Here is a 922,746-nt window from a genome sequence, read left to right as displayed (position 1 = left end):
AAACTCTCCCGAACCAGCGATCGAGTCGAGAGATTGGATTTCATTGCATTGCTGTTTTCAACTAATAGCAATCAGCGTATGGGAGGGTAGCAGCTCGGCTATCAACGCGCGGCGCATCCGAGGGGTTGCATTTACTGATGACTCTACCGACTCAAAAGTTGGTGCAGAAATTGGTGCAATCAGGAATAATCAGGAGTCGTCAGAAGATACCGCCGAATCACCAAAAGACCAAGGAAATCGCAGGTATTCCTATGCAAACTGCGTTGACGCAGAATATGAAAGGCAGGCCCAGCAGGACTCGAACCTGCGACCTACGGATTAGAAATCCGTTGCTCTATCCAACTGAGCTATGAGCCCGAAAAAGGGGGGGAATGCCTTCAGTCCCTTGTATGGCGGTCGTCAACAACTCTCATGTCCCGGCAAACGCCCTGTTCGTCGGCGATTCTACCATGGAGCGAAATCCTAGCAAACCGTATCGGGAATTTACTCCGACACCTCAAGCAACGATCTATCTGTCCCCTCCGAAGTGTTCCCGCTCGACGTTCGCCGACGCTCAGGACTGAACTTGGCTAGTCCAACAGCAATCACCAGCAGAATTCCTATCACGACGGGAAAAGCTGCTAGTTGACGCCAAACTAACAGATATAGTACACAAAAAAAGATCAGCCAACTGTGTTCGTCTCGCATCGCATGCCACCATCGAAAAGACTGAGTGGATCTTGTTAACCATGCTGCTACTGTCGATAACGATACACAAAAAATACTACCCATCACTCCCGTTGCAATCGTCAATGCGACACTCGCTGCCGTCCAGGAAAAAAGGCGACTGCTTTGCCGTGTAGCATGCGAGCCAGTCACAGTCTGCGTTGAATATTCGTCCACATGCTCCAGCCCAGATGCTCGATAGGTAAGCGTCGCAAGGATAATACCGCCCCCAATCGCTTGGCAGAGATAGGAAATAACCTCAATCCTCGAAGGTGATAACGAACGAGCAGAACTCAGAATTGACCACGAGAGCGATATTGGAAATGCAAACATTATCGTTACAACCGCGAGGATCGGAACAATGTTGAATAACCTGGGTAAGAAAGCTCCACCAGTTCGTGTCATATGAATCAGAAGCATATGGGTTACTAACAAAAGATGGACTGCGAAACTCCACTGCAGCCAGTTCGGCAATGAAGAAATGTTTACAGGCAGACCGTACTCAAGCCGAACCGGCGCAACTGTTGGTAGGTTTTGACCATGACTTAAGAACTCGACGACGTACAAGAGCAAGAAAAGCGAGCCCCCCAGAGCCTCATAAATCGGATACTTGGCTGATATGGGGAGCTGGCAAACTAGACAACGACCCCGAAGTCGCAACCAACCGATTATTGGTACGTTGTCGATCGACTTGATGGGGACCAAGCAACGGGGGCAGAACGAATGTCCATTTACCGACATGCCCCGCGGCGCTCGCCACGCGACGACATTGAGGAAGCTGGCAAGGCTGCTGCCGACGGTGAACAGCCAAACGCCGATCACGATTTCTAAACCGCGACAAAGCAAGAAGTCTTGGCGTCGTGCAAACGACCAATAGTTGGCACCATTTACGAACTCAACGTACGCGCCGCCTGCCGCACTGATCAAGACTACAGCGATTGATATGGTAAGTATCGTTAGGCGACCGCTGGTAGTAGCACCGCGGCGTCGTAAAACCGGATCCCGCGCGGATGGGACGCTGGGAAGTACATCGCGATCGTCCGAAAAATGGGTGTTCACCCCGCCCTGCCCTTCGCCGCCAAGAATTAGATTGGAAGCGAAGAATTGTAAACGGAATACGCTACATTCCTACGGGACATCAGTTGGAACTGACAAAATCGAGGTGCGAACAAAGTCCGCTCGCGTGACGAGCCAAAATTTGGTGACCTATTTTTCGTTTGTCAGCGTCGCTAACGTAAGCAAAGCGTATCCTGTGACAAGGTTTGGATCCGATTCCATCCAGCGTTGGTCTTCGTTGACCCACGATCCATCTTCTCGTTGCTTGTCTTTCAGTGCCGTAAAAAGGTCTTGCTTCCAGTCCCTTTCTCCGCTGGCCGTGTCAAATTTCGCTTCGCCATTGGCTTTCAACGCTTTTGCCATCGTTTGGTAATAGTAGAACAAGCCCGACTGGCCCAGGCCTGGGTTTGTGTCTACAGAATAGTTGGTTGCGAGAAACTTCTTGGCCGCAGAGACTCGTGGGTCATCTTCTGTAAGGCCAGCGTAGATCATGCTTTTCAGTCCGGCGTACGTCATCGCTGGATAGGAGCGGAGTCCACCGTCGTCGTTCTGCCCTGCCATTGACGCACCGCCCGCAGCAACTGTGTAGTAAAAACCACCGTCATCTACTTTCGCAGCAAACGGAGAACTATTTAACTCAGACTCAAGGTTTTGGCAGCGGGTAACAAACAGTAACGCTTTCTGGATGGCGGGATCGTTTTCCTCAGCGCCCAGTTGACGTAGAGCTTCTACCATGAAGGCCGTATTCGACAGGTCTGGTCTAGCTTTGCTACCGTATCCTGCTCCACCAAAATTCAGATCTTCTTCTGCGATTCCTTCGTCCTCGTCCCACTGACCTTTGCGGATGAAGCGATCGGCATTCTTAAGAATCTCGGTATATTCACCTGACTTGTTGGCTTGCGACAAGGCCATCACAGCGATGCAAGTTTCATAATTGGCATGCGTCGAGCCTTGGGAGTAAATGCCGCCGTCAGGTTGTACATGTTTGAGCAAGTACTCGAACGCCTTCTTGGTCGCTTGGTCATTCTCGCGTCCAACCGCTGTTAAGCCCGCCGCGACGACAGCGGTCACTCCGACGCCGCTGCTTTGGCTGAACGAGCCATCAGCAGCTTGCCCCCTCAGTCGCAAGTAGTCAGTAGCTCGTTGGACCATGGCCTGCACTTGATCGGCGGAGATTCGAGCAGATTCGGATGGTTCCGCCGCGGTTAGAATGTTCAAGGTTGTTAGTGGAGTGCCGGAGAAGTAGAGAAATGCAGAAAGGCTGAAGACAGATAGTTTGGCTTTCATCAAATTTCTAACGGTGGAAGGAATGAAGTAACTGCAAATAAGCTTCAATTGCTTTGCTGTATATGTCGAGCGACGAGTTTCAATGGATGTGAACAGATTAACAAACCAGGACTTCAGTTATATGCGAATTGCGAGCCAGCTTTTAACGGTTTGTGAACAATGACGCGACGAGCGTTGCTGATCTGCTTCTGCTTAACCTCAATTGTAGCGACAAACGCTGCAATTTCTCGAGTGACTCAATCAAAAGCACCAGAAAAAACATCCTTTGAGCGCGCCGCTAATCGAGGATATTTGTTTAATGTTGTCAGTGGTCACATGAAGAAGTGGCGGTGTTTAAGCCAGGACGGTGAAAATTCCGCCGTATCGAATTCTGCTACAATTCTTCGAAGAACTGGAATTGCTAGTCCTGTCGGGATCGCGCGGTCATGCACGCAGAGATATTTCAAAAAGGTGAGCCGGAGAACCTCAGGAAGCCAACTCGGCGAATCAGCATAGTCTTGCCGCTGTTATGCTTAATTCTGTTGTTGGTAGCGAACCTACTGATTTTCGCGCTTTTTGGGAGGATTTCACGTTATTACAGTTTGTTGAACTATGGTCTTATGTGTTTAACCTATGTTCAAGTAATTCTTATCGGAATTTTCGCTGCGTTGGTTGGTAGAGTTTGGCTCAATGGTGTGGCGATCGCTGCAGCCTACACCGCGTTAGCCATTGGATCGACTTTGTTAGGCGCACGTTTGGGCGGTACGAGTTTTGTTCTAACCGACGATTTAAGCGTTGTTTGGATAAGTTTTAGTCTGCCATGCGTTCTTGTGGTTGGTGCTCTGCCGCTTTACTTGATGAGAGGCTTATGCGGATGGCGGTTCGCACTGAGACCGGGGCTGTCAACACCTCGCGGTGCACTGCGAATCGAGGACTTGTTTGCGTTAGCAACGATCGTCGCCTGTCTGATTTTCTTAGTCCGTGGGTCAGAAATGGGAGCGTCGAATTTTCAAGGCAATGACCCATACTCGATTGCCTTCGCCCTTTCGGTGGGTTTAATCTTGATCAACACATTTGTCGCATTGCCATTGGTCTCGATTGTATTCCGCGTAAAGTCTCGCGTTCGACTTGTCTTCGCATTAGCGTGTTACATCGTAGCTTTCGAACTTGTGACGTTCGGGATGGCTGTTTGGGAGAATCGGACAAATTCAACGTCTTTCCTTTCACCGATGCTACTTCTTTTAGGGTTGTTCACCACGGTGCTTGTGGGATTGTTCATTTTGAAAGGCAGCGGATGGTATTTGACAAAATATGCTACGTTGGATGACGATCGGTCGAGCCATAAGGAGCAATTGCTTCAAGATCGTCGCACGCATCGTTATTGGACGGGATGCTTATTGGTTGTGACGCTCTTATCCAGTGTTGTCATCGGCCGTTTCGAGTCGAATCAAGATCGGCAGCTCGCGAGCACTTACGCGCTACAGGAGGAACTGAAAAGGCAATACGGTAGCCTAGAGGTTCAAGATGGTAAGATCGTCGAACTGAATTTGGGTCCGAGGGCTTCGATAGACGGACTGAAGTCATACAAGATAAGGTATGACCTGCGGCACCTCGAGAAGATTTCGTTTGCATACTCAGATCTGGATGACGAAGGGCTGGGCAAGCTGGTCGGAATGATAGATCCGCGTTCAATCGACCTGAGTCATACTCGCGTATCGGCTGATGGGCTCACTGCTTTAGTGAACTGCAAGAACCTGACGGAATTGTCTGTGGCTGGCCTTGATCTCGATGTAAACGAAATAGATTCATTGCTGCGAAATCTTAGTCTTGAATCTATTGATCTTAGTGAAATGAAGTTGACTGATGAAGACTTGGCGCAACTCGTTGTCAGGCTTGATTTATTAAAATATCGACTTTGCAACAATCAGTTAAGCGACCAAGGAGTGATAGAGCTATGTGATAAGATTCCGATGGGCTATTTTTCAGAGTTGGACCTCAGTGGCAACCAATTGAACGGTAGTTTCTTGCAGAGTACGAATTATTTTGGAAAGTTAGTTTTACACAACGTACCTATAGTCGATGCGGAGCTGCAAAAAGCACTTCCCACGATCCAATGTAGCGAACTTTCGCTGAGCAATACCGATCTAACAGACGCAATGTTGCCGTCTTTGCTCGCTACTACGGGCATTCAAAGATTGACGCTGATGGATGGTAACTTTACCGACGCCGGACTCGCCAATTGTCGAGTTGCAGCAATGAGCCGTCTAGCTATTCGAGGGAAGCAGTTTACTGGAGCATGGCTTCGCGACTGGCAAACGCCAATAAACTATCTAGATGTTAGTGGGTCGTCTTTCGCGGATGGAGATGTCGCCTATCTATGTCAACCGCATCTGGCGATTGGTATGCTTAGTTTGGCAAACACAGCCATTACGGATGAATGCTTGTCCGATTTGGAGAAGCTATTACCATGCTACTACCTTGACATCAGCAATACGAAAATAACTGCCCAAGCTCTTCTGCAACGCAACTTTCCGCAGATTCAAGAACTACGCATAGGGGGTGGGCAATTCTCGCCGGACGAAATTAAAAGGTTGCGAAAGAAGTATTCTCTTCTTCTGGGTGAGCGGGAAAGTTCACGTTTTAACTAAGGCTCTAAATCATTGGTTCTCGACCATCGTAAACACGCCAAATCATCATCTCTACCATCATCGGAAGACGAAAGCATGCTTTCTGAACGAATACGCAGTATTTGCTGGGCAACAGCTAGACTTTTTTGCTGGGCGTTGCCACTCTGGCTAAACATTAGCGATGCAGAATCGCAAATAAATGCGCAGGAGATTCCGGTGCCGCAGGTGTTGATCGATGGTTGGAAAATGGAGTTGCTCGATTCGGAGCCGCGGATTGTTACGCCAACGGCTTGCGATGTCGACGCGAATGACAACCTGTTTGTGGTGGAATGCCACACTCACTTTCCGCCGGATGATTATTCGGGACCAAAAGTCGATCGCATTTGGGTGTATATCGATAAAGATAAGGATGGCAACTTCGAGCAACGCGAATTGTTCTTTGAAGGCGGCGTGGCAACTATGTCGATCGCCTGTGATGCTGAGGGTTGGATTTACGCATCATCGCGTTCCCAGATTATCCGACTCAAGGACAATGACGGCGACTTCAAGGCCGACGTCAACGAGCAGATAATCGATCACGCTACCGACGCCAACTACCCGCACAACGGTCTGTCTTCGTTGTTGTTGATCGGTGAAGATGAAATGATCTTTGGACAAGGCGAGAACTTCGGCGAGCCGTACAAACTGATTGGCACTGATGGAAGTGTGCAGCAGGGGCAAGGCGAGGGTGGAAATCTCTATCGTTGCAAGAGAGACGGTTCCAAACTGACTCGGTATGCAACTGGTTTTTGGAATCCTTTCGGGCTTTCGTCAGACGCCAGCGGGCAGTTGTTCGTGGTGGACAACGATCCTGATGCGACTCCGCCCAACCGTTTGTTAAAAGTTATTCATGGAGGCGACTACGGTTTTCAGTTTCGCTTCGGGCGGGCCGGAACGCATCCACTGTTGGCTTGGAACGGAGAATACCCAGGGACCAAGGGAATGGCGGCGGGTGTTGGGGAGGCCGCATGTGCAGTCACTCAAATCAATGATCGGCTCTGGGTTACTAGTTGGGGTGACAACCGAATTGAAGAAGTGAAGCTTGATAGCAGAGATTCTGGTGGCTCCGGTGTAACGCGTACAATCATCCAAGGTGACGCGATGTTCCGCCCTGTCGATTTCGCGAGAACATCCAAAAACGTGCTGTATGTTACCGACTGGGTCGACCGAAGTTACTCAGTACATCAAAAAGGCCGGATTTGGAAACTGACCCCCACATCTGCCGACGCAATACAGCCTGAAGTCGGTGCGAAGATCGAAGATTCGGATATTGCAATCGATAGTTCGTCGATCGCCAAATTGCTTCAGAAAGATTCCTCGTTAACACTCCGTGAGTTGCAGCAGCTGCATTGGTTGCAACTGACCGCGCAGCAGCTCTCTAGTGAAAGCATTGGCAAGCTGCTCAAGGACTCGATTGGTTCCAAGAGCTATGACGCGCGGCTGTACGCAATTCGTTGGGCGACGGAAACAGGCGACCAGAGCTTTGTGCCGCTTTTGGAAGAAAGGCTGTCCGCGACCGAGTTAGAGGGATCGCAAGAATTTTCCGCACTCGTGGCGGCGATAAGCTATTTAAAAACCGGTTCGGCATCTGGCAGTCGGACTGATCCAGCGCAAGATAGCATGCTGGCCGAAATCGTATTGGATGCCAAGCGTGACATGAAACTGAGGATCTTGGCTGCGAAGAAGCTGTCACGCGAGTATGCGTTTGCAAATGTAGCAGACGCTTATACCAACGTTTCAAAATCAAAAGACGAACTGCTGTCGCACGAGTTCATCTCTTGGTTGGGTGTGAAGGCGAACGACGAAGCCATAGCACTGTTAGAACGCTTAGTGCAAGACAGCGAACAGCCTTCAGGTCTGCGGGCGGACGCTTTAGCAGCGCTGGCGGCGAACGCACCGCAGCAAGCAACTTTGCAGATGAACAAAGTCGATACGCGGGATGTGAATGGGGATTTGAATCTTGAACTTGCCCGTATAAAAAAGGCGATGGAACGCGCGAGCGCCGATTCAGATGCTGCCAAATCACATGTGGCGAGTTTACCGAAGACGGATGATCTGGCGGGGTGGCTGAAACAAGTCGGCTCGGGGGGCGATCCGGCCGCTGGTTGGCGAGTTTGGACTCGATCACAATGTGTGAAATGCCATGCCTTTACTGGCCGCGGTGCAACCGTTGGTCCGGAGCTAACTGGGATTGCAAGTGGTAGTACAAGAGAAAAGACCCTGCAGTCGATACTTCAGCCGAGTCGTGAAGTTGCTCCACTGTACGTAACATGGCAAGTACTGACCACTGACGGAAAGATTGTCGTCGGCTCGAAGGTCAACGGTGGTGGTGTCGGTGAAAGTGCTCGGTATCTACAAGCCGACGGTACTACAGTCGACATCGCAATGGAAGATATCGAGGAACAGAAAGAGATCGCCACCAGCGTCATGCCAGAAAATCTCGTCCATACGATGGACCTGGATGAACTGCGAGATTTGTTGGCGTTCTTCGATGCTAATCGGTCTTAACGTTCGGTGTGAGGTGTTGCCGTTCGCGCGGTTTGAGGACCGATGCTTTCAATATCAGCAGGATCGTTATCTGCAAACGCTATGTTTTCTGCTCGGTCGTAGGCCAAGTAGACGGCGTTGACAAACCGTTCTTTGACCGGTGGCTGAACCTTAGCCATGCGATCAACGAGAGATTTTACGCCGCCTGGATTCTGGACAGAAGCACGCGATAGTTGAGAGACGAACTTTAACGACTCGACATAGTTTTGATCGGCGGTACTACCCACAAGCGGGCTCAGTGTCCGAACGACGATGTCAGCGCCAATGTTATCTAGCTTTAGAAAGACATCCATGTGTGCGGTAATGAGGTCTCTACCGTCGGCTGATTTGGAACTTGAACTGTGGATTACGCAGACGGTGCGTCCTTCCAACGTGCGAGGAACGAGTTTGCCTGTATAGTCACCCGTTGCGTAGTAGATGTGCGTATTGTCATTGCCCATCAGCAATTCGGTGACGCAGCGTGTCCCGGCATTATCATCACCGTGAAAAACATACGGCGCGGTACGTTGTACTTCGACGCGGGTAACTCCCATCAGATCCCACATGCCGACCAGAATCTCTGGGTAGCGAACCAACTCTTCAAAAATTTGCGAGTCGCATTCAATCGACTTTTCCGGCATACGTCGGAAGTAGCTGCATGAATTGACTACGCCGGCTACCTTTGCCTGAGCTTCTTTGTTCAGTAGGTGCGTAGGAATTTCGCGAAGTGCAAGACTTTTGGTTGCTGCAGATGATTGACTATCGCGTTCAAAGCCATCGGCCTTGAGCGGGCGGTTCAAGAACGCGAGCAGCGATGCAGCACCTGCCAAGCTACAAAGGGTACGTCGTCGTTGAGAGCACGTATCGCGAGGCACCTTGGGTAGCTTGAAATGCATACTTGTTTACCGTTTTGCATGCGTTGTAAAACGCAGCAGTTGCGACTCGTTGACTTAAAAAATCGGACATCCATTGGGATGGAGGGTCCACGCAAGCTGGGTGCCTTAGTCAAGCTGGGTAGAGGCAGCTCGCTTTCGCAAACGATCCTCGTTGACAATTAATCGGCCAAGAAGCCACTGAGCCCACAGCCTATTGGCCGCAAAGAATCGCGAAATCGCGGTTTTTCAAGATAAGCAATCTGCGGATGGCAAGTTGACCTTGAGTCAAAATGGCGATTTTTGCATGCTTGCCGCAGAAACCGCTCTACACTCGGCCGTACTTTCGTCCGCCTGTAGAAATATGCTCACGGAAAAGTTTACGATGTTTCGACGAAAACCACTTATCGATGCAGACTGGTTGCTCGGCCCGGCTATCGATCTGCAGCCATCGTCGCAGGAATCGTCGCGATCGATCTCATTATTTCCAGTCGTCGTCACGACAACATTTGCGGCTGGAGTGTTTCTCTTTTGGAATCAACTGTCAAACAGTTTTGTAGCCCAACTAAATGGGAATACTCCCGCAAGTCTGGCGACCGCAGCAACCACGCTCCCAGCGAACGATCCACAGATTGCTGCGATCGTCAAGCTGCAGGAACAACTGCCTAATTCGATTCCCGAACTGTTAACGGTGGTTGCAACGCACACGCGTCAAGACTGTGCGTTGCTGGCTTTCAAAATGTTGGACTCGTTTGCCAACAACGGTTCAAACGTCGCCGGTGGTGCTGGCGATCTTGATCTATGCCTTGAGCAGTTGCAGATGCCCATGATTGGCCTGAACGCGGGCTTGTTATGTAAGCTGATCGAACGGCGGCGAGAAATGATTGAACGCAATATTGTTCCAACTGCCGAACAAGATCGGCAGCGACTGTTGAATCGCTACGAACAATTGTTAGCTTCGGCATCGCACACTAATGAAAATTTAGACTCAAATCCGTCGTCAATTCGATTTGGCAGCACATCGGATGTAGCCGCACAAACGAACTCGCCATCGAAAAGCAGCGAAGATTCTGGGGAGAAAGCCCGCATCCGATTCAATGCGAAGGCGAGTTCTGATCCCGGCTCGATTGTCCAGAGACATGCTAAAGCAGGCCGACGCAAAGAATTTGCAATCTCGCAACTTAACAACGCCAACATTCATATCGTTGACCGCACGCCAACGGACGAGAGTTCAGCAAATGGAACTCAAGCGGTCGGCAATTCACTACGCTCGTTGGGGGCAGAAGAGCGACTTCATTTCAGTCTGCCTGCAATCCATGAATTGATTGCCGACAGTTCACCTCTTACGTTCGAGCCAGACCTTTTCGCAGTAATGTCAGACGCAGCCCCTGCCCTGCCTGAAAGTTTGCTCCAGCCAATGATTCGCACCATTGAAAACAATGGAGAAGACTCTCCGTCCGAAAGTTTGCAGGTTTCGCAAGTAACGTCTGGGCAACTCAAGGACGATTCTCCTCGGACTATCCGGCACAAAGATGATCCCAACCGAACGGCAGGTACGATCCGAACAGTCGCATATGCATCTGCTGCGACCAACGATGAACTGGACGATCTGGGGTCTGAAGATGTTGGAAATCCAAGAGCCACCACTTTAGTTGAAGACAAAGCCGAACGTCAGGCAGTTGCGGGACTGCAAGAGATGCCGTCAGGTGATCTCATCCGTTTGTTGGGCAGCGTGCAGCCAAAGATCGCAGGCGCTGCGATGTCAGAACTTCAGCGACGTGGGATGAGTGAAGAATTGCTTCAGACCGCTGTTTCACTCACCGTTGGTACTTCGCAGGAACGCATCAACGCGCTTGAAAAGCTTGTTGGCGACCAAACGTACTATCCAATGCCATGGCTGTCGTTGATGGCTGAAGACTACGATCTGAAGGTGCGCGAGCATTCCATTAAGCTATTGGGATCAATCGCCAGTGATGACGCACGCCGCCAATTGCGACTCTTGCTCAACCGTGAAACTAACGGTCACCTACAGAACTTAATTCGACAATTGAGCTTAGCATCAGGATCCACGCGGCCAGCCCGATAAAGGAAGATCTCAAATGTGTCAAGAAAATGACCAACTCTCAGTGGCGAAGGTTTGCCGACGATTGAATGCCATGAACCGATTTTTGTTCACTATCGCGGCTCTCGCCTCCAGTAGCGCCTTCGCATTTGACTTTGAAAAGTTTGATGCCCCGAAGACGCATTTCGTGCTTACAGACCAAGCAAGTACTTACGCTGGCCCGAGTAAAGAGTCGTACTCGACGGGTACAATTCGACGAGGCGAACCGGTCGAGGTCTATGGTCGAATCGGCGATCAATGGTATGCGATACGACCTCCAGTCGGTCAATACGATTGGGTCGCAGCACAATACGCACACCTCTTACCAGGTGGACATCTCGCTGAGATCATTGACACTCCGACACCAGCATGGATCCACACCGATGACGCGGATCGGGACCAATTTCTCTGGCAAGTCAAGCTGCAACCCACTCAACAAGTTAACGTCCGTGGCCAGTTGAAGCAAAAATTGGATGGCGGAAAGACGCGTGCGTGGTACAAAATCGACCCGCCACCCGGTGAGTTCCGATGGCTGAAGAAAGATGATCTCGCGGAACAACCACCCAAGATCAAAGTTGCTAACGTGCAAGCGCTTCCGACGAAATCGAGTTTAACTTCGCTGACGGCTGAACCCAACGAAGCAGAAAGTCAGGTACAACAAGCTTCAGGCACGATTGTGCAGATGAACAACGAACCTTTTGCATTGGCTCCGGGTGAATATCTGGTAGATGGCGACGTGGACGGAGTTATGTCGGAGATCCAGGCAGAGTACAGCGAAGGATGGGTCGAAGGGGATTCGATCCTTTACGATAGTGTTTCAGGGGTGTCGCCGGTGGTGGAAACGTTTGGTGAAGAAGCCGGCTCGTGTGCGACCTGTGGTGCTGTTGGGGGAGTCGCTGGATGCTTGACATGTGGCCCGGATCTCAACGATCGCAATTATCGGCTGCGTCCGGTAGGAAAGCTATTGAGCATGCTTGGTTTTGCGTTGGTAGAAGCCGAGCGAGCTCCGGAAGCGATGCCGTGTGGCTCCTGCGGACTAGCTGGCTGTACCACCTGCGGTGTAGCCCAAGGAATTACCCGTGCTGGAAGCATTGGTAGTCTTCCAAGTCGACTAGATGCATTGCCACGGCCGACGCCACGCATGGGCGATTCTCAAGTTGATCGAAGTCTACTCATTGATCGCCTTGGCGAAGCGCGGGAGAATCTGCGCGAGAGCGTAGAAGATGTACGAGAGACGATCAGTGGATCGCGCGAGCCGCTGCTTTCGGGTCCGGCGTCGGTTAGCCTGGGAAGTCCTTTGGGCCGTCGAGCCGATAGTACTGGCAGTGCGACGCTTTCATCCAAGGCTCAGAACTGGCAAGGGCTTCCGCTCAAGGGGATTCCTTCGGATATTCCCGAACTCGATATCGAAGGTCCGACGGGAGTAGACCCAAATTGGGATAGACGGCCCGTGGGGTTTACAGGCGAAATCAGAGCTAGTACTGAAGCTGATTCGAATGTTCGTCAAAGTTCGACTCCCAACCAACGTGATCAAGGAAATGCAAACCCAGCAGCCCGTGAGAACGAAGAACTTCAGTTCTCTTCGGCCCTGTTGCAACAAGCCGCCGCAGAACTAACTTCGATCGTATCGCTTCCAACGGAGCAGTGGCAACTGCATGGTTTACATCAAGTTGTGCAGGAGTGGGTGGAGAATGGCGCAGATCCTATCGCGCGGGGCGAAGCAAGGTTGCTACTAGAACGAATCGAACAGTTTGAAACGTTCCGATCAAAGTGGGTGGTTGCCAACGTCGGTCGACTGGCGAGTGTCAACAGTCAAGCATCTGGTTTGATGACTAGCTCCAGCATGCCGATGGTATCGACGGCGGGCTATCAATCAGAAAGTTCAGGAGCGAGTGTTCGTAGTGTTTCGAATGTGAGTGTGGCAGCGGCAAAACAGATTATTGCAAGTGCGGATGCTTCCGGATGGCTAGTTGCAGTGCATGGCGAAAATCCAGACTTGCCTAGATATGCGATTACTGACGATGCAGGTCGCTTGGTCGCCTACGTTGAAGCGATTCCAGGCTTGAACTTACGAGGCTATTTGCAACAACCGATAGCAATATACGGTCAACGAGGCATGCATACGTTGCTGAACATGCGCACAATCCGAGCCGACAAGATCGTTCGTATTAGCGATGCACCTTAAGGTTAGGCTTAGCAAGCCAGCAACTCAACACCTTTTCGCGTACGATGGTAATCGATTGCCGTCCAGAGTTTGTCGGAATGTCAGTATGAAAGCGTTCAGTGCAGTATCACAATCGACTAGCTGAACGATTCTCTAGCAGATGCGACTCGAGATATCGTCTGACCTGAGCTATAATTAGAGACGTCACGAATTGATGTGGGATAACCTCTTTCGCTAATGTGATTGATCTATATGGTCGGTTTGGTGCAACTACGACATGTGTTGTTCTTACTAGCAATCCTTTGTTATACAGAACAATGCGTTGATGCTCAGAATTTGCGCGTCGCTAGCTGCAATCTCAATTATGCTAACAAGCAAGGCGGTGAAGTGTTAGGAATGATTGCAGAAGCCGATGTGGATATAATTTGCTTCCAAGAAACCAGTCTGGAAATGGAGAAAGTCTTGCGGCGCGGATTACGTGTTTCGCATCCCTATTTTCATGCTGTAGGTCACGATGGTCGCTATTATGCCGAGAGATTTGCATTTGCCTCTCGTATCCCGGTCCGGGATATCCGATTTCATCCACCTCAGGCAGGTCTATTTGGATTTTACACTGCGACTCTAAGCTCGTTTCCTGAGCCCGTTCAAATTTTGAATGTGCATCTGACGCCGTTTATTTTGAACCGGAACGCTGGTATCGCAGAAGCGATGAGTGCACTTAATGCTACAGAGAGCAAACATGAAGCGGAAATCGAAGCAGTGATTGACTCAATCGTACCAGCGGATCCGGCAATAGTTGTCGGGGACTTCAACAGCATTTCTACCTTTGTTGCTCCACAACGTCTTGCAAAGCAAGGTTTAATCGATAGTTATGCATCCAGCAATAAAGATGCTGATCTAAACGCAACATGGCAATGGCCTACGAGACCTTTACCACTGGCACTGCGTATTGACTACATTTTTCACACCGCACATTTCAAAACAACTGAATCAAGTATCGTTCGGATTCCGGGCTCTGATCATTCCATGGTTGTTTCCAGCCTGCAATTCATACCGGCAGGCAGCAAGTAGGCCTCCCGCACTACATCAACTTCAAACTGGCACTCACAGTCTACGGGTTTGCTGGATGAATACAGTAACCAAAAGAAAGTAGGGAGCGGAGTCATAAGATGAAGCTAAATGCTTAACACCGGTGGCATGACGGCTTCAAGACCTTTTACTGCGGCGGAGTCGACGACCCAGATGATCTGACCGTTGCTTGAGTTGATGCCCTGTGCCGGATAGAGTTCGATGTTCTTCGGCTCGCTCCAAATCTGCTGCAAGGCTTGCTTCTTTCCCGCGCCGCATACTAAAAAGTAAGTTGTCTTGGCGGTGTTCAATTGTGGATAGGTTAACGTTACTCGCCAAGTATCCATTTTAGGGATATAGTTTTCGGCTGCAGCGCGATCAGCGATTTGAAGTGCCTCTGTTTCTGGAAACAACGAAGCCGTATGGGCGTCGTCGCCGATTCCTAACAAGACAATGTCAAGAGACAAAAAGCCTTCTTTTCCATTATTCAGTTCGGTCAGAGTCTTTTCGTAAGCCAAAGCCGCTTGAGCTATAGATAACTCGCCCACCGGTATACGAAAGACGGTAGGTTGTGGTCCACTGGCCAAAGCGTCGAGCATCGCGAGTTTGGCCATTTTATAGTTGCTGTCGTCGTGGTCTGGCGGCACATTTCGCTCGTCACCCCACAGCAAAATAACTTTGTCCCACGCAATTTCGCCTACAGGAAGCGCGGCGAGTTTTTGATAAAGCAACTTCGGAGTCGAGCCCCCCGCCAAAACGACGATGCATCGACCACGGGCACCAATCGCAGCATTAATGTCTTCGATTAAATGCTGCTGAACCCACGTTGCACATGCATCTGCAGATTCAGTAACGACGACTTTTGAATTGAATAAGGGCATTGGAAAACGATTTGGAGCGAAGGAAAAGCGAGAAAATGCATCTTGCTGTAGAAAATTCAGACTTCTATAAGCAAGGTGAGGTATTAGATCGTGACACTGGAAATTGCTCAAGACGTTTGCTAGCTAACAAGAGCGTCAAACGTTCTGGGGCGAGCACGTTGGATTCGAAGCTTGCGATCAATATGCGGCGATCAAGCAGCGAGCAGAACATGGGATCGAATAGGATGCAAACGTACAAGCTTACTTCAGTCTCACTGGCTGTGTTCATTGGAATCAACGGGCAAATATTTGCACAAGGGCCCAGCGATTTCGTACCAGCGATAGCCGTATCGACCGAGGCACCAGCCAACGTCCCGCCGAGATCGATCGAAAGCGAATTCGAACCCGCCAAGCTAGTCGCTATTGTGGGTGAAGAGCATGTTCTTGCAAGTGAGCTCATGCAACTGGTTGAACCGAAAATTGCTGAGCTAGGTGAGCGGATCCCTGAAAGCCAGGTGCCGACCGTTCGGGCGCACCTAATGCGCCAGGCATTGATTGGTACCGTGACAACAAAAATGCTTTCTCAGGAATATATTCGCCAGTCTGTTGGCGGAAAAGCTGTCAGCGAGAAAAGAGATGCTCGAGACCAATTCACGACGACCGCGAATCGGATTTTCCATGAGACTTACATTCCGCAGCTAATGCAACAACACAAGGCTCAGAACGAGATTGAGCTGAACGAGAAGCTCAAGAGCAAAGGAACCTCGATCGAGGGACTCAAGCTGACATTCTTGGACGGAGTCATGGCGGATGAAATGTTACGCAAGGTAACGCCCGAGAAGCTCTACGTTGATATTCTCGAGGTCCGCGACCGATACGAAAGTCAAAAAGAAGACTGGCGGCGGGATGCAAGAGCCAGGTTTCAAGTCATGACAGTTCGCTTCAGCAAGTTTCCGAACAAGCAGGCGGCATATCAAGAGATCCAGAGCATGTATGAGGAAGTACGCTTGGGCGGAGCAAAATTCGAAAGCGTTGCCAAACGCCGTTCCCAAGGCGCGCGAGCGGATGAAGGCGGTTTGTATGACTGGACGAGCAAAGGGGCACTTGTCAGCGAAGTGATTGACGAACTTGTCTTTACGATTCCATTGAATCGATTGAGCAACATAGTTGAAGATAAAGAAGGATTTCACTTTGCTGTTGTCCTTGAACGCGAAGAGGCTCGCGTCCTTCCATTTGCCGATGCACAGGAAGAGATCCGCAAGAAGGTCGAGCAAGAGAAGAAAGAAAAAGTTCGTGACAAGTTTCTCGAAAAATTGCGCAAAGAGACGGTCGTGTGGACTCTTTGGCCCGAAGACATTCCTGGTTCAAGGCCTCTATCGGAGGCCGTCTGGGGGCAGACAGCTGGTCGATAGAACGCTAAGCGTTTGTCGAGATACCATTGCGCAGGCAAAAGAAACCCGGTGTACAACCTCTGTGGGGTAAGCGTTACAAGCTACCTGACTGCACCAATCCGGTTAAACGATTTTAGGAATGGGGGTTATACGCAAAAATGCTTGCACATAGCCCGCCGAATTGAAGCAGAGCATCAGGAACGCTCGATAAGGTATTGCAGTGCGAAGCTGCAATCGCTTAGTGTTGTCCCATCCGCCAGCTTGCCGCGGTCGGGGATGGAAGCCTTGTTCAGGACGAAGGATCGACGTAGCCATGAGACGAATTTGGAGCCAATTCAAACTTACCATAGTCGCATTCTCGCTCTCTGCGACCGCGTCGACAGTGCTAGCACAGTCGCCAGTAAATACGCAAGAGCCAGTTTACAGGCTCAGCAAGAATGAACAGCCACCGATTCCATCGGCCCAGCCTCATTCACTCGATCCAGCGATTCAGTTGGCGCACGAGAGTCTGCGTCATATGAAATCGACCGTAACCGACTACACGGCGATTTTGATTAAACGAGAACAAATCGACGGACAGCTTGGCGAGTACGAGTACATGTTCGCCAAGTTCCGCAACCGTCAAGAAAACAACGGTCAAATAACGACACCTTTTAGTGTCTATCTGACGTTCCTCAAACCGGCCGCTATGAAGGGCCGCGAAGTCCTGTACGTTGAAAATGCCAACGAAGGCAAAATGATCGCTCACGAAGGTGGGATGAAGCGAATGTTAGGTACGCACGCACTGCCACCTAATGGCTGGCTTGCGATGAAAGGCCAACGTTATCCTATCACCGACATTGGGATCGAGAACTTGCTGTTGAAGCTAGTAGAACGCGGTGAGCGAGACCGAGCTTACGGTGAATGCAAAGTCGAATTCTTGCAAGGCGCTAAGGTTAGCGGTCGCGATTGCCGCGTGATTCAAGTCACGCACCCAACCAAGGTCGGCCCATTCGATTTCCATATCGCGCAGATTTTTATGGACGAAGAACTCCAGATTCCCGTGCGCTATGCTGCTTACGACTGGCCTGCAGTGGCTGGTGGCGAACCGCAAGTTATCGAAGAGTACACTTATCAAAACATCAAAATCAACGTTGGCCTGACCGATGCTGACTTTGATGTCAACAATCCGCAGTACAACTTCCATCGCTAAGCACACCCAAGACGTCCTGAAGTTGATGGGCGGCGAGATGCAGCGAACTAGAAATCGAAACCCGCACTGGTCTAAATCTGGCCGGTGCGGGTTTTTTCGTTTGGCAGGGTGACGAGAACTATGGTTGATGAGTGTTCATATTAGCCCCACCTCGTCCGCGATTTTCAGGAATTTTAGACGGCTTCAATTGACTTTCTCTCTCCGGTAGCTCAACAATTGAACACGCAGGTGCTAGGATATAGCTGGACTGCTGACTCATATAGAATCTGGCTTTGGAGACAATTGATGAACTACGACAATCCCTACGCGTATGACGGCTCGGTTAAAGTCGCGCAATCGGCAGACCGCGCCGAGCGAACAGCTTTCATTCAGCGCACTTATATCCATCTGGCAGGCGCGATAGCTGCGTTTCTGTTGATTGAGTTTGCGCTCCTAACAATCTTCCCAGCGGAAACGTTATTGGCGTTTATCGGGCCTGCGATGGGCGGATGGGGTTGGCTGGTTGTGTTGGCCGCGTTTATGGGAGTAAGCTGGCTGGCCCGCAGTTGGGCAGACTCAGGCAGTAGCCGCACGATGCAGTACGCCGGTCTTGGGTTGTACATTGTTGCCGAGGCTGCCATCTTCTTGCCGATCATGGCGTTGTCACTGATGCTCGATCCTCAAGGTGGAATTCCGATGCAAGCGGGGCTCATTACCGCTGTCGTTTTTGGCGGGTTGACATTGATGGTCTTTGCCACGGGAGCTGATTTCTCGTGGCTCGGACGCTATCTTTGGTTAGCTGGATTGGTGGGGTTGGGTGTGATCGTCGTGGGCGCGATTTCCGGCTTCACTTTCGGATTGTGGGTGTCGGCCGCGTTCGTACTGCTGGCTGCTGGTTACATCCTGTATGACACGTCGAACGTAATGCATCATTACCGTACTGATCAACACGTCGCCGCATCCCTGGCTCTCTTCGCATCGGTTGCTCTATTGCTTTGGTACGTGATGCGCATCCTCATTTCGATGTCATCGTCGAACGATTAGTCTCGGTTCGAGTTCTTTGTTCTCAACTACGCTGCGTTTCCAATGCGACAACGCAGCCTTCCTGGTAAGCGGTTGCACGGCATTAACAACGCGGATGGCGCTAGAACACGACTTCGAGATTATCAAAAGCAATCTCGCATTTTAGTTTTTGAAGACGCGGCCTGCACTGTAGTTCTTTTTGCAGGGCGTCGCTCAGGTCATCGTCGATGGTGTTCATGTGTGTTAGGACGACGCGAGCAAGCTGCCACTTTTCGAGACAATCGCAAAGGCTGCTCAAGTCGGTGTGGCCTGTCTGAGCTGCGAAATCTGCAAGGTTTCCTTTGAAGTTGCATTCGTGAAGCAACAGATTCACGTCAGAAACGATATTCCAGTAGTCGCTATCAGGGGCTGCGTGTGTGTCAGTAACATACCCCAGCGAACGGTCTTGCCAATCAATACGATAGCCAACAGACCCGCCTGGATGCATGAGTGGGAACCAGGTGACCTTTGCACCATTTATTTCAAATATGGGACCACTTGGAAGCGGTTGCCAGTTGATATTCGGTTCGCTGGGAAACACCAAGCTTGAGAAGACATGTTCTCGAATCGCTTGCAACTTCTCCTCCTCGCCCCACACTGTTATCTCCTTGGCGGGGGTAGTGAAGAAAACATTCCATAAGAATGTTAGGCCCCAAACGTGATCGAGGTGTGCATGGCTTAGCAGGATGTGAAGTGATTCATGCTCAATAAGAGGCAGGCTGCGAAAGAGGCCGCTGCCAGCATCCAGCATGATGTTGGATGCGGGTAGAAAGTAACAAGATGTATGCCTCGTAGCGTTGGGGTGATAACCGGCAGTCCCCAAGCAGTATAAAGATCGGCTCATTTTTCAGTCGTGATGTTCGCGTCATTGAATGGAAGTAGGCAGATTATAATCCAAACGCGACATGTCGATGCAGCTAACGCGGGACGGCGATCTGGCAATGTTCAAGTATTTGAGCTGCAGTTGCGGCGTATCCGACATAGAAGGGACCAAACAAGCCATATTTAGCACTTGCCTGGTCAAATCGCATGTTATAGACGATCTCCTTGAGATATTGCGGATTCTTTGCCCACAATGTGACGCTCCACTCCCAATCGTCCAACCCAACTGCGCCGGTAACTAGTTGCGTCACCCGGCCGGCATAGGCCATACCGCTTTGCGCGTGCTCGCTCATCATCTCCGCCCGCTCGGAGAATGACTCACGAAACCAATTCGCGCCGACTTCGCGCGCCTTGCTCATCGGGTAGAAGCACATCGCTGGCCAATCGGGAAAGTCGGGCGCTAAACGCTGTGCGAGCATCATGGGCAGGCGTTTTTCGTAAGACCCGACTTTGGCTTGAAAGCTTGGTGAGGAAGGATCTTCGCCGCTACGTTGTAATTTTTCTGCATACTGCTCTTTGGTCGGCAGATATTCGCTCAACTCGGACATGGAAACGAACGAGTAGACTTGTTCGAGAGCGGCACCTAGTCGCGTTGCAATGATTCGTTGATGAATACGGTCTACTTTCAACGGATCTTTGTCCATCATAATGACGCAGAAGTCAGCTTTCTGGCCGCTTACTAAGTACGTTTGGAATCGCTCAGTCTTTTCCTGGGAGACTGGTTCAAGCGCGCTAATAAATTGGTCGCACATTTCCTGGATGGATCCGCTATTTGCGTCCAATATTTGCTGTAAACTCCAGCGGTTCCAGCGATAGAAGTAATGCCCAGCGTGCAATCCCACAATTGGTTCGATGGATGGCTCGGGAATACTTTGGGTACGTAATGGATTAGGGTTCATGTCTGCGGTCTACTGCGATACTGTCTGGACGGGGCAATACGGACTATCGTTGTAGATGCAACCATTTCCGTCAACCAGTGAAGGAATGAAGCTTGTCGATCACCGTAGAGAGCACCCGACGATCAAAATCGTCGGCTGAATGCCCTGTTGCATTCGATTTTAACAGCAGCTCAAACCCAATGTACGATGCATTTTGGATGAAAAACGAGCAACATGGCAGCGAAGGCGAATCGACTCATCTATGACTTTACTTACGAGTCACCGTCAGCCGAGAAACCGAAAAACGGATACACCGGAAAGCACAATTGCCGTAATAGGTTTGCCTATCGCGACGGTGGTCCTGTTCGGGCTTTTGACATTTTTCAGCATACAGCAACTTCGCGATGCCTATCGTGACGTGAATGCGGTTCATTCTCGGAAAGATCATCTCACACGTCTGCTGGCGGACATTTCTGATCTGGAAACAGGCCAGAGGGGTTATTTGTTGACGAATGACCCGGACTACTTAACGCCGTACAACGTCGCCATATCCAGAATCCGCGCAGATCAATTAAATCTACGGGCTGCCTATTCGCAGGACGGAGAATCGTTGGAACAAATTGCTGCACTCGAGCCTCTTGTCGAAGATAAACTTCGCGAAATTGCTGCGACGCTCAAGCTCTCGGAAGAAGGCGACTCCGCGGCTGCGCTTGATTTGGTAAAGAACCATCACGGTCGTAATGTCATGGTGCAAATTCGCTCGAAGATTGCTGATTTGCAAGTGGCCGAAGACATCATAACCGAGAGATTGGACGGTCGAACGCAGACCGCGTTCTTTAGCGCGATCATAATCATCTTTTCCGCAGTAATGCTCGCCGTACTGGCCACACTTTGGGCATTGTCCAAAATGCAAACGGAGCTCTACAAAAGAAAAATTTTGGACGGCTATTTGCGAAAGAGAACGCGGCAGTTATCGACGCTCGCTGACGTTAATACGCGCGTTGCTGCGGCAAGAGACATGCGCTCGGTCTTTGGGATCGCTCTCAATGAATTTCGTCAACTATTAGGGGTACGTGAAGCCATCGTGCGTTTCGGCAACGGACAAAGTTTTCGTTACGAACGCAGCACAATTTCAAATTTAGTTATTCAAAGTGACGAAGAATACGTCCAGGAAATCTTTGAAATTACAGGCAAAATGGCGAATGAGGAGAACGCGTACTATCGCAATCTTGCCGAAATAGAACACTTCTACGAACACGCTGCATCACCCGAGTTGCGGCTGCGTAGTTTTTTTGAGCAGTCGCACAACCTTCTCACTGTTCCACTGATTTCGCGAACTCGCACGGAGATTGGGAGGCTCATTCTGCTTGGAAAATACGATGACGATTTTGACGAAGCAGACTTATCGACAGCGGTTCAGATGGCTTTGACGATGAGCGTGGCAATCGAGAATGTGCAGTTGATCGATCAGTCACTTGTGGCCGCACAACGTAAGGATGAATTCTTGGCGATGCTGGGGCACGAACTGCGAAATCCGTTGGCGGGTATTTTATCGAGCAGTGAAGCGATCAAGCTTGCACAAAGCGAGGACTTACAAAATGGAGACTCGAATCTATCTGAGTTGAACGAAGTGATATTGCGGCAAAGTGCCCATATGTCTGAAATCGTAAATGACTTATTGGATGTGTCTCGTATTGCACGTGGTAAGATCGTCCTGCGCAAGACAGCATTCGATTTGCGCGAAATGTTGAACGAGTTAGTTGCTGACGCCAAACGAACGCATGAAGGCCGAATAATTGTGGGTAGAATTCCCGAGGATGCTTCGGATTTTATGATCGTTGGCGACCGCACTCGAATCGTACAATCGGTAAACAATCTTATTCATAATGCCTGTAAGTTTTCGGCACCCGGCACCAAGGTCGTTGTCGAGTTGTTTAAAGAACATAGTGATGCTCGCGAGATTGAAATACGTGTAATCGATCAAGGCGTGGGGCTATCACCGCAAGATCTGGAGGCAGTCTTCGACATTTTCCATCAGTCTTCCACAACGATTGATCGGTCTCAAGGCGGCTTAGGACTAGGTTTGACGTTAGCAAAAGGGCTAGTCGAAATGCACAATGGTTCTGTAAAAGTTTTTAGTGCTGGCCCCAATCGCGGCTCTACGTTTACTATAAGATTGCCACTCATGAACCAGATCGATGGAATCACGCCGCACAGACTTGAAGAAAGAAACGCTGACGTGGACGAGGAAGATCAACCGCAAACTCCAATTACCGTTTTGGCAATCGATGATCGCCGCGACGCACTGCTGCCAATCGCCGCATTACTCAAACGTGCTGGACACCGCGTACTCACGGCTCCAGATGGATTGACGGGACTGCAGATTGCCACAAAAGAATTGCCTGACATGATCCTGTGCGATATTGGACTTCCCGGCGAAATGAATGGTTATGATGTTGTACGAGCTATTCGGCAAGACAAGGCAACTCGCTATATCTACGCCGTTGCGTTAAGCGGATATAGTCAAAAATCGGATATCGACAACGCAGCCCAGGCTGGATTCGATTATCACGTTGCTAAACCTGTGGCCTTCAAAACGTTGCGAATGTTGATTTCGCAACGTCCATCGTTCAATCAGCAAACTTAACAGGGCACCAGCAAGCATACGTATTTCATCGATTTAGCCGGGATTACAGGCGAGCTACTTTCCATCGCTTTGTAAAAAGCCCACTAAATTTGCGATTTGCAACTCGGTAAGAGTGCCGAGCAAGTTCTCAGGCATCATCGACTGTTCACTCTGCTTTTTGCCAACAATGTCTTCCTCATAGACCGTGACTAGTTCCGTCGGCGTTTGCAGTACGATCGAGCCTTCTGATTTGGACTTCAGAAGACCGGTAATCACCTGCCCTTCCTCGGTTTGAACGATCCAAGGTTGATAATCCTTGGCCATTACTGCGCTAGGGCTAACGATGTTTGAAAACAAATAGTCCAAGTCTTTACGATTCGAACCCGTAAGTTCTGGCCCGATATTTCCGCCTTCGCCAAAGAGTTGATGGCATTGACCGCACGTTTTTTGGAAAAGAGCCTTGCCTTCACTCGTGTTCAGCGTCTGGCTATGTTTCGCAATAATATTCTTCAGTTGTTCGATCTGCTTTTCAGCCTCGCCAACAGACTGACGGGACTCAGACCATTTTTCCTTTAGTTGTCCAAGGCTCTTGAAGTCCTCCAACTGGCTGAGTTGTTCGAACATATCTGCTGAGATTTCGTTGAGACCAATGAGCTTGTTTTGCATCGCTTTCCAAAGTACATCTGCAGTAGTTCCGCGACGTGTCAAAGTATAAATCGCAATCCGACGCTCTTCCGAAGGCCAGCCGTACATCTGATTGACTAATTTTTCCGCCAGGGCGGGATCAAGACTAACACCAATTGTAGAAATTGCCTCCGAGCGCAATTCTTTGTTTTCAAGCAACTCAAACGATATCTCCGACGCCTTTGGATCTCGAATTTCCCGCAGCATGGAAAGCGCTTGTTTGCGATCGCTGACGGCCTGCTCGGGAGAAGCCGCAATTTCCCGCAAGCGATCTATCGCTGCAGGATCACGAAACTTGGCGGCAACTGCCATGGCAAGTTGTCGAATCGCACTATCTGGTGTTTCGAAAAGCTTGTCACGAAGCTTTCCCCAGCCATTGGGCATTGATGGAGTTTTACGTGCCGAGAGGCCGATGGCAAACTCGTTCAAGAGTTCCAGAGCGTCTGCGCTCTCAGTGCTGCTGGTTAAGAATTGAACTGCCGATTCGATCGGAAGGCCTTGGTCGGTAGTTGAAAGCTGGCGGACACAATACTTTCGTACGATACCTATTCTTGACTTTGTCGCAACTTTCGTGGCCGCTTCGGGGTTCGCTCGTGCAATTCTGCTGGTTGCATACCAGTACATCAATGGCAAGTTATGGTCGGTTTGATCTTCTTCATGCCCGACCAGATATTCCAGGATCGGAGCAGCCTGATCGACGTCCACCTTTTGGCAGGCCGAGGCCAAATAAAGTCTTACAACTTGCGATTTGTCGCTTTTTGCCATTTCAGCCCAGTGGCCGGTATGTTTCTTCCAGTACGTTTGGGGGAAGCATTCAAGCGCTAGTTGGATTCCCCAGCCACGGACAAATTCATCTTGGTCACGCTGGGTAAAGGCGATGTCTTCGTCGGTAACAGTGCTGCAAGCCGCAAGTGTCCAGAGCGCATTTAAGCGTTGGGTAGCATCGTTGCTGTCAAGCATTTGCTTTCGAATCAAAGCAATTGTTGGGCTTTGAAAGTCGGCATGATGGCGTTCCTGAAGGATGCGACGCGCGGTTCGAACGTACCATTGATTCTTGTCTGATAGAGCCTTGACTAGTTGTTCGTCATTCCAGGTTTTAAGATCAACTTGAACTGGTAGAGTGTCTTGATAAGCAATACGATAGATCCGACCGTTACCTCGATCATGGTCATCGACATTGCCGGTGTGACACTGCTGTATATCGTACCAGTCGATGGCATAAACTTGACCATCTGGACCTGATCGGAAGTAGAGGATTTGGCTACTGCGATCGTTGGCAAAGAGGAAGTCTGGCGCACCGTCTCCATAGTAGCCACTTCCCGTCCGAGCCAACTGGTCTTGGTTGAGCCGAGCACCATGAATGTTGTTCATGATGATCTGATCGTGGTACGATTCAGGCCAACTGCCGCCTTGATAAATCAAAGCACCGGAGTGTGCATGTCCACCACCCGCGTCATCGCTCCGATTGTTTCCCGCGTGGGGGTTATCGCCAATCCAATGTCGGTGCTTTGCTATTGTTTTGATGTCATCATAGGTAAACTCGTCAAAATGCTGACCCGCTTGGCGGTGATAACGAGCTCCTGGGATCACATGAAAAAGGTGCGGAATGACGCAAGCGGTCAGAAAGCACTGACCACGCGAGTTGAAATCCACTCCCCACGGGTTACTGGTGCCGTGCGCGTAGACTTCGAACGTTTTGTTGATTGGATGATAACGCCAAATACCAGCGTTGATAGCTTGACGTTCAGCATTAGTCGCGCCGGGGCGACCTACTTTAGAATGAGTAAAGATGCCGTGGCAGCCGTATAGCCAACCGTCGGGCCCCCAAATGAAGGAGTTGAGGACTTCATGAGTGTCTTGCCATCCCCAACCATCGAGTTCCACTACTGGTTCGCTATCGGGGACATCATCGCTGTTTTGATCGGGTATAAAATAAAGGTAGGGTGCAGCACCGACCCAAACACCTCCAAATCCAACTTCGATTCCGCTAACTAGGTTAAGGCCTTCATAGAAGACCTTCCGCGAATCGAGAATGCCATCTTTGTTCGTGTCTTCAAGCACGAGTATGCGATCGCGGCCTTTGTCACCTTTTGCTCGGGCAGGATACTCATAGGCTTCTGCGATCCAAATCCTGCCCCGTTCGTCGATCGTCATTGCAACAGGTTGTCTAACCTCTGGCTCAGCAGCAATTACTTGCAGTTTAAAACCTTCTGGCAATTTCATTGCGGCCGCCACTTGTTCGGGCGACAAGCTTTGGTGTTCAAGTACATCTAATTTAGAAAGTTTGTCTTTGTCCGCAATTTTTGGCTGCGTGTCGTGAAGGCGGAAATCGTCTACATTTAGGTGTCCCCAACCCTGCGCAGAGGCATCGACCAGTCGGAAGAATACGCCTTTACCAACATGCTCTTTGGCATCGAGGACCGCTCGCTTCATCGTTTCGATATCGCTGCCAGATTGGGAAGCGAGAATTGAATTGGTACCAACTTCGACAAGTTCAACTCGCGTATCTTTACTGGTGCCGCCGCCGATCAGGAAGCTGATCCAAGGGTGTGTTAGCTTAAAAGATCTACTTTCCAGTGCTCCTTCGCCGATGTCTTGAACAACTTCAAAAGTACCGATCCAAAACTTTCCTTCGTGGTTACTTTGCATATCAGTACGGCGTTTCGAAATCAGATCGCCCTCGAGCGGTTGCTTAAAGAAAGCTGCGCCCGAGCCTCGCCAATCGGTGAGGTCGCCTGTTTCGAAATTGAAATTTAGGATTCGACCGCCTTCCTCCGCCGGGTAGAATCCGCCCAAGGCGTCGTTGACCTTAACGAGGTTTTCAACCGGAGTCTTAAACGCTTTCGCTTGTGCAATTGCTAACTGATCATTGCCTTTTGCGTCGTTGTCGTTTGTCTGCAAAAAAACGTGGACTCCACGCTTGCTGGCGGAGAACACGTCAAGCAAACCATCTTTATTAATATCATGCGTTGTAATTTGAGTACCAACGCCGCTGTCGCTATCGATGATATGTGGCACAAAGCGAAATACGTTCTGCCCGCGCCGAACAACTTCAAACCAAACTAGATGAGCTGGTTCGTTTTCCCCCGGGTCGTGACCTTGATGGGCCCAGAATCGTTTTCCGGTAACAATATCTGGCGTTCCGTCGCTATTGATGTCGGCCACCTCGATTGCGTGTAGCTGGCTGATCGAAATACCAGTCGGAGAAGATTCGGCGTTCTCGGTCATAATCGAGACAGCACGCCATTGATACTCACCGTCTTTGGATTCTTTGTCATACATTACCAAGCCATAGCCGTGAGCTTGAAGGCTGGTCAAGACTTCCGTTTGCCCGTCACCGTCGAAATCAATTGCATAGAGTTGCGCGGCGTTTTGAGCGAACTGAAAGGGATGGAATTTCCAAAGCGGTCGATCTGACTGGTTCGCCGTGGCTAGATTGCCTGGGTTTTGCCACCAGCCATTTGCTGCCAGCATGTCGGGTGCACCATCGTCGTTTACGTCGCCGACTCCAATGCCGTGAGTAAAGCGTTGGTAGCCACCGTTCTCGCTAACGGGGATAAATTTCCACGGTTTAGTTGGATCAGATGGGATTTCAGCGTACCCAAAATGTCCTCCGTTGCAGCAGACGATGTCCGGCTTGCCATCGCCTGTCACGTCCTTAAACATCGGGGATTCGTTGTCTGCGACCTCAAGTGCAACGTGACGCGTCCAAGCCGCCGTCGAACGAACGCCTTCACCGGGATTTTCAAAATACCAAGCCTGCGCCCCGGGAAAATCATAGACCAGGACATCATTCCAACCATCTTGATTGATGTCGTAAGTGTACGAAAGGAAGTTGTTCGAATAGCCATTGATCGAAAATGGCTTAGGTTCATAAATAGTCGACTTCGTTTTAAAATCGGGGCCATAATAGACAAAAGGGCCTGCGATTAGATCAACTTTGCCGTCCTTGTCGACGTCGGCGCAGGTTCCACCTTCGCTATAAAAATCACGACTAAGTTCGATTCGCTCAAACTGTTGCCCTGTGGCGGCCGAAGCTAAGAGAGAAATTGCCGCGAAGTTTGCAAGCTGCGTGGCTCGATAGAACATATTACGAAGAGAAATACGATTCTTTCTCATAAATCAATCCAAGTTAAAGAAGCTGCATCTGCCGAACGAGTCTATTTTGAAGTGGTCCGTTCGGAAGTACAACGGAAGGTGGGAGTTGTAGTCATTGCGGCCAAGCGTATGGGCTCGCGGTATCCATTAGGCAATATCTTACACAAGTCACACTCAAATGAATACAAACGCGGCTAGCAAAGATCATAAACAACTTGGACGAACGAAATTTGCCCTCGCTCTGCTGATAACTTTCGCATACCCGATTGTTACAGCCGTCATTGGCGTGATCGGTGGAGACCTCCTGGTTCTTCAAAAGATTGCGACGCGGTGGTTATACCCTATTGGTTTGATTTATCTTGTCGCGATGTTTGCCACCATCATCGGCCTTCAAAAAGGTGAAAAAACAATCGCTTGGCTGGGCAGTATTATCCTTCTGGTTTGTATCGTTTCCACCGATCCCGTCGTACGTTGGGTCGCGATGCCACTCGAAAACCGCTATCCAGAATGGGTACCATCGATTGAGGCCCCTTTGGATACCGCGATTGTTTTGGGTGGTGGAACAGGACTGACTCCGCGGATGCGGCCTCAAATGAATATTGGTGGCGAGCGTTTAGGTTGGGCTGCGCGACTTTATCATGCGGGTGCCATCAAGAAGATTGTCGTGACAGGCGATGCGCTAATAAGCACAGGCGATCCAATAGAATCTCCTCAAGCGCAATCAATTGCAATTCTAACTGGACTTGATGTTCCTGCGGCAGCCATCACGGGACTGCAGGGGCGTAGTACTTTCGAAGAAATTCAGTCCTTGAAAGCACAACCAGAGCTTTGGAAGGGGAAGCGTTGTGGACTGATCACGTCCGCGATTCACCTCACACGTGCTATGAAGCTTGCCAAAGCTGCGGAAGTAGACGTGATTCCTGTGCAAGCCAACTACCAATACCCCAATGGTGCGTTCACAGCGCTCGATCTGATTCCGGATGCTGAGAACACTTTCATACTACAACAAAGCATTCATGAGTACTTAGGTATGTTGATTGGTCGGTAGTCTGGTCCACTGTTCCAAGCGTGTGGCGAACTGGTCGTGTTCCCCAGCAGGTAGATATTCGGTTTCTTCCATTTGCCAAGCCGACAGTTCCCAATCCGGCAGTCGGGTATCGCCATCTACATCCGCAAGGACATTTGTCTTCAGGAGACTGTCTGCCAGTACAAAGGTTTGCTCGTAAATCGTTGCGCCGCCCACGACGAAGAGTTTTTGACTTGCAGGCACAATCTGAATCGCTTCGTCGATTGAACGAACTATCCGAACACTTGGATGCTCGATTTGATAGGATGCGTTGCGGGTCAAGACGATCGAAGTTCTTCCTGGCAAGGGTTTAGGGATCGACTCAAATGTCTTTCGTCCCATAAGCAGACAATTACCCATCGTTGTTCTCTTAAAACGTTGCAGATCACTTCGGAGCTTCCACGGGAGTGCATTTTCACTACCGATAACTCCGTTACGGGCCACTGCGACCACGATGCAAATGGATGGTCTGATGTCATTCCCCTTTTAGCATTTCGACGTTGGGTATTTATAAATTAGCTGACCGCAGCAGTTGGATTACACAGCAACAGGAGCGGGGATATGTGGATGTGGGTCATAGTCTTCAAGCTTAAAATCATCGAACTGAAAGTCAACGATGCTTTCTGGTTGCCGCAGGATCTGCAAGCTCGGCAACGGACGTGGCTCGCGAGTAAGTTGTTGTTTGGCTTGCTCAAAATGGTTTGAATAAAGGTGCGCATCGCCGAGAGTGTGCACAAATTCACCTGGATTCAAACCAGTTGTTTTCGCCATCATCATAGTCAACAAGGCATACGAAGCGATGTTAAAAGGCACGCCAAGGAAGACGTCTGCACTGCGCTGGTAGAGTTGGCAACTGAGCTTGCCGCGGGCAACGTAAAACTGAAATAACAAGTGGCAGGGTGGGAGTGCCATTTTGTCCACGTCCGCAACATTCCAGGCGCTGACGATGAGTCTACGCGAATCGGGTGTTGTTCGGATAGCAGTTTCAACTTGGCGTATCTGATCGATGGTTTTCCCGTCAGGACATTGCCATGATCGCCATTGTTTGCCATAGACTGGCCCCAGCTCGCCGTCGCTATCGGCCCATTCGTCCCAAATACTAACGCGGTTTTCTTTCAGGTACTGGATGTTTGTTTCACCGCGCAAGAACCAAAGCAGTTCGTGCAGAATACTGCGCAGGTGAAGCTTCTTGGTTGTGAGCAACGGAAAGCCTTGGCCCAGATCAAACCGCAACTGTCGACCGAAGACTGAACGCGTGCCAGTTCCCGTGCGGTCCGATTTGTCCGTGCCATTCTCAAGAATATCAGTCAGTAAATTGAGGTATTGCTGCATAGGTTAGTTAGGTATCAAAATTAAACGGTCTGATATTCAGGGATACGACAAATCCACGTCCAGTGGCGATCGGACGTCGCTTCCAAGTTGCTGGCGGACAAATTTGCCTGCTCGATAAAATCTTTCGTTTCTTCAAGGCTTAATGCTGCCAAGAGGCTTTGACGAAAAAGTTGTTGCGACGTTGCATTTTCGTCGCCTGCGTATTGTTCAACAAACTGCTCGACTTGTTCGACAGACTCTGGTCGAAGAAGATCTCGTACGAAGACTAAACCGCCCGGGCGAATAATGCGTGCACATTCTGCGAAGAACTTTAATGGCTTTGCCAGATGATGTACCAGAGAGTTCGATATGATCGTGTCGAAATAATGGTCTGCAAACGGCATCTCGTGGACGTTTGAATGATTCAGCTGAATTCTTTCTCGAAGCCCGGCAACTTCGACGCGGTATCGAGCCAGCTCCAGCATCGGGACGGAGGCGTCAACTGCCATCACTCGAAGTTTAGGAACTCGCTCGCAAAGTTCGAGCGGAATCATCGCAGTGCCTGTACCCAGGTCGCAGACGTCAATTCCAAGTTCTCCGCATGCCAACAAATCATCGACAAAGCGTTGATTGACTTCCGTGTGATCCATTTGATCGTAGCATTCTGCCGCCGCCCATTCCGCCATCACTTCGGGTTCTAGTTGTCGGTCAAGCATTGTAGCGCTCAATTGGTTCGAATAGCTGGGGGGAATGGTCTAAATTGGAAGTTACTGCAGCGGGCAGGTCGAAAGCGGTGTTCAACGTGATCAGAATCTGCAAGGAATTACGAGGCTCCCGGACGCTTGAGAGACAATTTCCCTTTTGTTTTGAGCGATTTCGCATATGCTAAGCATCGGTCCGGAAAAAAATAACCGCCCCCTTTCGTTGGGAGCGTGCCACGTGCGAGCCTTTTACAACAGCGCACCGATAGTTTTTCCGAACTCCTCAGCTCTTTTCCGTTCGACCTCCGTCGTCGCCACCAAACCGCATGAACAGTTTACCGATACTTGCCGCCGTTGACCAAGGACCTCGCCCACAAATGGCTGAAGGCGATGCGGAAAAGAACTTCAGCAAAGGAACATACAGTTTCATTTCGCTCGGCTGCCCCAAGAATTTGGTCGACAGCGAGCAGATGCTTGGACTGCTGCATGCCGATGGCTATCGGATGGTCGATGCACCTGATAATTGTGATTTTGTGGTGATCAACACCTGTGGTTTTATCGATTCCGCACGAAAAGAGTCCCTGGAAACGATCGACCAGATGCTGGAACTTAAAAAGACAGGCAAAATTCGGGGGGTGTTGGTGACGGGCTGCTTGGCCGAACGTCAACGAGAACAGTTGCTGGAGCAGCGGCCGGAAATTGACGGACTGGTCGGCGTTTTTGGTCGCGATGAGATTGTGAGCTTGGCCGACTCGTTTTTGAGCGGAATTCAGGAGCAGCGTTCCATATTCCGCCCTGCCCCGATTCGAGCCTTGTCTGACGATGTCCGAATCCCAGCAACGCCTCGCCATTTTGCTTATCTAAAGATTTCTGAAGGCTGCGATCGGTTGTGTACGTTCTGTGCAATTCCAAAAATGCGGGGCAAACATGCTAGTAAACCGATGGACGCTATCCTTCGGGAAGCACGAGCGTTGGCGCAACGCGGCGTTCGCGAGTTGGTGATCGTGGCTCAAGATACAACTTACTATGGAATTGACATCTACGGCGAACCGCGGCTGACCGAATTGCTGCAAGAGCTAAACAAGATTGATGGCATCGATTGGATTCGGCTGATGTACTTTTATCCGATGTACATTGACGACCGTTTGATTGAAACCATCAATAGTTCTGAGCGGATATTGCCTTATATTGATATTCCGCTGCAGCATTACAACGACACGATGCTTCGTCGGATGGCCCGCCGTGTAACGAGCTCTCAGATTTCGGATTTGGTAGGAAAGCTTCGCGAGGGCATCGATTCGTTGGTTCTTCGGACGACGATGATTGTGGGTTTTCCTGGCGAAACCGACGAACAGTACGAGGATTTAGAGGATTTTGTGGCGAAGGCCAACTTCGAACGGCTTGGCGTATTCACTTATTCGTTCGAGCCGGATACGCCCGCGGCAAAGCTACCCGATCATCTGCCTCAACGAATCAAGAACGAACGCCAGAAACGCTTGATGGCTGTTCAGCAGCAGTCGGCATTTGCGTGGGCTCAGGCCCGACTTGGTACGACGATGGATATGGTGGTGGACAAGTTGTTTGACGAAGAGAAAAACGTCGCTGTGGCCCGGACATACGCCGATGCCCCCGAAGTAGACGCGGTCGTTTACTTGACTGGCGCGGACGGGGTGCCGCTGCAAGTGGGAGATTTCTGCCGCGCTGAAATTGTCGGTAGCCAAGGTTACGACTTAATCGCAGCAGTCATTCGGTAGATTGCTGCACGTCCTTCAAATAACCTAAGGCACTGTCGCGGGATACTTTGGCGGATGTGGCGATCGAATCAGGTGTTCAAGGTTTCCTAATCGGTGTGCCTGACGATAACGTTGCCTCTAGTTATACTTCCCGCGTGATGAAAGCCTTTCGGCAGCATCTAAAACTAGTCAGAGCCTTGAAACTGTCTGCTGTGACGGACGCAACGCATTACGAATCCCCTGGGGCTGATTGCTGGCAAACATGTCTGCTTCGCTGATTGAAAAAAAGAAAATGTCTGCTCGGATCTGGAATGTTCCAAATGCGCTGTCCCTGGCTCGACTATTTCTTGCGTTGGTCGTATTCGGTCTGATCGAGTTCAACGCATATTTGCCCGCCCTCATCTGTTTTTCGATAGCAGTTGGGACAGACTGGGTTGATGGTTGGTATGCGCGGAAATACCAACAAATTACGAAGCTTGGCCGTATTCTCGATCCTTTTGTCGACAAAGTCATCATCATTGGGACAATGATCGCCCTGTGCACAAAGGCCGGAAGTGGGCTGGCGTCTTGGATGGTAACGGTCGTTACAGCTCGAGAACTTTTGGTGACTTCGCTGCGGGGCTTGGTGGAAGGTGCGGGCGGCGATTTTTCTGCCAAGCAGCTTGGTAAGTGGAAAATGGTCCTCCAGTGTGCTGCGATCATCGCAATTTTCATCTCGCTGTTGTATACGCAGATACCTTCCTGGCTGGACTGGGCGCGAGCTGTGTGCATTTGGGGAGCGGTCGTGCTTACCATTCTGTCAGGCATTGAATATGTCCTGCTCGTCATTAAAGCCTCAAAAACACCGGTCGAGGTAGCCGCCTAAGTACGCCTTCTGTTCCCAAGGTTCAACGAAGCGGATTCAGCAGGCTGGACAGAACTTGTCGCTGGATCTGGTGAGAGAAGCAGTCCCAAAGCCTGCTCTGGCGGGACGAGTTGCCAAGATGCCTCTTTGCATCCATAATCTGCCGGTTTCCACGATCGCTCAAACCTCAACGACGTGCACGGTGGAAACGCCGGCTGCAACTGCCTCTATGGAAGACAAGCTCGCCTATTCTGGCATCACCTTCGATGATGTCCTGCTGGAACCTCGCTACAGCGCTATTATGCCATCGCAGACCGATGTCAGTACGCAGCTAACGCGCAACATCCGACTGCAGATCCCCCTGCTCTCCTCGCCAATGGACACGGTTACTGAAAGCGAGATGGCGATCGCGCTAGCAAAAGTCGGTGGCCTGGGGGTTATCCACAAAAACATGACGCTGGAGTCACAGGGTGAAGAAGTCACCAAAGTGAAGCGAAGTGCGAATGGCATCATTTCCGATCCGGTCACGCTGCAACCTGGCGATGCAGTTAGCCGCGCTCAAGCCATCATGAAGGAGCAAAACGTATCTGGTGTGCCAATCGTCGACAAAACAAACAAACTTGTCGGGATTTTGACCAGACGTGATTTACGATTTTTGGAATCGGCAGATCTTGAGATAAATCAGGTCATGACCAGGGAAAATCTGGTCACTGCAACAGGAAATGTAACGCTTGCGCAAGCTGAGCAAATTTTAACGGAAAAAAAGGTAGAGAAACTTCTGCTGGTTGACGAAGAATACAAACTAACAGGACTGATCACGATCAAAGACATCGACATGATGAAGCGGTACCCGAAAGCGTGCAAAGACGCCAAGGGACGTTTGCGAGTCGGTGCGGCGATTGGAGTACATGACCTGGACCGAGCGGACCACTTGATCGCTCGTGGAGTAGACGTGTTGGTCGTTGATAGCGCCCACGGACATTCCGCGAATGTTATCGAGACGGTTCGCCAGCTAAAGAGCCGTTACAACATCGATGTTATCGCCGGAAACGTGGCCACCGAACAAGGTGCCCGAGACTTGGTGGAAGCGGGTGCGGATGCGGTGAAAGTTGGAATCGGACCGGGATCAATTTGTACGACTCGTGTGATTTCCGGAGTTGGGGTTCCGCAGATTACTGCGATTTACAATGCGACGAAGGCGGCGGCGAAAGCTGGCGTCCCAACGATTGCTGACGGTGGAGTTCGCTTTAGCGGCGACATTGTCAAAGCGATTGCGGCGGGTGCAAATTGTGTGATGATCGGCGGACTGTTTGCAGGGCTGGCCGAAAGCCCTGGACGGACGATCCTATATCAAGGTCGAACGTTCAAAGCATACCGAGGAATGGGGTCCTTGGGAGCAATGGTCAAAGGAAGTAGTGAACGTTACCGGCAAGGCAGCCAAGATCAACTTTCGAAGTTGGTTCCTGAGGGTGTCGAAGGCCGAGTACCGTTCAAGGGTCCCTTAGCTGACTACGTTTACCAATTGGTTGGCGGTTTACGAGCCGGAATGGGCTACTGTGGAACTGCGACTATAGAGGAATTACGCACGGATGCACGGTTTATCAAAATCTCGGCTGCCACAGTTCGCGAAAATCATCCTCACGACATTGCCATCACGCAAGAGTCACCCAACTATAGCCCTGAGTACACTCACGGCGACGAACACAACTAGAAGTGCACAAAGGAAGTCAAGCCGCCGAATGCTGCCGGGGGGCGCAGCATCGGCGGCTTGCCTTCTCTTTTCTTTAGCGATAGCGCAAGACGTTACCGCACAGTCGACCTGGTCACCCGAGCCATTTGCAGCCAAGCAATCGATTGCACCGCTGCAAAATTCTACAGCTCGCACCAGTCCTGCAAGTTCGCAATCGACCAATTCTTTCAGGAATCGCGATGAACAATCGCAATTGAACAACCGTTTGCGAGACTCCTTCGCAAACTCAACGGCAACCAATGCTCAAGATCGGCAAGTTGTCGTGCGTTGGAAAAGCGTCGAGCAGTCTAAGTTACCCGTGGAAGGCTACTCAGATCAAACGTACGCTGCACAGCCATCGTCGCCGATCCGTTCGCAGACAGCCCAAGCGGCATTTACCACGCCGAATCCCGCAACTGCTGCCAATGCAATTCGCAATCCTATGCGGACGACGCGCTCCTCGCAAGAGATTGCTCAGGAGCGACAGCAGCAAGCGCAACGGGCTCCACAACCAGAAGCCAGTCAAAACCGCGCACCTGTTGGGCATGCAAGCTGGACTTCACGCAGCGACGCTCCATATGAAAATCCAGTGCGGCAGGTCGCCTATCAAGATTCACATGAGTCGCTTCCACCGGTGCCTAACTTTCAAATGCCTGCTCCTGGAGCGACAGCCGATCCATCCGGTACGCTTGATTCAACGGAGCCTCGTTCGCTGCTGATCCCCAGCGATGAGGAAGATGCTGCTCCGCCAAGCCCTTTCCGCGAGCCTAGTCGGCAGCTCGATCTAGAAGAATTGCGCGAGAGTCCATCGGATCAAAATGCGACCGATGAAGATGATGCTCCAGAACGTCCAAATGGCAATCAGCCGCCCGTTCCTCCGAAAGGCGAGCCGCGGATGTTGAACGACTGCGATGCAATCCGCACGCAATTGCTAGAGACACCGATCACGAATATTCGCCTCGATGTTTCGCCAAGTTTCGGCACTGGTCCGAAAGACAAGCAGAGTGCGCAGGAGCGTCGCGAAAAATTTGCTACTCAAGCTCCGATACGCGGCTGGACAGATTTCAAAGGACGACCGATCACCGATGGTCGACTGATCGATCTACGCTACGACGCTGTTGAATTGGAACTTGCCGACGGTTCTCGTCAGGGCGTATTTCTGCGCGATTTGAGCGATAGCGATTTGGCTTACGTAAGCGAAGTTTGGGGGCTGCCGATGACCTGCGGCGTGTCGGCTGATGATGCTCCGGTGCGATCGTATGTACCAGCAACTGTTACATGGCAAGCTTCGGGACTCTGTCACAAGCCTTTGTACTTCCAAGATACGCAGCTTGAACGCTATGGGCACGAATTCGGTCCGATCGCGCAGCCGCTTATTTCATCAGCTCACTTCTTCGGCAACGTTGCATTCTTGCCGTACAAGATGGGAATCAATCCACCGTCGGAATGTCAGTACGCGTTGGGCTACTACCGTCCAGGCAACTGTGCACCGTGGACAATCGCTCCGGTGCCACTGAGTCTTCGCGGAGCCTTGATGCAATCCACGGCCATAACCGGAGCATCGATGGTGCTGCCTTAGTATTCGCTGTTAGTGTCAAGCCTGTCGGAGAGGCAGAGCCTCCGAGGCAGCTCATTCCCAGGCAGAGCCTGGGAACGAGAATTAAGAGAGGCAGAGCCTCTGGGGCAGTTCATTGCCAGGCAGAGCCTGGGAACGAGAGTGGGGAGGTTGACGCTAGCTCGGAGTCGCGGTCTTTGGCATCGATTCGACGACTTTGTCGATCAAGCCATACGTAACAGCTTCTTCGGGGGCCATAAAGCGATCGCGGTCAGTATCTTTTTCGATGTTCTCGAGAGTCTGGCCGCTATGCTTGATCAAGATCTCGTTCAAGCGCTTCTTCAAACGTCGGAATTCTTTGACGTGAATATCGATCTCTTCTGCAGTTCCTTGCATTCCAGCAAGGGGCTGGTGAATCATGATCCGCGAATTCGGAAGCGAGAATCGCTTGCCCGCCGCGCCAGCAGTCAACAGCACAGCGCCCATCGACGCGGCTTGACCGATACAATAAGTCGCGACGTCGCAAGAAATGAACTGCATTGTGTCATAGATAGCCATCCCTGCACTCACCGAACCGCCGGGGCTGTTGATGTACATATGGATGTCTGCTTTCGGATCGTCCGACTGCAAGAAAAGCATCTGCGCGACTAACGCATTGGCGATTTCGTCATCAACCTGGGATCCCAGAAAAATAATTCGATCCTTGAGCAATCGCGAATAGATATCATAAGCTCGCTCTTCGCGGCCATCGCGCTCGATAACGTAAGGGATCATTGGCATTGGAATTCAGCTCCGTCAATAAATATTGGGTGTCAGTGTAAGTTCTCAGCTCAGGTCCAACCGGCGAGCAATTGTGCGTCAGCGACAGTTGGGCCTGAAGTTTTGGTCAATATTTGAATCGCAACTACTGCGAATCGGATGCTTCGGTCGGCGTCTTGGCGAGGATCTCGTCGACCAAGCCATAGTCCTTGGCAGCCTGTGCAGTTAGGAAGAAGTCGCGATCAGTATCTTTTGCGATTTCAGCGACAGATTTTCCAGTGTGATGCGCGAGAATTTCGTTCAGCATTTGTCGCATACGAAGGATCTCTGCAGCTTGAATTTCAATGTCAGAAATTTGACCGCGAACACCACCGTGAGGTTGATGAACCATGACGGTCGAATTTGGCAGGCAATAGCGTTTGCCTTTGGCGCCACCGGCGAGCAACACAGCCGCTCCGCTGGCCGCCTGACCAACACAATACGTTGAGACGGGGCATGACAACATTTGCATCGTGTCATAAATCGCCAGCGTCGATACGACTTCGCCGCCGGGAGAATTCAGATAAAAGTGAATGTCTTTCCGACGATTCTCGCTTTGCAAATAAAGTAGTTTCATGACCACTTCGTTGGCGTTACCGGTGTAAATTTCCCCCTGAAGGAAAACAATCCGATTTTCGAGCAGCAGGTCGCCGAGCGTCATTTGCCGCTGACGCTGATAGCTCTGATAAGCATGCGAATCAAGAATGGGTTGCATAAAGGGCAGGTTCACAGCGACTTCCTTCTCCGGCACTAGGTTTCTCTTTAAATTAGGCTGGATCGATCCATCAGTATCGGCCCAGAGCCCCACGTATCGACTGCGGTCTTTTCACAGTTTGCAGAACTGCTAATAGTTACGTTCTTTGCAAATCTGACAAGACCACGTACCAAACTGCATACGCCACAGGGTGGATGGTTAGTTCGATTATTGGCTAGCTAAATTTGATGACCATTTCTTTATACGAGCCTGTGTAGTATCGCTTTTCGGACTAGATGCCGGTTCTATGAAACGGCTCGCAATCGTCCACTCGTGTGCTTGCTGACGGCTAGGCAAGGTTGGCTCAACATAGCTCGTCTGGGCAGACGCATGATTGCAAGTTATGTTATCTGCCGTGGTTTTTCCAACGTAACAAGAGGCAAATAATGAAAATGTTTGAAGGCAAAAAAGGCCTAATTCTGGGTGTCGCAAATGACCGTTCGATCGCATGGGCAATTGCCAAAGAGATCATGGAGCAAGGCGGAACCTGTGGCTTTACCCACTTGCCTGACCGAGAAGATGATGATCGCAAAAAAAACCGGCTGCGCGTCAGTAAGTGCACCGATCAATATCCAGATAACGTTGCCTTTCTTGAGCCGTTGGATGTCCAGAACGACGAAAGCATTGCTAAGGTCATGAAAATGGCCGCCGACAAGCTTGGCAAGTTCGACTTTTTGCTCCACTCCATCGCGTTTGCCGACAAAACCGACTTGGATCGAGAGACAGTCGAAACGGGTCGTGATGGTTTTAAACTGGCGATGGATATCAGTTGCTATTCCTTCATTGCGGTAACAAACGCCGCGCGACCTTATTTGGCCGACAACGCGTCGGTAGCCGCGATGACGTATTTCGGCGGGGAAAAATGTGTGCCCGGGTACAACGTCATGGGGATTTGCAAGGCTGCGCTCGATGCGACCGTGCGTTATCTAGCCTACGATATGGGTCCGCACAATGTCCGTGTCAACGCAGTGAGTGCCGGTCCGCTTAAGACTCTGGCGGGTGTTGCAGCCGGTGTTGGCGAAATGCAGGAGTACTACAGCTACATGGCTCCGCTCGGACGCAACGTGACTCACGAAGAAGTCGGTCGCTCCGGCGCGTATTTGCTAAGTGACTACAGCAGTGGTATCACCGGAGAGATCTTGCACGTCGATGCAGGTTACAACATCATGGGAAGTCCCGGTCGTTTGCTTGAGCAGTTCAAGAAATAGCGGTTGACTTAGGGGAGTTACTCCCAGGAACTGTGTTCAGCAATGTTCCTGGGGTTTAAATCTGACGACTTAAGACGGCGTCGAGTTCTAGGCCATTTGGACGTCGGACATTTTTAAAACCGTTTCAATGCGTTTGAAGCCGATTCGCTCATAAAGTCGAATTGCGCTGGTGTTTTGTGTCGTTACTTCTAGTTGAACTCTACTGCAGCCGACCATAGCGAAACCGCCTAGAGATGCTGTGATGAGCGCTCGACCGATCCCCTTCCCGCGTGCTTGCGGTACGATTCCAATGTTTTGGATCGCGCCATCGACGGGACTGGCTAGCAAGCCTTGGATCGTTCCGACGGGAGAAAGTACTCCAGTCATTGGATCGCGGAGGGCTGCCAAGTATGTCGCCTCTGCTACAAAATTGCTGCGGCGTCGAATGTCGTTCATCAATTTGAGGCAACCGTCGGCTTGGGCTAGACAGGGGAAGACGGTAGCATCAATCTCATTGCGGAAAGACTCGTGTTTGACGCGAGCGTGGCTGCGTACTAAATCGTCGCTCCACGGTATCATGACGACACCTTCGGGAAGCGGCGATTGGTTCAATACAAGGTCCACGATCTCAAACTGCATGCGGTAACGTTTGAAGTAAGTCAGCGTCATCGCAGTTGCACCAAAGATTCGATTAAGAAACTAGTTTGCTAAAGTTATAAACGATGACAATTTACTTCGCACAGGGTGGTACCGACGTTGTTCTTGATTCAGAACAGATTCGAAAAGTTCTCACGGAGTTCTACGATAGATTAAGCCCGCGGAAAGTTCTAGCGTTGCCGCCTGATCAAACGCGTTTTGATTCGCGGGCGGGTGAACTTACCGATATGAGCTATCAGATTTTGGGCGATCGGTTGACCGACGTAATGCCGGCGCTTGGCACGCACGAGCCGATGACCGACAAACAGCTCGACAAAATGTTTCCCGGAACGCCCAAATCGTTGGTGCGACCACACCGTTGGCGCGACGACGTGGTGACTTTAGGCACGATTGAAAGCGACTACGTTTCTCAGGTTACGGAAGGCGCGTACGATCAGCCTTGGAAAGCGCAGACCAATCGATTACTGCTAGAGGGTGGTTACGATCTTATTGTTTCGATTGGTCAAGTCGTCCCGCACGAGGTGATTGGGATGGCAAACTACACAAAAAACGTGTTCGTTGGGGTGGGCGGCCCGGAAGGCATCAATGAAAGCCACTACCTAAGCGCCATTTACGGCATGGAACGCGTCATGGGACGCTGTGATACACCTTTGCGCCGCATCTTGAACGAAGCTGCGGACCGATACTGCCAGGATCTGCCGATCGTTTACATCCTGACAGTTATCGAATCGCAACCCGATGGCACCAAGGTGATGCGCGGGCTTTATATTGGCGACAGCCACGACGTTTTCGAGCAAGCCGGAGCCTTGTCGGCCAAGGTCAATTGCTATCGTGAAGAGACTGCGCCCCGGACGGTGGTTGTGTACATGCAACCAGACAAATATTCCAAAACTTGGATCGCCAACAAAGCTATCTACCGAACCCGCATGTTGATTGGTCAGGGGGGCCGTCTGGTGATTGTCGCTCCAGGTGTGAAAACGTTTGGGGAAGATCCTGAGGTAGATCGGCTGATTCGGAAATTCGGTTACATGACGACTCCTGAAGTGCTAGATGCGGTTAAAAATCATGACGACCTGAGAGCAAACTTAAGTGCCGCTGCGCATTTGATCCACGGCTCCACAGAAAATCGATTTGAAGTTGTCTATGCGACCGACGCGATGGCCGGTGATTTGATCCGCAGCGTTCGCTACGAGCATGCGTCGTCCCAGGAAATGCTCGACGAATTCGGGTGCGTCGGGCTGGCCGATGGTTGGCAGACTTCAAAATCGGGCGAGCCGTTTTACTTCTTGAATGATCCAGGATTGGGATTGTGGATGCACACGGGACATCCACATGCATTCAGCTAGTCGCAAGCGTTTTTCCAAACAAATGGTTGCGTCTAGAGTCTAGCTGATGGCAGCTTATCGTCAGAGTCCTGCCAATAAATCGGGTGAAGAAGTTGCTCGCAAGTAGCAGGCAAGCTCTTGACCGTCAACTCTGCGCGCGTGTACTCTTTGCATTGTGCCGCCATTGAGTGAGCTTACGAATAGACCATTCGGCTCACCAGCGAGACATCCTGCTTCGATCCTTCGCAGTTGGCGGCAAAGCTTCTGGACGATGTCCAATATTAAAACTCTAACTGCTTTGGGGTAGTATCGTGACAATTACACGAGTCGGAACGAACGCGAAATATTCAACTGGCTGGGACGCTGCTTTCGGTGGAAAGAAGGCGAAGAAGGATGCTGGCGCATCGGTCGGCAAACAGAAGGCCGCGCAGCCAAAAATGTTGACCAAGGCGAAGGCGACGACCAAGCCGAAGGCTGTGGCTGTTTCAGCAGCCAAACCTGCCTCCGTAAAACCTGCTGCGGCCAAGGCTAAAGCGACTGCAAAGCCTGTAACGAAATCAGTTCAACTAGCGAAACCTGCTGCGAAACCAGCCGCCAAGGCTGGCAAGTCAAAGGCGAAGCCCGTCGCTGCAAAGCGTGGTCGCTAATATTTCGCCCCCCACTGTTCATTCGGTGTCACTGCTGTTTTGGCACGGCAGTGATGGATTTGCAGCGGCGGAAGTTGACTGGCGGATGACGTGGGCACCCAGCACGCTAGCGTTTGCCAGCACGGAGTCTGTTCGCGTCCTCCCAGCAGCCGCGGATTGCTCCCGAGACAAGCAGGATTAATTGATCGTCGCTTATCTGCTTATACGACTCGGGCAGGATAGGTTCGCCGACAGTGGCAGCAACGCTTTGTCGGCTGGGTAAGAAAGAACCTAAACGCATGACTTCGTGAGCACCAGCGATAGCGACTGGCAAAAGGGTCGCATTGCTGCGTCGCGCAACTGCGATGAATCCGCCCTTGATCGGTAAAAGTTCGCCGTCGCGTGACCGAGTACCTTCTGGAAAAATCAGCATGGCGCGGCCATCTTTCATCCGCTGCATCATCATCTTCAACCCTTCCAAACCTCCTCGCTCGCGATCGATTGGAATTGCATCAAGCGCACGGATTAAGAATCCAAAATAAGGGTTTTTAAACAACGACTTTTTTGCAAGATATTCGAGTTTGCGGTCAAAGAGGATCCCTACCAATACTGGGTCAAGCAATGATTGATGATTCGACAAGATCATCACGGCACCTTCGCTTGGCATTCGTTCCTGCCCATGTATTCGATAGTCGAGCAGCAGGATTGCCAGCAACCGCGAAATACCGCGAACCGCGTAGTAAAAGCTGGACTTTAAGAATTGAGTAGCTTTGCCAGCAGGTTCCATGAGATTAACTTTAGGAAAGAGAGAAGAGATCGAAGCTCGTCGGTTGCTGTTACGTGCGGGAGTGACCTTGTACTATTTCCACAAGGCGTTGAACCACTTCGTCTTCCTGCATGCCGTCGGTATGCACGTAGATTGCATCGGAAGCAACGGCCAAATTACCATGTACACGCGTAGTATCTTCTGCGTCGCGTTGATCTTGATCGGCAAGTATCGCTTCCAGCTCCATATGAATTCCAGCCATCGCCAATTGCGCTTGGCGTCGTGAAGCACGCTCGATAGGCGATGCCGTCAAAAATATCTTGCAGTCAGCATTTGGAAAGGCAACCGTGCCTTGATCGCGCCCTTCGGTAACAAAGTCACGTTGTCCGACAATCTCACGTTGTTGTCGAACCAGTTGTTGTCGAACACCTTGGTTGTCGGCGATTGCGCGGATCGAGCGACTGATTTCTGGCGTTCGAATCAGGTCTGATACGTTCTCGCCATTTAAGTAGACCTTCTCGGCATCCAACTGAATCGAGCATGCGGCGGCACACGCGGCAATTGCCGTTTCATTGCTCAAATCGATTTCCGCTCGCAAGCATGCCAGAGTCACGACGCGATACATCGCCCCAGTGTCGAGAAAATTAAAACTCAGCTCTTGGGCCAGTCTCTTTGATATCGAACTTTTGCCTGCACCGGCAGGACCATCAATCGCAATAATCATCCAACCAAATTTTCAACAAAGACGATGGCATTTCTAAAGCTCGATACAGTCGGCAATGTATGCAGCGGTACTCGAATTACGTCAAGTTCGTCGGATCGGACTTTCAATTTTGCATTTCCTGGGCAGATTTGGGATGTCCGTTGAGCTGACTTTCGCCGCGCCGGCTACGGTTTTTGGGGGAAGCAAGCAATTCTAGCGTCTTGGTAGCTTGCTCAATTCGCTGCCAGTCTTGTTCTTGCAAAGCGACATCGAAGCCGAAGCGTAATCGATAATAAATTCCCGTCAAGAATTCGAGCTCGGGCGGAGCTCCCGGAAATTGATCAGGACGTTGAGCAAAATATTGCATGGCGTCGTTCGCGAACTCGAGTGGAGTCTGATTTGGTTTGCGACGCAAGTTCAGACGAGCTAATGCGCGGACAATTCGACGATAAAAGTTCGATTCGACGTGACGTCCATTTTGTAGTTCGCGAGATTTCCAGCCAAACAGTGAGAACTTTCTCATAACGTATTCAAAGGCTTTGTAGGCTACGAAACCGACGATTGATAACAGAGAAAGTAGTACCGCAGCTTGCCATGAAAACCACTGGTCGGGCGACAATAGACCGCCGACTAGCTGGTTGTTTTGCAGCGACAGAATTGTCTGTTCAATGTTACGCCAGATTTGGGCAAAGGAGCCGTTGCCTTCGACGGTAAAGAATTGCAACATCTGCGGTTGATTGGAATTATCAACGTTCATGACATAGTCTTGCCAGAGTTGCTGTAGTGACTCGAATTGCCCCTGATTCGACCTGATAGAACCACCGGCGTTCGAACCCTCTCCGGGTGGAGTTGGATCTAGGCGAAGCCAAGCTCCAGATTCTACGCTATCAGGGACGTCGATACCCGCTGCCAAGAGGTCCTCTTTCTGCAAGTACGCTTCAACCCAAGCGTGAGCGTGTTTTTGGCGAACTAGGAAATACATCCCGGTGCCGTTGAAGTCGCTCGGGCGAAACCCCAGCACAATGCGTGACGGGATATCCATCGATCTCAAGAACATGGCCATGGTCGATGCGAAATATTGGCAATGACCGCTCTTGTGATTGCCGGCAAAGTCTTCGATCGGATCGACTTCGATCTGACGATTAGGACTTGGAGCGAGAGAATATTTGAATTCACCGGAGGCGGCTAAGTAGTCCTCCAGCATCAGCACTTTGTTGACTGGGTTATCAGAGCGATCTTTTTCTAAGATTCGGTCCCGTAAAGCGAGTAGCTTTGGGAAGATATCCGTTTCAATTTTTGCGAGGTGGGCGAGGTGAAAGCTAGAGGCAGTCTTCAACGCAGAATCAACGGCAACTTTTTCAAGGCAATCGGATAAAACGGGTAACGTGCGTAACTGACGGCCGTTTTCGAAGGCATAGGTGCGGAAGCGATATTTCAGCTTTCGTCTGTTGGAGCGATTGGGATCAATCATTCGCCAATCGTAAGCGACTAACTCGGGTGGAGTATCACTCGAACCGATTTGCAGATTCGAGGGACTCGCTTTAGAAAATGGTGGCAGGCCGAAAGTAGCATCGTCAAATGGTGTCTGCTCTTCGATGACCACTTCGATCGGGTCACTCTTTTCACGCATTTGCCGCTTTATGCTGAGTGGACTAGGGGTGTCTGCTTTTAAGAATGTTTGATTCATTCCTTTGTCGATCGTTTTCCACTTTCCATCACCCATGTACGTGTGACAGAGCGAACCGCGAATGTAAGGAGGTTCGATTGGTTGGAAATCACGATCTCTGGCAACATCAATGAAGCGGATTTTTAATGCAATGGCGTTCGTTTCCAAAAGTTCGCCAACGTCATCCAGAGTGACTTCGCCAGAGAAGCCCACAGCCTGCCTATGCCAGCCCACGCTGTCGTAAGCACCGCTTTGCAGTCGCGGCAGAATGTAGAAAAACGATGCCGCAAAAACCAAAACGCTGAAAACGAACGGAACGACGCGGCGAATGCCAACGTAAGTACCACTCAACACTTCATCGTCTGCGACCGAATTGGATAGGCGCATCGTAATTCCAGCGGAAGCGAGCACAGCGGAATCTGAACTCAACACATGCTCGCGACCTGCCCAACGCATCAGTTTGGCGTAAACTGAATTTGATTCCACACCCACTGCGCCCGAGCCGAGGTTGCTAAGATACGATGCGAATGCAAATAGGGTCGCGCAGCCTATGAGCAAAACGGGGATCAGCAAGACGCCATATAGCAAGTTGTCATTTACTAACGAGGCAACAATCATCTCCAATAACAGAAAGATGCCCCACTGCTCGAAGACGCGACGATCCTTCGCCTGGAACATCAGTCCGACTTGAACGTAGATCAGCAGCTTTGCGACAGCGGTCAGCTGATCGATTTGTTTGACGAAAAAGAATTCGCCCATCGCTGTCAACGCACCCACCAGCATTGCCAAATAGGAAAGCAGGCGTGGGAGCCGAACAATCTGAAGCCAGTCGGTAACAACAAGTGAAACGGCAAGTGCACAACCGATGACAAGCGGTGGCGTGCTCGATCGCTGGCCAATACCAATCAGGCAAGACGCGATGAAAGCAAGGATCGCAAAATTAATAGTCAGCCGAACGAGTCTAGGATCACGCTTCATGGAGGAAGCCTCTTCGGAATAGCCGTACCCACTCTTGATTCGTCGTATTGACCCATCGCAAGTTAGTCAATCGCGATGAAACGTCAGTGAGCGCTTGTAATTTATCGATCTGGGAATCACGTTGGCTCCGCAGGCTAATAACTATCGTTGGTGTGCTGCGGGATACCGCCAGCAATGACTCTTGCAGGACTGTATCAAAGTTAGACTTGTTGCTTGATTCTGCTGTTGCCAAACGATCGAGTAAGGATGCCATTTGGGCCGTCGAGCTCAAGCGGAATTGCTGGTTTGTGGCACCGTCCGCAATGCTGAACCGGACGCTACCCGATTGTTGCTGAACAATGCTCCTGGCCATCGTCGTCGCCAGTTCAATAGCGATGTCGGCATATTCGTCTGTTGGATCGGGTTGACCGTTGCGAGCATTGTTCGCGACCGACTTCCAATCGGCGCGGTAGGGTTCCGTAAGGTCTAGAACGATTGCCAATTCGAAATTTTCCTGACGTTCAAACTGACGGACTAGCAACTCGTTCTTTTTGGCACTGCTGCGCCAGTGAATCAAACGCATAGCGTCGCCCTTGCGGTAACTGCGAAGTCCGAAGAATTCGCCATCACCTCCACTCATCGCCAACCGACGCTCTTGCTGACCGAGTCTTGGAAGTTCCAGCGCCTCGCGCCAGTTCGACTCCATCTGCCCCGCTGTGGGATGTACCAGGAACTTTTTGTCTGTGCCGACCGAGCGAATTCCGCGCATTAGTGAGATTGGGAACCGGGTCGACAATTCAGGTCTAGATAAAGTGTACTCACCTCGAACCCGGCAACGACAATCGTACATGATCGAGCTGCTGCTTTTAGGGAGCGTGCGTTCGATGTTAACCATCAGTGTTTGTGTGCTGACATGAGAACTACGTCGTTTTTTTCGAGAAGAAATTTTCTCGTGTGCAACAACCCACCAAGCCCCCAGCCAAGGCCGCGGGTTTGTAATCACAATTTCGATAGTAAACGGGCGTCGTGCTTCAATGTCTCTTGGGAAATTTCTGGTAAAGATGAGGCCATTAAGTGTTCGAGTGCATAGCCGCCACTGAAGAAACAGCATGGCCCCCAGCGCTCCCGCTAGCAACACTAAGAGATTGACGTTCTGAATAATTGCTGCAATTAACGAGAAAGTCATCAAGAATACAAACTGATATCCTTCGCGCGTTAATCTGGCTCTGATACGTCCTGTCGGGTTCAAGAACAACCGCTGCCAACGCCACTTCTTCCGAGACTTGGTGCGTTCGGAGTTTTGTGTCTGGTGCGGTTGTTTGTTCCCGGAAAGCAAGCGCTGCTTAGCCACGCCTGAGTCATCGCGCGTCTGTAACGCCGATTGGCTGGCAGCTGCGCGTGGTGGATTCGCAGGAATGTCTTTAGCGGATTTTGCAAGGCCTTCGTACTGCACCAGTGCCTCCGCTGTGCCACACACGCGTCAAATGAGAGAACGGTTCGGTTTCTAAACTACAATGTTAAGCCGGAACACGGACAGTATCTAGCAGGCGTCGCACAATCATCTCGACGGCCTTGCGGTCAGTACCTGCCGCCAATCCGCGCGGAACAACTCGATGAGCGATGATCGGGATTGCCAACTGCTTGACATCGTCGGGAGTCACGTAATCTCGATCGTTCGTTGTCGCCAACGCTTGCGCCGCACGATAGTAACCGAGAGCACCTCGAGTACTGACGCCAACTTGCAATTCATTGCTCGTTCGCGTCGCATCGATAATGTCTTGCATATAATCGAGTACGGAATCTTCAAAACGGACGGTTCGTACGACTTCCTGAGCCTTTAGAACTTCCGCAAGAGTGACGACTTTTTCGAGATGATCGACCGGTTCGCCCATATTATGTGTCAACAAAATGTTGCGTTCATACGATCGCTCCGGGTAGCCAATTTCAATTCTCAGCAAGAACCGGTCCAACTGAGACTCTGGTAACAGATAAGTCCCTTCGAATTCAAAGGGGTTTTGCGTTGCGATTACCAGGAAAGGCGTCGGAACTTTGTGAGCGGTTCCATCCACACTGACTTGTCTTTCGCTCATGCACTCAAGAAGAGCGGACTGCGTTCGTGGTGGAGCTCGATTGACTTCGTCGGCTAAAACAACGTTGCCAAAAACAGGGCCGGGCGAATACGTGAATTCACCAGTATTGGAGTTGTAAATGCTGCTGCCCACGATGTCGCTGGGCAAGAGGTCGGGCGTAAATTGGATACGAGAGAAATCGCCATGAATACTCTTGGCTAACGCTTTGGCGATCAATGTCTTACCAACGCCTGGCACGTCTTCCAGCAAAATATGCTCGCCCGCAAGCAAAGCAACAACAACCATTTTTACGACATCATGTTTTCCTAAAACTACGGATTCGATGTTCTGCTCGAGCCGTTCTACAAACGGCATCATCTCGTTCGTCATATCTTGCTGCTTGCTCTAGCGTGTCAGAAATGCTGTTAAGGGCGCAAACCAGTATTGTGAAACATCAAGCCCGTCGGATTCCGGTTTGCCCGTCGCAATTTCCTACCACAACATCGTAAAAGGAAATTTTAAAACGGCGAAGCAACAATGAAGCCGGAGATATCGCACCGGTACACTTTTACAGAAAAATCCAAGTTTGCCTGCTCAAATCAACTTCTGCGAGTGTTACCGGATATAAGATACACGAACTTTTCGAATCTGTGTGCAAGCCAGCACACAAAGATTTCTCGCTTCGATGCGAGCAACGAGTCCACTATTTTTGCGAGCGTGCAAAAGAAATGCTAAGGCAGGTTGCGATAGCAGCAATCGCCCAGTTCTTTGTCGAAGAAGTCCGGGAAGAAGTGCAGAAAGTCCAGCAAAATGCGATGATTCCGCCGCCCCGGCTATGGGCAACCAACTTCTGGAAAAGCGGGTTGCCGGGCGGCAACTACGGTCGGACGCTGGTGTCTAAGGTAGCCTAGACGAGCCCCATTCGTTCCTTTGGATCTTTCAATCCAGTGGCCAGCTTGGAAAGCGCTTCCGTTTCGATCTGCCTGACGCGCTCTCGAGTTAAGCCAAGCTCGGCTCCAATTTCCTTGAGCGTATGTGGGGCTGTATCATTCAGACCAAACCGCATCCGCAGCACCGTCGCTTCACGGCTGTCGAGCTCATCCAGAAGTTCCAGCGCTGTTGTCAACACGTCGTGATCGAGCAACTCTTCGTCTGGGCTTTTGAGTCGTTCGTCCATCACCATTTCGCCCAATGACCAGCCGGAGTCCGATTGATCGCTCTGAGGCGTCGCGTTGTGAATCTGGATCGCCTTTTTGATGATCGGCAACTTCTTACGCGGCAAGCCCAGCACGCGGGCGACTTCTTCCTGGGTCGGCATTCGACCAAGTTCTTCGGTCAGCCGCGCAGTTGCACGCCGCCATTTGCTCAAAAGTTCGACCATATAAGCCGGAATACGGATCGTTTTGGACGAATTGATCAGCGCTCGCTTAATCGATTGCTTAATCCAGTAGCTAGCATAAGTACTGAACCGAGTGCCCATGTTCGGGTCGAACCCTTCGACCGCTCGAAGCAGCCCAAGGTTGCCTTCTTCAATTAAATCCTGCAGCGCAAGGCCTTTGCCGACGTAACCGCGAGCGATGTTTACCACCAAACGCAGATTTGCGCGGACCATGCGGTCGCGGGCCATCACGTCACCCTCGGCAATCGCCCGGGCCAACATTTTTTCGTCGTCTGCGGTGAGAAGTTTGGTCTCGTTAATCTCGCGGAGGTAAGTTTCCAGCGGAGATTGTGGACGGTCGGAAGATCCAACTCCACGTCGCATCGCCGATATGGCGCGGACTTCTTCCAGGATTTCTTCGGATTGTTCAATAGAAGAACCGTGGTAGGTCATGGCGAACTCCTGCTTGTGGAACGAAATGAATCGATTGGCATCTGATGCGCAAGATTCCGTCCCATAGCGCAATTGATCGTCACTTCATTTATCGGCAACCTTTGCTATCTAAACCAGATTCTTCACTCGACGAACACCTGTACGGGTTTTATCGAATGCAAGCTTAACGCTCGGGGACTCCGGAACCGCGATTTTTGGGCAGTAAAGCACGCAACTCCAATTTTCAGCGGGAAGTGGCGAACGTTTTTTCTTGCGCCAAGGCTTTTAGGGCATATTCGACGCGCTAGCAGGGCGGATATACTGCGGAACTGTGAGTACGAAGGATCGATCCGACGACGCTGGTCCAGCCGCGAGGGCAGCTCGCGTGGCCCAAGCGGCCAAGAAAACACTGGCTCGCAAAACAGCCAAGGTGGTCGCCCCTGCGCCCCCCCTGCCCGCTCGAGTCTCAGTTGTTAATCCGCCCGAAATCGAATCCGGCCAGTCCTCAGGTCAAGCAAAGACTCATGAGGAATCTAAAGCGAGCCCGCTGCACGCTGTCGTCAAAGAGATTGGGGCAGTCGCCAGTTTTCGGCAAATACTAACCCGACTTGGCTATAAGAATCTCTCTGGCGAAAACAAATCGAAGCGATCGTCGGTGCGGTCTCACGTTATGGTACAGCGAGTTTGGTTGGGAGCCCTGCCACCGCTTGCTGCCGCCGTGAAAGTTAGCGCCGACTGTCCGGTGCTGGTCATACTTCCACAACCCACCGATCTGGACACATTGGCTGCGGATCTGATGTCGTTACAGCCTGGGCCAGTGACCGTTTTCCCGCAAGCCAGCGACGACGGTCAGACCGAAACGTTACTGCAGAATGAAGTGCTCCAGCGTTTGCAAGTGTTATCGCTACTTCAGAAGCTCGAGGACACGGCGTCTACAAAGCCGGATCGCGGCAAACCCATAGTGCTGACGACATTACCAGCGATTATGCACGGAGTGCCAGCCCCTGCCGAACTGGGCAAAGGTCGACGCATTTTGCATGTGAACCAAACAGTTGATATGACCGAACTGCGGGCGTGGTTGCTCGAGTCAGGCTATATCTCGACGACAGCGGTGCAATTCGCGGGTGAGTTTACTGTGCGGGGAGGGATTTTGGATGTATATCCCCCGGATGCGCCAGATCCGGTCCGCCTTGAATGGTTTGATGACGAAATTGAATCGATACGCACCTTTGATTCGCTATCGCAGCGCAGCGTCGAACGTTTAGATAGTGTCTCTCTATCATCCACCAGCCCGATCGAAATTCAATCGGCAACGCTACTGGACTATCTTCCAGCGGATACATGTATTTGTACATTGGAGCCCGTGCAAGTTAAACATCTTGCCGATGCATTTCTGCAACGAGTGCCTTTCCCTGATCGCTATCATAACACGGAGGATGTACTGAGCCGTTTGGCGGCATTTGCTAGGCTTGATTTAGTTGGCTTGGCGGAATCAGACGTAGAACTGCCAATCTTTGAATGTCCGTTGAAAGATGTGCAGCGCATAGCTGGTGACCTAGAGCAATTGTCCAACCGCATTGATGACGCCTTGCCAGACGGAAGAGAGTCGATTGTGGTCTGCATTAATGAGCCGGAAATGGCGAGAATGCAGGAGCTTTTCAGCACAAACAAGGCTTACCTGCAGCGTAGGTTAGTTGTTCAGACGGGCATGTTATCGCACGGATTTGAGATTCCCGATGGTGGCACCTTGGTGCTGACGGTGACGCAACTGCTCAAGCGTACTGCTTTGCCTCGGTCCTCTAGGAAAGCGTCTTCTCGGGCCATCGACAGCTTCTTGGAACTGCGAGCGGGCGATTACGTCGTGCATCTTTCCCATGGCATCGGAATCTACCGCGGCTTAAAGTTAATCGAGCGGTTGGGGCAAAAGCATGAACACTTGGAGATCGAGTTTGCTGAAGGTACGAAAGTTTTTGTGCCGACGACCAAGATCGATTTGGTTCAGCGTTATATCGGTGGCACGAAATCGCAGCCCAAGCTAGCCAAAATTGGGTCAGCGACTTGGGTGCGTCAAAAGCAGGCGGCGGAGGAAGCAGTTGTTGATATGGCGGCTGATCTTCTGGAACTGCAGGCTCAGCGCCGGAGCCAACCGGGAATCGCATTTTCCCCCGACACAGTCTGGCAATCGCAATTTGAAGGATCGTTTCCCTACGAGGAAACTCCTGATCAAATAACTGCAGTGGCGGCCACCAAAAATGACATGGTTCAGGCTCGGCCGATGGACCGCCTGATTTGCGGCGACGTTGGCTTTGGTAAGACCGAAGTTGCAATGCGCGCCGCGTTTAAGGCGGTTGACAGCGGATTTCAAGTTGCTGTGCTCGTGCCCACCACGGTGCTTGCGGAGCAGCATTACAAGAATTTCCGCGAGAGAATGGCTGATTTCCCATTCGACATTGCTCGGCTTTCGCGCTTCTGTTCAACTACTGAAGAAAAAGAAATCGTGCGCCGGATTGCAGGTGGTCAGATCGATATCGTGATCGGCACAAGTCGTTTGGTGGGCAAAGACATCGACTGGTTCAATCTGGGATTGGTGATCGTCGACGAAGAGCAACGTTTTGGCGTGGCGATGAAAGAACGGCTCAAGCAACAACGCACCAAGATTGATCTGCTGACGCTTTCCGCAACTCCGATTCCACGTACATTGCACATGTCCTTGTTGGGGGTGCGGGACATCTCAAATCTAGAGACAGCACCTCAGGAACGACTGTCTGTGGAGACGAAGGTGATTCGTTTCGATGATGCTTTGGTGCGAAATGCGATCTTGCGCGAGTTGAATCGCGGCGGGCAAATATTCTTTGTCCACAATCGGGTACACGATATGCCAATTCTCGCCGCACGACTTCAACGCCTCGTTCCCGAAGCCAGGATCGTAGTTGGTCACGGCCAGATGCCAGAACAACAGTTAGAACGGGTCATGGTCGATTTTATCGAGCATCGCTATGACATTTTGCTAGCTACGACAATTATTGAAAGCGGACTCGACATTCCCAATGCGAATACCATTTTCGTTGACCAGGCAGATCATTACGGGCTGTCGGAACTTCATCAGTTGCGGGGCCGCGTTGGACGCTATAAGCACCAAGCGTATTGTTATTTGCTGATAGACAAGCACAAGCATTTGAATCCGGATGCCGCGAGGCGAATGCATGCAATTGAGGAGTATTCTCAGATCGGTGCCGGTTTTGGCATCGCCATGCGCGATCTGGAAATTCGCGGAGCGGGAAATTTATTGGGCACGCAACAAAGCGGGCATATTGCCGCGATTGGCTACGAACTCTATTGCCAACTCCTCGAAAACGCAGTCCGCCAGCTTAAGCACCAGCCGCCCAAGCTGAGTATCGACGTCGAAGTCAATTTGCCGATCGAGGCTTATATTTCCAGCAGTTATGTGCCTGAAATACGGCACAAAATCGATCTTTACCGTCGGCTGAGCCGTATTGATGACATGCAAAGCATTGCGGATCTGCGGCAGGAGTTGCACGACCGTTTTGGGCGAATTCCCAAGGAAACAGAGCGTCTTTTCGAGGTTGCACAGCTTCGCATCGACGCCACCTTGTGGTCAGCGCGGTATATCGGCGTGGAAGATGACCATATGGTGTTTACGTACGGCGATCATCGTCGCATGGAACAGCTGTCCAGGAAGCATCATGGACGCTTGAAACTTCTGGGGAACCAACGCGCGTATTGGCCTCTGGAAGAGGAGACGGACGAACTTTTGAAAGTTGCGTCGCGAGTTTTACAGCCATAGACGCGCGATGGTTGTTTACCTTAAATCCCTACGCCCGCAGAGCTAAGGGCAAACCTACGTTGACCGCACTTCGCTAGCCCGATACCCTGACGGATTGAATCATTGTCGATTTAGAACGCGTGGCAACTGTAATATAAGACCAACGGAAAACTATGGAATTATTGGATCGCATTTGGGAGGGCACGAATTCAGTTGTCAACGGCGTCATGAGTGGCGTCGGCCGCGGTTTGACCGGCATTTTTGGCACTTCGAATGCCCGAACAATTAAGCGGCACCAGGAGTTGGTGCAGAAGATTAATCTGCTCGAGCCACGCACGATGGCTCTCAGCGACGCAGAATTACGTGAAGAAACTGCGAAGTTTAAGGCGCGGTTGGTCAACGGTGAGACGATCGCCGACATTCTTGTCGAAGCCTTTGCCGTCTGTCGTGAAGGCGGTCGCCGCTTTTTGAAGATGAAGCACTACGATGTGCAGCTCATCGGCGGAATGGTACTCAACAGCGGCAACATCGCTGAAATGGTGACTGGGGAAGGTAAAACGTTAGTGGCGACGCTGCCCGCTTACCTCAATGCCTTGGAAGGCAAAGGCGTCCATGTCGTCACGGTCAACGACTATCTTGCCCGCCGCGATATGGAATGGATGGCTCCGCTTTACATGGGCCTTGGTCTAACCGTTGGCAACATCCAAAGCGGAATGCCTACGGCGCAGCGTCAGGCGGCGTATGCGGCTGACATTACATACGCAACTAACAATGAGCTCGGCTTTGATTATCTGCGAGATAACATGCGCTTGGCTGCTCGCGGCGATGATCGATTTTCAAAGGAATTTCAACAGTCGCAGGGCCCGCTGCATTATGCAATCATCGACGAAGTCGACAATATTTTGATCGATGAAGCACGTACGCCGCTGATTATCTCCGGACCGGCGCACCAAGACCCAGGAAAATATCTGGAGGCGGACAAAGTTGCTCGGCAGCTTAAGGAACACGAAGACTTCATCGTTAGCGAGAAAGACCATACGGTTAATCTCACAGACGAAGGCGTTCGTAAGGCTGAAAAACTAGCCGGCGTCGAGAGCTTCTACACCGCGGGCAATATGGAATGGCCGCACTTGATCGACAACGCTCTCAAGGCCCATTACCTCTACAAGCTTGATGTAACTTACGTTGTCAAAGATGGCGCAATCATCATTGTCGACGAGTTCACTGGCCGACTGATGGAAGGCCGTCAATGGTCCGATGGCTTGCACCAAGCTGTGGAAGCCAAAGAAGGGGTCAAGATCAAAGAAGAAAACCAAACGTTGGCGACCATCACGCTCCAGAACTACTTCAAGTTATACCGTAAACTTTCCGGTATGACGGGAACGGCAATGACGGAAGCAAACGAGTTCGTCAAAACGTATAAGTTGGATGTTGTTGCGATTCCGACCAATCGAGGTATGCAACGAATCGAGCAACCCGACATTATCTTCTTGACGGAGAAAGAGAAATACAAAGCTGTTGCCGACGACATCGAGTCAATGCACAAATTCGATCAGTTGGAAATGAAAGATGGCACCAACATCGTCGGTGAAATCAAAAAGGAAACAGAAGAAAGCGTTGAGTTCCGTAAACGAGACGAGACAAAGTCCGAAACGATTGAACAAAGCAAAATTAAACGAGTGCTTCGTAAGGGACGCCCGATTTTGGTCGGTACAGTCTCAATCGAAAAGAGCGAACGACTTGCTAGCTTGCTGGAACGTCGCAGTATCCCGCATCAGGTCTTGAACGCCAAGCACCATTCACGCGAAGCTGATATTGTTGCACAAGCTGGCCGAATCGGTGGCGTTACGATCGCCACGAACATGGCTGGTCGTGGTACCGACATTATCCTAGGTGGTAATCCCGAGACAAAAGCTTGGGCAATGTTGCAGGACAAATATCCGACACGATTGGAAGTGCCTAAGGAAGAGTGGGATACGCTGGTTCGCGAAATCGAAGTTCGCGACAACATGAAAGCCGAAGGCGTCAAGGCTCGCGAACTGGGCGGGCTGATGGTTATCGGCACCGAACGCCACGAAAGTCGACGTATCGACTTGCAGCTTCGCGGTCGTTGCGGTCGCCAAGGCGATCCGGGTGAAAGCCGATTCTATCTGTCGCTTGAAGATGACCTGATGCGTATCTTCGCCGGAGACTGGGTCCGCGCTTGGATGGGTAAGCTTGGCATGGGTGAAGGAGAAGCGATCCAAAGCTCGTTTGTTTCCAAGCGAATCTCGGCGGCACAAAAGAAAGTCGAAGAGCGTCACTTCGAAGCACGAAAAAATCTGCTCGAGTACGACGAGGTGATGGACTTTCAGCGCAAACGTGTGTACGGTTACCGTCAGCAAATCCTAGACGGCGTTAGCTGCCGCAAGTTGGTCCTGGAACAGATTCGACAACAGATCGACCAAGCTGTCGATATCTATGTATCGCCACTGTTTGGCGCTGAGTCGTTTGCAAAGTTTGCCAGCACGAAGCTAGCCTGCCAGTTAGATGCCAAAGAGTTTCGAGGCGTCGACATTGATACGGCGAGCAGCTATGCACGTGACTTGGCGGAACGCGCTGCCGAAACTCAGATCATGGACGCGATCGATGAAAATTTGCCAGACGGCGAAGAAGAATCGGAATGGAATTATGAAGCGCTCGCAAAATGGTCAAACACACGCTACGCGACCAACTATAACGCAGTCGCTCTAAAGAAGATCGACCGAAACTCAGTCGACGAAGAACTTGTCAAGAAGTCTCGCGATTACATTGCTGGTATCGATCTGAGTGAAGGCGCCCAGTACCTTGAAGAAGGCTACGGAGTAAAGATGCTGTCGACTTGGATGCGAGCCAAGTTCAGCATTGATGTTACGGTTGATGTTCACCTGGAGCCGGCTGACATCAAAAAGCAATTGCGGAAAGCGGCCGAAGATGCTTATCGTGAACGCGAAGTGCGATATCCGCTAGAAGCCGCACTTAATACCTTCGCAATTCGCTCGCAGAACAACGATGCAATTACGCTTTCACCCGATATTGCACAGTGGCTTGCTGTCCGTTTCTCGCGGCCAGAACTTGCGGAAACGTTACTGCAAAGCGAACGAATAAACTTCGAACCAGTGCTTGAAGCATCTCGCGGCCAGATTGTGGAAGCGGAACAGATGCACGTGGTTGGGCTAGAGAAGATTGAAGAGCTGTTCAAAAATGTTGATGAAGAGATGACGGCTCGGAACGCGAGCGACAAGTCAGGTAAGCTTGAAGCGTTCGCAACCTGGATGATTGAAAAGCTCGACTGGAAAGGCAAGCTGGAAGATCTTCAACGTCTAAATCGCGAACACGTCACTTACAAGCTACAGCAAGCGATCGACGACCACTACTATCCAGAGATTCGCGGTGCCGAGCGTGAGATGTTACTCCGACTGCTCGACGAAACTTGGATGTCGCACTTGTTGGCAATGGACCACCTTCGTTCCGCCGTTAGTTTCCGCGGTATGGGACAGATGGATCCAAAAGTCGAGTACAAGCGTGAAGGCATGAAGCTATTCGAACAGATGTGGCTCTCTGTCGGCGAACGCATCTCAGATGTCGCTTTCCGCATGGCAGGCGTGACGGTGACCGCTCCAACTCGCCGCCCAAGGCAAACTTCGGAACGCCACGATACGCCAGAGACGACCGAGGATATTGCCAAGAGCTTGCCACCACCATCTGCTGGGCAACCAAGCCAAGCGGCGTCCAGTAATGGAAGCGCTTACGGTAATGCGGCGTCAAGCGAAGGCGACACCAAAGTGCAACCGATTCGTCGTACCAGCGACCGTGTTGGACGCAACGACCCATGCCCATGCGGCTCAGGTAAGAAGTACAAGAACTGTTGCTTACGCCAAGCTTGATCGCCCGCGTGATCTAATGTGCCAACTGCCGTGTGCGATTATTTCTGCACCGGCGGTTGGGACGAAGCCGTCTTGAATTTTGCCACAGTTGGTTCTGGGACTTCTTTGAGTAGTCGCTCAAGAATTTTTTCGGGCGTCATTCCATCTGCTTGCGCCTGAAAATTCGTGGCCAGCCGATGCCGCAAAATAGGTATAGCAACCTTGCGAATGTCTTCGATCGCAACAGAGAAACGGCCGTCCATCGCAGCCATCGCTTTGCCACCAGCCAACAGGAACTGGCCAGCGCGGGGTCCAGCTCCCCAATCAAGCAGCTCTTTGACGAACGCCGGCGAAGCAGCATCTTGGGGACGGGTCGCTCGCACCAATGCCGCCGAATACTTGATGACAAATTCGCTGACCGCGACGCTGGATACGAGTTTTTGAATGTTCAGGATCGCCTTTGCGGACAACACTTTTTCTGCGACCGGTTTTTCAGGGCGGATCGTATTGGTGAGGATCAGTTCTTCTTCTTCGAGCGTCGGATAGCCAACCTTAATATTGAACATGAAACGATCCAGTTGCGCTTCAGGGAGCGGATACGTTCCCTCTTGCTCAATCGGGTTTTGCGTCGCAATAGTAAAGAAAGGCGTTGGCAGATCGTACGTTGTATTGCCGACCGAGACCTCGCGTTCTTGCATTGCTTGCAGCAGGGCGGCTTGCGTTTTAGGCGGCGTTCGATTGATTTCGTCCGCGAGCAGAATATTGGTGAAAATCGGGCCTTCGACAAAGCGGAACTGGCGCCGACCATGTTCGTCTTCGTCCATGACGTTGGTGCCGGTGATGTCCGACGGCATCAAGTCGGGCGTAAACTGAATACGTTTAAAGCCGACATCAAGGATCTTTGCTAGCGTGCTGACCATCAAAGTTTTAGCAAGCCCCGGAACTCCTTCCAACAAGCAGTGGCCACGCATAAAAATCGCCGCAAATAGTTGATCGACGACTTCGTCCTGTCCGACGATGACCTTTGCCATCTCGGTTTTGAGTCGATCGCGATGTTCGCGAAACTCTCGCAGTAAGTCGCCGATGTTCCTGCTGGCGGGGTTGGGAGGAGTCGTTCCTGACACTGTTAATCACCTTTTAGCTTTGATCTGTCGTTCCGCGCTACTCACGGACCGTGCGAAAATCGGATCTTCGAAAGTCGATTGTGCTGGATTCGACCATGAACCGCAATGACCGATGGTCTCGATCGTACAAATTCCTCTTGTGACCAAAGGCACAAAAGTAATAAGCTCCGTGAATTCTCAGCGATTGTGATGCCTTGCTTGCGATGCGAGGTGCAGATCAGTGGGGAAAGTCGAATGTCCGATCGGAACGGCAGTCTTTCGGAAGAGTGCACATGAAATCTACAGTAAGAATCATCGTCACCAGCAGCTTGGTAGCTATAGTCGCTGGCTGTCAGAACGGAGCGGCCATGTTGCAAAATGGCGGTCTGCCGATGCGCGTGCCACCGCCAGCCACTGGTTCGTACAAAGTCCAGGGGCAGTACAGCCAGATTGGTACTGAAGTCGGCACTTCGCTCGCATCAGCGACTGCCAAGCCGGCGGTGCCGTTTTCGCCTGTCGCAAGCCAGTTGACAACAACGCCCATCAGCGAAGTTCAGCCCGCAACGTTCCAAGCCACTTCGCAGCCACCGACCGCATCGAACCAATGGCAGTCAGTTGCACCACTTCCATAGTTGGCCGTTTTTACGCGGTGCGTTAATCTAAGCTCTGATGTCGACTCCGCGTCCAGATGCTTGTACTTGAGCAGCTTGCTTAATCATCTCTACGGCCGCTTCACCCTGATCCTTTTGCGCTTGCAGGGACTTTGCTGCAATGGCGGTATCGATTTGATTGCGAACCTGCGATTGTTTAACGGCAGATGCAGAAGCAGCCAGGCTTGAAATGTCCATTGCAATAACGCCTTGTGAGTTTTTCGTGCATGAAGCGAATGGATAGCGACGACCGCGACCATTCCTTACGCCATCGACAGCTTCGATCGGCAACTTGTACAAAACATTGATAGCCCGCAAGCTTTACCTAAAGGTCATCCTACGTCACACTACCGCATCGTGCTCTGTTCGTACATGGGAAGATAACGGTAGTAGACTTCCAAGCACATGCAGGCCATGGCAGTCGAGTAGATCCTTCCACCATAGCCGCCCCAGATGCAATTGGGATCCCACGAGCCCGAGTTTGCACCTCGCGTGATTTGCGAAGTGACTAGGTGCGGTTTCATTGCTGCGTTCCACTGTTGCCAACCCTGCCCTTGTTGCTGGAACATGGCGATAGTTGCGTAATAGAAGTAGTAAAAGTTTTCCTCTGACCTGCCCGGTAAATTGTTCAGCAGCATGGCGGTCGCTTCTTGTCTTGCCGCAGCAGTAGTCGGTTTTCCCAGCAAGTATTTGGAAGCTAGTGCTTCGGCAGTCATCGCCGCCGTTGGAACTTGGCCGCGCACGGGTCGGTACACTGCGAGTCCGCCATGGTTTCCTGCCGCCACGCGATCTAGGAAGCCATGCATCTTCGTAATGACATCAGCTGGGACAGAAACACCCGCACGTCGACATGATTGAATTGCTAAAGCTTGCCAGCCAAACTGACTTAGATCTCCCTGGTCGTCGGTTTGACGTACGTCGTATCGCCACCCGCCTGTGGTGGGATTCTGTGCCGAAAGCGTGTATCGGCAGCCTCGTTCGACCGCTTTGTGAAGTCGATCATCGGCCGTTACCGCATAACATTCAGCCAGCGCCAGCAGCGCCATGCCATGTGAGTACATGCGAGCATAACGAACGTCTGGAGTATTTCCAATTTGCCTTTGCCCCGCTAGATCTCCAGAATGCATCTGTGAGGCGATCAAGTATTCGAGTCCTGCGGTTACGTTTGCGCGGTAGTTCCCTTCCAGATGAGTGTGCCCCGCCCCTAAAAATGCGAGCAGAGCCAAACCTGTCATGGCTGTGTCAGCCTTGCCCCCCGTACCGCCACGGTTTTCTCCGAGAGTCATTGTCTCTCGACCTGCGCCGCCAGAGATTGCACTCCAGCTTCCGTCGCGCTGCTGGACACGAGCCAAATAGTCGAGTGCTGCATTAACCGCTTGTTCAGAGCTCTCGTCGCCACCGTTTTGTAATGCTATCTGCAGGCGATTGGGCGAAAAACGCAGTTGATATATTTCCGGCGTCGCTGCAGAAGTGTTCAGCGGCGCAATTGCATCTGGATTTTGGATAGCTGGAATCTCGCGATGAATACTTACCAGACTTGCCGATGGCTCATCAGCGCTTTCCAGTGGTAAGTGTTGACGATCGATTTTCATTGGCAGCGGTTGGACTGTATCGATGCCCGCGGTTTGTTGCGCTTCAACTTCGAAATCAGATGCAATCTGTTGCTCGCTATCAGGCAGAACCTCTTTGACCGTCTTCGCTTCGAGGTCGGTTTTCTGAGGCAAGGCTGGCTCTTCTGTTGGAAGGAGCAATTCGGGTGGCACCTGCAGTCGGACGTCTGCGAACTGCGTAGACATCCCTGCTTCAGTGTCGACAGTTGGCTGCGGCAGTTCATCGATGAGTTCAGCGAAGGTAGGTCGAGCCCATTCCGGTACAGATTCGCTCGCGTCTGGTTCCGACTGGGGCTCTAGTATCTCGGGAGATTCGGTTGGAGAGGAGAACGGTGTCATCATCTCGAATGCCAATGAACGATCCGAGTCGACTTGTGCTTGCCCCGCTCCATTGCCATAACCAGGATGAATAATCCGAGTTCCGTAGGCGTACATCAACAACCAAACATGCGCGAGTACAGCAAGCGCCACGCACTTGGAAAGAGGCTTGCTTTGCCCCCACTTGGTATACGAGGCGATCGCTAGTGACACAGCGATTGCGGCAAAAATAACGCCTAGTACGACAGCCCAAGGCCGTGAGACCGAATTGACGGCTACCTCGGATACAAACCAAGTGGCATTGGACGCGAGTTCGTAAGGGAATGCCTTTAGAATGTATATGTGACTGTAAAGTGATTGCATGAGTCAAGTCCCGCTAACGAGTTCGCGGAAGCTGACTGTCGGCTGTTCTTAATCCGATTCTTCTCACTCCAGCATTTTCTACTGCTGCGAGTACCTCTGTTAGCTTCTGAACGGAGTTATCACCGTCGCTTCTTACATCGACTGCGGTATCAGCGTACTGTGTTGCGAGCTTACGAAGTTCAGCAGTCAACTGGTTCAAGGGAAGCTGTCTGCCATCGAGCGCTATGGTACCATCTCGAGCGATCGACACGATACGATTCTCGGGGCCAGCAATCATCGCCGACGCATTACTGACCTTTGGCAAGTTCAGTGTTATCTGTTTTTCTGTTTCATTGAACTTGGTGCCAACCATAAAGAAAATAATCAACAAGAACAGCACGTCGATCATGCTAGTCAAGTTAATGGTTGGCGCTTCTTCTTGTTCAACTTTAAGTGGCATAATGGTGTTTCAGCGCGTAAATTTGTCCCAAATTAAGCTGCTTTACGAGATCGTGCTCGTGGTCGCGCCGCTTCGTTTTCAGCCAGTCCTTCAGCGCTGATCGCATCGATAACTTGTTGCGCGTAACCGTCCATCTGCATAACCAGTCGATCTACCCGACCGGTAAAGAACATATATGCCAAGTAAGCGGGGATAGCGACAAAGAGCCCGCTGGCGGTAGTAAGTAGCGCTTGCGAGATTCCTCCGGCAAGCATTTCAGGACGTCCCATCGCATTTGCACCTGAGATCTCATTGAACGCTTCGATCATTCCCAGCACAGTCCCAAGCAATCCTAATAGTGGGCAAACATTGCTTACAGCCGAAAGCAACCGAAGGTGTTTGCGCATGGAGTTCGTCACTCGTTCGCCGGTATCCATGACTGCTTGCTCGACGTCGATCGCCGGCCTACCATAACGTCGAATCGCAGCGGAGATGATTTCGGCGATCGGACTAGGGTTTTTCTGACATAGCTCAATCGCTTCGTCACGATCGATTTGCTGTTGCTCCAGCATTTCGATCAAGCGGCGGACGAATGGGCGAGGGATCACACGACCACCGCGCAGGAACAACAATCGTTCCATCGAGAACACTGTGACGACGAAAGAACAAAGCGCTATGGGATACATCATCCAGCCGCCGTCGCTAAAAATCTGCAACAAGCTACGTACCGGAATCTGTTCGGTAGTTTCCTCAGCGACCGCAGGCATTTCCGGAGCGGTCGGAGTTCGCGCGGATGTCGACATGCTCGAACTGGGCAAAGCTGCGATTCGGGGGGCCGATTGTACGTTGGTCGGCGGCGCAGCATTCGAGTTGAATTGCGGGTATTGCGCAAGGGCATTTGCGTTTGTTAACAGGCTTGCAACGATGGCAAGTGCGCTGAACAAACAACGCTGACTCAAGTTTTTGCTAGCCTTCATGCTTCCGTGCACTTCTCGATAGTCGTCCATATACGCCTTGAAACCGACACGCGAATGTCAACATCCTTGTTGATCAAGTCTTTCTAACGCTTTTGCCAATATTGATAGAGCCAATAGCGTTGTTTGCCACAACGTAAACTCTTAGCAAAAACTGCTGCCTTCTGGCGAGAGTAGCTACCGTAAATTCGAAGTGTACAGTGTTAAACTTGGCCAGCTCTGTGACAACTTATCGGCAGATAAGCGACGCGTTTTCTACAGATTGTCCAACTTAGTCCGAACGACGATAAATTATTAAAGCTAGCGTGCTGCCTGTGAATCATCAGCGTCTGCCACTCGCAGCTCTCCGCCCAGTATATCTTTCGCCAACACCAATCGTTCCTTGGCTTGCTCCGCATAAATTGTTTGCGGGAAAGCTAGCAAAAGCTTGTCGTAGATATCGACCGCAGCCTGCCAATTGCCCAACAATTCGTGACATTTTCCGGATTGAAGCATCGCGATGGAACACCATTGAGGCTGCGAGTCGAAAACCAGAACGGATTCGTAGGCTTCCAAAGCTTCCTTATAGCGTTTCTGCAGGAAGTAAGTTTCGCCGATCAGCCATTGAGCTCGGGCGGCAATCTCGGCGTCACCCTGCTTGGCGATTTTTACCGATTGCGCTGCAAAATTTCGCGCTGCGTCGAACTCTCCTTTTGCAAGTGCCACGCGTGCTTGCAGGTAATCAATCGCGGCTGAATATTGAAACTTGCTGGGCAAACTGACGATTTCTCGAAGTTGTTCGTCGGCGTCTGCCCAGTTGCTACGAAGTGCCGAAACTTCAGCGATTCTTAAGAGTGCCAAGCAATAAGATTCGGAAGCTGTATCCATTTGTTCTGAAGCGATGAGCCTTTGGAACAGTTCTACTGCTTCATCAAATTTTTCATTCTGGTAGAACGTCTCAGCAAGCAAAACGCTGGCGGCATAACACCAGGCATCGGTCATATCATCTGCATCTGCAACATTCTTGAGAAGTGCAATGGCTTGTTCAGATTCACCCGTTGTCGCCAACAGCCGAGCATAACGAACAGTTGTTTCCGATTCGACTTCTGCCTTAAGGTCTGCCGTGGCAAGGATTTGCTTGCACCATTCGATCTTACGTTCGCGCGTTACGTATTCATCGGGCAAACGGATTAGCGTTCCAGCGGCGACAAGCTTTATCTCGTTGTCTGTTTCCGGCTCCAGTAATGATTCTAGTTTGGGGATCGCTTCACTTGACTTTCCAGCGCCCAGTAAAGCGAGTCCAGTTTGAAGATCGGCCATTGCCTGAAGATGCGCTGTCGGCGCTTCAAGTTCTTCCAACTCGTCGACCAAGGGCAAAGCGAGCTGTGATTGCGATTGATCATTATAGATTTGAAGCAGCAGAACGTTGGCCTTAAAATGAAGGTCCGAACTCTTCTTGATTGCATGACTTGCAATGCGCACACCGTCCAAGATTTCAGCTGCGCCTACAATATCATTCGATTTCTTTGCAATCACTCCCTGAAGCAGCCGAGCGGACAACTGATCGTAAGTTCCGGGCTCTGCCGCCGCCAAACATTTTTCACAAAATTGACTCGCCAGTATCAAATCTTTCCCTTCGGTCGCCTCTAGCCAAGCCATTTGTAACCAGACCGACGCTTGCAGTGAGCCCGGCAGATTTTCAGTGGCTAGCTTCTGCAGTTTCTCTCGCGCTGCCGGCGCCTTACCTAACTTCAAATCGATCTGCGCCAGTCGCAAATCGACATACGGACGTAATGCGATCAGCTTTTCATTCTCGGTATGGCTAGTGTTCGCTTGCCAAAAGAGGAAAAACTGTTGCGAACGCTTCAAATTTTCAAGGGCATAGAGCGCTTCCGCGCCCAAGTAAATACTCTGCAGTTCCGTCGCCGCGGGCACATCTTGGATCGACATCGATTCGACCTGGCTTACAACCTGCTCATAGTCCTGCCGGCTGTAAAGATCTAGGAGCGAGATATAGCGCAGATTGTTCTGGTCATTTTCATCTGCATTTACCCAATTGAAGGAAAACGCAACGAACGCCAGCACTGCGATTAAAAATCGTGCTGTATGAAACTGTAGCGTATGTTGATTGCCACGCAGGTTCATAAAAGATGTAGTCGTTACCGGAAACACGGTGGGCCTTTATTCGACACTGAATAACGGTTCGGTTTCTGCACCGATGTTTAGTGCTCACTTGAACACTCAGGGGGCTCGCGAGCGAGAGACTACTGAAAATCAGCGGGTGGTCGCAAGGTGCATTACTGTGCGTCAAGATCGCTAGCAAAAACAAGACTACTGGCGAGTCCGACTACATATCTCCAACGACGCTGGCTCTTGAGATTCGTCGGCGTCGTCTCACCTGGGACTGGAGAAATTATAGCTAGCTCCCGAGTTTCGGAATCGTATTCAATAAATGCGGCACCAAAACATCGCAAGCAAAGCTCAACATGCGAATCGGATTTGAGTTTAGCTAGCTGCGACCCTTGCAAGGTACATTCAAATGGCGATAGAACTTTGTACGTTGAAAGAATTTTTCCGTCGGATCGTGTTTTGCAAGCAAAATCAAATGCGACAGCTTCGATGGTGGAGTCCGCTTCGATGGCGCAAGACCAAGTCGATTTACCGGCAGAACCCAGACCCATCAGCGTTGGCGCTTTGCCGACACTTGCAACCTCCGATACCACTTCCTGCATTGGTCCACTTGGCGGATGATCCTGCGCAGCGTCCCCTTCGACGCTGCGTAAGACTTCCAAGGGTGTTTCGTTGTTGATTGCAAGAAACACCGAATGGCCGACGCGATCGTCTAGCTTGTAACAACGAACTTCAACCGGGGCGGATCGGACAACTAAATCGTCTTGGAAGTCTGGCATCTAAAATTCTAAAGGTAAAAAGCGAAACGGCGCAAGCGAAAAACTACTTCTACTGCGAGGCTTATTCATCATCGTCGACAGCAGTTGTACCATCGGTTTTCATACGCCATTGCAAGTAGGCATCGAAAAACCCCTGAAGTTCCCCAGCCATTACAGCATGGAAACTTCCAACTAAATATCCGGTGCGTGCATCTTTAACACGTTGGTCTGGGTGCAGAAAGTAGTTTCTGATTTGCGAGCCGAAGCCCACACGCGCCTTGTTCTTGTACTTCACAGCCTGTTCGGCTTCACGCTTGTCTTCTTCCAATCGGGCCAATCGACTACGTAGCATCTTCCAAGCGGCCGCCCGGTTCTTGTGCTGGCTACGGTCGGTTTGGCATTGCACGCTGATGTTCGTCGGTAAGTGGGTTAGACGAATCGCTGAACTAGTCTTGTTGACATGTTGTCCGCCTGCACCTGAGGCACGGTAGACATCTTCGCGAACGTCCTTCTCATTGATTTCGACTTCGACGGAATCGTTGATTTCAGGCGAAACGTCGACTGCGGCGAAACTAGTTTGGCGTTTGCCTTCCGCGTTAAAGGGACTGATTCGCACCAAACGATGCATGCCTTCTTCGCCTTTGAGGTAACCAAAAGCGGAAGGTCCACGAATCGCAATAGTCGCCTGCGTGATCCCCGCCTCTTCGTTGTCGACTCGATCGAGCAGTTCAATGGCATAGTCATGGGACTTCGCCCAATTGATATACATGCTCAGCATCATATCTGCCCAGTCGTTGGCATCGACGCCACCATCGCGCGCATGAACGCTCAAAATTGCGGGGCAGTTGTCATACGCACCGTTGAGGAGACTCTGTACTTCTAATTGATCCGTAACGGTTTCGATACGTGAAAGCTCTGCTTCCACTTCGTCCGCGATCGCTGCATCTTCTGAGACCAAGGCAATCAGTTCGCTGACATCGTCGACGCTTTTCAACGCTTCGGATAAAGGCGTAACGATGCTCTTGACCGCCTTAAGCTCAGCTAACGTCTCTTGTGCTTTCTCTTGAGAATTCCAGAAATCGGGAGCCACCATGGCGGCTTCAAGCTCTGCTAGTTTTTGCGCTTTGCGATCGTAGTCAAAGAGAGTCCTTTAACTGGAGGAGTCGCTCACGAATAGCTTGACTTCGATTGGTTAAATCCAGTTCACTCATTTTGTCAATTCAATATGATAGTACAGTATCGGTCGGAGACTCAAATGCTTCGACAATCTAAAACAGAGTATACGAGCCAAACGCCAGAACGTCTAAGGGGCTTTCGAATCTAGTGCTAACTGAATATACGACGAACATCCGCGTGCGCTACGACGAAACCGATCCAATGGGGTTCTGTCATCATGCGAACTATTTACGTTACATGGAGATTGGGCGTACGGAACTGCTGCGTGCGGCCGGTGGCAGCTATCGCGAAATGGAAGAACGCGGCGAGATGGTGGTCGTCGTACGGATCGATTGCAAGTATCACGCGCCTGCAAAATACGATGATGTCATTGCGGTTCATACCAAGATCAGCAAAGTAACCGCCGCGAAAATAATTCACGAATACGAAATTACGCGAGACCAAGTCAAACTGTTCTCCGCCACCGTTACGCTTGCGGTAATCGATCGCAACGGCCAGCTTCAACGCGTCCCTGCCTCGTTAATTCAACAGTACGGCCTGCAAGAGCAATAGTCGCAGCCTCAACGTTTCGACCTGATGTTTTCCGTCGCTGGCTAGGAATCGCTGTCCGCGTTGTGCAATGTCAAAGGCGAGCTAGCAAGCTGGAAAGTTTTCGTCTGGCCGTCGTCAAAACGCACACGAGCGATCCGCTTGGTACTACGCCCATCCAAGGAAACTACGTGGCCTCGACCGTACTTGGGATGATAGACGTCAGAGCCAACTAAGAAGTGCTCGACGCTTGCACCATTCTTGGTTGTGACCGGTTCGACTTGCGCTCCTGAGCGAAGATCGACGACGTTGAGCTTGCGAAGCCGCTTTAACTTGGATAGCCGATCTGCAATTGTCGATGCATCTTCGGAATCATCTTGCCTTATGTTGGATTCAAATTCGTCATCAGACGGGAAAGTCTTCTCCGGCTTACCCTTGCGTTTAGAAGAGCTAAGACCCGAAAATTCTTCATCCTGCTCGAAATACGCATCCATAAAATCGTTGGTAGGATCGTCTTGGACGAAATCGTAGACCGAAAAAGGATCCGACCTGTCACTGATCTCCATCTCGGCACGTGGCAATTCCATGAGGAAGCTGCTCGGAACACTGAGCCCGCTAAAGCCCCGTTTCTTAACGTAAGAAAGTTGCAAAGTCTCTTTGGCACGCGTGATACCAACAAAGAATAAACGCCGTTCTTCTTCATATTGGTTTGGGTCATCCAGGCTTCGAGCATGCGGTAAAATGTTCTCTTCCAAGGCGATGATAAACACATGTTTAAATTCAAGACCTTTGGCCGCATGAAGCGTCATGAGAGTGACTCGTCCCGCATCACCTTCCATGGCATCCGTGTCTGAAAGCAAACTTACCTGCTCTAAAAACAACTCCAGCGGGTTTTCGTTTTCAACGCGAGCGTCTGTATCAGCGGCGTCTGCCAGCAACTCATCAATGTTTTCGCTGATAGAATCATCTGGATCGGTCGACTTCTTGCCGTTGATGTAGGTGATGTAGTCTGTCTCGTCGACGATCGTCTTAATCAGTTTCACAAGCGGGCCGTCAGTCATGCGCCCGAGCTTTTCAATTAACTGCAAAAATTGCTTCGCTCCTTTCGCCGCCTTGGTGCTGAGCAATCCAATTTCGACTGCTAAACGCAGCGCTGCAATCATTGGCAGCGTGCGTTGATTGGCAACTTCTTGGACTTTAGCCAGAGTCTTATCTCCTAACCCACGAGTGGGCACGTTGACAGCTCGTGCAAAAGCGACGTCATCGGCGGGATTATGCAACAGCCTAAGATAGGCCAACAAGTCCTTGATCTCTTGCCGATGATAAAATCGGAAACCACCAATCAACTGGTAGTTCAAGCGTCGCGACAGCAGAGCGGCTTCCAGCAACCGCGACTGCGCGTTGGTGCGATACAAGATGGCAAAATCACCGAGGGATGCGTGCTCTTCCATTACCGCGTTTGCAATTTTGTCGGCGATCGAGTTGGCTTCAGCTCGGTCATCCATGTACGTTTCCAACCGCACGGCGCTACCGTTTGCTAAGGTGGGGATGAGCTCTTTTGCTTTGCGGCGCGTATTATTCTGAATCAACGCGTCGGCGATCGAAAGAATCTCTGGGGTACTGCGGTAGTTCTGTTCTAGACGGACTGTCTTGACCGAAGGGTAATCTCGTTCAAACTTAAGGATGTTCTCAATGTTTGCACCGCGCCAGCTATAAATCGATTGGTCTGGATCGCCCGTGACGTTTAGATTCGGATGGTCGATCGAAAGAGCCCGTACAATTAGGTACTGTGCCAAGTTTGTATCCTGATATTCATCCACTAAGATAAAACGATGGCGTTTATCAAGGTGCGCTCGCAGTTCTGGACATGTTCGCAGAATGGTCGCGACGTGGACAAGCAAGTCATCGAAATCTACCGCGCTCTGTTGTAACAGCAATTTTTGATAGGCTGGGTAGACCAATGAAACGATGTGGTCGATCGCCGAGGACGTGTTGCCTTGCATCATCTCCGGCGTAACAAGTTTGTTCTTAAGTGCGCTAATGCGATTGATGATCTGCGATATGTTCAAATGCGACAGCGAAACATCCGTCTCCTTGATCGCGCGTTGCATTACTTTCTTGGAATCGTCGGTGTCGTAGATGGTAAAATTTTCGGCTAGTCCAACATGACGGCCGTGACTACGCAAGAATCGCGAACAATATCCGTGAAAAGTACCCACCCAAATCGGCGCATTAGATACAAGTGAATTTACTCGATGTCGCATTTCTTGGGCTGCTTTGTTGGTAAAGGTCAGCGCAAGAATTTCGAACGGCGACACGCCTTCCTGAATCAAGTTCGCGATACGATGAGTAACAACGCGAGTCTTGCCGGAGCCTGGACCTGCCAATGTCAGCAACGGTCCTTCGACATGTAAGACAGCTTGCCGTTGTGGTTCGTTTAAAGACGCAAGTGCATCCGTGTTCTTCATAGCAGTCCTCTAACGTCCGTTGGCAAGTTCTTGTTAAGTCAACAAAACTTAGTCTGCTTCGGGACGGAGCAGTGGAAACAATATTACATCTCGAATTGACCGCGAATTAGTTATTAACATCACTAGTCGATCGATTCCAATTCCAAGACCACCCGCAGGCGGCATCCCGTGGCGCAATGCCTTTACGAAATCGTGGTCCATTTTCGCCATCGAATCTTCCTCGGCTTGCCCATCCAGTTGCGTTTTGAAAAGCTCTTCCTGTAGCAACGGGTCATTGAGTTCCGTATATGCATTGGCGAGTTCCATCCCATGGATGAAGAGCTCAAATCGTTCAGCGATTTCAGGCTGCCCGGTTTTCCGCTTGGTCAGCGGACAAATGCTAGCAGGGTAATCGATCACAAAGATTGGCCCTTTCAGCGCGTCTTCCACTTTTTCTTCAAAGACTTCGCTCTTGATGACATCTTCGTGCTTGCCGGTGACATCGATTCCGATTTTCTTTGCAAGCTGTGCAATGCCCGCATGGTCGTTCGGATCTAGTCCCGTGTGTTCGGCAAAGAGATCGTTGTAGGTTCGACGTTGGAACGGTGGCGTAAAGTCGATGGGCAGATCGCCCCACATTACTTGATAGCCCTGCCCCGTTGCTTTGAGAGCGTTGCAGATTAGTTCCTCGGTCAAATCCATCATGGTTTCGTAGTTTGCATACGCCCAGTAGAGTTCGATCATGGTGAACTCTGGATTGTGCCTCACGCTCAATCCTTCGTTACGATAGACGCGTCCCATTTCATAGACTCGTTCAATACCGCCGACCAACAATCGCTTCAAATGCAGTTCCAGCGCGATCCGCAAGAACAGCCTCATGTCCAAGGCATTATGGTGCGTCAAGAACGGCTTGGCAGCCGCTCCACCAGCGATCGTATGCAGAGTTGGACCTTCCACTTCCCAGAAATCATGGCTGGCCAGCGTATTGCGAATCGACTGTATGATCGTCGAACGACGTTTGAAGGTCTTGAGCGAATCGGTGTTATATGTCAAGTCGACATATCGCATCCGCTGCCGCAGTCCCGCGTCTTGCAGGCCCGCATGCTTCTCGGGCGGTGGCTCCATCGATTTGGTGAGGAAGAACAGGTGCTTGGCAAACACCGTGATTTCACCTGTATTCGTCCGCCCCAGTCGGCCTTCCACACCGATCAGATCGCCCAAGTCAAAATGCTTGACCAATCCAAACGCTTCGTCTCCCACTTCCGCTTTGCTGATCGCGATTTGTATATCGCCCGTCCAATCGCGAAGTGTAATGAAGACTAACTTGCCTGCCGTGCGCAAGAGAAGAATTCGTCCGGCGACTCGCAAAGTCGGGCCGACTTCGTGCCCGCCGCCTTGTTCCGCCTTCCACGCTTTGTAATCTACCGGTTCAGCTGTTTCGAAGTTTGGAAGATCTACGATTCCGCCATCTTCTCGTTCAAAGCGAACTTCGCCGATGCGGGCTCGGGCGGCCGCATTCATATCGCGGTTGTCAAATCTTTGGCCCCAGGGGTCAATCCCCATCTCTTCTATTTTGTGCAGTTTCGCCAGTCGAGCTGCTCGAAGGTCGTCAATGGGAGTCGATTCTGGTTGATTTACGTCGTCCATAATGGATTGGTCTAGCCGCAGAGGCTCTGCGAGCGTAACAAATAAACTTGCTGATTTGAGTCGCGAATCGGATGGCCGCCCCCAGGCTGCCAAACGCAAAAGGGTGAAATTGTAGAGGAAAACGATGGAAAACCAAGCCGCAAAGCGTCCGACGATTCTCGTTGTCGAATCCGACCCGTTAATGCTCACCGCAATCGCGGGAGTGCTCGATTCGCAGGGATTTCGTTGTTTTCTAGCGAGAACGCAAGAGGTCGCGTTAAAGGCAACTGCCGACATGCAGTTCGATTTGATGGTCGTCAGCATCGACGAAAATGTCTTGCAAGCCGCGACTGAAGTCGCACAACTGCGTTCGAATCAGCATTCCGCCAGTGTCCCCGTCCTATTTCTCGCTCCGCGTCTGGACGTCAGTTGGATTGAACCGTTGAACAAAGCTGGCGGAGTCTTTTGTCTCACCAAGCCCTTTGAACCCGATCAATTAATCGAGCTTGCCGAGCAAGCCTGCACGCTCGACCACCTAAGCGTTTCACGCATGGCCCCTCCCAAAACCCACTTTGCTAACGAATGGGTGCGCCTGTGAGCGATATTGATTGTGGTTCCATTATGCTCGGTTGAGTGGCTGAACCTTTTTGTAGCACGTGGCGGCGTTTCTCTGAGCTCCCGGGATCTCCGCCTCTCGGAGTTGCTCGCCTAAGTTGATTTTTCCAACCTTGTGACTTGCTTCAAGAACATTTGAGATTCTTTAGCACCGGATTGATCAAAATGAGCAAACGTTCGTGCCCCATTCATTAACGTGGCATTGATTGCGAGCGGCGCATTAGTTCAATGGCTTCCAATCGGTAGCTGTCGTCGCCTGCCGCCATTGTTGCTTGCTCAATGACGTCCGACCAAGAAAGACTCTGAGCATTTTGGCCGCCGCGAAGCAACATGCCAAACTGTGCGATTGAGCTGGCCCATCGGAAGTCGTTATCGATCGGTTGCTCATAAGCATCGACGAGCAGCGGATAGTCGAATCGTGTGCTAACGCTCGAATCTGGCTTCTTGTAACGAAGCTTAACAAACAGCAGCTCGCTACTAAATTCACTCGCCGCATCGGCATCAGCACTCAAACTAGGTCGTTCGACATTTTCGCTTTCGGATGCTCCGTCTGCTGTAGCGCTTTCGTAACGCAACGGATCTTCCGGTGGAGCATCCCCGGGTACCTCTTGGCCTGCTGGAACGATTTCATACAGGGCGGTGACGCTGTGGCCAGCGCCGATCTCCCCGGCGTCTTTCGTGTCGTCGTTAAAATCGCGATTGGCCAGCTTGCGATTCTCATAGCCAATCAAACGATAAGCTGCCACATAAGCTGGATTGAAGTCGACTTGAATCTTTACATCCTTCGCCACGGTAATCAATGTCGAATTGATTTGCTCAACCATGTGCTTGCGAGCTTCAAGTTCGGAGTCAATCATCGCGTAGGTTCCGTTCCCTTTGTTCGTGATCTTTTCCATCATCGAATCGTTGAAGTTCCCCATGCCGAATCCGAAAACTGACAGGAAGATATTGCTTTGCCTGGCGTTCGCTTCCACTAGATTCGTAAGCGTGTCATCTCCTGTGACTCCGACGTTGAAGTCCCCATCGGTGCAGAGGATTACACGATTAACACCGCCTTGAATGAAGTATTGTCGAGCGATATCGTAGGCAAGTTGAATGCCTTCGCCGCCGTTGGTGGAACCACCGGCTTGCAAATCGTCTAACGCTGTAAGGATTGCTTGTTGATTGTTGCCAGTTGTGCTAGGTAAGACGAGCCCTGCGGCTCCGGCGTAAACAACGATGGCGACTCGATCGTTTTCTCCAAGCTGCCTTGCCAGCATTGAGATAGCTTTTTTGACCAGCGGCAATTTGTTCGGTTCATTCATCGAACCCGAAACGTCCAGCAAGAACACAAGGTTGGAGACAGGGCGATTCTTATTCTCAATCTGCTTGGCCTGCAACGCGATTCTGACTAGCTTGTGCTCTTGATTCCACGGACAAGTGGTCGCTGCCAGATGAGCAGCAAAGGGTCTGTCATCTTGCGGACCTGCGTAGTCATAGCTGAAATAGTTCAGCATCTCTTCAATTCGAACAGCGTCAGGATTTGGCAGACGCCCAGCTTCCATAATCGCTTGGCGGATTTTGGAATATGCCGCGGTATCAACATCGATTGAAAAAGTTGTCCGCGGTTGCTCGGCCGTCTTCTGGAACGGAGTCTCGACGATGGATTCAAAACGATCACCTTCGACAAGCGATTCGTTGGATTGCTTGATTCGCTTGTCGTAAGAATGCATGGCAGAAGGTCGTTCTAGCAATCGCCTTCGCGCAAGACCCTCCAAAACTTCTCCGCTGGGCAGGGTGTAATCCGTCGTCATACCACTATCGTACCCACTGGCCATACGGCGGGTGCTTTCTGAATGTGCCAAATCTTCTCCACCTGTAGTTTGGCCTTGTGACAAACCATGCTCGCCACTGGCTCGGCCCTTTCTACCGCCAAACCCGCCAAACCCGCCGCCATTTCCCGGTGACGATCTTCCATAGCCCTCGCCATAAGAAGAACCCGAGGAATCACTCAGTTGAAAGCGAGTAGCAGGCTCCGATGCGAGCGACATGCTTTCCGAATCGTCTACCGATTTTGACAAAGGTAACCCCTGGTCTGCCGGTGCATCAGCAACAGGAGCTCCGAAACTGTTTTGAAAAAACTGAGTATCGAAGTCGGCTGTTGGACCTGCAGCGCCACGGGCGCTGGCGGCATCGCTCGAGCCGAACGCAATCGATGCGGGCTCGTTAGCAGGTGCAACACTTCTTGCTTGGCTTTCCAATCCATTTTCAACTGAAAGCGCATCTGTCTTCTCCATAACGATTGCTTCGTCTTTTTGCTCTTTAGCAAGCGAAGGAACTGAGGATGTTGGAGCTGCGAAATCGCTCTCCATGGAGACAGTATCTGAAGTACGCAGCAAGTTTCCGGAAAACACCACGACTGCCGTTAGCGAAGCGGCTAGTGCCGTTAAACCTAACCACATGGTACGACGTGAGTCAGACTTCGTGACTGCGTAGGTGCTTGTTGGCTTGACGGCTGATGCTGCGTTCAACAACGTCGTTTGCTGCGAAGCTTTTATGGACGTCCGCAAGCGTTCGGTTTGTTCGGATGTCAAAGGCATGGGCGCGACAGTTGTCAATGCTGCGCTCACCTTGTCCAGCGTTGAACGAATGCTCGCCAGTTCTTCTCGGAGTGAAGCATCGCCCTCCAAAGCAGCTTCAATCGCATCCGCGTCATCAAGCTCTAATTCGCCCAACGCATAAGCCGTTAGCTTCCAATCTTCAATCTTTTTTTTGTTCATTTCATTACTCATTATGTCAACCTTATTGTTTCATTTAGTTCAAGCGAAAGTTACCTTCAAGTCGCCAATGTCGCTCGCAACTTGTGGATCGCCTGATGAAGCGTGACGCCGACGTTACTGACGGTCATGCCGGTCACGGCTGAAATTTGCTTGTAAGACATACCGTGCGTCATTCGCAGGTTGAGTACTTCCTGTTGTTGTGATGGGAGCTGTGAAATTTGCTCACTGCAACGTTGAAGTTCGTCTTCACGAGTAATTCGGTTCGACGGGTCGCTATCAAGCCTAGTGTCGGCGATAGCAAATGTTTGGTCAGTTGTGTTCATTCGTTGGCTCTGCCTCAGTTGGTCAAAGATTAGATTTCGGCAGGTACGAAACAGCCACGCTTGGACATGATCCTGAATATTGTCGCGAGGCTGTTTGCACAGTCGTAAGAAGGTCTCTTGCACCGCGTCGATCGCTTTGTCATGGTCGCCTCGGAAGAACCCAGCCGCATAATTGACGAGTTTCAAATGGTTTTGATCGAAAACAAACGACACCCATTCGCTATCTGACAACGTGCGTGCACTTGCAGCACAGCAGTCTTGCAGCGGCGATACGGAAGCGTTTTCCGATAGGGATTCGTTCATAAATCGATTCTCAGTTGGCAATCATCGCGTCGACGTTATCTCAACGTTCATGCGGACTAAATATTAGGTGCGTAGGCAGAAACTTTGAAAATTCTTTGCTGCCGCACTTCTGAAGCTCAGAATGCTGCACGCAATTCTCGCCGGAAAGGCCCGGGAACCAACGAATTTTGCAGAATTTGCATGTTATCCGAGCTGGCTATGTTTTACTGCGAATACTTTGTTCGTGTCACTTCGGCTAGCTAAAGATTTCGACTAGGATAGGACAGGCAAGAGTTTGCGAGAGAAGAACGGCTGGGCGTGGGAAGTCTTGAGCGACAACTGAGTATGTCACTGATTGAATTAAACGACGTAGAAAAAATCTATACCCTTGGCGAAGTCGAAGTTCGAGCCCTGGTTGATGTGACCCTAAATATTGAACGGGGCGAATATGTCGCGTTGATCGGTCCCAGCGGTAGCGGCAAATCGACTTTGATGAATACGCTGGGTTGCCTTGATCGTCCAACGAGCGGAAGCTACAAGCTGGATGGCGAAGAGGTCGTTACGATGACCCGCGATCAACGTGCAAGGATTCGCAACAAACAGATCGGCTTCGTCTTTCAAAACTTCAACTTGCTCAATCGCACGTCGGCGTTAGAAAACGTAGAACTACCGCTGCTGTACGGTGAGCGACTTACGGCGAGGTCGCGTCATGAGCGAGCGACCGAACTGCTGGATTTGGTCGGGCTTGGCGATCGGCATGACCATCATCCAGGTCAACTTTCGGGCGGGCAGCAGCAGCGTGTAGCAATTGCGCGCGCCTTGGCAACCAATCCATCGATTCTAATGGGTGACGAACCAACGGGAAATTTAGATACTCGAACCAGCCGCGAAGTCATCGAACTGTTTGCAAAGCTGAATGCCGAGCAACACTTGACTGTTATTCTGGTGACGCATGATCTGAACATCGCACGCAACGCAAGACGCAATATCGTGTTGCGTGATGGAAGCGTCATCTGCGACACGCTGAAACATGACGAAGCGGCAGCGGCTTTGCAAGCGGCTGCACAATTTTAAGGGCTGACGGAGCGCGCAACATGGATGCTTATTGGACCTTACCCGAACTTCGAGCGCTTCGCTTAGCTGAAAAGTTTATTCGTATTCCAACCGGCGTTGACGTGCCGATCACCAGCCGAATACAGAAGCTGATCGATACGCCACATTTTCGTCGTCTTTCCAATCTAAGCCAGCTTGGTTTGGTCGCTCTCGTCTATCCAGGTGCTAGGCACACAAGATTTGAGCATTCTCTAGGCGTTTACCGAAACGCCCTTCTCTTCCTTGAACGACTGACACAGTCGGAAGATTTTCGCAGCAGATGTTCACCCAAGCAGTGCGAACTGTTCTTGGTTGCAGCATTGCTTCACGATATCGGCCACTATCCTTTTGCGCATGCGATCGAAGACATGCGTTTGCCTGGCATGCCAAGACATGAAGAGCTCGCGGCGGAATACTTGCAGTCGCCAGACTTGAAGAAGATCTTGGAGTGTGACTTCGAAATCGATCCTAACGATGTGTTGGAGCTATTGGCTCCAGCGGAAAAGCCGGGACGATTTCCCTTGCTCTTTAGTATGTTAAGCGGCCCGATCGATATCGATAAACTTGACTATCTCGAACGCGACTCGATGCATGCCGGAGTTCCTTACGGCCGAAACTTTGATCAGCAACGCTTGATCGGCCAGCTTTGTGTCGATACCGACAGGAATTCACTTGCGATCACTCAAAAAGCACGCACGGCTGCCGAAATGATGGTCTTTGCACGCTATGTGATGTTTAGCGAAGTCTACTGGCATCATGCCGTGCGGTCAGCGACCGCAATGCTGCAGCGCTGTGTCTACGGGCTGAACGATCGTGCGGAGTTCTTAGCAAAAGCACGTTGGATGTCCGAAGCCGAAGCTGCCAGTGCGATATTGGAAAAGCTTGCCGATACAGAGCTTGCCGACATCAGTCGAGGGCTGTTCGGTCAAGACCGAAGCCTATTTAAGAGGGCAGCGCAGTTTGACTACTTGGAAGCCCCCGAAATCCATCGCGCGCTTGCTCGACGCCCTTTTGAAGAGATGGTTGAACTGAGTGGCAAGTTGGCCGAATATCTTTCTTCACAAACCAAGCAAACGGTTCTTCCAAGTGAGATTTTGATCGACGCGCCACCGACCAAACTGGAAGTACAATTTGATGTTAGGGTTCGGCAGAGCGACGAAACGTTCCGCCCGTTGGGCACGCTATCGCCCGTCGTTCAAACGCTAGCAACGCACCAGTTCGACAACATGGTTAAACGCGTGCGGATCTTCGTCGCACCCAAACACCGCGATTGGATGCGGCAGGTTCAATGGCGCGAAGCGTTCAAGCGAACGGGGCGACCTGATTTCGCCGACTTGTAAATCGCGAGAATCAATTCCACGCTTTTTCGTCCCTCTTGGCCATCGATCGAGGAAGGTTTCCCGCTCTTGATGGATGCCAGGAAGTCTTTGAACAACTCGCGGTGCGCAACGTGCCCAATCGCAGCAGGATCGCCTGCACCACCGCCAGTCTTGGTACGACTAGACATCTCTGCCACTATTTTCTCATCTTGTTTAGTCGGTTTCGCGAACTGCCATTTGATGAGGTCCTCTTCTTCCAAGATTGCTGTGCCCATGTTGCCCGCGATTTCGATTTTCTTAAGGGAGCCTGGATAAGCGCCTGTCGTGGCTTCGATAACGCCCAGTGCGCCGCTCGCAAATCGAAGAGTAGCGACAGCCACATCTTCCACCTCGATCCTTTCGTGCGACCGAGTTGCTGAGTACGCTGTTACTTCGGCAACCGGGCCCATGAGCCACAACAAAAGGTCGACGGTGTGAATAGCTTGGTTCATGAGAGCACCGCCACCATCCAGCTTCCACGTACCTCGCCAAGCACCGCTGTCGTAGTATTGCTGAGTTCGGAACCACTTAACATAGGCATCGGCCAGAGAGATTGTTCCAAAGCGATCCTTATCAACGGCAGTTTTAAGGATTCGAGCGGCGGGATGATACCGAGATGGAAAGATGGTGCCAAGCTGGACATTGGCTTTCTCGCATGCGTCGATTAACTTGTCGCAGCGCGCAAGCGTCACTTCGAGAGGTTTTTCAACGATTACGTGTTTCCCGGCTTTAGCTGCCGCAATACCAGGTTCCAGATGCGCTCCGCTGGGCGTACAAATCGTCACGACATCAATGTTAGGCCTGGCCAACATCGCTGCCAGCGAATCGTCCGCTTCACACTGATGTTCACTTGCGAACTTGGCTGCCTTTTCGTGAGTCGAATTATAGCAAGCAACGAGTTTCGCGCCTTTGATCTCCTTGATAGCGGCCGCGTGGAAGCGAGCGATCATGCCTGTGCCGATGATACCAAAACCGATAGCCATGCTTTTGCTTTTATCTTAAAGAAGTTGTATTCGAAACGTCACCTAACTGATAAAGAGTGGCCCCTTTTCAATTAAGTTCATACATGCGAAGTGTTATGATTTTGCGAGGGCCGCTGTGCCGGCTTTTAGCGTCGCAATAATCTGATCGACATCGTATACGCAGCCTCCCCAGGTCCCACCGCCAACGGATTGTAATGCGGCCCAGAGTCGCGTATCGTCTGGCAAGCGACTATCCGCCACAAGCTGCGGATGCACTGGACGCGAAGCGAGAAGATCTGTTGCTTCTTGCGACGTCAATGATTTTGTAGCGGTTGCAACCAGGTTTACAGAAGCAGTTAGTTGATTGGCGTCGACGATAATCTCGACGATATCGCCATCGATCACTTTTCCAATTGGACCTCCAGCGAGTGCTTCCGGGCCGACGTGACCAATGCAAGCACCAGTTGATACGCCTGAGAATCTCGCATCGGTAACGACCGCGACTTGTTTGCCCCAGGGTAAGTGTTTCAGGGCGCTGGTAAGCTGATAAGTCTCTTCCATGCCTGAACCGATCGGTCCACGACCAACTAGCAACAGGATGTCCCCAGGTTTAATAGGTTGTCCTTTTTGTCCTTTGATGGCTGCAATCGCATCGGATTCCGTAGTGAATACGCGAGCAGGACCACGTTTATGATAGATACCTTGGTCATTTAAAACCGAAGGATCGATCGCGGTGCTCTTGATGACCGCTCCTTCGGGAGCAAGATTTCCGAAGGGAAAACAGACGGTGCTGGAGAGCCCCATCTTCTTGGCGGTGGCTGGCGGAATGATAACTTCATCGGCATCTACGTTATCCATAGCAAACAGATGTTCACGAAGTTTTTCGCGTCGCGCTGATACCTTCCAAGCGTCAAGGATTTCGTCCCAGGTCTTGCCGCTTACTGTTTTCGCTGATGTTTTTGCGATACCAAGTTCTCGCAAGTGCCACATTACTTCGGGGACGCCACCAGCCATGAAAAATCGCACTGTTGGATGATACTTTGGACCATTGGGCAGGCAGTCGACGAACCGCGAAACCTTGCGGTTGATGTCGATCCAATCTTGCAACACGGGACGGCGTAGGCCTGCCGCATGGGCGATTGCCGGAATATGTAACAAAAGGTTGGTCGAACCACCGCAAGCTGCATGGACCGCCATCGCGTTATAGAAGGAGTCGTCAGTCAAAATGTCGGCGAGTGTAAGCTTGCGTTGGTATAGTTCATACAATGCTGCTGCACTCTGTCGTCCCATTTCCAGCCAGATCGGTTGGCCGCTGGGAGCCAGTGCGGCGTGTGGAATCGTCATACCCAGTGCTTCCGCAACGACTTGGCTGGTCGCTGCCGTGCCTAAAAACTGACACCCTCCGCCGGGTGAACCGCAAGCGCGGCAGCCTGCAGCTGCGGCGTCTTCCAGGCTGATCTCACCGTGTGCGTAGCGTGCTCCGATCGATTGAACTTTGCCTAAGTCTTCCGTGTCGCGCGCCGGAAGCGTTACACCGCCTGGTACTAACACGCTGGGTAGGCTTTTCACTCCTGCTAGCGCCAACATCATTGCCGGTAGCCCTTTATCACAAGTGGCTACGCCCAAGACGCCGCGGCGAGTCGGTAGGGAACGAATCAGTCTTCGAAAGACGACGGCTGCGTCATTACGATATGGCAGCGAATCGAACATTCCAGCTGTGCCTTGCGTTCGACCATCGCACGGATCGCTGACTGCCCCGGCAAAGGGGACGCCGCCAGCTTCAGCGATCCACTCCGCCGCCGCCCTCACCAGCAACCCGACTTCCCAGTGTCCTGTGTGGTAACCCAATGCGATTGGTTGCCCATCGTCGCGACGCATCCCCCCTTGTGTGCTCAGTAGAAGGAATTGTGGACCGAGCATTTTTTGCAGATTCCAACCCATGCCTGCGTTCTGCGTGAGTCCGAACAAATCGCCGCTGGACCAATTTCGCAGCATATCGTCGTCAAGCGGAAGTTGGCCAGCTGGGCCCTCGCCCGATGTTGCGACCGGAAAAGCCTGCGGGTTTTCGATCGATGTCTCGTTTGCAGGCCATGACAACCACTCGTCAAGTGAAAAGGAATTCTGCTGCTTGGAGTCACTCATAGAGCTACTGTAAGATTTCTGCTGGGAGAGTCTGAAAGGAATGTGAAAACCCGAGAGCGGGGGGCGAATGTTCGAAATGTCATCTCGCCATCGAATATTCTAACCGCTAAGGCAAAATCGTTGCAGATCGGTTATAACAACAATGAAATGCACGCCTATGCCATGGCAGACGTCTGTCTGCGGAAAGTGTTCCATTCGAATTTCGTCAGTTTGAATGGGTGTTCGGGAAAGGTAACAACTGAAGGTATTACTTGCGATGGGGCAGCTGCGGATAGGATTTGAATATCCGATTTACCTTTTGTTATTAATCGTCATCCCCATAATCATTTGGATTGGGCGACGATCGTTAGCAGGATTAGGGCCATGGCGAGCGGCTTTTGCAATCATGCTCCGCTCAGCTGTTTGTCTTTTGGTGGTGTTCGGCATCGCCGGTTTGCAGTGGATTTGGACCAGTGAGAAGACAACGGTCATCTATCTACTCGACCAGAGCGATTCGATAACGCAAGCCAAACGTCAGCTGATGCTGGACTATGCCATCGCCAGCGTCAAGAAATATCGAAATTCCAATCGCGATGACCAAGCAGGCCTGATTATCTTCGGCAGGGAGGCTGCAATAGAATTCCCGCCGCTGGATGAAGACTTACCGAACATCGATCAACCTGAGAGTTTCTTCGGCGAATCGGATGCGACGAATTTAGAAGCGGCTCTAAAACTTGCACAAGCTAGCTTCCCAGAAAATACAGCACGCCGCATCGTAGTGTTGACCGACGGCAACGAGACGCTTGGCACTGCGGCGACGACGGCAGCTTCATTGGCTGAAGCAGGCATTGGGATCGATGTCGTACCGGTCAAGATGAGCGCTCAAGCAGAAGTGCTGGTCGACAAGATCGACATTCCGGGGAACGTTCGACAGGGACAACCGGTCGAAGCTCGCGTAGTTGTGGAACGTATGAGCGAAAATAATGCGCCCGTTCGCGGACGATTGAGGGTTTTGCAAAGCGTTGGCCGAAACCAAAGAGTGCTTACCGATTCGGAAGTCGTACTGGATCGCGATGTCAATGTTATTACTCTCCCACATATCATCGATCAACCCGCAGGTTATAGCTACGAAGCGGTCTTTATTCCCGAAGACCAAGCGAGCGATTCGATTTCGGAGAACAACAAGGCGACGGCGTTCACTTACGTGCGCGGTAAGGGGCGGGTGCTTTTAATCGAAGATGTCGCTAAGATCGGTGAGTACGATGACTTTATTGAAGCATTGCGCCGGAGTGATATTGAAGTCGATGTACGCGATACGTCGAGTCTCTTTACGAATCTGATTGAACTACAGGCTTACGACGCAGTCGTTCTGGCTGGAACACCCAGGACGTCGGGCGAGTCAGCAGACGTGCTGTCGTTTTCGGACGATCAAGTTGAAATGCTGACGCAAAGCGTGCAGCAGTTTGGTATTGGTTTGTTAATGCTAGGCGGTCCTGAAGCGTTTGGCCCAGGTGGTTGGGCCAACACAAAACTCGAGGAAGCGATGCCGGTCGACTTTCAAATTAAGAACAGCAAGGTGGAAGCTGTCGGGGCGTTAGCGATGGTAATGCATGCGTCCGAAATTGCATCGGGCAATTACTGGCAAAAAGTCATCGGGCGAGCAGCACTCGATTCCCTTGGACCTTTAGATTATTGCGGTGTGATTCGCTACGACGCGTTGGGCGATAGCTGGTTATGGGGTGGGACCAATGGCATGCTACGAGTCGGTGATGGCGAAAATAAGAAACATATGCTTAGCCAAATGAACCAGATGCAGCCCGGCGATATGCCTGACTTTGATCCAGGACTGGTGCTTGCGTATCGAGGATTAAGTGCAACACAAGCGTCGATGAAACACATGATTGTGATCAGTGATGGCGATCCCACGCCGCCCTCGGGGGGGATCATTAACTCGTTCGCATCAAGTGGCATTAAAATTTCAACCGTCGCTGTTGGAGCACATGGACCGGCGGGGCATCAAACGTTGCAGAAGATCGCCACTACCACTGGCGGGAACTATTACGTCGTTACAAACGCCCGAGCGTTGCCGAAAATCTTTATGCGGGAAGCGCGGCGAGTGTCTCGGTCGCAGTTGTTCGAGGATCCTGCTGGCTTTACCCCAGAGGTAGTGGCGTCCCATGAAGCACTGACTGGGATTAGTCGCAACTTGCCCCCAATAACGGGTTATGTTTTAACTCAACTAAAAGCGAGTCCTTTGGTCGAACGTCCGATTCGCGCACCGCGACCGTCCGAAGAAGACGTATCAACGATCCTGGCTACTTGGACATACGGGCTTGGCAGAACTGCGGTGTTTACTACCGATACTGGGAAGCGTTGGGCGACCGATTGGGCTAACTGGCCGCAGTTTGATCAATTTTCAAGCCAGCTAGTGCGTTGGATCATGCGGCCGTCCAAAGAAGAAGGCAACTACACAATTTCCACTGCATATCGAGACGGTAGAGTGGAAGTCGTCGTGACGGCGACGGACGAAGAGGAGCGTTCGTTGAACTTTTTGGAGATCAACGGCGCTGCGGTAGGGCCTGATCTGCAGCCTTTCGCCGTTTCCCTAACGCAGCAAAGCGCCGGAAGATACATTGGTTCATTTCCCGCTCCTCAAGCTGGATCCTACGTACTGAGCGTCGTTCCTGCGGCTGGTGAAGCTCCACTCACGACGGGCGTTTCTGTCCCCTTCTCTGCTGAATACCGGCTCCGAGAGATGAATTCAAGACTGTTGCAGCAACTAGCGGGTTTAACGCCGGTAGGTGGAACGCAAGGATCTCTAGCGCAACCGTTAGAGCAAGAAGATTGGGAGACACTGTTGGCGATCGATGGCTACCGACCAGGAGTGCCTCCGGCGCGGTCGCTACAAGATATTTGGCCTTGGGCAATTCTGTTGGGAGCAACATTATTCTTTACAGATTGCTTGGTGCGTCGCGTAGCAATTGATTTACGATGGCCGTTGGTTGTCTATCGAAGGTATCGCGAAGGCAAGAAGAAACAAGACGATGTGGCGGTAGCTCGCATGGACCGCTTGCGAGCCACAAAGCAAGATGCCGCGTCCACGATGATGGCAACGAAGCCAGCAAGCGATGCAAGCTTCGACCCGGCTGAATCTCAAGCTGGGGAAGTTGACGTTGGTGGCGAATTCGGCAAAACGAAGTCCGCGTCCCCCGCTTCAACGTCTGATAAAGGGTCAGGGAAGCCGTCTTTGGGACAAGGCGACAGCGAGTTGTCTTACACTGAACGGCTTTTGAGAGCGAAGAAGAATACCAAACGTGAAGGTGAGTAGCGGCTTTTGTTCTTGGCAGCTTGCAACGACGGGATATTGTTGACGACGACGCTGTGCTGAAGCATGAGAACAGGCCAAACGGCTTGCCGCGTGCCGAGCCCGTTCATCTGAATGCATTTGCCACAAAAATCCGGTCGATCGCCCTTCGAATTCTGCGTACCAATTTCTAGGGGAATTGAGAGCAGTGACCGGTTTGTGAGGCTACGCAACGCTGCAGTTGCCAGCGGAATCGCTCATTCTGCTTGATTCTGGTCGTTTTTGCGGTGACAATTGAGCTGGAAGTTCGCTATAGATCCCTTAGTGGGCTATAAATTTCAAAGTGGGTAGAGCGGAAGCTGAATCTGTTCCAATCTGAATTTGATTGTGCAATGCTTAAACGGGATAACAGTATCGAAGGCGAACCCCCAGAATTACTGGGTGATGCTCGCTCTGTGGATGTTACTGATCTAGTTCCCCCCGTTGTGACGGCAGAAAATGAAGCTTCGGACGTGGTGGCGGCCGCGGATGATGACGAGTCAGAAATTGGCCCCGCGACAGGAACCGTCTTTTTCGACCGAGATAGCGTCGCCTTTTTCGCTAGCTTGCTGGGGCATGTGGCGTTAATCGTCGGATTTGCGGCAATTCCGGTCATTACGGAACTTGCAAAACCTGAGTTTATTATTCGATCAACTCCAATCGAAGAGGACGAACCTGACTTTGAACTGATAAGTGAGATCGTCTTTAGCGACGATCCTGCTGAAAAAATCGGCTCGAACTCAATCGGCCAAACTGACATAGCAATGAGCTCGGCTCCGATTCTGGCCGAGATCAGCGAAATTGTAACGCCTGAATTGACACCTTCCCCAATCGCAACCTTTGATCTGTCGGTCAATGTTCAGAATGCCGTCGCCCTCACGCAGTCCAAAACCGTTGTTCGTGGGATGACTGGCTACGGCGTTGCTGGGACTGAAGGAGCGGTCGACCGAATAACCTATGAAATCATTCAGTCAATTGAGGAGCGGCCAACACTGATCGTTTGGCTCTTTGATGCCTCGGTGTCGCTGTCGAAGCGTCGCGAAGAGATTCGAAACCGCTTCGATCGCATCTATGAAGAAATTGGGTTAGTGAGCGCGGCCCGACAACAACCGAGCGACAGGTTGCTTACGAGCGTCGTTTCTTTCGGGCAAGACGTGAATCTCTTGTTGGACAAGCCGACCGAGAATGTGGATCTTATCCGTCAGGCAATCGATCAGATCGAAGTCGACAGCTCTGGCGTCGAAATGGTTTTTTCGGCACTGTACATGGCCGCTGACAAATTCAAACGGCTGCGGATTGATCGCGGCGACGGTCCGGAACGCAACGTCATGCTAATCGCAGTCACGGATGAACGAGGCGACGATACGCAAGGGATGGACAAGACAATCGATCTTTGTCGACGTTTTGCCATCCCCGTCTATATCATGGGCGTACCAGCTCCATTTGGACGTGAATTTACCTTTATAAAATACGTCGATCCTGACCCAAGATTTGACCAATCTGATCAGTGGGCTCAGATTGACCAGGGGCCAGAAACTCTTGTTCCTGAGCGTGTTAAGATTGGCTATAAAGATAACTTCTTCGAGGAGCCAACGATCGATTCAGGTTTTGGCCCTTATGCTTTATCACGCATTTGCTACGAAACTGGTGGGATCTTTTTCACGATCCATCCCAACAGAAAATATGATCGTGACGTTGGCCGCGGTGCGACAGAAGCGTTCGCGTCGCATATGCAACGGTTTTTTGAACCGGAGGTCATGGAACGCTATCGTCCTGACTATTTATCGGCCGACGAATACCAAAAAATGCTCAAGAAAAGCCCCTTACGGGCGGCTCTCGTGCAAGGGTCCCAGCTCGCTCGTACGGGGGTGCTCGAGCAACCACGATTGCGATTTGTCAAACGGGACGAAGCGAGCTTTGCCAACGATCTAACACAGGCCCAACAACTATCGGCTCGACTGGGGCCTGGACTTGCCATGCTGTGCCAAGTACTTTCGCAAGGAGAGGCAGGTCGCAGCAAAGAGCTCTCGGTTCGATGGCTGGCTAGCTACGATCTATCTATAGCCACTGCAAACGCCGAACGAATCCGTAATGAGTCGTATAATCAGATGTTAGGGAAAGCAAAGCGAGGAATGAATTTCTCTGATACTAAAAACAACACCTGGACGTTAAAGCCGAGCAACGAAATTTCAGTGAATAGCCGGCTTCAGAAAGAGGCAGATGACGCACGTTCGTTATTTGAGAAGATTGTTACCGATCATAAAGGAACGCCATGGGCGTACCTAGCGCGTCGAGAATTAGAGCGACCAATTGGATGGGAGTGGGCTGAATCGTACACCGATCTAAACCCACCAGCACCCATGAATCCCGCACCGAACAACAATAACATTCCGAATCCGCAAGACGATCAGGCTAGGATGCTTGCGCCACCGCCACCGAAGCGTCCAATACCAAAGTTATAGTTTACCTGCCAAAGTTACCGCGGCCTCGTTGGCGGCCATCGCTTGCGTTCCCGTTGCTAGGTGCTTGCGTTGCTCCACGGCCGCCCTGCGACTGTCGAAGCTGACCGCGATTGCCTTGGCCGGTAGCCGAATTAAGTCGGTTCTGAATCGAAGAACTGTTTAAACCGCTTGGGCGCGGCGAGACTCCAGTACCGTTGCCTCCCGAGTTCCCATTGCCAATTGCCGACGGTCTCAGCGTACTTTGCGATGACCTAAGATTTGGTGCTCCCTGCGTCGCTTGTGGAAGCCGACTTCTCAGCTGATCCACGTTTGATTGGTTCAAAGGACCGCTCGAACGATCCAACGTGCTTGGCCTGTTACCATTTGATGCTGGTTGTTGCGGATTTCCACGGGCGCGGTTTTGAAGTTCGGTTGCGCGATTCTGCAATTGATCGATCCCGCCTTGTGGCACTCGTAAGCTACGTTGTTGTTGTGATCGCTGAAGGCCATTACTCGAGCCATTACCTTGACCTTGCAGATTTGGCTGTTGAAGTCCACTTGAGTTCAATCTTTGGTTTAGCCGGTCGACTGCGCTAGGCGAATTGCCTGGTGTTGTCGAGTTGGTCGCACTCGGGTTCGTCGCATTGGGACCGCGGCGTGAATCGAGTTGTGTTGCATTTGGGCGAGGATTGCTGCTCGCAGGACTGCTCGACTGAAGTGAATTTCGCAAGTCAGCGGCTTGTCCCTGACGTCCTAGCGATGCGTTCTGGTTTGCAGCATTATTGCTTGCAGATGAACCAGCACTCGACCTAGCTCGCTGAATCATGGATCGCCGAAGATCCTCGATGTCCGCAACGGAAGGCGGAGTGTTGTCTGCGTTCGCTGCGGGGCGTTCTGCTGAAGCACCCGCGGCTCCACGATTGTTGCCACCGATATTTCCAGTTTGAGCAACGGAATCGTCTCCCGAGCGGCGAATTGCAGCTCGGCGACGTGCAATCTCCTCAGGAGTTATTCGCTCTCGAAGGTCGCGTCCATTTCGAATGTCGCCCAAATCATTTGAACGAGAGTTGCCATTTGGATCACGGACCTGCAAATCATTGCGACCTTGACGAGCTGCATCGCGGACTAGATCCGAAGCTGATTGCGTTGCATCAGAACTTTGATTTCCACGACCCCTATGTTCAAATCCGTTTCGGGATTGCTCGCTGGGGACGTCGACTTTGGTCAGCCCCGAAGCGATTCGTCGCGCATCGGTGTTCACGCTGTTGTTTAACTGCAGGCGCTTCATGCCTGCGTTTAACGCCGCCGTTGACCGCGCTCCGGCCAGTGTTTCGTCAGTTTGGACGCGGGCGCGCAATCGGTCTTGTTCGTTACCAGCTCGCTCGAGACTTCTTCGTTGATCGACAAACTTTTGAACAGGCGGCGAAGTCTGATCGAACTTCTGCCTGGTCTGCTGATCGATGCGCCGAGTTTGAAAAGGGAACTGAACATCTGCATTGTTACGTGTTAGGTTTGCAATGTTTGCTGTCCGCAATGCATAAGCTTGCTGCTGGGAGGTGAAAGACGCGAATTGCTGACGCCCGCCGTAGAGTGTGACCGCAGGCCGAAAAGCCTGATTCAGCCTGTAATAGTTGTGTAACCTAACAAACTGTGACAAAAGAGAATTGTTGCGGCCGCGGTAAGCGTAGTAACTGTAGAGCGGGTCGTATCGCCGAGTAGATTGGTAATAGGTTGCCCACGGATGGAAAGCATAACGACCGGAATACCCATAGTAGTTTCCATACATGTAATGGTTATATCTCGGACATACAAACAGATTGGCATACCAGCTTGGACTTGTCTCGACAATGTACGTCGGAGTGAACTGGTAGTTGACTACTGGGTTGTTGAAGCGAACCGGGCAGAAGACCATTCCGCGTTTTTGAACACCCAAATCCCAATAGCCTGCGCGGAAAATACATCCGCTAGGAGTCCACACGTACCGCGCAGGAATCCAGATCCAGTTCTGATGGCCAGGCGACCAATAGCCCGCTTGCCACAAGTAATCTTGGCCTTCATAGCTCCAATTGCCGGGAATCCAAAAGTGATCCCCTTCGGGGGCAGGACTGCTTGGGCCGTTTTCGAGTGAAGGAGGTGGCGATGGAAGATAAGCGATCTGTTGCGACTCTACCGAGTTCCAAAAGCCGCCGATCCATTGCCAGCCGCCGTCAACATCAATCCAATACCCTGGAATCCATTGTTGGTTGGGCGGGGCTTGCCGCCAGATACCGCTGATCCAAATGTAGTCGTCCGTTTCGGGGTCCCATCCCCAATATCCCGGAATCCAAGTAACATCTTCAATCTCAGGGCGATATTCGGGCGTTAATTCTTGGATTATCGGCGGTGGCTCGCTTGAAACAATCACCCCTGGTTCGGGATCCACGGAGAACTGTTCGGCGTATGCTTCGTGGAGCGGACCGCGCAACAGCACCGACATGTCGTCATTTTCAATACTTCTGTCGTCGATTTGGTCACCGAACTGCGGTGTCTGGGGCGGTAGTGCTTCTTGGGAGAAAGCGACTTGGGACATTCCAGTGAGCGCCAGACCCAATGAAAAGTATCGAAGAGAGTTGCGAGTGTTCATGATTTGAAGCTTTCACGACCGCGTTCTGCGGTAAACAAGTGTGCCGACCCGACTTTACCAAAGGTAGTAACGCAAAGTGCATGCCGTGCTTCTGACGCCCCTGCTTTGCCGAACGGTCAGACTGAAATGAACCGGTCGCGTGCTACCACGCGCCATGGTGCTCCAGCAAGATGCTGCGTTACGGGCCTTACGTGGCTGTGGAGAGCAATAGTCGGACAGACGTGCTTGGGCAAGCCATAGAGCACACTACCCACGGCGAGTTCGGCTGCGTTGTCGACCTTAAGCACTAAATGCTCTTCGCTGTGCATGATGGCAATCGGGTTTACTAAGCCAAACCAGTGCACCCGTGGCTGCGGCATCTCTGAGGCGACTGCTTTATGGCCGAGGTCTACACAAATAGTATCCGACGTCGGTTTGCTGATGACGCGAGAAAAAACGACTGCTGCAGGAAGATAATCAAGCTCCGGCGAAATAGCTTGTTGGCCAGCGTCCCAGAAAACAGTTGTGCCAGGGCACGTTTCGACGTCGGATTGCCGGGCCAAAATCGATGAAGTTGGTGTCCCCGAGGCCACTACTCGCAAAAGACCGAAACCTTCGCTGACCAAGCGTTCACGTAACCGCCAGACTGGCAAGAAAGCTTGCTGGACCTCATTCGACAAGTCTGTAAGCTTCGGTTCGTGGAGGTGCCCGTCATAAGCGTGAAAGCCGACGACTCGAACGCCAGGCAGTTTTCGCGCGGCACGAACAATTGCTGCAGCAGATTCGTCTGGTACGATTCCAGTCCGATTCATGCCCACGTTTAAATCGACGAAAATTTCAATTGATTGCGCTCGAGCGGTGGCGGTGTCCGAGAGTTGTCTAAGGGTTTCCAGGTTGTCGACTAGCGTTGAAAAATGCGTGCTTGGGAATGCCTCCATCAACTGCAGGAATCGTTTGACATTTGGGCCAACCATTTGATAGGCAAGCAGCACGTCAAGACCACCAGCAGCGGCCGTCATTTCAGCTTCTGCAATCGTTGCAGTCTTGAATTTCGTAATGCCCGCTAGCAATTTCATCGCAACGATTTGCGGCAACTTGTGTGTCTTGACGTGTGGTCTCAGTCGGGAAACGTCGCCGGATGCTAGCACCATGCGTTGGATGTTCTCTTGAACGCGGTCCAGGAACAGCAACACTGTCGGAGAGGCAACATCGCAACTATTACTAATTTTGTACCATTGAGTCATAAAATTTATTTTCACGTACTTTTCAAAGCTAACAAGTAGCCTTCAGCCGCCTGAATTTGCTCAGCCAACAAAGTTTAAGAACGTCCGCGAGCGATTAGCAAGAAAATGTGGGACTTTTTCCGTGTAGGGCTTATCAATCCGGACGCCCCTCCAGTAACATCAGTTGTGTCTGTTGCACAATTCTTTTGCCCCAGCCGATCCATCACAATATAACTACGGAGCAATTCGCTTGAAGTCGGAACCGCAATCGCCAGACATCCTTCCGATACCTGACGATGAAGCTGCGAATATTGTGACCCATGCGATTGGCATCGCGGTCGCCGTTGTTGGCCTATTCACGATGATGTTCCTGGTTTCGAAGCAATCGTGGGGAATTGCTTTTTGTTGCATCGTCTACTCGCTTTCCGTCGTTTCGGTATTTGCCTTTTCGACCCTGTCGCACGCTGTTTACCAGCCGCGACTTCGAAATCGAATGCGAGCTTGGGATCAAGGGATGATTTATGCCATGATAGCAGGCACCTATACTCCGTTTACATGGGCTTACGGTGGTGACTTTCGCATCCCACTGCTTATTTTCATGTGGATTTTTGCAGCGGTTGGATTTTGGTCTAAGGTTATTTCGCAGCACCGCGTGAACTCAATGGCGACTACGACCTACCTTGTGTTAGGTTGGTTCCCTGCCCTGGTCTTGGGCCCACAAGTGTCGTCTGCCTGTCTGCTGGCGATGGCTGCTGGCGGCATCCTATACAGCGTCGGAGTATTCTTTTTAGTGTTCGACAACCGCGTCCGATATTTTCATGCGGTTTGGCATCTATTAGTTATCGCGGCCGCCAGTATCCATTATGCCGCCGTATTGCAATTTGTTCTTTGGCCTCTCGTTCCATCGCTAGGCAATTAGCAATCTGCTTAGACACATTGGCTTGTTTAGCTCAGCGGCTTTGCAGTGACAAGAACTCTTGAGCTTCGAATAGGTTTGGCAAACATCCTCGACCACCCAGCGCTAGTGTATTGATACTCGCGACGGCGGCGGCTGTTTCAGCGCATCTTTGAAGCGTCTGACCACGCAGATACTCAAACAGAAAAGCACCGTGATAAACGTCTCCGCAGCCTGTCGTGTCCACTGAGTTGTCCTGCAAGAAAGCGGGTTGGTGAAACAATTGGTGATCGATGCTCTGAAGCCAACTGCCGTTCTTGCCGTCGGTAATACCAACGATTTTGCAGCCCATTTTGAGTAGTGCGGAACAAGCAGCGGCTGGTTCGGCTTTTTCAGTCATGCGAATTGCAAAGTCTTTCGCAACGATGCAAATGTCAGAGCTTACTGCAAAGTGATGTCGCTCTGCGGAGTAGCTTTGTGCACCACCATCGAACGAAACGAGAATTCCTTCGTCTCGTGCTCGTTGAAGCATCTTATTGCAAGCCCGCACATGTCGACCATTCACATGTACCAACCGAATACCACTAAGATCACACTGCTCCACATCTTCCGGCTCAAGCTCCGGCGCAGTTCCTTTCTGGAACATAATTGCGCGGTCGCCTGTGGAGCGATTGACAACGATATTCGAAAATGAAGTTGAACCGGCTGCGCGAGAGATTCGAGACGTATCGACGCCGAAGTCATGAAACTCACGGAGCACTAATTCGGCAAGCTGGTCATTGCCAATCTGGTCCAGCATCGCTGGTCGACCGCCAAGTCTTGCGATGGTTGCCATGGCTGTAGCAACAGGCCCGCCGCCTTGAATAGTCAGCTGTGAGACTTCTTGAGATTCGCGGCCCTGTGGAAAATTGTTGACAATGACCAGCAGATCGACCGTTGAAGCGCCCAGTCCCAGCACGTCTGTTCGAATCGAGGTTTCTTCTTGCGAAGATTGAAACTCGTGTGCGATCAAACGAAAAGTTGCACGATGTGCGTCACGACTTATTAATTCATGATTTGGAAAATCTGTCCCCGCAATTTTCTGTTCAACCGATTCGTGATCACGTCCGCGTGCAGCATGCCGTACCATGAGTCTGGGCTTGGTAAGCTCAACGTCGGCATCGATATAGCAAGTTTCATCGAGCAAGTCGCGAAGGCGATCCCACGGCTCTATGTTGAGTAGCAAATAGTTGCCTTCGAGGACGATAATTCTATGCGTCGGCTCTATCTGAATTGCATCGGCTTTTGGGTCTTGTTGTCCATGATCAAACGCGGGGGCAAAAATGGTCGAAGCGGAATCGCACCGCAAACGTGAAACCAATGCAACAAAGGCTTCCGCATCAAAGGTTCTGGGGGTCCCTTTTTCTGCGGTCAAGCCATGTTGATGCAAATACTCTTCAGGCTGGTGGAAACCATCCATAGGAACCACGATAGCAAGATCTCTATCCGCGAAATGATTGATTAGACGGACCAAATTTCGCGCGAGAGTAGATTTACCGGCTGCCGGAGGCCCTGCGATTCCGAACAAGAACCGATCACCGTTTCGCAACGTTTTTGCAAGGATATTAAGTGCAAGTTCTTCGATAGTTGTAGGGAAGCTTAGCCGCGAGTTCATCATCGAAGGCGCCGATAGTTCGGGGGCAGAGAAGAGTTTCAATGATACCGCCTAATTCCACAGTACGAGAAGCGTCCTTTGTCAGGAATGCATGGACCGAGTCTACCGGTGCACCGCGAGTCGCAATATGGGGCAGAAGGCCTCTGTCAGGTTCGTTTAACACTGAAGACGTTCACTGCTTCAAGTTTGTCAGATACCGCAAGTACGATTTAGAGCTTGCCAAGTTTTGACCTTGGATTAGTTACCCCAGCTGCTGTCGATTTGAATCACTCTGAGTCATTTAATGTCACTCTGCCAGCCACGTTGGCGATGCTAAAGAAAGCTGCAATCACTGGTAATTTGCAGGGAAAAGAAAATCGGGCCGGCGGGATTCGAACCCACGACCTCTACCACCCCAAGGTAGCGCGCTAGCCAGGCTGCGCTACGGCCCGATTTTTGAGCCGCTTTCTGGCCCATCGCTGACCACTTTACGTAGCCAGCAAGCGAAAGCCTAATATGTAACTCGCGTTTCGGCTAGTACTAACGCAAATTCTCAACGGTTCATCAACGCAAACATCGATTTGAAACAAAATTTGCCTTACAGTCTACGCCCTGGGATGGAGCTACCCAGCCGAACTCCTACAATGAAAAGACAAACGAAAGCTACCACTGTGGCTTATTGACGTGACAAAGCCTAAAGGCCTCTTCAAAATTCTAGCTCTCAAACGTTAGCGAACCCAAAATGCGAATTGCCGAAATCTTTGCCAGTATCCAAGGCGAGGGTTCTCTCACCGGCGTTCCAAGCATCTTCGTTCGAACCAGCGGCTGCAACCTGCGATGCTGGTATTGCGATACTCCCTATGCGTCTTGGTATCCCGAGGGCGAAAATCGGTGCATTCAAGACATTGTTCAACAAGTTATTGATCATGATTGCGAACACGTTGTGATTACCGGCGGTGAGCCGCTGATCGCTGTCGGAATTGAAGAGCTTACCCAACGACTGGCTGAGCATGGATGTCACATTACCATCGAAACCGCCGGCACCGTGATTCCAAAAAGCCCTCTTCGGTGTCACCTGATGTCGATCAGCCCCAAGCTGAGTAACAGTGCGCCCGATCCAAAGGCTGAACCAGAATGGCACCTTCGGCATGAGAAGACCCGGCATTGCCCCGAAGTTGTTCGTCAGTTAATGCACATGAGCGACGACTATCAGTTGAAGTTTGTTGTCAGCTCTGTGCTGGATGCTGAGGAAGTACTCGAGTACTTAAACTATCTACCGGAAGTTGATCGACGAAAAGTTTTACTCATGCCGCGAGGTACGACCCATGATGAGCTTAAGTTCCAAGTCGAATGGTTGCGCCCGTGGTGCGATCAACATCAACTGAAAGTCTGCGACCGCATGCACATTCACTGGTTTGGAAATGTTCGCGGTACTTAGAAACGATTTCTCGCCGAAAGTGATATAGTCATATGGTCAGTATAAAAATTACAGGTTCGACTGCGAGTATCGTGATGGATCGCAAGGCGGCTCATAACGCCATTGACGAGATTACACTGGGACAGTTGCGACAAGCGTTTGATGACTTGCATCAGGAGAAACGCGTTCGCAGCGTTATTCTGGCAGGCTCGGGGAAAACGTTTTGTTCCGGAGTCGATCTCAAGTCATGGCACCAATCGATGCGCAATGATGGTGAATCGCTCGAGACGTGGGATGAGGTTGCAGCTGGCTTGCAGGCCCTCATCGAACAAATGTTGCGGTTTCCAAAGGTAATCATTTCGGCTCTTGATGGCGGAGTTATTGGTTTTGGTGTTGCACTAGTTCTTGCAAGTGACTTGGTTGTCGGAACCGAGCAGGCGTATCTTTCCTTGCCAGCGCCGCGTCTTGGACTTGTTTCCGGACACGTTGCTCCTCTACTTTATTTTCGCTACGGAGCTGCTGCGGCAGCACGGTTGTTGTTAGGCGGTGAACAGATAAGCGGTAGTACTGCGGCGTCTTATGGTTGGATTCATCGACTAGTTCCGAACGATCAAGCGTGGATAGCCGCGGAACAATGGGGGCGTGAAATCGCCGACAGCGCTGGAGAGTCGATTCAGATGACAAAACGGCTCCTAAACGAAATGATTGGCGAAGCAATGTTTGACGCGTTATCTAGTGGAGCTAGCGCTTTAGCTACGATGTGCTCAACCGACGTGGCAGCCGAGGGTGTGTCCGCTTTCGTACAGCACAGGAAGCCCGAATTTGACTAGCTTTCAACTCCAATCTCAACAGCTGTAAGTATGTTGGGGTTTTGCACCGTTTTTCGGCTGATGTTGAAAATTTTCAACATCATTACCGTTTGACGGGCGACTTCGCCGTGACGGAAAATTTTTGGAGCAGACTCTCTAAGTCCCTGCATTGCAACAGTTTGAAGTCGAACGATCTGTCTTCTAAAATTCCACCCGGCAACTGCAAAGCGGCTTTGGCTCGCGATATGCAATTGTCAGCAAGGACTCTGCGGTATGACGCCGCCAAGCCACAAATTGAGGACCTTGAAATGCATGCTCGCTGGTTAGTTGACACTGCTGCTTTGTTGGCATACCACACTCCGTCATTCATTCAGGCGCAGCAACCGCTACCCCACCGCTCTGTCTACAAATACTGGTCATCTTCTCGACAGCGATTTGATTCGTGGCATTCCTTTCTCCGCGAACATAGGGAAGCACTTGAGGAAGCTGGAGCATCGTATCGCGGCTGGATCTGGAAGCAGCTTCAATCGGCCATCGAAGAGATTTTCTTGAGTGATGTTCTTGTCCGTGTTATGGGAGGACTTTGCACAAAGCTAGAAAAGTCCAATATCGACCAAGATGCAGCAGCGATAGCAAGTAGTGTGATGGCAGGTCAGGAAGACTGCCGAAACCGATGCTTGCAACTGATCAACAATGGAATTGGGTTGCCAACAGATCTGTCAGTCAAGCTGAATCGAGTTCGGTATTCGCTTGAGAACTGGACAGATACACTTTTAACCACAATCGACCACAGCCCCGAAGTTCTCGCGTTTTGCTTTAAGACCCCCGACGAATCGACTCTGGTCCATGATGCGACTGGAAGTGAACCTGGTCAACGAAGACGGCTGCGGTGGCAGTTCATGATGTCCGGTTGTCAGCAATGGATTAACAATAACTGCACTTCGATTTCTGCGAGCCCTGAAGCAAACCATGCGATTCACCAGTCCGTCTATACCTTGATGCAGCCGGAGTGGATGGACGTGATCCAGTACGAAGACTCAGGCGAGCTTTCTGGTTGCGAGAAACTCGTAAGCAGCTTGCAGGGAATGGTCGATGAAGCGTGCAGCTAGCTAGTGAGTCACTTCCATTCAAATTATGGATAGTTGTAAGCGGGATTGTCGGGATCGAAGTCTTCTTCCGTCAAGCCAACATTCAATTGAACATCACGGTAAACGTATCGCTCCTCCAACGGAGGTTCTTCATCTGGTGATTGGGGCCACGAGTATGAAGCATAGCTGAGAGGAATCTGGCGGGCGCGGTCAATTAAGATTTCGGCGCGATGAAAATCGACACCGCCGATCTGCTCGGGGTGGACGACAACAATCTTTGACAGAGTCAAGTCTTCCCATGTGTATTGATCATCAATGGTGACCTGGCATGTGGAGATTTCGCGGTCGCGAAGGCCTTTTTCGATCAACTTTCTAAGCAGATTTTCGATTCCCACTTGGCTTGCCGGGTATTTGTTGCCGCGCATCGCAACTATTCCGTTAGGAGGCAAGTTTGCTCGTACAAATCCGAAGATACCTGCCTCGTGAGCAATCAAATTGTTATTGTTTCTGCCTTCAATCCAGATGACTTCACGACCCTTGACGGACTCAGGTGAAGCAAAAAGGAAGTACGCATGCAACGGATGATCCTCGGTAGAGTTCGGGCGAGGAGAGCGTGTCATTATTTTTAATTTTATCGTCTGCGATTCCCCCAGTTCGCCACCAACGCGCTCTTGTTTCTCCAGGGTAGCGGTGTAATCGAAGACATTGGCCCGCATGTTGGCAACCGCGTCGCTCGCAAGTTTGAGCACTGGATCAAGCGGCGATGAATCGAGGTCGGGCAGTTCGTTGATCTTCTGAAGCGAATCTGCAGCACGAATTCTCTCACGGGCGACGAGTTCTGCTCCCTTTTGGCGAAGATTCTTTCGGTAATCCCTATACCTTACGAAAACAACCAAGAACAACCCAAGACCGATTGCGCCTATCAAGCCGATGCGCATCAGTCGTGCAGTCCGAATTCCGTCCCCTTCTCTAACCATTTTCGCACATCCTCAATTGCGATTTCTCTCGCAAGTTGAAACCCCTTGACCGATAATGAAAAATCACGATGAAGATGATGAATAACTAAGCCGCACACACACAGTTGTCGAAATCCTTCGAGGAACTGCACGGTGATTTCTGGATTTGCGGCGTCACGAAAAGCGATCGTGTGACCTTCTTCCAGTTCAATGTAAACAGCGACTAAACGCGAAGGTGCCTCAAATGCCGTTTGCAGTCCCTTGATCTCTATGATACCCCTTTGTCGAGCTGCGAAAAGGATCGTTCGAGCTTCTGGAAGAAGTGTTTCCAGTTTTGGAATCTCGGGCTGATCAATGATTGCTTGGGAGCACAACTGCGCTAACGCGACCAATATCGGCGCTCCAGCTCCTAGGGCTTCCCACGAACCGGAAAGGTACGAGTCGACGGGAGTGATCGATGTGACGTTCTTGATGGGACGCGAAAAGGCGTAGGTGTCTTCGTCCATGGTCGTTTTTGCAAGAGAGTGGGAAGTGGTATGCAGAAAAAGATTATAGCGAATTGGTCCAATCGATTGAAATCGACCTATCAGCGAGGCTTTTCGAAACGTAACCTGCCAGATGAACTTCAGCGTGGAAGTAGGCTGAATTTGGGTGTCCAGAGCTGTCAACATGGCTGCGGCTGCCCAGATGACGCTAGAAATACGGAATTTTTAGTCCTCGGGGGAGAAATGCGACGAACTCAACTAGCACCTCGCCTTAAATTGCTGGGACTTTTGCTGATTACGGCTTCCATCATTATGGGGCTATTGCTGTCGGCCGCTGGTGTACAGACGGTAAATTTGAAGGCTCCGTTTGCGCAAAAAGTGGCGAAACGGCTAGAGGAACTGCCTCGACTCGACAATGCGAACAGTGTCCGTTTTGACAATGGCAGCATTGGGACAGATTCCTTTCAAGCTTGGCCGAACCCTGCCTCACCCGCCTCTACCGTTCTGCCGCCCAACGGATTTCTTGACGCTGCGGCTGGGCAAACGAGCGATTTTAGCGGGATGGCGACAGATTCTGAAATTCCGAACGAGCAGTCAACGTCGGAACCGATGGAAGTACCCTTGTGGGGTTTGATCGCGCCCATGCTAATCGCTGGCGTCCTCTTATGGATGACGCCCCAGCCTTCAACGGGTAACGCTGCCGCCCGAGCACGACGACGGTAGTATTAGTGGCTGAAGCCTTCTGCTTGGCTGGCCGCTTATAGCTCCACTTCGTTTGCCTGAATATCTCCCTGTTTGTTTGGGGCTATCGTGTTTGTACGGAATTGTGCAAGATTGACGGTAGATTTTATTGACCGTCGGCAGATATGTCGTTGCGCTACTGAAGTTTCCTTTCGCTAGCTGGTCCCTACTTTTAGCATTGAAACAGGCAGCGCAAATGGTTAGACGAGATTATGAGTGGGTTCGTAGAGGGGACAGGTAAAATGATGCTCAAGTTTCTTCGGCAGTTTACGATTACCGCGGGCTTCTGGTCCGTCGCGCTCCTATTTGTTGCAGAATCGTTGCAAGCTGCGGAAGCCAGATCGCGCATCTTCGTGTTAACCGATATTTCCAACGAGCCTGACGACGAAGAGTCCTTGGTGCGATTTCTTGTTTACAGCAACGAATATGACATCGAAGGTCTAGTCGCAACAACGTCAACATGGCTCCGCAAAGGAACACGCGAAGATCTGATCCGACGTCAGATCGATGCCTACTCTAAGGTCTACGAAAATTTGAGCAAGCATCAGACGGGCTTTCCTACGCCCGATCATCTAAGGGCTGTAACAACTACCGGACAGCCCAATTATGGAATGGCAGAGGTTGGGGCGGATAAAATGTCCCCTGGGGCTAAGCTGCTGATAGATGCCGCCGATCGCGGCGATGATCGCCCATTGTGGGTCTCGGTGTGGGGAGGTGCAAACACGCTGGCTCAAGCGTTGCTTTATGTTAAAGAGAACCGCAGTTCGGAGGCACTCGATGATTTTGTCGGCCGATTGCGAGTGTATACTATTTCTGATCAAGATGACTCGGGACCATGGATCCGCAAAACGTTTCCACAACTCTTCTACATTGTTTCCCCGAGCACTGCTGGGGGGGAGGACTATCATTGGGCTACGTGGACCGGTATTAGTGGCGATAATTTCTATGAAAACGGTACGGGCTACAAGATGGAACTGGTAAGCAAAGAGTGGTTGAAGGAAAACGTTGCCGAGAACCATGGCCCACTTGGTGCGCTCTATCCGATGCCGCCCTATATCATGGAGGGAGATACACCTTCATTCCTGGGGCTTATTAACAATGGCTTGGGCTGGAATGAAAATCCGGCATATGGAGGTTGGGGAGGACGCTATGCCTTGTATCAACCTCTTTCAGAGTCTCGGAAAATCTGGACGAATAATCGGAATACTCGGGACAAGATTCCATCGCTCGATACCATCCAGGCTTTTGATACGGCCACGATCTCCCGCTGGCGTGAACATTACCAGAACGATTTCGCTGCTCGGATGGATTGGTGTGTTAAGAGCGAGTATAGCCAAGCTAATCACAATCCAATTGTGATCCTGAACGGAGATGAATCGAAGCAGATCCTAAAATTCTCAGCCAAGCCAGGAGATTCTGTCAAGCTCAATGCCGTGGGCACCAAGGATCCAGATCGGAATAACTGCCAAGTCAAATGGTGGATTTACCCTGAATTAAAATCCTACCCTGGTTCGGTCAAACTCGAGCAAAACGAAGGCTTGGAAACGACCTTGGTGTTAGAGCCCAATGAGAATCAGAACGCAACAGGCGACATCCATGTCATTATGGAAGTTAGTGATGATAGTGCACCTGCTCTTTGGTCGTATCGACGCGCAATCGTGCACGTTGACTCTAAGTAATGGTACACCATTTAGGCACAGTTTTTCAGAACGACATGACCGCTAAAACAACTCAGGATGCCATTCGAAAAAAGTGGTGGCAGAATATCTCGTTAATGATCCTACTGCTTGCGCCCCTGATGGGATTCGTGATGGCCAGTTGGGATCAAGCTTTTGTTAGTGCATTCCAAAATCGTGATCTTCCCGGTGATATTGAAAAGGGCCTTCAGCTTTCCGAAGCCTTTGCCCACGGAAGTGGCGTGCTGGTAATATTCTCTATCCTTTTGACGGTCGATCGGAAAAATCGTAGACAGCTTTTGGTTATGCTGGGTATGGTTGTCACGATCATGGCTATTGCTAACCTAAGCAAGGGGTTATTTAGCCGCGCGCGACCCTATGCAGGCAGTGAGTTGAAAGATTTGACTCAAACGTGGTTTCCCGATTTCGGACAGCGTTTCTGGGATTCACGAGTCCGTTCGTTTCCTTCAGGACACTCAGCAACTGCCGCAGCAATGGCGTTTGCATTGTCGAACGTCTACCCTTCCGGACGCTTTCTGTTCGTCACACTTGCAATTATGGCGTGCTTACAGCGCATCGCCACACAGTCTCACTTCCCGACAGATGTCGTTGCTGGAGTTACGATTGCGGCTGCCATCGCCTTACTTTGGCAGTTTTTATTCCCCAGATCGACGCTTGATCGATCGGCTGTGCGGTTAGCGGATTCGTCAAGTCTCAAGATAAATGATAAACTAGACAACTATGGATGATTCAACCAAACCTACCAAGAGACCGCCTCATCAAACGCTTCCTTGTCCCAGTTGCGGAAAGTTGTTTGTGGTCGATATGACTGATCCGGCTATGCCGTTCTGTTCCCAGCGCTGCAAGATGGTCGATCTGTATCGTTGGATGGACGAAGATATTGGCTTGCCGTGTGCGCCGCGAGATGAGGAAGATGCGGAGCCGGAAGAGCCGCCTCCAATTCGCGAGTGGAATTTTGATTGAAGGGGCATTTACCACTGGGCAATTCGACAACATTTCGTTCTAGCGGTTGAAGGATTCTCAATATAGTTGCTAGAATCTGCTCGCCGCGACAAAGTCTACAATTCAGCGTAACGCTAGCTTGTAGAACTGCGACTTGCTAAATGCAGCTTGAAAAGCACATCTATAGAAACTCGATTATGCCATCGGAATCTGAACAGACAATTACAGACGCCAGTACAGGTGCCGACATATTGAAGGCAGTCGGATCGACGCGATCTACCATCGATTGGCAAAGGTCGATGCCTTGGTGGTATTTCTTGTCTGGATTTGTTCGCTTAGGGTGGCGTACATCCCACGTCGTGCTCGCAATGCTTGGCATTTGGCTGTCCGAGCTAGGGATGGGGCTCGCACATTTTCTGTTTAGGCCGAGTGCGGCCGGACTGATATCCAATCCTGCACTAGCGCCGGGCCAAGGAAGCGACCTGTCGTTTATGGTAAATATGCCTGGGTTCTCGATCCCCTCAGCGTTCACATCGGAGCTCGCTGTTTTGGTCGGTGGTCCAATGTCGCTGCAGCAGATTGGCTATCTGATTGTAGTTGTGATTTGGCTCGGTTTGGTGTGGGGCTTCGTTGGCGGAGTCATTACACGCCGAAGTGTGGTTGAGTTAGGCGCGAGGACAACTATTGGTTGGGTTGGCGCCGTCAAGCTTGTCACCGGGCGACTACGTAGCATTGTCGAAGCGGCAGCACTTCCTGCGATCGCCGTGTTAGCGATCTGCGTGATACCAATGTTGCTCGGCATACTTGCGAGGCTTGGCGCTTTCGGAGAAGTGATCTCTGCTTTTGGAATGTTGTTAAGTGTAGTCTTAGTAATTCCGGTTGCATGGCTTCTGATCCTGTGTGTGTTAGGCTTTCCGATAGTTGTAGCCGCAATTGTTACCGAAAAGGACAGCGATGTTTTTGATGGGCTATCGCGAGCGGCCGCGTACCTTTTTCAGCGTCCTGTAACACTTCTCATTGCATTAGTAGTGGGGGGCAGCATCATCGGCCTGGTAGTCGGTATTGTCGGAAGTGTCTACCAGTCAGCGTTCGGGTTAATGACGCAGTTTTACTTCGCAGCGGCTGGCCTTGGTAATGGGCAAGCAGGAATGGATTCAGAACGAGCGCGTAGTCTTTTGGAAACGGGCGGTTGGGTCGTCGATTCGCTGGTCTTAGCGATTGGCGTTTCGCTCTTTTGGTCGGCTGTTTCAGCGACTTATTTAATCTTGCGTCGTGAAGTTGATCAAACTGACTACGACGAATTGGACTTGCAGGAAATGGGATCGCCGCTGGCACTTCCACCGACAAACTACAGTCAGAGCGGAGTTTTGGAAGTCGGATCACCCGACGCAGTTCCAATCAAGAACAGTCCTGCTACCGCTGCCCCACCGCCAACTGTCGCGAGCGAGATACCGCCGGTTGCTATCGACGGTGCGCCCGAGAATAACCCTGTGGTACAAAAGCCCGAAGATATGCAATAAGATAGTAGCGAGCGGTCGGGGCGTTTTACTGCGAGCGCGATAGACCATTTTTATCGTTCAAGTGGTGGAGCGAATTTGAGCACCGGGAGCGAGGAGCGATCATGACTGAAGATCAGGGGGTTGCAGTACCGCGTACCGAAGAATCGACGACGGTGCCAGTTGTCAAGCGTCGGATTGCGAGCATTGATGTCTATCGCGGATTAGTGATGACGTTGATGTTGCTGGAAATGACCGAAATTGCAGGCTTTGCGGCCAGCTTTGGAGACAATCCCTTCTGGGAATTCATTCACTTTCACACCTCGCACGTCGAATGGTTCGGTTGCTCGCTACATGATTTGATTCAGCCGGGCTTTTCATTCTTAGTTGGTTCGGCGCTGGCTTTCTCAATATTGTCGCGTCGACGACAGGGGCAATCGTTCGGACGCATGTTTTTTCACGCGATTATTCGCGCCTTTATTTTGGTCACACTTGGAATCTTCTTGCGAAGCCTTCATAGTGATCAGACGAATTTTACATTTGATGACACCCTGACACAAATTGGGCTCGGCTACGTCTTCCTCTTTCTGATTGCTTGGCTGTCACCGGTGTTTCACTACGTTGCAATCGTGGGAATCTTAATAGCTTACTGGGGGATTTTTGCAGCGTATCCGGCGCCCCCTTCGAACTTTGACTATGCCGCGGTAGGTGTAGAAAACGGTTGGCCCTATCACTTAGATGGGTTCGAGTCGCACTGGAATAAAAACTCCAATGCCGCTTGGGCGTTTGATCAGTACTGGATGAATCTTTTTCCGAGAGAGCATTCGTTTACGCATTCTGGCGGTGGATACGCAACGCTCAGTTTTATCCCTACGTTAGGCACGATGCTCCTTGGCCTACTAGCGGGAAATTGGTTGCGTGCGGTAGAACGGCTCGGGCCTCGTATTGGCAGATTCATCGGTGCGATTATCGTTTGTGCTGGTGTGGCATTGCTGGCCGACAGACTCGGTTGGTGCCCGATTGTAAAACGGATCTGGACGCCGACTTGGACGCTATACAGTGGAGCGTGGTGTTTTGCATTCTTGCTAGGGCTACATCTGATTTGTGATATCGGTGGCTATGTTGCATGGTCTTATCCGTTACGAGTCATCGGAGCAAACTCGATTGCTGCCTACGTAATGAGCTGGACGGTTGTTGAATGGACCAAAGAAAACTGGAACCGTCACTTTGGGTGGATGTTTGAAGGTTTGAGCCATGCAACGCATGAATTTGTCGTGGGAGGACTTACTTTTGCCCTAATATGGCTGGTGCTTTTCTGGATGTATCGACGGTCTATTTTGCTGAGAATCTGATGGGATCGCCAAAGTCAGGCTGGGAGAATTTGCTTCGAAGGCATGGAATTCACTTGGTTTTCGGCCAACCCACGCTGAGACCAGGACGATCTGCTAATCGACTCGGTCGATAATTCTGAGAGTTCGACTCTCGCAAAAGCACTTGCAGAGTTCACTGGATTGTCGACGATCTACCAAAATTCGTTTTACACTGGAGATTGATGTTTCCTGAGTAATTGGCTGATAGCACTGCGGCAGGTAGATCTCGTTCGAACTGAACTTATTCGTAGACTGTATTTTTTAGCATGGCATTTTGGAACCGTAAGAAAACTAACGATATCACCAGTTCTACTACGGAAGAGCATGCATCGACCACTGCCAAGGCGGCTGAGGCTGGGGGCGATGGTTGGTTTGGTAAGTTGAAGAGTGCGTTATCCAAAACCAATGATTGGTTGCATACGGATATCCGTGACCTGCTGAAATCCGAAGGGCAAATTGTTGACGAAGACTTCTTGCGCGATTTGTACGCCGTTTTAGTGAAAACGGACATGGGCAGTCAAGTTGCTAGCCAGATCCGTGATCGGGTTGGTCGTGATTTCCGTGCACGAAAAGTGCATATGAAGGATATTTTGCAAATCGTTGGCGAAGAGATTCGCGCAACCATGCAGGCGAAAAGTGTCTCCGTCAATTTAGCTGAGACTGGTCCGACGGTTATCTTAGTCGTCGGTGTTAATGGCGCAGGTAAAACTACGTCGATTGCGAAACTTGCGAACCTATTTCACAAGCAAGGGAAACGCGTAATCTTGGGCGCTGGCGATACCTTTCGCGCGGCTGCAGTAGCGCAGCTGACCGTTTGGGCTGACCGTATTGGTTGTGAAATTATGTGTGGCGAGAACAACAGCGATCCAGGTTCGGTCGCCTTCAAGACGGCACAGCGAGCGAAAGAAGAGAACTTTGACATCTGTATCATCGATACTGCAGGTCGTTTGCAGACTCAAGTCAATCTAATGCAGCAACTCGATAAAATTCGACGAGTGGTTGGGAAACAGATTGAGGGAGCGCCCCATGAAGTGTTATTAGTGCTTGATGCAACCGCAGGACAGAATGCGATCAGTCAAGCTCGCGGTTTCTCTGGTGCAGCCGGCTGCACCGGAATTGTTTTAGCAAAACTTGATGGCTCTGCGAAAGGCGGTGTCGTAATTCCGATCTTAAAAGAGTTCGACTTGCCCGTTAAGTTCGTGGGACTTGGGGAATCGCTTGACGATATTGCAGAATTTCAACCTGATCAATTTGCTCGCGCACTATTGGACCTTTGAGCAGCGAGGTTGCTTACCATCTAGGGTAATCTTTGACTACAATCTTTGTAGCGATTGCGTTTTATTAACAAATCCCAGTGCGCCAGTGCGATCAATTTTAGTGAAGTGGTAAATGGCTATTCAGTTTCGCTGCTATCGTTGCCGAGCCACATTGCGCATTGCTTCAGCGAAGCCGGGGCAGACAATTCAATGCGGGAAATGTGGAAACCTTCTCCAACTGCAGCCGCCGTCTCAAGATGCCAAACTTAGCAGTGACCAATTGCGAACGTGGCGCACGTTGCCTCCTCCACCACCCGCTGGCGTAGTTCAACCAACAGTTGAATCGGAGAGGTATTGGCAGGATGTCGGTCGTGAGACGACTGCGATTCAGTCGCAAGGGACGCGTGCTCCGAGCTTTCCGGATCGTTTTTCGGGAGCTGACGCAAACGTGCTGCGCGATTATACGGAAAGTTCCAAAAAGCGTCGTAGACGTAGTAAGAGTCAGGCCGGCGAAGTAGTTAGAGGTATGCTGACCTTGCTGTTGGTGATGGCCGCTTTGTGCTGCGGTGGACTGGTAATTGTAGGAATTCAGTTTAATCCGTACCGGACTAGAGTTATTCAAATCGAGAGCTATGCCGCTCAAGCCGCCGGGTATCCTGCGAAGATCAAGCCAGTTGAAGGTTTTCGCGGCGAGTTGCTCGTCTCGTGGCGCACTGGTTCGACGTTCGAAATCGGCATCCTATCCGTTAATATGAGTTTTGAAAATTTTATTCGAAATCTCGAAGCAAATGGCGCTACAAATGCGACGCGTGTTCAACGTGCCGGACTGACGGGAGTTGCTCTTAAAATTCCAGCGGATCTCACAACGCCATCGTACGACATGGAATTTTTTTCAACGCCAGACGGAATATTGTCGCTCGGCTACGGCAACGGCGCAGAACGCTTGCCAAAGCTTGGGCAGAAGGCGAGATTGCCAGCAAGCGAATGCGAAGCGATTGATGATCCTGATTCGTTCTTCAACTCTTTGGAAATTTTGGGAGGGTTCTAATACCTTGGCGAAATCGAGGCTGACTGGCTCCAGTTGGGTTTCATAGAACAGGAGATCGCATTACTATCAGAGGCTGAGACGGCTTAACAATTTCATAGGCGATGATGCGTTGGCGAAAGATTCGGAAAATAGTAGCGATGCAAACTTTCGGTGGTTACTTCTGGCTGCATCAATCATCTTGATCGTGTCTGCAACTTTTTTTCGGTATGCGACCAGCTTTGATGATTCGACGAAGTTTTGGATATTCAACATCGTTACAAAGGTGGCCATACTATTGTTTGCAACGGCTCTGGCATGGACTCAGTTGCAATATCTAGCTAGGGCCAAGTATGGCAGAATTGTATTGGTGGGCTTGTTGGTGGCTGCCGGTTTCTTGCTGATCAGGCCAAAAGCCATGACTGCCTTGCTTCCCCTAATCGCCGTTGCGACTTTATTGATCTTCACCGTGACGTTTCTCAAAGATTTCTTCAAGACACCGTAAGAGCTGGCGAAGATTTTGAGTGGGGAAACGTAGCCCACAATACCATTATGCATTTAGTGATCGGCGTTGATGAAGCAGGTTACGGTCCAAACCTGGGCCCTTTGGTGATTGCCGCGACAGCTTGGGGAGTGAAGGACGATCGGTCGGTAAGTTCGTGGCATGAATTGTTGCAGCCCGAGATAGTTGCAAGGCCGACTGCATTCAATGGTGACGCAATTGTCGTCGGCGATTCCAAGACACTTTTCAGTTCAGGCAATTCCCTGGTTGGGCTTGAACGAACGTTGGCCTTCTTTGCCGACGAGTGCAAACAGCCCTACTCCTCATGTAGCGAATTCCTGAAAAATGCAGCTGAGAGTGCTGAATCGCAATTAAGTGATGCTGTTTGGCTGCGACCGAATGATGGCCTTGAAGAGGTCGAGAGATTGGAGTATCAGGAATTCATAGCTAAACAATCGCAAGCACGAGAGAAACTGTCGGCGCAGGGAATAAAGTTCTTGGGAGTCCAATTGTGTGTGGTGGGAGAGCCCGATTTCAATTCGGGAGTGCAACATCATGGCAACAAAGCAACGCTGTTGACATTCGAGTCATTGAAGTTGGCACGCGGGCTTCTGGAGAAATTCGGTTCGCTGCACTTACCTGTTTGTGGTGCGAATGTATCCGAAATTGCATCGGTGAAGATTTACTTTGACAAGCATGGAGGGCGGGCGAAATATGCTGCGGCGCTCAGTGCGTGTTGGCCGGAGTTATTCTTCACAATTGCAGAAGAAGGGCGTCTGCAAAGCCGTTACAATATCCATGGCGCGACCTGTAGCACGTCGATTGAGTTTGTTGCCAAAGGTGACAGCATGATGCCTTGTGCGCTCGCATCAATGTATGCAAAGTGGACTCGAGAGATATTTATGCGGCGACTTAACGCTTTTTGGCAGGCCGCAGTTCCAAATCTCGACGCAACCGCCGGGTATCCTGTCGATGCAAAGCGATTTGTGGCCGAGATTGCCCATGCCGCAAAAAAATTGGGTTTAAAGAAAGAATTATGGTGGAGGCAAGTCTAATGCAAACAGAAAACGAACGAATCATTGAGCTAGAGATTGTCGTAGCTCATCTCCAAGAGACGGTAGGACAGTTGAGCGAAATGGTTGCACGATTGAATGCAGATTTTACGTCGATCGGTCGCGAGATGCATCGCTTGAGGTCTGACCAGCAGCGATTTCGCCAAGAACTGGATGCAGCGGGTAACTTGCCGCACGAAAAGCCACCACATTACTAACGAATTACGTTTTGCCGGACGAAAACGGCAGCGTCAAAATCCTCCCACTGGTGTCCTTTTTGGTGTGGTTGGCCGCGTTTAATTCTGTTCGTACGCCACGAGCCATAATTCTGAATATGCACCCGGGAGCGAGCGGCTCGGGTTTTCACCTAAAAAAGCTAGTAGGCCTTGCGTAAAGGTTTTGTACAGCGGGCTCCGAACCGATTACAATTGACGTGGACAAGGTCGCGTTGCAAAACTTTTAGCTTTGCCGACTTGCCTTGGGCGCAGATGATCAGGAAAAAGCCAGTCGAGTTAACTTTCCTGATTTGAAGTGCGGCAGAAAAAATGAGTTGGCCAATTGTTTGACCATGCTGAGGCTTTATTGATGATCTGTCCAGGACGACCAAGTATTTATCGTGTAAACATCAGAGTAGCGTTTCTTGCTGGCTCAATTGCATGTGCTTTTGCATCGGCGTTTGTTCCCGATTTCGTTTGTGCCCAAGACGCGGTCGTCATGCAAAGCGAAGACGCGACAACTGCCGTTCCTAACGCAGCTCCTAGTCAACCAGGCGCTCCCCCAAATGTGCCACCGGGAGCACAACCAGGCGCTCCCCCTGGAGCAACGCCACCGAACGGCCAGCCTGCAGGAGAAGGGACGCCAGACGCAAACAAGCCTGTGGTTCGATCTGCAACTCCCCCTGCTCCGCCGGATAAAAAAGAATTCAACATAACGCCGGATGCTGATGGTCGGATCCAGTTCAATTTTCGAAACCAACCTTGGCAAGACCTGTTGCGGTGGCTATCCGAAGCTTCCAACATGTCGCTTGATTGGCAAGAGCTTCCCGGCGACTATGTCAACATCGCGACGACGAGGCCTTTCACTCTAGTGGAGACGAGGGATTTAGTGAATCGTCTGCTCTTGCTTCGCGGCTACACGATTCTAGAAATCGACGATGTTCTCATGGTCGTTAAAACCAGCGCGGTGAATCCATCGTTGGTCCCGCATGTACCCGCTTCCGAGCTCAATTCGTTGCCGCCGAATCGTTTTGTTCGAACGTCTTTTTCGCTAAATAGTTTGTTAGCCGAAGAGATCGCTGAAGAGCTTAAAAGTCTGATGAGTTCCAACGGCAAGCTAACTTCCTTAACTGCAACAAATCGTTTGGAAGCAATGGATGCAGCCGGCGTACTCGCTGAAATAAATCGGCTCTTGATTGAAGAGCAATCGAACTTGGCTATCAGTCAACTAGCCCGCGAATTCCCACTGCAATATGTGCGCGCCGTGGAAGTGAAGGACCAGCTCGAAACGTTTCTAGGACAGAGTAAAGGTGCTACGCCAAATGCTTCAGATCCGATGCAGATGCAGATGATGCAGCAGCAGATGCAACAACAAATGCAGCAGATGCAACAACAGATGCAGCAGCAGGGTGGAGCCGGTGCAAAGACTCGCAAACCAGGGGAAGTGTTCTTGGTTGCAAATACCCGACAGAATAGCGTCATTGTCCATGCGCCGCCCGATAAAATGGCTCTAGTAGAATCATTCGTAAAGCGAATTGATGTCCCCAGTAATTCAGCTGATAGCGTCCAAACGCTGCAGTCGAGAATGCAGACATATCGGTTGGCATCGCTCGACCCCAAGCAGCTTGTTGCAGCGTTGATGGAACTGGATGCGCTTGAGCCCACAACTCGACTGATTGTCGACGAAGAAAACAAGGCCGTGATTGCTTACGCGTCCTTGGCCGATCAATATGCTATTAACAAACTAATTGAACGCCTGGACGGATCAGCTCGACAGTTCGATGTAGTTCAGCTTCGGCGATTAGACGCTGAAGAAGTCGCCGGCACCGTTCGCTTTTTAATGGGCGTCGAAAAGGAAGAAAAGACTGACGACAATGACCGTTTCGCCTACTACTATTATGGGCGCAACCAAAATGAGAAGAAGAAAGGCAATACTGATACTTTTCGCGTCGGAGCGAACTCACGTGACAATCAGCTTCTGGTTTGGGCCAACGAAAATGAACGGGAAGAAGTAAACAAGCTTTTGATTAAGCTTGGAGAGATTCCACCGGCCGGCGGGTTTAAGTCTACGGTGCGTGTTATCGAAGCGAGCAAATCGGCTGAAACTCTGAAGTACCTGCAAGAATTGCAAGCAGAATGGAGTCAGATGTCGGATACGCCGCTCATCCTGCCCGCGGAGGGTGAGTTTCGGGATGCCGAATTTCAGCCAGGGGTAACGCCCGAGCCGGATTCTGAAGAAGAACCCGAAACGGCTGAACCCGAGCGACCTTCCTCAACGACTACCACCAAGGCAGAGGCAGAATTAAACAAAAGGATCTCCGATAAAGTTGGTACAGAACGATTTGTTGCTGCTCCGAATGGAGAAAATGATCCTCAATCGGATACGTTAGCAGAAACGCCTGAGGATTCATCTATCTCATCTACTCGCACGTCGCAGAGTAACAAGAATGTGGCGGCGCAGTCAGATTCCACTGTTCCTTCTATTGCAATTAGGCTTGACGAGAACGGGAACCTGCTGCTCAGCAGTAAAGACACAGCCGCCCTCGACCAGCTCGAAGAAATGATGTTGCGTCGCGCCCCTCCGAAGCGACCCTATGTTGTGTTTACAATTAAGAACACGCGTGCAAGTTGGATTGTGCTGAACCTGAAGGATTACTTCAAAGACGTTGATGATTCGGAACAGAATGACAGCCGTACGCGCTACTACTTTTATGACTACGCGCCCAAGGATGACAAAAAAGACGACGCTCAACTGAGTAAGAAACGCGAAGTCCGTTTTGTGTATGACAACGACACAAATACGGTGATCGTTCGTAACGCAAGCGAACAGCAATTAAAACTGATTGAAGAACTCATACAGCTTTGGGATACACCTACCAAAGTCTCCGACCGGGACCTCCGATATACGAAACTGGTTAAGGTTAACTATTCTAAAGCAGAAGCGATTGTCGACGCTATCAAAGATGCCTACCGCGATTTGTTGAGCTCCAATGATAAAGCGTTCCAAGGGCCTAACGGGGGGAAAGCAGGTGGCGAACAAAAACGCGATGACGAAGAAGAAGTGGTCAGAAATGGAGCGGTTAATTTCGCATTTGAAGGTAAGCTCTCACTTGGTGTCGATCGTGTCACGAATTCCGTACTCGTTTCGGCCCAGGGAAAAAGTTTGCTTGAACTCATTGTTAAAATGGTCGAGCAGCTTGATGAGGCGGCCAAACCGTCGGGCTCCATGTCTGTTGCGCAGCTACCGATCAACTCGTCCGGCTCAATGCAAAAAGCCCTCCAAGCTATGTTGAACGCGGCTCCGCAAACCAACAATCAGCAGCCAAATCCTAACGGTGAGGCGGCCAATCCCAATGGTGGAAATCCAAATGGCGGCGGCAATGGCGGTGGACGTCGCGGCGGAAGAGGTCCTGGCAACAATTAGCAGGAGTTCCGTCAGAAGATCGAGAGAAAAACGTCGATTTGGTACACTTTGCCGCAACATCGTTGGCGGACTGTGAAAAGTTGGCGGGATCGATTATGATCTGTATCAAGTAAACGGGTGTGTGGAGTCTAGTCCTTCGCCCGAGAGAATCCTCCCAAGTCAAGTTTTCCTACAATTTTGCTATCGAGATTATGAGCCAACTTCGTTGCACGCTCACAACCCCTGAAAAAACTGAATTGAACGTCATGGTCGATTCAGTCACGCTCCCACTTTATGATGGAGAGATGGGAATTCTGCACGGCCACGCCCCGATGATTGGTCGGCTGGGATATGGAGTGATGCGGGTCTCGATCAATGGGACTGTGAAGAGCTACTACGTTGACGGTGGTTTTGTGCAGGTCACACGTGAATCGGTGGCGGTTTTGACGGACCGCATGCAGGACCCGGCGAAGATCAATACGACCGAAGCAGAGGAAGAACTGCGTCATGCTTTAGCTCTCCCGTCTAGCCAACCGGCGTTGGCGTCTATCAAGCAACGAGCTGTGGAACGAGCTCGCGCACGCAAGAAGATCGCTGCCAGCTGATATAAAAAGCCATCGGGCTTTCTAAAGGTAGTTCGGTGCGCGATTCGCATTACCACACGCGGCGGAAACGAAACTTCTTGCTTCGCGTAGTGCTCGTCATACTCTGCAGCGGCTGGCTTCTTTGGCCGTTAATCGCCCACGGAAAGATTCTTGCTTTCCGCGACGCTTTGCATTTTTACTATCCGTTGTGGACCTATCTCGATCAGCGCGAGGGCTTGGCTTGGCTTCTACCTCAGTTCAACTACCTCGATAGGATTGGGGCCGCGATCATTGGGGAGCCAACTAGTGGTATATTCTATCCACTTCGTAGTATTTTGGCGTTCAGGTCTGTTTCGATCGAAAGTCGAATTGGCATCCTACTCGCCACTCATTTAGCGATTGCTTGGCTCTGCTGTTATTTCTCTGGTCGCTACGCGTTCCGAATGTCGACGTTTGCAGCATCCGTCGCTGCGAGCGCGTACGCACTTGGCGGCTGTACTTTCTTCCAGATCTACAATCCACCCTACCTGTTTTCCGCTGCATGGCTGCCATTGTCTTTTGGCAGCCTCTACTACCTGATTTTCACGGGGCATTCTCGAAGATCCAAATGGAAGTGGCAATTAGCGTTAGTTGTTTCAATATCTGCCATGATTGTAGGTGGTGATTTTCAGTTGCCTTACAACCTTGGAATTGTCGCCTTTGCACTTGGTCTAGTACACACGGCTGGAAGTGAGAGTCGAAGCGAATGGATTGCAAGCTTCAAGTCCACAGCAACGGTAGGGATTCTAGTACTGCTTGCAGTTGGGATCTGCGCGGTTCAGGTTGTGCCAACTTATTATTGGGCAATCTCTGGTGCAAGCAATGGAAGCTTTCTTCGGTCAGGCGTTTCAGATCGATATGTGTTGCAATTCGCCGATTTGTTTACTTGGCTGGTCCCAAATGTAAACGGAAGTTACACGTTTACTCACACGCGTTGGATCGCTGCGTTAAATCGTTCGCCGATGTGGGTCGCGTCGATGCACCTGTCGGCGATAGTCGTGGCGGGGACTTTCATCTCACCGGCTTTGATAAGGAAATCGCAGAAAACCAGGCACCTGGCAATCGTGTGCGTCCTGGCGCTATGGGCGTCTCTTGGTTCAAGTTTTTTCTTTTATCGTTTGTTATGTTACCTTCCCTTCTACGACAGTTTTCGATATCCGATGAAGTGGTGCGTCATATTTACGCTCGCGTTGTGCTTGCTGGGTGGACTAGCAGTTCAGGCTGCTCTGCGCAGGAGTCGGATGAGAGAGATGCTGTGCCGTTCGCTAGTATTTTTTGGATCCTTTAATCTCGTCCTCTTTGTTACCACACTTGTGATTGTCACGCCCTTTGGAAGATCTGCGTTTCTTTCAAATCTAACTGTGCCTCAGGATCTGCTTTGCGGTGCGTTTGATTTCGCAGAGTGTGCACAACTGGTTGGTAAATCCAGTGTGACCACTGCCATGTCGTTTTTCGGATGTTGGATGCTTTTGAGGGGCCCATTGCGAAATACACTACAGGCTTGGCGAGGGCCGTTGATAGAGATAATTTGTTTGTGCCAAGTGACTTTTCTTGCGAGCCAACTTGTCGCAACAACGGGGCCTCAAAGCCTTTCGGATGCACCCGTCGCCGACTTTGTATGGCAGACAGAAACGTCGAATATCCCAGTCTATTTTTCGCCGCCGAGCGTGCTTGATCCTGAAGCAGATGAATTCAGGTCTAGCCCCCAAAGGCCAGACGACGTGGCGGCGTTCCAAATGCGTCATGCATACGGAAAACTGCACTTGTTGCAGGGCTCTCGAAGTTTAACCGCGCAGTTGTCAGTCGAACCCTCGTTTTATCAAGACTTCCAACCGCAGGTTGTTCATTTGCAACCAGCTACGATTCCAGCCTCTGGCGATTTTTTGGTGAACGTCGAACTTTTGGATGAGTCAATTCGTCTTGCATCCGAAGGGAATCAAGGAGGCGAAATTGTATTGCCGGTGTTGCAGGATGGGGGCTGGACGTTGGAGACAGGCGTAGAAATTGGCTCTCGTATAGTTTTGCGAGACGATTATCTCTTGCAGGTGCATCTTCCCTCGCAGGTGCAGCATGTTAAATTGTCATACCTTACGCCGGGGCTGCGAATCGGAACAATGATCTCGGTAACCGTTTTCCTTATTACCTTCCTCTATTTCCTACTTAAGTACTATGTTCGAGAAGCTGCCAGTCGCGCCGCCTGATTCTATTCTTGGCCTTTCAGAAGAATTTCAGAAAGACGCACGTGAGAATAAAGTCAATCTAACCGTTGGCGTGTTTAAGGACGAAAATGGTGACACGCCTGTTCTCGCATCGGTAAAAGCCGCGGAAGCCAATCTGCTCGCCAACGAAAAAAGTAAAGGCTATTTGGGCATTGATGGTTTGGCTGCCTATACAAAGTTGGTATCAAAGCTGTCGTTAGGTGACGACTTTCAGGCAGAGCGAGTTGCCACTGTGCAGAGTCCAGGAGGGACCGGAGCACTTCGGATCGCGGGCGATGTATTAGGAAAGTTTTCGCCTAGCAAGCGAGTTTGGATCAGCGATCCTACCTGGGCGAATCATCGCTCAATTTTCGAAACTGCGGGACTGAATGTCGAAGTTCATCCTTACCTGGGGGCGGACCGAGTGTCGGCTGACGTCGACGCGATGGTGCAGTTTTTACGAAACAATGCAGCTCGTGGCGACATTATTTGTTTGCACGCTTGTTGCCACAACCCGACCGGCATCGATCCAACGATTTCGCAGTGGGATGAAATTGCAAATGCGATTGGTTCCATCGGAATGTTGCCTCTCATTGACTTTGCATATCAAGGTTTTGGAGACGGGCTTGCCGAGGACAGTGTTGGACTAAAGAAAATATTAGCAAATGCACCCGAGGCTATTGTCTGCGCGTCGTTTTCGAAGAACTTTGGACTCTATAGTGAACGCGTAGGGGCCGCCTTATTCGTTTGTGAAGATCAAAAGTCTGCGGAAGCGACTCTTTCTCAGGCGAAACAGGTTGTGCGAGCTAATTACTCGAACCCGCCGCGACATGGAGCTGCGATCGTGGCGGAGATACTCGCCGATGCAAAATTGAAGAGCCAATGGAGTTCGGAAGTTGACGCAATGCGATCACGAATTGACCAAATGCGAAAAAGCTTCGTCGAGGGTATGACTGGAGCTGGAGTCAAGCAAGACTTTAGCTTCTTGCTGAACCAGAAAGGCATGTTTTCATATTCCGGCTTGCAAGCTGAACATGCTGCTTGGCTCAAGAAGAACAAAGGCATTTATATTCTAGGAACTGGTCGTTTGAACGTTGCAGGCATGGCAGCCAAAACGATGGGCTATCTTTGTGATTCGATAGCGGAGTGCATCGCTGAAGTTGGCAAAACGGCCGCGGCCGTTTAATTTGTGCAACGTTGACACTCGACCCTAAGCCAAACGTGCCATTAGTAACTCACGCTGACACATGAGTTCTTTTGGCATTTTGTGGTACAGGCTCAAAAAGAATTCGCTTTGGCCGAGAAACTCAGCAAGCCATTCCGCTCGGTCGAAATGCATCGCTTGTTCAAATAGAGAACGGTCGAAATTTTCGAGTCCTTCCGTATTGAAATCTTCCCAATGCGGTATCCAGCCGATGGGTGTTTCATGGCCGCTGATTCGACCTTGGCATCGTTGCACGATCCATTCTAAGACTCGGAGATTTTCACAATATCCCGGCCACACATAACGACCGTCGTTGGATTTGCGGAACCAGTTTACGTGAAAAATTCTCGGAAGATGCTTGATTCGAGTTCGCATTTCTAGCCAGTGAGCAAAATAGTCGCCCATGTGGTAGCCGCAAAAAGGAAGCATGGCCATCGGATCGCGGCGAACCTTCCCGACAGTTCCTGCCGCTGCGGCGGTTGTTTCAGAACCTTGAGTTGCACCTAAGAATACGCCATGGGTCCAATCGAAAGCTTGGAAGATCAATGGCAGCGTCGAAGGACGCCGTCCACCAAAGATGATTGCGTCGATTGGTACGCCCTCCGGGTTTTGCCAGTTCGGGTCAATATTTGGGCATTGCTGCGCCGGAGCCGTAAAGCGAGAGTTCGGGTGCGCAGCCGGTTGTTTTGACTCGGGAGTCCAATCGTTACCTTTCCAGTCAATTAGGTGCGCTGGAGGCTCGCTCAGCCCCTCCCACCAAACGCACTTATCGTCCGTCAGTGCCACATTCGTGAAAATTGTGTTCTTGCTCAAAGCATGCATAGCACCTGGGTTTGACTGCCACGAAGTCCCAGGGGCAACGCCAAAGAAACCGGTCTCTGGATTGATAGCATGTAGTTTTCCAGTTTTGCCAGGCCATAACCATGCAATGTCATCTCCGACCAACGTTGTCTTCCAACCTTGCGCGGCATGAGCAGGCGGGGGTTGAAGCATCGCAAGATTAGTTTTACCGCAAGCGCTGGGAAAAGCAGCGGTGACGTAACTCTTTCGGCCATCCGGGGCTTCAATGCCCATAATCAACATGTGCTCGGCCAGCCAACCGGCGTCTCTCGCAATGGCTGTGGCAAGTCGAAGCGCTACACATTTTTTTCCAAGCAGCGCGTTCCCACCATAACCGCTGCCATAACTCCAAACTTCGCGAGATTCAGGGAAGTGAACAATGTACTTCTCATCATTACATGGCCAGCTGGAATCTTTCCGGCCAGCTTCAAGCGGTTGTCCAACAGAATGTAGACACTGAAGGAATGTGCCGTCGTGTCCCAGTTTTTCCAGCACACGTGTGCCCATGTGGCACATGATTTTCATATTCGCAACCACGTAAGGCGAATCGGTAAGCTCGACACCAATCAGCGCAAGAGGACTGTTTAAAGGTCCCATGCAGAATGGGACGACGTACAACGTGCGACCCTGCATGCAGCCAGAAAACTTTTCATGCAACGTAGCTCGCATGTCGTTCGGGTGCATCCAATTGTTTGTAGGACCAGCATCTGGCTCTCTAGCGGAGCAGATAAACGTCCTTTCTTCCACTCGGGCGACGTCACCAGGGTCGGTGCGAGCCAGATAGGAATTCGGGTGTTTTTCTGCGTTCAGTGGAGTGAAAGTACCCGATTCGACTAACAGATCGCACATTTCTTTCCACTCGGCATCCGAGCCGTCGCACCAGCGAACTTCCGCGGGCAAGCATAGTTCAGCGACGCTATCGACCCACCGTAGCAGGGATTTGTTTTGAACCGGAATTGCGGTGCGTTGTAGTTGCGGGGCTTCAGGATGATGAGTGCTCATTTTTTGGAACAGTCTGAGGCGAATAGTTGTACTTGGTCTGCCACGTAACCAAATGCGGTGGCACCGTTTGAATGGTGAGAATTCTAAAGCAATCGCGGGTCCATTTGGAACACAGTCTTGGAAGTTCCCACGCTGGATATTGGATCAGCAAGACCGTTAAAGTCTAACGATCAAGGAATTTTTGCTGAATGTAGCGGCTGGATCGACCGATAGGATAGATGAGTCGAAATGCCGAACAGCGGCATTTGTAAGGGAAACCGGCAACTTTTGACGTATCTGTCGGATCCACAGCATCAAATACGACGGATTGTCCGCCGCTTGCACACTGCTACTAAACACCGCAGCATTACGAGAGAACAATGGCTAAACTCGATTCCGCGGCGATTGTCTCTGGAAGGCATGTTGGAACTGTCCGGCTCTGGATTGAAAACTGGTGCAATGCTGCAGATCGTCTACTGGGGAAATGGGAAGCATGGATGATTGATTTCCAGGCTTTAGCCATTCGCGCTGACGCTGAGGAACTATTGTTGGCCGCCGATCTGGGCGGACCGATCGTCGCCGACCTGCAGTCGCTGATGTCTGAACGCAAAGCATTGCTCGCAAGCCAATCGGTCCGTTCCATTCAAGAAATACTCACGGATCCAACTGATGACAGTCAGCGTCTTTTGTCTATACGGCTCAACCGACTCGAGTCTCGCATTGGTCGACTAAAGAAGCAGTGCGTATCGCAGTGGATCGCTTGCACGCAAACATCTCGCTTTGCAGAAGAATTGCTCTTCATCGTACGTAGCGGTAATCGCCAACCGGCTACTTACGCAACCAACGAACAAGATGCATTTCAGGGCGGGTTCGTGCTCGATTCGACCGCTTAGATAAGTTGCCAAAATGTCACTATTCAGTTCAATACAACAATCGGCAAACGCCCTCCGCGTCGGACAGCTAGGACTACAAGTCGTTGGAAACAATATTTCCAACGCGAATACGCCAGGCTATATACGCCAGCAGTTGATCCAGGCCCCTGGTCCAGGCTATCGTTATGGCGGCTCGGTTGTTAGCCAAGGCGTCGTGGCAGTTGGCGTTCAACAACAAGTCGACTACTTCGTCGCTGATCGACTGCGCGAGACGCAAAGTCAACTGACTTATCAGCAAACGCTGAGCGTCGGGCTTCAGGGTCTGCAAGATGCATTAAACGAGATGGGAGACAACGATATCTCCTCGGCATTAAGTCGTTTCAGCAATTCGCTGCAGGATATGGCAAATAACCCGCAGAGCAACGCCAACCGAGCTTTGACGTTGCAACGAGGCCAAGAGCTGGCAAGTGCAATTAATGATTTGAGCAAGAAGACAGACCAGATCAACTTGAGGGCATCACAAGAGATCGCATCTGCCTCAAATGAAATCAATCGGCTCACCAAGAGCATCGCAGACCTCAACCGGCGTATCGTCGAAATTGAAGGTGGCAGCCTTTCCAACTCTGATGCCGTCGGTTTGCGAGACGAGCGGCTGCAGCGGCTCACCGAGCTTGCCGATATAATCAACTTCGATGCCACCGAACAAGGAAATGGGTCCGTCACAGTCATCGTAGGCGGTGACTATCTAGTGTCTGACGGGTTGTCTCGCAATGTCAAGGTTTCTGCAAACGACGCCGACTCTAGCATGCCTACCGAGATCAGGCTGCTTGACACGGATGCACCACTGCAAGTGACGGGCGGCAAGTTGCGAGGCTTATATGAGCAGCGATCGAGTGTGATAGGCGACTTTCGAGCTGAACTTGATGGTTTCACTCAAAACGTGAAGGGCGTAATCAACCGCATCCATTCACAAGGCCAAGGAGCGATTGGCTTTAACTCAGTCACTGGAGATACTGTCTTAACCAACCTCACGGCACCGCTGGAACAGGCCGCAAAGAATCTTACGATTGACAATGGCTCGTTTAAAGTCAACGTGACCGACGCGGCTACTGGCACCACCAAACAATTCGAAATTCCTGTGCGGCAACTCGGTGATGCCTCCGATACAACCGCATCTCAAATTGCCGCGCGTCTAGATGGCATCAACGGGCTTAGAGCCGTGATTGGAAATGACGGCAAGCTAAAAATCAACAGTGAATCGGAAGCGATAACGTTCTCCTTTGCCGATGATAGCTCAGGTGCTTTATCTGCCTTAGGGATCAATACCTTTTTTACGGGATCGGACGCATCCAATTTTGCAGTTCGAAGTGAACTTTTGAAAGAGCCTCGGCTGCTTGCAATCAGTTTGGATGGTATCGGAGCAGGTTCGCGAAATGCGCTTGCCCTGTCCGCCGCCTTCACCGATTCGCTACAACAATTTGACGGCCAAAGTATTCAAGAAGTCTACGAAGGTATGATCGCCCGAACAGCGCAGCATATCGACAGTCAATTGACTACGACGGAAGGGCTACAAAACTTCTACAACACACTGGAAGCCCGGCATCTTGGTATCACCGGAGTTAATCTTGATGAAGAAGCGGCAAAAATGTTGCTGTATCAACGTGCTTTTCAAGCGAGCTCACGCGTCGTTTCAGTTGCCAGTGAGCTGTTAGAAACTCTAGTAGCGATGGTCTAAAAATGTCAAATACATTTTATCCGATAGTCGCGGGACGTATAAGCGATTCGCTCAATCGCATGCGTTCGCTATCGCAACTGCAATACGACCAAATAGCGATGAACCACTTGCAGACTCAGCTTGCAAGTGGTCAGAGATTTACAAAACCCAGCGAAGATCCTGCTGCAGCCATCCGAGTTCTTGCGCTGCAACGTATGCAAGAGAACCAATCACAGCGACTGACCAACCTAAATTCCGCTAACAGCTATCTTTCCGTTACCGAATCGTCGCTATCATCAGCAAGCGAGTTGCTCAACAGCGTGAAAGGCTTGGCTTTAGAAGCAGTCACGAACCTTACCAACGAAGCGGATCGTGATGCGCTGGCCTTCCAGCTTGAAGATCAAATCAACCGTTTGCTGACACTGGGGAATTCGCAGTTTCAAGATCGTTATATCTATGGCGGCGGTCTCGTGCGCTCCGCCCCCTTTACGTTGGATTCACAAGGAGTCGTCTTCAACGGTGATGATTTAACGCTACAGACGGTCGGAGCCCAAGACACCCTGATTGCGCACAGCGTGCCCAGCACCGCCGCCTTTGGTGTGAATTCGCAAGGTGTCGTCGGCTCAGTAGACTTGAATCCGGCGTTGTCCCAAGGAGTGAGGCTTTCGCAGTTGAATGGCGGGGCTGGCATTAGTCCCGGCGCCATTCAATTTTCGGATGGCAGCAATCAAGTCGTTATCGATCTGGCAAACACCTATCGACTGGATGATATCATCACCAAAATCAATGCTGTGCAGATCAACGGGCGCGATATCTCTGCTGTCGTGAATGGGAGCAACATCGAGATCAATTACGCAGATAACGCAGGCGGGATTCTGCGAGTCACTAGTGTTGGGGCTGGTCGGACTGCGGCAGATTTGGGGATTGAGACAACGGTGGCTGCGCCCGTGTTGCCAATCGAGGGCTTAGATCTAGATCCAACGGTTGAAAAGAGCACCCTTCTCTCTGACTTGAATGCCGGCGCAGGTTTCAGTCCTTTGGGCGGTATCCGCATCCACCAAGGCAGCAAAACATATTCAGTGGATTTCGCAGGCGCAACCACTGTCGAAGATATGTTGATCAAAATCAACAACTCCGGTGCGCACGTCAAAGCTGAGATCACTCCAGATGGTCGAGGAATGCAAGTTAAATCGACGTTGAGCGGTGCTGACTTTTCTATTTCCGAATTAAATGGAGATCTGGCAACTCGACTTGGCTTGAAAACGTTTCATGGCGATGTGCGATTAGCAGACTTGAATCACGGTCAGGGCATCTTTTCTGGGCCTAACAGCGATTTGGAAATAGTCCGAAACGACGGTACTGTCTTAAGAGTCAACCTCGAGGGGGCAGTGACCGTTAACAATGTGCTGTCCAAGATTAATACACATGTGGATAATCAGAATCCCAATTCCAGGGTTACCGCGGCACTGAATCCTCGCGGAAATGGAATCGTACTTTCTTCTGTACCCGCACTTCTTCCCGTCGTCAGCGAGCCGATCCGTATTCGAAATGCGGGCGGGTCGCAAGCGGCAACGGGACTAGGATTGGTGCCTGCAGGCGAGACAGAAGTGATCGCAAACATTGACGGCCTGGGGAACTATCAAATCACGGGCGTAGATCCCAATCCGCAAGAAGTAAAAGGGCTATTCAACTCGCTGCTCCGACTCCGCGATGCGGTGCAAAGCGGCAATGCTGGCGAAATCGAACGCATCAGTTCGATGTTGGACGAAGATATTTCTCGGGTGAGCGCAATACGTGGACAAATCGGGGTGTTTCAGCAAAAGATTGATTCGCTGATCGATACGACTGAAGACCAGAAAATACAAGCTGCAGCCGATCAATCCAATCTTCTAGACACCGATTTCGCGGCAGCCATTGCCGAATTGAACGCGCGGCAAACGGCCTATCAAGCTTCGTTACGATTGCTAGCAGACATGAATAGCTCGACGCTTTTCAACTATATCTAGAGAATTGCCGATTTGTCATAAGTCCACTGGTAATCTGTGTCGATAATAACGATGGCACCTTCAAGTGCCACTTCAGTACGACCAAGCTTACCCGATGGTGAAGCCATGCAAATTACGTCCAGCCGGTTCGGCTTATTGAACATCGAACAAAACGACATCATCCTGATGCCTCACGGCCTGATTGGATTTGAATCGTCGCGGCACTGGGTGCTGTTGTCCAATCCGAACAACGAAGGTATTGCTTGGCTACAGTCGATTGCACTCGCTCACGTCGCTGTGCCCGTTGTGTCGCCTCGCCGGTTTGATCCCGACTACAGAGTCCATGTGTCCAAACGCGATCTCTCCCATTTGCACCTGCGACCGACCGATTCCATGTACGTGCTTAGTGTCGTAAGCCGTGACAAGGAATTGCTAACCGCAAATCTCAAGAGTCCGATCTTGTTAAACGCGACACGGCAGATTGCTGTGCAAATCATAACAACCGATGCACAGGTTCTAGCGTTGCCGATCGGAAAGATCTCGCGGAAACAAAGCAGCAGCGTTCATGTTTCGCGGCAGGCTGCGTAATGCGAATGTGATGCGAATTCAATACAGCATTGATCATACTAAAACGGCACATCTTCGCCGTCGTCAGCGCTTGCTTCATCAAAAGCATCGTTAGGGTCTTGTTTCGCGGCAGGCTTAGCACCGCCGCCGACAAGCTCAAATGAGAATGCTTCTGCCGACAGAAAGAACTTTACTTCGCTCTGCGGGTCTCGCTGCCATTTTCGACCCGTTAAACGATAGCTGACAGTGACTTGATCACCAACGTTCAAGCTATCAACTGCATCGCAACTGTCCTGCAAGAACTCAACAGGAATATAGTTTACGAAACGCCCGTTGTCCTGTTCGAGAACGACAAGTCGCTTTCGAAATCCTTTGGCGCCAAAACTTTTGGTGTCTTCAATTAAGTGGACAACTCCGCTGATCTTCGAATCACTCATAAACGCTGCCTGAATGTTTTTTATGTTGGCTGGTGGAATCGGAAAGGTCGTGTTTTTAGTTTCCGGCTCATAAAAATTCAACCGGGTGATGATCAGACCGCCGTTCAAACTCGAAAAGCGGTCGTCAGAGCTTTACTAAGTGTCATCGTCGGGAAGTTCGTTGTACATGTCCTCTCTCGATTTGAGCTGAAAGAACAAAGCTCTTTTTTGGTCGGGCAAGGAATAGTCGAAGCCTAAAGCACGAAACATGCTCTCGGAAGCGCTGATCGCAAGCACTTCCAGAACACCTTTCTCTCGTGCTCGCTCCACGCATTTCTGGACAAGCTTTGAACCCAGCCCCTGCCCCTGAAATGCCTCGTGAACAGCCAAGCATTGAATTTCAGCTAACTTGCGTGAGTAGATCTCTACCGCCGAAAAACCCACAATTTTTTGCGTGCCATCACCGAGGTCCACCGAGGCGACGAAGCCGTTTGCAACCAAACCCATCATCTCGTTTCTGGTACGCTTCAGCAACTTACGCGCTACGACATAAGGTTTTAGCAACCCTTGAATGCCAGGTAAATCATCTAACGAAGCGGACCGAATTTCCACCGCTTCATGGTCCGGCCTTCCTGTTTTTTCACCAATAATACTTTCCGACAATCTCAAAAAACCTTGTTTAACGAGAAGTTAGCTTCTTACTCACCGATTCATGAACTCGGTTCGCACGAATTTTACACGAAAAGATTACCAGATCGATTCGTATTGCAAAATCCCAGCTGGAAGCCCACGAAAACGCCCTCGCCCAGCGGATTATTGCGGTGCTCCTAATAACTCAGTGGCAGGCTCGGTTCCGTACTTTCAAGATTTACGGTCAGCCGATTGACGTCTAAATGTCTAAAAAGAACCTATCAAACCGCGACAGTTGAGGCCGACTGGATTGCAAGAATAAGAGTAAAAGTTTGTTAGGGAATCTGCGATACGCGTAAGGACGGTGAGGGGAAAACTCGCATGATTTGCGAGCCCATTTCGCGATATCACGGCACGAATCATGCGTTGCGTTAAGACTGCTACCTTTGGGCAGATCAGTTTACAACCTTTGCGGAGAACAAAAAATGGCGATGAATGATACAGCGAATTTGAGCGGAGAGACTGTGATCGGCGCGTTCAACTCTCATGAAGAAGCGCAGCAAGCTGTTCGCGGACTGAAAACTGCCGGATTTGCCGATAACCAAATCGGCGTCGTGTCGGTCGATCATGAGGGAACCTATCAAGAACAAATGGATGGCAACAAAGCTGATGAAGGAGCTACAATTGGTGCCACCACCGGATTAGGAGTCGGAGCCTTATGGGGGCTCGGTATTATTGGTGGAATGCTTCCCGCAATTGGGCCGGTAATCGCCGGTGGTGCGTTAGCTGCCGTCGCAGCAAGCGCAGTCGGAACTGCAGCGGCTGGGGGACTAGTGGGAGCTCTCATCGGAATGGGTATTCCCGAGGAACAAGCAAACTACTACCAATCAGAGTTTGAGCAAGGTCGTACAATCATTACCGTACGCGCCGAAGGCGTTGCTGCCGCGAACGCTCGGCAGATCCTAAAACAGTACAACGGTTACGACTACGAGAACCAGAGCGGTAATGTTCCTCACGATCCTCGTGAGCTTTAATTAGGCTCGATCGTGCACGGCGATGTAACATGCATGATGCCGTGCAGATAGGTTATTCGTGAAAGCGGCTTCTACAATGCCGCTGCTCCCGCCCCGATGCCTAACATTACCATGAGGAAGAGCACAATTGCGATTATGAGAAAGATGCCAAACGCTATCTTTGCGGCAGCCGCGGAAGCGCCTGCAATCCCAGAAAAGCCGAGAGCTCCAGCGATCAGCGAGACGACAATGGCAATGATGGCGAACGTTAAAAGATCCATGGGGCTTTCCTCCGATTGAGATAAACAAAACTTGTTTCGCTCGAGAACCGCAGATCTCATTCCATCGTCCAAAACGCAGTGCTACTTGCACTCGTTCTCCCAAGCTTCGCGAAGCATCCACTCTTGATTGGTTCGGAAACGTACAAGTTGCTTGTTTGTCGACCATTGAGGCGCAAGGGTGCCCTCTTGGTAAGGGACGTGCACAGCGATCTGCCTGCAGGCTAGGACCGCTTAGTTGCGGACGTGATGTTACAACTTTCGCCGTCGTAATGGATTGATAGAACTCCAGCTTCTAGCTGTTTCATCACTGATGCAATCCGCAATTCGACGACAGAATGATCAGTGCCGTCACGGGTTACGAACTCTTCAATGATCGCGTTCAAAGTACTCGCGGCTAATTCTTTGTAAGGAATTTCCATATTTATAGTACTTGCCGGTGCTCTACCACAGATGGGCAAAATCACACTCAGTTGGTCGGCCGTTTATGTTCTTCCAAACGGATCTGATCAATCACACGTCGTATCCCATCAACAGCAGAAACACTGCGCAAGATAGCTTTCCGTTCGTGCTCATAGCGAATCGATCCAGTGATCGTTGCGTCTCCACCGCGCACAGTAGCTGTGATTTTTCCAGAGCTCGCGCCCTTCTGCATCATTTTGCGTTGAACTTGTTGGAGCAACGTTTTGTCGGATATATTTTTGTCCATCATCATCACCTTCAAAAAGAATTTTAAGAGACGGCAATCTTTAGCAGGATTAACTGCGAGCGAGGCCTGCTGGCTATCACGTGGCAGGCTTCGAAACCTCAACGATGTTATAGACGGGAGCATTGTTATCTCGAGCTAAGTGATGCGTTATCCCGACCTGCTGTAAACTCGCTTGCATAGCTTCCAGCAGTGTCGTTAGAGGGACGGCGAAGAGAAGAGAATCGTCGGGACTTGTCGCATCAATAACAGCAAGTTGTAAGATTCCATTTTCGTTGTTGATCACATCGCGGAGGAACTGCTTAACAAGTGGATAGGGCGTTGCGTTGACTTCGTTCCCCGCCGAAAACAGGTCGTATGCGCGTTTATCGGTGAATGCGTACGTCGCGGAAACCATAGTCGATTCTGCCATGGCAGGGCCGATGCGATTTGTGCCTGCCCGTAGAACATAACGCGGTACGAGCACGGAGAGCGGATGAGCTATAACGCTTGTCATGCAAACATCGATCTACTTGAGTCGAAGAAATCGCAGTTAAACTCTGCGACAAAACCAACAGGGAAAGAATTTGGCGAGCGAACTTAGATCGCCAACTGCGGACCATAGAGCGTTGGAAATTCAGCGAATGGTCTCGGCTGAATCAAGAGCGACGTCGGGCTAGACGGGATAATTCGAGCGGAAAAGCCACTGGAAACAGTTTGGTTAGCAACCATCTTGAATCGGTAGGTACTCGAAGCAATGATGGCAGCAGATTGCTACAGGCCAGCTCTTGACAATCTTATTTGTAAGGTATATGCCCGTGATACGCAAGTGAAAACTGTTAGATTGCGACGATATCATTTGCCGTTGCAGGACGAAACGACCGTTCAATGTAGTCGACGCAGAAGTTATGTTCCCGCGCGCCGTTAAGAATGATCGATAGGTAACCATCGCTCGGTGCTGCCGATTCAAGGGAAAACGCGCTTCCGCCGACGTACGCGACGGCTGCAACGGAGCTACCTTGACCAGTGGTAACCACTACAGCCAACCGCCGATAGCAGTCGTCGCCAACACCTTCAAATAGATCTAGCATTTGCATCGAAGCAGGACTGCACTGGTAGATGATGCCGTGTACGGAGCTACCCGCGCTGGGAACAATGTTGGCGTAAACCTCTGACGATCCGTTCAGCTTTTGAAATCGAAATGCGTAATCAGCCAATCGAGCTGCTTGATAGTATCCCAAACTGCCCGTCCGACTTTGCATTTGCTCAAGCGAAAGGTTGCTACCATATGCGAAGTACCACACGTCTTCGTTCATCGATTAGCGTTTCTGATTTGTAATTTGTGATTGGTGAGCAGATCTTGCTATGTACGGCACGGCAAAAGTGTCTGGTCAAATCTTGGTTGTTTGTTGGTAAAGCGGTCGCTTGCGGTCATTCTGCGTTTGCATCTTACGTACAAGACATCTATCCTTGACAGGCGTCAGGCGGAAAACTTAAAAAATAACAAAGGTCCAGTTCATGTTAATCCAACTTGGATTTGAAATGGAGTTCTCGTTTCCAGAGCCTACCGCACTGGCCTTGATGCTCTATCTACATCCATCGCTCGATGCCAAAGTAAGAGGCTCGGAGGTATTGCAAATCCTACCGTATGTCTCCGAAACCCGTTATTTAGACATTTACGGCAATCGGTGCGGTCGAATCTATGTCAACGCTGGCCGGGTGAAGTTTATCAGCAACGCAATGGTTGAAGATAGCGGTAAACCAGACGAACTTGGTATCGGCGCCAGGCAATCAAGTCCTCAGGATCTGCCAAACGACGTTTTGTTGTTTCTATTGGCCAGCCGCTATTGCGAAGTTGACGGGGAGTTAAAAGAGATTGCTTGGGAGCTATTCGGCCACTTACCTGCCGGTTGGCCGCTGGTGCAAGGAATTTGCGACTTTGTTCACAATCATCTCCGTTTCGATTATATGAAGGCTAGTTCGACGCGGACGGCACTCGATGCTTATCGTGAAAAGACAGGAGTTTGTCGCGATTACATGCATTTAGCGATTACCTTTTGTCGCTGTTTAAATATCCCGGCAAGATATTGCACTGGATATTTAGGTGACATCGGCGTGCCCTTCTCTGCCTCACCGATGGATTTTAGCGCTTGGTTTGAAGTCTATTTGGGCGGTCGCTGGTATCCCGTTGACGCACGCAATAATACGCCTCGTATTGGGCGCACGCTTATGGCACGCGGTAGAGACGCGGCTGATGTCGCGCTAACGACTACGTTTGGTCGCAACAAGTTAGAGTCATTCCGAGTTTGGACCAACGTTTTGAGCAGCTAGTGTTTTGAGCACTGGAGTGATGTGAAAAGCGTAGTGCACGACTACTCAAATCCAACCACTTTGTTCTTGCGCAGAAGCTTCGACGCCTGAGTCTGCAAAGAGCTTTGAACCTCCCATGATTTGCAGGGCTCTTACATGATTTTGCTGGACTGTGATGGATGGGTTCAGTCTCAGATGCTCCGCCCTCACATTTTTAAGGTCTGTTAGGAGGTTCTCAGCACCACGCAGGTCGAATTGCTGTTGCGACTTTGTGATAGTTCCTAGCAGAGTCTACGATCGACTTCTCACCGTTCACCAGTTGCAAACTTTGGCATCACATTCTGCCACTATAGTTTTTAGACCATGCTATCGACCGTGAAACGGACCCGCTGGTATGTCAGTTGCAATGGACGACCAAGCAATTACGTCCTAGATGTTTCGTGCTCCTACTGTGCGCGGCAACTGTCTCCATTTATTTCAGAGAGTATGCATTATGAAAGCTGTTTGCTGGCATGGTCGCAATGATATGCGCGTCGACAATGTGCCCGATCCTGTCATCGAGGATGCTCGAGACATCATAATTCGAATCACAGCATCCGGTATCTGTGGGTCAGACCTCCATTTGCTCGCGGGCGCTGCCCCGGCCATGAAGGCTGGCGATATTATCGGGCATGAACCGATGGGTGAAGTTGTAGAAGTTGGCAAAGGCGTAACCAACCTAAGCAAAGGGGATCGAGTCGTCGTTCCCTTCACTATGTCTTGCGGGCACTGCTTTTTCTGCGAGAAAACCTTATATTCGCTTTGCGACAAATCGAACCGAAATGCCGACCAAGCGATTAAAATGATGGGACACTCGCCATCGGGATTGTTCGGGTACACTCATATGTTAGGTGGCTACCCGGGTGGGCAAGCCGAATATCTAAGAGTGCCGTATGCTGATAATGGCCCAATTAAAGTTCCTGATGGGCTCGCCGACGAACAGGTGCTTTTTCTGTCAGATATTTTTCCAACCGGATACATGGCTGCCGAAAATTGTGACATTGAGCCTGGGGATACGGTTGCAATTTGGGGATGTGGCCCCGTCGCACAGTTTTGTATTCAAAGCGCTTGGATGTTAGGGGCCGAGCGAGTGATCGCAATCGATTGTGTGCCCGAGCGGTTGGAGATGGCGAAACTCAAGGGCAAGGCCGAAGTCATCAATTTTGTGGAGCAAGATGTCTATGAGACGTTACAAGAGATGACATCTGGTCGAGGCCCTGACTGCTGTATCGACGCTGTCGGGGCAGAAAACCATGCGGCTAGCACGATCACATCAGCAGTGGATGATGCGAAAACTGCGTTGCATCTGGGTAGCGACCGACCTCATGTGCTTAACGAAATTTTCAAGTGCTGCCGTAAAGGAGGGAAAGTGTCGATTCCAGGCGTCTACTTCAGCAGCGTCAGTCTGCAATTTGGCACGGCAATTAATAAGGGTTTGCAGATGAAAATGGGACAGACCCATATGCAGCGGTACATGGAACCATTAATGCGTAAGATCGAAGAGGGTGCAATTGATCCCTCGTTTGTAATTACGCACAAAGAACCGCTTGAAAATGCTCCAGCCGCTTATGAAAAGTTTCGTGACAAGAAGGACGGTTGCATTAAAGTTGTGCTAGTTCCCTAACGAAGGATTTGCTTCGAGGACAGTCGCCGTGCAGTACCGTTCCTCTTCAAACTGTTACCGGATCGAAGTTTGCGGTCCGAATGGAATGGAACTGCACTTTAGGATTTTCACGCTCCAACAGTTTGGCATCCCATTCGGATTCCATCAGTATCGCGTCGTGTCCTAGATGATCTTTTACTAGCTTGGCCGAGTACGGAAGCTTAAGGTTCTTTTTCTCTTCAGCGCTAACGTTGAACCAACGGGCCATTTTGTAAGGCCGCCAGCTAATCGTCGTCGTCGCGTTATACTCAGTTTCTAATCGGAATCGGATGACATCGAACTGTAGTTCACCAACAGCAGCGAGAATCATTTCACGGCGCTTCGTTGAATCGTCGTGAAAGATTTGAATTGCACCTTCCTCGGTGAGTTGCTCGATACCTCGGTCAAACTGTTTGCGGCGCGATGTGTCCGGGCAATTCAGGATGGCAAAAAACTCGGGAGAAAATTGAGGTAATGGTTCGTACTGAATCAGAGTTTCTTGGCATAACGTGTCCCCTAAACGAAATTCACCTGGGCAGACAAGGCCAATGATATCCCCGGGATAAGCTTCGTCCATTGTCTCGCGATCCTTACCAAAAATGCGGAGCGCTCTAGGAAGTCTTAACCGCTTTTCGGTCCGGGCAATTGTAACCTCCATGTCGCGTTGAAATTTGCCTGTACAAATTCGCAGAAACGCTACGCGATCGCGATGTCGGGGGTCTAGATTAGCTTGGATCTTAAAGATAAACCCTGAGAATTCAGGTAAGTTCGCTTGTACAAGTCCCCGATTGCTCGCACGTTCGCCTGGAACTGGGCAAAGCTCAAGAAAACCACGCAAGAAGTGCTCAACACCACAGTTTGTTAAGGCGCTTCCAAAATAAATTGGTGTTTGCTCGCCGCGACGGTATCGCTCTGGTTCAAGCGTTGCACCTGCAAATCGAACGAGGTCGATTTCTTCACGCGTTGTTTCCACCAACGTCTCGGCTATTCCGTGAGCCATGTCATTTCCCGGTGTGGCCGGTGCATGGTCTTCGCTTTCAAATTCAAAGTCTTGCCAGCTGCGGATCGATGCTTCGGATCGACGGTTGCCGGTTCGATCGTTGAAAAGGTGAACGTTATTATTATTGAGGTCGACAAACCCTCGAAAATCTACGCCACTACCCAAGGGCCAATTCTGCGGAACCGGTTCAATCGAAAACTTTTGCTCGACTTCCGTTATGATTTCGAGCGGCGAACGACCAGGCCGATCGACTTTGTTGACGAACGTGATGACGGGAATTTTCCGAAGTGCACAAACTTTGAAGAGTTTTTCCGTCTGTGCTTCAATGCCTTTGGCTAAATCAATTACCATCACAGCTGCATCCGCTGCCATCAGCGTACGGTACGTGTCTTCGCTAAAGTCATGGTGACCGGGCGTATCCAGCAGATTAATTTGGCATCCGGCAAACTCGAAACTCAGCACAGTTGAGCTAACAGAGATACCCCGTTGCTTTTCAAGTTCCATCCAGTCGGATGTCGCTGCACGTTGGGTTTTCCGACCGCGGACGGCTCCTGCAACTTCGATGGATCCGCCGTAGAGCAAAAGTTTTTCGGTGAGGGTCGTTTTTCCGGCGTCGGGGTGCGAAATAATGGCAAACGTCCTTCGCCGTTGTCGTTGAAGTTCAACGGATTCATCTGCCCCCACTGGTAACGCATTCATTAGTTTGGCTGATCCTACTTGACTAAAGGAATCATTGTCGGACCGCTGGCAAACGTCGTCCTACATGTTCATGAACAATCAGCAGCTATAATCGGTCATAATCAACATTTCTTCAATCGCAAAGCCAGCAACGACGGAGTTGTTCGTTGAACCGCGTGCCCGAACGGGCCGTGCCATCGCCATCAGACGTCACAAACGCGAGGCCGCTAAACGAAATGCAGCGGCATGGGCCTGAAAGTCGGAAAAATGCGAAGGCCCAGCCGAATACAGGCAACGTCGATATATTATCGTACGGAAGTAAATTGATTTGAGACTGCAACATTGACAGCAATGGTCTTCGTTACATTAGATTGACCAACAATTACACCAAGCTGAGGCGACTTATGCCATCCCAACCGTTTCGCCATGAAGAAGCAAGATTAAAAGAAAACGGTGACCAAGTGAATACGCTAAGTATCGGCGACCTCACTACAACGCCGACCGAAGCGCCCGGTTCAGCAAATGCGAATTTGCCAATCGAATTTGGCCGTTATCGATTGCTTAAGAAGCTAGGCGAAGGAGGAATGGGCGCGGTTTTTTTGGCTCATGACTCCGAACTGGATCGCCGCGTTGCGCTCAAGTTGCCTCATTTTACCGGCGTTGAAAAAGCCGCATTTTTGGAGCGATTTAGACGTGAAGCTAAACTCGCAGCTAAACTAGATCATCCGAATATCTGCCGTGTTTTCGATATTGGAGAACACAACGGACGGTTGTACCTAACGATGGCCTTTGTCGAAGGCAAATCGCTTTATGAAATCGTAAAAGCTCGAGGAGCAATTGAGCCCCGTACAGCCTGTCAACTGATCAAACGCATTGCTACAGCGGTGCAATTCGCTCATTCGCAAGGAATCATCCATCGCGATCTTAAGCCAGCGAACATTATGATCAAGAAGGATCGAGATTTCGTGATTATGGACTTCGGGCTTGCGCGTCTGATAGACCATGACGATGCCCCGCTAACTGCTACAGGAGCAGTACTTGGCACGCCAGCGTACATGTCTCCTGAGCAACTACTGGGAGAAAACGAAAAGATAGGGCCTCCATCAGACGTTTACAGCTTAGGAATAATGCTTTTTGAGCTACTCGTTGGTCGCCGACCGTTTCAGGGTAGTGTAACACAAATTTACGCACAAATACTATCGACCCAACCCGCTTTACCATCTACGGTTCGCGAGGAAATCGACTCAGACTTAGACAAGATTTTTTATGATGCCACGCGTAGAGACTGCGCACACCGGTTTCAATCGGCAAATGATTTGGCGCAAGCCCTTGATAGCTACCTTAGAACTGCTCCGAACAGCAAATCAGCAGTTGTTGCCGCAGACGCAGCATCAGACCCTTCCCACGCAGGGAATATTGGTCTTGGTAGGTTGCTAAGCGAGCCAAGGAACAGCAGACCTTCAGTTCAGATGCCTAAATCGAAGCCCAAGAGCAGTTCGGTGGCGGGCCGATATAGGAATTATATTGGCGTCGGAGTTGTTATGCTGACCATAGCCATCTTGATCGCTTGGCTAGGAGGAATTCTAACCGTCAATACACCAGACGGGACGATTGTCATTGAGGGCATGCCCGCAGACGGCGAGGCAACCGTTGACGGAAAGAAGGTGACAGTTACTTGGAACCAAAATGAAAATCGAGCTGAAATCAGTATCGAACCTGGAGAACACCGATTAAACATTTTCGTGGAAGGAATTCTGGTCCAAGGCGAAAAAGTTACCATCAGACCGAATGAGGCTACTAGCCTGACTGTTCGTTATGCACCACCAGAATCGACGGCCATTTCGAATTCACCAAATCAAAATGTCTCACATGAAGGGCTGTCGGTAGACGCTCCTCAAGCCTCTGTGAGTTTTGTTGAGACGCCATTCGAAGCAGGATCTGTCTGGACTGATACTGAAGGAAATTTAAAGCTGGTCGTTCTCTCGAGAACAGGTGAGAGCTTTGAAGCGAGATTCAACGTAGGTGATAGAATCGAACGCCTAGTCGCTGGTACAGTTAAAGGAAACGAAGTCAGTTGGCTGGCTCGGAATGTAACGCGTGTTAGCGGGACAGTTGGCGCAGACAACTTCGGAAAGCTAGTTCGAGATGAATCGGGTGATCGAATTGAATTTCGATGGCAGGACGAGTCTCAGAATTCTGGGGTTTTTGAGCTGCGAAAACAAAAGACCGACACGTTGCAAATCGCAAATGAAATCACGATTCTCGGCACCGGTAATTGGGGTATCCAGGAATTTGAAAGTAAACAAACTCTGTTGCAGCTTGACGTGTTTCGCGGACTTTCATCTATACTTTTTGGAGATCCGTCGTGGTCGGAATATGACATCTACGTGCGTGCAAGAACAGAAGGCGGTAGTCAAGGTTTCAACGTGATTTTTCATCAAAATACGAATGGTGATTACGTTGGCCTAGCTTTCGGCTCTTATGGAAACACAGGGCATGACTTGGCGACTGTCGTCAATGATAAGTGGTCTCGAGACAACAAGTACTTCCAAGCTGTGGATGATAAAACGAAGATCAAGCAAAATGAGTGGTACGACATCAAAATTAAAGTTCGGGGTGCAAAGAGTCAAAGTTATCTCAATGGCAAGTTGCTTTTCGATGCCGTCTATGCAACTCCTGCGCGTGGGAGAGTTGGGCTTTCTACTTGGGATTCGAAGGCCCGTTTCAAAGAAATCCTGGTAACGGCACCGGATAACAAAGACATTGTGTTGTGGCAGGGACTGCCAGATCCAAAACTTGCGACTGTTTCCCGCGACTAGCCCTCAGACGAATCGATTGTAGAAGTCGGCATCTGTAGCAACTGTGGACGCAAGGCGACATCTATCAATTTCAAATCTTTTTGAATTTGGCATCCCAATCGAGATTGGACGGAAGTTGGCTATGAGTTTTTCCCCGAGACGAGACTTGGACTGAGTCATTGAACGACTCGCAAAGTGGAACTTGGATCTATTGTCACTATCCGTGATAGGAAGAATACTCTGAGTAGTAGAATTGGGAAATATCTTATCATTTTCTCCACCACTAGCCGTTTTGCAAGATTATGACAGACCCACCCGATAGACCTTGTGTTAACCAAGACTCAGAGACACTTGGCACGCAGACTCTGATGCAGTTAAAAGCTAACGACCAACAGGCGTGGTCCCGCGTCGTGAAAACTTATTACCCAAGAGTACACGGATGGGTCCGAAGTTCTGGACTCGATGAAGATTCCGCGTTCGACGTTTGCCAAGATGTGTTTCGCAGCGTGTTGCTGAGTCTGCAAAGCTTCCACATCAGCAGCGACCATAGCACGTTTGGCGGTTGGCTGCGTCGAATCGCCCAACGGCGCGTTGCAGATTACTTCCGAAGGTTTGGCAATGGCCGAGGCGAAGGTGGTACCGATGCAGTGGTTCAGTTGCGAGCGTTTCCTGATTTGCTTGATCAAGGAAACGTCGACGATGAACTTTTGCCTCGGGAGAGTTCTTACTCGGGAGTGTTGGAGCGAGTAAGGAATGAGGTCAGCGAGCAAGACTGGAAAGCCTTTGAGATGGCGTGTTTGGACGGGTTCACTAGCGGAAAGATTGCAGACAAGCTCGGTATGAGCGTGAATTCGGTTTACTTAGCCAAGTCGCGAATCAAGAAGCGAATGAATGAACTGCTGGCCGCGTCAGATACGGAGTAGATATGGATAGTATTCCAAATGACGAACTACTTCGGCGTTATCTGTCTGGTGACGTGTCGGATTCTGAACAAGCAGCCGTGCATCGTTATTTCGAAGGCAATCCCGCTGATTTAGATCGCCTTGAGAAGCTTGATAGTGAACTTGCCGACGTAGAATCATTGCCGTCGACTAATTGCCTTGAGCTCGGTATGACTGCAGCCGAGAGGTTGATCGAGCCAATCGCGACACTTAACCTGCCAAATCGCATCGACAGGTATTTGCTACATCATGCAGTTTCCGTCCGAGCTACATCTACTGTTTGTTTCGGCTCCGACTCGGTCGATGGAACTCTAGTTGCTGTAAAACTACTGACCCCGCTCGGCGGAATAGATCCCGTATCACTGGCACGGTTTCAACGCGAGATCAAAATTCTATCGTCGATCAAAGATGATCATGTGGTTCGCGTTCTTGATTCCGGCTCACACGCTGGTATGCACTACATCGTCATGGAACGTTTGGTTGGATGCGACCTATCCAGGTTGGTTGATGGCAAGGGCAGTCTAAATGAGCAACAGGTTTTGGCTATCGCTCATCAAGTACTGCCCGCTATGGTCAAGTTGCACACGGCGGGGATTGTTCATCGAGATGTTAAGCCGTCAAACCTGTTTCTGACCCAAGAGGGCATAGTCAAGATACTAGACTTTGGAATTGCCAGAGTGTCTGACAGCGAGACAGTTACAGTGATAGACGAAGTATTGGGATCGGTCGAATACCTGGCACCGGAACAAGCGCTTGAATCCTCCAGCGTCGATCAGCGAGCGGATATTTATGGATTTGGATGCACACTTTACCATCTGTTGGCGGGGCATCACCCGTTTAAGCTTCATGGACAAGGCAATTTGATTCGCTTGATTCTTGCCCATGCTCAAACGGAACTAACGCCAATTCACGTGGTCAGGTCGGATGTTTCGCCAGTGCTTGGAAGCATCATTCAAAAAATGTGTGCCAAGCAGCCGGAAGCACGCTACCAAAGTTGCAACGATATTTTAGTTAAACTGCCGCCGTGCCATGAATCGCTTGATGAGCTAGCTCGCGATTGTAGCAGGTACGATCAAAGTAACCTGATTGCCATTTCGCTCCGAAGGTCGGAAACGCACGGAAAGCCAACTTCTACGACCTACAATCGTCGCCGATGGTTAGCAGCACTAGGAATTTGTTTTGTTGTGATTTGTGGTATGGGTATCTACTTATCACGATTGGCGAAACCGGACCTGTCTTCAAAATTGGACGAGCCTGTTGTATCTCGTTCGATGGTGACCAACAGTTTCGACATGGAACTCACATGGATTCCACCGGGCCGCTTCAACATGGGCAGTTCATTCACGCCTGAGGAGTTATCGAAACTCGCGTGGGAATCTCAGCCACCGGAGTATTTCGCAAAAGATGTTCCTGAACATTCCGTCACAATCTCGAAGGGCTTCTTCCTGGGCCGAACCGAAGTAACTCAAAAGCAATGGTTTGAAGTGATGCAGACCAAGCCATGGATAGGAGAATACAAAAGGAAGGTACTCATCGGCGATCAGTACCCCGCGAGCTTCATTTCGTGGCAGGACGCCAATGATTTTTGCGACCGGCTATCGCGACTCGAAGGCAAGCGTTATCGACTCCCTTCAGAAGCAGAATGGGAATATGCCTGCCGAGCTGGGAGCAAGGGACGATTCAGTTTTGGAGATGCACCAGTAGTCGAACACTGCTGGCTGCTCGATAACAGTCAGCGGGATGGCGTGCCACTGGCACAACCAGTCGCACAGTTTCCACCGAACGAATTTGGGCTATTTGATATGCACGGCAATGTGCACGAATGGTGCCTGGACTGGTTCGACGAGAATTACTACGCTAACTCACCGAGCACTGATCCTCGCGGACCGGCCAGCGGAACACAAAGGGTTATTCGCGGCGGTTGTTTTGCGAATTCTGAATGGTGGGTTAGTTCGTTCAATCGTTGGCGTACTCCGCCCGAAAAACTTTGGGCTATCAAAGGTTTCCGCATCCTGCTCGAGGCCGACTGACACGCTTGCCACAGCATCTTCCTCTGCAGAATTCTTGACAGACGCTTGCGATAGTCATCTGGGCGTTCGCGTTCAAACACACGCCATCCAGGGAATTGTGCGGCGATTTTTGCCGTGATATGCTGGAAAACCACGATAAACAACCGTCAACCTGCGAGTTCGAGAATGAAACAGTGGTGGTATTCGGATGGTAAGCAACAGCAAGGACCAATCGAAGAGGATTCTCTTGTTCAGAAGATAGCTTCGGGTACCGTGACGAGCCAATGGCTTGCTTGGAACAATGAAATGATGGAATGGCAGAGAGTAGAGAGTATTCCAACGCTGGCTGCTGCTCTTCCCAAAGCCCTTGACCCTCCCCCGATGCCGCAGGCACACCAAAATACAAAGAATCCGACTGAGTTACTAAAGTCCGTCAGCAGCAAGCACTGGACATTGCTATATCGCGTCACACTAGGAATTGTCGCAGCTTCGTCACTCCTGCCTTGGCTAACAATAACCTCGTCGACCGCCACAAGTTTTGATGCTTACTCGAACATTGCCGGGCCTTATGGAAATGTGAGCCTCGCCTTGCCCAGCGGCAGTGTGGGCAGTTCGGGGCAATTTTCATTGCAAGGCACCTCAATTGTTTGGGGGAAACTGGCAATTCTATTGGCCGTTGGTGGAGTGCTCCTTAGTTTCCTCGATCCGCGAAAGTTACTTGGCGAGAACTGCTATGCCACCCTAGTTGGCATTGCTGCAGCGACGACCGCCTGTTGCTTGCTAGCTGCATTCGTGCACGGCTCGCCAATAGTAAATGGATCGTTCAATTCGGCATTTGGTAATGCGCCGTCTCGACCAAGCTGGGAGCGGGAGCCTACGCAGGCGTAGGCTCTGGCCTATTGGCAACCGCATCGGCAATCATGAACCGCTGGCCCCTCACGACTGAAAACGAGTAAGCCACATGAGCAACAAAGCGTTATGGGAAATAAAGCTTCCCAATAGTAAAATACTTGGCCCGCTTCAGGAGTCCGATGTTCGAGAGTGGCTGCGTAAGAATCCACAATCACAGGCACTCGTTCGGCAGGGAAATTCTGATTGGGTTCCCGCAGACAGAGTTGGGCAAAGTTTCGCTGATCTCGAGCGTGCTGGCATTTTTTTGCGGAACAACACAGAGGTCGTAGGACCGTTCACCGTTGCAAGAGCAAAGGAGCTGTTAAGTTCGCAAAACAACCAGTTCCAGGAGTATCGAATAGGAACAACCAACTGGCAACCTGTCCCTTCAAATACCTCGCGGTTGGTGCCGCCGCCATTACCTTTCTCCGCTGACTCTACTATTAATCCGCCTAACCTACCACCACCAGAGACGACAACTCCTGTTCCTCGTTTTGGAAAGCCATACTCGGCAAGCAATCGAAGCGTTCTTGCTTTGCTCGGCATCACGGCTCTAGTGGCGGCCACTTGGTTGATACTTCGTGACGGTAGTAAGCAACGCTTGCACCAAGCTATCCAAGATTTTAATCATAACTCTGAGGTGCCAATTCAACTGAGTCCTGATACAGAGAAGCTTTCTGATACCGTGGTGAGACAACTTGCCGTTGAGTTGGAACAAGCCAATCGAGATTTGGCAAGATTAGAAGCGACTATCCAAAATGAAAAGACATTAGAGGCTGAGCGGCAGGAATCCGAAAGAATTTATAGCCAAATTGAAAGCAGGCGGGAGACGCTGCAGAAGCAACTTGCTGAACAGCAGGCAAAGCGACGTAGTATCGAATTGCAACTCCAACAAAAGCGTGAATCCGAAGAAGCACAACTCTTGGCGCAAGCTCGGCGGCAGGACCATGCTTCTAAAGTCTTCGAACAAGTCAATCTTGGTTCACAACTTAAGCCGCAACTATCAAGCTATCTCAAGTCTGAGGGCACAACGTTGGAGCTTCGAGGTGAAGCATCACAACAAATTGTTGAGTATCTTTCAAATGCAGAGTGGTTGGGGCTAATTAATCTTCTGCTCGACGAGAGTTTTGAAGATCTGCCACCAGAACCAACGATTGACGATGCTGCAGAACGGCTCAAGAACCGACGATTCCAGCTATTAGTTCGCATTGAGTCACCCAAGGTGCGGGCGGTGTTGAGCGAGAAGAACTCTCCACTCAAACTGATTTTTCTTTCTTCGAGTGTGTCCAAGGAAGGTGAAATCTTTGTGGATGACTCTTGGACGGTGCATCCAGATGGGATTGGCTACCTGCATGACTGGAATCCCAGTATGCAGAACATTACGGTTACGATCGCTGACTATCAAAAGTTGCTTAAAAAAAGAGAAGCAGCCATCGCATCATTAAAGCGAGAGACCACGTATTGGGATTCAAAGTTCGCTTTAGGCGAAATCACCCAAGATCTTTGCAGCGAGATGCACCAAGATGCATTGAACTCTTCAATGCAAGACCTTGACTTTTGGGCAACAGATTCACTTCGGGAGTCCATTGGAGCCAAAGACAGCCCCGGTGATAGATTTGTACAGGCAGCTTATCGAGCCGCGGGGGACCGTGAGCAAATTCCAACCTTACAAATGTCCTTTCGTTGGTGCCCTCCCGGCAAGTTCACAATGGGAAGCCCAGCCACTGAGGCTGGTCATGAACATGATGAAGTAACGGCTGATGTAACATTTGCGCGAGGGTTCTGGATCTCAGAGAGTGAAATATCGCGACTGGCTTGGATGAAGATATGGGGGGGCGACTACCGACCTTGGGAAAGCGGTCATGATCCTAGAAAAGATCGGTCATTCTCAAGAACGCCAGCAAGTCGAGTAAATCGTCGGGAAGCGATTCAGTTTTGCTCGAAGCTGAATCTTCATGCACGACGGGAACAATTAATCTCGGATCGATTTATTTTCCGTTTACCAACTGAGGCCGAATGGGAGTATGCCGCCCGCGCGGGTAATGGGCACGAATTTGGAGTCATGACATCGGCGGAGGTTAAAGCTAAAGGCTTCCCACGATCCAATACGTGGGGCATTCGAGACACTCTTAAAGGTGTTTCCGAATGGGTCTTGGACGGATATACGCCCATCTTACCAGGCGGCGAAGCACCCCTTGTTAGTGCTACCAATGAAACTTTCGTAATGAGAGGAGGAGCTGACAGTTACCCGTTCGATAACAGCCGGTTGGCTAACCGACATCCTGTTGGTCCAAATTCAAGACAATTCGAATACGGATTTCGGGTAGTGTTGGTGCCATATGAACATGGCGACTTCATTCGCGCCGTTGACGGCATCATCGAAAACGACTCGAACGGGCTCATCACGTTAGTAAACGTCAAACAGATCGATGTAACTCCTGACATACTAGCAGATATCGCAACCATACGTTCGCTACGGCAACTGAGTATCACAGGTTGCGATCTCGATGATGAGCATCTCCAGAGCATCGGTCGACTCCCCGAACTAACTTCGCTCGGTATCTGGAGTACGCGAATCAGCTCGGAGGGCGTCAAGATTATAGTTAACAACTATCCAAAGTTGCAGTACTTGAGTCTCGCAGCCACAAAATCAGTTACGCCGGATTCGCTATTTGAAATTGCTAAACTCAAAGAGCTACGCTCCTTGGCAATAGGATGGACCGGAGTGACAGAAGCGTGCCTCCCGGTTCTTTCTGGAATGTCTCACTTGCAGTCTCTGGCAATTGAGAAGGTAGCGGTAAAAGAAGATGAATTATTTGCTTGTCTCAGCCAGTTAAAGGGACTCCATGAGCTACAGATCAGTCCGAATGAAGGTAGCTTCTCAAACGAAGGGATAGCCGAACTAAAACGCAGTCTCCCTCACTGTAGGATCGAGATTAAATAGCGATGCTACAACGACACTCTCAGCACGTAATGGAGTATGCAGTCTGAATTGAGTATCGATTACGTCGGCCCAAGAATTCCAACTCACCTTACGATCGCTAACGTGAGTATTCGTCGCGGCGATTCATGGTGGGCGCTGATTCAAGCGATTGCGAAATCTTCCGCTGGGTTTATCTACTTGTTGGTTTCGTCACGAATGGTGGTTTGTGAAACAAACCCACAGTTGGTTCAGAAAATCAACCGGTCTCCAACGTCGAAAAATCAGATGAACAGTTGAAATTGATCGCAATAACGACGTAATCGATGAGGTTGATTCAATCGACTCTTCGCTTCGTGCTTAAGTCAATCTGCTGGGCGTTGCCAGTGATAAATCGGTGATAGGAGAAATCGGCCCGGATGCCGAAGATGAGACATTGGAGAGCCGCCAAGGAACAGATCCAGCATGAGAATTGTATCGCTTCCCATGTCATCAGTTTGAACGAAAAGGCTTGGCTGTCATCACAACGAAACTTTCATTCGCGGTACTGGCAAAGATTCTACTTTTCAATACAACACTCGCCGTCGACTGCATCAGGGGCAGTCAGGATCGCACCCGGACCCACTAGGAACGCAGATGCATGCCGTGTCGATTGTTCAAGCGACTGGGCTTGAAGATATGCAGACCAAAATCATCTCGCATTTGCCAGGCATCAACGGTGCGAATCGTTGCATCGAATCGATGCGAAAAAGGACGTAAGAGCGTACCTTTTTACCCCCAGACGTTACCCCGCAATTTGCGAATTGTAAGTCATTGTGTTTGAAGGGTTTAAGTACACCCATCTGGATTCGAACCAGAAACCTTCGGTTCCGTAGAATCGTCGTAACAACCGTCTTGCCCCAAACAATTATCGGCAGTTCCCTAGGGGATTCATCGCAAAACGCCCCTAGATCGCAGGAAAACACCGAAGACAAAATGTTACCACAAAGTGCCGAACGCGTGACAATCGAAACCGGTAGTTTTTGAAAAATCCGGTAGTCTACCGTTACTACCGTTTTCGGCCCTAACACGAGCCGACGCCCCCTATGGCCCAATGGGCCGCGATAGATTGCGCAGGGGGAGTGAAATCCGGCGGATTAGAGATCAAAGCCCCATCGAGTAGAGATCGATCTGGGGCGACTCCTGGAAGCTTTGGCGCGGTCTATTTGCGACCGGCTAGGCTCTTCCTTGCCCGCGCAGCCGTCTCGGTATCCGGATAGCGTTTAACCAGTTCCCGGAGCGCATCCAGCGCCAACGGCTTCTGCCCGTCCTGCAACAGGGTCTTGGCCTGCGCGTACATTCTTTTTGCATCGTCCTCGTTAAGTGAAACGCTGCTGGCCGTCGGCACCTTGCTGGCCATCGGGGGAGGGAGCAGCGGTGCAACCGGGACAGACGCCACCGCACGCGATGAGGACAGCAACGTCCGCTTGTGGGCGTCGAACTCCTCACGGGTCAGGAGACCACGCTCCAACAAGCCCCCGAGCCGCTCTAGCTCAGCCACGGCGCTAGGGCCTGACGATGCCGGGACTCCCGCTGTGGAGGTGAACTCGTTCCGGATGGACTCGAACGCCTCCTTGATTGCCGTCTTAACGGTACCCCGCTGGATCAGGTAGAACGCGATCGGGATAAGCCACGCCACGTAGGTGAACAACAGGATCACGAGGATGATCCAGAAAAACAACGTAGGTCGGTAGTGGACCTTTGCCACCAACAGGAACCCGCCCTCAGTCGTGCGAACCTCGAAGTCGGATACGTCGACCCGGTTGGCTGAACCGAAGGACGCCTGCAGGTAGGTCGTCTCTATCCGGTCACCCGTCCGCGTTAGCTTCTTGGCCATTGGTCGCAGCCGGGCCTCGAGGGCGTCCAGGATGACGGGCTTCGGGACAGTCGTGTGCAGTCGCTCGTTGAGTTCGAACTTCATGGTGGTTGGCGTGGTTAGGGGGCGGACGGGGTGGCACGTAGTATGCGCAAACCGTCCTCGGAATGGTTCACGAATTCGACAGAATCACGAAGTTAGCTGCGCGACACGCGAGACCAGATCCTTCGTGTACCCTCGCTCGCCCCAAACCCAACCGGTGGCACGTGCGAACAGCACCGCCGGGGCGTCATTGGCATAGTCGGCGTCTCCTGGACATGGGATGTCGACAGCCGTCGTCAATTGGGTCGTGCCGTGATGAAGCAGCATCCCCTCCAGGATGCCCTGGATGGCCGAACCGATGCCCTCACGCCGATAGTCCTCGTGAACTGCGATCGACATAAGGGTGCCGTCGAACTCGACTGACCCACAGGCCGCCGCACGTCGACCATCGAACACTACCACCGCCGGGAAGTCCCCAAACCCTGGGCAACGGTCGATGTGCCAGCCCACCCCCTGCGCGACTTTCTCCGGCATGTCGTAGCGTGGCTCCCCACGGTCGTACACGAGAGGGGGGATGTAGATAGTCCGACCCTCGATAGAGGTCTCGATCACGTCGATGACCTGACGATTTACAACCAACTGATTCTTACGCTTTGCCATTTCAATAACCTTTTGAGAACTACAAGGAAACAAAAAAACGTCCACCACGGTGGACGAATTTACCAATCCACCTCGATGGAATCCGTAGGGTATTCGGCGGTCGATGCTCCGCTGAACGGCTCGGCCGGCGCAACACAGGGCAGCCGGACCCCCTCGAAGTTGAGCTTCGTTGAGTCGATGTAATGGCCAATCGTGATCGACCGCGAACGATGTCCCAGGACCGTTGTCCCCGCTCCAAACTGAATGTTCTCCGCAGCAGTCGCCGCCGAACGCCGTAGAGTCTTGAAGGATCCCTGCAGTCCAGCAGCCGCTACATACTTCGCCATGCTCTCCGCAAACTTCCGGGGGGATGTCGGCCAGATCAACTCGCGTTGAATGCCGGACTCGATGCATTGCCGGATCAACCGGACGGTGGGACCGCTTAGCCTGACCGTGATCGGCAGCCCCGTCTTGGACATGACCAGACGGACGATGGCCGAACCGTCTGCCGTACCGATCAAATCCGACTCCCGTAGGGTCAAGAGATCGCCGAGCCGTAACCCAGAGTCGAACCCGGCGCATATCAGGGAGGCGAAGAATGCGGCTTTGTCGATCCCGTTCCGGAAACCGTAGCGGTCCTTGCTCGATAGAACCGTTGCCACCAGGTGCCGGACCTCATCGGGCGACCACGCCCGGTTAGGGAGGACACCAACCCGGACCCGTCGAATCTTGGGCGGTACATCATCGACGCAAAGCCCTTCCCGGTAGGCGTACCGCCACAGGACTAGGAGGTGCTGGCGCTGCCCCTTGGCGGTCGATGCGGCGCGGTGGGCCCTCATCCAATCGATCCACTGGTTGACCGGCTCTAGCTCCAGGTCGTCGGTCGATACCGCACGCTCCGTGAATCGGGCGTAGCTAGCGATTGCGAACCGATACATGTTGGCCGAATTAGCCCGGAGCCCGTATTCGTGTTGAGCCAAATAGTGCGTGAGAACTTCAGACAGAAACATCTTGAACCCCTCGATAGAACGTCATGCGGTCCCCGGACATGGGGGACGCTGACAACAGGTTACGAGAGGGATTCGATAAAAAAACCGATGGTCTAATTGCTTACCCGACCGGCCTCGATAGAATGGGGGCAATCCGGCTGGGGTCCGGGGCATCCCCTTGTAACGTGCAACAGTTATTGCGGGTTACCTTCTTCCGTTTTTTCTTTCCGAAATGGACATTTGGGACACGCTCTCTAGACCTTCCCCCCACCCCTGGGGGCACTCGCGAAAAAGGTGGGGTGACCGGCTTCGTTTCCACCAGATCTGTTAAAAGACCAGGCTGTCGTGATCGCGTTCGTTTACCCCTAATCGGACGAATGAAAGGCCGTCCCTAGTCGATCAAACGTCCAAGTTTAGTTTCTAACGTGACTCGGCCTGCAGGCGGGCAAAGCTGCCCATCGACTCACGCCGGGCCGTCTCTACCGCCACGTTGGCCTCGCGTGTAATGCCATCCCGGATCTTCTGGTCCTGCTCGGTTCGGAACTTGTCGAGCTCGGCCCGGACCGATGCAATGATCTGGTCGGTATCCGCCTTGATTGTGACCTGAACTTTACTCTCTTGCTTCAGCGCCACCTCTAGCCGCTGTTTATCCGCGACGGCTTTGCTTTGCTGCTTGTCGAACCCGATCCCGAACGATGAGTCGAACCCCGCAGCCTTCGCAACCGCCAAGTCTCCCTTCCGGGCGAAACCGACCGCCTCATCACCGCCCACGCCACGTAGGAGCTTCCGTTGGTCGGCGTCAAGTGAACCCCCAGCGCGGGCCTTGGACAGAGCGTCCATCGCTTGCTTCTGTTCGATCTCACCCATGTTCGCAAACCGTTCAGCCGCCGACATACGCGACTCTTCAATCTGCTTGATCGACGCGGACTGCAAATCAATTTGCTTCTGCAACCCGGCGGACACCTTCTGGGACGCTGCGATCTCTAGCTCAGCCTTGGAGCGGGCCATTGTTAGGATGTCCTGCTGGGCCGATTCCATCCGTTGAGCATGGAAGGCGGACCGGGCAATCGCGTCCTCATATGCCGTACCCGAGTCGATCGCTTTGGCAGCTAGCGCGGCAATGCGTTGTTGGGTCTCCTCGCTCCCTTTGGCTGCCTCAACTGCAATCATCTGCCGTGCTGCGATGTCATCACCCAGGCCCACGGTAGCATCGGCTGCCGACGTCGCTGTGCGATCCCTCAGCGAGATGGAGTTCTTGTCCAACGCCAACCCCTCAGCCATCCTGGCGGCTTTCTCTCGCTCCAGGAACTCCGCATGGAGGCGACGGCTAGCTCCGGCCAACTCTATCGGCTGCTGGCCCTTTTCCTTTTCGTCAGCTGCAACACGACCCGTTGGATCGAACCCCAGAAGTTCGGCCAGCCATGCTGCAGTACTGACTTCGGCCTCGGCTATTTTGTTCGTCAAACTTCCAACCTGGCCTGCCGTCCCGGTCGCGATCTCGCCCAACTCGTAAAGCACCAGTCCGACCGCTCCGATCGCAGCACCAGCCGCCGCTGCCGTTCCGGCTAGGCCGACGCCAACGCCCGCAACCGTTGAACTAAGGAACCCGCTGCCTGCCGCGCCTGCTGCACCCGCAACTCCAGAGGCCGCACTGGCCGCCCCAGCTGCTCCACGCGATGCTGCCAATCGTGCGTTGGCCGCTGTGGCTGCATTGGCCGCTACCGTCTCAGCATTTAGCCCAGCGGTCCGTAACGCCTCTGCAGCAGTCACCCTCGCCGTAATGGTCACTCCCGCGGCCTGCATCGCACGAAACGCCTCGAGTCCCTTTTGGAGTGCCACCACGCCTTCAAACGCACCCTTGGCAACATTGTAGACGCCCTCAATCATTACGATGGAGCGGAGTATAGACTCGCTGTTTTCTTCGGATACCAGGCCGATCTGCGCGACACCCTTAGCCGCGTCCAGTGCCCCGCGGGTCGCTCCTAAGAAACCCTCCGTTGCGGATTTCTTGTACTCGGCGTGTTTATTCGTGAGGTCGTTGATTTGCTCCGTCAGGGCCTCGTATTCGTCGATCCGGCCCGCCGTCTCTTTGAGGTCGTCGATGCCTTCTCGCGCCTTGGCGAACATTGCGTCCATCTTGGCGGTTAGGCCGGACATAACCTGCTCGTGCTCGGTCGCCATCTGGGACAGAGACGCTTGGACGTGCTGGTTGGACCGATTGGCACTGTTAGCCAGATCGCCGATCGACCGCGACGCCATCTCGTACTCGGCCTCGAGCTTGCTCATTGCAGCATCAACCGCCGCGCCGGTCTGCGTCGCCATCGCCTTGCCGGATTGGCCGATACGGGCCTGGGCGTCCATGGCCGTTTTGGCCATCTGATCCATGCGCCCTTGAGTTCCCTCAGCAGGTCGGACGTCGACTACGAATATTACTTCATCAGTACTGGTATCACTCATCGCTGTATAACCCGTGGGTTAGAAATCTTTGCAAGTTCGAAAGCGTATTGGTGAGCGTGGCAACCAAACGCCTAAGCTCCTCGGGGGTTTCTGCGGGGATGGATTTCCGCCATGGCGTGCCGCAGCGAAGAAACGCAGCTTCTGCATTTGCTACGAGGCCGCGTATATTCCGCAGCCTAACAAGCACTTGGAATTGCTCGAGCGTGATACATGGCGGCTCGAGCAGCTTCTTCTGGTCGCGCTTGCGTCGTGTTAGTACATCGTTCAGGCGTCGTCCTTCATGTTCAAGCCCTTGGATTTTCTGATATAGCTCGAGAAGTGCGGTCTTGTTGGCTTTGATTCGAGCCTCGACGCCGGGAATCAATCGCCGCTTGTCGTGTAAACGCTCTCGGTGGGCTCTGCCGAGCGCGTTGTCGGTATCTATTTTGAGCGGGCTGAACGCGAGAGCCCATTTGCACTCCTCCGCAATGGCATCATCCTTCACGCCGCCCATCTGTACCGCCTTTTTACAACGTACGTTCCCTTCAATCGACTCCAGCATCATTACCCGACCGTTTTCCACCCGCATGGTGGGCCTACAGATAAATGCCTTCGCGATCGGATCACCTTTGGCTTGCACCGAACTTCGGAGGCGGATAACTCTCCCCTGTATGTGTCGACAATCTCGCCTTCGATTTCCATAATTGACAGTTGCGTAACATAGAGTTCAACCACTCGGCCACTAACTCCTCGGATAGTTGCGTTTTTGTCATCCAATGTCAGTCTCTTTTGAGTCCATGCAGGGCTCGCGATCGAATGCGTGGCCGCATGTCCGAAGGGCCTGCTACCCCACTTCCGGCGGGTCCGGCACATTTTTAGGCTCTGCTATTCGCGTGTGTTGGGGGCCTTCATGGCCTCTGTCGACGAACGATCTGATGTTGCGATTTCCGACTTCACGACGACTGCAATTTCCGATTGCACAACCAAATACACCGAGAGACATATCCGTTAAGGGCCACCTCGATAGTATTTAATTTGGTAGCACGGCAGTCCATCTACGTGTCCATTCGCAAGATGAGAGATTCTCCGACATACGATTTGCTTCTCAAGGGTAGTGTTCACAACCGTCTTGCTCCACTCGGGGCGGTCCGCTTTTCAAACAGTCCGGGATATCACATCATCCTGACATCGAATTGCGATGTCGTGTCGGAAGCCTAAAGAGCAGTAGAAGGTATTCGAGAGTGTTCCTCAGAGATTTCACGGAATCTGTTTACAAAGCGCACTCGATGCGTTTTTCTCGATAAATTCGTCATGTGCTTCTATGATTGGGAGAAGTTCCGTCGGACCACGGCCGAACGTAAGCGTGACCGTTCCAGCACAACAGCACCGTTTGGCTTTGCCTGCTGCAAACTTAGCCGTCAGGTGGGTTGGGGCTGTCGCTGGGATTTCGTCTGCGCAGTGTTTTGATAACTGAGTACAAGTCATTCGCACTTGGGGACAAGCATCACGAATAGCTTTCGTAATGATTTCAATCGGAGTCCTCCCTCGGCCGATTGAAAACAATACGGTTTTAGGACGGATGGAATTGCAAAGTAAGTTTGCGAATAGAGCTAAATTGTCGTTCTCGCTTTTTCCGCCATGATGGGGATAGATCATGACATCAGCGTGAGGGGCGGGAGTGGTCTCAAGCATCGAACGAAAAGCATCAAGAGTGATGTCGCCAAGAAGGATTACCTGCGGAACATCATTATAGATGAGGCGAAAAACGGCACTGATGCTGTTGCTTGTGAGCATTCGCTTACCTCTTCGTATTGATCCTGGGCCAGTAGCTGCCATTCCCAGACTTGGGGCGAGCACCTCAATTTTGACGTTTGGAGTATCGAATAGATTCGTCTGCTTCGTTGTTAGCGTAACACCGAAATCAAGTTCACCATCTCTGTCTTTTTGCTCAAGTAAGTAAACGAGAGAACTCCAAAGTTCGGTCTTTTTATTCAAATCTGGATTTAGTCTAACTCGTCCGATTTCAACAGTGCCGGATTCCAATAAGCTTATCAATCCCTCGATGTGATCTTTGTCCGCATGGGAAATCAGTACAGTATCTATTGATGTTATCTTTTCAGCGTCGAGAAACTCTAAAAGAGTTGTCCGTGGACCAGCATCGAAAACTGTAACAGACTTTCCATCGACTAATACCGCCGAGTTTCCGTGACCAACGTCGAGAATGTGCAGGACTGTCTGACTCATTAGCTTTCACGATGCTCGAAACGTTCGAAGAATAATTCAGACTGATTTTCCGCTCCCTTATTAACGGTCGCGAACAAATAACCACCCGGTTGCAAGTGTGGTGTTAGCCCAGCTGGAACAATTTGACGTGGGACGCTGACTACCTCGTCTGAATTCCATCCCGGCAACACGACAAATAGGGTGTCAGCTGATACATCAGTAATCTGCATAAGCGTCCTCCAAGGTTTACGTGTTGGAACGAATGTTCCGGCGAACTCATTTCTACAAACTTCCCATGATCGCAAAAGTGTATCAGGGTCAGCTTCCTTCGGCGTTAGAAGCACTGGAATTGACCGTCGATACGTTCGTATCTCGAGCATCTCCGCTATTTCCCATTGAGTCACAAGTACCGCAGGAAAATGATGGCGGTAAAGTTCCGCGACTGCCGCCGCGCCGTTAAACGCAGCATAGTTGTTAACAAAGTGATGATCACAAACCGCGCGGTCTGCGCGACTCAATACGCTTTTCGTAAGCTCATCCAACTTCTGGAATGGACCTGGAAACGCGGTCACTGCCCAGTCGGCTAATTCGAACTCATCCTGCATGCTTTCTCGTTTGACTTGGTCGTCGTCAATGATTGCGACCTGTGGACTCTTCGACACAATTAAGCTCCTAATATTGGCAATGTGATCCTTAATTCCGCACCACCTAGTGATCCATTCGCAACGGCTTCGACGCTCCCACCCAGGTCTGAGGCAGTGTCGCGGACGATAGTAAGGCCAAGCCCAGTTCCAAGGTCTCGCGTTGTTTCACCTGGTAGCCAAATCTCTGACGGACTAATGTCGACAATACCGGGTCCTGAGTCTTCGCAAACGATTGTACAAAAGGAATCCGTAACCAAAGTTCTTAGACGGATCTCAGGATCGCCTGGCTGTGCCTTTTCAAACGCCTGCAAGCTGTTCATTAAAAGGTTGGTAATAATCGATTCGATAGCCGCTTCACTGGTTCTCAGATATGGGTTGGAGTCGGCTAGAATTTTAGTCAATCTGATTCGCCGCTGCACGATGAATCGGTCGAACATAGATGCCACCCCGGTAATCACATCATGAATCTGGATTCGTGCAGCACGACGTTTGTCCCGACTAACTTGACTCAGGGTTAAATTACTAAAGGCTCGGAGCGAATCGGCTACCCCAGTGAGGCGGTCAACTGCACGAAATAGTCGTTCATTTCCCTCCTCTCCTATCTCCTTAGTAATGGCTTTTTTTATCGAGCGAACATTTGAGTCGATTATATTGAGTGGTTGTTTTGACTCGTGAGAAAACAAGGCTGCGGTAATTCCAGCTGTACTAAGCGTCCGATAGAGTTGCACTTCCTTCCGAAGAGAATTTGTCTCCTTTTCCTGCGCTTTTGTGTATTGATCGACGGCATGCTTGATGTCAACTTGCTGATTCTGAGAAAGCAACTCAATTGCAATATCTAGGCTTTCTTTAGCCTTTGACGATTTCGTTTTCGTCTTATTCCGATCGTCCGCACGTTTAGCTTCACGCTCTTCCAGTCGACGACGAGCCATCCAGTCAAGTGCTTCGCCGGCAAAAACTTGCAGCTCGGCAAATGCTCCGTTTTCAATTATCCCCGAGCGGTCGGTCTTTTGTGTAAGTTGATCTCCTGGATCGCTAACAGATACTCGCCCGATTGAGTTGTTCGTGCTTGGTCTTGCCTCTGGGCTCCGTGACCGACGTAGGTTTAGTTCAAGCCAGTCGTTGCCCGGATTGCCATACGGTGGAACGCGGAAGCCTCGAAGATAAAGGTGCACACCACCAAACTCTTTTAGCCAATCTTGCACTTCCTGAATCGTGGACGTTCGCGTGCTGAACGTATCCTTATCAAGAATGAAATTCCAGAGATCAAATTGTGCGGCAGGACAATCATACGCGACATCCTTGTTCTTTCTGCGAAGGTCGGCATGATCCGCGCGATACAGCTCATTTCCTTTCCAATCCAATACACGTGCGGTCGCAGTTCCATCGTTTAAAATCTGGCCAATCAGGTGGAACTCCGCATCGTCGAAGTATCGACTTGCAACCATTTTAGAAAGGTCAGTAAACTCTTTTGCAATCAACGAAGGCCGAAAGCCTGAAGGATCATCGGCAAACGGATCGGCAAGTAGCAGAATACCCCTCGCAAGTCTTTTTACGTCCGAACGTTGTATAGTATGTTGCAGATTATCAATGCGGATAATAGTACCAGGCCCGTTTAATTCCTTTCGCTTGCGAGCATGTATCTTGAGTTCGATTTCCTCGACTGTGTCCACCGAATCATATTTAGTCCAATCGATTTTTAGCACAAATTCAGTTTCTGGTTCGTCTTTGGGACAAGAAACCAGAGTTGCTAATGTTCCAAGACGCAGGGCGGCCAAACGACCTAACCCCTTATTTCCTACCGGAGTTCGCCCAAGTCCTGTGGGGACAGAGCTGTCTTTGCTCGACTTACCCAGCAACAACCAACCATTTTCGATCTCGTCGTGCCCCATTCCGATACCATCATCGGTAATGGTTACCGTGCCACCTACGTTAATCGTGTTCTCCAGAGCAATCGAGCAGAAACTTGCGTCTGCGTCATGGGAGTTCTTCACAAGTTCGAGGATACCTTGGTCTGGATTAGGGTTTAATTCTTCACCGAGCCTCCTCAAAATATCGGGACTGAATCGAAGGTGGGCGAATGGGAGAATAAGTTGACGCGATTTAGCCACAATTCACCCACGGAATTTTCTTGATGGAATCGACGGTAAGATGACGACATCGAATAGCATCGTCCAAATAGTCTGATGTTGATTCTTCGCGCAAAATCGAAATTAACTGTCGACATGTTCGAAGTCTATTGTCAAACGGCTTGCAAACGATCAGATGATTGTCCACGGCGAACTCAGCTGCTCCACGTACAATTGAACCAACAGCACGGTATTTGTCGCCCGGCCGCGATGTACGACGAATGACGACGAATGGCGCTCGCACAACACGCCGCGAAAAACGGCGTCGGCGGCCTACATCGAACACTTCGTCCCAAGGCTCAATGCTTTTGACAGTTAAGTATGGAAACCATTCACCTACCGCTGGATCACGGAAGTCAACAACCGAACCAACTTGAACCTGAAAACGATCGTTGACTGTTTTCGTGTTGGCGCTGTCGGTTTGCCAGCTCCACACATTGGCATTCCGACATGCTTGTGACTTACATTTAGTCACGTCCAAGACAAAGACATCAACGTCTGCGTGTCGATCAAAAATACCAAAGGATTCAATTCGATTTAGTTCGCAACGCAACGCCACGTCGTTCCGAAGGCGGGTATAGCGAGAGCCACAGCGAATCACTTCTGGCAATATCGCAACTATTCGAGTTCCATCGGACGATGCATCAATCGCGCGCATCAAAAACACCGCGGAGGAATTCACTTTACCACCGGCCCAGTCGCATTTAGTTTCGATTGTTTGATTAGCAAACGGTGGATTCATCAAAATGTGAGTCGCTTTCTCGTACCCTGCCATATCGGACAGTCCACTGCCCACTTGGATCCCCCTAAACCACTCTCTCAATCGCGTTTTCTTTGAACCGCGGAAACCATGGCGTTGCCAGGCTGCCAGTATTAATCTAGTGCGGCATGCACGTGCAAACTCAGAATGAAGATCGCATCCAAGTAACTTTTTCGACCAGAAGCTAAGAGTAGCAAATAGAGTTGACTTTAATGGCAAATGGTCCGTTAACGCGAGAAGAAAATCACCGGCCCCGCAAGCAGGATCAAAAATAATGGAGTCGTCCGCGATGGAGTCGGCAACTCCTTGGAATGCAAACTTGCGTAAAGAAGAACTCGTAAAGAAAATACCATCACGTCGCCTATCCTCAAGATTAATTAGTCGCCGGGCCTCGCGTCCAGCTTCACCATTAAGCGCAGCGTCGACCCTAGCGACTCTGACGTCTGGTGAATGCATCTCTTCAAGCATTCGGTCGAGCTTCAAGGTGTATGCCGCGTACTGATCCATGCGACGCATTTACTAAGTGTGTGAGTGAGTTTGATTTTCAGAAGTATAGCTGACAAGCGAACATACTCCGAGTGGGCACTTCAGGATTGAAACGGCTCATACGACTCCGGCAAAGCGTAAGTCGAACCAGCGGGTTCAATTAAACACCGCCGACAATGTCAGAGCGTTCAATCTCAACATGACTCGCGTCATTCATCCACAGCATGTGCTTTAAGAGTCTAACGTTTTGGCGCTTTTCAAATCGCGGCCCCACTACAACCCTTCGAAGTACGCTGATATGCGTGAAAGTCAGTTCTAGAAATGGGATCAATTGCCCGTTTCTGATCCGGTACTTAATTACATCTCGATTGAACTTTCTGATCTTCTTGCGTTTTGGTCCTGGTAGGTCAAGATCGTCTTCCTCTGCAAGTGGAAAAAACTGAACAGACCTGTATTCACGCTCGCTTACAAATTGGGGCTGCTTGAACTGCGTCGCAAGAGTGGCGATTTCTCCCAGCAAGACGCTTTCAATACGGAATTCCGTAGCACTATCCATCACAATTTGGGTTCGATCCACTATCATTTTTTTTTGAGCCTCTAGGTCGTAAATGACTGGGTGGTCAAAGTGATCGAAGAGCTCACCTCCAGGTAGCCCCAACCGCGCAATTCCGTTCTTCAAATATTGCACTTCGAATCCTATGGCGACTCCTTCACCATGATCCCCATACATCTCCCATTGGCTGAAACTGTCGGCGTCTGACGAACAACACAACACCCAGTACGGAAGTAGCTCATCAGCAAAATCAATTTCCGCCAATTCAGGAATGATTTGACGGGCCATATTCCAAGTGTAGTGGAACTCATTGCCGTCATTCATAAAGCCGATGTTAGTGAACCAGAGCTTTCTCTCTTCGAGAATCTTCTTGAATGTATTCAAGCTGGTGTAGTGGTAATGCAAAACCATAAGTCGAGATCCGAGGGTGAACCTATGCGGCTACATCACAAGAGTTACTGGAGTGGAACCAAGTTATTGCTGCACATGACAATGCAAAGATTGCAACAAGCATACAAGTTTGACGGAACGCGCCTGCTGGAAACTTGATCTGCTAGGCACTTGTTACTACCTGTTTGAGTTTCATCTTTAAAAAGCTAGGCTCCAACCACTACCAAGCAGGCGGAGACCTTTTCTTCTTTGCATTTTCGTAACGAATCGTTGTACCCGCGACTTGTTGTGTTGACAACTATGGATGAACACGGGTCGCCTGCGCGTGAAATTCCAGTTGAAACTGGCAACCGAATGCAATCCGGTCAATCCTCCAACGAGATTTTCCAGACATGTCCGGGAATTAGATTTCGTCGATCAGCCCCTCCGCGTACTCAACGATGTCACGCCGGATAGCAGCCAGCTTGGTGGCGTCCTCCTTCTCGGCCTCCACCTCCGCGTTGTAGGCGTCCAGGTCGATCGACTGCTCGATAAACCTAGCGAGTTCGGCCTGCATCAATTGAGGGGCTATTGCCTCCAGTTCATAAACATCTGCAGAGCCGTGCTCTCCCACGAACTTCTGATAGTTCGATGATGAACGCTTGGCCTCCATCTCGTTGGGGGGGATCCGCCACTGACGCACTTGGTCCGCAGTCAGCATTGCCTGATAGACGATTGCACTTTCAACACCAAAATCATCTCGGATCGAGCGAGCAAACGACTGCGCGATCTCAGCTCCATCAGGATCGAGATCGGACATGATCAACAGAACCAGCCTATCCTTCCCGCTCCGCTCATACCGGGCCACAATCTGCCGCCTTGGCTCGAGCGAGCAGTAGCCCCTACCGATCGTCAGCGGCAAACAGAACCTATTCGCGATCGGTTGCACGATGTTCAACAGCGTCTGCTTCTCAACGACCAACTCGAAGTGGTCCCATTGGGACTGCAGCAGGTCACGTCGATAGCCGGAAAGAAGATGATAAAACTCGTTACTGAGGAAGCTCGATGTATCGGGAAGGAACGAAGTGTTCCGAGTTGGGCGTGTCTCGTCAGAGATCGCATCAAATGGAACATCGCCTGACAACCGAGCTCGGGTAAGGAGGTCACATAGATCCTGGTAGCTCGTTCGATTGTTCTCATATCGCGAGTCCGGCTTTTTGGAATGTCGAAGCGGTGGATCATTGAGGAGCTGGTAGTGGATCTGTCGTACGGTCAACGGCCAGTAGGCTTTGAGATTCTCAATCACCTGCATGGCGGCACGGAGCATCGCCTGCTTGCCGGACGACACGACTGAGCGGACCTTGGTTCCTGCAATTGAGAGCTCCGCCGGTGACTCCTCAGAGTCCTTCCGGGTACGGAGGTCCTGCAACTCCTGATAGGCAATCGCCGGATCAATATCGAGCATCGCCTCCTTCATCCGCATCGCCGCGTTCTTGTGCCGTTGGCGATTCCATTGGCGCAGCTCCCGGGTCCATTCAGCTTCAGTGTGGTCTGATCGGGATTGTCCAAGGTGTCGGATGACCCTGACGGTCGTTAGTCGCGCGAGGATGCACGCTGCGTAACGCCGATGCCCGGATACGATAAACCCATCGACCGACACGCGAATCGGCTCCAGCAGGCCGGAGCGAACTATCGAGGCCGCTAGATCGACCAGCTCGGCGTCGGCGGTGTTGATCGCACCATAGAGTCGGTCATTCTCCGGTGATGGAGATATCGATTCGATTGCGACGGTTTCAAGTGATTCATCCATAATCGCTACCTTGTAGTTAACTTCCTATTGTCCGCACGGCACGTCGGCCCTTCAGCAGCGCCGCGATGTCGTTTAAGTCGAGTTGGGAGGGGGGAAGGGGCGTGTCGAATGCGTAAGCGAGCCCCGCCTCCAACGGCTTGCGTGCGAGTTGAACGTCGGAGAACCCGCTCGTGGCTCGATGCCAGTAGCCCAGGAACGCCGAAGGATCGAATGACCCACTACACACCAGGGACGCATGTAGGTGTGGTCTGAACTCACCACTCGAGTTGGTCAGGTGCAGGCCATTAACCCCACGCTTGATCGCCGTTAGGCTTCCTCCCCGACCACGTGCCACCTGCTTGCGCCGCGTCTCCCCCATCGTCGCCCATCGTCGCCAGAGCTCGCCAATGGCCGTAGGCCAGTCGTCAGAGGGGAAGGAGAGGTAGGCGCACCAGACACGGTCGTAAGGGGTGAGGACGGACCGCAAGAACTCCCGACTGCTCTCTGTGCGCTCCCGGACCCACCGGGCTTTGCAGCGTCGACATACCCAACGCTTATTGCAGTTGCATAAGTATTCGGGTTGTCCCGCCGATGTTGCGTATAGACAAGGTTGTGCCGTTTGATCGTAATCGGATTGATCTGTGGCCGTTCGATCGTCGATGCGCCCGGACTGCGCGACGACACCGGAACTACCCTCTGCGGGCGGAAACGCTACAATGAGCACCGTGACACCTGACTTACCTCTGGTTGACACTCGAGCCGCCCGTTGCCCCCAACGAACGACTCAACCTAACTAGCCTGACGGACCCCCCGTCGGGCTTTTTGCATTTATGCGATCGATTTAGTCCTCGAGGATGCGTTCGCGCTTTCCTCTATGAACTGCCGGACCCACTCAAGGGTAGTCATCGGACTGCCCGCGATGATGACGGATCGAAGTTTGGCGCCGCGCACGCCGGTAGTCCGGTACTTCCATAGCGTTACTCTACTAACGTCCTGCCCGGTCACATGGCGGTATGCGTCTTGGATCTGCTGGTATTCCATCTCTATGGTCTCTCGTTTGTTAGGTTTGGACATTGGGGTAGTATTGCTCGATTCGGCTTCAGTTAACAAGCCTTAGCAAGCCAAAGCAGAAACATCAAAAAACCCAGCGAAAAACCGGGTTTCGTTGAACCGCTGCCGAACTATCTGTCCTGCGCGCTAGACGTTTTTTACGACTCCTGCCCTGTCTCGTATTCCGCGTAGTCGACATCCTTGACCGCTGGGAAGTCGATCGCCTTTTTGACCTCTGGGTTACGCCGTAGTTCTTTCAGGACCGTATGGACCGACAGGCCGTCCGGCTGGGCGATTTGCTCGACCTCGATCTGGTCCGGGAGTTTGCCGGGGTGCGTGTTGGCTTGGTCGATACGGGCCAGGAGTTGGAGGGCCGCGAACCTCAATCGTGGTTCCGCCTTGTGGTCCTGCGACAACCGGTAGGCGTCGTATACGATCCGTTCCCTCAGATCCCTTGGGACCGGCCACCGTTCCTCTACGGCCTTCAGGCAGTCCTTGATGTCCTGCATACGCTCGATCGCTGCGCCAGACCCTCGCAACTTGGCAGCTTCAAGGAACTCTGGCGTTAGTTCAGGCCAGAACGTCGCCTCGGCTGCCTTAGCCTCCGCTGCACGTCGTTTGTTCTTCCCGGCACGCTTAACCATGGGTTGTTCCCTTCGGTAGTTTCGCCTGGATCGCTTTTCGTTGAGCCGACGTTAGATGACGTCGATACAGATTCGCACTTAGGACATACGCGTATGGGTCTTGGTCTTCGGTCGTCTCGCACTCGAGGACTAATATCTCCAATTCTTCGCATGCACGAACTCGCCTCCGCCCATTGATCAACTTGTTTTGAAAGTAGACCACGGGCTCGTTTTGCCCGTTCTTGCGTATGTCTTCCTTCAATGCATTGAACGATTCCTCGTCCATAACGGGGATCATCGCCGCCGCTGGATGTACTTCACATTGCTGATTTGACATCTTTTTTCCCTTCTCCCCACTGTTTAAACACTTGGTCCAAAGCCCGCCGGACCACCCGACGAGCGCCAAAACGTCCAGCGCGCTGGACGAATTACTCCTCCTCGGTCTGCACCACCATCCCCGGACTGAGCCGATATGCCAGCCGATCGCACTTCGCGCAGTGGAGCCCGTTCTTAACGTGATAGAACATCGACTGACCGCACCAGACGCAGACGAACCCGAGCATTGGCTTCGGCTGGGGAACTTCAGCGAGGCGTAGCGGGAGCCCCTTTTGGACCGCCTGATTGACTAGGTCTCGAGCGTTCATTGGTTAAGCCCCTAACATGCGATCGAGCTCGGACTCAACGCGGTCCAACCGTTTGACGCTCTTGGTCATGGCTCCAGCCGTTTGACCGGGGAACGACTGCGTTCTAGCCGCCGTGACGGCGTCAATGAATTCCTCGACCCATGCGACGGTTGTAAGCGCGGCTCCGTTCACCACGCGATACTCGAGCCGAATCCCGCGCTGCCCTTCACGGCACCGCCGAAACATAGACCGTTGAGTGGTGGTCCCCCCCGTCGCCTGAAACCAAGCTTCGGTCATGGGTAGGTATTTCGATTCCCCGGCGTTCTTGGCCATTTAGCACCTCGTCTCCCGTCTAATGACAATTAATGAAACTGCACGACAGTAATGACGCCGCCTTGGCCACAGATTCGCCCGCGATTTAGAAAAGTGACGAAAATCCTTCCGCCAACGAAAAACGCCCGGCGGGAACCGGGCGTTGTTCGATCTGACGTGAGGAGCGGCTAGCGAAGTACAGCACAAGTTGTTTGTAGTCGTCCATCTAGCCTAGCGAAAACCTTTTGTTGAAGCTCAATCGAAGCCGGGCCATTAACAGCCCAGCCTCTAATGACATTGATTTTCGAACAGACCATTAGCATTCCATTTCACCACGGAGAGACAAAAAACTTCCCCGTAACTGAGTGGTTGAGCTCGGTCTCAGGTTAGACACGAGGTACCGGCGAGACATGGCATCCGTCTGCGCTGAGCGATGATGAAGTCACTCGAGCCAAACGCACGCATGACTGAATTATTTCGTTCCGATGGCTTAGATAAGGTGACCTACTGAAACACGCACGGCCACGGCAAGCCACAAACGGATTTCAAGTGTTTTTTCTTTCCTGCGACAAACCGGGCGTGTGAAAACCTGCAATATTCGCACGTTCTGTTGCTGCTTCAGGCTGTTTAAACTCAGCCCGTACGCTTTAAAACATCCGGAAATCCAAATTATGTCTAAGTTTCGCCCGCCCGTACGAACGTCTCGACAGCAAAGAATGAATAGAAACACGAAAGCTGCTCGCGGGCGTACATGTGCGATTGAAAGGTTGGAACTTAGGAACCTTCTTGCAGCGGGCGTTACAGTTCAGGCGAAAGTTGTCTCAAACACACTGTTCATTGATGGTACGGAGGGACCAGACACGATAACAACATCCTAGATAGGCAACAATCCATCTCTGAATCGGCTTGTCGTTAAGTTTGGAGGGGTACATGCATTGCATTTTGACGGTGCACTCGTCGCCAAGATAAATGTGAAGGGCTATGGTGGGAACGATAATATTACCAACCAAACCACCCATCCAATGTTTGCTTTCGGCGGGGATGCCAAAGATGAATTAATTGGCGGTGGTAAAGCCGATCAACGCTGCTGCGAAAAGGGCAACGACGTTCTCTACGGTCGAGATGGAGATGACTTTTCTTGACAGGTTCGAAGGGAGAAAAAACTGATGCTTTACTTCTTAGAAAGCGAAGTGTAGCGTCTGACCGGGCTTGGCCCCGAATAGGTGATTTTAATCTGAGTCTCGGGTTTTAGAGAGATGCTGCCTTTCTTGGCGTCTAGCTCAAAGTGGACGCTTTTCTCGATCATTTTGTCCTGAATTGCGTTGACAGCTTTGGTCACGAGTTCAGCTGAATCTTCTGTTGCTGACGATGACGAGAGGGTTGTTTCGAAACAAGAACCGTCTTCCAATTCTACTTTTATCCCAAACTCCAGACCTGTTGTTTCTTCTCGGAATTCATCACCATCCTCAGTGGGATCAACCAAGTCTTTGGTTGCAGTACGTTCATCCAACTTAAATGGTATAGGTTGCTCACGACCGCTGTAGACTTTTAGTGCACGTGGACCCGAGGAGCGTATTTCGGCTACGCAATCAGGACCGATATAGAACTTGCAATTCACCGGATCGCGATTCACACAGAAGTGCCCTGTACGACGAGCTTCACTAATGATTGTGCCGGTGGCTTCGCAAAATACTTTTTCTGGACCGTCGTTCGATGTGTCGTTCGTGGCACTTCTGACCTCGATAACTTGCCCGTCAACAAATTTCATTTCAATTGACATTTCGTAACCGACAGTTTCCCAAGGCATATTAGAGTTACCTTTGTTGAAGTAGTTGAAATCCAAACTCGACATGCATTTTAGTTGAAGTTCGGATTATTGTTCGACATACTTCAAATTGTTATAGCTGACCTTCCGTGCGCTGTCTTTAGGTTCTTTGGAGACACATTCAATTCCATCACGCACCTCTAGAAATGTGTGCTCTGACGTACGAAAGGTTTATTGATGTACCGTGGAATTGATAGCTGCTGCTGTCCGACAGGGCCACAAGGAGCTTGGGCAGATTTTGCCCGCCTTTCCTAGCCCGACTCACGTGGGCGAAGAGCTTGGCACTTTCAACAAACCAACCTTCAGCCAGGTGGGAAAGCAACGTGGCAGTGTATTCGGTCGTGACGCGGAACCGGCACAGATCGGTAAGAATGCCGAGACACCAACCTACGAATCACTGGATCAATTGCCGGCAGACCCGGACTTCGAACCGGACATCGACGAGTCATGATGCTTTCGGGGCGTCGAACGAACGCTGGCCAATCGATGATGTGCTATGCCTTCTTACGCATGATCTGAATAGCCTTTTCTTGGTCCCGTTCTGCGTAGATCTGCGTCACGCTGGCGTCCGAATGCCCCAACAGCACCGAGGCAGCGTCGAGCCCATGCTTGGCCCGGATGTCGGTCGCGAACCGGTGACGGAGCTGATTGGGTGACCACTGCGCAATGCCGTTAGCCTTACAAACATTTGCCACGGCCCGGCTGTAGGACTGCGTCGAGTAGCGCACGCCCGGCTGCTTTTTCGGCTTCACGACTACGTTGGTCCCAGGCCGATTCCCGCAGGACGCGGGTGTCGTCCGTTCACTCGCGCGACGGTCGAGCATTTCCTGGATGGCCTCGCGGGGTGAAAAGCAGTAGTCGTCCGCGCCACGTAGTAGGAACGGCGTCAGGATCGTTTGCCCATCTTCCCCAACGTAGATCGTCCGTGACTTACCGCGGTAACGAGTCTTATGTCGGTCGAGCCGGATCATCCACACGTCACCGGATCGATCGATCATTCCCGGAGTAATCCCGCACAACTCGCCCGGTCGGCAGCCCGTCGCGAGTTGGAATTTGACCATCGCCTTAACGACCCGCGATAGATGCGGGAGCGTGAGATCAACGATAGCACGATCGACGGGTGGAACGTCCTCGAGCTCCGGTAGTTCGCATCGCCCCAGCTTTAGCGGTTCAACTGTCGAGATCGCTTGGTGGATCGAGGCAGGAATGAGTTCCTTCGACGCCCCCCATTTGAACATGCGCCGCAGCTTCTTCATCAATGAATTGACGTATCGACGCGACCGCAACCGTTCGACCATCTCCTCCTCGCCGTCCTTGTTGATCAACCGTTTCATATACGGTTTGGATAGCTCCCCGCGTACGGTCTCGAATGCCAGAGGTCCGAATCCCACCGCCTTCTCCCGGCCATAGAGTTGCTTCAGAACGCGGAAGATAGGCTTAAGACGATGGAAATCGGAGCTCGGACCAGAGCCGTAGTACTCCTTCGCGAACATGGAATAAGACAGTATCAGTTCGTTGATCGTCAGTTCGTCGGCTCGGCCCCGGTAGGCGAACGTGCCCTCCGAAGCGATGTATTCAGAGATCAGACGCCGGAAACGATTGACGGCGTCGGCGGTCCCAAACTTCCCCAGATAGTAGTCCTTGCCATCCAGCGTGACGACTGCCTGGCCCGTCCCTTTATGGCGTCGCAGGTTGGGCAACTTGCCGCCCGAGGCGGTTTCGCCTGCCTGTTCCGGCTCGACCGTCCGCCGCCGCTTTGCCTTGGTCCGCTTGGTTTCGAGTTCACGGCCTGCCGCATGGTCGGCAATGAGCCGATCGTACTCAGCCTTCGACGACTTCGTACCATGTCGCCCCAGATAGAACGTCTTGCCGTTCAACACGACCAGCGCCATGCCGGTCGCCTTATGTAGCCGATACTTCGGTACACGCATCGCTTTGCCCCTTTACCTTGGTCTGGCAAAAGCGGTAGTAATTTGGCCGAAAACCGTAGACTACCGTTTTACCGTTCTGAAACACGCCAAGGGGATAGACGCTGTTAACGCTTATGATTCGCCGGAAAGCTTAGAGAAACCCAATGATTTCGCGGGTTTGTAAGAAGGTCTCTGAGAAAGAGCCTTAGTACACCCATCTGGATTCGAACCAGAAACCTTCGGTTCCGTAGACCGATGCTCTATCCAATTGAGCTATGGGTGCATTTCTACTGCCGGCCACCTTGCGGTGGCCTGCTTTCAAGGTCCAAGAGTTTAATGCCTAGCCGCTGTTCTCTACAAGGGGTTTTGAAGGGCATTTTTCACTTACCACACGGAAAGTGACCCAGGCTACGCCAGCCGTCTGAAAATCGTACCCAATTCAAATGATTTGACTACTAAAGCCAAATCTCTAAGCAGCTTGGCGAGCTGACGTGACTCCCGCTTCCAACGCACCTACGCTCGACTTCCTAGATGTCTCCGCGCCGGCCAACAAAGGACCAATCGCTTCTAACGTTCGATCGATCGCTCCCAAGTGTTGCCGGACGACGGCTTGGGCTCGAATGCCCACTTGAATGCGATGATCGTGGTTGCTTAGCTGACTCTTAGCCCACTCGGAAAGCTCTGCTGGTTGCTTGAGTTGCGTAAGCGCATCGGCGTCTAACAAAAGCTCTACAACGCGCTTGAAATTCTTTGTGTTGGGACCTACGGCGACGCTGCTTCCATAGGCGGCTGGTTCTAGCATGTTCTGACCACCGCGATCGCCGAAACTGCCGCCGACGAAAGCAATGTCGGCTAGGGACCATAGCCATCGCAGATCGCCAACCGTGTCGCCGACCAGAATCTTCCAATCTGTTCTTTCGTTCGCTCGTCTAAGTTCGCTGAGACGGACGACTGAAGCGCCTTCTGCTTTTGCCAATTTAACGACTGCCTCAAATCGCTCGGGATGACGTGGCACTAAAATCAAACGAAGCTCTGGAATCGTTGCCAAGACGGCTTTGTACGTTGCGAGAATCATCTCTTCCTCGCCCACTTGCGTACTGCCTGCGACCCAAACCGGAACGTTCTGACCGCTCGCCGAAAGCTCCTGGCGGAAATGCCGGTTGATAGTTCTGCTAGGCGTTAGACCAAGAACTGAGCGAAGTTGATTCGCCGTTTCGGTATAAGGATCTAAATTGCAGTTGTCGAACTTAATGTTACCGGTGGTTTGGACTCGGGAGCAATCAACGCCAAGGTCGCGGAATCGCTTCGCATATTCCTCATCTTGTGCTCCGACGAAGCTGAGTCGCGAGAATGTCGGTGCGACCAGTTTGTGCAAACGCTTGTAACCCCGGTAGGAGCCCTCGCTCAATCGACCATTAACGATCGCGACCGGAATATTCTTCTCTTGTGAAATCGCAAGCAAATTTGGCCATACTTCTAGTTCCGCAAGCAAGATAAGCTCGGGGTTGAGGCTCGCCAAAGTACGCTTGATTGCCCACGAGAAATCGAGCGGCATTCGAAACACAAACTCGTTAGGGAAGATTTGCCTTGCGAGCTTTAGACTGCTGGCAGTCGTCGCTGAGATGGCAAATCGATATCCGGGGTGCTTACGACGCAGAGCTTGCAGAACCGGTTGTAGCAAGTTGACTTCACCTACGCTCACAGCATGCAACCAGATCATGGGTTCCCGACCAGGTGGAACTTGAACGCGACCCAACCAACGTGTTTTCCATTCAAGCAAGAATGAACGCTTGCGAAAGCCATTTAGTGCGATCGCTGGAGAAAGTACAGCCAGTGCGGCCGCATAGAGCAGATTGAGGCAGATTTGTCTCACGCCAGCGAAATCCATTTCGTCACGCGTTTAAAAAGCAGATCAGTGTTCACTTACCAGTACAGCGAAACTATAGAACATTTTCGCTTTCAGAACACGATCAAAATCTCATCAGGCATACAGTTCTCGCACCATCAGAATGCATGCAAACAACAGCATAATTGTCGACGCGATCAGCATCGCAGTGTAAATCGAAAGCGGTTTGCGAGCAGCCATGTTGATGTGTTTGGACTCTGAAGAGAAAGTAATTGAGAAGGAAGCGTCGCTAAATGATCAAACTACCCAAGTTTCGCAGCGACAGTATCGTTCTGTTGGATGAAGCCCTTGCGAAATGACGGAAGTACTTCTCCAATCGCTTTATCGTCATCAACTCGTTGAATACGAATTCGTCCAAGGTACTGGCTGCCTCGGTAAACTTCCAACTGGTGGCCAGCTCGAAGTCCATCGTCGCGACCCAAGGAGATTTCTACGAGGCTGTTTCCGGAAACGGCGGTGATGACGCCTTTGATGTCCGAAGGTGGCACATCGTCTGGGTTTTCCGATAGGCCCGCAGACGCAAGAGCGGCCGCGGCAGTGTTATTTCTTGCTTGCAGAATGGTCACTTCGCTCTGCAATTGCTTAACGCGATCCTGAGAGTCCTTCAAAAGCGACGTCAAATTGTAAAGCTCGTCCGTACGGGCAATTACCTTCGAACGAAGTTCATTGCGATCTTGTAGTGTCGTGGCAATTTGCTGCCGAATGTTCTCATTTTCTTGAGTAACGCGTTGAAGTTCCGCTTGGGTTTGGTTCAGCGTCTGATTCATCAATGTGTTCTGCGATTGCAGACGAGCCAATGCGGCTTCGTTTGTGCTCAAATCTGTAATCAACGTGTTGTTCTGGCTTTGCAGGGCTGCAAGTGCTTGACGGCGGGCTGCTTGTTCGTGCGCCAGTTCCGTCTGCCCCTTCTCAATTGCCGTTTTCAGTTCCGTCACGTTTCGAGAAAGCTGTCTATTTTCTTCCTCTAGCTTTTGAGCCAGAGACCGATGATTGACGTGAGAAGCGTTAACTACCATCGACAGGGTCAAAAACCCTGCAGATAGAATAGTAACGATCATTACGAAGACTTTGCCCAGATCTGTCATGACTTATTTTATCCTAAACAACTACGCCACTGGGACCGAAATTTGGCCGCGACACAGGGCAGTATAGTTACCTCAAATCGTCAATGTCAACGAAAAGCGCACAATTCGTAAGGGGGCTTTCTCTAGCCGCTAGCCCAGGACTAATTGTGCCGATGATTCCGTTCGTGCCAAGCCGCTGGAAATCTGCGGAACTTAAGCACCGGCCGTTTAGCCGAGGCATCATGGAATGGAAAACGACGGGGCGCCACCGAAAAAGCTGGCGTCCTGTATTTCTTCCATGTTTGATTCTAGTTTCCAACAACTCGAAATCCATTCCCGAGCCCAAGTTTCAATGAATTCACCCTTAGAAACTTTACGTTTGTGGGGTTTGCCTGTTTTGAGTATGGCTATTTAGGGGCTTTAGGAAAGACGTGCCGTTCGAAACGACAGGGTTGGCCGGTACTAGAAACGGGGACGATAAAAGGAAACAGATCTAAAGCCACTGCCAAAACTCTACTACTTTATTCTTCGATCTTATGCCGATTTTGAATGCTGAAGCTGTTCGAAATGCATTTATTTGCGCTTTGGGGGCTGGGAGCACCGAGGGGCTGATCGAATCAATTCTGATTCGAGATGGAACCTACTGTGGCCGGCACTGGAAGGCGGCTGGCTATTCTCTGACTTGGTTCATAGAGGAACAACAAGTCAAATTTTACAGCCCGCAAAAGACCATGATCTTCGGCGGTTCAGCTTACGACTTCGTCTATGGCGAGCAAAATAGCCGCGCCGCAGCTTAGCCGGTCGATGTTCCAGATCGTTCCTGCCCTAGGCTATCGTCCAGACTCCGGCGTCAATCAACGCGGATTCCGCCAGTTGAGCCCAACCGCGGTTGGAAGCGGGTGAAGCGGGAGACGGGTGCAGGATTTTGTGCACTGCGATCGTCTCTGACATCCCCTCTGCTTCGATCACACGTCGCAACGCTTCATAGGCATAGTTGCCGACGCCGACGCTGTATTTCGGCTTTAGGATGCTGAGTGTTGCGGCCAAGTGAAGATCGCAGCATGCATGCAATTGTTCCCGCACAACCTTTGGGAATTTATCGGGCGTCAAATTCTTTCCCGAGGTATCCATAAAGACGAGCGGGCAGTAATTGGCAACAAAACCGGTCTGGAAGAACTCCTCCGGTGTCCTAAACCGCTCTCGAAACAGCCCCCACAGTCGGGCTCCAGAAACTTCTGACCGCTTGCATTCCAGACCGACAATCGGTCGCTTAGGGTGCTCGAGTTCTGGCTTACCGATCTTCCCGGAGATTTTTAACCAATCTCGGACAACGCTGACTTCTCCAAAGGGAATCCCCGTCTGCGCCATACCCCACGGCCCAGGATTCATTCCCAAAAACACAGTCGCAGTCGCCTGTTGTACAAAACGATCAAGATATTCCGCATACGCGCCCCACGCATACTTAAGCGGATTGTAGACCCAAGGTGTTACGCTTGAAAAATCGATGGCATCGAGGCTGTCGATCAACGCTGCACAAGCCTTCTTAAGCGCTCTAGTTTGAACTAAAGCGTTGGACGCTACACTGGTTTTGGCTGTGCGTTTCACTTTGGCATTGATGGCCATAAGGTTTGTCGTGCGTTACTTTTACGCTGTTTTCTGAAGAACAAGGACCGTGTCGCAAATTTCGTTGTTCAACTTTTGTGGCTCATCGATCTCGTACCAGAAGTCATAAACTTCCCGAATCTTAAAATCGGATACAGATTCGATCAGCGATTTGATTTGACGAGCATTGTAAAGTCTCAGGTGTAAGTAATCGATAAGCTTGAAGCTATCCACTGGCCTTTTGACAGTCATCGTCAGTCGCAGTTTTTCCACACGAGTCTTTAAATCACACTCTTCCACCGTCAAAGAGTAATAGATTCGAGCGTCCTGATACTTTACTTGCCAACGTTCAGTGCCGAACAGTTCGCCATCTTTTGGAACTAAATGTAGCCCTAGGATATAGATTCCACCTACATTTAACGCATCTGCAACACACTGCAGGTGCTTCCTCGCCGACTCTTCATCCAGCAGGTGACGGAACGTATTGACCGGATTGAAAGCGGCATCGACCTTCTTCTTCAATTTGAAGTCGGTCATGTCGCCTTTGATAAGTGTTGCCTTGGTGTTGTTGCGGTCAAGTTCTTGTTTGCAGAAGTCGAGCATCGACTTGCTGAGATCCAGGCCAGTAACGTCGTAGCCGCGTTTAGCCATCTCAACGATCAAACGACCGCTGCCGCAACCGGGTTCGAAGACACGTTTAACTTTGTGCGGAACAAAACGCTCGAAAGCCTTCTCGTAAAAGCCTGCTTCGAGTTCCACATTCTCAGTAAATCCTGCGTCGTAGTACTCAGGGTAGTCGTACCAAGATTCATCACGTTTAAGAACGACCTTGGCTGAATCGGCCGGTTTAGCAGAAGCCTTTGGCTGAGATTTGGCTGAGGACTTAGGAGACGGCTTTGGCGATTTAACGCTGGAACTTTTTGCTGGGCTCAAGGTCGTGCTTCGTGCAACAAGATGTTGAATGCTGAAACTCGACCTGCTTCATCACTTGATGTAGTCAGCTTTCAGCGTGTAATAAACCCCGGCGCCATTTTGTACTTGCTGTACCGTCTGGTCCACTTCCAAGGTTCCGGCGAGATTGTATCGACGCAACGCCCATCTGGCTACCTGATCGCCTGTGAGATTGACTTGAATCTTATGCGTCATTGGAGGTTCGCCACCCAAACAACAAGTCGCAAAGTCAGGTACCAAGACGAACGATTTGAATGTCTTGCTGCTGACCGAGTTAGAAAGGATGTAGCCTTTTAAGAACACACGTTTGCCATTGAGTTCAGTGGCAGACGCGGGAGGAATGTCTGGCGCGTTGTAGCCGCTCTTCAATAGCGAAAAGTCGATCCGCTCGTAACCCTCGGGGACTTCAGTCATGTACACATAGTAATGACGCATCGGCGCGGTTATCAACGTCACGGCACAGATGGCGATACTTACCATCGCGATGCCCTTGCCTGTGTATTCGTCGGGATATGAACGGATCGTGTTGAACGCGATCAGCCCGCATGCCAAACCGACAAGCGGCAGCACAAGTCCAGGGGCTACGATAAACCCGAAAAGTCCCAGGACTGCTAAAACCAGTGCAAACACTGCAGACTTCGAAACAGAACGGTAGTTAGGTTCGACTGGTAAATCGTCGGACCCAAATGCAGAACCTACCAAGCTATCGATCGAACTCATCGCCGTACAAACCTTAATCGCTGCTAAAACCGATGATGAAGAACCCTACAACGGCTCCTCGAGATGTGCCGCAACGGGTTTGTTTGTTTGCTTATGCAAACATTTCGTACCATCGGGCAACCAATATATCTAACTCAGGCAACGATGCAGTGCGAGCCGAAACTTGGTGACCAGCGACTTTTCGGCTGGCCGCCCCGACAAGACAAACATCATTGCTAAGGCAAAGTTTACTGTCGTGAGAAGCGTTACGGCTGATATTGAAAGCGGGTTCACCGACCTATCTGATGTCACTACACTTCTTCCGCTCAAGCTTGGGGTGGACTTGCCCGTTGTCCGGTCGCCTGACGCGATTCGGCTTCGGAATGCAAAAATCGATGGCGTGTCGGCAAGCAACTCGCCGGACGCTGCGGGGAGACTGGCAATTCGGTCTTGCGATTTAGCAGAAGGAACATACGAGCTGTCATTCGTACTGGGGGCAGGCTCAGTAGAGGGTTCCACCGGTTGCTGAATTGCCGGTTGTTGGATTACTGGTTGCTGGATTGGGAAGAAGAGATTCGCGCGTTGAAATGCCTTGGGATCCAGCTTCTCAAGGTGGTCAAGTTTCTCTTTTGCTTTCGGCAGCGGGCACGCTCGCATGTAGTTAATTACTGGCAACCGAACCCAGCTATTGGTGTCGTCTGACTTTTCAAACAATTCCACCAGTTTGTCGATCTGCGACCAATCTTCCCAGCGTGCCAAATCCGGAATTACCAAGTCCGCGTAGTCGGGACGATCTAGTAACAGCCTCATCGACTCTAAAATCTTGTTCCGGTCTATGACGCCGCCTTCGGTCCCTTGGAACCGCAACGCCATGATGGCGGCATAGGTGTCCGCGTAAGCAACCTTCGTGTTGGTCAGAAACTGTTTGTCAAGAAACGGTAGGCCTTTCTCGCCAACGATCGTTAAATAGCAAGCGATCAATGCGTCCAAACCTGCTTTGTCATCAGGATTTTCACTTCGCAGTTTTGCCTCAAGCGCAACCGCGTCTTCGTCCTGGGCCACAATGCCAAGCAGTGTGTAGTAAAGTCGTTTTCGGTCTGGTGAAATCGTATTGTCATTCAGCCAACTCCAAAGCTGCTCACGGTCAATCGCGTCCTTGATCGCTTTCACGTCTTCGTAAGGAGCTAGCGCGAACTCATCATACGCATCGCCAGCCAACAAGGATTCTGGGTTCTCGAGATACTTAATGAAGAACTTCAAACGCTCCGTTGAGTCTTCGGAGAGTTTGAACAATTTGTCGATGTAGTCTTTCGAGTTGTCGGTCAGTGTCAACGGAGACGACCACAGCAGTTCGTCGGATAGAACAGCCATCACAAGGTAAGTCTTGTCCGATTTGCCAGGGCCAAAATAAGGTGCGACCAATGTGTCGTTCGCCTTTGCATGTTTCTCGCCTTGAACCACACTTGTGATTGTAAAAGTGGCCTGACCGTCGATCGTTGATTGCGACGATGGAACCAGTTTTGCAAACGCAACCACATCCATGCTTGTCATTTCCTGCCGCAACGTTTGTGATGCCGCCGTACAAAACGGACATGCTTTGGCGACGCTCGCCCCCTGCACTGTTACAACAGTCACCACGGCGACCAGTGCACTTGATAAAAGGGAAAGGCGATTCAGTCTGGGCATTTTTCTCAATAACATTAATTTTCTCCCGTCGCGACTCGGGCGACCGACGCAGCAGGCGTCAAAGGAAAACCGTCGTTCTGGGCGGCAAAATCGGACTAACTGTCAATGATAGGTCACCTTTTGGTATCTGCCAACTCGGTATCTACCACAACCTGCCCCGCTCAGAGAACAGCAAACGCCGGTATTTCAACCGAATTCCGCACAACCTCGGGAGTCACTCACGCGCGAAACGACACAGTTCCGCGATGCGTAAAAGGCGTTTCGAGCGTTGACACTTGGCAAAGCAGAACGTTGCCTTGATCAGCGAAAGTGTTCCGCCAATTCTTTTCCAGACGGGGTTGGCTTAAACGCGTCCACCCGCGACTTTCGAATATAGCGGATCCAAGTATCGATGCACTTGGCGGAAAACACATCGTGCGCAAGGAGAAAATCATGACTGGATCGAAGTCGAGACAGCGCGCGGTCAAGCGAATAGGGAAGTCGCCGCGTCGGCAAAGCAGATTTCTCGGGAACGCTACACCGGCCGTTTTCGTCGAGCGTCAAATTCTCTTCGATTCCATTGATGCCGGCCATCAGGATCGAAGCGATCGCCAAGTATGGATTGCACGTTTGATCGGCCACCGAGACCTCAATGCATTTATCATTCGCGTTCGTACTGTGCGACACGATTTGGATTGCGTGAGCGCTCCGCGAGCTGCCTGCGGATAGTTTGCGAAATTGCGATCGCAACTGGTTGATACGCCGGAAACTATTTTCGGAGGCGTTCAAAAGCGCAGTGCACGCAGGCAAATGGTGCAGAATTCCCGCGGTAACGGAAATGGCTTTATCAGAAAGCCCCATCTGTTTTGAGCCAACCATCAAGGATTCGTTCTCCTTGTACGCTGCAAGTCGCAATTGCCAACCAAGCATCGCGCTAGAGGGAGACATGACCGGCATGAAGCTGGCCGAAAGACCGTTTTGAGATGCTGCGACTCGAATTATTTCGCAAGTAAGCAGATGGATGTCGGCTGCACGAGTAGCTCCAACCGCTGCCAAATGAAATCGGCAATGTCCCGGCTCGCTATCGGAATGGCAAACTTGATTTACCGCAATTCCAACATCGGTCAGTTGTTGGAGGATCTCGCTACAGATCGAAGCGACATTGTGGGCTCCAAGTAAACTATCTGATGATTGTCGCGCTGAGCGAGCATGGTCGATGCTTTCGTTTGCGATGGCTGGTTCGTAGTCAAACGTTTGTTGAGGTTCATTGAAGCGGCTACGGCTTGGATGGCGTTCGTTGAGTCGACTGCGATGTTTCCTGGCATCGGTCAAGATGACTTCGCACGTCTGGCCAATGAGTACTGATTCACCGAAACCCGCGTTTTCCCAAGCATCCTCTGCCCGCTGCAAGATGCTCCGCGCATCAAATACGTCTTCGCGGCGAGTTACTGCGTCTTGAATTTCTGCGACCAAGACCAACGTTGTAATTGAACGTGCAGGTGCTAAGTATGCTGTTTCAGCAACCGGAACAACCACACAGTCCAGAGCACACGAAGCGTGTGGCGAAGAACTTAGAAGCGGCATTCCGGTTTCAAAAAGCTCCTCTGTAAGACGATCGACTGGGATTTGGATATTTTCTCGACGACCGACAAACGTGGTGTAGCGGATTTCAACCGACTTAACGCCTTTTTCACGACAGAACGCCATCAGACTTCGAGGTGTCACAATCAATCTCCGGAATTCGACGTAAACGAGTGTAGAAGCGAGGTTTCGCAACCGGCCGGTTTGCAGCAAAAAGAACTTTAATAGAAGTCTGGCGAAATGTGTACGTTTTGTGAAGTCGGCAAACGATTTTGTCGACGATAACGAATAGCACACCTGTGCGCAGATCGAAAACTAAGATTGACGATCTCCCAAGGCAAAACGTACCACGGGCTGGATGAGAGCATGCACTACACTCAATACTGGCGGATCAACAAGTCCCCTTTTGCCACGAACGCACAATCGCGACTTTACGAAGGCGGAAGCGTTGAGGAGGCCATTGCCCGAATTCGGTTCATGGTGAAGAACGGTAGCTCGCTCGGGTTGCTGGTCGGGCCGTCACTGGTGGGGAAAACGGTTTTAATGCGTAGTTTGGTAAGCCGAATCGGCAGTATGACTCAGGAAGGTCGTGCGAAGGTAGCTTACCTGTCGCTGCTGGGCCTCGACCTCGATTCAATTATCACCAAGCTCATCGAACGGTTATCGAAAGACGAATCGCAGCTTCAGGACCTTTCCTCGCTGTCCCGCGAGCGACGATGGGTCGCGCTCGAAGATACCGTTCGCGGCTTAATTGCTCAAAACAGTCGCATCGTGCTGCTTATCGATGACCTGCAAAGCGGGGCCGCAGAAATTTTTTCCATCCTGCGACGAATTAGCAACAACCTGACTGATCTCACATGCGTGATGAGCATCACGGATGACTACTTGATGGATCTGCCTCGGGGTTTGGTCGAGCGATGCCAACTCAAAATTACCCTTCCAGCGTGGGATTTAGGACAGACAGCGGACTATTTCGAATACTGCATGGATGCTTGTAAAGGTCGCGACAGCATCTTCGACGCCCAATCAATCACCAGGATTCAAGAGCTTTCGGACGGGTTGCCGTACCGTATTAACTACCTAGCAGACCTGTGCCTGGTTGCAGGTGCACTTCGACGGCTGGACCGCGTTTCCGCCGATTTGGTAGACGAAGTAGCCAGCGAGCTGTCAATGCACGGTGGCGAAGTGGAAGTCGAGATGGCAAGCTTTGATCCAAGTGAACCAAACTAGAAACGAGGCGTCTTTTGTTTTGCTATTTGCTTCTGGCGAGAGATTTGCTGATCAGATTTTGCCCGATTTAAAATTGCAGCACAAAACAGCATTGCTTCCACCAGACTTTCGAAACAAGATAGAGTCGACAGACGTAGATAGTGTTAGTAAAGAGTACGGCGGGGAGTTTGTTCTACATCACTTAGTTTGCAGCCACTTATACGAGATCAGGCGAATGAATTCGCACGATTCACAAACTGAAGTTATCTTTTCCTTTGCACAGGCGACTGCGATGTTGCCTTTGTTGCGCCTTATTGTGGCTGATATCTCGCTCGCGCATCGCGATCTGACCGAACGCAAACTGCAAATGCACCGCATTGCCAGACGACGGGAAAATCGAAAATCTGTCGGGCGTGGCGACGGCTACTACAGCGACGAAATCGAAGTCACCCGAGCTGACCTCAAAGAAGAGGAAGGCCAGCTGAACAGTTTAATCAACGAATTGGAATCCCTGGGCGTGCTGCTACAGTCCGCGCACGATGGCGTCGTCGTTTTTCCCGCACTGGTGGAAGATCGCCCGGCGTTTTATTGCTGGAGGATGGGAGAAATTGCGATTACTTCCTACTGCTGGCCCGGCGAAACGTACGCAGATCGCAAGCCGCTTTAGCTCGTCGACCTGTTGTTCGTACAGGTGAGTGTTTTTCTGTGCCGACCGCGCTACAATGGTTGGCATGCCTGATAACATTCAACTCTTTAATTATGTCGTCGTCGCAATCGGATTCGCTCTAGTGAGCGGAATCTTCGCCGTTTTGCTCACTCGGTGGGAAAAGCCTGGCTTTGCCGCCGCAATAGCCTGCTTCGGCTTTGCTGTAGCCATTTTGATTGGTCAGTTTCTTCAAGAAGGTATCTCAATTCCAGCGGACCGCGAATGGCACTATGTAGTGCTTTTGAGTGCGCTAGCCTGCGCCGTGTCATTGTTCCTTGGGAACCTCCGCGCAGAGTTGCTGGTTTACGCTCTCGCGATAGGAGCAATCGCCTTCTATGGGACCCTGATCACCTTCCCGGAAAAGGAATATAGTGAAACCTTCGATGCACAGCGTATCTATTGGACCACGGCTGTCGTCGTTATAGCCGCAGTTAACACGGGACTTTTGCGCTGGCTTTCGCAACAAAATGCCGAACGTTGGTTTTTGTGGGTGCCCACGGCTCAGTTTGGAGCGATCGCTGGATGCGCAATGACCTGCTACGCAACGCTCGGCGCTGCAATACTAGGTTTTTTCGCCCTCCTTGCCTGCTTTGCTGCGATTCGAGCGACGGTAGCGAAAGGCTCTTGGGCGAACAGTTTAATCGGGCCCGCGAGCCTCGCAGCTCCGCTTTTCATCGTGCAGTATCGTATTTACGACGAGTTCTCACCGATTTGGATTTGCGGCGTGCTGTTCGTCCTGCCGGCAGCCGTATGCGTCATCGATCTGGCCGCGATGCAGCAGCGAAAAACCTGGGTTCGCCTTCTTTGCGCAGCGGTCATTGCGGCAGCGATTGCGATTGTGCCGCTCGTGTTTTTATTGAGTCAAACTCCGGAATACTAGCGCATTCCCGTTGACGGCGGAATTCTCCGGTTAATAATGTATCCGGATATGCGGATAAGTGTCCGTGGCGGGTTTTTTCGACGCGAGCAAAACTAATGATTTCCTGGATGCAATCACTGTCAGACCTGACGCGGACGCGATTATTGCGGCTGCTGGATGGCAATGAATTGACGGTGATGGAGCTTTGCTCGGTGCTCCAGTTGCCGCAAAGTACGGTGAGCCGGCATTTAAAGACGCTAGCGGACGATGGCTGGATTGTGTCTCGACGTGACGGCCCGAGCAATCAGTATTCGTTGCCGATGGTCGATTTGGAAGATTCACGACGGCGTTTATGGGATTTGGTGCGTGAACAGACGCAGGGCGATTTAGTAACGACGCAAGACGAATCGCGATTGCAGCAGATATTGATCGAACGCTCCAGCCGCAGTCAGCGATTTTTTTCGTCGGCTGCGAGCAAGTGGGATGGCTTGCGGACGGATCTCTTTGGGCAGAGGTTGGATGCTTGGGCATTAGCGGCGCTTCTGCCCTCGGATTGGACTGTTGGAGATTTGGGGTGCGGCACGGGTGAATTGGTTGCCATGCTTGCGCCGCACGTGCGTCAGGTGTTTGGGTTCGATTCATCTTCGGCGATGTTGGAGTCAGCACGGACACGACTGCTTGGCAACACAAACGTTACATTATCGCAAGCAGATTTGACTGACTTGCCATTAGGAGACGCCAAGTTGGATGCGGCTGTTTTGTCGATTGTTATGCCGTACGTCGCGGATCCTGCTCGCGTGTTTGAAGAGGCATCGCGGGTGACGAAAGTTCAAGGGCGATTGGTGGTTATAGATTTACAGAAACACGATCGCACAGAGTATCGACAGCAATTGAATCATACTTGGTTGGGGTTCGAGCGAGAGCAGTTGCAAGGCTGGTTGGAATTGGCGGGTTGGAAAATGGATAGCTTCCACAATCTACCGCCGCAGGCTGATGCGATGGGCCCGAATCTGTTTATGAGTATTGCCACGAGAATTTAAGTACGTTTAACTTTTATGTGGCTTTCAGCTTTGTTGTTGAAGGCCGTTTTTTAACCCTTTGAGGAGTTTGTTTTTATGAGCACTGTTGCTTCACCGAAGCCTGCTGCAAGTAAGTCCGCTGGTACCGATCGTCCTGCACATAAAGTGAAGGCCTACGATCTTCTTGCAAGTGGTCGTCGCGAGGAGGCTGAAGACATGGTGCGTCTTGGCCGCAAGGAAATCGAACTTGCTGAATACGAGATGCCAGGTCTGATGACTTTGCGTACTCGACACGGCAAGACCAAACCGCTGGCTGGCGCACGCGTAATGGGTTCGCTTCACATGACGACTCAAACCGCCGTCTTGATTGAGACGCTTGTCGCTCTAGGCGCAGACGTTCGTTGGGTTAGTTGCAATATTTTCTCCACACAAGACACTGCCGCAGTCGCGGTTGTCGTCGGACCGAATGGTACGCTTGACAATCCTCAAGGTATTCCAGTATTCGCTTGGAAGGGTGAAACTCTGGAAGAGTATTGGTGGTGCACTGAGCAAGCATTGGTTTGGCCAGATGGCGAAGGCCCTGACTTGATCGTCGACGATGGTGGCGATGCTACCTTGTTGGTACACAAGGGTGCCGAATACGAAAAAGCTGGAAAAGTGCCAGCGTTCGACGCCGAAAACGAACCACACGAATGGGGCGTGATCCTCGATTTGTTGCGTAAGTCGGTTGTGAATCATCCGAAGCGTTACACCGAAATGGCAGAACGCATCCAAGGTGTATCGGAAGAAACAACTACGGGCGTACATCGCCTGTACGAGATGCAGCGCAAGGGCGAATTGATGTTCCCAGCCATCAACGTTAACGATAGCGTGACCAAGAGCAAGTTTGACAACAGCTACGGTTGCCGTCATTCGTTGATCGACGGACTGAACCGTGCTACTGACGTTATGATCGGCGGCAAAGTCGCCGTGGTTTGCGGTTATGGCGAAGTCGGAAAAGGCTCAGCCCAATCGCTACGTGGACAAGGCTGCCGCGTGATCGTTACCGAGATTGACCCAATCTGTGCGCTTCAAGCTGTTATGGAAGGCTATGAAGTCAAGACATTGGAAGACTATGTTGAAACGGCTGACATCTTTATCACCACGACTGGAAATAAAGACGTTATCACTGCGGAGCATATGCACCGCATGAAAGACAAAGCGATCGTTGCTAACATTGGTCACTTTGATAACGAAATTGAAATCGCTGGTCTTGAAAAGCTTGCCAAGCAAGGCAAGGTCAAGCGGATCAATATCAAGCCACAATATGACCAGTGGGAATTTGCCGATACCAAACGCAGCATTCTGATGTTGGCTGAAGGCCGATTGATGAATCTCGGTTGTGCGACCGGTCACCCAAGCTTTGTAATGAGCAATAGCTTCACGAACCAAACTTTGGCTCAGCTTGAACTCTGGACCGAGCGAAGCAGTGGCAAGTATGAAAACAAAGTTTACATTCTGCCGAAGCACCTGGACGAAGAAGTTGCCCGATTGCACTTGGAAAAGCTTGGCGTCAAATTGACCAAGCTCACCAACTCGCAAGCGGAATACTTGAACGTTCCAGTCGATGGTCCTTACAAGCCAGAACACTACCGCTACTAACGCGATATTATTGGCCTAGTTGTTCGTGTATCGAGCAACCTTCAACATCTAAACCGCTGCATTGGCGAATAAGTCAATGCGGCGTTTTTTTGCGCCCGCAACGAGCGCTTACTTACAGAAAGGCTTCAACTTCCAATGATCGAAGTGGAGTCTTGCGGAAGAAACTCTCGTAGATCGATTCGATAAAATTCACGAAGTCTTGCATAGACTCCTGGATGGTATTCGTAAAGCTCATGCGGTGTCTGGAAATAGTACTCGCTGGCCACAGCAAAGAACTCACTTGGGCTGCTCAACCCATAATCGTTGATGTACACGCGATGCCCCTGAGCAACCATTTGTCGTGCATAGTCTAACTCGGTTTGCATCGCTCGGTTCCACTTCACCGAGTCGACGTCGTTAGCAAGCGGGGGCAATCCATCAGCGTTGGGACCATTCACCATGTCGATCTGGTGCGCAAACTCGTGTATTGCCAAGCTATGTCCACGATTGGGACCTTTAGCAGCGCATTGAACATCTTGCCAGTTGACGATGATTGGTCCCCTATACACGGTTTGACCGGAGCGGGCGAATTCGCCTGACAGTTCAAAATTGCTGTGTACGCCGGGGCGAACTTCCGCGACATAGGCTTCAGGATAGACCAAGATTGTTTCGGTCTTGTCAAAGTACCAATCGGAATTTGGCGGGACGCACAGCGCAGCACTGGCCGCAATCGTCCAACGAATGTTATCCGTCAGTTTTAGGCCGCGACATCCTTCCCAGCTTTTCTCGGCTATCAAAACTCGACACCATCGAACTAGACTTTCTTGCAATGCGCCGGGCAAATGATGGAACTGCCAAAGGCTTTGACGGGCGAGCATGTGTTCATCCGCATTGACTGGAGCAGCCAGGAGTTGCTTGCGTTTTCGAGAGCGAGAGTTAAAAAACATAATATTCAGTCACTGGAACATATTGGATGCAACACCGTTCAAAGGTATGCAGTAAGCATTGAAGTTACGATATGCGATGATTTCGGGTTTCTGAATCAACTGGCGACTGTTCCAGTTTTCTTGGAATATTGAGTTGTTTTGAGGTAAGTTTAACGAAGTCTACCTGCCTTGCGTTGTTTAGCTAAAATAGGGAGCGACGAACGAAAAAGTTCGCCTTCCTACCAAATTCTCTGAAGCTTTAGAAATCGGGTTTTCAATGACTCGCTCCTCCCTGCCCTTCCTGGTCCTCGCTATATTGTTCTTTGTCGGTAATGTTTATGGAGAAGAAAATCGGTCGGACCCGACTTCACACGAATCACTTTTTAACGGCGTCAACCTTGAAGGATGGGAAGGCGATCCGAAGTATTGGCGTGTAGAAGATGGAGCTATAGTTGGCGAAATCCCGGTCGGAAAATCGCTTGAAAAGAACACCTGGTTGATCTGGCGAAATGGCGAGCTTCACGATTTCGATCTTCAACTAGATTTCAAACTGTCTGGCGATGCTTCTGCAAATTCGGGAATTCAATTCCGTTGCCAAGCAGATTCGATTGACCATGTATCTGGTTATCAAGCTGACCTGGACATGGGCCAAGAATGGCTTGGTCGTATCTATGATGAACATGGCCGAGGCTTAATAACAGAGCGTGGCACCCGAGTACGCATTTTGCCTGATGGTAGCAAGAAATCAGAAGTATTCGCACCCTCAAACCAATATGCAGTTCTCTTTCGGGAGAATGCATGGAATCAATATCGCATCGTTGCTGTTGGCGAGCATATACAGATCTTTATCAATGGGACGCTCTTTAGCGAACTCGAAGATCAACAGATAAATCAACGTGATCTCAACGGTGCTTTGGCTTTCCAGCTTCATAGCGGTCCTCCAACGCGAGTAGCCATTCGCAACGTGACACTGCAGAACCTGCAGAATAAGTCTGATCGACTGGAACCGTTCAAGTTCAAGTCGACTCAAGGTGAAGTCAGCGATCAAGTTGGTGAGGTGCCGAAGGGTGAAAATAACACTGCGTTGAACTTGGGATTTGAGTCCGGCAAACTATCAGACTGGACTGCGACGGGAAGTGCGTTTGAACGTCAGCCTATTGATAAGGATAGTATTCCGGACCGTTGGGCCGGGCAAAACAGTGGCAAGAACGGTAACTTTTTTATCGGTGGTTTTGAAGTTGTACAGGACGCTGGAATTGGCACGCTGTTATCATCTCCATTTAAAGTCACCAAGCCCTACGCAAGCTTTCTGGTTGGCGGCGGAAGTACCGAGAGCACGCGAGTTGAAATTTTGCTTTACGAATCCGATGAAGCATCTAAGGTAATTTTTGCAGGCTCTGGCAACGACCGAGAGCAAATGAGCCGCGTGGCCGTTGATCTGCGCGAACATCAAGGCAAGAAAATCGCAGTCCGAATCGTTGATGAAAGCAGCGAAGGTTGGGGGCATGTGAACTTTGACGATTTCCGCTTCCACGATTCACCACCGACTGCGCCGGTGAATGTCCAGTATTGGCGGACGACAGCCAATCCATTGTTGCAGCATTTGGTCGAAAATCCGGTTGGCCTGAGCAAAGACCAGCGTGGAACTGAAACGACTGCAAAGATGTTCGTACCTCAAGGGTTTTCGGTGGATGTCGTTGCCGCCGAACCGCAGGTTCACCAACCGATGGCATTCACTTTCGATGCCAAGGGACGTTTGTGGGTGGTCGAGGGGTATTCCTATCCGCAAAAACGACCTGAGGGCGAAGGGCTTGACCGAGTCGTCATTTTTTCCGACGACGATGGCGATGGACGGTTTGAGAATCGCAAAGTCTTCATAGAAGGACTAAATCTTGTCAGCGGCATGGAAGTTGGACACGGCGGAGTTTGGATTGGCGCCGCGCCGCAACTCTTATTCATTCCCGATCGAAACGGCGACGACGTGCCAGATTCTGCGCCGGAGATTCTCTTGGATGGTTTTGGTTTTGCCGACACGCATGAAACTTTAAACAGCTTTATGTGGGGCCCTGACGGTTGGCTTTATGGTAACCAAGGTGTTTTTAATTCGTCTCAGATTGGCAAACCTGGCGCACGAGATAGCGAGCGAATGTCGTTAGCTGCCGGCGTATGGCGTTATCATCCAACGCGACATCAATTTGAAGTTTTCGCCCACGGTGGCAGCAATCAGTGGGGACTGGACTACGACCAACATGGCCAAATCTTCATGACGCACTGCCGAAGCTTCTGGGGACGAGGCTTAACGACCCATGTGATGTTGGGCGGTCACTACTGGAATCAAGTCAACAGCGGTTATGCGAGATTCATTTCATCTGAGTCGATCGCCACTCAACCGGCGATGCAAAACTTTCTTTTAGCGTCGGCTCGCTACGGCCACGGCGAAGGTGGTGCTGGAAAAGCCGGTTCACGCGAAGTGTATGGCGGACATTCCCACGTTGGGACGATGATCTATCTGGGAGACAACTGGCCAGCGGAGTATCGAAATCACCTCTTTACGCATAATCTGCACGGACATCAGCTGAATCATCAAATTAATCAACGAGAGGCTGGCGGGTACAACACGATACACGCGGGTAGCGACGTCTTGTTCTGTGGCGATGAACAATACATCGGCGTAGACTTGAAGTATGGCCCCGATGGGGCGGTCTACATTAGCGATTGGTACGATCCAAGGCATTGTCATAATCCGAACGTCGAGCTTTGGGATCGAGGAAATGGTCGTATCTATCGGATGAAGTATGACGCTACTTATAAACCGACGAAAGTCGATTATTCCTCCGCAAGCAATGCTGAACTGGTTGCTGCACAAAAACATCCGAACGATTGGCATGCTCGAATTGCACGGCAGGTATTGAGTGAACGAGCGACTGCGGGCAAGATTGATCAGGCGACGCGAGCTGAACTGCAAAAGCAAGCAGTTGATGCTGAAGCTGATACAAACCGCCTGAACGCAATCTGGTCGCTGCATGCAATCGGCGCAGTCGATGGTTCCAGTTTGGCAAAATGGATGGATGATCCAAGCGAATATGTTCGCGGATGGGCGGTTCAGCTTGCCACTGAAACAATGCCAACTGAAGAGCTGAATTTGAGCCTGGTTCAACTTGCAGATAAGGACGAGTCGCTTTTTGTACGTCGCTGCCTTGCATCTGCCTTGCAAAGGGTCTCTCCTGAGCACGGATGGAAGATTGCATCGATATTGAGTCGACAAGCAGAAAATACGACCGATCGAGATCTTCCGTTGTTGCTTTGGTATGGTATTGCAGGCCTCATGGACAAGGATCTAGAGCGAGGATTAGAACTGGCGAACAGTGCTCAGATTGAAGTTATTTCGGATTTCGCGGCGTGGTACGCGGCAAAACTTTCAGCCACCGGACGAGAGCAGCTTACAAAAAAGATTGCACAAGCTAATCGGGGACAGAGATTGCATTTGTTGGGGCTGCTGGAATTGGCGGTTCGTGGCATGCGAGGCGTCGAGGCGCCAGTTGGATGGTCGGATCTTGCTGTGGAATTGTATGATGCGGAAGATCTGCAAGTGCGACAAGCTGCTGAATCGCTGGGGGCTACCTTTGGAGATGAAGCATTGTTCGTGCGGATGCGCAACGTGTTAAGCAGTAAGAACGCAACACTGGCTGCCAAGCAGCATGCCATTTCAATCCTGCGGAACGACAATTCAATGTCAAACCAACCAGTGCTCTTGCCATTGCTCAACGATCCTCAAGTGCGTCTGCAGGTCCTTCCACTTTTGACTCGATTTGACGACATTGCCATCGCAGAATCCGTATTGAACAAATTCACAACTTGGAGTTCAGACGAGAAAGCAGCAGGCATGGAGTTGCTGGCAAGTCGTATTTCCTGGGCGAACGCTGTTCTAGACGCAGTCGCGGCGGGTGCTATCCCCAAGTCAGAGCTGACCGCATATTATGCGCGGCAAATTTCGGGCTTGGGCGATGATCGCTTAAATGAACGAATTGCGAAAGAATGGGGGAGCGTCCGGCAATCATCATCGGAACTCAAGGAAGAAATCACCAAGACGCTTCAAGCTTATAAGTCAGCTCCACTTTGGGCCTATAGTGAAAAAGCAGGAGCGGTGCATTTCAAGCAGTTGTGTGCCTCATGCCACCAACCAGTCGCTGGAAGTGAGAACATCGCGCCGAATCTTGCCGGAACCGGGTCCAAAGGCATTGACTACATCGTAGAAAATGTGATCGATCCCAACGCTGTAATCGGGCAAGATTTTCAGGCAAGGTTGGTCATGACCGACGATGGCCGGATCTTTACGGGATTGGTAACGAATGAAACCGATTCAGCCATTACGTTGCGCACCGCGACGACGACTGAGACGATCAGCAAGGATGAAATTGAAGAAATGAAGGTGTCCCCCAATTCATTTATGCCAATGGGATTGATCGGAACCCTGAATGATCGCGAACGAATCGAGCTGTTCAAATACATGATGGAACAGTGATAAGCCGAAGCGATCGGTTTATTTTATTTGACCGCGTGGGCATCGCCCCGCGCTCTGGACGTATTTTTTATTAGAGCGTCGTTACAACTCGCCGTGAACACTCGTGGCAGTGATTCAATTCGCGTGTGGACTTACGTCGTATTCTGGTTCAGTCTCTTGCACGCAGGTCGGTGTGAATTCGATGCCATTATAAATAGCTCGCAACGATAAAGAACCATCGAGAAACGGTAAGGCGATTGTCGAATCGATCCCTGAAATACACTCTCGAAGAAAGCCGCCGCTTGTCCGTCGCATGACGATGGCTATTGGTTGATGTTGCTCTAACACAATGTAACACTGAAGTGACGGAATCGAGAGGTATGCAGACATCTTCTCGTCAAGATCATAGGGGCGTGTCGACGGCGAGAGAACTTCGACGATCAATACCGGGCGGTCTTGAAATACCGAGGTCGGTTCGTTCGAATCACAGACGACTTGAAGGTCTGGATAGTAGTATCGGGTGGTCTTCGGATCACTGATGCGAAGCTTTGTGTCGGAGTTAAACGCTTGGCAAGAATGACCATCGAGGATTTGCATCAACCGGTAAGTACAGTTCATCACGACTTTGTTGTGTCGCAACGTTGCCCCCGTCATCGCTCGGATCCAACCGTCGATATACTCGCTTTTGGAAGACGCCGCTTCTTCCATCTTTAGGTAAGCATCAACACTAACAAAATTTGGTCGCTCGGCGCTGCTCATGTTCGCTTCTCTTATTGGCTCTTGATTCGCCGAAGGAAAGAATGACACACCAGAATTATACAAGCATGAAGAGGCAGGCAACAAGCAACCGTAACAGGAACCGCGAGTTCCTGTCTCGGAGATTTTCCTCGTTCATTTCTAGACACCGCATTCCGTAGTGGCAGCCGTTTCGTTAGTGTTTGGCGATACGCCGGGACCATCTTCGCTGTAGTATTTGGAGAAGACTTCAAACCAAGTTTCGCGGGCGTGGGCTTTTGTAAACGCCTCGCGAACAGCTAAGTGTTGGGGATGCAACATCGAATACTTAATGCCAAACTTCCGCATCTGAAGCGACGTCTTCTTTTCACCGTAGATCTGTTCGGCCATCCTGTAATGTTCCGCGATCACCTCACGTTGTTCAAAGATAGTCGGCGGTGGCGGCTCAGGTTCACCACGCAGTAAGGCATTTGCCTGAGTGAAGATCCATGGATTTCCGATGCATCCGCGCGCGATGGTGACTCCATCCACTCCAGTCTCATGCATCATGGCAATGCAATCGGCGGCGCTGAAGAGGTCACCGCTGCCAAGGATCACTCGATCGCCGACATGCGTTTTGACTTCTTTCAAAAAGTCCCAGCGACTTGGGCCGATATATCGCTGTTGAACTGTTCGTCCATGCACTGTGATTGCGGAGACACCGTATGCAAATGCACCGTCTAAAATCCGATAGAAGTCATCGTAACTTTGCGAGCTATCGTCCATTCCTCGACGCATTTTGACTGTAACCGGGATCGCAGCAGGGACGATGTCGCGAGTGCGTCTCACAATCTCTAACGCAACTTCTGGTTGGCTTAAATGGAAGCCACCGCGGCATCTGCCCAAGACCTTCTTTACTGGGCAGCCGAAATTGATATCGATCACGGCAAATCCAGCCTCAACTAGCTTTGCAGCGCCCATCGCGAATTGTTCCGGTTCGGCCCCCATCAGTTGTCCCGCGACTGGGTGCTCTTCGGGGGTATTGAATAAAAAGTGTCTGGTGCGATCGCGGTCCTTAAGGTTAACCAAAAATTGGTCCAGCATGACCTCACACAAGCTATACGACGCACCGTGCCGACGTGCAAGCATCCGCATCGGCCAATCGCTATAGCCGCTAAGCGCCGCCTGGGCGAATGGATTTTCGAGAACAATCGAGCCGATCTGCAGTGGTTTCTTCATGCTGCATATTGCGCCCGACCAGCAGCGATTAGTCAAGCCGAAATCTTACTCGGTGCGGTCTCGATCGATATAAACATGCCCGTACCAGTTTGCCGCGATTGTCTCGAGAAGCGTCGACCATCGAGTTTGCCCACCCCAAACATCGGCGCAGCACTTGGGACACTGTGGTTGCGAAGCGTCTGTTTGGGGGGAACGAGTCATCTGATTCGGATCGGTCCAAACAGCGTTGCACTCATCGCAGAGCAGAAATTGGTGGACCGTTTCGGTTGCGTTGCAGGTCCGAACGCGGCAGAGCCCTTGACCGCAAACCGGACAATGGCGAGTGTAGATTAACCAGTCAGACATAAGCAGAACTTAGAATGGAAACGCAGTGATGACATTCTTCCCGGAAACTACAACTCGCAAACGTTTGGAAGCTGGATTCTGCTTGCGTTTACCTGTACTGCCACCGATATAACCGATCGGTTTATCGAACGTCGCTTCGTAGACCATCATGCCGTCTTCGTCACGACGCGACGTTCCCTTAGCTCCCTTGGAAGCCCGAGTGAATGCGTCGTCGATTGCGGCCAACATTTCTTTCATATCGCCTTCAAAGACGCCGTGACTACCGGGGCGGTTAGGTTGGTCAACCAAATGTCGTTCAATGTGTTTCAGTCGATGCCCTTCTTCGCTGCCTGGACCGTAGACTAGACCCGCGGGCGATTCATAGCGATTCCGCCCCACTTCTCGAAGGAAGCCATCGTGCAGATCCGATGGTCGGCTTTCAGCTTGTGTTTCGGATGAATTTGTCGGCTGGGATTTCTTTGCAGAAGTCGTACTTTCCGATGAGCGATTTTTGTCCGATTCCTGAGTCGCGTTCTTCTTTTGAGTGTCGGCTAGCTTTTCAGTTGGCTCCGGCGTTTTCTCGCGTTGGGGTTTTTCTACAGCTTCGTTAGACTTGCCAGCGTTATCTCCGCTCAAATCTAGCTCAGCGATATCTGCGATCGATGGCAGGCTCCAGCCAAATCTCGCGTTCGCAAAAGGCTGTCCGATCGCGTAGACTATTGCGACGGCAATAAGCGTCAGAGCAAGCTTAGGAGGAATCAGCTTGAAGATGGCGAATTTATCTGACTGCCGCATGGCTTAGAAAGTAAGTTAGGAGTTCTGATTCAAAAGTATGGCGGCGTCGCGGGCAAAGTAAGTGAGTATGCCACTCGCACCGGCGCGGCGAAATGCAAGTAACGATTCTAGCATAGCAGCCCGTTCGTCCAACATACCTGCTTGAGCGGCTGCTTTCAGCATCGCATATTCGCCACTGACTTGGTAGACGGTAACTGGAACGCGGAAAGCTTCGTGAATTCGGCTGACTATATCTAAGTAGGGCATTCCGGGTTTGACCATGACGATATCAGCGCCTTCTTGCAAATCGAGAGCAACTTCATGCAAGGCTTCGTCCGCGTTGGCTGGGTTCATCTGATATGTTTTTTTATCAGCTGTTCCAAGATTTTTTGCTGATCCAACTGCGTCGCGGAATGGGCCATAGAATGCGGATGCATATTTGGCAGCATAGGACATGATCATTACTTGTTCGTGACCCGCGTCATCCAAGGCTTGGCGAATGCATCCAATTCGGCCATCCATCATATCGCTTGGGGCAATGCAGTTGCTGCCGGCGTTCGCTTGGTTGACAGCTTGTTTGCACAGCACATCAATCGTCTCGTCATTGACGACATAGTTGTCATGCACAAGTCCGTCTTGGCCGTGGGACGTGTAAGGATCGAGCGCCACATCGCAGATAATTCCAAGTCCATCTCCGACTCGTTTTCGAATCGCCTCGGTGGCTGAACAAATCAAGTTGTCTGGTCGGAAGGCTTCGCGGCCGTCGTCGGTCTTCAAACTGGTTGGTGTCACCGGGAAGAGGGCGACGGCTGTGATCCCTAAATCGACGGCTTCGGCGGCAGCGTCGACGGCAAGGTCAATGCTCAAGCGATCAACCCCCGGCATACTTTTGACGGCTTGCAATTGTCCACTGCCTTCAATCAAGAATAGCGGCCAAATGAGGTGCTGAGGTGCCAATGTTGACTCAGCAACCATATCGCGAACCCATGGCCAGCGACGCAACCGCCGCATCCGGGTGGCAGGATAGGGACCTCGGGCGGCGTGCCAGTTATTCATTGTGAAGCTCAGTGTGAGTGACTAGTGGAAAAGGTCTGAATGTAAACCCAATGGTGGACTTGGTAAACGTGGTTTTGCCTAGCACCAGTCCAGAATCGTAGCATGCCGAGCCACAATCAGACCTGTTTTAAGCTCGAAAATTCACTACAACCTAGGGCAATTTATCCTTTTTACACGCACAGGTCCCCAATGCCTCCTACTGCTCAAATTGATGAGTCGCGCCGATGGACTTTTCAGCAATGTAAGATCATCGAGCATACTCAGATTGCTTCGTCCACCTGGCAGGTTACGGTCCATGCACCGGAACTTTCGCGAAAAATGGTGCCTGGGCAGTTTGCGATGCTAAGAATTTCGAATCGACAGGATGCGATTCTGGGGCGTGCATTCGCGATGTGGGATCGAACATTCGATGCGACTGGGCCAGTCGGAGTGCAATTTGTGTACCTGGCCAAAGGGCGAATGACCATGCCGCTCTCAAGTCTACCTTCTGGTTCGATGTTAGACGTTTGGGGGCCACTTGGAAACGGTTTTCAAACATCTCCGGTAGATCATCTTGTTCTTGTTGCAGGCGGTGTCGGACAGACGCCGATGTTGACCTTGGCACTGGAAGCACTCGGAAAGCAGCGATTTGGTGAACCGTTCCGAGCGTGCGGCTACGCAAAAAAAGTGACCCTTTGTTATGGCGCTCGCAGCAAGAACTATCTTGCAGGCCTAACCAAGTTCGAGCAGTCTGGACTTAACTTGCTGACATCGACAGAAGACGGTTCACATGGAATTCGTGGTCGCGTCACAGAGGGCCTGCGACAGGTACTTTCTGATCGTAATGAGGGCGAGAGTATGCGAATCGCTTGCTGTGGCCCAGAACCTATGATGGAAGCCGTCGCGGAAATTGCGGCGCAAGCGAATGTAGCCTGCGACGTATCGCTCGAAACTCCAATGGCCTGCGGCATCGGAATATGCTTTTCATGCGTCGCCAAGGTTAAGCAAGAAGACGGCCAATGGGACTACCGCCGTACTTGCATCGAAGGTCCGGTGTTCGATGCAAATCAAATCGCTTGGTAGAGTCGCTGCGTATGACTGAATCGACGCGACTTCTCAAGTGGCTTGGCACATTGCAGGTCGCCCTTCACTGCCCGGACGACCGCTAAGGCAGCAATTTTTTGGGCATACATCATGATTGGCGGGAAATTTTCCAACTGCAAGTTTCGGCCGCGTTGCGTCCATTCGCTCCTCGATCAGCAGCCGGATCAGTTTGACAAAGCGAGGATCTTTAGAGACAGTTGCCGCGCGTCGAAATGCAATACCCTTCTCTTCGCACAATTCCTTCGCCTCGTGGTCCAGATCAAATAGGACTTCCATATGATCTGAGACGAAACCGATCGGATGCAACACGACACTCTGTGGGGCAGAATTCGAATGCAATTCTTCAATGCGGTCGCAGACGTCGGGCGCAAGCCATGGCTGTGTCGGAGGGCCACTTCGGCTTTGGAAGACTAGCTCCCAGTTTTCATGTCCAACCTTTTCAGCGACCAGTCTAGATGTTTCACGAAGTTGCTCTTCATAACGACAGTTTTCTGCCATCGCGTCAGGAATGCTGTGTGCACAGAATAGCACGTGCGCAGATTTCTGTTGGGCGGATGGGAGCGATTCAAGTTCACTACGTAACGCGTCGGCGAGAATTTCAATCAAGAGCGGATGGTTGTAAGGCATACGCAGCTTGTCAATGTGCGGGGCTTCTTCGCCCAGAGTTTGGGCGGCGTCGAAAAGATTCTCTCGGTACTGTCGGCAGCCGCTGTAGGAGCTGAACGATGACGTAAAATACGCGAGCACATTCTTGATGCCATCTTCCTTTAACTTCTGGAATGTGTCACCCAGCATTGGCGTCCAATTCCTGTTGCCCCAATAAATGGGCAGGTCGATTCCACTTTCCTTCAACTCGACTTGAAGTGCCGAAATGATGTCTCGACATTGTTGGTTAATGGGGCTGACGCCGTCGAAATGATAGTAGTGCTCGGCAACTTCCAACATCCTTTCGTGGGGAACATTTTTACCCCGCAAAACATTTTCAAGAAACGGCATTACGTCTTCTCGTTTTTCGGGGCCTCCAAAAGAAACGAATAGAATTGCGTCATATGCCATGGAAGGTTGCGAGTTGGACGTCATTGTTGAAAAGCTATACCAAAGAAACGTAAAAGTGACTGCAGTCTAACCGCATCCATCATGTCTGGCTCTCGCGATGCGAGGGAACAGGCCGCATCTGGTTCGACTCTGAGACATGATAGCTACCCGTAAAGCGTCAGGGTACCCTGTGCAGAATGGCCCGCTAACGAAGCGAGTTGCGGGCAAAATTTAGTGGCTAGAATAGATCGCTGGCAGGCTATGAAACGGCTTCGACGCGACCTTCGACCAATCGAACTACGTGGTCGCAGCGTTTTGCGACTTTTTCATCATGAGTTACCATGACAATCGTGAGCCCTTGTTCCTTGTTCAATCGTTCCAACAATTCGAGAACGCCGTTGCCGGTTTGTTGGTCCAAATTGCCGGTAGGTTCGTCTGCCAAGAGCAAGCGGGGTTTTGAGATGAGAGCGCGGGCAATCGCAGTGCGCTGCATTTCTCCACCCGATAATTCTCTCGGTCGATGATGCAATCGATGCGACAGTCCAACCAACTCCAGCAGTTCTTCGGCGCGTCGTCGAAGTTCAACACGCTGGCGAAGGAAATTGAAAAACGAATATCCAATCATGGAGGGCATCAGAACATTCTCGAGCATCGTGAGTTCTGGCAACAGATGGTAGAACTGGAAGATCATACCAATCTCTTCATTTCGCAGTTTATCACGTTGGCTTCGATTTACGTTGTCGATCCGATTGCCTTCGAAGAAAACTTCACCTTCATCAGGTTTGTCGAGCGTACCTAAGAGGTGCAGTAAGGTACTTTTGCCACTTCCGCTTTGACCTATGATGCAAGTCATTGCGCCTGTGGGAGCATTAAAGTCAACGCCTTTTAAGACAGGTACGGAAACGTTGCCGCGGCTGTAGGATTTGTGCAGACCAATTGCCGAAACCAAGCTCGATTCATTGGCGACGGTAGGATCTGGGAATCGCCGCAATCGTGCTCTTGGGCGTTGTGGATCGACGCGAGCGTCGTTGATAGACACGATGGCGTTATTCATAGCGAAGAGCTTCCACGGGATGCATGCGAGCGGCACGAAGTGAAGGTAGGACACTGGCCAGAACTGCAATTGCAGTGGCGCCAAGGACTACCCAGCAAATCGTAAACGGGTGAACGATAGTAGGAATCTTTGTGAAGTAATACACGGTCGGATCAAAAACTTCCCGGCCAGTAACGTATTCAAGCATCGCCGCGATGTCGTTGATATAGTGAACGAACGTCAGTCCTAGAACTGCGCCAACGCCAGCTCCCGTTATGCCGAGCAACAGTCCATACATCAAAAATATTCCTGCAACGCTGCTGCCGGAAGCTCCGAGGCTTTTGAGAACGCCAATGTCGCGGGTTTTCTCGACGACTATCATGAAGAACGTCGCCAGGATGCCGAACCCAGCCACCGCGATGATCATGAACAGGAGAATATTCAGAATGGTGGTTTCCATTTGAACCGCTGCGAGCAACGGACCTTGCGAATCACGCCATGTATTGACATGCACAAGCGTAGTTTCGGGCGGAAATAATGCACGAAGCTGGTCGCGAGCCGATGCGAGATCAACTCCCGCCTTGAGTTTGATCTGAATGCTGCTGACTGCTTTTTTGCCTGAGGATGGGTCGATCATCCCGCGAGCTTTCTGTAGCTTTTCAATTGGCACAAAAGCAAACGTCGAATCATATTCGCTCATTTGGCTTTCGTAGAGATCGACGACGGTAAAGAGTTCATTGAGGGCACGCGGTGGAGTACCTGCTCCGGGCAAAGCAATCGTTACATCATCGCCTGGCCGAATCAAATAGTGGTCCTGGACAATTCCATCGGCATTTCGATAGCGAATGCTGCCAATACCGATGCCTAGCACCACACCCGTATGTGTTTCATGTTCTGGATCAAATATGTGAGCTTGGCCGTGACCCCCGGATGCAATCGATGGTCCGGCGTTGGGATCGAAGGAATCGGCTGACGCGGGGTTTACGATCCCACCAGTAGTCGTCGACTCTAGCAATGAAGTTGGTGGCACAAACTCGCTTTCTTCCGTCACAACACCGGGATTGACTGTTTGTAGTTGCTTTTGAAGTGCTCGGCGATGCTCGTGTGCAAGCTCGAATTCTTTTTGAAATCGTGCCCACTCGCGGCGATAGTCCCATCCAGATTCAGGGAACGCGACTTTGTCCTTGCCATAGCCGTTCGTGCGAAGTTGGAAATCGATTCGCTGCTTGTTATCTTCATGCAGCAGATACTGGCTAAAATCGCTGACCGAAGCATACGTCTCGCTATCGATACCAATCAGATTGATCTGCTGTGTATGCGATTGCCCGTTGTATTGGAATGTGAGCATTGCCGGCACGGCGACGACAGTCGTTATGCCTTCAATCTGATCACCTAGTTGCCCACGAATCTGTTGTTCGTAGAAGGCTGGATCGGTGATTCCCGTTGTCGAATGACTTTCAACGACGACGTCGGACAGAATACCGTGAATGCGGTTATGCATTTCTTCGGTGAAACCGTCCATGACACTGTTAACGACGATGAGCGTAGCGACGCCCAAAGTTACGGAAACGATCGATGCCAATGCAATCCATCGAGTGCGAAGATAGCGCCAGCACAGCAAAGTCTGGATCATTACGGCAATCCTTGCCAGTCCGATTGATGTCTAAATGAAAATAGCCCAGTCGGCAGTCTAATCAATCTTGGCGGATCAACGGAATATCGGTTCCGAAAGTAACTGAAGTGCTTTCAACAGAATTTGCCAGTTTTGTAGAATTCGTGAACTGCACAGAAAATTCAACGAAAAACTCCGCTTGCAAAGTGAATGCCCGCGGAGTTCTTTAGTCTTGCGTCGCTTGCGAAGGGCCGAGAGCGATCCTTCGCGACCGTGTTTAGCGGCTTACAGGTCGTTGCGCGGAAACAGGACGAATCCGACGTGTAGTGGATGTAGAAGCCGAATGGTTGTCATGTCCGTGATTATGGTCATGGGTTTGAGCAGGTTCGCTGTGAACCGGTGCATGTTCTGACGGCGTTTGGTGGTCGGAGGTCGCCGTTGGACGGGATGCAGGAGTCGGTTCGTCATGGATCGTCGTTCGCGCTGCTGGACTAGGCGAGTGTGTCGCAGTCGGAATACTGGACATTGACCCGGCTGATGCTGCACATGACGCACAATGACCTGGATCGTGTGAGGCAGCTGGTACGTAGCTGCTTAGATTGTGATCGGCATATGTACTTAACGTGGCGCCTGCACAAGAGTCGCAACCCGGACTCGCACATTCACACGCGCCAATATAGGGCAATCCCCATGCGTCCCTGAGTCTTGAAAGAATTGGGCGGTTCACGCCGCAGCTTACGCCTGTAAATTCACCACAGCTTCCGCATGGATCGATAACGGGTGGATGGTTGATCCGTTCATCCCAATAAATCTCGCCACAGCCTTGCGTGCACGGTGAAGCGACTCGGTTCACAACGCGACTCGCCAGACGCGTCGGAAGAACTCCTTGTCCACAAACGCCCGTACCGCATGTGCTACCGCAAGGTCCAGGTGCGATCGCACAGCATCCGCTGAATACCAAGCCAGTGATCGCACAACATCCTGCCGCTATCAATCGTTTGAACATCGTGTTCAACACTCCCCTGTAAAAACACTTCTGCAAATACGCTGGATAACTTATCGGCCCCTACAGTCGTTAAAATCAGTAAATTTTAACATTGGTGGAAAGTAGAGGTCGTCGTTTAAGCTAGCAATGCAAGTGATTTTCACAGCGGCTGCGGAGCCAGGGCACAAAAAAACGCGGGCCAAGCAGACCCGCGTTCGACGCGTTACGAAACTTTGTTAGCGACCTAATTAATCTGAATCAGCCGTAGGGATGTACGGTTCGCGACGAGCATCCGAATTCGACCGTCATTAGATTCTTCGACTGCAGCTTTAAGGTCTTCGCCTGAGTTGACCTGCTGCCCATTCACTTCAAGAATCGCTTCGCCTGGTCGAACCTGTCGCGCGAGCCGGCTATCGGAGGCAACTTCGCGAATTAGCAGACCTTGCGTTTCTTGCAGATTCAATTCTTTGGCTACTTCGTCGGTGACTGGAGTTAGTTTCAGGCCGAGCATTTCAATATTATCGCCAGTGATACTTGAAAGGCGTTCGTCCGTGAGTTCTTCAATCTTGACGGATACCTGCATCTCTTTACCTTTACGTACCAGCGAAAAATTCGCCATCGTACCTGGGCGCAAACCGGCGACATGTCTACGGAGCTGGTCTGGATTTTTCATTTCCTCGCCGTCAATACTTTGAACGACGTCTCCTGTTTCAATTCCTGCCTTGCCGGCCGGGCCATCTTTCGCAACAGCGGTGATTAAAACGCCTTGAGTACTTAGGTCGACGTCAAACTCTTCTCCTTTAGACTCAACCGTGGCGATGCCTGCGCCTAAAAAGCCGCGAACAACATGACCTTCATTGAGAATGTCTTTAAAGACGCGATCGACCATCCTCGAAGGGATTGCGAAACCAATTCCGTTAAAGCTACCGCTTCGAGATGCTATAGCTGTGTTGATCCCGATCAATTCGCCCCGTAGGTTTAGAAGCGGCCCGCCGCTGTTTCCAGGATTGATCGCAGCATCGGTCTGAATGAAGTCATCGTACTGCGTGATATTGAAATCGGTGCGATTCGTCGCACTGACAATGCCTGCCGTCACAGTTTGTGAAAGTCCAAATGGCGAGCCGATTGCAACTACCCAGTCGCCCACTTCCACCGTTGCGGAGTTGCCCATTTTGACCGGAACGAGTCCTGTTGCATCGATCTTTATGATGGCCAAGTCGCCACGAGGGTCGGTGCCTACGATTTTAGCTTCAAGTTCGCGATCATCACTGAGTTGGACTCGTACTTTGTCTGCGCCTTCGACGACGTGATTGTTCGTCACAATGTAACCGTCTTCACTAACGATTACGCCGGAGCCCGAGCCGCGTTCAATTTCACGTGGTTCTTGAGATTGTTGCTCCTCCGCTTCAGGCATTTGAAATCGTCGGCCATTTCCATTGCCGAAAAATTCATAAAACTCTTCAGGCAAACCTTCGGGCAAACCTCCAAACGGCGATCCGAACGGAGCACCACCGCGCGGTGCGGAGCGACGTCGATTCAGTTCAGGATGCTTGCTCGTATCAATAATTTGCGTGACGCTGACAACGGAAGGCTTAACGATCTTGGCAACATTGCGAAATGCAACTGACAGCGAGTCTGCCTGTGCGATAGCGGACGAATCTGTTTCAGTTTGCGCCGCCTCAGCGACCGCTAATTGCTGAGCGTACAGTTGAGAAGGGCCGTTGGTCTCGCTACTGAAATAAAGAACTGAGACAGGAGCGGCGGCGACGGCGCTCAGGATGCCTAGTCGCAGCCAATGCCTAGCGGCTGAGTTTTTTTGCATCGTATACTTCCTTAAGATCGATTTGTAAGTTTGGCCAGTTTTCTACTTCCAGGGCAAATGACTTGCCATCCAGCTAGAAAAACTGAATTCTTCAAATACGGAGTTTGTGCGGGAAACGGTTCATCGACTGACCGACAAAATTCAAGAATGGAACGAGCGAAAAAGTAGTTTAAGCGGCTAGATCAATGATCAAGGACGTTCTGAGCCACCTTTTTAAGTGCGACATTTTCTGCGACGATGAACCTCAGAGTGATTGTCAAGGAACTTCGAAGTCTGCTTGCCATTCAGAAAAGTTAAAGCTCTTCACTTTCAATCCGCCCGAATTGATCCTTTCCAGCCTTTAAAAGTGAGTTCATTGAAATGCTGCAACTTGGATTTGCTAGTGCCATACTTCCCGATATCAGCTTCGATGAGGTCTTCTCAATTGCGAGTCAGATCGGTTTTAAGTGCGTGGAAACGATGTGCTGGCCGCCTAGCAAAGCCGAGCGGCGTTATTCAGGAATTACACACATCGATATTTCTGACTGTGACCAAGCTGCCGTAGCAAAGATCGAAAAGACGGTTCAGGACACGGGTGTTGCGATCAGCGCGCTAGGCTATTACCCGAATTGCTTGACAGCGGATCAAGCGCAAGCTGAGGTCGCCATTGAGCATCTGAAACGCTTGATTGCATTTGCGCCAACACTGAATGTTAGTCGCGTAAACACTTTCATTGGGCGTGATGAACGACAAAATGTGGACGAGAACTGGCCTAAGTTGTTGAAAGTCTGGAAACCGATCGTTGATCTGGCGGAAAAGCATAACATCAAGATTGGCATTGAGAACTGCCCGATGTTTTTCTCTGCTGACGAGTGGCCGGGGGGCAAAAACATTGCTACCTCACCAAAGATTTGGCGACGTCTATTCTCAGATTTGGGCAGTCCTAATTTAGGCTTAAATTACGATCCGTCGCATCTTGTCTGGCAACAGATGGATTACCTGCTTCCGCTGACTCAATTTGCGGATCGCATCTTTCACGTTCATGCGAAAGATGTAAGGCTGGATATCGACAAACTAAATCAAGTTGGGATTTTGGCGCATCCGCAAGAGTACCACACCCCGAAATTGCCGGGCTTGGGCGAGATTAACTGGGGAAGGTTCTTCTCAGTGCTGCTGGACTCAGGCTATCGGGGGCCCGTCTGCGTTGAAGTTGAAGATCGGGCTTACGAGCATTCGTTCCAAACTCGCGTCGATTCTCTGCGCCAGTCACACACATATCTCCAACAATTTGCCTGCTTCAGTTAACCTTAAAATTTCGTAGATTCAAGCAACTATTTTAAACGGGGATCTAACGTGAGTGGCTTACCAGAATACCAATCGCCGCCTCCACTAGGAACGACCTCACCGCCAAAGTCGCGTTGTGGGTGCTTCATGGTTGGGTGTCTCTCTGTTTTTGTCATTGGTCTGTTAGGTGTGCTTGGGACAGGCGTTGGCGGATATTACCTTTATAAATCTCAGATCAACAAATACACTTCCGAACAACCTCGCGTCTTACCCGTCGCAGAGGTAGACGAGGAACGTCTCAAAGAGTTACAGACAACGTTCGCATCGTTTAAAGAAGATGTGGAAGCAGGGAAAACCCCGCAGCAGCTTATCCTGACCGAGGATGACATCAATGCCATGATCAGTGAAAACAAAGACATTCGTGGGCATGTGCATGTTAAGATTCAAGAAGGGAAGATAGCGGCTGAGGTTAGTTTCCCAACCGACGCTATACCAGGCGCTAAAGGGCGTTATTTCAATGGATCCATTTCATTAAACGCCTCCTTGGAAGATGGAGTCTTGTTAGTGCTGTTGCAAGATGCTGAGGTCAACGGGACCCCGATACCCGAAAGTTTCATGACAGAGTTTCGTAAGGAAAATCTGGCAAAAGATATCTATAAAGATCCTGAGACGGCGGCGAAACTTAAACTTTTCGAGAAACTTGAGGTCCGAGATAATCAAATCATCTTGACGCCAAAACCGGCGGAAGCTTTGGAGGAAGACGCGGCAGTGGCTGAACCGATGGAAGGACTTGAGAAAACTAATCAAGTCGAGTCTGAGGATGCCCAGGCTATACCTTGAGTGGGGTGTCCTTCGTAACAAAACCGAGCGATTTTCCTCGATCAGTATCTTGGTTTCAAACTCATCGCTACAAACCAAGCTGCGGAGCTGCGGAACCGTCACTTACATCTAGCTCGACTCGGTCGAACCCTGATCATAACGAGCCTGGCAAGCAACTCAAGGACGAGCTTGGTGGAGTTTAGCCCGCCAATCGCACGCTACGAACGCCGTTCAAGTGGGCTAATTTACTTGACGGATCAAGTGGCTGCCATCTTACGCTTTGGCGGGATAAAGCCATAGGCAAAGCAGCCCAACATTGTCGTCCAGAAGAGAATTGTTTCGGGGCGACGCATATCGTGGAAATTCAAGATGTGCGGCGCTTGCTCCGAATGCGCGGCAGGTTTGGCGTGACCTAGAGGCCAGCTCGTTTCCAACCATTTGTCATAGTTGGCTGCAACCGCAACTCGTTTCTGCTCGAACTCTTGGAATGACTGATGCCATGAACCTAGTCGGTTTGCCAAACCTGGCGTTTTGTCAAACGACCAGTCGCTATTGCATCCCCAATCCAAAACGAGTTTTATTCCGATGATGGCAACTAACAAGTAAGCTGATAGTTCGAATCGCGGGAATTTGTCCAACAAACGAATGAACATCGAGGCTGCGAAACGCATGAGGATAACCCCAAGCAAGCCTCCGACTACAACAACCCAAAGTTTTTGCGGATTTGAGCCGGCCAAGGCCATAGCGGCTAAAATCGAATCGACTGCGAAAGCGATATCGGTCAGCTCGATGATGATGACCATCTTCCAGAAAGATGCAGGCTTGAACGCACCCCCGGACGAAGCCTTGCCAGTCGCATCCAACGTTCGGCTGGTACTCTCGTAGGGTTGATTGACAAGTGACGCGCCGATTGGGATTCGCTGTTCAATTTCAATATTCTCGCGATCAACGTCCAGCTCTTCTCCGGTTTCCGAGTCGACTAAATGAGGGGCTCCCTCTTCATCAATGGTGTATCGCTCGTCATCTTCACCGCTTTCAAACATCAGATGTTTTACGGCAATATAGACCAGGTAGCCGCCACCCAGCAGCTTCACAAACGTCCACTGCAGCAGGAAGCTGGCGGTGCCGATCGCGATGACGCGAAAGACAAACGCGCCGATAAGTCCATAAGATAGCGCTCGGGTTCGCATATGCTTGGGAAGTCGCTTGGCGAGAATACCAAGTACCAACGCATTATCGATCGAAAGCAGGCCTTCCAGTATGACCAGAAGTCCGACGACCATCAGGTCGGGCCATTCTAAGAGTTGGCCGAAAATGTTGATATCAGCCAACAACACGAAAGCGAAAGGATTAAGCATAAATGGGATGAAGCTTCCCAGGGGTGAGGCGGGAATAGGTCGAAGAAAAAGCTTGCTTTTTTACGCTGGGAAGCGAAACCAAGAAGATAACCGAGATCGATACGATAGGGAAAGAGAGGGTATTAGCACATGCGAGGTGACGAAATGTGGCAAACGGTCGCTAAACGCCATGTACGCAGATATGAAATTGGCTGGTATCATAGGGCAGAAATCATTAAAACCGAAGCAATTCCTCTCAATTATCTAATATTCCTGTGCGTGTCGTCATCCAGCCGTCAGCAAACGAAGCAGTCGAGTTCGCTGCCGAAATCATCCGTGAGGCCGTCGTTCAAAAGCCTACTGCGGTCATTGGCCTGGCAACTGGAGGTACCATGGAGCCTCTCTATAGCAACCTGATTGCCAAACACCAAGCACAGATGCTTTCCTTCGCGAACGTCACGACTTTCAATCTGGACGAATACGTGGGATTACCCGTGGGCAGTCACCAAAGTTATCGACACTTTATGAATCGTATGCTGTTCGACAATGTCGACATCGATATGTCGCGAACTCACGTTCCAAACGGACATGCAGAACAACTGGACGAAGAATGCGTTCGATACGAAGACGCGATTCGGCGGGCGGGAGGAATCGACTTACAGCTATTGGGCATTGGAAGCGATGGCCATATAGGCTTTAATGAGCCTGGAAGTTCATTGGCGTCACGGACGCGAGTAAAGTCACTCGCAATGCGGACACGAACCGACAACGCAAGGTTTTTTGAATCTTTGGCCGACGTGCCGAAAACGGCAATCACGATGGGGATTGCCACGATACTGGACTCGAGGCATATCCTGTTGTTGGCAACGGGGGCTTCGAAGGCCTCCGCCGTGAAATCTGCAGTGGAAGGTCCGGTGAGTGCTTTAGTTACGGCTTCGGCCTTACAATTGCATCCGCATGTCGTGCTTGTGGCCGACAGGGCCGCCGCGGCACAATTGCAACATGCAGCTGACTACGAGGCAGCCGAAGAACAACGCCAGCTTTTACAAAAACAATATTGATACATGAGATTTGTTGCAAACATCGATGGGCAGACGAAAACGGAAAAGTTCGTCGCCTACCTGCTATCCCAGAATATCTCTGCGCACATCGAAAAATCTTCGAACAATCCTTCTCAGTGGGAGGTCTGGGTTCGCGACGAAGATCGCTTGGCCGACGCGCGAAACTTTTTAGGTGATTTTGAAAACAACCCCGACGATGTTCGCTACGGCGAGGCAGTTAAGAAAGCCGAAGACATCGTCCGTGCGAGGCGCGAACGAATAGCGGCCGCCAGTCGTAACACGCGGACTTCAAAGGACCTGTTTCGAAACGACCTTGTTGCCGGGAAAGTCCCACCCATCACAAAAGTACTGCTCGCTTTTGCAGTTGTCGTGACGTTGATGACTGGTTTGGGAAAGCCTGGCTCACGGAATGAAATCGGTCAAACGATGCTGAACGAACTTATGTTTGTCAGTGATGCCGACTATAAAGCGAGCGAAGGAGATCCGCTCGCGAGTATTCGTAAATACGAGCTGTGGCGTGTGATCACCCCGATTTTTCTACATTTCGACTTCTTCCATATTTTGTTCAATGCATTCATGCTCGTGAGTTTGGGGCGAATGACAGAGCGATTGGAGGGCTCAGGGCGATTTGCAATCCTGGTACTAGTCATCGCGATTTTCTCAAATTGTTTGCAGGGAATCCTTCCCGTTGAGTACATGGGAAGTCCCTTCTTTGGTGGATTGTCGGGGGTCGTGTATGGTCTATTTGGATTCATTTGGGTCCGGACCACGCTCAATCCCTCGATTGGAATTGCTCTAGCGCCCATGATTGTTGTGATTATGCTCGCTTGGTTGTTTCTCAATATGACGGGAACCTTCGGCGGAGATAGGATTGCAAACATGGCCCATTTAGGTGGCCTCATCAGCGGTGCATTTCTGGGTTTTTTAGCTGAACGAACACGGGCTTGATTAGTTTGAACGAATTGATGCGCTTTACAATGAATGAGAGTTGTCTAAGACCAGCATGAACCATCAAACCGTCCCGGTTTCACTTGCCGAGCGATCTTACGATATTCAAATCGCTTCTAATACCTTCGCGGTCGATTCTGCCATCTGGCAGAATGTATTTAGTACTTTGAAACCGTTCAACCACGCAGTCGTGATCAGCGATGAAGGAGTTCGGCAGACGATCGGCACATCGATTCTTGCACTGCTGGAGCAGAGAAACATACGACTTGATTCAGTCGTGGTGCCCAGTGGCGAGGCTAGCAAATGTACGGAACAACTTGAGAAACTTTGGACCGCAATGCTCAGGTGCAAGACTGATCGCAAGAGCGTGGTCTTCGCAGTTGGCGGCGGTGTTGTCGGCGATTTGGCGGGCTTTGCGGCTGCTACATTTGCACGCGGGCTGAGGTTTGTTCAAGTGCCTACGACCCTCTTGGCAATGGTCGACAGCAGCGTGGGAGGAAAGACGGGAATCAATCTTCCAGAGGCAAAGAACATCGTTGGCGCCTTCTGGCAACCTTCCGCTGTTGTAATCGACACTGATACGCTGCAAACGTTGCCGGAACGTGAATACCTGAGTGGACTTGCTGAAGTCATCAAATATGGCGTAATCATGCGAGACGAATTTTTTTCGCTACTTGAAAATGCCACCGAGGAATTGTGTCGTCGCGATCTTGGCACTTTGAAGAATGTGATCGCAGAGAGCTGCCGATGTAAAGCGGAGGTTGTTCGTCAAGACGAACGCGAAACGACGGGGTTGCGTGCGATTCTGAATTATGGTCACACTTTTGCGCACGCCATCGAGGCAACATCTGGCTATGGTGCATTGTTGCATGGAGAAGCGGTTTCGATCGGGATGGCGATGGCAGGACAACTTGCAGTTTACCTAGAGATGTTCGATCCCAATTCGCTGGCACGACAAAATCGATTGCTCAGCAACGTCGGCCTACCGACCGACTATTCGAATTATTGCTTAGAGACGCTTTGGAATGCTATGCAAAGCGACAAGAAGGTCGAGCAAGGTAAGTTAGGCTTTATTTTGCCCACAAGACTGGGTGAAGTGAAGCGAGTTGAGGGTATCTCATTTTCTCAAGTTCAAGCCGCGCTTCGGACTTGAACAAGGCGTACACATTACAAAGGCTGACGCAAATGATAAGCTCCAGACGGCATTTTCTACAGACCTCCGCTGCGGCAACGGCAGTCGCCTCGATTACAAGGATTGCTCTGCCCGACGACTGGCCGCAGTGGCGTGGTGTCGAACGCGACGGTGTTTGGAATGAGGATGGAATCGTCGAACAGTTACCAACGCCAAGCATACCTATCAAGTGGACAAAACCGATCGGCGCTGGCTATAGCGGGCCCACGATCGCTCAAGGTAGAGTGTTTGTTACGGACCGCGTCGCGAATCCAGAACAGATTGAAAGGATTCACTGTTTCGATGCCAACAATGGTGCTTCACTGTGGTCGATTACTTACGATTGTCCCTACACGATTCAATATGCTGCTGGCCCTCGCGCGTCTGTCGCGATCGAAGGAGAAACTGCCTATGCTCTTGGAGCGATGGGGCACCTCCATGCCGTCAATGTCAAGGACGGTACAATTGTTTGGAAAAGAGGTCTAGAGAAAGAGCTGCCGATCAAGATGCCGATTTGGGGAATATCTGCTTCTCCCATCATCGCAGACGGCTTAATTGTCTCGCAAGTCGGCGGTGCTGACGGTGCCTGTATCTTGGCATTGGACACGACTACGGGGGAAGAACGCTGGCGGGCACTGAATGAAGACGCGCAATACTCCGCTCCGATTCTGATTACCCAAGCCGGAAGGAAGGTGATTGTCGTTTGGACTGGAGAAAGTATCAGTGGGATCGATCTTGCAACCGGCAAAATTCACTGGCGAATTCCATTTAAAGTGACACGAATGCCGATCGGTGTTGCAACTCCAGTCGTCAATGGAGATCGCATCTTTGTGACGTCATTTTACGATGGATCGATGATGGTAAAGTTCTCGCCGGATGAACTTTCTGCCACGCTTTTATGGCATGTGATTGGCAAAGACGAGCAGCACACGGAAGCTCTTCATTCCATCATTAGCACGCCAGTCTTCGTGGGAGACTATATCTATGGCGTGGATAGCTATGGGCAACTTCGTTGTTTAGATGCAATTAACGGTGCACGAGTTTGGGAAGATTTAACTGTGACGCCTCAAGATCGATGGAGCACAGTGCACTTTGTACAAAATGGCAAACGGTTCTGGTTGTTGAACGAGGCTGGTGAGCTGATTATTGCGAATCTGTCGCCACAGGGTTACACCGAGATTTCGAGATCGTTTTTGATAAAGCCGACCCTAGATCAGCTTTCACGACGAGGGAATAAAGGGGTTTGTTGGTCGCATCCAGCTTTCGCAAACCGTCACGTTTATGCCCGCAATGACGAAGAGTTGCTGTGCGCTTCGCTGGCAGCCGAGCAAAAGTAACTTTTCAAGCCGGGGGGGCTCGTCAAGTTTACATATAACTTGACGTGGACTGACTGAATGGCTCGCCCATGCGTTCGTGCAGATGAGGCGAGAACTTCATATAGTTCCAGTGGCGATAAGCGTCATTTTGCTCGAGAAGATTGGCATGTTTGCCAGCCGCCGCCAACCTGCCTTCCTGCAAGAAGAGGACTTGATGAGCGGCCCACAGTGTCTTAGAGCGAGCGGGCAATACTATAACGATAGCGCCCGCAGCGGCAATGTTCTCAAGCGCAAGCCGCGATTCTTCCTCGATTTGTCTGTCTCCGACTGACCATGGTTCACGAACCACAACGATTGGACGTTGCAGCGTGAGCGCTCGCGCCAATCCCAATCGGAAAGGTGTATCGTTGGGAAGACGGTCATCAGCATGCGAAATAACCGTTGATAAACCATCGCTTAACGCTCGGATTGGCTCGAGACAAAATGTCTTCTCAAGATTGCCGTGCAAGTCTGCCGTATCGACTTCTTTGGAGTGGGTTGAACGCAAGTTTTCAGTGACACTGCCAGTAAACAATGGCCCGTCCGGTGACACCCAACATGATAAACCAGCGATCTGTTCTGGTGAAAGTTGGGAAAGATTGATTCCATTGAAAAGCAGTTGTCCTCGCGAAGGACGTCCGAAACCCAGCAGCAACTCGGCAAGGGAATTTTGCTCAATCGAATCGTCAGCAACGATAGCGATAACTTCTCCGCGATGTAAAGTCGCTGTTATGTCTGTGAGTAAGGGTTCGTCGCTGTAGCTGCGTAAGGAGACGCCTTGGAATTCAACTTTGGTAAGTGGCAATTCCACTTTGGAAATCGTCTTCGGGGCAACTACTGGTTTGGGTTGCGTTAGGAGCGAAACGACATGATCAACGTTGCGAGATACTTTTCCTAGAGACTGAAAGGCTTTTAGCATACGTGTCAGGCTGTACGCGGCTATCGCGATAGCAAGGAGCAACACGATGACCGCAATTGCCGAGAGTTGTACATCTGCACGCAATACGCGGACAGCGGCAGTAAACATTAGAGCGCACGTGAGCAGTGCAATTAATGCGATCGAAAAAGGTACTTTCCAAACGCTATGATCATCAATGGCCACCTCTAGCTTTCTCAACGGCGAAATTTCTGTATTAAAAGCCGCTTGCGTTATGGATTGCGGGTGAATCGTGCCTAGCAAAGGACTGGAGGCGCACCAATCGGCTAACTTTTCGGCTGCAAAGTTTCGACGTTCTAAGAGTACTGGTCGATTTCTGCGCTGACGGCGATCAATGGTGGAGAACACTCGTCGCACGAGAATCGCGGCGATGATTGACAGACTGGCGAGCAATGGGTCGATCAACATAGCGATCGTTGCACAAGCGAGCATCTGCATCAAATGCCGTGGGCCGCCTCGAAACCAGTTAGTGGTTGCATCACGAATGGCAGGGATGTCGTTGGCGATCAGTGATCGCAATTGAGTTTGCATGCCAGACAGGCTCTTTTGACGCGTCAAAAACTGCAGTTGCTCGAATACAGCGTGGTGTTGAGCGAAGCTGCGATCTATGGCGGTGCGTGCGGCGAGCTTATAGATACCATAAATCGCCAAAGTGATTCCGCAAACAATGAATAGAATCATGGCCAAGAGCGCCGTTGCCCCGCGCAAAACACCCTGGTCAGCTTCCAGCCAACTGGAGCTGATGGTCAAATTCGGCCCCAATTCAATCATTGCCGGCAGTGACTTGGTTTGAGAATATCGCTCAAGCAGTTCCCAGAACCAACCGAACAAGACCAGCAATATCGCCGTACCGCAAGCTGATCCGGTACTCAGCACCCAAATTGGAAGGCTGGTCACGTGCGATTGCGTAAGACCGCGGAATCGCTTCAAAGGGTTAGAAAGCACGAGTAAAGCTCTCGTTGTGCGGTGGAAAAACTACGTGATTGCCCCTGAAAGGCGGCTACGCCAAATCTCGGTCCTCAAATAACAATAATCCAATGAAGGAAGTTAATCCACAAAACAGAATCGAATAAAGAAACAGGCCAGAGATGTAAATTCCAGGAATTGGCGTATTGGCATCAATTGCTCCATTCATCGAAAACAAATCGAGATTGGGCGTAACGACCGCAATAAGTTGAGCAACGAATTGGACAATCGGAAAAGCGTCCTGTGACGAACTGACGATTGAAGGAGTCAAGTGACCAATCAGGTAGACGCTGAAGCAGACTGCGAAATTTGCGAGTTGTGGAAGTCTCGTCGCCAGAGCCACGGCCAACGATGTAAGCGTAGTGACCTGAAAGAAAACCATTACGATGCCCGGCACCGTCCGTATCATTTCGACGTAACCTTGTTGCCACAAAGGTTGCTCAAGAGAATTCTCACGGGCGTCGTAAAGTGGCTTGTAACCGACCGCTAACAATTCAATTGCACCCAAGACAACTATCATGAGCATGAGCACCCACAGGATGCCGAGCAACTTACCGAAAATGAAAGAACGCCGATGGATGGGCTTGGAAAGCAGTGTGAGCGCCGTCCGGCCCTCAATTTCGTCGCTGACGGTGCTACTTGCCGACCAGATGCCTTGAAACAAACACACCACCATTATCAAAGTAATTCCGCAGTCTTTCAGCAATTTGATATCTTCGCCCAGCGTATGAAACGGAATGAAGACGAACGCCGCAATGCAAAGCGCTCCGAACAGAATCAATATCTTTGGCAAGGGTTGAGATATCTCGCTTTTCGCAGTCGCCATTGCTATGGCCGCTAGACGCGGAGAAGCACCTAACTGCAAGAACCAGACAATTCCGATCAAAAACGAAATTAGCCCCAACACAAATACAGCAAACATTTCGGGACGCTCGGATGCTGTTCGAATGAAGAACGTAACGGTAGCTTCATCATATTCTAAGTTCTGACCCGTCAACGAAGAGCCTGCGACGGTTGGAATCGGGGCTTCAGACGAGGCCCCGCGATACCACTCATGTGACGCTTGCGCTGAAATGCGAACGGGAGTGTCGAATAGATCTTCTTCAGAACCTTTAACGCTCAACACCACATTACGGTCACTTTTGATGATGACCTGCTGTAAAGATTGCGGGTTGTAGTCGAGATTAATCGCTTCTTCCAAACCTGCTTCGGCATCCTGCGCCACGCCTTTTAAGACAACCGTTTGCGACGATTCACCTTGCGTCATGATGCTGGGTAAACTGGTGATCATCTGCACCGGTTCCTCCACCACAATCGTCGCAACACCAGCGAGGACGACTACAACGCAGAGCGCCATGAATATATGAGCCCCGATTCCAACAGTTAATGTCTCTGTAAATTCATCAATGAATCGCCGGTTGGAACAGTAGAGCAATGTCCAGAAAATGATCGCAAAAAACGCGAATACCGTGGGCAGCGACAACAACCACTCCGAACGGACAATTTCTTCACTACCTCGAACGCGAAACAGTTGCTGTAGAGGAACCGCGAGAATCGCAGTCACTATCGCACTCGCACCGGCACCGACCCAGAACGACACACTTTTGCGTCGCCAGGTCTGTAGAAACGGAATAAAAGATAACGCGTAGATAATTCCGTAAACTACCGCTAGAGCTAGCAGGCCAAAGAAAATGCCAACGCCAAATATCCAAAAAGGTGTTAACCAACGAGTCAGCCACGATTCGCTAGCGGCTAACATAAAGGGGGCGTTGGCTCCGAATATCATCGCTGTTTAAGACTTGTGAGAGGATTCGATCAATAGACAGTTTATCAGCATGTCTCTTGGGAGCGCGCCGATTGCACACCCCAAAACTGAGTCGGCGTATTATCATCGACAAAGGTCGGCTCGTCGAGTCGGTGGACGCTTAGGCTACGAACATTCGGCCAAATCGGTTCGGACCGACCGCTTCTGAACGGCATAACCTGTCCTAATCGACCTGTATCAATCCGCCTGCGCGGCGAGCCTTATGCCAGAAAACTGCCAGCGGGCAGAAGTTGGAAAGAAGTTACGGTAGGTCGGCCGTATGTGGGTAGAGCTGGTTGCGACCGAACCGCCCCTAAGAACGTATTGGTTGCACATGAACTTACCGTTGTATTCGCCGACCGCCCCGCTCTTGGGAGCAAAGCCAGGGTAAGGTGAATACGCGCTGCTAGTCCACTGCCAAACATTTCCTAGCAGCCCGCATTTGTGATGTTCAACTTGCGGATGAATTGGTAAGCCGCGCGAGACTAGAAGTTCAGCAAAATTCTCACACTTATATTCAGATGCGGCCGTTGCTAGCGCCGCAGATTCCCATTCCGATTCCGTGGGAAGACGTTTTCCAGCCCAACGCACATAGGCGTCCGCCTCAAAGTAGTTGAGATGGCAAACTGGCCGCTCCCCATGCAGACGCTGCATCCCGGCCAAAGTGTATTCCTGCCATTCCCCGTCGACTTGCTCCCAATACAAGGGGCAGAGAACTGAATTTGTGCCTACCCATGACCAGCCTTCGGAAAGCCAAAAATGGCTTTTCTGATATCCGCCATCCTCAATAAAATCTAGGTACTCGCCATTTGTGACCAAGCGGTTTGCTAGTTGATAGGGTTGCAAAAAGACTTGGTGAGTTGGACGTTCGTTGTCGAAACTAAACATTTCAGTTTCGTTGGCGCTACCGATCGACTGAACTCCACCCGGGAATGACAACCATTCTAGCTCAGTTGCGGAAACGGTATCGCTCAAAGTAGCTGTCCTGAGGGCGGGACGACTAGGATTCTGGTAAAGCGCATGTTTGATGTCAGTTAGAATCAACTCTTGATGTTGCTGTTCATGTTGCAACCCCAGTTCAAGTAGTTGAGTGAACTCGTCCGAAAGATTAGAAGGCTCGCTGCCGAGAAGTTCAAGAACCGCTGCGGTGACCTCGCGACGATAGCTGTAAATTTCGCGCACCGTCGGACGGCTTAAGAGGCCCCGCTGCGCTCGCGGAAACTGGTCCCCGACGGCGTTGTAATAAGAGTTAAATAGGTAGCGGAAGTCGGATGGAGCCGGTCCTTGATGGCCTAAAGGTTCGAGGATGAACGTTTCGAAGAACCAAGTGGTATGGGCAAGGTGCCAGCGAACAGGACTAGCATCGGGCATGGACTGAATGCAATAGTCTTCGACTTCGAGCGATTCACATAGCAATTCGGTAAACTCCCGAATCGCAGTAAAACGAGCAGACAATTCATCACGAGTTTTCCGTGAACTCTCGCGTGAAATTACTTGATTTTGAATCATTGAAGTTGGTTTAAAAATGGCCGATTAACCATGTCAAAGCTTCCCAAATCAGACGACCTCGAAAGCGAAAACACCGAAATAACCCTGACGATCCAGCCAAACGTCGCTTAACTCAAAACGGCAGTCGGCAGCAAGGTCACAGAAGCCTTCGACAGTGTATTTGTGCGAATACTCAGTGCAGATTAGTTCGCCTGCTTTGAAATGGAACTGGTGTTGACCACAACTAACAGTCTGAGCGGTCAAGCTCTCTAAGAACAGTTCCATGCGGTGAAAGTCTGTATTGTATTTTACGCGATGAGCAAATTGTGACTCGTCAAAATCAGTTCCTGCTTCGCGATTGATCCTAGTCAGGAGATTCAAATTGAAAGCAGCGGTGACGCCCTGAGAATCGTCGTAAGCGCGATGAAGAACGTCGGTGTCTTTTTGAAGATCGACACCGATCAAGAGTCCTCCGTGCTCACCTACCCAGCAACGGACGTTTCGCAAAAGCTCACATGCCATAGTAGGTGTAAAGTTACCAATAGTTGAACCGGGGAAGAAAGCAACTCGGCGTTCGTGACTAGGAAGTCTTAAGTTCCAATCGACGTCAAGTGAACGTGTGAAGTCGGCGGCAAGGGGCAAAATGTCGATCTGTGGATATTCTAAGACAAGTTGCGCCGTGACCTCCTCTAGGTACTCGCTCGAGATGTCGATAGGCACATAGGCTGCAGGTTTGTTGACTGTGTCAAGCAACAGACGCGTCTTTTCGCTGGAGCCACTTCCCAATTCAATGATCGCTGCATCGGGACCGATGGAATCAGAGATGGCCTTGTGATTCTCATTCAGAATTTCGATCTCAGCGCGGGTTGGATAGTATTCGTCCAGCCGAGTGATTTCATCGAAGAGTTTCGATCCTTTTTGATCGTACAAGTACTTGCAAGGGAGTGTCCGGTGCCGCTTGGAAAGTCCATCTATCACATCTTGGTAAAGTGTCATCGATGGGGCATTAGGAGCCGAAATATTGTTCATACGGTAGTCTTACGTAGGCAAGGACGTGTATTTAAAGAGTGATTCCCAGCAGGTTGCTTCAAAACCGGACAACGGCAGTTAAGCATTATCCGTGCCCACCAAGGCTTTTTAGGGGGCCGTTCAAGGCAAGCGGGCTGGGGTCGGCTGGGCGTTTTTGCCTACTCTTGATTGAGCTGCCAGATTTCGGCTTCCAGGAGCCATTTTTCAAGTTTTGGTTCTGCGGTGAGCTGCCCCGAGCCGGTCGCAGTTTGCTCTGCCCGATCAATTTGGCTTGTATCCGCAGGTTCAAGGACGATTTTTGCGGTAAGTCGCGTGCCGAAGAGCAAGAGTTCCAGCCTCTCTGGTAGAAAGGCTTGCCAGATTAGCTTGCCACGCTCCCAGCCGATCACATGACCGCGGGACTCGGACAGCTCGCCTTCATACTCAAGGTACCGAATTCTATGGTTCGGCAATCGGACAACGGTGCTCGATTCGCCCTCAATAGGCAGCCGTAGAAGTTCCCAGGTCAACAGTTCGTCGTTTCTTTCCAGCATCAGGTCGAAATGGCTGGCTCTAGCCGAAAGTGGCGATTGTCGGTGGCGGGGGTTTGAGGAAGGCCCCAACAAAGAGGCTCCATCCGAAGCCGCGGGGGCAGCATTCGGGACGGAGTGCCACAAAATGGCAAATCGGAGATCTTGGGCGGCTTTTGCGATCATCGAGGCGACCTAATGGCTCAGATGTGTGCGTCGGAGGCGCTAAGGCTGGCGAAAAAGTTCTACTTCTGATGGAACTTCCGATTGTAACGTTCGTCCAAAGCCTGTCGCGCGCAAATTAACGAATGCTGAAAGTTTGCAGTCGCTACATACCAAATTATACTCGAACCCCAATAGCCAGTTTTTCCGTGTAGAGCAAACTCATGGGAAGATTTGGCGCCCAAATTCAAGTCGACTTCACGATAGCCTCCAGCTTTTCATGTTTGTCGCGTTGGAATTGGAAAAGGCAATGAGTTGGGCTGCCCTCTTCTGCAACAGAGAATTGGGTCCAATTTTACAAGTTTCGCGTCGCATGCTCATCAAGTCTAACGGCACAAAAAGTTATGGTTAGTTCTCCTAAGATCCGCTCTCGCTCCATCAAAAATCGCTTGGCGCAGCTTCGTCAAAGGTCTTTTCGATCGCTTTTGGTAGAGCAACTTGAGCGCCGTGAGTTGATGGCGGGGGATGTGTCGCTGACGAGCCAGCAGGCGTTGCTGAGCACCGCGACGCTCAGTTCTCTGACGGCGAATGATTTGGATGATCCTCGTCCACGTTTGCTGTCGGTCGCTCCCAACTCGGGGCAGATTCTGAGCTTAACTCCCTCGGGCAGCCCTAATCTGAGAAGTTTGAACGTGCAGAATGAGTCTCCCACGGAGCTCGTTTTCCGTTTCGATGGTGCTCAGCAGATTAACCCTGAGACGCTGACCGGAATTCGCATCGTCCGAGCTGGAGGCGACGGTGCATTTAATGGTACGAATGATGTCGTGGTGACCCCGGGCTTTCTTGGTTTTGGTGAAAACGAGCGAATTGTTATTGCCCGATTCTCTTCTCCGTTGCCAGACGATCTATACCGTATTGAGATCTTGGCTCAGGATCGAAATGGTCTGCCAGCAATTCGCAATCTTGCGAACGAACCGCTTCGCCCTCGTGTTGCTGGCACCGATCGTGACATTTACTACTTCAATGTCGAGTTGGGAGTGCAGGTCGTCGCCGTTGTTCCACAGCCGACCACTGCCAACGTTAATGGAGTTGTAGCCCGAGCAGGAAACGTCATCGAAGTTCACTTTGACGCTAATAACGACAAGCTGAATCTGAATTCTCAAAACACTGACTTGGCGACTCGAGAACTGTTCCAGTTGATTTGGACTCGCGATACAGTAACGCCGAACGACGATAGGGTGATTCTTCCTTTACAGGTCAATTACCAAGCAAGTTCGAATAAAGTTGCATTGGTCTTTGAAAATCCTATTGAAGATTATGCCACTGGTGGAGGTGGAACGTTCAGACTTCGGATTGGTACACGTCGGTTGGCTCCATCCGCAGGCGGTCAAGGTTCCTCGCCGGCTGTCCCAGTTCAAGGCGATATTACTGGAAATGACCCGGGAGGGAATACTGCCGCAAACCGAGACTTAGGTACCTTCAATGGTAACTATTCAGCGGTTATCACTCAGGAAGTGCGCGTCGATAATCCGTCTGATGCATTGCTGATTGATCATCCTGGTAGCAACGACGAGCCAGGAAATCGAGATATTCAGGACGAGTCTCACATAGGCGGCGGGATTACAGCAGATGCCAATGTTGAGATTACGAAACGATTCTATTCATTCGTCGAAACGCAGCCCTACGGTGTCGACAGCCAAGGTCGGCCTGTTCGGACGTCCATTAGCGAATTGCAGAAGCAGCGAGTTCGCGAAGTTTTTGAATTCTATTCGAAGTACCTTGGCGTAGACTTCGCTGAAACCGCAGGCATCACGGCGCCTGATGGTACGACGGCACTCCAAATTGTTGTCGGTGACTTGCTAGCGCCGGTCATTGGAACCACTGGGCCTGAAGGGTTTGTCTCGTTCATCACTCAAGCGCTCAATGACACGACGGATTTCAGCCTTGGGATTTTAGACAACTCGGAAGCTTGGGATAACGATTTTGGCTATGGAACTCAGGACGACAAATTAAATGTTCAATTGATGGCGGACGCACGCTTCGCATCAATCTATCTTCAGACGCTGACATTTCCACAGGACAACAATGCGCCCAACTTCTTTGTCGAGGCAATGCGTGTGGTTGGATCGCTATTGGGAATAGGGCAATCCAATGACTTACCGCCGGGGACCATTCAAGGGTTCGATCCTTTGCTGGGGCGGCCTGCCAATCCGCTTGAACAAATATTCCCAGGTGATCACGACATAGTCCACGGTGATCATTTGCATCGAGCTGACAATCGTGATATCGACCTTTATCGTTTCGAAATTGGGGCTGGTAGGTCTGGATCATTTACAGCCGAGACCATCGCTGAAAGGTTGATGAATTCGAGCGATGTTGACACTCATTTAACTCTCTTGCGTGAGTACACGGATAGTTCCGGTCGACTTCGTACGCAGGTGATCGCAGTCAATGATAACTACTTCAGCAAGGATTCTTTGATCAAAGTAGATTTACAGGAAGGCGTCTACTACGTTGCTGTCGTAGCAAGCGGCAATCAAAACTTCAATGCGGATATCGAGGGTTCTGGCTCGGGTGGAACAAGTCAGGGGCTCTATCAGTTGCGGCTTGACTTCAAACCAGAACAGTTGGCTTCAAGAACATTGCGAGATACTGCGGGCACTTCGCTCGACGGAGACGGGGACGGGCTGGCGGGCGGTGTGTTTGATTTCTGGTTTCGCGCAGCTGCGCCAGTCGGAGTAGCTGCCGCCGGTGCGCCGCGCACAATCTACGTCAGTAAGCTGTTCACTGGCGCTAGTCCAAACGGGTCATTGAATCGCCCGTTCAATACGATCTCGGCTGCAGTAGCTGCTTCTCGTCCCGGTGACATCGTTCGAATTGTGGGAAATGGCGGAGCCGACAACGATATTTCAACTTTGGTAGATAATCGTGCATATGAGGTTGGAAGTGGCGGATCGGTAATCGGTACGCTTTCCGATGGCGACAATCTAATTGTCCCAGCGGGAGTAACGTTGATGATCGACGCAGGCGCTGTCTTGAAATTTGGCTCCAGCCGCATTTTAGTTGGAAGCAACGATACGACCACCGATCGTAGCGGTTCGGCAATCCAAGTGTTAGGTACGCCGGAACATCGAGTTGTTTTTACTTCCTACACTGATGAATCGATTGGAATTGATACGAATCCGCTGCGTACTACTCCGGCTCCTGGAGATTGGGGAGGGATTGAAATTCGCAATGATTTCGACAACTCTCAAGGGAGAGTGAGTCGAGAACGCCAAGGTGCATTTTTAAACTACATCGCACACACCGACTTGCGTTACGGTGGTGGTCAAGTTGCGATTGGTGGTACGCCGAAAGTTGTAAACCCAATCGACTTGTCGGAAGCCCGTGCAACGATACTTTACAACAGCATCACAAACTCAGCAGACGCTGCGATCTCAGCTGATCCAAACACATTTGAAGAAACCCTCTTTACGGAGCCGCGATATCAAGGAAGTCAGCCTTTCACTCCGGATTATGTCCGCGTTGGGCCAGTGATTCGTGGAAACGAGCTTGCTGACAATACGATCAATGGGCTTTTCATAAGGGTCGATACTCTAGCAGGGCAAGATCCCAAGCAGATGACTGTTGCTGGTCGGATCGACGAAACTGACATCACAATTGTATTGGGGGAAAACTTACTAATCCGCGGAACTCCTGGCGGTGCAGTTGCAGAAACCGCGGGACCAAGCGTTGCCATTGTTGTGCCTACATTGGTTGCACCAACGGCTCCCAATATCGGTCTTGGCGCTGGAACGCACAGCTATGTTATGACTTTCGTGGATGCGTACGGCAGCGAAAGCCTCCCGAGTTCAATCTTTGGTACGATTACTACAGCTGGAAACAATGCGGTTCGTTTGACAAATCTGCCTACTGGATCGGGAGATTTTGTCGGTCGCAGGCTATACCGTCGTTTAAATAGCGGTGCTTTCGTCTTGGTCGCGGAATTAAACCGTCAGCAGACAACATTCGTTGACCAAGGAGCGACCCTTCTCGGTTCACCCGTCACGGAAGGTCTACCGTTCTTGCAACGGGCACGACGCGATGCATCCTTGGTGATAGATCCGGGGGTAATTGTCAAATCGCAGGGGGCTCGTATCGAAGTCGATATGGGGGCTACGCTGATAGCAGAGGGGACTGATGCCAAGCCGATTGTCTTTACCTCGACGCGTGACGACCGTTACGGAAAAGGTACGACTTTTGACACCAACGGCGATGGAATCTCGGTCACATCAGCGGCGCCGGGAGATTGGTCAGGCATTCTAGCTCGTCATCTGTCCACACTAAGTCTTGATTCCGTTGTAATTACCTTCGGTGGTGGCAGTTCAAGAATTCCAGGCGGCTTCGCCTCGTTTAATGCAATTGAAGTTCACCAAGCTGAAGCCAGAATCGCAAACTCCGTTATTGAGAACAACGCTTCAGGTGTTGGCAACCCAGGAGATACGCGACGTGCGGCACGTGGTGTCAACGACGCTGCTGCTATCTTCGTGTTAGGCAGCCAACCCATTATTATCAATAATGTGATCCGCAATAATGGCGAAACCATTTCGACTCACTTGGCTAACTACTTACAGAATGGCGAAACCGCTGCAATAAGCATCGATCCAAATTCGATGAAGGCGGTACCAAAAATTGACTACGGCCGAAGTGTGGGAGTGGCACTTGCGTCTCAAGTTGATATGGGCAATCTTGGTCCATTGGTCAGCGGGAATCGCTTAGGCGGCAATGCAATCAATGGAATGCGTGTGCGTGGTGGTACACTGACGACGGAAGCGGTTTGGGATGATACCGATATTGTACATGTGTTGCAAAAAGAAATTGTAATACCTGACTTCCACACCTACGGCGGTTTGCGCCTCCAAAGTTCGGTTGGCGAAAGTTTAGTGGTCAAATTGGAAGGGCAAGACGCAGGTTTCACTGCTACTGGACGTCCGCTCGATATTACTGACCGAATTGGCGGTAGTTTGCAAATCGTTGGAACTCCGGGATTTCCAGTTGTACTAACAAGCCTGAGAGATGATGACATTGGCGCTGGCTTTGACTTTGCCGGCGGATCAATGCTCGATACGAACAGCGACGGTGATGCCACGAACGCTGCACCGGGAGATTGGCGCAGCGTGCGTTTGGACGCATTCACCAACGATCGCAACGTGCAAACGACGTACGAATACGAGTCGCGCAATCCACGAGCTATGGGTTTGAATAATGATAGCGCTAACGCACAAGATATCGGTAGGTTGGCGCCGAATCTAAACGCAGGTGACGAGAATCTTCGCCTGGGAATAACAGTGACTGGCTCGATTGCCGCACAGAGCGATCGAGACATATATAAATTCTCGGCAGAGGCCGGAACAATGGTGTGGTTTGATTTGGATCGCACCTCCATGGATTTCGACTCGGTCGTCGAATTGATCGATGCCCAGGGAAGAATAATTGCTCAAAGCAGCAATTCTCTACAGGAGTCTCAAACTGGCAACGTGTGGTTTGATCCTGTCCTAGTAGACAACGGACAGGTATTTCCATTGGACCAAAATACCTTTGCTCCTCAGAATGCGAATGTTGCAACAGCGGTCGATTTCCAAGCAACCAATCCGTTGGATGCTGGTTTCCGGATGGTTTTGCCGGGAACTCCAGGCACTTCCAATGACTATTACGTCCGGGTCCGCAGCAGTAATCTGATGCCGGGAGATCCAGTTGCCAAGCTTCAAGATTCTGACCCGGAAGTGGTCAAACAAGGGCTTTCAAGTGGCTCGTACCGGCTACAGCTTCGTTTGCAGCAGACAGATGAAGTGGGTGGATCGACAATTCGCTATGCAACGGCGCGATACGCAACCACTGGAATCGAAGTGATTGGCGGACCAATGCATTCCCCGCTACTGGGAGAATTCTCAGAAGCAAACCCCCAGGAATCTCAGTCTGATACCGGATCGGCAATCAACTTAGGGAATATTCTTTCGCAAGATCGCGGTGCTGCGTCCATCGCTGGCAACATCGCCTCGGCTGGGGATGTCGACTGGTATCGATTCACTGTACAACGGCAACTATCATCAAGTCTTCAATCTGGCTATCACACGTCGGTTGTATTCGACATTGATTATGCCGATGCGCTAGGTCGAGCCAACACCAGCCTGTGGGTTTTCCAAAGCAACAATGGTACGCCGACAAATTTGATTCTAATTGGCCGAGACTCGGACGTAACCGATGATAAAGCGGCTGCCGAACAAGGTTCAGATGCAGGTGACTTAACGCGAGGTTCATTCGGATCGGCAGACCCCTTCATCGGTGCAGCGGAACTTCCTGCTGGCGAGTATATGGTGGCGGTCACGAACAATAGCTTGACCAGTTCCGTCCTTCAACAGTTCCAACAAAGTCAGTTAGATGGCACTACCAACCCACTAACACGCCTCGAGCCGCTTGATTCTGTAGTTCGAATCTCCGAAGATCGCTTCAGCGGTACGGTAACGAATCCGTCGATTCCAAAGCAGGTTGCATTTGAAAGTGCAGACGCCAACAAAGTTCCATATACATTGGCTGACGTTAACCTTTTTGTTGCACGAACTAATCCAAACAATGGCAATCAATCTCAATTGCTCTTCGGAAACGGAATGACCGGTGCGAAAGAGGCGCAAGGAAGCAATGCGGTCGGTGGAATCTTCTCCGCAAGCCGTGTCAATGATATTGCAGCTAGCCCGCTGGGCCGAATAGTTGGAGCAAACGTCCTGCCAGGTGGCGGGTTCTTTGGTGTAATCAATGACGGAAATACCAACGGTTTTACCACCGTGCTGACCTCTGGCGGTGCGGCTATCACAACCAATGCTGGAATTCAGACGTTTCAAGCGCGATTCAATCCACAAAGCGGCGCGCCTGAAGTTGTCCGCGGTACTGACTCAGGTGGAAACTTGAATGGTGTTGGTCTGGATTTCACAGCATTAACGTTTGCACAAGCAGCAGATCAAAGCCTTGCCCTTTTCGGTGTTGCACAACGAGCGGATGGGCAAGATTTAGATAGGCCCGTAATTGTCGACATCAATGGTACCGGTTCATTCCAACCGACTGACCCGTTGTTGCCGCCGGATGCATATATTACGCCAGGGGTAAACGATGAAAATGATCCGGCATACACCGGAGCATTCCGCAATATTCTTTATCGCCTGGACCCTGACACACAAGCGGGGATCTCGCCTCCAGCCTATGGCAATAGAACGGGGCTCGCGCAGGCAACGGGAACTGGTACTCAGGTCCGTGAGTACGGAATCTTTGCTGAGGTTTCTACCTACATTCGTAACAACAGACCAGGCTTCCCCGACACGATCGTTGTGACACGTGAAGCCAGAGGTGATATCGTCGGTGTTACGCAGGTTGGGAATTTCCTTTACGGCGTGACCGATCAAGGCGAACTTTGGCGAATGGCGACTACCAGCTATGACGGCGGTTTCGCGGGAGCTGAATTGATCGCGACCAACGTGCCGAACGGCTTAACCGGGTTGACGCACGGCCCACGCAATCTTCCGCTTGGAAGCACTACTACGGAATCTATCCTCAGTCTTCCACCTAGAACGACCGGAGGCACGTTCCAATTGCAGGTGCTAGGTGGAACAACTGGAGTATTGCAGTACAACGCGTCTGCCGCCCAAATCCAAGCGGCTCTTGCAGCCCTTCCAGGGATCGGTGCAGGTAACGTCAGCGTAACTGGTGGCCCACTATCGTCGTCAGCCGTCTCTATTGTTTTCACGGGAACGCTTGCAGGTTCAAATCTGCCCATAACGATTGTAAATCAAGCCTTTACTGCCGCAGCATCACCACCGACCGTTACCGCGCTGCAAGCGACCGAGATTGAGGCGTTTGATCTGAACGTCAATCGGGCCAGTGCTACGGATGTTGTTTTGCGAGTTAACACCGATACGTTAAATGGTCCTGGTAACGGGGCCAACTACGCATCCGCATTTGCACTCCAGACAGCAATAAATGCGATCCCAGCTGTCAACGATTCGGCGGCGCAGGCGATTGTTACGCAATTGGCGAACGGTCATTTTAGAATCGTCTTCCAAGGCCCTGGCGCTGACGCGCTGGTTTTATCGGTCGACTCTGGTCCTGCTTTCGTGTCACCCGGGACAGATCTGACGATCAACAATGCCACTGCCGATGTGGTGTTGACCCTGAATTTTGTTACGCCTGGTCCTGATCCCGACACTCGTACAATCACAATTCAGCCTAATCCTGCCGACCCAGCTAATCCTCCATTCAGCCCAGTCCCATACATAGCGACGCTAGCTCAAATTCAAGCCGCTATTGATGCCCAACTAGCGGTGGCTCCTGCCATTAATGCCGTAGCTGTTGTTACAGAACTCGGAGCGGGTCGGTTTAGGATTGGATTCCGAGGTGCGGATGCCGCAGGAATTACATTGAGCCTGGCGAGCGGTCCAGCATCATTGGTTGATTTCGACGCGCCGAATTCAGCAAGTTACAGATTGGCAATCCCTGCCGTAGCAACGAACGGACAGTTCCGGTTAAGGCTTGGTACAGGTGTTGTCGGGCCGTTTGGAGTAAACGTTGGCGCGTTCCAAATACAAAACGCACTTCGAAATCTGCCAACGGTTCAAGCCCTTGGAAACGATGTCACTATTACAGTACAACCTTCGTCAGGCGGAACGAATCGATTTGATATTTTAATCGCCGGACCACGAGCGAATACGCTCGGTGTACTGTCATTGGAATCGCATACATTCCAAGCTGCACCGGTACAAGCTAGCCTGCAAATTCAGCAAGATACTTCCTACGTAAACACTTTATTTGGTGTAACGGACAATGGAACGATCCATGCTTTTGATGTAAACGGCGTACCACGTCGGATCTTCCCTCGTGGACTCTCTTCAACTGTAACAGCTGATACAACAAACGGCTTGAGTGCCGGTGGTGGCGATGTAGCAGGCTTAGACTTTGCTGCTCTCGACGTCAACCTTTGGCACAATACGACCGCACGCCAAGATGATGCGGGACATGGAACTCTCGATACATTCAATTTGTCACGAGTGCCGTCGGCAAACGGAAATCAAAGCCTCTATTTCGGCTTCCGCGATAATACGGTGGGTCTTCGACAAGAAGGTGATTGGACGGGTATTTATAATATTTCAGATGCAATCGGTTCCACGGGCGACGTTGGTAACTACAACTTGCCTGGCGGTGCTCGGGGTGCTTTAGAAAGTTACGCAATTGATCTAACAGGGTACACGCCAGATGATCAGCCGACTTTGTATTTCAATTACTACATTGACACCGAGATATCAAATAGTAACGCAACTGATAATGCTGTGATGCGGGATGCATTCCGGGTCTACGGTCTCGGACCAGACGGAACCTGGGTGCTTCTGGGCACAAATAACTCAGCAGGCAACACGGATACGAATCTCGCTTTGTTGACTGATGGAAATGAATATGACGTTCCTACTTCTAGCTATCAGGACGCATTGGGACGAAGCTATCGAACTCAAGAAATATTTGATGAAGCAAACCGAACTGGCGACTGGCGGCAGGCTCGCATCAATCTAGCTCCTCTAGCGGGGATGTCGGACACTGTTATTCGATTTGAATTTAGCACCAGCGGCGATTTCCGAACTGGTGATCCGCTGCGATCCGGAATCGAAATCATTGCAAAACCAGGTGCTGAGTTCCAAGCTGGCGATACATTCTCGCTCCAGGTTCAGGGACTTGCAGCACCAGCTCAGTTGCAATTTATCGTTGGCGGCGAGGCGCTCCTGCCTGGTCATACTGCAATTCCAGTTAATGCGGGAATGACGGCGCAAGATGTGCGAAATGCTATACAGCTTGCTTTGGCGCAAGAGATTAACGGTGATAATAATACTGCCCCTTATCCCGTATATGGAAACACTGTAGTCGTTTATGGTGCGTTTGCTCTGAATGCTGGTCCCCTGAAGATTACGGGACAGTTCGATCGAGCTGGAGATGCATTTGGGCCTTACACTGGTTTGACTTACAACGGTGGTTTGGGAATATTCGATGCCACGAAGAATTTCGACCGTGCGATGCAAGCGACGCTAGCGAATACTTTCGAAGGCGTATATCTGGACGATATAATTATCGGCTTTGCTGAACGTGGCGAGCAAGTATTCAATCCCGTTGCCGCTGGCGGGACAATCTTTGCACCAACACCATTCTATGAAGATTTTGGTGGGCCGTTTGGTACAATTGCAGAAGAGGTTGAACTGGGAACCTATCAGCTTGAAATTCGAGTTGGTCGCGAGTACGCAACACAAGGGATCGGCCGAGTCGTGCCAGATTCAACTCGCGTAATCGATACAAACGACCGAATGAGTCAGCAGGCTGCTATTGTCGTTAGCACTGTATTCGACGTAGCCGACGGAGATCAATTCACTGTTAGCGACGGGATCAATAGCGTCACTTTCGAATTCGATCTAAACTCCAACGGAGTGTCGCCGGGTACCATTGCCGTACCATTAACGTTGCCGTTTTTGAACGCTGAAGCCCGATCAGGGCTGGTAGCAACAGCAATTCGAGACGCAATCAATGGATCGGCGGCGCAAAGTATCTTGAAGTTGACTGCGGGATTGCGTGGTCAAATGCGAAACGCGTTGGATCAAGATATTCATCAAGACGCGTCCAACATTGTGGAACTATTTGGTTCCGCGGCCGGAAGCGTAACTGGCTCCCGTTCATTCTCAACGACTCCAGCCATTCAAGGGCTATTCTCTGGCGATCAGCAAGCGTTTTATGGCGAGGATGTTGGCGATAGCAACATTGTTCGCGAGCAAGGTCAAATCATCATCGATTCAAGTTCGGTGCTAGATAGTGCCGAGTATGGGATCTTGGTTTCGGCTGGTTTGCAACTGAGAAATGATCTAGGACCAAATGTTCAGCCTCGTCCATATCCGGGAGCTGCACGAAATCTGGTCACACTCAACAACGAAAATCTTGCACCGGGTGCTGTTATCATCAACAACATCGTGGCAAGAAATGGCGAGGGCGGTATCCGCGTCTCCGGAGATCCACGAGTTGGTGGTCCGACAGAACCATCGATTGCACCAATTACAGTTGCTCGAGTAATCAATAATACGCTCTACGGCGCTGATCTGCTTGAAGATGGGACAGGAGCAACTGGTACAGGTATTTTGGTCGAGCAAAATACTAGCCCAACGCTGATCAATAACATCATTGCCAACTTCGAAACCGGACTTTCGGTGACGACTGGAGCGACCGTCGTCGCAGGTGCGAATATCTACCAAAATAACTCGACCACTCGAAACGGCGTGGGAGCTGGTACGTTCGATATTATCCTGGGTGCAAATGCGCCTTTGTTCTCGGACGTTTCCAACAGCCGATATTATCTGGATGCGAACTCTCGAGCAATCGATAGTAGCATCGCGTCTTTGCAAGAACGTCCTGGTTTAACTCAAGTTAAATCGGGTGTTCAGCTGCCGACAAGTCCGCTATTGTCGCCACTGTTTGATGTCGGTGGCCTACGTCGCGTCGATGATCCTGCCGTGAATACTCCTTCGGGCCAAGGCAGCAATGTCTTCATCGACCGAGGTGCAGTCGACCGCTCCGATTTTTCCGGTCCTGGTGTAATTCTCACCCGACCAATCGACAATGATTTGGAAGGAAACGACCTGGATGCGAGTGCTACATACATTCGTCTCGCCGCCGATGCTGCTCCTCTGGATTACTTTGAAATCTTGATCGACGAGCGTGCGGGAACTGGACTTGATCCAGAATCAATCGACGAGAACAACGTCATCGTGACTGAAAACGGTCGTATCCTGCGTCCAGGTGTCGACTACGAATTTGGCTATAGCGTCAACAGCCGAACAATCCGAATTACCCCGCTAGCGGGCTTTTGGAGAGAGGGACAAGTTTACGAAGTCACGTTGAATAATCGTGATCGATTTGTTGTCTACGCCCCAGAAGGTTCCGCGATTGCCGATGGTGACCAGTTCTCGGTCGTGGATAGTCTGGGCGGGACCGTTGTATTCGAGTTTGATACTGGCTATCAAATCCAGTTACCTGCGGTTGCGTCGCTCATCGTTCCTTCCATCGGAGCCGGTTTGGGAGGGATATTGGATTCCGATCGATTCACAATCATCACCAATAGCGGGACTGTTACATTCGAATTCGATAGCAACAGTTCTTCTGTGGCTGGTAACGTCGCCATACCGTTTGCGACCACCGACAGCCAAGCTCAGTTAACTCAGCGTATAGTTGACGCAATTCAAGCTAGCTCGCTCGGTATTACGCCTGTCGTGCTCAGCGATGGCAGCATAGCGCTCAACGGCGGTGCGAATGTTCGAATTGACACGTCGGCTAGTGCATTGACGCAACCTGCAAATACCCTAGCCTTGGCCGTCCCAGCAGCTGCTGCCTTTGCCGATGGTCAAACCTTTACCATCTCCGACAACCGTTCGACGGTGATTTTTGAAATCGATTTGGATGGTACAAGCGATCCTGCGAATGTAGGAATTGATCTGGTCGGAGCTACGACGGGAGGTGAAGTTGCGGAACGAATTCGAAGAGCAATCAACGGCTCGGTTCTTCAGTTGGTAGCATCACGGACGGGCGCATTGATCAGTCTGGGACTTCCAGCAGAAGGAACAGTTGATGTGGATGGAACGCCTTTGCGAGTGTTTGGAACCAGCCGAAGTATTGCTGACGGACAAACGATTACGCTCGACAACGGCACCGAGGAAGTGACATTTGAATTTGATTCAAATAGTTCCGTCGGAGAAGGTAACGTCCCAGTACTGTTCACTCAGTCGCAGACGCCGTTTGAGCTAGCGACGGTCCTTGCTCATGCAATCAGGAGTTCATCGCTTGGTTATACCGCTCGTGCTCTGTCGGACGGGTCGGTTGCACTAGACACTGCAGATGAACTGGCAATTGACACTGCGGGAGCGGTTAATATCGTCGTTAGCGGCAATCCTGGCGTGACTCCGCAGACTACTTTTACGTTAGAATCGCTTCCTGTAGATGGTCAGTTCTTCACCATCAACCACAACAACACATCAGTTACGTTTGAGTTTGAAAACACAAACGTGAACGATGGACGTACGGTTGGTCGGCGTTCTGTGTTGTTCAGCAATGCCAGCACCATTGAAGATGTTATTGGAGCTATCTCGGTAGCTATACGAACTTCAGCGTTGGCTCTTGACAGCACTGTTGACGGCGACGCTCTGGTGTTTGCTGACAATCCTCGCACGTCATACGATCTGACAGGAGCTCCGACACTTTCCCGCAGTGGAATTGCGGGTGGAGTGATTCGAGTGCCTGTCTCGATCGACAGTGCATTCAGTGATGCACAAGTTGCTGTAGCGATTAATCGAGCACTACGGGATGCGATTGCCGCGGGCAATCCTGATCGAATCGATACATCGCTGACTTCCCGAATTCTCGAAGGCAACAAGTTGTACTTCGAAAACACGGAAAGCGTCGTAGGGGGAATTCAAAGTTTCTTCTTAAAGGGAATCGAGGACCTAGCTGGAAACCTACTGCGACCCAACCGCGTCAATAGTGAAACTCAATTCACCATTTTGATGCCAGGCGTCGAGCTTGACTTTGGCGATGCGGCCGACCCATTCAACGGAGTTCCTGGTCGATACCCAACACTTTCGTCTAACGGCGGTGCGTCCCATGTGGTGTTCGAAGATAGCGTTCGCCTTGGTGTCGGCGTGTCGGGTGAGCAGGATGGTCAGCCATCTGCTGATGGTTTAGCCGACCAGTTCGATGATGGTGTTGTATTCACTCCGCAAACAGCGTTTCCAGTTGGATTCGAGAGCGCTGGCGTGCTAAGCACACAGATGCAAAATGAAATCACAGTAACTTTGTCGGCACCTGGATTTGTGGATGCATGGATCGACTTCAACGGTGACGGAGACTGGAATGATCCAGGTGAACACATCCTAACCAGTGAGCCATTCTTTGCAGATTCGTTGGAACGCACCTTCAATATTTCGGTACCGGCGTCCCTAGCAAATCTTACGACACCACAACTTGCGTTTGCTCGTTTCCGAGTGAGTGCAGATGAAGGAGGCTTGCAACCGACTGGTATCGCGACGAGTGGTGAAGTTGAAGATTACCGAGTGACTTTGCTGCCATTTAGCTCAGCACCAACCATTGGTGCAAATCCGCTACCAGACCGAAATATTGCCGAAGATACGCCTGAGTTCAGGCTGCCTTTGGTGCCGGGTGCGTTTGCTGATCCCGACGCGTTTGACGTGTTGACTTTCACTGCTACCAGCAGTGATCCTTCCAAAGCAGCCGTCCGAGTCGAAGGCAACGAGCTGGTTATTACGCTTCAGCCTGATCAAAACGGCAACGTAACAATCACTGTAGAGGCTTCGGATATTACCGGATTTACGGTTTCCGATTCGTTCAATCTGAGAATCGCGGCGCGAAACGATGCTCCTGTTGCGAATCCGAATACGTACAGCATGCCAATCAATAGCAATGTTTTGACAATTTCCGATGCCTTTGGCACGGTCAATCAAAATGCGTCTGATGATGGCGTTCTTGCAAACGATATTGATGTTGACGGAGACGTTCTGCGAGCTGAAGTTGTCATTCAGCCTCGCGGAACATTGACGCTGAATCCAAACGGCACGTTTGTTTACCGTCGCCCATCGAATGCCGTCGTGGGTGAGACTGACACTTTTACTTACAAGGCAATCGATCCGAGCGGCGAGGAATCCAACGTCGTAACGGTGACGATCGTGTTCACGCCACGGGCAGACTCGCCTCACTACAATCGCGCGCATCCAACCGACGTCGTTCCTGGCCAAACGCCGGGTATCACTTCGCCGATTGATGCATTGTCGATCATTAACTTCCTGAATGCAAATCCAGGCAGAACGTCTGTCCCAGTTGGTGAATTGACCTACAATCCAGCTCCGTTCCGAGATGTCAATAACAACTTTGCCATCGATATCTTGGACGTTCTGGCCGTAATCAACTTCCTTAACAGAACCAGTCGCATTGTGGCTGGCGGCGAAGGCGAAGCAGTGATTGATGTCGCAGCGCAGACTCGTTCCGTCGAGGTTGATCCGCTGGCATCCGTTGCATCAATTGACGTGTTCGCCCGTGTTGACGAAGGCACGGCGACAAATGCGAAACGATCTGTCGCTCAAGCGAATGGAGCTGTGCCGACGAGTGGTCAGGCGAAGCTGCCTCAAACGGTGGCAGAACTTTCCGATACAGCAATTTCCGCTGTCGACGATTTGTTCACCGACGACGATTCGATTTACGATTTCGACGACAGTGGCTCTGACGAGTCATCGACAGACTCCGTTTTCGCAGATTTTTCTTCACTTCCAAACAAGAAGAATAGTTAGTCAACGACCCTAAGCGGTAAAAAAGATTGCGGGCCCGCCAGGAATTTATTCTTGGCGGGCTTTCGCTTTTGGAGTTCGGCGCAACAGGACCCTTGCCAGTTGGAATGAAAGTTGCCAGGATATTGGCTGCGACGGTTCGCGTGCCGAACTGACAGTAACGACTTCAATTTGTCCAGGCTTTCCCGCTGACGCGGCGAAGCGCTAGAAAGGCTCATTCAAAATGGGAAAAGCATTAGAGTTCACCGATGCTGAGTTCGAAACCGATGTTCTTCAGTCGAGCGAACCGGTACTCGTCGATTTCTGGGCGCCGTGGTGCGGACCTTGCCGTGCAATTGCGCCATTAATTGAAGAGCTTGCTGAACAATACGACGGCAAAGTGAAGATCGGAAAGGTGAATGTCGACGAGAACCCAGAGATCGCTCAACGATACGATGTTATGAACATCCCTACGCTCATCGTCTTCAAGAACGGTGAAATTGCCGAAAGGTTTATGGGATTGGTTCCGAAATCTAAACTTGAGTCGGCGATCTCCTCGCTGTAGCTCGCGCCAGGTCGTCTTGTGAGCACTATCATGTAGGGTGAGTTTGCTTGCCCTACATAGTTCCGCATTTTGCCAGCAAAAGTTTAACAGATACTTGGTCTGGCTCTCATGAACACAAACCACGCGCCGAGGCGTGAGTCTCGCGATTGGCCAGCCTCCGGCACCGCGTGACGTGCACGGTCAATGCAGTGAGGCTCACTGCAATCTGTTTTCTTCGCATTCTCAGCGAATCTGGGCGGGTAATAGCGGTTTAAAGGGCTCGTGCGGCAGACAACATATGCTGATTGACGGGGAATTTTTGCAAAGTCAAGCGTACGGCGTTTTACGACCGATAATTACTGACGCATATGAAGCCAAAGCTACTCCAGATTGAGAGTCGTTATGTTCCCGGACAACTGTACCGAAGTGACCCGAGAGTTGCTGGTATATTTAATAAGTCACCAGCAGTGGAACGACGCTACGGACATGTACCAGCAAGAGTTTGGTTCCACACCCGCGGTTGCTCGTGCTGCCGTTGATCAGCTAGCGGAGAAGTATGGCTACCGGAGGTCAAAGGCCGTGCCGATGACAATCGCCGCGTGCGCCTTATTTTCGACTGCGACGGCTGTAGCCGGGGTGTTAAACATGTTTGCTCCACAACTGTGGACCAGTTGAGCCGTTCTAGCTGCTGCGAATCGCACCCGAGCGTTCTTCTTTTAAAAAGTCTTCGTACGTTCGCTGTAGTCCCTCTTTAAGAGTGATCTTGTGTGTCCAGCCCAGCGAATGAAGCAGGCTCATGTCGGTCACTTTTCGAGGTGTCCCGTCGGGTTTGGTCGGATCGGTACTGACTTTACCGTCGTAGCCAACCGTTTCGGCAATCAGGTGTGCAAGTTCGAGTATCGGAATGTCTTCACCCGTTCCCACATTGACCCAATCAGGAGGGTCGGCGAGAGTCAATAAGTACAATATAGCGTCCGCCAAATCGTCTACATGCATGAATTCGCGTCGCGGCGAACCAGTACCCCAAATGGTTACTTCGGGCAGCCGATCTGTTTTTGCTTCATGGAACCTTCGCAAAAGAGCCGGCAGTACATGTGAGTTGCTTGGGTGGTAATTATCGCCCGGTCCGTACATATTGGTAGGCATTGCAGAATAAAAGAGCGATCCAAACTGCCGACGATAGTACTCGCAAAGTTTTAGCCCGGCGATTTTGGCAAGTGCATAAGCTTCATTTGTTTTTTCCAAGTAGTCGCTTAACAAAGCAGCTTCTTCAAGCGGTTGTGGCGCATTGCGAGGATAGATGCAGGTCGAACCTAGGAACAAGAAGCGATCTACATTGGTATCGTATGCGGCCCGAATCGCATTGATGCTCATCAGCAAGTTATCGGTCATGAACTCGACCGGATAGGTCATGTTCGCGTGGATCCCCCCTACCTTTGCGGCAGCAAAAACCACGACGTTAGGTCTGACGCGACGGAAATAGGCATCGACGTCGTCTTGTTTGGTCAAATCAAGCTCTGTTCGCGACTGCGTTAGCAGTTCGACGTTGGGCAATTGCGATAGGCGACGTACTACTGCTTGCCCTACCATCCCGCGATGGCCCGCGACAAAGATTCGGCCGCGAAGTTCCGCGTCAGGTTCAACTGGAATTTTTGCTTGATGAGAAGTCATTTTGGTGCGGCTTCGGACTGTGCCAGTTGGCGGTCAATCTGCTGGATAAGGTGGCGAATGTTTGCGCTATCGCCGATTATAGCTTGGGCTTTTTGAGCACTCTCTCGAGATTTTTCAAGTTTTTTCTGAATTGCTTGGGCTGTGGCTAGAGCATACCAAGCGGAACCGTTCTCGGCCTGAACTTGCACTAGTGACTCCAAAAGTCTCTCAAGCGGTGCGGCTGTTTCATTGTGACTTGAAATGCGGGTTATCGCCAATTGCGCAAGAATCGTTCCTGTGGAAGTTGGGTCTGGACCAAGGTAGTCGGCCGTTAATTCAGCATCGCTGCTTTGGAAAGCCCAGTATAGGCACTTCAAAATTCCTGTCAGCGGAACTTGTTTCGATTCTAAAAAGGACGCATTCAGGCAGTCAGGCGTGTCAGCACCTTTCGACGTGACAAACTGGAAGAGTCGCTCAGAGGCGACAAGGGGAGAAGCGTCTAGTTGAAGAGCCAGATTCTGAGCGATGTCCGCATAGGTGCACCAGTTTTTTCGTGTTGCTGGGAGGTTCGAACTGAGCAGCATGCCACATTGTTTGGAAATTTCGCGGCGGAGGAACGCTCGCTCGCTGCTCGATCGTTGGGATGACCTCAATAAGCTCGCCAGCTGTTCGTTGACTGTCTTCCATTGTCCTTGAAAGCACCCAATCCGCAACAACGCAAGTTGGTTCTGGAAATCGTAATCGTCAAAAGTCTTTCGGCTATCCAAACGCTCAAGCGCACCTGATGCCATATCAAAATCCTCAGCCAAGTGGCGTCGAATCGACAAGTCAACTGCCCACGGCGATTTGAGTTTTTCGAGAAAGGTAAACACCTGGTTGGGGACACTTAATCCTGGTGAGCGATCACCCGTAAGTTGCGATTCAAGTGCGAAGTACGTTTCGGCAGTGATCTCGAGAAGTGCGGTATCGTGTGGATTTTTCTCAGCTAGTTCCAAAAGGGCCGTATACGTTTTGACGGAGTCATTGCCTTGAAAAGCGTTTGCCACCAACAAATCGGTAGCATACTGTTTAGCCGCCGCGATCTGAAAATCTCCAGCATTAGCAGCCATGCTAGCGAGCATTTGATTTGAAGACGATCGCACCTCTTGTTCATATTCTTGTAAATCTTGGCGCTCTTGACTGGTCAAAAAACCGCGATCGGTCTGAAGCCATTCTGCAATTCGATCAGCGGCTTCGCGATCAAACTGGATCCAGTTCCAACGATGCTGATCGGAACCGTCATGAAGGTGTACGAGGCGTTCGTGTACAATTCTTGCCTCACGGGCGACGTTCAGAACACTGGCGGCGGTTCTATTTGGATTGGTCGCAGCTGATTCCGCAAAGAAGGCCTTAGACACATTCGCCTGCTCGCTCTCATACCAGGCTGGAAGACTATTGGGTTGTACTAAGGTTCCATAAAGAATCAGCAACAATGCGATGATGCCGACAACCAATGCGGGAAGTCCGTACAGGAAGTGCTTTCGCCGCAGGTCTTCTGCTTTTTCAATATCAATCGTTTCGGTCACAAATCCAAGCTCGGTGAACGGGAACAGCCGCAATGCTAGCCAAGGAAATGTCGCCATGGGGCATCCAGCAATTAGATGGAGTGATTATAGCTAAATGCTCAAAGCAGGCTATTCGCAATGTCAGCGAAGGAGACTAAGGACTGGCTCCATTGTCGAAAAGCTCGGATTTTGCCAAGCAAGGGACACGTGAGTTTAGCGAAGCGCAGACGCTGAGGCAGAACACTTATGCAAGCGAAAGATTGCTCAACGAAAAATTAACAGAATGTGATATCGGTCGCATTGAGATTGCATTGCGATGAAGTTTTTGCCTATAGCTACTGACCTGGCCGCCCTATAGAGAACAATTTGAAGTGTACAAGAGCACGGACATGCGCAACCGATCAAGCTTGAAAGTAGTTATCCGCTTCTCACTCTTACTCGCATTTTGCTGTCTGCTTGTACCAGCAAGTGGTTGCATGACGTGGACGGCTCATATGATCAGAGTTATCTATGGCAACGAGGTGAAGCCGGAATTTGAAGGCTTAAAAGACCAGAAAGTTGCGATCCTCGTCTCTAACGAACGAGGTATCTGCGGTGATGAAGTCTGCATCCGACTCGCATCCCTTATGCAGACAGGAATCGGGAATGATCTAAAGAAGCTGAACCTTGTACGGCAAGAATCGATCGATAACTGGCTCAGGGACAACCCGAGCGGTGACGATGCAGTTTCCGAAATTGGTAAAGGTGTTCAAGCTGACATGGTTATTCACGTGGATATGCAGAAGCTTACATTGCTGGATGGACCAACTCTTTACCGCGGCAAATCTGAGCTATCCGTCGAAGTTTTGGATGTCAAGGAAGATAAGATCATCTTTCGCAAGACGCTGCCAGAGTTTACATACCCTCAGTCCGCTGCGATTAGTACAACGGAAATGGACAAGGCTAAGTTTCAACGGCTCTATCTAAACATGGTCGCCGAGAGACTAAATCGCATGTTCATTCACAGTCCAATGGGCTCGGACGTGGCCGGCGACGCTCGGATTTTGCAATATTAATGTTTAGGCCCAGAAACGGTAGCCTTCTGAACAAGCATCCATCATCTTTACTTTGATGGCTTTGGTTCGTTTTTCAAAATAGGATTTAACTCTTGCATAAAATCCTGCACGTCTTGAAATTCTCGATAGACGCTTGCAAAACGAACATACGCCACTTGGTCTAGTGCAGCTAAGTGTTGCATGCACAAGTTGCCCACCTCGCGGCTTGGCACTTCCGCTTCGTACTCTTCCATCAGCTGACTTTCAATCGCTTCCGCAATCTTACTGCGCTGCTCGGCACTGATCTTCCTCTTCCAGCATGCGAGCTCCAAGCCATGTTCGATTTTACTGCGTGCAAATGGTTCGCGTTCGCCATTCTTTTTGATCACCGACAAAGTGCCTGCAGTCCGTTCATAAGTCGTGAACCGCCGTCGACAGTTGTGGCAATACCTACGACGTCGAATCGATCGACCGTCTTCGACCGCGCGCGAGTCTCGGACGCTGTCGTTATCAATCTGGCAATAGGGGCATCGCATGAAACAGGCAAGCAGTCGTTGAAGATCGGTCGATGAGTATTTTGTTAAATATAGGCCTAATGTCGACTTGCATAAGGGACCAACCTTCAAATTCTAGCTGTTTAAGGAGAACTTGAGCATTGATTGTTCAGCTTGACTAGTCGCGGAGACCGAGTGTCTTTTCAAGTGAGTCCTGCTGCGCTTCACGGCCAATTGAATCCGTGATGGTTAACCACGAGTTAAGGCACTGCTGCATCCTGGCGGGAATCTGAGCGTCATCGGGTAATGCAAGGATATCTGCAAGAGCCGTGTTCAACTCTTGGCGATAGAGGTGCCCTTGATGGACTCGAAAGCACTGCTGAACGTGAGAACGCAAGCTTATCTCCTTTACCAGTTTTCGATATTCCACGAGATTCTCAGCAGTATCTTGAGAGTCTGAAACCGCGTTGCTCTGGAAAATAAGATCGCGAGGTATCCAAGGAGATGTAGCTGATAGGGCCGTGCGTTGCGATGCCTCGTTAGCCCAGCGCAAAAATAGAATTGACTTCGAAGTCTGACGAGTCCGAGATCCGAGAAACACGGCGGGAGCTCGGCCGCTATCGACGACAGACAGCTCCAAGGTTGTGACAGGTTTCCAGTTGTTCTTTTGTGAATCGTCATTGCTCTCTTCTTGGCTCGTTGACGATGCCTGGCTTTGATACAGCGGAACGTGCCAGATGAAGTCCGGCTCAATCTCAGTTGGGGCTGCGTCCGTGCTAGATGATTCGAACTTATTTAATGCGGCCCAGCCTACTCGCAGGAGCGATCTGTCATCGTCAGGCGATGCAGACATGACTTTTTTGAATAGCCTCGCCGAATTCAACATCCAGTCTTCAACTAGCCGAGGGCTAAAATCTACCAGATTGAACAACAGGGACGGTTCATACGACTGAGGTCTCTGGGTACAAGCGATTGCTAGGAATATGTCCACATACTCAACCGACTCACCGTTCTGAGTCTTCACGCCATCATTCGCTGCGCTTACACGATGTTGCTCCCAATTGACATAAAAGGCAGGGAGAGTCTGGCTGGCGTTTAACGCCACGGGCAACTCAATCTGGCGGCTTCTGGGTGCGCCATTTGCTAAGCTTGGAAGAATCAGGCTGCAACCCAAAGGCAGTGCGTAGGCTTCTTTTCCATAGTTTGCGGACAACTTCCAGAGCGGAGGGAGTCGCGGTCCTGAGTCTGCAAGATTTTGATCCGCAGTTCGTCGACTCAGTTCGTAGTCAGCGATTGCTTCTGAAAGGGGACTGACGAGTTCTCGTTCGACAAGTGTCCCGATTAGATAGGCGGGGGCAAATAATAGGTCGAACTGAGGCGGTTGCGCGGAACAAATCATCTCCGCCGTGGAGGTTTCAAATTCTAACGCCTGTTCGGTGACACCGGCCCAACGCCGACGCAGGACCTCTTGCATTTCGACCGGTTGGTCCACCATCAAAATCCGAAGTGGAGGTCGGTTGCGATCCGATTTTCGCTCTGAAGTCGTGGTCTCCGCCGAACTGGACGTAGGCTCGCTTTTCGGAGTGCAGCCAGATGCGACTGCCAAAAGACAGAAAACGAGGGAGATGGAGCAACGAAATATAGTCCCTTCTCTCGGAATCAGAAATTGCATCGCCAACTCTTGCCTGGAAGTTTGGAACCTGGAAATGAAAACATTGTGAAGTGTTTTAGTCGCACTGCGAATCTACGAAAATATACCTTGAGAAGTTCGTTTGGCTGCGGCGATATGACGTTTTCAGCCGGATCGAAGCGTTACCGTGTACCTTACCTTTGGCAATGCGAGTATATTCTGCATGAAAATGCGGCCGGCGTTTTGTCGTCTCGAGCAGCATTAACAAAAACGCTTAGAAAATATTGCTTTACCAACAGTTGCGAGAGGTTTGAATCGATCATGGCGTACTACCTAGGGATTGATATTGGCACATCGGGCACCAAAACTTTGTGCATGGACTCCAAAGGTGAGATTCTTGGTCAAAGTACCGTGGAATATGACGTGGACATGCCCAAGCCGATGTGGACTCAACAGCATCCCGACTTGTGGTGGCAGGCAGTAAAGAAGACTGTTATCGGGGCACTGAAGGCTTCCAAGATCAAGGGGACCGAAGTCAAAGCAATTGGGTTATCGGGGCAAATGCATGGTTCGGTTTTCTTGGACGCCAAACAGCAAGTGATCCGCCCTGCTCTGCTTTGGAACGATCAGCGTACTTCAAAAGAGTGCGAGGAGATTACTAAATTGGCGGGTGGCCGCGAAGCTTTGATTGACATGGTTGCTAACCCAGCTCTCACTGGTTTTACTGCGCCCAAGCTTCTGTGGTTACGCAACAATGAACCCAAGAATTATGCAAAGCTAAAGCATCTGCTCTTGCCGAAAGATGAAATTCGTCGCCGACTCACAGGAGAGCTTGCTACGGAGGTAAGCGATGCGTCCGGTATGCTTTTACTAGATGTGGTCAATCGAAAATGGAGTGACAAACTGCTCAGCAAACTTCAGATCGACTCATCGATCTTGGCGAAAGTGTACGAATCCGAGGAAGTCACCGGCACTTTGTTGCCAGAAGTTGCATCGGAGCTAGGGCTTAGCAAAGATTGCAAGGTCGTTGGCGGGGCCGGCGATTGTGCTGCAGGCGCTGTTGGTAACGGCGTCGTGAAATCGGGAGTCTTGACTGCGTCATTGGGTACTTCGGGGGTTGTATTCTGTCAAAGCGACGAACCACAATACGATCGCATGGGACGCTTGCATACGTTTTGTCATGCGGTCCGCGGTAAGTGGCATATGATGGGAGTGACATTATCTGCGGCAGGATCGTGGCAATGGTTTATGGCTAACCTTTGCAGCGATTTGCTGAACAAGAAGGGAGCCAAACCGCATGAAGTGCTCAACACGGAAGCGGCCGCGGCGGTACCTGGGTGCAATGGTTTGTATTTTCTCCCTTATCTGGCCGGCGAAAGAACTCCGCATGCTGACGCGAATGCTCGAGGCTGTTGGATTGGCCTGACCAATGCGCACGGACGCGGCGAAATTGCCCGCTCTGTGATGGAGGGCGTTGCTTATTCGCTAAGGGATAGTCTTGAAATTATCCGCTCCCTTGACGTGCCCATCAAAGAAGTGCGCGTGAGCGGCGGCGGAGCCAAGAGTGTACTGTGGCGACAGATTCTTGCGGATTGCTTCCATCAGCCGTCCTGTACGATTAACGCAGAACAAGGAGCTGCGTACGGCGTAGCATTGCTGGCAGCAGTCGGAGACGGGGCGTATAAGAACATTGAAGAGGCTTGCAAGGCGACGATCCGCGTTGTCGAAAAGCTTCCGCCCAAGAAAAGTGATTCGAAAGTCTACGATAAGGCCTATCCAATCTACCAAAGTCTCTATCAGTCCCTCAAAGGTGAATTTGCGAAAATTGCCGAGCTATAAATTACATTACCCGCGAACCTACATGCTCAAGGGCGTTAGCTATGCAAGCGAAATGGGCTTTTCTCGGTACTGGACGAATTACTCAACGAATGCTGGCGGCCATTGGGGCCAGCCAGAGCAGTCGGTTGGTTGCGATTGCGTCCCGCAGCCAACAAGGTGCCGAGGCTTGGCTGCGCCGAAACGCCCTTGAGACCTCGCATATTCAGTCGTATTCAAGCTACAAGGCCGCAATGCAAGCGACTGACGTCGAGTGGGTGTATGTGGCCACGCCTCCTGCAACGCATTGCGATATCGTTATCGATGCGTTGAAGAATGGTAAGCACGTGTTGTGTGAAAAACCACTTGGCGTTTCTGAGGATGAAGCAGAACGAATGCTGGCTGCGTCCATCCAGTATGATCGAAAGTTGTTGGACGCGACCGGATTTCCTTACCACTTGCGAACGCAGCGTTTCCTTGAAATCATTGCGAGCGGCACTCTGGGGCAACTTCGAAAAATAACAATCGCTTGTAGCTTCAGCGACCTGAAAAACCGACCTGATGATCACCGTTTTAGCGCAGAACTTGGGGGCGGCTGTTTGTTAGACTTGGGCTGGTACTGCGTGTACGCTTCATTGTACCTGAGTGGGCAAATGCCTCTTTCAATTTTGGCGCATGGTGAGTCAAGCGATCCAGGTAACATCGGGGGATGGCAAACGGTACAAAGTCTAGCGCGTTTTCCCGCTTCGCTCGTTGCACACTGGGATTGTAGTTTTCAAACCGCGGGGCGGCGATGGATCGAAATTGCTGGTGAAGATGGAACGTTAGTCTGCGATGACCTCTTGCGACCGGGCGATTTGTCAAAGCCGAGATTTTGGATTCATGATGCATACGGGAAAGCTCAAGTCGACGTTGTTGGCGTCGACGATTTTCAAGAGGCGAACTTAATAGATTTCGCAGTACTCGAGTCTTTAACAACGGTGCGTGAGCGTTTCGGTTATGCGTTACGAACCCAACAGGTGTTACAGGAAGTACACCGAGTCGCTGCGGCCAGTTCGAAAAAATAGGTTTCTTCTTTATGAAAGTCTTTCGATGAATGATGTTGAGAAGATCGTAGTGTTTTTATCGAGTGATTTGATGTTTTACTCGAAAATCAGCGCTGCTGCAAAAGCTCATGGCTTTGCAAGTGTTATGGTTCCGAAAGCTGCAATGATTGCTGATCGCTGTACGCCTTCTAATGTCGCGTGGGTCTGCATAGACTTGTTTGCTTCTCCAGGCGACATAAGCGAGGTTGGGGCTAACGTGCGTGAAACGTGCGAGCACGCACGACTGATCGGGTTTGGCCCGCACGTTCAGAAAGAGGAATTAGAATCCGCAAAGCTAGCGGGTTTCGACTTAGTTCTTACCCGAGGCGAATTTAATCGTGATCTGAACAAGCTGTTCGAAAAATCGCCGCTGTGAAAGTTGGTTTCATAGATCGTCGTTAATGGTCGTCCAAGGGCCTGGCGCGTCATTTGCTTTTCAGGTTGTCACCACGCTCGTGGCTGCCAGTTTGTGCATCTAGACAAGCAAAATCCCACCATTTAGGCGATTAACAAGTCATGACATTCCGGTTCGACAAATTGACAATCAAAGCTCAGGAAGCCGTTGCGCTGGCGCAGTCGCTGGCGTCCGAAAAAGGGAATCCTGAATTAGACGCTCTGCATGTGTTGGCAGCTTTGCTTCAGGACAACGGCGGCATTCCTGTCGCGTTGTTGAAAAAGATCGGGAGCAACGTCAGTCAGCTCACGACCACGGTTCAATCTGAAATCGACAAGCTTCCAAAAACGTCTGGTGGCCGGACGCCTGGTGTGGGGCCGACGCTACAGAAGGCATTCGAAGAGGCCGCAAAGCTTGGCGAAGCGATGAAGGATGATTTCCTAAGTACAGAACATCTTTTGCTTGGCATCGCTAAAACGGATAATAGGGCTGCATCGCTTATGAAACTGTTGGGCATCACTGAAAAAGAGATGCTGCAAGGGCTGCAAAGTGTTCGCGGTAGCGCCCGAGTAACCGACCAAAGCCCAGAGGGGAAGTTTCAGGCTCTTGAAAAATATGGCATTGATCTAGTTGAACAAGCCAGAAAGAACAAACTTGATCCAGTCATCGGGCGCGACAGCGAAATTCGCCGCGTGATTCAAGTCTTGTCACGACGCACAAAGAATAATCCTGTGCTGATTGGCGAGCCTGGGGTTGGCAAGACCGCGATTGCGGAAGGTTTAGCACTTCGAATCGTTCAAGGTGACGTGCCGCAGACGTTGAAAGATCGACGTGTCATTGCGCTCGACATGGGAGCGCTGGTAGCTGGTACAAAGTTTCGTGGAGAATTTGAAGAACGTTTGAAAGCTGTACTACGCGAAGTCAAGGACGCCGACGGTGAGATCATTCTGTTTATCGACGAGCTTCACACAGTCGTAGGTGCTGGCGCAGCGGAAGGTGGTAGTGATGCTGCGAATCTATTGAAGCCTGAGTTGGCTCGTGGTCAACTGCGTGCGATAGGCGCGACTACTTTAAATGAGTACCGCAAGTATATCGAAAAAGACGCTGCGCTAGAACGCCGCTTTCAACCAGTCTACGTCGGCGAACCTACCATAGAAGACACGATTACAATTTTGCGTGGACTGAAGTCACGATATGAATCTCATCACGGAGTCAAGATTCGGGATTCTGCGCTGGTCGCGGCTGCGAATCTGTCGAATCGATACATCTCCGACCGTTTCTTGCCAGATAAGGCCATTGACTTGGTTGATGAAGCGGCTTCGCGGTTGGCGATGGAACGAGAAAGTGTGCCTGCGGAAATTGATTTCGTACAGCGTCGCTTGCGGCAGCTCGAAATTGCACAACGGCAGCTAAAAGAAGAGGATGGTGAGGAAAACACGCAACATTCTTTGAGCGATGTCGAGCAAGAAATGGAGTCGCTCGAACGAGAATTAGCCAGATTGCGAGAACAGTGGGACGCCGAAAAGCTTGGCATGTCGGACGTTCAATCTGTACGGAAGCAACTTGAGCAGACCGAGACAGAATTTACTCAGCTGGATGCAACTATCAAGCAGCAGCAGTCTTCCGGTGTTAATGTCTCTGAAAGTGACTACCAGAAATTATTTGAACTGGACCAGAGTCGAAGGAAGCTTCGCAAACAGATTGAAACCGAAGAAGAGTCTCCGAAGGAACAAACGAATCGTCCTGAACATCGCTTGCTGCGAACCGATGTGACCGCTGACGAAATTGCAACGGTCGTGAGCGCCTGGACGGGAGTCCCCGTTTCCAGAATGTTAGAAACGGAACGGGCTAAACTTCTCGTGATGGAGGAACGCTTGCATCAACGATTGATCGGACAAGATCAAGCTGTCACCGTCGTCGCTGACGCCGTCCGGCGCAGTCGCAGCGGGTTGCAGGATCCTAATCGGCCGATCGGTTCATTTTTGTTTCTGGGACCAACTGGTGTTGGCAAAACCGAACTTTGCAAGACTCTTGCTGAGGTTCTCTTTGACGACGAAACGGCGATGGTTCGTATTGACATGAGCGAATTCATGGAGCGACACTCCGTTTCGCGGCTGATAGGCGCACCTCCAGGTTATGTCGGCTACGAAGAAGGTGGTAAACTAACCGAGGCCGTTCGGCGTCGGCCATATGCTGTACTGCTACTAGATGAAATGGAGAAGGCTCATCCAGACGTGTTCAATGTTTTGTTACAAGTGCTGGATGACGGCAGACTTACAGACGGTCAAGGTCGCACGGTTGATTTTACAAATACCATCATTGTCATGACCAGTAACGTTGGTAGTCAAATCATTCAGAAAATTACTGAAGAAGGCGGCAGCTATGAGGAAATCGTTGACGCGATGCAAACACCGCTTCGTCAGAAATTCTTGCCTGAATTTTTGAATCGGATTGATGAAACGGTCGTGTTTGAACCGCTGAGGCAATCGCAGATTCGTCGAATTGTCGACCTCCAAGTTGAACGCTTGAAGAAACAACTTGCGGAAAAGCATATTTCACTGCATGTTTCTGAAGCTGCCGCTGATGCTATCGCTGACGAAGGCTATGATCCGCAGTATGGCGCACGTCCGCTGAAGCGCGTTATCCAACGACGATTACAAAATCCTATTGCCACCGAGCTCTTGCGGCATGCTTCGAACGAAGATGCACATGTGACCGTCCATTACTCTGACGGAAGTTATTCGATCAGTATGAACGATGCATCGCGGGACGAAGCTCCCACGATCTGAGATGCCTGCAAAACTCAAAATCAAGCTGGGCCAATGCCGTCTGCCGTTGACCAGTAACCGCCTCGGCTATGATCGCACTGTAGACGTTGTCCACGGTGCGATCGATCGACGAACCCTACATCCTCACCAGCCTGAAGCCTGAATACAGTCTCACCCCCAACGATAGTTCGTACGGGAAGGCCTTTGACGCGTTTTCCGGACCAAGGGGACCACTTGCATTTGGTGAGCTGGTCTTCATTGCGAATAATCTTTTCGCGATTGAGGTCAATCAGTACTAGATCGGCATCGTAGCCGACTTCGATACGCCCTTTACCAACCAAACCCCAGATTCGAGCCGGGCCGTCGCTGCACATACTTGCTAGTCGCTCAAGAGTAATGCCGTGTTCTTGTGCGTGAGTTAGCAACAGCGATAGATAATTTTCGACTGACGGCAGGCCACTGGGCGAAGCGGGATAGTCAACCGATTTTTCTTCCAAGGTATGAGGTGCGTGGTCGGTAGCAACGACTTGGACCAAGCCCTCACGCATCGCTTTCCACAAGGCCGGCGGATGTTCTGGCGGTTTGATGGAAGGATTCATCTGTACTAGCGTTCCAAGGGTTTCGTAGTCCCTAGTGTCGAACAACAAATGATGAGGACAAACTTCGCAGGTGAGCCACGGTCGCGCTTGAGAGATCATCGGTATTTCGTCAGCGGTGCTGACGTGCAGGACATGGAAGCGATGTTGGTGACGTACTGCGAGATCGATGGCTCGACGCGTAGCGACGATAGCTGCATTTACGTCGCGAATCTTGGAGTGGTCGGCAATATTATTGGTGGCGCCAATTCTTGTGCGGTTCTCTCGAATGGTTGATTCGTCTTCGCAATGAGCGCATATGGGTAAGGATGTCTCTGCGAAAATCCGCTCGAGTGCCGCCTGCTTGTCGACAAGCAAGTCTCCAGTGCTTGAACCGATAAAGATTTTAATTCCGGGCACGTTTTTCACGAGATTCAATTCTTCCAAGTTGTCGACTGTCGCACCGATATAGAATCCGTGGTTGACAATCGATTTTTGGCGAGCGATTTCGTACTTTGCTTCGATCAAATCGGCAGTTATCGCGGCGGGTACCGTATTGGGCATCTCCAGAAAAGATGTAACGCCCCCCGCAGCACAAGCGGCGGACGCGGTAGCCAAGTCTTCCTTGTGAGTGAGTCCAGGGTCGCGAAAATGGACTTGGTCATCGATTAATCCCGGGAAAAGTACTCGGTCTCGCCCGTCGATGACTTCGCCTGCGACCGACAGGCCAGATGCATCGATCGAGGCAATTTTGCCGTTCTCGATCAACACATTCGTTACAGAACATCCAGTCGGAAGCACGACCTTGGCATCTCGAATCAAAGTGCGTTTCATATGGTCAATCTATGATTACAATTGGTCAGATCTATGAATTAAGGAATGCCTGCGAGCAATGGACTTTTCGCAGAAACTTGGAACTCAATAGCGTATGGTCTCTAGAAACAACGACAATAGTCCTACCAAAAAAGCTTCGGCGTTCCCGCTAAGTTTATCTATCGGTGCCGCAGTTTTTGCATGGCTCGCTTTCGGAGTGGGTTTTGTTTTCGCTACGCAATTCTCAACGCTAGGTATTACGAGCGGAAAATGGGCAGAAAAAGTCGCCGATCCCGCTGCCGCCGTCATCGCATGCGTTTACCTGTCCGCTCTGATTCTGTTGGTGCTGTTTTTGTGCGGCCTGATTTTTTCCTGGCAAAAGTGGCGAATAGGAACGTGTGGTCTGTGGGGGACTATTCCCGCGCTGCTGCTTGCCTGGGGAGTTAGCGAACGAACTCTAGCAGTAAAGCCATTCCAAATCGTTCGCCCGATCAATTGGTATCAGACGCTGGTAGAAACAAACGCCGTTGGGCACACTCGATTGTTAGGAGGTTCTTTGTGGCAGAAAGAGTCAGAGAATCTGAGTGCTGCCGTATACGGACTGTCTGAGGTCGATGCTGAAAATTCGCCATCACAGAGTGTTGATGAATTTCTAACGTCGATGACTGCAGCGCTAGGTGCTGGAGAAGTTACCAAGGTTCGCTTACATTTTCGACCGCTAGTCGTTGCAGCTACGCCAAGCGTCTCAGCATGGGTAAACCTTGCCTCGGCAGAAGACCAGATGGCAACCAATTCCACTTTGTCGTCGGAAGAATGGTCTAATTGTGCGAGAGCTGTCTTAGACGCAAATCTTCGCCTGAATTGCACTCCACCTTCGATTCTTACACTAGGTTGGGCCGAGTACTGGAGCAAGAGTTCGGATGAAGTCATGGATCAGTATTTCCAAGCTCGGAGCGGTCGAACATCGTTGCCTTCATTGGCTGACCTCACAGGTTCGACGCTATACAGTATAGACAATCGCAACCAAGCGATCGTTGGTGCCGCCTTCGTAACTTACCTGTTGGAAGAGAAAAACGTTGGAGATTTTTTGAAGCTTTGTCACGTGGATGGTCAAGCAGAGTTCACTGCCGTGACGGAAGAGTTGCTGGGAATCGAATGGAAAGCAACTTGTTTTGACTTTGAAAATTGGCTTCGACTTGAAGCTGACCGGCTCGGGTGGGCCAAATCGACGACGTTCGCAAATGCTGATCTCAATACCGTTCAGGCGATCGAAGCGGAACTGAACGTGACGATGAAAATGCTGTCCGATGTGAAGGCTCAAAGTGAACAAGAACAAATTGTTTGGCGAGAGCTGCTCGTGCAATGCGAGTCATTGTATCGTCAAAGGTTGGCTCAAAAAATCGAAGGCGGTTTTGAAAAGAAGTCGGTGGCGGAAAGCTTGGAATTGCAAGCTACTCCCACAACGAAACGGACGCGTTCGCTAGTCTCCGATAGCGGATGTTGGTTCTCGAAGGCAGATTCTACGTCGGAAGACGCAATCGTAGTCGCAGGAGATCGAGCTTTCCGTGCCCTTCGAAACGAGCGAGATAAAACGAGAGTCGCATGCGCCATTGATAGCGATGTCGACCGTCGAAATGCGAGAAATATCGCAATAAACGCAATCCGAGATTGGCACATGGAAGGCGACCTAATTGCAGAATTGGATAACCGTATTGAACTTGCCAAGGGTTGGTTCATCTCAAGCATCAGCAGTGGTGGAGACACTGATGATTGGACAATTGAAATGCAATCAGGTCCAACTGATATCGTAGATCAAAATTCGCAACGGCGCATAAGTCTTAAGCTATCTCCAAAATACAACTTTCGGATCGTTCAACAGACGATGACAGGCGACGCTGTGCAGCGCGAGAGCATCAGTCGAGAATTTATCGCGAGCGAAAATGACTTTGTTGTTACTCGGGAGCAACAACAACTCGGCATTTCACTAGATGCAATTGACGGCGAGAAGTGGAACACGGAATTTTCGACACTTACGAATCAACAAGCGGGTTCGCTGCGAGAAGAACTTGCCTATATGAAAGTCGTCGACTGCAACGAATTAGTGGTGCCAACACCGTGGTCACTCAAGCTTATGCGTGTGTTTTCAATCGCCTTCCTTGCATTCGCCGCGGTCTTCGGTTTGGGATGGTTTTTGTTACGTTAGTCGAATGCGATTGCGGTACGTTCGCAGAAAAATTGCCGCAAAGCGGACTAAACCAGTTAATAGCGGCATAGCGTGGAAAGCGCAAACTGGCGCAATGATCGCGCGTTTCCATGTACAACGCAGATCGGGAGTTTGTCTCGATGGCGAACCAGCCCCTCGGTCGTGACCTGGATGTCACCAGGGCGGCGATCATGTATACAGAAGTTCCAGCACTGGTCGACTTCTTGCCATCTTTCTGGAGCACTGTGGCAGTAGTAATTCAATGCCGTTTGATCTCCCCAGTCCAAAGTACCTCGCAGCACGTGTGAATCTCGCAAAGCCGCTGCCGTTTCGAAGTAGTCCTTCATTCGCCCAGCAGTTCCTGCAGCAAAACCGCTATTCAGAAAAGGTGAGTTCGCAAGCAACTTGAACACTTTGACGCGAGAGCTGGCGTCATGGATCGTTCGCGTCCAGCCTGCGACCGCCTTGTTATGAGGATAGCTTCTCGGCTCGCGCACCGCGAGTAGCTTGTTGGGATGATCTGCAACGGAACGCCAGAGCGGTTCAAGGCTGGCCTGAAATACTACATCGCCGACATCCCAGTAAGCAACGCAGCGCGAGTTGTCTACATGACGTAAGATCTTGGCGAAATCGGCCAAGCGTCGTACTGGTGGCATCCGTCCATTCTCAGGCGCACTGATGACTTCAACATTTGGGAGCTGCGAGAGTCGATGCCGCTCGCTAGGATAGAGCCCATACGCAACGGCGACGATGTGATTTTGATTACCCCATTCACGCAAAGAGCGCACGAATTGCAAACGGAATCGATCGGCGTCGCGGCGGTCAAACGCGGCCAGGATCAAGGCATCGCTAGTATCGATGTTAGGATCAGTTGTTGGTTTAGCCGATGTATGGTGCGTGCTTGAACGGTCGCGAGAAATGTGTAGCGATTCCGATCCATCCACATAGCCAATCCCGATACCATTGGCTCGCAGATCACGACAGCAGTTGCTACACTCACAGTGGTTGACTGAGCTGCGAAAAGTAATGCTTTTCAGGACTTCTGCGCGAAATAGAGTCGCACCCATCCCTACATGTTTTGTCCGCGAGCTGGCGTGCGATTCCTTTAAATAGTCGGAAGCGGCCGCTCCATAAGCAGGATTTCTCTGGAGGAAATCAACGAGCCCCGCTACGCAGTTCTCCTGCAATAGAACATCGTCATCGACGAACATTGCCCAGGGGGCCTTTACTCTATCGCGCGCCATATTGCGACCACGAGCAATCGTTGCAATGCGGTTCGCCTCGTTGGCTCGCGGCTTTGCCACGATCTGATTGAGACGCAATTGGATGCCGACTTGGTTGCGAATGCCTGCTGCAACGCGACTGTCGATCGGTTGGTCATCCTTCGTAAGCACAAATATATCGACTAGAACCATAAACAGATTCCCTGAGCAGTCACCCTAGCAATCCAAGAGGCTGAAGCTAGTCGGTTGTTCTGTCAAGCAGTCACGCTCGGTGGCACCTGAGTAGTGATTGATAGATCGGTCGCGAGGAAGCGGTGGATAGTATTCTGCGCTTTCTGCTGCCGTCATTCCAACACGAACTTCGAGCAGAGTTTGTGCTTGTTCCGTAACATAGGCGATCGCCTTTCCCCACTCTTTCTCTGCATACTTCTTCAATCCACTGATTTCTTCACCAAACAACCAAACGCCGTCATCAAAACTTACCTTATTGGCATCGTTCGGAACGAAGACGGCACGAACGTCCTTGAGATTGAAGTACCGGGTCATTGAAACGCGAATGGACGTTATCTCGCGTACTTCCAAAAGCATCGGAGAGTCTTTTGATGGTTTGCCAGATTTTACTGTTTTAGTAGTCAAGCGAATATCAGCCAGGCGAGGAAAAATAGCCGGGAAACTTACAGTACCAGCGATTTGCATCTTTGCAAAATCATCATCATTAAAAGTCATCTTTCGTTCTCTTTCATAGAGTGGATTTTTGTTGTCCGTGCTAGGCGGAATGAAAGATACGGACGGATCTTGTCATAGCCATGAGAGTCCCGCTGCGCTGCACGCGCATTGAGTGGTTGATACAAAAACGCGCCGCCACGCGTTGCTCGTTCATAGTATGCGCCTATTCTATTACCATCAAGTACATCGGGGTGAGTTTGACCTGATAAAATTGGATACATGTGATACCCATCGTTACACCACTCCATGGTATTGCCCAAAATGTCGAAAAAACCGAATGGATTTGGTAATAATTGCGCGACAGGCTTGCTCCGGTAGTTTGAATTTCGCGGTGTCCAAGCGTATTCATCAAGCAACTCAGGCGCAAAACCAAAAAATCGTGGACGAAGCGTATTTCCCCGGCAGGCAAACTCCCATTCGGCTTCGGTAGGAAGTCGATATCCATGGCGATCTAAAAAATCGTCCGGTAAAATCATGTCCGGTCCAATTTCTTCAATGGCCGGGTAACACATCTGCGATTCAGCAATGCCTTCAAGTTCGCTGATGTAACGGCAATAGCGAACCGCGTCGAACCAAGTAACAGATACGATTGGAGAATCGTCGTAGGCGCTGTAGTCAATTGGGAAGACGAAATCTGGATCGAACTCCAGGTACTGGCTGACAGTAATCTCACAATCGGACATAGCAAAACTGCGACCGATTTGCTGGAAATGGGGCCATTCCTTGGCACCGTCCCGCCCTATTTCGTTTGGCGGCGAGCCCATCAAGAATGGCTTACTGGCATCGATGACCAGCATTCGATGTCCTGACGTGGTAGTGTAGCTCTCGTTTGAATTCATCCGACTTGGGCCGCCGTTGAGATGGTCATGCAGCGCCGGTAGCATTAATTTGGTTGCCAAAAGCTTGGCAGATGAGTGTAGGCCACTATGTTGGAACCTTTGCGCAATCGCTCGCGTCGATTCTTCAATCAGTTCCAGGTCCTTTGGAGAGAGCGAGGCTGGTCGATAGAGTGCTAAAGCTTGCACTAGTGAATTTGCAACATCAATCGAGTCGGTTGTAGTTGCTAGGTTGCACAGGATGTCTGGAGCGAAAGAAATTCGATTGAGGGTATTAATTAGATACGCCCGAGTCTCTAGGTGTTCGTCGGAAGACAATGCCTTTAGAAATTGATCATACTTCTTTGCGGATATAAGTGCGAGTATTGCGTTTGCGTCTTCACGTGCGTTCTGATCTATCAATTCGAGTTTTGGCAGAGGACGCATCCATATAGAACTGTACTGGGCGCGTTCCAGTTCGGGAGAATTTTCGACGGAAATGCATTGCGGCCGATATCCTTGGGCTGCCAAATCTAAACAGGCGCGCCTGTGGTCTGCAATTGCGCTAGTTGGAATGTCACGAGTTTCCGTTTCAGTGCTATTCCACCATACTGAGCTTATCTGTTCCTGTAATCTTGGCGAATTAGTGACGATTTGATGTTTTCCAATGTGCACCGCCGGATATTTAAGCTCAAGAATATTTGCATACTGTTCCGTAGGGATCTGGAAGTCTTCTATGAAATCTACGCCAGGTTGCATTTTCCATCGAATAGCCGAATATCGTGCTGTTCCATCATCCAGAATGACTCGAATGCAAGCTCTTGATACGAAATTGTTCGAATCGAATGGTTGGATTCCTTTTGGCAGAAGTTCTTCTTCACGAAGATCGATAAAAATCCCCGAGTCGACAGCGTTTCTATGCGGCGAAGGATGCGTAAACACCATAGCGTAAAGAACTTCGTTACCGCTCGCATCGATCCGTCCTGAAAGATCGGCTGGGAAGTACCCCTGCGTCTTAAGCTGCGAGTATTTTTCGCGAATGAAGTCAGCCGGCTTATCGAGGAGGAATTGCGAAGTTCTGCCGTCGCGCAACCAGGTTGCAGCAACGTAACTTTGTTCCTCGTTTTGATACGGTCGCAACAGGGCCAATCGATAGCCAGCCTTGGCAACCGATGCATCAATCTTCTCCAAAAGATGATGCTGTAACGAATGGACAATGACAAACTTTGAATCGACAATACCGCCTGCTTGCTCAATCATTTGCAACGTTTCACGCTCAAATTCCTGAAGCTCGTTTTGCGCTAAATTGCCAGGAGGGATCTCGTCCCAGTCCAGTTGGATTGGAACGTTAATTGAAGCAGAAAGCGCATCCAAAACTTCCTTTTTACTAAGGTGTGCGCTCGAGAGTAGAATCGGAAGTTGATCGATTGAGGCTTTGCGAATCACCGGTGTAAGAGTTGCGGGTGAAGTTGCATATTGCGACAGGCAAATGGCGGCATTCGCGCGTTCTGTCGAGGATGGTTCAGAGCTGGCCGCAATCTCTGCCAGCGGTGGCATTAACGAATCGGCGTAAGGACGAAACGCGCGAATCCAATCGAGCAATGCAATGCTGTCTTGACGCACAATTAAGTTGCTCAGTCGATTCGCGTCGAGTTTGAATCGGTCCCCAGGTAGACTTGACATACTTTGCAGTGCGCCTGCTCGAAGATAAGCATCGTCTGCTGTGGATTCTTCTTCGCCGGAAAGAATCAAATTTGCGACTCTGGCGACATCGTCTTTCAGAATTTCTCCGACTGCAAGAATCTCATCCGAGTCAGCTGATTTCATATAGTCGGCTATCGTTTGCAAGGCTTTCGGATTCTTGTCGCGAATTGCCAGTGCAGCCCGAAAGCGATTGCGTGGAGGCGATTCAGGATTGGAGTAGATAGCTTTCAGTTTTGAAAGAGCATCAGAATTTTTTAGATTTATGGCACGTAGAGAGTCGGATAGTTTGCCTACCTGAGCATTCTTTAAGTTTTCAATGTTGGAATCGTTAGAACTCTCTTGCAAAATTGTATTAAACTGATGAAATCCGATTGCTGAGAGACTGATCAAGAATAAAGCAAAGGCGGCGATTAAAAGTGCGCGTTTCCGAAAATAGCTCGACGCTGCTTCCATGAAACGCAACTGCGCCTCGGTCCACGACGATTTGTGAAGGTGACGCCGAATATTCACGTAGTCCATAAAGCTCGGCATTGCCTGAGCTCTCGGGCGAAAGCGGTAGACTTCAGCATATTCATCGAGTCGCGCCTGAGCCTGTCCAGTTCGTGTCCCCATCTCATGTAACTGTATCCAGTGTTGCATCGCGGACACGAGAAAGTCGTGCGTGAGCTGGTAAGATGGGATTGCCGACTCGGAGCCTGATTTGTCTTCTGTTGAACGATCCTTGTCCAATCGATCTGTGGGAGTGATCAAGCGAAGCTCGCTATCGAGCATTCGCAATATTTTTTCGAACTGACCAAAATCGCTACAGCCAGAGGCGGCGAATAGTTCATCGCTAGTGCGGCGCGAGCCTTTTATCTTGAGGTCCGCGGTGGGCAAGAGTTGTTTAAGAATACGCCGAATCGGGCCGACGTTGTCACGATATCGCTGTGGTGAAGATTCGGAGTGAAAAAGTTGCTCGAGATAGCGAGCGCCAATGTTCCGTCCTGCGTCGCCTTTTACAAGACTTGGGTTATCCCATTTCTGCGATTTTAGCATTTCTGCTAAAACCGTAAGTTGTACGCAAATCACGCGGTTATTGGTTGATAACGAGCTAATTGCTTCGTCCAGAAACAGCTCATTTCCTACAGTAAACTGTTTTTCCGATGTTGGCAGCGCGCCATATGCGGTGCCAAACGCCGCCAACACCGAGCGGGCGTGTTTCGCATCGAAAAGATCCATCAACAGAGCGTTGCTACCTTCGGCAGTGTTAATGTCGATGGACTTCATGAATCGAGTCGCACTGCTTAAAAAATCTTCACGAACCATCAACACGCATTGTACGTTCCCACCATCGCACTGCCGCAGAGCCAATGTTAGTTCGTCGAATGCCGCGTCTTGGGCAAGGCTCGTATCCAACCATTGCTCGAATTGGTCTAATATCAGGACAACTTTACGTGATGAATCAAGCCGCAGTTTTTGAAGCATCTGCGGCAATGTTCTATCTTGTTCAAAGCGAAAACTCTTATTCAGCAATTCCCGGATATGGGCTTCAGTTTGTCTCGCGGTGCACTCGACGTAGACAGTACAAATAGTTGGATCTAGGTTCGGGCGAATAGCAGCGCGGACCATGCTCGTTTTGCCACAACCGCTGGGACCGTAAAGAAGGCCAACGCTAAATGTCTCTTTCGCCTCACGCTGCGATAAATGCGACACCCAAAATCGAACGCTTTCCGGCATTCGGTCAGGGCCACGAGGACCTGGCAATAGGTGCATGAAATAATCGGCATCGCGAAAGTCATACGGTCGCAGGCTCTTCGGTATAACCCCCACGGGAATAACGCAGGAATCTTCTTTTAATGCCGCTTTGTTAGCTGTCTCAGGTTCAATGGCTGTCGGATTTTTAGCCATCGCGCCACGAGCCGAACGCAGCTTTTGTGCGCAAGCGTCAAGCTCCTGCGCCATCTGTGCTGCAGACGAATAGCGTTCGCTACGAGATTTTGACATCGCACGCAGACATATGCGCTCTAATTCTGCAGGGATACGAGTATCCACGCTTCGCGGGCTAGGCGGTGTTTCCGACTGAATCTGACGAAAAATCTCAATCCGATAGTCAGAATCAAATGGGAACTTTTTTGTCAGCATCCAGTAGAGAACGACACCCAAAGAGTAGATATCTGTCTTATGGGTAATATGGTGACCTTCACCGGCCACCTGCTCCGGGGACATATATTTAGGTGTACCGACGCATGTATTAAGGTCGGCGACGTCGAAATCACTGACGGTCAGTCCGAAATCGACCAAGAAGACTTTGTCCTTGGAGTCGACCAGGATATTGCTGAGCTTAACATCGCGATGGATAAAAGTTTTGCTGTGTGCAAAATCAAGAGTCCGTGCAACCGTGGCTGTAAGTTCGGCAATTTGTTCGAAGGAAGGCTGGTTTGCATCACACCATTCCTTTAACGTAACTCCTTCGATGTATTCAGATACGATGTAGCACGGGATTGAATCAGTCCCGCCAATCTTGTAGACCGTGGCAACATTGGGATGCTGAAGGCTCGCAAGCGTCTTGGCTTCACGCAAATACTCTTCGGCCTGCTTTTTCTCGCTTATGTGACGATGATGAGGCAGTTTCAGCGCAACGTGTCGGTCGAGTGAGTTGTCCCAGGCTAAATATACGATGCCGAAGCCGCCCGATCCGACAACTTTTTCAATCTTGAATTCGTCGATCGATTCTAAGGAATGCAAATCGAACTCAAATGATGTATCTTTCGAGTGGTCATTGCTAGTTACGTCGAACTGCTTGGTCCGTGCAGATGAATCTTTGGAGCTGGTCACGGTTTTTGCTAACGTCAGGTTGCTGGTTCAAGAAGACTTGATCAAGTCGCAAGATTATAATCAATTCAGAGGTAGCGTAGAGTTAGGTTGCTCGAACTTTATGGTTCGGGCTCCGCCGCTGCAAACGACCGATCTGACTAAATGCTCAACCTAAAAAGAGGCCGAGGGTTTCTCTGAATCACATAACTTTGATCAATGATCTGCAAGATCCACGGATTGCACCCTTCTTGAACTTGCGAAACCAGAATCCAACGCGGTTCTGTGGAAAGTTTATTGTCGAAAGTAAGTTGCTCGTTCAACGCTTGGTCGACAGCGACTATGTCGTCGATTCGATTCTGATTGATCCTCGCGTTGGTCTGATTCCAGAGAGTTGGATCGAGCGGCAGATTCCAATCTATCAAGTCCCCGATACCAGTGACGTAATCGGCTTCCATTTCCATCGTGGCGCACTTGCTTGCGGAATCAGGAAGCAAGCCTTAGCTACTGACGAACTTCTAAACACACTGCGGGTTGACTCATTCCTGGGTTTAAAATCGGTTTACCTCCACCGCGTCCAAGATCCGGAAAACATGGGTTCCATCTTTAGGTGCTGTGCTGCATTAGGTGTGTCGAACGTTATTATTGGACCTGCGTGTGTAGACCCGTATGCTCGTCGCGTTATTCGAGTTTCGATGGGGACCGCTTTCAAGTTAAACCTGTATGAAGATCAACGCACCGAAGATTTTTTGCAGGCAGCGAAAAGTGCTGAAGTGGCGAGTTTCGCGGCCACTTTGAGCGAGGATGCTGTCGAGCTCCCGCAAGTTCGACCCAATCGACGGTGGTTGCTAATGTTTGGCAATGAAGCGCACGGTATTCCCGTTGAAGTGGCGCAAGCGTGTACGCAACGAGTCCGAATTAAAATGCACGACGGTGTCAATTCTTTGAATGTGAGTAACGCAGCAGCAATCTTTCTGTACGCATTCACGGCGTAAATCTGTTGGCACAAACAGCACAAACTTTTCTTGCAAGCTGCTTTTTTCCAAATCACTTTTGCAAATTGCAAGCAAACGGCCAAGGATCTTCTACTGAGCAAGAGCTGCCTTGCCTATCTTAACATCGGTGCTTCCACGTGGCAGCCGTAAGGTTGCTATTGGACGCGCGATTGCTATGTACGTACATGTCGGGAAATAGTAAAGAAGTTCTTGAAGTAGGCAAATCCCCCGGATTGCCTAGTTGTTTTATCCGATCTATCTCCAACAGATGCCGAGGCGAGGCAGAGATGTCACCTCAGATTAAGCGTATAGCTCTTGGTAGTTTTGTCGTTGTGCTTACGGCGCTTTTAGTGCTGTCAGCCATCGCTGTTGCACAACGCGACTCGAGAAACGTAGCGGACTCAACTGCGATTACTAATCCCGACTATGCCAAACAAGAGGTTGAGCCACTGGCGATGCCGGCCGACAGTCGCTCCACTTTTTACAGCGATTCCAGCGACGGCCCCTTCCGTGACAATGACTTGGATATGAGTCAGTTGCCGAGCATTGGGAGCCCACATCCGAGTGGAGAAAGTTTACCTCTCGAGTCCAGCGCATTTGCGCCGCTGCCCATTTCTGCGAGCGGGTCTGCAGTCGAAAATAGTACTCCAAATCCTCTGCGAAATGCAGTTCGATCCGCGAATTTGCGGGACACGGAAAATATCGCCTACATTTCGCAAGAAAGTATCGAAGATTCGGCCGATGTGCACCAGGAAAGCTCCATCCTTACGCTCGATGACAGCGATACGCATGTTAGAGATGCAAGCTGGGAAGAAGAGCAAGTCGATTCCCCGGAAGCAAGTCATGCAAACGAATCGAATGTTGTTCAAGCTTCTGGATATGGACTTCCGCCTGTCGGCCAAACGGCCCCCAAGGAAGCTTCTGGAAACGGAAACTTGCTACCGCCGCCGATGCCGCTGTTCAGTGCCAACAATACAGCACCGTCCAATGGTTCTACGAATCGAGGATCAGCCTCTCCCGTCAATGCGCCGGCAATGCTTTCGGTACCAGATGCGGCTCAAAGTTTGCCCTCGCTACCGACAACGCTGCCCACGCTATCTAGTCTCCCAACAATTCCCAATAGCCGCGAGCCGCAACAATCGTCATCGACAGCTGCTGTTCCGAATTCGCTACCCAGCAGCCTGAGTACTCCAGCTATACCGTCCCCAGGTCAATCGGTTTCATCCGACGCGTCCAATAGCTCGTTTTCCGCCGAAGGACTTGTGCCGATCCAGCGTCAATCAATGCCAACACAAAACGTGGCCGACGCACAGTCGAGTCCAACGCCAAGTCTATACGCGAATGGAGCTGGTGTGGGTGCCAGCAATCTTCCGAACGCCGCTAACTCGAACAATCAGCTTCCGGTAGAAGCGCCTCGCGCACGAATGGCCAGCAATGCATCGCTTGTGCCTCAAAATGTTTCGGGGGCTATCGCTCGGGAGAGCCTAACGAGTGAGATGCCAGGAGAGCGATCTTTGGACGGCGCACAGTCCCCTAGTTTGCAAATTCAGAAACAAGCTCCACAAGAAATACAAGTCGGTCATCCAGCGACTTTCACAATACTGGTCAAGAACATTGGCACTGTTGCCGCAAACGATGTTCAGGTTCAAGATTCTGTTCCACAAGGCACTCGTCTCGTCGCTACTCAGCCGCCTGCTAACCAAGTTGCCAACGGTCGACTGGTTTGGGACCTAGGAAACATCGCGGCGGGCGGGCAACAAGTCTTGACGATGGAAATCGTGCCCGAAATTGAAGGCGAGATTGGCTCCGTCGCGACGGTGCACTTTACGGCGCTTGCTAGTGTGCGAACCGTAAGCACCCAGCCCAAGCTAACAATTACTCAAACTTCTGATCCGAGTGTTCTGATCGGCGAGAAAGCCTATATTCGAATCAATATCGCCAACGATGGCACCGGTGTCGCTTATGACGTATCGTTAGAGGAAGACGTTCCCCAAGGCTTTCGTCATCCGCAAGGAAACCATCTCGGCTTACAACTCAACGATCTAGCTCCAGGCCAGACGCGCACGGTCAACTTAGAAATGGAAGCGACCGAGGCAGGGATTAAGAACAACCTGATCAGACTCATGTCGTCCAATGCCGATTCAGTCGAATCCGCGATTGAGATCGAAGTGGTGGCTCCCCAAATTGCAATAAACGCTGACGGGCCGGGGATGAGATATCTGGAACGGCAGGCGACATATCAGCTTTCAATAATGAATCAAGGGACAGCGACCGCCCGAAACGTCGAATTGAAGGCAAATCTACCTAATGGACTTCGATTCAATTCGGCCGGCAACGGTGGCGCATATCTTGCCGATCAACATGCCGTAGTCTGGATGTTAGAAGAACTCGCCCCCGGCGCCACTGCAGTTACCGAACTGAACGTTTTGCCTGTGGAGCAAGGAGATTTCGTTATCCGTTTGCAGAGTCGAGCGGAACGGACTGTTTCCGAGCCCATTGAAAAACAAGTTCGTGTTGAAGGCCAAAGCGAACTGGCTTTCACTGTAGAAGATGACAACGACCCAATTGAAACCGGCGAACAAACGACATACGCCGTACGCCTAACAAATGTTGGTACCAAAAATGATCGCAACGTTCAAGTCGTGGCAACTCTTCCTGAAGGAGCGCGAGTCTTGGATGTGAAGGCTCCTGTTGAGTATCAAGTTCAAGGAAACCAGTTGTTCTTCGCTCCTATTCCTTCAATGGCTCCCAAAGACGAACAATTGTTCCGTTTCACAGTACAACTTCAAAACGAAGGTACGCAAAAAGTTAGCGTTGCTGTGAAGAGCGAACTACGGCCCAAGGAAGTGATCAAAGAAGAGAGCACGCTTGTCTATCACGATCTTTAAGCGATAGAGAGCAAAGCTCAGGTCATCCTGTTGTCGGTGTGCGAATGGAATTGCAAATGAAAAAGTTCGTTGCGGAATCGATTAAGCCAAAGCTTTGTACGTCGGCTAGCCTTGGGCTCATGACATGCGTGCTTTTGTCCGGTTGTAGTATGCCTTGGGTTAAACGTGAAAACGAATCCGAAGCTATGGTGCGCAACCGTGAAGTACGGGAACTGCTGACAAGCGATAAACGTCCTCGACTGATTGGTGACGCCGCGAAAGTAACCGGACTTGCTCCTCAAAGGTTCGAAGCGTTTGGAGTCGTTACCGCATTACCTGGCACTGGCGGTGACATCAAGCCTGGTCCACAGCGCGACTATGTGTTAAAGGATATGCGATCGCGGGAAGTCGAAAATCCAAACGCTTTCTTGGCATCGAATCAAACAGCCGTGGTCAAGATAAAGGCGAATGTACCTGCCGGTGTTCGTGCAGGAGACCGAGTCGATCTCATCCTTGAGAAATCGATAGATTGTCAGGCCAAGGACCTTCGCAACGGTCAGTTGCTGCCAACACGACTGCTCGAGTTGATGTCTCTTGGCGGACGGGTCCGCGAAAGCGGATTGAAGGCGAATGCTGCCGGTTACCTCGTCACGATTCCGCCGTCGCTGAATAGCACTAAAGAAATCGATCCAAACTTGGCCATCATCCTAGGTGGCGGTACGGTTGCAGAAGATCAACGCGCTTATATCCGATTGGACGATTCGGTCCGCCACGGTACCGTCAGCAAGAAGATGGCAACGGCCATCAATCAACGTTTTGATATCAGTTTGAACGGCGAGCTTCGCGGGGTTGCTGAGGCAAAGTCAGACCGTTCAATTGAGCTGCTGATTCCGCCCAAATATCAAGCTGACATAGGGCACTTTACCGACGTCGTGCTTTGTGTCGGATTTACTGACGAGGGAAACGATCTGGCCGAGCGAATTGCGAAGTGCGGCAAGCGTTTAACCGATCCGATCACTGCGCGGCAGGCTGCTTGGGAGTTGGAAGCGATTGGTGAGGCAGGCAAACCGCCGCTGCAACAAGTGCTAAATCACCCCAATCCCGAGATTCAATTCTACGCTGCCTATGCCCTTGCCTATTTAGACGACTCGAAAGCAGTCCCTGTTCTGAAAAAGCTTGCCGAGACAGAGCCTGCCATGCGTGCTCTTGCGCTCAACGGTTTGTTACTCATTGAAAATATTGAAGCAGACGAAGCGCTGCGATCACTGCTTCAGTCAAGTGAACCGGAGTTGTGCTATGGGGCACTTAGGAAATTGCGCGAACGCCGAGCCTTTGACGCGCTGGCCGCAGGCCTGAAGTTGGGGGCAATTGGTCGCGTCACGGAAATCGCTAGTCCGAACAAAATGATCGCAGTCTCGCTGGAAAAAGAAGCTGAAATTGCTCTCTTTGGCGGTTCGATTCCTTTAGCGGTGCCTGACTACTATGAGGTTAACCCGCGTATGACAATGCGACTGGATCGGGGGCTAATTCGTTTGGCCCATTTTCGTCCCGATGGCGAAGACTTATTGGCTACTGCGGAGCCTAACGTTCGTAGTTTCCTCGACGCACTCGCTGCGGTTCAAGGTACTTACTCGGACGCAATCATATTCCTAGATATTGCGCAGCAGAATAGTTGGCTCAGCACGCCTGTCAAATTCAACCCGCTTCCCGCAGTTGGCCGGAAGTACGACCGAACAAAAGCAAGTGAGAAGGATGTCGTGTTCGACGAGGATCTGAATTCCGAATTGTTGAACAATTTGGATATACCTCAAGACGAAGCATCCAAGCCACAAGTTGCCTGGTGGAATCCGCGGAAGTATTTTGCCCCTTAGTCGGATCGTGGCGACAAGGTTATAATCGGGCGTTTCCAAGGTCGAACTTCGAACGCTCTCCCGATCATACGTGACCAATGCTTCCCTTTTTCGACGACGATTCCAGTGAAAGCTCTGAACTTTCCACTGATGAACTAGCCAAAGTCCCAGGGCAAGATCGTCAGAATCCGCTTTCGATTACTCAAGTAAATACAGTTGTTAAGGGCGTCGTCGATGATCTGTTGCCCCAAGTTTGGGTCGGCGGTGAGATCTCCGATCTATCACGTCCGCAGAGTGGCCATATCTATTTCTCGTTGAAGGACGACCACAGCACCGTCCGCGCTGTCATGTGGCGTACGGCGGCAATGCGGCTGAAATTTCAACTGAAAGACGGCCAGCAAGTTGTAGGGCTTGGCAAAGTCGACGTATACGTACCACGCGGAAGCTATCAGATCGTCTTCCAATCGCTGCAGCCTGAAGGCGAAGGCGCGTTGCAAGTGGCGCTTCGACAACTGCACGAGAAGTTGCAGCGTGAGGGGTTGTTTGACGAAGATCGCAAGAAACCTTTGCCTCGTTTCCCGCATCGCATCGGCTTCGTTACCAGTCCCAGTGGAGCGGCCATTCGCGATTTCCTCGAAGCGATGCGCACGCGTTGGCCGATGGCTGATATCCTAGTTATTCCTTCTAGCGTTCAAGGTGACGGCGCATCGCGAGAAATTATCGCCGGGATTCGAGCAGCTCAACGTCTGCAGCCACAACTTGATCTCTTGATCGTCGGGCGAGGTGGCGGTTCCATGGAAGATCTGTGGTCGTTCAATGACGAATCGCTGGTGCGAGAAATCGCCAAGTGTAAGATTCCAACGGTATCCGCAGTTGGGCACGAAATCGACGTTACGTTGTGCGATTTAGCCGCCGACGTTCGGGCGCTGACGCCCACGGATGCAGCGAACAAAGCGGTTCCAAGCCTGGTGGATGTTCTTGAGTCATTACGAACTGCCCAAATTCGAAGCCAGCAGGCGATGAGTCAGCTCACAAACAATTTGCAGCAACGACTTGCTGCGATACAAGAGCGTTCGGTGTTGGCACGCCCCGAAGAGATATTTATACGAAAGCAGCAACAAGTAGATGAGCAATCACTTCGTCTGCAGCGAGCGATTGAACAAATTCTGAAATCTAAGTCACAACAGCTTGCAACCTTGGCCGCCGCCACCGACGCGCTCAGCCCACTCTCCGTTTTAGCTCGCGGCTACTCGCTGACCCGAAGATCCGACAACGCTCGAGTATTGCGATCTATCGATGACGTCGTTGCGGGGCAACAAATCGAATCTATCTTGACCGATGGTACGATTACCAGCGAAGTGCGCACTGTGGAAAAGCTTTAGTACGTCAATTTGCACGGGGATGTGCTTCGGCGTAGACCTTCTTTAAGTTGGCCGTGCTCACGTGAGTGTAGATTTGCGTCGTCACGAGTGATTTGTGCCCAAGCAGCTCTTGTACACTTCGAATGTCGGCACCCCGATCCAGCAGATGAGTTGCAAAGCTGTGCCTTAACGTGTGAGGCGTCGTGCGGCCATCAAGACCCGTTTGCTTTATGTATTTTTCAAGCATACGTGCCACGCTGCGAGTGGTTAGGCCGTCACCAAACTTGTTTCGGAACGTCGGATATTCTCTACCGATGGGTGTGCGTGCAGAAGGCGTCCTTACTTTCATGTAAGCTTGGATAGATTGGATAGCATAACGCCCGAGTGCGCCAATACGTTCTTTCCGGCCTTTACCGCGAATGCGAAGCGACCCATCTTCGAAATCCAGATCACCATCGGTCAGTCCAACGACTTCGCTGACACGCAGGCCCGCAGAGTAGATCGTTTCAAGTATCGCTCGATCGCGAATCCCGGCTGGATCAACTCGGGAAGGATTTCCTAATAATGCCTTTACCTCATCCGCTGTCAGAAAATGGGGAAGCGCGCGCGACCCGCGAGGATTGCGAAGCGGTTTGGCCGGATTGCTGGTGGCTAGACTTTGTCGTTGCGCAAAACGGTAGAAGCTCCGCAGTGACGCCAGCTTGCGAGCAATGCTGCTGCGACTATAACCCGCTTCATGCAGTGCGGCGACATACGTTCGTAATTCACTGGGGGTTACGGAGTCAGGCGCAACCGCTTTCGTTCCGTCGGCCGTTAGAAAGTCGGCCAAGTCCATTAAGTCTTCGCGATACGACTTGATGGTAAGGTCCGAGGCGTTGCGTTCAACATCCAAATATCGCAAGAACTGAGCGATCGGAGAGTGCATACAATCACGTTGACTTTCGATATGGAGGCTACTACGAAAGGGTGACTATGAACGCCAATAAAATAAGCCATGCATTAGTCTAATTTCTGCTTGCCCACCAGAGATTAGCGACGATCACGGGGAGCAGGCACATTGAAACGTAAGTTCGATTTGGGAACTTGCGTTGAAGACTTTGCTGGTTCTGCGCACGGGGCGGCCATCGCCCGGATCCGCTGACTGAGAATGGCGGCGTCGTACCAAGTAAACGAAAGCTCGGGATCGGCTGCGTATCGTCCCAGCATACGAAGCGTTTCCGTTCGGTTCTTGTCATCGAACAGAAACACATACTTATCGTCGCCCTTTACAAGAGCGAGTACATTAATGTCATCATTCATTCGCCGCAGCCTCCTTGCCGATGTCGCCCGGTCTATCCCGGGTGCAATCAACGAAGCATGCCGGGCAGACTATCGCTCATATCGGCTAATTGGCCAACGAACTACGGTACGTTTTTCTAAGCTTCCACCCCGTCCAACGAGCGTTTGCTTGATATGCAGGTGGCAGCAGAAACGTATAAAGTCTTCGCTGCGTTGGAGATACGCTTCCCAGCCTCCAAAACGTTGGTCGTCACGAAAGTAAAAGTACTCCGCAAGCTCATTTGTGAAATCTTCGTCACTACCGTTGTACGTGTACATGTGCGTTATAACTGGCCCGGTGGACTTGACTGCCGGTGGTAAGTTTGCCGATGGTGCGGGTGGTATGAACCCTTGTGGATCAGGCCACTGTACGACTGGGGTCGCGGCATTGCCCATGAGTAGACTAGAGGAAAACTCGGTGTTTTCTGGGATCGGCTCGAGCAACAAATGATCATGTGTATCATGAAAATCGCGTGTGACATCTGTACCGATTGCAGGGATCAATTCGGGCTCAGGCGGTTCTTTCCCTTCAGTTTTGGTTATGTCGTCATTATCGGTGTCGTGGGGAATGGCGGCAGAATACATCGAGTGGATGACAGCGGATTCGCTAACCGAGGTGCCAACGACGCTAGCTTTGGAAGCCGGACGGTCAGCGTAACTACCGGATAGGTCTGAGACAGGCGTTTGGGTCGACAATTGCTCTGATGCAAGCTCGCGTTCAGCTTCAAGCCTTACCCATTCAGGGATCTTTTGTTCATCTTTTGTTCCCCAGGGAAGGCCATAACCAACTGGGATTGGATGGAAGTTCGGATTTGCCGAATACCAATTGACATTCAACGTCATCCGGGGCGGATAGTATGGATCGTAGTCGACGATCGATCCCTGAAGGACTGCGTCGACGCCCAAGAATTTTGCAAAGCTCTGGAAGTCTTCGCCAGTGGAAAGCGATCGCTGAAGTACTGTCTGCTCGAATGCTAGCAGTTGGTTTTTAACAACGCCCACGGGAAGGACTTCAAAGCCAGGCACGGCCTGCAACTCGTGCATATAGGCTAACGAGATCCGTTCGCCACTGAGCGTAGGCTGCTCACTTTGATTGCGAAATGGCAGCACCGCTACCGTCCTGAGCTGCGGGAACGGATTGTGATATCGATCCTGGTGCTTCACGTCAGGCAGAAAATTGCAGCCAGTTACGCACATCGCGAATATGGAAAACGCGACGGCGAAAATTCTGCAAATATGACGTGTAAATTCCATAGCGGCTGATCGATCTTTGATCTCAACCGCTCGCAGCACTTTAAGCTTGCCTAGTTTGCAAGCAAAAAGTAAAACGCCCCCCCGGGCTAAAGTGAATATCGACGTTTATGATCTACTTCATTAGTAAATAGCGCCTAACCCGATAGATTTGCGCAACTTGCAGAAACCGTAAAACACGATGATCGCATTTATCATCTCACTACCCGATTCGCGAGAACGAAGGCGTTCGGCAATAGCCAAGATTCGACCAACCGGAATCCCGTTCGAAATCGTCGACGGCGTCGAAACGCGAAAATTTCGCCACGATGCTCTGGTCTGCGATCGGACCAAATGGTGGCCGCCCATGAAACCGGGCGAAATCGGTTGCTTCTACTCCCACATGCGAGTTCTAACGAGGATCGTCGACTACGATTTGCCATGGGCATTTGTATTTGAGGATGACTTCTGTTATGAGCCAGATCCGGAGCTAGGGTTGTGCGAAATCACAAATCAGCTTCCAGCGAAATTTGATCACCTTGGCCTTCAAAGCAACATTGGACTGAACCCAAAAAGAAGAGTGATTGCAGAACATGGGCGTTTCCTGCAAATGCGCGAAACATCACTTCAAGCGATTGGCTATGTGATCACACAGTCGTTCGCCCGTGTGGTTCTAGATCATCACAGTCGTTGTCAGACTCCCATCGATCAAATGTATGCAAGACTTTCGTACACTCATATTATGTACGAACTACGCAGCCCAATTATCGGCATTCAGTCCGACTTCGAATCGGTCACACACTGAGGGATGAATACAATTTACTGTGTTTGTAACACGCGATGACAACGGTGTGTTATTCACGAAAGAACTCTTACTCGATTGACGCGATGAGTTCTGGGCCTTGGTTTTGGACGTTGCCAACTTTCTTGGAAACCTTTTGTCCACGTAACGCATCGTTGGCAGGTGGTCGGCAAATGGAAACAAGTTCCAGTGCGTCGATCGGTTCCTCGTTCATCCAGCGTTCACGATCTACTTCGTTCAATAGAATTACTGGCGACCTATCATGGAGTTCGCGAAGTTCGTCATTGGCATGCGTCGTAAGAATGCTTGTAGACAGCAACGGACGACTTGAGATGCCAGCCAGCTTTTTATTCTGCTCCCAGATTGCCGCGAAGAAGAATGGCGAATTGTCTGGTCGAGATATCCAATACGGTTGTTTCGAGCCATCTTCAAACTTCTGCCATTCGTAATACCCGTCGGCTGGTATCAAACAACGGTGTGTTTGAATGATTTTGCGAAACGACGGCTTTTCGAGTACCGTTTCACACCGAGCGTTGATCATATTGCTACCGATCGCGCGAGAGTCGGCCCAAGGTGGCAACAATCCCCAATGCATTTTGATGCATCGCAGCTGATGTTGGGAGTCACGCGCAACAGTCCAAATTGTCTGACTCGGGGCAATATTGTACGCCTCTGGCCATTCTGCGGGTAAGTCGACGATCGGTTCATCAAATAGTTCGTCAACCCATTCGGCGAGGTTGGTTCGCATGGTGAATCGACCGCACATAGATTCTCTCGACTATTAACTAAATTCGACGACTACTGCGGAGGAGTTATCTCGACCGGAAGCTTCCACAGCTGACAGTACCAATCGGTTGGCAGGAGTCTTCGTTTTCCATTGTTCCAGAGGGTCGAGCAGCATTTCTGCAAGTCCACGGTCGAAATGACCATCCACAACCCCGTCGGTGCAAAGCAGGAGCTTTTCGCCAGCATGGACGTCAATCCAGCCAGTTTGAGGTTTCAAAAAATCGTGTCCTGATCCTAAGCACTGACTTAATACGCCACGTCTGGCATGATTTCGAAACTCGCGTTCATTGATTTTTCCGGTTCGCAGTAGCCAGCCGACGTGCGAGTGATCTTCCGTCAATTGCTTTAGATGACCATCCTTGCTGATATGGTAGAGTCGACTGTCCCCTACGTGTACAAAGAACGCTACGTTTTCACGAAGCCAGACTAGTGTTAGGGTCGCTCCCATATTGCGTAAGTTTTGATCATACTTGCCAAGGTTCATCAGATCGCGGTGGATCTCCTGCATCAACGTCTGCAAGATGGCTTGGGACAAATCGCGAGTTGGGGAAAGTCCCCCGCCCAAATGCCGCGGGAGATTCGAAGTCGCACGTTGCGTCGTGATACGACTGGCGAACTCGCCCGATTTTTCACCGCCCATGCCATCACTGACGGCGAATATCCATTCGTTACGATCCAATTGATCGCTGCCCTCAACGCCCAAGAAGCGCAACCCATTTGGCTGAACCTTGGCTGCGAGATATGTATCCTCGTTGTTCTTACGAAATCTTCCTACGTGTGAACGTGCAGACCAGCTTAACTTTGTCGCCCGATCCGGAAGTGTTTCGTTTGACGAGTTCAGAGAGTCTGCGCTGAGCAATTCTACGGCAGAGGCTTCATCAATGATTGTTGCAAATTCGAAATCGATTACGCAGAAACGGCCGTCCGTGGAACGATACGTGATATTGCGATCAAACGGGTCATCATGCTGCACGCCAAAATGAGTAAGTTCCTCGAAGAGACTGCGTACCTTTTCTTCGCTAATCTGCTGAACACGAGTTCCGCAGTTGCTCAGCACTACTTCCAGGGTTTGTTCGTTTGTGCCCAAGATTCTCGGAACGAACGGGCACTCGCGTGCTTCAAGGTACTTTAGAACGCGCACTTCATTCGCGAATCGTTCTTCCGCCTTCGGTCCGCGAAACATTTTGTGTACACGACCATCGTAGCCAATCCGGACGAGAGCCCGCTGGGTGTTCTTCGCCTCTTGCATTTCGATCCTTTTTGCAATGTGAACGCAGACTACTGGTTTTTAATCAGTTTCGGTCTGTCACTGTTAGTTTTGAATAGCCGTTGTTTTGGTTTTGATACGCACCAGATAGGCGTCGACGGTCATAAACAGCGTGCTTCCATCTTCCCCAAAGGTGCAATTCGATGTTCGCTCACCAGTGAGCAGGCGGCCCAACAGTTTTCCGTCGGAGTTAAAAACGTAAACTCCACCTGGCCCCGTCGCCCACACATTCCCCTTTGCATCGACCTTCATACCATCGGGCAATCCAGGAAGTTTGCCGACTTGATCGGTTGCATCGTAGAATAGTTTGCCGTTGCTAAGTTTGCGATCGGCATCGATATCAAATTTCATCCAGATCGCTTTGGACGGATCGCTTTGCGCAACATAAAGGTGCTTTTCGTCGGGCGATAGAGCTAGCCCATTGGGCCGTTGAAGTTCCGTAGTCAAGAGTTCGACTTCGCCTGATTCATGCGAAATCTTATACACGCCGAAATGATCCAGTTCGCGACGTGGATCGTTTTCGCGCATTGGCAGACCGTAGGGAGGATCAGTAAAGAAGATATCTCCATTTCGTGCGACGATCGCATCGTTAGGACTGTTCAATCGCTTGCCTTGATATTTATCTGCAAGTGTAATTTTACCTCCACCCTTGGTAAGCTTGGATACACGACGATCGCCATGTTCGCAGAGAACCAGTTCACCGTCCGCGGTCATCGTCAATCCGTTGCTGCCAGGTTCGAGTCCGTAGTAAGTAACTCCGGTGTAACCGGATGGGTTCATGAAAAGGGAAATTCCTTTTTTCTCCGACCATTTAAAAATGCTATTGCGCGGGATATCCGAAAATAGCAGATAACTTTCGTCCTCTGTCTTGACCCAAATCGGTCCTTCGGTCCACGTAAAGCCATCGGCCAAGACTTCCATTTTTGCTGCTGGGTCGATAAGAGTCGAAAACGATGAATCGACTGATTCTAGCTTGCCAATTGTACGCATAGCGTTGGATTGCCCCTGAGCATAACTGCAGATGGAGACCGCCATTGCAGCGAACAGTACTGCAGCAGCCTTCGGTAAATGGAAAAACGATTGATTCATGGATGTCGCCTTTTAAATGGTTCCCGATAACGTGGGAAATGACAATCAGTTAGTCTTTGCAGACAAAGAAATGATGGCCAAGCGGAAGTTCCGCTTGCAGAATCGCGAGTACGCGAATTAGGGCACCATTATAACTGCTTTTACGCTAAACACGACGCGTCTAGCAGACTTATGTTTTAGTTCACTCGTCGGTTTCAGCAGAGGGGCGGTCTACATCAAAATCACGCCACTTCACCGCTCGCTCCATCGGCTCAATCCGCAACATAAGCCGACCAGCCTGGAACAACCGTACGCTACCACTGCTCTGACTGACCACGACAGCGACCGCCTTGGTCTTCTGAGAAATAGCTGCGGCTGCCCAATGACGAGAACCAAGACCCTTGGAAAGGGAAATGTTCTCGTGGCGAACTTCGATGATCTGTCTTGAACGCTCGAAAATGCCATCGGACGAGACAATAAAAGCCCCATCCATTTGAGCGATTTCTTTGATGTCTTCGCGAACTTTTGAGTCATGCAAGTTACGATTTCGTCGCGAGTATCCGCGCAGCGGATCAAAGCCGCTATCTTTGCAATGCTGAAGTACTTTGCGGATATCGCCGACAACAAAGAGCGTGCCGACCTTCTTCCCTTCTCTGCCCTCGCGTCCAATTGCCAGCGCGAGATCGATGACGCTCTTGAGAGTGTTAAGCGGCACTGAAGATTCCAGCTTTTGCAAATCACGACTGGTCAATCGACTCAAGCGTTCATCAAGGCGTATGACCGAAATTGAATCTAGTTTTTCATCGTCAAATGCGCTGTAGACGGCAATAACATCATCTTGATTTTTCATCAAGTCATCGGCAACCGCTTCCAGTAACGCGTGTTGCAAACGTTCCATGACCGGCGCGTCTTCCTTGTGTAGCACTAAAGGAATAAGCCCCGCTGTTTCCGCCCCTTCAAGCTCACTGCTGTGGTCTGCGGCTACAATTACATTCCGGATTGACTTTGGGATCATCTCCCGCAGCTTTTCCCAATCGGCGGAACCTTCTAGCAATAGAAGCAGCGAATTGGTCTGTGACTGGACCGCCAAACTACTTGCCGCAGCAACAATGTCGGTATTCTTTTTAGTGAGTTTGAGCGACGGCATTTAGTAAAATAAGACCAACAGTTAAAAAAGAACACCAACCTGAAATGCCGAAAAACGCTCGGAAAGGGAAGCGAGTTCAATCGTATCGGTATTGCAAATCGTTTGCAATCACTACCGACAATTGATCTTCCAGACTTTTCCATCAATTGTTGATCTGAAACGCGAATTGTCTCGGTGCGAACGGACTTTCGCGAATAACTTACAATTGCCAGCTGCGTTGGGAGTGAAAAAAGAACTTCACAGAGCTCCAACGGTTTAGCGTTTTTTCGTGTTCACCTGCGAGGTCGGAGTTTCTGCAACTGCTGTTGGGCTGGATTCCGATTCTTGGTCCAACAATACCTTTTGACGGTAAAGCACTAGTGAACGCAGCGCATGACCACGAGGACCGATTGCCCATTTGACATCACGTCGGTCATAAACCTGACTTACTAGATAGTCAACGGCGCGCTCAACGCGCGGGTTCCGCAACTCTTCGGGTGAACTTGTGTAGACGAGCCATTCTAAGATGTGCCCCGTCGTTTGCACCTTGCGATCATCTTTGGGTTCAGAACCTCTCGATTCAAACCAGTTTGTACTAAACGAGCCATCGGTATTCTGCAGGCTCCATGCATAGTTGACGTAGTCGTCAATATATCTGACGCCAGCCGCATAGGAGCCTTCTAGGGGCATGGCCTCCTGCCGACGTTGATTCAACGCAAAGGAAATGCCCATTAGCCGATGTGTGCCTCCACACGCTGCTCCATTGACCGGTTGCGCCATTTCCTCTCGAAGCAGGCGTTCGACATTCCACGTCTGGCCGTCATTGGATCGCCACGACTGTTTTGTGCCCAAATAGTAACTCAGGCCGATAAGTTTAAACGTCAGTTCCGATTTTGGCCGGCATGTTAGCATCTCATACTGTACAAGGTTCGCGACTGTAAAGCTGCGGTTGCCTATGCGGATCGGATAGCTCGAAGGAACACGGGATTGAGCCAGCATCGCTAGGAACTGGCCATCATGACCTTGCACGCCTCCGCCGACATTGGGGCGGAATGAGTTACGAACCGGAGTAAAGATACGCTGCGTACGACAGACTTGATTGGCACACATCCAAGCAATCGCGTTGACGCGTCGATTCCCTGCGACGACTTCTGTCTCTACTCCAAATGGTAGTAAAGAATGCATGACAGCCCAGGGGCTTCGTACCGCAATCGATTCTGGATTGTCGATGTAGTATTGCAAAGTCGCCTCAACCCTTTTTGCTCGAAGCGCCATTTCTGGATCGATCGACGATGGCTGCGCATAGTCGTCGTCAATTTGATTGATTGGAAGTAGCTTTGAACCGGGCGCTAAGATCTCTCCGCGACGAAGGCTTACCATTCGTTTCTCAGAATCACTGCTTGATGGTGAGTCGCTGGATGTCAAGCCTTCAGTGGGTATCGGTTCAATTACGATAGGAATCGGTCTTCGCATCACAGGACGCGACGAAGCTATTTTCGCTGAGTCAGAATTTTGCGGCTCTTCGTCGATGCTCTCAGAGGCTACTTCACCTTCACCCATATCTGCAAGATCTTGATCGCTATATGGCGAGTCAAGCGATTCGTCGAATTGTCCATCAGTTGGACTGAGGCTATCTGCACCGTTGGAAGCGGTATAGGTCTGCGTGTGGGCATCGGGAGCGTCGATGTCACTCGGCAACGAGTCCATACTGGACTGGTCGTCGACCATAATCAAAGCGTTAATGCTGTCGGCATCGATCGCCTCGGCCATCAAAAGTGGCGCTTCCATCAATTCGTCGTCCGCATGGTTCTCGACCAAGTCGTCGGAAACGAACGCGGGATTGTCAGTGTCTTCGTTTAAGGCAACCGGTCGTCGCAGTACCTTTTGCGAAGTCTTCGCAGGTTGCTGGCTAGGAGGAATAACAATGGTTTTAACCAGATTCGGTATCGAAGTGACTGCCGCGTCAGCTTCCGTTTGAATCGTCGACTGTGGAGTCAGGGTTGTGGATTTGGGTGACGGAGTCGTCTCAAGTTTTTTATCAACAACTGTTTCGCCGGTGGCGGTATCGTTAACTAATTTGTCTGCGTTTGCAGATGCTGGCGTCTGGTTTGCCTGGGGGGCTGGGAGTTCGACCTTTGCCCCGTCAGCCGTCGGTGCCGTAACCGTTTTTCGAAGCGGATTCGCAGGCGCTCCACCAATCACAAGCGTCTGTTCATCTGCACAAACTGGGGAAGCGAGTAAAGCTACAAGATTTAAGACAAATGCGAATTTTGTTGCTAAGGCAAGTTGCTTTGCGGTAGCGTCAGTTGGCTTAGCGAACTTCATTAGAACTCTATTTCGATAGTTTCGAAGGCTTTGCGGTCTGATCGATCATCGTTCCGCGGCTGGACCGGTGTACGTTGTATCGGTATTACTGTGGCTGCTCTTCAGCCGAGACAAAGAAAGCGTTTTGTAATCGAATGATTAGCGTAAGTTCTCGAAATCATTGACAAGGTGAACTCCAGAATTTTGTCCATTCCATAACCTTGTCAGCTATCGAGGGAACTTCTTCTTCGACGGCTTCACCAGCAAGATAGCTTTTCCACTTTGGCACATTGCCACCAAACGATTTACCAGTCGACTGCGCGAGCGCTTCGGTAGCGGCTAATTGCGTGGCTGGTGACTTTTCTTGGAGAGCTGCAGCTAGCAAGCCTTCTGTCTGCGGGCCTTGGAAATTGCCTAACGCACGGATGGCGGCGATTTGTACGCCTTCTTTATCCGTGTCTTGCAGAAGGGGCTGTAAGATTGGAATCGCTTGATCTGCATCCTGATTGCCAATTGCCGCGCACACGGCCATACGAACCTTTATACTTTCGTCCTTGCTCGCACGCTGCAACAATTGCAAACTTAACGAAGGTTCGACGTCCGTTAATGCCAACACCGCTTCCCGCCGCATCTCAGGGCTCGGGTCATGTTCCAAGATTGCGTCGATATGTTCAACCCACTGCCGCTGCTCGTCGGGACCCATGCTAGCGATTTGCTTTGACAGCAGTCGCATTTCGTCAAGGCGCTCGTGGTACGTCGGACCCAATTCAGAGTCTTTCGCCCATTGACGTCGATAGTATGGGTTCATCTGTTTTAACGCGAACATCGGTCCGTCAGCACAACCACTTACGACGAAGAGGAAAGCGACGGAAAGGATGCGTTGCAATGTAATCGTTTTTCGCATTGAACGTTTTCGGAGGAGCGCGCGTGAAGAAAGCCGGGTTTGACCGTAGCAAAGCAATCGAACCGTTGCCAGATAGATCTTGGCAATAAATTAGCCGCAACTAGGAATACGCACGAAAAAGCGTGATTTCGGCGGTCAATTGCTGGCTAAAGTCTCCGTGAGCCACTCTATTTCTGAATAGAGCCGCGGCGGATAATCGAGGTCCAGAAGCGCCTGCGTTATTCGGCCCACCATATCTTTGCTTGAAGTTTCAATCGCCTTGTCCGTAGTTATAAACCCCTGCAATGTAAGCATTTCGCTGTTGGCCAGCGATGGTTTGGTGGCCGCAGGTGCAACTTCAGCAAGTTTTACTTCACGTGCGACTTCGATCAGCTCAAGAAACTTGCGTGACTGGCGATCATAGATTTTCGATTCTTCGTACGCAGCCTTTGCAAGCGACCATTCTTCTCGCAACGGTTGGCTATTGCCGGTCGCGACAACTTGATCGATATACGCAAGTTGTCGGTCAAGGACCTCGGCGGTACGAGGCCATGCCAACCTTTGATCTTCAATGCGATCCGACAATTCGGTTAGTCGAGAGTTGACGGCAAGTCCGCCTATAAACAGAACTCCAATAATCGAAGCAAAAACAATAACAAAGTACTTGCCCCGAAAGGTCATGCTGGCCAAATATGTAAATGTGGGAAAGGAGGATTACTACTAAAGAACAAGTCGTTCCCCAGCTTCGACCAGTGCAACAACTAACTGTGCAAGCTCAGCCCTATCCCTTATGGACGCGAGGAGCGCAGAGTCCGGCCGAATGCACTACTCAGTGGGTTATCAAACGGAGCCTGAAAACCAGTATTTGTACGTTCATAAGGTCGAGCCGACGAGACCGAAACTTAACGCACAGTAACGGTCAGGTAAGCCTATGCTTTGTAGTTGGACAGCTTTTCCATCTCGTCCGCAACGCTACTTCCATCGGGCGTTTTATCGCTGTGTGGTTCGAACCATTCTTCATCGAACTTGACAAAGCCACCTTCGCCTCGCAGTCCTTGCTGAATAGCGACATTGGTCGTAAGTGCAATGACCGCATCGCCCATAGCCACCTTGGGGTAGCAGCGTGGACGGTTCTCTTTGTCTGGGTTACGAATGCAATAGGCCCAATGCTCGATTTCCTCCGTATACCCGCGGCTCACTTGGCCTGATGAAGCGGCCTTAGCGACCGGTGCTGCACCTCCACCACTTGCTTGCGTGTCTAACGCGTAGCCGCCGCCAGCAGCCTTAACGCCGACGGAGCTGGATGTATCTGAGTCGGCATACAGCATGATTTCCTGCTCTTTTTCAAGAATCAAAGTGCCCTTTGTTCCCATCACGATCTCGCCATAACCGCCGAAGCCATTACCGTTAATCGTGGAGTAGGTGACGACGATCTTCTTGTTCGGATCCACGGAATACGGGTCGATAATGTTATTACCCTTCTTCGTTGGATAGCCGACTTCGAATTTCCCGTCATATTCAGGGCCAGGAAATTCGAACGAGCAGTAGACGTGGTCTTCCGCTTCCCGGTCGTTCGGGAATATATGGCGTCCGCCAATCGCATGGACGGTTAACGGATGCGCCTTGGTGCCATCCTGACGCAATGCACTGCAGAAGATACTTGCAGCGTCTAACTGATGCGAACCGAGTTCAGCCATCAGGCCGCCGCCGGTGCGCTCCCACAATCGCCAACGAATCAATTCTTCCATTGCTGTTCGTGTACGACCGCCTTCCAACTCTTTCGCTAGGTAACCAAGCTCTTCGGCATTTACCTTCGCATCTTCGTTGAGCGCCATCCACTGCGCAACTTTTTTCGTCAGCAACTCGGCCTCTACTGGGTCGGTGGCTTTTTCTAACTGGCGACGGAAGCTATTCAACTCGCTTGCGATCTTATCGATCTTCTTCCCCGAGACATCGATCTCGCCGCCTGGAATTGGCGGCGCCCAAGAGTCACGGCCGGGAAGATTTCCGCGGTGCCACTGAGCGCGAATATGATGCAGTTGCCCCAGCAATCCCCAACGGATCAAGTGGACTGCATTATCGTAAAGCACGCTGTAATGGCGTTGATGTCCAGTGGCCAGCAGAAGCTTGTGCCCTTGGCTATTGGTCAGACCGCTATCGCTATCCAAGTCTCCCAAGCGAGAGAGGACTTTGCACTGTGCGACGCTGTGAGCCATCAACTTTTCAGTCAGCACGTGCTTGCCCGCTTGCATGGCCTGAACGGCGATTGGAGCATGCAGGTGTAATGGCAACGCGATTATGATAGCCTCGATGGAATCATCGGCCAAAATGTCGCGAATCGCAGTTGGGCCGTCGTATACCTTGACGTTCTTTCGTGCTTCTTCATACGACGAGTAGCTAGCTTTCGAAATCAGACCGGGCCGCGCTGCTGCCGCCGCCGGACTTGACCAATCTCCGTAAAACGCACGATGAATCGACGAAGGTCTAGCGTCTGCGATCGCAACAACCTGAACATACTCGGGTGAACAACCCCCCAGCAACACGTTGCCTTCGTCGCCTGTTCCAATTACACCGACTCGCACCGGATCGTCGACTTTGCTGTAGCCGAAATACATAGCGCCAAGGCCTGCGCCCGTTACTGCGCCCGTCGCAATGACACCCTGCAGGAATTCTCTTCTTGTAAAGCCGACGGCTTCGTCGAAGTTGTTTATCCCGGTGGTTTTTTCTTCAGGAGTTAGCTGATCCATAACACATAGCCTCGAATTAGAACGTTGATTTGATTAATTATTATTTCGATGTTTCAAGTAGCGGTTGCGACGAACAGCGCTTAGGCAGCCACGGGCACAGGCTTCCCAGTGTTTGCTGTGCGTTCCGCTCGTCGGCGTTGCCAGTAAGACCAGGGTAAAAAGTCAAGTCCCGCATATCGTCCTGCATCGGCGAACGCCAGGAAAAAACAGGCCATGGCTTCGATCGCTTGGTAATAAGTGGGTTGCGCTCCTGCGGCACCAGGGAACTGAGTTAATACGACAGAAGTCAGGAATATTCCCGCCGCTATGCCCGCCACCGGGGTCAGCAAGCCAAGCATCAAAAGTATTCCGACGGACATGTCAAAAATTGGTATGATCTTGTCGACTACATGCGTGTCCATCGCTCGCGGAGGTACAAGATTGAATGGGATTACACCAACACCTTGCCTCTGTTCTGCAGTAGCAACCTTAGCCATGTTCGCCTGAAGCAATTCCAGCGTTAGATCAACGCCGGAAAGTACAGGTTTAATTGAACTCTTCCATTCGCCTTCGATCGAGGTTCGCTGCGCGGCGAGCGAATTAACTTTTTGCCGTGCCGCATCCTCTTGCATTTCCTTGATGCGATCAAACCCGCTTTGGTACTCTCGGATTTCTTTTCCGTAGGAAACCCAGAGGGAGTCGAGGCTCTTAATCGCGTTGGCCACTACTTTGGCACTTTGCTGCCTTTGCTGTTCGTCGAAACCATACTTTTGGTTCGCTACGTTTCCGTAGTCCTGAATTTTGGCAACTAGCAGATCACGATCCGACCGAATACGGCCGTCATAGTCAGGTAGCAATGAATGAAAAAATGGCGCTAGAGGACCGACTGCGCCGCTCAAAAAGCCCGTCGAAGTGAAGTTGCCTTCGCGAACTTTCGTTACCCCTTCCATGTAAAAATGGTAGCCCACAGTAACGCGGAGCAGCACGATTCCTAAGATCGCGAGAGTTCCAAATCGTCGATAAGAATGCATTGGGTAAGTGTTGAACTAAAAGTGGTTTGTAAGCTTTTTGTGGACCTAAACTCGCGACGGAATCAACAAAAAAGTGTCCATGGTTAGACCGAAAATCTGCACATTCGGGTAACAAATTATGCTGGCACTTGAGGAGATTCTGGGGTTTGTCAGGGAGAAGAATCCAGGCGACAACCGCTGATTATGAACTGAAACGCGTCATTAGCCAAGGCGATTGTTGAAATGATGGTTTCGCGATGTTAACGAGTTGAAATATGCAGGCATTTGCCGCATTCCGAGAGGAACGCGTGCGACTCTGTAATTGAGGATCTTCAGCGCGGAAAATTGATGATTGGAGATAGTGCCAGCGTCGCACAACGCACAGTCGGAGCACCGCTTTATTGTTGCTAACCACAGACAGCCGCCAGACTTTTCCGTTTACGTAGACTGTACGAAAAATATAGCTGGAGTTTTCAACCGCAATTCTAAGATCTTCTCCCAAATCGACTTCTAGATCCGATTAGGAAAATTGTGACAGCAGGTTGAGGAAACACTCTGCCAAACTTACAGGCAGTTGTTTCAGTGCCGTGGCAAAAGGATAACGATGCGATTCCGATTAACGATAATTCTGTTTTTACTTGGCGTGGCTCGTCCTGTGATGGCGCAGCAAGTCGGCGGAGGGTTGGAATCCATGTCGTTTTCACCCAGCGATCAACATTTAGAAGCAATCCCGCCCCTGCCCTATGAAACAGACCTGAGTGAGCCGTATACGATATCCAGCGCATCACGAAGCGATCGACATACCGCAACCTGGCGCGACACGCTATTTGATTTCCGATCGGGAGAAATTTCATTCTTCAGCGGTATTGATGGGAGCAAACAACCGCAGGACTTTGGTGTGAATGCAAATCTCGGAAGTCGATTTGCGGTCGCCCTTTCGGCTCCGCTTATCATTGACCGAGGCATCGGATGGCAAGTTGGTGCCGCATTCCATTCAAGCGACAATGCAGTGCGTGTCTACGAACTAGTTGGCCAAGTCACAGACCGTCAGCAACTCTACACAACCCTTGGCCTCTACCAAAGGACCGAAGCGGGCTTTGCATGGGGCGTCGTGTACGATTACTTGTATCAAGAATCCTACGACAGCATCAATGCAGGTCAGTTTCGAATAACATTGCGACAACAAATCGGATGCAATGATTGGTTGGGTTTCCGAGCGTCGATTGATGAACATGGCGATTCAGCAGACTTCTTGGGGACAAACGTGACTTTGCAACCCATTAGCCAAGGTGGTGTATTCTGGACGCATCGCTGGCCACTTCGCGCGTTAACGACGGTTATGGTCGGGATGGCCGAATCTCATGGCGAGGACAACGCTGTGACGGGGCCTTCCGCTGCGACAAAGAACAATTTCGTCTTTGCTTGTGATCTGTTCATTCCCTTGTCGAAATCGTTTGCCATCGCAGGAGAGACAAACTTGATGGGCCCAGCGGACACTGGAACCGTCGACGCATTTCTTGGAATTGAATGGGTGCCAGGAGCTGGCGCATTCTCATCGCGATTACGGCCGTATTCTCCACCCCATTCAGTTGCAGCGCCGACCTCGATGCCGCTTGATTTGAGAATGTGACACTAATTCAAGTTATCGCTGGTGACTAAAAGCGAGGCTCATTTCCATCTATCGTCGCCATCGCTCGTAAATTTTCTTCTGTCTGCGGACTATCGATTGAAGAAATGAACCGCACACTGGCGTCCACCATGGATGCGTGGAATCCACCGAAGTGAGCTGAAAGCCCATTGGGTTTTTTCGCCAACGCAAGGAATTCCGGAATTGAAATGTCTCTCGGTTCCATCCATTCGATCGCATCGTCTCCTGCGTATTCGACGATTAAAATAGTACCGGAATAGCCGTCAATTACGCTTTTCAGGCCTACGGGGATCGCGCCAACGAACATGGCCTCTGGATCGTTGATTACGACGAAATTGGTGTGGACCGAATCTTCCGGGTCCGATGGACAGCGATAGAGTTCAATTACACTTTGACGCGCCAGAGCGTTCGCTGGGTCATCCCAGGGCTTGTCCAGATCAATGGAGTCGTAAATTGCTTGGCCTTCCATGTATGGCAATATCAGAGTTCGCCAACTGTGTAGTCGGTTGCCTTGTTCGTCGACTGTGTAAGCGGGCGGAAACGACTTGTAAGCCATCTCGTACTCCAAGAGGGCGATAGTTATCGACCTCGCATTCGAGCCACACGTCATCTTTCGGGCAGCTTCACGTGCTTGCTGGACGGCCGGGAGCAGCAAACCGATGCAACATGGCAGCATTAGAACCATTAGAACAGCGAGGACAATTAGGACGATAACTAATATAGAAATTCTTTTCTTGGGAGGCTCTGCTGGTCCGTCACCGTAGATTGGAGGTTGTGCAGGGAAACCCTGTTTTGTGGGATCATTTGACATAAAATACTCTGGATTTCTAGCGAACAGCTTTTCGAGATGTCTTTAAACCGGATAAAGCCTAACAAACACAGACTCTCGATACATTACACAGTTTTGCTCAAAACTACAATCATCTAGGAAGGGAAATAGTCTGAACTTCAGAGCTAGGACATTAGCCATTTAAAGCGATATGATACCGCTCCTCTTCGCTGCTGAAGATGGGGCTACTGGTCTTACCTGGCGGCATGCTCGTTTCCATTACCTTCTTCGCGTAACCTACAAATCCGTGATACAGGATGGATCACCGTTACAAACGGAACGATCCTTTTATTTTTACAGCTGACTTTCAAGCGAATTACTCGCGCGGTTTGAATCTCGATCGATGTTACTTTGGCTTTTTCATTGGTCTAGTTCGCAAGGCTAAACCGTTTGAGCCTGTACACCTTATATCGGAAGCGGAGCGAGAATGACGCAGGAAGTCGATAATTTGCTGGGCCAAACGGTCTGTCGTGAGACAGCCTTTGCAGGTTTGTTTGCAAACTTGCAACTGGTGAAGAACTGTAACGGCTTTAGCGAGTATGCTGCCAACGCGAGAGGCTCCACCGCTCCTGTCCGACTGTTCGCGTTTCATGGTGAGGAAGGCCAACGACTGACGCGTGAATTTGCAGAGCGAGTTCAATTGGCAAAATTGATCGAGTTCCAAGGTTTGGTCGTTCCCTATGCTCGAGAACTATCCATTGCCAACTCCTTCATTGCCTATACGGCAGTGCCTCCGACAACGTTAGAGAGCAACGCATCATCTTTGCCCTGCCTCACACAGTTCCGGCTGCTGACGCAAGTAGCTCGCACGATCAGCGAGTCGCATCGTGTTGGTCTATATTTCGGGAATCTAAATGCCTCATCGATCCTAGTCGACGGCGCTAACGCCTTTGTCGATCTGCTGGGAGTTTTAACGACAAGTATTTCTGAGGAAAATAGCTGCCGTGAAACGGACGATGTCGTCGCTCTAGCTAAACTGATTGTTCCTGTCACGCACGAAATAAAATCGCAATGCGATCAACTAAATCTGCCCACGCGGCACTTGGCAATCTTGCGAGTGGTGCTCGATGATGCGTTGACGGCAGACGCGACACAAGTGCCAACAATCATTGAAATCGTCGAATTGATGGAAAGCGTTTGCAAGTCGCTCTTTGACGATCAAAACGATCAGACGCTTGAAAAACCAGCAGCTCGATCGGTTTGCGACAATGATACAACACGAGTTGGCTTCAGTGGTGCGACTGATACTCGCGATACTGCGAAGCTTATTGGCGAAGGGAGCACGATCGGTCGATATCGGCTGGAAAAGCTTATTGGCCAAGGGGGGATGGGAGACGTCTATCGAGCGGCGGATTTAGCCGACGGATGCGCCGTAGCAATCAAGATTATTCGCAGCGATATTGCCGGGCAATCACAAGCGATGCGGCGGCTGAGAAAGGAATCTCGTGTCATGCAAGACCTTGTCTCACCACAAATCATGCGACTCATAGAAGCAGGTGAAGACAGGGGGATTCACTTTCTAGCCTTAGAACTAATTGAAGGAAGCGAGCTCAAGAAAGAACTAAAGCGACGAAAAAAATTTGAGGCCACCGAAGCGCTCAACATTATCGCCGAAATCGCTCGAGGTCTTTCGGTAGCACATCGCATCGGAATTGTGCATCGCGACATCAAGCCTGACAATATTTTGCTCGCACGCAAAACGAGCGCACGCAAAAGCGCAACCGCGCCGGAGAACAAGCTGTTAGATGAGTATGCTGTTAAAATAAGCGATTTTGGAATCGCTCGGCACATGCAGCAATCTGCATCGCTGGAAGTTACCGTGGCTGGGGCGCTTCTGGGCACACCCAACTACATGTCACCAGAACAATGCAAAGGCGGCGAGGGTGTGTCGCCGGCGAGTGATATCTATTCGCTGGGTATCATGTTATATGAGATGATAGCAGGCACTCTTCCGTTCGTCGCAACGGATCCGCTAAAACTCGTCTCCATGCACTGTTTTACGACAGCGCCCGACATTCGAAAAGTTTGCCCAGAAACGCCCGATGCGATTGCTGATCTAATCGCGCAGATGCTTTCCAAGAGCCAAAGTCAAAGGTTTGCGGATGCGGACCAATTAGTTGAGCAAATTGAAAAGGTCACACTTGGCCAAAACTTTGACGACCTCATCCATGATAAAGTAGTTCTTGACAACCGCAACACTTGGGTGCAAGAGTTTGTATGGGACTTAAAAAGCTCACCCGAGGAACTTTGGCCTTATGTTTCGAACACGGAGCGTTTAAACCGAGCCGTTGGTTTGCCAAGTGTATCTTACCGAACTGAAAAAGATCCAAAACTTGGCCTCCGAAAGTTCGGTTCGTTTCGACTTGGCTTTATAACAGTCGCGTGGGAAGAACATCCTTTCGAGTGGATCGAAGCCCAACGCATGGGGGTCTATCGCCAATTTAAGAGTGGCCCTTTTGAGTCGTTCTTAAGTACCGTCAAGCTTGAACAGCTACCCGACGGCGGGACGAGGCTGCGGCATACAGTGAAGATAGCGGCTAGAAACAAAATTGGTAAGCTGCTGGCTCAGATCGAAGCTGGTTGGAAAGGACGTAAGGGGTTAGATCGCGTCTACAATCGAATTGACGAATTTCTAGTAGGCAGCAAGGAAACGAAGCCAGCACTACGCGGTGATGCATTTGAGCTGCCCCCCAGCCGAACTAAGAAGCAACTGCAGAGACTTAAGCAATGTCTCGACGCGGCGGAAAAAGCTGGTGTAGACCGCGAAAACATGGCTAAGCTGGTCGATTTCGTGCGAGTTGCTCCGGCACAAAGGCTGGCGAAACTAAAACCGTTTTCATTAGCAGACGAGCTCAGGTTACCATTCGACGAGTGTCTTGACCTATGTTTGGTCGCCACCTCGGTTGGGCTGTTGGAAATGAGTTGGGACTTGTTATGCCCGACGTGCCGCGCACCTGCCGATAGCCAAAATCTTCTATCAGAGATTTCGCGGCATACACATTGTGAGGCGTGTGATTACGATTTCGCAACAGACCTCGGAAACGCCGTGGAACTGGTTTTCGCGGTTGCCTCCGATATCGTTGAGGTCGACAGCGCAAGCTACTGTGTGGGCGGGCCAGAACACGCTCCACATGTTGTCGCTCAAACTCGAATTCCAGCAGGGGAATGTGTTGAATTCGCTGCCATGCTTACGTCGGGCCAGTACATTCTCAGGGGGCCCCGATTGCCATTCAACACAAAGCTAGTTGTCACAGATCGGTTCGCGCCAAGCACTACGCGAATCGAATTATCTGCGCACAGCGAAGCCACGAATGAAACACACCTGCGCTCGGGACGCCAAGTCATCCAAGTAGAAAACAGTTTTGAGACAGAAATGGTCGTTCGATTGGAACGAGTTTCGTCGCGAAATGATGCAGTTACTGCGAATCAAGTCGCTTCTTTGGAAAGATTTCGCACGCTTTTTCCCGAGCAGATAGTAAAGGCCGGAAGAATCCTAGAAGCGGAACAAGTGTGCATACTCGTATCACATCTCCACGATCACAGTCGGATCTATGACGAATATGACGAAGCTACCGCCTTCGAATGGCTCACGAAGTGTATCGATCAGCAATGCGACATTGTGCGGCGTAACCGAGGCTTGGTTACAAAATCGTTAGGAGAAGGGATCATCGCGGTATTTCATGACACTTTGAGTGCACTGACAGCGGCGACTGAAATGTTGAATCATAAAACAGAAGCTATAGTTGTGGGCGATAGCCATGGCCCTAACTCCACCTCCGCGTTCAACGTCGGGTTGCATCGTGGGAGAGCGTTTATTTCATCCGCCAATGGGCGGGTAGATTACTTTGGAGCAACGTTGCGAGTCGCTCAGGCTTTACCACGAACGAACTTGTGGGGACTGATTATGACAGATTCAGTTTACAACGATCCCAGAGTGATTGAGAGCTTTGACCAGAAAATGGACCAGATCAAGACCCTAGCAGTCGATCTACCTGGACTACCGAATCAGTTGGTGCAGATCGTCGCGTGTAAGGAGTCAGGCGTTTAAGCTGAATTCGATGGAAAAACTAAAAGCAGAAAATAGTCAAACCTTAGAGAAAAATTGGTTTCTAACCGAAGTCTCGGGCAACTTCTCCAATCGGCGGGAAGTCTACATCAACACCGATGTGTTTCGCATCGGTCGTAGTTTAGAATCCAATATGACCTTGCCGCTCTCAAGCGTATCTAAAGTTCACGCTCAGATTGTCATCCAAAATGACAGGCTGGTTCTTCAAGATCTTGGAAGTACCAACGGGACGACGGTAAACGGGAATCGGATTTCAGAACAGGTACTTGTCAAGAATGATCTGATTGGTTTCGCCGATGTCGTTTTTCGAGTTGGTATCAACGAGGAAGAGACGGCCTCTTGCACAATTGAGAGCAATGTAGGTCAATGGGCCGAAAAGCTGCTTCAGTTTGAGAGTTTAATCAATGGTCGAGGCGCTATTCCCTATTTCCAACCGATTGTACGCCTGAGCGACAGAAGAGTGATTGGGCAAGAGCTTCTTGCTCGCAGTGACTTGGACTCACTTCGAAACCCTGCAGCCATGTTCGAAGTTGCAGCGGCACTTGATCAAGAGCGACCGCTCAGCGAACTAATGCGTAGGATTGGTGGCGAAGCAGCGGAAGCTATTGGCTCGCGCTGCGAAGTTTTTATGAACACTCACCCGAAAGAAGTTGCCGATGAGCGATTGATTTCGAACCTTCAACGACTTCGCGGCCTGTTTCCTGACTTGCGGATCGCGATCGAGATCCATGAAGCCGCTGTGACTGATCTGGTTGGAATGCAGACGTTACGTGACACTTTGCGTGAGCTCGATATGCGACTTGCGTACGACGATTTCGGTGCTGGGCAAGCCCGGCTAGTCGAACTTTCTGAAGTCCCGCCCGACGTGCTTAAATTTGATATGAAGCTTATTCGCAATATCGACAAGGCGTCGGAGCGTCATCAAGCGATGGTTGGTCGTTTCGTGGCGATTGCCAAAGAACTGGAGATCGAACCGCTGGCCGAAGGAGTGGAAACGGAAGCAGAAGACGAAGTTTGCCAGCAATTGGGCTTTGTGACTGGCCAGGGCTTCTTGTACGGCCGTCCCGCTCCAAAACCGCAACGCTAGCTATTGCTTTCGCCTTCAAGATGCGGCCTCCCGAAAGTGCGAAGCATGGAAAATCAGTCAAGTCGCGGAATTTGGGCAAACCGAACTTGACGTCTGACACCCTTTCCCGCCAAAACAAGTACTTGTTGGAACGGTGCCTAGCCAGGGGTGGCGGAATTCGCACCGACCACTGTTTTCGTTAACAGGTAAATTGTCCAAGGGATGTCGGACGACGTACTCAGCCGCCAGGATGTCGAAAGCCTGCTGCAGTCAAGCGGCATAGGAGGCGGTACACCCAAAACCGATACGACGAAGAAGTCCGAGCCGAAGGTTCGCGTACTTGCATATGACTTCAAGCGTCCCGAACGCATTGGCAAAGACCAGATGCGGGCTATGCAGTCGCTGCATGAAGCGCTCGGACGAAGTTTTGGCGCGGCTCTTTCTGCCGTCCTGCGAAGCATGATTGAGGTTCGACTCATCAGTGTGGACCAACTGACATACAGTGAATTTATTTATTCGCTTGAAGTCCCGACTTGCTACAACCTGCTCAAGCCCAAGCCATTGGAAGGCAACTGGATTCTCGATCTTTCTCCCTCAATGCTCTACCCGATTATAGACCGTATGTTGGGCGGAGTCACTAAAGCTGAATCGACACTACGTCGACCACTTTCTGAGATCGAATTAAGACTTGCGAATCGTATTACAACCATTTTTCTCAGAGAGTTGCAGCATTCCTGGAAGAATGTAATCGAACTTGATATTGAAGTGGAACGAGTTGAATCGAATCCGCAACTAGTGCAGATTGTGCCGCCCAACGAAGTTGTCATCATGGTCAGCTTTGAGCTTACGATGGGGGCGATCCGGGGAATGGCAAACCTTTGTATTCCTTTCAATACGATCGAACGTGTCGGAACAAAGCTTACCAATAACTCATGGATCGGATACGCATCAAGTCGATCGAATGATGAAAGCCAACAGCAGCTTGCTAGTAGGTTGAATGAATCAATCGGGAACATCGTAGTAACACTTGCTCGCTCAACAATTTCGACGGCCGACCTATTTGACTTGCAAGTTGGCGATATCATCTCCACCGAGAAAGATGTGAATGCCCCGTTAGACGTTGAAATTGCAGACGTAGTAAAATTTCATGCAAGTCCAGGAAGCTTGAAGGGACGCAAAGCAATAAAGATCGAACAGGTCGTTAAATCGCGAGAAAGATTTGAAACGCAAGATCGAGAAGTTGCTGGTTGAGCAAGTCAAAGATGCCCTGGCGAGGAGGGCAACTTCGGTGTGGAAGCGTCCGAGTCTCTGGTTATGTACACATCCATCGATAGATAAAAATGCACAAGAGTTTATTGCAAGTGCAGCGGCTTCATTCCGCAGGCTTGCCGTTATAACTTGCTTACAAAAGGTTGGGAATTTATGAATTACGGTTTTTCACTTTCGCGACATCGTTCGGCTTTTCGAACCACCATCGCCGCCCTTGTCATTGGCTGGTTGTCGCAATCGTTGGTAGTTGCGCAAGATCCTTCAGCGAAGGATTCTGCCGCGGATGGAGCATCACAATTTCAGTTGACTCAGATGCTAGAAGCCATCGCACCATATCATCCTTCCGCAGGAGTAAGTGGCAAAGCGACCTTGACTGGCTCAACGACAATGTTGCAATTGGGGCAAGCATGGTCGACCCGATTCAAGCAGTTTCACAAGTCGGTCGAGTTCGTTCGCGGCAGTGATGGAGCTGATAGCGCACTTCAAGCACTCAAGAATGATCCCGGTGTCATTGCTGGCGTATGCCGCATGATTACCGCTGAAGAAGTGGCCGAACTGAAGAAAGGCAAATGCCAAGACCCCTTTGTAATCGTCGTAGCTTTGGAGCCCATCGCAGTTGTTGTAAGCGACAAGAATCCATTGCAAAAAATTACGCCTGAGCAATTGCAGCTTGTCTACGGATCCGAGCGGCCCGTGACTTGGGCTGAACTCGGTGCTCAAGGCGCACTTGCGGATTCACCGATCCGGATACTGAGCCGCGATGACAGAGATGGTACCTCCGTCTTCATACAACAGACTATTCTACATGGCGGAAAACCTGCACCCGCCAGTGCAGTACATCGGTCCATGGCGGAAGTGCTGCAAGCCCTGGCTAAAGATCCATCAGCAATCGCACTTGGTAATCTGCACGCAGCTCCTGGAGTCAAGGCTCTTGCGCTTGATTTGAACGGTATGGCGGTGGCGCCGACGGAGGCTACGTTTTTGGCCGGGCAATATCCATTGGTTCGCCCTCTAACACTGGTATTCGACAAGGCCCTCTTGGAAACCGACGGCGGCTTGCGACGTGAAGTGCTAAACTACGTGCTCAGTAGAGATGGACAGTCTGTAGTTTTGCGTGAGGGGTTCTTTCCAATCAATCCAAACTTTATCGCCCAACAAATGGCCAGTATTGCCGGAGCACACCTGCGATAATTTGAACAGGTCAAGCAACCTGAGTTCGATGCCGCGCCCCTGACGTGCGAGGCATGATGTGTAACGAGATGCAAACTTCAAGTCGATGTCGCGATGGAAAAAAGTAAAATGAACACAGTAATGGCAAAACAGAACGAATACATTGTCAAGAGTCTAATTCTCAGTCTGATGAGTTCGGCTGTTGTTTTGATCTCGCCGTTGGCTGTTAACGCGCAACAATTTAATAACAGTGGCTACTTGGATAACTGGTTTAATCAAGCCATGCCCCAAAGCAGTGCGACCATGTCGCCGCTTCCGAGTTCAACCTCAGTTGCATCTTCGACTTCTTCGCAATTAAATCAGAGCTTTAATCCGTCGCTTCAGGCCCCCATGTCTCAGGTGCAGACATTGAGTATCGGAGTTTATGTCGAAGACTACGAGGTCGGAGCGTTGATCAAGCGGATAGAACCCAACTCACCAGCACAGCGAGCTGGGCTCAAGCCGGAAGACCTAATCGTCGCAGTAAATGGCCAGCAAGTAGGGTATACGCCGCTTGGATATGTGGACGTCGGACTGCAAGCTAGTCGATCAGCGGTTGAGGGCAAAGTTACTGCGCTGATTGCAGATGGGCGGACTGGGAAACTGCAGAATGTTCCAATCGAATTGCAGCAAGCGGCTGTTCGAGTTAGCGGAACCGTACGCCTAAATGAGCGGGTTAACTTGCCAGACTCTTATTTGAAGGTCGCAATCCGAAACGTATCCAGGCCATTTTACGAAGTGCATGGTGGAAGCATTACAACTGTTGTCCGCGGACCTGGTCCGTTCAATTTCGAATTGATGATTGACGCTAAAACGATTCTGGCTCAGGATCAATATGACATCATTGCTGAGGTTACCGATGCACGAGGCAATATCTTATATCGAATGATGCAACCGCTTGCGATCAATCCTCGAACAACAACAACGCCGCTACTGCTTAACTTAGACAACTACCGACAATTGCTTGCGCAATCCAGCAACGGGCAAGTTGTTCAGGCCAGCTTTTCCAGCCAGTTGGATACCGAGTTTCAGAATATTTTAGGACGAGGCCCATCGGCTAACGAAAGATTCTATTGGACGAAGTACATCAATGAAGGCAACAGCATTGATGATCTGCGAATCAGTCTACTTGCGAGCAACGCGTTCTATGACATATCAGGAAATAACGCTAGCAACTTCGTACGCAACATGATTGCCAAGCTTGCTAGAACGCCTGCGACAAATCAACAGGTTGATCAATGGACGCAGAAATTCGCGCAGTTGCAATATTCACGAGACGCCTTAGTTCGTGAATTTATGAAGGCTAGTTCAGGAACGCTTCGGTGATAATTGGAATCATTGGCGGCGTCGGGGCTGGAAAGAGTGTTGTGACGCGAGGCATTGCCACTCAAGCCCATGCAACTGTCATCAATGCTGACGAGGTCGCCCACGGGGTATTGCGTCTAAGGCAAATCCGAGAGCAAGTAGTAACATTGTTGGGACCGTCGGTCTTGGATGGGACAGGTGAACTCGACAGGCCGTCCATTGCGAAAGCCGTTTTCGGTGACTCTGAGACGCAGATTGCAAATCGAAAAGCTCTGGAAGCGATTGTACATCCCGAAGTTCGGCGGCAAATTAAGGAGCAAATTGCTCAACTGCAGGCCAACGACCCAGCTTGCTGGATCTTGCTCGATATTCCGCTTCTGCTCGAATCAGGTTGGGACGCGGCCTGCGACCGTGTGCTTTTTGTGGACACTCCTGACGAACTTCGAATGTCGATCGCGTTAAAAAGAGGCTGGGCCCGGGAAGACTGGGAACGACGCGAGGCCTCGCAACTGTCTCTTTCGGAAAAGCGAGGTTCGGCAACTGACATTCTCGTCAATGACGGATCTCTAGAGCAGCTCGAAATCAAAATTCGCGAGCTTGTGGAACGATGGAAGCAAGACGCAAGTATTAGAGGGAAAAGTGCGAATTAACTAATTTGTTCAGGCCGCGAAGGTCAATTCCCTGCTCTTTTAATCATCCGCTGGGAATTAAGGGAGTTGTCGCGCGGCTTTCGGAACTGTCTGAGTGAAACGCATTGAAATGTCGTTGTTTCTCCTGTTTCGTTGTGCCGCCAGCAGAATAGCCAGGCTCGAATATGCCGAACAAGAGCTCACGTGTAGACAAACAGCCACCTTGACTGAACAAGATTGCGAAAAGAAAAACAATCGCGGTCGAGACACAAAAAGTTGGAGATAATGAAAACCAGTAATGTTTCGCGACGAAAGACTTCAATATGTAGGCTATTCTCACTTTTCACCTCGACGATTTGCCAGTAAGATACCCGGCCCTGCAAAGGGCAAAGTAGCGTTTTTGCCAGGAAAATCACAAGACCGGAGTCTGTATAATGACAAAACCACATCGAAAATTGAAAAAAGCTAACCACGGCCAGAGAGCGGCCAACAGCAAAGCTCGAAAAGCAAAACGCAAGAAAATTCGTACCTAGTCGACAAATCGTTGCTGTTTAGATCAAAATGGCCTTCGATTTAGGCACAGATACTCGCCAACTTACCGTTGGATTGCGTACAGTTGTCTTCGGTTTGAATGAACTGACCAGGTAGATGTTTAGGCGCAACAGTGAGTCACAAAGACTATATCGTAGATCCGAATTCGCTTGATCTTTCTAAAATCACGGCGGATATCGATGAGATCCGAAAGTACAATCGCCAGCGGTTCGAAATGGAGCAATTGACAGCGATTGTCCACGAAGATCCCGAAAACAAAATTTGCGTCGGCTACAAAGACCTGTCGAACGACGAGTTCTGGGTCCGAGGCCATATGCCTGGCATGCCCTTGATGCCTGGCGTAGTGATGCTGGAAGCCGTTGCTCAGTTGTGCAGTTATTGTGCGACCAAATACGACCTCCTCGGAGCTGAAGTCGTTGGATTTGGTGGCTTGGAAGACGTGCGATTTCGGGATCCGGTTTTGCCTGGAGATCGACTTGTCGTGATGTGCCAGCAGATTCGCGTTCGCCGCGGCAGAATGATCGTGAGCAAGTTCCAGGGGTTCGTCCGTAACAATTTGGTGCTAGAGGGGGTTCTCAAGGGAATCGCAATCCCTGTCGACGCCCTTACCAATGCAACTCAGACTCAGGCTTGATACAACGGCTCGCGCCAGCCATTAGGAAGATTAAATTGTGCCAAGAATAACCGTCTTGTTTTTTGCCGTCGCAATCGTCGTCGGAACCCAAAGAGATGTACTGGCGCACCCTGGTCATGGCACAATCTCATCGGAAAAGCAGAGCGTACTGCACTACTTGGTGGAAGCCCCTCACGCATATGTGATTTGGGCAGTGGTCGCGGTGTTGGCTATTGCAACTGCAAGGTCGGTTATTGTTCGACGCAAGCGAAACCGCGCTATGTCAGTCGTCGACTAACTCTACCGTGCGGCTCATCCTCGCGATAAGTTCAGCGGAGATGCGGGGATCGACACGGGCTTGGGATATCTATCCGACGGTGAGAAACTAGAGGAACTCTCTGGTGCAGTTGAGTTTTCAACGTCGTTCTGGCCCGCGCTTGGTGTAGGCTCGGCTGGCGGATTGTTATAGTTTGTCTCTTCGTTCAAACGGTCAAGCGGCAAGTCTTCCAATTCCAGACGGTCTGAGGATTCTTCGGTGTCCAAGTCGCTGTCAGCATTCGCCTTTTTAAAGAATGGAAGCGGCGGCAAAGCAGGAAGCGAGCAGATTGGATTGCGATAGTCTGCGGCTCGTGGGTCCCTTTGCATGCAGCGTGAGTTGCAGCAGCGTTCGCATGTTTGGTTCTGCTGCCAGAATGCAATCTCTTGCCACAGAGTACGACCGCCGACGTAAATGCGGTCCCCCGGTTGGATTTGGTAGTTTGTCGTAGTGTCACCCATTTGCGTAATCTGTCGATAACAGATCGGCAATACGACTCGACAATCGCAAGGGTCGGTCGGCCGAGTCAGCACAATGTCGCATGGAGATGCTGTGCTATTAAGTCCCCCAGCACGCAAGATGGCATCAAGCACCGTCTCGTTTCCATTCATTGGATATGCCCCGGGGCTACTTACGGAGCCAAGCACGTAGACGACTGCTGCGTTTGTGTTCATCAGTCTTACATTCACCGCGTTTCGTTCGGCTGTGAAAGACGCGATGCGTTCAATGACAACGTTTTCAATTTGTTCAACAGTCATTCCCGCTACGATGATTCGCCCAAAAGCCCCAAGGTCAATTGTGCCATCGATCATAACGATCTGATCAGCGGGGATTGCGATATCTGCGTTGTACTCGACTGGTTCGATCAAAAGTTCATCGCCGGGCTCGACGAAATAGTTCGGTACTACTGTCTTGCAGGATTCAATTGGCAAGTTGGTCGGAAGTGCTGCCGCTTGTGAGTATTCTTTAGCCTGCGGAAGGAGTGGGAAGGTTGGGCTCCACAAACCAAGGCCACCAGTAGAACTGCAACCGGTGAATCCCATGACGGTGCCGGTGAGAACTGCGAGGGTAGAAAAGATTCGAGCGGTGGAAATGAAAGTCACGGCACCATCCTTGGCTATGCGAGTTCAACTTAAGGCATCTTGCCAACTGCGATCGGAATCACACTTACACTTACGATCGGTAGACGACGAGTCCTTTAGCCCACGGAACGACAATGTAGAACTCGAGTTGTGGGCAACTACATCTTTTAATCATTAAATGCGGTAAAGTCACAAATGCTTGCATTAGAGATTAGTAACTTAATTGCTCGCCGATGCCGTTGCACCAACAGTGACTGCGCCGCGAGCGAACTGTCGAACGAAGGATTCCACAACATAGCGTCCTACAGTTCTTCCCGTTTGTATTCGTACGACAGGCGAATTCGCCGTGCCTCCAATTTTTAGGAAGATTGTACGATTTGAGATTGCCTGCAAAACGGCTGCGAAAGCCTGAGTCGACGGTTCCGGAATCAGAGCCAGGTTCTGCACTGCGACGTTCAAGACTTGCGAGTTGGCGGTTGATCCGGTGTAAACAGTCGTGTCCAAATCAAGGTTTTGATTGATAAGTCCGACCGAACCGGTTGCTGATATCCAAAGCGTAGGGTTGTACAGGAGTGAGTTTTGGATCCTCATTATTCCGCCGCCGATGGTGGCATCCAGGCTGCCCGTGTCGAATCGAGTCTGAGGCAAACCGGCGACAGGAATTGCGCTTGAGATCGGGTTCATGAGTGGTACTGATTTGGCATCCGTGGGACCGAAGGACATCGCTAACTTGCCATTCAAATCGGCCAGTGAGGTATAGCACCTTGAATTGATTTGCATGTCTGCATTGAAGACACCGCTGCCAAACAGTTCACCCGTTGAAATAAACTCTTCTAGACTCGCGACATCTCCATTTGTAATCTCAAAATCGCTTTCCATTCCCAAACACCTAGCGTATGTCATTTGATAATCGCCTTTGACACGACCACCAAATGCATGTCCGTTAATGTTGTTCAGTCTTAAACTTAACGCACTGCTGCTGGCTTTGTAGGAACCTGTAATTTGAGATGTTGCATCTTCAATCGGGATACCAAAAATATCTAACGCTCGTCCATCAGCAGATCCTCGTAGTGTTAGTTGATCACCACGAAAACGGGTTACGAGTCTCCCCGAAACTTTCCCCTGAAAAGATGCCGCAAGGGCGGCATCTGCGAGCGAGATTAGCGGTACCAGATTGACACGTTGGATTTCTAGCAGACCATCCAGGCTAAACCCTTGATCAAAACGTGCCGTTGCGCGACCACGCAAACGCCCTTCCCCGAAAGCTGTGTCGAAGCGGTCGATCGCGAGTCGCTCGTTATTAAAAGTCCCTATGATTCGGGCGTTATCCGTTAGCTTTTGGTCCTGATAAGAAAGGCCATTGACCAAGAGTTCCAGGTTACCCCTCAAATTGTTTGAACCATCGAGCCCAAAATCGATTTTTCCAGTGGTTGTGCCAGAGAAAGCGCCAGCTTCATTTCGCGGTTGCCAGACTGCGAATAGCTTTGGGATTACTGCATCGGTAAGGGAAATTGAACCGAGGATTGGAAAGTCGCGGTGAGATTCGCGATTGTCCAGCATCACGACGCCGTCGACAGAACCGTCAAACAAGTTTCCTTCAAAGCGAACTTTCATGCGATCTTGATCACTGTCTACAATAGATTTAATTGCGCCAATCTGATTTCCGTTGTAGACTAAGTTGTTACCAACAAGACTGCCTGCTCCTGCCCATCCTTTGGCGATTTCCGCCTCGGCGGATTTTTTCAAACTGAGGTTTGCAGAGATCTCACCGTCTAAATCTGCGACCGGCACCGGACCGCCGCTCAGTTCGAGCAGTTCCTTAAGTGGCCAATCTCGCAGTTCCAAATTCGCGTTATGAAATCCAGTATTATCGAATCGAATCATGGCGGACCCATTGGCTAGTCGTTCATTCAGAAAAGCACTGAAGGACTCCACGTGCAGGCGTTCCTGATCAACGGACCCAACGAGATTTTTGATGCCAAGCGGCGCATCTTCAAATTGACCAGTGACGTAATTGATATCAAAGCGTGCTGAATCAAAACGGTTAGCTAAACTTCCGAATACGCTCGCCTGTCCAGTTGCCTGTACCTGATTCGCAAGACCGGACGGCAAATCAGAGGGTGAAATCAATTGGCTTAGATCGAGTTGAAGACGTGAAAATTGTGTCGAAGCAGAGTAATCGCCTTCATTCCAATCGGTCCAATTGATTGTTCCAGTGGCGCGAAGGTAGTCTACATTCCCGCCGGTCTGCGTCTGAAAAGAAAAATCGCCGTTTTCGAGACGCTGGACCTGGACTTCAAACGGCCCGGGTGGATTCTGCAAGAGCGTTGTTTCAACCGTTCCGTTTGCGGATCCAAACAATTCTTGTGGCGTCTCAGGCTGCCAACCTAACCAGCTGACGTTTGCATCTCCGCTGAAGACGACCGCTTCATCCGGGATCGTTTCGGTGCCAGGAACGAGTTCCATCACGTTGACACGCTCGACTCGCACAGTGGCTGTACTTTTTGCGTCGTCGTCGCTGTAGCTCTGAATCGAATATTCACCGTTCACAGTTCCATCGCCGATGCTCCCAGTTAACGCAAGTGGACCCAGTTTTGAGTTTGAAATTGGTCCACGCAATGAAACATTTGTGAGAGAGAGATCGCGCGTGCCAATCTGCGAACTTCGACCGGCTAAGTTAAAATCCCATACAAGTGGTGACAAGGTACCGAAGCCATCGATTGCAAACTCAGGCTCTTGCAGTACGATACCATCCAGCTGCTCTTGAGACTGGTTGCTGAAGAGTCGTTCCAGTACCAGGGGCTGTTGCGGAGCTTGAAAGGTAAAGTCGCTCGATTCGTCTAACTTGAGTGATCCACTGAAACGCAACCTACCGTCCGCTGCTGTTATGACTGTTGCATTGTCAAGTTGTAAGAGTCGGTCTTGTATCGTAAAGTCAGCGACAAGTTGTGACTGGAGAATTGCTGGATGCTGGACGTCTTGCAGCGTGAAACGCCCGTCTGCTTTCCAGGCATTAAGATCGCCCAATTGTGAACGTTTCACGGTCGCATTCATCTGTGCTTCACCTACGCCACTGACACTGATTCCCTGTTGGTTCAAGGCCTCAAAAAGTCTGACCAAGGTCAAATCTCGGACGGCAAGGTTTAGAGAAACGTCAGCAGTCGGATCGGATGGAAGTGCGCCCGAGCCCTCGAATGAAAGATTAACGTCTTCTTCTGTAGAATTACTTCCCGGCACGAGATCGGCGGTAATCGAACGAAGGGTCCAAACATCGTTTTCATACGCCAGACGAAGGGACACATTGTGCAAAACGTTACCTTCGATATTGACTACGGGCGAGGTGATCTTAGTCTCAATTCGATAGTCACTAAGAGAAAAGAAGCTGCCCTGATTTTGTCCCCATACCCAACCAGAGAGTTGGCCGGAGATGCGTATTGGTAGTCGAATTCCTGCAAATCGAAGATACCTTTCTATCGTGGCAATATTTGTATCTTCGAATTCGTACGTAAGGGCTCTTGCACGTGGTAGCTGATCGAGTTCTTGAGCGTTGGTAGCACGATCACTGAACATCGAAAACAAGAGACAGAGTCCTACATAAGGTATGCACAAACGCATCATCAAAAGCTACCTTCGCAATTCATTTTTCGGTTGTGGCACTAGGGGTTAGCCACACCAGTGCTGTCTAAGCAAATGCGGAACCAAACCGACCACATGATGTCGGATTTTCATTCGAACCGAGCGTTTGTCAAACGTCAGAGATTGAATGCTCCGGAAAAGCGGATTCGTACACTGAGAATTTTGCAATGGCATGGAAACTGCGAACGTGGTGCAGTTATCGCAAGAGCCAGGTTGGCTGAGCAAAGTCTATTCAGGAGATAATGATGTTACGTAAGAATGTTTTTAAGTTGGCCCTCTTAGGAGGCCTTTCGTTAAGTACGGTTGCATATGCACAAAGCCCAGTTGGTGACGTGTTGCGGGGAGCCGTTGACGGTGCGGCGACTGGGGCTGCCCAAAGAGCAAATCAAGCAGTTAACGACGCTTTAGGAGTACCGAATAACCCACCCGTCAATAGTGGCCTTGGCGCCAATCAAACCGGACAGTTCGGCACCAATGCGCAGATTCAAGGGCAACCGCTTCAAGGAAACACGCAACTCGGTACTCGTCAGCAACTGCAGGCGGCAGGTCAGCAGTTTTCCAATCAGTTCCGTCAGAACCTATCCAACTCAATTAATGCAGACCCCAATGGTTACCGTATCAATGGGCAGCTAGACGGTGAACTGCGCAACTATGGTCTGCAGCAAGGCGACGTCGTCCTTGACCGAAACGGTCAACCGATTCGTACCTCCGACGGGCTTAACCAATGGATGCAAAATTCACAGGGTACCATTCTAGTTCAGCGCAATGGTCAAGTTGTGCAGTTGAGTGGCAACAATTCGGCCAGTTCCAATATGCAGTCTAGCTCGTCTGGTCAGCCAAGGCGTCTAGGAGTTGTAATGCAGCCAGACGCTAACAATGTGTTCATAACTTCGGTGGACCGCAACTCCTTGGCGGCCAAATCGGGACTACAAGCTGGGGACCGAATTGTGTCCGTTAATGGTCAGAGCATTAGCAATCCTAATATGTTGGGGCAACGGATCAATGCCATTAATGGTAACGAAGCCACTTTGGTAGTCGAACGAAATGGACAACGCGAAACTGTCGTCGTTCGTTTAGACAATCGTCAGCAGAACCGTAATGCACAGCAACAATGGGGGCAATCGGGATCGACTTCGCAGCAGTCCGATTCGCAATTAATGGAACGCATCAGTGAACTGGAGGCAGAGGTTGAAAACCTAAAGAATACAGTTAGCCAGTTGACTGCTCGCACCAGCGTAGAAGGCGACAATGATGCCGTCACAGTGGACGCGGACGCAGGCAGTTCAGACGCAAGTAGCGATCAGAGCGACAGTGAGTAACAAGCAAGTAACGCTTGAGTTACGATTCCCTTGTGGGCCGTGTGTGAACTTGGAAACAGGTTCACATGCGGCTTTTTTAAATATCAATCAAGATTCGATCGGAGATTTAGAGATGTATAAGTTATTATCGTTTTTGCCAACGGCAATTTGTTTGTCAGTTGTCAGTTGTGCGGGTATCGCCGTCGGGGAAGACGAGAAGTCTTCATTCGACGTCGGGCCAAATTTTGACAATGTCCAACGAGCTACTAAGTTGGTAGGAGAAAAAGTTTCCGTTAACGGGGAAAAGTTTGCGGTTAAAGATCTTTTGATTGATGCAAACAGCCGGAAAGTTCTGTTCGCGTTTCTTGAGAATGAGTCTGATAAACAGCAGCATGTCGCTGTAAAGTGTGAAAAATTGAAGCATGGTGAACAAATCGAATTCAAAGGTAAGCTGAGCAAAGAGCAACTGGAAAAGTCGTCGCAGTTCGCGAAGACCAAGGCCTACACTCCTGCCATTGTGCAAGCATATGTTGCCGAAACTTACGGTGAGCAGCCAGGGGGCGATCACAAGGATGCCGGCGAAGGAATCGAATTTGTTACGCTAAACAAAGTATTGCGCAAGAATATAGTCGATAAGAACGACAAAGTCTTTGGGCATGTTACCAATGTGGTCATTGATCGGGAAAGCGACAAGATTGCGTACGTTTTAATCGCGGCCAACACGGATAAAGATGAGGCGTCAGAAATGCCGGTACCACTTGGCGCATTTGAAGCGTTCTACTCAGATGCCGCTTGGAAAATCGATCTGACCGCAGATGCCATCCTGAAATTCCCGGCATTGCCGAAGGATGGTCCATTGCCAACATCACTTGATCGGGGTTGGGTGGAATACGTAGCGGTTCGATTCGGTCGCAACTCACTCCAGGATCGCGCTGAAGTTGACCAACGATAGCGTTTCATCACGCTACAAGGCTGGAGGGGAAGACGCCTTATACAATTTAATAGATCGGATGCCTTCTCGAACGGTGCCGATTTATTGGTATAGTCAGAATCGGAGCGATCTGGTGCCGAACCAGTGTTGCCGGTTTATGAATTGTATCGTTTCTCGCTTTTAACCGTGTTCGAGAATGCCAGCCAATCTCACCCCCCAATATCACAAGGCCGAGCAGATCTATCGTGCGGCCTCGAATGCAGCCGAAGAGTTGAATGCGCTCCAAGAGATGTTGCGGCTGATCCCGAAGCATAAAGGCACGGATCGATTGCAGGCGGATTTGAAAGCGAAAATTTCAAAGCTAAAGCTTGAAACTGCGAATCCTAAACCGGCGAGCACAGGAAAAGGACTAAAACTTCCAGTCCAAGGTGCGGGGCGAATACTATTGATCGGAGCGCCTAACACGGGGAAAAGCCAACTGCTCTGTCAAATGACAAATGCAAAGTCAGAGGTTGCTGACTATCCGTTTACTACTAACAGTCCTGTGCTCGGGATCGCGCATTACGAAAACTGCCCATTCCAGCTAGTCGATTTGCCTCCGGTTACAGCAGATGTAATGGATGCCAACTTAATGAATCTGGTTCGAGGAGCCGATGCCGTATTTTTAGTCGTGGACCTAGGCAGTGACGATTTGGTGGAAGATTTGGCTGCCGTTTTGAACCGGTTCGCTGACGGCAAGACGAGACTCAGCAACGTTACTGAACTTGACGAAAACGACGTAGGCGTATCGTATACGCTAACGTTCCTAGTTTGTAACAAAATCGATGCGCCTGGAGCGAAAGAAAGATTGTCTATCTTAAAAGAATTTATGGATATGCCGTTTGAGACAATCTTGGTGTCAGGAGAGACAGGTGAAGGCTGCAGGACGCTCATGCAGGAGCTGTTCAAGAAAATGGACATTGTTCGTGTATATGCAAAAAATCCAAAAGAGAAGGAAGCCGATCGCTCTAAACCATTCACTCTTCGTAAAGGCGATACCTTGGTAGAGTTCGCTGAATGTATACACCGTGACATCGCCGCAAAGTTTCAAAGTGCTAAAGTGTGGGGTAGCAAGTTGCACCCTGGAACCGTGGTAAAGCGCGACTACGAGCCAGCGGATGAAGATGTCGTTGAGTTGAACACTGGAGTATGAGATTGATCGTGCCATCAGAAGATTCAGAATTACAAGTGAAGGCGGCCTACAACAAGCTTTCGCTGGCAGGTGGCGGACTGCTGGTGGTCGGGCATGGAACGAGATTGCGTGAAGGGCAAACGCAACTACTTTCCCTGGGCTCTCAAATTGCTGCGATGATCGAAGATTGTCCTGTGGAAGCAGGCTTCCTAGAACTTGCCGAACCCGATATTGCTACCGCAGTCGAACGTCTGTCCCGACGCGGAGTGACTAGCATCTTTGTAGTGCCGATATTGTTGTTCAACGCTGCCCATGCCAAAGACGATATTCCCGAGGCAACTCGAGATGCTTGCAAAAAATACGGTATCAGGCTGATTGGACAGGCCGATCCATTAGAATGCAGACCAGAGCCATTAGCCCTTTCGCAGATGCGCTGCTTGCAATCACTGCTCTGCTCCAATGAGCGCGGATGCAATCGAGCGGGATCCTGCGAACTTGCAAAGTCATGTTGCGCGTTTGATCCGCAAGATTTTCAAGAGCACTACTATGCACTTCTGGCGAGAAAATTTGGCTCGAGCATTGAAGATGCAAACAACGGCACCGACGGAAAATATTTATCAGAGCTGTGTGATAGATTGTCTGAGTCTTCACTGGTGATGATTGGTCGGGGGACGACACAGGAGCCGGCGCGTCAGTCGATGCGTGAATTTGCTAGGCTAAAAGATGCGGCCTTTCGTTCGAAGTGGCTAGAGGTTGGATTCTTTGCAGGGGACCCAGTCGACGTCGAACGGGTTTTGAAAATGGCTGGCGAACAAAGTCAGTCAGACACAGTAATTGTGCAACCGCATCTTTTATTCGAAGGAGTCCTAACAGATCAGCTTCGCAAGAGTGTTGATTCTTGTCGCAACAAATATCCTCATTTACGATGGCTGGTTACAGCACCACTAGGTGGTGACAGTGCATTTGCGAATATGTGGCTCAGGCATGCAGCACCGGCTCTAATCGACTGCTTGAAGTCGTTGTGAGCCGAATTTGTCTTGCGAGATGTGGGCAGTGTATCGTCATGTTAAGAATGCAGAAGCCGATTTCTGCATCTACCCTAGCTCAACATCGCCGTTCGTGCTTTCGCATAAGCTAAAGGCGTTAACGCCAAGAGCGGGAGCCAAGCCCCCATGAAGGGCGAAAGGAGACTGCTGTGCGATGCCAGTGTTTGGATTCCAACGACGAAAGCTGTAAAGAAAATGATGCTCCACGTGACAGCGCTTGCGATCCAAAACAGATGGCGATCGACGCGTTTAAGCACAACAGGCAAACCAAACAAAACGAGTGTAATGTCCAAAATTGGCTGCACGAAACGCGCGTGAACCTTCACATGCACATCGGGTCCGTAGAACGTTGGCTGGGCATGTAGCCTTTTGACGATGTTAAGCGTGGAATCGTACTGCCCCCACGAACTTCCGCCCTGAAGCAAAATAAACTGTACCGAAGAAACTACGAAACACTGATTTGGCGCAAGCCAGGGATTATCAACGGGCGTTAGGATGATCGGCTTGCGGTCGAGGACTATGGATGGCACCGTGACGAGCGTTTGCGGAGCCGTGACTCCGGTAACAAGATAACCATCGGCGTGTTGATCGGTGGCGGTCTGATAGGCTGCCAATTCCGCACTGATTTGGCGTCCATACTTGGCTGCGGGCCCGGAAAGCCGAAAGATGGGGCGAATGATTTGCTGGTTGAGTATTTCAATGTGATGCCCGCCAATCAAAATTCCCGTTTGGGGGTCCAGTGCGGGACGCAGCGGTCGCAGGTTCTCGCCGGTTAAATCTTGCGGTCGCTTCCCGAGTGTATGCTGGTGTAAGGGAAGTATCGTCTCACGAAGGGTAGCGGAAACCAGTACCAGCACGACAGTCGCAATGATTGGAAAACGCAAGGCGCGGCCTTTCGGAATTCCTGCGGCCATCAGAGCCGTCAATTCGTTGGTCCGTTTCAACCATGAAACAGAGAAAAGCAGTGCCATCAACGCAAAAAAAGGGCAAAGCCTCGTAAACAAACTAAGTGAAAATGGACCGTAGTAACTGACGAGCAGAATAGTGAGGCCTTGATCGTCCTTGGCCGCTTCAATCAGGTCATCCAAGTTTGTAAACAGATCGACAATGACGATCAAGCCAGTCAAGCAGGTCAAGCAGATGAAAAACACCCGCAAGAAAAGAAACAGAATGTATTGATCGATACGTGTCATTCCATGGCTTTTACAATGTTCCGCCCTGTAATGTCAAAGTCGCTCTTTGATTCCGCCCAGCTTTCGGCCGGTCATTTTTTAGATTTAGCGAGCTCTGCGAGGAGTTCTTCATATTCCACAAGTTTGCTATCCAAGTTGAACTGCTGTCTCACGTGGGTTCGGTTCAAGCTCCCCAGAGATTTTCGGAGCGTCGGATCATTTGCTAGCTTAACGGAGAGGCATAGCCATGCAGCTTTGTCTTTGGGACTAACAGCTTGATTGGTCGCATTATCGCCAAGCAGCTCAATCAGACCATCGACTAGAGTCGTCGCCAGTGGCTTTCCGTGGGCCATGGCCTCAAGGGCTGCGTTCGGCATTCCTTCGTACGCACTTGGGAGCAGAAGCAGATCGCAGGCATCCAACCATTTGTCTACATCATCTCGTTGCCCTAAATTGACAACTCGACCAGGATAATCCAGAGCAAGTTTCTGTACTTCGGTCGCCAGCGGACCATCGCCGATGAAGACGACCGCCTGCGTAAAGTCATTAGCCCGAAGCCGAACCAAATCAATAATCCAGTCGACCTGTTTCTGTGAGGTAAATCGACCTACGAAAAGAAGGAATCCTCCCCGCCTTTGCATCAGGTCCTCTACCTCGGTAGCAAGGATGGCTTGAGATTGGCTGACTTCGTTTACAGCTTCGACTCCGTTGGTGATGACACAGATCTTGTCCAAAGGTGCGTGGTCAAGCTTGGCAATGTGTCGTGCGACGTATTGACTAACGCAAATGATCTTGGCGCACCGGCGATAAATAAGGCGGCTCAGCAAAGCACGTGGCTTTGATGGGTCAGCTACGCGAACACCAATCGCGAGAGGCACTTTCCGACTGGGATAGCAAGCTGCTGCAAGGACATTCGCATGAAAGAGAAATGACAACGCGACATCGGGCAGATCGTTTCGCACAATCTTTCGCAACTTGGTTGCGATCTGGATCAGTTGCACACTACGTTTCCCGTTCAAAAAAATTGGGTGCAACCCTTGTCCTTCAAGATACCTAACCAGTCGATCGCGATCAGGCTGGGGGCGTGTTCCCAGCGCGATTAGTCGAACGTTATGTCCCTGCTGCTGTAGATAGACAGCGAGAGACGCCATAATCTTCTCTGCACCGCCCACATCGAGTTCTGTAATAAGAAGATCGATTCGCATTGTTGCTCGCGTTTTATGGCAATTGTTTAAAAGTCCAGAAGGAAGCAAATCAACGCAAAAAAAAAGGGTCCCGGCCATTCACAATGACCGGAACCCTTTCTCGATGGGGCTGACAGGAATCGAACCTGCACGTCCAAGGGACACAAGATCCTAAATCTAGCGCGTCTGCCAGTTCCGCCACAGCCCCGTTCTGCTGGATGATTCAAACAACCAGCAGAGATTCATCTAATACTTAATACTAACCTGCAGCAGGGACTACCCAAACCTTCAAATCGGTTTCGATGTCTGCATGCAATTGAACTTTCACAGTGTAAAGACCAAGCTCTTTCAAAGGTCCAGGCAGCTTGACCTGTGCTTCGGTGATTTGCGTTACACCAGCTTGTCGCAGAGCGGCAACGATCTCAGGAGCACCAACGCTACCGTACAGATGACCTTCGTCGTTCGCATTCGCTTCGACGTTGATCGATTGCTTGCTGATCTCTTCGCCCAAAGTGCGTAGCGAGCTCAGTTTTTGCTTCTCAAGTTCGGTGAGTTTAGCTTTGTGCTTTTCGATCATTCTCTTATGGTGATCGGTAGCAACAATCGCAAGTCCTTCAGGCAGCAAGTAATTGTTAGCAAAGCCTGGTCGTACCGATACCACATCTCCACTCTTGCCCAAGTCTTGGACATTTTGGATCAGCATCAATTCGATGCCGCCGGTCGCACTCCGGGGTAGACGAGGAAAGCTTCGGTAACGTTTTTTTGCTTGGGCAGTAGCCATTCTCATTCAATCCTGTTTGCTTAGCGTCACAATTTTATGACGCGAAAATCTTTGTGGACAGTTTTGTCCTACATTTTTGTTGTAATGTCAATTCTCATTTGCAAAAGAAAAAACTTTTGCTGGTAATCCTTTAGTAAACGCTCGAGCGTAACTACTAAAACGGAATATTTTCGTCCTGGTACGAATCCGAATGGCTATCTTCAGAAACGTGCTGGTCGTTTTGCTCAAACGTATTACTGGCTGTCTGTTTTTGGCGAGAGCCGGAGCCCGCACCATCTGACCTGGAGCTGAGCAGTTGCATACGATCACAAATTACGTGCACCTTGGACCGTTTTTGCCCGTCTTTTTCCCACGAGTCATACTTGAGTCGGCCTTCGATAAAAACCGGGGCGCCTTTGGAAAGGTATTCGCCTGCGATTTCTGCTGTCCGGCCAAACATGGTTATGTCGAAGAAGTTAGGATCGTCTACCCATTCTCCAGAGGCATTTTTCTTGCGATCATTAACAGCAAGACCGACTTCAGTGACTGCTAACCCGCTGGGTGTGAATCGCAATTCGATGTCGCGAGTCACATTGCCGATCAGAATTACGCGATTGTAGCTTGCCATAATAGTGATGCCTCCTGGTCTTTTGATCTAAATGATTCGTGAACGGGTAATCATAACGGATCAAAAGCTAGATTCCAGTGTTCACTATTGAAGGTGAACAAAAACGTCTCATTCATTAGCTTGACTCTCAGCGGTGAACTGGGCTGTACAAACTAGACCACGTTTGGATTTATACTTCCGTATCTTCTTCCAGGTCATCAGTTTCATCAACGTCATCTGCACCAACGACTACTGGTTTGCGCTCTTCTGACTCCGTGTGAGGAACGATTCCTTGAGCATGAGCAACCAATGCATCGATCAAACGCGGATCTTGGCGAGTGAACATCCATCGCATCAGCGATTCGTTAAGCTGGTTGGCTCGATTCAGCTCGGTAAGCTTCAACGTTGGTAGGTTGAAATAGATCAACCAATATGTGCCCTTTTGGTGGCCATTGATGGGATAAGCGAGCTTTTGCTCGGCCCACAATCGGCTAACGAGAATCTCGCCGCCTAAATTAGTAATCGCATCCTGGATCGCGTTGGAAACACTATTCGGATCGCGAGCGTAGCGGTTTGAGTCGAAGAGGTAAAAGCCTTCGTAAATTCCGGTCGTCAACTGAAAACTCCTCTAACTGAACTGATCGTTTGAATTCTACTCGCGATTGAACTTATTCATGGCCATGTCGATACCTTCGACAAGCCAGCATTCTATGGCATCTGCAGCGCGATGGCACGCCGCGTTCACCACATCTTGCTCTTTTCCTACAAATTTGCTGAGAACATAATCGGAAGTCTCCCAATTTTCGGGAGTGGAACCAATTCCAATGCGAAGTCGCGCAAAATCGGAACTGCCCAGCTTTTCGATTGTATCCTGCAATCCCTTCTGTCCACCGCTCGATCCACTGCGACGTAATCGCAGCTTTCCCAGCGGAAGGGAAAGGTCGTCACAAATGACCAAAATTGAGGTCAAAGGCGACTTAAAAAATCGAGCCGCAGCCGAAATCGACTGACCGCTTCGATTCATAAAAGTTTCAGGCCACAACAAAACAAATTGTCGGTTGTTCCATTGCAGCTTTGCGTATTTGCCATCGAACTTGCTCTGGACCAATGCTCCCGGAAATCGGGTTAGCATCAGATCAAGTACGTCAAATCCAATGTTATGTCTTGTCTTTTCATACTTGCGACCGGGGTTTCCCAGGCCAGCCACAAGTAATACAGGGAATTCATTCTCGTCTGCCAAGGATGCCGTCCCTCTAGCGTTCGCAGTTTAACACTACTGTGCTGCTTCTGCTTTTCCTTTAGCAATCACTTCTGGTTCTGCGCCCGTCCCAGCTTCATCACCAGCCTCTGCGCCGCTGCTCAAGACGATCTGAACAACAACTACATTGCCAGGCGTTAGAGCTGTCATGCCTTCTGGGAGTTTAAGTTCGCTTACATGAATTGCTTGAGCACGCTGCAAGTTGCTGATATCAACGGTGAGAAATTCAGGAATCTGGCCAGCCAAGCATTCAATATTCAATTCATGCGTAATAAATCGAAGCTGAGCGTCGGCGCCAACGCCTGGAGCCTCACCGTGTAGGTGGACCGGCAATGTCACGTGAACTTTCTCCGACTGCGATGCACGGGCAAAGTCGATGTGGATGACTGAGGATCCGTACGTGTCCCACTGAACATCACGCAGCAGAGCAGTTTCGGAAATTGCACCTGTCAGCGATACCAATCGCGATCCGTGGCGAACCAATCCGGTAATGGTCTCCCGCTTTACCGCAAGGCAAACATTCTCTTCGCCGTGGCCATAAAGAATCGCAGGCACTAGCCCTTCCGCTCGCAACTTGCGAACTGCCCAGGAACCTACTGCGTCTCGCTTAACTACTTCTAATGTTTCAATCATATCGACAACTCGATGTCTGCGTCCGTTCGCAGCAAAATTTCAATGCTTGATTTGCGTTTGTTCGTGTTAGCAAGCCATCGTGACTCGCGACTCAATCCTCTAAATGCCAGCTGGCACCATTTTTGGGAACGGCGAAGTATGACGAAACCCAAGTTTCTATCAAGGCCAAATGTCGCTAAAAAACCTGCATTAAAACACGATTTTGCGATTTTTATGCATTTTCTAACCAATGAAAAGCTGCGAATCGTGATGGAATAGAATCCAGAACCCTCGTAGACTGTTCGGATTCCAACGTAGAACCTGACTTTTGACTCATTAAGTTCGCTGCCAATGCCCAAAAAGCAAACCAATTTTGAATATGTCGAACCAATTGGCCCACGAGTGCTAGTTCTGAAAGACGAACCCAAAAGGGAAACTCGAGGCGGTATTGCCTTGCCCGACGCAGCAGAAATACCCACCATCACCGGGCGGATCGTCACCATCAGCAAAAAAGTAGAGCACGACGAAGATATGCCTTTGCGGCAATACGACAAAATTTTGTTCCACCCCAAAAATGCAATCCCCGTCGATCTAGAACAGGACAATCAGCTCTTCGTTATCCCTGTTGAAGACGTCGTGGCCGTGTTTCGACGCGATCGTCCGAAATCAGACAAATCGCCGGATGACGCTGAATAGTAAGAACATCGCAGGCCAATTTTTCTATCGGTTTGCAACTAACGAAGCGGCCTGAAACAAAATCCTGAACTCTCAACCCGAACGCGTCAGCGAGGGACAGAACTTCGGCTGCAAAAATCGCTCGCTAACGCACGCGGGTTGTGACGTCCGCTTGCATCGAATGCGGAACTTGTTTCGCGACATATCCTTAATCTAATTACTGTTGGACGAAGTGTTTTGTTACGATAGTCGAAGCGGGTAATCGCCCATCTTTGCTCTGTATCATGCTTTAACAATACTGCCGAAGCTTATTTCTAGAGCAACGCTTATGTTGTCAGCGGTAACGGGCTGGCCGCAAACGATTCGTATACCTGACGCAGCACTTCGTCGGAGATTTCTTCTCTGGACAGCACAAACCGCAGCCGCGCGCGTCGGATTACGCCCTTCTCCATAAATCGGCCGAAAAGCCTGAGAATCGCGATCGCTGACTCGCCAGGACCGCCTTGAGAAAAGCTCAAATCGCTATCGTCTTGATCGAGCGGATGAATGAAAACAGCGATCGCCGGTGAATTCGCAGTTCGCTTTATATTTACGGCGGCGATGCAAGTAGTGCTAATCGCTTCTGTATTGACCGGCGAAAGTTGGCCTTCGAGGTCTTCCCAAAGCTGCAGGCTGTGAAGCGACTGGCTGTGCAATGAACACAATTCAACGTCGACCTGGGGGTAACTATCTAGCAAAAAAGTATAGTTACTGACCCAAAGTTCTAACATCAACACGTCCGGTGATAGCTCGGCACCTTCGGCGCTTGGGCCATCGAAAACTCGATACTGCAGTTGAATATTAAAATGGCGATGAGCCGTCTGCGGATACATGCACAGCAAATCTTTTCCGCGCACGTAACAATCTTGAAGCCGCACTTTCGCTGTGTCTGGGAAAGTTACGCCGGCAACAGGAGCGAGCGTCAGTCCATCGGGGCCTTGCACACCAAGCCCAGCCTGCGGCTGAGCGAGATCGATGCTGCCAGAAAACTGGCCGCGAGAAAATTTCGCCAAGCTTCCGTCTAATTCCCAAGTCATTTCGGTTTCTTCGGTTGGAGTGCACTTTGAGTCGGGGTCTGTTTCCATAACGCCGTTTGAAATTCGTTAGGCGAACTTCCCACCTGCTTAGATCATAAGTCAGGTTGGCTTACGGATGAACACCGGACAAATTTTTATTGTTTCCCAGCTCTGCGAATTCCAAACGCTGCGGGCATTCAGACGCCTGGAAAGGCCGCTTGTTAATTGGCACTTGGGGTGGCCAAAATTGGGATTAGCGGTAACCATTCAAGCAATAATTGTGGTCGAGATTTTGCTCCTTTTGTATGGTTTTGGACATGCCCGATTCTAAGTCGATCGATACGGTAGACACTCGTTTGTTTCATTACGAGGCAATGGCAAAACGGGCAGCGCGTGAAGCTGGTGAAGTCATCAAAGCGATGCTCTATTCTGCTACGGTTCATGAAAAATCTTCCAAAGATTTGGTTACAGACGCCGATATTGCTGCTCAGCAAGTCATCCAAAAAATATTGCTTACAGAGTTTCCTGGGCATGGTTTTGTTGGGGAAGAGGAGGATGCCGCTAAAGATCTCCGGCAGTCCAAGCAAGTACCTTGTTGGGTAGTCGATCCAATCGATGGTACTGCCAATTACGTTCATCGACTAAATAACTTCGCCGTCTCAATTGCTTTAGTAGAAAATGGGAAATCGTTGGTTGGGGTGGTTTACGACCCAATGGCCAACGAAATGTTTTCCGCCGTTCTAGGGCACTCGGCAACGCTCAACGACTGCACAATTGAACCAAGTCGTTGTACCATCATGTCTCAGGCGTTAGTTGCTGCAAGTTTTCCACCTAATATTCGAAGAGACGCTGTTGAAGTCGAGCACTTTTTGAACGTGCTAGAAGCTGCACAAAGCGTGCGACGTTTGGGGTCCGCGGCATTGAATCTTTGCTTCGTGGCCTGCGGTCGGTTAGACGGATACTGGGCGAATGTTGTGAGACCTTGGGATGTCGCTGCTGGAGCACTAATCGCTCAGCAAGCGGGGGCCATGCTGACGGCGCGCGACGGTTCAGAGTTTGATCTTGAACAGGCCGATTTAACTGTCGCTGCCAATCAGCAATTGCACGCAGAGCTTTTGCAATACTTGAAATAAGCAGCAAACTGCATGACGTTACGTTAGCGGAACTGCTTTTGGATAGGAGCCCAGCCACTCGAATCGAATTGTTTGTTTAGAAAGATTTTCGAGGGCTGACGTGACCTTCGGATTCTGACGATGGCCATCCAGTTCGACAAAGAATAAGTATTCGTTTGGGTTTCCGCGAATCGGAAATGACTCGATCCAAGTCAGATTAAGTCCGAAACTTTGAAAGGTTTGCATTGCATCCGCAAGTGCACCCGAGCGGTGCGGAATCTGAAACATTATGGAAGTCTTGTCGTTGCCCGTGGGTTGTGGTTGGTTTCGGCCGACTACGGCAAATCGCGTCACATTATTATGAACGTCTTCCACGTTTCGCGCCAGAAGCTTCAAGCCATAATGAAGCCCTGCTTCGTAGGATGCAATGGCCGCGATTTGAGGATCCTGCGCCGCCAATTCCGCTGCCGCTGTAGTGCTCGACAGTTCCAGGGTTTTTACCGAAGGTAGATGCGTTGCCAGCCACTTCCGGCATTGTGAAAGCGCCTGAGGCTTGCTGCAGATTGTCTTGATCGCAGAAATCTCCCCCTGCCCCAGCAAACAGTGATGGATGGGAAATAGGATCTCGCCGCAAATGCCAATCGGCGAATCAGCAAACGTTGACAAGGTATCAATCACTCGACCGTCGGTCGAATTTTCTATCGGCACAACACCGAAATTCGACCTGCCAGACGCGACATCATCAAATACTGTCGCAATTGAGGTCACGGCCGTGAGGTCGGCTGCTTCTGAGAAGTAACGTGCAGTCGCCAGATAGCTATACGAAAGGGGCGGTCCCAAATAGGAAACGCGCGGCCGATTCGCATCGCAGTACAGGCTCGCTCCAACAACGACTCGAAGCAATGAATGGACGACGTCAGGCGGAAACTGATCCAAGAGCTGAGCCGCCTCGGGTGTTTTCAATAGCTCCGTTACGTGTTGGGAAACGTCCCTAGAGATACCACTGTGTAGCGATTCTTTGGCGACAAACTCTTGCCGTTTTCGCAGCAAAGTTAGCAGCGATCGATCCAACTCAATAAGCCCTGACTGGTCTGGGGGTTGGTCATTGCGTAGTGGGTCGGTCATCGGTGCTCCAGCAACTCAAAGAAAACTGAATTCTATTTTGGTCAGCGAACGGCAACTGTCAAAATGGCAAGTGTAGACTTGACCGTCGCGTAATCAGAGGCCGACGTCAAGCTGCCAAAATTTTTGTGCAGATTTCAATCGGCCTTAAATGCAAGAGTTTAACTAGGTCGACCATCTTGGGGCACTCCCCAGAGCGTCAATTGTTTGGACTCTGGCACGCAGCTTGCAAAGTAGGCAGAAGACCTATGTTTTATGGCAAAAACGAGGTTTTAGGAACTCGCAAATTCGATAGACGCAAGTCTGATAAACAAAATAACTGGAGAATTCAACAATGGCTTCTGGCGAAAAAATTATCGGAATCGACCTGGGTACGACCAATTCCGTCGTCGCGGTCATGGAAGGTTCTGAGGTCAAAGTAATTCCGAACGCCGAAGGTAATCGTCTTACCCCCTCGGTCGTTGCGTTCAATGACAAGGGTGAAACGATTGTCGGCGAGCCTGCTCGTCGCCAAGCCGTTACGAACCCTAAACGCACGGTTTCCTCAGTGAAGCGCTTCATGGGGCGGCGTCATGCTGAAGTAGAATCAGAAGAGAAAATCGTGCCTTACGAAATCGTAGGCGGGGCGAACGAGTACGTTAAAGTCGGTATTGGCGATCAACAATACACTCCGCAAGAGATTTCGGCAAAGGTGCTTCGTAAGCTCAAAGAAGCAGCCGAAGCGTACCTCGGACACCGCGTCAGCAAAGCCGTGATTACCGTGCCAGCTTACTTCAACGACGCTCAACGCCAAGCGACCAAAGATGCTGGTCAAGTCGCTGGCCTGGAGGTTGCGCGTATTATTAACGAACCAACCGCAGCCGCTTTGGCCTATGGCTTGGATAAGACGAAGGATCAGAAAATCGCTGTGTTCGATTTGGGTGGTGGTACCTTCGACGTTTCTGTCCTTGAAGTTGCTTCCAGCGGCGACGAAGAGTCCAAGAGCAAGGTCTTTGAAGTGATCAGCACGAGTGGAGATACTCACTTGGGCGGTGATGACTTTGACCAAACGCTTGTCAATCATGTTGCCGATCAGTTCAAGAAAGAAAACGGTACAGATCTTCGCAAGGAACCGATGGCACTGCAGCGTCTTCAAGAAGCGTGTGAAAAAGCCAAGAAGGAATTATCCTCAGTTCCGCAAACTGATATTAACCTGCCCTTCATCACGGCTGATGCGTCTGGTCCAAAACATCTTCAAGTGACCATCACCCGCGCGAAGTTTGAAGAATTGATCGACCCGCTCGTGGAACGACTTCGCAAGCCGGTTCTGCAGGCGCTCGAAGATGCAAAGTTGAAGCCTGCCCAGATCGACGAAGTTGTCTTGGTCGGGGGCTCTACTCGCGTACCGAAGGTGCGAGAGATTGTTAAGTCGATCTTTGGCAAAGAACCTCACCAGGGAGTGAACCCGGACGAAGTCGTCGCTGTAGGCGCCGCTATCCAAGGCAGCGTTCTGTCAGGTGATCGCCGCGACGTGTTGCTGTTGGACGTAACGCCGTTGACTCTGGGTATCGAAACTGAAGGTGGAATTCTGACGGCCTTGATCGAGCGTAACACGACGGTGCCAGTAGAGAAGAAGAATACCTTCTCGACTGCTGCTGACTCACAGACTGCGGTCACGGTTCGTGTGTTCCAGGGCGAACGTAAGATGGCTCAACAGAACCGTTTGTTAGGCGAGTTCAACTTGGAAGGCATTCCGGCAGCTCCGCGCGGAGTCCCGCAAATTGAAGTGAAGTTCGATATTGACCAAAACGGTATATTGAACGTCTCGGCAAAGGATCTTGGATCGGGCAAAGAGGCAAGTGTTCGCATCGAGCAAAGCAGCGGGCTTAGCAAAGACGAAATCGAACGCATGCGTCGTGACGCTGAAGAGCATGCCGACGAAGATCGACGTAACTTCGAGCTCGCAGAAGCGAAGAATAAAGGTGAAAACCTCGTCTATCAACTGGAAAAGACCATCGCGGAGCAAGGCGAAAAGCTAAGCGATTCCGACAAAGCGCCGCTTGAATCTGCGATCAAATCGGTTCGTGACGCTATCGCAAGTGGCGACGTTGAAAAGATCAAGTCGACAACCAGCGATCTAGAGCAAGCTTCACATGCGTTCAGCAAGACCCTGTATGAGAAGACAGCGGCTGCTGGCGGCGGAGATGCTGCCCCCGGCGGCGCTCAAGCTTCATCCAGTGGTGACGATGATGCAATTGATGCCGAATTTGAAGTGAAGTAAGCGATCTCTTCGCATTAAATTGATACGACACGTTCAAGAGCTTTCCCTTGCAGGAGGGCTCTTTTCGTTTGTGCATCCAATCTGGATCGAATAAGGTTAAACTAGTGGCTCCAGTAATGACTAGTGGCTCCAGTAATGACCAGCTACTGGTCCCCCTCGATTCGGTAGTTCAGAACTCTACCTGCCGAATTCACAGTTGCTTACCTTAACATTAACCTACCCCGATGTACCGAATATTATTCTCTGCCATTTTGAGTTGCTTCGTTCCAGTCGGTTTAACATGGGGCGAGACTTACGAGCTTGCCCCTTCGCCCAGTCCTGCGGACAATCCACTAAAGGGGCTCGTGCCTTATGCGCGTCCATTCCCAGACCGATTTCCACATAGCATGGAATTCAACTACATCGCTCTTTCGCAATTGATGGTTGGGGAGAACAAATTTGAGTGGCAACCATTGGAAGACTTGTTGAACGATATCGCTTCACGTGGCAACCAGTCTGTTATTAGAATATTTGTCGAGTATCCAGGTAAGAAGGAAGGCATTCCACAGTTTTTGATCGATGGTGGGTTGAAGGTGCATCGATATCTCAATACGAACACCGCCCCCTTCCCTCCTACCGAAGTAGCGACGCCGGATTACGAAGACAAGAACCTGCGAGCTGCACTTCAGAAATTCATTTCCGCCTTCGGGGAAAAGTATGACGGGGATGCTAGGTTTGGTTACATAACCGCCGGTCTGTTAGGCACATGGGGCGAGTGGCATACTTATCCTCGCAACGACTTGTGGGCAAGCAAAGAAGTTCAAACGGAGGTCTTGGAGAGTTATGCAAAACATTTTAAGAAAACTCCGGTGCTACTTCGTTATCCTGCCGGCAAAGATCACTATGCCCATGCTCCGAATGTGGGTTACCCCTTTGGCTATCATGATGATTCATTCGCCTGGGCCACCTTGGACACCGGCAAAGAAAGCGACAACTGGTACTTCATGCCTTCAATGAAGGCAGCGGGGGCGCTTGATAAGTGGAAAGAGCAGCCGATTGGAGGCGAGATACGGCCCGAGGCATGGGGCAAAATTTTCGACGACAAATCGCAGTGGCCTGAGCAGGCGCAGAGTTTTAGAGAGTGTGTTGACAAGACACATGTAACATGGTTGATGGACACGGGACTTTTTCGAGAAAAAGCATCGTCGAGTCGGTATGAGACAGCGATCAAAGAAGTTCAGCGGATGGGTTATGACTTTTTTATTGATCAGGCGACCATCGAATTTGAGTCATCAAGCAAGATTTCGATTGAGATTTCGGTTAGAAATCAAGGTGTAGCGCCATTTTATGCTGACTGGCCAACATGGGTTCGGATACAAGACGAATCGGGCAAGGTAATACTAGAACAAGAGGTTGAAGATTTTAAGTTGCGAGGTATTCTGCCAAGCGATACACCCGAGAAGAGAGGGGCGCAAATTGATATGAGTGAAGCAAGTTTGGCGTCGCTTGATTCCGACAGCGAAGGTTGGTTGGTATTGATAGGCATAAAGAACCCACTCAGCAACGGCAAGCCCCTCCGTTTCGCCAATGAAGCCCAAGACCAGCACCTCCCCAACTGGCTGACACTCGGAAAAGCCAAGCGTGATTGACGCAAGTTGACTCTTCGAAAAAACTTTAGAGTGCGGTGAAATTATCGATTAGCGATAAGCAATAAAGAAGGCATACGCGAGATTTGTTTTGTTTCTAGCATATTGCAGTTAGTGTCGGCGGGTGATGGGAATTCGAAACAATTGTTCCGCCTCGCGGAACAATTGTCGCAACCACGTATGCTGTTCGTGTGGTCTTGGTGTATACTTACGAATGCTTAAATCGTTGGTTTGGCCACAGGTCGTGAGGGAAAAAATTGGAGATAGTGGTCATTGTTTCGACGCTTGCTTTTTCAGCTCCTCGGCAGTGATGCGAACACGTTTTCCGTCCTGCAAAATCACAACCGCGGTATTCGTTTGAATCGCAACGTTACGGGCTTGGTCAGCCGCGCGCTGTAACGCTGCCAATGCCATCTTTGCCTTTGAGTCAATAGTTTGCGCGGTATTTATCTTGGTCATGAATTAGTTCCTTCGTCGAGCAAAATCGGCATTGCACCAGAGTTGTCAAATAAGATCCAAAAGTCTACTTCCCCTTGATACAACGACTTAAAGTTTCTTAGGCCAGCATCAAATCGACGACGGATCACTGGTTCCGGTATGTTATGTCCGCCTTGCCTCACACGCTCTGCAACGCGTTCAATTGCGGTTTCAACATCGCTTAACATCAGAAAGTAAAGTTCAACTCGATATCCACCATCGCGCCAGCGACGAATCTTCTGGAGATAGCTACGCCCAGCTAAAGTGGTTTCGAGTGCAAAACTTTCACCCAGTGCTTCGCATTTCGCCAATTTTTGCAGCATCAATTGCCCAGCCCACAAGGCCGCTGACTCCGGCGCGAACGGTGATAGTCCTGCGGCGATGAGATCAGCGTTGATAAATTTTGGGCAATTGGCCTCAGCCGTCAGAAATGATCTCGCAAACGTCACCAATCGTTGTCGTTTTGTTTTTCCAACCAGTATCTATCCAGACTCAAAACTGACTTTGTCGTAAACGTCGCATAGTGCAAGTGGTTGCGCTAGACTTGCGAGTTGCAAGATCTTGTTGATACCAACTACTTCGCGCAACAACCAAAGCTCGTCTTCGGTGCGTGTATGTTGCTCGACTCTCGCTTCGTCTTGCCAGAAAACAAGGTACTCTTTGAGCGAGGGAATCTGGCGATAATGGCCGAACTTTGTTCCTCTGTCAAAATCCGCAGTGCTTGGTGAAAGGACCTCAGCCAGTAAGACCGGATTCGAGATAACTTCCTCCGACTCGCCTTCGATAGGCGGACACACAACCGACACATCAGGATAAGCTTGATAGCCTGTCGCCTTGATCAGCACTCGCATGTCGCTCCCGTGCACCTGACAATCACGTCCCTTCAGCAAATGCCCAATAGCTCGCGCAGCATTTGTTCCGATTAGGCTATGGCGACGAGATCCGCCTGCCTGCGAAAAGACCTCGCCAGCGTAAAACTCGTGCCTTTCAGTCTGTTCTCGCTCCCAGGCTGCGTACTCCGCAGCGGTCATTTTCAGGTCAAGCTTTTCTGCACTACTCATCTTATCCTCCGAATCGGATGTTAGCACCAAGGATACTTTGTTAACAGTGTACACCACCAATATAACAAGATTCGCAGAGAGACCTATGGCATCAGGTTTCACCGACCCTGTGTTTAGTTCCTACGGACAACCGTTAGCATATCGATGAACAAAATTCCAAGTGCAATATTGATTACAAGCGACAAACGGCCGAAATAACAGCCGGGTCGAAGTCCCGACGAGCACTCGTCACGGTCGGTAGTGTTAGCCCGATGGCATCAGTCTAGCAATAGTTTAGTGATCGATGGTTTAACTGTGAATATCCGCGTCTGTTTTGCGCCAGAGTTCTTCGCTGGTAAGGACTTCGAAAATGTTCATTTGCGCACCGCGATGCTTGATTGCTAGAACGGGCACTGGAGATTCCATCATCACCTGCGACGTCTCACTGCCTAACAGAACCGCGGCGGCGCGGCTACGACCACGAGTGTTTAGCACAATCAAGTTATGATCTTGTTCTACAGCAAATCGCAGGATCGTTCTCGCAACATTGCTGCCCTCCTCTATCTGTTCATCAACTCGAACGCCATAGGTGTTGAGCGGTCGGACAAACCGCGAAAAGGCCGCACTTTCTTCTCCCCGTTTGACCGTATCGTGATCATCAAATCGAAAGACCGATGAATCGTAGTAAACGTGCAGTCCATAACATTTATCTAGACCCATCTTGCTAGAAATTCCAGCGGCAATAGACAAGCTGTCGGCGGAGTGGCTCGAAAAATCAACCGGCGCAAGCACTCGGCTGATCTTGCATGCTGCTGTGTCAGGGACCATCCAAACAGAAGCTTGTGAGATCATCGCCAAGCGACGCGCTAGAGCTCGCTTACCACTACTACGTTTTGTGTTATGCCCAAGAAGGATAGCGCCAATTTCTTTGCGCTCGATGTATTCGCAAAGAGCATCTTCACGGGCACCGGTCAGGACGGCGAACGCGACGCCGGGTGGGCTACTTAACTTCGCTAACAGTGGCCTTACTGTTGCCTGTAGCTCGCCCAAGAGCGATTCAAAATCCTCCCGATGAGTGTCTGAGTTGTCGTTAACAACATGCACAAATTCGAGTTGATTCACAATTCCATGCTCGCACAGCATGCACGCGTACTCGACTAGCTTTAAGTCGCTATCCGTCCGCATCAAGCCGACTACCATTCGCTCAAGTGATTTCATCTGAGAGGCCTTTTTGAGGTTTAACTTCCAATATCATCTAATTGCTGGTTAATGAGGATTGCCACGCAAATATTGGACGCGTGTATTAGCAACCAGCGCAGTATTCGGGTTTTTGCTGATCGTACTCTTCGTGCAGCAACTACTTCATCGTAGGTCCAGTTGGAGCCGGCAGATCGTCTGATTGTACTACTTTGCGTGGCTTATCAAAAAACTTAAAGAGTAATCCGTAGATAATTAACGCCGACAATACGCCAATCAAAAAGTCTGTCAGCGGAACCATGACGGCTGTGAAGATCATCAAAAGTGTGTGGAATGTACCGTGATGTAACACTTCGCGAATTTCCGAAGGTTTTACCATGTTCGTTGCGACCCACAGCAAAATCCCACCTATTGCAGCCATTGGGACAAGTTCCAGCCACGAAGCAAGGAACATTGCCATCAGAATCTTCAGCACTCCTTTAAAGTAACCTGCGAACGGCGTTACCGCTCCAGCTTTAATGCTTGTTGCGGTTCTTGCTAGTGCGCCGGTACATGGGAAGCCATTCACCAACGGCGTAATAATTTGGACCAAACCTTGTCCCCAAAATTCCTTATCAGGATTGAAGGGCGTCTTTCTGTTATCCGCAAGTCTGTCAGCCATCGACGAGCAAAGTAGACTTTCGACTCCAGAAACAAATACAATCGCGATAACAAAGTAAAAAATATCGAATATGACGCTCGACGTTACTTCAGGCAGTTGCGGAGGAGTGAAGACAAAAAAGTTGGTCGGGATCGAGCCATACTTGTCTTGGACAACACTGATTCCCATGCCCGACCACACCGTAGCTGCCATCAACGTACAAAAGGCCAATGCGACCAATGGAGCTGGGATGAAGATTGAAATCCTCAGCAGTATCTTAGTGATCGCAAATGTTCCAATGGCTAGTATGAAAGCGTAGATATTAAATTCGCCGATATGCTCGAAGATAAGCCTCATCTTCTCAAAGAATTCACCTCGAATCTCCGTCTTGATTCCAAGAACTTCACCGATATTGGAAAGTGCGATGGCGACGGCGATTCCAATGGTGAATCCAACGATAATGGAGTTCGGGACAAGTTTTGCGTATTTACCAAGCCCCAATAATCCCATGATCATCAAGATCACACCTGCGATGATGGAACACAATACAAGAAATCCATGCGCTTGATCGATGTTTGCGCCATCTGGGCCCGAGTATTTCAAGATCAGTGCGCCAATCACGGGAATAAATGCCGCTGTCGGACCATAGACTTGATACTTTGATCCGCCCCATGTCCTTCCAATTATGCAAGCGAGTGCGCCCGCGATAATTCCTTGTTCGGGTCGCAAGTTCATAGCGATCGCGAATCCCATCGCCATCGGTATTGCAGTCAGAGCTACTATTAGTCCAGCGCTGAAGTCGCGGTAGAGCGTCGACTTCCATGTCTGGCGATTTACGTCTTCAAACCTGCTGTCCCAAAACGTATTGAACAGCCTTAGTCGTGCGAGCACGTCTTTCATCACACAAATTCCATTTCAGATCTTAGATGGTTTTAACGGTGGCGTAATAAGTTTTGCAGCGAATTGCTTCAAGACTTTCTGTGCAAAGCTCGGACGCGAGTATGTGCGATAATTGTGAGCTTCGCGGCGGTTCGGTCGAGTTCCTGCTAGAAAACGACCGCGAGCAATTCAACCCACGAACTAAAAAGCACGAGCCTACAATCGAATAGACCGAACGTACGATCAGAATCTGATTCGGAATGAATCAGCGACGCAGATGAGCCCCGCAACCATTGCGAAGCATGTATTCAGTAGCAAACGCGGATCCGTGGGCGACTGGCCGATTCGAATTGATTTGAAAGCGAATCAACGCGACCGCCTTAGAAACCATACGCTCGCACTGACGACGGAACCGGCGCTCACTAGGGATTGCTGTTGACGAGTCCTCTGACGGAGTCTCTGTCGAATTTGCAGAATCGCTAGAGGTTTCTTGCGGACTAGTATTTTCTTCCACGGGCGATTCCGAAATCGGAACGCAGGTCAGCGCGTTTTCAAAGTCGCCAACCGGTAAGAATTGCGGACGGATGCAATTGCCAAATGCAATGGAAGTGCACACCATTACCACACATAGACGCAGAGCTAATGCTCGCGTTGAAAGTGATTTTAGTTGTGCCTGCATGCTCAGCTTTCTCCTGCCCTACATTTGGTCCAAAACAGGAGCCAACTATCCATTTTAGCAGTGCAACGATTTCAGAACAACGCCGAAGTGCTGAATAGGCAAGTAGCACGCTATTCGTTTTAATTCGCGAAAGCAGACGAAACGCGAGACTACAAGAAACGCTCAATGGAAGCGGATAATCGCATACTTTTTCTTTCCACTGCGTAAGACGATGGAGGTCTCGCCAACAATGTCGGCCGTTGTTAAAGCGCGGTCGACTGAGCTTTCGCGGCGGTTGTTAATGTAGATACTGTTCGCTTCGATCGCGCGTTTGGCTTCGCTTTTAGATTTTGCAAGGCCCGTTTGTACAATTGCATCGATCAGCGTGAGTGCGTTATCGTGCAGTGATGCACGTGCTATTTCTGTATTTGGGACATCGTGGAAGATTGAATTCAGTTCGCGACTAGTAAGTGCGTCTATCTCGCCCCCAAAGAGAATTTGACTAGCGCGTTTAGCAGATTCCAAGCCGTCGACTCCGTGAACCATCTGTGTTAGGGATTCCGCCAAGCGGCGCTGCGGTATTCTTTCATGCGCGCGTTCCGCGGGCAGGCTTTCAATCTCAACAAACTCTTTATGTTCAAGGTCAGAAAGCAAGCGGATCACATTCAGTACATCGCTGTCGGCGACATTGTAAAAGTACTGATAAAATTCATATGGACTGGTGCGATCGGCATCCAGCCATACAGCACCCTTCTCCGTCTTGCCCATTTTGGTACCTTCGCTAGTTGTTAGCAAAGGACATGTCATGCCGTAAAGCTGCTTGCCGAGCATACGTCGGCCGAGATCGATACCGGCAGTAATGTTGCCCCACTGGTCGCTTCCACCAACTTGCAGCTGGCAGTCATGATGCTTGGCAAGAAAGACAAAGTCATATGCTTGGAGAAGCATGTAGCTGAACTCGGTATAGCTGATACCTCCGTCATCACGTTCGATACGGCTCTTTACACTGTCTTTGCCTAACATGACGTTGACTGGGAAATTTTTGCCAACGTCGCGGAGAAAGTCGAGAAAGCTGAAGGATTCCATCCAGTCGAAATTGTTGACCAAAATTGCGGCGTTGTCCCCTTCAAAGCTCAAGAAACGCGATACCTGCTTACGAATCCCCTCCACGTTCTTTTGCAGCGATTCCCTATCAAGCAGATTCCGCTCGGCTGATTTTCCACTTGGATCACCAACCATCCCCGTTGCTCCGCCAATCAGGCAGATCGGGCGATGGCCTTGCAACTGAAATCGCCGCAGCAACGTCAAGGGCAGCAGAGAGCCGACGTGCAATGAGTCAGCGGTAGGATCAAAACCAGCATAAATCGAAGCAGGTGTCGCGAGCAATTTTTCGATTCCCGCGGGGTCAGTGCTCTGCTTTATCAGACCTCGCCAGTCTAACTCGTGTAATATTCCGTTTTCTGCCATCACAATGCCGTTGAACCACTAAAGTGCCAGGGAAAATCGCATTAGAACTTCAAACGTGACAATTGAGTATCCCGCTTTGCCTCAGCCGTTCGAAACTAACATGTTTCTTTTAGGAACGATTCAGCGAGCTGCAAGTCTGCCTGCGTAGTGACTTTGATATTCGACGGCGCGTCTTCGCAAATTCGAACTTTGTGTCCCGCCAACGCGATCAATTGCGCATCATCGGTCAACTGACCTGCTGCCAAAGCGTGGTCAATGAACGCGGGCGAATAGACTTGTTGCAACCATTCCGAACGAAAGACTTGAGGAGTTGAAGCTTGAAACAAGTTTTCTCGCGATACGGTCTCACAAATCACGCCGTTGCGGTCTGTGCGCTTGATAGTTCCCCACAACCGCTGAGCTAAAATAGCACCTCCAAAGTTACCTGCTTCCTGAAGCACGCGTTCAATCGCCTGAACACTAATACAGGGACGTGCGGCGTCATGAATCGCAATCAAGTCATGCGCCAAACTGGCATCTGCTTCGTGATCGTCTACGATCTGTTGAATTGCATTCTGGACACTTGCCCAACGTTCAATTCCGCCAGGCACTAGCTTAACGTCGAACTGATCCAGATATTCAGAATACTCTGCTCGAAATTTGGAGAGCACATCAACCGACAGGGCCATGTATATTCTACCGACACTGTTAACCGCACGAAATCGATCGATGCAATGTTGCCAGAGGGGCTTGCCCATCAGTTCTACGAAAACTTTGCTGTCAGTTGCTCGCTTCTCTCCTAGGTGACCGCTAGCGGACTGTAGGAATCGCGACGAACGGCCGGCAGCAGCAAGTACAACAAGCGTTTTTAGCATCGAAGGTTTTGAGGGAAAGCTATGAAAGCTCAATCGGGTTGTAAAATGTGGTGCTTGTTGTCGGAAAAATTGCAAACAGATGTTCCGGAGAGCTATTCCCTTCCATATGCCCGCCAGAGTACAGAAACATTAATTTCTGCGGATGCTAAAGGATGTGTAATGCAAACCAGTATCATCCTCGCTAACAAAGCCACCCGAAGGTGCTAAGTGTTTTCGAATCACATCAAAAGGAGGCAGTTGATGCTTTTGCAACGCATTGTTCAGCGCTGAAAGAACAGGGTTGCTCTCTGCCATTTCCGCAAGCCGGTCACGATTGCTTGGGTCCGCCGCCATATCATAAAATACGCGTAGGGACTCTTCGGGCCTCGACATTGTTAGGCCGCATATATTCATTCCTTCTACCTGCGACTCAATCCGTTGTTTGATGACCTTGTACTCCAACGAATCAAGCATGAGGCCAGATCCGGAATCGTACGTCTGGCACACAAGTTCAAGCGAACGAAGCGCGTCACTAATCAGAATACGATCATCTAAAAAGACGATCGCTGGATCTGGAACCCGCGGACCATCATTATTTTGGCTCATCTTCAGATGATAGACATCATGGTCCCCGATCTTGACCTGCTCCCAACGTTTATCGTTTTGCTTTAATACAGCAAAGATCTTTGGCATGGTGTCTTGTTCGAACTTGGCCGAGTTCTTGAGCCTGACAGCAAAAACGTTCGAGCCGGCATTGACTTTAGCAGGACGAAGAAAGACCTGAGCCATCGAGATTCGGTCGTCAATTTGTTCTAGGACATCCTTCTCGAAATCTAGCTTCAATTGTTTGGAAGCAGTATCGATCACATTGGTCTTGAACGCGTCCGGGCCTTGGAAGGTGTCAACTAAACTTTGAATAGCCGCGATTGTCGGCTGTGTTCTCCAGTTGATCGTCATGTAAGTCCCGACTTCTTCGCTCACCCAAGTCTCTGGATCGATCGGTCCTTCTTTCGGACGTACAACTGATAGCACACCACGGCGTGGAGAGCCTAACAGGAGGTGGAAATGAGCGATAGAGTCAAAGTCTTCCGGCGCTAGAATGACGCTTCCGCCAATACCTTTAATGCCGTCGATACCCAACGGAGGAAGCATAGCAAAAACCGCAGTGGCACCAGCATTTTGCTTGCTCGCTTCTTTTGCGATGCTTAACGGGTCGACATAGAAGGAGATCTGTGGTCGCTCGCCGGCTGTCCCGGTGCAGCGCGACAGAATCGTGACAAAATCTGATTTGCTGGCCAGCGACTTGTGCCCGATAGAATTATCCGTCCATACCGCTGCAACTTGGCGAAGAATGTCAATGTTGTTGCTAAAGACAAAAACACCTTGATCGATGAAGTAAGCCGAATCGCGATTCCATCCTAGGTTTGGCGTTGCATTGGAGATCTCCAAGAACGAGACCTTCTCCTTCTTAACTCCTTCGCTCCGATTTCTAGTCGCACGAGCAAGAAGTATCTCCAATTCAGGCATGCGGTCTCGCGCTTCGATCAGAACGCACACCGCCGGGGCTTCTTCTGTTGGGATTACAGCAATGGCGAGTTCGCCTTGCGGTATTTGTAACACTTCGTTGATCGTGAGTCCGACTTCCTCTTCAAAATTCTTCGCTGCCTCGATCAGCGAACTATAAATTTCTTGAAAGAGAGGGCTGATTTGCGGATCCGACATCAACTGCCCTGTCGACGTCTTGTTCCACTGCGTTTGCAGTTGTTGCACGTCATCGACTCGGAGATAGGCCAAGGTCGTGTCAGGGAAAAGTTGAGGAGCAGTCGGACGCTCAGCAAAAGCTTGAGTGCAAAATGCAAAGATTGTTAGGCAGGTCAAAAACAACCTTGTTGGGTAACGCATAAGATTTCTCATTGGGGGCGCGGAGGGAGTTACAAACATTTTACTTGAACGACGCCCTACAAGCCATCACCGAGGTCAACAGCAAAAATTGGTTGGCTGTGACGACTGCGGAAGATAGTGTGGATTTTACGTTTGGATAGTACAAGCGTCGTTTCTAAGAAAAAGGAAGTTCATTGACGATTTTGGCCGATAACGTTTCGGAAGACCTTGGGAGTTCGAATCGGTTAAAACAGATCGAAAACCCAGGCATTCGTCATCTATTCGCCAAACTTCAACGAATCTTTGAATCAAAGTTATGAGCGCTGAGACCTTTCTTGAACTTGACGTCCAATCGAGTTCTCCAGCTAGACTGCGATTGCTGCTAATTCAGAAAGCTGTTGGACTGTGCGAAGGGGTGCAGCAACAATGGGAGTCGGGCGACTTTAACGCGTCGACCCAATGGACAATACGAATTCGGGACATCCTAATCGAATTGTTAGATGGCGTCACCGACGAGAACAATCCTGCAGCACAATCGGTTTGTGACCTTTACGTCTACCTCGTTCAACTACTCGACCAGTCAACTGGCAGCCACGACATTGACGGACTTCGCAGCCTGCAAGAAGTTCTCCTTATTGAACTTGAGACTTGGACGATGTTTGTTCGAAGCGAAACTGCGCAAACAACGACCCCAAGCGGCTTTGAATCATCCGCCGTAACGCTCGACCATCTGAATGTCGATCAACCGATGTCTCTGGATCTTCAAATGTAGAGGTTCTTTGCGGCTTGTTTCTTAAAGCGTTTCAGTCGTGCCGGAGATTACTGAAGCTTCAACCGCTTTACAAATTCGAACTGCGTTGCTGGCGTGCTTGGCCGACAGCGGGCTGTCCTTTTCTGAGCCACCTTGGATCAGGTTGATGAATTCGGATATCTCCGCAACGAATCCATCGATGTCGTCTTTTGGAGGCAGGTCTACAGTGGTTGCCTTCCCGCCTGAGTCGTATTCGAACAGGCCAAAAGTTGCGGCGCCTGCACTGTGAGCGGCAAACTCGAACGACAGTACGGCGCGTTCGAACTGGATCTCGTAGCCGTGGGTGAACATTCTAGCATCGGAATTGCAAACTCCACTCGCCGCGGTCGCCACCTGCTGTCCGTCAGGAAAACGGTACAGCATTTGGGCATATTGAGCGACATCACCGCGTTGCCAGCCAGCTGCAGTAACATTCGCTGGTGTGCCAAATAGCAGCTGCAGGAAATGCGCGTCATGAATATGCAGATCAATCATCGGACCACCGACCTTGGCGGCATTATAGAAGTCGGGAATCCAAGTTGGATCGGAGATGATTCGTTTAAAGTGCGCGCTCAAAATTCGCCCGTGCTTATTCGAGCGCGCGACCGACAGCGCGTATTCAAACGGCCCCATGTATGGCAAGACGTGTGCGACGGCTAAAGTACGGCCATGAGCAGCAGCAACGTTCAGCATTTCCTCACAGTCGGCTACATCTAAAGCCATTGGTTTCTCGCATAACACGTGTTTGCCCATTTTCAAAGCGGTGATAGCGACTTCTCTATGCATTGCTGGCGGCAAACAGATATCGATGGCATCGATTTCGGGTGATTCCAACAATTGTTGCCAGTCTGAATATGTAGCAATGCCAGTCAAATCGACTCTTTCCCCAGTGGGGCCAAAGTTGCCTTTGATATCCGTCCAATCCCCAGCAGCTTTCTTAGGATCGCGGGTACAGATTGCACTGACCTTGGCAGCAGTCATGCGTTGGTACGCCAGATAATGGATCCAGCCCATGAATCCGATGCCGATTAATCCCACACGAAGCATATTGTCCAGCACTTTCCTTCGACCCAATTTCAGAACAACCAGCTATTATGGACCAACCGATTGCTAGCTGCCAGATGGCTATCGAGGTTTGTGCGGTCGGTGGGGAGCTTGTTCACTGCTCAGTGATTCATAGATCCGTAAGATCCTTACACGGTCACGCGTTTTGTACTCACGCGCGATGCAGGCGAGCTCCCAGGCGGTGGCTTGTCCAAATTTTTTCCAAGCGAAACTAAGCTTCTCACGCTTGCCCGATTCCGTCTTCCAAGCTGCGCAATAGGCTGGATACGAGTTACCGTTTTCGTCATAAGTAATCGCGATATGGACACCTACAATACCAGTTTGATTTCTCGGCGACCGAGTTTCGCGTGTCGTTAGTCGAGCTGGTAACTCCTTCTTCAAATCGCTGTAACGCTGAAGTGCAGCGGCCTTCGATAGTTCAACGGATCCATAACGCCGGTCTGAAAAAAACTCAGTGCGTCGCTCCCCTTGTCGGCATATTCGCATCATCCATCCGTGCGTGGATGATTTTGTAATGTCGATGCGAGTTATACCGACCGTTTTCGCTGGCTTTGACATAGTTTTTTAACCAATCACGTCGCGGCGCTGATGGCGGCGAAGATAATGCCTCACCTGGTCAAAAAGTTATTATGGAAACGTTAATCGTTCAACCAGTCACATGATTTGTCTTCGTGCGGCGTTCTAGCCAACTTTAACAACTGAATTAAATCGCGTTTCTGCACCTTGCTTAGATGTCCAAGTTGCTTCGTATGCATTTCTGCAACATCTTCATCAAGTTTGTTGAGGAGTTCAAGGCCGTTTTCTGTTAGCAATACTTCTACGACGCGGCGATTGGCTGCACGTCGCTCGCGGGTAATCAGCAGCCGGGCTTCCAATCGATCAAGCATTCGGGTGGTATCTGGGCCCCTTGAAATGAGCCGCCGCCCAAGAGCAAGCGTCTGCATTGAACCGGGAAAGACCGAACGGAGCAGTCGCAAAGCATTGTACTGCTGCGCGGATAGCTGATGCTTTGAAAAAAGTTGGTCTTCGACTGCCTTGAGGCAATCGTAAGTACGCCATAAATTAAGGAATGCCTCCTGTTCTATGGAATCAAAACGCTTGTCATTCCGTACTGCTTTTTTAAGTGTTGCCATGGTCTTAATCTATACGCTGGGCAAAATGGTCGTCAAGACAAAGGTTGTCGAAACGACTTCGATCACAGCTCAACGGACCAGCAGCCATTTAGGATTCGTACGAATTCTGTTACGCTTTCTGAGCACAAATCAAGCTAGCTTTAAATCCGTCGTTTCGGCGGATGACTTTAGGAACGTTCTACAATCAATCGCCAATGTCACATCACAGCCCCGGATATAGTCTTTCCATACGACTTCAATACCCCGACACACCCGGTTTTCTAGGCAAACTGACTTCGCGAATAGGCGAAGCGAATGGGATGATTGGCGCGATCGACGTCGTCGGTTCTCGCGACGGACGCATCATCCGCGATATAACGGTCAGTGCTACGACAGTCGAGCACGGCCAAGAGATCGTCAACAGTTTGCGTGAAATGACGGATCTGGACATTATTCATGTCTCGGACCGCGTCTTCTTGATGCACCTAGGTGGCAAGTTAGAAATTAATCCCCGCGTGCCGATTAAGACGCGCGACGATCTTTCCATGGCTTACACTCCTGGCGTTGCGCGTGTGTGCACTGCGATTTACGAAGATCCGGAATCAGCATTCACGTTGACGATCAAGAAGAATATGGTCGCAGTTATCAGTGACGGTTCGGCAGTCTTGGGGCTGGGAAACCTTGGTGCTCGCGCTGCCATGCCTGTAATGGAAGGCAAAGCGATCTTGTTCAAAGAGTTTGGCGGCGTCGACGCTTTCCCGATATGCCTCGACACCCAGGACACCGAAAAGATTATTGAGACATGCCGCTTTTTGGCGCCGACGTTCGGAGGGATCAATCTCGAAGATATCTCTGCACCGCGCTGTGTGGAAATCGAAGAGCGATTGGAAGCAGAACTTGATATTCCCGTCTTTCATGATGACCAACATGGAACCGCGATTGTGGTGCTTGCGGCACTTACCAATGCGTTAAAGTTGGTCAAGAAGCAAGCGGAAGACATCAAAGTCGTTATTAATGGAGCCGGTGCGGCGGGCGTTGCGATCTCTAAATTGTTGCTGGCCGTTGGTGTCAAGCATATTGTCGTTTGCGATCGCAAGGGAGCGATTCATCACGGCCGATCGGACATGAACGTTTTGAAAGACTGGTTGGCCGCGAACACGAACCAAGACAAGAAGTCCGGCAGTTTGAGCAATGTCATGCCGGGGGCAGACGTGTTCATCGGCGTCTCCTCCAAAGACTCGCTCAGCGTCGATGATGTGAAATCGATGGCCAGGGATGCCATCGTTTTTGCTCTCGCAAATCCAGACCCTGAGATCAGCCCTGCTTTGGCAGCTCCGTACGTCAAGATTATGGCTACCGGACGTTCCGACTACCCAAACCAGATTAACAACGTATTGTGCTTTCCAGGTTTGTTTCGTGGCTTGTTAGACGTTCGCGCCCGAGAAGTAAACTTGACGATGAAGGTAGCGGCAGCTCAAGCTATTGCCGACGCAATTCCTGAGAACGATCTGTTGTCCGACTATATCGTGCCTAGTGTTTTTGATCGTCGCGTTGCCACGGCCGTGGCGGAAGCTGTGGCACGGGCTGCCATTGAGACCGGTTCGGCACGTCGAACCCAAGTTCCTGGAATGAGTGCAAGCTGATTTAGGTGCGCCGGTATATTTTCAAAACTAAGTAGCAGTTTCAAACAACGCCGCTTCTATGCAAAGTCCAGGGCCAAACGCAAGCATGACTTGGCGATCACCTAGCGCACGTTTTGCGTTGAGCTGCTCAAGAAGGAACAGGACGGTTGGTGACGACATGTTGCCGTAGTTGGCGAGAATGTCGAGTGATGGCTGGAGTTGGGCTTCGGTCAGGCCCAATGCCTCCCCCACTGCGAGGATGATTCTTGGGCCGCCTGGGTGGACAATCCAACTGTCGATTTCGCTGATGGTCACGCCGAATCGCTCCAACCATTGCGTTAGCCAAGTCGAAAGGTGCTCTTGGATCAGGTCTGGAACTTTCGGCGACAGCGTCATCTCAAATCCGTTATCACCAATTTTCCAGCTCATCATATCGTGAGAATCTGGCAACAGGACTGAACCAGTGCCAATCAAGTCGATAGTAGAGCCACTTCCTAGTTCTAGTTTTAAAGGCTCTGTTTCGGGTTTGGTTTCACCTTGCGATGATCCGAGGACTACGGCGGCGGATCCGTCCGAGAAAAGCGCGTTGGCTACAAGTTGTTGCGGTTCGTCGGAATATTGCTGATGAAGGCTGCAGAGTTCCGTGGCACAGAGCAGAACCTTGGCATTTGGCTGCGATTCACAAAACGACTTGGCAACGCGTAACCCGTTGATCGCTCCATGGCATCCCATAAAGCCAACATTCGTCCGAGCGATCTCAAGTGACAGCCCGAGTTGTTTTATTAGCTGGATGTCCAGTCCAGGCGCATTGAAACCGCTGCATGAGACGGTCACGATATGAGTGAAAGCTTCAGGAGCGGTGTGGCTACGTTCGATGGCTTGGCGGCAAGCCTCAAGCGCAAGCGGGATCGCGTATTGCTCATAGGCATCCATCCGTTCTGCAGTGGTGGGCCCTTTAAATGTCTGATCGGTCCGCGGTGAGTAAAACGACTGGTACTGTTCGGTGCGGGAGTACTCTCGTTCGAGTAAGACGCTTGATCGATGTAAAACACCCGTTTGTCGATAAAGTGTTGGCAAGGATTTCTTGTAACGCGAGCTAATGCCAAGTTGGACGGCCAGTTCCGCCGCATCGGACTGGGAAATCCTAAACGGTGGCGTTGCCGTACCGATCGAAATCAATTTGCAGACAGCAGTCTCGCGTGGAGGCGACGAATGTGTATGTGTGCTCACGCGCCGCTCGCCCAGTGCATTGCTCGGCGCCGAATGACGGGAGCTAGGTTGCACAGACGGGCTGCAAAACGTGCCATCATCATCGAACGGATCATTTGGGTTGTTATTTTGCAGGTCCATTGGCTTTGAAAAACTTCTCGGTGAAGTACGCGTCTCCATTGGTCGATCGCGGCAATTGACCAACGATCGATCGCTTCTAAGGCCAGCGGCAAGATGGCTTCGGCGGACGCCATAGCCCACGACATGCCCTCGCCTGTAAACGGTTCGACATAACCAATGGAATCACCGACGAGCAGGATGCGCTCGCTGCCGATGATATTCGACGTGCGAGTTAAAAGCGGTGTAGAGACCACTCGCACATCGTGCCAGTCTTGCGGAGCGAATTTCACGCCACATTCGGTCAATATGTTCATTATCAGATGTTCTGGACGAATTTGCCTGTTTATCATGCATGGGTCGACTGCGGCGGCGACATCGATTAAGCCACTCTCGATCGGGGCAACACCTACGTAACCTGCGGCGGTTACTGCCATCGATAAGGTGCTGGGGCAACAGTCGATTTGCGATGGTCGCAGTAGACAATGCAACCCGATTCGGGAACCTTGAGAGACGCTTTGCTGAAACTCATCTAGTTTTGCCAAGCTCGACTGTGTCATGCCGTCGGCAGCTACTACAAGTTTTGCTTCGACAGTACAGTCACGACCATGTTCGGACTTTAGAAGTATTCTGCGACGTCCAGTATCTTCATACTCTGACAGAGGGAGTACAACAGCCTTGCATTCTTGCAGCACTTCAGCACCCTCGGAAATGGCGCTCGCGGCAAGTTCCGTATCAAAGGCTGCTCGGCTTGTCGCCAACATTTTCGGCATTGGCCAGTCATAGTGCAAATCGCTTAAACGCAGCTGAATTCGATCCAAAGTCGAGCCCGATAGGGCTGAAATGCGGCCCAGCAACTCGTGGCGATGCAGAATGTTCTGACCTCGTTGATTGAGGCAGCAACCGCAGACTTTATGTCGAGGGAAACGTTTCGACTCGACTAAGAGCACTTTGACATTGTGTCGTGCAAGCAGGTTCGCAAGTAAACCACCTGCGACACCTGCCCCGATAATCACGCAGTCCCACTCGGGTGCAACATTTTCAATGCTCGCTGTTTTGAGACTCACAAACGCCTCCAGACCAATTGAAAACGTTGCGGCCAGTGTCGACTAATTTCAAAGTTTGAAAAACCAGCATTCGACGCCAATCGACTCACTTCTTCGATTGAGTACGCCGCACGAACAGATTGGGGACCATCAAAGTGAACGATCTCTGAACGCGACAAAAGTCTGCAACCAATTTGAGCAAGCCAGTAGCCCGATCGCGACCGCACTAGATCATCTACGACAACGCATTGCGTAGCGAGCGACTCCATTTTTTTCAAAAGTTGCCATCCTAGTTCTTCAGAAAAGTGGTGCAAAAACAAGTTGCAGTAAACGACGTCAAATCGTCCCAGCGACTCAAGCGATGCGAAAACATCGTGCTGCTGAAATCGTAATGCGGAGCCAGCTACTTCCGTGAATGCGTGCTTGCCAATAGCCGAATTAATGGCCGTTTGAGAAATGTCAACTCCCAGCATATCTACGCTTGAGTAATAACGACGTAACCGGGTCATGACGCTGCTCGTGACGTCCCCTGCTCCACACCCAATGTCCAAGACAGATAACCGCGAAACGGCGGAAAATCGTTGGCGAATTGCGCTGGCTATCTGCTTACCACTACCGCTCCACCAATTGATTCTGCGCAACCCTGCTAAAGCTTGATTATGCTTGCCGATGTCCAAATGCGGATCATCCATCAGCTCGGGAACAAGGGTTCGTTTGGAAAGGTTCATCGGTTTTGGTAGAATCTTGCTCCTGGGTAGTGCTATTGTGCAGGTGGTTCCGGCGGGGCTTCAAGGCGTACCTTCACGGTAGCAAGTCTACAAGTGTGGGCAATCGATGGATGAAGCCACCACATGATTGTGGTTGTTCCGAGGCATTAGCGATACGCGTAAGAAAAGTTGTTCAAAGTAATGACCGACTTGAACCCTCGAACGAAATTACGATATGATGAGTACTAGAATCGACGTGAGAATCCGTGAGAAGACGTGTAAATGCAATCTGCCCTCCAACGAATCAGACATCGCCGAAAAACATTGCGTTGGTTCGTGTTTTTGCAGTTTCTTCTTGCGACAATCTTATTGATTTGTCCTTCGTCAAGCTATCTTCGACTCGAAGTGGAAGTGATTGAGGCGAAAGAGTTGATCTGCCACGAGACAATTTTCATCGCCCGAAATAATCGAGGATTTCGCTTAAATCCTCACCCGCCTTCCGCATCGAGGATTTGCAGTTTTCGTCCTGTGACACTTAGGCCAATTTTAGGTTACGTGTCGGTCGAAACACGGTTTTGTGCAGCGATGTTGAATCAGTCGCGACTTTCGCAAGGTCATGTACGGCCCATTCGTTGCTGAGTTTGGCACTGCCAGTACGCACAGACGAATTTCTCACTTCGCGTTGCTCCAGCCCCGACATTTGTCATCCAACTGAATATCGCATTCTTCGCGGTTGCAGCAGGCGAAAGACTCTTAAAACAAGCAAATGAACACCAATTTCGATAGTCGAGCGATTTTCTCCGGTCCCAATATTGCAAAAGATTTGGTCTCAGGGACAGTTGTTTTTTTTGTGACCCTACCACTCTGTGTAGGCATCGCGCTTGCCTCAGGAGCTCCGCCGTTCGCTGGGATTATCGCAGGCGTAATTGGTGGTTTAGTTATCGGCCTAATCAGCGGTTCGCAGACAAGTATTTCAGGGCCAGCGGTGGGGTTGACTGCAATTGTAGTTGCACAAATCAATCAGCTAGGTTCATTCGAAACTTTCTTGTTAGCGCTTTTCATCGCTGGGGTATTTCAGGTTGCACTAGGATTGCTCAAGGTTGGCAATTTAGCTTCATTTGTGCCCTCAAGTGTAATCAAAGGATTGCTTGCCGCGGTCGGATTGATCCTCATTCTGAAACAGATTCCGCACCTTTTAGGACATGATGATGATTACGAAGGTGAAATGTCCTTCGCGCAGCCTGATAACGAGAATACTTTCAGCGAGATTGCAGAGCTGTTTATAGGCGAGATTCACGCTGGAGCAATTGTTATAGGCTTGCTTTCTCTTGCTATACTGATTGTTTGGGATCGTTTCAAGCCGTTGCGAAAAACGATTCTCCCGGGTGCAATGGTCGTTGTGTTACTGGGAGTGCTTATGAATAGTATCTTTTTAAAGATGGGGGAGCCGTGGGCGATTCTAAAGACTCATCTTGTCACGATACCTGTGGCGAGTGGGACAGAGAGCTTTTTGGGATTTTTCCGACTGCCTAATTTTGACGCTTGGTCAAACCCTACCATATACTTAGCCGCTGCGACGATTGCCATTATTGCGACGTTTGAAACACTGCTTAACTTAGAAGCTGTGGATCGAATTGATCCGCTGCAGCGACGTTCGCCAGCGAATCGCGAACTCCTCGCTCAGGGCGTGGGAAACTCATTGGCTGGTTTAATTGGGGGGATTCCAATAACGTCACTTGTGGTGCAAAGTTCAATCAATGTTCATCACGAAGCGAGAAGCAAACTGTCCGCTGTGTTCCATGGACTATTGCTCGTAGTTGGCGTCAGTTTTTTAGCTGTCCACTTAAATAAGATCCCGTTATCGGCACTAGCAGCAATTCTCCTGTTCACCGGCTTTAAGTTGGTGAGTCCGATGGCTTCGCGGCAAATTTGGGCAGGCGGGCGGTACCAACTAGTACCGTTTTTTGCGACGGTAACAGCGATCATCTTTACCGATTTGTTGTACGGCGTTCTTATAGGTCTCGGAGTTAGCTTTGCGTTCATACTCAACAGTAACTTTCGTCGACCACTTGTAACAAAGGTCGAGAAGCATGTCGGCGGTCAGATTACGGTCATCGAGCTTGCAAACCAGGTTAGTTTTTTGAATCGTGCGACAATTGAGTCAGCGCTTTACAACGCACCTGCTGGCAGTCGTTTGCTGATCGACGCTCGCTACACTGACTACATTGATCCCGATATTCTGACGTTGATGCGAGAGTTTGGTTCCAAAGCCGCTCCGGTGCATGGCGTAGAAGTCAGCTTTCGCGGATTCAAAGCGAAGTATGGTATCGAAGACGATAAAAAGTGGGTGCATCATACGACGAAGGATATGGTGCAATTGATGACGCCGGACGATGTATTGCAATTGCTGAAGGAAGGCAATGAGAGATTCGTCGCTGGGCAAAGGCTAACACGCGATGTTGTCAAACTGCTGGATGTGGCAGCCAAAGGGCAGTTTCCGTTTGCCGTCGTGCTCAGCTGCATCGATTCCCGAGCGCCGGTCGAATCAATATTCGACGTTTGGTTGGGTGATATTTTTGTCATCCGCGTTGCAGGAAACGTGGTCAGCCCAAAGGTGCTTGGCAGCATTGAGTACAGTTGTGCTGTCGCAGGTGCAAAGCTGATCTTGGTGTTAGGTCATACGAAGTGCGGTGCCGTTACGGCAGCGGTAGATCTAAAGAGTTCTCAAAAGTCCGCAGTCGAAGCTACCGGCTGTCAGAATCTTGACAGCATTGTCGACGAAATAAAAGATTCGGTTCGCGACGAAGATACTAAATTGTATATATCGGCGTCTGAGGACGAGCGAAAGGAAATCGTGGAAACCGTTTCACAGCGAAACGTGCTTCATTCCGTCCAGTCGATCATCGACAACAGCAGCACAATCCACGGACTGGTTGATTCTGGACGTGTCGCCATTGTGGGGGCGATGTATAACATTGGTACGGGCAAAGTCGAATTTTATTCGAACGTACTGTCTGACCAGCAGGTAGTTTCCCAGTAACGTCGCGGACGTTTTGGAATTCAATAAAGATTTTCGTAAAGGATACAATCCATGAAGGTTATCGGGAATGCGTTAAGGCTCGTCGCGCTAGCGGCTGTACTGTCGATTACGCTGATTTCAAGTGGGTTTGCGCAAGAGCGATGGACTCCTGAACGCGCGCATGAATGGTCTGCCAAAACGCCTTGGTTAGTCGGGTGCAACTATTTGCCCAGTTACGCGATCAATCAGTTGGAAATGTGGCAGTCCGAGACGTTTGACGCCGAAGTTATTGATCGCGAATTAGGTTGGGCGTCAGATATTGGATTTAACAGCGTTCGCGTCTTTCTCCACGATTTAGCGTGGCAGCAAGATCCTGAAGGATTCTTCCAAAGAGTAGATCGATTCCTCGATATTGCTGAGAAACATGATATCGGTGCGATGGTTGTGATCTTTGACGGTGTTTGGGATCCAGATCCGACTATCGGCTTGCAAAGGTCGCCGACTCCCGGAGTGCATAACAGCGGGTGGGTCCAGAGTCCAGGACGAGCAATTTTGTCCGATGCGGCTAAACAAGATGCACTTGAGCCATATGTGAAAGCAGTTGTGAATCGCTATGCCAATGATGCTCGAGTTCAAGTCTGGGATTTGTTCAATGAACCTGACAATGGAAACGACAATAGCTACGGATCGCGTGAGCTCAAGAACAAGGATGAAGTTGCGGCAAGTTTAGTGCGCAAGTCATTTGCCTGGGTACGCTCGTGTTCGCCAGTCCAGCCGCTAACGGTAGGCGTTTGGCGGGGGCCTGCTTGGAATGATAAGGCGAAACTAAATGAAACTCATCGAGTTGCACTTGAGCTTAGCGATGTGATCTCGTTTCACAACTACGACGATGCTGATGCGATGACACGCAGGATTAATGAGTTGAACGGCTATGGTCGCCCATTGCTCTGTACAGAGTATATGGCGCGGGGCAACAAGAGCACTTTTGAAGCGATCTTGCCAGTCTTGAAGAAGGAGCGTGTCGGAGCGTATTGCTGGGGGCTCGTGGATGGAAAAAGCCAGACTAAATATCCCTGGACCACTTGGCAGAAACCTATCGTTGAAGGTGAGCCCGAACCGTGGCACCACGATGTATTTTATTCGAACGGAAAACCTTACTCGGAAGCCGAAGTCGAACTGATCCGCGACTCGTTGAAAAATTAGCGAAGGATATGGCGTTATACCACAGTCTGGCTTGTCGTTTTTGCCTGGCAAACTTACAAAAAGATGACGCTGGATAAAGTTTCTTGCTGTACAATTATTACACTATGGATCATTGGAGTGGGTGATTTGAGCCACTTCTAACTGCTTCGGTATCCATGTTGAATGGTGAGAGAAGTGAAAGTTACGACGTTGGGAAGCTGATAATGCTCCGGCAGGCAAAACGGAATTTAAAGCGCTATTACGATGAATGAAAAACCGACGGAAGTGGAAACATCGCGAGAATTGCTGCGATCTCGCGGGCTTCGTGCGACACCTGCAAGGATTGCAGTCATTTCCATCCTTGAACGTTCGACTCATCCTGTGACTCATTTAGATGTGTCTGCAGAATTAGAACAACAAGGGTATGATAAATCGACAATTTTCCGCGCGCTGGGCGATCTAACGGAGGCCGGTCTGCTTCGAAAAATGGAGTTGGGCGACCATGTTTGGCGGTTTGAACGCCTTCGCGGTGCTACGGGGGATGAATCGGCAAGCCACCCTCATTTGCTGTGTGTAGACTGCGGAAATGTAGAATGTCTGGATGAAGACCAAGTCCAGTTGAAGGCTTCGCAGTCCGTGGGGCCTATCGAAGATGTTCTGTTGAAGGGGCGTTGCCGCGACTGTCGTTGAACCGGCGGTCTTCGGTGACGAACCTACGCAAATTGTTGGGGGGACGCGAGTCACTCCAGTGCTCAATAAGGGGAAGACAGTCGCTTTAGCATGATTATGACGGCATAAATGTTTGACATCTTCGTTTGATACTATCTACGTTATTTAATTCTGCTAGTTAGAATGGAACTCGGTTTGGTCGTTCAGAACCTGGAAGTTGACTTTCAGCTTCCTGATCAAGCCTTCGTTGAAGGACGGAAAACCGGAATTGTTTTAACCAAAACAAGGACCGGGTACGGCGACCCAACGAATTTTTACTCCTCTGTTGGGTTTTAGGATGCACTCAACTACTTTTGTTGGTGATCAACGTACGCGGACAATTGGTGCTGACGGCCGTCGTGGCAGCAATACCGAATTGATTTCGCGATATGACGGTATACTCCGCGAGCAGCGACTGCAGTGGATGACGTACCATCGTTTCTCCAAGGTATTGGGATCGGGTGGGCAAGGAATTGTTTTCTTGTCCCATCGTCGCGGTTCGGATGGCTTTGTGCTTCCCGTGGCGATGAAGGTCTTTTCACCAGAGCGATTCGACTCTCAAGCGGCCTATGAGCAGGGCATGAAGCGAATCGGTCAGGTTGCTTCACGCATTGCGCGGATTCAGCATGACGGAGTCCTGGATGTGCAAGATTTCGTCGACCGCAACCGCATTCGCATCATGGTGATGGAGTGGGTGGATGGGTATGACCTGCGTGACTTAATTTCAATACGTCGGCTATCTCAGATTCGCGGTCGTGTAGATCACAAACGATGGGATTACATCAACAGCGTGGTAGTCACGGCTGGGCCTGAACAATGTCGATTTAAGGCTGGTGTTGCCGTGGCAATTGTTCGCGATTGTCTTGCTGCGTTGGCGGCACTTCACCGCGAGAAGATTGTGCATGCTGATATCAAGCCATCCAACATCATGTTGAAGCGAACAGGACATTCCAAACTGATTGATATGGGTTCGGCTTACGAATTAAGCGATCCGCCGCCGGTCCGGACTTGCACGCCAGCGTATGCTGCTCCGGAAGTACTCGAGAATACCGCCGTTTCGCCGCGTAGCGACTTGGCGTCGCTTGGTTATGTCTTGATTGAGCTACTGGCGGGACGGCCATGTTTTAGCGAACAAGATTCCTTCGCACAGTTATTAGAGGCGAAACGCACTCTGCCAAACCGGTTGCATGAAATTCTTCCTGAGGAAGTTACGCGTAACGATTTATTGATGAAGTTCTGTCGCGGATTGATCGCCGCTGACCCTAACAAGCGTTTTCCAAGTGCTGAAGCTGCCGAGTTGCTTGAAGATGGGGCTGCGTCCTTCCATCGACAATTGGTGCTGAGCAACCTTGCTAGCGAATACGACAATGAAATTCGCGTGTGGTTAGAAGAACTGCGGCAGCTTGAAGACGAAGTTGATTTCGACGTCTAGCGTGCACAGTTAGAAATCTTATTTGCTGTCCGCAATTTTTGGGTTGGGCGCGAAGTCTCAAGTCTTCCAGATTGACTTGGGACTTCCTTCTTAGCATGTGCAATGCGTTACTGGAATCGTTCAAACCGTCCAGGGCCGAGTCGCGAATTTGCACTAACCGTCCTATTCGTCTTTTCCCCAACCTACGCCTTGACTCGAGTGGACGACGTCTAATACGGGGGCATAATTCGGTGCTTTAGAAAAAGTTTACCACGCTCATCCCGTTGAAGATCGATAGCCATGACATCCGTTGCCACGCTCGGTACGCCGCAGTTCAAGAATCCTGTTGCGACGAATTCTACTTCGAAGAGCGATGAATTCGCGATTGAATCCATTGTTGGCATCGTTGCAGAAATATCGAATGCGATCAGCAGCATCCACGGTGATGTTGTACTGACCAAATCTCATGTTGCTTCAACGCTTGACAACTCCAGCAATACCGAAAGGAAGATCGGAGAGCTAGAAGAGGCCATTGGTTCGATTGGCCAAGTACTCAGTTTGATCGATAGCGTTACGTTCAAAACCAATATGTTAGCTCTCAACGCATCGATCGAAGCTGCTCGTGCGGGCGAATACGGCAAGGGGTTCGCAGTTGTAGCTGGCGAAGTCAAAGCGCTCGCATCACAAGCCTCTGAATCGGCTCAAATAATACGCGGCAACGTCGATACCGCTCAGTCCATGTGTCAAGACATCTGTCAATCGATTGAAGCTTTGAAGGAATCGATCAAAAGCATAGACCATGCCTCGGACAGCATCGCTCACAGTACCGAAAGCCATGCATCGCTGCTGAAAAGCATGGAGTGCGAGTCGGAAAGCATTGCAACGCACTTTAAGGAGCAAGAGAAAAAGCGTTACGAAAATATCGCGATGAATATAGTGCAACTTATCGTTCGAAATCTCTACGAGCGTACGGCCGACGTGCGATGGTGGGCAACGGACGATTCGCTGTATCGGTTGCTGGAGTGTGCCGTTCCGTACAACTCAGAATCGCTAAAATTGCTTCAGCATGCGCAACGCAGGCTTGAACTGATCAACCAGTTTTATAGCGTTTACCTAAATTTGGTACTGGTGCGTCGTGACGGCACCGTCGTAGCGTGCTCCAACAAGAACTTGCGCAGCCGATTGCTCGAAAAAAACGTTTCCCAGCAGAATTGGTTTCGTACTGCGATGTTAACTCAGTCTGGAACCGATTACGTAGCCGAGCGGATTTTCATTGATCCGCTGCACGATGACCATGCTGTTTCGGTCTTTGCGACTGCGGTTCGTGCGGGCGGAGAAAACGATGGTGAACGACTAGGAGTACTTGGCGTCGTGTTCGACTGGGAAGCTCAAGCGAAAGTAATTGTCGTCGACGAACCTAGTTTGACCGAGGTCGAGTGGAAGAGCTGTCGGGTACTTTTGCTTGACCGAGAGCTTCGCATCATAGGTGATTCGCAAGGGCGTCCTTCGTTGGAAAAATATCCGCTGCGAACAGTTGGCGGCGCCATGGGGTCTTACTTTGACGCATATGGAAATTCGATATCGTATGCCAGGACATTGGGCTACCAAGAGTTTGACGGCCAAGGCTGGTACGGCGTCGTCATCCGTCACGTTTGAAAGACGGCTCAATCGCGTTTCGAAGACCTCAGTCTTTTTAAGAGCATCAAGATGGGTTTGCATAACGCAGTCGATTCTCCACGGGACTCGTAGGCTTTCGAAGTTTCCAGCGTCCTGGGCTGCGAAAATTTGAAACGCAAAGGCGCAGAGGACACGGAAGTTTGCACATAATCTCCTCTGCGATCTCCGCGCCTCCGCGTTTATATGACATGCAATTTGCAGACTGGAAATCTTCTCAAGACTTGACCGTGAATCTTTGCAAACCGTCGTTTCAGAGAAGCTGCAAAGCTGTGGTGTTGATTATGGTTAAGATTAAACGCGAACGCGGGCCTGGTTCGCCAAGCAACTTGCAATTTGATATTTTGGCATTGCCAAGCTCGCACTTGCCCACAAGGAGGAGGAGATACCCTGGGGCCATGCCGAATTGTCTTGGCTGCGATGCTGATTCTTAACTGCTAGCCTTCTGGATCGTCAAGCAGATCTTGCAGACGCTGACCGAGCGGTGTTGGAAATCGACTCGGTCAAGACGCGTCAATCAAACCAATCTGGATCATGTCTAGCAGGCGTGTTTGATCTTTCCGCCGGTAACTATTGAACTTCATTTCTACAAGCGGTTCCAGCTCAACGATCTGTTTCTGGTTGATCTCGACGACCTGTCCCACACAGGGTGTAGGACTGGCGTATTCTGGTTTGACTTTGCGATCAGCCAGAAGAATGTGCAAGCCTTGACTTGGTTTCCCATCGGGACCATCGAGAAAAACGATCACGTCCATAGCTGAGTCGCGGACAAAACCCGCGGCGTGCAAAGCATCCGATGCCCGGTCGACATCCTCCTCCGCCAGCAACAGGTTAACATCTCGAGTGTTTCGCACTGCGCCGTCGTCGATGGTGGCGACCCAAGCTGCAACTGCATTGCCGCCAATTACAGCATAGGGAACGTTCGCAGCGCTCAAGGCTGCGCAGGCTCGGTCAAGTCTTTCTTTAACAAGTTCCACGGCTCGAAACATCCTTTGAAAAACATCAAGGCCTTGTTCACGTACCAAATTGGCTAACTGTTGGGATTTCATAACGCTGATTATAGCCCAGAGTCGCGATCGCAGCAAAAGACAGGCTGATGCGAGGTCTGCGAACAGTTTGTAGTACCGCCTTCAGGCGGAAACGTGCGTAATGGAGAAGACCGGCTGAAGTGAATAGTGTCAGGACATAGGTTACACATGTACCGGGACATAGGTAACACTTTTAGTCTAAGGGATTGGGGGAGAATTGCCACCCGCTGCCGCCTGGCTGAATGGAGCGGAGCGAGATTCAGCCAGGCGGCTGCCGTAAATTATTCCCCCCGTATGCTGGCTCAGACAACCGATTGGAAAGCGGCAATAGTAGACATCCCAAACTCCATCAGTCGAGGTTGCGCTGAGACCGATGGCCTGCTCGGTAAACGCATCGCTGATCCGATATTTCTTTTTCTTAAACGAGAATTGGCCCGTTGGATTGGTCCTGCGAACTTCGAAACGACTACTGTATTGGTAGACGCCACTGGCTTCCTGGAAGCTCCGCGAACTGGCCTGATAGCGATCTGCTGGAACTCCAAGTCCCAACGCTTCATGCGGCCGAAAATGATTCTAAGTTTCTCGCCATGGATCAAACGCTGCTCCGACCGCCGCTAGGTCGGCAAAGCAACGATCTTGCAACACCTCCAGCTTCAACGTCCGGTGGAATCGCTCCAGTTTTCCTCGCCCTTGGGGATGATAAGGACGACCATGAATCACTTCGATGTCCTGTCGCATCAGCCATGTGCTAAAGCGCGAATGCCGCGTCCGATCTTGAGTATTGCCCCAAGGGTTGCCGTTATCGGCGTAAATTGCCTGAGGAATTCCGTACCGATTGAATACTTTTCGAAAGTGTTCTTTCACCGTCGAACCTCGCTGATTGTCGCAAGCAAACACTCCCAACGAGTAACGCGAATGGTCGTCCAGCAATGTTAATGGATAGCAACGACCGCCTCCCGACATCAAAAAGTCTCCTTTGAAATCAATCTGCCAAAGATCGTTGGGACGTAGATGTTCGAAACGGATCCAAGGTTTGTGCTTCTCCGATTCGGCAGGATCAATCAAACCGTGACGATGCAGAATGCGGGTGATCGAGCTGGCCGACGGAACCCCAGTCTGACCTGCAAGTTCCAACACCTGTTTTAGTTTCCGACCGCCCCAATGAGGATGAAGTCGACGAAGCGACACCACCGCCAATTCAACCTCGTCGCTCGAACGATGCGGACTGCGCTGCGGCCGACGAGAACGGTCGTCCAAGCCTCCCAAGCCCTCTCCGCGGCTTCGATGGAGCCATTTGTAACCAGTCTTGCGTGATACCTTGAAGCGGCGGCAAAGTTCCGAGATGCTCGAACCACCCGCCTCGACTAAACGCACAAATTCTCTTCGTTCTGTCACTCGATCACATTCCTTCCAGCCCATAATCGCTCCTTTTTAAAGCGATTATCTGCTATTCAAAATGTGTTACCTATGTCCCGGCACGTTTGTTACCCATGTCCCCGGTCTATACACTGAAGCCGGGACTACGAACAGCGCGGGTAATTGCTAGCGGCGGAAGATAAAGAAAACGGCACCCATGAGGCAGAGGCCGGCCCAAACGTAGTCAAGGGTGAACTTCTCTTTGAAGAGTAGCCAAGCAATGGGCATGAATACGCTCAGGCTAATAACCTCCTGAAGTATCTTCAACTGGCCGACGCTCATCACCGTGTGCCCAACGCGATTGGCAGGGACTTGCAAAAGATATTCGAAAAGTGCTATGCCCCAACTGATTAATGCTACCCAGAACCAAGGGTAGCCATTGAGGCTCTTTAAGTGGCCATACCAGGCCAGAGTCATGAAGCAATTACTGGCGACGAGCAAAACGATCGCAATGAAGTACGGTGACATATTCGACAACCACTTGGTGGAATCCAAAACGGGCAGTCGATGATTTATACATTCGAACCATCTAGTTGATCTAGGAGGTCATCCAATTCTGCATCGGTTTTGTCGTCTTTCGCTGTGGCTATATACTCTTTGGCCAAATGTTGTTGGGGAGAAACCGGTAAGACATGACTGACGGTCTCTGCTTCGGGAAGCTTTCGCGCAATGACAGGAAGTTGGCGAGCGGCCGTACCATTCAAATCCTCCCGTTTGCTCGACGCAGCCGTTCTCGCGATGGGAAGAACGCCTTGCAGCGAGAACACTTGCACTGAAAGGTCGGCTTGAATCTTCCGAACGGTCGCGATGATCGAAGGGAGCTGGGTCTGCTCTGTCAATTGGAAGAAATGTACGGCCCTTTGTTCGTCATCTAATGCAATCGTAGTGGCAGACGCTCCAGTATGATGAACCAATCGTCCTGAAATCTGCAACCTTTGCAAATGAGCGACGGTGTCCTCAGGGCTTGTGCGGCTGAGCAGCACGAATGGGCCGGCGATGCCCGAGAGGCAAAGTTGATCGGTTTCTCCTTCAGAAAGTTTCCGCAAGGGGCCGATCAGCGTGGAGTCTAAACCTCGCTCCATCAGAAGGGAGGCAAGTACCATGTCGTCTTCGAGGCGACCTGCGTCGAGAGAATTTTCAGCTTGGCATAATACCAAAGCGAGCCGGGCTGCCATAAATCACGAACTCCAAGTCGTCGCTACGGACCTATTTCAGATGCCGCGACGAATCTTGTTGAGGCCAAATAATTAGGAAAGTTCACGCAAATTGATTGTGTCTGGGGCGGGAAACCCCCAGCAAACGCCCTTTTCGCGACACAAACTGATATCTTTCTAACACAAAACCGGCTTGGGGTGCGACCAAGCTCCGCAAAGCACTTGATCATTCTCCGAAACATGTGGTAGAGTACCGGGCTTGCGAATCAATTCAGTTTGCTATTGTTCTAGAAAAGTCCAAGAAGGGTAGAGGATTATCTGAAGTGGGAGTGAAAAAAACCGGAAAGGGTCGTCGTAAAATTGGGCGTAAAAAACGTCGTATGCGAGCTCGGATTCGCCATCGAAAGAAATAGTCTAAAGAAAGTAGCTGACTGTGTCTGGGATTGTTTCTGAATCAACTGCATTCGAATACGTTCCAGGCACTTTTCGGTGTGTCGGCCAGATTGGTGAACGAGACGTTTACCAATTGCAAAAGTCAGACGATCTTTGGCTCTTTTGGAAGCAATCGTCTGGCTTGCAACGCAAGGCGGAATCGTCCGACGCTGGCTGGACAAAATATATCGCCGACTTGTCAAATGCACCCGTTGGCAGCGTACAGGCTTGGTACGCGGATCTGACCGATGTCCGACTTCACGCTGTAAAAATTGCGGATTCTCATTCGCTAGACATGCTGCTGCGCCAGTGGGGAAACCCGCCCAGTGAGTTGGTCGATGACTGGCAGCAACAGGTCGATTCATCGAAGTATCTCTCTCGCGATTCTTTAACGGCGACGTTTGCCGTTCTTCCCGACGCACGCTTGATAGGTTTGCGTGAATTACTCAAGGAGTCTGCCGTGGCTCAGGACGGATCGGCTACGGGTTCCACACCAGCTTTGAATTTTGCTCCGCCATTTACACCCGAGGAAGTTTTACGAGCCCTGCCCCAAGCAGCGCCGCTTGAGAGTGCCAGCCAGATCAAGCTTTCGCAAGTGTTCGCACAGGATCAGACACCTGCCAAAGCGCTGAAGCAGTCCGGCGGAACCCCGATCGGGGGGCAAGGAAATTTGAAGCTGGGCAAACCCGAGGTGGCCAAATCGAAGACGCTTCACTCTGCGACAGCTAAGACGTCTGGTATCGCGTCCGAGGGCAAGTCGTCCGAAAGCAGGTCCGCTCTTGCGCGAAAAAGTAACGAAGCGGCGTGGTGGAAAAGCAAACCGGTCTTGATCGGAGCAGGTGTCGTCGGATGTTTGGTTGCAGTTGCTGTTTTTTCATTGTTGCCAAACGCCACGCCTCAAAACGAACGATCAGAAGAACCACCAGCACTTGCTCAAGTCGATGCGGCGCTCACAACCAGCGAAGACGCCGCGGTGGCAGAGGTCTCCGAACTCGATTTGTCTGGTGTCGAATCGCAGCTAGATCAATCGATCGGCCTCGACGCCGAAAATCCGTCATCGCGTTTTGGCCTTTCTGCAGACTCGGGCAACATTGCGTTGCCGAGTCTGAGTCTTGAAAGTCTTTTGCTTGAAGAACCAGAAAGTGGCGTTGAGGATAATGCACCCGCAGCGGAAGTCGAAAGCTTCCAAGGCGATCAGGTTGCGGCAGTGGATGGCAAGCAATTGCCGGTTGCAGATGTTCCTGGACTTAAGGATCTCAGCAAGTCAGCCGAGCCGCTATTTCCTGAACAATTGGACGACGATGACGATCTGGCCGAAGATAAAGACGAGAACGTTGATCCGGTGGATAACGATACGGATGCAGACGCCTTTGAAATCCAGAGCGTAAAGTTGAATCGAGCGTTGGTGCAACTGAAAGTTAAACCGCCAGCAGGCTTTCAAAAATCAACCGCTGCCGTGCGCGTTGAGTTCGAACTTCCAGAAGGCGTTTCTATGGAACCGTCCTCGCCTATTCTGATTTCTGGTGAAGGGACAGATTCAAGGGTATTTTATCAATCGGAAGAAGGGGCAGCCGTTCGAGTGTACGTAAAAAGTCTTCCGCGAAGCACATGGAAGATCTTAATCGCAACTCGCGTTGAACTTGGTAGTGGTATCCAAGTATCACCCGAACAGAAAGTAATGAATGCTGTATTCGACCAGATCACGATGCAACGAGCTTTCTGGAACAAAGAAAAGCTGTTTATCGATCAGGCCCGCAACCATCCCCGGGCGAATCGACAAGCCATCAGAGTTGCCGACGACTTGATTGAGTCGAATATGACGGCGATTGACGAGGTCGGAGCAAAGATCCAAGACTCCATGGGTTTGCTGCCGATGCTGGAAAATTCACAGTTTGCAAAAATCACAACTGCGGTGAATGCGAGTGTATTGCCTGATCTTTCAGAGCCGCAGGCTGAATCGCCTGAAGAGGAGTAGGTTTGGCGCAACATAGCTATACCGGGACAGGTAGGCTCTTGCGTATTTAATACGCGCGGTATTGTTAGATGAGCGGTATGGCCTGAAGAACCATAGGAGCAGACCGCGTATCGACTTTCGCACCACGCAACCCGACCGAGCTCGCCTCGGTCGAAACGGGATCATAACCATCCTAACGCATCACTGCACTTACGTCACGCCTGGGCTTGACCCAGTCGAATGATAATCTAATCCCTGCGGTTGGATCATCAATCTACCAAGGCAAGCTTGGTGGTGACTTCAAAGTATAGGAAGTTACACTTAATCGGTTCCCTCTTACGTGAAGTGATCGACTCGTATGACGATTAAGGCCCAGATCAAATAACTCAAAAACGACGCTGTCGCAGTATAGATCGAGCTCCAACCATTAGCTCACGCGACGCTGCTATCTGCTGAATAACGCTTGATGAAGATCTTTTACACTGACCATTTCGAATTGCCGTTGCCGGTTGGACATCGTTTCCCGATGTCAAAGTATCGATTGCTACGTAACCGAATTGCGTCGACAACTCAGCACCTAGATGATGTTTTACTAGTGCCCGCGGCCGCCGCACGGGAGCAGATTCTTTTGGCGCACGACGAAGAATACTTCGACAGAGTATGTGAGGGAAAGCTATCGACCCAGGAAGTGCGCCGGATTGGCTTTCCGTGGTCGGCGGAGATGGTGGAACGTTCCAAGCGTTCTTCTGGAGCGACCCTCGCCGCGTCACGCGCTGCATTGGAGGAGGGCATCGCAGTGAATCTCGCGGGCGGAACGCATCATGCCATGCGAGGTGCCGGCGAAGGCTTTTGTGTATTCAACGATGCTGCCATCACTGTGCGAACGCTGCGACATGAGGGGGTGATTGGCCGAGCTGCAATCGTCGACTGTGATGTCCATCAGGGCAATGGCACCGCCGAAATCCTCGGCGGCGACCCGCATGTCTATACGTTCTCGATTCACGGAGCGAAGAATTTTCCGCTGCGTCGCTACCCAAGTTCGCTCGATATTGAATTGCCAGATGGTACGGATGACTCGCTGTATTTAGACGAGCTTAGGAAAGCCATCGGCGAAGTTTTGCAGCATGGGCCTTACGATCTTGTCATATATTTGGCCGGAGCTGATCCATTTGTTGGCGATCGTCTGGGGCGACTTTCGTTGTCGAAGGCGGGACTTCTGCGACGCGATCAGATGGTTATCGATGAATTCTGCGTCAAGCGTCGCATACCTCTGGCAATGGCCATGGCGGGCGGATATGCGCCCGATGTCGCTGACATCGTTGACATACACGCACAAAGCGTCGCCGTGGCCTCCAATTTCTACCGCCAGCGTCATTCGCTGTAGCCGTTAAATTTTAACGCTCGGCACCGTTTTCGATGGGCTCGTGTCGGAACGGCCAATCTGAGTTAAACTAGGTTACCTCGCGTTTGGAATTCTAACCTGCTGGGCGGTTAGAAAGCCTCGACTGATTTACCTACCTACCTTTAAATCTTACTTCAAAATGGCTTCTGGAAACTCGAAGAGCGGACTGACGACAGTTCAATGGCTTATCTGCATCATGGCGGCGATCGGATTTGCTTTCGATATTTATGAACTATTGATGCTTCCGCTTATTGCGAGAAACGCATTGCTAGAGCTAGGCGGAATTAGGCCGGGGACGCCCGAATGGTCGCTCTGGTTCACGCTTTTGTTCTACGTACCAGCCCTTGCTGGTGGAGTATTCGGTTTGCTCGGGGGGTATCTCACAGACCGACTTGGCAGACGTCGCGTTTTGACATGGAGCATCCTTTTGTACGGTGTGTCGGCGTTTGTTGCAGGATTCTCTACCAGCCTGACGATGTTGCTAATTTGCAGATGCCTTGTATTCGTAGGGGTTTGCGTTGAGTTTGTGGCGGCGGTAGCTTGGCTCGCAGAATTGTTTCCAGAGCGAGGCTTGCGCGAAAAAGTCTTGGGCTTTACTCAAGCGTTTTCGTCCTTTGGTGGGATTTTGGTCGCAATCGCGGCTGGCATTGCCGCAGCATGGGCCGGAGGCAATGTCGCTCCCCTACTCTTTGGAATAGAACTTCCCGCAGTGCAGTTGCCCGCTATTCGCTTACCAAGCTTCTTGTCGTTCTTGGGAGAAATAAAGAATGAACATGCTGATTGGCGTTATACGTTGATGTCAGGGCTCATACCTGCAATTCCGCTGATGGTCATTCGGCCGTTCCTGCCAGAGTCGCCTGCATGGCAACAAAAACGAAAGGCTGGAGTTTTAAAGCGTCCGAGTGTAGCGGAATTGTTTGCACCGAAACTGCGTCGTACGACAATTGTGACAACGCTGATGTTCATGTGCAGCTTTGGCGCTGCTTTCGGAGCGATCCAGCAGATGCCGCAGATTGTTCCAGGTTTGCCTGATGTTCAAGAACGGATCCGAACGCAAGTCGCCGAAAAAGTAGATACCGCTGCGATCACGGCGCGGCTGAAAGCGGAAGGTAAAACCGACGAAGAAGTCCAGCGTGGTTTGCTGACCGAAACGCGAAAAATTGCGGGTCCGATTGAACAAGGTGTTGCGAGCGAAGCGACGAAGAAGCAGGAAATTGGCGGTCTGATCGGCCGATTTATCTTTGCAATTCTTGCGATCTTTATCATTAGTCGCCGAAGTCTAATACGAATATTCTTAGTGCCGGGTCTGATTGTCATGCCGATTGTGTTCGCATGGGCAGCGACAACCAAGCTCAGCTATTTAGAAGTCGGTATGTTTTTCGCGGGCCTACTGACGGTAGCTCAATTTAGTTTTTGGGGGAACTATCTCCCTGGGGCATACCCATTACACTTACGTGGAACCGGAGAGAGTTTTGCAGCGAACATTGGTGGTCGCATGTTGGGAACTTGTTTCGCTGCGGTAACTCAGTGGATAGCGTACTTTATGCCGGGCGACATGGGATATGCAACCAAGGTCGCGTATGTTGCCGCAGGAGTCGCGTTTTCGCTTTACCTGGCAAACTTTATCCTTAGCTTTTTCTTGCCAGAGCCTGCCTACGAGCATGATGACGATGTCGCACCAGCAGATGCATCGGTTCCGACTTAGTTTGCCATCGCGGCCATCACCATTTTCATATCATCCCACGTAAATTTCTTTGCGTCGGGATTGCGAAGCAAGTATGCGGGGTGATAAGTGACGGCAACCTTGGCGCCGCGGTAAGCATGGAACTTGCCGCGAAGTTTGCCGATGCCCTGCGTTGTCTGCAGCACTGCGCGCGAAGCAACGGCGCCTAGGCAGACGATATATTCGGGTTGAACAGTTTCGAGTTGCGTGATGAAGAAGCTTTGGCAGTTCGCGATCTCTTCGTCAGTCGGCGTGCGGTTGTTTTGAGGCCGACATTTCACGGCGTTCATAATGTAGATATGCTCGCGATTCAAACCCATCGCGACCAAAATCTTGTCGAGCAATTGGCCGGCTGCACCGACAAAGGGAATGCCGGTGCGGTCTTCTTCGAATCCTGGACCTTCGCCAACGAAGACGATGCGAGATGAAGGACTACCATCGGCGTAGACGGTGCGAGTCCGCGAGCAAACAAGTTCAGAGCAACGCTTGCAAATGGCGACCTGCTCCGCTTGCTCGGTCAAGAAGGAGACCCGAGCCAGAGCGTCCTGCGGAGATGATTCCCATTTTCCCAAGGCTATCGGAAGACTTTGAAAAACGGGTGGCTTGCCGCTATTGGCTGGGGCAGCGGATTTCTGAGGAACCGTCGACGGGGTTGCGCGGGTGGTGGGCTGCGGAATTTCGGCAGGTGCGGAAGCATTCAGGCTCAGATCCGATGATTCACTGGGCTGTGGGAAATCTGCGGCGTGTGCGGCATACCACTGGATGACTTTGGCGGCGTCACCCTGCACCGTCCAGTGAATTCCGCAGCGTCTTAAATTCTCCAGAGTTTGAGCCACACCCAGAGCTAGGTTGTCATCAATTCCATTCATGATTCAAGTTTCGCTAGCACGGAAGTTAGATTGGGAAAGCGTTTTGGGTGAGTGGGCAAAGAGGGGTGACTTTTTTGATTAAGTCGAGCGTTCGGATTGGGAAAGAAATTCCGATTTTGACAAATGTTCGGGCAAGGAACTGCCGATGAAAGGAATAATTGGGGGTTCGATGTTCTGCTAGCGGATGCATTTTGCATGGGAGCAGGACTGCGGAAAACACAATATTAGTCGCAAGGAAGTTACTGTCGTGAATCGAATCATCGCAATCGCACTCATCTTATCGTTTGTCGCGAGCGAGTTACAGGCTCAACAGCCTACTCCAGCACGACGACCGTCGACAGCTGCGACGAATCAAGTCAAAAAGGCAGCTACAAAGACCGCAAATCAAGCTACGCCGACTGCGAAAAAAGCTCAGCCGGTCCAGCGAGCCGTTGCGGTTCAAGCCGCTCCGGCCAGCAATGGCAGCGTTGGAACAGGTGTTAGACGTTCGCAACCGGTCGTTCAAGCGAGTGCTCATCAGCATGGCGAGGTCATTTATGATGAGCACGCCCCGATGCCAATGGCTGCCGGCGAAATCGTCTACGAGACTGCCTCGATGGGATGCGATAGCTGTGGAAGTGGTACATGTGGCGCGGCCTGCGGAATTGGACCATGCGAGTTTTCACGTCCGGGACTGAACGGGTTAAACATTTGCAACCCGCCTGCAGGAGCACGCCAGCTAGTCCTATGTTTGCCAAGCCACGGCTGGGTTCAAGCTGACTATTTAGGTTGGTTTCAACGTGGCATGAACGTCCCTGCTCTCGTAACGACAAGTTCGACCGCGACCGGGCAAGGTATTTTGGGAGCTGAAGGAACTAGCAGTTTGCTTGGCGACGAATTGCTCACCGATCGCTTCGATGGTGGCCGGATCCGATTTGGATGGTGGTTTGCGAACAATCCGACTCTCGGAATTGAACTTGAGTACTTCGGTCTTGGGACCAACGAGTTTTCGTTCTCGCAACGATCAAGCGGCGACCCAATCCTGGCACGGCCATTCTTTAACGTTGCTACGGGGTTAGAAGATTCGCAGCTAGTTGCTCAAAACGGAGTGGTTGGTGGTACTGTGAGAGTTGACGGCTTCAGTGAAGTTCAAGGTGGAGCGATCCGCTTGCGTAAATCGCTTTGCTGTGGAACAACTTGTGCGACTTCCTTTATCACGTGTGGCCCAGTCCAAGCTCAATCGCGAATTGATGCAACGATCGGATGGCGCACGATTGAGTTGAATGAAGGATTGACGATTCGTGAAGACCTTCAAAGTCAGCTTACCAACGATCCAGGTTCGTTCCTCATTGAAGACAGCTTCCGAACCCGTAACCAATTTAATGGAGCTGAGTTGGGAGTTATGTGGCAAGGACGCCGCGGGTATTGGACTCTGGATATGTTGCTGCGTACTTCGTTCGGAAACAGCCGTCAAGAAATTGATATTGCTGGTTCAACCGAAATTACCGAACCTGTTGGTGGCGTGCAGACTACGACCGTTCACGAGGGCGGTTTGCTTGCTCAGTCGACCAACAGCGGCAGCTTCCTCCGTCAGCAGTTTGGTGTAGTGCCTGAATTTGGCGCGACGCTGGGATACCAGTTAACGGATCGTACACGTTTGACAGCCGGTTATACATTCATCTACTGGAGCAACGTTGTTCGTCCTGGAGATCAAATCGACTTGGACGTAAATCCTGGCCTGATTCCGCCAGCGAGCCCCGCGATTACCGGTGCTCAGCGACCTCGGTTTGCGTTTCGCGAATCGGACTACTTCATCCAAGGTGTTAACTTGGGAGCGGAATACCGCTGGTAATAAACGATGGTTAAGGATTTCTTAAGGGGCTTGCTTGAGCGAAAGCGGGACAGGTCGCATCGGAAATCTAAAAATCTGAAAAAGCTTGAACGGTCAAGGATTTTGCGTTGAGCAGAATTCTTGGCCGTTTTGCGTTTCAAAATTTGATGAGGGTTGGGGAAAAAGTTTTAGGAAATCTGGATAAAATGGCGCGATTGCGGCGTCTATGCTTTCTAAGACCGTTCGAATCAGGTCGATTGCGCAAGAGTCGCTTGGGAGGAGACCCGCTGTGGCCGATAGTTTAATACAAGCTGCGGAAGCTCTGCGCTTAGCAAATCCAGTAAATTAAAAAGACATTCGGAGAGTTCCTCATGTTGCCAGCATCACTACGTTCACTTTTTGGATCGTTGTTTGGCAGCGAAAAGCCGGCACGTAGAAATCGTCGTCAGGCAACGCGTCGACATTTAAAGCTTGAACAGCTTGAAAATCGCAAGCTGCTTGCGACTGACCTTGGTGTCATTACTGGTACTGCGTTTGTTGATGCGAATGACGATGGAGTCTTTCAAGTTTCTGAAACGCGTTTGACAAACGTTTCGGTTGATCTTTTCCTGGACGTTGATGATGACGGCGTATTCGAACCAGGCGCTGCCGACGGCGCAGCTCTCGACAACGAGATCACGAATGCGCAGGGTGAATATACCTTCAGTGGCTTGGAAGCAGGTCGCTATTTCGTTCGGCAAAATGCGGGGACCGGCGATAGCAACGGCCTGCTAATCCGTGATGAGTTTCAGACAGTCGTGATTACGGCACTACAGGCTGCTGGAACGACTAGCACGATCGATGATTTTGAAACCGGTCTATCGGGTGGCGGCGCCCAGACGATCTTGGCAACGCCAGGTAACACGGACCAAGACGGTGCGATCATTGCTGGCATACTCGGAGGCGAACGCGATCTCTTTATCCGAAACGATGGCGGCTCCAGCGGCAATATATCACTTGAAGTGGATGGTGCTGGTGCTGGCGCGGACGTGCTTACCTTTAACAACGACAACGGTACAACCGGAACGCTGTTCGTCATCTATGACGGCAGCGCTGACACTTCGCCCGCCCAAAAAGAAACGGTTGAAGTTACGGGGCTTGGCGGTTTCGACCTTACTGAAACCGGCACCCGCAACGCATTTCAGTTCTTTGCCCGAACCGATACAGCACTTGGCGCAGTTGATTTGATCGTAACGGTTTACGATGGAACAAACCAGGACAGTGTCACAGTGCCTATCGCTGTGAGTTTAACCGCTGAAGAAATACTGATTCCATTTTCCAGTTTCACTGGCGTCGATCTAACAAACTTGGGAGCTCTACAGTTTGAAATCGATACGGCTGTTTCGGCTAACGGAACTATCGAGTTTGCGGGAACTATCGGCCCAACAGTCCTAACGCAAGATTTACCCAACCTTCAACCAATGACTTTGGGAAATTTGGTATTCCGCGACAATAACAACAACGGGGTTTTTGATAGTGGCGAAGCTGGGATTGAAAATGTTATCGTGCAGCTCTTCCTGGACGAGGACGGGGATGGCGAGCTAGATGTGGGTGAAACCGCTGTTTTGGATGGGCTTGGCGACCCCGTCACTGCGACGACCAATGCAAGCGGAATTTACACTTTTACCAACTTGTTGCCGAATAGTCCGACAGCCGGAAACCCAGCGATCAGTGAATCCTATATCGCCGTTATCGATAACACACAGCTTGCCCTGGCCAATTTAACGACCAGCACGGGCAACAACGTTGCTGGCACTGCGCCAGATCCAAACAATGACGTCAACAATGATGACAATGGATTCTTGGCTGGCGCAACGACCGTCGCCTTGGGTATTCGGCTAGTGGCCGGTGCGGAACCGACTACGGATGGCGATACCGATCCGAACTCGAACCTAACTCTTGACTTTGGCTTTACACCCGAAATCGATGTTCAGGTTGTAAAATCGGGAACTGCGACGATTGACGCTGGCGGAAACGTCACTTACACCCTAACTGTAACAAACAACTCGCCTATCGCAGCGACCAACGTAGTTGTTACGGACAATTTACCGGCGGGAGTGACATTCATACCTAACGGAACGAACGGAAGCACATCGTCCGCGGCTTGGACAGAGCAAGCGGACGCTAACGCAGAACTGACGACAACGATTGCTTCGCTAGCCGCTGGTGCAGATCAGGTGCTTACCGTCGTCGTTTCCACCAGTGCCGCTGCCGCAGCGGGTACGATTGATAACATCGCAACAGTAACCAGCGATGGCATCGACACCGATGACAATAACAACGAAGACAATGCTGAAACAGTAATCACTCGCAACGCTGTACTGACTTTAACCAAGAGTGACGGAACTCGTGACACAGTTCGCCCTGGGGACCAGTTTACGTACACGCTGATTGTTACAAACACCGGAGTTTCGACCGCGAACGATGTAACGCTTGTCGACTTGTTGCCAGCCGGATACAGCTTTGTGAGTTTCGCTAGCGGTAGTGAAGGTAGTCCAACAGTCACCGATGTTGGCGGGCGAGATCAGATCTCGGCTGGAGTCACATCTTTAGCCGTCGGGGCTACGATGACCGTAGGCGTCTTAGTTTCGGTTGATACGGACATTGCTGGCACGACTATTACGAACACTGCTACCGCGGATTCAACGGACAGCGCGCCAGTGACCGCAAGTGATGAAAATGACATTCTCCGTGATCTCAACTTGCTGATCGAGAAGACCGTTACGCAAACTACCGTTGGAGTTGGCGGTCAAGTTACTTACACGCTGACGGTAACCAACGAAGGCCCAACTGCCGTTACCGGTGTTGAAGTTGATGATGACCTGCCCGATGGGTTTACGCTTGCAACAACTGGGAACCCAACCAGTGTAACGAACAGCCCAACAGCTGACCGCGATCTGCTGTATCTAGTAGGAGACTTGGCTGTTGACGAGACAAAATCTGTCCAGATTATTGTCGACGTTGGAAATTCGGTCGTCCCCGGGCAGTTCGTGAATACAGCCCGCGTTGCTGTGGATCGGCTCGTTGGATTTACGGATACGGACGACACCGACGATGAAGACTCGGTGTCTGTAACGGTGGAGCCTCGTTATGATTTGCTGATAACCAAAACCAACGGAGTCACCTCAGTTACGACCGGGGAGACTGTGACGTATACCTTAACGGTAAACAATGACGGACCAAGTACCGCCACAAACGTTGTCGTTACAGATGCATTGCCGGCAGGACTTCAGTATGTTTCAAGCACCAGAAATGGTACGACCTTCGGAACGATAAGCGGTCAGAACTTTTCAGGAACCCTGGCGACATTGGCCTCAGGTGCTACTGAAACAATCCTGTTAGTAGCAACTGTGCGCAGCAGTGCGACGGGCGCAAACATTACTAACACGGCAGAGGTAACCGCCGCGAATGCGAACACTCAAGAGACAGGTACGCGGCCCAATTCGGCTACGGACACCGATACGCTAAATCGTGTGGTGAATCTGAACATCACGAAGTCCGATTCTGCGGACCCTGTACTAGCCGGGCAATCGTTTAGTTATACAGTCACGGCGTTCAACAGCGGATCGGCTGATGCTCCAAGCGTGCTATTCAGCGATCCATTGCCGAGTGGAGTTGTCTTTGTAAGCGGTACTTTCGTCGTCAATGATAGTACCGGTCGCACTGGAAACGTAACGTTTAATTCAACTACGAACCGTCTCGAAGCAAATCTTGGTACTCTGCTGGCCGGAGGAAGCTCCACTGTTGACGAAGCTGTGATTACTATCAACGTAACTGCCGGTGGAACTACTAGCGGTACGGTAACGAACACTGCGACCGTATCGAACACGGACGATACGGCTAGTGATTCAGAGACCACGGTAATCAACCCGAATTTTGATTTGACGATTACTAAGAACGACGGAGTCGACTCTGTCGCCGTAGGCTCGCCGCTCGTGTACACCATCATTGTGTCCAACAGTGGCCCATCGACTGCTAGTAATGTTACGGTGACCGATGTCCTGCCCTCGGGGCTAACCTTTACTTCGGTTACGAGTACTGCTGGGACATTTGCTAATTCAAATGGAACAGTTAGCGGAACGATCTCCACTTTGGCCGGTGGGGCAAGTGCAACGATCACCATTAACACAACGGTCAATAATGACGTCCCGAATGCTACACAACTTAGCAACACCGCTACCGTTTCAGTTCCAACGGGAGCAGGCGAAATCAATACGGGAAATAACTCTGCGACTCATGCAGTAACCGTCAGTGCGTTAACTTCGATATCGGGCTTTGTGTATCGCGATGCGAACCGCAATGGTGTTCGTGACGCGGGCGTCGATCCTGGGCTCGAAGGCGTAACGGTCGCTCTAAATGGGACTGTGAATGGCGTTGCGATCGCTCCGCAGACTCGACAAACTGATGCCAATGGTCAATACACATTTGAGAATCTGGCGCCGGGCACCTACTCGGTCTCTCAAGTTCAACCAGAAGGGTTCTTGGATGGTGCGGCCAATGCGGGAACCACTGGCGGTACAGTAGCCGAGAACTTAATTTCCAACGTACCCATCAACGGGACCACGTCGACCAGCAACAATTTCGGGGAAATTCTGCCGTTGAGCAAACGTCGCTTCCTTGCATCGGCCAACCCAAGATAGACTAGGGGCTTGTCTGGCTTGCTATCATTGGACGTGTTGTAGAACAACTTCACGGCGTCTAGCGAGCCATGATTCCATTACTTTGACCTGGAAAGGTCTGGACGATGCATATCGCGTTGACCGGTGCAACAGGATTCTTGGGAAGTTACATTGCTGATGCGTTGTTGTCGGCGGGCCATTCGTTGCGTTGTTGGACGCGACTTGCTTCGGATCGTTCTTATTTCGCGCACAAGCCGATCGATTGGGTCGAAGGTACGCTAGGAGAGGATTTAGGTACCACCAAACTTGTGCAAGGCTGCGATGCGTTAGTTCACGCCGCACTCTGGCGGCCAGGTGCTGGATTTCGTGGTGCTGAGGGGGATCTGGAAAAGTTTGCCGAACGCAACGTGATCGGTTCCTTAAAGCTCTTTCAAGCTGCCGCGGAGGTCGGCTTAAAAAAGGTGGTGTACGTGAGTTCGTGCGCAGTTCATGAAAAGATTCTTTCTGACCGGCCACTGGATGAAACGCATCCAACATGGTCCAAATCTCACTACGGAGCACACAAGGCAGCCGTTGAAGCTTTTGTGCATTCCTTTGCAATGGGACATGGACTGCCCATTTGTGCTATTCGACCAACTGGGATCTACGGCATCGCTTCGCCGATTGAAAATAGCAAGTGGTATCCCTTAGTTAAGGATATTGTGCAGAACAAGGATGTCTCTTGCACGACCGGAGGAAAAGAGGTTCATGCTTCGGACGTTGCAAAAGCAATCGGGCTGCTTTTGAAAAGCGACGAGGTCGGGGGCGAAATTTATGCGTGCTACGACCGCTACATCAGCAATTTTGAAGTCGCTAGCCTCGCCAAGGAAATGAGTGGTAGCAGATCACAGATAGAAGGTGAAGTTAAAGCTCCCAAGAATCAGATCGATACTGGCAAAATACGTTCCGTCGGTATGAAATTCGGCGGTGTGCCGCTTCTGAGGCAAACAGTAGAAACGCTCGTAAATCACGCGCGTCGACAAAACTCCAATGCGATAAATTTGTAAAGTGTTGGCGTGTTACTGATTGTCGCCACTGGTTGGTTTGTCTTCCAACAGGTATGGCAAAAGTGCTTTAAACTTCTCTTTGCCGATGCCATTCATCGCTTTAAACGCGTCATATACAGATTCGTTTTCATTAAGAAGTCGTTCGCGGTCTTCTACCCAGCGGCGGGAAAGAGTCGGACCGAATCCAGGGACTACCTGCAATTCTGCGATCGATGCTGTCCTCAAATCAATTTTGTATTGATATGAACCAATCAATGTTTGCTGATCGACTGGTGCCTTGCTAGTCCGAATATCGCATAGCAACTGTATGCCGATGAGCAGCAGTACGCCCCAGGCTAAGCCATCCATTCGTGCAAGAGCAACTTTCGGAAGGTCGGCGGAATTCTCTTCCATTGGGATTTTTAACGCAATTGTGTGTTACGAAAGTGGCGGCTTCTTTTCGCTATCATCTATCTCAAAGCTATCAAGTCCGAATTCTTCTGGCGACATTTCAAGAAGCGACGAACCTGACTCGGACGGTTCCGAAATCGGGTCAGCTTGTGACACGGCGTTCCCCGTCGTGGCTGGCATGTTTTCAACTGGTTTCAAAACGTTCGCTTCGATTCCGGTTTCAGCGTAATACAATTCGACAGTTGCAAGTCCCATTTCGAGATCGACCACACGAATCGCTGTCCCGGCTTCTAAGATCCCACAGTTGCTGGTCGCCTCCAACACCTTGTTGTTAATTATGATTTTTCCGCTGGGTCGAAGATCGGTCTTAGCGATTCCGATTTTGCCGATCAATTCCGGTGAATTGGAATCCGTCTGTTCCCCGTAGTCAAAAGCTGCAGCTGTAGGGCGTTGGATGATCATTTTCTTTCCAATTGATGTGTGAGGATAGACGCGCACAAACACCACCAACGCTACAGGAATCATTGCCAGTACAAAAACCGTGAGCCAGCCGCCGACGTTTGTGGAGTAATGGAAACCAAAGCCTACGCCAATCATGGCCACAATTGCTGCAAGCACGATCAGAATCCCGCCAGAGGGAATCAGCAAATCGATGCCAAGCAGCAGCAGACCAATTGCGATAAGAAGCAATGCGATTAAAAGGGAGCTCATTGGTAACGCAAAAAACGACGATGAAAATAGGCAGTTATAACGATTATAGCAAATCTGCTACCGGAATCGCGAGCGATTGGGAATGAGGGCTGCAAAGCATTTGCATGTTGGTTACAAGAAACGTACCGTCTGACGTTACACTTTCAACTAGTCCATCAGGACAAGCAAATGCGGCTGATTGAGCTGATAGAACGCCTCCAAAAGATCGAACCGAACGCAAGCGATACGCATATCGCTCGAGTAGCTCTGCTCCTAACGAAGCAACACGTCGATCTCAGCACTTTATCCGATGTGGCATACTTGGAAGAAAGGTACCGCGAGCTCGAGTGGACGATGCACTCACTTCATGATCAACAAGCTGCCGTTGCCGAAGAACTTGATCTGCTGGGCGAAAGCTCCCCGGCTGAATTCGCACCAAGCCACCTTTGGACGCTTGTGCGCGGTATCAAGATTCAAAGTCGAATTCTCGATTTCTACCTGGATTAATGGATCTGTAAATCCCGGAATGTTGCCCTTCGGCGTTTTTGGCAACCAAAGTGAATGTCAAACAGCACGCGCTAGACTGTTGTCCGCAGCCCATTTCTTGACTGGCCCACGGGAAGCTCTTCGCATCCCATTCGCACGGCTGTCGCTGTGCTGAAATGGGCTCATCAGATTTGATAAGTCTTTTAGGGGTATGTAGTTTACGGAAGCCGCGTGCTTGAGCTATCATTGGCGGGCCTGTCTAAGCGCGGAGAACGGGCAATGGAAACACATCGTTGATAGTTAAACGTTGATGCGGTCAGACTTCCGAGTGGGGCATTATTCGAGAGCTGGCTGCAAAGCATCCTTGTTCACATCCTTTGCGATTGCCGTTCTTCTATGCAGAAAACAACTTACCGCTGGGCGACACCTGGTGACGTAAACGCATTCTTTGGGCTTTTGTTGGACAATATTGCGGGACTCTTTTTGATCCTGTCGCTATTGTCTTTGGTCTTTGGAATTCCAGCTGATTTTATCGTAACCCATATGATCCCAGGGACCGCCATTGGCGTGTTCATCGGCGATCTCTGGTTCTTCTTCATGGCCTTCCGCTTGTCGAAAATCACGGGTCGCAACGACGTGACTGCGATGCCTCTGGGTTTGGACACGCCTAGTGTGTTTGGTATTACCATTTTCGTGTTAGGGCCAGCGTACAAAGCGGCTTTGGCTGGCGGTATGAGCGAAATCGATGCGGCGACACATGCATGGCACATCGGGATCTTTTGTATGGTTGCAAGTGGTATCTTTAAGCTTGCTTGTTCATTTATTTCGAACTGGGCGCGTGAGATTATTCCTCGAGCAGGCCTACTGGGGTCGTTGACTGCGATTGCGTTGGTTGTAATTAGCTTTCTACCGCTACTGGACGTCTTAAATGTACCGCCCGTCGGAATGGTTGCTCTAACAATCGTGCTCGTAAGTTTATTAGGTCATGTCCCGATGCCATTCAAGATTCCTGGCTCGGTCATGGCATTGCTCGTCAGTGGAGTAATATTTTACGTCATGAAGTTTACGGGCTTGTTGCCGATCGAACCTCCTTCTATCGTACAAGTGCCCTTTGCCCCTACAGACTGGTTAGAAGCTCTGCGATTCGAATGGTTAAATGTTTGGCCACAAGCATTGAATTACTTACCGATCGCTTTGCCGTTTGCTCTCGCTACCGTGATTGGTGGCATTGATTGTACGGAAAGTGCGGCGGCTGTCGGTGATCATTACAAAACAAGTCATGTGGTCGGAGTGGAAGCGTTTGCGACGATCGCTGCAGGATTGTTGGGAGGGGTTATTCAAACGACACCTTATATTGGTCATCCAGCCTACAAAGCGATGGGGGGGAGAGCTGCATATACGCTCGGTACCGCCATCTGCATGATTCTGTTCGGAGTTCTTGGTCTGTTTTCGTACTTCTACGCGTATGTTCCAAAAGCTGCGGTATTTCCATTGTTGGTCTTTGTAGGGTTGGAGATTACAGCGCAAAGCTTTCTCGCTACTCCCAAACGCCATTATCCAGCCGTTGCATTTGCCTGCGTTCCGGCGCTGGCATACCTGTCTGTATTTTTCGCCAAGCAAGTGTTGGAGAGTACGGGGACCAGCATCAGTGATCTTCCCAATCCCGACTTGCAGATAGGTTTGTCGACAGCGATATTGCTCTCGAATGGGTTTATTATTACGGCCCTGCTCTGGTCTTCGGCCTTAGCCTTTGCGATCGACCGGCGGTTAACCGCGGCGGCTGTTTGTTTTGGGATAGCTGCGATGTTAACGCTGTTTGGAGTGATTCATTCGCCGCTCGCTGACAATAGATTGTTCTTGCCATTGCCCAGCAGCCTGATTTCGGAAGCGTGGAGTCTTCCGAGTGAGTTAGCGGGCAAGATGTGGGGGTTGTTCGCCGGATATGCTTTAACAGCCGCAGTTTTGTTGATTTGGGCTCGTTTCACACCACCCTTAAAACTCGATGATTCAACGGAAACACATTCTCATGGGACTGCGAACCTTGTTTCTTGATAAAGCTTTTACGTGAATTTACTGCAGAAAGATCCACCGCGTCCCGTTTGCAACGAGGGGGGGCGGCAGACTGACGATGGATTGCAATCTACGACGAAAAGCATTCCCAGAGTTGGCGCATGGGCACCACTAAAAAACCGCTTGTTCGCCGCGTTTTGGATTGTGGGCTTGGTTTCCAATATGGGAACTTGGATGCACGAACTCGCTGCAGCATACTATATGACACTTCTGGAGCCATCGCCAGTTTGGGTGTCGCTGGTGCGTACGTCGATGACCCTGCCAGTCTTTGTCTTCGCTTTGTTGGCAGGTGCTCTTGCAGACCGTGTTGATCGCCGCAAACTTCTCATCCTGACTCAGGTGTTTTTGTGTGTCATTACGATGGCCATGAGCCTCTTGACTCTGTTTGACTACATGACTCCGGTTGGTTTGCTCGCATGTACACTGGCAATCGGACTGGGAATGTGTGTCCATATTCCAACTTGGCAATCGCTGCTGCCGGAGATCGTTACAAAACGTGAGATACCCGCGGCTGTCGGGCTGGGCAGCATCAGTTTTAATCTTGCTAGGTGCGTCGGACCAGCGATCAGTGGACTTGTTATCGGTTTCTTCGGAGTCGCATTCGCATTCGCGGCAAATGCGTGTTCCTTTTTAGGCGTGATCGTTGTGCTTATAAGCTGGAATCGGCAAAGCCAAAATCACGCGCGAAAGAAACCATCGGGCGTCGGTTTATTCAAGTCGCTTTTGGAAGGTTTACGGTACTTGCTCAGCGACTCAAAATTGCGAAACGTCTACCTGCGGGTTGTTACTTTTGTCACTCCGGCGTCCGTTATTTGGTCCTTGATTCCGTTGGTTGCACGAGAACGATTTGGCTTGGATGCCCGAGGGTTAGGCCTTCTGGTATCCACATTCGGATTTGGCGCTGTCGCTGGAGCGATGGTATTGCCGACAATTCGCGAAAGACTCGGATCAAATTGGATTGTCTTCATGCTGACATTACTTTTTTCAATTGCATGCATTCCGATCGCGATTTCGACTTCAGCCGTGGTGGCCGGGATAGCGATGATGGCGACCGGGGCGAGCTGGATGGGAATTCTGACAACTTTAAATGCGACGATTCAATTGATTCTGAAAGATGAATTTCGAGCTCGTGGCATGAGTCTTTATCTGACGATGATTTCGTTCAGTATGGCGTTTGGGCCGCTTCTGTGGGGATTTCTTGGCGAGCACATCGGAACGAGTCCCACGTTTCTTGTGGCTGCGGTTGTGGCTTCATGGCTCTACCTCGCGACCATAAAAGTTCGGTTGGTAAACATCAGCCAAGCCGATGCCATTGCCGCGGCATGAGTGTTGTGGCGTCAGTAAAGTTTCTCGGGCACGAAAGATGCTTGATTGTGCAACTGGCCGAAACTGTCGGCACTTTTTCTGCAAAGTATGATCAGGATTGAAATGCCGAAACGAACACCGCTTGCGAGCCAGAATCGAACCTATCTCTTCTGGTTAGCGGCATTCGTCATCGCCGTGACGCTTTATTTCGCCCGTGAGGTGTTTATCCCGGTGGCGTTGGCGATCTTGTTTACCTTTCTACTAACACCATTGTGTGAGCGATTGGAACGACTGGGAGTCAATCGCATTGCTGCAGTTCTGACTACCGGAATTTTCAGTTTCTTGTGCTTGGCCGCCGTGCTGCTTTTTGTCGGCACTGAGTTTCAGAAACTTTCCACTGTGGTGCCCAGATACCAGACAGAGTTTTTAGGAAAAGTACGTTCGCTGTCGAGTTCCAATACACGACTAGGAGATCGCTTTGAGGAGTTCGTCAATTCCGTAACAAACGCTATTGCAACGAAATCGGAAGAACTCATGCCTTTGAGTGGAAGTCCCACGCCGGTCGATCAAGCTGGCGTACCGAGCGACAGTGACAGCGAAGCCGAAGCAGGATTTTGGTCAATTCCTGGCTCAGATCCCAAGAACCCGATCTTCACCAGAGTCGTTGCCGAGCCACGTAATCCGATCAGTCGCACGTTGGGATCTTTAGGAGTAGTGCTTGGGCCATTAGGAACAGTCGGACTGGTGGTCGTCTTTACATTATTCCTGTTGCTTTATCGCGATGATCTACGTGACCGAGTGGTGTTCCTTTTCAGCAGTTCAGGCAACTATATCGTTACCACAACTGCGCTCGAGGACGCCGCGCACCGCGTCAGCAAATACATCGTCGCGCAGTCGATGCTTAACTTTGGTTACGCCGTTACCGTTGGGATTGGCCTGTACCTGATTGGAGTGTTTTCTGGCCAAGAAGGTGGTTTTCCCAATCCTGTGTTATGGGCATTCTTGTGTGGCCTGCTGCGGTTTGTACCCTACGCTGGGCCTGTCATTGGGGCAACTTTTCCGTTAGTCGTATCGGTGGCAGCCTTTCCTGGATACACGGTTTTCCTCGTGACTTTGGGATTCGTCATTTGTTTAGAACTCGTGAGCAATAATGTGCTCGAACCGTGGGTATATGGCTCCAGCACTGGTTTGTCTTCCGTGGCAATAATCATCGCTGCCGTCTTCTGGAGTTGGTTGTGGGGCCCGGTCGGCTTGTTGCTCTCGACACCACTGACTGTTTGCTTGGTGGTTTTTGGAAAGTATGTACCTCAGTTGCATATGTTTGCAATTCTATTTGGAGACGAATCAGCACTGCCAACTCCAATACGATTTTACCAGCGTTTACTAACCGGCGATAAGACGAAAGCGGAGAGGCTGTTCGCATCGGAAGTCGAGCACCAAGGGATTTTGGAAGCTGGTGACGAGCTACTTCTCCCGGCTATCAGAAAAATTCGGCGCGATTACGAACACGATCGACTATCAAGTGACGCTAAACAAAAGGTAGTGACCGAGATCAAGGAAATTGTAAAGCAGCACATTGATGAACTGGACGAGCAGTGGAAAATCGCAGAAAAACTTGCGAGCAAGCAGAATGAGGCTGCGGCCAAAAAACTGAAGGATTCAACAGTTGTGCAAGCGATTGAGTCGGAGGACGCTGAGGTATTGTCCGACGATCAATCGCATATAGAATCCACTGTTCACGAAAATGAACCGCCCGCACCTAATTATCGAATACTTTGCATTCCCTCGCATGACGTCGTGGAAGAATCGCTGTTGCAACTGTTGTCCAATGCCAGTCAGTCGTCGACGACTGACATACTCGTTGCGTCGACGCGGAGGCTGCCAAGTCAGTTATTAAAAGAAATTCGCGATGACCGACCCGATGTGGTGGTGATTGGCATCATACCTCCGGGAGGTACGTTGCAAACTGAATTTCTGCTGCGGCAGATACGCGAAATTGATCAGAACCTGCCGATCATCGTGGCCTACTTTGCCAGGGTCCGGAATTTTGATCGGTTGCTGGTGCGGCTTCGCAAACGTGGCGCTACGTATCTGACGACCACGTTGGAACAGACGCGGCATCAATTGCATACGGTAGTAGATGATCTGCAGGCGAACCAGAGTCAGTCACAAAAAGATGATTTGGTTACAGACGGGATGAAAGTGGAGTCGAGAATTTCTTGACTATTAGAATGCCGAAGTTGCGTAAGGAATTCGGTAATGCGAACGAAAGCGAAACGTTAGACTATGCCAAAAATTTTACTAGTTGAAGACAACTCCGACATCAGCACGTTGATGTGTCGGCGATTGGAGCAGAATGGTTACAACGTTGTTGTCGCTGAAAATGGAGAACAAGGCGTCGCTTTTGCGACGAGTGAAAATCCGGATTTGATTTTGATGGATTTGAATATGCCTGTCTTGGATGGGTTAGAAGCGACACGTCAAATTAAGATGACGGCGAACATGATTGATATGCCGATCATTGCCTTGAGTGCGCACACTCACGAAGGGGACGAAGAGAGAGCGCGTGAGGTGGGTTGTATAGGATACCATGCCAAGCCGATTCAATTGGAAAAGCTGTTGCTGCAGATCGAGAAGTGTTTACGAAGCCAGCAGAGCGAATTGGCGGACGACTTGTAGGAAATTTACTGGATTTGGGCACCAATTGGTCGATTTGGGGGAATAGTGAATGAGGAAGTTGTCAGCAGGCGTTGCAAAGAACGGCGGAGTTTTCTAATATTCTCGTTCTGCTGCCCTTGTAGCTCAGTTGGTAGAGCAGATGACTCTTAATCATCGGGTCCAAGGTTCGAGTCCTTGCGGGGGCACTCTGTTGAGTTTGACGACATTGCGAAATCATCGCAATCGTCGTTAAAACTCGGCAAATCGCTGGCGAATTCTATTTCAGCCGCTTTCTCTGACTGGTCCTGAGTGCACCGGACTCTGCAAAAGCTTTTTCGCGATCATCGAGTCTTGCCGAATCGTTCGGTCGCTTATGTTGAGAATTTGCTTCTTAACTTCACTCACTTAAGCGATTCTCGCTTGCTCGCTCGGTTAAACTATCTCAGGATGGATAAACAAGTTCGTCGGCGATGCATCTCTGAGGCCACTATCGATATTGTCGACGATCAATGATTATTGGCTGGCAATACCTAGACCAGAGAACGCAGTAGCACGCGTAAGCCTCGATGACTATTCTGGTTTTGCTTCCAAATAGCGAATCTAATAGTCCTTACGCCATCGTGTACACAATCGGGCTCGTATTCGCTCTTCCAAAGATGATGCCATTCGGCAGAGCGCGTCGACGGCTTTCGTGTCCTGATTAGCATGAGGCCCGCTGATGCGTTTCATTCGCAAAATCAAGCTACAGCCCTGCCTTTGCTTTGCCTTACTCAACTCAACTGTGAAAATCATAAAAATAATTCTTTCTCTATTAGCTCCTGCGCTGATCGCAATTGGGCTAGACCGAATCTTTGCGCTATCGCACGCGGAATCAAGAGAAGTACCATTCCTAGTACTTTGCATGCTGTTGTTCTTTTGGCCCCTATTAACGATTGTCCCCGATCCGAAACATTTGATTGGCATCTCCGCGTTTCCGCTCATTGGCGTCTACATCGGTGCTGAATATTCGCCTTGGAGGGGTGCGGAAGATTATGTAGCAGCTTTTGCGTCGACCGCATTGGGGCTATTAAGTTTTCTCTTTTGTTTAGGCGTGACTTTAACAAAAGCGTTTCGGCCAGCCTCAGGGTGAATCGTCCGCAGGTCATTCGAAGTAAATGCAAAAAATGCGAACGTTGCGTAACCCAGTTGGTTCGGCTGCAACCAGGCAAAGACGACACCACTAACCCAGACAAAGAGTACCTTTGAATGCAAAACATGATTAGCATTGAGATTCCTGCAGGTCTGCAGCCGCTTGAACGAGGGGAGTTGTACGAATTACCTCTGTGCGACATATTCGACGAACTTGGCGATGGCGAGATTGTCGGCGGCGGCTCGCACGTTATTTCTGGCAAGATTGAATCTTGCGATGTTCAGATTACTGTGACGGATCTGGATCGAGCTGTGCCTGTGCTTGTCAAGCTGCTCCACGATGCGAAATCGCCGGTCGGTACCATTCTTCGACTTATTCAACCTGAACAACGTGTATTGCACAAAGTCACCTGACATCGCTCGGATTACAAATTGATGGACGTAGAGTGACTGAAAAGGCTTTCTTCGATAGAATATCAACCGCTGCGACTCGATTATCTCGGTCGTTACTCGATTCAACGTTAAACTAAGTGCCGAGTTTAGATAGCCAGTCTTGAATCCCTATACCCCACCATCAAATCTTGCTGCCGCATCTCTGCGTTTTCCTAGATGGCTGCGCAGATTCGTCATTTTGAACTCAATGCTGATCGCACTTCCAGGAATAGTATCTGTCGCGCTTTATGTTTCACTCGGGTTCACAAACAGCTGGCAGAGCGTTCCCGCTGCTGGTGATCCTGTAACGTACCAACACTTCGTGTGGATTGATGTCGAACCTTGGTTTGCTGCCACATACTTCCTGCTGCCCAATGCAATACTCGCTGCTGCCTTTGCCGTTTGGTACAATCGCGCACGTCACGTGAATACTTAAAACTTGCCATAAAAAGCAGACGTTCTGACGGGAAGACGATCATCCAGACGAACAAGTCGGTTTCTATCTTCATGGCTAGGGATTCTTGTCCGCTCGCCGTCAATTTTTCGAGGACGATCGAGGCTCCGTGCCAATGCCGCAGGCTCCAACTGCGTTCGTTCAGCGTCCCTATTCACTCTAGATTGACCACCCAGGATGCAAGCGAGCGTTGATAAGAGTTCAAGTAGCAAAGAGCTACACTACATTTTGAGATTAACGGCGCCTTCGCCTCAGTACTGAAGGTGGTTGTCGCGTTAGATAGTTGGGGACTTGGTGCAGCCCTTACGGAGACGGAGAAGAGAAGCTTGGACGATCGCGCCGCGTCAACGTTGTGAAGGCGAATAGCTGACTGCTTCTCGCCTTCGAGGAAGTTTACACAGGTGTAATACTCGTTCTGGCTTAAGATCCGCTGACAGCATCTTTTAGATCTTGGCCTGCGTCTTGGATGGCGTCACCAGCGTCTTCGGCGCCATCACGAATGTCTTCATAGGGGCGGGCACCAACAGCGTCCTTTACGCCGTTCGCCTGATCGCCACCTGAATTTTGTTCGCAGGCGGGAAGGACCAGAAGCATCGATGCTAAGATCAGTTGGGTGTATAGTTTCATGTTTATGCTCTCCGAATGGTTCGCTATTTCAAGACGTCATGACGGTAGCAGGAGAACGACTTAATAGCCTTAGCAGTTTCACTGAAATCGCCTGCAAGTCGGCTAACGACATTCCACAGGCAAGCAGTCGCATCGAATCGCTTTGCTTACAATTAAGAAGTAAACATCATCGCGCATGTCGGCGATTTTCGCTCTCAATAGGTTTGCAAGTTTCAAGCTTAACTTTTTCGAGGTCTAGCGTTAGCTGTCGATTAAACTCGTCGTCCACCGAGATTTCCGCTTACAAACTGTAGCGCCCAGATGATACGGGCAGATGTTATGGCCTGATGTTACGAGAGTAATTGCTGGGCAATACCTTTCTCCGAGTTGGGGGATCCGCGGTTGATCGTGGTTTCCGTGTGAAGCGGTCGAACTATCGCCTTGGCCTTTCTGTTTCGACTGGCTGGTAAAATTTCACGTACGACAGGATGTTTTGGGTAACTTGTGAGGCCTTTTTGGATAGGGCGAGATAGATTGATTGCCGAATATAGTTTTTGGGTGGAATCTGGCGTATGTCGATAGCAAGATATGACGAAGTAGCTTAAGACGTCGTCTCGTTGCGCTCGGACGCAAGAACTTGCATACGGAGGTGCAAAATCAGTGAATCGAATCTATGCAATTGTCACTGGTGCTTTGCTCTGGACCGCTATCTTGCGCTGCGAAGCAATTGCGCAGAGTGTGACTTCAGATTTTGAGTACGCCCAGTCACGGCCAATTCAAGCAATTGACCTTAACACACCGATTCGCTTCAAGCCTGTCTTAGGAATCGAGCTCGGCTTCGTATCGCTCGTACGCAATACACCCGACAGCCAACCATTCGTCTTTGACCAAGACGGCAATACCTTGCTAAATATGGACGACATGCGAGGCGATCCAGGAATCGGATTTGACAGTGTCGTTAACCTTTACAACCTCTTTAGCGATCATCGCGCAATCGATTTGAATTTTCGCTATTTTTCTAGCGGAAACATGTCGTACGATGAATCTGTTCGAGCAACTCAGGTGATTCCCGTGTTTTACAGCGGTATACCGGTAAATCCCTCTGGCGAGGGAAGATTCGAATATGAGTCGAATTTGGATAGCACGGAGTTCAATGTTGGCGTTCGTTTGCTTCCACGAACGCGGTTCATAGCGGGCTTTCGGCACCTTCGACTCGAAGAACGGTTTGACATAACTGAAGTCATCAATTCGACAACTACAGGTTATTTCTCGTCGACTAACAATCGCTTGTACGGTGGTCAGGTCGGTATCGAAGCGACTCCAATCTCAAATAACTGGGGACAGCTAAGTGGGTCTGTGAAGTATGCGTTCTGCAACGACAATATTGGCGGCAACGCCAGCGCTGCTGACGCGTCCGGTTCGCCGATATCAACAACGGTGAGCGGGGACAGTGACGCAACGATCCTGGACCTGCAGTTGGGCGGAACGTTGTTCCTGACTCGATCGTTATCACTTTACAGTGGCTACCAAGGCCTGTTGCTAGAAGACATTGCAACTGCACCCGATCAAATTGGGAACGCGACTATATTTTCACCATTGAACAATCCGACGATTGGCGACGCGCAGTTTCACGGATTTGCTATGCGATTCGTGGGTGTCTGGTAGTGCTTAAGAGCGGGTGCTTGGGGTGATGAAGTTATTGCGTCAGAAATCGCCAAATTCAGCCGGGCCGGCCAGCTTGAGTCTTAAGCAGCATTCATTGAAAAACGTGTGCACGTTCGCATAAAAAGCCCACAAATGGCACTTTTCGGGTCAAGTTTATCGTTTGCGCCAGCGTTTTCGTGCGAGAGTCGCAAATAATGATGTTGTGAACATTACTGCTATTGCAGTCACATTAGAAATGTCGAAGGATGAAAAAAGCTTCATTGCGTTTGTTTGCACGCTTTCAAGCTCCTTGTAGATCGACGGAGTTTTTCGATGGCAGTCATTTTGATGTTGATAGCCGCATGGTTCATCGCATCCGCACTTTTTTGCCTACTTCTCGGTAAGTGCATTAAGCGCGGACTAGGGGAACTGTCTGAACAGGATTCAGCTGTTGGTTCCTTGTCTAGCCAACTGGCATCATCAAAATCGACCGGAACAACTTTTTCCAGAGCGAGATCGCACAATTCCCGTCGCGCTGCGGGCTGACGACTATTTGTCTGAATCGCTGGAACCGATGCGACTGAAAATCTCATACGCATCTGCTTGCAATGCACGCACGGGTGCCCAATCGTCTTTGTAATTCACGATCGCAAATCGATCGGTGCCGACCGAACCAAAGGTCGACAGCAAACCAGTATCTGCCCAATCGAAATTCTCTAGTGTTTTACGAATAGCGTCAGCCATCGTAGGTGAGAGAATGTTCGAAAAACCGATGACGCCAGGTGGATACGGTTCCGACTCGTAAATTGTACGGAAACTGCTCTCTTTGATTTCGCCATCTGCAATCATCCTCCCGAGAATGTCACTAGCAACCGCGGCGACTTCTACTTCACCCCTGGCGATACCGCGAATTGAATTCTCGTGGCTGCGCGAAACGCCCCAGTTGTAATCAGCATCTGGCTGCAAATTATGTTGCTTCATCAAAAGCACCAGAGCGGCAATGCAGCCACTGTTAGAGCGCGGGCGTGTGAAGGTAAGTCGCTTGCCGCGAATGTCGTCCAGCTTTTCAATCTTACTGTTTGCTCTGGTGATAATCTTCATGGTGTATCGATATTCGCCGCTTGCATCGGCAAAGCAAGCAACGGGTACGAACCCGCATTGATTCACCGCTGCTTCTACTTCGCCAGTACCGAACGCAGTGATATGCAGCCGACCATTTCTTACCGCATCGATCTGTTCGTCGGTGTCTTTGAATCGTACCAAATTCACCGGGCGGTCTAATTTCTCTGACAAGGCAGCTAGGAGTTCTTTCCATGTTGCATCGTTGGAAGCGTCATCTCCAGAGGCAATATAGGAAAAGAGGACTTCGTCCGGCTCAATAAATTGATTTGGATTGATGGGAACGTCGGCTATTAGATCGCCGTCTTCATCGTTGTAAGCTCCAGCAAGCGTTGTCGAAGCGTATTGGTCCCCAAGCAGTTTTCGGAGAGAAGTCTTTTCCAATTTGTTCTGGGCGGATTTCTCCATCCTACTGCTGTAGGCGTAGATACCCCACGCAACCAACGCGATTGGAATGATAGCTAAAACGACACGCAGTAAAGAGAACTCTTTGCCCGATGGGCTGGTGGAAGCATCTGCCATAATTGTCTGCCTGTGCGAAAATGCAGCAATGGATTTTCAACCCAATTGACAGCATACCAGTGGGGAAGCGTTTTGCAACGCAGGCAAGATAGTCCACTGCTATGAATTCATATTTCAAATATGCGTTGTACCCACTGCCCCTTAGACTCCTTCTGCAGACCAAAGTTGACAGTGAACATGGCGGTGAACAGTTTTACCATCAAAAAAGGCTGGTGGAATTTCGCAAAAGCTTTTGTGAAATACTTGAGTTGACGTCGTCGAGGTGTTAACCTCACGTTACTTCATTGCAACTCTACCGAGTGACGCAACTAAACAGCAGTGCCGACCCCGCGGCACTGCTGTTTTTTTATGCATCTATGTTCTTGGTCATCCAGACGTGGTCGCCGAGTTTTTCCCGACATGCGCATATCATGCCATTCTCAATTTGTGGCAGTAGTCTTAGAGCCGCAAGGATTTTGGAACGCCATTAGTCCCATCTGTTGTGCTCGGATGTTCATCGGTGTCAAATGTCATCACCATACTCGCGGCCTAGGTCTAATTCTAAACATATGAATGCACATGGCGTTACACGTCTTCCAATACAGTTACCGCCGGTGATTTTTGGGGCGACTGCACTTGGAAATCTGTTCTGCACGCCCAGTGATGATGCCAAGCACAATATTGTTAAGGAATGGATGCGAGAAGCTGCTACGCCAGTGGTCATTGACGCGGCGGGCAAATATGGTGCTGGCCTTGCGCTTGAAGTAATCGGGCGAGAGTTGCTTAAACTAGGCGTTGCGGAGAGCGACGTCATCATTAGCAACAAGTTGGCATGGCGACGTGTTCCGCTGATTGGGAGCGAACCAACGTTTGAGCCGGGGGTTTGGCATGATCTGAAGTTTGATGCCGTACAGGACATCAGCTACGAAGGCATCTTGCGGTGTTGGCGAGAAGGCAACTCTCTACTTTCTCCATATCGAGCGCAGCTAGTTTCGGTACACGATCCCGATGAATATCTCGCTAGAGCGACTGATGAACGAGATCGCCATCAGCGACTTGACCATATAAAGGCGGCATATGAGGCTCTGATGGAACTTCGGGAGCGAAACGAGGTATTAGGCGTTGGGATCGGAGCTAAAAACTGGCGAATAATTGTAGAGCTGAGCGAGAGTTGCGAGTTCGATTGGGTGATGTTCGCAAATAGCTTTACGATCATGGAGCACCCCTTGGAGCTATCGCTATTCATCCAAGATTTGCACGCGGATGGGGTGACGGTGATCAATTCTGCCCTTTTTCACGGTGGGTTTTTGCTGGGACGCGACTTTCTAGACTATACGCCAGTCGACCTGCAAAATTCACGGCATCAAAAAGCAGCGCTGTGGCGAACGGCATTCAATGAGTTTTGTCACGAACATCAATTGAGCTCTTTCGAACTTGGATTAGCATTCGGAAAATCGCACCCCGGTATCTCCTCTGTTGCACTCAGTAGCAGCAAACCAGGAAGAATCTCAAGTCAGCTTGCCGCGTTTGATAAAAAGTTTCCGCCGACCATCTGGAGCGAATTAAAACAACGCGGACTCGTTGAATCCCATTACGCCTATCTTTAGAGGCAGATAAGGTGTTCTAATCGTAAGGCGAGTACTTGAACCGTGCGCTAGTTGCAAGTCATAATGATACGGTCCCTCCAAAGCGAGTATTCCCACTACTTGCTGTCCCACCTTAGCGTAAGCTGCGCACATGCGATGTTCTTCAATCGGCGTTCACAACGTTTTTGTTCTATTGTTTGTAATGTTCCTAAGTAGGACAGGTTGTGCTGTTGACTTTGAACGTGATGTGTTACCAATTTTGTCCGACCGCTGTTTTGTTTGTCACGGGCCAGATGCCGGGGCCAATGATTCCGGTCTTCGCCTAGATATCGAATCGCATGCGAAAGCTGCGTTACCAAGTGGATCTGGCGCTGCTATTGTTCCAGGCGACATTGATGCAAGTGTGTTGATAGATCGGATCATTTCCTCCGACGCATCGATCGTGATGCCGCCGCGTGAATCAAAGCTAGAATTGAGTGTTGGCGAGATTGATGTGCTGCGGCGATGGATTCAGGCAGGCGCGACATACACAGGGCACTGGGCATTTGAACTTTTGCCAACCAAAGTGACGATTCCGCAAGTTGAATTGGGCCCATGGGCAAGCAACGAAATCGACTCTTTTGTCGCAGCAAAACTGCAGGAGCAAGGCCTGAGCTATGCACCTGAGGCACCTCGCTGGCAGTGGTTGAGAAGAGTGACATTTGATCTCACAGGTTTACCACCTACGTTAGAGGAGCTTGATGCCTTCGAGGCCGATCGTTCGCCAGATGCTTACGAAAAAGTTGTAAATCGGCTGCTGGAATCATCAAGTTTCGGCGAACACTTCGCAGTTGCTTGGCTTGATTCAGCTCGCTATGCCGATAGCTATGGTTACCAGTCAGATCAATTGAATACTCAGTGGCCATACCGCGATTGGGTTGTTCGAGCACTCAACGAAAATCTTCCTTACAACGATTTTCTAACGTGGCAACTAGCGGGAGACTTACTGCCAGATGCGACGCAAGATCAGATCTTGGCTACTGCGTTCAATCGGTTGCACCGGTTGACGAACGAAGGAGGTGCAGTGTTCGAGGAATGGAAAACGGAGAACGTTGCTGATCGTGTGCATACTTTTGGAACAGCGATGCTTGGGCTGACGCTCGAGTGCAGTCGTTGTCATGACCATAAGTACGATCCGATCTCTATGCGCGATTACTATTCAATCTTTGCTTTCTTTAATTCGATCGACGAAAACGGTTTATACGATCGCAGTGAAAAAGTTCCGTCTCCTACGATGCTCCTGCCTACAGATGGTCAACGTGAGCAACTTGCGCTCGCGAAACAACTTGTTCGTGATGCCGAACAAAGATTAGGAGAAGCCATTTCAGAGAAGAGTCGCGCATTGCGAACTTGGTCTGGCGATGAACGTACGATAGAAAGCGAATGGCTGCCCGGGATGCGTGTTGCACTTGATTTTGACGAGCTAGATCCGAAAGCTTTTTCAAGTGTTTACTACGATTCAATTGATGCAGGTGCCGTCGCGCCGCTGAATCCACGCGTTCAAGTTATTGACTCGCCTCTTCCGCGTTTACGGCCCTTTGTTGGCGAAAATAAAGCGGTGAGACTAGATGGAGAGCGCGGAATTACATTGCGTTCGGTTGGAAAGTTTGACCGATGGACTCCGTTTAGCGTCGCACTGACTTTCTTTGAAACGACACGAGTCAATGATCGAGTCGTGTTGGTTCACCATTCACAAGGTACAGACGCTGGTTACAACGGATGGGACCTGACGATCAACGATGGGTTCCTAGAGTCAAGACTGTATCGTGTGTGGCCGGGGAATGCGATTGGCGTGCGTACTAAAGATAAAATTCTAGCGGAGCAATGGTTGCAAGTCACAGCGACATATGATGGCTCATCAGACGCAAGTGGTCTTGCGATTTTTCTCAACGGCCAACGTTTGGACGTTGAGGTTCTTCGCAATGACCTGTTAAAAAGTGCCAACGTTGGTGAAGCTCACGGTGGCAAACTTGTGATAGGTCATCGCTTTCGTTCGCGAGGGCTAGCAGACGGGATGGTCGACGACTTTCGGTATTTTAATCGTGAACTTACCACTCCTGAAATCAGAGCACTTGCAACTACAGAGTCGGTAGAGCATACGGCTGAATCTTTCGTTAAAGTGTACGACGAAGAGGTTGCGGAACTGAACCGCGAACTGTACGAACTGCGTTGGAATATGGTGATGGCCGAAGAGGCAATCGCTGAGATACCGATTATGAAGGAAATGAACCCGACGCCGCCTGCATTCATTTTGGCTCGGGGGCAATATGATGCGCCCAAAACGGAAGACAAGAGAGTTACGAGAGACACGTTCGAGACCTTGCAGCCTCCATTTCCAAAGGATGCACCTCGCGATCGTCTAGGGCTTGCCATTTGGCTTACAGATCCGGACCATCCACTGACGTCGCGCGTGGCCGTCAATCGTCTGTGGCAAAATTTCTTTGGTACAGGTTTGGTTTCGACACCGGAAAATTTTGGCCGACAGGGGGATGTGCCCGAGTATCGAGAATTGCTCGACTGGTTGGCGAGGGATTTTGTAAACAGCGGATGGGATGTGAAGCAAGTTTGCCGAAAGATCGTGCTCTCATCGACATACCGACAATCTTCGCGAGCATACAAAGAAAGTGTTGAACCCGATAAGTCGAATGAATTCTTAAGCCGCGGTCCGGCATATCGGCTCAGCGCAGAACAGATTCGCGATTCAGCATTATTCGCGTCCGGATTACTGAATCGTAGTATTGGCGGTGCGCCAGTTTTTCCTTACCAACCGGGCGGCGATCTGTGGAGAGAATCCAACGAAATGTCGCCTGCATATCGTCAGTCCAGCGGTGCTGACTTGTATCGTCGCTCGCTCTATTCCGTTTGGAAACGCACCGCACCTTTGCCCAACATGATGACCTTCGACGCTTCCAGTCGAGAAGTCTGTGTCGTCAATCGAGCGCGAACTAGCACTCCGTTGCAAGCTTTAGTTTTGCTCAACGATCCACAGTATGTCGAGGCTTCCAGGGTTCTAGCCGCCCACTTGTTGGTTAGCTCTAACGAGATTAGCCCCGCAATTGCAACTGCGTTTTTTACACTGACAAGTCGACGCCCAGACGAAGTAGAACATAAAGAACTGACGCGGCTATACAACGACGAACTTGCGTACTTCCAAACGCATCCCGACCAAGCCAAAGAGTTTTTAGAGGTGGGGCAACTGCGTGTTGAAGACGATGATCCGGCCAGAGTCGCGGCGCTGGCAACAGTATGCCAAGCAATTCTGAGCTTAGATGCGGCAATCTGGAAAAGGTGAACCTATGTTCGAAACAAATCGAAACGTTTTTGAGATTAACCGTCGCGTATTCTTTGGAAAATCAGCTTACGGTATTGGCGCAATTGCGTGCTCGCAGTTATTGCAAACTGGAGTTTGCGGTGCGACTGAGCCGGTACCGTCCTTGCCCGAGGAAACTTCCGCCGGATCATTGCTGAGGCGAACGCATCATGCTGCACGCGCAGAGCGTGTGATCTACTTGTTTCAATCAGGCGGGCCCGCTCAACAAGATCTCTTCGATTACAAGCCTCTCTTGAACGAACTTAACGGGCAAGAACTGCCACCTGAAGTGCGCGGTGGGCAGCGGCTGACGGGTATGTCGGTCAATCAAACCTCCCTACCATTGGCTGGTTCTCATTTCAAGTTCGCGCAGTACGGCAACTCAGGGGCTTGGCTGAGTGAAGTGTTGCCGTTTCATCGCGATATCGTGGACGATGTATGCTTTGTCCGATCGATGTATACGGAGGCAATCAATCATGATCCGGCTATTACGATGTTTCAAACCGGCAGTCAAATTGCAGGACGCCCGTCGCTTGGAGCATGGCTCTCGTATGGGCTTGGATCGGAGAACCAGGAGTTGCCTGCGTTCATTGTCTTAGCGTCGGCAAACCAAGGCGGCCAGCCATTATATGCGCGACTGTGGGGGTCGGGATTCTTAGATTCAAAACATCAAGGTGTTCGGTTCCGTGCCGGCAACGAACCAGTGCTCTATCTATCGAACCCTCCCGGCGTATCAAGTCACAGAAGACGCGCTCAACTCGATGTAATCAACAGCCTCAACGAACATCAACACGCTGTCGAGCTTGATCCCGAGATCGAATCGCGAATCGCTCAATACGAGATGGCTTTTCGTATGCAAACGAGTGTGCCTGAGATTACGGACATGACCGACGAGACTGAGGCAACTTTTGAGTTATACGGCCAGGATGCTAAGACCCCAGGTACGTTTGCAGCAAACTGTTTGCTCGCGAGGCGTTTGGCAGAAAAAGGTGTTCGATTCATTCAGTTGTACCATCAGGGTTGGGACCACCATGGGAGCCTTCCAAGCGGCCTAAAAAATCAAGCGTCCGAAACGGATCGAGCTTCCGCAGCGCTAATAAAAGATTTAAAGCAGCGCGGGCTCTTAGACGATACTCTGGTGATCTGGGGCGGCGAGTTCGGTCGAACATCTTACTCGCAAGGTGTACTGACAGACGACAACTATGGTCGCGATCACCATCCAAGATGTTTTACAACGTGGATGGCAGGTGGAGGCATCAAGCCAGGCATCACCTACGGTTCGACGGACGATTTCAGCTACAACGTTGTTGAGAACCCTGTGCATGTGCACGATTTTAACGCGACGATACTTCATTTGCTGGGCATCGATCATGAACGACTAACGTATAAATATCAGGGTCGGCATTTTCGGTTGACCGATGTGCATGGCAAAGTCGTCGAGCAGATTCTTGCCTGATGAATGCACTGAATCTACCTAACGGTATCTTTCATTTCGCAGCTCTATTCTTTGCTGCTCGACTTCGGCTAAGCTTAATAGCTTCGCTGTCGGGAGTTTGCGGGCCTGTGAGAAAGATTTTGTTAGATCGAGACGAACTGGCTATGAGCAGTCATTAGCTCGATACTGGCATCGAGCGCACTGCGCATGGCGGCTATCTTACGCACGTGATTTAGTGCATCCAACACGGTGTTATGTAGATTTTCACACTGGAGTTGGGCTGAGTCGACTTGCGATCGTACTTCACGAAAGACGACTGAGAAACTGCCAGCATTGGTAGAACTTACCGACTCTTTCTCGCCAGCAAACTGGACGAACCGCAGTGTACGCGTATTCCGATTCAGTTTATCAAGTTGCTTTTGAAGCGAAATCATCCCGCGTTCCGTCCCACACAGGTGGTCGAAAACTTTTTGAGTCCGGGTAGTAACTTGCGTAAAAAGCGTGCGCATCGTCTCATCTAGTAACAGGTCACTGCCTGATATTTTTTTCGACAGAATCTCTTCACAGAAATGGAGGCAGACTTCGCTTTGAAGTTTGGTGGCACCAACATCAAAAATCAACTGGTTCAGCACCTCTGTCAGATTTCCCATCCTTGCAGTAAGCTCGGCAATTACCAGTTGCGAGTCATTAGATACGTCGCCTAAAGACTCCGCTACAACCCGTAGTGTGGCCGCGCGGTTACCAAGCTTATTTGCTTCGATGGTTGCATTGAGTGAAAGCGTTCGTAGCGATTCGGCAGACTTAAGCACCGAACTTGAATTTTTCGCCAGCTGCACGTTTAAAGCTTTGAATGCGTCCAGTTGATCGAAAATGATTTGTAATTGAGCATCAATCAGACCGCACTCGCGCCAGAGTTCCTTAAGTCGAATGTCATCCGTTTGGAAATGGTTGAAGTCCGGCGTTGAAACGTGCTTGTTCAACAGTTTGCTCTGCCTGGCGGAAAGTTCTACCGATAGAGCTTGCTGCATAAACTCAGTGTAATTTGAAAATCCCAAAGCTATCAGCTGCCGATTGAGTTCTTCAGATGATGCAGCCATTGCAGCAGCACGCTGCTTAGGTTCGGTTTCCTTGCTCTTTTCGATTCGCAATAGATCTTTATAGAGTTCTTGAACGACCGGAAACAACTGACTACTTGGTTTAAGTCGAATGGAAAGATAGCCGTTTTCACATGGCATCACGACTGCAAGAACCCAGTAGTAACGTCCATCTTTGGCGAGGTTCTTCACATACGCCGCAATTGTTTCGTTACGCTGAATCGTATCCCAAAGCAGCTTAAAAACTACGCGCGGCATGTCGGGATGGCGTACGACGCTGTGAGGAGATCCGTACAGCTCGGTTCGGTCAAAACCAGACACCCGTTCGAAAACTTCATTCCCGTGTTTGATAACTCCTCGCAAATCAGTTGTCGAAAAGAATAACTCTTCGAGGTGAAACGCTCTCTCCTCATCCAGGATCGGCTTTCGATGTTGAAGTACCAAGCTACGCTCCAACTAATAGCGAAAAAATTGCAATGAACATTGAGACGTCTTATTCAGACATATTCTTTATCGCCAAATAATAGCACGCGTTCACAGATAGATTCAGAATCTGGGCCTCAATTTTTGAAGAAGGCGTGCTCGACCGTTGCGAGATGCACGCGTGACTAAATCGCACTTGGGTGTGCGAAATTTGTTTCTGAGGATGTCGGCGATCCGAAGCCGGCGGTTCAGAAACGTACCAAGTCCCAGAACGAATTTTTTGCATATGAAGCACTAGAGCGACTGCGTTTCGACTTCAAGCATGCGCTCGTATTGTTGTAGGATTTCTGGCGGCGCAAGTTGTTTCAAATTCTGCGCTAATATGACAACTTCTAGCGTGTCAATCAAGCGACGCAGCTTGACGCCTCGGAGCTCGTGTTCAGTTCTTTGTTCGGTGGATTTCTCTCGCTCCTCAAGCCTTTCTGAATAAATGTCGTAACCGGGGAGCTGGCGGATTTCTGCCAACAAGCTTTCGTGATCGGATGATTTCAGAATTGCGGAATCTTCCCATGTATTCGTATCCGCTATCTCAGGCCAATTTTTTTCCAGTTCGGTAAGCAATTCTCGTCGGCCGCTACGTCCGCGCCCGCGAAATCCACGGCGACCAAAAGGACGTTCTTCAACGATGTGAGTTCGATGTTTCTCGACGACGTTCAACCCAGTATCGGAAGTTTCAAATCCAAGCTCTGCACCGAGTTCGAGGATGATCCGTTTATGGTGAGACGCTGCGAGCGATGCTAAATCCTCGAGCGTTTTGTCAAGAGACATGAGGTCTTCTTCATCGAAGTCAGCTAGCGAATCGCCCGACTCCGTTTCGTCCTGCTGTAAATCTTCTTCAGCCGAAGTCGAATTGTTGTCGTCGTCCGTATTAGGCTGGTCACGAAAGTTCCGAAGTTCATAGTCGCGAATTTTGCTGTACGTTCGGAGCAAAATGTCGGATGACGTGAGCGGTATGTCGATGGTGTTACTCTCGATGACAGTATGCGCATAAGCTTCTGCAAACGAAATTTTCCCATCACCGTTTGCATCGCAGCCAGTCATTGGTTCGCCGGTTCTAGTCCGACCTACAAATGCGCCCCAGAAATAACTACTAAACTCTTCGTCATTTTTAATGTCTGGCCGACAACCTGCAGCAGCCAGATCATGTTGCTGAGCAAAAAAACCTATGCGTAGCTGTTTGTGAAGCGGGGCATCGTCGTCGGCGTCTTCAAAAATTAAGTGGCTAAAACCACCGCAGTAGCATTGGGCCATAACGGATATCACGGGAACATCTTCCGGAAGCTCGTCAAGCCATTTGGACAAGTCGCGAACCTTTATCGACTCACGATTCCAGCAATCAATGGTGGTATTGAAAGGATCTCGACCGCGCGCTCGGCTTCCATGAGCGGTCACGTACATAATCAAGCGATCGCCCGTTTTGATTTCCTTGGCGAGAGTATGAATGCTCTGCTGTACCAAGTCAGGCGAATTAGCGCCTAAGATATTTGGTACACGATGATTGCGATAGTAAACGCGTTCATTGTTGCGTCGATGAAGCCCAGCCAGAAACTGGTACAGAGGCGAATCATTACGTTCAGACGTCATTAGAACTTGAAGATCTTCGTCCGTATCAAATCCATCTGCAAAGTGGATTCTGTGATTTCTGTCAGTGCGCCCTTTTTCATTTAGCACTTGTTGAAAGAAAAGTACGTTCGCTTCGAGAGACGCTTGGTTGCCAGATGGTTCGTAGCCCCCTCCAATCGTGATGAGGAAATCTTTACCAGTCGCGACCGGACCGAAGCATATTGATGCCGATAGCAAAGTTGCACCCTTAAGCATCTTGGTGCACGAGCTTGCACACGAGCGAAATAGCAGTTTATAGAAACGATCAAAGCTCACTGTAGTTCCTCCCATGCGGAAATTTGTAGTCCTCCGATTGTACACGATTATTTTAGGGGCATATTCAAGTTGCCTCTCGGCTGAACTGCACCGCCGAAATTGTAGCAAACAAACGATTTTTTCTACCTTAGCTCGCTTTTTTGCTACTTTGGCTCGTGTTTTTTGATCGAAGGAATCGGAAACGCAGTTGCTCTTTCAGTTGGCGCTCCGAAGTTCGGCTTGCCAGTCTCGTCGAAGGAAAACGGCTGCACGTGAACGCTTCGATTCCATCCAGGCTTCCGGTCGTTCTTTGCATGGTAAACGTGCCACCATTGATCGCCGAGATTTACGAAACATGCATGGCCAACTCCGTAGACATTTTCGGTTGCCTGAAATGCAGGCTCCGAGAACTTGCGCCAGCTCTCGGGGGCAAGAGGGTTGTCGCCAACAAGTTCTAGCATTCCAATTTTGTAAGTGGGAAGCCAGGACGCCGCAGTCGAATATGTTACAAAAGTGCGGCCGCTATGCTGAAGCACTTCGGGGGCTTCATGCAGTCCCCGTGAGTCCAGCCGTTCCTCTGTTCGTTCCCATAGATGATCGTCATTATCACAGATTAACACCCGAGGTCCACTCAGCTCAGTAGGGGATTTCATCAGCGCAATATAAAGGAACTGCTGGTCTGTGCCGGGAGCATCCCAACCAGACCAAATTGCATAACGACCACTTGTGTGTTCTAGGACGGTCATGTCGATCGCCCAAACATTCGGCGAAAGTCCATCTGGCCCGTCGCCGGTCGCCAATGGACCATGCAATTCATATTCGCCCAGCGGGTCGTCGGTCTTGCTTTTCAGTACGTATGCTAGATGATTCGCGTTGTTACCGTCGGACGCAGCAAAATAAACAAACCAGTGACCGTCCAGGTGATGAAGCTCTGGCGCCCACACCTCTTTCGAATATGGACCGCTCTCCGGTGCACTCCAGATTACGTGGGGATCGCCGAATGAGTTGAGCGTCTCGCTGGTGCTGATGATTATGCCCAGATCATTGTTTGAACGGCACCAAAGTAGTCGATTTGCATTCGGATCTACGACAACCCACGGGTCGGCACCTTTGCCAATAGGATTCGTGAAAGTGGCATCGGCGGAACCTTCCTTAATCAGTTGCGCACGGCCAAAACTTGATGAACTCAAGGTGATGCACAAAATAAGGCAGATATCGAATAGTGGTCTAAGTGACTTTTGAGAAGGCATAAGTTGGGTGTGATTTTACTTGGAAGGGGGAAGCTCGAAGGCCTGCGACGGTCCATGCTTTGTCGCAGTTGTAAAGGCGTTTAGGCGATTCAAGAGTATACCAAAGTCTTTGACTTAAAAATGAAACAGTTGTGGACGCATTTCGCATTCGATAGAATCGCCCTGCTCTTCGGAGCCCTTCCGAGGAAAATCTTAGTTGGATTGGGACACGCTCGCTCAGTCGCACGAGTCGGTTCGAATGGGGAGTTCTGCGCGGAGCAGCTGGGTTTGCGGAATGCGAACAGGTTGCTCTACTGTGCTGCCATCCAATCGGGAAGTTGATCGGGGTTCGCTTAGAGTTACTGCGTCATTTTCAAAGAAAGAACGAGCACAAATGTCAGCCGGCCTGCCACCTATTCATTCGAATCCTTACGCTCATAATCCAAACATGTCAGGGCAAGGCAGCGTCCTTAGCTACGGAGCAGTTGGGGGCGGGCCACGCCTAAGAATGGCGAGCTATGGGCAGCGGTTCGCGGGGGCTCTGGTTGATTCTGTCGTGGCACTTCCGTTCATGCTTCCGGGCTTCTTTCTAGTCATGATTGCCACAGCGATGGAAGGACCAATAGTACAGAATGCTGAACCCGAGTTTTCGGCGCTCGAGATCGTCGGAATGATTTTGATGTTCTTAGGTATGCTTGCCTGTGCTGCATTTCAGATTTACCTGCTTGCAACACGATCGCAATCGATCGGCAAGTATGTCGCCAAAACGCAGATCGTAGAATTTTCGACCGGTCGCCCAGCGACTTTTGTTAGCTGTTTTCTCGTAAGAGGATTGGTAAACGGACTTATTGCGGGCATACCCTGCATCGGGGCCGTCTATGCTCTCGTTGACATTCTTTTCATTTTCCGCGACGACCGACGTTGTGTCCACGATCTCCTCGCGAATACGAATGTCGTCGACATCACATAGAATCGACATCACATAGAAATGAACGGTGTCTTGTCGTTCGACAGTTGAGCAAATTTCCACAATCCAAAGTTCGTTATCCGTTGCCTTTGGCTTGAGCGTGAGCGTATTCCGTCCACGCGAATGGACGATCTTTGAGCTCGAAATTTCTATTAGCAGTGTATAACTTGCGCAAGCGTGGACTCGGTCGAGTTCCATTTAAGTCGGCATGTAATCTGCAAGGTCGTCCGGTCCCACGGCTTCATTTCTCAAAGGACCGAACTTATGAACTCCGACGCTAAGCCTTTGACAACACACCACTCTTATTGGTTGCGGAATAACGCAGTGCAACAGCGTTATCCGCAACTTACCACAAATCATAAGACTCAAATTGCTGTGATCGGCGGCGGCATCACAGGACTCTCAACCGGGTTGGAACTGCTTGAACGCGGTTATCAAGTAACGGTGCTCGAAGCGCTAGTCATCGGTAGTGGCACGACATCTGGATCGACTGGACACTTGGATGCACATCCAGAAATGGGACCTGCCGCACTCTTGAAGATGTTAGGCGACGAGAAGGCACGAGCTTACGTCCAGCACAGGTTAGACGCTATCAACAAAATCGCAAGCAGATCTACTGGTACCTGTGACTTTCAGCGAATTTCGGCTTACCATTTCAGCGAGAACGAAGCGGATGAGAATGCTTTGCAAGAGGACTGCGAGGCCGCCAAGACAATTGGCTTAAACGCGAGGTGGACTGACACGCTTGGGTTGCTGTTTGCGAAGTTTGGTTACGAGATTCCGCAAATGGCAAGAATTGACTGCATGGCGTACCTGCAGACACTGGCCGAACAGTTTGTTGCGGCGGGTGGAACCATTTTCGAAGAATCGCTAGTCAGTGGTCCTGTAGAATCGCACCCAACAAGCCTTCAAGTTGGTCAAGGAACGATCGAGTTTGATCACGTCGCATGCGCAGTGCACTGTAACTACACAGATGCAATGCGCATCTATTTGCAAACACCGGCCTATCAGTCTTATGTGCTTGCTGCGCGAGTCGAGAATCCCTGCGCAGACGCGTTGTACTGGGATAGTAGCGATCCATACTACTATATTCGTCGTGCCAATTCGAAAGACAGCGACCTTATTATCGTGGGTGGTTGTGACCATCGTACTGGCACGGATGATCCAGTGAAGGCTCAAGAGGAGCTTACCAAATATCTCCAGCTGAGGTTCGCAGTTAAAGAAATCGTGGCAACCTGGAGCGCCGAACTATTCGAACCAGCAGATGGCCTTCCAATTATCGGAAAGGTACCCGGCAAAGAGAATGTCTGGATCGCGACTGGTTTGAGCGGCGTTGGATTAACTTGGGGGACTGCGGCGGGACGAATAATCGCCGATCAGATCGTTGGTAAGTCCGTGCTGTTAGAAGACGAGTTGTCGCCTTCCCGGTTTGGTACTGGTGGAATGGTCAGCATGGCTAAGGAGCAACTTGTATCTGCAGGAAATTTTGCCGAACGCGTGCTTCCATCAGAACGTATCGACGAGCAATCGCTAAAACCTGGCGAAGGTAAGGTTGGCGTAGTTGATGGCCACTTCACTGCCGCTTGTCGAGATCGCGGCGGTAAGATTCATCTTCATAATCCGCGTTGCGTCCACATGGGCGGCGTCGTTCATTGGAATGCAGCCGAGCAGACCTGGGACTGCCCTGTTCACGGAGGGCGATATACAGGTTGCGGAAGGCGAATCTATGGCCCGCCGGAAGCTGACTTAGCCGCTCCAGACGAGAAGGCGGAAGAATAAGTGCGAAGATTTCTTTCCGAGGCGCGTTTCTTTATCAGTAGGAGCGGATCTGTATACTGCGCATTCGGCCGCTTGATTCGAGGACGGCAAAGCAAGAAAGTCGGGTATTGACGACCCTGGCTGACATTCCGCGAGTTTCTGTCTATACTTGTTGAGAAGGTCGTACTGTAGTTTTTCAACAGCACTGCCCTCCCCGCCCCACCAAACCAGCTTCGATATTCCAAGTCGATAGCTTCCCGCCTGTTACTTGAGGTGACAATTTATGTTGCCGCGTCAACGCTCACGCAACCGTTCTGCGCTTCATGGCTGCAATGATTTTCAACGGCAGCACATTAGTCGAAGGCATCTGCTTCAAGCTGGAGCGCTAAGTTGCCTTGGCCTCGCCCTGACTGAAGCTAACATACCTGGACTCGCGCAGGCCGCTTCGCAACTGACATCAGGCAAAACGGCCAAGTCTTGCATCTTCTTGTTTATGTGGGGCGGACCGAGTCAACTTGACACGTTCGATTTAAAGCCAAATGCGCCCGACGAAATACGCGGTCCCTTTAAACCGATCTCAACCCGCGTTCCTGGGTTGCAGATATGTGAACACTTCCAGAAGTTAGCCGATCATACGGACAAGATCGCACTTATTCGTTCGCTGACACACGATGATCCAGCGCATCTCTCAAGCGGACATGCTACGGTTACGGGCCAACCTGCGCCGGTCTTAAAAAGCGATGCTACGCCACCAAGCGACAAAGACTCTCCTCATATTGGTTCATTGCTGTCCCATTTTCGTGGTAGCCAAAATGGATTGCCTTCGTTTGTAACACTTCCATGGAAAGCTTTACATCCGGCTGCGCCTGGAGGTGAAGCGCCTGGCCAGCACGGTGGTTGGCTTGGCGCAAAACATGATGGGTTGTTGCTCACGGGCGATCCCAATGCTCAGGATTGGAAGCCTGCTGCACTAACGTTGCCAAATGATCTGAGCCTTGATCGTCTTGAATCGCGATTTGAGTTGCTAAGAATCCTCGAATCACAACGAAGCGAGCATGCAGTCAGGGGCGGTGAAGCCACGCTGGGAGAACATCAGAGCCGTGCACATGATTTACTTCTTTCCGCTCGTGTGCGCGATGCCTTTAACCTCGCAGGAGAAAAAGAGTCTGTGCGTGAACGATATGGAAGAAACATTCACGGGCAGTCGGTACTGATGGCACGCCGTCTAGTTGAGCACGGTGTTCCGTTGGTGACTGTGAACTGGCATAACGACGGGCTGAACTTCTGGGATACGCACGGCGACAATTTTAATCGCCTTAAGAACGATTTGATTCCACCAGCCGATCAAGCTCTCTCCGCTTTACTAGAAGATTTGGAACAGCGGGGCATGCTCGATGAAACGCTGGTCGTGTGGGTCGGAGAGTTCGGTCGGAAACCACAAATTACGCCAGCCAACGCGGGCCGTGAGCATTGGCCATTCTGCTACAGCGGCCTACTCGCAGGCGGCGGAATTCGCGGTGGTGCTGTTTATGGCGAAAGCGATGCTCGGGCTGAATATCCGCGTTCGAATCCTGTTAGTCCTTTGGATTTTGGCACTACCATTGTGCACGCGTTGGGGATTCCTGTCGACGCGACCGTTGAGGATCGCGAAGGCAGGCCACATCGTGTAACCGCAGGTAAGGTTATTGAATCACTGTTTGGTTAAGCTCTTTCAAGCATGTGGACAAGAGGAAGGAAGTTCTGGCAAATGTTTGAACCACATTACAAGATCGATCGACGTGGATTCCTGAGGGTTGGCGCGGCAGGCGTCGTCGGCACTACTTTACCAGGCATTCATGCTGCGCAGGCAGGCGAGACCAACGATTCCCCCGGCAAGGGAAAAGCGAAATCGGTTCTGATAGTCCTATTGAGTGGTGGCCCAAGCCAGTTGGATATGTGGGATCCCAAGCCTGATGCTCCAGCAGAAGTGCGTGGCGAATTTTCTCCTATTTCGACATCGATTCCGGGAGTCCAGTTGTGTGAGCATTTACCGATCCTGGCTCAGCAAATGGATCGCTGGGCTTTGGTAAGAACGCTGGCACATCAAGAACACAACCACCTATTGGCGACACACGTCGCCTTAACCGGGAGGCCAACCCCCTTACCACGTGGTGGAACTGATCTCGATCGAGTCGAATCTCGCAGCGACTTTCCTAATTTCGCTTCGGCTCTCAACTATATACGACCACGGAATGATGGCGTGCCAAACGGCGTTTCTCTGCCAAACTACTTGATCGAGGGACCGCTCACTTGGCCCGGCCAGCACGCAGGTTTTCTCGGCGCCAAACATGACCCGTGGCAAATTCAAGGTGACCCTAACGAGGCGAACTTTCGAATTGAAGCATTAAGCCTACGCGAAGGTATGACGGCCGATCGACTTGAGTCACGACGATTGCTACTAGAGAGATTTAATAAGTCTGGTTCGTCTTTTAGTACCGATGAAGCTGGTTCATTTCGTGATCAACAACAGGTCGCGTTCAATTTATTGACATCCGGAAAAATGGTGGATGCATTTGATATTAGCCGCGAAAGTGAGGCGGTCCGTGAGCGATACGGTCGTAATAAATTTGGACAATCGTTGCTCCTCGCGCGTCGAATGATTCAGGAAGGCGTCCCTGTTATTCAAGCGACCATGGGTATCGTGCAGACTTGGGACACTCATGTCGACAACTGGGGACGACTGAAAAATACTCTCTTGCCGCAGCTTGATAAAGGCCTTGCAGCCCTTACAGATGATTTGACCAGATCGGGACAGATCGAAGAGACCATGATTGTCGTCATGGGAGAGTTTGGTCGTACACCAAAAATATCTACACTGCCGGGAGAAAAAATACCTGGCCGTGATCATTGGGCACATGCTTATTCGGGACTATTTGGCGGTGCCGGAATTCAAGGCGGACAAGTGTTGGGAAAGACGGACGCTCAAGCCGCTTATCCGATCACTCGCTCGTGGTCGCCAGCAGATATTTGTTCGACAATTTTTAACGCTTTGGGCGTCGATGAAGATGTCGCCATCATTGACCCGATTCAGCGACCTCACTTTCTAATGAATGGTAACGTCATGTCATCCTTGTATACCGGGCGAGAGACGTAATTCGATGAGATTTCCCAATTCCAAAAACGCCGCGTTGTTGAAATTCAAGTTGATGTCTGTTGCGTTTGTTAGGTGTGTAGTTGCATTTTTGATCAGCGTACAGTTTTGTTATGCGCAAGCAACGATTACATCAATACAACCACGCGCTTGTAAAATCGGAGAAACAACTCACATCGCGGTACGAGGCACCAATTTGTCTTCGGAGATTTCATTTGCTGTAAACTCGAATGATATCCAAATCGCAAAAGAGTCTTCAACAACCGACAGTGTCATCCTAGCCGTTACACTGCCACCAGACGCCCAGCCAGGGCCGTTTGGCTTATGGGCCTTCTCGCCTGAAGGTTTGATCCAAACACTGGCAATGCTCAAAGATGAATTGCCTCAACAGCTTGATAATGAATCGAACCATAGCTTCGACGACTGCCAAGCGATACCTTTCACGTGCGCAGTCTCTGGTAAGAGTGATGGTGCCAGTAGCGATTTTTATGCGTTTGAAGTTGCCGACCATCAAAGGGTTGCGTTCGAAATCCATACGCAGCAAATCCTTTCGAAAATGGATGCTGTGATACGATTGTGGGGACCAAACCACGAGCTAATTCGTACCGTAGATGACGATGCGGTTGGACCAGACCCACGCTTCTCCCACATTTTCTCACGGGCCGGGCAGTATATTCTCGAAGTATCTGACAGTCGAAACTTGGCCGGCGACGCATATTACCTTCGCATCGGTGATTTCCCGATTATTGATGGGATCTATCCACTGGCTGCAAAACGTGGTGAACAAGTTGAAGTTCAACTCCTCGAAACAGACGGCCAAGAGATAGCGCTGGTAAGCATCCAGGTTCCTGAGAAATTTCCTGATGACCGTTTGACAATTGCCGGGCGAATTTCTGGCTCGAAGAACTCCAGTTGGAGGCAATTGATTGTTAAAGATTTTGAGAGTTTACTCGAGAGTTCGAGTGATCAGAGCGCTAGTGTCACCGAGATTGAATTGTCAAAGACTCCTCTCGGAATAAGCGGTAGACTATCGGAACGTAACGAAAAAGACACTTACGAGCTTCAGGGAATCCCTGGGCAGACCTTTCGCTTTTCCGCGCTCACTCGCACGGTGGAGTCATCAGCGGTCTTGCAAATGGAATTAAGAAATTCTGATAATGCGCGAGTAGCAGCAACCACCGTAAGCACTGCGGATGAATGGAGTTTTGATTTCACGTTTCCGGACGATCGTCGTTACAAATTAATCGTGTCCGACCTATCACGTCGCGGTGGAAAGCGATTTGGGTACTGGATTAAAGTCGCTGCTGCGGGATCTTTCAGCCTGGCTCTGAAGGCTGATGCAGCAACCGCAGATGCTTTTTCGGTCGAATCTGGTCGGGGAGGCTGCGTCATTGATCTAAGCGTGCAAAGGTTTGGGTACGAGCGAGAGATTGAGCTTGCGATCGATCCGCCGACGCCAGGGCTACGTTTGCTCAACCCTCAAATACCTAGTGGCGCCGTTGAACATCGCGCTGTTCTCTTGGCCGACGAACATTGGAAGCCATCTTTTAAGTCCGTTTTACAAATTGTTGGTACAGAGCCTGGAAACAACAAGAATTTATCGCGAGTTTCAAGTAGCCAACTACACAAACTAAAAGGACCGCACCAGCTACTACCGCTTGCTTGGCGCAACGGCCGGATCTCACTTGCCGGCGTCGGCGAGAAGGAACCTTTCTTTGAACTATCCCCTGCCGAGCCTCTTAGGTTTGCAAGTCCCCTGGGACAGCATATTGCCGTGTTGAGCTTGAAGAGATTGAAAGACGACTTCAAAGGCAATTTGAGTTTGGACGGTAGTGCATTGCCAGCTGGATGGCAACTTTCGGTCGACGTGGAACAGGATACTTATACTTGTACCTTTAATCACACTATAGATGCCGACAACAAGCCCGATGCCTTACAAGTGATTGTCTTGGGGGAGTATCAAGGCCGAGTGCAATGGAAGCAACTCGACCTTCCGATTCAGTGGTACGAACCGTTTCATATCCGGCAGCCAGAAATACCACTCCTGTTTGCTGGGACTCAGGTATCGACTAAGATTTTTGTTGACCGAATGGGTCCCGAGAAAGCCCCGGTTTCGCTTGAGTTTCGTCGATTGCCGACGGGGGTTACTTTAGACGGCAAGTCCATTTCGGTCGAACCTGAGCAGTCGGAGGTTGAAGTTACTCTCTCCGTCTCTGCCGAAGCTCCGTCTACCAGAAACACTGAGTACGAGGTCGTAGCGACGAGTGAGTTAGCAGGAGTTTCCTATTCTCGAAACTACGTATTCGGTCAATTAGACGTCATTCCGCAACCTCAGCAGATCTCTGTCGCGCCTGCCGAAGTTCGGCTCGTCGGACCACGCTCGCAGAGTCAACTGGTCGTGACGGGGTTTGATCATGAAGGAAACCAACGCGATTGGACACAACGCGCAACGTACCGCTCGACGGATGAAAGAATTGTTACAGTACAGGATGGTGTTGCCTTTCCCCAAAGCGATGGGGCCGCAAGTATCGTGATAACTGCGGGCGGAAAAGAGACCGTTGTGCCTGTCGTTGTATCGAACTTTGAAACGGCACAACCTATTGCTTTTGAAACCGAAGTATTGGTTGCGTTGTCCAAGCAAGGTTGTAACTCAGGTGCCTGTCACGGCTCGCCCAGCGGAAAGGGCAATTTTCGTTTATCGTTGCGTGCTTTTGATCCAAAGCTTGATGAGTTGACGATCTTGCGAGAAGACTACGGTCGTCGAATCAACCGTTTGGATGCGGAGGAAAGCCTGTTGCTCCAAAAGCCGCTCATGAAAGTCGCTCACGGAGGCGGTCGCCAAATTCGGAAAGAAGACGCTGCTTATCAGATATTGCGATCCTGGATCAGTGAGGGGAGCAAAGTCAATTCGGATGCAACGGCTCGTTGTAACAAACTGGAAGTCTTTCCCAATACAAAACGAATATTAGAGCTTGAGGGCGGGCAACAGCAAATCTCGGCTATAGCACATTTTGCTGACGGCAGCCAACGCGACGTGACACACTTGGTCGCGTACGAGTGTTCAAACACAGACGTAGCAGTCGTAAATGCGTCTGGCTTGGTCAGCTCGAAAGGCAAAGGCGAAGCAGTTGTGCTCGTCCGCTTCTTGGAACACATCGAGTCCGTGCCTCTAATGTTTGTTGACAGCAATCCAAATCTTGAGTGGAAATCGCCGCCACAGAATAACTACATCGACACTCTTGTGGCGGAGAAGCTAAAGCAGCTGCAATACGTGCCGTCCGAAACTTGTAGCGATAACGAATTTATTCGACGGTTGTATCTAGATGTGTTAGGAATTCTGCCAACTGTGAATGAGACGAGGGCTTTCTTGCAGGACGATAATCCTGCGAAAAGGAAGGTCCTAATTGATACGGTGCTTGAACGAGAGGAATATGCGAAATTCTGGGCACTAAAGTGGGGCGATTTGCTCAAGATGACGAACAAGTTGGTGGGTAGCGAGGGCATTCAGAAATATCACCGCTGGGTCGAATCATCTATTCGCGAGAACGTGCCTTACGATCAGTTCGTACGAGAATTGCTAACAAGTTCTGGCAGCACTCTGGCGGATCCATCTGCCAATTTCTATCGGACTGCGGCCGACATGAATGAATGTGTCGAGACGGTCTCCCAAGTCTTTCTCGGTGCCCGTTTGCAGTGTGCAAAGTGCCACAATCATCCGTTCGAGCGTTGGACTCAGGACAACTACTATGGCCTAGGTGCATTCTTTAATCGAGTGCAGCGCAAATCGACTGACCGGCCGGGGGAAATGTACATTTGGGAAGCACTGGAGGGAGAAGTAACACAACCAAGAACTGGGCAAGTAATGAAGCCCTGGCTTCCGCAGATTGGAAGTATTGAAATAGAGAGCGATGCCGAGCGACGTTCGAAATTTGTCGAGTGGCTCACGACTCCAGACAATCCCTACTTTGCGGCCATCGAAGTAAACCGAATTTGGAGCCACCTGTTTGCGAAAGGCATTGTTGATCCGATCGATGACTTTCGCGATTCAAATCCACCTTCCAATGAGCCATTACTGCAGGAGCTCGCTCGCGATTTTGTCGCAAGGGGATACGATCGAAAGCATATTTTGCGAACAATTCTGAACAGCAGAACTTACCAGACAAAGGCGTTGACGAACGAGCACAACGAAAAAGATCAGATCTATTTTTCACATCAAGTGCCAAGAATATTGAGTGCAGAACAACTGCTCGATGCAATCAATGATGTTGTGGCAGTTCCCCAAACTTTTGGCAATTTACCTCACGGAACACGAGCTACACATCTTCCAGCACCCGACGTAGTGAAAGTCGATTTTCTTAAAGTATTTGGGCAGCCTGAGCGATCAACAGTTTGCGCCTGTGAGCGGGCTGATGACTCGAATCTCGGTATGGCCATCGAATTGTTCAATGGGCCACACATGCACACAGCGCTGCGACATGACAACAATCGGTTCCGGAAAGACCTCGCCAACGGTATGAATGACGAAGAAGTATTGTGTGAACTTTACTTAGCAGCGTTCAGTCGCTTGCCCACAGACTTCGAACTAGATACGGCATTGAAGCACGTTCGTTCTACGAATGACCGAGCAACTGGTTTTGAAGATATATGCTGGGCACTGTTTAACACCGATGAATTTCTATTTCAGCATTAAGTATTAAAATCGATGTCTAAACGCATAGCCGGCTTTCACTTGATCGCTTTGTTTTCACTATTGATGAACTTAGCGTCCGATGTCAACGCAGACGACGAGCAGGTCGTGAGCTTCCGACGCGACGTTGCTCCCATTCTGGAACTTAAGTGCGTTGCTTGCCACGGAGCAAAGCAAGCGGAGGGAGGATATCGAGTCGATACTTTCGGTGAGTTACTTAAAGCTGGCGATTCTGGGGCTTTGCCGATTGTTGAGGTAACTTCGGAAGAAAGCGGTGAACTTCTGCGACGTCTGCAGTGTATCGATCCGAGTGAGAGGATGCCTGCTGAGGATGAGCCTCTGACAGACCAACAAATTGCAACGATACATCAATGGTTGGCAAATGGAGCCCGCTATGATGGAGAAGAACCAGACACTCCTCTCCATCTACTAATACCGCCGCAAACTTTCCCAGCCCCACCTGAAGTTTATGCTCAACCTGTTCCAATCTTTGCCCTTGCATTTTCGCCCGATGGGGAAGCCTTGCTGACAGGCGGGTATCACGAGCTAAACGTCTGGGATCCTCGCTCTGGGAAACTAAAAAAGAGGATCGGCAATCTTGATGAACGTGTCTTTGCGATTCAATTCTTGAATGATGGAAAGACTCTCCTGGCTGCATGTGGTAAGCCCGGCGTCAATGGAGAATTGAGGTTGTTTGACTTTGAAACGGGCGAATTGAAAACTGTGTTGGGAAGGTCATCCGACGTCGTATTAGACATAGCGCTGCATCCCGACGGCAAGCAAATCGCATTAGCGGCCGCTGACGGCTCGATTCGAATAATCGATTTGGAGACGAAACTCACTACCAGCACAATTGCCAGTCACGCCGACGCCGTAAACGCAGTAGCTTGGAATCAAGATGGTTCGCGATTAGGCTCAGCGAGTCGCGACAAGTCGTCGAAAGTCTTTGACGCTGCCACAGGACAGTTGCTGGTCAGCTACCTTGGTCATAATACTGCTGTGCGTGGTATCGCATTCTCGGAGGATGGTAAATTGGTGTATTCGTGTGGGGCTGACCAGCGGTTACATCGATGGGATGTCGAAAATGGAAATAAGGTCGGCGATATCGCAATGACCGGCGATTTGTTCAAACTGACGACCATGCCAGGTGGGATGTTCGTACCAAGTGCTGATTTTAACTTGCGTAAAATCGACGCTGCAACCAATACAATAACGGTAACATTTTCTGGGTGCAAGGATTGGTTACAGTCGGCAAGCTACAACGCCACGAAGGACGTTGTTGCTGCAGGGGCGATGGATGGTGAAGTTCGCATTTGGAACGCCAAGGGTGGTGCGTTGATTCACTCGTGGATTGCCAAGCCTTAGCGGCTTGACAATTCACTGTGCAAGAAGCGTGAAGTTTAAACCTCAGGATTCAAGAGGCGCTCGAAGACCTAGGACTTCGCAGAATCGATCGAAACTGTTGCACATCGCAATGACGTGGACAATCTGAGCTGTCTGTCGATCTGTAAAATGTGCTCGAAGCTGGTTGATATCATCGTCGGAGATTAAATGTGGGGAAACGGTTAGCTTTTCTGCGAAATCGAACACAATCTGTTCGGCTTCCGAGAATGAAGAATTTCTGCGATCGACCAAATCGGATGCAGGGAATGAGACTAGTTCTAGTCGCACTTCAGCGTCAGCGACATTAAACCAGCTGCGGTTGAGTAGAGCAGTCAGGTACATGATCTGCAATTTTAGCTTTGGAGAAAGCTCCTCGTGTTTCAGGATTACTTCGCGATTTGAAATTAAGGCAGCAGCGTTGGAGTTGAGTTGTGCCATGGCGCGATGCAGGTCATTTACTTGGACGCCTGGAGCGAGTTCGAGGACTTTACGGCTCTTGTTCTCATCAGCTAGAAGGACGCGAGCTGATCTCGTCCGCGCAGACTCCAGTCCCTGCCGAATCTCCAGGATCGTCGGTGTTTCACGTTGCGTAAATTGTTGATCTGGTTTCGCTAAAGAATCACGCTCCTTCCAACGGTCTGCGGTCGTGCTTGCAAAATCAATGGCGTGCCCCCGCATTTCGTTATCTTGGGGCAGCCCAAGTGAGTCGGTCCAGCGATTGGTCGCATTGAATCGTGCTATCGTATAAACCAGCTCGATGATCTCAGCGTCATCAAACTCCGGTTTTAATTGTTCGACATCAGCATCATTGAACAAGTGCGGCTCAAGAGTCATTTTGCGCGCAAGCGTCACGGCTTTGCGGGTGCGTGAGTCCAACGAATCCCAATCATGATCAAGCATTGCTATGTCGTCGTCGCTCAGACCGACCTGGACAAGCTTGTGTTCCTGATGACCAAGACAGTAGTGGCAGTTGTTTCCCCGCGATACAATCCAAAAGCACTTGGTTTTCAATTCATAGTCGACTAATTCAGTCGCATTGCTACCCTGTGGAGGCCTCTCGCCGTCGAACCATTCCGCTGGCAGGAAAAAGGCCCGAGCGCGAGCGTTATTCACAGACGGGCTTGTCTCATCAGCACTCTTGGTCAGCGGCAGTGGTAGCCGTGGTTTGCGATGTTTCAGTTGCTCAAGAGCAACTTTGATATCGGCGCGATTCTGTGGAACAGCCTTCGGATTCGAAGGCTCCTGCCCAATCAAGCTTGTACTGCTGAAGGCGATTGCCGCGAGTAGGGTAAAGACGTGGCTTGGCTTATAACTCATTTTTTGTATCCTTTGCTAATTGACTTCTTATTTATTCGATAGTTGAAAGTGGCGATTCAAGGCCACCGCGCGTTCCAAATGCTTGCCAGACTTCGAGATCAACCGAATCGGTAACGGCCCTGGTGGACCCGTCCATAAATACAACGTTGACTCCGCCGTGATGGTAGCTGGAGGCTGTCGTCATGATTTTTCCAGGCGGAAACATGCACGACCTTTGGTTAGGTGTGTTGATTTGGTAGTACGTGGTCGTAGAGTGATATCCACGGATCCAAGGTCCACCAATGTCAGAGAATCCTTGACGATTAAGGTCTAGTGGGTCGATCGCATTGCAATCTCTGATCGCCTCCTCTGCAGTGTCTGGATATGTTCCTGTCGCAAATGTGTCAGATTTGGGAGTTGCAATTAAATTGCTGAAGTCGCCAATAGCTCGCTCGGAAAATCCTACCGTGTTACTCATGCCATCGAGGATGCCAGACAGTGGAAGATAGGAGTCCAGGTAGAACACTCCGTCGTGGTCAGGAGTGTTAGCAAGCGAGTTTGCATTGGAGTGCGTACGCGTGTAAAGTAGCTTTGTCCCCGAATTACCATAGTAACTGTTCGGCCCGCCCACAACACGAGGAATGAAGCGAGCTGGATCGGATGGACAGCGATAGATCGAGAGAGTCTTCTTACGCGGCAGTTCGTTTGTCGCCGACGAATAGGTGCTATTGAAATCGATTAGCTGAAAAACATTTGCATGATCGATGAACGGTAAAATCCGAGCATGCAGAGAAATGTCTGATATGGATTGTGGTAAGCCTGAGCTTTGGTTGTAGGTTCGTGTCGAAAGTGCGGCCGGAAGTACTTTGAAAGCTGCCTCATAAGAATGAGTTGCCAGCATGACCTGGCGCATATTACTAACGCAGTTGACTCGACGTCCAGCCTCTCTCGCTTGTTGAATCGCTGGGAGAAGCAAGCTTGCTAGGACGCCAATGATTGCGATAACAACCAGAAGCTCTACGAGTGTGAATGCGCATCGTTTGCGCACAAAAGTCTTTTGATACATTTGTATTACCTATCGGGGAATGTGCTTTAAGAATTAAGGGACTTGCTCAGACCGCGACGTTTCAACATCGAAGTCGAGCGAGCACGAACGGTTGCTTTCAACCGTTGCCGATTTTTGTTGAAGCTATCCAACCCTATGTAGCGCGTCGGGGCCGTTGAACGCATACTTGCGCAAGTTCCCAACAACGATGAATTGGCAAAGCACCTACGAAATAGACACCCTAAAATGTCCTTATGCAGCGAATCACGGGAAGCTAGCGAAATGCCAAGCTCATATAGCGGATCGCAACTTTGCAATGAGGGACGGATCTAGGGCTAAAGAAGAACTCGCGCAGGAGGCTGAGTTCAGCCCCTGACGATAGGAGGCCGATCCAGGCCCACGATGTAGGCGTTCAGATAACGTAGATCGGCTGATGTGAAGTAGCCACAAGGATCGGTGTCGTGAGCATGTTTTGTTAACGCGTTTGCCGCCAGCCCTTGAGCGGTCGTTGGTCCACCAGAGCTCCGAGTGCCTGTTGAAAATAATGACTTGGACCGTGCTGGCTCCGAGTTGCAGTTTGGACCATCGCACGGAACAACCGGTTTCAGAAACGACAAGCCGATGATCCCGTTTTTGTAAACCCAGTAGGCGGCAGGAGTGAGGCGAGCTTGCTCTTCAGAAAGGCCCAACATACTACGGGCGTCGAACTGATTGATCTCGCTGACTCCGTGACGGCAGAACCCAAAACTCGTAGAACTGACAAGGGCAAGGAGACAAAGGGACCAAGCCGCGGTCGATGCGCGTGCGAGAGCCTTTGCCCACAGGCTACGGCTGACTGATTGTTCGTCGAATATACACGAACAGTCCAAACTGATTCCCTCTGGCTACGCGAGACTTAAGCGCTAAAGGACGAATTCGCACACTTAAACGATATTATCGTCGAGACAAGTCACAGTCAAGTAATTTGGACGGAGCGAACTGTGGAAGTGTGTGCGGTTTGCCGAAGAGTGGGGTGTTCTGAGATTCAATTTTCGCACAAAGCTTTGCTCGGATTTGGATCTTTTAAGATGTCGGCCAAGGTTGTACTGCGGAATGTTTCCTCCATCGATTTCAGCGTGTTGTCCATCTTGCGATGCAGCGAACATAGGCGTTTGCCATGCGATTTCAATTCAAGTGGGCACGTCGTTATGCGTTGCAAGGGTTCGACGGCATTGACAACGTCCAGGATGGTGAGTGCATTTGCGTCGTGCGCCAGTTCGACTCCACCACCGATACCGCGGCGCAGGTGAACGATCCCGCTACGCTGAAGTTTCTGCAATATTTTGGTGAGATATGCTTCTGGAACCTTGGTAGCCTTTGCGATGTCGGCCGTCTTTTGTGCTCCGCCTTGATGTAAGGCCAGATGTACGACGGATCGCAAAGCGTACTCAACAGTTTGGGAAAACATAGCGGCTAACCGGCAAAAGTGGATGTTGCAGTCCTCTTTGACAGATGTTACGATCTGGCTAAACAAGACTTGGTTGTCCTGTTTTCGAGGTTGGAACGTTTGTTTAGTGTTTCGGAACGTGTGGGGTAATATTATGCGAAAAATCGGACTTGTGTTAATCGGTTTGTCACTTGGTGCCAGCTTTCTTTTTTGGACAAAGTCTAGCAGCACTTGGGCGGTCGAGGGCTCAACACCGGAGAGCAAGGACTATCCGCTGCGACAGGCGCAGCGCGAGTTGTCGATGCTGGATGATATTTACAAGACAAGCATTGTGTTGATCACCACCCACTACGTAGATGGAACTGAATCTCTGCCTGCGGGGAGTGCGTTCCGCGCCCTGTTTGACTCGATGAGTGAAAAGAAGTGGCATGACGTTCGTTTGGTTGACGCCACGGGTGAGCCATACAATTCAGAGAATGATGCAAAACCGGGTTTCGAAAAGACTGCGGTAGCCAAACTTTTGGCTGGAGCGGAGCGGTACGAAGAGGTGGTCGAAGAATCTGGAAAACGATACCTGCTAGGTGCTACGGCGATACCAGTCGTGATGGAGAAGTGTATTCTGTGCCACGAAAACTACCGTGACGTTGAGGCTGGCAAAGCAATCGGGGCGTTAAGTTACAGGATTCCACTTCAGGAAATGGATCAATAGGTGGTCTAGGACCTATAGTTTAGTGGAGCATATCGATCGGATGGTCTTCTCCGTTCACGGAGAATGACCTGGATTAATGGCAAAATTGAATTTTGATAATGATGTGAGGCACATTCAATTTCGAGGGGACATATAGTAACATTCCGGCATCCAGTGGTGATCCTTGTTTGTTAACTCTCGACATAAGAGCTCGTGAATGTCAGACGCGTCTGTGCATCAAAATGCAAAAACACAGCGAGCGTCTGAGTTGTATGACGGAAGATATGCGTCACTTGTCTATTTGGCGATCGGTATTTCACTGCTGATCGTTTTGGTAGCGGATTTCTTCACACCGCTTGGGGTTGCCGTTTGGATATTCCATTTGGTCCCAGTGACGATGTCACTTTTGTTAAAACAGCCACGTATACCGATGTTGATTGCAGCGGTGTGCACGGTACTGATGACATTTACATTGGCGACCGATGCCGCGGGGGTCAATCGCGATGTTGCTGTGGTTAACCGCGTTTTTGGGATCGTGACCATTTGGGTTATGGCACTGGTCGGAACATTTTTCATCAAGAATAAGGTCTTGGTGCAGCGACAGCAGTGGATTCAGTCCGGGCGTACCGGACTAGGAATGGTGATGAGTGGCGAGCAAGCGACGGAGAAGTTCGGCGAGAATACTATCCGTTTTATATGTGAAGTCCTAGACGCCCAGGCCGCTGCCTTGTTTGTCGAAGATGGCGATGAGTTCAAGCGTATAGCTACTTACGGTTTGTCGTCTAGCAAGCCGATGGTCGAAAGGTTCACGCGGCGAGATGGACTGCTAGGGCAAGCGGTCAAGGATGGTCGTACGTTTTGCTTATCCAATGTGCCCGATAATTACCTCACGATTGAGTCTTTTTTGGGCCACGGAAAGCCGCGTCATCTTGTCATTGCTCCCATGAAGGTCGAAGGCGATGTGAATGCCGTCATTGAGCTTGGATTCATGCGCAGATTTGGTGATGAAGTCGATGAATTCTTGGAGGCTATTTCAGAACCTGTGGGAGTCGCAGTTAGGTCTGCGAGATATCGTTTTCACTTACAAAAGCTCTTGCAGGAGACACGTCAGCAAGCTGAAGAATTGCAGCAGCAAAGCGAAGAGCTGCGAGTTGCGAACGAAGAAATGGAGGTACAAAGCCGCGTCTTGCAGGAGTCGCAAAGTCGACTGGAGCAACAGAAAGTTGAACTTGAGCAGACGAATGCGCAGCTTGAGGACCAGGCACAACTTCTCGAAGCTCAGCGAGACGATCTGGCAAAAGCGCGTGTCGCAACCGAGGCAAAAGCGCGTGAATTAGAACAAGCAAGTCGTTACAAATCCGACTTTCTGGCAAATATGTCCCATGAGTTGCGCACACCGTTAAACTCGTCACTGATTTTGTCGAAACTGCTTGCTGACAATCCTGAAGGCAATTTGACAAAGGAGCAAGTAACATCGGCAGAAACCATTCACGCTTCGGGTAATGATTTGTTATGTCTAATCAATGACATTCTTGACTTGTCCAAAATTGAAGCAGGAAAGATGGAAGTGCGTGCGGACAACGTCTGGCTGCCTGACATGGTGCGAGAGTTGGAGAATTCAATCTCGCCACTTGCAACCCAGAAAGGGCTTCAATTTCGAACAGAAATAATCGGCGATTTCAGCGAGCCTGTTTTTACGGATCGGCAACGACTAGATCAGGTGTTGAAGAACTTGTTGTCGAATGCAATTAAGTTTACCGACAAAGGTAATGTCGGTTTGACGATAAGAAATCACTCAGAGAATGAGTTTGCCATAGAAATTTCGGATACGGGAATCGGCATTCCAGAACAGGAGCAGCAGGCAATTTTTGAAGCGTTTCGGCAGGTCGATAGCGCGGCCAATCGACGCTACAGCGGTACCGGTCTCGGGCTTTCCATAACCAAAGAATTGGTCAGAATCTTGGGTGGACAAATTCAACTTGCCAGCCGTGTTGGTGAAGGTAGTCGCTTTACGATTGTTTTGCCACGGGCGTTTAAAGCTGCATCAACAACTTCTCCCAAAGTTAGTACAAGTCCAATCTTCCGAGATAACGCCAGTCTCGTCTCACAGTTCCCGAAACAACAAGAGAGTACAAACTCCACGCCGCAAAACTTTGCGTCCGCGCCAAAGCCGATCTATTCTCAACCACGATCCTTTAAAGATGATCGCGGCCAGTTGAGCGGTGATAGTCGCCTCATCTTAATTGTTGAAGACGATGAGTCCTTCGCAAAAATCTTGGCCGACCTGGCTCACGAATTGCGATTTCAGTGTGTAGTCGCTACGACAGCCGAGGAAGCGATGGCCCTTGCCGCGCAGTTTATGCCACATGCAATCGTGCTTGACATTGGGTTGCCGGATGAATCAGGACTCCTGGTGCTGGACAGAGTCAAGCAGGATTCTCGTACGCGGCATATACCCGTTCATGTGATTTCGGCAAATGACTTGTCTGAGACTGCAATAGCCCTGGGGGCCGTCGGGTTCGCTGTAAAGCCGGTTGATCGAGCGACACTGGTCGCAACGCTGAAGGGCATTGAAACAAAGCTAAATCAACGGACCAGACGTGTTCTCGTTGTCGAAGACGATGCCGTCCAGTTAGAAAGTCTGCAGAAACTCTTGGGCTCGCACGAGGTTCAGACTGAAGGCGTGAGAAGCGTTGCCGAATGCCTGGAGCAACTGAAGAATAATACTTACGATTGCATGGTATTGGACTTGAGCCTACCCGACGCTTCAGGGTACTCGCTGTTGGAGACGCTCAGCCGCGACGATTCATACTCCTTTCCGCCCGTAATCGTTTATACCGGGCGAGACCTTTCTGCGCAAGAAGAGCAGCGACTGAGGATGTTTTCCAAGTCGATCATCATTAAGGGGGCGAAGTCTCCAGAGCGGCTATTAGACGAAGTCACGCTTTTCTTGCATCAAGTTGTGTCGGAGCTTCCCGCCGAGCAGCAAAAAATGATTCGCAAGGCTCGGAGTCGCGAGGCGGCTTTGGAAGGGCGGCGCATACTAATTGTCGAGGACGATGTTCGGAATATTTTCGCTCTTTCAAGCCTCCTAGAACCTCGAGGCGTCGTCATACAGATTTCCCGAAACGGCAAAGAAGCTCTTACGGCACTTGGGGAATCTTTAATCGACGAAAGTATGCGGATTGACTTGGTTTTGATGGACGTCATGATGCCCGAAATGGATGGCTTAACTGCGACTCAGGAGATTCGCAAAAGACAGGAATTCAGAGATCTGCCGATCATTATGCTGACCGCGAAAGCGATGAAGGACGATCAAGAAAACTGTATTGCAGCGGGGGCCAACGATTATATGGCGAAACCACTGGACGTAGACAAATTGTTGTCGCTGGTTCGTGTCTGGATCCGAAAGCGGTGAGGGGTTAGTGCGAGAAAAGATTAACGATATCGAACTCCAATTGCTGCTGGAAGCAATCTATCGGAAATATCATTACGACTTCCGTGAATATTCATTTGCATCATTAAAACGGAGATTGGAGCAGGCTCGCGAACGATTCGAATGCAAATCGCTTTCTCAACTCCAGGATCGTGTTCTGCACGATGCTTCGGTGTTGCCCGAGTTGCTATCTTACTTGACTGTGCAAGTCAGTGAGTTGTTTCGCGATCCTGACTATTTCTTGGCGTTGCGCCAGAGTGTGATACCACATTTACGAACCTATCCGTCGCTCAAAGTGTGGATTCCAGGCTGTGCCTGCGGCGAAGAAGTCTATTCGATGGTTATTCTGTTTCGCGAAGAAGGATTAGAGGACCGCACAATATTTTACGGGACAGATATTAATGCTGACGCGCTCCGGCAAGCCGAGGAGGGGCGGTATCAGGTTGATCGATTGCCGCTGTTCACAAAGAACCATCAAGATTCGGGTGGCAAGTCATCCTTGTCGGAATACTATACGGCCGCATACGGCTACGCAGTATTTGACAAGACTCTCCGCCGACGCGTCGTGTTTTCCGATCACAGCCTCGCCTCAGATGCTGTTTTTGCGGAAGTGCAATTGGTATCTTGTCGAAATGTTCTTATTTACTTTCAGACCGATTTGCAGGACCGAGCCATCGGGCTATTTCGAGACGCCCTTCCGCGTAACGGCTTCCTCGGCTTGGGCGCGAAAGAAAACATGCGGTTCTCGCGACATCGCCATGCGTTCAGCGATTTTAACGCAGAGGAACGGATCTACCGCAGGACGGGTGAACTATGAAAGCAATGACAAATGCGGTCGTCATTGGTGTTTCAGCGGGAGCGATTGACGCTTTGTCGACCGTTTTTTCAGGCTTACCCGCCAATTATCCGCACGTTATTGTCGTTGTCGTGCATGTTCCCAATGTGAAGTGCAATTCGATGATAAAGTTGTTACAACATAAGTGTCGTTTGGAAGTAGTAGAAGTCGAAGACAAACAACAGCTGGAGAGTGGAACTATATACATAGCGCCGCCAGATTATCACGTGATGGTGGAAGACCCGTCGACACTTTCATTGACGGTGGAAGAGCCAATAAACTTTTGTCGGCCTTCGGTGGATGTCCTCTTCGAGACCGCGGCAGAAGTCTTTAAGGAAAGACTGGTCGGCATTGTATTAACGGGCGCAAATCACGACGGAGCAATTGGACTCGCAACGATCATTGAGGAAGGGGGGATAGGGATTGTGCAAGAACCGGCAGAGGCCTATGCCAGCGCAATGCCCGAAGCGGCTATCCGGGCATGTCCAACTGCGAAGATCATGAGCCTTGAACAGATTGTACACTATTTAAATAGTACAGAAGGTTGTCAATGAGCGAACAATCAAGTCCCATCGTGAACTTTCTACTAGTTGATGATCGAGAATCAAACTTAGTTGCATTGGAAACCTTACTCCGGCGCGAAGGATTGATTTGCCTAAAAGCAAGCTCGGGCGCGGAAGCGCTAGAGCATTTGCTGAAACACGACGTAGCGCTAGCGTTGATCGATGTGCAGATGCCAGATATGGACGGATTTGAACTCGCTGAATTGATGCGAGGTTCCGAACGCACTCGACGAATTCCAATCGTGTTTTTAACAGCAGATAGCGGAAATCAACAGCGTCGCTTCCGCGGATATGAAACGGGCGCAGTCGATTTCCTTCAGAAGCCGATTGAGCCAGATATTTTGCGCAGCAAGGCGAGTGTCTTCTTTGATCTCTACTGCCAGCGGCAGGAAGTTGCACGGCAACGCGACGAACTTGCCAAAATTAATCAACAGAATGCAAGTTTGCTAAAAGAAACCCGTCAGTTTGCCGCTGCACTGCAGGAAGCTGATCGTCGTAAGGATGAATTTATCGCAACGCTTGCGCATGAGCTGCGCAACCCACTCGCACCGATTCTCAGTGGCATTCAAGTGCTTGGTATTCCTAGCACGACCGCAAACGAACAGCAAGAAGCTGCGGAAATTTGCGAAATAGTCGAACGTCAAGTCCATCATATGGTAAGGCTGGTTGACGACCTTCTAGAAGTCAGCCGCATTACGAGCGGAAAAATTACACTTCAAGAATCGCAAATCGATTTGTCGGACGTCGTCAAGAATGCTGTCGAGACGAGTTCGCCGATGATTCAAGCTGCAAATCATAGGCTCAAGCTCATAATGCCTGACAAGTCCGTCATGGTTAACGGAGACATGGTCCGGTTGACTCAGGTTGTCGCTAATCTGCTAAACAATGCGTCAAAATACACACCGGAAGGCGGTCAAATTTCTATAACGCTTTCGACAGTCGAAGATCATGCTAAGTTGGCAATCAAAGATTCAGGCGTAGGTATTCCCCCAGAAATGCTCGATAAAGTATTTGAGATGTTCACTCAGATCAATCGACATCTCAAACGCGCGCAAGGTGGCTTGGGGATAGGTCTTACGCTCGTCAAGCGTCTGGTGGAACTGCATGGTGGCGATGTCCATGTTACCAGTAATGGCGAAAACCAAGGTGCCGAATTCACCGTTTCATTACCTTTGGTTCAGCAAGAGGGTGCGGATGTTGGTATGCCGCAGATGTTCGGTGTTGCGACAGTCGAAGGCCAGCGCGTGCTCGTGATCGACGACAACGTTGATGCCTTACACAGCCTACAAAGACTGTTGACCGTAGTTGGTCATGATGTAGCTGTAGCCAACAGTGGACCTTCCGGTGTCGCGATGGTAACCTCGTTCAAGCCGTCCGTCGTTTTTCTCGACTTGGGAATGCCCGGGATGGATGGCTACCAAACGGCCCAGTTAATTCGCGAGCTGCCAGATCGGCGCAATTTAGTGTTAGTCGCACTGACTGGATGGGGCCAAGACGAAGATCGCAATCGAACTCGCGAGGCTGGTTTTGATTTTCACTTGGTCAAGCCCATCACTAAAGATGCTATCCGCGCACTATTCACATCAGCGTTCGATGGTACACGCGTGTAACAGTGTGTGTCTTACGTTTCTCCATGGACAGCGTTGTCGATGGACTACTACGCTGCGTCGGATTGTTGAATGGAACTGCGGCGTGGGAGGGTCCGGCGCGATTGTAGACCGAGAAGTTCACTAGACGATGAATCGACGTGAATATCGAGTTGCGGGAATGCAATAGGGATCGACGCTTCGTCTAGCTGTCGCTTTATTTGATACACCAGTTCATCTCGCATTGGATGAAAGTCCGCTGTCGGCGCCCAAACGCGTACGACCCAATCTACTGCGGATGCGCCGAAACCGACGAGCAGAACTTGTGACTTGCGTTCGTCGTTCTGAATAATTTTGGAAGCCAGTTGGGCAATTGCCTTCCAAAGACTTGCCCGAGTCGCATCCATATCGGCTGAATAAGCGATCCCGACCGGAACTTCAATGCGGCGAAGCGGATGAAACGTAACATTCTCGATCGTATGACCAGAAATTGAGCTGTTCGGAATTATCAGTCGGCGATTATCTGGAGTATCTACCGAGGTGGTAAAGAGATCGATCTCATGGACCCGCGCAGTTACTCCACCTGCGACGACTAGATCTCCGACTCGAAATGGCCTGAATATCATCAGGAGAACGCCCGATGCAAAATTGGCAAGAGTGCCTTGGAGTGCAAGGCCGACTGCGAAGCCCATGGCGGCCAATACCGCTGCAAAACTTGTGGACCTTACTCCAAAATAGTGTAAGACAAAGAAAATTCCGGCGACTATGGTGCCCCGATAAACCAGCTTTTCGACGAAGCGCCCGAGCGTCTGGTCGACGCGTGAACAGATCGGGCTAGCTACTATACGCGATAAGTATTTTGCGATGAAATAAAAGCCTACCAGGAAACTCAAGGCTTTGATGGCGGGAAATAAAGCAATGTCACTGATCTCCGTAAGGCCATCAGCATTTCCCGAGAATAACTTCTGCGCTGCTGCCCATAATCGACTTGTGACTTCAGAAAATGTCATCGTAGATTTACTCTCCTGGCTATCGATCGGTCGGCAAAATTGTTCCTGAAATCTAACTTCAGGCAAAGGCCAACCAATTTAGAAGCCGCTTGTTTGAGCCGCGTTGGCTAACATAACCGGGACCGCCTCGCGCAAAAGGATGCTGCAAGGGATGCCGAATATGGATACTGAATTCCGATCGACGAGAAAAGATCATTAATACGTCACAGTCGATAGATACTTAATCAGTCGGGCGAAACTCTTCCATTAAGCGAGCGATCTCGGTTTCATCATGTCGACCCGAATCGCGGAGTCCCCGAGCGATTTGTTCTCGCGAATTGGCGGGATGGTTTTGATTTAGCTTCCATTTCCCTTCAAGCCGTTCGATCTGCAATTCAAATCCAACGATGCCCTGCATCATTTTATCGAGGTAACCGTCGTCAGGCTGTGTGATCTGCCAAGGTTGCGTAAAGGCGGCTTCGTACTTTTCAACCATTCGCGTAAGAACGCTATAGAGCTCACCACGCTCTTCAATCAGTCGAATCTTACCGTATGCGTGAACGGTAACATAATTCCATGTCGGTACTGCGTTCTGGGCTGGGATCCAGTTTGGCGATACGTAAGCATGTGGGCCATGGAAAATTGCCAAACAGCGTTGGTCGGAGGCAAGACGCCATTGAGGATTGCCTCGTGCAAAGTGACCCAGCAACCGGGGCGATTCGGCATTAGCACCATCGTAAAGCAGCGGGAGATGTGTCGCGAAAGGTTCATCCTGCACGACTGAAACCAGAGTTGCGAAGCCGTGCGTGGAGATAAACTCAACTAACTGTGCTTGGTCAGTGACTAGAAAACTATGCGGGATGTACATGTTGGGACAAGTGGCGGTGATGGTTGACGTTGTTGTGCGATTTTCTTTCGATCAAACTTCGTTAGAATTGTCAAGCTTGTCTGGATGTGCCCTTTGCCTTTTTTCGACTATTTGAGCTTATAACACGGACTCTGAATGCCAATTTCAACGGACGAGCAGGCGTTTCTGCTGCGCGCGGGCGAGCTGCTTCATCGCTATGGAACGCCTTCTCATCGTCTTGAACGTGTTATGGCAAAGGTCTCTCGGTCCCTTGGCATCGTTGGCGTTTTCTTGTACACGCCAACTGCGCTGGTCGTATCTTTGGGTGACGGCAATTCCGAAACCACGTTCTTGCGACGGATTGATTCAGGCCCGGTAGATATTAGCAAACTCATTTCTTTCGATGAGATACTTGAGCGGTTAGAAGATGGAAAAATTACCGTTGGGCAAGCCAGCGAGGAATTCGAAAAAACCGCCAAGGCCCCTTCTCCGTTCGGCTGGCTAGCTACGGCTGCTGCGTATGCGACCGTGTGCGGATGCGTGGCAATCTTGTTCGGAGGCCGATTAATTGAAGCAAGTGTAGCAGCTGTTCTTGGCTCGCTATTTTATTGGTTAGGTGGCGCAACGGCACGTTGGAGTTGGGAGCGAGGACTTTTTGAACCGCTGGTTTCGGCTCTAGGAGCGACCGTTGCATTGCTGGTTGCACGATTCGTCGTGCCGCTCGATGACCGACTAACAACTCTTGCGTCACTGATTGTTTTGCTTCCAGGGCTAGCGTTGACCGTCGCTATCACGGAATTATCGGTCGGGCATGTGTCCGCAGGAGTCGCAAGATTGGCAGGAGCTCTTTCGACATTATTCGTGTTGGTGTTAGGGGTTGGAATTGCTTGGAGATTAGGAGCCAACCTGCGTACGCTGCCCGTTGGTCCAATCCAACCGCTCCCGGAATGGTTGATGCTTTTGGCCGTGCTTCTTACACCAGGATGTTTTGCAGTTCTGTTTCAAGCGAGTTTTCGGCAGTGGCCTGTAATCTATACGGCTGCACTGCTTGGTTATATAGCTCACTGGTTTACCGTGAGAGAATTTGGGCAGGTCGTGGGAGCGTTCTCTGGGGCTTTGGCCGTAGGTTGCGTGAGCAATCTTTATGCTCGAATCTGGGATCGGCCTGCTCTAATTCCGTCGACGCCTGGAATGATAGTGCTCGTACCCGGTTCATTAGGATACCGCGCTCTAACTGCTTTGTTAGAAAGCCAAACACTAACAGGGCTGGAAATTGCATTCTCCACCGTGTTGACGGGATTCGCACTCGCGGGCGGGTTGCTTGCTGCGGGGGCACTGATCCCACCAAAGCGAATTTTATAGTACGACAGGGTACACCAACGCTAAATGAGCTATCCGGAATCAGTTTTGCTCCATAGTTCCATCTGTCTCCCTATAGTTCAGTATTTCTTATTCTTGCAAAGGGTTTAGAGCAGATATGTTTCCCGCAACCAATGAACGCGTTCCCAACAATACTACGGCGCGCGTAAACGAACAGATTCATCAAGAAACAGCAGCACGCGTCAGCAATTATCGAAGTGCAACCAGCCGACTGATTCAAGAACGACTAGAGGAATTAGAGCACGAATGGGATGTCGAACGCGTGCTTGAAGCTAACGCGGCCGCACTTGCATTTACTGGCTGCGTCCTCTCCGCTGCGGCAAGCCGTCGCTGGCTCATATTGCCGATTGCAGTTACCGGCTTTCTGTTCCAGCACGCCGTACAGGGCTGGTGCCCACCGCTTCCGATTTTAAGACGCTTGGGTGTTCGCACCGTGCGCGAGATCGACGAGGAGAGAAATGCGTTGGTGCGATTGCTAAACAATCGCTAACCCACGACAGCTCTGACGTCCTATCCCTTCTTCCATGTAAAAACTTTCAATGGTGGTAGATTCCACCATACTCGATCAACGTCGTAATCGACGCCAAGTTCGGGGGCTGCGTAGCTGGCAACCGCGTCTCTTACTTGGTAAGCAATGAAAGTACCGTTGGGCTGAAGTGTCGTTTTAATTACTTTCAGCAATCGGCGAGCGGCTTCGTTAGGAATCGCTGAGAAAGGGAGGCCAGAAACGATGACTGCCGGCGCTTGCAGTTGATGCAGCAACAGATAGTCGGCCAAGTTCTCTGCATCCCCTTGTTGGACTATGAGTCGCGGATCGCGGATGGCGCGGAGCGCCGGTAGGAACTCGGCTGTTAGCTCGATTGCTAATAGTCTGCTATGTGGATGCATTTGTTTCAACAAAGCTTGACTGGTACCGCCAGTTCCCGGACCTAAGTCCACAACAACCTCTGCCTCGCGAACACAATCTCGATCGGCTATAGAATAAGTCAGTGCGCCGGAGCTGGGACAGACCGAAGCAACCTGGGCAGGAGCCTTTAGCCATGCGGAAAAAATTGATCGCAACTGCGGCAAGAAAGGGCTCTGCGAGGGGCTCGTTTGGGTGCTAGGCATGTTAGCTCTCGGGGCTATCTAATAAGGTCCGATTTACCAATCATTATGGTTGTTTAATTCCGTGGCGACAACCGTATCAGGTTCCGTAAACACCAGTCCAGGATGGCGGGTCGCTTGCAGGAAACGATTCTTCCGACGCTTCCTGGACCTTGGTGTCGTTCTGCATATCGGTACTGTCGCGACGCGGTGACTCCGTCTTATCGACGGCCGTTGATTTATCTCGTGTCCGCTCGGCGTTTGGGTCTTCTGCAGAAAGATTCTCTGAAGACGCATGGAGCGATTTTTCCGAGGGAGATTCGCACATAATGGCCACTCTTTAAAACAAAGTTTTTGAAACAGGCTCTCATGTAGCAAAGCTCACGCCGAAGCCACGTCGAAACACCATAAATTCAACTACCCGCGATTTGCATAACCACGGGAAGACGTGGCCTTGAACGCTTCGCCACACCTATTTCGCATGGAGTTGGATCGCGAAGATATTCAGGCGCGGCTAGTAGTGCAGCGAGTCACAAAAAAGAAATGAGTGAATGCGAGTGAAAGTATCCGCCACAGAGTTCGCCTGTGGTAGAAACTGCCAGTTTTTGTCTTCGCACTCTATCTGGCTGCCTTTCACACGGGCAAACCAAGCACGCCTGTGCAACAGCTTGGCGGATTATGGAACTGGATTCAGCTCTGAAGAAACGTCAACTGCGGCAGGACTTTCCAGGCTTGCTTGACAAGCTGGGCATAAGTCTTCTACCACCCATTTGTAGCTTGGAACGGTTTTTGTGACCGTTGCTTTCATTAGTCGCTTGCGAGTAAATATTGTTGCTGAGCTCGGGATCCACCTCGACCAGCTAAAAAGCTTCGGTTGTGTTTTCACTTGAGAATCTTCCCCGTTCTCGCCGCATTCAGCGCACACTTTCTCCTCGAATGTGCAATCAAGAGAACTGGGGCCGGGTACGCAGAACTCTTCTGACTTCGTTCCCCAGCAGGTGACGTTGACTGTTTTCTCTTCACAAACAAGCCGACACGTTTTAGTACAGTTGGCAGAACAACCGCATTGTTTGCAGATTTCACCGGCAATCAAGTTGCTTGAGTGCCAGAAAAATAGCAGTGCAACTGCAACTATCTGGGGGGGCTTTATGCGCATCCGGTTCGCTTCCTTAAAATGTACTTGGTTGCGGTTACGCGATGACTTGTCTGGAAAGACGCAGATGCTACCAGTTGAAGTCGAATCTCATGCCAAGCAGATCGGCTTCCGTGCTGCCGAAAACTGTTTCTTCCGAGGTGTATGGATGGATCCAGTCAAACATAACGCGAGTGCGATCTGACCAGTACCAGTTCATGCCAAGGGTTATATCGTTGTATTGGCCAGCGTTTGCGTCGGAGAGATCAAGCCGTGACCAGCGTGCTTTGGCTTCCCAGGCTCCGCTTCCGATTCCGCCTGGCGTTGCAAAGAAGTTATTGAATGGTTCGTTTCTACCAAACTGAGCACCATGCTGTCCGAATCGTTGATAGATGCGATTTTCACCGGTCAGGAAGAAGCTAATATGTGAGTAAGCCCCACCCACATGAACCGCTTCACCGGAGTCAAGATTGACTTGCGAAACATATGCTTCGTTTTGAATAGTGAAACGCCCCCAGACTATCGCCAGTTCCAAATTTCCAGTGGTGTAGTCATCAGCGATTAGGTTTCCAGTATCAATCAAGATCGGCCCACGTTGGACCTGCGGCCGGGCGCGAAATCGGACACGATTGTCATAGTCATTCGTGTACAGCACTCCAGCGCCTGTATGCACCAAGTATCTTCCATCAGACGGTTCGTCATAGTACGGCAACCAATTCAGCCGTCCACTAAGGCGAAGTCCTTGGTTATCGTCTATTCTTGTTTTAAACGTGTCGTTGATATCGTCAAAGAATATTCCCGTTGCCCACGAAAGATTTTTGTCCTCTGTGCAATTGTAAAACGCCATGCCGACTTCGCGGTCTGCAGAGAAGACGCCCTGAGTTGGAATTGAGCGTTCTAGAAATATGTTATTCGTATCGTTGGTAACTTGTTCAAGACCAAAAGGAATGAAGAAGTTGCCGATGCGCATTCTGCCCAAGAGGGGTATCTCATTCATGGATAAATATGCATCTTTAACATCGGGACTAGCAAACTGGTTGTCATTGGCACCCTGCCCCGGTTCTAGAGTCATCTGTAGTCGAAAATCGAATTGACCATATCCGGTACCATCCGCCAAAAGCCGTAATCGACGGAAATTGAAATAATTTTCGTCTCCATCAATTGCGGGATCAGCGTTAGCCCAAAGAACGTAGTCCATTTGCACGTGTCCACCAAGCTTTACGTTCCACTTCTCGTCGGACACATCCTTCCATTCTGGCTGGATTGTTGACTTTGGATCGGCTTTCGACTTTTCCGCTTTAGCCTTATCGCGTTCATTTTCAAGCTCGGCTAGGCGTTTCAGAATCTCTGCTAGATCTGGTTGCGTGTTTTGTGGTGTTTCAGCAAACGCTTGTCCGTCTTGTGGCACCGGCGAATCAGCGACTATCAAGGGTTGATACGAATAGTCGGAAGGAGAGCTACGCGGCTGCTCAAGCACTTCCAACTGCTCGAAAGGCATTGGCTGCACGACAGGCCAGCCTTGCGCATGAAGCTTGTCAGTACCAACCTTGCTCAATGTAAGAATGAGCAGCGCTGCAGTTAGTTGCGAAGCTCGACGCGCTGTGGGAAGTTTCGCGAAGATGGGCGTCACTCGGATCACTTTGCTTTGTTACAAGTCGAACATCCTCCGGTCGCGACCGGTCGGCGTGATTCGTTGCGGTTCGAAAGGCTTTAAATGATTCGCCTCCGTAAGCGAGGTTAGCGAATACAAACAAAATCAGCGAATACCTCGGTGTCTCTACTCACTCCAGTTTATCGGCAAAACCCCGCGCAACGACTTAACCAGATTTAAGTGATTAATCGATTTTGCTGCTACGGTTAGCCCGAAAGCCAGTCGAGCTAGTTTTGATATCAAAACAAATCTGGAATGGCAGTTGCTTCGTCGGGCGCTGGGGAACGTGAGATAACATCAAGATTCTAAGGAAACGACATGCAGTTTCATGTGTTGGCCGTAGACTACGACGGCACCATTGCGCATAACGGTCAAGTTGATGAAGCGACACTGGCGGCGCTTCACCGATTGCGAGAAACAGGCCGAAAACTGGTCCTCGTAAGTGGGCGTCGACTCGAACCGCTGCAAGAGCTGTTTGCAGAGCTTACAATCTTCGAGAAGGTTGTGGCTGAAAATGGTGCGTTGCTGTACGACCCCCATACAAACGAGGAGAAGCTGCTCAGCGAGGCTACCCCACCCGAGTTTGCAGAACGTCTCAGTGCTGCGGGCGTTGACCGACTTGAAACAGGACGCGTCATCGTTGCGACGTGGCAACCGTACGAAACGATTGCGCTTGAGTTGATACGAGAGATGGGGCTTGAGCTGCAGATCATCTTTAATAAAGACGCGGTAATGATTCTGCCGACCGGAATCAACAAGGCAGTCGGTTTAAAAATTGCGCTGGAAGAAATGGGGATCTCTCCAGTAAACACCGTGGCGGTCGGCGATGCCGAAAATGATTTAGCAATGCTTAATATGTGCGGTGCAAGCGCTGCTGTCGCAAACGCTCTGCAAACCGTCAAAGATCAGGCAACCATCAAGCTCGAGAAAGAACGGGGGGAAGGTGTATCCGAACTGATTGAGTTGATCGTTTCGACAGACCTTGCGCAAGTTTCAAAAGCACCAAAGCGCAACTTGCAATTGCATCAAGGATTGGATGGAGTTCCTCTAACCATACCTCTTGTCGGAGAGAGTATCTTTGTAACAGGGGGGCCGGGGGGCGGTAAGAGTAAGTTCGCGCTTACCTTTCTCGAACGCCTGAGCGAGGTAGGTGCACAATGTGTAATCTTAGATCCCGAGGGAGATTACCAGGACTTGAGTGATTCGATCGTACTCGGAACTGCCGATCGTGCTCCAGATGTTGAAGAAGTGATAGGCGTACTGCGTCAACCTTCTGAGCACTGTGTGGTGAGTTTTTTTAGCATTCCGAAACCCGAGAGGCCCGCGTATTTTGACAAGCTCCATCGCGCCCTGGCCGACCAGAGGAGCAGAACGGGGCGGCCGCATTGGATTATTGTGGATGAATCACACTACGCTTCTCCCCGCGACTGGGAGCCTGCGAAAGGCTGGCATGAGAAAGAATTAAAAGGGTTTTTATTCATTACGGCATTTCAGGAAGAGATGTCAGTCTCCGTGCTCCAAACAGTTGACTGGATTATTTCTATTGCAGAAGAACCGAGGGTAGCGCTTGAAAAATTCTGTAATCTGGTCGGCGTCCGCACGCCGCACGTCGCACGTCGCATCGCCACGTGCCTCTACGGAATCGCTTTCAATCGCTTGGCACCGAGCGAACGATAAAGCGTTTTGGTTTCATCGATTGCAACCGAAGGACGAAAGCCAGCGTCATATGCACAGCTACTATGATGGAGAAATGGACAAGGAGTTACGGTTCGTGTTTCGCGGCCCTGAACGTAAGCTAGCGCTAGAGGTGCAGAACCTTAAGATTTTTATGCAGATAGGCAATGGTGTTGATGATGAGACCTGGGAATATCACTTAAATCGCGATGACTACGCATCTTGGTTCGAGAACGTAATCAAAGATGGCACATTGGCTGAAGCAACGCGCGAGATCGGTACCAACGAAGCGATGGATGCGGGTGAAAAGCGCAAGGCAATCTTCCAAGAAATTCGAAAACGTTTCGAAAAATCGCCGCGTGAAAGTAAGCCATGAAAGAGTTCAGTGGAAAGCAAGCGGATCCCAACTGAATAGCATGCAAACATAAAGAATTGCTGGTGCTCCCTCCTACTCTAATTGGAAAAATTCCAGCTTGATGCGCATGGCCGCAACGCGTTATAACTTACTCTTGGCAAGTGGTATGGAACGGACTTTCCATTGACTTCCACAATTGCTTGACAGGAAGTTGAGTGTTGCCGAACAGCAGTAATGACTGCATTTCGGAAAGGATACCCAACTATGCTCGTTGTATCGCGCAAGCAAAATCAAACGGTCGTTTTTCCAAACCTCGGTATCTCTATTGAGATTCTGCGAGTTGCCTCAAGTTCAGTCAATGTTGGGGTAACTGCGCCGGACGATGTGCGAATTCTCCGCGGCGAATTGCTTGAATCCGACATTGCGGTTGCGCGGGGGCAGGCTTCTAGCGGCGTTAGCCAGCGAACGGAAAACCAGGAACTCCGAAACCAACTACACCTCGCCCAAGCAGCTCTTCGGTCGATCCAGCAGTTCTTAGAAAGTGGCCAGCAGCTACGAGCTGAACAGTGTGCTGCGGATGCGCTAGAGGCGTTGAACGAGTCTACGCTTGGGGATAGATCCTCTTCCCAGTGCGCGGAAGGCAAATCTTGTTATGTCGATTCAGCTCAAAAACGAGTTGCGTTGGTCGTGGAGGACGATGAGATGCTTCGTCAGCAGGTCATCGAGTATCTTGAGTCTTGCGGGTACAGAGTCGCGACCGTGAAAACGGGCTCTGCGGCCATAGAATATCTTGAACAAAATAAACCGGTCGCAGTCGTGCTCAATATGGAAACGCCGCGGTTGAATGGCAGCCAAACAGCCATCGAAATTTGTCGTAATCCAGCTTGGAAGGATATTGCCATCTTCGGTGTAAGAGGTTGCATTTCCGTTACTGTGCCAGCAAGAAATCTCTCGCAAGAGGATCTCTCGGCGTCCCATAATCTGAACTAATGCGCCAGTATTGATGACGGGATATTTGAGGCTGGAAGTGCGGCGTTGGGCCGATTGGTAAATAGGAAGGCAGCCTCTCGAGCACACGTCTTTTCTTCATGCCGGCGTGCCTTCCTGCCGGCGTACAACACTACTTCGCACCGAGGACTTCATCCTCGGATCTGCCGGGCGTGTCCTCGAGCGTTCCCACGATGAAGGGGGCTGGGCTCCATTTCCAACGCGGCAAATCGCAAGAAAACTTTTGACACTTTTTCGCAGCAACCGTTGACAAAAAAGCCGCCGGTTGTGATGCTAATGAGAATCAGTCTCATTACTTTCCGGTGCGGGAAGCACAGTGATCGGTGAAAAAAACGTCAAGATGTCGAATCCGTTGAACAGTTCCACGACTACTGACTCCCCAAAGGATCAAAACCGTTTGCTCCTGAAGGCTCGCAGTTACCGGTATGAGGAACTGGCTAAAGGGGATTCGCATATCATCGTGACGATCAACGGAACTCCCTATGAGCTGCGGCTGACGAAGAGCGGAAAGCTGGTCCTGAACAAGTAAGCTGTCGCCCATGTGGGCTGGCAAAAGCTGCATTACGCGAGAAACGATTTTACAAGATGACCGAAAAGATATTGGAAGTGTTTCCGTCGGACGCCGCTGACCGTCGCATCGCGGTTGTTGAAGTGCGTCGCGGTGACGAAATCGTGCTCTCGCTTCAACAGCAAACTTTCTCCAGCGATATCGGTTGGTTCGCCCAGAGCTGCATTGAACTCGAAGCCCAACAGTTACCGAGCATGAAACTGTTTTTTACAGGATGCAATGTCACGAGCAGGCAACGCATGAATCGATCGGCAACTCGTTCGCTCGCCAACAGTTCCTTTGAGCCCATCGTGTTTGCTGGCTAGCCTGAATATTCACGCAAAGGTCAGATATCGCGGGATCGCACGGCAGACTTCCTGACCACGCGCGTTAAGCGAGCGATCCAACGGCATTCAAGTTTCTACCGTGTGTTCTTTGCACCAGTTTCAAGTCGTAGTTGATTGAATCAATCCACAACGCACAAGCAAGTAACTCGGACGATCAACTCGTCGCTTTAGTTGTCTGGGCAAAACGCTGGAGGCAATAGATCACGACAGCCGTAGGGCGATATCAAAACTCGATCAGGAAAATTCAATCACTCGCGGATTGTTGAAGCGTGATCGCAAACCTGAGAAGCGAACGGCGTAAGAGACGCTCGTTCGCTTTCCTTTTTCGCGTTGCATTGAATGAAAAGAGGGGGGCAGCTACGCTGTTTTTGAAATCGCATTCGCAGCATCTTGTGCTTCGGTGGTACGCAGCAATTTGGTGTACTCGTCGACGCCTTCTTGTTCTTCTTTCAGGATGTCTTCCAAGAAAATCACAAGCGGTCGGTCGCCTTCTACCATCTCCAATGCTTGGGTGTACATTGCTACTGCTTTCGATTCGAACTCAAGACTGAACTTGAGAACTTCGCGAACATCCCTGGATTGCTTAACTTCATTGCGTGTGGCAACTGGTACTCCCCCCATGGACGAGATTTTTTGACCGATTAGCTTCGCATGCTTGAACGACTCTTTCGCGTCACCTTCAAACTTCTCTGAAAAAATCTCTCGCCACATTCCTTCGACGATGAAGCTAGCTTGAGAATATTGAACGACACCTGTCCATTCGTGCTTGAGAATCTCGTTCAACTGGTTGATAACGGCCTGGGTATCCATAACTAAAGTCCTTCTATTCCACTCAAATGTAGTAATGTAGTTCCGTATAAAATACGTATCTGATCAAATACCTTATACGGGATGTGCTTCGACTGAGATTATTTGGCTTTGTCAAAGTCTTCTGGGTCATTGAACGTCACAGTGAGGTAACACGAGACCGATTTGTATGCGGTCCCGTTAATCTCACCAGTTTTGTCTTTAACCGTGTGGCCAACCATCACGCCATTCAGACCTGACGTAACCTCACTGTCGGAAAACGATGCCTTGCCCTCCGCATCGGTCTTCAATTCCCCGTGAGTCGAACCATCATGGCCGAGTAAGGTGACGGTGGTGTCTGGCAACGGCTTATTGTCGAATTGTACCCAAACATCGACACCAGTGTCAGTGTCTACTAATTTAGCAGCGATTTTAGCGTCTTCTTCTGACGTTCCTGCTTGCGAGTCGAGCTTGTTGGGAAGTTTGCCCGCATGATGAATCGCACAGTAATCTAGCTTGGAACCATGGTATATGCCGAAGGTAACATCCGATTTCAGGCTGGTGACAGCTTCAACAGGTGCTGTCGACTGGAGACCAATAAAATCATCGGATTCTTTTGCCGATAATGCGATCTTCTTAGGCTCGGCATTTTTTGCAAATGCGAAAACTTCGGCTTTTGAAATCGACTCGGGAAGTTTGTACGTTCGGTCGGCTGGAGTTTCACCAAAGAACATCACTACATGATTGTTCTCATCAACAGCCAGCCACGGAAAGTGAGCTTGCGCTTGGCCTGCAATCAGGAACAGAGTGGCAAGGATAGTGGGGGCGCAGATTCGCATCTTCATTTGAGTGTTTCCGGTTCGAAAAAGTTAGAGGCTAATTAGCTTGTGGTAAGCGGTATGATTATGAAACGTTACAACACGACATTTCATATTCTTTGGGAGTGTGTCAGTGTGATTCAGCAATGCAGTAGAGCGAACTTTCTGTACGAATAAAACATCTGCCTTCAATCGCAATTGCTGCACAGACAGTTTCTGCCATTGGTAAGGCCTTCTCGTCTGTCGAGTTGTCGTCGTCCGTAAAGCTAAAGAGATCGTTTTCTGCGACTGAATCGAGGCCTTCGGCCATAAGAATGGAAGTCTTGCCCTGATGGCCAAAAAAGTACAAGTGTTTGTTGTGTTCGAACGGCGTTGACCATACACTACCAGCTGCCAGTCGGACCGTACGCTGTTCTTTGCCCGATTCCAAATCGATTTCGAAAAGCACGCCGGCTTGGCTAACAAAGTAAGCGTTATTTCCAGCGACTAAGGGGCTTCCGAAACTGGAAGTGGCTTTAGTGGCACGCCAAACAAACGCAGCTTGATAGTTGCCATCGCTGGTCAATGTTACTTCAATCAAGCCATTCGAGTTGGTAGCCCCATCCGACTTGCTCTCCTTCGATGCACCGACCAAGAAGCGATTTTTGCCAGCCTGAATCGGCGAACAAGTCGTATTGCCTGACACATCTGTCAGAGTCCAGAGACGCGAGCCCGACTGAGGATCATACCCCGCAATGATTCCCTTACCGCTCAATACCAATTGCTTACCCTCGCCGATATCTACGATTCTGGGTGAAGCCCACGACGTGGTACCAAGGCCTGGAACCTGCCATACAATTTCGCCCGAGTCCTTATTTAAACAAGTCAGCAACGGCTCCTTGCTTTGTTCGATCCAGCAGAAGACGTGTGATTCGTCTTGTTCCAAAGAGGCTGCTAGTCCGTGACGAGCCGGAATCGTGCCTTCAGTAGTGATCAGTTCTCGTCGCCAACGCTCTGTGCCATCTTTTTGCAAGGCTACTATCAGTCCGCCTTCAAAGTGAGCTACGAAGCCATCTCGGTCAGCGATCGGGCTGGGGGCTGCACGCGAAACGTACGTAGAATTTTCCTCGGGATGTGCGTTCTCAAACGTTGTTAACCAGTTAAGTTTTCCATTCAGGTTATACGTCGCCAGGTGGAATCGTTCTTTGTTTGCCCCGGTTGTTGACGTGACTGCCACCATACCATGAGCGACGATTGGAGAAGATTGACCCTCTCCATGCAGAGCGACTTTCCAGGCTATGTTTTTATCGCCTGACCACCGAAGCGGAAGTTGCTTGGCGTCAATCGACAAACGACCGCCGTTCTGGAACGAAGGCCAGGAAGCTACAACGTCCGCTGTTCCGGAGACTACGTCGTCAGCCCTTAGAGATCCGAAATTAGTAACAAGCACTAGCGACAAAGTGCCGAGTGCGAGCATACGACCGTAATTTTGGACTGACTTGAGCAACATCAACCTTTAAACTTTCTTACGCACGCATACTGTCATCGCCTATTGGGGCATCTTGATAAGTTCGGTTTCGACGAACTTGCCACTTTCCATATTTGCTCCGCCGATCACGATGGCGTGTTGGCCATCAATGCGAATCAACTCGTGGAAGAATCTGGCATCCGTCGTCTTGCCGACACTGGTCCATGAATGTGCGTTAGCATCAAGTTTCTGCAAGTTACCGTCGATCGTACTCACGAGTATCGCGTTTGGTAGAGCTATCGCGGCAGTCCCAAAGCCTGTCATGCGGCCTTCACCGATCAGCTCGGGGCCTTTAGTCCACGAATCAGATGCAGGATCGTAGAGCATTGTATCCTTGACGATTTTGTTCTCCGGTTCCATGCCACCAATGACGGCAAGTTGCTCGCCAAATGGTACGATGCTTATTGCTCGGCGTTGGAAAGGAGGATTTGCGAGTGCTTTCCATTCCAAGTCGGCGGACTCCAAGTCCAAGCAGTACGCATTATCGTGCCATTTTGAATCGTTGGAACCACCATCAAGTTGCCAACCGCCTACAACGTAAATCTTCGAGCCGAAGAGCACCGCATCATGGCTAGATCGTGGCTCGGGAAGCGACGGCATCGCACTCCATTCCCCAGTCGCAGTATCAAAAGCGGCAACTTGATCCGTCGACTTGAGTACATGTTCTTCACCTTCTTCATTGAGAGCTGAAAAACCGCCGATACGAATTACTCTGCCTTTATAAGCAACAAGTGCTAAACCTTGCAGTCGCTCTGACTCCGCGACCGCTTTCCAGGGAGCTTCCGGGTTTTGGAGGTCCAAACATAGCAACTGATTAGACTGTTCCTTGTTGGAGTACGAATGCGCTTCTCCGGTGTGACCACCGTACACATAGACTTTGTCGTCCAAGCGAGCCGCTCCGAAGCTGGTCAAAGTGAGTGGTAGATCTGCATAGTGAGCGGCAGCCGTAACAGCATGCTCCGCTTGACAGTTGGCATTCATAATCACAAATCCAGCCATCAAGCCAAGTGCTGCATTGGAGAGTTTACTTAGTCGCATTCGGGAATCTTTCTGGTTAAGTAGTAAACTATTTGTAGTCAACATTAAAGTTCGCGACATTATCTCCTTCGGAGAGCGTTGCCGTGAGTTCACTTCGAGAATTAAAACGAGAGCTGATTTCTTTATACTCTGATCGCTCATGGCTGATTGGGCCTCCCGTCGCAATTGCTTTAACGCCCGGAGGTAGCCCAAAGACTTGCACTTGATAGATTCCGACAGCAAGAAGTTTATCAGCACCGATCGCGTAACTTCCATTTTCGATCGCCGATGACACCTTTGGACCTGTCGTTTCCCGAATCGGAACAAAGGTTATCAGCCCTTCTGACAGTGGTCCGCTAGGTAAGTTGACAGTCCCTGTTACTTCGACGACGGTCGTCTTGGCATTGTTGCAACCAAGAGTCGTCATTGTCATAACAATCAAAAACGCTAATGAAAGTGTTGGAAATGTTAGCTTGCTCATGCTATTGTGAAAGGCGATTGATCGATTCACCATCATTCCGATTGGCGAGGTTATCTAAAATCACGGAGTCGGTTGATTCGTTGATGGCTTGAACGGAACCATCACCAAAAGCAAACTGAACGCATCCAACATGGTGGCTGCGAAATGTTTCCCAAGTGCGGAAATCGTAACCGCCGCCAGACTGCGAGTTGAAGGTGCCTGCCATGGAGCCAGCCGAATGGTAGGGATAGCCTTCAGCCCACTGGGTAAATCCCTGGTTTGGCTGCAGCTCTTTCAAAGTGAAACTCAATTCACCGACCAATAACACATTCGAAGAGCCATCGCCCGAAGACGACAGGTCGCCGATACTCACTGCCGTGTGCATTTGATTGGCGCGATTCCAGCTGTAAAGGTTCAGCGAGTCAACCATTGCGCCATTATTGTACGACGAACGATAATATTCGCTGCCCGTTGAAAACGCATAGCTTGAGCTGCCTTTGAGCGTTACGCGTTCAGTAAATACCGTGCTTGGACATTGGTAAATGGATGGAGTCTTTTTGCGCGACGTAGCGTTAGGTTCCGCTGTCATCGACTTCGAAAAATCAAACTGCAAATAAAGTGGTTGCTCTCCAGCGAATGGCAAAATTGAAATCCAACCGCTGCCCCCGTTATTCGTTATCGTTGGTGGCAACTGGCGATTTGCGTGGTCATAGGTGTGCAGCGCAATGGCGATCTGTCGCAAGTTGCTGCCGCAAGTCATCTTGCGTGCTGACTCGCGTGCTGCTTGGACTGACGGCAACAACAGTGCTGCCAACACGCCAATGATCGCAATTACAACCAGCAACTCGACGAGAGTAAAGCCTGATCGCTTTCTAGGTTTAACAATAAAGTTACTACGAGACATAGTGGAATCCCTTCAGAACAGAACTGTATTCAATCAAGCAATCTGATCAGCTGGCCGGCTGCCTTTTACGGCGAACTCTAGCGGCGATTCCGCCGACTGCAGCTAGCGAAAGAACCGCCAGGCTCGCAGGTTCCGGTACCGCAGTCACGGCTCCATCGATGTGTAATCGGTCTAATGCCATCGAACCTGATTGAGCTGCGAATGTCAGAAAGAAGCTGTCTTTGGTTTGGGCGAAATCCCACGAAGCGAGATAACTCACATCGAATCCACCACCCTGCCCTTGCGGCCCTAACTCAACGCGTGCAGTCTCGGTTGTGAACGTTGGGACTACACCATCAACGAGAAGAGAACTGTAATCGAGTTCGTTCCCTAAGGTCTTAAACTGCACGACAAGCCGGGTGTTAAAGCCAAGCCCATTGTTGAATGACGGAATTGTAACTTCAAAAATGGACGGTCCACCTGGCGGTAGGCCAGGAAGATTTGTGCCAGATTCAAACGAATAAATATTGCCGGTACCAGTGACAAACGCAGAATTCGAAGTCTCCAGCAGGCTCGCAAAATTTCCGTTCGGGCCATTGCGACCGGCCAGATCGGGCGTCGAGTCTAAGATCGAGCCACCAAATCCATTCTCGTCGCTGAAAACATCCCAGCCACTGTAAAAAGTATCCGCATCGCCGCGAGTCCAGCCGAATCGACTATCCCCCGTCGAGGGAATCACCTCGGCGACAACCGAAGTGCTCGTACAAAATAAAGAAAGCAAAAGTAACGCTGCGCGTAATCGCATTTTTGCAGGCCTAATAATTTAGTGTGAAATTCCTAGGTAGTTTCCTACCGCATTCACTCTTCTTCTGGCTTGCTACGTAATACGCACCTCGAAGATGCGACTTTGCTGGCTTGAATATGAGCTGAGATTGAGTCTCAATATGGCGAGTTGGATATTTTTGTCAACACAACCTGCGAAAAATAGCTCGAATTTTTTTGCCGTATTTTACGTTGGAGTTTCCTGAACAAGTCGGTGTTTGAGCGGGCGTTGTATCGCCCCCATGTTGGTCGCGGCAACTCTCAAAGAACTTACAACAACCGAAGTATTCAATCACTCGCCTAAATTGTGAACCGTGTTGTGAATGCTGCCGCTCACCGATTTTCCAGATATGGAAATAAGCGAGTAGCGAATTTCCATGCACCATGTTGGCACGATTCCCTCAACCTCTAACTGCACCGTCTTTCCATCGCTCTGAATATCCGCAGACTTAACGGCCAGTTCCCGTTCGTCGTAATGTTGCGAACCATATTCTTCCGTCCGCCTTAACGACCAAACACGTACGGTGAAATTGGAAGGCTCGACCGACTCCGGCGCAACCGCTTCGTCGAACTTCACAACAAGCCCGGTTCTTATCGCGTGTAACTCCGTGGGGACGCAGGCCGGTTTGCCAGTGGCACGAATACGATGCAAGCCACCTGGGCTAGTTGCATCTCCGGCCCATGAAAACATTCCGCAAACGTACAATTCGTCATCTTGAGGATGGAATCGACCACGCATGATACCGGTTTCAAACGCCGGAATCGGCAACTCCACCATGCCTCCCTGACGGATTCCGCCCATATCTTCGTGCAGCACGACAAAGACCTTACCTGTTCCATACGACAGATTGAGCAAGCTTCCATCGAGAGCCCCCCATTTCTTGCTCCGCACCCACAGCAATTCGCCAGGCGATCGGTCAAATTTGTTGGTTATCCAACACAATGGCGGCTCCATCGCGCTATCGGAAGTATCTTGGACATCATGGTAGCCAAACATGTTCCCATAGAATTTCGGCTTGTCATCGGCTGCCAGCGTCACCCAGTTAATGCGGTTCTTTGGATTCCAGAATCCCTCTTGGTCCGTAACGATAAAGGATCCGTCGGGATTGATGCACACTCCGTTGGCCGCTCGAAAACCGGTGGCCAAGATGTCTGTGTTCTGTCCGTCCCGATCAATTCGTAGCAATGTACCGTGGTGCGGAACGACTGCTGGCAACGCATGTCGCCCCGACTTTGCGTAATAAAAATTGCCTGCAGCATCCACTTGCAAGCCCATCGCAAACTCGTGAAAGTGCTCGGTTACTTGATGATCATTGTTGAGGCATTCGATGAAGTCCGATTCGCCATCTCCATTCAGATCATGCAAGACGGCAAGCTGATCACGGCAGGTTAGATGAACTTTATTGTCAACGATCTTGAGTCCCAGCGGCTGAAAGAGGCCCGTTGCAATCCGCTTCCACGTTAGCTTCCCCTGCTCCGCCGCGATTTGGATCCTCCAAACGTCGCCATCCCAAGTGCATGCTGCAATACTGCCATCTTGAAAAAAGTCGAGCCCCGTGAAACGTAGTTGTGCAAGCCAAGGGTTGTCCACGGGCGCAACCAATGTATCAATCGCAAACGCTTCACTTTCGGTACTGGTCGTTACCTGCGTCTCTAACGTCTGAGGCCATCGCAGGGGGCCGCCGTTGGTGAGTCGTTCGAGATCAACGGAACGGTTTGCCGTCTGGGCGAGACTGTGCTGAGCGATGACGGCAAATTGTTCTTTGTCGAATGAATCCGCAGAGGCAGGAGAGATCCACAACGTGAACCGGAGTGGCTGCCTGCCTTTCGGAAGTTTCAGCGTTATTCGGTTTTCGGAATCCGACCAGGTCTGTCCAGCAATCGCGGGAATCGTTCCCATCGCCAACCGGTTGGTGGCAATTGACGATGTGTCGGCATAGCTTGCTTCGGCTAAGATTTTTTCGCCAGCGCTGTCAGCAATTTTAAGAACAAGATCATGTTCCCGCGGGCCGATATTAAACGTTCGTGTAAAAGCGGCTGGAAATGTTTCGTTACTGGGTAACTCGCCGAGCAACTCAAGCACATTCGCTCGCCCGATCGAGTAGGAAAGGACAACGTTGTCGTTGTAATGATAGCTGCCATGAAACTGTGCCCAATTCTTGGGTAGCGGACCATAACGTCGACCGTCACGCCCTGCGATACGGCTGTCATCGTCGAACGTACTATTGGCCGGGTTAGCCCACCCAGCCCCATTGGCATTGGCGAAAACGATTTGACCGACAATGTTTGGATGCACTCCATGCTCACCATTGAATTGGATATCTCGCCAGTCAATGAAGTTTTGGTTGCCGCTGTCCGCCTTTGCATGCCAGCCTGCAGAAACACGCATTGTATCGGTATCGAAAATCATCCATTGGTTACCACGAGCCACACCTCCTGCGCCGGAGTCTAACCGAACCGCCCTACCTTTGTAGGCAATGTTTAACGCCGCTCCGGGAGTTTCGTAGCAATGCGTTAAGAACGGTCCGTAATCCATCGCGTTCCAGGCTTCAATCGAACTGGGTTCAGGACCTCGAGAGTTACCTTTTGGTAAGCTTTCTAGGTACGCTGCTTCGATTCGAGTCAGCTGCGAGGTGTTATAGGGCTTGAGGTAGGATTCACAGATGTAGTGGATGACGTCATACTTCTGAGACGGCACCATCCAGGTTTGCGCAGGCATGAATCCAAAGCCATGCGTCAGAGTGCGATAAATAGACCACGGGTCGCTTCCATTTTTGAATTTTCCATCGGCAAACCTGAGCGAAGTTGGTAGTGAACCAAGCTGGTCCTTGGTGCCATGGCAGTTTGCACAAACGCGTCGATAAATCTGTTCGCCACGTTCCAAAGATTGAGCTCCCCAATCACGGATGAAACCTGCATGGTCGATGTCGCGCTCATACTCTGGTAGACGCACAGCGAGTAAACTTGCATGAGGCTTTAGTGCTAACGCTCGTTCGGCACCCCCATCGCGAATTTCAAATAGAAAGCGAACAAGGTCGAGAAACTGTTGGCGGCTTGTGAGTTGATTGACTTGGCCGCGGGGCATGAGCGATTCTCGGGAGATTTTGAAGTCATCGATTTCGGCTGTTTGGGTCGCAGTTTGAATTCCGTTTGCATCGCGTACGGTTATGTGTTGATCGTTTCGTTCAACGATCAAACCCGTGATGACTTGTCCGGCTGTCGTTAAGACTTGCGCAGATTCGAAACCGGGCCGGATCGATTTTGAAGGATCAAGGATCGCTTCAACGATTGCTTCGTCGGAGAATCGTGGATCTTTTTGAGCGAGATTCGGCCCGAGGAGCGATGGCGTTTCGGCGTCGGTCGCATGACATTTGGAGCAAGCCGAGGACGCTTGGTAGAAGACAACCGCCCCCCGAGCCGCATCGCCTCTAGTGCGAGCCTCTACCGCGAGTAACTCAACCGGCACAGCGTTTAGTTCACGTTCCAGATCCTGCGCATGGCTTTGTAACGAAAACACCAGCCCACAACACATCGCCCCAGCAACAACAGCAAGTCGAAAGTATTCGAGCACGATAACGCCTCGGAGGAAGTATTCGGTAGGATCGTGAATGATACATTTGCGTTCAAGATCGGTCGCCAATGCTTTTAATAGTCTATCACGAAGTCGGAGGGTGCGCTTGCATTCCCTTCGGTAGCCGCGTTCGCCTAGAACGCGGGTGAAGGCGAGTGCGGGTTGCTGTAAACGGTGGTACTGTTGGCTGGTCCAGCAGTGCATGTGACGAAACGGCAAAGATTTCTATCAAGACCCCGGCTTTTGGCGAAGCCAGCTACGATGCGAATGCAACCTCTTCCGTAGCTGCGTTCGCGCAGAACGCGGGAGATGTTGGGTGCGGGGTGCTGTCACGCAACCGGCTTCTTGGCGAAGCCAGCTACGATGCGCTTGTTGGATGCGCTTGGAAAATTGAACCATGCCGCGTGAAGGCGGTACTACGAACTTGGCTGCCTGAAGGCGGCGAGTCGGTCGAGGATCTCTTTCAGGATGGGGGTGTCGGTGTCGGGGCGGGTGGGGCTGCCGGGATAGGTTAGCGATGTCTGGATCCAACCTCGCAATTTCAAAAACTGAGCGGCATTGTGTTTGTATGCCGGAACGGGTGCGCGAAAAGCGAAAAAGCCAAGGTACTGTAACAAATCGTTCAGCTCGTAAAAACGGCGGTCGCCACGCTCCCACATGGCGTCTCGCTGCGCAAACTCTGCCGGTGCAAATGTACTAAGGCCTAACAAGTAGTCGCTGCCGTACATTATCATGTCAATCGCTAAGTCGTTGCCCGTCAGCACCAAAAATTCCGGTCTGACCGAATCGCGAAGCTGGATGCGTTGCCATTCTAACTGCCGATTCAACGACGAATGCTTGGCTCCCAAACATTCAGGAATCTTCATCAGACGTTCGTATGTATCTAAGTCATAAATCGAGCCAAACGGAGCGAACATCGTGCCAAGCTCGAACGCATAAAACCCGCCTGAATGCTCGCCGATCTTTGCGTACGATTCAACAATCTGCTCCGATGTCTGCTGCGTCAATCCATAGCTTTGAAAAATGACGGGCCGACCGCCATGCTGCAGTATCTCGTCGATCCTCTCCCGGTAACAATCAAAGTCGAAGCCGTCACCCAGCCGATCGCCAACAAAGGCTCCAGCAATAAATGGTCGCCCTGCCGTCACCTTCTGCGTCTCTCGCAAGACCTCCAAGCGTTGCTCCGAAGTGATCAAATTTCCGTAGCCTGTGTCCATGTTCACTGCTGGAATCAGTCCTGCATCGGATGTTCGCGCTACATGGTCGTTAAATCCTTGCCAATCTATCGTTAGGTCTTGTAGCAAAGGCAACAATATTGCCGACATGCCTGTGATCTTGCGGCGGTATCGGATGGGTGGGATTGACTGGTCCATGTCTTCTGCTTTCAAAGCGCTAAGTTACGATGTGGATCTTGTAGATCGCTCATTATACCGTGATCAGTAAAAGGTTTGATTGGCAGAAAACGAGAGCCAAAGCCGAATTACGACATCTAGATCGTTTTCGGATTGCTTAAGTGGAGCGTTTCGACCGGGACGATCCCGGTTGTGACTGAAAAATAGTGATACTTCAGGCTCTTTTCGATGCCGATGCGACTGAGGTGAGTTCCGCTAGGCTCCACACGCGTAGGACACAGCTCGGTTCATGCTCCGACCTATCGGCAAGCAGTTAATCTAGGCCTAATATGGAATCTCAAGTCGAGTTCAAGCGTCAATGACGCAGTGGTTACGGGCGCCGAGAGTACTACGTTTACGCTGACACGTAGCTTTCACTACGTTAAGTTGGCTTTTACAAGTTCCATCGATTGCCGTTGGTAACGCTTGACGTTCTCAAGAGCTTCTGCTGCTAAGGCCTTGGAAGCGTTCAGGTCATTTGCCATCTCCATAACGGTCTCTGGTACTTTCGATACTTGTTCCGCTTTATCAAGATCGAACAACCATTGATCAAGTCCGATATCACGCCACATATATCCTTTACTCGTTTGTTCTTCGAATCTGCAGACAATGGCTGGTATGCCACTTCCTATTGCCATGATTGGCGAATGCATCTCGCTGCCGAACAGTCCGGCACTTCGAACATAAACGCTCAGAGCTTCGTCGGGTAACCAATAGTTATCTCGCCACGTTACCAGAGGTTTGACATCAGAGGGCAACGGGTCGAAAAGCATGTGTTTCGTAACTGATATTTGCGTCATGTCTTCCGGGCAAAGCAACACTTTCTGTTTCAGCTCGCGAACGATTCTTGTTATCGCCGCACGCAGCGGAGCGTGATCATGCTCTTTCATCTCTTCGTTCCGCGCATGTCGTTTGGGGTCGAAAGCGCGATTGCTGCCAGGAATTTCCCAATAAGGTGTGTAACGAAGTCGCGACAAACAGCAGAAGAACTTTTGATCATCAATCGCATTAGCTTTGAGAAATTCCGCTGCTGTCGTATCATTGCGGATGTCAAACGCGAAGGCTGCGTCAGGAGCGAACTCCATTATAGGTGAGCTTACGTTCTGCTGTTTGGCAACTTCCAGCGATACTGAATCGCGGAAGAATACGAACCGAGCTTGACTGAGAAGTTCTGCGTCAGCGCCGGAAAAAAAGGAACCGTGTGTAATGCCGTAAACGCCATACGGCTTGCCAGTTACTTTGATGTATGCAGCGACATCTTTTGCCGCAACCAGCGATGGTCCGGAGCCATGCAAAAGAAAATCAGACCACTGAAGCGCATCCAGCAGTTCTTTGTTACTCGCTTCACCTTGCTCACTTAGCGTTCCCTGCACAATTTCCAACATAGGAAAGCGTCGATGGAGCATAGCTGCCACGGGAACAGACATATCCTTTGACGCCCAAAGTTTTACCTCTGCTTCCGGAAAATGTCTTTCTAACAAAGTCAACATGCCAGGCGTGTGTGAAATATCGCCGATATTCACTGTTTGCCATGAGGATCGCAGGAGTATGCGCGGCCTGGAAGGCTGGGAAGCACGCAATTTGGTCGAAGCGGTTGCTAGTACTGCCAACTTACCAAAGGTTCGACGTTTCATTTTCGTATTAGCCATTTCGCGAGGTGAGCGGTTCGCTGTACGGTGTGTATACCATGTCTTTTGTATTCTTTTCGGAGAGCGAAAGCAACGCATGCCGAGTGATCGTATCAACCGCTTACTAACGATTCTAGCAGTATTTCGTTGGGGTGTTGCCCGCTTCAGTCAGTTGGCAACTCCCTGAAGCGAGCAGCAACTCAGTTTAACTGGCGAAAAAATGCCGCTGCTGCGAGTTGTGAAGAAAACACGCATGTCCTTCGCACGCTGGAACCCCGTCGTTGACAAGTGTGCGCATGTGATTGGTGGAGATGGGCTGCAACGGACTGCATGAAACAGTTATGGCGGTCAGAGTGATTGGACAAGCTACGATTTCTGACAAATTTTCGACGCTCATGCATGACAACGACGGTAAAAATCATAAATTACATTGAGTACATCAGGTTGTAAGGCCACGCAAATGTTTTTGTAGGTGTGCTTGGACATCCACAGTATCGCGCCAGCGTTACGCTACTTGGCAAATTTGCGACATCAACATATTTGCGTGTGGTTTTCCGTTTGGGAGTGAAGTGACTAGATGACTTTCCGCGATGGATTTATGGGATTCGATAATGTCGAGTCTTCTTTGGACTGGCTTAAAATGAAGGCCACGGGTTCTGATTTTGTGCCGACTGTCTTGAGCAAAGAACTGACACATTTTCGTGAGCTGGCAAGCTTTGTTGACGCTACCTTTGGAAGGTCGATTGTCATGACAGTCGCCAAGCCGTCTCATGTTAGTCAAAAAGCGCGATTCGTTTTTGAGACTGCGGCTCAGAATAAGTTTCTCTTTCCCATCTTAGGGTTAAGGAAAACGGTAGTTGATCTAGCGAAGGCAGCGTTAAGTGAAGATCACCAAGGCTTGTCAGCTCAGGCTGCAATCCGACTACCGTTGCTTACCAGCTACCAAGGACTTTGTTTGACCGGTTGGATGCAGGAGGCAAAGGTGCTTACTTGTGCTACTTTTGCCAGCGTCTTACGCGACACGGGAAGGTAAGTGGCCCAGTAAAAGTGGTCCCGCGGATAAAAGCTACGCTGCGACCTGGAGGCATAGGATGTAATTGATGACCTGCAACGCACGTTAGGCGCATCCAAAAACCAGAGTAACGCGCGGCTAAAGTCTGAGGCGGGTACGTTGCGACTTCACGCTACGCGCACTCTGGAAAACTTAGTCTACGCCGTACCTGCCGGGAGGCTAACTGCTTCATCTAAAATTCATATCAAGGGCCCGGTCTGCTGCAAAACGTGGGCTCGTCGACGTATTTGGGAAACATCGTGGAAATGTAGGTCAATGGGAGTTGGCACCGGTGATTTCGCTCAGAAGGTTGAAGAACTCCATTTTTCGATCGCTACTAATTTTCCAGTCGACCGGGACGCTCTGAAAGCCTTGTTCAAAGTCTTCATCTTCCATTCGATAGTCAAAAAAACCCCAGCTAGCATGCGCGTCGACGGCGGCGATAAAATTGTTGTCGGGCTTATCGAATTCAAAATGGTCATCTTCGTTAAAAAGGATTGGCATGGGGCGATAACCAGGGATTGCTCGTGTTTGCCGTACCATTTCAGTAATACGAGTCGGATCCTTTACGCCGTTGCCGTGCAGCAAGAGAAAGTCAGACGCAAGGACGACGTTTTCCTTTGGAATGCTGCCACCGCCATAACTTGTGCCAACCATTAAGCGTCTCTCGTTCTTTACTGTGTTACGAACTCTAGTGATTAGTTCGTGAATTCGATCCGGTTTAAGAATCTCGTGATCGTAAGCCTTTACGTCGCACTCATTGTTCACTTCTACAAGTACATTGGTGTACTTGTTGTCCAGCAACCAAGTGGTGGCTGCATCAATCGCGGTGATGACAGCTGCCTCATCTTTCAGTCTTTCGTCTTGGCCAAAATAAAAGTATCCGACGATGACTACCATGCCCAATTCATCCGCGCGACGTATGACTTTGTCAACTCGTTCGAGGTACTCTGGACGGAGAGAGCCAGTTTCTGTGAATGCAGAGTTATGCCACGGTTGGCTCTTTGAATATCCCTGTGGACTGCCTCCTTGCAAATTGATGGTAATGGCCAACAAGCCATGTTTTCTCCATTGCGGCATGGCTGCTAAGAATTCAGCGAGGTTTCGTTCTGCGTCCCATAAACCTGTGTCGGGATATTTCCAGCGATCACGTGTCTCGGAGTTCAAGTCGTCGAAAGTCGCCTGGACCATTCGGCTGTTAAGCAATAACCCCTCGATCCGTTTCCCGTTCCACATCCGACCTGCATATGTGGGCGCGTCATTAAGATAAAAGTCTTCGCCTACAATCTTTACGTTTGTTGTTGTTCCCTTCGCTACGTTCGAATTTTCTTGGGAAGTTTCAGCGGCAACGGAGTCGTTGAGAAAAGACATAGCAAGAAGCGAAAGCAACGCAAAATGCCAAATCGCCAATCTGCTGAACGTATTCATTTTAGGAACTTTCATAACACCGACAGAGCTTACTTGGAGCTTGCGCTCGTATCAACAGGAAGATTGTAGCGTATTTTTCGATGAGGATTCTCTAGGGCGTTTATCCAGACTGCGAATAGGCTGGCGGCGGCGATTGCATAGACGGAACAGGCTGGCATCCACATGATAGAACCTGCGATTTGTTGGTCTTCAAGCGGTGTCAAACCCCAGTGTTCTGTCCGTCCGCGGTAAATTGGGTACCAGACGTCGGGGGCTAACGTCATAAATACTCCCAATGCTGTCGCATGCAATGAAGTGGTAAATAAGTACAGGACGCTTGCTCCCGCGCTGAGTTGTGTTCGACGAAGTGGTGTGATTGCAACTCGCCAGAAGAGGCATGCGACAAGAAAGAACATTAAGTGCTCGATATCGTGAATCAAGGGATCTGTCAAAGCAAGCTGATAGAGGTTGGGTAAATGCCAGATCCAGAGGACGGCGGTATGAAGCGCCCAGACGAATAGAATGTTCCACTGCAGAAAGTTGATTGTCTTTTGAAACGCTTGCGGCAACGATAGCCAGAACCTAGCGGCTGCTAGCCTCCAACGTTTCGGCAGTGCCCAGAGCATAACAAAGGTCGGCGTACCTAGAATGACCAGTGGTGCTGCAACAACCATCAACAGCATATGCTGCATCATATGCAGCCAGGAAAGATCGTTACTCAACGTGTCAAGCGGTGACAGAAGAGCAATGGCGATACTGACAATGCCGGCGTAAAAAGCAGTAGCCTGCCAGAGTGAAATTCCGCGTCCGCGCCCCGCATTGCGCCAAAGGCTGTGGATTCCGCGTGCGTAGATTATCGATAGCACAACTAGGTTAAAGACGACCAACGGATCGAAGTGCCATGCACGCCACCAAGCATCGCCCGCCACCAAACCACTCGGATGCGCATGTGCGACGGATGGAATGCAAGCGAGCAGGATTAGTGCTTGGAGAACCTGAGATTGCTTGGCTCGCATCGTTAGACTAACACTCTTGAAGATAGTAAAAGAGTGGTACGCTTTGGATCGCAATTATCAATATGAAGATACCGCTCGAGAGCATGCCAAAATTGGCTAGAAACTTTTGAACTACAGGCACCGGTCGAGATAGCTTTGCGCCGTTCAATCGTAGCTTCGCTCGATGGGCAATGAGAGTTGCGACGATTGCGATCGACAACGCAAAAATGCTAACAGCGATTTCGGCCCACCCAACTCGAGAGATACCTAGGAATGCGACATCGTTCCAACCGCTCACGCAACCGAATTCGGCCACAAGATACGACAGCAGCAAGTGCAACATCCAAGCCACAGCACCACCCAAGACACCAAACCAAATTAGGGTGGACTCGAAAACTTCATCGTTCGATGAAGCACCGAGGTTATCTGGTGTGTTTTCACTGTTCATCCTGTTGGCACTGCTTTCTACATGCATTGGTAGTTCCTTTGGTTGTTGCAACAATGCCGCTCATACTTTGTCGAATTCCAGCATCATGGTAATACGAAATAGACCGAAAAAATAACGATGCCGACCAGCGCTACAAAGTGCCAATAGAGTGAAGTAATCTGCAGCATTAGTAGCATGTACCCGGTCGAATCACGATATTCATGCCACATGCGATGCTGAGTTGTCCCGATTAGAAAGAGGCCAACAATCGCTAGCAGCCATGGATAGATATTGAGCAAGTAGAACAAGGAACCGTAGGCATTCTGCTGTGGAGAGACATCAGAAGTCAACATTCCTGCCAAGCTGGTTGACAAGTATATGAGCACCAACAGAAGAATAGCAGTAAAGGCGAGTTGTATCGAAGTGCGATTTTGTTTAGCAAAGGCACGCTTGACATATAGTAGAACCGGAGAGACGCAAGCAAGTGCGCCATAGCCAATTGCAAAGAGCGATATATCTGGAATACGGATATCGTCCTGCGGCCACTGCTGGGAATAGAGTCGGATGTAAAAGTAAGCGTATAACATCGCACCGAGTGCAGTACCGAAAACTGCGAGTGCGCAGACCATTCCGCACCAGGCAGTCGATCGACTGCCACTTACGAAGATGGGGATGCCTGCTTTTTCGCTTAGGTCGCTCTTGCGGAGGATTTCAAGCACGCTCTCGTTCGGTTTGAGCCAAGCAAACAGACCGCCGCCACTAATAGCGATGCCTAAAATCGCGACCAAGTAGACTTTGAAAAGTATCGCTAGGAATGTTATCACTAGGCCAATTGATACGATCAAAGGAAAGTAACTTGGGCCAGGTAAATACTGAATCGATCGCGGGGTGGCATCCACCGCGTCGGTGGTTAACGTCGCCCGCCAAGTGAGGGGGCGGCACGTTAGCGCCTCTGCAGCACGATAGGAAGACTCCGGTTCTCTAGTTTGTTGTTCGGATGTCCAGAGTGGATGTCGACTAGTAGCAACTGGTGGAGCGAGAAAGCTGAACGCCGGGGGTGGGGATGAAATACTCCATTCCAGCGAATCGCTTCCCCAAGGATTCTCTCCTGCTGGCCGTCCCTTCTTAAAACTCAAGAGTATATCGGCTATAAAAATCAAGTAGCCAGAGCCGAAGATGAAGGCTCCGACGGTAGATAGCATGTTATGACCATCAAGATTAAGTATTGCCGGATAGGTGTAGACACGCCGCGCCATGCCGAAAAATCCCATGATGTGCATGGGGAAAAACGTAACATTGAAGCCGACAAAGATCAACCAAAAAGTCAATTGTCCCAACCATGCGTTAGGCATCCTGCCGCTGAACTTCGGAATCCAGTAATACATCCCCGCCATGATCGGAAAAACAGCTCCACCGATCAGTACGTAATGGAAATGCGCAACGATGAAATAGGTGTCGTGGACTTGCCAATCGAATGGGACGATTGCGATCATCACACCAGTCATACCACCCAGCACAAAGATAAAAATGAAGCCGAGCACAAATAATAGCGGCGTTTTTAATGCTGGACGCTGGCCCCATAGCGTTGCAATCCAGGCGAACACTTGAGCGCCACTTGCCAGCGCAATCATCAGACTTGCTGCCGCGAAAAAGTTCAGCGAGAGTCCCGGCAAGCCTGTGGTGTACATATGATGTACCCATAAGCCAAAGCTTACGAAAGCTGTAACCACAACGGCGACGGTAATGTACGTGTAGCCCAACAATCGTTTGGAGAAAGTGGCTACCACCATCGAAACGATGCCGGTTGCAGGCAAGAAGATAATGTAAACTTCGGGGTGACCGAAGAACCAGAATAAATGTTGCCATAAAAGACCTGTACCACCGCGTTCTTCATTAAAGAACTGCGTTCCTGCGGTTCGGTCGAGTTCAAGCATCAGGGTTGCGATGAGCAACGTTGTAAATGCGAATAGGCTCATCAACCCGGCGGCCAGCAATGTCCAGGCGAATATTGGCATTCGATTCAAAGACATCCCAGGCGCGCGAAACTTGAGGATTGTGACTACGATTTCAATCCCTGCAACAATGCCCGAAACTTCGACAAGGCTTAAACCAAGCGCCCAGAAATCGACGCCCATTCCCGAATATTTGGAACTTGAAAGTGGAGTGTAGGCAAACCATCCAGCATCCGGGATCGCGCCCAAAAAAAAGCTCATGTAGAATATGATCCCTCCAAACAGGTACGTCCAATACGCGAACGCACTCAGACGAGGGTATGCGACGTCACGCGAGCCGATCATGAGCGGTATTAAGTACAACGCAAGGCCTTCGAGAAAAGGCACTGAGAAGAGGTACATCATGGTCGAACCATGCATGGTAAAGAGCTGATTATATAGCTCTGGCCCCATGAAAGTATTCTCGGAATATGCGAGTTGAATTCGCATCAATAGTGCCAGGACGCCTCCAATCAAGAAGAAAGCGAAGGCTGTGAGCATGAATCGAATGCCCAACGGTTGATTGTTCACGACCGAAAGAATCCCGAGAAAGCCGGGAGCGTTCTGATAAGTTTGAGTAAACTGTTCTAGGTCATCGTCAGTGATGTCTTGCACGTTGTCATTACTCAGATGCATTCGTCGTCTCCTGTCCGCGAAGGGTTAGTAGGTAAGCGACGATCGCATTGAGTTCAGCGTCAGAAGTCTCGGTCTTCGGCATTTTCGCGCCGGGCTTGATCGCTTGAGGGTCGGCCAGCCAGCGAAATAGATTTTCCGACGTATTTGGGAGCGTTGCTGCAGCAAGCGTCTGTCGATTGCCGATCAGCGTGAGGTCTGGCCCTGCTCTGCCCTTTGCTCGGGTGCCCTCAATCGCATGGCAAACACCGCAGCCATTGCGGAGAAAAGCTTGTTTGCCTAGTGAATATCCCTCATCCGCCATCGCATCGTCATCTATCATAGGCCGAAGCGGTGCGGTCGTATTCATTGCAGATGCGCGCGATCGATTTGACTCGAGCCATTGAACGAATTGTTCCGGGGGGAGTGCTTCAACTTGAAATGCCATGTGCGCATGTTGCATGCCACAGTACTCGGCGCATTGGCCTCGATAGCTTCCAGGCTTATCTGCTTGTATCCAAAATGTATTGGGATGACCGGGGATCATATCCATTTTTCCGTGTAACTGGGGAACCCAAAAGCTATGAATGACGTCCTTCGCTTCGAGTTCTAAACGAACGGGTTCACCAACGGGGATATAAAGCTCATTCGCCGTAACAATGCGATGGTCGGGATATTCGACTTCCCACCACCAGCGGTGCCCCACGACGCGAATCGTGAGTCCACCATCCTTCTGCCTTAGAGCAGTTGTTGTCGAGAGAGAATAAATCAAAAGTGGAACGAGAATCAGCAGCGGGAGGATGACGCCGCCAACCAAGATGAACGTACGACCGCTGGAGGGGGAACTTGCGGCAGTTTTCGTTTTGTAGAATATCGCGACGAAGGTGAGCAAGAAAACAGCAATTGAGTAGATTCCGAGAATGGTCAAGAGGAGCCACCATAACTGCGCTACCGCATGGGCTGCAGGGCCAGATGGGTGCAGAGCGGACTGGACGCGATCTCCTTTGCAACCAGTTGCAAAAACCACACAAAAGAGTGACAACGCGGCTATTCGGTGAAATGTAGTCAAAGAAAATCTTTTTGGAGGTTGGCTCATGGGGCAGGCGTGTGTTAAGCTACAGGCGCGTTGTTTGGACGACGAGTACGAAGGCAACTATCTGGTCTAATTCCTCTTCAGAAAGCCTGCCTTGGTACGGAGGCATGGCGACACCCGGTGGTGGTTGCAGAACATATTCGCGAAGTTCTGCCTGCGTCATTGTGCGGCGAATAGCGGCTAGATCAGGCGCGAAGCGTGGGCCGTCGCCGGCTACTGGGTGGCAACTGTTGCAACCGAATTGATGGATTAAGAGTCGGCCTTTTTCCGCTTCGGGCGGCAGCGTAATGCCAGCGGGAACTGCAGGTGGTTGGTCGCTGGGCCAAGCTGTCCAGGCTGACTGAATTCGTAAAGAGCTGAGCCCTAATATTGCGATGACGCACCCGCTTACAAATAAAGTTGCGATTGGGCGGTTACGGATCCCACGATAAGGAGTTCGCTCTAATAAAGGTAGGAAGGCTAAGAACAAAAAGATTGCCAGCGGAAACCCAACATAAAAGTAAGTCGCGATTCCAGGAGGAAGGTAAGCAGCGAGTGCGCTGAACCATGACCACCACCATTCTTCCATGGGGTAGGAACGCTCATGCAGATTGGCTTCAGGGTAAAGCCTTCCAGCACCCAGTACAAGCGTAAGTACAAGAGCGACGCCGAAGACAATAAATGCCATTAAACCTGATTTTGAAGCAGTCTCTGGAAAGAAGTTCTCGCCCCGTTCGTCGCTTTGTGCGTCGTACTGGTAGACCCGTTTTTGCTGCTTACTGGATGAAACTGGTAAGGTTCGTTCGGTTGGCGACGTGATACTATGAACGACGACAAGATACAAATGGTAGCCAATCAGCGACGTTAAGAGCAAAGGTCCGATAATCACGTGAAGCGAGTAGATGCGGCTGAGCGTCGGGCCACCAATCTCAGGTCCACCTTGCACCAATAGCACAAGCTGTTCACCGATCAAAGGAATTCGATAAAACATGTTGAGTGCGACGCGCAGCGCATAAACTCCACGCTCGTCCCATCGCAAAATGTACCCGAGCAGGGACATTGTGATCACGCCAAAGAAAAGGAAGACTCCGATAAGCCACGTTGCTTCTCGAGGAGACTTGTAGCCGCCGATCAAAATTTGGCGAAAAAGATGAAAGAATAACATCAAGACCATGAGACCGGCGGACCAATAATGCAGACCGCGTATAAACCAGCCCATCGAATCGCGAAATGTCATGTCTTTGACACTAGTGTACGCGTCTGTTGGGGAAGAAGAATAGCCCAACGTCATAGCAGTGCCGGTAGCCACAAGCACAGCGAATAGAAGCGTGAGTGTGGCACCGTCGCCGAAATACCAGGAGCCTTTCGCAACGCGGCGATCCAGCACATGGTTCCAAATCCGTGTAAGGGCAAACCTGTGTTTAATGACCGCCCATGAGGTGCTCAATCCCAACTTTTTTGCGATCCGCTTGGCGGGTTCAAAATCCATTCCGAATTTACCTTTAAACCATGGGCGGAACGGAAGATAAGTCGACCTGCAATATGCCAGCTTCGACTCGGTGGGCATAGCGATATAGCGGCCGATCAGGTGGTCCTGCCATACGATCGCCGTTCTTGCTAAATATTCCACCATGGCATGGACAGAGAAAGCAATGACTTCGTTGATCGAAGGTTACAGGGCAACCAAGGTCTGTGCAGCTTCGCGAAAATACAATAAGTTCGTTTTCGGTGCCGCGCCACACGTAAACTCCGCGCCGAAGCGCCTTGTTGGTAACTGAGTCCGGATGGTGTTGAATGATGCCTTCACTCATTTCACTAATTGGGAAATCATCCAGCAGTCCCACGTCGCGCCAACGCGGTGCCTCGCTGCTAGAGCCGATCGCATTAAATGCGTAGATGACCGTTGGCACTCCGACAACCAATCCGCCAACGATGGATCCGCCTCCGATCAAGATCGTTAGAACTTCTCTTCTTTCCATCGACTTCACTTTATAACGACTGGCGCGGAAGATGCTCTGCCACGCTTCTGACTTGACCGAATTCACTAACCGTTACACCATCGCTACGCCCCGACTTTCGATAGCGGGCATGTAGGGTTAGAGACCTGTTCTGCGTGATTGCAAATGATATACCGTTGAGTTTCACTACAAGTTACCCAACGATTTGAGGCCCAACTGGACGACGACTGTTCAATGACTTTGTTAAATAGGTGTCAGGTACACAGGATCTTTGTTGGGGCGATGTTAGTAAGCGTCATTGGGGGAGCTGCCTCGTGTGGTCGCTATTCTGATCAACGGACGGACCGGCGTGAGGAGAGTTTTGTAGCTGAACCGACGTTGATAGATCATCCGCATCGCGAAGGCATGATGGGAGGATATATCGCGAGTATCGGTCGCGACGAGTTCCATGCGGAAGCAGTACTAGAGTCGGATGGAAAGTTAACGGTCTTTATCTTGAACGCTGACGCAAATCGGCTGTGTGAAGTACATAACCAGGTGTTGACCGCGTATGCTAGGGCCGCTGAATTGCGGACGTCGGAAGTTGTAATCTTGAAACCAGCGCCGTTGGGAACCGATACCGCCGAACGGACTTCGCGATTCATTGGCCACCTTCCGGTCACCCTGCTCGAGGACTCGTTCGTACTAACCATGCCCGGCTTGCAGATTGATGGTGAACGTTTTACGGTGCGTATCGAAATGCTCAAGGAAGTTCCAAGCGGAATGGATGTGCAAATGCCCAAAGCAGCAACCGTTGATGAGGCGAAAGAGCTTTATTTAACAGCAGGTGGCCTCTATACCGAACGCGACATTGATCGGAATGATCGCATGACGGCGGCTGAAAAATACAAAGGCTTTCGGGCAAAGCACGACCCTAATCCAAATGTAGGAGAGACCATTTGTCCAATCACTGGGACCAAGGCGAACGCAGCATGCAGTTGGGTGATTGGTGACGAAACTTATTACTTCTGCTGTCCACCCTGTATCGATGAATTTGTTAGACTTGCAAAAGAAGAACCGGATCAAGTTTTTGCGCCTGAGGAATATGTTCGGCGCGCCGACTGACATCTTCATCGACTGGCTCTACAATGAGCCATTAAATAGAGTCGACGTGCTTTGTGTGTGTATTGCGTGGACCAATAACGTCCCAGGCTAAGCCGAACTTCTCTAGAAGCTTAATTGTAAGCCACGACATATCGAACTCGAACCACCGGTGTCCGTGTCGTGCGCTACGTTGGTCTGCATGATGATTGTTGTGCCAGCCTTCACCGAATGTTAGTAGAGCGACCCACCAAGAATTGCGACTACTGTCTCGAGTCTCGTAGTTGCGATAACCCCAAAGATGGCAGACGGAATTGACGGCCCATGTGACATGCAGTGTAAAAACGGTGCGCACCAAGACCCCCCAAACAATCCATGATAAGCAAAGAATGTACGATTCCCATGCCGTTGAGCCGATGAGTAAGCCATAGCCGAAACCCAACACCCCGATCACACCTGCGTGCAACAAGTAGATCCAAAGCCAGCCCAGGTACTTCTCTAGCTTGAAGTAAAAGGAATCGTGAAGCATGTCGCGAACATAGCGTTCGAAATGGTAAACCGAGTCATGCCTGCGGTCGATGATGAGCAACCAGCCGACATGCGCCCACAGAAAGTTTACGAGAGGGGAGTGAGGATCCGGTTGCGTATCGCTGTGTTGATGATGCATCCGATGGACCGCGACCCAGCGCGCAGGAGAATCTTGCAGCGTGCATATTCCAAGAATGGCGAACGTGTGCTCAAGCCATTTAGGGCACTGGAAACCGCGATGTGTTAATAGTCGGTGGTAGCCAATCGAAACGCCCAAACCGTCAAACAAGATGTGCGTAATCACGCCGACGATCAACCCACTCGTACTCCACAACCAGGGAAGCAGAGCCAGCAAGCTAAGTAGGTGGACCGCAATCAGCGAGATAGCGTACGGCCAAAAGATCGTCACCGGTTGCGCTTCATTCGGTATCGGAAGAGCTTGCGAAGCCACGTCTCGTGAAGCGTCAGAACTTGCCATGATTTGGACTAATACATTCGTTATGTGGCTAATTTGCCTCGACAACAGCAACTTAAATTAGTTCGATCCTGGCGGTTTACGACGTTTGAGCCTGACCAATTTGATGGCAATGGAATGAACGGAACGGTACAGCCGTTACGATCGTCACTTGAAGCGCGATCCAGGCCGTTTCCCTGAAAGATGTGCGCACCGTAACGACTGTAAGGATCGCGACTTACAAGGTGTAGTGATCGTGCCCGGCTCTCCGAAAGGATGTGTAAAACCCTTTCTATTAGATGCGCACGCAAAAGGATTTGCGACGATAATGCTAGCTATCAACTTCCATAGCGGATCAAGTAGAAGCATTCTCGTTTTACTTTGCTTGGTAATGGCTGTCTCTTCTGGCTGCAAAGTTGGGCCAGATTACCTTCGCCCAAGGAGTGCTGTAAACGCGGACTGGTCGTTGGTGAGTCATCCTCGTATGCAGGGAGAGCCAGCGTTACTTCATACGTGGTGGGCACATTTTCAGGATCCGAACCTCGATGGTTTGATCCACACCACGCTTCAACAAAATCTTACACTGCGCGAGGCCGGGCAACGTGTTTTAGAGGCACGTGCGCGGCGTGATGTAGTTGCTGGCAACCTGTTCCCGCAGTTCCAGGGGGCAACTGGTGCCTACAGCAAGTCCAGGTTAAGCACTTCGACAGCGAACTTCTTTACTTTTCCTGGAGTGTTCACGCCAGATATCAGGCCTGAAAACTGGTCGGTCGGGCTGGCTGCAAGTTGGGAGCTCGACTTTTGGGGACGGTATCGCCGGGCGATTGAATCGGCGGATGCGAGTCTGGATGCATCGTGCGCGGCTTATGACGAGGCTCGCGTGTTGTTACTGGCTGAAGTCGCGCAGACATATGTTGAGCTACGGACGATTGAGAACCGCATGGGGCTAGCGCGGCAAAACCTCGAGTACCAAGAGCAGACCTTGCGGATTGCAGTGCAGAAGAAAGAGGCAGGGCTCGGCACCAGTCTGGACGTGGCGCAGGCGGAATCGATCGTTGGTCAAACGGGGGCAGTGTTGCCAGATCTTGAAATTTTGAGACGTCAGGCCAGCCATCGATTATGCGTACTACTAGGTCGCCCGCCCACCGACCTTTCATTCGAGCTTGGGAATACTGGGCTAATACCACATGCACCGCACAATCTTGCTTTCGGAATTCCGGCAGATTTATTGCGACGTCGACCCGACGTACGACGAGCAGAACGCAACTTAGCAGCCCAATCAGCGAAAATAGGGATCGCGGAAGCAGAGTTCTATCCACACGTTTCACTCACGGGAAACATTGGTTATGCAGCTGAAGATTTTAGCGACCTATTCGGCTCGAGCAGCACTGCGGGACTCATTTCACCTGGATTCAGTTGGAACTTGCTCAATTACGGTCGAATCAAAAACAACGTGCGGGCTGAACAAGCTGCGTTCGAAGCACTTTGTTTTGCGTATCAGAATGCCGTTTTGAAAGCGGCGCAAGAAGCGGAAGATGCGCAGGTCGCATATGTGTTTGGGTTCGATCGCGCTGATCACTTGCTACGAGCAGTGGACGGGATCTCAACAGCAGTGATCAAATCGCAAGAGCTATACGAAGCTGGCTCAATTGACTTCGGCCGCATTTACGTGCTTCAGTCCGACTTGCTGGTGCAACAAGACGAGCTTGCGGTAGCCAGAGGGCAGATAGCGCTTAGCCTAATTGAGCTATTTAAGTCGCTCGGTGGCGGCTGGGAGAGTAATTGTTATCCGCTGGCGGGAGCAACGCAGTATAGCGCGGCGGCAAGTTATTCGCCTGTGTTAACTGAAAGTCTTCAGAACGAGCACGCGTCGATTCATCAACTGCCGCAATACCCCGAGGCGCAATCGACCGGACAAACGATGTTGATCGATCATCCGCAATCTGGTTATACGTTCGAGACGGGAACGGTTCTGACTCAAACTGCCACTCAGTGATCTCGGCCGTTGCGAAAGCGATTGGCTGATTGACCTTTGGATCGAGCTTCTTTGAATCCGTATTTGCTGGCGGTCATCTTGCGAGTGTTGCTGCATGGCTACCTTTAACGGCTGTATCGTTTGTAACCACCGCACTCGATACTGATTGTTCGAATTCTGTCGCATTCTTCGCGGCACCTGTCCCGACTATTCTGGCTTTGTTCGCATTCCTTGGTAGGAGACTCTCTCTTCGTTGCTCGTTCACGATGAGCAAGGGAGTCGTTGACAAATCGTCGCAGAACACAAGCTAAGGAATAGTCACTTGAGTGGCGAACAAAAACCAATTGCAATTGTCGGCATGGCTTGCCGATTTCCAAAGGGACTCGAAAGTCTCGAAGCGCTTTGGAATGCGTTGAAGAATCGGGTAAGTGCTATCGACCAAATTCCGTCCGACAGGTGGAGTGTTGATCGATACTATTCATCGAATCCCATAGCAAAAGGAAAGTCGTACATTCAGCGAGGAGGTTTCCTAACGCAAGATATTACAAAATTCGATGCTGGATTTTTCGGTATATCTCCGCGAGATGCGGAAAACATGGATCCTCAACAAAGAATATTACTTGAGGTCGTTTGGGAGGCATTCGAGAACTCTGGTATGATCCTTCCCGACTTCTCTGGTAAGTCAGTTGGAGTTTATGTTGGGGGATTTATGCTGGATCATATGATCACGCAGATGTCCGCGTCAAACCGTTCCGCGATCAATCAGAATACAGCAGCGGGCATGATGATGACCATGCTGTCCAATCGTATATCGCATACTTTTGATTTCCGCGGTCCCAGTCTTTCGATAGACACTGCCTGTTCATCGTCGTTAGTTGCGTTCCATTACGCTTGTCAGGATCTATGGTGCGGTCATAGCGAAATGGCGGTCGTTGGCGGAGCGAACATGATGTTGCGCCCTGAGTACCCGATGGGCATGTGTAAGGGGCATTTTTTATCGCGCGATGGAGAGTGCAAAAGCTTTGATGCACGTGGCGATGGTTATGGACGTGGTGAAGGGGCTGGAGTCGTCTTGCTCAAGCCGCTTGATGCAGCGATTCGTGATGGCGACTGCGTTCTGGCAACGGTAATTGCCACCGGTAGCAATCAAGATGGGAGAACTCCTGGAATATCGATGCCGAGCGGCGATGCGCAGCGAACTTTAATTGAATCTGTTTGCCAACGCAACGATGTAGAACCGAGTTCCATATGCTATGTAGAATGCCATGGTACCGGCACCGCGGTCGGTGACCCGACAGAGTCCAAAGCTATCGGTGCAACCTATGGATATGCACGTCAGAAAAAGGGGCTTGGGCCGGTTATCGTTGGTTCTGTCAAGAGCAACATCGGTCACTTGGAAGCCGCTGCAGGTGTAGCAGGAGTCATTAAAGCGACTCTCACCTTGCTCCACCGCGAGACAACACCCCTCGCAAATCTGCAAGAACCAAACGCGGCAATAAACCTGAGCGAGCTCAATGTTCGACTTTCGGATGACGCTATCCCGCTGGATGCCGAGGGCGATATTCGAGTTGCGATCAACTCTTTCGGCTACGGCGGAACCAATGCCCATGTCATCCTGCAGTCAGCCCCGCGACTAAGCAAGGAAGAGGTTTGTGTCCCGGAAGTTTCGTCGAAACCAACGCATAGTCTACCGCGACTACTGCCGATTTCTGCTAAAAGCGTATTGGCCGTCGAGGCTGCGGCTGGAAAGTATGCCGACCTTTTGCAAAGCGACTGCTCGCTGGAAGATATTATTTATTCTGCTGCACACCACCGAGCACACTTGAACCAACGAGCGGTAGTCAAAGGAAGTTGTAAGCAAGAACTAATCGACGCTCTTAAGGCCCTTTCGAATGGGCTAGAACATCCGAACGTCGTAACTGGAAGTGAGCCGTTCACTGGTATACGTAAACCTGTGTTCGTTTACACCGGCATGGGTCCACAGTGGTGGGCTATGGGACAAGAGCTTTACGAGCATGATCCCATCTATCGTCAAGCCGTGATTGAAGCCGATGAAATCTTTGAATCGATTTCAGGATTCTCAATTTTGAAGGAAATGTTGAAATCGGAAGCTGATTCGCAAATAACAAGAACGGAGTTTGCTCAGCCTGCCAATTTCATAATACAAATCGGCCTAACCGCCGTCCTCCGCGCCGCAGGTGTACACCCGGGCGCAGTCGTTGGACATTCCGTTGGGGAACTAGCGTCTGCTTATACCGCTGGTGTGTTGACACTTACTGATGCCTTAACCGTTTGCTATCACCGGAGCCGACTGCAGGCAAGTTGCAGGGGCACTGGAGGAATGTTAGCCGTTGGGCTGAGCAAAGAAGGAGCCCTCGCTAAAATCAGTGGGCATGCCGACAAAGTATCGATTGCTGCTGTGAACGGACCCACCAATGTTACCATCGCCGGTGATATTGATATACTGACGGATATCGCGAACGAACTCACGCAAGCAGGTATATTCAACCGTCATCTAGATGTTGAAGTTCCCTATCATAGTCCGATGATGGATCCAATCCTTGGCGACTTGAGAAGTGCACTATTGGATGTTAGGCCCTCAGTACCATGCGTCCCGCTCTATTCGACCGTTACCGGAGGTTTGGTTCAGAGTGCGACTTACGGGAGCGATTACTGGCCTGAAAATGTTCGGCAACCGGTGGAATTTGCAACTGCGATTGGTTCGCTTTTGGAGGCTGGTTTCAATACCTTCTTGGAAGTCGGACCTCACCCAGTTCTTTCAACTTCGATTCGTGATTGTGTGAAAATCGCGGGGAAAGACTCTCGGCAAGCTTTTACATTGCGCAAAAATGTACCTGAACTCGAAGCGGTTCATAAAGCTGTTATGAGTGTTTATGCCGAAGGATGCGATATTGACTGGAACGCACACGCCAAGGATGGCAGGTTCGTGTCACTACCGAACTACAGTTGGCAGCGAGAATTCTATTGGAACGAAAATGATCGAGCAAAACAGGACCGCATTGCGTCAGTAGAATACCCTATGCTCGGTATTCAGGAAGCTCCGGGTGCTCCGGTGTATCGCAACGATTTCGACCACGAACCAGTGTTGTACCTGCGAGATCATGTGATTACGGGAATGCCAATTTTACCAGCGGCCGGATATGTAGAAAGCTTGTTGGAACTCGCGTCGATTCAATTTCCCGGAGCGATCGGACTTGCGATACGAGATGCACAGATACTAGCTCCAATGATTATCACGGCTGAACGCGGTTTAGACTGTGTTACCGACTATGACCAACTATCACAGTCCGCCGTCATACGCAGTTTGGAAAATGGCAGGTTGGGTGCAGGTCAAGTTCACATGACGGCCAAACTGGTCGGTCTCCCGCGATTTGAAAACCGCAGATTCGATCTAGACTCATTCCGCAGTCAAATTTGCTTACGGAAGGACATCGACTCCTTTTACAAAGGATTGGACCAGATTGGTTTGAGCTATGGTCCGGCATTCCGATCGGTGAAAGAATTGCGGACAAACTCACAAGGAAGCCAGGTGCTCGCATGCATTGAAATGTTGCCCGAACTGACTTGGAATCTCAAGCAATACTGCCTACATCCAACCATACTGGACGCATGCTTTCAATCACTGATGCTGTTGTTGCAAGAGTCTGAAACGACTTACCTGCCGACCGGATTCGGTGAACTCTGTTTGTATGCGCGATCCTTTCCAGAAAAAATCTGGTGTCTTAGTGAGTGCGTGGATCAAAACGAGCGTCAAATAATCTGCAACATGATGCTCATGGATGAAGAGGGGAATGTGCTCGCTTCACTCCGATCCATGCGTTTGAATGCCGCGACGAAACGGGAACGAGTTGATCAGTGGGGAGATCGCGTAAAACGCCAAATCTTAACTTATGAGTGGTCCTACGGCGAGAACTTGACCGAGCCAAAGCGCTTAGGGCATTGGGTCGTCGTGGGTTGCAATGACGCGCACACAAAGCTTACCGTCGAACAAATCGAAGCGTTCGGATCGACCGTAGTTGGAATTGTAGATTTTGGTGAAAAGCTTACCTGCTGCGGGCGTCAATACACGTTGCGCTCGAGTTCAGTTGAAGATGCAAAGTTCTTACTCCAGCAAGTGGGAGAACTAGATGGACTAGTATTCTTAAATGGCATCAACGAGATCGAACAAACGGTCGACGCTACGGCTGAAAAGGCAATCACCGAAATTACCACGGTCACCCAGGCTCTGCTCGGTCATGAATCACTACGTAAACCTCGTGTTTATGTAGTCACGAAAGAAGCGTTTGCAATCAATGATTTCGATCGCACGGTAGAGCCAAGCCAGGCTGCGATCAACGGCTTTGTTCGAGTCGCTTTCAATGAACTTGACGAACTTCGTTTCAGTTCTATTGATTTGCCGGCAAAGCTGAATGACAAGATTGCGGAGAACTTGATCTTGGAACTGCTTTGCGATGCGGCCGAAGACGAAGTCGCTCTGCGTGGCTCGCTACGATTGTTCAGTGAGCTGAAAGATAGTAGCGTCCTTTCAACTGATCGCGTTGTGACAGGCTTTGTCAACGAGCAACATCCTGTCCTCGTTCGGGCTCTTAGGCCGGATTGCGAAAGTGTGGGCACCGCGCGTGTTGTTTCTACTTCGCTGCGTGAAGTCGGCGACTATGACGCACTCCTGGAAATTGAAACTACGTATATACCGAATGATCTGCTTAATGGCTCTGCTGGTGACGCCATCCAGCAGCCGGCAATTGAGATTGTCGCCCGTGTCTTGCAAGTAGGACGTGAGGTAACAGACCTGAGGCCCGGTGTGCGCGTTTGTGGATTTGCTCCGTCGGATCTGGCTAGCCACATGGTTGCACGGCGGGATGAGTTTAGGGTTGTTGAAATCGACGATGAAATAGATGCCGTGGAGGTGACAGGCGTAATTGGTAAAGCTACTCGTGCGTATTTGGGTGTAAACTCGATTGATGCTTCATCGCACAAACGTGCAGTCGTGCTGCACAGTTCTTTCGGTATCGCAATAGCGAACGAACTCGCCCAGCAGAACTACGAAGTCACGCTCCTAATCGAGAACAAGGACCAATGTAACCTGGATCTGAGTCGCTTTTCGGTATTCTCAGCCTGTCCAGAAGGGATTGCTGATGCTGTGAAAGCAAGCACAGGTGGTCGCGGTTTTGACGTAGTTGCCGTGCCATTGTCCGATTGGCAGAAAACGTTTGACATGAATTTGCTGGCGAGCGGCGGCGTACTTTTGGATCTCGATTCCGTAGCCAGTGGCGTTACAATTCCAAGGCATGCGAGGAGCATTGTCAGAACTGATTACAAACATCTGTCTAGAAATGGCAGCGACGTCGAAATTGCCTTGCAAGAGATCGTCAAGCGGTTGGAAGCCAAGGCTATCGTGCCCGATGCAACTCTGGAAGTCTCTATATCAGACCTAGCTTGGCGTAAGCTTCCGTTAGGCGAAACTTCAGCGACGCTGATCCTGAATTGGGAGACGCACGGTGGGGACCTGCCGATTGTGCAAACCGACGAATTAAAGTTTGCATCCGAAGGCTCCTATCTTATCACCGGCGGGTTCGGCGGTTTTGGGCAGAAGACCGCAGAATGGCTCATTGAGAATGGTGCGCAAACGATCGTACTAACGGGGCGTACCGGAGCAGACACTCCGTCGAAGAAGGCCTTTGTAAGTTCGCTTGAAAAGAAGGGCGCGCGGGTAGTTCCCGTCGCCTGCGATACATCCGACTTTACCCAGCTACAATTGCTTTTCGATCGATTTGGAACGGAACTTCCCGCTCTAAAAGGCGTGTTTCACTCGGGCGCACAGATCATCGATCAGCCGATATCGGACATAGACACAGCTACGTTCCAGAAGGTGATGCGCAGTAAAGCCACCGGCGCCTGGAACCTTCATCTGCTGACTAAAGACCTTACTCTCGATCATTTTGTGCTTTACTCATCGATAGCCAATCTCGTGGGCAACAGTCGGCAAGCGTCGTATAGTGCGGCCAATGGCTTCCTGAATGGTCTAGCTCATCTTCGAACCTTGTCAGGCTTGCCCGGAGTCAGCGTGAACTGGGGTGCCATCTCAGACGTCGGAGTCGTTGCACAAGATGAAAAACTGGAACAATTCCTGCGCTACACTGGACTTCGTGGAATTAGTTCAACTGAAGCTTTAAGCGTGTTGCAAACAGGTTTGGCCCGCGGCGTTCCGCAGTTTGGCGTCACGGTGATATCGAGTTGGGCGGATTGGGCTAGATTCGAGACGCGTGGTGCAACTTCACCGCGATTCGCCGGCTTGATTGCTTCCGATTCGATGGCACAAGATAGTTCGAATCGCGATGCGCTCATCGAGGAACTGTCAAGTTTAGAACCTGCTGATCAAGTTGAATTACTCGCGAACTTGATTATCGCGATTGTCGCTTCCGTGCTTAAGGCCGATCCAACGTCGATACCGTTCGACAAATCGATCAATTCGTTGGGCGTCGATTCGCTGATGGCCACTGAAATTCAATCTCTGCTTGATTCGCAATTGGGCTTAAGTATCTCCATTCTCGAGTTGATTGGCGATAGTTCCATCCGTACTCTAGCGGCCCAATCGTTGAAATCACTCAATCTCGTGGTTGACGTAGCTTTAGCAACTTAGTTGCACGTCGGCAAAGAAATCCCTGCACATCCATTAGTTTGATTAAAGCGAGAGTTCTATGAATTTCAAATCGAGTTTAGAGCGTATGAAGAAAGGGTTGGCCCTTAATACGACATCGGAATCAACGATGCCTCCGGCAAGGTCTATCGCAATGCAAACAGCATTCCACGACTTCTCGCAGTTTCCAGAATACAAAGACTTTACCACGATGGAGTGGTACTACTCCAAGCAAAAGTACACTAAAAATCAGTTCCTTAAGCACATTGGTTCATCTGATGCAACCGTGTGTTTGGAAGGACGAGAGTTGATCAATTACTCCAGTTATAATTATCTTGCGCTCGCATGTGATCCTCGAGTAAAAGAATTTGCGAAGCAAGCGATTGACAATTTTGGTACGAGCACGGGTTCGGGGCGTTCGATTACTGGAGAAGTCGATCTTCATCAGCAATTCGAAGCCGAAGTATCTGAAGTGCTCGGAACCGAAGACGCCGTACTTTCGGTAGGTGGTTACAGCACGAACGCCTTTACGATCGGCTATTTGTGCCGACCACAAGATTTGATTATCTATGACGAACTAATTCATAACTCAGCGTTGGCTGGGTGCAAAATGACGACGGCTCGAAGGTTCAGCTTTCCGCATAACGACTACGATGCATTGGACAAGCTTCTGGCTGCGAACCGCGACAAGTTTGAAAGGGCTTTCATCTTAGTTGAAGGTGTCTATAGCATGGATGGCGATATTCCTGATGTGCCACGGTTGATTGAAATCAAGAAGCGTCACAAAGCGTTCTTGATGGTGGATGAAGCGCACTCGATGGGTGTAATTGGGCCACGAGGGCTGGGAGTAACGGACTATTTTTCGATCTCCGGAAGTGAGATTGACATTCTGTACGGTTCAATGAGCAAAGCATTCGGGACCTGCGGCGGATACGTGGCGGGACCGAAACCACTGGTTGCTATTCTGAAGAATTATGCCCCTGGAGTGCTTCTTTACGGAGCCTCTCCAACGCCGGCTAATACGGCGGCTGGTCTCAAATCACTTCAGATTATGCGAGCGGAACCTGAGCGAGCGACTCAGGTACAAGCAAATGCTCGATACTTCATATCGAAGGCTAAAGCTGTAGGGTTGAACACTTATAACAGCCTTGATTCTGGAGTCGTCCCCATTATGACCCGCGATTCGGAGGTTGCATTGTGGTTGTCGATCCAGCTCTTCGACGCCGGAATCTGTGCTTTTCCCATGCTGTATCCGATTGTGCCGCGCGACAAATCGAGACTGCGGTTCTTTATAAACATGAATCATACGATTGATCAGATTGACTATACGGTTGACTGTCTCGCAAAGAGTCTCGCCAATGCTCCAAAGTCGAAAGGCGTAATGTAGTTGCTCTTGAGTGACACCTGAGACTATGAAACAGATTCAAATAACCTCGTTTGGTCAACCCAGCGCTGTGGCACGCTGCGTCGAAGTTCCCGATGTCGGCGAGCCAGCCGCCTGGGAAGTTGTGGTCGATATAGAAGCGTTCCCTATCAACATGTCAGATTTGGCAATGATGGCTGGTCGTTATGGTATCCTGCCAAAAATGCCGTCAGTGGTTGGCATGGAGGCGGTCGGTCGAGTGTCGAGATGCGGGACGTCCGTCACATCTTTTGTTCCGGGTGATCGCGTTGTAATGTTGGCCAACAATAATTGGGCCGAACGGCGTAAAGTACCAGCCACGACGGTGCATCGAGTTAGTTCGGAGCTTGATCCAATCCAATTGTCGATGTTAAAAGTCAATCCCGCAACTGCGCTGATGCTACTTACAACCGTTGTGGAGCTGAGTTCGAATGATTGGATTTTGCAAACAGCGCCGCTGGGAGGCGTCGGACAGTGCGTCATTCAACTTGCGAAAGCAATGGGTGTTAACACCATTAACGTTGTGCGGAATGACGAGGCCAAGGCAAAAGTGCTTGCGCTCGGGGGGACTGTGGCAGTTGACAACGATGATCAACTGCCGCGGCGGGTGAAAGAGATCGTCGGATACGACAATGTCCAGCTAGCGATCGACGCTGTGGCCGGTCCGGGCATTGCGCATCTTGCCAAGTGCCTTAGCGATGGCGGTCTCGTTGTGAACTACGGAATGCTATCGGGTGAAGAATGCAGGATTGGACCTGAGAGTACGATCTTTCACAATATTTCCCTGCGTGGTTTTTGGCTGTCGAAGTTACTAAATCGGATGCCGCTGGAACAACGTACCAATCTATTCAATCTGCTGTGCTCCTATATCGCCGACGGCAAATTGCTGATGAGCGTGGATTCGATTTACCCTCTCCATGCGATTGGCGATGCTCTTCATCGAGCTGAACAAAATGGGCGCAACGGCAAGGTGATTGTGCAAGTCGCGGACTGGAATAGGTCTTGAGCATGTACGAGCCACAATTCAATGTCGAGGTTCCTGGCGGAACAGAGCACAAGTTGTCGGAGTCTACGGCGGCGATCCGTCCGCTCTTCGCAAATGTGCCAGCGAATGGGCAAGCAGTACAAGTTGCAGAAGGAGTTTGGTGGGTACGCTTGGAACTGCGCGGATCTCAAGATCATGTCAATGTATATATTTTGACCGATGCGAACAGTTGTACTCTCGTGGATACGGGAAACAATACTGAGCAATGTAGACAAGTGCTTGCCACGCTTTTTGGCTCGGAATTCTTTGCTACGCGTCCTTTGATTCAAGTCATCGTAACGCACTATCACCCAGATCATATTGGGTTAGCTGGGTTGCTTGCAGAGCAAGGGGCTACGCTTTTGATGACGCGAACTTGCTGGCAGAGTTCTCAGATACTTCAGCTTTCCGAGAGGGGAACGCCGGCGCAGTCGCAAGTTGACTTTCTACGAAAGGCAGGCGTCTCGGAACTCGAATTGGAAGCTTATCGAAGACGTCCGCCGAGCAACTATTCTGCCTTGGTCTATCCCCTTCCCTTTGCCTACCGTCGGATTAAATCTGGCGACGAGCTTATGATCGGGAGTCGCCGGTGGATTGTCGAAGTAGGAAATGGCCATGCCGCTGAACACGCGACGTTTTGGTCCGACGACGGTTTGGCAATTGTTGGCGATCAGTTGTTACCGAATATATCCCCAAACCTAAGTGTGCACCCAAGTGAACCTGACGCTGATTTGGCTACAGAATGGTTTGCAAGCTGTCGCCGAATGGCAGAACTAGCAGACGAAGAAACAATCTGTCTGCCCGGACACGGTGTGCCGTATATCGGTGTCAAGAAACGCTGTGAACAGTTGGCCGACAACTTAACAGGAATGCTAAATCGTTTGTATGAACATCTTGCAAAACCTCAAACAGTTGTTGGCTGTATGTCGGCGGTGTATCGGCGAGTACTGCAATCGCATGAGCGTGAGCCACTGATCGGAGAAGTGGTGGGTTTGCTAAATCACTTGCGCAGCCAAAACAAGGTCCGTTGCGAACAGGTTGGAAATGTTTGCTTGTGGAGCCAAGTGTCGCAGCGTTACACAACGCATCGATTCGACGACTGTGTCTCAGATTCCGGTATATCAAAAAGTAGGGCCTTTGGCCAATTTATCTCCAGTGATGATCGTCAGCGACCGTGAAGGCGAACAGAGGATGAATATGTATCAAGCGAGCAAGCGAATTAAATCACAAAATAGTGCGAGGGCATCTACGTTTTTTCGCGAGGATTGTGTGGCTTTCGCAAAATACGTACGTTGCACGGTGGCTTGTGCGATGATTTTGATGACTATATCACCATTAAATGCTTCCGAGAACGGTAGCACGATACAGGATACTTACGTTGAAACGATTTCTGTGAATGAGCAGAACGACGTTCGGGTTTCTCGGTCTTTCACTGGAACGTTAGTGGCAAAAAGATCGAGCGAACTAGGATTCAAGAGTATTGGTCGAGTACAAAAGCTATTTGTCGAGCAAGGTGAGCGTGTCAAGAAAGGGCAGACTCTTGCTGAATTAGATGTCGCAAGTCTTCGCGCGGATGTAAAGGTACTTGAATCCGAGAAACTAGTCGCTTCAGCAAAGCTCGATGAACTTGTTGCTGGTCCGCGCAAGCAGACGATTGAAGCCGCACGTCGACAAGTGGACGAATTGTTGGCCATGCGAGACCAAGCAAAATCTACATTCGACCGACGGCAGCGACTTGCGAATTCCGAAGCGATTTCAGTGCAAGATATTGATGATGCGCGGCACCAGCTTGCCGCGGCAGAAGCAAAGCTCAAGGTTCAACAACAAATGGTTGGCGAGCTTGAAGAAGGTACTCGCAAAGAACAAATCGCAGCACAACGGGCAGAAGTACAAATGTTGGACGCACGAATAGCAAGCCTGGGTGTCCAATTGGAAGAGAGTCGTTTGCTTGCGCCCTACGATGCGATTGTTTCTAGCCGAATTGTTGACGAGGGAGCAATCGTACCCCCCGGCGCTACGATCTTTCGAATCATTGAACTAGCCCCATTAGAGGCGTGGATCGGTATTCCACCAGAACTGTTGAGCGAAGTTAGGTCTGCAGAGAAGTTCGAGTTAACAGTCTCTGGGAAATCTCGAACGGGACGACTCAAATCGATTTTACCAGAGCTAAATGCTGAAACAAGAACGCAAATAATTGTTCTCGAACTTAATCAACTGGAAAGCCCGAGTGTTGCAAACGACGTTGGCTCGCTCGGTTTTACAACTGACATGGATACTGTCGGGCAGATTGTGCAGCTGAACCTTTCGCAGCGAGTTTCTCAACCTGGCTATTGGCTGCCTGTTGCGGCCCTCACAAGAGGCGTGAAGGGATTGTGGTCCGTCTATGTAGTCGAAGATCCAATGGCTGATGACGGAGAATCATCTGGATTTACCTTACAAAGACGCGATGTAGAAGTAGTCCAGATCGACTCGAATCGCGTGTTAGTTCGAGGGACGTTGCAAGAAGGTGATCGCGTCGTTGCAGCGGGGGTTCAGAAGTTGACGACCGGGCAAAAAGTACTCCTTTCACCTGCTACAACGGCGAACAGAGCCGAAGTTGATTTGCGATAGCAAGCGAATGTAAAACTCACACAACGGCAATATCGATAGCAGAATATACATCCTTCATGTTGACTCATTTCTTTCAAAATCCGCGCAATCTATTTCTGGCGATCACTTTAATGATCGTTGCGGGAAGTCTGTCTTTCGTCGTGCTGCCTCGGATGGAAGATCCGATACTCACGCCGCGTGCAGCAACAGTGACAACGGTGTTGGCAGGAGCTGATGCAGAGCGAGTTGAATCGTTGGTCACTGAGAAGATCGAACTTGAGCTGAAGGAAATCGAGGAAATCAAAGAACTAAGTTCGACCAGTCGTCAGGGAGTTTCCTTTATCGCAATTGAGTTGCGAGATGACGTGACGCGCCGAGAGGCACCGCAAGTGTGGTCGCGGGTGCGAGATAAAATCGATGATGCAAAACTCAAATTGCCTGTGGAGGCAAGCAAACCGGAGTTTGATAGATTGGATATCAAAGCGTACGCAATGATCGTTGCTCTTCGTTGGGAACACGACAGTGAACCCGCATTTGCCGTGTTAAGACGGTTAGTTGAACAGTTGCAAGAAAATATTGAAGCTGTTTCTGGAACGGAAAAGGTAGACATCTTTGGCGATCCACAAGAGGAGATCGTAGTGACCATCCAACCAGAAGTTGCGGCATCATTGCAGTTGAACGCGAATCGTATCTCCGACCTGATCGTGGCGAGCGATGCAAAAATATCGGCTGGCCAGCTGCGGACATCTTCGGATGAAATGTTGCTTGAAGTTAGTGGCGAACTGGATACGTTAACGCGGTTGTCTCACATTCCCATCCAACTAAGTGAATCTGGCAGCGTTGTTGAACTATCAGACATAGCGACCATTGAGAAATCTGTGCGAACCCCAGTAAGCTCAATGGTCCTTCTTAAAGACAAGCCTGCTATAGCACTGGGGGTGTTTGTTCAGGCCGACACTAGATTGGATCATTGGACAGAACAAACGCGCCCTTTATTGGAGCGTTTCGCGATGGAACTTCCGCCAGGTATCGAAATTGACATTGTTTTCGAACAGAATACCTACGTTGAACAGCGGATGACAACGCTTCTTTCCAATCTTTTGTTTGGGATAGCCTCCATTTTCGCCGTCGTTGGAATCTTAATGGGATGGCGTAGTGCTTGGATCGTGAGCGTTTCTCTACCGCTAGGATGCCTAGTTGTATTGTTCATGATGTACATTTTCACTATACCGATCAACCAAATGTCGGTTACGGGATTAATTCTCTCACTCGGTCTGATGATCGATAACTCCATCGTAATGGTCGATGAAATTGACAAGAGGCTCAAAGCTGGTTTGTCGCGATTTGAGTCAGTACGTCAAAGTACCAGCTATCTTGCTGTTCCTCTGTTGGCATCGACGCTTACGACTGTCTTGTCGTTCAGTCCGATTGCGTTGATGCCAGGCCCCTCTGGTGAATTCGTTGGTTCAATTGCGTCTGTGGCTATTGTTGGTGTCGCTTCATCTCTTGTTATAGCACTCACAATCATAGCCGCATTTGCAGGTCTATTTCTGCCTGTTCAGGGTACAGCTGGAAACTGGTTCTCTTTTGGTTTCCTACAAACGATGCTTGTAAAGCCATACACTTGGCTGTTGCGGTCGTTATACCGATTTGCTGTTGTCGGTGCAACGCTGTGTTTTGTAATTCCAGCAATGGGTTTTTACAGTTTTCGGTTCCTAGATGAGCAATTCTTTCCGCCCTCCGATCGAAATCAATTTCAGATCGAAATGGAATTGCCAGGCACTGGAACGATTGCAGAAACTGGATTGTTAGCGAGTAAGATTCGCGCTGAATTGATGGGGGAGCCTGGAATCGTAGATGTTTCGTGGTTTCTGGGTGAGAGTGCCCCGCCCTTTTATTATAATTTGATTCCCAATCGAAAAAACTCATCGCGTTATGGCCAGGCGATCATCGATTGCAATTCGGACTGTGATGCAACGGCGTTGATTGAGCGAGCGCAGTTGAAGCTGGACAGATTGTTTCCGACCTTATCTTGCTTGGTCAGGCAATTGGAGCAAGGGCCACCATTCTCGGCTCCGATTGAAGTTCAGATTTTCGGGCCTGACGCAAGCAAATTGCAGGAGTTGGGTGAGCAGGTTCGGCTAGTTCTTTCTCAGACTCCGCACGTCAATCAAACACGTTCGGATTTCTCTGAATCTTTGCCTAAGATTACTTTCGCAATTGATGAGCAACAAGCTCGGTTAGCAGGACTAGATCATCGTCAGATTGCAAACGAGATGAATGCTTTGCTCGAAGGAGTGGCTGGTGGTTCGATTCTGGAAGCTTCTGAAGAAATACCGATCCGAGTTCGGGTTTCGAACGAGAAACGAGCTGATTTGAACCAAATCGTTTCATTTGATTTGCTAAATATGACGTCGCCTAAGATGAGAGAAAATACCGAGCAGGTTTACCAAGGAGTGCCGCTGAGTGCCATTTCGACGATGAAATTGGATTCAGAACCATCGGGAATAAGTCGCCTTAATGGAATGCGAATGAACGAAATTCAGGCATTTATTCGCGCAGGCGTCTTGCCGGCGGTCGTGCAAGAAGATTTTGAAATGAGATTAGACAATTCGAATTTCCATTTGCCTGATGGTTACAGTTTACGTTACGCAGGTGCCGAAGCCGAGCGAACTGACGCTGTAGGCAATTTGATTGTTAATGGCGTAATTCTTTTCACGATAATGGTAGCTGTATTAGTCGTCAGTCTACGATCGTTTCGACAAACGGGACTTCTATTCATGGTAGCAATTTTGTCGGTAGGTTTAGGAATTGGTTCCCTGTGGATAGCGCAGATGAGTTGGGGATTCATGGGAATCGTTGGCATTATGTCGATGATCGGTATCGCCGTGAATGATGCAATCGTGATCATTACAGCTCTGACAGCATTGCCATCGCATGCAGCAAAGGAATACCGCGTGGTCGCAGAATGTATCGTGGAAAACACGCGGCATGTATTGGCAACTACGCTGACGACCTTAGCTGGTTTCACTCCGTTGTTTCTGGCTGGAGGAGATTTTTGGCCACCAATCGCTGTCAGCATTTCGGGCGGAGTGCTGGGCGCTACAGCTCTAGCGCTCATATTTGTTCCTTGCTCGTTTATGCTAATGTATGGTCGGAAGACGACAGATGCAAACCTCGCAGTTAATTGATTGTTAAACAGTTTTTCCGTGAAATTTTTCGCGTAGAAAATAGTCCGAAAAGATAAGAGTTCTTGGTTTATGAAAAAGCCCCACGATACGCAGTTCGATGCAATTGTCATAGGTTCCGGCATGGGCGGACTCGCAGCGGCCAGCTTGCTAGCACAGATTGGTCGCAAGCGGGTTCTCGTCGTCGAACGTCACTTCAAATTGGGGGGATTTACTCATAGCTTTCGCCGGCAGAAGTACGAATGGGATGTCGGAGTTCATTATGTTGGCGAGATGCACGACGGTGCATTAACGCGACGAATGATGGACCTCGTCACACGAGGACAGGTAAAGTGGCACAAAATGGGCAGCCTATTTGAGCGCTTCATGTTCCCTGAAGGAACGTTTGAAGTTCCCGATGATCGTCGCGAATTTGAGGCAAAGCTTATCGCTAGATTTCCAGCAGAAGGACCACAGATCAAACAGTACTTCAAAGATGTGTTGAAAGCACAGTCTTGGGTCATTCGTTGGTTCATCGCAAAGGTTTACTCGAAACCAATCTCCAGCTTACTGGGACTCGGCGACGTGGACCTTATCCGGATGACCACAGCAGATTATCTGGAAAGGTTTCAAGACCCTCTGTTACGAGGCATCTTGGCGGCGCAGTGGCCCGATTTTGGGTCGCCCCCAACGGAAAGTGCCTTTGGTATTCACGCTACGGTTACAGCAGATTTCTTTCACGGCGGTTATTACCCCATCGGCGGTGCCAAGGAGATTGCTCACCATATGGTGGCGGCCATCGAGGATCAAGGAGGCTGCTGCGTCGTGAACCATGAAGTCAAACAGATCAATGTGCGTGATGGCGTTGCTTGTGGCATAACAGCGGTACATAAGGGTGTCGAAGTTGAATATCGAGCTCCCGTTATCATCTCAAATGCAAGTTCGAAAGTCACTTTCGAGAAATTAGTTGCGCCCGAGTATTGTCGAGAAGAACGTGCTAAATCCAAGCGGTTAAAGAAGGGAACGTCGGCTGTAATCCTTTTTCTGGGGTTGAATGACGATCCACGGCAGCATGGTTTCGACGATGCCAACTACTGGGCATTCGACCGCGTGGATCACGACGTTGAGGCAGCGAGAAAGGCCGGTTCAGGGAGGCAGATTCATGGTACGTTCGTGACCTTTGGCTCGCTTCGCAATCCAGGGCAATACCCTCACGTCGCTCAAGTGATTTCGTTTACCGACGAAAGTATATGGAACGATTTTGCCGACTCCGAGTGGATGAATCGAGGTGACGCATACGAACGACTAAAGGAAAAAATCGCAAACGAGATGCTTGATTTCGCGGAAAAATACATGCCTGGTTTGCGAGCCTTGGTCGACTATCAAGAGTTATCGACGCCGCTGACCGTTGAAACATTCACCGGGCATCCAGGTGGCATGATCTATGGTCAGGCATGTGACGAAAATCGATTATTTCGAGATCAGTGGCCTATAAAAACGTCACTTCGGAACCTCTATTTGACGGGAAGCGATGTGGGAACTCCGGGAGTCAATGGCGCATTGATGGCTGGCGTGATGACAGCGGCTAAGCTTCTTGGGCCATTCGGGATGCCGCGGATCATGGCGCGAGGTTTTGCTAAGCGTTACAATTGGACTAAAGCAAAGAATGCGTAATATCGAAAGACTAGCGTAAACTTTTTCGTTGCAGTCGACCTGTTGCTGAGTGCGGAACGCCGCACGATGCTACTCTTCCAAAGACTTTCAGGAGTTGAAGGTCAATCGAATAAATTGGAAGAGGAAAATGCCAGGTTCGCGTTTTAAGCCAACTGATGTCAGCTTCACAAATGTCGCTGACATGTTTCTCGCGGAATTGCGTAACGGCAACAGGCTTTCCGTAGATCTATTGATCGAAAGTTTTCCGCATCTAGCTGACGATATTGCAACGCAAATCCCAGCGTTAGAGTTGCTCGAACAGACGATGGCACCGCCGGCAATACCTAAGCCGGTTGCTCAGGATGAAGAGCTTGGCGGATGTCAAATCGTACGCGAAGTGGGCAGAGGGGCAGTAGGCATTGTTTACGAAGCACTGCAAAAAGAGCTTGGGCGAAAAGTCGCCGTTAAAGTAATCCCGCTGGCAGGAAGTGCTTCCAAGATTGCCGTTGAGAGATTCGAGCTAGAACGTCAAGCGATGGGACGCGTTGAACATCCCAACATTGTCCCTGTCTATTCATACGGCCATAACTCTCGGCATGCGTATCTCGTTATGAAGCTGATCGAAGGACACAGCTTGTACGATCTACAGAACGGGTTGGGTGATTTTAGAGCGAAATTTCAGTTTTCGGAACTTCAATCGGACTGGTCAAACTTGGCGAACTTGGGAATGCAAGTCGCCTCAGGGTTACAGCATGCGCACGAGCAAGGTCTAGTGCATCGCGATGTTAAGCCTGCCAATCTACTTTTGGATGCTTCAGGTAAAGTGTGGATATCAGATTTTGGCCTGGCCAAAATCTATGACTATGCACGCTCACTCAGCAGAACGGGCGACGCGATAGGAACACCTCGCTACATGGCGCCCGAGCAACTTCGCGGGTTTTGCGATGCTCGCAGCGATGTCTATTCACTGGGGATCACGTTGTATGAACTTGCCGCGGGGCAACAAGTGTGGGGCGACAAGTCAAATCTGTCGCTTGTAACCAAACGAGATTCTATCGCGCTTGTCGGTTTGCAAGAATTGCATGGGGATCTGCCTCCAGATCTTGCCAGAATAATAATGAAGGCGTGTGAGTTTTCGCCGGATGATAGATATCAAACTGCGCAGGAGTTAGAGCTGGTGTTGAGCCGCTTCGTGGCTGGTCACCGGCCCAGTGATCGCCGCAAGCGTAAGCGTGAGCCTGACGACGTGTATCGAAAGCGTTCTCGCCGACAGTTAGCGATTTATGGCGCTGGCGTTGGGTTAGGATCCGTTGCAATTGGATTCGGGGCAATGTTGTGGACAAATCGGAGTAATACCAGCTCAGATCAAGCGACGATGATCTATGAAAGCCGCGAACAAGATCCGGTCAAAAAGTCTTCGACTGGGTTGATCGACAAACTTGCTGACAATAAACAAGGAGACATGGTCGAAATAGTCACTGATTTTTTGAACGAGTCTTTGGGTGAGTCTAGTAACGAACTGAATCTGTCAGAGCCGACGAAAAAAGAACTCAAGGCGCAGATCGATCAGGTTGGACATCGGATTAAAGAAGATGGTCTGAACGCAGAGACGTTGGACAAGTTCTTGGAAAATTATAGAAAAACTTCGCTTCCAACCGCGACTCGAATCATGCGAGTGTCGCTCCTGTTTCGCAACTCGGCACTAAGTGTCGACGAGCAAATCGCGGCGATCGAGTTGCTGCGGCTTTTCGCAGCCGCAACTGCGAATGGTGCAATATCAGAACAGCAGGTTGATCAGTCTCTTGTTTCGCTGACGGGAGGCTATGCGGAGTCGACCGAAGAAGTAATGGCGTTGCGAATACCTGAATCACGAATGCGAGAGTGGTTGGGCAAAGTTTCCCGTTTAGTAGCAAGTCTGCCACCGGGGGCCACCGATAAGAACGTGATTGCGACGGATCTCAATCGCGCACTTAACGATTCATTCAACCAGAGCAAAATCAGCAGGCCGGTTCTGTACAAAGAAGGCTCGAAGAAATGACGCATGACGCCACGACTGCGATGATTGCTGGTTTAGTGCCGGAGAGTGATCTAAGCGGATCAAAAGTACTCTCCAAATTGATCGTGGGTGGATACTCGGCGCTCAACAGGCTTTTTGATGATGTTAGGGATGAGCTAAAGACGATGATCTCGTCGCGGCTTGATAGGCAGCTTGCCGCGCGCGTAGATGCTTCCGATATCGTACAAGAGACTTTTATTAGAGCCGTTAGTAGCCTGCCTAGCTATCTCGAATCACCAAACGTTCATCCCGTTATCTGGCTCCGTTTGATAGGTAAGCACTTGGTGGTAGAAACACACCGGTGCCACTTCCGCGCCAAGCGCAGTCCCAGCGTTGAGGTTGCTTACGAAGATAACGGTAATGATTGCTTTGTGAATCAAATCGCCGATTCAATGACCTCTGTGCATTCAGTTCTTGCAAAGGAAGAGCTTGTATCGAAAGTTCGAGCGTTGATGCATGAATTAGCTACGCAAGATCGCGAGATGCTTGAAATGCGTCACACGGAAGGCTTGAGCATCATTCGTATCGCAGAGCTATTGGAGATTCCGCTCGAGACTGCGAAAAAGCGATACTATCGCGCGTTGGAGAGATTCCGAAAAGTGGCCGCTGAAGCGTTGCCCGATGACCGATAGGCGGGAGCGAGTTTCCGCAGGCGTATCGACGTGGAAACTCAGCTTTGTACGAGGGGCCGCAACTCAATACCACTTCTTCAGCTCGTCTGAAACCGCCCCATATCTGGCATTTTGAATCTTCCGAGCTTCGTCTAGACTATTCCGCCATCCCGATTGAGCAAGCTGTGCGAGGATCGTTGCCAAGAGCGTCTCGCGTTCGTTTATTTAGAATCGGTGGATCGGTCGCGACCTCAAAATCGCTGTGAGACTTGATGACTACAATTTCATCCACAACAAAAGATTGGAAATCAGTTTATGGCTAGCGGTTTGTTGCTGTTGTTGGATGATATTGCCACAATCCTTGACGATGTCTCTTTATTAACGAAAGTTGCCGCCAAGAAAACGGCCGGAGTATTAGGCGACGATTTAGCGTTAAATGCGCAGCAGGTTATTGGAATTCAGCCAGATCGCGAGTTGCCAGTCGTTTTTGCGGTTGCCAAAGGCTCGCTAATCAACAAAGCCATTCTAGTTCCATCGGCACTTCTGTTGAGCGCCCTTGCACCCTGGGCGATCGAACCACTGATGATCGCTGGCGGTGCTTACTTATGTTTTGAAGGCTGCGAAAAAATCGCGCACAAGTTGTTTCATTCCAAACACGAGACTGAACATCGAGTGCAACATGAAGCAGTCGTCGCTGATAGTTCAATCGACATCGTCGCCGTTGAAAAAGGGAAAATCGCTGGAGCTGTTCGGACCGATTTCATACTTTCAGCAGAGATCATTGTCATAACATTGGGCACAGTCGCTGATCAGTCATTTATGACTCGACTCGCAGTGCTCGTGGCCATTGCTTTGTTGATGACGGTGGGCGTATATGGTCTTGTGGCGGGAATAGTCAAACTGGATGACTTTGGCGCGAGGCTGGCACGAAACCCCACCAAGGGCTTTGCTTCGTCCATGAGAGTTAAAACTGGACATGCCATTATCGGTCTAGCGCCCTATCTCATGAAGTTTTTGTCCGTTGCAGGTACCATCGCTATGTTCCTGGTTGGAGGGGGTATCTTAGCGCATGGAGTTCCCTCGCTACATCACTTGATTGAAGATGCAACGCATCATCTAGCAGGGCTTGGAAACATAGGGGCGGGGCTTGCTTGGTTCGCCGAACCTGTGTTGAACGGACTGCTTGGAGTCCTTGTGGGGACCGCAGTGCTAATCGCGGTCACTATCATCAAGAGTGTTTACACAAAAGTTGCCCGCTGAAGTTTGACTACTTCTTCTCGCTTTCAAAGCCCGCTTTGACAAGCTCGTCAAAGCCAGGCTTTAGCGGACGCACATCATATTTGTATTTTGCGATAATCTTTCCCGCCCGCAAAGATCGATATCCTACCGCGCAATAGGTGTAGATGATTTTGTCTTCTGGCAGGTGTTCACGAATATACTTTTCGTCAAACTTGTCCTGCAAATCACGCCAAGGCATGAACACCGCGCCGGCAACATGGCCATCGTTCCATTCAATGGGGCTGCGTACATCGACGAGTATCGCCTTCTCCTGTGCAACCAACTCTCGCACCTTTTCTAGCGAGTCACTGGTATGCTCCAAGTTCTCTTCACCTTTTTCAACGGCCGACGCAGTTGACAGTACCGCTGTAGCAGCAAACATGGCAAGGCTGAAAATTGTAATTCTTAGCATGGATGTTATCTCCTAAGATAATGGTTCTGAAAGACGTTAATCAGCAACTAATCCTTTACAACGTCGTCTTCACTGCCGACGTTGGCTGTCGTCGTGCCAAATTTAGCTTCCCAACGCAGTTTCAGATTTTGCTGCATACGATCTTGGAAAGCTTGTGGCATTTCATATGGTTGACCTGCGCGATATAACGAGATTGTCTGACGAATGTTGTCTACGACAACTTGGCAAGGATTACAACCGGCCAGATGCTGCGAAAACTCTTCACAAATTTCTGTCAGTTGCTCGCCATCGACGTAATCGTTTAGGGCTTTAAGTAGTTCTTCGCAGGTCATTTTGACTTCCTCGGAAACATTGCGTACGACATTTGATCCGTGAAGGTTAGAAAGGTTACAAAAATTTATGAGTGTTTATGGTCGGGAATCATCACTCTGAGTGAGTCACCGAATTTTTTGGTAAGGACTTCACGCAATGCTAGTCGAGCACGCAGCAATCGGACTTTCACAGTGCTTTCGGTGAGCTCCAAGGCCTCGGCCGTTTCGCGTACTGATAACCCTTCAATATCTCTGAGTACGAATACCCAGCGATATTTTTCGTTCAAGGCGACGAGTGCTTTCTCAATTTCCTTCTGGACTTCTGCATTGGCTACGATCTCATCCGCCGTCTGACTCCATGGCGCAATGAATTCGGGATGCGGCATGTCGCTGTATGAATCCTCGGATGAGGTGTCGGACATCGAAGAAACTTTAAGACCACGTCGTTTCCTCAGAATTTTCAACGCGTGGTTGCTGGCAATCTTCAAAACCCAAGTCGCAACGGAAGACTCTTCGCGAAAGTCGGCGATGTGTTCAATCAACGCGAGGAATGCCTGCTGGGTAGTGTCTTCGGCATCCTGTGCCTGCTGCAATATGCGAAATGCGAGACCGTAGACACGCGGCTGCAAATCAACGATGAGTTTTTGAAAAGCATTAAAATCCCCTGCCCTGGCTCGCCTGAGCAAGTCGAGATCGGTGGGGTTTTCGAGTAAAGGACTCTCCATCAAACTACCAATCAAACTAGTGAGTTGTCTTTCCCTGAATTCTTTGTCACTCGCATAAGAATCATTGTAACCAAAGATCGATTCCAGGCTCTACCCTTGTATTGAATCAAACTCTCAAACTTTAAGGGGAACCTGCATGTTTCAGACAAATCTTGGGCGTATCGATCGAGCTATTCGAATTGTCGCTGGTCTTGGACTTTTGGCACTCGCCTTTGTCGGTCCGCAAACTCCTTGGGGGTACATCGGTCTGGTGCCACTGTTGACTGGGTTGGTCGGATTTTGTCCCGCATATTGCCCACTTGGAATCAGAACCTGCAAAATTCGCCAGTAGCCACCGCACACGGAACGTCGGTTTGAAAGAAAAACAATCTTAGTCGCAGCCATTACCACACTGATCGCTTCTCCACGTCGTCCATTGGGCTCATCATTGGAAAGCGTTTGGAAAGAAGGGAGAACAATTGTGAGCCGAAGTATATCAGCACAGCAGTTCAAAAAGTTGCTTGAATCGGGAAAAGAAATTGTACTTATCGACGTTCGTACACCAGTGGAGTTTCGAGAGATCCACGTCGAAGGGGCTCGGAATGAACCTCTTGATAGGCTTGACCCAGTTGCTATCAAGTCGGCATATTGCGATCGTAAGGACGAAGAGTTGTATATTATATGTCGCTCAGGTGCCCGAGGCCAAAAGGCGTGCGAAAAACTCTTGGCGGCTGGCATTACCAATGTCGTGAATGTGGAGGGAGGGACGATGGCTTGCGTCGCTGCAGGAGCTACAGCGGTGAGAGGCAAGAAATCTATTCCACTGAATTGTCAGGTGCAGATAATTGTTGGATCCCTGGTGATTGCGGGCTCACTGCTTGCCTACTATCAACATCCACTTTGGATCGGCGTTCCGCTGGTCATGGGAGTTGGACTGTTGTTTTCTGGCCTCACAAACACTTGCGCCATGGGGATGATACTGGCCCGCATGCCGTGGAACGAATGCAAAGATGGTTCCTGCCCTTCGTAATCGCGCGCGATCCAATGGGGCGGTCTCGCTCGTTCTAATTGAGTTCCGGCACGCTTGAAAAACGTTTAAGTGCTGTGCACGTATGACTTTTGCTGTCTATTATTGCCAGCACTTTGCCGGTTCTCCTGGATGCGCCACGCGGACATTCGTGGAACCTACGGAGAAATCGAGAAAAGCCGAACAATCTGCACAAACGGAAGCCGATCAATCAGGGTGAGACTATGAATTTTGTATTATCGAACCACTATGGTGAACACCCCAATGCTAACGCGGCAAGATTTAGCGGCCTTTGCAGCGACTACCAGCATGATCTGCCTGGTAACACTTTTCGCTTCATTGACAGGGTGTGCCGCCAGTAAATCGCGTTCACATGGTTTTAGCAGTGTGTCGAGCGCTGGCAATTTGAAAGGATTGCCGGAAGAACTGGCTGTTCTCCCCGACTCAAACGGAGCGGAATTGCCATCATCTTTGCCAGTAAAATCAGCAGTCGTGCCAGCTGCTTACGAAAACTTGCAGCAGGCAAATCCTATCGAGAACGCTTCACCTACCGTCAGTTCCGTAGATGCGCTGCCAACCATTACGGCCATCGCAACTATACCGGGTGAAGATGTTACCGCTTGGAGAGATGACCAAAGCGGTGTATTCACACTTGCGCAATTGGAAGCAATGGCCTTGCAGCACAATCCGTCACTGCGCGAACTTGCTGCGACCACTCAAAAGGCAGCGGCTTTTCGCACGCAAGTCGGTTTTCGCGCAAACCCGCTCGTCGGCTACCTGGCCCAACAACTAGCGGATGAAGGTACAGACCAGCATCTTGCTTTTATTGAGCAGGAGTTTGTTACGGGTGGAAAGCTAGAATTGAACCGACGTGTGCAAAACGAAGCGGTTAACGTTCAGATGCTTGAGCTTGAAGCGCAGCGATATCGCGTGCTTACGGATATCCGGATGAAATTTGTTGAGACGCTCGCAGCTCAGAATCGCCTTAGTGCCATCGAAGAGTTCGTGCCCGTCGTTAGCAAGGGTTTGGAATTGACCGAACTACGATTGAAAGCTGCGGAAGGATCAAAGATCGATGTCCTTCAGGCTCAAGTGCAGTTGTACGAGATAGACCTAGTGCGACAGCAAACGAGGGCTGATCTTGAGGCGACTTGGAAGGAAGTGGCCGCGATGATCGGCGTTCCGCAGTTGGAACAAAGGCGGTTGGAGGGAACGCTGCCAGAATCGGCGAATACCTTCGATTGGACATCCCTCGCCGAAACTATGGTTGCTAGCAGCCCCGAATACTCAAGTGCCTTGGCGCGGGTTTCGCAGGCTAGAGCGGAACTGGTTCGCCATGGAGCTCAGAACATTCCGAATCTTCAAGTGCAGTTTGGGGCAGGCGTAGACAATGGAACGAATTCAGGCATGATGAATTTACAACTGGCTGCACCGATTCCCGTTCACAACAAAAATCAGGGCAACATAGCGGCTGCTCGAGCCGAATACTGTCGCGCGTTGAGCGAAGTTCAAAGGATCGAGAATTCTATCAAGTCACGTCTGGCCGCGGTTTCCGGACAATACAATTCCGCTGCAGCTGCGGTCGGAATGTACGCCGAAAAGATTCTCCCGAGCGCTGAGGAATCCTTGGAGTTGGCGGAAGTCGCGTATAAGGCAGGCGAGACGAGTTTTCTTCAAGTGCTGGTCGCGCGAAGGACTTATTTCGACGCAAACCTCTTGTACATTAATGCGCAATCAGAGCTTGCTCAGGCGCAAGCATCAGTTGATGGTTTCGTCCTGACAGGAGGACTGGACCCTGTACAGGACCGAAGCGGAAGCGACGACCTACGCGGACTTACTTTCGGCCAGCAGTAAGCGACTGCCTGCTTCAATCGCTGTACACATTCAGTTACCATCGTTTGCCTCAAGAAGCGAGGCTTCTAGGACCTGTTGCCGACGGACTTTGCGAACGACAATCCGTAAATTTCCCAATGCGATAACTTCACCTCCATCCACAGGCTTCCCCAGGTTGGTCGATACCCATTCATTCAGGGTAACTGGAGTTTTTTGACTTGCATCGATGGGCAATTCGATCTTGCACACCTCCTTCAGCAGGCCTAACGAAGCATTTCCTCCAACTATCCAGCCCTTTCCCGAGCGATTGATATGACTAGGCAGTCTATCATACTCGTCGTGAATTTCACCGATCAGTTCTTCGAGAATGTCTTCGAGCGTAATCATACCGGAGACTTTACCTGAGGTGTCCATAACCAAGGCAATGTGGATGCGCTCGTGAATCAACTTCTCTAAACAATGGGAAACAGTCAGGTCGTCGGGAAGTCGCGGGAGTGGACGCAAAATACCGCGAAGTGACGCATCGTGCGGAGAAATTCGCAAACTGGCTACAATATCTTTGAAGTTAACGTATCCTACGATCTTCTGCGGGTCATCGAGAGCGTCTGTTACCGGGAATCGCGTATGCATGTCTTCATGCGCTGCGATCAGACAGTCGGTCATCGAACTTTCTAAATAGAGCATGCTGATATACTGGGCAGGCAATTGAATCGAACGAACCGTTGTGCTAGAGAGTCGAGCAGCGTTGATAATAATGTTCTCCTCTCTGATGCCAATCAATCGCGAGGTTCTAGCTATAGATGCCAATGCTCTAAGCTCTTGTAAAGCTGAGTCGCCAATTGCGCCTGCATTCTTGTCTTCTTTTAGGAAGCGGTTTTCGCCAATTTCCATAAGGATCGTAACGGGACGCTCAAGTAACCATACGATTGGCCAAACGCACTTCGAGAATAACTCCATAAGCGGTGATAGACGCAGGCATACCCACTCGTTGTTTCGCATTGAAAAGACTTTGGGGAGAAGCTCACCGAAGATGATAGTGATGACAGTCAACGGTGCGACTACGACAGCTATTGCAAATACTTGCGCCAAAGTTGGAGATAATCCCAACTTCAAGAAATGAGGTTCAATCGACTCCTCCGCGCCCGCACCCCCGGTGGCCGCAGCAATTACTCCAACGAGCGTTATGCCTAACTGCACGACGGCCAAGCTTGCTTCGATGTTAGTTTTCATGCGAACAGCCGACGCCGCTCCGCGTGTCTGCGCGTTGACGAGCCGTTCCAGACGATGCTGAGAAATCGAAGCTAGCGCGATTTCGTATCCCGCAAAAACGCTATTCAGCAGAATCATGAAAAACATGACCCCCAGTTCGATCCCCCACACAGTGTCGCTCCTTTGCCGTTTGCGTCCTTCGAAAAAGCAGAGGACTCGCAAATCCTAATGCAATACGCAACTACTTCAAGCCACAATCCAGGCCGCGCCAACATACAATCTTCGTATAAAACAAGTACCGTAGATGACTCCAGCGAATCGAGGGTGCGTTTTCCCGCACTCAAAGTTGCTTCATTTCCACTTAACAATAACTAGAATAGACCTACTGAAAACGTCTTCACCGGCTTGAGTGATTGCGAGCTCGTTTTGTCGCCGTGCGTCTTTTTGAAAACTGAGTTATAGATGTCTTTTAAATTGAACCTCAATAAGAGCGTTGCAGACGAACTGCGCAGACTTACGTTAGAGCAGACTCAAAAAGCTATTGATGAACTGCATAGTAAAAAGCTTTCTGATGAGAAAAAAGTTCATCAAGTTCGCAAACGATGTAAGAAGATGCGGGGGCTTGCTCGACTATTTGTTGAAACCGATGAACAGCTCGCCAAGTACGAGAACAAGTTTTTCCGCAATACCGCCCGGCTAGTCTCCGGTGCACGAGACTCAAAGGTCGTGGTTGATGCATTCGATTCTCTCGTGTTGCCATTTGAACAAAAGACGGCGAAAGCAATGCATTCCTGTTTAAATGCCGGTTCAATACTTGAGGATGAAAAATCAGATGATATATCGTCACTACTGCGAAAGGTAGAAGCGAAGTTTAGGAAAGCAAAGAAGCGAATCAAGCAATGGCGATTTGATAAAGACGAAGCAGATTTAATCTTCGCAGGATTCGAAGCTACCTACACGGATGCATTTGATCAGCTTGACGAGGTTAGGAAGGAAGGCTCCACGGAGCAACTGCACGAATGGCGTAAATCTGTAAAGTACCATGGCTTTCACTGCGAGGTTTTACACTCGGTTTGGCCTGCCTATTTTGCGATGCGTAGCCAAGAACTGAAACTGCTCGGCGACCTGCTGGGCAAAGACCACGATCTCTCGGTATTGAGTGACACGCTTGCGCAGCACTGTGACGTCTTGGTAAAGAAGCAACTCCGGTCAACCCTTCGCTTGATCGAATGTCATCGCGATCTGTTGAGCTCTAGGTTTATGCCACTTGGGAAAAAACTATTCGCCGCATCGCCACAAGTCTTCGTCGATTCCGTAAAAAGCTATTGGAAGATCGCTTCGTCGAAGCTTTAGTAAGTTCAGCAGATGAGGAACTGCAAGATTTTGTCGGCGATGCAGTTGCTTCCAGCATCGTCGAATCTAACAAACATTGGAAATGAGTTTACTTCTAAGAAGACGGGTGATGACCAACCACGCCTGCATCGGAAGTCCAACGCACAATAATCGAAACCTAGCTGCTTGACAAAGTGATGGATCGGAGCCACTAATTCCTTCGGTATTTCCACTTGATAAACTTCCACGTTGTGGTCTTCTCTATAATCGAGCATTTCGGTTTTTAGATGGAAACAGTAAAGTGCCTCGTCGATAGCAAAGACGCGCAAATTTTCTCCTTCCAATCGCTCTTGAATAAACTGCGGCTCTATCTGGTCAAGTGGAATGTTATCGTCCAGCATTGCTTGCGCATTTTTCGTATGAGCGCCGCCGCCGAGCGGTTTTACGGCTTTGGCCGCAGCATCGGGGAGTGTTGCGAGAGGAGTTAAATCGCCAAGCACGGTTGTTGCGGGAATAGCAAATCCAGAGTCGATCGCTATGCGTAAATTCTTCGATTTGTTATTGGCATCGGTTAAAGTCGCGCGGTTGAGAATCCGAATATTGGGCCACGCAAGCACGTACGACTGGATGGTGTCAAAGCAACTGCGATTTTGAAACGGGTCGGAATCAAAAACATTGTACCTTAGAGGCTAACAAAAAACTTGCCTAACGTTCGTTTGGCACAGGGTTTGCGCCAGCCATGAATTCAAGGAGAATATCATGGCTAAGAATATTATACCGGACGATTTACTGAGATTCATTTTAGCTGAACTGCCGCCGTTGCCAGAATCTACCAGTGATGGTGGTCGACGACCGATCGAGCATGAGGTGGTAGTGCGGGTAATTTGGCATGTGCTGACGACCGGCTGCCGCTGGGCAGATGTCCCGTTGGAGATGGGATGTTGCGGTGAGACCGCTCGATCGCGTTTGCGCCTTTGGCAGTCCACGGGAATTTGGGAGCGTATCCATAAGAAGATTCTCAATAAGCTCAATGCAGCGAAGCGGTTGCATCACGAAGTAGCGATCATCGATTCGACTCTGACGCGAGCTTTTGGAGGCGGGGCCAAGAGTGGTCCCAATCCGACCGACCGTGCAAAACCGGGGACTAAGCACACTTTGATGGTGGACGCTAACGGAGTTCCTCTCGCGGTTCGAGTGGTCGGTGCTAATGTGCCTGACGTGAAAGAACTCGTCAAAACTGTCGTCGAATTTCCGCAGATTGGTGGTCGAAGGGGACGCCCACTAACGCATCCCAAGCAAGTCATCGCCGATGCAGGATACGACGATAATTCGGGACGAAAGCTTCTGGAGTGGATAGGTATTGAACCCAAGATTCGAAGGCGTCGCGAGAAACATGGCAGCCATTTAGGCAAAGTGCGATGGGTCGTGGAACGAACCATTTCGTGGTTCAAGGGATTAAGACGGCTTCGCTTTCGCTATGATCGAGATGCAATCATGATTGATGCTTGGGCAAAACTCGCCGCTGCCGTCATTACTTTTCGCATCTTTGATAATCTATAAATCCTTTTTTCAAACTCCAGTTTTTTGTTAGCCTCTTAGAAACACTGCCTTGGGAGCGAGTGAAAGATCGCCCAGGTCGAGTGTAGGAGTGCTAAAATCCCAGGCAATTTGGCGGCAAAGGTCGTTGTCGGAGTTCCAGAAGACGTAATCAAGCTCACGGACATGCGCTTGATCTACGATTCGCTGAGTGTTGGGGTCCGATTCGCCACCAACAATTAAAAGTGCAGGAGTACGCATGCGAAGTCTTACCAGCGTCGGAAGTTATTCCAGATTCGCGGCACGATGCGTTGGCTTCCGGAACTGCTACCTGGTGGATTAGGTACGACACGCGGTGCTTGCGATTCTTCACCAACAGCAAATGTTGTCACTTGAGTTGGACTTCCTTCCTCTCCGACCGCACGTGTTGATGGCTTTGGTTGACCTTCTTCACCTATAGCACGAGTCGACGGAGTAGCGTTTCCGCCTGTTGAATTCTCTTCGCCAATTGCAAAAGTTGTCGGTGATGTAGGATTGGTTGGCTGCCCCTCTTCGCCCGTGTTACGAGTCGATACGTGGGGCGATTTTTGCAATGTACCTTCCTCACCGATAGCATAGGTTGTTACCTGTGGCGGGCTAGACTCTTCTCCAACTGCTAGAGTCGTCGGCTGCGAGGGGCGGTCTTCTTCACCCACTGCGAATGTTGTTGCCTGAGGCGGTCCACTCTCCTCTCCAACAGCCGTTGTCGTGGGGCGTGATGGCTGACCTTCTTCACCAACGGCATATGTTGTTGCTTGAGGTAGCTGGCCTTCTTCGCCTACTGCTCTGGTGGAGACCGAGTTTTCTTCGCCTAAGGCTTGCGTTGTCACCCTACCCGACGAGCCTTCTTCCCCGACAGCCCTGGTCGTCGGCGAGCTTGACTGGTTTTCTTCGCCTAGCGCCTGGGTTGTGATTGTTTGGGCGGATGCTGTTGAACTGTTTAGTAGTGAATAGGCCGCTGCTGACGAAAAGCCAATGGCAACAATTTGACGAAGGAATTCACGTCGCCCAGTTTTGCCGGCCTTAAATTCGGCCAATATCTTATTCAGATCTTCGCCGCGTGAAGATTCATCGTTGGTCGACATTTTAAACTCTCCGTAATGATTTTAGATTGAAGGGCCGCAATGAGCCTGATGAGGTAAACACTAGAGCAAGAATGGCCGTTCGTCCGTGTTTCGCAAACATCGTGCCTTTCACTGAAATCGGTGGCAATCGGATGGCGCCTAAGTCTGGCTGATTCGATGCTTGAGCCGACGAGGGTTTGCCGCAACTGTTTCGGTTTTCAATGAATTGTAACGCATTGAGCCTTGCGTGGTGAGTCGGTTCGAGACACAGCGTCGCTTTTATTGTCCGCTAGTAGTCGCATGGCTCGAGCGTCAATCGTAGAATGGATGCTATCTACACTTTGATTACAGCTTGTTTCTTTTTGATGATTTTTGCGATGACCAGATCTGTGCGAACATACATTGCGGCGGTGCTATTGCTCGTGTCCGTTGCGGGGAATACGTGCTTGGCGGTCGAGCCAGGAAGGGCGTTAAAGATCGTAAGTCATAACGTCTGGTATGGCTTTACGAAGAAGCCCGAGCCTCGCCATAGCAAATGGTTGGAGTGGATGAAGTCGGAAGCACCCGACGTCGTATCATTGCAGGAATTGAACGGTTACACCGCAGAGAAACTTGCGACCGATGCCAAAGCCTGGGGGCACGAACATGTCGAATTGCTCAAGGACGATGGGTTCTCGACAGGGATTACATCGCGATATCCGATAACGAACGTGCGTCGGATTCGAGATGCGATGCACCATGGTTTGCTGCGTTGCCAGATCGAAGGTATATGGTTTTACGTCGTGCACTTTCATCCATCCAACTTCGAGCGTCGTGTCGAAGAGGCTTGGCTGCTTCGCGCAGACGTGGCGACATTACGGGACGATAATCCTCGAATCGTTCTCGTAGGCGACTTCAACGGTTTTTCGCCAGCGGATCGTCAGCAGTATGACGCCAATGCTGAACTGGTCCCATTCTTCAAAAGGTTGGATGCAGGTGATCCCAAGGCCAAGAACCTCAATCAAGGGATGATTGACTATGGCGGGATTGAAGCGATTTTAAAGCAGGGTTACGTGGATGTGATCGCCAACCATCGCGGCGAAGGCGGACCATTCGTGGGAACCTTTCCAAGTCCGCTGGTTGATGATGAAGATCACGGACCCGACCGGCGACTAGACTATATTTTTGTCAGCCCGAATCTGCTTTCCAGCGTCTCGTCTGCGGCCATTCTTCGTAACCCGAGTACGGAATCGTTGTCAGACCACTTTCCAATTACGGCGACGCTAACCTTCGGCAAATGACCCCGTTGTTTGGTTCGGCCCCGTTATGCGAAAGTCAATTTATTGGTCTACGGATATCGCGTTACAACCCGACTGAGCTTGCCTCGGTCGAATCGGGATCATAATCAGCCTAACAAGTCTCTGTATCGATTTGATCACGGACAAAAATCGTAATCGCAACTTCCCTAATGAAGAATCAATTTTGGCAGTGTGATGTCGAAATCGAGTTCATATGTTCGACTAGGTCGTAAGGTAGGGTTACTCGTCTGCTGACGAACACTCCTTCATGCACATTGAATCGAGGTGGGAACGATGAAATATTTGCTGATGATATATTCTGAAGAAGGCGCATGGCCGCCTGAGGAACACGCTGAAGCTTTGGCGGAATCGATTAAGCTCTGTCACACGTTGCACCAACGAGGGCAGTATTTGAACGCTGCTCCGCTGCAGCCACCTGCGACGGCACGATCGGTTCGGGTGCGAGATGGCATTCGCATGGTGACCGACGGCCCATTCGCAGAGACCAAGGAACAGATGGCAGGTTTCTTCCTGATCGACGTTTCCAATTTAGACGAAGCAATCGCCGTAGCAGCTCAAATCCCCGGAACTCGCCGCGGAACCACAGAAATCAGACCGCTGGTTTGAGGACGTTTTCAACTTAAGATATCAGCAGCACGCTGAGTTAGCGTACTGCTCAGGAATGCAGTGACACGCAAAACACTGCTGTCGTCCCAGGATGTTAATGTGCAGCGACGGCGTATAGTGTCGAAGACGAGCGAATGAACAGCGTGCCGTCGGCCGCTGCTGCAGTCGCCCAAAATCGAGCTTCACCTTCCACGGGAAGCTTGTTGACTCGCACGACTTCAAGTGTTGGCCCCGGCTTCAAAACAAAGGTGTTTCCGTTCTCGTCGGGACAAAACACCAAGCCATTCTGGCCCCAAGGCGATGCCCAAAATGCGCCAGCATCTGGAAGTCGGTCCTGGTAGATCTTAGCTCCGGTTGCGGCATCTACACATGTAATGTTCGGACCGCGTTGCCCAAGCAAAAAGATCTGACCTTGGTAAACGAGCGGCGATGATTTCTGAGGTCCAACCTCGGTAGTACGCCACAATACACTCGAGTTAGAATTTTCGCCTGCAGCAAGACTAATGTCACCTTTGGCTCCGGCGCGAACGGCGAACATTGTGCCTCCGCCCCGCCCTTGATTGCCAACGATCAGTGTATCGTTGTCACCAGCAGGTGTCGAAATAATTCCACCTTGGCCTAAGGACAATTGCCATAACAGTTCACCATTCTCTGGGTTATACGATCGAATCATTTGACCGGTCGTGACTAATTCCGAGCGAACGGAATTAGTCCAAATCATCGGTGATGCCCAGTTGGATGTTTCTTCGCGATCGATCCGCCATTTTTCAGTTCCCGTCGCAATATCCAAAGCGGCTAAGAATGATTTTTGCTGGTTGTCAATTTGAACAAAGACCAAGCCGTTGTGAATCACTGGGGAACTTGATGTACCCCAGTCGTTCTGCATTGGGTAGTCGCCCAAATCTTTATTCCAAAGTTCATTGCCGTCCAGGTCGTAACAAAATAAGCCCATCATTCCAAAGTAAGCCACGACATGCTTCCCGTCGCTCACCGGTGTTTCGGATGCATAGGTGTTATCACGATGGGTGCTTAACTTGGGCTTGCCTTTGAGGGCAGATTTTGACCACAGCAGTTTACCAGAACTTGCATCAAAGCAATGGATTTGCCAATCATGTTCCGTATCTTTGTTCTTCTCGCCGCTAGCGACGGCCGTCGTAATGAACAACTTTTTTCCAACGACGATCGGAGCAGACCAGCCTTCGCCGGGGACTTCCGCTTTCCATTTGATATTTGATTCAGAACTCCAAGTGTCAGGCATCGTCGTTTCATTTACGAGCCCACTCGCGTTCGCGCCGCGGAACTGTAGCCAGTCTTCGGCCTTCGAAATATTGGAAAGAGAAGCTACTGCAAAGAAAATCGCTAATGTTCGATAGATAGGCATGTATAGCACCAACTCGAAAAGTGAAAAGGAATAAGAGCGACAGGGGACATCACCAGCATGCTCAAACTGAGTGTAAGAAGTTGTCTTACAGCTGCTTTTGCACCGTGGTTCAATCGTCGCACGACCAAGAACGCCTTTATGGTAGGGGAGATTTTAGGCAGCCACAATAACCAAGCCACTCTGTCTCATGTTGAGCTCGTCAAACGCTGTGTTCGAAATTCTGCGATTTCACGCGTAGTTCATGCGTTGTTTGCGACTTCGCGTCGCTTAGGATTTGGTATCCTACTAATGCTTGTACTCCCATTAAAAACTAATTATCGAGAAAAAAATGAAGCTTTCAGCCCCACACGCCTTGGTTTTAATAGCTTTTTCCGTATCGTCCCTCCAGAGCCAGGACGCAAAACCGCTCGGGAGCGACCTTGATAGTGCGCTCAAGCCATTTGTTGAGGATGGTACGGTCGCGGGCTTAGTCGCTATCACAGCAGACAAGAATGCGATTCTTACTCAGTCGGTTCTAGGATTTTCGAATGTCGACGACAAGCGGCCGATGAAATCCGACTCGATCTTTTGGATTGCGTCGATGAGCAAGCCGGTCACGGGCGCATGTGTGATGATGCTGGTCGACGAAGGAAAGATCTCATTGGACGACAAAATTGTTAAACACCTTCCGGAGATGAGCGAGCTCGTAACAGAAGATGGGAAACGAGCGGAGATTACCATCAGGCATTTGCTGACACATACATCTGGCATGGCTGAATTGCCTGCGGGTGAAGCGTATCGCGATGAAACGCTGGCTGATGTCGCTGCGAAGTACTCGCAAGTGAAAGTCTTGTTCGAACCAGGCTCCAAATGGCAATACTCACAGACGAGCATCAATACGGCGGCGCGGATCGTTGAAGTTGTCTCGGGTGTAAGCTTTGACGAATTTGTCGAAATCCGAGTCTGCAAGCCATTGGGGATGGTTGATACAACGTTCTACCTCTCGGACGATCAGCTTACGCGGCTAGCGACCAGTTACGATACACTGGAAGAAGGGGGCTTCAAAGAAAAAGCGATCGGTTTACTTTCTGGTAGTTCTCCGACATTTCGCGGACGCTTTCCCGCGGCCAACGGTGGCCTCTTTTCAACAGCGGCCGACTATACCAAGTTCTGCCAAATGCTGCTTAACGGAGGAGAGCTCAATGGCAAAAGATTGTTAAGCCCAGAGGCCGTGACCACCATGCGAACCATCGCGACCGGGGATCTGCAAACCGGTTTTACGCCTGGCAATGGCTGGGGGATTGGATGCTGCGTCATTCGCGAACCACAAGGCGTTACGGAATCTCTGTCGCCGGGCAGCTTCGGGCACGGCGGGGCTTATGGCACTCAAGCCTGGATCGACCCTGTGAAGAATCGCATCCATGTCCTGATGGTGCAACGCGCCAACTTCGGCAACTCCGACGGTTCGGCGTTGCGTAAGGCGTTGCACGACGCTGGTCAATAGACGTTAGCGACATCGCTAACATTGAACTAGTTGCTGACGTTGGCTCGGCCAGCGTACAGCAACCAATAGGTTACGGGGATGACAAACAGTGTGAACAACGTCGATGCGATCAACCCAAAGATAAGCGACCAACCCAAGCCGGAAAAAATCGGATCCAACGTGATCGGAATGGCTGAAAGCAACGCCGCACCCGCTGTTAGCAGGATCGGCCGCAATCGGACGACTCGGCTTTCAAGGATCGCGTCGAACAAAGGTCTCCCGCGAGCTACCGATTGTTGCATAAAGTCGACCAAAATGATCGAATCACGCGTAACGATGCCGGAAAGGGCAATCATGCCAATCATCGCAGTCGCCGTAAAATAGACTGGATCAGGATAGTTGCCTACCGTTTGGCTTGTTGCTGCATTCAATAGATAAAAGCCGGGCATGACGCCAAGTGCAGTAAGCGGGATTGCAAGCATGACAACGATCGGAACGAGAAAGGATCCCATTTGAGCGACCAGTATGATGTAAATCATTAGCATTGCGGCACCGAAGGCGAGCCCCAAGTCACGGAAGACATCCAGAGTAATCTTCCACTCCCCTTCTCCGGCAAAGGTAACCGACATGTCGCTAGGAACTCGCCATGGAATATTGCTTCCATTGGTTAGGAATGTTCGGGATTCGACCGCGCGTGGTTCTGCATCGCTTACAAAGTTTGGGCCAGCAGGAGCTTGATCGGCAAGAATATCGATCACGCAATCGGCGGGCGGGCGTCCGACGCATTCGGCAAAGACGTAGGCAACGCGTTTGAGATTCTTATGATAGATTGTCTGGCTAACGTATTCCGTTCGCCATGTGCCTAGTTCGTGGAGCTGAACTAGTTGGCCTCGCGCATTCTTAAAGCTCAGTTGCGATAAATCCGCCTGGCTTGAACGCAGCTCTCGCGGTAAACGGAATGTTAGGCTAAGCGGATTGCGTTCGCCTTCGACCCGCAATAGATTTTCGCGATCCCCCGCCAAAGCCAGCTGAATTGTTTTTGCGATATCGTGAACGGAGATGCCTGATAGTGCTGCTTTCTCTTGATCAGGTACAAAAACTAGCCGAGGAACTTGAGCTTCGCGGATGTCGTCTACTTCCGCTATGCCCGGTTCGCGGCGCATTCGGTTCGCGACGGTAGTGGCGGCCTGCAAAACATCCTCATAGCGACTGCTATCGGAGCCGTACACTTCGGCGACCAGCGATGCTAGAACTGGTGGGCCGGGAGGCAATTCAACGATCTGAATCTTGGCATTGGCTGAATTTGCGAGTGCCGTAAGCTCGTCACGAAGCCGTAAGCCTATCGCGTGGCTTTGCAGATCGCGATGCTTTTTACCGACAAAATTTACGCGCACTTCGGCTTGGAACGCTCCGTCGCGCAGATAGTAATGACGAACCATCCCGTTGAAGTCGATGGGGCCTGAGGTCCCGACTGTGCTGACGTAGTTGATAACTTCAGGTTGATTGGCCAAGACCGATTCCATCTGCCGTACAACTGCGTCGGTACGCTCTAGTGACGAACCTTCTTCCATGTCTAACAGGAACAAGATCTCATTTTTGTTATCAAACGGAAGCATCTTGAGTGGAACCATACGCAGCAATCCCAAGCTCATTGCAGCAGCCGTGAGTGCTGCCATAAAAATCAGGAAGACGACTGCTCGGAATCGAGTCTTAAGCAGCGGTGTCATCAATGGTTTGAATAGTCGGTACAGGAATGTTCTCTGAACGACAGCAGGATCATAAGCTTCCTCTACAAGCGGCTCTTCCAAGTGCGAGGTTTCGGAATCGGTTCTCTGCTCATCTTCTTGAACTAGCTTCGTACCCCACGTCAAAATATGGTACGAAAGCCAAGGCGTGATGGTAAACGCGACTACCATCGACATCACCATAGCAACCGGTACATTGAGTGCCATGGGTGACATATACGGCCCCATCATACCGGTGATGAAAAACATCGGAAGAAAGCTGACAATCACTGCTAGAGTGGCACTTATCAATGGCGGACGAATCTCGGCGACTGCGTCCAGTACGATTTGACGCGATGCTTTTTTTCGATGTTCAAAATGTCTCGCAATGTTTTCTACGTCGACGATGGGATCATCGACTAGCAGTCCTAGGGCGAGTATCAGCGCAAACAATGTTACGCGATTAATGGTGTAACCAAACAATAGGTTAACGGCGAGCGTTAATCCAAAGACAACCGGAACTGCGATCGATACGATCAAAGCCTCACGCCATCCCAATCCAAACGTCAAAAGTAGCACGACGATGACAATCGCCACACCAAGCGCTTCGATCAGCTCGTTAACCTTCTCGTTTGCAACGATACCATTGTTGCGAGTAACAACCAGTTGTACATCATCTGGCAGAATTTCGTCGCGCAGTCGGGTTGCCTCCCGGACGACGGATTCCGCCACAACAACTGCGTTTGCACCTTTCTGTTTTGAAATCGCGATGGTGACCGCAGGGGTTGATTCTGAAATCGCAATGTCTTGATTGGGCTCAATGTCAGCATGAGCGACGGCATTTTCTCCGATCAACCAACCAGGAGTGGATGGGTGCTTTTCAAAAGTTTTTGCTGTACCCCAACCGTGACGCACGTAAGTAGTGACTTCTTCAGGACCATCCAGAATGTTGGCGACATCCTTTAGAAAGACTGGGCGATCGTCAAATACACCAACCACCAGATTGCCGACATCGCCTGCGGAATAGAGTTTCGGATGAACTGCGACTTGGGTTTCGCGGTCAATACGTGTGAACGAGCTCGCGGGGCTAGCTGCATTGGACAGCATGACGGCATTGCGAACTTCTTCGATCCCCATCTTATGTGCAAGTAAGCGGTCGGTGTCGAGGTCGACATTGATGGTCCTTGCTTCGCCGCCGATCAAGAAGGCGCGGCTTACTTTGGGAACGACCGCCAATCGTTCAACTAATTCTTCTGCGACGCGACGCAGGGCAAAGCTGTCGTTTGAAGCTCCCGTTACGGCTAAGGTTACGACAGGAACATCATCAATTTCGACTGGCTTCATCACCCAACCAGTCACACCTGGAGGAATCGCATCGACGTTTTCATTCAGCTTCTTAAAAAGCTTAACAAGGCTTCGCTCCCGATCTTGACCAACATAAAATCGAACCGTGATGACCGCGGCATCGTCACGCGACATGCTGTAAACGTACTCAACGCCATCAATTTGATATAGCATCCGCTCCAATGGGGCTGCAGCGAGTTGTTCGACTTCTGCGGCAGTGTGACCAGGGAACTCGACGAAAATATCGGCTAAGGGAACAACAATTTGCGGATCTTCTTCTCGCGGCGTAATCCAGAGCACCGCGAAGCCGATGATCAGCGAGAGGATGATGAGAATTATCGACAGGTTGGAACTCAAGAAGATTCGCACAATTGCGGTTAGCGAATCTTGCGTTCCATGGTGAGAGGTTGGATGTTTTTTGCTCATTGCGAAAGTCCTTTTTCATTGCTGTTGGGAACCAGCACCTGTTCGCCGGCTTTCAATCCCGAAAGTACCTCCACTTGCTCATTGAAAGTTCTTCCTAGTTGCACAGACCGTCGAGCTAAAGTCCCATCCACTAGCACGCTAACGAACGTCAGCTGTCCAACGCGTTGTATGGTATCTTCTGGTACCAAGAGTAGCGTTTCGTCTTCCAAAGGCAGCATCAGTCGGCCAAACATGCCGCTGTATACGCCAGGCGGACAAGGCCCCGAGACTTTGACTTCGAACGAGCGACTTGAGGAGTCTGCTTTTGGCACAACTTCGCTGACAGTAGCCAAACATTCGTAGCCGAGTGATTCCATTTTTGCTGGAAGCTGTTGACCGACTTTCAGTTTCATCGCAAGCGATTCTCGTACGTTAGCAACTAGTTGCATGTGTGTTGGGTCGTACATCGTTAGCAGAGTCTGACCGGGGCTGATGGTGTCACCGGGTTGCACGGCTTTGTCTACGACGACTCCTGAAAATGGCGCGATGACCGTTGCGAAATCTAGATAAACTTTAGCTTCCTCAACAGCTCGGCTAGCACGGTCGGCGTTGGCCTGTGTCGTTTGCGCTCGCGTTAATGCTGTGTCATATTCGGACTGAGAAATTGAATTGATCGCTTTGAGTTGTTGCGCCCGAGAGACTTCACTCTGGGCAAGCTTGAGCTCAGCGAGCCTCGAATCGAAATCGGCTTCTGCTTGGCGAACGCGTGATTGTTGTTCTTCGTCGCTCAAACGTACGAGAACATCGCCAACGTTGACCCGTTTTCCGGCCGTTACGTTGACTTCTAACACTCGAGCTAGGATTTTGGACGCAACGTTAGCTTCATGCACAGGCTTAATGGCACCAATTGCGGATTCATAGCGAGGCTGCGTGATCTCGACTACTTCAACAAACACAGCATCAGTCGGAACACTTTTCAACTGTGTCTTTGGCTCTGGTGTAACCTTTTCCTTGAATACACCGGCGAAGACCATCAAAAGTAACGTTACGCCAGCGATACTTGCAAGCATCAAGGCGAATCTCGTTGCTGACTTTGAACGCAATACTAACCACTGAATTGCGTTTGGGTTTACGATCTTCTTTTCGCTCATCGGATTTCTTCTAGTATAAAGTTGCGATCGGCTATACATCAGCAGATATTTTTGGCTGAGCGCGAGGAGTTCTTTGCCTTATCAATGCAAGTCGATCATCTGCTGAACCACAGAACTGAGATCAGCTTCCGACGGGAGACCGGAAGATTGGCCAACGACTTCGCCCTTAACGATGAAAGCGAGCGTTGGAATCGAAGATACGTTAAACTCGCGTGCGAGTGATGGTTCATTATCGATGTTTACTTTGACGATCTTTGCTCGACCTGAGAAAGCTTTCGATACTCGCTCCAGAACGGGGCTGAGCATTCGGCAAGGTCCACACCAATCTGCATAGAAATCGACGACTACCGGAATGTTCGATTCGAGAACTTCGCTCTCAAAAGTCGCAAGGGAAACCTCTGTTGCGATACTCATTTTGGCACCTTAGTTGAGATATGGTTATGGGGGCTATACCTTAGACCCCGCATATCGAAAAAGGTTACAAACGAGTGCCCAAATAGCGCTAGTATCGACTTTTGTTGCCGTTTTACACTATCAATATTAAGTCACTGAACGACTAAAGCTGTCCAAATTACGCAGCTGGCTCCCGCGGTATAGTGCCCGTTCGCACGTTGCTCTGCAGATGAAAGGTGGTGAAAAGGCATTAGAGACTGGATTGAGTGAAGGAACTGCACAATTGCGAGGACTGAAGACTTAGCATTTCACAATGTGACTACGCGAGTATTTCGTTACGGATAGGGATGAATTCTACTTTGCCTGTATCTTGATGAAGGATGGCGTTGACGATAGCCAGCTCCCCTTTTTCCACGAGTTTTCGAAGGGCCGGGCTTTGCGAAATTACCAGCTGAAGTGACCGTTCCAAGTTTTTTAGGGCGGTTGTGTCAACAAACTCAACTTTTTCTGATTCTGGAACAAAAGTGAAAGACGACTGATGCTTTGGGTCGGCGGATTCTTGTATTTCGCTGAGAACAGAACTCAAACTTGGGCAGTCGGGCAAGTATTTAAAATCTTCGGGTTTGATGCGACATTCATGGGATAGCCGGACCATTCGACTGTTGCTGTGCGTCAGCAATACAATTAGCTTTGCTCCGCCGACGATACACCCGTATTCCATGCTGGCTAGAACTTTACGGCCAATCACGTTACCGGCCACGCGGATGCTAAACAGGTCGCCTAACGCGAGATCGAATACGAGTTCTGCAGGGGTGCGAGGATCGATACCGCTGAAGACGACGGCGATAGGATACATGGCTTTCTGATCGACTTCCAACCAATTTTGCAAGGAACGGTCCAGACGTCTGCCCGTAGCAAAGCGATGATTGCCATCTTCTAAAATTTGAAGAACTCGCGAAGGTGTTAGTTGTGAGTACAGTTCACGACCTGTGTAATCCATATAGATTCGATCATCATTGAGGCGATACTCATTGCGAAATCCACGTAAGCTCACGGTTATCCCATTTGCCGGTCCTATGTCGTCGCGAAATTCACGGATGTAGCTCTGAATATCCGGATCGATATAATCAGTGCTGCGAGCATCCAGCAGTGCGTGCGAGCCGCGCGGGATATCACGGAGTACATTTTCCAACGCTGCTTTGTTCAGAAAGCTTACTTGATTGGCGAGTTCCAAATGATAGACCTTTCCGCTTACGTGTTCTTCAATGATCTGGCGGATCGGTTGGGACAAGTTGCTTTTCAATATAAATAGCAAGCTCACTGCAAGTCCTATCGTGACACCAATGAGAAGATCAGTCACGACGATGGCCACCAAAGTTGCGATGAACGGCAAGAACTGATAGAGGCCTTCGCTCCACATTTGTTTAAACACTTTGGGGCTTGCAAGTTTGAATCCTGTCATTAACAAAATTGCCGCCAAACATGATAGTGGTATCGTGTTTAAGTAGGCCGGGACCAACATGACACAGAACAAGAGCAAAACACCGTGAAATATCGAAGACAGCTTGGTTTTTGACCCGGCCATAACATTCACAGAACCTCGTATGATTACGCTCGTGACAGGTAGTCCTCCGAGCAAACCACAAACCATATTGCCTGTACCCTGTGCCCATAACTCACGGTTGGGAGGAGAGAGGCGTTTCTGTTTGTCGAGTTTGTCAACTGCGTCTAGATTCAGCAGCGTTTCCAGCGACGCGACAACCGCAATTGTGATACCAGAGATATAAACCGCTGGATTGCCAAGCTGAGAAAAGTCAGGCAACGTGATGAATCCCAGGAAACCTACGACGCTGTCCGATACGGGCACATGGACCATCAATCGACCTCGATCCAAAAATGCGAAAGACTCGCTGACATATCCGAATGCAAAGCTAATGAATACGCCTAACAAGACAACAACCAAGGGAGCTGGGATTAAGAGCTGCTTTAAAAACTTCCATTTCTCCCAAGCTATTAACAAAGCCAGAGATATGAGGCCGACCATCAAAGCTCCAGCATGAACATCGCCTGAGAAGATCTTAGTGATTTGAGTGAGTATGTTTGGATGGCTGGGAGCATGACCGTGGGAAGACATGTCGTATCCGAGGAGATAAGGTGTTTGCTTTATGATTAGAATAACACCTATCGCTGCAAGAAGTCCCTTGATGACACTTGACGGAAAGAATGCAGAAAGTGCTCCTGCATGAATAATTCCCAACGCAATTTGCAAAATGCCTGCAATCACAACGGCCAAGAGAAAAATCTCAAACGATCCGAGTGTTTCAATCTGTGAAGCCACAATCGCCGTAAGCCCAGCTGCAGGTCCCGAAACGCTAGTATGAGAACCGCTGAGAAGGCCTACGACGATCCCCCCAACAATACCAGACACTAAGCCTGAGAAGAGTGGAGCTCCTGAAGCAAGAGCAATGCCCAAGCAAAGCGGCAAAGCGACCAGGAAAACGATTGTGCCTGACATGAAGTCGCGGGACGTCGTTTTAAATAAGTTTTTTATGTCATCCATTTAAGTACCGGTAAAGTGTGTTGAGTTTTTAGTGATTTAAGGCAGAGTCAGAGGCGGGTTGATTTGAATCGGGTTCAGAAAGCAAGAAAGTTTCTGAATCGATTCCCGTTTCCAACCGAATTTTCAGTAACGCTTCTGCAGCGTGGTGACGAGATTTGACTGCAAGGCTTGGCCAAAATCCGGAACCTAATATGAGGACGCTCAGCACAATCGCCGTGATTCTCTCTGCAGGACGAACGCACAGCGAAATGGTGGCTACGTGTCGGCGGCCGGTAAAGATCCGGAAGTAAGCTCTAAGGACAGCTATGCCGTTTAACGCTGCTGTCAGCACGATGATTGTGCCAACGATTGGGTATACTTCTACCGTACCCTCGACCAGCAGTTCCATCGCTACAAAAGCAAGTCCTCCGGGGAAACCGATTGATGCTAAACCAGTTAGCAAAAATAGAGCTCCGAGATGCGGCATATGGTCAAATAAGCCGTGATATTCGTCTAGAGAAATTCTGCCGATACGAGATTCCACCGCTCGAATTGCGAGAGCAAATCCGCTGAGCGCAATTCCCGTCTCCAACCATATGCATAACGCCCCAGTCATACCGATAGGATTGGCAATCTCAAGGCCGGTAAGCACTAAGGAAGAATGGCTGATGAATAAGAACGCTAGAAATCGCCTAGCATCACGCTGTACCAAAGCCATTCCAGCGGCATACAAAGCTGTGAATAGTGAGAGTATTGCAATTCCATGTAACGCCCACACTGGGACGGTCGGCACTACCAGCCTCATAACAACATAGGCTCCGGTCATCGGTGCAACGTACAGCAACGCAGTTCCAAATGAAGATCTTTCAAACAGATCGATGATCCACGAGTGTGTAGGGAAAATACCCGCTCGGATCGCTGCTGAGACTACCAGCATCGCTGCAGCAATCTCAATAACCAATGCCGAGCCGTTCGCCATAGACAACAAGGTGCTCCCGAGAATTAAAAGTACAAGGTGAGCAGACATGAAAATCGAATAGACACGAATCGCTTGGCAACGCTTTTTCAACTCCAACAGCGGTGGGATTGTGCTCAACGATAAAAGCGTGATCAGCAAAGGAGCGTAATAACAGCTGAGAATTGCTAGGATGATCGCTTCGGAAATCAAAGTGAGTCCGAAAGAAAATCGTTCTGTCTTAGATCGCATGGTCGCCGCGATCGTGAGTGAATAAATAAGAGCGACCGTGGGTAGCAAGGGCGCGGTAAGTTCGTCGATCACGAAGTACTCACGTCCAAAAATCCACATTACGATGCTATTGCGATCCTGGGCGGAAAAGGTTCCGAGTGTACCGAAATCTAACCATTCGCCGACGGTCAGACCAAATGTGACGGCACTCGCGACGACCGCGCAACGCTGAGACTTAAGTTGATTACGGACGGCAAGGCAGTAGATCGCTGTAAGAAGCGGGCAAATGATCGAAAGCTCTAGCCAAGGGAAATGTAGATTGCTCATGACCGAGAGTCCTTTTCTTCCAAAGGATGCAAGCTTTCGCAATTTCGCTCGCCAGACAACCACGCAATCCAGCGTTTTTCTGTTCGATCAAACCAACCGAACAGCTTGACAAATGGTTGTGCAATAAAAGAATCCAAAATTGCGTCCAAGGAGCCTCGTTCGATGGCAAATCGGTAGCACCAGAGTTGAACTAACCCTAATGAGGATGTTGACTTTTTCTGATTTTGCCTGTTTGACTCACGTCCCAGATTGTCCTCAAGTTTACGCAGATCTCGCAATAACGAGGGAGCTCGCAAAAGTTGCAAGGTACGCATCGAGGCGTGACCAATAATGTGGATCAGCGCCAAATAGCGAAGCCCAAAACCAATTTCGACAAAGATAATGCTGACCTGCAATAAGGATGCGAATGCAAGCGCGCTTTTAACGTCAGTTTGAACGCGACTGACTATCGCTGCATACAAAGCTGTTGCTGCGCCTATAGTGACAATTAGTCCTTGCAAGAGAAGTGACTGATCGATCATCGGGCTGACTCGTAATAAAAGGTATGCTCCCAGATGAACAGACAAAGCACCGTAAAAAATAGCGCTTGACGGTGTTGGACCTTCCATAGCGCGAGGAAGCCAACCTGAAAATGGAATCAATGCAGACTTTCCCGCCGCCGCAACCAACAGTAGAGTTCCGACTAAAAACGCTTGCGTCGGAGTTATCGTATTGACGCTATCAGGCCAGGGCGTTGGCCCCATCATCAGATCGAGATCACCGCCACCCGTTAAATGATGTAAGACTAACGCGGCCAAGAGAAACGCCCCGTCAGCAAATCGATAAATGGTCCAAACTCTTAGTCCGTTGGCAACCGGATTTAGCCGTTCCTGAAAAAAAGCGATCAACAATGCGGATGAGAGTCCAACAAGCTCCCAACCCAAAAACATCGTCTCAATGGTTCCTGCAACAGAAGAAACCACCATGCCTAACATGAATATGACGTAAAGCAAGAAGAAGCGGGAGTAACCTTGGTCGCGGTGCAGGTATCGACTGGCGAATGCGCCAATAATACCGCACAATGCTAACGACAAAATGACGAAAGGCAGAGATAAGCGGTCGAACAGAAACTTTATTGTAAAGTGGAAATGTTGCGATGGAATATCGACCCAGCGGCCTACTTCGACCGTGACTTCAACCTGGTTCCTCCAAAGCATCTGAATCAGAAGGGTGATAGCTGATAGGAGTGCCACACTAACCAAAAATTGAGTTATTCTGCCAGTCCTAGTTTCACCTAGCTGCAAACCAAACAGCGCGGAAAGACCAACGATTAATACGAGTAAAGTCGGCGCGGCGACTATTGCGAGGCCGCATAACAAAACGATCATTCTGACTCCACTGGTAAAAGAGTTGGCGTGGTGTCTGCGGTGTCTCCGCGACCGGTTGGATTCTTAATCAATGCGAACGGCAAGTGATGGCGTTTGCCTTGGTACCACAATTGCGAGGAAACGGCTGTTGGAAGGGTAATAACTTGGGGCATTGATTCGGCGGTATAGGGAACAAATTGATCTTTCGAAAAGCGATATAGTTGAGAAGAACTCGGTTCTAGGATCGCTAGATGAGCCCAATGATTTGTGAAGATTTGCTTGAGTGTTTCATTGCTGTTCATCAGTGCTAACATTGTTTGCTTGGTCGTTTCGATTATGAAAAGCAACCGGACTGGTTCGTGAATGTCAACGCCTTGCCATGGCAGGCCGGTTCGCAAGTCACTTGCAGCGCCATCCATAACACCAACCAGCGATGTAATGTTGTGAGGCAGCTTTGTACCGGACCCCCAGCCGATTGGATCAATCGCGGACAAGGTGTAGAGCATGTTAATTCCCTCACAGACAGGAACGACTGCCGCTAACACGCGAGCGAGGACTGCTGAATCGTGGCTATCCTTTGTTGGATCGTAAGACATCAGAAACGACCGACGGTCTAGGTACAAGTTGCGTATTCTCGCTCGACGACCGACAAAGCATAATGCGTTTGTTCCATTGCCATATTCTGGGCGCGTTTGAGCTAGGTCTTCACTTCTGTTCTGAACATGCAGGAGAGCTTCGGCGTTCGTCAGCTCGAGGTCAGCAGAATCGAATCTTCGACAACGCTCGTGTGCATTCTGTTTTGCTGCTTTGGCGAGAAGTTGACTGGCCGAACGCACTTCTCTAATTTTACGAGTGGGAAGAAGATCTAAATCATAAAACAACATTTCTTCGGTAGCGGTATTGTGTAATGCACCAATGAAGAAGGTCTCCTCAGGAATGTCGATTGACGATTTGGCTAAGCGTCTACGCACACGTGGGTCGTTGAGCATCATCGCCAGAGATCTTGCATTGGGTCCTCCGGCGTTACCAGCGCATGCTCCACAGTGGTATGCCGATTCGTGCGGGTTGTTGATGCAACTGGAACCGTGTCCCATCAAAATAACTAATGGTGCAAATGTTTGAGTCAGTCCGATATCGCACAGCGCCCTTTCAGCAAGCTTGGACATTTCGTCAAGAGTGAAGCCGATTCCGTTGTCGTCAACCCAATCGTTGTTCGTACCATCAGTACTAGCAACATATAAAGGCGGGCTTGCTTCGTATTCACTACTGCGCTCGAGGCGAAGGCGTGTAATTGAGGGTGGCGCAATAAACTGACGTGCTGTATGTTGCATTCTCGCAGTGATTCTTGGAAAAAGAATCCTGCTAAGCATAGGAATGGTGGCCAAAGGTCCAACTAAAGTGGAAACAACAGCGCCTCCCAACGAGCCTCGCGACTGAGTCCTAAAGCCTCGCTGTGTCGCGCCAAGCATGCGTCTTGCGCGTGCTCGTGTACGATCAGATTGTTCCAGTGAGTAAACAGCCTCTTCAATGACCCAATGCTTGGGTTTCATAATAATCGGACATAACGCCGAAAAGTCAGCGTCGCCAGCCCCCCGGTAATACATGGGGACTCCAAAGAATCCGGCGATACCAAACGTTTCGACACTCTCGTCGAGCTCTTCCAGATGCCTTCTAAGGCTCTCCTCTCGAGCATCAATGCAACAGACAATCTGTAAGCTCGGTCGTTTCGGCTCGATCGGAGGTAGTTGTACACGAGCCGCAAACGCGTTCAGTGCTTCTTTCGCCAAATGTCTTTCGAATGCGGCGTGAAAAATTCTCCTCCGATTGAAATCGCTGAACTCAACAACTTCTTGAATCAGTTCATTCCACTGTGATTCGTTACGATCCAAAAGTGACTGAGGCGTCCATCCCAATACCTGAGCAAGCTCGAAGAGCAAGAACGCAAGTTGCCTGGAATCGGGCGCTAATTGATTCTGACTGGTTATGCTCGCAGAATCTGTTGTTGAGTTTGAATCGACAGCATCTAGAGGATGTTCCCGAGCAATGCTCATCAAAAGAACTCTGGCCGCGAAAAATTCTATGAGTGTGCCAGGAGTAGAAGCTTTACGAAAAAGATCAGGTCGTGTTTCCGACTGCCAGATCATCCCTGCAAAGCCTTTCAATGCGAGTAGCGTCGCACTGATGTATCCCTTCAATTGCTCAATACTTATACCTAGTCGAATAAGTGATGAGCGAATAACTTCAAGAGGTGTTTGTTTGTTAGTTCGAATGGCTGAGAGCTCTTTGCCAAGCGAACGTTTCCAGCGCGGGGCGAGCAGCGATGATCGAGAGTAAACCGTTGTAAAACTCTGCCAATATCCAGCCTCGCGGTCAGGCAATTCTGTAGCCGCGTAACCTTGGTCCAAGTAAGCCGAAGTGAATCGGATCAATAGCTCATCGACGCGAGGGTCCGATACTGCCGCTGCAGGTGAACATTTTAATTCTGTTAAGTCGTTGATTGTCCGGCAATCAGAATTGCTTGATTCAGGATCACTTACGGAGCGCGAAATGACTTTCCAAAGGAGTCGGAGATAAAGAGTTTCCAAGCTGCGGGAGTTGTGTCGCGAATGAGCAGTGTCTGCTTTGACAATGGCGATCAACTCGTTATCAACTGCGTCGATGTTCCCTAAACTATCGCTTGTAGGCAAATTCCAATTGGATTGCACTAAGAAGTCATGAAACGACTGCAAAATATTGAAACGCGTTTCACTTGGAACTTCAGGTCGAAACTGTGTAAGAGCTTCGGTCTCAGCGAGCACCCAATTCAATTCGCGTGCATGTCCGAAATGGAGCGGATAAATCAGCATTGCAAGCCTGAAGTCTGCTCGCTTGGTTAGACTAGCGATCAACTCGTCTTTTCGAGCGCCTAGATCTTCTGCCAGCAAGTCGGTCAAGTCTTCTGGAGTAATGCGTCCGACTGCGAGTTTTTGTCGATAGCGGCTATCGTCGAGATATGCCTCATTGCCATATAACGCCCCAACTTTACTCATTACGAGATCAAATGGCTCGTGCTCAAAACCTTGCAAAGGGTTCAGAAAGGCGAACTTTGTGATTGGCCCTTGGCGTGGCAACATTGAAGCTGCTTCAAGAATCATCTCCTTCAATCGTTCTAATGGAACATCCAAGACGAACCTCTCCGGGCATATAGTCAAATTCAGCGCGCTCGAGCACGGAATGCGCAGGAGCGAACATGGGAACGGATAAATTAGATTTTTGCATCAATAACCGACGTCGAACTAAATCGACACCAGTTGACGACCGACTGTAGCATGAACGATTGAAGGTTAGCAAAGGAACGGATTCAGAACGAACCGTTACTTTCATCGACAATCACGATGCGTACATCTGTAGAGAGGATGAATCAAATTTTGTTAGAGCCAGATGCAGAACTGCTTGGGTGCGGTTCGCAAATGCTCAAACACGCGCTGGTGGTCCGCGACAGAGATGGTCGCAAACACTGACCGAGATATTCTTAGAGTAGCGTATTAGTCGTTTTGACCAACTAGTGCACTCACGCCATTGGATACTCTGAGGCAAGTCAGCATCGAACGTGGGGTTGGTCGATGTTTCCTTTTCGCTCGAATCCTCGAGCGCCTTAAGAAACTCCTGCTCCGCCTCGGCAAAAGTAGCGTATGCTCCGCAAGAACCGCTGGCTAAAAAGCATGATGCGGCCGTGGAGATCACGAGTAGGAACGATAGTATGCTTCGAAACTGCATGTCAAAAAGTGTAACACGACTATATCAGAAAACAATCGGAAAACCGCAAATCCATCCGAGGCTGAACAACGGACCAAACACAAAACGCGACCAAAAGTGAAGCTACTGCGGGAAGAACGCCCTTCGCTGTTTCTTAAGGCGTGGCGGCTTGGCTTGTTCGGATGTGCAAATATCGTATTGACCTGCTTTCGCGTTTCGTGCGATTGTTTCGTTGAGTATAACTTTAGTGCTCTGCCTCTTAGCAGAAGGGTGTGCGATCCCAATCTTGAAAAGCGCGTGAGTCACGGCAAACGATTTCTTTAACTACTCTACTGTTGCGTTTTGGACCACAATGTATTTAGTTGACTCACTTATACTTGTTACTGGCCTGCTGGTATTGCTCGGCGTCGCATCCAGCAAGCTTTCGGCAAGAGTGGGTGTGCCTGTACTGGTCGTGTTTCTTTCGCTAGGAATGCTTGCCGGCTCTGAAGGGATCGGCGGGATCGACTTCGAAAATTATGAACTTGCGTATTCGATTGGAACGCTTGCCCTAGCTGTCATTCTCTTCGACGGTGGGCTTCGAACGCCGCTCAGTTCGGTCACGTCCAGTTGGAAGCCTTCGTTGTCGTTGGCAACGTTTGGCGTTTTGATCACGGCAGCGATTACGGGTGTTGCGGCATCGTTTATCCTTGGGCTTACAATGCTCGAGGGCCTATTGTTAGGTAGCATTGTTGGTTCGACTGATGCGGCGGCGGTTTTTTCGATTCTGCGTTCAGGTGGAGTAACGCTACCCAAGCGTTTAGGTGCAACGCTCGAAATCGAAAGTGGATCGAATGACCCGATGGCAATCTTCCTAACCATCGGTTGCTTAGAACTGTTATCGGGCCAGATGGACTTTGGTTTTTCTCTGTTATGGCTCTTCGTAAGGCAGATGGGACTTGGTTTAGCGCTCGGTTGCATCGTCGGCCTTGCAGCAGTGCGCGTCGTCAATCGTATCAACCTAGGAGCGGCGGGCTTGTATCCGATCCTTGTGACATCGTTTGGCTTATTAGCGTTCGGTGTAACGGCGTGGTTAGGGGGAAGCGGTTTTCTGGCAGTTTATCTAGCCGGGATTGTCGTTGGAAACAATCGGCTGGTGTTTAAGCGAGGGATTCTGCTTTATCATGACGCTGTGGCATGGCTCGCTCAAATCGTTATGTTCATTGTGCTGGGACTGCTCAGTTTTCCTAGCCGGTTGCTCGCTGTCTTTTGGCAAGGCCTCTTCATCGCTCTCGTCTTGATCGTGATAGCCAGACCGCTTGCCGTTTGGCTGAGCCTATTTCCCTTCCGGTTCAAAGCTCGCGAATTATCACTCTTATCTTGGGTAGGCTTAAAAGGCGCGGTGCCGATCACGCTCGCGACCTTCCCGTTGCTCTACAACGTTCCCGGAGCAGCATTGATTTTCGATGTCGTGTTCTTCGTCGTAGTTCTATCGGCACTTGTGCAAGGTTGGACGCTCCCATGGTTTGCACGACGGCTTGGGTTGGACATGCCCAGCGAGCCGACAGCGCCAGTGACACTTGAGATCAGTTCATTGCGTGATATCGATGGAGATATCGTAGATTATCTTGTCGCGACCGAGTCACGGGCGAACGGTAAACTGGTCAAAGAGTTGGCCTTGCCAAGTGGTGTCGTTATTGCACTAGTCGTTAGGAAAGATCAGCTCATACCGCCCCAAGGAGACACTCGGATTGAAGCAGACGATCATGTGATCGTTGTCCTGCGTCCAGATACGAGAAGATTGGTAGACCGTGTTTTCTCCATGCACGCTGACGTGTCCGACCAGCTGCCCGTCGCGCTGGAGTTTCCACTAAGGGCATCGATAACGGTTGGCGAGCTAGAAGAATTTTATGGTATTCAAATGCAGTTGCCACCGCAGATGACGCTCGATTCTGCGATTCGTCAGCGGACTAATGACAAAACGGCACAACCTAGCACGTACGTCCTGTTCGATCAAATTGCGCTTAGGGTCTGCAAGCTTGATCCTTCTGGGAAGATCATACAGGTTGGAATGACGATACTTAGTCGAAAACCAGACGCTTGACACTAGTCTTCCATCGTCACGTATACACAGCCCAGCTCTTCTGCCGCTGAATTCACACCCAGCAGTGAGAGATCGACTACTTTTCCCGTTGAAGAGTTGCCAAGATAAAGATCGTAACCGCCTCGACCGCCCGCACGAGTGCTTGAGAAAATGACCAAATGTTGATCTACAGGGCATGGATCGGAGTAGTTTTGATCCCGTTCGCAGAACGGCAGCCTATAGGACTCGCGAGTCAACCAAGAGTACTGATAAATTTGGTCATTCCGATTGTTGGGGGCTACCCACCGCACGTACAAGAAGCGATCATTGTCCCAAGGTACCGGGAAATACTCCTGAAGACTTGCTTCATTGGCTAGCGGTGAGGCTGAACGTTGGGAGCTTTCCCAAGCAAACAAGTCGCCGGTCTCACCTGCACCTTGCATAAAAACGATAGTGGATTCATCGCGCGTAAAGATCGGCATCGACTGTTCTTGATCCTTTTCTTGTTCAATTACTTGCGTGATGCGTTGATCGGCGAGATTCATAAGATGAAGTCGACCTGCCTGTTTAAACAAGAGCGTCTTTCCATCGACGCTGAGCTGTGGATCTTCGTCGCGAAGCCCATTGTTTTTAGTCAGGTTTAATGGTGGCGTCGAACTGTCAACTTTCCAAAGATAGATATCCCAATCACTGCCGGAACGTTGCTCTTGTTCGACCGCCATAAAAACCATCACCTTTCCGTCACGGGAAAATCTCGGGTTCATCGCATGATCTATCGACCATTGTTCGCTCAAACACCTAAGTTCTCGCGATGTAAAGTCGTACATCCATATTTGACTATCCCACGCGTCATAGCTTGTGTACCGGTGGAAATAGATCCGGCCGTTCTGCGGGAGCCCCTCTTGGCTAAATCCAATGCTCACCAATTGGAATAAGCAAACAATGAAGAACAACACCCTAATTTGTTGTCGCTGTTTAGCAAAACTCTGGCGCAAATAACCCACGACGTGGCTAGCTAAAGTCAGCAACCTAGATTCGAAACCAACGGACTGCTCCGTCGGGCTCGTATCAGGCCCGGTGAAGCGGTTACAAGGCAAAGGAAAGGACTTAGGTTTCATTTTTTTGCTGCGGCAAGATTTGGTCAATTCTTTGTGAGCGGTAAATTGTAGAGTGTCCGCTTAGGAAATACGAGAGAAAGCACGCAACCGCGGCGTACACCACAAAGCCTGAACTCAAGAGCGAGCCATTGTCAGGTGCAAATAATTCGATAGCCATGATTGTGCATGCAAGCGGCGTATTCGTGGCGGCTGCGAATACGGCGACGAAACCGAGTCCAGCCATCAAATCAACTGGAACGCCGAGTATTTGGCCAAGGACGTTTCCCAAGGCCGCTCCAATAAAGAACAAGGGAGTTACTTCGCCACCCTTGAACCCACTGCCTACCGTGACGGCTGTAAACAATAGCTTCCACCACCAACTGAACCAACTTGCACCACGGACTTGAAAGCTTGACTGGATTGTAACGGCGTTAGGGTCGTTTGGATTGGCTGCGACGCCCAATCCTAGGTAGTCTCGATCATCGAGCAACCACACTAAGGCAACCACGATACAGCCACCCACGAACGGGCGCAGCCACGCGACTGAAACAAGATGCTTAAAAGTTGTATTTAGGAAGTGGGTAAGTTGTGCAAACAGAACGCTGACCATGCCAAATGCGATCGCCGCAATAGCAACTTTGCCAGTGATTGCCCAGTCTAGAGCTGGTGTTGTAGGAGCATTCTTAAGTTGATCAGCAACAAAGATCTGGTAGTGAGTATGCCCAATGCCCCACCACGCTTCAATTTGGTCTCCTACGATCGCCGCAATCAGACAGGGAACCAATGCCTGATAGCTCATACGCCCGATTGTGAGTACTTCGAGGGCGAACACTGCGCCAGTGAGTGGTGTTCCAAATACTGCGCCGAAGCCCGCTGCTACACCCGCCATCAACAATAAACGCGTATCAGATGGCTTCAGACGCAACAGCTTTGCAAGTCCACTTGCCATGCTGCCGCCCACTTGCACAGCTGTCCCTTCCCGACCTGCTGAACCACCGAATAAATGAGTGATCAAAGTACCGATCAGGACAAGCGGCGCCATCCGAATCGGAATTCCCCCGCCTGGTTCATGGATCTGCTCAAGTACGAGATTATTTCCCGCTTCCGCCGATTGCCCGAAGTAGAAATACATTAAGCCAGACGCAAGTCCAGCCAGAGGCAGCAGGTATAAGAGCCATGGATATTGCCACTGCAATTGGGTGACTTGCTCTAACGCCCATAGAAAAAAGGCAACGGCTGATCCAACGAATGTTCCGAGCGGTACCCCGATGAGCAACCACTTGAGCACGAACCATAACAGCTGCAGATGTTCGCGAGTGTCCCACCGATATGTCATTAAAGAAAGCCCAGCTCTCGATCTGCCTGCAGGATTCTCGACAGTGAGAATTGCCAACACGGTCGCGCTAAGAGCTTAGTCGCGATTTAAAACCGAGAAACAGCATCATCCTGAAAGAAGATTAATTTCTACCTCCCGATGTGTCAACTCGAGCAGGTGCGTCGTATCTTTGGTCCACGGGCGCATGCCTTTGACAAATGGACCAACTGTGGTGGGATCTGCGAAATTTTCAAAAACTAGCGCTGAGGTCGCCGTCGAAAACGCTCAGAGGCGGGAGTAGCGTTTCTGTCATTTCGATTGCGTTCGGCGGACCGACCCTGAGTTGATTGAACGCGAATATTCGTATTCGAAGCCGGATCGATCGGCTTTAACAGATTCGTAAGCTGAGTCATGGCATCTTCGGAGTAGAGTCCATCGCCCAAAGGTACGGTGTGGATAATGGTCGACGCATCTTCAAAATCCAAACCGAGGATGGTCTCTTTAACTTCCGCAGCCAAATACTCTGGTGCTGATATCACGATTGTATTGGTGTCAGAATAAACTGCGACGGAAAGCAGTCCAGAATTGATCGAAGATACAAACGAAGGTTCTTCATCTCTGTCGGTTGGTCGGTTATCCCGGTCATTGGCGCTCAGATAGTCACGATAAAGATCTTTCACTGCGGTCGCGATAGAGGTAGCGCTGGCGTGCTTCAGCGAAATGAAGTGAGGCTTTCGCTCAAGCAGTGGATCGGTCATAGGTGGCTTGTCATAAAACTTTATCAAGTCTTCCATCTCTCGCAGTTCAGTAGGTCCAGCCCCCAGCACTAAGATAGAGTTCGTCGCCGAATCGGTAACGAATTTGATTGGAAGTTCTGCTCCGGTGCTATCGCTGCCAAATATCTGATTCAGCTTGGATTCCATTGCGATAGGCGTAATGTGTGTCAGCGAAAAGCTTGAGTAAGGAGTATCTGGTGGAACGAATTCTGACAGCAGATTCTCCATCTGTTGAAGTGCGACTGGATCGTCGGAACTGATTACCAACTCGCCGGCACCACTTTGCTGCAATGTTACGGGCGGTTTGGACGACATCCAGTCTTCAGCTCGCGGTAGCTGCACGATCGCTGTTGCTTGCATCTGCGAATCACGTTCGGTGCTGCTATGGCCAAGTGGATCGTCCATGTCTGGCTCGACTTCGCCAATTTCGTTGAACGCAATATACGATATATCACTCTCGCGTTTGCTGGCTTGTGGTGCGTCTGCTGCCGGAGTCGTCGAAGTTTCTCGACGCGAAGAATCAACACGCGATGACTGACTTGGTGCTTTAATATTTAATGGGTTATCACTAATAGCAGGCCATTGCGAGCGGAGAGTCTCGAGGGCGTCGTTGAAATCCTCTGGCGCAATCTTTATCACGCGGGCATTGGAAGAGTTGGCTGATCTTTCGCCGATCTTTACTAATAGCTCTTCAACCTGTTGGTTTTCCGATTCTGTTGCAAACAAGAACAATCGATTATTTGCGATGTCGGCTTCGACTTTAAAGCCATTCCACGAATTCTCGTTGCCTTGCCGTCGTCCTCTTCGACCGAAACGTGAATACGAGTTCGATGTTTCGGCGCCCATTAGACTTTCAATTGAGCTCGCGACAAAAGAGGCCTTCAACTTCCGCAAGTGTATTACGCGAAACGATCTGGACGATTTAGCAAGCTGGTCCATGACTGATGAAATGGTGATGTGATCTTTCAAGGAAGCATAGGCAAACAGGATCTGCTTGTCTTCGTCTTCAGAAAAACGCGCATTTGGATGTAATTCACCGATGTCCACCAAGTCCTGCAGAATGTCTGCAACCGCATCGGGATCGGCGCCATCCAAAGGATACACCTTCATGGTTGTAATTTCACTTAGCTGAGCCCCGTTATTAGCGTCGGGAACATCCAGTGACTGCACGGCTTGCTTGATCAACGCGATTTTGTCTGGCGGCGCGTTTGCGACGATACTATTGCGGTGTTCATTAGCCACAAGATAGACATCTGTCTTTTTCTCTTGAATGCTTGGCGCGTTATCTCCCATTCTTTTCGCCATTTCGGCCTTAAATGCGAACTGTTCCCTCATCACTCGCATCTGTGTGTTTGACATGCGGTTCAGAGGTTTCTCCACGCCAAGCAACTGGTTAAGCTTTCCTATGATGTCAAGCGCACTTGTGTGTTCGAGAACAAACTCAGTCACCAGCCGCTCCTGGCTCGTATCGGACTCCTCACCAGCCAAGAGGTCGCGAACTTCACGAAGATTGCCTGCAATATCCATCGCTTCAATGCGATTCGTTCTAGAAAGTGGCACAAGTCGACCGTAGGGGCTTAACATTGGTGCGAGTTCGTTGACTGCCGATTCCGCCAGCATCCAATCGAGAGCAAAGGAAACTTTGACGAAGTCAAAGCTACCCAAATCATCTAGTTCATTTAGCTGCACACGGGGAATAAGCGTAGTATCGAAATTTTCGTCGAGTTTAAGCAGAACGAGGATTTGATCACGACGCGTTAACGTAAACCCTCGAGAGATTAGATGCATATTGAGGATGTCCAGAGACTCAGACACTGAGTAGGTTTTTTCCGTGACAAGGTTAAATTCACCTTCGGGCAGCTCAACCCATTCAAGGCTCATGTCTGATTCGTCTGCAAACCAAGTTAAAACGGAACGCCAATCGGCACCGGAGAAATTGAATCTCAATTCCGGTTTCGACAACTTGGCATTCTCTGGCTTCGTACCAGTCAACGATTGCGAGTTCGCAGTTAGTGGCAATAGTAGCAAGGCGAATAAACTAACACCAAAAACTGATCGGATCCCTAATCGCGTCATAACATTTCCCACCTTCCAAGTCTTTTAAGTCACCCCAGCCCCTGCGCATTTTACGATGCAACTCTGAGACCGACCGTGCACATTGCATGATACGGCTACAACCTTAAATTAAGATGAACGGAACATCGCTCCGCTAATTTCGCTTAACTTTTACGGGACAAACGTGTCACGATTTGATGTGGCTACTACGGAGTGTCGCATGTTGCACGGGGCAGTGAGATCTTAAAAATCGAGCCTCCCGCCTCGCGCGGTTGGTAGTCAATTTTTCCAGAGTGTGCTTCGATGATTGATTTCGTTATTGCAAGCCCTAGCCCGCTTCCTCTCGTCTGCGCAGTTCTCGCTTGATCAACCCGATAGAAGCGTTCAAAGATTGCTTTGCGTTCAGCGACCGGCACACCTGATCCGGTATCGGTAACTTTCATTTCAACAAGTTCCGCCGAAACGCAAAGCGATACCTCAACCGTTCCACCAACAACGTTGTACTGTATTGCGTTGGTAATCAAATTCGAAATTGCATCGATCAGTCGATTTCGATCCACTTTGACGTAGGCCGAAATCAAGTGTAACTGGATATCAAGGTTTTTAGCCTCTGCAAGCGGCGCGAGAAGTTGAGAAACTTCTACGATTATCTTGCTAAGATCTGTGGGGACGAGTTCCAACTTCATTTTGTTAGAGTCGGCACGCGCTAAAACGAGCAGCCCTTCTACGACATCTTTCATGCGCAGAGCTGATCGTCGCATTGTTATGATTGTCTCTTTGTACTCCGTTGCGCTTCGCTCTCTGTTTAATGCCAGATCGGCATGAGCGAGAACAATCGACAGTGGAGTACGCAGTTCATGTGATGCGTCGGCAGTGAATCTAGTTTGTTTTTTGAAGCCGAGTTCAAGTCGATCGAAAGCCTCATTAATCGTGTTCGAAAGCCCTGCCAGTTCGGTTTCCATGCTGGACACATTAATTCTTTCAGACAAATTCGACACCGTGATCGCGGAAGCGGCGCGACTGATCTTTTCGATTGGTGCGAGAGCCCTCCCAGCGATGAACCAGCCGCCGGCAAGCAAAAGCACTACGGCGATGATTCCCACAATTGCGATCAGCGCAACCAAGCTGCGCAACTGCTGTTGCTCGCGGAACACATTTTTGCCTACCAGAATTAAAGTAGAGCTCGGCCCAGCTACGACAATCTCGCGAAATTGCCCGCGTTCGCGGACTCCTGGAGTTCGCGGAAAAGGGATGTCCAACTTGGGGTTCGAGGAATCTATGAGCGTGCCATCCTGTTTCCAAATGGAGTAATGTGACGCTCCCAGACCTTCGTGGAGAAAATAATCGACTTGGTCTTCTGTAAGCTCAATTTGAAATCGATTCACATCAACGGGCATTGTTACATTGTTGATCGCAGCAGCATGTTGTTGCAATTCTATATCGACGAAACGTTCGAGAGATGTGTTGAGGTTTAGAAAGACCAAAACTCCGAGCACGATGGCCAGTGCAAACAAGAGCGATGCATACCAGGCCAAGAGTTTCCACCGAAGCGACTTAATCACGTACGAGGTATCCTTCGCCACGTCGAGTGTGAATTAGATTCGCGCCGAGTTTCTTGCGAAGATTGCAGATATAGACGTCGACTACATTTGACAATGTATCGTCATCGTCGCCGTAAACATGTTCGTAAATCATGGTACGCGTCACAATCTTTCCTGAGTTCAACACGAGCAATTCAAGTATTGAATACTCTTTGACAGCAAGTTCAACTGGCTCGCCTCCCAGCTTGACTGAACGTAAAGCGGTATCGATTTCAAGGTCGCCGAAATGGATCAGTGGCGATGCATGATTGCTTGACCGACGGATGATTGCTCCCAGCCTGGCAAGAAGTTCCTGTAAGTCAAATGGTTTAGTAAGATAGTCATCAGCGCCCAAGTTCAGGCCCTCAATTTTGTCCGCAGTGGCATCACGAGCAGTAAGCACCAGCACAGGAGACTTCTTGGTGCGTCGCAGTCGTCGCAGTACTTCTTGACCGCTCAGTCGTGGAAGCATTAGGTCGAGTATGATGGCATCGTAGTCAGCGTTCAGGGCTTTGAACAAACCTTCTTCACCATCAAAAGCGACATCTACTGCGTAGTGACTTTCACTCAGAGCATCACGAAGTACTGAGTTGAGGTCTGGTTCGTCTTCGACGACGAGTATTCTCATGAGGGCAGATCTCCGGAGCGAACATTTGAACTGATTGCGAAACTCGGGTAACGGGCTATGTGACGAAGGCGATCTGCGAGAAGTGAGCTAATGATCTTTCAACTCTTGTGCTTTCAAATCATCAAAGTATGTAACTGAGTCAGACTTTGTCCAAAGCCCAATTTTACCCTCATGCGTAAAATGTCGATCTTTTTCAACAATAAGAACCTTGTCGTCCAGATAAACATTGATGTCCCGACCACGATGCTCAACTCGAAGTGTATACCAGTGATTGCTTTCGAGTCCAAGCTTCTTGTGTTCACCGAACTGAATTCGATGACCGCGACTAAAGCGATAGAGTTTGATATTGTCTTCTGTGACGTCAATTCGAGCGGCGAGGTAGTTTTCTGAATTTCTATAACGCCAAACGAGCCCGCCAGCTTGATCAATCTCGCCTGCAATTGCTTTGATGCGAACGGAGATTTCCAGGTCAAGAAGTTGCTCGTTCCTTACGACTGCCAGTGCATACCGATTGCGACGATCCGTCCGGTCCAGTTGAGCCAGCACGTTGTTTCCCTCGTCATCAACCACTCGCCAAGTGCCTTTCGGACCTTGTTCGGTTTCGTCAAAGTAGAATCCTTCAGGCTCCGACTGCAGAACGTCGCCTTCAAAATCCCAGTGCCACTTCCCGACTTCCATAACCAAATGATTGGCGAGGAGCAAAAGTACGGAACAATACAGAGTCATGCCGCTTTCCTCGATACAGTAGAAGTGCTTGCCGGCAGCAGCTTGAAGAGCCAGCAGCACTTCAGCGGATTTAAGCCTAAAATTAGTGGTTAGCTGCAAGTCTAAAACAGCGAACCTTAAATTAACATTAAGTGTCGTCGAGAGTCGTGGAGGGAGTAGTTGAAGCAATGATCTTACGAAGTACGTCGATGCTCGGCGGTTTGACTAGATGGGCATTGAACCCAACTTCGTACGATTTGCGGCGGTCATCTTCCGAGCCATATCCAGTTAGAGCGACTACTTGAATATGGTCAAATTTGGAATTTTCGCGGATTTTCTTCGTGACTTCGAAACCGTCAAGCTTCGGAAGTCCAATATCTAAAAAGACAAGATCGGGAAGCTCTTGCTCAATCACTGTTAAGGCGGAAGCACCGTCATAGGCAGTCAAAACGGTGTGGGAGCCAATTTTCGATAAGAGCTTTGAAAGGATGATTGTTGCAGACACGTTGTCATCAACGACCAGTATTTTGCGCGGCACAACGTCGTAGTTATCCAAATCAGCGGCCGGCTTTTGCACGGGTGGTAAGACCGTCGGCAATCGCAATCGAAACTCGCTGCCTTGGCCAGGTCCATCGCTTCTGACTTCGACGTGACCACCATGCATCTCGACGAGGCTTTTAACGACAGTAAGACCGATTCCTAGACCTCCTTGCGACCGATCTATGTTCTGGTGGTCCTGCGTAAATAGATCGAATACTTGCGGTAGCAGTTCTGGAGATATTCCGATTCCATTATCCATGATAAAGATCGTCACTTGAGAATTCTCCTGCGCAGTGGAGATGTCGATCTTTCCTCCGACATCCGAGTATTTGGACGCATTGTTTAAAACGTTGCCAATAACTTGACAAATTCGAATCGGATCCGCATTTATCCAAATAGCAGCGGTTTGATGATTGAAAGTGACGGTCTGTTGAAGCCTATCAATCATTGGCTTCACGGTTTCGATGGCTCGATTTATGATCCCAGAAAGCTCAACGATTTCTTTTTGAAGTCGAATCTTGCCGCGCATAATTCGCGACACGTCTAGCAGATCGTCGACCAATCGTACAAGGTGCTCAACCTGCCGTTGCATTACATCTAAAACTTCATTGTCAGATCCCGACAGACGAAGTAGATCAAGTCCACTGCGAACGGGGGCAAGCGGATTACGAAGCTCGTGTGCAAGCATCGCGAGAAACTCGTCCTTCTTTTTATCGGCTTCCAAGAGGGCTTGTTCCATACCCTTTCGTTCGGTAACGTCGCGAGTTGTGCCCGCTACTGCTTCCACTGCGCCGTCGGATCCGATCACCGGTACGAAAATGTACTCGTATATTCTACAACCGTTTACGCCAGTGAAAGGTACCTCGCCGCGAATCGGCTTCTTCGTTTCGCAAACTTGCTCGATTTCACGATCGTGCATGGCTGCGTGCCAAGGCTCATAGCCCAACTCCAGGCAGTTCCGCCCGATCGCTTCGCTCCAGCTCTTACCCCACATGTTCAGGAGGGCTTGGTTTGCATAAGTAAATCGGTGATCTAAATCAAAAACGTAGACTAAGTCTGGCGTATTCGAGAGCGCCGTTTCGTAGAGCCTTCGCAGCTTCTCAGATTGGGCGGTCACGTTCGACAATTCGCGTTCCGCCCGATTACGTTCCGTTAGATCGATACCTTGAACCAAAATTCCAGATACCTTACCGTCGACGTCGCGCATGGGTTGGTAAACAAACTCTAAGTTATGCTCAAACAGTTGATTATCCAACTCCGGTCGGCGAAGCATCACTTTGATATTCGATGCAACAAACGGTTGTCCCATCTGATAAACTTGATCCAATATGGCTAGAAAGCCTTGCGACTCTAGTTCTGGAAATGCCTGTGCGACGCTTTGACCGATCAAGCTTCGACCACCAGCCAAGCTCGCGAATCGCTCATTCGCTCTTTCAAAGACGTGATTGGGACCGTCCAGGACTGCCATGAAGGACGGGGCAAACTGAAAGACTTCATTAAGCCGTTTTCGTTCGGAAAGCGCTTCCAGTCGCATTTTTTGTTCAGCTTGAGCTGCTCTCGCACGTTCCAACGACTCCCAACAACGTGCAACTACTGCCGTTACCATCTGCACTTCCGAGAGCTTCCACTGCCTTGGTTCAGATTGGCTAACGGCCATCGCGGCAATAAGTCTGGAGCCTTTATGCAACGGAACACATATCACCGATTTGATCGAAGTGGCGTTATACGCTGCCCTGTCTGATCTCGCGATCCTCGCGTCTAAGTCGACATCTTCAATAATGAACGGGTCGCCAGCCAGCATTGACCGCAGGCACTCCGCCCCAAACGAGGCGATTGGCCAGCGTCCGACTATCGAAGGGGTTGACGTCGCGTGCTCACCGATGACGTTAAAAGTTTCTTCGTCTTCTACTTCCGCGTACCCACAACGGTCGACATGCAAATGTTCTGCAAGTTTTCGAGCTGTTTGTTGAAGGATCTGCTCAGGTTCAAAAATTGGTTGTGCAGATTCAACAAGTTCAGCAAAGAATCGATGTCGGCTTTCGCTTTCACGCAAAGCGCTTTCGGCGCGGTGCCTTTCGGTTACATCGGTTCCAGTGGGATTTAGACATACGACTTTCCCGTATGAATCAAATACGGGAGAGATGATCAGGTCAATTATCCTTTCCGATCCGTCGGCGAAATAGTAGCGCAGCTTTGCCTCATAAAGCTCGCCGCCCGCCGCTCTTTGGCATCCGTTTCGAACTGTATCAATTAGTTGTTGGGATTTGTTCCACCAGCCACAGTTCCAAAAGAGCTTTCCGATTATTTCATCACGAACATAACCACATGCTACAAGCGACTGCCTGTTCGCTTCAACGACGACGCCCTCAAGGGTGAGAATGCCCGCAAACTGTCGACTTTGATCGAACAACGTTCGAAAGCTGGCTGCTGTCGCAGCAGATTGCAATGGCGGTTTGGCAGCTTCAGAGTCCGTCAAAGTTTTTTCCATAGATGCGCACAACCGCAAGCCTCAGTCCTGGTCGTCGAAATCGCCTTTGCGTTTTCCAAACTTACCTCCATTCGGACATGACACCAATAAAATAGAGTTAAAATCGATGCGAGTGCGGTCGATAACATCTTAAAGAGAGAAGTTTACGGTTTCTACATCGCAACCACATGAATAGAAATTGGCGGAAGTCGCAAGACTGCCCGCCAGGAATAAGCTTGGTTGTAACACCAAACTTATAAGGATCAATGTGCTCAGCAAAGCCTCAAGGGAAAGCTATTTTCCCGATCCGTTTGCTGGTTCAGCTGGTTCTCCCCAATGTCGTAGTTTCCTGCAGTCGCTGACAAACTGTTCGAAGGAATTGTCGTTACTGATCGCAATCAACTGCGGCGCGTTAGTCGAATCTGCACCCGCCTTTTCCAGCAGTGCTTTTGCTGCATCATTGTGGGCGATAAATTTACGATGGATAAGAGCATCAGCTACGAATTGTCGCGCTGCTGGTTTATCCATTAGCGATTTTACGCCTTCTTCAGACGGTAGCAAAGCAACTGCATCAAAGAGAACCGATGGGCCTCCTTCGACTTTTTCATTGGCAGGAATCATTTTCCCGTTGCTCGCTTTTACTCCGCCAACATGCGGTGCAACTAGTTTCATTGCTGCGCCTTCGGCTTTGAGTGCTTGCTCCAATGCGTTTAAAGCATCGGCATCAACACCGTCTGTAACTAAGACACCTACTGTTCGTCCGGCGAACGTTTTTGGACCGTTCTTAAGGATGCTCAGCGCTGGTGAAGGCTCCAGATCCTGTTTAGTAGGTTGAGCTGCTTTGATCGCTTGTGGCATGATCTGCAAACGGAGACCTTGTGCAACTTTGTCCCCCAGCGCGCCGTCAATGTTTAGCAAGTGTGCAACCATCCTCGTCCGCACGCCAAGCATTTCGACTTTACTAAGTTCGAAGACCAATGCGTCAACAATGTGCTGCTGTTCCACTGGAGTTTGACTGATATAGAACTGCCGAGCCTGGCTGTAATGATCGGAGAATTTCTCGGAGCGAACTCTTTGTTTGGTTCCATCAACTTCCGCCGCGTATGTTTTGAATCCCTTGGTGGGTGATTCGCGTGGGCCTACGCCCCAAGAATTGGGCTCGTAATTTACACGGCCTTTTGGATTGCTGGTTGCCATGTGTCCATCTTGATTAAAGTTGAACATGGGGCACTGCGGAGCGTTGATTGGCAGGTGAGTGAAGTTAGGGCTGCCGAGACGCTTGAGTTGCGTATCTAGGTATGAAAAGTTTCGTCCTTGGAGAAGCGGATCGTTACTGAAATCAATACCGGGTACTATGTTCTGCGTACAAAAAGCGACTTGCTCTGTTTCCGCAAAGAAATTGTCGACCGGGCGGTTTAGGACTAATCGACCGACGCGTCGAACTGGGACGAGTTCTTCCGGGATGATTTTGGTTGCATCCAGAATGTCGAAATCGAACTGGTCTGCAAACTCGTCGTCAAATATTTGTAACCCAAGTTCCCATTCTGGATAGTCGCCCGCTTGCAAAGCGTTCCATAGGTCTCTTCGATGGAAGTCGGGATCCGCGCCATTAATCTTTACCGCCTCGTCCCATGTTACCGACTGCAAACCCTGTTTTGGTTTCCAATGAAATTTAACGAAAGTCGATTTTCCCTCGTCATTAACTAGGCGGAATGAGTGAACGCCGAAGCCTTCCATGAAGCGGAATGAACGAGGGATTGCGCGATCGGACATGATCCACATGACCATGTGCATACTCTCGGGTGTTAGCGATATAAAGTCCCAGAAGTTATCATGCGCTGTTTGCGCTTGAGGGAAACCTCGGTCTGGTTCTGGTTTTGCAGCGTGGATCAAGTCGGGGAATTTAATCGCATCTTGGATGAAAAATACTGGAATGTTATTCCCAACTAAGTCCCAGTTGCCCTCTTGCGTATAGAGCTTGACTGCAAAGCCTCGAACGTCGCGTGCGAGGTCGGGTGAGCCTTTGTTGCCAGCCACTGTAGAGAATCGCACGAAAGCTGGCGTTTTCTGACCTGCTTCTTGAAATAGCTCCGCGCTCGTAATATCCGAAAGCGATTCATAGTTTTCAAAATATCCGTGCGCTCCAAAGCCACGTGCATGCACGACTCGCTCGGGAATTCGTTCGTGATCGAAGTGGAATAGTTTCTCACGTAATTGAAAGTCCTCCAGTAGAGTTGGCCCTCGATCGCCGACCTTCAACGAGTTTTGATTATCGGAGATAGGGACACCTTGCTGGGTGGTCATTACCGGGTCGTCGCCTGTGGCGATCTGATGAATCTCGCCTCCATTACCGAATGTGGTCTTCGGATCGGTTTCTTTTGCCGTGCCGCGGTTGGTAGTAACGTTGTCAATTGAGTCAGCTTTGTCTTCAGATTTATTTTGTTCAGTCGAACCATTGTTTGGCGCAGCTTGTGTTGTAGTCTGAGCTGGTGCTGTTTGGCGCGGGCGAGGTTGTTGCTGGGCAACTAACAGTGCTGGCAAGCAGAGCACTAGCGGAACAGAAAGACGGCAGTAGGCATTTAACATATATGCTCCTTCAAAGTTGACGAAATTGCCAAGCTGCGAATGTGGTTTAAAACAGCGCAAAATCGGTTGTCGTCAAGGTTAGCCAATCCTATGCCAAGCTTTCGAAATAACTCACCGTAGATTCCACCCGACACCTTACACGGCCTTTACGTGCAAGGGGGGAAGGATGAGTAACTAATGCTTTTCAAATCTAGGAAAACCGTCAGCTATTTAAAACGGTCGGTTCGGTTGTCTTCTCCATGATCTGACCGCAACACTTGAATTCGGAAGTGCATTCATCACAGTCGCAGCCTTGAGTGACGTAGATCTCAAGTTTGCAGGATTTGCAGCGAAACGTATCGCCTAACACTGGTTTGGGCATTGAGTCGCTCATTTTAGAACCCTTGGTTGAGTAATCGAAGTTGTAATTGAAACCTAATGGCCTGCGTTTTCTTTTCGCGTCGCTGCGGCTTTCTTTGCTGATCGAGATTTTTCTGCAGCGGAGCGGTTTGCGGATGCTGCACCACCAAGCTTTCCGCCCTTCTTCGCTGCGGTATTTTCAACCGATTGACCGCGCCCGCTGCCGCTCTTTTTTCCTCCACCGCTATCCTTGTTGACGGTGGCCCAGGCCCGGCTTTCTGCTTCGTCCTTGTCGACGCCGCGCTCTTCGTAGCTTTCGGCGATATGTTCAGCCTGTCTTTTTTGCTTGTCCGTGTATTTGCTTTTGTCACCGCGTGGCATTTATGCGAACTCCGATAATAAATGTTGCTTCTGCCCTAGGCCAGTTTGCTCTGCAGGATTTTCACCCACTTGCATGGGTATCGAGCTGAGCAAATAAGCGGTGTTCGAACGCCCATCGGAGATGCAATTGGCGAGCCACGAAAGTTGAACAAAGATGGCTTTTGAATCAGAGAACTTTTGTTTAGGGCACGCGATGTGTTCCGTGCCTTTATCAATGACCGAGGCAATTCCGATCCCGTAGAAAATGAATTAAAGGTATTCAGAATGAATTATTGCCGACGCGACTTTTTAGTAGGCAGTTCGACAATCGCTGCAGCATCTGGATTAGTAGCTTCCCGTGCTGCGTTAGGTGACGACCAGCCTAATGGAGCTGCAAGTGAGTCTAATAGTTCAGCGAGGTCTATTTCCGGTTCGGCTGCTGCCGATGAAGTCCCGCGGTCCGCCGGAGATCCGCCACTTGCTCCGCCGGACAAACAGCCGCCTGACCTGTTCATTGCTCAGACTCCAGCAAAAAAGTTAGGGTGGGCGATCGTAGGACTTGGAAAATTGTCGATGGAAGAATTGATGCCTGCGTTTGCTGAATGCCGTATCGCTGAACCAAAAGCACTCGTAAGCGGACATCGGTCCAAGGCCGAGCAAGTCGCGAATGCCTACGACATTGCGAAGAGTGCAATCTATAGTTATGAGAACTACGATCAGATCGCGAAAGATGATTCCATACAGATTGTGTACATCGTACTGCCAAACAGCATGCATGCTGAATACACGATACGCGCTCTTGAGGCTGGTAAGCACGTGCTTTGTGAAAAGCCGATGGCGGTCACGATTGAGGAATCGACGCGGATGATTGATGCGGCGAAGTCCAACAATCGTAAGTTGGGAATAGCATATCGGCTTCATCACGAGCCAATGAATATGGCGGCCGCGAAAATGTGTGCGCAGGGGACCTTTGGGAAGGTTCGCACCATTTCAACCAGCTTTGGCCAAAACGTCACTGCGCCGAACATACGACTTTCTGGCGAACTAGGAGGTGGTCCGCTCGGTGACATCGGTTTGTATTGTTTGAATGCAACGCGATACCTCACGGGAGAAGAGCCAATTGAAGTTATGGCTCAAGCGTTCCAGCCGAAGGACGACCCAAGATTTAGGGAAGTACCAGCCTCTGTAAGTTTTCAGCTTCGATTTCCATCGGGCGCTCTTGCGAGTGCCGACTGCACGTTTGCCTCGGCAAGTGGTACACATTTTCGCGTTCTGTGCGAAAAAGGCATCGTCGAAATGGCCCCGGCTTATCAGTATCGTGGGCTTCGATTGCAGACGATCATTGAATCACCAGAAGGCATTCCAGGAAATCAAGTGCCGTTGGCTCGGGAGCATCAGTTTCCAGAAGTGAACCAATTTGCCCACGAGATGGACGACTTCACCGCATCTGTGCTTGAAGACCGTCCTTTCGCAACCGAGGGTGACGAAGGGTTGCGAGACATGAAAATCATGGCCGCGATCAACCAATCGATCCGAGAGCAGCGCGCTGTGAAACTTGAGGGCTAGTGCCTGAAGCGAAGGTGGCTGGGGCGGTGGTTAAACTCGCCCAGCCGATCGCAACTTTGTAAGTTACTACTGCTCGCTTCTCAGGCTATAGACTTTGATCGCAGTGGTCATTCACCTCGTAATTCGGTCAGCTTTGCTTTCACTGCATCTGCCCAAATTTCATAGCCTTTGGCAGATGGGTGCAGCGCGTCGCTCATGATATCTTTCGGAATATTACCGTCAGCATCCAGGAATGCTTGACCAATGTCCATATAGTGAACTTTCTCTCCGTCGTGCAGCTTGGAAATCGTCTCATTTATTTCCTTGATTGTTGTGCGGACCGCATCGCCTGGATTAGCACGCGGAAATACTGCTAAAAGCAGAATCTTGGCCTCTGGAAAACGCTTTTGAAGCTCGAGAACAACCGCTCCGATCCCTTCCGCAATCTCGGGAGCATTGTTCGAACCAGTGTTGTTGGTACCGATCATCAACATAATCGCTCGAGGCTTAAACCCTTCGCCCTCACCGTTCTGCAGTCGGTACAGGACGCCTTGAGTTGTGTCACCTGCGATACCGAAGTTGGCAATGTTCCAATCGCCAAAATTCGCATCGAACACAGGTTTCCCAGCAAAAGGCCCGCTGTCATTTCGCCAGAAATCGGTGATCGAATCGCCCAGGAACAACATGTCGGCGTCCCCCTGCTTTGCTACTGCGACATTGCCTTGATGTTTTTGGCCAAAGAATCGTGCTAAGTTCGGAACAATCGCCGTGTTTGGCTTGGGCGGACGTACTTCGACAAGTCCTGGGTACTGTTGCAAAATCGATTTGATCTTCGGATCCGCTGATTCTACAAATGATTTCACGGCTGTTTCAACTGCGGCCAGTTCCTCAGTGGTAGGTCGCTTGATTCTTACCGCTTCGGGAACGTCCGCTCCGCCGGGCGTTGTCCATCGAGTAACTGGTTCGGCCGAGGGCTTTGCAGATGGTTGGCTGCGAGCACTTGGATCGCCGGTTGCGGGTGGAGCCTTGTCTTCTGTAGCTTGTGCTCCAACGAATTCGTTCAGTAGTGGCTTTAGCGCATCGGCCCACACTTGATACGATTTTTCTGTGAAATGGAGGCCATCGTCAGACATGCCCGGCAGCAATTTGCCTGAGTCATCTGTCAGCTGCTGGTTGATATTCACGAATCGAACTCTATCTCCATCGGCAAGTGAAGCCAGTCGTTCGTTGATCTGGTGAATTGTAGAATTCAAAGCCGCATTTTGATCCCTTGGGAAAACGGCGGTTAGGATGATTCTCGATTCAGGCGACCTCTCTTGAAACAATTCGATCAGAGCTTGGATGCTATCAACGACTTCACTCACTTTGGCGTCATTTGCCGCACCATTCCACGGCAGGTTATTCGTGCCGGCTTGCAAAACGAATACTTTAGGATTCACATTTTCAAGTTCGCCGTTCTGCATTCGCCACAAGATGTTGTGCGTTGTGTCGCCGCCCCAACCGAAGTTGGCTGCGTTCCAACCGTGAAAGTTTTGCTTCCAGTTTTCCAAGAACTTTGGATAGTCAGTAGCACCCCAACGACGCGTGATAGAATCGCCTACAAAATAGACGTCGATTTTGCCCTGCTTAGTTTTTTCAATTAACTGCTGGTGAGCGAGTTTCGAATTTGGATCGTTGCGTGGCGTGCCAAAAACGCCGGATTTTTTGGAAGTCGCGGTTGACGACTCTTGAGCGACTGTTGGTTCTGATGTTATGGCAAGTCCAACAAAGAGTAATGGAACCGCAAATAAAAATCTAAATCGCACCATCGTTGACCTTAATATTGAAGAGGAATATAGACGTAGGTTTGACTAGATTCTAATCTCTGGTCTGCCTGCTGTCTGCCATACGTCGTCACGACGATGACGCGTAATTGGAGAAGTAAACTTTTTAGAGTTCGGCCCAAATTGATATTGTTAAAGTCAATCTGCCGCGTTTTTTAGCCACTTATATGCCGCCGATAGTTCCGTGAACGTGCGTGCCTCGCATTGATCAGATCGCACCGAGATCGCGGCCAATTGATAGGGGGTAACTAAGCCGGGCTGAACGACAAAGTATGCTACCTTGGATTTGAAACGCCGCCCGAGCCTCTCAGTTAGGCTGGCCATGACAGGAATATCATCCGCTGTTGGCGGATTCGTGATCCGCGAAACGTCGATCAGAATTGGAACCGAGTCGGGAACTTCTGTGTCGAGAGTCAGACGCTCTACGAGAAGTATTCGGTCTTGCGTCGTGATTTCCTCTGATGCCGACACTACAAGTACCCCGAGCTCTTGGTCGATCATGTAGTCAATCGGCATATTTTACTTTATCACGTCGTTTCGAAGTCGAAATCTGGTCCACGTCCACTTTGGCGAGCGACACCTCGCATTCGTTTCTCTTGCGCGGAACTTATGCTAACTGCGCGAGAGGTGATCAATCGTAAAGAGCTGGCGGGGTGCGTCTGGGTGAGTTAAGCAACTTGCGTCGGGGTAGCCGTAATGTATTAGCCACATGGAAAAATGGCTAGAGAAAACAGCAAACATTTTTTGTATCGTCTGCATTATCAACTCAGCCAAGAGTCGATTTTTACCCGGCAAGATATCTGCTGCTGCTGAATGTTACTAGAAATTTTGTTGCTCGCTAGCATTTCGACCCGACGTATCTGATAAGCTATGCTCGCGCAGACTCCTGATGTGTGCGTTCTGGCTCGCGATGGATGGACAATGCAAAAAGTTAATCTTGATTGGTATTAAGACAGCCATGCTCCCTGATAGTCATGAGGGCGATTTCTACAAACGGATCTTCGAGAACATGCTCGAAGGATGTCAGATTTTATCTTTCGACTGGATCTATCTGTACCTCAACTCAACAGCCGAACGTCATAATCGACGCCCGAACCGCGAGTTGCTTGGCCGGAAGTACCAAGAGATGTGGCCGGGAGTCGAATCGACAGCAGTCTACGGCCTGATTCGGCAATGTCTCGAGCAGCGTATACCGAGCGAGATTGAAAACGAGTTCATCTTTCCCGATGGTACTCCGGGCTGGTTTGAGCTTCGGATTTCACCGATTCCCGAAGGCGTATTCGTGATGTCTATTGATATTACCGGGCGAAAGACACTGGAGAGGTTACTGCGCGAGAGTGAAGAAAAATTGCAGCAAATGCAGAAAATGGAAGCGATTGGAAGGCTTGCAGCGGGTGTTGCTCATGATTTTAACAACATGCTGTCCGTGATTCTCGGACATGTTGAGCTGGCGGCGTTGGGAGAGAATTTGGGCGACCGCATTCGCACAAATATAGTGGAAATTCGTCGCGCCGCCGACAGTTCCTCGAATTTGACCAAGCAGCTACTGGCCTTTGCGCGTAAGCAGACGACTGAGCCGACGAATGTCAACTTGAACAGTCTTGTTTCCGAGAAACTCAACATGATTCAGAGTTTGATCGGCAAGCATATTAAGATAGGTTGGCTACCGGCCGAGGACTTAAAGTTGACCAAGATCGACGTGAGTCAATTTGAACAAGTTATGCTCAACTTATGCATCAATGCTAGAGACGCGATTGGCAACGATGGCGCCATTACCATCGAGACCCATAACATTGATGTTGACCGTTCTTACTTGGATACACACCCTGAAGCGTCCGAGGGAAAGTACGTCCAATTCGCAGTTTCGGATACCGGTTGTGGTATTGCCAAAGAAGATCTTTCCAAGGTATTCGAGCCAATCTTTACTTCCAAGCAGTTAGGAAGAGGCACGGGGTTAGGCCTGTCGATCGTCTATGGAATCGCGCGTCAGAACGGTGGTTTCGTGAATATATATAGTGAAGTTGGCAAAGGATCTACGTTTCGAGTCTACTTCCCATGCGAATTGACTGGAGAGGAGACGACACGAACGATTGATCGCGATGACTACCTGAATCGTGGTAGCGAGACGGTAATCTTGGTTGACGATGAGCCTGCAATAGTAAATGTAACAAAGCAGATGCTCGAGAGTCTGGGATACCATGTGCTCGCTTCAATTGATCCAGAAGAGGCTACGCGAATTGCAACCGAATATCCACGGGAGATACATTTACTGTGCACCGATGTTATGCTTCAGCATACAACTGGGCCTGCACTTGCAGCACGGATTCAATGTAATCGACCGACGATGAAGCTACTTTACACTTCTGGATTTACGGAGAATGTGGTCGTTCATAACGGAGTATTGGATGCGGGAATTAATTTCCTTAACAAACCATACACCATTAAAGAGCTCAACCGAAAAGTCCGCGAAGCGCTCGATTCGCTGTAGCGGAAAACAAAGATTTCTATCGTTGGCAGCAGTCACTACGCTAGTCGCCGACAAAACATTGGAAATTAGAAGTTACCGCCTGCCTTAAAATTTCGCGAAAATGGCATTCGGACTACGATTCCGGGTGGCCTTACTACGAACATTGTCTCCTAAGAAGAAATAGTCGTTCGACTAACTTCGTCAAAAGTGCAGGCTAGTGATGGCCAATTCGACCTATTTTGAGTGAATCGACTTCATTATCATGACACCTGACTATCGATTAACTGGCAAGGCTTCGGTGCTCGCTACAGATCGATTGCGTCAGTGCATCACTCATGCAAATGTTGTAAGGCAAGAACGCGGTGATTCGGTTTTCGAATCCAATCATTTGCTGCTTGGAATGCTGCGTCAAGGAAGCGGTGTGGGGCCGTTAATACTTCTGGACTTCAACGTTCGCTTCAAGGATGTCTACAACAAGTTTGCATTGAGAAGTCAAGGTGACGCGTCAGGTGACTGCATTGATAAAGACGTGAGCTTAGTATTCGCGAGTGCTATTGATGCAATGGAGTCGATGTCTCATAACTACTTTTCGACGGAGCATCTTCTTGTGGGTCTTACTGCAAATGGTGCAAATTCTGCAGAGGTCTTACTTAGCTTCGGTGCTTCCCAGCAGGCTGTTACCGAGAAGCTCCGGCGGATGCTTGGGGGCTGACGCCGCTAACGTCAGCCATGTTCCGAACCATTTTCATCGGTTCATAGATTCAACGCAAAAGTGCATTTTCTATGCTTGAGCTCGTACTTTTTCTTGTCATAACATTTCCTATCGCTTGGCTGGTCTCTGAGTTCTATGAGAACCGAGAAACGCGAATCGCTTTTGGCATGTGCGCAATTGCGATGTCGTTTGGAGTAGCCTGGATTGTCGGTTCTTTGGATAGGCTGCAATCCAATATCTATTTTTCTGAAGCAACCAAAGATTTGATCCAAAATACAATCATCGAGCTCGAAAACGGCAATTCCGAAGCCGTTCTTGCCGGGCTGAAAAACCTCCGCGAAGATTTCCGGCCAACGTATGAAACACGCGATAAATACGATGTGCTCGTTGATCGCTACATCCATGCGATTTCCGAATCGCCGGTTGAACACAGCGACGGCAGCCCACTTTGGTCTCACGAATCTGACTCGCAGCTTTAGTAATGGTCGTCCCCACAAAGTTGGATGGAATTCGGAAGAAATTTGCCGCTGGCCAAGCTATAGGAAACGCGACAATTCGGCGTCTGTTATCAATGTAAAGTGCGAAACACGCACGCTGGGGGCGCCAGTCGAAATCACTTAGCCAGACCTAGTTTAAAGAGTTAACCTCCGAGTGTCGGCGAATTCGATTCAAAGAACGATCGATAATTCGAAAAAAGCGAAACGGTTAGGGTTGTTGCTTTTTGTTTCTGTGTCCCTCAAAATAGTCGATCGCCAGCTAGATACGTCTACGTAGTTTCTAGCGACGCTTTGTTTGACTCTTTTGTCACGCTACGTCTGGCTTCGCTCCTTTCTCTCAATCAACCGGCGAGACTCCTATGCTTCGACGAATATCTATTTTGCCGATGTGCACAGCACACCCCATTTGTTGGGTAGCTCTGCTGATCGTACCTACGTTTGCATCGCTCGCAGTTGCTCAGCCTGCTGCGACAGAATCCACGTTTACTTTAACGGAAGCAGACCTCACAGCAGAAAAGGTTGGGACGTCGATTCCTCCCGAGAAGATCGGAGAGCCAGTAAGTGCCGTAAACTTAAAGCCACCTCAATGGAGAGATGGACCAAATGGTGGTTATGGGACGGTCGACGGTGAGATCTTACCAGTAGATCCCAATAGTAAGCCGATCAACTTTCGCATCGCCCTACCCGCACAATGGAATCAGAAGAGCGCGCAGTTGGGCGGGGGCGGAATGAATGGAATGATTCCCAACGTGACAGGCCGTGAAGTAGCGGCCGGCTATGCAACCTATGGCAGTGACTCCGGCCATCAAGGCTTCGGATTTCCTGGCATGGGTGGCCCTCCAGGTCGTGGTGGTCCTCCAGGTGGTGGTGGTCCTCCAGGTGGTGGTCCTCCAGGCGGTGGTCCTCCAGGCGGACGTCGTGGTCCTCCGGGTGGCGGTCCTCCGGGTGGCGGTCCTCCGGGTGGCGGTCCTCCGGGTGGCGGTCCTCCGGGTGGCGGTCCTCCGGGTGGCTTTGGACCGCCAGTTGGTTTTGGTGGGCCTCCAGGCGGTGGAGCGCCTTCTGGGAATCCAAACGAATGGGCGTTGAACGAAGAGGCTGTACGGAACCTCGGCTATATGCAGATGAAGAAGACCCGCGATGCTGCGATGGTGATCATCGAGCGTGTGTATGGCGAGCTTCCTAAGTACAACTACTACTTCGGTTCGTCGCAAGGAGGTCGTGAAGCGCTTACGGTCGCCCAAAAGTATCCAGCCGACTACGACGGTATTACTGCCGATGTTCCAATCGTAAATTTTTCGTCTCTGATGCTTGCTCCTGTTCTGATTCGAATTCAAGAGATTCCCGCTGACAATTGGATTCCGTTATCGAAAGTTAACGCCATCCGTGCTCATTTTCTCCGCAAATGCGATAAGCTCGATGGGCTCGAGGACGGCATTATTAACAATTACATGGCCGCGAGAGCACTCTTTGACATGTCGCAAGGAGACCCTGATCGGAATCCATGGGAAGAGCTTCGCGGTCCTGACGGAGTTGATCCCGATCCGAAAGACAGTTCTGAAGCTGCTAAGCTGTCCGATGGGCAAATTGAGACGCTTAAATTCATCTACAGCCGTTACAAATTTGCGACGCCTCTTGCCAATGGCGTGACGTCCTTCGGAATGTGGGCGCCCAATACCGATCCGTCTGGAAGTGGATTACTTGCGGACCGTCGCTTTCGAGGACAAGATGGGGCGGCTGAAAATGCGCCTCCTTATTCGCACATGGGAGTTCTCGGCGTGACCGGATTCTTGATGCAGGATCTGCAAGCGAATCCAATTGAGTATGTTGAAGGTGGGAAGTGGAACGCGCGACGTGAAGAAATTTCCCAATGGCTTGATTCAACGAATCCAGACCTGTCCGCCTTTCATGAACGGGGCGGAAAGATGATCGTCACGATCGGAACCAATGACACGTTAGCTTCGCCAGGAGCACAGTTGGACTACTATCAATCGATTATCGATACGATGGGGCAAGAAAAAGTCGATTCGTTTGCGCGACTGTTTGTTATTCCGCAAGGAGGCCATGGGCTCGGCGGTAACAGCCACAAGGTGAATGGGGCTGGCGAAGAGATTGCTGTTACGCCGATTCCCAATCAATTCGACAAACGCGGGCTGCTTGAAGCCTGGGTCGAACGTGGCGAGGCACCAGCTAAGACTCTAGTTGTGGGAGCTAGCGGGCGAAGTTTGCCATTGTGCTCGTATCCGAATTATCCCAAGTACATCGGAGGTCCACCAGCGTCCGCAGAATCGTACGAGAGTACTGCACCGTAACAAGTTAGTAATGCAGACCACTACGATGAAATCAGTTTCCTGCTAGCTCACCTCTAGTGACTAGCTTTTGTGACTAAGGATAACAAATTGAACGAAGAGATTGTGATTGCTGGAGCGGGGATCGGTGGGCTTACGACGGCTCTGAGCCTTCATGATGCCGGGTTTGCGGTTCGTGTTTTTGAATCTGTTCCGCAAATATTGCCCCTAGGAGTTGGAATCAATTTACTACCACATGCGGTTCGCGAATTGGACGAGCTCGGCCTGCGAGCGGAACTTGAAAACGCAGGCGTAGCATGCCGTGAGTTGGCTTATTACACGAAACGGGGCGAGCGTATTTGGGCTGAACCTCGCGGAATTGCAGCGGGCTATCGCTGGCCCCAAATTTCATTACATCGCGGATCTTTGCAGCAAATTCTGCTGGATGCAGTTATAGATCGCATTGGACATGAGCGTCTGCATCTGGGCATGAAATTGGTCGACTTTGTTGAGAGTCCTGGCGATGGTGTTCGAGCTACATTTTTGTGTACAAGTGATCAAAGCTCACGTGAAGTCGACGGACGCGCTTTGATCGCCTGCGACGGCATTCATTCGATGGCCAGGAAAAAATTCTATCCAAATCAGGGTGCACCTTGTTGGAACGGAGCGGTAATGTGGCGAGGTGTCGCTCATTGTCGCCCTGTGCTGGATGCTGCGACTATGATTATGGCTGGACACAAACGGACGAAGTTCGTTTGCTATCCTATTTCTGCTGTTGATGAAGTCACGGGTATTCAGCAAGTAAACTTTATCGCCGAACGCTGCTTTGATTCGACAGCCTTAGATGAGCGTGAGGACTGGAATCAGTTGGGTGCGTTAGAGGATTTTCTGCCCGCATTTGAATCCTTTCAATTTGATTGGCTTGACGCTCCAAAAATGATCCGCAGCGCGCCGGGTGTTTGGAAGTATCCAATGGTCGATCGAGATCCATTGCCCAAATGGTCTTTCGGCGCAGTAACTTTGTTAGGTGATGCTGCGCATGCGATGTATCCGATCGGTTCCAACGGTGCTTCGCAGGCAATTTTGGATGCCCGAGTGCTGACGGGATGCCTGCGACTTCATGCTGATGACGTGGCTCAAGCTCTAGAACGCTACGATTCGATTCGTCGGCCAGCAACTGCGAAGATTGTGGACGCAAATCGTAAAGGTGGACCAGAAACCGTAATGCAAATTGTCGAAGATCGAGCTCCAGAGGGCTTTCAATCGTTGGACGATGTCATTAGTCGCCCCGAGCTCCAGGAAGTCGCTGATCGGTATAAGAAGATTGCCGGGTTTGCGATCGAGGAACTTAATACGCGGCCTTCACTCGCGGAACTAACTGCGACCGCCTAGCAGGAAGCGGCCTCGAATCAAAGCGAGTGCGTTACTTGATTTATCAATATTAAACTTTCATCGTATTTATCGAGTTCTTAAAAATGTTCTACAAGTTTTCAGAGTATGTGAACAAAAATTTGTGCGCGGCGATACTCGTCGTCATATATCTGCAGACGGTCGGTGCAGCGCAAGACTCAGAAGTGATTGACGCACAGGCTACAGGGCGTTCGATGGTGCTCGTACCGCATGCAGAATGGAATTGCGGGATGCCAAATGGTATTCCAAATCCAGATGACGGTGAGTTGATTTTTCGCGCGACGATGCAGCTTTCGGCGAGCTATCATGTCGGCCAAACTCAGTTCGGTGATCGATGGGCACATGTGGTTGAAAGTGGCAACTTTGATGGTGCGAAGATCAAGGGGACTGTTCTCACGGGAGCGCTCGACTTTCAGCTTGAGTTGACAAATGGCGTTCTGGAAATCGAGCAGATCATGAATCTTCGATCAAGCGACGGCAGCAATATTTATGTTCGAACTGCAGGTGTTGGGCTTGATGAGAACGATATTCGGCTCGTCGTCAATTTTGAAGCGCCGACAGCCAGCGACTACGGATGGCTGCACGAAGGCACATACTTAGGACGGCGCGAAGTAGACTTGGAGAACAAAACAATGCTACTGAGTGTCTATCGTTCGGAGTCGGTCAAGCATGAGCTTACGACTGCGAATAGTTTACAGGTTGAAAAGCCGGAATCTGTGCCTAGGCAAACGTGGGACTATCGACGCGCCGATGCAAACGAAGCCCGCGGCGAGCAAATCATAAGCGAATTGGTGACGCTAGCGCCAAGTGTGATGGTTGGCCCCACGAAAGAGGGGGTTCGAAACACAATTCCCATCACTGGCGGTACCTTGGAAGGCAAGCTTAATGGCAAGGTTTTGCCAGGGGGGGCGGACTACCAGCAGCTTTCTAGGCCAGCAGAGATCGATGCGCGTTATCTTTGGCAAACGGAGGATGGCGTTGTAATCATCGTTCGAAACGCTGGCTCGTTTGGTGGACTGGTGCCGACATTTGAAGCACCGGTAGATAGCGACTACGCATGGCTTAATGCTGGCCGATTCCTTAGTTCCAATCCTGAAATGGGACAAGGCGGCGTACGGCTTAAGTTTTATGAGAGCAAGTAAACTACGACTCACTGGTTTCGACGTCTGTTAAACGAATATGAGTAATACTGCATCGCAACCCATATCTCGGTATGCTCGTTGGAGTTGTTGTTCGGACTGAACTGGCGAAAATGCTGAGTAGAGTTGCGGTTGGCCGTATGGCCTTATATGATTTAGAGCAGATCATCAGTAGGTCCGCATCGGCTTTGGTCGTTTATTGGCTTTAGGCCGTCCAAATGATGACGGCTAGCGTACCCAATGTTTTGATGAGCTCAATTGTCTGCCATGCGTGATAGCGCCAAGCCGGATGTTCGTGCTGACATCTGTAGGTCTCGGCTTGGTCAAGTAGCCAGCGATGCCAGGTAGGTTGCCAGAATCGTAGTTGTGGTCGAAAAGTCTTTTGCGAAGTGAATTACATGCACAGCAACTCTCACGACTATGAACCTACGGTGCCGACTCCAAGGGTTAGTGACGAATCGCAAGTGGGAACGGAGGCAAACGATGTTTTGAATTACTTCGAAATCGCGCCAGTAGCACTAATTTGCCTTGATCGTGAGGGAAGGATTTTTCGAATAAACCAATCTGCTCAGGAGTTGTTGCAGATTACCTCAAGGGAAACTGAATCGCTTTTAATTGCAACTTTTGTTGAGCCTGCCGACTCAAGCGTTCTTGATACGTTCTGCATAAAGTGCGAAGATGCAAAACAAGAAGATGGCTGCGAGTTGCGAATGCGCAAGTTCGATGGGACTCGATTTTGGGCTTCGTTAAGTGGCGTTCGGCTGGAAGAGACCGCGGCAGAATCTGGCTTTCTCATCACGGTACGCGACGTCTCGAATCGAATGGAGTTCGAAAATACGTTAAGGCGGCACGATGAGCGTTTTAAATATGCGATAGAAGCGACTCGGGATGGCATTTGGGATTGGGATATTGAAAGCGGGCACGTTTTCTTTAGTCCTCAATGGGCTCGATTGCTCGGGTATGAACCCGACGAAGTTCCGCAGAACGTCAACTTCTTTTTCACCGTACTTCATCCAGATGATGTCGAAAGAATCAATGTTGTTCTACAGTCTCATCTGTCGGGGCGAATTCCGATCAAGCAAGATGAAGTAAGATTGCGTACCAAGTCGGGGGAATACCGATGGTTTTTTGACCGCGGCGAAGTTGTTGAACGAGACGCTGCGGGGCGGCCAGTGCGAATGGTTGGAACCATTACTGATATTACGCAACGCCGTTTCTCTGAGGATCGTTTAAGAGAGAATCAGACTCGAACTCGTCTGCTAATTGAGGCAGCTAAATTAGGGCTTTGGGATTGGGATTTGATCACGAATGAAGTTTACTTTTCACCGGAGTGGAAAGCCCAACTCGGCTATGCCGACGATGAGCTACCAAATGAATTTAGTGAATGGAAAAATCGACTGCATCCAGATGATCTGCCTTGCGTGCTGGCAACTTTAGATGATTTTTTTGAATCAAGAGTCCCAAAATATGATATTGAGTTTCGCCTGAGGCACGCAGACGGAACGTGGCGTTGGATCTTTGCGAGAGCCGATGTGCTTCGTGATTCAAAAGGATCTCCGGTACGAATGATGGGCTGCCATCTCGATATTACCGATCGCAAGCAGGCTGAATCTGCCCGTGAAGACGCCCTTAATCGGCTTCAGAAGATTGCAAGTCGCTTGCCAGGGAGTGTCTATCAGTATCGGGTACGGGCAGACGGAACGGCGAGTATCCCGTATGCAAGCGATGGGTTAAAGGACTTATTTCAAGTCTCGGCCGACAAGATTCCAGACGTTTCGGGGCCCTTGAATAGAATAGTCGACTTAGATGCTTTTCAAAAATCAGTACAAAAGTCTGCTCGCGAGTTGACGCCTTGGGAGCATGAGTTTCAGATTCGATACGATGATGGCTCACTGCGATGGTTGGCAGGCAACTCCGTTCCAGAGCCTGAAGCAGATGGTGCAACTATTTGGTATGGATTTATTACCGATGTTACCGAGCGAAAGTCGGCAGAAGCGAAACGTCGAGTCAACGAGCAACGCCTGCGTGAGGCTCAAGCGATTTCTCAAATCGGCAATTTTCATTGGGACGCACAAACCGAGCGAGTGACATGGTCCGATCAGCTATACCGGATCTATGACCGCGACCCGAAAACTTTCGAACCGACGTTTGAAAACTACGTTAAGTCGATTCACGTGGAAGATCGCCAGCGAGTGCTTCAGCAATTGCATACGTCAATTGAACATCGGCTGGCTTTTGATCATCAATATCGTTTAGCTTTACCCGACGACTCATTGCGATGGATTCGAGCGAGAGGGAATACTCTGGTCGATAGTCAAGATCAGCTTCTCGGTATCGAAGGAACCTGTCAAGATATCAGTGAGCAGAAGCGAATTGAAGCGACTACTGCATCCTTGGAGGCTCAACTGCGTGAGTCGCAGAAAATGGAAGCGATTGGAACTTTAGCTGGCGGAATTGCGCACGACTTTAACAACATTTTGGCTGCGATTCTCGGAAATGTGGAGATAGCAAGTTTGGAGCTTGAGCAGGATAGCTCCACAGTTAAGGAGTGTCTTGAAAATATTAGGCGAGCTGGTGATCGCGCCCGAGATTTGATTCAGCAAATCCTCTCCTTTAGTAGACAACAGCAGACAAATCGGCAGCCGATTTCGCTTGCGCCTGTAATCAATGAAGCAGCTCGGTTGTTGTCAGCTACCTTGCCAGCGCGGCTGAAGCTTGAAGTACAGTGCGCGGTTGATGCTCCAAAAGTGCTTGCCGACGCTACCCAGATCTCTCAAGTGGTCTTGAATCTCGTCACTAATGCTATGCAAGCGATGAACGGACAGCCGGGACTTATAAGCATTCAACTTGACTCGATCGACATTAACAAATTATCTGATGACTCCGTTATCGATCTAAATCGCTTGCGATCGCATTTCTCTGGCAGTGTCGTCCGGCTAACTGTAAACGATGATGGACCGGGTATGTGTCCTGAAACAAAAAACCGGATTTTCGATCCTTTCTTTACCACCAAAACTGTTGATCGAGGAACAGGTTTGGGGCTCGCCGTTGTTCATGGAATCATACAAAGTCACGGCGGCTTAGTCGTGGTCGACAGCGAGATTGGTTGCGGTTCTACATTTACAGTCTATCTACCAGCGACCGCAGATTTGGAAGTTGAAAAGGTAGTTGAGCAACTGACGCAGACGATTGAAGCGGAAGTGAATCCAACTACGTCGCTGCACGTACTCTTTTTGGATGACGACAAAGCGGTATTAAGCGTCGCGAAGCAGTTGCTGGAACATCGCGGATACCGAATTACCTGTTTTAGCTGTCATCAGGATGCTCTTGAGGCGTTTGCTGGAGATCCAGCCGATTTTGACCTGGTTATTACGGACTACAATATGCCCGGTATGCAGGGGCTGGATGTTGCGCGCGAGATCCGTAAAATCCGCGATGACGTGCCGGTCGTCATAACCTCAGGTTACATCGACGCTGAACTAACGGCTGGCGCATCGGCTTGTGGCGTTAAAGAATTGCTCGCCAAACCTTTTCGCCTAGCAGACCTTTATGCTGTTGTTCAGCGACTTGCTAGCGAGTTCAAATCTTCCTCCTAAAAACAGCTTAAATTTAAGTTGCAGAGCGCAGATGAAATCGAACTAACTTGGTGTTTCATAAAAAAGTAGGTAATTAACAAGTTACAATTATGCGGCTCCAACAATTCCTACCGTGTCTTTTGCTTGAATCCATAAGGAGTAGTCGTCGGCGTTGTAGGATTGTAGGGGAAAACATAAACAGGTTGCGTCGGATTGGGCTGATATTGAGGAGTGTACACTGGAGAACCATAAACCGGTCCTACTGGATCAGTTAAAACACTTCCGCGAAGTCGGAATTGCCCAGCTGCCGAACTTACAAACGTAACTCGATACTCGCCAGGCAAGAGTAGTTTGCTAATGCCCGTGACAGGTTTGCCAGGAGTTGAGTTTAATCTATAGACGACGCGTCCCTGTAAGTCGCGAATAATTAATCGAACCGGTTGTGTTGAATTCGTTGCCTCTAGCCAAAAATTAAACAGCTGAGATCTCGCAACATATAGTGAAAAATCAACAGCAAAACGGTTAGCAGAACTCAACTCGCCCTGGACGAACTCATTTATTTCGTAAGGGATGGTCTGAAAGTTTGCGTTGAGGTAATAATTGCCGGTGAGGTTTGGAGCGGACACTTGAATGTAAAATCTTTCGGACGGCAAAATCCCCACTTTTTGTACGATAATCTGTTGCCCACTATTAACTATGATTTCGGTAGGAACGAGCTGCCGCTGCGCATCAAAAAGTCTGATTTGCGGCAGCACCTTGTTGATTCCGGTGCCTTGGACCGAAACGCTAAGCGTCCAAGGAGTTCCAGGTATGCTGGCAGCTGGAGCGAGCAAACGGTAAGTATCTACGTCCGTTGCATCGGAAAGACTAGCCACAACTCTCAAGTGACGTTCAGACAAGTTCGTAGAATTTGGTCGTAAATTCACAGCTCCCGCAAAGGTATCGTTAACGTGTAAATCGTTCTCGAAAATGTTTGAAATTGGATTTTTGAAGAGCTCATCAATCTTCTCGGGTGAAAGTGATTCATAGTTGCCCTCGAGTACGCGTTGAACTGGTATTGCAACTGGCTTCAAGAGCCCATCAAAAGTTACGGCGATTCCGTATCGCCCTATATTGAGTGGAGTTTGACCTTCCGATTCCACTCTCAAGTAATAGCGTTCGTCAGGCGATGAGTTTCGGATCCGAAGTATTGCAGTACCAGGAGAGTTGGCTGCCATAGTTCGGACTGCCACGATTTGCATGGCATCATTGTAGAGCGTTACTTTTGCCTGGAGTTGACTAATTCTCGACGACTGGACTCGAAAAGTTATACTACCTGTGTAATTATCCAATGCAGGAAGGAAGTAATAGTCGACATCGCTTGGATTAGAAATTTCTCCATATTCGACGACGGGAGTAGAGCCATCGAAGTTGCCTGACTGCTGAGAATAACGTAAACGAGTCGCATTATTGATAGTTTGATTACCGCGTCGAAGCTCGTGTTCATCCTGAGCCTTAGGTCCGTAAAGCGCGCGGATAGCGGCGAGATCGCCTTCGCTCAATTGTGGAGCTACGCGTACGATTGGGAACATTACGGACGATGCATCTGTGCTGTGAGGTAGCCCCAGCGAATGACCTGCTTCATGCAATACAACTGAGAAAAGTGATTCCGGTGAAAACTGTTTACGAGTGTTAATAAATATATCACCAGCAAATGTCCCGGTGATGCTTGACGATGAGGGTATGGCGACTGCGAATGCATCATCGTCCATCGGAATTCCAGCGATACGAATATCCCCAAATCGATTGTCTTTCTGTGCCAGCCCGTTTACACCGATAGGTTGACCTCCGTCAGCAACAACCCCGATATTTATGTTTGCAACTGTTGACCATGTTTGGAAGGCATCCACGATCGCCTTTTGCCACACACTTCTTGCCATCTGTGAGTCCAGGCTAGCTTGAAGGTTGCTCGCTTGAGATGGCAAAAGCGTTCCATCCGGCGCGAAACTAAGTGTCAAATGAGTTGGGTCTGCCCAAGGAATACCAAAATGCGCAGGTGTCCACCGTTCTTCAAGTTTCTCAAAACCATTGAGGATTTTTGACTTGCGAATACGTTTTGATGGGTTCATTGAGTCTGTGCCATTATTGATTGTAAAGAAGTTCGACAGCATTCATGATTTGCTTAAAACGAGAGTCTTCGTGTATAGACTTGAGGTCATCGTCGCTTATCATAAGCGAATGCAATCCCGGATTTTGTCGCAACGCCTCTGCAAGCAGAGAGAGTCCCATTTCCTTGTCCGTATCGCTTTCAGCGATCAGTAGTATACCACTTGCAGCTTGGTAACAGAGCATAGGGTTGCGATCGATGTCTAGCGCACTATAAATATCGGAACGAGCGTCTTTATTTTTGCCTTGCCTTGCATAGAGTACACCTCGGGCAACAATAAGCCGGGCACTACGTGGGTTAGAACGTATGCCATTTGTAAGCGTCAATATTGCGGAATTGGGGGCATCCATAAGTTCCGCTTGAAGATAGGCGAGGTTTTCAAATACAAAAATGAGATTTGGAGCGAGGTCACATGCCATACTCAGGTCAGCCTCGGCTCCGGTAAAATCGGGCGGATCAGACCGAAGTTTTGCATCTGCTCGGGTCGCCCAGCCAACGGCATCGGATGGATGTTGATTGATTCCTTCTTGCCGCTCTAGTTCAGCGCCATTTAGATCACCGAGCATACGCAAAGCTTGCTCGCGAAGGAAAAAAATTCGCGGAAGCTGAATCTCGTGTGCTTTAATATTGTTTAGGTCTTCAAGTGCTTGATCTGCTCTTCCCAGAGCCAAACGTGCAATTGCAAGATTCATATAAGCTTCTGGAATGTCAATTTTACCTGCCAAGGCTTCATGAAAAGCCTCTTCTGCTTTGGCAAAATCCTCCATTTCAAGGTAAGTCAAACCTAGCAAATAATGTCCATATGGGAAACTTGGTGAAACCTTGCAAACGACTTGAGCCGAGGATAAGGCACTCTCGAAATCACGGTTCTTCAAATGTTGACTGCCGTCGTTCCACCATCGCCAAGGATTTCCAGCGTCCGAACCAATCATAGTTTTGGTCTGCGCAATTAATTCATGTGGTTCCAAAGGATTAAGAGAGGACGATCGCGGTACTTCTGGATTCTGTGATAGCGATTGGCGGATCACATCTATTAGAGACTGATTAGCCTCACGTCCGAGAGTCAGATATCGTGTGGCAGATTGAGCGTCGTTCATTGCGTCTTGCATGAAAGCGAGTCGCAGGCCAGTGTCTGATTCTCGCACTGCCAAGCTGTATTTGCCGCGAGCCTGATAGTACAGTATTTGACCTAACAATTGCTTTGAAAGTTCGGACTTTCTGGTGGAAAGATGATCGAAGTAGTCAGGTGCGTTTTTCGAAGTTAAGCCATTCGTGTCAAATCTACGCAACATTCTCTCCGCTTCAGACGGAGGTAAAGTGTCTGTTGACGCAAGAGCTTGAGCTTCGTGTTGGGAGGCCACTAATTTATTAAACCATTGTTCAGCCTTAACATTCTCGTACTTCGCTTTAAAAACTAGCAACCATGCAATTGCCATCATAATTGCGCAGCCTAGCACCGTGCCAACCACTCCTCCCGAGCAGGCTCGGGGGTGTCTTCTCGACCACTTAGAAATTCTCTCCAGGGTTGAACGATTATGATTGTTGATCAGAGGTAAATTTTTAAGTTGACAGTCGAGGTCTTCACTGAGCTGTTTGGCATGGCGGTAACGCTGATTGGGCTCATACTGCAAAAGTTTTGAAACTATGTCCTTCAGTGCAGGTGATATACCGCGTGGCCAGATGACGTGCGATGTGCTCCACTCTTTGCGGAGTGTTAACATCTTTTGGATTCCGAGAGATGAATTTAGATCCCCCGAAGTGGAAAAGGGATTTTTCCCTGTCAGCAGTTCGAGCATTACTATGCCCAACGAGTAGAGATCCGATGTCTCGTCAACTGGGTTCTCTGAGCAATTAAGTGCATGCAAATGTTCTGGAGACATGTAACTTGGAGTGCCGCCTACGCCATTTACTTGAAGGGGCGACTCAACTCGCTGATACGCAAGGTTGAAATCCAATAACATCGGCGTACCGTCATCAGCAATTAGGATATTTGCAGGCTTTATATCGCGGTGTAGGATTCCACGCGAATGTGCTTGAGTCAGCCCGTCCGCAAGCTCCCGGCCTATCCACAGAACACTCCGTTCGGACAATGATTGTGGTACTGAAAACGCGACGAGGTCGGTTTGTTTCTGGGATGATTCTTGATATTGTTTCCTTTCATCAGTGGGAGGAGCGGAAGTGGATGTTTCTCCCTTCGAACCCAAGATCCGACTAACGTATGTTGAAGGGAGTTGCCCTTCGATGGTAGTTATCATTGTCTGACGCAATTTTTGCTCTGCAAAATTTTCCGCAGGGCGAATTAGCGTAGAAAGCGTACACATACCGTAGTATGGCATGCAAACAGCATGAAGTGCACCGAACTGATGCCAAGAGTAAATTGGCACGATATTTTTATGTTGCAGTTTTGCAAGGACAGATGCTTCGCCGTGGAATCGAGTCGAAAATTTGAGCGTGACTAGGCGATCTGATAATTCAATTTCATTTGCCAAGAATACTTTACTAAACGCGCCTGTGCCCAAGAGTGCACCAATTCGAAAGCCGCCGATTATCTGCCCGACCTCGGGGTAAATCTGGTTTTCGCTAACTAGTCCCAGCTCTGAGCGCAGTCTATCAAGCTCAATATTCAGTTGCTCGCGAACCCATTCATTATTGAGTAGTTCTGGGAACTTGCCGGCGTAATAATCAATCGCACGGACTTTCGAATTCTCAATCGAACATTCTGCGTCTACGCGAAGTAGCTCAGCTGCGATTTCATAATATTGTGTATGATCGCTTGGAGGAAGAAACAGGGCTACATCCGTATTGCGGTCTGAACTCCAGGCCATTTCCAGTTTGGCGACATAATTTTCCACTTCCCAGTTGAGCTGAACCGGAGCTAATGCTTTTGGAAAATCGTTATTCTCAAGTTCAGAGGAGTAAACCATTGTTATATCTGCTCATTAAGCTTCTTGCAGAATGTTTGAAGTATACGTTCAACTGTTCGTTTGGATTTATTCGTCATCGTTGCTATCTCTTGGACTTCGTGGCATGCGATCCTTAAATGGATAATCTCTTGATAAGGCTCTGGAAGTTTACTGAGCAGTTCGTCAATGGTAAGTTGAAGGATCTGGAACTCAGATCCACCGGAAGACACCTGACTGGTGGCGCCAATTTGGAATTCTTCCGTGGCAGAAACCGTTTTCGATACGCTTCGCTTAAGCGCACCGTGATGAGCGGCGAGTGAGCGAATTTTGTTCATTGCAATGACCAGCAGCAATTTCCAAAGCTCTTCGCCTTGCGGAACATCATATTGACCGTTGGAGACGCGCCGGAAGAACGTTCGGAAAATCGACTGTACTACATCATCACTATCAATCCGAGTTTTTAAGTCTGTAGAAGATTGAATGCGAGCAAGTATTCGCAAGCGTTCCGCATACTTTGTGTAAAGCTCTGTTGCCGCATCCTCGTCTCCTTTGCGATATCTTTGGAGTAACGTACCATCACTGTGAGCAGTACTGCTCGAGAAGCCAGCATCCGAGTGGGGATCATCTGTTTTTGGATTTTCTGACGTCAAAGTGATTACCTGATTTCTAATTCTTTAGCTGGTTTCATGTCCGCCATCCGCCAACATTAACACTGTATTTTTTGGTTTTCTCGAATAGAAAAACGGCACTCGTATGTCGCGGCACAGAACGATAGGAAATGCGACCATCGGAAAATTTTTGATTTTTTGGCGGTTCGGATAGCAAAAAAAGGCTCCTCATTGCGAAGCGGCAATCGTACTTCAATTCCGAAGTTTTGCTCTGCAAGTTCATCCTAATTGAGAGGGTTTCAAGACATGTTTTCCGAGCGACGCAATTTTTTGTTCTCTGGACTAGCTCTGTTGCTAGGCTTCCTATCCATCGTCACCTTGACTGCAAGTGACGCAGTTGCCAAAGGTAAGTCTGCAAGCAAAATTGAAGGCACTCTAGTTGCCATCAATTCAACGACTGGCGTGCTTTCAGTGCGACGAACCAACGGAACTGTAGTGAGTGTGACGGTTCCAGGGAACGCAAAAATTGAAAGGAACAATTTGCATGCGTCTCTTCGGCTGTTTCGAATCGGCGACCGAGTGCAGGTTAAGTTTAATACCGCGGGTGTGATATTTAAAGTCGAAGCGACCGGACGTTAAAAAACAGTTTGTGAGTATCCAAATTCATAAGAGGCTGGGGCTTCGCCTAGCCTCGACTGTTTTAGAATGTTGAGGAAATTCGACAGCAAGAGATGCAATTATTGAAGTTGCAGTTTTGAAACACAGAATGGTTTTTCAAGACAAACTCATATGCTAGCTCGCTCATTCACGAATGCGACACGTAAGATTCTCTACTTACGTTCCATGATCAAAATTTAGGCTTCGTAAATCCCGTCGAGGAGCGGGTCTTGAGGGGGCCGATGGAGTGTTCCTTCGGCACAAATGAAAGCGCGGCCAGAAATTGTTGGGATAACATTTCCAGCCTTATCAAAACAAAATGTCGCTTCAAACCGACTGCCAATGATGCTTTCCTGGATCCATGTTTCGCCTGGTCGAAGTTTGCCATCAGCAGCCAAGCACGCAATTTTTGCGCTGGTTCCTGTACCACACGGCGACCGGTCGTATGCTCCGCCAGGACAGTACACAAAGTTGCGACTGTGGGCGTCCGAAGTTTGGGGCGGTCCGAAGAACTCAATATGATCAATCTCTGCTCCATCGATTCCTGTCACTCCGGCCAATGTGAGCGCAAGGCGGACTTTGGCCGCGGCCTGGGTGAGCAGTGGCAGATTGCGCAAATGCAATTCATAAGGCGAGTGTTCAACCAAGAAGAACCAGTTTCCGCCCCATGCGACATCGCCGACTAAACGGCCAAGTCCTTCGACGTTGACTTCAATTTGACTGTGCAAACGATAGCTGGGGACATTTTCGATTGCGACGCGGCTGGCGGACTGCAGGTCAACGGAGACGGTGCCGACGGGCGTTTCTAGTTGATGCTTGCCTAAGCCGACTCTTCCAAGATGGTAAAGTGTGGCTGCCACACCGATCGCGCCGTGCCCGCACATCCCAAGGTAGCCAGTGTTATTGATGAAAATAACGCCGCTAGCGCAACTGGAGTCCTGTGGAGTGCAGAGAACCGCTCCGACAATCGCGTCCCATCCGCGCGGTTCTAGGATGACGCTCTTGCGAAACCAGTCTTGTTGTTTCAACCTTTCTAGTTGCTCGGCAACGGAGCCGTCGCCTAACGCGGGAATACCACTGAGCAGGACTCGCGTCGGCTCGCCTTCTGTATGAGAGTCAATAAAGCCGATCCGCTGCGAGTTTTCAGTCCCACTCATGTTGCGTTGCCATTCCAATTGGCCCACCAGCTGTGAAATTGTTGCCACTGCTGGTCAATATAGGCCTGTTGTGATTGGCTGAGGGTATCGGTTTTGTTGAAATGATGTTGGTATTCTGGGTTGCCCTCAAGCACCATGAGTCGCTTGTAATAGAGCACTAGATCGGGGCCTTCATCGAAGGTGGAGAGGACTTTGAGTGATTCGCTTAGCTCAAGTGCGAGTCTCTGAGCTTCTGAATTACCGGAGGCGGCCTCCTTGCAAAGTTGCAAGAGTCTTAACACTTGCTTGGGTAAAGCATTTCCGACCCCGGTGATTGCGCCCACTGCTCCACAGCGGACTACGCCGTGAAACACTTGGGTGTCGACGCCGACCATCAACGTTAGTTCTGGATGTCCGCTGGTAATATGTTCAGCAGCATACGTCAGCGAGTCGGCGCCTCCGAACTCTTTGAAGCCAATGAGGTTTGGATGCTCGCGGTGCAAGTCAAAAAAAAGATCGGCCTTTGTTTCAAAGCCATAGTAAGGACTGTTGTAAATCACCGCTGGCAGGCCATTGGCTGCCGCAAGCACATCGGCGAAATGATTCCGCTGGGCTGCCACGGCTGTGCCGCGCGACAGGACGCGCGGGATGACCATGAGACCTACCGCATCTACTTTACGGGCGTGGGCGGCATGTTGAGCTGCTAAGTTTGTATTCTGGGCTCCTGTACCCACAATCACTGGTACGCCTGCCTTCGTGAGTTGGTGCACGCCTTCTTGTCGCTGCGCGTCAGTCAGAAGCGGCCAATCGCCCATTGAGCCACAATAAACCACGGCGGACATACCGTGCTGAATTAATTCTTGTGCTTTAGAAACGAGCAAATCAAAGTTTGGACGGCCGTGAGAGTCGCACGGTGTCATGAGCGCGGGGATACAGCCTTGGAAGACAGACATTCAAGTTCGCATAGGGTTCGATGTGAGTGGAAGCAAAGTCGCTAAGTTATATCTTGCGAATACCCGAACTGGCAACGGCGCCAAATGCCGGCTAGGGCTGCGTTATGTTCGTGCCGTCGGCTCTTACTTGCCCAGGTCACGGAATCGTTCGTAGGTCTGGTTGAGTGGATGGGATTCGGTTCGACCGTCGATCATGCTTGAACACCATTCAGCTAGTCTCAAACCAAGGCGTTTGCAGGCTTCTTGGGAGCGTTCGTCTGCTGGAGCGCCCGCGGAAATTGCGCCGTAATGGGCCGAGAATTTGATTCCTGTGTAATCAGTCAGACCGAATACAAGGAAGCCGTAATTGATAAGGATCGACATCAACGTCATGCACGTCCATTCTTGGCCGCCACCCCAAGCCCCAGCGGAAGTGAACACACAGCCAATTTTGCCATCGCGTTTCCCCCAATTCTCGATTGGCTGTTGGTCCCACCATTGTTTCATCTGCCAGCTGACGCTTCCGTAGTTCGTTGGCGAGCCAAGCGCGAGGCCATCGCACCACTGAAGATCGGTGTGATCTGCAGTCGAGATATCCTTGAGTCGAACTTCAGTACCTTCAAGCTGCTCGGCGCCGGATGCGACGAGTTCGGCCATCTGGCGAGTGTTCCCAGAATTCGAATGGAATAGAACTAAGATTTTTGACAAAGTGGCGGTCCTTCGAAGCAAGGGAAAGCTGATTGAATGTATTACCTTATAGTCAATCGCGAACTACATGACACGGGCAGTTGGTTTTCGAAGTGGTGCGGATTTGGCGGAAGCGGTGCACCAAGTTTTGGCGTGGCGGTGGTGGCCGTCCGCTGGAGGTTGCCGTGCTAAGATAACGCTCGACTTAAAAGAGCGGTTAATCCCGCAAGGGTAGATTCTTTCGCGTAATTGCCGTAAAACGGACGGGCCGGTTGCATTCTGGAGTTGCTTGTTATATGCTGCAAATCCGTGCGTGTACGTACGTTGTTTCGCAATTTACAGGGTCGGAATGAGAGAAAACAGCGAACTTCCGATTGCGATCCGAGCCGCTTATTTGGCAATGCATCGCCGATCAGAAGTTCAGTTCGCGCAGTTCGGTGTAACCGCCGACCAGTTCGTTCTCATGGCGACGTTGTCGCGAGGCAATGCCGTCACGCAGCGTGAGCTTGCGCGGCCAATGCCTTCTGATCCCAGCACGGTGCGAGCGATGTTGGTGTTGCTCGAAAAGCAGGGGCTGGTTCAGCGTGAAATGCATCCGAATGATTCACGCGCCAGAACTGTATCGCTAACTGTTGCTGGCAAACGCAAGTTTCAAAAGTTGTGGGCTGCTGGAGAAGCGGTTCGTACGCAGATGATCGAGGCGATCCAACCTGAAGGCGCTCAAACTTTGGTTGGTTTGCTGACTCGCATAACTAATAGTCTTAACGCGAGTCTGGCATCGCCCGTGGGGAGTAGCCCCAATTAAGTTGGCGGTGTGATCAAAATACTTAACACCCGGCAACCCCTAGTTTAGAAATTAACCAACTTGACTAACTCAACAAAATCACAATCGTTCGTTAACTCATCAGGGACAATAAAAGTGGACAGCATTTTGAGAATAGGATCCAGTTTGCGTGCTAGCTGGCAGCAACGGCTCTCTAGTTTTTCCGTTTTCGCAGGGGCGATGCTCTTGCTCGCTTGCAGTTCAGTCGGTTCTGCTGCGGAGCCCGTAAAGGTCCTGATGCTTGGCGATTCGGGATTGCATAAGCCATCGGAATTTTATCGAACGCTGGCGCAGCCGCTGAAGAAGAACGCTATTGAACTGACTTATACGGATAAGTTAAGTGACATCAACTCCGATAACCTCAAGGGATATGCCGGGCTTTTGGTGTTCGCGAACGTCGAACGCATTACACCTGAGGCTGAAAAAGCACTGCTTGAGTATGTCGACAATGGCGGCGGCTTAATTGCAGTGCATAGTGCGTCCTTTTGTTTTCTGAATTCGCCGAAGTACATCGCGTTGGTTGGCGGTCAATTCCAGAGGCACGGCTTCACTCGGTTCGAGACCAAGATTGTCGCTCCAGATCACGAGATCATGTCGGGGCTTAAGCCGATCTCATCCGAAGATGAGAGTTACATGCACAGCAAGCACAATCCGGATCGCGTGGTCCTAGAAACGCGGAGTGACGCGTCGGGTCCCGTTAGCGATCCTGCTGGCGAGCCTTACACTTGGGTTCGCACAAGCGACAAGGGGCGAGTTTTCTATACCGCGTGGGGGCATGATTTCCGCACCTGGAGCAATGTCGCATTCCAACAGTTGTTAGCGCGAGGAACTTTGTGGGCTTGTCAGCAAGCGTTGGTTACGGCTACTGCGGCTGAATCGAACGAGCCGAAGGCGGTAGCTGCAGCAAATCGGCCGTTTCCTGCTCCTGAAAAAGTTGGGCCGACAATCGATACAGAAAAATTCACCTTCACCGATGTTGGGGCAAAAATTCCGAACTATACGGCTGGTGAACGCTGGGGAACGCAGGGCGATCTGTTTACCCTGATGCAAGACCCTTTGCCTGCGGAAGAATCGATCAAAGCGTATCAAGTACCAAAGGGTTTTCAGATGTCATTGTGGACGCGAGAGTCCAATGACAACTGGCCCGCTGGTTCGCAAGCAGAAGCAGAGTTCGCTGGTCTGGTTGGCAAGCCAATCGCAATGAATTGGGACGAACGCGGACGTTTGTGGGTCTGTGAAACGATCGATTACCCTAACGAGCTTCAGAATGCGTCCGGCCAAGGTCGAGACCGAGTCAAGATTTGCGAAGATACAGACAACGATGGAAAGGCAGACAAGTTTACTGTTTTCGCCGAGCACCTAAGCATTCCTTCGACGCTAGTTTGCTATCGTGGAGGAGTGATTGTACAAGACGGTCAAACAACGGTTTATTTGAAGGATACAGACGGCGATGATAAGGCCGATTTCCGTCAAGAGTTGATCACCGGCTGGGCCATGGGCGACACGCACGGCGGCGTTAGTAATTTCCAGTATGGTCCTGACAACTGGATTTGGGGCATGCAGGGCTATAACAATTCCGAGCCCATAATTAATGGCAAGCCTCAGATGCGTTTTCGTCAAGGTTTTTGGCGATTCAAGGTGAAGGCCGGTGCTGCTGACAAAACCGCTCCTGCGTATGCGTTGGATAAAGAAACGAAGCTTGCGAGCAAAGATGCGACTGACTCGTTTAACGATCACACGATCCGAGTCGATGCGTTAGAGTTCATGCGTGCTACAAACAATAACACCTGGGGGCTGGGGTTCAGCGAAGAAGGTTACGTCTTTGGCTCGACTGCAAATGGTTGCCCAAGCGTTCATATGCCTATCCCAAATCGTTACTACGATCAGGTTGGCGGTTGGTCGCCGAAGACTTTGGAGAGGATTTCGCCAAACGATCGATTCAAGACTGTTGATGAAAAGATCCGCCAAGTCGACTACCATGGTGGCTATACAGCAGCAGCGGGTGCAGCGCTTTACACGGCGCGAAACTATCCTGAGAATTGGTGGAATAAAATTTCGATGGTGTGCGAACCAACCGGGCACATCGTTGGTAGTTTCGTTTTAGAGAAGAATGGCGCTGGCTATCGCAGCAACAATACCTTTAACGTTGTCGGAAGCATTGACGACTGGTCGGCTCCGATCATGGCTGAAGTTGGGCCTGACGGGAATGTTTGGGTTCTGGATTGGTATAACTATATTATCCAGCACAATCCAACACCCAATGGATTTCAAACTGGTAAAGGTGCCGCTTACGAAAGCGATCTGCGTGACAAGCGATTTGGACGGATCTACAGATTGCTTTTCGACCAAGAGAATGCGGCAACGCATTCCACGAATCTCGGGGATGCATCCGATTCTGTTTTAGTTGAAACGCTCAAGGACAAGAATTTCTTTTGGCGCCGGACAGCTCAGCGATTGTTGGTTGAACGGGGAGTGACTGACAAAGCGACGCTCGATGCGTTGGTCGCTCTTGTTGATATTAAAGAGATGGACGAGATTGGGTTGACGCCTGCTGCCATGCATGCGATTTGGACGTTGGCTGGACTCGCGGAGTCGGGTAATCACGACGTGAAGTCTGCTCTTGCTCAAGCGTGTGAAAAAGGATTCAAGCATGTTTCCAGCCCTGTGCGAAACGCTGCTGTTACAAGCTGCAACCCAGACCAAGTAAAAACGGCTGTCGATGCTGGTTTGTTGACCGATGGCGATGTTCGAGTTCAGCTTTCGGTCATGTTGCGAATGGCTGATGGAGCTGAAGCAGGCGTCTCGGGCGAGACGTTAGCGGGCATGGTTTCGGATGACGGGTCCATTGGAACAGACGATGTGTTGCTAGACGCTTGGACCTCTGCCGCATCGACCAATCCGGTTGATACGCTCGTGGCATTGGTAAATGATGCATCGCCAGCCGGTGCTCGTGCATTGGCCGCACGTGTCGCGGTGCTTTCCGAGCACATCGCGCGTTCGAACCCGACCGCGGATCAGATTGCGGCGCTGTTGGAAGTCAATCCAAACTCACCACTGACGGTTGCCGTGTGGGAGGGCTTAGCAAAAGGATGGCCAAGGGATTTGACGGTGAAATTGTCAGAGGCAGCTCAGAAGAAATTCAATGACCGATTCCTTAGTGAAGAGGCAAGCGTTGAGAGCAAGGCCGCGATTTTGGCTGTTGCCGATAAATGGTCAATCGAGAATTTAGGCGATATTGTTTCGTCGATTCAAGATAAGCTATTCACGACTGCTTTGGATTCGGCTGCAGATTCCGACAAGCGACTTGCGGCCTGGGACCAAGCGATCAAGCTTGGCCCAGCCAGTGAGCGAATCGTTGATGCGATCGAGGAATTTTTCACTCCGCAATTGGCTCCTGAAATCGGCAGTAAAGCGCTCGATTCACTTCAAACCGCGCGCGTTGACGGACTTGCTGAGCAACTGTTAGCGGTACGTGGAAAGCTTGGTCCGAAGATGGCAGGCAACATTCTGACGCTGTTGCTGGCTCGAACGGATACCACCGAAAAATTGTTGGATGCTATCGCAGAGGGCAAGGTTCAATTCACCGAACTGCAGCTAGATCAACGCCAGTCGATTTTGAACCATCCGACTCGTGAGATAGCAACGCGTGCGAAAGAGCTGATGGAATCCAAGGGTGCAATGGTAGCATCCAATCGACAAGCGTTGCTTGACGAGTGGATGCCTGTAACGGAGCAAAGCGGTAGCGTTGAAAACGGTATTGCGATGTACAAGAAGCACTGCGCATTGTGCCACAAGCATGGTGAGTTGGGTGTGTCCATCGGGCCAAACCTCACAGGTATGGCTGTTCATCCGAAGGCCGAGATCTTGATGAATATCATCGATCCATCCCGAAGCGTTGAGAACAACTTCCGCACTTACCAAATCCTGACGAAGGAAGGAGCTGTTCTGAACGGGATGCTCGCCGGTGAATCGGCCAATGCGATGCGACTTATCAATTCGCAGGGCAAGGAAGAGCAAGTGCTTCGAGAAGACATCGATGAAATGAATGCTTCGGCCAAATCATTGATGCCTGAAGGCTTCGAGAGCTTGATGAACAAGCAAGAAATGGCCGACTTGTTGGCGTTCTTGAATAACCGAGGTCGCTACACCCCTTTAACTTTATCAACGGCAGCGACATTGAGCGGTGCCAATGGTTTGCCTGGTTTCCGTGGAGCTCCTGGCGATAAGTTTGAACTGAAGACTTACGGGACAGTCGAAATCGAGGGCGTGCCATTTGAGCTTCAAGATCCGCAAGAAGGTCGAGTTGCGAACATCATTGCGTTGCAAACGGCTCGGGGACGCGCACCTGCAACTTTACCAACATCGACTACGGTCGCTTGTAGTGGCAAGGTTTCCGCTATCCATCTCTTGGGCGCGGTAGCAACCTTTGGAGGTCCGGGTGGTGGACAAGGGCGAGGCAACCGTAGCCAAGCGGCGAGTGTGATTGTTCGATGCGTATTTGAAGATGGCTCGACGGAAGATCACGAACTGGTCAACGGTACGCATCTGGCAACTTATCGCGAGAAAGTCGACGTTCCAGAATCTAAGTTCGCAATTGATGCCAACGGGAAACAAATTCGTTATCTGCGGGTTGAAGTAAAAGGTGATAAGCCGATGAAGAGTATCGAATTTGTGAAAGGCGAAGATTTTTCAACTCCGTTGATTTTCGCCGTCACAGTCGAGTCCTCAGAAAGTGGCGCTCACTAGTACTTGTCGTTTCCTTATCTTGTTAGAAAGTTGTTCAGTATGAAAAGCTTGTTTTTGAGAACTCTCGGGTTCTGTTCGATAATGTGTGTCGGTGGACAGTTCGCAGTTTCCCAAGAAGCTGCACAAGGACAGAGCCCAGACGCTCAAGTCGCACAACCGGCTCAAGCGCAAGGCAATGCTGAACAGCCTCGTCGCCGTCCGCCAGGCGGTGGTTTCGGTGGGCCGATTGAAATCGGTCCAGATGATGTCGCCGCTTATGATGCTCCGCCTGAGGGTTTCAAGACAGAGCGATCTGACATTCCTCACGGTAAGATGGAGATGATCGAGTACGAATCGAAAACAGTCGGTACGACTCGCAAGATGCAAGTTTACACTCCTCCGGGGTATGCGGCCGAAAAGAAGTACCCGGTGCTCTATTTGTTGCATGGGATCGGAGGAGACGAAACAGAGTGGCAACGATTTGCATCTCCAAATGTTATCTTCGACAACCTGATCGCTGATGGTAAAGCAGTCCCGATGATCGTGGTCATGCCTAACGGTCGAGCTCAGAAGAACGATCGTGCGGAAGGGAACGTGATGCAAAGTGCACCTGCGTTTGCAACTTTCGAACGTGACCTTCTCGACGATGTTATACCGGCCATCGAATCAAAGTATTCAGTGGATACGAGTCGTGAAAACCGAGCGATTGCAGGGCTTTCTATGGGAGGCGGTCAGTCTTTCAATTTTGGTCTTGGAAATCTTGACACTTTTGCGTGGGTAGGCCCCTTCTCTGCCGCACCAAACACCAAGTCGGCTCAAGAACTGATTCCAGATGTTGCAAAAGCAAAAGAGAAACTGAAATTGCTTTGGATTTCGTGTGGGAACAAAGACGGTCTGATTCGTATCAGCCAAAACGTTCATAAGTTTTTAAAGGAAAACGACATTCCCCACGTGTGGCATGTCGATGGCCACGGACACGATGCTGAACACTGGAGCAGCAGTTTGTACTGGTTTGCGCAAAGTGTTTTTCAAGATAAGCCTGCGGCTGGAAAGGCAGAAGCTAGCCCATTGACTGGAAAGTGGAACGGCACTGTTGAAACGCAAATTGGTAATCAAGTTTATGTTTTCACGTTTGAAGACAAGGACGGCCATTTGCACGGTTCTGGCGCAATGGAATTGGATGGAGAAAAATTTACCAGCGAACTGGTCGACATCAAAGTCGAAGGTAATACCGTGTCGTTTGACGAGAAGCTGATGTTCCGAGAGATGGAACTATTGATCAAGTATAACGGCGAACTTTCGGGGGATGAAATCAAGTTTGCTCGGCAGGTGGGCGACTTTGGAAACGAAGAATTTTCCGCCAAGCGTCAATAATCTTGTTGTGTAACATGTGAATAAACCTAGAGGCGAGTTATATCAATGACTATGCAGGCTGCCAGTCGTCTATTTGTCGCAATGACATTATCGTTGGCAGCCTTTTTCGTGCCGCCGCATAACAAGGTCACAGCTCAGGAGTCTACTGAGTCAGTAAAGCGTTTTCTGACGGCGACATGCCTTGATTGCCATAGCGAAGGTTCGAACGAAGGTAATCTCGACATCAATTCGCTGCGCTGGGACGTCGATGCCGGCGCAGATTTTGAAAAACTAGTCCGGATATACGAGCGCGTTCGTGACGGGGAGATGCCGCCAAGTTCCGAACCAACGCCACCGGCGGAGGAAAAATCTGTTTTTCTCAATCAGTTGTCGACCGAACTGACGACTCTAGACAAAGCCCGTGTCGAGCGCGATGGCCGCGCGATGATGCGACGCCTCAATCGCTATGAGTACGAGAACACACTGCGCGACTTACTGAATCTGCCATTCATTCAGGTGCGCGATATGCTGCCAGAAGATGGCGAACGCTACCGTTACAACAAAGTCGGTGAAGCACTCGACGTTTCGCATGTGCAGTTGTCTCGATACATGAGTGCTGCAGACTATGCATTGCGACAAGCGTTAATCGTTAAGCTGGATCGTCCGGAAAGGACCAAGAAGCGATACTATGCTCGCGATGAATTCTCGCTGGTCAACAATTTTTGGCCGCGTGAAAATGGAACATTGCCGGATCGAATGTCATTCCCGGTGCTTGACTCTAAAGCGCAACCAGATGTTCGGAGCGGTGAGGCGCCGAAGACTTCTCCAGAAACTAAAGAACGAGAAGCCGTAGGACGCGTTTCAAGTATCTTCAGCGACGCGGGCGGCTACAGTTGGGGGCAATTTCGTGTGCCAGCCTCTGGACGTTACAAGCTGCGATTCAAAGGTTATTCGATTTGGGTTAGTGGCGGTGGCATCGGTCGCTGGTTCTACGAAGGGTTTGGACCTGAGAAGGCACCTGTCTATTATTTGCCACTCTGGCATCGACCGAACGCCGATGAAGTTTGGCCCGGTCGACGTCCTGAGCCCATAGGCGTATACGCTCAAAGTTCTGGCAAAAGCCGACCGCTGGGTGTGTTCGATTTTGGTATCGAACCAACAGAATGCGAAATTGAAGCGACCTTGGTGGCGAACGAAGTCGTCCAGAGCGACGGCCTCCGATTATTTCGTACACGCGTAAATGGAACGGACGAACAGTACATCAATCCGCTTGCAACAGACTCTGGAATGCCGGGGTACGCGATTCAATGGATGGAAGTTGACGGCCCGATCGACGACAGTGAAACAGTTGCTGGATACAACCTATTGTTCGGTGATTTGCCGCTAGTTCGCCTCGGCCCTGATGCAACTACGGGGCTTGTCCTGCAATTACCAGCACCTGCGCCAGCGACGCCTCCTGGCGGCGGTTTCGGACCGCCGGCTGCACGGCCAGGCGAAACGGCTGGACAAAGGACTCCGGCAGGCGGTCCTCCTGCTGGGGGACCACCCGGAGGTCGTCCAAGACGCGGCTTTGGCGGTCCCCGAACAGTGGACGTTCGTGTTGAAGTGCAAACAGAGAACGCTCACGAAGATGCTCGGCGACTGCTTCATGACTTCATGGCGCGCGCATATCGACGCGAAGTAGAACCACAGCATGTAGAAAGGTTACTTGAGCTCTTTAACCAGCAGTATGACCAGGGTGTTGGTTTTGCGAGCGCGATGTTGACAACTTACACAGCCGTACTCTCCTCCCCAGGATTTTTGTTCTTGGATGATCAACCAGGGAGGCTCGACGATCTAGCGCTTGCGACGCGTCTAGCGCTGTTCCTATGGAATTCGGAGCCTGATACGGAACTTCGTGACCTCGCAGCCGCAGGTAAGCTTCGAAATCCCGAGGTTTTAAGTTCTCAGGTCAACCGTTTGTTGGATGATCCTCGTTCACGGAGGTTTGTCGAAGCGTTTACGGACTACTGGCTTGATCTTCGTAAAGTTGATGACACGTCTCCCTCCACGACGCTTTACAATGATTACGAACTTGATGAACCGCTAAAGCTGTTTGCGATTGAAGAGACTCGACTGTATGTCGCAAAGTTGATTGCCGATAATTTGCCGGCACGCAACGTGGTCGACTCTGACTTTGTTTTCGTCAACGAGCGTTTAGCTGACCATTATGATTTGCCGGGTGTCCAAGGCGCTGAAATGCGACTGGTTAAACTTCCCGAGGATAGTCCTCGCGGCGGTTTGCTGACTCAAGCGAGCGTGCTGAAGGTTACGGCTAACGGCACAACGACTTCGCCGGTTATCCGAGGGAATTGGATTACTGAGCGAATTCTTGGAGTGCAAATTCCGCCGCCGCCTTCGGTACCGGCCGTTGAGCCCGATATACGTGGGGCGGTGACGATTCGTCAGCAATTGGAAAAGCATCGCGAGGATGCAAGTTGCGCCGCATGCCATGCGAAGATAGACCCGCCCGGTCTTGCTCTAGAGGCATTCGATGTTATGGGAGGATTTCGCGATCGATATCGCGCTGTCGGTGAAACTCAGCCGCCGGCGAAGGGCGTTGGGATAAATGGGCAAACGTTTGTATTCCACTATGCGTTACCTGTAGATAGCTCTGGCTCACTCGCCGATGGAAGTTCTTTCCAAGATATCAATGATCTCAAGCGTCTACTTCTCCGCGACGAGCGAAAACTGGCTCGTAACTTGGCAAGTCAACTGGCGATTTATGCGACCGGTGCCCCGATCTCTTTCTCTGATCAAGAATCGATTGATCAGATCCTTGACCAGACTTCGTCCGAAGATTTTGGTGTTCGAAGCATGATTCACGCAATTGTGCAAAGCGACTTGTTTCAAATCAAGTAACCGCCGCGATTCAAGTCGCTTCAACAGTTTGGAAAATCAATATGAAGAAACAACCAAGTCATCCGGCAACTAGTAGACGGACGTTCCTCCGCGCGACGGGAGTTGCGATGGCTTTGCCTTGGTTAGAGTCAACCTCTGGTAAGGTCGCCTACTCGCAAGCATTGTCGTCCAATGATGTGAGGCCACAACGATTCTTTGGCATCTGTAATAACCTGGGACTCTTGCCAGAGGAATTCTTTCCGGCGCAGGCTGGGCGAGACTACCAGGCGTCGCCCTACTTGAATGTACTTCAAGATCACCGCGACAAATTCACTGTTTTTAGTGGCGTTTCGCATCCCAACGTCGATGGCGGGCATCCATCGGACATCAGCTTTTTGACGGCTGCGCCGCATCCTGCAAGCAGTTCTTTTCGAAACACAATCTCGCTCGACCAACATATCGCGGAACACGTTGGAAACCAGACACGTTTCCCGTCACTGACGCTGGCTGTCAATTCTGGGAACCGCAGCTTATCCTGGACAGGAACAGGCGTTTCGATTCCACCAGAGGAAAGTGCAGCTGCGCTTTTTAAACAACTGTTTTTACAGGGCAATGCAGCCGAAGTCGACGCACAGATAAAGAAGCTCGACACAGGACGCAGCATCCTTGACGCGATCGGCGATCAAGCAAAAGATCTCGAGCGTCGTGCGAGCTACCACGATCGTGGACGACTCGAGCAATATTTTTCCAGCGTGCGAGATCTTGAGTCAAGATTGCTTGCGTCTCGCGAATGGGAAGGTAAACCCAAACCGACGATCGAAGCCGAGCCGCCGACGGATCCAAACACTCCCGCGCAGTACATGGCAAAAGTTCGCTTAATGTACCAATCTGTCAAACTCGCTTTTGAGACAGACTCTACACGCTCGATTACTTTGATGTTGAATAGTGTTGGCACACCGGTGGTAGAAATTCCAGGCGAAACCATTAGCGATGGATACCACAATCTATCGCATCATGGAAAAGCTGCCGACAAACTTGCACAATTGCGTGTTATTGATTTTGAGCATATGAAGTTGCTTAATGAACTCATGACAGACTTGAAAAGTGTTGCAGAGCAAGGTGAATCATTGCTGGATCGGAGCATGATCCTCTACGGTTCGAATCTGGGCGACGCAAACGCTCACTCGACAACGAACATGCCGATATTGTTTGCTGGCGGTGGTTTCAAGCACGGTCAGCACTTGGCATTTGATCGGCAACAAAATTATCCATTGCCGAACCTGTTCGTGTCGATTTTACAGAATATGGGAATTGAACAAGACAAGTTCGCTTCTTCTACGGGAACCATGCAAGGACTTGAATCAGCATGATTACGTGGCGTCCAATCGACTGGCTTCGACCACTACTCGCAGTCACATTCCTCGCTCAGTTTTTCAGTGCGGCGATCTCGTTTGCCGATGAAAATGTTATCGATTTCGAAAAGACTGAAATCGGTAAGCCAATTCCAGCTTGGTCTGAACAAGGTGTTACATTCACTTTAGCGCATGAGCCTGAAAAGAGTCAGGCCAAGGGGCGAATCTCGTTCTTTCCTCATTTGGGAACAGATCGCAAAGGCGTCGTTAATGCGATGGCCAACGAGGCGATTCCAGTTCGTGTGTCGTTCGGAAAACCTATTAAAAAGGTCAAATTAAAGCTATGGGGGTCGACAACTAGTGCCGCTCTGGTCCAAGCATTTGATAATGAAGGAATGTTGATAGCTCAAGATGGTTTAGATCAAGTGCCGTTCCGGCAATCGCCAGAGGAACATGTTCCTTTTTTTGAATTGTCGGTAGAAGCATCCAACATTGTTTACATTGACGTTAGTGGTTCTAAGCCAGGCGGCTTTGTCGCTATCGATGAAATCCGATGGGAATTTGAAGGTAGTGAGCAAGCTGTTGTTAATAGAAATTAGCCACCTTCAACTGACAGCGTAAAGTTTCTTTTTCGGTACTCGAACAACTCGGTTCAATTTTAGATCTCTTACGTAAGGTTTTGAGAAATGCGTTTTAATTCGCGACGGTTTTTTTCACTGGCGATGTGCGCTGCATTTACCAGCGCCTCGGTTGTTCTAATGGCGGAAGAGCCAGATGCAAAGCCAGCCGCGCCGGATGTAGCCCTCAAAGATGTATTCAAAGGGCATTTTAAGGTCGGTGTTGCGGTCAATCGATCGGTGACTACGGGGCAAGGCTTTCGGCGGTCGGAAGAAGATGTAAAGCAAGATATTGCTCTTGCCCAGCGTCACTTTAATCATGTCGTCGCGGAAAATGAAATGAAGTGGCAATTGATTCACCCTCGCGCAGGAGCCGATGGCTATGATTTCGCTGCGGGTGACGCGCTGATTGATTTCGGCATGAAAAACGACATGGAAGTCGCGGGCCATACACTGGTCTGGCACTCACAGACTCCTAACTGGGTATTCGAGGGGACTTATGTGGCGGATGCTGCTCAAGCCGGCGATGCGACGAGTCCTGCTGACGGTACCGCTTCTTCTCATGTGTTGACCGTAGCACCTCCACGAAGTTTTGGTGGAAACGCACCACGGCCAGAAAATCCACCACGGCCTCAAAATGCGCCCGAGTCGGGAGATGCCGCACCGGGCGGAACTCCGAATGCTCCAGGTTCAGGTCAAGGTGCAGCGCCGGGGAATCGAGGACCCGGTCGAGGTCCTGGCGGGTTTGGTGGTAGGGGAGGATTTGGCGGTTTCCGCGGTTTTGATCTGAATGGCCCACGTGCGACGCGCGAAGAGTTGCTTGAACGCATGCGCGACCATATCCATGCGGTCGTCGGTCGCTATAAAGGCAAAGTCAAAGTCTGGGATGTTGTCAACGAAGCCCTCACGGACAGTGGCGATGAAGTCCTTCGCAGCTCGCCGTGGTCAGTTATCATCGGGCCGGACTTTATCGCAAAGGCCTTTGAGTATGCTCACGAAGCAGATCCAGATGCCATTTTGCGTTATAACGATTACGGTTTAGAGAATCCTGGCAAACGTGCAAAATTGATAACGCTAATCAAGCACTTGCAAGAACAGAAGATTCCCGTGATGGCTATTGGTTCACAGGCGCATTGCAATGTTAACACAACATTCGAAACTATGGAACAAGCACTCGCCGAAATGTCCGCTCTGGGACTGCCTATTCATATAACGGAACTCGACGTTAATTCAGCGTCTGGTGGCCAACGGAATACTGGTGCTGATGTTGGTGCCAACAGCGACGCAACTCAAGGCGGATTGGTCGACGATCACGATGTCAAACTGGCGGAGGCTTATGCGGGTATCTTCAGAGCATTTGATATTCACAAAGATGCAATCGACGTTGTGACCTTTTGGGGCATCAACGACGCTGTATCATGGCGCTCGCGCGGACGCCCGCTATTGTTTGACGGTTCCAACCAACCCAAACCCGCCTTCACTGCGGTGGTGGAAGTTGTGACGAAGAAGTAGCGTTATATCAAACGACGCAGCGAAGGCAGCAGCACATTCCGTTCTCCCGGCTTCGGCCGGTCTTGTTCAGCCGGTCTTTTATCGCAAGACTGTGGCCCTGCCACAGTCTTGTTGACCATGAAGGCTATCTATGCGTTCTATCGTTTTGTTAGGAATTGGGCATACGAATGCTCATGTCGTTCGCGAATGGGAACGCTCGCCCATTCAAAATTGCCAGCTCGTGTGTATCTCGAATTTCCCCAATGCAACTTACTCGGGGATGCTCCCAGGCACATTAGCCGGTCAATTTACAGATGATGAAATGAAGATTGATTTGGCGGCGCTTTGCGACAGGGCAAGTGCCCAACTGATTGTTGCTCAAGTTGAGCGATTGGACGTCGCCAAGAGAACGCTTCATTTTGCCGACAGGGACTCACTGTCTTTCAACGTGCTTTCCATCGGAGTAGGCTCCATGCCGTCAGGCTATCAAGATATTGATGCTCCGGCTCTAGTGCCGATAAAACCGATGAACACTTTTATAAGTCGTCTCGATGAGCGACTGAAGTTGGCAAAGGCGAGTTGCAAGCGTGCTGATTCTCGGCAGCTACGCATCGCGGTGGTCGGCGGTGGTGTCGCCAGCATCGAGATTGTGCTCTGTTTGCGAACGAGACTAGAAATGAATTATGCCGATATCGCGGCCTCGATACAGATTTTTACATCGGCAGCAGAAGTTGCCACTGAGCTTCGGCCTCGAAGCATCCGAAAACTGCGTCGAATTCTAGAGCATCGCGCGATCAGGGTAGTGACTGGTACAAAGATCGTCGATGCGACTCCAGACGCAATTGTTGACGAGAACTCGAATCACTACCAAGTCGATTGTGTGATTTGGGCGACGACCGCGAGTGCTCCGCCTATTTTGGGCAAGCTTGGTCTTACAACGGATGACAAAGGTTTTATTGCAACGAATTCAACGCTGCGAACTGTGGGCGATCTTCCAATATTCGCCGTCGGAGATTCAGGGACGATCCTAGACAATCCAGCACCGAAGGCAGGTGTTTATGCTGTGCGGCAAGCCCCTATTCTCTGGCACAACCTACGCGCTCGCTTCGATGGGCGACAGTTTCGCAAATTTGAACCGCAGCGTGATTTTTTGAAGCTGTTGAACACCGGAGACGGTAAGGCACTGCTGCAGTACAAGTGGTTGACTGCGTATGGGCGATGGTGCTGGTGGCTTAAAACCTACATCGATAAAAAGTTTATCGGTCAGTTTCAAAGGGGCTCTTCGCAGTGACTTGACAATCTGCTCGTGGCCAAGTGTGTTGGTGTTTTTCAAGGTATGATCTGTCGAGCAGTAAGGTCTAGCGGAATTATGTATTAATGCCGAAATGATACGATCATCGTCGCCAGCGCAACCATGTGTTGAAAAGCGATTTGACTAGTGGCGTCAGTCGCGTTCTGTTGTACTGATCACCTAGTTTGCGGATCGCTTCCGTCTGAGTTGGGTAAGGGTGAATGACAGATGCGATTTTTCTCAGTCCAATCTTGTGTTTCATAGCCATCGTGATGTGGCTGATCATGTCGCCAGCGTGAGCGGCAACAATTGTCGCACCTAAGATGCGATCGGTGCCTTTCGCGCAATGGATTCGTACGAAACCCTCAGCTTCACCATCAAGAATCGCACGATCGACCTCCGATAGTTGCTGAGTGTAGCTGCTGAGCTCAATGCCTTGCTCGTTCGCTTCATGCGGGAAGATTCCCACGTGTGCAATCTCTGGCGATGTGTAAGTGCACCAAGGAATGATTAGTGAACTTATTTTAGAGCGGCCCAGAAAGAGTGAATTCTGGATCACGATTCTCGCTGAAAAGTCAGCTGCGTGAGTGAACTTGAATTTGGAGCAAACGTCCCCCGCTGCGAAGATGTCCTTGTTTGTTGTCCGCAGTCTATCATCGACTTCGACGCCCTGCTTCGGATGCGATTTTACACCGACTTTTTCCAGTCCAAGCCCTTCCAAGTTGGGCGTTCTGCCTGTCCCCACCAATATGGCATCGCAGTAGATTCGTTGCTCGGCTCCAGCTCGTTCTACGACGACGACTTTGTCGTTACCACTCAACTCGACCTTCGTCACTTTCGCATCGAGTAAAATTTCGACGTTGTCACGCACCAGCGCCGCTTGCACGATCAAAGAAGCATCTTCCTCTTCGTGGGCGAGGATTCGTGCAGAACGTTCAACGAGCGTGACATGGGCTCCGAACCTTGCAAATGCTTGCGCCATTTCGCATCCGATTGGACCACCTCCGATTACGATCAGTCGGTTGGGCAATTCTGTGAGAGAAAACAACGTCTCATTTGTCAGATAGCCAGAATCTTTCAGCCCCGGGATCGGAAGCTCAGCGGCGCGAGCACCGGTAGCGATGACCGCCTTCTTGAATTCAAGAGTTGTTCCGTCAACAGTGACTGTATTATTGCTGGCGAAGCTGCCTTGACCAAAGTAGACATCAATACCGAGTTCGGTAAATCTTTTTGCGGAATCGTGCGGACTGATCGCAGCTCGCAAGCGTCGCATTCGCTGCATAGTTTCGGCAAAATCCACCTGAACTTCTGATGTGCTGATGCCAAACTGCGAGGCATGACGACAAGCGGCTGCTTGTCGTGCCGCGCGGATGAGAGCTTTCGAGGGTACGCAACCAACATTCAGACAATCGCCACCCAGAAGCCCGCGTTCGACCAGGGCAACTTTTGCGCCCAACCCGGCTGCACCCGCCGCCGTAACCAGACCTGCCGTCCCTGCTCCTATTACAACTAGATTGTAACGAGAGGTTGGCGTCGGATTCTTCCAGCCTGTTGGGTGAACACTCGCTTGTAGTTCAAGGTTATACTCATCGAGCGGTTGAAGCTGATCTTGATAGCTCATGAATCACTTTCTTTGGTCTGACGTCAAACCCTTGATTGACAGGAAGTGTGTATTCGAGGCGCACGGTCATTTTTGCTATGCACTGTTTGCATTCTCTAAGCCGTCGCCGTCCGGCGTTTTGCGAACGAGCGCGAGCAGTTTCTTTAAAGCCAATGGTAAGATTCCGAGAATAGCAAACGCCAGCACGAGTTGCCAGTTCAAGACATTGCCGACACCTTCGTCAGCCAGCACCTTCAAACTCGGCACGCTCGCGCCTGCATATACATAAGCAGCTGTTCCCGGCAGCATGCCAATCTGGCTTACCCACCAGAACGTTATCGCTCGGATTTTGGTTAGACCCATAACAGCGTTAATGACGAAGAATGGGACAACGGGGATAAGACGTAGCGTGAAGAGGTAGAAAGCACCTTCACGATCAAAAGCGTCATTGAAGGATTGGAGACGCTTGGAAAACTTACTCTGGACCCAATCTTGTAGAAAATAGCGGGTCATAAAAAAAGCCACGGTCGCACCACCGGTTGAACCAAAGCTTACGATCAACAGAGCAGCAAAGAATCCAAAATACCAACCATAGGCTAAAGTCAGGACCACCGCGCCGGGCAGCGAGAAGCCGGCGACGATTACGTAGATTGCAACCGCGATAATTCCTACGAAGTATGGATTGCCTGCGCGGTATGCGCGGAGCTGGGCTTCTTGGCTGGCAAGATAGTCAAAACTGAGGCGATCACCGAACGCCCAGAGCAGAAGGGCTCCGAGGACGGCTACGAAAGCGAACACCCCAAGCTTATAGAAACCTCCGTTAGACCTCTCATAATTCTGCTCGTTAGGCGACATGTAATGTCCTGCTAGTTTTCAGATGGTAATTCAACGAATTATGATAGGACTGCTTAAATGGGCGAAACGATTGTTGCTAGCCGCAGTTTCTTCGCACAAATGCGTTTCGCAGATCGTTTCAAATGGTACGATGGATCCTTCGAAGATGTCTTTGAATTTGACGCTGCTTGCTTGTTTTTATGGATTTCTGTAAGCAGGCGCACGATTGTCGTTGCTTTTCAGCATGTTATAACGGAATGGGCAGGATTGATGCCGTGCGAAACCTCACAGACCTAGACGCGAGTGGTCAAGTACATTTTCATGATTGCCATTGCACGTTGTAACTCCGAGTCGCCCGCTTGAGTAGCGATAACCCGCTCGAAGCGTTAGGATTTTATAGCTTCTATCCCATGATTGATCACGGTCGCACTGGCATTAAGTGGAAGGCACGATAGGGCCTTGACGATTTTAAACAACCCAGAGGAGCGTTGCAGCATGTCGAATACTCATCAAGTGCCACACGAAGTTACTGAAGCAAGCGTCTATCGCCGATACGCTGCTGCTGCACAAAAACTAGAGCCAGCACTTTGTTGCCCAGTTGAGTATGCTGCCGATTTTCTAACTGTCATCCCGGATGAGGTTATCGAACGCGATTATGGTTGCGGAGACCCAACACCTTATATTCGCTCAGGTGACACCGTGCTGGACCTTGGTTCTGGCGGAGGCAAATTGTGCTTTATCGCGGCCCAAGTGGTGGGACCTCAGGGGCGGGTGATCGGGGTCGACTGCAATCGTGAAATGCTTGATCTTGCTCGCAAACACGCTCCCACTGTGGCCGATCGGATTGGTTATAGCAACGTTGAATTTCGCTATGGCATGATTCAGGACCTTCAACTGGATCTTGGACGGCTCGAAGAAAATCTAGCGCATCATCCTGTTAAAAATGCCGATGATTTCCTCCAGCTGCGGCATTTGCAAGAGCAATTGCGTTCTCAGCATCCTCTTGTTGAGAGTAATTCCGTCGACTCTGTCATATCCAATTGCGTACTCAATCTTGTTCGACAACAGGATCGCAAGCAGTTATTCGCTGAGATTTTTCGCGTACTTCGCAAAGGTGGGCGAGCCGCTATTAGTGATATCGTATCCGATGAAACTGTTCCGGAGGACATGATGCGTGACCCAGAACTCTGGTCCGGTTGCTTGTCAGGTGCATTCCGGGAGGACGAATTCTTGCAGGCGTTTGAGGAGGCTGGATTTCACGGAATCTCAATCGCCAAGCGAGCGACAGAGCCTTGGCAGACGATCAATGGCATCGAGTTTCGATCAGTGACGATCGTTGCCTACAAAGGAAAACAAGGGCCGTGCTTCGAGCGCAACCAAGCGGTAGTTTATCGCGGTCCATTTAAGAAGGTCGAAGACGACGATGGTCATATTTATCGACGCGGCGAGCGAATGGCCGTCTGCGACAAGACGTATCAGTTGCTCTCTCGCGCACCGTACGAAGGGCTGTTTGACGGCATCGAACCGCGCGTCTCCATAGCGCTCGACGAAGCGGGATTATTCGACTGCAAACGTGCCAAGGTTCGTGACCCGCGTGAAACCAAGGGGCAAGATTACGAAGCCACGACTAATTCAGCAGGCCCATGCTGCGGAACGGATACAGATTGTTGCTAAAAACATAGGTATCCGTATTTCGCGGAAGCACGCTCGGGTCTAGCTGCCAAACTGATTCACCGACGAGGAAAACTCGTGGGGAGCTCGTCGGCAGTCAAGCTCGAGCATTGAATGTTATCACTTCAAATCAATCGAATCAAAAATGAAACTTCAGACCCTACACCGTACGGGCAACCCGCTTGCTTCGCCCACCGAGCAAATGCACATCTTGCAAGATAGCGAGCGATGTCGGGTTGTCCCGTTCAGTGAGAAACTTTCCGAGCAAGCCGTCTTGCCGCTGCTTCGCAAGCAACTGACCACATTGCAAATCAACGTCGGTAAGGTCTGTAATCAGACATGCACGCATTGCCACGTCGACGCGGGGCCCGATCGTCGCGAGAGCATGACGTACGAGACAGCCCAACAAGTGATCAACTTTCTGGCAAGGTCAGAAGTCAGCACGCTCGATATCACCGGCGGCGCACCTGAGATGAATCCGCAGTTCCGAACGTTAGTCCAGGAGGCACGCAAGCTCGACAAGCGAGTAATTGATCGATGCAACCTCACGATTCTGCTCGCGAACGGTTTTACCGAGCTGCCAGAGTTTTTAGCCGAACATCAAGTGAGCGTCGTCGCTTCCCTGCCGTGCTACCTAGAAGAAAACTGCGATGCACAGCGGGGTAACGGTGTGTTTGTTAAGTCGATCGAAGCGATACGAAGGTTGAATGCGCTTGGATATGCACAGCCAAACTCGAATTTGCGACTTGACCTTGTTTACAACCCAACCGGGCTAGGCTTGCCGCCAGAACAACAAAAGCTGGAAGCTGCGTACAAAACGGAGCTTAACGCCCGTTATGGCATTCAGTTCAACAACCTGCTAACGATCACAAACGTGCCCGTTAGTCGATTCTTGGACGATCTGCTGCGACAAGGCAAGTACGAAGAGTATCTAGGAAAGCTGATCCAAAGTTTCAATCCCAACACCATCGAAGATTTGATGTGTCGTTCTCTGCTGTCCGTCGACTGGAACGGCTACATTTACGATTGCGACTTCAATCAAATGCTTGACCTAGCAATCACGGATGGCGAAAGCCGAGTACATATTTCTCAATTGACCGACGACCTGCTTGCGGATCGCGCCATTCGAACAGCCAATCATTGTTATGGCTGCACCGCTGGTTGTGGATCAAGTTGCGGAGGAAGCTTGGTCGGTTAATGACTGTTGTTGATCACTCCGCGATCGAAACGGAACGTGATTGTTTTTTCGCAGAGCAAAAGGCGACCATCATAAACTCTCCAGCAAAGAACGACGATTTTGAAGTTCTGGCTTACTGTTTGTTAGGTTTCTGTTACATCGGTTCGCACAGAAGGAATGTGTCTTCCAAATGATTATCGTTCTCGCGGTCATTGTTGCATTTTTGGCTTATGCCAATGGTGCGAACGACAACTTCAAAGGAGTTGCAACGCTTTTCGGAAGCGGCACTGCGTCGTTCAAGCGAGCTATTGCGTGGGCTACGATATGTACTTTGGCTGGCTCAATCTGCGCTGTTGCCCTGGCTGGAACACTGCTGAAGAACTTTTCGGGCAAAGGAATGATAGACGAAGCTTTGGTTGCAAATCCAGAGTTCGCCGCATGCGTGGCTGTCGCAGCCGGCTTAACTGTTCTTATTGCAACGCGATTTGGTTTGCCAATCTCGACGACCCATGGACTGCTTGGAGCATTACTAGGAACTGGTATTGCTGCTGGATCAGTAATCGAAGGTTCAAAACTATTGACAAGCTTTGCAGCACCGTTGCTCTTCAGTCCGGTGCTTGCCATCGCAGCGACGATGCTGATTTATCCAATATTCAGAGCTATTCGACTGAGGCTCGGTGTCAACTCGAAATCATGCTTGTGTATTGGTACTCAAGTGCTAGAAGTCGTCCCCGCTTGTGACGCTGTACATATGGCTGCTGCCAAGGAGCGAATCGAGATCGTCCATGGCCGGGCTGCCACTTGCCGCACTGCATACTCCGGCGCAGTGTTGGGAATTGAAGCAGAGAAGTCCCTGAACGGATTACATTTCATGTCGGCAGGTGCAGTCAGCTTTGCACGTGGGCTGAATGACACCCCAAAGATTGCAGCACTCCTTCTGGTCATGCCTTACGTTACACCTTCACTTGCGTTGCTGATCGTTGGCGGCGCAATCGCTGTAGGAGGACTCATTAGCGGCCGACGCGTTGCGGAAACGATGAGCCACAAGATAACCCAGATGAATCACGGGCAGGGTTTCACAGCGAATATGGTCACCGCTATCCTCGTGATCGGTGCCAGTCGCATTGGGATGCCGGTATCGACCACTCACGTAAGCTGCGGGACGCTCTTTGGTATAGGAGCCGTCAATGGAACCGCGCGTTGGCGAGTTATATTCTCAATATGTGGCGCCTGGTTGGTAACGTTACCAATCGGAGCCGTCATGGGAGCGATCAGTTGGAACGCGGTTCGAGTGTTCTTTGCTTAACGAAACTCACAGCCAGTCGTCGATCGCTCCGCTGACCGAAACGCGAAACTGTTGTGAAAGACGACAGTAAGTGCAGTGTTGCGTTAGGCTGGTTAAGACCTATTTTCGTCCTAGGCGAGCTCGGGCTGCATGCTCGATACATGGCTGCGGTTAGCGCTTCTTGGCTCTGACCGCGTTCGTTTCCCTCGCGTAGAGAACGATTAGATTGCAACTAGTTTGAAGCTGCGTTAGGCATGTGTTTAGCGATGTAGGCAGGTTCACCCATCCGAGCGAGTAGGTCAAGTTGAAGTTCGAGCCAACTCATGTGGCCTTCCTCATCCAAAGCGATCTGTTCGAAAAGCTGACGGCTGCCGATGTCCCGTTCTTCGGAGGCTTGAATAGAGGCCGCTGTGTAAAAGTCGATAGCTGCCTTCTCGTCCGCGAGATCCGTCTCAAACATCTCCTTGAGCGAATTTGCACGGTGCGGCGTTTTCTCAAGTGCAAGCTTGGGATCTCCTTTAAGGAAGAGCATGCGAACAAGAAACTGCTCGGAATGTCCGAGTTCTTCTTGCATCTCTTCACGCATCTTAGTCGCCAACAATTCCATACCCCAATCATCTAGCACGCATGCATGAAGCTGGTATTGATGCATGGCCGACAATTCCATCGAAAGTGCCGTCTGGAGATTTGCTAACGTTTTTGCTTTCGACATAACTAGCCTTTTCGTAAATTGATGTCCAATTTTCGCCTAAACTTAAAGACGAAACTCTGGACGAATTAACCACTAGTATTGTCTGACTTTGTCAAGGTGGCAAACGGGCATGAAACGTGTTTGGTAATGAAGCTGGGCTAGCAGATGACATTGCTCGTTGTACCAATCAGTCAAACCTGCAACCTTGCACATCGAAGTTTGTCGTTTTTGGCAGGATTACTTAATCTCTCGCAAATGACAGTCGACCGTCGCAATAATTTCTGTCCGTAACATTCCGCCTGTCGGCCTGTCGTTCCATTATCAGAATTGGCATCGCAATTGTCATGGAACATCTCTCGGCAGAACGGAAGATAGGTGTGTACAATGGACGACTAGGCTAACGCTTTATGTCGTTCCTAGCATATGCAACTTTGTCGCGCAACTGTTTTGTGGTCGAGTCTGAGAAGGCAGTTATGGGAAAATCGCAATCTGAAAAGTTAAATCCGAAAGTCGACTTGTTTCTGCGGGACGGCTGTGGTCGCTGCGAACTAGGGGGAACACCAGAGTGTAAGGTCAACGACTGGAAGGCAGAGTTGAAACGATTGCGTAAGCTTATGGTTTCCAGCGATTTGACAGAAGAGGTGAAGTGGGGCGTTCCCTGCTACAGCTTCAATGGCAGCAACGTCATCATTCTCGGTGTTTTGAAAGATTGTTGTACGCTCGGGTTCTTTAAAGGAGTCTTGCTAAAGGATGCAAAGCGTGTCCTAGGAAAACCAGGGGAGAATACTCACGCAGCACGCCAATTTCGGTTTACCTCAGTTGAGCAAATTGTCGAAATGGAACCGACGATCAAAGAGTACGTCGCTGAGGCAATTGAGATCGAAAAAGCTGGCTTGAAGGTAGACTTTACAGCAAGGGAAGAATTGGCGATCCCTGAGGAGCTTCAACGAAAGTTTGACCAATTGCCAGCACTGAAGAAAGCTTTCGAATCATTGACGCCTGGAAGGCAGCGAGGTTACCTGATCTATTTTTCTGCAGCGAAACAATCAAAAACACGAGAGTCAAGGATCGAGAAATGTACGCCAGATATTCTGGAAGGCCGAGGATTTCACGACTGACCATCCAGCGTTACGGCTGCTCGAGCGATTGAGAAGGAACCTGCTTCTGCCGTTTTTTTCTCACGGTCCTAAACAAGTTGGTACCCGTGAGTATTGAAGGCCAGGTTCGATCAATTTCAAACTCGTCCGCGATGTTCTTGGTCAAAAGCCAGTTTGTACGGAGTACTTCTCTATCGTTCTCTTTGGTTAGATGCCCCGCCCAGGTTAACAGGGATCCATATTTGCCAAAGTTTGCTACAAACGAAATATGGTCGCCCGAGGCAAAGCCGCAAACGTCAAACTTTTCGTCTGAAATCATAGAGCTTTGCGGGGTCGCATACGTTCCTTGTACATTTCCGTCAATGTTTACACTGATGGACAGCAAGCAGCCATGTTCGCTTAACCATTCGCCGCTGAAATCGACTTCGGAGGCTGCGTCTGGGTCAAGTGCCCTGGCGCTTGCGACTGCAATTTGCATAAAATTTCCTGGGAAGAGTATCGAAGATTAGCATTTACAAACATGCGATTTCTAATGCAAAACCCCAATCCGGGCCAGACGATTAATAGCGTGCACATGACAATCCGATACATTCCGAGCAAAATTGCGGTAACCTGCAAGCCAGAACAGCTAAAGAACCGCTTACTGTATCGAAGCGAAGCTAGGACCGCTGACGATTGTGAACACAACTGACAAGCATTTTTCGAATGGCAACAATGGCTCTTGAGTCAGGCTTTACTGTGAAGTTCAGCTAGACCAGACGGCAAGTTCATTACCACTTGGATCGCAGAACTGGAACCGACGCCCGCCGGGAAACGAAAATATTTCCTTTGTGATTTTGCCGCCAGCTGACTTCACGGATGCCAATGAGTCTTCCAGGTTGGTGGAGTACAAAACGATCAGCGGGCCGCCGTGTACAATTTGTTCTGCAACACATATTCCACCACTTTCGCCTTCACCGCCCATTTTCCGAATCCCGGCGTACTGCGGGCCATAGTCGTTGAAACTCCAGTTGAAAGCTGCGTTGTAAAAATGCTTGGCTTGCTCCAAGTCATAAGCAGAAATCTCAATGTAGTTGATTTCGTGGTGGACCGGTTGATTTGTGGACAACTGCATTTCTCCGCTGTTATTCCGCTGTTATAATGCTTGCTCCTGGATGGAGCAGGTCTACAGTCGCGTAGAACTGCTCCCGCGCAGACGTCAATCGTGCGTGGGCTAAACTGTACAATTAAAAGCTGACATGGTGAATACGAACTATTGCCGGAGTGGAATACGAATTGAATATGCTGCGTTTTGATCGAGCCGAAGTGAGAGAGTTGAAGCGACTTGCGGTCTCTGCTTTGTTGACCCCGTTTTTCAGCTTGCTTGTAATAGTGCCGATTTCCTTACTTGCATTCCTCATTACTTCGCCGTCTCACATAGCAGATTGCGAGATTGGTTCGCTTTGGGCTCTGGAACAAGAAAAGACTGAGTGGACCGTTGTTCTGGCTGTCACTTTTGCGATCTCGGGCCTTCTGTCGTATTGGTCCGTTGGCGTGCTCGGGCGCATTTTTTCGCAGCCCCAGCCCGGAGCGAACAAGGTCTCGTAACAGTTTGGATACATGGCTTTCGCTGCGAATTCAGTCGATCGGTTCGTTCTTTGCAGTTGCCGGAAAAGTGGCGCGGCGACATTAGCAGAAGTCGCACGCCTTTTCTTCTCGCGCTGATGAATCAAGGAGATGGCGATGGCTCACAAGTTTCGAAAGAACGAGACGGTCGAATGGAAATGGGGCAAAGGGACGGCCACGGGGAAGGTAAAGGAATCGTATGACGAAAAAGTCACCAAGACAATTGGCGGCAAGGAAATAACCCGAAACGCAACTGACGAGGAACCTGCTTATTTGATAGAACAAGAGGATGGTTCGCAGGTTCTCAAGAGCGAATCGGAACTTTCGAAAACAGATTAATCGTCACTGGTAATAAATCGCGAAGTCTCCATCATGACTTCGAAGCGGTGTATCGGAAAGCTCAAGGAAACAGCGCTGTGTTAAGCCGAACTAAAACCTATCCCCGTGTTACGAATATTGCTATGGGCTTGTTAAGCCTTGTAGCACTTGCAAGCGACTGTGGCGCTGAGCAGTTTGTGTTGTTCGATACAACATTTAGTTATACCGCTGCGGATGCGCAGACTTCAAAGCCAAGTAAGTCGCACTACTATGTCAAAGGCAAAATGTTGAACGAAGAACGACCGGCGAACTGGCTCTCACCGGTCGATTATCGCAATGGAACAGTCCATGTACGTCTGGAAGCGATCGAAATGCCCCCCGATAGTGAGCCGACGACATGGAGCATTTGTTATATTCCGAACAAAGGCCAAAAGAATGGGTATGGTTGCCTCGGAATCAAAGCTTACAGCAAACCAGGAGTGTATGAGCAAGACATTCCTATGACTTCGTTTTGGGAAAACGATTCAATCGTGTGGACCGAAGGTATTAAACAGATGGACCTTGTGATCAAAGACAAAAATGGCAAGAAGATACATGAAAGGGCAGATGCCAAGAAATTTTTACCGACCAAGGTTCGAGTGACTTTGATTCAAGTTTCGGTTGGGGAAGAATACGATCCTACCAAGTACGAGGAGTTATTCAAATCGCGGTAGTCGACATCTGCTCGTCGTTGCTCCAGGGCAAAAGTTTTGGCATTGCGATTGCTAGTCGAGTTGTTCGTGCAAAACGACCCGCCTCGCCTTAACTGTTGATCGGTTGGATATGGAAGCAGAAACTAATGGTGTCATCCTTCAGTTCTTCCATAGCTATATTGCTCCTGACGGATCATTGTGGAATGGCCTTAACGAGCGTGCGCAGGAGTTAGCCAACGCGGGTTTTACCGCTATCTGGCTTCCACCGGCATATAAGGCGGCCGATGGGCCAGTCGATCTCGGATATGCCGTGTACGACATGTATGATCTCGGGGAATTTGATCAGCGTGGCAGCGTACGCACAAAGTACGGGACGAAGGACCAATTGCTAGAAGCCGTAGCCAGTGTTCGCAGCAAGGGGCTGCACGTCTACTGGGATGTCGTGTTCAATCATCGCATGGGAAGCGACCACGCAGAGGAGGTTCTAGCGACTCCGTTCAGCGAAAGTGACCGTCGCGCACAAATCGGTGAGCCTCGGAAAATTAAGGCCCATACGCATTTTACCTTCCCTGGCCGCAAGCAAAAATATTCTGCTATGGAATGGCATTGGTGGCATTTCACTGCCGCCGACGTAGACATTAACGACCCAGAGTTCGACGGTGTTTTTCTGTTCGAGGGTAAAGAATTCGACGTTAACGTCGACCAAGAAAAAGGAAGTTTTGACTATTTGATGGGATGCGATGTCGATGTAAAGCATCCCGAAGTTCAAGAAGAAATAAAGCGTTGGGGCGATTGGTTCAACGAGACGGTGAGCATGGATGGTGTCCGTTTTGACGCTGTAAAGCATGTCGAAGCTGGGTTCTTTGCGGAATGGCTCCAACATGTAAGAACGCATGCGCAGAAATCGATCTTTGCGGTCGGCGAGTATTGGTCATTTGACGTTGAAGCACTTCATGCATTTATTTCCGCGACAGGCGGCGACGTTGCGTTGTTCGATGCACCGCTGCAACGCAATTTTTCGGATGCGAGTAAAGCCGGGGCGGCGTTCGATATGAGAAAGATCTTCGATCACAGCCTGGTCAAAAATGAGCCAACTCTCGCTGTCACCATTGTCGGCAATCATGACACTCAACCGTTGCAGTCCCTAGAGTCAGTGGTCGAAGAATGGTTCAAGCCGCTGGCGTATGCGTTAATCTTGCTACGAAAGGATGGCTATCCTTGCGTATTCTATGCTGACTACTACGGTGCTCAGTACAAGGACGAAGGAGACGACGGTATGGAGCACGCGATTGAAATGGTAAGTCACCGTGAGCAGATCGACAAATTTCTCGCGGTACGAAGAAGATATGCATTCGGTGACCAACATGACTACTTTGACCATGAACGCTGCATTGGCTGGTCGCGTGTTGGCGACGACGAGCATCCCGGCGGCATCGCAGTCTTGATGAGCAATGGGGAAGATGGTCTGAAGGCGATGCAAACTTCCGTTGGTAACCAAATCTATCATGACATAACGGGTGCCGTTCATGAGACCGTTCAAACAAATGAAGAAGGTTGGGGGGATTTTCGATGTAAGGGCAGCAGCGTCTCGGTGTGGGTGACTGTTACACCGGAGGAAGAGAAATGATCGGGTTTCATTGCTCGCACGAGCTTTATACTCCGCGAGAATTGCTAGGCTACTGTCGCGATGCGCATCAAGCTGGCTTTACAGCAATAAGCTGCTCAGATCATATTTCGCCATGGTCGGCTGGAGGTCAAAGCGGTTATGCGTGGGCATGGTTAGGCGCGGCTATGCAACAGACGCCGCTCACATTCGGTACGGTCTGCGCCCCGGGGCAGCGGTATCACCCGGTTATTGTAGCTCAGAAAGCTGCCACGCTAGCTCAAATGTTTCCATCTCGGTTCTGGGTCGCGCTGGGCACTGGTCAAAATCTTAACGAACATATCACCGGAGATAAATGGTTGCCCAAGGCCGAGCGGCAAGAACGCCTTGTTCAGTCGGTCGATCTCATGCGGCGATTGTGGCGAGGAGAAGAGGTATCGGCTGAAGGGTACGTGCAAGCATCTCAAGCGAAGCTCTATACGCTGCCTGAGACTGCGCCTCTGATCTTTGGCGCTGCGATCACTGCCGAGACGGCGGAATGGGTCGGGTCGTGGGCTGACGGACTGCTAACAGTTGCCAAGCCATCGGTGGAACTTGCAAAGACCGTCGCGGCGTTTCGACGTGGGGGTGGTGAAGGAAAGCCGATGCGACTCCAAAGCGCCGTGTCATATGCGAAGACGCAAGCGGTTGCAAAAGAGGCAGCCTTCCGCAACTGGGGCAACGCCTGCTTGGATGTTGGTGAGCTACAAGATATTGCGATGCCGGAGGAAATCGACCGTCGCGTTGCGGATAAAGGAGCGTCTAAGATCGACGAAGTCTTGCGCGTGTCTAGCGAGCTAGCTCAACATATCGAGTGGATTCGACAAGACCTGGAGCTAGGTTTCGAAGCGGTCTATTTGCACTATGTCGGGGACGATATCGGTCAGTTCATCCAGTTGTTTGGTAAAGAAGTCCTACCGCATTTCGCGTAACGTATGGCGACTCTAAAGTGCATCTGGTTTTCTGCTGGTTGTGATCCCATTTCGACCAAGGCAAGCTCGGTCGGGATCCGCGTTGCATACTCCACCGCGAAAATTGCGAATATAATCGAAAACGCATTCAAATAATTCTCCTGCGTATTAATCGCAATGTTTTGCGTACAGCTCACTCAATGCCGAATCAAGTGTTGGGTATTGGAATTCAAATCCTTCTTGCGCGAGCCGCTTCGATACTACATAGCGGCCGTACAATGCGAGTTCCGGATCGGTTTTCAGGAAGAGTGGCGCTCCAATGCGAACCATCCATTCGAAGGCTGGAAGACCGATCGGAATGCAAAATCGGTTGGCTTTAATTGCATTTCTCAGAGTCCGCATAAATTCTATTTGAGACACAGGATTTGGAGCCGAGGCAATGTAAACGCCCGACATCTGTTCGTCAGCGATTGCACGCGCAAAGAGATGGTTTAAGTCCGCTTCATGAATCCACGACATCCCTTGCATGCCGCTTCCGACACGACCGCCGAAACCCAATCTTGCAATCAATCCCAGCGTTTCCACCGCTCCTCCCCCTGCCCCACGATTGCGACCAACAACAAAACTTGTTCGGAGAATGACACCACGCTGATTGTTCAGCTTACTATCGGCGAAAACTGCCTCCCAAGCCCTGCCAATGGTCGGGGCAAAACCAATTCCTTCAACCGAGTCTTCGGTGCATACTGTAGTGGGCGGGTCACCATAAATATGAGCTGTGCTCATTTGTACCCAAACGGGCGGTGGCAAATCAATTAATCGCATCGCTTCCCCTAACACGCGTGTCGACTCAACTCGCGATCGCAAGATTTCGTCTTGGTGATCAGGTGTTTTGATGCAATTGACTGTTCGGCCTGCTAGGTTTACGACAGCATCAGCGCCCTCGAGCGACTGGATCCAGCTACCAATCGTCCGGCCGTCCCATTTTTCAAACGCCCATTCACGGTCCAACTTCGGAATCGAACGCGTCAGCACCGTGACCTTCGCCCCAGCCGCAACGAACTGTGTTGCCATCGAAGTGCCAAGAAATCCACTGCCGCCAGCGATTACGATTCTACTACCGGATAAAAAGTTCATGTTCCACAGGTTCATCGAAGCCAAAGCAGCATAGGTTACAAAGGAAGTTGGGTTCCAACCGCAAATTGTGCAAGCAATTCATCGCAAAAGCATACGAGACTGCGAAATTACATGAAATAGTGCAACCGATAACGTTTGTTGCGACTCGATCAGATCTTCAGTAACGCTAGTGCTGCGTCAAAGCTTAAACTTAGGGTCGGTGTCCGCGATCGTCTCGCTTACAAAGCTCCGAAACTACGGGCGGGGCACATTTTTTTAACCCCTCAAGTCATCAAGTATTGCTCCCCTGCCAGCTCGACTGGCAGGATGCCGAGTTTGGCAAGCTAGATGCAATTGCGCAACCTTCCGAGTTTAACTTGTGCTTGCCGCCCGATGCGGCGAGCACAAGTTAAACTCGCTGGATTGGGAGAGCTTCGGTGTCTAGCTTGCCAAACTTATTCACCCACGAAACAAGTTCGTGGGGGTCAGAAAAGATGTGGGGTTGCAAAAAGCGATACGCCCGCGCAACAAAACTAATAACCCTAACCTATAAAGTTGACGCACCGCTTGTCGCAGCACGCACTGAGCCAAAAGTTCGAATCCTGGCGATAACCCGTAAGTTGAAATTTATTTCGTCGGCTCGGGGTTTGCGATGATCGTTCGTTGAACGAATTATTTTGAATGTTAAACGTAAGAGTGCTTTGTAGCGTTTTGGCTGGGCAAGTCAGATTAATGAGCAAGTCGAACCAGGAACAGGTCATTAGGCGGGCGGCTAAAGCTGGTCTCGTCTATGTCAACTCTATCGAAGAAGGCATAACTCGGCATCGCCAGGGAAAAGGGTTTGCTTACAAGACACGTTCAAAGAAGTCCGTTACCAGCGAGCGAGTGCGACAACGTATTGAATCTCTTGTAATTCCACCTGCATGGCGAGACGTTATCATCTGTCCAAAGTCGAATGGTCATATTCAAGCGGTTGGGACTGACGATGCGGGACGAAAGCAGTACATCTACCACGAGCGTTGGGAAGCGATCAGCAATGCGTCCAAATTTGATCGTTTGCATCTCTTCGGGAAGCTACTGCCGAAAGTTCGACGTCGTGTTAGAAACGATCTTAACCAGAAAGTACTATCGTCCGCTCGTGTGCTGGCGGCAGTCATTCGCTTGATGGACAAAGCCCATACGCGAGATGGCAACCGAGAGTACGCTGAATCGAACGGTTCGCATGGGGCAACCACGTTATTGGCTGACCACGTCCAAGTGCAAAAGACTCGCGTGATGCTCGACTTCCCAGGCAAGAGTGGACAGCAACACGAAGTTGAGTTCGTTGACGAAAAAGTTGCCAAAGTCATCCGCCAGTGCGAAGAGATTGAAGGGCAATATCTGTTCAGCTATTTAGATGAAGATAACGAGCCACGTCCAATCACTTCGACCGAAGTGAATCATGCCTTACAGGAGCTGAGCAACGAGGCGATAACGGCGAAAGATTTTCGCACATGGTGGGGAAGCGTGATTGCATTTTGTGAGCTAGAAAGCGTTGCCGAAGATGATTCGAAAACGGAACGCAAACGCAAAATGTCAGCGGCCATTACAGTGACTTCGGAGGAGCTTGGCAACACCAAAGCCGTTTGTCGATCCAGCTACATTCATCCTGGATTATTGAGTGCTGCTGAGTCGGGCGATTTAATAAGACTGGTTCGAGGTTTACCCACGAAAGCCAAGCCTGAGATGACGATTGGCGAGACACGCTTCTTGACGCTTCTTCCGAAACTCGACTTCACGTAAAATGCGACTCGCAATCTACCGGCAAAGTAATCACTGCACTGTCCGAGTCCGATAAGGCTCTTCTTGATTATTACTTTCCCGGAGAACAAGACTCGCTTTGTGCAGCGGTGTGTTCTGAATAGGTATTTCGATGAGCCAAAACTGACCTATACTGTGACAGCTCGATTTCTGCGTATTGGATAGGAGCATTTGGGCTCGAAAAGCCAAAGCAACAAATCTCGCATCGACTTGCGCGGAATGTGACCCGACCGAGCTCGCCTCGGTCGAAACGGGATCATAACCCGCCTAACGCATCACTGCGCTTGATGCATTAAACGGTCCCCCTTTACGTGAAGCGATCGTCTCGTGTGGCGATAGAGGCCCAAATCAAATAACTCAAAACGATCCTGTCGCAGTTTATTAAGTAAAGATACCATGGCACTTGAAACCCTCCAGCGAGTCGGGTGCTGGGATTTGAAGCCAGTCTGTAACAATTGCAGAATAGAGGTCTCTAAAATCGACCGAATGTTTTAAGTCGTCGTTTTCAAGCTCCAGTAGTGGCGGCAATTTACCGTAGCTTCGTGAAGCTAACTTGTTACCACACAGAATAACTTGGCCCGCCGTTCCATTGCTCTCAGTTTGTTGCTTAAACCTGCTGGAACTATTTGTCGTGGCCTACGATGCCCTTTAAAGAAACTGGTAGCCGATAATCGCGATGCAACTGAGCGAAAGTAGGATCGCAAGTGCTGCGAGCAATCCGTCACGCGCCATCAACGCTAATCCGAAAGCAGTGATCGCAATCCCTGCAACGTTGGCGCTGAATGGGACAAACTCAAGGAGCGGCGTCGAGGCAGCAATGATGATGCATGCTACGGCTATCGCAGGGTAACCACCATGATCAACAAGCCCTGAGAGACGCTGTTTGGTTACGCCGTCAAGCCATCGAGCGGGTGTTCGCATCCAACGCACCATTTTCATGATCGTTTGACCTTCAACTTGACGCTTTTCCATCCAATGTGGAATCCAAAGATGATCACGTCGCAAGATCATTTGCACCGCAATAATGATTACCAAAAATCCTAGGACAATCGGTACTCCAGGTATATCTGCTGGACCAGGGACCGCCATGATCAGGCCCGGAAGTAGAAGTAGCGGGGCGAAAGAACGCCGATTAATTGCGTCCAATGCGTTACCCAGAGAAAGCTTGCCACGACTCCTTGCTGCTTGCTCCAGCGCATCGAGTAACTCGTTGAGCGAATGTAGTTCGCGCTCTTCCAGGCGATCGTCGTCACGATCTACCAGCGAAGGACTGGAGTATTGCACGGCCATAGCTGTTAAAAAGCGATTGATAATAGGCTTAGGTTTTAAAACGCGATGACCCGCATGTTCTGCGCCGCTTTGAAGGAGCTGGAAGTCTATTCAGCGATAAATGAAGAAATGATGCCACAGGTAGTAACCAGTTCACGTGGCCAATGTCTGGTAATGCGGATGGCCGTCGACGGTTTTGCATTCTTATACTGACTCATCCAGATCATGGAAATCTAACTCTTAAGTACGTTACTGACGGCATCCAATTTGCGAGCCGACTTCGATACCGAATGTCGGATTTCATATCACGAACCTATTTAGTAATTGGAAACCTAGAAGAGGAGTATGTAAATGTACCACCACGTAAAGAAGCTGATGTACACAGTCAGTGTAGGCGAACCCAACGTAAAATTCGGCAGAATGCTGCTCGAACAGTTCGGGGGAGCCAATGGGGAACTGGCGGCAGCGTTGCAGTACTCCATTCAAGGTTTGAACTGCGACGATCCGAAACGCAAAGACATGCTGATGGACATTGGTACCGAAGAGCTTAGCCATTTAGAAGTCATTGGAAGTCTTGCGCGAATGCATTTGAAGCCGCTGAAGGGAGACGGGAAGTCGGCAGCCGAGGCCGACCCTTTGATTGCTGTCGTCGGCGGCGGAGGCGTTAGCCTTAACAACTCTCAGGGCAACCCGTGGACAGCAGACTATCTGAAAATAAGCGGGCAGTTGGAAGTCGACTTGCGAAACAATATTGCCGCTGAGGCAAGGGCCAAGATTACTTATGAAAGGCTAATCGATTTCACAGATGATCCAGGAACGATTGACACGTTAAAGTTTTTAATGACCCGCGAAATCACTCATATGAAAGCTTTTGCTGCAGCTTTGGAAAGCATGGGTAAGGGCCCATTCGAGATTGGAAGGCTGCCAGTTGACGATGCTTGGGTCAACAAATATTTCAACGACTCTACCGGTAGTGGCGAACTCGGTGAGGATTCAACGGGACCGTGGAACACTGGGGGCGATTGGGAGGTGACGGAGAGTCCTGCGTTCAAAGAGCTTCAAGCCCGCAAATAGGACCAGCGAAACCTCGACGCAACGCATCGCGCGCCTTACATTAAACAAACAGTACACGAACAAAGGTACTTAACGCAGAGGTGCGCCTAACGGATGGATGCTAAGGAATGTTGAGAGATTCGAGTACGAGCTTGTAAATTGGTATGCCGAGTGTAACGTTGTACGAAAAAGTTACGCCTAGCGAAGCAGCGAGTGGCAACGTAGGGCTTGCCTCGGGAATTGCGAGCCGCTGGACTGCTGGCATCGCAATGTAGGAAGCCGACCCACACAGAACCGCAAACAGGATGTACGTCCCCTGTTCGAGAGGAACGCCGACGGCCCGGCTGTAAAAAGATGCCAGGAGCATACCGCTGATAGCGAAAATATTGGGCGCAATAAGAGCAAACAATACAAGCTGCCATCCTCCGGCGCGAAGATCACGAAGCTTCCGTGACGCGGTAATCCCCATCTCTAGAAGAAACAGGCACAGCATCCCCTGGAATAGATCAACGAACACTCGGTCGTTTGCACTGATAACTTTCTCGCCCTGTAAACGGCTTACGAATCCGGTCATGATGCCGGCGAACAATAAAAAAATTCCAGGATTAAGAAAGACTTCATGCAGTAATTTGGGATTGAGTATGCTTATCTGCTTATGAGCATCGTGGGAATTGAACTGTTCAACCGTTTGCAAGGCAAGCTGATCGTCGTCGCTCAAGCTCTTGCGCATCTTATTGGCCTGTAACTCCTGGGCTTCACTTGTGGTAGCGATGTCGAGAGCCTGGACGCGCAGGGTACTCAGTTCTTTATGATCTTGTTCGTCACGCATATTCCCTTCGCTGTCCATGCCTTGTCGCCGAAATCGTGCAACCAGGATAAGGGCTACCAAGCAACCAGGAATCTCCATGACGGCAAGCATCACGGGCATGTAAGAATCGTAGGCGATGTTCGCGGCAGTAAGGAACCCGAGGCACGTGACAAAAGTACCTGCAGAATCGGAACCGTAATAGCCGGCTATGGTGGCTGCATCAATTCGACGAATTCTGGTCGTCCAACGAAGCATTCCGTACGCCGCAAAACCAATTGCGCAGTTGGTGCAGAAGCCAAGCAACATGAACCCAATTGCTTGAGCGTATTCATCGCGTGGCAAGCTCGCCAGCTCTTCACCGCCATGCCAACCAATTGCAAGGAGAAGGTAGAGCGTCAGGGATTGGTAAAGTGCCTTGGGAAATTCAAAATTTACTTTCAGTAGCGGTATAGCAAAACCAGCATAAAAGAATAGCAGCAGTGGCTTGAACAAGTTTGTCGCGAAATTGTGGAAGAGTTCTTGAATCATCTTGACCTCAGTGGTTTTTACTCACACTTGACTTGTTGGTCTCTCGGGCAGTTTCGCTTTGGCGTATGCGAGTGTTAGGTCATTAAGACGCAAGCGCACGGATTGACGACAAAAAAGGAACGAGTTCACGTTAGGGTGTACTAGCGGGCTGGCTGCTCCTGGCTGTGTTCATGTCGTTGGCTCAAGAAAGCTGAGACGCATGGGACTCTTAATGCGTCGCGTGATGCGTGAAAAATAATACGCGACACGGAAGTCGTCAATGGCGTTTCGTGGAAATCCGCATGGGGAACTGGAGGTGTGCGGAACTGGAGCGACGTCGGCAGAGCCACCAGAAGTGGGATCACTCAACTTACTAAAGAGGCTGCAGCGCCGAAGACCGTGCGCGCCTATCCAGTCTAGAGGATTGACCCACCACTGCATTGCTATTAGACTCGATGAGGTTTTCACCTGGGAAAACGGTCTAAACTTCACTGCCATCCATGTTTAGAAATTTAGTTCCGCCTTCGATTCAACTGTTAACCGAGATCATCATTCTCGCGTTAATGCTGTGCCATGCGCCGATTCCGGTGGGGCATCGGCACGGCGATAGCGAGTTGCGTGGGTCCGTTCAGGAGATGGAGCTGCATTTGCAGAAACATCATGGTGGAATTGCAAATGCGGAGAACTGGCCTGATGATTGGCACTGGCACTGGGTGTTTCCGGGCGAAAGCTGCGTCGATTTGGGCTGCGAGTCGACAATCGCTTCCAACACGTATCTTACACCGAGCCAACAGATAGTTGCATGCGAGGCGGGCTGCTTGAGCATATGCCTGTATTTTATATCGGATCACATGAATTCCCTAGCCAGGATTCCTGAGCGATGTAGATATTCTTTTCAATATATTGCGCTGTTACATAGCAGCCAGTCTTTGCCCGAACTCTTGGGCATCATGCGTTTATAGATAGCTGACTGTGTCTTGTTGCCTCGAAAGTTCGTACTTTCGAGTCGGTCTCGAATTTACAGCTGGCATTCTGAAGATGAACACGTATGAACCAATTGAAATCGCCTGTATTTGTGCGCGCAGTTCGATCCGCAAAACTAAGCATTCTCGCTGCGATAACGCTTCTTTTGCTTAACAGTCCAGGTCTTTCGCAGCAAGAGGCGAAACAGTCCGGCTTAGATTCTAGCGACAGCGGTAGTAACACGGAGCGGCCTACTGTCGTTACGTTACCAAAGCAAAACTGGAAGTCATCTGGGATTCAAATCCAACGAGTAGCGAGCAAAGAGTTTTCAAGAGTTCTGCGGCTCACTGGCAAAGTATCGCTCAATCAAGATCGAGTTGCTCATGTCTATTCAATGGTTGAAGGAACAGTTGACAGTGTGTCTGTAAGCCTTGGACAAACGGTAAAGGAGAACGATCTTTTGGCCGTCATCCACAGCCGCGAAGTTGGCGGTGCCAAGCTAGAACTGTATCAAGCACGACTTCAACTTGAACTACGAAAAACTCAGAACGAGTTGCAGCAGAAGATTGCGTCCAATGCCAGTGAATTGTTGATGGCCTTACGGCAAGGCATGGGGATTGGCGAAATTGAGCAAAGGTTTCGAGACCGTCCGATGGGTGATTTTCGAGAAAGAGCTCTCGCTTCCTATGCCGCGTACTTAAAATCGGAAGCGGACGTGCAGCGTTTGCAAGACGTTACGCAAAAAGGTGCGGTCTCAGGCAATCAGCTCCTGGCTGCGATATCAAGTCGCAATGCAGATCAAGCCACGTTTCAATCTCGCATTGAACATATCCAATACGAGCTGCAAACATCAACGTTAATGTCTTCTCAGGCCGTGAAGGAAGCTGAAGCGAAGGTATTGGTGGCTGCCACAGGATTGAAGATATTAAACGTTGACGAAAAGGAAATAGATGAGATCAATCCGGCTGAGCAGGGGGAAAGGCTATCCCATTATCCGCTCCGAGCTCCGTTTGATGGTACCGTGCTTACTAAAGATGTTGTGTTGCGAGAACAAGTGCGGCCTGATGTTATGCTGCTCAGCATTGCTGACTTATCGACGGTTTGGATTACGGCGAATGTGTATGAGGAGCATCTGCCGCTGCTCAATTCCTTTCGCGATCAGACTATCACGCTTCGTAACGACGCGCTGCCAGATCAGGTCTTCACGGCGAAAGTATTCTACACGGGTGAGATTATGGATGAGGCCACACGTACCATATCACTGCAAGCAATTGCAGACAATTCTGGTCGCTATTTGAAGCCTGGAATGTTCGTCACGATCGAACTTCCCATAACACAGGATTCTCATTCAATCTTGATACCAACTTCGGCCGTTCAAGACCATGAAGGCAAGACTTTTGTATTTGTCTTAACAGGCGAAGAAGAATTTCAACGCCGTGATCTCCTGCTTGGGGAGAACGATGGTCAGTCTGTGGTTGTGAAAAAAGGTTTACGCGAAGGAGAGAACATTGTTTCTGTTGGAGGATTTATCCTAAAATCGCAGCTGCTAGCTGATTTGTTGGGAGATGAATAAGCATGATCAATAAAATCATCGACTTTTCATTAGACAATCGTTTTATCGTCATGCTGCTCTCGTTGGCAATCCTTTGTCTAGGATTCTACGCAGCATCAACTATTCCGCTGGATGCGGTGCCCGACCTGACAAATGTTCAGGTTCAAGTTCTGACCAATTCGCCTGCGCTCGGACCAGTTGAAGTGGAGCAGTTTATCACGTTTCCAGTAGAGAACGCGATGAGTGGTATCCCCAATGTCGATGAAATCCGCTCGATTAGTCGCTTCGGACTATCCGCAGTAACTGTCGCATTTAAGGAAGGAACTGATATCTATTGGGCACGCAACCTGATCAATGAACGACTGTTAAAAGCGCGTGAGAGCATTCCGGCGGGAATGGGGACACCGGAGCTTGGACCTATCGCGACGGGCATGAGTGAAATTTATCAGTTTGAAGTGCGTGCCGAAGACGACGCGAACTATTCGTTGACGGATCTGCGCACGATCCTCGACTGGCAAATCGCGTTTCAACTGCGCAGTGTTCCAGGTGTGATTGAAGTCAATACCTTCGGTGGGGCATTGAAAACATATGAAGTCCAGCTGGATCCCCATAAGATGCAGAACTACGACATATCGTTGACGCAAATCATAACTGCGCTGGAGCAGAACAACGGCAACGCCGGCGGTGGCTATATTGCCCATAACGCTGAACAACGCCTCATTCGTGGTGAAGGACTCGTTCGATCGCTTGATGATATTCGGACAATTGTGCTCGAAAGCCGCAAGGGCACTCCGATTCGAATTGCCGACGTTGCTAGAGTCGAGTTCGCGCCAATGTTGCGTCAGGGTGCGGTTACTCGAGACGGCAATCGAGAGGCGGTTGTTGGAATGGTTATGATGCTGATGGGAGAAAATTCGCGGCAAGTTGTGGCCGATGTAAAGGCCAAGATTGCCGAGATTCAGAAATCGCTACCCAAAGGTGTTGCGATAGATACGTTCTATGATCGCACGGAACTCGTTTCAAAGACCATTCATACCGTAGGAGAAAACATCGGCTTGGGAGTGCTGCTTGTTATTATCACGCTGTTTGTTTTGCTTGGCGATGTTCGCGCTGGCCTGATCGTCGCTGCAGCGATACCTCTATCGGCGATGAGTGCACTTATCGCAATGCGATACGCCGGAGTGTCGGCAAATCTGATGAGCTTAGGTGCGGTGGACTTTGGCGTAATTGTCGATGGTGCGGTTGTTATGGTGGAAAACTGTGTACGCCGTTCGATGCAATATCAAAAAAAGCATAATGTCGATCATGTACCTGAAGGGGTGTTTCGCGAATCGGCAAAAGAAGTGGGCAAGCCTATCTTGTTTGCTGGTCTGATTGTTATCATCGTTTTCATTCCGATTTTAAGTCTGCAGGGGATGGAAGGAAAAATGTTTCGGCCCATGGCATTTACCTTCATGACGGCTCTATCGTCGGCACTAATCTTGTCTGTAACCGTGATGCCTGTGCTAGCTTCTCTTTTTCTTGCTCGACGTGTAAAACAACATGAAACGTTCGTTGTTCGAAAGCTTAAACAAACGTATCAACCGATGCTGACTTTTGCGATGAAACGTCCCTCTTGGATGTTCATCGGTTCGGTGATCTTGTTCGCCGGAAGTGTGCTTCTGGCAACAACGTTTGGCGTCGAATTCGTGCCAAAACTAGACGAGGGAGACATCGCTATTCAGGCGACGCGATTGCCAAGTGTATCGCTTGAGACCTCAATCGACATGACTAAGGCGATGGAACGGACTCTGCTCAAATTCCCGCAGGTTGAGACAGTAGTATCCAAAACAGGGAGGCCAGAAATTGCGAATGATCCGATGGGAGTCTACCAGACCGACATTTTCGTTCGCATCGACCCGAACGCACAGTACGCAGATGGAGAATCAAAAGCAAACTTGATTGACGATATGCAGGAAGCTCTGAGCAACGAAGTGCCGGGCAATACGTACAGTTTTACTCAACCGATCGAACTGCGAGTACAGGAGTTGGTGGCAGGAGTACGAAGCGATATAGGTTTAAGTCTCTATGGGGATGATCTTGATGTATTGAAGTCGAAAGGAGATGAGATCGTTCGCGCATTGAATCAGGTTCCCGGTGTTGCCGATGCGGCCGCGCAGCAAATCGCCGGGCTTTCTTACATGCGCGTGATTGTTCGCCGCAACGCTCTCGCCCGATACGGGATCAACGCGCGCGACGTATTGGATGCAGTTAGTATCGTTGGTGGCATGCCGGTCGGGCAAGTGTTTGAGGGGCAACGGCGTTTTCCATTGCAGGTACGCTTGCGACCGGAAAGTCGTGAGAGCACCGAGCAACTGTTGAATCTAAAGATTAATGATTCACAAGGCCGACCAATACCGATTTCGCAAGTAGCCGATATCGTGACCGAAGATGGCCCCGTCGAGATAAGTCGCGATGCTGTTCGCCGTAGAATACTTGTTCAGTGCAACGTGCGGGGGCGTGATCTGGCCGGCTTTGTTGCAGAAGCGCAAGCTGTGGTTGAACGTGACGTAGAACTGCCGGCAGGCTACACATTGCGCTGGGGCGGTCAATTTGAAAACCTGCAGCAAGCGACGAAGCGGTTGGCCATTGCCGTGCCTGTAGCGCTGCTCCTTATTTTCGCACTGCTATATATGACGTTTAATTCGGCAAAGCTGGCGATGTTGATCTACCTAAATGTTCCCATTGCGGCAACTGGCGGAGTTTTGGCGCTATGGTTACGCGACTTGCCATTTTCGATATCTGCAGGTGTTGGGTTCATTGCTTTGTTTGGTATCGCGGTTATGAACGGCGTTGTATTGATCGAGCATGTTCGTCACCTGCGACAGGGCGGCGATTCTCAACACGATGCTGTTGTCAATGGAGCAATGGATCGTTTGCGGCCAGTACTGATGACAGCCCTTTGTGGCGCACTTGGTTTCATTCCAATGGCGTTATCGGCCAGCTCTGGTGCGGAGGTTCAAAGACCGTTAGCGACCGTTGTCATTGGCGGGCTGCTCACGTCCACGGCGTTGACATTGCTCGTTCTGCCAACGATTTATCGCTGGTTCGAGCCCAAGCAAAATTCCGTAGAAGTCTACGACAAATCACAGTTTGTACATTGAATTAGTTGACCATAGAAGTGAGCATGGGACAGAGTTCTTGTCTTCACTGGATGGGCTTCGGTCGGCATAAATCTGCGGGACAGAGGGCTTGATCGCAGAGCGGCGAAAATCGACCAGCCTCATCTGCTGGTAGAGTCTGCTTGGGGCATTGTGGTTTTGGGACAGACTAAGCTTAAGGTTGAATTACTCCACTGTCTGGGATCGATCTTGGCTGTTCCAAAATAGACGTTATAAACTGATTGACTGCCTCTGGATGCGTAAGAGAGATTAAGTGTCCGCCACCGACGATGAGTTTATCTGCACTCGTGAACCGTGCCGGAAGAATTATGTCTTTTGCTCCATGGATGTGATAAATTTTTGACGGAACTTCGGGCGCTTGCGACCAATCCAAAATCCTCTCTAGCGACCATTTGATAATCGTAGGATGGGAATTGGAGAACTGTTTCGCGAGGCCACTAATTGTCGGGAGGATGCCTCGCATAACTTTCGACGTCAACGGCACACATAACAACTGAAGTAAACGCAGCGGCAGGAATTGGACTAATGGCTTCATTGGGCGAAGCAGTTTTATCCAACGTGGCAGTTCGTGCGGAGATTTTACGCTGCCGATAAGTAGGACTGCGGATGCTGGGATCCGCTGTGCGATGTGGAGCGCGATGATGCCGCCAAAGGATGCACCGCCGATGACAGTGTCGCTATCCGTCTGCAGCATGCTCGAAAGACGTTCACAATACGAGTTCAAACTTTCGTTATGTTGCGGTGTTAGCCAAGCCGGGACATGCAGTTGCGGGAATGCAATCTTCTGCGGAACGAAGACATTGGCGTCTGCCCCGAGCCCTGAGAAGAGAATCAATCGTTTGGAAGCAGAGATCATTTCGGAAAACAGACTGATAATGATAAGCTCGGAAGTGCCATTGATGATCAGATCAAAAAATCATGGTGATTGAACCGCGATACTACGAATTGTAAAAGGCAGGCATATGATGCACTTTGCAACACCTTTTTTTCGATCAACAGTAAGGCTAGTTCTAGTATGGCTGGTTTTCGCGGATATGGACGCGTGGTAGATTCAAAATTTGCGATTTTCATGATGCTTTGAGCTTCAACATGATTGTCGGGGAAGTCGCGTGCGATGTTCGAAATTGCAGCTGGCCGAAAGTTCAAGGTTATGTGAGTTTATGATTTTAACTTGGATCGATTACGTCATCATCGTTACGTACTTTGCGATCACTGTTGGGATAGGTGTTTGGTTCAAGGGTCGCGCTAGCAAGAACATCGCTGAGTTTTTTGTGTCTGGACGTTCGATGCCTTGGTGGATCGCTGGGACGTCGATGGTGGCGACGACGTTCGCCGCCGATACACCGCTCGCCGTCACGGGGTTGACCATTCAGTACGGTCTAGGTGGGAACTGGGTCTGGTGGTCCTTTGCCCTTGGCGGAATGATTACGGTATTCGTGTACGCACGGCTATGGCGACGAGCTGGTGTAATGACCGATGTGGAATTGGTCGAGCTACGATACTCTGGTAAGCCTGCTGCAATACTACGTGGCTCTCGCGCAATCTATATCGCATTGATTGTCAATCCGATCATCGTCGGCTGGGTTACGTCGGCGATGTTCACGGTGATGAACGAAACGATTCTTTATAACGTGGCCGCTACGCGAGTCGAACAAGCGATATTCGGCGACGGTGCACTGGACGCTCGGCCCTGGGTTTTAATTTTTGGTGTCCTGGCAATGGTCGGCGTTTATACGACCATCTCGGGAATGTGGGGAGTTGCAGTAGCCGATGCGTTTCAGTTTTGCATGGCGATGTTCGGTTGCATCGCTTTGGCATGGGTGGCGCTTCAACATGTAGGAGGCGCAGCGCAGTTGGAAGCTCGAGTTATCGAGAGTTACAGCGCGCAAGGGCAAGCCGCGCTCCGATTTCTGCCTGAGTTTAGCGCAGATAATGCGTGGCTGCCAGTACACGTGTTCTTGCTTTTGTTATTGGTGCAATGGTGGGCTACTTGGTATCCAGGCGCAGAACCTGGAGGCGGTGGTTATATTGTGCAACGCATGGCCGCATGCAAGGACGAACGGCATTCGTTGCTCGCTACCTTGTGGTTTCAAGTCGCCCACTACTGCTTGCGTCCGTGGCCATGGCTCGTTGTAGCTCTCGTCGCCTTGGTAATGTATCCCGAGCTTCGTCAAAATGAACTTGCAGATCCTGCCTTTGATTCGGGAGTTGGATTCCCTCGCGTGATCCGCGATCTTAGCCCGCCTGGACTTCGAGGTTTACTTACCGTAACTTTCTTTGCAGCTTTCATGTCGACGCTCAGCACACAAATAAACTGGGGGGCATCATATTTGGTTCGTGATGTGTATCAGCGCTTCATATTCCCGGAGGCGAATGACCGGCAGTTAAATCGAGCTTCACGATGGGCTTCGCTAATCGTATTGATTGCCGGAGCGATCGCTGCCGTGCTGATGTTTGGGACTTCGGTCGATGCTGCTTGGCAATTGCTGTTGGCCTTGGGCGCCGGGACCGGTGCGGTGTTTATGTTGCGCTGGTTTTGGTGGCGTATTAATGCATGGAGCGAGATTTCTTCGATGTTTGGATCGCTTTTCTTCTTCATCGTGATCGACGACGTTGTTGGAAAAACGGGTATCGAGCCATTGAGGGCAGAAGAGAAGATGTTCGTAGTAGCAATTCTCACGATCGCACTGTGGCTTGTCGTTACCTTTCTAACACGCGGTGATGCGCCGGAGCACCTGGACAAGTTCTACAGACTGGTTCGGCCAGGAGGTTATGGTTGGAAACCGATTGCTTCGCGAAATCCAGATGTTATTGTGGACCGCGATCTGGGCATATCGGTTATCGCTGCTCTGTGTGCTGCGACAATGGTGTATTCGGTTCTCCCACTAGTTGGGAATCTCATTTTCGGCCATTATTTACAAGCCACATGGATCGGAATTATTGCTTTGGCGTCTGCCGTCGCTACAGCAGCATTGGTCAATAAGCTCACAAGGCAAGTGCATAACAAATAGTTGCGAATAAATAGCGAAAGTAGTGCCGATGGAAAAAAACGAGCAGCTTGGTCCGAATTCGAAGACAGACCGAGTTTTGGCGTTGGATGTTTTTCGTGGACTCACGATTGCCGGGATGATCGTTGTCAACGATCCTGGCTCGTGGGACTATGTGTACGCGCCGCTACGTCATGCAGTTTGGAATGGACTCACGCCGACCGATCTCGTGTTTCCCTTCTTCTTGTTTATCGTTGGCGTTACCACTGTTTGGTCGCTCTCCAGGCGGAAGCAAGCTGGCAGCGAATTCTCGCAGCTTGCGGCAAAGATTTCTTGGCGTGTCGCTTTTGTTTTTAGTTTAGGACTAATCCTGTGGTTGTTTCCATACTTTCAGTTTCAGGAACTTCGATGGCCGGGAGTCTTGCAACGAATTGCAGTGGTCTATGGCATCTGTGCGGCAATCTATCTTTGCACGAATTGGCGAACACAGCTCGGTATCTGTATCGTGTCGCTCTTAGGTTATTGCGTCATCATGCAGCTAGTTCCAGTGCCGATCGATGACACGATCAAGACTGCTTTGGAAACGGGTGAAGTGCAGGCATCGAGTTCGATGGTGGCAGTTGAAGGACTGACCGTTCATGACAATGGAACGATTGCAGCGAACCTGCAGCCTGGCACGAATCTCGCTGCGTGGGCCGATCGCGGGTGGATTCCTGGCCGTTTGTGGGAAAGGACGTGGGATCCGGAAGGCCTGCTGAGTACCCTGCCCGCCATAGCTAGTGGATTGATCGGAGTGTTGTTGGCTCAACTGTTCAAGTCGACTCAGTCTGAAGATCGTCGCGCGCTACTGCTCATGGTCGCTGGCTTTGCGATGTTCGTTGGAGGTTATGTTTGGGACTGGTTTTTTCCGGCGAACAAGAATCTCTGGTCCAGCTCTTTTGTTCTGCTGACATCAGGTCTAGCTGCTTTGATTTTTGGGCTGCTGTATTGGCTGGTTGATATCCAGCGATTTCAGAAATGGTCTGTGCCATTTCAGGTCTTCGGAACGAACGCGATCCTCGCCTATGCTTTGCACGGAATCGTGTCGAAGTTATTGCACATGCCTATCGGCGGATGGACGTTCCCACCAGCCTTCATGCACTTGCTGACTTCCATTGGGTTTTCCAACGAAGCAGCATCGCTTGGTTATGCGCTCGCATTCACTGCTTTGATTTGGCTGTTGGTTTGGCCGCTTTACCGGCGTAAAATATTCTTAAGAGTCTAGCACCAGTAATCGTGGATTGTGCAATCGATTCCGTCACATAACTCAAGTGGGGCACCAAAAGTGAAAACTCGCATGCTGAATCAACGTCGTTCTGTTCGTCAAATGTTCCGCGCAGTAGCGACCGCTCTCGCCATCGTCGTGTGTCTTGATTCGACCGCAATATCGGAAGCAATCGATTGGTCGGGTTACCAATGGAGAGTTCGAACTTCGAATGGAGCCGAGCAAGGGCCTGGGCCCAATATCTTTGCTGATGGCAAAGACAACGTTTTCGTCGATGAAGCCGGCAATTTGCATTTGCGAATTGTCAAAGATAATAAGGGACGATGGACATGTGCTGAAGTTTCAACGATTACTTCGCTCGGCTACGGTACCTATGAGTGGGAGGTGGCTTCGCGTTACGATAACTTGGCAAAGAACGTGGTCGGTGGATTGTTTACTTACAACAGTCCCGAAAATGTCGCGCGGCAAATTGGTAAAAAGGTTGGTGACGCGATTCCTGACACACCCCACGAGATCGATATCGAATTCACAGGTTGCTGGGGTGATGCAAATCTATTCTATACAACGCATGATCCCGATATTAAGTCGCCAGGAGTACAGTTTCACCAAACGCTACAGGGTGACTTTACAACGCATCGATTTACTTGGTCTCCCGATCGGATTGAGTGGGAAAGCTACAATGGACATGTTGCTGGCCAAAGTGCACCCGAGAACCCGATCACCGAAGATCGAGGTATTGCGGAAAGGGGCAAAGAGGCAAAGTACACTTACACAGGGCCGGTTGTTCCACAAGATTTAGACGAGAAAGTTCATCTGAACCTGTGGATCTTTGACGAGAGCGACAAGCCGAAAGCACCCAGCGATAATCAACCGCAAGAGCTGATCTTGCGCAGCTTTCGATTCACGCCATTAAAGGTCGACGACCGCTGAACGTCGTTGTGTTAGCCGGGGAGCGGCAACGCCTAGATTCAATTACTTGCAAACAGAATTGCTCGATTATTAAACGGCCGCCGTCATCAACAGTTTTGTTCCGGCAATCAATAAAACTATTGCGAGCATGCGTTTGATCGTTGTATGCGGGAATCTGTGGCTTCCGAAGTAGGAACCAGTAGATCCTGCACACACGGCAACAATCGCTAGCGGAATCGCAAACGCAGGAAAGTGCTTTGTACTACTGAAGTTTCCCAAGAGTCCCGCGCTCGAGTTGGCAAGAATGAAAAGGGCGGAGACTCCGGCAGCCTGCTTGATCGTGGCCCAACGCATGAGCAGCAGTAACGGTGTCAAAAAAATTCCACCACCAGTTCCTGTCAATCCGGATAGCAAACCCAAGCCTGCCCCGGTCGGGATAGACACATATAGTTTTGGAAGACCTGCCGCCGCATCGTCGCTCGGGCGCATCAGAAAGCGAACGGCTGACATCAAGAGCACAATTCCAATAACGACTTTGAATACGGGGGTTGGTAGGTTAAGGTAACCACCGATAAAAGCCATTGGGACAGCCAGCAACGCAAATGGCCAAAAGAGTCGCCAAGTGAAATGGCCCTTGCGAGCGAACTGCCACGTTGCAATGGTTGCGACGAGGATATTGAGCATTAACGCAGTCGGTTTAATGACTTGCGGTTCGAAATCTGCCAGCGTCATGACTGCGATGTACCCGGAGGCACCGGCGTGGCCAACCGAAGAGTACAAGAACGCGACCACACCAATCGCAAGGCACATCAATATAAGAGCATTTGGCGTCATGCGGAAGTTGTAGCTCCTAGTGGCAACACATCAATTACAAATATGCGGACCCGAGTGAAATGGACGGCCAATGATGATCCACAAGAATTAACCAGGCTCCGTCACACGAATAAGCTCTTACATCACAGCCAAACGCTAAGCGGAAAATCTTATAGTTGCGACGATTCTCGTCATCCCGCAAACCCCAGTCAAGAGAAAACGAAGCCGAGGCAAATCTTTTCGATCCGCTTGTGACGGCAAACAGTTCAGAGAGAAGCTCGCTGCAGCAATCGTCGATAAAGAACGATATGCATCAAGAGAGCCGCTGTAACGTGAATCGTTGGCAGCCAGACATAGGGGAACTCTGCGATCCAAACGTTCGACGGCCGAAGCAGCTGGAACTGAGTCGGAAAGCTGAGGGTTGCGACCGAGACCACCCAAATCAGAAGAGCTATACCAAGCGTATTCCATGCAAGTAGTGCGCTGCGTGGAAGACGCTCGGCAAATGGTGCAATTATCAGTGCTGTAACGCCTGTGACGATGTCAAAATTCAGTCCACTCCATGTCATTTGCGGTGGTGCAATTCCGTCACTGACCGCTTGATGAATCAGAAGCTCAACGATTATTCGGAAAGACTGAAAGCCAACCAAGAAGGTTAGCGAGAGCTGGATCATCGAAGATGAGGCACTGGTGAGTCCAACCAATACTGAAAGCACAAAGCCGGAAGCAAAAAGGACAGGGGCAGCAGGTGGAAGGGATGAGAAATCACGAAGTCCTCCGCTCCAAGCAAGCAAAGCAACTCCGAACGTCCATGCAAAAATGCTAACTGACAAACGAAGGTTACATGCGGCGAACGAAATTGTGGCCGCTATAACAACTGAATAGAGAGTGAAAAGCGTTGGAAGCGTATGGACAGAAGTCAAAATAATCCAAACTAAAACAAAGGTTCGGAGAAGTGATCGGTGCTTCTCAACGCTCAGCTAGCTCATTGGCTCGGGAATCTGTTCCCTCACAGATGCACAGTCTATCTACTGCTTGAGGATTGCCAGAGATTAGGTAAGAATCGATCGTGTAGTAAATATCTCCAAGTGCTCCAATCGTGAGCAGTATGACCTCCAACGTAATACTCGTGGTCAATATTGTGCGCTTTTAGTGCGTCGACCAAACCTTGAACGCGGCTATTAAAACGGCTCTCTGCCTCTTGTTTGCCTTGACCGACGAACAGATAGTCAATCTTTTCGTTTACGTTCGGCGTGTTCAAAAACTCCTTGAGAGTCTCCTCTGCTTGCAAATCTCCAGCACTCAGTACACCGAACGAAGCGAACAGATCCAGCGAATTGAAGCCAGCAAACATTGTATGTCGCCCACCCATCGACAGACCGGCCAATGCGCGACCTTGGGGATTAGGCTGTGTAGAGTAGTTGGCGTCGACCAACGGTACAACGTGCTTACGAAGCTCGCTCTCAAACAGCTCAAATGTTTTCGCCGTATGTTCGGGATGATTTCTGTGGAGTACCTGGTTGTTAGGGATCGCAATGATCATCGGTTTGGCACGACCCTCGGCTAAGAGATTGTCCAAGATCAAATTAGCACGACCATCATAGATCCAGTTGTGCGGCAATTCTCCGCTGCCACCTAACAAGTACAATACCGGATATGTTTTATTGCGATCGTAGCCCGGCGGAGTGTAAACATAGATATCACGCTCGCCATTGGTGACATCCGAGTGGTAAATATGACGAGTTACCGCGCCGTGCGGCACATTCTTCACATCGTAAAAAGCCGGCTCAGTCCCATGGACAACTAATTGTGAATAGGGAGGCATTCCCGTGAATGAGGCTATCGTATTCGAGGGATCTGCAACCTGTACACCGTCAATCCTGATCAGATAAGCGTACATGTCGGGACGAACCGGGCCGATTTTTAACGTCCAGATGTCGTTCTCGCCTTTTTCAAATGGAATTGTCTGTCCCCACCCTTTGCCGAATGCCGCCAAGATGGCGCCATTGAGTTCGACGGTTTGCGCACCCGCTGCTTTGACTCGAAATGTCACTGTGGCATCGTCGTGGACTTCGGGTGAGTTAAGAGGTGCGCTGAAAGGCGTCAGATTTTCAGTATTCTTTTGAGGGTTCCAGTCGAGATTAACATTCGCCTGCTGCGATAGAACAAGCTCCGGCGCAAATAAGCTCATAGCCAGCGAAAACATAAAGAGAGAACTTCTCATACAAGGACTCCGAAAGTTGGTGCAGATAATCGAACTGTAAAATCACAGCCGGGAAACTGTTGAGATCAATTGAATGGCACAGACTAGTAGCTTAGTCATTATCTAATTTTTGACCATGAGAACGTAAGACGGGTCTCCTTGCCCGATCTTTGTAATGGGCGAAACGGGCCAGATGACCCGTCCTATTGCCGCAAGTGCGGATGTTCACTGCGGCAAATCTTTATTCGCTTGGGCCAATAACTGCCGTTTGCTGCAGAAAGAACTACTTCGTGGCAGTCGTTTCTTTTGCGATTAAGGAAAGCATCATTTCACCGTATCGCTTACCGAACTCTCGTGACCCTTCGGAATTGAAGTGCAACTTGTCGTCCGTCGTGCAACCTGCAGAGGAAATGACGTGAGCATTCGAGATCGCTTTAGGAAGCCCCGCTAAGATTTCGTTGAAGCCAGCACATTGCCCCTGTTGATCTGCGTGTACCAATTCACCGGCAAGCAATGGAACATCTTCGACTTTCAGATTCAAGTCGGCCATCAAGTTGTCATAGACCGACTTGACCTTGTTGGGCCATTCCTTGTCACCAGCGTTTGATTCGCCTTGATGAAGTAGGATGCCTTTGATAACTCCATACTTCTGGCCTTCTTTAGCCATTTCGACGAGATACTGATAAGGATTATCGCCGTAGTTCCTAACAAGGTTCTTCATCCAATCTCTTTCGTTTGTGATGTAAGACTGGAAAACATCTTTCTGGAACAATTCAATTTTGCAGCCAGGTACGGAAACCTTGATTACACCGACTCGTGTATCACTGGGCAGTCCCTTTACCAGAGCTTTTCCGAAACCATCAACCATGCAGATACCTCGGCCCTTTGCGGCCAAGGGCGGAACACCATGGTAGAACTTGTTTTTCTCCCAACCACGACTTGGATTTTCGAAGTCTGCCATAACGAAGAATCGCTCATCAACATCGCGGTCTGCGTCATTCATACGACCGCCACTTTCCATGTTGGATTGGCCAAAGCACAGATAGATGTGAAAATTAGGGTCAGGTTGAGCTGGGATTTGCAACGCTGTTTTCGCAGGCTGCGCGTTGGTTGCTTCCGTGGGCTTTTCGGCTGGAACACTGGTTAGTTGAGCGGTTTTTTCGCGTTTTACTTCAACTTCCGTGGTTGCAAATTCACCCACCTTACGAGTGAGTGCAATTGAGTCCCCAGAAACTTTTCCGCTATACTCGATGCGGATTTCGTTATCACCAAAGCTTAACAATTCTACAAACGAGAGATTTTCTCCGTCAAGTTTTACATCCTGCAATTCGACGTCGCGATTTCTTTCACCTGCGACGACCGCCGCGCGGCCAGTAAGATTTTGTCCATCTCGTTCAAAATTAAAGGTGTAGTTTTGAATTCCCATGCGAGTCTCAAAATCTGCCTTCCAAACTCCGCTCAGCTTGTCTTCGCTTGCAAACAACATTGGCGCGAACTCGCGAAGACTTCTTCTCCAGCTTTGCCACTCATGCGCGGTTTCTGGTGATAGATAATAGTGGCTGTTGATGCCCTCTGCCTCCAAAGCTTTGGTAGTCGCTTCGGGATCGCCACCTCGGCGTGGTCGCCCTCCTCCACCAACTTCTTTGCTGCCATAGCTAACGAATACAAGTTTGACTTTTTCTTTGAAGCCTTCGGTATTTTTGACATCTTCGGTGCTGATCGTCGCGCCGCTAAACAGGCCGATGTGCGAGAATTTATCCAAGTGCTTCAGCGTTATTGTCTTAGTTTCCATGCTGCCCATGGAAAGACCGGCCATCGCGCGGTTAGGTTGGTCCGAAAGCGTGCGGAAGTTGGAATCGACGTATGGAATTAGTTCGTCAACGAGAACCTTTTCGAAATGGCTGATATTAAAGTTTGCCATACCGCCCATCTGAACATCGTTAGTCATTCCATAGGTCATTGCGATAATAAACGGCTTCGTTTTTCCTTCCGCAATCAGGTTATCCATGATCAAGCTAGCATGGCCTTGGACAGCCCAGCCGTATTCGTTCTCGCCCCAACCGTGCTGGAGGTAGAGAACTGGATATCGCTTGTCTTGGTCAGCATCGTAACCTGGTGGAGTGTAGATGAACGCACGTCGGTTCGTCTCGGTGCTAGGTGAGTAGAAGAGAACTTCGCGAAGTTGCCCGTGAGGAACATTTTTAACTGCGTAGAAGTCTTTGTCCTTGGCAGGAATTTCAACGCCGCTGCCCCAACGCATCGCACCGAAAAAGTACTTGCTGTTTGGGTCTGGTACATCAGCGCCGCTAATTTTCAGCGTGTAGTAATGAAAGCCTTCATCCAGCGGACGAGTGTAGCCTGTCCAGACGCCGTTTTCATCTTTAACAAATTCGCTGCTGTCACGAAAGCTGCAAGAGACGCTGGTCGCCTCGGGCGCAACAACCTGAAATTTAATACGTCCTTCCGAGTTGACTTGCGGATACTCTTTGCCATCCTGATTCGTTGACGCCGGCTTCCAGTCATCGACGGGTACGACTTCTTGCGCCGAAGTGATTTGGCAAAACAATGCCAATAGGACTGAAAAGAGGACACGGATTTTTGTCATGGTGATCTCCAGATTGTGAGATAAGATTAGGTTTTGAACCGCCCCGATCTTTTTGGGGCACGTCGTTGCGACTGAAAGCGCGGAGGCTTAAGGGAGTTCCCGGGCACTTAGCAGATCGCTAAGGCCGTTAGTATACAACATTCAAGCGTCTGGGAACGGCCCTGGCAAATTTTCTCTTCGCCGATTCAGACCACTTATTCCGCAGTCTGTAAATTGTTACGCTGACGTAATTTCTCGTAGGATTTCGCGAAACAATTCACGTGGGAGGTGTTTAAATGCCCGTGGTTATTCTTGGAAAATCAAGGTCGCGAATTCTTTGAGCGATCTTCGCCAAGTTTGCCACTCGTGTGCGGTTTCCGGCGACTCATAGTACGCGTGCGTAATTCCCTGCTCTTCAAGCATTTTCCGAAATGCCCCGACTGAGCCTGGAAACGGTGCTGGCTCTTTGGTGCCCAGGCTGAGCCAGACGAGCTTGAGTCGGTCCTGGATCTCCTTGCCATTTTGAAATTTGCCGTCGAGGAACTTTGCCACGTCGATCTTGTCGCTACTTGGATAGTTTGGCGTTCCGCTGAACCCGCCTACGTGTGAAAAGATGTCGAGGTTGTTGATCGCGATCCGCATTGTTTGATTGGCGCCCATGGACAGTCCTGCAATCGCTCGATGATCACGATCGGCAATCGTGCGAAACTTGCTGTCTATCATGGGAACGATCTCCGAAACCATCACTTCTTCAAACGCAGAGGCCGGACGAGCTCGCTCACCAGATGCGTTTGAGTTCAATGGCTTGTTTGCATATCCGTTGTCCATAACGATAATCATCGGTACCGCATTCTTAGCGGCGATCAGATTGTCGAGTATGAGGTTCGCCTTTCCTTGTGTTGCCCATCCAGTTTCATCTTCTCCGCTGCCATGTTGAAGGTAGGGGACAGGATAGCGCGATTCGGTGTTCGAAAAGTATCCAGGCGGTGTGTAGACGAAGCATCTTCTCCAACCGTTGGTTATTTTCGAAAAGTAGAGATTCTCACTGGTCAGGCCGTGTGGGACATCCTTAAGTGCATAAAAATCTTGATCATGAGCGGGGACTTCGACTCCGCTGCCCCAGCGGCTCCACCCGTAGAAATATCGACTGCCAGGATCTGGCACGGAGGCACCGTCAATGTTTAATTGATAGTAGTGAAAGCCCTCATCTTGCGGTGGCGTCTCCACTGTCCAAGTGCCACTTTCATCTTTTGCCAAGTCGTATTTTTGCCCATTCAAGTCTAGCTGGACTTTCTGGGCATCAGGAGCAGCGAAGCTGACGCGGACGCGACCTTCGGAGTTGACTTGAGGAAACTTCTTGCCGACTTGATTGGTCGCTGCTGGTTCGAAATCGTCAACAACCGCTGGACTGCTTGGCTGTCCGTGGCACAAACTACTAACGAAAAGAGCTATAGTAAATGCAGTTGCACAGCGGAACTTCATGGTTGATAACCTCTTCACAATTTCGATAAGAGCAGCACGAACAGATTCAACGGAGTCTCTTTTTATAGCAGCTATCCTTGTACTGCTGTTGAACGGTTGAAATTGACAGTCAGCCAACAGTTCGTTTCTATGATTTATCAAGTTTGACCAGGATTCTACTTCACGGCTCCGAACGCTGCAAAGCAGGAGTTCTTGTGCAAAAGTTCGACTTGACTGAAGCCAACGTGATGGAGTAAATCGAGTTGGTAGGTCACTGGCCGAGGCGAATCTTCTTTGTCTATGTATTCAAAGACCTTTTCACGGTAAACCTCACCGCCTAGTTCGAACAGATAATTGCCGTAACGCTGCCACATCATCGCGTGAACGTTGGCAACTTCGTGCGATACAAGGTCAGTGATCCATATAGAACCGCCCGGGGCGAGCAACTGATATATCTTTTGAAAGGCGGCCAACCAGTCGGCATCGTCGCGCAAGTGGTGTAGCACAGCGGCAGCCAAGATAACGTCGAACGACTCAGCTTCTAATTGCACCGTTCGGAAATCGCCATGCCAAACTCGAACTGAACCCGTTCCAGCATCGCGGACGCGCTGCTCCGCACGTAACAACATCGGTTCACTCAAGTCCAATAGGTCGACGTTGAAGCTCGTACCATAAACTTGCCGCAAACGAATCGTGTTATTGCCCGCACCGCATCCGATATCTAGAACACGACGGATTGGATTGGTCGACGCTACGGCCGCATGCGAAATCAGCTCCATTGCCAACGGAGCGTCGATTGTGGCGGACTGGCCGGTTTCCAAATTGCTGAACCGCTCTACGTCATGATCAAAGCGGTCGCGAATCTCTTCAAGCGTTGATTTGTTCGCGTAGTCCATAATTTCCTTTAAAGTTATTGCCGCAGTAGTTCTTGTTAAGCACAAAGCGTAAGCCTGACTTCGTTTCCGGCTAATTGACGATCGCATGAGAAAACGCGGCGAACAAATATATACAACAAAGTGTTACGCATCGAGGGCGTTGGCTGCAAAGTCTACCACAACCGTGACGCTCTGAAAATATTCCTGAGCTGACCAGACAATGCTGTGGTAGAATTGCGATGAGGGCGACAGAAAGATTAACTGGACGTCGGTGTGTTGAAGTTGAATCGTCGTTGCGTTGTTCTTGCTAATAAAAGCGCAACTCCTTGCAATGCAACCGGCTGAATGGCTTATCGGATTTTGGTATCATGCTGTGAAAGTTTCAAATGAATGTTTTGATACTGGCCAAGTTGACCAATGCGAGATTCAATGTCCGCTTTGCAATTCGCTGGAGATCGCGTTGTTTTATCGCGAAGCGAAGCGAGAGTATCTGACGTGTTGTGAATGCGAATTAGTATTTGTGCCGCCCGCATACTTTCTGTCGCGTGACGCTGAGAAGTCGCACTATGACCAACATGAGAATGATCCGGCCGATCCCCGGTACAGGCACTTTCTAAATCGTCTTGCAGTCCCTCTGATTCAAAATCTGGCTGCGCACGCAGAAGGACTAGATTTTGGCTGCGGACCGGGCCCGACACTTTCGCTGATGATGTCGGAAGCCGGTTTCCCCACAACGTTGTACGACTCTGTCTATCAGCCGAATTCTGACGTGTGGATGTCCAGCTACGACTTTATCACGGCGAGCGAAGTTGTTGAGCATCTTCATCGACCGCGATTTGAACTTCGAAGACTTTGGTCGTGCTTACGCGTTGGCGGAGTATTGGGGATAATGACTAAACGTCGCTTTGAGAACCAATCTTTTGCGAAGTGGCACTACAAAGATGACCCGACGCACGTAAGCTTTTTCTCGGACGCAACATTCCAGTGGATCGGCCGATACTTCGCGGCAGATCTGCAAATCATTGGTCCAGACGTTGTACTGCTAACGCGATTGCCAGACTGAGTCCAATCGTGTGAAAGGCTAGAAGTGCGGCGCGATAGACGACAGCGTGTTTATTGTCCGGATACCGTCGTTTCAGCAGGCTCGCTGAGGCTCTTCTGGAATCTATCGGTTGAAACATGAAACTGCGGTTGGTCCGACATCGAAACTCGCACTAAATCCTTGGCGTTGGAAATCATCGTTCGGCACGAATCGCTCAAGTGCGTTAAATGCACTGTCTTGCCTAGTTGCTGATATCGTGCAGCGACCGAATGGATGGCTTCCATACCCGAATGGTCATAAACTCGTGTGTAATAGAAGTCAATTACAACCGTTTCGGGGTCTTGGCGAGCGTCAAAGAGTTCCTTGAATTGAGTTGCCGATGCGAAGAACAGTGGGCCATGTAGCTGATAAACTTTGGCACCATGTTCGTTGAACTGAATATCGGCGTTGATATTCTTCGCATGTTTGAATGCGAACGCGAGTGAGGAAACGATAACCCCAATGATGACCGCAGATGCCAGGTCATGCATGACGGCAGTGTAAGCAGTCACTAAGACCATAACCACGAAGTCTGTGGTGGGGACTTTGCGGTAGAGCTTTAAAGACGCCCATTCGAAAGTGCCGATTACGACCATGAACATCACTCCCACGAGTGCTGCCATCGGTATCATCTCAATCCAACTTGAAAAGAACATAACAAACGCGAGGAGACAACAAGCAGCGAAGATGCCCGACGTCCTACCTCTGCCTCCTGATTCGACGTTGATCAATGACTGGCCAATCATCGCGCAGCCGCCCATGCCGCCGAACAAGCCGCAGACAATATTTGCGAATCCCTGCCCAAGGCATTCACGATTGCTGTTGCCTTGCGTTTCCGTGATTTCGTCGATCAATGTTAGAGTCATCAAGGATTCAATAAGTCCAACTGCGGCTAAAACTGCAGCAAAGGGCATAATGATCCAGAGGGTCGCCAGTGTCATCGGTGGCAACGTAAACGACTGAAAGAAGAGGGTTGGGAGTCCCGCGCTAATGCTTGTTGATTTCGGATCAATATTGTTCATCGCAGCAGTAATGGCGGCTGCCTGTGTGGAATTTCCGTCCTCAAATTGTGGTCCGCTTGCATGAGCAGAGCCGACGCCCGCTTCACCAAGGTTTTCTGCCAGTAAAACCGATTTTGCGGCGGCAACTTTAGCGTTGGTCGCAAGCATGTCACCGACAGTCATGACGACACGGCTTTGACTCTCCGCTGCCATCTCTTGCGGCAATATTCGGTTCGATGCAATGCCAATCCCCGTCACCACGAGAATTGCAAACAGTGATGCAGGGATCGCTTTTGTTATTTTCGGAAGCAGCCAGATGATCGCCATAGTGATTGCGACAAGTCCGATCATAATCCACAGTGCCGGGCCTTCCATGTACCGTAAAACACCTTGCGGACTTACCGTTTTAAAGCTTCCGAACTGAGCCATGCAAATGACGATTGCCAAACCATTCACGAACCCCAGCATGACGGAATGCGGAACCATTCGAATCAGGACACCCAGCCGAGCCACTCCGACGATCAATTGGAGCAGACCACATAAAATTACCGTTGGGAACAAGTACTCAATGCCATGGATTGCAACCAAGCTAACGACGACCACGGCCATAGCGCCAGTTGCGCCCGAGATCATGCCGGGCCGTCCACCAAACATCGCACAAATTAGACCGATAAAGAATGCAGAATATAGACCAATGATCGGTGACAAGCCAGCGACGAAAGCGAACGCTATGGCTTCTGGAACTAACGCGATGGCAACTGTCAGACCGGACAGCAATTCATTCTTAAGATTCTGGGGCCGAGAACGAAATAGATCGAGCATTTAGATATGGAACTTCAAAAAGACGGCGAGGGGCACTAACGACCAAGACCAGTTACGATGCCGTCGCAATTGCGAAACTAAGAACACGCGATGAACTCAACGCACTATCGATTTAGGGCGGAGTGACAGATGAAATAGAGATCTGTGGATCGTGTTTCATGAACAAATATTTCTTCGATTAACGAATATGGCTAGTAGGAGGCTACCTCGTGGTCGGCTGATAAGCAAGGTCAACCGGTTCGTGTACCAACCGCGTTGCACTTTTGACATACGTTGATCGACCGCCAAGGGGCGTCATCGCAACTCTATTTGCATGCCAGTGCGGCCCGACACATCTTTGCAGTTAAGGTTTTTATTCTGCTCTTTTTAAAAAATCGCTACCGTCGCCACTCTAATCACTCATTATTCCGAGCGAAAACCGAACAGGGTTGACAAAATTCCTGCTGCGGCCTATCGTTGATCGACGATATACTATAGCATGGCATTATACAGTTTGGTTTCTGGAAGCATGGGAACGATGGCAAAAGCAAAGATGGCGACGGAGAAGTGCTGCTCAGTGGACGAGAAACTTTCGTTACCTGATGTCGCCTGGGCGGAGGATCTCGCCAAGCTTAGTTGGGCACTTGCTCATCCGGCTCGAGTCCGCATCGTCCGCTTGTTGCTAAGCCGTACTGCGTGCATGTGCGGTGAGATCGTCGAAGAAATGCCTCTGGCGCAATCTACTGTTTCGCAGCATCTTAAGATCTTGAAAGAGACTGGTTTGGTGCAAGGTGAAATTGACGGGCCACGCGTTTGTTACTGCGTTAACAAGGCTGCGATGGCAAAACTGAAGAAGTTGGTTGCAGAACTGTAGCGGTTCATCGAAATTTTGTGCGCAACAGACTTAGCGGGTGCGTTTCGCATGCATCTACCACATTTTTTTACACAAATCTATCGTGCTTCGTCGATAAGCGATGGCATGCAAACGAGGATCCAATGAACGAGCGAATGATTATTGACGATGTCCGAGATCAGTATGCAGGCGTTGCTAAGGGCACGCTAACCAACGACTCGATCGCAGTTAGATCGATTGCATCCGCGTTCGGCTACTCAGAAGCAGAACTGAATCAGTTGCCGGTCGAAGCAAACATGGGATTGTCTTGCGGTAACCCTCTGGCATTGGCGGGCATTCGAGAAGGCGAGATCGTCGTCGACCTGGGCTGTGGCGGTGGAATGGACGTGTTTCTAGCTGCTCGCAAAGTCGGAACTTCGGGCCGCGTGATCGGCATTGATATGACACCCGAAATGCTCGAACGAGCTCGCGCTGGCCAACAAAAACTAGGACTTACGAACGTTGAGTTCCTGCAGGCGAAGATCGACGAGCTGCCGCTACCTGATAACTCTGTTGATTGTGTAATAAGCAACTGTGTGATCAATCTTGTGCCTGACAAGTTAGCTGTGTTTCGTGAAATCCTGAGAGTGCTCAAACCTGATGGTCGTGTGGCATTGAGCGACATTGCATTGAAACAGGAGTTGCCGATCGAAGTAAAGCAAAGTGTGGAAGCGTATGTCGGCTGTATCTCGGGTGCAATTCTGATTGACGAGTACCGTCGCTTGTTAGAGCAAGCGGGGTTCGCTTCAGTAGTCGTCACCGATACTGGAGCTGACCTGAACGCTTATGCGATGGCAAGCGATAGCGGATGCTGTGGAGGTGACTCGTGCGGTTCGCAAGAAAAGACTTTGCACGAAGGACTGGCTTCCATCATGCAATCCTTTGACGCAAATGCGTATGCGGCGAGTGTACGAGTTCACGCTCTTAAGCAAACATCGACCAGTCCGGTGAACACGATTCCTGTCTTGAATCTCCAACCTCCTACAAAAGAAAATATCATGAAAAATGTACAAGTTTACGACAAGCCTATGTGCTGCTCGACTGGTGTCTGCGGACCTGAAGTTGACCCAGTGTTGCCACAATTTGCTGCGGATCTAGATTGGCTGAAGAGTCAAGGTCATAACGTTGAGCGATATAACTTGGCTCAACAACCGCAGGCCTTTATTGAGAATAAGGCAATTCATCAACTGCTGAGTACGGCTGGTACCGACTGCCTTCCTGTCGTTGTGATTGACGGTGAGGTCGTTAGCCAAGCGGTATATCCTTCGCGAGCGGATCTCGAAGGTTGGGCGACCGGTGCGCCGGCAAAGCAAATGCTTCCTGTAACCAAACAGAGCGGTGGATGCTGCGGAACAAGCGGCAGTTGCTAGTGATTTTTTGAGCGACAAAGCACAAAGCACAAAGCACAAAGCACAAAGCACAAGGGCCAAGCCAAGTGCCTTTCCAATTTATCAGCTTCGAGAGCAAACCTTACCAGGGATATATCATGGAATTTATTGAGCATCCAACGCGTAATTTGTTCTTTACCGGCAAAGGAGGAGTTGGAAAAACATCGGTTGCATGTGCGACTGCAGTAAAACTCGCCGATGGTGGAAAGCGTGTCTTGCTGGTTTCTACCGATCCCGCTTCTAACCTGGACGAAGTGTTAGGCGTCACGTTAGGGAATCATCCTACGGCCGTCCCTGCGATACCGACTCTATCCGCCATGAATCTTGATCCCGAGAAATCGGCGGCCGAGTATCGCGAAAGAATGGTGGGCCCTTACCGAGGTTTGCTCCCAGAGGCTGCCGTAAAGAGCATGGAAGAGCAATTCTCTGGTTCTTGTACGTTGGAGATAGCTGCGTTCGATGAGTTTTCCCGTTTACTAGGGGATCCAGCGGCGACTGCAGAATTTGATCATGTGATCTTCGACACAGCGCCTACCGGTCACACTCTGCGATTGCTGACACTGCCATCGGCTTGGGATGGCTTTATGGAAAAAAACACGACCGGAACCAGTTGCCTTGGGCCTCTCGCAGGCTTGCAGAACCAACAAAAACTTTATCAAGAGTCAGTGAAAGCGCTGGGTGACCCTGCCGTGACAACTCTCGTATTAGTTGCTCGCGCAGAACAGAGTGCACTTCGGGAAGCAGCGCGGACCAGTGGTGAGCTTGCTGAGTTAGGTGTGCTCAATCAACATCTTGTCGTTAACGGTGTATTCAAAGCTATCGATGCAAGCGATCCTTATGCTGCAGCGTTAGAACAGCGAGGAATGTCGGCGCTGGCAGCGATGCCAGAAGGCTTAAAAGCTTTTCCGCAGACGATTGTTCCATTAAGCCCCGTTGGGATTTTAGGTTTCGAAGCGCTTCGGCAGCTCGGCAACCTCTCGATGGAAGGACTGCTCGCCCGCACGGATTTCAAATCAGAGGAAACATCCGTCGAACAGTTGCCTTTGCTGGGTGAGTTGATCGATGATCTCGTAGCTCCCGGTCACGGGGTCATACTTGCTATGGGTAAAGGCGGCGTTGGCAAGACAACTGTGGCTGCAGCTATAGCAGTTGCGATTGCCGAGCGGGGATACGAAGTGCATTTATCAACGACCGATCCTGCGGCTCATATTGCTGCTGCGATGAACGATGAAAGCTTGCCGAACTTGTCAGTTAGTCGGATTGATCCGGAAATGGAGACAGCTAAGTATTCAGCTGAAGTTTTAAGCAAAGCTGGAAAGAATCTCGACCAGCAAGGCAGAGCATTGTTGGAAGAAGACTTGCGATCACCCTGCACCGAAGAGATCGCTGTGTTTAGAGCCTTCGCAGATGCTGTGGCGGCAGGCACAAAAAATTTCGTTGTGCTCGATACCGCTCCGACGGGCCATACCGTATTATTGCTCGATTCGGCGCTGGCTTACCACCGCGAAGTGACGCGCCAATCAAGTGAGATGCCTGAAGCCGTTGAGAACCTGCTTCCACGTTTGCGTGATCCAAGCTTTACACGCGTCTTGATTGTTACGCTACCGGAAGCGACTCCGGTGCATGAAGCCGCCGCGTTGCAGCGAGATTTGCGTCGCGCGGAGATCGAGCCTTACGCGTGGGTGATCAACCAAGTACTAAGCCCACTTCCAATTACGGATCCACTGTTGCGACAGCGGCGATCGCATGAACAAAGTTACTTACAAGAAGTTAGAGACGAGTATAGCAGCCGTGTTGCGATCATCCCTTGGCAGATCGAATCCCCGACTGGGCTTCGGGGGCTTAGCAGACTGACTCGCAGTGATGATTCATATACATCGTCAGCGGCTACCTTATAGTTCTCAGCGATCGTTATTTTGGCCCCGTCCGCTTCAACTGCGAATCGATTTTATTCGCGTTAGTCTTACAGCGGTTACTGCAAAAGCGGACTTGGCCCCATACCTTTTCCCACTTCTTGCGCCAGGCAAACGGACGTTGGCAATGGGCACAAACTTTCGTGGGTAAATTCGTTTTGTGATGCACCATGGCGAAATGATCGGTTAAACAGCGGCCCAATATGCGGTTGTCCGTCATTATAGAAGCTCGGCAAATTTGTGATCGCCTTCAAGATGAAACATTCAGTTACCCAATCGCTTTCGAAAAGCCAGGTTGACCGCATTATCCAGATGGCCTGGGAAGACCGAACTAGTTTCGACGCGATCCGCAGTCAGTTTGGTTTGACACCTGGTCAAGTTATCCAGGTCATGCGGCGAGAATTAAGTCCCTCATCGTTTCGGATGTGGCGAGCAAGGACCGCAGGGCGTAAGACGAAGCACGTGGCCAAACGTGGCTTCACAGTCGGACGCTTTCGATGTGCCGACCAAAAAGGAAGTTGATGTACTTCTAAACGCCGGTTCCAACCGAGGCACCTAAAGACGGGCAACAGTCTTATGTTTAAGCAAGCCGTTTCCACCGTTCCATCATGAACGCAACGCTGTATTGTCTGCCTTCATGTTGCCCAGTTCTAAAGCCACTTGACGCATGTGAAAGATCCGAAATTAAATTTTGGCTGACAAAACTTTGCGAGTGCGGTTGCGTGAAACGACGTACCGACATTAGCTTGTAGTTCCATTGACACATGTTGTAGTGTGTTTGAGCAGGCAGAGTGTTGTCCAGCAACGTTGTTTTGCAGAGGTGGACAGCTCATTTACGATTTACAAGTTGAAGGTTGGCAGCCTGCAGGACCGAGGACGCGCAAATATGGACGAATCAATACCCACAATCAGAGTGCGCAGAACGTGCTTTGATGATATTCCCAACCTGATCGCGTTACAGAAGGCAATCTATCCCGACATCCCTAGCTGGAATGCGGAAAAGCTTCGCGGTCAACTGGACGCGTTCCCTCGTGGGCAAATGGTTGCAGAAGGTCCCGACGGACTGCTCGGTTGTGCCAGCTCGATCGTTGTTTCGTGGGACGATTGGGCTGAGCCGCATAGCTGGAAGGAAATTACGAGTTCTGGTACTTTCGAAAATCACAATCCGATGGGCCGCACTTTGTACGGTGTGGAAGTATTCGTTGACCCAGAATCTCAAGGACAGGGCGTCGGCCATATGCTCTATGAAGCACGGCGCGATTTATGCAGAGCGATGAATCTGAAGCGTATCATTTGCTGTGGCAGGCTGCCCGGTTACCACAAATATGCAACGCAGATGACAGCTGAGTTTTATGCGCAAAAGGTTGTTTGGGGAGACTTCAAGGATCCGGTGCTAAGTTTTCAAATTCGGGAGGGCTTTAGCTATTGCGGTGTCATGGAGGACTATATCCCTGAAGACAAAGAGTCTGGTGGTTACGCTTCGCTTATTGTCTGGTTGAACCCAGACTATCGTTCTGATTTACCTGTTAATAACACTGAGAATTTAAGCTTATGATCGTTCGCATTGCGGCAGTACAATACCTGTTGCGCCAAATCAATGATTGGTCAGGATTCGAAAATCAAGTTCGTTTCCTCTTGAAAGCCGCCGGGGACTACAAGCCACAGTTTGTGTTATTGCCGGAGATCTTCACGACTCAACTACTCTCGTTCATGGACACGAACGATTTGCACACGTCGGTCCGCAACATGAATGACTATACGCGGCGCTACAAAGAGTTGATGTTAGAACTCGCAGCGCAGTGGAACGTTCATCTTATTGGTGGTTCGCATCCTACGCTGCAAGAAGACGGTAGGTTGCTTAACACGGCCTATTACTTCACACCCAGCGGTCGTGTTTTTCAGCAAGATAAAATACACCGCACGCGTTGGGAGCGTGAAAAATGGAATACGGATGCTGGAGACAAACTGCACTTGTTTGAAACGCCATTTGGGAAGATTGCGATATTAATTTGTTACGATATTGAATTCCCAGAACTTTCGCGGATGGTTTGTGAAGCGGGAGCTGATATTTTGATGGTGCCGTCGTGCACCGATGATCGTCAAGGGTTTCTCCGCGTCCGATATTGTTGCCATGCGCGAGCGATTGAGAATCAAGTTTTTGTTGTTATGACTAGCACGGTCGGCAATCTACCCGTTGAGGGGCTTGGGATGCATTATGGCCAAGCCGCGATTATCACACCGTCGGACTTCTCATTCGCGCGTGATGGGATCGCTGCAGAAGGCACTCCTAACATCGAACAGGTCATTGTGGCCGATGTGGATCTCCAGGACTTGGTCAGCAATCGCCTCAGCGGCACAACGATTCCTCTTTACGACAAACGCAAAGACGTCTACGAAAACGCAGTCGAAGTGATCGTTGTTTCTTGAGGATCTATATCGATTGCGCACAGCGTTTTTAGTCACTCATTTACGGGGCCGCAGTAATGGTCGCTGTCATTTAACTGGTGCGAAAACTATCCGTCGGTATGAGGTCAAGCTGGGAGTACCGTCGTCGGTGACTTCACAAATTACGTGAAAGCTTTCGCCAGATGAATTGCTCGGGATTGATATAGTGGCCTTCGATTGGTCATGACCAGCAATTTCAACGCGTCCCTTATAGCTTCCTGCGGCGGTCAAAACCCACCACTTGAACAACAACTTGTCATTCTCAGGATCAAACGATCCAGATGCGTCCAGTGTAACGCTCTCGCCGGCTCTTGGTGCTTTCGTCAAGATCTGTAAAGATTGATCGTCGTCGATCTTAACGATAGGGTTTCGATTCCCCTTTCCGTCTTTGGCCCAGTCCATTCGTGCGGCGAAGTTGTTGAAGGTCGCGGGATAGAAATGCTCTTCAAGTTTCTGGCATTCCTGATATTCAGGATTCTGAAAGTTGGTGTAGCATGACGTTTCTTTGTCTTCACTCACCCCCCAAGCGAAATAGCCTCCCCAGCCACCTTGCGTGGGCTCATCTGGGTTGTTAAGTCCAATGGGCAGTAGATGCAAGAAGGCGGGCGTATCGCCTTCAACACCGTATTTGTACTTTGGATAAACGGCTCCCAAGTTTCCGTGCCCTTGAATCTCGCTTTCATAACTAGACCAGTTTTTTCGACCTGTTCCATTCTGATATTTCCATGCACATTCGTCCCAAATAAAGAACAGTTGTTTCTCGAAGTCCCGGCGTAACCATTGGTGTGAACTGTCGCTGAATGGCGTTCTTTGATCCCGGTCTTGATCGGTAATAGTGTATACACGCAGCTTCGCAAGGAATGCGTTGAAGTCCTGTTCGCTCCTCTCCTGCTTCACTCTCCATACTGCTTGAGCCAGCGTATTGCCGCCTCCCCAAACTGTAATCCAGAGCGGACGATCGTCATCTTCATCGGCTAAGTCGATGATGAGTTTACTGCCGGGTGAATCGTTGCCTTCGCCCAAATGCGGTGCTCCGCGTTTCTTGCTGCCAAAGACTGTGTGACTACGTAAGTACTTAGGATTTGGCCAATAACCAATCGTTTGACGCGATTCATTTTCCAAGTAACCGTTTTGATTTGATCGTTTGCTGAGATTGGGAAGATCCTTTTCGTACGCATTGATTGCAAGATGAATTAAATCCATGAAGTCATCACGTGTGTTATCCAAACTCCAGCCAGTCGTAAATACTAGAGCCTCAATCTCCAATAGATCTGCGTGAGCCATTAATCGAACAAGCGATTCGCTATCATCGGTCTCCCAGGTTGAAACGTCAGTTAGCACCACCAGTCGAGGCTTAAGTTCCTCGCAAAGACAAATGGATGTGCTTGATATGACGAAGTATGCCAAGATATATGTGAATACGGTTCGGAACATACAGTACTCGCTTTTGATGAATGCTTAAGTGCAATAATGTGTATAGGGTCGCAATTCGATTCGAATCTTTTGAAGATAATCCAACGTATGTTTACTTATATAACGGGCGTCGATTCAACTTTAAGACTGGTATTGGCCTCCAGTTCCTCGCGACTTGGAAACGCAGCATGGGTACCCAGACGTGTTACAGCCAGCGCGCCAACGATACTCGCTCGCTTGGCCGATTCGTGCAGCGAAAAACCTTCGCCCAGGAATACCGCTAGGGCTGCTGAAAAAGCATCTCCCGCTCCGGTCGTATCTACTGCTTGGACTTTTGCTGCGGGAATATGGAAGGCACCAGAGGCATCCATGACGAAAGCCCCTTGGCTAACCATCGTTAGTGCAACGGAACCAACACCTCGCCTCATAAGCTGCTTGACCGCAATATGAGCTTCGTCCAAGTTGGTCACTGAGTTACCAACCAGCACTTGGATTTCGGTTCTATTTGGAACGCAGACATCGCACAAGCTTAGCAATTCTTCAGGCAGGTCGACAACCGGAGCAGGCGTCAAGACAGTACGTTTTCCCGCTGCGCGAGCAAGCCGAAACGCTTCCAGTGTCGAGTTCATCGGCGTCTCTAATTGACAGACAACGGCGTCGGCATCTTCAATGGCACGAGCGGCCCGCCGTACATCCGCCTGAGACAGGGAAGCGTTCGCGCCTGGTATTACTATGATGTAATTCTCCGCTTGGTCATCAACGATGATGGCGGCGGTACCTGTTGGTTGGCCGTCGACACGTCGTACAAATTCAGAGTTGATTCTATCAGCCTGAAATTGATTGATAGCTTCTAAGCCAAACGCATCGTCGCCAACGCAAGAAACAAAAGTCACGTCGGCACCAAGTCTGGCTGCCGCGACAGCTTGGTTAGCACCCTTACCTCCTAAGCCCTGGAGCAAACAATTTCCCGTCAGTGTTTCGCCAGCCTGCGGAAACCGTGGCGTACGAAAAGTAAGGTCAATGTTGGTTGACCCAAATACGCAAATTCGACAGGGTTGACTCATAGATTTTCCATTCGTTGTGCATCCGAGAAGACTGGTACTAGAGATGCTTCACTTATCGATGCACCAGTCTGCGCGCATTGCAAACTCGCTTTGGTACTCTTTGCGCCATTTAGAAATGCTAACGCCGCCGGGGCCATCAATGAAGTGGTTGGTGCGACCATCTCTCTTGAATTGTCCCCCCCAGCTTTCTTGCGTGGGATCATCTGGATTATTGAGACCTCGGTTGGCGCTCACAAGCCACAAGAATGCCGGTGAGTCACCTTCGCAGACTCCGGTGCAGCCGATGCCTTCGTGCGGGTAAATATCGCAAAGCGGACCGTGATTATGACGGATGTGTTCATTCACCCAGTCGAGATCTGAAATTGGATCATTTCCACCGAACATCCCAAAGTAAGTCTTTTCTGAATGGATGATAAATAGTTGTGGAAAATTTTCTCTCAACCAGCCAATTGTGCCATCTTGCACTGCAATCTGGTGAATCCGCAGTTTGCCGAGAAAGTCATCAAGTTCGGACTTGCTGCGAGTCTGCTGCACCCGCCAGATCGCCTGGGCCACTACACTGCAGTCGCCCCAAATGGAAACATAAACCGGACGTGGATCAGGTTTGTCCACGATTGCAATCAACGCATTCGATGCTTCGCTGTCTTTGTCTTCGCCAATGTTCTCAATGCCCTTCTTTCCCCACGTGCCGGTGCGACCCTCATAGGTTACTGCTCGTAGAAAATCGGGCGATGGGTATGACTGATCATGCTTTTTCAGATTGTCATGTACCTTGGCATAACGATCAATTACATCCAAAATGTACTGTTTTTTTGCAATGTTCGCAAACGTCCCCGACGAAGCGATCAATGCTTCGACATCAAACTCGTTTGCATACAATAGAAAGCGTACCATCGACTGCATGTCATCGGGATCGCTTTTCTGGTCATTCGGAAGATCTCCTGCTTTTACAACGCCGATAGGTGGGAAGTCGGTTGTGACAACTACACGTAACCTATTCGCCTTCGCCGGATTTTCGGCCTGTTCTGACTTGGCCGTTGAAGCGTAAAACGAGCAACAGATTGTTATTGCCAATACCTTTAGAAGCTCATGAAGTGACTTCACTCGGATGATTTCAATAGAATTTTTTTCAGTCATAAGTTTGGCCTCGGAGTAACGTCTTTTAACTAACGATGTGACCATTTGGCGTAATCCTTAAACAACTTATCTCCCCAATTACCATACCATGTGTAGCCGTTTCGACGCTCGCTACCGATCTCGTCGATGCTGTACTTGGCAACTCCATCACGATCACAGAAAATAGGCCGGTTTGATTCGATCTCATAGAATCTGGCCCACAATGATGGAGCTTGCGAATCTTCTGTCAGAGCAGGTAGCGTCTGACTCTTTCGATATCGGACACCTTGAATCTTGACGGCCTCAAACCAATAAACCCCTGCCTTCACCGCCTCGATTGTTTTCGTTGAAGGGGCATCAAGCCGCATCAAAAATCTCAAAATACCGGCGCTTTCACTACCACTAATAGAGACTAACTCGAATGCACGAGCATGTACTGGAGCAAGCGTATCGGCATCGTGTTGGGCACACCAAACAGTAAGCTTGCCGTTACAAATGATTTGACACTTTAGGATGCACTCTACTCCGCGTTCTACTGCAAGCTGTGCCGCATGGCGACGAGTGGCATCCAGAAATGCAAATTCTTGCTCACGGCTACAATCTTGCAAGAACTCCATTATGCGGATCATCGTGCCGTCATTAAAAGTAATATGGCGGTGATATTTCTTGCTGAGTGGGTAATACTGCGGCCAGCCTCCGTTTGCATACTGGGCCGCAATAATGTGATCGAAACCGAGTTGAAAGGCCTGTAGATATTTCTCATCGGCCGCGACACTAATCGCTCTGGCAAGAACTCTGAGTTCACTAATGGTTGCGCCGTTATCAAATGTTCCGGCCGGCTGTTTCTCTCTGACTTCAGATTTCTGTTGTGTCGTGTCTTGATTCTTTGGCCAGTCGCCATTATCCGTTTGCCATGAGAGAATCGCTTCAAGTGATTGGCGCCCATCCTCGCTGTTAAACCACGAGTCTGGTTTCTGCAAAAGGCGTTCGGCAGCGGTATCTGCCAAAGCAACGCCGTAAAATACAATCAGCAATAAAAGACTATTCAGAAATGAGGCTAACATCTGCAATGCTTTGGGAGGACATCTTGCCAGTCGCAGGTGTAAGGATATCTGCAAATTTGCCGTGCATCTCCCTGACAACGTGCCTGAACTCACGGTATTCTAAGCAGGATGAAGAAATTTGACATTAAGCGGCCTGAGTTTTCGCCTTATGGGTTTACGTGCGAACAATGGCTTCCGATTCGAATGCCGCGTCCCGATAGACACAATGAAATCGAACTGAATTGGCTTCAATCAGGTTCACTAACTTATATTCTTGGCGGAAATCGGACGACCATTCATGCGGGCGCGGTCGGTCTCTTTTGGGCCGCCCTTCCTCATCAGATTGTGGATTTTGGAGGCGAAAAACCGTACTTCGTCGCAACGGTTCCGTTAACAGAATTCCTGAGAAGCGGAATCGATCGGAACGTGATCAACCGCGTTTTGCTCGGAGAGTTACTTATCGACGTTGAGATTGATAACACCGACGATTCTAGATTTGCGTGCTGGGAAAAGGATTTGAAATCAGCATCACCCGTATTGGAGCGGGCAGCGCAATTGGAGGTAAGGGCCCGGCTGTTGCGCCTCTCGGAGCGAATATCAGCCGAGCGGCTTTCACAACCGTCGCCAATGCTCTCGCGGGCAGATCAACTAGCGTGCTACATCGCTAAAAATTACACTCAGCCGCTAACTTCAGAATCGATCGCAGTCGCAAATGCACTGCATCCGAATTATGCAATGAATCTCTTTCGTAAAACTTTCGGTACGACGATGACCGCTTTTGTTGTCCAACACCGACTCTCTCATGCGCAGCGTTTGTTAGTAACAACAGATGACTCAATTGTGAATGTTGCCATAGACTCTGGTTTCCAGAGTTTGAGTCGATTTAATGAAGTCTTCAAGCAAGAATGCGGTTGTTCGCCAAGAGTTTATCGCAAGGCCCACGGAAGCCGAAGTGAACGAGAGGAAGACGACACCAAATCTGACGATAACGTCTGCAGCTAATTATTTTGCCAAGTTTCGCTATTACAATGCCAATCGACAGCGACCACGGGCTTATGATCGCAGCCATCACGAAAAGAGAATTATGGTTCTTAAGGCAAAGTTGCCAGAACGGAAGACTCTTGTCAAAACATTGGTGCGGCAAAACAGGTTCGAAAGCCTGGACGGTATTTGATGAAAGGAAAATGCCTGCTGACTTCTGCATACTGAACAGTTGCTCCGGTGGTTGCCATCATGCCTTGTCGGAGGCGTTTTGCGGGCGATAATACTCTTGCGATTAGACATCGCCTCTGATTGATAGCTGCGAGTATACTAAGCACCAGAAACACCGTTATCGTACGCGTAACAATTTTGGCTTATCGCCTTTGCCTTCTTGCTAACTGGTCTTCGCTGAACAAAAGTATCCTTTGCTTACCTAATATAGGACGTTCGATGAGAGACTTCTTCAGCACTCAAAAAAATCTCCCCTGGCTTAAGACGCTGGCCGGGCATCGATATGTGTTTGCAATGTTGGTCATTTTTGCAATATTGATCGCGCAGTGGGCAGTGGATTCGTATCTGGGGCATCAGTATTTAGCAACATTTCTGCTCTTGGGGACGATGCTTTCGGCGTGGCAAGGAGGTTTTGGGCCAGCCTTGGTTGTCGGGCTTTTAGGACTTCTAGGAGTGAACTACTTGTTTCCTGCGCCTGGTAAGGGAGAGTTGGCGGGACTCGTGCTCTACCTGATGATAGTTCTTGGGATGGGCCTCGTTGGTTCTGGTATTTCGAATGCGAGGCGAAAGGCCACTTTAGAATTTGAGCGACTCCAGGCAACTCTCTCAAGTATCGGTGACGCCGTGGTGGTGATCAATCGCGCGGGAAAGATTATCTCGTTCAACGCAGGGGCGAAAGAGCTTACAGGTTGGACGGCTGACGAAGCGAAAAGTCAGCCTGTTGGAAAAATACTGGCACTGTTTGACTTGAAAACGAACGCCAGAATATCCGTTTGCACGGCTCTAGATATCGAGCAATTTTCCGCTTACCCAGAAAAGCCATGTTTGCTGCAATGTCAAGACGGTACATCACGTACCATCGAGTATACGGTTGCACCCATTTGCGTGACGAACACTTCGTCGGACGGCTTCGTTTTTGTTTTTAGAGATATTACAGAACGATGGAATGAGGAAAAACTCTTGCGATCCAGCGAACGCAAGTTTCGACATATGGCAGATGCTGCTCCAGTGCATATCTGGATGTGCGATGATGACCAAGATTTCTATTGGTTCAATCGCTCCTGGCTGTTGTTTGCAGGAACTTCGCTTGACGAGGCAGATCGGGACAGCTTTTATTCAAGAATACATCCCGACGACGTGGAGGGTTTTACGAGAGTATTCGATCAAGCCTTTTCACAGCGAGCTAATTTTACTCGAGAGTTTCGACTGCGAAGGCATGATGGCCAATACCGATGGATTCTTGACCATGGGGTGCCCAACTGGGATGCACAGACATTTGTGGGCTACATAGGGTCGTGCGTTGACATCTCAGATCAAAAACTGATCGAGCAAGCCCTGCGGGAAAGCAATATGCGTTTCAGCCAGTTGGCTGACAACATAGCGCAGTTGGCTTGGATGGCCAACGAAGTCGGCGAGATCACGTGGTACAATCAACGTTGGTTTGAAACAACAGAGACTACTCCGGAACAAATGAATGCTACTGGTTGGCCATGTGTGTTGCACCCAGACCAGAGCGGTGCTGCATTGGAAAGAATGCAAGCGGGCTTCTCATCCCAAGAAGCGTGGAGCGATACATTTTTGCTCCGCTGCAAAGAAGGCTCGTATCGCTGGTTTCTTTCGTACGCGATCCCAATTCGAAATTCCGAAGCAAAGATTACTCAGTGGTTTGGGACTTGTACCGACATAACCAAGGAGAAGGAGAACTCGGATGCTCTGTTAGAGCTTGCGCAGCGTCTGTCGGAATCAGATCGGCTCAAGAACGAGTTTCTCGCGACCCTTGCGCACGAGCTTCGGAATCCACTTGCCCCTATCAAGAATGCTGTGCAGATTCTTGAAATGATGAAGCTCGATAAGGAAGTGGAGGAATTGAGGTCCACGATGTCGCGGCAAGTGGAGCAGTTGATTCGCCTCATTGATGATCTCATGGACGTCTCAAGGATTAGCTGTGGTAAAATCGTTCTAAAACGTGAGACCGTTAATCTGGCGTCGATCATCAATTCTTCTGTTGAAGCTTCACGAACGATGATTGACGAAAACGGGCAAGCTCTCAATATTTCCCTGCCTTCACAGGAGATTTTCGTCAATGTCGATCCTGCACGTATAGCGCAAGTTGTATCGAATCTCTTAAACAACGCTTCGAAGTATAGCGCAAGCAACACGAGTATTACCTTAACCGTCAGAACCGAGAGCGGGTCGGCCGTGATTGAAGTAAGAGACCACGGGATCGGAATTGCAAGTGAGCAGCTGACTAGTATTTTTGAGCTGTTTTCGCAAGTGAATGATTCGCTTGAACGCGGTTCTTCGGGGCTTGGTATTGGACTAGCGCTGGTGAAGAATCTGGTTGAGCTGCATGGCGGAAGTATCACGGCCAAGAGTGAGGGCTTGGGGCTCGGTAGTACATTCAAGGTGGCGTTGCCTGTGGTCATTTCCACGGCCAACTTGCCCGGAAAACAAGTTGAGGATTTCGTGCCAATGCGTAATCTTCAAATTTTAGTCGTCGAAGATCAGAAGGCTTTGCGACTAATGTTGTCACGCCTGCTAGAGAAAATGGGGCATTCCGTTGTCGCTGTTGAAAGTGGCGAAGAAGCTTTGGACAAGCTACATCACTTTAAGCCGGATGTGGTTTTTTCAGACATTGCAATGCCAGGTATCTCTGGTTACGAACTGGCGACAAAACTTCGTCAGCAATTTGATACCGCGTCGTTGTTTCTTGTTGCGATGACAGGTTTCGGGCAAGAATCAGATCGTATCAAGGCACTCCGTTCCGGTTTCGAACTACACCTGGTTAAGCCCGTCGATGTGAGTCGGCTGAAGGAAATATTCTGTCAACTGGACAGTCCTGTAAGACAAAGTTGAAGGCGGAACGTTCAGTTAAGTATTGTCGATCACTCATGCTTAAATTAGCTTGCAGGTTCTGCGATCGATCGTCGGCATTTTCCCACCACTTGGAAGTTATTCAAATGATAGTTCGTAGTGTCAAGCATGGCTGGCGGGTTGTCTTTCATTCAGCTCATGCACTGCTTGCCCAAAGTCTAGCCGCAGAATTAGCAATTGAAGAAGACCTACCGTTCTGGTGGCAGACCCAAGTTGCGATTGGAATACATGATGATGGAAAGGAGCCGTTCTTGCCCGACAAGCATGTGTATCTAAGCGATGCGCGCGCTCCGCTCGACTTTACGCTGTCGACGATGGAAGCGAAAGATCGCGTCACGGATGCACGGACACAGATCTGGGAGGCTGTAAAGAAGCACCGCTGGATTGGACTGCTCGTGTCGCTACATAATCACGTTTTGTACGAACATGAACCAGTCAGCAATGAAATGCGGCTATTGCTCGACGAAGAATCGGAACGAAGAGCCAGTGTTTTAGCGCAGCTCAATGTTACTGCCGAGCAACTGAGAACGTCTTATGATTGGATGCATTGGTGCGACCGTTGTTCTCTCATACTTTCGGGCAATGATATCCCCGCAATGCAAAGGCACGTGGAAATCATCACTAACTCGCAAGGCGTTCGTTATGACTTGCACGCAGATCGGGAAGGAACGTTGCATGTCGAGCCTTGGCCGTTTCGACGTAGTCAAATTGCGCTCGCGCTGGAGACTCGCGAGCTGCGGCAATTAGCGTTTCCAGACGATGCTCAATTAGCCAAATCACTCCGCGACGCGACTGTTGAAGAGGTTAAATTTCGTTTCGAGGAACTCGGTGCCGAAAGTCAGCAAGGCTGACATATCCGTTTGTATCCCGACGACGGCGACGCTTATTGCCTGCAGGAGAACGCAAATGCGTGCAAGGGCCAATCAATTGTAAGCTTTATCTATTGCGAGTTCGCCTGGCACGCCTTCGGCTTACAAAACTGTCCGCGCAGCGTGCGCCTTCGTACAAGATACTGTGCCTGAAGTTACGAATTGAAGTGGAGGCAACATGTGGTCAAATCTCGCCCGTTTAAGCCCAGGGATTCTGTGCAGATTTTGCTAAATCGTTGTCGGATGCCACCGACGCCAATTCCGATTCGATATAATTACAGCGTCACCCACGGGAACGAAGTCTGGACTGACGGTGCACATAGCATAACACGCGGATAGGCGATCAGCTTTGTTCGCCGTTGGCATTTGACGTGTCGGCAACACCGGAGTTACCGATCGGACGTATCGTGAAATCAAAATCGCTGGGCGGCGGACTGTTTATTCGGATCGTTGTCGAGCGTGAAGTTTTGTGGATTTAATCGCAAGTGAATCCGTACCTGCCACCTGAACCGATTTACGATAGAAAATCTCGCTGGTCGAGTCTTGCTCGTTGTTTTGACTGGCGGGCTATTCGTGCTCGACTACAGAATAAACCTGCTTTTGCAAACGGTCACCCGATAATTGTCAATGGCATCGCATTCTTTATCGACCCCTACGACAGGAAGACGCTTTATGCGGGGTCACCCTCGGACGATCGGTCAGACGAACGATTGAAATTCATTGTTAAAGAAGTGCTTATCTCGCTTCCGATTTTCCTTGACGGCTACGCAGACTCCAAACCTCAAGTTAATAATCGACGACTTGTTGTGCGATTAACCTTTGATTACGGCGGGATTTTCTCAGACTATTTCCGGGCTGTAGAGATTTTGCCCGCTCCGCTGGTCTCACAGAGTCTGTATGGTGAATAAAGAAAGGTATAAGCAAAAGTGCGAATCACCTTTACCGGAGCCGAGCAATAGTTTCTCCAGAGTGGCTGATAGCCGAGCGCTGAAAACTTAAGGGCTGCCAGCGCTTTGCCAAACCAACAATCGCGCCGGGGTACTCAGTTTTCCAATCTTCCCAGGAAAAGTCAATGAAACGATTTTCAATTCTCAGCGTCTTGTTTTGGTGTTTCCAAATATCATGTCTCGCAGACGAGCATTACCAAAACGCTGCTTACGGAGTAGAGGCTAAAATTGTCGGTGACTGGGAGATCGTGTCGACGGCAAAGCTAGATGTTGACTTACGCTCTCTATCTGATGAGCAATTATCGGAACTCATTCGAGGTAAATATTGTGTTCTGCACCTGAGGAAGGGAGACACGAAGACTGCTCCTTCAATTACCATCGACCTGATGCCACTCACGCGGTCGAAGTTTCAAACAGCTTTGGAGCATGCTGAGTCATGGAAACGCGGCGCAATATCACGGGGAGAGACAGTTGAGCAAGGACCGGAAGCTTGCAAGATAGGTGAAGCAACCGCTGCTTCAATTGTGATCACTCGTTCTGCTAACAGTCGTTCCTTTACGACTTACCAATACTTCGTTCGTCGAGCGAGGTCGATCGTTTTGATAACCGGTATTGTGCATCAACCTGCCGATGAATCGACAACCGATCAACTCACTAGGATGATTGAGAACATCTCAGTCACTGAAGACGCAGATCAACCCAGTCAGGCGCAGACGCCGTAAAAACATATCTGCACAGGAGCGATTTTTGCTGGAACGGCTTGTCACGACTTGTCAGGATTCCAAGAAAACAGGTTGCGAACTTCGTTTCTAAACTTGACGATCCCAAATCAGGTCTGAAATGCACTATACTCTTCATAAAATGCACATCGTTTGGTCGGGACGAAGCCGACAACGCTGAAGGGGGCAAGCAGTGCCAGTCCTCCCGAAGACGGCCACAACCAATAGTAAGGTAGATAAGGCAAACCGTTTTTTAACAACTGAACATTTGCGATTGTGTCGACTTAACGTAAGTCGTCTTTCGCAGTAACCGAATGCTCTCCGATGGACGCACAACTTTTCATCCTGACGTTAGTCAACGACGCATGCCGCGAAATGAAGCTGCACGACAACTGGCGATCACCGTCCTGGACAGACGGCCAATGTATTCGCGCTTGTGTGCTGCGTCTCGAGCGGGGAGACGCTTCTGCTTGGCTTGAATTTCAAGAGCGCCTTGATTCTGATCGCGAGCTTACAGTCGCTGTACGATCGATCCTGCTGGAGCGGTACGCGGTATTCGAAGTGTCGGAGACGCAGGACGTCACTTTGAACTTGCCCCCAGATATCGAACTGTTCTCAATCGCAGACGAAGAACGCTTTCTTCGGTCGCTCAATGTTTGGGACCGTGAACCGCTTGCTGTTTTTCCTGATCCGGCCGTGCGTTACGCTCCCCAATATCCGCATCTTTACAAAACAGGGAAGGCGGAGAAATTCCTCGCGCCGTCCAAAAAGTCGCATTCCGAAATTATGTATATCGAAATGAAACCAGGATTGGCAGGCCCTGCACGTATCGGGCGGGTGACGTTCTCCAACACACGTAAAACGATCTATTACGATGGCAGAAAACTTCAATCATTGAATGGTTCCGGCTACAAGGCTAACTTTTATAACGTCGAATCAGGCATGTGGTATTGGGTTTCAAAATGCCGAAAGGATGGCAACGATGCGTTATATCCCGCAACGGTTGAAATAGATGACGATGTCCGCGAAGAATACTGGGCGGACATTCGACAAGAACCTGAGAACAAACACTTGACCAAGTTTCGTTCGCCAGGAAAATACTCGAAGCGAAAACCGTGTTAGGAAAGCTATAGGATGAAATCGGTTAACGAAGCTCGTGGGGGCGTCGACGCCCAGGCTGCTAATCAAAAAGTAGGGCACAAGCACTTGGGGGGCTCGTAGGACGCCAGATGCTTTGTAGAGTTGCCAAGCACTTCGGGACTTGGCGTAGGCAGATTACGAGCGCTAGCTTTTCCAGAGTGCTTTCGCATCGTATTCTTACCTCGATACTGATTCATTTGGTATGTTGACTGTCGCGGGGGGCCGGAAAAGAATAACAGAGGACGTGCATCCCACATGATTACGCCAGTCGTTGGGCGTACTGCGACGGAGTCGGTGCCTCGGGCGATTTGAGGTCAATGCATCTTGCACCGGCTGCCTGACGCGTGTTGGTTCTTGTTGAAATTTGCGTGAGTCGTAAATTTGGTTACACAATCAGAAGAAAATACTGCTCGCGTCGCTCGATCGATTTTGGTTGAAACGGAAGTTTACGAATCTTGCCTTTCGTCCCCGCTTCTTCCCTCAATGCTGTATTCGCTGGAAGCTTTCATTTCTCAGCTTTTTCACGAGATTGGAGTGCTCAAAAACGACAGTCTTGACGGAATCTATGCTGAGGTCGTTGAGAAGCGTGGGGAATTTGAAATGCGCGTAATCGGGAATTGCATTTTTGTCGTTGATCAGTGCCTTACTCCAATTGACGTTCGGTTTTCAGTTGCCTCCGATCGAGACGAAATTGATTGGTGCGAATGTAAGCTTGGCGAGATGGGACCGAACGGCATGGTGAGGACGCCCTACGGTGGCAATATTCGCATCGTTTGGGATCGCTTGAATGAAATAGAATGGTGCTATCACTTTGGGTATGGCCAAAGCAATGACACGCATGACCTCATTACCAAGTCCTGAACCCAAGTCAGTGATGATGCATTTAGTTACGTCACTAATATGCTCCGCAACTAAGGTAAGGCTGCTGCTCGTTGTGTATGGTTTTTGAACATTCGAGAAAGCGATGATCACTCCAGTAATTGGTATACAAGTCCGTCAAGACAAGCCAGTCTTTTCGAGACGTCAGTCGTTTGCAAAACAGTGGTATTACCGCGTCGTCGATTGGGCGACTGGAAGACGCTTTCGAACGGAAATAGAGCTTGGAGCGGAGTTGGACTCCTTGTTTCGCCGTGTTTGTAGCTGTCAAGACCGACGACATCTGCAGAAGTTGCTTGGTAGACCCGACTTTGCAGTTGCGGGCATGTCCTACCAAATTGAAGAAAAGGACGGACAAACAATAGCCCCCGATATCGTGGAATGTTATTCGGTATCGCGAATGCAAATCGAAATTTGGTATTATCAAGGACATGTGATGTCGATGACCGCTTTTTTGGTACCTAGAACGAATAGAAAGTGTCGCTAGTCGTTCGCGATATCGCTGAGCTGTTTGCCACAATGTCCTCGCTGGCAAGTGTCGAGTTCAACTGTGTGGTTTTGGTCGTTCTTTTGGAATAGCTAGATGAAAGAATTGTTACAGACGATATCGCGGCTCTATGTTGATGGAATTTCTGAAGCACTGAACAACCTTCAACCGCTTGACAAGCTCTATGTAGCGTTCGTTCCCTACTTCGGGTGGGACGCTTATCCGTCAGATCACGCGGAGCACGGTCAAAGAATTTACGCGGTCCCTTCAAGCTACAGATATAGCATTGAAAGGAAGCATGCTTCTGTCGAAGCAAGAGAGTATTTTCTCTATGGTTGGGGGGAATTCATTAACGGCGCAGGAACTGTCTCAATTGAGTCAGAAGAACTCTATAAAGCCCTGCTTCAGTGGTACGAATACCAACAATCAGACAACTGCGATATCGATCAGTATGAATGTTTGCGGATGATCGGCAGCACGTTAGCAGATGCTTGTATGTCATTGAATCTCAGAAAGTGGAGCTCTGATTACTACACTGACGATTTTGTAGTGTTCACCGATTGCATGTCAATGGAAAAGCACGAACATGGGCTTGCACATTGTGTACCCGATCAATGGATGAAAAGGATGTTGGCAGAAGGCATGTTTCAAAATAGATTTTGAACGGCATGAACCACCATGTAACCGCTATATCAATCTGTTTGGCTTGAGTAACATTAATCGTCGGAGTTCGCTGAACTCTATAGTTGTGTGCCCAACATCAGAAGATCCGACTGCGAAAGGAAACATAGATGACCGTATCGTCTAGCACTCCCGGTGGATGGCCAGGACGCTGTGTTCTCTGTGGTGCAGATTTCCACGTTGAATTCTCCGATCCCGGAAACGACGCGACTTGTCCGAACTGCGGGCACTTGATGATCGAATCTGTCGATCTCCTCAATAAATACAAATCGTTCATTCAGCGGGCACATGGGGGTTCAGTTTTCAAACTTGACACTCCCCTAGAAAACCTGTCGATGGACTGCGACGCGCTGAAAAATATCGAGTTTGTAATGCAACTTGAAGAGGAGGTTGGAGTTTGGATTTCCGAGGACGAAGCGGCAAGCATCCATACCGTTGGAGATGCAATTCGGTATATTTTGGAATATCGCCGTCGCCAAACCGAGACGTAACAACGTGTGCACAACGGACGGAAGTGAATGAACGACGAGTTGTCGAGATTCAAATCTCAGGAACTATTCCTTTCACCGGCGGTAAAGTGAGCGCCGCAACTACGAAGTGATGCGTGTACTGAAAACCATCGTTGAAATTGCATGCGAGATTGGAGGTCGCGGATGTGTTGTTTGCGCGGAGTTGCTCTAAGCAGACAGTCCCGCTGTTCGCATGGAAGACCACATCAACTAGCATCGTCCAGATGGTTCAGAAATCCGCACCGCTATTAGTGGACTCGGAATGATTCGAACGACCGAGCGCAAGAGTCTTCCGTTACTTCTACGGAGTAACATTCACAAGGATGAGATTCCTTCTGGTGCCATCTTGATGATTCACAAGGAATCGCCTTACGACACGAATGCTTCCCTATCGGTGATACCGTTGGAATAGTCGAAAGCCATAGCAATACGCGTGAAAAAAAGGGAACCATTTCCGAAAAGTCAGGGAGTATGCGAAATAGAATATGGCAGTATACAATTCAGGCAGCAGATAAATGAGATCTGGGTTGTCCCGGTGCGGTAGACCTTGCAATCGTTGCAGAAGCCACATAACAATCATTTGTGTATAACCGCGGGCCGGACATACTCGACTATTTTCAATCTAACTTGCTGCCGCCAGATGAGTAGGAGGCCATTCTCGCTATATCATGACAAAAGACGATTGGCCACGTGAAAAGAAATGGAAGCATGTTTACACTCGAACCAACAAATTGCGCCGTGCGAAACAGCTTGGCTTCGAGTATCCGCCGGTGAAAGAAACTGAGATGCTTGACCAAGAGTCAGTGAAGATCTTATTCGTTTGCTCAAGGAACCAGTGGCGCAGTCCAACTTGTGAGAAAGTTTACGCAGGCAAACCACTTGTGAGTGCTCGGTCCTGCGGCACAAACAAGAATGCTCGTAGAAGAGTAACTCTAGTTGATCTATTTTGGGCTGACATCGTCTTGGTGATGGAAGAGAAGCATAAGCAACGATTATTAGCCGAGTATCCCGGTGAAATGCGATTCAAAGAACTCCACGTTCTTGACATTCCAGATAACTACAAATTCATGGACCCTGAACTGGTCAAGGAGATCGTTGCCGCCGTAGATCCTATCCTGACGAAAAACGCTACTTAACTAAATGGTGGCGATCCTCTCATATTTATGCGTCGTGCTATTGAACATCTTGTGTACAAACTCTGTCAATCTTATTACGTACGCCGATCTGCCGTCGGCGATTCACTTCTTTTTGATCATCGCTGAAGATTGACAAAAGAAGAACCCGCTCTACGGTGCTCACGGATTTCTATCATGCAATTGAAAATAATGGCGGATTTAATATAAGATGGTAAGTCGCACCCTTGCAATTGGTGATGTTCATGGTTGTTATCGTGCACTAGTGACACTGCTGGGTATGATTGCGGTAACTTCAGCTGATACGATTGTATTTCTTGGCGACTTGGTTGATCGCGGACCATCCAGCAAACAAGTTGTTGACCAAGTGTTGTCACTTGGAAAAAAATGCAAAGTCGTTTTGATTGGTGGTAATCATGAAGAAATGATGCGTAGCGCAATCTCCGGCCGAGGGTTCTTCAACGCTTGGCTCGAAGCAGGAGGGCAAGCGACGCTCGATTCATACGGCGGCTCAATCGATAACATTCCGCCGGAGCATATTCGCTTACTAGTCTCAAGTTCATCGTTCTACGAAACTGGAACTGAGATATTTGTTCACGCTTGCCTTGAGTCGGATGTGTCGATGCCAAACCAGATGTCTGACTTCTTGCGATGGAAGCATATAGGTGGCTCGGAGCAGCCGCACGTTTCGGGAAAACGTGTCGTTTGTGGTCACACGGCACAATTAGACGGTATACCACTTGTGTTCGACGGCTGGGTTTGCATTGACACCTATGCGAATGGCGGGAAATGGCTTACCTGCCTCGACGTGGATGCTAATATGATCTTTCAAGCTTCAGAGAATGGCGACATGCGTGAATTTCCTCTCTCGCGATACGCATGATGAAGAGATGAAGGTGAGCGATCTAATGAAGAATCGGCCAAATGTGGAAGAGTCGCCGCAGCTGTCGTTAATGGCTAGTGTATGACGAAAACTGACTACATCGCTCAGATGGGCGAGCCCACGCGGAAAGCGGCCATTGCCGTGCTTGTTCCCGCTGCGATTCTCTGTTGCGGCTGTTTCGTAATGGTCGTCGCAGTTGCAACAATGGATATTCCTAACGTACCGATTGGCTCAATTATTGGATGCATTGTCCTTTTAGGCGGTCTTGCTTTTGCGTCAAGCTGGATGGCCATACGGCTGATTCGGCGGGAGCGAGCCGTGAATGGGATAACTACTATGCCCGAGCGGTTCATTCAGGCATGTGGCGTCTTGTTTTTGCTTGGAATTGGGTTTCTGGCAATACTGGATCGAAATATATGGCTCGTTGGGGAGGGGCTTGGTGTCGCTTTCGCAATGATCACGATTCGATCTCTGATTCGAAATGGGGCATCAGATTCGGTACCAATTCTTGAAGACAACACAGACGATGCTTTATAATTTGGCGTACCCTTCGTATTCACTCTCGTGTGAAGCATTCCTGCAGCGAATCCGTGCAGGAGGCGTTTTTAATCGCTTGATTTTCTTGACCGAATCCCTATTTTCGCAACTGTTCATCAATTAGGTGCAATTGATTGAGTTACATCGATACCGAAACAGTTTCAAAGCAAAACGCCAGCGACGCCCGCTTCAGAAACTTACGCATGTTCCCCCGTCGACGAAACAGGTTGTTTCCCCTTGCGCAATGGTTTGCTCTATTCATCTGCGCGTTTGTCGTTGGGTGCGAGCAGCCGTTCCTGAACGATGAAAATAACAATCCAACGACAACGAGTTTGAACTACGGCGTCGGCATCGAAGAGGTAACGGAAGCCCAGGCCCTCAACTTCGCAAATGACCTGGAACAATCGATTAAAAAGCTCGACCAGAAAGGTGCTGATGAGCTGGTTGATATGAAGCTAATTTACGACCTCGTTTTTCGTACGGTAAACTATCCAGAGCAAGTGAAACAAATTTACCTTGAGGAAGCTTCCAATCAATCCATGATGGCCTCGGTGATCTCACAAGTGCAAGACCGAGGGACTTATCAATTTCTAAAGCTAAAGAAGGCGGAAAATTCATACCATCCAATATTCAGATTGGTTAACCGACACGGCGGCTTTTGTTATCACGAATACAAATTGACGCTTACTGAGGACGCCATGCCGGTCGCGAGTGACTTTAAGTCGACGGCGCTGGGCATCTGGACGCAAGACGATCTATTGAGCAATTTGGCGTCACAGATTCAAGTCAGAGGTAGGACGATCGAAGTAAGCGAATCTGGCAAATTGTTTTATGCACACTTAGCCACATTCAGCAAGATGACCCAAGCAGTAAGGTTTAATGAAAAGCTCGAAGAATCGCTGAAAGAGTTTCGAACAATCCCTGAAGAACTGCAAGCGGAACAGCGTTATCTCATGTTGGCACTTGATATTGCAGGTCGTATTTCTGGCGAAGAACTTGCAGTCGAAGTGGAGCGATTCAAAAAGTACAACCCTGAAAAATCTATTCCAGATCATGTTCTGTTAGACTTATCTATCCTGCAAAAGAATACGGACGAAGCTCTCAGGTGTATTCATCGTATCGATGCTATGATTGGCGGCGATAACTTTCTGGACTTACCTCGCGCGAAAGCGTTTCTCGTGTCTGACCGATTGAACGAAGCTCATGAAGTAATCGAGCGCGTTCGAATTGCCTTTCCAGACATATATGCAATCTACCGGACAGGCCTAGTGATTGCAGCTAGACGACGTGAGTTTCGACAACTAACGCAACAATTTCTTGATATTGAACAAAGATTTGGGCACTCGATCGACATAGAAAGTGTCTTGAGTGACGTCGAAATGAGCGAGTATACCGAAAGTCCCGAGTTTTATGAGTTTCAACAGTTAATTGAATCTAGGCAACACGAGTAAACTGACTTTGGCCGAGGGCGAATCGATGAACGACGCTCAATCGCTACCTGATTGCCTTAAAGCAGGGCTGTGCGTTCTCTTGAATCTGCGAGCTCTAGAATTAGTGTCTTCCATGTGTTAGGCTTTTAAAGAGTATGAGTGATCTTGTCTAACGCAATTCGCCATCACTGGCCCTGCGTCGCCCAAATTAAGTTGACGACTCCTGCCCCAAAACAAGTACTTGTTCGAGTCGTTTGTTCCCTGCACCAGATCCGAATACAGGAGACCAGTTCACGTGCCCTACGTCATGGTTGATGTTGAATCCGATGGCCCCATCCCCGGCGACTATTCCATGATCTGCTTTGGTGCGGTCATTGTTGAGCCCGAGCTGAATCGAACGTTTTACGGAAAACTCAAGCCGATTTCTGACGCTTTCATTCCCGATGCTCTGGCAGTCAGTGGCTTCACTCGCGATGAATGCATGGCATTCGATGAACCAAAAACCGTTATGGAGCAATTCCACTTTTGGCTCAAAGAAAACTGCAAAGGTAGAACGCTTTTCGTGTCGGACAATAACGGGTTCGATTGGCAATTTATCAACTGGTATTTTCATCACTTCCTTGGCAGCAACCCTTTTGGATTCAGTTCTACAAACCTTGGTTCGCTCTATAAGGGAATGCAGAAGGACACATTTGTCAATTTTAAGCATTTGCGAAAAACGAAGCATACGCATAATCCTGTGGATGATGCTCGCGGGAATGCAGAAGCCTTGTTGCAAATGAAGGAAATGGGACTCAAAATCAGTTTTGCCTAACGCTGAGATGTTAGCGAACATATGCATAGACCAATGCTGTGTATCCTGAAGACTCGTCCGAGGATTGGAAAACGCGGATCGAGAATTCACTGTTAGAGTGTAAGTACGAAGTGTTCGACTAGTCTGGACCGAGCGTTTAGTTCACTTGCAGGTGTCCGCAAATTTGGCTCATAACTTTTTTCAGGCGCGAATGGGGCACTTGCTACCGACTTGTTAGCTTAAATCATGGGACTTGACGGTGTTGAACTGGTAATGAAGGTCGAAGATCACTTTGGCATCACAATTCAGGACTCAAGTGCTGAGAGGATTCGCACGGTTGGAGATCTTGTCAATTTGGTCTTTGACCGCATAAAGGTGGCTCACAGTTCGCACTGTCCTACGCTTACCGCATTCTTAAAACTTAGGACAGCTGTTCGTGCGACAACCGGCAACGATAATTTTCAAATTCGACCTCGCGACAAAATCACCGAGACTCTAACGGTCGTTCATCGACGTGAAGTATGGAAACGATTGGAGAAACTGCTTGGCACATTGCCACGACAACTTCAACGCCCCCCAATCCTTCGAACGGCTTTGGCAACTTCAGCAGTAGCCTTGCTTCTTAGCGCGCTATGGGTTGCGGCCGCAATTGATTTCAAGGTTTTCCCACTTACACTTGTGGTTGCAGGCTTTGCGATTTTCTGCCTTCACATTCTGACTGTCCGTTTTCGCGTAACGCCTCCACGTAACTGGGAAACATTCGGCGACGTTGCCGCCAAAATCGCCGGAACAAGCATGGCAACAAAGCAACTGGACCTTAGAACGGTCGATGATGTCTTGGGCGAACTGCGTCCGATCATTGTTGAAACACTTGGTGTCGACGAATCAGAGGTCGAGCTTACCACTCGCTTCATCGAGGATCTTGACCTAGGATAGCAAATAGCCGAACAAACGGGCGAGACTAAGTGTTAAGTAAACTTCTTCATTTACGCGACTCGCACCCTCTCCCAGCGCACGCTGGCAACTTTGCCATGCGTTGGGAATCAAGTTATGGCTGGGAAGAAGCCGAGGTTTACTTTTTCGCCGAGGCTTTAGGGGGCGATGTGTTTTTCCCTTCTGTAGCCTTCCTTAAATCGGGGTCAACCTTTTCGGCTGTCTTCTTCGTATCCTTCTCTGCTGCGTCGAGCTCTTGCTGAGCCTTTTGAGAAGTATCTTCGGCAACCTTCTTGGCTTGCTCCTGAAGTTGTTGCGGGTGTAAGCCCTCTTCCTTGGCAGCGTCACTGATTGAGGTTGCCACCTTCTCTGCCACGTGACTTGCGCGGCTTGCAAGGTTCTCTCCCGTAAGGCCTTGCTCTTCAGCGGATCGCTTCGCGGCTTGCACCGTGCCAGCCACTGCGTCTTTGCCACGCTCAATTGCTTCCTCGCCAGCATGCAGTGCTTCCTCCCGGAAATGATCCGAGGATTCACCCATCCATTCGTCCTCTTGTCGTGTCCGGGGAATTGCTAAACCAGCAAGTGCACCAAGGGCCAAAAATCCGAGCCCCATACCAAGAGGATAGTCGTGGTGAGCTTCGCGAAGTCGGCTAGTCGTTCGATCGTACACTTCAGATATTTCACCTATTCCGCTTCTGTACGCGGCACGTGCCGACCGGCCTGCACGCTGACTCCCCTTCCCTGCTTTGCGGTAAGTTGAGCTAAGCCGTTTCTGTGCGCTCTGATAGCCATCGCGAGCGCGTTCTCCGGCCGAAGCTGCGGCCGAACTCATGTTCGACATTCCTCCCGTCACTGCATCCTTTGCGGCGCTTGCAGCGTGAGACACCTTCTCGCCTAGGCTCGTTGCTGCGTCCGATACTGACTCGCCGACAGAAGACACGGCGTCTTTGGCTCGGGAGGACATGCTTTCCGAATCGGCTTCGGAGGAACTAGGTTCTTTGGTGAACTTCTTATTCTCAAAATCTCCGACGGAACCTGTGTTGAAGTCGTAGATCGAATCGTCTTGCTCGTGATCTAGGAAATCAGTACCGAGGTCTGCGCCCGGGCGGAGGTTGCGACTGAGTGACGGTTCGTAATAATCTGGCTCGTCATCTTCCTGATCAGTAAGTGCTAGCCATGCCAAGCCGGCCCCTACCAATAACGTGGGAATGGGGTTATCGCGAACTTGTCGCCCAAGGTTTTTCGCGAAGTCACCGACCGCGCCACTAGCTCTCTTGGCCGAGTCCTTGGCTCCACGACTACGAAAGAGCGCCATTGCTTCATCCAAGAGAGTGTGCGGATTCAGTCGGTCGCCGATTTCATCGAGGGTCTCGTCCATCGCGTTACGCGTACGGTCTATGCGGTGTTTAATCGCATCGCTGCTTTCATTTTCTAATCTATCTTGGGGAACTTCATCGCCAATTACCTGATCATATCTGTTCTGGCTCATTGCACTTTCTCCTTTATCCATTGCTTATCGTCTTGTAATGTCTGAGCGGTTTTGTGCGGGACGATCGATGTGTTGGCCAATGTACTCTTGGCCTTCATGAGAATTGCAAAGCCAATTATCGCTGCTAGCAAGCCAACAATGAGAGGCGCTAGCCATTCACCATGGAAAGGCATTTCCATTGCGACAAAAGTCGCGTCTAGGCCTTCTGACAATGCGAGTAACAAAAAGATTAGTCCGAGGTGTGCCACTGCCCCACCGACTACCAACATAATAGTGTTACGCCCTACCCGCGATACTTTCTCTCCGACCTCAGTCTTAGCCAACGCGACTTCTTCACGAACGAGTGAGATCGACTCGTCGCGCAACTCGCGTATTAATTCGGAAAGAGATCGTTGTTCGCCAGTGTTTGTTTGATAGTTAGTACTCATTGCGAAACTCCAGATCGCTTAGAGGAAGGATGCGAGCCTAAGTCGTTGCCCGACGAACGTTTCGCTGACTCTGCTTTAGGTGAGGACATTTCGCTTGAAGCGATACCGCTGAAAGCATCACCTGTCGGCGTAGCATTACTTGCTCCGCTTCCTGGAGAGTAATGTCCCCTATTTGCGTCTCCGTAGTGGCCTTCCGTTGACGCCAAAGGATTTATTGCCGCAGGAGCGGCGTAAACCGACGACGTTGGATGCGCGTCGCGATGTTCGGAGCCTGTAGACTGACGCCGACTCCCGCGATAGGGATCGTTATGGAGCTCGGAACGCTGCGTATTGCTATTCCGCCGTGGCTTGGACGCTTTCAAGAATCGCATGGCTGCTAATCCAGCGACGAACAGACCCCCATAGACGATTTCAGGACGCCGACGGCTTAAGTCTTGTAAGTCGTCCATTACCTGGGACACCGATTTACTCTCAAGTGAATCGCGTATATGGTCTAGATGTTCGGCTGCAGCATCAACGTAGCTTGCAATGGAGTCGTGCTTCTCTTCCCGCAGTTTGCCTGAGGCCTTTCTTATCGCACTGCTAAAAACGCCTACTTCTTCAGATAGCTTCGACATCTTTTCAGCCGCATATTTTCGCCCCGACGCTTTGGCCTGTTCTGTCGCCTCTGCTGCCTTGTGTTTTACCGCAGCGGTCGCTTCCGAAGCTTTTGATTGCAGATCATCTCTCACTTCAGATGCTTTGTGTTGAGCAGAATTGGCTACTCGATTCTTGAGCGAATTCTCGTCATTGCCGAAGTTGGGCGCATTGTGCTTTGAAGGCGACGCGACATTTCCAGCACCAGCCGAAGGTGATGAGGTTGTGTGTTGTACATTAGACGGTTTATTCGAACTGCCGACTCCGGTATGGCTTTCATAAGATGGGTTTTGTTGACTCATTACATTACCTGTGATTCGTTGGATAGTTACCGAGATTGTCAGAGGGCGATGGAGCAACTGATATACCGGTCTAAAATTACAACTAGCTGAGGGTGTAACGTGTTGTGCTTGTATAACACATAAGTGGGTATGAGGTAGACGCGTGGTATTTAGTCAATTCAGGCAATATTACAGGCTGAATTGAAATGATGGCAATCGTCGTTGCTTGCTGGAAATAGCTAATCCTTGACCTCGTTTTTCTTTCGATAGGCGTGTGTGAGTATTAGGAGGATTCAATGAAGAAACGTTGCCATCCGTGGCGAGCGTGACCGATTACCCAGCATCTGGGCAGTTAGTCGTTCATCGAACCGATAAAGATATTCCGATGTGTCACAGATTGTTGCAGCCTTTGAGAGAATCTTCTTCGCTGGCGCACAGTGGCAGGAACGAGGATGATTAATGGATTTCTAGGGGGATTTGTTGCAACTGAGAGACTTTCTTGACTCATGCGCGGCAACTATGCAAAATCGACTGTCATGGTTTTACTGCGCTAAACCGAATCTTGATCAAGGCTTGCCGTGAAACTTAATCAATTGTGGAGCAGACGGAGTATCGCGAACTAGCTTTTTGCATCGCTTGTTCTTACAACTTTCTCTTCAACTTTGACGGCGTGTGATTCTGGTTTGATGCCCCTACCTCGCGTTGTAGCATAAACCTGCGTTGCCTCCGCCCCGAGCAACACAATCATCGCAGTGTAGTAGACCCACACAAGAAGAACTGCTAACGATGCAGCGGCAGCACCCAACTGTGCGCCGGGGGTGCTGTATTGAAAATAGATTTGCATAGCAAACCGACCAACGAGGAATAGCACCGTCGTCAAGGCTGCGCCTACGAGAACATCCTTCCACTGGATCTGCGCGTCTGGCATGTATTTGAAAATGGCAGCAAACACGACGAAGACGACTAAGACTTGAAACGAAAAGTCAATGGCCGTCGCAGCAGCTCCCGATATACCAAACATCGACGGAAATTGGTCACCCACGCCTGCTACAGCGGACGAGATGACGAGAGAGATAATTAATAAAAACGCCAGTCCCAAGATCATGCCCAACGAGAAGATGCGTTTCCATATTACGTCCACTAGGCCAGAGTGATCCGGATCTGGTTTTACTTCCCAGACTTGGTTTAATGCGGTCTGGAGTGCTGCGACGACTCCAGTCGCACCTATGAGAATGCCAACAAAGCTAAGTAGAGATTTCCACCACTTTCCCTCAGACTTGTAGTTGTTTTCTAAGATACTTGCAATTTCGTCACTCACGTTCTCGTTTCCGACAATCTCCGAAGCTTGTTGCTTAATCGTTTGTTGGGCCTGAGCTTCTGCTTTGTCCGATTCATAAACGGTCGACATTCCCCAGGTGAGTACGGTCAACAAGAGAAACAGCAGTGGAGGAAGTGCGAATGCGGTGTAGTACGCCAACGCTGCGGCCAGAGTTGAACAGTTGTCGGCTGAGAATTCTGCGAAGGTCCGTTTAATTAAGTTCATTGGCTTGTTAGAATGGATGAAATGAAAACGCGTCATGCTGAGAAAGCTAGCAGCGTGCTGCATTGTGGTTTCCCTGCACCTGATGTACCAATCGGCCTCGAACAGATGTGTTATTGCCTAGTTCAAAAAGTAGAAGTCAGTCTTCACGGAATTGACTTTTAGCGCGTTTGAAAACGTCACAACTAAATCATCATTCCCCTTCATAGAGTTGTGGCCAACGGAGCAAACGGATCGCTGGTCAGGTTCGCTAACCGACTAGGTATAGTCCATAGAGTAAAATCAGAAGGATGAACGCTTGCGAGTTCGTCCCAAGCAACAGGTGTCGAGACGGGGGCACCTGCGCGGGCCCGAAGCGAATAGGCGGCAACGGCGGTTGCGCCGCGGCGATTGCGATGGTAGTCCACGAAGATGCGGTTACGTCGGCGAGACTTTGACATGTTGTCTACGAAAAGTTTGGGATACTCTTTCGCTAACTCGAATGCAAACAACTTTGAAAACTCGAACAGATCTCGCCAATCCCAGCTTTTGTTCGTTGGCACTATGACGTGAAGTCCTTTACCCCCCGTCGTCTTTGCAAAACATCGCAACGATTGATTTTCCAGCTTTGAACGAATAATAAACGCCGCTTCGATGACCAAATTCCATGGCAGAGTTTCATCGGGGTCAAGATCTATAACCATTCGGTCAGGACGATTCATGTCGTTTCCATGACAGCCCCACGGGTGCAACTCAATTACATTTGCTTGCGCAGTCGCGAGCAATGCCGATATATCATCGATCACCATCAACGGCTCTTGCTCGCCTTCGACTGGTAGTTTAGTGATCTGTTGAGGGAAGCCTTTGCCCGGATGTCGCTGAAAGAACCCTTCACCTTGGATTCCGTCTGAAAACCGTAGGAAGCTGATCGGCCGACCTTGAATATGGGGTAACAGCCACTGATTAACTTTATAAAGATAAGTTGCGACATCTGCTTTGGTAATGTTGTCGTCTGGAAAGAGAAGGCGTTCAGGATGACTCAGCCCCGGCAATTTGGCTACGTTACCACCGGCCGTTCCGCCGCTAGAGCGTTTACTGTTTTCGTTGAATTCGCTACCGAAGATTGTTGCGCCCGTGACGTTATTGGGTTGAACCTCAGGATTAAAGTCAATCCAAGAGGCCTGACGCATCTGCTTAGAATTAGTCCAGTTGGCAAACTCTACATCTGCGACCAACAGCGGTTGTACCCAATGCAATTGAGTTTCCCGTGAACCGTTGTACCGTGGTTTCGCGAGCGTAGTCTTGAGCGGCGATTGATCAGAAATTAATTTAGAAAGCCTTTCTCTGATCTTTCCCGCTGACTTCTCGTTCCAGCCCGTGCCGACGCGGCCTGCAAAAGTTAGCTGCGAGCTTTCGTCATAGAAGGCGAGCAACAAGCTACTAAGTTCCATAGCCCGGGAAGACTCGTAGCCGATCACGATAAGGCTCTCGCGAAATCGAAACTTCGTTTTCAACCAGTCGTTCGCTCGGCCTGAAATATAGCTGCGATCGATTTTTTTCGATACGATCCCCTCCAGACCTAAGGCTTGGCACTGACGAACAAATGCATCGACGCCCGAATCGATGTGCGCGAGATACTGCAACCTTGGTGATAGTGAACCTCCGGATGTTGAGCTTACCAATGACTTTAGCGTTTTTTTCCGGCTTAACAAATCATTGGACCGATGATCGATATCGTTAGAGACAAGGAGATCAAAAGCAAAAACAGCAAGCGGAATTTCAGGATGGTATCTTGCCTCTTGCAGCAATTCGAAACTACTCTTACCTTGCTGGTCCAATGCGGTGAGTTCACCATCAATGATCGTCCTTTTAAGATCCAGTCGCGCCAGGTCGTCCGCAATAGCAGGATATCGGCTGGTCCAGTCGAATCCATTTCGCGTCAACATCCGAAAGCCGTTATCCCACCAATGCAACTGGATGCGGTAACCATCCAGCTTTAATTCGTGCACCCAATCGCTACCCTGCGGAGGCTCGCTCGCGAGCGTCGGTAGTTTGGGCGAGATAAATTCGCCGGAAGTTTCCGTATCCTTGCCCAAAATACTTCCAGGGAATTGCTTAACGACATCAACGTCCGTGCGCGAGTAATCGTCCAACTTTTTAATGAGCAGCCATTGCTGTTGCTTTTCCTTCACACGCGTTCGAATTAATGCCCATTCGCCCCGGAGTCGATGTCCACTGAGTCGGAACTTCAAGTTGCCAGACTTTAGCATCTTCTCCACGTCCCCAATCGGATGCCAATCTCCTCTGTCCCACACCAGCACCGAGCCTCCTCCATAGTCACCTCTTGGAATGATGCCCTCAAAAGCCCCGTATTCAATCGGATGGTCTTCGGTCTCCACAGCGAGACGTTTGTCAGATGGATTCAAACTTGGGCCACGAGGGACTGCCCAACTCTTGAGCACGCCTTCATGTTCTAGACGAAAATCGAAATGCAGGTTTCTCGCGTCATGTTTTTGGACGACGAACGCTAGATTGCGATTGGATGCATCCGAGGTTTCGCTTCCCGCAGGCTCTGGAGTTCTGTGGAAGTTCCGCTTGCGATGATAATCATCCAGCTTTCCCATAGTCGTTGAACCCTCGCGTTTATGAAGTGTGGACGGACGACAAGCAACTCGCTGCTACTCTGGCAAGGGCATAGTCTTTAATCTCTGCGGAGCAATCACGATGCTGGATGATCTGATGCCAGAGTAACCGGGCTTCGGCCAAGCTGTCGACTTCGTCCAAAATGTCCGCCAAGTTGAAAATCGTGTCGACGTTGTCAGGGTTTAATTCGAGTGCCTGACGCATTGCAGTTATTGCGCCCGAGATGTCATTTAAAGAGTATAGGCATAACCCAAGATTGTTCCATGCAGGCGCGAAATGCTCCGCGGCTTTCACGCTGCGATGATAGTGACGGCGTGCAAGTTCCATAAGATCATTTTTTAGATAGAGGTTCGCTAAGTTGAAAAGAACTTCGTTGTCATCGCCGAAGTGTTCGATCCACAGGGAGTATCTCGCGATTGCTTCGTTTGGATGGCCCTCTTGTTCAAGGCTAAATGCTTCATCGAAAAGCATATCGGCGTCGGGGAATGTATCGTCCTCGGCAAACTCAAGCCGGCCGGTTGCATTGGAAATCCAGTGAAAGTAAAGCTGCCCTGTTGAATCGATCAATGAATCACCGCTGCGGGCTAACAGTTGAGACTCGAGGGCAAGAATGCTTGACTGCAAAGCATTGTTATGCGGCAGCCATCGCTCAAGTCGCTTTAAATTTGCGACGAGTTTCTTCGGTGCAACGCCCCGCATCACTAGGCGAACGATCATTTTGGCAGCAACCACATGCTGGAAATCGAACAACGGCGTAAATGAGCTCACCTCCGCGGATGGAATCAGGCCAAGCTTCACCCAGCGACGTAGCCGTAAACCGCTAACTCCGAGCAGACTGCTCAGTTCCTCAATGGTGTAAAGTTTGCGTAGGGAATGAATCTGATCAACGATGCAGACTTTGTCGAGGAATTCCGCTTCTGACATGATTTCAATTGAGTTGCAAACGCTCAACAGCTTTTGGGCACGTGTCAAATTGCGAGTAATATCACCAGAGTTTCGAAGTGGCCAGCCATCCGCTCCAATTACAAGTGCGTCAGTTCGATGGGAGACTCGACTTTGAATTACCCCACCCCGCTCGACGACTATCTGAATCGCGGTAGCCCGACTCATTGAGGCCAGTCGGCCAGTGAACGCTACTCGCCAGCCTGCAGGAAAGGTTGACCTCTTTTGCTTCATCCCGTTTTCCGCTTCGTAGTTTTACTCTTCGAGCTCGATCGTTTCGTATTCGCAGCAACCTTTCGAGTCGGCTTCTTCGCTGCGGTTGCTTTGCGTGCACTCGTTTTCTTAGCCGTGTTGCTTTGAGTAGGTTTGGGAACGGGTATCTGATCGATACTTGCCTTCAACGCATCCATCAAATTGATAATGGTTGGTGCTTCAGTCTCTGGCGGTTTCACTAATTCGCGGCCTTCTACCTTGGCCTCGATCAGTTCACTCAGTCGCACTTGGTAGTCATCGCGGTATTCCCCAAAGTTCCAGTCTTCCTGTGTCATACCCTCAACTAGTTGTTTAGTCAGTTTGAGTTCGTGATCGGCGACCTCTACTTCATTCACGTGTTCTTCAAAACCCGTTGGTGTCTTTAACTCGCTCTGATGCTGTAACACAGTCATGATTAGTAATGTTCCAAGTGGACGCACGACCACATGCTGTTCTCGTTGGCTGAGGATCACCTCCGCAATTGCCCTCAAACCATCATTTTGAAGGACGTCTCTAATCAAGGCATAAGGTTTTTGAGCAACCTTGCCATCAGGCACGAGGTAGTAGGATCGATCGGTCAAAAATCGATCGTCGAGTTGGTCTTGTTCTATAAAGGTTGCTACCTCGATTGACTGGTCACTTTTCGTACGGATTGCAGAAAGTTCTTCCTTATCAATGGGCACATATTGATCTTCACCGACCTGGTAGCCCGATATGATTTCGTCATTCGGAACTTCGCCATGCTCTGGACAGGTCTTTTTGTAGCGAATTCGACGATGACACTCCGTGTGCAACTGATTTAAATGGATGTCGCTTTTGCTACTGTCGGCCACGGTAAAAGCCTTCACCGGAACCGAAACAAGCGACAGTTTTAGGTAACCTTTCCAGGTCGGACGCGCAGCCATCGGATAGCCATCTGTTAAAGAGTGGATGTAGAAATAGCCGTCCAGTGACTGTATCGACGCCTTTAGCTAGCAAAGTTCATGCCGGTATCGTCGGCCCCAGCGTCGCAGAGAAAAGACCGTTGCTGCGCATTGCTTCTGAGTCGCAATACGCTAGCCGGGCTGCGTGATGTTCAAGAAGTCGATGCAGGGAGTGACTGTACGTAAGCCAGTATCCGCGTTGAACCACAATGGCTAGACGAAGGAGTAGCCTACAGCCACGATTCCAGTGTGAGAGCTTGATCGTGCAAGTTGGCTCCCTCAGTTACGATCGTCAGAGGCAACGAAAACTCACTTGTATTACCGACCGAATCAGTCGCAGTCGCTACGAGAGCTATCTGTCTATTGTCGGTCAGCTCAAGGACAACAGTTCGTTCTTGCGCTGGGTGCGACTGGTAAAGAAGATCAGACCCTATAAACGACATCCCCTCTCGTGCACTGATATCTGCAAAATAAAAATCTACGGTCAGTGGGAACACGGCGTTTGTTGTCGGCGTGTCGACTGAATAGTGGATTGTAAGCAACGTGCCATTTATGGTTGCCGAAATAAGCGTTGGATTGTTTTGCAGTCGATTGGGGCCTTCGTCTGCATCGCCGATGTCATTTGGAGTTATTCCATCACTTGCTAAATTAATACCGAGCCTTACGTTATTGTGAATCGAGTTAGCTCGGATCCGGTTACCAGTCGAGTTGCCACGAATAAAAATTCCGTCAACGCCGTTGGAGCTAATTGTATTGCCGTGCTCCTCAAGTCCTATCTTATTGTCATTTGAATTGTAGATATCGATGCCGAACCTTGCATTACTGACTGCGCCGTCGCTGCTAGGAGTTCCGATCGTGTTGCTGTAAATTCTAGTGCTAGAAGCATCGCGCAACACGATCCCGCTATTCTTGTTGAGTATAATTGTGTTCGAGTCAATCACATTGTTGACGGAAGATCCGCCAGAGATCGAGACACCTGCCACGCCATTTCCAACGATGTAATTTTCTTGGTCTGGTTGGCCAATTGTATTGTTGGGAGAATCAACGATTTGAATCCCATGAAAGCCATTGTTAGAAATTACGCTGTTCAGCAAAGTTGTCAAAGACGACCCGCGGATCAGAACGCCAGATTTTTTGTTCGGCAAGGGTGCGAAGTTTATTCGTGAAGCGCCGATGAGATTGATGTTGATTTCGGTTCTTAAACTACCGTTGGAAACAACAATGCCTTCGCCTCCATTACCTGATATGACGTTTCGCCCGAACAGATCTCCACCAATGATTGTTTCGCGCGCTCCGTAGATAGCAACACCCGCCGCAGTATTAGGAACGGCGAACATTGTGTTAGGGGCTGTTCCAATTGCGTTCCCTTCCAAGCGGTTGCTGGTGCTATTGATCCCGCGCACGTATACGCCATAGCCAATATTTCCCGAGATCACATTACCTTCCTGCGGCAGCGATCCTCCCACAATATTACCGGGTGCACCATTGATGAGCACACCGTGTAAAGCGTTGCGAGATATCTTGGTACCTGTTTGATCTGTACCGATAAAGTTATTTGTAATGCGCGTGTTCGACGTTGAGTTCCCGTTTAGCATCACTCCGGATTTATCATTTCCGGAGATTATGTTTCGCTCCTCTAGACGAGTTCCGCCTATCGTGTTGTTGGGTGAGTTTTGAACGAGGATTCCGACTCCATTGCCGCGCGGAACGATCCCGTCGGTGGCTACTCCGACAAAGTTACCAACAATTTGATTGTTCCCGAGCCCAAATATCTTTATTCCAGCTTCGGCGAATTGCGTAATCGATAGACCTTTAATAACACTTTCGCCGGCGAAAATCGAGAGACCGATGCCGCCATCTATGATCAAGCTGCCGCCGAGTCTGATAAGTGGCGTGCCTTCGAATCCAAACTGCGAAGTACCGTCGATGATGACCGGGTCTGTGATAACTGGCAGCGATGTTACGGGCCCAATATTCTTGACTAGGCTTGCTCCAGGAATAGCAAAGGTAATTGTTTGCTTACCAGAAGTTGCATTTGAGGTAAGTATAGCGTCACGCAGCGATCCGGGACCACTATCCAAACGGTTAGTTACAATCGTTGAGTCGTTATCAGTGATTATTACTGTTGCTGTACTACGCAGAACAACCGCGGAATTTTCATGGCTTTTGAGCAAAAGTGACAAAGACTCGTTGGTTTCGATTTCGTAGTCATCGTAGATGCGCAGAAACGCTGTTGCCGTCTGTTGGCCGGGTACAAAGACTACGGTCAGTGGAACATTTTGAAAGTCTGAGGCTGAAGCACTTGTGCTCGCGATGGAAATCACGACCGTTGATGATTTCGCGAGTGAACCGATACGACGCAGTAGCAATGGAACGGCCGGCGAACCGGCTTCGCTTACTACATAGCTTGCTACCGAAAACTCAACAAGCGGTTCAGCGGCGACCGTGACGTCGACGGTCTGTGTGAACTGTTCTCCCCTGTCATCGGTAAGCGCAATCTGGACTTCGTATTCACCCGGTTGCGTGTAACTGTGTGTAAGTAAGAATGTGCGATTTTCGCTGTCGATAACTAATGGCTCGTCGCCATTACCGTAGTTTACAATCCCGCTCCAAGTGTTGTAGCCGCTATCAACAAACGGCACGGTAAGCTCCAAGTCCGCGGAATAGCCTATGATCGATAAGGCCTGACCAACGACATGGAATTCTGGCGATGCATTCACAACGTTAATCATCGCCACGTCGATTGAACTAAGTCCGGATGGATCAGTGACTCGAAGTGCAATCGTTCGCTGCTGCGAGTCGTTTTGGAAGAGAATTCTAGGCAGCGGACCAGTCTTGTCGACGTCGAAAGAAATTCCATCATAATTGATGTCCCACTCGAAAAATAATTCTTCCAGTTCCGATTCGGGATCCGTGGAAGCCGTTCCATCGAGCGTAAGAACGAGACCTTCGTAAACTTGATAGTCACCGCCCGCATTTGCTATCGGCATCTCAGGAACATCAAGCACACTGAGAGTAAGGATTTTCTCTTCGAAAGCACCTAGCGAGTCTTCAACTCGAACACGAACTTGATAGTCTGATCTCGTCTCGAAGCCTACGGGTGTTTTGAGGATAAGTTCACTTCCCGAAATTTCAAACAGCCTGTTGTCGTCGCTGCCAGGGCCTAACACGAGTGAATAGGTGAGCGATGATGTTTCGTCTGGGTCCGTGGCCGAAAGCGTACCAATGACATAATCTAACGGACGATCTTCGCGGATAGATGAATTATTGAGGCTTAGGTTTGTCGGCGATTCCGTAAATCGAACGGCTGCCATTTCGATCCCAAAGCCAAAGATTGCTGCATTGAAATAGACTTTACCATTAAAAGCCACGGTAGTTCGATTGGTGGCGTCTGGGATAAGATATGGAGGGATCTGAGATGTGCTAGACTTACCTGGATTGGCTGACCTAGGACCCGCGTTGATGTCGATGGTGTGTAGCACCGAGTCGATATCGGTAGTGTCAACCCATCGCAATTCATTACCGTATTGACTGTCCGTATAAGCAAAGTAGAGCCGATTTCCAACCTGCAGATAGCCGCTATAGAACGCTGGCTCAGAAAGCCGTGTAGAGCCCTCATGTTGAATTGTATGCACCTGAGGTGATGTTTCCGAAGTGTCTATCCAGCGCAATTTGTCGACGTCTAATCTGTCGGTACCAGCAAAGTACAAACGGTTGTCTACAACGTGAAGACCGGGGCTCTGTCTAAAAGTTAAAGTTGCGGCCGGACTCATTTCGACCGCCCCCAATTCTCCTTGAGGATCATCAACCTCAATCCAAGCCAACACGCGTCCGCGAGAAGCGATCGACGTAAAGAAATAGAGCTTGTCGTTTACGAATGCAAAACCTCCATACTCGCCGGGGGGGCTAGGCGTATAAAGCGATTGCTCGATGGTGCGTGTCTGGACGACGGGGGCAGAACTTGTCGCATCAATCCAACGTAGTTGAGTACCTTCTGCGACTGAGTAGGCTGTGAAGAACAAGAAGTTGTTCGCCGCAATAAAGCCTCCAAATTTTCCGGCTTCCGAGTTCGAATAGCCACCATTCTCAAGTGATACGGTGTGTACGAAGCTTGGATCTATCGCGGTATCAATCCATCGGAGATTAGAGCCATGAGTGGCGTCCGTGGCAGTAAAGAAGAGTTTCGTGCCAACTTGAGTAAAGCCTCCGAACTCACCGGCTTTGGAGTGTGCTGCTCCCGGATTGATGTCTACTGTGTTAATAGCCAGTTCTTGATCGTTTAAGTCGATCCAACGTAGCTCGTAGCCATGCTCCAGGTCGTAGGCAGTAAAGTAAAGCAAATTGCCGATTGCGGTAAATCCACCATATTGCGCCGGATTTGCGCTAGCTTGTCCTCCTGCAATTAGGACAACATTCCAACTCGGTGTTATGGCGTACGGATCAAACCAAACCAATTGGCTCCTGGATCCAACGAATGCCTTTGTGAAAACTCTATTACCCGACAGGATCGGTTTGCTGTTGCTTGGAACTGAAAGTGACATCGATGGAGTCGCCCAAGCGACAGGCGTCGGCTGAAAACTGGCGTCGGATGCATTAACATAGTAAAAATTCATCGGACTAAAAACTGATCCGATTTGAGCGGTAAAGAACAGACGATTGCCAGCTTCGATAAAGCTGGGAGTACTGAATACTCCGGAGTTGCTGGAATTTGAAAGCTCACCAATCGCTTGGATCTGATGCTCCGCTGAATCTAGATCAAGTAGTTGAATACGTTGACGGCCTGAAGCATCGGTGGCTGCAACGACGAATTCATTCGCGGCCTGGCGTACGGTAGTCGGTGACGAGTCGGACTTGCCAGGATTAAGATCCATTAAACTTGGAGTCGTCGATGAACTTAAAAGGTCAAACGAATATATTTCCCGACCAGTTTGGTCGACGTCCGCCGAGGCGAAGAGAAAATCTCCTATTTGCTCCAGCTGGAGTGGCGAGCTTGAATTGCTGCCCGGAACAAGGTCAATAGTGTTGATAACCGGTTCGCTAGCGAGCGCGTCGATCCATCGGAGCTCCGTTCCATGAACAGAGTCGTACGCAACAAAGAAGAGTCGCTCCGCCCCCACGTCGGAAACTTGTACGAAGCTCCCGCCCTGTATATTCGTTATGTTTCCCAACGCAACTGACTGAAAAACGGGCAGGCTGCTATTCGTATCAATCCAACGAATCTCGGAACCAGAGCCAGAGGTATAGCCTGTGTGAAAGAGCCGATCGCCGAAAGAGTACAGGCCTGTCGATTTGAGTGGTCCTGGAATCTTAACCACAGATGTGTTAGTGCTTGTTGTGTCAAGCCAATGTAGTTGCGGATCACCTGGTTGAACCAAAGCAGAGAAAAATAGTTTGCCATTTGCCAACGCAAATCCAGAGCCCTCACCCGGCTGCGATCCATGATTTGGATTTAGATCGATATCCTGAACAACGGGTGTTGCTGCGGAAGTGTCGAACCAATGGAGTTCTTGATTATTATCGCGAATCGTTGCTGAGAAGTAGATTGTCGATCCGACGTTTGCAAAACCGCCATAACGTCCAGGTTCAGAGCTCGCGGTGCCGGGAGCTAAATCGAGCGTCCGGATCGTTGGATCATCAGACGTCGCGTCGAACCAACGAAGCTCGGTACCGTGAACGTCGTCGCGCCCCGCGAAGAAAAGGTTGTTGCCGATCAGCAAGTACTTCTTTTCGATGGGAGACGTGAAGGATTCGTATGGGGTGACGTCCAAAGTATGGATCGTAAGGTTGGGATCCGTTGCGTTCAACCAGCGTAGCTTTGTGCCGTTGGCTTGATCGTATGCGGCAAAGAACAAACGATTGCCAACGACAATCCATTCACTCGTCGACACGTTTGAATTGCCAAAACCAGGATTGATATCTGCGACCAAGCTGATTTCGTTCGTGTTTCGATCGAGAACCCTCAGTTCTTCGCCGTGGACCGAGTCAACATCCGCAAAGAATAATTTGCCATCGATCTGGACCGCCTGATCGAAAATCGATGGGCCCGATGAATTCAAGTCATAGAAATCGAAATCCGCAGCCAACAGTCGGCGGTCTTCCAATTTTTCGAACGACAAATTTTTAGATTTTAGTTTACAGCCTCGATTTGGACGGCGTTGTTGACGACTAGCTGGAGCGCGATTCCGCGGTTGCATTAGGACTCCGGTTGAAAATTTAGTTATGTACAACGAAGCTGGTTTTTTCCCATCGAGCAACAGTTTGTGTCGACGGGCGATCTATCGCTATAAGACGTCGTCGCGAAAGTTCAGTTCCGAACCTATGCTAATATCATCCGAAAAAGGATCAAGCGATCCAGTCAACAACTTTTGCAGATTGCGAGAAGCTACTGAAAAACTGCCGAAAGGGAGCAACAGGACTTGCAGATGTTGTCGCAAAATCTCAGCATTCGTATTGGCATTCGGGGTATGGCTTCTGAGGCCATGTGGTTGTTACACATTGGGGCGACTCGTTGTATGCTATCGATGCTCTTATCCTTCCGCAAACGTCGATGACGTAGCCAGTACCACGGCGCATTCCATCTTTTTTGGTTTGGGCAAGCGGATCTTAGCGAGATAATGCCCTATCACAAAACTATTTTTCTTGTCCACCGACGTTGGCATAAATTCATCTCCAGATAGATGTTGCAGATCAATAAAAACGAGGGGAGGATTTGAATCGTATGCAGATACGGCGCTAACCGATGTGTCCTCTCAGAACACTTTTTGTCAAAACGATATCCTGTTCAATAACAGTTTGGCGAGCCTACTAAACCGCAGACGCCGTACGAACTACCAGGTTGAGCAAAATTCAAATTGCAACAGTTAGTTTGAACTTTTAGATAGGGCTCCCTGCTATTTAAGCTCATCGAGCCATTCCATGCCGCGGCGAATGTTGGCATAGACATCCCCGTGCCAACCGTGACCACCTTCGTAGGTTGTCAGCTTCACTTGGATGTTTGAACTTGTGAGAGTTCGCATGGCTAACTCCGCCATTGAGTATGGGCAGACTTTGTCCTCGGGCGAATGTAGTAGATAAAATTTTCGTCCCTTGGCTTGACTTGTCTCAGGAAGTTGATCCGGCTTGAACACCGACATCGCGATGAGCCCTCCTTGTACCAACGACTTGGGTTGGTACAGCGTTGCATAAGCCGCTGGTCCACTGGATGACCATGCCAATATATAAATTCGTTTCGGATTGAGCTTGGTCTTCTTAGCTACATCTCGGATTACCGCATCGACAAATTGCTCCGTCGTGAAAGGTATCGAAGCATCCTTCGTCGCCGTGGTGGGCCAAACGACGACTTGATCTTTACTCCATTTTTTGGCAATCGGTTGAGCAAGACATATCTGATCGTTGACGGACGCGCGATGCATTTGCTTGATGAAAGGAAAAAACTCAGAACCACCTGCACCACCCGGTAAGACAACTAGTAGCCCCTTTCCTTCTTTAGGTGGTTCGGTCGTTTGTGCGTCTGCGTAAAGGTACTCACCCGATTCCTTTCCAACGGTTACTTGTATAGCCGTGTCTCCCGTATCAGCGTTTGACGAAGATTCACGTGGCTTCGTAGAATCGGCACTGCTATAGCTCACTTCCAGATCATCGAACCAAACTCTACCAGGCCCATATATTTGCAAAGCGATCATCAAGTTCTTTGTGCCATCAGGAATTTCTAGGACCGCGGTTATTTCTCGCCAATCGTGTGTTACCGCTGCATCACCGTCCTTTTGTGCTCCGATGTAATTAGCCCACTCATGACTGAGCACGTTTTCACGTTCGTCCAAAAATATGACATCGACAATTGCTTTAGTAACCTTCTGTGCACGCACCTGAGTTTTGATTCGTAGCTTTGTCTCGTCGCTGGTATGAGGAATAGTGCGAGCCCACTGTGCGATGGGAAAATAACGCTGCGCCGTTTTCTGCAGGCTGAGGCTACGTTCCCCCGACTTGGCTACGCGTTTGTCGTAAATATACTTCACACCGTCGATCATAGCTCCCTTAGACCAGCCATCTGGTACGGCCGTTCCCTCCTCAAAACCCTCTTTCAGGAGCAAGGTCGTTTCTTGGGAGTGTGTGTTGAACGAAAGAATAAGCGTGAGTGCCATCGCAAGGGCAATCGAGAAATATCGGTGCATCAGCGTATCCATAAATATGTTAGTGGAGACTTCGTAGACTGGAACAAACTACGAGACGGCCGGTAAAGTTGCTCGACTCTAATATCGAGATGCTCACTTGACGTTAATTTTGGCCTGTTGCTGGCAACATCAAACCAACTTCGGCAAACAGTGAAGCATTTAAGTGCAACTAAATGCCAGGTGAGTCGGACGTTAATGTGATTACAACGGCCCCATCCTCTGGCGGGATCAGAACCTCATGTTGATCCCACTCTCGGCCTGGAAAGCGAACGAACAAGGATGCCCTTTCTCCTGGAAGAAAGTGAGGCATCGCGACCATCCCCTTACCATTCGATTTGCATATGATCGGTTCGGCACTGTCGAAATAGACACGGTGAGTCTGTCCGCTGGCATCGATTCGCTCGAAAGGAAAAACAGCAACACCTTCGATCGGCTTTCCATCTTCAGACTCGAAATGAAGCGATAGGGCCTTCGAAGAATTCAAATGAAAAATGATAGGCTTGAGAATCCCTCGCGATGAAGAAATATATTGCGATTGCAAAAGCCTGCCATCAGCAATCGCGGCGATCTGTACTTCATAGTCATGCTCCAGCGGATATACGTTCGTGATCGCAAACGATCCGTCCGATCGGGAAGTGGCGTTGTAAGCTTGTTGACGATAACCGTTGGCAGGCCATGTCTTCACAACGACCAGCACGTTCGCGGCAGGCAACGGTTTCCCGTTCTCGTCAACGACGGAGCCGACGATATCACCTGTCGTTTCATTAACCGAATAGCCAGAAGGCGCGAGTTCGCCGACGAAGTTGTCATGGTGATTTAGACGCATCGCGTGATAGAGCAGGAATGCCACCACGCAGATTAACGCGAGTGTGACCAACTGATGAACACGATGCCAAAAACATGGCCGTACGCTCGAAAGTGCAGCACAGTCGCGAAGGACATGACTTACATTGCCAAATCGCTTCAGTGCAATGTCTTGCGATTCGTTAAGGTCTTTGCCTGCGAGCAGTTCTTCTTCAGCGCTCGTCGTCAAATGAAAAGCGAGCTCGTCACAAAGTTCTTCTTGCGCCGCCGCGATCTGCGCTGCGGGCGGTTGACGAAGATACGCGAGTAGATCAACAAGCCATCCTCGAAACATCTTAGCCCTCCACCATCTTAGATCCTAAGACCAAGCCGATCGCTTGAACCATTTGCTCCCACGCGCGAACCTCGTGCGTCAATTGTGCGCGTCCTGCCTTCGTAAGCCGATAATACTTGGCTCGCCGATTCGACTCGGAAACACCCCACTCTGCATCCAGCCAGCCGCGCTGCTGCATTCGATGGAGTGCCGGGTAAAGCGATCCTTCTTCGATCTGCAACGCGTTCTTTGTGGTTGATCGAATCCAAGTCGCGACTCCGTAGCCATGCTTCTGCCCAGACAACAGGCTCTTAAGCACCAGCATGTCGAGTGTCCCTTGCAGTAGATCCGCCTCTTTTTGTTTCGCCATCACTCTCTCCCAAAGAATGTCTAGGGGAAATTCTAGCCTCTTCCCCTAGAGCGTCAAGGGGAAGAGGTTTGGTTTTTTGAACTCGCCGAGGCATGGTCAGCCTTTCCCAGCTGTCAGATAACGGCCATGTGGCTGGCCGTGCCGGTATGTGCTTAAGATTGAGGGCTTACAAAATCCATGTTGCATGCTGACAGTGCAATCGTCTGGAAGCTGTACGACCTAACCTTATTCTAGATCTTGGGAATGCGGCCCGAGCAATCTGCCCCGTCGAAGCATTTGCAATTCCACGCAATGATTGGACACAAAGATCAGATCCCGGGCGCACGAGTTGCATAAACCGTCAGCGTAGTCGCAGCAGATTGCGACAGATTTAATACAAGCAAATAGGATGGAGAGTTTTTGATGTCAACTCAGTTTGAAACCCGTTCCGAGGCAAGTCGTCATTCTGAAGGAAATCTCGCACGGACGATTGAAGAGCAAACGGCAAGATTGCCTTCGGATACGTTCTTGTGGGCTGCAGGCGCTTCGATCATCGGCTCCTTGATGTTGAAGGTGAACGGAAAGGATCACCAAGCGTTATTTGTTGGTCAATGGGCTCCGACTTTTTTGATCCTGGGACTTTACAATAAGATCGTCAAGATCGGAGGTTCGGATCGCTGGCACGACTGATGGCGGCGTGATTCCCTTTAGCCTCGATAGGCACTTTCTATCGCTGCGATGTCGATCTTACTCATTTGCATCATTGCATCAAACGCTCGCTTCGCGGCCACCCGGTCTGGATCTTTGACTGCGTTAGACAGGGTGCGCGGAGTGATTTGCCATGATAAACCCCACTTGTCTTTGCACCAACCGCAGGCGCTCGTTTGACCTCCGTTGTCAACGATTGCATTCCATAAGCGGTCGGTCTCTGCCTGATCCTCAGTCGCGATCTGGAACGAAAACGCTTCGCTGTGCTTGAATGCTGGCCCTCCGTTGAGTCCGATGCAGGGAATCCCTGCAACTGTAAATTCGACGGTTAAAACATCTCCCTGTTTACCGTCGGGAAAATCACCAGGTGCTCGCATGATTTCGTCGACAGAGCTATTAGGGAAAGTCTTAGCGTAAAAGTGCGCCGCCTCTTCGGCATCGCCATCGAATAACAAACACACAGTATTCTTCTTAGGATTCATCTGAAAAGTCTTTCATGCTCAACAGTTTTGACGTATTTCCTGCGCGACAGTCCGGCTTGTGAAAAGTGGTCGTTTAAACGCCTAGCAGTTCGACATGACAAAAAAATTTAAGCAGCCGTTTTTTCTGGCGGTTCCGGGAGTGCCTTTGTAGTCAGTAGACGTACCTGCAGCCCGCACAAGGGTTGGATCTGACGCCAACCCTTACGTGCTTGGTTCAAACAAAACATCTGGTCCTCTTGAACTGGGTAAATCCTAGCGCGAGCCGACGTTGTCTAATCCGCAGAAACAACGGATCGCATTACAAAACAATGCGACTCAGCTTCGGAAGTCGAGTTTCTGCGACGGGACGATTTCCGTTATCACTCGGTGATGAGATCGACGTGCGCTCAAATCTGGAGCTGCCACCGTGATCGTACCTTCACAGCGAACAAGCCTAGGGCAACTCAGGCTCCTATGCGCGAAAAACTCATGTATTGCAAATCGATGTCTTGTGGCAGATAATCGGGAGGCGTTCTTTCGGGACGTTTCTGATCACCCTCTCTGGCGAAGCAGTGCTAGTGCGAGCGTGGCTTGACCGCTTGTCCGACTCGTTTCAACTCCAGAGAAAGGCTGGTATGCGACGTTCCAAGACGCCGGGTGACTAACAGATGCACGCGAGATGCAGATCTCGCAAATATTAGTAGCAAAGTCAATTGACCGCAACCGAGTGATTTTCGTCGAATTCTGAGATAAATGAACTTTTCTCTCCGAACAATTTTCATTGTCATTAGCATAACTGCTTTGTTGTTAGTCGCAGCAGACTGGTATCGACGACTTCCACCAAACGGGTACGGCTATTGGGCTCGAAAATCGGGTACTAGCGAATCAGAAAATCACAAATATTCATTGGGCGGCTTTGATGTAGAAGGCCAGTATTTTGCGGGATTTATGGTACGAGATTCTTCGACTAGTTTAACGTTTCCGGAGTGGGTGCGATGGGAAGAGGGATGTCTATTCGTAAATGAAAAGCGGGTTTTACCTAACTCGCGATACCAGCTTTTCATATGCGATGGTTCTCAACGTCCAACAGTTGTAACGTTGAGTTCCTCTGAACTGAATGGATTTAATTCGCTCCATCTAAATTTTAATAATCACTTGGACGAAATTTGGGAGAACTTAGGAAAGAAGCAATCGACCACGAAATAGCATTTCGTTGTACCGAAGCGACGAGGGATCCTTTTCCCGCGATTTAGTGCTAATGCTTCGATTGTCTTGACATCGCTGGCTGACATTAGCATTGCCAAATTTGTACTTGCCCACGCTTCTCCTGGTGCATGAACCAAGACACACAAAAAGTTGAACCGAGAACTCGGTAGAACGCGCTAAAAATGTTAAGTTTGGTTGGCCGGGCCTAGGTCCCTGCAGTCGTAATATCTAAGAATTTGTGGGATCGGATTTTTTCCACGCAGTCATGCTTCGGCAAACCGAGCAACAAGATTGATACGCGCCGTCTACTCCCATCTGCTGTATGTTGGCAACGCGATGGATGCTCGTAATCTAAAATCGATCTACGACGCCCAGATTCTCGCTGTAGTTGATCTCGCGATAAATGAAACTCCAGCCAGACTGGGACGTGATATCATCTACTGTCGCTTTCCAATGAACGATGGTGATGGAAACGAAGATGCCCTGATTAAGCTTGCGATCCAAACGATTGCTACCCTGGTTAGAAAAGAAATGCGCACGCTGGTCGCATGCAGCGCCGGGATGAGTCGCGCTCCAACAATTGCGGCGGTTACAGTCGCCCTGCTGACGGGGCGAGATCCAGACGACTGCCTTGTGGACTTGATTGCAAATGCACCAAATGATGTATCGCCGACGCTGTGGGAGCATGTCAAACGAGTATATAATACGCAGTAGCCGAAAGCGGACCCAAAAGAACACTAATAACTAAAAGTTGTTCAAGAGAGGGCGAACAAGCCGTTTTTGGTGTCGGAATGGGACTCTTCCGGAACGTAGGCTTGGTCGTCGTGCAACGAAATTTCATCGCAATAGCGTGCTTTAATTCCTGGACCGAAATGAGCTTCTCACGCCCAGACAAAATTTTCAATCCGTATGAGAGTCCTCAAACGGACTCGTTACCGTTGGCCCAGCAGAACATCGGTAAATTGAAGGAACGCGGCTGGTTTTATCGCAAGGTTGTAGTTCTAGAGCCTATCGAAACGATCATAGAATACGATGGGCTTCGTCAAGGGATGGAAACCGTTTTTATCGATGGGAAGATCGCATGTCAAAAATCTAGTTTCTATTTCACTTCTACTCATTTCGAATTCAACGTGCCTGGTCGGACTCAAGATGTAAGAGGCACAGTTGAGGTCCGGCGTACGCCTTGGTTGACTTTGTCGCGCTTTGTGATTTGTATTGAAGGTGAAGTGATCTACGCCGAGTAATGCACTTATCCTAACACAGGCATGACAAATCATCCTTAGTCTTGCAAAGACTTGCACACGTAACAGAATTAAAGAAAACCACCTAAAATGGTGCGTGGCAGCGAATCGAGTTTTTCTTGAATAAAGAGCTACTCGTCCAAATGTGGTGTTCGAAGGCCAAGCTTGTCAAACGGATTGCCATAGATACAGTATCCCCAATCGAAACCGTAACGTTCCTTTTCCCAGGCTCCGCGAACTGCGAGCCATTCTTCTAGAAACGGTTCAGAGTAACAATGGTTCAAGTAGTCCGTCCAAGCATATGCCAAGCATTGTGTCTTGCACTTTGGAATCAAGAACTCGATCTGCTCGAGTCCGATTGAACGTGATGACCCCAGAAGAGTTTGAGTAGCAAAGTGAGGCGTGAACAAATAGGAATCAGCCAAGAATCTGTTGTTCATATACTTCACGTTTTGGATGTCCAATGCGTGGCACCCCCAAATCGATACGATTCGAGATTTGACGTCCAAGCTTTCCAGTAGAACGCGACCGGGATAGTCCAGCACTCCGGGGAGAACACAGTTTCCAGGAAACTCAGGCGCGTCGAGCACATGCTGGGAGCTACCGCTATGTGCATAGAGAAAGCAAATCTCAGCTGGTTGTGAAAGTACGTGCCTTAGGTCATCGGGAGTTGTTAGGATCGGTTCGTGAGCGGCGTCAAATCCGCCTCGTTGTACCACACGCTTGCTGTAGACAGGCTCAAGCGCCTTGTGCAGATGATTCAGTTGCGGCCAGTCTTTGGAAGTCAAAATTGCAGCTTGGTTTTCACTTGCGAGTTCAAAACGCCGCAGATGCTCATTCACCTTGTGGAAATAAGCTTGAATTTCACTTAACGAACGCTGGTCCTGTTGATTGTTATAATAAGGCCGAAGAACAGCGATCCACAATTCGTGCACTGGTTTCTTCTTTCCTAGTTGCAACCAAGGATCGTAGAAGTCGAATTTACTATCGTTATCGCGATCCTCGATCTGCCCATCTAAATCGGAGTAGTAGGCAAACATGGTGGAATCATCACCGCATGCGTTATGGAAGGTTGGGAATTGAAATTGTCCAACCAGAAATGCTCCACTGATTCCGTTATTCGCATGTAATTTCTGCAAGCCAGCTCGGAGCTTCGCGGGTAGAATATCGCTGTTGACAGGGTAAACTACGATCTCGGTGTCAAAGCGTTCTCGCACTAGGTCGGCATAGCGATTGAGTTCTGTCTTGAGCTGCAAATTTTGCAAGTACTCGTGCTGAACGACGAGTACTGCGCGCTTTGCAGGTTCGGCGGATAGAGCACTGTTTCCAGGCGTAAGGGCTGCTAAGTGCCAGACTAAGGTAACAAACAATAAGTGTCCCGCAGACAATGCGGTGAAGCGTTGCGATTGCACTGAATACACTGTATTAACTCCAAGAATTAACATACGCAGGATGGTCGTAGGCCTATTCTACAGGACTGAGCCGAAGGGATGCTCGTTATGTAGACTGAAATAGAAAGCACTTGCTGATTGATTCGTACTCGATCCATCTACATCACCGTCGCCACAGTTGTCGTAATTGCTGGCCTCGCTTCGCGCAGATACCGAGGGCAATTGCCAAAGTTCTTGGCAGAGTACGCTGGAGACACGCTGTGGGCCCTGATGCTTTTTTTGTTTATCAGCACGCTACTGGCGAGTCGGTCGATATTGGCACGGGCAGCAATCTCTCTCGCAGTTGCCTTCTTGGTAGAGATCAGCCAGCTCTATCATGCACCGTGGATCGACTCGCTTCGTCAGACAACGCTGGGCGGGCTGGTGCTGGGGTTCGGATTTCTCTGGACCGATCTCGTTTGCTATTCGGTTGGCATTGCGATCGGAGCCGTCGCCGAGTGGAGAATCAGACGCATCAGTCGACAAACTAGATCTGTACCTCGCAGTTAATACGTACGATGTGTGAGTCAAATCCAAACTTAGGAAAATAGATCTTGCGAGATCCCAGTAGCGATCGGGCGTTCCGCAGGCGATGGCAAACATATTAGTGTGTTTCGCGGGTAGAGCTCGCCCAAGCTGAAGGTCAAAATCGGAGTAGAGTTTCTTCTGGAAGGTATAATCGCTGCGGCGGTTGGCTTTGTCGCTAAATGTTCACTTCAAGCTTTTTGAGATTGTTCCATCTCTGGTAGTTTCCATGTCAAGCAAAAAACATCTGCTAAATCCGATCTGTTCGTGCCTACTGGCGTGCATTTTGTGTTCGACGACGTATGTGGTTGGTCGATCACAACAGTTGAGGCTCGGGGCGGAACTAGAAGGGCTTGCGGATATCGCGTATCCGCAATGCGATATGGTAATTGACATCACCAAGGAACCATACAACGCGAAAGGTGACGGAGTTCACGATGATACGGAGGCGATTCAGCGAGCACTATCGGACATGATGGGCCTGCACAAGTTGCTCTACTTTCCCAACGGAACTTACTTGATCTCGAAAACGCTTCAATGGTCCAAAAAGAATTCTGCTGGCAACGACGCCTGGGGAAAGAATTTCTTATGTGGTCAGAATGTGAACAAAACAATCCTCCGGCTCAAAGACGGCACCTGCACCGATATCGCAAAGCCAATGAGCTTGATGTGGTGTGGTGGCTTCGGATCAGCGGATTGGTTCCACAACTACGTTGAAAATTTGACCTTCGACGTCGGCGAGAACAACCCTGGCGCAATAGGTTTACAATTTTATTCGAACAACTCAGGTGCTGTGAGAAACTGCCGGTTCCTTGCTGCAGATAGCAGCGGCTTAGTGGGGCTTGACCTGGGGCATCGAGACATGAATGGTCCCTTGCTAGTTCGCAATTGTGAAGTGGTTGGCTTTGATCGTGGTATCAGTACGGCGAGTGCGGTTAACGGCCAAACCTTTGAATACATCACGATTCGCAATCAAAAGAAGTTTGGCTTTGACAACGAAGGCCAATCGATCTCAATTCGCAGTCTATACAGCGAGAACTCGGTGCCAGTTGTGCGTTCCTATGGGACTTTCTGTTTGGTCGATGCAAAACTCAATGGTAAGGACGCGGCAAACCTTTGGCCTGCGATCATTAACTACAACGGCGGTAGGATCTTTGTTCGCAACATTGAAACTTCTAGCTACGCGCGCTCGATAGCTGATGGAGCGACTCCCGATTGGTTTTCGTTGACTGAAATGGAAGGTACCGACAAGCTGGGGAGCCTTGGACCAGCGGTCGTTGAGTATTGCTCGCATCCAGTGACGATGGCATTTCCCACTGAAGAAACTTCACTCGGACTGCCTGTTCAAGATCCTCCAGAAATCGCGGCAGATCCAGTTGCAACTTGGGCGAACGTTGATGCGTTTGGTGCTGATCCTACTGGAACCAAAGATTCTTCGGAGGCGATTCAAAAGGCGATGCTTTCAGGAGCAACCACAATATTCTTTCCGGGATCGTATGCACTAGAATCAACGGTAACTCTCGGGCCTAAAGTGCGGCGTGTCGTCGGTATTGGCGGAATGGTGGACTACTTTAGTAGAGCCAAGCCAGATTTTAAGATTCTCGATGGTGAATCGTCGACTGTTTTGTTTGAGCACTTCGCTCATATCCATGGCGGAGTAAATATTGATACAAATCGGACGGTGATATTTCGAAGTGTTTCGGATTGCGATCTAACATTTGGTCCTAAAGCAAAAGGAGGTCAACTTTTTTTCGAAGACTTCGTGACTCATAACCTCGCATTGTCGAATCAAAATGTTTGGGCGCGACAGTTGAATGTTGAAAATGAGGGTACACACGTTATCAATGAACTTGGCGATCTCTGGGTTCTCGGGTATAAGACCGAGCGAGGTGGTACGCTGCTCGATACGAGAGGCGGAGCCCGAAGCGAGATACTCGGTGGCTTTAGCTACACCACCACGGCGGGCAAGCTTGCCCCCATGTTTGTTACCACCAACTCATCCGTCTATGCCTTCTTTAACGAAGTGTGCTTCAATGGAGATCCTTTTATTCAGATCATTGAAGAAGTTCAGGGAAATAGCAGAAAGACATTGTATAAAGAAGACGCAGGTTCAGCTCCATACTCTGCTCGTATCCAACAACCATGAAAACACTTCGCAAGGAAAGTGACTGATTGAAGTGGTCCCCAATTCAGGTCGTGACGTTACTCTCTACGCATCAATGTGCATAGAGCCTCGCATCAAAGGGCCTTCGAAGTTTGCGCCCATTTCGGTTGTCAAACGCCCTTCGAAATCTTCAAGATAGATGACCTCAACAACCAAGGGTTGAGTCAATTGAAGAATAGCAACGGGGCAGCGATCTAATCATCAGCGTCGGATTGAACCTTGCTGGCTATTGCCTCCCAGTCGCAGAAACATCCAGGTCCGCAAACAGACTAACTCAGACCTCATGTGGCAGTGCGATTTTGCATGTAAATGCAGACGGATAACCAAAGGTGTGGTCGACCTTTACTTTCTCGTGTTCATCACATTGGTAGCCGCCGAATTTGGCGATCCCCCTGCCCTGCACAATCCTGCAGCGAGATCATGACAAAAACTACATCGCATCTTGCGACTAGATCATGGAATCGACCGATTGCAAGATAAACAAGACATGTCCACGATCTCCAAACCTACAAGCCTTCGTCGAGCGAGTAATTCAAACGATTAAGCACGAGGCTGCTCAATGGCTTTTGCATTGTCAGCGAAGCACATCTAGACTGCATCTTAAAAGTGACTCAAGACTGGTACAACCATCGACGGGGTCACAGTGCCCGCGATCATTTACCACCGGTACGAGAAGAGTCACCACCGGCCACGATCGATTTTAGGAAGCAGGAGCTAATCTGCGTTGCAGAACTTGGCGGCCACTTAAAGTCGTATATGGCGGCCGCCTAGAGGTACCGGTCGCAAAACGATTCAGGTGCAAACTGCGAATTCAGCTGTGCGGATACGCCGAAAATGACATAGTCGTCACCTAACACGTCATTTCTCTGCGCTAAATAATCATCTTGTCGCAGCTATAAAGCTCGCTTCCAACAATCAACATGCGTAAGATTCAAAATGCAGTTTTTTTTGTACCGCGCGAATTGAATCTAGTCAGGAAGCGATTTAAACGGAACGCGCTAACCATATTTACTACAATCGGCATTTTCCACACAACCGACAGTACTTGTGGCAATTCGCTCCCTCAAGTCTCTCGTGCATCCGACAGCCTCCGGAATGCAAGGTACCGTTTAGAAGTTCAAGAACCCAATATAAACCTACGCAATTTATGGCAAACCTCAGACGCGGTGCAGCTCTTATTGAGCTGGCAATCTTTCTACCATTGTTGTTTTCAATTGCTATGGCGACGATCGAGACCTGTCGCATGATCTATTTGAGGCATTCGCTCAAGATCGCCGCATACGAGTGTGCAAGGCTCGCAATTGTCCCAGGGATTACTGCAAGCGACATTCAACTGCAATGCGATGCAATATTGATAGGTCGTAGAATCAAACAGTATACGCTTACCTGTACTCCTTCAAACCCACAGGAACTAGGCTTCGGTGATTTGTTTGTCGCTGAAGTCGAAGCTCCCGCCTCGGAAGCAGCGTTAGTGGGAAGCTGGTTTTATCAAGGAAAAATACTGTGTGAGAAAGTTACAATCATGGCGGAGTATTAAAATTGCGAGTACGCGAAAGCAGATTCGTACCACCTATTAGAAGACCAAGATCGGCGGGCTCACTACAAAACCGATGTGGCGCGACAACGATGATGCTATGCATTATGCTACCCGTCATTTTGATGGTATCGTCGTATGCCATCAATGTGGCGTACATGGAGCATGTCCGAACAGACCTACAGATCGCGACGGACGTAGCAACACGAGCAGCAGGCCGCATGCTGGCTGTAACGGGAAATCAAGACGTTGCGCGTAGAGCAGCGGAAGACATGCTCGCCCTCAACCCGATCATCAATCATACGGTGTCACTTGACGAGCTGAATATTGATTTCGGCGTCTCCACTCGCTATAGCGAGATGGAAAGATATCGCTTCGAGCCTCATGGAAAGAATCCAAACGCCATTCATATTCACGGAAACGGTAATCTAAATCTGAAACCACTTTTTCCGACCATGGGCGTACCAATTACAATTCGACCGGTGAAGACAGCTATCAGCACGCAAACGGAACTTGATGTCGCTTTGGTAATGGACCGCTCTGGTTCAATGTCTTTTTCCGCAGGTCAAACGTCGGGCCCGTTCGCTCCGCCGAATGCTCCGCTAGGCTGGCAATTTGGGGATCCAGTGCCACCCTACGCAAGGTGGTTAGACGCTTGTGCTTCTGTCCGACTATTCCTGGACTTGCTCAACGAGACTTCGCAGAATGAGTTAGTTGGATTATGTACCTACGGAAGCGATGCAAAGATGGATCAGCGACTAACGCAAGATTATACAAGAGTTAACACTAGCATGGATGCGATCAGCCAGCAGTACGAAGGTGGTGCAACTAATATCGGTGGAGCGATTGAAGTGGGCATTGAGACGCTTGCCCATAAACAAACGGCGCGACCTTGGGCTACGCGTGTTATCATTCTCTTGACTGATGGAATTCACAACACAGGCACAGACCCCGAGACGGCGGCACAAGCAGCCGCATCGCAAGGAATTCAGATTTTTACCGTCAGTTTTTCTAACGAAGCTGATATCGGAAGGATGTCTGAGATTGCAGCTATTGCAAGCGGGAAACACTTTCATGCCGACAGCGCCGACGACTTGCGTCGAGCCTTCATCGACATTGCTAAAAGCTTGCCAACCCTCATAACACACTGACTTCCACCATGTTTCGAAAAGTACCTAGAAACGGTGCAGCCCTTGTGGAATTTGCTGTTGTGCTTCCGTTGCTGTTTTTAATCTTCGCTGCAATCATCGAGCTCAGTCGAATGATGCTCTTACAACAAACCGCCGATACTGCTGCTTATGAAGGAGCGCGTCATGGTATGGTGCCTGGCGCGACCGCCGAGGAAGCGTTTGACGCCGCCCACAGACTCTTACATCAGGCGAACCTTGCCGGCACGAGGGTCATCGTTGATCCATCTGAAATAACCGAAAGCACTGGGGCTATAACTGTTTCTGTCAGTATTCCGTTGGCCGAAAATTATTGGTTTCTGAAGTTTTGGAATAATAATGCGGTTGAAAGCGACGTTACATTGATCTGCGAACGCGTCCCACTGGTTCAACTCACAGGACTTCCAAAGTTGAAAGAGAAAGTGAAGAAAACACCCAAGCCAAAGTAGTGTGATGATGGTACTGATTAGCAAGATTGTAAAACTGTCGTCGCCAACTCGCAACAATCTCCGGAAGCATTTGCATTTAAGCCCTAGCTTTTTCGCGCAAACAATTTCTGCAATCGAGATTCGTGGATAGCCTGCGTCGCAATTATTTTAGAATTTCGACACTGGTTCGATCCCTAAGATTCCTGTTTTATAACAAATCGATGACCTCGGAGGCAAAGAAGTCCGTGATAGCGTCATCGACGGCTCGGAAATACCAGTCCAAGCTAGCCCCGCCTGTCAGAACATCATCTTCTCCCGAATCGTTCAGCACATTTACTTTTGCTTTCAGCGATACGACCGGTACGCCAACTCCAGCTCGCAAGTTTGAGATGCGTGTGGCGTAAGGAGTCGAAGCGGTCCAGGCGGTGCGCATGGCTAAGAGATTTGTCGCGATAGCGTCGCTCGTTGTGCGACCTGCAATCAAGATATCCTCGCCGGAACCGCTACTTAAGTTATCCAAGCCACGGCCGCCAATAAGGATGTCGCGTCCGCTGCCCGATATTAAAGTGTCGTCACCATTATTGCCAACCAATACGTTGTTTCCGTTGCCGCCATTGAGCAGGTTATTCAGCCCGTTACCAAGTATAAGGTCATTGCCTGACCCGCCCAGGAAATTCTCGATCGAGCCACCTGAATTCAACCGTAGCATGCGATTTGTGTGGACTGGCTGAGCGGCACTGGATGCTAAATTGATGGTCAAGTCAGAAGTTAGTGACGCGAATGAAAGCGTATCTGTTCCTTGGTTCAAGACTTCGATAATGAAGTCCGATTCAGCACTCAACGCTGCACCAAAAATATATGTATCGTTGTTCAACCCACCAAAGAGAGTATCGTCTCCTGCACCACCCGTTAGCGTGTCATCGCCCGCGTTACCGGTCAACGAGTTGTTTAAATTGTTGCCTGTAAGAATATCTGCACCTGAGCCGCCGATCACGTTTTCAAACATGACTTGCGAATTCAGCTTCAACGTACGATTGGTATGGACCGGCTGCACCGCTAAGGAACCAAGGTGCAATTTGACACTTGTCGCTAAGGCAGCAAAGGATAGCGTATCGACACCTTGATTTGAAGCTTCGATCACCACATCGGCTTCTGCAGCGGTAGCCGCACCGAAAATGTAGGTGTCGTTTTGCAGACCACCAATGAGCGTATCGCTGCCAGCGCCTCCAGTAAGCGTGTCATCGCCTACGTCACCAGTCAACGAGTTGTTTAAATTGTTGCCCGTAAGAACGTCTGCACCGAAGCCACCGATTATGTTTTCAAACGTGACTTGCGAATTCAGCTTCAATGTACGATTGATATGAACCGGCTGCACCGCTAAGGAGCCAAGATGCAATTTGACGCTTGATGTTAAGGCAGAAAACGATAGAGTGTCGGTTCCCTGATTCGCAGCTTCTATCACCACATCGGCTTCTGCAGCGGTAGCCGCACCAAAAATGTAGGTGTCGTTTTGCAGACCGCCCACAAGCGTATCGCTGCCAGCGTCTCCGGTGAGCGTGTCATTTCCGGTACCGCCAATTATAGTATCATCGCCTCGGCCGCCGCTAATAAGATCGTTAACTTTACCTCCCAGTAAGCGATCATTACCATCGCCGCCGTTCATCGTTACTGAACCGCTGAATGCCTGGGCATTGAAAATATTGGCCGAGTTCCCTCCAACCAAGGTGGCAGTTTCTACACTTTGCAGTTCCATTGCACCGGCCTTGTAGTAGCTGAGCAAACCATCTGTCAGCCCCACACTTGGAGAGTCGATTGTGCCGATCACTCGGTCGCGACCTTCACCGGCGATATAGCGAAACACTCCTCCAGCGACTGGTAATGCAAGGCTGCTAGTCAACAGATGCAACACATCATCACCGAACCCAGTGTCGACGATCAAGTTCTGCAGACCCGTCGCCTGCAGACTATTGTCAGCGATTGTTACTCGATCGGCTCCCGCATCCACAAATCCAAGATTTAAGTTGATAAAAGGCGTGTTCGACACCACTAAAGGGACAGTTGGATAACCGTTAACGGTTCCCGAAATCTTCATCGCCGCTGAACCGGAGAACGAAATTGCTGGATCCAGACGGAGATTATCAGTAGACCCGCCAGTCGAATATTCAAAGGACGTTAGTCCAGCAACTTCAGTACTCTCAATCTGGCTTCCGAAGATTAGAGGATTATTTAGATCGGTGCGGAAGCTTATGCCATCGCCACGCTCGAAAATTTCTTCCGGGAAGACAGTGAATTCATTGGCCGCGCTGCCCTCGATTCGAAGCGAGTCGTTGGCGCCAGAGCCACCCTCAAATCGAACTCGCTGCCCGAGATCGATCATACCTGATCGCAGATCAACGGTTAGCGTGTCGTTCTCATTATCAGCGCCCTTGATAAAGACACCGGATGTCGTCGCATAGTCACCTTCTTCAAGAAGTAGTTGCCGATTGACGTCAAATAGCTGCAGTCGATGATTCGAGCGTTTGAGTAGGACGTTATCAGCGGAACTTTTTCGGTTACTGCCATTGAGCTGGATTCCCGTTGGCATCGCGTACGTTAAATTGCTGGAAAGTTCCAGGACGAATGCATCAAAAGTTCCAAGACTTGTCCTTGATTTTTGTTGGGGACCAGGATTGAAGTCTGCGGTTCCGGAAAACCGGCCTCCCAGCACAAATTTGCTACCGAACGCTGCAACTGACGCCGTATTGACTCTGTCGGTGCCGCTGACGGTTTGTCCCCAAACATAGTTTCCTCCGTCTCCTAACGAAACGATGAACGAATCGACGTTTCCGCGCTTCAGGCGATGTTGGATTTGAGCTCCTGGAGCTAGATCGATAACGCTGCTTCCGAAGTTGCCGGCAACAACCACTCCGTACGGTCCTAGAGCAACTGAAGGAAGAGTTTCTGGCCCCGCACCTCCTATTGCGTGTGCCCAGTTGCCGTTGGGTAGTAATCGTTCTACATAAATGTCGCCGTCGCCCGCCGACGTAAGGTTAAACAATTCAACAGTCCCACGAAACACTCCGGTCATTGCCGGGGTTGTACCGTTCGTGACCGAGACTGGTCCAGAAAATCCTTCTGTCGCCCGTCTGACAGCCACCCATTCCCTATAAATTGCGGGGTTGTACAGATCGTTAAAGTACTTGACCATGAATGCAGCGCGTTCTGGTCCCGAGTCAACGTAAAAATGTCCTCTGTCTGGGTCGAAATCTGCTGTGCCCTTAAAGGTGCCGACCGCAAAGATTATATCATTTTCAGCTACGCCAATCGCATCGATCGATTCGTCTGTCACCTCAGCAAAAGGATTCAGACTTCGCTTGCCTCCAATCGTTTGAACGTAGGTTTCGCCTAGACTGTACCTCACCAGAAATCCATCGGCACCACCGGAGGACGTCTTGCTGACGACTTCGTCAGTGAAGTCGAAATCAACGGTATCGCGGAAGTGACCAGACACATAAAGAGAGGAGGTTGCTGACTGCCTCAGCGGTGTTGTCCATGCAATGTCCGTGCCTGCGTCCCTTCCCGGACCACCAAACGACCACGAAATTCCATAGTCACCATGATCGTAAAGCAATACAACGAAAACATCAGTATCTCCACGTGACGTTGCGTAGGCCGTCCCCTCTGTTGGGTCCAGATCTACCGAGCCTTCAAAAGCGCCTGTTAGATACAGCCTGCCGCCATAGCTAAATGGATCAGAGGTTGTCTCAGCAAGAGCAACCGCGTTGATTTGGATTGACACATCGCTGGAAAGCGTGCGAACCCAATGCAGGCCCCCATCAGCATGGTTGCGCTTTATGAAGACATCGTCTCGATCCAAGCTCGAAGAGCTGACACTGTTTACTGCAGGGCTTGGATCGAAATCGACAGTTCCTCGAAAGTGGCCGACAGTGAAGACACCGCCTTTGGCATCGATTGCCACTTCAGTGACTCGTTCGCTGCCGGTCTGAGCATTTCCAAACGTCTCAATGGCACCGAAGTATCCGTACAACATGCGGCGGTCTTCGAGCAACATGAACGTACAACGTCGATGTGGCGGGGGCAGAAATCGCCAACAGTTGCGCGCCGCTAATACGTTCCAATTGATGCATGATTTCAACCAGGCGAATATCGGCATTGATGCATTCCAAACGTGAACTCAGCGAACATTTCACGGTGATTATAGCTTTTCCGCTGAGATATTTAGTCTCGAGATTAGAATTACTTTAATGCTGAATGTCGCACTTTTCAACTGCGGACATATGCTTTGCCACCATGCAGGTGCCAGGCCGTCCGCCGCAACGTGCTGGGTGAGTCTAGTTTGCCCTTAGTCGCTAATAGTCCGGACTGTCAAATGAACGATTTGGAGGAGGCTCGCAAACGGTTAAGAGACGTAAAACAAGACGATTTCACTATCTATAAGGCTAGCAAACTGCGATCAAGTCAAGCCAAAAATCGGACCGCGTTGACATCGCGTCACCGAGAACTACAAACTTGGGATGAAGCAAAATTAAACCAGGATCTGGCGATCAAGGCATTCGATGAATGGTTAAAAAAACACAGGAATTGCCCAGAGTTGCGGGAAATGATTTTTTCAAAAAGAGATGCGGTTGGCGGAATACTTCAAACAACGCGCGGAAGCAGAGGCGATTTTTGGCGATTGGGAAGCGGTCATTCGGCTATATGATCAACTGCTAAGTCTGAGCGGAGGCTATGAAAGTTGGATGAATCATAACACGATTGCTCAGGCCTATCTGGAAACGGACAACTTGGAGAAAGCTCAGAGGGTATTGGCGAATTTTCTAAGTTGGTACATCAATGAGTATATCTTCGTTAGGGATGAACTAAGAATCAGCAATACGATGCTGTACGAGAGATTAGATTACACCCTGCCGATCCTCAAAGGATTACGTTACGCCGAGGCCTTCATCGCCGAGAAGGTGTATTGTTTAGAACCAATGGAGCGGAGAGTATGCGGAAGCTCAACGGTCCAAGGACAACCGACTCTTATCGCGTCGCCACAGGGGCATCATAAGTGAGTCATAGCCAAAGGATTTTTAGTTCTTTGCGTCAGCTTGCCGTCTTCCATTTCATAAAGAGTGTCAAAGACGTCTAGTGAACGGTGATCGTGAGTGACAACAATGACTGAGGTGCCCTGTTCGTGGGCAACTTTGGTAAAGAGCTCCATGACTTGCCGGCCGCGAAAGCTGTCGAGCGCTGCGGTGGGCTCGTCGGCAAGAATTACCGAAGGGCGATTTGCTAGAGCGCGGGCCACAGCCACCCGTTGTTGCTGTCCGCCGGAAAGCATCGAAGGATAGCTTTGGGATCTGTCTTTGATTCCCAAATAGTCGAGCAACTCCAAAGCTCGAATCCTGGCCTGCCTACTTGATAAGCCGTTCAGCTCGCAAGCAATTTGCACGTTCTCTCCCGCTTTTAGGAACGGGATCAGATTGGATTTTTGAAAAACAAAACCTAGATGCTTTCGTCGAAAGGAACGCAAGTTCGTCAACGCCTTTGGGCCATCCATGATCAGTTGATTCGCGATATAAATCTTGCCACTTGTCGGAGGATTGATAAGTCCGACTGCGGTCAGGAAGGTCGACTTGCCAGAGCCGCTGGGACCGAGCAATGCAACGACTTCACCAGCCATTACTGTCATCGACGCGTCACGCATGGCGACGACTTCAGTGTTGTCTGAGCCATAGATCTTCGTCAGACTTTCGGCTTTTATCGCAATCTTTACCGACGGATCATCGGCAGGCAGTGACTTACTCATGCGAGGGCCTCATTGGGCGAAACCACCATCGCTTTCCAAACACCTAGAGCGCTCGAGGCGATGGAAATAACAAAGACGATTACTGCGAGTTGGATCAAATCTTCGCTGGTGATGATCACGCGGCGGGGAAATTTGGGGAATATCTGCTGGCCAATGATATAGGCGATCGCAAATCCGCTGGCTCCAAGAATTATGGCCTGTTGAAGAATTAGGCCCAGCAACACACTATTCGACGCGCCGATCAACTTTAGAAGCGCAATTGAGTGCAGCTTGTCCAAAGTGAGTGTGTACAGAATGAGAGCCATGATGATCGTGGCAATGATGGTCAGCAAAATGCGAAAAAGTCCGATCTGGCTTCGAACTTTTTCAACGGACCCTTTTAGCAATAGGTTTCGCTGCTCGTCCGCAGTATAGACCGTCACATCCGTCCAGCCTCCGATGACCGTCGCTACCGACTCTGCATCGGATGGATGTTCAAGTGTTACAAGCACTGCACTAATCGATGGACGAGCGATAGCCGGAAGCTGGCCTGATTGACGGGTTGCATTCTCAAGCAGTGCAGGCTGCTGGATGCCGACGTCAAACAAACGGCCACGCGATTCACGAGCCGCACGCTCCAAGCGAACCGCTTCTCCTGGGACATCGAGTTGTACAGCCAAAGCATCCGCTGAACTTAAGAATGCAATACCATCACCAGCCGAGCTGATCATGCCACGGCTTATCCCTACGACTTGATAGACTTCGTTGCCAATCTCAATTTGCTTTCCCAAAGGAAGCTTCAACGTCTGATCGGCGATGAGTTCAAACCGAGATTGACCAAGCGGGCGACCCTCCACCAGCGGAATCCAGTCTCCCTTGTCGGTAGGCCAGCTCAGACCGAGCACGGCCATGCGCAGCACGCGATCGCCATCTTGTCGCTGGATCGTGTGATAAACGAACTCTCGCGCAACGCGAACTCCCGGAACTGCTAAAACGCGATCGGAGAGCTTTGCTGGAACTCGAGAGATCTCAGCGAAAGGCCCTCTCGTACTTCGCTGAACCACCCACAGATCAGCATCGAGCCGATCGATCAGCAGCGTGGCATCCTCGACAACTCCGCGGTAGATTCCTCCCATGCCCATGACTACCATCAATAACATTCCGATACCGACGGCAGTCAGAACGAAACGCCCGATGTTGTAACTGATATCCTTGATTGCCAGGTTCATGGAAGCCTCACCTTCTGACCGTCTCGCAATTTGGCTCCATCGGGTGAGCGAAGCAGAACATCGCCTTCGTTTACACCGCTACTAACAGCGATACGATCTCTCGCTCGAAGTGTCACATCGACCGTCTGAATTTTTGCCACGCCAGACTGCTCGATGAAGATGGTTGCCTTATTCCCCTCCAGTTCGCAAAATTTGAGCGGAACCGTGAGTGCATCATCCGACCGTCCGTTTTCAATGTAGACTTCGGCACGCTGACCTATCGCCCAGTACTCCGGACGTTCGAGCAATTCGACATCCACAATCACCTCTCTCGTTTCGCGGTCCGCTTCTCGGCCAATGCGTACAACCTTGCCGAGAAAGGAGCGTTCCGGTTCTGAGCGAAAAACAATCCGACTTGGCTGCTCCAGACGCAGTTTTGCGATTTCGGTTTCGTCAACCCAAGCGCTAATCCAGAGGCTATCCATCGAGATGAGTGTGAGGATGTTCGTGCCAGGAACAACAATGTCGCCGACCTCACGACGCCTTTTGATCACTAGCCCATCAAAAGGAGCCATGATAAGCGTGTCCGAAAGTCTCGCTTTGTGGTAGGCAAGCAACTCTTGTGCAGCTAAGAGGGACTTCTTTCCTTGCACGATGGCGGATTCGGATGCTCCAAGACCAGCTTGCGCCACAGTCAAGGATTCCAACGACTGATCAAGTTCTTCGCGGCTAATGGCACTTTGCGAAGCGAGCGACACCTTCCGTTCATGACTACTCGTCGCCTGCTTCACGACTGCCGCCGCGCGAGCCTGTTCCGAATCGAGGCGATCAATGTTGGACTCAGCGACTTCGACGTTAGCCGCCGCAATGGCAACTTGCTGCTGTAGTTCGGCGCCATCAAGGCTTACGAGTCTCTGACCGGCATTGACCTTGTCGCCTTCATCGACGGTCAGTTCAAGAATGCGACCCGCAATCTTAGGGCTGATCATCGTCTGCGTGCGAGCCTCAAGTGTGCCCGTTCCCATCACTTCAGATGCGAGAGCACCACGCTCAACGGCATGGGACTCCACTGTGACTGGGGCCCAAAGTCTCCAGTAAAGTACACCGATAACTATTGCCGCTAGGGCCGAGACTTTGAGGATCGTTAAAAGTATGCTTTTCATTATCGCTTTGGTGGTCGCTTCTGACGAGGTTGAGAACAAACGACCACCGCTGGCCCCAAGGCACATTGCAACTTGGATTCACGAGCATACGGTCAATAGCCAGTCAATTCGAGGCCGTCCTTGGAAACAGCCTAAGCGGGCGAAATGACCTTCGGCCGCAGGCCTCATGGTCGGGGTGGTAGTTCATAGGGGGCATGGATTTCTTCCATCCCGTTTTTGATGAAGCGGCTGACAAGTTTCGCATGCTCTTGAACCAACATAATTACATATGGGTCATCCGAGCGATACCGAACCTTCATCCCTTTTTCAGTTTCTTCATAAGTCAGCGTGTATTCATCCACATGCTTGATAAGCTCAACGAAAATCGGATGAAACGTCATTGGTGGCAATGGCTTGTTACTAACTACACGGTCTTCCATTGCTGGTACATGCTCCTTGAGCATTTTGGCGATTGCTTCGTCATCGGATTCCGTAACTGCCTCGGCTCCATCTGCTAAGTTCTTGACAGTTCGCTTGATCTTCTCGCGATCCGCAAACATGGAATGCAAAGTCGTCATGTCGTCCTGCATACCTGGCATTGCACCAGGTCCGCGACCCAGTCCGCGACCCTGCATCGGACCATTACCGTTGACTTTCTCACCGGCACGCTCTTCGACCTTCGCCGTAACTTCTTGAGGCTCAGGCGTAACAGGCGGTGCTGCGATTGAGATCGGAACGTACGCGAAACCGTCGGCTTGCAAGTTTACGACAGCGGTCAACGCCGACACTGCGGGTTTGACGAATGCTGACACGTCCTCGAGATTCGAACCTTTGGTGATTAAAGTTTGGCCACACACATAAAGCTCAACACCACTGTCGTTCAGTTGCCCAAGCAGTTCCAGGTTTGGATTCCCCTCAGTCCGAAATCTGGCAGCGTACGCAGTCTCGTTGAGTACGGTGAGTGTTGCCTCTCCGTGGATTACAACGGCGATCTTCACGTTTGCTGGTTCTGCACCGCCACCAGCGTAAATGTTTAGGTACTTGGCAACTTTCTCCAGCCCGCTATTTAGTTTGCTTGGTTCTCCGCCGCTTGTAAGATCGACCAGCAATTTCGTACTCGCACGCGGTTGATGCGCAGCCTTAGACAGTTGAACCACGCCCCCGTGATCTGCAATGACCGGGTACGCGAGATCAGTCGCGTTGGCTGCGTTTGATTTTTCTTCTGCTTGGTTTCCCATTCGTCGTCCTTGGCCAAATCCCGGACCAAACCCAGGCCCCCGGCCGCCTCGAAATCCTTGGCCACGGCCACCGCCCGGTTGATTCTGAGCCGCAACTTCCGAAACGATGCCCCCAAAAATTGAAAGGAGTGTAAGTAGAGTGAAAGCAAGCTTGATATGCATGTTAAAGCCCTGTATTGAAATTGTTGTGCGTGGTTCAATTAAGTGCAACGTTGTGTTCTGTTTGGTTACGGGACGGTTGGATAATGAGTTTGCGATTTAGGCTTCTGAGGCCGCTGAAATTTAATTGACTGATTCACTCACACGCGACCGAAGTCGAGGTCGCAAAAAACTTGGGAACTCGCCAACAGGTGCCGTGAGGTAAAAACTAGACGCTCATCTTCGTTTTTGCTTTGACGCTAGGCAGGCCTTCGCTTTTCCAAGCTGTGTAACCTCCGCTTAAGTTGATGACGTTCTTGAAACCAGCGGCTTGTAAAACGCTAGCTCCGATGGCCGACCGCGCACCGCTACGGCAGTGCACAACAAACTTATCATTACGCTCTAGATCATCTGTATGTTTAGGTAGACGCCCGAGAAACCGATGCTCGGCTTGTTGGATGTGACCCTCTTTCCATTCTTCGTCCGACCGAACGTCGATCAGCGTTACTTCTCTTCTTTCGATAATGTCCGCCAGATCTCTTGGCGAGCCAGTCGTGTAAGCCTCCGACGTTTTGCCAGAAGACCGCACGAGACTCGCGTCGAAAGCTCCGGCAATCTCTTCAACGCCAATTTTATGCAATAAGCGAGCCGCTTCTTCCAACTGTTCCGGCCTACAAATGAGATACGTTGGCCGGTCATAGTCGACCAGCCAGCCTGCCCACACAGACAACATGCTCATCGGAATATTGATCGACCCTGGCACATGGCCTGTAGCAAACTCATTCGACGGAGTTAGATCGACGACGGTGCCTGATTGAAGTGCTTCAGCTAATCCATCTACATCGAGCATCTGGTGATGATGATTAGCGCCGAGAATACGTGGCCCCTCTTTGTTTACTCGCTTCATCACCGCGAAGTACTTCGGAGCTTCTGGTTGATCGGATAAAATGTAGCGTACAAAATCGTCTTCTTCGGAGAATTGCAGCGCGGGATTGAACAGCTTTTCATAGCCGACTGTTGATGTCGGAATAGCACCCAGCCCTTTTCCGCACGCGCTGCCAGCCCCATGAGCCGGCCAAACTTGTAAGTAATCAGGACGCGACTTGAATCGTTCGACTGACTTGAACAGGTCGCGAGCGCCTAGCTCGGCCGTCCCCATTAAACCCGCTGCTTCTTCGAGCAAATCTGGTCGACCGATCGAACCGACAAAAACAAAGTCGCCTGTAAAAATGCCCATGGGCTTATCAGCGCCACCGCCCTGATCAGTCACCAGGAACGAGATGCTCTCAGGTGTATGTCCGGGTGTGCGCAGGACATCGAATCGGATGTTACCGATCATAAAGTTATCGCCATCTCGTACTTTTTGGTGCGGATAGTCTTCTATATACAGGTACTTCCACTCGGCAGGCCCTTCGTCGGACACATATAGCTTTGCACTGACACGGTCAGCAAGTTCCCGAGCACCGGAGACATAGTCAGCGTGGATATGAGTCTCCGCGACAGCGACAATCGTGACACCTTCTTTTGTCGCAGTCGCGATGTACTGGTCTATGTCGCGACCTGGATCAACAATCACCGCTTCTTTGGTCTTTTTACATCCCACCATGTAAGAGGCATGAGCAAGCTTCTCGTCGTAAAAGTATTTGAGCAACATAAAAAAATTCTCCTTTTGAAGGGTTTATTTTCCTGTCAACAACATTGATTTAAAAATTACAAAGAACGCGACCAATACGACCGCGATCGAGAAGGTCTTCTGTAGCGTAGGGCCTTTCAATCGCTTTGAAACGATACCGCCAAGCCACATTCCTACGAAACCACCTGTCATGAATTGCAATGTTAGATCCCATGGCAATTCATTTCCTTGCGCGATATGCGAAGCCACACCACTGATGCTGACCAGCACAATAACGAACAGCGAGGTACCCACGGCCTGATGAATTGCCATTCCAGAGAAGATCACTAGCGCTGGAACGATGACAAACCCGCCACCGACTCCGAACATACCCGACAGCACGCCGGTCACGAGTCCAGAAAAGGCTAACAGTCGCGCGCACCGTGATGTCATCCGAAGTTTTCCATTGGCGTCACGATGGCAAGCACCTCGATCCGGCATTGGCTCGATTCCATTGGACGCGTCATCGGTCGGTAACATCGGCTTGCTCGCCTTCGACCACATTTGCCAGGCGACGATCAGCATTAAGGTCGCAAACATAACGAGTAGCACATGTTCAGCGACCAGCGTCGATAGATAAGAACCCAGCGGTGCACCAATCATGCCCGAAATGGCGAACAAGAGGCCTGTTCGCAATTCAATTCTGCCGTGCAGAAGTCTCGGTAACGCTCCAAACAGCGCAGTTCCGCCAACTGACGCCAGCGAGATGCCGACCGCTTCGCGGGGTACGACCGCAAGACCGTAAACCAAAAGCGGTACTGCGAATACGCCGCCACCACCGCCAGTCAAACCAAGTGCAAAACCAACGATGCCACCAAACAAGATGGCTAGGCCAAACATGGTTCGTCCTCACATTTCATCCAGAAGAACGTGATTGCGCACCTGAACACCTTCGCAAGAACCGTCGACGTCAATAGTTCAGTTCGTGGGGTGGTGAACTGTAGGGGCATAAGTCCGACCCTACTTCCTTGGGCCCCAACAAGTACTGAGCCCGAGTGGATAATACGCGGGACTAAAGCCGACAGTCCCTGTACTAACGGCACGAGACCCAAGTAGCCCCACAGCGTTTGTGGTCCTACCAAAACGCTCACCAGCAGTCCGAGTCCAGCGACGATACGCCCTACTCGATCGATTGTGCCGAGGTCTGGTTTGAACATTGGTGGGTTCCGAGGGCGACTTCATTCTTGCAGTTGTCAGGGTAGACCCGCGAGTAGGCGAAAGGTTACGCGGTTCGTCATCAAATATTTCAAAACCGATGAAATCCGTAAGGTCTTGGATTCCAAGATGTCGCTGGTCGATCGCGCGGGTTTTTGGCTACGTGACAGTGGATAGGTAAGTGGTAGAGGACTGAGAGGAACAAACTACCGCTTGTAGGCGTCCGGCCATTGCCTTGTCAGAAGTCAGTCCTTTAAAGGTTGATTGCGTTTGTGCATACTGTCTCCCTCGACCATCAATGCTTCACGTTCAAGTTTCTCACGCTCGTCTTGCGCGGTTTCTTCGATGAACAATGGGATGTAGGGAAAAATGATTAAGACGGCGAGCAGAAACAGAGTTGCGGCGGCAACTCCGACCATCGACCAGTCTTCGACCATAGTCGCTGCAACAATAATAGCGGCGATAGCGAACAGCGTCGCGAGACCCAGTGCGGTGTAGATGCCTGCGTAGTGAACGTCCATCTCAACTTCTTCAGACGAGATCTTTGTTTGGTTGTTGACGCGAATCCTTCCCGCTCGTGATTGTTTTTCCAGATAGCTTACCACTACGAAAGCTAGAAACAGCGGCGGCACTGAAAACGCCGCGAGATATGCTGCCTGACGATAGAAAATAAAGAGCACAATGGTTGCGACCAATGTAGCAATAAGTAACAGACGAAGCATCGTTCGTGCATGCCGCAACATCACGCGCGCGTCAGCCATCCGGAGTTACTAGGAGGTCAGCGACTGACGTTGCAATCGCTGATCCACGAATACCTATTCATCTCAACCTACCGCGCCTGCGCCGAATCACTGGCCAGTGAAAACGCCAGCCGACTCGCAGCCATGCAACGCGCCGACAAGAACATCAACGAGCTACTAGAAACCCTTCACACAAAATCCCACCGCCAGCGACAAGGCAGCATTGACGAAGAACTTTTCGACGTCATCTCCGGCTTCGACGCACTATCGAGCTAGTCCTTGAGCAAACGCACTATCGTCTAATCTTTGTCAATAGACTCAGATGCACTCGTGTGTAATATGCAAAGTTTGCATCCAGTCGTTCGCGTTGAGCACGTTTTAGTTGAGATGATTTATTGCTCTGGTCTCAACGTCGACGATTCGCTTTTTTGCAATCGTACCACGCAGGGTGAAGGTCGTCGTTGAACAACTCGATATATGGCACAGCGTTGCAAAATCAAATTCGATGAGGCTAGTCCAAAAGCTGCTTCTTTCGGAGCGAAGACTCAAGTACGTTGAGAGTCGGATATTTTTGGGCAAGATGCGCTGCGTGCTCGCTAGCGATCTTGTTGCCTTGCTCGCCTCCCCGTTCTCGCTTGCCAATTCATAGAGGCCTCCGCAGTCTTATTTTGTTAGACAAGGTATTGTACAATCTTCGATGGTGAGATTGGGGAAGCGATCAAAATTGGTGTGTTACGAGTCGGAGCTTACGTAAGGTTTTCAGGAAACGACTAGTTTGGCGATTTCTAACTCGTGCTTTTCACACCAAACGTCGCGACTATGACATGCTCCCCACTGTCGTAAATGGAGATAGCCACGTACTTCGACGATGTATCCGTTTCATCAATCCACTGGTTACTGCTGCAAATACCGAACTCCGACTGGTACCGGAATGCGGTAAAGGAGTTGCCATCGAACATCTCAGTCACATTAGATCTGTACGCAAATGGTTGCGATTTTGCTCTCCATACCCAGGAACGTGGTAGCTGGTTGCATTTTCCAGAGCTGCTAATACCATGAAACCGCAATCTTTGCCGCCTAGGTAAGTAGACGAGACTTTCCACTATCCATCGGGCGGATCAAAATTAACCAAACACAATAGATCGCCGTCATACAATAACTTCTGCCGAAACGCTCCTGGTAACTAATTATGTTTAAACCCTTGGCTGTGCTGCTTATTTTTCTACATCTCACCCTACCCTCTCGGGCGCAGATTACGGAACCGATCATAAGTCGTCTCGACTATTTTGAACGACGAACCGTAAACGAAGATTTTGAGTCTGGACTTGCAAGCTGGAATCGCGTTGGCGTAGCAGCAGGGGTGTCTGTTCAAAATTGGAGTGCATTGCCAGACGACCCGGATGCGTTCTATCAGTCCAACAGCAAATTTCTTACGCGGCCCGATGATGCTGACGCCCCAAATGGCGTCTACGATGGCAAAGTCGTAAAGCTCAGTGGCCGAGTTGGACTGTGGCAATACGCTGCCATCAACGGTAAAGCGACTCGTCAAGTGGCATGTTGCAACGCGCGTAAACGTTTGATACCGGGAGCTAACGGAGTAATGGGTTGGGCAGGTTTCGGTGTCATTTACTACGATGCCGATTGGGTTGAAATCGATCGCCAGGAGCAACAAATCTTCGACGAAAAAATAAACGCGATTGAACCAGACGTCGGCTATTCCCAGTACTCGTTTGGCACCAATATTCCTTTGGACGCCGCGCATTCGATACTTTGGATATCCAACGACGGCAGCAACACTGAACTTTGGGCCGATGACTTGATTTTGCTCAACATGTTCAGCGGACCACCTCGGCAAGACTTAAGCCAACCGGTAGGCTCCCGCTTCACTCAGGATCCGTTATCAATTAGCTTTGTGGGTAATGCTAGTTTCAATGGCATCATCTCTTTCGACTATGTAGATTACAACTCCGGATTCTCGGAGAGTGACCGCTTCATACTCGCCAACTCTTCGTACTTCTGGGACTCTGCGTTGCTATCAAACTCAGCGCTTATTGATCGCGGCAATATGCGAAATGCATCGGCTCAATGGCAATTTATTGATTTGGTTCCAGGAGAAACATACGAGTTGCTGGTGGCTTATGGAAACAATGGTAACCAAACCGTGGTTGGAATTGACTTTTACGATTCGAATTGGAACCAAATCGACAAAGTCTCTGAACCACTCGATGCTAACTACTCGGGCTTTTTTCCGACCGGCTTCACGGCGTTTTTAGACAAACAGCTGTTCACCGTTCCTACCAATGCAGCCCACAGTAGCTTCTTCATTTGGAATGCCGAAGGAGGACAGATTTCGATCTACCAAGCATATATAGCGCCAGCAACGGTACAGGCCAGCATAGCAAGCTTCGCGTCAGTCGCCGCTACTGCGGAGGCGAGTCCATCATCTCAGAAAGCAGCGCCGCTCGGGCGTGCCTCGAAGAATACAATGAGGAAAGCCAACGTAGCGGCACGCAATGCTAAGATTGTCAGACGGCCGAAGTAGCGATTTGCTGGTTGTAAATGCAACCATCGATTGAGAGGCAGTTACTAAGGGCAACCAGTCAAACTTTCGGATAAACTTGTCGACGATGCTCGGGCGGTCGTGCCGTTTTCGCAACCAAGTACTGCCGGCCAGATCGAAATCTGTGCTGCACTTGGAAAAACGATCGAGCCGCTGCTTCGCGGTGATCGAGCTCTCTCGTTGCAGATGGCCGGAGGAGAGCGTCCGTTGTCGCAGCTCTTAACGGAAGTCAATGCTGATGTATTGGCGGATTCACTAAGTGTGATCGCGTACGAAGCAGCTATGTTGGCCTCGTCCAAGCGATCTGCCCTCATCGCGCAGCGAGAGAGCTTCATATTTGAGACTGTAGGATCAGATCCAATCGGTGAGAGAGTCGACCAACTCGCTATATACGCTGCTCTCGGGTAAACATTGGTTCTCATCTTCATTCAGATCGATAGTCCCGAGCAATCGATCAAGCGAGTTGCTATGTGCGTGAGCCAGGGTGGCCACGACATTCCTGATGAAAAACACTTAACAAGATTCGAGCAAACTCAAGCAACCGTGAAACGGGCCATTGAGCGTCTACCTGAGGTGAATGCACTCTTGCGATGGTCTTTCCAGTGAAGCGATTCATGACATCGATATGACGCAGCATCCGATAAACGCTGGCCGGACTATCCGCGACGGCATCAGCACCGAGCATCACGGGTGTAAGTCGGCGATATCCTTCGAGCTTGTTGTAGGGGTGAAAATCGCCTTTCAATCGGAACCCTCCAACCAATGGTCGCAAGGTATAGCGACACTGTGTTGTTTAATTTACTTGTTATGGCACAAAGAGTAACCATGCCATTATGAATAAGATTGTCCCAAATACAGAGACTAGGATACCGGATGCTCGTCGTTTCTTGAGATAGAACAATAATCCAAATCCGGACAATGACATCGCCACCATGACGACAGCGGATATGTCGATGACCCATGACCAAGAATCGCCGCTATCACGACCTTTGTGCAGGTCATTCATGACGGCGACGAACCCCGACGACACCTCGGCTACTGTGTATTCTCCAGATGATCGATCAATAAAAACATCCGCAGAATAGCCGGGAGACTTGAATACCACCATGCAATCGACGTCATTGACTTCGAACTCGGAAACTCGACCATGCAAACGATGAGTCGCTCGTAGATGTTCGGCTATCTCGAGCTGATTGACTGATTTTGTGGTTATTAGGCCTTCTGGCAATTGTCCTTCGGCATCTTTAAAACGTTGATCTCCAGCGCCAAGCCAAGTTGGATGATTCAATGTGATTCCTGAGACAGCAAAAAACAACAGAGAAGCAAAACTCAACATCGATAAGTAAATATGAAACCAGCGAAATGCGGATGCGCTTCGTCGATAAAGCATCGTCCTGCCCGCAGGCTTCGGTGATGACTTTTTTGGCGCCGCGCCCTTTTGGGTAAGTTCCGACGTACATTCCAATTCAACTGTGCTGGCCATCTGCGATTACTTTACCTCGGAATCTTTCGCTGGCACGAAACTTATTTTCGCACGTGAAACCTCAGTATTGCCTTCCAACTCAGTTGGTTCAATTGGCGTCGTGCCCCATTCAAACTCATGACGAATCAGTTGATAGGTTCCGTGCTCACGAGCGATTTCCAGGCACAAAATATATTTTCCCGGTTTCAATGGTTTACCTGCGTTGTCTGTTCCATCGAAATGAGCCTCATACTCTCCAGGCCCACGCGTTGCGCTCGAAATTGTTCCGATCAGCTCTGTTTTCTCTGCGACCTTCCTCAAGCGATCGTTGCGATACCAACGAGTCAAATCGCGGTGCCATCGAGGACCTGGCTGTTCCGTCTGCATCCACAGGATCGCAGTTTTGACGGGAAAACTCTCAGCATCTTCCAACCAAACTGCAACATATGGACGGCGATACCGACGACCTTCCGCCTTGCTGATTGTAAATCCCACATGCAAACCGGGCTTTGGAACATCGGAATCTTCCAAGACAAGCTGCTCAACTGCTGGTTTTAAAGCACCGCTACCCTGAGTAGGCCAATCCTGAGATGCGAGTTGCTTTCCCTCCTGTGTCACGATGAAACAGGAAACGTTCGGCCGCGCTTCGGTCCACGCAAGTCCTGCTTCGGCACCCAGTACCGAAATCGCCGTGGCCATTGCATCTGCTTCCATAGCAGTTGGTGCAATCACAGTAACACTTATCAATTCTGTTACAGGTAAGCCAGTTCGCGGATCGATCAAATGCGATACCTTCTTTCCACTGTTGTCCAAGAAACGGCGATATCCGCCACTAGTGGCGACGGCTACAGGTTCTTCCGCGGTCCAGGATAAAAGTGGTTGCGAGTTTTCATCTGATTCTCGAGGATTCGTAATACTGATCAATTGAGGTAATGCACCGATGACTCGCAAGTCACCACCAATGTTCACCATGAAGCCGTCGGTCCTGTCGGACTTTGCGACAATCTCGCAAAGTCTATCCATGATATAGCCTTTTGCGATTGCATCGAGTGTGATGGGTAGTCCATCAACGCGTTTAGCTTGGCGGCTATTCAAATCTAGGTCGTAAGGTCGACCGGTCAGTTGTGCTGACAACTGCTGCCGTTCCGCGTCACTAGGAAAGCGGTTCTCTGCTTGGCAATGGGCCCAAAGGTCCGACACAGCTAACGCCCGCACATCAAAAGCGCCGTGAGTTTCTGTACGATATGTTTCACTTGCGGCGAGAACATCCAACAACTCCTGAGAGACGGTCGTTATTTCATTCTTTTGCCAACGCATCAACTCACTGTCGGCTTGATAACGGCTTAAGATGTTGTTGAGACGATCAGTTTCGTTTAATACAAGGGCCTCTATTTGAGCTGCCGTGGCTGCATTGTCCGTAGAAACGGCAAGCTCCATTGAAGTACCTAGAACATGTTCATGATAGAAGAGGAAGGTTTCAGTGGCATCGACGATTGAAACACAGGCCGTTACGCTGGCCGCTATACTCAAGATCGCGCGTATGATCATTGATGATACTTTGTTGGAGTTTATTGAAGTTATTGCCTGGTTTTATCAGCCAAGAGCCGTTCGCCACCGGTCATGGTGGAGCCAACCCCTAGCGTATGCTAATGTAAATTCGTGGACCAAAGCCATTTGCGGGAAGTGGAGTGCGTTAAGAGCCGTCGGTAATTCACACAACTGGATCGGCAACGCTCTGAGTGGCTTCACGAGTTCATCCAAGAACGGGTCGAAATATAGATGTTAAACAACTGAGTGTTGCCCCCTGATTTGGCAGTAGTTTTTCTAATACTAGTCTACGAACGAAATTAATAGTTCCCATCAGCTAGTTGCCATTCGGTTTACAACACCGCCGGAAATAATTCGAAATAGAGCAAATCGGTCAAATAGAATCGTCCGGATCAAGTTGCGTGATGATAGCCGGACCTTATTCAACAACTGGGAATCCAAACCAGGTAATATGGAAACGTATTTTCAGAGCCAAATCACGGTCTGAGCGGTTTCAAAGACTCGACCCGCCCTCGCCAGCGAACATTCTGAACCCTTCCGTTCTGTTAACCAGCCTGCGGCCGTTGATCAAAGAGTTCGAGAGATTCGGCTAACCTGGCTGGGGTAGGGGTCAGGAAACGAGCGACTCTGGACATCGAGCTAGCGGGAAGCGACGCACGGTCATCCTGCTTTCGTTTGCACAGTTTGAACGCGAGATCATCAGCGAACGAACTCGCGACAAGATGTCGGCCGCAAGACGCAAGGGCAAGTACATCGGTGGCCGGCCGCTCTTGGGTTACGACGTCGATCGAGCGACCAAGAAGCTGATCGTCAACGAGCTGGAAGCAGAGCGAGTCCGTCAGATCTTCGATCTCTACCTTGAATGCGAGGGACTCATTGGGACTATCGAAGCCATCCAGGCCCGAGGTTGGCGAGCCAAGAGTTGGGTCACCAAATCTGGCAAGCAAGTTGGCGGTGGTCAGTTCTACAAAACCACGCTGCACGCTTTGTTGACCAACCCGATCTACCTCGGCAAAGTCAGCTATCGCGACGAGATGTACGAAGGTGAGCACCGAGCCATCGTTGATCCTGAGGTGTTTGCGGCGGTGAAGAAGAAGCTCAATGCCAACCGTGTCAGCTTGGGCGACCGCATTCACGGCAAGTCACCCGGCGTGCTCGCTGGCTTGCTGCGTTGCTCAGCCTGCGATTCCATGATGACGCATTCGACCAGCGGTGGCAGCGGACGTGGCAGCAAACGCTATCGCTATTACGTTTGCAACAAAGCAAAGAAACGCGGCCACAAGACTTGCCCCAGGCCATCATTGCCGGCGGAAGAGGTCGAACGCTTTGTGGTGGCACAGCTGCAAACACTGACCATCGACGAAGACCTACTCAACGAAACCAGCCTTCGCGTTAGCCGAACCATTAACGACAAAGGCGATACGCTTCGGAAAGAGTTGTCTCTACTGAACGAAAGCTTGGTCAACCTCGAGCGAGCAATTGACGCCATTTCGATTCCCACAGGCGATGGTGCACGCGAAGTCAAACGTCTCGACTCACTTGCATCGCTCACCGAGCAACAAACTCGCGACCTGCGCCGTCGCAACGACTTACAAGAGCAGCTCGCGAAGATCCAAGCCAGCACTCCCGATCGAAAGACGATTCGTAAGGCTATCAAGAATCTCGAAGGCCTATGGGAGCATCTCACGATGGGCGAACGAAGCCGACTGATGTCTCAGTTGGTAGCACGCATCGACCACGATCCAAACGACAGCACCTTGTCCATCACGCTTAGCCCGCTCGGGCTGAAGTCATTCGCTGACGAAACCACGAAAGAACGTGAATCATGCAAGAGCCAATCACAGTAAAATCCCTCAGCAAAATACCTTTCCAAACGACTACAGGCGGACATGGGCGAAAGCAAATTGGAGCATCCAAGCCCAAGAAGTCCAGCACACCGGTCAAGCTTCCTCACATCACCAAGCTGATGGCGTTGGCCATTCGACTCGAACATCTCCTCGCAACCGGCCAAGTCAAAGACCAAGCCGAGATCGCCCGCACCGCCGGCATCACCCGTGCCCGCGTAACGCAGATCATCAACCTCACCCAGCTTGCCCCTGACATCCAAGAAGCGATCCTCAACCTTGAACCCACCACCGACCACGTCCCCCGCTTCCGAGAACGCGAAGTGCGCACAATTGCGATCGTCCCAAACTGGGAGAAGCAACGAGTGCTTTGGAAACGTCTCGTCAAGCGATATTCGTGATCGAGGAATAGGAATACAAACGCCTCAGTCGTTCATCACTTTACGCAGCAAATCCGTAACGCCGATTTGCTTAGCCCATCGCTCCATGTAGACTCGGTCCAACACATCTACAGAAATAAGTTGGATTCCACGAGCGTCAGTCATCGGCACGCGGTGCACGCAAGGATTTGTTCGTTCCCCTTCGACTGGCTCGCTCGATCAGTTGCTCTCGTACTGATTGACCAAGTCTAAGTGCAGCTCTCGCATGGTCAGCCAAAAATCATTCTTCAGTGACGGTTCGTTGGAGCGGACAATGTTAAGACTGACTTGTAGTTTCTTGAGCGCGGATTCAAACTGGCTCTTCGTACACCCCAATTCTTCAATAGCTCGCTTTCGCAGTGTCCCCGTAAATGCAGGCTCCAAGCGGATGAACTCATAGACTTGCTGAGCAAGTTCATCCAATTTGCGTATGGGCGTAAATGCGACTGGGTAATGCCTTTTGCGAAAGTATTGCATTTCCATAAGCACCGCATCACCACCTTTGATTTTTCCGTAATAGACCAATTCAGGGTAGGTCTGCGGAATGCGGGTTTTCCAATCCCAGACAGCCATCACTTTCGGGCTCCAACCACCCGACTTCGGTTTCTTTTCAGAGAGCGCCGTATTGTTCCACAGCGATGGATGCGGCGACCCTTTGCTACCAAATACCGTGCAAACTTTGTTGTCAATGACGAACTGAAAGGCCTCTTCGAATGTCTTGATCATCTTCATTCACGTTCGTCTGGGCTAAAGAGTTTATTTGCGTTATCACCAAAGGCAGGTATCCACATACGACGGTAGGCTTCCAGTTGATGGTAATCGATGTTTTGAATGCTGCTCATGCTTGTCTCCATCGTCAAGCTACTCGATGCAGTTTAATCGATGCTGACTTGTCCCGCTAAGTTTCTCGACAAGCGTCCGATCGTGATTGTGTTGGCCGGTTCCAACAACGCAGGCCAGTTGACCTTTTACGAGAGCTTTGTTGCAGATTCTAGACTGCGATTTGTCAACGCGGAAATGTTGGCGGTAGCATTAGGTGTGAGCGCGTACGAGGCAGCCGGTTTGGCTTCGTCATTGCGATCCGAGCAATCGATCCAGCGTGTTACGATGCGTTTGAGCCAAGGCGGACACGACGTTCCTGACGAAAAACTCTGTGCAAGATTTTCGCGAACTAAGGCGAACTTGAAACGAGCCATTGAGCGTCTGCCTTACGTTATCGTTTATAGTAACAGCGACCTTACCCATCCTTTCAAGCTCGTTGAATTGTATGAGAACGGGAAAAGAATCTCAAAACTGTAAACGGAGCAAGAGGCATCGTGACGGAACCACTGATCTATTCTGTCGGCACGCAAGTTGTCGTACAAAAGGACACCTACCTCGTCAATCAGCGTGTCGCGCATCCGGCTGGTTCTGTCGGCGTGGTGGTGCGATCACCAGTCGATCGCACGCATGCCTATCGCGTGAAGTTCAATGACGGCTTTGAAGCCGCTGTACATCATGATCAGTTAATCCGCTTGTCTGAGTTCAAACGCCAGCACATCGGTGGAAGCTATGATGCCTCGCTAATCGACCTGAACGAGCGAATCATCTACCGCTGCGTGATCGGCTCAAGGGCTTACGGCTTGGAAGATGATCAGTCCGACACCGATCGCCGCGGTATCTACCTGCCGCCCGCTGAATTGCATTGGTCGCTGTACGGCGTACCCGAGCAGTTGGAGAACGAAGAGACTCAAGAAGCCTACTGGGAACTGCAAAAGTTCATAGTGCTCGCCCTAAAGGCGAACCCCAATGTGCTGGAGTGTCTCTATTCTCCGATAGTTGAGTTTGCGACACCATTAGCGGAGGAACTCCTCGGAATGCGACAAGCGTTTTTGTCAAAGCTGGTGTTTCAAACCTATTCCGGATACGTCGCCTCACAATTCAAGAAGATGCAGACCGACATTCGCAATCAGGGGCGAGTTAAATGGAAGCATGTGATGCACCTGATTCGTCTATTGATTTCAGGAATCGATGTTCTGCGTGAAGGCAAAGTGACCGTTGAAGTCGGCGAAGCACGCGACCAGCTGCTGGCGATTAAACGAGGCGAGGTTCCCTTTGCGGAAGCCGATGCCTGGCGTAAGCGTTTGCAGGTCGAGTTTGAAAGTGCTTACAAGCAGACGTCGCTGCCCGATCGCCCTGACTACGAGAGAGTCAACACGTTCTTAATCCACGCAAGAAGGCTGGCGATGCAGCTGGAGCTACCATGATTGATTATGAAAAAATGATGACGCATGTGAAGTCGCATCCATTTCCACTCGTGTTCGCGACAATCAGTGGTGCCCACCTGTATGGTTTTCCGTCCCCCGATTCAGACTTCGATCTTCGAGGCACGCATGTGTTGCCATTGAAGACAGTCGTCAGCTTGGATGAAGGCGAGCAAACGATTGAAAAGGAAGGGATCTACGATGGCCTAGAGATTGACTTGGTCACCCATGATGTCGCAAAGTTCATAGGCTTGATGCTGAAACGCAACGGCTATGTGCTTGAGCAGCTCTTATCGCCATTGGTCGTATTCACAACCTCCGAACATGAAGAGCTAAAGGCAATTGCAGTCGACTGCATTACACGGCACCACGCACATCACTATCTTGGTTTTGCGGCGACACAGTGGCGACTCTTCGAAAAGGAATCGCCTCCAAAAGTGAAGCCGTTGCTTTATACATTTCGCGTGCTGCTGACGGGCAGCCATTTGATGAAGACCGGCGAGGTTCAAGCAAACTTGTGCATGCTCAACGAGTCTGCCAAGTTGAAGTACCTCGATGAGTTGATCCATCGCAAGCAAACTGGAGCAGAGAAAGGCGTCTTGGAAGCTGCAGACATGGACTTTTATCGTGCCGAATACGAGCGATTGACCAAAGAGTTGGAACGAACCTATGAGGAATCGCATTTGCCAGAGATGCCAACCGGCAGAGCGGCACTCAGTGACCTGTTGGTTCGATTGCGTTTGAAGGATGCTCGCGTGGACTTACTGGATTAAATGTCAGCTCAGCCACAAGACTCTAACTTGGGCTATGAGCCTGAAAGTATTTTGATCAACACACCAGCAGACTGAGGCCTGTTGTTTACGGGTTTCTTCAAAGCCAAGGCGGCAACTGCGGCCAGTTTTGAATTGGCAGAAAGCATAACAGATCCAGGGAGTCGCACGTCGTAATCAGCGACGGTGTCGAGTACCGAGTTCACGTCATGAGGACTGCGACCGGTTAGCAGATAGAAAGCGATTCCTCCGATGGCATAGATGTCGGTAGCGAAACTGATCGCTCCGAAGGCAGGAGAGATCTGCTCGGGGGCGGCAAAACCAAGCGTTCCACCAGGTGATGCGATCGACTCAAATGCAGCATCGCCTGTTTTTGGTTTTCGCGAGTACGAGGCAAAACCGAAATCGGTAACGACGATTCGTCCGTTGTGATCAAGCAGAATGTTGTTAGGGGTTAAATCACCGTGCACGACTCCCGCTCGATGTGCGGTTGCAACGGCATCGCAAATTTGAGCCAGCCATTGCACTGCGGTCGCCGAGTCGCTTAGTTGAACTTCGGTGAGAGGCTGGCCATCGACGTATTCGCAGACAAGATAAGGCCCACCGTGTGGCGATTGTCCCCAGCCGAGATACTTTACAACGCCGCTGTGGTTGATCTTCGAAGCGTGGTCGATCTCTCGCAGAAACGAGAGTCTGCTAGCTGGGTCGGTCCATAAATGTCGGTGCATGAACTTCACAGCGACGACCTGACCATCTGTCTGCAATCTCGCGCGATAGACTTTTCCGAGTGCCCCGGTGCCAACGAGTTTCCCAAGCACAAACTGTCGGTAACTGATGTTGGGAAGATTGATCGTCTCAACGGTCGAATCTGGTAGGATGCCATTTTGTTTATCGATACTAGCGAGTTGCCCATTGAGAATGTCTTGCATCGCTTTGACGCGCCGGCGGACAGTCCGTTCGTCCACTCCCAACTGTTCCGCGATTTCCCTTTGAGTCGCATTCTCCAGCAGAAGTTCGAGAAGTTGCGATTGATCCGTATTCAGCAATGAATGGATCTCAGCCAACAATTCATTGGCTTCAGTTGCGGAAGGACTTGTTCTTAGAACGGGTTCAACATCATCGAGCGACACTCGAGTTTGTCCACCACCGCGTTTGGCTGCGGTCTCGCGTTCCAATGCCCTCGCCAGTTTTCGGCGAACGAATGTCGCCAGGATGTTCCATGCAGACGCCGTACTTTCGAGCTTGATGGACGGGTTGGCACCTGCTCTTGTGACTCGGAAGAAACTGCCCATGGCAGATTGGACCACATCTTCAGGAGCAATGCTGTCGCGATATTTCCGATTGAGTCGAGACGCAACCAACGCAATCAAACGGACTTCGTACCGAGCCAGAAGTACACGTGCAGCGTCCTGTGAACCTGAATGCCACAGACTGACCAATTCATGGCTAGCTCGATTCGTCAGACTCGAATCTGAGAATTTTTGAAATTCGCTGTCCGCTTTGTTGTCCAGTTTCTCACCTCCACCGGTACCCGCTTTGTTTCCAACAATTCTAACCGGAGGAACCCGATTATGACGATGGTCGTGACTGAACCGTGCAAAGGCTGCAAAGATAAAGCTTGCCTGAAGGTTTGCCCATGCGATTGCTTCTACGAAGACGCCGACATGGTCTACATCCACCCAGATGAATGCGTCGACTGTGAAGCCTGTATTCCTGAGTGCCCCGTCGAAGCTATTTTCTACGAAGACAATGTGCCGACGCCGTGGCTGCATTACATTGAATTGAATGCCAAGCGTTCAAAGGAATGTCCTCCCGCTCAACCGAAATAGAAAGAGCCTACTGATTGATTCGCACTCGATTCGTTTACCTCCTCGCCGCCATAGTTGTCGTTATTGCAGGCTTGGCATCACGCAGATACCGAGGGCAGCTTCCCGCATTCGTGGCTGAGTACGCCGGCGATACGCTGTGGGCGCTGATGGTGTTTTTGCTGGTTAGCACGTTGCTGGTTGGTCGACCGATCCTGGTACGGGCTGCGATCTCGCTAGCTCTCACTTTCCTGGTGGAGATCAGCCAGCTCTACCACGCTCCTTGGATCGACGCGATCCGCCAGACCACGCTGGGAGGACTGGTGCTGGGTTTCGGATTTCTGTGGACGGATCTCGTTTGCTACTCGGTCGGCGTGATGATCGGTGTCGTCGCTGAATTGGAAAGCGTCGGTAGATGGAATGCTTCCAACAAGAGTTAGCCATCCTGTCGTGCGGTACTGTTGATTCTCGATTCGAGCTTGGCTAACGTCGTCAGGATATCGTCGAAGCTTGCTGGCTCCGAGAGATACATATCGCGCATCGCTTGGTAATCCTGCCTCAGCGAAGAAAGCCTTGCAGGCGGCGGGACAAGACGGAATGATCCTGATACCGCCTCGTCGTACCTTGCCCATGAACTGCCAAAGAATCGGCTCTTCCAATGCGCGACCCTACTACGCAATTCGTTGTCGCCTACGGCTTTGATCGCATCGGCGTGTGTTGCTAGAGCGGCCGTATCGGCGTAGTGACGCGAGAATCGGTCTGGTGTGGGCTTGTCAGCGGGACGATGGTACTCCGTGTGAAGTATGGTGGCTTTTTCCCAAAAGGTCCGCTGCACCTCCAGTGCAACAACTTCGCATTTCCAGTCAGCAAACGCTTCGGGAAGCACGTCTGCGATCCAAGGCATCACCGGATGACGGCCGGTCGGCTGTTGGTCGGTCAGCGAGCCAAATTCCAGCTTGACAGAGCGTTTGAGATAGGCGAGTCCATCTGGCTGCGTCGAAGGGTAATGAAAGAGCAGCACCGGCGAATGGGTAGCAGGATCAGTGAGAAATTCGAACCACGCTTGGCCGCGATCGCCGAGGGCTTCAATGGTGGCCGCTTCCAGTAATGGTGCGATGAGGTTTTGTACGGCCTGACCGCAAGCCGCCTCGGCCTTTGCCATCCATTTGTTCGCCTGAGTGCGGCTCGTACCGGCCTCGGGCAAGTTCAGGAATTGCGGCGAAAGCGACAGGTCGATGTCTTCGGAGAAGCGGTCGATGACACCAAAGACCTTCGATAGCGATGTTCCGCCTTTGAAGACGAGGTCGGCCGCGAATTCTGATTCGAAGAGAATGCCCAGCAGCCAGCAGACCCAGAAATCCTTTTCCATGATCACCGGGGATAGGCTTCTTCGGATTGCCGCCTGCTCGATGTAAAGGCGACGTTCGTCATCGGGAAGTGACAGGAATTCGAGCTTCATGCTTCCTCCCCGGCGAGTTCCCGGAAGATCGGATGCATCCATGCCGGTGCGAGACGGATGTCCTTGAGCAACTCCTTTCGATCACTGGACGGGATGGTGCGCTTGAGGTGAGCGATTCGTACAGGCGTCACATGAGCCTGGCCCAGTTCGCGCAGGGCTTGGATCAGCAGGCCGCTCAACCGCCCAGCCGTTTCCATATTCTTTGGCGTCGTCCTGCGAAGCTGGATCGTGGTCGGGCCGACCTTGACCGTCCTGGCCGGACCGTCGGTCAGGAACACGATCTTCGCTGGCACCTGTTCGGACAAGCCAAGGGTGTTCGCCGCGTATGCTCCTGCGGGCTGAAGCCTAGTTCTGTCACGTCCGGCCAGTGCTCGGGCGATCGCCTCGGCGGACGGTTCCAGGGGGCCAAGGACCGGGTGTTCCTTTGGGAAATCATAGATTCCGCGGGCCAATCGCCGAATAGCACCGTGCCTGACTAGTCGATGAAGCGCAACGTCAACCGCCTCGCGGCTGCCGATTCCGAGGAAGTCAACCGGGACAAAGACCGAACCGCGTCCTTGCTTTTGGATCGCTGCAAGGATCTTGGAATCAATGGCTAATGGTGATTTCTTTCTGCCGCTCATGTAAGAAATAATACCCACTATTTCTTACAGAATCAAGCCGTCACTCGGCGTTGCTATTCGCGCACTTCCACGAAACGCTTCTTACAGTCCAAGCCAAGTACACACTCGGTCCTCGTCAAGCACGCACGTATGCTCACGCTTGGCGGGCTGGTGCTGGAGTTCGGTTTTCTGTGGACGGATCTCGTTTGCTACTCGGCCGGCGTAATGTTCGGTGTCATCGCTGAATTGATGATCGTCGCTAAAATGGGAGTTTCTAGCGAGGCTTAACCGTGCAATCGAAATCCGTTCTAATCCAGGCGAATCGTCAATCCGCTGGGCTCGTTGTTCCGTCTGCAGGCACTGTTAACCATGCGCTTTGGCTGTAACAACACGGACAGATCTACAATGAAAATCGCGTTTGCCCTTTCCTTCTTCATTTGCTCCGTACTCTTCAACTGGGTTGGGCAGCAAGTGGTCTTGACGGATGAGCCGTTTGGCGTTGCAGGCGAGAACAAAACTTCGGAAGTCGATCGACTCAAATTCACCGTGGGAGTACGCGCAATCTTCCAAGACAGTAGAGGCCACTACTGGTTTGGAAGTCATGGTGAAGGTCTATGTCGATACGATGGAGAAGTTTTCGAATACTTCACCACCAAAGATGGACTGGCCGACGATCAGATTCTCACTATTCAAGAAGATACCAAGGGCGCAATCTGGGTTGATACTCAGCGCGGTGTTAGCCGCTATGCTGGAGACGCGTTCGTGTCCTTCCCTGAAACGCAGCCGCCTTCCGCATTCAAATCAACTCTTGCATTGCCAGACAATTTGCTTGAGCCATGGCGGAAATCGGATGCTGACTTGTGGTTCAGTGCTGGAACTCGTGAAGGCGTTTTTCGATACGATGGCCAACAAATCCGCTACTTGCCTTTTCCAAACCCCAGGACTTCGGTCACAGGGAATACTTACGCTGTGACTGGATTCTCGCCAGGAAAAAGCAATGTGCTATGGATTAGCACTTACGCAGGTGTTTTTGGGTACAACGGAGACAACCTAACGATCATCAATGATGAAACGCTCGGATATTCGGAACCTGATGATCGAATTCATGTGCGGAGCGTTCTTGAAGACAGCCAAGGCAGGTTGTGGATTGGCAATAATGGAATTGGCGTATTGCTGAAAGAAGGCGACACCATCGTCAATTTTTCCAAAGAGCACGGGAAGTTGTTGCCCATGGAAACCTTCGAATCAAACACTTTGGCCAAGCGATTCTCCGCGAATACGGGACTCCAATCTGTTTTTGCTCTGGCCGAAGACTGCCACGGAAACATCTGGTTTGGCGATAGAGACACCGGAGCATGGCGATACGATGGAAAGGCTCTCGTCAATTTTGCGATCGATGAAGAACTGGCTTCTCAGATGATTTTGGATATCTATGAAGACCAGAACCAGAATCTACTGTTCGCGATGGCACAGGGCGGTGTTTACCAATTCAACGGCAGCACATTCGAAAGAAGATTTTGAATGCCCTCTGCGAAGGTCATGGTCAGTACCGTAGTTGATCTCGGCTCTGACTGGGATTAGACGTTTGCGAATGTGGGACGCCAAATGGGAAGAACAATCGATGTACCGCAGCGATGGGTCGAAGACATCGCGACTCTTGTGTTGCCGGAAAAAGCAAATCAGCATCTGAAACCTCGATTCAAAGAGTTGGCATGCGTGTGAGCCAAGGTGGGCATGCCCCAAGGCGCGCACGTCCTGTGAATTGTTTCATCAAAGAGGCGACTGACGCATTTACTTGACGTTAACGGCGTTACTCGCATCCGGCTCGACCTGCCAAACTTCCTGCAAAACCTTGACCATCGCCGGGTCGTGTTGTTGCAGTTCCTCGCGAACAAAGGGAAAGAAATCATTGCGGCCAAAGTAGGCTTCCGTGGATTCCGCAAAATACTCTTGCGGGTTGGTGAGCGCGTAGGCTTTTTCTTTGTTTCCGTCGTTGCGCAGCACCACTTCGTAACTGCCGCTATTACGCGCCCGCTCGAACGCGGTTTTGATCAGGGCGTTATCGAACCCGAGCACTTGGTAATGGTACGCGTGGGCGAGTTCATGCAGCACGATAACGGGCATCCGCTCAATCTCACGCTCGAAAATCGCTGTCGTGGTGAATTCGACGCATTGATAAAGTTCCTTCATGCGACCTTCTTTTTCGAGCCACTCTTTGTCGGAATGATATTCAGCCTTCGGACGAACGCCGGCGTAAGGTGGCGAGAACCAAATCGGCACCGTGCGAACGAACGCCAACGGTCTCGCAGGCAACACGCGGATCACGATGCGAAGTTGCTCGGCGAGCAACTCCAACGCTCGCTGCGTCTTCTCAGGTTGTTCCTGGGACAATCGCTCGCTGACCCGCACGACCCAGCCCTCCACCTCGTGCGTGGTATACCCGGCAATCGGTGCGGGCGACGCAGTCCGCTCGTCGGCAACACAGCATCGCATCGACGACGACGTTACTGATACAAATATGAGAACGGCGAGTATCCAGCGGTGATATGAATTCAAGATGAAACCTGAGGTTAAAGCAAAGAGGCGATCTGTGGCGATCTGCTTCCTTATAATAACGCAGCGACCAAAACACTGTGAGGATTCGCCTCGCTGTGTGCCTCTGAGACGGGGAACGACTATAAGAGTTGGCCTTTCATCCAAGGTGCTGAATTAAGAAAGTTGGCAATCGCGCTGCCGGGAGGGACGACTTTATCGCACTCACAGCGCATCGCCTCGCTCAAGCTCATTGTCATGACGGGTAAAACGTCCTCTAGCTGGGCTAAAGTTCGGGGGCCGCAAAGTGGAGCCGTGACGCCAGGCTGATCTTTGACCCATAGCAATGCCAGGTGGGCGGGACTGATGTCGAAGTCGCGCGCCACACTCACAAACTGCTGGCCGGCGTCGGCCGCTCGATGAGTGATCCGCTCAGCATAAATCCCGCCGCGTCCGAACCGTGGCGTGTCAAACGACTCCGGTTTGCTGCTGTCGTAGCGGCCCGTTAGCAATCCCATCGCCAAGGGAGACCAAACGAATACCGCCAGTCCTGCTGCCTGCGCGGCCGGAAGGATTTCATTTTCAACACGTCGGTCCAGCAGATTGTAAGGCAACTGCTCAGAAACCATGCGAATCAGACCTCGGTAATCGGCGAGCATCGAAGATTCAGTGATCTTCCATGAAGGAGACGTTGTGGAGCCGGCATAGCGGATCTTGCCTTGACGCTGTAAATCCGTCAGCGCGCCGAGTGTCTCTTCCAAGGGCGTTTGCAAACAAACGCGGTGCGTTTGATAAAGGTCGATGTAATCGGTTTGCAGACGACGTAGTGAATCTTCACAAGCCTTGATGAGGTGCTTTCGGGAATTGCCTCGATCGTTGATTCCTTTGTTGCCGACGGGGTAGTAAGCCTTGGTCGCAAGAATCACATCGTCTCGCCGGCCGTTTTCGTTCAAACAACGACCGATGATTTCTTCGCTCTGACCGTTGGCATATCCATTGGCGGTATCGATCAGATTGATGCCATTCTCAATAGCACAGTTGATGATGCTGGACGACTCCTCAGCCGATGTCGGATTCGCGAAATTGTCGCATCCCAAACAAATAGGTGAAACGTACAGTCCCGTGCGTCCCAAGGGACGGTAAAAACTATGGTCTAGCATGCCGTGTAACCTCCATCGACGGTAATAGCGCTTCCTTGCATGTAGCTTGATGCATCGGAGAGAAGGAAGAGTGCGGCCGCTGCGATCTCACGCGGATCGGCAAGACGTTTCTCCGGGATGGTGGCAGCGATCTGCTTAAGCTTTTCGTCGATTTCCTGTTGCGTCAGCGAACGGCCTCGCTCCGATGCGAGCATGGGCGTATTGGTTTCGCCCGGGCGAATTTCATTCACGCGAACGCCACTGCCAGCCAAGTCGAGCGCCGCGCTGCGTGTAATTTGGCTGACGGCCCCTTTCGAGGCACAGTAGGCCAACACGCCGGCAGCACCAACGTCACTCCAAATCGAGCTGACGTTCACAATCGAGCCGAAACCCTGTCTCTTCATCACACGAGCGGCGGCGCGGCAAAGATAGAAGCAACCCTTGACGTTGACATTCATGACGAAGTCGAACTCCTCATCCGTGCAGTCAAGAATTCCGGTGCGTTTGAGGACTCCAGCGAAGTTAACGATACCGTCAAGTCTTCCCCGCTCCTGAACAACGCGTGACACCAGCGCATCGCACTCCCTCGAACAACTAATGTCGATCACACTTGGACAAGCGCCGGTCGTCTTGCAGCCCTGTTCCAAAGTCTCTTGTTGCCGGTCAGCGGCGTACACCACCGCGCCTTCATGGCACAACAACTCAGTCGCCGCGCGTCCCATGCCAGAAGCGGCTCCGGTAACGATGATGATCTTGTCTTTTAGGGTCATAGCGATTTTGGCTTAGCTTGATGTGAGAGATGATTGATGTCGCGAACTATTCATTTACGGTTCTGGCAGATTGTAGCCGGAGCGTTATAAAGCAACATACCCACTGCTTCATCGGCCACTTAGCTTGGCAACGGACAGGAGGATGTACAACGCAGTTCCCAGCAACACCCGGATATCGGCATTGTTGGAGCTGAGTGAATGTCTTTCGCTGTGCGGACCGAAGCTCTTCATCTGCTTGGGCGCAAACCGTGAAGTAAACAGTTTGCTGCAGACGCCTGGCTCATTGCAGGGGCAAGCCTTCGTTCTGGCTGGCTCGAATGCGAGCTTTGACCAATCTCATGAGCAGCTCTGCCTGTTCGAACTGATCCAGTTCGCGGCGTGATGCCTCGTCGAGCGCCTTGGCACGATTCAACTCAAGCAACTGGTTGGCTCGCTCGATGGTTGCCTGTGATGGGCGAAATTCGAGGATCCTGTTTTGCGACGGTGCAGAAGCAAACAGAGTTGCTACTTCGTCGAACAAGGACGATGCGGATGGTGTGGTCGACATGATGACTCCCTCTTTGGCCGGGCGAGACATTTTACCGGTTTTTGAAGCGAGGAGTACTTGCCACGCTCTCACGGCAACCGCAATTGGCCACCCCAAAAGAGCGACTCTCAAACTCTCTGTTTTCAGCCGCCGGCAGTACTCTCTAAAGCCCCAATTCTGTTAACCCGTTTGGTCCCGTTAACCGAGAGAGTCTGAGAGATTTCGCTTTCCTGGACGGGTTGGGGGCCAGGAAATGGGCGATTCTGGACGTTGACCGGGCGGGAAGAGACGCGAAGTTCGAAGCAGCGGTTAACAAGAAAGCCGCGAAACCCTAGGGATTTAACGCAAAAAAGCCGAGGTAGAGACCTCGGCTTTCTGCGTTACTAAACCAGACCAGTTTCGATACTGTTCTGAAAGGCTCCCCGTACAGACCCTGAAATTGGAAGAACTTTTGAGAAGTCTGTTTTCAAGTGCTGGAATCTCAATGACTTAGGGAGTTCGCGACCGCTTCGGTGGGGCGTTCTGAGTGTGCCGCGTTACTGAAAAGTCATTTAACAGCCCGTTTTGACCCCGCACTCACCCTGTTCTCGAACCTCATTTAACAAGCAACGTTTTATAACTCGTTGCATCTCAAGAACTTAAAGAGTTCGAGACCGATTCGCTATGCTACTCCTGAGCGTGCCGCGTTACTGAAAGATTTTCAGAACGTTTAACAGCAGCTGAGAAGTTTTTCTTGCTCTGAAAACTTTCATCTGCATGACTCAGGTGTAATGCTGCTGCAGGGAGTTGCTTTTTCGAAGACCACACTCGAGCGAAGTTCAGCCGACTGGGTCGGTAAACTAAGCCGGTTCTCCCGGATAGTTTCACACTGATTCACTGACTGTGATGCCTCTCAGTTCAACCAAGCTTGTGGCGTCCAGAAAGTTGCCTATTCTCGTCCACGGAGCGGGGTACAAAAACCTTGCCACTTCCATTTTCACAGGATTTGCAGGGATTTCGCAGCTCCAATGGCTACCATCATTCACCCGCTTCTGACACTTCTTGCATCGCTCACCCGACAAGAGCTAGGTCGACAAATCGCCTACCTCAAAGCAGAGAATCAGATCCTTCGGAGTAAGCTACCCGATCGAATCAGTCTTAACAATCAGGAGCGTCGCAAGCTAATCAAACATGGTAAGTTGCTCGGCGCTCGCATCAAAGAACTAATGACGATCGTAAGCTACTCGACGTTTCGACGCTGGATGCGGCAGATGGGTGAAGCGCCCTCCAAGAGATGTACCCAGCAAGCAGCAAAGAACGGTCGGCCGCGTATCGAAGAGAGCATCAGCGATGTCATTATTCGCATCCGCAATGAGACTGGCTGGGGCTACACGAAGATCGTCCAAACCATGCGGAGGCTCGGCCATCGCATCTCTCGGCAGACAGTCAAGAATGTTCTACTTGATGCAGGTCTGGCACCTGAGCCTCAGGACCATCCAGATACTTGGTCCGACTTTCTCAAGCGACATTCGGCCACGATGTGGCAGTGCGATTTTGCATGTAAACGCAGATGGACAATCAAAGGGATGGTCGACCTTTACTTTATCGTATTCATTCACATTGGTAGCCGTCGCATTTGGCTATCCCCCTGCACTGCTCATCCCAGCGGCGAGTGGACAACCCAGCAAGCGCGAAACTTCTGCATGTACCTTGAAGAAGAGAATCTTCCTTGCACGATCCTGCAGCGAGATCATGACAAGAAGTACATTGCATCTTTCGACCAGATCATGGAATCGACCGGCTGCAAGATTAAGAAGACTTGCCCGCGATCTCCAAACCTACAAGCGTTTGTGGAACGCGTAATTCAAACGATTAAGCACGAGGTGCTCAATGCCTTTTGCATTGTCAGCGAGGCACATCTAGACCGCATCTTAAAAGTGACGCAAGACTGGTACAACCATCGACGCGGTCACAGCGCCCGCGATCTTTTACCACCGGTACGAGACGAGTCACCACCAGCCACAATCGATTTTAAGAAGCAGAAGATTATCTGCATTGAAGAGCTCGGTGGGCATTTGAAGTCGTATCGAGCTGCTGCGTAAATATTTCTTCCGTAAAACGATTCATGTGCATACTGCGAATTCAGCTGCGCGGAGGCGTCGAAAATTGCGTCGGCGATCACCTAGTAAGTCATTTCTTCGCCCCAAATAATCATCTTGTTGCACCTGAAAAGCTCGCTTCAAGCAATCAACATGCGTAAGAATCAAAATGCAGACTTTTTATGCCGCGAGGTGAGTACCGTAAATTACCCAAGATAGCGAGCGTCTCTTGGCCGGAACTTTAACTCCCATTGATGCCGGGTAGAAGCTACACCAAGAATGACGTTCTATCGTCAGTGGATAAACTGATGCTTCGTTTCTCTGGTTTACTTTGTTTCGGGTTTGAATTTTTCGTGGCAGCACGGACATTGATAAACGACGTCGCAACTGACGGTCTTCACCTCTTTTGAATCGACTATTTTTTGTAAGCTTCGCTTTTCGCGAACAATTCCCATTGTGAACTTGCTCCACGCTTGCCAAGTTGACGGGAGATGGCACGATACGAACTTGGACACGCAGTTTCCACAAGGATCAGGCCTGGATAAGCAGATATCCTCGCATTTCATGGAATAGTTTGTCGTCGATTTTGTTGTCGTGCTCACTCCGGGACAACTCAACTTGATCGGTTCCACGCATGCCTCGCAGACCGGACACTTCCAGCGTGCAGCTTCTTGAGCTGCGACAAATGATGTGGCGATGAGCGTTACAAGAATTGCAAGACAGTTCCCGGAGGCTCTTAAAAGCAAAAGTGCGTTAAATTTCTTGTTCATAACTACTTGTCGCCTACTAAATATCGAAGGACATTCGCATTACGAATGCGTCAGTTGAACCCGAGATTGATGCGGGTGCATCCGCTTCTCGCAGGGCATGGATATAGTTCCACTGCATGCGAAAGTTGTAGTTCCAGTACCAGTTGACTCCGTACGTCATCGACTCTTGGACTCCGCCAGGGATACTGCTCGAAGTTAAGTCAACCCACGAATAACGCCCAGCTAGCTCCCAAGCACCTCGGCCAAAAGCGCCGATACCTCGCGGACTACTCGTGGTCCCACGAGCGAGAAAAAAGCTTTCGATCGGTTTTACTCGTCCCATCCTTCCTGTACGCTTGTCATATGGTCGAGATTCTCCAGTCAAGAAGTAGCTCATCATAGCGTACCCACCATTGAAGGCTTGATCGCCTCCAGTCGCATTGACGTCAGCATATACATATTCAGCCTGGGTTGAGAACGCTCCGGTGATCCAAGCAAATTCGCTCTGGTATAAATTGTAGTCGTCAGCGGCAATATCACCCGTGTCAACGAATCGATTATTGAGGCTCGATACGTTTGTTGTGTCGCGATATTCGGGACGTGCTCTGAAGCGGACGCTTCCGCCGCGATCGTCTCGAATGCTGTAAGCTCCTCCCAAATGGAGATAGTGCCGTTCGTCTGAGGATTTGAATGCAAGCGACGCAGCGCGAAAGGTTCCGTTCCACTGGCCATCGCCGCTGTCAGTACCATTGCCCAATGGATCCAAGCGGTGTGCGCAGGCGGCCCAAGCAAACCTACCATCTTGATAAGAATCAAACGCTAGAACGCCCGGGCCGTATTCTGGTAGGAACGAATCGAAGATGGCCGCTCGTTCCACAAATGTAAATGCACGATTACTCGTCATTGACTCGATTCCCATGGGGATTTTCACATGGCCCGCTCTCACATTTCCAACGCCAGGCAGTTGCGTTAAGCCAACCCATAGATCATCGAAGGTGACGTTGTTGTTAGCAATTAACTCACAGTCGAAATCCCACTCGATCAGATCGTGGGCAATGCCGTCAAACTTGATTCGTCCGCGTCGAAAGAAAACGGCATCTTGCAAATCGCCCACACCGCCGCTTGGTCCAGGTCCTCCACCCGGTGGTGCTTTAAGTGCTTCATCTTGACTGAAAAAAGCGTAATCTTGTTGAATGAGTCCTCCAACATGAAACCTAAAATCTTTGTTTGCTGTCTCGAATTGCAGACCACCGTTGTTAACTTTGCCTTTGAGTTCTAGGTCAGAACCGATGACGTACGGCGTTGGAAGCGGTTGAATTACCGCGATATTTTGCGGCAATGCTGAAGTCTCTTCGGCGATGTTGTCAACCATCGGGCCGTTGACTTCTGGCATTGTTTCTTGCGGAACAGACTCACCAACCGGTATTCCAATCTCGGAGGCTATTTCAAGTCCCTCCGGTGCTTGTTGAATTTCGGGCTGACGGAACAGAGTGTACTCGAATTGGCCCATGCAGTTAGAACACGCTAAGAGGCATCCAATTAGACTGGATACTATTGATTTAGGTGTCATTGATCTAAGCCAATCGCTGAATGTCGCTAGCTGGATACTCCAAGTGGAGAAATCCAATTCTAAAACTCATCCCTTGTCTTCGGCTTGATCAGCACAATCGCTCTGTTCTAAACGTTAACGGAGGGTTTGTCCGCCTAATCGTTAAAGCCAAGACTTCAGCAAACCAGGGAATGAGATCAATTCGTTGTTCTTCAGTCTGCATTTGGCTAGAATAGGGTACTTGAGTAAAGTTCAGGATTTTTCTTTTAGGCGGTTAGGTACGGTCATGTATTCGAAGATCTTCGGAACGAAAGTTGTTCTGGCTTTGGCTCTGGTTGGGCAAACACAGGCGTTGGCGCAAGACCTTAAAAGTCCAACAAAACAGATAGAAGGATCGTTGCACAAGACCAGCGGCATGAAACTCTTCAGTTTCATGGACATGTTTCCTGACTCTTTAGAGTCGGCTGAGCGGGTCAATACTTATCAGATAGAACAGTCGGTTCGACTGACCGAAATTCCGACAGGTTCGAAATTGGTGCAACTCTGGATATCACTTCCTAGCGATGCCAAGAATCAAAAGTTGCTCAACTTCGAAATTGTTGATTGCCCTGGCGAGTGGAAGCTGGTTAACGACTCCGAAAGACCTGGGACTTTTCTTTACACCGAAGTCAAAAAGCCGATGACCGACTCATTGGTCGTAAAGACTTCATTTAGCATTCTGCGAGAACCAGAATACACCGAAGTCGACGCTTTAAAGTCCGGCGAGCTGAACGATACGCTAAAACAACTGCTGTCTGAATTTCTAGTTCAAGATGCGCCGCACATGACGGTAACCCCTGAGTTCCAAGCGATTGCCGACCAAGTCTGCGGCAAGGAGACGAGCATTGCCAACCAAGCGAAGTTATTGCTCGAGCACGTAGCTGCTACCGTGGATCACTACTCATACACCAGTGATCCCAATATGCCGACTTGTGGAATTGGCGATGCATCGGTTTGCAAAAAACAAGGTGGCGGATGTTGCACTGATTTGAATTCGTATTTCATTACATTGGCGCGCGCTCGCGGTATTCCGGCCAGACTAAACATGGGTTACCGGTTGCAAGAAAAGAATCGAGGAAAAGAGGTAGACCCAGGCTATCGTTGTTGGGTCGAATACTTCGTTCCGAATTACGGCTGGGTATCTGCCGACGTCGTCGAAGCAGACACGCCTGGCGGTCTTGGTCACAAACGATGGCTGAGCGGCCTAACATCGCGTCGCATTTGGCTCAACCAAGGTAGAGAATTTGCATTTGCAGAAAAGTCAACTCCTGGCAGAATCAATCACATGTCAATTGGTTACGCTGAGATCGATGGCCAAGCTGTTAGATTACTTCCAGAAGGCGAACTAAAGCCGCAGTTAAGTCGCACGATTTATTTTGATGAAACGTTTGAAGCTCAACTCGCGAAGAACGCTACGCAACTAGGCAAGTGACAGTAGCCAAGCCAATAATTTTGCGCAGCTTTGAGATAATCACAGCGAACTCATTGGCCTGAATTATAGCGACCTGAGAAAGGTTGCCCTTGAGGGCTGTTGCATTGTCAGCGAATCAGATTTAGGTCGTATCTTGAAGGTGACTCAAAACTGGTACAACCATCGACGGGGTCACAGTGCAAGGGATCATTTACCACCGGTACCAGACGAGTCACCACCAGCCACGATCGACTTCAAGAAGCAGAAGATTGTCTGCGTTGAGGAACTGGGTGGGCATCTGAAGTCGTATCGGGCGGCGGCCTAGCAGCGCCGTTCGCAAAACCATTCAGCTGGGTACTGTGAGCTCCGCTGTACGGAGACGCCGAAATTAGCATCGTCGGTCACCTTACTAGTCATGTCTTCGCCCTAAATAATCATCTTGTGGCACCTGAAAAGCTCGCTTTGATTTTTCAACTCCCCAGAATATCTAGTTGCAGACGTTTGGTACCGCGTGTGCGACGCGATTACGCCTGACCTGTGAAAAGTGTCTTATCATAAATCAATTATTGGGAAGCGGTTTCGATTCGATCCACCAGATAAAACCATTTACTTCACCCGGCTGCGTGGCGAAGCCAAAATTTAAAGGCTTGCCATCTGGGTGGCGTGAATTGACCTTTAATTTTCTCGCCCGTGCACGATACATCAACAAAGGTTTTACCGGATCATGCAATTGAAGTTTTGGTGCTCGTTCCTCGACTCCGAAGCCAAGATGCTCTGTCTCTTTGTTAAAGATCCAGTCATTGTCCTCTTCTGAGAATGAAAATCCTAGCGCTATACCGCCCCCGTCCGGATCTTCTTCGGCCACGATCTTGATGGTCATCGTCCAGAACGGTTGTAAGTCTCTGGTTACGGCATCTTTTACTCGGTCAAAGTCCAAAGTGATCAGCCATCGTCCCGGGGCAATGCTCCCATCCATGGTAGGTTGAGGCAACTCACTCTCTGGAATCTGATTCTGTCTGAAAAAATGAGTGTATTTTCTTCCAGCTGGCAGGTAGAGACGATATTTACGCGGCTGCCCTTCTTCCGTAGGCACACGTATGGCATGAATCTTGTCGCGATCTCCAATTTGAAAAATTCCGAGTTGGTTTCGAAGCTGCTTATTCTCTTCGCTTACCACATCATTTTGAGCTTCCAGCTTCGCGTTTTTACGTGCTGAAAGTATAAGCCCTGTGATCAGTGCCGTGAGAGTTACCAATAGCAAAAGATTGAGTAATGCGAATCGAGGGCGACGCTTTTTTATCTTCAACTGACTATCCATATAGCGCAGAACACCTTTAGAGAAAGCAGCCAGAATCGTATCTTAGATGGGAACCGAGCTGGAAGAGAGCGTGAAGTCACTCAAACCGATTGTTATGCATTTACAAAGCGTTGCACAGCGGTTTTCGGGAAATTTTTTGCACTGCCCGTTCATTCAATGATTCGTCAAACGGTTTTCTTTTACTATCGCACGCATCAGACGAGGGTATCACGTCGATCGAAAGATGCTAAGCGTTCAGTCCTTACAGCTTCGCATTTTGCTAAAAATCCCAGCCACACGATGCTTTTTCGATGGTGAGTCGCTAGATTTATACTTCACATGAGAAAAGCTCGCTGTCGGGGTTCGGTTCAGCGAGGTGAGCCGATCGAATTGAATCAGGTGATTGCATCAGAAAGTGGTTCGTATATGACATTACATTCCATTAGACGCCGCTTAGGCGCTGGTTTTGAGAAACTTGAGCCACGAATTGCGCTGGCCGCTGGGTCATTTCCGGGCGTGCCGAGCGTGCTGACCCAGTTCAACGCGATTCAGTTCAACGCAGATGCACTTGCTTACACGCTGCCAGATAACAACGGAGCTCCAGACGCAAGTATCCTCGATCATTACCAAGGCGTGGTAAGGTACCCTGGCGCAGGCTCACCATACTTTTACGTCACACAAAAGTCTGATGATGGTGGATATCTTCATATTGTTCGAATGGCTAGCCGTGATGTTGACGGAGAGAGACTAAAGTCGAATTTACAGAGGGTTGGAGTTGATACTGAAGATGCTGTGCCTCCATCTATCGATAGATGGGTCGGGTCATTTAGGTTTGATGGTTCGAGCATTACCGTTGATGGCAAGACGCTTCGTGGTTATGTTCATCCAGGCGGAATGGCCATCGTCGATAACATTCTGTTTGTTGTAATGGACACTCGCATCGGTTCTTTCTCCAACGGTTCGCAATACACAGGTGGCGATAGCTCAATCGTTCTGTTCGATCTGGGAATAAATGGCAATCTCCGCTCCAACCCAAAACCCATTCAGGTCTTGCCCATTAGCTTGCAAGCCGACCACCTTGCCGTTGTGAAACGCGAGGGGCGATACTTTATTTGGGTGAACGGAAATGGAGGTGAGGACGTTCGTTATCTTTACACTAATACGGATGATCTGCGTTCCAATGAACTAATGATTACGGCAGGGCAGCCATTCTGGGATTGGATGCCGGGTCAATATGAGGGACCAAGCTGGCCAACTGGATCTTCGGCGCATCAAAGTGCTACGCTCTTGCAACAATCGCTCAGCGGTACACCAACAGCAGACGATCCGGTTTATCTATTAGCGATGCGACACGACGGGTTCGCAGGTAATCCGCTGCTAGGTCCCGATCGAGCTGACCTTTATCGTGTTGAGTTTAATTTCACCAACGGTGGCAGTATCAAGCTCGTATGGCTAAGGACCCGTACATTCACACTTCGTTATGACCAAGCCGGTACGCTAGGCAATTTCGCAGCGTCCTCAAGTGCATATGTTAGCCCAACAGGCGAATTACTCATCTACACCACGCCTCATAACGATGTTGACCGAGTCAGATTTGTTAACGGTCAACCTCGAGACGATCTTGCTATAGACAATGTGAGAATAGGGGAACTTGGACATGCTCGCTCAGTTCGAGACAATAGCCCTCTACTTAAACCGTTCGTTGAAACCAAGAGCCGATATGTAGTCGAAGAAGGGGCGAATGTAACTGTTTCAGCTTCTGGTCGAACTGCTAATAGCCCATGGGTAGAACTCTTCGACGATATCAACTTTCGCGACCGAAGTGTCAAAGTCGAGTATGTTGATCGTGCGCTTTTTGAGATGAATGATTTGGACAACTTAGATGATTTTGGTGATAAGACCAGTTCAGTGCGATGGTGGTTGCCTGTTGGGATGAAAGTTGAGCTTTTCGACGATCACGATTTCAGTGACACAAAGAAAGTTTTGGTTGGAAACGGTAATGTGGGACAAATCTTTGATTTGGGAAGCTTTAGCGACAAAACCTCTTCGTTTCGATTCGTGGGCAGTGATCCCACAGTCACAATTACCTACGCATGGGATTTAGATAATGACGGGATCTTTGGCGAGATTGGTACCAACGCGAGTAAAGGAAATGAGGTTGGGAAAAATGTAGTCTTCCGAAGCAATGGTGTTGACGGTCCTTCGGTAAAATCAATCGCTGTGAAAGTTACTGATGGCGCTGGGCAATCACATACGGCATACTCGCAAGTTGTTATACGAAACCGCGCGCCATTAGCCGCAATATCAGGGCCAACGTCCGCAGTCATTGGGCAATCGCTCACGTTCACGATCACAGGAACTGATCCATCGTACGTTGATCGCCTTCGCAGGCTGACCTATATTATTGACTTTGGAGATGGCACGACAAAGACGATACCCCCCTCTGCCAAAACTATATCCAATACCATTCGTATTAATCATTCTTACGCTCGCAATGGCGTGTACGTCATTCGAGTCCGGGCAATTGACAAAGACGGCGCAGTTGGTCCCGAGGCACTCCTGGAGGTCGCGATAGGCCCTGTTATCAACGCTTGAGCCAAGCTCTTACTGAACGAACCTACGAAGACGCGTAAATCGCGGTTTGGATCTGCATAAGTGACATACCGAGGTCTGGGCTAACTTGGAGTGCCATTACTACAAGAGCAACATTGAATAGATATTCTTGAAAGCGCTTTCCTACTCTCGAAGTTAGTCATTAACGCCTTCATGTACATGAGCAACGGATCTAATTAGTTCGGTCTTAAAACCATCATGACTGATCTCCTGAACCCAAGCTTCCACCATCAGCTCGGCAGTGTCACTGCAAGCTTGTAACCCGTACGAATAAGGTCGCAAGCCAGTAGTATGTGGGAACGCGATAACGTTGAGACTCGGATTCGCCGAGCCGGTGCCGTCGATTGCTCGATATCCGCCATCAATATCGACCCCGTCAAGTTCAAGAGTGGGCAGTATCCCTTCGCAAAGTCGATGACGGCCATCTGCAGAAAGCTTAGAGATCTCCGACAAATCGGCAAGTCTGACTCGGGGGCGTCGTAATGATTTGCGGGACGTAAGCGATGGAAATGGATAGTCTTCGAACCTGATTCCAGCCTGGCCGCTACAGTCAATGAACAGACGATAGGCGATCTCAGACTTAAGATCTCCGTCAACATTTGTTATGATTGTCTCGCCATCGACATGCGACTTTACTGCAACATGTCCTACAATCAAATCCAAAACACCAGATTCATTCAACGCCAACATTATTCGAGCCGATTGCAGCGGTAACGCGGCAATTACGTTCATCAGAAACGGCATAACAACTTCGCGTAACCGAATATGATCTTCGGCAGGCAAAAATTCGGCGTGAGAATTCAACGTATACATCAAATCATCAAGCACTTCCTTCCAATGGATTGGCTCGTCACCTACTACGCTCTTTCGGGCCTCGGGGAGTTCGCTTCGCATGCCATCAAATGCGTCGTCGTAAGTGTGATCATCCTTCATCTGATCTACAAAATCTTCAAGATGATAATCTTTTCGACGCAACTGGTTAGCCATGTGATGATTTCTATCGCGTCGAAAGGCGGCCATGAGGGCTGGTCGACAAACCTCGTCAAAGTAGGACTCGAGTCGCAGAAATCGTTTTTCGTCGATGAGATCCAATATTTGCTGACGCGATGTATGCCGGTAAAGCTGTCGAAATGCATTGCGCTGCTCGTACTGCAGATGCGGCAGCCAACCGTCGGAAGAATGCATGACGATCTTAAATCCCTTTGCATCTGGATTAAGCATGTATTGGAGATTTTCGCCTGACTTCTCGAACCTCCCATGTCGATGCGCGAGAGAACTCACCACGTCAAATGCACTCAGCGAAGCTCCCAAAGTACCGATAGCAAATCGATGAAACTGTTCATTTACTGGTAGCAGTTTGTGAATGGGCCATGGTGAAGCGAAATAGCCGTTAACTGAATCGTCATCAGATGTGTCAAACGAGTGCCCTGTTGCCAGCACAACGCGATCAAATTCAAACTTTTCTCCCTCAGTCGAAATGATTACGACACTTTCTTTCGAAGCTTCATCAACGATGTCTTGAACCGATTTAACCGCATATTCTTGAACCTCAACCCCGGAGTTACGAAGCTGAGCCGCGATTTCTTTCCACTGCGTTTGAAAGTAGCGACCTAACGCAATGCGACTGTATGTTTCGTCGTCGCGGACGCCGCACGCATCGATACCGAACGTTCCCAAAGTTTCAGCGTCACAGTTCCGCAGCCATTCCGCAAACGATTGTTCCAGCTGTGGTATTTCTTCTGAAGCGATGTTGCACTGGTTGTAAATGTCCGTGTGGCGGGGATTGTACGGCATCCCAAAACCGATTTCATCCTCGCGTTCAAACACCGTCAGCACCCAATTGCTAAACGGGTGACTGGTTCCTCCTTGGTGCACGCGTTGCAGAACAGACTTGAGTAGATAAAGAGCCGACGGCCCGCTTCCGATGATCGCAACACGTTTACTGGGCATAGTGACTCGAAAACATTTGACTGGGTGAAAATGAGGCAGCGAGTCGAATGAACGAAATACAAAATCCTTGTGAGGCATTGTCCCAGCGGAGCAAAAGTGGTGCCGAGTTACCCGAAGCCCTAGTGGCGAGACTGGTTGGAATTTTCGTGTCGCCAGGGCATGACTATTGGACACACGGTGGCGAAGGCAGGCTGACGCATGGGATCCAGTCTGTACAGCAAGCTGAATGCGTCGCTGGCAGGGGCATTCGCGGTGACCGTTTTTTCAATAAAACGCCCAATCATAAGGGGCAAGTAACCTTCATCGACGCCGGCGTGATCAAGCTGATTCGTCAGCGTTTCAATCTGCCAAAGCTTCCTGCTTCGGACTTCCGTCGCAATTTACTTGTAGCCGGCGCTGATCTTTCAAGATGGTGTGGAAAACGCTTCCACTTTCAAGGAATGGAATTTGAAGGGACTCAGGAATGCACCCCGTGCCATTGGATGGACCGAGTGGTTGCCCGAGGTGCTAAAGCGTTCATGTCGCAGCCTTTCTACGGCGGCCTGCGCGCTCGCGTTCTGTGCGACGGGAAACTGCAGACGGACGTCAACTGTCTTGAGTCGACTTCAACCAGCCAGCACTCGTAATCATTCATATACGAACAACTAGTGTATTTAGAGCGATCTAACACCCTTCGAAAGTGTACTGACTTCTATAACTGACGCGTTTGGAATGCAAATTGCGATTTCGCTTTGGAGCCAGCGGGTCTGAGCCAGTCGCTCTACACTCGAACGCGCCGACGTTCTATTACTCGGCGCGAAATGTGGTGTTCTCCCTTACTAGGAATAGCTAACTGTGACGCAAGTCTCTACACTGCGAACTCGACTGGAAGAATCCTTTGGTTTTAGAAGATTCCGCCCCGGACAAGAAAAGGGTTGTAAAGCCGCGATGGGCGGACGCGACACATTGATCCTTATGCCTACTGGCTCTGGCAAAAGCTTGTGTTACCAGCTTCCAGGGTTGGAACTTGAAGGAGTCACCGTGGTAGTTAGCCCATTGATCTCTCTGGCGGAAGATCAAGCTGCTAGCCTACGAGATAAAGGTATTCAGGCGGCGATCTTGAATAGCTCTCAGTCGACAAAACAAATTGCGAGCTTTCGAGACGCGATACAATCCGGCGCGTGCGAGTTTGTATTTACCACGCCTGAGCGTCTGCAGCAGACGGACCTGTGCGAATTTCTAGCCCAAATTGGGGTGGATATGCTGGTCATTGACGAAGCACACTGCATTAGCCAGTGGGGACATGAATTTCGGCCAGATTTTTTATGTTTACAGCACGTCAGAAATAGGCTTGGCAACCCCCCTATCGTCGCGATGACTGCTACCGCGTCGGAAACGACGATCAACGACATCATATCCAGTCTGCAGCTAATTGATCCGGTGATCGTTGCAAGCAGTGTTCGTCGACCGAATTTGCGCCTAGAGGTTATAAATTGCGAGGGCACCAAAGCGAAAGATAAGGTGTTGCACGAGTTGCTTACCAGTGACAAATTCTTGATCGCGAATGAACCTGCGATCGTCTACTGCAACACAATTAAGGAAACTGAGCGATTAACGGAAACTTTCGCTGGCCTTTCCTTTCCAGTCCACTGCTACCATGGCAAATTGATAAAGTCGGCTCGCTCTACATCACAGACGGCATTTATGGATGGACCGGCAAGCGTTATGTTCGCCACAAATGCGTTTGGGCTCGGAATCGACAAGCCCGACATTCGTCGCGTGATTCACTATCAAATGCCGTCATCCATCGAATCATACTATCAAGAAGTTGGGCGCGCCGGACGAGATGGTAAAGATTCGAATTGCACTCTGTTTTTCGACCGGCGAGACCTAACGGTGTTGAAGATGTTCGCTGGGGGTCACATAGACTCGTCGCAATTGTCGACGGCACATCGCTGTTTACAAAGGGGCGTCGAGCGCTGGCGGGATGATGACGATTCCGTTTCGATGGCGGACCTTATGCGACTAAGTCCGCTCAGTCGGCAGAAGTTGAAAAGTTGCTTGCTGCTGCTTGCATCTTGCGGTCTCACGTCACCAACTGGGCGCGGACGGTGGCGCCTTTTGGTTAACGAGCCAAATTCCTCAATATTTGATCGAATTGCCGATCAAGCTGAAAGAAGATCGGAGGATCGAGGGATCGCTATCGAAAAGATGGTTCAATTTTCGGAGTCTTATCGTTGTCGCTGGGCGGCAATTCTGCGACACTTCGGTGAAGCATCAATAGATCTAACTTATTGCAGGTGCGATGTTTGTGAGCCACACCAACCTCCTGCGATGGTAGATCAAACACTAGTCAGTGATGCGCGGAAGCTCAAGGCGATTACTTAAAAGGGGGGATTCGGTACTTCTCACCGTGCTGCAGGAAATTCATGAAGAGCCGACAGACTCCAGGAGTACAACCCTCTTGGCAGTGATCCTCTCTACGCTACTTTCCCAAGCTTCGACAGGCTGTGTCTAAAAAATTCGGTTTGAGGTCTCCGACTGAATAAAAATCAAGTTTTAGACTGTCGAATCTGGCAGAAGTTTCTCGTTAAATCCAGCGGCAAGATCGCTACAAAGTGTCCATTGCGATGACGAGCACAGCAAGTTTCGCGTAATGCTAATCTCCATTGCATTCGAAATTTGCCAAAATACGTCGATTGCGCTTGAGGAATAGAACACTGACTTGCCCCAGAGGATTCTCGGCCTATAGCAAGTCGATGATCTCGGAGGCAAAGAAGTCCGTGATGGCGTCATCGACGGCTCGGAAATACCAGTCCAAGCTAGCCCCGCCTGTCAGAACATCATCTTCTCCCGAATCGTTCAGCACATTTACTTTTGCTTTCAGCGATACGACCGGTACGCCTACTCCAGCTCGCAAGTTTGTTATGCGTGTGGCGTATGGAGTCGCAGCGGTCCAGGCGGTGCGCATGGCTAAGAGATTTGTCGCGATAGCGTCGCTCGTTGTGCGACCTGCAATCAAGATATCCTCGCCGGAACCGCTACTTAAGTTATCCAAGCCACGGCCGCCAATAAGTATGTCGCGCCCGCTGCCCGATATTAAAGTGTCGTTACCATTGTTGCCAACCAATACGTTGTTTCCGTTGCCGCCATTGAGCAGGTTATTCAGTCCGTTACCAAGTATAAGGTCATTGCCTGACCCGCCCAGGAAATTCTCGATCGAGCCACCGGAATTCAACCGTAGCATGCGATTTGTGTGGACTGGCTGAGCGGCACTGGATGCTAAATTGATGGTCAAGTCAGAAGTTAGTGACGCGAATGAAAGCGTATCTGTTCCTTGGTTCAAGACTTCGATAATGAAGTCTGATTCAGCACTTGATGCGGCACCAAAAATATAAGTATCGTTGTTCAACCCACCAAAGAGAGTATCGTCTCCTGCACCACCCGTTAGCGTGTCATCGCCCGCGTTACCGGTCAACGAGTTGTTTAAATTGTTGCCTGTAAGAATATCTGCACCTGAGCCACCGATCACGTTTTCAAACGTGACTTGCGAGTTAAGCTTCAGCGTTCGATTGATATGAATTGGCTGCACTGCTAACGAACCGAGATGCAATTTGACACTTGTCGCTAAGGCAGCAAAGGACAAGGTGTCGATTCCTTGATTCGCAGCTTCCATCACCACATCAGCTTCTGCAGCGGTCGCCGTACCAAAAATGTAGGTGTCGTTTTGCAGACCACCAATGAGCGTATCGCTACCAGCACCTCCGATAAGCGTGTCATTTCCGGCACCACCAGTCAACACATTGTCTAAAGAGTTCCCCGTGAGCGTGTCGGCTCCTAAACCGCCGATGGCGTTTTCGAAATTAGATTGAGAGTTGAGGGGCAACGTTCGATTCGTGTGAACGCCTTGAGCTGCGATGGAATTTAAACTCAGGTTCACAGGAGTTTTTAGCGTTGCAAAGGACAACGTGTCTGTTCCCTGATTCGCAAGCTCAGTCACTACGTCTACTTCTGCTGTAGTCGCGGTACCAAAGATGTACGTATCGTCGTTCGCGCCACCGACGAGCGTGTCGTTGCCAGCCCCGCCGATGAGCGTGTCATTGCCTGCGTTACCAGTCAGCGAGTTGTTTAAAAGATTACCGGTAAGAGCATCTGCACCGGAGCCACCGATTACGTTCTCGAAGGTTGATTGCGAATTGAGCTTCAAAGTTCGAAGGGTATGAACCGGCTGAACAGCTAACGAACCGAGATGCAATTTGACACTCGTCGCTAAGGCAGCAAAGGACAAAGTGTCGGTACCTTGATTGGCCGCCTCGATTACCAGATCTGCTTCTGCGGCAGTTGCTGGACTGAATATGTAAGTGTCATTATTCAGTCCGCCGCTCAGCGTGTCGCTGCCGCCCAGGCCATTGAGCGTGTCGTTGCCTGGACCGCCTGTCAGCGTGTTTGCCAACGTGTTACCCGTCAGCGTGTCACCCTGAGAGCCGCCGATGGCGTTTTCAAAGTGCGTGGCTGAGCCCAGGATCAAACTTAAATTTGCGTTCACAACCTGAGTCGTCGCAAGACCAAGATTCAGTGTGACAGCCTGAGAAGTCGTCAGAGCCAGATCAATCGTATCCGTGCCGCCGCCGGTTTCGTCCAGCGTCCATGTTCCCAAGGCCGCATCGGAGTCGAACCGATAGGTGTCGCTGCCTGCTGCTCCGGCCAGAGTTAGGTTTTCGATGCTGGTGAGAGTTAAAACCGCCCCGTTGACGATCAGAGCGGTGCTGCTAGTCACGGTGATTGTGTCGGCTGAGCTGGTTCCGACGATTCGCACCGAATCTGTTCCGCTGAGGCCATTGATCGTCAGCGGGGCATTCATCGGGAACGTGCCGAGATTGATGACGGGGCCGCCGCCAGTCGAGACGGTGATGGCGACCGTGCCAGCGGTTGTCGTGGCAGAATAGGTCAGTACAAACGCGTCATCCCCAGTGGTACCTTCTGGAGAATCAATCACGGCGGACTCGAAGGCTCCCATATCGACGATGCCGAACTGTATGCGAGCGAAACCAGCTCCGCGTTGATCGGTCGTCAGCCCGGCGGCCAGAGCGTTGTTGCCTCGGTTAAACGCCGGGCTGTTGATCAGCAACGCATGCGTCAGAGTTGGGCCGCCGTTGTTAGCGAGCGGTGCGAGCAGTGGATTGATCTTTGTGGGATCGGTGGTGCCGCCGATCAGGTTGAAGCTGGAGTCTGGGATTGCTGATGCCGTCAGGCTCGTCCCGTCGCTGCGACCAATCAAGCTGTGTCGGACTTCCAGGTTCGTGGCGGGAGTTGTCGGAGCAGTGAAGTCGGGATTGGAACCGGCGATGTTGCCCGCGATGATCGAGTTATGAATCGTAAGCTTCTTATCCGAGCTATCGGCCCGTATTCCCATCCCACCACCAGCTCGCGAGGCAAAATTCTTTGTGATCGTGCTGTCGACGATCGTGACAAGGGAGTTGTTAAACCATAGACCGCCGCCGTCGCCAGTGCTTCCTCTGGCAGAGTTTCCAGAGAGCGTACTCTGGCTGATCGTTACCGCTCCGTTCGATGCAAAAATCGCCCCGCCTGTTGCATCGCGACCCTCTGCGAAGTTTCCGGACAGCGTGCTCTGGCTGATCGTCACCGCACCGGACGATGCAAAAATCGCCCCGCCATAGAACCTACTTGCGACCTCTGGGAGGCCATACGATCGGCCAAAAACGGCCACGGAGTTCCCTGAGAGCGTACTCTGGCTAATCGTTACGGCTCCAGTCGATGCAGAAATCGCCCCACCATAAGAACCACCACTTAAGATAATGGATCTACTGGCCTTGTTCCCTGAGAGCGTACTCTGGCTAATGGTTATTGCCCCAGATGTTGCGTGAATTGCCCCGCCACCGCCGCCGCTTCCCGCTGAGTTGCCGGAGAGCGTACTCTGGCTGATTGTTATGGCCCCGGATGTTGCGTGAATCGCTCCGCCACTACCATTGCTACTCGTAGAGTTGCCAGAGAGCGAGCTCTGGCTAATTGACACGGCTCCGGAAACTACGAAAATAGCACCACCGCCGCTATTGCTTGCCGTTGAGTTACCATATAGCGTGCTCTGGCTGATCACCACGGCTCCGGATGAGGCGAAAATCGCTCCCCCATGAGCACTGATACCCGTTGTTGAGTTTCCAGAAAGTGTACTGTTCTGGATCGTCAGTACTCCGGCGGATGATGAAGCTATGGCTCCGCCCCTGCTTTCAGATCGGCCATTGCTCAGAGTTACACTATTGATCGTGAAGCCGCCGGACGAAATATCAAAGATCCGTGACAACTGCTGAGCATCAATGGTTGTGGTAGTGGCTCCGTTGCCGGTAATGGTCAGGGTATCAGTCACCGACATCTCACCCAGCGTCAGGTTAAATTCGGTAATGTCGGTGGATGGATCAAAGGTGATTGTGTTGCTGCCAATGCTGCCGTTGGCGAGCCCGACGGCTTCACGAAGGCTCAGGTCACCGACTCCAAAATTCCCATCGTTCTCGTCCAGATTTGTATCGACAATCAGTGTCAGACCTGCCACGGTCTGACGCTCATAAGAGCCCATATCAACGGAGCCATTCGTTATTCGACTAAACGGGCCGCTCCGCTGATCGTTTGGCAATGGCGCATTGCCGTTGGTAACATCTACTGCTAGTAGGTTGTTGCCATGATCAATTGCAGGACTCTGTGCCAGCAATGTGTGAGTCTGCGTCTGGCCGCCATTGTTCGATAGTGGGCCGAGCAGCGGGTCGATTTTCGCTGCGTCCGTGTCTCCGCCGATCAAGTTGCCGTTCGAATCAGAAGTTGTCCCAACGGTGGCTGACAAACCAGTGCCGTTGTTGCGTCCAATCAGACTCGCGACGACCGTTAAGGCATCTGAAGGCGACTTTCTGATATCCGGCGCTATTCCATTGTCCGTGTTTCCCGCCACAATCGTATTGGAAATATTCAATGGCGAGGAATAACTAAAAATAGCACCACCCGAGCTTTGCGTAGCAGAATTAGATGTCAATGTGCTTTGAACGATTGTCACGTTGCCTATTCCCGAGAACACCGCACCACCACTTGAATCTGTACCCGCGGTAGAATTCCCGGTAACGGTGCTTTGCACTATCGTTATGATTGCGGGAGTAAGGTATGCGAAAATTGCTCCGCCAGCGGCGTTATTGCCTTCTGTTGAGTTACCGGAAATCGTGCTGCGAACAATTTGCAACTCGCCGATTCGTGAAAATATCGCTCCTCCATTGGCGGCCGCACCAGCCGTAGAGTTCCCTTGGAATGTACTATCGATAATGCGAATGTCGCCATTTTGCGATCGAATCGCACCACCGTCAGAACCTGAGCCAGTGGTCGAGTTATCTTGAAAATTAGATTCGGTAATCGTCAGCAACTCTGACGACGTCGTACGAACGGCTCCGCCTGGCTCATTAGTCCCGGTCGTCTTCCCATTCTTTAGCGTTAAGCGTTCAAGCGTGACGACACCAGCGGTGATGTCGAAAATTCGCGACGCCTGCCTGGCGTCGATAATCGTTTTGTTAATGCCATTTCCGGTGATGATCAAACTGTCTGAGATCGTGATCTGACCGGACGTCAAGTCAAATTCAGTGTCGTTCGTTGAGGTGTCAAATACGATCTCGTCTGTTCCAGCCATCGCATTAGCGATGAGAATGGCGTCGCGAAGGGAGCCTGGCCCGCTATCGCTAACCGAATTGACAACGAGTGTAGCAAGCAAGATGCGAGATTCTAGCTGTTCAATATGCCGTTTAGAGCAACGTTCTCGATATACATGACGGCGAGTCCTAGTAGCTAAAGCATGTCTAAGGAGGCCTTGAATCTTCATTTTTGCAGTCACGGCGAATAAGTTCGAAATCTGTGCTCTAATTAGATGATGATTGTACATCAGCGAATTCGACAATAGGAAAGGATTCTTCTTCAAAATAGGAAGCTGTTGCAATAACCCCAACCAGAGTTCGCGTGGGTGCTTCGAGCAAATCCGTTGCCAGATCATCTAATGGCGCACTGATTTTCGTTGAAGGATTTCGCATCGCCAGGGCAGCACATCTCGACCGCATCTTGAAGGCGACTCAAGACTGTACAACCATCGACGGGCTCGAAGTGCCCGCGTCAATTACCACCGGTAAGAGACGAGTTACCACCAGCAACGATCGACTTTAAGAAGCAGAAGATTGTCTGCGTTGAAGAACTCGTGGCCATTTGAAGTCGTACCGGGCCGCCGCGTAGCTGACAAGGACACGTTACATTACCGTTGGAGGACACTGCCAACAAAGAGCGTTGCTGCGCGTCCTATCCGAATGCGCCTCGGCGGATGGCGGCCAAGCGCACTCAGATCTTCTCAAATGGCCGTGAAAAGTGGCGATGAGCGACGCAGCCAACCACCAATCCATGTCGCAAAACGCCAAGCCAACGTGTGGAGATGTTTTTGTACCGCGCGCAGGTTTGCGATGGAAGAATTTGGTGCGATGCATTCAGGATTCGGTCGAGTGCAAGCGATCTGTGACTGGGTATTTGACCACCTTGAATACACACCCGGCAGCACGACACCAACGACGACCGCCTCCGATGCTCTGGTTCAGCGAGTTGGGGTATGTCGAGACTACGCGCACTTGGCGATCAGGCTATGTCGCGGACTTGGTATCCCGGCCCGTTACGTGTCCGGGTACGCGGTTGATCTACAACCGCCGGACTTCCATGGTTTCATGGAAGCGTATCTGGACGGTAATTGGTATCTTTTTGACCCCACCCGACTCGCCTCCACTCTAGGACTGGTTAGGATCGGAACTGGACGCGACGCTGCAGATGTTGCTTTTTCGACACTGACGGGGCAATCGACGCTGTTAAACAGTACCGTTTGGGCGAATTTCAGTCAGGACCCTCCAGATCTGAACCAAACGCCTGCAGTATCGATAGCCTAACATCCCCGCTCCTCGCCATTCGATGTCTACATTATCGATCTACGCTGGAGAAGTCATTTCATAGACTTTGGCAACTAATGTTTTCGCATTGATCGGTTTGGTCAAATGGTCGTTACAGCCGGCGGTAACGCACTTGATAGCGCCACCTTCCATAGCGTCGGCAGTTAAAGCGATTATCGGACCTTCGTAGTTGAGAAGGCGGAGTTGACGGGCGGTCTCGTAGCCATCCAAATTGGGCATTTGCATATCGAGCAAAATTAGATCTGGGCAGTCGCCGTCGCGAAGACATCTCTTAATAAGATCGACTGCGAGTTGCCCGTCCTCACATTCGTCGACGGTTGCACCGGCTTTGGTCAGTAGCCTCTTGCTGAGAAATCGAATGTCGCGACGGTCGTCGACAACCAGGACACGGCAATTTAGTAGAGGCCTAGGAGTTTCTAGTTCCACCGTGCCAGGTACCTTTGGCAGGTTTGACTCATGAACAAGATTGGGGCTTGTGGTGTTGGAATTCATCGACACGGTGTCACGGAAATCGACTAATTGCACATCCATTGCTGTGCCAGTACCGATTGAAACTGAAAAGGTGCTTCCGACACCTAACGTACTGCTGACCGAAACCTTGCCACCGAGCATCCCTGCAAGTCTTTGGCTAATCGCCAGCCCCAATCCTGTTCCGCCGAAGACTCTGGTCACACTGCCATCGCCCTGTGAGAAGGGCTGGAACAATTTTGCTCGTTGCTCGTCGCTCATACCGATACCTGTGTCAATTACATCGATCTGCAACTTGGCATCACCAGCATCGATCGCAGGATGATAATGTACGCGGATTTTCACACTTCCTCTGTGGGTGAACTTAATTGCATTACCGACGAGATTGATCAGAATCTGTTTGAGACGCTTAGCGTCCGATTTGAGTGTTTGCGGTAACTTGGTGGCGTAGTCAACGATTAACTCTAGACCGCGCTCCCGAGCACGGACTTCCATAATGCTCCGCACATCTTCAATGACCAGCACGGGTTGCAATTCTTCATTATCGATGTCCAGCATGCCCGCTTCGATTTTCGATAGATCCAAGATGTCGTTGATGATCTCAAGCAAGTAATCGCCATTGCGTTGGATCACGGACAGATACTGTTTAGCTTCTGAGTTCGTTATCAATTCATTGATCAACTCTGAATAGCCAAGAATTGCAGTCATGGGTGTGCGAATTTCGTGGCTCATGTTTGCTACGAACTCACTTTTAGACTCATTGGCAGCCTGCGCAGCGTCACGAGCCTTTTTCAATTCCGCCTGGATCTCCCGTTGCTGGGATACATCCATCTCCACACCGATCAAACGGAGCGTTTTATTATTGTCATCCTGTATTGGTTTGCCCATCGACAGCAGCCAGCGATAAGAACCGTCGGAACGCCGCATTCTAAACTCGGCACGGTAGGGCGATCCATCAACGATCGATTGCTTCACCTTTGCAACGACATCGTCACAATCGTCTTCATGGACAAAGTTGAGAAAATCGCGAAAACCACCCGGCGACTGTTGCGGTTGAATTTCCTGTTTCTCAAATAATTCATCAGCCCACGTGATTCGGTCCGTAGCGAGATCCCACTCCCACAGCGACAGTTCTGCGGCCCCCATTGCTAATCGCAACCGTTCTTCGCTGGCGCGGACACGCTCTTCAGTCAACTTGCTATTGGTAATGTCGCGCGAGACCGCGACAAACCTGCTAATTTGATCTGACGACTCGCGGACTGGAGTAACAATTACATCCCACCATTTAGGCGTGCCCTTGGCTGTCGGGCAGAACGCTTGAAATCGACCGCTTCCTTCCTGCACCGCGGACGCGATAGCCTGTTGAACAGTCGAACGCTCCCCCTCTGGCCAAAGACTCGACCATTGACTGCCACATAACGGTGCAAAGTCGTCGATTTCCATGTGGCACATCCCGAGTTCGTTCATCATTTGGAGGCGACCTTCACTGTCTAGCACTTTCACGCAGTCGGGGCTTGACTGCAGCACGGTGCGACTGAATTCCTCGGATGACTTCAATTTTTGCTCTGCCGCATAGCGTTCGCGAATATCGACTCCTGAAGGAACTAAAAACTGAATTTCTGCACTATCTCCAAAAACCGGGGAAATCATGAAATCAATCATTACGCCATCGTCGCCATGTGCTAACAATGAAACGTCGAAACGGACAACTTCGCCGGCGAATGCCCGCTTCACTGCGGCACGCATCTGGTCGGTGACCGCTGGGTCGTAGCTCCACCATGGAGTTTCAGCAAATTGTTTGCCGATCACATCTTCGCGTTTGGATTTCACGAGTTTAATACTGCGATCGTCCACCTCAACCAACCGACCTTGGACGTCGATGACGCCGACAAAACCTAGTTGGTGGTTGATGACGCGGCGCAGGTGAGCTTCCCGGTCGGCTAACTCCTTTTCGGCCTGCTTTCTTTCGGTAATATCGCGTGTGACCAGAGTCGCATGTGTTGGTCGCGGCGGATTTGTGCTTCTATCAAAGTAAACGTGCTTGCGTGCGGATACCCAACGGACTGAACCATCGCTGTGACATATTCGGTGATCGAGTTCGAGACGGCCTTGACCCGCAGGATCGAGACACGCGTCAATCGCTTTCTCAAGCTTCTCTACGTCATCCGGATGAAATGTAGCGTGCAGTGCATCACGCGAGATGGTAATTTCAGCCGCGCCCAATCCATAAATGGAGGCTGCCTTGGCCGACAATTCGACGGTGTGCGCACGATAATCGACAACAGAAGTACCTAAGTTCGCAACTTCGATACTTAGTGCGAGTCGATCCTTTGCTTCAAGGACTTCCTTCTCAACCTGCTTTCGGTCGGTGATATCCGTATCAGTTCCAATCATACGCAACGGTGTTCCGTCCGAAGCGCGTTCAACCACGTGCCCGCGTTTCAGCATCCATCGAAAGGCACCGGACTTAGCACGCACGCGAAATTCACAATGAACCGAAGTGGTTTCGCCAGCTAGACATCTATCTAGACTTTCGCGCCTACAGCTCACGTCATCGGGATGCACGACACTTTCCCAAAAGCGAGCATGGTCGTTGACTTCGCCCGGAGTGTAACCAATCGAGGCAAACCATTGGGCAGAAAGCATGACATAACCGGCAGTGATATACCAATCCCATGAGCCATCGCTAGTAGCGTCGAGCACCATAGAGAGACGTCGTTCACTTTCGGCCAATCGCGTAGCGTCAGAGAAGGTTACAACATAGCCATCTTGATTGCCTTCGGCATTATAGTAAGCATGGAATCTGCGAACATAGTACCTCCCGTTGTGCGCTTTGATAACGATGTCAGCTGACAATTCTTCCGTCAGCGTTCGGAGTATAGACTCGGGATCTGCTGCCAAATTTTTGGCACCGGGGTTAACGCTTAAACAGGCGATATCCAGCGTTGGCATAGAGTCAACCTTCGGTACGAACATCGACAACGGACGGCCCACGTCCGCCGGAATCAATTCGTAGATCAGTGTCACCGCGGGCGTGAAAAAGCGTATGCACAGTTCAGCATCGAGAAAAACGGCTGCAATTTCTGAACTGCGCAACAAGTTCTTCAAATCGCTGTTGGCATGCGATAAGGCATCGCTGGTCGCGCGGATCTCCTCCTTTGATGTTTCCAACTCTTCATTAGCAGAATGGAGTTCCTCGTTCAGCGACAACAATTCTTCGTTGGATACTTGGAGTTCCTCGTTCGCTGCCTCCATTTCCTGAATCGACTGTTCCAAATCGAAACGAACGGTGTCCAGTTCACGTTCTAGCTGATAAATTATCGCGTTGGCATCACGATCGTGCGTACTTTCAACATGCTCCAATAAATCGTCGGACAGAGGCACTAACTTGGTCGGCGTAACCAGGTCATGAAATACAACCATGAATAAATCAATTCCGTCCCCCGTCCGCTTAATCGGCTGAACCGTAAGCATTACAGATTGTTTTCCCAAGTTCGTTTGCACTGAGAGATTCTCATGCTTGACTTGACAGCGTTTCTTTTTCGCCTCGGCCAAAGCCGCTCGCAGTCCGCTCCGGAGGCCGCGACGCGCCATCTTGACGATGTCGTTTTCAAAGTTACCTTCACCCGCCGTGATGTACTTACTTATGTCGGTCGAGACATAAATTATTCTTCGATCCTCATCAACCACACAGCACTTGGGTGCAAACTCATCTAGGAGAATACGTTGCGCAAGCTGGGAAATGTCGGTGAGATTTTCGCGGTGCGCCGATAGATCCAGTGCACAATTGCGCGGTGACTGGCTCGTCGACGAAATTAACTCTTGCGAAACGACCGTTCCTTTCCTCTTACTTATTCGGTGCCTGCTATCGATGCTCGTGAAAAGTTCCGTATTGAACGCGATGGATTCGCTAGGGCCGAGAAACAGATACCCTTCCGGGCGTAAAGCATTATGGAAGAGTGGGATTAGCTTTTTTTGTAGATGAGCCCCCAAGTAGATTAGTAAGTTACGGCACGAGATCAGATCTTGACGTAAAAATGGAGGATCGCTTATTAGGTTGTGCTTCGAAAACCGTACCAGATCGCGAATCTCTTTGTTAACTATGTAGTGATTGTCCTGCCACACGAAAAAACGCTCAAGTCGTTCAGATGTCACTTGTTCTGCAACGGCGGCTGTGTAGATCCCAGATCGAGCGATGGTTAACGCTCGCTCATCAATATCCGTGGCAAAAATTTGGACTTGGTAATCATCTATCAGAGTGTCCATGTACTCGCGACAGAGTATAGCAATCGAATACGCTTCTTGGCCAGTCGCGCAGCCAGGCACCCAGATACGAACGATGTCGTCAGGTGAACGCTTGCTATATAGTTGTGGAATTGTCGTTTTGGCCAACACATCAAACGCCTGAGGATCGCGGAAAAATGCGGTTACCCCGATCAGCAATTCACGAAACAAGTTTTGCGTTTCGGCTGGGTCGTTTTGAAGGCGATCGACGTACTCTTGTATGTTCGAAATCTGTAACAGCAACATCCGACGTTGAATCCGACGGCCGATTGTGCTTGGTTTGTAGTGTAAAAAGTCATAGTTGGTATCTCGTAGCAAGGCTGCCGAAATCAACGGAATGGCTTTCTCAATATCATGGAATAGTGCGTTTTCCGCTGACGCGCCTTGCAAACTTTGTCGATATTGGGCGCAGCGAATCAGTTCGGCAGCGATGTCCGCGGGCGTCATCACATAATCTGCTACGCCGGTTGTTGCCGCACTCCGAGGCATCGAGTCGAATTTGGAAGACGAAGGCTCCTGGGCGAATGTCAAGCCTCCGGCGTCGCTGATCGCTTTTAGTCCGAGCGTTCCATCGGTACCAGTGCCGGATAGGATTACGGCAACCGCGTTTTCCTTCGCATCATTTGCGAGCGAATAAAAAAAATGGTCGATCACCGAGGTAGCGTCTTGGCTACTTGTGCACGGTTGGGTCTTTATAGTGAATGAATCGACAGAGAGCAGTCGTTTTGGCGGCGCCACATAAACGTGGCCGGCCTTCAACTTCGTTTGCTCAGAAAGCAATTGAACTGGCAAGTCCGTCAGATTCGAAAGCAAATCAACCAGCAGTGATTTGCCATCATCTTGCAAGTGCTGCACGAAAACGATCGCCAATCGCGTCTCATCCCCAAGCGCCTCAAGCAACCGGCCAAAAGCCTCCAACCCGCCAGCAGAGGCTCCTACCCCCAAAATTATCGGCGCTGGATCAGAATATCGTGGTTGCTTCGAGTTCATTGATGCGTTCCACCACGTTATCCAACTGTCGCAGATTCCCGTAGTTTATCCTCGACGCGAAGAGCGCATTTTAGTTAGCTCGCGGTGAGAATGTCAACAAGTAGCATTCAGTTTCAATTCTGGCCGCAGTTGGGTCTCTTGCCGTTGTGAGGCACTTGTCTACAACCAATCCCGTTCCCAGCGTACTGCGAGTTCTTCTGTAACCAAACGTAGGCCCTGGTCGAGCTATCGGGGACCTGGAAGTCAGAGGCGACCTGTTCAGTATCTGTTAGACGGCTGAAAAAAATACACCTTCAGTACCAGTCTATTCCGTATGTGAGGATTAGTTCAATGTTCCCACAGTTTTGGGCAGATCCGGTTCCTGGTGCGGTTCGCGGTCCACTATTTGCTTTTTAGACGAACCGATTGATCCTCAAGCAACCACCCGTGTGCACGTGGTGATAGCCTGCTGCGGAAAAACTTGGTTTAACCTTGAAAGAATTTTTATGTTGAGTTGGGCTTTGACGTTTCTGGTAATTGCATTAATCGCTGGGGTGCTTGGTTTTGGCGTAGTCGCCGGGACTGCCGCGACGATTGCAAAGGTTTTATTTTTCGTTTTCCTCGTGCTGTTTGTTATCGGACTTGTGATGGGCCGACGCGGTCCGGTGGTTTGACCAGCTTACGCAACAGCAAACGCGCTTTCGGCAACTGGAATCGCCCGTCGGTTATCGACAGGCATTTGGTGATAGAGGCGTAGGCTTCGACACTACGAGCAAATGTGGATGGCACTCCAATTTCGCAAATCGATAGAAATTGCTTCTCTTGCCAAATTATGTTTCGCCTTGGAAGCGTGCAAACGTTGATTTGAATGTATGAATGCCAAGAACTGGGTTCGAGCATTTGGCGGATTAGCTAGAGTTCGATCGGTCTGCCTGACCTTCACGGCATTTTCCTAGCACCGGAGTTGTATTAACTCCACTGACTCTCGTTTTAGACCAGCGAAAGCCATCCTTACTCTTACCCTCGTCATCTGCGTTCCTCTTTATTTCAAAATTATCCTCGAATCAACGATGGCCCAAATCCTTAACCAAAGTCACCCCCACGTTGAAGGCATGGGGCCCATCATTCTGGACACCGGCGTCGCCTTTCGCGTCTGGGCGCCGCATGCGGACCGTATCAGTGTCGTAGGAGAGTTCAACGATTGGAAGGCTAACGCCAACCCGATGCGGCGTGAAGATGGCGGTACTTGGGTGGCGGTCATCGAGAATGCCAAACCGGGCGACCAATATAAGTATGAAATCTCCAGTGGCGAGAAAACATTTCGCCGGATCGACCCTCGCGTCCGTGAAGTCACTAACAGCGTCGGCAACGGGATCGTGCATGACCCGAACTTCGATTGGCGAGGCGACAATTTCCAAATGCCTGCGTGGAACGAATTAGTTGTCTACGAAACACACATTGGCACATTCTTTCGTAGCGACAAAGAATGCGTCGGCACGTTTGAGGACTTTACACGCAAGTTCGATCACTTGCGACAGCTCGGCGTCAACGCGTTGCAAATCATGCCAATTGCCGAGTTCGCCGGCGACTTATCATGGGGCTACAACCCGGCTCATCCTTTCGCCGTCGAGACCGCCTACGGCGGACCGATCGGCTTCAAGACTTTCGTCCGCGAAGCCCATACGGCTGGCTTCGCCGTGATCTTGGACGTTGTTTACAACCACTTCGGCCCAAGCGATCTGGACCTGTGGCAGTTCGATGGATGGAGCGAAAACGGCAAAGGGGGCATTTACTTCTACAACGACCATCGTAGCAACACACCGTGGGGCGACACACGACCGGACTACGGTCGCGGCGAAGTACGGTCGTACATTCGCGACAACGCGATGATGTGGCTCGAAGACTATCATGTCGACGGTCTGCGTTACGACATGACGTTGTACATTCGCAGCATCGACGCGTCGGGACAGCAGGAGATTCCTGAAGGCTGGGGACTGACGCAGTGGATAAACCGCGAGATTCATGCGTTCAAACCGTCGGCCATCACGATCGCCGAAGACCTGCAAAACAATCCGTATCTGACTAAATCACACCTCGAAGGCGGTGCGGGTTTTTCGGCGCAGTGGGACGCGAACTTTGTCCACCCGATTCGCGACGTGATCACGCAAGGCGATGACGCACATCGCGACATGAACAAGGTCCGCGATGCTCTATATCACCACTACAACAACGATGCGTTCCAACGAGTCGTCTATACTGAGTCCCACGATGAGGTAGCCAACGGAAAGTCACGTATCCCCAGCGAAGTCGATACCGAAAACCCTGACAACTGGTACGCCAAAAAAAGGTCGACACTCGGGTTGGCGTTAGTGCTGACCGTGCCGGGCATTCCGATGTTGTTCCAAGGCCAATCGTTCCTGGAAGACGGTTGGTTCAAGGACACCGATGAACTGGACTGGGAGAAAGCCGAAGAGCATTCCGGCATCGTCAAATTGACCGCGAAACTCATTCGCTTGCGTTTGAACCGCGATGGCTTTACGAGAGGCTTTACCGGTCAGCACCTCGATGTCCACCACGTCAATAATGAGGGCAAGGTCGTCGCGTTCCGACGCTGGTTCGAAGGCGGAGCTGGCGACGATTGTGTAGTGATCTGCAATTTCGCCAACCAGCACCGCGAGCAATACGAGTTCGGCCTACCCGCCGGGGGCACCTGGGTCCGACGCTTCAGCAGCGACCGCAAGCAATGGAGCGATGACTTCGGCGGTGCGGCCAGCGGAGACATCCAAGCAATCGCAGAATCCTACGACGGCCAATCCCACCGGGGCCGTATCGAACTTCCGCCCTACACGGTTCTGATCTATTCGCAGGAACCAAACTGAACGATGAAGATCGTTGACGAATTCAAGAAGTTCACTCTCTACTACAACATCGTCGATCTCGCGATCGGTGCGGCAGTTACGGCCGTCGTGAAGTCGGTAGTCAACAACATCATCAATCCGCCGATCGGGCTAGTCACCGACATGCCGACTTCAGCGATCTGTTGTAGGTGCTGGACCTACCTGATGACGTGCAAGAGCCCAGCGGCGGTTTTCAAACGCTAGCCGACGCCCACCAGGCTGCCGGTGCGGTGGCGATCAACTACGGTCGATTTTTGAATACCTGCTTAGCGTTGTTCATCGTCGCCGTAGCGATGTTCATGATAACCCGATTGGTCAACCGCTTAGACGAACAGCTTGAGCAAGCGTTCGCGACAAGCCTCCGGCAGGTGAGCCAACCGAAAAAGAATGCGACTTCTGCCGAACGACGATCCCATACCGAGCCAGCCGCTGCCCGAATTGCACGTCGCAACTCGAAACACCCCCGCCGGTGAAGCAAGACGCGAGCTTGGCCAGCGAATGATGGAACATCAGTTGCGCTCGTCGTCCGTCGAATTGGCCAACTTCAAACGAATTAAAATTAGGAGATCCGAGGTGGTGGATCCCAAGAATCAATCGACAAGGTTGAGCAGCGCTGAAAATGACCCCGACAACTGGGTGTCCGGCGATGAAGAGTTGGCGGGTGCCCAAGCGAACTACTCGCAAACGCGGCGCGAATAAGCTGGCGAACCTTTCGAAGGTAGGCTCAACAAAGCCGACGCATCCAAGCGGGGCAAAGGGTGCAAGAGAAGACCAGTCGTGGTATCGACCCAAGAGATTACCCAGCGTCCTTGGCAGTATGGTCCAGGGTTTGCTCGTGACTAAGTGCAAGGCAAGCCGCAGGCGACCGCGTGCAAGCTCCGAGCCTTCGGCTCGCCGTTCGACGAACCGCCCTCGACGAAGGCATTCACCCCTCAATTACGAGACATTTGAAATGACAACGAAACCTTACAGCTACAACGACGATGATTTGAGCACCTGGGAACGCATAAAGAATGCGTTCGCCAATGATTGGGAACAGACCAAAGCCGACTTCGGTTCCGATTCGGCTCGCGACATGGATCAAGACGTTGACGATACGTTGAAACAAATGGCTGGCAGCGACGACGCGTTTGAGAACCGCGAACAAGCGTTCCGATTCGGCTACACGGCTCAACATCGCTACGGCAGCGATCATCCGACGTGGAGCAACGACGTCGACACGCGATTACGGGACGAATACGACGGCGACTACGATGCTGATCGCGCTTACATTCGTCATGCCTACGACTATCGTTCGCCTCGGTAGTCCGCATGCAGGCGTTCAACAAGCACTGGTGTACGTCTACTACACCTCTATCAACATACAGTTGGTTGCCCACGCCATCCAGACTTTGGACTGTCGAAATATTCCTTCACGGTTAGTCGTGTCATCGAGAAGCCCAGCGAAGGTAGGGCGCCAAAGTTGTCAGCGACGGTGAATCGACAGCGGACCGCCAGTCAAGACCTTGGCCCTCAGTCCGCCACGGAAGTCAATCGCCAAAAACTGACGGACGCCGGGAGCGATCATCCGGTCCATCCAGTCGCACGGGCGACATTCCTGGCTGCCCTCAAATTCGACGCCCTGAAGTTCAAACCGCTGTCCCAGAAGGCTTGACAAGTCCGCCCCGGTGACGATCAAGTTTCGGCGAAACAGCGATGCGTCCAAATCCGGCAGATTAAACTGCGCGCGGGCCGCGTCGACAACCGCGGCATCCAAGAATGTCACTTGGCCTTTGCGGTCCGGTTTGCCGTGATAATAGCGATCGCCCACGATGCCGCGACCGGCGTCGCAAACGACCTCATCTGGGCATCTCGTTCCGTGCTGCAACGCCAGCTCGCCGCGGCGAACCCAATAGTCATGGCCGGGTGAAATGATGATTTGCTGAAGCTTCATACCATTCGCGTAAGCAAACTCTATTCCAAGCGAACTTTGGTATGAGACATGCTTTTGGCTGATAGCCTAAAGGGTTGATCGTTCTGAACCACACACCGTCTCACTCGGGAGTCCTTAGTCTTCCATGACAAACTTACGTCGTCTGGCCATTATCGGCAGTGGTCCATCCGCACTGTATCTTTTGAAGCACCTCGCCGACGCAGCTGCACCGTTTGCTCACTTGATTGAATCAATTGATATCTTCGAGAGAGACCGGCACGTTGGCCGGGGAATGCCCTACACCCCGACGACGACCGATATCTACAACCTATGCAATATCAGCTCCGAGGAGCTATTGCCGCTGGACATTTCGTTCGCCGAGTGGCTGCGCCAGTTGGATGCTGCCACGTTACGCGATTACGGCATCACATCCGGCGACGTCAGCCACGCAGAGACTTACTGCCGATTGGCAATGGGGCACTACTTTGCCGATCAGTTTCAATCGCAAGTAAAGAAACTTCGCGAGGCTGGGATCACGATGCGCGAACATGCTGGCACCGAGATCGCTGACGTAGTTGACGATGCAGTACGACAAACCGTTACGTTGCTAACTAATTCCGAACAAACGCACGAGTTTGATGCAGTGGTCATCGCCAGCGGGCACCGCTTCGATCAGAAGGACCAAACCGAATCTGGATACTTCGCCTCGCCTTGGCCGATTCAAAAACTATTGCCACAAGATGGAGAGCGATTTAACTTCACAATCGGAACTCTCGGCGCGTCATTGTCCGCCTTTGACGTGCTCTCTTCGCTCGCCCATCGCCACGGACGTTTCGAGGGCGAAGACGATTTAACGTTCGTTGCCGCCGCTGGTTGTGAGGACTTCCGGATTGCGATGCATTCGGTCAATGGATGGTTGCCACACCTTCAATACGAACAGCGAGAACCGTTTCGCGAACTGTACCGCCATGTGAATGCCGATAGACTCCAGCGGCTTCGCGACTCGCAGGGCTTTCTAAGGTTGGACCGATACTTCGAGGAAGTGTGTCGACCGGCACTTCGTCAAGCGTTTAACAACGACAACCGTAAGGATATCGCAACCCTTCTCGATCAGTCTGACTTTGGTATCGAAGCCTTCGCCGACCAAATGACCGACGAACACGATTACGAGGATGCGTTTGAAGGAATGCGACTGGAGTTTCCGGCGGCTGAAGAATCAATCGACCAGGACAAGCCGATTCATTGGAAAGAGATCTTCGACGATCTGATGTTTACGCTGAATTACCACGCCCACTGGATGCCCGCCGAAGATCACATTCGATTTCGGTCGGTTGTGATGCCGTTCCTGTTAAACGTGATCGCCGCTCTGCCGCTGCAGTCCGCTAAAATGCTGCTCGCGCTCCGAGACGCAGGACGGCTGGAACTGGTTGTCGGTCACGCGAATGTTGCAGCGTTTGAAGACGGGAAAGCGATTGTCGAAGTGAAGAGTGAAGAGAACACAACGAAAATCTGTTACACGATGTTCGTCGATTGCACGGGCCAAGGATCATTGCACCTCGATCAATTCCCGTTTCCATCACTGGTCAAACGTGGAGTGGTTCGCGCAGCACGAGCCAGCTTTGCGGATGTGGAATCGGTGAATGACCTGTCCGGCGAAGACCTCAAGCGACTAACCCAAGACCATTCGCCCGCATACGAGACTGGTGGAATCGACATCGACACTCACTTTCGAGTGATCGGTATCGACGGCGAGCCGAACGGGCGTATCTACGATATCGCATTTCCTCACACAACCGGCATCCGACCCTACTCCTACGGATTGCAGGCTTGCGAATTGACGTCTCGGATGCTCGTCCAGCATTGGATGAGTTCTACGCATCATGACGCGTTCGCGTGCGAGTTATCGACATGACTCGCGACTGCTCCGCAAACCGTAGACGGCGGTAGTTCGTCTGCTTTTCGCTCGAATGCCCGTCGACTTCACCGTTCAGATAAATCTTCAACAGGGATCACTCCATTGGCTAAAGGTAAAATCGAATCTTCACAACTCGGTTCGCACATCGGTAACGGTGGCGAACTACATCAAACGAATTCAGACGATGCCCGATTGACGACTAATCAAGGCGTGCCTGTAGCGGACAACCAAAATACGCTCACGGTCGGACCTCGCGGACCCCAGTTGCTTGAAGACTTCATCTTTCGTGAGAAGATGACGCACTTTGACCATGAGCGGATCCCAGAGCGGGTTGTTCACGCCCGTGGTTATGCCGCGCACGGATATTTTCAGTGTTACGAATCGCACGCGAAGCTAACTAAAGCTTCGTTCTTGCAAGATCCATCGGTCAAGATACCTGTCTTCTGCCGGTTCTCGACGGTTGCAGGTAGCGCCGGTTCTCACGACACTGCTCGCGATGTCCGCGGGTTCTCCGTGAAGTTCTACACCGATCAAGGCAACTACGATTTGGTCGGCAACAACATCCCGGTATTCTTTATTCAGGATGCAATCAAGTTTCCCGATCTGATACATGCGGTGAAGCCGGAACCTGATCGCGGTTTCCCGCAAGCTCAATCGGCTCACGATACCTTTTGGGATTACGTTTCACTCAACCCCGAGACGATGCACATGCTGATGTGGATCATGTCCGACCGGGCAATCCCAAGATCGTTCCGCATGATGGAGGGGTTTGGTGTGCATACGTTCCGGATGATCAATTCCAAAGGCGATTCGAAGTTCGTGAAGCTCCACTGGCGACCGATGCTCGGCACGTTTTCACTGATCTGGGATGAAGCGGTCAAGATCGGCGGCGCGGACCCCGACTTTCACCGCCGCGATCTGTTTAATTCGATCGCAAAAAAGAGTTATCCTGAATGGGAATTAAGCGTCCAAACCTTCACCGATAAAGAAGCTGAAAGTTTCGACTTTGACGTACTCGATCCGACGAAGCTGGTGCCCGAGGAACTGGTGCCGCTAACACCGCTCGGCAAGATGGTGCTCGACCGCAATGTCGACAACTTCTTTGCCGAAACAGAGCAAGTTGCGTTCTGTCCTTCGCATGTCGTACCAGGAATCGACTTTTCGAACGATCCTCTGCTGCAAGGTCGTCTGTTCTCGTACTTGGATACGCAGCTATCGCGTCTGGGCAGTCCGAACTTCCATCAGATTCCGGTCAATCAACCAAAGTGTCCGTTCGCGAACTTCCAACGTGACGGGCACATGCAAATGCAAGTGCCTAAGGGCCAGGTCGCCAACGAACCGAACAGTCTTGACGACGGCGTGCTTCGCGAAGATCCGACCAGTGGTTTCCAAACTTATCCCGCCGAAGAATCGGGTCAAAAGCTGCGTATTCGCCCCGAGAGTTTTGCAGATCACTACACACAAGCGAGAATGTTCTTTCGCTCGATGACCGAACCGGAAAAGCGTCACATCGTCGGCGGATTTGCGTTCGAGCTTGGCAAATGTAACGGAGCAAAGATTCGCACTCGGATGCTTGGTCATTTGAACAACATCGACGGTGATCTGTCCAAACAAGTTGCTTTGGCGCTCGGCATGGTAGGACAAGCCGACATTATTAAGCCGATGATTGCCGTCCGTGATTCCGAGCCTTCCACAGCGCTCTCTCAGTACGCAAATACGCCCGAGAGCTTCGCCGGTAAGAAGATCGGCTTACTAACCACCGACGGCGTTGACGCAAAGCTGCTCGCAGCCCTCAAGAAACAGGTAAAATCCGAGAAAGCCGTCTTGGAAATTGTCACACCGACGATCGGGCCGATCAAGACAAGCAAAGGCGAAGAGATCGCGCCAGACCATTTCCTCTCAGGTGCCCCATCCTGTTTGTTCGACTGCGTCGTAGTCGCACCGTCGCCGGAAGACGCGGGCATGTTGGCGACTCAGTCTGCTGCGGTTGATTTCATCCGTGATGCCTTTGCTCACTTGAAAGTCATCGGATACACCGAGTCGGCGGCCAAGCTGTTCGAGAAAGCCAGCGTGGCGACGGACGCTGACGAAGGTATCGTTGATGTCAGGGGTGGCAAGATCACGACGTTGATCGAGTTAGCAAAAAAGCATCGCATCTGGGATCGTGAACCTAACGTGCGAGCGTTTTAAGGAAGCCTCGCAAATGATTGTTCGAAGTGTCGATGAGGGGTGGCGGATTGTCTTCCACGCCGCACACGGCTTGTTAGCTCAAGAGATCGCGTCGCACCTACGCATCGTCGACGATTTGCCGTTCTGGGATTTGACAAAAATTGCCATTGGCATGCACGACGATGGCAAGCAGCCGTTCTTGGCAGGAAAGCAATGGTATTTGACAAAAGCGGGAGCACCAAAAGACTTCACGCTCATGTCGATGCATTCGGATGATCGTGTCGAAGACGCACGAAACCAAATTTGGGAAGCGACGAAGAAGCATCGTTGGATAGGCTGTCTCGTTTCGTATCACACCAACTTTTTGTATAGTAACGAAGACGTTTCCAAAGCGATGCGTCGTCTGCTGGACTACGAAGCCGAATGGCGCGACCGAATGATCCACGAGTTAGATATTTCGCCAGCGACGTTGCAACGCTCCTATGACTGGATGCGGTGGTGCGACCGCTGTTCTTTGATCTTGTGCGGCAACGACGCTCCGGCGATGGGCCGATGCGTAGAGATTATTACAGACTCGACTAGCCGGCGATTTGAGTTGCGACAAGACGATGAGGATGCGTTAAGAATTACGCCATGGCCGTTTTCAGATCGGCTCGTCGGTTTTAATGTGGAATCTCGAACGGTAAAACAGTTGTCCTTTTCGGACGATGCCGAGCTCGCGACGCAATTGCGTGAAGCGACAGTTACGTCGAGCACGATTACGCTTCATTCGGACTGAGCCAACGAGCGGATTGGCAAGACATGCTTTTGATACTGATCAAGGAATTTCGCCATATCTTCGCCAACATCGTGCAGATAGATGGCTTCAAAACCGAGGTCAAGATCATCTTCGAGCCAGCGGCGGTGTTGCTGCAAATCGACCGAAATTCGCAGCTTGTCTTTAATCTCGCCGGAGTCAAACTTCGCCGTTCAACTCCTTACACCGGCACCCACACTGAAACCGACCGATCACAACATGGAAAATCTGCCCAGCCGTCGTCGTCAGTCGTGATCTCCTCGAGGTGATGCTCGGTCAAATCGCGAAACGTCGTGTTGGGCATCTGCAACTGCATCCGCTTGATACCGCCGCCCGCGTTGCTCATCACCACCGCCAGCCCGCGTCCGCCTTCGCCCGTCGAGCGTGTCCAGCCGATCATGTTCGGATCGTCGAAGTAGTCGTACTGGTCGCCGTAAGCAAACTCCTTCCGAGCGACTAAAAATTTGTCGATTAGGAACCGATGACTCGCCATCTCGATGTCGTACTCGTTGCCATCGCGTCCTTTGTCGGTGTACTTGGCTCCATAGTAATCCGCGTAAAACAAACACGGATAGCCGTCACGCCGCAACAGAATGAGTGCGTACGCCAGCGGCTTGAACCAAGCTTCGACGACCGATTCGAGAGCCTGCAGCGGTTGCGTGTCATGATTCGACACGATCGTCACGGCAAGCTCCGGTGCTTGGCTGACTAGACTGCCATCGAACACCTGTCGCATGTCAAAGTCCGGTGATGACTTGCTGATCCGCGAGAACGTCGCGTGCAGTGGGGCATCGAACAACGTCACCATCCCGCCGGTCAGATGTAGAAAGTGCTTCAGTGCGTCGAGGTTGTATGACCAATATTCTCCGACCGCAAACACATCGCGTCCGGCCTGCTCGCGAACATGGTTGAGCCACTGTGGAAAGAAACCTGCTTCGATGTGTTTCACCGCGTCAAAGCGAACGCCGTCTAGTCCAATTTCGTTGAGATACCAAGTTCCCCAGCGTTTCAACTCGTCTTGAACCTCGGGATGTTTGACGTCAACGTCGCATCCCATTAGATAGTCGAAGCAACCCTTTTCCATGTCCACAGCTTCATCGAACTTTTTCCCTTCGATCAAGAATACCGCCTTGTATTCAGGGTCGTTCAAGTCGATATCCACTGCAGTGAAGTGGTCCTTGGTCCAGACCATCGGAGAGTACTTTTGACCACGACCGGGGAAAGTAAACTTTGTGAACGAGCGCACATCGCGAGAATCGCCGATGACTTCGTGCCGGTTATCGTTGCTGACCGGAGTTGCTCGAAACATCTCCTCTTCATCGCCACCGATCCGATGATTGAACACGACGTCGGCATAGACTTGCACACCTAGTTGTTGGCACCGACGAACGGCAGACAGCAATTGCTGCTTCGTCCCGTACTTGGTTCGCACTGAACCTTTCTGATGAAACTCTCCGAGATCGAACAAGTCATAGACGGCGTAGCCGACGTCCGTCGACCCTTGATCTCCCTTGTATGTCGGCGGAAGCCACACGGCCGTAACACCGAGTTCAGCGAGAGATTCGATCTCGCGTTCCAATTCCTCCCACAAGCCGCCGTCGGCGGGAATATACCAGTGAAAGAACTGGATGATCACGCCATTAACGGCGATGGCCTTCTCAGGCGAATTACTCAAAATGGTTAAACTCCCACATGCACGATCAAGCACTCACAGCCGGTCGGCATCCCCGACCAGCCTACCGGCTACCTGACAAATCGGATATCGATCCAAGCAAGCAACCTAGCAACAGCATACCAATTGCGAACGCGTTGGCAACATCGAGAGGAATGCAAAATAAAGCTCGTCATGGCTTCTACCGGCATGCGGTACGTACATATCGTTCAGCTTCTGCCGAAAGCAGTGAGCATAGTCACTTGCAGAATTGTGGGCTTCGCTTGGTTGCCTTTGACGGTTAAGAGATATTCCGCTTCCTTGTTATGTATGAGCTCGACGGTTTCACGCTGGCAATGCATGGCATCAGCAGTCACCACTGCTCCTTTCAGGTCCAACATGTCGATGAGAGTTTGGACAGCAGGAATCTCGTTGCTTTTGTCATCGACCGCAACGCATCCTAAGCACAACCGCAAGCCTCCTGCAAAGGCCGTCACAGTATGCAACGCCGATTTGTTCGCTGCAGCATCAAAGGAACCTCGCAATGTCTTTCCGTCGATCGCGACCGATTCGCCACGCAATGAGCATCCCAAGTCAGTAACCCATGCCTGTAAGCAAGCAAAGAATTGCAGGGAATCCAAACGCGCGAAAACACGTCCTAGTGTGTCGTGCGATGGGATACCATTGTCTAATCGCACGTACTTGCGGAGCCAAAGGCGTTTGGAAGTAGCGAAGCGTTCCAAATCAGTCCAACTGTTGGCATCGCAAATAACAGCGCAAAGCGTGACGAAAATGGTTTCGATCAGTTCATGATTGGTCTCGCGAGGGACTCGTGGATCGCAAATTATTTCAAAGTGATTGTTAAGTTTGCGAACGAAGCTAGCGGCCATACACGCAAACATCCGTGTACGAAGAAAAATGAAATGCTAGTCAAACTCAGAGACTTGCCATTCCCATACTCCTTGCAAATAATTGGCCATGACCGCTTCGTTGTGCAATTGACCTGGCTGCCACAGCTAACAGCAGACTCTGATGAAACCAGTTCTTGATATTCGACCTATTCACCTATTTGTCCGATCGAGTGCTGCTTCCAGCCTTCAGCCCGCAACCGAAGACCGGCCAACTTAATTCTTCTGTCATTCGTTCGAACATTGTCCGTTTCAAGGCCTCGTAGGCCGAATTCTCGCCCTGGTGACCACGGCTGATTGTTACTCCACCATCAAAGCACAACTTTCCTTCTTCATTGAAGTACTGAAAATGGCCTGAGGTCTTTGCTCCAAATCTATCCGCTTCAATTCCATCGACGTCGACCACGCAGTTAACCCCAACAATCCTTTGGAACATTTTGAAGACTCGTCCCTTCGCAAACGATGAGTTAGTGTCGGGAGGGCAGACGAACACGACATCGATGGTGGTATCAAGCGGTGATTGTTCACAGATGCGCTCGAGGAGATGTGCGCTAGCAATGCTGCATGAGCATTTTGGATGAATAAAAACAACAAGTTTCTTCTCGCCGTCCGTTCGCAATAACAAGCTGTCAGCTGGCCACTCCCTTGGGATTGCACCCTTTTGACCGGCCGCTGTACTCCATCTTGCCGCAAAATAAAATCCTGAAAGGATTACCATAAACCAGATGGCTGCGATTACAGCAACTCGGGCATTTGTGTTTGCAAAGTAACGCATAAGCTCGACGCTGTGGACTTACGCGAAAACGCGTATGGGAGTATTTGCTTGACTATGTGAGGCATCGTTGCCGACTAACTTGGCGCCAATACTGCTCGGACATTTCGCTTGATCAAGGCAATCAAACTTTCAGGTACGATCGGCTTGGAAGCGAAATCGTTGCAACCGATGTCGATGCATTTCTTTCGTTCGCCGTCCATTGCTTGTGCGGTTAACGCAATAATTGGTATGTCATTTCCCATCCGTCGGATATGTCTTGTAGCATCGTAGCCATCAAGCTCCGGCATCTGCATGTCCATGAGTATGATATCGAATTCATTATCATCTTGGTTTAACATCGCGATGGCTATCTCTCCGTTCGCAGCAATCTGCACGTACGCACCTGCCTTTTTCAAATGATAGGAGATCAATTTTTGGTTGTCAGGACCGTCTTCGGCAAGAAGAATTCGAAAGCTATCAAGTGATTTAACTTTTGATTTTACCGGGCATGTTTGGAGTTCTGGTTGATTTCTCTCGAAGATGCTCTCCTTAATGTGAATCAACTCTGATCCACGGACTTTAACAACTTTAATGGTTGCGGTGAAAACACTTCCCACACCCTTCTGAGATTCAATCTGGAGTTTACCGCTGAGCAAGGACGCCATAACACTTGAAATACGTAGACCCAGTCCAGAGCCACCAAATCTCCTGGTAGTGGAGCCGTCGGCCTGGGTAAAGGCATCAAATCTTGCTACTACCGCACGTTGCTCTTCAGTCATTCCAATCCCCGTGTCAACGACACGAAAAACCAACTCTTCTCTAACTTCATTTAGTTCGATATACAGGGTGACGCTCCCTACCTCTGTAAATTTGATTGCATTTCCGATCAAGTTTACAAGGATCTGTCGCAACCTTGTCGGGTCAGACTTGATGACGGCGGGGACAGGCGTAAGAAAGACGACATCAAAGTCTATTCCCTTTCCGGTTGCCTGTGGCTTCATCATCTTGCCGACGGCGTCAACGATACTGATGACGCTAGTATCAATCTCTTCGATCGATAATCGGCCCGCCTCGATTTTAGACATGTCCAAAATGTCGTTTAGAATTGTTAGCAGATGCTCAGCATTTGAGCGAATTGTTTTAACTGCGCTAGCCGACTGAATTGGATCGTCAACGAAGTCATCCTCAAGTAGTTCAATAAATCCCAGGATTGCCGTCATAGGAGTTCGGATTTCGTGGCTCATATTTGCCAGGAAGTCGCTCTTGGCGCGGTTGGCGGCTTCGGCCTGCTCTTTCGCTTGCTTGAGCTGACGAGCGTTAAGGAGCTGATTAGTAGTCTCACGCTGCACAATCACCGCGTGACGAGCTGGTGAATCACACGGAGTAATTTCCATGTTGAAGCATCGCGGTCCATCGCGGTCAGTAACACAATAATCGATTACTTGAGAATCAGAAGATCGATGAAGAACTAGCCGAATCTTCTCGAGAATCTCTTGGTTGTCCATCGCCTTTGAAAACTCGATCTTTGTCAACACAACACTGTCAGAATGTAGCTCGCGCCAAGCGTCGTTGCAATTAATGACGTTTTCAAAACTATCGAGAATTGCAATTTGAGATGACTGGGCATTTAGAATCGCATCTCTTAAGCAGATCGCTTTCCGCAGTTCGTAATTTGTCGATTCCAGCTCAGTCGTTTTGGATTTAACCAGACGTTCAAAGTTCGAGTTCATGATCTCGAGCTCTGCCTCCCTGCTTGCGGCACCATGCATATGCCATACGCTCTGCTGGCAACTGACCGCTAATACAATGAGCTCGGAAACGACCCAGCCTGCATGCTCTGCTGCTCGCCATGGGTTGGCAGAAAGAGCACCAAAGACCGATTGAGGAAAATAGAAGCCTCGTACGAGATGATCCGTGCACACGATTACTGAAGCGACCAGGAGCACTTGCCAATCACGATAGAACGCCAGAAATGCTAGAGAGACGAACACATGGAAATGTGTTTCAATTCTTCCACCGCTGATATGAATGAGCAGTGAGGAGAACAATACTTGTGAAATCGCGATCACGTAGCGACTTAGGCGAGTTCCCGGGCATTGCCAAGCCAGAACCACAGGCACAATGGTAAGAAAGATTCCCGATGCTGATGCGAGCCAGACGTGCGGATGGATCTTCGCTGTTGTTCCTTCCCAAGAATATGGTGTAAATAGCCACGCCGCTACTACTGCCGCCACGAGTTGGAGAACAAGCAAGATCGCGAACGTTTGGTCAGTGCTTCGATGGCATGATTGAAGCTCGCGAGCCAGTATGACTTGAGTTCTGTCAGTAAGTTGTGCCGAGGAAGATTCGGCACGCGGCGCATACGGTTGAAAAAGCATCGAGAGGGAATTTCGAACAGATGAGAACGGCCTCGGATATTAACACCATGGCGTGTGAATGATCTGTTCTGAAATTTTCTCGACGAGTTTGCAGATAATTGCACTCGGTTTTCGTGGGACACAATCGCTGCGTAGAAAGTAGCATCCTTTTTCAACAATCTGCGTTTAGTAGACGGATGAGACTAGTAGTCCCTTCCGTGCCAAGCCGCTACCGTAATCTCGCCTAGGAGTAAGTCCAAAATCACTCTAGGGTTTTTTTACGACTGAAACCGCCCAGACTGCTCGCGTAATCAATCACTTGATCGATGGTTCGTAAAAGACTTTGTTGCCATGTCGACCCACGATTTTGCAATTCTTTAAGGTTGTTCGACCAAGCTCAACAAGTTGATCTTCGGACAATTTAACCCGGTCCGAAACGCTCAGGAATCGCAACGACTGCAACTTCCTCAGCGAAGGTAGCGAGGCCTCTGTAATGTGAGGGCTGTCCAGATATAGTGCGTTCAGCTTTTTCAAGTTTGCTAACTCGGCCAACTCGGCATCGGTAATTTCTGTTAGGTCGTCACCAATGAATTCGAGTGGTTCAATACGCGATAAATCCAATAACGCGCTCGATGCTAAAACTTCGTTTGTTCTTATCGCACGTAAGCGAGGAAGCCCATCTAGATGACGTATCGTCACGCTCTCCTCTCGCCAACTGACGTTCCAGATTAGAAGGTTCTCAAGTGAACTTAGACGATTGATTGCAGTCAGATCAGTTTCATCAATTGCAATCCCAATCACTTCTAGTTCCCGCAGGTTTTTTAATGCTGATATCCATTGCAAATCGCCAGGTTCGAGACCACGAATGTTCCTTAGATAGAGAGTCTGCAGATCACTCAGTGTTGCCAGCCTGCTCAAGGTGTCACTATCAATAGTCGCTTCACTCAACGATAGGTTCATCAATTTGGTTAGCGAAGCGACAGCGTTGAGTCCAACTTCAGTAACGCCATTGGCTTTATCGTTAACGTCCAATCTTCTAAGCTTGGTCAAGCTCGTAAGCTGCACCAATGTTGCATCGTCAAGTGCATGTTGATAGTTGAGGGCATACAGTTGCTCAAGAGAATTCAGCTGCGAAACATCCTTTGACCAACCACTATCAAGTGGATTGAAATTCAGATTCAGTTTCTTTAGGAATTTGAGATTCTTCAAATGGTGCAGTCCACTGCCGGTTATCTTATTGCCATCAAGCGCAAGCTCCTCAAGGTTCTTCAGTTGTCCGATAGTCACTAAGCTGCGATCCGTAAGGCCTAGGGCTGCGGCCTCTAACTTTCGAAGACGCGTCAGTCGAAGCAGATGTGAAATTCCTTCGTCTGTGACCGTGTCATTTCCATAGCCCGACGATCCACGCATCGATAATTCCTCAATATCGCTGGAAAGCCTCTCTAGAGTTTCATCGGAGAACTGTTCAAGACCTTGAGGATTTTCACCTCTCACACTTCTGCCCAAGGTTACGCAAGCCAATATTATGAGCAAAGGTTTGAAGCTTGTACGAAAAATCATCGTTCTGAATGACTGAAAAAGAAATGTTTCGGGATACGCTAAATATTGTTCAAAACAATTGTGCTAACGATTTATGCTACCTGATTTTCTATCGCCAAGACAACCGTTGGCTACAATTCGATCTTTACTTGCGGAAGTCCGCCTGCCGAGGAATTTCGAGACGGCCTGAATTCGGGCTGTGAGGGCTTTCTAACTTCCTTGAGTTTGCAAATCCTCGATTAGTAGCCACAGCTCGTTAATCTCTTCTTTGAAAAGGATTCCAATAAGAACGTCGGTTACCAGACCTTTCACATCCGCATTCTGGCGAATGAATTTGCCGAAGCTTAGACCATTTTGGACGCTTCTCTCATAGCAGTTTAAATTCACTGGGTGGTTTGGAGTGAATTTAAATTTGCGTGGCTGCCGCTAATAAATTGTTTCCTCGAGTGTCTTAGTAGGTAGGACAACGACGAATTATTGCAAGCATAGATCTGTAACTGGAAACGTTCAAAGTCCTCGCCATTAAAGTGCAATTTTGATCGCTAACCCAGTGTTGGACAAAAAAGAAAAGCTCCGGCAATTTTCAGATGATAACTTTAACCTCTGTGGTCTACATCGACTCTGCTGTGGGGAAACTCGGAATGACAAAACGTTTTTCAATGCTAATGCTTGTCGTCAGTTTCGTCGTTGGAGCCGCCGCCTGGTACATGAATGGCAAATGGCCACATATGACAATCGATGCGACTCCGAAAACAGCCGTTCCGCCACGTCTTGAATCAGCCGGGGTGACCAAGGGAATGCGTAGAGACGAAGCGGTTACTGGGTTAAGTGGAAGCGGGTTCAAACCGTGGATAGATGCAACTGCAACTGATGACTGGGAGCGATTCCGCAAGCCGTGGAAGGGCGGATTCCACTTTGTCAATCTACGCTTCAACAGCGAGACGGTCGACGAGGTCGGCGAGTTTTGGAATGACCCGTGAGTCTGATCATTATCAGCCGGAAAACGACGATATCACCTGTGGGGAGATGACACTGGATGATTGCGACAGCATGAGTTCTTTCGAGAGAATTAAAACCCTAACCTTTGCATTGAATGCTACAAGTCGGTGACGCAATGAGCAACTCGCGAGCTGTGGCTTTTTAGTCGTTTGCTATAGCATTAGAGTAAGCGATCTCAGCTACCAACTTTGCGTCAACGACGAACCAAAATCGGATCAACCGGTTAACGAATAACTTAATCAACGTTAGGAAAGCGAAAGAGAATTTGAGAATGAAACAATTAGTCGTAAGCACGCTGCTCGTGATATTTTTAGTCGCTCCATCCATAAGCTCTGGAATGGGCAGTGACCATAACCCTGGCGAGCTACCGCATAATGAAGGCTGGATGAAAGGCACGTACGAAATTGTAAACCAGCCAAATCGGGTCCACGGGTATTGGATCAATAGTTCCGATACGCTGTTTTACCGCGGAGGAACTAATGAGCTCAATATTGCGATCGACAATCTTTCAAAAGTTGCTGGACTGGAGATCGAGATCGTGTTGCACATTGGTCCTGGCGAAGCAAAGTCTCCATGGTCTGAGAAAGCGGTTTCACCGGCAGAATGGTCGATTAGCATTTCCGGCAAACGCTCCGTCGCTATGTTTCAAGATCAAGTCATGGTCGATGTTTGGCTCGGTGGAGACATATCGCTCAAAGAATTGAAGATTCCTTTAACTTTGAAGGTAGAATCCGGCGCTGAGATCGATGAGTTTATCCGCCAACGCGAGGCAGCGAAATCGAGCACCTCGATCAAAGCCGATATCAATGTGGATTCCCAGCTTCTTCTGAAGGAACTCGATGGAGGCCCAGACACCGGTACGGTGGCCGCAATTCAAGACAACGACGAATGGAGGCAGTTCGTTGCCAAATGCATCGACGAGGGAGTACGAACGAAACTGTCAGCGGCGGAATTAGATTTTGCAAAGGAGACGGTCATTGTAGTAACTCATTCGACTAGTTCCATTCTCGGAAATGCCGAGTACGAAGCGATGGACGGAATTCAAACGATTCGCTTGAAGGATAACAAGTGCATTGTTGACTATACATTTATTTCGTCTGATCACATGGAAATCAGAGAAAGAAAGCCAATTCACATCGTAAAGATCCCAAAGGTGCAATCGATCGAGTTTAGACCTGAGTCGAAGTATTTCGGAGGCTAAAACTGAACGACGTTCGTAAGTTGTTATTGTCTCGGTAATTTTTTCCGATGTATTCGGTCCTTCGCTCCTGCTTAAATATTCGTTACTCTAGTCGGCCAGGCGGCCAGATTGACGGAACCAGACGGGAGGTCGAATCGCAAAGTGGAAGAAATATGCGCGATCTGTCACTCCGACAGCAGCGCAGGGTGTCGTCCAGCGCGGCCGTGGCTCCGGGAATACTCTAAACCGCAATTACTGAAGACTTCTACCACTCTTTCTAAATCTCCTAGCCGATCATGTTTACCTGCCCAATGAATGATAAATGCCTGGTCAATGTCTTGCTCGAATCGCTTATGGCACCAGCACCAGTTGAAGCGACGGTCGAGTTCTTTCAGCGGTGCATCGTGGAGTTGTAGGTTGAGCGATAGGTACAACTGTTCGACGGCCCAATAGTTGGCGGGGACTGGATACTTCGGTGGGAAGTAGTACTCGGCGCTGTTGGGTGGCATAACCATCACACCGGAGTTGATGTGCCGGGTCAGGTAAATGTAGGGCAGATGAAGTGCATCGCAAAGTGCATTGGCATGGCGCTGAGTCTGGTCGTTCTCAAGCTCGTGGAAGCGAGCCAGGCCGTTTTCATCGATGAGTCCCCACGATCCGAGCGCAATCTCTGAACTCTACTATGAAATTCCATTGATGCTATGGTTTGTTCACAGGGTTAATTTTTTGCTGTCAGCTTTTGCAACAGCCTCAAGAGAGCAGACTTATTGATAGGCTTGGGCATATGGTGATCGCAACCAGCGGTTATGCATTTAGCCATATCACCTTGCATGGCATCAGCAGTTAGGGCAATAATTGGATTAGTGTAACCAAGCCTACGAAGTTCGGTCGCGGTCTCGTATCCATCCATATTCGGCATTTGTAGGTCAAGGATAATGGCATCGAAAACGATACCCTGCATGCTTGCGCTCCGAAATGTCTCAATCGCCCTAAGGCCATCTTCAGCCTCGGTTACTTTGCCCCCGGCGGAAGTGACAATGCGATTGCTAAGGTACCGAATATCACGTCGATCATCCACGATCAAAACATGAGCATCTAGGCAAACAGGCGGACCTGGAACAATCCCATTTTCTGTCACCTGCTGCTCCTGTGGTCTAGCAATTGTTTCGGCCGTTCCATTCGTCGCGATGCATAGGGTGAAGGTGCTGCCTTTATTAATCGTGCTCTCAACAGTGATTCTCCCGTTTAGCATGCCGGCGAGTCGTTGACTTATGGCAAGCCCGAGGCCGGTTCCTCCAAACTGTTGCGTAATCAGCGAATCTCCTTGAGAGAATGGCTGAAATAGACGCTTTTGCTGCTCTTTGTTTATGCCGATGCCGGAATCGACGACCGCAATGCTAAGTTGACCATCCGCAAGAGACTTTTGTGATTGAGAAAGCGAATTACTCGTATAGTCAACCAGTATCTTCACTCCACCGCGAGCAGTGAACTTGATTGCATTTCCTACTAGGTTTACGAGTATTTGCCTTATTCTTTTGGCGTCACTTCGAATAGTTTTTGGCACTGGACCTGTCAACTCAACATTAAGGCTTAGCCCTTTTTCGCTCGCTCTCATCTCCATCGTGCTGCGCACATCGTCGATCACCGCAGCCGGCTCGAAATACTCAAAGTGGATGTCTAATTTTTCGGCCTCAATCTTTGATAAATCCAAAATGTCGTTGATGATACCCAATAGAAAATCGCCGTTTCGGCGGATTGTTGCTAGAAAGTCGAGTGCTTCCTTGTTGTCGACCAGGCTCATCATCAAATCTGCATAACCTAAAATCGACGTCATTGGCGTTCTGATTTCATGGGAAATATTCGCGACGAACGCGCTCTTAGATCTGCTCGCCTGTTGTGCTTGATACAATAAGTCTCGAACCTCGTACTGTCTGACGCGATCGCGAAGTTTGGCTTTTAGCGTACTAACCAATAAAGCGATTCGTAGAGGCCGCTCCATTAACGTGACATTGCCCAAAGATAAGAGTTTCTCAACTGCAAATGCCGAAACTTCACCTTGTGTGAGTAAGACGAGAATCGGAATATCTGACCATGAAGGTTGTGTGCTTGCAGCCAGTCGCAGGTGTTCCATCGTTTCGCTAGACAAATGCTCTTGCGCGATCAGCAAGATCCCTGTCTCCGAAGTTATACGTTCCGCTGCTTCGTAAACGGAATTCACCACTTCGACCAAGATCTCATGGTCTCGCAATATCTCAACGCAAAAGTTCGCGTCTTGAGGCGTAGGAGCTAGTAATGTAATCGTGCGATCGTAAGTAGGGTGCGCCCGATGCTCGACAAAGTCGTTGTCGGTCATGTTTGCTTTCCACCTTGGCCTAACAAATTGTTGTCGGTTCCTCGATACGTGGGAGTGCCGCTCAGTACGCCGTGGAAGTCGGTCAGGGGCGTTCCTACTTTTAGGCCGGTTGAACTAAGTCGAAACTCGCGTATCGTTCGTTCGTGATTCCCAGTCCTTTTCTTGACCATGGCGATCGCTTGACGAATCTCTCCTGAGGTTTCGAAATAACGAAACAAGAGAACGTTGTCAGCAATGTAGCTGGCATCCACCGGCGTTTTCATAGCCGATCCTAGCATGCCATGTTGAGCTGCAATCAGAAATGACACAATGCCTCGTCGTCCAAGCATTTGCAAAATATCGTTAAGCTGAATTAGCAGAAACTGTTCATGCGGCATCGAGTTTAAATATCCATTCAAACTGTCGATGGCGACGACAGAAACCTTCCGCCCTTTGGAGTCGGGTTGAGTTGCATCGCGGACCCGCGATGAAAATTCGGCTGGCGTAGTCTCTCCCGCGGCGATTTGACACAATTCAATTCGTCCGTCTCTGAGGTACTCATCGATATCGAAGCCTAACCCACGACTACGCTGAAGAAATGCTTGATTACTTTCTTCGAACTCAAAGATGACTGCTCGTTCGCCACGTTCTGCCGCTGCGACGGCAAACTGTGTTGCAGTAGATGACTTGCCTACTCCCGCCGGTCCGAGCAAGAGTGTGCTGGTTCCTTCCATCAGTCCACCACCAACGAGCGCATCCAACTCGGCATTGCCACTGCTGATCACTTTTCCATCATACTGCCAACGATCTTCTTCAATCGCTTTGCGGGGATAGACGACCATCCCACCCCGCTTGATGGCTACGTCATGTACGCCACCTATAAAGTCCCTACCCCGATGCTTAACTATGCGGAGATGACGTCGTACGGTTCCGTATTCGTTCAATAACTGTTGCAAGCGAATCACGCCGTGCGCGATGCTTTGAAGTTGTTGCTCATTAACATCTGAAGTCGCCTCTCCTCCCGATTTATCATCAAGCATAATCGCTGTACAACCACGTCCCACGAAGAACTGCTTAAGTGCGAGGATCTGCCGACGATACCGTAGCGGCCCCTGCGCAAGTAAACGCATTTCTGACAACGAATCAAAGACAATCCGCTTCGGATTGGTCGCTTCTACCTTCTTCAGAACTCGCTCTATCGTTGCCCCGAGTTCGATTTCTGACGGCTTGAACATCGTGTATTGAGCTTGTTCCTCAACCAATTTCTCCTGATCGACTAGTTCATGGATTTCAATCCCGTCTAACGTCCAACCATGCGACGCAGCAACGCCTTCGAGCTCATCCCGTGTCTCAGATAGACTTACATACAATCCAGTTTGACCTTTTGCTGCACCATCTAGCAAAAATTGCATCGCAAGCGTCGTTTTTCCGGTGCCTGGATAACCTTCGATGAGGTAAAGACGATCCGCAGTGAAGCCCCCATGCATAATGTCATCGAGCGTGCGAATACCAGTGCTAATCAATCGTTGAGACTTAGACATCTAGCACCACTTTTAAGACTTCCAAGTAGACAGAAGTCCCCACAGTATAGAGCAATATTGAAAAAAGGTCTTCGCGCGAGGTAGTTCACCGAGCCTGATATTGTATCAAGTCCCCAGCGTCTGAGCACAGCCAAAAGACAATGTTAACTCATGAGTTGAACCACATGGACCGAAAGCTTAAAGACCGTATTCACTTGAAATGAAAGCTCCCGTTGAGCAAGTCGCTCATCCGCCAAATTGCGCAGCAGAAAGATTATTGTTCTTGAGCACTTCACAGATCGCATCTGCAGCACTCGCCCCGGACTTCACGGCAAGGAGCACACCGGACGAATGCTACATTTGGAGCGAGGAATGCTATGACGACAGGTCTTTATCTTTAAGAGCGCTTCGCAACCTGAACGCTCTCGTCACAGAAATGCTCTACTCACTGCTTTGGCCTGGATTCGAACAACAAACGAAATTGCGCTCGCATTTTAAGCATCGCTTCTTGCATCTTGATGGGAAATGATTCACTTCTTCACACGTTTATCCCTGGTACAACGTTTGCGAATGTGATGAGCTGTCAGCCTTAATAGCAACTCCGCGCAATGCCCCCACAAGTGAACACAATGATTAGATCACATCGTAATGTACGTGCCGGCTCTTGGACATTGACGCTCATAATCTCTTGCGCATACTTTAGTTTGGTCTTTGGGCAGGAAAACTTCCCGCCTGCCATACCTGAACCGCCAAGTGCTGACTTGCAAGTAGACGATGGCAGTACGGACAGTGGCGAGTATTCTGTGCTGATGCGAGGACCGCTGCACGAAGCGTATGCAGAACAATATTCATCCGATCCTGAGCCTGGCGTTATTGTTGGTAAACGCCCGCCAGATCCAATTCAGGAGCTTCCGCCAGAGTTTAAGCCGGACCTTGAGAATGTCACGTGGATTCCCGGCTATTGGGGCTGGGATCCGGAGCTGCAAGACTTTATCTGGGTTAGTGGTATTTGGCGGCAGATTCCTCCAGATGGACAGTGGGTCCCAGGATACTGGGCAGACGTCAATGGAGGCTACCAATGGATCAGCGGATTTTGGCTCAACTCCCGCGCTGAAGAGATAGCCTACTTGCCGTCGCCTCCGCCATCGATTGAGAATGGTCCTAGTAGTCCAGCACCGGATCAGAACCACTTTTGGATTCCTGGATGCTGGGTTTATGAGCAATCCGACTATTACTGGCAAGCTGGCTATTGGGCACAGGGTAACGAAAGCTGGGTCTGGGTTCCTACTCGCTACGTCTGGACTCCGAGCGGATGCGTTTACCGTGCTGGATATTGGGATTACAACATCGCAGATCGCGGCACTATATTCTGCCCTGTCCGATTTGCAAATCCTATCGCGTCGTACGAATACAGACCAAGTTATGTCATCGATACTAATCCAGCATGGTACGCCAACTTGTATGTCTACCCGCAGTACAACCACTACTTGTACGGGAACTATTACGAGTACTCCGGCCAGAATGACATTTATCCGTGGAGCAGCTACTCTCAGACAACACGTCGCTTTGATCCACTTTACAGCTACTATTCTAATCAGGGGCGAAGCACTGATCTGATTCAGCAGATTGTTCGGCTGCAACGATATTTCCAAGCTAATAAGAATATGCGTCCTGCGAATACATACGCCGCCGAGCGTAGACATTACTCCAATCTAAATGCCCAACAGTCGTCTGTGGCGCTACGAGCCGCAACAATCGCTAGTATCGCCAATCAAAAGGCAGATTTCGGTTTGCCGTTTTCTCTTCAAGGTATCCAACAAGCGGCGGCAAGCCAACTAGCACAGTCGGTTGCACCAGTCCGTCAATTCGCTAACACTCGCAAGGATTTGGAGCGTGCGGGGACTGAGGCTGATCGGTTGCGAGCCACCGTGCAAACTGACGAGTCTCTCCGACAAGAAACTAACGATGTGGCTGGTAAGGTCGAAACGAAGCATTTACGAGTAAACGCTCAATCGTCTTCAACTTCGAACGCTATCGCGACAGATCTGGGTGCCGAAAGTTCAGATGACGCCGCAAATCGTAAATCCGCTAAAGCACAACGAACCGAGAGTTCAGGCCGCAATGACAAGGTGACCGTTCGCGATCAGACTGGCGACCGCAATACATCAGAGTTACCGCCAGACGCAGCGGATGCAGACGGATTGGATGCAAAACGAGGTAATGGTGAGGTAAATAATCGTCAGCGTTTAAGTCGAGATGAGATAGCGCAACGAAGGAATGAAATTCGTCAAAGACAATCGGATGCTTTGAATTCAGCAAAACAGTCAAACCAGGTCGATTCAACCGCACCTAATGCAGCAGCGGATGACAACGCTCCACCGTCTGCTACTGAATTAGATGAACTACGGAACCAATTAGGACGTCGCGGCTCTCAAAGTCCCAAGGCGCCAAACGGAACAACTGAAAGCTCGCCAGCAGTACGAAATGGATCTACTGCTCGCCCCGATTTGCCCGGCCAACGGAACGCTCCGGGAGTTCTGTCAAATCCCTCTCAAGGACGCGATCGGGGTGCTAATCGCAACCCAGCTTCCAATGCTAATGACATGAAACCTAACACGTCGCAGAACACAAATGGCAAAGGAGCACAAATGCCTTCGGACTCGAGCGATGCTAAAAGGCAACCGTCAGTAAACGAGCCTGCAAAGGCTCCAGGTCCATTGGGTGCTGCAGGCAAGGGTGTCGAAAAAGCTTCGCAAGGTGCGAATAGTACTGCCAGAGAACAGGCGAAGAAATTGCCTCCGTCTCCGGCAGCGGATGATAAGCCTAAAGCAAATCCAGCTCCCACTCCAGAACCTGCGGCAGGTAAGGCTGATGCGAGTAAATCAGGAAAAGAAAAATCCAAAAAAGACTAGTCTCATGATTCCCGCGTCGCCCACCTTATGAAGTTGAAGAGGTTGCGTGACCTCGACCCCGCGGTAGTCAATGTGTAAGGATCGCTTCAAGATCTCAGCGATGGAGGGATTCTAGAACGATTAGGGCCGCACGCGATCGAGCGGTCACATTTCAATTTCCGAGGCATCCACAGTAGACATACTTGCAATCCTTTCAACGAGATAAAGACTTGGCCAAAGGCTGGCCCCATTCCGTAAGACTTAAACTTGCGACCAAGCCTTCTAAGTCGACTTGATCGCCTAAACATTCGGTCAAAGCAGTAATCGCTGCTGATGTCGGTTTCACATGGGTAGTGCGATCTCGCAAGGGTTCGCAGACGCGTGTGATTAGTTTTTTCTGCTCCAGCTGGCGAACGGCCCGGGTGTACGCCATACGCTGAGCTGGCGTAGCGCCTCCGCATTTCCACAGGGATGGCGTGAACGGAACGCCAATTTCACGCATTGATTTGGCAAAGTTCACTTCGCTCTTTTGCACACGTAGATCAATCTCAACAAAGGTTTCGATATCTGCCAAAACATTGCAAAGGAGCTCGAATTCACTCGATTTCATGCAAAATTCCATCAAAATCGGACAACACGTTACAGAAATAAACTCTCTCTAGTACTGCCCCTGTTCCCGCGGCCCAAGAACGTGTTGTTTTTGGCGGGAGGACCCATAGCACAGGGTTGCGCTGTGTAGTCCGCGTGCCACTTTGGCAGACGCGTTGTGGGGCCACTGTTGGCCCACTGACGCGTTCAGTCACGTGCTGGGCTTGCACTCGAACGTAGTGCATCGGTTGCGACAGACGCTAACGTGTGCGATGACTTGCGATCTAGATTGGTCACTCATGAGCAGCCTCGGATGATGTTGCTTGATGCCTTCTAGTTTTAGTTGAGGGCGAGACTCGAACACGTGATTCACAACGAGGAGGCCTTTCGATTTTGGGGTGATTGGGAATGGTCGGTTTATTGGCCTGCAGACGTTGCAGACGTTTCGGACGTGTTTCCCTATACGATCTACATACGGGGAAAAACACGGTGTTTACCCTCCCAATAACTAACTGGAGATAAACGTCTGCAACGTCTGAAACGTCTGCATCCACCAATGAAATTGCAGGTTGAAACGTGCAGACGTTTGGAAATCTTTATGTCTGCAAACCGTTCGAAACGTCTGCAGGCGAAAGTCGTGACACCGACGCAAAAGCAGCCAAAGCAATACAAACGACCGGCAGTATTAGTTCTTTTGATACTGCTCATGAAAATAGCTCCATTTCTGCAGACGTTGCAGACGTGTGATTATCGACGTCTGCATGTCCGACGAGTTCGCTTTGTGACGACTCTAGAAAGACCTGATACTGCGTGTGTCGCCCGCCAGAGATTCTTTTGAACACTGCGAAGGTACCGTCATCGAGGCTGAAGCGCTCGCCGACGAATCGACCCGCTAGCTTGCCCATGCGCGTGGTCTGAGAGCGTGGGGTTCCGTCTCCAAGCTCGGACTGCAGCACAAAGTTTTTGTTCGCGAGGTCTGTTAACTCAGATGACGACCAAATCCCCTGCTCATGCCTTGCGAGCACGGTCACAAGCTCCTCGAACTCGCGGCGAGTGTCGTCCATTTCACTAGCTGCATCCTCGGCATTGGCCATGAAGTCCGGTTCACCATTGGCATCAAGAATTCCGCCAATGATGTTGCCCCAGCCCTTCTTGTTGAACCGCGTTTGAATCTTGGCTAGAGGCATACCGCTGGCCTTCCAGCGCTCGACCATGTTCACCAGTTCGCCGAGCAACTGCAGGCGATGCGTCTGAACGTACGCCTCCGGATCGTCCATCGAGAAGGATCGCTTCGTTGGATCACCTTCGTGATGCAGGTTGATGACCACGCAACGTGTGATAAGGTCGCGACTCACATCAGGCGAGTTAGCAGTGATGCAGAACAGATGCGAATTCTCAGCTCGGATCTCTTGTGAGAAACCCAACAAACGAAATGACAAGATTGGATCGGTAATCGATCGCTCGAGGCAGGCCGAATCGATCTTGGGATTGCGACCACGGGCCTTGGCGTTATCGATGATGATTGTCGTAACGCCACGCCGGACGATTGTTCCCAGTCGCTTCTCGAATTCCTCGTCGTTCGCGTTGTAAGATGCAGTTTCCACATGATGGCCATCTCGAAGGATTGCCAAGATTTGTGCTAGAACCGATTTACCAAGCTCCGGTTGATTCCCGTTGAACAGCGCAGCAGGCTTGGAGCCGATGAAACGTGAGACGAGCAGACCCGTTAGCAGGATGCCGATGTAATTCGTGCGATCAGCCGGTTTCCTCCAACAGAAATCTCGCAACAACGTGTCGAGATGCTTGGTCCCTTCGACTGGCTCAATATGTGGACCAGCATAGTAGAAAGCAGACTGGGGATCGAAACCTGGACTGACCATCCGCCAATCCTCCGTGTAGATAGGATTGTGGCTGAACAGCCGAATTGCAGGCAGCCGTTCACGTTGGCCAACGTTGTTAAGCCAGGTGTTCGCATATGAAGTTGGCAACGGCTTGTACTCTCCTCCATCTTCGTTGACGAAGTAGAATTCGACGTGCTGATTGAGCAGTCCTGTTAGTTCCGCAGATGAGAGCACCGGCGAAATCGATTGCGCTCGCACCACAACCAATTGCTCCACCCGATTGAAACAAGAGCCGGTGGCAAGCAATCGATCGGTGATCTGGCCCATGGTTGCGGCCACAGGCGTTGAGCGCGAATCGATCGTAATGGTTGGTCTTTCTTCCGGCTCCTCAGCCTGTTGGTCGCCGGAAGGGGCAGTTACCGTTGTGGTTTCGTTTGGCATACGCTTCTGTAAGCGATCGCACAAAGTAGCCCGCACATCGTACTCGCCACTTTCCCAGGTTAAGTCGAAATAGCGGCGACCTTGCTCGGCGAACTTGCCGACAGATTGCAACCGTGTCCAAACTTCATCCTTCGCAATCCCACTTCGAATTGCATAGCAGCAAACAGCGAAGTCGGCCTCAGAACGCGTGCCTTCCGAAGCGATCGTACAAGCGGCGATAAGCTCCGAGAGCTTGTCGGACTTGCCAGCCGATAACTTACGAACGGCCGGCAATGGCATTGCCTCAATCTGCCGTTGGCGTTTGGTGGCTTCACATGACTTCGCGAATTTCTGAAAGGCATCAAGGGAATATCGCCGGTTGCTATCGCATTCGATCAACTCTGCCGTGACTGGTTCGCGACCATTGCGTTGATCCTTTCGATTCAATGTGCCCGGCAGTCGTAACAACCGAGTGAGGTCAGTTGTATGGTCGCCGTTGATCGCTGCTGCGATGCCCATGAGTAAGTCTTGGGCCTGCAGTGCTTTGAGGCTTGTCTTGGTTAAATGCTGGCGTCGATCTAAGAAAACGCGATCCTTGCCATCAAGGATGTATCGCCTTGGCTTTTTGCGTCCGTCGCTTCCAATGGACCATTCCGTTTCGACGGGAGGTGGATCGCCGACATCGTCGATCAGCAGTGTGCGATCTAAACGCCAATACAAATGCACGCCGTTGCCGCTATTGACAATAGCAGTGGGCGCAGGGATCGCCTGTGAATTGCAACGTTCGATAGCTTGAGCAACATTGCATCCATCCAGATCGGCCCAGAGACATCGGACAATACGAATCTGCCAAGCTAGGTCAAACCGTCCCTTGTTACCAACTCGTGGACAGACGCCGAAAAACAAGTTCGTACGCTCAGACTCGGAACTTGTTTCCAGCCGAGCCAGCGTTTGTTCGAGTGTCGTCGCCTTGGCGGGCCGGTAGCATACATTGCTATAGTCAACACGGCTGCGCTTTCGTCCACCTTCAGTCCATACTTCCACAGGACGAAAGAGGATGAGGTCCGATGGCTCGAACAATGTCGTTAATAACGTGAGCGATGGGTGGTTCAAGTTGGGCCACCTTTATTTGGTTCCTCACCCAACGGTAAACGCACTCCCATCGCCTTCAAAACTCTTAACCCGTGATGGGTCTCACAAAACTGGACTACCGGTTCGTTGGCATCAGCTAGAGAGGCAAGCTGAGCCCATGTAACTCTCTTCCATTTTCGACAGCGATACGCACGAATGGAGATGCCCGAATCGTCAAAACGAACGACTAGAATAAGACTCGGCAAATGCCGAACGATTGGGCGACTGAAACGGGTGAGTTGCGACATGGCTAAGCGATCTCCATAGCGGGAGAAAGCGTCTGTGATTCGGCACCATCAATCTGCACTTTGATCTGGCCCATGGGTTTCGAGTCGTGCTTGATTGATAGCAGCCAAACTACTTGCGAGTCATCCCAGAACACCCCAGCGTGTTGAAGTGCATCTAAAATCGATTTTTGAGCATTGTCCGCATCCCTGCGCCGATCGTCCGGGGGGAAAATGTCGATACGAATGGCGATCGGTCCAAGCAAGGGCTTGATGCCTTTAGCGATCGCTGTTTTACGAACTTGCGCCCGATACGCCCGAGCGTCTTTCGATAGTACCGGTCGACCGCGATAGTAACTGAAGCAATGATTGATCGAAGGTGGGTACGTCAGCTCAAGGTCGATCACGGGGCATCCTTTCAGCTACTATTGCAAACACGCGAGGTGTCCTTCCGAACCACCTCGGCGTCTTAACACGTTGAATCTAGGTTCAACTAAAACGGCATATCCTCGTTGCTACGACTGCCCGCGGTTGAACTTGGAATTTGCAAGCGTCGATTGAAGTAGACGTTCGTGTAGTCGCCACGAGTCCGCTTCGTGACTTCCAAAGTCGCATCGAGCAGTTCTTCAAGTCGCCCAGCCAATTCACTGAACTTGGCAAGTTCCAACCCCAGCGTTTTAAGATCGCCTTTCACATATGGCAGCGATGCCTGGGTAATCACCGAGTTCTTGAAAATGTGGCGGCCAGCTTGCGAGCCAGAGATCACTTCCAAATCCCACTTGATCATCGGGTCTCCCTTCTGACTGTTCTCAAGCTTTACGGTTTCAATCCGTACTTGATACTTGCCATCGGGCACTTCGTCGTACTCGGGCGCGTCGATCGCTTCAAAATCATCGTCGAAGGCGGAAAGGTCTGGAGCGTTCGTATCTTCAAAATTGGTCATGCTATTATCCTCATGAATGAGTGTTTGTTATGGAAACTGAAAGAACGTTCGAGACAATATTATTTGGTTTTGGGTGCGACAGCTTTGGCCGGCGCGCCACTGTTGAAAGCTTGGACGAAGGCGTCGTAATCCAGCGGTAAGATTTCTGGTAAGCGACCGGTTCGATCACCTGCTTCGTAAGTCGGATGGGGCTTCGTGCGTAGCACACGCTCAATCGTTACGTTCCCAGCGGCATCCTTGCGTGAAATTGAATCGCCGTACAGAATGATGTCGACCAATCCCAACACGACATTGCGTGCACGGTCGGGAAGGCTAGGTTGCGTCTTGGTGTATTCCCCAGTCCGCGTTTCGATCGTCTTATCCATCGCGTGCGAGATAAGGATCAACCCGTAAGGCAAGCTGGCTAGCCGAGTGAGCACGCGGTGCCATTCGTTCTTGACCAGAGCCCAGCCCTTGCCGTGGCCCATGTCGCCCTCGTACTCGATGCTGTGTTTAGCACAGACATGGTCCGAGCACATCTTGAAAGCATTGTCGACCGTGTCGATCACGATGGTCTTGAAGTTGTGATCGCCCTTGGCAATCAACTTGCAAGCTTCCAAGAATGCCTCCCATGAATAGGTCGGTACTTTGAAAACCTCTAAATGGTTGAGGCCAGGCTCGCATTCAAAGAACATCGCTTCAGGAAATTTTGCTGCGAAAGTGGATTTTCCGAGCTTGGGAACTGCGTACAAAAGTAGCGTCTGCTTGCCAAGTTCTGTCGCTGGTTTAGTCTTCTCTTTAGGTAAAGTTATTGTCATAAGGTATCTTTCTACTAAGTTAAAAAACGGGTGATTCGGAATCTGTTTGTGTCAACTCTTCGTTAGGCGATGCAATCTCGTATAAGTTGTCAGCGACGTTGGGATTGAAACCCGACTGGCAGTAAGCGAGATACTCGCACGGACGCTGAAATGAAAAACAGTTGGAGGTATTCAGCAGCCATTTGCCGCGGCGTTTCGCATCGAGGTATTGCTGCGTGATCTCCCACACTTCATCCTGAAGCATCGCTAGTCGATCTTCGGAGAGATAAATGAACTCACGATGGAACGCTTCGGGACGCGAATACCATTCAGTCAGTCGCAATTGAAATGACTCGTCAGTTTCAGGCAGCTGTCGCTTGGCCGTTGACTTGCCGCTCTTGTTCTTGGCAGCCAACTCTGCTTTACGAACTTCGTACTCCGCCTCTGTTTCACCGGCACTCTGCTTGAGGCGGCTCTTGAGCAGGACGTTATAAATCACACCGACAATTGGATAACCAAGCTCGCGGAGATAATGGCAGTACAGTGCAATCTGCGTATCGGTCCACAGCTTATCGAGATAGCTTGCGTCCACCGATGCAGCCGTCTTATGCTCTAGCAAGTACATACCGTCGTGGCATCGGACTATGGCATCAACCTTGCCTGCGATGCGGAACGTCTGGCTTTGCCGGCCAGTATCCGGATTGCGAATCTCGCCGACAAACTCTTTTTCGACTTCGACAACTTCAAACTCTTCAACGGCGTAGCGTGCTGCATATCCATGTAGAATTGCGGTTGCCAGATGCCACTTGGCCATCTGATTGCTGTCGACAACGCGGTTTTCAAACGCATCGTCGATATAGGCAAGCACGGTTCGCAGTCGTGATTCAGCATTGTTCGAGCGATACCAAAGTTCGAGTGACGTGTGGATCACGCTGCCAAACGACAATGCCTCAGCTCGTTCGCGAGGGCGAAGGCTATCGACGTACCGGTTCTTATACTTTCTTGGACAATTGCGAAAAGTATTGAGCGCCGAGTAAGTCAGCAGCGTCTTATCGTTCGCTTCGGTTTGGGTAACGATTTGGGACATGGTAATCAACTAGATTCGAAAAATGTTATTCGAGGTAACTTGGTACGTAGGAATTGGGAGGATCGATGGCGATCCCGTTGTGGCGCTTTGCGCCTCGTTGGCCTGCCAGCACCGCTTCCGACATTGACCCTAACTGGGCGTTAATCCGAGCGCATTTTTTGCAAATGCGGTTGCCAGCATTTCTCGAATTAAACTTCTCGTTACACTTGAGGCAGACGCGCAGTGCGGCTTCATTGGGACTTATTTGCTTACTCATGATGTGGTGCAGGTTGAGGCGAATAGGCACAAACAAATCAGAGTCGGCTGTTAAACGACAACCAACTGTTCGATCTCAAAGTTTCCCGCGGCATCAGAGGTGACTAGATACTGTCGGAAGTTGATTTGAGTGACGAAACGGCTGCTGAGCGGAAGTTGCAGCCGCACGGCATCGCACGCACTGATGAAGTCCGCGGAAGCGGAACTGAGTCGTTCTGCATCACGAAGGTAGCGCGACACCGCCATGGATATGGCCACACGATGTTCGATACTGATTTCTGGATTACTCATGGATTTACTTTCTTAACTAGTGCTTTTGGTGGATGACTTATTTCCCTATCTCTAGGGTTACACGGAACAGAGGCGAAACGGCGATCAACGACACAGATATTCTTGAAGTCCTGCTTCACGGAACCGTTCTCGGATTACAGCCCAGTGGCTTCTGATCGTGGATCGCGGAATGTCCAACGCTCTAGCAGCGGCCGTCATCGACATCGTTTTGCGCAGCTCGACCAGCTCCTGTTGATCGGGAGTCAGAGTTTTGATGACAGCCTCCAAGTCGTGCGCTAAAGAAATTAGCTCTGTGGGGCTGAGCCTCGGTTTGCGTTCCAGGCGTCGATCGAGTTCGTCCTCGCCGATGACCTGGGCAAGTTCTGTTGAACCTTCAAAGGCAAGGTTTACGTTGGTGCTTAACGAGACGGGGCGTTTGCCCCGGCGCTTGGCTCCATGATTGCGAGCGAGGTTCCGGCTCGTATTACTCACCACCGTGCACACAAATGATTTTGGGTGCCCGACGTCAGCGTTAAACTTGTTCCAGCATTCGATAACTTTTGAGAGTAAGTCCTGGGCGAGTGACTCTCGTTCGCGTTCATCAAAATGACCGTTTCTGATCAGGCGATCGGCATATTTGTGAACGACTTTAATCGTAAAGGGATGGGTTGCGACTTCCTCTGCTGTGATTGGCATTGAGCAATCTCCAAAGCAGACCTACCGAGCGAGCAACAGGTCCACTTGCGAAGGCTCGCTGGGCCGAACTGCTCCGCGTAGTTTTGATTCGCGGACTAAATTCAGACCTGTTGCCCTCTACTGGCGAAAATTCCCAGGTCGCCAAAAAATGCCGCGAAATTCGTGGGTCACACAGCACGAAAACGTGGGAAAAGACTGGAGATTAGAAAAAAGAAAATCTTTGAAATCGAAAGAAGTCGGTTTGGGAATTTCCCAAGAGCCATCGCATGGACAGCGGGCACTACTCTTGTCCCAACTTTTTCGAACCATTAGTACAAGTCGAAATCTGCCCAGAAAGGGCTTGTCATACGATCAGAGAAAGAGCGAGAACTACGACAGCAATGCCACGAATCCCACCGCGCCAGAACGTACCACCGCGACAGAAAATCGAGCCTCGACCGCTAACTTCGCCACGGCAACCGTCACCCAAAGTACTCGGTGAAAAGAGAGGTCCATACCCACTGAGACCGAACATCATCAATAAAGAGGCAGTACTTAATGATGAGGAATCTAAACAAGCCGACTGCGCTGAGTAGCAGCCTTGCTGTGGATCACAGATGAAACCGGAGTCGGCGCTCAAGTGATGGACAATAGCGCACGCCATACAAGTATGAGAGACGCCCAGTCGTGAAGAACTGTTGAAGAAAAGCACGCGATAGTTCTAAGTACCGCGGGCCTGATGCAGAGAGCGTGCGCTTGTCTGCACCACTTTACAGCAGTTCCATGGCAAAATCTTTTCGTGAACTTTCCGAAGCGATTTTGGCTTTGCCGCTGAGCCATTCATCATCGCAAGTTAACTGCCGCAGCGATATGGCCGAATCCCCCGAGGCGTGGAAAGTCGCAGTGGGATACGATGTGAAGTGTCTGAACATTGACCGCCCCATCGAACGCATTTTGAAAACACACTGCAAGGCCTTCTCGTTATCTGCTAGGTCATCTGTTCGCACGGATCTCTACTCGATATGAAAAACGGTTTTCCAGCCTTTGCGATCTTGAGTCAGTTCGATTGGCTCGTCGTCGATCGAAAAGAATTGTTTCAACTGTTGGTTAAGTAACTCCCTTCGTTTGCGATTCTTTCGGCAAGCACCAGGACTAAGCCAAGTCATCAGCCCATGGTTTACTGACAACGTGTAGAGCAACTCCCATTGTTTGGTGGGCTTACCGCTTCTTGAATCCACCATCCCCATTTGCGCGAACGTCAGAACTTGAGATTGATCGCCCATTTTGATACGAACCTTTTCGCTGTCGAGAAATCGCAAGCTGATGAGTTCCCACTTTGTGCATGTGTCGATTTGCAAAGCAGACGTGCTGACAGGTTTACTCGGCCGTCGATGGAAATCGCGAAAGTTTTCGATATGCGATTCAGCAAACTGTGTTAATTGCCAAGTGCCATTGGACCTTAAGTCAAGTGATTCGTCTAAAGCCAGCAGCAAGCAATCGCGCTGCCCCAACAATCCAAGCACATCAACCGCGACATGTTGATCGGTCGGCGTAACGACAACAAACGGTGAAGAAGATTGTTCCATCATCTCCTTCACCGCCCAGTACATCTCTTGGTCGCTGCGACACGCCGTAAAGTAGACCGGTACCGGACATTTGAGAGTACGAAGGACGCCCAGAGAGAACATATTGACACGGTTTTTAGATGCCTGCACTTTCGCGCTGAATCCGACCAAGTCGCCCATGAGCTTGGCGAACATGAGAATGTCAAATTCGACGCATTGAACTGCGGTTCTATTGAGCGTGATCGTGAACCCTGTATGTTCATCCGTACCAAAGTACATATCGTCATCCCATTCCACGACAAGCAAGTCAGAATAGCGATTACACTTGTTAGGAACTGAGCCCGCGATACGATTCGTTGTACGCAAAAATTCCAAACAGTCATCGTAATCGTCTTGGAGCGACAATTGCCAATCCAATTGAGACGTTGACAGCGCTGGTAGCGACTCAAGCTTACGCCAAAAGCTGTTCACGCTTGGCTCCATTCTTAGGTCGCTTTGTTTGATCAAAACCACAGGCGCTCATCCACTCCTCAATGTGTATCGCCTCTGGGCCACGAGAGTGAATCGCAACGTTGGGCGGACGAAGCCGGACCGATTTTTCGTCGCGGCACCCGTCAACCTTCAACATGAACGTTGCCTCTTGCAAGAGTCGCTTGTTATTCAGGTTCTTCTTTTCCGAATCCAGCCAACCGAAAATGTTGCTGGCTCGGCGAATTGTTGTCGCGTTGTAATCGCCACCATCGTAGAGTCGCAGTTCGGTGCAACGTACACTTTTGATGCGGTCAATCTCACCGCGCTTTAAGCAAGCTTCTCCATATTGCTGCAAAGGCGATAGCGAATACTTGTCACAACTCGGAAAGCAGTCTGGATCGTCGAACATATGTTTGCCAAAGAGACGCAAGTACAATTGCTTTTCTCGATCGGATTTAGCATGAACGCGTACTTCCCCGAGCATTTTGTTGAAGATTAGCGCATCGCACTGGACCGGTCGATACGCGACATCGCCAAATTGACCATCATCAATACACTCTTCGCGACGAAACAGCGTGCCATGACGAATCGACAACTCTACTTCGTAGGGACCTTCGAAGATTTCTATCTTGGATCCGCGTCCTCGATGGCGATCTTCAAACCATGAATCCAAGTCTGCTTCAAATTGGAGCAACACCTCATCATGTGGACGCTCATAGATTGGAATTGATGAATGCGAGCACTGATAGTAAACGAATGCTCGAGTTCGTTTCAGTTTGCAGCGGGCATGAACTTGCAGTAAGCGGTCGTGTTGTTTGAGCCAAGCCGCCACGACGAGGTCGGCTGGCGTATATTTGCCGCTGGCTTGCAAACCCAACTCCTCGTTAGACAATTCATCACGGAGCATATCAACGGATCGTGGCGATGCCATCTCATCGATCATGCAGACTGCCGCAAGAAGATCGTTGGGCATACCATGATCCGCATTGCTAAGCGCCCTAATGATTCGGCGGTGGTCTATCTTTGAGGGATCAACCACGTTTGCATTGAATTCAGCAAAGAACTCTTTATGTGGCTCGAGCAACTGAACAAGTCGCTCGGGATCAATGGATTGTAAAACCTCGGGCCGGGTAAGTCTTGGAAGCCGTACTGTGGACATAATCTACCTATCACCATCATCTAAACAAACAACACAAATGCATGAACCTTCCTTTAAACAATTTGTCGCATTCTCCATTCTGCCGACGTCAAATGATCCGTAGCGAGCGGCCTTCGGTTCCACCGAACTCCATGTTTTGCATCCGTTCTCCATCCGATGGCCAACAATCCTCGGACACTCCTTTTGGCCGCCCTGCTACCGATCGATATAGCTATCATTCCGAATCCGGTGACACGTTCGGTCACGCAAAATCGGAATTTTCAAATTCTTCGGAAAAGTTGATTCCGCTGCTGTAAAGCGTGGAAGTGTTGGTAATCACACGGATGACACGGCCTTGGGAATCGTTGATAACGACCAAAATCCCAGGCATTCCGTGCTGGTGACGAAAACTTCGGTAGTCGTCGGAATCGAGCAAATCGAATTCGAAGTTGCGAAGATTCATGGACAGCGGTCGATCGAAATCGAAATCACCGAATTCCAAAATAGACGCTTCGATGATGATGACATCAAAGCCAAGAATCGCGGGACAAGCTTCCAGTTCAAGATTCAATCGACAGCGTATTAGGTCCGGATTCCCCTCGGACTCGTGCATAATGTCGATGATTTTCTTCGCGTATAGTCGCAGTGTTTCTTCCGAAATTCCACAAAGCGTATGCATTGGTTACTCCTTTTTCCAAGTGGTCAAAAACCTTGGCGAAGAGTATCCAGATGCAGGTGACACGTTCGGTCAAACGAAATTTCTTTTTTCGCCGACTTTCTAGAACGACCGCTTCCGCTAAACATTTTGCGAATCTTAGCCGTCCTTTTCGCCAAAGCGCCCTTGGTCCGTGTAACCCTAGAAGTAGGAGAACACGATTTAACAACCAAGACTTAAGGCCCACGATGTCACGACGATACGAAAACGCTTCTGTTAGTCCCGACCAGCGACGTACTGAACTCGCGAGGATTCTTGCTACTGGCCTGATCCGGCTAGAACTTGAAAAGTTGCGCGCTGGTATCAATTCAGATCACGATTCTGCAGATTCTGCGCGAGAACGGCTTGAAGATTCTTGAGATTCACTGCTCTGTGTGTCCACGCGAGTTAACTCGCCTCTGAGTTCTCAACCACAGCCAAGCCGAGGGAAGAAATGAATATAGATCGAGAAGTTGCGCTCATGCAGAAGATGAGCGTCGGAGAGCTTCGCAAACAGTACGGCGAAGTGTTCAAAGAGTCCACCAATGCACGTAACAAAGTGTGGCTCATCAAACGTATCGCCTGGCGTATGCAAGCGAACATCGAAGGCGATTTATCGGAACGTGCACGACGTCGCGCATTGGAGATCGCCAACGACGCGGATATTCGCATGATGCCACCGCGCCAACAGCAACCGCAACCAACAGCAATTTCTCAACCAAGCACGGTAGTGGTGAAAGTTGATTCCAAGCCCGCCAAATCACTTGCGGTGGGACAGTCCTTGCAACGCCATTACAAGGGCCAAAACATTGTCGTCGTTGTAAAGAGCGACGGTTTCGAATGGGAAGGTCAGAAGTACAAGTCGCTTACGGCAGTAGCCAAGGCGGTGACAGGTAAGCACTGGAACGGTTTTAACTTCTTCCGTGTCCAGGGAGGCAACGCTCAATGAAAAGTCGTACAACCACGAAACACGAGCCTAGAAAGACTGTGCGATGTGCTATCTACACTCGCAAATCAACTGAAGAAGGACTCGAGCAAGAATTCAACTCGCTCGATGCGCAGCGTGAGGCGGGTGAGCTTTATATCAAGAGTCAGAAGCACGAAGGCTGGGAGTGCCTTGATACAAAGTACGATGACGGTGGCTTCACCGGCGCGAACATGGACCGGCCCGGGCTACGAAGCTTGCTCGCAGACATTGAAACTGGAAAGATTGATTGCGTGGTCGTTTACAAGGTGGACCGACTGAGCCGAAGTCTACTCGACTTTGCACGGATCATTGAAATCTTCGACCGTCACGAAACGACCTTCGTGAGTGTCACGCAAGCGTTCAACACTGCCTCGTCGATGGGCCGCCTGACGCTCAACGTGCTGCTATCGTTTGCCCAATTCGAACGGGACATGATAAGCGAGCGCACCCGGGATAAGATGCGGGCGGCCAGGCGGAAAGGTCGCTGGGTCGGCGGCAAGCCGATCCTGGGCTACAACGTCGCCAACGCTAAACTTATCATCGACCCGTTCGAAGCAATCCGCGTTCGCGAAATCTTCGATCTCTACATCGACTTAAAGTCGACTCTGCAAGTTGCCCGCGAAATCAATCGACGCGGCTGGCGCATGAAACTATGGACGACCAAGAAGGGAAAGGATATCGGAGGCGGCGAATTCGACAAGAATAGGATTTCGGCAATCCTGACGAATCCAACTTACGTTGGGAAGGTTGAATACGAAGGGCAACTATTGGTGGGACTGCAAGAAGCGATCGTTGATCAAGCAACCTTTGATCGCGTTCAAGAGCTGCTCAAAGCCAACAGTCGACAAAAGAAAGGCATGAACCAGTGCAAACATGGTGCCTTGCTCCAGGGACTGCTACGCTGCGGGACATGTGATTGCGGCATGAGCCACTCGTATGCGAAGAAGGGATCTCGGCTCTACCGGTACTACGTCTGCCACAAAGCGCAAAAGCATGGTTGGGCCTCTTGTGCTTCTCCATCCCTGCCTGCTGGCGAAATCGAGAGCTTTGTCGTAGGTCAAATTCGAGCCCTTGGCCAGGATCCGGGCGTTTTACGCGACACGTTGGCCCAGACGCGGATTCAAACGCAAGCCAGCGTAGAACGGCTCAAGAAAGAGAAGAACGCGGTAGAACGCCGGATCCTCAGCAGCTACGAGCGGCTTAACAAGATATTGGCCGAATCAGGGGCTCAAATGGACGTAGCAAAGATTCAAGAGCAAATACGAGAGAAGGAGCGGCGTTTGGCCGAGCTTATCGACGACATGGCGATTGCGTCCAGCGTGACTATAGATGAAAGCGATGTTCGCGAGTCACTCGGTCGCTTCGACGAACTTTGGGAAGCACTTCAGCCAGCCGAACGCACCAAAGCGATTGAGCAAATCGTCGAAAAGATTCATTACGATGGCCGAACAAGTGAGCTATCGATTACCTATCACCCAATTGGCCTCAAGACATTCAACTGTGAACATCAACTAGAGGAAGAACCATTTTCATGCTAACTGCCAAACACAAGCTCGAGTTTAAAACTGGTAAGCGCTCTGCGAAGACAATTGTCAAAGCAGGGGACATACCAGATTCACAGCAACATGTTCCGCGTCCATTGCCCCGTATTACTAAGATAATGGCCCTTGCCATCCGGCTTGACCACCTCATCAAGTCTGGCCAAGTTACCGATCAAGCTGAGCTAGCCCGCGTTGGCCACGTTTCTCGCGCAAGACTTACGCAGATCATGGACTTGAACTTACTTGCTCCAGATATTCAGGAGGAGATCCTTTCTACACCTGAAGCAGTTACCAGTCACCATAACCTCACGGAAAAACGTGTTAGAATTGTGTCCGCCATCATGTCATGGCGTTCGCAACGAAAAGTTTGGCGCAGTTTGGGGTGCTAAACCTTCGAAATCTTAAAGGCACATCGGGGGACGTTCGAATGGTGATCATCAAGAATGACGATTTAACTTATACTTACTGGATTGACGCAAACCGCGGCGGATTTGTGATCAACTGTGAGCGGAGCATGTCAAAGGATACGGCCCGATTACATCGCTCAGAGTGCTCGCATATTTCTCGGGCGAAGGGAATGAACTGGACTTCTGGAGACTATTTCAAAGTCTGTTCAAACGACCTGGAAGAACTTGAGACTTGGTCGTCGTCAAACCTCGGCGTTTTGAAAGAGTGTCCGGTCTGCAATCCCCTCGGCGAAGTGTAAACAAACGATTCGGATAACCTTACATGAGGTTGTGGTGTTGCGGCAGCACACCGAACTGTTAATCCGCAAAGCTAGGGTTCGAATCCCACCGGCCTCAATTGTTCGACGTGCAGCGCGACGGTCCGAGCAACGTTTTTTAGGACAAAGGTCGAAGCTTCAATTCATTCTACGCCGACTCGGCAAGACGAAAATAAAAATGGGATTGTGCAGACAAGAGAACGCTCCGGACTCTCAATTCGACCGACGTGTTTTCGATGCTCACAGATCTCACTGACAGAAAACGCACTCATGCCGGCCCCACATAGTAACGGTTATAACAGGAGGAGGTGAATGCAATCTGCAATCAAGAATAGCCTTTGTTTGTGTTGCGACGGCGGCGCTGTAGTGTCGGCTCACGTTTTCACAGATAATAGAAGTCTAACGCAGCGAAGAGGCTCTATCTCCGAATCACATTTAGTGATTGCCGTTCCTTGTGATTCCAAATGATCCGTTGACCTATTCAAATCGCTCATCTCGCAGGCTATCAACTTTATTCTCCATTTCTCGTATTTTGACAATTTCTTCTAGAATCTTTGGACGAATTTCAATTGCAAATTCGACGAGGCTGGGATTTGCGAATTCCGGAAGATGATCTAGTAAAACAAGTCGTGATTCGATGATGGCTGCTCGCGAACCAGACCAGAGGCTTGGATAAAATCGATCGATAAATATCTTTAGAATATTAATAGGTTCAGGTGCCCGCTTCAGCATTTCAATCGCAAGAGAAGTCCATCCAATCTTTCCATCGTTTGTGGCAGAGAAAGGAACTTCTCTTGAAAGAAGTCGGTATCGGGTCGCGGCCTTTTCGTCACACCACTGAAGAATCTCTTCATCACGAACTTCACTGAGAGGGTTCGCATGAAGTTCCGACGGATCATCAAAATGTGCAAAGTAGATTTTTGTGTCTTCGCCGTCTCCGATAAAGCTTTCGAGCGCAATCTTTGGATGAAGCTTGAAGAGTATTTGTAGCAGTTTCAAATGTTCATCAAATCGAAATGTGGATACATTACCTCCCTGGACAATTCGTTCGCAAAGCGACTGAGCAACGACCGATCCATCTGCACCCACTAAACAATTTTCCGCAATATGACTTAGATGAAACTCGTGCAGCTGGTCGCGGATAGAAAAATCTACGAAAGAAAGCAACAGTCGACCAGTGTCAATCAGCAATGGTGAAGTCTCCTTTGTTTGATCCATGTCTTGGCTGAGGCGGATAGACAAGATGTCCATCGCCACACCAAATCCATTTTGTTGTTTCGCAAGTAACTGGACAATTTCGCAAAAGTCTTGGGCGCTCACTTCTAAACGCCATCCGAGAAAGTGGTACACACTAGTTTGTGATCTTCCAATCAAGATAGCACGTTTTAGTCGATCGACTCCTGCTGCACTAATAGTTACTGCAGACTGCAATGTTGGGGACCATTCGCTGAGTATGTCATGGTCTACTGCAACTTGCAGGATAATTTCACAGAGGTCTTCATCAATTGTGTAAAGTCCGTTTACGAAGCCTGTCAGTACGTCGACGTTCCGCTGATCGACTGTTGTTTGTCTGAATGCCTCAGTAAGCCGATTCCACAAGTGGAGATGATCATCCGCAGCCATTGACAACCCTCTTCCGAATGAAGACAGACGCCGTGAGTTTCCCCGAACAAGGTCGGGCAATAAAACGTCAAAAGTTGGTTGGTCGCTGTAAACTTGTTTGCCGAGTTCCTCTGCAGCGGCAGTCGCGTGCTCCTGGGCCGAATGGAGATCTGCAAACTCAGTGACCTCGTCTCTATCATTCAGGTCTGATAAGTCAAATGATCCACACCGTGGCGACAGAACGACAGCTCTCACTTTCTCGACGAGATTTTTTGGCCGAAGACGCCTTTCGAATTCTCTTAAACGGTCCATTTTCGGCGCATTCGACTTATCTTTCCAACGTGAGATTAGAGAGCGAGCGACGAGCCAGCCTTCTTGCCAGTAACCAAATTCAGCTATCCCATCCATAATTTCTTCGAATTGCTCCTGGACGACTTGCCCACAAAACCATAAGCCCCAGATAGAGTTCGCAATAGTAGTTCTTAGGGCTATGGCCGTTTCGTCATTCCTAATGACAAATTGCCTTGCTAGTCGAAGTGTTGTTGCAAACCAACGGGCCCGTTCTTCGTGGGTCCTCGGCCAGTATCCATAGTCGCGTGCCCTTGCTCCGAAATCGAACGAATGTCCCTCGGAAAAATGCTCTGCTTGCAGAAGTGAATCTAGTAGGCGTATTCCTAATATGCGTTTGTTTATTTCATTGGATAGAAGCAAACTTTCAACTACAGCAGTGCGTTGCTCAATGGTCGCATGCGTTCCAGATAAAAAAATACGAAAAAGTCCTTCGAGTGCCGTTCGATTAGGATGGTACTCGTTTTCTGATTCAGCAAGCGCAAGTGGGAGCATAGCAGCTACGCATCGGTCGAAGAATGATGCGTCGTATGAGATCGAACGCAGAAGTCGACCGATTCCCTCTCGATGCAGCCCCTCAATCAAATCTTTTGCGTTTGGTCCCAACAAGTCCCTTTCAATTGCAGACAATGTTGCCTCCGGTAAGATCGGTGCGATGTTCTCAAACATGCTAAAGCCAAAGTCATTTAGCTGGCTTACGTTATCTAGATAACCGTTTACGGACGTCCATTTTTTTGCAATCTCCTGTGCTTCAAAGCATCCGTGCAAATAACTGAGCCGGCGAGTAAACGACTTCAACAATCGCTCTGTGGTAAACTGCGACAAAATGGACTCCAACGGAATCTCGCGAAGTGCAACTGCAGCAAGTCGATTGGCGATTGCATGCGGAAGAATTGCACGCCAGACACTTCGACGTTGAACTACAGAGCGCTGTTGGAGCTGTTCAACTTTGCTAAAAAGTTCGTATGAAGTCATACCAACGAGTTTGGCAATTTTTGGTAGCTCTGCACTATCAGTACTGTCAAGAGTTTTACCTTCAAATGAATAAAGCAATGCACAGGCTGTTGCCGCTTTCTGGAGCTTTTCATCAAAATCGTGTCGTTGTTGTATCAGCCTTTTTAGTAGCTCTTCGTCTCTAAGGGTCGCTATGGATTCGTGCTGACAAATTCCTTTGGCGAGTGCCAATGCAATACGGAGGTTGCCCTGGGAGAATTCTGCAATTCTGTCGGTATTCAGCTGTGTCATCTCTGGATAGCGGCGCTCAATTAGCGTTGATACAATCTTCGTAGAAGAAGTCTCGAGCCGAAATACTTTCGTTCCTTCCGGTTCGTCGTCACGCACATCGTATTCGACTGTGATTACGCTGATGGGATTTTTGCAATTGTTGCACAACTCCGCAACGCGACGATGAAGTTCAGGAGCGCAATTGTCGACCACCATAATCGCACGTGTACCCGCTGCGATTAAGTCCGAAATCATTCCTGCTGGCTGTGGCGATGGACTGTCGCTCATATCTGTGTAAACAGCCGACGCCTGGTCTAGCGGATAATTTCCTACTCGCTCGTCAAACAACGCTTGAACTAATCGCGTCTTTCCAACACCAGAAAGTCCAACCAAACGAACGACGCTGCCGGCCTCTCGCAAAATGCCGCGAATCAAGTTGATACCGTCCTCAACGGAAAGCCCCTTTTCGTCTGAGGTGCCGCAGTGCAAGCGGACGTCGTCGTCCGTGAGGTACCTATCGTTCAAGCCGTCAGGAGAAGATGCCCACGAATTGTAGGACTGCCATCCCGGTACACTGCGACCAATTTTCTGTCGAACCCATAGAATCATTCCCGGATGATTACGCGTCCAAGTTGCAAGACGATTACGATCATAGAAATCCAGATGGAAGTTTTCATTCCCTCCTTCTTCGGCCACAGCCGCTCGCATCGCCTTTACGCGTTTTTTTAAGACTGTGTCAGAAGTATTTGCACCCGAGCTAACGATCACATAGGCTCCTTTCTCATCGATAAGTCTCTTGATTGAAATTCGAAGTTCGCCTTGTGGACGCATTTCTTGAGCGATTTTTTTTTCCGGCAAATTCGTTTTTTTCGCTTGGAAGCCTACGCTATTTCGCGGAACGAATCCGCCTGGTGTTTTACCGTTTTCAATCTGAACGCGAATATCTATTCCGCCATCAGCTGCACACTGGTCGCCGCCCCACGTGACAGCTGATGTTGACAAACCACTTGTCCGCAATTCTGATTCGCAAAGCAATCCGACTAGACTTCTTAAATCGGAATCGTCCAGAGATGCGATATCGCTGCCAGTGATCTCGAGCATGAGTTTTTAAACGGAAAGGGGTGGGTTCAAACGAATCGTCGAAAACAGCGGGAATGAGAGGTTCTAAATTCAGATAACACAATGTCCAAACGAGGAGGCATTACACTCCGATTATCGCATTATGGATTTAGGCTATCGAGGATTATCAAGCGTCGTAGCTGCCGCCATCTTCGGCGACCATTCGCAAATATGGTTCTGGCTCAAAGGGTTCGGATTCGACGAAAGGTACAGTTTTCTGCAGTGCCTTTCGAAGTCTTCATGTAACGGGCGAGAGCCTTCGCCGCCTTCTTGCAGTGGCCCGGTGTAGGTCTTGTTGAAAACGGTGATAGCACCAGCATCAGTTGAAGAGGTGATCACAATAATTTCACTGTGCATCATGGTGTTCTATTTGCTCGCTAAATACAACTGTTCGACAGCGAACTAATTCGCGGGTATTGAATACCTTTTGGGAAATCTTACTCAGCACTGTTGGGAGGCGTCATCTCCAGACACGATGGACGTAAACAAAAGTAAGCAAATCGGCATGGAGAAACTTGGTTGCAAAGTGAAATCGCACTGCGCCGCAGCCTTGCTACAGCGATCGTATAAGAAAGATTGGGCTGTGTGTCCTGCTGGCACCTTTGTAGGGGAGCATATTCTCGGATATCACGCAATCCATTTCTATCAGCCCAATGTTCAAAGGGTTGTACATAGAGAGGTATGTTCTGAAAATTCAGTTTGCTTAAACACATCTATTACCAATCTTTCGTTTCGCATGTGTCGTGTCGATGAGAGCGTGGTGGGATTGTCTCTGACTGACTTAGAATGTGCTACGCTTATCCAGTTTGACCGAGGCGCTGGTGAAGAATGTCCCGTAGATTTTGGAATTCTCGTGTTGATCGTGGACTGACATACCCCTCGTTTCTTCGCCTTCCAACAAACAATTACTCTAACTACTTAGTCAGAGTATTTGGCTCAAGCCAATGTGCGCTGATTTCTGGAGTTAATCAGCGAATTTCGAGACCCTAGATCGAGCTCTCCTTCGCTATTCACAGTCAACACTCCTACATCACAGAGCACATCCACAAACGCATCTAGACGGTCTTGCGTCCAACCAGGTATCGATTTTCCAGGAGTGTCGGCCATTGCTTTCGCTAATACAATTCCATGATCGTCCAGGAGGAACCGCAGTTTCTGAGACTTGCCGTCGAATCGAGATAGCGCTATGCGAATGTGCTGGCCGAAGACCAATTGCTCGATCCAATCACTTACAAGAGTGACGAGCGGTGATTCTCGACGCTGGTCCACCCAGTTTAAGAACCACATCATACTTACTCGGTCTTCGCCGCCAAGATTGAGAAACGGTTTGAGTGATTCGTCGTCTCTCCAAGAAGTTACCCGCAGCATCCATCGAGCAAGCATTCGCAATGCTCGCTCACAATCGCTCAAGGCATTTACTTCCTCGATCCATTCGTACGATGAATGATCGCCATGCACCAACCGGTTCCAATCGGTCGAGCGTCCGTGGTCTGTTGTTGTTTGCGTCACTATGCCGGCCTCTTCATTTACGATCGCGTCGAAGGTCAAATTCCTGTCGAACGGTGTTTCGGAGAGACAATCGTTAACAATGCCAGTTAGCAAATGATGATTCACCAAGCTATTCTCGAATGCTCGCATCATCAGTTCAATGATGTAGCGTTGATACTGTCGAGCTTGGAACACAGACCACTTCGTCAAATGTTGCGATAACTTATAAATATCAACCACCAGTGGTCTGCCATTTGAAAATAGCCTCGTGTGCCAGACGGCGCGAACGTCTGCTAGAGTAAGTCCGGGTTGCAAACGAAGCGTCTCGATTAGAAGTCTCGCAGTCTTCGTACGACCGTTCTTGTCATCGTCAGGAAGGAACTGGTCCAAAAACGCTTTGACCGCGGACTCGTCCGCGCCACGATATTCTGCAGGATTCAGACCGTGCATCGACAAGTCGTCCAAAGCGGCTTGCGTTATCGGCTCTGAATCTGCCGACAACAATTCTTGCATGTGATTCGATCTGCTAATCTTCTGTTCTACGTAAATCGCCAATGTTTCGGCAGCGGAATTTGCGGCAGTCAGGGGTATCTCTGTCGCCGTGCCATCTTCGGCCCTCGCATTTCCAACTATAAGGTTTAAGAACTTGAGCGATGGACCGTAAAGCGCTGCAGCGTAAATGCTGGTCGCCCGTGTTCGATTAACATGCTCAAATCCCAGGCGGCTTGGCAGATTCAATTTTTGCTGAACGCCGATTTTGGCATTCGGCTCACCGAAACTTACCATTGAAGCCGAGCCTGGTTGAAGAGCATAAGCCATCGCTACACCGACGGCTTCTTCGAAGCCTCGGAACTTTTCCAGAGTGAAGTTAGATTTGGTGTTATTGAGTTTGAGGAACTTCCAAGGAATCCAGGTTGCCAGACAGAAAACGCCAAAGTCGCGAGTCTGGTTGTTCACACCAGGCAGTAAATCTTCCGCCAGAAGCGTCATGCTTACCCATCGCAGACCTAGATAGTCAAGGCCTCCTCCGTCTGTCTTAAAATCGCTTAGGTCGGCCGAAAACGGTGACTTAGGAAACTGTGCCATCGTAGCTCTCACGCTATGTCGCCGATTCTTGTTTTAGAATTTCGTGCAAGCGATTCGGAATCATGAAAGTTCCGCATGCTGTGCATTTTGTCATTCGTAATTCCCGATGCAGTCGTCCGTGCACTGGATTTACAGTCCCACTGAGTCGACAGTTGTTATTGAGACAGGCACCTGAGGTATCGCCGCAAACCTCAAAACGCCCGGTGACCAACGACTCTCGCTGCGACCAAACCTCTTTGAATCCGTCATGATTGTACCACGAGAGTTCGACGAGGGATCTGATTGCCGACTCGATCTCCAACCATGTAAGGCCTTCTATGCCTGCACCAAAGTATCGCTGCCATAACAGCTTCATATGCTCATAGTCATTTAGGCAAACCGAAAGATAGTCGCCAGCGACGTCTTTAAAATTTAGCCATGCAGTTAAGACAAAGTCGTTCTGTTTCGCTTTTTGTTCAGAAGCATACAAGTGCGCTAGAGTCAACAACCAGGGCACACAAACCTCTGGGTGGGGGTAAACGCCGAAACGATCCATTAAATCACGTGCCACCGATGGAAACAGCGCGTCGTCATAGCAGCATGATTTTGGAGGTGTGAAATCGTCACCCTGGTCTCGCTCGCACAGCATCATTTGGACCGAATCACGCAGCAAATCTATCATAGGAAAAGTTTCGACACGATCGCCAATCGCTTTTATGATCGAGTGTCGTACAGCAAGCGTGCCGAGGAACATAAATGTGACAGGCCCCCAAAGCCGACTTGCACGCTTTAAATCTATTTCCATCCACGACAATTCGTTCTCTAATTTGCAAAATTGTTTGAATGCGTGATCCCAGAACTTTCGGCAACCCATGACTACTTTCGGATCCACCTTTGCTTCGATGATGGAAACGCCTTCCTCGTCGGCATAACTGCTTGTCAGGGCAGCGTCTGTGTCTGGGGCGTCGGCGCTACGTACCATTGTGGCAAGGATGCGATCAAACCAATACATCTGTCCGCCAGCTGACTTTTCACCAGAAAAGTAATAACTTTGCGAGTCGATCGGCTCCGGAGGCCATTTGGCGGCTTTGGCTTGCTTATTAGTTTCCGTTGACCCTAACGCTTTGCGAATCGACTGATCGTTATCATCATCATTAAATGCAACTTCTTGCACCAACGAGAACAATGCGGCAATGTCGGCATAGTGCGGCATGCTCTCGCTTAAAAGTAATGCCACGGCCGCACGCCATGCACCTCGGTGTGAGGGGTCCGCCGACAACGCCACCACATCGTCAACTAAGGCTCCGCCTGTGACTCGATTGCCTACTGAGTCGTTCGCTGCGATCTGGATAAGTCGAGCGGCACCGGGATTCGATTTCGCCTCTCCAAAACACGACCAAGGAAACGTAGCAGAACCGCTATCTACAAAGAGTTGATCGACACTGTACGAAGCGCGGTGCCCGCCCGCTCTCAATTCGAGTGTCACGTTCGATAACGGCAGCTTTCCCACTTTATCTGTAACCAGCTTAATTCGATCGCCGACATCAGTTGCCCAGAAGAGCAACCAATTTGACGACTCATACTCCCTTATTACTTGTCCGTTCGCGACCAGCTCTTTCTTCGATTCTGGGGAAAAATACTGGGCGAAAGTTTCCGTCGAAAGTGGTCGCAAAACGGCCGCCTCAACATTGTTGCCAGCGATCGCGGCGACAGTGCAGTTGACACTGCCGCTCAAAAGCCAGCGCTGGTCACCTTTAACGGCACCAAAAAGCTTCAAGTGCGAAAAACGATTTTTTCCCACCAGCGACATCATGGAACCCAACCGAATCCCATCTCGCTCTCGGGCGGCGTTCAAAGGCAGATCGACCATCTCGCCTGAATGAATGGCTGGATAGACCCAGGTTTCAACAGGATTCAAGGCCGCCTGCATCCGCTCAATACCAGCAAGTGATCCGCCGAAATAGGGAGAAGCAATGTGCAGTTCATCTGGCTGCGCGACCACGTCGGCTAGGACGCGATCGAAATCGCCATCAAACGAGGTCACAAAGCGAGCTTCTTCGTCGCTTTCACTCAGGGTCTGCGAAAAGCTTCGAACTGCTGACCGTAACTCCGCAATCGCTTCGACTGCCAATAGTCCCGACCCCGTGGTTCGCCACAGTCCTATCAGTCCATCCAAAAACCGATAGACATCATCAGCGATCGATTTCCCCGATCCACCGCTCTCCAGTTCCAACGTCTCGAACAATTCAAAATTGTCGATAAAGCCAGATTGCGTAAGATTCCCACTTCCGACAAGGAGAGCGAGTTTGTGTTCATTAAGCAACAACCAAACTTTGGGGTGAAAGCTTCCTTTGCATGGGACAGTCGCCGCAATGTACTCGCGGGTTGCCTGACGTAGGGCGAACGCTTCAGCCATGGCCCGTTGAAAACCGTGCTTGTCGCAAAGGAGCACGCACCGTTTCAACTTCCGCCGGTCAACAAGCGGAAAGACCACAGATTCAAAGAACGCAAAGCTCACCGTATACGTCGTCCCAAGCATATACTCCGGCGCAAACGTCTTAAAGAATTTCGAGAGTTTGACCTTTGGAACGGACAATCGGATTAGTCACTTCTATGCTTGGTTGAATATGTTTCAATTATCTAGTGACCGCCATATTCTTGCATATGAACGTTTTGCTCGCCACGATGGGATCCAGTTCTTACCGCGGTCAAATGACACATTAATCTGAGACAGTCGACCAAGCAACATCGATTGTGGAACGACGCAATCCGAGGCTCTGTGTTCAACATTTTGTTATGTGGCGGCTATAGATATGGGAAGTCTCGAAGTCGGCATTGGGGCATAAAATGTGTCAGTGATGTTTACTACTTCCACTCGTTTGAATATGTTTTCGCGAATGATAGGAACGTGACCATTTACATGTTGGCTATAGACAGCAATCTCACTCACTGTCGCGGGAGGTATCTTGGCCGCAAATCGAATTGTGTAGTCCGCGTTGAAGACGACAGCAATCAAGAAGTCGAACCCATTGGCGTCAAGTTTTCTGATCACGCTAAGTTGTACGTTTCCGTTCGGACGTATCGTGCGTCGTCCCTTTATCTGATAGCGAGTACCACAGGAGTCGATGCCATCGTATGAGGCACGAGAGTTTGGTTGTATCACAAGACCCAGACGATTGCAAACAATCCACTCGGTATAGTCCCCGATGAGGTTGTTGCCCGTACGAACGACCCCAGGACCGCGAAGTTCTTCGATCAAGTCAGCGTGCATCTGAAGTAGCTCAGATTCTGTGAATGCTTTGAAGTCCATACTTCTCCCAAATAACGTTTGCGTTGACTGGGCGGCGGCCAGCCAGGTATCCATTCCAGTAGGCGTCGACCGCCGCTTAATGTCCAAGTACGCCCAGCATGTACTTGAGTTTCTGGGGTGCGGTTCGACTAGAACCTAGTCCCCTGTGTTTAGTTCCGGTATTTCTAACTGGAGTCATCATACCAGATGGATAGTTCATAAAAAAGCAACACGAGGTGAAGGCAACTGCGGAAGGGCGACCGACCGTGGGGAGGAAGCCTGCGAATACATGGGTAAGCGCCAAGTCTGTAGACTGCCGTCAGTGCGTCATTTCCCCTACTCGGATGTATTCTCACCAAGACCTGCCAGGCTACGAACAGAAAATTCATCTGAGGCCGACGACTCCATGCGAGCGTGCTTGACAACGCAGAACCAAACCGGAAGACAGGGTGTAGGTAGATGGAGAGCTTAAGCTGGGACAAGTCACGCTCTTATCTGGGGAGAGCCGTGAGCGTATCCGTGAGTAAGTGAAGTGCCCCCATTTTTTGTCCAGGTGTTATGAGAGTGACGTTTGGGTAAAAGGTAAAGGATCGCTGTGCTGCTGGAGTGAAGTCGCAGCCGTAACGGAAGCAGCACAGCGACGAGCGTATTCCGCAGGTGGTTTGCCGCCCAGTGAACTGTGCGGCCGATAGTTGTTGTAGTCCTCGCGCCAGGCTATTGCACAAGCTCGTGCATGAGAAACACTATTGAATAGTTCAACCCCAAGCAACTCGTCACGCAACCGACTGTGAAAGCTCTCCGCATACCCGTTCTCCCAGGGGCTGCCTGGCTCAACGTACAGCGTCTGAACGCCGAGCTTCTTCAGCCACCCGCGAATCGCCTTGGCAACGAACTCCGGTCCATTGTCGCTGCGTATGTGCTCGGGTAAACCGTACATCACGAACAGCTCCGAAAGTCGGTTGATGATGTCTTCCGCCTTGAAGCTCCGCGATACGTCCAGCGTGATACATCGCCGTGTGTACTCGTCGATGATCGTGAAGATCTTCAACGTCTGACCGCTCTCGGTTCGATCAAAGATAAAGTCCCAGCTCCACACGTGATCCGCGTGTGTCGCACGCAGGCGGTGACAAGCATTGTCAGCTGTTCCAAGTGAGCGCTTTTTCCTGCGTTTTCTTGGCACTTTAAGCCCTTCCTGTCGCCATATCCGGTACACCCGTTTGTTGTTTACACGAAAGCCTTCTGCCCTCAAAAGGCGAGCTATCTGACGGTATCCAAAACGTGGACGCTGACGCACATGCGCCAGGATCCGAGTTCGTAACTGAGCTTCATCAGTTCGAGGTCGTTTGCGGTAGCGCAGACTACTGCGCTGAAAGCCTATAGCTCGACAGGCCCGACGTTCCGAAACTTTGAACTGGTCCCGAACGCGCTGGACCGTCTCGCGTTTCTTGGTCGGGCTCAGTCGTTTCCCCGCAAGGCTTCCTTGAGCATCGCCTTATCAAGTTCCGCATCTGCCAAGAGTCGCTTTAAACGCATGTTCTCGTTCTCAAGCTCTTTGAGACGTTTGGCCTCGTCGCTCTTCATTCCGCCGTACTGATTACGCCAGCGATAGTACGTCTGCTCACTGACCTCCAGGCTCTGCAATACAGCTGCCAAGTTCTTGCCGGTATTGAGCATCAAATCAGCATCGCGCAGCTTCACAATGATCTGTTCCGGCGTGGTTTCTTCGATGGCTTATTGGTCATTTAAAAGTCTCCTCGCCTCGGAAATGCGAGGCTCTAGACCCTCATATCACACGGACCAAAAAAAGGGGGGCATTCCACAAGGGCATTCCAGAAGCCCGATATTACTCTTGAGTTCCTGGCTGCGCCCGATGCTTCGCAGCATTCTGCAAATGTTGACTCGGTCTTAGTGACCGATGCAAAGTGTAGTTCAGCGATTCGAGAGCAGCATTGGACCGGAACCGATAAGTATCTTGAGATACGTGCAGCCATACTGGAAAACAGGTTGTTCGCCAGCATTGGCTAACAGTCGCGAGTGATGAGAGCCAGATACCACATGGAATAGCGATGCGAGATCCAACTATATCTTGGTGCACGACTGGCCCATCTTGTGACCAGACGGCAACAGTTCAGAGGATATTAGCGCTGTCACCCGTTTTGATTGGTGACTTGGAGAATCAGGTGCAAGGTTTGAGGCCAACCAACGCCAACCGCTGTTAGTTTCGTTACTAGAATACTCCGATTTCTAAACCTAGTGTTCCCCTATCGAACTCAAGTACCTAACCAATTCCCATTCCCGCCCAAATCGTTCTTACTTTCTTTCAGTCGAACTAGTTGGCAAGATCCACGGCTAGCAAAGTTCAGGGATTTCTGTACACGCGATCCTTCGAGACAATACCAAACCAATAGTTGTCTTTGATTTTGGCATTCACCTCCAAGCCAACATCAACTGGAGCGGAGGATCCATCTGCCTGTGGTACGTCTTGATTGTCAACCCGAATGTTGGTGATTTCTCCTCCAAGGTATCTACTAGTTGTCGGGACAGCAGCAACAACATAATCACCCACTCGGATGATATAGCTGATTCGTTGTATACAAACTATGGAATTATTGATTACTTGAAATGGTTTGTGAAAGACGTTGGGGCGGTTTGCGAGAATACGGAACAATTCGCCGAGTAGCACCTCACGAATGCCAACTCCGAAGGCTTCGATGAACTCGACGTATGGAACAATCAACTCGTGACTTAGGATTTGCGTTACGTTTCCGTGAGCAGCATCATTTCTTCGTTCAGCCAAATCATCGAGTCTCTTAAAAACAGAATCTCTTTCGAGATTCTGAGAATCATCAGTTTCAAGTTGCGTTTTGAGATACTGGCTAAAGGGCAAGGTTTCGTAAATTTTCTGGAGAATGGAATTCACTCCCACTCGCGCAAATACTTGGTTAATCAAATCGCATCGATAATTTGCACGTCGAAACGCAAACGCACGGTCATTGAAATCAAAAGGTGCTTTGCTGCAACAGGTGCCATAAAGCCGCGTGATGATCTCCTCTACGGAGTCATCTCCTTTGTACGAGTCGCGGGCAACTGCGTTTAGGTACTCAAGGCTAAGGCCAAGATGGTTCGATAGTAGAGCTGGCGGAAGATCAGAGGCAAGTAGGGCAATACCAGCCGCAACCTGAACGAATTCAGCTATAAGTGAGTCAAGGTATTGCTCCAGCATTCCGGACACAGTAATCACTAAGCCGCAGTAATTGAACTTTCGCTGAATGAGCGTTTTCCCCTGCAGATGCTTCATTAACTGGCGGATTCGTTGATCAGCAATTGAATCTTCTCCATTCTCATCAAATATCTTTGACTCAAGCTCCAATGCATGAATCTGATGACGAGCGTCGGATATCGCACGATAAAGTACAGCTATTGAAGTATCTAGCATAATGTACGCCGCTCAATTTAATAGTTCACGCAGCAGCTTTACTCGTGCTTCTTGACTTGCTGGATTGACTTGACGTCCCCCAAACAGCTCCGAATGCTCTTCGAAAAGTAGTTCGCGATTCGCATTTAAGTCATCCTTGCGTCTGAGTAGACTTTCTTTTTGATCCAAAACCTCACTTATAGCAAGCATCATAGGGTCGTAGACAACTGTTGTCGGACCTTGACGCCAATGCCAGTCTCCGCCACCGCGTTGTCGGCGCACGCAGAATGCAGTCTCGCCAAACAGTTCTTCGCAAAAGGTAATGGTGTTTTCGAAAATCGACGCTAGCTCCTTGAGAACATCCAGAGGCAGTCTATTGCCATAGTTTAGGTAATTGTCGAGATAGGTTCGAAGGGTATTGGTATTGTGAATCTGGCGCTGTCGATATGCGAAAAAGCGTAAAACAAGTTCGACGTCTCTCATCTGCTGGAAGTCGGAGTTGTTAAGGCGCTCGTCAGAAATCATTTCTCCATTGGTTTGAATTTCTTGCTCAGTCGGTTCGGGTATCATCCAGAGCCGACAGAGTGCAGGTACGCGGGAGAGTTCGATACACATTCTGTTCAATGGGCCATCGTAGATTGCATTTCTACTTTCCTGGGGCTCCAGGCGAACTCCACCGCTATTGATTCTCTCAAACACCAACTGCTTGAGTCGATTAGCTTCAGCGTCGTCTTTTGCGGTTTCCTGCAACAAGATGATTGACGAAAGGTACCGACGATCAACTCCCCGTCGAATCTGGTCTGGGAGTGTTTTGTAAGTTCGTCCGTTAAGCTCCCGCCACTCTTCTAGCCCAGCCAACTCAAGCCTATTGTCATAAAACTCCCGTATTGCTGTGAGTCTCTGCAGCCCATCCATCACTTGGTAGTGAGAGTATCGATCCTCGTATAAGAAAATCGGCGGGATTGGAACGTTCATTATCAACGATTCAATAAGTTTCGATTGCCTATGCGGGTGCCATCTGTGTCGTCTTTGAAACTCCGGATTCAACTCGTAATCGCCGCTTGCAAGAAGCTTCGGGATAGTGCTAAGCGGGTAGCGGGCTGCTTCCGTGACTATGCGCACTTCCCCAGCGACATACTTTTTATTGATGTCATTGTCGGAGTAGGTCGCGGAACTAACCTCCGAGAGATGGGAAAACTCGAGTGTCTCGCCTTTTAACAGACTCATATTGCTTCCCTAGTTGCTCATCAGGTCTTAGATACGAACTTCGATAGGTTAGTAAATGGAATAAGCCTATCAAGTGTAGCAAGAGTGAATACCTTGCCTCGCGTTGCGCGGATAATCTTCTTCATGTCTTCTTTCCTGATTCCAAAGCCTCTTCCATCGATGCAGGCAACAACTTGAAAAGGTGGTTGGCCATGTCGTTCACGTACACTTGAAAGCGTGGATAAGTGCTGTATTCGAGTTACCTTGTCCCTTGCCGTGCCGTCGTCCTCAGTAATCTTTGCTTCAATCACGATCGCAGGGTTGAATTCGCTTGGGATAATGAAGTCAGGTGCTTGCTCGAAGCCCTCGATCCTCTCAGCTCGTTTTGTTTTTCTGAAGCTTATATCTGCTTTCGACAGAAGATCCTCAATTGGTCCCTCCATGTTGTCACCAATGAGTTCGCTAATCGAATCTCGGTGAGATGCAAACGGGCGACCTAAGAATCGCTCATAAAGCAGCATCGCATACGGAATCCCCATTTTACTTGATGCTTGAACGCTAGCCAGTCCATCCCTCGTATCGGCCTTGTCAAGTCGATGAATTGTAGTTGACACAGACGTGGTATCGCCCGATTCCAGCAGATTGCATGCTGCCTCTAGCATGGCAGTAATTCGTTCGTTTCGAGGTAGTCGCTTTTCAGGATTTAGCCTTACATTGCGATCAATGCTTCGTGCATATCCTTGCGATACTGCGCACCCTGTTGTCGCAGAAGTTATGTGGGCCCACTCTGGCGGAGTAAACCCGAGTATCGCACGGATGATGATTAGCGTAAGCGGGTTTTCATTCAATGCCGATTGCAGAGTGTCTTGAGTAACCTTTTGAAATGCATTCGTGTTTCGCTTTAACGCTTCATAGCCGGCTTCGAACTGACCAAACTCCACGAACCCATTTCCCTTTGGCATCAGCAAGAAGCTTGATTCAAGTGAAGCGATGACATTTTCGGCATATGAATCGATGCCGCGTTCGATGGCTTCGATATCATGCTCAAACGGAAAAATAATTGGTCTATCGAAACTCACGTTGCCACCTCGAAAAGCTCCTGTTGGAAATTGGAACCAGATGCCTTTTCGCTGCGGTCCATTTGATCTAAAACCGTCGAAAGCTTGGTGAACTCGATTATTTCACTTTTTACTATTCGCATTCGCTCGTCAACCGGAAGATTAGAATCCCAGGTATTGAGCAGCTTATTGACGCACATTCGAGTCAAATGCCCAAAGAATATGCACCTCAAGTCTCCATCCGTCAGTGAGTAACCAGCTTCTTTCAAGTTGTCTATGTCACGTTGTAAAAAGCTACTAAGTTGAGGAGGGGAGTCATTTGGAACCAACGCGTCTTTCCGGCAGACGAATACAGAGTCAATAATCGATGACCCAGTTCCGCTTATGTGTATGGAACCGCTCATTTCAGCAGGGCATGGAACCACTGCAGTACACGGAACACCAGCATCTAGAACTGCGAGTGCAATCGGTGCATATGCCGCAATTTGATTATGGTGAAACGTAAACGCCAACGGTCCTCCAGGTTTTAGTGCTTTAACCATTCTCTTGAAGACACGAGACAAGCCGTCTGCAAAATGATGTAAGTCACGACCCTCTGTGGAATTCCCGGTGAGCTCGTTTGGACTACGAGTCGATAAGCGTGCGAAGATTTTTGCGTCTTTGTCCACTAGCTTTTTCAGCCAGACATAGCAGAAATCCATTAGCTCCGCATATTGAACATTGCCAAAGTAAGGGGGATCTGTGAATACAGCATCAAGTGAGTTTGACGCTATCTCGATAGATGCCGAATCGCCACACCGAATTTTTACCTTTCGACTTGGTCTGTTTTCACGCCTTTCGCCGATCCACTCGTTTTCAGTGTAGACAACGACTGATTTCTTACCTTGCTCTCGCGTTTCGAAAGGGTGACTACAGTAGGACTTTGCTTTTGCGTACTTGCTCGTGATGTTGCTCCAACCTCCACTGCCGACGTTAACTCCAGTCTCACCCTGTATTCCCAAAAAGTTTGATTCGCACTGAATCAAGGAAACTGGAAAACCATGAACGGAGAAGATGTCGAGAGATTTTAACGCCATAGTATCGTATCGACAAAGCATGTTTTGGTATCGCAGAAGATCGGAGAAGTTTGTCGCAAGAGCATTGCGAATCGCATCGTCTGAAACTTTTGAAATCAGCCTAGCTGTGATTTCCAGTGATAGTAGCTGTCGATTGGAGAACAAGTCAGCAAAGCCCGCATAACCCCATTTCAGGAGACGGTCGGTTTCATCACCCGCGATAATGCTGGCGGTAGGAATAAACCTGGGCCTCGACGTCTTTAGAAGTCGACACGCTTCGAGCTCATTTTCGATGTCCAATTCGTCAGGGGTCTTGAACATCCGACCTTTGCTTCTACCACGGCAGTTGGAGCAGTGATACTCAATTGCAAACTGACGATGCTTTGGCTTCAAACCATTTGGGAATGCATTCTTGCCGTTGCAGTGCGGACAAGTTGCAGTACCACGCTTGGCATTTCCCTCCACCTGCAACTGAGACTTGCATTTCTTACACTCACCCAATGCCTTCAAGTTTTCGCATTCGTTTAAAGTGCCACAATTTGGGCAACAAAGAACATTTCGAGGGTGCCGGATGTTTTTTGAAAGCAAGTAACCTGGGCGAAGATCGAAAGTCTTGGTGCAGTGTATGCAATCCTGCTGTTTCACCCACAAAAAGTACTTTACATTTGCGAGCTTACGACATTGGCAGCACTCCGTCCTAAACAAGTGTCCGATCTTTCTCTCGATGGCGCGACCAATTGTTCGGCTGGTATCAATGTATGAATCGATGTCTAGATCCTCGATTTCTCTGTTTACGATCCAGCACGCCATTGGATTGATGTCGCAGGCAATTACGTCCGCGCCAAGGCGATTTGCCTCTAGAACTGGAGTGCCACCACCCATGAAGGGGTCGGCAACAACTTTCCCTGATAGGTCATTAGACTTGAAGAATGTTTCTTTCAGCGGTCCGTCTCCGAATTCCGCGAGCAGAAGACTGCGAAACAATGTTCCCGGACGGCGTGCGAACCACTTGTGGACTGCAATTATGGGGCGATACGCTTGCTGGATTTGCTTTTCTTTGAGTGCGGCCCTGGCCGCGAACGGTACGTCAAAATTATCTTCGATCAATTGTCACTCCATTGTTGTCAGTATTTTTTCGCGCATTTCGTTCAACGCTGACTTGGCTTAGCTTCCATCGAAGGCTCGAACCACCTGTCAATTACTTCTCGCTTAAATCGCCAGTGCTTGCCAATCTTCTGCCCTGGCACTTTACCGCTCTGAACTAACCTATAGAGGGTCGATTTGGAGACCTTTAAATAGACTGCCAATTCATCAATCGTGAAAACTTCGTCATTTGTTTTGTGCATTTTTACGACCAACCTTCATGAGCGAATCGAGACTACCGCGTTGCCTCTAGCCACTGATTATGGCAGATGTTGGTAGTTAATGTCAATTAATAGCAAGAAGGCAATGCTCGGTGAAACGGATGGATTCACGGGCAAACGCGGTTATCATCGATTCCGGCAGATCGCCTTCCATCCAAATCTTAATTTGCTTGCTGTCCGCATGCAGGTTTTCTTGCTTGTTGGTGAGCTCAGTCAACTTTTCGTTCACAGGTTCGACCCGAGCGAGTAAACTTGCTTCCGTCCCATCCCCGGTTGTTAAACAAGACTTCTCTGTCAATCAGAGAGTTTGAGAGTTGAAGACGAAAACGCGCTATCCGGTCGCGGAAATGCGATTTTTGAGAAATTTGAGAGAGCTCTGCGTGGGTCGCCATATTTTGCGAGAATTGCAAAAAACCTTGGAAAACAACGAAAAAAGCCGAGGGGTTTAGTCCTCGGCTTCTCTGTTAAATCGAATCATTGGAAATTCCAATGATTTGTTAGGCTCCCCGAGCGCAACCCTCTTCGTAACAATACTCTCTGCGCTCGAAATTCGTAAAGCCTTGCAACGCAAGGACTTACGAAGTTCGAGACCCGTTTGGTCTGTTTCTTCACGAAGAGGTTCTAACTATGGGTTAACACCCTCCCCGGGTATGATAACGACGACTCACTTTCGCAACAATAGGAAAAAGCGGCTTGTTCGCCATTCGCCGTTCCATCATTCACCGCCTGTCTACACCAGCCCGTTGACGAGAGAACCGATCAACGCGACGAACTGCATTGCGTTTCTTTCCACAGTTGGGAAGCAAAGCTCGTTCGCAAGCAGCCCGATTCGCGTGCATGTTTCGGCTCCTACACTCTCGTCACCGGGGAGCCAACTGGCATGGATCGAGTGAAACGATGCTAATGAACTAACTGGCACTCGATAGATACTCGGTCGCCGGCTCGCTGTTCCCAAAACACGAAAACTGGCGATTCATTGCCGTCACCAACTGCGACGATTGGATCTCGAGCGTTTTCAGCAATAGTTGTCGAGTTGGGAGTTCCAAGCTTCGCCAGCCGCACTTGGCCATCGCGTTTGGTGAGCCAAACGACATAAGTCCCACTCGGGTTGCTTGCGATCCAAGGTTGTTCACCGTTTTCCAACATGGTATCCGACTTGGCTTTTCCAATGGACGTGAAGACAGTGTTGCCACGACGCCAAGCGGTAACAACTTCGCCATTCGGTGCGATCGCCAACATGCCGCCGTCCATTGGGCAAGCATTTAAGCTCCAATGTTGGATTCCAAGTCGTTCTCCGAGGCCGAATGTCTCGCCATTGTTGTTGGAAGAAACCAGATACATATCACGATTCCCCTTCAATGAGTTTCGAAACAAGATATGCACGGAATCGCCTTCGGTCGCTACCGATGGATGGCAGCACTCACAAATACTTCCATCGGGAGATTGATAGACCAACTGATTCTTGCTCCAACTGGCCCCTTGATCGATCGATTTAGATGCGAAGAGCTGAGTCCGCTTCGCACGAAGGTCAAGCCAAACGCACCACAATGTTCCATCGTCACTGGCTGTCATTGCGTGCAGGCCCTCCCGCGCCGAGGCCTCAATGTCGTTGACCTTCACTGGGCCAAGCCAGCTCTTTCCGCCGTCCATTGAGCGGTACGCCAAAATGTCTCCATCAGCACCTTTGCCCTGCGGACCTCCAATCGCAGTGATGACAATAGCGTCGCCGGCATGAGCAATCCGAGGACCTCTTCGCATTCCAAGAGACATGTTAGGTACCTGAAAGGCGACGAGCGGTGAGGGCTTTTCATCAACTCCAGCTCTGCAGTAATAAACGTCATCTCCAACGCCGAATGTGACATGGGCGACGCCCCTCGAGTCAACACACGCTTGGGGTTGTTTCGGTGATCTCTCGCCGCTCCCCGAGATGATGGTGAAAGGTTCGGAACCAAAGGCGAACGCGGGAAGCAACATCAGAAGAGCTGCCAAAGTAGTCTTAAACATTCGGTGAACTCGCTTGGTCTGACACGGGTAGCCCAGAGCCAAAAAGGTAAAAAAGTGCAGGAGTGACGATTTGGTCTAGAACGGTTGATGCAATCATGCCGCCAAACAACACAATGGAAAGCGGGTAAAGGATCTCCTTACCAGGTTCACCGTACCCGAACAGCAAAGGAAGAAGTCCTACAAAGCTGGTCATGGCTGTCATCATTACGGGCGCGAGGCGTTCAAGGCTGCCGCGAATGATCATTTCCTTTCCAAATGGCATTCCATCAACTTCCATCAAGTGTTGATAATGCGAGATCATCATGATGCCATTGCGACTAACAATGCCTATGAGCGTGATGAATCCAACCCAGTGCGCCAAAGATAAATGGGTCGCCTGAATCCAGGTACCTGGCCAGAGATACCAAGCTTGGCCCACGAACTCAGAAGCTTCAGGTCTATTCACAATCAGGAGCGCAACGATCGCGCCGAACGCCGCCAACGGCACGTTCACAATCACCTGGAGTGCAGAACGTTGGGAGCCGAGAGCTTTCATCAGCAGCAGGTAAACGCCGACGATACTCAGCAGTGCAAATCCCCATAATCTGTACGTGGCCTGCTGCTGTGCTTCGAATTGTCCACTGTAGTCGAGATAATACTCACCTGGCAGCTCATGAAGAGATTGCTCAACCGGCTGGAGTGCTAGTTTGATATCGCGTACGACACTCGCCAAGTCTCGCCCTTGGACATTACAAAAAACGGCGACTCGGCGTTGAACGTGTTCACGATTGAGCACATTGGGGCCAGTCGTATCCAAGATTTCGGCAACTTGTGAAAGTGCGACCTTCGCTCCGGAAGGTGTCTCAAGAATGGTTTCTTCGATGACGCTGGGATCTCGGCGCGACTCCTCGTCATACCAGACCACTAAGCCGAAGTATTTGTCTTCCTCGATAACTTGTGAGACCACCGTACCTTTGAACGCTGTTTCCAAGACATCCGCCACATCACCAGGGGCGAGTCCGTATCGTGAGGCCTCTTCACGTTTGACTCGCATCTGCAGTTGTGAAATTTCGATCTGTGGCTCGATCTGCAGGTCGACGACCCCATCAATCTCCTGCATCCGAGCCTGGACATCATATGCCGCGGTACGCAACTCACGCAGATCAGGACCAAACACCTTAACCGCGATCTGCGCGCGAATCCCCGACATCATATGATCTAAGCGATGGGAGATCGGCTGACCGATGTTCACGGCCGCACCCGGAATACTTGAAATTCGATCGCGTAGGTCCGCAATCACCGATTCCTGCGCTCGCCCCTGGTATTCAAAGCTCCAAAGATGCGCGATCGGAATCGCTCGCAGGACAGCATTGTGCCATCCCACTTTCTCGGTCTTATGTTGAGCGAATCGCACTTCGAATTCCGTGTTGTTCACACCTTCTGCATGCTCATCCAACTCGGCACGGCCGGTCCTGCGGGCAACCGAGAGAACCTCTGGCACTTCGAGCAGGATATCTTCAACGCGTCCAGCAATTCTCTGGCTCTCGCCTAGGGAAGTTCCTGGTTCAAGTCGTAGATTGATTGTCGCTGTTCCTTCATTGAATGGAGGCAAGAACTCACCGCCCATCCAAGGAAGGGTCATGCAACTGAGCAGCACTAATACGCTCACCCCAGCGAGGACGGTCCTAGGACGACCAAGCGTCCATCGCAGCAATCGTTCGTCCCAGTGCTTCAACCAACGCATGATTAGAGGTTCGCGTTTGTCGGCTAAGAATGGCGCGCGAGGCAGTAGAACGCTCGCTAGTACAGGTGTGAAGGTTAATGCGACCACCAACGAGCACAGTAAGGCGACGATGTAGGCAATACCCAGCGGTGCGAACAGCCGCCCCTCGATTCCGGACATCATGAACAGCGGCAACACAACCAACACGACGATGAGAGTTGCGTAGACAATCGAGTTGCGAATCTCGCTCGATGCTGAGAAGATAACTTCCAGAGGCGGCTTCTGAGCTTCAGTTGGCAACTGCTTGTTTTCGCGAAGTCGACGATAAATGTTTTCAACGTCAACGATCGAATCATCGACCAGGTCACCGATGGCCACCGCGATCCCGCCAAGTGTCATCGTGTTTATGGTGATACCGAACAGGTAAAAGACGATGACAGTTAGCAATATTGACAGCGGCATGGATGACAATGAACTGATGCTTGTACGAAAGTTGCCCATCAAAAGAAACAGAATCACGATGACCCAGATAGCGCCGTCGCGTACTGCTTCACTGACGTTGTCAACCGCCGCTTCGATGAAGTGGCTCTGGCGAAAGATTTCGGATTCAAGCTTTACGTCCGCTGGCAACTCACGCTGAACCGAAGCCAGCACATCGTTTATTCTTCGGTCAAGCTTAATCGTGTCCGCGTCGGGCTGCTTTTGCACGGTAAGCATTACCGCCATACCGCCTCTCAACTCGCGGTACGGCCTAGCATGTGGTTGTCCAGTGAGATCTCTATCGCTAGCTGCTTCGTGCTCGCCATCGTTCATCTGCGCATATTCCGCAGCTCGATCGACGGCGAAATTTACATCTGGCTCAATCTTCACGACCGCAGAAGCGTCGCCGCGTTTAATCGGTCCGCCCAGTTTGACATCGGCCACATCGCCGATTCGTATGGGTACTTGCTCACGCCAAAGGATAGGAGTTGCGGCGACCTCCTCGAGAGTTAGCGACTGGCCTTGGATACGAAGTAGCGATTCTTTTTCGCCGCGATCCATTACACCACCACCCGCAAGCACATTGGCTTTTGCGGTGGCGTCCGTTAGCTGTGCAAGGGTTACATTGCGAGCCGCCAACCTCGAAGGGGAGGTGAGGACTTGATATTGCTTAAGAATTCCGCCCATCACGGAAACCTGCGATACGCCTTCAACGGCAAGGAGCCGATTGCGCACCGTGAACTCGCCCAGCGTGCGCAGCTCCATCGCTTTCGCGTCCGCCTCAAACTTCGAGCTCGGTTCAATATCGCTACGAAGCGCGAGCAACATGATCTCACCCATGATGGATGAAATAGGCGCGAGCGTCGGGTTGGTACCCGCCGGTAGTTTTGATTGAGCTAGCTGCAACTTCTCATTCACGATCTGTCGATCAATGAAGATGTCGGTTCCCCAGTCAAACTCAACCCAAATGATCGATAGACCAATGGCCGACGATGAGCGAACGCGTTTGACGCCGGTCGCTCCGTTTAAGAGTAATTCGATCGGTCGCGTCACGAGCACTTCGACTTCTTCCGGAGCCAAGCCCGGTGCTTCGGTCATAATCGTCACCGTGGGACGATTAAGGTCGGGAAACACATCGACGGGCATAGTCCGAAGCAAAGATGCTCCGACTAGCATTACGAGCAGTGAGGCAATCGCAACGATCGCCCGGTTGTGCAATGAGAAACGAATGATGCTGTCGAGCAAGGATGCTACCTCAATGATGCAAAGGCCGTCTGTAACTCACGACCACCAACGGTTACGACCAACTCACCCGCTTCGATACCGTCAACAATTTCCGTGTACGCACCGTCAGAGCGACCAATCTTTAGTCGGCGTCGATCGACGTATCCATCGTCCTTTTGAACAAAGCTGAAATAGTGCATCCCCTCGCGAAGGATGGCGGATGAGGGGATCGCAAGAGTCGATGTCGGACTTCCGATCGGCAAGACGACCGTGATCAATGCGCCTGAGCGAAGTTGCGGGACACTGGAGTTAGACTTTGGAGTAAGCCATATCCTCTGTGTGCGGGTCGACTCGTTTACGGTTGGACCGATTCGTGAAACGACGACTGGAAAGCTAATGTCAGGATTGGCAAGTATCGTGGCGATGCCATTCACTTCTCCATTTAGAGAATGGGTCTCGGGCGATCGTACATGCGCCTCAATCCATACGGATTCGAGATTGTGAATTTCGACAAGAGGCTGGCTCGCGGAAACGGTTTCGCCTAATGTGACTACGGACGAGGTAATGCGCCCTGCTATGTTGGAGCGAAGTGGAAGATAGTTGAGGATTCGCCGTTCTTTAACGATTGATTCTATTTCGCTTTCAAGTAATCCCAACGTAGAAAGCTGCCGCCTTAGGCTTTCGGCCCGCGCCTTTAACTGGTCCGCTTCCGAGCGCGTTTCCAATACGATGCGTAGTGAAACCGCATCGCCTTTGACGCCGTCAAGCCGATCAGCGCGACGAAGCGAGAGATCGGCGTCAAGCGACGTGCTGATCAGGTCGAGCTGGAGCTTGTGAAATTCAGGCGAAGCAATCTCCAATAATATTTCACCAGCCTCGACGTATCGCCCCGGGTTCAGTTTGTGCGAATAGACCGTTCCGTCTAACTGAGAGGAAAGTACACTTCGGTTCTCTGGGGGCAACGTCACGGACGCAGTGAGTTGCGTAGTCGAAGCAACTTCGCGGTGACTCGCTGGCTCGGTCCGTATCCCTAAACGTTGCTGGTCACTGCTAGAGAGCTTTAAGACGCCAAGAAAGAACAAACTCGATAACTCATGACCTCCCTTTACTACCACTCGGTCACCAGGATAAATGTCGCCTTGGAGTACTTCGACCATCGGCTCGATCTGCTTATGCGCCTCCAAAGTACGCTTACCTAACTGGATGGTTTTCTTCCGGTACTCTGCGGAAGTCCGAGTCGATGCCTCTTCAACAAAGACATAATTCTGCAGCCCGTCGCTGTACACTGCCCGCTGCGGAACGGTGAGTTTCTCATCTTGCTCTGACGTATAAATCGTGCCCCGACCAACAAGTCCAGGAATGATCGTTTGGTTTGCGAGTGTCATCCACGCTGAACTGACTTGAGTTTGGGAATCTAAACCAGCATCCATTCGATCGATAACGCCTTCTACCGAGATCGACGACGCAGGGAACTCGACCTTCACTCGGTTGCCTACTTTGGCCTTGAAAATATCCTTTTCCAAGAGTTGAAGCCGAACCCAAACTTCATCGGTATTAACTACTTCAAATAGGTGTTCCAACGCCTCCACGTACTTGCCCTCTGCAAGGTCCGAGTGAAGGATCTGGCCAGCGATAGGCGATCGAATGGGATAGTTCAACGAACCAGATGCGCTGTTTTGAAAGACATCGGGAGAAACGCCAAGAGTACGGGCGCGAATTCGTGCGACTTCCACGCGGTTCTGGCTCTGCTCAACTGCGTTTTCGATTTCCAGCAAACGTTGCATCGGCACAGCTCCGGCCAACGCAGTTGGCCTTGTCATGTCAAGCAGACGCTGATTAAGGCTTACGTCATTAACTGCTTGCTGATAATCCAGTTTGAGCAGTTCCAATTCGCGGCTACTCAACTCGGCAATGATCTGGTCCTTTTTCACAAAGTCCCCAGGACGCGATAGTAGTTTGGCGATGCGACCAGAGATCTGCGCCGAGCCGAACGCCTTTGCTTGCCACGGTGTAACGGCCTCCGCATAGACCGTCAACGTGGAAGCAACGGTGCCTACCAGAAGTTCTTCCGCTTGAAGTCCAATGGCATTCCGCGCTTGCGCTGACAATGTCAGTTGACCATTCTGTGTATCAACTTGAACACCCTTGGTGGGAAGCGGTTGATGTCCCTCGTGGCCGCTAGCCGCCGACGTAGCCAGGGCAAGCATTAACACTGCGATGAATCGAGCTTGTGATGGAAGATTCATAACCTACTTCTTGATGAAACTATCTGGATCAGGCAGCGGGTCCGTTGACTCTTTTGCGGAAGCCAAAAATTCGTCGACGCACGGAGGGCAGCAGAACTCGTAAGGCTTACCATCGATAATCCACGTAAATTTGGAATTCGCTTTTGTTCCCGAGATAGGACACAGCATGTCGCCGACTTCTGGCTTCATGTCATGTTCCGACTTCATCCCTTTGAACTTTTGCGAAGCCGTCATATTGCCATTGGCTTCGATGTCCGCAACGGTGTACCGACCGCCCGGTGTCAAATACAACTCTCGTTCTGCTTCGTTAGCGACCTTAGCCGGCATGTCGGACGATTCATCATGGCTCTCCTGCCCAGAGACAAAACCCAGACGAAATCGCTCGCCATCGATTCGAATGTTTGGAATGGTTACATCCAGCTTGCGCCCCACCAGCTCCTGTGGCAGTTGCCCCATGAAAAGCGAAGTCTTCCCAGGGCTGTCGCCGTCCTGTGGAGATGCCTCAAACGAGATTGGTTTGGAATCCGCGTCCCCTTCGGCTTTGACAAACCCTTTCAACGTCTGGCTTTCCACGTCGATAACTCGACTCTCATCCTTGCCAAGCGTGTAAAGCCGAACAGCACCTGCTGAATCGATGACCGCTTCCACGTGATAACTGTCTCTCCCCAGCGAAATCATGATGCCGCCGTGAGCACCCGGGATATGACCATGTTCACTGTCAGCGTCGCCGGCAATTGAGTTCGTTGCAGATCTCTCATCGCTTGCAACGCCAGCCTTTTCACCCTCAACGCGTGGTGCAGTCTGATCTGCGGTCTCGTCCGATTGCGACGGATTACAGCCACTAAGGAAGACCAGAGTGGTCACCGCTAGGGGCAGAATAAACAAACAACACAAGTTCCATCTTTTCATTTCTAAACACCTTCAGTTGAAACAGTAGAATCGGACGGTTACTTCTTGAGCGACGCTTCGTAAAGGTCATCAAGCTTGGACAAGAACTTGGCTGGTTCGGCCTTCATCTTCTTTACACATGGCGGGCAACAGACGTATACAAAGTGCCCATCGACAATACCGTGCTTCGAATCGGCAGAGATTTCATTGTCCGTCATCACCAAGCAGTGTCCTTGGGCTTTGGCGAAGTTGGTTCGGATCTTTTCAATGTGCTTGGCATCCGGCTTCGCCTCTAGGCATGCTTCACAACAGACATAAAGCACCTCTTTGGTTTCTGGATTCGTCATCTTGACCGGCTTGGCATGGTCAGTGAGGGACTCGCCCGACACTGGACATATCGCTTGCACAGCTATCCGCAGACGCTCGCGACGTTGCTCAGACGTTTCGTCTTTTGCTGTTTGCGCATAACTTGATGCTGCCGCAGTGAAAACGAAAAGGAGAGCGAGAATACTGTTCTTGATCATGGTTTGGTCCTCTATGGAACAAGGGAGTTGGAAAGGGATAGCGAATTCATCGAAGTGGAACTTACAACTTCAGAGATGCTACCCAGTGATTCACTTCAGTCAGATCATCTGCGCCGACGATCGTCATTTGCCGATCTTGATTTCTCCAGCTAACGGCTAGTTGCCCAGCTGACTCAATAATCTTGCAAGGCATGCCCGCGCACTGCGTCTCAATTGACGGGGAGTCGCCAAACCAGACAGGTTGCTCATCTCTGTGTTCAAAAACAATCAGTGATGTGCCGTCGCTTCGCTCACAAATGGTTGCCGAGCATTTGCAGCATGGCATGTTCAAAACGTGTGTTGACACACGTGTGAACCCCTCGGGAACACTCTTGAATAATGCCGGCTGATAACCAAGATATTTCGTAGCTTCTTCGGTACCTAGTTCACGGCCGTCGTACTTCTCGCTCAGTTTGGACAAGGCGATCTGAGGTTCCGTTCTGGCTGAGCGGAATACCTCGGCAAAATCTACAGCCATGGCAGCATGATCGTGCAACGCATTAGCGGTGTCGTGATTATCGGGCGCAGCATAGCGCAGTGCCGAAACCAGGATAAGAACACCAGCAGCCGCGGCCAAAATAGAAGTGCCATAACGCTTGGCCCAATCCCTCCATTGGAATTCTGTCGAAGCAAGTGTCACAACAGGAGATTCAAGTTTGCGAGAAACTTGTTCCCATACTGCTTCCGTATCGACTATCCGCTCCGAACGTCGCATCAATACGCCCATCGAGCGGTATTCAGACATCAGCCCACGGCATGCATCGCATTGCTCAACATGCTCCTCCAGTTGGAGACAAGCCGCGGTGTCGAGCTCTTGGTCGATGTACGCCGACAAGTGCTCTGCAACCATATCGCAATTCATTCTTATGCCTCCCAGCCCAAGTGGATCAGAGAAGTCCTCAATTCGTTTCTAGCCTTGTTTAGTCGTGAACCAACGGTACCTTCGGGTATGCCCAGAACGCTTGCGATCGCTGAGTATCCAAGCCCTTCGACTTCTTTCATGTGCAAAATCGCTCGCTGCTCACCCGTGATTTGCTGCATAGCCAACTCAAGAACCTCGATATCTTCGTCTGCTTGAATCTTTTGATTAAAATCTAAAGACACTTCTCCAGCCTCCGCGACTTTTTGAATGCGCTGTTCTTCCCGTTTCATTTTTCGCAGGTACTGCAAGCTTTGATTCACAGCCATGCGGTGCGCCCATGTTTCGAGCGTCGATTCGAAACGAAACTGACTAAGCCTCGAAAACAAGTGGATAACGAAGTCCTGCATCACGTCGTCAGCATGACTATCGCCAACAATCTTTCGAATGACTCGATAGCACCTGGCTGCCAATAGCTCGTAAATGTGCTTTTGTGACTCTCGATGTCCGTTGCTGGCACGACTAATCCACAGCGTCAATTCTTCTTTAGTCAGCGGTGATGCACGATCCTCCGCTTTTCCATTCATCTCATTGGATGACTCTGTTGGTATCATTCTTCACTCCTTCCCGCCGAAAAGAGAAAACTGCCCGAAGCCTTCGGAAGCTTCGAGCAGGACTCAATCTCAGACCGTACTTGTCGTCGATCTAGCGAAGGCAGCAAGGTTGATCTACAGCACAGCAGTAAGCATTTTTCATGCAGCAGGAAGCTTCGCTAACGGAGGCCTCAGACGCTGCATTCGTGCTTTGCTGACTTCCATTTACCGAGTAGGAAACTGCGGAAAGAGCGAGAACGCTCAAAAGAGCGAGTTTTGTCAACATGATTCACCTATTTTGTATAAGAAACTAAAAAGCCAGTGGTGTGTGCCTGAAGTTAAGCACACAGCCAGTCAACAATCCCGAAGCTATCGGATTGTCGGTCTTCTCATTTCTTCCAAACACAGGCGATCGACTGCCAGGAACAACCCTCGAAGGGAATTGGAACTTCATGTCTTTGAAACACAATCCGTTGCGCACGAGGGATGACGTCCCAAGTCGCGAGGCTAGTCGCGATATACTGCACAGCAATGGACGCAGATCGAGGTTCGTGCTGAGCAGTAGCGCTAGAAATAGCTTTCGCGCATTGGCATTCGTTGCTCCCCGCAACGCTGGAAGTTCGAAGTCCCTCGGAATTCACACTTCTCGCACCGGATGCTTGGGCAGCAGCACATTTGGGGCAGTTTGGCGCTAGGGACGCGTTTGGCATCGCGTGATCAGCGCTGGCTGGCGTAGCCACTTGCGCAGTCGCCAGACTTGCAATGATCGTTCGCGAGAGGCAGCAACACGAAACTCCGCCAAAGATTTGACTGTACGCAACCGCGAACAGCAAAACGATATGGAGGGTAAGTGATGACATGACTCGTGCTTTTGCTTCAAATTTCGAGGCTTACGTGCTTTGGATGGACCTCAAGCCGCGTTCCTTCACGGAATTTCCGATTTTTTTCCGATTTTGGCTCCGCGAGTCGAAGTGCCGGCAGATTCCCCCGCGAACAGGACCATTCTACCTGAAGAATCGGTGCCGTGCCGGCATCCAACCTAGCGATACGGCCACTTCACCTCTACGCCAATAAGAGACGCAAAAATGAACCAAGAACCACGTAAACAGGCCTTCCAGATCACTGGCATGACCTGCGGCCACTGTAAATCAGCGGTTGAGTCAGCCATCCGAGCCACCGATGGCGTAACCGCTGCCCAGGTTGATTTGAAAGCAGGAAAAGCAGTTGTCGAGGGGCAATTCGTCGACAAATCAATAATGGCTTCCGTCGAAGAAGCCGGCTATGAAGCAGTAGCCTCTAGTTAGCAACCTCCAGCCAAGTGGTGGGCCTCTTAGACGAGGAGATCGATAATGATGAATGCTGACCAGACGGTCGAGATTGGCGTCAAGGGCATGACCTGCGCTGCGTGTGTCCGACGCGTCGAAAATGGACTGCGCAAGATCCCATCAGTGACCAGCGCTTCAGTCAACCTCGCGACGGAGCGTGCGGCGGTCGAGTTCGACCATTTCCCACAAGCTGGCGAACTCGAAACGATCCAACTTGCGATTACAAAGCTGGGTTATGAGCCAGTTGAGCTCTCCACGGTGCGAAACGCGGGTTCGATTGAGGACAACGATTTAGACGCTCAGCGATTGTGGCATTTGTTCGTCGGAGCAGCGATCTTTGCACTACCGATCGTTGTGCTTGCGATGGCTCCCATGTTGTCCGACGGAGTCATGAGTTTGATGATGTCCTGGTTGTCGATGGAGCAGTGGAATTGGGTCATGTTCGGCTTGGCCATTCCTGTTCAATTCTGGTTTGGCGGACGCTTCCTTCGACTAGGCGCAAAGAGCCTCTTTTCAACATCTCCCGATATGAATTCGCTGATTCTTCTGGGGACGATGGCCGCTTTCCTCTACAGCACTGTTGTCACGGTTTTTCCCCAGTGGATTCCTCCGCAATCGCGTCATGTCTACTTTGAAGCGTCAGCAGTGGTGATCACGCTGATCTTGTTAGGCAAATTCCTTGAAACGAAGTCCAGGCATCAAGCGTCTGACGCAATGAAGGTACTGCTAAAACTGGTACCGAAAATGGCCACAGTTATACGCAACGGTGAAGCGGTAACCATTCCTGCGGAGGCTGTTGTCCTTAATGATGTTGTTGAAGTCCGCCCTGGATCTGCCATCGCAGTGGACGGTGTGGTCGTTAGTGGTTCTACCTATATCGATGAGAGCATGGTGACTGGTGAGAGCGTACCAGTGGCCAAGGAAGCGGGGGACGAAGTGGTGGCAGGTACGATCAACGGCAGCGGAAGTATTCAGTTTCGAGCCACTGCCATCGGAGCCGACACGACTTTAGCGAAGATCGTGGCGTTCGTTGAATCTGCGCAGGCTTCCAAGCCGCGCATTCAAGGCATTGCTGATCGAGTCGTCGCGTACTTTGTACCCGTGGTGTTGTTGATCGCATTGCTTACTGCCCTCGCATGGCTTTTCGTAATGCCTGGCGGCTCAATCGATCAAGCACTCATCCATGCGGTCGCTGTACTCATTATTGCTTGCCCATGTGCAATGGGACTCGCGGTTCCTACGAGTGTGATGGTGGGTACGGGCAAGGCGGCGCAACAAGGGATTCTGTTTCGCTCGACGGATGCGATCGAGTCTTTGAGCCAAGTTGCATTGATCGCTTTTGATAAAACCGGAACGCTGACGGTTGGAAAACCGCACCTCTCGCTATTCCACGTATTGCCACCGTTCTCGAGTGACGACTTGCTGGCCCAACTGGCTCTCGTAGAACAGCGATCGGAGCACCCTTTGGCCACGGCTATTGTGGATGCCGCTGCCAAAGGGCCCAAGTCGCCTCTTACCGTAACCAGCTTCAACGCCATTGCAGGCGCGGGAGTTGAAGCCGAACTATCCAACGGTCACGCGATAATCATCGGCTCGGAAAAGATGATGCGAGAACGCCGCATCGAAACATCGTCGTTTGATGCACAAGTAGCTGATGCAATGTCCGAGGGGAGCGGATACTTTTTCGCGGCCGTCGATGGTTCGCTCGCCGCGATCATGATCGTGTCAGATCCGATCAAACCATCGACGCAAAGCGCAGTGGAGCATCTAAAACAATCGGGCTACGAAGTGGCGCTCATCTCAGGGGACAATGAGCGAACCGCGTTATCCATTGCAGATCGCTGCGGAATACCAGCAACGATGGTCTATGCGGAAGTACGTCCGAATGACAAGGCTGACGTGGTATACACGCTCAAGCGAGACGGACGGCGTGTGGCTTTCGTGGGCGACGGCTTGAACGATGCTCCTGCACTAACGATCGCCGATGTCGGCATCGCGATGGGCACAGGAACAGACCTTGCGATCGAGAGCGCCGACGTGATCGCCATGTCTGGCGACATTCAAAATATTCCGCGTGCGATAAGCTTGTCGAAGGCCGTGATGTTGAACATCAAGCAGAATCTGGGCTGGGCGTTTGGCTACAACGTTTTGCTTATTCCCATTGCAACCGGCCTGCTTAAACCCATGACAGGTCTGAGTCTGTCACCGATAGCGGCAGGTCTGGCGATGAGTCTCTCTAGCTTCTTTGTCGTGACAAACGCATTGCGATTAAGGTCGTGGCGATGAGTTCGGTTTCGAGCCGCGCCTGAAGCGCGGCCCGAAACAACAGACTCTTCCTTTTACTTCCCGGTTGTTGCTATGCAATCATTTCTGAACTTGCTTGAGCATGTCGCGACATTCCTTCGCGCACTCTCGGCAGGATTTAGCACATGCGGCCATATGTTCATCATCGGGAAATTTTTCACACGCAGCCGCACACTCTTCACAACACTTGGCGCAACATTCGAGCATAGGCTTAGCTAAGGGACTGTTGCGGGCACACAGTGTCGCGCATGTTTTGCAGCACTCGGCGCAGTCAGCGCACATTCTAGCGGTTGCCTGATGCTCCTTTTTCCCTTCCGAAAGCATTTTCAGGCAATGATCGAAACAGCTATCGCACTCGACTTGGCAAGCGGCACAGACTTCGGCGCATTTCTTCATTTTCGAATCCTCATGTTGGTCAGCAAATGCCGCGAGCGGAACAATCGCGGATAGGGCGAACGCGGCAACAAGTGAAAAGTGGGACATAACAAACCTCGCATTGAATTGGCTTAGATGACCTCGAAAAGTTCGAGCCTTCGTGATGAAGCCCCCGCAGCACTCATGCCGGAATGCGGTATTTCTTGCAGATAAAGCAAGTATCGAGAAAATGCCAAAAAAATCAAAAAAGCTGTGAAGGCAATTCAATTGAGCTTCATCTGAGCACTCAAGCAAGATTTGGCGAGCATTCTGCAAACGACTGGAGCAGTGCCGAATCTGGATGAGCGCCAATCGAGCAGGACGGGTGCACCGCGTTCGAAAATAATCCAAAGTTCGCTGAAGAAAGTGTCTGCCAAATGCATCCAAACTCAAGGTTGCGGAAGTGGTTTCATGCAACGCGAGGTCCAATAGTGAAATACGAGGTTGAAAAATGAAGTCAGTAGCTATGTTTTTGATGTTGGTTCTTTTTGCGGTTAGTCTTGCAATTGCGGCGAGTGTCGCAAGCAACCCGACCACTGATGTGTCACAATCATGCGTTTGCTCCAGTTGCTGTACCGACGGCGGCTGCTGCTGTGAAACCGGGATTTGTAGCTGCGCACAGTGCACATGCGAATGCTGCACAAGCGATTCCAATGCCTGTGAGGCCACTTGTTGCGGAGGCAAAGAATCCAGCTCAGCCGCCAGCACGCTCACACAGGGTGTCGAGAGTGGTACGTGCCCAATGTGCCCATCCGAGAAGGGACTGAAAAAGGTCGTCTCAGGTGCCAAGTAGATTGTCAACAATACTAACCCGTTTGTTAAACCGGCAGGTTGTCAAAGAGTGTTGGTTGTCTTTAACGACCAACACTCAATGCGAGGCTAGATTCGCATTGGCCTGAAATGTTAATTAGGAAGCATTGAACAAAAATTTGTCTCGACGATCGGGGAGGAATCGTTATATCCACAAACGAAGAAGGAATTGAGCGCGTTGCCATGCGTTATGAGACATTGGTGATAACGGATGCAGCATTCACGCTCGCTCCGCGAAAAATCGATAGGCTTGTGTATTCACTACTTCGACGCGTAGGTATTGCCGACTTCAGCCTGCTCATGTGTTCCAACGTCGAACACTTAGCTGCATCCGGACAAAAGTTACCCGACGGGATTGAACTAATTGAACTATCGGTCGAGAGCTTCGATATTCTTTCACAGTGCAACCCGCTCTTCCAGTGCGAAGCTTTTCAATATCTCGATCGTAAAAGATTTCGTTGCTATGCATTAATGGCCAGCGAAGCGATTGTTGCATATGCCTGGGTTGGCACGGGCGATATTCCAGCCGCGCATAACTCCAGCGGACATGTATGGACAGGTCTTCCGTTATTTCTGGATCCTGAGACCGCTTATCTTTTCGCCGCATTCGTAAAACCTGAGCATCGTGGAAAGCGGTTATATCAAGTGCTCATTAGTCAGGCAGCAGAGATTCTTAGGGCGGACGGAGTCCTGCGAATTGCTTTAACGACTGACGCCAACAATGCACGAGCGATTCAGGCTGTAAAACGGATGGGATTCGAAGTTTGTGGAGTAACAACGTTTTGTGCGTTTGTTGGCTGGAGAAGAGCTTACTACTGCGTTTCGTCAAGCTTCGAGCCGAGTAAAGTTGGACAATACGTGGGTGACCCCCGCACTCGCTAGCAAACCGGCCTTCGTCAATCCGAGATCCCGACACGCATTCAACATTACTTCGACATTCATGCTCCGAATCAGTTTTATTTCTGAAGGTGAGTCGCGAGCGAAGCATCAAACTTGCATGTGTGGACCGGATGGCGGTTCACGACCTCACAGAAGTCGACATCTTTGTATTCACGATGTCGCAATTCATGTTCTTGAAGGGAACTATGATGAGTATCGAAAGTTTTGGAAAATTTGCAGCTTCGATCGCACTGGTAGCGGGTCTCGCACTTGCCTTTCCGCAAGTGACACAAGCCCAATCACGGATCAATGACAAGGTGTCGAGAAACAATGGGGCTGGCTTTTGGGCCAACCAGCGAACGTCTCGCAACATCCAACATGCCAGAGACTATTCAACTGGAATCCAGCGGTATGCGACTCAATCGCCGATGATTCAAACGCAGGTGACGCAAGCAGAATCCCAGATGCTTGGTCAGCAATTGCAGGCCATTCAGCGTGATTTGGTAATTGTTCGTGACGAACACGCAACTAACCCGAAGGTTGTCGCGCAAGTCAAGAAGATCGAAACGCAACTCGGCCAAGCGAACGCAGTCCAGAAGTCGCTTCATGAAGAATGCTGCAAATCATCACCAGATGGAAAAATGTGCGCAGAGATGTGCAGCAAGATCCAAGTATCGCTAGATGAAATGAAGAAGGAGCACGACAAGCTGCTAAAGGAGCTCGGTCACGAAGATGCCGCACACCATGCGGCAGGTGGACATGAGCCTCTCGATCATGAAACGCCGGCACCAAAGCCTGGGAAGTAAAGTTTTTATCGCCCGTGCTCACCTTGAACAATCGTTAGTAGGCAGTTCGCCTTTTGCGAGCTGCCTTTGGCGTATCATCGCTGGAATCTTTCCATTCAGTCGGTTCCTCTACGCTTCTTTTATTCGCGACTATGACTGACGAAGAGCGTGCACGATTGAAATTGTTGAAGCTTGGATTGCTGGAGGTAAACCAGAGATCACGCCAACACAAAGGGAAATTGCTGATCCGGAAAACGCCTGTGCTACGGACGGTCGGAAGGCAATAGTCGCTCCCTCAGCTCCGATCGCAAAACCACCGAGACTCAGCGCGAGCATCGCAAGCAACGTTCCGGTTACGCCTCCCACCAAGCATAAGAGTGTGCTTTCGGTGAGAACCAGACGCATGGTGGTTAGAGGACGCACGCCGATGGTCTGCAACACTGCGTATTCCTTGATGCGATCCTGGACACTCATGACCGTTGTAGTAGCCACAAGCGATAACACCAGACCGACACACGCGTAGCCGAGCCAGTGGGCAAACCCGATGAGGTCGACAAGATCCGAAAGTGTGCTCGCTTGAAACGCTCCTTTACGACGCGTTTTGGTTGCCACGGCACCAGCTCGCAACTTGGAGTCGATTTCACTTGCCACGCGATCGGGATCGGCATCGTCGGTCAATTGGACCTCGTGCTGAGTAACCAGTCCGGCTGCGTTGAGGCCGCGGGCATACTGCAGAAAAGCGAGACTCGTATAAATAAGGTTTTCTTCGGAAGGCACCGTCGACGAAAAAAGCCCTGCTATCCGCACCGAAATGTCACCGATCGAAAACTGGTCGCCGACTTTTAAGCCTCGACGATTCGCAACATTGCGCCCGACAATGGCTGCATCGCGTTGTGATTGAAACTGTTGCCAGCTACCGCTTACAAGCGTGAGTGGTCGCGACTTTTGGATCTGGATGGGGTCGGCACCGTTGAACACCACGATGTCCAAGCTTGCTCGACAGTTATTCGTCCACACTTGGATAGGCATGACATCGCGCACCCCATTAATCTCACGGATCTTCGTTGCATAATCCTCTGGCAAGCGGCTGGTGGTTGGGCAAAAGCGATTTTCCTGAAACACAATCAAGCTGCGATCCGCATCGGAACCCGTCGTCAGCCGATGAAGCCCTTCTTGAACAGAGCCAACGAAACAAAAGACGAACATCGCTACCGCTGCACCCGATACCGTCAGCAGCGTTCGAGTACGGTGTCGCCACAATGTTTTCAAGACATAACCAATCATCGAGCTGCTCCTTCAGCGCGAGCCAGGAACTTGCCCCGATCAAGGATTAATTGCTTGGTTGCAATGGCCGCGACGTTGCTATCGTGCGTGACCATCAACATCGTGATATTGAGTTCACGATTGAGTCTCTGCAGAAGTATCTGAACTTGGTCGCTGGTTTCTGCGTCCAGACTCCCAGTCGGTTCATCCGCCACGACAACTTTCGGATGAGCCACTATTGCACGAGCAATGCCCACGCGTTGTTCTTGTCCACCGGAAAGCTGGCGGGGATAGTGGTTTGTTCGATCGCTCAAGCCGACCGCCTCTAGAGCCAGTTCAACTCGTTGCCTTCGTTGCGCGGAGGATAACTTCAACAGCAGCGTTGGTAGTTCAACATTCTCATAAGCGGTCAACACAGGAATGAGATTGTGTGTCTGAAATATGTACCCAAGGTTGGCAGCTCTCCAATCAGCAAGCTGCGTGCGAGACAACTTGGTCACATCTGTCCCATCGACAGTAATTGTTCCCGCATCGGGCCGGTCAATTCCGCTCACCAAGTTAAGCAGCGTGCTTTTGCCGGTACCGCTGGGACCCATTAAGGAGATGAACTCGCCTTCCTCAATGTCCATGCTGATGTTGTCAAGTGGCGTGATGGTCTCTTCGCCCTTGCTAAAGCTCTTGCTTACACCACGAAGTTCTACGAGTGCCATCTATTTCATTCCTATAATTGGATCGTCGCTTGTTACATGCACCCTCGCACCCTCGCTCAGGCCATCTCTTCCTGAAGCGATCAACTTATCTGTAACTTGGAGACCTGATTTGATTGCGATGAGGTCATCGGCCGCTTTACCACCTAGCTGCACCGTGCGTTTTCTCGCTTTTGAATTCTCATCAACTATCCATAGAAACGATTGTGAATCGCTAGCCTGCACGAAAGACTCTGGAACGAATATGCGCTCCGCCTCTCTCATTGAATCGGACGATACGTCGCTTTTTAGAGCCAGAAAAGCGGCTGTGACGAGCATCTCGGGGCTCACTGACAGAGGTGGATCAAGCAACTCAACCTTGACCTCTAATGTATTCTTCTGAATGTTCGCCGAGCTGGTTATCTGCAGCACTTGACCGTGGATTACATCGGCAGAAGAGGCGGTCTCAATGTTGACCTGTTGGCCCGGCGTGACCATCGGGACGTCCTCAAGTCGCACATCAACTCGCACCTGAAGTTTTTGTGGATCATACATTTCGACGACCGTACTCGAGCTTTGTCCAGCCGTTGTTTCAAGACCCATGACTCGCGATCCAGGAGATGCGACCACTTTTAGAATGCGACCCTGCATCGGAGCGCGTACTGTGCTCCGCTCGAGGGCAAGTTCCGCTTGGCGTACTTGCAGCTTAGCTTCATTTCGATAAGCCTCCGCCGATTGAACCTTCGCTTCTGCTTCTTGCAGTTGCCGAGTTTCCTCTACCAGCAACTCCAATTGCCGTTCAAGAGCGTGAACGACTTCCTCGAGCGCACTGACCTCGCGTTCCAGATTAGGTTCGCGTTGTTTCAACTCTTGCAAGTTTGCTGTTGCCATCGCATGCTCGTTTTCGGCTTTCGCGATCGTGTTATCTGAGATCGCCCCCTTGGCTGATTGCTTTCCTGCCATACTACCAAGCGTGTATTTAACGCTCGATTCGGCAGACTTGATAAGGAAGGGCAGTTTGGCTAACTCTGTTTTTGATTTCGTCAAATTGCTCATTGCATCGGCCAGTTGAATCTTCAAGTGCACGGGATTGTCGAAGCGAATGCGAGCTGCGGAAAGCTCCGCCTTCGCGCGATTAAGTTCACCTTCGCGGATTGCTAGGGCATTCTTCGCTTGCTCAAGTACCAATTCCGCATCGATGGAAACCAATCGTGCGATTGGCTCCCCTTTTTGAACTGTTTGCCCGCCCACGACCATTAGCTCCTCGATAACACCGGGAGTCATCGCGGCAACGCTAATGGCAGTTGGACGAGGCTCGATCCAGCCTGGCGCTTGGAATAGCGTTGTACCTGCTTGCTGAAGCTCAGCTCGTTTTACAATCACCGGAACGACCGTCACTGCGCGAGCCGGCATAAAGCGAGAGCCCGCCGCAGCGAAAAGCAGCATCGCAAAGCCCAACAAAACGGCGACAGGTAATACAAACCGCGACCACCATCGCTTCTTGTGTTGAAGTGATGGTGTTTTGGTTGCGCTGATTGTCGGCGTACGATCTAGCGCCAGGCTGCTAAGATCTAGTTGTTCTTTTGCCACGATCATTTACCTGGCCGAACAAACACTTGGTTGGCGGCAACGGTAAGGTTGCCTTGTTCATCACGCTTGGCTTTACCTTTGACAACCACCGTCGAGAGCTCTTTGACCTTTAGTAGGTCACGAGCACTTGAGGCAACTGGCTTGCCTGCCTCATCCACGAGTTTGATTGTTGCGATATTCTCCTTAACTGCTTCTGTCTGACAGCAATAGTCCCACGGAGTTGGACAACCTTCATCGTCCGCGCAGTAAGGTACTTTGGGATCGACGATCGTGAACGCTGCCAGTCCTTCAACAAACGGCTTGCTTGATCCACCGATCAAACCAACAAGGGTAACTTCTTGACCGTCTTCGCTCTTTGCTCGAGCTTCACCTACGGGCATGGCTCCCGTGGGCTCGCTTTCAACAAGAAAAGACGAAGTGGATTGGCTGGTATTCGCAGTCGATGAGCTACTGTCTTTCGACTGACAGCCGACAGAGGCAAGAGTTAAAACGACCAACGCGATACTTAAGAAAACTTTCATCTTAACGCTCCAAAACGAAACAAGGGTTTTCAAAACTAAACAGCTTTAAGGCTCGCTGCGACTTCTGCTCGCAGCGCTTTCAGTGCCGGTGGTAACGCACCAACGACACCCAATAACAGTCCGACGCTGCAACCAATTAAGATCGCTACGCCGTCGATGCGTAACGTAAACGCACCCATCGTGAACCGAACTGCCATTCCATTCAGCAAGGTCAGCGCGATCACTCCAGAAACGAGCGATCCGGCTGCAGATAGAAGCACACCTTCTTGGATCAAACTGATCAAGATAGCGCAACGGCGGTAACCGATCGCCTGCAACGTCGCTATTTCCCGGACGCGGCCTGCAACCGCTCCGTACATCATGTTCAGCCCAGCGAAAATCCCCGCACTGGACACCAGCACTACGACCAGCCAAGCCAACAATCGAACGGGCTTATAGTGTTGTTGTAGCGTTGCGTAATACTCAGTTTCCGCTATCGCCCGAAGCTCAAGGTCTGTTCGTTCCTTGCAAAACAATTCAACTTCAGCGGGTGAACTGCCCGGCGATAGGAGCAACGCCACTAAACTAATGTCTTGCCGCTTTGATGTAGTTTGAAAATCGGACAACCTGCACCAAATCTCAGACTCATAAGCAGCACCGCCGGCCGCGAATCTTCCACTGATGTTCCACGAACGTCCCTCGAACTCGATACTCTTTCCAATAGCGAGTTCATCTTCGCGGCTTCCTAGCTTTGCGGCCGCCAATCGCCCTACCATCACCTCGCCGTCACTTGGCCAAGCACCATCGACCAACTGAACTGAACGTCGGACCAGGGGCGCGGCGAGAGTTACACCCCGCACCAATCCCAATCCGCCTTCATTGTTTTCGCTCTTAACTCGTGTGCCTGCATATAACTCGGGCGACGCATGATTGAGTCCAAATCGCTTGATCGTTCCATCTACACTGGCAGTCAATAAGGATGGCGTCCGGGCAGGGATGGATGAGTTCTCAATGTTCTCTTCCGAGTTCACCGAGTAAACCAATACGACGTTTTGGTCGCCGCTTGCGGTCAACGACTGTTCAAGTCCACGAATGAACCCGACCACCACGAACACCAACATCACGACAGTGGCCAGTGCCATCATCGTTAATGCAGTGCGCACCGGTCGCCTAGCCAGATTGCGAACGCCGTATTCCCAGGGAAGCAGCATGAAGGAGGTCTTACTTAGGCTGGATCATCACGCTGCGAAAAGTTTGCGCAGCACCGAATCTCAACAAGTGAATCTGAATCGTTGTCCTACCGAACAACACTTAGAAGAAACGCAAAGGCGTTGGCTGGCTCAGATCTGCCAAGATTGAAGCGCTATACGCGCATCGCTACCCGTGAATGCATGCTTCACGACGATTCTCGAATGCCCATCAGCGAAAAACGAACTGACGGGGCTTCGTAGTTCGATGTGTATCCGATGAAACCAGCAAATCCCATCGGAAGATTGTGGAAGCTCAACCGGACTAGCCACAATCGCCCCTTCGCAAATGCAATTCTTGCACTCGCAATCGCGATCATGTGGCTCGGGGGCAGCAGGGACCTCTGTTTCCACGCAGTCAAAGCAACATTCGCACGTCGCGCAAGCACTTTCGACGCTGGAAGCTGGGAGCGGTTGGCAGCCCAAACAACTAAGCGGACAGGTCAACAAGTTGACGATTAAGAGTAGTGCTACTAGAGGCGATCTCATTCCGTTAAGGATAGCTCTTGGACGTCTTTGAGGCAATGTCAGCCACCGAACCGCACGGATTTTAGACCTTTTGATGCCCCACGATCAACGCAAATCAGATATTGGCCGGTGACCGACCACTAGGGAAAGCCTGCTTCATTCGGGAGATTCGGACTTTTCGCTAAAGGTGCCCCAATTGTTGATTCGATACCAAAAAGGAAGTCCCAGATCGGTTTTCTTTTCCACAGCTTCTGCCCTGGATTGCCCAATGCTTCGCACTCCGCTAACACGATTCGCTCAATGCGCCGTGTTTGTGGCTGCGATCATTTCCGCCTTGATCCCTCCCTCGTCGCTGGCTTGTACGCACTGCCTGCTGCGTGATGTGATTGAGATCGCCGGTCACAACTCTGATTGCCAACATGATCACGACGAGCATTCGTGCGAAGCTCCTTGCTCCGATTCGAATGACTCCGGTTCTCAGGACCAACATCAAGACGACAATCACCATTCGCACCGCGATTGTCCGTGCTGCATCGGTGGTTTTGAAAACGCATTATTGCTTTCTGGTTCAGTTAATCGACTAGCCGATATTGCGACGGTCACTCCAGCGTGGTCAGGGTTTGAGTATCAGCAGCGTTCGATGAAGCAATTTCAGCACCTTTATCTCGACAAGTCGACTCGGTCTACCTCTTTGCCAAACGTGCTGCGCATTTGAACCGAGCTTGGCGTTAACCATCGCCAATTCTTTTTTGTTCGGATCACTACTGGCACTCGATATTTTTACTCGAGAAAGCCCTTTGCTACTCAGTGCGCTTGCTTCGGAGGGAGCTCCATGAAAATGAACATTGCACAATGGATCGTCTGCTCAGCCGCTTGTATGGCGGTTGGCTGCAGTGGACTGGAGCGACACATCCGTCCAAGCGAGCAAGCAACAGTCTATGCATCCCCAAGTTTGCAAAGCGACGCTGTTAGCCAAAGCAAGACGGGCATCGATACACCGTTGGACCAAAACCACGCATTGCGAAGTCAACCGGTTTCGCAAGCCGCGTATGCTCATCAGTCCTCTCAAGCTTCCGGTGTGGTCGAACCCGCTTCCGTTGACGTTGTCATGGTCGACCCAGTGACCTCGAATGAAGCCATTGCTGACGGTGCGACGCTCGAAGAACTCCTGTCGCTTGCGTTCGCGAACAATCCAGCCATTAAAGAACTGGCCGCGACGACTCAGATCGCAGCAGGTTATCGCACACAAGTCGGTCTGTACGCCAATCCGATGCTGGGCTACCAGGGCCAACAGTTGGCTGACGCCGGGACAGATCAGCACCTACTATTCGTTCAACAGCAAATCATTACGGGCGATAAGCGTGCACTGAATCGTGCTGTACTTAATGAAGCCGTACGAGCCCAAGTACAAGAACTAGAAGCCCAAAAGCTTCGAGTTGCGACAGACATCAAGACCGCCTATTACGACAGCCTTCGAATTCAAGAACAACTGGCATCGATCGATCAGTTTTTTGAATTGCTGAAGCAAGGGGTGAATGCGGCTGAGAAACGTATGCAAGCAGGCGAAGGCTCCAAGATCGACCTTTTGCAGACTCAAGTTCAACTCAAGCAGCTGGAACTTGATCGAAGGCAGCTTTCAGCCTCGCTGTCGGCCCGACTGCGGGAGATCGTTGCTCTAGCTGGCATGCCGAACATTCAGTTACAGGCGGTCGCGGGAGAACTGCCGAAGCTACCAGCGAACCAAGACTGGAAAGCAGTTGAAGATGGACTTGTTGCGACCAGTCCCGAGTACGCTGCTGCTCAAGCTCGAATCCGTCAAGCCAGCGCAGCGATCCGACGTCAAGAATCTCAGCCCTTACCAAACCTAAACGTCCAGTTCGGAGCAGGCGTCGATAACAGCACCGACTCGGGCATGATGAATGTGCAGGTTGGTGCGCCAATTCCAGTTTTCAACAAGAACCAAGGCAACATCGCTGCGGCTCGCGCTGAGTACTGTCGAGCGGTGCAAGAAGCACAGCGCATCGACAACGCGATTCGTGCGCGGCTCGCGATTGCTTCTGGGGACTACGCTCGAGCAGCCGAGGCCGTCGACATGTACTTAAGCGAACTTTTGCCCGCTGCCCAAGAAACATTGGATCTAGCCGAGGGCGCGTACCGAGCCGGTGAACAGGATTTCATCCAGCTACTGGTTACGCGACGAACGTACTTTGACACGAACCTTGCCTACATCGCAGCTCGTGCCCAACTGGCCACGGCGCAGGCACAAATCGATGGTTATCTGCTGACCGGGGCGCTCAATGCTGTCATTAATAACAGCGGAGACGACTCGCTTCGGGGACTAACCCTTGACCAGGAATAAGCGTCTCTGATTCGATCGCAGCTCAGAATGAACTAGTTACCTAACCGTCGTTGCGGTATCATTAAAAGGTCCGCGTGCCATGAACTTCAATCCCGTAATTCGTAAAAGTTGGCTCGTAATGTTCTTTGCCATTCGCCTTTTGACACTGGTTGCCTTCACCGCTCACGCGGTGCTCGGTTGCTGTTTGTCTCATGGCAGCTGCATGCAAGAACAAGCCGCCATCTTAACGGGGCATGGCTGCGACCACGATGGACATGCGTGCGATTCACATGGACACGATGATGAACACGCATCGAACGGTCACGAGATAGCCACAGCGTCGATTGCCGAGAATGGCGTTGATACTTGCCCGTTGGAAGGACACGGCCACTCCAATCATTGTGATGACGGCCAGTGCGTATTTGGAATCGCCGAAGCTCCGACTAGTTTTTCAGACCTCCAGTCCATCGCCAATCCAGTTTGGATCAATGCGTCCGTTGACTTTTGGCAAGTTGCATCCCGCGCTGCTGACTTCGTTGGCAGTTGGCTGGATGGTCCGCCAAAGGCACCTCTTAATCGCGCCGTACACCAAGTGTGGCTAATTTGATAGGGCATTCGCACGTCCGAGCAACAACGCTTGTTTTTGCTGGTCGTTTCTTCAGCCCACAAACGTAGTTGAATTCCTGCTTCGCAAGAGCAATCAGATGTTTGCTGCGCGTAACTCTGCGTTACTCGTAGCCCAGGTTCTTGCATTGCTGGACTGAAACAACTGCCTGCCGCAGATCAATGTGCATGCTCATCTCCACGCACATTCTAGATCGAGTGGCCGCGCGCTATCACCTTCGAAATGGATTTTCAATTGTCGAGTTTACTATGAAAAAGCTCTCACTTCAGGCGATGTTCAGCAACCCATGGATTAGATGGGGCGTTGGATTGTCATTGGTTGCCGTCGCTGTATTTTTCTATCCCAAGTGGTGGCCAGCCTTAAACGGCTGGATCGACGGAACGGTTGCTGCTCGCAAGGAATCCATGCGCGAGGCAGGCGAAGGGGATGCCCATTCAGACGAAGAGCACGACCATGCTCATGAAGAAGATGGACACGACCACGCAGGACATGACGAGAGCAGCTCGCTCGAGCTGACTCCCCAATCGCTTAAGAACCTTGGCCTAACGCCTGAGTACCTTCGGCCAATTGAGCTTTCAAACTTCTATCGTACCGTCACCGTTCCAGCGATCGTTGTCGCGAAGCCGGGCCGAACCGACATCAAGGTCTCTTCGCCCATGATCGGCATTGTGCAACATGTACACGCCGTGAGCGGCGAGGCAGTCGTACCGGGGGATATGCTTTTTGAAGTTCGTCTGACGTATGAAGATCTCGTCGACACGCAGACGCAGTTGCTTAAGAACTTGGCTGACGTTGCTGTGGAAGAACGCGAGATCACGCGGCTTGAAGAAGTGACTCGCTCCGGTGCAGTCGCCAGTAAGATCTTGCTGGAACGGCAGTACGCTCTTCAAAAACTGCAAAGCTCAATTGCCGCCCAACGAGCTGCACTGAAACTGCATGGGCTGAGCGACGAGCAAATCGACACGATTGTTCGCGAACAACGCTTGCTGCGCGATCTCACCATTGTCGCTCCGGAAATCGACAATCATTCACATGATGAAAATAATCTGCGATTGAGCGATCGCCGATTTCGAGCAGCCTCCTTTCAGCCTCAGAATCAACCACCGGCAGTTCACGAGCCAGAGCCGTTGATCTTGGAACGATTGAGCGCTTCAAAGGGGCAAGGTGTACAAGCCGGCGAAATGCTCTGCACGCTTTCCGACTATTCGTCTCTCTACATCGAGGGCAAGGCGTTTGAACAGGATGCCCCAGCGATCGCCGAAGTTGCGGCTAAGGGCTGGCCAATCGAGGCGATCATTCCAGGAGTGTCGGGCCAAGAAACCTTAGCCGACCTTAAGTTAGCATTCGTTGCGAACGCCGTTGATGCGCAGTCGCGAACGCTGTCTTTCTTCGTCAATTTGCCAAACAGAATTCTTCGCGATGAAACCACAAACGAGGGACAAAGATTTGTCACTTGGAAGTATCGCGTAGGTCAGCGGCTTGAAGTTCGCGTCCCCGTTGAGGCTTGGGAAAAGCAGATTGTTCTTCCAGTGGATGCGGCTGTGAAAGACGGAGCGGATTGGTTTGTGTTTCAACAGAATGGGGATCACTTTGATCGTGTCGCCGTACATGTGAAGTATCGAGACCAGAAATATGTTGTGATCGAGAGTGACGGAGCAATCTTTCCAGGCGACGTGGTTGCACTGCGTTCTGCGCATCAGATGCAGATGGCCATCAAAAACAAGTCCGGTGCAGGCGCAGACCCGCACGCAGGCCATAACCACTAAGCACGGAGCACTCTCGAATGTTAAATGCATTAATCAAGTTCGCGCTCCATCAGCGCTTGCTAGTCATTGCCATCGCACTTGGATTAATCGGAATCGGCACCTGGCAGATCTTTCAGATGCCTATCGATGTGTTCCCCGATCTAAATCGCCCTCGTGTCGTGATCATGACCGAAGCGCCAGGAATGGCTCCAGAAGAAGTCGAAACGTTGATTACGTTTCCCATCGAAACCGCGATCAACGGTGCCAACGGCGTGGAAGCAGTCCGAAGCTCCTCTGGCGTAGGCATTTCCGTCATTTACGTCGAATTCGCTTATGGAACCGACGTTTACACGGACCGACAGATCGTGGCTGAACGAATGCAGTTGGTACAAGATCGCTTGCCCGCGGGCATTCAGCCACAACTCGCACCGATCTCGTCAATCATGGGACAGATCCTAATGCTGGGAATGTGGACAGACAATCCGGATGTCACCCCCATGGAATTGCGTACGGAAGCAGATTGGGTCGTCCGCCAACGCCTGCTTACGATTCCAGGGGTTTCGCAGGTTTTTTCCATGGGCGGCGAGCGCAAGCAGTTTCAGGTTCGTGTCAATCCTGATGCAATGACGCGTTACGGTGTCACGCTCGAACAAGTCGAAACTGCCGTTAGTAAGAGCAACGAAAACGGGACGGGAGGATATCTTGACCAACAAGGCCCCAGCGAATTCCTGGTTCGCAGCCTTGGACGAATTCAATCTGTCGGCGACCTGCAGGATATACCGATCACGATTCGCGATGGCCGGCCGGTGCTACTGTCGCAAGTCGCTGAGATTCATGAGGGCGCGCAAGTCAAACGCGGTGACAGTTCGGCGTTCGTACGAAAAGCTGAAGGCGAATCGGCGTTCTCCGGTGGTCCAGCTGTCGTTCTAACTGTTAACAAGCAGCCCGGCGCGGATACGAGAGCCGTTACCGATTCCATCATGGAGGCTCTTGAGGAGTTAAAACCATCGCTCTCATCGGGAGTTCGTATTGAAGCGACGTACTCGCAAAAGTCGTTCATCGATCGCGCGATAAAAAATGTCGAAGAAGCACTTCGAGATGGTGTGATCCTCGTGGTCATCATCTTGTTCTTGTTCTTGATGAATGTACGCACGACCTTTATCACGCTGACGGCAATTCCACTTTCGCTGGTGATGACGGCATTGATCTTTGCTGTGTTTGGTCTCTCCATCAACACGATGACGCTCGGCGGCATTGCTGTGGCGATGGGCGAGTTAGTCGACGATGCGATTGTCGATGTCGAGAACATTTTTCGACGGTTGAAAGAGAATCGCTCGGCCGCGAACCCACTTCATCCACTGTTAGTCGTCTACCGAGCGAGTGCAGAGGTTCGTCGATCGATCGTCTTCAGCACGATGATCGTTATTCTCGTGTTCCTGCCTCTGTTTGCACTTGGTGGCATGGAAGGCAAACTGTTTGCTCCGCTGGGCGTGGCGTACATCGTGTCGATTCTGGCATCCTTGTTGGTGTCGCTGACGGTGACTCCGGTGCTTTCCTATTGGCTACTGGGGAGCATCAGCAGCAAGGGCCACGAGAAGGATGGTTTTGTACTGCGAGGCGTGAAGTGGATTGGCGAACGTGTTATCCGTTTCAGCCTAGCGTTCCCGTGGCTCAATTTGGGCGTAACTGTTGCGTTAGTTGTCTTAGCCGGTCTATTCCTATCGCGACTGGAACGAGACTTCTTGCCTCCGTTCAACGAAGGCACTGTTCAGCTAAACGTTGTGTTGCCCCCCGGTACCTCGTTGGCCGCATCGGCAGGTATCAATCGCACGGTTGAGTCGGCTTTGATGGAAATACCCGACGTTCAACGATTCGTGAGACGCACTGGTCGCGCGGAATTGGACGAACATGCCGAAGGGGTCAATATGAGCGAGTACTTGATTGAGCTCGACCCGAATTCGTCACAATCTCGCGAGCAGCAACTGCAGAGCATCCGTAGCTCGATGGATCAAATCCCAGGCATCGTCACCGCCACGGAGCAGCCAATTGCTCACTTGATCTCTCACATGCTCTCGGGCGTAAAGGCCCAGGTTGGCGTGAAGCTCTATGGCGATGATCTCGATCTGCTGCGGCAAAAGGCGGAGCAAATCAAAGCTGAGATGGCAATTGTGCCTGGCGTGACCGACTTGATGATTGAACCTCAAGTCATCATTCCTCAATTGCGAGTCGAGATGGATCGAGGGCAACTCAAACAACTTGGTTTGCAAGTCAACGACGTAAATGAGTACGTCCAAACTGCGATGAATGGCAAAGTTGCCTCAGAGATTCTCGACGGCATGCGCACTTTCGATCTCACCGTTCGCATGCAAGACAACTATCGCGAGGATATCAACGCACTCAAGCGACTGCCAATTCAGTTGCCTGAGGGTGGCACAGTACCGCTTGGTAATGTCGCTCGTATTTACGAGTCTGGCGGCCCCAACACGGTGAATCGCGAGAATGTGCGTCGGCGTGTCGTCATTCAATGCAACGTGGCAGACCGTGGCGTCGTCGATGTAGTGCAAGACATTAAGAAGGCGATCGCGCCGATCATCGAGACCTTACCCGCTGGTTATTACCCAACTTACGAAGGTCAATTTCAAAGCCAACAGTCCGCGAGCCGTGTCATTGGAATCCTGTTTGCGATCTCTCTCGTCGGTGTGTTCTTCGTCCTATACACGCTGTTTCGCACCGTGAACTTGGCACTGCAAGTCATGGCTGCATTGCCGATGGCCTTCATCGGCTCGGTGGCTGCTTTGGTGCTTACCGGTCAAACAGTGACGATCGCATCGATGGTTGGCTTCATTTCGCTGGCTGGTATTGCGTCGCGAAACGGCGTGCTTCTGCTCCAGCACTACATCCATCTCGTGGAGTTCGAAGGCGAAAGCTTTACCAAGGAGATGATTGTCCGTGCGGGCCTTGAACGACTTGCACCGGTGCTGATGACTGCACTGACCGCCGGTATCGCGCTTATACCGCTGGTGCTCGCGGCCGGCGAACCGGGGAAAGAGATACTTTACCCCGTGGCAACAGTGATTCTCGGAGGCGTTGTCAGTTCGACAATGCTCGATTTCTTCGTCCACCCCGCTTTGTTCTGGCTATTCGGCATTCGGTCCGCCGAGCGAGCCGTGAAGGCTGCACACACGCAAATCGAACTCAATGACGAGGTCGTTGCTCGAGCAGCTTAGTGTTCCCCTTTTGAAAAGAGCCTTGGTGTTCAGGGCTCGTACGTTGTCGTGATTCCTTAAACGGAGTGTAAAGAGATGAAACGATTATTTTCAGTTTGCGTTGCAGGTATTGTTTCGCTGGGCTGTCTAAGTTCAACGCCCGTCTGGTCGCAACAATCCGATGCTCATGCTGGCCACAATCACGGCGATCATGCCGACCATGCGCATGGTGGCGAGACGTTGGCTTTCGTGCTTCCCGAGTGGAAAACCATGCACTTTGAAGACGCTGCCAAAGCCCAGCAGCACCTCGATATGGTGACAAAGCTTGGATGTGAAGTTAAGCAGGGTAAGCACGCCGGACATATCGATCTTTCCTACCGATGTCCTAATTGGAAGTCCATGGAGGTTAAGACTCATGCGCTCGCTGAACAATGGCTGGGTTGGCTCAAGGGAAGTGGCTTCGATGTTTCTCACGGTCATGTCGATGCGTCATACGCCGAAGGCAAGGAGTCGGTAGAGTTCCGCTTGATCAAATGGAAGTCCGTACACGGCAATGGCAGCGAACAAGAAAAGCAATTTGTTGATACGCTCACACGGCTAGGCGTTGAAGTTGCCGCTGAAAAGCATGGAAATCACAGCGATATCCGCTATCGCAGCCCCGTCTGGCGCGATGTTCACGTTGCCGACCATGCCGCTGCTGAACAGCTCATGGCATGGCTCAAAAAGAGCGGCTTCGATGTCGCGGAGCATAAGCACTAGACCACGCAAGCTATCTCAAATTCCAAACAACTTTCTCAATAAGGATCATTGAACCATGAAGTATCTCTATTTCTGCACACTGGCAGCAGTAGTGCTTGCAGCGGGTTGCAACAACGACTCAATGCAAACCAGCGAAGCCGATACACCTCTGGTGATGGACTCAGCTCCACCGGCCACAGTTGACTCACACGCCCATCCAAACGAAGGCCCACACCACGGGACGCTGATCGAATTGGGCAACGAAGAGTATCACGCTGAACTAGTGCACGACGAGACGACCGTCACCATCTACATTCTTGACGCTGCCGCTACGAAAGCGACTCCAATCGACGCAACTGACATAGCCATCAATCTGGTCCACGAGGGAAAAGCTGAGCAGTTCAAACTTGTAGCTACTCCAGATGCCGATGACCCGGCAGGCAAGTCGTCACGCTTCACGTTGCAAAACGCAGAGTTGGTCAAAGAGTTGGAACACGATCATGCCGCAGCCAAGCTCAGCGTCGTGATCGGCGGGAAGGCCTACCGCGGTGAGATTCATCACAACCACGCCGGGCACGATCATGCGCATTAAACGTGATAAACAGCGATCGGCGGGCCATTGTCAACTTGGTGCGTTCCTTGCACTGCTTCATCGCGACTAGCACACCCGCCGCCTCTTTGAAAGAATCGGAGGAACCATGGAGAAACTAAAGCTTGAAATTCGTTTGCTTTTTGGCAGTGAGATCGATTCGGCGGATGCCTGCATCGAACGCATGATCTCATTGCTGAAAACCAAGAGCGGCATTGGATCAGCGCATCTCTCCGTCTCTCCGACCGGCCAACCTGGCACTGTCTGCATTCACTTCGATCCAGCGGTTGTTTCCGCTTCGGAGGTGCGTGATGCGGCATTAAAGAGCGGCGCGTCGTTGGATGCAACCTATGGGCACCTTCTACGGACAGGGCAGGCAATGCACGCCCGGCGCGCAAGTGCGATCGAAGCCAACCTGGGGCGAGTCGGAGGAGTACTTGAAGCGGTTGTCTCCCCGGATGGCACAATCCGAGTTGAGTTCGACCGACGGCAGACCGACGAAGCGACGATAGATCAATCGCTCCGTAGCTGGACCAAAGGCACGGAAGAGTTGAAGCAAGACTCACACTCTCGCGGTGCCAATACGACAGACCACAGGTCGCATGACGAAACGGGACATGACCATGCACATGGTGGCGTGTTTGGAGAAAAAACAGAGCTTATCTTTGCGATTCTTTGTGGCATACTTCTGCTAATTGGCTGGTTAATTGAAACATTCACTAATCTCAATGAATGGATACCGCTTGGGCTTTACATTTCCGCTTACGCTTTTGGTGGCTACTACACGGTCGCAGAGGCATTCGCGAAGATACGTGCGGGCAAGTTTGAAATTGATTTTCTGATGATCGTCGCTGCAGCGGGCGCGGCCGCACTGGGGGCATGGGCGGAAGGCGCGTTGCTACTGTTTCTCTTTAGCATCGGTCACGCTTTGGAAGGCTACGCGATGGGCAGAGCCAAGCGGGCAATTGAGGCGTTGTCCGAACTCGCTCCCAAAACGGCGCGGGTTAGACGCAATGGTACCGAACAAGAGATCGCAGTCGATGAGTTGGTTGTTGGTGATATTGTCATCATCAAGCCGGACGAGAGAGTTCCAGCGGACGGGTTTGTGATTGCTGGCGAATCGAGCATCGACCAAGCCCCAATCACCGGTGAAAGTGTGCCAGTCGACAAGCGGCCCGTTGATGATATTGATGCTGCAGCGTCCGATTCAGATTCACTTCCCCCGGAACATCGTGCGTTCGCGGGCACGATCAACCAATCCGGATCGCTCGAAGTTCAAGTGACGAAGCTCACGTCGGAGAATACTTTAGCGCGAGTCTTAACGATGGTGAGCGAAGCGGAAACGCGGGTATCACCAACACAGAAGTTCACGAAGCAGTTTGAGCGATACTTCGTTCCAACGGTCATCGCAGGTGTGGTGCTGTTGTTGTTTGCGCCACTGGTCCTCGAAGAGAAATTCAGCCAATCGTTCTACCGAGCCATGGCGGTCCTCGTTGCTTCCAGTCCCTGTGCCCTGGCAATCGCCACGCCCAGCGCGGTACTAAGTGGAGTTGCCCGAGCCGCTCGCGGTGGAGTCCTCGTCAAAGGTGGTGGACCACTGGAAAGCCTCGGTAGCCTCGACGCAATCGCCTTTGACAAAACCGGCACACTGACCGAGGGTGAGCCCAAAGTCACGGACGTTCGCACTGCAGAAGGTGTCGATGAATCGGAGCTTTTGCGAATCGTTATCGCAGTCGAAGACCTTAGTAAACATCCGCTTGCCAAAGCAGTTGTTCGCGATGGCAAGAGAAGACTAAGCGATCGAGAACCTGGTAGTTTGGCAGAGATACCAGTCGCCACTGATTTGAAAAGTATCACAGGACGAGGTATCCAAGCTACCGTCGGTGGTGAAGTCGTTCACATCGGAAAGGATGATTTGTTTAATGAAGTAGATGGTCCGAAGGTACCTGACAGTGTTCGCGAGATAGTCGAATCGTTGGAAGAAAACGGACGCACGACGATGATTGTTCGCCGCGGCGATCGTTATCTTGGCGTGGTCGGATTGATGGACACGCCGCGAGAAGCATCGAAGCGAACGATCGCACGGCTTCGCGAACTCGGCATTAAGCGAATGATTATGATTTCGGGCGACAATCAGAAGGTCGCTGATGCAGTGGCGAAAGAAGTCGGACTTGATGAAGCCCGAGGCGACTTAATGCCCGCCGATAAAGTCAACGAAATTAAGCGTCTGCAAAGTGAAGGCGGTGTGGCGATGGTCGGTGACGGCGTTAACGACGCCCCTGCCATGGCATCTGCATCCGTCGGTGTTGCGATGGGAGCCGCAGGTAGTGACGTTGCTCTTGAGACCGCCGATGTCGCCCTGATGGCAGACAACCTCGATCACTTGCCACTTGCCATCGGACTGAGCCGAGCCACACGACGAATCATTCGTCAGAACCTTTGGATCAGCCTTGGCATGGTCGTCTTCCTTGTCCCCGCCACGATACTTGGACTCAACATCGGCCCCGCCGTTGTCTTGCATGAAGGTAGCACGCTAGTGGTCGTGTTCAACGCGTTGCGGTTGTTAGCTTATCGCGAATAGCATCTCTCGCGTGGACTGAACGAAAAGCGATTACAGCCCTTATTCTTTGCGGCGGTGGACATCCCACAGAATATTCACGCCACCACACACAACAATTCCGGCGATCAATACGGCAATCATCAAATCGGGAAGCTGGGACCCAAGTAATAGAACCAAGATGCCCGAAACGATGACGCCGATGTTCGCGATGACGTCGTTTGCTGAGAAGATATAAGATGCCCGAAAATTGATGTCGCCGCCTTTATGTCGGCTGATCAATTTTAAGCAAATCGCATTGGCGACAAAGGCAAGGAAGCCTGTGGATATCATCGCGGTTCCGAGCGGCTCACTGTCGCCAAGAAATCGGCGTACTGCTTCTAGTAAGACACCAACACCAAGAACGATCTGCAGCGTGCCGCTAACAGTTGCTGCGTGTACGCGGATGATCTCGGCGCGACCAACAGCGTAGAGACTGATTGCGTAGACGCTGGCGTCCGCAAGCATGTCCAATGAATCAGCAATCAATCCTGTGGAACTTGCTAGCAAACCCACTGTGAGTTCGATGCAGAACATCGCCGAATTGATCGCCAGCACTACACGAAGCGTCTTCCTCTGGGCATCGTTTTCGCCTTCTAGTTCACATCCGCAGTCCGTCATCACCACCTCCCTTGATCTCAAGCCGTACTATCGTACATCGTCACGCGCCGCAGTACACAAGGTCTTCCTACTGACTTCAGTGCTCTCGGACTTAATCATCCAAGAGTTCATCCGCACGGGGCGATTACCGGATACGGTGGCATGCCTAGGTAATTGTGACCTGGATTGCCCTCGGGCAGATCGTCAGGGTAGTGATAACCTGGTGGCAAGTGATAGGGATGATCTGGTGGGAGCCGATGTTGGACAATGGCGGCGGTGCTTCAATATCGAGCTATCGGATCACCGTGTTGGAACGCGATCTTCTTTGCAGGGCAAAGGCGACATTGCTGAATTTGCTTGGTCGCGAGGAAGTCACGGACTTCTTGTTCTGCTGCCGTTGGCGGACAGGCTTGGTAGTCGCGGAAGAGTTGCCACGCGGATTCGTCAGCGAGGTTCAGCTTGCGGGACATGATTGCATGGTATGCGAGCGCGGGGCATTTCCACAAGCATTGCTTATAGAGCTGGGTGCAGGTGCGCTGGAGGCAGATTTTCCAGGCGGCTCTCGGGTCGCTGCTGAACGGCATCGGCTTGCCATCCACCATGCGGTACTGCTGACGCCAGCCACGATGGGATTTGCGAATGTTGATTTGCAGATCAGGATAGCTGGCTCGCCACTCGCGGATCTTCTGGCAGACGACGCGAAATCGCTTCATGTACTCCGGCGCACGTCCATGTTGGGAGACGTCCATACGGAAGCGGTTGCCGATCAGAACGCGGGGCAGGTCGGGATGACGATCCAGGAAGAATCCGTTAGTGACGAACAGTCCTTCGGCGTTTGGGAACGACTGTCTTGCAAGCTCGATGATTGAAATCAACTCTGGGTTGAGTGTTGGTTCGCCCCCGAGAACTGCGATCCGTTTGGGCGCTAGCCGGCCCTTCCATGCATCGAAGTCCGCGCGAGCCTCTTCGAGACTAACGATTCCGCCAGCATGAAAGTTGGAATAATGCGAGCACTGCGCACAATAAAGATTGCACGCATGTGCTGCATGGAACTCGAGATTGGGTAACTCGATCATCAACATCCTTCCGAATCACTCGAACCAGCTTCATCACCTGAGCCTTCGCTGCCTGCGTCGCCACTTCCGCCTTGTGGTTTAGGTGGTTTCACGTCGTGGCCTGGATGCCCTGGTGGCAAGTTGTCTGGCCAGTGGTAGCCAGGAGGCAGATGGTATGGATGATGCGGAGGTAGCCGCGGCCAGATGATGTTGGGCAGGGGTGGTGGAACCAACACTTCGATCGGCGGCTCGGGCACCGGAGGCCATACCCAGTCTTCTGGCCACCAATCGGGCCGGGGCTCCGAGCTAGAACCCGGTGGATCTGGCGGTGGAACGTAGGGAAGTGGCTCACCTGGCGGATCAAACGGCGGTGGGGGCCAACCCGGTGGTCGCTCGCCGTTGGGACCAAATGGTCCATGATTCGTGGTTGTCATAAGCACTCCTTCAAGAAGTTGGGGAAACGAAAGAAACAGAAATTAGCGCCAGAGAACCTTGCGTAGGTTGTGCTTACGCAAGGCTTGTTTCAGGAAGACGGGGCGATGCCGCTTGTATGCCGGCGGATCGACGTGGATGTGCGGGAAGACATGGTCCGTCGCCACACCGACCTTCACGCCGGCAACCTTGGCACGCCAGAAAAAGTCCCAGTGCTCGTCGACCTTGAGTTCCTCATCCCAGCGAATCGCCTGCAGAATGTCGCGATAGGCTACAAAGCAATTACAAACGAATGCGCACTCGGCGATGTCGCCGATGCGCCGATACTCACCGCGTGGAATGTGAAGAATGCCACCGGCTGACTTCAGCAAACGTGGCGCGCCATCAGGATGGGCACGATGCGGTTGTTTGCTGAGCGTTGCCAATAGATCGAGGCGACTCGATTCGAACTTGCGCACGAGATCATTCAGTCGCGTCTGCGGACCAACGACGTGATCGTCATCGGAGAAGATCACCATCCGAGTTTGCGCGGCTTCAACGAGACGATTGCGACCAGCCGACAATCCGATGTCATATTCGGTCTCAATGAGTCTATCGACCAATGTGGCTTCGTCGGGACAGACTTGCGAAAATCGCAGATCAGTCTTGCCGTCGTCGAGGACGTAGATCAGCGGACGATCATCGCCACAATGCTCGTAAATGCTACGCACCAGAGTCGCGCAGCATTGAGGGCGATGGATGGTCTTGATGCAGAATGTGACGCGATCACGCATGAACGATACCTCCTCCTGGATAACGCAGTGAATCAAAGCCGTGTTTACGAAGCCCCAATCGACGGAACTTGGGTCGGGCTCGCAGTGCTCCATATGGCTTAGCTGCAACGTGGTCGTGGACTACTGAGCAGTCGAGTGCCACGGCGATTTGCAGATGTTCAATATGGGACGCTCGGTAGAAGAACTCCCAGTGCTCGTACGTTTTAATCTCGTCATCCCAGCGAACACGGGCAATCGTGTCGCGTCGCGCCAGGAAAGCGTTGCTGACCATGTCGCACCAACTGGTCTCACCGATGCGTTTGTGTTCGCCTCGATGCATCCAGATGCGGCTTCCATTCATCAGTGGGCTGAAAAGCATAGGCCGGCCGCCAGCGCCCTGACGGACAGCCAGAATGTCGAGCTCGTACTCGATGAACCGCTGGTAGACTCGATCGAGGTGCAGATCTGGCGTTACGACCTGGTCATCGTCGAGCAGAAAGATGAACTCGGTTTCTGCCGCGTCGATTGCTGTATTGCGTCCAATGCCGACACCCACATCGTGCTGCTGGAGATCAATCACTTTGCAGTGTTTGGCGGTCTCGGGATACTTGCGTGAGAACCAATGTTCGGGCAATCCATCATCGACAACCACAATCTTGGGATCGCCGAACTCCTTTCGAAGCGACTGGACGAGTCGATGGCAGGCCCAAGGCCGATGAATGGTCTTTATGCAAAAGGTAATGTCTTGAATGGGTACAGTTGCTTCCATGTTTCACCACGCGTTAAGGAGTTTGCGAGCAAGTTTGATGGCATGGCGATAGTCTTTGAGACGCTTCGCGCTGCGTTTGATATGCAAGATCGAGCTCAGAGGAGCGACGTTCCCGTAAAAGGAGATCAGCGAATTGTCAAAGGCCTTCTCAAAGTCGTCTGCGGTACAGCCCATGACTTCTCGCATCACATCTAGCGGTGGCGAACAGGCGATACGAGTCGATGCGCGTAAGCCTCCGGCTCCGTCAGGCTCGCCTCGCTTCCACGGTTTTCGAAGCGATCCAGCCGCCACATCGACCGCGGCTTGCCACTCGTCATCGCTAAGGTTGGGATCGAGCCAGATGTCGAGATCGCCTTCCTCCCAATCGATCCCGTGCAAGCGAAGTGCGCCGGAGCCGATGATGATGTAACGATGTCGAAACTTAGCGAGAACATCTTCCACTGGTGTCATTGAGGCACTCCTTTACTTCTTGGCGTGTCGAAGGAAGCCTCAACAATGGCCAGGCTGCCAGCTAGGATTCGCTTACTAAGCTCGCGGTATCGAGGTCGATGAGCGTCATGGAGCAGCGTTGATGTCTTGGTAGCCCAGCGGTTGCAGACATCCACGCGTGACCTTCCGTCGACCAGAACAAGGTCGGGAGACAGATCATCGGCCGACTTCACATACTCATCGAATTGCCCTGGCTGCGCAGGCTCAAGTGCTTCTGATGGCCATGCCGGCGGCGCATACCGCAACTCAACATTGCTTGGATAGGGACTGCTGGCGCGAAGCCAAGCTGCGTCGTGTTCGATCGAGGTGACCTTTGCTACTCGGTCAGAGAGCCAGAAGGTAGAGCGTCCGCTTCCATACTCGAGAACGTGATAGTCAGGCTTAAGCAACGATTCAAACGCGGTGATTTCGGCTGGCTGCATCCATGGCGTGGGCTCTTGAAACTTCCGTTTTACTGGATGGTAAATCGTCTCAGCCAAGCCCAGTGGCATGAATGGCTTCCAGGTCACCGTATGCGAATTGGGAATCGCCACTGGACTAAATCCACAGATTGCAGCAATCGTCGGAAACCGCAGCTCACCAGTCGCATCGGGCAGACTGGGCAAGTACTCGTTGTATGCTGTTGATGTCCGTTCTAAGGCTTCGTGAGAGACCAAAACGCAAGAAAACGGAACGATCCCAGTGGCAAAGGGGGCGATGGTTTGCGGTAACGATTTCCAATGTCGCCTAAACCAATCGGGTTCCCGATGAAACAAGCGGATTGAAGGCGCTGCGAGTGGATAGCGAGCAACGTCGCTGAACCAGCCATCGACCTCGACATTCACCAGCGTGTCCCATTCGAAGATCGCGTATCGATCCGAGTCTTGTCTCCGATTTCGAAACCAGTCGATTAACAGGAGATCTGTCGCTTTGGCCCGAAGATGTGGAAATGTGTTAACGACATCGCGCCAAAGCGATGAGCTGCAATCATCGATTGAGAAGCCACCTGGAAGCGGCTCCGATGACGATATCGCAACCACTGATCCACGCGAGAATCGCTTAAGTCTCTCAAAATGGTCATTGGTCACTGCATCGGTGCGATGATGAATGAACAGGCTCGTGGTATTCATGAATTCACCCGAACTTTCGTAGCTGAGGATTCACATGTGCGATCGCCGAATCGATCTCTTCGGCAGTGGGCTCAATGCCGAGGAATGCGATCAGTTCATTGATCACCGTTTCAGGATCTTCCGTTAGCTTGGCGAAGTTGATCCGATGGACGGGGACTTCTGGATGCTCTTGGATGAACTTCTCGCGATGTTCCAGAAGCGAACGCTGTAGCTTGTCGCAGGCGTCATCGCCGGCTGCGAACCATTGACCTGGATGTCGGCTACTTCGATCTTGAAGGGATCGAATCGAGGCCTCGATTGGGCGATCCACGGCGATGATTCGCAGCGAGCTGCCCAGAGCTTCGTAGAGGTGGTTTGCGAATCGGCAGAGATGCGGATACTTGCCACCTGCCACGGTTCGATCGCGAATGGCTTCTGCTTTGCGAGTTACGATCCAGGCCTTGAGTTGCTTGGCGAGCTGACCGTCAGGGATCTTGGGATCGATCGCTGGGAATCGCATCGCCTTTTCACAGAGGTTCGCTAGCCCAATCGCCTCGCCACCTCCAGTTGCCTCGTAGCCACCGAGTTCGTTGCCCATGTGAACGCCCAAATGATGCATGACCATTGCCACGCAGCTGGTGCCACTGCGATGCGGTCCCAGTACTGCGAAGAACGGAGCGTCGCTGTGGTCGGCATTCTTGGCATCGTTGAAGAACCTGGTTTGGGTCCACTTGCGACCGCAGATGTTGGACTTGGTTGGAAGCTGACCAACTAGCCAGCGATCGGGTGTGTAAACCGGAATCGATTCTTTCTCAACGTTCTTACCTTGAACCAGCGCTTCGTATCGCCGCTGAATCAATCGACCCAGGTGATGATCGATGTGGTGCTTTAGGTGCCAGTCATTCCAGTTGAGGTGGCGATAGAGAGTCTTCATCGTTGCGCGACCACGAACCATGAACGCATGCGTGCGATTGACGTTGTACGGTCGATAGACTCGATCGCTGATCTTCTTGGGCGGATGCTTGGCAGCGTAGAGGTGCTGACCTCCGAGGTAAGCTAGTCCCCAGTCTTCAGGAAGTTCGCGAACATATGCATTGAGATGTTCCACAAAGTCGGGAACGAAGCCTGCGTCATCTTCGAAGACCACGTACGAATCGATGCCTTCCAGCAAGCACTTCTCCAGGATCAGCAAGTGCGAACGGTAGCAGCCCCAGGCACCATTGCCGGCGCGCCACTGCTCGGGCGTCGAGAGCTTGCGACCATCGATGGCTGCGAATCGCTCGACGTCTGGGAATGGCCATGGCTGCGGTATTTGCTGCATCCATTCGCGCAGACGATCATCGCGCCGATCGAGATTCATCAGGAAGCAGCGTTCAACGATCTTCTTCGTCGGTATCTGGATCGTCTTCGTTGGGCTCGGGTGCACCGTCTGGGAACTTACGTTCAAACCGGCGGATGGCAGTGAGCACGAGTGACTTGGCGATTGTTCTAGTAAACTTTCCATGGGGTAATCCTCTAAGTTGGGCTTCTTCCAAAAGCCATTCGATAATGGTGTCGAGATTCGTACGGCATCCTTCCACGCCCCAATCATTCATGGTCTCGGCGCGGGTCTCACACTTGCAGGTGTCGCTTGGCCTTGCGAACCATGCGAGCATCTTGCGAAGTTCACTGCCGGGACCTGGCTTGTAAGCCGCGATCCGCAGCGTCGTGGGCTCTTCCTGATTGGGCAGGTAGCTCTTCAGCAGTGTTTTGAGTTCGTCGACGCTCTGATTGCGCCGGCGTTTGTTAACGATGGCCATGCCGATCGTCACGAGGTTGACTGCTTGCGGATTCGAGCACTCGCTGCAGGCTCGGCAGCCGCTGGACGAGGCCTGAACGGAGCAATCGGCCAAGTGGCTAGCAACCTGGCATCGGTTGTCATTGGTTAGGTTGGGACAATGGATCATGCTGCCACCTCCACAACTTCACCATCGAATCCACCAGAGCCACTTGGCGGGTCGCCAACTTCAGGACAATCGCTTTCAAGTAGCTGCCAGCCGCACGACCAGATCCATGTTGAGTTGCATGGTTCGCTCGTGCTGCTTTCGGATGGAGGGGGTTCGCTTGGCGGTTCGCTATCGGAGTGACTTACACTTGGGCGATCCGATTCGCTGGTCGAAGGGTCATGAGAATCGCTCGTGGATGGATCTGGGGGATCACTTGTTGACGGATCATTTGAGTCACTGGTAGATGGATCTCGCGAATTGCTGGTTGATGGCGAGGAATCACTTTCAGATCCGCTTGTCGATCCGCTGCCTGAATCGCTTTGCGAACGACTAGCGGAACCACTGGTTGAGTGACTAGTTGACCATGGCACGCTGTAGCTTTCGCTGTAACTTGGTCGATCGCTGCTCGATCGGCTCTCCGAACTATCACCGCTTGATGGTTCGCTTTCGGATCGCGATTGACTGTCTGATTCGCTTTCGGACTGGCTCTCCGAGTCGCTTTGACTTTCGCTTTCACTGGAATCACTCGCCGAAGCGGAACCGCTACCACTGGAGTAACTGGGCACCGAGTAGCTTGGCCACGAATAGCTCGGTACCGAGTGACTATTGCTGCTTGGATCTTGAGAATCCGATTGACTCTCCGATTGGCTTTCGCTTTCCGAGCTGGTTGATTCACTATCCGAACTGTTGGATTGACTACTGTCGCTACGACTTGAATCGCTCTGGCTGGAAGCGCTGCCACTGGATGACGCTGGGTGGCTGGCGCTGTACGAATGACTGTAGCTGGCATCGCTTGAGCACGAATCGCTTCCGCGCGACGAATCCGATTCACTCGATTCAGACTGACTGGAATCCGACTTGCTCGAGTCCGATTGGCTTGAGTCAGACTCACTGGAGCTTGATCCACTGGAACCACTGGATTGGCTTGAATCGCTCGACGCCGAGCTTGATCCGCTCGACGAGTAACTGCTCGAGTACGAAGGCCCGCTCAGCGAAGTCGATTCGCTTGAATCACTTGATGATTCACTGGACGCGGAGGAATCAGAGCTTGAGGAATGGCTTGAGCTTGAATTGGACGAACTGGATGCGGAGGAACTCGAAGATGAGAGACTGGATGAGCTTAGACTTGATGACGACGAGGCAGAGCTGGAACTCGACTGATCGCTTGAAGACGAACTCATCGATGAGCTACTGCTAGAAGAGCTAAGGGAACTAGAAGAACTCGATGAGCTCGACGAAATGCTTGAACTGCTTGATGAGGATGGACTCGATGAGCTGCTGCTTGAGCCCATGCTCAAACTGCTGGACGACGGCGACGATGAGCTCGAGATGCTCGACGAGCTGCTGGAGCCCGAAGAAGAGCTCGCTGATTGACTCGAACTACTACTGGATGACGAGGAACTCGACGATGAGCTCGAAATGCTGCTGCTCGAACTTGAGCTAGAGCTACTGCTTGAGCTGCTTGAAGACGACGAGGAGGACGAACCGCCGCTGGAACTGGAACTACTGCTTCCCTCACAGCATCGGCATCCGATTGTTAAGTAGGCGCTGGTGTCCTCGTGGAAGTGACACACGATCTGCTGGCTTGTCAGAAGGGCATAGTCACAGACGTTGTAGACTGCGACCTTGACTCCGATCGGTGCCCAGACTCCGTTGGCATATCGCAGTTCACGAGCCATGCCCCAGCTCTTGGCTTTAAGCCGCGATACTGGCTTGCAAAGCAACGTCTGCCTGGGCGGGTCGATGATCCAGGAGCGATTGCCATCGTAGGTGACGCTGAGATATTGTTCACCTTCGTAGTTGGAAACCGGACCTCGAATCCGCTGAGCGCTCGGGTTGCGAGCGATAATGCGAACACCTTGTCCATTCGGTTTCAAGACCGGCTCAATGGTGCCAGCATCGTCGAGCTGAAAGAGGTCGCAGTTGGCGGAACCGGTCGCAAGACCAGAGCGACCAGGGATACCACCGCTGGGAACCTTCGCCAGGAACGCAGGATCGGCCGGCTTACCAACGCGAACGACAGCCCACTGGACGCCGGTCTGATTCGCATCACGTCGCCATAGGATCTGGGCGGAGCCGTTGGGTTTTGACTGGAGTGTCGTACCTCCCGAGTCGGCGACATCAGCATATTGATGCCAGGTCTCTTGAACATTCACACGAGCGGCAACCACTCCGGCGAATACCACGCGACCGACTTTGTCCTCGGCGATCGGCTCGATAGCTACTCCGAATCGTCCCATATGCTCGTCGGCGATGGGACGAACCGACTGGATCGTCGCATCACGTACGAAACGAGCGAGTGCCGTATTGTCGACGTCTGGGTCGCCCAGTGGGGCGTTAAAACCGACGATTCCACCGATGGGCACAGTGGTCGCACTTTGATAGTGAACGCGAACGGTGGCAGCGTCGCGAACGTGGGTGCGGTTTCCTCCGCCACCCGACAGACGATCGCGAGCGATGGCATCGGCTGCAGCCAGCAGTCGGTTGTATTCCGCTGCCGTGATATTGAGCTTCTCGCCTGGCCGAACTCGCCTCGCCATTACTCGATCCCCAACGCGTTAAAGTTCGCTTCGGGGTAAACCTGCTCGACGTAGGCCGCTTCAGGAACTTGTAGGACGCGATCACCAACCACCTCTTCGCCGTGCTTGACCCAGAGGTAGTCCCAGCCTCGCTTCGCCACGCCAGAGATGTTGCCAACCGTAAGGTTGATTTCGTTGGGACGCGCCGCGAAGTGATAAGTCACATCAACCCAGTTCTGTTCGTCTTCGCCGCCTTCGCCACCCAGGAACAAGGCTTCGCCAGGAGCGAAGATCGACCAGGGACTTGAATTGACGCGGCCGGTCATCGCGACCATAGCGAGCAGATAAGCTGTCGAGACGAATTCAAACTTCTTGCGGACAGAGAACTCGAACGCCGGGACGGTCACGTCGACGCCGGCAACCCCCGAGTCGCTCACACCAATCGCTCCGCGATAGTTCGGAGCGATCTTGCCAGGGGCCGCGTAGATTCCACGAGTGAAGAGAGATTGATTAAGGTGAGTCGATGCGCCAGTGGTATTGAAGGAGACCGGATCGAGCTTGGTCCTATTGATCGATGCGGTGACGAGTGCGTGCTTCTCGTTGATGTACTCGCCATCAATCTGTAGATAGGGGATCAGGTCTCTTTGGGTGGCTCGATAGTGGGCCAGCGCAGCACTCGCAGCGACTGCCGGATCGACTGAGCCACCATTGGTCGCCACATAGACGAAGGTATCCGAGGTCGTCTTGCCACGCGTTGCCTTTTTTGACAGCGCTGCCAATTCAAAATTGTATCCACCGTGTGAAAATCCCATTAGCTGAACACGAAGCCTCCCGTGCGGGCGCGTTCGGCCAGCTGAGCGGTGTTCTCAGCGGTTTGAATGATGGCTCGCTTCACATCATCCGACAAGCCTTCGCCAGTGACTGGGGGCATCTGCAGCCGCGCGACGCTTTGCGATAGAGCTGCGTCGAAATCCTCGAGTCGAACTCGCACCGCAGCAAAGGAAGCAATGAGAGATTCCAGGTTGAGCGATGGCTCGGTTTCCTCAGGAAACAGCGCATCGGCCAGCTCGTCGAGTTCCTCGTCCGACATATCTTGAGACTGCGCCATTGGCGTCTCTTTTGTCGGCACAAGGACTTCGGGCACCTCCATGTTTTCGGGCTCGGCGTCCAACTGCGGATCGACATCAAGATCGCCGGCATCGACATCTTCATCGACGTCGGGTTTGTCAGCGACTTGCAAAGTTGGAATCAGCGAAGCGCCGCTACCAAGACCCAGGCCGCGACTATCGAAGTTGCCAGCCGCTTCGGTCTTTTCGGCGACTGCTTCTGGGCCACTGGAGAACTGATCTAGCGAATCCTTGGCCGAGCGATCGAGCCCAAGCTTGAGGTCCTTCTTCTTGGGCGGTTTCAGTTTGGGATCTTTGATACCATCGACTTCGACCTTGGGGGCCTTTACATCGCCGGGCATCGGCGGCGCGGGCATGGGAGGAATGGGAGTGCCGGCGTCTGGTTCTTTGGCAGCTTCGGGCTCTTGGGGTTTTGCAGCATTGGCGGCTTCAACGGCTGCGTTGAACTCCGCTTGCGCCGCGGCTACCTGCTGGTCACGTTCCTTAGCGCGATCCTCGGGCGATTGGCGACCAGCTTCGCGGGCAACGCGAGCCTCCTCACGCATTTGATCGAGGGTCCTTTGAACGCCTGCGGTGGTGTCGTCGATCGTGTGTTGTCGCGACTGTCCGGCCGCTTCGTTCTGTTTGAACTGATCATCGCGCGAAGCATCGACCACCTGGTTCTTGGCGTCGGTCTCTTGATCGATGACCGCCATCTCAGCATCAATGTCGCGACCTGCGCGTGCCTTGCGACGTTCTTCAAGCTGCTGCTTGATGCCTTCCTGCATCTGTACGCGATTAGCTTCGATCTGTTGTTTACGAGCGTCGCGCCGCTTCATGCGATCGGCGATGGCTTGCTGCTTCTTGGCCTCTTCCGCTTCGTCGGCCGTGCGGATCTCCTTGTCGATCTTGGCCATTTCGACTTCGACATTCACATCGTCATCGAACAGTGACTTCAGTTTGATCCAAGCCTTTCGCAGAAAGCCCACCGTTGAGTTCCACATCGACTTGACTTGGGCGACGAACACCGACCAGGTGTCGGCGAGATAATCGATCGTTTCGACCCAGGCGGTCTCAACGCCTGCCAGAGCATTGATGAGCACGCCACCGATCTGAACAGAAACGTCGCCAGCAATGTCAACGAGTTCACGAAGCCGGATGAATCCTTTCTTGAGGAAGCCGATCGTGGAGTTCCAGCCCTTCTGCACTGAGGTTGTGAGGATCGTCCAGCCATCGGCCATGAAACCGAGTGTTGCATTCCAAACGCTGGCGAGGCCAGAGAGCGCACTGATCAGTACATCGCCGATCGCATAAGCTGTGTCGCCCCAGACATCGGAGAGATAATTGGTGAAGTCAGCCCACACGCCTTTGAGATAGGTTGTGCCTTTGATCCACTGGAGCTTGAGGTAGGTCCACAAAACGTTGGCCGCAGCGGTAATGTCTCCGGCTGCCAATGCATTGGCGATCGCACCAAAGGCTTTGATCGTATCGGCCTTCAGTGTTTCGAAGAAACCTTTCAAGTACTCGATCGCCTGGCCGGCAATTCCAGTGGAATAAATGAAGTAAGCACCGAGTGCCGCGACCGCAGCGACAACTAGCCCGAGAGGTGTGAACAGAGCGCCGATCATGGTCACAAGGACACCGATCGCAGTTCCCACCAGCGAAAACATCGAAGCCAGACCACCGACTGCGAATGCAGCGACACCAGCGGCGCTACCGATGCCGATGAACGCTGCGCCGACGCCAACCACGCCGGCAACAATGAGAGCGACCTTCTTGACCACTTCCTGGTTCTTGCCGATCCATTCGGTGAGTCCAGACAATGCACGTGAGATCGCATTCATCATCTTGGTCACAGAGAGATCAAGAGACTCGCCGATCGCAATCGCCACGCCCTCGATCGAGCTTTTGAGGATTCGGAAGGCACCGCCGATTCCCGAGTCCATATCAGCAGCGGTCTTGGCAGAGATACCACGGGCCTTTTGGATCTCACCGAGTAACTGCCTGGTATCGGTGACCGACTTGCCGATTGCCGATGCGCTCGTGATGCCCAACAGTCCAAACACTTCGTTGAATGCTGCAGCGCGATCGCCAGAACCCATGTTGGCGGTCGCAGCAGCAACTTCCCCAAGCACGTCGACGAGCTTGCGAGCGTTGCCTTGTGCGTCTTTCGTAGCAACACCGAAGACCTTTTGAAACTTCTCTGACTCCGAGGCGCTGAGCGTGAGCAAACGACGCAGCGCGGTTCCGGCCTCGCTGCCTTGAATCCCGAGATTGCCAAGCGTGCCGAGAATGGCGAGCGTCTCTTCGAGACTCATGTTGGCATCGGCCGCCACAGGACCTGCATACGATAATGCCTCGCCGAGTGATTCGACCGAGTTGAACGACTTGTTCGCAGCGGCCGTCAATCCGTCAGCGACGCGGACCGCATCGGTGGCTGCCATTGAAAACTGGCGAATGGTGGCTGCCATGATGCCGGAACTGAGCGTGGCATCGGTACCGGTGGCGCGAGCAAGATTCATAACCGCGCCGGTCATCTCTTCGATTTGCTTGGGTGAGAAACCGGCACGACCAAGCTCGGTCATCAGCGAGGCGACTTCGCTGGCAGAAAAACTTGTGGTTGCACCGAGAAGCTTGGCTTTCTCACGCAATGAATCGAAAGCCGCTCCGGTCGCGCCGGCCACCGCACCTGCGGCGCGAATGGCATCATCGAAGTTTGCATAGACGGCGACACTTCCAGCCACAGGAGCTGCGGACGCGACTCCTAGTCCCATCAGCTTGGTGCCAATCATCCGTGTGGATGCGCCGAATGATTGCAGCCGCTTCTGCGCAGCCTCGAGCCCCTTGAGGAACTGGGCGCTTCTCGCGGTCAGCTCGACGTAGGCTCCTCCGGCTTTGACTTGGGACATAATGAGGCTTGAGACTTGAGGGGTGAGACTTGAGTGTTTCGCGTGTAAGCTGCTCCCAACATGGATGCCGCTTGTTCAACGGTGCCTTTAGCAACGATCGGTTTCTGGTCTGCGTAGGGATTGAAGTCATCGGGCCTGAACGGCTTGCGACGTCTCTTGCGATCACGATTCATCTCGGCCATCAGTGCCATGATCGTGCTGGCGACATTCCAATCGTGCTGACGTTTGGCCTCTGCCATCAGCACAAGTTGGCGAAGCGTTAAGGGACCTGGATCGACTCCGACGATGCCGGCGAGTCTGACGATGAGTCGCTCAATGTCGGCACAGCGAGCTTGCGTTCGAGATCTTCGACGAGCTTGTTGACCAAGTTCGGATCGTCCAGTCGCTTCTCGATCGCACTGATCCCCCGAGTCTCGATCAGCTTCTGTTTCTCGGCCGCCTTCCGCAGAAGACGGCGTCGGGACTCCGGGAAGTAATTGATCAACGCTTCGAGGAGAGCACCGGTGGCGTCGTCGATCGAGTTTCCAGCGAGCCCCTCGCCGAAGGCTTCGTCGGTGATCTGCTGCTGATCAGCTTGCGGCTTGCAAATCGCAAATAGCACATCGCCCAGGAGCAACGGATCAGTCGAGAGTCGTGTGATCAAATCACCGTCGATCGCTTCCAGCAGATGCACGCCTGTGAGAGTCTTCACGCGGCGCAGCGTCGTGTTATCGATATCCACAATCCAAATGCGACCGGCGCGGTCAACGAACTTCTGCATGTTAATAGTCCTGAGACTTGAGGCTTGAGTCTTGAGGAAGAAAGAAAAACAAATGAATCCTGACCTCAGGCCTCACGCCTCAGGTCTCATGCCTGCTTAAGGACCAGCCAAGCCCGGTCCAACATTCATGCCACCACCGCCAGTCGATTGCGTTGGTTTGAGAGTCACATCAGCCGAAATGACCTCCTCCAAGTTTTGGTTGACATTGAAGGTCATCACTTCGCAAGTCAGCGTGAGCGTTCCACCAGCGTCGCTGATGCCGACATCACATGGATCACCGCTGCTCCACAATCCTTGAAGCAAGCCGAACGCGCTATCGCCATCCTTGTTCAGCACTGTGAACTCGATGGACGCATCCTTCAGCGTTCCCACTGTGGCACGCCAGCCGTTGTTGGCGCGAGTACTGGCATCCGCTTCGGCCTTTTCAAGGCTGACGGTTAGATCCTTGACATTGGTGATCTCGACGCCGTCGACGGTGAGGACGGCTTCGAGACCAAGTCTTACTTCTGGCATCGTGAATGATTCCTTATGGCGAACGTTTACTTAACTGAGTTGGCCCAAAACATGGGGAGCCGACTCCGGTTGGCATCCAGTGCCGGCTTCATGAAGGGGCGCTTGGGGTAATGACGAGGTTTGTTGTCACTGCGGCGTTCGTTTTCTTCAGCGATCAAGCGAGTGGCTCGATTGGCTTGTGCTGCGGTTCGCAATTCGATCCGCGCAAACTTCGTCTTGTTTCCTTGCTGCTTGATTCGGATCGGACCATGTTCGCCAACTCGAAAGCGATGTGGCTTCAGCTTGCGGCGTTTGGTTGCCACGCCACCGAATTCATGCAGATTCCAAAGTCGACCCGCGATCTCATTTACAGGTCCGATGATGACTTCGGTCTTGTTATTGGTTACTTCGTAGCGAATCACTCGCCTGAGCATGCCCGTCTGGGTATTCGGTGGGCTTCCTGGCTTGGATGGATTCTTACGCTTACGAATGCTCCGACTTGCTGTTTTACGGATGGCACCGCCGGCCTCGCTGATCGATGTAAAGGTGGCAGTTTCCACCTTCTTCTTGAGCTTTCGCTTGTCGAATTGAGTTCGAACGGTGAGCCTGATCATCGCGCCAGTTCAAAGGTTAAGGTCAACAAGCTTGTAAACTGACGCAGTTGCTCCCAGTGTTCGCTGGAGTACAGCACGGCATGTTCGGCCTTGATGCAGCGAGCCGCTTGAAATGACACGAGCCGCTTCAAGCGAAACTCGTCGGCGATCTTTTCCACAAGGTCCACCAGCGGGTCGATCTCCTCATTGGTTCCCTTCGAAAACTTCTTCTGAACGGCAACATCCACACGGCAGTGGTATCGGTTGTGGGCGCGATCATGAGGCAATAACTCGACGTCGCGAGGCACAACGCTGACGCGAAGTTCCTTCATGTCTTCGAGGTCGAAGTTGGGAACGTACAAACGCTCGGCCACGAACTCGAAATCGAACTCGGCGGCATTGAGCTGGGCGGTGACGCTGTCGGCAACTTGTAGAACGGTCGTCATGAGGGATGGGATTCGATCTGTTTGGTGTGGATGCGGAGTTTCAAACGGAATGGGTCGCTGTAGCGCCAAGGTGGGTCGCCACCGAGGGCCATCACTTCAAATATGAAGGTGTGGTTGCCATCGATCTCGACGATCGTGTCACCGCGGCGTGGCAACGTTCCGATGATCGACTGGAGCAGAGATTGCGTGTCGATCAGGAAGTCGCGGACCTGGCTGCGAGTGACAATGCCCTCGCCATCGTCCTGGTCGTACATCGACTTGCCGATTGTTGCTTGGAGCGTGGCTCCAAGCTCTCCTCGGCGATATACGACCTGGCGAGACGCGTGCTGGGTGAGTTTGGAGGCAAGCCACTCCTGGCCCTTTTGAAGCATGTCTGTCATGACTCGGATTTTGCTTTCGTGTTGCCCAGCAGCTTCGAGGCCTTTGTTCGAACTTCATCGAGCCAAACCGCATCGGCGCGGCGTTGGTACTCGGAAGCAACGGCATTCGCCTCTTCGTCAAGCTGTTGCTGACGAAGCGTTGTTTGACGAACGGGCTGGGCTGGTTCTGGAGTTAAGAAAGCAACGGGCGACGCTTGCTTGAGTTGCTCTGGTTCCCGTCTCTTCACAGGAAACAGCGCAACTGCCAGCAGGACGACGACCACAATGATGGCGATGGCTAATAACATTCTTTGGTTGAACCTCATCTAGGAGAGTGGATTGGGTTAAAGCAACGCTCAGCTAATGCCGCGTTTGATCAGAATGAACACGAGCAGCACGGCTGCGATTCCAATAAGTGCGACCGTGGCGATCTCGCCGGCCGACAGCCAAAGCAGTGCGTTGCGAGTGTCTTTCGCTCCGTCGAAGAGATCGCGCACTCGATCCAGTGGCCGGCGGTCTTCGGAGGGAGGCGTTGGGCAATAGCCATCGGGACAATCCTCGGCCGACAGATACAGCGTCGGCGTGATTGCATCGTCCCAGGAGTAACCTTTGGTTTTCACTGCTCCAGTCTTCTGCGCCTCTTTGGCTTGCTTGTAGAGCGTGTATCCATGACGCAAATCCGAGTAGAGCTCGTCCGGCGTGCTCGGAATCATCGAACGACCAGCGGCGTGGATGTGCCCCCCGGTTGCATCTTGAAAGAGCACCACAGGGAACTGTTCCGCGGGCACAATGTCGGCATAGCGAGTCTTGTAGATCGCATTGGTTGCCGTGTAGACCTGGAATTCACAACTCTCCTTGAGCGCAGCTAGTTGCTTGTTCTGCGTGAACCATTCCTGCAGTCGCTGACTCGTCGCATCGGTGTTAACGAACAGGGCAATCTGGTAACTCTTCTTCGGTGGAGGGGAAGCAGGGTTTGAGACTGGCGTAACAACCAGCGGCTCTTTAGTTGGCTGCGTTGCGTCTACGAAGTTGGGCGTAGCAGGTACCGCTGGGGCCACTGTAGGCGTCACATTTGGCGTAACGACGGTCGGTTGCACGATTGTGGGCTGAACTACCACCGGCGCGGGATAGACGCGTTGTGGTAGGCAATTCGGTGGACAGTTGCGGATCTGTTGCTTGATCTCTCCCTGAGCCTGCAAGTTCACCGACTGCGGCTCTTGCAACTTCTCGATCGTTCCAACACTTGGCGAAGTGGGTCGATAGTTTGGTACCGTCCAGCTCTGCTCGGGCTGTGGTTGCGCCGGCTTGTTATGCAAAGCCGTGAATACAACACCGAGGAGAATCGCGTGGACAATTGCCACCACGATCAGGCCTAAACTTAAGCGAATTCGAACGGAATCGTTGATCATGGTGATTACAGAACCTCATAACTTTGGTAAGGCAGTGAACTGCTTGGATCATTGAGAACGGTTAGGGCAAAGCCTCCGTAGCCTGCCCACAAGCGGATGAATTGTTCACGAGGCGTGAGTTCGAATCGCCCCGGATAGTTGTTGTCGAGGATCGCTGCGTATTGCTTCCCATCACGCTCGATCCAACCGACGAACGTGCAGCAATGCGCCGGCTTCCACCAGAGGATCGCACCTCGCCTAGTTGCACTGGCCCAATCGAGGAAGCGAGGATCAGCCTTGAGCGTGTAGCTGTAATCGATGCCGGCAGCATCCAAGCGATCGCGCAGGCGTGAGTCCCACTCGCCGTCGGCATAAGTCGTTCGCCAGCGTTCGCCAAGCTCGAATCTATTAAGCCAACGGAGATGGTTCACGAGCGAGGCGTGAACGCAACTACCTTGACCAAGAGAACCCGTCCAATTGCGCTGATGCAATTGCACTGGTAAATTGGCTGGCGGTTGCTCTGGCTCAGGTGTTGGTAAGGCACGAACGTTGACGATGCCCGAATCGCAGCCAGCCAATACGAGCAGCATCAATACACAGGCTGAAATCAACTGTTTATGAATCATCTTGAGCTCGTTTCTGAAACTATTGATGGTGACGACTAACGCTGGACCGCAAACGCAAGGATCGTTTGGAGAGCCGAGGCCCAACTCGTGCCCCTGGTGCGGGCCAGCGGTAGTCGTCGCTAACTCTTGAATACCACCCACAATCGCGAGTTCGTTTGAGGTGTTGCCGCAACGAATCGAATTGGCAGCCCACACATGGCCTTCATCGTGACGTAGCGTGGGTTGGCCGGATCAAACAAGTCGGTTTCATAACTGGCGAGTTGAACGTTATCGCCATTAGGTAAACGACCTTCGATGATCCATGCCGATGGAACTGACTGGCTTGCCACGCAAAAGCAACTTCGGAACTCGCCCACCGAGAGCCATTGGCTGACTAGACCATTGGCCATCCGCAAGGACTGCGTTGCGCGAGCTCGATCGATAGTTACTTTTGCAATTGATGCCATCATCTATTGACTCAAACGTAAACGGACTGTGAGTGTGCCTGGCGGCGCGGCTTCTATGGCTTTGCCGATCATCGAATGGGCGTAAGCGTTCTTGACCACATGCCAGCTGATCTGCGACCAATAAAGGATCGTCCCAGCGGGAATGTTTGTGGTTGGATCTTTCACGACGTCAAAGACGCCGCGAACCGTGATGCTGCCTCGTGAGCCCGCACTAATTCCAAACTTGGCGATGCCCACAAGCTTTCCCACGACGACGATCGAACCCGCAGGCACATCAACCTCAGGTACGAAGTCGACAGTCGTGCCGTCAGCAACGTGGATCGCTCCAATGTTTATGATTTGTGCGTTGTTGCTCACGGTGTCTCATCACTGGCTCAGGCGAACGCGGACAAAGGAATCAGTGGCGGCAGCATCAGTCACGACTTTGCCGAGGTACTTGGTGCCAACATCGTCAGCGACGACGCTGCCATCCTCGTCAACGTAGACTTTGGTGCCAGCTTCGAACTCGACAGCCAGAGCGGGGTCTTTGGGAATATCAAAGACACCTTCCACAGCGATCGAGCCGAGCGAGCCGGCCTTGATGTCGCGTTTGGTGATCCCCACTAGATCGCCTTGGATCACGATTGATCCAACCGCGACATCAACGGTGGGACTGAAATCGACGGCCTTACCGTCATGAACGAATTGAGCTTGCATGGGAGTTCCGATTATGGAGTTTTGGAAAATAAGATCGGTCTGATCCGTCAGATAAGACCGATCCGACTGATCTAACTACTCGCCAGTGACCTTCACAGCAGCGCGTGGGTCTTGCGAGTTCACGCCGAAGTCGATGTAGGAGCGGAAGCCCATGCCAAGGGTGTTGGCCGGCATTTCAACGCGCTCGATAACCGGCGTGCGTCGACCGTTAAGGAACACGATCTCAAACGCAGGCAGTACATTTGGATTGGCGAACAGATACCAAGCCGAGCCGCTGGCTCCCTGGTAGTAACTGTCCGACAAGTGCGGCGTTGAAATGACGCGATACTTGTTTCGGTGAGGGTTGTCGACCGGAATCTTGGTCGGCGTTCCTTGGGCATCGATCATCAATTGCGCAGAGCCCATGAGCAGTTCCGCATCAGTTTCAATCTCGACGGGAACGACCAAGAACTCAGGACGAATGTTGATCGGCTTTTGGTCCTTGGCTTTGTTGCTCGGTCCTGCCTTCTGTTTGCGGAAGGTGGTCTTGGCAACGGTGAGCGACTCGGGACCGAACTTGGTTTCGGGGCCTTGCAGCAAGTTGGCGTTAGCCGAGGAGAAGAACCCGGTGTTCTTGAGGAGCAACGTAAAGAACAGGTCGTCGATCGACTCGGCTCCGCTGCGACCCATTTGACGCGGGATGTCCATGAATGCGTTGAGGTCATCGTTGATGATGTCGTGGCGCGTCAACGCAAGGATCTGGCCATAAGTATCAGCCTTGTTGCTGTACTTTTGGTCGGAAAGCTTGCCATGCTTGAGCTCACCATCCGGCGCGACTTTTTCAAACCCGCCGGTACCAAGCAATCGATAGCGAGCGATTTCCTTGAAGTCGCTCACAGTACCGATGCTGCACAAATCAAACGCAGCAATCGGTGTAGACTCATAGGCAGACAGGAGCGTCTTGTTCATGACGTTCTCGAGGATGCCAGGAAGCGACATCGTCGAGAAGCCGGCGCGAATCGTTGCCGTTCCATCGCCGAAGACGCGAGGAACATCGAAGCCTTCGAGCCGTGCACACTCGGCGACGAGCTCACGCAAGCCAATGTGCCGAAGCGGATCGGCAGCGTTGAGCGTTCGCTCCCCGTAGGCCTTGAGCAACTTGGTTTCGTCGAGTCCTACCGATAAGCAGCAAGCTGCCTCGAGGACTTCGCGTCGGTACATCGGTTGGCTTGCCTGTTGGTCAGGGGCCTTGGGTCGTTCGATTCGCAGCACTGCCAACTCCGTTTTGGTAACGCTCCAGCCTTCTTCAAGGGCGCGAGCTTCGATCTCGGGATGCTTGCCAGCACACACTTTGCGAATACCAGCGATACGCTTGGATTCAGCAGCGGCTTCGATACGCATCTTGGAAACGACTCCACTCGTGACAGGACGCTTGGGCTTGCTGCCCATATCCAAGCTGGCGTTCACCGGGTCGAGCTCCGAATCATCGGACTCGGTGGTGTCGTCATCCGACTCTTCGGTGTCGAGATCCTCGTCATCGCCAGACTGGCCAGCTGCGATCCGAGCCTCGGTGTCGTCGTCGGCACCAAGGGCCACGAACGAGACTTCACCCAGCGTTGACTTGCGAGCGATGTACACAGGGCCTTTGAACTCGCGACTATTGGCGGTTGCTGTCTTGCCTTCAGGAATGAAGACAACCTTGTCGGCATTTGCACCGAGCGAGGCTTGCCAAGGGAAGCCGTTCTCGCTGGTAGCGATGACTTCCTGAGCGGTGTTGCCCACGCCCGAGATCACACCAGCAACTTCGAGCCGCGAATCGCCGACCATGATGTCATCGGTATGACCAACGATACTGGCACGATCATGGTCCTTGAGGATTGGGCGCGACTTGCGAGTCACTCGCATGCCTGCCAAGTCCACAACGACAGGGTACGGCCAGCCACCAAGGCGCATTGCGCCACCGGTGTAAGCGACCATTGAGAACTTTCGCAACGCCGGCTTGCCTTCTTCGGCAGCCTCAGCGGCTTGTAAATTGATCGAACTGGCATCGTCACAAACGATTCGCAGCGAGCTTGGTACCGACTCAGCGTCTACCTCACTCTGCTTGTTCGACTGCAATGTCTTCGTCATCCGTTACATCTCCTGGAGAAAGTGAAGTTGAATCGGTCGAGAGTCCGAGCTCACGCATGAGCGAGATCTCTTTCGCGCGTTGTTTAAGTTCCGCCTCCCAATCACGCCCCTGCCTCGCGTATTCATGGGCCAGAGTTGTCGTATGATTGGCGAGGCGGATTTTCTGGGCATTGGCTTCTTTGGCTGGGTCGACATGCTCATGTCCGTCCCAGAACCATTGATGCTCGAACGACGAGTCGAGAGTGCGAAGCGAGTTAGGCAGATAGCCTTCGATGAGAATCGCTTCGCGCAGCCATGCGTACAGAATGCGATCCAGAATGGTGCGAGCCATTTGGGACTGCTCGACACGGATCGACTTGAAGTAGGTTTGGTGGTCGAGTCGCCCGGAGGCGTAGTTGTAACCCGACGAATTACCAGCAGCGACATTGAACGGCATGTTCAAACAACGCGCGATTTCGTTGAGAATCTCGCGTTTAAACTCGGCGTATGTCGTGGCTGGCTGCTCAGCGTGCATCTGAGCCATCTTCCAACCGCCTGGCATCGTTAGGAGCGCTCGCTTCTCCAGTTCGATTGGCTCGAACGGTTCAGCCGCATCGGCTTCGCCACCCGCCGGCGCATCGGTGTAAAGAATCCCTGCGAAATCAGCCGCTGTTTCAGCAGCCGCCAATACAGCCAAAGTGAATCGTCGCAGTTGTGCAAACAGTGGCAGTGCCGGCGTGATGTCGGGAATACCACGGATCTGGCCAGGCCGATCGCTGCGGAAGAAATGGAGGATGGAACTTGCATCGATGGTGTCATAGTTTTCGGTCAACGAGAACGCATCATCACCTGGATGTTCTCGAAGAACATCGTATGAGATCGGATTACCGTGCTCATCAAAGCGAATGCCATCGAGGTAACGATTACTGTCGAGAGCCAAGATGGGTGACGTGACCTGTTCAGCTTCGACGAGCTTCAGATCGAGTTGAACCGGTGAATCGATTCTTGGGTTACTAGTTAACAAGCCAAACGATTCACCGTCCGATACGCGAGCCAGCCGCATCGTGCGTAGTTTTTCTGCCAGACCAGTTGCATCGGCCCAAGCAAAGAACTCTTGCTCAACAAATCGGTTGGCGAATGCATCCGTAGTCAGCATCTGCAATCGAGGTCCGGTACCAACACAGTCGTTGGCCAGAGTCAGCGAAATGCCTCGGGCGTAAGAGTTGTTGGCGATCTCGTATCGCGAACGATTGCGTAGCGTGCGGCGCACTTCAGGGCTATTGGCCGCGCTGGCCGATAGTCCGTCAGCGGCCGCCCAGTGGCGAACGTTGTCGACCGTGGTGGTCGCAGCGTCGTAGCGCCCCAGCAATCTCACCAACGACCAGGGGTGTCGGGCCGAGCGTCCACGGACGAGCGATCGATCTTTGCGATCGCCGTTCTTGCTCAGAATCCCTGACAACAACTTAAACATCCGTGACTCAATCCCTACTGTTAAACCCGACACCCCTGCCTATAGAAACAAGCTCGATCAGTTGCGAACCAATTAGTCCGCCCCTGGTGGCACGAGCTTGTTAAATCGAAGGCCACGCTTCTTTTGGGAGGCGGCTGCCTTGGATGCCAGATACTTGTCAGCAGCGATCTGCTCGGTCAGCTTATGCTGCTCGACGCTACCGGCATCTCCCGATGCCTTAGCAGGTGCTTTCGCACTCTCGCGAATCGTTTCTTGCAAGCTGTCAGACATACATGCGGCCTACTTGAGAATGAAGAAGTGGTCTTCTATCTGTAGGAATACCCGGTACCCATGTAGATTGACGGAAAAGCGAGAATATTTTTTAGATCAAATCTTTCGGACTACTGGTTCCGCCGACGCTTCTGCATCTCAGAAAAGCTCATCCGCTCCTTACGGATCTCGGCCGTGCCTTCGATACCTGGAAGAATCACGCCTTGCATTGACGCCGCGACCGCAGAACCTACCAAACAGTCAAACCAGTGGTTGTCGGGCTGCTCGGGTCGCTGCTTCCATTCGTCGACGCTCCGGCCGCGGGCCTCTGTCTTGACGAAGTACTCCGAGGTTAGATGCTCGGCGAGCATACGATGGGTTTCGGCGTTGGTGCCAAAGAGCGAAAGGCAACCGCGATCGCCCATCGCGACTTGCAGACGAGCGTTGATAAACGACTTCCACCAGTTCGTATCGTAGACCACGTGGCGGATGGCCCGCTTACCGGCGACGTTGGGGATACGCCAGTTGAGCCCTACGCGATCACCTGGCCGGCGACGATATTCGCTAAACGGCAAGCTCGATGCGCCCACGAAGCGACCGTGGCTGGGGATGATCACAGCGGCGTGCTTTGACTGCCGGCAGAACTGGTAGACCACATCGGTTGATTGGCCCCAGTTGGCGTCGATCAAACACCGTCCAATACGCATCGCTGCGCCATCGTCTCGTTGCCACTCGCGATCGAGTAGTTTTGAAGTCAGCGATTCGAGGCCTGCGTAGATCGATCCTTCGAGTCCGCTTCCAGTCGCTTCGGAGCTCAGTGTCTGGCGAGCCTCGCGCAGCGTAAAGTAGGGACGCTGCTGGTCGGGGTAGCAACCATAGTCGATTACATAACCCGTGTAATCGTCCTCCCAAGCGGTGACCACATAGAACAGGAGCTTTTGCTGGACGTCAATGAATGCGGTGAGATGGTTGGCACCGATCGATACCAAACCACGATCCATGCGATTGATCTTGCTCGCGACCTCTTCGGGCTTGAGCATCCCATCGACAACCGTCTCCGCCGGCAATGGTTGGTTTTGATACTCGGCAAAGAATGCAGCTTCGTCCTGTAGCTTCAAGTTCATCGCGTGTTGGATGGCCGAAAGCTCGTCGTAGTTGAACCGCTCTTGCCAGGCTATAACCGCACCTTCGTCCATCGCGGCTTGGTTCTGCCGATAGAACTCGGTGGCCGCTTCCCCACCATCACCACCACGCATTCCTTCGGCGCGGATCTCGGCATAACGCTCCCAGAGCAATTCATTCTTGGGGAAAGCATAAACCATCTTGGTGCGCTCACCATTCCACTCCGGATGGCGATTGCGATCAAGTATATTATCGGCCATGTCGCTTGGACGTATTACCGTGCAGGGCATGATCCCAGAGATCTTATTGCCGGGTCCTGCTAAACCAAGAACCGCACCGGCGAGTATGCTCTCGCGATTCGCGCATTGCGAAAGTGACCGAGCGCTCTCATCCGTTTGCGGGTCATCGAGTACCACAAGACTTGGACGAACTGTTCTACCATCGGGACGCTTGAATTTCATACCTCGGATGCGACCGGTAAGGCCGGCGACCTTGATGATCGCACCGCTGGCACTGCTACCATCGATCGTTGGTAGAACGACCTCTTTAGCAGTCCAACCGATCTGCGTGCGTTTGCCTTTGTAGAGCTGGCCATTGGCCCGATTCGAGATTCCATCTAGGGCTTGAATCGGAAAGCAGACCTCGGGAAAGTCAGCCAAGAGCAACTCGTTGCTATCGAGTTCGGTTTTGATCGAGTCGAGCATGTCACACGCATGCCCCTCATCGCTTCCGATCAAACAAACAAAGTTGCGATGCCCATACAGCACTGCCCAAATGCATGCGACTTCCGCAATCGAACTCTTGCCACTACCGCGTGCCATCGCTAGTGCAAATAAACCTCCATGCACAACCGCTTGCTCGATCTTGTTGATGACCTTGATATGGTCCGGCGACCAGGCGAGATGAAACGTCAAAGGGAAGTACGTTTCACAAAAATATCGGAAGTCACGCGACGCGCGATCTTTACGATCTGGGTTATCGACCTCTGGTAGTTCACCAATGTCGCGGCCGGCAAGTGCGAGCGCTGCATTTCTCGCACGCGCTCGTTCCTTCATCGCATCATATGGATCGACACCGTTTGTCGTGCGAGGCGTATGTCGTACGACATGCATCCATGCACAATAGCGAAGCAAGTCAACGGTCTTGTTGTCGCCGATGCGTGCGCCGGCGCGTTGACGATGCCGATAGAGTTGTCGTTCGCTGATCACCTCTCCTAGCGGCGTCGAGTTGAGTAGTCGACATAGCTCGCTTGGTTTTAGTTTCCTTGGATCACTCGCCACGTCCCATCTCCTTTGCTTGCCATGCGCTGTAGTGCACGAGGTTGATCGTTCCATCAACGTTCACCGGCGCACCGTCTTGTAGGTCTAGTCGGATCTTCTCTGGCTCGATGCGTTCTCGGAAAGCAGCTGACAACAACTTCGCTGCTTGCTCTACCGAAAGCCTCGTCGGATCTACCTGGTTGTTTCCGTCACTCATCGCATTCCTCCATGGTTTGGCATCTCGAAACGTGGGGCGACCGTTCGCGCACGGTCGCGTTTTAGCCGCATGTTCGCCTCGTTATGCGAAGCATGTTTGGACGCGACCGTGGCCTAATGTTGGGGCACCGGTGGCGTCCCAGGAAACATGCAGAATTACTGAAAAAACATGCAGGAATCGGCTGGATGTTCCTCGAAACGCATGGCTCATGTGTGTCATCGCGACGCAGAAATCGCGACGCAAAACACACCTCGAACCACAAAGGAACAGAACGATGAACGCAAACGAAATCGCCTTCGGAATTGAATTCGAAACCACCCTCCCAAGCACCGACAACACACCGATCGGACCTTACCACAGCGGATATCAAGTACCTTGGCTGCCAACCGGATGGAAAGCAGAACGCGATGGAAGCATCCGACCCGAGAACACCTCTCGCAAAGGATGCGAATTTGTAAGCCCAATACTCAAAGGGGCTGAAGGCGTACGCCAGATCGAGAACGCGATCGACCAGATCAACGCTCGCGGGGGCCGAGTAAATTCCAGCTGCGGACTGCACATAACGGTTAGCTGGAACGGAGACGCAGCCGCCTTGGCAAGATTGATCTCCTTGGTCGGCAACCACGAACGAGCGATCTACGCTTCGACCGGAACCCGCAAACGCGAACAGATGATGTACGCCAAGCGAATCAAACAATACGGCAACAAAGACAACGCCAAGAGCCGATGCGAATCGGATCGCTACCACCTGCTGAACCTCACCCACCTGACCCGCGGCAAGAACCGAATCGAATTCAGAGCCTTCGGCGGAACGCTCAACAAGACCAAGGTGGTCGGATACCTGATGATGGTTTTGGGTTTGGTTGAACTCGCCCTCAATACCAAACGCTGCAGCGAATGGGACTACATCAAGAAGGAAGGTACCAAGAGCTGCTGGGATCGCCCTGGTGCCGGCCTTGGCGAGACCGAACTCAATCGATTGTTCTACCGACTCGGATGGACCAAGGGTTGGTACAAGGGTGCCCTTCGCGACAAGGTCTACGGAGAGATCGCCTGCGAAACCAAACCGGAATGGAAAACGATCAAAACCAAGCTCCTCGACCTCGCCCGCAAATACGACCGCGCGGCATAGACCACAACCAAACGAAACGCCGAACACGGAGGTTCGGCTTTCACACGTTTGGCAACGTGGGGCCAATTTTACGTCACCGTGGGGTCGAATCGTGTATGTCACTAATAGTGGCCAAGCCCGAATCGCAACGCGACGCGACGCGTTTTGTGCGAACTGACGGGTTCCAAAGAAACATTCAAATTCCTGTTGGAATCCGCGAAGGCTTGGCTTGAGCTTTCGCCAACCGCATGGCTCATGTGTGTCATCGCGTGAACGATTCAAACCTATTTCCGAAACGGAGACACAAACATGACCAACGCAAACAACCCACACGCAGCCACCGACGCAACCCTTCGCCAAATCTTCAAGACGATGGATGCACACCAAGCCCAAGAGATCCGCGAAGCCTACTACAAGGCGATCGAGGGTTTGATGACCTTGTCGGAAGCCCTCGAGATCGCCGACGCACAACAAACGCCCAGCGCCGGCCCGCTTCTCACCGAACACTTCAACGCGGTCCAAGCCCTGGACGCGATGAAGAACAGCCGCCTCGGAAAGATCCTCTAAACCACAGACCAGCGGAATGCCACGGACGCCGCGAACGGAAGCGCGGCGTTCTTCCGCTTGGTCGCGACACTCCCCCTCAGTCGCGTTCTTCTTAGCACCTTCTACCAAGTACCCAACATTCAAAACATCGCAACACGGGCCAACGTCGGGGCCCGTAGGGCCTCCCGGGAAACATGGAAGATCATGGGAAAAAGCTGCTGAAATCGGCTTGCTGTCGGTTGAACCGCATGGCTCATGTGTGTCATCGCCTAGCGACCAACAGCTTTCACCACGCAAGAGGAGAACAAACCGATGTCCCGAACCAACGCCAGACACACTGCAATCAGAACCGCCTTCAAACAAATGCCTCGCGCTACCGCGCTGGACATCTGCGACGACTATCGCGAAGTGGTCACACGGTTGACGCGACAGGCCGACAACTTGGCGGGCGCGTTCGTGGTAGCGAGCGGAGATTCGGCCCGCGCTCTCGAAGCAGAACTCCGCATGTTTGAAGAAGCTATCGAGGTCCTTTCCGGCAGTATGTTGCCCGAAGCGATCGAAGAATGTTTGCCTTCCAAAGAATGCTGAAAAAACCTGCTGAAAACATTGAAAGGACGTCTTGAGGTTATCCGAACCGCATGGCTCATGTGTGTTATCGCATAACCAATTTTCATTCACCCAAACGGAGAACCAAACATGAATCTCGACACCCTGATCGAAATCCTCAACGACTTTCGCGAAGAGTTCGGAGGCGACGCCGAAGTGCGGCTGATGACCCAGCAGAACTGGCCTTTCGAGAACCGCATCTGCGGCGTGACCAGCGGCCGCGACATGAACGAAGCGGACGACGATGACGAGCGCGACGACGACCAAGACGTCGCCGACGAGAACATCGTCTACATCGTCGAAGGTGGCCAGATCTGCTATGGCAGCAAACGAGCCTGGGAAACGTGTCGCGACAGTTGATTGCGACACGCCGATGCGCCGGGGGAAAGAATCTGGAAAACCTTCAGAATCTTTTCCCCTTCGGCTTGATGCGGTTTGAACCGCATGGCTCATGTGTGTCATCGCATATGCGATTTCAGATTCGAACCCCAAAGGAAAACCACGATGGCCGATCACACACATCAGCAGTACGACACCTACACCAACAACTACGCACAGGTCCACGAGCAACTCGCGTTGCTCCAACAACACCTCGCTGCGTTCCCAGATCCCTTCGCGGACGACTTCGAGTTTGACCACGAGAAGACTATCGAATTGCGAGACCTTGGAATCGCACTGGAGGGGATCAAGGAGATGTTCAAGATCGTCGGCGAGGAAGGTTAAACAGAGACGGAAGACGCCGCGAATGGACTCGCGGCGTTGGGTGGCGAACACAACGCGACATTCGCACCGTGTCGCATTCTTTCTGCCGCTTACGCCCAACGATGCAACATGCCATCGAACGCGACAAATACGAACGTGGGCCAAACTGTGCGATTCAAAGAAACATCGCAAAAGACTGGAAAAAGCTGCTGAAATCGGCTTGATGCCGTTCAAACCGCATGGCTCATGTGTGTGCATACCAAACGCGGTTTCAAACCAACCCAACACCGGAGAGACACGATGCCAACCATGACCAACCGACCACGCCTGACCTCGGCCCAGTTCCTCGGAGCGCACCGACGAGCGCTGGAGACGATCAGCGACCTGTACGCAGCGATCGAAGAGATGCCGATTCTCGCCGCTGCCGAACCGTCGACCATGAAACATTTTTTTGACGAACTGGCTGACGTGCAGGCCACAGCTGCCAAGCTCGCCCAACATTTCCGCACGCAGGTATGCACCGAAGAAAAGATTTCGAATTCCTTTTGAATCCGGCTTGATGCGGTTCAAACCGCATGGCTCATGTGTGTTAACGCGAAAACGATTCACCAACCAAAAAACGGAGACCAGCAGATGACCCAACACGACCTCGACCTGACTATCACCAAGATCAGCAATCGCAACCGCGGCACTGGCGGATCTTGGGTGCAAGGCAAGATCAACGACGAATACCGCTTCGATGCTTTGGTCTTCACAGAACACGCAGAACATGAATCGTACGAATTGAATCAAAGCAAGATTTCGAAGCTTTGGGTTCAACGCCTGACCGACCGCAAAGTGATGTTCAACTTCGATCGCGGGTTGGATGTGCCGGCGGTCGATACGGAGGTGCAGGTGATAGTCGACTTTCTCTGCGAGGGATTGTCGGACTTGGTCTTTGGTCAATAAGCCGAAACGCAGCACGGACGCGCGTAGTCGATCGGTGGTTCGATCGGCCTGACGATGGCAGCCAACCACGAACACAGATTTGGAGTTACGAAGATGAAGAAGGCAGAAGTAAAGATTGGTGGCAAGTACTACGCGAACGTTTCGGGCAACCGATGCGAGATTCAAATCGATGCTGAGAAGCCTCGTGGCGGCTGGGACGCGACTAACCTTGCAACAGGCAAGAAGATTGTGATTAAGAGCGCTCAACGCCTTCAGGGCGAAGTGGGTGCAAAGCGCGGACGCGCGAAGGTTTCCACCGAAGGTAACGTAACGGTGGTTGAGAACGAACCAGCTACCGTCGAAACGATCGGAGGCGAAACGTCCACAGCGGTTGCGGTCCTCAAGAAACCACGCAAAGCAAAGGCGGCATCCACCGAGACGGCCGACGCCGGCGAAAAGCGATTGAGCTGCGTCACAGCGGCTTTGAAGGTCCTCAGCGAATCGAGCGAGCCGATGAATGCTCAGGAGCTGATCACCGCGATGGAAGCAAAGGGCTACTGGACCAGTCCCGGCGGCAAGACTCCCCACGCGACCTTGTACAGTGCGATCCTTCGCGACTTGGCCAAGGGCGACGATAGCAAGTTCGTGAAGACCGAGCGCGGCCGATTTACCGTGCGAGGTTAGACCATGCGATCGAAGGATGTTCGAATTGGCGAGCGGTATGTCGCTTGCCATTGCGGTAAGACAATCATCGTTAAGGTCGAATCGATTTTTCAACCGTCGAAGGCCGGCGAGACCACACATGTCATCGCTATCAATCAGGCGACCGGCCAACGCGTCTCCTTTCGCAGTACGCTTGGTATCATGCGTCCGGCAGGTCCCTACATCAACGAGGTAAAGATCACATCGGATTTGTACATCGATCACATCGCCGTACCAGAACCTGGAGTTCGATATTGGCTTCGACGCATCGATGAACCCGAGTTTTTCGCAGATGTTGATTATGTGACTCGCCGAGGCAACCTGCTGTATGCACGGACAAGCGAACTGAAAGAGTATCCAATCACCGGAGAAGGAGCCTGCGTCTTGGTTCCCGTTCGCGACTAGACTCACCACTGATTCCCAACCAATCGCCCCACGTTCAAATCGTGTGGGCGTTTTCTCGTTGATGCGAACATAACCCCAGCACGTAACACAACGCGACACGTCGCGAAATCGCGGTTCGCCGGCGCAGCCACATGTTTGGAAGAAATTCGCAAAACATGCTCGCATGTTGGCTTGATGTTTTTGCGATTCGCTGGCTGACTGTTGAGGATCGTCTTTCGTTTCTCCAACAACCAGGAACCAACCATGGCCAAACCCACCCTTGAGCCGGCAGCTCCCTACGAGAACCTGCACCTCGTTGCCCGCGACTACCTCGATCGACTGCGTCAATCGCTCGACGCTTTGCAACAACCCGATGACCCAACGCTGCGGTGGCGGAACGTTCACACGATGGCCCAGGTCAACGCACGCCTGGCTCAAGCCGGCGAGCTGCTCGACAAACTCAACGCTACCACCAAATGAAACAAGGAACCAATAACTATGCAGACACGATTGAAGAAAGACGATCGCATCCGCTTGGTGTCGATGCCGCAAGATCCAGACCCGATCCCGGTTGGATCGCTGGGGACTGTGGTTGAAGTCCATGAACACCGCGATTGGACACAGGTCGATGTCAACTGGGACAACGGCCGCTCGCTCATGCTGACGATGCCCGACGATTGCGTCGCCATCGTCGAACCCAACCATCACGAACCATCGAAGTAAGGAAACCAACCTATGTCCACAAGAGCAACGATTGCCTGCAAGCAAGAAGACGGTCGCTACGCAGCGATCTATCTTCACTTCGACGGCTACCACGACCATGCCGGCAGAGTCCTCAAAGAACATTACACATCGATCGAGTCGGCACGAACGTTGGTCGTTGGCGGCGACATTCGTTCGCTTGCTAACGACGGAACGCCAGAACGATTCACCGACGGCAACCGCGCGGTTGTCATGCCCACTCGCGCAGCCTTGCATGAATTCGCCAGGAACTGCGGAGCGGAGTACATCTATGTCTTTGAAGACGAGGCTTGGCATAGTCATAAGTTTTGATCGCGACCTCCTATCGCATGTTCTGTTCACGAGGCTGCATTGGAATCGGAGATTCGCCGGTCCGTTCCAAGATGGCCTTGTTACCAGAAAACCTTTGGTACCTATCAACGATTACGTCACAATAAAGTGTGTCGAGTTCCATCAAGAACGAATTGCGACCACATTGCTCGGCACCGATCATCGTCGAGCCACTACCGCCGAAGAGGTCGAGCACGTTCTCACCTTGCACCGACGAGTACTGCATCGCGCGAACTGCGAGCTCCGCTGGCTTCTGAGTCAAATGTGACATTGACTGCGGATTGATTTTCTTCACCTGCCATAGGTCTGTCGCATTCTTGGGACCGTAGTACTTGTGACCAGCTCCTTCCTTCCATCCATAGAACGCCCATTCGTGAGCACCCATAAAATCCTTGCGTGTTAGGACCGGATGCTGTTTGTCCCAGATTATGGACTGCGAGAAGTACAACCCATGCTTCTTCAGCACTGGCGGATAGTTGCCGCAATTGGCGTAACCACCCCAGATGTAGAAGCAGCGACCTGGTAGCAAGACGCGTGCAATGTTTCCGAACCAATCGTCAAGCAACTGATCGAAGGCCTCGTCGCTAACGAAGTCGTTTGCCAACGGACGATCTTTCGCACGAAGCTTTTTGTGCGTCGCCGCATGCTTCGGTTTGCCAGTCTCATGATCAACACCAAACGACGCAGCATTCCCTTGGCCACCCTTTAGTCTCGAAGCCGCACCGTCGTTCGTGAACGACGAGAGGCCGGCAGCGATCGCGTTGTTCGATCGCGGTTCAACCTTCACGTTGTAAGGCGGATCTGTGTTGACTAGGTGGATGGCAGCGCCGGCCAACAAACGATCCAGATCTGCCGGCGATGAGCTGTTGCCACAGAGCAACCGATGGTTACCGAGGATCCAAAGATCACCAGGTTGAGTGACCGCTTCGTCTGGCGGCTCGGGAATGTCATCCGGATCAGTCAAACCTTCGTTGACGCCGGTATCCATGAGCTTCGCAAGCTCCTCAGCGTTGAATCCGAGCAGCCCGAGATCGTAGTTCGCTTCCTGCAATGCCGACAATTCGATCGGCAAAAGGTCGTAATTCCATTCCGCGATCTCTGCGGTCTTGTTGTCGGCGATGCGATACGCACGAACCTGCTCGGGTGTTAGATGTGAAGCGACCACGACGGGGACGCGTTCAAGTCCAAGCTTCTGCGCGGCCTTCAAACGCGTATGGCCGACGATGATGACGCTGTCGCTGTCGACAACGATCGGCTGCGAAAATCCAAATTCCTTGATCGAAGCTGCGACCGCGTCGACGGCTTTGTCGTTGTTGCGAGGGTTGTTTTCGTAGGGACGAACGCGATCAAGCGTCCACATTTCAATCTGCAATGCATTGATGGTTGACATACTGGTATTCCTTCCTTGATGGACTCGTGTTGGTAATAGATCTCTGATCTTCGGGCGTCTTACTTAGCGTTGATGGGCATATGCTGTGTTTGCGGCGCGTCGGCTCTGAGGGGTCTCGCTGCCTTCCGTCGTGCTTTGCGAAGCATTCGTTTCAACGCTTCATCCCAGGTTGTTGGCTGCGGCTTTGGTGGTTTCGAAGCCACCTCGCCCGCTTCGCGCCTCGCAATCGCACGTCTGGCGGCTGCGTTGAATCGCTTCAATTCCCGTCGCAGGGCTGTATCCCAATCCATGAAAATCTCCTTGTGAAAAAGGGGCGGATGTCGCCCGGACTAAAAAACAAACTGTGTTGACTAGCGCGGCTGTTCCCACGACCCAATGTTTGCGGCGTCGGGCTGGGAGTACCTAAAGTTTTTTGATGGCTCCCAACGTTCGAGTGCCACTCTGGCAGACGCGTTGTGGGGCAACCGTTGGCCCACTGACGCGTTGAGCGCGAAGTGCGGCTCGTTGGGCAGCGTGGTTGAGAACTCGCGACGTGGGGCAACGTCGCGGGAAGGTTGATGGCTGGTGAGAGTCGCGCGTCGACACTCGAAAACCCGCTGGCGAGGTTAGCGAGGTTAGGCGAGGTTATTTTCAGCCCGTTTCTATATGCGTGATTTTTTATCACGCGCATGCGTACGCACGCGTGCGTACATGTGAGCATAGGAGGAAATAACCTCGCTAACCTCGCTTTTGCTAAAAACACCAATGTTTTCAGGGGTTTGCAGGGCGAGGTTATGCCCAAAACTATAACCTCGCTTAACCTCGCTAACCTCGCCAATGGCAACCATCGGCGAAACACATCTAAGCATGCGTAAACACAGGACTTAGAACGGATTTCGAATAGATTACGAGGCTCACGGAAGGTGCTCGAACCACACTTGCGCGCAGACAAATTGCGAACATCAAACGCACTGAGCGCACCGCTAAAAGTGTCGTAATTCAATACATCACAACGATTGCGGACCTGAAAAATGTCCTCGCTAACCTCGCTAACCTCGCCGCTAAACTTTTGCAGATTCATCGCCACCCTCCATGTCGAAAAGAGTCGTTGGTGGTGCGCTCATGTTGACCAGCTGCCAAAGTCGCACATGGGTCTTCGCGTTGACGCCTGCGTCTTTCAGTTTGCGGCCGTTGAAGACCCGCCCACGGAGCTTGGATAGATGACGTCCCAGCGATCGCTTGAACGAACCTTCGCCACGGTCTCGATTCGCCGACAGAGGCTCTGGGAGAGCCCTCACAAGCGGGTCGTCGATGTACTCGACCGGCGAGTCTTTAGGTGGAACGACAACGCGACAGATGTCGTCTGCCGTTTGCAATCGGTCTCCAAATCTCTCCCACCAGGCATCGAAGAATGCCGTCCATTCCTGAGCCGATTCGTCTTGCACGACTTGCGTCTGCTCAAGGTTGGTTAGAAAGCCAGGGATGCCGGCAAAGGCTAAGACGCTGCCAATCGTGTCCGCCCACTCTTGGAAGCTGCCGAGCGATGGAATCGGGATCGTAGGTTTTCCATTGGTGTACCAGGCTCTGATGATCGTCAGCGCTGCAGCGAGCAGATTGCCACGGTGCTCATCGATGTGTTGCTCTAGGTCGCGAATGCGAAATCCAGTGCGTTCCCATGGCCGTTCCGCATTGGCATCGAGGCGGATACTGTAGCTTCGTCGTGGAAGGTCACCAGTGACGCGAAGGTTGTTCCCGCTGGCTGCCCACACAACCCGCGACAACAGCGTTACGATCCGATTACCACCGAGCAGCCGATCGGATATCTCACGCGATGTCAGCGTCGCAGCCAACATCGGAGAATCGATCGTGGTGTTGTCGGGAATGTTATCGAGAAGCACGAACGAAGCGGAGGTCATTAAGATCGACGTGATTTTCTTCCGCCACTCGTCCTCATTCTGTTTGGTGGGAATCGACTCGGATGAAACGTTGCCGACAGCAATCTTCGCCAGCGCGGTAATCAGCAATGACTTACCGGTCCCTTGCATAGGTGCGTCCACGATCGCGAGCGGTACATGACCTTTGATGACGGGACGCATGAGGATTGAGAACAGAATTGCCAGTGCGTTGGCGCGACTCGCATCATCGACAAAAGGGAACTCGTCGATGACCTGAAGAAGAATATCCACGCACGCGCGGACCTCTTCTCCGCAGGGATACTCGGGGACGGGTCTCAGGTTTAGCGATGGATCAGGACAATACATCAACCTTGATGTGGGATCGTAGCCCGGAGTTGTACAGATCGTGCCATCGCCGCGAAGGATGGGAGCGCGAACGACGCCAGCTAAAGGTGGTAGCTCCCAATCCTCTTGAGCCAGGATATTCTCGGCGAGCGTCTTCGGCGGATTGGTGCCCACTTGGATGTAGCCACCATCCGACTTGCGCAACGTGAAGAAGTTGGCGACCTCGGTGAGACGACAGCGAACGCGAGCAACATCAAGTGGTTCAATCTTGGGTATGTCTTGTTCGTCATGAACAACGCGAACCAGACATCCAGAACGCACGAAAGTAGACGGAGGAGAGTTTGCACGTTTGACAGCGGCCAATGCTTGTGCCGTGAGATCGCTCAGCTGCCGATCGTCAATAATGATTGACGGCAAGCCCGAGTTGGCTGGTTGCGGTGGCTGCGGCCGGCGAGAGGGCGTCCGCTTTGCCTTGGGTGTGTATTGCTTGGTGACCTTGCTGAGCGCTTTTGCAATCGTGGTTGCGCCGTACGTTTCACCGCCATGCAGTTGATCCCACTTATCTCGCATCAACTGCGAACGCCGAAAGATGCGGTCGATCTGCTGTGCATCCTTGGTGTAATACGCAAGCGAAAAAACGACCGACGAATCAGCTTCGCTGGCCGAGTTGTAATGGTCGTTCCAATGACCATCCCAAAGCGATCGAAACTTATCGCCTGTTCGAGGCTTCTTGCATGCGAGATCGATGATCTCGTCGTCACTCAGCGAAACGAAACCGCTATCGCTTGGCTGCGGACCTCGGCTGGCAGTTGGAGCTGCATTAGTGCCTGGATCATCATTTCCGAACACTTGTGCGTAAACGAGATCGAGCGATTCCTGTCGAAGGTTGATTTCACTCGGAATGGTCGGTAAGCGACTGCCGGTAACGGTGAAGAAGCGGTCGCGATCGTAGATCTCCACTTCGCCGTCTTCGTAGGCCTTACGACAACGCGAGCCTGGCTTGTTGGCCTTGATGAAGACCTTCAGTCCCGAGCCTGAAGGACTGATCTCGGTGTAGCTGTCTAGGCGATCAACGATCTGCTGAGCCCAAGGTTTCAACAGCCTCGTTGATTCGTCGACCGAGTCATCGAGATCCACACCGCAGTACGGGTCATCGGCGGTGAAAACGAAGCCAACGCCAGCTAACGCATTATTGCGCCGGCAAGCTTCAATCGCCTCAGCAAAGGTTCCCCAGGTAGAGGCGTCAGTCGATGACGCCAGCGACCCATTGTGTGGATTGATGGGAGCTTTGGTCGGCTTGCCTCCACGCTCGACGTATTTCCAGGCAACCCACTGATTGCGATCGCGAATGCAACTCGGACAGTTTTGGTAGATGGCTTCAAGTGGTGGTTGAGGTGCGGAACTCAATGTTCAACCTCCCACGAAGCGAGATCCGCTTTCGCCCAGCGATCCAAGAACGTTCGGCGTAGATTGACGCGGTTCTTTTTCAGTGCACTACGAAGCCCCCAGCGATCGCCGACCACGATGCAATATTTCGAGGCGCGAGTAACCGCGGTATACAGCCAGTTACGATCCGCAAAGAAATGGGATTTGTGGCAAAGGACAACCACGCACGGAAACTCGCTCCCTTGTGCTTTGTGGGCCGTGAGCGCATAAGCGAGCTGGAGATTCAGTATCTGTTCATCGTGAATATGCCGGTGTCCATCGCCATCGAAATCGACGATGTAACTGATCCCGCCACTGGTTTCGACTTCGGAAATGACACCGATGGTGCCGTTCATGATTCCCAAGCCGTAGTCATTGGTTGTCTGAATGACCTTGTCGCCGACTGCAAACTTGCGATCCACCGCGCCGTGCAACAGATACTGCATCATCTCGTTAATGGCCTTGGTGCCGAGCTGCCCCAGGTGCGTTGGCGTGATGATCTGAACGTCATTGACGGGATCGAGACCGAGCCGATCAGGAATGCGACTCAGGACGAGATCGCGCAAGTAAACCTGAATCTGAGTTGGATCTTGCAGAGAGTCGATGACGCTCCAGGCGGGATCTCCCACAGCGGTTGGCATGAGACGCTGCGAAAGAATCGCCGTACTGTTGGTCTTGAGAACGCCAGCCTGACGTACAACCTCATCCAGAATGAACGTTGGAACCAGCTTGTGTTCAATACAATCACGAAGGACGTTACCTGCGCCGACAGGAGGGAGCTGGTTATGATCGCCGACGAGGATCAATCGCGTCTTAAAGAAATCGATGCGACGTAGCAGCTCTTCCATGAGCGGTGCATCGACCATCGATACTTCATCCACAATGACGATGTCATAGGCAGGGTCGCGGACCTTGCCTTCACGGTCTAGCGATGGCGCGGATAGACTTTCACGCTGAAACGTGACACCATTCGATTCGAGCAGCCGGTGAATGGTTTTCGCGGACAGCTTCACGCCCTGGGAGGCTAACGACTCCTCGATTCGCTTTGCTGCTTTCCCGGTTGGCGAACAAAGGGCGACCTTCAAGCCAGATTCGTCGAACGTCTGGGCCAATCTCGCCAGGGTGTGGGTCTTGCCGGTGCCTGCTCCTCCGGAGATCACCACAATCGCGTGATTCAGCGCCGCTTCATACGCAGCGAACTGAGCTCGCTTGAGGCCGACGGTGTTGCCAGGCTCAATCCCCAAGGGGCTCTTGAGAATCCCGTGCTCTTGGAAGCATTCAAAGATGTATCGCTCGGCATCTGCATAGTGCGGCAGTGCGACTGCATCGCTATCAACGACCAACTGCCCTTGGTCTACGACCCTTTGATAGGCAGCCTCGATAATCGAGCCACTATCGAGCGAATCAAGCAACAGCAGATCGAACGCCTTGCGAATCAGCTCATCGTGCGCGATCCATGTATGACCATCGGACGCCTCTTCGCGAACCAGATAACACAGTGCGGCTTCAAGTCGCCCCGGGTGCTCTTTGGGAATGCCCATCGAACGCGCGATCTTGTCGACCCGCTTGAAACCGTAGCCCTTGATGTAGCGGATGATGAGGTACGGATTTGCCCGCAGAACGCCAACCACCGAGGGTCCAAATTCTTCAAGCAATGTTTCCATCTGGTGATGAGAAAGCCCGAAGCCGGCCAAATACGTTCGGACTTCGTTCTCGTCACTGTTGGCGATCCACGCTTCACGCAAAGAATTCAGAGTCCGTTTGGGAATCCGCAGAGCTCGATGTAGTTCCTCGATGTCCTGGCGGATCACTCGATCGAGATGCTCCGCGCTGGCGACGTAGGAGACGATCTTTCGCGCCGTGGTTTCGCCGATGCCAGTAAACGCCGGATGCTTGGCGAGGTATTGCACCAAGCCTTCAGGCGTTTCCGGCAGGTCGTAGCTCACGCTCTTCGCATCGAACTGCGGTCCATACTTGGGATCGCTTTTCCACTGGCCGGTCAGTGTCACCAACTCGCCTTCACTCACGCAGAATGGCCCACGAAAACGCACACGATCGCCGTCGTCGCGAACAAGCGCACCGGCGGAGAACTTGGCGCTGGTAAAGAAAACTCGATCGACCGTGCCACTGATACGATTACTCATGGTGTAGATCTCCTGCGTTGGAGATCACACGAACGAACGATCGCAGATAGGCATCTGTGAATCGAAGGGCCCCTGGCCGCGATCCGCACCAATAGACAGGCACCCGATACTTAATGCCAATGTATGTGGACGCACCAAGCAATGATTGTGGAGCGACTGCCCGAAGTGATTCAGCATGTTGGCCGCAAAGCACAGCAGTTAGATCAGCTTCGACCACGATGCACGCCGCTTCCATCCCCGATAACTTTTGAAGCTCGCGAGCGAAACGATCAAAATCGTGAATGACGGTTCCGACGAAATCACGCAGGCTCTTGCGCTCAACAGCCACTCGCTGTTCGAAGCCAGCCACCGAGTAATCACCAGCATCAAGCTTGGCGTTAACAACCTCACACGCGAACGTGTAAGGCTCCTGCTCTCGCGAGTCGATAACGATTCGGAAATCCATGTTTTCCTGTCAATCCAATCCGAGTGATGAAATAGAAAGAGCCGAGGCAGGCAAGGGGAGTCTGGACAAGGAAGCGCGAAGTGGACCCGGCAAAAGAACCACATCGCACGGAACTGCTTCCAAGTCACGCCATCCCGCCTCGGCCGCACCCGTTCACAGGGAACGACTAACGCCGGTCAAGCAACCAGCGACCTAGAACGGAAGATCCTCGTCCGCCACTGCACCACTCGGCGCGGAGGCGATATTCAGCCGACGGTTGAAATACACGTTCGTGTACTCGCCTCGCGTACGCTTGGTGACTTCGAGCGTCTTGTCGAGCAACTCGTCGAGCCGACCTGCCAACTCGCTGAACTTGGCCAGTTCCAACCCAAGCGTCTTGAGATCGCCTTTGACATAAGGCAGCGACGCTTGGGTGATCACCGAGTTCTTGAAGATGTGCCGACCAGCCTGCGAACCAGAGATGACCACCAAATCGAACTTGATCATCGGGTCACCCTTCTGACTCGATTCAAGCTTCGCGGTCTGGATCTTCACTTGGTACTTGCCGTCGGGGACCTCGTCGTAGCTCGGCGCGTCTGCCGTCTCGAACTCGTCATCAAACGAGGTGAGGTCGACTTGCGAATCGATAGGGTCGAATGATTCGTAATCACTCATGATTATTTAGCCTTTCCTGAAGGGGTGCTTGCCGGCGTGGAGCTCTTCGCTGCGCTGCTGGTGCCGGTTTCCGAGCTGCGAGCGGGAGAATTGAAAGCTTTGACGAATTGCTCGTAGTCGAGAGGGAGCAATTCAGGCAGACGACCAGTGCGGTCGCCAGCCTCGTAAGTTGGATGCGGCTTTGTGCGCACAACGCGTTCAATGGTGACGTTGCCAGCGGCATCCTTCTTGGCGACCGAATCGCCATAGAGGATGATGTCGACCAGACCCAAGACCACGTTGCGAGCGCGATCGGGAAGGCTCGGCTGAGTCTTGGTGTACTCGCCGGTTCGCGTTTCGATCGTCTTGTCGACTGCATGCGAAATGAGAATCAAGCCGTATGGCAGGCTGGCCAATCGAGTCAGCACACGATGCCATTCGTTCTTGACCAGAGCCCAGCCTTTGCCGTGGCCCATGTCGCCTTCGTACTCGATGCCATGCTTGGCACAGACATAGTCCGAGCACATCTTGAAAGCGTTGTCGACGGTGTCGATCACAATCGTTTTGAAGTTGTGATCTCCCTTAGCGACAAGCTTGCAAGCTTCGAGGAATGCCTCCCACGAATAGGTCGGCACTTTGAAAACCTCCAAGTGATTGAGCCCAGGCTCACATTCAAAGAAGAGCGAACCAGGAGCCTTACTCGCAAAGGAGCTCTTCCCAAGTTTGGGGCTGCCGTAGAGCAGGATCGTTTGTTTACCGAGTTCGGTCACGGGTTTGGATGCTTCGGTTGGTAATGCAACAGACATTGGGTGTCAGTCCTTTCAAAAAACGGGTGCGTCAGAATCGATTGAATTGAGTTCCTCATGCGGTGGAGTGATCTCGTAGAGGTTGTCCACCACGTTTGGATTGAAGCCGGATTGGCAGTAAGGCAGATACTCACACGGTCGTTGGTACGAGAAGCAACTCGATGTGTTGAGCAGCCATTTGCCACGACGTCGCGCGTCGAGGTACTGCTGGGTGATTTCCCAGACTTCGTCTTGCAGCATGGCGAGACGGTCTTCGGAGAGATAAATGAACTCGCGATGGAACGCTTCGGGCTTGGCGTACCAGGCTGCCAGCCGGCCTTGAAACTCTTCGTTGGTTTCAGGCATCTGGCGTTTGGCTGTCGACTTGCCACTCTTGTTCTTGGCGGCGAGTTCCGCGTGGCGTGCTTCGTACTCTTCCTGCGTTTCGCCTTTGCTTTGCTTGAGGCGGCTCTTGAGCAGCACGTTGTAGATCACGCCAACGATCGGATAGCCAAGTTCACGCAGGTAATAGCAGTACAACGCGATCTGCGTATCGGTCCACAGCTTGTCGAGATAATTAGAGTCGATCGAAGCCGCGGTCTTATGCTCGAGCAGATACATGCCATCGGATCGCTGCACGATCGCATCGGCCTTGCCGGCCATCACAAACGTTTGGCTGCAGCGGCCAGTGTCAGGGTTGCGGATGTTTCCGGTGAATGACTTCTCGATCTCGATTATCGTGAAATCCTCGGTGGCGTAACGCGACGCGTAACCAGTCATAATGGCACGAGCCAGATGCCAGTTGGCTTGCTGGTTCTCGTCGGTTGCGCGTTCTGGGAAGCTGCGATCAATGAAATCCAGTACAATCCACAGGCGATTGGCATCGTCCACCGAGCGATACCAGATCTCGATGGCACTGTGGATGACGCTGCCGAACGACAGCGATTCAACCTTCATCCGTGGACGCAGGTTATCGACGTAACGATGTTTGTATTTGCGAGGACAATTGCGGAACGTGTTGAGTGCCGAGTAGGTCAGCACGTTCTTGTCGCTCGTTTCAGAGGTTAGGATTGCTTGAGACATAAGGCTTTCGAACTGAAAATGGGTGCGTTTTCTTTGGTTTCTGCGGCTTACGAGAAGTTCATCTCGTAGGTGTCTTGTTCTTCGATCAGATTGCCGTTGAGGCGTTTCGCGCCTCGTTCGCGAGCCAGCTGAGCTTCACTCACTTTCAGCGACGCATTGATCTGCGAGCACTTCTTGCAAATGCGATTAGCTGCACTCTTGGAGCGAAACGTCTCGTTGCACTTCAGGCACTTCCGATCACCGGGTTCATGGGGTAAAGGTCGTGTTGACATCGCCTGCGGATCTTTCAGCGAGGAGGTCGAAGAGGGATGGGTGACAGATTGCGAATCAAACCGTGTCGACTGACTCGACCTCGAAGTTGCCTTCGCGATCGCTGGTTACCAGATAGTGCTGATGCGAAATGTTGGCGACGAATCGGCTCTCACGAGGAAGTGCCTCACGAATCGTTTGGCAGGAATCGTTGAACTCGTTGGAAGCGGCTTCGAAGCGTTCGACCGCTCGTAGGTATCGCTGCAACGCGAGCGAGACGGTGACTCGTTGTTCGATATTCATGGCGGGTGCGCTCATTAACTGATGTCCTTCTATTGTTGGTGACTTGTGTTGGCTGAAACTTGCTCTCTCTATCTGTTGGAATACCCGGTACCCGGGTGAGTTGACGGTTACGATTCCAGATATCTGTCAAATCCCGCTTCTTCAAAGAGCTTGCGGATCTGCAACATCCAGTCGTTGAGCGTGGTGCGAGGGATGCCGAGATCGCGAGAAATCTCGGTGATCGACTGGTTTTGACGGCGACGGAGAATGTCTTGGTATTTCTCCGGTAGCTTCGATATGAACGTTGCCAAATCCATGCGAAGGTCGTTGAGCTCTTCCTCGCCAAGGCGACGCTCACGTCCCAACCGTCGGTCTTGATCTTGGTGGTGTAAGGTCTGGGACATTTCGACCTGACCGCCGTCATCACCGCGGACGCTCTTGCTGAGACTGACGCGGCCGGCGGTCGCGCGCTTTGATACCGAGCGATCGCGAACCACGTTGGCCAGGTGACGTTGCACCACGGTGCAGACGTACGGGTAGAGATGGCCCACCGATGGGTCGTAGAGTCGAAGGCTCTTCGTCGCTCGGACGTAGACCTCCTGGACCAGATCACTACGATCCTGCTGGGTGAAGTCGGACTTGGCGATCAGCTTTCCAACTTGACGATTGATCACACTGCGAACGAAATTGTCGTCGGCGAGATTGATAGAATGGTTGTCTGACACGGACGGACCTCCTGGTTGAGGCCCCACAGGCGACAGGTCCGAGAGTTAAAGCCTGTGAGGCCCGCCCGCTCATCCGCGGGCTATTTCCTGATGTGAATCAGACCTGTCGTCCGCTACTGGCGAAAATTCCCAAAACGGCCTGGGAAAGAAGAAAATTCCCATTCGTCGCCACAGGAAACTCTGGAATTTACGGGCTAAACGCAGTGAGAAATTTGATAAAATCCCAGGAGTAGGGTTTGGGGAAATTCCCAAAATTCCCAATTGAGAAGGGGAGGTAACCGCGTGAAGTTTGGATTTCGCAAACCATCGCTGAAGAAAAGAATCGCGGCGCGCACGTCCGTAAAGAGAGCGATTCGGCATCGCATGGGACTCAAAGCGCCGAGAGGCTGGGGATGGCTAACCAATCCCCGCAAGGCCGCCTACAACCGCGTGTACAACAGAACGACTCGCGGTTGTTTAGTTCTGATTATGGCAGCCGGCGCAGCGACGATTTCACCATTCGTCTTGTTGACGATTTGGTTGATTCGCTGAAGAGAATGCGTGCTCCCAGTCCTCGGGATGTAATTTGAAAACGCATCTCCAGCCCTTTCTATCGTCGGTGAGCTCAATTGGCTCGCCCTCGATGTCAAAGAACTGTTGAAGCGACTTGTTAAGCAATTCCCGCTGCTTACGATTCTTTCGGCAGGCGTCAGGAGAGAGCCAGGTCATCATGCCATGTTCTCTAGCAAACTTAAGAAGCAGCTCCCACTGCTTGCTGGGTTTACCACTTCGTGAATCAACCAACCCCAGCTGAGAGTAGGTCAACACTTGTCGCTGGTCGCGGATGACCACGCTGATCTTCTCGGTGTCGCTGAAACGCATCTCCACATCGCTCCAGCGGCTACCGCTTGGAGTTGGGAATCGACCAGTCACGGTTTTCGCCGGTGGCATCAGTCGATCGCGGAAAGCAACCAATTGCTGACGCGCCCATGGCGACAGGCACCACTCGCCATTATCGCTGAGCAACAACGATTGATCGAGCGGAACCACGAGAGATCCTCTCGAGTCCAATATCGTCTCGTTGCGACTACTCAGCATCCGTTTCGAAGTGAGAAACAAAACGAATGGTCGCTGATACTCTGCCAAGAACGCATCAATGCACCAATCAAGCCGGCGAGGATCGCTGACTTTGGCCAGGAACAACGAGAACCCAGATCCATTGGGATTCCCGTAGTGACCAAGCCTATATCGATACATCGGGCCTCCGAGACGTTCGAATGCCATGTCATACCCAACTAGCGAAGCCAGCTCTGCGGCGAGCTTGCCAAAGCTGAACTCGTAGCAAACGATGTCGCGGCGATCGATCGGAACATACTCTTCGGTCTTCTCGTTGTAGCCTTCGAAGACACCATCCTCGACCTCGACAATTTCCAGCCACTCGTACGGACGACCTGGAACAGGCAGCGCCGCAGCGAGGTCTTTGATCGGAACGAGGAGTTCACGGTGCGAATCAAATGCATCGCCGAGCAACAGCCGCCAGCTCAAATGCGAGGTCGCCACATCGTTTAGCTGCTCAAGTGCTTGCCAGGGCTGGCTCATAGCGAGTCCTCCTTGGTACTTGCTTCGAGATAATGAATCCTCGCTGGGTAAGCCAAGCTTCGATGGTCGAAGACACTCGCCCACGGCTGTAGATGGCAACATTAGGAGGACGAACTGTGATCGCCAATTCGGTCTTGCGTCCCTCAAGCTCCATCTTGAACGTTGCGGAGATCAAACGCCTCTCGATGCGAATATTCTTGTTTTTCGCCTGTGCCCACTCAAGCAGGTCGTCGCCTTTTCGAATGGTTATCACGCCGTAACGATCATCCGGGTCACCAAGCCAAAGCTCGATCATTCGAACATCGCGGACGCCCTCAATATCGCCAGGTACCAGTGCATCAAACTCGAACTCGCGAAGAGGATCGAGCGTGTACTTCACGCCAGTCGGAAACAGGTTCTCGTTGCCGAACATATGCTTGCCCAGGAGACGGCAATACAGGGCTTTTTCCCTCGCTGTCTTGGCATTGACCCGTAACTCTCCAAACTCACGGTTGTAGATGGCTGAGGCGCTCTGCACTGGCCAGAACGACTGAAATCCGAACCGACCATTTTCTACAACCGTCTGTCGTCGAAAGAGGCTTCCGTGCATGATGGAGAATTCGACCTCCTCGTCATTCTCGAAGACTTCAACCTTCGTTCCCTGAGCGCGGAATCGCTCCACATGCCAGGAATCGATGTCTCGTTCCAGTTGCTGAAGCGTCTCCTCTGCGGGCGTCACGAACTTCGGAGCGGTGGTCTGGCTCGCTTGAAAATAGTCGTACGAGCGAACTCGCTTGATCCGAGACAATGCATGGGTCTGGACCAGCTTCTCGCGACTCGACAGCCACGCCGCCGTGACGATGTCGGCCGAAGAATGCTTCCCTCCAGGAGCGATTCCAAGGGTTTCGGCTGGAACTCGGTCGAGCAACAGGTCGACAGCAACCGTGGTGGCTAGTTCGTCAATCAAAGAGATCGCGTCCAGCAAGTCTGCTGGCGTTTCTCGATCGGCTTTGGCTATCTCGCGTATGACCGCTTGGCAATCGATCGAGCCTGGGGCTTCGATCGGGACAGCCCGATTTGCAAAGAAATCGGCATAGGGGTGGAGCAGAGCGAACAATCGCTCGGGATCGATCGATTCCAAAACACCGGGGCGCGACAGGCGCGAAATTCGAACTGCGGTCATGTTGCAAACCTTGAAAATCAATTAGCCATACCAATCCTTCATTGATTAAAACGTCAAGCGATCCAAACGACTGACGCACAAAAAGTGCGATTGGCAGGGGCTGGCCTACGGCTTCCACCGTGCAAAACTCCTAGCGTGGGCATCCCATCCGCCAGTCCATGACCGTTGTCCTTTGTGATTCCATCCAGGCCAAGCCGCTGCCAATCGCGAATGCTATCATCCCGATGGCTGTGACACGTTAGGTCACAGCCCGGAAGAATTTTCTGGAAACGTCGAAATTACCGTCCGGCAATTCCGCCTCCAGAAGGTTTCGCCATGGAATTCGACTATTCCTCGAGATACGCTCTGAGCCCGGCGTCATCAAACTGCTGACGGATCTGACGCAGCCAATCGTTGATCGTCGTTCTCGGGATTCCCATTTCCCGCGATATTTCAGACACATTTTGCGTTTTGAGCCGGTGGACAATTTCTTGGCAAACCACAGGAAGTTTCTCAATTTCCGTAGAAAGGTCCAATCGAATTCCGGCGAGCTCTTGATCGCTTCTCCTCGTTTCGCGACCGAGCCGCCGATCTTGATCGTCTTGGACGAGCAATCCGGAGAGCTCAGATGCACCATCTTCGCATGGGACAATCTTGCTCAAGCTAATCCGTATGCCGCTTGCTTTCTTGGCTACAGAATTGTCTCTCAGCAAGTTCAGTAGGTGGCGCTGAACGATCGTGCATACAAATGGGTAAAGATGACCAATCGTTGGATCAAAGAGTTCGAGACTTCTTGATGAACGAGCATAGACCTCCTGCACGAGGTCGTCATAATCTCCAAAATCGAATCTAGAGGTTTCGATTAAGCGTCGCACCTTTCTTAAAATTATGCTGCGGACGAATTTGTCATCAACAAGACATTCCTGCGTCCTTGCGATCGTTGAATTGGGTTGGTTCTCTCGCATTTGTAGCGACTCCGATGGGTGCCAGAAGGCCGCGTCCGATGCGCGGCAACACCCGCCGGGTAAATTGCAACAAAGTGCGTAAAAAAACCTGCGAAACAACTTAAGTCGTTGCTTCGCAGGTAGTTGCGTCACCGATTTTCGTGTCTTGCACTTACACGTAATCAACTAAAGTGAAATTGTTCGCCCCGCGTTGCCCCTAGCTTCATTTTCGTGGTGCTTTGAATTGCATGATTGCTTCCAGATCCTGGGCTGTTCTCCACAAAAGCTGCAGTTCCTTGGCTGACTCGTCCTTTAGGCATCTCGACACGTCGGCTTCGGTCATTTTTGTTAGCTTGGCCAGCATCTTCTGAGTCGGCCTCGCAAGAAGTTCTGGTTCACCGGATTGCTCTTTGTGCGTATGCGCGTGGTCCCTCGCAGCAATTATGTGTTCAACCAACTCCTTACGCAGCTTCTCGATTTTTGTAGCTCGTTCACCGCGTTTTGGTCGTGGTTTAGTTGCTTTGGCTCCTGGGGCTCCAAACGAAGATGCGATCCAATCATCGATGCAACGAGAGTCGAGTTGCAGACCGTTTGCATCAAACGAAAGTACTGTGTCCAAAGCGATAACGGGGTTGCTGATCGAGTCACGATAACTTGCCGCTGACTGCTCGACAGGAACAAAGACGACGCTCTTCGGCCGCTTTCTAAGCATCTCTGTGACAGCTGCGATGTCAGAACGAGTGGCTTTCCTAGCGAACCACATCTCGCAAGAACGTCCGGCCCACGTGGATCGTCCGATCAACCACAGGTGATCTTTGATTTGCTCATCGATATTCAGTTTGCTGTCTTGAAAGATAGCCGCCAGAAAGGCCGTTGTATCTATGGTCCAGCGGGACAACTGAACACCTGGTATCTTGTAAATTCCGCAAGACTTGCAGTTTACGAAAGCTGTTCGTGTGCCATCTGCTCCGGTGAGAAATTCAACATGACAGCGACTGCTGCAGTCACGGCAATCAATACTCGCAGCTTGGGAAACTGTCTTCAGCAGAGACAAAGACTGAAGTAGATCGAACTCTGCCTTGAGGAGCCCCGCAGCTTCATCAAACTGAATTACTGGTGGCGTCTCAGCCCACCGAGACAGCACTTTCTTCAGGTGACTTTGCAAGATCAATCTTCCATCGCTTTAGGTATTTCTGAATGAGTTCCACTCTCTCTGGTCTTGCGTTACGAAGGCTGCATGACCTCGGAAACCCAACGTCAAAGCTTTGACGACCTGGCTTACGACCATCTAGCGGCAAGAACTCGAAACAGAAGGTCACCAGAGTGACATGAAGTGCAGAAATTGGAGTCTGCTCGAGGTTTAAGCAATCATTTATCGCATTATGGATGTTGTCGTTTGGGTCGTCAGCATCAACTTCAAGCAAGATTCGTCTTCCACTTCGTTTGTCAGCTAGTCTTATCTTCCGGATTCGAACACGAAGAGCATCTTGTGCATCAGTGCTAAGCTCAAAACTAGAATCCTTTAGATGATCGAGTGCATATGCGGCTTCAGGATCATAATCAGCAATCTCCCAATGCAATATTGAGTCTGCGAAGATAGATTCAAGCTTCTCCTTGAACGGCTTGGCCAACTTAGCATATGTTTCGAGCGAGCCATCGATTTTGTCATATGCAAAGACGATCTGGAGCGTTTGCCGAAATGTATCTGGAGCTAGATGCCCATCTGCATCATGAACTATCACGTTTTGAACGAAATCGTCGGGGTACGCAAAGAAGTAAACCGTGCCTCCTCTTTTAAGAGTTTCGACTGTGCAGTCTTTGCCGCGCCCTTGTTCACGAAGCAACACTGCAATTCGCTCTTCGAGTTGCTCCAGTGCAATCGAGGAAAGATCGGGATCGGTGCTTGGTAAGTCGTTACGTTTGCGCCACCACGATAGATTATCGATCTGATGGATTATTTGTGCCTTCTCGAAAAGCTCCTTGTGGTGAATCCACAGCCACATCGTTCTCCCCCAAATGCATAGTTCCTCGGGGGGCTCCGATCCTAAATGCCCGATTCCCATCAATGATGCGGCTTCGAGAAGCGCATTCAGCCCTGTTTCGGTCGCAAGGTCGGAAACGCTTCGAAGGCCACTTTCAACGAGATCGAGGTCTGGACGACTTAGCTCATCAAGGAAGTCCAGAATCGGCTCGATCTCCTTCTCCTTGAGGGCCAGCCAACTGGGGTCCAATTGATGACCCAAACAAGACAAAAACCCATGCAGGAGGTGGTTTGGGACCATTCGCAGAACAGTAGAAATCGCAAACTGCCGGTGGGCCATTCGATGAAAACTCCATTTCAGAACTAATTGAACTTGTTATTTCTATTCCAATGCAGGATATGGTTTCAACTTCACAACGAATGTATGCAGTTGCCGCAGTCGTTTACCGCCATTTTAACTCGCCTCGCACTGTCCTTTGAACGCCATTATCAAAGTAACCCAAGTTTGCCGCGCGAGAGTTAAAACAGAAGGATTCTGCGAACACCTTCAGCAGTCGAGAGTCTCTAAGCACTTCGACTTCGCGTGCCAAATGATCAACAACTTGCCTGGATACCAGAACGATCAGCTTAGCACGAGCACGAGAAGCCATCACATTAAAGCGATTGAGGCTAAGTAGAAATTCCTCTTCATCCCCAATCTGATCGGGGTCTCCAACTGCAAAGGAGGCAATAATAACATCGCGCTCCTGCCCCTGGAATCTCTCAACCGTATCAACTGCATTTCGAATCGCATCGGAAACGGCCCGACTTGTTCCAAAAAGAGCCTGTAGATCACTTGCAATTAGGCCTTGCTGTGCTCTGTGTGGAGTAACAATCCCAATTGCCTTTTCCCAAAATTCGACTTGTCCATACGGTGATGTGCCCGGTGTCTTCAGACGATTCGACACCGGATCGACTTCGTTTCTAAGTTGATTCGCAATCATGCCATTAAGTAGAAACGTTAGGGATGAAACTGTCTGTGCCTCAAATAGGTTCCGTTGCCCACTAACTCCGTCTTCATACACGAAGCAACATGTCTTGATCGTCGGATCGAGGATGTGGGCGAATTCCTGAGACCAAAATCTCTGTTGCGGCCAGTTTGGTGGTTGAGAAAGCGGCAATGGAGAAACATATTCGCACATAAGATTTGGTGAGTGGCTAGTTAAGCTAGACTGATATCCGCTTCTTCTGGCGAAGTCGACAAGCACATCATTCGATCGATAATTTACATCCAATGAGCATACTTGCACCCGATGTATGTGTTCAAACATTGAATATATGGAACCAACCAGATTCTCTAATCCACTAGGAGGTTCAGCTTGATGAATGGGCGGTAGTTGCTTGGGGTCTCCAGCCAATACTACTGAGCCGTTCTCCGCAACTGCAGCCAGTGGAAGAATCGCATGCGAGACATCCATTTGAGATGCTTCGTCGATGATAATTAAGTCGAACCATTCTGCCTGTGCGTTTCCTTGTTCACAAGTAAGCAAGTTATGGATTTGCTCGGGTGTTGAAGCAACAACTGTGATCCCTTGATTCTGATCGAGCCTTGATCTCAACTGCCTCACCAAGAGAGATGGGCTTGCTCTATTCAGCTCAACGTCGACAGCAGACGATGGCTGGGGAATAGCTTGAAAGCTCGATCTCAGTCGATAACATGTTGCTGTAGGTACAAGTGTTTGAAGTTGCAGAGAAGCGGGAAGCAACACATTATCGATTGCTGTATAGGTCGACGCACTAATAAGAATTCTGAGCGTCCGACCTTGATTCGCGGCTTCGAGCGCTGCTCCAGCAACAATAGCAGTCACTGTTCGGCTTTTGCCGGTACCAGGTGGCCCCCAGACCAGTCGGGCTCGGCAGCTCAGGGCTTGTTCCCAAGCATGCCACTGCGAGGCGTTTAGGTTCATGCCACTTCTAACTAGGGCAATTCGTACCGGAGCGAGGTTCCGCGTCACTTGCGCTGACGACATCGCGTTGGCACCCCATATGAAGTCCGCTGCCGGCGACATGTCGGCCACGCGGGTAGGTAAGGGCCTTTGCCCTACTGCCAATTGAGTTGCTCCAACAAGCGGATGTAATGCTGCAATTGGCGGATTCCCTATTGCTCGAAGCACTGTCTTCAATTTTTCCGTAAAATAATCTTTGAAAGTAGGATCAAGCATTACGTCTTGATCAAAGTTGCAAATCCCAGCATTCGTCAGGTCATCTAGGAATGTAGGATAATCGCGAGTATTGCAGTCCAGTGCAATTAGTCGCAAGTTGCGATCTAACCCAACGATTGTTACTTTGGTCGCACGTTCCATATAGCTCCAATCGTTGCCATATTGGTTTGCTAAGGCCGAGCCTTGAACAACCGAAGCAATCTTTCGATCAAGAGAGCCAATTTGATCGCGAGGCGACAAAGCGAAATTGAAATCATCAACCTTTGCTTTGATGTCAATTGAGTCTGCTGCAATCTCGTACACTCTGCGACCAGCCCGAGGCTGAATTCCAAGTTGAGCAAGAGCAGTGACTTCTTGTGTGCCAAGGAGCCTTCTCGTTAGGTGCGCGCTGGAGAATCTCGCCGCTCTCTCATGTGGAGGCATTGCGCGTAGACGATGTACTTCTAATTCTGTGAGAGAGGCGTTGAGTCGGCTAAATGCATGCCAAAGCTGCCCCTCTACGCATATTCTTGCTTCGCGAACAGGTGGTCCGACGTTGGTTCTAGGGGCGTTATAGCCTAACTGGCTACGCAAGTCAGATTCCAATCGCTTGGATACTGTCTCTAGTGCAATTAGCTTCTTTCGAATTGTCTCTTGGTACGTCGCTAATTGTTGTTGCCAATGGCGCGGAGCCGTCACGCGCCCCCAAATCTCATGAGCTCTTTCGGACGGAATCTGGTCACTCAGCGGCACCTCAAATAGTGGATGAATACTAAAAGAAGAAATCGTGGCTGGTAACCTAGTTTCATGATACACCCTTGCAACTTCGAGTAGGCTATAGTGGTGAGCAATAGGAGCTGCAAGTAGGCTACGAACTACATCGCGCACAATCGTTACCGGAGACCGCCTTGTCGCCAGCTCCGCATTTGGAAGTATATCCTCTGGTGGGAAAAGCCAAGCTAGATAGTTGATAGTCGGATCGCGAAGAATGGCGGCGAGATGCCTACCAATTATTCTAGTAAGATGTTCATATTGGAGCGAGTCCCACATATAGACCTGCATTCGTGTTGTGTAATCACTCGTCCTGGTGCGCGGTGGCACCGCCGCTAACTGCGGGTTAGAGAACGCCTGTCGGTCTTGCGTATCGCACCATGACAAGACGCCATGAATCTGCCGAAGGAAAGCAAGTAGTTCGCGCTCTTCGACGGCCAGATCTTTTTGATCAACTATCTGCACTGATGCGCTACCTTGTGGGGGCCACGATTGGGACCTCCTATTTGCAGTGAGGGGCGAGTTGAATGGACGAGGCTCGTACCAGAACGCTTTCATACCAAGCCCGACGGTGATCGCACTGCCTAGGTCAAAGTCTGCAGATAGACAAATATGCAAATCTGCCCACCTTGGCATTCCGGCTACGGTACCCGTCTGTGGCGGAATGATAGCCTGCTGTAGATTGAAAGATGCTGCCCTGCCGCTGACAATCGTTCTAGTCGCACGCAAAGACTGGTGTGCATCAAAGATAGGATCAGCTGGTTGTACACTCGCGAGCGCTGCAACTTGGCCAATGCCACCTTGCTGAAGGCTGATTCTTGCACCCTGGGACACAAAGGCGACTCTGCTTAGATGATCGGTTTGGCTTGCGAGAGGTATGCAGTGTAGCGGGTCTGTTACATAGTTCGGGCGTGGTTCTCCCAAGTACTCACAGTGTGCACAACGACTATCAACATGCCATTCCAATTGCTGCCAGTTTGAAACGACAACATCTGGTACCTCGACCTGGAGAAATCGCCGAACCCGTATTGCAAAAACTTCGAATGGTAAAAGCTCTAGATCACGTTCAAACGCATTACAAAGCAGATTGGGAGTTGGCGTTTGCCCTTGAGCAAGACAATCTCGATGTGCTCGCACTAAAATTGATGCTTCGTGAGAGCCAGGCCACAAAGCAGCTTCCGTAACTACTACAAAATTTGAATCTAGCCCATGCTCCACGAGCCAAGAGGCTAGGGCCAATGTGTAAAGTGCAATCTCAGCGAAGTACCCCTGTGAAGCTTTTGCGGTGAGTTTGATATCAATAACGCGAAGCTGATGGCGACTATCGTTCGACGCTAGCTGAATCACCTCACCGCCCGAAGTTACTCCCGATGTGAAGGTTTGCGATGGTAGAACTTGAATTAGGTCAGGGCGCATCTTCGTGAAGCCAATCTGCAGTTGGGCATATCGTGAATCGATACTAAGTGCTCGCAGGAACTCAGCACCGATTTCGAACTCGGGCTCCACTAAGAATGAATATACACTGACACCGTTAAGTGCCGTGGCAAGTGGAATAGGTTCATAGGTAACACCACCAGTAGCGTTAGGGCGTGAATTACCAACGATCGCAACGATCCCGAAAGTGTTCGTAAGATCATTCAGTTTCGCTGCCTGCCATTCTTCTCCGGCCTGTCTCATGATTTGCAATCCAGGCCGTGGAGGCTGAGGTGCGGGCATGAGAAGACTAGCCCGCTCTGCGGAGAAAGCGATATTATCTGGCCGAAGATTAAGGGCAAGCTGTCTTAAGCATCCAGTGCTTAAGTACTGAGAAAGAGCTTGCTTTGATACCTGTGGCATGTTTTCGTTCCTATCTGGTGACGGCTATACTTCAATGCGGGAACGCAATGCCGCTTTGAGTGATAAAGTACTGTGGTTATGGATTGACCCAAACATTCCCAAGAAACTTGCGGAAACTAGCGCTCGAAATAAGTTCAGGCTATCAGAGGTTCGAAATTGAACATCGGATTTCTTCTCAAGCCGATCAATCCAGTACGCGTGCATCTTCTTCGCTTTCTCTATTGCGTGAATTGAAACCAAAGGAGCATCACGACAGATTTTCGGACGCGACTTATTGCAAACGATTACCGCATCCCAAAGAATTGTCTGTTCATGCTGATGCAAACCAGCTGAACTGTTTCCCAGTAATGGGAGGACCTGAACGGCCTCGAAACCTGACGTGTAAAGCGCTATCGCAAGTGCGCTCCAAGCTTCAGCTGTGCTGTGCTGAAAGCTAAATATTAGTCGCCCTTCCCTCCGGAGAACGCGATGCATTTGTATAAAGCACTGCGTCAAATCAACTTGAAAGTTCTGAACGGAATCGGAACTGCGAGTTTGTGCGGCGAGATTGCCTTTTCTACCCCTGGACACACTTCTACGGTCAACAATCCCCAACATTTGAAGCCAGGGGAGGTAGAAGTCCGACAACTCCGAGTACGCAATGTTGTCGCAATAGGGAGGATCTGTCAGAACAATATCTACACTCGAGTCGGCGATTTTGCTCAATAGGCGACTGTCATCATTTAACACAATGCCACGCGATCGACAGTCCTTTGGGAGGTCCGTTTCTAAAAAGCCGCCCTCACTCAATGCGATATATGGTTTACGAGCATAATTGATTGCACGTTGAACTTGGTTCACGGTATTCGGAAATGTTCCGCGGCCTGTTCCATCCAGCCAAGGGTTGAGCTCTACTGGCCTACAGACATGGCGAAAAGCACGGATTGAAAAAAGCGGTGCTAGCCTACGCCAACCGAAAGCATAATGGGTAAGCATGCAGTTCGTAGTAAGATGATCACTAAATGCAAATGCAAGAGGCTTTATCCTGTTGTGATCGAGCTTGGATATTTCCTCTCCAAGTAAGGAGAGATGAAGTAGCTGACGATAGTTGAACAATTCATGGTATTTGTTATATCCGTATTTAATGAGTCGCGCGTCCGCGCGATCCTGCGAGGGGATCGATCGATCGGGAACAAACTTCCAGCCGCTAGCAGTAGCCCGTTTCCCCAGTTTCGTCTTAGCCTCGGAATAAACCTTCCTATCGAACGGTGTCGCAAGCTGAAAGTCGCGATTTGCAATAAGTACCTTTGAGTTCTGAGTTCGTTCTGGAACTGTCTCTAATGCGAACAGTTTCCATGTTGGCGGCTTCTTAGTACGTCCTGCAACGTCAATGAGGCACTCTTCTTCGCTGCATCGAGGGCAACGAATCTTACCTCTCTGGACGGTGCCCGCTTCGATTTTTGTTCTGGAACTACAGGACTTGCATGTAAAGGTCTTTCTGTTTTTGTTGATTCTGTGAATTGCATTGCATGTGCTACAAAACACCCACTGGTCTTTGCCTTCCGCTTGATAGGCAAGTTGGTATGTTGGATGAGCCTCGATTGTGCACTTGCAAGATCTACATTTGATTATCTGTACCCAAAAAGCATGCAAGATAATTCTTGGTTCACCAGTTGGTGACTTAGTCCGATAGTATTTCAGAATCTCGTTTCCAACCGAAGTCTTAAGGAAGACTAGATCAGCATCGAGGTCCGAGTAGGTGTCAGCATTAAGCTCGAAACGAGTAATTGCGCAAGCTACCGGGTCAACATCGATTCCGATTGTATCGGCACCTAGAAACGAAGCTTCAACCACCGATGTTCCGCCGCCTACAAAGGGATCAAGCACGGTTTTGCCGGAACAGTCAATTCCTTTGTTGTAAGCCTTCCAGAAATCTTGCCTCGGTGAAATCTGCGATCCGATCAAAATGGCGCGAAAGGCAGAGCTGAATCGACGAGCAAACCACTTATGAGCTTGATAAATGGGCATGGGACGCCGGCCCTCACGCTCAGCGAGGAGAGCAAGGCTTTCGACTGGAAACCGCAAGCTTTCCAGCATCGTTCGTTTGTTGATTGTGTTCAAGCTCGACAACGTACCTTGCTTTCTATATCGCGTTATTCCCAAACCTTCGATTTGAAACCAAGACTCGTCGCGTTCTCTGAAACGGCTCGTTTGATTTGATCCGTTGCGCCGTTTTCGAATTCGGCGTTGATTTCTAGAGTGATCTGTAGTGATGCGTTCGGGTCGCTGGCAAGTAGCTGGATGATCTCTTCGGCCACTTGGACGAGATGCATCTTCGCTGTGGCTGGCTTGATCTGAATTGAGCCATGGAAAGATTTCGGCTTTGCCGGAGGTGTTGGGCCCGGGCCGATTGGTCCGATTCCGCATGTGTTGGCAGTCCCGGTTCCCCCAGTCGTTATTCCAGTTCCGGTTGATCCGCTTATGGCTGTGCCGCCTGATGTTGAACCGCCGGTGTTGCCGGTGCCACCAGTGTTCTTTGCGGCTTCCTCTGCTTCCTTCGCTTTTTTTAAGCTCAGTGCATATTCGTTAGCGGCATTGGGCTCGATGAGCAACAAAGTATCGTCGAGTTGAACGTCACCCTCACCGACGTGGAAGCCAAGGTACTTGTCACCATCCATGCCACATGCAGTTCCGAAGAAGTCTGAGTTTTCTGCTGCGCCTTTTCGAATAGCCTGAGACAGCGAGTCACGATTCTTCAAGCGTGGCAGATAGAGATATCGAAGCGAGTCTTCCCAGAAAGCCAATGCGCTGGCGGATGTTTTGCCGTCTTTCCAATAAAGCTCTTTCAGCTTGGTGCGAAGGTGGATTGGAGCCCAAGTGGTAATTACGAGCTCGTTGTCCAAACAGACTCGCTCGAGTTCGCTGCCGGCAGTACCACCGGTTGTATTCAGCGGGAATGCTTCAACAATCGGTTTGGGGTCCGTTGCTGTGTGCTGGACTGGACAAAGCAGCCACTTGTAGCATTCACGGGCAGCGCGAGGAACGACTTCTTCGGCCGCCTTGAGTTCCTTCTTGGCTTGATCGGACTGAAGGTTGTCAAGTGTCAACCTCCGCTCTTCGACATCGTCGACGATCGACTTCCATGCGAGTGCCGTTCTGGCGACATCTTGAAGGCGATTGAGGATCGCCATGTCCGGTGCCAGAAAGACCAACCGGTTGCCACGGTAGCGCGGCTTGCCACCGTTGTTCCGTACGTAGTCGAGCACCGCATTGCTTGCCGTTCGTTCCTCATCGCGTGAGTACCACTGTTCAGGAGTAAGCACAACAAGGCGAAGCGCCGTATCGTCTGATACGTCTTGATGAGGCGTAAAGATGTGAACCCCGTCAAAGAATGCTGCACCTGTAAGCATCTTTTTGAGTGCTTCCGCGATCTTGCCTCGTTCGTCAGGCTTGCCTTCGAAGCGGCGTTTGCGATCTTCCATTTCGCGTCGCAAATTCGCACGCGTGTCGAACCAGTATCGAGTCGTGTCCTGGGTCTTATCGCCGGTACTATTGAGATAGTGAAGTCGGTCCGATAGTCGATTCAAAGCGTCAACGTAAGTTGCCGCTGGTTGTCCAGGCTGCAAGCACCCCAAGAGTACTCGGGCTCGGTCAAGACCGCGAATACCTGACTTGCCCGCGACAGACGAAGGAGCGCTTCCGAGGAACAGTGTGCGTGCGACACGTCGAGCTGCGTTGACTTGGCCGAATCGCGGCTCTTTGTTCTCCAGTTCTGTCGTTTCAGCACGATCACCGTCGATATCCTTTTCAACAACAGCGTCCCAACCCGCAGGGAGATAATAGGTCAATTCATTGCGTGAACTTCCATCGTGCAGCGGAATACTACCTGGAAGAATCATCAGGTCCTTGTTGTCATCCTTCCAGAGTCGGAAGATCACCTTGGCCATCAACTTCAAAACGCCTCGGGTGCGTTGGAAGCCATCGATGGTGGTCCAGTCTTCGTAGAGGCGATCAAAAATCTCGGGGTGGATCGGATAGGCTTGAACCAGTCGATCGTAGTATCTGCCTTCTTGCGTTTCGGCCGGCAGCTTGGCACCCTCAGCAACGTAAGCGTCTGCAAAGGCGCGGCAGACTGCGTCGCGAGCTTGAGGATCGCGAATGGGCTCGAACAAACGCCGGCGTACAATTTCGAACGCTTCTTCTGTGGCCACTGGTTTCCAGAGCGCCTGAATACGGCCAAATGTTTTCTCAAGGGCTCGAAGGGCTGCAACGCCGCGCTGGCTACCAGCTTCGATCTCGGATTCTGGGAGTGACGCTAAAACAATCGCGTTCGGGACGAGCTTAACGGCTTCCGTGAGGGCTTGAACGAACGACAGGTTTGTATCGTAGCTGCCACCACTCAGCGTTTGGCCTTCGGAGAACTGACGAACGTACGCAACTAGTTCATCGATTAATACGATGCATGGAGAGTATTTTGCGAGAAGATCACGAAGCACATCCTTGCCCGGGGATGTGCCAGTCGTGTCAGCTTCTTTAACGAGCGCGTAACCCTCGCTTCCACCCAATTGCCATGCGAGCTCACCCCAAAGCGTTTTGATCACTTGCTTGCCATGCTTCCACGCTTGGCCTGGTGCGTGTGCCGTCCCATCAATTACTGCGACGCGGGCCTGTGGGACGTCCATCATCCCGGCCTGTTCGATCAAAGATGGAACGCCGCAGAGCTCAGAAAGCGAACACTTGCGAGTTGCCAAGTGATAGACCGCGAGCATCGTATGCGTTTTGCCACCACCGAATGCGGTTTGCAGTTGAATGACCGGTTCTCCTCCATTGCCAGCTAGCCGCTGTGCAACCTGAGTCAGCAGCAATCGCATACCTTCAGTGATGAAGGTTCGATCATAAAATGCAGACGCATCTTGATACTCTTTCGTCGCCTTCCCGGAATGTACTGCGGTGATGTCAGCAGCGAACTCGGACTGTTGAAAGGTTCCTTCCAATACGTCACGATGCGGGACTGCAATCTCTCGCCAAGGCTTCATTTTGTTGTCCTTTAGTTGTCAAACAGTGTGCGTTGAGTAAAGCCGGTTTCCTTCGCAGCTGCCGATTCGATACCGGCCCAAGAGGTGACGACTTCGTTGTAGGCACGAGCGTCTTCCGCCCAGCCTTTGCGCTCGCAGAGCGTGTAGAGCCTGTAAGCAAGCTGCCGTGCAGCTTCAGCCTTTGATTGAACGGAAGCGAATACATCAGCCGCTCCTGCCTCGCCATCAATATTGAAAACGCGGATCAACTGGTGAAGGGCTTCCCAGATCGGCAAACGTTGATCGGACTTCGGGTCCCATTCATTTGGGTACTCAGCCCATTTCAACAGTCGCACATTGCCACCTGCCGCTTCGAGTACACCAGCTTGTTTCACACCGTCAACGCTAGTGCCCTTGGCACGAGCAAGCGTATCAGCCTCGCCGAACTTGCCAGTTTCCCAGCCATATTGCTCGAACCAATGGAGACAGAACTGCGTGTCTGTATCAAAATCGTCTTCAGCAAGAAAACGATTGATAAGTTGCAGAGCGGTACGCACACTCATTGGCGATCCATCGGCTTCGAGCACTGCAGCATACTTTGAGAACACTGCCATCCCTGGTCCGATGATTGACTGCGAAAGGTCCACTGGAGCTACAGGAGAGTGAAGACCCTCACTTTCTCGCGTCATTGTATCTAAGGCAAGCGGCAGTGCAGCGTTGAGTTCGCGAATGAACTGTCGTCGCGAAATTGTCTCAGCATCTTTTGCTCGTGGACGACATACCAATACGATTGACGAAGCTAGTGCATTTGTACCGGAACCGATCATCCGATTCCCCAACTCTGTCCGCATGGGCCAAGTGCCAGTAAGTGCAAGCCCGGCATTGTTAATGGCTTCCAGAAATGTCTCCCAGCCCGAGCTGTTGGTGCCAGCACTCTCTGTTTCCGATTGCTTAAAAGCATAATAGATTGTTATAGGCGCAGCTGGATGCGATTGCTCCGAGAGATTGTGCATTGCCTGAGTCATGCCTTTTAGGAAGAAAGCTTCAGCAGTCTCACTTGTGCCGTGGCGGTTCGCAGACGCTACTAACTCCTCTGCTTTCGGAACTGAAATTGTTGCGAGCTGCTCTGGATATACCTCTCGTAATGTGCGGCGCAGCCAAACATAGAAATAGTCAGAAAGATCGGCGTAGCAGATGTTGTCGTAGTAAGGTGGATCAGTTGAGATAAACTTGAAAAGCCCATGTGACTGTTTTGTGGCGTCCGCTTGGTGTACATGCCCAGCTAAACCGCATGAGCATGATGACATGGCCTTTGCCACCAATTCCACAGCGCTTCCGAAATTGCCGGATGCATCACCGATGGGATTTGACTCAGCAAAATCCCAAGTCATGGGAAGGGCTTGCCGACTGAAAGTGTTTATAATGCCACTTTGCGTCGGCGTAGGATCCCAGCGGCCTAGCGACGAACCTCTATCGGCAACCTTATCTAGTGCGAATGCAAGATACACGCTAACTGCTTCAGCATATGCTAGTGCGCCTGTCCCGCCATTTGAAAGTGAGCGGCCGTCATCTTTCAAGCCTGCATTAACGCTATCTACTCGAACCTTCTCTTTTACGCTCCTGATAAGATCGCTAAGCGTTGTTAGGGCAACCAACTGCCGAGCAGTAAACAGGTCCCCAAGATGATCCATTCCATAAACTGGCGGCTGAAAGTTCCGATGTTTCTTCGGCATTTCGCATTCTGGCTTCCAAATTGGCTGGGCACGCAAAGCGACGGCCTCGTGTTCTAATGTCGGTGATAAGTACAATCTCCCCGCCGCCCCCTCAACAACCATCGCCATTAACTTTTGCCCGAGACGATGCGCCTTGCCTTCTCCACGGATATAATCATAGGTCATTGGCGTATTCGACATGAGACAACGGAATGCTTGGCGCTTGCCTGCAGACGTGCCAGACTTCGCATCTGCAGGCGGTTTGCCGATTTTTACTTCAAAGCGATAATTGTTGTTCGCTATCACTGGTTCAATGTAGACTTCCTTTCCGGGCTTACTGCAAAGCACAAAAGTGCTAGCCAGTGGTACTTCCAACTGCGAGAAGGCTGGGTTCGGACTCCTTACAGTGCGAGCCCAAAGCCAGGCAATCACGGTGAGGTTTTCGCCAAGGATCTCTTTGAGTTCGGGGCGTTCTTTGGTTATCTCTTTTGTGATCGTAACAGGAGGGTACAGTTCACTCAGTTTTCTGATCGCTTCATGCCGAACCCAATTACCGTAATGGATCACATCTTGTACGAGGCCGGTGATGCCTTTCGACTCGGCGACCAACAGTCTGTTCTCTAAACGCGCACTTGGGTTCACAGCGCGTGCCCCTGCAAACTGCGTTGGAATCTCTATCATTGCCTTATTGATGAGAACGGCGACAGGGTTTAAGTCGCTTGCATAAGGCTCCAGACCGAGCCGCTGAGCTTCCAAAGGGATAGCACCACCTCCAGCAAATGGGTCATATAACCCAGGCATTTGTTTTGGATCAAATAGCTCTTTTGCCCTTGGGTGATCTTTGTTAAGAGCACAAGCTTCCTGCCAGGAATTGCGAATTTCTTCGCGTGCCATATTGAGTACTGTCTCGTTGCTTCTGTTCTCCCATTTCACCATATCTTCAATGATACCGAAAAGACGCGCACGAGCTTTCGTCCAGTGTCCTTTAACTTGCTTATTCGGCTCTTTGCCGGGATTTTGATTTCGCCACAAGTCTTCCGGATCATGCACTAGTTGCGAGAATATTACTGCCCTGGCAGCCGCCAACGGACGCCTCGCCCACCAAAGATGCAAAGTACAGGGGTGACCGTGACGGATCGATTTTTCTCGCGCGCACGCCAGGTTGATGGCGTCCAGCGGTAGCGCTACCTCGATCAGCTTCTTTGGCGATATGACGGTTTGATTCATGGTCAAAGTGGCTCTGCTTTATTGAGCAAATCATTTAGGTTGTAATTTATTGAAGAGACACCCCAGCCGGGTTCACTGTCAAAAGGTCTTCGAACGTAATAAGGGCCCTCATAGCTATCGTCTTCAGTGACCAAAACGATCGCCAAAACAAACTTGTCGCCTTGATTGAATGCGTAGAGCATTTCATTTCGAGTAACAGTGATGGTGGCAGCCCCCTTCGCACGCCCCTTTACCTCGATGTGTCGAGGCTCTGGTAACTTGTTACCTACCATCGGTGGATGTGAGGTAAGGTCCCAACCACATTTGTCTGCGGACACATCAACGACGTTACACCCCTGAGATTCTTCGTGCTTCCGCACTGCATCCATTGCAATGAGCTCAATTCGGCTGCGAGCGATTGGGTCCGATGAAAAACTGGATGTTGAATCTTCATCTCCACGGGCTTTGCGCATCAAACCCGCAGGTACAACTAAAGCGCCGCCGAGAACGATCGGCGTTCCGTTTACTACGTGACGCATCGACTGTAGTTCTTTTCGTCGGTTTTCTAGTCGGCCTTCTAGGTCGTTGACCGTGCGTCGAGCGTTCTCAACATTGAGTCGCACGTCTTTCCCTGCTTCTTGGTCTTCCTTGAGCTTGAGCCAACGATCGGACCAGAAAGCGATCTCTCGGCTTAATCGCTCGTGTACGGCAGTGAGCGTTTTGTCGACGTGAGCCACGCGTCGATCGTTTACTTCTTTGAAGTGATCGGGGACCAGTTTCGATGCAGCCAATGCGACGGCTCGCTGTTCCTGATCGGCGCGTATCCAACTTGCCTCCAAAACGTCTTTGATCAATTGGCGTTCCGAATCTGCAATAGGCTCGAGGTCCAAGTGCGGTGCCCAGCCTGCGAAGGAAGTCGATCCATCCGGATTGACTCGGACGAATTGCAGCCGCTTTGACAAGGCTTGTCCGTCTCCCGACTTGATTTCATGAGTGACAATGAACATCAGCCAAGGCTCAAGACCTTCATCGGATGGATCAACTAGCAATGCGCCCTGTCGCATTAGATTTGCATGCTGCTCCAAGATCAGGTCACTCGTTGCAAGCATGAGTGGGTGACCGGGATGCATCAAGACAGCCCGCGTGATACCGGGTTTTTCTACTGGCTGGATCGCCTCTTTCTCAAAGCAAATGCGTTCGTATCGCTTCAGAACCGGCTCTTGCTCACGACGGTTGCGCCCAGTGATGCGACGGTCTCGTTCACGAATGGATGTGGGTACGTGAGTGACTTCGAATCGAGACAATTCGCGTGGATAGATCGATCCTCCGAGTTGCTCAAACGCCTTCATGAAGAATGAGCGGACGAAATAGGGTTGGAGTCGTCGCGCTTCGGCTTTCTCCATTTCTTCCTTGACGCTGTAGAGCCGCTCGGGACTCATTGTTTCCTGGGCAAGTGCATTGCGGTTCAGAAGCGATTTCAAATGGTCGTGATCGAGTGCCTGGTCGATCTTTCGCGTGAGCCGCGATCTCACTTCAGGTTGGTCGCCATAGCGAATTGCCTGAATGAGCAGGTCCTTCAAACTAGTCTCTTCGAAGACTTCGCCAAGGATGTCGAACACGCGGCCCTTGAGCGCTTCGCTTTCTACCTCGAGTTTTTCGAGTAGCCGGTGGTAGACGTCGCCTTCGCGAGTTTCTTTTGCGACAAGGTTCCACAAGTGGCAGACTTCGACTTGTCCGATTCGGTGAATACGACCGAACCGCTGCTCTAGGCGGTTAGGATTCCATGGTAGGTCATAGTTGACCATGAGGTTTGCGTTCTGAAGATTGACACCTTCACCGGCAGCATCGGTGGCAATGAGAACTCTAACGTCTGGATCGGAGCGAAACAGAGCTTGAATCTTGCGGCGCTCGTCGCGATGCGTGCCACCGTGGATGGTGACAATGGATTCATAGTTGCCGAGTACGCCTGCAATCTTTTCATGCAAGTAGTTCAGCGTATCGCGATGCTCGGAGAAGATGATCAGCTTACGTTGGCGGCCCGAGGCGTCGCGCATCTCGGCTGAGCTCTGTAGAATCTTCGACAACTCTTCCCATTTTCGGTCTTGACCAGATGCGACCACGTTGCGAGCTTGCTCTTCGAGCCCCTTGAGAATTTCGATTTCGCCTTCGAGCTCGATGATCGACTTGGCTGCCGTCGCATCGTCGATCAGCGTCTCTTCCAGTGTCTCTTGTTCTTCCGCGTTTAGATCGTCATCGTCTTCCGGCGCTTCGCCGATCGTTTCCGCCAGCGCTTTTCGTCCGCGAATGCCGAGCTTCTCTTCTCGCAGTCTGGATTCCAGTCGCTCTTTACGACGCTTGAGCGATTGGTAGATGGCTTCGGGGCTGGAGGCGAGTCGGCGCTGAAGCGCCGTTAGTGCGAAACCAACCGACCCTTTACGCGAACCAGTGAGCTGATCTGCTTTGCCCATTTCCGTTTTGACGTAGTCCGTTACGGCTTCATACAGAGCCGCTTCTGTTTCAGAGAGCGTGTAATTGACTGTGTACGCCTTGCGTTCAGGAAACAGCGGAGTGTTGTCGAACTTGACGAGCTCCTCCTTGACCATGCGTCGCATCAAGTCGGAGACATCGACTTTGTGTGCGCCGTCGCCTCGGAATTTGCCATAGAATCGATCCGAGTCCAAAAGGGAAAGAAAGAGCTGGAAGTCTTCCTCTTTGCCATTGTGGGGCGTGGCAGTCATTAGCAATAGGTGCCGAGACCGCTCGCCGAGGCGTTCAGCAAGACGGAAGCGAGCGGTCTTCTCTAGCTTCGTGCCAAAGTAATGAGCGGCAAGCTTGTGAGCTTCGTCAAATACAACTAGGTCCCAGCCCGCCTCGAGCATCTTGATTTGTAGTGCTCCGGGCTCGCGACCGTTTGGAGTTTGCTCCTCAGATCGTGAAACCTGGTCCAGACGCACGATCAATTGATCGTGATCTTCGAAAGGGTTGCCGCTCGGAGACGCTTGTTCGAGCTCGGATGAGAAGATGCGAAACTCCAGCCCGAACTTCTCGAACAGTTCGTCACGCCACTGCTCGACCAAACTACCTGGTGCAACGATCAGTATGCGTCGCGCATCGGCTCGCATAACCAGTTCACGAATGTAGAGGCCGGCCATAATGGTCTTGCCGGCACCCGGATCGTCAGCAAGGACGAAACGCAGTGGCTGCCTTGGCAACATGGATTCGTAGACGGCAGTGATTTGGTGAGGCAGTGGGTCCACGTTGGATGTGTGGACGGCCATCATTGGGTCGAAGAGGAAGGCGAGGTCAATTCGCTTGGCTTCGCAAGTCAATTGAAAAGCTGCGCCGTCGCCATCAAACGACCATGGGCGTTCAACTATCGCAATGCTTAGATTTTCTTCGTCCGCACGTCCAAGCAGTCGTTCCTTTGTTTGTCCGTCACTGGTGCGATAAAAGACCTGTACCGAGCCCTCGCCGATCGTCACAACGGCAGCAACAGTTGCGATGGAGGACGGCTCCAATCCAACCAGCGGTAGTCCGGATTTCAGGTCTTCAAGCTTTACCATACTTAGGCCACTTATTACGTCATTTGGGGTTAGTTGGCGTCGACGGCTTGTCGAGGTAGTCAAGGAATTGCTCCAACTCCGCTCTCTTGAACAAGCGGTATCCGTTTGCTGGATTTTTGTGCATCGGAATTTTTCCCGCTTCTGCCCAAGCCCGCACGGTGCCCTGAGAAACCCCGAGAATGTCGGCCGCTTCGGCGACCTTAACGTACTCGCTTAGTTTTGTTTTCATCATCCAGTCCTGCTGAACCCTGAGTCGAAGCACCAAAGTCTAGCGAAGTCTACAGGGTTTTGATAGCATAGGCAATGAGGATTGCCTGACGGTAGCCCGAGCGTGTGACACGTCTGGTCACGGGCATTCAAGAAATTTGCTTTTTTTCGCGTTTCAGCTTGTCGACCTCAGGCCGGCTGTTACTAGGCGATGTAAGCAAATTGTGAGAGTTTGAAGCGATGGCGATCAGGAAGTCTTGCAATTCAATGCGTCCCAGGCCTTCCTTTGCCGGCCCCAGTCAAGTTCTGTGGTGAGCAACTGAAGCGACTTTAGATCGATTCGAGCTGCGCTTTTGGGCTCACTAACGTGGTGAAGGATTTGCTCCTGAATCTCCGGCGCAAGCAGCCGCAAGTTCATGATCTGAGTCACTCTCGCCCGCGTCACATGCCCGAGGCGGGCGAGTTCAGCATAGTCGTTGACGACACCTTGCCGGATGAGATCCTCGAAATGGATCGCAAGAGCTATGTAGCGCGAAATGCGAGGGATTCGTTCGAGTCCTGGCTTGGACTCGTCCGCTTGGGCTGCCCCTTCGACGATTCGCTTCTTGGCTCCACGGCCGCGTTGCTTGATTGAGAACTCAAAATCGACGCTAACTGACTTGCTCATGATGCGGCCTCCACAGGTTCAGGACGGTTCTCCATGGCGATCGTCTTGATGCCATCGGGATGGAAGGTGATGGTCACGCGACCGGTCGCTCCGTCGTAATCGATCTGCTTTACGATCAACTGGACGATCCGCGATTGCTCCCGGACTGTGAGCGACTCCCAGATCGGTTCGAAGCTAGTCAATGCGTTGACGACATCTCCCCGGGTTAACGTCTGGGCCTGCATCGCCGTCAGCTTTGCGCTGACGATCGCATGGCGATGCGCGGCGCGCCGAAGACTTTCGTGCCAGTCGGCTAATTGTTCCAGGGAGGTTACGTCGGGCGAGCCTGGCTTAATCTTGGGGGCGGCAACGCGGATGGCTTCGTTCCAATACTCCAGCTCTTTCACTAGATCGTCCCGTTCGGCTAGCAGTGCCCCCAGTTCGCGTTCGGATTGGATCTTGGCTTGTTCCACCACCTCGTCGACGAGCGTAGCGTCGTTGCCAACGTGGCGAATCTTGTCGACGACAAACTTCTCGATCTCGGCGGCCGGCACTGACTTGGACTTGCAGTTCTTCCAGCCACGCTTCTGGGCCTTCATGCAAACGTAGTAACGGTAGCGTTTCGATCCGTTCTTGGTCGTGTGCGTCGGCGTCATTGAACAGTCGCAGCAAGCGCATCGCAGGATTCCTTTGAGCATCGCACCGAATTTGTTTCTCGCTTCGACACCGCCAGTTCGACCGTTGCGGCGAAGTAGCGACTGGACCTTCTGCCAGACCTCCGTAGAGATGATTGCGTCGTGCTCCCCTTCGTTCACTTCGTCTTTGTAGCCAAGCTTACCGATGTAGGTCACATTGGTGAGGAGTCGGAACAGCGTTGCTTTGGTAAACGGCGAGCCGCCCCGAAGCGTTCCCTTTTTCGTTTTCCACGACTTGTTGTTCCAGCCACGGTTGTCGAGCTCAGCAATGGTCGCCATGATCGACTCGCGTTCCAAGTACAGATCGTAGATCGCCCTGACTCTATTGGCCTCGACCTCGTTGATTCGAAGCTTGCCGCCTTGTGGCTCGATGTCGTAGCCAAGCAGCGGCATGCCACCAGACCATTTGCCTTTACGCCGCGCCGCAGCGATCTTGTCGCGTGTCCGCTCCGAGATTAGTTCGCGTTCGAACTGGGCAAACGACAGCAGCACGTTGAGCATCAACCGGCCCATCGAGTTGGTCGTATTGAACTGCTGTGTCACGCTGACGAAAGCGACCTGGTTGCGTTCGAAGACTTCCAGCATGCGAGCGAAGTCCATCAGCGAGCGGCTCAGTCGGTCGACCTTGTAGACGACCACGCAGTTCACCTTGCCGGCTTCGATGTCCGCCAGCAATTGCTTGAGCGCCGGACGATCCATATTGCCACCAGTGAAACCACCGTCGTCATAACGATCGGGCACGCAATGCCAGCCTTCCTGCGTTTGGCTTTTGATGTACGCTTCGGCGCATTCGCGTTGAGCGTCAAGCGAATTAAACTCCTTGTCGAGCCCTTCGTCTGTGGACTTGCGGGTGTAGATCGCACAGTTCAATTGGCGATTGATGTTGGCCTTGTTCATTTGTCACCGCCTTTTTTGTTGAGCTTGAAGAAGTGGTATCCGTTGCAGTGCTGGCCCGTGATCTTTTTGGCCACAGCGCTGAGAGTCTTGTAAATCGCCCCCTCGTACTCGAAGCCATTCTCCAAAACGAGCACCACGATCTTCTCGCCTTTGTAGACTCGCTCGATCTCTGATCTCGGCGGCGGTAGACGATTGTCTTCCTCTGGCTGGACGAATCCCGTCATGGTGTCGCCGGCTGGCTTCGGAACTGGCTTGATGGCTTTGGGGGCAGTCGTGCGGATGTCGGTGCCGCGAGCGAGTTCAGCGGCGCGACGCCTGGCCCGCTGTGAAATGTCACCTTCGATGTTGGCCTGCATCTTCCAAGCGATGCGTTTGACGAGCCACTGTTTGTTGCGAGTGTTGGTCGGCTCGCCCCACGTCTCTTCGAATCTCTCTCGCAGCTGCCCAACCGTCATGCGTTGGAGCAGAGCGACCTCTTTGTCGATGTCGATTTGCATTGATTTCTCCTGAGAAAACGGACTCACTGGTCGTTAACCACGTTGGTCACAGAGAGCACGCTTTCCGGCGAAAGCTCAAGGCAAGCTGTTGGCAATTCCGCTGGATCGTCGTCGATTTCTGAATCCAGGATCGCCATACGCGATTTCATCCGGACGATGCCGGCCGCCAGAATCGCAGCGATTTCTGATCGCCGAGCCGGCGCGGACAGTGAAGAAGGGGGAACAGACGAGAGCAACTCGCACCTCCATGCTCAACGCCGCTATAATTGGCGGCTCGAAGACAGATATTTCGCAGCAACAACAGCCGCGTCTATCTGTAGGAATACCCGGTGCGGGTTCGAAATGACGGATTAGGGTGCGAAAGTAATCTCAAACGCGGATTTCACTCGCATCGGTTGCTACATCCGAAGCTATGGCCCACTCGTGTGCGTCGCCAGCCTGATTTCGCAAATCGAGATTATTCAACTTGACAAACTATACAACATGATTCTCAAAACTGTTTTTGCGCGATTCTATAAGTCGTTTAATTTCGACTACCTGAGAAAGGCTCACCCTGAGGCGAAGCCGTTACCATGGGAGTATATGGAACACGATGGGCACTCTTTGTGGTATCCCCATGTTCGGATTCCGATAGATGCGAAAATAACTACCGTGGTTGGGGCGAATGAATCCGGTAAATCGCAGTTGCTCAGCGCAATTGAAAAGGCTGCTACAGGCAAAAAGATTGAGCGATCAGATTTTTGTCGCTACTCCCAATTCTTTGCGGTCGAACGTGACAAGATGCGACTTCCAGATTTTGGGCTCGAATGGTCGATGCTCAATGAAGTTGATTGTGAAAAGCTGCGTGCCGCATGTGGCATTACAGCAAACACACTGATAACTGACTTTTTGATGTTCAGGTCAAATGGATCAAAATTAACGGTCTACATTCCAAATGGAGAAAGCTATCAAGCCTTTGACGTAACAGGTGCGGCCTCCCTCGAAACAATGCTTCCGCGCGTATTCAGGATTGATGCCTCGGTTGGATTGCCTGACAGCGTCCCTATTCGCGCGTTGGCTGAACTAGCATCACCAGAATCTGCGATCGAAGAATGGAGCAGATCTGAGCGACAGAAGTACACTGAAGACATTCTCGACAATGCAGATATGTTCAAGACCACTGAGACGGTCACTTCCAAGGCGGCTGATCTCTGTAAGCTTTTCTCGCCGGATAGTCATTCTCGTGCTGAGATCACAGCAACTCGCAAGAAGCAGATTGCATTGGCAAAGGATTTGATCTGCCGGATTTCAGGTGTAGACGAGGAAGCGCTCCGAGAACTCTACAAGGCATTGCGCGGCGAACAGGATGCATACGTTAACGGAATCGTTCACGAGATTAATCAAGCTTTGGCAGCTAACTTGAATTTTCCGAAATGGTGGGTTCAAGACCGTGACTTTAAACTTCTCGTATCGGCGAGAGAGTACGATTTGGTGTTCACGGTTCGAGACAGGACAGGCACCGAGTACTCTTTCTCAGAAAGGAGTAGTGGGCTGAGCCACTTCCTGAGCTACTACATTCAATATCTCAGCTACGAGTCTAAAAGCATTGGGCCTGAGTTGCTATTGATGGACGAACCTGATGCCTTTTTGTCGAGTCAGGGGCAGCAGGACCTGATGAAGATTTTCGACGAGTTTGTCTCACCGAGAGGCAACCGTCCAGGCGTGCAGGTCGTTTACGTTACGCATTCGCCGTTTCTGGTGGATAAGAACCATGCAGAACGAATCCGTGTTCTTGAAAAAGGGGAGAATGATGAGGGGACCCGAGTTGTTCGAGATGCAGCCAAGAATCACTACGAACCTTTGCGAAGCGCATTTGGAGCGTTTGTAGGCGAGACAGCGTTCATCGGTAATTGCAACATTGTGGTGGAAGGACCCGCCGATCAGATCCTGCTAGCAGGGGCAGCAGCACATCTAACCTCAATCGGCGTTGGAGCTAGAGAAACACTCGATCTTAACCATGTCACGATTGTGCCTTCAGGTTCCGCTGAGCATGTGCACTATATCGTCTACCTAGCAAGAGGTCGCGATGTAGTTAAGCCAGCCGTGGTCGTCTTGCTTGACAGCGACGATTCGGGAAAGAAGGCATATGAACGTCTGAAAGCTGGTGGGCCATTCAAGAAGCAATCTATTTCAATGGAATATGTACTTCGAATTGGCGATCTTGCATCGAATGGTGGGCAAACGATTAAATTGTCTCCTGGCCAACATCTCCTAGAATCGGAAGACTTAGTTCCAGTTGAAATTTACATCGATGCTTTGCAAATCTATTTTGATGAGATTTATGGAGTAGATGCTCGCAAGCTAAACCACATCAGCAAGCAGTCTTTGGTATCGCATCTGAACGAAAGCACTTCTATGTTTGACGCCATCGGGATTGCGTTAAGTGACATCGATCCCGCTTTGCATGTTGAAAAGATGGGTCTTGCCAGGAGTGTCGTTGAAGCCGTTCGACGCCGGAGTGAATCTGGAGTATCGTCGGACAATGCACTGCAAGATTTCGAACACAACATGAAGGTGCTTTTTTCAGAGCTAACTAAAAGGCAAAGAGCCGCAGAACGCGAGTTGCTGACAGACCGGATTTCAAACAAGGTTGGACGTCTGAAGAAAGCCTTCTTGGATGATCACTCCCATGGTTCAGCAACGAAGGAAGATGTGATTCTGCTTTTCGAAAACATCGAATCAGTTCTGGACTCTTCTGACAATAGTGAGGCAATTCGCGTAGTGATGAGACAGTTAGCAACTGAGTTCAAACTCGACATTGACTCGACTGACGACCTCACAGATTACCCGAGTTTCAGGCTTCGACTTGAGCAACTTCACTATGCCGGAAGATTGGCGACCCAAGTGCCTGAAATTGGCGAAGCCCCCAAGGTTGAGAGCGTGAACTTGCCCGCTGAGGCACCTACTACACTTGCCCCGACTTCTAAAATTGCCACCAGCTCCTCGGCGAAGTAGCGTGACGAGGCTGCAACTAAGTGGGGATCGAGACAGGAAGCCTGGGTGTCTAGCTGGGCAAGTTGAGGCACAAGTGGCTTCCGGTCTTTTGTCCAGCAGGATTCGAACCCAGATACGGTTGCAGCTCGGTTTGCAACCGTTCTCATCGGGACTCCGAACGAGAACTCTGTGTTAACTCTGGAGGCCCCCGAAAAGAGAGAGTCAGAGAGTTTGGGACTGATTTTTCGCACCGGCGGGTGCAACCTTGAAGGTTGCGTTCGAGAGACGGAAATCTCTCTGCAAACAGAGATCGCGGTTGTTTTGGTCGGCGCAACGCGAAAAGCGTTGGAAACCCGCGAAAAACTGGGTAGAAACGAAAAACGCCCGGCGGTCGATCTCTCGACGCCGGGCGTTAAGTCTTATGGTCGCCAAAGTTAGAACTTTGGCGAAAGCTCCCCCGCCAGGGCTCGAACCTGGGACACGCGGATTAACAGTCCGCTGCTCTGCCAACTGAGCTACAGGGGAATTTTTGGAAAGGGTGCCGAAATACTCCGCAACCTCTGTTCCACCAAAGGGCCGAACTCGCCATGAATCCCCTGCCTTGACGGCATCGAAACTCGCGTCAAACCTGTAAATCACCCGCTTCGAGCAATCTACCTTCGGACCAGTGAGGTGAAAAATATAACGACTTCAGCGGCTCGTCGCGAGGGGGATTCAGAATTTTTGGACAGCAATTTGACCTTCGACTTTTTTCACCAATCCCACCTTCTCCAATTCAAACCAAATCCTTGCCCCTATCGTTTTACCAAACTAACAACTCCAAAAACTAATATTGCGTGGCGTGTTGGAGCTAATTCGCCACCAGTCGTCTGTCGTCCAAAATTTGTCACGCAAAACTCGCAAAACGCCTGGAAAATTGCTACATGACGCCGCAGTCGATGGCCTCTTTCCTCGCAAAACAAGCAACCATTCGTTTAAACGAGCACGCCAGCAGTCACAGCTCCCTACAGCAACCGTATGACCCATTCGATCACGGCGATCAACACCGAAACGATCAAGAATGCTGCGATCGATTTGGAATACCAGCCGCCTTGCGTACTGCTGCCACGAATTGTTAAGACGGGCAGCACAAAACTTGAAAATATGGCAGCAATAGCCAACAACATCCCGCCAAAATTTGCTCGGGCCGACATCACGAACGAACCGTTCATAAAGTGCGCCCACGACGTCGTCATCCCACAAGCTGGACAACGTAATCCGAACATCATCACCGAACTGCAAGGGGGCAAGCCAAGTTGACGGTGCGTTCCCATACCGCTAGCCGACGGCTCCAGCAATGAAGCTGTAATAAGCAAGCTCCATAAGGCTGCTGCGGCTAGCCCCAACCCCACACGTTCCGACGTTGTTAGTCGCCACGTTAAAGATTTCACAACACGCTGTTCGGAAGCCAGATTCATACACCAAGTATAGCGACTTTATGTCGAAACAAAGGAGCCTGATTAGCGCCAAAAACAGATATGGTATTCTGCTGGCTGCTATTTCGATAACTCAACTTACCCACCTGTTCCAATGTCCAAATACAAGCACGTTAATTTCCAATGGGACCCCGCCTCCGCCGATAAACTTGATGCCGTCCAAAGATTGGTTTATCGCTCTAACTTACTAGGTTCTGATCAACGCATTACCAACACTGGCGGAGGTAATACTTCTTCAAAAATCGATATGCCAGATCCGCTGACCGGTGAAGAAGTTCCGGTGCTGTGGGTCAAGGGTTCGGGCGGCGATCTGCGTACTTCGAAACGCGAAAACTTCGCTTCTCTCTATCAGGACCGATTGATTAGCCTTCAGAAAGTCTACGCCGCGCGAACTGACAAGGGGCTCAAAGCTCCTGCTGAAGACGACATGGTGGGGATGTACTCTCACACGACGTTCAATTTGAACCCACGAGCGTCTTCCATCGACACTCCACTACACAGTTTCTTGCCTGGGAAGCATGTCGATCATATGCACCCTAACGCGATTATCGCGATCGCGGCAAGCAAAAATTGCGAGCAACTGACGAAGGAAATCTTTGCTGGCAAGATGGCGTACGTTCCGTGGATGCGACCTGGATTCGAACTGGGACTTGCAATGCAAAAGATTGCTTCCGAGAATACCGGGATCCAAGCGATTATGATGGGGCAGCACGGCTTTATATCCTGGGACGACGATGATGCGGCTTGTTACAAGCTAACATTGGATCTTATCGAGCAAGCGGCTGAGTATATCGAAGCGAAATATGCGGCTAAGGGCGGCGACCAAACTGCCTTCGGCGGACAAAAGTACAGCACGCTTCCTCAAGACAAACGTCGTGCTATGCTCGCGCAACTTTTGCCATGGTTGCGTGGCAAAGTAAGCCAGCAGAAACGGTTTGTCGGCACGATCCAAGATGATGAAAAAGTATTCCGCTTTGTGAACTCCAACGACGCCGCTCGGCTGGCGGAACTGGGGACGAGTTGCCCTGACCATTTTCTACGCACCAAGATTAAACCTCTGTACGTCGCATGGAATCCTGAAGGAGGCGACTTGGCGAGCCTAAAAACCAAACTCGTTGAAGCACTCGAGAAATATCGCGAAGATTATGCCGCTTACTATGCCGCGTGCAAGCGTGATAATTCACCAGCGATGCGCGATCCAAATCCGACCGTCATCTTGATTCCTGGGTTAGGAATGATTGCTTGGGGGAAAGATAAATCGGAATCGCGTGTGACGGCCGAATTCTACAATTGTGCTATCGAAGTCATGCGCGGTGCAGAAGCGATCGACGAGTATATCGCGTTGCCGCAGCAGGAAGCGTTTGACATCGAGTATTGGTTGCTGGAGGAAGCAAAGCTGAAACGCATGCCGGCCGAAAAGGAACTAGCAAGGCAAATCGTTGTCGTCATTGGAGCAGGTTCGGGAATTGGCAAGCAAACGGCGCATCGGTTGGTTGAAGAGGGCGCGCACATTGTCTGCGTCGATCTAAACGAAGATGCAGCCAAGGCGACCGCAAAAGAGATTACCGACAAATATGGCTTGGGAATTGGCGTGGCCGGCAGCGATCTTTCCGGCTGCGGACCAGCCATCGGTTTAGCGGCGAACATCACCGATCGGCAATCGATACGTCAGATGCTCGATCAAGTAGCGATCGCTTATGGCGGGTTTGATTCGATCTGTGTAACCGCTGGTATATTTGTGCCGTCCGATACGACGGGCCATATTCCCGATGACAAGTGGGGGCTGACCTTCAGCATCAATGTAACGGGCAGCTATTTGGTGGCTGACGAAGCGGCCAAGACGTGGCGCGAACAAGGGCTTAAAGGCAAGCTAGTGCTAACGACCAGCGCAAATGCGGTCGTCGCAAAGAAGGGCTCGGTGGCGTACGATGCTAGCAAGGCCGCGGCCAATCACCTAGTGCGGGAGATGGCCATTGAACTGGCTCCGCTGGTACGAGTCAACGGCGTTGCTCCGGCGACTGTGGTGCAAGGGAGCGCTATGTTCCCTCGCGATCGAGTGATCGGTTCGTTGGCGAAGTATGAGATTGCGTATACCGATGATGAGCCCACGGAATCATTGGTAAGCAAGCTAGCGCAGTTTTACGCCGATCGTACGCTGACTCGGTCGCCGATTACGCCAGCGGATCAAGCGGAAGCATACTTCTTGTTAGTAAGCGATCGACTGAGCAAAACGACTGGACAAGTCATCACAGTCGACGGCGGCCTGCACGAGGCATTCTTGCGGTAAGCTTGTTGGTTGCTCGAGCCCGCGCCAGTCAGTTAGAAGTATTTTTGCAGGACAGGGAACAGACCAATACTCTTGTACTGCAGCACGGCGGAGGGCATCTCGTTCAGCGACTATGCGTTCTATTGGCTAGCTCAAGCGAATGCGATATGCCTTGCAGCCCGAGCCTGAGCGACCCTGACTCGCATGGTATGGTCGACGGGAATTAGAACGGCAAGCAGTTACCACCGAGGCCACGTCAACTGCTTGTGGGGGGATGGACGAACGAACTCCATTTCGGACAACATCGACGTGCAGACTTGGCGAGCCGTGTCCACGAGAAGCGCAGGCGAGTCGCTGGCTTTGTACCCCAACTGATTCTTGAAACAAGAACCAGTTTAAAGCAAACAATGCCAAGCCAGGCGCTAGGCATTTGCGTGTTGTGGAGCGACTTGGTAAGCGCGGGAACGATAGAGGAAGTCGATCAGGTTGCCTTCATGAGGTTGCAGCCAATTTAGTCGGTTGGTTGCAATGGCTCCAATATTCAGGCGGTCGATGTGGATCGCGTCCGTGAGTTCTTCCGTCCAAGTTTCGTCGTTGGTAATCGCCGAGCAAACGAGGGTCGGACCAATGTGCTTGAGCATATCCTTTTGCGGACATTGAACGACGGACACAAACGGGAACATATATTCTTTCGCCGCTACACCTCGCGTTGGCCCATCAGCATGCACGACCATCGGACGAAGATATGCACAACGTTCTTTTTCAACCAAGCGATCGCCAAACGTGTCCGTGCAATTTGTTACGCCACTCTCGGCAATATCTTGTTGGACCATGCTCCAAGTTCCCGTGGCCATTGCCGGGTTTACGAAGGCCGCGAGTTCGGCGGAATCATCCGACGGGCTCTTTACATCGACTGGACCGATGCGTTCAGCAAGTGCCGCAGCAATTTCCTTGGTGTGACGCGACGCCCAAATGCCAGATGCGTTGATGCAACTGCGTCCCGAATTGCTGAGTACGCTTTCGACCATCATATCGAGATGATCTTCCCACTGATCAACGCAGTCGTCGCCGAGCAGGATTTTGGAGAAGCCAGGCCCGTGAGCTTGCACTTTCGGGTTTCCTGAATACTGATTCACTGTTTGAGCGCTGCCGAAAATCATAGCGCGATCACAACGGCCCAGGATAGCGCTCCCAACGTCATGTGCTCCTGGGTAAAGGCAGAAGGCTTCTGCAGGAATGCCTGCTTGGATGAAAGCGTGGATCATGCGATACGGAGTCCAGGGCTCCTGCGAACCTGGTTTTAGCACGAGCCCGACTTGAAGAGCAACGGCTGGTAACCAAAGCGTATGGACGCCAGGAGAGTTGTTAGGCAAAACCGCACCGAGAACCGGTGATTGGCATTGGTAGGAAACGATGACGCCCCGCCCTTCTTCGCCCCAGCCACGAGCGAAGATTTCAAGATCCAAACCGCGTGTTAGGGCATCGAGGATTTGCGTCATGTTCGACAACACAAACGCGTTCTTCTTCAGATTGTTGCGGCACATGTGCTCGGGAAGCCCCGTACTTGCCGATTGTTGATGTACGAATTGATCGACTGTTTGCGTTTGATCGCCAATCTGAACGTCGCCGTTGGCGAATAGATCGCCAGCGGTCTTAATCTTCTCCATTATATCGGACGTCGACAGGCTCTTGAGGGCTTTTCGAGCATTCCCGATCTTTCGCATGTCCATCTGGACCATGCCGCCATTTACTTGGCCGACCTTGGCAATCGGTTCCCCAGTTTCGAAATGTATGACATCTTGAGTTTCCAACGACTGGTAAGGTTTGCCCCAACGAAGAGGTTGTAAGTGGATCACAGCGAGAGCTCCAAGGTAGGATTTTGTAAGGGTTGAGCAAGTTTTAAGGTAAGAGCTAGCCGCATCGATCGACGGCTAGCTGCGGAGTAGATCGGTTGCCGTTTAAGGTGCTGCATTTTCAACCGGGGCAACTTCTTTATCTTTTGCGTTTGCAAAATCCCCGGCCGTTGCAATTACTAGTTCGTCTGGCTTGATGTATTTCTTAATCGCATCGTTAACGTCCTGAACAGTCAGTGCACCAATTGCCTCGTCCATTTGTTTTTGGAACATAATATCCCGTTTTGCAAACAAGTTGGTGGTCAGCAATGAGACGAGGGTTGAATCATCCGAGCGGTTAACCTGCTGCTTTTGCAGGTATCCTTCGACGGCTTGGTTTAATTCTTCTTCCGTGATGCCTTCAGCGATTAAGCGGTCCATTTCCTCGCGAATTGCGTTCACTACTTTATCCCGATTGACTGGGTTCATGATCGCATAGGTTGTGAAGACCGAACGCTCGTCGACAGGATGGCCCGTCAAACCGCTAGCGACACCGTAAGATAGACCGTCTTTTTGACGGACGCGATCACCAAGGCGGGAAGAAAGTGCGCCCGCACCTAACACGTAGTTACCAATTACAAGCGAAGGATAGTCAGCCGCGGAATCCGAGATCGGGTATTGCTGCGAAGCGTAAAAAAGCGAGTTCGCTTTATCAGGCGTTTCGATGACAATCATTTGCCCCTTGACGGAAGTGTTGGCTTTTCGGTCAACGCGTTTGTATTCTGTCTCGGAAGTCCAATCATTGACAATCTTACCGACCGCCTTCAAGACTTCGTCGGCATCGAAATCGCCAACCACTGCGAGCTCGCCGCGCGCACCCGAGAGCTGTTTGCTGTAGAGATCTTGAACGTCAGCGACAGTGAGGTTTCGGTAGTTTTCGATCTCTTCTTCGATCGTCGGGGAGTAGTGGATATGTCCCTTGGATTTTTCGTTAAACGCACGTGAAACTGCGGTCGGTCCAAGAGCTTGAGGTTCGCTAAGTTGAGCCTCCAGGCCGGTGATCGATTCGTCCTTAAGAATGTCGAACTCTTTGGCATTGAAAGTTGGACGCCGTAGGATTGACTCAACAACTCCCAGAACTTCAACAAGTTTGTCCTTCTTGGTTTCGATACGCACCGAAAGCAATTGCGGCTGTGAAGAGAATTGAACTTTCGCGAGCAATACATCAAGCTTGTCGCGAAGTTCTTGATAGGTATAGTCTTCGCTGCCGCGGGACATCGCGTCGGCTAGCATGTCACAAGCGACTGACTTGTTGAAGAGCGAATCTTCGTTTCCAAATCGAAGCGTCAACGAAAGTTGCACAGCATTTCCGCGGCTCGATTTTGGAAGCAAGGCGTAGGTATAGTTCGGATGGAGTTCGCCGGTTAGGGTCCGTTCTTTAATGTTTTCGGGAGACGGATCAAATTCTTCGCCCTGCTCCACGGCGGCGCGACCTTCATAACCCGCCAGCATCGATTGGACATCAGGTCGCTCGGGTACTTCCAAGCGTTCTGAAGTTTCGGTTGGAATAAAGAGTCCAACGGTTCTGTTTTGGCCACTAAAATAGTACTTTGCCGCAGCATTCACTTCGTCGACTGTAACTGATTCCACTCGATCGCGGTACAAGTAATACAGGCGCCAGTCGCCTTGGGCAGCCCATTCGCTGAGCTCGACAGCAAGCTCTTGTACGTCAGCAGCTTTAAGCTCACGGTCTTTCAGAAGCTGACGTTTGGTTCGGTCTACTTCCTCTGCTGTTATGGGGTTTTCTTTGAGTGATTTCTCAAGTGTATCGATAAGCGTCGTGCGGGCGTCTTCCAGCGACTTGTCCTTGGCGACTTCAGCCATGAAGAACATCAGGCCTGGGTCGTGTAAAGCCATGGAGCCACCATAGATGCTGCTCGCTTTCTTACCCTCGACCAACGCTTTGTAAAGTCGGCCGCTTGGCTCGTCTGCAACAGCGGTGGAAAGTACATCAACCGCAGCAAAAGATGGGTGGCTTGCGGCCGGGATATGATAGCCAACGCCGACCAATTGCGTGTCGCCAACACGTCGAACCACGGTTGTGCGTTCGCCATCTTGCGGAGGTTCGACGGTGTAGGTCGGATCTATAGTGCCGGGAGGGTTTTCCAGGATTCCAAAATATTTCTGCACCAGCGTGAGTGCTTGTTCTGGGTTGAACTTACCAGCGACTACAAGCATAACATTGTCTGGTCGGTAGTACTTTTTGTAAAACCTACGGAGTGCGTCTACGGGCACGCGTTCGATGTCACTGCGGTTGCCGATCGTTGATTTACCGTAGTTGTGCCATTCGTAAGCAGCGGAGAAAATGCGCTGCTGCAGTACGCGTTGGGGAGAATTTTCGCCTCGTTCGAATTCGCTACGAACCACTGACATTTCCGAAGCGAGATCTTCGCCCCTAACGCGCGAGTTGACCAAACGGTCAGCTTCTAGTGCGATCGCGAATTCGAGATTATCTGCGCTAGCGTTCAGAGTTTCAAAATAGTTAGTACGATCGAGCCACGTCGTGCCGTTGAACTTGGCACCGCGATCTTGTAGAGCTTTCGGGATCTTCGGGTTGAGATCGGTGCCTTGGAAGAGCATGTGTTCGAGCAAGTGTGCCATACCCGCTTCGCCGTAACCTTCATGGCGAGAACCGACGAAGACGGTCATGTTGATGGTCACTACTGGCTTACTGTTGTCGGGAAACAGAAGTACTTGGACTCCGTTCTCGAGCTCATACTCACTGATACCTTCAATCGACTGTACTAACTTGGGCATATTCTCTTCCGCGGGCAGCAGAGGCGAACACAGTACGACCGAAAGCCAGCATAAAACGAACTGGTGCAAGCTTTTGAACATGTGTTGCGACTCCGTCATAGTTTTTGAAGTTGTGTGAGTTATTTGTGGATCGGACGCTTCTCGCCGGACCTATATCTTTAGGTTAGCGTCTCGAGCCGACGTATTATAGCGGTCTGCCAGCCCTTTTCGACCTCAGGCAACTATGTTCTCATACGACCGTGACAGTGGAAATGTTGTTGTAATGAGCGACAGGCGGGTCAGTAAATGGTTTTCCGCTCCGTTCCCGGCGGCTAGCAGTTCGTCGATCAAAGTTCCCATGTCGTTGCAGAGTGAATTTGAGGGTTGGATAGTGAGCATGCAAGATCTCGAGAATTCTTCAAATTCGAATAGGTCGTGGCACCGGATCGGCAGCGAACTTCAATTGCGGCAACAGGGCGCGGCAGAAGTCGTGGTGCTCGATAAAATCATCGCCGTTTTTCTCAATGGCGATCAGTTTTCCGCTATCGACGCAGTATGCGCTCATCAAGGGGGGCCGTTGGCGAAAGGGACGGTCGAAAATGGTTGTGTGACTTGCCCCTGGCATGGCTGGCGGTACCGATTGCAGGACGGCTACAACACGGTTCTGAATGAGCCGATGTTGCGGACGTATCCGGTCCGATTATGCGACGGATATGTTGAAATTGCTGTCGATTGATGGCTTTGTTCGACGCGGGAGCACTAGGCAAGAACGGTGGACTCGCGCAGAATACGGCGAACTTTATCCATAACATACCCACCAACCGATTCTGAAAAGTTAGGAATATTTCATGAGCTACATTGAAGACATTCGCGGACGCCAAATCCTCGACTCGCGAGGCAACCCAACGGTCGAAGTCGAAATTATGTTGTCCGACGGATCCACTGGCCGAGCGGCTGTACCCAGCGGCGCGAGCACGGGCGCTCATGAAGCTTGGGAATTGCGTGACGGCGACAAGTCCGTCTACATGGGCAAGAGCGTTTACAAGGCAGTTGAAAATATCAACACGACTATTGCCGAAGAACTGGTTGGGTTCGATGCGTTGAACCAACGTGGTCTTGACCAAGCTCTAATCGCCTTGGACGGAACGCCCAACAAGAAGTCGTTGGGTGCCAACGCGATGCTGGGCGTTTCCCTGGCTGCCGCCAAAGCCGCAGCGTTGTTTACCCATCAGCCGTTGTACCGCTATTTGGGTGGTACCAACGCATGCATCTTGCCAGCACCGATGATGAACATCGTCAACGGCGGACAGCATGCCGACAATTCGGTTGACGTTCAAGAGTTCATGGTCATGCCATTGGGCTTTGACAAGTTCAGCGATGCGTTACGAGCTGGCACTGAGATTTTTCATAACCTAAAGAAGGTGTTGAGCGGCAAGAAGCTCAATACTGCCGTCGGTGATGAAGGCGGATTTGCTCCAGACCTGGGCAGCAACCAGGAAGCGCTCGACTTGATCATGGAAGCGATCAGCCAAGCCGGCTATGAAGCTGGCAAGCAGATTTTCATCGCCTTGGACGTTGCTGCAACAGAAATGTACGACGAAAAGACCAAGAAATACACGATCGACGGCAAGCAAATCTCGGGCGCCGAAATGGTCGACTTCCTTGCGGCTTGGGCTGACAAATACCCTATCTGTTCGATCGAAGACGGTTGTAGCGAAGATGACTGGGAGTCGTGGAAGCTATTGACCGATAAGATCGGTGACAAGGTCCAATTGGTCGGTGACGATCTCTTTGTGACCAACGTCGAACGTCTGCAACGTGGGATCAACGAAGGAATCGCCAACAGCATTTTGATCAAAGTCAACCAGATCGGGACTTTGACCGAAACGATTGATTCAATTCAACTCGCGCATCGCAATGGTTATTCGTCGATTTCATCGCATCGCAGCGGTGAGACGGAAGACTCTTTCATCGCTGACCTCGCGGTAGGACTTGCAACGGGCCAGATCAAAACTGGTTCGGCATCTCGATCCGATCGTATGGCCAAGTACAACCAATTGTTGCGAATTGAAGAAGAGCTTGGCGAGAACGCTGTCTATGGCGGGCCTTTGTTCCCTCGCAAGTTCTAGTTCAGTCGGCTGGTTATCACGAAAATTCGTTAGCAGCACGGGGATTCCTCGTGCTGTTTTCGTTTGGGCGGTTGACTTCAGAGTTGCCAGCAAAAACGCCGACTAGGTGCTTTTGGACTTAACTTGACTACAATGGTTAGCGTTGAGAGTATCAGGTGCGTTACGTACACACGCATGAACCAAAGTTGAATCTGGAATTGATCGCCGATGCTACTGGTCCCGTACAGCACAGATGCACCTATCTACCATTTTCCATTCGGGACAATCGGAATGATTGTCGCCAACGTGGTCTTCTTTTTTGTATTCTGTGTTGATGGTTCGCATCTTGACAAACCCGTGGGATTTGAGGGCGGTTACGAAAGTCCATCAGAGCTCTTTGAATTTGACGAAAATCCAGAAGTCTTCGAAATAGAAGCGTTCGACCCTAGCAAACCGATTGGATACGAGGGGCCGCGAGACGAAGATGGAAACGATTTGGCAGAAGATGAGTCAGGTGACTTCTATGCCCTTGACGGTGTAATGTTCGAGCGTTCGCATGCTCTTGGAAGGAAGCTGGTTCTTGACTATGGTCACGGGCTCAGGCCTTGGCAATGGTTCACATCACCATTGATGCATGCTGACATTATTCACTTGATCGGCAATATGATCTTTCTATGGTCCTTCGGCTTAATCATCGAAGGAAAGATCGGGCTTATCTTCTTCCTGTTGCTCTACAACGGTATCGGCGCAACACAATCGTTAATCGAACAAACCTTAATGTTGTTTAGTGACGGAGGCGTTTCGCTCGGAGCATCCTCTGCCATTTTTGGGCTGCTTGCACTTGTTGTCGTGTGGGCTCCGGTCAACGAGTTTAGTGTGTTGTTGTTGATCGTCGTGCGACCGCTTGTATTTGAGATGCCGCATATGGTCTTTGGATTCATCTATGTGCTTCTTAACGCGTTGTCGTGGTACGTCGAAGGTACAATCGCAAGTACCGGAGGCTTACACATGATGGGCTTTTTGGTTGGTTTCCCCGCTGGAATGTTCTTACTGCACCAGGGATTTGTCGACTGTGAGGGGTACGATCTGATCTCCTATTTTCAAGGCAAAGAGGGGCGTGCGTCGAAAGTTGGGAAAACACAGGCGAAAAAGCGGCGCAAGAAAAAGTTGGAAAAGGAAAAATCAAGTGAACCCGTGGAGCAAAAACCAGCAGTTAGTCACGAGAGTCTGCAGAGGCAAGTACAGGAGGCAATCGATCAAGGGCAACTGGACGCTGCTGTAAAGCTGCAGAACCTGCTCTCCGCAAAATATCCAGGATTGACATGGCGGGCAGAGGATCTGAAGAAAGTCATCAGCGGATACCTGAAAGCGAACAGGTTAAACGACGCTGCACAACTTATAGAAATTCACGTGTCTATGTTCGACGAAGGACGATTCGGTATGCAAGCCAACCTTGCCAAGATTTGGTTAAAACAGGAGCGACCGAGGCATACTCTACGCTACCTGAAGCAAATCGACGCTGCCGCTTTAAAGGCGTCCGAACGTGAGGTATTTGGCAAGCTTGTTGCTGTCGCGAAGAAACAGATTGCGGACGGCGTTGTTGAGTTTTGAGTTGTTTCGCGCTCGATTGTAAATGCTTGAACGCTAGTAACTAAATCCGCAACCCACGTGGATCTGAAGTTAACAGGTACGCTCCGTGGATGAAACCCGGGAAAAACCCGCAAAGTGTTAGGAGCGTATTACGCCAGAACTGTTGGCCGATTCCGAACTGTCTAGCGACTGCGAGGGGAGGGAGAATGAATAAGTAGAGCAATTGGATATAGGCCATCTGTCGTTTCCTCTGCATAGAGTTGTATCGCTTTAATACAACAGAGGACGTTGCAATACCTATGCCGCAGGGTGACGCCTCTCGGCTAACCGCAAGATGACAGCTTGTCGTGGACGGAGCAATTAGGAATTCAACCGCCAGAATGCAAAGTTGAGGATGCCTGCAAAGCTGACCCAAGCCAAATACGGCCATAATAAAACGCTTGCGATGCGCGACAGCTTCCAGAACGCAATGATGGTCGCGAGAATCAGTAGCCACAGGAACGCGAGCTCAAGCAGTGCCCAACCCATCTGATGCAACCCGAAGAAGATGATCGACCAAAAGAAGTTTAGCGTAAGTTGGGCAATAAACAGAACGCTTTGAGGCATAATGTGCTTGATGGCATGACGGCGCCAGATGGTCCAAAAGCTGATCGCCATCAAGACATAGAGTGTTGTCCAAACAGGCCCGAAAATCCAATTCGGTGGATTGAACGACGGTTTGTTGATGGTGTCGTACCAACCGTCGATATCGTTAGCCGTTACGTAGCCGCTTACTGCGCCAATGCTGACGCAGAGAACTACGCAAGTCACAAGTCCTGCGATTTGAGTCGGAAGAGACCGCTTTAGGTTGGGCGGTCGAGAACTGATATCGTCGGATTTTGAAGAACTCAAAAACAGCCTAAGCGTTGATCGATTCAATCGACACGCGCGTAAACTTTTGACGATGGCCTGTGCGGCGGTCATAAGTCTTGCGGCGTTGGAATTTTTGGATGAAGATCTTTGGGCCTTGTTCGACCGACAAAACCTTGCCGACCACTGTAGCACCAGAAACTGTAGGAGTGCCAAGTGTAAGGCCACTGTCACCGCCAACGGCGAGGACGCGGTCAAATTGCACGCTGTCTCCTTCGTTCAATGTGGCTCGATAATCAATATCTACGAACCTTCCTTGCTCGACTTTATATTGACGACCACCATCGGCGATAATTGCGTACATCGGATTTTTGCTAAAAACACTAGGGAAACGAATAGAAATTGAATTTTGAACGGCACTTTATATTCTATTTGCAACCATTCGACTAGTCCAAATTAGAGCTTCCTCGAAGGATAGATATGGTTACCATCGAAGCCTTCCAAAAAGCGAACTGAAAGTGACTCCCAAGCTACTCTGCTGGGGGGCAAATGGAATCGCAAGAAGCGATTTTCCCGCAGTTTCGATGTCTTGCCCTCATTTTAGCGACGAATTCAGACTCGGATGCCCGAATTAAATTCCCATCAGGACAAGGCCGTAAACACTCTCAGCGGGCCTCTGCTCGTGCTAGCGGGGGCGGGGACAGGGAAAACGCGTGTCGTAACGTACCGTATCGCGAACCTAGTTCGTCACGGAATTCCCGCCGACCGAATATTAGCGGTCACTTTTACGAACAAGGCGGCGAACGAGATGCGAGAACGCATCGGCGTCCAGTTGAAGCTGCCCAAAAAGGTGCGCAAATCCGACCCTCCAGTGAAGCGACCAGTGATTGGGACGTTTCACTCGCATTGCGTTCAGATCTTGCGGCGGCATGCGACAGCGCTGGGTTACCCTCAGAAGTTTACCATCTACGATCGCGGCGACTGTGAATCGTTAGCTCGGTCGGTGCTGCGTGAGCTTCGATTGAACGATACGATGATCAAGCCAGGGGATTTCCTGTCGATCTTAAGCCAATGGAAGAGCAACGGGATCTCTATCGTAGACGCTCAGGGGCATGCCAAGTCGGACAAAGAGCATTTGGCTGCCAGCGGTTACGCTCGCTATCAACGTTCACTAAAGTTGTGCGGAGCGTTTGATTTCGATGATTTGTTGTTGAGCACCGAGACGCTCTTTCGCGAGCACCCACTCATTCGTGAGCAAGAGGCATCGCGTTTTGATCATATTCTGGTTGATGAGTATCAAGACACGAACGCATCCCAATACCGTATTATCGCTTACCTCGCTGGAAAGCATCGCAACCTGTGCGTTGTAGGGGACGACGATCAATCGATTTATGGTTGGCGAGGAGCTGAGGTCAAACACATTCTCAATTTCCGGAACGATTGGAACGACGCAGTCGTAGTCCGGTTGGAAGACAACTATCGCAGCACGGATGCGATTCTGACTGCGGCGAACACGTTGATCGCATTTAACACGACGCGCCATGATAAAGTGCTGCGTGCGGCGCGCCCTAACGGAACTCCACCGCGGGTCATGCAATTAAAGAACGATCAAGAAGAGGCGAAATTCATCGCGACCGAAATTGCAACGCGTTTGGACAAAGAAAAACAACTCGAACCACGCGATTTTGCTATTCTCTTTCGCACCAACGAGCAGCCTCGTATCCTCGAGACCGAACTACGAACGCTCAAGTTGCCTTACACGTTGACCGGTACGCAGTCGTTCTTTGATCGTAAAGAGGTGCGTGACCTGATCGCCTACTTGCGCTGGATCACTGCGCCCGAGGATGAGATTTCTTTGTTGCGGATCATCAACACTCCCCCCCGCGGGATAGGCGCCTCTACTGTTGAAAAGCTGCTCGAGTCCGCGGTTCGTTCTGGGAAGCGAGTGTGGAACATGGTCGAGGATACATCGCAGTACGACAAATATTCGAAAGCGGCTCAAGCAGGCCTGCAGCAGTTGCGAAAGTTGCAGCGCGACTACCAGCAAATCTTCGATGGCAAGTCGCTGATAGCAGGCACCAAGTCGCTGATAGATGAAGTTCGCTACATGGATGAGATCAATCGGAATTATCATGATCCAGACGAAGTGGCTGCGCGTAAATCGTCGGTCGAAGAACTCGTAAACGCCGTTTCACAATATTGCGAAGACGATGAAGAAGCGTCGATGGAGGGATTTCTGGCTGACGTAACACTCGATGGACGCGAGTATCAGACTGGAAATGAGAAACAGATACAGCGCAATGCAATATCGCTGATGACTTACCACAGTGCAAAAGGTCTTGAGTTTCCGATCGTGTATATGGTTGGTATGGAGGAAGGAATTCTGCCGCATCGTCGCAGTATCAAAGAAGGTGACGATCATATCGCGGAAGAACGCCGTCTGTGTTATGTCGGTATCACGCGAGCTCAAGAAGAGCTCACGTTGAGCCTTGCGTTAAGCCGTAAGAAGTGGGGAAAGGACCGTCCTACTTTCCCAAGTCGATTCCTTTACGAATTGACAGGTCAGGCGGATAATCCTAATCGAATGAAATCGATTCGCGGAGCACAGCAGGCTGAAAAGCAGAGTTTTGCGGGGCAGAAACGCGGATGACGCTGTTGGTCTTGGTCGCTCTTGTTGGGCGGATTCTCTGCAGCAGCGGAGCAAGCCTGCTGCAAAAGCAGTTGGTCCAAGCCGGCTTAAGACCGCTCAGCGTTGTAACGTATTCTTTAACAATTTTGCTCTTGCTTGCACTGCCGAATATTCTTTTATCAACCAATAGCTGGTTAGGTTTAGGTGTCTCGTTTTGGTGGGCAATTACATTGGCGGGACTGCTGGATGCGATCGGGAATGTGCTGTTGGTGCGCGCGATGGGGGCAGGAGAATTATCGGTCGTAGGTCCGTTGAATAGCTACAAGCCTGTCGTTGGACTCATCTTGGGCGCAATCTTACTTTCGGAAATGCCTTCATGGTTAGGTGTCTGTGGTGTTCTGGTAATCGTCGTGGGGACAGTATTGCTATCTGCCCCTCGTCGATTGACCGAGCCCTCAAGAGCGAACGAAAAAGACAACGCACGCTGGCTAAATGGCTCTGTTCGCGATCGTATGTTGTCGATCGTGCTGACAGCGTCTGCATCGATTGCGTTGAAAGATGCAATTCAGCAAAGCAACGCAACAGTTGTTTTTGGTTTCTGGGCTCTCAGTACAACGATGTTCTCTTGGCTCATCCAGGTTAGCCTAAAAGATCATAAGCAAGCCGAGAACGCACAATCGGAAATCCTGCTCGTAAAGTGGAAGCACATGGTTGCACTCGGAGCATCGTTCTATGTCTTGCAATACTTGACGATTTGGATATTCGGAAAAATGCACGTGGGTTACGCTCTGGCGCTATTCCAGCTAGGAAGTATCCTGCAGGTTTACTTGGGGTACCGATACTTTGGTGAGCGTGAAATCGTCCGGCGGGTAATTGCAGCAGCGATCATGACGTTGGGAGCTGCGCTGGTGCTGTTAGGGTGATAAAGGATATCTGTAAATCACTTCAGGCGTTCTAGATGGCTGCGCAGCGCGTTTTCTTGCGTCACGCCTTCGAATCGCTGCGCAATTTTGCCTTGGTGAATGATCAGTAATGTTGGGATCGACGACACGTTGCAAGCTTGGCTCAACGCTTGGTTACGATCGACATTGACTTTGCAAACTTTGTAGTCTTTCGCAATCGATTCCAAAATCGGAGTCATCATGCGGCATGGCTGGCACCATTCGGCCCAGAAATCAACCAGCACCGGTTCGGCCGATTCGATGACTTCTTTCTTCCAGCTAAATTGTTCAAGCAGCATAGTCTTAATCTTCAAAACAAAGTAATGATCAACCCTCGGTCAAGTGTTCGTCCGATTGAGTCGGAGAGCGTAGATGTTGTAGTTCCAGTTCGCAGATGTCAATTTTTGCCGTTTCTGCATAAAATCCAATCTTTCCCGCGTCATAAGTCTGATCCGCAAGCGATAAAATCACACGTCCATCCACAGAAAGTTCAAGGTAGCTGCCAAAGCAGATTAGTTCAATTTGGATATGAGAAGCGTGCTCATTGAACCAATTTCCAGTTTGCAGGGTGCTAAATTGCATCATGTGTTCACCGGATGCTTCGGCGCCTGTTCCCCACGCGCGAAGCTGCGCGAGGCCTTTAAGTAGGTCCAGAGAAAGGTAGTAGCCGTCGTGGGTATCCGGATTCAGGCGAAAGACCAAGCCACACTTTCCCAAACCACTTAGTTGGATGCGAGCAGCCAGTCTGAAATGATTAACAATTTCCGCGAACACAAATGCTTCGAAGCCAGACTCGCTGCTGAGTCGTAGTTTGTCGCCAATCCACTCGCATTCGAGTCCGTTCTTCTCAAGATCAAAGTGGCTGCACTTGAGTGGCGCAATTTGGGATACGTCCGCATTACAAACCGCAAGCTCGCGCAGTGCCTCGAAGGTTTGTGCGCGCAACAAACCATTGGGTGTCCGAACCAAACGCTTTGGCGGAGGCATCAGATTGGATACGGTACGGTCCTGTGCGTTGGGAGTGAAGAAGTTCCAGATAAGAACACCTTTATCATCGTGACAAATTCTACCTGCATAATTTCCTGCTGCTAGCAACACGTTGTCGTGGTAGCTACGCCAGGGTTTGCCGATCTCGTTAGTGTGCCAGTATCGGATTTTTGCATCTTCGCGAAGGCTTCCAATTAGGAAATACTCGCCGTCCTTGCGGATAAGGTTTGGTACTTCAATATCATCGTAGAGTCCTGGATAATGAAGAGGATCGCGTGCCTCAAACTTATTCGGTGCAATCTCTTCGAGCAGCGCAACACATCCGCGTCTAGTGATCGGTCCTTGTTTTATGCGGCCAGCACACAACAGCCAGCCTTTCTTTCCATCATGGTAATAAAACGGATCTCGCCAGCTGATCCAATGTCGCCCTTCCTTGACGGACGATTCGTAATAATTGGGATCGGGCGAAATAGGAAAGCAACTGTCTGGATCAAAGCTCGAATCTGCCAGTGGATCGCTGGGCACGATCATCGTCGAAGTTCTACGATGGTCCTTCCAATTGACCGCACACTTTTTCCAGTGGTACAAATCTTCGCTGACGGCTAGCCCGATTCTCTGGAGCTGTCCGCGTTTGTCGCGAGAAAGGCCCGTGTAAAACATCCGCCATTGACCGGGCACGTGGGGATCGCGACTTACGTGCATTGTCCAAAGCATCGAATCGTCCCAGCTACCGGGGTGACCGATGAATAACGCATTCTCGACTCGCTGCCAAGCTAAGCCGTCACTGCTGACTGCGTGCGCTATGAAGTCATGGTTGGGCAAGACGAGATGAAAGAGATGGTAAAGACCGTCGTGATAGAGGATATCTACATCGCCAAGCGTTTTTCGGCTTCCAAGAGATTCGGCGTACAAGAAGGATTCCTCCAGAAGTAAACTCAGATTTGCGAATTGCGAATGCGGTTAACGATTCTTAGTCGTGTAGATGGCTCGATGTCGCGCTAGGTATGCGTCGAACTCTTGTGTTTGAATAGCAACCCTCGCGCCTTCCATTAAATTTTGATAGTAAGTCAAGTTGTGAATCGACAAGAGGATTGGTCCAAGCATCTCCCCCGTTTGGAATAGATGCCGGAGATACGCTCGAGAGTACTTACACGCGATACAAGGACATGCTTCATCTAACGGACGAGGGTCGTCTTGGTGAACGGCGTTTCGAATTTTTATTTGGCCCTGCGAAGTGAATGCCATCGCGTTACGACCGTTCCGAGTCGGCATCACACAGTCGAACATGTCGATCCCCAAAGCAATCGATTCTAATATGTCTGAGGGTGTTCCAACGCCCATCAAGTAGCGAGGCTTATCCAGCGGCATAACGGGACAGACATTGCTGAGGATGCGAAGCATTTCCGCTTGAGGTTCACCAACGCTTAAGCCGCCGACGGCATAGCCATCGAACCCGATGTTGACGAGTTGCTCCGCAGACCACGTTCGCATTCTGACGTCCAACCCGCCTTGCACGATCCCAAAAAGACACTGGTCGGCTCGTTTCGACACGTTCTTGCAGCGCTCCGCCCAACGCGCGCTTCGCTGGCAAGCATCCCAAATAGTTGCTTCATCATTAGGCAGCGCCACAACATGATCGAAGACCATGGCGATATCGCTACCGAGGTTCTCTTGGATCTCAATCGATTTTTCAGGTGAGAGTTGGATCGTGCTTCCGTCGATGTGAGACTTGAAGGTCGCCTGCTGTTCGTCAACCTTGGTAATGTCGCTCAGCGAAAAGATTTGGAATCCGCCAGAATCTGTGAGGATTGGCCGCTCCCATCGCATAAATTTATGCAGCCCTCCTAACGCTGCGATGCGCTCGGATGTTGGCCGAAGGTGAAGATGGTAGGTGTTCGAGAGACAGATGTCCGCTCCGGTTTCTCGGAGTTGCTCTGGTGTAACACCTTTGACGGTGGCCAGTGTGCCGACAGGCATGAAGGCAGGAGTGCGAACTTCGCCATGAGCGAGCTTCAGCATGCCAGTTCGCGCTGCCGTGTTTGAGTCGTGAGCGCTGATCGAAAAGTTGCAGGACCGCATGCTGCTGCTTCGCAAATTCCAGATGATAAAATGAAAAAAACCGGCTATCGCCGAAAGGGCGGTGGCCGGTCTATTATTGCTGAGTTGTCATTACCGAAGCGTTCGCTCCGTCGCATGTTTCAAGCTCGGCAGATTCACTCAGAAAATGCCGAGTTCGTTCGACGCGAATCAGTCACCACGAAGCTTGAGCCCAAGGTTAGTCAGCTTCTCGCGGACTTCGTTTAGACTGGTTACCCCGAAGTTCTTGCACTCCAGCATGTCGTCGCCAGTCTTGCGAACCAGTTCGCCAATCGTCGAGAGTTGCAAACGGACCATGCACTTACGAGCTCGAACCGATAGGTTCAAGTCGGAGATTGGTCGTTCAAGCAACGCTTGTTGGTCTTCGGTTAGACCGGAGATGTCCAACGGTGGATCGCTGTCGCGCTTATCGTTGGCGAACTGACCAAGCGATAGTCCACGGCTAGTTAGCATGTCGCGAATTTCGATCAACGATGTTTCGCCGAAATTCTTGCTCGTCAAAAGAGTTTGTTCGCTGGTACGCGTCAAATCACCGAGCGTACGGATGCCCATCTTTTGAAGGCAATTTCTTGCACGCACCGAGAGTTCAAAATCGCTGACATTCGTGTTCAAGAGTTGGCTCAAGCGTTCGTTACGCTTCGCCATGTCTTCATCGAATAGAACGTTACCGCCAGCGGCTGCGTCTTTTGCGTACAGCAAAGCTCGTTCGTGGCTCGGTTCAACTTCCAGGACGCGGCGATAGCAAGCAGAAGCCTTCGCGAATTCATTACGATCTTCGTAAATCGTTCCCAAGTTCACGAGAGCGCCAACGTGAGCAGGCATAACGGAAGCAGACCGTTGATATAGCTCGAACGCTTCGTCATCGTTTCCGAGACGGTCGTAAGCCAATGCTAAACCAAAAAGTGCACCCGCGTGGCGAGGATTTACCTGAATCGCACGTTGATACAATTTGATAACTTCTTCGCGGTTTCCACCAACGGCGTTGACGGTTGCACCGCGTTGATAAAGATATTCTGCAGTTTGTTCGGTTGGGCCGAAGATGTTATCCAGCAGTTGCATGGCTTCATCGTTATTGCCTTGGTACCGTTTAGCTTCCGCAGTTGCCATGCGGCATTGTTCTGGAGTGTAGCCGGCTGTTTCAGCCGCCTCGTAGTAACTGATGGCCTTGTCGTAGTCGCCATTTTGGAATGCGACTTTGCCAAGATAATATTGCGAAAGAGCACCGCCGTCGCTTTGACGAAGCGTTGCTTCTGCTTCCGCAAACTTACCAATCAGCACATAACAAACACCTAGGCGTGTTAGCGTTGCTGGCGAGGCGTTCTCATTACTCTGCAGCTCATTGACGGCATCGCGCAACAAAGCAAACTGCGTCATGTCTTCCGCAATTGTGTTGACGATTTTTTCTACGTCTTGAGGCCCAAAGCTTTGATTTGAGAGTACCAAGTCTCGCAAATCCAACGTCGATTCAGCTTGAATCATCAAGCAATCACTCCCATGAATTTAGACTGCATCTAACCCAAATGCCGCAGCTACCGAAGTTTACGGCAAATTTTCAGAGCCAGCAGTGGGAGTCGAACCCACAACCCCCGCATTACGAATGCGGTGCTCTGCCAATTGAAGCTATGCTGGCCAAAAACGGGTTTTCGATTTAAGGCACGAAAATTGCCGATAAGCCGGAAGAGCATACCGGCTACAAAGGTCATTCGTCAAGGGGTGACTGCGTGGCTGGCGAATTTCCGCGGAACTCCACTTTCTGATCGAGTCAGATTATTTCGGCTTGAACGCCTGCCTCCGAACACTGAAACTTGCCAAATGGAACAGCTTGCCAAATCTGTCTACGATACTCTCACTGAGAACCGTCAAAAACTTGTTCTCGCCGAAAGTTGCACCGCAGGACTTGTCGCTGCGACTCTCGGACGATTTCCGGGTGTTTCGACAGTTCTATGTGGCTCGGCCGTCGTCTACCAATCCGAAACGAAATCAGACTGGATTGGCATCGCTCCTAGTATATTGACGGACGAAGCGTTTGGTCCAGTTAGTGCCGAAGTCACCGATTTGCTTGCTTTGAAGGTTCTAAAGCTCACCAGTTTGGCAACAATCGGCACAGCCGTCACAGGGCATCTAGGTCCCACGGCGGAAGTCGAGCGGGACGGCCAAGTCTTCGTTTCTGTTGCCAAGCGTACCGAGGAAGGCGGGCTGCAGGTCATCTACAGGTCGAAAACGGTGCTGGAATCCGCTCCACCGTTGTCAACTGAGGACTACGAACTGCGGTACTGCAGGCAGTGCGAAGCCGTCCGCTTCGTCTACGAAGCAATCTTAAAGGCTCTTCATGAATCAAACGTCCAGACGTACGTATCCTAAGAGCTCTTTGGAAATCTTTCGGATCAAAAATTGGAAGGCGTTTGCATACCAGCGTCAGGCGCGGCGCGCGTACCTCGATGACTTACATGGCCTGATCCATAGTGCGACGGGAACAGGCAAGACGCTGGCAGCGCTGCTCGGACCGATCCAAGCTTGGGTGGATAAGCCAACGGCACTTTCGTCGGAAAGCAAGCGCCGCAATGCGACGCCCGCCGCTCCACTAGCGATTATTTGGCTTACGCCATTACGGGCACTTGCATCTGACACCGAGAGTGCCATTCAAAGTGTGGTCGAGGCTCTGCAGTTACCCTGGGTTGTCGAACGTCGAACAAGCGACGTGTCTAGCAGCGTTAAGAAAAAACAGCGGACAGTGTTGCCCACGGTCCTGGTTACTACGCCTGAGAGCATTTCTGTGTTGCTTAGTTATCCAGAGTTTGCCTTGCAACTCTCAAGTCTTACTACTGTGATAGTTGACGAGTGGCATGAATTATTAGGAACTAAGCGGGGAGTTCAAACCGAATTAGCGTTGGCGAGGCTTTCAGCTATCCAGCCGAACGTGAAGCGCTGGGGCTTGAGTGCAACCCTGGGTAATATTCCTCAGTCGTTGCACGTTCTGGTCGGCAGCGCTTCAAGTCAAGCGACGATTATCGAAGGCTCGGTAAAAAAGAAGATACATACGATTTCACTCCTGCCCGATAAGGTTGAACGATTCCCGTGGGCTGGGCATTTAGGGTTGCAGTTGTCGGAAAAAGTTGCCGAAGCGATCGATGCCGCTGATTCGACGCTTGTCTTCACGAACACTCGCAATCAAACGGAAATGTGGTACCAGGAATTGCTCAGGAGGCGTCCGGCTTTGGCTGGTCGGTTGGCGCTCCACCATGGCTCCTTGGATTCCGATGTTCGTCGATGGGTCGAGAATGGATTAAAGGATGGAAAACTGAAGGCCGTTGTCTGCACCAGTAGTTTAGATCTCGGTGTTGATTTTACGGCGGTTGATCAAGTGGTTCAGGTTGGAAGTCCGAAAGGCGCCGCACGCATGTTGCAGCGTGCCGGTCGAAGCGGTCATTCGCCGGGGCAAGATAGTCGTATGCTGTTTGTGCCAACGAATGCTCTTGAATTGATCGAGTTGGCTGCGGTACGTGATGTCCAGGCACAGGGGCAATTGGAAGAGCGCTTGCCGATCGAACTTCCGCTTGATGTACTATCCCAGCACTTGGTCACAGTCGCTTTGGGGGGAGGGTTCGATGCAGACGCGATGTATTCAGAAATTCGATCCACCTACGCTTACAGGAATTTAAGCCGAGTCGACTTCGAATGGACGCTCGACTTCATCGTGACCGGTGGTTCGACTTTGCACGCGTACGATGATTTTCGCAGAGTGCAGAAACTAGGCGACAGATTTGTGATGCTTGATGAAAAGATGGCCAAGCGTCATCGATTTTCGATCGGCACCATAACCAGCGATGCCTCGATGCTCGTGCGCTACGTAAGCGGTCCAAAGCTCGGAAGTGTCGAAGAGCAGTTCTTATCAAGGCTACAGCCGGGCGACCGTTTTCTTCTGGCTGGAAAACTACTGGAGTTGGTTCGCATCGCAGACAACGCAGCCTGGGTGCGCAAGGCCAAAGGAACGCCGACATCTATTCCACGCTGGCAGGGTGGGCGATTGCCGCTTTCAACTCAGTTAGCCGCCGCAGTGCGTGACCGCCTGGACCGTGCGAGGTTGGGCGAATACATCGGTGTTGAGATGCGGGCTGTCCGCGACTTGCTCGTGTTGCAGGCAGAGTGGAGTGCCATTCCTGCAAAAAATGAATTGCTAATTGAAACAATTAAAACGCGTGATGGCCACCAGCTATTTGTGTTTCCGTTCGCCGGACGGTTGGTGCATGAAGGGTTGAGTGCGTTGCTGGCGTTTCGGCTAGCGAGGACTCGTTCCATCACCTTTCACCTTGCAATCAACGACTATGGTTTCTTGTTGCACTCGAGCGATGATCCTCGATTGCAGATAGATGAGCAAGAGGTGCGACAATGGCTAACAGTTGATAACCTTATGGTAGACTGCCTAGCCAGCTTGAATGCAAGTGAAATGGGACGGCGACAGTTTCGCGAGATTGCAAGGATCGCTGGCTTGGTGACGGTAGGGATGCCCGGGCGACCTACCAGCTCTCGTCAGTTGCAAGCGTCGAGCAATCTATTTTACAACGTCTTTCAGGAGTACGATCCTGGAAATTTACTGCTGGAGCAAACCCGGCGAGAGTTGCTGCAGCAGCAGTTGGAATGGGATCGACTTCGCGCGACGCTGGAGCGTATTGAACAGTCTAAGATTGTAATCAGGTATCCAGAGCGACCGACCCCGTTGGCTTTTCCGCTGCTGGTCGATCGTTTGCGACAGAGGTTGTCAACTGAGTCGCTGGCCGATCGCGTACGAAAACTCCAGAGTCAGCTTGAGGCAGCGGCTGAGCCCCCGAAGAAAGGATCGCAAACAGCGAAGTGCGGCAATGTTTCCACTACACGATAATATCACACCGCGGACGAAGCCATTTTTGACCTATACGTTAATAGGTGTATGTTCAGCAGCGTTTTTGATGCAGCTAGTCTTTTCACAGCGATCTGACGAAATTGTTGAGCGTTGGGGGATGGTGCCGGCGAGAGTTGTCAGCAGCGATGAGTTAGACAAGACTCTGTTGCGACCGGACCGTATTGTTGTCGAGAGGTTTGGGCGCCTGGAAGTACGGGATGTGATGCGACCGGTTCGGCCTTCTGCATATGGCGATGTGCTAACGTTGATAACCTGCATCTTTCTTCATGGCGGCTGGATGCATTTTCTAGGCAATATGTGGTTCCTTCACATCTTTGGCGACAACGTCGAAGACCGAATGGGTCATTTGCTGTATGGAGTCTTGTATATATCCGGAGGGGTTCTAGCGTCGGTGGCACAGATCGCAGTCGACCCTTCGTCAACGATACCGACCATTGGGGCGAGCGGTGCGATAGCAGCGGTGATGGGGGCTTACGTGATGCTGTACCCTCATGCGGTCGTAGAGACGTTGATTCCGCTGCCGATTTTGTTCGCGACATTCCCGATACCAGCTCCGCTATTTCTCGGAGTTTGGTTCCTCATTCAGCTTTACAATGGAACGGCCGATCAGCTTGGCGGTTCCGCGGGCGTCGCGTGGTGGGCTCACATCGGCGGCTTTGTAGTCGGGTTTATTGCCGCGATCGGTTTGAATACCGTTCACTGGCTAAATCCGCCGGTTCCCGAAGAGCAGCAGCAAAGACGAGGACTCTTCGGGTTGTAACCGGTTGAAATTTGGTAAGTAGATTAACCGGTTTAGCGGCGAGTCTTCTTAGCGGCCTTTTTCGCAGGAGCTTTTTTGGCAGCAGTTTTCTTAGCTGCTTTGGCCGGAGCAGCCTTAGCGGAAGTCTTCTTGGTGGAAGTCTTTTTCGAAGCTTTGGCAGGAGCGGCCTTGGAAGCTTTCGCCCCCGGGGACTTCTTAGCCTTAGCTTGATAAGCTTCGATTTCAGTCTTGAACTTGGCTACGATCTTCGCACGGTCGCTAATTTCTTTCTCGCGGGCATAGCAAGCGAGTGTGTAAGCGAGTTCTTTGCCGTATCTGTTCCAGGAGAAAGCGATCTTCTCACGTTTTCCGTCTGTCGTTGTCCATGATGCACAATATGCATAGTATTCACAGCCTGGCCAACGCTTTTCGACGTTGTGAGCGATGTGAACGCCGACATGTCCAGTCTTGTTACGGTGGGTCATCAAGTCCTTGGTTGGTCGCTTGTTAGCGGGACCGTGGATCTTGAGTAGTTCTTGATAGCGGTCCTGTGCTGCCTTTTTTGCTTTTTTCATTCCGCCGTAGTTTCCATCTGAAAAGAATTCGTTAATGCGTTCACCATTGCGGCAAAGGCGAACCATGAAACCATTGCTATGCGTTTCTTCAATCTCGAACCGAGTAATACCCGGACCAACGGAGTAGGTTGGCACGTTGCACCCCCTCTGAGTGTATAGCATCCGCAAAACGCAATCGAGTTTTGCCGTGACTTGTTAATTGGAACCGAGCTCTGACCGGCAATTGCAGTGTTCTGGCTTGTGTTAGGCACAACACCCGATCGCGTTCGTCTTACAGACATCTGTCAGAGCGGAGGGAAGCAGTTTCTCTCGGCACTCTTCGTTTGTAAGGCGACATAAATTCAGTCCTGTATTCCCAAAGTGTACCCAACAGAAATGTGGACGCGAGGGGGGGAATAGCGGACGCCGCAGAAAACAGACGAATTTTTCAAAAAAAATTCGGTTCGCACGGGCGTAACCGTGCGAACTCGACAAAAAACTCAGCACTGAACAATTGTTAAGCGTGGGGAATTGATCAAATCACGAGGCCTGATCCAGTCTCCCCTCCTTCACATTCCCACTGCCTCCGAATCTCGCGCAGTCCATACGCGCACAAGTCAAACTCGTCGCTAAGCTTTCGTAAAACAGAGCATGGTGCAGATTTCTCGCTGTGCGGCTCGATCTCACTGGCAATCTCGTAGGCGCGTTTGCCTTGATCGCAGTAACTCTGAAATCGATCGCCTAGGGGAATTCCCTTACTGTCACGCAGTGATTCGGGATAAAGACCGGTCCAGAACAAAGTGAAGTCACCAATATGTCGATGGACTTCACGTTTTGCAGCACCGATTCGCGTTTCTGCTTCAGTCATCATGGTGATAACTTCGCTCGCAGGTCGACCATCGAGTTGCCGGATGCGCAACAACGCGTCGGTTTTTGTAAAGCGGACTAACAAATCACTGACATAGGTGACTATCTCACCATCAGCAACTCCCAATTTCGAGTGAAAGATATACTCCACCAGCCCGCAAAAGAAACGCTCGAGAAGTCGAGTATGTTCCGAGTCATCTTGTATCATGGCGTACTCCAGTAAACGATTGATCGCTACAGAACGCTGCCCATTGATTTGGTTTATTCGGACCAATGCCCGGTGTCAAGTCTGATAATGCAGGGCCAAACGTTCAGACGGGGCGGCGTCCGCTATGGTTTTCGAGGTAAAAAACGCTTCGCTCGGACTGAATCTCTTGCATTTCCTACGACCAAGTCCTATGGCAGAGCAAATCAGTTGCCAGAGTCTGCAGTCGAATCGGTGATAATTTGGGCAATTTCACCGCGGACGAAATCATCCGCCTCGACGTCAAACCGCTTGCGCAGGATCTCATGCCCGTTCACACGGTTGCATTGCGCGATGGCCCACGCGGCTGCGACACGAAGTGTGGGCAGTTCGTGCCACAAAAATTGCTCAAGTTCACCTTGGAGGCTAGTCAAGCGTTGGTTGCCAACGGCTATCAGGGCATTTCGTTGCAGCCCTGATAGTTTGGTACGCCAGAGCGGTGTTTTGCGGTATTGCTTTCGAAAGTCAGCTTCCGAGAGATGGAGAATGTCTCGCAAGTCTAGCTGCATCAGGCCTGAAGAAGGAGCGAAATTTTGTTGCGTTGCAAATTCTGCTTTGCGGTTCCAAGGGCACACTTCCTGGCAAATATCGCAGCCAAAAATCCAGTCACCAAAACCCGGACGCAACTCCGCCGGTACAATATCGTGGCTTTCAATTGTGTGATAACTAATGCATCGCGTTGCGTCCAACATGCGTGGTTCGACGAAGGCCTGGGTTGGGCATGCATCGAGGCACGCTGTACAAGTTCCGCAATGGTCGGCAACTAAGGGGACGTCTGGGGGGAATTCGCGATCACTGAGTATGGCTGACAGAAAGAAGTAGCTACCCCACTTTCGCGAGAGAAGCATGGTGTTCTTTCCGATCCAACCAAGACCTGCTTGCATGGCAAACTCTCGTTCTAATAGTGGCGCACTGTCGACGACGCCGCGAAAATGACTGTCGGGCCACACCAATCGCAGTTCCTTGATTAGCGATTTCAGCTTTTCATGAAGCGTATCGTGATAATCGTTACCGCTGGATGCATACCTTGCGACGCGCCCCGCCCCCGAGGGGACGCCCTTGGCTGGTTGTGCAGGGTAGTGATATGAACTAACGAGCATCAAAATTGAGCGGCAATTCGGTAAAACCCCCGACGGGTGCCGGTAAGCTTCCAGGCGATTTTCGATATACTGCATCGAGCCCGCATATCCTCGATCCAGCCAATCGAGCAGTCGTCCGAAGCCCTTGGCGTCGTCTGCAGCCACAAAGCGACTATCCTCGAACCCGATTTGTTTGGCGAACGCTTTGATTTGGTCTGTTTCCATTCGAAGCGATCTAAGAATCGGAGTGTTTAAAGGGGGTATCCACCAAATGGGTGGCATCGAAAACTGCGCAGTTAGTGCAAATTCACACCCGAGGTAATGCAAACTAATGTGAAGGATGCCAACGGTTTACGGCATCGCCACCTAGGAATTCTTTGCTTTACCGTTTAAAAAATCTAGAGCGAACTTTATGGCAGTCGGTGATTGCCGACTCAAGCACTTAGCGAGAAAGATACATGGCGAGGGACCTTAAGTCATTACGCAACATCGGCATTATTGCTCATATCGACGCGGGCAAAACGACTGTTACCGAACAAATGCTCTACATGAGCGGCACGAAGCATCGCGCTGGGGCAGTCGATTCTGGCACTACGGAAACCGATGACGACCCGGAGGAGCAGCAGCGGGGTATTACAATTTTCTCTGCTTGTGTGACGTTTCGATGGCGAGAATGCCAAATAAACTTGCTAGACACCCCAGGACACGTCGATTTCACCGCTGAGGTTGAACGCTGCTTGCGCGTTTTGGATGGCGCGGTGGTCGTGTTCAGTGCGCGTGAGGGAGTGGAAGCTCAGAGTGAGACCGTTTGGCGGCAAGCAAGCAAGTATCGCGTGCCGCGGATGGTGTTTATCAATAAACTCGATCGTGAAGGTGCCGATTTTTACCGTGTTCTTGATGAAATTGGACCTCGGCTAGCTGCAAATCCCGTCGCGATCCAAATCCCTGTCGGTAGCGGACCGGCTCATACCAACGATCCGTTTACTGGAATCGTCGATTTGATCCACATGACTTATTTAACCTTTGATCACGATGACAAAGGGAAGACCGTAACGACGCAAGAGATCCCCGAACACTTGCTGGATGACGCGGAAGTTTGGCGTTCCGAGATGCTTGAAAAGCTCTATCCGCACGACGAGAACCTGATGACTCTTGCGATGGAGGAGCAGGAAATTACTGCAGCGGACATTTTGGCAGCGGTACGTGCAGCGACCATTTCGCTCCAACTCCAGCCTGTGTTGTGCGGCTCTGCACTTCATGGAGCCGGTTTACAGCCATTGCTGGATGGCGTTAACCGGTTTCTGCCCAGTCCTCTTGATCGCCCCCCTGTGGAAGGGGTGGATCCCAAGAAACGCGACAAGGTGCTGCTTCGCAATCCAGATGTCGCGGAACCCGTGTGCGCTCTTGTGTTTAAAATTTTACCCGCCAAGACAGGTGACTTGTATTGGATAAGGATGTACTCAGGTAAGCTCGATGCCAACAGTCGCTTGCTGAATCCTAACCGGGATAAAAAAGAAAACGTTGCTCAGCTATGGCAGATCCATGCCACAAAGAAAGAGCGACAGGGGCAAGTACAGTCGTTGGAGGCAGGCGATATCGCCTGTGCGATCGGACCGCGAGATTCTATGACTGGTGACACGTTGTGCGACACCCGTGATCCGATTGAGCTTCCTTCGATTCAGTTCGCACAAGCCGTCATTTCGATGGCGATTGAACCCGAAAACACGACTGAACGGAAGAAGTTGGCTGAAACACTTGATATGTTAAAACGCCAGGACCCTACGTTTCGCGCTGTTGAGAACTCGGAGTCCGGTCAGACCCTCATAAGCGGGATGGGCGAGTTGCATCTCGAGGTTATCAAAAATCGCCTTGTGCGAGACTTCAATTTGAACGTGAAGTTCTACAAGCCTCGCGTTAGCTATCGCGAAACGATCGAGAAAGCGGTTGAAGTCGAAGGGCAATGCAATCGCTTAGTTGCTGGCAATCAAATGTTTGCTCGGCTGAAAGTTCGTTTTGAGCCGCTCGAAGACCCGTCACAGCCTATCATTGTATTGGACCGAACGCCGCCAGAGAAAATGTTACCCGAGAATCTTCGCCAAGCGGTTCTCGACGAACTGAAGAATCGTGGCGAAGGAGGTGGTGTCATCGGTTCATTCCCGCTGACCGGAATGCGTATCAGTGTGTTGGGGGCGGAAGTAGCGGAAACAGGTTCAGACGAAGTCGCTTTTCGAATTGCTGCCAACGATGCCTTTAGTGAAGGACTTGAGAAAGGAACCCCTGCCCTGCTAGAGCCGGTCATGCGGATGGAAATCATGACCCCAGACGACTATATGGGTGAAATCGTCGGCGATTTGCAACAACGGCGAGCTATCATCGAAAAGACGGAGAATCGAGGGGCCGCAACGATGATCGTCGCTCACGCCCCATTGAAAGAACTGTTTGGATACTCAAGTGCTATCCGCTCGCTTAGTCAGGGGCGAGCTTCGTCATCAATGGAACCGTTTGGGTATCAACAAGCTCCGCAGCAGGACGTGGAAGCCTTTGCCATGTAAACTAGATGCAATTGTCGATCGCAAGTGCCCGCTTTTACGACTGGAAAACTCGCTCTCAGGTTTTTACCGAATAAACTGAAGTTCGTGAGTTACGGTCGTCTGCTCTCTGCCGCTTTGAGATGATTGCAACGTCAAGTTCCAAAATTCAAGTATCACTTCCTACGGCCCAAACAGTTCGAATAACATGCCCATTCAAGTCAAATGCACGTGCGGCCAAGTCATGACTGTGCCGGATTCCGCTGCCGGTAAGGTTGGTAAGTGCCGAAAATGCCAGCAGCCGATCAAAGTTCCTGGTGGGGATGCGAAGCCAACTGCGTCTAGTTCCGCAGCGACTGCGGCCCGGCCTGCGTCACCGAAACTGGCCCAAAAACCAGCAGCGGCCGCCGCCTCCCCAATGGGAAGCTCTGGATTGGACAAGCTCTTTGCGGACGCGGGGATTGGTAAAAGCAAGGGGCCCGCCTGCCCGTCGTGCGGAGCATCGATTGCTCCCAACACTGCCGTATGCATTGAGTGTGGGTTTCACCTCGAAAGAGGGGAAAGGATAGCTGGGTTTGTTCAAACCAAAGTGGCTGGGTCGGAATATGAGGACAAACGATTAGAAGAAGCGGCGATCAATATAAAACGCGATCACGATACCGAAGAACGTATTAAGTTCATCGGTGCACCGTGGTGGGTGACGCTTGCAATGCTGCTCGGACTAGTGGTATTGATTGGAGCAGGTGTAATTCGAGCTGACGCAAAGACTACAGAAGTGTTTGCGCCGAAAGGCACATTTGCCTATGCCATTCAAAAAATGGGCATTTTTGCGTTGTTATCATTTATTGGTACGACCATTTCGGGCTTAGTTTATTTCTTGTCGTATCTAGCTGTTACGATCGCTGCCTTCAAAGAGTCGATTGCGAAGGGCTTTATGAGTCTTTTTATTCCGTTCTTCTCGCTGTACTATGCATTCGTAAATCGCAAAGAACTTGGTACCTCAGCCAACGTGCATATGATATGGGTTGTGTTCCTGGCTATTTTTGGTGGCTGGTTCATTGCGAACAAAGGGTACGCTTGGTTCTAATTGCTAGGAGTCACCAACCCGTGCGTCTTAGATTGCGAGTTATAAATGCCACTGTATGAATATCACTGCAAGAGCTGCGATAGGGATGTTGAAGTACTTGTCAGAACTGTCAGCGATCAGGCAACTTGTCCCGAGTGCGGTTCCGACAAGCTTAATCGATTGCTAAGTGTAATTGCCAAGAGTGTCAGCGGCGGAAACGCTCAAGAATGCGAAATCCCGCGAGCCTGTGGGCGTCCCCAGTGTGGTACAGGCGGGTGTATGATGGGATAATTGCTTCATGTTGCGTGCTTCCTCCTATCTGGGCCTTCCGTATGTTAGCAAGTGCAGTCCGCTTTTCGTTCGTCGGCTACATAGTCCTGCTCTCAGTGGCAGTAGGTTGTAATCGAGACAGAGGTGAAGGTTCCAAGTCGGGTCAGACGCTGGATCGGATCGTTGCCGAGCCATTGCAAGTTTTACCTGCGTCCAGTTTGGCGAAAGTTTCCTATGCGAAGCGAAGTAGTTGGGTGCAAACGCGTCAAGCGGTGAAAGCCCCTGCTGGAACAGAAAAAATTGACTTGCGTTACGATGTGCTGCGGCAAGGTGACCGCTCCACACAACTTTCCGCAGATCAGAACATGGTGTTTTCGCGGTCTGCGGCACTCCCAACGGGACAGGCTAAGCAACTGGAGCAATCACTCTTCGTTCCGCCTTCACCAGACCTAGATGCCTTTGGAGGGGATAGCTTTCGAGCAAGCGTTCCAGTTAAAGTCGACATCGTCGATCGAAGTTTCGGAAGTTCTCTGCTTCAACAAACCGAACGAATTCAAATACTGAATGAGTATCAAACATGTTTCGTAATTCTTGCGGACCATGTCGAGCGACACGCTTTTTGGAATCGCTCGAACGTCGTGAGGTGGCCAGCTGGATTTTCGTCTCCGATTTCGACGATACCTTTTCAATGTATTTATGTGAGTTCCGATGATGCGAAATCTTCGCTACCCTCACAGTTTTACGGTTGGCTGAATACTTCGACGATTTGTTGGAACGAAACATCGGCCGACGATCTGACGGAGCAGCAGCAGCAAGCGATCATCGATTGGCTGCATGCTGGCGGGAGGTTGATAATCAACGGCCCAACTTCGATAGACGGTTTGGCCAATAGCTTTTTGCAAGGATACTTGCCTCTGGAGAAGCTTGTCAGTAATGATTCTCATGCCGGCGATTTGACAGAGACTCTAAATAGTTTTGCCGTAGCAAAGTCCACGTATGAATTCACCCTTGATGGAGGCGCTACATTAGAGAACCCGGAAGAACTTGAGGATCGTCCACCAGTCAACGAGAAATTGAAGGCTTCGGCAATCGTATCAAATCTTTGCGCTGGAGATCTGGCAAATGAAGCCAGTTGGGTTCAGGGCTGCCATGGATTGCTCGCAGAGCGTGCTGTTGGAGCGGGGCGTGTATGTATGTCAACTTTTGATTTGGCGGGACAAGAGCTGACGATTTGGCCAAGTTACGGAAGTTTTTTGAATGCAACCGTGTTTCGACTGCCGGGCCGAACCTGGGCCATAAATGGAGATGAGAGATACAGTTTCTACAACGAACAAATGACTGGTAGAGAGCAGTTGTTAAGTTCATTTTCGAACTTGACGTTGCTGTCTCGACGTGAGCCTCATCGAAATGCACCTACGAGCACACGAAGCGATTATTCCTTTCCAGGCGACGGGCAAACTGTTTCTCAATCTTGGAACGGTACGAATGGAGAAACTCGTTGGACAGACGGAGCATGGTTTTCACAGATAGCACTTGATAGTCTGCGTCAGATCTCCGGCATCAAGGTCCCGCCCGTGAACTATTTGCTGAAACTTCTGACCGTCTACTTGGCCATCCTGGTGCCTGCCAACTGGATAGTTTTTCGAATCATAGGGCGACTTGAGTGGGCCTGGTTCACCATTCCAGTCATTGCTTTGGTTGGGGCTGGTATAATCGCTCGAATGCTGCAAGTAGAGATTGGGTTTGCGCGTAGTCAGAATTCAGTTAGCTTGCTGCAAACGCAGGCTGGCTACCCTCGCGGAATTCTGACGCAGTATGTTTCGCTCTACTCGTCCCTATCTACACGTTTCTCAGTTTCATTGCCGGATCAAAACGGCGTCGTTAGTCCGGTCGGCGGCCTCGGGGTATCAGATAATAAAATTGAATACCGAGCGTTCGACGACCAAGGGTCAGGGATCCGCAGCTTACCAATTCGATCACACACGACGTCAACCTTCCATGCCGAGGAAGTCGTGTCGATGAACGGAGACTTTGATATACAGATTGATGACGCAGGACGAAAGCAGATCTTAAACAATACTCGTCTCGCGTTGCGGGACGCGGTGTTGTTGGTCACTTCATCGGATCGGCAAGAATTGTTTTGGGTCGGCGACGTAGGTGCTTCGGACACGATAAACGTCGATGAAGCCGAAGCTTTCCAGTTCGCTCAGCTTGGCGAACGGCTCCGAAAGTCTTTTGACCAGCGCGAACGGAATCGGCAAGGTTCGGAAACGAGTGAAGAATTGGTCTCCATGGACCGGCAAGACCTTGCAATCGTCAATGCAATCACGGGATTTGCGTTGATGCCGGCCCATCCGAGGACAGAGGCAACGATTCTGGCTTGGACTGAAAACGACATATCGACGCTCAGAATTTCGCCTGCCGCATCGCAGATCAGCGGGCGGACGGTGGTTTGCTGTCAGCGATTCAAATCAGCCTACGCGCCTCCAGAGCAAGATCGAAATCTGCCGCCGCGGATTTTTGAATCTGATGACTGGAACGACAACTCCAATTTTGACGAAAATGTAGACTAAGTGCCTGTATCCTACCTGTCCAAAGCGACTTTAGAAAAGTAGACGCTGACGTTACGGCTTATAGCGATATTCGCAGGGAGAATTAACCAAGTTAAGGAGGAATTAACACGTTTGCCGCTTTACCATAAGGGTCGACTGAATCAAAATTGCGGTTAGTATGACGTGGCACGGTTAGTGGCGGCAAGGATTCTGACATCTGCAGCCCAGGGCGACCCGACCGATTGTAAATTTGAGCTCGGAGCGGTTTTATATGAGTTATACCGGACTAGTAGTGCAGTTATTGGCACTTGCCGGCTCGTTTCTAGCCGCTGTTCTGCTAACGCCACTTTTCCGAGTTCTCGCAATTCGAGTTGGGCTGGTTGATAGCCCTGACGCCCGCAGAAAGCTACACCACGAAGAAATCGCGCTTTGCGGTGGGCCTGTTGTGCTCGTGTCGACGTTGATTGCCGCGTCCGCTGCGGCCTTTACCGTACCTCTGGTCTGGGAGGCGATAACAACCCGATTTGTTGCGTTGGCTGCGATGCTTTTCGGTTGTGTATCAATCGTCGGGCTTGGGCTCATCGACGACCGTTTTGGCCTTCGCGGGCGGCAGAAGCTAATTGGGCAAGCCGTCATTGCAACCGTTCTGGTGTTGTCTGGGTACCAGATTGAAGTTGTCGGGTTCTTCGGTTACACCGTCAATTTAAGTGTGTTTGCGGTTCCTGTTTCGATCGCGTGGCTTCTCCTAACTATCAATTCGATCAATCTTATCGATGGTGCGGATGGACTTTGTTGCAGTGTCGGGTGGATTGCCTGTGCGGGCTTTGCAGCGATGGCATCTTTGTTGGGCCATTGGCTGGAGGCGACTTTTGCGGCAGCAATCGCCGGTGCTCTCCTAGGCTTTCTCGTTTACAACTTCCCGCCTGCAAAGGTCTTTCTTGGCGATAGTGGATCAATGCTGATTGGGCTAATTTTGGGAGCCCTCGCAATTCGAACTTCATTGAAGGGTCCGACGGCGGTTTCCATACTTGGCGCAGTAGCAATTTTGGCTCTTCCATTTTTCGATTCCTCGATGGCAATCATTCGGCGGAAGCTCACGGGACGTAGCATTTTTAGCACTGATCGAGGGCATATCCACCACAATTTGATGTCGAAGGGCTTCGGCCAGAGTCGACTTGTATTGTTGATTAGCCTTTGTAGCGGGATACTAGCAACCGGAGCTTTTCTCTCGGCCGCACTCAATAACGAAGTCCTTGCGCTGCTGGCAGTCTTGGTTGTGTTGGGATGTCTCATAGCCAGTCGCTTGTTCGGTTATGCGGAGCTTCGATTGTTAGCGAGTCGCATTGTTCATTTTGGTACATCCTTGGTTCCACGACTAAGTCGCGATTCGGGACGTTCTCAACAACACTATCGACTGCAAGGTGAGCGAAGTTGGGAGACGATATGGGATTCGCTCGTGGAGTTCGCTGACAAACATGACCTAGCAAAAGTTTGTCTGGATCTTAACGTTCCTTGGTTGCACGAAGGCTATCATGCTTGCTGGAACCGCGACAAATATCCCGACGAAGCGAATCGTTGGAAGATGGTTTTGCCAATCTACGCCCAAAATCAGTCGCTCGGGCGAATCGAGTTCGTAGGACCTATGGCGGCCGGTGCAAGTATCGATGTACTTGAATCGTTGACTGTGTTGGTGGACTCGCTGGAACACGAGATCACGCGAATCGTTGTGGAGCATTCGAGCGAATCAGCGATGGCCGATAGCACTGGAGCGTTGTCTGACGCCGCAAAAGACGACGCAGTTGAATACGCAGTTTGACGCCGTGATTAGGCGCTAGTGGTGCGTCAACGTTAAAAGTTGGGTTAGTAGTTTTGGTGCTCGGGCGTCTTGCGTTTTTATAACACCACATCTTTGTTGACCCCCATGAGCTCATCTCGTGGGTGAATAAGTTTGGCAAGCTAGGCACCGAAGCTCTCCCAATCCAGCGAGTTTAACTTGTGCTCGCCGCTTGAAGCGGCGAGCACAAGTTAAGCTCGGAAGGTTACGCAAATTGCGGATTGTATCTAGCTTGCCAAACTCGGCTTCCTGCAATACGAGCTGGCAGGGGAGCAATACTTGATGACTTGTGTGGTTATAGAAAAGCGTCCCGCCAGCATTTTCGGAGCTTTGCGAGCGAGACGTTCGCCGACCGAACCTAAGATTAAGCTCTGACGCAGCGCTAGTCCGTCAGTTCTTCAATTGCAATCAGTCGAAATTCGACCGGATCTGAATGCCCTGCAAGACCGACGGCCCCTTTCGATCTGTCCTTGCCCGGGTGAGGCTTTCCGGCGAGGTACTCTGTGACGTTTGCGAGATCGGCGTCAAGGATCCGCGTGCCGTTCAGTTCTACTTGAATCTTTGAGCCGCTCACTTCCACCTTCTGGTAATTCCACTGACCTGTTGGTCTCAAATAACCTCGATGAGCTGCTACCATCCCGTAGGCGCTACCGTGAGCTTGGCGAGGATCAAGACCGGCGTAGTTCTCGTGCGCGTCGTCCAAAATTTGCAACTCGCACATCGATTCGTATGCTCCATCGACACGTCCTTCCTTATCGACGGGGTAGCGAATTACAAAGCCATTATTGCCAGCAGGGGGCATTTTGAATTCGGCAAACAGTCGGAAGTTTTCGTATTCTTTGCTACTGTAAAGCGTACCGCCCATTCCATCCTGACATCGTAGCACAACTTCATAACTACTAGTTGCACCCTTCCAGCCAGATAAAGCTGTGCCGTTAAAGAGGTACTCGGGATCCTTTATGTCTGATGATTTGAGGATGTCAGATGATTCTTCCGTCGACAATGACCGAATATAGATGTTTCGCCAACTGATTTCGCCGCCGTGCGTCTGCAGCTGAATCGGACCTGTTGAGACGAGTGGAAGTTCGCGCGCAAAATAGTTTGCAAGTCTAGCATCATCGACCACTAATTGATCGTTGAGCCACACCCAGCATCGTTCGCCAATCAGTCGAATGCGAAACTGATTCCATTCACCAAAAGCCCTATCTGCCTTAACAAGTGGGTCTTTTCCTTTCGCGCCTTCAGCGTTGTTCCAAAGCCCGCCGCTACCTTTGTCTGCACCCAACGGTATCACCGACTCGTCACTTGGGTCCCAGATTTGGACCTGAGGGATGCCTCGCAAGTAAATACCGCTGTCCGCTCCCGCCACAGTTTTGTACTGCAGTAGAAGTTCGAAATCACCGTATTCTTGATCTGTCGTCAAAAATGGGCCGTCACCGTCATTTACGAGTACGCCATCTACTGCCTTCCAGTGCGCAATCGTTTCCTCAGTCCATTTCGCTTTCTGATCAGTCGTCGCAGACTTGTATTCGTCGGGTGAAATTCCAGGGCGACCATGCCAGCCAGCTAGCGATTGGCCATCAAAGATTGATTCGAATCCTGTCGGAACCTCACTCACAAAGACAGGAGTCGCCGGCTCCTGGCCAAATACTGGCATGCCGTGGTTGAAGTTGGCTAGTGCTGCAACGCTGACTAGCGCGTAGGCAAATGCTTTGCGCTTAATTGACCGAGAGCGGCGGTGATTCGTCGACGCTCTTGTAGCTGATTCTTGATTGCACATAGTAGTTGTCTCCGAGGAGCTGCCAGTGGGGGTGGGAAAGTCGGACGCTTTGGTCCATGGTGGGAAGCCCATTGCCGGCGATAGGCGAAGGAGCGCCTGCGCCGCCAATGAGCTTGGGGGCTACAAAGATGTGTACTTCGTCAATTTGTTGGCAGTCGAAGAATGATCCGAGCAACGCTCCGCCGCCTTCGACTAAAACATTTGTCATGTTTTGCTTGCCAAGCTCAACAAGCAACTCTTCAATTCGATTGGTGGGCGACGCCGCTTCAATGAAAATGATCGAGCAACCTTCGTTCTCCAGTCGATCGGCTTCGGTTTTGTAGTCGGGATGGCAGACGACAACCGTCGGGACTTCGCGTGCCGTCCGTACCAATTGACTTGTCAGCGGAAGTCTGGCACGCGTATCCAAAACAATTCTAGTAGGTGTTCGGCAACCCGGCGGCCGCGCTGTCAGTAGTGGATCGTCGGTAATCGCCGTTTGAGCGCCGACAATGATACCATCCATACGGCCACGAATTTGATGCACTACTGCCAATGATTGTTCATTAGAAATCCATTTCGAATGCCCTTGAGCACTGGCGATTTTTCCATCTAGCGTCATAGCCCATTTTGCGATGACAAAAGGTTGCCCCCGAGTCACGAGTTTGCGGAATGGGCTGATCAGCGAATCGCATTCTGAGTTTGCGACGTTAAGTACAACTTCGATCCCGGCTGCCTGCAATTTCGCGACACCCTTGCCATGATTCTGCGGGTTTGGATCAAGGCTACCGATGCAGACCCGGCGAGGACGAGCGCGGAGGATTGAGTCCACGCATGGAGGAGTCTTACCGAAACTGCTGCATGGTTCCAATGTTATATAGATCGTAGCGTTTTTTGTTATCTCCGGTGAAACGCCGTGCAAAGCGTTTGCCTCCGCGTGGGCTTCGCCAAACTCTTGATGAAAACCACTCGAGATGACTTCGTTGTTCTCTACAATCACGCAGCCAACCATTGGATTGGGCTCAACATGCCCTTCCGCTCGTCTGGCAAGTTCGATCGCCTTTCGCATCCATTGTTCGTCGGTGTTTTCGGGCGATCGTGTAACTGTACCTGGCATCGGCAATCTAATAATGAGAGAGTCTAGAACGATAAGATTATATCACAGTTCGTAAAGGTAGTCGGCTCACGACTATGGGCTTACAGGGCAGCAGCCATTCGGAAAGGATCAGATTGCTTCCGAGACCTGTGCAACGGCGGCAGGTATTTTAATGCTGCCGCTGCGGGATATTGTACCGAAAGGCTAGACTTTAGCGGCCTTCCAGTAGTCTTTCGCCTAGAAAATCATCCAAATCAGGGATTGCAAGGATCTGTTTTGCAACACTGTCGACGTCGTATTCAACGCGGTGATATGAAATCACAGGATGGTCGTAAACAACATAGCAACTTCGCCAGTCGCCATCGCGTGGCTGCCCCACACTTCCAACGTTGATCATGTACTTGTCTTGATCATTGAGCTTTTTACCGCCCGATAAATCTGCTGCCGCTTCGAATTCCATCTCACTTGAAAATACACCGGGCACGTGTGTGTGGCCTTGGAAGCAGACTTGCGAGATCATCGAGAACAGCTTTTCCATTTTCCTTCGATTGTGAACATCTTCAGGAAAAACGTATTCATTTAACGGATTGCGAATTGAGCCATGGACATATGTTGTCTCGCCTTCGCGAATGAAACGCGGACGCTCCATCAGATACTTTAGCCGTTTCTTGATAGCGGCTTTCGAGCCATTATTTTCAATAACTGATCGCGTCCAGAAGATTGCCTGCTCCGCGGCCGCACTGAACCCTTCCGGGTCGATCAAGGCCCCATGGTCGTGATTGCCGAGCACGCAGGCGTCTAGCTTTTTCACTTCGTCAAGGCACTCCGTAGGATTCGGTCCATACCCTACGACGTCTCCCAGGCAATAAACTTTGTCGCAGTTGCGCGCGGAGATATCCTTCAGAACTGCCTGTAACGCAGCTAGATTTCCGTGAATGTCGCTGATGACCGCGATTCGCATATCTGTGGAAGATCTTTAATGTGGAGTTTTGTTAACTGTGGCGGAAAGGATGTTGTCGATTGAGATCACCAGACCGTCCAATTACTGAGCTGGTTACGTTGCTCTTATTTCAACTGCTGCAATATTGAGTGAGTGGGAAATCGTTAGGCGAAGGCTATAGTTGGCACTTGCGAGGCTAGCGACCCGTTCGCAAGCGATCGCCTAGAACATTGTCCAATTCGTCTACTGCGTAGATCTTGGAGATCGTTTTTTCGACATCGTACTCGACACGGCGGAAATAAAATCGATTCTCATTTCTGTCAACTATCACGTAGCAGCTGCGAGGATTCTCGTCGCGTGGCTGTCCGACGCTTCCAACGTTTACCATCAGCTTCTCACGGCCCATGGCAAATTCATGATTGCATTGGTCCGGCTCGATAAACTCCAGAAACTCTGTAAAAACGCCAGGCATATGTGTATGGCCCTGAAAACAGTACTGGTTCACGCGTTCAAACATGCTCCGGATCTTAGTCTGATCGTAGATCGTTTCCGGAAAGACATACTCATTCGTTGGATCGCGGGGCGAACCATGGACAAACTGCATGGAGCCTTCCGTTACGAATTTTGGCAGTTCGCTTATGTAATCCCAACGTTTGTTTGCAACAGCCTGCCGACCGCCAGAGGTGTCATCGAGCCGGTCGCGTGTCCAATAAATAGCGCGGAGGGCAACAGGATTAAAGCCGTCCGGATCAAAAAGAGCGGCTTGATCGTGGTTTCCCAAGATTGAGAAACGGGCCTTGCGCATCACTAAATCCAAGCATTCGCAAGGGTTAGGGCCATAGCCAACAATGTCGCCCAGGCAAATGATCTCGTCGATGGACTGCGTGGCGATATCCGCGAGCACTGCATTAAGTGCTTCCAAATTGCCGTGGATATCGCTGATTAACGCTTGCCGCACTTTTGAGAACTCCTGTTAAGATGATCGATCATTGTAGTTATACCTAGCGATTCCATTCAAGGATGCCCGTCAGGTTGATTTTTGCTTCAATTCGGAACAGTCGCTAAGAACTGGCGACGAATCGCGAAGTGTCTATGATTTGCGGCAACGACCATTGATTCCATCGGTTCCCGCAGAGCATTTGGGCAATGTGAAATAGGAAGTTCGAATACCGTCAGTCTTTATTAAATGTCTCAATTCATGGAATTTGCTTTACTGATACAGTGGTTAAATTCGATTCAGAAGGCGACGACATGTGGTTTATTCCTTGAGACCAGCGGCCTTGCGGGTTCAGTAGCCGTTTGGAACGGGCAGCGTTTAACCTTCACACACTTGGACTCTGGCAAAGGGTCAGCGCAAACTCTTGCGCCGGCAATAGTTAAAGTATTAGCTGCGGCAGAAATAGACATTAGCCAATTGGAGCATATTTCAGTGACGGCGGGTCCTGGATCCTTTACGGGGCTCCGCGTAGGGTTGGCGACTTCGCGGGCACTCGCTTTTGCCGCCGACTTACCGCTTGGTGGACTCAGTACACTCGAATCGCTAGCCTACGAATATGCGATCAGCGATGCTGGACTCGTAGAGCCATCTCCTAACTCAGATTCAGTCGCTCCGCTAGGGGCCCATGTGAACTTGGTGACGGCTCTCAATGCTTTTCGAAGCGAGCTGTTTGTGGCCAGCTGGAAGATTTGCAGGGGAATTGACCTCAACGGGCCGGAAGTCTTCAGAAATACATCCGATGCTAGGATCGTAAAAAAAGATCTCGTCGGCTTTGCTGAAGATGCCTTTGCAGGCGCTCCTTATGTAATCGTTTCCCCGGAGAAAACATCGTTTTTTGCAGAGTGCACCGCCGGAACGCTGCTGCAGCTCAGTCCGACGGCTTTAGGAATGATTCCAATCATCGCCCTTAATCCGCACAAGTATCTGCAACAAATTCCTGATGAAGTACTACCTATCTACCACCGGGGAAGTGCGGCCGAGGAAAAGCGAATGCAGACGTCGAGGGATAGAACGAGCTAGCGAAGTAGTGCCGCTAGATCGTATGGTTTGGCACAAACATTGGCCACACCGGCATTTAGCAACGGCGAAACGATATTCCAACGTGGGAAATCGGTCAAAACAATAGACTCTGCGTTCGGATAGGCCGCCTGTACTCTCGCAACCAAATCGTTCGCAGACTTCTGTTGCGCGGATTCGGATTTTGCATCAACGCGCCCCGTCTCGGGCAAATCCAAAAGTACTTTTCTGACGGACGCATGCGGAAGTTGGCCCGTCCAGTCAGTTGCCATAGCCGTCCAGCCGAGGGATTCAGCTGCGCTACAGAATGATCGACAATGCTCTGGCGTTTCGCTAATGAGAAGAACGCTCGGTGAAATACAGGGTTCGGTACTAGCTTTGCGCGCCAAGCCAAGCATTGCAGGAAGTTTGTACAGCTCGTACCAGTAAAAACTTTGGAGAGGATTTGGAAAAGGTGTCGCACGCGTTGCACCTTGCCACCAATCGCCAAGGATCGCGGTGAACGAGCTTTGGGAGCGTGCACTCGCAAGCTGGCAAAGCTGTTGCAAAAGCTGCGGATCACGATTTGGCAAGCCAATCAGGACGTGGGGCCTCCAGGAAAAATCTTCGTCCCTCAGCGCCAGTTCTTCGGCGGTAACGTATTCAACCGACCCGTTTGACAATTTTTCTAAGGTCTTCGTTTTGTGTCCAAACCATTGGAGTTCAGAGGTGAAGGATTCGGCATTTAGCACGGCAGGTTTACTGTATTGAAGAAGCTGTAAGTCGTTATGTGGCACGCAAACGGGGCTCGCAGGACCGCCGCATTGTTCTTTTTAGCTAGGATCTGCGGAATTTTTCAGCAATTTTCGGCTGGTGAACGAGGAGCATTGAAGCAACGAAAGCGTCCGATTTTCCCCTTCAAACGTCATAAAGTTGCTTTCACGAGTTGTGTAAATGACAGCTTTTCTGTTTGCCGATAGCTAGCATAGGCCGTCCAGATACTTGCGTCCGGGAATCACGTCTCTATACTACCCGAACTTTTCGTAAGCGGTGAAGACCACCTAAACCTCCCAACTTACCTAACCGTGAGTTACCTGATTCTCATACATGCAATTGGGCGGTCTCATCAGAAGGGAAGTCGTGGAGTTTGCAGCAGGCGTATGCTTGTTCAGTTGCTCCATGACTATTGAATTGATTTCGCACAATTCGTGCTCGTCAAAACTATACTAGGGAAGGATAAGTCGCATGTTGCGAGTTATTGGTTTGCTGTTGATGACAGTAGTTCACTCTGCTCAGTCTGAAAAACTTTCTTATGAGGATGCTTATCAAAAAGCGCACAAGGAAGAAAAGATTCTTTTAGTCGTCGTAGGTGCTGATTGGTGTGCCGCATGCAAGACGTTGAAGTCTGGCACGATCGAGCCAATGCAGAAATCCGGAAAGCTTGATTGCGTAGTGTTGACACAGGTCGACAAGGACAATCAACCAGAATTGGCAAAGCAGGTAATGACCGGTAATACGCTCCCTCAATTGGTCGCTTTCAAAGAAACTGCGGAAGGTTGGAAGCGGTTTTCGCTGAGTGGAATTCAAAGCGAGAAGCGGGTTCAGGAGTTGATAGTTGCGGCCGGCGGAGAGGTAAGTTCCGAAACTGCGGCGACCACGGCAGCGTTGGTTCGCTAGGTATCAACTAGAAGGTGGCTGACGCATTGAATTGCGGCCATAGCTTCAATACTGCCGCTCTTTTTCTTGCTAGAAGGAGCGTGCTTTAGGCTAAATACGAGGTTTGAACAACCGGTTTGAACCTTTCAATTGCTCCGAAATAGTAGCGCATCGAACAAATTTTCAATATTGGCGTATTATTCTCGGCTTCGAAAAGCCAGAATGGAACAGGTTATGTGGCTTTGAAAGCCGCGAAAACTCCGGTTGATACATCGCTGTGAGATGCAGCATGAGCGGTCGGTGCATTTAATCTTTTTCACGCTATGAAACTGTTTGATAGTTTGCAGACTCCGAAGCCGAAAGGTAAGAAAACTGAAACCGTAGCCATGATTGTGCTACGGCTTGTGTTTGTATTCGTGCTTGCTGGCGTAGGTACGATCTTTATTCGGACAAACACGTCCGGCCCCAACTATCTGCCCTACTTCGTGATGAGTGGGATTCTTTTGATAGCTGCCGGAGTGATCACGCTGGACGTGCTCTTCGAAAAGAAGCGTATTGAAATAATCTCCGCGGTCTATTTCGGGTTGTTAGTTGGAATGCTGCTTACATATCTCCTGTGGGTGGCGCTGACTCCGCTGTTAATTGATGTACCTGGGTCGGGCGCGTACCTGCTCATGCTGGCCGTGATTCTTAGTTACACTTGCATTTCGATGCTGTTGCAGACCAAAGACGATTTTCGCTTTGTGATTCCCTATGTCGAGTTTGTTCGTGAGATAAAAGGGACACATCCGCTGATCTTGGACACGAGCAGCATTATTGACGGACGTTTAGCGAATTTAGCCGACACTTCCGTTCTGGACAGCCAGATCATCATGCCACAGTTTGTGCTTCAAGAGCTACAGTCGATCGCGGACAGCAACGACAAGCTTCGACGTACGCGTGGTCGCCGAGGGCTTGATATCTTGAACATCCTTCAAAACCATGAAAAGCTCGAGTTTGTGATTTACGATCGCGAGCTGAGCGAGTGGGCCGGTTTGCCAGTAGACATGAAGTTAGTCGAGTTGGCTAAACACCTGAACGGCAAGCTTGTCACGGGAGACTTTAATCTCAACAAAGTGGCTAAAGTCCATAACGTTGAAGTCATTAATCTGAATGAAATTGCCAATGCTCTGAGGCCCCAGTTTCTTCCAGGAGAAGCGTTTCAGTTACGAATCGTCAAAATTGGGGAAGGTCAAGATCAAGGAATTGGCTATCTAGACGATGGGACAATGGTGGTCGTAGAGGGTGGAAGAGATCGCATCGGCAAGACTTCTGGAGTGATCGTGACTAGCAACTTGCAAACACAAGGTGGTCGCATGATCTTCGCAAAGATTGACGAAGCTGCTTGAGGTATTGCTTTTTTCTCTGCATCAATACCTGCATTCGGTAGGTAAATTTTACGAACTGCATTTTCTGATTGCTGTGCATAGAATATCTAGGTCCGCTTGCTATGTGGAGTCACAGCACTAAGCTTTAGTTGTTGAAGAATAGTAAACCCAATTCGCTCTCTACCCGTACTTTGACTGAATGAAGTGAGCAAACAGAAATCTCAACCAACTAAACCCGCGCCTCAGAAGCCTTCCTCCAAGAAAAAAAGTGTCGCCGCAGCGACGGGTTCTGTGATTGCGGACAATCGCAAGGCTCGTCATCACTATCAAATTCTTGAGTCGGTCGAGTGCGGACTAGTGTTGCGCGGAAGTGAAGTTAAATCTCTTCGAACCGGAAAATGTTCATTGGACGAAGCCTATGGTCGCGTCCGTGATGGGGAGGTTTGGTTGGTAGGCTGCGACATCCCCGAGTACAAGCAAGCCTTGTTGTGGAATCATGAGCCTAAGCGACCGCGAAAATTCCTAATGCACAAGCGGGAGTTAAATCGTTTTGTAGGAAAGACGAAAGAGAAAGGGCTGACGCTAATACCTCTCAAGCTCTATTTTAATGAACGAGGTTTGGCTAAATGTTCGTTAGGCCTATGCAAAGGGCTGCAGACGCATGATAAACGCCAAGTTATGAAGAAAAATGAAGCGCGGCGAGAGATCGAACGCGCGGTTCGGCGGAAGATCTAACTGGATTTCGTCCGATCTGGATTTACGAGGGCATCCATATGTTAGAAATTAAAAATCTGGTTAAGAATTACATGGATCCCGATGGAAACTCGAATCCAATTCTCAACATTCCCAAATTTCGCGTCGACGCAGCAAGTCAGGTCGTGATCCGCGGTGCTAGCGGCGGCGGTAAGACGACTCTGCTGAATATTGTCGCAGGCATTCTCAAGCCCAATTCTGGTGAAGTAATTTTCGATGGCCAGGATATTTGTCGGCTGAGCGAGAGTGGACGTGACCGCTTTCGTGCGGCAAAGATTGGTTATGTCTTCCAGACGTTCAATCTGCTTGACGGATTTACCGCACTTGAAAATGTTCGTCTGGGCATGTCCTTTGGCAAACGAAGGTTCGACTTGAGTCGTGCCAAAGATTTACTCGAACGAGTCGGCTTGGGAGATAGGCTCCATCACCGCCCTAAGCAACTTTCAGTCGGTCAGCAACAGCGTGTCTCGGTTGCACGAGCGCTCGCTAACGGGCCTCGACTGTTGTTAGCAGATGAACCAACCGCAAACGTCGATCCTGCAAATCAGCAAATAATCATCGAGTTGATGCGTAGTGTCTGCGATGAGGAGAAAGTAGCCATGTTGCTAGTAACGCATTCAGAAATCGTGTCATCACAGTTCTCGAACGTCGTGCAATTCGAGGAATTAAATTCTGCTTTATCTGCTCCGAACACAGCATCTGCCATATGAATCTATTTCAAATTGCGTGGAGAAATCTGCGCTATCGATCTCTCGCAAGCGTACTGACGATTCTTTCCATGGCACTCGGCGTGGGGCTCTGCATTATCGTGCTGAGCATCTCTGGTGTAATTAATCGTTCGCTCGAACGCAACAGCAACGTTGGGTATAACCTGATTGTTGGATCCAAGGGCAGCAGTACACAATTGGTTTTCAATACGGTGTTCTACCTCTCGCAGCCGATCGAGGCACTCCCGTATGAATACTACCTTGATTTTCTAACCAAAGAGCAACGGATGGAGTTGCGTCGAAAGATCGAAGGGAAAGCGAGCGACGAAGAAGCCCAGGGACGATACGCGTTTCTTGTCAGCGGCGGCTTTGCAATCCCTGTTTGCCTTGGTGATTATGTCGGTGAGCATCGACTCGTTGCGACTACCCCACAGTTTTTCGAGTATCTGAAGTATGGTGACGCTGCGGATCAAGAGTACAAATTTTCACAGGGGCGAAATTTTCAAGAAGAATCGGCCGAGCATAGCTTTTTCGAAGCGGTGATTGGTTCCCAAGTCGCGCAAAATCTCAACTTGAAAATCGGCGACAAAATATTCGCTTCGCACGGTCCCGGCGGTCTTACTCACGAAGACGCTTTTACGATCGTTGGAATCCTGGCGCCAACGGGAACTCCGAATGATCGCGCTGCCTTCGCAAATCTCGAGGGTTTCCTTTTGTTGGAAGGACATGTGGCGCCAGTCCGAGATGATGCCGGCCTGGAAGTTAGTCGAGATCCGGAAAGCTCCGACAGCGAAACCCAACAAGCATCCACAGGCAGATTGCCAATCCATCAACGTGAAATCACAGCGATTCTGGTCCGACATGGTCCTATCGGTACTGGGTTGCAAAGGGCTGTGAACAAAACCAAATACGCGCAAGCTGTTTCACCGATTATGGAGATTACCCAGCTGCTTGAATTCTTTGTCAAACCAGTGCAACTCGTGTTGTTACTGATGACGCTGATGGTCTGCTTGGTAAGTGCTGTGAGTATTCTGGTCAGCATCTACAATAGCATGAACGAGCGAACAAGGGATATCGCCATCATGCGGGCTTTAGGTGCCTCACGCGATCAAGTAATGCTCGTGATTTTTGGCGAGTCGCTCTTGATTACGTTGATCGGAGCGACAACGGGTTTGATTGGAGGGAAGCTGTTGACCTACAGCCTCAGTCCAATCGTTGAAGAGAGAGTCGGCATCAAGATTCCTCTGTTTGACTTCAACCTGCCGTACGAACCGATCGTGGTTGGATCATTAGTGCTCGTTGGAACCCTCGCGGGACTCATACCTGCGATGTTGGCTTATAAGACAAACGTCGCTCGAAATCTTTGATTCCGATGCGCAGCCAACTTTGCGAAGCGGCCGCTGTCAACTAGCTCGACGCGGCCATGTGCCGCTACACGTGCGTGACTAAGAAGACGGTACGTTTGTACGGCGGCTTGTCCTGCCGGTCCGAGTCTTTGCTATGGTCTGCATCTGTTCATCGCCGTAGACCTTCTCGGAGCCGCCGTATCCGTACGACTTGTTGCCGTATGAATAACCTGCGGAGCCGGATGTCTCGTATCGATACCCACCGTAGCCGTAATTATTTTTGGAACCAACCCCGTTGATAACAACGCCTACGATTTGAGCGTTTACCGACATCAGTATGTTCTTGGCTTGTTCTGCAATCGGCCGGCTGTTTCGGCGAAGTCGCATGGTCATAACGACTGCATCGACAAGAGGAGCGACGTTTGCTGGGTCACTGACCGACAGCATCGGCGGCGTGTCGATGATGACAAAGTCAAACTGATTTCGCAGCGCCGACAGCATCTCTTCGAACTCGGGCAAAACGAGTAGTTCGGATGGATTTCCGACTCGTGGACCGCTGGAAATGATCGAAAGATTCTCGATAGTTGAATTTTGAATGATCGACTCCAACGGCATGGTGTCAGTCAGATATGAGGTGACACCAAGTTCTTCGCGTACGCCGAAGATCTTCGCACCGCGAGGACGCCGCAAGTCACAGTCAACGAATAGCACTTTGCGGCCCGACTGAGCAAGCGAGACGGCTGTATTGGTTGCCAGGGTACTTTTACCGTCGCCAGGTAGCGGGCTAGTGATTTGGATCACTTTCGCCTGATTCTTTTTATTGGCAAAGAACAGCGATGTTCGAATTCCACGATAGCACTCGCTGGTATTCGATTGGGGTTTGTGAAGGGTGACGATCGATGGGTCGACGAGTTCGTCTCGCATTTCCCGGCGATCCACTTCAAAGATAGGGATGTGCCCCATCACCGGAACGTTAAGCGATCGCAATATTTCTTCGGGAGAGCGGTAAGACCGGTCCGCCATTTCGAGGAGGTAGGCGAGCCCGCAGAAGAGCCCCATTCCAAGGAGTCCACCCAGACCGAGAAACTTCAACAAGCTTGGGCCGGTTAATATCCCCGGCTTTGGCGTATCCTGGATAATCATCTTCTTGCGATTGTAGTCCGTGCCGATCTGCAAGCCTTGTAGTGCCTGTTTGAGCTCGGTCGTGCTTTGCTCCATCATGTCCAGTTCTTGTTTGAGAACTTCGATTGAAGCAAGGTCGGCTTGCAATTCCTTGGTACGTTGCTCTTCCTCTGCAGCAATTTTCGCCAATCCCATACGTTCCATTGTTAAGGCTTGTCGCTGCTCTTGCAGCGAGCCAATCGCGATTGAGAGCTTTTCTTCGGGCGTCTCTGTACCTTGGTTTAGTTTCGCGAAATCCTCTAACAGCTGCTTGCGCTTTTCTTCTTCCATAGTCAACAAGTCGTTCAACCGCTGTTTCATAGCGTCGATCTGCTTGTCAAGGTTGACAACGCTCCGGTGTTTCTCACCGTAAAGCTGTGTTAGCTTTTCTCGCTCGACCTGAAACTGCAGAATACTTGTTTGCATGGAACCGACGGCAGGGCTCTCACCGCTAAGGACGGTGTTTTTCTGAATCGTTTCAATTGCTGTTTCGTACCGACTGCGGTCGATTTGTGCTAAGCGTTTTTGCTGCAGCATGTCTAAGAGGTAGGTTGCTGGTCGATTCGCCTTCTGCGCTTCAACAACTTGCATTAGCAATGCATCGATCTGCTCCATTTCCATATTGATTTCAGAAATCCGCTTGCTCGTCGCCAAGAAAGCTTCTGCGAAAGGGTCGCGAGTTTCTTCGCCATTCCAAATAATTGGTAGCTGCGATCGCACTTTGATGTACTCTTGGCTGGCCTTTTTGAAGCGTTGGTCGTAGCCGTCTTTGTGCGAAGCAAGTTTGTCGATCACCTCTTTACCGCGATCATCGTACGCAACGTTCAAATATTCTTGATAGCCAGCAAGGATTGCTTGAACGACCTCGGCCGCTAGTTCTTTGTTCTCGCAGGTAAAGTTGATATCAATCAAATCCGTGCGCAGTTCGCGAGTCCCGGGGTCGACTTGAAGGTTGTCCTCGTCAATTAGCCATTCGAAGAGCTCCTCGACGGGCAAATCGAGGTTAGGATTTTGATCAAGCTTTCCAATCTTGATTGCGTTCGAAATAACCCGTTCGCTGCGAATGATTCGGATCTCGTCTTGCCGACTTTCACCAGCTGTTTCGCCCATATCAAGCTGTGCGGTTGGTAGATTTTGCTGCGTCGGCGTTAAAATCTGAATCAACGCATGGGACGTGTATTGGGGCGGTAACTGGATTTGAATCAAGTAGCCGATCGCGAGGCCTAGTAAGAGACCGAGGAGAATCAAGCCTTTCCAACGCCAAAGCATGGCAACGGGATCTACGCCGTCATTGGCCGCCTGCGGTCGCATTGCTGGAGGCGCATTGTTCCAGCGTTCGTTGGTTGGAGCAACATTCATAATTTCTCGTTCAGCGTTCATCCGCGATTTCGATCAGAGAAAAGTGGCGTGGTTGATAAGGAGCGGCGCACGTCGTGCCAGGTTGGTTGCAGCTCTAAATCTTATACGCATTACCCGACTTTGTCCCTAGGAACTGTCGGTTTACGCTGCGGATGTAGGAAGAAAATAACCGTCAATCCGCGTATGCGGAACATTCCGTTTGAGCGGATAAAGGCGAAAAACAAATCGGAATACAGCCGCTAAAGTTGCGCCTTGGCATTCTCGAGCCGTTTTTGAAGCGACTCCAGAATCTTCTCGCCACGGGCTTGATAACTCAAAATTTTCACCTGTTCTTCAACTTCTTTTAGATCTCCAAGTTCAAAAGCGGCATTAACAATATCGACGCGGAGCTTCCAATCGGCGGGATTTCGGCGGATCGCCTCATTCGAATGTTCGATCACCGCCAAGTAATCCTTCCGGTCTCGAGCTATCTGAGCGAGATAGATGGCACGTTTCGGATCGACCCTCGACAGGTCGTTCGCCAGCACTTCCGCGTGGGATATGATCTGCGCGTGAGTCATGGGCGATCGGTTTTCCGGAAAGAGTGTGGCGACCCGCAGCAAGTGGGGGATGTTGTCTTGAAACACATTTACCGGAACCTCCCCATCCTCATACCACTCGTCCAGCAGCTTGGCGACCGATCGATCAGCGGATAAATCCACTGCCAGATTGGTACGCAACAGATCAATCGCGTTCTCACGTCGTCCGTGTGAGTTTTCTACAACCGCAACCTGCAGGAGGAATGAGGGCTGATGCCGGGAAAGCCTTTCGAGACGGATCGCCAAGTTGGATAGCTCCGACGCGGGCAGTTCGTAACCCAATATGTACAGGCTGTAAGAAAATCGCCAATCGAGCGGGCTGTTGACAATGCCAGACTCAAACAAGCGGCGTGCTTGTAACCATCGCTTCTTTTGCTCAGGCGATTGAAAAGCTTCATCAACCGCGTCGACCGAACTCTGTGCTCCGCTAAGGGTCATGTGCGTAATTGTGGGTGATGCAAGTGACGCCGCCGTTGCGAGGGGGACTCCGAGGGCTTCTCGCAAATCCTCAGTGCGTTGCACAGTAAACTCTGAAAGCATGGCGTAACCCAGCAGTCGAGTTGCATCAGGTGTCGTCTCAAATCCTTCGGGATCAGCGCCCCAGATCCCCGCTAGAAAAACAGTGGGAATACCAACACGCTCCGCGACAGGCATGGCGACTTGCCGCGAATTCCAGAGTCGCATCCGATCCGCTTTAGCCAATAGCGAGAGTCCGGCCTGGCCAAACCAAAAGATTCCAGCTATCGACATGCCCACCAACAGACTTACCAAAATCGCCATCCACCGCGGCGAAGGCTCCGGGTCCGATGAATAGGTCGATTCATTCAAAGCATCGGGTGCTATGGCGTCGCTCTCTTTAGCGCGACTGATGTCGGTAAGTCGTCGTCGTTCTGAGCGGGGCTTTGAACTACGTGACTTTTCGCTCTTACGAGACTCCGCTTGAGCACTACCATATATTGCACCCAAAAGTAAACCGGCGGTGATAAAACATGCAGGGACGATCATTCCAAAATCGAAGAAGCTATGTAAACCCACAGAGACTAGCAACGCCAGTCCCGTAACCTTATGTGCAGCTAACCTGTAAATCCCGCTGCGCGCGGTCGACGATTTGCTCAAGCGAGGCTTAATCGTGTAGAAGAACGTGGCGACGATGCCGACGATGCCGACCAAACCTACCCAGCCTAGATCGACTAGTGCTTCCCAGTACAAGCTTTCCGAATTGTAAAACCACCCGCGAATTGATTCCGATTGGAATGGCAGGTGCGCATAATGAAAAGTGCCAAGACCGCTGCCCGTTGCGGCGAAAAAGAGCGAGGCGTCTCGCGCTATGCTCCACACCAATCGCCTGGCAACTTCAAAATTTTCGCCCCATTCGGTCGTTTCTAATCTTTCGCGAATGCGATCATCAAGCTCAAACGAAAATAAGAAAGCTGCACCAACTGAAAAGATAATCAAGGCCAAGATGATTTTGCCAGGACTTATACCGCTACCAGTTGAAAACAGAAACACGGCAAGTACGGCCACAACCGAAGAGATCGATGCACCCCGTGACGCTGTCGCTAAGACGGATGCAAATAGCAGCGCGCTCGCGATGATCGCTGCTATCTGAAGTGTGGTGAGCTGCCCAACCGTCGTTTCAATCCGAGTCAATATCGAATCAAAACGTCCAGATGGAGTTGAGCTGTAGCGGCGATCCACATGTTTGCCTTTACCTTCGGTGAACGCGAGTGTCGTTAACCCTAAAGAAGCAGAAAGGCAAACATTCAGAAAACAACCTGCGGTATTGCGTGAGACGAACGGTCCAAAAGAATAGTGCTTGCGCAGTCCCAGGACGTTAGAGCCGTCCCATGACAGGACATGAGATACGCCAAAAAGGGCCACCAAGATCCCAACGACAGTGAGACAGCCATACAGCATGAACTGCCCCGTTGTATCGGAAAAATAGGATCTTCCAAACCAGACAATCGCAGCTAGCAATGCCATCATGGCGGCTGCTCCTTGCGTGTGTAGCGGTTCAATGCTCCATGCTAGCCTTGTGTTCGCGAGTCGATCTGGAATTAGTTTTCGATATTCGCTATCGCTCGGCGTGGTCGCTGTCTGAGCGATTCCCAAACGTTCGCTTACTGTCGGAACGGATTGTCCTAAGAAGAATCGCTGGAGCCGGATAGAATTGGGCCCCGAGTCCCCCCCCTGCAGGCTATACATTGGCAATGACTGGAGGACGGCCCAGCCTGCCATGAAACCAAACAAAATTGAAGGCCATGGGGGAAGCAGTTGGCGTATTGGACGAGCGTTTTCAGTTTTGCTCGGTCGCACCAAGTCGTAGAGATTACATAGAAAGGCAACTAAACATACACCGCTGCCAACCATCAGCAAAACGTTCTGCGGAGTCCAGTCAACACTGCCGTAGTACCAGGGCACGGCCGCAACGAGAGACAGAAGCAGGATGCGAACCGTAAGTATTCTCCAAGCGTACCCGGTGGCGGGCGCTACCGCTTGTGTTCTCGATTTTTTACTTGATTTTCGCCAGGACGTTTTGTACTTGATACCGGACTGCATTTGAGAGGATCACGATTATTCGGCAGGATGAATTCAAAAGTCCAACAACTTGAGACTTGTCACGGAGCACCGTCGCAGTGCCGACGGTGCGAGGCGAGGTACGAATCGCTAGCATACGAATCGCTCAATCTTAACAAAGCGTTCGTCCAATTTTGAGAGCATTATAGTCCAAAATCTGGTTTTGCAGGGATCGCAGCCTTCGAAAAGCCATCGTCGATACGACCGTTGCGTCCATTTCTTTCGCTAAGAACGATAGAACCAGAATTATCGCTAAATTTTACGCGACCATCTGGCGATAATTTCAACACGCTCAATTTTGCGGCGAGGCACGAGTGTCTTCAGGCATGCCGTGTTGTTGTCAAGGTTGGGCTAGGTGTCATCGAGGGGCGTCTAAACGCAGTGCCCCGAAATGCGACACACGAAGTCTGGATTGCTTCTGGGGGGAGCCGAGATGTCATTTGGTCGTTGGAAAATTGAATTGCAAGCATGGTTTCGCCATTTGTCGGCTGGCAGGCTGGCTGCGGTCGCTGTAGCAGCTTGCATCGCTAGTTCGATGTCAGGCTGCGGGGGATTTCAGATGGCTGAAAACTCCTGGAAGTACAATTCATCCTGGAACAATTTTGTGATGAAGCATCGCAACCAGGGCTGGGCAACCAAGGCTTGGCATCGTCGCAAGCATGGGTTTTGCAATCAGCCCTGCTTGAACGAATTCTGCGATGGCTTTACGGCAGGCTATTTGAGTGTCGCCGATGGTGGCGATGGCTGCACCCCGCCGTTTGCACCCCGTGAGTATTGGGGCTGGGAATATCAGTCGCCCGAAGGGCAGCAGAAGGTTGCTGCTTGGTTCTCTGGTTTTCCGCAAGGATGTCGAGCGGCCGAAGAAGATGGTATCGGCAGTTGGACACAAATCCAAACCAGCTATCAAATTCAGAAAGAGTACGACCAAGCCGGATTGTTAGGCGAAGGCCAAAGGCCAGGGATGTATCCAATGCCCGAGGCTGTGCCCGCTGGACAAATCGCTGCACAGAGCTTCGCTCGCTCGGCGGTTCCGGCTGCTGACGTGTTGTCAGCTCCACAGCCAGAGTCGTTAAACGCCACGCCGGTAATCGACAGCCCGAATATAGTGCCCGACATAAATGCGGTAGATGGCGGTTCAAAACTTGAATTGCCTGATGACCATTCGTCTAAGCTGCCAGGTAACAGTCGCTTGTTACGTTAATTGCTAGAGGCATGGCGGCATAACTAAAATTGATAGATTGCGAATTGCTCAAACGAGTGGACGCGAAAACAAACACAAGACTGCTTTTGGTTACTACCCCACAAGGACGTGAGGGATTCAATATGAAAATTCTGAGCTCGGCACATCATTATCAGACCCGTGAGACATGTCGCGTTACCATAAAGAAGGTACTCGCATCACTTGCAGTACTCGGTGGCAGCACGATGTTAAGCGGCTGTTCGAGTATCACAACTCCCATAAGTGGAGTGCCTGCAAGCCGAGTTCCACCTCAGTTTTTGGCAGAACCCAAGAACAATCTCGTACCGATCGATATCTCGCGATTGTCGCAAGAGCCACCGCGGCAATACTTGCTGGACGGCGGTGACATTCTTGGTGTGTACATCGAAGGTGTGTTGCCGTTCATTCCACCTGACCAGCCGCCAGAGCCACCACCAGTTAACTTCCCAGCTGAAGGCAGTACACTTCCTCCATCGTTGGGCTATCCAACTGCGGTGCAGGAAGATGGGACTATCGCACTTCCGCTCATCCGCCCGCTCAACGTACGCGGTATGACGGTGGAACAAGTTCGCGAAGTCATCCGAAACGAATACCTTCAAGCGGAAATCTTGAAGGAAGAAAATGGACAGGTGTTGACTCCGATTGTTACGCTGATCAAAGAGCGTACGTATGACGTGACTGTTGTACGCCAAGACTTGGGAGCCCGCTCTCCAACAACGCTCACAACGCGAGGTTTCCTCCGAGGGGCTGACGAGAGCGCTTCGGGCGATGTTGTAGCTCTGCCAGCATACCAGAACGACGTGTTGCACGCGTTGATGGTAACGGGAGGACTACCGGGCTTGAATGCAAAGAACGAAGTAAGAATTCTGAAAGCGAGCCGTTACAATCCGCGAGAGCGTGACTTGTTCATCCAGAACTTCTACCACATGTACTACCAGAACCCAGATCCATGCAGCTGCCCACCGCCACTGCCAGAAGATCCGACAATTGTGCGTATCCCGTTGCGACTGCCGCCTGGTGTAACACCAAATTTCCGTCCTGAAGACATTACACTGGAAGATGGCGACATTGTATTAATCGAATCACGCGATGCAGAAGTGTTCTACACTGGCGGACTGTTGCCAGGGGGAGAATGGCCGATACCTCGTGACTATGACCTTGACGTTTTGGGAGCCATGGCGATCTCAGGCGGCGGTATCGCTGCTACGGGAGCCGGCCGAGGAAACGTTGGCGGAGCCTTCGGCGGCATTACGTCTAGCATTGGAGGGGTTCCTCCAGGACAGCTCTACATCCTCCGAAAGACTCCTTGCAATGGGCAGATCAATATTGAAGTCGATCTAGCTAGAGCATTGGCAAGTCCTCGCGATCGACCATTGATTCAGCCTGGCGACACACTGATCCTGCGATTCAAGCCAGAGGAAGAGTTGCTCAACTTTGGGCTCGGCACCTTCTTCACCTTCGGTATCCAGGAACTAATTCGCCGATAACGCTGATCGATCAGCAAGTCTAAGCAAATAATATCAAGGCGGAGTTGAATAAACTCCGCCTTTTTGCATTGATGTTCGCAATGCATGTTCAAGCTATTCTTTGGCTCAAGCAACGTTTAGTCAAAGTCGGTCCTTGACCTAAACTGTGGTCGGTCGGATAATCCGCCGATCGTCGCAATCACTACACCGTACAATCAATCGTTTAGCGCATGAAAATCCACGAATACCAAGCGAAAGAACTTTTCCGCGCCTCCAACGTCCCTGTGTTGAAAGGGATTCTTGCCAAAAATCCCGAAGCAGCCGCGGCTGCGTTCACCGAACTTGGAGGCCCCATTGCCGTCATCAAGGCTCAAGTTCATGCGGGAGGACGAGGTAAGGGGACATTCATCCAAAAACCGGAACAACGCGGTGTTCAACTCGTCAAATCAGCTGAAGAAGCCGCCGCTGCAGCCAAAAATATGCTCGGCAATGACTTGGTGACCATACAGACCGGTGAGGCCGGTAGCAAAGTCAATCAAGTCTTCATCGAACAAGGTTGCAAAATTGCTCGCGAACTCTATATGGCAGTCGTTCTCGATCGCGCCGCCGCGAAACCGCTGCTGATGGTAAGCAGTGAAGGTGGAGTCGAGATTGAAAAAGTTGCCGAGGAGTCGCCCGAGAAAATACTTCGAGAGCACTTCGACCCTGCTTATGGTTTGCAAAGCTTCCAGGTCCGCAAGCTATGCAAGGGACTTGGCATTTCTGGTAGTGCGGCGAAAAGCGCCGACCTCTTTATGAAACGCTTGTGTAAGTTCTTTGTTACTTACGATTGCGCAATGGCCGAGATCAACCCGCTGGTCATCACTGACGACGAACAGATGATTGCACTGGACGCGAAAGTCACCTTCGACGACAACGCCATGTATCGCCACCCAGAGCTGAAAGAACTCCGGGATCTCGCGGAGGAAGAGGAAGCGGAAGTTCGGGCTGCTAATACTGGCCTGTCCTACGTCAAACTTGACGGCAGTATTGGATGCTTGGTTAATGGCGCGGGGCTAGCAATGGCGACGATGGATATCATCAAGTACCATGGCGGCGCTCCAGCCAACTTCCTTGATGTGGGCGGCGGTGCAAATACGCAACAAGTCACCGAGGCATTTCGCATCATTCTGAGCGACCCAAATGTTAAGGCCATATTGGTCAATATCTTCGGAGGAATCGCTCGCTGCACGACGATCGCAACCGCGTTGATCGAAGCGTCCAAAGAAGTAGGCTTCGACGTGCCGCTCGTTGTTCGCCTTGAAGGCACGGAAGTTGAGGAAGGCAAACGCTTGCTGGCTGAAAGCGGTCTACCGATCATTTCAGCTGACAATTTGACCGACGCTGCGAAGAAAGTCGTTGCAGCAATTGCCTAGCCAATTGCGGTTGCCGTCCATTCGGTTCCGCTCACCTGTTTAAATTTGCAATCTTATTAATCTGAAACGTTTCGGGAAATCAGCTATCCATGAGTATTCTGGTCGACAATCAAACCCGCGTGATATGTCAAGGTATCACCGGAAAAGCCGGAGAATTTCACACTAAAGGATGCTTGGATTACGGCACCAAGATGGTTGGCGGAGTAACGCCAGGTAAGGCAGGAGAAACCGTCGTCGGCTTGCCAGTATTCGACACAGTCGCCGAAGCTGTTAAAGAGACTGGTGCGAATGCGTCCATGATTTTCGTACCGCCAGCTTTCACTGCGGATGCAATCTTGGAAGCAATTGATGCGGGAATTAAAGTAATCTGCGCGATTACCGAAGGCATTCCTGTGCTGGATATGGTTCGCGTATATGAAGTCGTTCGAGCAAGCGAATCAATTCTTATCGGTCCAAACTGCCCTGGTGTAATTACTCCTGGTCAATGCAAAATCGGAATTATGCCAGGCTATATTCATAAACCTGGCAAAGTCGGCATCATGAGTCGCTCGGGTACGCTCACCTACGAAGCTGTTTGGCAAACTAGCCAGCTCGGAATGGGCCAGTCGACTTGCGTAGGACTTGGCGGCGACCCCATCGTCGGGACCTCGTATATCGATCTTTTCAAAATGTATGAAGAAGATGACCAAACCGAAGCCATTTTGATGATCGGCGAAATTGGCGGCGACGCAGAAGAGAAAGCTGCGGAGTTCGTTGCTAAACACGTGACAAAGCCTGTGGCAGCATTCATCGCTGGCAGCACGGCACCTCCAGGAAAACGAATGGGGCACGCTGGTGCAATCATCACTGGAGGCAAAGGAACGGCTGCTGAAAAACAAGCTGCACTTGAGGCCGCCGGTATCGTGGTCGCCCCATCCCCTGCCGACATGGGAACCGCAGTTAAAAAAGCGTTTGAAAACCGAAGCTAATACTCGTTCGTTTTAACTCCTTCTGAAGCGAACGGGCGGTCGCTTCGGCTTACTGAGACGTCTAGTTAATCAATCAATAAATATGAGCAACCCACACTCGCTAAAACGTGTCGCAATCCTGTTCGCTGGAGGTCCAGCGCCCGCCGCTAATGCTGTGATCGCTGCTGCTGCTACCACTTTCCTAAATGGTGGAATAGAAGTTGTTGGAATCAAGCATGGTTATTCGAACTTAATTGATTACGACCCTAGCAAACCATTGGTAGAAGGAAAGCAATATTTTTTGTTCAACCATGATATGTTGAACATGATGCGATCTTCACCTGGAATTGTGATCGGAACAGCTCGCAGCAATCCGGGCAAAAGCGTATCGAGCCCGGCTCACCTAGCGGACTCGGAAAAAACTGCGCCGATGCAACGTGTGTATGACGCATTGCAGTCTCTGAACGTCGACGCTCTGATCAGTATTGGTGGCGATGATACATTGAAAACTGCCAACAAGATCAAGATGTTTCAAGACACGCTTGGCCCTGGCAAAAAGAAGATGCCTGTCATACATCTGCCTAAAACGATCGACAATGACTACTCTGGAATCGACTTTACTTTCGGTTATTTCACTGCTGCTGAATTTCTAGGTATTGAAATTCGAAACTTGAACCGCGACGCAGCTGCTGGGCAAGCGTATTACCTGTGCGAAGCGATGGGACGCGCTGCAGGTTGGCTAGCTTATGGCGCCGCTATTGCAGGCGAAGCTGCCATGGTAATGAGCGTTGAGGATATCCAAGGTGATTTGCGAGGCGAGGAAGAAGTGCCCGATCCGGCGACAGGCGGAACCAAGAAACGCCCGATCATGTTGGTCGATAAAGTGGTCGAGAACATTGTCGACGTGATGCTTGCACGCGAAGCGATGGGGCTAAACTGTGGTGTCGTTGTTGTCGCCGAGGGACTGGCAGAATACTTGCCTAGCAAGCACTTGGAAGGGATTGCACGGGACGATCACGGGCATATCTCCATCGCCGACGTCAACCTTAACCGCATGCTTTCAAAACTAATCGCCACTGCTTATAAGAAGCGAACTGGTAAATCCCGCAAAGTAACAGGTCTGCAGCTTGGTTACGAATCACGCTGCACACAGCCCAATGCGTTCGACATCATCTTGGGTTCGCAGATCGGGATCGGTGGCTACCGTGCCCTGGTCGAAGAAGGACTAAACGGCGTTATGATCAGCGTCGGTGGGCAAATGGATATCAAGTTCGTCAAGTTCGAAGAGCTTGTCGATCCAGCCACATTAGTTACCAAAGTCCGGTTCATCCAGCCTGGCAGCGATTTTCATCGGATGGCTCGGTATCTTGAAACACAGGTCAAATAGGCTACGCCCATTTGTGACCAAGTTCGCTAAAAACGCTCGGCTGCACTCTTATGTAGCCGAGCGTTCTGCATTTGTGGCCGCTTCCTAGAGGTTTTCGGTATCGAACTCTTGTCGGTACGCGCGGCGAATTCTTGAATTTGCATCTTCAAAGTTTGTTATGTGCATGGATTCAGAATCCCATGCAAGTTCCTGGTGAGGGAAGCGATTCGCAAGAACTCCCAACAAGACTGCTTCTGTGAGTGGGCACGCATACGAAAAACTTGCCGTTGTAGCTGCGCCCCCGAGACAAGCGTCCACCCACAAATGGTAATGGTCACCGCCATCTACGGGGTCAATTTTGGATTCGGCGAAATCTTTCTCCGGGAGCAACATCGGCATAGCGATGTGCGGCAGAAGAATATAACCCTTTTCACCGACAAACATCGACCCCTGTCCAGGATAGTCTGGTCTCGCCTCCTTGCCTTCTTCTTGTACCATTGGAAGCGGCCATTCCGAGATGTCTGGCATCGCTCCGCCATCATGCCACGTTAGCTTGAAATTGTCGGTCGTATAGGCTGTCGCTGGAAAGCTGAACTCGACGGCGTTTTGAAGACCATACGATTCTGTTGCCGGTGTGTCACTCGTGCTCTTGATGGTCTGTGGTGATGTCAGTTTTAAAGCGTTGAAGACAGGGTCCAAAATATGAATGGCCATGTCACCCATCGTTCCGCAACCGAAGTCACACCAGCGACGCCAGTCTGCTGGATGATAGTGTCCTGCTGCATATGGGCGCTCAGGTGCCGTACCCAGCCAAAGATTCCAATCGAGCGTCTCTGGAACCGGTGCAGGTTGCGGGACCGGGCCATCGTAGCCCCATGTCTTGTCGCTCCAGGAATGCACCTCACGTATTTTTCCCACTACACCGGATTGGACTAACTGTACCGCAGTACGATATTCGGAAGCGGAATGTATCTGGGTGCCCATTTGAGTCACCAAGTCTTTCTCGTGTGCAACCTTTGCAAGTTGGCGAGACTCGTAAACATCATGCGTCAAGGGCTTTTGGCAGTACACGTGTTTATCATGAAGCATTGCAAGCATCGCAACTGGGGCATGCATGTGGTCGGGAGTTGCTACATTTACCGCATCTATTTCGGAACCGATTTTGTCCAACATTTCGCGGTAGTCACGGAACAGTTTCGCCGAAGGATGCAATTTTGCTGCAGCTTCCAAATTAGCTTGATCAACGTCACATAACGCCACAACCTCGACTTTCTCGTGTGATGAAAGACTGCTCAAATCGGATGCGCCCATGCCTCCAACACCGACGCTTGCCAGACGCAATTTTCCTGTCGCCCTGGGGCCTGCAGCTAAACGCTGCGATGCGCCAGTGAGGTAGCTCAAAGATATTGCGACGGAACCGCTTTTGACGACGAATTGACGACGATTATTCATGTTTCTCTTGACTTACCTTACTTGCTGGCAGTGAAAACTAAAGCATTATCAGTATAGCTCAGTTGCGGGTAGACTGCATCAGCGTGACTCACAAGGGCTTCGGTTCAGTCTAAAGCGGGTTGCGAATCGCAAGTGGAATCGGAACAGTGGGCCTGTTCGCAAAAGTGAGCAATCGTCTCAAGGAATTTTTCGCGGCGGATTGGTTTCGTGACAACCTGGTTTGCACCACACTTCATCGCTTCCTCACGTGTCTCACCTAGCGCATCTGCGGTTAGTATGACAATGGGGATTTGTGTATTGAACTTTCGGATCTGAGTAGTCGCTTCCAGCCCATCAACAACTGGCATTTGTACGTCGGTAACGACGACTGCGAAATGTTCTCCGTTGGTTCGAACCGTGTCGATCAGCTGTTGGCCGTTTTCGACAATCGTTACGATTCCGCCTGCCGCCTCGATTATCCGTTGCATGAGAATCTGTGTTGCACGAGTGTCTTCCGCTACCAGAACACCGCAGCCGTCCAGTATTTCCTCAACGCGCCGGGTGAGGCCTGTATCATCCAAGTTTGCGGCGAAATCTTGTGATTCGATTAAGGGAATGGTTACCTCAAAAGTGCTGCCTTCAGAGAGTTTGCTTTCCACAGAGATAAAGCCGTTCATTGCCTGAGCCAGACGGCGGCAAATCGCTAACCCCAGGCCTGTGCCCCCAATCACTT

General features: G+C 50.7%; 718 protein-coding genes, 7 tRNA genes, 1 other RNA gene and 1 pseudogene (1 of these 727 cut by a window edge). 332 read left to right on the top strand and 395 right to left on the bottom strand.

The window, feature by feature from the left end; all coding sequences use genetic code 11:
- Positions 1-283 precede the first annotated feature (283 nt).
- The 3 genes from SH451x_RS19980 to SH451x_RS19970 all read right to left on the bottom strand — a co-directional run bounded on the left by SH451x_RS19980 (position 284) and on the right by SH451x_RS19970 (position 3,048).
- Positions 284-357: transfer RNA gene (locus SH451x_RS19980), tRNA-Arg, on the bottom strand.
- Between the two features lie 126 nt (positions 358-483).
- Entirely contained in the window at positions 484-1,764 is a 1,281-nt protein-coding gene (locus SH451x_RS19975; protein ID WP_479358845.1) for a prepilin peptidase, read from the bottom strand.
- 147 nt (positions 1,765-1,911) lie between these two features.
- Positions 1,912-3,048, bottom strand: coding sequence for a prenyltransferase/squalene oxidase repeat-containing protein (locus tag SH451x_RS19970; protein WP_479358843.1), 1,137 nt, complete (start codon positions 3,046-3,048; stop codon positions 1,912-1,914).
- A 599-nt stretch (positions 3,049-3,647) separates the two neighbouring features.
- Here SH451x_RS19970 and SH451x_RS19965 point away from each other — a divergent pair.
- Together SH451x_RS19965 and SH451x_RS19960 are read left to right on the top strand one after the other, a co-directional pair.
- A complete protein-coding gene (locus tag SH451x_RS19965) occupies positions 3,648-5,675 on the top strand; it encodes a leucine-rich repeat domain-containing protein (RefSeq protein ID WP_479358841.1) in 2,028 nt (675 codons plus the stop codon).
- Positions 5,676-5,750: 75 nt separating this feature from the next.
- Positions 5,751-8,201, top strand: coding sequence for a PVC-type heme-binding CxxCH protein (locus SH451x_RS19960; RefSeq protein ID WP_479358840.1), 2,451 nt, complete (start codon positions 5,751-5,753; stop codon positions 8,199-8,201).
- Here the strand turns inward: SH451x_RS19960 and SH451x_RS19955 are convergent.
- A complete protein-coding gene (locus SH451x_RS19955; RefSeq protein ID WP_479358839.1) occupies positions 8,198-9,115 on the bottom strand; it encodes a hypothetical protein in 918 nt (305 codons plus the stop codon). The genes SH451x_RS19960 and SH451x_RS19955 overlap by 4 nt on opposite strands.
- A gap of 361 nt (positions 9,116-9,476) precedes the next feature.
- Here SH451x_RS19955 and SH451x_RS19950 point away from each other — a divergent pair, with 361 nt between their 5' ends.
- The 3 genes from SH451x_RS19950 to SH451x_RS19940 all read left to right on the top strand — a co-directional run bounded on the left by SH451x_RS19950 (position 9,477) and on the right by SH451x_RS19940 (position 14,427).
- Complete coding sequence (locus SH451x_RS19950) at positions 9,477-11,177, top strand: hypothetical protein (protein ID WP_479358838.1); 1,701 nt, start codon at positions 9,477-9,479, stop codon at positions 11,175-11,177.
- Positions 11,178-11,190: 13 nt separating this feature from the next.
- Complete coding sequence (locus SH451x_RS19945; protein ID WP_479358836.1) at positions 11,191-13,377, top strand: SH3 domain-containing protein; 2,187 nt, start codon at positions 11,191-11,193, stop codon at positions 13,375-13,377.
- Between the two features lie 243 nt (positions 13,378-13,620).
- Positions 13,621-14,427, top strand: a complete 807-nt coding sequence (locus SH451x_RS19940; RefSeq protein ID WP_479358835.1) for an endonuclease/exonuclease/phosphatase family protein — start codon at positions 13,621-13,623, stop codon at positions 14,425-14,427.
- A gap of 104 nt (positions 14,428-14,531) precedes the next feature.
- On the opposite strand, the gene pgl is transcribed toward SH451x_RS19940, so the two are convergent.
- Positions 14,532-15,305, bottom strand: coding sequence for a 6-phosphogluconolactonase (gene pgl / locus SH451x_RS19935; protein ID WP_479358834.1), 774 nt, complete (start codon positions 15,303-15,305; stop codon positions 14,532-14,534).
- Positions 15,306-15,340: 35 nt separating this feature from the next.
- Between pgl and SH451x_RS19930 the strand changes: the two genes are divergently transcribed.
- From SH451x_RS19930 to SH451x_RS19920, 3 genes are all read left to right on the top strand, one after another.
- Positions 15,341-16,696 (top strand): peptidylprolyl isomerase, encoded by a 1,356-nt coding sequence (locus SH451x_RS19930; protein WP_479358833.1) that lies wholly within the window; start codon positions 15,341-15,343, stop codon positions 16,694-16,696.
- A 292-nt stretch (positions 16,697-16,988) separates the two neighbouring features.
- Entirely contained in the window at positions 16,989-17,867 is an 879-nt protein-coding gene (locus tag SH451x_RS19925) for a DUF1571 domain-containing protein (protein WP_479358832.1), read from the top strand.
- Between the two features lie 285 nt (positions 17,868-18,152).
- Positions 18,153-18,890 (top strand): Bax inhibitor-1/YccA family protein, encoded by a 738-nt coding sequence (locus SH451x_RS19920; protein ID WP_479358830.1) that lies wholly within the window; start codon positions 18,153-18,155, stop codon positions 18,888-18,890.
- Between the two features lie 100 nt (positions 18,891-18,990).
- On the opposite strand, the gene SH451x_RS19915 is transcribed toward SH451x_RS19920, so the two are convergent.
- The gene (locus tag SH451x_RS19915) at positions 18,991-19,752 is read right to left on the bottom strand and encodes an MBL fold metallo-hydrolase (protein WP_479358829.1); all 762 of its coding nucleotides are present in this window, start codon (positions 19,750-19,752) and stop codon (positions 18,991-18,993) included.
- A 73-nt stretch (positions 19,753-19,825) separates the two neighbouring features.
- Positions 19,826-20,689 carry a hydrogen peroxide-dependent heme synthase gene (gene hemQ / locus SH451x_RS19910; protein ID WP_479358827.1) on the bottom strand — a complete coding sequence of 288 codons (864 nt, stop codon included), beginning with the start codon at positions 20,687-20,689 and terminating at the stop codon, positions 19,826-19,828.
- A gap of 241 nt (positions 20,690-20,930) precedes the next feature.
- On the opposite strand from hemQ, the gene SH451x_RS19905 reads away from it, so the two are divergent.
- The gene (locus SH451x_RS19905) at positions 20,931-23,315 is read left to right on the top strand and encodes a CHASE3 domain-containing protein (RefSeq protein ID WP_479358826.1); all 2,385 of its coding nucleotides are present in this window, start codon (positions 20,931-20,933) and stop codon (positions 23,313-23,315) included.
- Positions 23,316-23,369: 54 nt separating this feature from the next.
- Here SH451x_RS19905 and SH451x_RS19900 read toward each other — a convergent pair whose 3' ends face one another.
- On the bottom strand, positions 23,370-28,097 hold the full coding sequence (locus tag SH451x_RS19900; protein WP_479358825.1) for a PVC-type heme-binding CxxCH protein: 4,728 nt from the start codon (positions 28,095-28,097) through the stop codon (positions 23,370-23,372).
- 157 nt (positions 28,098-28,254) lie between these two features.
- On the opposite strand from SH451x_RS19900, the gene SH451x_RS19895 reads away from it, so the two are divergent.
- A complete protein-coding gene (locus SH451x_RS19895; protein ID WP_479358824.1) occupies positions 28,255-29,124 on the top strand; it encodes a YdcF family protein in 870 nt (289 codons plus the stop codon).
- Here the strand turns inward: SH451x_RS19895 and SH451x_RS19890 are convergent.
- From SH451x_RS19890 to SH451x_RS19880, 3 genes are all read right to left on the bottom strand, one after another.
- Positions 29,101-29,595: a dihydrofolate reductase gene (locus SH451x_RS19890; protein ID WP_479358823.1), complete on the bottom strand. Its 495-nt coding sequence runs from the start codon at positions 29,593-29,595 to the stop codon at positions 29,101-29,103. The genes SH451x_RS19895 and SH451x_RS19890 overlap by 24 nt on opposite strands.
- An 84-nt stretch (positions 29,596-29,679) precedes the next feature.
- Entirely contained in the window at positions 29,680-30,474 is a 795-nt protein-coding gene (locus SH451x_RS19885; RefSeq protein ID WP_479358822.1) for a thymidylate synthase, read from the bottom strand.
- A gap of 20 nt (positions 30,475-30,494) precedes the next feature.
- A complete protein-coding gene (locus SH451x_RS19880; RefSeq protein ID WP_479358821.1) occupies positions 30,495-31,169 on the bottom strand; it encodes a class I SAM-dependent methyltransferase in 675 nt (224 codons plus the stop codon).
- A gap of 311 nt (positions 31,170-31,480) precedes the next feature.
- Here SH451x_RS19880 and rimO point away from each other — a divergent pair, with 311 nt between their 5' ends.
- The 4 genes from rimO (at position 31,481) to SH451x_RS19860 (ending at position 37,039) form a co-directional block, all read left to right on the top strand.
- The gene (gene rimO / locus SH451x_RS19875) at positions 31,481-32,908 is read left to right on the top strand and encodes a 30S ribosomal protein S12 methylthiotransferase RimO (RefSeq protein WP_479358820.1); all 1,428 of its coding nucleotides are present in this window, start codon (positions 31,481-31,483) and stop codon (positions 32,906-32,908) included.
- A gap of 271 nt (positions 32,909-33,179) precedes the next feature.
- Positions 33,180-33,752 (top strand): CDP-diacylglycerol--glycerol-3-phosphate 3-phosphatidyltransferase, encoded by a 573-nt coding sequence (gene pgsA / locus SH451x_RS19870; protein ID WP_479358818.1) that lies wholly within the window; start codon positions 33,180-33,182, stop codon positions 33,750-33,752.
- A gap of 208 nt (positions 33,753-33,960) precedes the next feature.
- Positions 33,961-35,442 carry an IMP dehydrogenase gene (gene guaB / locus SH451x_RS19865; protein ID WP_479358817.1) on the top strand — a complete coding sequence of 494 codons (1,482 nt, stop codon included), beginning with the start codon at positions 33,961-33,963 and terminating at the stop codon, positions 35,440-35,442.
- 28 nt (positions 35,443-35,470) lie between these two features.
- The gene (locus SH451x_RS19860) at positions 35,471-37,039 is read left to right on the top strand and encodes a hypothetical protein (RefSeq protein WP_479358816.1); all 1,569 of its coding nucleotides are present in this window, start codon (positions 35,471-35,473) and stop codon (positions 37,037-37,039) included.
- 153 nt (positions 37,040-37,192) lie between these two features.
- Here SH451x_RS19860 and clpP read toward each other — a convergent pair whose 3' ends face one another.
- Positions 37,193-37,795: an ATP-dependent Clp endopeptidase proteolytic subunit ClpP gene (gene clpP / locus SH451x_RS19855; RefSeq protein WP_479358815.1), complete on the bottom strand. Its 603-nt coding sequence runs from the start codon at positions 37,793-37,795 to the stop codon at positions 37,193-37,195.
- Positions 37,796-37,919: 124 nt separating this feature from the next.
- On the bottom strand, positions 37,920-38,528 hold the full coding sequence (locus tag SH451x_RS19850) for a ClpP family protease (protein WP_479362922.1): 609 nt from the start codon (positions 38,526-38,528) through the stop codon (positions 37,920-37,922).
- Between the two features lie 425 nt (positions 38,529-38,953).
- Here SH451x_RS19850 and SH451x_RS19845 point away from each other — a divergent pair, with 425 nt between their 5' ends.
- Complete coding sequence (locus tag SH451x_RS19845) at positions 38,954-39,775, top strand: enoyl-ACP reductase FabI (RefSeq protein WP_479358814.1); 822 nt, start codon at positions 38,954-38,956, stop codon at positions 39,773-39,775.
- An 87-nt stretch (positions 39,776-39,862) separates the two neighbouring features.
- On the opposite strand, the gene SH451x_RS19840 is transcribed toward SH451x_RS19845, so the two are convergent.
- Positions 39,863-40,423 carry a GNAT family N-acetyltransferase gene (locus tag SH451x_RS19840; RefSeq protein ID WP_479358813.1) on the bottom strand — a complete coding sequence of 187 codons (561 nt, stop codon included), beginning with the start codon at positions 40,421-40,423 and terminating at the stop codon, positions 39,863-39,865.
- Between the two features lie 53 nt (positions 40,424-40,476).
- On the opposite strand from SH451x_RS19840, the gene SH451x_RS19835 reads away from it, so the two are divergent.
- Positions 40,477-41,757, top strand: coding sequence for a nickel-dependent putative hexonate epimerase (locus SH451x_RS19835; RefSeq protein WP_479358812.1), 1,281 nt, complete (start codon positions 40,477-40,479; stop codon positions 41,755-41,757).
- 290 nt (positions 41,758-42,047) lie between these two features.
- Positions 42,048-42,383 carry a hypothetical protein gene (locus SH451x_RS19830; protein WP_479358811.1) on the top strand — a complete coding sequence of 112 codons (336 nt, stop codon included), beginning with the start codon at positions 42,048-42,050 and terminating at the stop codon, positions 42,381-42,383.
- A 106-nt stretch (positions 42,384-42,489) separates the two neighbouring features.
- Here the strand turns inward: SH451x_RS19830 and SH451x_RS19825 are convergent, their stop codons facing one another.
- The 5 genes from SH451x_RS19825 to SH451x_RS19805 all read right to left on the bottom strand — a co-directional run bounded on the left by SH451x_RS19825 (position 42,490) and on the right by SH451x_RS19805 (position 48,913).
- A complete protein-coding gene (locus SH451x_RS19825) occupies positions 42,490-43,149 on the bottom strand; it encodes a lysophospholipid acyltransferase family protein (protein ID WP_479358810.1) in 660 nt (219 codons plus the stop codon).
- A 49-nt stretch (positions 43,150-43,198) separates the two neighbouring features.
- Entirely contained in the window at positions 43,199-43,852 is a 654-nt protein-coding gene (gene cmk, locus SH451x_RS19820; protein ID WP_479358809.1) for a (d)CMP kinase, read from the bottom strand.
- Between the two features lie 103 nt (positions 43,853-43,955).
- The gene (locus tag SH451x_RS19815; RefSeq protein ID WP_479358808.1) at positions 43,956-46,475 is read right to left on the bottom strand and encodes a DUF4129 domain-containing transglutaminase family protein; all 2,520 of its coding nucleotides are present in this window, start codon (positions 46,473-46,475) and stop codon (positions 43,956-43,958) included.
- Complete coding sequence (locus SH451x_RS19810; RefSeq protein ID WP_479358807.1) at positions 46,465-47,907, bottom strand: DUF58 domain-containing protein; 1,443 nt, start codon at positions 47,905-47,907, stop codon at positions 46,465-46,467. Before SH451x_RS19810 ends, SH451x_RS19815 begins: the two co-directional genes overlap by 11 nt.
- A gap of 64 nt (positions 47,908-47,971) precedes the next feature.
- A complete protein-coding gene (locus SH451x_RS19805; protein ID WP_479358805.1) occupies positions 47,972-48,913 on the bottom strand; it encodes an AAA family ATPase in 942 nt (313 codons plus the stop codon).
- A gap of 338 nt (positions 48,914-49,251) precedes the next feature.
- Here SH451x_RS19805 and SH451x_RS19800 point away from each other — a divergent pair, with 338 nt between their 5' ends.
- Positions 49,252-49,434 carry a hypothetical protein gene (locus tag SH451x_RS19800; RefSeq protein ID WP_479358803.1) on the top strand — a complete coding sequence of 61 codons (183 nt, stop codon included), beginning with the start codon at positions 49,252-49,254 and terminating at the stop codon, positions 49,432-49,434.
- On the opposite strand, the gene SH451x_RS19795 is transcribed toward SH451x_RS19800, so the two are convergent.
- A complete protein-coding gene (locus SH451x_RS19795) occupies positions 49,431-50,354 on the bottom strand; it encodes a sigma-70 family RNA polymerase sigma factor (RefSeq protein ID WP_479358801.1) in 924 nt (307 codons plus the stop codon). The genes SH451x_RS19800 and SH451x_RS19795 overlap by 4 nt on opposite strands.
- Before the next feature lie 310 nt (positions 50,355-50,664).
- Here SH451x_RS19795 and mfd point away from each other — a divergent pair, with 310 nt between their 5' ends.
- Positions 50,665-54,138: a transcription-repair coupling factor gene (mfd, locus tag SH451x_RS19790; protein WP_479358800.1), complete on the top strand. Its 3,474-nt coding sequence runs from the start codon at positions 50,665-50,667 to the stop codon at positions 54,136-54,138.
- Positions 54,139-54,290: 152 nt separating this feature from the next.
- Positions 54,291-58,022, top strand: a complete 3,732-nt coding sequence (gene secA / locus SH451x_RS19785; RefSeq protein WP_479358799.1) for a preprotein translocase subunit SecA — start codon at positions 54,291-54,293, stop codon at positions 58,020-58,022.
- A 38-nt stretch (positions 58,023-58,060) separates the two neighbouring features.
- Here the strand turns inward: secA and SH451x_RS19780 are convergent, their stop codons facing one another.
- Positions 58,061-59,032, bottom strand: coding sequence for an AAA family ATPase (locus SH451x_RS19780; protein ID WP_479362921.1), 972 nt, complete (start codon positions 59,030-59,032; stop codon positions 58,061-58,063).
- A 365-nt stretch (positions 59,033-59,397) separates the two neighbouring features.
- Here SH451x_RS19780 and SH451x_RS19775 point away from each other — a divergent pair, with 365 nt between their 5' ends.
- Positions 59,398-59,736, top strand: coding sequence for a hypothetical protein (locus SH451x_RS19775; protein WP_479358797.1), 339 nt, complete (start codon positions 59,398-59,400; stop codon positions 59,734-59,736).
- Between the two features lie 27 nt (positions 59,737-59,763).
- Here SH451x_RS19775 and SH451x_RS19770 read toward each other — a convergent pair whose 3' ends face one another.
- The 7 genes from SH451x_RS19770 to prfB form a co-directional block, all read right to left on the bottom strand.
- Positions 59,764-59,952: a hypothetical protein gene (locus tag SH451x_RS19770; protein WP_479358796.1), complete on the bottom strand. Its 189-nt coding sequence runs from the start codon at positions 59,950-59,952 to the stop codon at positions 59,764-59,766.
- Between the two features lie 149 nt (positions 59,953-60,101).
- Positions 60,102-62,045, bottom strand: a complete 1,944-nt coding sequence (locus tag SH451x_RS19765; RefSeq protein ID WP_479358795.1) for a prenyltransferase/squalene oxidase repeat-containing protein — start codon at positions 62,043-62,045, stop codon at positions 60,102-60,104.
- A 13-nt stretch (positions 62,046-62,058) separates the two neighbouring features.
- Complete coding sequence (locus SH451x_RS19760) at positions 62,059-62,484, bottom strand: ExbD/TolR family protein (RefSeq protein ID WP_479358793.1); 426 nt, start codon at positions 62,482-62,484, stop codon at positions 62,059-62,061.
- 32 nt (positions 62,485-62,516) lie between these two features.
- Positions 62,517-63,470 carry a MotA/TolQ/ExbB proton channel family protein gene (locus tag SH451x_RS19755; protein ID WP_479358792.1) on the bottom strand — a complete coding sequence of 318 codons (954 nt, stop codon included), beginning with the start codon at positions 63,468-63,470 and terminating at the stop codon, positions 62,517-62,519.
- 267 nt (positions 63,471-63,737) lie between these two features.
- On the bottom strand, positions 63,738-65,561 hold the full coding sequence (locus SH451x_RS19750; protein WP_479358791.1) for a tetratricopeptide repeat protein: 1,824 nt from the start codon (positions 65,559-65,561) through the stop codon (positions 63,738-63,740).
- Between the two features lie 152 nt (positions 65,562-65,713).
- Positions 65,714-66,325 carry a hypothetical protein gene (locus SH451x_RS19745; RefSeq protein WP_479358790.1) on the bottom strand — a complete coding sequence of 204 codons (612 nt, stop codon included), beginning with the start codon at positions 66,323-66,325 and terminating at the stop codon, positions 65,714-65,716.
- 61 nt (positions 66,326-66,386) lie between these two features.
- Positions 66,387-67,515 (bottom strand): peptide chain release factor 2 gene (gene prfB / locus SH451x_RS19740; protein WP_479358789.1). Its coding sequence is split into 2 segments (ribosomal slippage): positions 66,387-67,442 and positions 67,444-67,515, totalling 1,128 coding nucleotides; the frame shifts between segments, so codons are not numbered across the junction.
- A 112-nt stretch (positions 67,516-67,627) separates the two neighbouring features.
- On the opposite strand from prfB, the gene SH451x_RS19735 reads away from it, so the two are divergent.
- A complete protein-coding gene (locus SH451x_RS19735; RefSeq protein WP_479358787.1) occupies positions 67,628-68,032 on the top strand; it encodes an acyl-CoA thioesterase in 405 nt (134 codons plus the stop codon).
- A 41-nt stretch (positions 68,033-68,073) separates the two neighbouring features.
- On the opposite strand, the gene SH451x_RS19730 is transcribed toward SH451x_RS19735, so the two are convergent.
- Together SH451x_RS19730 and lysS are read right to left on the bottom strand one after the other, a co-directional pair.
- Positions 68,074-70,476 (bottom strand): ATP-dependent helicase, encoded by a 2,403-nt coding sequence (locus SH451x_RS19730; RefSeq protein WP_479358785.1) that lies wholly within the window; start codon positions 70,474-70,476, stop codon positions 68,074-68,076.
- Positions 70,477-70,524: 48 nt separating this feature from the next.
- Positions 70,525-72,102, bottom strand: coding sequence for a lysine--tRNA ligase (gene lysS, locus SH451x_RS19725; protein ID WP_479358783.1), 1,578 nt, complete (start codon positions 72,100-72,102; stop codon positions 70,525-70,527).
- A 124-nt stretch (positions 72,103-72,226) separates the two neighbouring features.
- Between lysS and SH451x_RS19720 the strand changes: the two genes are divergently transcribed.
- Complete coding sequence (locus tag SH451x_RS19720; protein WP_479358781.1) at positions 72,227-72,679, top strand: response regulator; 453 nt, start codon at positions 72,227-72,229, stop codon at positions 72,677-72,679.
- 208 nt (positions 72,680-72,887) lie between these two features.
- Here the strand turns inward: SH451x_RS19720 and SH451x_RS19715 are convergent, their stop codons facing one another.
- Both SH451x_RS19715 and SH451x_RS19710 read right to left on the bottom strand, forming a co-directional pair.
- The gene (locus tag SH451x_RS19715; protein ID WP_479358780.1) at positions 72,888-75,467 is read right to left on the bottom strand and encodes a YfbK domain-containing protein; all 2,580 of its coding nucleotides are present in this window, start codon (positions 75,465-75,467) and stop codon (positions 72,888-72,890) included.
- 44 nt (positions 75,468-75,511) lie between these two features.
- Complete coding sequence (locus SH451x_RS19710) at positions 75,512-76,081, bottom strand: RNA polymerase sigma factor (protein WP_479358778.1); 570 nt, start codon at positions 76,079-76,081, stop codon at positions 75,512-75,514.
- 324 nt (positions 76,082-76,405) lie between these two features.
- On the opposite strand from SH451x_RS19710, the gene SH451x_RS19705 reads away from it, so the two are divergent.
- Together SH451x_RS19705 and SH451x_RS19700 are read left to right on the top strand one after the other, a co-directional pair.
- Positions 76,406-77,134 (top strand): ABC transporter ATP-binding protein, encoded by a 729-nt coding sequence (locus SH451x_RS19705; RefSeq protein ID WP_479358777.1) that lies wholly within the window; start codon positions 76,406-76,408, stop codon positions 77,132-77,134.
- A gap of 20 nt (positions 77,135-77,154) precedes the next feature.
- A complete protein-coding gene (locus tag SH451x_RS19700; protein WP_479358776.1) occupies positions 77,155-78,492 on the top strand; it encodes an HD domain-containing protein in 1,338 nt (445 codons plus the stop codon).
- Here SH451x_RS19700 and SH451x_RS19695 read toward each other — a convergent pair.
- Together SH451x_RS19695 and SH451x_RS19690 are read right to left on the bottom strand one after the other, a co-directional pair.
- Positions 78,438-79,493 carry a Gfo/Idh/MocA family protein gene (locus SH451x_RS19695; RefSeq protein ID WP_479358774.1) on the bottom strand — a complete coding sequence of 352 codons (1,056 nt, stop codon included), beginning with the start codon at positions 79,491-79,493 and terminating at the stop codon, positions 78,438-78,440. The two genes, SH451x_RS19700 and SH451x_RS19695, sit on opposite strands and share 55 nt — an antisense overlap.
- A 93-nt stretch (positions 79,494-79,586) precedes the next feature.
- Positions 79,587-81,614 carry a YjhG/YagF family D-xylonate dehydratase gene (locus SH451x_RS19690; protein ID WP_479358773.1) on the bottom strand — a complete coding sequence of 676 codons (2,028 nt, stop codon included), beginning with the start codon at positions 81,612-81,614 and terminating at the stop codon, positions 79,587-79,589.
- Positions 81,615-81,999: 385 nt separating this feature from the next.
- Here SH451x_RS19690 and SH451x_RS19685 point away from each other — a divergent pair, with 385 nt between their 5' ends.
- Together SH451x_RS19685 and SH451x_RS19680 are read left to right on the top strand one after the other, a co-directional pair.
- Positions 82,000-84,921, top strand: a complete 2,922-nt coding sequence (locus tag SH451x_RS19685) for a VWA domain-containing protein (RefSeq protein WP_479358771.1) — start codon at positions 82,000-82,002, stop codon at positions 84,919-84,921.
- 368 nt (positions 84,922-85,289) lie between these two features.
- The gene (locus tag SH451x_RS19680) at positions 85,290-87,398 is read left to right on the top strand and encodes a vWA domain-containing protein (RefSeq protein ID WP_479358770.1); all 2,109 of its coding nucleotides are present in this window, start codon (positions 85,290-85,292) and stop codon (positions 87,396-87,398) included.
- Position 87,399: 1 nt separating this feature from the next.
- On the opposite strand, the gene SH451x_RS19675 is transcribed toward SH451x_RS19680, so the two are convergent.
- Together SH451x_RS19675 and SH451x_RS19670 are read right to left on the bottom strand one after the other, a co-directional pair.
- Positions 87,400-90,000 carry a YXWGXW repeat-containing protein gene (locus SH451x_RS19675; RefSeq protein ID WP_479358769.1) on the bottom strand — a complete coding sequence of 867 codons (2,601 nt, stop codon included), beginning with the start codon at positions 89,998-90,000 and terminating at the stop codon, positions 87,400-87,402.
- Between the two features lie 116 nt (positions 90,001-90,116).
- A complete protein-coding gene (locus SH451x_RS19670; RefSeq protein WP_479358768.1) occupies positions 90,117-91,223 on the bottom strand; it encodes a D-TA family PLP-dependent enzyme in 1,107 nt (368 codons plus the stop codon).
- A gap of 229 nt (positions 91,224-91,452) precedes the next feature.
- Between SH451x_RS19670 and trhA the strand changes: the two genes are divergently transcribed.
- Positions 91,453-92,121, top strand: a complete 669-nt coding sequence (gene trhA / locus SH451x_RS19665) for a PAQR family membrane homeostasis protein TrhA (protein WP_479358767.1) — start codon at positions 91,453-91,455, stop codon at positions 92,119-92,121.
- A gap of 31 nt (positions 92,122-92,152) precedes the next feature.
- Here the strand turns inward: trhA and SH451x_RS19660 are convergent, their stop codons facing one another.
- The gene (locus tag SH451x_RS19660; protein WP_479358765.1) at positions 92,153-93,793 is read right to left on the bottom strand and encodes a PfkB family carbohydrate kinase; all 1,641 of its coding nucleotides are present in this window, start codon (positions 93,791-93,793) and stop codon (positions 92,153-92,155) included.
- Between the two features lie 314 nt (positions 93,794-94,107).
- Positions 94,108-94,182: transfer RNA gene (locus SH451x_RS19655), tRNA-Pro, on the bottom strand.
- A gap of 290 nt (positions 94,183-94,472) precedes the next feature.
- Here SH451x_RS19655 and SH451x_RS19650 point away from each other — a divergent pair.
- The 3 genes from SH451x_RS19650 to SH451x_RS19640 all read left to right on the top strand — a co-directional run bounded on the left by SH451x_RS19650 (position 94,473) and on the right by SH451x_RS19640 (position 97,065).
- Positions 94,473-95,168: a 7-carboxy-7-deazaguanine synthase QueE gene (locus SH451x_RS19650; RefSeq protein ID WP_479358764.1), complete on the top strand. Its 696-nt coding sequence runs from the start codon at positions 94,473-94,475 to the stop codon at positions 95,166-95,168.
- Between the two features lie 32 nt (positions 95,169-95,200).
- The gene (locus SH451x_RS19645) at positions 95,201-95,977 is read left to right on the top strand and encodes an enoyl-CoA hydratase/isomerase family protein (protein WP_479358763.1); all 777 of its coding nucleotides are present in this window, start codon (positions 95,201-95,203) and stop codon (positions 95,975-95,977) included.
- Between the two features lie 158 nt (positions 95,978-96,135).
- Entirely contained in the window at positions 96,136-97,065 is a 930-nt protein-coding gene (locus SH451x_RS19640) for a hypothetical protein (RefSeq protein WP_479358762.1), read from the top strand.
- 23 nt (positions 97,066-97,088) lie between these two features.
- Here the strand turns inward: SH451x_RS19640 and SH451x_RS19635 are convergent, their stop codons facing one another.
- Entirely contained in the window at positions 97,089-98,021 is a 933-nt protein-coding gene (locus SH451x_RS19635) for a DUF1571 domain-containing protein (RefSeq protein ID WP_479358761.1), read from the bottom strand.
- On the bottom strand, positions 97,982-98,506 hold the full coding sequence (locus tag SH451x_RS19630) for a hypothetical protein (RefSeq protein ID WP_479358759.1): 525 nt from the start codon (positions 98,504-98,506) through the stop codon (positions 97,982-97,984). Before SH451x_RS19630 ends, SH451x_RS19635 begins: the two co-directional genes overlap by 40 nt.
- A gap of 222 nt (positions 98,507-98,728) precedes the next feature.
- Between SH451x_RS19630 and SH451x_RS19625 the strand changes: the two genes are divergently transcribed.
- The 15 genes from SH451x_RS19625 to SH451x_RS19555 all read left to right on the top strand — a co-directional run bounded on the left by SH451x_RS19625 (position 98,729) and on the right by SH451x_RS19555 (position 116,190).
- Entirely contained in the window at positions 98,729-99,208 is a 480-nt protein-coding gene (locus SH451x_RS19625; protein WP_479358758.1) for a hypothetical protein, read from the top strand.
- Positions 99,209-99,468: 260 nt separating this feature from the next.
- A complete protein-coding gene (locus SH451x_RS19620; RefSeq protein ID WP_479358757.1) occupies positions 99,469-100,905 on the top strand; it encodes a DUF1593 domain-containing protein in 1,437 nt (478 codons plus the stop codon).
- Positions 100,906-100,940: 35 nt separating this feature from the next.
- Complete coding sequence (locus tag SH451x_RS19615) at positions 100,941-101,651, top strand: phosphatase PAP2 family protein (protein WP_479358755.1); 711 nt, start codon at positions 100,941-100,943, stop codon at positions 101,649-101,651.
- Entirely contained in the window at positions 101,644-101,886 is a 243-nt protein-coding gene (locus SH451x_RS19610; protein ID WP_479358753.1) for a DNA gyrase inhibitor YacG, read from the top strand. Before SH451x_RS19615 ends, SH451x_RS19610 begins: the two co-directional genes overlap by 8 nt.
- Before the next feature lie 176 nt (positions 101,887-102,062).
- Entirely contained in the window at positions 102,063-103,385 is a 1,323-nt protein-coding gene (locus SH451x_RS19605) for a hypothetical protein (RefSeq protein ID WP_479358752.1), read from the top strand.
- 101 nt (positions 103,386-103,486) lie between these two features.
- The gene (locus SH451x_RS19600) at positions 103,487-104,713 is read left to right on the top strand and encodes an acyltransferase family protein (protein ID WP_479358751.1); all 1,227 of its coding nucleotides are present in this window, start codon (positions 103,487-103,489) and stop codon (positions 104,711-104,713) included.
- 284 nt (positions 104,714-104,997) lie between these two features.
- Positions 104,998-106,008 (top strand): signal recognition particle-docking protein FtsY, encoded by a 1,011-nt coding sequence (gene ftsY, locus SH451x_RS19595; protein ID WP_479358749.1) that lies wholly within the window; start codon positions 104,998-105,000, stop codon positions 106,006-106,008.
- Between the two features lie 112 nt (positions 106,009-106,120).
- Entirely contained in the window at positions 106,121-107,035 is a 915-nt protein-coding gene (locus SH451x_RS19590; RefSeq protein WP_479358748.1) for a hypothetical protein, read from the top strand.
- Positions 107,036-107,144: 109 nt separating this feature from the next.
- Complete coding sequence (locus SH451x_RS19585; protein WP_479358747.1) at positions 107,145-107,516, top strand: hypothetical protein; 372 nt, start codon at positions 107,145-107,147, stop codon at positions 107,514-107,516.
- A 47-nt stretch (positions 107,517-107,563) separates the two neighbouring features.
- On the top strand, positions 107,564-108,568 hold the full coding sequence (locus SH451x_RS19580; protein ID WP_479358746.1) for a hypothetical protein: 1,005 nt from the start codon (positions 107,564-107,566) through the stop codon (positions 108,566-108,568).
- A complete protein-coding gene (locus tag SH451x_RS19575; RefSeq protein WP_479358744.1) occupies positions 108,568-108,783 on the top strand; it encodes a SlyX family protein in 216 nt (71 codons plus the stop codon). Before SH451x_RS19580 ends, SH451x_RS19575 begins: the two co-directional genes overlap by 1 nt.
- Positions 108,784-109,150: 367 nt before the next feature.
- Positions 109,151-112,204, top strand: coding sequence for a secretin N-terminal domain-containing protein (locus SH451x_RS19570; RefSeq protein WP_479358742.1), 3,054 nt, complete (start codon positions 109,151-109,153; stop codon positions 112,202-112,204).
- 191 nt (positions 112,205-112,395) lie between these two features.
- Positions 112,396-112,788, top strand: a complete 393-nt coding sequence (gene atpC, locus SH451x_RS19565) for an ATP synthase F1 subunit epsilon (protein ID WP_479358741.1) — start codon at positions 112,396-112,398, stop codon at positions 112,786-112,788.
- Positions 112,789-112,823: 35 nt separating this feature from the next.
- Positions 112,824-115,007, top strand: coding sequence for a hypothetical protein (locus tag SH451x_RS19560; protein ID WP_479358740.1), 2,184 nt, complete (start codon positions 112,824-112,826; stop codon positions 115,005-115,007).
- Positions 114,976-116,190 (top strand): amino acid aminotransferase, encoded by a 1,215-nt coding sequence (locus tag SH451x_RS19555; protein WP_479358739.1) that lies wholly within the window; start codon positions 114,976-114,978, stop codon positions 116,188-116,190. The genes SH451x_RS19560 and SH451x_RS19555 overlap by 32 nt, the downstream gene beginning before the upstream one ends.
- Positions 116,191-116,214: 24 nt before the next feature.
- On the opposite strand, the gene SH451x_RS19550 is transcribed toward SH451x_RS19555, so the two are convergent.
- A complete protein-coding gene (locus SH451x_RS19550; protein WP_479358738.1) occupies positions 116,215-118,050 on the bottom strand; it encodes a phosphoenolpyruvate carboxykinase (GTP) in 1,836 nt (611 codons plus the stop codon).
- Between the two features lie 359 nt (positions 118,051-118,409).
- Between SH451x_RS19550 and SH451x_RS19545 the strand changes: the two genes are divergently transcribed.
- The 4 genes from SH451x_RS19545 (at position 118,410) to fliW (ending at position 123,188) form a co-directional block, all read left to right on the top strand.
- Positions 118,410-118,922: a hypothetical protein gene (locus SH451x_RS19545; RefSeq protein ID WP_479358736.1), complete on the top strand. Its 513-nt coding sequence runs from the start codon at positions 118,410-118,412 to the stop codon at positions 118,920-118,922.
- 13 nt (positions 118,923-118,935) lie between these two features.
- Positions 118,936-120,636, top strand: a complete 1,701-nt coding sequence (gene flgK / locus SH451x_RS19540) for a flagellar hook-associated protein FlgK (RefSeq protein ID WP_479358735.1) — start codon at positions 118,936-118,938, stop codon at positions 120,634-120,636.
- A 2-nt stretch (positions 120,637-120,638) separates the two neighbouring features.
- Positions 120,639-122,621 (top strand): flagellin N-terminal helical domain-containing protein, encoded by a 1,983-nt coding sequence (locus SH451x_RS19535; protein WP_479358733.1) that lies wholly within the window; start codon positions 120,639-120,641, stop codon positions 122,619-122,621.
- Positions 122,622-122,726: 105 nt separating this feature from the next.
- Positions 122,727-123,188, top strand: a complete 462-nt coding sequence (fliW, locus tag SH451x_RS19530; protein WP_479358731.1) for a flagellar assembly protein FliW — start codon at positions 122,727-122,729, stop codon at positions 123,186-123,188.
- Positions 123,189-123,226: 38 nt separating this feature from the next.
- On the opposite strand, the gene SH451x_RS19525 is transcribed toward fliW, so the two are convergent.
- Both SH451x_RS19525 and SH451x_RS19520 read right to left on the bottom strand, forming a co-directional pair.
- The gene (locus SH451x_RS19525) at positions 123,227-123,604 is read right to left on the bottom strand and encodes a DUF3127 domain-containing protein (protein WP_479358730.1); all 378 of its coding nucleotides are present in this window, start codon (positions 123,602-123,604) and stop codon (positions 123,227-123,229) included.
- A 135-nt stretch (positions 123,605-123,739) separates the two neighbouring features.
- Positions 123,740-124,246, bottom strand: a complete 507-nt coding sequence (locus SH451x_RS19520; protein WP_479358729.1) for a GNAT family N-acetyltransferase — start codon at positions 124,244-124,246, stop codon at positions 123,740-123,742.
- Between the two features lie 452 nt (positions 124,247-124,698).
- Here SH451x_RS19520 and SH451x_RS19515 point away from each other — a divergent pair, with 452 nt between their 5' ends.
- Positions 124,699-125,247 carry a general stress protein gene (locus tag SH451x_RS19515; RefSeq protein ID WP_479358728.1) on the top strand — a complete coding sequence of 183 codons (549 nt, stop codon included), beginning with the start codon at positions 124,699-124,701 and terminating at the stop codon, positions 125,245-125,247.
- 71 nt (positions 125,248-125,318) lie between these two features.
- On the opposite strand, the gene SH451x_RS19510 is transcribed toward SH451x_RS19515, so the two are convergent.
- The 5 genes from SH451x_RS19510 to SH451x_RS19490 form a co-directional block, all read right to left on the bottom strand.
- Positions 125,319-125,507 (bottom strand): DUF1328 family protein, encoded by a 189-nt coding sequence (locus SH451x_RS19510; RefSeq protein WP_479358727.1) that lies wholly within the window; start codon positions 125,505-125,507, stop codon positions 125,319-125,321.
- 221 nt (positions 125,508-125,728) lie between these two features.
- On the bottom strand, positions 125,729-125,926 hold the full coding sequence (locus SH451x_RS19505; protein ID WP_479358726.1) for a YheU family protein: 198 nt from the start codon (positions 125,924-125,926) through the stop codon (positions 125,729-125,731).
- Between the two features lie 47 nt (positions 125,927-125,973).
- The gene (locus tag SH451x_RS19500) at positions 125,974-126,213 is read right to left on the bottom strand and encodes a BON domain-containing protein (RefSeq protein WP_479358725.1); all 240 of its coding nucleotides are present in this window, start codon (positions 126,211-126,213) and stop codon (positions 125,974-125,976) included.
- A 76-nt stretch (positions 126,214-126,289) separates the two neighbouring features.
- Positions 126,290-126,706: a hypothetical protein gene (locus SH451x_RS19495; RefSeq protein WP_479358724.1), complete on the bottom strand. Its 417-nt coding sequence runs from the start codon at positions 126,704-126,706 to the stop codon at positions 126,290-126,292.
- Positions 126,707-127,028: 322 nt separating this feature from the next.
- Positions 127,029-127,505 carry a gamma-glutamylcyclotransferase family protein gene (locus SH451x_RS19490; protein ID WP_479358723.1) on the bottom strand — a complete coding sequence of 159 codons (477 nt, stop codon included), beginning with the start codon at positions 127,503-127,505 and terminating at the stop codon, positions 127,029-127,031.
- Between the two features lie 202 nt (positions 127,506-127,707).
- On the opposite strand from SH451x_RS19490, the gene SH451x_RS19485 reads away from it, so the two are divergent.
- Both SH451x_RS19485 and SH451x_RS19480 read left to right on the top strand, forming a co-directional pair.
- Positions 127,708-128,520 (top strand): transglutaminase-like domain-containing protein, encoded by an 813-nt coding sequence (locus SH451x_RS19485; RefSeq protein ID WP_479358722.1) that lies wholly within the window; start codon positions 127,708-127,710, stop codon positions 128,518-128,520.
- Between the two features lie 472 nt (positions 128,521-128,992).
- A complete protein-coding gene (locus SH451x_RS19480) occupies positions 128,993-130,162 on the top strand; it encodes a zinc-dependent alcohol dehydrogenase (RefSeq protein WP_479358721.1) in 1,170 nt (389 codons plus the stop codon).
- 46 nt (positions 130,163-130,208) lie between these two features.
- Here the strand turns inward: SH451x_RS19480 and SH451x_RS19475 are convergent, their stop codons facing one another.
- Positions 130,209-131,879, bottom strand: a complete 1,671-nt coding sequence (locus tag SH451x_RS19475; RefSeq protein ID WP_479358719.1) for a peptide chain release factor 3 — start codon at positions 131,877-131,879, stop codon at positions 130,209-130,211.
- Between the two features lie 383 nt (positions 131,880-132,262).
- Here SH451x_RS19475 and SH451x_RS19470 point away from each other — a divergent pair, with 383 nt between their 5' ends.
- The 5 genes from SH451x_RS19470 (at position 132,263) to SH451x_RS19450 (ending at position 141,441) form a co-directional block, all read left to right on the top strand.
- Positions 132,263-134,677: a serine/threonine protein kinase gene (locus tag SH451x_RS19470; protein ID WP_479358718.1), complete on the top strand. Its 2,415-nt coding sequence runs from the start codon at positions 132,263-132,265 to the stop codon at positions 134,675-134,677.
- Positions 134,678-134,958: 281 nt separating this feature from the next.
- Positions 134,959-135,579 carry an RNA polymerase sigma factor gene (locus tag SH451x_RS19465; RefSeq protein WP_479358717.1) on the top strand — a complete coding sequence of 207 codons (621 nt, stop codon included), beginning with the start codon at positions 134,959-134,961 and terminating at the stop codon, positions 135,577-135,579.
- 2 nt (positions 135,580-135,581) lie between these two features.
- Positions 135,582-137,627: an SUMF1/EgtB/PvdO family nonheme iron enzyme gene (locus tag SH451x_RS19460; RefSeq protein WP_479358715.1), complete on the top strand. Its 2,046-nt coding sequence runs from the start codon at positions 135,582-135,584 to the stop codon at positions 137,625-137,627.
- Between the two features lie 165 nt (positions 137,628-137,792).
- The gene (locus SH451x_RS19455) at positions 137,793-138,494 is read left to right on the top strand and encodes a DUF4339 domain-containing protein (RefSeq protein ID WP_479358714.1); all 702 of its coding nucleotides are present in this window, start codon (positions 137,793-137,795) and stop codon (positions 138,492-138,494) included.
- 73 nt (positions 138,495-138,567) lie between these two features.
- Complete coding sequence (locus tag SH451x_RS19450) at positions 138,568-141,441, top strand: SUMF1/EgtB/PvdO family nonheme iron enzyme (protein WP_479358712.1); 2,874 nt, start codon at positions 138,568-138,570, stop codon at positions 141,439-141,441.
- A 1,177-nt stretch (positions 141,442-142,618) separates the two neighbouring features.
- Here SH451x_RS19450 and SH451x_RS19445 read toward each other — a convergent pair.
- The 16 genes from SH451x_RS19445 to SH451x_RS19370 all read right to left on the bottom strand — a co-directional run bounded on the left by SH451x_RS19445 (position 142,619) and on the right by SH451x_RS19370 (position 158,957).
- Positions 142,619-143,377: a tetratricopeptide repeat protein gene (locus SH451x_RS19445; protein ID WP_479358710.1), complete on the bottom strand. Its 759-nt coding sequence runs from the start codon at positions 143,375-143,377 to the stop codon at positions 142,619-142,621.
- Between the two features lie 84 nt (positions 143,378-143,461).
- On the bottom strand, positions 143,462-143,974 hold the full coding sequence (locus SH451x_RS19440; protein ID WP_479358709.1) for an N-acetyltransferase: 513 nt from the start codon (positions 143,972-143,974) through the stop codon (positions 143,462-143,464).
- A gap of 59 nt (positions 143,975-144,033) precedes the next feature.
- Positions 144,034-144,963, bottom strand: a complete 930-nt coding sequence (locus SH451x_RS19435; RefSeq protein WP_479358708.1) for a tyrosine-type recombinase/integrase — start codon at positions 144,961-144,963, stop codon at positions 144,034-144,036.
- Between the two features lie 399 nt (positions 144,964-145,362).
- Positions 145,363-147,201 carry a hypothetical protein gene (locus SH451x_RS19430; RefSeq protein WP_479358706.1) on the bottom strand — a complete coding sequence of 613 codons (1,839 nt, stop codon included), beginning with the start codon at positions 147,199-147,201 and terminating at the stop codon, positions 145,363-145,365.
- 190 nt (positions 147,202-147,391) lie between these two features.
- Entirely contained in the window at positions 147,392-147,967 is a 576-nt protein-coding gene (locus SH451x_RS19425; RefSeq protein WP_479358704.1) for a hypothetical protein, read from the bottom strand.
- Between the two features lie 668 nt (positions 147,968-148,635).
- Positions 148,636-149,622 carry a ComEC/Rec2 family competence protein gene (locus tag SH451x_RS19420; RefSeq protein WP_479358702.1) on the bottom strand — a complete coding sequence of 329 codons (987 nt, stop codon included), beginning with the start codon at positions 149,620-149,622 and terminating at the stop codon, positions 148,636-148,638.
- Positions 149,622-150,263, bottom strand: coding sequence for a response regulator (locus SH451x_RS19415; RefSeq protein WP_479358700.1), 642 nt, complete (start codon positions 150,261-150,263; stop codon positions 149,622-149,624). Before SH451x_RS19415 ends, SH451x_RS19420 begins: the two co-directional genes overlap by 1 nt.
- 2 nt (positions 150,264-150,265) lie before the next feature.
- Positions 150,266-152,353, bottom strand: coding sequence for a sensor histidine kinase (locus SH451x_RS19410; protein ID WP_479358699.1), 2,088 nt, complete (start codon positions 152,351-152,353; stop codon positions 150,266-150,268).
- Positions 152,346-153,647: an N-6 DNA methylase gene (locus SH451x_RS19405; RefSeq protein WP_479358697.1), complete on the bottom strand. Its 1,302-nt coding sequence runs from the start codon at positions 153,645-153,647 to the stop codon at positions 152,346-152,348. Before SH451x_RS19405 ends, SH451x_RS19410 begins: the two co-directional genes overlap by 8 nt.
- A gap of 130 nt (positions 153,648-153,777) precedes the next feature.
- Positions 153,778-154,581 (bottom strand): DUF2971 domain-containing protein, encoded by an 804-nt coding sequence (locus SH451x_RS19400; RefSeq protein WP_479358695.1) that lies wholly within the window; start codon positions 154,579-154,581, stop codon positions 153,778-153,780.
- Between the two features lie 382 nt (positions 154,582-154,963).
- The gene (locus SH451x_RS19395; protein ID WP_479358694.1) at positions 154,964-156,349 is read right to left on the bottom strand and encodes a ParB/RepB/Spo0J family partition protein; all 1,386 of its coding nucleotides are present in this window, start codon (positions 156,347-156,349) and stop codon (positions 154,964-154,966) included.
- 807 nt (positions 156,350-157,156) lie between these two features.
- A complete protein-coding gene (locus SH451x_RS19390) occupies positions 157,157-157,402 on the bottom strand; it encodes a DUF1580 domain-containing protein (protein WP_479358693.1) in 246 nt (81 codons plus the stop codon).
- Between the two features lie 134 nt (positions 157,403-157,536).
- Positions 157,537-158,022, bottom strand: coding sequence for a hypothetical protein (locus SH451x_RS19385; RefSeq protein WP_479358692.1), 486 nt, complete (start codon positions 158,020-158,022; stop codon positions 157,537-157,539).
- Entirely contained in the window at positions 158,015-158,338 is a 324-nt protein-coding gene (locus SH451x_RS19380) for a ParB N-terminal domain-containing protein (RefSeq protein WP_479358691.1), read from the bottom strand. Before SH451x_RS19380 ends, SH451x_RS19385 begins: the two co-directional genes overlap by 8 nt.
- Positions 158,339-158,429: 91 nt before the next feature.
- Positions 158,430-158,645, bottom strand: coding sequence for a hypothetical protein (locus SH451x_RS19375; RefSeq protein WP_479358690.1), 216 nt, complete (start codon positions 158,643-158,645; stop codon positions 158,430-158,432).
- 3 nt (positions 158,646-158,648) lie between these two features.
- Entirely contained in the window at positions 158,649-158,957 is a 309-nt protein-coding gene (locus tag SH451x_RS19370) for a DUF1580 domain-containing protein (RefSeq protein ID WP_479358689.1), read from the bottom strand.
- Positions 158,958-159,871: 914 nt separating this feature from the next.
- Between SH451x_RS19370 and SH451x_RS19365 the strand changes: the two genes are divergently transcribed.
- Positions 159,872-160,078 carry a hypothetical protein gene (locus SH451x_RS19365; RefSeq protein ID WP_479358688.1) on the top strand — a complete coding sequence of 69 codons (207 nt, stop codon included), beginning with the start codon at positions 159,872-159,874 and terminating at the stop codon, positions 160,076-160,078.
- A 29-nt stretch (positions 160,079-160,107) separates the two neighbouring features.
- Here SH451x_RS19365 and SH451x_RS19360 read toward each other — a convergent pair whose 3' ends face one another.
- Complete coding sequence (locus SH451x_RS19360; RefSeq protein ID WP_479358687.1) at positions 160,108-160,743, bottom strand: hypothetical protein; 636 nt, start codon at positions 160,741-160,743, stop codon at positions 160,108-160,110.
- Positions 160,744-160,945: 202 nt separating this feature from the next.
- On the opposite strand from SH451x_RS19360, the gene SH451x_RS19355 reads away from it, so the two are divergent.
- A complete protein-coding gene (locus SH451x_RS19355) occupies positions 160,946-161,212 on the top strand; it encodes a hypothetical protein (protein WP_479358686.1) in 267 nt (88 codons plus the stop codon).
- Positions 161,213-161,255: 43 nt separating this feature from the next.
- Here the strand turns inward: SH451x_RS19355 and SH451x_RS19350 are convergent, their stop codons facing one another.
- The 4 genes from SH451x_RS19350 to SH451x_RS19335 form a co-directional block, all read right to left on the bottom strand.
- A complete protein-coding gene (locus SH451x_RS19350) occupies positions 161,256-162,692 on the bottom strand; it encodes a tyrosine-type recombinase/integrase (RefSeq protein ID WP_479358684.1) in 1,437 nt (478 codons plus the stop codon).
- Between the two features lie 188 nt (positions 162,693-162,880).
- Positions 162,881-162,954: transfer RNA gene (locus SH451x_RS19345), tRNA-Arg, on the bottom strand.
- A 186-nt stretch (positions 162,955-163,140) separates the two neighbouring features.
- Positions 163,141-164,544: a 3-deoxy-D-manno-octulosonic acid transferase gene (locus SH451x_RS19340; RefSeq protein ID WP_479358683.1), complete on the bottom strand. Its 1,404-nt coding sequence runs from the start codon at positions 164,542-164,544 to the stop codon at positions 163,141-163,143.
- Between the two features lie 275 nt (positions 164,545-164,819).
- Positions 164,820-165,662 carry a hypothetical protein gene (locus tag SH451x_RS19335; RefSeq protein WP_479358682.1) on the bottom strand — a complete coding sequence of 281 codons (843 nt, stop codon included), beginning with the start codon at positions 165,660-165,662 and terminating at the stop codon, positions 164,820-164,822.
- Between the two features lie 515 nt (positions 165,663-166,177).
- Between SH451x_RS19335 and SH451x_RS19330 the strand changes: the two genes are divergently transcribed.
- Entirely contained in the window at positions 166,178-166,438 is a 261-nt protein-coding gene (locus SH451x_RS19330; protein ID WP_479358681.1) for a hypothetical protein, read from the top strand.
- 28 nt (positions 166,439-166,466) lie between these two features.
- Here SH451x_RS19330 and SH451x_RS19325 read toward each other — a convergent pair whose 3' ends face one another.
- The 5 genes from SH451x_RS19325 to SH451x_RS19305 all read right to left on the bottom strand — a co-directional run bounded on the left by SH451x_RS19325 (position 166,467) and on the right by SH451x_RS19305 (position 172,283).
- A complete protein-coding gene (locus SH451x_RS19325; RefSeq protein ID WP_479358679.1) occupies positions 166,467-167,264 on the bottom strand; it encodes a uracil-DNA glycosylase family protein in 798 nt (265 codons plus the stop codon).
- A gap of 21 nt (positions 167,265-167,285) precedes the next feature.
- Positions 167,286-168,176, bottom strand: a complete 891-nt coding sequence (locus SH451x_RS19320) for a class I SAM-dependent methyltransferase (protein WP_479358677.1) — start codon at positions 168,174-168,176, stop codon at positions 167,286-167,288.
- 51 nt (positions 168,177-168,227) lie between these two features.
- Positions 168,228-168,914: a DUF3299 domain-containing protein gene (locus SH451x_RS19315; RefSeq protein WP_479358675.1), complete on the bottom strand. Its 687-nt coding sequence runs from the start codon at positions 168,912-168,914 to the stop codon at positions 168,228-168,230.
- Between the two features lie 129 nt (positions 168,915-169,043).
- Positions 169,044-170,594 carry a hypothetical protein gene (locus SH451x_RS19310; protein WP_479358674.1) on the bottom strand — a complete coding sequence of 517 codons (1,551 nt, stop codon included), beginning with the start codon at positions 170,592-170,594 and terminating at the stop codon, positions 169,044-169,046.
- 285 nt (positions 170,595-170,879) lie between these two features.
- Complete coding sequence (locus SH451x_RS19305) at positions 170,880-172,283, bottom strand: type I glutamate--ammonia ligase (RefSeq protein WP_479358673.1); 1,404 nt, start codon at positions 172,281-172,283, stop codon at positions 170,880-170,882.
- 177 nt (positions 172,284-172,460) lie between these two features.
- Between SH451x_RS19305 and SH451x_RS19300 the strand changes: the two genes are divergently transcribed.
- The 5 genes from SH451x_RS19300 (at position 172,461) to ahcY (ending at position 177,573) form a co-directional block, all read left to right on the top strand.
- Positions 172,461-173,369 carry an ExeA family protein gene (locus tag SH451x_RS19300; RefSeq protein WP_479358672.1) on the top strand — a complete coding sequence of 303 codons (909 nt, stop codon included), beginning with the start codon at positions 172,461-172,463 and terminating at the stop codon, positions 173,367-173,369.
- 214 nt (positions 173,370-173,583) lie between these two features.
- The gene (locus SH451x_RS19295; protein WP_479358671.1) at positions 173,584-174,015 is read left to right on the top strand and encodes a DUF2203 domain-containing protein; all 432 of its coding nucleotides are present in this window, start codon (positions 173,584-173,586) and stop codon (positions 174,013-174,015) included.
- 64 nt (positions 174,016-174,079) lie between these two features.
- Positions 174,080-174,934 carry a hypothetical protein gene (locus SH451x_RS19290; RefSeq protein WP_479358670.1) on the top strand — a complete coding sequence of 285 codons (855 nt, stop codon included), beginning with the start codon at positions 174,080-174,082 and terminating at the stop codon, positions 174,932-174,934.
- Between the two features lie 107 nt (positions 174,935-175,041).
- Positions 175,042-175,953 (top strand): metalloregulator ArsR/SmtB family transcription factor, encoded by a 912-nt coding sequence (locus SH451x_RS19285; RefSeq protein WP_479358669.1) that lies wholly within the window; start codon positions 175,042-175,044, stop codon positions 175,951-175,953.
- Positions 175,954-176,148: 195 nt separating this feature from the next.
- The gene (gene ahcY, locus SH451x_RS19280; RefSeq protein ID WP_479362920.1) at positions 176,149-177,573 is read left to right on the top strand and encodes an adenosylhomocysteinase; all 1,425 of its coding nucleotides are present in this window, start codon (positions 176,149-176,151) and stop codon (positions 177,571-177,573) included.
- A gap of 125 nt (positions 177,574-177,698) precedes the next feature.
- Here the strand turns inward: ahcY and SH451x_RS19275 are convergent, their stop codons facing one another.
- On the bottom strand, positions 177,699-178,499 hold the full coding sequence (locus tag SH451x_RS19275) for a M90 family metallopeptidase (RefSeq protein ID WP_479358668.1): 801 nt from the start codon (positions 178,497-178,499) through the stop codon (positions 177,699-177,701).
- A 256-nt stretch (positions 178,500-178,755) separates the two neighbouring features.
- Between SH451x_RS19275 and SH451x_RS19270 the strand changes: the two genes are divergently transcribed.
- Positions 178,756-183,000: a PVC-type heme-binding CxxCH protein gene (locus tag SH451x_RS19270; RefSeq protein ID WP_479358667.1), complete on the top strand. Its 4,245-nt coding sequence runs from the start codon at positions 178,756-178,758 to the stop codon at positions 182,998-183,000.
- A gap of 114 nt (positions 183,001-183,114) precedes the next feature.
- On the opposite strand, the gene SH451x_RS19265 is transcribed toward SH451x_RS19270, so the two are convergent.
- The 4 genes from SH451x_RS19265 to hemB all read right to left on the bottom strand — a co-directional run bounded on the left by SH451x_RS19265 (position 183,115) and on the right by hemB (position 187,086).
- Positions 183,115-183,738: a Uma2 family endonuclease gene (locus tag SH451x_RS19265; RefSeq protein WP_479358665.1), complete on the bottom strand. Its 624-nt coding sequence runs from the start codon at positions 183,736-183,738 to the stop codon at positions 183,115-183,117.
- A gap of 138 nt (positions 183,739-183,876) precedes the next feature.
- On the bottom strand, positions 183,877-184,932 hold the full coding sequence (locus SH451x_RS19260; protein ID WP_479358664.1) for a tRNA dihydrouridine synthase: 1,056 nt from the start codon (positions 184,930-184,932) through the stop codon (positions 183,877-183,879).
- 354 nt (positions 184,933-185,286) lie between these two features.
- Positions 185,287-186,051 (bottom strand): hypothetical protein, encoded by a 765-nt coding sequence (locus SH451x_RS19255; protein WP_479358663.1) that lies wholly within the window; start codon positions 186,049-186,051, stop codon positions 185,287-185,289.
- A gap of 15 nt (positions 186,052-186,066) precedes the next feature.
- A complete protein-coding gene (hemB, locus tag SH451x_RS19250; RefSeq protein WP_479358662.1) occupies positions 186,067-187,086 on the bottom strand; it encodes a porphobilinogen synthase in 1,020 nt (339 codons plus the stop codon).
- Between the two features lie 189 nt (positions 187,087-187,275).
- Between hemB and SH451x_RS19245 the strand changes: the two genes are divergently transcribed.
- A complete protein-coding gene (locus SH451x_RS19245) occupies positions 187,276-188,148 on the top strand; it encodes a dihydroorotate dehydrogenase electron transfer subunit (protein ID WP_479358661.1) in 873 nt (290 codons plus the stop codon).
- A 33-nt stretch (positions 188,149-188,181) separates the two neighbouring features.
- Here the strand turns inward: SH451x_RS19245 and SH451x_RS19240 are convergent, their stop codons facing one another.
- The 4 genes from SH451x_RS19240 to SH451x_RS19225 all read right to left on the bottom strand — a co-directional run bounded on the left by SH451x_RS19240 (position 188,182) and on the right by SH451x_RS19225 (position 194,656).
- Positions 188,182-189,249: a ferrochelatase gene (locus tag SH451x_RS19240; RefSeq protein WP_479358660.1), complete on the bottom strand. Its 1,068-nt coding sequence runs from the start codon at positions 189,247-189,249 to the stop codon at positions 188,182-188,184.
- Positions 189,250-189,463: 214 nt separating this feature from the next.
- Positions 189,464-190,258, bottom strand: coding sequence for an ABC transporter ATP-binding protein (locus SH451x_RS19235; RefSeq protein ID WP_479358659.1), 795 nt, complete (start codon positions 190,256-190,258; stop codon positions 189,464-189,466).
- Positions 190,251-191,870: an ABC transporter permease gene (locus tag SH451x_RS19230; RefSeq protein ID WP_479358657.1), complete on the bottom strand. Its 1,620-nt coding sequence runs from the start codon at positions 191,868-191,870 to the stop codon at positions 190,251-190,253. Before SH451x_RS19230 ends, SH451x_RS19235 begins: the two co-directional genes overlap by 8 nt.
- A 1,208-nt stretch (positions 191,871-193,078) precedes the next feature.
- Entirely contained in the window at positions 193,079-194,656 is a 1,578-nt protein-coding gene (locus SH451x_RS19225) for a Do family serine endopeptidase (RefSeq protein WP_479358656.1), read from the bottom strand.
- A 360-nt stretch (positions 194,657-195,016) separates the two neighbouring features.
- Here SH451x_RS19225 and SH451x_RS19220 point away from each other — a divergent pair, with 360 nt between their 5' ends.
- Together SH451x_RS19220 and SH451x_RS19215 are read left to right on the top strand one after the other, a co-directional pair.
- Positions 195,017-195,940, top strand: coding sequence for a sugar phosphate isomerase/epimerase family protein (locus tag SH451x_RS19220; protein ID WP_479358654.1), 924 nt, complete (start codon positions 195,017-195,019; stop codon positions 195,938-195,940).
- 126 nt (positions 195,941-196,066) lie between these two features.
- Complete coding sequence (locus SH451x_RS19215) at positions 196,067-196,759, top strand: hypothetical protein (RefSeq protein WP_479358653.1); 693 nt, start codon at positions 196,067-196,069, stop codon at positions 196,757-196,759.
- A 236-nt stretch (positions 196,760-196,995) separates the two neighbouring features.
- On the opposite strand, the gene SH451x_RS19210 is transcribed toward SH451x_RS19215, so the two are convergent.
- On the bottom strand, positions 196,996-198,096 hold the full coding sequence (locus SH451x_RS19210) for a TerC family protein (RefSeq protein ID WP_479358652.1): 1,101 nt from the start codon (positions 198,094-198,096) through the stop codon (positions 196,996-196,998).
- 254 nt (positions 198,097-198,350) lie between these two features.
- Between SH451x_RS19210 and nagB the strand changes: the two genes are divergently transcribed.
- Genes nagB through SH451x_RS19190 form a run of 4 tightly spaced genes read left to right on the top strand, consistent with a single transcriptional unit; the run spans position 198,351 to position 202,592 of the window.
- Positions 198,351-199,136 (top strand): glucosamine-6-phosphate deaminase, encoded by a 786-nt coding sequence (gene nagB / locus SH451x_RS19205; protein WP_479358651.1) that lies wholly within the window; start codon positions 198,351-198,353, stop codon positions 199,134-199,136.
- A 3-nt stretch (positions 199,137-199,139) separates the two neighbouring features.
- Positions 199,140-200,084 (top strand): rhomboid family intramembrane serine protease, encoded by a 945-nt coding sequence (locus SH451x_RS19200; protein ID WP_479358650.1) that lies wholly within the window; start codon positions 199,140-199,142, stop codon positions 200,082-200,084.
- Between the two features lie 55 nt (positions 200,085-200,139).
- Complete coding sequence (gene aroB / locus SH451x_RS19195; RefSeq protein ID WP_479358648.1) at positions 200,140-201,237, top strand: 3-dehydroquinate synthase; 1,098 nt, start codon at positions 200,140-200,142, stop codon at positions 201,235-201,237.
- Between the two features lie 32 nt (positions 201,238-201,269).
- Entirely contained in the window at positions 201,270-202,592 is a 1,323-nt protein-coding gene (locus SH451x_RS19190; protein WP_479358647.1) for a PQQ-binding-like beta-propeller repeat protein, read from the top strand.
- A 28-nt stretch (positions 202,593-202,620) separates the two neighbouring features.
- Here the strand turns inward: SH451x_RS19190 and SH451x_RS19185 are convergent, their stop codons facing one another.
- The 5 genes from SH451x_RS19185 to SH451x_RS19165 all read right to left on the bottom strand — a co-directional run bounded on the left by SH451x_RS19185 (position 202,621) and on the right by SH451x_RS19165 (position 209,529).
- The gene (locus tag SH451x_RS19185; RefSeq protein WP_479358646.1) at positions 202,621-204,492 is read right to left on the bottom strand and encodes an ABC transporter ATP-binding protein; all 1,872 of its coding nucleotides are present in this window, start codon (positions 204,490-204,492) and stop codon (positions 202,621-202,623) included.
- 55 nt (positions 204,493-204,547) lie between these two features.
- Positions 204,548-206,299, bottom strand: a complete 1,752-nt coding sequence (locus tag SH451x_RS19180) for an ABC transporter permease subunit (RefSeq protein WP_479358645.1) — start codon at positions 206,297-206,299, stop codon at positions 204,548-204,550.
- Positions 206,300-206,515: 216 nt separating this feature from the next.
- The gene (gene egtB / locus SH451x_RS19175; RefSeq protein WP_479358644.1) at positions 206,516-207,826 is read right to left on the bottom strand and encodes an ergothioneine biosynthesis protein EgtB; all 1,311 of its coding nucleotides are present in this window, start codon (positions 207,824-207,826) and stop codon (positions 206,516-206,518) included.
- 48 nt (positions 207,827-207,874) lie between these two features.
- Positions 207,875-208,801, bottom strand: a complete 927-nt coding sequence (gene egtD, locus SH451x_RS19170) for an L-histidine N(alpha)-methyltransferase (protein ID WP_479358642.1) — start codon at positions 208,799-208,801, stop codon at positions 207,875-207,877.
- Positions 208,802-208,992: 191 nt separating this feature from the next.
- Entirely contained in the window at positions 208,993-209,529 is a 537-nt protein-coding gene (locus SH451x_RS19165) for a DNA polymerase ligase N-terminal domain-containing protein (protein WP_479358641.1), read from the bottom strand.
- Positions 209,530-209,909: 380 nt separating this feature from the next.
- Here SH451x_RS19165 and SH451x_RS19160 point away from each other — a divergent pair, with 380 nt between their 5' ends.
- The 3 genes from SH451x_RS19160 to SH451x_RS19150 all read left to right on the top strand — a co-directional run bounded on the left by SH451x_RS19160 (position 209,910) and on the right by SH451x_RS19150 (position 226,092).
- A complete protein-coding gene (locus tag SH451x_RS19160; RefSeq protein ID WP_479358640.1) occupies positions 209,910-224,897 on the top strand; it encodes a cadherin-like domain-containing protein in 14,988 nt (4,995 codons plus the stop codon).
- A gap of 220 nt (positions 224,898-225,117) precedes the next feature.
- On the top strand, positions 225,118-225,438 hold the full coding sequence (gene trxA, locus SH451x_RS19155; RefSeq protein WP_479358638.1) for a thioredoxin: 321 nt from the start codon (positions 225,118-225,120) through the stop codon (positions 225,436-225,438).
- A gap of 381 nt (positions 225,439-225,819) precedes the next feature.
- On the top strand, positions 225,820-226,092 hold the full coding sequence (locus SH451x_RS19150) for a hypothetical protein (RefSeq protein WP_479358637.1): 273 nt from the start codon (positions 225,820-225,822) through the stop codon (positions 226,090-226,092).
- A 6-nt stretch (positions 226,093-226,098) separates the two neighbouring features.
- Here SH451x_RS19150 and SH451x_RS19145 read toward each other — a convergent pair whose 3' ends face one another.
- Positions 226,099-227,088: a GDP-L-fucose synthase family protein gene (locus SH451x_RS19145; protein ID WP_479358635.1), complete on the bottom strand. Its 990-nt coding sequence runs from the start codon at positions 227,086-227,088 to the stop codon at positions 226,099-226,101.
- Entirely contained in the window at positions 227,085-228,689 is a 1,605-nt protein-coding gene (locus SH451x_RS19140) for a hypothetical protein (protein WP_479358634.1), read from the bottom strand. The genes SH451x_RS19145 and SH451x_RS19140 overlap by 4 nt, the downstream gene beginning before the upstream one ends.
- A 311-nt stretch (positions 228,690-229,000) precedes the next feature.
- Here SH451x_RS19140 and SH451x_RS19135 point away from each other — a divergent pair, with 311 nt between their 5' ends.
- Positions 229,001-229,666: a hypothetical protein gene (locus SH451x_RS19135; protein ID WP_479358632.1), complete on the top strand. Its 666-nt coding sequence runs from the start codon at positions 229,001-229,003 to the stop codon at positions 229,664-229,666.
- 47 nt (positions 229,667-229,713) lie between these two features.
- On the opposite strand, the gene nrdR is transcribed toward SH451x_RS19135, so the two are convergent.
- The gene (nrdR, locus tag SH451x_RS19130) at positions 229,714-230,181 is read right to left on the bottom strand and encodes a transcriptional regulator NrdR (RefSeq protein WP_479358631.1); all 468 of its coding nucleotides are present in this window, start codon (positions 230,179-230,181) and stop codon (positions 229,714-229,716) included.
- A 136-nt stretch (positions 230,182-230,317) separates the two neighbouring features.
- The gene (locus SH451x_RS19125) at positions 230,318-231,634 is read right to left on the bottom strand and encodes a hypothetical protein (RefSeq protein WP_479358630.1); all 1,317 of its coding nucleotides are present in this window, start codon (positions 231,632-231,634) and stop codon (positions 230,318-230,320) included.
- Positions 231,635-232,090: 456 nt separating this feature from the next.
- Here SH451x_RS19125 and xylB point away from each other — a divergent pair, with 456 nt between their 5' ends.
- From xylB to clpB, 4 genes are all read left to right on the top strand, one after another.
- Positions 232,091-233,608, top strand: coding sequence for a xylulokinase (gene xylB, locus SH451x_RS19120; protein WP_479362919.1), 1,518 nt, complete (start codon positions 232,091-232,093; stop codon positions 233,606-233,608).
- Between the two features lie 41 nt (positions 233,609-233,649).
- Positions 233,650-234,651: a Gfo/Idh/MocA family protein gene (locus SH451x_RS19115; protein ID WP_479358629.1), complete on the top strand. Its 1,002-nt coding sequence runs from the start codon at positions 233,650-233,652 to the stop codon at positions 234,649-234,651.
- A 25-nt stretch (positions 234,652-234,676) separates the two neighbouring features.
- Positions 234,677-235,045, top strand: a complete 369-nt coding sequence (locus SH451x_RS19110; protein ID WP_479358628.1) for a hypothetical protein — start codon at positions 234,677-234,679, stop codon at positions 235,043-235,045.
- A gap of 140 nt (positions 235,046-235,185) precedes the next feature.
- Positions 235,186-237,852, top strand: coding sequence for an ATP-dependent chaperone ClpB (gene clpB / locus SH451x_RS19105; RefSeq protein ID WP_479358627.1), 2,667 nt, complete (start codon positions 235,186-235,188; stop codon positions 237,850-237,852).
- A 20-nt stretch (positions 237,853-237,872) separates the two neighbouring features.
- On the opposite strand, the gene SH451x_RS19100 is transcribed toward clpB, so the two are convergent.
- Positions 237,873-239,240 carry a dihydroorotase gene (locus tag SH451x_RS19100; protein WP_479358626.1) on the bottom strand — a complete coding sequence of 456 codons (1,368 nt, stop codon included), beginning with the start codon at positions 239,238-239,240 and terminating at the stop codon, positions 237,873-237,875.
- 94 nt (positions 239,241-239,334) lie between these two features.
- On the opposite strand from SH451x_RS19100, the gene SH451x_RS19095 reads away from it, so the two are divergent.
- A complete protein-coding gene (locus tag SH451x_RS19095; RefSeq protein ID WP_479358625.1) occupies positions 239,335-241,422 on the top strand; it encodes a hypothetical protein in 2,088 nt (695 codons plus the stop codon).
- Between the two features lie 56 nt (positions 241,423-241,478).
- Here SH451x_RS19095 and SH451x_RS19090 read toward each other — a convergent pair whose 3' ends face one another.
- The 3 genes from SH451x_RS19090 to SH451x_RS19080 are packed head-to-tail and all read right to left on the bottom strand — an operon-like array spanning position 241,479 to position 248,704.
- Entirely contained in the window at positions 241,479-242,837 is a 1,359-nt protein-coding gene (locus SH451x_RS19090; protein WP_479358624.1) for a glycosyltransferase family 2 protein, read from the bottom strand.
- A gap of 24 nt (positions 242,838-242,861) precedes the next feature.
- Positions 242,862-243,371: a hypothetical protein gene (locus SH451x_RS19085; RefSeq protein ID WP_479358623.1), complete on the bottom strand. Its 510-nt coding sequence runs from the start codon at positions 243,369-243,371 to the stop codon at positions 242,862-242,864.
- Positions 243,368-248,704 carry a protein kinase domain-containing protein gene (locus SH451x_RS19080; RefSeq protein ID WP_479358622.1) on the bottom strand — a complete coding sequence of 1,779 codons (5,337 nt, stop codon included), beginning with the start codon at positions 248,702-248,704 and terminating at the stop codon, positions 243,368-243,370. The genes SH451x_RS19085 and SH451x_RS19080 overlap by 4 nt, the downstream gene beginning before the upstream one ends.
- 188 nt (positions 248,705-248,892) lie before the next feature.
- Between SH451x_RS19080 and SH451x_RS19075 the strand changes: the two genes are divergently transcribed.
- From SH451x_RS19075 to xseA, 4 genes are all read left to right on the top strand, one after another.
- Positions 248,893-249,675, top strand: coding sequence for a TrmH family RNA methyltransferase (locus SH451x_RS19075; RefSeq protein ID WP_479358621.1), 783 nt, complete (start codon positions 248,893-248,895; stop codon positions 249,673-249,675).
- Between the two features lie 287 nt (positions 249,676-249,962).
- Positions 249,963-252,563: a hypothetical protein gene (locus tag SH451x_RS19070; RefSeq protein ID WP_479358620.1), complete on the top strand. Its 2,601-nt coding sequence runs from the start codon at positions 249,963-249,965 to the stop codon at positions 252,561-252,563.
- Between the two features lie 56 nt (positions 252,564-252,619).
- Entirely contained in the window at positions 252,620-254,413 is a 1,794-nt protein-coding gene (locus SH451x_RS19065; protein WP_479358619.1) for a flagellar basal body P-ring protein FlgI, read from the top strand.
- 77 nt (positions 254,414-254,490) lie between these two features.
- A complete protein-coding gene (gene xseA / locus SH451x_RS19060; protein ID WP_479358618.1) occupies positions 254,491-255,774 on the top strand; it encodes an exodeoxyribonuclease VII large subunit in 1,284 nt (427 codons plus the stop codon).
- A gap of 4 nt (positions 255,775-255,778) precedes the next feature.
- On the opposite strand, the gene xerC is transcribed toward xseA, so the two are convergent.
- The 3 genes from xerC to SH451x_RS19045 form a co-directional block, all read right to left on the bottom strand.
- Positions 255,779-256,678, bottom strand: coding sequence for a tyrosine recombinase XerC (gene xerC / locus SH451x_RS19055; protein WP_479358617.1), 900 nt, complete (start codon positions 256,676-256,678; stop codon positions 255,779-255,781).
- Positions 256,679-256,782: 104 nt separating this feature from the next.
- Positions 256,783-257,052, bottom strand: coding sequence for a hypothetical protein (locus tag SH451x_RS19050; protein WP_479358616.1), 270 nt, complete (start codon positions 257,050-257,052; stop codon positions 256,783-256,785).
- Between the two features lie 69 nt (positions 257,053-257,121).
- Positions 257,122-258,324 (bottom strand): hypothetical protein, encoded by a 1,203-nt coding sequence (locus SH451x_RS19045; RefSeq protein ID WP_479358615.1) that lies wholly within the window; start codon positions 258,322-258,324, stop codon positions 257,122-257,124.
- A 178-nt stretch (positions 258,325-258,502) separates the two neighbouring features.
- Here SH451x_RS19045 and SH451x_RS19040 point away from each other — a divergent pair, with 178 nt between their 5' ends.
- On the top strand, positions 258,503-259,105 hold the full coding sequence (locus tag SH451x_RS19040; RefSeq protein ID WP_479358614.1) for a glycosyltransferase family 25 protein: 603 nt from the start codon (positions 258,503-258,505) through the stop codon (positions 259,103-259,105).
- A gap of 67 nt (positions 259,106-259,172) precedes the next feature.
- On the opposite strand, the gene SH451x_RS19035 is transcribed toward SH451x_RS19040, so the two are convergent.
- The 9 genes from SH451x_RS19035 to SH451x_RS18995 form a co-directional block, all read right to left on the bottom strand.
- Positions 259,173-259,868, bottom strand: coding sequence for an SOS response-associated peptidase (locus SH451x_RS19035; protein WP_479358613.1), 696 nt, complete (start codon positions 259,866-259,868; stop codon positions 259,173-259,175).
- Positions 259,869-259,883: 15 nt separating this feature from the next.
- Positions 259,884-261,137: a protein phosphatase 2C domain-containing protein gene (locus SH451x_RS19030; protein ID WP_479358612.1), complete on the bottom strand. Its 1,254-nt coding sequence runs from the start codon at positions 261,135-261,137 to the stop codon at positions 259,884-259,886.
- Positions 261,138-261,200: 63 nt separating this feature from the next.
- A complete protein-coding gene (locus tag SH451x_RS19025; protein WP_479358611.1) occupies positions 261,201-262,244 on the bottom strand; it encodes an SMP-30/gluconolactonase/LRE family protein in 1,044 nt (347 codons plus the stop codon).
- 181 nt (positions 262,245-262,425) lie between these two features.
- Entirely contained in the window at positions 262,426-263,370 is a 945-nt protein-coding gene (locus tag SH451x_RS19020; protein WP_479358610.1) for a DNA integrity scanning protein DisA nucleotide-binding domain protein, read from the bottom strand.
- A gap of 255 nt (positions 263,371-263,625) precedes the next feature.
- A complete protein-coding gene (locus SH451x_RS19015) occupies positions 263,626-265,674 on the bottom strand; it encodes a hypothetical protein (protein ID WP_479358609.1) in 2,049 nt (682 codons plus the stop codon).
- 157 nt (positions 265,675-265,831) lie between these two features.
- The gene (locus SH451x_RS19010) at positions 265,832-266,557 is read right to left on the bottom strand and encodes a HEAT repeat domain-containing protein (RefSeq protein WP_479358608.1); all 726 of its coding nucleotides are present in this window, start codon (positions 266,555-266,557) and stop codon (positions 265,832-265,834) included.
- A gap of 135 nt (positions 266,558-266,692) precedes the next feature.
- A complete protein-coding gene (locus tag SH451x_RS19005) occupies positions 266,693-267,217 on the bottom strand; it encodes a hypothetical protein (RefSeq protein ID WP_479358607.1) in 525 nt (174 codons plus the stop codon).
- A 248-nt stretch (positions 267,218-267,465) separates the two neighbouring features.
- Positions 267,466-269,283: a Gfo/Idh/MocA family protein gene (locus SH451x_RS19000; RefSeq protein ID WP_479358606.1), complete on the bottom strand. Its 1,818-nt coding sequence runs from the start codon at positions 269,281-269,283 to the stop codon at positions 267,466-267,468.
- An 80-nt stretch (positions 269,284-269,363) separates the two neighbouring features.
- A complete protein-coding gene (locus tag SH451x_RS18995) occupies positions 269,364-270,293 on the bottom strand; it encodes a DoxX family protein (protein ID WP_479358605.1) in 930 nt (309 codons plus the stop codon).
- 583 nt (positions 270,294-270,876) lie between these two features.
- Between SH451x_RS18995 and SH451x_RS18990 the strand changes: the two genes are divergently transcribed.
- Positions 270,877-271,902 (top strand): DUF6666 family protein, encoded by a 1,026-nt coding sequence (locus SH451x_RS18990; RefSeq protein WP_479358604.1) that lies wholly within the window; start codon positions 270,877-270,879, stop codon positions 271,900-271,902.
- Positions 271,903-271,927: 25 nt separating this feature from the next.
- Here SH451x_RS18990 and SH451x_RS18985 read toward each other — a convergent pair whose 3' ends face one another.
- Entirely contained in the window at positions 271,928-272,731 is an 804-nt protein-coding gene (locus tag SH451x_RS18985) for a DUF1559 domain-containing protein (RefSeq protein WP_479358603.1), read from the bottom strand.
- A 445-nt stretch (positions 272,732-273,176) separates the two neighbouring features.
- Here SH451x_RS18985 and SH451x_RS18980 point away from each other — a divergent pair, with 445 nt between their 5' ends.
- The 9 genes from SH451x_RS18980 (at position 273,177) to SH451x_RS18940 (ending at position 283,756) form a co-directional block, all read left to right on the top strand.
- On the top strand, positions 273,177-276,797 hold the full coding sequence (locus tag SH451x_RS18980) for a protein kinase domain-containing protein (RefSeq protein ID WP_479358602.1): 3,621 nt from the start codon (positions 273,177-273,179) through the stop codon (positions 276,795-276,797).
- A gap of 10 nt (positions 276,798-276,807) precedes the next feature.
- A complete protein-coding gene (locus SH451x_RS18975; RefSeq protein WP_479358600.1) occupies positions 276,808-277,902 on the top strand; it encodes an EAL domain-containing protein in 1,095 nt (364 codons plus the stop codon).
- Between the two features lie 201 nt (positions 277,903-278,103).
- A complete protein-coding gene (gene fliM, locus SH451x_RS18970; protein ID WP_479358599.1) occupies positions 278,104-279,132 on the top strand; it encodes a flagellar motor switch protein FliM in 1,029 nt (342 codons plus the stop codon).
- Positions 279,133-279,303: 171 nt separating this feature from the next.
- On the top strand, positions 279,304-280,341 hold the full coding sequence (locus SH451x_RS18965; RefSeq protein WP_479358598.1) for a PstS family phosphate ABC transporter substrate-binding protein: 1,038 nt from the start codon (positions 279,304-279,306) through the stop codon (positions 280,339-280,341).
- A 93-nt stretch (positions 280,342-280,434) separates the two neighbouring features.
- On the top strand, positions 280,435-281,685 hold the full coding sequence (locus SH451x_RS18960; protein ID WP_479358597.1) for a PDZ domain-containing protein: 1,251 nt from the start codon (positions 280,435-280,437) through the stop codon (positions 281,683-281,685).
- A complete protein-coding gene (coaE, locus tag SH451x_RS18955; protein ID WP_479358596.1) occupies positions 281,682-282,314 on the top strand; it encodes a dephospho-CoA kinase in 633 nt (210 codons plus the stop codon). The genes SH451x_RS18960 and coaE overlap by 4 nt, the downstream gene beginning before the upstream one ends.
- 413 nt (positions 282,315-282,727) lie before the next feature.
- Positions 282,728-282,826 carry a 50S ribosomal protein bL37 gene (locus SH451x_RS18950; protein ID WP_479358595.1) on the top strand — a complete coding sequence of 33 codons (99 nt, stop codon included), beginning with the start codon at positions 282,728-282,730 and terminating at the stop codon, positions 282,824-282,826.
- Between the two features lie 131 nt (positions 282,827-282,957).
- Complete coding sequence (locus tag SH451x_RS18945; protein WP_479358594.1) at positions 282,958-283,479, top strand: 3-hydroxyacyl-ACP dehydratase FabZ family protein; 522 nt, start codon at positions 282,958-282,960, stop codon at positions 283,477-283,479.
- A gap of 37 nt (positions 283,480-283,516) precedes the next feature.
- Entirely contained in the window at positions 283,517-283,756 is a 240-nt protein-coding gene (locus SH451x_RS18940; RefSeq protein WP_479358593.1) for a hypothetical protein, read from the top strand.
- 14 nt (positions 283,757-283,770) lie between these two features.
- Here the strand turns inward: SH451x_RS18940 and SH451x_RS18935 are convergent, their stop codons facing one another.
- Entirely contained in the window at positions 283,771-284,877 is a 1,107-nt protein-coding gene (locus SH451x_RS18935) for a polysaccharide biosynthesis/export family protein (RefSeq protein ID WP_479358592.1), read from the bottom strand.
- Between the two features lie 198 nt (positions 284,878-285,075).
- Complete coding sequence (locus SH451x_RS18930) at positions 285,076-288,474, bottom strand: hypothetical protein (RefSeq protein WP_479358591.1); 3,399 nt, start codon at positions 288,472-288,474, stop codon at positions 285,076-285,078.
- Between the two features lie 263 nt (positions 288,475-288,737).
- On the opposite strand from SH451x_RS18930, the gene SH451x_RS18925 reads away from it, so the two are divergent.
- The 4 genes from SH451x_RS18925 (at position 288,738) to SH451x_RS18910 (ending at position 292,917) form a co-directional block, all read left to right on the top strand.
- On the top strand, positions 288,738-289,811 hold the full coding sequence (locus SH451x_RS18925) for a PDZ domain-containing protein (RefSeq protein ID WP_479358590.1): 1,074 nt from the start codon (positions 288,738-288,740) through the stop codon (positions 289,809-289,811).
- 112 nt (positions 289,812-289,923) lie between these two features.
- Positions 289,924-290,742, top strand: coding sequence for a PRC-barrel domain-containing protein (locus SH451x_RS18920; protein WP_479358589.1), 819 nt, complete (start codon positions 289,924-289,926; stop codon positions 290,740-290,742).
- A 175-nt stretch (positions 290,743-290,917) separates the two neighbouring features.
- Complete coding sequence (locus SH451x_RS18915; protein WP_479358588.1) at positions 290,918-291,913, top strand: GTPase; 996 nt, start codon at positions 290,918-290,920, stop codon at positions 291,911-291,913.
- 8 nt (positions 291,914-291,921) lie between these two features.
- The gene (locus SH451x_RS18910) at positions 291,922-292,917 is read left to right on the top strand and encodes a sirohydrochlorin chelatase (RefSeq protein WP_479358587.1); all 996 of its coding nucleotides are present in this window, start codon (positions 291,922-291,924) and stop codon (positions 292,915-292,917) included.
- A 74-nt stretch (positions 292,918-292,991) separates the two neighbouring features.
- Here SH451x_RS18910 and SH451x_RS18905 read toward each other — a convergent pair whose 3' ends face one another.
- From SH451x_RS18905 to SH451x_RS18870, 8 genes are all read right to left on the bottom strand, one after another.
- Positions 292,992-294,131: an LptF/LptG family permease gene (locus tag SH451x_RS18905; RefSeq protein ID WP_479358586.1), complete on the bottom strand. Its 1,140-nt coding sequence runs from the start codon at positions 294,129-294,131 to the stop codon at positions 292,992-292,994.
- 71 nt (positions 294,132-294,202) lie between these two features.
- Complete coding sequence (locus tag SH451x_RS18900; RefSeq protein ID WP_479358585.1) at positions 294,203-295,315, bottom strand: glycosyltransferase; 1,113 nt, start codon at positions 295,313-295,315, stop codon at positions 294,203-294,205.
- A gap of 104 nt (positions 295,316-295,419) precedes the next feature.
- Positions 295,420-295,502 (bottom strand) — tRNA-Leu (locus tag SH451x_RS18895).
- A gap of 51 nt (positions 295,503-295,553) precedes the next feature.
- The gene (gene rplI / locus SH451x_RS18890) at positions 295,554-296,075 is read right to left on the bottom strand and encodes a 50S ribosomal protein L9 (protein ID WP_479358584.1); all 522 of its coding nucleotides are present in this window, start codon (positions 296,073-296,075) and stop codon (positions 295,554-295,556) included.
- 154 nt (positions 296,076-296,229) lie between these two features.
- Positions 296,230-296,682, bottom strand: coding sequence for a single-stranded DNA-binding protein (locus SH451x_RS18885; protein ID WP_479358583.1), 453 nt, complete (start codon positions 296,680-296,682; stop codon positions 296,230-296,232).
- 169 nt (positions 296,683-296,851) lie between these two features.
- The gene (gene rpsF / locus SH451x_RS18880; RefSeq protein WP_479358582.1) at positions 296,852-297,277 is read right to left on the bottom strand and encodes a 30S ribosomal protein S6; all 426 of its coding nucleotides are present in this window, start codon (positions 297,275-297,277) and stop codon (positions 296,852-296,854) included.
- A 36-nt stretch (positions 297,278-297,313) separates the two neighbouring features.
- Complete coding sequence (gene pth / locus SH451x_RS18875) at positions 297,314-297,901, bottom strand: aminoacyl-tRNA hydrolase (RefSeq protein WP_479358581.1); 588 nt, start codon at positions 297,899-297,901, stop codon at positions 297,314-297,316.
- Between the two features lie 33 nt (positions 297,902-297,934).
- Positions 297,935-298,552 carry a 50S ribosomal protein L25 gene (locus tag SH451x_RS18870; protein ID WP_479358580.1) on the bottom strand — a complete coding sequence of 206 codons (618 nt, stop codon included), beginning with the start codon at positions 298,550-298,552 and terminating at the stop codon, positions 297,935-297,937.
- Positions 298,553-298,882: 330 nt separating this feature from the next.
- On the opposite strand from SH451x_RS18870, the gene SH451x_RS18865 reads away from it, so the two are divergent.
- Positions 298,883-299,227, top strand: a complete 345-nt coding sequence (locus tag SH451x_RS18865) for a co-chaperone GroES (RefSeq protein ID WP_479358579.1) — start codon at positions 298,883-298,885, stop codon at positions 299,225-299,227.
- A 305-nt stretch (positions 299,228-299,532) separates the two neighbouring features.
- Here the strand turns inward: SH451x_RS18865 and SH451x_RS18860 are convergent, their stop codons facing one another.
- Positions 299,533-300,282 (bottom strand): hypothetical protein, encoded by a 750-nt coding sequence (locus SH451x_RS18860; RefSeq protein ID WP_479358578.1) that lies wholly within the window; start codon positions 300,280-300,282, stop codon positions 299,533-299,535.
- Between the two features lie 296 nt (positions 300,283-300,578).
- On the opposite strand from SH451x_RS18860, the gene SH451x_RS18855 reads away from it, so the two are divergent.
- Positions 300,579-301,394, top strand: a complete 816-nt coding sequence (locus SH451x_RS18855) for an inositol monophosphatase family protein (protein ID WP_479358577.1) — start codon at positions 300,579-300,581, stop codon at positions 301,392-301,394.
- An 18-nt stretch (positions 301,395-301,412) separates the two neighbouring features.
- Here SH451x_RS18855 and pheA read toward each other — a convergent pair whose 3' ends face one another.
- The gene (gene pheA, locus SH451x_RS18850) at positions 301,413-302,498 is read right to left on the bottom strand and encodes a prephenate dehydratase (protein ID WP_479358576.1); all 1,086 of its coding nucleotides are present in this window, start codon (positions 302,496-302,498) and stop codon (positions 301,413-301,415) included.
- Between the two features lie 331 nt (positions 302,499-302,829).
- On the opposite strand from pheA, the gene dnaK reads away from it, so the two are divergent.
- Together dnaK and SH451x_RS18840 are read left to right on the top strand one after the other, a co-directional pair.
- Positions 302,830-304,755: a molecular chaperone DnaK gene (gene dnaK, locus SH451x_RS18845; protein ID WP_479358575.1), complete on the top strand. Its 1,926-nt coding sequence runs from the start codon at positions 302,830-302,832 to the stop codon at positions 304,753-304,755.
- A 224-nt stretch (positions 304,756-304,979) separates the two neighbouring features.
- Positions 304,980-306,383: a DUF4832 domain-containing protein gene (locus SH451x_RS18840; RefSeq protein WP_479358574.1), complete on the top strand. Its 1,404-nt coding sequence runs from the start codon at positions 304,980-304,982 to the stop codon at positions 306,381-306,383.
- A gap of 267 nt (positions 306,384-306,650) precedes the next feature.
- Here the strand turns inward: SH451x_RS18840 and SH451x_RS18835 are convergent, their stop codons facing one another.
- The 9 genes from SH451x_RS18835 to SH451x_RS18795 all read right to left on the bottom strand — a co-directional run bounded on the left by SH451x_RS18835 (position 306,651) and on the right by SH451x_RS18795 (position 315,473).
- A complete protein-coding gene (locus tag SH451x_RS18835) occupies positions 306,651-306,839 on the bottom strand; it encodes a hypothetical protein (protein ID WP_479358573.1) in 189 nt (62 codons plus the stop codon).
- Positions 306,836-307,306, bottom strand: a complete 471-nt coding sequence (locus SH451x_RS18830) for an ATPase (RefSeq protein ID WP_479358572.1) — start codon at positions 307,304-307,306, stop codon at positions 306,836-306,838. Before SH451x_RS18830 ends, SH451x_RS18835 begins: the two co-directional genes overlap by 4 nt.
- A gap of 33 nt (positions 307,307-307,339) precedes the next feature.
- Positions 307,340-307,918 (bottom strand): Uma2 family endonuclease, encoded by a 579-nt coding sequence (locus tag SH451x_RS18825; protein WP_479358571.1) that lies wholly within the window; start codon positions 307,916-307,918, stop codon positions 307,340-307,342.
- A 288-nt stretch (positions 307,919-308,206) separates the two neighbouring features.
- The gene (locus SH451x_RS18820; protein WP_479358570.1) at positions 308,207-309,115 is read right to left on the bottom strand and encodes a universal stress protein; all 909 of its coding nucleotides are present in this window, start codon (positions 309,113-309,115) and stop codon (positions 308,207-308,209) included.
- A gap of 139 nt (positions 309,116-309,254) precedes the next feature.
- Complete coding sequence (locus tag SH451x_RS18815) at positions 309,255-310,634, bottom strand: SulP family inorganic anion transporter (RefSeq protein ID WP_479358569.1); 1,380 nt, start codon at positions 310,632-310,634, stop codon at positions 309,255-309,257.
- 244 nt (positions 310,635-310,878) lie between these two features.
- On the bottom strand, positions 310,879-311,292 hold the full coding sequence (locus tag SH451x_RS18810; protein ID WP_479358568.1) for a hypothetical protein: 414 nt from the start codon (positions 311,290-311,292) through the stop codon (positions 310,879-310,881).
- A gap of 162 nt (positions 311,293-311,454) precedes the next feature.
- Entirely contained in the window at positions 311,455-312,738 is a 1,284-nt protein-coding gene (gene tyrS, locus SH451x_RS18805) for a tyrosine--tRNA ligase (RefSeq protein WP_479358567.1), read from the bottom strand.
- 95 nt (positions 312,739-312,833) lie between these two features.
- Complete coding sequence (locus tag SH451x_RS18800) at positions 312,834-313,592, bottom strand: IspD/TarI family cytidylyltransferase (RefSeq protein WP_479358566.1); 759 nt, start codon at positions 313,590-313,592, stop codon at positions 312,834-312,836.
- A gap of 129 nt (positions 313,593-313,721) precedes the next feature.
- Positions 313,722-315,473 (bottom strand): hypothetical protein, encoded by a 1,752-nt coding sequence (locus SH451x_RS18795; RefSeq protein WP_479358565.1) that lies wholly within the window; start codon positions 315,471-315,473, stop codon positions 313,722-313,724.
- 295 nt (positions 315,474-315,768) lie between these two features.
- On the opposite strand from SH451x_RS18795, the gene SH451x_RS18790 reads away from it, so the two are divergent.
- Positions 315,769-316,224, top strand: coding sequence for a flagellar export chaperone FliS (locus tag SH451x_RS18790; protein ID WP_479358564.1), 456 nt, complete (start codon positions 315,769-315,771; stop codon positions 316,222-316,224).
- 21 nt (positions 316,225-316,245) lie between these two features.
- On the opposite strand, the gene SH451x_RS18785 is transcribed toward SH451x_RS18790, so the two are convergent.
- The 3 genes from SH451x_RS18785 to SH451x_RS18775 form a co-directional block, all read right to left on the bottom strand.
- Entirely contained in the window at positions 316,246-317,289 is a 1,044-nt protein-coding gene (locus SH451x_RS18785; RefSeq protein ID WP_479358563.1) for a Gfo/Idh/MocA family oxidoreductase, read from the bottom strand.
- Between the two features lie 78 nt (positions 317,290-317,367).
- Complete coding sequence (locus SH451x_RS18780; RefSeq protein ID WP_479358562.1) at positions 317,368-317,865, bottom strand: transcriptional regulator; 498 nt, start codon at positions 317,863-317,865, stop codon at positions 317,368-317,370.
- A gap of 80 nt (positions 317,866-317,945) precedes the next feature.
- Positions 317,946-318,440, bottom strand: a complete 495-nt coding sequence (locus tag SH451x_RS18775) for a MarR family winged helix-turn-helix transcriptional regulator (RefSeq protein WP_479358561.1) — start codon at positions 318,438-318,440, stop codon at positions 317,946-317,948.
- A gap of 194 nt (positions 318,441-318,634) precedes the next feature.
- On the opposite strand from SH451x_RS18775, the gene SH451x_RS18770 reads away from it, so the two are divergent.
- Entirely contained in the window at positions 318,635-320,062 is a 1,428-nt protein-coding gene (locus SH451x_RS18770; protein WP_479358560.1) for an NAD-dependent malic enzyme, read from the top strand.
- Positions 320,063-320,089: 27 nt separating this feature from the next.
- Here SH451x_RS18770 and SH451x_RS18765 read toward each other — a convergent pair whose 3' ends face one another.
- The 3 genes from SH451x_RS18765 to SH451x_RS18755 are packed head-to-tail and all read right to left on the bottom strand — an operon-like array spanning position 320,090 to position 323,141.
- Complete coding sequence (locus tag SH451x_RS18765; RefSeq protein ID WP_479358559.1) at positions 320,090-321,271, bottom strand: type III polyketide synthase; 1,182 nt, start codon at positions 321,269-321,271, stop codon at positions 320,090-320,092.
- Positions 321,268-322,434: an NAD(P)/FAD-dependent oxidoreductase gene (locus SH451x_RS18760; RefSeq protein ID WP_479358558.1), complete on the bottom strand. Its 1,167-nt coding sequence runs from the start codon at positions 322,432-322,434 to the stop codon at positions 321,268-321,270. The genes SH451x_RS18765 and SH451x_RS18760 overlap by 4 nt, the downstream gene beginning before the upstream one ends.
- Positions 322,431-323,141, bottom strand: a complete 711-nt coding sequence (locus tag SH451x_RS18755; protein WP_479358557.1) for a methyltransferase domain-containing protein — start codon at positions 323,139-323,141, stop codon at positions 322,431-322,433. Before SH451x_RS18755 ends, SH451x_RS18760 begins: the two co-directional genes overlap by 4 nt.
- Before the next feature lie 745 nt (positions 323,142-323,886).
- Between SH451x_RS18755 and SH451x_RS18750 the strand changes: the two genes are divergently transcribed.
- The 5 genes from SH451x_RS18750 (at position 323,887) to SH451x_RS18730 (ending at position 331,096) form a co-directional block, all read left to right on the top strand.
- Complete coding sequence (locus SH451x_RS18750; RefSeq protein ID WP_479358556.1) at positions 323,887-326,160, top strand: SulP family inorganic anion transporter; 2,274 nt, start codon at positions 323,887-323,889, stop codon at positions 326,158-326,160.
- A gap of 51 nt (positions 326,161-326,211) precedes the next feature.
- Positions 326,212-327,342, top strand: a complete 1,131-nt coding sequence (locus tag SH451x_RS18745; protein ID WP_479358555.1) for a cellulase family glycosylhydrolase — start codon at positions 326,212-326,214, stop codon at positions 327,340-327,342.
- A gap of 243 nt (positions 327,343-327,585) precedes the next feature.
- The gene (locus tag SH451x_RS18740) at positions 327,586-328,011 is read left to right on the top strand and encodes a Fur family transcriptional regulator (RefSeq protein WP_479358554.1); all 426 of its coding nucleotides are present in this window, start codon (positions 327,586-327,588) and stop codon (positions 328,009-328,011) included.
- Between the two features lie 316 nt (positions 328,012-328,327).
- Complete coding sequence (locus tag SH451x_RS18735; protein WP_479358553.1) at positions 328,328-329,461, top strand: serine/threonine-protein kinase; 1,134 nt, start codon at positions 328,328-328,330, stop codon at positions 329,459-329,461.
- Positions 329,462-329,740: 279 nt separating this feature from the next.
- Positions 329,741-331,096 carry a methyl-accepting chemotaxis protein gene (locus SH451x_RS18730; protein WP_479358552.1) on the top strand — a complete coding sequence of 452 codons (1,356 nt, stop codon included), beginning with the start codon at positions 329,741-329,743 and terminating at the stop codon, positions 331,094-331,096.
- Positions 331,097-331,617: 521 nt separating this feature from the next.
- Here the strand turns inward: SH451x_RS18730 and SH451x_RS18725 are convergent.
- The 5 genes from SH451x_RS18725 to SH451x_RS18710 form a co-directional block, all read right to left on the bottom strand.
- Positions 331,618-332,163, bottom strand: coding sequence for a nucleotidyltransferase family protein (locus SH451x_RS18725; protein ID WP_479358551.1), 546 nt, complete (start codon positions 332,161-332,163; stop codon positions 331,618-331,620).
- Between the two features lie 177 nt (positions 332,164-332,340).
- On the bottom strand, positions 332,341-332,691 hold the full coding sequence (locus SH451x_RS25620) for a hypothetical protein (RefSeq protein ID WP_494410815.1): 351 nt from the start codon (positions 332,689-332,691) through the stop codon (positions 332,341-332,343).
- 24 nt (positions 332,692-332,715) lie between these two features.
- Complete coding sequence (locus SH451x_RS18720; protein ID WP_479358550.1) at positions 332,716-333,537, bottom strand: IS481 family transposase; 822 nt, start codon at positions 333,535-333,537, stop codon at positions 332,716-332,718.
- A 147-nt stretch (positions 333,538-333,684) separates the two neighbouring features.
- Complete coding sequence (locus SH451x_RS18715) at positions 333,685-334,026, bottom strand: DMT family protein (protein WP_479358549.1); 342 nt, start codon at positions 334,024-334,026, stop codon at positions 333,685-333,687.
- Between the two features lie 44 nt (positions 334,027-334,070).
- Complete coding sequence (locus SH451x_RS18710) at positions 334,071-334,733, bottom strand: hypothetical protein (RefSeq protein ID WP_479358548.1); 663 nt, start codon at positions 334,731-334,733, stop codon at positions 334,071-334,073.
- Positions 334,734-335,145: 412 nt separating this feature from the next.
- Between SH451x_RS18710 and SH451x_RS18705 the strand changes: the two genes are divergently transcribed.
- The 3 genes from SH451x_RS18705 (at position 335,146) to SH451x_RS18695 (ending at position 340,205) form a co-directional block, all read left to right on the top strand.
- Positions 335,146-337,119: a hypothetical protein gene (locus SH451x_RS18705; RefSeq protein ID WP_479358547.1), complete on the top strand. Its 1,974-nt coding sequence runs from the start codon at positions 335,146-335,148 to the stop codon at positions 337,117-337,119.
- Between the two features lie 445 nt (positions 337,120-337,564).
- Positions 337,565-338,482, top strand: coding sequence for a histone deacetylase family protein (locus tag SH451x_RS18700; RefSeq protein ID WP_479358546.1), 918 nt, complete (start codon positions 337,565-337,567; stop codon positions 338,480-338,482).
- Between the two features lie 157 nt (positions 338,483-338,639).
- Positions 338,640-340,205, top strand: a complete 1,566-nt coding sequence (locus tag SH451x_RS18695) for an MFS transporter (protein ID WP_479358545.1) — start codon at positions 338,640-338,642, stop codon at positions 340,203-340,205.
- Here SH451x_RS18695 and SH451x_RS18690 read toward each other — a convergent pair.
- Positions 340,202-341,092 (bottom strand): uracil-DNA glycosylase, encoded by an 891-nt coding sequence (locus SH451x_RS18690; RefSeq protein WP_479358544.1) that lies wholly within the window; start codon positions 341,090-341,092, stop codon positions 340,202-340,204. The two genes, SH451x_RS18695 and SH451x_RS18690, sit on opposite strands and share 4 nt — an antisense overlap.
- Before the next feature lie 247 nt (positions 341,093-341,339).
- Between SH451x_RS18690 and SH451x_RS18685 the strand changes: the two genes are divergently transcribed.
- The 3 genes from SH451x_RS18685 (at position 341,340) to SH451x_RS18675 (ending at position 348,606) form a co-directional block, all read left to right on the top strand.
- On the top strand, positions 341,340-342,923 hold the full coding sequence (locus tag SH451x_RS18685; protein WP_479358543.1) for a BBP7 family outer membrane beta-barrel protein: 1,584 nt from the start codon (positions 341,340-341,342) through the stop codon (positions 342,921-342,923).
- Between the two features lie 350 nt (positions 342,924-343,273).
- Positions 343,274-347,581: a beta strand repeat-containing protein gene (locus SH451x_RS18680; protein WP_479358542.1), complete on the top strand. Its 4,308-nt coding sequence runs from the start codon at positions 343,274-343,276 to the stop codon at positions 347,579-347,581.
- A 104-nt stretch (positions 347,582-347,685) separates the two neighbouring features.
- Positions 347,686-348,606: an NAD-dependent epimerase/dehydratase family protein gene (locus SH451x_RS18675; RefSeq protein ID WP_479358541.1), complete on the top strand. Its 921-nt coding sequence runs from the start codon at positions 347,686-347,688 to the stop codon at positions 348,604-348,606.
- A 12-nt stretch (positions 348,607-348,618) separates the two neighbouring features.
- Here SH451x_RS18675 and SH451x_RS18670 read toward each other — a convergent pair whose 3' ends face one another.
- On the bottom strand, positions 348,619-348,999 hold the full coding sequence (locus SH451x_RS18670) for a ComEA family DNA-binding protein (protein WP_479358540.1): 381 nt from the start codon (positions 348,997-348,999) through the stop codon (positions 348,619-348,621).
- A 24-nt stretch (positions 349,000-349,023) separates the two neighbouring features.
- Positions 349,024-349,707 carry an NfeD family protein gene (locus SH451x_RS18665; protein ID WP_479358539.1) on the bottom strand — a complete coding sequence of 228 codons (684 nt, stop codon included), beginning with the start codon at positions 349,705-349,707 and terminating at the stop codon, positions 349,024-349,026.
- A 168-nt stretch (positions 349,708-349,875) separates the two neighbouring features.
- Here SH451x_RS18665 and SH451x_RS18660 point away from each other — a divergent pair, with 168 nt between their 5' ends.
- From SH451x_RS18660 to SH451x_RS18625, 8 genes are all read left to right on the top strand, one after another.
- A complete protein-coding gene (locus SH451x_RS18660) occupies positions 349,876-350,193 on the top strand; it encodes a hypothetical protein (protein WP_479358538.1) in 318 nt (105 codons plus the stop codon).
- A gap of 375 nt (positions 350,194-350,568) precedes the next feature.
- Positions 350,569-352,224 (top strand): permease, encoded by a 1,656-nt coding sequence (locus SH451x_RS18655; protein WP_479358537.1) that lies wholly within the window; start codon positions 350,569-350,571, stop codon positions 352,222-352,224.
- 12 nt (positions 352,225-352,236) lie between these two features.
- Positions 352,237-353,568, top strand: coding sequence for an MFS transporter (locus tag SH451x_RS18650; protein WP_479358536.1), 1,332 nt, complete (start codon positions 352,237-352,239; stop codon positions 353,566-353,568).
- Between the two features lie 102 nt (positions 353,569-353,670).
- The gene (locus SH451x_RS18645) at positions 353,671-355,770 is read left to right on the top strand and encodes an AI-2E family transporter (protein ID WP_479358535.1); all 2,100 of its coding nucleotides are present in this window, start codon (positions 353,671-353,673) and stop codon (positions 355,768-355,770) included.
- Positions 355,771-355,833: 63 nt separating this feature from the next.
- On the top strand, positions 355,834-356,226 hold the full coding sequence (locus SH451x_RS18640; protein ID WP_479358534.1) for a response regulator: 393 nt from the start codon (positions 355,834-355,836) through the stop codon (positions 356,224-356,226).
- A gap of 112 nt (positions 356,227-356,338) precedes the next feature.
- Positions 356,339-356,411: transfer RNA gene (locus SH451x_RS18635), tRNA-Lys, on the top strand.
- A 1,039-nt stretch (positions 356,412-357,450) separates the two neighbouring features.
- Positions 357,451-357,747 (top strand): hypothetical protein, encoded by a 297-nt coding sequence (locus SH451x_RS18630; RefSeq protein WP_479358533.1) that lies wholly within the window; start codon positions 357,451-357,453, stop codon positions 357,745-357,747.
- Between the two features lie 226 nt (positions 357,748-357,973).
- Positions 357,974-358,201, top strand: a complete 228-nt coding sequence (locus SH451x_RS18625) for a hypothetical protein (RefSeq protein ID WP_479358532.1) — start codon at positions 357,974-357,976, stop codon at positions 358,199-358,201.
- 438 nt (positions 358,202-358,639) lie between these two features.
- Here SH451x_RS18625 and SH451x_RS18620 read toward each other — a convergent pair whose 3' ends face one another.
- Positions 358,640-358,846, bottom strand: coding sequence for a hypothetical protein (locus SH451x_RS18620; RefSeq protein ID WP_479358531.1), 207 nt, complete (start codon positions 358,844-358,846; stop codon positions 358,640-358,642).
- A 639-nt stretch (positions 358,847-359,485) separates the two neighbouring features.
- Between SH451x_RS18620 and SH451x_RS18615 the strand changes: the two genes are divergently transcribed.
- Positions 359,486-360,490, top strand: a complete 1,005-nt coding sequence (locus tag SH451x_RS18615; RefSeq protein ID WP_479358530.1) for a BBP7 family outer membrane beta-barrel protein — start codon at positions 359,486-359,488, stop codon at positions 360,488-360,490.
- A gap of 528 nt (positions 360,491-361,018) precedes the next feature.
- Here the strand turns inward: SH451x_RS18615 and phnD are convergent.
- Positions 361,019-362,110, bottom strand: a complete 1,092-nt coding sequence (gene phnD, locus SH451x_RS18610) for a phosphate/phosphite/phosphonate ABC transporter substrate-binding protein (protein ID WP_479358529.1) — start codon at positions 362,108-362,110, stop codon at positions 361,019-361,021.
- A gap of 506 nt (positions 362,111-362,616) precedes the next feature.
- Here phnD and SH451x_RS18605 point away from each other — a divergent pair.
- The 3 genes from SH451x_RS18605 (at position 362,617) to SH451x_RS18595 (ending at position 368,480) form a co-directional block, all read left to right on the top strand.
- On the top strand, positions 362,617-363,696 hold the full coding sequence (locus SH451x_RS18605) for an aldo/keto reductase (RefSeq protein ID WP_479358528.1): 1,080 nt from the start codon (positions 362,617-362,619) through the stop codon (positions 363,694-363,696).
- Between the two features lie 130 nt (positions 363,697-363,826).
- Positions 363,827-367,006: a DUF1553 domain-containing protein gene (locus tag SH451x_RS18600; RefSeq protein WP_479358527.1), complete on the top strand. Its 3,180-nt coding sequence runs from the start codon at positions 363,827-363,829 to the stop codon at positions 367,004-367,006.
- Positions 367,007-367,010: 4 nt separating this feature from the next.
- On the top strand, positions 367,011-368,480 hold the full coding sequence (locus SH451x_RS18595) for a DUF1501 domain-containing protein (RefSeq protein WP_479358526.1): 1,470 nt from the start codon (positions 367,011-367,013) through the stop codon (positions 368,478-368,480).
- Between the two features lie 122 nt (positions 368,481-368,602).
- On the opposite strand, the gene SH451x_RS18590 is transcribed toward SH451x_RS18595, so the two are convergent.
- From SH451x_RS18590 to SH451x_RS18580, 3 genes are all read right to left on the bottom strand, one after another.
- The gene (locus tag SH451x_RS18590) at positions 368,603-369,997 is read right to left on the bottom strand and encodes a PAS domain-containing protein (protein ID WP_479358525.1); all 1,395 of its coding nucleotides are present in this window, start codon (positions 369,995-369,997) and stop codon (positions 368,603-368,605) included.
- A gap of 273 nt (positions 369,998-370,270) precedes the next feature.
- Positions 370,271-371,914 carry a hypothetical protein gene (locus SH451x_RS18585; RefSeq protein WP_479358524.1) on the bottom strand — a complete coding sequence of 548 codons (1,644 nt, stop codon included), beginning with the start codon at positions 371,912-371,914 and terminating at the stop codon, positions 370,271-370,273.
- A 143-nt stretch (positions 371,915-372,057) separates the two neighbouring features.
- The gene (locus SH451x_RS18580) at positions 372,058-373,143 is read right to left on the bottom strand and encodes a glycoside hydrolase family 43 protein (RefSeq protein ID WP_479358523.1); all 1,086 of its coding nucleotides are present in this window, start codon (positions 373,141-373,143) and stop codon (positions 372,058-372,060) included.
- Between the two features lie 373 nt (positions 373,144-373,516).
- On the opposite strand from SH451x_RS18580, the gene SH451x_RS18575 reads away from it, so the two are divergent.
- The 6 genes from SH451x_RS18575 (at position 373,517) to SH451x_RS18550 (ending at position 385,029) form a co-directional block, all read left to right on the top strand.
- A complete protein-coding gene (locus SH451x_RS18575) occupies positions 373,517-374,092 on the top strand; it encodes an RDD family protein (RefSeq protein WP_479358522.1) in 576 nt (191 codons plus the stop codon).
- Between the two features lie 261 nt (positions 374,093-374,353).
- The gene (locus SH451x_RS18570; RefSeq protein WP_479358521.1) at positions 374,354-375,868 is read left to right on the top strand and encodes an FAD-dependent oxidoreductase; all 1,515 of its coding nucleotides are present in this window, start codon (positions 374,354-374,356) and stop codon (positions 375,866-375,868) included.
- Positions 375,869-376,130: 262 nt separating this feature from the next.
- Entirely contained in the window at positions 376,131-377,552 is a 1,422-nt protein-coding gene (locus SH451x_RS18565) for a DUF1501 domain-containing protein (protein WP_479358520.1), read from the top strand.
- Between the two features lie 42 nt (positions 377,553-377,594).
- Positions 377,595-378,980, top strand: a complete 1,386-nt coding sequence (locus SH451x_RS18560; protein WP_479358519.1) for a DUF1501 domain-containing protein — start codon at positions 377,595-377,597, stop codon at positions 378,978-378,980.
- A 4-nt stretch (positions 378,981-378,984) separates the two neighbouring features.
- Positions 378,985-383,667: a DUF1549 domain-containing protein gene (locus SH451x_RS18555; protein ID WP_479358518.1), complete on the top strand. Its 4,683-nt coding sequence runs from the start codon at positions 378,985-378,987 to the stop codon at positions 383,665-383,667.
- A gap of 12 nt (positions 383,668-383,679) precedes the next feature.
- The gene (locus SH451x_RS18550) at positions 383,680-385,029 is read left to right on the top strand and encodes a WD40 domain-containing protein (protein ID WP_479358517.1); all 1,350 of its coding nucleotides are present in this window, start codon (positions 383,680-383,682) and stop codon (positions 385,027-385,029) included.
- A 42-nt stretch (positions 385,030-385,071) separates the two neighbouring features.
- Here SH451x_RS18550 and SH451x_RS18545 read toward each other — a convergent pair whose 3' ends face one another.
- From SH451x_RS18545 to SH451x_RS18535, 3 genes are all read right to left on the bottom strand, one after another.
- Positions 385,072-386,364: a carboxymuconolactone decarboxylase family protein gene (locus tag SH451x_RS18545; protein ID WP_479358516.1), complete on the bottom strand. Its 1,293-nt coding sequence runs from the start codon at positions 386,362-386,364 to the stop codon at positions 385,072-385,074.
- A gap of 31 nt (positions 386,365-386,395) precedes the next feature.
- Complete coding sequence (locus SH451x_RS18540) at positions 386,396-387,409, bottom strand: DUF1559 family PulG-like putative transporter (protein WP_479358515.1); 1,014 nt, start codon at positions 387,407-387,409, stop codon at positions 386,396-386,398.
- Positions 387,410-388,412: 1,003 nt separating this feature from the next.
- A complete protein-coding gene (locus tag SH451x_RS18535) occupies positions 388,413-388,835 on the bottom strand; it encodes an RrF2 family transcriptional regulator (protein WP_479358514.1) in 423 nt (140 codons plus the stop codon).
- A gap of 133 nt (positions 388,836-388,968) precedes the next feature.
- Here SH451x_RS18535 and SH451x_RS18530 point away from each other — a divergent pair, with 133 nt between their 5' ends.
- The 5 genes from SH451x_RS18530 to SH451x_RS18510 all read left to right on the top strand — a co-directional run bounded on the left by SH451x_RS18530 (position 388,969) and on the right by SH451x_RS18510 (position 395,946).
- The gene (locus tag SH451x_RS18530; protein WP_479358513.1) at positions 388,969-389,523 is read left to right on the top strand and encodes a c-type heme family protein; all 555 of its coding nucleotides are present in this window, start codon (positions 388,969-388,971) and stop codon (positions 389,521-389,523) included.
- 196 nt (positions 389,524-389,719) lie between these two features.
- Positions 389,720-392,920, top strand: a complete 3,201-nt coding sequence (locus SH451x_RS18525) for a hybrid sensor histidine kinase/response regulator (protein WP_479358512.1) — start codon at positions 389,720-389,722, stop codon at positions 392,918-392,920.
- Positions 392,898-393,755: a CheR family methyltransferase gene (locus SH451x_RS18520; protein ID WP_479358511.1), complete on the top strand. Its 858-nt coding sequence runs from the start codon at positions 392,898-392,900 to the stop codon at positions 393,753-393,755. The genes SH451x_RS18525 and SH451x_RS18520 overlap by 23 nt, the downstream gene beginning before the upstream one ends.
- Positions 393,752-394,327, top strand: a complete 576-nt coding sequence (locus SH451x_RS18515; RefSeq protein WP_479358510.1) for a chemotaxis protein CheB — start codon at positions 393,752-393,754, stop codon at positions 394,325-394,327. The genes SH451x_RS18520 and SH451x_RS18515 overlap by 4 nt, the downstream gene beginning before the upstream one ends.
- A complete protein-coding gene (locus tag SH451x_RS18510) occupies positions 394,324-395,946 on the top strand; it encodes a response regulator (RefSeq protein WP_479358509.1) in 1,623 nt (540 codons plus the stop codon). Before SH451x_RS18515 ends, SH451x_RS18510 begins: the two co-directional genes overlap by 4 nt.
- A 47-nt stretch (positions 395,947-395,993) precedes the next feature.
- On the opposite strand, the gene SH451x_RS18505 is transcribed toward SH451x_RS18510, so the two are convergent.
- On the bottom strand, positions 395,994-396,932 hold the full coding sequence (locus SH451x_RS18505; RefSeq protein WP_479358508.1) for a mechanosensitive ion channel family protein: 939 nt from the start codon (positions 396,930-396,932) through the stop codon (positions 395,994-395,996).
- 220 nt (positions 396,933-397,152) lie between these two features.
- Complete coding sequence (locus tag SH451x_RS18500) at positions 397,153-397,779, bottom strand: FMN-binding negative transcriptional regulator (RefSeq protein ID WP_479358507.1); 627 nt, start codon at positions 397,777-397,779, stop codon at positions 397,153-397,155.
- Positions 397,780-397,914: 135 nt separating this feature from the next.
- Between SH451x_RS18500 and SH451x_RS18495 the strand changes: the two genes are divergently transcribed.
- The gene (locus SH451x_RS18495; protein WP_479358506.1) at positions 397,915-399,120 is read left to right on the top strand and encodes a threonine/serine exporter family protein; all 1,206 of its coding nucleotides are present in this window, start codon (positions 397,915-397,917) and stop codon (positions 399,118-399,120) included.
- A gap of 115 nt (positions 399,121-399,235) precedes the next feature.
- Complete coding sequence (locus tag SH451x_RS18490; protein WP_479358505.1) at positions 399,236-399,628, top strand: hypothetical protein; 393 nt, start codon at positions 399,236-399,238, stop codon at positions 399,626-399,628.
- Between the two features lie 20 nt (positions 399,629-399,648).
- Here SH451x_RS18490 and SH451x_RS18485 read toward each other — a convergent pair whose 3' ends face one another.
- The 3 genes from SH451x_RS18485 to SH451x_RS18475 all read right to left on the bottom strand — a co-directional run bounded on the left by SH451x_RS18485 (position 399,649) and on the right by SH451x_RS18475 (position 402,986).
- Positions 399,649-400,248: a class I SAM-dependent methyltransferase gene (locus SH451x_RS18485; protein WP_479358504.1), complete on the bottom strand. Its 600-nt coding sequence runs from the start codon at positions 400,246-400,248 to the stop codon at positions 399,649-399,651.
- 76 nt (positions 400,249-400,324) lie between these two features.
- Positions 400,325-400,552 carry a hypothetical protein gene (locus SH451x_RS18480; RefSeq protein WP_479358503.1) on the bottom strand — a complete coding sequence of 76 codons (228 nt, stop codon included), beginning with the start codon at positions 400,550-400,552 and terminating at the stop codon, positions 400,325-400,327.
- Positions 400,553-401,447: 895 nt separating this feature from the next.
- Positions 401,448-402,986: an OprO/OprP family phosphate-selective porin gene (locus SH451x_RS18475; protein ID WP_479358502.1), complete on the bottom strand. Its 1,539-nt coding sequence runs from the start codon at positions 402,984-402,986 to the stop codon at positions 401,448-401,450.
- A gap of 339 nt (positions 402,987-403,325) precedes the next feature.
- Here SH451x_RS18475 and SH451x_RS18470 point away from each other — a divergent pair, with 339 nt between their 5' ends.
- The 5 genes from SH451x_RS18470 (at position 403,326) to SH451x_RS18450 (ending at position 406,917) form a co-directional block, all read left to right on the top strand.
- Positions 403,326-404,684, top strand: a complete 1,359-nt coding sequence (locus tag SH451x_RS18470) for an HAD-IIB family hydrolase (RefSeq protein ID WP_479358501.1) — start codon at positions 403,326-403,328, stop codon at positions 404,682-404,684.
- A 49-nt stretch (positions 404,685-404,733) separates the two neighbouring features.
- A complete protein-coding gene (locus SH451x_RS18465; RefSeq protein ID WP_479358500.1) occupies positions 404,734-405,057 on the top strand; it encodes a hypothetical protein in 324 nt (107 codons plus the stop codon).
- 243 nt (positions 405,058-405,300) lie between these two features.
- On the top strand, positions 405,301-406,026 hold the full coding sequence (locus SH451x_RS18460; RefSeq protein WP_479358499.1) for a carbon storage regulator: 726 nt from the start codon (positions 405,301-405,303) through the stop codon (positions 406,024-406,026).
- A 358-nt stretch (positions 406,027-406,384) separates the two neighbouring features.
- Positions 406,385-406,573, top strand: coding sequence for a hemin uptake protein HemP (hemP, locus tag SH451x_RS18455; RefSeq protein WP_479358498.1), 189 nt, complete (start codon positions 406,385-406,387; stop codon positions 406,571-406,573).
- A gap of 56 nt (positions 406,574-406,629) precedes the next feature.
- On the top strand, positions 406,630-406,917 hold the full coding sequence (locus tag SH451x_RS18450; RefSeq protein ID WP_479358497.1) for a hypothetical protein: 288 nt from the start codon (positions 406,630-406,632) through the stop codon (positions 406,915-406,917).
- A gap of 378 nt (positions 406,918-407,295) precedes the next feature.
- On the opposite strand, the gene SH451x_RS18445 is transcribed toward SH451x_RS18450, so the two are convergent.
- From SH451x_RS18445 to SH451x_RS18400, 10 genes are all read right to left on the bottom strand, one after another.
- Positions 407,296-407,748 (bottom strand): ferritin-like domain-containing protein, encoded by a 453-nt coding sequence (locus SH451x_RS18445; protein WP_479358496.1) that lies wholly within the window; start codon positions 407,746-407,748, stop codon positions 407,296-407,298.
- Between the two features lie 98 nt (positions 407,749-407,846).
- The gene (locus SH451x_RS18440; RefSeq protein ID WP_479358495.1) at positions 407,847-408,569 is read right to left on the bottom strand and encodes a hypothetical protein; all 723 of its coding nucleotides are present in this window, start codon (positions 408,567-408,569) and stop codon (positions 407,847-407,849) included.
- Between the two features lie 103 nt (positions 408,570-408,672).
- Positions 408,673-410,031, bottom strand: a complete 1,359-nt coding sequence (locus SH451x_RS18435) for an outer membrane protein assembly factor BamB family protein (RefSeq protein WP_479358494.1) — start codon at positions 410,029-410,031, stop codon at positions 408,673-408,675.
- A 39-nt stretch (positions 410,032-410,070) separates the two neighbouring features.
- Positions 410,071-411,087, bottom strand: a complete 1,017-nt coding sequence (locus SH451x_RS18430) for a Kelch repeat-containing protein (RefSeq protein ID WP_479358493.1) — start codon at positions 411,085-411,087, stop codon at positions 410,071-410,073.
- 28 nt (positions 411,088-411,115) lie between these two features.
- Positions 411,116-411,547 (bottom strand): hypothetical protein, encoded by a 432-nt coding sequence (locus tag SH451x_RS18425; protein ID WP_479358492.1) that lies wholly within the window; start codon positions 411,545-411,547, stop codon positions 411,116-411,118.
- Position 411,548: 1 nt separating this feature from the next.
- Positions 411,549-412,430: a DUF1559 family PulG-like putative transporter gene (locus SH451x_RS18420; RefSeq protein WP_479358491.1), complete on the bottom strand. Its 882-nt coding sequence runs from the start codon at positions 412,428-412,430 to the stop codon at positions 411,549-411,551.
- A 46-nt stretch (positions 412,431-412,476) separates the two neighbouring features.
- A complete protein-coding gene (locus SH451x_RS18415) occupies positions 412,477-413,214 on the bottom strand; it encodes a PEP-CTERM sorting domain-containing protein (RefSeq protein ID WP_479358490.1) in 738 nt (245 codons plus the stop codon).
- 309 nt (positions 413,215-413,523) lie between these two features.
- Entirely contained in the window at positions 413,524-416,871 is a 3,348-nt protein-coding gene (locus SH451x_RS18410) for a DUF6797 domain-containing protein (protein ID WP_479358489.1), read from the bottom strand.
- A 347-nt stretch (positions 416,872-417,218) separates the two neighbouring features.
- The gene (locus SH451x_RS18405; RefSeq protein ID WP_479358488.1) at positions 417,219-418,175 is read right to left on the bottom strand and encodes a dihydrodipicolinate synthase family protein; all 957 of its coding nucleotides are present in this window, start codon (positions 418,173-418,175) and stop codon (positions 417,219-417,221) included.
- Positions 418,176-418,570: 395 nt separating this feature from the next.
- A complete protein-coding gene (locus SH451x_RS18400) occupies positions 418,571-419,827 on the bottom strand; it encodes a polysaccharide pyruvyl transferase family protein (protein ID WP_479358486.1) in 1,257 nt (418 codons plus the stop codon).
- Positions 419,828-420,398: 571 nt separating this feature from the next.
- On the opposite strand from SH451x_RS18400, the gene SH451x_RS18395 reads away from it, so the two are divergent.
- Positions 420,399-420,854 (top strand): hypothetical protein, encoded by a 456-nt coding sequence (locus SH451x_RS18395; protein WP_479358485.1) that lies wholly within the window; start codon positions 420,399-420,401, stop codon positions 420,852-420,854.
- Between the two features lie 291 nt (positions 420,855-421,145).
- Here the strand turns inward: SH451x_RS18395 and SH451x_RS18390 are convergent, their stop codons facing one another.
- From SH451x_RS18390 to SH451x_RS18360, 7 genes are read right to left on the bottom strand one after another with little or no spacing between them, the layout of a single operon-like run.
- The gene (locus SH451x_RS18390; protein ID WP_479358484.1) at positions 421,146-422,300 is read right to left on the bottom strand and encodes a hypothetical protein; all 1,155 of its coding nucleotides are present in this window, start codon (positions 422,298-422,300) and stop codon (positions 421,146-421,148) included.
- Between the two features lie 29 nt (positions 422,301-422,329).
- Positions 422,330-423,295 carry a cytochrome c oxidase assembly protein gene (locus tag SH451x_RS18385; RefSeq protein ID WP_479358483.1) on the bottom strand — a complete coding sequence of 322 codons (966 nt, stop codon included), beginning with the start codon at positions 423,293-423,295 and terminating at the stop codon, positions 422,330-422,332.
- A 7-nt stretch (positions 423,296-423,302) separates the two neighbouring features.
- Positions 423,303-423,749: a hypothetical protein gene (locus SH451x_RS18380; RefSeq protein WP_479358482.1), complete on the bottom strand. Its 447-nt coding sequence runs from the start codon at positions 423,747-423,749 to the stop codon at positions 423,303-423,305.
- Positions 423,750-423,805: 56 nt separating this feature from the next.
- Complete coding sequence (gene ctaD / locus SH451x_RS18375) at positions 423,806-426,328, bottom strand: cytochrome c oxidase subunit I (protein ID WP_479358481.1); 2,523 nt, start codon at positions 426,326-426,328, stop codon at positions 423,806-423,808.
- Complete coding sequence (gene coxB, locus SH451x_RS18370) at positions 426,315-427,400, bottom strand: cytochrome c oxidase subunit II (protein WP_479358480.1); 1,086 nt, start codon at positions 427,398-427,400, stop codon at positions 426,315-426,317. Before coxB ends, ctaD begins: the two co-directional genes overlap by 14 nt.
- Before the next feature lie 19 nt (positions 427,401-427,419).
- A complete protein-coding gene (locus SH451x_RS18365) occupies positions 427,420-428,865 on the bottom strand; it encodes a cytochrome b N-terminal domain-containing protein (protein ID WP_479358479.1) in 1,446 nt (481 codons plus the stop codon).
- Positions 428,866-428,878: 13 nt separating this feature from the next.
- Positions 428,879-429,355: a Rieske (2Fe-2S) protein gene (locus SH451x_RS18360; RefSeq protein ID WP_479358478.1), complete on the bottom strand. Its 477-nt coding sequence runs from the start codon at positions 429,353-429,355 to the stop codon at positions 428,879-428,881.
- Between the two features lie 213 nt (positions 429,356-429,568).
- Between SH451x_RS18360 and SH451x_RS18355 the strand changes: the two genes are divergently transcribed.
- Positions 429,569-430,438, top strand: a complete 870-nt coding sequence (locus SH451x_RS18355) for a hypothetical protein (protein WP_479358477.1) — start codon at positions 429,569-429,571, stop codon at positions 430,436-430,438.
- Positions 430,439-430,469: 31 nt separating this feature from the next.
- Here SH451x_RS18355 and SH451x_RS18350 read toward each other — a convergent pair whose 3' ends face one another.
- A complete protein-coding gene (locus SH451x_RS18350; protein ID WP_479358476.1) occupies positions 430,470-431,420 on the bottom strand; it encodes an acyl-CoA desaturase in 951 nt (316 codons plus the stop codon).
- Positions 431,421-431,787: 367 nt separating this feature from the next.
- On the opposite strand from SH451x_RS18350, the gene SH451x_RS18345 reads away from it, so the two are divergent.
- From SH451x_RS18345 to SH451x_RS18295, 11 genes are all read left to right on the top strand, one after another.
- Positions 431,788-433,392, top strand: coding sequence for an efflux transporter outer membrane subunit (locus SH451x_RS18345; protein ID WP_479358475.1), 1,605 nt, complete (start codon positions 431,788-431,790; stop codon positions 433,390-433,392).
- Between the two features lie 301 nt (positions 433,393-433,693).
- Positions 433,694-440,032 (top strand): SDR family NAD(P)-dependent oxidoreductase, encoded by a 6,339-nt coding sequence (locus SH451x_RS18340; protein ID WP_479358474.1) that lies wholly within the window; start codon positions 433,694-433,696, stop codon positions 440,030-440,032.
- 58 nt (positions 440,033-440,090) lie between these two features.
- Complete coding sequence (locus tag SH451x_RS18335; RefSeq protein ID WP_479358472.1) at positions 440,091-441,416, top strand: aminotransferase class I/II-fold pyridoxal phosphate-dependent enzyme; 1,326 nt, start codon at positions 440,091-440,093, stop codon at positions 441,414-441,416.
- A gap of 25 nt (positions 441,417-441,441) precedes the next feature.
- Complete coding sequence (locus SH451x_RS18330) at positions 441,442-442,437, top strand: zinc-dependent alcohol dehydrogenase family protein (protein WP_479358471.1); 996 nt, start codon at positions 441,442-441,444, stop codon at positions 442,435-442,437.
- A gap of 2 nt (positions 442,438-442,439) precedes the next feature.
- Positions 442,440-443,633, top strand: a complete 1,194-nt coding sequence (locus SH451x_RS18325; RefSeq protein WP_479358470.1) for an MBL fold metallo-hydrolase — start codon at positions 442,440-442,442, stop codon at positions 443,631-443,633.
- A gap of 142 nt (positions 443,634-443,775) precedes the next feature.
- Positions 443,776-445,065 (top strand): efflux RND transporter periplasmic adaptor subunit, encoded by a 1,290-nt coding sequence (locus tag SH451x_RS18320; RefSeq protein WP_479358469.1) that lies wholly within the window; start codon positions 443,776-443,778, stop codon positions 445,063-445,065.
- Positions 445,066-445,121: 56 nt separating this feature from the next.
- Positions 445,122-448,235 (top strand): efflux RND transporter permease subunit, encoded by a 3,114-nt coding sequence (locus tag SH451x_RS18315; RefSeq protein WP_479358468.1) that lies wholly within the window; start codon positions 445,122-445,124, stop codon positions 448,233-448,235.
- 69 nt (positions 448,236-448,304) lie between these two features.
- Positions 448,305-449,885: a phytoene desaturase family protein gene (locus SH451x_RS18310; protein ID WP_479358467.1), complete on the top strand. Its 1,581-nt coding sequence runs from the start codon at positions 448,305-448,307 to the stop codon at positions 449,883-449,885.
- A gap of 127 nt (positions 449,886-450,012) precedes the next feature.
- Complete coding sequence (locus tag SH451x_RS18305; RefSeq protein WP_479358466.1) at positions 450,013-451,902, top strand: serine/threonine protein kinase; 1,890 nt, start codon at positions 450,013-450,015, stop codon at positions 451,900-451,902.
- A complete protein-coding gene (locus tag SH451x_RS18300; RefSeq protein ID WP_479358465.1) occupies positions 451,899-452,552 on the top strand; it encodes a sigma-70 family RNA polymerase sigma factor in 654 nt (217 codons plus the stop codon). Before SH451x_RS18305 ends, SH451x_RS18300 begins: the two co-directional genes overlap by 4 nt.
- 294 nt (positions 452,553-452,846) lie before the next feature.
- The gene (locus SH451x_RS18295) at positions 452,847-453,791 is read left to right on the top strand and encodes a DUF808 domain-containing protein (protein WP_479358464.1); all 945 of its coding nucleotides are present in this window, start codon (positions 452,847-452,849) and stop codon (positions 453,789-453,791) included.
- A 7-nt stretch (positions 453,792-453,798) separates the two neighbouring features.
- Here SH451x_RS18295 and SH451x_RS18290 read toward each other — a convergent pair whose 3' ends face one another.
- The 3 genes from SH451x_RS18290 to SH451x_RS18280 form a co-directional block, all read right to left on the bottom strand.
- Positions 453,799-454,221 carry a rhodanese-like domain-containing protein gene (locus SH451x_RS18290; protein WP_479358463.1) on the bottom strand — a complete coding sequence of 141 codons (423 nt, stop codon included), beginning with the start codon at positions 454,219-454,221 and terminating at the stop codon, positions 453,799-453,801.
- 47 nt (positions 454,222-454,268) lie between these two features.
- Entirely contained in the window at positions 454,269-454,553 is a 285-nt protein-coding gene (locus tag SH451x_RS18285; protein ID WP_479358462.1) for an anti-sigma factor family protein, read from the bottom strand.
- Between the two features lie 65 nt (positions 454,554-454,618).
- Positions 454,619-455,257 carry an RNA polymerase sigma factor gene (locus tag SH451x_RS18280; protein WP_479358461.1) on the bottom strand — a complete coding sequence of 213 codons (639 nt, stop codon included), beginning with the start codon at positions 455,255-455,257 and terminating at the stop codon, positions 454,619-454,621.
- Positions 455,258-455,393: 136 nt separating this feature from the next.
- Here SH451x_RS18280 and SH451x_RS18275 point away from each other — a divergent pair, with 136 nt between their 5' ends.
- The 3 genes from SH451x_RS18275 (at position 455,394) to SH451x_RS18265 (ending at position 458,117) form a co-directional block, all read left to right on the top strand.
- Positions 455,394-455,588, top strand: coding sequence for a YgaP family membrane protein (locus SH451x_RS18275; RefSeq protein ID WP_479358460.1), 195 nt, complete (start codon positions 455,394-455,396; stop codon positions 455,586-455,588).
- Between the two features lie 129 nt (positions 455,589-455,717).
- Complete coding sequence (locus SH451x_RS18270) at positions 455,718-456,266, top strand: rhodanese-like domain-containing protein (protein ID WP_479358459.1); 549 nt, start codon at positions 455,718-455,720, stop codon at positions 456,264-456,266.
- Positions 456,267-456,512: 246 nt separating this feature from the next.
- Positions 456,513-458,117, top strand: coding sequence for a TolC family protein (locus SH451x_RS18265; protein WP_479358457.1), 1,605 nt, complete (start codon positions 456,513-456,515; stop codon positions 458,115-458,117).
- A gap of 30 nt (positions 458,118-458,147) precedes the next feature.
- Here the strand turns inward: SH451x_RS18265 and SH451x_RS18260 are convergent, their stop codons facing one another.
- On the bottom strand, positions 458,148-459,476 hold the full coding sequence (locus SH451x_RS18260) for a hemolysin family protein (protein ID WP_479358456.1): 1,329 nt from the start codon (positions 459,474-459,476) through the stop codon (positions 458,148-458,150).
- A 291-nt stretch (positions 459,477-459,767) separates the two neighbouring features.
- Here SH451x_RS18260 and SH451x_RS18255 point away from each other — a divergent pair, with 291 nt between their 5' ends.
- Positions 459,768-460,658: a CHAD domain-containing protein gene (locus SH451x_RS18255; protein ID WP_479358454.1), complete on the top strand. Its 891-nt coding sequence runs from the start codon at positions 459,768-459,770 to the stop codon at positions 460,656-460,658.
- A gap of 5 nt (positions 460,659-460,663) precedes the next feature.
- Here the strand turns inward: SH451x_RS18255 and SH451x_RS18250 are convergent, their stop codons facing one another.
- Positions 460,664-461,254, bottom strand: a complete 591-nt coding sequence (locus SH451x_RS18250; RefSeq protein WP_479358452.1) for an ATP-grasp domain-containing protein — start codon at positions 461,252-461,254, stop codon at positions 460,664-460,666.
- A 142-nt stretch (positions 461,255-461,396) separates the two neighbouring features.
- Here SH451x_RS18250 and SH451x_RS18245 point away from each other — a divergent pair, with 142 nt between their 5' ends.
- Entirely contained in the window at positions 461,397-462,197 is an 801-nt protein-coding gene (locus SH451x_RS18245; RefSeq protein WP_479358450.1) for an IS5 family transposase, read from the top strand.
- A 27-nt stretch (positions 462,198-462,224) separates the two neighbouring features.
- Here the strand turns inward: SH451x_RS18245 and SH451x_RS18240 are convergent, their stop codons facing one another.
- Complete coding sequence (locus SH451x_RS18240; protein ID WP_479358448.1) at positions 462,225-462,434, bottom strand: hypothetical protein; 210 nt, start codon at positions 462,432-462,434, stop codon at positions 462,225-462,227.
- An 8-nt stretch (positions 462,435-462,442) separates the two neighbouring features.
- Positions 462,443-463,297 carry a hypothetical protein gene (locus SH451x_RS18235; protein ID WP_479358447.1) on the bottom strand — a complete coding sequence of 285 codons (855 nt, stop codon included), beginning with the start codon at positions 463,295-463,297 and terminating at the stop codon, positions 462,443-462,445.
- Positions 463,298-463,653: 356 nt separating this feature from the next.
- Here SH451x_RS18235 and SH451x_RS18230 point away from each other — a divergent pair, with 356 nt between their 5' ends.
- Positions 463,654-464,556 carry an endonuclease/exonuclease/phosphatase family protein gene (locus tag SH451x_RS18230; RefSeq protein WP_479358445.1) on the top strand — a complete coding sequence of 301 codons (903 nt, stop codon included), beginning with the start codon at positions 463,654-463,656 and terminating at the stop codon, positions 464,554-464,556.
- A 291-nt stretch (positions 464,557-464,847) separates the two neighbouring features.
- Positions 464,848-465,180 carry a YciI family protein gene (locus tag SH451x_RS18225; RefSeq protein WP_479358443.1) on the top strand — a complete coding sequence of 111 codons (333 nt, stop codon included), beginning with the start codon at positions 464,848-464,850 and terminating at the stop codon, positions 465,178-465,180.
- Positions 465,181-465,274: 94 nt separating this feature from the next.
- Here the strand turns inward: SH451x_RS18225 and SH451x_RS18220 are convergent, their stop codons facing one another.
- Positions 465,275-466,561, bottom strand: coding sequence for an outer membrane protein assembly factor BamB family protein (locus SH451x_RS18220; protein ID WP_479358442.1), 1,287 nt, complete (start codon positions 466,559-466,561; stop codon positions 465,275-465,277).
- 328 nt (positions 466,562-466,889) lie between these two features.
- On the opposite strand from SH451x_RS18220, the gene SH451x_RS18215 reads away from it, so the two are divergent.
- Positions 466,890-468,044, top strand: a complete 1,155-nt coding sequence (locus SH451x_RS18215) for a serine hydrolase domain-containing protein (RefSeq protein WP_479358440.1) — start codon at positions 466,890-466,892, stop codon at positions 468,042-468,044.
- 26 nt (positions 468,045-468,070) lie between these two features.
- Here the strand turns inward: SH451x_RS18215 and SH451x_RS18210 are convergent, their stop codons facing one another.
- From SH451x_RS18210 to SH451x_RS18180, 7 genes are all read right to left on the bottom strand, one after another.
- Complete coding sequence (locus SH451x_RS18210; protein WP_479358439.1) at positions 468,071-471,517, bottom strand: efflux RND transporter permease subunit; 3,447 nt, start codon at positions 471,515-471,517, stop codon at positions 468,071-468,073.
- Positions 471,514-472,647, bottom strand: a complete 1,134-nt coding sequence (locus tag SH451x_RS18205; protein ID WP_479358437.1) for an efflux RND transporter periplasmic adaptor subunit — start codon at positions 472,645-472,647, stop codon at positions 471,514-471,516. Before SH451x_RS18205 ends, SH451x_RS18210 begins: the two co-directional genes overlap by 4 nt.
- Positions 472,648-472,728: 81 nt before the next feature.
- A complete protein-coding gene (trxA, locus tag SH451x_RS18200; protein ID WP_479358436.1) occupies positions 472,729-473,061 on the bottom strand; it encodes a thioredoxin in 333 nt (110 codons plus the stop codon).
- 298 nt (positions 473,062-473,359) lie between these two features.
- Entirely contained in the window at positions 473,360-475,600 is a 2,241-nt protein-coding gene (locus SH451x_RS18195; RefSeq protein ID WP_479358435.1) for a bifunctional SulP family inorganic anion transporter/carbonic anhydrase, read from the bottom strand.
- A 28-nt stretch (positions 475,601-475,628) separates the two neighbouring features.
- Complete coding sequence (locus tag SH451x_RS18190) at positions 475,629-477,092, bottom strand: proton-conducting transporter transmembrane domain-containing protein (protein WP_479358434.1); 1,464 nt, start codon at positions 477,090-477,092, stop codon at positions 475,629-475,631.
- The gene (locus SH451x_RS18185; protein WP_479358433.1) at positions 477,089-478,459 is read right to left on the bottom strand and encodes a proton-conducting transporter transmembrane domain-containing protein; all 1,371 of its coding nucleotides are present in this window, start codon (positions 478,457-478,459) and stop codon (positions 477,089-477,091) included. Before SH451x_RS18185 ends, SH451x_RS18190 begins: the two co-directional genes overlap by 4 nt.
- A complete protein-coding gene (locus SH451x_RS18180) occupies positions 478,456-481,602 on the bottom strand; it encodes a DUF2309 domain-containing protein (RefSeq protein ID WP_479358432.1) in 3,147 nt (1,048 codons plus the stop codon). Before SH451x_RS18180 ends, SH451x_RS18185 begins: the two co-directional genes overlap by 4 nt.
- A gap of 210 nt (positions 481,603-481,812) precedes the next feature.
- Between SH451x_RS18180 and SH451x_RS18175 the strand changes: the two genes are divergently transcribed.
- Together SH451x_RS18175 and SH451x_RS18170 are read left to right on the top strand one after the other, a co-directional pair.
- A complete protein-coding gene (locus tag SH451x_RS18175; protein WP_479358431.1) occupies positions 481,813-481,938 on the top strand; it encodes a hypothetical protein in 126 nt (41 codons plus the stop codon).
- A gap of 587 nt (positions 481,939-482,525) precedes the next feature.
- Complete coding sequence (locus tag SH451x_RS18170; RefSeq protein ID WP_479358430.1) at positions 482,526-484,256, top strand: potassium/proton antiporter; 1,731 nt, start codon at positions 482,526-482,528, stop codon at positions 484,254-484,256.
- Positions 484,257-484,258: 2 nt separating this feature from the next.
- Here the strand turns inward: SH451x_RS18170 and SH451x_RS18165 are convergent, their stop codons facing one another.
- The 10 genes from SH451x_RS18165 to SH451x_RS18120 form a co-directional block, all read right to left on the bottom strand.
- Entirely contained in the window at positions 484,259-485,158 is a 900-nt protein-coding gene (locus SH451x_RS18165) for a TolB-like translocation protein (RefSeq protein ID WP_479358429.1), read from the bottom strand.
- A gap of 184 nt (positions 485,159-485,342) precedes the next feature.
- On the bottom strand, positions 485,343-486,668 hold the full coding sequence (locus tag SH451x_RS18160) for a voltage-gated chloride channel family protein (RefSeq protein WP_479358428.1): 1,326 nt from the start codon (positions 486,666-486,668) through the stop codon (positions 485,343-485,345).
- 236 nt (positions 486,669-486,904) lie between these two features.
- Positions 486,905-489,499, bottom strand: coding sequence for a secretin N-terminal domain-containing protein (locus SH451x_RS18155; RefSeq protein ID WP_479358427.1), 2,595 nt, complete (start codon positions 489,497-489,499; stop codon positions 486,905-486,907).
- A gap of 185 nt (positions 489,500-489,684) precedes the next feature.
- Positions 489,685-491,040: an ATP-binding protein gene (locus SH451x_RS18150; RefSeq protein WP_479358426.1), complete on the bottom strand. Its 1,356-nt coding sequence runs from the start codon at positions 491,038-491,040 to the stop codon at positions 489,685-489,687.
- Complete coding sequence (locus tag SH451x_RS18145; protein ID WP_479358425.1) at positions 491,033-491,686, bottom strand: response regulator transcription factor; 654 nt, start codon at positions 491,684-491,686, stop codon at positions 491,033-491,035. The genes SH451x_RS18150 and SH451x_RS18145 overlap by 8 nt, the downstream gene beginning before the upstream one ends.
- An 87-nt stretch (positions 491,687-491,773) precedes the next feature.
- Positions 491,774-492,580, bottom strand: a complete 807-nt coding sequence (locus SH451x_RS18140) for a hypothetical protein (protein ID WP_479358423.1) — start codon at positions 492,578-492,580, stop codon at positions 491,774-491,776.
- Positions 492,540-495,419: a PAS domain S-box protein gene (locus SH451x_RS18135; RefSeq protein WP_479358422.1), complete on the bottom strand. Its 2,880-nt coding sequence runs from the start codon at positions 495,417-495,419 to the stop codon at positions 492,540-492,542. The genes SH451x_RS18140 and SH451x_RS18135 overlap by 41 nt, the downstream gene beginning before the upstream one ends.
- Before the next feature lie 273 nt (positions 495,420-495,692).
- Positions 495,693-497,984, bottom strand: a complete 2,292-nt coding sequence (locus SH451x_RS18130; protein ID WP_479358421.1) for a catalase — start codon at positions 497,982-497,984, stop codon at positions 495,693-495,695.
- 202 nt (positions 497,985-498,186) lie between these two features.
- Positions 498,187-498,357: a hypothetical protein gene (locus SH451x_RS18125; RefSeq protein ID WP_479358420.1), complete on the bottom strand. Its 171-nt coding sequence runs from the start codon at positions 498,355-498,357 to the stop codon at positions 498,187-498,189.
- A 41-nt stretch (positions 498,358-498,398) separates the two neighbouring features.
- Entirely contained in the window at positions 498,399-498,704 is a 306-nt protein-coding gene (locus tag SH451x_RS18120; protein WP_479358419.1) for a hypothetical protein, read from the bottom strand.
- A gap of 264 nt (positions 498,705-498,968) precedes the next feature.
- On the opposite strand from SH451x_RS18120, the gene SH451x_RS18115 reads away from it, so the two are divergent.
- Positions 498,969-500,249, top strand: a complete 1,281-nt coding sequence (locus tag SH451x_RS18115) for a Gfo/Idh/MocA family protein (protein WP_479358418.1) — start codon at positions 498,969-498,971, stop codon at positions 500,247-500,249.
- 107 nt (positions 500,250-500,356) lie between these two features.
- Here SH451x_RS18115 and SH451x_RS18110 read toward each other — a convergent pair whose 3' ends face one another.
- Positions 500,357-502,036, bottom strand: coding sequence for a GDSL-type esterase/lipase family protein (locus SH451x_RS18110; protein ID WP_479358417.1), 1,680 nt, complete (start codon positions 502,034-502,036; stop codon positions 500,357-500,359).
- Between the two features lie 153 nt (positions 502,037-502,189).
- On the bottom strand, positions 502,190-502,567 hold the full coding sequence (locus SH451x_RS18105; protein WP_479358416.1) for a hypothetical protein: 378 nt from the start codon (positions 502,565-502,567) through the stop codon (positions 502,190-502,192).
- 442 nt (positions 502,568-503,009) lie between these two features.
- Here SH451x_RS18105 and SH451x_RS18100 point away from each other — a divergent pair, with 442 nt between their 5' ends.
- The 7 genes from SH451x_RS18100 (at position 503,010) to SH451x_RS18070 (ending at position 514,157) form a co-directional block, all read left to right on the top strand.
- Entirely contained in the window at positions 503,010-504,539 is a 1,530-nt protein-coding gene (locus SH451x_RS18100) for a PAS domain-containing sensor histidine kinase (protein WP_479358415.1), read from the top strand.
- 241 nt (positions 504,540-504,780) lie between these two features.
- Complete coding sequence (locus tag SH451x_RS18095) at positions 504,781-505,230, top strand: Clp protease N-terminal domain-containing protein (RefSeq protein WP_479358413.1); 450 nt, start codon at positions 504,781-504,783, stop codon at positions 505,228-505,230.
- A gap of 71 nt (positions 505,231-505,301) precedes the next feature.
- Positions 505,302-505,709 (top strand): hypothetical protein, encoded by a 408-nt coding sequence (locus SH451x_RS18090; protein ID WP_479358412.1) that lies wholly within the window; start codon positions 505,302-505,304, stop codon positions 505,707-505,709.
- 377 nt (positions 505,710-506,086) lie between these two features.
- Complete coding sequence (locus SH451x_RS18085; RefSeq protein WP_479358411.1) at positions 506,087-508,036, top strand: tannase/feruloyl esterase family alpha/beta hydrolase; 1,950 nt, start codon at positions 506,087-506,089, stop codon at positions 508,034-508,036.
- An 87-nt stretch (positions 508,037-508,123) separates the two neighbouring features.
- Positions 508,124-509,404 carry a flavin-dependent oxidoreductase gene (locus tag SH451x_RS18080; protein ID WP_479358410.1) on the top strand — a complete coding sequence of 427 codons (1,281 nt, stop codon included), beginning with the start codon at positions 508,124-508,126 and terminating at the stop codon, positions 509,402-509,404.
- Between the two features lie 83 nt (positions 509,405-509,487).
- Positions 509,488-510,564, top strand: a complete 1,077-nt coding sequence (locus tag SH451x_RS18075; protein WP_479358409.1) for a DUF3237 domain-containing protein — start codon at positions 509,488-509,490, stop codon at positions 510,562-510,564.
- Between the two features lie 395 nt (positions 510,565-510,959).
- Entirely contained in the window at positions 510,960-514,157 is a 3,198-nt protein-coding gene (locus SH451x_RS18070; protein ID WP_479358408.1) for a PAS domain-containing hybrid sensor histidine kinase/response regulator, read from the top strand.
- A gap of 107 nt (positions 514,158-514,264) precedes the next feature.
- Here the strand turns inward: SH451x_RS18070 and SH451x_RS18065 are convergent, their stop codons facing one another.
- Genes SH451x_RS18065 through SH451x_RS18055 form a run of 3 tightly spaced genes read right to left on the bottom strand, consistent with a single transcriptional unit; the run spans position 514,265 to position 519,835 of the window.
- Positions 514,265-516,244, bottom strand: coding sequence for a matrixin family metalloprotease (locus SH451x_RS18065; RefSeq protein WP_479358407.1), 1,980 nt, complete (start codon positions 516,242-516,244; stop codon positions 514,265-514,267).
- A gap of 13 nt (positions 516,245-516,257) precedes the next feature.
- Positions 516,258-519,206 carry a protein kinase domain-containing protein gene (locus SH451x_RS18060; RefSeq protein WP_479358406.1) on the bottom strand — a complete coding sequence of 983 codons (2,949 nt, stop codon included), beginning with the start codon at positions 519,204-519,206 and terminating at the stop codon, positions 516,258-516,260.
- 2 nt (positions 519,207-519,208) lie between these two features.
- Positions 519,209-519,835 (bottom strand): RNA polymerase sigma factor, encoded by a 627-nt coding sequence (locus tag SH451x_RS18055; protein ID WP_479358405.1) that lies wholly within the window; start codon positions 519,833-519,835, stop codon positions 519,209-519,211.
- A 264-nt stretch (positions 519,836-520,099) separates the two neighbouring features.
- Between SH451x_RS18055 and SH451x_RS18050 the strand changes: the two genes are divergently transcribed.
- Positions 520,100-520,432 carry a hypothetical protein gene (locus SH451x_RS18050; protein WP_479358404.1) on the top strand — a complete coding sequence of 111 codons (333 nt, stop codon included), beginning with the start codon at positions 520,100-520,102 and terminating at the stop codon, positions 520,430-520,432.
- A gap of 215 nt (positions 520,433-520,647) precedes the next feature.
- Here the strand turns inward: SH451x_RS18050 and SH451x_RS18045 are convergent, their stop codons facing one another.
- The 3 genes from SH451x_RS18045 to SH451x_RS18035 form a co-directional block, all read right to left on the bottom strand.
- Entirely contained in the window at positions 520,648-521,607 is a 960-nt protein-coding gene (locus SH451x_RS18045) for a proline racemase family protein (RefSeq protein WP_479358403.1), read from the bottom strand.
- Positions 521,604-522,539 carry a dihydrodipicolinate synthase family protein gene (locus SH451x_RS18040; RefSeq protein WP_479358402.1) on the bottom strand — a complete coding sequence of 312 codons (936 nt, stop codon included), beginning with the start codon at positions 522,537-522,539 and terminating at the stop codon, positions 521,604-521,606. The genes SH451x_RS18045 and SH451x_RS18040 overlap by 4 nt, the downstream gene beginning before the upstream one ends.
- A gap of 123 nt (positions 522,540-522,662) precedes the next feature.
- A complete protein-coding gene (locus SH451x_RS18035) occupies positions 522,663-523,226 on the bottom strand; it encodes a flavodoxin family protein (RefSeq protein WP_479358401.1) in 564 nt (187 codons plus the stop codon).
- Between the two features lie 328 nt (positions 523,227-523,554).
- Here SH451x_RS18035 and SH451x_RS18030 point away from each other — a divergent pair, with 328 nt between their 5' ends.
- The 8 genes from SH451x_RS18030 (at position 523,555) to SH451x_RS17995 (ending at position 537,737) form a co-directional block, all read left to right on the top strand.
- Positions 523,555-524,010, top strand: coding sequence for a MarR family winged helix-turn-helix transcriptional regulator (locus tag SH451x_RS18030; RefSeq protein WP_479358400.1), 456 nt, complete (start codon positions 523,555-523,557; stop codon positions 524,008-524,010).
- A 114-nt stretch (positions 524,011-524,124) separates the two neighbouring features.
- Complete coding sequence (locus tag SH451x_RS18025; RefSeq protein ID WP_479358399.1) at positions 524,125-528,774, top strand: PVC-type heme-binding CxxCH protein; 4,650 nt, start codon at positions 524,125-524,127, stop codon at positions 528,772-528,774.
- Positions 528,775-528,813: 39 nt separating this feature from the next.
- On the top strand, positions 528,814-530,127 hold the full coding sequence (locus tag SH451x_RS18020; protein ID WP_479358398.1) for an alpha/beta hydrolase: 1,314 nt from the start codon (positions 528,814-528,816) through the stop codon (positions 530,125-530,127).
- A 45-nt stretch (positions 530,128-530,172) separates the two neighbouring features.
- On the top strand, positions 530,173-533,007 hold the full coding sequence (locus SH451x_RS18015; protein WP_479358397.1) for a DUF1592 domain-containing protein: 2,835 nt from the start codon (positions 530,173-530,175) through the stop codon (positions 533,005-533,007).
- 41 nt (positions 533,008-533,048) lie between these two features.
- Complete coding sequence (locus SH451x_RS18010) at positions 533,049-534,356, top strand: DUF1552 domain-containing protein (RefSeq protein WP_479358396.1); 1,308 nt, start codon at positions 533,049-533,051, stop codon at positions 534,354-534,356.
- Entirely contained in the window at positions 534,353-534,937 is a 585-nt protein-coding gene (locus tag SH451x_RS18005; RefSeq protein ID WP_479358394.1) for a hypothetical protein, read from the top strand. The genes SH451x_RS18010 and SH451x_RS18005 overlap by 4 nt, the downstream gene beginning before the upstream one ends.
- 87 nt (positions 534,938-535,024) lie before the next feature.
- A complete protein-coding gene (locus tag SH451x_RS18000) occupies positions 535,025-536,467 on the top strand; it encodes an endo-1,4-beta-xylanase (protein ID WP_479358393.1) in 1,443 nt (480 codons plus the stop codon).
- 130 nt (positions 536,468-536,597) lie between these two features.
- The gene (locus SH451x_RS17995; protein ID WP_479358392.1) at positions 536,598-537,737 is read left to right on the top strand and encodes an FAD-dependent oxidoreductase; all 1,140 of its coding nucleotides are present in this window, start codon (positions 536,598-536,600) and stop codon (positions 537,735-537,737) included.
- A gap of 103 nt (positions 537,738-537,840) precedes the next feature.
- On the opposite strand, the gene SH451x_RS17990 is transcribed toward SH451x_RS17995, so the two are convergent.
- Together SH451x_RS17990 and SH451x_RS17985 are read right to left on the bottom strand one after the other, a co-directional pair.
- The gene (locus SH451x_RS17990; RefSeq protein WP_479358391.1) at positions 537,841-539,358 is read right to left on the bottom strand and encodes a mercuric reductase; all 1,518 of its coding nucleotides are present in this window, start codon (positions 539,356-539,358) and stop codon (positions 537,841-537,843) included.
- A gap of 75 nt (positions 539,359-539,433) precedes the next feature.
- Positions 539,434-540,192, bottom strand: coding sequence for a TVP38/TMEM64 family protein (locus SH451x_RS17985; protein WP_479358390.1), 759 nt, complete (start codon positions 540,190-540,192; stop codon positions 539,434-539,436).
- A gap of 57 nt (positions 540,193-540,249) precedes the next feature.
- Between SH451x_RS17985 and SH451x_RS17980 the strand changes: the two genes are divergently transcribed.
- The 4 genes from SH451x_RS17980 to SH451x_RS17965 all read left to right on the top strand — a co-directional run bounded on the left by SH451x_RS17980 (position 540,250) and on the right by SH451x_RS17965 (position 544,325).
- Positions 540,250-540,468: a hypothetical protein gene (locus SH451x_RS17980; RefSeq protein ID WP_479358389.1), complete on the top strand. Its 219-nt coding sequence runs from the start codon at positions 540,250-540,252 to the stop codon at positions 540,466-540,468.
- Positions 540,469-540,666: 198 nt separating this feature from the next.
- On the top strand, positions 540,667-541,845 hold the full coding sequence (locus SH451x_RS17975) for a DUF8838 domain-containing protein (RefSeq protein WP_479358388.1): 1,179 nt from the start codon (positions 540,667-540,669) through the stop codon (positions 541,843-541,845).
- Positions 541,846-541,987: 142 nt separating this feature from the next.
- Entirely contained in the window at positions 541,988-543,040 is a 1,053-nt protein-coding gene (gene arsS, locus SH451x_RS17970; RefSeq protein WP_479358387.1) for an arsenosugar biosynthesis radical SAM (seleno)protein ArsS, read from the top strand.
- Positions 543,041-543,209: 169 nt separating this feature from the next.
- Positions 543,210-544,325, top strand: coding sequence for an inorganic phosphate transporter (locus SH451x_RS17965; protein WP_479358386.1), 1,116 nt, complete (start codon positions 543,210-543,212; stop codon positions 544,323-544,325).
- 211 nt (positions 544,326-544,536) lie between these two features.
- Here the strand turns inward: SH451x_RS17965 and SH451x_RS17960 are convergent, their stop codons facing one another.
- The gene (locus tag SH451x_RS17960) at positions 544,537-545,016 is read right to left on the bottom strand and encodes a bacterioferritin (protein WP_479358385.1); all 480 of its coding nucleotides are present in this window, start codon (positions 545,014-545,016) and stop codon (positions 544,537-544,539) included.
- A 386-nt stretch (positions 545,017-545,402) separates the two neighbouring features.
- Here SH451x_RS17960 and SH451x_RS17955 point away from each other — a divergent pair, with 386 nt between their 5' ends.
- A complete protein-coding gene (locus tag SH451x_RS17955; RefSeq protein WP_479358384.1) occupies positions 545,403-546,113 on the top strand; it encodes a YdeI/OmpD-associated family protein in 711 nt (236 codons plus the stop codon).
- Between the two features lie 10 nt (positions 546,114-546,123).
- On the opposite strand, the gene SH451x_RS17950 is transcribed toward SH451x_RS17955, so the two are convergent.
- A complete protein-coding gene (locus tag SH451x_RS17950; RefSeq protein ID WP_479358383.1) occupies positions 546,124-546,570 on the bottom strand; it encodes an avidin/streptavidin family protein in 447 nt (148 codons plus the stop codon).
- Between the two features lie 267 nt (positions 546,571-546,837).
- Entirely contained in the window at positions 546,838-547,200 is a 363-nt protein-coding gene (locus SH451x_RS17945) for a VOC family protein (protein ID WP_479358382.1), read from the bottom strand.
- A gap of 173 nt (positions 547,201-547,373) precedes the next feature.
- On the opposite strand from SH451x_RS17945, the gene SH451x_RS17940 reads away from it, so the two are divergent.
- From SH451x_RS17940 to SH451x_RS17920, 5 genes are all read left to right on the top strand, one after another.
- A complete protein-coding gene (locus tag SH451x_RS17940) occupies positions 547,374-547,679 on the top strand; it encodes a hypothetical protein (protein WP_479358381.1) in 306 nt (101 codons plus the stop codon).
- 135 nt (positions 547,680-547,814) lie between these two features.
- Positions 547,815-548,036: a hypervirulence associated TUDOR domain-containing protein gene (locus SH451x_RS17935; RefSeq protein ID WP_479358380.1), complete on the top strand. Its 222-nt coding sequence runs from the start codon at positions 547,815-547,817 to the stop codon at positions 548,034-548,036.
- 77 nt (positions 548,037-548,113) lie between these two features.
- Complete coding sequence (locus tag SH451x_RS17930; protein ID WP_479358379.1) at positions 548,114-548,728, top strand: hypothetical protein; 615 nt, start codon at positions 548,114-548,116, stop codon at positions 548,726-548,728.
- Between the two features lie 109 nt (positions 548,729-548,837).
- Positions 548,838-550,334 (top strand): alpha-amylase, encoded by a 1,497-nt coding sequence (locus SH451x_RS17925; RefSeq protein WP_479358377.1) that lies wholly within the window; start codon positions 548,838-548,840, stop codon positions 550,332-550,334.
- Positions 550,331-551,281, top strand: a complete 951-nt coding sequence (locus tag SH451x_RS17920; RefSeq protein WP_479358376.1) for a TIGR03885 family FMN-dependent LLM class oxidoreductase — start codon at positions 550,331-550,333, stop codon at positions 551,279-551,281. The genes SH451x_RS17925 and SH451x_RS17920 overlap by 4 nt, the downstream gene beginning before the upstream one ends.
- Before the next feature lie 147 nt (positions 551,282-551,428).
- On the opposite strand, the gene SH451x_RS17915 is transcribed toward SH451x_RS17920, so the two are convergent.
- The gene (locus SH451x_RS17915) at positions 551,429-552,394 is read right to left on the bottom strand and encodes a TIGR01777 family oxidoreductase (protein WP_479358375.1); all 966 of its coding nucleotides are present in this window, start codon (positions 552,392-552,394) and stop codon (positions 551,429-551,431) included.
- Positions 552,395-553,105: 711 nt separating this feature from the next.
- Between SH451x_RS17915 and SH451x_RS17910 the strand changes: the two genes are divergently transcribed.
- Positions 553,106-554,155, top strand: coding sequence for a DNA topoisomerase IB (locus SH451x_RS17910; protein ID WP_479358374.1), 1,050 nt, complete (start codon positions 553,106-553,108; stop codon positions 554,153-554,155).
- Between the two features lie 666 nt (positions 554,156-554,821).
- On the opposite strand, the gene SH451x_RS17905 is transcribed toward SH451x_RS17910, so the two are convergent.
- Positions 554,822-555,463, bottom strand: a complete 642-nt coding sequence (locus SH451x_RS17905; RefSeq protein ID WP_479358372.1) for an exopolysaccharide biosynthesis protein — start codon at positions 555,461-555,463, stop codon at positions 554,822-554,824.
- 45 nt (positions 555,464-555,508) lie between these two features.
- On the opposite strand from SH451x_RS17905, the gene SH451x_RS17900 reads away from it, so the two are divergent.
- Together SH451x_RS17900 and SH451x_RS17895 are read left to right on the top strand one after the other, a co-directional pair.
- Positions 555,509-555,655, top strand: a complete 147-nt coding sequence (locus SH451x_RS17900) for a hypothetical protein (protein ID WP_479358371.1) — start codon at positions 555,509-555,511, stop codon at positions 555,653-555,655.
- A 138-nt stretch (positions 555,656-555,793) separates the two neighbouring features.
- The gene (locus SH451x_RS17895; RefSeq protein ID WP_479358370.1) at positions 555,794-556,516 is read left to right on the top strand and encodes a manganese catalase family protein; all 723 of its coding nucleotides are present in this window, start codon (positions 555,794-555,796) and stop codon (positions 556,514-556,516) included.
- 100 nt (positions 556,517-556,616) lie between these two features.
- On the opposite strand, the gene SH451x_RS17890 is transcribed toward SH451x_RS17895, so the two are convergent.
- Positions 556,617-557,831: a sodium-dependent bicarbonate transport family permease gene (locus SH451x_RS17890; protein WP_479358369.1), complete on the bottom strand. Its 1,215-nt coding sequence runs from the start codon at positions 557,829-557,831 to the stop codon at positions 556,617-556,619.
- Positions 557,832-558,310: 479 nt separating this feature from the next.
- On the opposite strand from SH451x_RS17890, the gene SH451x_RS17885 reads away from it, so the two are divergent.
- The 3 genes from SH451x_RS17885 (at position 558,311) to SH451x_RS17875 (ending at position 563,468) form a co-directional block, all read left to right on the top strand.
- The gene (locus SH451x_RS17885; RefSeq protein ID WP_479358368.1) at positions 558,311-558,772 is read left to right on the top strand and encodes a hypothetical protein; all 462 of its coding nucleotides are present in this window, start codon (positions 558,311-558,313) and stop codon (positions 558,770-558,772) included.
- A gap of 86 nt (positions 558,773-558,858) precedes the next feature.
- Entirely contained in the window at positions 558,859-560,346 is a 1,488-nt protein-coding gene (locus tag SH451x_RS17880) for an efflux RND transporter periplasmic adaptor subunit (RefSeq protein ID WP_479358367.1), read from the top strand.
- Between the two features lie 2 nt (positions 560,347-560,348).
- Complete coding sequence (locus SH451x_RS17875; protein WP_479358366.1) at positions 560,349-563,468, top strand: efflux RND transporter permease subunit; 3,120 nt, start codon at positions 560,349-560,351, stop codon at positions 563,466-563,468.
- A gap of 172 nt (positions 563,469-563,640) precedes the next feature.
- Here SH451x_RS17875 and SH451x_RS17870 read toward each other — a convergent pair whose 3' ends face one another.
- Positions 563,641-564,342 (bottom strand): alpha/beta fold hydrolase, encoded by a 702-nt coding sequence (locus tag SH451x_RS17870; RefSeq protein WP_479358364.1) that lies wholly within the window; start codon positions 564,340-564,342, stop codon positions 563,641-563,643.
- A gap of 304 nt (positions 564,343-564,646) precedes the next feature.
- Here SH451x_RS17870 and SH451x_RS17865 point away from each other — a divergent pair, with 304 nt between their 5' ends.
- The 3 genes from SH451x_RS17865 to SH451x_RS17855 all read left to right on the top strand — a co-directional run bounded on the left by SH451x_RS17865 (position 564,647) and on the right by SH451x_RS17855 (position 568,667).
- Complete coding sequence (locus tag SH451x_RS17865; protein WP_479358363.1) at positions 564,647-566,497, top strand: sodium:solute symporter family protein; 1,851 nt, start codon at positions 564,647-564,649, stop codon at positions 566,495-566,497.
- Between the two features lie 28 nt (positions 566,498-566,525).
- Positions 566,526-567,737, top strand: a complete 1,212-nt coding sequence (locus tag SH451x_RS17860) for an acyltransferase family protein (RefSeq protein ID WP_479358362.1) — start codon at positions 566,526-566,528, stop codon at positions 567,735-567,737.
- Between the two features lie 72 nt (positions 567,738-567,809).
- The gene (locus tag SH451x_RS17855) at positions 567,810-568,667 is read left to right on the top strand and encodes a glycoside hydrolase family 16 protein (protein ID WP_479358361.1); all 858 of its coding nucleotides are present in this window, start codon (positions 567,810-567,812) and stop codon (positions 568,665-568,667) included.
- A 69-nt stretch (positions 568,668-568,736) separates the two neighbouring features.
- On the opposite strand, the gene SH451x_RS17850 is transcribed toward SH451x_RS17855, so the two are convergent.
- From SH451x_RS17850 to SH451x_RS17825, 6 genes are all read right to left on the bottom strand, one after another.
- Positions 568,737-569,480 carry a sulfite exporter TauE/SafE family protein gene (locus SH451x_RS17850; protein ID WP_479358359.1) on the bottom strand — a complete coding sequence of 248 codons (744 nt, stop codon included), beginning with the start codon at positions 569,478-569,480 and terminating at the stop codon, positions 568,737-568,739.
- Between the two features lie 245 nt (positions 569,481-569,725).
- Positions 569,726-570,382: a hypothetical protein gene (locus SH451x_RS17845; RefSeq protein ID WP_479358357.1), complete on the bottom strand. Its 657-nt coding sequence runs from the start codon at positions 570,380-570,382 to the stop codon at positions 569,726-569,728.
- 101 nt (positions 570,383-570,483) lie between these two features.
- Positions 570,484-571,683, bottom strand: a complete 1,200-nt coding sequence (locus SH451x_RS17840) for an esterase (RefSeq protein WP_479358356.1) — start codon at positions 571,681-571,683, stop codon at positions 570,484-570,486.
- 262 nt (positions 571,684-571,945) lie between these two features.
- Entirely contained in the window at positions 571,946-574,267 is a 2,322-nt protein-coding gene (locus SH451x_RS17835) for a sialate O-acetylesterase (protein ID WP_479358355.1), read from the bottom strand.
- A 285-nt stretch (positions 574,268-574,552) separates the two neighbouring features.
- Complete coding sequence (locus tag SH451x_RS17830) at positions 574,553-575,728, bottom strand: alpha/beta hydrolase-fold protein (protein ID WP_479358354.1); 1,176 nt, start codon at positions 575,726-575,728, stop codon at positions 574,553-574,555.
- 155 nt (positions 575,729-575,883) lie between these two features.
- On the bottom strand, positions 575,884-576,603 hold the full coding sequence (locus SH451x_RS17825) for a class I SAM-dependent methyltransferase (protein ID WP_479358353.1): 720 nt from the start codon (positions 576,601-576,603) through the stop codon (positions 575,884-575,886).
- A gap of 310 nt (positions 576,604-576,913) precedes the next feature.
- Between SH451x_RS17825 and SH451x_RS17820 the strand changes: the two genes are divergently transcribed.
- Positions 576,914-577,645 (top strand): class I SAM-dependent methyltransferase, encoded by a 732-nt coding sequence (locus SH451x_RS17820; protein WP_479358352.1) that lies wholly within the window; start codon positions 576,914-576,916, stop codon positions 577,643-577,645.
- 50 nt (positions 577,646-577,695) lie between these two features.
- Here SH451x_RS17820 and SH451x_RS17815 read toward each other — a convergent pair whose 3' ends face one another.
- Positions 577,696-579,486: a SulP family inorganic anion transporter gene (locus tag SH451x_RS17815; protein WP_479358351.1), complete on the bottom strand. Its 1,791-nt coding sequence runs from the start codon at positions 579,484-579,486 to the stop codon at positions 577,696-577,698.
- A gap of 532 nt (positions 579,487-580,018) precedes the next feature.
- On the opposite strand from SH451x_RS17815, the gene SH451x_RS17810 reads away from it, so the two are divergent.
- The 3 genes from SH451x_RS17810 (at position 580,019) to arsA (ending at position 583,643) form a co-directional block, all read left to right on the top strand.
- Complete coding sequence (locus SH451x_RS17810; RefSeq protein ID WP_479362918.1) at positions 580,019-580,339, top strand: ArsR/SmtB family transcription factor; 321 nt, start codon at positions 580,019-580,021, stop codon at positions 580,337-580,339.
- Between the two features lie 122 nt (positions 580,340-580,461).
- On the top strand, positions 580,462-581,727 hold the full coding sequence (gene arsD / locus SH451x_RS17805) for an arsenite efflux transporter metallochaperone ArsD (RefSeq protein ID WP_479358350.1): 1,266 nt from the start codon (positions 580,462-580,464) through the stop codon (positions 581,725-581,727).
- A gap of 116 nt (positions 581,728-581,843) precedes the next feature.
- Entirely contained in the window at positions 581,844-583,643 is a 1,800-nt protein-coding gene (arsA, locus tag SH451x_RS17800; RefSeq protein WP_479358349.1) for an arsenical pump-driving ATPase, read from the top strand.
- A 13-nt stretch (positions 583,644-583,656) separates the two neighbouring features.
- Here the strand turns inward: arsA and SH451x_RS17795 are convergent, their stop codons facing one another.
- Positions 583,657-583,830, bottom strand: a complete 174-nt coding sequence (locus tag SH451x_RS17795) for a DUF2256 domain-containing protein (protein ID WP_479358348.1) — start codon at positions 583,828-583,830, stop codon at positions 583,657-583,659.
- Between the two features lie 83 nt (positions 583,831-583,913).
- On the opposite strand from SH451x_RS17795, the gene SH451x_RS17790 reads away from it, so the two are divergent.
- The 3 genes from SH451x_RS17790 (at position 583,914) to SH451x_RS17780 (ending at position 586,085) form a co-directional block, all read left to right on the top strand.
- The gene (locus tag SH451x_RS17790) at positions 583,914-584,180 is read left to right on the top strand and encodes a TIGR03643 family protein (RefSeq protein ID WP_479358347.1); all 267 of its coding nucleotides are present in this window, start codon (positions 583,914-583,916) and stop codon (positions 584,178-584,180) included.
- 364 nt (positions 584,181-584,544) lie between these two features.
- Positions 584,545-585,213 (top strand): GNAT family N-acetyltransferase, encoded by a 669-nt coding sequence (locus SH451x_RS17785; RefSeq protein WP_479358346.1) that lies wholly within the window; start codon positions 584,545-584,547, stop codon positions 585,211-585,213.
- Entirely contained in the window at positions 585,210-586,085 is an 876-nt protein-coding gene (locus SH451x_RS17780) for a carbon-nitrogen hydrolase family protein (protein ID WP_479358344.1), read from the top strand. The genes SH451x_RS17785 and SH451x_RS17780 overlap by 4 nt, the downstream gene beginning before the upstream one ends.
- Before the next feature lie 66 nt (positions 586,086-586,151).
- On the opposite strand, the gene SH451x_RS17775 is transcribed toward SH451x_RS17780, so the two are convergent.
- The 4 genes from SH451x_RS17775 to pelA form a co-directional block, all read right to left on the bottom strand.
- Positions 586,152-587,537: a DUF1593 domain-containing protein gene (locus SH451x_RS17775; protein ID WP_479358343.1), complete on the bottom strand. Its 1,386-nt coding sequence runs from the start codon at positions 587,535-587,537 to the stop codon at positions 586,152-586,154.
- Positions 587,538-587,632: 95 nt separating this feature from the next.
- Positions 587,633-588,580 (bottom strand): ribokinase, encoded by a 948-nt coding sequence (rbsK, locus tag SH451x_RS17770; RefSeq protein ID WP_479358342.1) that lies wholly within the window; start codon positions 588,578-588,580, stop codon positions 587,633-587,635.
- Between the two features lie 48 nt (positions 588,581-588,628).
- Positions 588,629-589,717, bottom strand: coding sequence for a DUF1593 domain-containing protein (locus tag SH451x_RS17765; protein WP_479358341.1), 1,089 nt, complete (start codon positions 589,715-589,717; stop codon positions 588,629-588,631).
- 29 nt (positions 589,718-589,746) lie between these two features.
- A complete protein-coding gene (pelA, locus tag SH451x_RS17760) occupies positions 589,747-590,760 on the bottom strand; it encodes a pectate lyase (protein ID WP_479358340.1) in 1,014 nt (337 codons plus the stop codon).
- A 108-nt stretch (positions 590,761-590,868) separates the two neighbouring features.
- Here pelA and SH451x_RS17755 point away from each other — a divergent pair, with 108 nt between their 5' ends.
- The 16 genes from SH451x_RS17755 (at position 590,869) to SH451x_RS17680 (ending at position 606,765) form a co-directional block, all read left to right on the top strand.
- Entirely contained in the window at positions 590,869-591,741 is an 873-nt protein-coding gene (locus tag SH451x_RS17755) for a helix-turn-helix domain-containing protein (protein ID WP_479358339.1), read from the top strand.
- A 429-nt stretch (positions 591,742-592,170) separates the two neighbouring features.
- A complete protein-coding gene (locus SH451x_RS17750) occupies positions 592,171-594,807 on the top strand; it encodes a hybrid sensor histidine kinase/response regulator (protein WP_479358338.1) in 2,637 nt (878 codons plus the stop codon).
- A 104-nt stretch (positions 594,808-594,911) separates the two neighbouring features.
- A complete protein-coding gene (locus SH451x_RS17745; protein WP_479358337.1) occupies positions 594,912-595,676 on the top strand; it encodes a DUF3891 family protein in 765 nt (254 codons plus the stop codon).
- Positions 595,677-596,179: 503 nt separating this feature from the next.
- Entirely contained in the window at positions 596,180-596,602 is a 423-nt protein-coding gene (locus SH451x_RS17740; RefSeq protein ID WP_479358336.1) for a hypothetical protein, read from the top strand.
- Between the two features lie 164 nt (positions 596,603-596,766).
- Positions 596,767-597,363, top strand: coding sequence for a hypothetical protein (locus SH451x_RS17735; RefSeq protein WP_479358335.1), 597 nt, complete (start codon positions 596,767-596,769; stop codon positions 597,361-597,363).
- Positions 597,364-597,684: 321 nt separating this feature from the next.
- Positions 597,685-598,482, top strand: coding sequence for a hypothetical protein (locus SH451x_RS17730; RefSeq protein WP_479358334.1), 798 nt, complete (start codon positions 597,685-597,687; stop codon positions 598,480-598,482).
- Positions 598,483-598,881: 399 nt separating this feature from the next.
- A complete protein-coding gene (locus SH451x_RS17725) occupies positions 598,882-599,361 on the top strand; it encodes a hypothetical protein (protein ID WP_479358333.1) in 480 nt (159 codons plus the stop codon).
- A gap of 103 nt (positions 599,362-599,464) precedes the next feature.
- Entirely contained in the window at positions 599,465-599,863 is a 399-nt protein-coding gene (locus SH451x_RS17720) for a hypothetical protein (RefSeq protein ID WP_479358332.1), read from the top strand.
- Positions 599,864-599,959: 96 nt separating this feature from the next.
- The gene (locus SH451x_RS17715; protein WP_479358331.1) at positions 599,960-600,526 is read left to right on the top strand and encodes a hypothetical protein; all 567 of its coding nucleotides are present in this window, start codon (positions 599,960-599,962) and stop codon (positions 600,524-600,526) included.
- 128 nt (positions 600,527-600,654) lie between these two features.
- A complete protein-coding gene (locus SH451x_RS17710; RefSeq protein WP_479358330.1) occupies positions 600,655-601,035 on the top strand; it encodes an acyl carrier protein in 381 nt (126 codons plus the stop codon).
- Between the two features lie 686 nt (positions 601,036-601,721).
- Entirely contained in the window at positions 601,722-602,189 is a 468-nt protein-coding gene (locus SH451x_RS17705) for a low molecular weight protein tyrosine phosphatase family protein (RefSeq protein WP_479358328.1), read from the top strand.
- 208 nt (positions 602,190-602,397) lie between these two features.
- Positions 602,398-603,069 carry a metallophosphoesterase family protein gene (locus tag SH451x_RS17700; protein WP_479358327.1) on the top strand — a complete coding sequence of 224 codons (672 nt, stop codon included), beginning with the start codon at positions 602,398-602,400 and terminating at the stop codon, positions 603,067-603,069.
- Between the two features lie 81 nt (positions 603,070-603,150).
- Positions 603,151-603,606, top strand: a complete 456-nt coding sequence (locus tag SH451x_RS17695; RefSeq protein ID WP_479358326.1) for a hypothetical protein — start codon at positions 603,151-603,153, stop codon at positions 603,604-603,606.
- Between the two features lie 134 nt (positions 603,607-603,740).
- Positions 603,741-605,057, top strand: a complete 1,317-nt coding sequence (locus SH451x_RS17690; RefSeq protein ID WP_479358325.1) for a hypothetical protein — start codon at positions 603,741-603,743, stop codon at positions 605,055-605,057.
- 274 nt (positions 605,058-605,331) lie between these two features.
- On the top strand, positions 605,332-605,850 hold the full coding sequence (locus SH451x_RS17685; RefSeq protein ID WP_479358324.1) for an exonuclease domain-containing protein: 519 nt from the start codon (positions 605,332-605,334) through the stop codon (positions 605,848-605,850).
- Positions 605,851-606,075: 225 nt separating this feature from the next.
- Positions 606,076-606,765, top strand: a complete 690-nt coding sequence (locus SH451x_RS17680; protein WP_479358323.1) for an acyl carrier protein — start codon at positions 606,076-606,078, stop codon at positions 606,763-606,765.
- 136 nt (positions 606,766-606,901) lie between these two features.
- Here the strand turns inward: SH451x_RS17680 and SH451x_RS17675 are convergent, their stop codons facing one another.
- The 11 genes from SH451x_RS17675 to SH451x_RS17625 form a co-directional block, all read right to left on the bottom strand.
- Positions 606,902-608,251, bottom strand: coding sequence for a DUF3618 domain-containing protein (locus SH451x_RS17675; RefSeq protein WP_479358322.1), 1,350 nt, complete (start codon positions 608,249-608,251; stop codon positions 606,902-606,904).
- On the bottom strand, positions 608,248-608,679 hold the full coding sequence (locus SH451x_RS17670) for a phage holin family protein (RefSeq protein ID WP_479358321.1): 432 nt from the start codon (positions 608,677-608,679) through the stop codon (positions 608,248-608,250). The genes SH451x_RS17675 and SH451x_RS17670 overlap by 4 nt, the downstream gene beginning before the upstream one ends.
- Positions 608,676-609,617: a hypothetical protein gene (locus SH451x_RS17665; RefSeq protein ID WP_479358320.1), complete on the bottom strand. Its 942-nt coding sequence runs from the start codon at positions 609,615-609,617 to the stop codon at positions 608,676-608,678. The genes SH451x_RS17670 and SH451x_RS17665 overlap by 4 nt, the downstream gene beginning before the upstream one ends.
- A gap of 598 nt (positions 609,618-610,215) precedes the next feature.
- Positions 610,216-611,139 carry a YihY/virulence factor BrkB family protein gene (locus SH451x_RS17660; protein WP_479358318.1) on the bottom strand — a complete coding sequence of 308 codons (924 nt, stop codon included), beginning with the start codon at positions 611,137-611,139 and terminating at the stop codon, positions 610,216-610,218.
- 200 nt (positions 611,140-611,339) lie between these two features.
- On the bottom strand, positions 611,340-613,739 hold the full coding sequence (gene ligD, locus SH451x_RS17655) for a DNA ligase D (RefSeq protein WP_479358317.1): 2,400 nt from the start codon (positions 613,737-613,739) through the stop codon (positions 611,340-611,342).
- A 19-nt stretch (positions 613,740-613,758) separates the two neighbouring features.
- A complete protein-coding gene (locus SH451x_RS17650) occupies positions 613,759-614,868 on the bottom strand; it encodes a tetratricopeptide repeat protein (RefSeq protein ID WP_479358316.1) in 1,110 nt (369 codons plus the stop codon).
- A 62-nt stretch (positions 614,869-614,930) separates the two neighbouring features.
- Positions 614,931-615,857 carry a non-homologous end joining protein Ku gene (gene ku, locus SH451x_RS17645; protein ID WP_479358315.1) on the bottom strand — a complete coding sequence of 309 codons (927 nt, stop codon included), beginning with the start codon at positions 615,855-615,857 and terminating at the stop codon, positions 614,931-614,933.
- 248 nt (positions 615,858-616,105) lie between these two features.
- On the bottom strand, positions 616,106-621,991 hold the full coding sequence (locus SH451x_RS17640) for a right-handed parallel beta-helix repeat-containing protein (protein ID WP_479358314.1): 5,886 nt from the start codon (positions 621,989-621,991) through the stop codon (positions 616,106-616,108).
- A 774-nt stretch (positions 621,992-622,765) separates the two neighbouring features.
- Entirely contained in the window at positions 622,766-624,046 is a 1,281-nt protein-coding gene (locus tag SH451x_RS17635; protein ID WP_479358313.1) for an alpha/beta hydrolase, read from the bottom strand.
- Positions 624,047-624,215: 169 nt separating this feature from the next.
- A complete protein-coding gene (locus SH451x_RS17630; protein WP_479358312.1) occupies positions 624,216-625,184 on the bottom strand; it encodes a carboxypeptidase-like regulatory domain-containing protein in 969 nt (322 codons plus the stop codon).
- A 1-nt stretch (position 625,185) separates the two neighbouring features.
- A complete protein-coding gene (locus SH451x_RS17625; protein ID WP_479358311.1) occupies positions 625,186-625,533 on the bottom strand; it encodes a PadR family transcriptional regulator in 348 nt (115 codons plus the stop codon).
- Positions 625,534-625,935: 402 nt separating this feature from the next.
- Between SH451x_RS17625 and SH451x_RS17620 the strand changes: the two genes are divergently transcribed.
- Positions 625,936-626,202, top strand: coding sequence for a hypothetical protein (locus SH451x_RS17620; protein WP_479358310.1), 267 nt, complete (start codon positions 625,936-625,938; stop codon positions 626,200-626,202).
- 17 nt (positions 626,203-626,219) lie between these two features.
- Here SH451x_RS17620 and SH451x_RS17615 read toward each other — a convergent pair whose 3' ends face one another.
- On the bottom strand, positions 626,220-626,702 hold the full coding sequence (locus SH451x_RS17615) for a VOC family protein (RefSeq protein ID WP_479358308.1): 483 nt from the start codon (positions 626,700-626,702) through the stop codon (positions 626,220-626,222).
- A gap of 732 nt (positions 626,703-627,434) precedes the next feature.
- Between SH451x_RS17615 and SH451x_RS17610 the strand changes: the two genes are divergently transcribed.
- From SH451x_RS17610 to SH451x_RS17600, 3 genes are all read left to right on the top strand, one after another.
- Positions 627,435-627,887, top strand: a complete 453-nt coding sequence (locus SH451x_RS17610; RefSeq protein ID WP_479358307.1) for a hypothetical protein — start codon at positions 627,435-627,437, stop codon at positions 627,885-627,887.
- A 291-nt stretch (positions 627,888-628,178) separates the two neighbouring features.
- Entirely contained in the window at positions 628,179-628,601 is a 423-nt protein-coding gene (locus SH451x_RS17605) for a protein-tyrosine phosphatase family protein (RefSeq protein ID WP_479358305.1), read from the top strand.
- Between the two features lie 158 nt (positions 628,602-628,759).
- Entirely contained in the window at positions 628,760-629,131 is a 372-nt protein-coding gene (locus SH451x_RS17600) for a hypothetical protein (protein WP_479358304.1), read from the top strand.
- 128 nt (positions 629,132-629,259) lie between these two features.
- On the opposite strand, the gene SH451x_RS17595 is transcribed toward SH451x_RS17600, so the two are convergent.
- Positions 629,260-630,549, bottom strand: a complete 1,290-nt coding sequence (locus SH451x_RS17595; RefSeq protein ID WP_479358303.1) for a hypothetical protein — start codon at positions 630,547-630,549, stop codon at positions 629,260-629,262.
- A 108-nt stretch (positions 630,550-630,657) separates the two neighbouring features.
- Between SH451x_RS17595 and SH451x_RS17590 the strand changes: the two genes are divergently transcribed.
- The 5 genes from SH451x_RS17590 to SH451x_RS17570 all read left to right on the top strand — a co-directional run bounded on the left by SH451x_RS17590 (position 630,658) and on the right by SH451x_RS17570 (position 636,396).
- The gene (locus tag SH451x_RS17590) at positions 630,658-631,068 is read left to right on the top strand and encodes a ribosomal maturation YjgA family protein (protein WP_479358302.1); all 411 of its coding nucleotides are present in this window, start codon (positions 630,658-630,660) and stop codon (positions 631,066-631,068) included.
- A gap of 244 nt (positions 631,069-631,312) precedes the next feature.
- Positions 631,313-633,229: a glycosyl hydrolase family 28-related protein gene (locus SH451x_RS17585; protein WP_479358301.1), complete on the top strand. Its 1,917-nt coding sequence runs from the start codon at positions 631,313-631,315 to the stop codon at positions 633,227-633,229.
- Between the two features lie 1,165 nt (positions 633,230-634,394).
- A complete protein-coding gene (locus SH451x_RS17580; protein ID WP_479358300.1) occupies positions 634,395-634,784 on the top strand; it encodes a TadE/TadG family type IV pilus assembly protein in 390 nt (129 codons plus the stop codon).
- An 89-nt stretch (positions 634,785-634,873) separates the two neighbouring features.
- Positions 634,874-635,932 carry a VWA domain-containing protein gene (locus tag SH451x_RS17575; protein ID WP_479358299.1) on the top strand — a complete coding sequence of 353 codons (1,059 nt, stop codon included), beginning with the start codon at positions 634,874-634,876 and terminating at the stop codon, positions 635,930-635,932.
- Between the two features lie 8 nt (positions 635,933-635,940).
- Complete coding sequence (locus SH451x_RS17570; protein ID WP_479358298.1) at positions 635,941-636,396, top strand: TadE/TadG family type IV pilus assembly protein; 456 nt, start codon at positions 635,941-635,943, stop codon at positions 636,394-636,396.
- 187 nt (positions 636,397-636,583) lie between these two features.
- On the opposite strand, the gene SH451x_RS17565 is transcribed toward SH451x_RS17570, so the two are convergent.
- Positions 636,584-640,426 carry a calcium-binding protein gene (locus SH451x_RS17565; RefSeq protein ID WP_479358297.1) on the bottom strand — a complete coding sequence of 1,281 codons (3,843 nt, stop codon included), beginning with the start codon at positions 640,424-640,426 and terminating at the stop codon, positions 636,584-636,586.
- A gap of 574 nt (positions 640,427-641,000) precedes the next feature.
- Here SH451x_RS17565 and SH451x_RS17560 point away from each other — a divergent pair.
- Positions 641,001-641,429 carry a hypothetical protein gene (locus SH451x_RS17560; protein WP_479358296.1) on the top strand — a complete coding sequence of 143 codons (429 nt, stop codon included), beginning with the start codon at positions 641,001-641,003 and terminating at the stop codon, positions 641,427-641,429.
- Here SH451x_RS17560 and SH451x_RS17555 read toward each other — a convergent pair.
- The 8 genes from SH451x_RS17555 to SH451x_RS17520 all read right to left on the bottom strand — a co-directional run bounded on the left by SH451x_RS17555 (position 641,420) and on the right by SH451x_RS17520 (position 649,420).
- Complete coding sequence (locus tag SH451x_RS17555; RefSeq protein WP_479358295.1) at positions 641,420-642,166, bottom strand: ABC transporter ATP-binding protein; 747 nt, start codon at positions 642,164-642,166, stop codon at positions 641,420-641,422. The genes SH451x_RS17560 and SH451x_RS17555 overlap by 10 nt on opposite strands.
- Positions 642,163-643,374: an ABC transporter permease gene (locus SH451x_RS17550; RefSeq protein WP_479358293.1), complete on the bottom strand. Its 1,212-nt coding sequence runs from the start codon at positions 643,372-643,374 to the stop codon at positions 642,163-642,165. Before SH451x_RS17550 ends, SH451x_RS17555 begins: the two co-directional genes overlap by 4 nt.
- Positions 643,371-644,516: an efflux RND transporter periplasmic adaptor subunit gene (locus SH451x_RS17545; RefSeq protein ID WP_479358292.1), complete on the bottom strand. Its 1,146-nt coding sequence runs from the start codon at positions 644,514-644,516 to the stop codon at positions 643,371-643,373. Before SH451x_RS17545 ends, SH451x_RS17550 begins: the two co-directional genes overlap by 4 nt.
- 164 nt (positions 644,517-644,680) lie before the next feature.
- On the bottom strand, positions 644,681-645,895 hold the full coding sequence (locus SH451x_RS17540) for a DsrE family protein (RefSeq protein ID WP_479358291.1): 1,215 nt from the start codon (positions 645,893-645,895) through the stop codon (positions 644,681-644,683).
- 205 nt (positions 645,896-646,100) lie between these two features.
- On the bottom strand, positions 646,101-647,525 hold the full coding sequence (locus tag SH451x_RS17535) for a rhodanese-like domain-containing protein (protein ID WP_479358289.1): 1,425 nt from the start codon (positions 647,523-647,525) through the stop codon (positions 646,101-646,103).
- A gap of 24 nt (positions 647,526-647,549) precedes the next feature.
- Positions 647,550-648,383, bottom strand: coding sequence for a sulfite exporter TauE/SafE family protein (locus SH451x_RS17530; protein ID WP_479358288.1), 834 nt, complete (start codon positions 648,381-648,383; stop codon positions 647,550-647,552).
- Positions 648,371-648,700 (bottom strand): YgaP family membrane protein, encoded by a 330-nt coding sequence (locus SH451x_RS17525; protein ID WP_479358286.1) that lies wholly within the window; start codon positions 648,698-648,700, stop codon positions 648,371-648,373. The genes SH451x_RS17530 and SH451x_RS17525 overlap by 13 nt, the downstream gene beginning before the upstream one ends.
- 243 nt (positions 648,701-648,943) lie before the next feature.
- Positions 648,944-649,420, bottom strand: a complete 477-nt coding sequence (locus tag SH451x_RS17520) for a hypothetical protein (protein WP_479358285.1) — start codon at positions 649,418-649,420, stop codon at positions 648,944-648,946.
- A gap of 9 nt (positions 649,421-649,429) precedes the next feature.
- Here SH451x_RS17520 and SH451x_RS17515 point away from each other — a divergent pair, with 9 nt between their 5' ends.
- The 3 genes from SH451x_RS17515 to SH451x_RS17505 all read left to right on the top strand — a co-directional run bounded on the left by SH451x_RS17515 (position 649,430) and on the right by SH451x_RS17505 (position 652,406).
- On the top strand, positions 649,430-649,714 hold the full coding sequence (locus tag SH451x_RS17515; RefSeq protein WP_479358284.1) for a F0F1 ATP synthase subunit gamma: 285 nt from the start codon (positions 649,430-649,432) through the stop codon (positions 649,712-649,714).
- A 913-nt stretch (positions 649,715-650,627) separates the two neighbouring features.
- Entirely contained in the window at positions 650,628-651,980 is a 1,353-nt protein-coding gene (locus SH451x_RS17510) for a hypothetical protein (protein ID WP_479358282.1), read from the top strand.
- Positions 651,981-652,079: 99 nt separating this feature from the next.
- Positions 652,080-652,406 carry a hypothetical protein gene (locus SH451x_RS17505; RefSeq protein ID WP_479358281.1) on the top strand — a complete coding sequence of 109 codons (327 nt, stop codon included), beginning with the start codon at positions 652,080-652,082 and terminating at the stop codon, positions 652,404-652,406.
- A gap of 58 nt (positions 652,407-652,464) precedes the next feature.
- Here SH451x_RS17505 and SH451x_RS17500 read toward each other — a convergent pair whose 3' ends face one another.
- The 3 genes from SH451x_RS17500 to SH451x_RS17490 all read right to left on the bottom strand — a co-directional run bounded on the left by SH451x_RS17500 (position 652,465) and on the right by SH451x_RS17490 (position 655,008).
- Complete coding sequence (locus SH451x_RS17500) at positions 652,465-652,743, bottom strand: hypothetical protein (protein ID WP_479358280.1); 279 nt, start codon at positions 652,741-652,743, stop codon at positions 652,465-652,467.
- A 60-nt stretch (positions 652,744-652,803) separates the two neighbouring features.
- A complete protein-coding gene (locus tag SH451x_RS17495; RefSeq protein ID WP_479362917.1) occupies positions 652,804-653,388 on the bottom strand; it encodes a PepSY-associated TM helix domain-containing protein in 585 nt (194 codons plus the stop codon).
- A 99-nt stretch (positions 653,389-653,487) separates the two neighbouring features.
- Complete coding sequence (locus SH451x_RS17490; protein ID WP_479358279.1) at positions 653,488-655,008, bottom strand: DUF2271 domain-containing protein; 1,521 nt, start codon at positions 655,006-655,008, stop codon at positions 653,488-653,490.
- A gap of 722 nt (positions 655,009-655,730) precedes the next feature.
- Between SH451x_RS17490 and SH451x_RS17485 the strand changes: the two genes are divergently transcribed.
- Positions 655,731-656,855 carry a recombinase zinc beta ribbon domain-containing protein gene (locus tag SH451x_RS17485; protein ID WP_479358278.1) on the top strand — a complete coding sequence of 375 codons (1,125 nt, stop codon included), beginning with the start codon at positions 655,731-655,733 and terminating at the stop codon, positions 656,853-656,855.
- Positions 656,834-657,253 (top strand): hypothetical protein, encoded by a 420-nt coding sequence (locus SH451x_RS17480; protein ID WP_479358277.1) that lies wholly within the window; start codon positions 656,834-656,836, stop codon positions 657,251-657,253. Before SH451x_RS17485 ends, SH451x_RS17480 begins: the two co-directional genes overlap by 22 nt.
- Positions 657,254-657,451: 198 nt before the next feature.
- On the opposite strand, the gene SH451x_RS17475 is transcribed toward SH451x_RS17480, so the two are convergent.
- Positions 657,452-657,997, bottom strand: a complete 546-nt coding sequence (locus SH451x_RS17475; RefSeq protein ID WP_479358276.1) for an AlkZ-related protein — start codon at positions 657,995-657,997, stop codon at positions 657,452-657,454.
- A 156-nt stretch (positions 657,998-658,153) separates the two neighbouring features.
- On the opposite strand from SH451x_RS17475, the gene SH451x_RS17470 reads away from it, so the two are divergent.
- From SH451x_RS17470 to SH451x_RS17460, 3 genes are read left to right on the top strand one after another with little or no spacing between them, the layout of a single operon-like run.
- A complete protein-coding gene (locus SH451x_RS17470) occupies positions 658,154-658,570 on the top strand; it encodes a hypothetical protein (protein ID WP_479358275.1) in 417 nt (138 codons plus the stop codon).
- 17 nt (positions 658,571-658,587) lie between these two features.
- The gene (locus SH451x_RS17465; RefSeq protein WP_479358274.1) at positions 658,588-659,517 is read left to right on the top strand and encodes a nucleotidyltransferase domain-containing protein; all 930 of its coding nucleotides are present in this window, start codon (positions 658,588-658,590) and stop codon (positions 659,515-659,517) included.
- Positions 659,514-660,287 (top strand): nucleotidyltransferase domain-containing protein, encoded by a 774-nt coding sequence (locus SH451x_RS17460; protein ID WP_479358273.1) that lies wholly within the window; start codon positions 659,514-659,516, stop codon positions 660,285-660,287. Before SH451x_RS17465 ends, SH451x_RS17460 begins: the two co-directional genes overlap by 4 nt.
- A gap of 32 nt (positions 660,288-660,319) precedes the next feature.
- On the opposite strand, the gene SH451x_RS17455 is transcribed toward SH451x_RS17460, so the two are convergent.
- The gene (locus SH451x_RS17455) at positions 660,320-661,963 is read right to left on the bottom strand and encodes a sigma-70 family RNA polymerase sigma factor (RefSeq protein WP_479358272.1); all 1,644 of its coding nucleotides are present in this window, start codon (positions 661,961-661,963) and stop codon (positions 660,320-660,322) included.
- Between SH451x_RS17455 and SH451x_RS17450 the strand changes: the two genes are divergently transcribed.
- Positions 661,856-662,113: a ferredoxin family protein gene (locus tag SH451x_RS17450; protein ID WP_479358271.1), complete on the top strand. Its 258-nt coding sequence runs from the start codon at positions 661,856-661,858 to the stop codon at positions 662,111-662,113. The genes SH451x_RS17455 and SH451x_RS17450 overlap by 108 nt on opposite strands.
- 14 nt (positions 662,114-662,127) lie before the next feature.
- Entirely contained in the window at positions 662,128-662,529 is a 402-nt protein-coding gene (locus SH451x_RS17445; RefSeq protein ID WP_479358270.1) for a ribosomal maturation YjgA family protein, read from the top strand.
- Here the strand turns inward: SH451x_RS17445 and SH451x_RS17440 are convergent.
- Positions 662,526-663,548 (bottom strand): nucleotidyl transferase AbiEii/AbiGii toxin family protein, encoded by a 1,023-nt coding sequence (locus SH451x_RS17440; RefSeq protein WP_479358269.1) that lies wholly within the window; start codon positions 663,546-663,548, stop codon positions 662,526-662,528. The two genes, SH451x_RS17445 and SH451x_RS17440, sit on opposite strands and share 4 nt — an antisense overlap.
- On the bottom strand, positions 663,545-664,189 hold the full coding sequence (locus SH451x_RS17435; protein ID WP_479358268.1) for a DUF6088 family protein: 645 nt from the start codon (positions 664,187-664,189) through the stop codon (positions 663,545-663,547). The genes SH451x_RS17440 and SH451x_RS17435 overlap by 4 nt, the downstream gene beginning before the upstream one ends.
- Positions 664,190-664,555: 366 nt before the next feature.
- Between SH451x_RS17435 and SH451x_RS17430 the strand changes: the two genes are divergently transcribed.
- On the top strand, positions 664,556-665,671 hold the full coding sequence (locus SH451x_RS17430; protein WP_479358267.1) for a ligand-binding sensor domain-containing protein: 1,116 nt from the start codon (positions 664,556-664,558) through the stop codon (positions 665,669-665,671).
- A gap of 270 nt (positions 665,672-665,941) precedes the next feature.
- Here the strand turns inward: SH451x_RS17430 and SH451x_RS17425 are convergent, their stop codons facing one another.
- The 4 genes from SH451x_RS17425 to SH451x_RS17410 all read right to left on the bottom strand — a co-directional run bounded on the left by SH451x_RS17425 (position 665,942) and on the right by SH451x_RS17410 (position 669,138).
- Positions 665,942-666,643, bottom strand: a complete 702-nt coding sequence (locus tag SH451x_RS17425) for a M90 metallopeptidase family protein (protein WP_479358265.1) — start codon at positions 666,641-666,643, stop codon at positions 665,942-665,944.
- A 182-nt stretch (positions 666,644-666,825) separates the two neighbouring features.
- Positions 666,826-667,842 (bottom strand): aldo/keto reductase, encoded by a 1,017-nt coding sequence (locus SH451x_RS17420; RefSeq protein WP_479358264.1) that lies wholly within the window; start codon positions 667,840-667,842, stop codon positions 666,826-666,828.
- Entirely contained in the window at positions 667,836-668,591 is a 756-nt protein-coding gene (locus tag SH451x_RS17415) for an SDR family NAD(P)-dependent oxidoreductase (RefSeq protein ID WP_479358263.1), read from the bottom strand. The genes SH451x_RS17420 and SH451x_RS17415 overlap by 7 nt, the downstream gene beginning before the upstream one ends.
- Positions 668,592-668,871: 280 nt before the next feature.
- Positions 668,872-669,138, bottom strand: coding sequence for a hypothetical protein (locus tag SH451x_RS17410; protein WP_479358262.1), 267 nt, complete (start codon positions 669,136-669,138; stop codon positions 668,872-668,874).
- Between the two features lie 986 nt (positions 669,139-670,124).
- On the opposite strand from SH451x_RS17410, the gene SH451x_RS17405 reads away from it, so the two are divergent.
- Entirely contained in the window at positions 670,125-671,198 is a 1,074-nt protein-coding gene (locus SH451x_RS17405) for an integrase core domain-containing protein (RefSeq protein WP_479358261.1), read from the top strand.
- Between the two features lie 783 nt (positions 671,199-671,981).
- On the opposite strand, the gene SH451x_RS17400 is transcribed toward SH451x_RS17405, so the two are convergent.
- Positions 671,982-673,454: an OprO/OprP family phosphate-selective porin gene (locus SH451x_RS17400; RefSeq protein ID WP_479358260.1), complete on the bottom strand. Its 1,473-nt coding sequence runs from the start codon at positions 673,452-673,454 to the stop codon at positions 671,982-671,984.
- A gap of 325 nt (positions 673,455-673,779) precedes the next feature.
- Here SH451x_RS17400 and SH451x_RS17395 point away from each other — a divergent pair, with 325 nt between their 5' ends.
- A complete protein-coding gene (locus tag SH451x_RS17395) occupies positions 673,780-674,964 on the top strand; it encodes a transglutaminase-like domain-containing protein (RefSeq protein ID WP_479358259.1) in 1,185 nt (394 codons plus the stop codon).
- A gap of 538 nt (positions 674,965-675,502) precedes the next feature.
- On the opposite strand, the gene SH451x_RS17390 is transcribed toward SH451x_RS17395, so the two are convergent.
- On the bottom strand, positions 675,503-676,261 hold the full coding sequence (locus SH451x_RS17390; RefSeq protein ID WP_479358258.1) for a hypothetical protein: 759 nt from the start codon (positions 676,259-676,261) through the stop codon (positions 675,503-675,505).
- Positions 676,262-676,666: 405 nt separating this feature from the next.
- Here SH451x_RS17390 and SH451x_RS17385 point away from each other — a divergent pair, with 405 nt between their 5' ends.
- A complete protein-coding gene (locus SH451x_RS17385) occupies positions 676,667-678,835 on the top strand; it encodes a PKD domain-containing protein (protein ID WP_479358256.1) in 2,169 nt (722 codons plus the stop codon).
- A gap of 153 nt (positions 678,836-678,988) precedes the next feature.
- On the opposite strand, the gene SH451x_RS17380 is transcribed toward SH451x_RS17385, so the two are convergent.
- Positions 678,989-680,803 carry an FAD/NAD(P)-binding protein gene (locus tag SH451x_RS17380; RefSeq protein ID WP_479358255.1) on the bottom strand — a complete coding sequence of 605 codons (1,815 nt, stop codon included), beginning with the start codon at positions 680,801-680,803 and terminating at the stop codon, positions 678,989-678,991.
- 47 nt (positions 680,804-680,850) lie between these two features.
- On the opposite strand from SH451x_RS17380, the gene SH451x_RS17375 reads away from it, so the two are divergent.
- Positions 680,851-681,429, top strand: coding sequence for an MOSC domain-containing protein (locus SH451x_RS17375; protein WP_479358254.1), 579 nt, complete (start codon positions 680,851-680,853; stop codon positions 681,427-681,429).
- 208 nt (positions 681,430-681,637) lie between these two features.
- Positions 681,638-683,170: a RecQ family ATP-dependent DNA helicase gene (locus SH451x_RS17370; RefSeq protein WP_479358253.1), complete on the top strand. Its 1,533-nt coding sequence runs from the start codon at positions 681,638-681,640 to the stop codon at positions 683,168-683,170.
- A gap of 358 nt (positions 683,171-683,528) precedes the next feature.
- On the opposite strand, the gene SH451x_RS17365 is transcribed toward SH451x_RS17370, so the two are convergent.
- Positions 683,529-688,538 carry a beta strand repeat-containing protein gene (locus tag SH451x_RS17365; protein ID WP_479358252.1) on the bottom strand — a complete coding sequence of 1,670 codons (5,010 nt, stop codon included), beginning with the start codon at positions 688,536-688,538 and terminating at the stop codon, positions 683,529-683,531.
- 625 nt (positions 688,539-689,163) lie between these two features.
- Between SH451x_RS17365 and SH451x_RS17360 the strand changes: the two genes are divergently transcribed.
- Positions 689,164-689,739, top strand: coding sequence for a transglutaminase-like domain-containing protein (locus SH451x_RS17360; RefSeq protein ID WP_479358251.1), 576 nt, complete (start codon positions 689,164-689,166; stop codon positions 689,737-689,739).
- Positions 689,740-689,778: 39 nt separating this feature from the next.
- Here the strand turns inward: SH451x_RS17360 and SH451x_RS17355 are convergent, their stop codons facing one another.
- Positions 689,779-695,502 carry a PAS domain-containing protein gene (locus SH451x_RS17355; protein WP_479358250.1) on the bottom strand — a complete coding sequence of 1,908 codons (5,724 nt, stop codon included), beginning with the start codon at positions 695,500-695,502 and terminating at the stop codon, positions 689,779-689,781.
- A 485-nt stretch (positions 695,503-695,987) separates the two neighbouring features.
- On the opposite strand from SH451x_RS17355, the gene SH451x_RS17350 reads away from it, so the two are divergent.
- From SH451x_RS17350 to SH451x_RS17325, 6 genes are all read left to right on the top strand, one after another.
- Positions 695,988-696,155 (top strand): DUF1328 domain-containing protein, encoded by a 168-nt coding sequence (locus tag SH451x_RS17350; RefSeq protein WP_479358249.1) that lies wholly within the window; start codon positions 695,988-695,990, stop codon positions 696,153-696,155.
- A 396-nt stretch (positions 696,156-696,551) separates the two neighbouring features.
- Positions 696,552-698,360, top strand: coding sequence for an alpha-amylase family glycosyl hydrolase (locus tag SH451x_RS17345; RefSeq protein ID WP_479358248.1), 1,809 nt, complete (start codon positions 696,552-696,554; stop codon positions 698,358-698,360).
- 3 nt (positions 698,361-698,363) lie between these two features.
- Positions 698,364-698,582: an MscL family protein gene (locus SH451x_RS17340; RefSeq protein ID WP_479358247.1), complete on the top strand. Its 219-nt coding sequence runs from the start codon at positions 698,364-698,366 to the stop codon at positions 698,580-698,582.
- Positions 698,528-698,851 carry an MscL family protein gene (locus SH451x_RS17335; RefSeq protein ID WP_479358246.1) on the top strand — a complete coding sequence of 108 codons (324 nt, stop codon included), beginning with the start codon at positions 698,528-698,530 and terminating at the stop codon, positions 698,849-698,851. Before SH451x_RS17340 ends, SH451x_RS17335 begins: the two co-directional genes overlap by 55 nt.
- Positions 698,766-699,077: a hypothetical protein gene (locus SH451x_RS17330; protein WP_479362940.1), complete on the top strand. Its 312-nt coding sequence runs from the start codon at positions 698,766-698,768 to the stop codon at positions 699,075-699,077. The genes SH451x_RS17335 and SH451x_RS17330 overlap by 86 nt, the downstream gene beginning before the upstream one ends.
- A gap of 253 nt (positions 699,078-699,330) precedes the next feature.
- Positions 699,331-699,684, top strand: coding sequence for a hypothetical protein (locus tag SH451x_RS17325; protein ID WP_479358245.1), 354 nt, complete (start codon positions 699,331-699,333; stop codon positions 699,682-699,684).
- 159 nt (positions 699,685-699,843) lie between these two features.
- Here SH451x_RS17325 and SH451x_RS17320 read toward each other — a convergent pair whose 3' ends face one another.
- Entirely contained in the window at positions 699,844-700,311 is a 468-nt protein-coding gene (locus SH451x_RS17320; RefSeq protein ID WP_479358244.1) for an MOSC domain-containing protein, read from the bottom strand.
- A 124-nt stretch (positions 700,312-700,435) separates the two neighbouring features.
- On the opposite strand from SH451x_RS17320, the gene SH451x_RS17315 reads away from it, so the two are divergent.
- The 3 genes from SH451x_RS17315 to SH451x_RS17305 all read left to right on the top strand — a co-directional run bounded on the left by SH451x_RS17315 (position 700,436) and on the right by SH451x_RS17305 (position 705,152).
- Positions 700,436-702,202: an FAD/NAD(P)-binding protein gene (locus SH451x_RS17315; RefSeq protein WP_479358243.1), complete on the top strand. Its 1,767-nt coding sequence runs from the start codon at positions 700,436-700,438 to the stop codon at positions 702,200-702,202.
- A gap of 105 nt (positions 702,203-702,307) precedes the next feature.
- Entirely contained in the window at positions 702,308-704,395 is a 2,088-nt protein-coding gene (locus SH451x_RS17310; RefSeq protein WP_479358242.1) for a catalase, read from the top strand.
- 13 nt (positions 704,396-704,408) lie between these two features.
- The gene (locus tag SH451x_RS17305) at positions 704,409-705,152 is read left to right on the top strand and encodes a DUF3891 family protein (RefSeq protein ID WP_479358241.1); all 744 of its coding nucleotides are present in this window, start codon (positions 704,409-704,411) and stop codon (positions 705,150-705,152) included.
- 199 nt (positions 705,153-705,351) lie between these two features.
- Here SH451x_RS17305 and SH451x_RS17300 read toward each other — a convergent pair whose 3' ends face one another.
- From SH451x_RS17300 to SH451x_RS17280, 5 genes are all read right to left on the bottom strand, one after another.
- A complete protein-coding gene (locus SH451x_RS17300) occupies positions 705,352-706,845 on the bottom strand; it encodes an alpha-amylase (RefSeq protein WP_479358240.1) in 1,494 nt (497 codons plus the stop codon).
- Between the two features lie 206 nt (positions 706,846-707,051).
- Positions 707,052-707,711, bottom strand: coding sequence for an ISAs1 family transposase (locus SH451x_RS17295; protein ID WP_479358239.1), 660 nt, complete (start codon positions 707,709-707,711; stop codon positions 707,052-707,054).
- Between the two features lie 175 nt (positions 707,712-707,886).
- On the bottom strand, positions 707,887-708,504 hold the full coding sequence (locus SH451x_RS17290; protein ID WP_479358238.1) for a hypothetical protein: 618 nt from the start codon (positions 708,502-708,504) through the stop codon (positions 707,887-707,889).
- Positions 708,505-708,578: 74 nt separating this feature from the next.
- Positions 708,579-710,861 (bottom strand): response regulator, encoded by a 2,283-nt coding sequence (locus tag SH451x_RS17285; RefSeq protein WP_479358237.1) that lies wholly within the window; start codon positions 710,859-710,861, stop codon positions 708,579-708,581.
- 294 nt (positions 710,862-711,155) lie between these two features.
- Positions 711,156-712,334, bottom strand: coding sequence for a leucine-rich repeat domain-containing protein (locus SH451x_RS17280; RefSeq protein WP_479358236.1), 1,179 nt, complete (start codon positions 712,332-712,334; stop codon positions 711,156-711,158).
- 686 nt (positions 712,335-713,020) lie between these two features.
- On the opposite strand from SH451x_RS17280, the gene SH451x_RS17275 reads away from it, so the two are divergent.
- Entirely contained in the window at positions 713,021-713,359 is a 339-nt protein-coding gene (locus tag SH451x_RS17275; protein ID WP_479358235.1) for a hypothetical protein, read from the top strand.
- Positions 713,360-713,649: 290 nt separating this feature from the next.
- Positions 713,650-714,579, top strand: coding sequence for a hypothetical protein (locus tag SH451x_RS17270; protein WP_479358233.1), 930 nt, complete (start codon positions 713,650-713,652; stop codon positions 714,577-714,579).
- Between the two features lie 164 nt (positions 714,580-714,743).
- Here SH451x_RS17270 and SH451x_RS17265 read toward each other — a convergent pair whose 3' ends face one another.
- The 3 genes from SH451x_RS17265 to SH451x_RS17255 all read right to left on the bottom strand — a co-directional run bounded on the left by SH451x_RS17265 (position 714,744) and on the right by SH451x_RS17255 (position 718,431).
- Positions 714,744-715,067 (bottom strand): hypothetical protein, encoded by a 324-nt coding sequence (locus tag SH451x_RS17265; RefSeq protein WP_479358232.1) that lies wholly within the window; start codon positions 715,065-715,067, stop codon positions 714,744-714,746.
- A gap of 209 nt (positions 715,068-715,276) precedes the next feature.
- Positions 715,277-716,911 carry an ATP-binding protein gene (locus tag SH451x_RS17260; protein WP_479358231.1) on the bottom strand — a complete coding sequence of 545 codons (1,635 nt, stop codon included), beginning with the start codon at positions 716,909-716,911 and terminating at the stop codon, positions 715,277-715,279.
- Positions 716,908-718,431 carry an ATPase domain-containing protein gene (locus tag SH451x_RS17255; RefSeq protein WP_479358229.1) on the bottom strand — a complete coding sequence of 508 codons (1,524 nt, stop codon included), beginning with the start codon at positions 718,429-718,431 and terminating at the stop codon, positions 716,908-716,910. Before SH451x_RS17255 ends, SH451x_RS17260 begins: the two co-directional genes overlap by 4 nt.
- A gap of 608 nt (positions 718,432-719,039) precedes the next feature.
- Here SH451x_RS17255 and SH451x_RS17250 point away from each other — a divergent pair.
- The gene (locus SH451x_RS17250) at positions 719,040-721,322 is read left to right on the top strand and encodes a hypothetical protein (RefSeq protein ID WP_479358228.1); all 2,283 of its coding nucleotides are present in this window, start codon (positions 719,040-719,042) and stop codon (positions 721,320-721,322) included.
- 193 nt (positions 721,323-721,515) lie between these two features.
- Here SH451x_RS17250 and SH451x_RS17245 read toward each other — a convergent pair whose 3' ends face one another.
- From SH451x_RS17245 to SH451x_RS17185, 13 genes are all read right to left on the bottom strand, one after another.
- Entirely contained in the window at positions 721,516-721,911 is a 396-nt protein-coding gene (locus tag SH451x_RS17245) for a hypothetical protein (protein ID WP_479358227.1), read from the bottom strand.
- Between the two features lie 682 nt (positions 721,912-722,593).
- The gene (locus SH451x_RS17240) at positions 722,594-725,263 is read right to left on the bottom strand and encodes a hypothetical protein (protein WP_479358226.1); all 2,670 of its coding nucleotides are present in this window, start codon (positions 725,261-725,263) and stop codon (positions 722,594-722,596) included.
- Positions 725,260-725,529 (bottom strand): hypothetical protein, encoded by a 270-nt coding sequence (locus SH451x_RS17235; RefSeq protein ID WP_479358225.1) that lies wholly within the window; start codon positions 725,527-725,529, stop codon positions 725,260-725,262. The genes SH451x_RS17240 and SH451x_RS17235 overlap by 4 nt, the downstream gene beginning before the upstream one ends.
- A gap of 2 nt (positions 725,530-725,531) precedes the next feature.
- Positions 725,532-725,912 carry a RusA family crossover junction endodeoxyribonuclease gene (locus SH451x_RS17230; RefSeq protein WP_479358224.1) on the bottom strand — a complete coding sequence of 127 codons (381 nt, stop codon included), beginning with the start codon at positions 725,910-725,912 and terminating at the stop codon, positions 725,532-725,534.
- 86 nt (positions 725,913-725,998) lie between these two features.
- A complete protein-coding gene (locus SH451x_RS17225) occupies positions 725,999-726,448 on the bottom strand; it encodes a DUF669 domain-containing protein (protein WP_479358223.1) in 450 nt (149 codons plus the stop codon).
- 59 nt (positions 726,449-726,507) lie between these two features.
- A complete protein-coding gene (locus SH451x_RS17220; RefSeq protein WP_479358222.1) occupies positions 726,508-727,245 on the bottom strand; it encodes an ATP-binding protein in 738 nt (245 codons plus the stop codon).
- A gap of 19 nt (positions 727,246-727,264) precedes the next feature.
- On the bottom strand, positions 727,265-728,311 hold the full coding sequence (locus SH451x_RS17215; RefSeq protein WP_479358221.1) for a PD-(D/E)XK nuclease family protein: 1,047 nt from the start codon (positions 728,309-728,311) through the stop codon (positions 727,265-727,267).
- Between the two features lie 306 nt (positions 728,312-728,617).
- Complete coding sequence (locus tag SH451x_RS17210) at positions 728,618-728,857, bottom strand: hypothetical protein (protein WP_479358220.1); 240 nt, start codon at positions 728,855-728,857, stop codon at positions 728,618-728,620.
- Between the two features lie 84 nt (positions 728,858-728,941).
- Positions 728,942-729,532 carry an RNA polymerase sigma factor gene (locus SH451x_RS17205; RefSeq protein WP_479358219.1) on the bottom strand — a complete coding sequence of 197 codons (591 nt, stop codon included), beginning with the start codon at positions 729,530-729,532 and terminating at the stop codon, positions 728,942-728,944.
- Between the two features lie 749 nt (positions 729,533-730,281).
- Positions 730,282-730,518, bottom strand: coding sequence for a hypothetical protein (locus tag SH451x_RS17200; protein WP_479358218.1), 237 nt, complete (start codon positions 730,516-730,518; stop codon positions 730,282-730,284).
- A gap of 6 nt (positions 730,519-730,524) precedes the next feature.
- Positions 730,525-731,547: a hypothetical protein gene (locus SH451x_RS17195; RefSeq protein ID WP_479358217.1), complete on the bottom strand. Its 1,023-nt coding sequence runs from the start codon at positions 731,545-731,547 to the stop codon at positions 730,525-730,527.
- On the bottom strand, positions 731,528-732,706 hold the full coding sequence (locus tag SH451x_RS17190; protein WP_479358216.1) for a hypothetical protein: 1,179 nt from the start codon (positions 732,704-732,706) through the stop codon (positions 731,528-731,530). The genes SH451x_RS17195 and SH451x_RS17190 overlap by 20 nt, the downstream gene beginning before the upstream one ends.
- A 241-nt stretch (positions 732,707-732,947) precedes the next feature.
- Entirely contained in the window at positions 732,948-733,364 is a 417-nt protein-coding gene (locus tag SH451x_RS17185) for a hypothetical protein (RefSeq protein WP_479358215.1), read from the bottom strand.
- Between the two features lie 224 nt (positions 733,365-733,588).
- Here SH451x_RS17185 and SH451x_RS17180 point away from each other — a divergent pair, with 224 nt between their 5' ends.
- From SH451x_RS17180 to SH451x_RS17165, 4 genes are all read left to right on the top strand, one after another.
- On the top strand, positions 733,589-733,759 hold the full coding sequence (locus SH451x_RS17180; RefSeq protein ID WP_479358214.1) for a hypothetical protein: 171 nt from the start codon (positions 733,589-733,591) through the stop codon (positions 733,757-733,759).
- Between the two features lie 74 nt (positions 733,760-733,833).
- Positions 733,834-734,328 (top strand): DUF2924 domain-containing protein, encoded by a 495-nt coding sequence (locus SH451x_RS17175; RefSeq protein ID WP_479358213.1) that lies wholly within the window; start codon positions 733,834-733,836, stop codon positions 734,326-734,328.
- On the top strand, positions 734,325-735,884 hold the full coding sequence (locus SH451x_RS17170; RefSeq protein WP_479358212.1) for a recombinase family protein: 1,560 nt from the start codon (positions 734,325-734,327) through the stop codon (positions 735,882-735,884). Before SH451x_RS17175 ends, SH451x_RS17170 begins: the two co-directional genes overlap by 4 nt.
- A complete protein-coding gene (locus SH451x_RS17165; RefSeq protein WP_479358211.1) occupies positions 735,878-736,276 on the top strand; it encodes a hypothetical protein in 399 nt (132 codons plus the stop codon). Before SH451x_RS17170 ends, SH451x_RS17165 begins: the two co-directional genes overlap by 7 nt.
- Positions 736,277-737,088: 812 nt before the next feature.
- Here SH451x_RS17165 and SH451x_RS17160 read toward each other — a convergent pair.
- The 19 genes and pseudogenes from SH451x_RS17160 to SH451x_RS17070 form a co-directional block, all read right to left on the bottom strand.
- Positions 737,089-740,886: a hypothetical protein gene (locus SH451x_RS17160; RefSeq protein ID WP_479358210.1), complete on the bottom strand. Its 3,798-nt coding sequence runs from the start codon at positions 740,884-740,886 to the stop codon at positions 737,089-737,091.
- Positions 740,887-741,018: 132 nt separating this feature from the next.
- A complete protein-coding gene (locus SH451x_RS17155) occupies positions 741,019-741,264 on the bottom strand; it encodes a hypothetical protein (RefSeq protein WP_479358209.1) in 246 nt (81 codons plus the stop codon).
- Between the two features lie 576 nt (positions 741,265-741,840).
- Complete coding sequence (locus SH451x_RS17150) at positions 741,841-743,478, bottom strand: hypothetical protein (protein WP_479358207.1); 1,638 nt, start codon at positions 743,476-743,478, stop codon at positions 741,841-741,843.
- A gap of 13 nt (positions 743,479-743,491) precedes the next feature.
- A complete protein-coding gene (locus tag SH451x_RS17145) occupies positions 743,492-746,053 on the bottom strand; it encodes a phospholipase D-like domain-containing protein (protein WP_479358206.1) in 2,562 nt (853 codons plus the stop codon).
- 198 nt (positions 746,054-746,251) lie between these two features.
- On the bottom strand, positions 746,252-746,767 hold the full coding sequence (locus SH451x_RS17140) for a hypothetical protein (RefSeq protein WP_479358205.1): 516 nt from the start codon (positions 746,765-746,767) through the stop codon (positions 746,252-746,254).
- A 535-nt stretch (positions 746,768-747,302) separates the two neighbouring features.
- Positions 747,303-748,488: pseudogene (locus SH451x_RS17135) on the bottom strand (IS3 family transposase).
- 617 nt (positions 748,489-749,105) lie between these two features.
- Positions 749,106-750,182 (bottom strand): HEPN domain-containing protein, encoded by a 1,077-nt coding sequence (locus SH451x_RS17130; RefSeq protein ID WP_479358204.1) that lies wholly within the window; start codon positions 750,180-750,182, stop codon positions 749,106-749,108.
- A gap of 12 nt (positions 750,183-750,194) precedes the next feature.
- Positions 750,195-751,388: a GmrSD restriction endonuclease domain-containing protein gene (locus SH451x_RS17125; protein WP_479358203.1), complete on the bottom strand. Its 1,194-nt coding sequence runs from the start codon at positions 751,386-751,388 to the stop codon at positions 750,195-750,197.
- Between the two features lie 20 nt (positions 751,389-751,408).
- Complete coding sequence (locus SH451x_RS17120; protein WP_479358202.1) at positions 751,409-752,446, bottom strand: hypothetical protein; 1,038 nt, start codon at positions 752,444-752,446, stop codon at positions 751,409-751,411.
- Positions 752,443-754,587, bottom strand: coding sequence for a DNA adenine methylase (locus tag SH451x_RS17115; RefSeq protein ID WP_479358201.1), 2,145 nt, complete (start codon positions 754,585-754,587; stop codon positions 752,443-752,445). Before SH451x_RS17115 ends, SH451x_RS17120 begins: the two co-directional genes overlap by 4 nt.
- 41 nt (positions 754,588-754,628) lie before the next feature.
- Positions 754,629-754,826, bottom strand: a complete 198-nt coding sequence (locus SH451x_RS17110) for a helix-turn-helix domain-containing protein (protein WP_479358200.1) — start codon at positions 754,824-754,826, stop codon at positions 754,629-754,631.
- An 82-nt stretch (positions 754,827-754,908) separates the two neighbouring features.
- Positions 754,909-755,073: a hypothetical protein gene (locus SH451x_RS17105; RefSeq protein ID WP_479358199.1), complete on the bottom strand. Its 165-nt coding sequence runs from the start codon at positions 755,071-755,073 to the stop codon at positions 754,909-754,911.
- Positions 755,074-755,744: 671 nt separating this feature from the next.
- Positions 755,745-756,848, bottom strand: a complete 1,104-nt coding sequence (locus SH451x_RS17100; RefSeq protein ID WP_479358198.1) for a sialidase family protein — start codon at positions 756,846-756,848, stop codon at positions 755,745-755,747.
- Positions 756,841-760,275 (bottom strand): efflux RND transporter permease subunit, encoded by a 3,435-nt coding sequence (locus tag SH451x_RS17095; protein ID WP_479358197.1) that lies wholly within the window; start codon positions 760,273-760,275, stop codon positions 756,841-756,843. The genes SH451x_RS17100 and SH451x_RS17095 overlap by 8 nt, the downstream gene beginning before the upstream one ends.
- A gap of 5 nt (positions 760,276-760,280) precedes the next feature.
- On the bottom strand, positions 760,281-762,500 hold the full coding sequence (locus SH451x_RS17090; protein WP_479358196.1) for an efflux RND transporter periplasmic adaptor subunit: 2,220 nt from the start codon (positions 762,498-762,500) through the stop codon (positions 760,281-760,283).
- A gap of 3 nt (positions 762,501-762,503) precedes the next feature.
- Positions 762,504-763,409, bottom strand: a complete 906-nt coding sequence (locus SH451x_RS17085; RefSeq protein WP_146675859.1) for a hypothetical protein — start codon at positions 763,407-763,409, stop codon at positions 762,504-762,506.
- A gap of 38 nt (positions 763,410-763,447) precedes the next feature.
- On the bottom strand, positions 763,448-763,912 hold the full coding sequence (locus SH451x_RS17080; protein ID WP_146675860.1) for a hypothetical protein: 465 nt from the start codon (positions 763,910-763,912) through the stop codon (positions 763,448-763,450).
- A 61-nt stretch (positions 763,913-763,973) separates the two neighbouring features.
- Positions 763,974-764,813: a zf-HC2 domain-containing protein gene (locus SH451x_RS17075; RefSeq protein ID WP_479358195.1), complete on the bottom strand. Its 840-nt coding sequence runs from the start codon at positions 764,811-764,813 to the stop codon at positions 763,974-763,976.
- Between the two features lie 2 nt (positions 764,814-764,815).
- Positions 764,816-765,424: an RNA polymerase sigma factor gene (locus tag SH451x_RS17070; protein WP_146675862.1), complete on the bottom strand. Its 609-nt coding sequence runs from the start codon at positions 765,422-765,424 to the stop codon at positions 764,816-764,818.
- A gap of 1,064 nt (positions 765,425-766,488) precedes the next feature.
- On the opposite strand from SH451x_RS17070, the gene SH451x_RS17065 reads away from it, so the two are divergent.
- A complete protein-coding gene (locus tag SH451x_RS17065) occupies positions 766,489-766,707 on the top strand; it encodes a heavy-metal-associated domain-containing protein (RefSeq protein WP_479358194.1) in 219 nt (72 codons plus the stop codon).
- 45 nt (positions 766,708-766,752) lie between these two features.
- Entirely contained in the window at positions 766,753-769,014 is a 2,262-nt protein-coding gene (locus tag SH451x_RS17060) for a heavy metal translocating P-type ATPase (RefSeq protein ID WP_479358193.1), read from the top strand.
- 78 nt (positions 769,015-769,092) lie between these two features.
- Here the strand turns inward: SH451x_RS17060 and SH451x_RS17055 are convergent, their stop codons facing one another.
- The gene (locus SH451x_RS17055) at positions 769,093-769,428 is read right to left on the bottom strand and encodes a four-helix bundle copper-binding protein (protein ID WP_479362916.1); all 336 of its coding nucleotides are present in this window, start codon (positions 769,426-769,428) and stop codon (positions 769,093-769,095) included.
- Between the two features lie 1,011 nt (positions 769,429-770,439).
- Here SH451x_RS17055 and SH451x_RS17050 point away from each other — a divergent pair.
- Positions 770,440-771,138, top strand: coding sequence for a GNAT family N-acetyltransferase (locus tag SH451x_RS17050; RefSeq protein WP_479358192.1), 699 nt, complete (start codon positions 770,440-770,442; stop codon positions 771,136-771,138).
- An 86-nt stretch (positions 771,139-771,224) separates the two neighbouring features.
- Complete coding sequence (locus SH451x_RS17045; protein ID WP_240491329.1) at positions 771,225-771,941, top strand: hypothetical protein; 717 nt, start codon at positions 771,225-771,227, stop codon at positions 771,939-771,941.
- 129 nt (positions 771,942-772,070) lie between these two features.
- Here the strand turns inward: SH451x_RS17045 and SH451x_RS17040 are convergent, their stop codons facing one another.
- Genes SH451x_RS17040 through SH451x_RS17020 form a run of 5 tightly spaced genes read right to left on the bottom strand, consistent with a single transcriptional unit; the run spans position 772,071 to position 777,170 of the window.
- Positions 772,071-773,204 carry an ABC transporter permease gene (locus SH451x_RS17040; RefSeq protein WP_146675867.1) on the bottom strand — a complete coding sequence of 378 codons (1,134 nt, stop codon included), beginning with the start codon at positions 773,202-773,204 and terminating at the stop codon, positions 772,071-772,073.
- Positions 773,201-773,893, bottom strand: a complete 693-nt coding sequence (locus SH451x_RS17035; RefSeq protein ID WP_479358191.1) for an ABC transporter ATP-binding protein — start codon at positions 773,891-773,893, stop codon at positions 773,201-773,203. Before SH451x_RS17035 ends, SH451x_RS17040 begins: the two co-directional genes overlap by 4 nt.
- On the bottom strand, positions 773,894-775,459 hold the full coding sequence (locus tag SH451x_RS17030) for an efflux RND transporter periplasmic adaptor subunit (protein ID WP_479358190.1): 1,566 nt from the start codon (positions 775,457-775,459) through the stop codon (positions 773,894-773,896).
- 2 nt (positions 775,460-775,461) lie between these two features.
- Positions 775,462-775,980, bottom strand: coding sequence for a hypothetical protein (locus SH451x_RS17025; RefSeq protein WP_479358189.1), 519 nt, complete (start codon positions 775,978-775,980; stop codon positions 775,462-775,464).
- A 35-nt stretch (positions 775,981-776,015) separates the two neighbouring features.
- Positions 776,016-777,170, bottom strand: coding sequence for an ABC transporter permease (locus tag SH451x_RS17020; RefSeq protein ID WP_479358188.1), 1,155 nt, complete (start codon positions 777,168-777,170; stop codon positions 776,016-776,018).
- A 255-nt stretch (positions 777,171-777,425) separates the two neighbouring features.
- On the opposite strand from SH451x_RS17020, the gene SH451x_RS17015 reads away from it, so the two are divergent.
- The 9 genes from SH451x_RS17015 (at position 777,426) to SH451x_RS16975 (ending at position 789,496) form a co-directional block, all read left to right on the top strand.
- Positions 777,426-777,668: a hypothetical protein gene (locus tag SH451x_RS17015; RefSeq protein ID WP_479358187.1), complete on the top strand. Its 243-nt coding sequence runs from the start codon at positions 777,426-777,428 to the stop codon at positions 777,666-777,668.
- Between the two features lie 274 nt (positions 777,669-777,942).
- Entirely contained in the window at positions 777,943-778,389 is a 447-nt protein-coding gene (locus SH451x_RS17010; protein WP_479358186.1) for a hypothetical protein, read from the top strand.
- A 117-nt stretch (positions 778,390-778,506) separates the two neighbouring features.
- On the top strand, positions 778,507-780,033 hold the full coding sequence (locus tag SH451x_RS17005; RefSeq protein WP_479358185.1) for a TolC family protein: 1,527 nt from the start codon (positions 778,507-778,509) through the stop codon (positions 780,031-780,033).
- Positions 780,034-780,112: 79 nt separating this feature from the next.
- Positions 780,113-780,619 carry a hypothetical protein gene (locus tag SH451x_RS17000; protein ID WP_479358184.1) on the top strand — a complete coding sequence of 169 codons (507 nt, stop codon included), beginning with the start codon at positions 780,113-780,115 and terminating at the stop codon, positions 780,617-780,619.
- 266 nt (positions 780,620-780,885) lie between these two features.
- Entirely contained in the window at positions 780,886-782,403 is a 1,518-nt protein-coding gene (locus SH451x_RS16995; protein WP_479358183.1) for an efflux RND transporter periplasmic adaptor subunit, read from the top strand.
- A 17-nt stretch (positions 782,404-782,420) separates the two neighbouring features.
- A complete protein-coding gene (locus tag SH451x_RS16990; RefSeq protein ID WP_479358182.1) occupies positions 782,421-785,609 on the top strand; it encodes an efflux RND transporter permease subunit in 3,189 nt (1,062 codons plus the stop codon).
- 75 nt (positions 785,610-785,684) lie between these two features.
- Positions 785,685-786,347 (top strand): hypothetical protein, encoded by a 663-nt coding sequence (locus SH451x_RS16985; RefSeq protein ID WP_479358181.1) that lies wholly within the window; start codon positions 785,685-785,687, stop codon positions 786,345-786,347.
- Positions 786,348-786,402: 55 nt separating this feature from the next.
- Positions 786,403-786,918 (top strand): hypothetical protein, encoded by a 516-nt coding sequence (locus SH451x_RS16980; RefSeq protein WP_479358180.1) that lies wholly within the window; start codon positions 786,403-786,405, stop codon positions 786,916-786,918.
- A gap of 106 nt (positions 786,919-787,024) precedes the next feature.
- Positions 787,025-789,496: a heavy metal translocating P-type ATPase gene (locus SH451x_RS16975; protein ID WP_479358179.1), complete on the top strand. Its 2,472-nt coding sequence runs from the start codon at positions 787,025-787,027 to the stop codon at positions 789,494-789,496.
- A gap of 39 nt (positions 789,497-789,535) precedes the next feature.
- Here the strand turns inward: SH451x_RS16975 and SH451x_RS16970 are convergent, their stop codons facing one another.
- From SH451x_RS16970 to SH451x_RS16925, 10 genes are all read right to left on the bottom strand, one after another.
- Positions 789,536-790,132, bottom strand: a complete 597-nt coding sequence (locus SH451x_RS16970) for a cation efflux transmembrane domain-containing protein (RefSeq protein WP_479358178.1) — start codon at positions 790,130-790,132, stop codon at positions 789,536-789,538.
- 260 nt (positions 790,133-790,392) lie between these two features.
- Positions 790,393-791,187 carry a radical SAM protein gene (locus SH451x_RS16965; RefSeq protein ID WP_479358177.1) on the bottom strand — a complete coding sequence of 265 codons (795 nt, stop codon included), beginning with the start codon at positions 791,185-791,187 and terminating at the stop codon, positions 790,393-790,395.
- A complete protein-coding gene (locus tag SH451x_RS16960) occupies positions 791,187-791,600 on the bottom strand; it encodes a hypothetical protein (RefSeq protein WP_479358176.1) in 414 nt (137 codons plus the stop codon). Before SH451x_RS16960 ends, SH451x_RS16965 begins: the two co-directional genes overlap by 1 nt.
- Before the next feature lie 42 nt (positions 791,601-791,642).
- Positions 791,643-792,371, bottom strand: coding sequence for a glycosyltransferase family 2 protein (locus SH451x_RS16955; protein WP_479358175.1), 729 nt, complete (start codon positions 792,369-792,371; stop codon positions 791,643-791,645).
- Complete coding sequence (locus tag SH451x_RS16950) at positions 792,364-793,119, bottom strand: glycosyltransferase family 2 protein (protein ID WP_479358174.1); 756 nt, start codon at positions 793,117-793,119, stop codon at positions 792,364-792,366. The genes SH451x_RS16955 and SH451x_RS16950 overlap by 8 nt, the downstream gene beginning before the upstream one ends.
- A gap of 3 nt (positions 793,120-793,122) precedes the next feature.
- Positions 793,123-793,569: a hypothetical protein gene (locus SH451x_RS16945; RefSeq protein WP_146675884.1), complete on the bottom strand. Its 447-nt coding sequence runs from the start codon at positions 793,567-793,569 to the stop codon at positions 793,123-793,125.
- On the bottom strand, positions 793,566-794,717 hold the full coding sequence (locus SH451x_RS16940) for a hypothetical protein (RefSeq protein ID WP_479358173.1): 1,152 nt from the start codon (positions 794,715-794,717) through the stop codon (positions 793,566-793,568). Before SH451x_RS16940 ends, SH451x_RS16945 begins: the two co-directional genes overlap by 4 nt.
- A gap of 4 nt (positions 794,718-794,721) precedes the next feature.
- A complete protein-coding gene (locus SH451x_RS16935) occupies positions 794,722-796,056 on the bottom strand; it encodes a glycosyltransferase family 25 protein (RefSeq protein ID WP_479358172.1) in 1,335 nt (444 codons plus the stop codon).
- A gap of 13 nt (positions 796,057-796,069) precedes the next feature.
- Complete coding sequence (locus SH451x_RS16930; protein ID WP_479358171.1) at positions 796,070-796,642, bottom strand: hypothetical protein; 573 nt, start codon at positions 796,640-796,642, stop codon at positions 796,070-796,072.
- A 181-nt stretch (positions 796,643-796,823) separates the two neighbouring features.
- Positions 796,824-797,513, bottom strand: a complete 690-nt coding sequence (locus SH451x_RS16925) for a hypothetical protein (RefSeq protein ID WP_479358170.1) — start codon at positions 797,511-797,513, stop codon at positions 796,824-796,826.
- A 407-nt stretch (positions 797,514-797,920) separates the two neighbouring features.
- On the opposite strand from SH451x_RS16925, the gene SH451x_RS16920 reads away from it, so the two are divergent.
- The 4 genes from SH451x_RS16920 (at position 797,921) to SH451x_RS16905 (ending at position 799,260) form a co-directional block, all read left to right on the top strand.
- On the top strand, positions 797,921-798,055 hold the full coding sequence (locus SH451x_RS16920) for a hypothetical protein (protein WP_479358169.1): 135 nt from the start codon (positions 797,921-797,923) through the stop codon (positions 798,053-798,055).
- 45 nt (positions 798,056-798,100) lie between these two features.
- Positions 798,101-798,226: a hypothetical protein gene (locus tag SH451x_RS16915; protein WP_479358168.1), complete on the top strand. Its 126-nt coding sequence runs from the start codon at positions 798,101-798,103 to the stop codon at positions 798,224-798,226.
- A 14-nt stretch (positions 798,227-798,240) separates the two neighbouring features.
- Positions 798,241-798,744: a hypothetical protein gene (locus SH451x_RS16910; protein WP_479358167.1), complete on the top strand. Its 504-nt coding sequence runs from the start codon at positions 798,241-798,243 to the stop codon at positions 798,742-798,744.
- 69 nt (positions 798,745-798,813) lie between these two features.
- Positions 798,814-799,260 carry a hypothetical protein gene (locus SH451x_RS16905; protein WP_479358166.1) on the top strand — a complete coding sequence of 149 codons (447 nt, stop codon included), beginning with the start codon at positions 798,814-798,816 and terminating at the stop codon, positions 799,258-799,260.
- Here SH451x_RS16905 and SH451x_RS16900 read toward each other — a convergent pair.
- The 19 genes from SH451x_RS16900 to SH451x_RS16810 form a co-directional block, all read right to left on the bottom strand.
- Positions 799,221-800,012 carry a hypothetical protein gene (locus tag SH451x_RS16900; protein WP_479358165.1) on the bottom strand — a complete coding sequence of 264 codons (792 nt, stop codon included), beginning with the start codon at positions 800,010-800,012 and terminating at the stop codon, positions 799,221-799,223. The genes SH451x_RS16905 and SH451x_RS16900 overlap by 40 nt on opposite strands.
- Positions 800,012-803,215 (bottom strand): phage tail tape measure protein, encoded by a 3,204-nt coding sequence (locus SH451x_RS16895; RefSeq protein ID WP_479358164.1) that lies wholly within the window; start codon positions 803,213-803,215, stop codon positions 800,012-800,014. Before SH451x_RS16895 ends, SH451x_RS16900 begins: the two co-directional genes overlap by 1 nt.
- A complete protein-coding gene (locus SH451x_RS16890) occupies positions 803,176-803,454 on the bottom strand; it encodes a hypothetical protein (protein ID WP_479358163.1) in 279 nt (92 codons plus the stop codon). The genes SH451x_RS16895 and SH451x_RS16890 overlap by 40 nt, the downstream gene beginning before the upstream one ends.
- A gap of 20 nt (positions 803,455-803,474) precedes the next feature.
- Positions 803,475-803,975, bottom strand: coding sequence for a hypothetical protein (locus SH451x_RS16885; RefSeq protein WP_479358162.1), 501 nt, complete (start codon positions 803,973-803,975; stop codon positions 803,475-803,477).
- 96 nt (positions 803,976-804,071) lie between these two features.
- Positions 804,072-804,488, bottom strand: coding sequence for a hypothetical protein (locus tag SH451x_RS16880; protein ID WP_479358161.1), 417 nt, complete (start codon positions 804,486-804,488; stop codon positions 804,072-804,074).
- Positions 804,489-804,514: 26 nt separating this feature from the next.
- Positions 804,515-805,081, bottom strand: coding sequence for a hypothetical protein (locus tag SH451x_RS16875; RefSeq protein WP_479358160.1), 567 nt, complete (start codon positions 805,079-805,081; stop codon positions 804,515-804,517).
- Positions 805,078-805,506 (bottom strand): hypothetical protein, encoded by a 429-nt coding sequence (locus SH451x_RS16870; protein ID WP_146675897.1) that lies wholly within the window; start codon positions 805,504-805,506, stop codon positions 805,078-805,080. The genes SH451x_RS16875 and SH451x_RS16870 overlap by 4 nt, the downstream gene beginning before the upstream one ends.
- Positions 805,503-805,886: a hypothetical protein gene (locus SH451x_RS16865; RefSeq protein ID WP_146675898.1), complete on the bottom strand. Its 384-nt coding sequence runs from the start codon at positions 805,884-805,886 to the stop codon at positions 805,503-805,505. Before SH451x_RS16865 ends, SH451x_RS16870 begins: the two co-directional genes overlap by 4 nt.
- Complete coding sequence (locus SH451x_RS16860; RefSeq protein WP_479358159.1) at positions 805,883-806,173, bottom strand: hypothetical protein; 291 nt, start codon at positions 806,171-806,173, stop codon at positions 805,883-805,885. Before SH451x_RS16860 ends, SH451x_RS16865 begins: the two co-directional genes overlap by 4 nt.
- 48 nt (positions 806,174-806,221) lie before the next feature.
- Positions 806,222-807,274: a hypothetical protein gene (locus SH451x_RS16855; protein ID WP_479358158.1), complete on the bottom strand. Its 1,053-nt coding sequence runs from the start codon at positions 807,272-807,274 to the stop codon at positions 806,222-806,224.
- Positions 807,275-807,279: 5 nt separating this feature from the next.
- On the bottom strand, positions 807,280-807,879 hold the full coding sequence (locus SH451x_RS16850) for a hypothetical protein (protein WP_479358157.1): 600 nt from the start codon (positions 807,877-807,879) through the stop codon (positions 807,280-807,282).
- A 119-nt stretch (positions 807,880-807,998) separates the two neighbouring features.
- Positions 807,999-808,328: a hypothetical protein gene (locus tag SH451x_RS16845; protein WP_479358156.1), complete on the bottom strand. Its 330-nt coding sequence runs from the start codon at positions 808,326-808,328 to the stop codon at positions 807,999-808,001.
- The gene (locus SH451x_RS16840) at positions 808,329-808,682 is read right to left on the bottom strand and encodes a DUF2190 family protein (protein WP_479358155.1); all 354 of its coding nucleotides are present in this window, start codon (positions 808,680-808,682) and stop codon (positions 808,329-808,331) included.
- Positions 808,683-808,691: 9 nt separating this feature from the next.
- Positions 808,692-809,021, bottom strand: coding sequence for a DUF2190 family protein (locus SH451x_RS16835; protein WP_479358154.1), 330 nt, complete (start codon positions 809,019-809,021; stop codon positions 808,692-808,694).
- Between the two features lie 75 nt (positions 809,022-809,096).
- Positions 809,097-811,130 carry a phage major capsid protein gene (locus SH451x_RS16830; RefSeq protein WP_479358153.1) on the bottom strand — a complete coding sequence of 678 codons (2,034 nt, stop codon included), beginning with the start codon at positions 811,128-811,130 and terminating at the stop codon, positions 809,097-809,099.
- Positions 811,096-812,580, bottom strand: coding sequence for a phage portal protein (locus tag SH451x_RS16825; protein ID WP_479358152.1), 1,485 nt, complete (start codon positions 812,578-812,580; stop codon positions 811,096-811,098). The genes SH451x_RS16830 and SH451x_RS16825 overlap by 35 nt, the downstream gene beginning before the upstream one ends.
- 72 nt (positions 812,581-812,652) lie before the next feature.
- A complete protein-coding gene (locus SH451x_RS16820; protein WP_479358151.1) occupies positions 812,653-812,850 on the bottom strand; it encodes a hypothetical protein in 198 nt (65 codons plus the stop codon).
- Between the two features lie 110 nt (positions 812,851-812,960).
- A complete protein-coding gene (locus SH451x_RS16815) occupies positions 812,961-815,231 on the bottom strand; it encodes a terminase gpA endonuclease subunit (RefSeq protein ID WP_479358150.1) in 2,271 nt (756 codons plus the stop codon).
- Complete coding sequence (locus SH451x_RS16810) at positions 815,221-815,427, bottom strand: hypothetical protein (RefSeq protein WP_479358149.1); 207 nt, start codon at positions 815,425-815,427, stop codon at positions 815,221-815,223. The genes SH451x_RS16815 and SH451x_RS16810 overlap by 11 nt, the downstream gene beginning before the upstream one ends.
- Positions 815,428-815,701: 274 nt before the next feature.
- On the opposite strand from SH451x_RS16810, the gene SH451x_RS16805 reads away from it, so the two are divergent.
- From SH451x_RS16805 to SH451x_RS16745, 13 genes are all read left to right on the top strand, one after another.
- Positions 815,702-816,559: an amidoligase family protein gene (locus SH451x_RS16805; protein ID WP_479358148.1), complete on the top strand. Its 858-nt coding sequence runs from the start codon at positions 815,702-815,704 to the stop codon at positions 816,557-816,559.
- Between the two features lie 288 nt (positions 816,560-816,847).
- Positions 816,848-817,105 (top strand): hypothetical protein, encoded by a 258-nt coding sequence (locus SH451x_RS16800; RefSeq protein ID WP_479358147.1) that lies wholly within the window; start codon positions 816,848-816,850, stop codon positions 817,103-817,105.
- Positions 817,106-817,396: 291 nt separating this feature from the next.
- Positions 817,397-817,672: a hypothetical protein gene (locus SH451x_RS16795; protein WP_479358146.1), complete on the top strand. Its 276-nt coding sequence runs from the start codon at positions 817,397-817,399 to the stop codon at positions 817,670-817,672.
- Positions 817,673-817,780: 108 nt separating this feature from the next.
- On the top strand, positions 817,781-818,050 hold the full coding sequence (locus tag SH451x_RS16790; RefSeq protein ID WP_479358145.1) for a hypothetical protein: 270 nt from the start codon (positions 817,781-817,783) through the stop codon (positions 818,048-818,050).
- A 144-nt stretch (positions 818,051-818,194) separates the two neighbouring features.
- A complete protein-coding gene (locus SH451x_RS16785) occupies positions 818,195-818,413 on the top strand; it encodes a hypothetical protein (RefSeq protein ID WP_479358144.1) in 219 nt (72 codons plus the stop codon).
- 279 nt (positions 818,414-818,692) lie between these two features.
- Positions 818,693-818,941, top strand: a complete 249-nt coding sequence (locus SH451x_RS16780) for a hypothetical protein (protein WP_479358143.1) — start codon at positions 818,693-818,695, stop codon at positions 818,939-818,941.
- A gap of 84 nt (positions 818,942-819,025) precedes the next feature.
- Entirely contained in the window at positions 819,026-819,340 is a 315-nt protein-coding gene (locus SH451x_RS16775; RefSeq protein WP_479358142.1) for a DUF7678 domain-containing protein, read from the top strand.
- An RNA gene (locus tag SH451x_RS16770) (hammerhead ribozyme type II) lies at positions 819,340-819,407 on the top strand. Before SH451x_RS16775 ends, SH451x_RS16770 begins: the two co-directional genes overlap by 1 nt.
- 26 nt (positions 819,408-819,433) lie before the next feature.
- A complete protein-coding gene (locus SH451x_RS16765) occupies positions 819,434-820,003 on the top strand; it encodes a winged helix-turn-helix domain-containing protein (RefSeq protein WP_479358141.1) in 570 nt (189 codons plus the stop codon).
- Positions 820,004-820,006: 3 nt separating this feature from the next.
- Entirely contained in the window at positions 820,007-820,426 is a 420-nt protein-coding gene (locus SH451x_RS16760) for a hypothetical protein (protein ID WP_479358140.1), read from the top strand.
- Positions 820,427-820,669: 243 nt separating this feature from the next.
- A complete protein-coding gene (locus SH451x_RS16755) occupies positions 820,670-820,885 on the top strand; it encodes a hypothetical protein (RefSeq protein WP_479358139.1) in 216 nt (71 codons plus the stop codon).
- A gap of 18 nt (positions 820,886-820,903) precedes the next feature.
- Complete coding sequence (locus SH451x_RS16750; protein WP_479358138.1) at positions 820,904-821,128, top strand: DUF4314 domain-containing protein; 225 nt, start codon at positions 820,904-820,906, stop codon at positions 821,126-821,128.
- 12 nt (positions 821,129-821,140) lie between these two features.
- On the top strand, positions 821,141-821,458 hold the full coding sequence (locus tag SH451x_RS16745; RefSeq protein ID WP_479358137.1) for a hypothetical protein: 318 nt from the start codon (positions 821,141-821,143) through the stop codon (positions 821,456-821,458).
- A 10-nt stretch (positions 821,459-821,468) separates the two neighbouring features.
- Here SH451x_RS16745 and SH451x_RS16740 read toward each other — a convergent pair whose 3' ends face one another.
- The 26 genes from SH451x_RS16740 to SH451x_RS16615 all read right to left on the bottom strand — a co-directional run bounded on the left by SH451x_RS16740 (position 821,469) and on the right by SH451x_RS16615 (position 857,940).
- Positions 821,469-822,866, bottom strand: coding sequence for a DNA modification methylase (locus SH451x_RS16740; protein WP_479358136.1), 1,398 nt, complete (start codon positions 822,864-822,866; stop codon positions 821,469-821,471).
- A 59-nt stretch (positions 822,867-822,925) separates the two neighbouring features.
- On the bottom strand, positions 822,926-823,156 hold the full coding sequence (locus SH451x_RS16735) for a hypothetical protein (protein WP_479358135.1): 231 nt from the start codon (positions 823,154-823,156) through the stop codon (positions 822,926-822,928).
- A 750-nt stretch (positions 823,157-823,906) separates the two neighbouring features.
- A complete protein-coding gene (locus tag SH451x_RS16730; protein ID WP_479358134.1) occupies positions 823,907-826,492 on the bottom strand; it encodes a phage NrS-1 polymerase family protein in 2,586 nt (861 codons plus the stop codon).
- The gene (locus SH451x_RS16725; protein ID WP_479358133.1) at positions 826,489-828,654 is read right to left on the bottom strand and encodes an AAA family ATPase; all 2,166 of its coding nucleotides are present in this window, start codon (positions 828,652-828,654) and stop codon (positions 826,489-826,491) included. The genes SH451x_RS16730 and SH451x_RS16725 overlap by 4 nt, the downstream gene beginning before the upstream one ends.
- Positions 828,647-829,099: an ERCC4 domain-containing protein gene (locus SH451x_RS16720; RefSeq protein ID WP_479358132.1), complete on the bottom strand. Its 453-nt coding sequence runs from the start codon at positions 829,097-829,099 to the stop codon at positions 828,647-828,649. The genes SH451x_RS16725 and SH451x_RS16720 overlap by 8 nt, the downstream gene beginning before the upstream one ends.
- A gap of 192 nt (positions 829,100-829,291) precedes the next feature.
- Positions 829,292-829,753, bottom strand: a complete 462-nt coding sequence (locus SH451x_RS16715) for a DUF669 domain-containing protein (protein ID WP_479358131.1) — start codon at positions 829,751-829,753, stop codon at positions 829,292-829,294.
- A gap of 2 nt (positions 829,754-829,755) precedes the next feature.
- Complete coding sequence (locus tag SH451x_RS16710; RefSeq protein WP_479358130.1) at positions 829,756-830,538, bottom strand: ATP-binding protein; 783 nt, start codon at positions 830,536-830,538, stop codon at positions 829,756-829,758.
- A 15-nt stretch (positions 830,539-830,553) separates the two neighbouring features.
- Entirely contained in the window at positions 830,554-831,600 is a 1,047-nt protein-coding gene (locus SH451x_RS16705) for a PD-(D/E)XK nuclease family protein (protein ID WP_479358129.1), read from the bottom strand.
- A 47-nt stretch (positions 831,601-831,647) separates the two neighbouring features.
- Positions 831,648-831,872, bottom strand: coding sequence for a hypothetical protein (locus SH451x_RS16700; RefSeq protein WP_479358128.1), 225 nt, complete (start codon positions 831,870-831,872; stop codon positions 831,648-831,650).
- A gap of 55 nt (positions 831,873-831,927) precedes the next feature.
- On the bottom strand, positions 831,928-832,167 hold the full coding sequence (locus SH451x_RS16695; RefSeq protein WP_479358127.1) for a hypothetical protein: 240 nt from the start codon (positions 832,165-832,167) through the stop codon (positions 831,928-831,930).
- A gap of 92 nt (positions 832,168-832,259) precedes the next feature.
- A complete protein-coding gene (locus SH451x_RS16690) occupies positions 832,260-832,856 on the bottom strand; it encodes a sigma-70 family RNA polymerase sigma factor (protein ID WP_479358126.1) in 597 nt (198 codons plus the stop codon).
- Positions 832,857-833,348: 492 nt separating this feature from the next.
- Positions 833,349-834,434, bottom strand: a complete 1,086-nt coding sequence (locus tag SH451x_RS16685; RefSeq protein WP_479358125.1) for a hypothetical protein — start codon at positions 834,432-834,434, stop codon at positions 833,349-833,351.
- On the bottom strand, positions 834,409-835,596 hold the full coding sequence (locus tag SH451x_RS16680) for a hypothetical protein (RefSeq protein ID WP_479358124.1): 1,188 nt from the start codon (positions 835,594-835,596) through the stop codon (positions 834,409-834,411). The genes SH451x_RS16685 and SH451x_RS16680 overlap by 26 nt, the downstream gene beginning before the upstream one ends.
- Positions 835,597-835,922: 326 nt before the next feature.
- Complete coding sequence (locus SH451x_RS16675; RefSeq protein WP_479358123.1) at positions 835,923-836,540, bottom strand: RNA polymerase sigma factor; 618 nt, start codon at positions 836,538-836,540, stop codon at positions 835,923-835,925.
- A gap of 202 nt (positions 836,541-836,742) precedes the next feature.
- The gene (locus tag SH451x_RS16670) at positions 836,743-837,684 is read right to left on the bottom strand and encodes a hypothetical protein (RefSeq protein ID WP_479358122.1); all 942 of its coding nucleotides are present in this window, start codon (positions 837,682-837,684) and stop codon (positions 836,743-836,745) included.
- Positions 837,644-838,750 carry a hypothetical protein gene (locus tag SH451x_RS16665; protein WP_479358121.1) on the bottom strand — a complete coding sequence of 369 codons (1,107 nt, stop codon included), beginning with the start codon at positions 838,748-838,750 and terminating at the stop codon, positions 837,644-837,646. Before SH451x_RS16665 ends, SH451x_RS16670 begins: the two co-directional genes overlap by 41 nt.
- Before the next feature lie 193 nt (positions 838,751-838,943).
- Positions 838,944-843,287: a DEAD/DEAH box helicase gene (locus SH451x_RS16660; protein ID WP_479358120.1), complete on the bottom strand. Its 4,344-nt coding sequence runs from the start codon at positions 843,285-843,287 to the stop codon at positions 838,944-838,946.
- A gap of 24 nt (positions 843,288-843,311) precedes the next feature.
- Positions 843,312-845,294 carry a hypothetical protein gene (locus SH451x_RS16655; RefSeq protein WP_479358119.1) on the bottom strand — a complete coding sequence of 661 codons (1,983 nt, stop codon included), beginning with the start codon at positions 845,292-845,294 and terminating at the stop codon, positions 843,312-843,314.
- A gap of 125 nt (positions 845,295-845,419) precedes the next feature.
- On the bottom strand, positions 845,420-848,302 hold the full coding sequence (locus tag SH451x_RS16650; RefSeq protein WP_479358118.1) for an ATP-binding protein: 2,883 nt from the start codon (positions 848,300-848,302) through the stop codon (positions 845,420-845,422).
- 11 nt (positions 848,303-848,313) lie between these two features.
- The gene (locus SH451x_RS16645) at positions 848,314-851,220 is read right to left on the bottom strand and encodes a DUF1156 domain-containing protein (protein ID WP_479358117.1); all 2,907 of its coding nucleotides are present in this window, start codon (positions 851,218-851,220) and stop codon (positions 848,314-848,316) included.
- A 2-nt stretch (positions 851,221-851,222) separates the two neighbouring features.
- A complete protein-coding gene (locus tag SH451x_RS16640; protein WP_479358116.1) occupies positions 851,223-854,762 on the bottom strand; it encodes a helicase-related protein in 3,540 nt (1,179 codons plus the stop codon).
- Positions 854,763-854,781: 19 nt separating this feature from the next.
- Positions 854,782-854,994, bottom strand: coding sequence for a MerR family transcriptional regulator (locus SH451x_RS16635; protein WP_479358115.1), 213 nt, complete (start codon positions 854,992-854,994; stop codon positions 854,782-854,784).
- A gap of 222 nt (positions 854,995-855,216) precedes the next feature.
- Complete coding sequence (locus tag SH451x_RS16630) at positions 855,217-855,636, bottom strand: hypothetical protein (RefSeq protein ID WP_479358114.1); 420 nt, start codon at positions 855,634-855,636, stop codon at positions 855,217-855,219.
- Positions 855,633-857,207: a recombinase family protein gene (locus SH451x_RS16625; protein WP_479358113.1), complete on the bottom strand. Its 1,575-nt coding sequence runs from the start codon at positions 857,205-857,207 to the stop codon at positions 855,633-855,635. The genes SH451x_RS16630 and SH451x_RS16625 overlap by 4 nt, the downstream gene beginning before the upstream one ends.
- Positions 857,204-857,704 (bottom strand): DUF2924 domain-containing protein, encoded by a 501-nt coding sequence (locus SH451x_RS16620; RefSeq protein ID WP_479358112.1) that lies wholly within the window; start codon positions 857,702-857,704, stop codon positions 857,204-857,206. The genes SH451x_RS16625 and SH451x_RS16620 overlap by 4 nt, the downstream gene beginning before the upstream one ends.
- A 23-nt stretch (positions 857,705-857,727) precedes the next feature.
- On the bottom strand, positions 857,728-857,940 hold the full coding sequence (locus tag SH451x_RS16615; protein WP_479358111.1) for a hypothetical protein: 213 nt from the start codon (positions 857,938-857,940) through the stop codon (positions 857,728-857,730).
- A gap of 247 nt (positions 857,941-858,187) precedes the next feature.
- Here SH451x_RS16615 and SH451x_RS16610 point away from each other — a divergent pair, with 247 nt between their 5' ends.
- A complete protein-coding gene (locus SH451x_RS16610) occupies positions 858,188-860,698 on the top strand; it encodes an AAA family ATPase (protein WP_479358110.1) in 2,511 nt (836 codons plus the stop codon).
- Positions 860,699-860,866: 168 nt separating this feature from the next.
- Positions 860,867-861,115, top strand: a complete 249-nt coding sequence (locus SH451x_RS16605; protein WP_479358109.1) for a hypothetical protein — start codon at positions 860,867-860,869, stop codon at positions 861,113-861,115.
- Between the two features lie 14 nt (positions 861,116-861,129).
- On the opposite strand, the gene SH451x_RS16600 is transcribed toward SH451x_RS16605, so the two are convergent.
- Positions 861,130-861,202, bottom strand: a tRNA-Asn gene (locus SH451x_RS16600).
- 479 nt (positions 861,203-861,681) lie between these two features.
- The gene (locus tag SH451x_RS16595; protein ID WP_479362915.1) at positions 861,682-861,912 is read right to left on the bottom strand and encodes a hypothetical protein; all 231 of its coding nucleotides are present in this window, start codon (positions 861,910-861,912) and stop codon (positions 861,682-861,684) included.
- A gap of 334 nt (positions 861,913-862,246) precedes the next feature.
- On the opposite strand from SH451x_RS16595, the gene SH451x_RS16590 reads away from it, so the two are divergent.
- Positions 862,247-864,439, top strand: coding sequence for a bifunctional rhamnulose-1-phosphate aldolase/short-chain dehydrogenase (locus tag SH451x_RS16590; protein ID WP_479358108.1), 2,193 nt, complete (start codon positions 862,247-862,249; stop codon positions 864,437-864,439).
- A gap of 183 nt (positions 864,440-864,622) precedes the next feature.
- Complete coding sequence (locus SH451x_RS16585) at positions 864,623-864,793, top strand: DUF1559 family PulG-like putative transporter (RefSeq protein WP_479358107.1); 171 nt, start codon at positions 864,623-864,625, stop codon at positions 864,791-864,793.
- 47 nt (positions 864,794-864,840) lie between these two features.
- Here the strand turns inward: SH451x_RS16585 and SH451x_RS16580 are convergent, their stop codons facing one another.
- Entirely contained in the window at positions 864,841-866,274 is a 1,434-nt protein-coding gene (locus SH451x_RS16580; protein WP_479358106.1) for an aldehyde dehydrogenase family protein, read from the bottom strand.
- 102 nt (positions 866,275-866,376) lie between these two features.
- Complete coding sequence (locus SH451x_RS16575) at positions 866,377-869,067, bottom strand: M16 family metallopeptidase (protein ID WP_479358105.1); 2,691 nt, start codon at positions 869,065-869,067, stop codon at positions 866,377-866,379.
- A 223-nt stretch (positions 869,068-869,290) separates the two neighbouring features.
- Between SH451x_RS16575 and SH451x_RS16570 the strand changes: the two genes are divergently transcribed.
- The 3 genes from SH451x_RS16570 (at position 869,291) to SH451x_RS16560 (ending at position 872,765) form a co-directional block, all read left to right on the top strand.
- Complete coding sequence (locus SH451x_RS16570) at positions 869,291-869,782, top strand: Rieske (2Fe-2S) protein (protein WP_479358104.1); 492 nt, start codon at positions 869,291-869,293, stop codon at positions 869,780-869,782.
- Positions 869,783-869,894: 112 nt separating this feature from the next.
- Positions 869,895-871,175 carry a phosphopyruvate hydratase gene (gene eno / locus SH451x_RS16565; protein WP_479358103.1) on the top strand — a complete coding sequence of 427 codons (1,281 nt, stop codon included), beginning with the start codon at positions 869,895-869,897 and terminating at the stop codon, positions 871,173-871,175.
- A 207-nt stretch (positions 871,176-871,382) separates the two neighbouring features.
- On the top strand, positions 871,383-872,765 hold the full coding sequence (locus tag SH451x_RS16560; RefSeq protein ID WP_479358102.1) for a rhomboid family intramembrane serine protease: 1,383 nt from the start codon (positions 871,383-871,385) through the stop codon (positions 872,763-872,765).
- Between the two features lie 40 nt (positions 872,766-872,805).
- On the opposite strand, the gene SH451x_RS16555 is transcribed toward SH451x_RS16560, so the two are convergent.
- From SH451x_RS16555 to rplU, 3 genes are all read right to left on the bottom strand, one after another.
- Positions 872,806-872,982: a YqaE/Pmp3 family membrane protein gene (locus SH451x_RS16555; RefSeq protein ID WP_479358101.1), complete on the bottom strand. Its 177-nt coding sequence runs from the start codon at positions 872,980-872,982 to the stop codon at positions 872,806-872,808.
- Positions 872,983-873,104: 122 nt separating this feature from the next.
- Positions 873,105-873,635 (bottom strand): TspO/MBR family protein, encoded by a 531-nt coding sequence (locus tag SH451x_RS16550; RefSeq protein WP_479358100.1) that lies wholly within the window; start codon positions 873,633-873,635, stop codon positions 873,105-873,107.
- Positions 873,636-873,642: 7 nt separating this feature from the next.
- Positions 873,643-873,957 (bottom strand): 50S ribosomal protein L21, encoded by a 315-nt coding sequence (rplU, locus tag SH451x_RS16545; protein WP_479358099.1) that lies wholly within the window; start codon positions 873,955-873,957, stop codon positions 873,643-873,645.
- Positions 873,958-874,215: 258 nt separating this feature from the next.
- On the opposite strand from rplU, the gene SH451x_RS16540 reads away from it, so the two are divergent.
- Complete coding sequence (locus SH451x_RS16540; protein ID WP_479358098.1) at positions 874,216-876,243, top strand: ATP-dependent helicase; 2,028 nt, start codon at positions 874,216-874,218, stop codon at positions 876,241-876,243.
- Entirely contained in the window at positions 876,240-877,145 is a 906-nt protein-coding gene (locus tag SH451x_RS16535; protein ID WP_479358097.1) for an EamA family transporter, read from the top strand. Before SH451x_RS16540 ends, SH451x_RS16535 begins: the two co-directional genes overlap by 4 nt.
- Before the next feature lie 17 nt (positions 877,146-877,162).
- Here SH451x_RS16535 and trxA (SH451x_RS16530) read toward each other — a convergent pair whose 3' ends face one another.
- From trxA (SH451x_RS16530) to SH451x_RS16510, 5 genes are all read right to left on the bottom strand, one after another.
- A complete protein-coding gene (gene trxA / locus SH451x_RS16530) occupies positions 877,163-877,462 on the bottom strand; it encodes a thioredoxin (RefSeq protein ID WP_479358096.1) in 300 nt (99 codons plus the stop codon).
- Positions 877,463-877,490: 28 nt separating this feature from the next.
- A complete protein-coding gene (locus SH451x_RS16525; RefSeq protein ID WP_479358095.1) occupies positions 877,491-879,062 on the bottom strand; it encodes a glycoside hydrolase family protein in 1,572 nt (523 codons plus the stop codon).
- 48 nt (positions 879,063-879,110) lie between these two features.
- Positions 879,111-880,229, bottom strand: a complete 1,119-nt coding sequence (tgt, locus tag SH451x_RS16520) for a tRNA guanosine(34) transglycosylase Tgt (protein ID WP_479358094.1) — start codon at positions 880,227-880,229, stop codon at positions 879,111-879,113.
- Between the two features lie 168 nt (positions 880,230-880,397).
- The gene (locus SH451x_RS16515) at positions 880,398-881,726 is read right to left on the bottom strand and encodes a tetratricopeptide repeat protein (protein ID WP_479358093.1); all 1,329 of its coding nucleotides are present in this window, start codon (positions 881,724-881,726) and stop codon (positions 880,398-880,400) included.
- A gap of 77 nt (positions 881,727-881,803) precedes the next feature.
- A tRNA-Thr gene (locus SH451x_RS16510) sits at positions 881,804-881,877 on the bottom strand.
- Positions 881,878-882,059: 182 nt separating this feature from the next.
- Between SH451x_RS16510 and SH451x_RS16505 the strand changes: the two genes are divergently transcribed.
- From SH451x_RS16505 to SH451x_RS16495, 3 genes are read left to right on the top strand one after another with little or no spacing between them, the layout of a single operon-like run.
- Complete coding sequence (locus tag SH451x_RS16505; protein WP_479358092.1) at positions 882,060-882,608, top strand: CinA family protein; 549 nt, start codon at positions 882,060-882,062, stop codon at positions 882,606-882,608.
- Complete coding sequence (locus SH451x_RS16500; RefSeq protein ID WP_479358091.1) at positions 882,577-885,123, top strand: ligase-associated DNA damage response DEXH box helicase; 2,547 nt, start codon at positions 882,577-882,579, stop codon at positions 885,121-885,123. The genes SH451x_RS16505 and SH451x_RS16500 overlap by 32 nt, the downstream gene beginning before the upstream one ends.
- Positions 885,104-885,904, top strand: a complete 801-nt coding sequence (locus SH451x_RS16495) for a rhomboid family intramembrane serine protease (protein WP_479358090.1) — start codon at positions 885,104-885,106, stop codon at positions 885,902-885,904. The genes SH451x_RS16500 and SH451x_RS16495 overlap by 20 nt, the downstream gene beginning before the upstream one ends.
- Positions 885,905-885,936: 32 nt before the next feature.
- On the opposite strand, the gene SH451x_RS16490 is transcribed toward SH451x_RS16495, so the two are convergent.
- The 3 genes from SH451x_RS16490 to queG form a co-directional block, all read right to left on the bottom strand.
- Positions 885,937-886,593: a pathogenesis-related transcriptional factor and ERF protein gene (locus SH451x_RS16490; RefSeq protein WP_479358089.1), complete on the bottom strand. Its 657-nt coding sequence runs from the start codon at positions 886,591-886,593 to the stop codon at positions 885,937-885,939.
- Between the two features lie 379 nt (positions 886,594-886,972).
- Positions 886,973-887,512 carry a hypothetical protein gene (locus SH451x_RS16485; protein ID WP_479358088.1) on the bottom strand — a complete coding sequence of 180 codons (540 nt, stop codon included), beginning with the start codon at positions 887,510-887,512 and terminating at the stop codon, positions 886,973-886,975.
- A gap of 203 nt (positions 887,513-887,715) precedes the next feature.
- Positions 887,716-888,852: a tRNA epoxyqueuosine(34) reductase QueG gene (queG, locus tag SH451x_RS16480; protein ID WP_479358087.1), complete on the bottom strand. Its 1,137-nt coding sequence runs from the start codon at positions 888,850-888,852 to the stop codon at positions 887,716-887,718.
- A gap of 233 nt (positions 888,853-889,085) precedes the next feature.
- Here queG and fusA point away from each other — a divergent pair, with 233 nt between their 5' ends.
- The 5 genes from fusA (at position 889,086) to SH451x_RS16455 (ending at position 896,859) form a co-directional block, all read left to right on the top strand.
- On the top strand, positions 889,086-891,179 hold the full coding sequence (gene fusA / locus SH451x_RS16475) for an elongation factor G (protein WP_479358086.1): 2,094 nt from the start codon (positions 889,086-889,088) through the stop codon (positions 891,177-891,179).
- 184 nt (positions 891,180-891,363) lie between these two features.
- Positions 891,364-892,242: a hypothetical protein gene (locus tag SH451x_RS16470; RefSeq protein ID WP_479358085.1), complete on the top strand. Its 879-nt coding sequence runs from the start codon at positions 891,364-891,366 to the stop codon at positions 892,240-892,242.
- A gap of 45 nt (positions 892,243-892,287) precedes the next feature.
- The gene (locus tag SH451x_RS16465; protein WP_479358084.1) at positions 892,288-892,512 is read left to right on the top strand and encodes an FmdB family zinc ribbon protein; all 225 of its coding nucleotides are present in this window, start codon (positions 892,288-892,290) and stop codon (positions 892,510-892,512) included.
- A 41-nt stretch (positions 892,513-892,553) separates the two neighbouring features.
- Positions 892,554-895,064: a hypothetical protein gene (locus SH451x_RS16460; protein ID WP_479358083.1), complete on the top strand. Its 2,511-nt coding sequence runs from the start codon at positions 892,554-892,556 to the stop codon at positions 895,062-895,064.
- Positions 895,065-895,314: 250 nt separating this feature from the next.
- The gene (locus SH451x_RS16455) at positions 895,315-896,859 is read left to right on the top strand and encodes an MraY family glycosyltransferase (protein ID WP_479358082.1); all 1,545 of its coding nucleotides are present in this window, start codon (positions 895,315-895,317) and stop codon (positions 896,857-896,859) included.
- 400 nt (positions 896,860-897,259) lie between these two features.
- On the opposite strand, the gene SH451x_RS16450 is transcribed toward SH451x_RS16455, so the two are convergent.
- The 4 genes from SH451x_RS16450 to SH451x_RS16435 all read right to left on the bottom strand — a co-directional run bounded on the left by SH451x_RS16450 (position 897,260) and on the right by SH451x_RS16435 (position 901,630).
- The gene (locus SH451x_RS16450) at positions 897,260-898,657 is read right to left on the bottom strand and encodes a 3-keto-disaccharide hydrolase (protein WP_479358081.1); all 1,398 of its coding nucleotides are present in this window, start codon (positions 898,655-898,657) and stop codon (positions 897,260-897,262) included.
- On the bottom strand, positions 898,596-899,753 hold the full coding sequence (ribD, locus tag SH451x_RS16445; protein WP_479358080.1) for a bifunctional diaminohydroxyphosphoribosylaminopyrimidine deaminase/5-amino-6-(5-phosphoribosylamino)uracil reductase RibD: 1,158 nt from the start codon (positions 899,751-899,753) through the stop codon (positions 898,596-898,598). The genes SH451x_RS16450 and ribD overlap by 62 nt, the downstream gene beginning before the upstream one ends.
- 190 nt (positions 899,754-899,943) lie before the next feature.
- Positions 899,944-900,693, bottom strand: coding sequence for a metallophosphoesterase family protein (locus SH451x_RS16440; protein ID WP_479358079.1), 750 nt, complete (start codon positions 900,691-900,693; stop codon positions 899,944-899,946).
- A 175-nt stretch (positions 900,694-900,868) separates the two neighbouring features.
- On the bottom strand, positions 900,869-901,630 hold the full coding sequence (locus tag SH451x_RS16435; RefSeq protein ID WP_479358078.1) for a metallophosphoesterase family protein: 762 nt from the start codon (positions 901,628-901,630) through the stop codon (positions 900,869-900,871).
- A 240-nt stretch (positions 901,631-901,870) separates the two neighbouring features.
- Here SH451x_RS16435 and tsaB point away from each other — a divergent pair, with 240 nt between their 5' ends.
- Positions 901,871-902,689, top strand: coding sequence for a tRNA (adenosine(37)-N6)-threonylcarbamoyltransferase complex dimerization subunit type 1 TsaB (gene tsaB / locus SH451x_RS16430; protein WP_479358077.1), 819 nt, complete (start codon positions 901,871-901,873; stop codon positions 902,687-902,689).
- On the opposite strand, the gene SH451x_RS16425 is transcribed toward tsaB, so the two are convergent.
- Positions 902,686-903,417 (bottom strand): DNA-binding transcriptional response regulator, encoded by a 732-nt coding sequence (locus SH451x_RS16425; protein ID WP_479358076.1) that lies wholly within the window; start codon positions 903,415-903,417, stop codon positions 902,686-902,688. The two genes, tsaB and SH451x_RS16425, sit on opposite strands and share 4 nt — an antisense overlap.
- A gap of 493 nt (positions 903,418-903,910) precedes the next feature.
- Here SH451x_RS16425 and SH451x_RS16420 point away from each other — a divergent pair, with 493 nt between their 5' ends.
- The 5 genes from SH451x_RS16420 to SH451x_RS16400 all read left to right on the top strand — a co-directional run bounded on the left by SH451x_RS16420 (position 903,911) and on the right by SH451x_RS16400 (position 908,515).
- A complete protein-coding gene (locus tag SH451x_RS16420) occupies positions 903,911-904,342 on the top strand; it encodes a thioredoxin family protein (RefSeq protein ID WP_479358075.1) in 432 nt (143 codons plus the stop codon).
- Between the two features lie 302 nt (positions 904,343-904,644).
- On the top strand, positions 904,645-905,709 hold the full coding sequence (locus SH451x_RS16415; protein ID WP_479358074.1) for a PIN/TRAM domain-containing protein: 1,065 nt from the start codon (positions 904,645-904,647) through the stop codon (positions 905,707-905,709).
- Between the two features lie 183 nt (positions 905,710-905,892).
- Positions 905,893-906,423: an SsrA-binding protein SmpB gene (gene smpB, locus SH451x_RS16410; RefSeq protein WP_479358073.1), complete on the top strand. Its 531-nt coding sequence runs from the start codon at positions 905,893-905,895 to the stop codon at positions 906,421-906,423.
- Positions 906,424-906,461: 38 nt separating this feature from the next.
- Positions 906,462-907,151, top strand: a complete 690-nt coding sequence (locus SH451x_RS16405) for an ABC transporter ATP-binding protein (RefSeq protein ID WP_479358072.1) — start codon at positions 906,462-906,464, stop codon at positions 907,149-907,151.
- Positions 907,148-908,515 carry an ABC transporter permease gene (locus SH451x_RS16400; RefSeq protein WP_479358071.1) on the top strand — a complete coding sequence of 456 codons (1,368 nt, stop codon included), beginning with the start codon at positions 907,148-907,150 and terminating at the stop codon, positions 908,513-908,515. The genes SH451x_RS16405 and SH451x_RS16400 overlap by 4 nt, the downstream gene beginning before the upstream one ends.
- Before the next feature lie 78 nt (positions 908,516-908,593).
- Here the strand turns inward: SH451x_RS16400 and SH451x_RS16395 are convergent, their stop codons facing one another.
- Entirely contained in the window at positions 908,594-911,035 is a 2,442-nt protein-coding gene (locus SH451x_RS16395; protein WP_479358070.1) for a polysaccharide biosynthesis tyrosine autokinase, read from the bottom strand.
- A 218-nt stretch (positions 911,036-911,253) separates the two neighbouring features.
- Positions 911,254-914,151 carry an O-antigen ligase family protein gene (locus tag SH451x_RS16390; protein WP_479358069.1) on the bottom strand — a complete coding sequence of 966 codons (2,898 nt, stop codon included), beginning with the start codon at positions 914,149-914,151 and terminating at the stop codon, positions 911,254-911,256.
- Between the two features lie 409 nt (positions 914,152-914,560).
- Here SH451x_RS16390 and SH451x_RS16385 point away from each other — a divergent pair, with 409 nt between their 5' ends.
- The 5 genes from SH451x_RS16385 (at position 914,561) to SH451x_RS16365 (ending at position 920,603) form a co-directional block, all read left to right on the top strand.
- Complete coding sequence (locus tag SH451x_RS16385) at positions 914,561-915,370, top strand: hypothetical protein (protein WP_479358068.1); 810 nt, start codon at positions 914,561-914,563, stop codon at positions 915,368-915,370.
- 122 nt (positions 915,371-915,492) lie between these two features.
- The gene (locus SH451x_RS16380; protein ID WP_479358067.1) at positions 915,493-916,875 is read left to right on the top strand and encodes a polysaccharide biosynthesis/export family protein; all 1,383 of its coding nucleotides are present in this window, start codon (positions 915,493-915,495) and stop codon (positions 916,873-916,875) included.
- 209 nt (positions 916,876-917,084) lie between these two features.
- Positions 917,085-918,269 (top strand): ADP-forming succinate--CoA ligase subunit beta, encoded by a 1,185-nt coding sequence (gene sucC / locus SH451x_RS16375; protein ID WP_479358066.1) that lies wholly within the window; start codon positions 917,085-917,087, stop codon positions 918,267-918,269.
- Positions 918,270-918,358: 89 nt separating this feature from the next.
- Complete coding sequence (sucD, locus tag SH451x_RS16370) at positions 918,359-919,237, top strand: succinate--CoA ligase subunit alpha (protein WP_479358065.1); 879 nt, start codon at positions 918,359-918,361, stop codon at positions 919,235-919,237.
- Between the two features lie 82 nt (positions 919,238-919,319).
- A complete protein-coding gene (locus SH451x_RS16365) occupies positions 919,320-920,603 on the top strand; it encodes a 6-phosphofructokinase (RefSeq protein ID WP_479358064.1) in 1,284 nt (427 codons plus the stop codon).
- 84 nt (positions 920,604-920,687) lie between these two features.
- Here SH451x_RS16365 and SH451x_RS16360 read toward each other — a convergent pair whose 3' ends face one another.
- Positions 920,688-922,034, bottom strand: a complete 1,347-nt coding sequence (locus SH451x_RS16360) for a Gfo/Idh/MocA family protein (RefSeq protein WP_479358063.1) — start codon at positions 922,032-922,034, stop codon at positions 920,688-920,690.
- Positions 922,035-922,138: 104 nt separating this feature from the next.
- Positions 922,139-922,746: the end of a response regulator gene (locus SH451x_RS16355; protein ID WP_479358062.1), read on the bottom strand. The gene runs 1,015 nt beyond the window's last position; only the last 608 of its 1,623 coding nucleotides appear in the window; the start codon falls outside the window, past its right edge — the gene reads right to left on this strand; its stop codon occupies positions 922,139-922,141.

Source organism: Njordella aestuarii (genome assembly GCF_056494165.1).
Note: the sequence above shows the minus strand (reverse complement) of the source record. Positions and strands in the feature narration are given on the sequence as shown.

Excerpts from the sequence above, each read along its gene's own strand:
- SH451x_RS16765 (WP_479358141.1), top strand. The coding sequence starts at position 819,434 with ATGAAGAAGGCAGAAGTAAAGATTGGTGGCAAGTACTACGCGAACGTT.
- SH451x_RS17110 (WP_479358200.1), bottom strand. The coding sequence starts at position 754,826 with ATGCACAAAACAAATGACGAAGTTTTCACGATTGATGAATTGGCAGTC.
- SH451x_RS17905 (WP_479358372.1), bottom strand. The coding sequence starts at position 555,463 with ATGGCCGTGCAATACTCCAGTCCTTCGCTGGTAGATCGTGACGACGAT.
- SH451x_RS19270 (WP_479358667.1), top strand. The coding sequence starts at position 178,756 with ATGACTCGCTCCTCCCTGCCCTTCCTGGTCCTCGCTATATTGTTCTTT.
- SH451x_RS17255 (WP_479358229.1), bottom strand. The coding sequence starts at position 718,431 with ATGTCTAAGTCTCAACGATTGATTAGCACTGGTATTCGCACGCTCGAT.
- SH451x_RS17470 (WP_479358275.1), top strand. The coding sequence starts at position 658,154 with ATGCTGACTTGTCCCGCTAAGTTTCTCGACAAGCGTCCGATCGTGATT.
- SH451x_RS18495 (WP_479358506.1), top strand. The coding sequence starts at position 397,915 with ATGCCAATTTCAACGGACGAGCAGGCGTTTCTGCTGCGCGCGGGCGAG.
- SH451x_RS18365 (WP_479358479.1), bottom strand. The coding sequence starts at position 428,865 with ATGGATTTTGAACCCGCCAAGCGGATCGCAAAAAAGTTGGGATTGAGC.
- SH451x_RS19090 (WP_479358624.1), bottom strand. The coding sequence starts at position 242,837 with ATGGTTCTAGTCGATATATTTGTGCTTACGAAGGATGACCAACCGATC.
- SH451x_RS16645 (WP_479358117.1), bottom strand. The coding sequence starts at position 851,220 with ATGAATCAAACCGTCATATCGCCAAAGAAGCTGATCGAGGTAGCGCTA.
- SH451x_RS17785 (WP_479358346.1), top strand. The coding sequence starts at position 584,545 with ATGGACGAATCAATACCCACAATCAGAGTGCGCAGAACGTGCTTTGAT.
- SH451x_RS17875 (WP_479358366.1), top strand. The coding sequence starts at position 560,349 with ATGATCAATAAAATCATCGACTTTTCATTAGACAATCGTTTTATCGTC.
- SH451x_RS19705 (WP_479358777.1), top strand. The coding sequence starts at position 76,406 with ATGTCACTGATTGAATTAAACGACGTAGAAAAAATCTATACCCTTGGC.
- SH451x_RS17100 (WP_479358198.1), bottom strand. The coding sequence starts at position 756,848 with ATGTTTAAGACTACTTTGGCAGCTCTTCTGATGTTGCTTCCCGCGTTC.
- SH451x_RS17415 (WP_479358263.1), bottom strand. The coding sequence starts at position 668,591 with ATGACCCTAAAAGACAAGATCATCATCGTTACCGGAGCCGCTTCTGGC.
- SH451x_RS16745 (WP_479358137.1), top strand. The coding sequence starts at position 821,141 with ATGTCCACAAGAGCAACGATTGCCTGCAAGCAAGAAGACGGTCGCTAC.
- SH451x_RS19575 (WP_479358744.1), top strand. The coding sequence starts at position 108,568 with ATGCAAACAGAAAACGAACGAATCATTGAGCTAGAGATTGTCGTAGCT.
- SH451x_RS17150 (WP_479358207.1), bottom strand. The coding sequence starts at position 743,478 with ATGGCACAGTTTCCTAAGTCACCGTTTTCGGCCGACCTAAGCGATTTT.
- SH451x_RS18005 (WP_479358394.1), top strand. The coding sequence starts at position 534,353 with ATGATTACGTGGCGTCCAATCGACTGGCTTCGACCACTACTCGCAGTC.
- SH451x_RS18540 (WP_479358515.1), bottom strand. The coding sequence starts at position 387,409 with ATGTATCAAAAGACTTTTGTGCGCAAACGATGCGCATTCACACTCGTA.
- SH451x_RS19750 (WP_479358791.1), bottom strand. The coding sequence starts at position 65,561 with ATGAACCTGCGTGGCAATCAACATACGCTACAGTTTCATACAGCACGA.
- SH451x_RS18535 (WP_479358514.1), bottom strand. The coding sequence starts at position 388,835 with ATGTTTTCCCAAACTGTTGAGTACGCTTTGCGATCCGTCGTACATCTG.
- SH451x_RS18820 (WP_479358570.1), bottom strand. The coding sequence starts at position 309,115 with ATGAAATCACTTGAGCGAATGGTAGTCGGCTTGATGCGGACGGATAGC.
- SH451x_RS18800 (WP_479358566.1), bottom strand. The coding sequence starts at position 313,592 with ATGCTAAAAACGCTTGTTGTACTTGCTGCTGCCGGCCGTTCGTCGCGA.
- SH451x_RS19315 (WP_479358675.1), bottom strand. The coding sequence starts at position 168,914 with ATGAGTTCGATCGATAGCTTGGTAGGTTCTGCATTTGGGTCCGACGAT.
- tgt (WP_479358094.1), bottom strand. The coding sequence starts at position 880,229 with ATGCGGTCCTGCAACTTTTCGATCAGCGCTCACGACTCAAACACGGCA.
- SH451x_RS19370 (WP_479358689.1), bottom strand. The coding sequence starts at position 158,957 with ATGGCCAAGAACGCCGGGGAATCGAAATACCTACCCATGACCGAAGCT.
- hemP (WP_479358498.1), top strand. The coding sequence starts at position 406,385 with ATGTCGAATCCGTTGAACAGTTCCACGACTACTGACTCCCCAAAGGAT.
- SH451x_RS19535 (WP_479358733.1), top strand. The coding sequence starts at position 120,639 with ATGTCAAATACATTTTATCCGATAGTCGCGGGACGTATAAGCGATTCG.
- SH451x_RS19010 (WP_479358608.1), bottom strand. The coding sequence starts at position 266,557 with ATGCGAAAAACGATTACATTGCAACGCATCCTTTCCGTCGCTTTCCTC.
- SH451x_RS16570 (WP_479358104.1), top strand. The coding sequence starts at position 869,291 with ATGTTCTCATACGACCGTGACAGTGGAAATGTTGTTGTAATGAGCGAC.
- SH451x_RS16950 (WP_479358174.1), bottom strand. The coding sequence starts at position 793,119 with ATGGAAGCAACTGTACCCATTCAAGACATTACCTTTTGCATAAAGACC.
- SH451x_RS16820 (WP_479358151.1), bottom strand. The coding sequence starts at position 812,850 with ATGTCTGACAGCTTGCAAGAAACGATTCGCGAGAGTGCGAAAGCACCT.
- SH451x_RS18565 (WP_479358520.1), top strand. The coding sequence starts at position 376,131 with ATGTTGCCGCGTCAACGCTCACGCAACCGTTCTGCGCTTCATGGCTGC.
- SH451x_RS17710 (WP_479358330.1), top strand. The coding sequence starts at position 600,655 with ATGACCGTATCGTCTAGCACTCCCGGTGGATGGCCAGGACGCTGTGTT.
- SH451x_RS17430 (WP_479358267.1), top strand. The coding sequence starts at position 664,556 with ATGAAAATCGCGTTTGCCCTTTCCTTCTTCATTTGCTCCGTACTCTTC.
- fliM (WP_479358599.1), top strand. The coding sequence starts at position 278,104 with ATGTCGGACGACGTACTCAGCCGCCAGGATGTCGAAAGCCTGCTGCAG.
- SH451x_RS18190 (WP_479358434.1), bottom strand. The coding sequence starts at position 477,092 with ATGAGCAATCTACATTTCCCTTGGCTAGAGCTTTCGATCATTTGCCCG.
- SH451x_RS18395 (WP_479358485.1), top strand. The coding sequence starts at position 420,399 with ATGACTTTCCGCGATGGATTTATGGGATTCGATAATGTCGAGTCTTCT.
- SH451x_RS19125 (WP_479358630.1), bottom strand. The coding sequence starts at position 231,634 with ATGGTGGACCAACCGGTCGAAATGCAAGAGGTCCTGCGTCGGCGTTGG.
- SH451x_RS17075 (WP_479358195.1), bottom strand. The coding sequence starts at position 764,813 with ATGAATTGCGATATGGTTGCAGAGCACTTGTCGGCGTACATCGACCAA.
- SH451x_RS17155 (WP_479358209.1), bottom strand. The coding sequence starts at position 741,264 with ATGATGCACAGTGAAATTATTGTGATCACCTCTTCAACTGATGCTGGT.
- SH451x_RS16630 (WP_479358114.1), bottom strand. The coding sequence starts at position 855,636 with ATGAGCAAGTCAGTTAGCGTCGATTTTGAGTTCTCAATCAAGCAACGC.
- SH451x_RS17910 (WP_479358374.1), top strand. The coding sequence starts at position 553,106 with ATGAGCAAGTCGAACCAGGAACAGGTCATTAGGCGGGCGGCTAAAGCT.
- SH451x_RS17400 (WP_479358260.1), bottom strand. The coding sequence starts at position 673,454 with ATGGGCCAATTCGAGTACACTCTGTTCCGTCAGCCCGAAATTCAACAA.
- SH451x_RS17440 (WP_479358269.1), bottom strand. The coding sequence starts at position 663,548 with ATGAAGCTCGAATTCCTGTCACTTCCCGATGACGAACGTCGCCTTTAC.
- SH451x_RS19670 (WP_479358768.1), bottom strand. The coding sequence starts at position 91,223 with ATGACTCAATGGTACAAAATTAGTAATAGTTGCGATGTTGCCTCTCCG.
- SH451x_RS19450 (WP_479358712.1), top strand. The coding sequence starts at position 138,568 with ATGAGCAACAAAGCGTTATGGGAAATAAAGCTTCCCAATAGTAAAATA.
- SH451x_RS17995 (WP_479358392.1), top strand. The coding sequence starts at position 536,598 with ATGCGTTCTATCGTTTTGTTAGGAATTGGGCATACGAATGCTCATGTC.
- SH451x_RS19635 (WP_479358761.1), bottom strand. The coding sequence starts at position 98,021 with ATGGTTAGAGAAGGGGACGGAATTCGGACTGCACGACTGATGCGCATC.
- SH451x_RS17425 (WP_479358265.1), bottom strand. The coding sequence starts at position 666,643 with ATGCGATGCTGTGTTGCCGACGAGCGGACTGCGTCGCCCGCACCGATT.
- SH451x_RS17215 (WP_479358221.1), bottom strand. The coding sequence starts at position 728,311 with ATGTCCCAAATCGTTACCCAAACCGAAGCGAACGATAAGACGCTGCTG.
- SH451x_RS17735 (WP_479358335.1), top strand. The coding sequence starts at position 596,767 with ATGAAACGATTTTCAATTCTCAGCGTCTTGTTTTGGTGTTTCCAAATA.
- SH451x_RS19545 (WP_479358736.1), top strand. The coding sequence starts at position 118,410 with ATGGCTAAACTCGATTCCGCGGCGATTGTCTCTGGAAGGCATGTTGGA.
- SH451x_RS17750 (WP_479358338.1), top strand. The coding sequence starts at position 592,171 with ATGAGAGACTTCTTCAGCACTCAAAAAAATCTCCCCTGGCTTAAGACG.
- SH451x_RS17850 (WP_479358359.1), bottom strand. The coding sequence starts at position 569,480 with ATGACGCCAAATGCTCTTATATTGATGTGCCTTGCGATTGGTGTGGTC.
- SH451x_RS17490 (WP_479358279.1), bottom strand. The coding sequence starts at position 655,008 with ATGATCATACGCGCGATCTTGAGTATAGCGGCCAGCGTAACGGCCTGT.
- SH451x_RS16760 (WP_479358140.1), top strand. The coding sequence starts at position 820,007 with ATGCGATCGAAGGATGTTCGAATTGGCGAGCGGTATGTCGCTTGCCAT.
- SH451x_RS19930 (WP_479358833.1), top strand. The coding sequence starts at position 15,341 with ATGCATCTTGCTGTAGAAAATTCAGACTTCTATAAGCAAGGTGAGGTA.
- SH451x_RS17495 (WP_479362917.1), bottom strand. The coding sequence starts at position 653,388 with ATGCTTTATCGACGAAGCGCATCCGCATTTCGCTGGTTTCATATTTAC.
- SH451x_RS19715 (WP_479358780.1), bottom strand. The coding sequence starts at position 75,467 with ATGAGTAATGAAATGAACAAAAAAAAGATTGAAGATTGGAAGCTAACG.
- SH451x_RS19000 (WP_479358606.1), bottom strand. The coding sequence starts at position 269,283 with ATGGATCAGCTAACTCCTGAAGAAAAAACCACCGGGATAAACAACTTC.
- SH451x_RS19435 (WP_479358708.1), bottom strand. The coding sequence starts at position 144,963 with ATGTTTCTGTCTGAAGTTCTCACGCACTATTTGGCTCAACACGAATAC.
- SH451x_RS19800 (WP_479358803.1), top strand. The coding sequence starts at position 49,252 with ATGCTAAGGCAGGTTGCGATAGCAGCAATCGCCCAGTTCTTTGTCGAA.
- SH451x_RS18110 (WP_479358417.1), bottom strand. The coding sequence starts at position 502,036 with ATGGTGCGATTTAGATTTTTATTTGCGGTTCCATTACTCTTTGTTGGA.
- SH451x_RS19070 (WP_479358620.1), top strand. The coding sequence starts at position 249,963 with ATGTCACCTCAGATTAAGCGTATAGCTCTTGGTAGTTTTGTCGTTGTG.
- SH451x_RS16555 (WP_479358101.1), bottom strand. The coding sequence starts at position 872,982 with ATGGCCTATATCCAATTGCTCTACTTATTCATTCTCCCTCCCCTCGCA.
- SH451x_RS17880 (WP_479358367.1), top strand. The coding sequence starts at position 558,859 with ATGAACCAATTGAAATCGCCTGTATTTGTGCGCGCAGTTCGATCCGCA.
- SH451x_RS18750 (WP_479358556.1), top strand. The coding sequence starts at position 323,887 with ATGAACACCAATTTCGATAGTCGAGCGATTTTCTCCGGTCCCAATATT.
- SH451x_RS18835 (WP_479358573.1), bottom strand. The coding sequence starts at position 306,839 with ATGACCAAGATAAATACCGCGCAAACTATTGACTCAAAGGCAAAGATG.
- SH451x_RS16415 (WP_479358074.1), top strand. The coding sequence starts at position 904,645 with ATGAAACTGTTTGATAGTTTGCAGACTCCGAAGCCGAAAGGTAAGAAA.
- SH451x_RS18725 (WP_479358551.1), bottom strand. The coding sequence starts at position 332,163 with ATGAAATCCCAACAGTTAGCCAATTTGGTACGTGAACAAGGCCTTGAT.
- SH451x_RS16895 (WP_479358164.1), bottom strand. The coding sequence starts at position 803,215 with ATGTCCCAAGTCAAAGCCGGAGGAGCCTACGTCGAGCTGACCGCGAGA.
- SH451x_RS18920 (WP_479358589.1), top strand. The coding sequence starts at position 289,924 with ATGTATAAGTTATTATCGTTTTTGCCAACGGCAATTTGTTTGTCAGTT.
- SH451x_RS17055 (WP_479362916.1), bottom strand. The coding sequence starts at position 769,428 with ATGAAGAAATGCGCCGAAGTCTGTGCCGCTTGCCAAGTCGAGTGCGAT.
- SH451x_RS19500 (WP_479358725.1), bottom strand. The coding sequence starts at position 126,213 with ATGGACAAAAATATATCCGACAAAACGTTGCTCCAACAAGTTCAACGC.
- SH451x_RS17555 (WP_479358295.1), bottom strand. The coding sequence starts at position 642,166 with ATGAGTAAGTCACTGCCTGCCGATGATCCGTCGGTAAAGATTGCGATA.
- SH451x_RS18860 (WP_479358578.1), bottom strand. The coding sequence starts at position 300,282 with ATGACTTGGGAATTAGACGGAAGCTTGGCGAAATTTTCTCGCGGCCAG.
- SH451x_RS17450 (WP_479358271.1), top strand. The coding sequence starts at position 661,856 with ATGACGATGGTCGTGACTGAACCGTGCAAAGGCTGCAAAGATAAAGCT.
- SH451x_RS17660 (WP_479358318.1), bottom strand. The coding sequence starts at position 611,139 with ATGAACTTAATTAAACGGACCTTCGCAGAATTCTCAGCCGACAACTGT.
- SH451x_RS19695 (WP_479358774.1), bottom strand. The coding sequence starts at position 79,493 with ATGGCTATCGGTTTTGGTATCATCGGCACAGGCATGATCGCTCGCTTC.
- SH451x_RS19805 (WP_479358805.1), bottom strand. The coding sequence starts at position 48,913 with ATGACGAACGAGATGATGCCGTTTGTAGAACGGCTCGAGCAGAACATC.
- SH451x_RS19210 (WP_479358652.1), bottom strand. The coding sequence starts at position 198,096 with ATGCTTAATCCTTTCGCTTTCGTGTTGTTGGCTGATATCAACATTTTC.
- SH451x_RS19085 (WP_479358623.1), bottom strand. The coding sequence starts at position 243,371 with ATGACTTTTAATGATGATGATTTTGCAAAGATGCAAATCGCTGGTACT.
- SH451x_RS18770 (WP_479358560.1), top strand. The coding sequence starts at position 318,635 with ATGTCACATCACAGCCCCGGATATAGTCTTTCCATACGACTTCAATAC.
- SH451x_RS19955 (WP_479358839.1), bottom strand. The coding sequence starts at position 9,115 with ATGCATTTCAAGCTACCCAAGGTGCCTCGCGATACGTGCTCTCAACGA.
- SH451x_RS19895 (WP_479358824.1), top strand. The coding sequence starts at position 28,255 with ATGAATACAAACGCGGCTAGCAAAGATCATAAACAACTTGGACGAACG.
- SH451x_RS16540 (WP_479358098.1), top strand. The coding sequence starts at position 874,216 with ATGCCCGAATTAAATTCCCATCAGGACAAGGCCGTAAACACTCTCAGC.
- SH451x_RS17965 (WP_479358386.1), top strand. The coding sequence starts at position 543,210 with ATGATTATCGTTCTCGCGGTCATTGTTGCATTTTTGGCTTATGCCAAT.
- SH451x_RS17380 (WP_479358255.1), bottom strand. The coding sequence starts at position 680,803 with ATGCCCAGTAAACGTGTTGCGATCATCGGAAGCGGGCCGTCGGCTCTT.
- SH451x_RS17900 (WP_479358371.1), top strand. The coding sequence starts at position 555,509 with ATGACCCGCATGTTCTGCGCCGCTTTGAAGGAGCTGGAAGTCTATTCA.
- SH451x_RS18400 (WP_479358486.1), bottom strand. The coding sequence starts at position 419,827 with ATGAAACGTCGAACCTTTGGTAAGTTGGCAGTACTAGCAACCGCTTCG.
- SH451x_RS19045 (WP_479358615.1), bottom strand. The coding sequence starts at position 258,324 with ATGGAATTTACACGTCATATTTGCAGAATTTTCGCCGTCGCGTTTTCC.
- SH451x_RS17865 (WP_479358363.1), top strand. The coding sequence starts at position 564,647 with ATGATTTTAACTTGGATCGATTACGTCATCATCGTTACGTACTTTGCG.
- SH451x_RS18780 (WP_479358562.1), bottom strand. The coding sequence starts at position 317,865 with ATGTCAAAGCCAGCGAAAACGGTCGGTATAACTCGCATCGACATTACA.
- SH451x_RS17330 (WP_479362940.1), top strand. The coding sequence starts at position 698,766 with ATGCGACTTCTGCCGAACGACGATCCCATACCGAGCCAGCCGCTGCCC.
- SH451x_RS19275 (WP_479358668.1), bottom strand. The coding sequence starts at position 178,499 with ATGTTTTTTAACTCTCGCTCTCGAAAACGCAAGCAACTCCTGGCTGCT.
- SH451x_RS17545 (WP_479358292.1), bottom strand. The coding sequence starts at position 644,516 with ATGAAAAGCATACTTTTAACGATCCTCAAAGTCTCGGCCCTAGCGGCA.
- SH451x_RS17980 (WP_479358389.1), top strand. The coding sequence starts at position 540,250 with ATGGGCGAAACGATTGTTGCTAGCCGCAGTTTCTTCGCACAAATGCGT.
- SH451x_RS17520 (WP_479358285.1), bottom strand. The coding sequence starts at position 649,420 with ATGCTTCGTCTGTTACTTATTGCTACATTGGTCGCAACCATTGTGCTC.
- SH451x_RS18840 (WP_479358574.1), top strand. The coding sequence starts at position 304,980 with ATGTACCGAATATTATTCTCTGCCATTTTGAGTTGCTTCGTTCCAGTC.
- SH451x_RS16655 (WP_479358119.1), bottom strand. The coding sequence starts at position 845,294 with ATGCCCATTTATCAAGCTCATAAGTGGTTTGCTCGTCGATTCAGCTCT.
- SH451x_RS18480 (WP_479358503.1), bottom strand. The coding sequence starts at position 400,552 with ATGTGCGAATCTCCCTCGGAAAAATCGCTCCATGCGTCTTCAGAGAAT.
- ctaD (WP_479358481.1), bottom strand. The coding sequence starts at position 426,328 with ATGCATCTGAGTAATGACAACGTGCAAGACATCACTGACGATGACCTA.
- SH451x_RS19650 (WP_479358764.1), top strand. The coding sequence starts at position 94,473 with ATGCGAATTGCCGAAATCTTTGCCAGTATCCAAGGCGAGGGTTCTCTC.
- SH451x_RS17950 (WP_479358383.1), bottom strand. The coding sequence starts at position 546,570 with ATGCAAATTGCAGTCGCAAGCGCCAGGGCACTTGACCCAGACGCAGCC.
- SH451x_RS18710 (WP_479358548.1), bottom strand. The coding sequence starts at position 334,733 with ATGGCAGCCCGGCTCGCTTTGGTATTATGCCAAGCTGAAAATTCTCTC.
- SH451x_RS19680 (WP_479358770.1), top strand. The coding sequence starts at position 85,290 with ATGCTTAAACGGGATAACAGTATCGAAGGCGAACCCCCAGAATTACTG.
- SH451x_RS16830 (WP_479358153.1), bottom strand. The coding sequence starts at position 811,130 with ATGACGAAGACATTGCAGTCGAACAAGCAGAGTGAGGTAGACGCTGAG.
- SH451x_RS17600 (WP_479358304.1), top strand. The coding sequence starts at position 628,760 with ATGAGCTTCTCACGCCCAGACAAAATTTTCAATCCGTATGAGAGTCCT.
- SH451x_RS18220 (WP_479358442.1), bottom strand. The coding sequence starts at position 466,561 with ATGCCTATCTATCGAACATTAGCGATTTTCTTTGCAGTAGCTTCTCTT.
- SH451x_RS19525 (WP_479358730.1), bottom strand. The coding sequence starts at position 123,604 with ATGAGTGATTCGAAGATCAGCGGAGTTGTCCACTTAATTGAAGACACC.
- SH451x_RS16715 (WP_479358131.1), bottom strand. The coding sequence starts at position 829,753 with ATGAGTGATTACGAATCATTCGACCCTATCGATTCGCAAGTCGACCTC.
- guaB (WP_479358817.1), top strand. The coding sequence starts at position 33,961 with ATGGAAGACAAGCTCGCCTATTCTGGCATCACCTTCGATGATGTCCTG.
- SH451x_RS17835 (WP_479358355.1), bottom strand. The coding sequence starts at position 574,267 with ATGACAAAAATCCGTGTCCTCTTTTCAGTCCTATTGGCATTGTTTTGC.
- SH451x_RS16995 (WP_479358183.1), top strand. The coding sequence starts at position 780,886 with ATGAAAAAGCTCTCACTTCAGGCGATGTTCAGCAACCCATGGATTAGA.
- SH451x_RS16965 (WP_479358177.1), bottom strand. The coding sequence starts at position 791,187 with ATGATCGAGTTACCCAATCTCGAGTTCCATGCAGCACATGCGTGCAAT.
- SH451x_RS18625 (WP_479358532.1), top strand. The coding sequence starts at position 357,974 with ATGCTGATCGCACTTCCAGGAATAGTATCTGTCGCGCTTTATGTTTCA.
- SH451x_RS19860 (WP_479358816.1), top strand. The coding sequence starts at position 35,471 with ATGCTGCCGGGGGGCGCAGCATCGGCGGCTTGCCTTCTCTTTTCTTTA.
- SH451x_RS18900 (WP_479358585.1), bottom strand. The coding sequence starts at position 295,315 with ATGCGAATCGATCTTCTTATTACAGAACTCGATGTGGGCGGTGCAGAG.
- SH451x_RS16460 (WP_479358083.1), top strand. The coding sequence starts at position 892,554 with ATGTTAGCAAGTGCAGTCCGCTTTTCGTTCGTCGGCTACATAGTCCTG.
- SH451x_RS17165 (WP_479358211.1), top strand. The coding sequence starts at position 735,878 with ATGCTAACTGCCAAACACAAGCTCGAGTTTAAAACTGGTAAGCGCTCT.
- SH451x_RS18070 (WP_479358408.1), top strand. The coding sequence starts at position 510,960 with ATGCACAGCAACTCTCACGACTATGAACCTACGGTGCCGACTCCAAGG.
- SH451x_RS19245 (WP_479358661.1), top strand. The coding sequence starts at position 187,276 with ATGCCTCCTACTGCTCAAATTGATGAGTCGCGCCGATGGACTTTTCAG.
- SH451x_RS18950 (WP_479358595.1), top strand. The coding sequence starts at position 282,728 with ATGACAAAACCACATCGAAAATTGAAAAAAGCTAACCACGGCCAGAGA.
- SH451x_RS18775 (WP_479358561.1), bottom strand. The coding sequence starts at position 318,440 with ATGGCAACACTTAAAAAAGCAGTACGGAATGACAAGCGTTTTGATTCC.
- SH451x_RS17460 (WP_479358273.1), top strand. The coding sequence starts at position 659,514 with ATGATTGATTATGAAAAAATGATGACGCATGTGAAGTCGCATCCATTT.
- SH451x_RS19265 (WP_479358665.1), bottom strand. The coding sequence starts at position 183,738 with ATGAGCAGCGCCGAGCGACCAAATTTTGTTAGTGTTGATGCTTACCTA.
- SH451x_RS19510 (WP_479358727.1), bottom strand. The coding sequence starts at position 125,507 with ATGGATCTTTTAACGTTCGCCATCATTGCCATTGTCGTCTCGCTGATC.
- SH451x_RS18285 (WP_479358462.1), bottom strand. The coding sequence starts at position 454,553 with ATGACCTGCGAAGAACTACTTAAAGCCCTAAACGATTACGTCGATGGC.
- SH451x_RS18160 (WP_479358428.1), bottom strand. The coding sequence starts at position 486,668 with ATGACATATCGGTGGGACACTCGCGAACATCTGCAGCTGTTATGGTTC.
- SH451x_RS17720 (WP_479358332.1), top strand. The coding sequence starts at position 599,465 with ATGATCACTCCAGTAATTGGTATACAAGTCCGTCAAGACAAGCCAGTC.
- SH451x_RS17130 (WP_479358204.1), bottom strand. The coding sequence starts at position 750,182 with ATGCTAGATACTTCAATAGCTGTACTTTATCGTGCGATATCCGACGCT.
- SH451x_RS17040 (WP_146675867.1), bottom strand. The coding sequence starts at position 773,204 with ATGATTGGTTATGTCTTGAAAACATTGTGGCGACACCGTACTCGAACG.
- SH451x_RS18075 (WP_479358409.1), top strand. The coding sequence starts at position 509,488 with ATGTTCTACAAGTTTTCAGAGTATGTGAACAAAAATTTGTGCGCGGCG.
- SH451x_RS16975 (WP_479358179.1), top strand. The coding sequence starts at position 787,025 with ATGGAGAAACTAAAGCTTGAAATTCGTTTGCTTTTTGGCAGTGAGATC.
- SH451x_RS17480 (WP_479358277.1), top strand. The coding sequence starts at position 656,834 with ATGCAAGAGCCAATCACAGTAAAATCCCTCAGCAAAATACCTTTCCAA.
- SH451x_RS16710 (WP_479358130.1), bottom strand. The coding sequence starts at position 830,538 with ATGTCTGTTGCATTACCAACCGAAGCATCCAAACCCGTGACCGAACTC.
- SH451x_RS18500 (WP_479358507.1), bottom strand. The coding sequence starts at position 397,779 with ATGTACATCCCGCATAGTTTTCTAGTCACTGACCAAGCACAGTTAGTT.
- SH451x_RS17935 (WP_479358380.1), top strand. The coding sequence starts at position 547,815 with ATGGCTCACAAGTTTCGAAAGAACGAGACGGTCGAATGGAAATGGGGC.
- SH451x_RS18130 (WP_479358421.1), bottom strand. The coding sequence starts at position 497,984 with ATGTTAAATGCCTACTGCCGTCTTTCTGTTCCGCTAGTGCTCTGCTTG.
- SH451x_RS17885 (WP_479358368.1), top strand. The coding sequence starts at position 558,311 with ATGTTTAGAAATTTAGTTCCGCCTTCGATTCAACTGTTAACCGAGATC.
- SH451x_RS18295 (WP_479358464.1), top strand. The coding sequence starts at position 452,847 with ATGGCTAGCGGTTTGTTGCTGTTGTTGGATGATATTGCCACAATCCTT.
- SH451x_RS19700 (WP_479358776.1), top strand. The coding sequence starts at position 77,155 with ATGGATGCTTATTGGACCTTACCCGAACTTCGAGCGCTTCGCTTAGCT.
- SH451x_RS17615 (WP_479358308.1), bottom strand. The coding sequence starts at position 626,702 with ATGAATCCTAAGAAGAATACTGTGTGTTTGTTATTCGATGGCGATGCC.
- SH451x_RS18290 (WP_479358463.1), bottom strand. The coding sequence starts at position 454,221 with ATGCTAAGAATTACAATTTTCAGCCTTGCCATGTTTGCTGCTACAGCG.
- SH451x_RS18825 (WP_479358571.1), bottom strand. The coding sequence starts at position 307,918 with ATGAGTAGTGCAGAAAAGCTTGACCTGAAAATGACCGCTGCGGAGTAC.
- ku (WP_479358315.1), bottom strand. The coding sequence starts at position 615,857 with ATGGCTGCGCGTCCGACCTGGAAAGGTTACCTAAAACTGTCGCTTGTT.
- SH451x_RS19375 (WP_479358690.1), bottom strand. The coding sequence starts at position 158,645 with ATGAACGCTCGAGACCTAGTCAATCAGGCGGTCCAAAAGGGGCTCCCG.
- SH451x_RS17700 (WP_479358327.1), top strand. The coding sequence starts at position 602,398 with ATGGTAAGTCGCACCCTTGCAATTGGTGATGTTCATGGTTGTTATCGT.
- arsS (WP_479358387.1), top strand. The coding sequence starts at position 541,988 with ATGAAACTTCAGACCCTACACCGTACGGGCAACCCGCTTGCTTCGCCC.
- SH451x_RS19020 (WP_479358610.1), bottom strand. The coding sequence starts at position 263,370 with ATGCCGTCGCTCAAACTCACTAAAAAGAATACCGACATTGTTGCTGCG.
- SH451x_RS19845 (WP_479358814.1), top strand. The coding sequence starts at position 38,954 with ATGAAAATGTTTGAAGGCAAAAAAGGCCTAATTCTGGGTGTCGCAAAT.
- SH451x_RS18390 (WP_479358484.1), bottom strand. The coding sequence starts at position 422,300 with ATGAATACGTTCAGCAGATTGGCGATTTGGCATTTTGCGTTGCTTTCG.
- SH451x_RS18000 (WP_479358393.1), top strand. The coding sequence starts at position 535,025 with ATGCGTTTTAATTCGCGACGGTTTTTTTCACTGGCGATGTGCGCTGCA.
- SH451x_RS17540 (WP_479358291.1), bottom strand. The coding sequence starts at position 645,895 with ATGCATATCAAGCTTGCTTTCACTCTACTTACACTCCTTTCAATTTTT.
- SH451x_RS18415 (WP_479358490.1), bottom strand. The coding sequence starts at position 413,214 with ATGCGATTACGCGCAGCGTTACTTTTGCTTTCTTTATTTTGTACGAGC.
- SH451x_RS19095 (WP_479358625.1), top strand. The coding sequence starts at position 239,335 with ATGGTCTCTAGAAACAACGACAATAGTCCTACCAAAAAAGCTTCGGCG.
- SH451x_RS17385 (WP_479358256.1), top strand. The coding sequence starts at position 676,667 with ATGACATTACATTCCATTAGACGCCGCTTAGGCGCTGGTTTTGAGAAA.
- SH451x_RS19215 (WP_479358653.1), top strand. The coding sequence starts at position 196,067 with ATGGTTGGGTGTCTCTCTGTTTTTGTCATTGGTCTGTTAGGTGTGCTT.
- SH451x_RS19710 (WP_479358778.1), bottom strand. The coding sequence starts at position 76,081 with ATGAACGAATCCCTATCGGAAAACGCTTCCGTATCGCCGCTGCAAGAC.
- SH451x_RS16930 (WP_479358171.1), bottom strand. The coding sequence starts at position 796,642 with ATGATCCATTGTCCCAACCTAACCAATGACAACCGATGCCAGGTTGCT.
- SH451x_RS19495 (WP_479358724.1), bottom strand. The coding sequence starts at position 126,706 with ATGACAAGCGTTATAGCTCATCCGCTCTCCGTGCTCGTACCGCGTTAT.
- SH451x_RS16940 (WP_479358173.1), bottom strand. The coding sequence starts at position 794,717 with ATGAATACCACGAGCCTGTTCATTCATCATCGCACCGATGCAGTGACC.
- SH451x_RS16740 (WP_479358136.1), bottom strand. The coding sequence starts at position 822,866 with ATGTCAACCATCAATGCATTGCAGATTGAAATGTGGACGCTTGATCGC.
- SH451x_RS16705 (WP_479358129.1), bottom strand. The coding sequence starts at position 831,600 with ATGTCTCAAGCAATCCTAACCTCTGAAACGAGCGACAAGAACGTGCTG.
- SH451x_RS19965 (WP_479358841.1), top strand. The coding sequence starts at position 3,648 with ATGTGTTTAACCTATGTTCAAGTAATTCTTATCGGAATTTTCGCTGCG.
- fliW (WP_479358731.1), top strand. The coding sequence starts at position 122,727 with ATGCAAATTACGTCCAGCCGGTTCGGCTTATTGAACATCGAACAAAAC.
- SH451x_RS18785 (WP_479358563.1), bottom strand. The coding sequence starts at position 317,289 with ATGCTTCGTGTGGGATTAATCGGCATCGGATTCATGGGCTGGATCCAT.
- SH451x_RS17570 (WP_479358298.1), top strand. The coding sequence starts at position 635,941 with ATGTTTCGAAAAGTACCTAGAAACGGTGCAGCCCTTGTGGAATTTGCT.
- SH451x_RS19390 (WP_479358693.1), bottom strand. The coding sequence starts at position 157,402 with ATGTCCAAACCTAACAAACGAGAGACCATAGAGATGGAATACCAGCAG.
- SH451x_RS18320 (WP_479358469.1), top strand. The coding sequence starts at position 443,776 with ATGACTATATCACCATTAAATGCTTCCGAGAACGGTAGCACGATACAG.
- SH451x_RS18555 (WP_479358518.1), top strand. The coding sequence starts at position 378,985 with ATGAGATTTCCCAATTCCAAAAACGCCGCGTTGTTGAAATTCAAGTTG.
- SH451x_RS17990 (WP_479358391.1), bottom strand. The coding sequence starts at position 539,358 with ATGAGCTATCAAGATCAGCTTCAACCGCTCGATGAGTATAACCTTGAA.
- SH451x_RS19490 (WP_479358723.1), bottom strand. The coding sequence starts at position 127,505 with ATGAACGAAGACGTGTGGTACTTCGCATATGGTAGCAACCTTTCGCTT.
- SH451x_RS16385 (WP_479358068.1), top strand. The coding sequence starts at position 914,561 with ATGCGACACACGAAGTCTGGATTGCTTCTGGGGGGAGCCGAGATGTCA.
- SH451x_RS19770 (WP_479358796.1), bottom strand. The coding sequence starts at position 59,952 with ATGGACATTTCAAGCCTGGCTGCTTCTGCATCTGCCGTTAAACAATCG.
- SH451x_RS17220 (WP_479358222.1), bottom strand. The coding sequence starts at position 727,245 with ATGACAATAACTTTACCTAAAGAGAAGACTAAACCAGCGACAGAACTT.
- SH451x_RS18575 (WP_479358522.1), top strand. The coding sequence starts at position 373,517 with ATGTCAGCCGGCCTGCCACCTATTCATTCGAATCCTTACGCTCATAAT.
- SH451x_RS18185 (WP_479358433.1), bottom strand. The coding sequence starts at position 478,459 with ATGATCGTTTTGTTATGCGGCCTCGCAATAGTCGCCGCGCCGACTTTA.
- SH451x_RS18700 (WP_479358546.1), top strand. The coding sequence starts at position 337,565 with ATGAAGATCTTTTACACTGACCATTTCGAATTGCCGTTGCCGGTTGGA.
- SH451x_RS18965 (WP_479358598.1), top strand. The coding sequence starts at position 279,304 with ATGAATTACGGTTTTTCACTTTCGCGACATCGTTCGGCTTTTCGAACC.
- SH451x_RS17270 (WP_479358233.1), top strand. The coding sequence starts at position 713,650 with ATGAAACAATTAGTCGTAAGCACGCTGCTCGTGATATTTTTAGTCGCT.
- trxA (WP_479358096.1), bottom strand. The coding sequence starts at position 877,462 with ATGCTGCTTGAACAATTTAGCTGGAAGAAAGAAGTCATCGAATCGGCC.
- SH451x_RS19165 (WP_479358641.1), bottom strand. The coding sequence starts at position 209,529 with ATGATCGCAAAAGCCGCCCAAGATCTCCGATTTGCCATTTTGTGGCAC.
- SH451x_RS16695 (WP_479358127.1), bottom strand. The coding sequence starts at position 832,167 with ATGAGCGCACCCGCCATGAATATCGAACAACGAGTCACCGTCTCGCTC.
- SH451x_RS19200 (WP_479358650.1), top strand. The coding sequence starts at position 199,140 with ATGAGATTTGTTGCAAACATCGATGGGCAGACGAAAACGGAAAAGTTC.
- SH451x_RS18985 (WP_479358603.1), bottom strand. The coding sequence starts at position 272,731 with ATGTCAAATGATCCCACAAAACAGGGTTTCCCTGCACAACCTCCAATC.
- fusA (WP_479358086.1), top strand. The coding sequence starts at position 889,086 with ATGGCGAGGGACCTTAAGTCATTACGCAACATCGGCATTATTGCTCAT.
- SH451x_RS18795 (WP_479358565.1), bottom strand. The coding sequence starts at position 315,473 with ATGCGTTACCCAACAAGGTTGTTTTTGACCTGCCTAACAATCTTTGCA.
- hemQ (WP_479358827.1), bottom strand. The coding sequence starts at position 20,689 with ATGAACCCTAATCCATTACGTACCCAAAGTATTCCCGAGCCATCCATC.
- SH451x_RS16945 (WP_146675884.1), bottom strand. The coding sequence starts at position 793,569 with ATGACACCAGTGGAAGATGTTCTCGCTAAGTTTCGACATCGTTACATC.
- SH451x_RS19025 (WP_479358611.1), bottom strand. The coding sequence starts at position 262,244 with ATGAATCAATCGTTTTTCCATTTACCGAAGGCTGCTGCAGTACTGTTC.
- SH451x_RS18440 (WP_479358495.1), bottom strand. The coding sequence starts at position 408,569 with ATGAAGATGCGAATCTGCGCCCCCACTATCCTTGCCACTCTGTTCCTG.
- SH451x_RS18240 (WP_479358448.1), bottom strand. The coding sequence starts at position 462,434 with ATGCGTACTCCTGCACTTTTAATTGTTGGTGGCGAATCGGACCCCAAC.
- clpB (WP_479358627.1), top strand. The coding sequence starts at position 235,186 with ATGACATTCCGGTTCGACAAATTGACAATCAAAGCTCAGGAAGCCGTT.
- SH451x_RS16495 (WP_479358090.1), top strand. The coding sequence starts at position 885,104 with ATGTTTCCACTACACGATAATATCACACCGCGGACGAAGCCATTTTTG.
- SH451x_RS19065 (WP_479358619.1), top strand. The coding sequence starts at position 252,620 with ATGAAAAAGTTCGTTGCGGAATCGATTAAGCCAAAGCTTTGTACGTCG.
- SH451x_RS17730 (WP_479358334.1), top strand. The coding sequence starts at position 597,685 with ATGGACGCACAACTTTTCATCCTGACGTTAGTCAACGACGCATGCCGC.
- SH451x_RS18665 (WP_479358539.1), bottom strand. The coding sequence starts at position 349,707 with ATGAGCTCCCTTTTAATCGCATTGCTTCTTATCGCAATTGGTCTGCTG.
- SH451x_RS18490 (WP_479358505.1), top strand. The coding sequence starts at position 399,236 with ATGTTTCCCGCAACCAATGAACGCGTTCCCAACAATACTACGGCGCGC.
- SH451x_RS17235 (WP_479358225.1), bottom strand. The coding sequence starts at position 725,529 with ATGTCGCAACTCACCCGTTTCAGTCGCCCAATCGTTCGGCATTTGCCG.
- SH451x_RS19555 (WP_479358739.1), top strand. The coding sequence starts at position 114,976 with ATGTTCGAGAAGCTGCCAGTCGCGCCGCCTGATTCTATTCTTGGCCTT.
- SH451x_RS16720 (WP_479358132.1), bottom strand. The coding sequence starts at position 829,099 with ATGGATTTCCGAATCGTTATCGACTCGCGAGAGCAGGAGCCTTACACG.
- SH451x_RS16575 (WP_479358105.1), bottom strand. The coding sequence starts at position 869,067 with ATGCCCAAGTTAGTACAGTCGATTGAAGGTATCAGTGAGTATGAGCTC.
- SH451x_RS18345 (WP_479358475.1), top strand. The coding sequence starts at position 431,788 with ATGGCTGTCTCTTCTGGCTGCAAAGTTGGGCCAGATTACCTTCGCCCA.
- SH451x_RS17870 (WP_479358364.1), bottom strand. The coding sequence starts at position 564,342 with ATGATCTCTGCTTCCAAACGATTGATTCTCTTCTCAGGGCTCGGGGCA.
- SH451x_RS18245 (WP_479358450.1), top strand. The coding sequence starts at position 461,397 with ATGGCTAAGAATATTATACCGGACGATTTACTGAGATTCATTTTAGCT.
- SH451x_RS19600 (WP_479358751.1), top strand. The coding sequence starts at position 103,487 with ATGACTGAAGATCAGGGGGTTGCAGTACCGCGTACCGAAGAATCGACG.
- SH451x_RS16885 (WP_479358162.1), bottom strand. The coding sequence starts at position 803,975 with ATGCAGAAGTTCGTTGACCGCGCCGGTCGCATTTGGATTGTGGATATC.
- SH451x_RS17675 (WP_479358322.1), bottom strand. The coding sequence starts at position 608,251 with ATGAGCCAGAACAGATATGATCAGGTAATTGGCGATGAAGTTCCCCAA.
- SH451x_RS19925 (WP_479358832.1), top strand. The coding sequence starts at position 16,989 with ATGAGACGAATTTGGAGCCAATTCAAACTTACCATAGTCGCATTCTCG.
- SH451x_RS18675 (WP_479358541.1), top strand. The coding sequence starts at position 347,686 with ATGCATATCGCGTTGACCGGTGCAACAGGATTCTTGGGAAGTTACATT.
- pgl (WP_479358834.1), bottom strand. The coding sequence starts at position 15,305 with ATGCCCTTATTCAATTCAAAAGTCGTCGTTACTGAATCTGCAGATGCA.
- SH451x_RS17250 (WP_479358228.1), top strand. The coding sequence starts at position 719,040 with ATGATTAGATCACATCGTAATGTACGTGCCGGCTCTTGGACATTGACG.
- SH451x_RS18735 (WP_479358553.1), top strand. The coding sequence starts at position 328,328 with ATGCACTCAACTACTTTTGTTGGTGATCAACGTACGCGGACAATTGGT.
- SH451x_RS17745 (WP_479358337.1), top strand. The coding sequence starts at position 594,912 with ATGATAGTTCGTAGTGTCAAGCATGGCTGGCGGGTTGTCTTTCATTCA.
- SH451x_RS16735 (WP_479358135.1), bottom strand. The coding sequence starts at position 823,156 with ATGGATTGGGATACAGCCCTGCGACGGGAATTGAAGCGATTCAACGCA.
- SH451x_RS18715 (WP_479358549.1), bottom strand. The coding sequence starts at position 334,026 with ATGTCACCGTACTTCATTGCGATCGTTTTGCTCGTCGCCAGTAATTGC.
- SH451x_RS19430 (WP_479358706.1), bottom strand. The coding sequence starts at position 147,201 with ATGGCGTCGCGGTCGATCGGCGATCTGGCTAACAGTGCCAATCGGTCC.
- SH451x_RS19835 (WP_479358812.1), top strand. The coding sequence starts at position 40,477 with ATGACAATTTACTTCGCACAGGGTGGTACCGACGTTGTTCTTGATTCA.
- SH451x_RS19285 (WP_479358669.1), top strand. The coding sequence starts at position 175,042 with ATGCAATCACTGTCAGACCTGACGCGGACGCGATTATTGCGGCTGCTG.
- SH451x_RS18655 (WP_479358537.1), top strand. The coding sequence starts at position 350,569 with ATGCAGAAAACAACTTACCGCTGGGCGACACCTGGTGACGTAAACGCA.
- SH451x_RS17825 (WP_479358353.1), bottom strand. The coding sequence starts at position 576,603 with ATGGACTACGCGAACAAATCAACGCTTGAAGAGATTCGCGACCGCTTT.
- SH451x_RS17295 (WP_479358239.1), bottom strand. The coding sequence starts at position 707,711 with ATGGCCGCTAGCTTCGTTCGCAAACTTAACAATCACTTTGAAATAATT.
- SH451x_RS18470 (WP_479358501.1), top strand. The coding sequence starts at position 403,326 with ATGCAGTTTCATGTGTTGGCCGTAGACTACGACGGCACCATTGCGCAT.
- SH451x_RS18515 (WP_479358510.1), top strand. The coding sequence starts at position 393,752 with ATGAAAGCAATGACAAATGCGGTCGTCATTGGTGTTTCAGCGGGAGCG.
- SH451x_RS19475 (WP_479358719.1), bottom strand. The coding sequence starts at position 131,879 with ATGAATGCGTTACCAGTGGGGGCAGATGAATCCGTTGAACTTCAACGA.
- SH451x_RS18600 (WP_479358527.1), top strand. The coding sequence starts at position 363,827 with ATGCGATGTTCTTCAATCGGCGTTCACAACGTTTTTGTTCTATTGTTT.
- SH451x_RS18305 (WP_479358466.1), top strand. The coding sequence starts at position 450,013 with ATGCCAGGTTCGCGTTTTAAGCCAACTGATGTCAGCTTCACAAATGTC.
- SH451x_RS18530 (WP_479358513.1), top strand. The coding sequence starts at position 388,969 with ATGCGAAAAATCGGACTTGTGTTAATCGGTTTGTCACTTGGTGCCAGC.
- SH451x_RS18135 (WP_479358422.1), bottom strand. The coding sequence starts at position 495,419 with ATGGAAAAAACTTTGACGGACTCTGAAGCTGCCAAACCGCCATTGCAA.
- SH451x_RS19050 (WP_479358616.1), bottom strand. The coding sequence starts at position 257,052 with ATGAATGATGACATTAATGTACTCGCTCTTGTAAAGGGCGACGATAAG.
- SH451x_RS16500 (WP_479358091.1), top strand. The coding sequence starts at position 882,577 with ATGAATCAAACGTCCAGACGTACGTATCCTAAGAGCTCTTTGGAAATC.
- SH451x_RS16620 (WP_479358112.1), bottom strand. The coding sequence starts at position 857,704 with ATGCAAATCGACATCGACAAAGAGGTCGCTCTGCTCCAACGCATGACG.
- hemB (WP_479358662.1), bottom strand. The coding sequence starts at position 187,086 with ATGAATAACTGGCACGCCGCCCGAGGTCCCTATCCTGCCACCCGGATG.
- SH451x_RS16890 (WP_479358163.1), bottom strand. The coding sequence starts at position 803,454 with ATGGCAGAGGCCAAACGTCAGCACGATTGGAATGTCGCCAGCACGATC.
- SH451x_RS17620 (WP_479358310.1), top strand. The coding sequence starts at position 625,936 with ATGTCAACTCAGTTTGAAACCCGTTCCGAGGCAAGTCGTCATTCTGAA.
- SH451x_RS19465 (WP_479358717.1), top strand. The coding sequence starts at position 134,959 with ATGACAGACCCACCCGATAGACCTTGTGTTAACCAAGACTCAGAGACA.
- SH451x_RS19400 (WP_479358695.1), bottom strand. The coding sequence starts at position 154,581 with ATGGTTTTGCATTACCACTACACCAGCTTGAATACATTCAAGAAGATT.
- SH451x_RS19690 (WP_479358773.1), bottom strand. The coding sequence starts at position 81,614 with ATGAGTGACTCCAAGCAGCAGAATTCCTTTTCACTTGACGAGTGGTTG.
- SH451x_RS19395 (WP_479358694.1), bottom strand. The coding sequence starts at position 156,349 with ATGGATGAATCACTTGAAACCGTCGCAATCGAATCGATATCTCCATCA.
- SH451x_RS16875 (WP_479358160.1), bottom strand. The coding sequence starts at position 805,081 with ATGATCAGGCTCACCGTTCGAACTCAATTCGACAAGCGAAAGCTCAAG.
- SH451x_RS16585 (WP_479358107.1), top strand. The coding sequence starts at position 864,623 with ATGGTATGGTCGACGGGAATTAGAACGGCAAGCAGTTACCACCGAGGC.
- SH451x_RS19755 (WP_479358792.1), bottom strand. The coding sequence starts at position 63,470 with ATGGACGACTATCGAGAAGTGCACGGAAGCATGAAGGCTAGCAAAAAC.
- SH451x_RS19335 (WP_479358682.1), bottom strand. The coding sequence starts at position 165,662 with ATGACAGATCTGGGCAAAGTCTTCGTAATGATCGTTACTATTCTATCT.
- SH451x_RS19220 (WP_479358654.1), top strand. The coding sequence starts at position 195,017 with ATGCTGCAACTTGGATTTGCTAGTGCCATACTTCCCGATATCAGCTTC.
- ahcY (WP_479362920.1), top strand. The coding sequence starts at position 176,149 with ATGGTGCGTCTTGGCCGCAAGGAAATCGAACTTGCTGAATACGAGATG.
- SH451x_RS17960 (WP_479358385.1), bottom strand. The coding sequence starts at position 545,016 with ATGTCGAAAGCAAAAACGTTAGCAAATCTCCAGACGGCACTTTCGATG.
- SH451x_RS18380 (WP_479358482.1), bottom strand. The coding sequence starts at position 423,749 with ATGCATGTAGAAAGCAGTGCCAACAGGATGAACAGTGAAAACACACCA.
- SH451x_RS16595 (WP_479362915.1), bottom strand. The coding sequence starts at position 861,912 with ATGACGACGTCGTGGGCGCACTTTATGAACGGTTCGTTCGTGATGTCG.
- SH451x_RS19920 (WP_479358830.1), top strand. The coding sequence starts at position 18,153 with ATGAACTACGACAATCCCTACGCGTATGACGGCTCGGTTAAAGTCGCG.
- SH451x_RS16465 (WP_479358084.1), top strand. The coding sequence starts at position 892,288 with ATGCCACTGTATGAATATCACTGCAAGAGCTGCGATAGGGATGTTGAA.
- xseA (WP_479358618.1), top strand. The coding sequence starts at position 254,491 with ATGCTTCCCTTTTTCGACGACGATTCCAGTGAAAGCTCTGAACTTTCC.
- sucC (WP_479358066.1), top strand. The coding sequence starts at position 917,085 with ATGAAAATCCACGAATACCAAGCGAAAGAACTTTTCCGCGCCTCCAAC.
- SH451x_RS18810 (WP_479358568.1), bottom strand. The coding sequence starts at position 311,292 with ATGCAGGCACAACTAAAATCACTTTCAACGCGAGCATTAGCTCTGCGT.
- SH451x_RS17260 (WP_479358231.1), bottom strand. The coding sequence starts at position 716,911 with ATGACCGACAACGACTTTGTCGAGCATCGGGCGCACCCTACTTACGAT.
- SH451x_RS16450 (WP_479358081.1), bottom strand. The coding sequence starts at position 898,657 with ATGTGCAATCAAGAATCAGCTACAAGAGCGTCGACGAATCACCGCCGC.
- SH451x_RS16560 (WP_479358102.1), top strand. The coding sequence starts at position 871,383 with ATGCTACTGGTCCCGTACAGCACAGATGCACCTATCTACCATTTTCCA.
- SH451x_RS18045 (WP_479358403.1), bottom strand. The coding sequence starts at position 521,607 with ATGAGTGGGACTGAAAACTCGCAGCGGATCGGCTTTATTGACTCTCAT.
- SH451x_RS19745 (WP_479358790.1), bottom strand. The coding sequence starts at position 66,325 with ATGCCAGACTTCCAAGACGATTTAGTTGTCCGATCCGCCCCGGTTGAA.
- SH451x_RS17810 (WP_479362918.1), top strand. The coding sequence starts at position 580,019 with ATGGCGACGGAGAAGTGCTGCTCAGTGGACGAGAAACTTTCGTTACCT.
- SH451x_RS17285 (WP_479358237.1), bottom strand. The coding sequence starts at position 710,861 with ATGCTTTTTCAACCGTATGCGCCGCGTGCCGAATCTTCCTCGGCACAA.
- trxA (WP_479358638.1), top strand. The coding sequence starts at position 225,118 with ATGGGAAAAGCATTAGAGTTCACCGATGCTGAGTTCGAAACCGATGTT.
- SH451x_RS19100 (WP_479358626.1), bottom strand. The coding sequence starts at position 239,240 with ATGAAACGCACTTTGATTCGAGATGCCAAGGTCGTGCTTCCGACTGGA.
- SH451x_RS17895 (WP_479358370.1), top strand. The coding sequence starts at position 555,794 with ATGTACCACCACGTAAAGAAGCTGATGTACACAGTCAGTGTAGGCGAA.
- tyrS (WP_479358567.1), bottom strand. The coding sequence starts at position 312,738 with ATGGCAGAAAACGGAATATTACACGAGTTAGACTGGCGAGGTCTGATA.
- SH451x_RS17510 (WP_479358282.1), top strand. The coding sequence starts at position 650,628 with ATGTTTAAACCCTTGGCTGTGCTGCTTATTTTTCTACATCTCACCCTA.
- SH451x_RS18790 (WP_479358564.1), top strand. The coding sequence starts at position 315,769 with ATGAGCGCTGAGACCTTTCTTGAACTTGACGTCCAATCGAGTTCTCCA.
- SH451x_RS19550 (WP_479358738.1), bottom strand. The coding sequence starts at position 118,050 with ATGAGCACTCATCATCCTGAAGCCCCGCAACTACAACGCACCGCAATT.
- SH451x_RS19150 (WP_479358637.1), top strand. The coding sequence starts at position 225,820 with ATGTTCCCGGACAACTGTACCGAAGTGACCCGAGAGTTGCTGGTATAT.
- SH451x_RS19775 (WP_479358797.1), top strand. The coding sequence starts at position 59,398 with ATGAAATCTACAGTAAGAATCATCGTCACCAGCAGCTTGGTAGCTATA.
- SH451x_RS17275 (WP_479358235.1), top strand. The coding sequence starts at position 713,021 with ATGACAAAACGTTTTTCAATGCTAATGCTTGTCGTCAGTTTCGTCGTT.
- SH451x_RS18050 (WP_479358404.1), top strand. The coding sequence starts at position 520,100 with ATGTTTTCCGAGCGACGCAATTTTTTGTTCTCTGGACTAGCTCTGTTG.
- SH451x_RS19615 (WP_479358755.1), top strand. The coding sequence starts at position 100,941 with ATGACCGCTAAAACAACTCAGGATGCCATTCGAAAAAAGTGGTGGCAG.
- SH451x_RS17350 (WP_479358249.1), top strand. The coding sequence starts at position 695,988 with ATGTTGAGTTGGGCTTTGACGTTTCTGGTAATTGCATTAATCGCTGGG.
- SH451x_RS17160 (WP_479358210.1), bottom strand. The coding sequence starts at position 740,886 with ATGCTCGAGATCACTGGCAGCGATATCGCATCTCTGGACGATTCCGAT.
- SH451x_RS17410 (WP_479358262.1), bottom strand. The coding sequence starts at position 669,138 with ATGTCGACCACACCATCCGCATCGTCCTTGTTCGACGAAGTAGCAACT.
- SH451x_RS17320 (WP_479358244.1), bottom strand. The coding sequence starts at position 700,311 with ATGAAGCTTCAGCAAATCATCATTTCACCCGGCCATGACTATTGGGTT.
- SH451x_RS16850 (WP_479358157.1), bottom strand. The coding sequence starts at position 807,879 with ATGATTCATAAACAGTTGATTTCAGCCTGTGTATTGATGCTGCTCGTA.
- SH451x_RS17840 (WP_479358356.1), bottom strand. The coding sequence starts at position 571,683 with ATGAGAAGTTCTCTCTTTATGTTTTCGCTGGCTATGAGCTTATTTGCG.
- SH451x_RS19915 (WP_479358829.1), bottom strand. The coding sequence starts at position 19,752 with ATGAGCCGATCTTTATACTGCTTGGGGACTGCCGGTTATCACCCCAAC.
- SH451x_RS16800 (WP_479358147.1), top strand. The coding sequence starts at position 816,848 with ATGACCAACGCAAACAACCCACACGCAGCCACCGACGCAACCCTTCGC.
- SH451x_RS18010 (WP_479358396.1), top strand. The coding sequence starts at position 533,049 with ATGAAGAAACAACCAAGTCATCCGGCAACTAGTAGACGGACGTTCCTC.
- SH451x_RS19350 (WP_479358684.1), bottom strand. The coding sequence starts at position 162,692 with ATGCGTGTACCGAAGTATCGGCTACATAAGGCGACCGGCATGGCGCTG.
- SH451x_RS17020 (WP_479358188.1), bottom strand. The coding sequence starts at position 777,170 with ATGCTGCTTCCCTGGGAATACGGCGTTCGCAATCTGGCTAGGCGACCG.
- SH451x_RS17050 (WP_479358192.1), top strand. The coding sequence starts at position 770,440 with ATGCGTTATGAGACATTGGTGATAACGGATGCAGCATTCACGCTCGCT.
- SH451x_RS19440 (WP_479358709.1), bottom strand. The coding sequence starts at position 143,974 with ATGGCAAAGCGTAAGAATCAGTTGGTTGTAAATCGTCAGGTCATCGAC.
- SH451x_RS18730 (WP_479358552.1), top strand. The coding sequence starts at position 329,741 with ATGACATCCGTTGCCACGCTCGGTACGCCGCAGTTCAAGAATCCTGTT.
- SH451x_RS16455 (WP_479358082.1), top strand. The coding sequence starts at position 895,315 with ATGAGTTATACCGGACTAGTAGTGCAGTTATTGGCACTTGCCGGCTCG.
- SH451x_RS16675 (WP_479358123.1), bottom strand. The coding sequence starts at position 836,540 with ATGCGAGAGAACCAACCCAATTCAACGATCGCAAGGACGCAGGAATGT.
- SH451x_RS16835 (WP_479358154.1), bottom strand. The coding sequence starts at position 809,021 with ATGCAAGCTCAATTCGTTCATGACGGTAAGGCCGTCGATTTCAGTCCC.
- SH451x_RS17940 (WP_479358381.1), top strand. The coding sequence starts at position 547,374 with ATGCTGCGTTTTGATCGAGCCGAAGTGAGAGAGTTGAAGCGACTTGCG.
- egtB (WP_479358644.1), bottom strand. The coding sequence starts at position 207,826 with ATGATTCAAAATCAAGTAATTTCACGCGAGAGTTCACGGAAAACTCGT.
- SH451x_RS18315 (WP_479358468.1), top strand. The coding sequence starts at position 445,122 with ATGTTGACTCATTTCTTTCAAAATCCGCGCAATCTATTTCTGGCGATC.
- SH451x_RS17630 (WP_479358312.1), bottom strand. The coding sequence starts at position 625,184 with ATGTTTCGAGGATGGCTTGTTGATCTACTCGCGTATCTTCGTCAACCG.
- rimO (WP_479358820.1), top strand. The coding sequence starts at position 31,481 with ATGAACAGTTTACCGATACTTGCCGCCGTTGACCAAGGACCTCGCCCA.
- clpP (WP_479358815.1), bottom strand. The coding sequence starts at position 37,795 with ATGCCAATGATCCCTTACGTTATCGAGCGCGATGGCCGCGAAGAGCGA.
- pgsA (WP_479358818.1), top strand. The coding sequence starts at position 33,180 with ATGTCTGCTCGGATCTGGAATGTTCCAAATGCGCTGTCCCTGGCTCGA.
- SH451x_RS18230 (WP_479358445.1), top strand. The coding sequence starts at position 463,654 with ATGACCAGATCTGTGCGAACATACATTGCGGCGGTGCTATTGCTCGTG.
- SH451x_RS18385 (WP_479358483.1), bottom strand. The coding sequence starts at position 423,295 with ATGCGAGCCAAGCAATCTCAGGTTCTCCAAGCACTAATCCTGCTCGCT.
- SH451x_RS16955 (WP_479358175.1), bottom strand. The coding sequence starts at position 792,371 with ATGCGTGATCGCGTCACATTCTGCATCAAGACCATCCATCGCCCTCAA.
- SH451x_RS17175 (WP_479358213.1), top strand. The coding sequence starts at position 733,834 with ATGAATATAGATCGAGAAGTTGCGCTCATGCAGAAGATGAGCGTCGGA.
- SH451x_RS19780 (WP_479362921.1), bottom strand. The coding sequence starts at position 59,032 with ATGGCAAAGGTCATCGTCGGACAGGACGAAGTCGTCGATCAACTATTT.
- SH451x_RS19040 (WP_479358614.1), top strand. The coding sequence starts at position 258,503 with ATGATCGCATTTATCATCTCACTACCCGATTCGCGAGAACGAAGGCGT.
- egtD (WP_479358642.1), bottom strand. The coding sequence starts at position 208,801 with ATGACACTTTACCAAGATGTGATAGATGGACTTTCCAAGCGGCACCGG.
- SH451x_RS16855 (WP_479358158.1), bottom strand. The coding sequence starts at position 807,274 with ATGATCAACGATTCCGTTCGAATTCGCTTAAGTTTAGGCCTGATCGTG.
- SH451x_RS17815 (WP_479358351.1), bottom strand. The coding sequence starts at position 579,486 with ATGCTCGATCTATTTCGTTCTCGGCCCCAGAATCTTAAGAATGAATTG.
- SH451x_RS19825 (WP_479358810.1), bottom strand. The coding sequence starts at position 43,149 with ATGGAACCTGCTGGCAAAGCTACTCAATTCTTAAAGTCCAGCTTTTAC.
- SH451x_RS18175 (WP_479358431.1), top strand. The coding sequence starts at position 481,813 with ATGCGTACATCTGTAGAGAGGATGAATCAAATTTTGTTAGAGCCAGAT.
- SH451x_RS19645 (WP_479358763.1), top strand. The coding sequence starts at position 95,201 with ATGGTCAGTATAAAAATTACAGGTTCGACTGCGAGTATCGTGATGGAT.
- SH451x_RS17180 (WP_479358214.1), top strand. The coding sequence starts at position 733,589 with ATGTCACGACGATACGAAAACGCTTCTGTTAGTCCCGACCAGCGACGT.
- SH451x_RS19420 (WP_479358702.1), bottom strand. The coding sequence starts at position 149,622 with ATGAGTCAGACAGTCCTGCACATTCTCGACGTTGGTCACGGAAACTCG.
- SH451x_RS17580 (WP_479358300.1), top strand. The coding sequence starts at position 634,395 with ATGGCAAACCTCAGACGCGGTGCAGCTCTTATTGAGCTGGCAATCTTT.
- SH451x_RS17060 (WP_479358193.1), top strand. The coding sequence starts at position 766,753 with ATGATGAATGCTGACCAGACGGTCGAGATTGGCGTCAAGGGCATGACC.
- SH451x_RS16380 (WP_479358067.1), top strand. The coding sequence starts at position 915,493 with ATGAAAATTCTGAGCTCGGCACATCATTATCAGACCCGTGAGACATGT.
- SH451x_RS16650 (WP_479358118.1), bottom strand. The coding sequence starts at position 848,302 with ATGAAGCCTTGGCGAGAGATTGCAGTCCCGCATCGTGACGTATTGGAA.
- SH451x_RS19905 (WP_479358826.1), top strand. The coding sequence starts at position 20,931 with ATGACTTTACTTACGAGTCACCGTCAGCCGAGAAACCGAAAAACGGAT.
- SH451x_RS18980 (WP_479358602.1), top strand. The coding sequence starts at position 273,177 with ATGACGCAGGAAGTCGATAATTTGCTGGGCCAAACGGTCTGTCGTGAG.
- SH451x_RS17420 (WP_479358264.1), bottom strand. The coding sequence starts at position 667,842 with ATGCTAGACCATAGTTTTTACCGTCCCTTGGGACGCACGGGACTGTAC.
- SH451x_RS18670 (WP_479358540.1), bottom strand. The coding sequence starts at position 348,999 with ATGGAAGAGAATTCCGCCGACCTTCCGAAAGTTGCTCTTGCACGAATG.
- SH451x_RS17085 (WP_146675859.1), bottom strand. The coding sequence starts at position 763,409 with ATGAAAAGATGGAACTTGTGTTGTTTGTTTATTCTGCCCCTAGCGGTG.
- SH451x_RS19840 (WP_479358813.1), bottom strand. The coding sequence starts at position 40,423 with ATGACGCTGACTTACTTCAAACGTTACCGCATGCAGTTTGAGATCGTG.
- SH451x_RS19030 (WP_479358612.1), bottom strand. The coding sequence starts at position 261,137 with ATGCAAGAGGCGAAGAACACCCAGCGGGCTCTCGTCCGGATTGGCTAC.
- SH451x_RS16535 (WP_479358097.1), top strand. The coding sequence starts at position 876,240 with ATGACGCTGTTGGTCTTGGTCGCTCTTGTTGGGCGGATTCTCTGCAGC.
- SH451x_RS17985 (WP_479358390.1), bottom strand. The coding sequence starts at position 540,192 with ATGTCGCCTAACGAGCAGAATTATGAGAGGTCTAACGGAGGTTTCTAT.
- SH451x_RS18460 (WP_479358499.1), top strand. The coding sequence starts at position 405,301 with ATGCTCGTTGTATCGCGCAAGCAAAATCAAACGGTCGTTTTTCCAAAC.
- SH451x_RS17070 (WP_146675862.1), bottom strand. The coding sequence starts at position 765,424 with ATGATACCAACAGAGTCATCCAATGAGATGAATGGAAAAGCGGAGGAT.
- SH451x_RS17265 (WP_479358232.1), bottom strand. The coding sequence starts at position 715,067 with ATGCCACCCAACAGCGCCGAGTACTACTTCCCACCGAAGTATCCAGTC.
- SH451x_RS16905 (WP_479358166.1), top strand. The coding sequence starts at position 798,814 with ATGCCAGGTCTCTTGAACATTCACACGAGCGGCAACCACTCCGGCGAA.
- SH451x_RS17395 (WP_479358259.1), top strand. The coding sequence starts at position 673,780 with ATGTATTCGAAGATCTTCGGAACGAAAGTTGTTCTGGCTTTGGCTCTG.
- SH451x_RS17755 (WP_479358339.1), top strand. The coding sequence starts at position 590,869 with ATGAAGAAATTTGACATTAAGCGGCCTGAGTTTTCGCCTTATGGGTTT.
- SH451x_RS17390 (WP_479358258.1), bottom strand. The coding sequence starts at position 676,261 with ATGGATAGTCAGTTGAAGATAAAAAAGCGTCGCCCTCGATTCGCATTA.
- rplU (WP_479358099.1), bottom strand. The coding sequence starts at position 873,957 with ATGTACGCAATTATCGCCGATGGTGGTCGTCAATATAAAGTCGAGCAA.
- SH451x_RS18855 (WP_479358577.1), top strand. The coding sequence starts at position 300,579 with ATGCCCGATTCTAAGTCGATCGATACGGTAGACACTCGTTTGTTTCAT.
- SH451x_RS16590 (WP_479358108.1), top strand. The coding sequence starts at position 862,247 with ATGTCCAAATACAAGCACGTTAATTTCCAATGGGACCCCGCCTCCGCC.
- SH451x_RS19880 (WP_479358821.1), bottom strand. The coding sequence starts at position 31,169 with ATGCTTGACCGACAACTAGAACCCGAAGTGATGGCGGAATGGGCGGCG.
- SH451x_RS18740 (WP_479358554.1), top strand. The coding sequence starts at position 327,586 with ATGAATGAAAAACCGACGGAAGTGGAAACATCGCGAGAATTGCTGCGA.
- SH451x_RS16700 (WP_479358128.1), bottom strand. The coding sequence starts at position 831,872 with ATGTCAACACGACCTTTACCCCATGAACCCGGTGATCGGAAGTGCCTG.
- SH451x_RS18105 (WP_479358416.1), bottom strand. The coding sequence starts at position 502,567 with ATGCCGATTGACTACATGATCGACCAAGAGCTCGGGGTACTTGTAGTG.
- cmk (WP_479358809.1), bottom strand. The coding sequence starts at position 43,852 with ATGATTATTGCGATTGATGGTCCTGCCGGTGCAGGCAAAAGTTCGATA.
- SH451x_RS18925 (WP_479358590.1), top strand. The coding sequence starts at position 288,738 with ATGTTACGTAAGAATGTTTTTAAGTTGGCCCTCTTAGGAGGCCTTTCG.
- SH451x_RS17610 (WP_479358307.1), top strand. The coding sequence starts at position 627,435 with ATGAACTTTTCTCTCCGAACAATTTTCATTGTCATTAGCATAACTGCT.
- SH451x_RS19885 (WP_479358822.1), bottom strand. The coding sequence starts at position 30,474 with ATGCAGCAATACCTCAATTTACTGACTGATATTCTTGAGAATGGCACG.
- SH451x_RS17140 (WP_479358205.1), bottom strand. The coding sequence starts at position 746,767 with ATGGACTTCAAAGCATTCACAGAATCTGAGCTACTTCAGATGCACGCT.
- SH451x_RS16775 (WP_479358142.1), top strand. The coding sequence starts at position 819,026 with ATGACCCAACACGACCTCGACCTGACTATCACCAAGATCAGCAATCGC.
- SH451x_RS17955 (WP_479358384.1), top strand. The coding sequence starts at position 545,403 with ATGTCGTTCCTAGCATATGCAACTTTGTCGCGCAACTGTTTTGTGGTC.
- SH451x_RS18255 (WP_479358454.1), top strand. The coding sequence starts at position 459,768 with ATGTCTTTTAAATTGAACCTCAATAAGAGCGTTGCAGACGAACTGCGC.
- SH451x_RS19115 (WP_479358629.1), top strand. The coding sequence starts at position 233,650 with ATGCAAGCGAAATGGGCTTTTCTCGGTACTGGACGAATTACTCAACGA.
- SH451x_RS18090 (WP_479358412.1), top strand. The coding sequence starts at position 505,302 with ATGCTTGAGCTCGTACTTTTTCTTGTCATAACATTTCCTATCGCTTGG.
- SH451x_RS17355 (WP_479358250.1), bottom strand. The coding sequence starts at position 695,502 with ATGAACTCGAAGCAACCACGATATTCTGATCCAGCGCCGATAATTTTG.
- SH451x_RS17705 (WP_479358328.1), top strand. The coding sequence starts at position 601,722 with ATGACAAAAGACGATTGGCCACGTGAAAAGAAATGGAAGCATGTTTAC.
- SH451x_RS16610 (WP_479358110.1), top strand. The coding sequence starts at position 858,188 with ATGATTCTCAAAACTGTTTTTGCGCGATTCTATAAGTCGTTTAATTTC.
- SH451x_RS18155 (WP_479358427.1), bottom strand. The coding sequence starts at position 489,499 with ATGACGCGATTAGGGATCCGATCAGTTTTTGGTGTTAGTTTATTCGCC.
- SH451x_RS17170 (WP_479358212.1), top strand. The coding sequence starts at position 734,325 with ATGAAAAGTCGTACAACCACGAAACACGAGCCTAGAAAGACTGTGCGA.
- SH451x_RS17340 (WP_479358247.1), top strand. The coding sequence starts at position 698,364 with ATGAAGATCGTTGACGAATTCAAGAAGTTCACTCTCTACTACAACATC.
- SH451x_RS18595 (WP_479358526.1), top strand. The coding sequence starts at position 367,011 with ATGTTCGAAACAAATCGAAACGTTTTTGAGATTAACCGTCGCGTATTC.
- SH451x_RS17530 (WP_479358288.1), bottom strand. The coding sequence starts at position 648,383 with ATGTTTGGCCTAGCCATCTTGTTTGGTGGCATCGTTGGTTTTGCACTT.
- SH451x_RS19590 (WP_479358748.1), top strand. The coding sequence starts at position 106,121 with ATGGCTATTCAGTTTCGCTGCTATCGTTGCCGAGCCACATTGCGCATT.
- SH451x_RS16935 (WP_479358172.1), bottom strand. The coding sequence starts at position 796,056 with ATGAATCTCGATCGGCGCGATGATCGTCTGCGCGAATGGATGCAGCAA.
- eno (WP_479358103.1), top strand. The coding sequence starts at position 869,895 with ATGAGCTACATTGAAGACATTCGCGGACGCCAAATCCTCGACTCGCGA.
- SH451x_RS17005 (WP_479358185.1), top strand. The coding sequence starts at position 778,507 with ATGAAAATGAACATTGCACAATGGATCGTCTGCTCAGCCGCTTGTATG.
- SH451x_RS16865 (WP_146675898.1), bottom strand. The coding sequence starts at position 805,886 with ATGACAGACATGCTTCAAAAGGGCCAGGAGTGGCTTGCCTCCAAACTC.
- rbsK (WP_479358342.1), bottom strand. The coding sequence starts at position 588,580 with ATGAGTCAACCCTGTCGAATTTGCGTATTTGGGTCAACCAACATTGAC.
- SH451x_RS19240 (WP_479358660.1), bottom strand. The coding sequence starts at position 189,249 with ATGACGTCCAACTCGCAACCTTCCATGGCATATGACGCAATTCTATTC.
- SH451x_RS19135 (WP_479358632.1), top strand. The coding sequence starts at position 229,001 with ATGCGCAACCGATCAAGCTTGAAAGTAGTTATCCGCTTCTCACTCTTA.
- SH451x_RS16625 (WP_479358113.1), bottom strand. The coding sequence starts at position 857,207 with ATGAACAAGGCCAACATCAATCGCCAATTGAACTGTGCGATCTACACC.
- SH451x_RS17185 (WP_479358215.1), bottom strand. The coding sequence starts at position 733,364 with ATGCATACGCTTTGTGGAATTTCGGAAGAAACACTGCGACTATACGCG.
- SH451x_RS19295 (WP_479358671.1), top strand. The coding sequence starts at position 173,584 with ATGAATTCGCACGATTCACAAACTGAAGTTATCTTTTCCTTTGCACAG.
- SH451x_RS18995 (WP_479358605.1), bottom strand. The coding sequence starts at position 270,293 with ATGCATTCTTATCGACGATTTGGAACTCTCGCGATCTTAGGAATCGTG.
- SH451x_RS18170 (WP_479358430.1), top strand. The coding sequence starts at position 482,526 with ATGTATTTAGTTGACTCACTTATACTTGTTACTGGCCTGCTGGTATTG.
- SH451x_RS19970 (WP_479358843.1), bottom strand. The coding sequence starts at position 3,048 with ATGAAAGCCAAACTATCTGTCTTCAGCCTTTCTGCATTTCTCTACTTC.
- SH451x_RS18300 (WP_479358465.1), top strand. The coding sequence starts at position 451,899 with ATGACGCATGACGCCACGACTGCGATGATTGCTGGTTTAGTGCCGGAG.
- SH451x_RS17765 (WP_479358341.1), bottom strand. The coding sequence starts at position 589,717 with ATGACTGAAAAAAATTCTATTGAAATCATCCGAGTGAAGTCACTTCAT.
- SH451x_RS18915 (WP_479358588.1), top strand. The coding sequence starts at position 290,918 with ATGCCAGCCAATCTCACCCCCCAATATCACAAGGCCGAGCAGATCTAT.
- SH451x_RS18755 (WP_479358557.1), bottom strand. The coding sequence starts at position 323,141 with ATGAACCTTTCCAAACGAACCCTTGTTCCCGAGCTGATGGATGATCCG.
- SH451x_RS18195 (WP_479358435.1), bottom strand. The coding sequence starts at position 475,600 with ATGGATGACATAAAAAACTTATTTAAAACGACGTCCCGCGACTTCATG.
- SH451x_RS18085 (WP_479358411.1), top strand. The coding sequence starts at position 506,087 with ATGCTTCGACGAATATCTATTTTGCCGATGTGCACAGCACACCCCATT.
- SH451x_RS17065 (WP_479358194.1), top strand. The coding sequence starts at position 766,489 with ATGAACCAAGAACCACGTAAACAGGCCTTCCAGATCACTGGCATGACC.
- SH451x_RS19460 (WP_479358715.1), top strand. The coding sequence starts at position 135,582 with ATGGATAGTATTCCAAATGACGAACTACTTCGGCGTTATCTGTCTGGT.
- SH451x_RS18605 (WP_479358528.1), top strand. The coding sequence starts at position 362,617 with ATGTCATCACCATACTCGCGGCCTAGGTCTAATTCTAAACATATGAAT.
- SH451x_RS16440 (WP_479358079.1), bottom strand. The coding sequence starts at position 900,693 with ATGCGAATCGCGGTCATCAGCGACATTCACGGAAATCTAGCTGCGTTA.
- SH451x_RS19470 (WP_479358718.1), top strand. The coding sequence starts at position 132,263 with ATGCCATCCCAACCGTTTCGCCATGAAGAAGCAAGATTAAAAGAAAAC.
- SH451x_RS17375 (WP_479358254.1), top strand. The coding sequence starts at position 680,851 with ATGAACGAAATACAAAATCCTTGTGAGGCATTGTCCCAGCGGAGCAAA.
- flgK (WP_479358735.1), top strand. The coding sequence starts at position 118,936 with ATGTCACTATTCAGTTCAATACAACAATCGGCAAACGCCCTCCGCGTC.
- SH451x_RS19110 (WP_479358628.1), top strand. The coding sequence starts at position 234,677 with ATGAATGATGTTGAGAAGATCGTAGTGTTTTTATCGAGTGATTTGATG.
- SH451x_RS17360 (WP_479358251.1), top strand. The coding sequence starts at position 689,164 with ATGGCCGTGAAAAGTGGCGATGAGCGACGCAGCCAACCACCAATCCAT.
- SH451x_RS17015 (WP_479358187.1), top strand. The coding sequence starts at position 777,426 with ATGAAACCAGCAAATCCCATCGGAAGATTGTGGAAGCTCAACCGGACT.
- SH451x_RS17290 (WP_479358238.1), bottom strand. The coding sequence starts at position 708,504 with ATGCGTTACTTTGCAAACACAAATGCCCGAGTTGCTGTAATCGCAGCC.
- tsaB (WP_479358077.1), top strand. The coding sequence starts at position 901,871 with ATGGAATTTGCTTTACTGATACAGTGGTTAAATTCGATTCAGAAGGCG.
- SH451x_RS19485 (WP_479358722.1), top strand. The coding sequence starts at position 127,708 with ATGTTAATCCAACTTGGATTTGAAATGGAGTTCTCGTTTCCAGAGCCT.
- SH451x_RS17670 (WP_479358321.1), bottom strand. The coding sequence starts at position 608,679 with ATGAGTACTAACTATCAAACAAACACTGGCGAACAACGATCTCTTTCC.
- SH451x_RS16810 (WP_479358149.1), bottom strand. The coding sequence starts at position 815,427 with ATGAGTGACGGAAACAACCAGGTAGATCCGACGAGGCTTTCGGTAGAG.
- SH451x_RS18040 (WP_479358402.1), bottom strand. The coding sequence starts at position 522,539 with ATGTCTGTCTTCCAAGGCTGTATCCCCGCGCTCATGACACCGTGCGAC.
- arsA (WP_479358349.1), top strand. The coding sequence starts at position 581,844 with ATGGAATTTATTGAGCATCCAACGCGTAATTTGTTCTTTACCGGCAAA.
- SH451x_RS16860 (WP_479358159.1), bottom strand. The coding sequence starts at position 806,173 with ATGTTATTAGCCATCGCCATCATTGTGGTCGTCGTCCTGCTGGCAGTT.
- SH451x_RS17650 (WP_479358316.1), bottom strand. The coding sequence starts at position 614,868 with ATGAGTCGGGCTACCGCGATTCAGATAGTCGTCGAGCGGGGTGGGGTA.
- SH451x_RS18465 (WP_479358500.1), top strand. The coding sequence starts at position 404,734 with ATGCACAGCTACTATGATGGAGAAATGGACAAGGAGTTACGGTTCGTG.
- SH451x_RS18425 (WP_479358492.1), bottom strand. The coding sequence starts at position 411,547 with ATGAGCAAGCTAACATTTCCAACACTTTCATTAGCGTTTTTGATTGTT.
- SH451x_RS18505 (WP_479358508.1), bottom strand. The coding sequence starts at position 396,932 with ATGACATTTTCTGAAGTCACAAGTCGATTATGGGCAGCAGCGCAGAAG.
- SH451x_RS19230 (WP_479358657.1), bottom strand. The coding sequence starts at position 191,870 with ATGATCCAGACTTTGCTGTGCTGGCGCTATCTTCGCACTCGATGGATT.
- SH451x_RS19580 (WP_479358746.1), top strand. The coding sequence starts at position 107,564 with ATGCATTTAGTGATCGGCGTTGATGAAGCAGGTTACGGTCCAAACCTG.
- SH451x_RS16785 (WP_479358144.1), top strand. The coding sequence starts at position 818,195 with ATGGCCGATCACACACATCAGCAGTACGACACCTACACCAACAACTAC.
- SH451x_RS18060 (WP_479358406.1), bottom strand. The coding sequence starts at position 519,206 with ATGGTTTACTCCTCTGAACTTGAGAATAACGATTTTCCAAAAGCATTA.
- SH451x_RS16960 (WP_479358176.1), bottom strand. The coding sequence starts at position 791,600 with ATGACAACCACGAATCATGGACCATTTGGTCCCAACGGCGAGCGACCA.
- SH451x_RS18620 (WP_479358531.1), bottom strand. The coding sequence starts at position 358,846 with ATGAAACTATACACCCAACTGATCTTAGCATCGATGCTTCTGGTCCTT.
- SH451x_RS19290 (WP_479358670.1), top strand. The coding sequence starts at position 174,080 with ATGCCTGATAACATTCAACTCTTTAATTATGTCGTCGTCGCAATCGGA.
- SH451x_RS16805 (WP_479358148.1), top strand. The coding sequence starts at position 815,702 with ATGAACGCAAACGAAATCGCCTTCGGAATTGAATTCGAAACCACCCTC.
- SH451x_RS18680 (WP_479358542.1), top strand. The coding sequence starts at position 343,274 with ATGTTGCCAGCATCACTACGTTCACTTTTTGGATCGTTGTTTGGCAGC.
- SH451x_RS17035 (WP_479358191.1), bottom strand. The coding sequence starts at position 773,893 with ATGGCACTCGTAGAACTTCGTGGTGTAAGCAAGAGCTTTAGCAAGGGC.
- SH451x_RS19850 (WP_479362922.1), bottom strand. The coding sequence starts at position 38,528 with ATGCAACCCATTCTTGATTCGCATGCTTATCAGAGCTATCAGCGTCAG.
- SH451x_RS19730 (WP_479358785.1), bottom strand. The coding sequence starts at position 70,476 with ATGAAGAACACGGATGCACTTGCGTCTTTAAACGAACCACAACGGCAA.
- SH451x_RS18525 (WP_479358512.1), top strand. The coding sequence starts at position 389,720 with ATGTCAGACGCGTCTGTGCATCAAAATGCAAAAACACAGCGAGCGTCT.
- SH451x_RS18430 (WP_479358493.1), bottom strand. The coding sequence starts at position 411,087 with ATGCGACTAAGTAAACTCTCCAATGCAGCACTTGGCTTGATGGCTGGA.
- SH451x_RS17305 (WP_479358241.1), top strand. The coding sequence starts at position 704,409 with ATGATTGTTCGAAGTGTCGATGAGGGGTGGCGGATTGTCTTCCACGCC.
- SH451x_RS17695 (WP_479358326.1), top strand. The coding sequence starts at position 603,151 with ATGACGAAAACTGACTACATCGCTCAGATGGGCGAGCCCACGCGGAAA.
- SH451x_RS19330 (WP_479358681.1), top strand. The coding sequence starts at position 166,178 with ATGCCGATTTTGAATGCTGAAGCTGTTCGAAATGCATTTATTTGCGCT.
- SH451x_RS17585 (WP_479358301.1), top strand. The coding sequence starts at position 631,313 with ATGTCAAGCAAAAAACATCTGCTAAATCCGATCTGTTCGTGCCTACTG.
- SH451x_RS18205 (WP_479358437.1), bottom strand. The coding sequence starts at position 472,647 with ATGAGCGAAAAGAAGATCGTAAACCCAAACGCAATTCAGTGGTTAGTA.
- SH451x_RS17325 (WP_479358245.1), top strand. The coding sequence starts at position 699,331 with ATGACAACGAAACCTTACAGCTACAACGACGATGATTTGAGCACCTGG.
- SH451x_RS18210 (WP_479358439.1), bottom strand. The coding sequence starts at position 471,517 with ATGAGCAAAAAACATCCAACCTCTCACCATGGAACGCAAGATTCGCTA.
- SH451x_RS18445 (WP_479358496.1), bottom strand. The coding sequence starts at position 407,748 with ATGGATACCCAGGCCGTTATCAACCAGTTGAACGAGATTCTCAAGCAC.
- SH451x_RS16390 (WP_479358069.1), bottom strand. The coding sequence starts at position 914,151 with ATGCAGTCCGGTATCAAGTACAAAACGTCCTGGCGAAAATCAAGTAAA.
- sucD (WP_479358065.1), top strand. The coding sequence starts at position 918,359 with ATGAGTATTCTGGTCGACAATCAAACCCGCGTGATATGTCAAGGTATC.
- SH451x_RS16970 (WP_479358178.1), bottom strand. The coding sequence starts at position 790,132 with ATGACGGACTGCGGATGTGAACTAGAAGGCGAAAACGATGCCCAGAGG.
- SH451x_RS17515 (WP_479358284.1), top strand. The coding sequence starts at position 649,430 with ATGCCGCAACATCACGCGCGCGTCAGCCATCCGGAGTTACTAGGAGGT.
- SH451x_RS17915 (WP_479358375.1), bottom strand. The coding sequence starts at position 552,394 with ATGAACTTTTTATCCGGTAGTAGAATCGTAATCGCTGGCGGCAGTGGA.
- SH451x_RS17190 (WP_479358216.1), bottom strand. The coding sequence starts at position 732,706 with ATGTCCACAGTACGGCTTCCAAGACTTACCCGGCCCGAGGTTTTACAA.
- SH451x_RS16825 (WP_479358152.1), bottom strand. The coding sequence starts at position 812,580 with ATGTTTAAGTTGTTGTCAGGGATTCTGAGCAAGAACGGCGATCGCAAA.
- SH451x_RS19795 (WP_479358801.1), bottom strand. The coding sequence starts at position 50,354 with ATGACCTACCACGGTTCTTCTATTGAACAATCCGAAGAAATCCTGGAA.
- SH451x_RS16870 (WP_146675897.1), bottom strand. The coding sequence starts at position 805,506 with ATGACGACCGTTCTACAAGTTGCCGACAGCGTCACCGCCCAGCTCAAT.
- ribD (WP_479358080.1), bottom strand. The coding sequence starts at position 899,753 with ATGCCAGGTACAGTTACACGATCGCCCGAAAACACCGACGAACAATGG.
- SH451x_RS19630 (WP_479358759.1), bottom strand. The coding sequence starts at position 98,506 with ATGGACGAAGACACCTACGCCTTTTCGCGTCCCATCAAGAACGTCACA.
- SH451x_RS18420 (WP_479358491.1), bottom strand. The coding sequence starts at position 412,430 with ATGTCTCGTAGTAACTTTATTGTTAAACCTAGAAAGCGATCAGGCTTT.
- SH451x_RS19685 (WP_479358771.1), top strand. The coding sequence starts at position 82,000 with ATGCTCCGCTCAGCTGTTTGTCTTTTGGTGGTGTTCGGCATCGCCGGT.
- SH451x_RS19610 (WP_479358753.1), top strand. The coding sequence starts at position 101,644 with ATGGATGATTCAACCAAACCTACCAAGAGACCGCCTCATCAAACGCTT.
- SH451x_RS18350 (WP_479358476.1), bottom strand. The coding sequence starts at position 431,420 with ATGGCAAGTTCTGACGCTTCACGAGACGTGGCTTCGCAAGCTCTTCCG.
- SH451x_RS19760 (WP_479358793.1), bottom strand. The coding sequence starts at position 62,484 with ATGCCACTTAAAGTTGAACAAGAAGAAGCGCCAACCATTAACTTGACT.
- SH451x_RS17890 (WP_479358369.1), bottom strand. The coding sequence starts at position 557,831 with ATGATTCAAGAACTCTTCCACAATTTCGCGACAAACTTGTTCAAGCCA.
- SH451x_RS17010 (WP_479358186.1), top strand. The coding sequence starts at position 777,943 with ATGCTTCGCACTCCGCTAACACGATTCGCTCAATGCGCCGTGTTTGTG.
- SH451x_RS19960 (WP_479358840.1), top strand. The coding sequence starts at position 5,751 with ATGCTTTCTGAACGAATACGCAGTATTTGCTGGGCAACAGCTAGACTT.
- xylB (WP_479362919.1), top strand. The coding sequence starts at position 232,091 with ATGGCGTACTACCTAGGGATTGATATTGGCACATCGGGCACCAAAACT.
- SH451x_RS19145 (WP_479358635.1), bottom strand. The coding sequence starts at position 227,088 with ATGACTTCTCATCAAGCAAAAATTCCAGTTGAACCTGACGCGGAACTT.
- SH451x_RS18120 (WP_479358419.1), bottom strand. The coding sequence starts at position 498,704 with ATGCCACGCGGTGACAAAAGCAAATACACGGACAAGCAAAAAAGACAG.
- xerC (WP_479358617.1), bottom strand. The coding sequence starts at position 256,678 with ATGCACTCTCCGATCGCTCAGTTCTTGCGATATTTGGATGTTGAACGC.
- SH451x_RS17025 (WP_479358189.1), bottom strand. The coding sequence starts at position 775,980 with ATGAAAGTTTTCTTAAGTATCGCGTTGGTCGTTTTAACTCTTGCCTCT.
- SH451x_RS18640 (WP_479358534.1), top strand. The coding sequence starts at position 355,834 with ATGCCAAAAATTTTACTAGTTGAAGACAACTCCGACATCAGCACGTTG.
- SH451x_RS18225 (WP_479358443.1), top strand. The coding sequence starts at position 464,848 with ATGAAATATTTGCTGATGATATATTCTGAAGAAGGCGCATGGCCGCCT.
- coxB (WP_479358480.1), bottom strand. The coding sequence starts at position 427,400 with ATGAGCCAACCTCCAAAAAGATTTTCTTTGACTACATTTCACCGAATA.
- nrdR (WP_479358631.1), bottom strand. The coding sequence starts at position 230,181 with ATGCGATGCCCCTATTGCCAGATTGATAACGACAGCGTCCGAGACTCG.
- SH451x_RS16420 (WP_479358075.1), top strand. The coding sequence starts at position 903,911 with ATGTTGCGAGTTATTGGTTTGCTGTTGATGACAGTAGTTCACTCTGCT.
- SH451x_RS18870 (WP_479358580.1), bottom strand. The coding sequence starts at position 298,552 with ATGATTGAAACATTAGAAGTAGTTAAGCGAGACGCAGTAGGTTCCTGG.
- SH451x_RS19950 (WP_479358838.1), top strand. The coding sequence starts at position 9,477 with ATGTTTCGACGAAAACCACTTATCGATGCAGACTGGTTGCTCGGCCCG.
- SH451x_RS17790 (WP_479358347.1), top strand. The coding sequence starts at position 583,914 with ATGAAACATTCAGTTACCCAATCGCTTTCGAAAAGCCAGGTTGACCGC.
- SH451x_RS17625 (WP_479358311.1), bottom strand. The coding sequence starts at position 625,533 with ATGGCGAAACAAAAAGAGGCGGATCTACTGCAAGGGACACTCGACATG.
- SH451x_RS17855 (WP_479358361.1), top strand. The coding sequence starts at position 567,810 with ATGCTGAATCAACGTCGTTCTGTTCGTCAAATGTTCCGCGCAGTAGCG.
- SH451x_RS18450 (WP_479358497.1), top strand. The coding sequence starts at position 406,630 with ATGACCGAAAAGATATTGGAAGTGTTTCCGTCGGACGCCGCTGACCGT.
- SH451x_RS16470 (WP_479358085.1), top strand. The coding sequence starts at position 891,364 with ATGCCCATTCAAGTCAAATGCACGTGCGGCCAAGTCATGACTGTGCCG.
- phnD (WP_479358529.1), bottom strand. The coding sequence starts at position 362,110 with ATGGCAGATGCTTCCACCAGCCCATCGGGCAAAGAGTTCTCTTTACTG.
- SH451x_RS16795 (WP_479358146.1), top strand. The coding sequence starts at position 817,397 with ATGTCCCGAACCAACGCCAGACACACTGCAATCAGAACCGCCTTCAAA.
- SH451x_RS19445 (WP_479358710.1), bottom strand. The coding sequence starts at position 143,377 with ATGAAGTTCGAACTCAACGAGCGACTGCACACGACTGTCCCGAAGCCC.
- SH451x_RS19945 (WP_479358836.1), top strand. The coding sequence starts at position 11,191 with ATGTGTCAAGAAAATGACCAACTCTCAGTGGCGAAGGTTTGCCGACGA.
- SH451x_RS19325 (WP_479358679.1), bottom strand. The coding sequence starts at position 167,264 with ATGGCCATCAATGCCAAAGTGAAACGCACAGCCAAAACCAGTGTAGCG.
- ligD (WP_479358317.1), bottom strand. The coding sequence starts at position 613,739 with ATGGGAAAGCTGGATGATTATCATCGCAAGCGGAACTTCCACAGAACT.
- SH451x_RS16915 (WP_479358168.1), top strand. The coding sequence starts at position 798,101 with ATGCTGCTGCTCGAACTTGAGCTAGAGCTACTGCTTGAGCTGCTTGAA.
- SH451x_RS17680 (WP_479358323.1), top strand. The coding sequence starts at position 606,076 with ATGGGACTTGACGGTGTTGAACTGGTAATGAAGGTCGAAGATCACTTT.
- SH451x_RS16790 (WP_479358145.1), top strand. The coding sequence starts at position 817,781 with ATGAATCTCGACACCCTGATCGAAATCCTCAACGACTTTCGCGAAGAG.
- SH451x_RS16750 (WP_479358138.1), top strand. The coding sequence starts at position 820,904 with ATGCAGACACGATTGAAGAAAGACGATCGCATCCGCTTGGTGTCGATG.
- SH451x_RS18990 (WP_479358604.1), top strand. The coding sequence starts at position 270,877 with ATGCGATTCCGATTAACGATAATTCTGTTTTTACTTGGCGTGGCTCGT.
- SH451x_RS17550 (WP_479358293.1), bottom strand. The coding sequence starts at position 643,374 with ATGAACCTGGCAATCAAGGATATCAGTTACAACATCGGGCGTTTCGTT.
- SH451x_RS17830 (WP_479358354.1), bottom strand. The coding sequence starts at position 575,728 with ATGAAGTTCCGCTGTGCAACTGCATTTACTATAGCTCTTTTCGTTAGT.
- SH451x_RS18115 (WP_479358418.1), top strand. The coding sequence starts at position 498,969 with ATGAATTATTGCCGACGCGACTTTTTAGTAGGCAGTTCGACAATCGCT.
- SH451x_RS17665 (WP_479358320.1), bottom strand. The coding sequence starts at position 609,617 with ATGAGTCAACAAAACCCATCTTATGAAAGCCATACCGGAGTCGGCAGT.
- SH451x_RS18580 (WP_479358523.1), bottom strand. The coding sequence starts at position 373,143 with ATGCCTTCTCAAAAGTCACTTAGACCACTATTCGATATCTGCCTTATT.
- SH451x_RS18265 (WP_479358457.1), top strand. The coding sequence starts at position 456,513 with ATGGTGAACACCCCAATGCTAACGCGGCAAGATTTAGCGGCCTTTGCA.
- arsD (WP_479358350.1), top strand. The coding sequence starts at position 580,462 with ATGAACGAGCGAATGATTATTGACGATGTCCGAGATCAGTATGCAGGC.
- SH451x_RS17535 (WP_479358289.1), bottom strand. The coding sequence starts at position 647,525 with ATGTTGCTCAAATACTTTTACGACGAGAAGCTTGCTCATGCCTCTTAC.
- SH451x_RS19190 (WP_479358647.1), top strand. The coding sequence starts at position 201,270 with ATGATAAGCTCCAGACGGCATTTTCTACAGACCTCCGCTGCGGCAACG.
- SH451x_RS16360 (WP_479358063.1), bottom strand. The coding sequence starts at position 922,034 with ATGAATAATCGTCGTCAATTCGTCGTCAAAAGCGGTTCCGTCGCAATA.
- SH451x_RS19620 (WP_479358757.1), top strand. The coding sequence starts at position 99,469 with ATGATGCTCAAGTTTCTTCGGCAGTTTACGATTACCGCGGGCTTCTGG.
- SH451x_RS16985 (WP_479358181.1), top strand. The coding sequence starts at position 785,685 with ATGAAACGATTATTTTCAGTTTGCGTTGCAGGTATTGTTTCGCTGGGC.
- SH451x_RS17780 (WP_479358344.1), top strand. The coding sequence starts at position 585,210 with ATGATCGTTCGCATTGCGGCAGTACAATACCTGTTGCGCCAAATCAAT.
- SH451x_RS18695 (WP_479358545.1), top strand. The coding sequence starts at position 338,640 with ATGGCTTCTGGAAACTCGAAGAGCGGACTGACGACAGTTCAATGGCTT.
- SH451x_RS19405 (WP_479358697.1), bottom strand. The coding sequence starts at position 153,647 with ATGCGTCGCATGGATCAGTACGCGGCATACACCTTGAAGCTCGACCGA.
- SH451x_RS16405 (WP_479358072.1), top strand. The coding sequence starts at position 906,462 with ATGTTAGAAATTAAAAATCTGGTTAAGAATTACATGGATCCCGATGGA.
- SH451x_RS18975 (WP_479358600.1), top strand. The coding sequence starts at position 276,808 with ATGGAAAAACTAAAAGCAGAAAATAGTCAAACCTTAGAGAAAAATTGG.
- SH451x_RS18815 (WP_479358569.1), bottom strand. The coding sequence starts at position 310,634 with ATGAAAGACGTGCTCGCACGACTAAGGCTGTTCAATACGTTTTGGGAC.
- SH451x_RS18330 (WP_479358471.1), top strand. The coding sequence starts at position 441,442 with ATGAAACAGATTCAAATAACCTCGTTTGGTCAACCCAGCGCTGTGGCA.
- SH451x_RS16635 (WP_479358115.1), bottom strand. The coding sequence starts at position 854,994 with ATGATGAAAACAAAACTAAGCGAGTACGTTAAGGTCGCCGAAGCGGCC.
- SH451x_RS18020 (WP_479358398.1), top strand. The coding sequence starts at position 528,814 with ATGAAAAGCTTGTTTTTGAGAACTCTCGGGTTCTGTTCGATAATGTGT.
- SH451x_RS17245 (WP_479358227.1), bottom strand. The coding sequence starts at position 721,911 with ATGAAATCGAGTGAATTCGAGCTCCTTTGCAATGTTTTGGCAGATATC.
- SH451x_RS19035 (WP_479358613.1), bottom strand. The coding sequence starts at position 259,868 with ATGTGCGGTCGATTCACCATGCGAACCAACCTCGCCGAATGGGTTGAC.
- SH451x_RS18100 (WP_479358415.1), top strand. The coding sequence starts at position 503,010 with ATGCTCCCTGATAGTCATGAGGGCGATTTCTACAAACGGATCTTCGAG.
- SH451x_RS17315 (WP_479358243.1), top strand. The coding sequence starts at position 700,436 with ATGACAAACTTACGTCGTCTGGCCATTATCGGCAGTGGTCCATCCGCA.
- aroB (WP_479358648.1), top strand. The coding sequence starts at position 200,140 with ATGAACCATCAAACCGTCCCGGTTTCACTTGCCGAGCGATCTTACGAT.
- SH451x_RS16725 (WP_479358133.1), bottom strand. The coding sequence starts at position 828,654 with ATGAGTAATCGTATCAGTGGCACGGTCGATCGAGTTTTCTTTACCAGC.
- SH451x_RS17920 (WP_479358376.1), top strand. The coding sequence starts at position 550,331 with ATGATCGGGTTTCATTGCTCGCACGAGCTTTATACTCCGCGAGAATTG.
- trxA (WP_479358436.1), bottom strand. The coding sequence starts at position 473,061 with ATGAGTATCGCAACAGAGGTTTCCCTTGCGACTTTTGAGAGCGAAGTT.
- SH451x_RS17210 (WP_479358220.1), bottom strand. The coding sequence starts at position 728,857 with ATGAGTAATCCAGAAATCAGTATCGAACATCGTGTGGCCATATCCATG.
- SH451x_RS18145 (WP_479358425.1), bottom strand. The coding sequence starts at position 491,686 with ATGAGAATACTCGTCGTCGAAGACGAACCAGACCTCAACTCAGTACTT.
- SH451x_RS19015 (WP_479358609.1), bottom strand. The coding sequence starts at position 265,674 with ATGAAGTTCGCTAAGCCAACTGACGCTACCGCAAAGCAACTTGCCTTA.
- SH451x_RS18905 (WP_479358586.1), bottom strand. The coding sequence starts at position 294,131 with ATGACACGTATCGATCAATACATTCTGTTTCTTTTCTTGCGGGTGTTT.
- SH451x_RS19765 (WP_479358795.1), bottom strand. The coding sequence starts at position 62,045 with ATGCAATCACTTTACAGTCACATATACATTCTAAAGGCATTCCCTTAC.
- SH451x_RS16880 (WP_479358161.1), bottom strand. The coding sequence starts at position 804,488 with ATGCCAGAAGTAAGACTTGGTCTCGAAGCCGTCCTCACCGTCGACGGC.
- SH451x_RS18660 (WP_479358538.1), top strand. The coding sequence starts at position 349,876 with ATGCGGCTGATTGAGCTGATAGAACGCCTCCAAAAGATCGAACCGAAC.
- SH451x_RS18435 (WP_479358494.1), bottom strand. The coding sequence starts at position 410,031 with ATGTTGCTCAAGTCAGTCCAAAATTACGGTCGTATGCTCGCACTCGGC.
- SH451x_RS18275 (WP_479358460.1), top strand. The coding sequence starts at position 455,394 with ATGTTTCAGACAAATCTTGGGCGTATCGATCGAGCTATTCGAATTGTC.
- SH451x_RS16365 (WP_479358064.1), top strand. The coding sequence starts at position 919,320 with ATGAGCAACCCACACTCGCTAAAACGTGTCGCAATCCTGTTCGCTGGA.
- SH451x_RS19235 (WP_479358659.1), bottom strand. The coding sequence starts at position 190,258 with ATGAATAACGCCATCGTGTCTATCAACGACGCTCGCGTCGATCCACAA.
- SH451x_RS18690 (WP_479358544.1), bottom strand. The coding sequence starts at position 341,092 with ATGAATGGAATTGATGACAACCTAGCTCTGGGTGTGGCTCAAACTCTG.
- SH451x_RS19180 (WP_479358645.1), bottom strand. The coding sequence starts at position 206,299 with ATGATATTCGGAGCCAACGCCCCCTTTATGTTAGCCGCTAGCGAATCG.
- rplI (WP_479358584.1), bottom strand. The coding sequence starts at position 296,075 with ATGGCTACTGCCCAAGCAAAAAAACGTTACCGAAGCTTTCCTCGTCTA.
- SH451x_RS17820 (WP_479358352.1), top strand. The coding sequence starts at position 576,914 with ATGCAACCGGCTGAATGGCTTATCGGATTTTGGTATCATGCTGTGAAA.
- SH451x_RS17485 (WP_479358278.1), top strand. The coding sequence starts at position 655,731 with ATGTCGGCCGCAAGACGCAAGGGCAAGTACATCGGTGGCCGGCCGCTC.
- SH451x_RS19515 (WP_479358728.1), top strand. The coding sequence starts at position 124,699 with ATGGCGATGAATGATACAGCGAATTTGAGCGGAGAGACTGTGATCGGC.
- SH451x_RS16920 (WP_479358169.1), top strand. The coding sequence starts at position 797,921 with ATGCTTGAACTGCTTGATGAGGATGGACTCGATGAGCTGCTGCTTGAG.
- SH451x_RS16980 (WP_479358180.1), top strand. The coding sequence starts at position 786,403 with ATGAAGTATCTCTATTTCTGCACACTGGCAGCAGTAGTGCTTGCAGCG.
- SH451x_RS18645 (WP_479358535.1), top strand. The coding sequence starts at position 353,671 with ATGCCGAAACGAACACCGCTTGCGAGCCAGAATCGAACCTATCTCTTC.
- dnaK (WP_479358575.1), top strand. The coding sequence starts at position 302,830 with ATGGCTTCTGGCGAAAAAATTATCGGAATCGACCTGGGTACGACCAAT.
- SH451x_RS16485 (WP_479358088.1), bottom strand. The coding sequence starts at position 887,512 with ATGATACAAGATGACTCGGAACATACTCGACTTCTCGAGCGTTTCTTT.
- SH451x_RS17000 (WP_479358184.1), top strand. The coding sequence starts at position 780,113 with ATGAACTTCAATCCCGTAATTCGTAAAAGTTGGCTCGTAATGTTCTTT.
- SH451x_RS19455 (WP_479358714.1), top strand. The coding sequence starts at position 137,793 with ATGAAACAGTGGTGGTATTCGGATGGTAAGCAACAGCAAGGACCAATC.
- SH451x_RS16990 (WP_479358182.1), top strand. The coding sequence starts at position 782,421 with ATGTTAAATGCATTAATCAAGTTCGCGCTCCATCAGCGCTTGCTAGTC.
- SH451x_RS18030 (WP_479358400.1), top strand. The coding sequence starts at position 523,555 with ATGAGAGAAAACAGCGAACTTCCGATTGCGATCCGAGCCGCTTATTTG.
- SH451x_RS18405 (WP_479358488.1), bottom strand. The coding sequence starts at position 418,175 with ATGGACCAGTCAATCCCACCCATCCGATACCGCCGCAAGATCACAGGC.
- SH451x_RS18325 (WP_479358470.1), top strand. The coding sequence starts at position 442,440 with ATGTACGAGCCACAATTCAATGTCGAGGTTCCTGGCGGAACAGAGCAC.
- SH451x_RS16505 (WP_479358092.1), top strand. The coding sequence starts at position 882,060 with ATGGAACAGCTTGCCAAATCTGTCTACGATACTCTCACTGAGAACCGT.
- SH451x_RS17090 (WP_479358196.1), bottom strand. The coding sequence starts at position 762,500 with ATGAATCTTCCATCACAAGCTCGATTCATCGCAGTGTTAATGCTTGCC.
- SH451x_RS18570 (WP_479358521.1), top strand. The coding sequence starts at position 374,354 with ATGAACTCCGACGCTAAGCCTTTGACAACACACCACTCTTATTGGTTG.
- SH451x_RS16395 (WP_479358070.1), bottom strand. The coding sequence starts at position 911,035 with ATGAACGCTGAACGAGAAATTATGAATGTTGCTCCAACCAACGAACGC.
- SH451x_RS18335 (WP_479358472.1), top strand. The coding sequence starts at position 440,091 with ATGAATTTCAAATCGAGTTTAGAGCGTATGAAGAAAGGGTTGGCCCTT.
- SH451x_RS16515 (WP_479358093.1), bottom strand. The coding sequence starts at position 881,726 with ATGATTCAAGCTGAATCGACGTTGGATTTGCGAGACTTGGTACTCTCA.
- SH451x_RS18550 (WP_479358517.1), top strand. The coding sequence starts at position 383,680 with ATGTCTAAACGCATAGCCGGCTTTCACTTGATCGCTTTGTTTTCACTA.
- queG (WP_479358087.1), bottom strand. The coding sequence starts at position 888,852 with ATGGAAACAGACCAAATCAAAGCGTTCGCCAAACAAATCGGGTTCGAG.
- SH451x_RS18215 (WP_479358440.1), top strand. The coding sequence starts at position 466,890 with ATGAAGCTTTCAGCCCCACACGCCTTGGTTTTAATAGCTTTTTCCGTA.
- SH451x_RS19310 (WP_479358674.1), bottom strand. The coding sequence starts at position 170,594 with ATGTTATTGAGAAAAATGCCCAGACTGAATCGCCTTTCCCTTTTATCA.
- SH451x_RS19570 (WP_479358742.1), top strand. The coding sequence starts at position 109,151 with ATGATCTGTCCAGGACGACCAAGTATTTATCGTGTAAACATCAGAGTA.
- SH451x_RS19480 (WP_479358721.1), top strand. The coding sequence starts at position 128,993 with ATGAAAGCTGTTTGCTGGCATGGTCGCAATGATATGCGCGTCGACAAT.
- SH451x_RS16755 (WP_479358139.1), top strand. The coding sequence starts at position 820,670 with ATGGCCAAACCCACCCTTGAGCCGGCAGCTCCCTACGAGAACCTGCAC.
- SH451x_RS19005 (WP_479358607.1), bottom strand. The coding sequence starts at position 267,217 with ATGACCTTTCGGGGCAAGTACTTTGTTATTGTTTTTGCTTCGATTATT.
- SH451x_RS16640 (WP_479358116.1), bottom strand. The coding sequence starts at position 854,762 with ATGGTAAAGCTTGAAGACCTGAAATCCGGACTACCGCTGGTTGGATTG.
- SH451x_RS17475 (WP_479358276.1), bottom strand. The coding sequence starts at position 657,997 with ATGATCAAGACATTCGAAGAGGCCTTTCAGTTCGTCATTGACAACAAA.
- SH451x_RS18485 (WP_479358504.1), bottom strand. The coding sequence starts at position 400,248 with ATGCCTAGCACCCAAACGAGCCCCTCGCAGAGCCCTTTCTTGCCGCAG.
- lysS (WP_479358783.1), bottom strand. The coding sequence starts at position 72,102 with ATGGACGACGTAAATCAACCAGAATCGACTCCCATTGACGACCTTCGA.
- SH451x_RS19605 (WP_479358752.1), top strand. The coding sequence starts at position 102,063 with ATGCCATCGGAATCTGAACAGACAATTACAGACGCCAGTACAGGTGCC.
- SH451x_RS18960 (WP_479358597.1), top strand. The coding sequence starts at position 280,435 with ATGGAAAAAAGTAAAATGAACACAGTAATGGCAAAACAGAACGAATAC.
- SH451x_RS19900 (WP_479358825.1), bottom strand. The coding sequence starts at position 28,097 with ATGAGAAAGAATCGTATTTCTCTTCGTAATATGTTCTATCGAGCCACG.
- SH451x_RS16780 (WP_479358143.1), top strand. The coding sequence starts at position 818,693 with ATGCCAACCATGACCAACCGACCACGCCTGACCTCGGCCCAGTTCCTC.
- SH451x_RS19255 (WP_479358663.1), bottom strand. The coding sequence starts at position 186,051 with ATGCGGCAGTCAGATAAATTCGCCATCTTCAAGCTGATTCCTCCTAAG.
- SH451x_RS18360 (WP_479358478.1), bottom strand. The coding sequence starts at position 429,355 with ATGGAAAGAAGAGAAGTTCTAACGATCTTGATCGGAGGCGGATCCATC.
- SH451x_RS16685 (WP_479358125.1), bottom strand. The coding sequence starts at position 834,434 with ATGAGCCAGCCCTGGCAAGCACTTGAGCAGCTAAACGATGTGGCGACC.
- SH451x_RS18280 (WP_479358461.1), bottom strand. The coding sequence starts at position 455,257 with ATGGAGAGTCCTTTACTCGAAAACCCCACCGATCTCGACTTGCTCAGG.
- SH451x_RS18930 (WP_479358591.1), bottom strand. The coding sequence starts at position 288,474 with ATGATGCGTTTGTGCATACCTTATGTAGGACTCTGTCTCTTGTTTTCG.
- SH451x_RS18745 (WP_479358555.1), top strand. The coding sequence starts at position 326,212 with ATGAAGGTTATCGGGAATGCGTTAAGGCTCGTCGCGCTAGCGGCTGTA.
- SH451x_RS19140 (WP_479358634.1), bottom strand. The coding sequence starts at position 228,689 with ATGGCGACATTTCCTTGGCTAGCATTGCGGCTGTTCCCGTTCACCGAG.
- SH451x_RS16660 (WP_479358120.1), bottom strand. The coding sequence starts at position 843,287 with ATGCCACAGGTATCAAAGCAAGCTCTTTCTCAGTACTTAAGCACTGGA.
- atpC (WP_479358741.1), top strand. The coding sequence starts at position 112,396 with ATGAGCCAACTTCGTTGCACGCTCACAACCCCTGAAAAAACTGAATTG.
- SH451x_RS16680 (WP_479358124.1), bottom strand. The coding sequence starts at position 835,596 with ATGACCGCAGTTCGAATTTCGCGCCTGTCGCGCCCCGGTGTTTTGGAA.
- SH451x_RS18630 (WP_479358533.1), top strand. The coding sequence starts at position 357,451 with ATGCAAAACATGATTAGCATTGAGATTCCTGCAGGTCTGCAGCCGCTT.
- SH451x_RS17080 (WP_146675860.1), bottom strand. The coding sequence starts at position 763,912 with ATGATCAAGAACAGTATTCTCGCTCTCCTTTTCGTTTTCACTGCGGCA.
- SH451x_RS19160 (WP_479358640.1), top strand. The coding sequence starts at position 209,910 with ATGGTTAGTTCTCCTAAGATCCGCTCTCGCTCCATCAAAAATCGCTTG.
- SH451x_RS18095 (WP_479358413.1), top strand. The coding sequence starts at position 504,781 with ATGACACCTGACTATCGATTAACTGGCAAGGCTTCGGTGCTCGCTACA.
- SH451x_RS18310 (WP_479358467.1), top strand. The coding sequence starts at position 448,305 with ATGAAAAAGCCCCACGATACGCAGTTCGATGCAATTGTCATAGGTTCC.
- SH451x_RS19380 (WP_479358691.1), bottom strand. The coding sequence starts at position 158,338 with ATGTCAAATCAGCAATGTGAAGTACATCCAGCGGCGGCGATGATCCCC.
- SH451x_RS19625 (WP_479358758.1), top strand. The coding sequence starts at position 98,729 with ATGCGACGAACTCAACTAGCACCTCGCCTTAAATTGCTGGGACTTTTG.
- secA (WP_479358799.1), top strand. The coding sequence starts at position 54,291 with ATGGAATTATTGGATCGCATTTGGGAGGGCACGAATTCAGTTGTCAAC.
- SH451x_RS18510 (WP_479358509.1), top strand. The coding sequence starts at position 394,324 with ATGAGCGAACAATCAAGTCCCATCGTGAACTTTCTACTAGTTGATGAT.
- SH451x_RS16900 (WP_479358165.1), bottom strand. The coding sequence starts at position 800,012 with ATGGGATTTTCACACGGTGGATACAATTTTGAATTGGCAGCGCTGTCA.
- SH451x_RS19385 (WP_479358692.1), bottom strand. The coding sequence starts at position 158,022 with ATGGTTAAGCGTGCCGGGAAGAACAAACGACGTGCAGCGGAGGCTAAG.
- pheA (WP_479358576.1), bottom strand. The coding sequence starts at position 302,498 with ATGACCGACCCACTACGCAATGACCAACCCCCAGACCAGTCAGGGCTT.
- SH451x_RS17635 (WP_479358313.1), bottom strand. The coding sequence starts at position 624,046 with ATGCACCGATATTTCTCGATTGCCCTTGCGATGGCACTCACGCTTATT.
- SH451x_RS17345 (WP_479358248.1), top strand. The coding sequence starts at position 696,552 with ATGGCCCAAATCCTTAACCAAAGTCACCCCCACGTTGAAGGCATGGGG.
- SH451x_RS18545 (WP_479358516.1), bottom strand. The coding sequence starts at position 386,364 with ATGAGTTATAAGCCAAGCCACGTCTTTACCCTACTCGCGGCAATCGCC.
- pelA (WP_479358340.1), bottom strand. The coding sequence starts at position 590,760 with ATGTTAGCCTCATTTCTGAATAGTCTTTTATTGCTGATTGTATTTTAC.
- SH451x_RS19225 (WP_479358656.1), bottom strand. The coding sequence starts at position 194,656 with ATGCAAAAAAACTCAGCCGCTAGGCATTGGCTGCGACTAGGCATCCTG.
- SH451x_RS18235 (WP_479358447.1), bottom strand. The coding sequence starts at position 463,297 with ATGTCGACCAACGATGAATCTTCACGCGGCGAAGATCTGAATAAGATA.
- SH451x_RS17405 (WP_479358261.1), top strand. The coding sequence starts at position 670,125 with ATGGCTACCATCATTCACCCGCTTCTGACACTTCTTGCATCGCTCACC.
- SH451x_RS17925 (WP_479358377.1), top strand. The coding sequence starts at position 548,838 with ATGGAAGCAGAAACTAATGGTGTCATCCTTCAGTTCTTCCATAGCTAT.
- SH451x_RS17975 (WP_479358388.1), top strand. The coding sequence starts at position 540,667 with ATGTCGAATACTCATCAAGTGCCACACGAAGTTACTGAAGCAAGCGTC.
- SH451x_RS19360 (WP_479358687.1), bottom strand. The coding sequence starts at position 160,743 with ATGCCTTGGGAAACTGTCGGTTACGAAATGTCAATTGAAATGAAATTT.
- SH451x_RS17575 (WP_479358299.1), top strand. The coding sequence starts at position 634,874 with ATGATGCTATGCATTATGCTACCCGTCATTTTGATGGTATCGTCGTAT.
- SH451x_RS19815 (WP_479358808.1), bottom strand. The coding sequence starts at position 46,475 with ATGAAGCGTGATCCTAGACTCGTTCGGCTGACTATTAATTTTGCGATC.
- SH451x_RS19425 (WP_479358704.1), bottom strand. The coding sequence starts at position 147,967 with ATGCGGGTGGAAAACGGTCGGGTAATGATGCTGGAGTCGATTGAAGGG.
- SH451x_RS18865 (WP_479358579.1), top strand. The coding sequence starts at position 298,883 with ATGCCCAAAAAGCAAACCAATTTTGAATATGTCGAACCAATTGGCCCA.
- SH451x_RS19505 (WP_479358726.1), bottom strand. The coding sequence starts at position 125,926 with ATGGAAATTCCTTACAAAGAATTAGCCGCGAGTACTTTGAACGCGATC.
- SH451x_RS17125 (WP_479358203.1), bottom strand. The coding sequence starts at position 751,388 with ATGAGTCTGTTAAAAGGCGAGACACTCGAGTTTTCCCATCTCTCGGAG.
- SH451x_RS16400 (WP_479358071.1), top strand. The coding sequence starts at position 907,148 with ATGAATCTATTTCAAATTGCGTGGAGAAATCTGCGCTATCGATCTCTC.
- SH451x_RS19260 (WP_479358664.1), bottom strand. The coding sequence starts at position 184,932 with ATGAAGAAACCACTGCAGATCGGCTCGATTGTTCTCGAAAATCCATTC.
- SH451x_RS18015 (WP_479358397.1), top strand. The coding sequence starts at position 530,173 with ATGACTATGCAGGCTGCCAGTCGTCTATTTGTCGCAATGACATTATCG.
- SH451x_RS18560 (WP_479358519.1), top strand. The coding sequence starts at position 377,595 with ATGTTTGAACCACATTACAAGATCGATCGACGTGGATTCCTGAGGGTT.
- SH451x_RS17225 (WP_479358223.1), bottom strand. The coding sequence starts at position 726,448 with ATGACCAATTTTGAAGATACGAACGCTCCAGACCTTTCCGCCTTCGAC.
- SH451x_RS17775 (WP_479358343.1), bottom strand. The coding sequence starts at position 587,537 with ATGTTCCGAACCGTATTCACATATATCTTGGCATACTTCGTCATATCA.
- SH451x_RS18065 (WP_479358407.1), bottom strand. The coding sequence starts at position 516,244 with ATGAACCCATCAAAACGTATTCGCAAGTCAAAAATCCTCAATGGTTTT.
- SH451x_RS16845 (WP_479358156.1), bottom strand. The coding sequence starts at position 808,328 with ATGATGGCATCAATTGCAAAAGTAACTATCGATCGAGCTCGCGCAACG.
- SH451x_RS18885 (WP_479358583.1), bottom strand. The coding sequence starts at position 296,682 with ATGGCAAGCTACAATCGCGTAATTCTGATCGGCAATGTGACTCGCGAC.
- SH451x_RS19720 (WP_479358781.1), top strand. The coding sequence starts at position 72,227 with ATGGAAAACCAAGCCGCAAAGCGTCCGACGATTCTCGTTGTCGAATCC.
- SH451x_RS18355 (WP_479358477.1), top strand. The coding sequence starts at position 429,569 with ATGACTTTGTTAAATAGGTGTCAGGTACACAGGATCTTTGTTGGGGCG.
- SH451x_RS17795 (WP_479358348.1), bottom strand. The coding sequence starts at position 583,830 with ATGGTGCATCACAAAACGAATTTACCCACGAAAGTTTGTGCCCATTGC.
- SH451x_RS18125 (WP_479358420.1), bottom strand. The coding sequence starts at position 498,357 with ATGAGCGACTCAATGCCCAAACCAGTGTTAGGCGATACGTTTCGCTGC.
- SH451x_RS17565 (WP_479358297.1), bottom strand. The coding sequence starts at position 640,426 with ATGTTGCTCGAAGACCGCCGCATGTTGTACGGATACTTCGGTGCCATT.
- SH451x_RS19675 (WP_479358769.1), bottom strand. The coding sequence starts at position 90,000 with ATGAACACTCGCAACTCTCTTCGATACTTTTCATTGGGTCTGGCGCTC.
- SH451x_RS17715 (WP_479358331.1), top strand. The coding sequence starts at position 599,960 with ATGAAAGAATTGTTACAGACGATATCGCGGCTCTATGTTGATGGAATT.
- SH451x_RS17860 (WP_479358362.1), top strand. The coding sequence starts at position 566,526 with ATGGAAAAAAACGAGCAGCTTGGTCCGAATTCGAAGACAGACCGAGTT.
- SH451x_RS17525 (WP_479358286.1), bottom strand. The coding sequence starts at position 648,700 with ATGTTCAAACCAGACCTCGGCACAATCGATCGAGTAGGGCGTATCGTC.
- ftsY (WP_479358749.1), top strand. The coding sequence starts at position 104,998 with ATGGCATTTTGGAACCGTAAGAAAACTAACGATATCACCAGTTCTACT.
- SH451x_RS17205 (WP_479358219.1), bottom strand. The coding sequence starts at position 729,532 with ATGCCAATCACAGCAGAGGAAGTCGCAACCCATCCCTTTACGATTAAA.